Source organism: Agromyces selenitireducens (assembly GCF_052748465.2).
On the sequence record NZ_CM188259.1, the window covers coordinates 2,150,667 to 3,051,729 of the forward strand.

839 protein-coding genes, 24 tRNA genes, 3 rRNA genes, 1 other RNA gene, 7 pseudogenes and 5 riboswitches (2 of these 879 only partly in view) are annotated in these 901,063 nt (G+C 71.8%); of the genes and pseudogenes, 310 read left to right on the top strand and 564 right to left on the bottom strand.

Going from position 1 to position 901,063, the window contains the following annotated elements; all coding sequences use genetic code 11:
- The 3 genes from polA to ACULK4_RS10005 all read right to left on the bottom strand — a co-directional run.
- Positions 1-2,208 carry the 5' portion of a DNA polymerase I gene (gene polA, locus ACULK4_RS09995; RefSeq protein ID WP_445964279.1) on the bottom strand. Its footprint begins 480 nt before the window's first position, so 2,208 of the gene's 2,688 nt are visible here — the first part of the coding sequence; the start codon lies at positions 2,206-2,208; its stop codon lies off the left edge, out of view.
- 97 nt (positions 2,209-2,305) lie between these two features.
- Positions 2,306-4,639, bottom strand: a complete 2,334-nt coding sequence (gene ppsA, locus ACULK4_RS10000; RefSeq protein ID WP_445964280.1) for a phosphoenolpyruvate synthase — start codon at positions 4,637-4,639, stop codon at positions 2,306-2,308.
- Between the two features lie 105 nt (positions 4,640-4,744).
- Positions 4,745-5,353 carry an ANTAR domain-containing response regulator gene (locus tag ACULK4_RS10005; RefSeq protein ID WP_445964281.1) on the bottom strand — a complete coding sequence of 203 codons (609 nt, stop codon included), beginning with the start codon at positions 5,351-5,353 and terminating at the stop codon, positions 4,745-4,747.
- Between the two features lie 37 nt (positions 5,354-5,390).
- Between ACULK4_RS10005 and ACULK4_RS10010 the strand changes: the two genes are divergently transcribed.
- Positions 5,391-5,473 (top strand) — tRNA-Leu (locus ACULK4_RS10010).
- 27 nt (positions 5,474-5,500) lie between these two features.
- On the opposite strand, the gene ACULK4_RS10015 is transcribed toward ACULK4_RS10010, so the two are convergent.
- The 44 genes from ACULK4_RS10015 to ACULK4_RS10230 all read right to left on the bottom strand — a co-directional run bounded on the left by ACULK4_RS10015 (position 5,501) and on the right by ACULK4_RS10230 (position 54,281).
- The gene (locus tag ACULK4_RS10015) at positions 5,501-6,487 is read right to left on the bottom strand and encodes a CapA family protein (RefSeq protein ID WP_445964282.1); all 987 of its coding nucleotides are present in this window, start codon (positions 6,485-6,487) and stop codon (positions 5,501-5,503) included.
- A 138-nt stretch (positions 6,488-6,625) separates the two neighbouring features.
- On the bottom strand, positions 6,626-8,041 hold the full coding sequence (pyk, locus tag ACULK4_RS10020; protein WP_445964283.1) for a pyruvate kinase: 1,416 nt from the start codon (positions 8,039-8,041) through the stop codon (positions 6,626-6,628).
- A 71-nt stretch (positions 8,042-8,112) separates the two neighbouring features.
- Complete coding sequence (locus ACULK4_RS10025) at positions 8,113-9,570, bottom strand: glutamate synthase subunit beta (RefSeq protein ID WP_445964284.1); 1,458 nt, start codon at positions 9,568-9,570, stop codon at positions 8,113-8,115.
- The gene (gene gltB, locus ACULK4_RS10030) at positions 9,563-14,086 is read right to left on the bottom strand and encodes a glutamate synthase large subunit (RefSeq protein ID WP_445964285.1); all 4,524 of its coding nucleotides are present in this window, start codon (positions 14,084-14,086) and stop codon (positions 9,563-9,565) included. The genes ACULK4_RS10025 and gltB overlap by 8 nt, the downstream gene beginning before the upstream one ends.
- A gap of 166 nt (positions 14,087-14,252) precedes the next feature.
- Positions 14,253-15,242 (bottom strand): prolipoprotein diacylglyceryl transferase, encoded by a 990-nt coding sequence (gene lgt, locus ACULK4_RS10035; RefSeq protein WP_445964286.1) that lies wholly within the window; start codon positions 15,240-15,242, stop codon positions 14,253-14,255.
- Between the two features lie 64 nt (positions 15,243-15,306).
- Positions 15,307-16,092, bottom strand: a complete 786-nt coding sequence (gene trpA, locus ACULK4_RS10040; protein ID WP_445964287.1) for a tryptophan synthase subunit alpha — start codon at positions 16,090-16,092, stop codon at positions 15,307-15,309.
- Entirely contained in the window at positions 16,089-17,297 is a 1,209-nt protein-coding gene (gene trpB, locus ACULK4_RS10045) for a tryptophan synthase subunit beta (RefSeq protein WP_445964288.1), read from the bottom strand. The genes trpA and trpB overlap by 4 nt, the downstream gene beginning before the upstream one ends.
- A 1-nt stretch (position 17,298) precedes the next feature.
- A complete protein-coding gene (gene trpC / locus ACULK4_RS10050; RefSeq protein WP_445964289.1) occupies positions 17,299-18,069 on the bottom strand; it encodes an indole-3-glycerol phosphate synthase TrpC in 771 nt (256 codons plus the stop codon).
- 3 nt (positions 18,070-18,072) lie between these two features.
- Positions 18,073-18,303, bottom strand: coding sequence for a DUF6704 family protein (locus ACULK4_RS10055; RefSeq protein ID WP_445964290.1), 231 nt, complete (start codon positions 18,301-18,303; stop codon positions 18,073-18,075).
- 34 nt (positions 18,304-18,337) lie between these two features.
- Positions 18,338-19,006 carry a Trp biosynthesis-associated membrane protein gene (locus ACULK4_RS10060; protein WP_445964291.1) on the bottom strand — a complete coding sequence of 223 codons (669 nt, stop codon included), beginning with the start codon at positions 19,004-19,006 and terminating at the stop codon, positions 18,338-18,340.
- A 4-nt stretch (positions 19,007-19,010) separates the two neighbouring features.
- The gene (locus tag ACULK4_RS10065) at positions 19,011-20,546 is read right to left on the bottom strand and encodes an anthranilate synthase component I (protein ID WP_445964292.1); all 1,536 of its coding nucleotides are present in this window, start codon (positions 20,544-20,546) and stop codon (positions 19,011-19,013) included.
- Entirely contained in the window at positions 20,543-20,971 is a 429-nt protein-coding gene (hisI, locus tag ACULK4_RS10070) for a phosphoribosyl-AMP cyclohydrolase (protein WP_445964293.1), read from the bottom strand. Before hisI ends, ACULK4_RS10065 begins: the two co-directional genes overlap by 4 nt.
- Entirely contained in the window at positions 20,968-21,729 is a 762-nt protein-coding gene (gene hisF, locus ACULK4_RS10075; RefSeq protein WP_445964294.1) for an imidazole glycerol phosphate synthase subunit HisF, read from the bottom strand. The genes hisI and hisF overlap by 4 nt, the downstream gene beginning before the upstream one ends.
- Positions 21,730-21,738: 9 nt before the next feature.
- Positions 21,739-22,578, bottom strand: coding sequence for an ATP phosphoribosyltransferase (hisG, locus tag ACULK4_RS10080; RefSeq protein ID WP_445964295.1), 840 nt, complete (start codon positions 22,576-22,578; stop codon positions 21,739-21,741).
- Positions 22,579-22,625: 47 nt separating this feature from the next.
- Positions 22,626-22,889, bottom strand: coding sequence for a phosphoribosyl-ATP diphosphatase (locus ACULK4_RS10085; RefSeq protein WP_445964296.1), 264 nt, complete (start codon positions 22,887-22,889; stop codon positions 22,626-22,628).
- A gap of 9 nt (positions 22,890-22,898) precedes the next feature.
- The gene (gene rpe, locus ACULK4_RS10090) at positions 22,899-23,570 is read right to left on the bottom strand and encodes a ribulose-phosphate 3-epimerase (RefSeq protein WP_445964297.1); all 672 of its coding nucleotides are present in this window, start codon (positions 23,568-23,570) and stop codon (positions 22,899-22,901) included.
- A 9-nt stretch (positions 23,571-23,579) separates the two neighbouring features.
- Entirely contained in the window at positions 23,580-24,971 is a 1,392-nt protein-coding gene (locus ACULK4_RS10095) for an RsmB/NOP family class I SAM-dependent RNA methyltransferase (RefSeq protein WP_445964298.1), read from the bottom strand.
- Between the two features lie 77 nt (positions 24,972-25,048).
- A complete protein-coding gene (gene fmt, locus ACULK4_RS10100) occupies positions 25,049-25,984 on the bottom strand; it encodes a methionyl-tRNA formyltransferase (protein WP_445964299.1) in 936 nt (311 codons plus the stop codon).
- 61 nt (positions 25,985-26,045) lie between these two features.
- The gene (locus tag ACULK4_RS10105) at positions 26,046-28,001 is read right to left on the bottom strand and encodes a primosomal protein N' family DNA-binding protein (RefSeq protein WP_445964300.1); all 1,956 of its coding nucleotides are present in this window, start codon (positions 27,999-28,001) and stop codon (positions 26,046-26,048) included.
- Between the two features lies 1 nt (position 28,002).
- Positions 28,003-29,196, bottom strand: a complete 1,194-nt coding sequence (gene metK, locus ACULK4_RS10110) for a methionine adenosyltransferase (protein ID WP_445964301.1) — start codon at positions 29,194-29,196, stop codon at positions 28,003-28,005.
- Positions 29,193-30,470 carry a bifunctional phosphopantothenoylcysteine decarboxylase/phosphopantothenate--cysteine ligase CoaBC gene (gene coaBC / locus ACULK4_RS10115; RefSeq protein ID WP_445964302.1) on the bottom strand — a complete coding sequence of 426 codons (1,278 nt, stop codon included), beginning with the start codon at positions 30,468-30,470 and terminating at the stop codon, positions 29,193-29,195. Before coaBC ends, metK begins: the two co-directional genes overlap by 4 nt.
- Positions 30,471-30,483: 13 nt before the next feature.
- A complete protein-coding gene (gene rpoZ / locus ACULK4_RS10120; RefSeq protein WP_067947279.1) occupies positions 30,484-30,741 on the bottom strand; it encodes a DNA-directed RNA polymerase subunit omega in 258 nt (85 codons plus the stop codon).
- Between the two features lie 9 nt (positions 30,742-30,750).
- Positions 30,751-31,719, bottom strand: coding sequence for a guanylate kinase (gene gmk / locus ACULK4_RS10125; protein ID WP_445964303.1), 969 nt, complete (start codon positions 31,717-31,719; stop codon positions 30,751-30,753).
- A complete protein-coding gene (gene pyrF, locus ACULK4_RS10130) occupies positions 31,712-32,590 on the bottom strand; it encodes an orotidine-5'-phosphate decarboxylase (protein ID WP_445964304.1) in 879 nt (292 codons plus the stop codon). Before pyrF ends, gmk begins: the two co-directional genes overlap by 8 nt.
- Positions 32,587-35,880 (bottom strand): carbamoyl-phosphate synthase large subunit, encoded by a 3,294-nt coding sequence (gene carB, locus ACULK4_RS10135; RefSeq protein WP_445964305.1) that lies wholly within the window; start codon positions 35,878-35,880, stop codon positions 32,587-32,589. The genes pyrF and carB overlap by 4 nt, the downstream gene beginning before the upstream one ends.
- Positions 35,880-37,076, bottom strand: a complete 1,197-nt coding sequence (carA, locus tag ACULK4_RS10140; RefSeq protein WP_445964306.1) for a glutamine-hydrolyzing carbamoyl-phosphate synthase small subunit — start codon at positions 37,074-37,076, stop codon at positions 35,880-35,882. Before carA ends, carB begins: the two co-directional genes overlap by 1 nt.
- Positions 37,069-37,641 carry a PH-like domain-containing protein gene (locus ACULK4_RS10145; RefSeq protein ID WP_445964307.1) on the bottom strand — a complete coding sequence of 191 codons (573 nt, stop codon included), beginning with the start codon at positions 37,639-37,641 and terminating at the stop codon, positions 37,069-37,071. The genes carA and ACULK4_RS10145 overlap by 8 nt, the downstream gene beginning before the upstream one ends.
- Complete coding sequence (locus ACULK4_RS10150) at positions 37,634-39,016, bottom strand: dihydroorotase (RefSeq protein WP_445964308.1); 1,383 nt, start codon at positions 39,014-39,016, stop codon at positions 37,634-37,636. Before ACULK4_RS10150 ends, ACULK4_RS10145 begins: the two co-directional genes overlap by 8 nt.
- The gene (locus tag ACULK4_RS10155; RefSeq protein ID WP_445964309.1) at positions 39,013-39,966 is read right to left on the bottom strand and encodes an aspartate carbamoyltransferase catalytic subunit; all 954 of its coding nucleotides are present in this window, start codon (positions 39,964-39,966) and stop codon (positions 39,013-39,015) included. Before ACULK4_RS10155 ends, ACULK4_RS10150 begins: the two co-directional genes overlap by 4 nt.
- Positions 39,963-40,502 (bottom strand): bifunctional pyr operon transcriptional regulator/uracil phosphoribosyltransferase PyrR, encoded by a 540-nt coding sequence (gene pyrR, locus ACULK4_RS10160; RefSeq protein ID WP_445964310.1) that lies wholly within the window; start codon positions 40,500-40,502, stop codon positions 39,963-39,965. Before pyrR ends, ACULK4_RS10155 begins: the two co-directional genes overlap by 4 nt.
- Positions 40,503-40,668: 166 nt before the next feature.
- Complete coding sequence (locus ACULK4_RS10165) at positions 40,669-41,199, bottom strand: DoxX family membrane protein (protein WP_445964311.1); 531 nt, start codon at positions 41,197-41,199, stop codon at positions 40,669-40,671.
- A gap of 215 nt (positions 41,200-41,414) precedes the next feature.
- Positions 41,415-41,828 (bottom strand): transcription antitermination factor NusB, encoded by a 414-nt coding sequence (gene nusB, locus ACULK4_RS10170; protein WP_445964312.1) that lies wholly within the window; start codon positions 41,826-41,828, stop codon positions 41,415-41,417.
- Positions 41,828-42,391 carry an elongation factor P gene (gene efp, locus ACULK4_RS10175; protein ID WP_445964313.1) on the bottom strand — a complete coding sequence of 188 codons (564 nt, stop codon included), beginning with the start codon at positions 42,389-42,391 and terminating at the stop codon, positions 41,828-41,830. Before efp ends, nusB begins: the two co-directional genes overlap by 1 nt.
- A 77-nt stretch (positions 42,392-42,468) precedes the next feature.
- Positions 42,469-42,906 (bottom strand): type II 3-dehydroquinate dehydratase, encoded by a 438-nt coding sequence (locus ACULK4_RS10180; RefSeq protein ID WP_445964314.1) that lies wholly within the window; start codon positions 42,904-42,906, stop codon positions 42,469-42,471.
- A gap of 70 nt (positions 42,907-42,976) precedes the next feature.
- Positions 42,977-44,059 (bottom strand): 3-dehydroquinate synthase, encoded by a 1,083-nt coding sequence (gene aroB / locus ACULK4_RS10185; RefSeq protein WP_445964315.1) that lies wholly within the window; start codon positions 44,057-44,059, stop codon positions 42,977-42,979.
- Positions 44,056-44,595, bottom strand: a complete 540-nt coding sequence (locus ACULK4_RS10190) for a shikimate kinase (RefSeq protein ID WP_445964316.1) — start codon at positions 44,593-44,595, stop codon at positions 44,056-44,058. The genes aroB and ACULK4_RS10190 overlap by 4 nt, the downstream gene beginning before the upstream one ends.
- Positions 44,588-45,802: a chorismate synthase gene (aroC, locus tag ACULK4_RS10195; protein WP_445964317.1), complete on the bottom strand. Its 1,215-nt coding sequence runs from the start codon at positions 45,800-45,802 to the stop codon at positions 44,588-44,590. Before aroC ends, ACULK4_RS10190 begins: the two co-directional genes overlap by 8 nt.
- A 24-nt stretch (positions 45,803-45,826) precedes the next feature.
- Positions 45,827-46,699, bottom strand: a complete 873-nt coding sequence (locus ACULK4_RS10200; protein WP_445964318.1) for a shikimate dehydrogenase — start codon at positions 46,697-46,699, stop codon at positions 45,827-45,829.
- A complete protein-coding gene (mltG, locus tag ACULK4_RS10205) occupies positions 46,700-48,388 on the bottom strand; it encodes an endolytic transglycosylase MltG (RefSeq protein WP_445964319.1) in 1,689 nt (562 codons plus the stop codon).
- A 110-nt stretch (positions 48,389-48,498) separates the two neighbouring features.
- The gene (ruvX, locus tag ACULK4_RS10210) at positions 48,499-48,981 is read right to left on the bottom strand and encodes a Holliday junction resolvase RuvX (RefSeq protein WP_445964320.1); all 483 of its coding nucleotides are present in this window, start codon (positions 48,979-48,981) and stop codon (positions 48,499-48,501) included.
- The gene (gene alaS, locus ACULK4_RS10215) at positions 48,978-51,635 is read right to left on the bottom strand and encodes an alanine--tRNA ligase (protein ID WP_445964321.1); all 2,658 of its coding nucleotides are present in this window, start codon (positions 51,633-51,635) and stop codon (positions 48,978-48,980) included. The genes ruvX and alaS overlap by 4 nt, the downstream gene beginning before the upstream one ends.
- A gap of 81 nt (positions 51,636-51,716) precedes the next feature.
- Complete coding sequence (locus tag ACULK4_RS10220) at positions 51,717-51,905, bottom strand: hypothetical protein (protein WP_445964322.1); 189 nt, start codon at positions 51,903-51,905, stop codon at positions 51,717-51,719.
- Between the two features lie 141 nt (positions 51,906-52,046).
- Positions 52,047-52,670, bottom strand: a complete 624-nt coding sequence (gene rpsD / locus ACULK4_RS10225) for a 30S ribosomal protein S4 (RefSeq protein WP_445964323.1) — start codon at positions 52,668-52,670, stop codon at positions 52,047-52,049.
- 183 nt (positions 52,671-52,853) lie between these two features.
- Entirely contained in the window at positions 52,854-54,281 is a 1,428-nt protein-coding gene (locus ACULK4_RS10230) for a replication-associated recombination protein A (RefSeq protein ID WP_445964324.1), read from the bottom strand.
- A 130-nt stretch (positions 54,282-54,411) separates the two neighbouring features.
- On the opposite strand from ACULK4_RS10230, the gene ACULK4_RS10235 reads away from it, so the two are divergent.
- From ACULK4_RS10235 to ACULK4_RS10245, 3 genes are all read left to right on the top strand, one after another.
- Positions 54,412-55,179, top strand: a complete 768-nt coding sequence (locus ACULK4_RS10235; protein WP_445964325.1) for a peptidylprolyl isomerase — start codon at positions 54,412-54,414, stop codon at positions 55,177-55,179.
- Positions 55,180-55,320: 141 nt separating this feature from the next.
- Positions 55,321-56,553: a DUF349 domain-containing protein gene (locus ACULK4_RS10240; protein ID WP_445964326.1), complete on the top strand. Its 1,233-nt coding sequence runs from the start codon at positions 55,321-55,323 to the stop codon at positions 56,551-56,553.
- A gap of 91 nt (positions 56,554-56,644) precedes the next feature.
- On the top strand, positions 56,645-57,208 hold the full coding sequence (locus ACULK4_RS10245) for a type IV toxin-antitoxin system AbiEi family antitoxin (protein ID WP_445964327.1): 564 nt from the start codon (positions 56,645-56,647) through the stop codon (positions 57,206-57,208).
- Here the strand turns inward: ACULK4_RS10245 and ACULK4_RS10250 are convergent.
- The 13 genes from ACULK4_RS10250 to pdxS form a co-directional block, all read right to left on the bottom strand.
- Positions 57,187-59,439: a RelA/SpoT family protein gene (locus tag ACULK4_RS10250; RefSeq protein ID WP_445964328.1), complete on the bottom strand. Its 2,253-nt coding sequence runs from the start codon at positions 59,437-59,439 to the stop codon at positions 57,187-57,189. The genes ACULK4_RS10245 and ACULK4_RS10250 overlap by 22 nt on opposite strands.
- 75 nt (positions 59,440-59,514) lie before the next feature.
- A complete protein-coding gene (secF, locus tag ACULK4_RS10255) occupies positions 59,515-60,531 on the bottom strand; it encodes a protein translocase subunit SecF (protein ID WP_445964329.1) in 1,017 nt (338 codons plus the stop codon).
- Positions 60,531-62,273 carry a protein translocase subunit SecD gene (gene secD, locus ACULK4_RS10260; protein ID WP_445964330.1) on the bottom strand — a complete coding sequence of 581 codons (1,743 nt, stop codon included), beginning with the start codon at positions 62,271-62,273 and terminating at the stop codon, positions 60,531-60,533. Before secD ends, secF begins: the two co-directional genes overlap by 1 nt.
- 72 nt (positions 62,274-62,345) lie before the next feature.
- Complete coding sequence (gene yajC / locus ACULK4_RS10265; RefSeq protein WP_445964331.1) at positions 62,346-62,726, bottom strand: preprotein translocase subunit YajC; 381 nt, start codon at positions 62,724-62,726, stop codon at positions 62,346-62,348.
- A 67-nt stretch (positions 62,727-62,793) separates the two neighbouring features.
- Positions 62,794-63,837 carry a Holliday junction branch migration DNA helicase RuvB gene (gene ruvB, locus ACULK4_RS10270; protein WP_445964332.1) on the bottom strand — a complete coding sequence of 348 codons (1,044 nt, stop codon included), beginning with the start codon at positions 63,835-63,837 and terminating at the stop codon, positions 62,794-62,796.
- A complete protein-coding gene (gene ruvA / locus ACULK4_RS10275; protein ID WP_445964333.1) occupies positions 63,834-64,454 on the bottom strand; it encodes a Holliday junction branch migration protein RuvA in 621 nt (206 codons plus the stop codon). Before ruvA ends, ruvB begins: the two co-directional genes overlap by 4 nt.
- Positions 64,451-65,065, bottom strand: a complete 615-nt coding sequence (ruvC, locus tag ACULK4_RS10280; protein ID WP_445964334.1) for a crossover junction endodeoxyribonuclease RuvC — start codon at positions 65,063-65,065, stop codon at positions 64,451-64,453. The genes ruvA and ruvC overlap by 4 nt, the downstream gene beginning before the upstream one ends.
- Before the next feature lie 4 nt (positions 65,066-65,069).
- Complete coding sequence (locus tag ACULK4_RS10285; protein WP_445964335.1) at positions 65,070-65,831, bottom strand: YebC/PmpR family DNA-binding transcriptional regulator; 762 nt, start codon at positions 65,829-65,831, stop codon at positions 65,070-65,072.
- Between the two features lie 35 nt (positions 65,832-65,866).
- Positions 65,867-66,604, bottom strand: coding sequence for a hemerythrin domain-containing protein (locus ACULK4_RS10290; protein WP_445964336.1), 738 nt, complete (start codon positions 66,602-66,604; stop codon positions 65,867-65,869).
- Between the two features lie 129 nt (positions 66,605-66,733).
- Positions 66,734-67,261 carry a DUF1697 domain-containing protein gene (locus ACULK4_RS10295; protein ID WP_445964337.1) on the bottom strand — a complete coding sequence of 176 codons (528 nt, stop codon included), beginning with the start codon at positions 67,259-67,261 and terminating at the stop codon, positions 66,734-66,736.
- Between the two features lie 113 nt (positions 67,262-67,374).
- Complete coding sequence (locus ACULK4_RS10300; protein ID WP_445964338.1) at positions 67,375-67,998, bottom strand: hypothetical protein; 624 nt, start codon at positions 67,996-67,998, stop codon at positions 67,375-67,377.
- 32 nt (positions 67,999-68,030) lie between these two features.
- Complete coding sequence (gene pdxT / locus ACULK4_RS10305; RefSeq protein ID WP_445964339.1) at positions 68,031-68,699, bottom strand: pyridoxal 5'-phosphate synthase glutaminase subunit PdxT; 669 nt, start codon at positions 68,697-68,699, stop codon at positions 68,031-68,033.
- Positions 68,693-69,583, bottom strand: a complete 891-nt coding sequence (pdxS, locus tag ACULK4_RS10310; RefSeq protein ID WP_445964340.1) for a pyridoxal 5'-phosphate synthase lyase subunit PdxS — start codon at positions 69,581-69,583, stop codon at positions 68,693-68,695. Before pdxS ends, pdxT begins: the two co-directional genes overlap by 7 nt.
- A gap of 122 nt (positions 69,584-69,705) precedes the next feature.
- Between pdxS and ACULK4_RS10315 the strand changes: the two genes are divergently transcribed.
- Both ACULK4_RS10315 and pdxY read left to right on the top strand, forming a co-directional pair.
- Complete coding sequence (locus ACULK4_RS10315) at positions 69,706-71,049, top strand: aminotransferase class I/II-fold pyridoxal phosphate-dependent enzyme (protein WP_445964341.1); 1,344 nt, start codon at positions 69,706-69,708, stop codon at positions 71,047-71,049.
- 8 nt (positions 71,050-71,057) lie between these two features.
- A complete protein-coding gene (pdxY, locus tag ACULK4_RS10320) occupies positions 71,058-71,909 on the top strand; it encodes a pyridoxal kinase PdxY (protein WP_445964342.1) in 852 nt (283 codons plus the stop codon).
- A gap of 47 nt (positions 71,910-71,956) precedes the next feature.
- Here pdxY and ACULK4_RS10325 read toward each other — a convergent pair whose 3' ends face one another.
- Together ACULK4_RS10325 and thrS are read right to left on the bottom strand one after the other, a co-directional pair.
- Positions 71,957-72,481, bottom strand: a complete 525-nt coding sequence (locus ACULK4_RS10325) for an HIT family protein (protein ID WP_445964708.1) — start codon at positions 72,479-72,481, stop codon at positions 71,957-71,959.
- A 41-nt stretch (positions 72,482-72,522) separates the two neighbouring features.
- Positions 72,523-74,433, bottom strand: coding sequence for a threonine--tRNA ligase (gene thrS, locus ACULK4_RS10330; RefSeq protein WP_445964709.1), 1,911 nt, complete (start codon positions 74,431-74,433; stop codon positions 72,523-72,525).
- A gap of 235 nt (positions 74,434-74,668) precedes the next feature.
- On the opposite strand from thrS, the gene ACULK4_RS10335 reads away from it, so the two are divergent.
- Positions 74,669-75,517 (top strand): lysyl oxidase family protein, encoded by an 849-nt coding sequence (locus ACULK4_RS10335; protein WP_445964343.1) that lies wholly within the window; start codon positions 74,669-74,671, stop codon positions 75,515-75,517.
- 73 nt (positions 75,518-75,590) lie between these two features.
- On the opposite strand, the gene ACULK4_RS10340 is transcribed toward ACULK4_RS10335, so the two are convergent.
- From ACULK4_RS10340 to ACULK4_RS10355, 4 genes are all read right to left on the bottom strand, one after another.
- Entirely contained in the window at positions 75,591-76,643 is a 1,053-nt protein-coding gene (locus ACULK4_RS10340; RefSeq protein WP_445964344.1) for a metallophosphoesterase, read from the bottom strand.
- A 256-nt stretch (positions 76,644-76,899) separates the two neighbouring features.
- Positions 76,900-76,974, bottom strand: a tRNA-Val gene (locus tag ACULK4_RS10345).
- Positions 76,975-77,005: 31 nt separating this feature from the next.
- A tRNA-Cys gene (locus ACULK4_RS10350) sits at positions 77,006-77,076 on the bottom strand.
- Positions 77,077-77,133: 57 nt separating this feature from the next.
- Positions 77,134-77,206 (bottom strand) — tRNA-Gly (locus ACULK4_RS10355).
- 282 nt (positions 77,207-77,488) lie between these two features.
- Between ACULK4_RS10355 and ACULK4_RS10360 the strand changes: the two genes are divergently transcribed.
- Positions 77,489-77,561 (top strand) — tRNA-Val (locus ACULK4_RS10360).
- A 66-nt stretch (positions 77,562-77,627) separates the two neighbouring features.
- On the opposite strand, the gene ACULK4_RS10365 is transcribed toward ACULK4_RS10360, so the two are convergent.
- The 3 genes from ACULK4_RS10365 to zapE all read right to left on the bottom strand — a co-directional run bounded on the left by ACULK4_RS10365 (position 77,628) and on the right by zapE (position 80,691).
- Complete coding sequence (locus tag ACULK4_RS10365; protein ID WP_445964345.1) at positions 77,628-78,173, bottom strand: type II toxin-antitoxin system PemK/MazF family toxin; 546 nt, start codon at positions 78,171-78,173, stop codon at positions 77,628-77,630.
- A 42-nt stretch (positions 78,174-78,215) separates the two neighbouring features.
- Positions 78,216-79,436 carry an ammonium transporter gene (locus tag ACULK4_RS10370; protein WP_445964346.1) on the bottom strand — a complete coding sequence of 407 codons (1,221 nt, stop codon included), beginning with the start codon at positions 79,434-79,436 and terminating at the stop codon, positions 78,216-78,218.
- 199 nt (positions 79,437-79,635) lie between these two features.
- Positions 79,636-80,691: a cell division protein ZapE gene (gene zapE / locus ACULK4_RS10375; protein WP_445964347.1), complete on the bottom strand. Its 1,056-nt coding sequence runs from the start codon at positions 80,689-80,691 to the stop codon at positions 79,636-79,638.
- 142 nt (positions 80,692-80,833) lie between these two features.
- On the opposite strand from zapE, the gene ACULK4_RS10380 reads away from it, so the two are divergent.
- Together ACULK4_RS10380 and ACULK4_RS10385 are read left to right on the top strand one after the other, a co-directional pair.
- Positions 80,834-81,733 (top strand): sulfurtransferase, encoded by a 900-nt coding sequence (locus ACULK4_RS10380; RefSeq protein ID WP_445964348.1) that lies wholly within the window; start codon positions 80,834-80,836, stop codon positions 81,731-81,733.
- A gap of 35 nt (positions 81,734-81,768) precedes the next feature.
- Positions 81,769-82,209 carry a SufE family protein gene (locus ACULK4_RS10385; protein ID WP_445964349.1) on the top strand — a complete coding sequence of 147 codons (441 nt, stop codon included), beginning with the start codon at positions 81,769-81,771 and terminating at the stop codon, positions 82,207-82,209.
- A gap of 39 nt (positions 82,210-82,248) precedes the next feature.
- Here ACULK4_RS10385 and ACULK4_RS10390 read toward each other — a convergent pair whose 3' ends face one another.
- Positions 82,249-83,451 carry an alpha/beta hydrolase family protein gene (locus ACULK4_RS10390; protein ID WP_445964350.1) on the bottom strand — a complete coding sequence of 401 codons (1,203 nt, stop codon included), beginning with the start codon at positions 83,449-83,451 and terminating at the stop codon, positions 82,249-82,251.
- A gap of 72 nt (positions 83,452-83,523) precedes the next feature.
- On the opposite strand from ACULK4_RS10390, the gene ACULK4_RS10395 reads away from it, so the two are divergent.
- The 5 genes from ACULK4_RS10395 to ACULK4_RS10415 all read left to right on the top strand — a co-directional run bounded on the left by ACULK4_RS10395 (position 83,524) and on the right by ACULK4_RS10415 (position 89,331).
- Positions 83,524-84,111: a DUF3000 domain-containing protein gene (locus ACULK4_RS10395; RefSeq protein WP_445964351.1), complete on the top strand. Its 588-nt coding sequence runs from the start codon at positions 83,524-83,526 to the stop codon at positions 84,109-84,111.
- Positions 84,104-85,300, top strand: a complete 1,197-nt coding sequence (locus ACULK4_RS10400; RefSeq protein ID WP_445964352.1) for a ribonuclease D — start codon at positions 84,104-84,106, stop codon at positions 85,298-85,300. Before ACULK4_RS10395 ends, ACULK4_RS10400 begins: the two co-directional genes overlap by 8 nt.
- A gap of 77 nt (positions 85,301-85,377) precedes the next feature.
- Positions 85,378-86,583: a thiolase family protein gene (locus ACULK4_RS10405; RefSeq protein WP_445964353.1), complete on the top strand. Its 1,206-nt coding sequence runs from the start codon at positions 85,378-85,380 to the stop codon at positions 86,581-86,583.
- Between the two features lie 5 nt (positions 86,584-86,588).
- A complete protein-coding gene (locus ACULK4_RS10410) occupies positions 86,589-88,733 on the top strand; it encodes a 3-hydroxyacyl-CoA dehydrogenase NAD-binding domain-containing protein (RefSeq protein WP_445964354.1) in 2,145 nt (714 codons plus the stop codon).
- A 67-nt stretch (positions 88,734-88,800) separates the two neighbouring features.
- The gene (locus ACULK4_RS10415) at positions 88,801-89,331 is read left to right on the top strand and encodes a dihydrofolate reductase family protein (RefSeq protein ID WP_445964355.1); all 531 of its coding nucleotides are present in this window, start codon (positions 88,801-88,803) and stop codon (positions 89,329-89,331) included.
- Positions 89,332-89,345: 14 nt separating this feature from the next.
- On the opposite strand, the gene dxs is transcribed toward ACULK4_RS10415, so the two are convergent.
- The 5 genes from dxs to dut form a co-directional block, all read right to left on the bottom strand.
- Positions 89,346-91,289: a 1-deoxy-D-xylulose-5-phosphate synthase gene (gene dxs, locus ACULK4_RS10420; protein WP_445964356.1), complete on the bottom strand. Its 1,944-nt coding sequence runs from the start codon at positions 91,287-91,289 to the stop codon at positions 89,346-89,348.
- A 128-nt stretch (positions 91,290-91,417) separates the two neighbouring features.
- Entirely contained in the window at positions 91,418-94,228 is a 2,811-nt protein-coding gene (acnA, locus tag ACULK4_RS10425; RefSeq protein ID WP_445964357.1) for an aconitate hydratase AcnA, read from the bottom strand.
- Positions 94,229-94,382: 154 nt separating this feature from the next.
- Entirely contained in the window at positions 94,383-95,207 is an 825-nt protein-coding gene (locus ACULK4_RS10430; protein WP_445964358.1) for a DUF3159 domain-containing protein, read from the bottom strand.
- Positions 95,204-95,824, bottom strand: coding sequence for a DUF3710 domain-containing protein (locus ACULK4_RS10435; protein ID WP_445964359.1), 621 nt, complete (start codon positions 95,822-95,824; stop codon positions 95,204-95,206). The genes ACULK4_RS10430 and ACULK4_RS10435 overlap by 4 nt, the downstream gene beginning before the upstream one ends.
- On the bottom strand, positions 95,821-96,279 hold the full coding sequence (gene dut / locus ACULK4_RS10440) for a dUTP diphosphatase (protein ID WP_445964360.1): 459 nt from the start codon (positions 96,277-96,279) through the stop codon (positions 95,821-95,823). Before dut ends, ACULK4_RS10435 begins: the two co-directional genes overlap by 4 nt.
- Positions 96,280-96,317: 38 nt before the next feature.
- Between dut and ACULK4_RS10445 the strand changes: the two genes are divergently transcribed.
- Positions 96,318-96,785 (top strand): DUF3093 domain-containing protein, encoded by a 468-nt coding sequence (locus ACULK4_RS10445; RefSeq protein ID WP_445964361.1) that lies wholly within the window; start codon positions 96,318-96,320, stop codon positions 96,783-96,785.
- On the opposite strand, the gene ACULK4_RS10450 is transcribed toward ACULK4_RS10445, so the two are convergent.
- A complete protein-coding gene (locus ACULK4_RS10450; protein WP_445964362.1) occupies positions 96,782-97,075 on the bottom strand; it encodes a DUF4193 domain-containing protein in 294 nt (97 codons plus the stop codon). The two genes, ACULK4_RS10445 and ACULK4_RS10450, sit on opposite strands and share 4 nt — an antisense overlap.
- 193 nt (positions 97,076-97,268) lie before the next feature.
- Between ACULK4_RS10450 and sepH the strand changes: the two genes are divergently transcribed.
- Positions 97,269-98,381 (top strand): septation protein SepH, encoded by a 1,113-nt coding sequence (sepH, locus tag ACULK4_RS10455; protein ID WP_445964363.1) that lies wholly within the window; start codon positions 97,269-97,271, stop codon positions 98,379-98,381.
- A gap of 96 nt (positions 98,382-98,477) precedes the next feature.
- A complete protein-coding gene (locus ACULK4_RS10460) occupies positions 98,478-98,762 on the top strand; it encodes a DUF6504 family protein (protein ID WP_445964364.1) in 285 nt (94 codons plus the stop codon).
- Between the two features lie 35 nt (positions 98,763-98,797).
- Here the strand turns inward: ACULK4_RS10460 and clpX are convergent, their stop codons facing one another.
- From clpX to ACULK4_RS10490, 6 genes are all read right to left on the bottom strand, one after another.
- Entirely contained in the window at positions 98,798-100,075 is a 1,278-nt protein-coding gene (gene clpX, locus ACULK4_RS10465) for an ATP-dependent Clp protease ATP-binding subunit ClpX (protein ID WP_445964365.1), read from the bottom strand.
- Between the two features lie 142 nt (positions 100,076-100,217).
- Positions 100,218-100,886 (bottom strand): ATP-dependent Clp protease proteolytic subunit, encoded by a 669-nt coding sequence (locus ACULK4_RS10470; RefSeq protein ID WP_445964366.1) that lies wholly within the window; start codon positions 100,884-100,886, stop codon positions 100,218-100,220.
- A 17-nt stretch (positions 100,887-100,903) separates the two neighbouring features.
- Positions 100,904-101,509: an ATP-dependent Clp protease proteolytic subunit gene (locus ACULK4_RS10475; protein WP_445964367.1), complete on the bottom strand. Its 606-nt coding sequence runs from the start codon at positions 101,507-101,509 to the stop codon at positions 100,904-100,906.
- A 105-nt stretch (positions 101,510-101,614) separates the two neighbouring features.
- The gene (locus ACULK4_RS10480; protein WP_445964368.1) at positions 101,615-102,121 is read right to left on the bottom strand and encodes a tetratricopeptide repeat protein; all 507 of its coding nucleotides are present in this window, start codon (positions 102,119-102,121) and stop codon (positions 101,615-101,617) included.
- An 81-nt stretch (positions 102,122-102,202) separates the two neighbouring features.
- The gene (gene tig, locus ACULK4_RS10485) at positions 102,203-103,654 is read right to left on the bottom strand and encodes a trigger factor (protein ID WP_445964369.1); all 1,452 of its coding nucleotides are present in this window, start codon (positions 103,652-103,654) and stop codon (positions 102,203-102,205) included.
- 51 nt (positions 103,655-103,705) lie between these two features.
- Positions 103,706-103,780, bottom strand: a tRNA-Pro gene (locus ACULK4_RS10490).
- A gap of 170 nt (positions 103,781-103,950) precedes the next feature.
- Here ACULK4_RS10490 and ACULK4_RS10495 point away from each other — a divergent pair.
- The 6 genes from ACULK4_RS10495 (at position 103,951) to ACULK4_RS10520 (ending at position 110,798) form a co-directional block, all read left to right on the top strand.
- Positions 103,951-107,688, top strand: coding sequence for an SCO7613 C-terminal domain-containing membrane protein (locus ACULK4_RS10495; RefSeq protein ID WP_445964370.1), 3,738 nt, complete (start codon positions 103,951-103,953; stop codon positions 107,686-107,688).
- 69 nt (positions 107,689-107,757) lie between these two features.
- A tRNA-Gly gene (locus ACULK4_RS10500) sits at positions 107,758-107,831 on the top strand.
- A 248-nt stretch (positions 107,832-108,079) separates the two neighbouring features.
- A complete protein-coding gene (locus ACULK4_RS10505; protein ID WP_445964371.1) occupies positions 108,080-108,469 on the top strand; it encodes a hypothetical protein in 390 nt (129 codons plus the stop codon).
- Between the two features lie 149 nt (positions 108,470-108,618).
- Positions 108,619-109,374, top strand: coding sequence for an alpha/beta fold hydrolase (locus ACULK4_RS10510; protein WP_445964372.1), 756 nt, complete (start codon positions 108,619-108,621; stop codon positions 109,372-109,374).
- A gap of 118 nt (positions 109,375-109,492) precedes the next feature.
- On the top strand, positions 109,493-109,999 hold the full coding sequence (locus ACULK4_RS10515; RefSeq protein ID WP_445964373.1) for a Dps family protein: 507 nt from the start codon (positions 109,493-109,495) through the stop codon (positions 109,997-109,999).
- Positions 110,000-110,063: 64 nt separating this feature from the next.
- Positions 110,064-110,798 carry a hypothetical protein gene (locus ACULK4_RS10520; protein ID WP_445964374.1) on the top strand — a complete coding sequence of 245 codons (735 nt, stop codon included), beginning with the start codon at positions 110,064-110,066 and terminating at the stop codon, positions 110,796-110,798.
- A gap of 39 nt (positions 110,799-110,837) precedes the next feature.
- Here ACULK4_RS10520 and ACULK4_RS10525 read toward each other — a convergent pair whose 3' ends face one another.
- The 3 genes from ACULK4_RS10525 to ACULK4_RS10535 all read right to left on the bottom strand — a co-directional run bounded on the left by ACULK4_RS10525 (position 110,838) and on the right by ACULK4_RS10535 (position 114,501).
- On the bottom strand, positions 110,838-111,449 hold the full coding sequence (locus ACULK4_RS10525) for a LuxR C-terminal-related transcriptional regulator (RefSeq protein WP_501043385.1): 612 nt from the start codon (positions 111,447-111,449) through the stop codon (positions 110,838-110,840).
- A 66-nt stretch (positions 111,450-111,515) separates the two neighbouring features.
- Positions 111,516-112,991 (bottom strand): sensor histidine kinase, encoded by a 1,476-nt coding sequence (locus tag ACULK4_RS10530; RefSeq protein ID WP_445964376.1) that lies wholly within the window; start codon positions 112,989-112,991, stop codon positions 111,516-111,518.
- Positions 112,978-114,501 (bottom strand): multicopper oxidase family protein, encoded by a 1,524-nt coding sequence (locus ACULK4_RS10535; protein ID WP_445964377.1) that lies wholly within the window; start codon positions 114,499-114,501, stop codon positions 112,978-112,980. Before ACULK4_RS10535 ends, ACULK4_RS10530 begins: the two co-directional genes overlap by 14 nt.
- Before the next feature lie 158 nt (positions 114,502-114,659).
- Here ACULK4_RS10535 and ACULK4_RS10540 point away from each other — a divergent pair, with 158 nt between their 5' ends.
- Complete coding sequence (locus ACULK4_RS10540; protein WP_445964378.1) at positions 114,660-116,144, top strand: HEAT repeat domain-containing protein; 1,485 nt, start codon at positions 114,660-114,662, stop codon at positions 116,142-116,144.
- A 19-nt stretch (positions 116,145-116,163) separates the two neighbouring features.
- On the opposite strand, the gene ACULK4_RS10545 is transcribed toward ACULK4_RS10540, so the two are convergent.
- Genes ACULK4_RS10545 through ACULK4_RS10560 form a run of 4 tightly spaced genes read right to left on the bottom strand, consistent with a single transcriptional unit; the run spans position 116,164 to position 119,874 of the window.
- Positions 116,164-117,681: an amidohydrolase gene (locus tag ACULK4_RS10545; RefSeq protein ID WP_445964379.1), complete on the bottom strand. Its 1,518-nt coding sequence runs from the start codon at positions 117,679-117,681 to the stop codon at positions 116,164-116,166.
- Positions 117,678-118,322, bottom strand: a complete 645-nt coding sequence (locus tag ACULK4_RS10550; RefSeq protein ID WP_445964380.1) for an FMN-binding negative transcriptional regulator — start codon at positions 118,320-118,322, stop codon at positions 117,678-117,680. Before ACULK4_RS10550 ends, ACULK4_RS10545 begins: the two co-directional genes overlap by 4 nt.
- A 7-nt stretch (positions 118,323-118,329) precedes the next feature.
- Complete coding sequence (locus ACULK4_RS10555; RefSeq protein WP_445964381.1) at positions 118,330-119,334, bottom strand: Fpg/Nei family DNA glycosylase; 1,005 nt, start codon at positions 119,332-119,334, stop codon at positions 118,330-118,332.
- Between the two features lie 45 nt (positions 119,335-119,379).
- Positions 119,380-119,874 carry a ribose-5-phosphate isomerase gene (locus tag ACULK4_RS10560; RefSeq protein WP_445964382.1) on the bottom strand — a complete coding sequence of 165 codons (495 nt, stop codon included), beginning with the start codon at positions 119,872-119,874 and terminating at the stop codon, positions 119,380-119,382.
- Positions 119,875-119,997: 123 nt separating this feature from the next.
- On the opposite strand from ACULK4_RS10560, the gene pepN (ACULK4_RS10565) reads away from it, so the two are divergent.
- The 5 genes from pepN (ACULK4_RS10565) to ACULK4_RS10585 all read left to right on the top strand — a co-directional run bounded on the left by pepN (ACULK4_RS10565) (position 119,998) and on the right by ACULK4_RS10585 (position 128,525).
- The gene (pepN, locus tag ACULK4_RS10565) at positions 119,998-122,550 is read left to right on the top strand and encodes an aminopeptidase N (RefSeq protein WP_445964383.1); all 2,553 of its coding nucleotides are present in this window, start codon (positions 119,998-120,000) and stop codon (positions 122,548-122,550) included.
- Positions 122,551-122,553: 3 nt separating this feature from the next.
- Positions 122,554-125,142, top strand: coding sequence for an aminopeptidase N (gene pepN / locus ACULK4_RS10570; protein ID WP_445964384.1), 2,589 nt, complete (start codon positions 122,554-122,556; stop codon positions 125,140-125,142).
- A 113-nt stretch (positions 125,143-125,255) separates the two neighbouring features.
- The gene (locus ACULK4_RS10575; RefSeq protein WP_445964385.1) at positions 125,256-126,401 is read left to right on the top strand and encodes a mechanosensitive ion channel family protein; all 1,146 of its coding nucleotides are present in this window, start codon (positions 125,256-125,258) and stop codon (positions 126,399-126,401) included.
- Between the two features lie 2 nt (positions 126,402-126,403).
- Positions 126,404-126,787 (top strand): globin, encoded by a 384-nt coding sequence (locus ACULK4_RS10580; protein WP_445964710.1) that lies wholly within the window; start codon positions 126,404-126,406, stop codon positions 126,785-126,787.
- Positions 126,788-126,854: 67 nt separating this feature from the next.
- Positions 126,855-128,525 (top strand): FAD-binding dehydrogenase, encoded by a 1,671-nt coding sequence (locus ACULK4_RS10585; RefSeq protein ID WP_445964386.1) that lies wholly within the window; start codon positions 126,855-126,857, stop codon positions 128,523-128,525.
- Between the two features lie 48 nt (positions 128,526-128,573).
- Here ACULK4_RS10585 and ACULK4_RS10590 read toward each other — a convergent pair whose 3' ends face one another.
- The gene (locus ACULK4_RS10590) at positions 128,574-129,260 is read right to left on the bottom strand and encodes a DUF8185 domain-containing protein (protein ID WP_445964387.1); all 687 of its coding nucleotides are present in this window, start codon (positions 129,258-129,260) and stop codon (positions 128,574-128,576) included.
- Between the two features lie 93 nt (positions 129,261-129,353).
- On the opposite strand from ACULK4_RS10590, the gene ACULK4_RS10595 reads away from it, so the two are divergent.
- From ACULK4_RS10595 to ACULK4_RS10605, 3 genes are all read left to right on the top strand, one after another.
- Positions 129,354-130,235, top strand: coding sequence for an acyl-CoA thioesterase (locus ACULK4_RS10595; RefSeq protein ID WP_445964388.1), 882 nt, complete (start codon positions 129,354-129,356; stop codon positions 130,233-130,235).
- A 121-nt stretch (positions 130,236-130,356) separates the two neighbouring features.
- Complete coding sequence (locus ACULK4_RS10600; RefSeq protein WP_445964389.1) at positions 130,357-130,827, top strand: QcrA and Rieske domain-containing protein; 471 nt, start codon at positions 130,357-130,359, stop codon at positions 130,825-130,827.
- Positions 130,828-130,832: 5 nt separating this feature from the next.
- Positions 130,833-131,384 (top strand): hypothetical protein, encoded by a 552-nt coding sequence (locus ACULK4_RS10605; RefSeq protein ID WP_445964390.1) that lies wholly within the window; start codon positions 130,833-130,835, stop codon positions 131,382-131,384.
- Here ACULK4_RS10605 and ACULK4_RS10610 read toward each other — a convergent pair whose 3' ends face one another.
- The 5 genes from ACULK4_RS10610 to msrA all read right to left on the bottom strand — a co-directional run bounded on the left by ACULK4_RS10610 (position 131,385) and on the right by msrA (position 135,475).
- Positions 131,385-131,861 carry an acyl-CoA thioesterase gene (locus tag ACULK4_RS10610; protein WP_445964391.1) on the bottom strand — a complete coding sequence of 159 codons (477 nt, stop codon included), beginning with the start codon at positions 131,859-131,861 and terminating at the stop codon, positions 131,385-131,387.
- 1 nt (position 131,862) lies between these two features.
- Positions 131,863-133,545, bottom strand: coding sequence for an energy-dependent translational throttle protein EttA (ettA, locus tag ACULK4_RS10615; RefSeq protein WP_445964392.1), 1,683 nt, complete (start codon positions 133,543-133,545; stop codon positions 131,863-131,865).
- A gap of 4 nt (positions 133,546-133,549) precedes the next feature.
- Positions 133,550-134,059 carry a DUF6993 domain-containing protein gene (locus ACULK4_RS10620; RefSeq protein ID WP_445964393.1) on the bottom strand — a complete coding sequence of 170 codons (510 nt, stop codon included), beginning with the start codon at positions 134,057-134,059 and terminating at the stop codon, positions 133,550-133,552.
- 98 nt (positions 134,060-134,157) lie between these two features.
- Positions 134,158-134,772: a single-stranded DNA-binding protein gene (locus tag ACULK4_RS10625; protein WP_445964394.1), complete on the bottom strand. Its 615-nt coding sequence runs from the start codon at positions 134,770-134,772 to the stop codon at positions 134,158-134,160.
- A gap of 178 nt (positions 134,773-134,950) precedes the next feature.
- On the bottom strand, positions 134,951-135,475 hold the full coding sequence (gene msrA / locus ACULK4_RS10630; RefSeq protein WP_445964395.1) for a peptide-methionine (S)-S-oxide reductase MsrA: 525 nt from the start codon (positions 135,473-135,475) through the stop codon (positions 134,951-134,953).
- Positions 135,476-135,492: 17 nt separating this feature from the next.
- Here msrA and ACULK4_RS10635 point away from each other — a divergent pair, with 17 nt between their 5' ends.
- Together ACULK4_RS10635 and ACULK4_RS10640 are read left to right on the top strand one after the other, a co-directional pair.
- On the top strand, positions 135,493-136,500 hold the full coding sequence (locus ACULK4_RS10635) for an aldo/keto reductase (protein WP_445964396.1): 1,008 nt from the start codon (positions 135,493-135,495) through the stop codon (positions 136,498-136,500).
- Between the two features lie 164 nt (positions 136,501-136,664).
- Entirely contained in the window at positions 136,665-137,375 is a 711-nt protein-coding gene (locus ACULK4_RS10640; RefSeq protein WP_445964397.1) for a hypothetical protein, read from the top strand.
- 39 nt (positions 137,376-137,414) lie between these two features.
- Here the strand turns inward: ACULK4_RS10640 and nadE are convergent, their stop codons facing one another.
- On the bottom strand, positions 137,415-138,242 hold the full coding sequence (gene nadE, locus ACULK4_RS10645; RefSeq protein ID WP_445964398.1) for an NAD(+) synthase: 828 nt from the start codon (positions 138,240-138,242) through the stop codon (positions 137,415-137,417).
- Positions 138,243-138,322: 80 nt separating this feature from the next.
- On the opposite strand from nadE, the gene ACULK4_RS10650 reads away from it, so the two are divergent.
- Positions 138,323-139,561 carry a cation:proton antiporter gene (locus ACULK4_RS10650; protein ID WP_445964711.1) on the top strand — a complete coding sequence of 413 codons (1,239 nt, stop codon included), beginning with the start codon at positions 138,323-138,325 and terminating at the stop codon, positions 139,559-139,561.
- Here the strand turns inward: ACULK4_RS10650 and ACULK4_RS10655 are convergent.
- Positions 139,523-139,595: transfer RNA gene (locus tag ACULK4_RS10655), tRNA-Arg, on the bottom strand. The genes ACULK4_RS10650 and ACULK4_RS10655 overlap by 39 nt on opposite strands.
- A 138-nt stretch (positions 139,596-139,733) precedes the next feature.
- On the opposite strand from ACULK4_RS10655, the gene orn reads away from it, so the two are divergent.
- The 4 genes from orn (at position 139,734) to ACULK4_RS10675 (ending at position 142,156) form a co-directional block, all read left to right on the top strand.
- Positions 139,734-140,408 (top strand): oligoribonuclease, encoded by a 675-nt coding sequence (orn, locus tag ACULK4_RS10660; protein WP_445964399.1) that lies wholly within the window; start codon positions 139,734-139,736, stop codon positions 140,406-140,408.
- 38 nt (positions 140,409-140,446) lie between these two features.
- Positions 140,447-140,522 (top strand) — tRNA-His (locus tag ACULK4_RS10665).
- Positions 140,523-140,547: 25 nt separating this feature from the next.
- Positions 140,548-140,895, top strand: coding sequence for a metallopeptidase family protein (locus ACULK4_RS10670; protein ID WP_445964400.1), 348 nt, complete (start codon positions 140,548-140,550; stop codon positions 140,893-140,895).
- Positions 140,896-140,920: 25 nt separating this feature from the next.
- The gene (locus ACULK4_RS10675; RefSeq protein WP_445964401.1) at positions 140,921-142,156 is read left to right on the top strand and encodes a D-alanyl-D-alanine carboxypeptidase family protein; all 1,236 of its coding nucleotides are present in this window, start codon (positions 140,921-140,923) and stop codon (positions 142,154-142,156) included.
- 15 nt (positions 142,157-142,171) lie between these two features.
- Here the strand turns inward: ACULK4_RS10675 and ACULK4_RS10680 are convergent, their stop codons facing one another.
- The 16 genes from ACULK4_RS10680 to mnmA all read right to left on the bottom strand — a co-directional run bounded on the left by ACULK4_RS10680 (position 142,172) and on the right by mnmA (position 159,258).
- Positions 142,172-142,426, bottom strand: a complete 255-nt coding sequence (locus ACULK4_RS10680; protein ID WP_445964402.1) for a hypothetical protein — start codon at positions 142,424-142,426, stop codon at positions 142,172-142,174.
- 50 nt (positions 142,427-142,476) lie between these two features.
- Complete coding sequence (locus ACULK4_RS10685) at positions 142,477-143,022, bottom strand: nucleoside/nucleotide kinase family protein (RefSeq protein ID WP_445964403.1); 546 nt, start codon at positions 143,020-143,022, stop codon at positions 142,477-142,479.
- A 14-nt stretch (positions 143,023-143,036) separates the two neighbouring features.
- Positions 143,037-143,834 carry an energy-coupling factor transporter transmembrane component T family protein gene (locus tag ACULK4_RS10690; protein WP_445964404.1) on the bottom strand — a complete coding sequence of 266 codons (798 nt, stop codon included), beginning with the start codon at positions 143,832-143,834 and terminating at the stop codon, positions 143,037-143,039.
- Positions 143,831-145,321 (bottom strand): ABC transporter ATP-binding protein, encoded by a 1,491-nt coding sequence (locus ACULK4_RS10695; RefSeq protein WP_445964405.1) that lies wholly within the window; start codon positions 145,319-145,321, stop codon positions 143,831-143,833. The genes ACULK4_RS10690 and ACULK4_RS10695 overlap by 4 nt, the downstream gene beginning before the upstream one ends.
- 3 nt (positions 145,322-145,324) lie before the next feature.
- Positions 145,325-145,996, bottom strand: a complete 672-nt coding sequence (locus tag ACULK4_RS10700; protein ID WP_445964406.1) for an ECF transporter S component — start codon at positions 145,994-145,996, stop codon at positions 145,325-145,327.
- Between the two features lie 37 nt (positions 145,997-146,033).
- A riboswitch (TPP riboswitch) is annotated at positions 146,034-146,143 on the bottom strand.
- 52 nt (positions 146,144-146,195) lie between these two features.
- Positions 146,196-146,528 carry a hypothetical protein gene (locus tag ACULK4_RS10705; protein ID WP_445964407.1) on the bottom strand — a complete coding sequence of 111 codons (333 nt, stop codon included), beginning with the start codon at positions 146,526-146,528 and terminating at the stop codon, positions 146,196-146,198.
- A 65-nt stretch (positions 146,529-146,593) separates the two neighbouring features.
- A complete protein-coding gene (locus ACULK4_RS10710) occupies positions 146,594-147,916 on the bottom strand; it encodes a DNA polymerase IV (RefSeq protein WP_445964408.1) in 1,323 nt (440 codons plus the stop codon).
- A gap of 43 nt (positions 147,917-147,959) precedes the next feature.
- Positions 147,960-148,634, bottom strand: a complete 675-nt coding sequence (locus ACULK4_RS10715; RefSeq protein ID WP_445964409.1) for a hypothetical protein — start codon at positions 148,632-148,634, stop codon at positions 147,960-147,962.
- Positions 148,635-148,779: 145 nt separating this feature from the next.
- Entirely contained in the window at positions 148,780-150,297 is a 1,518-nt protein-coding gene (gene gatB, locus ACULK4_RS10720) for an Asp-tRNA(Asn)/Glu-tRNA(Gln) amidotransferase subunit GatB (RefSeq protein WP_445964410.1), read from the bottom strand.
- Complete coding sequence (gene gatA / locus ACULK4_RS10725; protein WP_445964411.1) at positions 150,297-151,829, bottom strand: Asp-tRNA(Asn)/Glu-tRNA(Gln) amidotransferase subunit GatA; 1,533 nt, start codon at positions 151,827-151,829, stop codon at positions 150,297-150,299. The genes gatB and gatA overlap by 1 nt, the downstream gene beginning before the upstream one ends.
- Positions 151,826-152,125 carry an Asp-tRNA(Asn)/Glu-tRNA(Gln) amidotransferase subunit GatC gene (gatC, locus tag ACULK4_RS10730; RefSeq protein ID WP_445964412.1) on the bottom strand — a complete coding sequence of 100 codons (300 nt, stop codon included), beginning with the start codon at positions 152,123-152,125 and terminating at the stop codon, positions 151,826-151,828. Before gatC ends, gatA begins: the two co-directional genes overlap by 4 nt.
- A 36-nt stretch (positions 152,126-152,161) precedes the next feature.
- Positions 152,162-153,937, bottom strand: a complete 1,776-nt coding sequence (locus ACULK4_RS10735; protein WP_445964413.1) for an alkaline phosphatase family protein — start codon at positions 153,935-153,937, stop codon at positions 152,162-152,164.
- Positions 153,938-153,946: 9 nt separating this feature from the next.
- Positions 153,947-156,190, bottom strand: a complete 2,244-nt coding sequence (ligA, locus tag ACULK4_RS10740) for an NAD-dependent DNA ligase LigA (RefSeq protein WP_445964414.1) — start codon at positions 156,188-156,190, stop codon at positions 153,947-153,949.
- Positions 156,191-156,289: 99 nt separating this feature from the next.
- Entirely contained in the window at positions 156,290-157,111 is an 822-nt protein-coding gene (locus ACULK4_RS10745; protein WP_445964415.1) for a hypothetical protein, read from the bottom strand.
- A gap of 152 nt (positions 157,112-157,263) precedes the next feature.
- On the bottom strand, positions 157,264-157,977 hold the full coding sequence (locus ACULK4_RS10750; RefSeq protein WP_445964416.1) for a hypothetical protein: 714 nt from the start codon (positions 157,975-157,977) through the stop codon (positions 157,264-157,266).
- A 159-nt stretch (positions 157,978-158,136) separates the two neighbouring features.
- On the bottom strand, positions 158,137-159,258 hold the full coding sequence (gene mnmA / locus ACULK4_RS10755) for a tRNA 2-thiouridine(34) synthase MnmA (protein WP_445964417.1): 1,122 nt from the start codon (positions 159,256-159,258) through the stop codon (positions 158,137-158,139).
- Between the two features lie 32 nt (positions 159,259-159,290).
- Here mnmA and ACULK4_RS10760 point away from each other — a divergent pair, with 32 nt between their 5' ends.
- Positions 159,291-159,461 (top strand): hypothetical protein, encoded by a 171-nt coding sequence (locus ACULK4_RS10760; RefSeq protein ID WP_445964418.1) that lies wholly within the window; start codon positions 159,291-159,293, stop codon positions 159,459-159,461.
- A gap of 73 nt (positions 159,462-159,534) precedes the next feature.
- Positions 159,535-159,972, top strand: a complete 438-nt coding sequence (arfB, locus tag ACULK4_RS10765) for an alternative ribosome rescue aminoacyl-tRNA hydrolase ArfB (RefSeq protein WP_445964419.1) — start codon at positions 159,535-159,537, stop codon at positions 159,970-159,972.
- A 15-nt stretch (positions 159,973-159,987) separates the two neighbouring features.
- Here the strand turns inward: arfB and ACULK4_RS10770 are convergent, their stop codons facing one another.
- A complete protein-coding gene (locus ACULK4_RS10770) occupies positions 159,988-161,223 on the bottom strand; it encodes a cysteine desulfurase family protein (protein ID WP_445964420.1) in 1,236 nt (411 codons plus the stop codon).
- A gap of 50 nt (positions 161,224-161,273) precedes the next feature.
- On the opposite strand from ACULK4_RS10770, the gene glgX reads away from it, so the two are divergent.
- Both glgX and ybaK read left to right on the top strand, forming a co-directional pair.
- Positions 161,274-163,445, top strand: coding sequence for a glycogen debranching protein GlgX (gene glgX, locus ACULK4_RS10775; protein ID WP_445964421.1), 2,172 nt, complete (start codon positions 161,274-161,276; stop codon positions 163,443-163,445).
- Positions 163,445-163,942: a Cys-tRNA(Pro) deacylase gene (ybaK, locus tag ACULK4_RS10780; protein ID WP_445964422.1), complete on the top strand. Its 498-nt coding sequence runs from the start codon at positions 163,445-163,447 to the stop codon at positions 163,940-163,942. Before glgX ends, ybaK begins: the two co-directional genes overlap by 1 nt.
- Before the next feature lie 57 nt (positions 163,943-163,999).
- Here the strand turns inward: ybaK and glgP are convergent, their stop codons facing one another.
- Positions 164,000-166,564, bottom strand: coding sequence for an alpha-glucan family phosphorylase (gene glgP, locus ACULK4_RS10785; RefSeq protein WP_445964423.1), 2,565 nt, complete (start codon positions 166,562-166,564; stop codon positions 164,000-164,002).
- 186 nt (positions 166,565-166,750) lie between these two features.
- On the opposite strand from glgP, the gene ACULK4_RS10790 reads away from it, so the two are divergent.
- Both ACULK4_RS10790 and glgB read left to right on the top strand, forming a co-directional pair.
- Positions 166,751-168,709: an alpha-1,4-glucan--maltose-1-phosphate maltosyltransferase gene (locus ACULK4_RS10790; RefSeq protein ID WP_445964712.1), complete on the top strand. Its 1,959-nt coding sequence runs from the start codon at positions 166,751-166,753 to the stop codon at positions 168,707-168,709.
- Positions 168,702-170,906: a 1,4-alpha-glucan branching protein GlgB gene (gene glgB, locus ACULK4_RS10795; protein WP_445964424.1), complete on the top strand. Its 2,205-nt coding sequence runs from the start codon at positions 168,702-168,704 to the stop codon at positions 170,904-170,906. The genes ACULK4_RS10790 and glgB overlap by 8 nt, the downstream gene beginning before the upstream one ends.
- Positions 170,907-170,994: 88 nt before the next feature.
- Here the strand turns inward: glgB and ACULK4_RS10800 are convergent, their stop codons facing one another.
- Positions 170,995-171,954: a tetratricopeptide repeat protein gene (locus ACULK4_RS10800; protein ID WP_445964425.1), complete on the bottom strand. Its 960-nt coding sequence runs from the start codon at positions 171,952-171,954 to the stop codon at positions 170,995-170,997.
- Positions 171,951-173,840 carry a DUF8094 domain-containing protein gene (locus ACULK4_RS10805; RefSeq protein ID WP_445964426.1) on the bottom strand — a complete coding sequence of 630 codons (1,890 nt, stop codon included), beginning with the start codon at positions 173,838-173,840 and terminating at the stop codon, positions 171,951-171,953. The genes ACULK4_RS10800 and ACULK4_RS10805 overlap by 4 nt, the downstream gene beginning before the upstream one ends.
- Before the next feature lie 202 nt (positions 173,841-174,042).
- On the opposite strand from ACULK4_RS10805, the gene ACULK4_RS10810 reads away from it, so the two are divergent.
- Complete coding sequence (locus tag ACULK4_RS10810) at positions 174,043-175,653, top strand: DivIVA domain-containing protein (RefSeq protein ID WP_445964427.1); 1,611 nt, start codon at positions 174,043-174,045, stop codon at positions 175,651-175,653.
- A 25-nt stretch (positions 175,654-175,678) separates the two neighbouring features.
- The gene (locus tag ACULK4_RS10815; protein ID WP_445964428.1) at positions 175,679-176,743 is read left to right on the top strand and encodes an AI-2E family transporter; all 1,065 of its coding nucleotides are present in this window, start codon (positions 175,679-175,681) and stop codon (positions 176,741-176,743) included.
- A 13-nt stretch (positions 176,744-176,756) separates the two neighbouring features.
- On the opposite strand, the gene ACULK4_RS10820 is transcribed toward ACULK4_RS10815, so the two are convergent.
- The 9 genes from ACULK4_RS10820 to rpsB form a co-directional block, all read right to left on the bottom strand.
- Complete coding sequence (locus ACULK4_RS10820) at positions 176,757-177,494, bottom strand: alpha/beta hydrolase (protein ID WP_445964713.1); 738 nt, start codon at positions 177,492-177,494, stop codon at positions 176,757-176,759.
- Between the two features lie 11 nt (positions 177,495-177,505).
- The gene (locus ACULK4_RS10825) at positions 177,506-177,814 is read right to left on the bottom strand and encodes an Rv1322 family protein (RefSeq protein ID WP_445964429.1); all 309 of its coding nucleotides are present in this window, start codon (positions 177,812-177,814) and stop codon (positions 177,506-177,508) included.
- Between the two features lie 37 nt (positions 177,815-177,851).
- On the bottom strand, positions 177,852-178,589 hold the full coding sequence (locus ACULK4_RS10830) for an aggregation-promoting factor C-terminal-like domain-containing protein (protein ID WP_445964430.1): 738 nt from the start codon (positions 178,587-178,589) through the stop codon (positions 177,852-177,854).
- Positions 178,590-178,639: 50 nt separating this feature from the next.
- Positions 178,640-179,194 (bottom strand): DivIVA domain-containing protein, encoded by a 555-nt coding sequence (locus ACULK4_RS10835; protein WP_445964431.1) that lies wholly within the window; start codon positions 179,192-179,194, stop codon positions 178,640-178,642.
- A gap of 20 nt (positions 179,195-179,214) precedes the next feature.
- The gene (locus ACULK4_RS10840) at positions 179,215-180,198 is read right to left on the bottom strand and encodes a phosphatidate cytidylyltransferase (protein WP_445964432.1); all 984 of its coding nucleotides are present in this window, start codon (positions 180,196-180,198) and stop codon (positions 179,215-179,217) included.
- A gap of 9 nt (positions 180,199-180,207) precedes the next feature.
- On the bottom strand, positions 180,208-180,762 hold the full coding sequence (gene frr / locus ACULK4_RS10845) for a ribosome recycling factor (RefSeq protein WP_445964433.1): 555 nt from the start codon (positions 180,760-180,762) through the stop codon (positions 180,208-180,210).
- Between the two features lie 30 nt (positions 180,763-180,792).
- A complete protein-coding gene (gene pyrH, locus ACULK4_RS10850; protein ID WP_445964434.1) occupies positions 180,793-181,524 on the bottom strand; it encodes a UMP kinase in 732 nt (243 codons plus the stop codon).
- A 157-nt stretch (positions 181,525-181,681) separates the two neighbouring features.
- Positions 181,682-182,512: a translation elongation factor Ts gene (gene tsf, locus ACULK4_RS10855; RefSeq protein ID WP_445964435.1), complete on the bottom strand. Its 831-nt coding sequence runs from the start codon at positions 182,510-182,512 to the stop codon at positions 181,682-181,684.
- Positions 182,513-182,539: 27 nt separating this feature from the next.
- Positions 182,540-183,601, bottom strand: coding sequence for a 30S ribosomal protein S2 (gene rpsB, locus ACULK4_RS10860; protein WP_445964436.1), 1,062 nt, complete (start codon positions 183,599-183,601; stop codon positions 182,540-182,542).
- A gap of 271 nt (positions 183,602-183,872) precedes the next feature.
- On the opposite strand from rpsB, the gene ACULK4_RS10865 reads away from it, so the two are divergent.
- Positions 183,873-184,412 (top strand): murein hydrolase activator EnvC family protein, encoded by a 540-nt coding sequence (locus tag ACULK4_RS10865; protein WP_445964437.1) that lies wholly within the window; start codon positions 183,873-183,875, stop codon positions 184,410-184,412.
- On the opposite strand, the gene ACULK4_RS10870 is transcribed toward ACULK4_RS10865, so the two are convergent.
- The 10 genes from ACULK4_RS10870 to ACULK4_RS10915 all read right to left on the bottom strand — a co-directional run bounded on the left by ACULK4_RS10870 (position 184,413) and on the right by ACULK4_RS10915 (position 192,559).
- Entirely contained in the window at positions 184,413-185,375 is a 963-nt protein-coding gene (locus ACULK4_RS10870) for a tyrosine recombinase XerC (protein ID WP_445964714.1), read from the bottom strand.
- A gap of 1 nt (position 185,376) precedes the next feature.
- A complete protein-coding gene (locus ACULK4_RS10875; protein ID WP_445964438.1) occupies positions 185,377-186,297 on the bottom strand; it encodes a phosphodiesterase in 921 nt (306 codons plus the stop codon).
- A 51-nt stretch (positions 186,298-186,348) separates the two neighbouring features.
- Positions 186,349-187,596, bottom strand: coding sequence for a DNA-processing protein DprA (dprA, locus tag ACULK4_RS10880; protein ID WP_445964439.1), 1,248 nt, complete (start codon positions 187,594-187,596; stop codon positions 186,349-186,351).
- A complete protein-coding gene (locus ACULK4_RS10885) occupies positions 187,593-189,164 on the bottom strand; it encodes a YifB family Mg chelatase-like AAA ATPase (RefSeq protein WP_445964440.1) in 1,572 nt (523 codons plus the stop codon). Before ACULK4_RS10885 ends, dprA begins: the two co-directional genes overlap by 4 nt.
- On the bottom strand, positions 189,164-189,520 hold the full coding sequence (locus ACULK4_RS10890; protein ID WP_445964441.1) for a YraN family protein: 357 nt from the start codon (positions 189,518-189,520) through the stop codon (positions 189,164-189,166). Before ACULK4_RS10890 ends, ACULK4_RS10885 begins: the two co-directional genes overlap by 1 nt.
- A 109-nt stretch (positions 189,521-189,629) precedes the next feature.
- On the bottom strand, positions 189,630-189,953 hold the full coding sequence (locus ACULK4_RS10895) for a DUF2469 family protein (RefSeq protein WP_067950513.1): 324 nt from the start codon (positions 189,951-189,953) through the stop codon (positions 189,630-189,632).
- Positions 189,954-189,959: 6 nt separating this feature from the next.
- On the bottom strand, positions 189,960-190,646 hold the full coding sequence (gene rnhB / locus ACULK4_RS10900; RefSeq protein ID WP_445964442.1) for a ribonuclease HII: 687 nt from the start codon (positions 190,644-190,646) through the stop codon (positions 189,960-189,962).
- A gap of 1 nt (position 190,647) precedes the next feature.
- Entirely contained in the window at positions 190,648-191,397 is a 750-nt protein-coding gene (lepB, locus tag ACULK4_RS10905) for a signal peptidase I (RefSeq protein ID WP_445964443.1), read from the bottom strand.
- A gap of 77 nt (positions 191,398-191,474) precedes the next feature.
- Positions 191,475-191,822 (bottom strand): 50S ribosomal protein L19, encoded by a 348-nt coding sequence (gene rplS / locus ACULK4_RS10910; RefSeq protein ID WP_445964444.1) that lies wholly within the window; start codon positions 191,820-191,822, stop codon positions 191,475-191,477.
- Between the two features lie 212 nt (positions 191,823-192,034).
- Entirely contained in the window at positions 192,035-192,559 is a 525-nt protein-coding gene (locus tag ACULK4_RS10915; protein ID WP_445964445.1) for a hypothetical protein, read from the bottom strand.
- Between the two features lie 74 nt (positions 192,560-192,633).
- Between ACULK4_RS10915 and map (ACULK4_RS10920) the strand changes: the two genes are divergently transcribed.
- Positions 192,634-193,401 (top strand): type I methionyl aminopeptidase, encoded by a 768-nt coding sequence (map, locus tag ACULK4_RS10920; protein ID WP_445964446.1) that lies wholly within the window; start codon positions 192,634-192,636, stop codon positions 193,399-193,401.
- 21 nt (positions 193,402-193,422) lie between these two features.
- Here the strand turns inward: map (ACULK4_RS10920) and nirD are convergent, their stop codons facing one another.
- Complete coding sequence (gene nirD, locus ACULK4_RS10925; RefSeq protein ID WP_445964447.1) at positions 193,423-193,773, bottom strand: nitrite reductase small subunit NirD; 351 nt, start codon at positions 193,771-193,773, stop codon at positions 193,423-193,425.
- Positions 193,774-193,979: 206 nt separating this feature from the next.
- Between nirD and nirB the strand changes: the two genes are divergently transcribed.
- The 6 genes from nirB to ACULK4_RS10955 all read left to right on the top strand — a co-directional run bounded on the left by nirB (position 193,980) and on the right by ACULK4_RS10955 (position 203,793).
- Positions 193,980-196,589, top strand: a complete 2,610-nt coding sequence (gene nirB / locus ACULK4_RS10930; protein WP_445964448.1) for a nitrite reductase large subunit NirB — start codon at positions 193,980-193,982, stop codon at positions 196,587-196,589.
- Entirely contained in the window at positions 196,586-197,362 is a 777-nt protein-coding gene (gene cobA / locus ACULK4_RS10935; protein ID WP_445964449.1) for a uroporphyrinogen-III C-methyltransferase, read from the top strand. Before nirB ends, cobA begins: the two co-directional genes overlap by 4 nt.
- Positions 197,359-198,489: a uroporphyrinogen-III synthase gene (locus tag ACULK4_RS10940; protein ID WP_445964450.1), complete on the top strand. Its 1,131-nt coding sequence runs from the start codon at positions 197,359-197,361 to the stop codon at positions 198,487-198,489. Before cobA ends, ACULK4_RS10940 begins: the two co-directional genes overlap by 4 nt.
- A 140-nt stretch (positions 198,490-198,629) precedes the next feature.
- The gene (locus ACULK4_RS10945; protein WP_445964451.1) at positions 198,630-200,024 is read left to right on the top strand and encodes an MFS transporter; all 1,395 of its coding nucleotides are present in this window, start codon (positions 198,630-198,632) and stop codon (positions 200,022-200,024) included.
- A gap of 11 nt (positions 200,025-200,035) precedes the next feature.
- Positions 200,036-202,162, top strand: coding sequence for a molybdopterin oxidoreductase family protein (locus tag ACULK4_RS10950; RefSeq protein WP_445964452.1), 2,127 nt, complete (start codon positions 200,036-200,038; stop codon positions 202,160-202,162).
- A complete protein-coding gene (locus ACULK4_RS10955) occupies positions 202,159-203,793 on the top strand; it encodes an FAD-dependent oxidoreductase (RefSeq protein ID WP_445964453.1) in 1,635 nt (544 codons plus the stop codon). The genes ACULK4_RS10950 and ACULK4_RS10955 overlap by 4 nt, the downstream gene beginning before the upstream one ends.
- 57 nt (positions 203,794-203,850) lie before the next feature.
- Here the strand turns inward: ACULK4_RS10955 and ACULK4_RS10960 are convergent, their stop codons facing one another.
- The 5 genes from ACULK4_RS10960 to rpsP all read right to left on the bottom strand — a co-directional run bounded on the left by ACULK4_RS10960 (position 203,851) and on the right by rpsP (position 206,765).
- The gene (locus tag ACULK4_RS10960; RefSeq protein WP_445964454.1) at positions 203,851-204,624 is read right to left on the bottom strand and encodes a sirohydrochlorin chelatase; all 774 of its coding nucleotides are present in this window, start codon (positions 204,622-204,624) and stop codon (positions 203,851-203,853) included.
- A gap of 136 nt (positions 204,625-204,760) precedes the next feature.
- Positions 204,761-205,477, bottom strand: coding sequence for a tRNA (guanosine(37)-N1)-methyltransferase TrmD (gene trmD, locus ACULK4_RS10965; RefSeq protein ID WP_445964455.1), 717 nt, complete (start codon positions 205,475-205,477; stop codon positions 204,761-204,763).
- Between the two features lie 9 nt (positions 205,478-205,486).
- The gene (gene rimM / locus ACULK4_RS10970) at positions 205,487-206,110 is read right to left on the bottom strand and encodes a ribosome maturation factor RimM (protein WP_445964456.1); all 624 of its coding nucleotides are present in this window, start codon (positions 206,108-206,110) and stop codon (positions 205,487-205,489) included.
- A gap of 1 nt (position 206,111) precedes the next feature.
- Positions 206,112-206,348 carry an RNA-binding protein gene (locus ACULK4_RS10975; RefSeq protein WP_445964457.1) on the bottom strand — a complete coding sequence of 79 codons (237 nt, stop codon included), beginning with the start codon at positions 206,346-206,348 and terminating at the stop codon, positions 206,112-206,114.
- A 3-nt stretch (positions 206,349-206,351) separates the two neighbouring features.
- A complete protein-coding gene (gene rpsP / locus ACULK4_RS10980) occupies positions 206,352-206,765 on the bottom strand; it encodes a 30S ribosomal protein S16 (RefSeq protein ID WP_445964458.1) in 414 nt (137 codons plus the stop codon).
- Positions 206,766-206,987: 222 nt separating this feature from the next.
- On the opposite strand from rpsP, the gene ACULK4_RS10985 reads away from it, so the two are divergent.
- Positions 206,988-208,139, top strand: coding sequence for a glutamate--cysteine ligase (locus ACULK4_RS10985; RefSeq protein ID WP_445964459.1), 1,152 nt, complete (start codon positions 206,988-206,990; stop codon positions 208,137-208,139).
- Positions 208,140-208,165: 26 nt separating this feature from the next.
- Here the strand turns inward: ACULK4_RS10985 and ACULK4_RS10990 are convergent, their stop codons facing one another.
- The 4 genes from ACULK4_RS10990 to ftsY all read right to left on the bottom strand — a co-directional run bounded on the left by ACULK4_RS10990 (position 208,166) and on the right by ftsY (position 212,704).
- On the bottom strand, positions 208,166-209,599 hold the full coding sequence (locus tag ACULK4_RS10990; RefSeq protein ID WP_445964460.1) for a GH1 family beta-glucosidase: 1,434 nt from the start codon (positions 209,597-209,599) through the stop codon (positions 208,166-208,168).
- A gap of 89 nt (positions 209,600-209,688) precedes the next feature.
- Positions 209,689-211,269, bottom strand: coding sequence for a signal recognition particle protein (gene ffh, locus ACULK4_RS10995; RefSeq protein WP_445964461.1), 1,581 nt, complete (start codon positions 211,267-211,269; stop codon positions 209,689-209,691).
- Positions 211,270-211,325: 56 nt separating this feature from the next.
- Complete coding sequence (locus ACULK4_RS11000) at positions 211,326-211,814, bottom strand: hypothetical protein (protein WP_445964462.1); 489 nt, start codon at positions 211,812-211,814, stop codon at positions 211,326-211,328.
- Positions 211,815-211,828: 14 nt separating this feature from the next.
- Positions 211,829-212,704 carry a signal recognition particle-docking protein FtsY gene (gene ftsY / locus ACULK4_RS11005; protein WP_445964463.1) on the bottom strand — a complete coding sequence of 292 codons (876 nt, stop codon included), beginning with the start codon at positions 212,702-212,704 and terminating at the stop codon, positions 211,829-211,831.
- A gap of 166 nt (positions 212,705-212,870) precedes the next feature.
- Here ftsY and ACULK4_RS11010 point away from each other — a divergent pair, with 166 nt between their 5' ends.
- Positions 212,871-213,857 (top strand): TIGR03885 family FMN-dependent LLM class oxidoreductase, encoded by a 987-nt coding sequence (locus ACULK4_RS11010; protein WP_445964464.1) that lies wholly within the window; start codon positions 212,871-212,873, stop codon positions 213,855-213,857.
- Positions 213,858-213,860: 3 nt separating this feature from the next.
- Entirely contained in the window at positions 213,861-215,525 is a 1,665-nt protein-coding gene (locus ACULK4_RS11015; protein WP_445964465.1) for an alpha-amylase family protein, read from the top strand.
- Between the two features lie 90 nt (positions 215,526-215,615).
- Here the strand turns inward: ACULK4_RS11015 and smc are convergent, their stop codons facing one another.
- The gene (gene smc / locus ACULK4_RS11020) at positions 215,616-219,137 is read right to left on the bottom strand and encodes a chromosome segregation protein SMC (RefSeq protein WP_445964466.1); all 3,522 of its coding nucleotides are present in this window, start codon (positions 219,135-219,137) and stop codon (positions 215,616-215,618) included.
- A 155-nt stretch (positions 219,138-219,292) separates the two neighbouring features.
- Here smc and ACULK4_RS11025 point away from each other — a divergent pair, with 155 nt between their 5' ends.
- The gene (locus ACULK4_RS11025) at positions 219,293-220,372 is read left to right on the top strand and encodes a GNAT family N-acetyltransferase (protein ID WP_445964467.1); all 1,080 of its coding nucleotides are present in this window, start codon (positions 219,293-219,295) and stop codon (positions 220,370-220,372) included.
- A gap of 26 nt (positions 220,373-220,398) precedes the next feature.
- Here the strand turns inward: ACULK4_RS11025 and mutM are convergent, their stop codons facing one another.
- The 10 genes from mutM to ACULK4_RS11075 all read right to left on the bottom strand — a co-directional run bounded on the left by mutM (position 220,399) and on the right by ACULK4_RS11075 (position 231,160).
- The gene (gene mutM, locus ACULK4_RS11030; RefSeq protein WP_445964468.1) at positions 220,399-221,331 is read right to left on the bottom strand and encodes a bifunctional DNA-formamidopyrimidine glycosylase/DNA-(apurinic or apyrimidinic site) lyase; all 933 of its coding nucleotides are present in this window, start codon (positions 221,329-221,331) and stop codon (positions 220,399-220,401) included.
- A gap of 1 nt (position 221,332) precedes the next feature.
- The gene (gene rnc, locus ACULK4_RS11035) at positions 221,333-221,986 is read right to left on the bottom strand and encodes a ribonuclease III (protein ID WP_445964715.1); all 654 of its coding nucleotides are present in this window, start codon (positions 221,984-221,986) and stop codon (positions 221,333-221,335) included.
- An 85-nt stretch (positions 221,987-222,071) separates the two neighbouring features.
- Positions 222,072-222,275 (bottom strand): 50S ribosomal protein L32, encoded by a 204-nt coding sequence (gene rpmF, locus ACULK4_RS11040; protein ID WP_067950558.1) that lies wholly within the window; start codon positions 222,273-222,275, stop codon positions 222,072-222,074.
- A gap of 9 nt (positions 222,276-222,284) precedes the next feature.
- Positions 222,285-222,851 carry a YceD family protein gene (locus ACULK4_RS11045; RefSeq protein ID WP_445964469.1) on the bottom strand — a complete coding sequence of 189 codons (567 nt, stop codon included), beginning with the start codon at positions 222,849-222,851 and terminating at the stop codon, positions 222,285-222,287.
- Between the two features lie 11 nt (positions 222,852-222,862).
- On the bottom strand, positions 222,863-225,217 hold the full coding sequence (locus tag ACULK4_RS11050) for a transglutaminase TgpA family protein (RefSeq protein WP_445964470.1): 2,355 nt from the start codon (positions 225,215-225,217) through the stop codon (positions 222,863-222,865).
- 4 nt (positions 225,218-225,221) lie between these two features.
- Positions 225,222-226,589, bottom strand: a complete 1,368-nt coding sequence (locus ACULK4_RS11055) for a DUF58 domain-containing protein (protein WP_445964471.1) — start codon at positions 226,587-226,589, stop codon at positions 225,222-225,224.
- 4 nt (positions 226,590-226,593) lie between these two features.
- Complete coding sequence (locus tag ACULK4_RS11060) at positions 226,594-227,616, bottom strand: AAA family ATPase (RefSeq protein WP_445964472.1); 1,023 nt, start codon at positions 227,614-227,616, stop codon at positions 226,594-226,596.
- Positions 227,613-228,104 (bottom strand): pantetheine-phosphate adenylyltransferase, encoded by a 492-nt coding sequence (coaD, locus tag ACULK4_RS11065; RefSeq protein ID WP_445964473.1) that lies wholly within the window; start codon positions 228,102-228,104, stop codon positions 227,613-227,615. Before coaD ends, ACULK4_RS11060 begins: the two co-directional genes overlap by 4 nt.
- A gap of 51 nt (positions 228,105-228,155) precedes the next feature.
- The gene (locus ACULK4_RS11070) at positions 228,156-230,345 is read right to left on the bottom strand and encodes an ATP-dependent DNA helicase RecG (protein WP_445964474.1); all 2,190 of its coding nucleotides are present in this window, start codon (positions 230,343-230,345) and stop codon (positions 228,156-228,158) included.
- The gene (locus ACULK4_RS11075; RefSeq protein ID WP_445964475.1) at positions 230,342-231,160 is read right to left on the bottom strand and encodes a hypothetical protein; all 819 of its coding nucleotides are present in this window, start codon (positions 231,158-231,160) and stop codon (positions 230,342-230,344) included. The genes ACULK4_RS11070 and ACULK4_RS11075 overlap by 4 nt, the downstream gene beginning before the upstream one ends.
- Before the next feature lie 48 nt (positions 231,161-231,208).
- Between ACULK4_RS11075 and ACULK4_RS11080 the strand changes: the two genes are divergently transcribed.
- The gene (locus ACULK4_RS11080; RefSeq protein WP_445964476.1) at positions 231,209-231,817 is read left to right on the top strand and encodes an RsmD family RNA methyltransferase; all 609 of its coding nucleotides are present in this window, start codon (positions 231,209-231,211) and stop codon (positions 231,815-231,817) included.
- Here the strand turns inward: ACULK4_RS11080 and thiL are convergent.
- Positions 231,787-232,785: a thiamine-phosphate kinase gene (gene thiL / locus ACULK4_RS11085; RefSeq protein WP_445964477.1), complete on the bottom strand. Its 999-nt coding sequence runs from the start codon at positions 232,783-232,785 to the stop codon at positions 231,787-231,789. The genes ACULK4_RS11080 and thiL overlap by 31 nt on opposite strands.
- Before the next feature lie 24 nt (positions 232,786-232,809).
- On the opposite strand from thiL, the gene ACULK4_RS11090 reads away from it, so the two are divergent.
- Positions 232,810-233,319, top strand: a complete 510-nt coding sequence (locus ACULK4_RS11090) for a DUF3515 family protein (RefSeq protein WP_445964478.1) — start codon at positions 232,810-232,812, stop codon at positions 233,317-233,319.
- A gap of 31 nt (positions 233,320-233,350) precedes the next feature.
- Here the strand turns inward: ACULK4_RS11090 and ACULK4_RS11095 are convergent, their stop codons facing one another.
- The 18 genes from ACULK4_RS11095 to ACULK4_RS11180 form a co-directional block, all read right to left on the bottom strand.
- Positions 233,351-234,451: a D-alanine--D-alanine ligase family protein gene (locus tag ACULK4_RS11095; protein WP_445964479.1), complete on the bottom strand. Its 1,101-nt coding sequence runs from the start codon at positions 234,449-234,451 to the stop codon at positions 233,351-233,353.
- Positions 234,351-235,487 (bottom strand): NAD(P)H-dependent glycerol-3-phosphate dehydrogenase, encoded by a 1,137-nt coding sequence (locus ACULK4_RS11100; RefSeq protein WP_445964480.1) that lies wholly within the window; start codon positions 235,485-235,487, stop codon positions 234,351-234,353. The genes ACULK4_RS11095 and ACULK4_RS11100 overlap by 101 nt, the downstream gene beginning before the upstream one ends.
- Positions 235,477-236,253 (bottom strand): lysophospholipid acyltransferase family protein, encoded by a 777-nt coding sequence (locus ACULK4_RS11105; protein WP_445964481.1) that lies wholly within the window; start codon positions 236,251-236,253, stop codon positions 235,477-235,479. The genes ACULK4_RS11100 and ACULK4_RS11105 overlap by 11 nt, the downstream gene beginning before the upstream one ends.
- Before the next feature lie 7 nt (positions 236,254-236,260).
- Positions 236,261-237,631 carry a UDP-N-acetylglucosamine 1-carboxyvinyltransferase gene (murA, locus tag ACULK4_RS11110; RefSeq protein WP_445964482.1) on the bottom strand — a complete coding sequence of 457 codons (1,371 nt, stop codon included), beginning with the start codon at positions 237,629-237,631 and terminating at the stop codon, positions 236,261-236,263.
- Positions 237,632-238,249, bottom strand: a complete 618-nt coding sequence (leuD, locus tag ACULK4_RS11115; RefSeq protein ID WP_445964483.1) for a 3-isopropylmalate dehydratase small subunit — start codon at positions 238,247-238,249, stop codon at positions 237,632-237,634.
- Between the two features lie 2 nt (positions 238,250-238,251).
- Positions 238,252-239,748, bottom strand: a complete 1,497-nt coding sequence (gene leuC / locus ACULK4_RS11120; protein ID WP_445964484.1) for a 3-isopropylmalate dehydratase large subunit — start codon at positions 239,746-239,748, stop codon at positions 238,252-238,254.
- Between the two features lie 126 nt (positions 239,749-239,874).
- Positions 239,875-240,408: an FHA domain-containing protein gene (locus ACULK4_RS11125; protein WP_445964485.1), complete on the bottom strand. Its 534-nt coding sequence runs from the start codon at positions 240,406-240,408 to the stop codon at positions 239,875-239,877.
- Positions 240,409-240,427: 19 nt separating this feature from the next.
- Positions 240,428-242,722: a transglutaminase-like domain-containing protein gene (locus tag ACULK4_RS11130; protein WP_445964486.1), complete on the bottom strand. Its 2,295-nt coding sequence runs from the start codon at positions 242,720-242,722 to the stop codon at positions 240,428-240,430.
- Positions 242,719-243,993 carry a DUF58 domain-containing protein gene (locus ACULK4_RS11135; protein ID WP_445964487.1) on the bottom strand — a complete coding sequence of 425 codons (1,275 nt, stop codon included), beginning with the start codon at positions 243,991-243,993 and terminating at the stop codon, positions 242,719-242,721. The genes ACULK4_RS11130 and ACULK4_RS11135 overlap by 4 nt, the downstream gene beginning before the upstream one ends.
- A gap of 65 nt (positions 243,994-244,058) precedes the next feature.
- Positions 244,059-245,027 (bottom strand): AAA family ATPase, encoded by a 969-nt coding sequence (locus ACULK4_RS11140; protein ID WP_445964488.1) that lies wholly within the window; start codon positions 245,025-245,027, stop codon positions 244,059-244,061.
- A 35-nt stretch (positions 245,028-245,062) separates the two neighbouring features.
- Complete coding sequence (locus ACULK4_RS11145; protein ID WP_445964489.1) at positions 245,063-250,351, bottom strand: Ig-like domain-containing protein; 5,289 nt, start codon at positions 250,349-250,351, stop codon at positions 245,063-245,065.
- A 214-nt stretch (positions 250,352-250,565) separates the two neighbouring features.
- Positions 250,566-251,279, bottom strand: a complete 714-nt coding sequence (locus ACULK4_RS11150; protein WP_445964490.1) for an FHA domain-containing protein — start codon at positions 251,277-251,279, stop codon at positions 250,566-250,568.
- Complete coding sequence (locus ACULK4_RS11155; protein WP_445964491.1) at positions 251,276-253,030, bottom strand: serine/threonine-protein kinase; 1,755 nt, start codon at positions 253,028-253,030, stop codon at positions 251,276-251,278. The genes ACULK4_RS11150 and ACULK4_RS11155 overlap by 4 nt, the downstream gene beginning before the upstream one ends.
- Positions 253,030-254,196, bottom strand: a complete 1,167-nt coding sequence (locus ACULK4_RS11160; protein ID WP_445964492.1) for an FHA domain-containing protein — start codon at positions 254,194-254,196, stop codon at positions 253,030-253,032. Before ACULK4_RS11160 ends, ACULK4_RS11155 begins: the two co-directional genes overlap by 1 nt.
- Positions 254,177-254,980 carry a PP2C family protein-serine/threonine phosphatase gene (locus ACULK4_RS11165; RefSeq protein ID WP_445964493.1) on the bottom strand — a complete coding sequence of 268 codons (804 nt, stop codon included), beginning with the start codon at positions 254,978-254,980 and terminating at the stop codon, positions 254,177-254,179. The genes ACULK4_RS11160 and ACULK4_RS11165 overlap by 20 nt, the downstream gene beginning before the upstream one ends.
- Before the next feature lie 192 nt (positions 254,981-255,172).
- Positions 255,173-256,231, bottom strand: coding sequence for a TerC family protein (locus ACULK4_RS11170; RefSeq protein WP_445964494.1), 1,059 nt, complete (start codon positions 256,229-256,231; stop codon positions 255,173-255,175).
- A 221-nt stretch (positions 256,232-256,452) separates the two neighbouring features.
- A tRNA-Glu gene (locus ACULK4_RS11175) sits at positions 256,453-256,528 on the bottom strand.
- A gap of 75 nt (positions 256,529-256,603) precedes the next feature.
- Positions 256,604-257,509, bottom strand: a complete 906-nt coding sequence (locus ACULK4_RS11180) for a diacylglycerol/lipid kinase family protein (RefSeq protein ID WP_445964495.1) — start codon at positions 257,507-257,509, stop codon at positions 256,604-256,606.
- Between the two features lie 60 nt (positions 257,510-257,569).
- Between ACULK4_RS11180 and ACULK4_RS11185 the strand changes: the two genes are divergently transcribed.
- Positions 257,570-258,214 (top strand): MBL fold metallo-hydrolase, encoded by a 645-nt coding sequence (locus tag ACULK4_RS11185; protein ID WP_445964496.1) that lies wholly within the window; start codon positions 257,570-257,572, stop codon positions 258,212-258,214.
- Positions 258,215-258,241: 27 nt separating this feature from the next.
- On the opposite strand, the gene ACULK4_RS11190 is transcribed toward ACULK4_RS11185, so the two are convergent.
- The 4 genes from ACULK4_RS11190 to ACULK4_RS11205 form a co-directional block, all read right to left on the bottom strand.
- The gene (locus tag ACULK4_RS11190) at positions 258,242-260,665 is read right to left on the bottom strand and encodes a transglycosylase domain-containing protein (protein ID WP_445964497.1); all 2,424 of its coding nucleotides are present in this window, start codon (positions 260,663-260,665) and stop codon (positions 258,242-258,244) included.
- A 177-nt stretch (positions 260,666-260,842) separates the two neighbouring features.
- Positions 260,843-260,914, bottom strand: a tRNA-Gln gene (locus ACULK4_RS11195).
- Positions 260,915-260,991: 77 nt separating this feature from the next.
- Positions 260,992-262,509 carry a glutamate--tRNA ligase gene (gene gltX, locus ACULK4_RS11200; protein WP_445964498.1) on the bottom strand — a complete coding sequence of 506 codons (1,518 nt, stop codon included), beginning with the start codon at positions 262,507-262,509 and terminating at the stop codon, positions 260,992-260,994.
- Positions 262,502-263,488: a LysR family transcriptional regulator gene (locus tag ACULK4_RS11205; RefSeq protein ID WP_445964499.1), complete on the bottom strand. Its 987-nt coding sequence runs from the start codon at positions 263,486-263,488 to the stop codon at positions 262,502-262,504. Before ACULK4_RS11205 ends, gltX begins: the two co-directional genes overlap by 8 nt.
- A gap of 82 nt (positions 263,489-263,570) precedes the next feature.
- Between ACULK4_RS11205 and ACULK4_RS11210 the strand changes: the two genes are divergently transcribed.
- The gene (locus tag ACULK4_RS11210) at positions 263,571-264,641 is read left to right on the top strand and encodes an aminotransferase class V-fold PLP-dependent enzyme (protein WP_445964500.1); all 1,071 of its coding nucleotides are present in this window, start codon (positions 263,571-263,573) and stop codon (positions 264,639-264,641) included.
- Between the two features lie 21 nt (positions 264,642-264,662).
- On the opposite strand, the gene ACULK4_RS11215 is transcribed toward ACULK4_RS11210, so the two are convergent.
- Genes ACULK4_RS11215 through ACULK4_RS11225 form a run of 3 tightly spaced genes read right to left on the bottom strand, consistent with a single transcriptional unit; the run spans position 264,663 to position 267,694 of the window.
- A complete protein-coding gene (locus ACULK4_RS11215; protein ID WP_445964501.1) occupies positions 264,663-265,433 on the bottom strand; it encodes a fumarylacetoacetate hydrolase family protein in 771 nt (256 codons plus the stop codon).
- A 48-nt stretch (positions 265,434-265,481) separates the two neighbouring features.
- The gene (locus tag ACULK4_RS11220; protein WP_445964502.1) at positions 265,482-266,600 is read right to left on the bottom strand and encodes a branched-chain amino acid aminotransferase; all 1,119 of its coding nucleotides are present in this window, start codon (positions 266,598-266,600) and stop codon (positions 265,482-265,484) included.
- Positions 266,601-266,623: 23 nt separating this feature from the next.
- Complete coding sequence (locus ACULK4_RS11225; RefSeq protein ID WP_445964503.1) at positions 266,624-267,694, bottom strand: 3-isopropylmalate dehydrogenase; 1,071 nt, start codon at positions 267,692-267,694, stop codon at positions 266,624-266,626.
- 135 nt (positions 267,695-267,829) lie between these two features.
- Between ACULK4_RS11225 and ACULK4_RS11230 the strand changes: the two genes are divergently transcribed.
- Positions 267,830-268,093, top strand: coding sequence for a DUF6458 family protein (locus ACULK4_RS11230; RefSeq protein ID WP_445964504.1), 264 nt, complete (start codon positions 267,830-267,832; stop codon positions 268,091-268,093).
- A gap of 30 nt (positions 268,094-268,123) precedes the next feature.
- Here ACULK4_RS11230 and ACULK4_RS11235 read toward each other — a convergent pair whose 3' ends face one another.
- Positions 268,124-269,719, bottom strand: coding sequence for an MFS transporter (locus ACULK4_RS11235; protein WP_445964505.1), 1,596 nt, complete (start codon positions 269,717-269,719; stop codon positions 268,124-268,126).
- A 79-nt stretch (positions 269,720-269,798) separates the two neighbouring features.
- Between ACULK4_RS11235 and ACULK4_RS11240 the strand changes: the two genes are divergently transcribed.
- The gene (locus ACULK4_RS11240) at positions 269,799-270,365 is read left to right on the top strand and encodes a TetR/AcrR family transcriptional regulator (RefSeq protein WP_445964506.1); all 567 of its coding nucleotides are present in this window, start codon (positions 269,799-269,801) and stop codon (positions 270,363-270,365) included.
- A gap of 60 nt (positions 270,366-270,425) precedes the next feature.
- Here ACULK4_RS11240 and serA read toward each other — a convergent pair whose 3' ends face one another.
- The 4 genes from serA to ACULK4_RS11260 all read right to left on the bottom strand — a co-directional run bounded on the left by serA (position 270,426) and on the right by ACULK4_RS11260 (position 273,505).
- Positions 270,426-272,018 carry a phosphoglycerate dehydrogenase gene (serA, locus tag ACULK4_RS11245; protein WP_445964507.1) on the bottom strand — a complete coding sequence of 531 codons (1,593 nt, stop codon included), beginning with the start codon at positions 272,016-272,018 and terminating at the stop codon, positions 270,426-270,428.
- A gap of 152 nt (positions 272,019-272,170) precedes the next feature.
- Positions 272,171-272,551 carry a hypothetical protein gene (locus ACULK4_RS11250; RefSeq protein ID WP_445964508.1) on the bottom strand — a complete coding sequence of 127 codons (381 nt, stop codon included), beginning with the start codon at positions 272,549-272,551 and terminating at the stop codon, positions 272,171-272,173.
- Positions 272,548-273,009 (bottom strand): hypothetical protein, encoded by a 462-nt coding sequence (locus ACULK4_RS11255; protein ID WP_445964509.1) that lies wholly within the window; start codon positions 273,007-273,009, stop codon positions 272,548-272,550. The genes ACULK4_RS11250 and ACULK4_RS11255 overlap by 4 nt, the downstream gene beginning before the upstream one ends.
- 133 nt (positions 273,010-273,142) lie before the next feature.
- Positions 273,143-273,505: a hypothetical protein gene (locus tag ACULK4_RS11260; protein WP_445964510.1), complete on the bottom strand. Its 363-nt coding sequence runs from the start codon at positions 273,503-273,505 to the stop codon at positions 273,143-273,145.
- Positions 273,506-273,657: 152 nt separating this feature from the next.
- On the opposite strand from ACULK4_RS11260, the gene ACULK4_RS11265 reads away from it, so the two are divergent.
- Positions 273,658-277,905 (top strand): nSTAND1 domain-containing NTPase, encoded by a 4,248-nt coding sequence (locus tag ACULK4_RS11265; protein ID WP_445964511.1) that lies wholly within the window; start codon positions 273,658-273,660, stop codon positions 277,903-277,905.
- A 121-nt stretch (positions 277,906-278,026) separates the two neighbouring features.
- On the opposite strand, the gene ACULK4_RS11270 is transcribed toward ACULK4_RS11265, so the two are convergent.
- On the bottom strand, positions 278,027-278,341 hold the full coding sequence (locus tag ACULK4_RS11270; protein ID WP_445964512.1) for a hypothetical protein: 315 nt from the start codon (positions 278,339-278,341) through the stop codon (positions 278,027-278,029).
- 112 nt (positions 278,342-278,453) lie between these two features.
- Between ACULK4_RS11270 and ACULK4_RS11275 the strand changes: the two genes are divergently transcribed.
- Entirely contained in the window at positions 278,454-282,683 is a 4,230-nt protein-coding gene (locus ACULK4_RS11275; protein WP_445964513.1) for an nSTAND1 domain-containing NTPase, read from the top strand.
- A 114-nt stretch (positions 282,684-282,797) separates the two neighbouring features.
- Here the strand turns inward: ACULK4_RS11275 and ilvC are convergent, their stop codons facing one another.
- The 5 genes and pseudogenes from ilvC to ACULK4_RS11300 all read right to left on the bottom strand — a co-directional run bounded on the left by ilvC (position 282,798) and on the right by ACULK4_RS11300 (position 290,301).
- A complete protein-coding gene (gene ilvC / locus ACULK4_RS11280; protein ID WP_445964514.1) occupies positions 282,798-283,826 on the bottom strand; it encodes a ketol-acid reductoisomerase in 1,029 nt (342 codons plus the stop codon).
- Positions 283,827-283,904: 78 nt separating this feature from the next.
- Complete coding sequence (gene ilvN, locus ACULK4_RS11285; RefSeq protein ID WP_445964515.1) at positions 283,905-284,414, bottom strand: acetolactate synthase small subunit; 510 nt, start codon at positions 284,412-284,414, stop codon at positions 283,905-283,907.
- Positions 284,415-284,416: 2 nt separating this feature from the next.
- Positions 284,417-286,288, bottom strand: a pseudogene (locus ACULK4_RS11290) (acetolactate synthase large subunit); the annotation flags it as partial.
- Positions 286,272-287,966 (bottom strand): dihydroxy-acid dehydratase, encoded by a 1,695-nt coding sequence (gene ilvD, locus ACULK4_RS11295; protein WP_445964516.1) that lies wholly within the window; start codon positions 287,964-287,966, stop codon positions 286,272-286,274. The gene ilvD and the pseudogene ACULK4_RS11290, both read right to left, overlap by 17 nt.
- Before the next feature lie 112 nt (positions 287,967-288,078).
- Entirely contained in the window at positions 288,079-290,301 is a 2,223-nt protein-coding gene (locus tag ACULK4_RS11300; protein WP_445964517.1) for a bifunctional alpha,alpha-trehalose-phosphate synthase (UDP-forming)/trehalose-phosphatase, read from the bottom strand.
- Positions 290,302-290,395: 94 nt separating this feature from the next.
- On the opposite strand from ACULK4_RS11300, the gene ACULK4_RS11305 reads away from it, so the two are divergent.
- Entirely contained in the window at positions 290,396-291,277 is an 882-nt protein-coding gene (locus ACULK4_RS11305; protein ID WP_445964518.1) for a sugar phosphate isomerase/epimerase family protein, read from the top strand.
- 58 nt (positions 291,278-291,335) lie between these two features.
- Here the strand turns inward: ACULK4_RS11305 and ACULK4_RS11310 are convergent, their stop codons facing one another.
- The 3 genes from ACULK4_RS11310 to ACULK4_RS11320 are packed head-to-tail and all read right to left on the bottom strand — an operon-like array spanning position 291,336 to position 297,102.
- On the bottom strand, positions 291,336-293,564 hold the full coding sequence (locus tag ACULK4_RS11310; RefSeq protein ID WP_445964519.1) for a YhgE/Pip family protein: 2,229 nt from the start codon (positions 293,562-293,564) through the stop codon (positions 291,336-291,338).
- Complete coding sequence (locus tag ACULK4_RS11315) at positions 293,561-296,491, bottom strand: MMPL family transporter (protein WP_445964520.1); 2,931 nt, start codon at positions 296,489-296,491, stop codon at positions 293,561-293,563. The genes ACULK4_RS11310 and ACULK4_RS11315 overlap by 4 nt, the downstream gene beginning before the upstream one ends.
- An 11-nt stretch (positions 296,492-296,502) precedes the next feature.
- Entirely contained in the window at positions 296,503-297,102 is a 600-nt protein-coding gene (locus tag ACULK4_RS11320) for a TetR/AcrR family transcriptional regulator (RefSeq protein ID WP_445964521.1), read from the bottom strand.
- 119 nt (positions 297,103-297,221) lie between these two features.
- Between ACULK4_RS11320 and ACULK4_RS11325 the strand changes: the two genes are divergently transcribed.
- The 8 genes and pseudogenes from ACULK4_RS11325 to ACULK4_RS11360 form a co-directional block, all read left to right on the top strand.
- Positions 297,222-297,410, top strand: a complete 189-nt coding sequence (locus ACULK4_RS11325) for a hypothetical protein (protein ID WP_445964522.1) — start codon at positions 297,222-297,224, stop codon at positions 297,408-297,410.
- A gap of 154 nt (positions 297,411-297,564) precedes the next feature.
- The gene (locus ACULK4_RS11330) at positions 297,565-298,059 is read left to right on the top strand and encodes a hypothetical protein (RefSeq protein ID WP_445964523.1); all 495 of its coding nucleotides are present in this window, start codon (positions 297,565-297,567) and stop codon (positions 298,057-298,059) included.
- 38 nt (positions 298,060-298,097) lie between these two features.
- Complete coding sequence (locus ACULK4_RS11335) at positions 298,098-298,502, top strand: hypothetical protein (protein ID WP_445964524.1); 405 nt, start codon at positions 298,098-298,100, stop codon at positions 298,500-298,502.
- A complete protein-coding gene (locus tag ACULK4_RS11340) occupies positions 298,499-299,137 on the top strand; it encodes a helix-turn-helix domain-containing protein (protein WP_501043310.1) in 639 nt (212 codons plus the stop codon). Before ACULK4_RS11335 ends, ACULK4_RS11340 begins: the two co-directional genes overlap by 4 nt.
- Before the next feature lie 52 nt (positions 299,138-299,189).
- Positions 299,190-300,008, top strand: coding sequence for an alpha/beta fold hydrolase (locus tag ACULK4_RS11345; RefSeq protein WP_445964526.1), 819 nt, complete (start codon positions 299,190-299,192; stop codon positions 300,006-300,008).
- Between the two features lies 1 nt (position 300,009).
- Positions 300,010-300,573, top strand: coding sequence for a dihydrofolate reductase family protein (locus tag ACULK4_RS11350; RefSeq protein ID WP_445964527.1), 564 nt, complete (start codon positions 300,010-300,012; stop codon positions 300,571-300,573).
- Positions 300,570-300,905, top strand: a complete 336-nt coding sequence (locus ACULK4_RS11355) for a cupin domain-containing protein (protein ID WP_445964528.1) — start codon at positions 300,570-300,572, stop codon at positions 300,903-300,905. The genes ACULK4_RS11350 and ACULK4_RS11355 overlap by 4 nt, the downstream gene beginning before the upstream one ends.
- A gap of 50 nt (positions 300,906-300,955) precedes the next feature.
- A pseudogene (locus ACULK4_RS11360) lies at positions 300,956-301,198 on the top strand (aminoacyl-tRNA hydrolase); the annotation flags it as partial.
- Positions 301,199-301,252: 54 nt separating this feature from the next.
- Here the strand turns inward: ACULK4_RS11360 and ACULK4_RS11365 are convergent.
- Complete coding sequence (locus ACULK4_RS11365) at positions 301,253-301,645, bottom strand: MmcQ/YjbR family DNA-binding protein (RefSeq protein ID WP_445964529.1); 393 nt, start codon at positions 301,643-301,645, stop codon at positions 301,253-301,255.
- A gap of 188 nt (positions 301,646-301,833) precedes the next feature.
- Between ACULK4_RS11365 and ACULK4_RS11370 the strand changes: the two genes are divergently transcribed.
- The 7 genes from ACULK4_RS11370 (at position 301,834) to ACULK4_RS11400 (ending at position 306,732) form a co-directional block, all read left to right on the top strand.
- Positions 301,834-302,499 (top strand): biotin transporter BioY, encoded by a 666-nt coding sequence (locus tag ACULK4_RS11370; protein WP_445964530.1) that lies wholly within the window; start codon positions 301,834-301,836, stop codon positions 302,497-302,499.
- Entirely contained in the window at positions 302,499-303,179 is a 681-nt protein-coding gene (locus tag ACULK4_RS11375; RefSeq protein ID WP_445964531.1) for an energy-coupling factor ABC transporter ATP-binding protein, read from the top strand. Before ACULK4_RS11370 ends, ACULK4_RS11375 begins: the two co-directional genes overlap by 1 nt.
- A complete protein-coding gene (locus tag ACULK4_RS11380) occupies positions 303,176-303,769 on the top strand; it encodes an energy-coupling factor transporter transmembrane component T family protein (RefSeq protein ID WP_445964532.1) in 594 nt (197 codons plus the stop codon). The genes ACULK4_RS11375 and ACULK4_RS11380 overlap by 4 nt, the downstream gene beginning before the upstream one ends.
- Positions 303,770-303,909: 140 nt before the next feature.
- Entirely contained in the window at positions 303,910-304,515 is a 606-nt protein-coding gene (locus tag ACULK4_RS11385) for a VOC family protein (RefSeq protein WP_445964533.1), read from the top strand.
- Position 304,516: 1 nt separating this feature from the next.
- Complete coding sequence (locus ACULK4_RS11390; protein WP_445964534.1) at positions 304,517-305,278, top strand: SDR family NAD(P)-dependent oxidoreductase; 762 nt, start codon at positions 304,517-304,519, stop codon at positions 305,276-305,278.
- 69 nt (positions 305,279-305,347) lie between these two features.
- Positions 305,348-306,169: a metal-dependent hydrolase gene (locus tag ACULK4_RS11395; RefSeq protein WP_445964535.1), complete on the top strand. Its 822-nt coding sequence runs from the start codon at positions 305,348-305,350 to the stop codon at positions 306,167-306,169.
- Positions 306,166-306,732, top strand: a complete 567-nt coding sequence (locus tag ACULK4_RS11400; protein ID WP_445964536.1) for a GNAT family N-acetyltransferase — start codon at positions 306,166-306,168, stop codon at positions 306,730-306,732. The genes ACULK4_RS11395 and ACULK4_RS11400 overlap by 4 nt, the downstream gene beginning before the upstream one ends.
- A 64-nt stretch (positions 306,733-306,796) precedes the next feature.
- On the opposite strand, the gene ACULK4_RS11405 is transcribed toward ACULK4_RS11400, so the two are convergent.
- Positions 306,797-306,869, bottom strand: a tRNA-Lys gene (locus ACULK4_RS11405).
- 140 nt (positions 306,870-307,009) lie between these two features.
- Positions 307,010-307,651 carry a dihydrofolate reductase family protein gene (locus tag ACULK4_RS11410; RefSeq protein ID WP_445964537.1) on the bottom strand — a complete coding sequence of 214 codons (642 nt, stop codon included), beginning with the start codon at positions 307,649-307,651 and terminating at the stop codon, positions 307,010-307,012.
- Positions 307,652-307,737: 86 nt separating this feature from the next.
- Between ACULK4_RS11410 and ACULK4_RS11415 the strand changes: the two genes are divergently transcribed.
- From ACULK4_RS11415 to ACULK4_RS11430, 4 genes are all read left to right on the top strand, one after another.
- On the top strand, positions 307,738-308,589 hold the full coding sequence (locus ACULK4_RS11415; protein WP_445964538.1) for an inositol monophosphatase family protein: 852 nt from the start codon (positions 307,738-307,740) through the stop codon (positions 308,587-308,589).
- Between the two features lie 50 nt (positions 308,590-308,639).
- Positions 308,640-309,563: an LLM class F420-dependent oxidoreductase gene (locus ACULK4_RS11420; protein WP_445964539.1), complete on the top strand. Its 924-nt coding sequence runs from the start codon at positions 308,640-308,642 to the stop codon at positions 309,561-309,563.
- A gap of 94 nt (positions 309,564-309,657) precedes the next feature.
- Positions 309,658-309,900, top strand: coding sequence for a hypothetical protein (locus ACULK4_RS11425; RefSeq protein WP_445964540.1), 243 nt, complete (start codon positions 309,658-309,660; stop codon positions 309,898-309,900).
- A gap of 53 nt (positions 309,901-309,953) precedes the next feature.
- On the top strand, positions 309,954-310,406 hold the full coding sequence (locus tag ACULK4_RS11430; RefSeq protein ID WP_445964541.1) for a group III truncated hemoglobin: 453 nt from the start codon (positions 309,954-309,956) through the stop codon (positions 310,404-310,406).
- Positions 310,407-310,409: 3 nt separating this feature from the next.
- Here the strand turns inward: ACULK4_RS11430 and mgrA are convergent, their stop codons facing one another.
- Both mgrA and ssrA read right to left on the bottom strand, forming a co-directional pair.
- The gene (mgrA, locus tag ACULK4_RS11435; RefSeq protein WP_445964542.1) at positions 310,410-311,462 is read right to left on the bottom strand and encodes an L-glyceraldehyde 3-phosphate reductase; all 1,053 of its coding nucleotides are present in this window, start codon (positions 311,460-311,462) and stop codon (positions 310,410-310,412) included.
- A gap of 110 nt (positions 311,463-311,572) precedes the next feature.
- Positions 311,573-311,942: a transfer-messenger RNA gene (gene ssrA / locus ACULK4_RS11440) on the bottom strand.
- 174 nt (positions 311,943-312,116) lie between these two features.
- Between ssrA and ACULK4_RS11445 the strand changes: the two genes are divergently transcribed.
- Positions 312,117-312,773 carry an SIMPL domain-containing protein gene (locus ACULK4_RS11445; RefSeq protein ID WP_445964543.1) on the top strand — a complete coding sequence of 219 codons (657 nt, stop codon included), beginning with the start codon at positions 312,117-312,119 and terminating at the stop codon, positions 312,771-312,773.
- Positions 312,774-312,779: 6 nt separating this feature from the next.
- Here the strand turns inward: ACULK4_RS11445 and ACULK4_RS11450 are convergent, their stop codons facing one another.
- Entirely contained in the window at positions 312,780-313,517 is a 738-nt protein-coding gene (locus tag ACULK4_RS11450) for a tyrosine-protein phosphatase (protein WP_445964544.1), read from the bottom strand.
- A gap of 83 nt (positions 313,518-313,600) precedes the next feature.
- Here ACULK4_RS11450 and ACULK4_RS11455 point away from each other — a divergent pair, with 83 nt between their 5' ends.
- Both ACULK4_RS11455 and ACULK4_RS11460 read left to right on the top strand, forming a co-directional pair.
- The gene (locus ACULK4_RS11455; protein ID WP_445964545.1) at positions 313,601-314,095 is read left to right on the top strand and encodes a hypothetical protein; all 495 of its coding nucleotides are present in this window, start codon (positions 313,601-313,603) and stop codon (positions 314,093-314,095) included.
- A complete protein-coding gene (locus ACULK4_RS11460) occupies positions 314,088-314,414 on the top strand; it encodes a transcriptional regulator (RefSeq protein ID WP_445964546.1) in 327 nt (108 codons plus the stop codon). Before ACULK4_RS11455 ends, ACULK4_RS11460 begins: the two co-directional genes overlap by 8 nt.
- 20 nt (positions 314,415-314,434) lie before the next feature.
- Here the strand turns inward: ACULK4_RS11460 and smpB are convergent, their stop codons facing one another.
- The 4 genes from smpB to ACULK4_RS11480 all read right to left on the bottom strand — a co-directional run bounded on the left by smpB (position 314,435) and on the right by ACULK4_RS11480 (position 317,858).
- Entirely contained in the window at positions 314,435-314,911 is a 477-nt protein-coding gene (gene smpB, locus ACULK4_RS11465) for an SsrA-binding protein SmpB (RefSeq protein WP_445964547.1), read from the bottom strand.
- Between the two features lie 106 nt (positions 314,912-315,017).
- Positions 315,018-315,929, bottom strand: coding sequence for a permease-like cell division protein FtsX (gene ftsX, locus ACULK4_RS11470; RefSeq protein ID WP_445964548.1), 912 nt, complete (start codon positions 315,927-315,929; stop codon positions 315,018-315,020).
- Positions 315,926-317,254, bottom strand: a complete 1,329-nt coding sequence (ftsE, locus tag ACULK4_RS11475; protein WP_445964549.1) for a cell division ATP-binding protein FtsE — start codon at positions 317,252-317,254, stop codon at positions 315,926-315,928. Before ftsE ends, ftsX begins: the two co-directional genes overlap by 4 nt.
- A 73-nt stretch (positions 317,255-317,327) precedes the next feature.
- Entirely contained in the window at positions 317,328-317,858 is a 531-nt protein-coding gene (locus ACULK4_RS11480) for a flavodoxin domain-containing protein (RefSeq protein ID WP_445964550.1), read from the bottom strand.
- 177 nt (positions 317,859-318,035) lie between these two features.
- On the opposite strand from ACULK4_RS11480, the gene ACULK4_RS11485 reads away from it, so the two are divergent.
- Positions 318,036-318,791, top strand: a complete 756-nt coding sequence (locus ACULK4_RS11485; RefSeq protein WP_445964551.1) for a gamma-glutamyl-gamma-aminobutyrate hydrolase family protein — start codon at positions 318,036-318,038, stop codon at positions 318,789-318,791.
- Positions 318,792-318,839: 48 nt separating this feature from the next.
- Here the strand turns inward: ACULK4_RS11485 and prfB are convergent, their stop codons facing one another.
- Complete coding sequence (gene prfB, locus ACULK4_RS11490) at positions 318,840-319,949, bottom strand: peptide chain release factor 2 (RefSeq protein ID WP_445964552.1); 1,110 nt, start codon at positions 319,947-319,949, stop codon at positions 318,840-318,842.
- A gap of 243 nt (positions 319,950-320,192) precedes the next feature.
- On the opposite strand from prfB, the gene ACULK4_RS11495 reads away from it, so the two are divergent.
- The 4 genes from ACULK4_RS11495 to ACULK4_RS11510 all read left to right on the top strand — a co-directional run bounded on the left by ACULK4_RS11495 (position 320,193) and on the right by ACULK4_RS11510 (position 325,112).
- The gene (locus ACULK4_RS11495; RefSeq protein WP_445964553.1) at positions 320,193-321,131 is read left to right on the top strand and encodes a hypothetical protein; all 939 of its coding nucleotides are present in this window, start codon (positions 320,193-320,195) and stop codon (positions 321,129-321,131) included.
- Positions 321,128-322,438, top strand: coding sequence for an MFS transporter (locus tag ACULK4_RS11500; protein ID WP_445964554.1), 1,311 nt, complete (start codon positions 321,128-321,130; stop codon positions 322,436-322,438). The genes ACULK4_RS11495 and ACULK4_RS11500 overlap by 4 nt, the downstream gene beginning before the upstream one ends.
- Positions 322,439-322,541: 103 nt before the next feature.
- Positions 322,542-323,690 (top strand): Rossmann-fold NAD(P)-binding domain-containing protein, encoded by a 1,149-nt coding sequence (locus tag ACULK4_RS11505; protein ID WP_501043311.1) that lies wholly within the window; start codon positions 322,542-322,544, stop codon positions 323,688-323,690.
- 579 nt (positions 323,691-324,269) lie between these two features.
- Positions 324,270-325,112 (top strand): Ltp family lipoprotein, encoded by an 843-nt coding sequence (locus tag ACULK4_RS11510; RefSeq protein WP_445964556.1) that lies wholly within the window; start codon positions 324,270-324,272, stop codon positions 325,110-325,112.
- Between the two features lie 169 nt (positions 325,113-325,281).
- Here ACULK4_RS11510 and ACULK4_RS11515 read toward each other — a convergent pair whose 3' ends face one another.
- Positions 325,282-325,677, bottom strand: coding sequence for an HNH endonuclease (locus tag ACULK4_RS11515; RefSeq protein WP_445964557.1), 396 nt, complete (start codon positions 325,675-325,677; stop codon positions 325,282-325,284).
- Between the two features lie 311 nt (positions 325,678-325,988).
- Complete coding sequence (locus ACULK4_RS11520) at positions 325,989-326,363, bottom strand: hypothetical protein (RefSeq protein ID WP_445964558.1); 375 nt, start codon at positions 326,361-326,363, stop codon at positions 325,989-325,991.
- 478 nt (positions 326,364-326,841) lie between these two features.
- Between ACULK4_RS11520 and ACULK4_RS11525 the strand changes: the two genes are divergently transcribed.
- Positions 326,842-327,516, top strand: a complete 675-nt coding sequence (locus ACULK4_RS11525; protein WP_445964559.1) for a trypsin-like peptidase domain-containing protein — start codon at positions 326,842-326,844, stop codon at positions 327,514-327,516.
- Here the strand turns inward: ACULK4_RS11525 and ACULK4_RS11530 are convergent.
- A complete protein-coding gene (locus ACULK4_RS11530; RefSeq protein ID WP_445964560.1) occupies positions 327,424-327,759 on the bottom strand; it encodes a hypothetical protein in 336 nt (111 codons plus the stop codon). The two genes, ACULK4_RS11525 and ACULK4_RS11530, sit on opposite strands and share 93 nt — an antisense overlap.
- A 120-nt stretch (positions 327,760-327,879) precedes the next feature.
- On the opposite strand from ACULK4_RS11530, the gene ACULK4_RS11535 reads away from it, so the two are divergent.
- The gene (locus tag ACULK4_RS11535; protein ID WP_445964561.1) at positions 327,880-328,809 is read left to right on the top strand and encodes a hypothetical protein; all 930 of its coding nucleotides are present in this window, start codon (positions 327,880-327,882) and stop codon (positions 328,807-328,809) included.
- A gap of 1 nt (position 328,810) precedes the next feature.
- Here the strand turns inward: ACULK4_RS11535 and ACULK4_RS11540 are convergent, their stop codons facing one another.
- Positions 328,811-329,500 carry a hypothetical protein gene (locus tag ACULK4_RS11540; protein ID WP_445964562.1) on the bottom strand — a complete coding sequence of 230 codons (690 nt, stop codon included), beginning with the start codon at positions 329,498-329,500 and terminating at the stop codon, positions 328,811-328,813.
- 105 nt (positions 329,501-329,605) lie between these two features.
- Positions 329,606-329,758: pseudogene (locus ACULK4_RS11545) on the bottom strand (CpaF family protein); the annotation flags it as partial.
- A 29-nt stretch (positions 329,759-329,787) separates the two neighbouring features.
- On the opposite strand from ACULK4_RS11545, the pseudogene ACULK4_RS11550 reads away from it, so the two are divergent.
- Positions 329,788-329,955, top strand: a pseudogene (locus ACULK4_RS11550) (recombinase family protein); the annotation flags it as partial.
- A 107-nt stretch (positions 329,956-330,062) separates the two neighbouring features.
- On the opposite strand, the gene ACULK4_RS11555 reads toward ACULK4_RS11550, so the two are convergent.
- On the bottom strand, positions 330,063-330,569 hold the full coding sequence (locus ACULK4_RS11555; RefSeq protein WP_445964725.1) for a hypothetical protein: 507 nt from the start codon (positions 330,567-330,569) through the stop codon (positions 330,063-330,065).
- A gap of 84 nt (positions 330,570-330,653) precedes the next feature.
- On the opposite strand from ACULK4_RS11555, the gene ACULK4_RS11560 reads away from it, so the two are divergent.
- On the top strand, positions 330,654-330,860 hold the full coding sequence (locus ACULK4_RS11560; RefSeq protein ID WP_445964563.1) for a hypothetical protein: 207 nt from the start codon (positions 330,654-330,656) through the stop codon (positions 330,858-330,860).
- A 188-nt stretch (positions 330,861-331,048) separates the two neighbouring features.
- Here the strand turns inward: ACULK4_RS11560 and ACULK4_RS11565 are convergent, their stop codons facing one another.
- The 4 genes from ACULK4_RS11565 to ACULK4_RS11580 all read right to left on the bottom strand — a co-directional run bounded on the left by ACULK4_RS11565 (position 331,049) and on the right by ACULK4_RS11580 (position 334,215).
- Positions 331,049-331,858 (bottom strand): DNA adenine methylase, encoded by an 810-nt coding sequence (locus tag ACULK4_RS11565; protein WP_501043312.1) that lies wholly within the window; start codon positions 331,856-331,858, stop codon positions 331,049-331,051.
- Between the two features lie 59 nt (positions 331,859-331,917).
- Positions 331,918-333,363 carry a hypothetical protein gene (locus tag ACULK4_RS11570; RefSeq protein ID WP_445964565.1) on the bottom strand — a complete coding sequence of 482 codons (1,446 nt, stop codon included), beginning with the start codon at positions 333,361-333,363 and terminating at the stop codon, positions 331,918-331,920.
- 72 nt (positions 333,364-333,435) lie between these two features.
- The gene (locus tag ACULK4_RS11575; RefSeq protein WP_445964566.1) at positions 333,436-333,726 is read right to left on the bottom strand and encodes a hypothetical protein; all 291 of its coding nucleotides are present in this window, start codon (positions 333,724-333,726) and stop codon (positions 333,436-333,438) included.
- Positions 333,727-333,834: 108 nt separating this feature from the next.
- Positions 333,835-334,215 carry a MerR family transcriptional regulator gene (locus tag ACULK4_RS11580; RefSeq protein ID WP_445964567.1) on the bottom strand — a complete coding sequence of 127 codons (381 nt, stop codon included), beginning with the start codon at positions 334,213-334,215 and terminating at the stop codon, positions 333,835-333,837.
- Between the two features lie 55 nt (positions 334,216-334,270).
- Between ACULK4_RS11580 and ACULK4_RS11585 the strand changes: the two genes are divergently transcribed.
- The 3 genes from ACULK4_RS11585 (at position 334,271) to ACULK4_RS11595 (ending at position 338,184) form a co-directional block, all read left to right on the top strand.
- Entirely contained in the window at positions 334,271-335,281 is a 1,011-nt protein-coding gene (locus ACULK4_RS11585) for an aldo/keto reductase (RefSeq protein WP_445964568.1), read from the top strand.
- Positions 335,282-335,563: 282 nt separating this feature from the next.
- On the top strand, positions 335,564-337,360 hold the full coding sequence (locus tag ACULK4_RS11590) for a serine/threonine-protein kinase (protein WP_445964569.1): 1,797 nt from the start codon (positions 335,564-335,566) through the stop codon (positions 337,358-337,360).
- A gap of 44 nt (positions 337,361-337,404) precedes the next feature.
- Positions 337,405-338,184 carry a TIGR01458 family HAD-type hydrolase gene (locus ACULK4_RS11595; RefSeq protein WP_445964570.1) on the top strand — a complete coding sequence of 260 codons (780 nt, stop codon included), beginning with the start codon at positions 337,405-337,407 and terminating at the stop codon, positions 338,182-338,184.
- 2 nt (positions 338,185-338,186) lie between these two features.
- Here ACULK4_RS11595 and ACULK4_RS11600 read toward each other — a convergent pair whose 3' ends face one another.
- From ACULK4_RS11600 to ACULK4_RS11625, 6 genes are all read right to left on the bottom strand, one after another.
- Entirely contained in the window at positions 338,187-338,318 is a 132-nt protein-coding gene (locus ACULK4_RS11600) for a hypothetical protein (protein ID WP_445964571.1), read from the bottom strand.
- Between the two features lie 269 nt (positions 338,319-338,587).
- Positions 338,588-339,586, bottom strand: coding sequence for a hypothetical protein (locus ACULK4_RS11605; RefSeq protein ID WP_445964572.1), 999 nt, complete (start codon positions 339,584-339,586; stop codon positions 338,588-338,590).
- Between the two features lie 49 nt (positions 339,587-339,635).
- A complete protein-coding gene (locus tag ACULK4_RS11610; protein ID WP_445964573.1) occupies positions 339,636-341,297 on the bottom strand; it encodes an FAD-dependent oxidoreductase in 1,662 nt (553 codons plus the stop codon).
- A 4-nt stretch (positions 341,298-341,301) separates the two neighbouring features.
- Positions 341,302-343,575 (bottom strand): PAS domain S-box protein, encoded by a 2,274-nt coding sequence (locus ACULK4_RS11615; RefSeq protein ID WP_445964574.1) that lies wholly within the window; start codon positions 343,573-343,575, stop codon positions 341,302-341,304.
- Between the two features lie 97 nt (positions 343,576-343,672).
- Positions 343,673-345,922 (bottom strand): PAS domain S-box protein, encoded by a 2,250-nt coding sequence (locus tag ACULK4_RS11620; protein WP_445964575.1) that lies wholly within the window; start codon positions 345,920-345,922, stop codon positions 343,673-343,675.
- Positions 345,923-346,033: 111 nt separating this feature from the next.
- Positions 346,034-346,330, bottom strand: coding sequence for a hypothetical protein (locus ACULK4_RS11625; protein ID WP_445964576.1), 297 nt, complete (start codon positions 346,328-346,330; stop codon positions 346,034-346,036).
- 117 nt (positions 346,331-346,447) lie between these two features.
- On the opposite strand from ACULK4_RS11625, the gene ACULK4_RS11630 reads away from it, so the two are divergent.
- From ACULK4_RS11630 to ACULK4_RS11645, 4 genes are all read left to right on the top strand, one after another.
- Entirely contained in the window at positions 346,448-347,110 is a 663-nt protein-coding gene (locus tag ACULK4_RS11630; RefSeq protein ID WP_445964577.1) for a hypothetical protein, read from the top strand.
- A 33-nt stretch (positions 347,111-347,143) separates the two neighbouring features.
- Positions 347,144-347,225 (top strand) — tRNA-Leu (locus ACULK4_RS11635).
- 131 nt (positions 347,226-347,356) lie between these two features.
- On the top strand, positions 347,357-349,009 hold the full coding sequence (locus tag ACULK4_RS11640) for a thiamine pyrophosphate-binding protein (RefSeq protein WP_445964578.1): 1,653 nt from the start codon (positions 347,357-347,359) through the stop codon (positions 349,007-349,009).
- Between the two features lie 42 nt (positions 349,010-349,051).
- Positions 349,052-349,294 (top strand): DUF1653 domain-containing protein, encoded by a 243-nt coding sequence (locus ACULK4_RS11645; protein ID WP_445964579.1) that lies wholly within the window; start codon positions 349,052-349,054, stop codon positions 349,292-349,294.
- A gap of 9 nt (positions 349,295-349,303) precedes the next feature.
- Here the strand turns inward: ACULK4_RS11645 and ACULK4_RS11650 are convergent, their stop codons facing one another.
- Entirely contained in the window at positions 349,304-350,953 is a 1,650-nt protein-coding gene (locus ACULK4_RS11650; protein WP_445964580.1) for a CocE/NonD family hydrolase, read from the bottom strand.
- Between the two features lie 19 nt (positions 350,954-350,972).
- Complete coding sequence (locus ACULK4_RS11655; protein ID WP_445964581.1) at positions 350,973-351,767, bottom strand: ZIP family metal transporter; 795 nt, start codon at positions 351,765-351,767, stop codon at positions 350,973-350,975.
- 229 nt (positions 351,768-351,996) lie between these two features.
- Between ACULK4_RS11655 and ACULK4_RS11660 the strand changes: the two genes are divergently transcribed.
- Entirely contained in the window at positions 351,997-352,758 is a 762-nt protein-coding gene (locus tag ACULK4_RS11660; RefSeq protein WP_445964716.1) for a DedA family protein, read from the top strand.
- 32 nt (positions 352,759-352,790) lie between these two features.
- On the opposite strand, the gene ACULK4_RS11665 is transcribed toward ACULK4_RS11660, so the two are convergent.
- Positions 352,791-353,924, bottom strand: a complete 1,134-nt coding sequence (locus ACULK4_RS11665; protein ID WP_445964582.1) for a helix-turn-helix transcriptional regulator — start codon at positions 353,922-353,924, stop codon at positions 352,791-352,793.
- Positions 353,925-354,037: 113 nt separating this feature from the next.
- On the opposite strand from ACULK4_RS11665, the gene ACULK4_RS11670 reads away from it, so the two are divergent.
- From ACULK4_RS11670 to ACULK4_RS11685, 4 genes are all read left to right on the top strand, one after another.
- Positions 354,038-354,364: a Rid family hydrolase gene (locus ACULK4_RS11670; protein WP_445964583.1), complete on the top strand. Its 327-nt coding sequence runs from the start codon at positions 354,038-354,040 to the stop codon at positions 354,362-354,364.
- Positions 354,365-354,385: 21 nt separating this feature from the next.
- Complete coding sequence (locus tag ACULK4_RS11675; protein ID WP_445964584.1) at positions 354,386-355,750, top strand: FAD-binding oxidoreductase; 1,365 nt, start codon at positions 354,386-354,388, stop codon at positions 355,748-355,750.
- A gap of 53 nt (positions 355,751-355,803) precedes the next feature.
- A complete protein-coding gene (locus tag ACULK4_RS11680) occupies positions 355,804-356,373 on the top strand; it encodes a hypothetical protein (protein WP_445964585.1) in 570 nt (189 codons plus the stop codon).
- Positions 356,374-356,515: 142 nt separating this feature from the next.
- The gene (locus tag ACULK4_RS11685) at positions 356,516-359,557 is read left to right on the top strand and encodes a hypothetical protein (RefSeq protein ID WP_445964586.1); all 3,042 of its coding nucleotides are present in this window, start codon (positions 356,516-356,518) and stop codon (positions 359,555-359,557) included.
- Positions 359,558-359,572: 15 nt separating this feature from the next.
- Here ACULK4_RS11685 and ACULK4_RS11690 read toward each other — a convergent pair whose 3' ends face one another.
- From ACULK4_RS11690 to murI, 4 genes are all read right to left on the bottom strand, one after another.
- Positions 359,573-360,502, bottom strand: a complete 930-nt coding sequence (locus tag ACULK4_RS11690; RefSeq protein ID WP_445964587.1) for a cation diffusion facilitator family transporter — start codon at positions 360,500-360,502, stop codon at positions 359,573-359,575.
- A 79-nt stretch (positions 360,503-360,581) separates the two neighbouring features.
- The gene (rdgB, locus tag ACULK4_RS11695; protein WP_445964588.1) at positions 360,582-361,202 is read right to left on the bottom strand and encodes an RdgB/HAM1 family non-canonical purine NTP pyrophosphatase; all 621 of its coding nucleotides are present in this window, start codon (positions 361,200-361,202) and stop codon (positions 360,582-360,584) included.
- A 14-nt stretch (positions 361,203-361,216) separates the two neighbouring features.
- Positions 361,217-361,990 carry a ribonuclease PH gene (rph, locus tag ACULK4_RS11700; RefSeq protein WP_445964589.1) on the bottom strand — a complete coding sequence of 258 codons (774 nt, stop codon included), beginning with the start codon at positions 361,988-361,990 and terminating at the stop codon, positions 361,217-361,219.
- Positions 361,987-362,862 (bottom strand): glutamate racemase, encoded by an 876-nt coding sequence (gene murI / locus ACULK4_RS11705; protein WP_445964590.1) that lies wholly within the window; start codon positions 362,860-362,862, stop codon positions 361,987-361,989. Before murI ends, rph begins: the two co-directional genes overlap by 4 nt.
- 105 nt (positions 362,863-362,967) lie before the next feature.
- On the opposite strand from murI, the gene ACULK4_RS11710 reads away from it, so the two are divergent.
- Entirely contained in the window at positions 362,968-364,287 is a 1,320-nt protein-coding gene (locus ACULK4_RS11710; RefSeq protein ID WP_445964591.1) for a nicotinate phosphoribosyltransferase, read from the top strand.
- 3 nt (positions 364,288-364,290) lie between these two features.
- Here the strand turns inward: ACULK4_RS11710 and ACULK4_RS11715 are convergent, their stop codons facing one another.
- The 3 genes from ACULK4_RS11715 to ACULK4_RS11725 are packed head-to-tail and all read right to left on the bottom strand — an operon-like array spanning position 364,291 to position 367,295.
- Positions 364,291-364,578, bottom strand: a complete 288-nt coding sequence (locus ACULK4_RS11715) for a DUF3039 domain-containing protein (RefSeq protein WP_445964592.1) — start codon at positions 364,576-364,578, stop codon at positions 364,291-364,293.
- A gap of 21 nt (positions 364,579-364,599) precedes the next feature.
- Complete coding sequence (locus tag ACULK4_RS11720) at positions 364,600-366,174, bottom strand: hypothetical protein (protein WP_445964593.1); 1,575 nt, start codon at positions 366,172-366,174, stop codon at positions 364,600-364,602.
- Entirely contained in the window at positions 366,150-367,295 is a 1,146-nt protein-coding gene (locus ACULK4_RS11725) for an ATP-binding cassette domain-containing protein (RefSeq protein ID WP_501043313.1), read from the bottom strand. Before ACULK4_RS11725 ends, ACULK4_RS11720 begins: the two co-directional genes overlap by 25 nt.
- A gap of 73 nt (positions 367,296-367,368) precedes the next feature.
- On the opposite strand from ACULK4_RS11725, the gene ACULK4_RS11730 reads away from it, so the two are divergent.
- From ACULK4_RS11730 to ACULK4_RS11750, 5 genes are all read left to right on the top strand, one after another.
- Positions 367,369-368,394, top strand: coding sequence for a hypothetical protein (locus ACULK4_RS11730; RefSeq protein WP_501043314.1), 1,026 nt, complete (start codon positions 367,369-367,371; stop codon positions 368,392-368,394).
- A 132-nt stretch (positions 368,395-368,526) separates the two neighbouring features.
- Complete coding sequence (locus ACULK4_RS11735) at positions 368,527-369,219, top strand: phosphocholine cytidylyltransferase family protein (RefSeq protein WP_445964595.1); 693 nt, start codon at positions 368,527-368,529, stop codon at positions 369,217-369,219.
- Between the two features lie 95 nt (positions 369,220-369,314).
- Positions 369,315-370,112: an ABC transporter permease gene (locus ACULK4_RS11740; protein ID WP_445964596.1), complete on the top strand. Its 798-nt coding sequence runs from the start codon at positions 369,315-369,317 to the stop codon at positions 370,110-370,112.
- On the top strand, positions 370,112-370,852 hold the full coding sequence (locus ACULK4_RS11745; RefSeq protein WP_445964597.1) for an ABC transporter ATP-binding protein: 741 nt from the start codon (positions 370,112-370,114) through the stop codon (positions 370,850-370,852). Before ACULK4_RS11740 ends, ACULK4_RS11745 begins: the two co-directional genes overlap by 1 nt.
- Before the next feature lie 64 nt (positions 370,853-370,916).
- The gene (locus ACULK4_RS11750) at positions 370,917-371,903 is read left to right on the top strand and encodes a hypothetical protein (protein WP_445964598.1); all 987 of its coding nucleotides are present in this window, start codon (positions 370,917-370,919) and stop codon (positions 371,901-371,903) included.
- A gap of 20 nt (positions 371,904-371,923) precedes the next feature.
- Here the strand turns inward: ACULK4_RS11750 and ACULK4_RS11755 are convergent, their stop codons facing one another.
- From ACULK4_RS11755 to ACULK4_RS11775, 5 genes are all read right to left on the bottom strand, one after another.
- Entirely contained in the window at positions 371,924-373,228 is a 1,305-nt protein-coding gene (locus tag ACULK4_RS11755; RefSeq protein ID WP_445964599.1) for a CDP-glycerol glycerophosphotransferase family protein, read from the bottom strand.
- Positions 373,229-373,256: 28 nt separating this feature from the next.
- Positions 373,257-374,102, bottom strand: a complete 846-nt coding sequence (locus ACULK4_RS11760; RefSeq protein ID WP_445964717.1) for a glycosyltransferase family 2 protein — start codon at positions 374,100-374,102, stop codon at positions 373,257-373,259.
- A gap of 43 nt (positions 374,103-374,145) precedes the next feature.
- The gene (locus tag ACULK4_RS11765) at positions 374,146-374,958 is read right to left on the bottom strand and encodes a CDP-alcohol phosphatidyltransferase family protein (protein ID WP_445964600.1); all 813 of its coding nucleotides are present in this window, start codon (positions 374,956-374,958) and stop codon (positions 374,146-374,148) included.
- Between the two features lie 2 nt (positions 374,959-374,960).
- Positions 374,961-376,016, bottom strand: a complete 1,056-nt coding sequence (locus ACULK4_RS11770) for a glycosyltransferase family 2 protein (RefSeq protein WP_445964601.1) — start codon at positions 376,014-376,016, stop codon at positions 374,961-374,963.
- 134 nt (positions 376,017-376,150) lie between these two features.
- Positions 376,151-377,878 (bottom strand): S1C family serine protease, encoded by a 1,728-nt coding sequence (locus ACULK4_RS11775; RefSeq protein WP_445964602.1) that lies wholly within the window; start codon positions 377,876-377,878, stop codon positions 376,151-376,153.
- 146 nt (positions 377,879-378,024) lie between these two features.
- On the opposite strand from ACULK4_RS11775, the gene ACULK4_RS11780 reads away from it, so the two are divergent.
- Positions 378,025-379,257 carry an aminotransferase class I/II-fold pyridoxal phosphate-dependent enzyme gene (locus ACULK4_RS11780; protein WP_445964603.1) on the top strand — a complete coding sequence of 411 codons (1,233 nt, stop codon included), beginning with the start codon at positions 378,025-378,027 and terminating at the stop codon, positions 379,255-379,257.
- Here the strand turns inward: ACULK4_RS11780 and ACULK4_RS11785 are convergent.
- Together ACULK4_RS11785 and ACULK4_RS11790 are read right to left on the bottom strand one after the other, a co-directional pair.
- Positions 379,226-380,059: a carbon-nitrogen hydrolase family protein gene (locus ACULK4_RS11785; RefSeq protein WP_445964604.1), complete on the bottom strand. Its 834-nt coding sequence runs from the start codon at positions 380,057-380,059 to the stop codon at positions 379,226-379,228. The two genes, ACULK4_RS11780 and ACULK4_RS11785, sit on opposite strands and share 32 nt — an antisense overlap.
- A 57-nt stretch (positions 380,060-380,116) precedes the next feature.
- Entirely contained in the window at positions 380,117-380,749 is a 633-nt protein-coding gene (locus ACULK4_RS11790; RefSeq protein WP_445964605.1) for a cyclodeaminase/cyclohydrolase family protein, read from the bottom strand.
- A gap of 257 nt (positions 380,750-381,006) precedes the next feature.
- On the opposite strand from ACULK4_RS11790, the gene ACULK4_RS11795 reads away from it, so the two are divergent.
- Together ACULK4_RS11795 and ACULK4_RS11800 are read left to right on the top strand one after the other, a co-directional pair.
- The gene (locus ACULK4_RS11795; protein WP_445964606.1) at positions 381,007-383,151 is read left to right on the top strand and encodes a hypothetical protein; all 2,145 of its coding nucleotides are present in this window, start codon (positions 381,007-381,009) and stop codon (positions 383,149-383,151) included.
- Positions 383,152-383,227: 76 nt separating this feature from the next.
- On the top strand, positions 383,228-383,506 hold the full coding sequence (locus tag ACULK4_RS11800; RefSeq protein ID WP_445964607.1) for a hypothetical protein: 279 nt from the start codon (positions 383,228-383,230) through the stop codon (positions 383,504-383,506).
- Between the two features lie 142 nt (positions 383,507-383,648).
- Here the strand turns inward: ACULK4_RS11800 and ACULK4_RS11805 are convergent.
- The 4 genes from ACULK4_RS11805 to ACULK4_RS11820 all read right to left on the bottom strand — a co-directional run bounded on the left by ACULK4_RS11805 (position 383,649) and on the right by ACULK4_RS11820 (position 388,875).
- A tRNA-Met gene (locus ACULK4_RS11805) sits at positions 383,649-383,725 on the bottom strand.
- 93 nt (positions 383,726-383,818) lie between these two features.
- The gene (locus ACULK4_RS11810; RefSeq protein ID WP_445964608.1) at positions 383,819-384,688 is read right to left on the bottom strand and encodes a class I SAM-dependent methyltransferase; all 870 of its coding nucleotides are present in this window, start codon (positions 384,686-384,688) and stop codon (positions 383,819-383,821) included.
- Positions 384,685-387,591 carry a UPF0182 family membrane protein gene (locus ACULK4_RS11815; protein WP_445964609.1) on the bottom strand — a complete coding sequence of 969 codons (2,907 nt, stop codon included), beginning with the start codon at positions 387,589-387,591 and terminating at the stop codon, positions 384,685-384,687. The genes ACULK4_RS11810 and ACULK4_RS11815 overlap by 4 nt, the downstream gene beginning before the upstream one ends.
- A 147-nt stretch (positions 387,592-387,738) precedes the next feature.
- Complete coding sequence (locus ACULK4_RS11820) at positions 387,739-388,875, bottom strand: YlbL family protein (protein WP_445964610.1); 1,137 nt, start codon at positions 388,873-388,875, stop codon at positions 387,739-387,741.
- Positions 388,876-389,090: 215 nt separating this feature from the next.
- Here ACULK4_RS11820 and ACULK4_RS11825 point away from each other — a divergent pair, with 215 nt between their 5' ends.
- Entirely contained in the window at positions 389,091-390,425 is a 1,335-nt protein-coding gene (locus tag ACULK4_RS11825) for a zinc-dependent metalloprotease (protein ID WP_445964718.1), read from the top strand.
- A 781-nt stretch (positions 390,426-391,206) separates the two neighbouring features.
- Here the strand turns inward: ACULK4_RS11825 and ACULK4_RS11830 are convergent.
- Together ACULK4_RS11830 and nudC are read right to left on the bottom strand one after the other, a co-directional pair.
- Positions 391,207-393,018, bottom strand: coding sequence for an ATP-dependent helicase (locus ACULK4_RS11830; protein ID WP_445964719.1), 1,812 nt, complete (start codon positions 393,016-393,018; stop codon positions 391,207-391,209).
- Positions 393,015-394,046, bottom strand: a complete 1,032-nt coding sequence (gene nudC, locus ACULK4_RS11835) for an NAD(+) diphosphatase (RefSeq protein WP_445964611.1) — start codon at positions 394,044-394,046, stop codon at positions 393,015-393,017. The genes ACULK4_RS11830 and nudC overlap by 4 nt, the downstream gene beginning before the upstream one ends.
- Before the next feature lie 84 nt (positions 394,047-394,130).
- Here nudC and ACULK4_RS11840 point away from each other — a divergent pair.
- Positions 394,131-394,844, top strand: a pseudogene (locus ACULK4_RS11840) (phosphotransferase); the annotation flags it as partial.
- Between the two features lie 515 nt (positions 394,845-395,359).
- Here the strand turns inward: ACULK4_RS11840 and ACULK4_RS11845 are convergent.
- Together ACULK4_RS11845 and ACULK4_RS11850 are read right to left on the bottom strand one after the other, a co-directional pair.
- Positions 395,360-398,677 (bottom strand): ATP-dependent helicase, encoded by a 3,318-nt coding sequence (locus ACULK4_RS11845; protein ID WP_445964612.1) that lies wholly within the window; start codon positions 398,675-398,677, stop codon positions 395,360-395,362.
- Positions 398,674-401,778, bottom strand: coding sequence for a PD-(D/E)XK nuclease family protein (locus tag ACULK4_RS11850; protein WP_445964613.1), 3,105 nt, complete (start codon positions 401,776-401,778; stop codon positions 398,674-398,676). The genes ACULK4_RS11845 and ACULK4_RS11850 overlap by 4 nt, the downstream gene beginning before the upstream one ends.
- A 93-nt stretch (positions 401,779-401,871) precedes the next feature.
- Between ACULK4_RS11850 and ACULK4_RS11855 the strand changes: the two genes are divergently transcribed.
- Both ACULK4_RS11855 and ACULK4_RS11860 read left to right on the top strand, forming a co-directional pair.
- Positions 401,872-402,096: a DUF3107 domain-containing protein gene (locus tag ACULK4_RS11855; protein WP_445964614.1), complete on the top strand. Its 225-nt coding sequence runs from the start codon at positions 401,872-401,874 to the stop codon at positions 402,094-402,096.
- Complete coding sequence (locus ACULK4_RS11860) at positions 402,096-402,401, top strand: hypothetical protein (protein WP_445964615.1); 306 nt, start codon at positions 402,096-402,098, stop codon at positions 402,399-402,401. The genes ACULK4_RS11855 and ACULK4_RS11860 overlap by 1 nt, the downstream gene beginning before the upstream one ends.
- Positions 402,402-402,434: 33 nt before the next feature.
- Here the strand turns inward: ACULK4_RS11860 and ACULK4_RS11865 are convergent, their stop codons facing one another.
- Positions 402,435-403,151, bottom strand: a complete 717-nt coding sequence (locus ACULK4_RS11865) for a ferritin-like fold-containing protein (protein WP_445964616.1) — start codon at positions 403,149-403,151, stop codon at positions 402,435-402,437.
- Positions 403,152-403,285: 134 nt separating this feature from the next.
- Between ACULK4_RS11865 and ACULK4_RS11870 the strand changes: the two genes are divergently transcribed.
- The gene (locus ACULK4_RS11870; protein ID WP_445964617.1) at positions 403,286-404,782 is read left to right on the top strand and encodes a DEAD/DEAH box helicase; all 1,497 of its coding nucleotides are present in this window, start codon (positions 403,286-403,288) and stop codon (positions 404,780-404,782) included.
- Positions 404,783-404,791: 9 nt separating this feature from the next.
- Here the strand turns inward: ACULK4_RS11870 and ACULK4_RS11875 are convergent, their stop codons facing one another.
- A complete protein-coding gene (locus ACULK4_RS11875) occupies positions 404,792-405,682 on the bottom strand; it encodes a PHP domain-containing protein (protein WP_445964618.1) in 891 nt (296 codons plus the stop codon).
- Positions 405,683-405,777: 95 nt separating this feature from the next.
- Between ACULK4_RS11875 and ACULK4_RS11880 the strand changes: the two genes are divergently transcribed.
- Both ACULK4_RS11880 and ACULK4_RS11885 read left to right on the top strand, forming a co-directional pair.
- A complete protein-coding gene (locus ACULK4_RS11880) occupies positions 405,778-406,800 on the top strand; it encodes an endonuclease/exonuclease/phosphatase family protein (protein WP_445964619.1) in 1,023 nt (340 codons plus the stop codon).
- Positions 406,801-406,829: 29 nt separating this feature from the next.
- Complete coding sequence (locus tag ACULK4_RS11885) at positions 406,830-408,410, top strand: aminopeptidase P family protein (protein ID WP_445964620.1); 1,581 nt, start codon at positions 406,830-406,832, stop codon at positions 408,408-408,410.
- A 72-nt stretch (positions 408,411-408,482) separates the two neighbouring features.
- On the opposite strand, the gene ACULK4_RS11890 is transcribed toward ACULK4_RS11885, so the two are convergent.
- Positions 408,483-409,181, bottom strand: coding sequence for a YflT domain-containing protein (locus ACULK4_RS11890; RefSeq protein WP_445964621.1), 699 nt, complete (start codon positions 409,179-409,181; stop codon positions 408,483-408,485).
- A 66-nt stretch (positions 409,182-409,247) separates the two neighbouring features.
- On the opposite strand from ACULK4_RS11890, the gene ACULK4_RS11895 reads away from it, so the two are divergent.
- From ACULK4_RS11895 to ACULK4_RS11915, 5 genes are read left to right on the top strand one after another with little or no spacing between them, the layout of a single operon-like run.
- Positions 409,248-410,582: a magnesium transporter MgtE N-terminal domain-containing protein gene (locus ACULK4_RS11895; RefSeq protein WP_445964622.1), complete on the top strand. Its 1,335-nt coding sequence runs from the start codon at positions 409,248-409,250 to the stop codon at positions 410,580-410,582.
- On the top strand, positions 410,569-411,093 hold the full coding sequence (locus ACULK4_RS11900) for a DUF1003 domain-containing protein (protein ID WP_445964623.1): 525 nt from the start codon (positions 410,569-410,571) through the stop codon (positions 411,091-411,093). The genes ACULK4_RS11895 and ACULK4_RS11900 overlap by 14 nt, the downstream gene beginning before the upstream one ends.
- A gap of 55 nt (positions 411,094-411,148) precedes the next feature.
- Entirely contained in the window at positions 411,149-412,315 is a 1,167-nt protein-coding gene (locus ACULK4_RS11905; protein ID WP_445964720.1) for an Mrp/NBP35 family ATP-binding protein, read from the top strand.
- A 5-nt stretch (positions 412,316-412,320) separates the two neighbouring features.
- Positions 412,321-413,232 carry a hypothetical protein gene (locus ACULK4_RS11910; RefSeq protein ID WP_445964624.1) on the top strand — a complete coding sequence of 304 codons (912 nt, stop codon included), beginning with the start codon at positions 412,321-412,323 and terminating at the stop codon, positions 413,230-413,232.
- Between the two features lie 4 nt (positions 413,233-413,236).
- Positions 413,237-414,796, top strand: coding sequence for a succinic semialdehyde dehydrogenase (locus ACULK4_RS11915; protein WP_445964625.1), 1,560 nt, complete (start codon positions 413,237-413,239; stop codon positions 414,794-414,796).
- Between the two features lie 49 nt (positions 414,797-414,845).
- Here ACULK4_RS11915 and ACULK4_RS11920 read toward each other — a convergent pair whose 3' ends face one another.
- Positions 414,846-415,235 carry a twin-arginine translocase TatA/TatE family subunit gene (locus tag ACULK4_RS11920; RefSeq protein ID WP_445964626.1) on the bottom strand — a complete coding sequence of 130 codons (390 nt, stop codon included), beginning with the start codon at positions 415,233-415,235 and terminating at the stop codon, positions 414,846-414,848.
- Between the two features lie 91 nt (positions 415,236-415,326).
- Between ACULK4_RS11920 and ACULK4_RS11925 the strand changes: the two genes are divergently transcribed.
- A complete protein-coding gene (locus tag ACULK4_RS11925; RefSeq protein ID WP_445964627.1) occupies positions 415,327-415,959 on the top strand; it encodes an O-methyltransferase in 633 nt (210 codons plus the stop codon).
- Between the two features lie 2 nt (positions 415,960-415,961).
- Here the strand turns inward: ACULK4_RS11925 and ACULK4_RS11930 are convergent, their stop codons facing one another.
- From ACULK4_RS11930 to dapE, 3 genes are all read right to left on the bottom strand, one after another.
- Positions 415,962-416,135: a DUF3117 domain-containing protein gene (locus tag ACULK4_RS11930; RefSeq protein ID WP_019179788.1), complete on the bottom strand. Its 174-nt coding sequence runs from the start codon at positions 416,133-416,135 to the stop codon at positions 415,962-415,964.
- A gap of 132 nt (positions 416,136-416,267) precedes the next feature.
- Positions 416,268-417,497: a hypothetical protein gene (locus ACULK4_RS11935; RefSeq protein ID WP_445964628.1), complete on the bottom strand. Its 1,230-nt coding sequence runs from the start codon at positions 417,495-417,497 to the stop codon at positions 416,268-416,270.
- 7 nt (positions 417,498-417,504) lie between these two features.
- Positions 417,505-418,608, bottom strand: coding sequence for a succinyl-diaminopimelate desuccinylase (gene dapE / locus ACULK4_RS11940; protein WP_445964629.1), 1,104 nt, complete (start codon positions 418,606-418,608; stop codon positions 417,505-417,507).
- Between the two features lie 101 nt (positions 418,609-418,709).
- Here dapE and dapD point away from each other — a divergent pair, with 101 nt between their 5' ends.
- The gene (gene dapD / locus ACULK4_RS11945) at positions 418,710-419,672 is read left to right on the top strand and encodes a 2,3,4,5-tetrahydropyridine-2,6-dicarboxylate N-succinyltransferase (protein WP_445964630.1); all 963 of its coding nucleotides are present in this window, start codon (positions 418,710-418,712) and stop codon (positions 419,670-419,672) included.
- Positions 419,673-419,794: 122 nt separating this feature from the next.
- Positions 419,795-422,389: a penicillin acylase family protein gene (locus ACULK4_RS11950; protein WP_445964631.1), complete on the top strand. Its 2,595-nt coding sequence runs from the start codon at positions 419,795-419,797 to the stop codon at positions 422,387-422,389.
- Between the two features lie 21 nt (positions 422,390-422,410).
- Here the strand turns inward: ACULK4_RS11950 and ACULK4_RS11955 are convergent, their stop codons facing one another.
- Positions 422,411-422,842 (bottom strand): Lrp/AsnC family transcriptional regulator, encoded by a 432-nt coding sequence (locus tag ACULK4_RS11955; protein WP_445964632.1) that lies wholly within the window; start codon positions 422,840-422,842, stop codon positions 422,411-422,413.
- A gap of 126 nt (positions 422,843-422,968) precedes the next feature.
- Between ACULK4_RS11955 and ocd the strand changes: the two genes are divergently transcribed.
- Both ocd and ctlX read left to right on the top strand, forming a co-directional pair.
- On the top strand, positions 422,969-423,997 hold the full coding sequence (ocd, locus tag ACULK4_RS11960) for an ornithine cyclodeaminase (RefSeq protein WP_445964633.1): 1,029 nt from the start codon (positions 422,969-422,971) through the stop codon (positions 423,995-423,997).
- Between the two features lie 33 nt (positions 423,998-424,030).
- On the top strand, positions 424,031-424,987 hold the full coding sequence (ctlX, locus tag ACULK4_RS11965; protein WP_445964634.1) for a citrulline utilization hydrolase CtlX: 957 nt from the start codon (positions 424,031-424,033) through the stop codon (positions 424,985-424,987).
- Positions 424,988-425,072: 85 nt separating this feature from the next.
- Here ctlX and ACULK4_RS11970 read toward each other — a convergent pair whose 3' ends face one another.
- The 4 genes from ACULK4_RS11970 to ACULK4_RS11985 form a co-directional block, all read right to left on the bottom strand.
- Entirely contained in the window at positions 425,073-426,386 is a 1,314-nt protein-coding gene (locus ACULK4_RS11970) for a citrate synthase (protein ID WP_445964635.1), read from the bottom strand.
- Positions 426,387-426,538: 152 nt separating this feature from the next.
- Positions 426,539-427,654: a succinyldiaminopimelate transaminase gene (gene dapC, locus ACULK4_RS11975; protein WP_445964636.1), complete on the bottom strand. Its 1,116-nt coding sequence runs from the start codon at positions 427,652-427,654 to the stop codon at positions 426,539-426,541.
- Positions 427,655-427,656: 2 nt separating this feature from the next.
- Positions 427,657-427,977: a ferredoxin gene (fdxA, locus tag ACULK4_RS11980; RefSeq protein WP_445964637.1), complete on the bottom strand. Its 321-nt coding sequence runs from the start codon at positions 427,975-427,977 to the stop codon at positions 427,657-427,659.
- A gap of 39 nt (positions 427,978-428,016) precedes the next feature.
- Entirely contained in the window at positions 428,017-428,469 is a 453-nt protein-coding gene (locus ACULK4_RS11985; RefSeq protein WP_445964638.1) for a hypothetical protein, read from the bottom strand.
- Between the two features lie 173 nt (positions 428,470-428,642).
- Between ACULK4_RS11985 and ACULK4_RS11990 the strand changes: the two genes are divergently transcribed.
- Positions 428,643-429,455: an enoyl-CoA hydratase/isomerase family protein gene (locus tag ACULK4_RS11990; RefSeq protein ID WP_445964639.1), complete on the top strand. Its 813-nt coding sequence runs from the start codon at positions 428,643-428,645 to the stop codon at positions 429,453-429,455.
- Between the two features lie 70 nt (positions 429,456-429,525).
- Here ACULK4_RS11990 and ACULK4_RS11995 read toward each other — a convergent pair whose 3' ends face one another.
- The 6 genes from ACULK4_RS11995 to ACULK4_RS12020 all read right to left on the bottom strand — a co-directional run bounded on the left by ACULK4_RS11995 (position 429,526) and on the right by ACULK4_RS12020 (position 438,024).
- On the bottom strand, positions 429,526-430,200 hold the full coding sequence (locus ACULK4_RS11995; protein WP_501043315.1) for a peptidoglycan DD-metalloendopeptidase family protein: 675 nt from the start codon (positions 430,198-430,200) through the stop codon (positions 429,526-429,528).
- Positions 430,201-430,477: 277 nt separating this feature from the next.
- Complete coding sequence (typA, locus tag ACULK4_RS12000) at positions 430,478-432,382, bottom strand: translational GTPase TypA (protein WP_445964641.1); 1,905 nt, start codon at positions 432,380-432,382, stop codon at positions 430,478-430,480.
- A 200-nt stretch (positions 432,383-432,582) separates the two neighbouring features.
- Positions 432,583-434,352 (bottom strand): dipeptide ABC transporter ATP-binding protein, encoded by a 1,770-nt coding sequence (locus tag ACULK4_RS12005; protein ID WP_445964642.1) that lies wholly within the window; start codon positions 434,350-434,352, stop codon positions 432,583-432,585.
- Positions 434,349-435,299, bottom strand: a complete 951-nt coding sequence (locus ACULK4_RS12010) for an ABC transporter permease (RefSeq protein ID WP_445964643.1) — start codon at positions 435,297-435,299, stop codon at positions 434,349-434,351. Before ACULK4_RS12010 ends, ACULK4_RS12005 begins: the two co-directional genes overlap by 4 nt.
- Positions 435,289-436,218, bottom strand: a complete 930-nt coding sequence (locus tag ACULK4_RS12015; protein ID WP_445964644.1) for an ABC transporter permease — start codon at positions 436,216-436,218, stop codon at positions 435,289-435,291. Before ACULK4_RS12015 ends, ACULK4_RS12010 begins: the two co-directional genes overlap by 11 nt.
- 183 nt (positions 436,219-436,401) lie before the next feature.
- Entirely contained in the window at positions 436,402-438,024 is a 1,623-nt protein-coding gene (locus tag ACULK4_RS12020; RefSeq protein WP_445964645.1) for a peptide ABC transporter substrate-binding protein, read from the bottom strand.
- A gap of 228 nt (positions 438,025-438,252) precedes the next feature.
- Here ACULK4_RS12020 and ACULK4_RS12025 point away from each other — a divergent pair, with 228 nt between their 5' ends.
- The gene (locus ACULK4_RS12025; RefSeq protein ID WP_445964646.1) at positions 438,253-439,017 is read left to right on the top strand and encodes a CPBP family intramembrane glutamic endopeptidase; all 765 of its coding nucleotides are present in this window, start codon (positions 438,253-438,255) and stop codon (positions 439,015-439,017) included.
- Here ACULK4_RS12025 and ACULK4_RS12030 read toward each other — a convergent pair.
- The 4 genes from ACULK4_RS12030 to gcvT form a co-directional block, all read right to left on the bottom strand.
- Positions 438,963-439,430, bottom strand: a complete 468-nt coding sequence (locus ACULK4_RS12030; protein ID WP_445964647.1) for a hypothetical protein — start codon at positions 439,428-439,430, stop codon at positions 438,963-438,965. The genes ACULK4_RS12025 and ACULK4_RS12030 overlap by 55 nt on opposite strands.
- A 111-nt stretch (positions 439,431-439,541) precedes the next feature.
- On the bottom strand, positions 439,542-442,436 hold the full coding sequence (gene gcvP / locus ACULK4_RS12035) for an aminomethyl-transferring glycine dehydrogenase (protein ID WP_445964648.1): 2,895 nt from the start codon (positions 442,434-442,436) through the stop codon (positions 439,542-439,544).
- Between the two features lie 69 nt (positions 442,437-442,505).
- Complete coding sequence (gene gcvH, locus ACULK4_RS12040; protein WP_445964649.1) at positions 442,506-442,877, bottom strand: glycine cleavage system protein GcvH; 372 nt, start codon at positions 442,875-442,877, stop codon at positions 442,506-442,508.
- A gap of 73 nt (positions 442,878-442,950) precedes the next feature.
- Positions 442,951-444,132: a glycine cleavage system aminomethyltransferase GcvT gene (gene gcvT / locus ACULK4_RS12045; protein ID WP_445964650.1), complete on the bottom strand. Its 1,182-nt coding sequence runs from the start codon at positions 444,130-444,132 to the stop codon at positions 442,951-442,953.
- Positions 444,133-444,174: 42 nt separating this feature from the next.
- Positions 444,175-444,274: riboswitch (glycine riboswitch) on the bottom strand.
- 61 nt (positions 444,275-444,335) lie between these two features.
- Positions 444,336-444,439: riboswitch (glycine riboswitch) on the bottom strand.
- Positions 444,440-444,592: 153 nt separating this feature from the next.
- Between gcvT and ACULK4_RS12050 the strand changes: the two genes are divergently transcribed.
- The 6 genes from ACULK4_RS12050 (at position 444,593) to ACULK4_RS12075 (ending at position 452,138) form a co-directional block, all read left to right on the top strand.
- Entirely contained in the window at positions 444,593-445,363 is a 771-nt protein-coding gene (locus ACULK4_RS12050) for an NUDIX hydrolase (RefSeq protein ID WP_445964651.1), read from the top strand.
- A complete protein-coding gene (gene nadA, locus ACULK4_RS12055) occupies positions 445,360-446,787 on the top strand; it encodes a quinolinate synthase NadA (protein WP_445964652.1) in 1,428 nt (475 codons plus the stop codon). Before ACULK4_RS12050 ends, nadA begins: the two co-directional genes overlap by 4 nt.
- A 1-nt stretch (position 446,788) precedes the next feature.
- On the top strand, positions 446,789-448,378 hold the full coding sequence (gene nadB, locus ACULK4_RS12060; protein ID WP_445964653.1) for an L-aspartate oxidase: 1,590 nt from the start codon (positions 446,789-446,791) through the stop codon (positions 448,376-448,378).
- Positions 448,378-449,277 (top strand): carboxylating nicotinate-nucleotide diphosphorylase, encoded by a 900-nt coding sequence (nadC, locus tag ACULK4_RS12065; RefSeq protein ID WP_445964654.1) that lies wholly within the window; start codon positions 448,378-448,380, stop codon positions 449,275-449,277. Before nadB ends, nadC begins: the two co-directional genes overlap by 1 nt.
- On the top strand, positions 449,274-450,416 hold the full coding sequence (locus ACULK4_RS12070; RefSeq protein WP_445964655.1) for a cysteine desulfurase family protein: 1,143 nt from the start codon (positions 449,274-449,276) through the stop codon (positions 450,414-450,416). The genes nadC and ACULK4_RS12070 overlap by 4 nt, the downstream gene beginning before the upstream one ends.
- Before the next feature lie 210 nt (positions 450,417-450,626).
- The gene (locus tag ACULK4_RS12075) at positions 450,627-452,138 is read left to right on the top strand and encodes an MDR family MFS transporter (protein ID WP_445964721.1); all 1,512 of its coding nucleotides are present in this window, start codon (positions 450,627-450,629) and stop codon (positions 452,136-452,138) included.
- Between the two features lie 82 nt (positions 452,139-452,220).
- On the opposite strand, the gene ACULK4_RS12080 is transcribed toward ACULK4_RS12075, so the two are convergent.
- Entirely contained in the window at positions 452,221-453,879 is a 1,659-nt protein-coding gene (locus tag ACULK4_RS12080; protein ID WP_445964656.1) for a substrate-binding domain-containing protein, read from the bottom strand.
- Positions 453,880-454,069: 190 nt separating this feature from the next.
- Here ACULK4_RS12080 and ACULK4_RS12085 point away from each other — a divergent pair, with 190 nt between their 5' ends.
- Positions 454,070-454,759 carry a phosphoribosyltransferase gene (locus ACULK4_RS12085; RefSeq protein ID WP_445964657.1) on the top strand — a complete coding sequence of 230 codons (690 nt, stop codon included), beginning with the start codon at positions 454,070-454,072 and terminating at the stop codon, positions 454,757-454,759.
- Between the two features lie 87 nt (positions 454,760-454,846).
- Entirely contained in the window at positions 454,847-455,350 is a 504-nt protein-coding gene (locus tag ACULK4_RS12090) for a hypothetical protein (protein ID WP_445964658.1), read from the top strand.
- On the opposite strand, the gene ACULK4_RS12095 is transcribed toward ACULK4_RS12090, so the two are convergent.
- The 4 genes from ACULK4_RS12095 to ACULK4_RS12110 all read right to left on the bottom strand — a co-directional run bounded on the left by ACULK4_RS12095 (position 455,335) and on the right by ACULK4_RS12110 (position 457,647).
- Positions 455,335-455,526, bottom strand: coding sequence for a hypothetical protein (locus ACULK4_RS12095; protein ID WP_445964659.1), 192 nt, complete (start codon positions 455,524-455,526; stop codon positions 455,335-455,337). The genes ACULK4_RS12090 and ACULK4_RS12095 overlap by 16 nt on opposite strands.
- Positions 455,523-456,161 carry an LON peptidase substrate-binding domain-containing protein gene (locus ACULK4_RS12100; protein ID WP_445964660.1) on the bottom strand — a complete coding sequence of 213 codons (639 nt, stop codon included), beginning with the start codon at positions 456,159-456,161 and terminating at the stop codon, positions 455,523-455,525. Before ACULK4_RS12100 ends, ACULK4_RS12095 begins: the two co-directional genes overlap by 4 nt.
- A 173-nt stretch (positions 456,162-456,334) precedes the next feature.
- On the bottom strand, positions 456,335-457,234 hold the full coding sequence (locus ACULK4_RS12105; RefSeq protein WP_445964661.1) for an Fpg/Nei family DNA glycosylase: 900 nt from the start codon (positions 457,232-457,234) through the stop codon (positions 456,335-456,337).
- A 65-nt stretch (positions 457,235-457,299) separates the two neighbouring features.
- Positions 457,300-457,647 carry a DUF7882 family protein gene (locus ACULK4_RS12110; protein WP_445964662.1) on the bottom strand — a complete coding sequence of 116 codons (348 nt, stop codon included), beginning with the start codon at positions 457,645-457,647 and terminating at the stop codon, positions 457,300-457,302.
- Positions 457,648-457,867: 220 nt separating this feature from the next.
- On the opposite strand from ACULK4_RS12110, the gene ACULK4_RS12115 reads away from it, so the two are divergent.
- Positions 457,868-458,671, top strand: a complete 804-nt coding sequence (locus ACULK4_RS12115; RefSeq protein WP_445964663.1) for a hypothetical protein — start codon at positions 457,868-457,870, stop codon at positions 458,669-458,671.
- 6 nt (positions 458,672-458,677) lie between these two features.
- Here the strand turns inward: ACULK4_RS12115 and ACULK4_RS12120 are convergent, their stop codons facing one another.
- Positions 458,678-459,112 (bottom strand): MarR family winged helix-turn-helix transcriptional regulator, encoded by a 435-nt coding sequence (locus ACULK4_RS12120; RefSeq protein ID WP_445964664.1) that lies wholly within the window; start codon positions 459,110-459,112, stop codon positions 458,678-458,680.
- Between the two features lie 32 nt (positions 459,113-459,144).
- Here ACULK4_RS12120 and ACULK4_RS12125 point away from each other — a divergent pair, with 32 nt between their 5' ends.
- Complete coding sequence (locus ACULK4_RS12125) at positions 459,145-459,405, top strand: hypothetical protein (RefSeq protein WP_445964665.1); 261 nt, start codon at positions 459,145-459,147, stop codon at positions 459,403-459,405.
- A gap of 7 nt (positions 459,406-459,412) precedes the next feature.
- Here ACULK4_RS12125 and ACULK4_RS12130 read toward each other — a convergent pair whose 3' ends face one another.
- Positions 459,413-461,104 (bottom strand): cell wall-binding repeat-containing protein, encoded by a 1,692-nt coding sequence (locus ACULK4_RS12130; RefSeq protein WP_445964666.1) that lies wholly within the window; start codon positions 461,102-461,104, stop codon positions 459,413-459,415.
- A 272-nt stretch (positions 461,105-461,376) separates the two neighbouring features.
- On the opposite strand from ACULK4_RS12130, the gene ACULK4_RS12135 reads away from it, so the two are divergent.
- Positions 461,377-461,952 (top strand): 1-acyl-sn-glycerol-3-phosphate acyltransferase, encoded by a 576-nt coding sequence (locus ACULK4_RS12135; protein ID WP_445964667.1) that lies wholly within the window; start codon positions 461,377-461,379, stop codon positions 461,950-461,952.
- Between the two features lie 25 nt (positions 461,953-461,977).
- On the opposite strand, the gene ACULK4_RS12140 is transcribed toward ACULK4_RS12135, so the two are convergent.
- The 3 genes from ACULK4_RS12140 to ACULK4_RS12150 form a co-directional block, all read right to left on the bottom strand.
- The gene (locus ACULK4_RS12140) at positions 461,978-462,202 is read right to left on the bottom strand and encodes a dodecin (RefSeq protein WP_445964668.1); all 225 of its coding nucleotides are present in this window, start codon (positions 462,200-462,202) and stop codon (positions 461,978-461,980) included.
- Positions 462,203-462,275: 73 nt separating this feature from the next.
- Positions 462,276-463,589 carry a hypothetical protein gene (locus ACULK4_RS12145; protein WP_445964669.1) on the bottom strand — a complete coding sequence of 438 codons (1,314 nt, stop codon included), beginning with the start codon at positions 463,587-463,589 and terminating at the stop codon, positions 462,276-462,278.
- Positions 463,590-463,665: 76 nt separating this feature from the next.
- Positions 463,666-464,250, bottom strand: coding sequence for an RNA polymerase sigma factor (locus tag ACULK4_RS12150; protein WP_445964670.1), 585 nt, complete (start codon positions 464,248-464,250; stop codon positions 463,666-463,668).
- A gap of 145 nt (positions 464,251-464,395) precedes the next feature.
- On the opposite strand from ACULK4_RS12150, the gene ACULK4_RS12155 reads away from it, so the two are divergent.
- Together ACULK4_RS12155 and ACULK4_RS12160 are read left to right on the top strand one after the other, a co-directional pair.
- Positions 464,396-464,689 carry a putative quinol monooxygenase gene (locus tag ACULK4_RS12155; protein ID WP_445964671.1) on the top strand — a complete coding sequence of 98 codons (294 nt, stop codon included), beginning with the start codon at positions 464,396-464,398 and terminating at the stop codon, positions 464,687-464,689.
- Positions 464,690-464,789: 100 nt separating this feature from the next.
- Positions 464,790-465,563 carry a nitroreductase family protein gene (locus ACULK4_RS12160; protein WP_445964672.1) on the top strand — a complete coding sequence of 258 codons (774 nt, stop codon included), beginning with the start codon at positions 464,790-464,792 and terminating at the stop codon, positions 465,561-465,563.
- Positions 465,564-465,636: 73 nt separating this feature from the next.
- Here the strand turns inward: ACULK4_RS12160 and ychF are convergent, their stop codons facing one another.
- Positions 465,637-466,710 carry a redox-regulated ATPase YchF gene (gene ychF / locus ACULK4_RS12165; protein ID WP_445964673.1) on the bottom strand — a complete coding sequence of 358 codons (1,074 nt, stop codon included), beginning with the start codon at positions 466,708-466,710 and terminating at the stop codon, positions 465,637-465,639.
- A gap of 144 nt (positions 466,711-466,854) precedes the next feature.
- On the opposite strand from ychF, the gene ACULK4_RS12170 reads away from it, so the two are divergent.
- Complete coding sequence (locus tag ACULK4_RS12170; RefSeq protein WP_445964674.1) at positions 466,855-467,367, top strand: DUF7363 domain-containing protein; 513 nt, start codon at positions 466,855-466,857, stop codon at positions 467,365-467,367.
- Here ACULK4_RS12170 and ACULK4_RS12175 read toward each other — a convergent pair.
- Complete coding sequence (locus tag ACULK4_RS12175) at positions 467,336-468,118, bottom strand: class I SAM-dependent methyltransferase (protein ID WP_445964675.1); 783 nt, start codon at positions 468,116-468,118, stop codon at positions 467,336-467,338. The genes ACULK4_RS12170 and ACULK4_RS12175 overlap by 32 nt on opposite strands.
- A 118-nt stretch (positions 468,119-468,236) precedes the next feature.
- Here ACULK4_RS12175 and ACULK4_RS12180 point away from each other — a divergent pair, with 118 nt between their 5' ends.
- Together ACULK4_RS12180 and ACULK4_RS12185 are read left to right on the top strand one after the other, a co-directional pair.
- Positions 468,237-468,854, top strand: coding sequence for an exonuclease domain-containing protein (locus ACULK4_RS12180; protein ID WP_445964676.1), 618 nt, complete (start codon positions 468,237-468,239; stop codon positions 468,852-468,854).
- Between the two features lie 94 nt (positions 468,855-468,948).
- Positions 468,949-470,298, top strand: coding sequence for a DNA recombination protein RmuC (locus ACULK4_RS12185; protein ID WP_445964677.1), 1,350 nt, complete (start codon positions 468,949-468,951; stop codon positions 470,296-470,298).
- A 7-nt stretch (positions 470,299-470,305) separates the two neighbouring features.
- On the opposite strand, the gene ACULK4_RS12190 is transcribed toward ACULK4_RS12185, so the two are convergent.
- The 4 genes from ACULK4_RS12190 to ACULK4_RS12205 form a co-directional block, all read right to left on the bottom strand.
- Positions 470,306-471,688 carry an MFS transporter gene (locus ACULK4_RS12190; RefSeq protein ID WP_445964722.1) on the bottom strand — a complete coding sequence of 461 codons (1,383 nt, stop codon included), beginning with the start codon at positions 471,686-471,688 and terminating at the stop codon, positions 470,306-470,308.
- A gap of 88 nt (positions 471,689-471,776) precedes the next feature.
- Positions 471,777-472,214 (bottom strand): SRPBCC family protein, encoded by a 438-nt coding sequence (locus ACULK4_RS12195; protein WP_445964678.1) that lies wholly within the window; start codon positions 472,212-472,214, stop codon positions 471,777-471,779.
- A 7-nt stretch (positions 472,215-472,221) separates the two neighbouring features.
- Positions 472,222-473,223, bottom strand: a complete 1,002-nt coding sequence (gene glpX / locus ACULK4_RS12200; protein WP_445964679.1) for a class II fructose-bisphosphatase — start codon at positions 473,221-473,223, stop codon at positions 472,222-472,224.
- Between the two features lie 183 nt (positions 473,224-473,406).
- Entirely contained in the window at positions 473,407-474,315 is a 909-nt protein-coding gene (locus ACULK4_RS12205; RefSeq protein WP_445964680.1) for a fructose-bisphosphatase class II, read from the bottom strand.
- A 107-nt stretch (positions 474,316-474,422) separates the two neighbouring features.
- Between ACULK4_RS12205 and fbaA the strand changes: the two genes are divergently transcribed.
- Together fbaA and ACULK4_RS12215 are read left to right on the top strand one after the other, a co-directional pair.
- On the top strand, positions 474,423-475,454 hold the full coding sequence (fbaA, locus tag ACULK4_RS12210) for a class II fructose-bisphosphate aldolase (protein WP_445964681.1): 1,032 nt from the start codon (positions 474,423-474,425) through the stop codon (positions 475,452-475,454).
- Between the two features lie 8 nt (positions 475,455-475,462).
- A complete protein-coding gene (locus ACULK4_RS12215) occupies positions 475,463-476,098 on the top strand; it encodes a DUF6264 family protein (RefSeq protein WP_445964682.1) in 636 nt (211 codons plus the stop codon).
- 27 nt (positions 476,099-476,125) lie between these two features.
- Here ACULK4_RS12215 and ACULK4_RS12220 read toward each other — a convergent pair whose 3' ends face one another.
- Entirely contained in the window at positions 476,126-477,169 is a 1,044-nt protein-coding gene (locus ACULK4_RS12220) for a 4-hydroxy-3-methylbut-2-enyl diphosphate reductase (protein WP_445964723.1), read from the bottom strand.
- An 85-nt stretch (positions 477,170-477,254) separates the two neighbouring features.
- On the opposite strand from ACULK4_RS12220, the gene xseA reads away from it, so the two are divergent.
- The 5 genes from xseA (at position 477,255) to ACULK4_RS12245 (ending at position 481,532) form a co-directional block, all read left to right on the top strand.
- Positions 477,255-478,478, top strand: a complete 1,224-nt coding sequence (gene xseA, locus ACULK4_RS12225) for an exodeoxyribonuclease VII large subunit (protein ID WP_445964683.1) — start codon at positions 477,255-477,257, stop codon at positions 478,476-478,478.
- 1 nt (position 478,479) lies between these two features.
- Positions 478,480-478,734 (top strand): exodeoxyribonuclease VII small subunit, encoded by a 255-nt coding sequence (locus tag ACULK4_RS12230; protein WP_445964684.1) that lies wholly within the window; start codon positions 478,480-478,482, stop codon positions 478,732-478,734.
- A complete protein-coding gene (locus ACULK4_RS12235; RefSeq protein WP_445964685.1) occupies positions 478,734-479,375 on the top strand; it encodes a DUF4245 family protein in 642 nt (213 codons plus the stop codon). Before ACULK4_RS12230 ends, ACULK4_RS12235 begins: the two co-directional genes overlap by 1 nt.
- An 11-nt stretch (positions 479,376-479,386) precedes the next feature.
- On the top strand, positions 479,387-480,040 hold the full coding sequence (locus ACULK4_RS12240; protein ID WP_445964686.1) for a carbonic anhydrase: 654 nt from the start codon (positions 479,387-479,389) through the stop codon (positions 480,038-480,040).
- A gap of 118 nt (positions 480,041-480,158) precedes the next feature.
- Positions 480,159-481,532, top strand: a complete 1,374-nt coding sequence (locus ACULK4_RS12245) for an aspartate ammonia-lyase (RefSeq protein ID WP_501043386.1) — start codon at positions 480,159-480,161, stop codon at positions 481,530-481,532.
- Positions 481,533-481,607: 75 nt separating this feature from the next.
- Here the strand turns inward: ACULK4_RS12245 and phoH2 are convergent, their stop codons facing one another.
- From phoH2 to ACULK4_RS12260, 3 genes are all read right to left on the bottom strand, one after another.
- Positions 481,608-482,942: an RNA 5'-3' helicase PhoH2 gene (gene phoH2 / locus ACULK4_RS12250; protein ID WP_445964724.1), complete on the bottom strand. Its 1,335-nt coding sequence runs from the start codon at positions 482,940-482,942 to the stop codon at positions 481,608-481,610.
- Positions 482,943-483,193: 251 nt separating this feature from the next.
- Positions 483,194-484,312 carry an aminotransferase class V-fold PLP-dependent enzyme gene (locus ACULK4_RS12255; RefSeq protein WP_445964688.1) on the bottom strand — a complete coding sequence of 373 codons (1,119 nt, stop codon included), beginning with the start codon at positions 484,310-484,312 and terminating at the stop codon, positions 483,194-483,196.
- A 55-nt stretch (positions 484,313-484,367) separates the two neighbouring features.
- Complete coding sequence (locus ACULK4_RS12260) at positions 484,368-485,153, bottom strand: isoprenyl transferase (RefSeq protein ID WP_445964689.1); 786 nt, start codon at positions 485,151-485,153, stop codon at positions 484,368-484,370.
- A 74-nt stretch (positions 485,154-485,227) separates the two neighbouring features.
- Between ACULK4_RS12260 and trhA the strand changes: the two genes are divergently transcribed.
- Complete coding sequence (gene trhA, locus ACULK4_RS12265; RefSeq protein ID WP_445964690.1) at positions 485,228-486,028, top strand: PAQR family membrane homeostasis protein TrhA; 801 nt, start codon at positions 485,228-485,230, stop codon at positions 486,026-486,028.
- 36 nt (positions 486,029-486,064) lie between these two features.
- On the opposite strand, the gene ACULK4_RS12270 is transcribed toward trhA, so the two are convergent.
- Positions 486,065-486,358, bottom strand: coding sequence for a hypothetical protein (locus tag ACULK4_RS12270; RefSeq protein ID WP_445964691.1), 294 nt, complete (start codon positions 486,356-486,358; stop codon positions 486,065-486,067).
- Positions 486,359-486,429: 71 nt separating this feature from the next.
- On the opposite strand from ACULK4_RS12270, the gene ACULK4_RS12275 reads away from it, so the two are divergent.
- Entirely contained in the window at positions 486,430-486,921 is a 492-nt protein-coding gene (locus tag ACULK4_RS12275; RefSeq protein WP_445964692.1) for a DUF4307 domain-containing protein, read from the top strand.
- Between the two features lie 60 nt (positions 486,922-486,981).
- Positions 486,982-487,473 carry a transcription elongation factor GreA gene (gene greA, locus ACULK4_RS12280; protein WP_445964693.1) on the top strand — a complete coding sequence of 164 codons (492 nt, stop codon included), beginning with the start codon at positions 486,982-486,984 and terminating at the stop codon, positions 487,471-487,473.
- 60 nt (positions 487,474-487,533) lie between these two features.
- On the opposite strand, the gene ilvA is transcribed toward greA, so the two are convergent.
- Positions 487,534-488,832, bottom strand: coding sequence for a threonine ammonia-lyase (ilvA, locus tag ACULK4_RS12285; RefSeq protein ID WP_445964694.1), 1,299 nt, complete (start codon positions 488,830-488,832; stop codon positions 487,534-487,536).
- Between the two features lies 1 nt (position 488,833).
- Entirely contained in the window at positions 488,834-490,048 is a 1,215-nt protein-coding gene (locus ACULK4_RS12290) for an AI-2E family transporter (RefSeq protein WP_445964695.1), read from the bottom strand.
- 72 nt (positions 490,049-490,120) lie between these two features.
- Here ACULK4_RS12290 and ACULK4_RS12295 point away from each other — a divergent pair, with 72 nt between their 5' ends.
- Entirely contained in the window at positions 490,121-491,335 is a 1,215-nt protein-coding gene (locus ACULK4_RS12295) for a winged helix-turn-helix domain-containing protein (protein WP_445964696.1), read from the top strand.
- Positions 491,336-491,343: 8 nt separating this feature from the next.
- On the opposite strand, the gene ACULK4_RS12300 is transcribed toward ACULK4_RS12295, so the two are convergent.
- The 4 genes from ACULK4_RS12300 to ACULK4_RS12315 form a co-directional block, all read right to left on the bottom strand.
- A complete protein-coding gene (locus tag ACULK4_RS12300; RefSeq protein WP_445964697.1) occupies positions 491,344-492,216 on the bottom strand; it encodes a M48 family metalloprotease in 873 nt (290 codons plus the stop codon).
- A gap of 3 nt (positions 492,217-492,219) precedes the next feature.
- Complete coding sequence (locus ACULK4_RS12305) at positions 492,220-492,786, bottom strand: LemA family protein (protein ID WP_445964698.1); 567 nt, start codon at positions 492,784-492,786, stop codon at positions 492,220-492,222.
- Positions 492,787-492,928: 142 nt separating this feature from the next.
- A complete protein-coding gene (locus ACULK4_RS12310) occupies positions 492,929-494,242 on the bottom strand; it encodes a D-arabinono-1,4-lactone oxidase (RefSeq protein ID WP_445964699.1) in 1,314 nt (437 codons plus the stop codon).
- Positions 494,239-495,501, bottom strand: a complete 1,263-nt coding sequence (locus tag ACULK4_RS12315; protein ID WP_445964700.1) for an alanine racemase — start codon at positions 495,499-495,501, stop codon at positions 494,239-494,241. The genes ACULK4_RS12310 and ACULK4_RS12315 overlap by 4 nt, the downstream gene beginning before the upstream one ends.
- 56 nt (positions 495,502-495,557) lie before the next feature.
- Between ACULK4_RS12315 and ACULK4_RS12320 the strand changes: the two genes are divergently transcribed.
- Positions 495,558-496,484: a Ppx/GppA phosphatase family protein gene (locus tag ACULK4_RS12320; protein WP_445964701.1), complete on the top strand. Its 927-nt coding sequence runs from the start codon at positions 495,558-495,560 to the stop codon at positions 496,482-496,484.
- Positions 496,485-496,501: 17 nt separating this feature from the next.
- On the opposite strand, the gene ACULK4_RS12325 is transcribed toward ACULK4_RS12320, so the two are convergent.
- The 9 genes from ACULK4_RS12325 to ACULK4_RS12365 all read right to left on the bottom strand — a co-directional run bounded on the left by ACULK4_RS12325 (position 496,502) and on the right by ACULK4_RS12365 (position 504,649).
- Positions 496,502-496,575 (bottom strand) — tRNA-Leu (locus tag ACULK4_RS12325).
- A gap of 46 nt (positions 496,576-496,621) precedes the next feature.
- On the bottom strand, positions 496,622-498,043 hold the full coding sequence (locus ACULK4_RS12330) for an NAD(P)/FAD-dependent oxidoreductase (RefSeq protein WP_445966952.1): 1,422 nt from the start codon (positions 498,041-498,043) through the stop codon (positions 496,622-496,624).
- A gap of 35 nt (positions 498,044-498,078) precedes the next feature.
- Positions 498,079-499,380 (bottom strand): S8 family serine peptidase, encoded by a 1,302-nt coding sequence (locus ACULK4_RS12335; protein WP_445966951.1) that lies wholly within the window; start codon positions 499,378-499,380, stop codon positions 498,079-498,081.
- Entirely contained in the window at positions 499,377-499,919 is a 543-nt protein-coding gene (locus ACULK4_RS12340) for a DUF501 domain-containing protein (protein WP_445966950.1), read from the bottom strand. The genes ACULK4_RS12335 and ACULK4_RS12340 overlap by 4 nt, the downstream gene beginning before the upstream one ends.
- Entirely contained in the window at positions 499,916-500,671 is a 756-nt protein-coding gene (locus tag ACULK4_RS12345; RefSeq protein WP_445966949.1) for an FtsB family cell division protein, read from the bottom strand. Before ACULK4_RS12345 ends, ACULK4_RS12340 begins: the two co-directional genes overlap by 4 nt.
- Positions 500,672-500,752: 81 nt before the next feature.
- Positions 500,753-502,033: a phosphopyruvate hydratase gene (gene eno, locus ACULK4_RS12350; protein WP_445966948.1), complete on the bottom strand. Its 1,281-nt coding sequence runs from the start codon at positions 502,031-502,033 to the stop codon at positions 500,753-500,755.
- Between the two features lie 136 nt (positions 502,034-502,169).
- Positions 502,170-503,450: a histidine--tRNA ligase gene (gene hisS / locus ACULK4_RS12355; protein ID WP_445966947.1), complete on the bottom strand. Its 1,281-nt coding sequence runs from the start codon at positions 503,448-503,450 to the stop codon at positions 502,170-502,172.
- Between the two features lie 57 nt (positions 503,451-503,507).
- Positions 503,508-503,948, bottom strand: coding sequence for a DUF6841 family protein (locus tag ACULK4_RS12360; protein WP_445966946.1), 441 nt, complete (start codon positions 503,946-503,948; stop codon positions 503,508-503,510).
- Positions 503,949-503,980: 32 nt separating this feature from the next.
- Positions 503,981-504,649, bottom strand: a complete 669-nt coding sequence (locus ACULK4_RS12365) for a nucleoside triphosphate pyrophosphohydrolase (RefSeq protein WP_445966945.1) — start codon at positions 504,647-504,649, stop codon at positions 503,981-503,983.
- A gap of 168 nt (positions 504,650-504,817) precedes the next feature.
- On the opposite strand from ACULK4_RS12365, the gene nhaA reads away from it, so the two are divergent.
- The gene (gene nhaA / locus ACULK4_RS12370; RefSeq protein ID WP_445966944.1) at positions 504,818-506,020 is read left to right on the top strand and encodes a Na+/H+ antiporter NhaA; all 1,203 of its coding nucleotides are present in this window, start codon (positions 504,818-504,820) and stop codon (positions 506,018-506,020) included.
- Positions 506,021-506,098: 78 nt separating this feature from the next.
- Here the strand turns inward: nhaA and mfd are convergent, their stop codons facing one another.
- Entirely contained in the window at positions 506,099-509,773 is a 3,675-nt protein-coding gene (gene mfd, locus ACULK4_RS12375; RefSeq protein WP_445966943.1) for a transcription-repair coupling factor, read from the bottom strand.
- 125 nt (positions 509,774-509,898) lie between these two features.
- Between mfd and ACULK4_RS12380 the strand changes: the two genes are divergently transcribed.
- Positions 509,899-510,609 (top strand): RNase H family protein, encoded by a 711-nt coding sequence (locus tag ACULK4_RS12380; protein ID WP_445966942.1) that lies wholly within the window; start codon positions 509,899-509,901, stop codon positions 510,607-510,609.
- 26 nt (positions 510,610-510,635) lie between these two features.
- Here ACULK4_RS12380 and pth read toward each other — a convergent pair whose 3' ends face one another.
- Positions 510,636-511,220, bottom strand: a complete 585-nt coding sequence (pth, locus tag ACULK4_RS12385) for an aminoacyl-tRNA hydrolase (RefSeq protein ID WP_445966941.1) — start codon at positions 511,218-511,220, stop codon at positions 510,636-510,638.
- A gap of 160 nt (positions 511,221-511,380) precedes the next feature.
- Positions 511,381-512,022, bottom strand: a complete 642-nt coding sequence (locus ACULK4_RS12390; RefSeq protein WP_445966940.1) for a 50S ribosomal protein L25/general stress protein Ctc — start codon at positions 512,020-512,022, stop codon at positions 511,381-511,383.
- Positions 512,023-512,259: 237 nt separating this feature from the next.
- Between ACULK4_RS12390 and ACULK4_RS12395 the strand changes: the two genes are divergently transcribed.
- The 5 genes from ACULK4_RS12395 (at position 512,260) to ACULK4_RS12415 (ending at position 515,704) form a co-directional block, all read left to right on the top strand.
- Positions 512,260-512,979 carry a FadR/GntR family transcriptional regulator gene (locus ACULK4_RS12395; protein ID WP_445966939.1) on the top strand — a complete coding sequence of 240 codons (720 nt, stop codon included), beginning with the start codon at positions 512,260-512,262 and terminating at the stop codon, positions 512,977-512,979.
- 147 nt (positions 512,980-513,126) lie between these two features.
- On the top strand, positions 513,127-514,596 hold the full coding sequence (gene gnd, locus ACULK4_RS12400; RefSeq protein ID WP_445966938.1) for an NADP-dependent phosphogluconate dehydrogenase: 1,470 nt from the start codon (positions 513,127-513,129) through the stop codon (positions 514,594-514,596).
- Between the two features lie 37 nt (positions 514,597-514,633).
- Positions 514,634-514,990 (top strand): YidH family protein, encoded by a 357-nt coding sequence (locus tag ACULK4_RS12405; protein ID WP_445966937.1) that lies wholly within the window; start codon positions 514,634-514,636, stop codon positions 514,988-514,990.
- A 10-nt stretch (positions 514,991-515,000) separates the two neighbouring features.
- A complete protein-coding gene (locus ACULK4_RS12410) occupies positions 515,001-515,342 on the top strand; it encodes a DUF202 domain-containing protein (protein WP_445966936.1) in 342 nt (113 codons plus the stop codon).
- Positions 515,339-515,704 (top strand): hypothetical protein, encoded by a 366-nt coding sequence (locus ACULK4_RS12415; protein WP_445966935.1) that lies wholly within the window; start codon positions 515,339-515,341, stop codon positions 515,702-515,704. Before ACULK4_RS12410 ends, ACULK4_RS12415 begins: the two co-directional genes overlap by 4 nt.
- A 37-nt stretch (positions 515,705-515,741) precedes the next feature.
- Here the strand turns inward: ACULK4_RS12415 and ACULK4_RS12420 are convergent, their stop codons facing one another.
- From ACULK4_RS12420 to ACULK4_RS12435, 4 genes are all read right to left on the bottom strand, one after another.
- Entirely contained in the window at positions 515,742-517,442 is a 1,701-nt protein-coding gene (locus ACULK4_RS12420; RefSeq protein ID WP_445966934.1) for a long-chain-fatty-acid--CoA ligase, read from the bottom strand.
- The gene (locus tag ACULK4_RS12425; protein WP_445966933.1) at positions 517,442-518,413 is read right to left on the bottom strand and encodes a ribose-phosphate diphosphokinase; all 972 of its coding nucleotides are present in this window, start codon (positions 518,411-518,413) and stop codon (positions 517,442-517,444) included. The genes ACULK4_RS12420 and ACULK4_RS12425 overlap by 1 nt, the downstream gene beginning before the upstream one ends.
- Positions 518,414-518,451: 38 nt before the next feature.
- Positions 518,452-519,900, bottom strand: a complete 1,449-nt coding sequence (gene glmU, locus ACULK4_RS12430; protein ID WP_445966932.1) for a bifunctional UDP-N-acetylglucosamine diphosphorylase/glucosamine-1-phosphate N-acetyltransferase GlmU — start codon at positions 519,898-519,900, stop codon at positions 518,452-518,454.
- Position 519,901: 1 nt separating this feature from the next.
- A tRNA-Gln gene (locus ACULK4_RS12435) sits at positions 519,902-519,973 on the bottom strand.
- Between the two features lie 113 nt (positions 519,974-520,086).
- On the opposite strand from ACULK4_RS12435, the gene ACULK4_RS12440 reads away from it, so the two are divergent.
- Entirely contained in the window at positions 520,087-520,584 is a 498-nt protein-coding gene (locus ACULK4_RS12440) for a MarR family winged helix-turn-helix transcriptional regulator (RefSeq protein WP_445966931.1), read from the top strand.
- A 132-nt stretch (positions 520,585-520,716) separates the two neighbouring features.
- Here ACULK4_RS12440 and ACULK4_RS12445 read toward each other — a convergent pair whose 3' ends face one another.
- The 13 genes from ACULK4_RS12445 to rsmI form a co-directional block, all read right to left on the bottom strand.
- Positions 520,717-521,376, bottom strand: coding sequence for a methionine ABC transporter permease (locus ACULK4_RS12445; RefSeq protein ID WP_445966930.1), 660 nt, complete (start codon positions 521,374-521,376; stop codon positions 520,717-520,719).
- A complete protein-coding gene (locus ACULK4_RS12450) occupies positions 521,376-522,419 on the bottom strand; it encodes a methionine ABC transporter ATP-binding protein (protein WP_445966929.1) in 1,044 nt (347 codons plus the stop codon). Before ACULK4_RS12450 ends, ACULK4_RS12445 begins: the two co-directional genes overlap by 1 nt.
- Before the next feature lie 136 nt (positions 522,420-522,555).
- Positions 522,556-523,443 carry a MetQ/NlpA family ABC transporter substrate-binding protein gene (locus ACULK4_RS12455; RefSeq protein WP_445966928.1) on the bottom strand — a complete coding sequence of 296 codons (888 nt, stop codon included), beginning with the start codon at positions 523,441-523,443 and terminating at the stop codon, positions 522,556-522,558.
- A 190-nt stretch (positions 523,444-523,633) separates the two neighbouring features.
- Positions 523,634-525,541, bottom strand: coding sequence for an ABC-F family ATP-binding cassette domain-containing protein (locus ACULK4_RS12460; RefSeq protein ID WP_445966927.1), 1,908 nt, complete (start codon positions 525,539-525,541; stop codon positions 523,634-523,636).
- Between the two features lie 157 nt (positions 525,542-525,698).
- On the bottom strand, positions 525,699-526,670 hold the full coding sequence (locus ACULK4_RS12465; protein ID WP_445966926.1) for a putative endonuclease domain-containing protein: 972 nt from the start codon (positions 526,668-526,670) through the stop codon (positions 525,699-525,701).
- Positions 526,671-526,845: 175 nt separating this feature from the next.
- A complete protein-coding gene (locus ACULK4_RS12470) occupies positions 526,846-527,796 on the bottom strand; it encodes a 4-(cytidine 5'-diphospho)-2-C-methyl-D-erythritol kinase (protein ID WP_445966925.1) in 951 nt (316 codons plus the stop codon).
- A gap of 22 nt (positions 527,797-527,818) precedes the next feature.
- Positions 527,819-528,361 carry a hypothetical protein gene (locus ACULK4_RS12475; RefSeq protein ID WP_445966924.1) on the bottom strand — a complete coding sequence of 181 codons (543 nt, stop codon included), beginning with the start codon at positions 528,359-528,361 and terminating at the stop codon, positions 527,819-527,821.
- Between the two features lie 78 nt (positions 528,362-528,439).
- Complete coding sequence (rsmA, locus tag ACULK4_RS12480; RefSeq protein ID WP_445966923.1) at positions 528,440-529,333, bottom strand: 16S rRNA (adenine(1518)-N(6)/adenine(1519)-N(6))-dimethyltransferase RsmA; 894 nt, start codon at positions 529,331-529,333, stop codon at positions 528,440-528,442.
- A gap of 67 nt (positions 529,334-529,400) precedes the next feature.
- A complete protein-coding gene (locus ACULK4_RS12485; RefSeq protein ID WP_445966954.1) occupies positions 529,401-530,351 on the bottom strand; it encodes a TatD family hydrolase in 951 nt (316 codons plus the stop codon).
- A 20-nt stretch (positions 530,352-530,371) separates the two neighbouring features.
- Entirely contained in the window at positions 530,372-531,934 is a 1,563-nt protein-coding gene (gene metG / locus ACULK4_RS12490) for a methionine--tRNA ligase (protein WP_445966922.1), read from the bottom strand.
- Positions 531,935-531,996: 62 nt separating this feature from the next.
- Positions 531,997-533,103, bottom strand: a complete 1,107-nt coding sequence (locus ACULK4_RS12495; RefSeq protein ID WP_445966921.1) for an NADP-dependent oxidoreductase — start codon at positions 533,101-533,103, stop codon at positions 531,997-531,999.
- Positions 533,104-533,222: 119 nt separating this feature from the next.
- Positions 533,223-534,341, bottom strand: a complete 1,119-nt coding sequence (locus tag ACULK4_RS12500; RefSeq protein WP_445966920.1) for an NADP-dependent oxidoreductase — start codon at positions 534,339-534,341, stop codon at positions 533,223-533,225.
- Positions 534,342-534,402: 61 nt separating this feature from the next.
- Positions 534,403-535,230, bottom strand: a complete 828-nt coding sequence (rsmI, locus tag ACULK4_RS12505; protein ID WP_445966919.1) for a 16S rRNA (cytidine(1402)-2'-O)-methyltransferase — start codon at positions 535,228-535,230, stop codon at positions 534,403-534,405.
- Positions 535,231-535,282: 52 nt separating this feature from the next.
- Between rsmI and ACULK4_RS12510 the strand changes: the two genes are divergently transcribed.
- Both ACULK4_RS12510 and ACULK4_RS12515 read left to right on the top strand, forming a co-directional pair.
- Positions 535,283-536,944, top strand: coding sequence for a dolichyl-phosphate-mannose--protein mannosyltransferase (locus ACULK4_RS12510; RefSeq protein WP_445966918.1), 1,662 nt, complete (start codon positions 535,283-535,285; stop codon positions 536,942-536,944).
- Positions 536,941-537,966, top strand: a complete 1,026-nt coding sequence (locus ACULK4_RS12515; protein WP_445966917.1) for a YeiH family protein — start codon at positions 536,941-536,943, stop codon at positions 537,964-537,966. The genes ACULK4_RS12510 and ACULK4_RS12515 overlap by 4 nt, the downstream gene beginning before the upstream one ends.
- Here the strand turns inward: ACULK4_RS12515 and ACULK4_RS12520 are convergent.
- The 8 genes from ACULK4_RS12520 to ACULK4_RS12555 form a co-directional block, all read right to left on the bottom strand.
- Positions 537,942-539,048 carry an NAD(P)-dependent alcohol dehydrogenase gene (locus ACULK4_RS12520; protein WP_445966916.1) on the bottom strand — a complete coding sequence of 369 codons (1,107 nt, stop codon included), beginning with the start codon at positions 539,046-539,048 and terminating at the stop codon, positions 537,942-537,944. The genes ACULK4_RS12515 and ACULK4_RS12520 overlap by 25 nt on opposite strands.
- A complete protein-coding gene (locus ACULK4_RS12525) occupies positions 539,045-540,037 on the bottom strand; it encodes an NAD(P)-dependent alcohol dehydrogenase (RefSeq protein ID WP_445966915.1) in 993 nt (330 codons plus the stop codon). The genes ACULK4_RS12520 and ACULK4_RS12525 overlap by 4 nt, the downstream gene beginning before the upstream one ends.
- A complete protein-coding gene (locus tag ACULK4_RS12530) occupies positions 540,034-540,369 on the bottom strand; it encodes a helix-turn-helix domain-containing protein (protein ID WP_501043387.1) in 336 nt (111 codons plus the stop codon). Before ACULK4_RS12530 ends, ACULK4_RS12525 begins: the two co-directional genes overlap by 4 nt.
- Positions 540,264-540,695: a hypothetical protein gene (locus ACULK4_RS12535; RefSeq protein ID WP_445966914.1), complete on the bottom strand. Its 432-nt coding sequence runs from the start codon at positions 540,693-540,695 to the stop codon at positions 540,264-540,266. Before ACULK4_RS12535 ends, ACULK4_RS12530 begins: the two co-directional genes overlap by 106 nt.
- Positions 540,696-541,444: 749 nt before the next feature.
- A complete protein-coding gene (locus ACULK4_RS12540) occupies positions 541,445-542,776 on the bottom strand; it encodes a DUF1214 domain-containing protein (protein ID WP_501043316.1) in 1,332 nt (443 codons plus the stop codon).
- A 225-nt stretch (positions 542,777-543,001) separates the two neighbouring features.
- Positions 543,002-543,331 (bottom strand): DMT family transporter, encoded by a 330-nt coding sequence (locus ACULK4_RS12545; RefSeq protein WP_445966912.1) that lies wholly within the window; start codon positions 543,329-543,331, stop codon positions 543,002-543,004.
- Between the two features lie 11 nt (positions 543,332-543,342).
- Positions 543,343-543,409, bottom strand: a riboswitch (guanidine-III (ykkC-III) riboswitch).
- A gap of 64 nt (positions 543,410-543,473) precedes the next feature.
- Positions 543,474-544,649: an FAD-dependent oxidoreductase gene (locus ACULK4_RS12550; protein WP_445966911.1), complete on the bottom strand. Its 1,176-nt coding sequence runs from the start codon at positions 544,647-544,649 to the stop codon at positions 543,474-543,476.
- On the bottom strand, positions 544,646-544,960 hold the full coding sequence (locus tag ACULK4_RS12555) for an antibiotic biosynthesis monooxygenase family protein (RefSeq protein ID WP_445966910.1): 315 nt from the start codon (positions 544,958-544,960) through the stop codon (positions 544,646-544,648). The genes ACULK4_RS12550 and ACULK4_RS12555 overlap by 4 nt, the downstream gene beginning before the upstream one ends.
- A 94-nt stretch (positions 544,961-545,054) precedes the next feature.
- Between ACULK4_RS12555 and ACULK4_RS12560 the strand changes: the two genes are divergently transcribed.
- From ACULK4_RS12560 to ACULK4_RS12580, 5 genes are all read left to right on the top strand, one after another.
- On the top strand, positions 545,055-545,621 hold the full coding sequence (locus ACULK4_RS12560) for a cysteine hydrolase family protein (protein WP_445966909.1): 567 nt from the start codon (positions 545,055-545,057) through the stop codon (positions 545,619-545,621).
- Positions 545,622-545,716: 95 nt separating this feature from the next.
- The gene (locus tag ACULK4_RS12565) at positions 545,717-545,947 is read left to right on the top strand and encodes a hypothetical protein (protein ID WP_445966908.1); all 231 of its coding nucleotides are present in this window, start codon (positions 545,717-545,719) and stop codon (positions 545,945-545,947) included.
- 184 nt (positions 545,948-546,131) lie between these two features.
- Entirely contained in the window at positions 546,132-546,335 is a 204-nt protein-coding gene (locus ACULK4_RS12570) for a cysteine hydrolase family protein (protein WP_445966907.1), read from the top strand.
- A gap of 77 nt (positions 546,336-546,412) precedes the next feature.
- Positions 546,413-547,738 (top strand): O-acetylhomoserine aminocarboxypropyltransferase/cysteine synthase family protein, encoded by a 1,326-nt coding sequence (locus ACULK4_RS12575; protein ID WP_445966906.1) that lies wholly within the window; start codon positions 546,413-546,415, stop codon positions 547,736-547,738.
- Positions 547,735-548,358, top strand: a complete 624-nt coding sequence (locus ACULK4_RS12580; protein ID WP_445966905.1) for a CoA-binding protein — start codon at positions 547,735-547,737, stop codon at positions 548,356-548,358. The genes ACULK4_RS12575 and ACULK4_RS12580 overlap by 4 nt, the downstream gene beginning before the upstream one ends.
- A 6-nt stretch (positions 548,359-548,364) precedes the next feature.
- On the opposite strand, the gene ACULK4_RS12585 is transcribed toward ACULK4_RS12580, so the two are convergent.
- The 3 genes from ACULK4_RS12585 to ACULK4_RS12595 all read right to left on the bottom strand — a co-directional run bounded on the left by ACULK4_RS12585 (position 548,365) and on the right by ACULK4_RS12595 (position 549,378).
- Positions 548,365-548,916 carry a GNAT family N-acetyltransferase gene (locus ACULK4_RS12585; RefSeq protein ID WP_445966904.1) on the bottom strand — a complete coding sequence of 184 codons (552 nt, stop codon included), beginning with the start codon at positions 548,914-548,916 and terminating at the stop codon, positions 548,365-548,367.
- A gap of 79 nt (positions 548,917-548,995) precedes the next feature.
- Complete coding sequence (locus ACULK4_RS12590; RefSeq protein ID WP_445966903.1) at positions 548,996-549,268, bottom strand: hypothetical protein; 273 nt, start codon at positions 549,266-549,268, stop codon at positions 548,996-548,998.
- A complete protein-coding gene (locus ACULK4_RS12595; RefSeq protein ID WP_445966902.1) occupies positions 549,238-549,378 on the bottom strand; it encodes a hypothetical protein in 141 nt (46 codons plus the stop codon). The genes ACULK4_RS12590 and ACULK4_RS12595 overlap by 31 nt, the downstream gene beginning before the upstream one ends.
- Positions 549,379-549,549: 171 nt before the next feature.
- Here ACULK4_RS12595 and ACULK4_RS12600 point away from each other — a divergent pair, with 171 nt between their 5' ends.
- Both ACULK4_RS12600 and ACULK4_RS12605 read left to right on the top strand, forming a co-directional pair.
- Positions 549,550-550,926 (top strand): L-serine ammonia-lyase, encoded by a 1,377-nt coding sequence (locus ACULK4_RS12600; protein ID WP_445966901.1) that lies wholly within the window; start codon positions 549,550-549,552, stop codon positions 550,924-550,926.
- A 72-nt stretch (positions 550,927-550,998) separates the two neighbouring features.
- Complete coding sequence (locus ACULK4_RS12605) at positions 550,999-551,190, top strand: hypothetical protein (protein ID WP_445966900.1); 192 nt, start codon at positions 550,999-551,001, stop codon at positions 551,188-551,190.
- A 40-nt stretch (positions 551,191-551,230) separates the two neighbouring features.
- Here the strand turns inward: ACULK4_RS12605 and ACULK4_RS12610 are convergent, their stop codons facing one another.
- The 4 genes from ACULK4_RS12610 to ACULK4_RS12625 all read right to left on the bottom strand — a co-directional run bounded on the left by ACULK4_RS12610 (position 551,231) and on the right by ACULK4_RS12625 (position 555,722).
- Entirely contained in the window at positions 551,231-551,716 is a 486-nt protein-coding gene (locus ACULK4_RS12610) for a rhodanese-like domain-containing protein (RefSeq protein WP_445966899.1), read from the bottom strand.
- Between the two features lie 95 nt (positions 551,717-551,811).
- The gene (locus tag ACULK4_RS12615) at positions 551,812-553,095 is read right to left on the bottom strand and encodes a M18 family aminopeptidase (protein WP_445966898.1); all 1,284 of its coding nucleotides are present in this window, start codon (positions 553,093-553,095) and stop codon (positions 551,812-551,814) included.
- A gap of 23 nt (positions 553,096-553,118) precedes the next feature.
- Positions 553,119-554,054, bottom strand: a complete 936-nt coding sequence (locus ACULK4_RS12620) for a DnaJ domain-containing protein (RefSeq protein WP_445966897.1) — start codon at positions 554,052-554,054, stop codon at positions 553,119-553,121.
- Positions 554,055-554,123: 69 nt separating this feature from the next.
- A complete protein-coding gene (locus tag ACULK4_RS12625; protein ID WP_445966896.1) occupies positions 554,124-555,722 on the bottom strand; it encodes a DUF7059 domain-containing protein in 1,599 nt (532 codons plus the stop codon).
- Positions 555,723-555,867: 145 nt separating this feature from the next.
- Between ACULK4_RS12625 and ACULK4_RS12630 the strand changes: the two genes are divergently transcribed.
- Positions 555,868-556,200, top strand: coding sequence for a hypothetical protein (locus ACULK4_RS12630; protein WP_445966895.1), 333 nt, complete (start codon positions 555,868-555,870; stop codon positions 556,198-556,200).
- Positions 556,201-556,215: 15 nt separating this feature from the next.
- On the opposite strand, the gene ACULK4_RS12635 is transcribed toward ACULK4_RS12630, so the two are convergent.
- The 5 genes from ACULK4_RS12635 to ACULK4_RS12655 all read right to left on the bottom strand — a co-directional run bounded on the left by ACULK4_RS12635 (position 556,216) and on the right by ACULK4_RS12655 (position 565,022).
- Positions 556,216-558,108 (bottom strand): thioredoxin domain-containing protein, encoded by a 1,893-nt coding sequence (locus ACULK4_RS12635; protein WP_445966894.1) that lies wholly within the window; start codon positions 558,106-558,108, stop codon positions 556,216-556,218.
- A 95-nt stretch (positions 558,109-558,203) separates the two neighbouring features.
- Positions 558,204-558,320 (bottom strand): 5S ribosomal RNA (gene rrf, locus ACULK4_RS12640).
- A 179-nt stretch (positions 558,321-558,499) separates the two neighbouring features.
- A 23S ribosomal RNA gene (locus ACULK4_RS12645) occupies positions 558,500-561,601 on the bottom strand.
- Positions 561,602-562,071: 470 nt separating this feature from the next.
- Positions 562,072-563,596, bottom strand: a 16S ribosomal RNA gene (locus tag ACULK4_RS12650).
- Together the 16S, 23S and 5S rRNA genes form the textbook arrangement of a ribosomal RNA operon.
- A gap of 583 nt (positions 563,597-564,179) precedes the next feature.
- Positions 564,180-565,022, bottom strand: coding sequence for an aldo/keto reductase (locus ACULK4_RS12655; RefSeq protein ID WP_445965944.1), 843 nt, complete (start codon positions 565,020-565,022; stop codon positions 564,180-564,182).
- Between the two features lie 180 nt (positions 565,023-565,202).
- Between ACULK4_RS12655 and ACULK4_RS12660 the strand changes: the two genes are divergently transcribed.
- The 3 genes from ACULK4_RS12660 to ACULK4_RS12670 all read left to right on the top strand — a co-directional run bounded on the left by ACULK4_RS12660 (position 565,203) and on the right by ACULK4_RS12670 (position 572,450).
- Positions 565,203-566,564 (top strand): FAD-binding oxidoreductase, encoded by a 1,362-nt coding sequence (locus tag ACULK4_RS12660; RefSeq protein WP_445965945.1) that lies wholly within the window; start codon positions 565,203-565,205, stop codon positions 566,562-566,564.
- A 68-nt stretch (positions 566,565-566,632) separates the two neighbouring features.
- Positions 566,633-570,667 (top strand): ATP-dependent RNA helicase HrpA, encoded by a 4,035-nt coding sequence (gene hrpA, locus ACULK4_RS12665; RefSeq protein WP_445965946.1) that lies wholly within the window; start codon positions 566,633-566,635, stop codon positions 570,665-570,667.
- A gap of 145 nt (positions 570,668-570,812) precedes the next feature.
- Positions 570,813-572,450 (top strand): M20/M25/M40 family metallo-hydrolase, encoded by a 1,638-nt coding sequence (locus ACULK4_RS12670; protein ID WP_445965947.1) that lies wholly within the window; start codon positions 570,813-570,815, stop codon positions 572,448-572,450.
- Positions 572,451-572,453: 3 nt separating this feature from the next.
- On the opposite strand, the gene ACULK4_RS12675 is transcribed toward ACULK4_RS12670, so the two are convergent.
- On the bottom strand, positions 572,454-572,966 hold the full coding sequence (locus ACULK4_RS12675; RefSeq protein ID WP_445965948.1) for an SRPBCC domain-containing protein: 513 nt from the start codon (positions 572,964-572,966) through the stop codon (positions 572,454-572,456).
- Positions 572,966-573,301, bottom strand: coding sequence for an ArsR/SmtB family transcription factor (locus tag ACULK4_RS12680; protein ID WP_445965949.1), 336 nt, complete (start codon positions 573,299-573,301; stop codon positions 572,966-572,968). Before ACULK4_RS12680 ends, ACULK4_RS12675 begins: the two co-directional genes overlap by 1 nt.
- 94 nt (positions 573,302-573,395) lie before the next feature.
- Here ACULK4_RS12680 and ACULK4_RS12685 point away from each other — a divergent pair, with 94 nt between their 5' ends.
- From ACULK4_RS12685 to ACULK4_RS12730, 10 genes are all read left to right on the top strand, one after another.
- A complete protein-coding gene (locus ACULK4_RS12685) occupies positions 573,396-574,604 on the top strand; it encodes an MFS transporter (RefSeq protein ID WP_445965950.1) in 1,209 nt (402 codons plus the stop codon).
- A gap of 42 nt (positions 574,605-574,646) precedes the next feature.
- Positions 574,647-575,477, top strand: a complete 831-nt coding sequence (locus ACULK4_RS12690; protein WP_445965951.1) for an aldo/keto reductase — start codon at positions 574,647-574,649, stop codon at positions 575,475-575,477.
- A 51-nt stretch (positions 575,478-575,528) separates the two neighbouring features.
- On the top strand, positions 575,529-577,091 hold the full coding sequence (gene crtI, locus ACULK4_RS12695; RefSeq protein WP_445965952.1) for a phytoene desaturase family protein: 1,563 nt from the start codon (positions 575,529-575,531) through the stop codon (positions 577,089-577,091).
- A complete protein-coding gene (locus ACULK4_RS12700) occupies positions 577,088-578,527 on the top strand; it encodes a carotenoid oxygenase family protein (RefSeq protein ID WP_445965953.1) in 1,440 nt (479 codons plus the stop codon). The genes crtI and ACULK4_RS12700 overlap by 4 nt, the downstream gene beginning before the upstream one ends.
- A gap of 99 nt (positions 578,528-578,626) precedes the next feature.
- On the top strand, positions 578,627-579,565 hold the full coding sequence (locus ACULK4_RS12705) for a DUF4349 domain-containing protein (RefSeq protein WP_445965954.1): 939 nt from the start codon (positions 578,627-578,629) through the stop codon (positions 579,563-579,565).
- A 9-nt stretch (positions 579,566-579,574) separates the two neighbouring features.
- Positions 579,575-580,750, top strand: a complete 1,176-nt coding sequence (locus ACULK4_RS12710) for an acyl-CoA dehydrogenase family protein (protein WP_445965955.1) — start codon at positions 579,575-579,577, stop codon at positions 580,748-580,750.
- Positions 580,751-580,825: 75 nt separating this feature from the next.
- Positions 580,826-581,005, top strand: a complete 180-nt coding sequence (locus ACULK4_RS12715; protein ID WP_445965956.1) for a hypothetical protein — start codon at positions 580,826-580,828, stop codon at positions 581,003-581,005.
- Positions 581,005-581,886 (top strand): alanyl-tRNA editing protein, encoded by an 882-nt coding sequence (locus tag ACULK4_RS12720; protein ID WP_445965957.1) that lies wholly within the window; start codon positions 581,005-581,007, stop codon positions 581,884-581,886. The genes ACULK4_RS12715 and ACULK4_RS12720 overlap by 1 nt, the downstream gene beginning before the upstream one ends.
- 67 nt (positions 581,887-581,953) lie before the next feature.
- Complete coding sequence (locus ACULK4_RS12725; RefSeq protein ID WP_445965958.1) at positions 581,954-582,448, top strand: cation:proton antiporter regulatory subunit; 495 nt, start codon at positions 581,954-581,956, stop codon at positions 582,446-582,448.
- A 13-nt stretch (positions 582,449-582,461) separates the two neighbouring features.
- Entirely contained in the window at positions 582,462-583,655 is a 1,194-nt protein-coding gene (locus ACULK4_RS12730) for a cation:proton antiporter (RefSeq protein ID WP_445965959.1), read from the top strand.
- Positions 583,656-583,667: 12 nt separating this feature from the next.
- Here ACULK4_RS12730 and ACULK4_RS12735 read toward each other — a convergent pair whose 3' ends face one another.
- Complete coding sequence (locus tag ACULK4_RS12735) at positions 583,668-584,789, bottom strand: LLM class flavin-dependent oxidoreductase (RefSeq protein ID WP_445965960.1); 1,122 nt, start codon at positions 584,787-584,789, stop codon at positions 583,668-583,670.
- A 177-nt stretch (positions 584,790-584,966) separates the two neighbouring features.
- On the opposite strand from ACULK4_RS12735, the gene ACULK4_RS12740 reads away from it, so the two are divergent.
- The gene (locus tag ACULK4_RS12740) at positions 584,967-585,623 is read left to right on the top strand and encodes an NADPH-dependent F420 reductase (RefSeq protein WP_445965961.1); all 657 of its coding nucleotides are present in this window, start codon (positions 584,967-584,969) and stop codon (positions 585,621-585,623) included.
- Here ACULK4_RS12740 and ACULK4_RS12745 read toward each other — a convergent pair.
- From ACULK4_RS12745 to galU, 7 genes are all read right to left on the bottom strand, one after another.
- Entirely contained in the window at positions 585,592-587,115 is a 1,524-nt protein-coding gene (locus tag ACULK4_RS12745) for an MFS transporter (protein ID WP_445965962.1), read from the bottom strand. The two genes, ACULK4_RS12740 and ACULK4_RS12745, sit on opposite strands and share 32 nt — an antisense overlap.
- A gap of 66 nt (positions 587,116-587,181) precedes the next feature.
- The gene (gene pdxH / locus ACULK4_RS12750) at positions 587,182-587,874 is read right to left on the bottom strand and encodes a pyridoxamine 5'-phosphate oxidase (protein ID WP_445965963.1); all 693 of its coding nucleotides are present in this window, start codon (positions 587,872-587,874) and stop codon (positions 587,182-587,184) included.
- A gap of 183 nt (positions 587,875-588,057) precedes the next feature.
- A complete protein-coding gene (locus tag ACULK4_RS12755; RefSeq protein WP_501043388.1) occupies positions 588,058-588,573 on the bottom strand; it encodes a TIM barrel protein in 516 nt (171 codons plus the stop codon).
- Between the two features lie 226 nt (positions 588,574-588,799).
- Positions 588,800-588,875, bottom strand: a tRNA-Ala gene (locus tag ACULK4_RS12760).
- A 48-nt stretch (positions 588,876-588,923) separates the two neighbouring features.
- Entirely contained in the window at positions 588,924-589,988 is a 1,065-nt protein-coding gene (locus tag ACULK4_RS12765) for a hypothetical protein (RefSeq protein ID WP_445965964.1), read from the bottom strand.
- A 51-nt stretch (positions 589,989-590,039) separates the two neighbouring features.
- Positions 590,040-590,702 carry a GNAT family N-acetyltransferase gene (locus ACULK4_RS12770; protein ID WP_445965965.1) on the bottom strand — a complete coding sequence of 221 codons (663 nt, stop codon included), beginning with the start codon at positions 590,700-590,702 and terminating at the stop codon, positions 590,040-590,042.
- Position 590,703: 1 nt separating this feature from the next.
- Entirely contained in the window at positions 590,704-591,603 is a 900-nt protein-coding gene (gene galU, locus ACULK4_RS12775; RefSeq protein ID WP_445965966.1) for a UTP--glucose-1-phosphate uridylyltransferase GalU, read from the bottom strand.
- A 62-nt stretch (positions 591,604-591,665) separates the two neighbouring features.
- Here galU and ACULK4_RS12780 point away from each other — a divergent pair, with 62 nt between their 5' ends.
- Together ACULK4_RS12780 and ACULK4_RS12785 are read left to right on the top strand one after the other, a co-directional pair.
- Positions 591,666-592,244, top strand: a complete 579-nt coding sequence (locus ACULK4_RS12780) for a 5-formyltetrahydrofolate cyclo-ligase (protein ID WP_445965967.1) — start codon at positions 591,666-591,668, stop codon at positions 592,242-592,244.
- Between the two features lie 52 nt (positions 592,245-592,296).
- Positions 592,297-592,389, top strand: a pseudogene (locus ACULK4_RS12785) (FmdB family zinc ribbon protein); the annotation flags it as partial.
- Between the two features lie 62 nt (positions 592,390-592,451).
- Here the strand turns inward: ACULK4_RS12785 and ACULK4_RS12790 are convergent.
- On the bottom strand, positions 592,452-592,703 hold the full coding sequence (locus ACULK4_RS12790; protein ID WP_445966314.1) for a hypothetical protein: 252 nt from the start codon (positions 592,701-592,703) through the stop codon (positions 592,452-592,454).
- A gap of 2 nt (positions 592,704-592,705) precedes the next feature.
- On the opposite strand from ACULK4_RS12790, the gene mscL reads away from it, so the two are divergent.
- Complete coding sequence (mscL, locus tag ACULK4_RS12795; protein ID WP_445965968.1) at positions 592,706-593,152, top strand: large conductance mechanosensitive channel protein MscL; 447 nt, start codon at positions 592,706-592,708, stop codon at positions 593,150-593,152.
- Between the two features lie 28 nt (positions 593,153-593,180).
- On the opposite strand, the gene ACULK4_RS12800 is transcribed toward mscL, so the two are convergent.
- Both ACULK4_RS12800 and ACULK4_RS12805 read right to left on the bottom strand, forming a co-directional pair.
- Positions 593,181-593,414: a hypothetical protein gene (locus tag ACULK4_RS12800; protein ID WP_445965969.1), complete on the bottom strand. Its 234-nt coding sequence runs from the start codon at positions 593,412-593,414 to the stop codon at positions 593,181-593,183.
- Positions 593,414-597,175 (bottom strand): AAA family ATPase, encoded by a 3,762-nt coding sequence (locus ACULK4_RS12805; RefSeq protein WP_445965970.1) that lies wholly within the window; start codon positions 597,173-597,175, stop codon positions 593,414-593,416. Before ACULK4_RS12805 ends, ACULK4_RS12800 begins: the two co-directional genes overlap by 1 nt.
- Before the next feature lie 94 nt (positions 597,176-597,269).
- Here ACULK4_RS12805 and ACULK4_RS12810 point away from each other — a divergent pair, with 94 nt between their 5' ends.
- Positions 597,270-597,584, top strand: coding sequence for a rhodanese-like domain-containing protein (locus ACULK4_RS12810; protein ID WP_445965971.1), 315 nt, complete (start codon positions 597,270-597,272; stop codon positions 597,582-597,584).
- On the top strand, positions 597,581-597,877 hold the full coding sequence (locus ACULK4_RS12815) for a metal-sensitive transcriptional regulator (RefSeq protein ID WP_445965972.1): 297 nt from the start codon (positions 597,581-597,583) through the stop codon (positions 597,875-597,877). Before ACULK4_RS12810 ends, ACULK4_RS12815 begins: the two co-directional genes overlap by 4 nt.
- A 133-nt stretch (positions 597,878-598,010) precedes the next feature.
- On the opposite strand, the gene ald is transcribed toward ACULK4_RS12815, so the two are convergent.
- The gene (gene ald / locus ACULK4_RS12820) at positions 598,011-599,111 is read right to left on the bottom strand and encodes an alanine dehydrogenase (RefSeq protein WP_445965973.1); all 1,101 of its coding nucleotides are present in this window, start codon (positions 599,109-599,111) and stop codon (positions 598,011-598,013) included.
- Between the two features lie 129 nt (positions 599,112-599,240).
- Here ald and ACULK4_RS12825 point away from each other — a divergent pair, with 129 nt between their 5' ends.
- Positions 599,241-599,744, top strand: coding sequence for an Lrp/AsnC family transcriptional regulator (locus ACULK4_RS12825; RefSeq protein ID WP_445965974.1), 504 nt, complete (start codon positions 599,241-599,243; stop codon positions 599,742-599,744).
- Positions 599,745-599,812: 68 nt separating this feature from the next.
- On the opposite strand, the gene ACULK4_RS12830 is transcribed toward ACULK4_RS12825, so the two are convergent.
- Positions 599,813-600,880, bottom strand: a complete 1,068-nt coding sequence (locus ACULK4_RS12830; RefSeq protein WP_445965975.1) for an ATP-dependent DNA ligase — start codon at positions 600,878-600,880, stop codon at positions 599,813-599,815.
- Positions 600,881-601,058: 178 nt separating this feature from the next.
- Here ACULK4_RS12830 and ACULK4_RS12835 point away from each other — a divergent pair, with 178 nt between their 5' ends.
- From ACULK4_RS12835 to ACULK4_RS12845, 3 genes are all read left to right on the top strand, one after another.
- A complete protein-coding gene (locus tag ACULK4_RS12835; RefSeq protein ID WP_445965976.1) occupies positions 601,059-601,220 on the top strand; it encodes a hypothetical protein in 162 nt (53 codons plus the stop codon).
- Complete coding sequence (locus ACULK4_RS12840) at positions 601,217-601,483, top strand: hypothetical protein (RefSeq protein ID WP_445965977.1); 267 nt, start codon at positions 601,217-601,219, stop codon at positions 601,481-601,483. The genes ACULK4_RS12835 and ACULK4_RS12840 overlap by 4 nt, the downstream gene beginning before the upstream one ends.
- A 77-nt stretch (positions 601,484-601,560) precedes the next feature.
- On the top strand, positions 601,561-601,926 hold the full coding sequence (locus tag ACULK4_RS12845) for a hypothetical protein (protein WP_445965978.1): 366 nt from the start codon (positions 601,561-601,563) through the stop codon (positions 601,924-601,926).
- Positions 601,927-601,955: 29 nt separating this feature from the next.
- On the opposite strand, the gene ACULK4_RS12850 is transcribed toward ACULK4_RS12845, so the two are convergent.
- Together ACULK4_RS12850 and ACULK4_RS12855 are read right to left on the bottom strand one after the other, a co-directional pair.
- On the bottom strand, positions 601,956-602,237 hold the full coding sequence (locus ACULK4_RS12850; protein WP_445965979.1) for a hypothetical protein: 282 nt from the start codon (positions 602,235-602,237) through the stop codon (positions 601,956-601,958).
- Positions 602,234-602,578, bottom strand: coding sequence for a DUF7882 family protein (locus tag ACULK4_RS12855; protein WP_445966301.1), 345 nt, complete (start codon positions 602,576-602,578; stop codon positions 602,234-602,236). The genes ACULK4_RS12850 and ACULK4_RS12855 overlap by 4 nt, the downstream gene beginning before the upstream one ends.
- Before the next feature lie 194 nt (positions 602,579-602,772).
- Between ACULK4_RS12855 and ACULK4_RS12860 the strand changes: the two genes are divergently transcribed.
- Positions 602,773-603,027, top strand: a complete 255-nt coding sequence (locus ACULK4_RS12860) for a hypothetical protein (RefSeq protein ID WP_445965980.1) — start codon at positions 602,773-602,775, stop codon at positions 603,025-603,027.
- 22 nt (positions 603,028-603,049) lie between these two features.
- Here the strand turns inward: ACULK4_RS12860 and ACULK4_RS12865 are convergent.
- The 5 genes from ACULK4_RS12865 to ACULK4_RS12885 form a co-directional block, all read right to left on the bottom strand.
- Positions 603,050-603,121, bottom strand: a tRNA-Arg gene (locus ACULK4_RS12865).
- A 320-nt stretch (positions 603,122-603,441) separates the two neighbouring features.
- Positions 603,442-604,143 carry a CHAP domain-containing protein gene (locus ACULK4_RS12870; protein WP_445965981.1) on the bottom strand — a complete coding sequence of 234 codons (702 nt, stop codon included), beginning with the start codon at positions 604,141-604,143 and terminating at the stop codon, positions 603,442-603,444.
- A 330-nt stretch (positions 604,144-604,473) separates the two neighbouring features.
- Positions 604,474-604,971 carry an HNH endonuclease gene (locus ACULK4_RS12875; protein WP_445965982.1) on the bottom strand — a complete coding sequence of 166 codons (498 nt, stop codon included), beginning with the start codon at positions 604,969-604,971 and terminating at the stop codon, positions 604,474-604,476.
- A 339-nt stretch (positions 604,972-605,310) separates the two neighbouring features.
- Positions 605,311-606,156: a C40 family peptidase gene (locus ACULK4_RS12880; RefSeq protein ID WP_445965983.1), complete on the bottom strand. Its 846-nt coding sequence runs from the start codon at positions 606,154-606,156 to the stop codon at positions 605,311-605,313.
- Between the two features lie 249 nt (positions 606,157-606,405).
- Complete coding sequence (locus ACULK4_RS12885; protein ID WP_445965984.1) at positions 606,406-607,191, bottom strand: iron-dependent transcriptional repressor DtxR; 786 nt, start codon at positions 607,189-607,191, stop codon at positions 606,406-606,408.
- 160 nt (positions 607,192-607,351) lie between these two features.
- On the opposite strand from ACULK4_RS12885, the gene serC reads away from it, so the two are divergent.
- Together serC and ACULK4_RS12895 are read left to right on the top strand one after the other, a co-directional pair.
- Complete coding sequence (gene serC, locus ACULK4_RS12890; protein ID WP_445965985.1) at positions 607,352-608,467, top strand: phosphoserine transaminase; 1,116 nt, start codon at positions 607,352-607,354, stop codon at positions 608,465-608,467.
- A 10-nt stretch (positions 608,468-608,477) separates the two neighbouring features.
- The gene (locus ACULK4_RS12895) at positions 608,478-608,732 is read left to right on the top strand and encodes a DUF2530 domain-containing protein (RefSeq protein WP_445965986.1); all 255 of its coding nucleotides are present in this window, start codon (positions 608,478-608,480) and stop codon (positions 608,730-608,732) included.
- Positions 608,733-608,739: 7 nt separating this feature from the next.
- Here ACULK4_RS12895 and ACULK4_RS12900 read toward each other — a convergent pair whose 3' ends face one another.
- Together ACULK4_RS12900 and ACULK4_RS12905 are read right to left on the bottom strand one after the other, a co-directional pair.
- Positions 608,740-609,444 carry a DUF3027 domain-containing protein gene (locus ACULK4_RS12900; protein ID WP_445965987.1) on the bottom strand — a complete coding sequence of 235 codons (705 nt, stop codon included), beginning with the start codon at positions 609,442-609,444 and terminating at the stop codon, positions 608,740-608,742.
- Complete coding sequence (locus ACULK4_RS12905) at positions 609,437-609,817, bottom strand: cold-shock protein (RefSeq protein ID WP_445965988.1); 381 nt, start codon at positions 609,815-609,817, stop codon at positions 609,437-609,439. The genes ACULK4_RS12900 and ACULK4_RS12905 overlap by 8 nt, the downstream gene beginning before the upstream one ends.
- A 105-nt stretch (positions 609,818-609,922) precedes the next feature.
- On the opposite strand from ACULK4_RS12905, the gene ACULK4_RS12910 reads away from it, so the two are divergent.
- The 3 genes from ACULK4_RS12910 (at position 609,923) to ACULK4_RS12920 (ending at position 613,782) form a co-directional block, all read left to right on the top strand.
- Entirely contained in the window at positions 609,923-610,198 is a 276-nt protein-coding gene (locus ACULK4_RS12910) for a hypothetical protein (protein ID WP_445965989.1), read from the top strand.
- A 3-nt stretch (positions 610,199-610,201) separates the two neighbouring features.
- Complete coding sequence (locus tag ACULK4_RS12915; protein WP_445965990.1) at positions 610,202-612,067, top strand: helicase-associated domain-containing protein; 1,866 nt, start codon at positions 610,202-610,204, stop codon at positions 612,065-612,067.
- A gap of 74 nt (positions 612,068-612,141) precedes the next feature.
- A complete protein-coding gene (locus ACULK4_RS12920) occupies positions 612,142-613,782 on the top strand; it encodes a DNA repair helicase XPB (protein WP_445965991.1) in 1,641 nt (546 codons plus the stop codon).
- Positions 613,783-613,815: 33 nt separating this feature from the next.
- On the opposite strand, the gene ACULK4_RS12925 is transcribed toward ACULK4_RS12920, so the two are convergent.
- The 4 genes from ACULK4_RS12925 to ACULK4_RS12940 form a co-directional block, all read right to left on the bottom strand.
- Complete coding sequence (locus ACULK4_RS12925; RefSeq protein WP_445965992.1) at positions 613,816-614,544, bottom strand: Pr6Pr family membrane protein; 729 nt, start codon at positions 614,542-614,544, stop codon at positions 613,816-613,818.
- A 71-nt stretch (positions 614,545-614,615) separates the two neighbouring features.
- Positions 614,616-615,425, bottom strand: coding sequence for a pyrimidine reductase family protein (locus ACULK4_RS12930; protein ID WP_445965993.1), 810 nt, complete (start codon positions 615,423-615,425; stop codon positions 614,616-614,618).
- The gene (folP, locus tag ACULK4_RS12935; protein ID WP_445965994.1) at positions 615,374-616,258 is read right to left on the bottom strand and encodes a dihydropteroate synthase; all 885 of its coding nucleotides are present in this window, start codon (positions 616,256-616,258) and stop codon (positions 615,374-615,376) included. The genes ACULK4_RS12930 and folP (ACULK4_RS12935) overlap by 52 nt, the downstream gene beginning before the upstream one ends.
- Positions 616,255-617,490 (bottom strand): NAD(P)/FAD-dependent oxidoreductase, encoded by a 1,236-nt coding sequence (locus tag ACULK4_RS12940; protein ID WP_445965995.1) that lies wholly within the window; start codon positions 617,488-617,490, stop codon positions 616,255-616,257. Before ACULK4_RS12940 ends, folP (ACULK4_RS12935) begins: the two co-directional genes overlap by 4 nt.
- A 113-nt stretch (positions 617,491-617,603) precedes the next feature.
- On the opposite strand from ACULK4_RS12940, the gene ACULK4_RS12945 reads away from it, so the two are divergent.
- The 3 genes from ACULK4_RS12945 (at position 617,604) to ACULK4_RS12955 (ending at position 620,602) form a co-directional block, all read left to right on the top strand.
- Complete coding sequence (locus ACULK4_RS12945) at positions 617,604-618,296, top strand: response regulator transcription factor (protein ID WP_445965996.1); 693 nt, start codon at positions 617,604-617,606, stop codon at positions 618,294-618,296.
- Positions 618,297-618,337: 41 nt separating this feature from the next.
- A complete protein-coding gene (locus tag ACULK4_RS12950) occupies positions 618,338-620,167 on the top strand; it encodes a sensor histidine kinase (RefSeq protein ID WP_445965997.1) in 1,830 nt (609 codons plus the stop codon).
- Between the two features lie 144 nt (positions 620,168-620,311).
- A complete protein-coding gene (locus ACULK4_RS12955) occupies positions 620,312-620,602 on the top strand; it encodes a WXG100 family type VII secretion target (RefSeq protein ID WP_445965998.1) in 291 nt (96 codons plus the stop codon).
- Positions 620,603-620,700: 98 nt separating this feature from the next.
- On the opposite strand, the gene groL is transcribed toward ACULK4_RS12955, so the two are convergent.
- From groL to ACULK4_RS12975, 4 genes are all read right to left on the bottom strand, one after another.
- On the bottom strand, positions 620,701-622,320 hold the full coding sequence (gene groL, locus ACULK4_RS12960) for a chaperonin GroEL (protein WP_445965999.1): 1,620 nt from the start codon (positions 622,318-622,320) through the stop codon (positions 620,701-620,703).
- 182 nt (positions 622,321-622,502) lie between these two features.
- Positions 622,503-622,706: a cold-shock protein gene (locus ACULK4_RS12965; protein ID WP_376937399.1), complete on the bottom strand. Its 204-nt coding sequence runs from the start codon at positions 622,704-622,706 to the stop codon at positions 622,503-622,505.
- Positions 622,707-622,911: 205 nt separating this feature from the next.
- A complete protein-coding gene (locus tag ACULK4_RS12970; RefSeq protein WP_445966000.1) occupies positions 622,912-623,454 on the bottom strand; it encodes a LytR C-terminal domain-containing protein in 543 nt (180 codons plus the stop codon).
- The gene (locus tag ACULK4_RS12975; protein WP_445966001.1) at positions 623,451-623,795 is read right to left on the bottom strand and encodes a DUF3263 domain-containing protein; all 345 of its coding nucleotides are present in this window, start codon (positions 623,793-623,795) and stop codon (positions 623,451-623,453) included. The genes ACULK4_RS12970 and ACULK4_RS12975 overlap by 4 nt, the downstream gene beginning before the upstream one ends.
- A 179-nt stretch (positions 623,796-623,974) precedes the next feature.
- Here ACULK4_RS12975 and msrB point away from each other — a divergent pair, with 179 nt between their 5' ends.
- Entirely contained in the window at positions 623,975-624,376 is a 402-nt protein-coding gene (gene msrB / locus ACULK4_RS12980; protein WP_445966002.1) for a peptide-methionine (R)-S-oxide reductase MsrB, read from the top strand.
- Positions 624,377-624,378: 2 nt separating this feature from the next.
- Entirely contained in the window at positions 624,379-624,930 is a 552-nt protein-coding gene (locus ACULK4_RS12985) for a nitroreductase family protein (protein ID WP_445966003.1), read from the top strand.
- Here the strand turns inward: ACULK4_RS12985 and ACULK4_RS12990 are convergent.
- From ACULK4_RS12990 to ACULK4_RS13000, 3 genes are all read right to left on the bottom strand, one after another.
- Positions 624,914-626,002 carry a DMT family transporter gene (locus ACULK4_RS12990; RefSeq protein WP_501043317.1) on the bottom strand — a complete coding sequence of 363 codons (1,089 nt, stop codon included), beginning with the start codon at positions 626,000-626,002 and terminating at the stop codon, positions 624,914-624,916. The genes ACULK4_RS12985 and ACULK4_RS12990 overlap by 17 nt on opposite strands.
- Positions 626,002-626,077, bottom strand: a tRNA-Thr gene (locus ACULK4_RS12995). The genes ACULK4_RS12990 and ACULK4_RS12995 overlap by 1 nt, the downstream gene beginning before the upstream one ends.
- 96 nt (positions 626,078-626,173) lie before the next feature.
- Positions 626,174-627,100, bottom strand: a complete 927-nt coding sequence (locus ACULK4_RS13000; RefSeq protein ID WP_445966005.1) for a DsbA family protein — start codon at positions 627,098-627,100, stop codon at positions 626,174-626,176.
- Positions 627,101-627,364: 264 nt separating this feature from the next.
- Here ACULK4_RS13000 and ACULK4_RS13005 point away from each other — a divergent pair, with 264 nt between their 5' ends.
- Together ACULK4_RS13005 and ACULK4_RS13010 are read left to right on the top strand one after the other, a co-directional pair.
- A complete protein-coding gene (locus ACULK4_RS13005) occupies positions 627,365-628,465 on the top strand; it encodes an ABC transporter ATP-binding protein (protein WP_445966006.1) in 1,101 nt (366 codons plus the stop codon).
- 78 nt (positions 628,466-628,543) lie between these two features.
- Positions 628,544-629,863 carry a DUF4032 domain-containing protein gene (locus tag ACULK4_RS13010; RefSeq protein WP_445966007.1) on the top strand — a complete coding sequence of 440 codons (1,320 nt, stop codon included), beginning with the start codon at positions 628,544-628,546 and terminating at the stop codon, positions 629,861-629,863.
- Positions 629,864-629,889: 26 nt separating this feature from the next.
- On the opposite strand, the gene rlmB is transcribed toward ACULK4_RS13010, so the two are convergent.
- The 4 genes from rlmB to ACULK4_RS13030 all read right to left on the bottom strand — a co-directional run bounded on the left by rlmB (position 629,890) and on the right by ACULK4_RS13030 (position 634,181).
- Positions 629,890-630,903: a 23S rRNA (guanosine(2251)-2'-O)-methyltransferase RlmB gene (gene rlmB, locus ACULK4_RS13015; protein WP_445966008.1), complete on the bottom strand. Its 1,014-nt coding sequence runs from the start codon at positions 630,901-630,903 to the stop codon at positions 629,890-629,892.
- Positions 630,900-632,324: a cysteine--tRNA ligase gene (gene cysS / locus ACULK4_RS13020; protein WP_445966009.1), complete on the bottom strand. Its 1,425-nt coding sequence runs from the start codon at positions 632,322-632,324 to the stop codon at positions 630,900-630,902. Before cysS ends, rlmB begins: the two co-directional genes overlap by 4 nt.
- Before the next feature lie 54 nt (positions 632,325-632,378).
- Positions 632,379-633,605, bottom strand: a complete 1,227-nt coding sequence (gene ispD, locus ACULK4_RS13025) for a 2-C-methyl-D-erythritol 4-phosphate cytidylyltransferase (RefSeq protein WP_445966010.1) — start codon at positions 633,603-633,605, stop codon at positions 632,379-632,381.
- A gap of 93 nt (positions 633,606-633,698) precedes the next feature.
- Positions 633,699-634,181: a CarD family transcriptional regulator gene (locus ACULK4_RS13030; RefSeq protein WP_445966011.1), complete on the bottom strand. Its 483-nt coding sequence runs from the start codon at positions 634,179-634,181 to the stop codon at positions 633,699-633,701.
- Positions 634,182-634,342: 161 nt separating this feature from the next.
- Here ACULK4_RS13030 and ACULK4_RS13035 point away from each other — a divergent pair, with 161 nt between their 5' ends.
- Entirely contained in the window at positions 634,343-634,798 is a 456-nt protein-coding gene (locus ACULK4_RS13035) for a hypothetical protein (protein ID WP_445966012.1), read from the top strand.
- A gap of 60 nt (positions 634,799-634,858) precedes the next feature.
- On the opposite strand, the gene ACULK4_RS13040 is transcribed toward ACULK4_RS13035, so the two are convergent.
- A complete protein-coding gene (locus tag ACULK4_RS13040) occupies positions 634,859-635,539 on the bottom strand; it encodes a response regulator (protein ID WP_445966013.1) in 681 nt (226 codons plus the stop codon).
- The gene (locus tag ACULK4_RS13045; RefSeq protein WP_445966014.1) at positions 635,536-636,804 is read right to left on the bottom strand and encodes a sensor histidine kinase; all 1,269 of its coding nucleotides are present in this window, start codon (positions 636,802-636,804) and stop codon (positions 635,536-635,538) included. The genes ACULK4_RS13040 and ACULK4_RS13045 overlap by 4 nt, the downstream gene beginning before the upstream one ends.
- Positions 636,805-636,993: 189 nt before the next feature.
- On the opposite strand from ACULK4_RS13045, the gene phoU reads away from it, so the two are divergent.
- Entirely contained in the window at positions 636,994-637,647 is a 654-nt protein-coding gene (phoU, locus tag ACULK4_RS13050; protein WP_445966015.1) for a phosphate signaling complex protein PhoU, read from the top strand.
- A gap of 86 nt (positions 637,648-637,733) precedes the next feature.
- On the opposite strand, the gene ACULK4_RS13055 is transcribed toward phoU, so the two are convergent.
- The 4 genes from ACULK4_RS13055 to ACULK4_RS13070 all read right to left on the bottom strand — a co-directional run bounded on the left by ACULK4_RS13055 (position 637,734) and on the right by ACULK4_RS13070 (position 640,787).
- Entirely contained in the window at positions 637,734-638,480 is a 747-nt protein-coding gene (locus ACULK4_RS13055) for a phosphoglyceromutase (RefSeq protein WP_445966016.1), read from the bottom strand.
- A gap of 74 nt (positions 638,481-638,554) precedes the next feature.
- On the bottom strand, positions 638,555-639,700 hold the full coding sequence (ygfZ, locus tag ACULK4_RS13060) for a CAF17-like 4Fe-4S cluster assembly/insertion protein YgfZ (protein WP_445966017.1): 1,146 nt from the start codon (positions 639,698-639,700) through the stop codon (positions 638,555-638,557).
- The gene (locus ACULK4_RS13065) at positions 639,700-640,308 is read right to left on the bottom strand and encodes a nitrobindin family protein (RefSeq protein ID WP_445966018.1); all 609 of its coding nucleotides are present in this window, start codon (positions 640,306-640,308) and stop codon (positions 639,700-639,702) included. The genes ygfZ and ACULK4_RS13065 overlap by 1 nt, the downstream gene beginning before the upstream one ends.
- Positions 640,309-640,448: 140 nt before the next feature.
- Complete coding sequence (locus tag ACULK4_RS13070) at positions 640,449-640,787, bottom strand: hypothetical protein (RefSeq protein ID WP_445966019.1); 339 nt, start codon at positions 640,785-640,787, stop codon at positions 640,449-640,451.
- A 73-nt stretch (positions 640,788-640,860) separates the two neighbouring features.
- On the opposite strand from ACULK4_RS13070, the gene ACULK4_RS13075 reads away from it, so the two are divergent.
- From ACULK4_RS13075 to pstB, 8 genes are all read left to right on the top strand, one after another.
- A complete protein-coding gene (locus ACULK4_RS13075; RefSeq protein ID WP_445966020.1) occupies positions 640,861-641,550 on the top strand; it encodes a response regulator transcription factor in 690 nt (229 codons plus the stop codon).
- Between the two features lie 45 nt (positions 641,551-641,595).
- Positions 641,596-643,794 (top strand): RNA degradosome polyphosphate kinase, encoded by a 2,199-nt coding sequence (locus tag ACULK4_RS13080; RefSeq protein ID WP_445966021.1) that lies wholly within the window; start codon positions 641,596-641,598, stop codon positions 643,792-643,794.
- Positions 643,791-644,735, top strand: a complete 945-nt coding sequence (locus ACULK4_RS13085) for an NUDIX hydrolase (RefSeq protein WP_445966022.1) — start codon at positions 643,791-643,793, stop codon at positions 644,733-644,735. Before ACULK4_RS13080 ends, ACULK4_RS13085 begins: the two co-directional genes overlap by 4 nt.
- 172 nt (positions 644,736-644,907) lie before the next feature.
- Entirely contained in the window at positions 644,908-645,996 is a 1,089-nt protein-coding gene (gene pstS / locus ACULK4_RS13090) for a phosphate ABC transporter substrate-binding protein PstS (protein ID WP_445966023.1), read from the top strand.
- Positions 645,997-646,188: 192 nt separating this feature from the next.
- Positions 646,189-647,286, top strand: a complete 1,098-nt coding sequence (locus ACULK4_RS13095; RefSeq protein ID WP_445966024.1) for a phosphate ABC transporter substrate-binding protein PstS — start codon at positions 646,189-646,191, stop codon at positions 647,284-647,286.
- A gap of 91 nt (positions 647,287-647,377) precedes the next feature.
- Entirely contained in the window at positions 647,378-648,316 is a 939-nt protein-coding gene (gene pstC / locus ACULK4_RS13100; RefSeq protein ID WP_445966025.1) for a phosphate ABC transporter permease subunit PstC, read from the top strand.
- Positions 648,316-649,410 (top strand): phosphate ABC transporter permease PstA, encoded by a 1,095-nt coding sequence (pstA, locus tag ACULK4_RS13105; RefSeq protein ID WP_445966026.1) that lies wholly within the window; start codon positions 648,316-648,318, stop codon positions 649,408-649,410. Before pstC ends, pstA begins: the two co-directional genes overlap by 1 nt.
- Before the next feature lie 26 nt (positions 649,411-649,436).
- On the top strand, positions 649,437-650,216 hold the full coding sequence (gene pstB / locus ACULK4_RS13110) for a phosphate ABC transporter ATP-binding protein PstB (protein WP_445966027.1): 780 nt from the start codon (positions 649,437-649,439) through the stop codon (positions 650,214-650,216).
- Positions 650,217-650,268: 52 nt separating this feature from the next.
- Here pstB and ACULK4_RS13115 read toward each other — a convergent pair whose 3' ends face one another.
- The 3 genes from ACULK4_RS13115 to ACULK4_RS13125 all read right to left on the bottom strand — a co-directional run bounded on the left by ACULK4_RS13115 (position 650,269) and on the right by ACULK4_RS13125 (position 652,552).
- The gene (locus ACULK4_RS13115) at positions 650,269-650,703 is read right to left on the bottom strand and encodes an OsmC family protein (RefSeq protein ID WP_445966028.1); all 435 of its coding nucleotides are present in this window, start codon (positions 650,701-650,703) and stop codon (positions 650,269-650,271) included.
- A gap of 80 nt (positions 650,704-650,783) precedes the next feature.
- A complete protein-coding gene (locus tag ACULK4_RS13120) occupies positions 650,784-651,674 on the bottom strand; it encodes an aminodeoxychorismate lyase (RefSeq protein ID WP_445966029.1) in 891 nt (296 codons plus the stop codon).
- A 239-nt stretch (positions 651,675-651,913) separates the two neighbouring features.
- Positions 651,914-652,552, bottom strand: coding sequence for a DNA-directed RNA polymerase subunit beta (locus ACULK4_RS13125; protein WP_445966030.1), 639 nt, complete (start codon positions 652,550-652,552; stop codon positions 651,914-651,916).
- A gap of 87 nt (positions 652,553-652,639) precedes the next feature.
- Between ACULK4_RS13125 and ACULK4_RS13130 the strand changes: the two genes are divergently transcribed.
- The 4 genes and pseudogenes from ACULK4_RS13130 to ACULK4_RS13145 all read left to right on the top strand — a co-directional run.
- A tRNA-Lys gene (locus ACULK4_RS13130) sits at positions 652,640-652,715 on the top strand.
- A gap of 193 nt (positions 652,716-652,908) precedes the next feature.
- Positions 652,909-653,559: an arsenate reductase ArsC gene (locus ACULK4_RS13135; RefSeq protein WP_445966031.1), complete on the top strand. Its 651-nt coding sequence runs from the start codon at positions 652,909-652,911 to the stop codon at positions 653,557-653,559.
- Entirely contained in the window at positions 653,556-654,317 is a 762-nt protein-coding gene (locus ACULK4_RS13140; protein ID WP_445966032.1) for an aquaporin, read from the top strand. Before ACULK4_RS13135 ends, ACULK4_RS13140 begins: the two co-directional genes overlap by 4 nt.
- Positions 654,318-654,452: 135 nt before the next feature.
- Positions 654,453-654,704, top strand: a pseudogene (locus tag ACULK4_RS13145) (STAS domain-containing protein); the annotation flags it as partial.
- Between the two features lie 43 nt (positions 654,705-654,747).
- Here ACULK4_RS13145 and ACULK4_RS13150 read toward each other — a convergent pair.
- The 8 genes from ACULK4_RS13150 to ACULK4_RS13185 form a co-directional block, all read right to left on the bottom strand.
- Positions 654,748-656,199, bottom strand: a complete 1,452-nt coding sequence (locus ACULK4_RS13150; RefSeq protein ID WP_445966033.1) for a phytoene desaturase family protein — start codon at positions 656,197-656,199, stop codon at positions 654,748-654,750.
- Positions 656,196-656,639 (bottom strand): SRPBCC family protein, encoded by a 444-nt coding sequence (locus tag ACULK4_RS13155; protein WP_445966034.1) that lies wholly within the window; start codon positions 656,637-656,639, stop codon positions 656,196-656,198. Before ACULK4_RS13155 ends, ACULK4_RS13150 begins: the two co-directional genes overlap by 4 nt.
- A gap of 313 nt (positions 656,640-656,952) precedes the next feature.
- Positions 656,953-658,002 carry an LLM class F420-dependent oxidoreductase gene (locus tag ACULK4_RS13160; RefSeq protein WP_445966035.1) on the bottom strand — a complete coding sequence of 350 codons (1,050 nt, stop codon included), beginning with the start codon at positions 658,000-658,002 and terminating at the stop codon, positions 656,953-656,955.
- 132 nt (positions 658,003-658,134) lie between these two features.
- A complete protein-coding gene (locus ACULK4_RS13165) occupies positions 658,135-659,067 on the bottom strand; it encodes an anti-sigma factor (RefSeq protein WP_445966036.1) in 933 nt (310 codons plus the stop codon).
- Positions 659,064-659,654 carry an ECF RNA polymerase sigma factor SigK gene (gene sigK / locus ACULK4_RS13170; RefSeq protein WP_445966302.1) on the bottom strand — a complete coding sequence of 197 codons (591 nt, stop codon included), beginning with the start codon at positions 659,652-659,654 and terminating at the stop codon, positions 659,064-659,066. Before sigK ends, ACULK4_RS13165 begins: the two co-directional genes overlap by 4 nt.
- Before the next feature lie 159 nt (positions 659,655-659,813).
- The gene (locus tag ACULK4_RS13175) at positions 659,814-661,166 is read right to left on the bottom strand and encodes an adenylate/guanylate cyclase domain-containing protein (protein WP_445966037.1); all 1,353 of its coding nucleotides are present in this window, start codon (positions 661,164-661,166) and stop codon (positions 659,814-659,816) included.
- A complete protein-coding gene (locus tag ACULK4_RS13180; protein ID WP_445966038.1) occupies positions 661,163-662,494 on the bottom strand; it encodes an adenylate/guanylate cyclase domain-containing protein in 1,332 nt (443 codons plus the stop codon). The genes ACULK4_RS13175 and ACULK4_RS13180 overlap by 4 nt, the downstream gene beginning before the upstream one ends.
- 117 nt (positions 662,495-662,611) lie before the next feature.
- Positions 662,612-663,298 carry a DedA family protein gene (locus tag ACULK4_RS13185; RefSeq protein ID WP_445966039.1) on the bottom strand — a complete coding sequence of 229 codons (687 nt, stop codon included), beginning with the start codon at positions 663,296-663,298 and terminating at the stop codon, positions 662,612-662,614.
- A 179-nt stretch (positions 663,299-663,477) separates the two neighbouring features.
- Between ACULK4_RS13185 and ACULK4_RS13190 the strand changes: the two genes are divergently transcribed.
- Positions 663,478-664,143 (top strand): fasciclin domain-containing protein, encoded by a 666-nt coding sequence (locus ACULK4_RS13190; RefSeq protein WP_445966040.1) that lies wholly within the window; start codon positions 663,478-663,480, stop codon positions 664,141-664,143.
- Between the two features lie 121 nt (positions 664,144-664,264).
- Positions 664,265-665,443, top strand: a complete 1,179-nt coding sequence (locus ACULK4_RS13195) for a MarP family serine protease (protein ID WP_445966041.1) — start codon at positions 664,265-664,267, stop codon at positions 665,441-665,443.
- A gap of 33 nt (positions 665,444-665,476) precedes the next feature.
- Here ACULK4_RS13195 and ACULK4_RS13200 read toward each other — a convergent pair whose 3' ends face one another.
- Together ACULK4_RS13200 and ACULK4_RS13205 are read right to left on the bottom strand one after the other, a co-directional pair.
- Complete coding sequence (locus ACULK4_RS13200; protein ID WP_445966042.1) at positions 665,477-666,403, bottom strand: aldose 1-epimerase family protein; 927 nt, start codon at positions 666,401-666,403, stop codon at positions 665,477-665,479.
- Positions 666,404-666,413: 10 nt separating this feature from the next.
- On the bottom strand, positions 666,414-667,244 hold the full coding sequence (locus tag ACULK4_RS13205; protein ID WP_445966043.1) for a DeoR/GlpR family DNA-binding transcription regulator: 831 nt from the start codon (positions 667,242-667,244) through the stop codon (positions 666,414-666,416).
- A gap of 83 nt (positions 667,245-667,327) precedes the next feature.
- Here ACULK4_RS13205 and galT point away from each other — a divergent pair, with 83 nt between their 5' ends.
- Positions 667,328-668,479 (top strand): galactose-1-phosphate uridylyltransferase, encoded by a 1,152-nt coding sequence (galT, locus tag ACULK4_RS13210; protein ID WP_445966044.1) that lies wholly within the window; start codon positions 667,328-667,330, stop codon positions 668,477-668,479.
- Positions 668,476-669,636: a galactokinase gene (gene galK, locus ACULK4_RS13215; RefSeq protein ID WP_445966045.1), complete on the top strand. Its 1,161-nt coding sequence runs from the start codon at positions 668,476-668,478 to the stop codon at positions 669,634-669,636. The genes galT and galK overlap by 4 nt, the downstream gene beginning before the upstream one ends.
- A 223-nt stretch (positions 669,637-669,859) precedes the next feature.
- Here galK and ACULK4_RS13220 read toward each other — a convergent pair whose 3' ends face one another.
- Both ACULK4_RS13220 and ACULK4_RS13225 read right to left on the bottom strand, forming a co-directional pair.
- Positions 669,860-670,432, bottom strand: a complete 573-nt coding sequence (locus ACULK4_RS13220) for a GNAT family N-acetyltransferase (protein ID WP_445966046.1) — start codon at positions 670,430-670,432, stop codon at positions 669,860-669,862.
- On the bottom strand, positions 670,429-670,950 hold the full coding sequence (locus ACULK4_RS13225; protein WP_445966047.1) for a YbaK/EbsC family protein: 522 nt from the start codon (positions 670,948-670,950) through the stop codon (positions 670,429-670,431). Before ACULK4_RS13225 ends, ACULK4_RS13220 begins: the two co-directional genes overlap by 4 nt.
- Positions 670,951-671,032: 82 nt before the next feature.
- Here ACULK4_RS13225 and ACULK4_RS13230 point away from each other — a divergent pair, with 82 nt between their 5' ends.
- Both ACULK4_RS13230 and ACULK4_RS13235 read left to right on the top strand, forming a co-directional pair.
- Positions 671,033-672,400 (top strand): APC family permease, encoded by a 1,368-nt coding sequence (locus tag ACULK4_RS13230; RefSeq protein WP_445966048.1) that lies wholly within the window; start codon positions 671,033-671,035, stop codon positions 672,398-672,400.
- A gap of 208 nt (positions 672,401-672,608) precedes the next feature.
- Positions 672,609-673,145, top strand: a complete 537-nt coding sequence (locus tag ACULK4_RS13235) for a gamma carbonic anhydrase family protein (protein WP_445966049.1) — start codon at positions 672,609-672,611, stop codon at positions 673,143-673,145.
- On the opposite strand, the gene ACULK4_RS13240 is transcribed toward ACULK4_RS13235, so the two are convergent.
- From ACULK4_RS13240 to ACULK4_RS13250, 3 genes are all read right to left on the bottom strand, one after another.
- Complete coding sequence (locus tag ACULK4_RS13240) at positions 673,146-674,591, bottom strand: DUF6716 putative glycosyltransferase (RefSeq protein ID WP_501043318.1); 1,446 nt, start codon at positions 674,589-674,591, stop codon at positions 673,146-673,148.
- A 155-nt stretch (positions 674,592-674,746) separates the two neighbouring features.
- Entirely contained in the window at positions 674,747-675,619 is an 873-nt protein-coding gene (locus ACULK4_RS13245) for an N-acetylneuraminate synthase family protein (RefSeq protein ID WP_445966051.1), read from the bottom strand.
- Positions 675,620-675,661: 42 nt separating this feature from the next.
- Positions 675,662-677,251, bottom strand: a complete 1,590-nt coding sequence (locus tag ACULK4_RS13250) for a cytidylyltransferase domain-containing protein (protein ID WP_445966052.1) — start codon at positions 677,249-677,251, stop codon at positions 675,662-675,664.
- A 292-nt stretch (positions 677,252-677,543) separates the two neighbouring features.
- On the opposite strand from ACULK4_RS13250, the gene ACULK4_RS13255 reads away from it, so the two are divergent.
- The 4 genes from ACULK4_RS13255 to ACULK4_RS13270 all read left to right on the top strand — a co-directional run bounded on the left by ACULK4_RS13255 (position 677,544) and on the right by ACULK4_RS13270 (position 680,439).
- The gene (locus ACULK4_RS13255; protein ID WP_445966053.1) at positions 677,544-677,744 is read left to right on the top strand and encodes a helix-turn-helix transcriptional regulator; all 201 of its coding nucleotides are present in this window, start codon (positions 677,544-677,546) and stop codon (positions 677,742-677,744) included.
- Positions 677,741-678,955 (top strand): type II toxin-antitoxin system HipA family toxin, encoded by a 1,215-nt coding sequence (locus ACULK4_RS13260; RefSeq protein WP_445966054.1) that lies wholly within the window; start codon positions 677,741-677,743, stop codon positions 678,953-678,955. Before ACULK4_RS13255 ends, ACULK4_RS13260 begins: the two co-directional genes overlap by 4 nt.
- Before the next feature lie 57 nt (positions 678,956-679,012).
- Positions 679,013-679,627 carry a hypothetical protein gene (locus tag ACULK4_RS13265; RefSeq protein ID WP_445966055.1) on the top strand — a complete coding sequence of 205 codons (615 nt, stop codon included), beginning with the start codon at positions 679,013-679,015 and terminating at the stop codon, positions 679,625-679,627.
- 251 nt (positions 679,628-679,878) lie between these two features.
- The gene (locus tag ACULK4_RS13270) at positions 679,879-680,439 is read left to right on the top strand and encodes a PKD domain-containing protein (RefSeq protein ID WP_445966056.1); all 561 of its coding nucleotides are present in this window, start codon (positions 679,879-679,881) and stop codon (positions 680,437-680,439) included.
- A 64-nt stretch (positions 680,440-680,503) separates the two neighbouring features.
- Here ACULK4_RS13270 and ACULK4_RS13275 read toward each other — a convergent pair whose 3' ends face one another.
- The gene (locus tag ACULK4_RS13275; RefSeq protein ID WP_445966057.1) at positions 680,504-681,391 is read right to left on the bottom strand and encodes a bifunctional methylenetetrahydrofolate dehydrogenase/methenyltetrahydrofolate cyclohydrolase; all 888 of its coding nucleotides are present in this window, start codon (positions 681,389-681,391) and stop codon (positions 680,504-680,506) included.
- Positions 681,392-681,576: 185 nt separating this feature from the next.
- Entirely contained in the window at positions 681,577-682,893 is a 1,317-nt protein-coding gene (glyA, locus tag ACULK4_RS13280) for a serine hydroxymethyltransferase (protein WP_445966058.1), read from the bottom strand.
- A 73-nt stretch (positions 682,894-682,966) separates the two neighbouring features.
- Positions 682,967-683,047, bottom strand: a riboswitch (ZMP/ZTP riboswitch).
- A 66-nt stretch (positions 683,048-683,113) separates the two neighbouring features.
- Between glyA and ACULK4_RS13285 the strand changes: the two genes are divergently transcribed.
- Positions 683,114-684,292 carry an N-acetylglucosamine-6-phosphate deacetylase gene (locus tag ACULK4_RS13285; protein WP_445966059.1) on the top strand — a complete coding sequence of 393 codons (1,179 nt, stop codon included), beginning with the start codon at positions 683,114-683,116 and terminating at the stop codon, positions 684,290-684,292.
- A gap of 286 nt (positions 684,293-684,578) precedes the next feature.
- Here ACULK4_RS13285 and ACULK4_RS13290 read toward each other — a convergent pair whose 3' ends face one another.
- Complete coding sequence (locus ACULK4_RS13290; protein ID WP_445966060.1) at positions 684,579-685,835, bottom strand: MFS transporter; 1,257 nt, start codon at positions 685,833-685,835, stop codon at positions 684,579-684,581.
- Between the two features lie 176 nt (positions 685,836-686,011).
- Here ACULK4_RS13290 and purU point away from each other — a divergent pair, with 176 nt between their 5' ends.
- Positions 686,012-686,902 carry a formyltetrahydrofolate deformylase gene (gene purU / locus ACULK4_RS13295; protein WP_445966061.1) on the top strand — a complete coding sequence of 297 codons (891 nt, stop codon included), beginning with the start codon at positions 686,012-686,014 and terminating at the stop codon, positions 686,900-686,902.
- A gap of 50 nt (positions 686,903-686,952) precedes the next feature.
- Here purU and ACULK4_RS13300 read toward each other — a convergent pair whose 3' ends face one another.
- Both ACULK4_RS13300 and ACULK4_RS13305 read right to left on the bottom strand, forming a co-directional pair.
- Positions 686,953-687,315, bottom strand: a complete 363-nt coding sequence (locus ACULK4_RS13300; RefSeq protein WP_445966062.1) for a YrdB family protein — start codon at positions 687,313-687,315, stop codon at positions 686,953-686,955.
- A gap of 108 nt (positions 687,316-687,423) precedes the next feature.
- Positions 687,424-688,638 carry a hypothetical protein gene (locus ACULK4_RS13305; protein WP_445966063.1) on the bottom strand — a complete coding sequence of 405 codons (1,215 nt, stop codon included), beginning with the start codon at positions 688,636-688,638 and terminating at the stop codon, positions 687,424-687,426.
- 98 nt (positions 688,639-688,736) lie between these two features.
- On the opposite strand from ACULK4_RS13305, the gene ACULK4_RS13310 reads away from it, so the two are divergent.
- Positions 688,737-689,330 (top strand): TetR/AcrR family transcriptional regulator, encoded by a 594-nt coding sequence (locus tag ACULK4_RS13310; protein WP_445966064.1) that lies wholly within the window; start codon positions 688,737-688,739, stop codon positions 689,328-689,330.
- 300 nt (positions 689,331-689,630) lie between these two features.
- Here ACULK4_RS13310 and ACULK4_RS13315 read toward each other — a convergent pair whose 3' ends face one another.
- The 9 genes from ACULK4_RS13315 to ACULK4_RS13355 all read right to left on the bottom strand — a co-directional run bounded on the left by ACULK4_RS13315 (position 689,631) and on the right by ACULK4_RS13355 (position 700,917).
- Positions 689,631-690,416 (bottom strand): glucosamine-6-phosphate deaminase, encoded by a 786-nt coding sequence (locus tag ACULK4_RS13315; protein ID WP_445966065.1) that lies wholly within the window; start codon positions 690,414-690,416, stop codon positions 689,631-689,633.
- Entirely contained in the window at positions 690,401-691,360 is a 960-nt protein-coding gene (locus ACULK4_RS13320) for an ROK family protein (RefSeq protein ID WP_445966066.1), read from the bottom strand. Before ACULK4_RS13320 ends, ACULK4_RS13315 begins: the two co-directional genes overlap by 16 nt.
- Positions 691,357-692,931, bottom strand: coding sequence for a glycoside hydrolase family 3 protein (locus ACULK4_RS13325; protein ID WP_445966067.1), 1,575 nt, complete (start codon positions 692,929-692,931; stop codon positions 691,357-691,359). The genes ACULK4_RS13320 and ACULK4_RS13325 overlap by 4 nt, the downstream gene beginning before the upstream one ends.
- Positions 692,928-693,830, bottom strand: a complete 903-nt coding sequence (locus ACULK4_RS13330) for a carbohydrate ABC transporter permease (RefSeq protein WP_445966068.1) — start codon at positions 693,828-693,830, stop codon at positions 692,928-692,930. The genes ACULK4_RS13325 and ACULK4_RS13330 overlap by 4 nt, the downstream gene beginning before the upstream one ends.
- A complete protein-coding gene (locus ACULK4_RS13335; RefSeq protein ID WP_445966069.1) occupies positions 693,827-694,825 on the bottom strand; it encodes a carbohydrate ABC transporter permease in 999 nt (332 codons plus the stop codon). The genes ACULK4_RS13330 and ACULK4_RS13335 overlap by 4 nt, the downstream gene beginning before the upstream one ends.
- A gap of 175 nt (positions 694,826-695,000) precedes the next feature.
- The gene (locus ACULK4_RS13340) at positions 695,001-696,266 is read right to left on the bottom strand and encodes an extracellular solute-binding protein (RefSeq protein WP_445966070.1); all 1,266 of its coding nucleotides are present in this window, start codon (positions 696,264-696,266) and stop codon (positions 695,001-695,003) included.
- Positions 696,267-696,336: 70 nt separating this feature from the next.
- Entirely contained in the window at positions 696,337-697,470 is a 1,134-nt protein-coding gene (locus ACULK4_RS13345) for an ROK family transcriptional regulator (protein ID WP_445966303.1), read from the bottom strand.
- 157 nt (positions 697,471-697,627) lie between these two features.
- A complete protein-coding gene (locus ACULK4_RS13350) occupies positions 697,628-699,508 on the bottom strand; it encodes a heavy metal translocating P-type ATPase (protein WP_445966071.1) in 1,881 nt (626 codons plus the stop codon).
- A gap of 191 nt (positions 699,509-699,699) precedes the next feature.
- Positions 699,700-700,917: an NADP-dependent isocitrate dehydrogenase gene (locus ACULK4_RS13355; RefSeq protein ID WP_445966072.1), complete on the bottom strand. Its 1,218-nt coding sequence runs from the start codon at positions 700,915-700,917 to the stop codon at positions 699,700-699,702.
- 163 nt (positions 700,918-701,080) lie between these two features.
- Between ACULK4_RS13355 and ACULK4_RS13360 the strand changes: the two genes are divergently transcribed.
- Together ACULK4_RS13360 and ACULK4_RS13365 are read left to right on the top strand one after the other, a co-directional pair.
- Positions 701,081-701,539, top strand: a complete 459-nt coding sequence (locus ACULK4_RS13360) for a GNAT family N-acetyltransferase (protein WP_445966073.1) — start codon at positions 701,081-701,083, stop codon at positions 701,537-701,539.
- 27 nt (positions 701,540-701,566) lie between these two features.
- Positions 701,567-701,881 (top strand): MGMT family protein, encoded by a 315-nt coding sequence (locus ACULK4_RS13365; protein ID WP_445966074.1) that lies wholly within the window; start codon positions 701,567-701,569, stop codon positions 701,879-701,881.
- A gap of 21 nt (positions 701,882-701,902) precedes the next feature.
- Here the strand turns inward: ACULK4_RS13365 and ACULK4_RS13370 are convergent, their stop codons facing one another.
- Together ACULK4_RS13370 and ACULK4_RS13375 are read right to left on the bottom strand one after the other, a co-directional pair.
- Positions 701,903-703,804: a sensor histidine kinase gene (locus ACULK4_RS13370; RefSeq protein ID WP_445966075.1), complete on the bottom strand. Its 1,902-nt coding sequence runs from the start codon at positions 703,802-703,804 to the stop codon at positions 701,903-701,905.
- 16 nt (positions 703,805-703,820) lie between these two features.
- Positions 703,821-704,459, bottom strand: coding sequence for a response regulator (locus ACULK4_RS13375; RefSeq protein ID WP_445966076.1), 639 nt, complete (start codon positions 704,457-704,459; stop codon positions 703,821-703,823).
- 269 nt (positions 704,460-704,728) lie between these two features.
- On the opposite strand from ACULK4_RS13375, the gene ACULK4_RS13380 reads away from it, so the two are divergent.
- The 3 genes from ACULK4_RS13380 to ACULK4_RS13390 all read left to right on the top strand — a co-directional run bounded on the left by ACULK4_RS13380 (position 704,729) and on the right by ACULK4_RS13390 (position 710,328).
- Positions 704,729-708,340 (top strand): DUF3376 domain-containing protein, encoded by a 3,612-nt coding sequence (locus tag ACULK4_RS13380; protein ID WP_445966077.1) that lies wholly within the window; start codon positions 704,729-704,731, stop codon positions 708,338-708,340.
- Between the two features lie 87 nt (positions 708,341-708,427).
- Positions 708,428-709,000: a hypothetical protein gene (locus ACULK4_RS13385; protein ID WP_445966078.1), complete on the top strand. Its 573-nt coding sequence runs from the start codon at positions 708,428-708,430 to the stop codon at positions 708,998-709,000.
- On the top strand, positions 708,997-710,328 hold the full coding sequence (locus ACULK4_RS13390; RefSeq protein WP_445966079.1) for a type III PLP-dependent enzyme: 1,332 nt from the start codon (positions 708,997-708,999) through the stop codon (positions 710,326-710,328). Before ACULK4_RS13385 ends, ACULK4_RS13390 begins: the two co-directional genes overlap by 4 nt.
- Positions 710,329-710,472: 144 nt before the next feature.
- On the opposite strand, the gene ACULK4_RS13395 is transcribed toward ACULK4_RS13390, so the two are convergent.
- Both ACULK4_RS13395 and ACULK4_RS13400 read right to left on the bottom strand, forming a co-directional pair.
- Complete coding sequence (locus ACULK4_RS13395; protein ID WP_445966080.1) at positions 710,473-712,278, bottom strand: ABC transporter ATP-binding protein; 1,806 nt, start codon at positions 712,276-712,278, stop codon at positions 710,473-710,475.
- Positions 712,275-714,179, bottom strand: a complete 1,905-nt coding sequence (locus tag ACULK4_RS13400) for an ABC transporter ATP-binding protein (protein ID WP_445966081.1) — start codon at positions 714,177-714,179, stop codon at positions 712,275-712,277. The genes ACULK4_RS13395 and ACULK4_RS13400 overlap by 4 nt, the downstream gene beginning before the upstream one ends.
- Positions 714,180-714,619: 440 nt before the next feature.
- On the opposite strand from ACULK4_RS13400, the gene ACULK4_RS13405 reads away from it, so the two are divergent.
- The 4 genes from ACULK4_RS13405 to ACULK4_RS13420 are packed head-to-tail and all read left to right on the top strand — an operon-like array spanning position 714,620 to position 722,119.
- Positions 714,620-717,664 (top strand): FtsX-like permease family protein, encoded by a 3,045-nt coding sequence (locus ACULK4_RS13405; RefSeq protein WP_445966304.1) that lies wholly within the window; start codon positions 714,620-714,622, stop codon positions 717,662-717,664.
- Positions 717,661-720,453 (top strand): FtsX-like permease family protein, encoded by a 2,793-nt coding sequence (locus tag ACULK4_RS13410; protein WP_445966082.1) that lies wholly within the window; start codon positions 717,661-717,663, stop codon positions 720,451-720,453. Before ACULK4_RS13405 ends, ACULK4_RS13410 begins: the two co-directional genes overlap by 4 nt.
- A gap of 2 nt (positions 720,454-720,455) precedes the next feature.
- On the top strand, positions 720,456-721,424 hold the full coding sequence (locus ACULK4_RS13415) for an ABC transporter ATP-binding protein (RefSeq protein ID WP_445966083.1): 969 nt from the start codon (positions 720,456-720,458) through the stop codon (positions 721,422-721,424).
- Positions 721,421-722,119: an ABC transporter ATP-binding protein gene (locus ACULK4_RS13420; protein WP_445966084.1), complete on the top strand. Its 699-nt coding sequence runs from the start codon at positions 721,421-721,423 to the stop codon at positions 722,117-722,119. The genes ACULK4_RS13415 and ACULK4_RS13420 overlap by 4 nt, the downstream gene beginning before the upstream one ends.
- On the opposite strand, the gene ddaH is transcribed toward ACULK4_RS13420, so the two are convergent.
- From ddaH to ACULK4_RS13455, 7 genes are all read right to left on the bottom strand, one after another.
- Entirely contained in the window at positions 722,091-723,350 is a 1,260-nt protein-coding gene (ddaH, locus tag ACULK4_RS13425; protein WP_445966085.1) for a dimethylargininase, read from the bottom strand. The two genes, ACULK4_RS13420 and ddaH, sit on opposite strands and share 29 nt — an antisense overlap.
- Positions 723,351-723,468: 118 nt before the next feature.
- Entirely contained in the window at positions 723,469-724,560 is a 1,092-nt protein-coding gene (locus ACULK4_RS13430) for a Glu/Leu/Phe/Val dehydrogenase dimerization domain-containing protein (RefSeq protein WP_445966086.1), read from the bottom strand.
- 176 nt (positions 724,561-724,736) lie between these two features.
- Positions 724,737-726,347, bottom strand: a complete 1,611-nt coding sequence (gene purH / locus ACULK4_RS13435) for a bifunctional phosphoribosylaminoimidazolecarboxamide formyltransferase/IMP cyclohydrolase (RefSeq protein ID WP_445966087.1) — start codon at positions 726,345-726,347, stop codon at positions 724,737-724,739.
- Positions 726,344-726,937, bottom strand: a complete 594-nt coding sequence (gene purN, locus ACULK4_RS13440; protein WP_445966088.1) for a phosphoribosylglycinamide formyltransferase — start codon at positions 726,935-726,937, stop codon at positions 726,344-726,346. The genes purH and purN overlap by 4 nt, the downstream gene beginning before the upstream one ends.
- A gap of 71 nt (positions 726,938-727,008) precedes the next feature.
- A complete protein-coding gene (locus ACULK4_RS13445) occupies positions 727,009-728,277 on the bottom strand; it encodes a cell division protein PerM (protein WP_445966089.1) in 1,269 nt (422 codons plus the stop codon).
- Positions 728,278-728,307: 30 nt separating this feature from the next.
- Positions 728,308-729,756: a hypothetical protein gene (locus tag ACULK4_RS13450; protein WP_445966090.1), complete on the bottom strand. Its 1,449-nt coding sequence runs from the start codon at positions 729,754-729,756 to the stop codon at positions 728,308-728,310.
- A gap of 74 nt (positions 729,757-729,830) precedes the next feature.
- A complete protein-coding gene (locus ACULK4_RS13455) occupies positions 729,831-730,337 on the bottom strand; it encodes a hypothetical protein (protein ID WP_445966091.1) in 507 nt (168 codons plus the stop codon).
- A gap of 360 nt (positions 730,338-730,697) precedes the next feature.
- Between ACULK4_RS13455 and ACULK4_RS13460 the strand changes: the two genes are divergently transcribed.
- Entirely contained in the window at positions 730,698-733,331 is a 2,634-nt protein-coding gene (locus ACULK4_RS13460; protein WP_445966092.1) for a prealbumin-like fold domain-containing protein, read from the top strand.
- 300 nt (positions 733,332-733,631) lie between these two features.
- Positions 733,632-735,008, top strand: a complete 1,377-nt coding sequence (locus ACULK4_RS13465) for a prealbumin-like fold domain-containing protein (RefSeq protein WP_445966093.1) — start codon at positions 733,632-733,634, stop codon at positions 735,006-735,008.
- A 116-nt stretch (positions 735,009-735,124) separates the two neighbouring features.
- On the opposite strand, the gene sucD is transcribed toward ACULK4_RS13465, so the two are convergent.
- Both sucD and sucC read right to left on the bottom strand, forming a co-directional pair.
- A complete protein-coding gene (gene sucD / locus ACULK4_RS13470) occupies positions 735,125-736,033 on the bottom strand; it encodes a succinate--CoA ligase subunit alpha (RefSeq protein WP_445966094.1) in 909 nt (302 codons plus the stop codon).
- 30 nt (positions 736,034-736,063) lie between these two features.
- Positions 736,064-737,227, bottom strand: coding sequence for an ADP-forming succinate--CoA ligase subunit beta (gene sucC / locus ACULK4_RS13475; RefSeq protein WP_445966095.1), 1,164 nt, complete (start codon positions 737,225-737,227; stop codon positions 736,064-736,066).
- 226 nt (positions 737,228-737,453) lie between these two features.
- Here sucC and ACULK4_RS13480 point away from each other — a divergent pair, with 226 nt between their 5' ends.
- Together ACULK4_RS13480 and ACULK4_RS13485 are read left to right on the top strand one after the other, a co-directional pair.
- Positions 737,454-738,176 (top strand): VIT1/CCC1 transporter family protein, encoded by a 723-nt coding sequence (locus ACULK4_RS13480; protein WP_445966096.1) that lies wholly within the window; start codon positions 737,454-737,456, stop codon positions 738,174-738,176.
- Between the two features lie 20 nt (positions 738,177-738,196).
- Positions 738,197-739,069 carry a DUF72 domain-containing protein gene (locus tag ACULK4_RS13485; RefSeq protein ID WP_445966097.1) on the top strand — a complete coding sequence of 291 codons (873 nt, stop codon included), beginning with the start codon at positions 738,197-738,199 and terminating at the stop codon, positions 739,067-739,069.
- Positions 739,070-739,127: 58 nt separating this feature from the next.
- On the opposite strand, the gene ACULK4_RS13490 is transcribed toward ACULK4_RS13485, so the two are convergent.
- From ACULK4_RS13490 to ACULK4_RS13500, 3 genes are all read right to left on the bottom strand, one after another.
- Complete coding sequence (locus ACULK4_RS13490; RefSeq protein WP_445966098.1) at positions 739,128-739,832, bottom strand: hypothetical protein; 705 nt, start codon at positions 739,830-739,832, stop codon at positions 739,128-739,130.
- 22 nt (positions 739,833-739,854) lie between these two features.
- Positions 739,855-742,176: an eCIS core domain-containing protein gene (locus ACULK4_RS13495; RefSeq protein WP_445966099.1), complete on the bottom strand. Its 2,322-nt coding sequence runs from the start codon at positions 742,174-742,176 to the stop codon at positions 739,855-739,857.
- 144 nt (positions 742,177-742,320) lie between these two features.
- Positions 742,321-744,828 (bottom strand): ATP-dependent helicase, encoded by a 2,508-nt coding sequence (locus ACULK4_RS13500; RefSeq protein WP_445966100.1) that lies wholly within the window; start codon positions 744,826-744,828, stop codon positions 742,321-742,323.
- A 511-nt stretch (positions 744,829-745,339) separates the two neighbouring features.
- Between ACULK4_RS13500 and ACULK4_RS13505 the strand changes: the two genes are divergently transcribed.
- Positions 745,340-745,951 carry a putative endonuclease domain-containing protein gene (locus tag ACULK4_RS13505; RefSeq protein ID WP_445966101.1) on the top strand — a complete coding sequence of 204 codons (612 nt, stop codon included), beginning with the start codon at positions 745,340-745,342 and terminating at the stop codon, positions 745,949-745,951.
- A 198-nt stretch (positions 745,952-746,149) separates the two neighbouring features.
- Here ACULK4_RS13505 and ACULK4_RS13510 read toward each other — a convergent pair whose 3' ends face one another.
- Entirely contained in the window at positions 746,150-747,220 is a 1,071-nt protein-coding gene (locus ACULK4_RS13510; RefSeq protein WP_445966102.1) for a glycerophosphodiester phosphodiesterase family protein, read from the bottom strand.
- A gap of 137 nt (positions 747,221-747,357) precedes the next feature.
- On the opposite strand from ACULK4_RS13510, the gene ACULK4_RS13515 reads away from it, so the two are divergent.
- Positions 747,358-748,167 (top strand): Bax inhibitor-1/YccA family protein, encoded by an 810-nt coding sequence (locus ACULK4_RS13515; RefSeq protein WP_445966103.1) that lies wholly within the window; start codon positions 747,358-747,360, stop codon positions 748,165-748,167.
- 61 nt (positions 748,168-748,228) lie between these two features.
- Here the strand turns inward: ACULK4_RS13515 and ACULK4_RS13520 are convergent, their stop codons facing one another.
- Both ACULK4_RS13520 and ACULK4_RS13525 read right to left on the bottom strand, forming a co-directional pair.
- Positions 748,229-749,545, bottom strand: a complete 1,317-nt coding sequence (locus ACULK4_RS13520) for a sigma-70 family RNA polymerase sigma factor (protein ID WP_501043319.1) — start codon at positions 749,543-749,545, stop codon at positions 748,229-748,231.
- Positions 749,546-749,561: 16 nt separating this feature from the next.
- On the bottom strand, positions 749,562-749,993 hold the full coding sequence (locus ACULK4_RS13525) for a YciI family protein (RefSeq protein ID WP_445966104.1): 432 nt from the start codon (positions 749,991-749,993) through the stop codon (positions 749,562-749,564).
- 103 nt (positions 749,994-750,096) lie between these two features.
- On the opposite strand from ACULK4_RS13525, the gene ACULK4_RS13530 reads away from it, so the two are divergent.
- Positions 750,097-750,492 carry a type II toxin-antitoxin system VapC family toxin gene (locus ACULK4_RS13530; RefSeq protein ID WP_445966105.1) on the top strand — a complete coding sequence of 132 codons (396 nt, stop codon included), beginning with the start codon at positions 750,097-750,099 and terminating at the stop codon, positions 750,490-750,492.
- 21 nt (positions 750,493-750,513) lie between these two features.
- On the opposite strand, the gene ACULK4_RS13535 is transcribed toward ACULK4_RS13530, so the two are convergent.
- Genes ACULK4_RS13535 through ACULK4_RS13550 form a run of 4 tightly spaced genes read right to left on the bottom strand, consistent with a single transcriptional unit; the run spans position 750,514 to position 754,179 of the window.
- Complete coding sequence (locus tag ACULK4_RS13535; protein WP_445966106.1) at positions 750,514-751,461, bottom strand: L-lactate dehydrogenase; 948 nt, start codon at positions 751,459-751,461, stop codon at positions 750,514-750,516.
- 18 nt (positions 751,462-751,479) lie between these two features.
- Positions 751,480-753,057 (bottom strand): glutamine-hydrolyzing GMP synthase, encoded by a 1,578-nt coding sequence (guaA, locus tag ACULK4_RS13540; protein WP_445966107.1) that lies wholly within the window; start codon positions 753,055-753,057, stop codon positions 751,480-751,482.
- Positions 753,054-753,548, bottom strand: coding sequence for a DUF3817 domain-containing protein (locus tag ACULK4_RS13545; RefSeq protein ID WP_445966108.1), 495 nt, complete (start codon positions 753,546-753,548; stop codon positions 753,054-753,056). The genes guaA and ACULK4_RS13545 overlap by 4 nt, the downstream gene beginning before the upstream one ends.
- Before the next feature lie 10 nt (positions 753,549-753,558).
- A complete protein-coding gene (locus tag ACULK4_RS13550; RefSeq protein ID WP_445966109.1) occupies positions 753,559-754,179 on the bottom strand; it encodes a TetR/AcrR family transcriptional regulator in 621 nt (206 codons plus the stop codon).
- Between the two features lie 95 nt (positions 754,180-754,274).
- On the opposite strand from ACULK4_RS13550, the gene ACULK4_RS13555 reads away from it, so the two are divergent.
- A complete protein-coding gene (locus ACULK4_RS13555; protein WP_445966110.1) occupies positions 754,275-754,685 on the top strand; it encodes a VOC family protein in 411 nt (136 codons plus the stop codon).
- Between the two features lie 31 nt (positions 754,686-754,716).
- Here ACULK4_RS13555 and ACULK4_RS13560 read toward each other — a convergent pair whose 3' ends face one another.
- From ACULK4_RS13560 to ACULK4_RS13575, 4 genes are all read right to left on the bottom strand, one after another.
- The gene (locus ACULK4_RS13560) at positions 754,717-755,697 is read right to left on the bottom strand and encodes a S1C family serine protease (RefSeq protein WP_445966111.1); all 981 of its coding nucleotides are present in this window, start codon (positions 755,695-755,697) and stop codon (positions 754,717-754,719) included.
- 62 nt (positions 755,698-755,759) lie between these two features.
- Positions 755,760-756,593 carry an SURF1 family protein gene (locus ACULK4_RS13565; protein WP_445966112.1) on the bottom strand — a complete coding sequence of 278 codons (834 nt, stop codon included), beginning with the start codon at positions 756,591-756,593 and terminating at the stop codon, positions 755,760-755,762.
- A 145-nt stretch (positions 756,594-756,738) separates the two neighbouring features.
- Positions 756,739-758,469, bottom strand: coding sequence for a glycerol-3-phosphate dehydrogenase/oxidase (locus ACULK4_RS13570; RefSeq protein WP_445966113.1), 1,731 nt, complete (start codon positions 758,467-758,469; stop codon positions 756,739-756,741).
- Between the two features lie 106 nt (positions 758,470-758,575).
- On the bottom strand, positions 758,576-759,700 hold the full coding sequence (locus ACULK4_RS13575; RefSeq protein ID WP_445966114.1) for a GuaB3 family IMP dehydrogenase-related protein: 1,125 nt from the start codon (positions 759,698-759,700) through the stop codon (positions 758,576-758,578).
- A 42-nt stretch (positions 759,701-759,742) separates the two neighbouring features.
- Between ACULK4_RS13575 and ACULK4_RS13580 the strand changes: the two genes are divergently transcribed.
- Positions 759,743-762,943 carry a carboxypeptidase regulatory-like domain-containing protein gene (locus tag ACULK4_RS13580; protein WP_501043320.1) on the top strand — a complete coding sequence of 1,067 codons (3,201 nt, stop codon included), beginning with the start codon at positions 759,743-759,745 and terminating at the stop codon, positions 762,941-762,943.
- Positions 762,944-762,955: 12 nt separating this feature from the next.
- Here the strand turns inward: ACULK4_RS13580 and ACULK4_RS13585 are convergent, their stop codons facing one another.
- Positions 762,956-764,656, bottom strand: coding sequence for an ABC-F family ATP-binding cassette domain-containing protein (locus ACULK4_RS13585; protein ID WP_445966116.1), 1,701 nt, complete (start codon positions 764,654-764,656; stop codon positions 762,956-762,958).
- Between the two features lie 140 nt (positions 764,657-764,796).
- On the opposite strand from ACULK4_RS13585, the gene ACULK4_RS13590 reads away from it, so the two are divergent.
- A complete protein-coding gene (locus ACULK4_RS13590; protein ID WP_445966117.1) occupies positions 764,797-765,981 on the top strand; it encodes a MalY/PatB family protein in 1,185 nt (394 codons plus the stop codon).
- Between the two features lie 12 nt (positions 765,982-765,993).
- Here ACULK4_RS13590 and guaB read toward each other — a convergent pair whose 3' ends face one another.
- Entirely contained in the window at positions 765,994-767,496 is a 1,503-nt protein-coding gene (gene guaB / locus ACULK4_RS13595; protein ID WP_445966118.1) for an IMP dehydrogenase, read from the bottom strand.
- Between the two features lie 359 nt (positions 767,497-767,855).
- Between guaB and ACULK4_RS13600 the strand changes: the two genes are divergently transcribed.
- From ACULK4_RS13600 to ACULK4_RS13615, 4 genes are read left to right on the top strand one after another with little or no spacing between them, the layout of a single operon-like run.
- Positions 767,856-769,076 (top strand): branched-chain amino acid ABC transporter permease, encoded by a 1,221-nt coding sequence (locus ACULK4_RS13600; RefSeq protein WP_445966119.1) that lies wholly within the window; start codon positions 767,856-767,858, stop codon positions 769,074-769,076.
- 14 nt (positions 769,077-769,090) lie between these two features.
- Positions 769,091-770,071, top strand: coding sequence for a branched-chain amino acid ABC transporter permease (locus ACULK4_RS13605; protein ID WP_445966306.1), 981 nt, complete (start codon positions 769,091-769,093; stop codon positions 770,069-770,071).
- On the top strand, positions 770,061-770,975 hold the full coding sequence (locus ACULK4_RS13610; RefSeq protein ID WP_445966120.1) for an ABC transporter ATP-binding protein: 915 nt from the start codon (positions 770,061-770,063) through the stop codon (positions 770,973-770,975). The genes ACULK4_RS13605 and ACULK4_RS13610 overlap by 11 nt, the downstream gene beginning before the upstream one ends.
- Positions 770,962-771,732, top strand: a complete 771-nt coding sequence (locus ACULK4_RS13615; protein WP_445966121.1) for an ABC transporter ATP-binding protein — start codon at positions 770,962-770,964, stop codon at positions 771,730-771,732. The genes ACULK4_RS13610 and ACULK4_RS13615 overlap by 14 nt, the downstream gene beginning before the upstream one ends.
- A 618-nt stretch (positions 771,733-772,350) precedes the next feature.
- Here the strand turns inward: ACULK4_RS13615 and ACULK4_RS13620 are convergent.
- The 3 genes from ACULK4_RS13620 to groES form a co-directional block, all read right to left on the bottom strand.
- Positions 772,351-773,655, bottom strand: coding sequence for an ABC transporter substrate-binding protein (locus ACULK4_RS13620; RefSeq protein WP_445966122.1), 1,305 nt, complete (start codon positions 773,653-773,655; stop codon positions 772,351-772,353).
- A gap of 332 nt (positions 773,656-773,987) precedes the next feature.
- Entirely contained in the window at positions 773,988-774,938 is a 951-nt protein-coding gene (gene rarD / locus ACULK4_RS13625; RefSeq protein ID WP_445966123.1) for an EamA family transporter RarD, read from the bottom strand.
- 132 nt (positions 774,939-775,070) lie between these two features.
- Positions 775,071-775,367: a co-chaperone GroES gene (groES, locus tag ACULK4_RS13630; protein ID WP_184215554.1), complete on the bottom strand. Its 297-nt coding sequence runs from the start codon at positions 775,365-775,367 to the stop codon at positions 775,071-775,073.
- A gap of 131 nt (positions 775,368-775,498) precedes the next feature.
- Between groES and ACULK4_RS13635 the strand changes: the two genes are divergently transcribed.
- Positions 775,499-776,686, top strand: a complete 1,188-nt coding sequence (locus ACULK4_RS13635; RefSeq protein ID WP_445966124.1) for a class I SAM-dependent methyltransferase — start codon at positions 775,499-775,501, stop codon at positions 776,684-776,686.
- Between the two features lie 7 nt (positions 776,687-776,693).
- On the opposite strand, the gene ACULK4_RS13640 is transcribed toward ACULK4_RS13635, so the two are convergent.
- The 10 genes from ACULK4_RS13640 to glmS form a co-directional block, all read right to left on the bottom strand.
- A complete protein-coding gene (locus tag ACULK4_RS13640; protein WP_445966125.1) occupies positions 776,694-777,146 on the bottom strand; it encodes a hypothetical protein in 453 nt (150 codons plus the stop codon).
- A gap of 11 nt (positions 777,147-777,157) precedes the next feature.
- Positions 777,158-777,910 carry a DUF4190 domain-containing protein gene (locus ACULK4_RS13645; RefSeq protein WP_445966126.1) on the bottom strand — a complete coding sequence of 251 codons (753 nt, stop codon included), beginning with the start codon at positions 777,908-777,910 and terminating at the stop codon, positions 777,158-777,160.
- Between the two features lie 28 nt (positions 777,911-777,938).
- Positions 777,939-778,301, bottom strand: coding sequence for a DUF4190 domain-containing protein (locus ACULK4_RS13650; protein ID WP_445966127.1), 363 nt, complete (start codon positions 778,299-778,301; stop codon positions 777,939-777,941).
- Between the two features lie 163 nt (positions 778,302-778,464).
- Complete coding sequence (gene tsaD / locus ACULK4_RS13655; protein WP_445966128.1) at positions 778,465-779,514, bottom strand: tRNA (adenosine(37)-N6)-threonylcarbamoyltransferase complex transferase subunit TsaD; 1,050 nt, start codon at positions 779,512-779,514, stop codon at positions 778,465-778,467.
- Positions 779,511-780,029, bottom strand: coding sequence for a ribosomal protein S18-alanine N-acetyltransferase (gene rimI / locus ACULK4_RS13660; RefSeq protein WP_445966129.1), 519 nt, complete (start codon positions 780,027-780,029; stop codon positions 779,511-779,513). Before rimI ends, tsaD begins: the two co-directional genes overlap by 4 nt.
- Before the next feature lie 5 nt (positions 780,030-780,034).
- The gene (gene tsaB / locus ACULK4_RS13665) at positions 780,035-780,658 is read right to left on the bottom strand and encodes a tRNA (adenosine(37)-N6)-threonylcarbamoyltransferase complex dimerization subunit type 1 TsaB (RefSeq protein ID WP_445966130.1); all 624 of its coding nucleotides are present in this window, start codon (positions 780,656-780,658) and stop codon (positions 780,035-780,037) included.
- Between the two features lie 10 nt (positions 780,659-780,668).
- Positions 780,669-781,229 (bottom strand): tRNA (adenosine(37)-N6)-threonylcarbamoyltransferase complex ATPase subunit type 1 TsaE, encoded by a 561-nt coding sequence (tsaE, locus tag ACULK4_RS13670; RefSeq protein ID WP_445966131.1) that lies wholly within the window; start codon positions 781,227-781,229, stop codon positions 780,669-780,671.
- Positions 781,226-782,365 carry an alanine racemase gene (alr, locus tag ACULK4_RS13675; protein WP_445966132.1) on the bottom strand — a complete coding sequence of 380 codons (1,140 nt, stop codon included), beginning with the start codon at positions 782,363-782,365 and terminating at the stop codon, positions 781,226-781,228. Before alr ends, tsaE begins: the two co-directional genes overlap by 4 nt.
- A complete protein-coding gene (locus ACULK4_RS13680; protein WP_445966307.1) occupies positions 782,362-782,736 on the bottom strand; it encodes a holo-ACP synthase in 375 nt (124 codons plus the stop codon). The genes alr and ACULK4_RS13680 overlap by 4 nt, the downstream gene beginning before the upstream one ends.
- A gap of 82 nt (positions 782,737-782,818) precedes the next feature.
- Complete coding sequence (glmS, locus tag ACULK4_RS13685; protein ID WP_445966133.1) at positions 782,819-784,669, bottom strand: glutamine--fructose-6-phosphate transaminase (isomerizing); 1,851 nt, start codon at positions 784,667-784,669, stop codon at positions 782,819-782,821.
- Between the two features lie 81 nt (positions 784,670-784,750).
- Here glmS and coaA point away from each other — a divergent pair, with 81 nt between their 5' ends.
- Positions 784,751-785,707, top strand: coding sequence for a type I pantothenate kinase (coaA, locus tag ACULK4_RS13690; RefSeq protein WP_445966134.1), 957 nt, complete (start codon positions 784,751-784,753; stop codon positions 785,705-785,707).
- A gap of 96 nt (positions 785,708-785,803) precedes the next feature.
- Here the strand turns inward: coaA and glmM are convergent, their stop codons facing one another.
- The 16 genes from glmM to ACULK4_RS13770 form a co-directional block, all read right to left on the bottom strand.
- Positions 785,804-787,165: a phosphoglucosamine mutase gene (gene glmM, locus ACULK4_RS13695; RefSeq protein WP_445966135.1), complete on the bottom strand. Its 1,362-nt coding sequence runs from the start codon at positions 787,163-787,165 to the stop codon at positions 785,804-785,806.
- A 21-nt stretch (positions 787,166-787,186) separates the two neighbouring features.
- Complete coding sequence (rpsI, locus tag ACULK4_RS13700; protein WP_445966136.1) at positions 787,187-787,672, bottom strand: 30S ribosomal protein S9; 486 nt, start codon at positions 787,670-787,672, stop codon at positions 787,187-787,189.
- A gap of 40 nt (positions 787,673-787,712) precedes the next feature.
- Positions 787,713-788,159 (bottom strand): 50S ribosomal protein L13, encoded by a 447-nt coding sequence (rplM, locus tag ACULK4_RS13705; RefSeq protein WP_445966137.1) that lies wholly within the window; start codon positions 788,157-788,159, stop codon positions 787,713-787,715.
- Between the two features lie 138 nt (positions 788,160-788,297).
- The gene (locus tag ACULK4_RS13710; protein ID WP_445966308.1) at positions 788,298-789,242 is read right to left on the bottom strand and encodes a tRNA pseudouridine synthase A; all 945 of its coding nucleotides are present in this window, start codon (positions 789,240-789,242) and stop codon (positions 788,298-788,300) included.
- 81 nt (positions 789,243-789,323) lie between these two features.
- Complete coding sequence (gene rplQ, locus ACULK4_RS13715; RefSeq protein WP_445966138.1) at positions 789,324-789,875, bottom strand: 50S ribosomal protein L17; 552 nt, start codon at positions 789,873-789,875, stop codon at positions 789,324-789,326.
- 45 nt (positions 789,876-789,920) lie between these two features.
- Positions 789,921-790,907 carry a DNA-directed RNA polymerase subunit alpha gene (locus ACULK4_RS13720; RefSeq protein WP_445966139.1) on the bottom strand — a complete coding sequence of 329 codons (987 nt, stop codon included), beginning with the start codon at positions 790,905-790,907 and terminating at the stop codon, positions 789,921-789,923.
- 179 nt (positions 790,908-791,086) lie between these two features.
- Entirely contained in the window at positions 791,087-791,485 is a 399-nt protein-coding gene (gene rpsK / locus ACULK4_RS13725; RefSeq protein ID WP_067948536.1) for a 30S ribosomal protein S11, read from the bottom strand.
- 33 nt (positions 791,486-791,518) lie between these two features.
- Positions 791,519-791,899 (bottom strand): 30S ribosomal protein S13, encoded by a 381-nt coding sequence (gene rpsM / locus ACULK4_RS13730; RefSeq protein WP_445966140.1) that lies wholly within the window; start codon positions 791,897-791,899, stop codon positions 791,519-791,521.
- Between the two features lie 135 nt (positions 791,900-792,034).
- Positions 792,035-792,148 (bottom strand): 50S ribosomal protein L36, encoded by a 114-nt coding sequence (gene rpmJ, locus ACULK4_RS13735; protein WP_092668570.1) that lies wholly within the window; start codon positions 792,146-792,148, stop codon positions 792,035-792,037.
- A 70-nt stretch (positions 792,149-792,218) separates the two neighbouring features.
- Complete coding sequence (gene infA, locus ACULK4_RS13740) at positions 792,219-792,440, bottom strand: translation initiation factor IF-1 (protein WP_011186713.1); 222 nt, start codon at positions 792,438-792,440, stop codon at positions 792,219-792,221.
- A gap of 149 nt (positions 792,441-792,589) precedes the next feature.
- Positions 792,590-793,738, bottom strand: coding sequence for a mannitol-1-phosphate 5-dehydrogenase (locus tag ACULK4_RS13745; protein ID WP_445966141.1), 1,149 nt, complete (start codon positions 793,736-793,738; stop codon positions 792,590-792,592).
- Entirely contained in the window at positions 793,735-794,175 is a 441-nt protein-coding gene (locus ACULK4_RS13750; RefSeq protein WP_445966142.1) for a PTS mannitol transporter subunit IIA, read from the bottom strand. The genes ACULK4_RS13745 and ACULK4_RS13750 overlap by 4 nt, the downstream gene beginning before the upstream one ends.
- Before the next feature lie 141 nt (positions 794,176-794,316).
- On the bottom strand, positions 794,317-795,903 hold the full coding sequence (locus tag ACULK4_RS13755) for a PTS mannitol transporter subunit IIBC (RefSeq protein WP_445966143.1): 1,587 nt from the start codon (positions 795,901-795,903) through the stop codon (positions 794,317-794,319).
- 18 nt (positions 795,904-795,921) lie between these two features.
- A complete protein-coding gene (gene ptsP, locus ACULK4_RS13760; RefSeq protein ID WP_445966144.1) occupies positions 795,922-797,607 on the bottom strand; it encodes a phosphoenolpyruvate--protein phosphotransferase in 1,686 nt (561 codons plus the stop codon).
- Between the two features lie 45 nt (positions 797,608-797,652).
- A complete protein-coding gene (locus ACULK4_RS13765) occupies positions 797,653-797,919 on the bottom strand; it encodes an HPr family phosphocarrier protein (RefSeq protein ID WP_445966145.1) in 267 nt (88 codons plus the stop codon).
- A gap of 91 nt (positions 797,920-798,010) precedes the next feature.
- Entirely contained in the window at positions 798,011-798,319 is a 309-nt protein-coding gene (locus ACULK4_RS13770) for a PTS sugar transporter subunit IIB (protein WP_445966146.1), read from the bottom strand.
- Between the two features lie 233 nt (positions 798,320-798,552).
- Here ACULK4_RS13770 and ACULK4_RS13775 point away from each other — a divergent pair, with 233 nt between their 5' ends.
- Complete coding sequence (locus ACULK4_RS13775; protein WP_445966147.1) at positions 798,553-800,418, top strand: BglG family transcription antiterminator; 1,866 nt, start codon at positions 798,553-798,555, stop codon at positions 800,416-800,418.
- Between the two features lie 2 nt (positions 800,419-800,420).
- Here the strand turns inward: ACULK4_RS13775 and map (ACULK4_RS13780) are convergent, their stop codons facing one another.
- From map (ACULK4_RS13780) to rpsJ, 23 genes are all read right to left on the bottom strand, one after another.
- Entirely contained in the window at positions 800,421-801,203 is a 783-nt protein-coding gene (gene map, locus ACULK4_RS13780) for a type I methionyl aminopeptidase (protein WP_501043389.1), read from the bottom strand.
- A gap of 52 nt (positions 801,204-801,255) precedes the next feature.
- On the bottom strand, positions 801,256-801,900 hold the full coding sequence (locus ACULK4_RS13785; protein WP_445966149.1) for an adenylate kinase: 645 nt from the start codon (positions 801,898-801,900) through the stop codon (positions 801,256-801,258).
- Positions 801,897-803,219, bottom strand: coding sequence for a preprotein translocase subunit SecY (gene secY / locus ACULK4_RS13790; RefSeq protein ID WP_445966150.1), 1,323 nt, complete (start codon positions 803,217-803,219; stop codon positions 801,897-801,899). Before secY ends, ACULK4_RS13785 begins: the two co-directional genes overlap by 4 nt.
- A gap of 115 nt (positions 803,220-803,334) precedes the next feature.
- Positions 803,335-804,021 carry a 50S ribosomal protein L15 gene (rplO, locus tag ACULK4_RS13795; protein ID WP_445966151.1) on the bottom strand — a complete coding sequence of 229 codons (687 nt, stop codon included), beginning with the start codon at positions 804,019-804,021 and terminating at the stop codon, positions 803,335-803,337.
- Positions 804,021-804,206: a 50S ribosomal protein L30 gene (gene rpmD / locus ACULK4_RS13800; protein ID WP_067948559.1), complete on the bottom strand. Its 186-nt coding sequence runs from the start codon at positions 804,204-804,206 to the stop codon at positions 804,021-804,023. Before rpmD ends, rplO begins: the two co-directional genes overlap by 1 nt.
- Positions 804,206-804,871 carry a 30S ribosomal protein S5 gene (gene rpsE / locus ACULK4_RS13805; RefSeq protein ID WP_445966152.1) on the bottom strand — a complete coding sequence of 222 codons (666 nt, stop codon included), beginning with the start codon at positions 804,869-804,871 and terminating at the stop codon, positions 804,206-804,208. The genes rpmD and rpsE overlap by 1 nt, the downstream gene beginning before the upstream one ends.
- Before the next feature lie 44 nt (positions 804,872-804,915).
- Entirely contained in the window at positions 804,916-805,275 is a 360-nt protein-coding gene (gene rplR / locus ACULK4_RS13810; protein ID WP_445966153.1) for a 50S ribosomal protein L18, read from the bottom strand.
- A gap of 2 nt (positions 805,276-805,277) precedes the next feature.
- Positions 805,278-805,814, bottom strand: coding sequence for a 50S ribosomal protein L6 (gene rplF / locus ACULK4_RS13815; protein WP_445966154.1), 537 nt, complete (start codon positions 805,812-805,814; stop codon positions 805,278-805,280).
- Between the two features lie 4 nt (positions 805,815-805,818).
- A complete protein-coding gene (gene rpsH / locus ACULK4_RS13820) occupies positions 805,819-806,217 on the bottom strand; it encodes a 30S ribosomal protein S8 (protein WP_067948566.1) in 399 nt (132 codons plus the stop codon).
- A gap of 156 nt (positions 806,218-806,373) precedes the next feature.
- Complete coding sequence (gene rplE, locus ACULK4_RS13825; protein WP_445966155.1) at positions 806,374-806,964, bottom strand: 50S ribosomal protein L5; 591 nt, start codon at positions 806,962-806,964, stop codon at positions 806,374-806,376.
- Positions 806,964-807,323, bottom strand: coding sequence for a 50S ribosomal protein L24 (gene rplX, locus ACULK4_RS13830; RefSeq protein ID WP_445966156.1), 360 nt, complete (start codon positions 807,321-807,323; stop codon positions 806,964-806,966). The genes rplE and rplX overlap by 1 nt, the downstream gene beginning before the upstream one ends.
- A gap of 2 nt (positions 807,324-807,325) precedes the next feature.
- Positions 807,326-807,694 carry a 50S ribosomal protein L14 gene (rplN, locus tag ACULK4_RS13835; protein WP_445966157.1) on the bottom strand — a complete coding sequence of 123 codons (369 nt, stop codon included), beginning with the start codon at positions 807,692-807,694 and terminating at the stop codon, positions 807,326-807,328.
- A 33-nt stretch (positions 807,695-807,727) separates the two neighbouring features.
- Complete coding sequence (gene rpsQ / locus ACULK4_RS13840; RefSeq protein WP_129233338.1) at positions 807,728-808,030, bottom strand: 30S ribosomal protein S17; 303 nt, start codon at positions 808,028-808,030, stop codon at positions 807,728-807,730.
- A 2-nt stretch (positions 808,031-808,032) separates the two neighbouring features.
- On the bottom strand, positions 808,033-808,350 hold the full coding sequence (gene rpmC, locus ACULK4_RS13845) for a 50S ribosomal protein L29 (protein WP_445966158.1): 318 nt from the start codon (positions 808,348-808,350) through the stop codon (positions 808,033-808,035).
- A complete protein-coding gene (gene rplP / locus ACULK4_RS13850; RefSeq protein ID WP_149161171.1) occupies positions 808,350-808,769 on the bottom strand; it encodes a 50S ribosomal protein L16 in 420 nt (139 codons plus the stop codon). The genes rpmC and rplP overlap by 1 nt, the downstream gene beginning before the upstream one ends.
- A gap of 2 nt (positions 808,770-808,771) precedes the next feature.
- Positions 808,772-809,521, bottom strand: coding sequence for a 30S ribosomal protein S3 (rpsC, locus tag ACULK4_RS13855; protein WP_067948578.1), 750 nt, complete (start codon positions 809,519-809,521; stop codon positions 808,772-808,774).
- Positions 809,521-809,886, bottom strand: a complete 366-nt coding sequence (rplV, locus tag ACULK4_RS13860) for a 50S ribosomal protein L22 (RefSeq protein WP_445966159.1) — start codon at positions 809,884-809,886, stop codon at positions 809,521-809,523. Before rplV ends, rpsC begins: the two co-directional genes overlap by 1 nt.
- A gap of 25 nt (positions 809,887-809,911) precedes the next feature.
- Positions 809,912-810,193, bottom strand: a complete 282-nt coding sequence (rpsS, locus tag ACULK4_RS13865; protein WP_445966160.1) for a 30S ribosomal protein S19 — start codon at positions 810,191-810,193, stop codon at positions 809,912-809,914.
- Positions 810,194-810,205: 12 nt separating this feature from the next.
- Positions 810,206-811,045 carry a 50S ribosomal protein L2 gene (gene rplB, locus ACULK4_RS13870; protein WP_445966161.1) on the bottom strand — a complete coding sequence of 280 codons (840 nt, stop codon included), beginning with the start codon at positions 811,043-811,045 and terminating at the stop codon, positions 810,206-810,208.
- Positions 811,046-811,064: 19 nt separating this feature from the next.
- Positions 811,065-811,367, bottom strand: coding sequence for a 50S ribosomal protein L23 (gene rplW, locus ACULK4_RS13875; RefSeq protein ID WP_445966162.1), 303 nt, complete (start codon positions 811,365-811,367; stop codon positions 811,065-811,067).
- The gene (rplD, locus tag ACULK4_RS13880; protein WP_445966163.1) at positions 811,364-812,020 is read right to left on the bottom strand and encodes a 50S ribosomal protein L4; all 657 of its coding nucleotides are present in this window, start codon (positions 812,018-812,020) and stop codon (positions 811,364-811,366) included. The genes rplW and rplD overlap by 4 nt, the downstream gene beginning before the upstream one ends.
- Before the next feature lie 3 nt (positions 812,021-812,023).
- Positions 812,024-812,680, bottom strand: coding sequence for a 50S ribosomal protein L3 (gene rplC, locus ACULK4_RS13885; RefSeq protein WP_445966164.1), 657 nt, complete (start codon positions 812,678-812,680; stop codon positions 812,024-812,026).
- An 8-nt stretch (positions 812,681-812,688) separates the two neighbouring features.
- Entirely contained in the window at positions 812,689-812,997 is a 309-nt protein-coding gene (gene rpsJ, locus ACULK4_RS13890; RefSeq protein WP_017201594.1) for a 30S ribosomal protein S10, read from the bottom strand.
- Positions 812,998-813,506: 509 nt separating this feature from the next.
- Between rpsJ and ACULK4_RS13895 the strand changes: the two genes are divergently transcribed.
- Entirely contained in the window at positions 813,507-813,983 is a 477-nt protein-coding gene (locus ACULK4_RS13895) for an OsmC family protein (protein WP_445966165.1), read from the top strand.
- 64 nt (positions 813,984-814,047) lie between these two features.
- Here the strand turns inward: ACULK4_RS13895 and tuf are convergent, their stop codons facing one another.
- The 18 genes from tuf to rpoB all read right to left on the bottom strand — a co-directional run bounded on the left by tuf (position 814,048) and on the right by rpoB (position 839,504).
- Positions 814,048-815,241, bottom strand: a complete 1,194-nt coding sequence (gene tuf, locus ACULK4_RS13900) for an elongation factor Tu (protein ID WP_445966166.1) — start codon at positions 815,239-815,241, stop codon at positions 814,048-814,050.
- 114 nt (positions 815,242-815,355) lie between these two features.
- Positions 815,356-817,470 (bottom strand): elongation factor G, encoded by a 2,115-nt coding sequence (gene fusA, locus ACULK4_RS13905; protein WP_445966167.1) that lies wholly within the window; start codon positions 817,468-817,470, stop codon positions 815,356-815,358.
- Positions 817,471-817,555: 85 nt separating this feature from the next.
- Complete coding sequence (gene rpsG / locus ACULK4_RS13910; protein ID WP_067948599.1) at positions 817,556-818,026, bottom strand: 30S ribosomal protein S7; 471 nt, start codon at positions 818,024-818,026, stop codon at positions 817,556-817,558.
- Complete coding sequence (rpsL, locus tag ACULK4_RS13915) at positions 818,026-818,400, bottom strand: 30S ribosomal protein S12 (RefSeq protein WP_022889720.1); 375 nt, start codon at positions 818,398-818,400, stop codon at positions 818,026-818,028. The genes rpsG and rpsL overlap by 1 nt, the downstream gene beginning before the upstream one ends.
- A 308-nt stretch (positions 818,401-818,708) precedes the next feature.
- On the bottom strand, positions 818,709-819,356 hold the full coding sequence (locus ACULK4_RS13920) for a spermidine/putrescine ABC transporter substrate-binding protein (protein WP_445966168.1): 648 nt from the start codon (positions 819,354-819,356) through the stop codon (positions 818,709-818,711).
- A gap of 74 nt (positions 819,357-819,430) precedes the next feature.
- Complete coding sequence (locus ACULK4_RS13925; RefSeq protein WP_445966169.1) at positions 819,431-819,907, bottom strand: DUF6121 family protein; 477 nt, start codon at positions 819,905-819,907, stop codon at positions 819,431-819,433.
- A 100-nt stretch (positions 819,908-820,007) separates the two neighbouring features.
- Positions 820,008-820,298 carry a WXG100 family type VII secretion target gene (locus tag ACULK4_RS13930; protein ID WP_445966170.1) on the bottom strand — a complete coding sequence of 97 codons (291 nt, stop codon included), beginning with the start codon at positions 820,296-820,298 and terminating at the stop codon, positions 820,008-820,010.
- Positions 820,299-820,436: 138 nt separating this feature from the next.
- Entirely contained in the window at positions 820,437-821,321 is an 885-nt protein-coding gene (locus tag ACULK4_RS13935; RefSeq protein WP_445966171.1) for a hypothetical protein, read from the bottom strand.
- Positions 821,318-821,875: a hypothetical protein gene (locus ACULK4_RS13940; RefSeq protein ID WP_445966172.1), complete on the bottom strand. Its 558-nt coding sequence runs from the start codon at positions 821,873-821,875 to the stop codon at positions 821,318-821,320. Before ACULK4_RS13940 ends, ACULK4_RS13935 begins: the two co-directional genes overlap by 4 nt.
- Positions 821,872-822,492, bottom strand: coding sequence for a hypothetical protein (locus ACULK4_RS13945; RefSeq protein ID WP_445966173.1), 621 nt, complete (start codon positions 822,490-822,492; stop codon positions 821,872-821,874). Before ACULK4_RS13945 ends, ACULK4_RS13940 begins: the two co-directional genes overlap by 4 nt.
- A complete protein-coding gene (locus tag ACULK4_RS13950) occupies positions 822,489-823,724 on the bottom strand; it encodes a hypothetical protein (RefSeq protein WP_445966174.1) in 1,236 nt (411 codons plus the stop codon). The genes ACULK4_RS13945 and ACULK4_RS13950 overlap by 4 nt, the downstream gene beginning before the upstream one ends.
- 41 nt (positions 823,725-823,765) lie before the next feature.
- Positions 823,766-824,071 (bottom strand): hypothetical protein, encoded by a 306-nt coding sequence (locus tag ACULK4_RS13955; RefSeq protein WP_445966175.1) that lies wholly within the window; start codon positions 824,069-824,071, stop codon positions 823,766-823,768.
- A 75-nt stretch (positions 824,072-824,146) separates the two neighbouring features.
- Entirely contained in the window at positions 824,147-828,628 is a 4,482-nt protein-coding gene (locus tag ACULK4_RS13960; protein ID WP_445966176.1) for a type VII secretion EssC family protein, read from the bottom strand.
- A complete protein-coding gene (locus ACULK4_RS13965) occupies positions 828,625-829,803 on the bottom strand; it encodes an RDD family protein (RefSeq protein WP_445966177.1) in 1,179 nt (392 codons plus the stop codon). The genes ACULK4_RS13960 and ACULK4_RS13965 overlap by 4 nt, the downstream gene beginning before the upstream one ends.
- A 127-nt stretch (positions 829,804-829,930) precedes the next feature.
- Entirely contained in the window at positions 829,931-831,097 is a 1,167-nt protein-coding gene (locus ACULK4_RS13970; RefSeq protein WP_445966178.1) for a hypothetical protein, read from the bottom strand.
- A 95-nt stretch (positions 831,098-831,192) separates the two neighbouring features.
- Positions 831,193-831,873 carry a hypothetical protein gene (locus ACULK4_RS13975; RefSeq protein WP_445966179.1) on the bottom strand — a complete coding sequence of 227 codons (681 nt, stop codon included), beginning with the start codon at positions 831,871-831,873 and terminating at the stop codon, positions 831,193-831,195.
- Positions 831,874-832,068: 195 nt separating this feature from the next.
- Positions 832,069-835,971 (bottom strand): DNA-directed RNA polymerase subunit beta', encoded by a 3,903-nt coding sequence (gene rpoC / locus ACULK4_RS13980; RefSeq protein ID WP_445966180.1) that lies wholly within the window; start codon positions 835,969-835,971, stop codon positions 832,069-832,071.
- A gap of 41 nt (positions 835,972-836,012) precedes the next feature.
- Complete coding sequence (gene rpoB, locus ACULK4_RS13985) at positions 836,013-839,504, bottom strand: DNA-directed RNA polymerase subunit beta (RefSeq protein ID WP_445966309.1); 3,492 nt, start codon at positions 839,502-839,504, stop codon at positions 836,013-836,015.
- A 297-nt stretch (positions 839,505-839,801) separates the two neighbouring features.
- Between rpoB and ACULK4_RS13990 the strand changes: the two genes are divergently transcribed.
- Both ACULK4_RS13990 and ACULK4_RS13995 read left to right on the top strand, forming a co-directional pair.
- Entirely contained in the window at positions 839,802-840,560 is a 759-nt protein-coding gene (locus tag ACULK4_RS13990; RefSeq protein ID WP_445966181.1) for a spermidine synthase, read from the top strand.
- Positions 840,561-840,575: 15 nt separating this feature from the next.
- Positions 840,576-841,439: a spermidine synthase gene (locus ACULK4_RS13995; RefSeq protein ID WP_445966182.1), complete on the top strand. Its 864-nt coding sequence runs from the start codon at positions 840,576-840,578 to the stop codon at positions 841,437-841,439.
- A gap of 8 nt (positions 841,440-841,447) precedes the next feature.
- Here the strand turns inward: ACULK4_RS13995 and ACULK4_RS14000 are convergent, their stop codons facing one another.
- From ACULK4_RS14000 to ACULK4_RS14010, 3 genes are read right to left on the bottom strand one after another with little or no spacing between them, the layout of a single operon-like run.
- On the bottom strand, positions 841,448-842,311 hold the full coding sequence (locus ACULK4_RS14000) for a 5-oxoprolinase subunit C family protein (RefSeq protein ID WP_445966183.1): 864 nt from the start codon (positions 842,309-842,311) through the stop codon (positions 841,448-841,450).
- Complete coding sequence (locus tag ACULK4_RS14005) at positions 842,308-842,952, bottom strand: 5-oxoprolinase subunit B family protein (RefSeq protein WP_445966184.1); 645 nt, start codon at positions 842,950-842,952, stop codon at positions 842,308-842,310. The genes ACULK4_RS14000 and ACULK4_RS14005 overlap by 4 nt, the downstream gene beginning before the upstream one ends.
- Positions 842,949-843,710: a LamB/YcsF family protein gene (locus ACULK4_RS14010; protein WP_445966185.1), complete on the bottom strand. Its 762-nt coding sequence runs from the start codon at positions 843,708-843,710 to the stop codon at positions 842,949-842,951. Before ACULK4_RS14010 ends, ACULK4_RS14005 begins: the two co-directional genes overlap by 4 nt.
- Before the next feature lie 47 nt (positions 843,711-843,757).
- On the opposite strand from ACULK4_RS14010, the gene ACULK4_RS14015 reads away from it, so the two are divergent.
- The 3 genes from ACULK4_RS14015 (at position 843,758) to ACULK4_RS14025 (ending at position 846,182) form a co-directional block, all read left to right on the top strand.
- Positions 843,758-844,900: a PQQ-dependent sugar dehydrogenase gene (locus ACULK4_RS14015; protein ID WP_445966186.1), complete on the top strand. Its 1,143-nt coding sequence runs from the start codon at positions 843,758-843,760 to the stop codon at positions 844,898-844,900.
- Positions 844,901-844,966: 66 nt separating this feature from the next.
- Positions 844,967-845,464, top strand: a complete 498-nt coding sequence (locus ACULK4_RS14020; protein ID WP_445966187.1) for a SprT-like domain-containing protein — start codon at positions 844,967-844,969, stop codon at positions 845,462-845,464.
- 103 nt (positions 845,465-845,567) lie between these two features.
- A complete protein-coding gene (locus ACULK4_RS14025) occupies positions 845,568-846,182 on the top strand; it encodes a CGNR zinc finger domain-containing protein (RefSeq protein WP_445966188.1) in 615 nt (204 codons plus the stop codon).
- A gap of 10 nt (positions 846,183-846,192) precedes the next feature.
- On the opposite strand, the gene ACULK4_RS14030 is transcribed toward ACULK4_RS14025, so the two are convergent.
- From ACULK4_RS14030 to ACULK4_RS14040, 3 genes are read right to left on the bottom strand one after another with little or no spacing between them, the layout of a single operon-like run.
- Positions 846,193-846,531 (bottom strand): hypothetical protein, encoded by a 339-nt coding sequence (locus ACULK4_RS14030; RefSeq protein ID WP_445966189.1) that lies wholly within the window; start codon positions 846,529-846,531, stop codon positions 846,193-846,195.
- Complete coding sequence (locus tag ACULK4_RS14035) at positions 846,528-847,118, bottom strand: Asp23/Gls24 family envelope stress response protein (protein ID WP_445966190.1); 591 nt, start codon at positions 847,116-847,118, stop codon at positions 846,528-846,530. Before ACULK4_RS14035 ends, ACULK4_RS14030 begins: the two co-directional genes overlap by 4 nt.
- Complete coding sequence (locus ACULK4_RS14040; RefSeq protein WP_445966191.1) at positions 847,115-847,693, bottom strand: RNA polymerase sigma factor; 579 nt, start codon at positions 847,691-847,693, stop codon at positions 847,115-847,117. Before ACULK4_RS14040 ends, ACULK4_RS14035 begins: the two co-directional genes overlap by 4 nt.
- Before the next feature lie 132 nt (positions 847,694-847,825).
- On the opposite strand from ACULK4_RS14040, the gene ACULK4_RS14045 reads away from it, so the two are divergent.
- Genes ACULK4_RS14045 through ACULK4_RS14065 form a run of 5 tightly spaced genes read left to right on the top strand, consistent with a single transcriptional unit; the run spans position 847,826 to position 850,107 of the window.
- Positions 847,826-848,326 (top strand): Asp23/Gls24 family envelope stress response protein, encoded by a 501-nt coding sequence (locus ACULK4_RS14045; RefSeq protein ID WP_445966192.1) that lies wholly within the window; start codon positions 847,826-847,828, stop codon positions 848,324-848,326.
- On the top strand, positions 848,323-848,511 hold the full coding sequence (locus ACULK4_RS14050; RefSeq protein WP_445966193.1) for a DUF2273 domain-containing protein: 189 nt from the start codon (positions 848,323-848,325) through the stop codon (positions 848,509-848,511). The genes ACULK4_RS14045 and ACULK4_RS14050 overlap by 4 nt, the downstream gene beginning before the upstream one ends.
- 5 nt (positions 848,512-848,516) lie before the next feature.
- A complete protein-coding gene (locus tag ACULK4_RS14055; protein ID WP_445966194.1) occupies positions 848,517-848,912 on the top strand; it encodes a hypothetical protein in 396 nt (131 codons plus the stop codon).
- Positions 848,909-849,493 carry an Asp23/Gls24 family envelope stress response protein gene (locus ACULK4_RS14060; protein WP_445966195.1) on the top strand — a complete coding sequence of 195 codons (585 nt, stop codon included), beginning with the start codon at positions 848,909-848,911 and terminating at the stop codon, positions 849,491-849,493. The genes ACULK4_RS14055 and ACULK4_RS14060 overlap by 4 nt, the downstream gene beginning before the upstream one ends.
- Positions 849,490-850,107 carry a hypothetical protein gene (locus ACULK4_RS14065; RefSeq protein WP_445966196.1) on the top strand — a complete coding sequence of 206 codons (618 nt, stop codon included), beginning with the start codon at positions 849,490-849,492 and terminating at the stop codon, positions 850,105-850,107. Before ACULK4_RS14060 ends, ACULK4_RS14065 begins: the two co-directional genes overlap by 4 nt.
- A 57-nt stretch (positions 850,108-850,164) precedes the next feature.
- Here ACULK4_RS14065 and ACULK4_RS14070 read toward each other — a convergent pair whose 3' ends face one another.
- The gene (locus tag ACULK4_RS14070) at positions 850,165-850,761 is read right to left on the bottom strand and encodes a 2-phosphosulfolactate phosphatase (protein WP_445966197.1); all 597 of its coding nucleotides are present in this window, start codon (positions 850,759-850,761) and stop codon (positions 850,165-850,167) included.
- A gap of 41 nt (positions 850,762-850,802) precedes the next feature.
- Here ACULK4_RS14070 and ACULK4_RS14075 point away from each other — a divergent pair, with 41 nt between their 5' ends.
- Positions 850,803-851,567: an SDR family NAD(P)-dependent oxidoreductase gene (locus ACULK4_RS14075; protein WP_445966198.1), complete on the top strand. Its 765-nt coding sequence runs from the start codon at positions 850,803-850,805 to the stop codon at positions 851,565-851,567.
- A gap of 76 nt (positions 851,568-851,643) precedes the next feature.
- On the opposite strand, the gene ACULK4_RS14080 is transcribed toward ACULK4_RS14075, so the two are convergent.
- Positions 851,644-852,906 (bottom strand): hypothetical protein, encoded by a 1,263-nt coding sequence (locus ACULK4_RS14080; protein WP_445966199.1) that lies wholly within the window; start codon positions 852,904-852,906, stop codon positions 851,644-851,646.
- 121 nt (positions 852,907-853,027) lie between these two features.
- On the opposite strand from ACULK4_RS14080, the gene ACULK4_RS14085 reads away from it, so the two are divergent.
- From ACULK4_RS14085 to ACULK4_RS14095, 3 genes are all read left to right on the top strand, one after another.
- Positions 853,028-853,540, top strand: coding sequence for a hypothetical protein (locus tag ACULK4_RS14085; protein WP_445966200.1), 513 nt, complete (start codon positions 853,028-853,030; stop codon positions 853,538-853,540).
- Positions 853,537-854,166: a DUF1684 domain-containing protein gene (locus ACULK4_RS14090; RefSeq protein ID WP_445966201.1), complete on the top strand. Its 630-nt coding sequence runs from the start codon at positions 853,537-853,539 to the stop codon at positions 854,164-854,166. The genes ACULK4_RS14085 and ACULK4_RS14090 overlap by 4 nt, the downstream gene beginning before the upstream one ends.
- A gap of 309 nt (positions 854,167-854,475) precedes the next feature.
- On the top strand, positions 854,476-856,026 hold the full coding sequence (locus ACULK4_RS14095; protein ID WP_445966310.1) for a DEAD/DEAH box helicase: 1,551 nt from the start codon (positions 854,476-854,478) through the stop codon (positions 856,024-856,026).
- A 55-nt stretch (positions 856,027-856,081) separates the two neighbouring features.
- Here ACULK4_RS14095 and ACULK4_RS14100 read toward each other — a convergent pair whose 3' ends face one another.
- Complete coding sequence (locus ACULK4_RS14100) at positions 856,082-856,423, bottom strand: hypothetical protein (RefSeq protein WP_445966202.1); 342 nt, start codon at positions 856,421-856,423, stop codon at positions 856,082-856,084.
- A 136-nt stretch (positions 856,424-856,559) separates the two neighbouring features.
- Between ACULK4_RS14100 and ACULK4_RS14105 the strand changes: the two genes are divergently transcribed.
- The gene (locus ACULK4_RS14105; protein ID WP_445966203.1) at positions 856,560-857,063 is read left to right on the top strand and encodes a GNAT family N-acetyltransferase; all 504 of its coding nucleotides are present in this window, start codon (positions 856,560-856,562) and stop codon (positions 857,061-857,063) included.
- A 21-nt stretch (positions 857,064-857,084) separates the two neighbouring features.
- Here ACULK4_RS14105 and ACULK4_RS14110 read toward each other — a convergent pair whose 3' ends face one another.
- Positions 857,085-857,666, bottom strand: coding sequence for an NUDIX hydrolase family protein (locus ACULK4_RS14110; RefSeq protein ID WP_445966204.1), 582 nt, complete (start codon positions 857,664-857,666; stop codon positions 857,085-857,087).
- A gap of 88 nt (positions 857,667-857,754) precedes the next feature.
- Here ACULK4_RS14110 and ACULK4_RS14115 point away from each other — a divergent pair, with 88 nt between their 5' ends.
- Positions 857,755-858,390, top strand: a complete 636-nt coding sequence (locus ACULK4_RS14115; RefSeq protein ID WP_445966205.1) for an alpha/beta hydrolase — start codon at positions 857,755-857,757, stop codon at positions 858,388-858,390.
- 10 nt (positions 858,391-858,400) lie between these two features.
- Here the strand turns inward: ACULK4_RS14115 and ACULK4_RS14120 are convergent, their stop codons facing one another.
- Positions 858,401-858,793, bottom strand: coding sequence for a DUF5997 family protein (locus ACULK4_RS14120; protein ID WP_445966311.1), 393 nt, complete (start codon positions 858,791-858,793; stop codon positions 858,401-858,403).
- A 117-nt stretch (positions 858,794-858,910) separates the two neighbouring features.
- Here ACULK4_RS14120 and ACULK4_RS14125 point away from each other — a divergent pair, with 117 nt between their 5' ends.
- Positions 858,911-859,600, top strand: coding sequence for a LysR family transcriptional regulator substrate-binding protein (locus tag ACULK4_RS14125; RefSeq protein ID WP_445966206.1), 690 nt, complete (start codon positions 858,911-858,913; stop codon positions 859,598-859,600).
- On the top strand, positions 859,597-860,331 hold the full coding sequence (locus tag ACULK4_RS14130) for a glutamine amidotransferase (protein ID WP_445966207.1): 735 nt from the start codon (positions 859,597-859,599) through the stop codon (positions 860,329-860,331). The genes ACULK4_RS14125 and ACULK4_RS14130 overlap by 4 nt, the downstream gene beginning before the upstream one ends.
- A gap of 76 nt (positions 860,332-860,407) precedes the next feature.
- Here ACULK4_RS14130 and ACULK4_RS14135 read toward each other — a convergent pair whose 3' ends face one another.
- Positions 860,408-860,677, bottom strand: a complete 270-nt coding sequence (locus ACULK4_RS14135) for a GlsB/YeaQ/YmgE family stress response membrane protein (protein WP_445966208.1) — start codon at positions 860,675-860,677, stop codon at positions 860,408-860,410.
- Positions 860,678-861,024: 347 nt separating this feature from the next.
- On the opposite strand from ACULK4_RS14135, the gene ACULK4_RS14140 reads away from it, so the two are divergent.
- The 3 genes from ACULK4_RS14140 (at position 861,025) to ACULK4_RS14150 (ending at position 863,499) form a co-directional block, all read left to right on the top strand.
- A complete protein-coding gene (locus tag ACULK4_RS14140; protein WP_445966209.1) occupies positions 861,025-861,306 on the top strand; it encodes a hypothetical protein in 282 nt (93 codons plus the stop codon).
- Positions 861,307-861,467: 161 nt separating this feature from the next.
- Entirely contained in the window at positions 861,468-862,526 is a 1,059-nt protein-coding gene (locus ACULK4_RS14145) for a DNA polymerase IV (protein WP_445966210.1), read from the top strand.
- 121 nt (positions 862,527-862,647) lie between these two features.
- Positions 862,648-863,499 (top strand): universal stress protein, encoded by an 852-nt coding sequence (locus tag ACULK4_RS14150; protein WP_445966211.1) that lies wholly within the window; start codon positions 862,648-862,650, stop codon positions 863,497-863,499.
- 53 nt (positions 863,500-863,552) lie between these two features.
- Here the strand turns inward: ACULK4_RS14150 and ACULK4_RS14155 are convergent.
- Both ACULK4_RS14155 and ACULK4_RS14160 read right to left on the bottom strand, forming a co-directional pair.
- Positions 863,553-863,642, bottom strand: a tRNA-Ser gene (locus tag ACULK4_RS14155).
- Positions 863,643-863,693: 51 nt separating this feature from the next.
- Positions 863,694-864,899, bottom strand: coding sequence for a flavin-containing monooxygenase (locus tag ACULK4_RS14160; protein WP_445966212.1), 1,206 nt, complete (start codon positions 864,897-864,899; stop codon positions 863,694-863,696).
- 116 nt (positions 864,900-865,015) lie between these two features.
- Between ACULK4_RS14160 and ACULK4_RS14165 the strand changes: the two genes are divergently transcribed.
- Entirely contained in the window at positions 865,016-865,846 is an 831-nt protein-coding gene (locus ACULK4_RS14165) for an SGNH/GDSL hydrolase family protein (RefSeq protein WP_445966213.1), read from the top strand.
- Positions 865,847-865,855: 9 nt separating this feature from the next.
- Positions 865,856-867,220: a DNA repair protein RadA gene (gene radA / locus ACULK4_RS14170; protein WP_445966214.1), complete on the top strand. Its 1,365-nt coding sequence runs from the start codon at positions 865,856-865,858 to the stop codon at positions 867,218-867,220.
- Position 867,221: 1 nt separating this feature from the next.
- Here the strand turns inward: radA and ACULK4_RS14175 are convergent, their stop codons facing one another.
- The 4 genes from ACULK4_RS14175 to ACULK4_RS14190 form a co-directional block, all read right to left on the bottom strand.
- Positions 867,222-867,629 carry a dehydrogenase gene (locus ACULK4_RS14175; protein ID WP_445966215.1) on the bottom strand — a complete coding sequence of 136 codons (408 nt, stop codon included), beginning with the start codon at positions 867,627-867,629 and terminating at the stop codon, positions 867,222-867,224.
- A gap of 40 nt (positions 867,630-867,669) precedes the next feature.
- A complete protein-coding gene (locus ACULK4_RS14180; RefSeq protein ID WP_445966216.1) occupies positions 867,670-868,329 on the bottom strand; it encodes a hypothetical protein in 660 nt (219 codons plus the stop codon).
- 73 nt (positions 868,330-868,402) lie between these two features.
- Positions 868,403-868,912, bottom strand: a complete 510-nt coding sequence (locus ACULK4_RS14185; RefSeq protein WP_445966217.1) for an amino-acid N-acetyltransferase — start codon at positions 868,910-868,912, stop codon at positions 868,403-868,405.
- A 208-nt stretch (positions 868,913-869,120) separates the two neighbouring features.
- Positions 869,121-871,643, bottom strand: coding sequence for an ATP-dependent Clp protease ATP-binding subunit (locus ACULK4_RS14190; RefSeq protein WP_445966218.1), 2,523 nt, complete (start codon positions 871,641-871,643; stop codon positions 869,121-869,123).
- Positions 871,644-871,872: 229 nt separating this feature from the next.
- Here ACULK4_RS14190 and ACULK4_RS14195 point away from each other — a divergent pair, with 229 nt between their 5' ends.
- The 3 genes from ACULK4_RS14195 to ACULK4_RS14205 are packed head-to-tail and all read left to right on the top strand — an operon-like array spanning position 871,873 to position 873,337.
- Positions 871,873-872,499, top strand: coding sequence for a hypothetical protein (locus ACULK4_RS14195; protein WP_445966219.1), 627 nt, complete (start codon positions 871,873-871,875; stop codon positions 872,497-872,499).
- Positions 872,499-872,777: a helix-turn-helix domain-containing protein gene (locus ACULK4_RS14200; RefSeq protein WP_445966220.1), complete on the top strand. Its 279-nt coding sequence runs from the start codon at positions 872,499-872,501 to the stop codon at positions 872,775-872,777. The genes ACULK4_RS14195 and ACULK4_RS14200 overlap by 1 nt, the downstream gene beginning before the upstream one ends.
- 41 nt (positions 872,778-872,818) lie before the next feature.
- The gene (locus ACULK4_RS14205; protein WP_445966221.1) at positions 872,819-873,337 is read left to right on the top strand and encodes a glycine cleavage system transcriptional repressor; all 519 of its coding nucleotides are present in this window, start codon (positions 872,819-872,821) and stop codon (positions 873,335-873,337) included.
- A gap of 18 nt (positions 873,338-873,355) precedes the next feature.
- Here ACULK4_RS14205 and ACULK4_RS14210 read toward each other — a convergent pair whose 3' ends face one another.
- Positions 873,356-873,868, bottom strand: coding sequence for a hypothetical protein (locus ACULK4_RS14210; protein WP_445966222.1), 513 nt, complete (start codon positions 873,866-873,868; stop codon positions 873,356-873,358).
- 85 nt (positions 873,869-873,953) lie between these two features.
- Here ACULK4_RS14210 and ACULK4_RS14215 point away from each other — a divergent pair, with 85 nt between their 5' ends.
- Positions 873,954-874,967: a pirin family protein gene (locus tag ACULK4_RS14215; RefSeq protein ID WP_445966223.1), complete on the top strand. Its 1,014-nt coding sequence runs from the start codon at positions 873,954-873,956 to the stop codon at positions 874,965-874,967.
- A 102-nt stretch (positions 874,968-875,069) separates the two neighbouring features.
- Here ACULK4_RS14215 and ACULK4_RS14220 read toward each other — a convergent pair whose 3' ends face one another.
- The 21 genes from ACULK4_RS14220 to tilS all read right to left on the bottom strand — a co-directional run bounded on the left by ACULK4_RS14220 (position 875,070) and on the right by tilS (position 897,449).
- Positions 875,070-877,136: a PTS fructose transporter subunit IIABC gene (locus ACULK4_RS14220; protein ID WP_445966224.1), complete on the bottom strand. Its 2,067-nt coding sequence runs from the start codon at positions 877,134-877,136 to the stop codon at positions 875,070-875,072.
- 11 nt (positions 877,137-877,147) lie between these two features.
- Positions 877,148-878,119, bottom strand: a complete 972-nt coding sequence (locus ACULK4_RS14225) for a 1-phosphofructokinase family hexose kinase (protein ID WP_445966225.1) — start codon at positions 878,117-878,119, stop codon at positions 877,148-877,150.
- Positions 878,116-878,904, bottom strand: coding sequence for a DeoR/GlpR family DNA-binding transcription regulator (locus ACULK4_RS14230; RefSeq protein ID WP_445966226.1), 789 nt, complete (start codon positions 878,902-878,904; stop codon positions 878,116-878,118). The genes ACULK4_RS14225 and ACULK4_RS14230 overlap by 4 nt, the downstream gene beginning before the upstream one ends.
- A gap of 208 nt (positions 878,905-879,112) precedes the next feature.
- The gene (locus ACULK4_RS14235; protein WP_445966227.1) at positions 879,113-881,719 is read right to left on the bottom strand and encodes a M14 family zinc carboxypeptidase; all 2,607 of its coding nucleotides are present in this window, start codon (positions 881,717-881,719) and stop codon (positions 879,113-879,115) included.
- Between the two features lie 10 nt (positions 881,720-881,729).
- Positions 881,730-883,196 carry a cardiolipin synthase gene (cls, locus tag ACULK4_RS14240; RefSeq protein WP_445966228.1) on the bottom strand — a complete coding sequence of 489 codons (1,467 nt, stop codon included), beginning with the start codon at positions 883,194-883,196 and terminating at the stop codon, positions 881,730-881,732.
- Between the two features lie 6 nt (positions 883,197-883,202).
- Positions 883,203-883,379 carry a hypothetical protein gene (locus tag ACULK4_RS14245; RefSeq protein WP_445966229.1) on the bottom strand — a complete coding sequence of 59 codons (177 nt, stop codon included), beginning with the start codon at positions 883,377-883,379 and terminating at the stop codon, positions 883,203-883,205.
- A gap of 84 nt (positions 883,380-883,463) precedes the next feature.
- Complete coding sequence (locus tag ACULK4_RS14250) at positions 883,464-883,613, bottom strand: hypothetical protein (protein WP_445966230.1); 150 nt, start codon at positions 883,611-883,613, stop codon at positions 883,464-883,466.
- A 12-nt stretch (positions 883,614-883,625) separates the two neighbouring features.
- The gene (lysS, locus tag ACULK4_RS14255) at positions 883,626-885,146 is read right to left on the bottom strand and encodes a lysine--tRNA ligase (RefSeq protein ID WP_445966231.1); all 1,521 of its coding nucleotides are present in this window, start codon (positions 885,144-885,146) and stop codon (positions 883,626-883,628) included.
- Positions 885,147-885,265: 119 nt separating this feature from the next.
- Positions 885,266-886,084 (bottom strand): pantoate--beta-alanine ligase, encoded by an 819-nt coding sequence (panC, locus tag ACULK4_RS14260; RefSeq protein WP_501043390.1) that lies wholly within the window; start codon positions 886,082-886,084, stop codon positions 885,266-885,268.
- Between the two features lie 86 nt (positions 886,085-886,170).
- On the bottom strand, positions 886,171-886,935 hold the full coding sequence (locus ACULK4_RS14265; RefSeq protein WP_445966233.1) for a Rossmann-like and DUF2520 domain-containing protein: 765 nt from the start codon (positions 886,933-886,935) through the stop codon (positions 886,171-886,173).
- Positions 886,925-888,583 (bottom strand): PH domain-containing protein, encoded by a 1,659-nt coding sequence (locus tag ACULK4_RS14270; RefSeq protein ID WP_445966234.1) that lies wholly within the window; start codon positions 888,581-888,583, stop codon positions 886,925-886,927. Before ACULK4_RS14270 ends, ACULK4_RS14265 begins: the two co-directional genes overlap by 11 nt.
- Complete coding sequence (locus ACULK4_RS14275; RefSeq protein ID WP_445966235.1) at positions 888,580-889,212, bottom strand: PH domain-containing protein; 633 nt, start codon at positions 889,210-889,212, stop codon at positions 888,580-888,582. Before ACULK4_RS14275 ends, ACULK4_RS14270 begins: the two co-directional genes overlap by 4 nt.
- Positions 889,205-889,675, bottom strand: a complete 471-nt coding sequence (locus ACULK4_RS14280) for a DUF3180 domain-containing protein (protein WP_445966236.1) — start codon at positions 889,673-889,675, stop codon at positions 889,205-889,207. Before ACULK4_RS14280 ends, ACULK4_RS14275 begins: the two co-directional genes overlap by 8 nt.
- Positions 889,672-890,157 (bottom strand): 2-amino-4-hydroxy-6-hydroxymethyldihydropteridine diphosphokinase, encoded by a 486-nt coding sequence (folK, locus tag ACULK4_RS14285; protein ID WP_445966237.1) that lies wholly within the window; start codon positions 890,155-890,157, stop codon positions 889,672-889,674. Before folK ends, ACULK4_RS14280 begins: the two co-directional genes overlap by 4 nt.
- Complete coding sequence (gene folB / locus ACULK4_RS14290) at positions 890,154-890,525, bottom strand: dihydroneopterin aldolase (RefSeq protein ID WP_445966238.1); 372 nt, start codon at positions 890,523-890,525, stop codon at positions 890,154-890,156. The genes folK and folB overlap by 4 nt, the downstream gene beginning before the upstream one ends.
- On the bottom strand, positions 890,518-891,309 hold the full coding sequence (gene folP / locus ACULK4_RS14295; protein WP_445966312.1) for a dihydropteroate synthase: 792 nt from the start codon (positions 891,307-891,309) through the stop codon (positions 890,518-890,520). Before folP (ACULK4_RS14295) ends, folB begins: the two co-directional genes overlap by 8 nt.
- A gap of 10 nt (positions 891,310-891,319) precedes the next feature.
- Positions 891,320-891,916: a GTP cyclohydrolase I gene (gene folE, locus ACULK4_RS14300; RefSeq protein WP_445966239.1), complete on the bottom strand. Its 597-nt coding sequence runs from the start codon at positions 891,914-891,916 to the stop codon at positions 891,320-891,322.
- A gap of 28 nt (positions 891,917-891,944) precedes the next feature.
- Complete coding sequence (gene ftsH, locus ACULK4_RS14305; RefSeq protein ID WP_445966240.1) at positions 891,945-893,960, bottom strand: ATP-dependent zinc metalloprotease FtsH; 2,016 nt, start codon at positions 893,958-893,960, stop codon at positions 891,945-891,947.
- An 82-nt stretch (positions 893,961-894,042) separates the two neighbouring features.
- Entirely contained in the window at positions 894,043-895,734 is a 1,692-nt protein-coding gene (locus tag ACULK4_RS14310) for an MFS transporter (RefSeq protein WP_445966241.1), read from the bottom strand.
- A 34-nt stretch (positions 895,735-895,768) separates the two neighbouring features.
- Positions 895,769-896,320, bottom strand: coding sequence for a hypoxanthine phosphoribosyltransferase (gene hpt / locus ACULK4_RS14315; RefSeq protein WP_445966242.1), 552 nt, complete (start codon positions 896,318-896,320; stop codon positions 895,769-895,771).
- A gap of 52 nt (positions 896,321-896,372) precedes the next feature.
- On the bottom strand, positions 896,373-897,449 hold the full coding sequence (tilS, locus tag ACULK4_RS14320) for a tRNA lysidine(34) synthetase TilS (RefSeq protein ID WP_445966243.1): 1,077 nt from the start codon (positions 897,447-897,449) through the stop codon (positions 896,373-896,375).
- 63 nt (positions 897,450-897,512) lie between these two features.
- On the opposite strand from tilS, the gene ppa reads away from it, so the two are divergent.
- Complete coding sequence (ppa, locus tag ACULK4_RS14325) at positions 897,513-897,998, top strand: inorganic diphosphatase (protein ID WP_445966244.1); 486 nt, start codon at positions 897,513-897,515, stop codon at positions 897,996-897,998.
- Positions 897,999-898,086: 88 nt separating this feature from the next.
- Here ppa and ACULK4_RS14330 read toward each other — a convergent pair whose 3' ends face one another.
- The gene (locus ACULK4_RS14330; RefSeq protein WP_445966245.1) at positions 898,087-899,412 is read right to left on the bottom strand and encodes a M23 family metallopeptidase; all 1,326 of its coding nucleotides are present in this window, start codon (positions 899,410-899,412) and stop codon (positions 898,087-898,089) included.
- A 198-nt stretch (positions 899,413-899,610) separates the two neighbouring features.
- Between ACULK4_RS14330 and ACULK4_RS14335 the strand changes: the two genes are divergently transcribed.
- From ACULK4_RS14335 to modA, 6 genes are all read left to right on the top strand, one after another.
- A tRNA-Glu gene (locus ACULK4_RS14335) sits at positions 899,611-899,683 on the top strand.
- A gap of 37 nt (positions 899,684-899,720) precedes the next feature.
- Positions 899,721-899,794, top strand: a tRNA-Asp gene (locus ACULK4_RS14340).
- A gap of 87 nt (positions 899,795-899,881) precedes the next feature.
- A tRNA-Phe gene (locus tag ACULK4_RS14345) sits at positions 899,882-899,954 on the top strand.
- A 109-nt stretch (positions 899,955-900,063) separates the two neighbouring features.
- A complete protein-coding gene (locus tag ACULK4_RS14350; RefSeq protein ID WP_445966246.1) occupies positions 900,064-900,342 on the top strand; it encodes a hypothetical protein in 279 nt (92 codons plus the stop codon).
- 116 nt (positions 900,343-900,458) lie between these two features.
- The gene (locus ACULK4_RS14355) at positions 900,459-900,869 is read left to right on the top strand and encodes a TOBE domain-containing protein (RefSeq protein ID WP_445966247.1); all 411 of its coding nucleotides are present in this window, start codon (positions 900,459-900,461) and stop codon (positions 900,867-900,869) included.
- Positions 900,870-900,871: 2 nt separating this feature from the next.
- A protein-coding gene (modA, locus tag ACULK4_RS14360; RefSeq protein ID WP_445966248.1) for a molybdate ABC transporter substrate-binding protein crosses the window boundary here: on the top strand, positions 900,872-901,063 show its 5' end (the start). 645 nt of this gene lie beyond the right edge of the window; the window shows 192 of its 837 coding nt (coding positions 1-192); the start codon lies at positions 900,872-900,874; the stop codon falls past the right edge of the window.

Consider the following 901,063-nt stretch of genomic DNA (forward strand, 5'->3'; position numbering starts at 1 on the left):
GGCGCTGAGCCCGTAGGCGAGCCCGTAGGACATCGCCTTGACCTTCGTGCGCATGACCGGCGTGACGTCACCCGGGTCGACGTCGAAGATGCGTGCACCGACGAACCTGTGCAGGTCCTCGCCGGAGTGGAAGGCCTCGATGAGGCCCGGATCCTGCGAGAGGTGCGCCATGATGCGCATCTCGATCTGCGAGTAGTCGGCCGTGAGCAGTTCGGCGTAATCGGAGCCGTGCGTGAAGGCGGCACGGATGCGACGGCCCTCTTCGGTGCGGACCGGGATGTTCTGCAGGTTCGGATCGGTCGACGAGATGCGGCCCGTCGTGGTGCCCACCTGCACGTAGCTCGTGTGCACGCGCCCGTCGGACTGGATCGACTTGTCGAGCGTCTCGACGATCTGGCGGAGCTTGGTCGCGTCACGATGCTCGAGGAGCAGCCCGAGGAACGGATGCGGATTCGACTCCTGCAGGTCGGCGAGCGCGCCCGCGTCGGTCGAGTATCCGGTCTTCGTGGCACGAGTCTTCGGCATGCCGAGCTGGTCGAACAGCACCTCCTGCAGCTGCTTCGGCGAGCCCAGGTTGACCTCGCGGCCGATCTCGGCGTAGGCGGCCTGCGCGAGCGAGGCGGCCCGCTCGCCCAGCTGCGCCGACAGCTCGGCCAGCTTCTCGTGCTCGACGGTGACGCCGCGGAGCTCCATCTCGGCGAGGATCCCGACGACGGGGATCTCGATGTCGGCGAGCACGCGCCGCGAACCCTCGGACAGTGCCCCGAGCACGACCGGCGCGACCCGCAGCGAGTACCACGCGAACTCGGGGGCGCCGGCGGTCGAGTCGGCGTCGGGCACGAGCTGCGACGGGTCGGCCATGGGGATCGTCTCGCGAAGGTAGCGCGAGACGAGGTCGGCGAGGTCCTTCTCGGCAAGGCTCGGTCGGACGAGCCAGCCGGCGACGAGCGTGTCGACGACGAGCCCGTCGAACGCGAGACCGGAACGGCGGAGGGCCTTCAGCTGCGGCTTCGCATCGGTCATGATCTTCGGCGCATCGCTCGCGAGCCAGGCCTCGAACGGGGCCAGGTCGACCTGGCCGGCGGTCCACGCCAGGTGCAGGGACTCGGCCGCGGTGGCGACGCCGGCGCCGATCACCCGGCCATCGAGCACCTCGAGGCTGAGCCCGAGACCCGCGGGCTCGGACGCCGTCGCCCGCGCGAGCCAGTCCTGGAGCTCGGTCCCCCTCGGCGACTGGGGCACCGGGGCAGCCGCGGCCCGCTCGGTCTCGGCCGCCAGGGCGGCCGTTCCGTCGGCCGCCACTCCGTTCCCTTCGCTCGCCATCTTCACGACGCGCTCGAGCAGGGTCTTGAACTCGAGGCGGTCGAACAGCTCGCGGACCGCCGCCTCGTCCATGGGCCTTGCCTCGAGATCGTCGATCTCGACGTCGAGCTCGAGGTCGCAGACGAGCCGGTTGAGCCTGCGGTTGCGGACGGCGTTCTCGCGCTCGCGCCTGAGGTTGTCGCCGACGACGCCCTTGATCTCGTCGATGTGCTCGAGGATGCCGTCGAGGCTGCCGTACAACCCGAGCCACTTCACGGCGGTCTTCTCGCCGACCTTCGTGATGCCGGGGAGGTTGTCGCTCGTCTCGCCGACGAGCGCCGCGACGTCTGGGTACTGCTCGGGGCGCACGCCGTACCGCTCGACCACCGCGTCGGCGTCGTAGCGCTTCAGCTGCGAGACGCCCTGGACGTTCGGGTAGAGCAGGGTGACGTCGTCGTCGACGAGCTGGATGGTGTCGCGGTCGCCCGAGACGACGAGCACGTCGTAGCCCTCGGCCTTGCCGCGCGTGGCGAGCGTGGCCAGGATGTCGTCGGCCTCGTAGTCCTCCTTCTCGAGCACCGTGATCCGCATGGCGCGCAGCGCCTCCTTCAGGAGGCCGATCTGGCCCTTGAACTCGGAGGGCGTCTCGCTGCGGTTCGCCTTGTACTCCGTGTACTCGCGCGTGCGGAACGACTGCCGCGACGTGTCGAACGCCACCGCAAGGTGCGTGGGCTTCTCGTTGCGCAGGAGCATGAGCAGCATCGACAGGAAGCCGTGGATGGCGTTCGTGTGCTGGCCGTCGCGGGTGCTGAAGCTGTCGACGGGCAACGCGTAGAACGCGCGGTAGGCGAGCGAGTGTCCGTCGACGACGAGCAGGGTGGGCTTCACGGGGGTGGGGTCCGACACCCCCCAAGACTACAAGCGGGCACCGACACCCCCGGCCGTCGCCCGCCCCCGTCGAGCCGTCCCTGCGCGGGCGCCGGGGCAGCGGATGCCGCGGGCCTCAGCCCTTCCCGCCGTCGCGTGCCGCATCGAGCAGGATGCGCCGCTCCGCGGTCGCGATCACGCGTCTCGTGCGGTCCGCGGCATCCGGGTTGATCGAGATCGAGTCGATGCCGTATCGCACGAGATGCTCGGCGAACGCCGGGTCGTTCGACGGACGTTGCCCGCAGAGCGACGACGTGATCCCCGCTGCGTGGCACGCCGTGATGATCCGCTCGATGGCGTCGAGCACGGCCGCGTCGGACTCGTCGAAGAGCTCGGCGCAGATCTCCGAGTCGCGGTCGACCCCGAGCATGAGTTGCGTGAGGTCGTTCGAGCCGATCGAGACCCCGTCGATGCCCATCGCGGCATACTCCGGGATCCGGTAGGCGATCGACGGCACCTCGGCCATGACCCACCGCTTCAGGCCGCGCTGGCGGCCCAGCGGGCTCGCGTCGATCAGCTCGAGGCACGCCTCGAGCTCCCATCGCGTGCGGACGAACGGCAGCATCACGTGCAGGTTCGGCGTCTCCTCCCGGACCCGGGCGAGCACCTCGAGCTCGAGCGCGAACAGCTCGGGCTCCTTCACGTACCGGTAGGCGCCGCGGTAGCCGATCATCGGGTTGCTCTCCTGCGGCTCGAACCGGTCGCCGCCCTCCAGGCCCCGGAACTCGTTGCTTCGGAAGTCGATCGTGCGGTACACGACGGGCCGGTCGCCGAACGCGCGCGTGACCTCGAGCAGCGACCCGCTCATGCGCTCGGCGAACTCGTCGCGCTGCCCGCGAGCGAGCATCTCGCGCGGGTGCAGCCCGCCCAGCGCGTCGGTGATCATGAACTCGGCGCGCAGCAGCCCGACGCCGTCGACGTCCTGCGCCGCGACGTCGGCCGCACGCTCGGCGATCGCGAGGTTCACGTACAGGCGGGTCGCGAGCGCTTCCGGGGCCGCCGGCGCAGCGACGGCCGTTGCGAGACCGGGCGACGCCGTCGTGCCCGGAACGGATGCCGCGGGATCCGCCCCCTCGATGACCTCGCCCTTCGCCCCGTCGACCGTGACCAGCTCGTCGTCGCGCAACGCGGTCGTCGCGGTGCGCGCCCCGACGATCGCGGGCACGCCCAGCTCGCGCGCCACGATGGCGGCGTGGCAGGTCATGCCGCCGCCGTCGGTGACGACCGCCGCGGCGCGGCGCATCGTGGGCACCCAGTCGGGGTTCGTCATGGGCGCCACGAGGATCTCACCGGACTGCAGGCGACCGCCCTCCGACGGGCTCTGGAGGATGCGCACCCGCCCGGACACGCGTCCCGGTGCGGCGGCCAGGCCGCGCAGCAGCACGGTGCCCGCGGGCGGCCCGCCGGCGGGCGCCTCCCCCTCGGCCGCGAGCGGCCCGCCGCCGAGCGTGGTGACCGGGCGGGACTGCAGCATCCACAGCCGCCCGCCCGAGTACGCCCACTCGGTGTCCTGCGGTTCGCCGTAGTGCTCCTCGACCTGCAGACCCAGCGAGGCGACCGCGAGCACCTCGTCGTCGGTCAGCACCCGCGCGTCGGCGCGCCGCGGATCGAGGTCCTCGCGCTCGACGGTCCCCCCGTCGCCGGGCACGAGCGCGTGGGACTGGCGGCCGACGCGCACCGAGATCAGGCGCGGGCCGTCCTTGGCGACGATATAGGTGTCGGGCTCGACGGCGCCGGAGACGACGACCTCGCCGAGCCCCAGGGCGGCCTCGATGACCAGCCGGTCCCGCGCGCCTGTGGACGGGTCGATCGTGAACATGACCCCGGACCGGTCCGAGGCGACCTGCGTCTGGACCACCACGGCGAGCACGGGCTCCTCGTCCATCCGCTGGCTCGCGCGGTACGAGATGACCCGGTCGCCGTACAGCGACGCCCAGCATTCCCGCACCCGCCGGAGCACGGCGTCGTCGCCCACGACGTTGTTGTAGGTGTCGTGCATGCCCGCGAAGGAGGTCCCCGCGGCGTCCTCCGATGTCGCCGACGAACGCACGGCGACCGCGGCGCCCTCCCCCAGACGGTGGTACTCGGCCAGGATGGCGTCCCGCACGTCGTCGGGGATCGGGATGCCGCGCACCGTCTCGCGCAGCGCGGCGGCGGTGCGCGCCAGCGCATCGGGGTCATCGGCGGCCGCGGCCGCGGCGCGGAAGTCGGCGAGCAGCCCGGCGCGGACGCCCGCGTGCTCGACGGCCTCGAGATAGGCGGACGCCGTGATCACGAACCCGGGCGGGATGGGCAGCCCGGCGGAGGTCATCTCACCGAGGTTCGCACCCTTCCCTCCGACGGATGCCGCGTCGCCGAGGCGGACCTCCTCGAAGCGGCTGACCAGTGTGGAACGTGCGTCGCCGAACATGCGGCCTCCCTGCCCTCGTCGGTCACCGGACCGACGGGTCCGGCGGACCCATCGTTCCACGGCGCGGGGCGCGGGGGGCGGGACGCAAGTCCCGGCGTTCGGAGGCTACTTCTTGGGCGCGAGCTGCTCGATGATCGCCTGGGAGACGTCCTTCATCGTCAGGCGCCGGTCCATCGACGCCTTCTGGATCCAGCGGAACGCCTCGGGCTCGGTGAGGCCCATCTTCTCGTTGAGCAGGCCCTTGGCGCGGTCGACGAGCTTCCGGGTCTCGAACCGCTCGACGAGGTCGCCGACCTCGGCCTCGAGCGCGATGATCTGGGCGTGCCGGGCCAGCGCGATCTCGATCGCGGGCAGGAGGTCGTTCGGCGTGAAGGGCTTCACCACGTAAGCCAGCGCACCGGCCTCGGTCGCGCGCTCGACGAGCTCCTTCTGGCTGAACGCCGTGAGGAGCACGACCGGGGCGATGTGGCCCTTCGAGAGCCGCTCCGCCGCGGAGATGCCGTCGAGCTGCGGCATCTTCACGTCCATGATGACGAGGTCGGGTCGGAGCTCGGTCGCGAGCGCGACCGCCGTCTCGCCGTCTCCGGCCTCGCCGACGACCTCGAAGCCGTTGTCGCGCAGGATCTCGACGATGTCGAGGCGGATGAGTGACTCATCCTCCGCCACGACGACGCGGCGCGGCGCGGTCGACTGGGTCTCTTCGGTGTCTGTCACGCAGGAAAGCCTACGGTATTCTGGCCGGGGCCTTGCGGCCGGTGTGGCGGAATGGCAGACGCGGAGCACTCAAAATGCTTTGCCCGAGAGGGCGTGTGGGTTCGACCCCCACCACCGGCACCGTGGGGACGAACGGTCCCGCGGGCGTCAGCCCGCATCCTGCTCGATCCGGATGACGAGGCAGCCCGCTTCGGCGTCCCACCTCGAGGGCGTCCCGAGCGCCGCGCAGCGCCGCGCCATCTCCGCCGCGATCGCGTCGGCGTCCCGGTCCGCGAGCCGAACCGCGAAGTGCCCGATCCCAGTCGGATGCAGCCTCAGCTCGACCGGCGTCGCACCATCCGTTCGAAGCATGAACACGAACGAGCGGTCGTTCCGCTCGACCGGGTCGACCGCGTAGTCGTCGACGAAGTCGCCGGCGGAGTAGAGCACCGGGCGCCCTCGGACGACCTCGATGCCGCGCGGGATGTGCGGCGAATGGCCGAACACGACGTCCGCTCCGGCCTGGACGAGGGCCCGCGCGAAAGCCCGGTGCGACCGCGGGACGTCGACGCCCCAGTTGCCGCCCCAGTGCGCCGAGACGATGAGGAGGTCGACGGCGTCCCGCTCGCGCGCGACCGCGCGCAGCAGCGCCGCGGCCCGGCGGTCGAACGGGTCCACGGGGACGTGGAGCACCCCGGGCGTTTGCCGCCCCGCCGCCCAGTCCGGTTCGTTGTCGGTGAACGCGAGCATCCCGATCCTCACGCCGCTGCGTGAGACCATGGCGAGCCGCCCGGCCGCGTCGATGTCCTCGCCCGCACCGGCGAACCGGATGCCGTGGCGCGCCAACGTCGCCAGCGACGACAGCGCGGCGTCGACGCCGAAGTCGAGCACGTGGTTGTTCGCCACCGAGACGAGGCCGAACCCCGCCGTCTCGAGGGCGGCGACCGCGCCGGCGGGGTCCGCGCGGAAGTGGAACGCCTTGCCCGGCCACGGGCGACCGCCGGCCGCGAGCACGAACTCGAGGTTGCCGACGAGCAGGTCGGCCCGCCGCAGCAGCGGCAGCGTGTCGCCCCACGGGTACTCCGACGGGCGCCGGCGCAACTCGTCCGCGACGAGGCGCCCGAGCATCACGTCACCGACGAATGCGATCTCCATTTGGGCTGGACCGGGGCCGCATGGCTCGCGACCTTCTCACGGCCATCCTGCCGCGGTGGCGGGGCGGACGCCACCATCCGCCGAGCAGCGCGCGAGGCCCGGCCGTCGATCGGACGGCCGGGCCTCGTGCACGAGCGGTCAGAGCACCTCGCCGACGACGTGCACGCGCACGTCGTTGGTGGTGCCGGGGATTCCGGGAGGCGAGCCCGAGATGATGACGACCTTCTCGCCGGCGTCCGCCTTGCCGGTCTTCGCGAGGACCTCGTCGACCTGTCCGACCATCTGGTCGGTGTGGGTGACCCGCTCGACGACGAACGACTCGACGCCCCAGTTGAGCGCCATGCGGCGACGGATGGCGGGATAGGGGGTGAAGGCGAGGATCGGGATGTTCGAGCGAAGTCGCGTCATCCGTCGCACCGACTCGCCCGACTCGGTGAAGACGCACAGGTACTTGGCCTCGACGAAGTCGGCCACCTCGACCGCCGCGAGCGTGATCGCGCCGGCCTGGGTGCGCGGCTTCGTGCCGAGCGGCGGGATGCGCTCGAGTCCGTGCTTCTCGGTCGACTCGATGATGCGCGCCATGGTCTTCACGGTCTGCACCGGGTACTCGCCGACGCTCGTCTCGCCCGAGAGCATGACCGCGTCCGCGCCGTCGAGGATCGCGTTCGCCACGTCCGAGGTCTCGGCCCGGGTCGGCACCGGCGAGTGGGTCATCGACTCGAGCATCTGCGTCGCGACGATGACGGGCTTCGCGAGGCGACGGGCGATCTCGATCGCGCGCTTCTGCACGATCGGCACCGCCTCGAGGGGCAGCTCGACGCCGAGGTCGCCGCGGGCGACCATGATTCCGTCGAACGACTCGACGATCCCCTCGAGCGCGTCGACGGCCTGCGGCTTCTCGATCTTCGCGATGACGGGGAGGCGGCGGCCCTCCTCCGACATGATCTCGTGCACGCGGTCGATGTCGGTGGCGTTGCGGACGAACGACAGCGCGATGAGGTCGGCGCCCAGCTTGAGCGCCCAGCGGAGGTCGGCCTCGTCCTTCTCGGACAGCGCGGGCACGTTGACGGCGACGCCGGGGAGGTTGATGCCCTTGTTGTTCGAGACCGGCCCGGCCACGACGACCTTGGTCGTCACGACGGTGCCGTCGCTCTCGAGCACCTCGACGCGGACCTTGCCGTCGTCGATGAGGAGGTGGTCGCCGGTCTCGACGTCGTGGGGCAACCCCTTGAACGTGGTGCCGACGATATCCTTGGTGCCGACGATCTCTTCCGTCGTGATCTTGAAGATGTCGCCCTCGGCGAGCTCGTGGGGTCCGTCGGCGAACTTGCCCAGGCGGATCTTCGGGCCTTGGAGGTCGACGAGCACGGCGACCGCGCGGCCCGAGTCGTTCGCGGCCTTGCGCACGTTCTGGTAGACGCCCTCGTGCACGTCGTAGCTGCCGTGGCTGAGGTTCATCCGGGCGACGTCGATGCCCGCGTCGATGATCGCGCGGATCTGCTCGTAGCTGGATGTTGCCGGCCCGAGCGTGGCGACGATCTTCGCTCTTCTCATGTGGTGTCTGCTCCAGGGGTTGTGCGCGGGAAGCGCTGGTACGGACTCGTCAGGCGCCGGACGGCGCCGGGTCAGATGGCGAAGGCTCGCGCCGTCGCGGGGATGGGGCTCGGCAGCTGCGTCTCACCCTCAAGGTAGCGGTCGACGGATGCCGCCGCAGCCCGTCCCTCGGCGATCGCCCACACGATGAGCGACTGCCCGCGGCCCGCATCGCCGGCGATGAACACGCCCGGCTCCGCGGTGGCGTAGTCGGCGCCGCGTTCGAAGTTGCCGCGGTCGGTGGCCTGCAGTCCGAGCTGCTCGTTCGCGGCATCCGTCTCGGGGCCGGTGAAGCCGAGCGCGAGGAGCACGAGGTCGGCGGGGATCTCACGCTCGGTGCCCGCCTTGGGCACGCGGCGGCCGTCGAGGTACTCGGTCTCGGCGACGCGGATGGCGCGCACCTCGCCGGCGTCGTTCGCGAGGAACTCGACCGTCGAGGCGAGGTACTGGCGCTGGCCGCCCTCCTCGTGGGCGCTCTGCATCTCGAACAGCGTCGGGTGCATCGGCCACGGCTGCTCGGCCGGGCGCGTGGAGCTCGGCTGCTTGCCGATCGCGAGATTGGTGACCGAGAGCGCGCCCTGCCGGTGCGCCGTCCCGATGCAGTCGGCTCCGGTGTCGCCGCCGCCGAGCACGACGACGTGCTTCCCCTCCGCGGTGATCTGGTCGAAGACGTCCTCGCCCGCGACGCGGCGGTTCGCCTGCGTGAGGTACTCCATCGCGAAGTGGACGCCGGGCAGGTCGCGACCGGGGATGGGGAGATCCCGCGGCACGAGCGCGCCCGTGGCGACCACGACGGCGTCGTAGCGGCGGCGGAGCTCGTCCCACGACAGGTCGACGCCGATCTCGACGCCCGCGCGGAAGCGCGTGCCCTCGGCGGTCATCTGCGCGAGGCGCGCATCGAGGTGCTTCTTCTCCATCTTGAAGTCGGGGATGCCGTAGCGGAGCAGGCCGCCGATGCGGTCGTCGCGTTCGTACACCGCGACCGTGTGGCCGGCGCGCGTGAGCTGCTGTGCGGCGGCGAGTCCCGCGGGACCCGACCCGACCACGGCCACCGTCTTGCCGGTGAGGCGGCCGGGCGGCTGCGGCTGCACCCAGCCGTTGCCGAACGCCTGGTCGATGATCGAGACCTCGACCTGCTTGATCGTCACCGCCGGCTGGTTGATCGCCAGCACGCACGAGGACTCGCACGGCGCCGGGCACAGCCGACCGGTGAACTCGGGGAAGTTGTTCGTCGCGTGCAGGCGCTCGCTCGCCGCGCGGCCCTCGCCGCGCCACATCAGGTCGTTCCACTCGGGGATCAGGTTGCCGAGCGGACACCCCTGATGGCAGAACGGGATGCCGCAGTCCATGCACCGACCGGCCTGGCGGCGGAGCTGGGCGGGGTCGCCCTGCTCGTACACCTCTTTCCAGTCCATGATGCGCACCGGAACGGGCCGCCGCTTGGGCAGCTCGCGCTCGGTGACCTTCAGAAAGCCCTTCGGGTCAGCCACCCGTCACCTCCAGGATTCGCGTCCATACGACGTCGCCGTCGGGGTCCAACCCCTCGTCGACCGCCGCCTGGCGGGTGCGGAGGACCGCGGCGTAGTCGCGCGGCAGCACCTTGGTGAAGCGGTCGAACGCGGTGGCCCCCTCGGCGAGGAGGTTCGCGGCGACCGCGGAATCGGTGTGCTCGAGGTGCTGCTCGAGCAGGTCGCGGACGATCTCGTGGTCGGCGCTGCCCAACGGGTGCAGCTCGAGCTCGCCCGTGGTGAGCGCCTCCCGGTTCACGCGCGACTCGGCGAGGTCGAGCACGTAGGCGGTGCCGCCCGACATGCCCGCGCCGAGGTTGCGCCCCGTACCGCCGAGGATCAGGGCGAGGCCGCCCGTCATGTACTCGAGCGCGTGGTCGCCCACGCCCTCGACGACCGCGGTCGCGCCCGAGTTGCGGACGAGGAACCGCTCGCCCACGATGCCGCGGATGAACATGCTCCCCTGGGTGGCGCCGTACCCGATCACGTTGCCGGCGATGACGTTGCGCTCGGCGACGAACCCGGCCTCGCGCGACGGGCGCACGATGACCTGGCCGCCCGAGAGCCCCTTGCCGACGTAGTCGTTCGAGTCGCCCTCGAGCCGCAGGGTGATTCCGCTCGGGAGGAAGGCGCCGAACGACTGCCCGGCCGAGCCGGTCAGCGTGACGTCGATCGAACCGGTCGGCAGGCCCTGCGCGCCGTGGCGCACGGTCACCTCGTGACCGAGCATGGTGCCGACGGCGCGCTCGGTGTTCCTGATCGGCAGCGCGATCTCGACGCGACCGCCCTGCTCGAGCACGAGCGCGCTGCGGCGGATGAGCTCGTTGTCGAAGTGCTCGTCGAGCTCGTGGTCCTGGCTGCGGCTGTTGCGGCGCGGTTCGGATCCGGCGAAGTCCGGGCCGACGAGCACGGGCGTGAGGTCGAGGCCCGACGCCTTCCAGTGCGCGACCGCGCGGTCGGTGTCGAGCAGCTCGCGCCGGCCGATCACCTCGTCGAGCGAACGGTACCCGAGCTCGGCGAGGTACTCCCGCACCTCCTGGGCGATGAACTCGAAGAAGTTCACGACGAACTCCGGCTTGCCCGTGAAGCGCTTGCGGAGCTCGGGGTTCTGCGTCGCGACGCCGACCGGGCAGGTGTCGAGGTGGCATACGCGCATCATGACGCAGCCCTCGACGATGAGCGGTGCGGTGGCGAAGCCGAACTCCTCCGCGCCGAGCAGCGCGCCGATGACGACGTCGCGACCGGTCTTGAGCTGCCCGTCGACCTGCACGACCACGCGGTCGCGCATGCCGTTCAGCATGAGCGTCTGCTGCGTTTCGGCGAGGCCGAGCTCCCACGGCGTGCCCGCGTGCTTGAGGGAGTTCAGCGGGCTCGCGCCCGTGCCGCCGTCGTGTCCGGAGACGAGGATGACGTCCGCCAGGGCCTTCGCAGTGCCGGCCGCGACCGCGCCGATGCCCGACTGGCTGACCAGCTTGACGTGCACGCGCGCCTTCGGGTTCGCGCGCTTGAGGTCGAAGATCAACTGCTTGAGGTCTTCGATCGAGTAGATGTCGTGATGCGGCGGCGGCGAGATCAGTCCGACGCCGGCGGTCGCGTGCCGCGTACGAGCGACCCACGGGTAGACCTTCGTGGGCGGCAGCTGCCCGCCCTCGCCCGGCTTGGCGCCCTGGGCGAGCTTGATCTGGATGTCGTCGGCGTGCGTGAGGTACATGCTCGTGACCCCGAAGCGACCGGATGCCACCTGCTTGATCGCGCTGCGACGTTCCGGGTCGAGCAGCCGGTCGAGGTCCTCGCCGCCTTCGCCCGTGTTCGACTTGGCGCCGAGCCGGTTCATGGCGATCGCGAGGGTCTCGTGCGCCTCCTTCGAGATCGAGCCGTAGCTCATCGCACCCGTGGAGAAGCGCTTCACGATCGACTCGACCGGTTCGACCTCGTCGATCGGCACGGGCGGCCGTACGCCGGTGCGGAGCGCGAACATGCCGCGCAGGGTCATGAGCTGCTCGGCCTGCGAATCGACCATGTGCGTGTACTCGCGGAACACGTCGTATCGCCGGTTGCGCGTGGAGTGCTGCAGGCGGAACACCGTCTCGGGGTTGAACAGGTGCGGCGAGCCGTCGCGACGCCACTGGTACTCGCCGCCGGTCAGCAGGCGCTCGTGCGCCCGCACCGCGGCATCCGCCGGATAGGCCACCTGGTGGCGGGCGAGGTTCTCGCGCGCGACCACGTCGATGCCGACGCCGCCGAGCTTCGAGGTGGTGCCGGTGAAGTACTCGTCGATGAGCTCCTGCGAGAGCCCGACCGCCTCGAACGCCTGCGCACCCGCGTACGACGAGATGGTGGAGATGCCCATCTTCGACATGATCTTGAGCACGCCCTTGCCGAGTGCGGTGATCACGTTCCTCACGGCCTGCTCGGGGGTCACGCCCGCGAGCACTCCCGAGCGCACGAGATCCTCGCAGGTCTCCATGGCGAGGTACGGGTTCACGGCCGACGCGCCGTAGCCGACGAGGAGCGCGACGTGGTGCACCTCGCGCACGTCGCCGGCCTCGACGACGAGGCCGACCTTCATGCGCGTCTCGGACCGGATGAGGTGGTGGTGCACGGCGGACAGCATGAGCAGCGATGGGATCGGCGCGAGATCCTTCGTGGAGTCGCGGTCGCTCAGCACGATGAACGACGCACCCTCGTCGATGGCCTCGTCGACCTCGCGGTAGAGCTCCTCGAGCCTCGTGCGCAGGCCGTCCGGCCCCTCGTCGACGCGGTAGAGGCCGCGAAGCGTCCGCGTGGCACGAGCGCCCGAGGGCGCGGTCATGTGCACGATCTTCGCCAGCTGGTCGTTGTCGATCACCGGGAAGTCGAGCGAGACCTGGCGGGCGTGCTCAGCGCCCGCGGAGAGCAGGTTGCGCTCGGGGCCGAGCGACGTCGAGAGCGACGTGACGACCTGCTCGCGGATGGAGTCGAGCGGCGGGTTGGTGACCTGTGCGAACTGCTGGGTGAAGTAGTCGAACAGCAGGCGCGGACGCTCCGAGAGCACCGCGATCGGGGTGTCGGATCCCATGGCGCCGAGCGGCTCCTGGCCGGTCTTCGCCATCGGCGTGAGGAGGATCTTCACCTCCTCCTCGGTGTACCCGAACGTCCGCTGGCGTCGGTTGACGGATGCCGGCGGGTGCACGATGTGCTCGCGCTCGGGCAGGTCGGCGAGACGGATGCGGCCCTCGTCGAGCCACTCCCCCCAGGGTGCGGATGCCGCGAGCTCGGACTTGATCTCGTCGTCCTCGATGAGGCGGCCGGCCTCGGTGTCGACGAGGAACATGCGGCCGGGCTGCAGGCGCCCCTTGCGGACGATGCGCTTCTGCGGCAGGTCGAGCACGCCGATCTCGCTGGCGAGCACGACGAGGCCGTCGTCGGTCACGAGGTAGCGCCCGGGACGCAGGCCGTTGCGGTCGAGGGTGGCGCCCACCAGGGTGCCGTCGGTGAACACGATCGCGGCGGGGCCGTCCCACGGTTCCATGAGCATCGAGTGGTACTCGTAGAACGCACGGCGGGCCGGATCGATCTCGGCCTGCTTCTCCCACGCTTCGGGCACCATCATCATGACGGCATGCGGCAGGCTGCGTCCTGCGAGCGTGAGCAGCTCGACGACCTCGTCGAACGAGGCCGAGTCGCTCGCCCCGGGCGTGACGATGGGCAGCAGCGGGTCGAGCTCGCCGAGCACGTCGGAGTCGAGCTGCGACTGGCGCGCCCGCATCCAGTTGCGATTGCCCTGGATCGTGTTGATCTCGCCGTTGTGCGCGATCATGCGGAACGGCTGCGCGAGCGGCCACGACGGGAACGTGTTCGTCGAGTATCGCGAGTGCACGAGTGCGAGCTTCGAGGTGAAGCGCTCGTCGGAGAGGTCGGGATAGAAGGGCTCGAGCTGGAGCGTCGTGACCATGCCCTTGTAGACGAGGGTGCGGCTCGACAGCGAGGCGAAGTACAGCTCGAGCTCGCGCTCGGCGCGCTTGCGCAGGCGGAAGGTGAGCCGGTCGAGGGCGATCCCGGCGAGGTGCTCGCCCTCCGCAGTGTTCGCGGCGCTGCGCACGTAGAGCTGCTGCACGACGGGCATGGCGGCGCGCGCGAGCGTGCCGAGCTCATCGGGGCGCACGGGAACCTCGCGCCATCCGAGGACCTCGACGCCCTCGGCCGCCGCGATGCGCTGCAACCGCTGTTTGACGGTCGAACGCGCGGTGGGGTCGACGGGCAGGAACGCGTTGCCGACGGCGTAGGCACCGGCCGGCGGGAGCGGGAAGTCGACGACCTCGCGCAGGAACGCATCGGGCACCTGGGTGATGATGCCCGCGCCGTCGCCGGTGCCCGCGTCGGAGCCGACCGCGCCGCGGTGCTCGAGGTTGCGCAGGCTGTCGAGCGCCGCCTGGATGATGTCGTGCCCGGCGGTGCCGCGCAGCGTCGCCACCATGGCGAGCCCGCAGGCGTCCTTCTCGGCGGCCGGGTCGTACATGCCCTGAGCGGGCGGTGTCAGACCGAACCGGGAGTGGGGAGGGGGAAGCGACACGTTGGACCGTCCTCGGTATCTCGTTGGCAGCGGGGACGACGTCGGCCCACGGAGGGAGGTGTCACGGCGCTAGGTGCGGCGCCGAGTCGGAGAACGCGGTGGGTGGCGTGGCCTACGAGGAGGCCGAGCGGCTCGAGCTTGTGGCAGCCGGCTCGCCGGGTTCGTTCTCACCCTCGACGCCATCGTCGAGAGAGTCGGAGTCGGACTCGGTGTCGTCCGAGTCTACCTCAGCATCCACGGGCCGCCATTCACGGCCCTGCCGGTACACGCTCGGCTCGATGCCGGGGTGACGGCGGCGCTGCACGAGGATGATGACGAGGCCGATCACGATCGCGGCGAACGACGCCCAGACGTTCGACCGGATGCCGAGGAACATCTCGCTCGGGTCGACGCGGATGGTCTCGAAGACCGCCCGGCCCGCGCCGTACCAGATGAGGTAGGCGCCGAACATCATGCCCCAGCGCAGGCGGAAGAACCGCTCGAGCCCGAGGAGCACCGCCACGCCGACGAGGTTCCACACGATCTCGTAGAGGAAGGTCGGGTGGAAGAGCGTGCCCTCCGGCAGGCCCTGCGGCCAGGCGGCGTTGTCGAAGGGGATCTCGAGACCCCACGGCAGGTCGGTCGGCCAGCCGTAGAGCTCGGCGTTGAACCAGTTGCCGAGGCGCCCGATCGCCTGCGCGACGAGCAGGCCGGGCGCGAGCGCATCGGCGAACGACCAGAAGCGCAGGCCGGTGATCCGGCAGGCGATGATGACGCCGACCGCGCCGCCGATGAGCGATCCGTAGATGGCGTTCCCGCCCTCCCAGATCGCGAAGACTCGCCACCACTCCTGGCCGGCGAAGTAGTCGTCCGGATGGGTCAGCACGTGGTAGATACGTGCCCCGATGATGCCGAGCGGCACGGCCCAGAGCACCACGTCGAGCACGATGCCGGGCTCGGCGCCCCGCTTGGTCAGGCGGCGCGACGTCATGATGGTCGCGATGATGATGCCCGTGAGGATGAACAGGGCGTACATCTGGATGGTCAGCGTGCCCCACGGGACGGGGATCTCCAGGGCCTGCCACTCCGGGTCGGGAGTCGGGATGCTGAGCGGTGCGAACACGCCGGCGTCTGCCTTTCGTCGATGGTGCGGGGCCGTCGCGGGCGGCGGCCCCGTCGAGACTACTTCACTTGCGGACGGTGCCGCGCGCGAGCTCGGCCGCGAGTGCGCCCACCGCGTCGACGCCGCCGTCGGCGAGGGCCTTCACGAGCGCCGAGCCGACGATCGCCCCCTCGGCGTACTCGAGCACCTCGGCGACCTGTGCGGCGGTCGAGATGCCGAGCCCGACGCAGCTCGCCTCGGCGCCGGCGGCGCGCAGCCGCCCGACGAGCGTGCGCGCCGCCTGGTCGACGTCGGTGCGCGCGCCGGTGATGCCCATCGTGGAGACGGCGTACACGAAGCCGCGGCTGGATTCGACGGACTGGCGGATGCGCGCGTCGGTGGACGACGGCGCCGCGAGGAAGACCCGGTCGAGGCCGGTGCGTTCGGAGGCCGCGATCCAGTCGGCGCCCTCGTCGGGGATGAGGTCGGGCGTGATGAGCCCTGCTCCGCCGGCGGCGGCGAGGTCGTCGGCGAACCGGTCCACGCCGTACTGCACGACGGGGTTCCAGTAGGTCATGACGAGCACAGGCGCATCGACCCGCTCGGTCACCCGCCGCACGGCCTCGAAGCCGTCGGCGAGGCGGAAGCCGTTCGCGAGCGCCTGCACGGTCGCGGCCTGGATGACGGTGCCGTCCATGACCGGGTCGGAGTACGGCAGGCCGAGCTCCAGCACGTCGACGCCGTTCTCGACGAGGGCGACGGCGGCGTCGACGCTCGCGTCGAGCGTGGGGAAGCCGACCGGCAGGTAGCCGATGAGCGCCCCGGCGGCCTCCTCGTTGCGACGACGGATGACGGGTCCGACGTTCCTCACTCGCCGCTCCCGCCATCGAGCAGCTCGAAGTACCGGGCGGCGGTCTCCATGTCCTTGTCGCCGCGCCCGGAGAGGTTCACGAGGATCGTGGCGGACGGTCCGAGTTCGCGGCCGAGCTCGAGGGCACCCGCGAGTGCGTGCGCCGACTCGATCGCGGGGATGATGCCCTCGGTGCGCGACAGCAGGCGAAGCGCCTGCATCGCGGCGGCGTCGGTGACGGGGACGTACGTCGCGCGTCCGAGCGCGGCGAGCCACGAGTGCTCGGGACCGACGCCCGGGTAGTCGAGGCCGGCCGAGATCGAGTGCGACTCGATGGTCTGGCCGTCCTCGTCCTGCAGCAGGTAGCTCCGCGCGCCGTGCAGCACGCCGGGCCGGCCCTTCGAGATCGTCGCGGCGTGACGCGGGGTCTCCACGCCCTCACCCCCCGCCTCGTACCCGTACAGGGCGACGTCGGCGTCGTCGAGGAAGGCGTGGAAGATGCCGATCGCGTTCGACCCGCCGCCGACGCACGCGGCGACCGCGGTGGGGAGTCCGCCCGTCAGGTCGATGACCTGCTGCCGTGCCTCTTCGCCGATGATCTTCTGGAAGTCGCGCACCATCTCGGGGAACGGGTGGGGTCCGGCGACCGTGCCGAAGATGTAGTTGGTCGTGTCGACGTTGGTCACCCAGTCGCGCATCGCGTCGTTGATCGCGTCCTTCAGCGTGCGCGACCCGGTCCTGACCGGGATCACCTCGGCACCGAGCAACCGCATGCGTGCGACGTTGAGGGCCTGTCGCTCGGTGTCGACCTCGCCCATGTAGATGGTGCAGTCGAGGCCGAAGAGCGCCGCCGCCGTCGCGGTCGCCACGCCGTGCTGCCCCGCGCCGGTCTCGGCGATGACTCGCTTCTTGCCGATTCGACGCGTGAGCAACGCCTGGCCGAGGACGTTGTTGATCTTGTGCGAGCCCGTGTGGTTCAGGTCTTCGCGCTTCAGGATGATCCGCGCGCCGCCGGCGTGCTCGGCGAAGCGGGGCACCTCGGTGATGATCGAGGGTCGCCCGGTGTAGCTGCGCCCGAGCTCGGCGAGCTCCTCGCCGAAGGCGGGGTCGAGCTTCGCGAGCGTGTACGCCTCGGAGAGCTCGTCGAGCGCCGCGATGAGCGATTCGGGGACGAATCGTCCGCCGAACTCGCCGAAGTAGGGACCGGTCTGGGCACGAAGGGCCATGTCACACCGCCAGGAATGCAGAGAGGTTCGAGATGGGGTCGCCCGTGACGAGCGCCTCCCCCACGAGCACGGCGTCGGCGCCCGCGGCACGGTAATGCGCGACATCCGCCGGAGTGAGCACCGCCGACTCGGCTACGCGGACGACGCCGTCGGGGAAGCGGTCGGCGAGCCGGCCGAACAGGTCGCGGTCGAGCTCGAACGTGGTCAGGTCGCGCGCGTTGACCCCGATGAGCCGCGCGCCGAGCTGCACGGCGCGGTCGAGCTCGTCGGCGGAGTGCGTCTCGACCAGCGCGGTCATGCCGAGCTCGGTGATGAGGCCGTACAGGTCGCGCAGGGTGTCGTCGTCGAGCGCGGCGACGATGAGCAGCACCATGTCGGCGCCCGCAGCGCGGGCCTCGAAGACCTGGTACGCCGTCGCGATGAAGTCCTTGCGCAGGACGGGCAGCGAGACCGCCTGCCGCACCGACTCGAGGTCGGCGAGCGACCCGCCGAAGCTGCGACCCTCGGTGAGCACGCTGATCGCGCTCGCGCCGCCCAGCTCGTAGGTGCGGGCGAGCGCAGCGGGGTCGTCGATCGTCGCGAGCGGTCCTCGCGAGGGGCTCGAACGCTTGATCTCCGCGATCACCTTGACGTGCTCTGCGGGCCGGAGCGCCGCGAGCGCGTCGATCGCCGCAGGGCGCGCGAGGGCCGCGGCCTCGACGTCGGTCATCGGCCGCTCGGCGCGCCGGGACTCGGCGTCGGCGACCGCGTTCGCGGTGAGCTCGGCGAGCACGCGTCAGTGCGCCTTGGGCGCGACCTTGGCGCCGTCGACGCCGTAGCCCGCCTTCGCGAGGGCCCAGCCGACGATCGCGCCGACGACGAGCAGAACCGCCGACGCCCAGACGAGCCACTGCACGTCGAGGAAGAATGCGACGGTGCCGATCGCGAACGCGATGAGCATGATGGTCACGGCGGTCCACGCCGCGGGCGAGTGTCCGTGGCCGGGATCAGCGTGCTCAGTGCTCATGGTGCTCCTTCTGTGCGTGGGGATCGTGGAGAGTCTACCGGGTGCGACCGGGTGTCCCGGGGCCGTCGCCATCCGCGTGGTCGCGTTCCTCGTCGGTGGGGTCGTCGCCGCGGCTGAGCCCGTCCCAGTCGTCGACGGCGCGATCCGCGGGCGCGGCTTCGTCGATCGTGCCGTCGGCGACCATGCGGGCTCCACCGCCGTAGCGACGCGAGGTCGCCCAGGCGCGCCCGGTGACGAGCACCACGACGCCCGCCGTGCCGATGAGGACCCCGCCGGCGACCGCCGCGTACGGCCATGCCGTCACGGTCACCGCGCCGACGAGCTCCGCCGTCGGCCCGGCGCCTGCCACGCCCGTCGCGTCGGCGACCGCGGCGGAGACGGCCGCGACCGGGTCGGCGAGCGACAGCCATGCGGCGAGCACGACGGAGCCGCCCAGCACGATCGCGAGCACGCCCAGCGCGAGCCGGATGACCGGGCCGGCGATCGCGAGCGCCCCGGCGAGGGCGAGCCCCGCGAGTGCGAGCGCGGCGAGCGCGGGCGAGGCGACCGCTCCCCCGACCTCGATCGAGGTGGCGCCTCCGGCCGTCGCCTGGCCGTCGACGAGGCGCACCGTGAACCAGCCCTGGCTCCAGGCGAGCAGCGAGAGGCCGGAACCGGCGAGCAGGGCGAGGATCGCCGGCAGCTTCATCCGCTCACGACGCATCGGCTCAGCCCACCCGCCGCATCGCGTTGGCGACCGCGACCGCGCGCAGCGGCGCCGCTGCCTTGTTGACCGACTCCTGGTACTCCGACTCGGGGTTCGAGTCGGCGACGAGGCCGCCGCCGGCCTGCACGCGTGCGACGCCGCCCGAGATCGTCGCGGTGCGGATCGCGATCGCGAGGTCGGCGTCGCCGCCGAAGCCGAAGTAGCCGACCACGCCGCCGTACAGCCCGCGCTGCGCGGGCTCGAGCTCGTCGATGATCTCGAGCGCGCGCGGCTTCGGCGCGCCCGAGAGCGTGCCGGCGGGGAACGTCGCACGGAACACGTCGATCGCGTTGGCGTCGGGCGCGAGGTCGCCCTCGACCGACGAGACGAGGTGCATGATGTGGCTGAAGCGCTCGACCCGCATGAACTCGGTCACCTCGACGGTGCCGGCTGTGCAGACCTTCGCGAGGTCGTTGCGGGCGAGGTCGACGAGCATGAGGTGCTCGGCCTGCTCCTTCGGGTCGGCGATGAGCTCGGCCTCGAGGTCGGCGTCGTCCTCCGGTGTGGCGCCGCGCGGCTTGGATCCGGCGATGGGGTGCGTGTAGACGCGATCGTCCTCGACCTTGACGAGCGCCTCGGGCGACGAGCCGACGATCCAATACGGCTCGCCCGCCGGGTCCTCGAGGTGCAGCAGGTACATGTAGGGGCTCGGGTTCAGGCTGCGGAGCACTCGGTACACGTCGATCGGGTGCGCCGTGGCATCCTGCTCGAACCGCTGCGAGATCACGACCTGGAAGACGTCCCCCTCGTGGATGTAGTGCTTGGAACGCTCGACCGCGGCGAGGAAATCGGCCTTCTCGGTGCGGTAGCGCGGCTCGGCGGCGCGCGCGAGGTCGATCTCGGCGAGGTGCGCCTCGGCGGGCTCGGCGAGCTCCGCCTGCATGCGGTCGAGGCGCGCCTGGGCGTCGGCCCAGAGCGCCTCGACAGGTTCGTCGCGGTCATTGAGCACGGATGCCACCAGCTGCACGGTCCCCGTCCGGTGGTCGATGACCACGAGCTCCGAGACGAACGCGAACGCCTGGCCCGGCATGGCGTAGTCGGCGGGCGGGCGGTTCGGCAGGCGCTCGATCTGGCGGATCGCCTCCCAGCCGATGAAGCCCACGAGGCCTCCGGTCAGCGGCGGGGCACCGGGCACGTCGTCGGTCGCCCATCGCTCGTAGACCGCCTCGAGCGCGGCGAGCGGCGCGAGGCCGGCGGATGCCGCGCCGAGGGCGCGCTCGTGCGGCAGGCCGTAGTCGAGCCACTCGACCGCGCCGTCGCGTTCGGTGAGCACGCCGTACGACCCGGCGCCGACGAACGAGTAGCGCGACCAGATGCCGCCCTGCTCCGCGGATTCGAGCAGGAAGGTTCCCGGGCGGCCGCCGGCGAGCTTGCGGTAGATCCCGACGGGCGTCTCGCCGTCGGCGAAGAGCTCGCGCACGACGGGCACGACGCGTCGCCCGGGCAGCAGCGTCGTGAAGTCCTCGAGGGTGGTGGTGGCGGTGCGGGCGGCCGTCATCGGATTCCTCCCTCGGACGCGGACTGCTCGGGGCTGCCGGCGTAGACGGACAGCGGGTCGCCGTCGAAGCAGGTGCGGGTGCCGGTGTGGCAGGCGACGCCGACCTGCTCGACCTGCACGAGCAACGCGTCGGCGTCGCAGTCGAGCGCGGCGGACCGCACGTGCTGGGCGTGGCCGGAGGTGTCGCCCTTGCGCCAGTACTCCTGTCGGGACCGCGACCAGAACGTCACGCGTCCCTCGGTGAGGGTGCGGCGCATGGCCTCGCGGTCCATCCAGCCGAGCATGAGCACCTCGCCGGTGTCCCACTGCTGGATGATCGCGGGGAGCAGTCCGTCGGCATTGAAGGCCGCACGGTCGACCGCCGTGGCATCCGGAGCCCAGCGCTCGGTGTCGGACTCCAGCTCCTCGTCGCCTGCGTGGGTCATCGCACGGTCCTCCCGTCGGCCGCGAGGGCGCGCTTCACCTGGCCGACGGTGAGCTCGCCGTTGTGGAACACGGATGCCGCGAGCACCGCGTCGGCACCCGCGGCGACGGCCGGCGCGAAGTGCTCGAGCGCGCCGGCGCCTCCCGAGGCGACCACGGGCACCGACGACAGTGCGTGCATCCGTGCGACGAGCTCGAGGTCGAAGCCGGCCTTGGTGCCGTCGGCGTCGATCGAGTTCACGAGCAGCTCGCCGGCGCCGAGCTCGATCGCGCGGCGCGCCCACTCGAGCGCGTCGAGGTCGGTCTCGGTGCGGCCGCCGTGCGTGGTCACGACGAAGCCGGACTCGGCGCGGTCGGAGCGCTTCACGTCGAGGGAGAGCACGCACACCTGGGCGCCGAAGTGGTCGGCGATCTCGGCGATGAGCTCGGGTCGTGCGATCGCCGCGCTGTTCACGCCGATCTTGTCGGCACCGTGGCCGAGCAACCGTGCGACGTCGTCGACCGAGCGGATGCCGCCGCCCACGGTGAGCGGGATGAAGACCTGCTCGGCGACCCGCTGCACCATGTCGTACGTGGTCGCCCGGTCGTCGACCGTCGCGGTCACGTCGAGGAACGTGAGCTCGTCGGCGCCCTGCGCGGCGTACTTCGCGGCGAGTTCGACCGGGTCGCCCGCGTCGCGCAGGTTGAGGAAGTTCACGCCCTTGACGACGCGGCCCGCGGCCACGTCGAGGCACGGGATCACACGGACGGCCAGCGACATCCGCTCACCTCACAGCCGTGCCGCGTGGATGGCGCTCACGAGGATCGCGCGCGCGCCCAGGGCGTACAGGTCGTCCATGACGTGGTTGACCTCGGCGCGCGGGATCATCACGCGCACTGCGACCCACTCCGGGTCGTGCAGCGGCGAGACGGTCGGCGACTCGAAGCCGGGGGCGACCGCGGTCGCCTCCTCGAGGTGCGAGACGGGCACGTCGTAGTCGACGAGCACGTACTGACGGGCGACGAGCACCCCCTGCAGGCGGCGCACGAGGGTCTGCGTGCCCGGTCGCTCGACGCCCGAGCCGATGAGCACGGCCTCGGACTCGAGGATGACCGGACCGAAGATGTCGAGGCCCGCCTTGCGGAGCGTCGAGCCCGTCGAGACGACGTCGGCGACGGCATCGGCGACGCCGAGCCGCACCGCGGATTCGACGGCGCCGTCGAGCTTGACGAGCTTCGCCGTCACGCCGTGCCGGGCGAGGAAGTCGCCCACGAGGCCCGGGTAGCTCGTCGCGACGCGCACGCCCTCGAGGTCCTGCAGCGCGTCGAACGCCCCCGGCGCGCCGGCGAACCGGAACGTCGAGTCGCCGAAGCCGAGCGACGCGATCTCGCCCGCCTCCGACCCGGAGTCGAGGAGCAGGTCACGGCCGGTGATGCCGACGTCGAGCGCGCCCGAGCCGACGTACGTCGCGATGTCGCGCGGGCGGAGGTAGAAGAACTCGACCCCGTTGCGGGGGTCGGCGACGATGAGCTCGCGCGAATCGCGGCGGCCGGTGTACCCGGCCTCGTAGAGCATCTGCGCGGCGGTCTCGGAGAGCGAACCCTTGTTGGGCACGGCGATTCGAAGCATTCCCTGGCTTTCGTGTCGACGGAACTGATCTGCGGGCATGGGCGTGATCAGAGATGTCGGTACACGTCGGCGGGGGTGAGCCCCTTGGCGAGCATCATCACCTGGAGGTGGTAGAGCAGCTGCGAGATCTCCTCGGCCGTCTCGGCGTCGGACTGGTACTCGGCGGCCATCCACACCTCGGCGGCCTCCTCGACGATCTTCTTGCCGATGGCGTGCACGCCGGCGTCGAGCTGGCGCACGGTGCCGGAACCCTCGGGGCGGGTGCGGGCCTTGTCGCTGAGCTCGACGAAGAGGTCGTCGAAGGTCTTCACCCGTCTAGGCTACCGGTGCCGGTGCGGGTGGGCGGACGCGGCCGCCCGCAGCGCCTCGATGCGCTCGGCGGGCACGTCGCCGTTGAACACGTGCGACCCTGCGACGAACGTGTCGGCGCCCGCCTCCGCCGCGATGCCGATCGTCTGCTCGGTGATGCCGCCGTCGACCTGCAGCCACACGTCGAGGCCCGCGTCGTGGACGGCGTCGGCGATGCGGGCGAGCTTCGGCATGGTCTCGGGGATGAACGCCTGCCCGCCGAAGCCGGGCTCGACCGTCATCACGAGCACCTGGTCGAACTCCGGCAGCAGGTCGAGGTAGGGCGAAGCGTCGGTCCCGGGCTTCAGCGCGATGCCCGCACGAGCGCCGATGGCGCGCAGGCGGCGGGCGAGGGCGACCGGCTCGCCCGCGGCCTCGGCGTGGAACGTGACCGAGTACGCGCCCGCCTCCGCATAGGCGGGCGCCCACCGGTTCGGGTCGTCGATCATGAGGTGCACGTCGAGCGGGATGGGCGAGACCTCCTGCAGGCGCGTCACCATCTGCAGGCCGAACGTGAGGTTCGGCACGAAGTGGTTGTCCATCACGTCGACGTGCACCAGGTCGGCCGTGTCGATGCGCCCGAGCTCGCGCTCGAGGTTCGCGAAGTCGGCAGCGAGGATGCTCGGGTTGATCCGCATCGTCATCCCGTCAGCCTATCGATCGGCGGCGTCGCCCGGCCCGCGCCCCGACGCGATGCGACGTACGAGCGCGATGAACATCGCATCGGTGCCGTGGCGGTGCGGCCACAGCTGCACCGTGCGACCGTCGCCGGCGAGGTCGAGCGGATGTCGCGCGATCGACTGCACGACCCCGGCGGTGTCGAGCAGTTCCGCTTCGTCGCCCCAGCGCGCGAGTGCCCGCCCGAGGCTGCCGTGCGTCTCCGACGTGTGGGGCGAGCAGGTCACGTAGGCCAGGACGCCGCCTGGCGCGAGCGCGCGGAAGGCCGCGTCGGCGAGCTCGCCCTGCAGCGCCGTGAGCTCCGCGACATCCGCCGGCGCTTTGCGCCACCGCGCCTCGGGCCGCCGACGCAGCGCCCCGAGGCCCGTGCAGGGCGCATCGAGCAGGATCCGGTCGAACCCGCCCGGCGCCCCACGCTCGGCGGGGTCGAGCTGGCGGCCGTCGGCCACGTCGACCGCGACCTCTGCCGGCACCGCGGCCACCGCCCGGCGCACGAGATCGGCGCGCGCCGGCACGACCTCGTTCGCCGAGACCGTCGCGCCGCCGGCGAGCGCCTCGGCCGCGAGCAGCGCCGTCTTGCCGCCGGGGCCCGCGCACAGGTCGAGCCACCGCTCGCCCGTCCGGATCGGCGCGACCCGGCTGAGTGCGAGCGCGGCGAGCTGCGACCCCTCGTCCTGCACGCGGACCCGTCCGTCGTGCTCGGCGACGAGGCGCAGCGGCTCCGATGCGGTGAGGCCCACGGGCGAGTACCGGTCGGGCTCGCCGAGGGCGCCGGGATCGGCGCCGAGACCGGGAAGCGACACGAGGTTGACCCTCGGCGCGGCGTTGTCGGCCTCGAGCAGAGACACGAGCTCGTCGCCGCGGCCCTCGCGCTCGAGCGCGGTACGCAGCGCGCGCACGACCCAGACGGGATGCGAATGCACGGACGCGAGCGCCTCGTCGGGTGAGCCGGCCTCGTCGGCGACGAGCGCACGCCAGTCGTCGACCTCGCGGCGCGACACGGTGCGCAGTACCGCGTTCACGAACCCGGCCGCGGCCGGTGCGACGCGGCGCGCGAGCGCGACCGACTCGTTCACGGCAGCGTGCGTGGCCACGCGCGTCGCCAGCAGCTGGTGCGCGCCGAGCCGGAGCACGTCGAGGACCGGCGGGTCCACCTGCTCGACCGGCCGGCCGGCGGCGAGCGCGATGACGGCATCGTAGAAGCCCTGCATGCGGAGCGTGCCGTACGTGAGCTCGGTCGCGAATGCGGCATCCGCTTCACTCAGGCGCGCGCGCTCGATGCGGGTCGGCAGCAGGAGGTTGGCGTAGGCGTCGGAGTCGCGGACGGCCTCGAGCACCTCGTACGCGACGATCCGGGACCGCGCCACGCGGTCGGGTCGGCTCCCGCGCGCACCGCCGGGGCGGCGTGCCGCGCCACCGCCGGTCCGACGAGGGTCCGGGCCGCTCATCGGGCGACCGCCTGTTCCACCCCGAGGCCTCGCCACCAGTCGGCGGCGCCCATCGCGTTGCGCCCGGCGGGCTGCACGCGGCGCAGCTCGATCGCGCCATCGGCGGTGCCGACGAGCACGCGGCGGCGGTCGCCGCGCACTTCGCCCGGCTCCAGACGCGGTGCGGCGGGCGCGGATGCCACCGGGCCGGCCTCGAGCACCTTGAGCCGCGTCCCGTCGACCTCGGTGTGCGCGCCCGGCTCGGGCGTCACGCCGCGGAAGCGTGCGTCGACCTCGCCGGTCGGGCGGGTCCAGTCGAGCCGGCCGTCGTCGATCGTCAGCTTCGGCGCGAACGTGGGCTCACCCGCCTGCGGGGTCGCCGCCGCGGTGCCGTCGGCGATCGCGTCGACGACCTCGGTGACGAGCCCGGCACCGGATGCCGCAAGCGACTCGAGCGCGGCCCCGGCAGTCTCGCCGGGTTCGACCGAGCGCGTCCGCACCGCGTAGACGTCGCCCGCGTCGAGCTCCGGCACGAGGCGGAAGACCGAGGTGCCGAGCTCGTCGTCGCCCGCGATGAGCGCCCGCTGGACCGGCGCCGCACCGCGCCACGCGGGCAGGGCCGAGAAGTGCAGGTTGATCCAGCCGTGCACGGGCGTCGACAGCAGCGGCTCGCGCACGAGTCCGCCGTACGCGACGATGACGCCGAGGTCGGGTCGGAGTGCCGCGATCCGCGCGGTCGCGTCGTCGTCGAGCCGTCGGGCGTCGATCACGGGGATGCCCAGCCGCTCTGCGGCGGCCGCGACCGGTGACGCCGTCAGGATGCGCTTGCGGCCGAGCGGCGCCGGCGGGCGGGTCACGACCGCCACCACCTCGTGCGCCGATGCGGCGAGACGTTCGAGCGTGGGCACGGCGGCGGCGGGGGTTCCCGCGAAGACGATCCGGAGCTGGGGCACACTCCATCATCCCAGCCGCGCGCCGCCACGCCCCTGCACCCGCGGGTCGGCGGTGCGGCGGTCAGGGCAGGTCGGCATCGTCCATCCGCACGCGGAGGATCGGCGGTCGTCGGGGACGTCTCCCCGCGACGGGGCGACGCCGTTCGGTCGCGGTCCGGATCGCCTCGGCCTTCAACGCCGCCGCGACGTCCGCGCCCGCACCGTAGCCGAATCGCACGATCGCGCGCTCGAGGCCGTCGTCGGCCGGAACCGGACCGAGCACGTCGACTCCGTCGATCGTCCGGATCCGCTCGAGGGCCGGCGCGAGCCGCTCCGGCGACGACGTCACCGACGCCATCCGGACGGCCGGCGGGAACCGCAGCGCGCGACGGGCTTCGAGCTCGCCGGCCGCCCAGTGCGCCTGGCTCCAGGTGGCGAGTGCGGTGCCGAGCGCGCCGCCCACGCCCACGAGGTACACGGGCGCGCCCGGCGCCGCGAGCGCCGCGGCGTCGGACCACCAGCGGAGGCAGTCCTCGGCGACGCGCAACGACTCGCGCAGCAGCATGCGCTCGCCGTCGAGGAGCAGCACGGCCCGGTAGCCGCCGTCGGCGACCGGCTCGGCGCCCCGCGTGGCGATCACGAGCTGTGGTTCCTCGCCCACCCGCAGCAGGGGGCGCTCACCATCGGAGACGACCACGCGCGACCGCGGGAAGGCGCGACCGAGCTCCTCGGCGGTTCGGCTCGCGCCGACCACCGCGGCGCGCAGCCCGGTCGACTCGCACACGCGACAGGACCAACCGGCCGCCGTCGTGCCGCAGAGCGTGCATGCCGGGGTGCCGCCGGACCGCGGCACGACGACCGCTCCGCCGCATTCGGCGCAGCGCGCCGGCTCGCGGCACCGGTCGCACACGAGCATGGGCGCGTGCCCGGGACGCGCGACCTGCACCAGGACGGGCCCGTGCGCGATCGCCTCCTGGGCCTCGCGCCATGCGGCCGAGGGGATGCGCGCACCGCCGCTGCCCGTGGCGGCCTGCTGCTCGGTGAGCACGACCCGCGGCCGCGCGCCGCGCCGCAGCGGGATCTCGTGCACCCAGCCGAGGCCGACGAGCCGCTGGACCTCCACGCTGCGACTGTGCGCGAGAAACACGAGGGCCGCACCCGACTGCTCCTGCCGGATGAGCGCGGCGTCGCGCGCGTGGACGCCTGGCGCGAGCGGCTCGGCCTGCAGCGGGTCGCCGTCGTCGTACACCGCGACGAGGCCGAGCCGGGCCGCGGGCGCGTAGACCGTCGACCGGTTGCCGATCACGACGCGTGCCGCGTCACCGGTCGCATCGAGGAACGCGCGGAACCGGTCCGGACCCGACTGACGGGCGTCGGTGCGCAGGACGCGACGCGGGTCCACGACCTCGGCCAGGGCCGCCTGCAACTGCTCCTGGTCACGGTAGTCCGGGACCGCGATGACGGCCGAGCGGTCCTCCGCGAGCACATGGGCTGCGGCGAGGGCGAGGGTGCGGGCCCACGCGCCCACCCATGTGCCCGAGCCCAGTCGCACCGGTCGGGCATCGGCGATGAGTGCCATGCGCTCACCCGCCTGGATGCCGTGCTCGACGCGACCCGCCTCGTACTCGTCGAACGGCGCCGGATCGGCCGGCAGCGGACCGGGGTCGCCCGGGTCGGCCCGCCAGGCCTTCTCGGCGCGCACGTAGCGCGCTGGGATCGCGATGCGCAGGATGTCGCTCGCGTTCCCCGCCGCACGGTCGGCCGCGGCGCGCGCCATCCGCCACACGTCGGGCGTGAGGAGCGGCACCCCGCCCACCACGTCATCGACGTCGCTCAGCTCGCCGCGGAACTCGCTCCGCTCGGCCAGCTCGACCACCCAGGCCTGCGCGATGCGCCCGCCGGAGCGAAGCGGCACCCGCACCCGGACACCCGGCACGACATCGGCCGCCAGCCTCTCGGGCACGCGGTAGTCGAGGAGTTGGTCGAGCTGCGGCAGGGGCGAGTCGACGAGGACCCTCGCCACCGGCCCTGCGGTCACGTCAGAGCCCGGCGGCCGCGCGCAGGTCGTCGACCCGGTCGAGGCGCTCCCAGGTGAACGCGGGCAGCTCGCGGCCGAAGTGGCCGTACGTCGCAGTGTCGGCGTAGATCGGCCGCAGCAGGTCGAGGTCGCGGATGATCGCGGCGGGCCGCAGGTCGAAGACCTCGCGGATCGAATCGATGATGCGATCCTCGGGCACGTGGCCCGTGCCGAACGTCTCGACGTAGAGTCCCACGGGCGCGGCCGCTCCGATGGCGTAGGCGACCTGCAGCTCGAGCCGGTCGGCGAGCCCGGCCGCGACCGCGTTCTTCGCGACCCAGCGCATGGCGTATGCGGCCGAGCGGTCGACCTTCGACGGGTCCTTGCCGCTGAACGCGCCGCCGCCGTGTCGGCTCGCGCCGCCGTAGGTGTCGATGATGATCTTGCGACCCGTCAGGCCGGCGTCGCCCTGCGGGCCGCCGATCTCGAACCGCCCGGTGGGGTTGATGAGGACCTTGAGCTCGGGGCGGGAGAGCTCGACCGTGTCGAGCACCGGTCGGATCACCAGCTCTTCGACCTCGGCGCGGAGCTGCTCGGTCGACACGCTCGTCGCGTGCTGCGTCGACAGCACGACGGTCTCGATCGTGCGCGCCGTCTGGCCCTCGTAGCCGATGGTCACCTGGGTCTTGCCGTCGGGACGCAGGTAGTCGAGCTCGCCCTCCTTGCGGACGCGGGCGAGCCGCTCGGCGAGCCGGTGCGCGAGCCAGATCGGCACCGGCATGAGTTCGGGCGTCTCGCGCACGGCGTAGCCGAACATGATGCCCTGGTCCCCTGCACCCTGCTGGTCGAGCTCGTCGATGCTCGCGCCCTCGCGCGACTCGTATGCGCGGTCGACGCCCTGCGCGATGTCGGGCGACTGGCCGCCGATCGAGACGGAGACGCCGCACGAGCGCCCGTCGAACCACACGTCGGACGAGTCGTAGCCGATGGACGTGATGCGGTCGCGGACGATAGCCGGGATCTCGACGTAGCCCGAGGTGGACACCTCGCCCGCGACGTGGACGAGCCCCGTGGTCACGAGCGTCTCGACGGCCACGCGAGCGTGCGGGTCGACGGCGAGCAACGCGTCGAGGATCGCGTCGGAGACCTGGTCGCAGATCTTGTCGGGGTGGCCCTCGGTGACGGACTCGGACGTGAACTGGCGCAGTGCGCTCATGCGGAGTGGGGTTCCTTCGTGGGTGCGGCGCCGGGCGCGAGCCGACCGGCGATGATGTCGAGGATGCCGTGCGCCACCGACACCTTGCTGCCTACGACCTCGGCGACCACCGCGTCGTCCGGGCCGATGACCGAGACGGTGTTCTCGTCGGCGGCGAAGCCCTCCGACCAGCCGACGCGGTTCACGATGAGCAGGTCGGCGCCCTTGGCACGCCGCTTCGCACGGGCGAGCTCGACCAGCCGCTCCGGATCGGGCTCGGTCTCGGCGGCGAAGCCGACGAGCAGCGTGCCGTCGTGCGCGCTCGCGCCGAGCTCGGCGAGGATGTCGGGGTTCCGGACGAGCTCGACGGTCATGTGCTCCTCGCCGTCGACCTTCTTGATCTTGCCCTCGCTGACCGTCGCCGGCCGATAGTCGGCCACGGCGGCCGCCATGACGACCGCGTCGGCGCCCTCGGACGCCTCGCGCATCGCGTCGCGCAACTCGAGCGCGGTGGAGACGGCGCGCACGCGGCATCCGCCGGGCTCGGACACCTCGAGGTTCGCCGCGACCAGCGTGACGTCGGCGCCGCGCGCGGCCGCGGCCTCGGCGATGGCGACGCCCTGCTTGCCGCTCGAGCGGTTGCCGAGGAAGCGGACGGGGTCGAGGGGCTCGCGCGTGCCGCCCGCGGAGACGACGATGCGCCGACCCGCGAGGTCCTGCCGATCCGTGAGGGCCGCGCCCCGTCGGCCGCCGGCCTCGGCACGCCGCTCGGCCACCTCGAGCGCGGCACGGACGATCACGTCCGGCTCCTCGAGACGCCCCGGCCCGCTGTCGCTGCCGGTGAGCTGGCCCACCGCGGGACCGACGACCGTGACGCCGCGTTCGCGGAGCGTGGCGATGTTCGCCTGCGTCGCCGGATGCCGCCACATCTCGGTGTGCATCGCCGGCGCGACGACGACCGGCGCCTCACTGGCGAGCACGGTGTTGCCCAGGAGGTCGTCGGCCAGGCCGGCCGCGAGCTTCGCGATGCTGTTCGCGGTCGCCGGGGCGATCACGATCAGGTCGGCCGCCTGGCCGATCGCGACGTGCCGGACCTCGGCGACGCCCTCGAAGAGGTCGGTGTGCACGGGATTGCGTGAGATCGCCTCGAGCGTCGGCCGACCGACGAACCGCAGCGCCGACTCGGTCGGCACCACGTGGACGTCGTGCCCGGCGAGCACCAGCGAGCGCACCACCGACACGGCCTTGTACGCCGCGATGCCGCCGGTGATGCCGACGACGATGTTCAGCGCCATGCGCGCCTGCCGGCTACTCGCCGATCGGGCGGAGGCGCAGCTTGTCCTCGTTGATCTCGTGGAGCGCGACCGACAGCGGCTTGTCGTCGATCGACGAGTCGACGAGCGGCCCGACGTTGTCGAACAGGCTGCCCTCGTGCAGGTCGGCGTAGTAGTCGTTGATCTGCCGCGCGCGCTTCGACGCGAAGATGACCAGCTGGTACTTCGAGTCGACCTTCGACAGCAGGTCGTCGATCGGCGGGTCGATGATGCCGGACAGCTTCTCGGCCATGGAGGCTCCTTACGAGTGAGGCGCACCCTCGGTGCGCGGAAGATCTTGGCGAAGGGCAGCATGACGCCGACCCTTGCGAGGCCGCATCAAGTCTACGACCTTTTGGGCGGCCTCGCGGACCTCGTGGTTCACGACCTGGTGGTCGAACTCCTCGACGGCCGCGAGTTCCACCCTGGCGGTCTCCAGTCGGCGCTGCTGCTCGGCCGGGCTCTCGGTGCCCCGACCGACCAGCCGGCGGACCAGCTCGTCCCACGAGGGCGGCAGGAGGAAGACCAGCGTCGCCTCCGGCATGGCGCGGCGGACCGACCGTGCCCCCTGGATGTCGATCTCGAGCAGCACGCTGCTGCCGGCGGCGATCGCCTCCTCGACGGGACGACGCGGCGTGCCGTACCGGTACGCGTTGTGCACGGTGGCCCACTCGAGCAGCTCGCCGCGCTCGACCATGCGATCGAACTCCTCGTCGGAGAGGAAGAAGTAGTGCTCGCCCTCGACCTCGCCGGGGCGCGGGGCGCGCGTGGTCGCCGACACCGAAAGCTTCACATCGGGGTGGTGCTCGCGGATGTACGCGGCGACCGTGCCCTTGCCGACCGCGGTCGGCCCGGCGAGTACGACCAGCCGGTCGCCGATGCCGCCGTGGTCGGCGATCCACTCGGATGCGAACTCGCGAAGGCGGCGTCGCTGCAGGCGCCCGAGACCGCCGAGCCGCTTGGACGCGGCGATCTGCAACTCTTCCATGATGCGCGCGCACTTGGTCTGCCCGATGGCCGGGATCGAGGTGAGGAACTCGGTCACCCGCAGGCGGCCCTCGACGCCCTCGGGCTCCTCGAACGCGGCGCGCAGCACGTCGAGCGGGCTGCGCGCGCCCGAGGCGATGTCATGCTTCACCGACGCGCGGGCGCGACGGGCGGCGACGGCCGCGCGCGATGCGGCGACGCGGTCGACCTCGGGAGGGGCGGATGCCGCGGAGCGCTCAGACACGCGCCGCTCCGATCTCGTCGGCGCGGCGCACGATCGCGTCGACGAGGCCCTCGGGGCCCTCGCCGAGCAGCGACCGCGACTCGCTCACGATGACGCCCGCGGCGAGCGACCCGTAGATCGCCGCGAGGTCGCGCACCTCCGCTCCCTGGTGCCCGAAGCCCGGCGCGAGCACCGGCAGCACGGGCTGCGCCGGATCGGCCGAGGTGTCGATGCCGGATGCCGGAAGGTCGACCGTCGCGCCGAGCACCACGCCGATCGAGCCCATGGTCCGGTCGGCGGCGTCGTCGCGCGCGGTGTTCCAGGCCGCCACGCCGGAGCAGATCGCGCCGGCGACGGTCGATCCCTCCCGGCTGGACTGCTGCAGCACTGCACGCTGGATCGCCGCGGCCTCGGGGTTCGAGGTCGCCGACAGCACGAACAGGCCCTTGCCCGTGGCATCCGCTCGACGCATGACCGACTCGATCGAGCCGAGGCCCTGGTAGGCGCTGATCGTCATCGCGTCGGACTCGAGGCCCGAGCCGGGCCGCAGCCACGCCTCCCCGTATGCGTCGACGCTCGTGCCGATGTCGCCGCGCTTGACGTCGGCGATCACCAGCAGGCCGGCGTCGCGCGCCTCCGCCAGCACGCGCTCGAGCGCGCCATAGCCCGCGGCGCCGTGCCGCTCGTAGAACGCGACCTGCGGCTTCACGATGCCGGCACGCCCCGCGGCCGCGCCGACGACCCGCAGGCCGAACTCGCGCACTCCCGCGGCGGTGTCGTCGAGGCCCCACTGGTCGAGCAGCGACGCGTGCGGGTCGATGCCGACGCAGAGCCGTCCGTGCGCGGCGAGCACGCCGTGCAGCCGGTCGCCGAACGTGGTGGCGCCGTTCACGCGACCACCGCGGCCGCGCGGCGGCTCGCGTACTCCTGCAGGCTGGTCACCTCGAACCCGCCCTTGACCGCGTCGAGGGAGGCGACCGCCGCAGAGAGCTCGGCGATCGTGGTGAACAGCGGGATGTCGGCGGCGACCGCGGCAGCCCGGATCTCGTAGCCGTCGGCTCGCGCCGATCGCCCGCTCGGGGTGTTCACGACCACGTCGATCTCGCCCCGGTGGATCAGCTCGACGACCGACGGGTCGGACTCGTCGTGCTTCTCGCTGAACTTCAGGACCGTGCCCGACCCGATGCCGTTGCGTCGCAGCACCTCGGCGGTGCCCTCGGTGGCGACGATCTCGTAGCCGAGCTGCTGCAGGCGGAGCACCGGCATGATGACCGCGCGCTTGTCGCGGTCGGACACGGAGACGAACACGCGGCCCGAGATCGGCATGCCGCCGTACGCGGCCAGCTGGCTCTTCGCGAACGCCGTCGGGAAGTCCTTGTCGATGCCCATGACCTCGCCGGTCGAGCGCATCTCGGGACCGAGCACCGAGTCGACCATGGTGCCCTCGGCGGTGCGGAATCGATGGAACGGCAGCACGGCCTCCTTCACGGCCACCGGCGAGTCGAGCGGCACGCGTGAGCCGTCGACCTCGGGCAGCATGCCCTCGTCGACGAGCTCGCGGATCGTCGCTCCGACCATCAGGCGCGACGCGGCCTTCGCGAGCGGGATGCCGAGCGCCTTCGAGACGAACGGGACCGTCCGACTCGCGCGCGGGTTCGCCTCGAGCACGTAGAGCACGCCCGCGCCGATGGCGAACTGCACGTTGAGCAGGCCCTGCACGCCGATGCCCTCCGCGATGGCGCGGGTCGCCTCCCGCACGCGGTCGATCTCGGCGCGGCCGAGGGTCACGGGCGGCAGCGTGCAGCTCGAGTCGCCCGAGTGGATGCCCGCCTCCTCGATGTGCTCCATGACGCCGCCCACGTACAGCTCGGTGCCGTCGTACAGGGCGTCGACGTCGATCTCGATCGCGTCGTCCAGGAACCGGTCGACGAGCAGCGGGTGCGTCGGCCCCACGATCCCGTGTCCTTCGATGCGCGAGAAGTAGTCGCCGAGCGACGGGGTGTCGTAGACGATCTCCATGCCGCGGCCGCCGAGCACGTAGCTGGGACGCACGAGCACCGGGTAGCCGATCTCCTCCGCGATCCGCACGGCCCCGGGCAGGTCGATCGCGGTGCCGTTGCGCGGAGCCAGCAGTCCCGCGCGCTCGAGGATCGCGGAGAACTGGCCGCGCTCCTCGGCGGAGTCGATGGCGTCGGGGCTGGTGCCGAGGATCGGCACGCCGGCCGCCTCCAGGCCCTTGGCGAGTCCGAGGGCGGTCTGGCCGCCGAGCTGCACGACGACGCCCACGAGCTCGCCCGACTGGGACTCGGCGTGGATGACCTCGAGCACGTCCTCAAGCGTCAGCGGCTCGAAGTAGAGCCGGTCGCTCGTGTCGTAGTCGGTCGAGACCGTCTCGGGGTTGCAGTTGATCATGATCGTCTCGAACCCGGCGTCGGAGAGCGCGAACGACGCGTGCACGCACGAGTAGTCGAACTCGACACCCTGTCCGATGCGGTTCGGACCGGAGCCCAGGATCACGACCTTGCGACGCTCGCTCGGCACGACCTCGGTCTCGAGGTCGTAGCTCGAGTAGTGGTACGGCGTGAGCGCCGGGAACTCCCCCGCGCACGTGTCGACGGTCTTGAAGACGGGGCGGATGCCGAGGATGTGGCGCACCTCACGGGCGTCGGCCTCGCCGAAGCCGCGGAGCTGGCCGATCTGCGCGTCGGAGAACCCGTGGTCCTTCGCCAGCAGGAGCGTGTCGGTGTCGAGCGCCTCGGCGGCGGCGACCTGCGCGGCGACCTCGTTGATCAGCACGATCTGGTCGAGGAACCACGGATCGATCTTCGTCGCCTCGAACGCCTGCTCGATGGTGGCGCCCTTGCGGAGCGCCTGCTGCACGAGCACGATGCGGCCGTCGGTGGGCACGGACGCCGCGGCGAGGAGCTCCTCGGCCGATCGTGCCTCGTCCTCCCAGTGGAAGCTCGACCCGCGCTTCTCGAGCGAGCGCAGCGCCTTCTGGAGGGCGGTCGAGAAGTTCCGGCCGATCGCCATGGCCTCGCCGACCGATTTCATGGTCGTCGTGAGGGTCGGGTCGGCGGCCGGGAACTTCTCGAACGCGAACCGCGGCACCTTCACGACGACGTAGTCGAGCGTCGGCTCGAACGACGCCGGAGTGACCTTCGTGATGTCGTTGGGGATCTCGTCGAGGCGGTAGCCGATCGCGAGCTTCGCGGCGATCTTCGCGATCGGGAATCCGGTGGCCTTCGACGCCAGTGCCGACGAGCGCGAGACGCGGGGGTTCATCTCGATGACGATGATCCGACCGTCGGCCGGGTCGACGGCGAACTGGATGTTGCAGCCCCCCGTGTCGACGCCCACGGCGCGGATGATGTCGATGCCGATGTCGCGGAGCTTCTGGTACTCGCGGTCGGTGAGCGTGAGGGCGGGCGCGACGGTGATCGAGTCGCCCGTGTGCACGCCGACCGGGTCGACGTTCTCGATCGAGCACACGACCACGGTGTTGTCGTGCGTGTCGCGCATGAGCTCGAGCTCGTACTCCTTCCAGCCGAGGATGGACTCCTCGAGGAGGACCTCGGTGGTCGGGGAGTCGTGCAGGCCCTGCGTGACGTAGCGGACGAGATCCTCCTCGGTGTACGCGAAGCCCGAGCCGAGCCCGCCCATCGTGAACGAGGGGCGCACGACGAGCGGATAGCCGAGGTCCTGCGCGAACTCCCTGGCCTGCTCGAGGGTCTTCGCGACGTGCGAGCGGGCGACGTCCGCGCCGGCCTCGATCACGAGGTCCTTGAACAACTGGCGGTCCTCGCCCTTGCGGATGGCCTCGACCTTGGCCCCGATGAGCTCGACGCCGTGCTTGTCGAGGATGCCCGCGTCGTGCAGCGCGATGGCGGCGTTGAGCGCGGTCTGGCCGCCCAGCGTCGGCAGCACCGCGTCCGGCCGCTCCTTGACGATGATCGACTCGATCACCTCGGGAGTGATCGGCTCGACGTAGGTGGCGTCGGCGAAGTCGGGGTCGGTCATGATCGTGGCCGGGTTCGGGTTCACGAGGATGACGCGCACCCCCTCGGCGCGCAGCACCCGGCACGCCTGGGTGCCGGAGTAATCGAACTCGGCCGCCTGGCCGATGACGATCGGCCCGGAGCCGATCACGAGGACGGAGTTGATGTCGTCGCGCTTGGGCATTACTCGCCGTTCTCCTTGGTCTGCCGGTTCGCGATGACCATGTCGCGGAAGCGGTCGAAGAGGTAGTTCGCGTCGTGGGGGCCCGCGGCCGACTCGGGGTGGTACTGCACCGAGAACGCGGGGATGTCGAGGCAGTTGAGCCCCTCCACGACGTTGTCGTTGAGGTCGACGTGGCTCACCTCGACACGGCCGAAGCCCTGCGAGGAGTCGCTGATCCGGTCGATCGGCGCCGCCACGGCGAAACCGTGGTTGTGCGCGGTGATCTCGACGCGGCCGGTCTCGCGGTCGAGCACGGGCTGGTTGATGCCGCGGTGGCCGAACGGGAGCTTGTACGTCTCGAATCCGAGCGCACGGCCGAGCAGCTGGTTGCCGAAGCAGATGCCGAAGTACGGCATGCCGGCGCGCAGCGTGGTGCGCAGCAGCTCGACGTGGCGGTCGGAGGCTCCGGGATCGCCCGGGCCGTTCGAGAAGAAGAGCGCATCGGGCTGCAGCGAGAGGATCTCGTCGGCCGTGATCGTCTGCGGCAGCACGTGCACGTCGAAGCCGCGCTCGGCGAGGTACTTCAGCGTCGACGTCTTCACGCCGAGGTCGAGCACCGCGACCGAGCCGATCCGCTCGCCGACGGCGTCGAGCGTGTACCGCTCCCCCGTCGACACCGAACCCGAGAGGTTGCGGCCGGTCATCTGCTCGCCGCCCTGCACGAGCTCGAGCTGCTCGCCGGGCGACAGGTAGGCGTCCTCGCCCGAGAACACGCCTGCCCGCATCGCGCCGAGCGAGCGGATGTGGCGGGTCACGGCGCGCGTGTCGATGCTGCTGATGCCCACGATGCCCGCGGCCTCGAGGTCCGCATCGAGGCTCCGCTGCGAGCGGAAGTTCGACACGACGCGCGAGGGATCGCGGACGACGAACCCGGCGACCCAGATCTTGGCGGACTCCATGTCGTCGTCGTTCATGCCCGTGTTGCCGATGTGCGGCGCGGTCATGAGCACGATCTGGCCCGCATACGACGGGTCGGTGAGGGTCTCCTGGTAGCCGGTCATCCCGGTCGCGAAGACGGCCTCGCCGAGGGTGCGACCGCGCGCGCCGTAGGCGCGGCCCTCGTAGCGTGTGCCGTCCTCGAGGACCAGCACGGCACGGTCGAGGTCGACGGCGGCCGGCGCGGCCTGCTCGTCGACCGGGTTCGGGGTCTCAGGCATCCGAGGCCTCGCTCTCTGCGTTCTCTGCGTTCTCTGCATCCGGCCGCGACGCGGCGGGCGCTGCGGCGATGTCGTTGACGGCGGCGATGACCCTGGCGCTGTCGCCCGGGTACCGGCACCGCAGGTAGCTGTCGACGCGGGTCGGGGCATCGGGCCCCGACCGGTCGTCGACGATCCAGGTGATGGCGACGAGGCCCTGGGGCTCGACCCCGCGATCGATCGCGTAGGTCGCGGTCCCGGCGCCGGCGATCCGGTCTGCCGGCACGTAGCTCGGCAGTTCGCCTGCGATCCGCAGCAGCACGCCCGACGGGTGCACCTCGACGTGCGCGGCGCCGCGGAACGCGAGCCCCTCGACGGCGAGTCGTTCGAGCGGCTCCGACTCTGGAGTGGTGGCGACGTAGAGCGCCTCGACCTCGAGCGTCGGCATGGCGAGGTCGGCCGGGGGCGCGTAGGCGGCGAGCGTCTCGTCTCGCACCGTGCGGCGCCGCCAGGAGCGCAGCATGAGCCACGCGACGACGGCGACGACTGCGACGGCGGCGAGTACGCCCACCCACCACTCAGCCACGCGCGGCCCCCTCGGGGGCGGCGACGCTGGCGGATGCCGCGGCGACCTCGTCGGCGGACCGCACGACGCCGTCGAGCACGGTCGGCACGCCGCGGTGGAAGGTCGCGACGACCCGACCGGGCAGCGTGCGCCCGAGGTAGGGCGAGTTCGTGCTGCGGCCCGCGAGCCGGTCGACGCCGAACTCGCCGGAGGCGGACGGGTCGAGGAGCGTGAGCTCGGCGGCGGAGCCGGCGGCGACGGGCTCGCCGTGCCCGGCGAGTCGGCCGATTCGCGCGGGCGTCGCCGAGAGCACTCGCGCGACATCCGCCCAGTCGATCAGGCCGGAGTCGACCATCGTCTGCTGCACGACCGCGAGCGCCGACTCGAGGCCGACCATGCCGTTCGCCGCGGCGTCCCACTCGCACTCCTTCGCCTCGACGGGGTGCGGGGCGTGGTCGGTCGCGACGATGTCGATGGTTCCGTCGGCGAGCGCGGCGCGCAGCGCCTCCACGTCCTCCCGGCGGCGCAGCGGCGGGTTGACCTTGAAGCGCGGGTCGTACCCGGCACCCTGCCTTCCGTCGTCGCCGCGTCCGGCGATCAGCTCCTCGGTGAGGAGCAGGTGGTGCGGGGTGACCTCGGCGGTCACGTCGATGCCGCGGGCCTTCGCCCAGCGGATGACCTCGACGGAGCCGGCCGTGGAGACGTGGCACACGTGCAGGCGCGAGCCGACGTGCTCGGCGAGGAGGACGTCGCGCGCGATGATCGACTCCTCGGCGACGGCGGGCCACCCCGCGAGGCCGAGCTCGCCGGAGAGTGCGCCCTCGTTCATCTGCGCGCCCTGCGTGAGGCGGGGCTCTTGCGCGTGCTGGGCGATGACGCCGTCGAACGCCTTGACGTACTCGAGCGCGCGGCGCATGAGCAGCGGGTCGAAGACGCAGAACCCGTCGTCACTGAAGACGCGCACGCGCGCGCGTGAGGCGGCCATCGCGCCGAGCTCGGCGAGCTGCTCGCCCTTCAGCCCGACGGTGACCGCGCCGATGGGCTGCACGGTCGCGTAGCCGGCGGCCTCGCCGAGCGAGAGCTCCTGCTCGACGACGCCCGCGGTGTCGGCGACGGGCGAGGTGTTCGCCATCGCGAACACGGCCGTGAAGCCGCCCACCGCCGCGGCCTGCGTGCCGGTCAGCACGGTCTCGCTCTGCTCGTACCCGGGCTCGCGGAGGTGGGTGTGCAGGTCGACGAGGCCGGGCAGGGCGACGAGCCCGTCGGCGTCGATCACCGTGGCGCCCGCGGCATCCGTCACCGAGCCCACCTCGGCGATGCGCCCGCGCTGCAGCAGGATGTCGGCACGCTCGCCAGTGGGCAGTGCGGCGCCGCGGATGAGGAACGTCTCGCTCATCGGGTCTCACCCCGTTCGCCGGACAGCAGCAGGTAGAGGGCGGCCATTCTCACTGATACTCCGTTCGCAACCTGCTCGCGCACCGTGGACTGCGAGGAGTCGGCGGCGCGAGCGGCGATCTCGAACCCGCGATTCATCGGGCCGGGATGCATGACCATCGTAGTCGTGGGCAGCTGGGCGAACCGGCGGTCGTCGAGCCCCCATGTGCGCGAGTACTCGCGGCTGTTCGGGAAGAACGCGCCGTGCATGCGTTCCGCCTGGACGCGGAGCATCATGACGACGTCGGGCGACGCGGCGAGCGCCCGGTCGAGGTCGTAGTCGACGGATGCCGGCCAGCCGGACACGTCGACCGGCACGAGGGTCGGCGGCGCGACGAGGGTGACGTCGGCGCCGAGGGTCGCGAGGAGCCACACGTTCGACCGGGCGACGCGGGAGTGGAGGATGTCGCCGACGATGACGACGCGGACGCCGTCGAGGTCGCGGCCACGGGATGCGGCGCCGTGCAGTCGCCGCCGCATCGTGAACGCGTCGAGCAGGGCCTGCGTGGGGTGCTCGTGGGTGCCGTCGCCGGCGTTGACGACGCCGGCGTCGATCCATCCGCTCGTCGCCAGGGTCTGCGGCGCACCCGAGGCGGGGTGGCGGATCACGACGCCGTCGGCGCCCATCGCCTGGAGGGTCTGCGCGGTGTCCTTGAGGCTCTCGCCCTTCGAGACGCTCGAGCCCTTGGCGCTGAAGTTGATGACGTCGGCCGAGAGCCGCTTCGCGGCGGCCTCGAACGAGATGCGGGTGCGCGTGGAGTCCTCGAAGAACAGGTTGACGACCGTGCGGCCCCGGAGGGTCGGCAGCTTCTTGACCTCGCGATCCTGCACGGCCGCCATGTCCACGGCCACGTCGAGCAGCGCGATGGCCTCGTCGCGCGGGAGGTCGCGCGTGCTGAGCAGGTGCCTCATGCGTCGCTCCCCTCGATCGTGACGGCGTCGTCGCCGTCGACCTCGACGAGGCGGACGTTGATGCGCTCGCGCGTGGAGCTGGGCAGGTTCTTGCCGACGTAGTCGGCGCGGATCGGGAACTCGCGATGTCCGCGGTCGACGAGCACCGCGAGCCGCACCGCGCGGGCGCGGCCCAGGTCGGCGAGGGCGTCGAGGGCGGCGCGGATGGTGCGGCCCGAGTAGAGCACGTCGTCGACGAGCACCACGACCCGGCCGTCGATGCCCTCGCCGGGCACGTCCGTCGGATGCGTCTCGCGCACGGGGTTGCGACCCAGGTCGTCGCGGTACATCGTCACGTCGAGGGCACCGGCGGGCACGTCGACACCGGCGATCCGGGTCACGATCCGGGCGAGTCGTTCGGCGAGCGCCACGCCGCGCGTGGGGATGCCGAGGAGGACGAGATCGTCGGGGCCCCTGTTGGCTTCGAGGATCTCGTGCGCGATGCGGGTCAGCGCCCGCTCGAGGTCAGCCTGCTGCAGCACGGTGCGCACAGTCATGCGGACTCCCTTCTCCGCCTCACGGGACGGACTTCAAGGTTGTCGGTCGGTCGATCCTACCAGCGTCGCACGCACGGCTCGGCGGCACGGCTCGCACGATATCGGGACGGACGAGGGGCGGGTCGCATCGCGCCCGCCCCTCGTCCGGTTCCCTGCAGGCACGGCCTCACCTGGCGCTCTTCGGGCCGTGCAGCGCGCGCGATGCGATGACCAGCGCGGCCGCGATGAGCACGACGTTCTTCGCGACGTACTGGCCGAGCAGCGTCGGGCCGGCCGTGGTCACGAGGTCGCCCGTGAAGAACACGATCGGCGAGAGGATGCCGACGAACGCGACGGCGAGCATCACCAGGCCGAAGCGCGCGAACACGCCGGAGATGAGTGCGAGGCCGGCGACGGTCTCGATCACCGCGGTGAGCACCATGGCGAGCTGGCCGCCGACGATGCCGAATGTGAGCACGCCCCAGGTGGCCTGTACGAGCGGCTCGAGCGGACTGGCGCCCGGAACGAACTTCAGGACTCCGAAGGCGACGAAGACGGCGCCGAGGGCGACCCGCAGCGCCGGGATGCTCCAGCGCTCGAGGAACGCCTTCAGGGCGGCCTCTGCGTCGGCGGCGTGACCGAGGATCGAGCTCACCCGTGCGGAGACGGGACGGTGCGCGACCGGGTGAAGCCCGGTGGGCGTGGAGAGCGTGGACATTGGCGTGCTCCTTCCAGAGCGGTTCGATGACGTGACGGATGCCGCGAACGGGCACCATCCCAGTGAATCGATCCGCCGAGTGGAGGGAATCCGGGTGAACGCCGGTTTCCGACGAGGGACTGCACGGCGTGTCCGGCGGTGTCGCCCCGGAGGTCGCTTCAGGGCGGGCACGGCGATCGACCCCGTTCGGGGGACCCGCCGCAGGGGTGGGGCGGTCAGCCCTTCGAGTGCGAGATCGACGCGAGGAGGCCGTTCACGAATCCGGCCGAATCATCGGTCGAGAGCACCGTCGCGGCTTCGACCGCCTCGGCGATCGCGACCGCGTCGGGCACCTCGTCGTTGTAGAGGATCTCCCAGACGCCGATGCGGAGCAGGGCGCGGTCGACCGCGGGCATGCGCTCGAGGGTCCAGCCACGCGAGTTCGTCGTGATGGCCTCATCGATCTCGTCGCGGTGGTCGACGACCCCGTCGACGATCTCGCGCGCGTAGAGCCACGACGCCTGGCGTTCGGGCTCGTTCACCGCGCGCTCGGCCTCTGCGACGAGCAGCTGCTCGACGGGCACCTGCCGCATGTCGGCCGCGTAGAGCAGGTCGAGGGCGCGCTTGCGCGCCTTCGTGCGGGCGCTCACTAGTCGTTCACGCGCCCGAGGTACTCGCCCGAGCGGGTGTCGACCTTGACGCGGGTGCCGGTCTCGAGGAAGAGCGGCACCTGGATCTCGTAGCCGGTCTCGACGGTCGCGGCCTTGGTGCCGCCCGTCGAGCGGTCGCCCTGCAGGCCCGGCTCGGTGTAGGTGATCTCGAGCACGACCGACGCGGGCAGCTCGATGTAGAGCGGATTGCCGTTGTTCAGGGCGATCGTGACCGCCTGGTTCTCGAGCATGAAGTTCTTGGCGTCGCCGACGACCGTGGCCGGGACCGTGAGTTGGTCGTAGTCGGTCGTGTCCATGAACACGAAGCCGTCGCCGTCGTTGTAGAGGTAGGTGAAGTCGCGGCGGTCGACGTTCTCGATGTCGACCTTGGTGCCGGCGTTGTAGGTCTTGTCGACGACCTTGCCGGTGACGACGTTCTTGAGCTTGGTGCGCACGAACGCGCCGCCCTTGCCGGGCTTGACGTGCTGGAACTCGACGACGCTCCAGAGCTGGCCGTCGATGTTCAGGACGACGCCGTTCTTGATGTCAGCGGTGCTTGCCATGGGGGTTCCGTTCGGTGGAGGACGGGGAAGTCGTGGGCGCACGTCGAGGCGTGCGACCGACCGAGTCTAGTCGAGACCTACGGATGACGCAGGAGCCAGTCGATCGCGAGCCGGTACGAGTCTGCGCCGAACCCCGCGATGACGCCGGTCGCGACGCCCGAGACCACGCTCGTGTGCCGGAACGTCTCACGAGCGTGTGGGTTCGACAGGTGCACCTCGACGAGCGGGACGCCCGCCGTCTTCAGCTGCGCCGCGGCATCCCTCAGCGCATAGCTGTAGTGCGTGAACGCGGCCGGGTTGAGCACGACCGGGACCCGCCGGTCGACCGCCTCGTGGATCCAGCCGATGAGCTCGGCCTCGTCGTCGGTCTGGCGCAGGTCGACCTCGACGCCCTCGGGCACGGATGCCGCGAGCCGGTCGCCGATGTCCGCGAGCGTCTCCGACCCGTAGACCTCGGGCTCGCGCGAGCCCAGCCGGCCGAGGTTCGGCCCGTTGAGCACGAGGATCGTCGTCATGCTCGAAGCCTAGCCACTCGTGGCGGTCGGGGAGCCCGCGAAGCCGGCGTCTCGAGAGCCCGTTCGCGGCTCAGGACGCGATCTCCTGGTAGGCGGCGAACAGCAACGACTGGTCGGGGGCGAGCATGACGGTGGGCTTGGCGAGGTCGTCGAGCACGATGAACCGCAGCTGCCCGGCGCGCGCCTTCTTGTCGCGCTGCATGGTCGCGAGCAGCGTGTTCCACCGGCCCGCCGGGTACGACGTCGGCAGGCTCAGCAGGTCGAGGACGCGGCGGTGCCGGTCGGCGACCTCGTCGGAGAGCCGCCCCGACAACCGGCCCAGCTCGGCCGCGAACGCGAGTCCGACCGCGACCGCGGCACCGTGTCGCCACTGGTACCGCTCGGCGTGCTCGACGGCGTGGCCCAGCGTGTGCCCGTAGTTCAGGATCTCCCGCAGCCCCGCCTCGCGGAAGTCCTCGGAGACGACCTCGGCCTTCATCCGGATCGAGAGCTCGACCACGCGGCGGAACTGGGGCGTCGACGGGTCGGTCGCGGCATCCGGGTCGGACTCGATGACGTCGAGGATCTCGGGGTACCGGATGAAGCCGGCCTTCACGACCTCGGCGAAGCCGGCGAGGATCTCGTTGCGCGGCAGCGTGTCGAGCAGCGCGAGGTCGCAGAGCACGGCCGCGGGCGCGTGGAAGACGCCGACGAGGTTCTTCCCCTCGTTCGTGTTGATGCCGGTCTTCCCGCCGATCGCCGCGTCCACCATGCCGAGCACGGTCGTCGGCACCTGCACGATGCGCACGCCGCGCAGCCACGTCGCCGCGACGAAGCCCGCGAGGTCGGTGATCGCTCCTCCGCCGAAGCCGACGACCACGTCGGTCCGGGTGAAGTCGGCCTGGCCGAGGATCTGCCAGCAGAACGCCGCGACCTCGACGCGCTTGGCCTGCTCGGCGTCGGGCACCTCGGCGAGCAGCACCTCGTACCGGCCCACGAGCGACTCGCGCAGTTCGGCGGCGCGCGCCCCGAGCGTCGGCGGGTGCACGATGAGCACCTTCGCGGCGGCCGGGCCGATCGCGTCGGCGAGCCCCCCGAGCACGTCGCGGCCGATCACCACGTCGTACCCGTCGTCACCGCCGACCCGGATCGTCGTCGCCTCGGTCTCGCTCATGCACGTGCCCCTGCCCACTCGGTGATCTGGTCGACGATCCGCGCGACCGAGCGACGCGAGGTGTCGATCGCGAGCCCTGCGACCTGCTCGTACAACGGTCGGCGCTCGTCGCGGATGCGGATCCAGCGGTCGAGGCCGCCCTCGGCCAGCAGCGGGCGGTTGCCGCCCGAGAGCCGAGGGGCCACCGCATCGGCGGACACCTTCAGCCACACCACGGGAAGCGCCGCGAGGTCGTCGCGCGTGTCGGCGTCGAGGACGGCACCGCCGCCGAGGGAGACGACGGCCTCCTCACGGAGCGCCTCGGCGACGACCTCGCGCTCGATCACCCGGAAGTACTTCTCGCCCTCGCGGTCGAAGATCTCGTCGATGGGTCCGTACCGCTCGACGATGCGCTGGTCGGTGTCGATGAACGGCGCGCCGACGGATGCCGCGAGCCGGGCCCCGACCCGCGACTTGCCCGCGCCCATGGGACCGACGAGCACGATCGGCAGCGCCACCGGCTTCGGCGCCGCTCCGGCCGCTCGCCGCTCAGGCACGGACCGCGTCGGACGCCGCGACCCCGCTCGCCAGCGAGTCCGGGATCGCCGCGAGGTACGCCTCGAGGTTGCGCCGGGTCTCGGCGACCGAGTCGCCGCCGAACTTCTCGAGCACCGCATCGGCGAGCGTGAGCGCGACCATGGCCTCGGCGACCACGCCGGCCGCGGGCACCGCGCAGACATCCGACCGCTGGTGGTGCGCCGGCGCCGCCTCGCCCGTGGCGACGTCGACCGTGGGCAGCGCATGCGGCACGGTCGCGATGGGCTTCATGCCCGCGCTGACCCGCAGGACGGTGCCCGTCGACATCCCACCCTCGGTACCGCCCGCACGGTCGCTCGCGCGGACGATGCGGCCGTCGGCGAGGTGCAGCTCGTCGTGCGCGGCCGAGCCGCGCCGGGTGGTGGTGAGGAAGCCGTCGCCGACCTCGACGCCCTTGATGGCCTGGATGCCCATGAGCGCCGCGGCGAGCTTCGCGTCGAGCCGGCGGTCCCAGTGCACGTGCGACCCGAGCCCGGGCGGCAGCCCGTAGGCGAGCACCTCGACGACGCCGCCGAGCGTGTCGCCGTCCTTGTGCGCGGCGTCGACCTCGGCGACCATGCGCTCGCTCGTGGCGGGATCGAAGCACCGCAGCGGGTCGGCGTCGAGTGCGTCGACGTCGGACGGCATCGGCAGCGGGCTGCCCTCGGGCACGCGGACCGGGCCGATCGCGACGGTATGCGACACGAGCCGGACGCCGAGCTCGGCGAGGAACGCGCGGGCCACGGCGCCGAGCGCGACCCGCGCCGCGGTCTCGCGGGCGCTGGCGCGCTCGAGCACCGGACGGGCCTCGTCGAAGCCGTACTTCTGCATGCCGACCAGGTCGGCGTGACCCGGCCTCGGCCGGGTGAGCGGGGCGCCGCGGCCCTTGCCCATCGTCTCGGGGTCGACGGGGTCGGCACTCATGACCTGCTGCCACTTCGGCCACTCGGTGTTGCCGATGCGGAGCGCGACGGGGCTGCCGAGCGTGAGCCCGTGCCGGACGCCGCCGGAGACCGCCAGTTCGTCCTGCTCGAACTTCATGCGGGCGCCGCGCCCGTAGCCGAGCTTGCGGCGCGCGAGATCGGCGCGGATGTCGTCGAGGGTGACGGGAATGCCGGCGGGGAGTCCTTCGAGGATCGCGACCAGCTCGGGGCCGTGCGATTCACCGGCGGTGAGCCAACGGAGCATGCCCACCATCCTCCCACAGCAGGATCAGGCGACCCGCCGCATGACGTCGAGGACGCCCTCCTCGTCGGGCAGCTCGGCGAGCGGATCGCCCGTGAGGAAGATCCGCACCTGCAGCAGCGCCTGGTGCACGAGCATGCCGAGCCCGTGGGCCACGGTCCCGCCCTGCTCCGTCCATGCGGCGGCGAGTGCCGTCGGCCACGGGGCGTATGCCACGTCGAGCAGCGGGGCCGCGGCGAGTTCGTCCGAGGGCCGGAGGCCGAGGTCGGTCCCGCCGGGAACGGTGCTGATCACGAGGTCGGCTCCGCCGGCCTCGACGATGCGCGCGAGCTGCCGCACCTCGATGACGAGCCCGAGCGCGTGACCCAGGTCGACCACGGATGCCGCGCGGCCGGCGTCTCGCACGTACACGTCGACGCTCGCGGCGCCCAGCTCGGCCATGGCGACGAGTGCGGAGGCAGCGGTCGCTCCCCCGCCGATCAGCACGCCGTGCCGGATGGATCGGACCCCGAGGTCGCCGAGGGCGCGGACGATCCCGCCGATGTCGGTGTTGAACCCGAGCCGACGGCCGTCGGGCGCGAGGAGCAGCGTGTTCACCGCACCCGCCCGCGCGGCGAGGCGCTCCACGTCGTCCGCAAGGGCCAGCGCCTCGGGCTTCAGCGGCATGGTGAGCGAGAGCCCGCGCCAGTCGGGTCCCAGTCCGTCGAGGAACGCGGCGAGCCCGCCCTCGCCGATCTCGACGCGGTCGTAGCTCCAGTCCAGTCCGAGACGCTCGTACGCTGCCCGATGCAATCCCGGGCTCTTCGAGTGGGCGATCGGCGAGCCGAGCACCGCCAGCCGGCGGCGGCCGTCATCGAGGCGGGGTGGCTGGCCCGCGGCATCCGTCGACGAGGTCGACATCTACTGGTTCTCCTCCAGGTACTGGTAGAACCGCTGCACCGCCTGCTCGTGCTCGGCGAACGTCGCGGAGAACACCGTCTCGCCGGTCTCGAGGTTCACGGTGACGAAGTAGAGCCACGGTCCGTCGGCCGGGTTGCGCGCGGCGTCGATCGCGACGTCGCCCGGGTTGCCGATCGGTCCCGGCGGCAGGCCCGGGTGCACATAGGTGTTGTACGGGTTCGATGCGTCGGCGCGTTCGGCGTCCGTCGTGGTGACGAGCGTGTCGTCGCCGGTGCCGTAGTGCACGGTGGAGTCGAACTGCAGGAGCCCGCTGTCGAACTGCGCCGGATCGAGACGGTTCTGGATGACGCGCGACACCTTGTACGAGTCGGCCTCGGAGCCGGACTCACGCTCGATGAGCGACGCGATGATGATCGTCTCCCAGCGGTCCTCGGGCGGCACTCCGGCCGCGTCGAGGGACTGGAACGTTCGGTCGACGAGGGTCCGGATCACCTCGTCGGCGGTGACGTCCGGGCCGAACGTGTAGGTCGCGGGGAACAGGAACCCCTCGACGCTCGTCGCCTCGGCCGGGAGCCCGAGCGCCTGCGGATCGGCCGCGGCCGCCTGGAGCTCCTCGAGCGGGATCCCGGTCGCCGCGGAGGCCGCCGCCAGGGCGTCGCGCGCCCACAGGCCCTCCTGGATCACGAAGGTGTTCTCCATCTTCGTCGCGGGGTCGAGCAGCGCGTCGAGCGCGGCCTCCGCGCTCATCTGGTTCGCGAGCCCGTAGGCGCCGGGATAGAAGGTGGGCGCCTCGTCGCGAGAGCGCATCTCGTCGATGAACGCCTCGGCGGATGCCACGATGTCCTGCTCCTGCAGGTTCGCCGCGATGGTCTCGCCGCCGTCGCCCTCGTTGATCATGAACACGACCTCGCCGGTCCCGGCGCCGGAGTAGTCCTCCGGGGGCTGGAACCGGTCCATCACCGCGTTGATCGGGCCCTGCAGGAAGAACCACGCCGCGACGACGAGTCCCGCGAGCACGAGGAGCGCGACCAGGCAGCCGAGCGCGCCGCGTCCGCGGCGGCGTTCCTCGACCTCGTGCTCGTCGAGGTCGAGGGCCGCCGCCGAGCGGCGGTCGGCGCGGGCCGAGCGGGGCGCGGGGTCGTCGTCCCACGGGTTCAGCAGGTCGGGTTCGGGACGCCGCTCGGCCCCGTCCGGGCGGGGATCGCGCGGGTCGCGACGGTCGGACCGGGACCAGCGCTCGTCGGGTACGACCTCGTCGCGGGGCTCCGGGACGTAGGCCTCCGGATCGTGCCGGGGGGCGGCGCTGCGGTCGCGTGGGCCGGGGCCGTTCGGGTCTCGGCCGTACGGGTCTCGGCCGTACGCGTCTCCGCCGTACGCGCCGCCGCCGTACGGGCCTCGGCCGTACGCGTCTCCGCCGTACGCGTCTCGGCCGTACGCGTCTCGGCCGTGCGCGTCGGTCGACGACGTGGTGCGCTCACCCGCGGCCGAACCGGACTGCGGACGGCGACGATCCGCGCCGGCACCCGAGGGGTCGGAGTGGTCGCGATCAGTCCGGGCGTCGCCACGCGATCGCTCGTTCGCCTCGTCCGCCACGCGGCGCCGTTCGGCCTCCGCGGCGGCACGCCGCTGCTCGGCCTCGCGCAGCTCGCGCCGGCTGCGAGGTGCCGGCGGGTCCTGCCGCGGAGGCACGGGCGCGGAGCCGCTCGGCGGCGTCTGCGGAGCGCCTCCGGCGAGGATGGCGTCCCAATCGGAGGAAGGCTGCGGATCGGAGCCGCGTCGCTGCCCTGGGGGGAGCTGGGTCACGGGGGTGAGAGCCCTTCGTCGGCGGAGATCGTTCGTCCGGGAGCGGTGCCCGATGCGCGTTCGGCATCGATGGCGTGTTGCAGAATGATAACGGCTGCCGCTTGGTCGATGATGGGACGCTGCTTCCGGGACGACTTGCCAGCCGACCGGAGCGCCTGCTGCGCGCTCACGGTCGACATCCGCTCGTCGACCAGCCGAACCGACGCACCGGCGGCGGCGAGCCGCTCGGCGAACCCCACCGCGTCGTCGGTCGAGGCCGTCGACGCCCCCGAGAGGGAGAGCGGGTTGCCGACCACGAGTTCGATCGCGTCGTACTCGCCCGCGAGCTCGAGCACCCGACGGACGTCGGCAACGCCGTCGGCGCTGCGCGGCACCGTCTCGACCGGGACCGCGAGGGTCGCCGTCGGGTCGCACCGGGCCACGCCGATGCGAGCCCGGCCCACGTCGATGCCGAGGCGGACGCCGGGCCGCAACGTCATCGAGGAATCGCCGACCGCGCCGCCTCGAGCGCGGCCGGGACGGCCGTGAGGTCGCTGCCGCCGCCCTGCGCCAGGTCGGGCTTGCCGCCGCCCCCGCCGCCGAGCGCCGATGCCATCGCCTTCGCGAGCGCGCCGGCATTCGCACCGGCGTCGCGCGCGGCCGGCGAGGTCGCCGCGATCGCGAGCGGCTTGCCGGCCACCTCGCCCACGAGCGCCACGACGGATGCCGCGTTCCCCAGACGCCCGCGCACCGCGGTCGCGAGCGACCGCAGCTCGTCACCCGAGCCGAGGGCGCCGACGGGCTGGACCACCACCAGCAGGTCGCCGATCCGCTCGGCCTTCGCCGCGAGATCCGGGACGCGGTCATTCAGCGCCTTGGCCTCGAACTGCTGGATGCGCTTCTCGGCGGCCTTCAGGTTGGAGACGAGCTCGCCGACGCGGTCGACGAGGTGCTCGGGACGGGTCTTCAGCGTCGAGGTGAGCTCGTTGACGAGCGCGCGCTCTGCCGCGAACCGCCGGAACGCGTCCTGCCCGACCAGCGACTCGACGCGGCGGTTGGATGCGCCGACCGACGACTCGCCGATGATGCTGATCATGCCGACCTCGGCGCTTCGCGCGACGTGGGTGCCGGCGCAGAGTTCGCGCGACCACGGGCCGCCGATGTCGACGACGCGGACGACGTCGCCGTACTTCTCGCCGAAGAGCGCCATGGCGCCGAGCGCCTTGGCCTCGTCGATCGGCATCTCGCGCGTGACCACCTCGAGGTTGTCGCGCACGGCGTCGTTCGCGATCTCCTCGATCTCGCTGCGGGTGGAGGATGACAGCGCCTGGTTCCAGCCGTAGTCGAGGCGCAGGTAGCCCGCCTTGTTGAACGAGCCGGACTGGTGCGCGTGCGGCCCGAGCACCTGGCGGAGCGCGGCGTGCACGAGGTGCGTGCCGGAGTGCGCCTGCGTCGCGCCGCGGCGGTAGAACTCGTCGACGAGGGTGGTCGCGGGCACGCCCACGCCGACCTCGCCGGACGTCACCTTCACGGTGTGGCTGATGAGCCCCTTCACGGGCTTCTGCACATCGAGCACCTCGAGCTCGAACCCGTCGCCGACGATGCGGCCCTGGTCGGGCGCCTGGCCGCCGGACTCGGCGTACAGCGACGTCTCGGCGAGCACGACCTCGGCGGTCTGGCCCTGGGTGGCCCTCGTCGTCGGACGCCCGTCGACGAGGATGCCGAGCACGGTCGAGTCCGTCGCCAGGTCGGTGTACCCGGTGAACACGGTCTCGCCCTTCGCCCGCAGGTCGGCGTAGACCGACAGGTCGGCGAGGACCTTCTTCTTCGACTTCGCGTCGGCCTTCGCGCGCGAGCGCTGGTCGGCCATGAGCGAGTCGAACGCGTGGCGGTCGACCGACAGGCCTGCCTCCTCGGCCATCTCGAGCGTGAGCTCGATCGGGAAGCCGTACGTGTCGTGGAGCAGGAACGCGGTGTCGCCGGCGAGCAGCTCGGACCCCGCGCCCTTGGTCTTCGTCACGGCCTGGTCGAGGATCGCGGTGCCCGAGGTGAGGGTCCGCAGGAAGGTCTCCTCCTCGCCGAGGGCGAGCTGCTCGATCTGGCGGTAGTTCGACTCGACCTCGGGGTAGGCGGACTTCATCGCGTCGCGCGATGCCGCGAACAGACGCCGGAAGGTCGGCCCCTCGACGCCGAGCAGGCGCATGGCCCGGATGCTCCGGCGGAGCAGCCGGCGGAGGATGTAGCCGCGACCCTCGTTCGACGGCGTGACGCCGTCGCTCATGAGCATGAGCGCCGAGCGCACGTGGTCGGCGATGACGCGCATGCGCACGTCGTCGTCGTGGTCGGCGCCGTAGCGGCGACCCGAGAGCTCGGCGGCGGCGTCCAGGACGGGACGGACCTGGTCGATCTCGTACATGTTGTCGACGCCCTGCTTGATGAACGCGACGCGCTCCAGGCCCATGCCGGTGTCGATGTTCTTCTTCGGCAGTTCCTTCACGATGCGGAAGTCGGTCTTCGACTTCACGTCGTCGATCAGGTACTGCATGAACACGAGGTTCCAGATCTCGACGTACCGGTCGTCGTCGGTCGCGGGTCCGCCGTCGATGCCGTACGCGGCGCCGCGGTCGAAGAAGATCTCCGAGCAGGGCCCCGCGGGACCGGGCTGCCCGGTGTGCCAGTAGTTCGTGTCCTTGCCGAGGCCCTGGATGCGGTCGTCGGGGAGGCCCGCGACGCGTCGCCAGATCTCGCGCGCCTCGTCGTCGTCCTCGTAGACGGTGACCCAGAGGTCGCCAGGGTCGAAGCCGTAGCCGCCTTCGGCCTCGGGGCTCGTGAGGAGCTCCCACGCGAACGCGATGGCACCCTCCTTGAAGTAGTCGCCGAACGAGAAGTTCCCGTTCATCTGGAAGAACGTGCCGTGGCGCGGGGTCTTCCCGACCTCCTCGATGTCGTTCGTCCGGATGCACTTCTGCACGCTCGTCGCACGGTCGTAGGGCGCAGGCACGAGACCGGTCAGGTACGGCACGAACGGCACCATGCCGGCGACCGTGAACAGCAACGAGGGGTCGTCGGACACGAGCGAGGCCGACGGCACGACCGTGTGGCCTCGCGCGGCGAAGAAGTCCAGCCAGCGCTGGCGGATCTCGGCAGTCTGCATGGTTCCGTTCTGGTTCAGGGGAGAGGTGGAGCGTCCCGTCGTCGCGGGAATGGGGTGCGAGGTGCGCCGGCGCGGCGCAGGTCAGGCTTCGTCGGCGGCGCGGAGCTCGGCGTCGCGGGCGTGGTAGCCCTCGGCGACGGCGCGGCCGAAGGCGCGCGCCTTGGCGTCGAGGCCCGCGAAGAACTCGCGGCCCTGGGCCGTGCGGTTGACCTGGTGCGCGACGGCGAACCCCGTCGCGACGCCGACGGCGAACCACAGGATGCTCTTCACGTCTCACTCCTCGGTGGGGGCTGGCCTGGACGCGTGCGGTGCGCACGCGCATCCACCCAGTCTAGGGCGTGCGCCCTGCTTCGCGCGGGGTACGACGAACGGGGCCGCGGCGAACCGCGACCCCGTTCGGTGCACTGCCGACTAGCGGGCGGCGTAGTACTCGACGACGAGCTGGACGTCACAGGTGACGGGCACCTCGATGCGCTTCGGGCGACGAACGAGCTTGGCCTGCAGCTTGTCGAGCTCGACCTCGAGGTAACCCGGGATCTTGGGGAGCACGTCGACGTGGCCGCCGGCCGCAGCGACCTGGAAGGGCTCGGTGCCCTCGGACCGCTGCTTGACGCCGATGATCTGGCCCGGCTTCACGCGGAACGACGGACGGTCGACGAGCTTGCCGTCGACGGTGATGTGGCGGTGCACGACGAACTGGCGGGCCTGCGAGATGGTGCGAGCGAAGCCGGCGCGGAGCACGAGTGCGTCGAGGCGCATCTCCAGGAGCTCGACGAGGTTCTCACCGGTCAGGCCGTCGGTGCGGCGGGCCTCGTTGAACGCGATGCGAAGCTGCTTCTCGCGGATGCCGTACTGGGCGCGGAGGCGCTGCTTCTCGCGCAGGCGGACCGCGTAGTCGGAGTCCTGCTTGCGCTTGGTGCGGCCGTGCTCGCCGGGGGCGTACGGCCGCTTCTCCATGTACTTGGCGGCCTTCGGGGTGAGGGCGACGCCGAGCGCGCGGGAGAGGCGGGTCTTGCTTCGGGACTGGCTGGTCACGATGTCCTTTCGGAGGATTCTCGAACGGTGTGGTTCCGGGCGCGCGAGGCGCCGGAAAGACTTGTCAGAGGGGTTCGCCACGGACGGACCGGCTACAGGTCGCGTCCCTTCGCCGTGGAAACCGCGCAGCCGCACGCGAGAATCTGGCTTCAGGCCAACGGAAATGCTACCACGGTCGCCGCATCAGCGCTCACCGCGCACGATCCGCCGGAGCTTGCCGAGACGCGACGACACATCGCGCTCATTGCCGTGCTCGGTCGGCGTGTAGTACACCGCGCCCCGGAGCGGATCGGGGAGGTACTGCTGCGGCACCACGCCGATCGGATCGTCGTGCGGGTACGCATAGCCCTTGCCGTGCCCGAGCCGTTTCGCGCCCGGGTAGTGCGCGTCGCGCAGGTGCTTGGGCACGCGGCCCGCCTTGCCGGCCCGGACATCGGCGATCGCCCGGTCGATCCCGACGTACGCGGCGTTCGACTTCGGCGCCGTCGCGAGGTGGACGGTCGCCTGGGCGAGTGGGATGCGCCCCTCGGGCATGCCGATGTACTGCACGGCATCGGCGGCCGCAACCGCGACGCCGAGCGCCGTCGGGTCGGCCATGCCGATGTCCTCCGAAGCGAGCACGATGATGCGGCGTGCGATGAACCGCGGGTCCTCCCCCGCCTCGATCATGCGCGCCAGGTAGTGGAGCGCCGCGTCGACGTCGCTGCCCCGCACCGACTTGATGAAGGCGCTGATGACGTCGTAGTGCTCATCGCCGTCGCGGTCGTAGCGCAGCAGCGCGCGGTCGACCGCGCGCGACACCGTCTCGGGCGTGATGACCGGCCGCGGTGCCGTTCCGGCTGCATCGCCGTCGACGGAGGCCGCGGCCGCCGCCTTGCCGTCGTCGGATCCCGACCCGGCCTCGTCGTCGGCCGTGCGACCGTCCACGGCCTCGGCGATCGCCGACAGCGACGCGGCCTCGAGCGCGGTGAGCGCGCGGCGGGCGTCGCCCGACGCTAGCCGGACGATCGCGGCGCGCGCCTCGGGATCGAGCTCGACCCGACCGGCGAGCCCGCGCGGGTCTTCGACGGCACGGTCGACGAGCATGCCGAGATCGCCGTCGTCGAGCGTCTCGAGGGTGAGCAGCAGCGATCGCGACAGCAGCGGCGAGATCACCGAGAACGAGGGGTTCTCGGTGGTCGCGGCCACGAGGATCACCCAGCCGTTCTCGACGCCCGGGAGCAGAGCGTCCTGCTGCGCCTTCGTGAAGCGGTGGATCTCGTCGAGGAAGAGGACCGTGGAGACGCCGTACAGGTCGCGGTTCGCCCTCGCCTCCTCCATGACCTGGCGGACGTCGCGCACCCCGGCCGTGACCGCCGAGAGCTCGACGAACTTGCGCCCCGACGAGCGCGCGATCGCCTGCGCGAGCGTCGTCTTGCCGGTACCCGGCGGACCCCACAGGATCACCGAGACGGCCCCGGACTCCCCCGTGCGGTCGGCCGCGAGGGCGACGAGCGGCGAGCCGGGGGTCAGCAGGTGCCGCTGCCCGGCGACCTCGTCGAGGCTGCGAGGCCGCATGCGGACCGCGAGGGGCGTCGCGCCCGAGCGCAGGCCCGCAGCCGTCTCCACCATGCCGACAAGCGTAGCCGCGGCATCCGACACCCGGACTACCGGGACGGCCGAGCGACGTGGCGTGCGCGATTGGCACCCCCGCACCGCCGTTGCGTAGAGTTCGGTCGCAGGATTCCCCCGAAGGAGCAGCGTGGCAACGAACGACCGTCAGGCGCGCGAGGCGCGCGCGCGACTGCGCACCTACCAGGCACGGCAGGAAGTGCACGCGCGCTCCGTGCGCCGCCGCCGACGAGACAACGTCGTCGCGGTCATCGCCCTCGTCGCGGTGCTCGCACTCGCGACCGCCGCGCAGCTGCTGTACTTCGGTGGCGGGCCGGGCAGTCCCGAAGCCGAGCCCTCGGCCACGCCCGCCCCGACCGCGACCCCCCAGCCGGTTCCCTCCGCCGACCTCGCCGCAGACCGCACGTGGGTCGCGGCGCTCACGCTCAACGACACGACGCTCTCGGTCGAGCTCGACGGGGCCGCGGCGCCGCAGGCGGTGTCGAGCACGATCAGCCTCGCCCGGTCCGGGTTCTACGACGGCCTCGCCTGCCACCGGCTCACGACCGAGGGCATCTTCGTCCTGCAGTGCGGCGACCCGAACGGCGACGGCACCGGAGGGCCGGGCTACAGCTACGGCCCGATCGAGAACGCCCCCGAGGACGGCGTCTACCCCGCCGGCACCCTCGCGATGGCCCGCCAGCCGGGCGCTGCGGAGAGCCAGGGAAGTCAGTTCTTCATCGTCTACGAGGACACCACGCTTCCGGCGGATGCCGCGGGCGGCTACACCGTCATCGGGCGGGTGACCGACGGGCTCGACGCGCTCCGCACCGAGATCACCGATTTCGGCACGGCCGACGAGGTGCCCGACGGCGCGCCGGTGCGTCCCGTGACCATCACCTCCTTCGTCGTGGAGTGATCGTCCGAGAGGCATTCCCACGGCCAACCGGGCCGGCCGCCCGGCGTCCCGGGACCGGCCGACGACGATTCCGGGGGTGCAATAGGCTTGATGCCGTCATCCGCCGCTCACGCGGCATCCGACCGACGACAGGGTGAGTCCGTGACCGATTCAGCACAGCAACCGTGGGGCCGCGTCGACGAGACGGGCACCGTCTTCGTGCGGACCAGCGAGGGCGAGCGCGAAGTCGGGCAGTACCCCGACGCGACTCCGGAGGAGGCGCTGGCCTACTTCGAGCGCAAGTACGCCGATCTCGCCGGTGCCGTGTCGCTGCTCGAGCAGCGGGTCCGACGCGGCGCCCCGGCAGCGGATGTCGCGAAGGCGGTTGCGACGCTGCAGGCGAACGTCGCCGACGCGCACGCCGTCGGCGACCTGGAATCGCTCCAGCGCCGGCTCGAGGCGCTCTCGGGCACCACGCAGGAGCTCACCGCCCAGCAGCAGGCCGAGGCCAAGGCGGCCGTCGAGGCGGCGATCGCCGAACGCACCCGGATCGTGGAGCAGGCCGAGACGCTCGCCGCCCAGGACCCGGCCAAGACGCAGTGGAAGCAGACGAGCGCCGAGCTCGACGCGCTCTTCGCGGCCTGGCAGAAGCACCAACAGGACGGCCCGCGCCTTCCCAAGGGCGAGGCGAACGAGCTCTGGAAGCGATTCCGCGCGGCCCGCTCGACGATCGAGCAGCATCGGAAGGCGTTCTTCGCCGAACTCGACGCCGCGCACCGCGACGTGCGCCAGCGCAAGCAGCGGCTCATCGAGCGCGCCGAGGCGCTCGCGCCGCGCGGCGCCGACGGCGTGGCCGAGTACCGGTCGCTCCTCGACGAGTGGAAGCAGGCGGGACGCGCCGGCAAGAAGGTCGACGACGCGCTGTGGGCGAAGTTCAAGGCGGCAGGCGACGTGCTCTTCCAGGCCAAGGCCGAGGTCGATGCGAAGGACGACGAGGAGTACCGCGAGAACCTGACGCAGAAGCTCGCGCTCCTCGACGAGGCCGACGCGCTGCTCGCCTCGAAGGACGCCCGGGCGGCGCGAACGACGCTGAACGGCATCCAGCGCCGGTGGGACGACATCGGCCGCGTTCCGCGGGACCAGGTCCGCACCGTGGAGGACCGCCTGCGCAAGGTCGAGAACCACGTCCGTGCGCTCGAGGACGAGCGCTGGCAGCGCGACGACCCGGAGAAGAAGGCCCGGTCGGAGGGGATGCTCGGCCAGCTGCACGACGCGATCGCGAAGCTCGAGGCGGAGCTCGCCGACGCCGAGGCCTCGGGCGACGCGAAGGCGGCTGCGGAGGCCCGCGAGGCGCTCGAGGCGCGGCGGGCGTGGCTGAAGGCCGTGGGAGGCTGAGCCCTCCCCCACCTGCATCGGCGACGCCCGGTTCTCCACAGCGAGCACCGGGCGTCGGTGCGTGCGGCGACGGATGCTGCAGCATGGGCGCATGGCCCGACTCCCCACGGTGCTCGGCACGCGTGACCTGCCGTTGCCCGAACTCTGCGCCGCCCGGCTCGACGGCGAGCTGGTCACGGTGGGCGATGGATGGTGCCCGGTCGACGAACCGGACCTCCCCTCGCTCCGGGCCGCAGCGGTGGCGCCCCATCGACACGGCCCCCTCATCGTCGAACGTCGGACCGCGGCGTGGGTGCATGGCGCCGTACCCGCTCCGCCCGTGGTGTCGGAGTACTGCATCCGGTACGCCGACCGCAGTACCGCGCGCATCGACCCCGGCTGCGTCGTCCGCGAGGTCGTGATCGACGATGCCGACGTGGCGGTGGTCGGCGGCATCCGCTGCACGACACCCCTGCGCACCGCCTTCGACCTGTTGCGCGATGCGAGCGCGGGCGACGACGAGACGGTCGCGATCGTCGGCGCACTGCTCGAGGGCGAACCGGGGCTCGAGTCGCGGCTCCGCGACCGGATCGGATCCGCCCACCGACTCCCGCACAAGTCGCGCGCGCTCGCGCGGCTCGATGCTGCGACGCGTCAGCCGTCGCTGACGCGGTAGACGTCGTAGACGGCGTCGATGCGGCGGACCGCGTTGAGCACCCGGTCGAGGTGCGTGGTGTCGCCCATCTCGAACACGAATCGGCTGATCGCGAGGCGGTCGGTCGAGGTCGACACGTTGGCGGAGAGGATGTTCACGTGGTGCTCCGAGAGCACGCGGGTCACGTCCGAGAGCAGGCCGGCCCGGTCGAGCGCCTCGATCTGGATCTGGACCATGAAGACGCTCTTGGAACTCGGCGCCCACTCGACATCGATCATCCGCTCGGGCTCACGCAGGAGCGATTGGACGTTATGGCACGTGGCCTGATGCACGGAGACGCCCGAGCCGCGCGTGATGAAGCCGACGATCTCATCGCCCGGCACGGGAGTGCAGCATCGCGCGAGCTTCACGAGGATGTCCGGCGCGCCCCGCACGAGCACACCGGAGTCGCTGTTGCGAGGCAGGGTGCGCGAGCGCGTCGGGAGCGGGAGGGCCGGCTCCTCGACGTCGTCTTCATCCTGTACGAGCGCGAGGACCTTCTCGATCACCGACTGCGTCGAGACGTGCCCCTCGCCGACGGCCGCGTACAGCGCCGAGACGTCCTCGTAGCGCAGTTGCGCGGCGACCTCGGCGAAGGAATCCTGGCTCATCAGCTTCTGCAACGGCAGGTTCTGCTTGCGCATCGCCCGGGCGATCGCGTCGCGACCGTGCTCGATCGCCTCGTCGCGGCGCTCCTTGGTGAACCACTGCCGGATCTTGCTGCGCGCACGCGGGCTCTTGACGAAGTTGAGCCAGTCCTTGCTCGGACCGGAATCGGGGTTCTTCGACGTGAAGACCTCGACGACGTCACCGCTGGAGAGCTCGCTCTCGAGCGGGACCAGGCGGCCGTTCACCTTGGCGCCCATGGTGCGGTGGCCGACCTCGGTGTGCACGGCGTAGGCGAAGTCGACCGGCGTCGCGCCGGCCGGCAGGCCGATGACGCGACCCTTGGGCGTGAAGACGTAGACCTCCTTGGCGCCGATCTCGAAGCGCAGGGAGTCGAGGAACTCGCCGGGGTCGGCGGTCTCAGCCTGCCAGTCGGAGATGTGGGCGAGCCATGCCATGTCCGCGTCATCGCGAGGGCCACCGACGTCGGCCCGTCCGCCCGCCATCCGCTCCTTGTACTTCCAGTGGGCGGCGACGCCGAACTCGGCACGCTGGTGCATGTCGTGCGTGCGGATCTGGATCTCGACCGGGCGCCCTTTCGGGCCGATCACCGTGGTGTGGAGCGACTGGTAGAGATTGAACTTCGGCGTGGCGATGTAGTCCTTGAACCGGCCCGGTACGGGCGTCCAGCGCGCGTGGATCGAGCCGAGCACGGCGTAGCAGTCGCGAACCGAGTTGACGAGCACGCGAATACCCACGAGGTCGTAGATGTCGTCGAAGTCGCGACCGCGCACGATCATCTTCTGGTAGATCGAGTAGTACTGCTTCGGTCGGCCGACGACCTTGCCGCGGATGCGCGCCGCCTTCAGGTCGTCGGAGACCAGGTCGATGACCGACTGCACGTATTCCTCGCGCTGCGGCGTGCGCTGCTTCACGAGGCTCTCGATCTCGGCGTAGAGCTTCGGGTAGAGCACGGCGAACGACAGGTCCTCGAGCTCCCACTTGATCGTCTGGATGCCGAGGCGATGGGCGAGCGGCGCGTAGATCTCGAGGGTCTCGGTCGCCTTGCGCGCGGCCGACGCGGCGGGCACGAATCCCCACGTCCGGGCATTGTGGAGGCGGTCGGCGAGCTTGATGATCAGTACCCGGATGTCCTTGGACATCGCGACGATCATCTTGCGGACGGTCTCCGCCTGGGTCGAATCCCCGTACTTGACCTTGTCGAGCTTGGTGACCCCGTCGACGAGCATCGCGATCTCGTCGCCGAAGTCGGCGCGCAACTGGTCGAGCGTGTACGAGGTGTCCTCGACGGTGTCGTGCAGCAACGCCGCCGCGACGGCCTTCGATCCGATGCCGAGGTCCGCGAGGATCTGCGCGACAGCGATCGGGTGCGTGATGTACGGCTCGCCGCTTCGCCGCTTCTGGCCCTCGTGCGCGCGCTCGGCGACCGTGTAGGCGCGCTCGATGACGGCGAGGTCGGCCTTCGGATGGTGCATCCGCACCGTGCGGAGGACCGAGTCGATCGCACCCGAGGGCAGCGCCTTGGAGAAGATCCGGGGCACCAGACGGCGCAACGACGCCGTCGAGTTGATACCCGTCTCCGTCATGGTCGCCGCACCTCCAGACCTCAATTATCACCGCTCGCGAGCGGTGCACGTGCCATGGAGGCGTGCCGGGCCCTGCTAGGGGGCGGCGACGACCTCCGCGGCACCGGAGACTCCGGCCCGCTCGCGCTCCTTGAGCACGCGCTGATCGTGCCGCTTGATCGACGTCTCGCCTTCGCGGAGTTGCGAGTACAGCGGGGCGGCGATGAACACCGTGGACCAGGTTCCGACGATGATGCCGATCAACAGCGCGAGCGAGATGTCGCGAAGCGTGTCGGCCCCGAGGGCCCCGGCGCCGATGAACAGGATGGCGGCGACCGGCAGGGCGGCCACGACGCTCGTGTTGATCGACCGCACGAGGGTCTGGTTCACCGCGAGGTTCACCGACTCCGCGAAGGTCCGACGGGATTCCTCGCCCTCCTCGGCGGTGTTCTCGCGGATCTTGTCGAAGACGACGACCGTGTCGTACAGCGAGTAGCTGAGGATGGTCAGGATGCCGATCATGGCGGCAGGAGTGACCTCGAAGCCCACCGCGGCGTAGACGCCCGCGGTCAGCACCAGGTCGCCGATCAGCGAGAGTATCGCGGCGACCGACATCTTCCAGGTGCGGAAGTACAGCGCCATGACGATCCCGGCGAGCAGCATGAACGCCAGGAGACCCAGGATCGCCTGACGCGTCACGTCGGCCCCCCAGCTCGCGCCGATGAACGACGACGTGACCTCGCTGCGGTCGACGTCGTACGCCTCCGCGAGGGCGATCACGAGTTCTTCGGACTCGGCCTGTTCGAGCTGCTCGGTCTGCACCCGCACGCCGGATTCGCCGACGACGGTCACACGCGCGACGGTGCCCGGGGCGACCTCCTCGACCGCGGCGACGGCCGGGTCCTGCGTGGCCTCGGCGACGTTCGTGATCTGGAACTGGGATCCCCCGCGGAACTCGATGCCGAAGTTGAATCCGCGGAAGACCATCACGAGCGCCGACAGGATCAGCAGCACGGCGGCGATCGTGTACCACTTCCGTCGGCCGCCGACGAAGTTGAACGAGCGCTTGCCCGTGTAGAGGTCGTTGCCGAAGGTGGTGAGGCGGTTGGCCATCAGGACTCCTTGCTCTCGCCGGCGCCCACGGTGGCGTCGACCTGTGCCGCCTTGCGCTCCGCGATGGTCTGTCGGCGCTGCGCCTCGCGCGAGCTGGACGCGACCTTGCTCGCAGGGACGGCGACGGGCTTGCGGAACTCCGCGCGACCGCGGTACACGGCCCCGAGCGCCTTCGGGTCGAGGCCCGACCACGGATGGCCGCTCGAGAAGAACCGGGTCTGCGCGAGCAGCTGCAGCATCGGGTGGGTGAAGAGGATGACGACGAGCACGTCGATGACCGTGGTCAGACCGAGGGTGAACGCGAAGCCCCTGACGCTGCCGACGGCCAGGATGAACAGCACGACCGCCGCGAGGAGGTTCATGCCCTTCGACGACAGGATGGTGCGAAGTGCCCGCTTCCAGCCCGCCTCCACGGCGCCGACCAGGGGTCTGCCGTCGCGCAACTCGTCGCGGACGCGCTCGAAGTACACGATGAAGGAGTCGGCCGTGAAGCCGATCGCGACGATGAGCCCCGCGATGCCGGCGAGCGAGAGCCGGTACCCCTCGCGCCACGACAGGATCGTGATCGTCAAGTAGGTGATGACGCCGACGATGACCAGCGACGCGATCGTGACCGTGCCGAGCAATCGGTACTGGAACAGCGTGTAGATCACCACGAGCACCAGACCGATGAGGCCGGCGATCAGACCCGCCTGCAGTTGAGAGGTTCCGAGGGTCGCCGAGATCGTGTCGGAGGACTGCACCTCGAAGCTGATCGGAAGCGCTCCGAACTTCAGCTGGTCGGCGAGCGCCTTCGACGACTCCTGCGTGAAGCTGCCGGTCACCTGCGGGCGGCCGTCGGTGATCACGCCGTTCATCTGCGGTGCGGAGAGCACGGCACCGTCGAGCACGAACGCGAACTGGTCGCGCGGCGTCTGGCCGTTCAGCGCGAACAGGCGCTGGCTGACCTCGGCGAACTGCTCGGCGCCGCGCTCGTTGAACACGATGTTCACGGCCCACTGGCCGGTCGTCGCACCCGTCTGGGTCTGGACCATGCCGTTGGTCGCGTCGACGATGTCCTCGCCGCCGACCTCGACCGGTCCGAGCAGGTACTTGATGGTGCGCGTGGCGTCGCACGTCACGAGCGGCTCGTCTGACGGGGCGACGTTCGCGCCGCTCTCGTCGATCGCGGCGCAGTCGAAGGTGTCGAACTCGTCCTGCAGGGCGGGGGTGATCCACGCCGGGTCGCTGGCGTCGGTGGGCTCCGCAGTCGGCGTCGACTCGAGTTCCTCCTCGGCACCGTCGGCCGGCTCAGGGCTCGCGCTCGGGTCGATCGACTGGTTCGTCGCGGCGTCGGCGAGCAGCACCGGTCGCAGTTCGAGCTTCGCCGACGACTCGATCCGGGCACGGGTCTGCTCGTCCAGCTCGCCGGGGATCGCGACGACGACGTTCTGGCCGCCCTGCGTGTTGATCTCGGCCTCGGAGACGCCCGACGCGTCGACACGCTGGCGGATGATCGCCACGGCCTGGTCGAGCTGTTCCTGGGAGACCGAGTCGCCGTCCGCCACCTGCGGCTCGAGGATGATCTGCGTGCCGCCCTCGAGGTCGAGCGCAAGCTTCGGCGCCCAGGAACCGTCTCCCCAGATCACGCCCGCGGCGTTGATGCCGAAGAGCGCGACGATGATCACGCCGAGCCAGCTCAGCGAGCGCCAGGCCTTCCGGACGGGCGTGGGTCGCGAGGACCGCTTGGATGGTGCAGCCACGTGTTCTGCTTTCTGTGCAGGAGCCCGCGCAGCATCGCGCGGGCCGAGCGTAGGGTTCCGAGCCGGGTCAGCTCAGTCGTCGGACTTCTTGGTGTCGGGGGCGTCGTCGCGCGGTGTCTCGTCGACGCGCTCGCCGAACTCGGGCTCGCCCTCGATCACGGGGGTCGACCCGGCGACGGGCGCCTCGACGGCGTCGATGACCCGCGCGATGGTCTGCCGGTGGACGGTGAGCACCGTGCCGGGGCTCGACTCGAGCTCGACCTGGTTGTCGTCCTCGTCGATGGCGAGGATGGTGCCGAACACCCCGAAGTTCGTCATCACCTTCGCGCCGGGCACGACCTTCGACTGGAGGTCGCGCGTCTCCTGCTGGCGCTTCCGCGAATTGCGGAACATGAAGAAGATCAGGACCGCCAGGACGGCGAGCATGATGATGGTGAACGGATCGAAGACCATGGGGTGGGAACCTTCCGGAGTGCGCCGAGCGCACAGTCAAGGGCGGGGAGGCCGAAGCCTCCAAGGATTATAGGTCATCGATCGGCAGGGTCGCCGCGGTGCCGTCGCCCTCGCGGACCAGCCCGAAGTGCCGCCACGCCTGCTGCGTCGCCACGCGACCACGCGGCGTGCGAGTGATCAGGCCGATCCTCACGAGGAACGGCTCGACGACCGCCTCGATCGTCTCGGCCTCCTCGCCCACCGAGACGGCGAGCGTGTTGAGTCCGACGGGCCCGCCCCCGAACCGCGTGAGGATCATGAGCATGACGGCGCGGTCGAGCCGGTCGAGCCCGAGCGGGTCGACGTCGTAGAGCTCGAGCGCCGCGCGCACGGCGTCGACGTCGGCCTCCCCGCCGTGCACGAGCGCGAAGTCGCGCACGCGCCGGAGCAGACGGTTGGCGATGCGCGGCGTGCCGCGGCAGCGCCCGGCGATCTCGGCGATCGCCTCGCGGTCGATCGCCAGGCCGAGCATCGTGGCCGCGCGGGCGAGCACCTGCTCGAGCTCGGACTCATCGTAGAACTCGAGGTGCGCGGTGAACCCGAAGCGGTCGCGCAATGGGTTCGGCAGCAGGCCGGACCGAGTGGTCGCGCCCACGAGCGTGAACGGTGCCAGGTCGAGCGGAACCGAGGTGGCGCCGGCGCCCTTGCCGACCATGATGTCGATGCGGAAGTCCTCCATGGCGAGATACAGCATCTCTTCTGCCGAGCGGGCCATGCGGTGGATCTCGTCGATGAAGAGCACCTCGCCCGGGACGAGCGACGACAGGATCGCCGCGAGGTCGCCGGCGTGCTGGATGGCCGGACCGCTCGACATGCGCAGTGGACGCCCGCCCTCGTGCGCGACGATCATCGCGAGCGTCGTCTTGCCGAGGCCCGGCGGGCCTGCGAGCAGGATGTGGTCGGGCGTGCGCTGCTGGATCGCCGCCGCCGACAGCAGCAGCTGAAGCTGGCCGCGCACGCGCGTCTGGCCGACGAATTCCTGGAGGCTCCGCGGCCGCAGTGCGCCCTCGAAGGCGAGTTCGGCCTCGGAGGCGAGTTCCGGGTCGGTCAGGTCGAGATCGGGGTCGCTCATCGGCCCCTCGCGGTCTGCTGCGCAGGGCCGAGCCGAGCGAGCGTGAGCCGGAGGAGTGCGGGGACCGATGCCGCATCGGCCGCATCGGCCGCATCGAGCGTCTCGGCGATCGCCTCACCCGCGAGCTTCTCGGACCAGCCGAGGCCCGTGAGCGCCGCGAGAACGTCGTCGGCGACGCCGCTCGTCGCGACCGGCCGGCCGGTCTCGGCGACCGCGGGCGCGACGACCTTGCCGGCGAGCGAGACGGTGATGAGCTTGGCGGTCTTCGGCCCGATGCCGCTGACTCGCCGGAACGCCGCGTCGTCGTCGTCCTGGACGGCACGGGCGATGTCGGTGGGCGACATCGACGAGAGCACGCCGAGCGCCGACTTCGGGCCCACTCCGGTCACCCCGATCAGCAGCTCGAACACGTCGAGCTCGTCGCGCGACGCGAAACCGAACAGGATCATCGCGTCCTCACGGACGATGAGCGAGGTGTGCACGAACACCTCCTGCCCCTCACGGCTGGCGAGCACGAACGCGGGGGTCGCGTTCACGAGGTAGCCGACCCCGGACACGTCGACGACGAGCGTTCCGCCGGATGCCGATGCGACGCGGCCGCGCAGGGAGGAGATCACTCCTTCAGCCTACGGGCGGCCCCCGACACGGAGGCGGCACGCTCCGCGGCGAGCCACGCACGCTGCGCGGGCGTGAGCGCGTCGGCGGTGCGGACGCCTCGGCCGGCCGCGGCATCCGTCATCGCGGCGCCCGCGACACCGCCCGTGCGCCACGCGTGGCAGATCGCGAGAGCGAGCGCATCAGCGGCATCCGCCGGCTTCGGCACCGCGTCGAGTCCCAGGATGCGCGCGACCATCGCCCCGACCTGCTTCTTGTCGGCGCGGCCGTACCCGGTGATCGCGGCCTTGACCTCACTCGGGGTGTGCAGGGCGACCGGAAGCGCGCGACGCTCGGCGATCAGCATCGCCACGCCGGAGATCTGGGCGGTTCCCATGATCGTCGACACGTCGCTTCGCGCGAAGACGCGCTCGAGCGCGACCGCGTGCGGCCGATGCTCCTCGAAGATCGCCTCGAGCCCGTCGGCGATGCGCGCCAGACGTCCCGGAGTCTCGAGCTCTGCAGGCGAGCGCAGGACGACCACGTCGACGAGGGTCGCAGTGCGGTCGGATGCCACGTCGACGACGCCGACGCCGCAGCGGGTCAGCCCGGGGTCGATGCCGAGGACCCGCACCCGGCTACTCCGACTCGTTCTCGAGCTCGGCCTGGACCTCGGGCGTGAGGTCGAAGTTGCTGTAGACGTTCTGCACGTCGTCGCTGTCCTCCAGCGCGTCGATCAGCCGGAACACCTTTCGCGCGGTCCCGGCGTCGACCTCGACCTTCAGGTTCGGCACGAACTCGACGTCGGCCGACTCGTAGTCCAGGCCCGCCTCCTGCAGCGCGGAGCGCACGGTGACGAGGTCGCTCGCCTCGGTGACGACCTCGAACCCCTGGGCGTGCGGCTCGACCTCCTCGGCACCGGCCTCGAGGACCGCCATCATCACGTCGTCCTCGGTGGTGCCCTCGCCGGAGACGACGATGACGCCCTTGCGCGAGAAGTTGTACGCGACGCTGCCCGGATCGGCGAGCGTGCCGCCGTTGCGGCTGAGCGCGGTGCGCACCTCGGCCGCGGCGCGGTTCTTGTTGTCGGTGAGGCACTCGACCATGAGCGCCACGCCATTGGGGCCGTAGGCCTCGTAGATGATGTTCTGGTACTCGACGGACTCGCCCGAGATGCCTGCGCCGCGCTTGATGGCCCGGTCGATGTTGTCGTTCGGGACCGAGGTCTTCTTGGCCTTCTGGACGGCGTCGTACAGGGTCGGGTTGCCCGCGAGGTCGGAGCCGCCGAGCTTGGCAGCGACCTCGATGTTCTTGATGAGCTTGGCGAACGACTTCGCGCGGCGCGCGTCGATGACGGCCTTCTTGTGCTTGGTCGTCGCCCACTTGGAATGCCCGGACATGCGTCTCCCGTAACGGTGGTCAGTACCCCGTCATTCTAGGCGGTCGCCGGAACGCCGCCGGGAGCGACGCCCTCCTCGCCCCGCAGTCGCCGGACGGCCCGCTCGTACTGGCGGCGCCCGACGGCGCGGTACGCGGCCCGGATCGGCGCGGGCATCTCGTGCTCGAACCAGGCGTCGCGCTCGGGCTCGGGGACGCTCTCGAGCATGAGGCCGAGCAGCACGAAGATCGGCAGCGGCGGCTTGTGCCGCCGGGCGTGCCGGTGGATGTCGTCCCACTCCGCGTCGGAGAGGATGGCGTCGAGCACGGGGAACGCGTCGCGCTCCTCGTCGGCGAGGTGCTGCGTGAGCAGTCGGTCGACCTCGTCGAGCTCAGCGGCGAGCCGACCCGCCGTGGCGGCATCCGCTTCGCGCGCCCATCGGTCGATGATCGCGTCGACGAGGTCGAGCCGGTCGGAGACCGCGCCGTGCTGCCGGCGCATGAGCTCGACGTGAAGCCCGCAGGCGGGCGCCCGCTCGGTCATGCGGTCCCAGAAGAACTCGTCCTCGGTGCGGTGGTGCACGTGCAGCAGTGCGGTGATGCCGTGCAGGTGCTTCGCGAGGTGCTTCGCCCTCGCGGTGTCACCGGCTTCGACGTCGCGCACGAGACGGGGTGCTTCGGCGAACAGCCGCCGGAACAGCCGGTGGATCACCACGACCTCGTCGCTGCGGCAGGTCGTGGCAGGGGCGGCGGCGCGCTGCTGTGGAGCGCCCGTGCTGGGAAGTCGTGTGGTCATGGGCGCAAGGCAAGCGGATGCCGCGTCCGGCCGCGCCCGGGCGAACCCGCCCATCACCCCCGGGCGCTCCCGCCGTTCGTCCCCGGGCTTCCCCTGAGCCCGACGGGCGCACGTCCACCGGTGCGTCCCTCAGGCGAGGAGCTTCTCGAGCGTGCGCAGGTTGCGGTTGGTCGTGGTGGGCTTGAACGCGGGCTTCGAGAGCACCTTGGCGAACGGCGTGTCGACCGAGGTGCCCTTCGCGGGGCTCCAGTAGACGACCCCGTCGCCGCGCTCGAGCGGATCCGCGTCGGGGTCGTGCTCCCTCGCCGCGTCGAGCAACGCGTCGACCACGGTCGGCTCGGACGCGAAGACGACGTACGGCTGCCTCGAGGCATCCGTCGCGTCGAACGGGAACGCCTCGACGATCGCGCGGAGCTGCTCCGCGGCGACCAGCACGATCCACGCCTCGTATCCGAAGCGCTCGGACAGGGCGCGCTCGATGTCGCGCTTCAGGCGTGCGGCATCCGCTCGATCGGTCTCGAATGCGACGTTCCCGCTCGCGAGCACGGTGCGCACACCGGTGAACCCGAGCTGGGCGAACGTCTCGCGGAGTTCGGCGGACCTGATCGTGACGCCGCCTACGTTGACGCCGCGCAGCAGGGCGATCCAGTGGGTCATGCCGCCAGCGTACGGCCGGCCGCCGTCACGGCGCGGCGGAACCGACCCCGGCGACCGCGGGCGGAGGGTGGCACCGCTCCGCGGCAGGGGCGCACGCCATGGACCACGACGCGCTAGGCGGCCGAGGCAGGAGGGCCGGGCATGCGCACGCCGACGGCGCGCGCCTCGAGCGCGGCCAGCGAACGGATCGTCTCGGGGTCGTTGCGACGCCACCCGTCGACCGCGTCGGGGGCGGCGGCGAGGACACTGAGCAGGTTCCGATCGGTCAGTGCGCGCAGCGCGAGCAGGTCCGCGCCGCCCGCACGGGTGAGCGCGACGGTCGTGCGTCCGGCGCGAGCCGCGCGCACCAGGCGGGGCGCGACCCACAGCAGGAGCACCGCCGCGATGGGCAGCGCCGCGATGCCGATCGCGGCGAACGCCGCAATCCAGCCGACGAGGTCCTGCTGCCCCCGACCCACCGATTCGAGCGTCGCTCCCGCTGCACTGGCTCCATCGAACGGCTCGGCGATGCCCGGCCCGATGAGCGGGACGTCGCCGAGGGTGTTCCCGATGTCGGTCATGCTGCCGCGGAATCCGGTGCCGGCCTCCTCGAGTCGCCGGCCGAGGACGGCGAACCCGGTCACGGATCCGTGGAACAGCACGGCCACCCACACCGACAACACGACGAGCCCGAGCGCGAGGAGGTCTCCGACCACTTGCGCCGCGCGCCGGCCACCGAAATCCGAGTACAGTCGCATGCCCCCACTCTGGCGTGGGAGCGGCTCCGGCGCTAGGCGGTGGACGACGACGAGATCGGCGCCGCGGCGGCCGCGCGGGCGCGCACCTTCGCGAGGAAGTACTCGTGGAACCGATGATCGCCCTGGATCTCGGGATGGAAGCTCGTCCCGACCAGGTCGCCCTGCTCGACGGCGACCACGCGGCCGTCCGCGAGCGCGGCGAGCGGGGTCGCGCGCTCCCCCACCGACTCGACCACGGGCCCGCGGATGAACACCGCGTGCACCGGCGGGTCGCCGAGCACCGGCACCTCGAGGTCGGTCTCGAACGACTGGTTCTGCGACCCGAAGGCGTTCCGCCGCACGACGACGTCGAGCCCGCCGAGGTTCTGCTGGCCCTCGATGGTGTCGAGGAGCGTGTCGGCGATCATGATCAGCCCCGCGCACGTGCCGTACACCGGCATCCCCTCGGCGATGCGGCGCCTCAGCGGTTCGGCGACGCCGAATGCGCGCGACAGCTTGTCCATCACCGTGGACTCGCCGCCGGGGATCACGAGCCCGTCGATGCCCTCGACGTCCTCGGGACGTCGCACGAGCACGACGCGCGCACCGAGCTCTCCCAGCACGCGCGCGTGCTCGCGGAAGTCGCCCTGCAGGGCGAGCACGCCGACCGTCGGGCCCGTGGCATCCGTCGCCCCGAGCGATTCGTCGCGGAGACTCACCATCCGCGCTCGGCGAGGCGGTGCGGTGCGGGCAGGTCGCCGACGTTGATGCCGACCATGGCCTCGCCGAGGCCGCGCGACACCTCGGCGATGACCTTCGGGTCGTCGTAGAAGGTCGTGGCCTTGACGATCGCCGCGGCGCGCTGCTCGGGGTTGCCGGACTTGAAGATGCCCGATCCCACGAACACGCCGTCGGCGCCGAGCTGCATCATCATCGCCGCGTCGGCCGGGGTGGCGACGCCGCCCGCGGTGAACAGCACCACCGGGAGCTTGCCGGTCTCGGCGACCTCGAGCACGAGCTCGTAGGGCGCCTGCAGCTCCTTGGCGGCGACGTAGAGCTCGTCGCGCGTCATCGACTTCAGCTGGTTGACCTCGGCGGTGATCTTGCGGATGTGCTTGGTCGCCTCGGAGACGTCGCCCGTGCCGGCCTCGCCCTTCGAGCGGATCATCGCGGCGCCCTCGTTGATGCGGCGGAGCGCCTCGCCGAGGTTCGTCGCACCGCACACGAACGGGGTGTTGAACGCCCACTTGTCGATGTGGTTCACATAGTCGGCGGGCGAGAGCACCTCGGACTCGTCGATGTAGTCGACGTCGAGGGCCTGGAGGACCTGCGCCTCGACGAAGTGGCCGATGCGTGCCTTGGCCATCACCGGGATCGAGACCTCTGCGATGATCGCCTCGATGAGGTCGGGGTCGCTCATGCGGGCGACGCCGCCCTGGGCACGGATGTCGGCGGGCACGCGCTCGAGCGCCATGACGGCGACCGCGCCGGCGTCCTCGGCGATGCGCGCCTGCTCGGCCGTGACGACGTCCATGATGACGCCGCCCTTCAGCATCTCGGCGAGTCCGCGCTTCACACGGCTCGAGCCGGTCTGGGCAGTGCTCATCGGGGGTTCCCTTCGACGGATGACGCGCGCTCGCGCAATTTCTCGGACAACGCGGTTGCTTGACCTAGGCCAAAAGATAGCATGGGCGGGACCCTGCCTCCGGAACAGCGACGGATCGTGACATGACCCTCGAGATCACCGGCCGATCGGCCGCCGACATCGCCGCGAGCGTGCGCGCGCTCATCGAGCGCGGCGCGCTCCAGCCGGGCGATCCGCTGCCGCCCGTGCGCAACCTGGCGGACCATCTGGGCGTGAATCGCAACACCGCCGTCGCGGCGTACCGGCAGCTCACCGCGGCGGGAGCGGTCGTCACGCGCGGCCGGGGCGGCACGCACGTCGCCGACCGATCCGCGGTTGCGCAGGAGGGCTTCGCCGCCGACAGCGTGCTTCGCGACGTCGCGACCGGGAATCCCGATCCGGACCTCATCCCCGCCGTGTCGCGGGCGCTCGCGGGCGTGGCGGGGAGGCCCGTGCTGTACGGCGAGCCGGTCATCGACCCCGGCCTGGAACGCTGGGCGCAGGCGTGGATGCGTGCGGACCTGGCCCCGTCGGACCTGCGGCTCACGATCACGAGCGGCGCGGCCGACGCGGTCGAGCGGCTGCTCGCCCAGTCACTCGTCCGCGACGACGCCGTGGCGCTCGAGGACCCGTGCTTCCTGACGAGCATCCACACGGTCCGCGTCGGCGGGTACCGGGCCGTGGCGGTCCCGGTCGACGACGAGGGCATGACCGTGGACGGACTGCGATCCGCGCTCGAGCAGGGCGTCCGCGCCGTCGTGTGCACTCCGCGGGCGCAGAATCCCACCGGCGCGAGCCTGTCGGAGCGGCGGGCCGCCGATCTGCGCGAGGTGCTCCGCGCGCACCCGTACGTGCTCGTCATCGAGGACGACCACTTCTCGATGCTGTCACGCGCCCCGTTCCGTTCCCTCATCGGCCCCGACCACCGGCGATGGGCGCTCGTGCGTTCGGTATCGAAGTTCCTCGGGCCGGACATGTGCCTCGCGGTCACGGCATCCGACCCCGACACCGCCGATCGACTCGCGATGCGGCTCACTCCTGGCACCACCTGGGTGAGCCACCTGTTGCAGCGCCTCACGCTCGCGCTCGTGACCGACCCGGCGGTCGCCGCGGACATCGAGCGGGCGGGGGCGCACTACGCCGCGCGCAACCGCGCCTTCGCGGAACGGCTCACGGCGCTGGGTGTCCCTGCCGCCGCGGGCGACGGGCTCAATCTCTGGGTCCCGCTGCCGGTGCCGGCGCGCGACGTGTCGGAGCAGCTGATGCGCCGAGGCTGGCTCGTGCGCGCCGGCGACGAGTTCGCCCTCGCCGACGCATCCGGAGCGAGCCGCCGGCTGCGGCTCACCGTGCACGACCTCGCCGACGCCGACGTCGGGCGACTCGCCGCCGACATCGCCGCCGCCGTCCGCGCGACGGGCGGACGCCTCGTCCCGGCCGAGGTGGGATGATCGTGGGGATGAAGGTCCTCTCGATCCAGTCCGCCGTCGCCTACGGCCACGTCGGCAACTCCGCGGCCGTGTTCCCCCTCCAGCGCATCGGTGTCGAGGTCATGCCGGTGTACACCGTCAACTTCTCCAATCACACCGGGTACGGCGCATGGCGCGGCCCGCTCATCAGCCCCGACGACGTGCGCGAGGTGATCGCCGGAATCGAGGACCGCGGCGCGTTCCCGACGATCGACGTGATCCTCTCCGGCTACCAGGGCTCCGAGGGCATCGCGGACGTGATCCTCGACGCGGTCGCCCGCATCAGGGCCGCGAACCCCGACGCGACCTACTCGTGCGACCCGGTGATGGGCAACGCGAAGAGCGGATGCTTCGTCGCGCCGACGATCCCCGTGCTGCTGCGCGACCGCGTGGTGCCCGCGGCCGACCTCATCACGCCGAACCAGTTCGAGCTCGGCTACCTCACCGGAACCGAGCCGGGCTCGCTCGAGTCGACCCTCGAGTCGGTCGACCTGGCGCGCGCGACGGGTCCGCGTACCGTGCTCGTCACGAGCGTCGAGCGGCCCGACCGCGAGGAGGGCACGATCGAGATGCTCGCCGTCGACGACCGCGGCGCGTGGGTCGTGCAGACTCCCCTGCTGCCGATGAAGGCGAACGGCTCGGGGGACGTCACGGCGGCGCTCTTCACCGCCCACCATCGTCGCACCGGTGACGCGGCGGATGCGCTCGCGCGCACCGCATCGAGCGTGTTCGACCTGCTCGAGAACACCCACCGGTCGGGCGAGCGCGAGCTGCAGCTCGTCGAGTCCCAAGACGCGTACGCGAACCCGCGGATGCAGTTCGAGGTCCGGCAGGTCCGCTGACGCATCCTGCGGCTCGAGTCGGCGCGAAGCGCCGTGGCAGACCCCGCTCAGCTCGGCCAGGCCTCGGCGATCTCCTGCCTGACCTCGCCGAGGAGACGCGGCAGCGCCTTGGTGCCGGCGATGATCGGGAAGAAGTTGGAGTCGAGCGCCCATCGCGGCACGATATGCTGGTGGAGGTGCTCGGCGATACCGGCGCCCGCGATGCGGCCCTGGTTCATGCCGATGTTGAACCCGTCGCACTTCGACACCTGCGTGACCGTGCGCATCGCGACCTGCGTGAGCTCGCCGATCTCGTTGATCTCCTCGGGCGAAGCCTGGTCGTAGGTCGCGATGTGCCGGTACGGGCACACGAGCAGGTGGCCGCTGTTGTACGGGAACAGGTTGAGCAGCACGTACGCATGCTCGCCCCGGGCGACGATGAGCGACTGCTCGTCGGTCAGCTCCGGCGCGCGGCAGAACGGGCAGGCGTGCTCATCGGGTTGCTGGCCGTGCTGGATGTAGACGAGCCGGTGCGGCGTCCACAGCCGCTGGAACGCGTCCGGGACACCTGCGAGGTCCACCGCGGCATCCATCGGCACGTCGTCGCGGTCGAACTCGTCGGGTCGGTAGTGCGTCATGCGAAGAGGTCGTCCCGGGTCGTGACCTGGCGACGGTCGGCGATCGCGTCGAGGATGCGACGCTCGGCCTCGGCGATGGTCACGCCGTTCTCCTGGGTGCCGTCGCGGAAGCGGAAGCTCACCGTCTCGCCCGAGCGGTCGTTCTCGCCGGCGATGAGCTGGATCGGCACCTTCTGCGTGGTGTGCGTGCGGATCTTCTTCTGCATGCGGTCGTCGCTCGTGTCGAGCTCGGTGCGCACGCCCGATCCGGCCAGCTGGGTCAGGATGCCGCCGAGGTAGGGCGCGAATTCGTCGGCGACCGGGATGCCGACGACCTGCACCGGCGCGAGCCACACGGGGAACGCGCCGGCGTAGTGCTCGGTGAGCACGCCGAAGAAGCGCTCGATCGAGCCGAACTTCGCCGAGTGGATCATGACCGGACGCTGGTGCGTGCCGTCGGCCGCGGTGTACTCGAGTCCGAAGCCCTCGGGCTGGTTGAAGTCGTACTGGATGGTCGACATCTGCCACGTGCGACCGATGGCGTCGCGCGCCTGCACGGAGATCTTCGGGCCGTAGAAGGCGGCGCCGCCCGGGTCGAGCACGAGCTCGAGCCCGGACGCCTCGGCGACCTCGCGCAGCACGTCCGTCGCGACCTGCCACTGCTCGTCGGTGCCCTTGAACTTGTCGGAGTCCGCGTCGCGGGTCGACAGCTCGAGGTAGTAGTCGTCGAGACCGAAGTCGCGAAGCAGCCCCAGCACGAAATCGAGCAGGTGCTTGATCTCGGCAGGCGCCTGCTCGGGCGTCACGTAGCTGTGCGAATCGTCCTGGGTGAGCCCGCGCACGCGCGTGAGGCCCTGCACGACGCCGGACTTCTCGTAGCGGTACACGGTGCCGAACTCGAAGAACCGCAGCGGCAGTTCGCGGTACGACCGTCCGCGGGAGCGGAAGATGAGGTTCTGCATGGGGCAGTTCATCGCCTTGAGGTAGTACTCGCTGTTCTCGAGCTCCATCGGCGGGAACATCGTGTCCTTGTAGTACGGCAGGTGGCCGGACAGCTCGAAGACGTGCGCCTTCGTGATGTGCGGCGTCGAGACGTACTGGAACCCCTCCTCGATGTGGCGCCGGCGGACGTAGTCCTCCATCTCGCGCTTGATCACGCCGCCCTTGGGGTGGAAGACGGGCAGGCCGGACCCGATCTCGTCGGGGAAGCTGAACAGGTCGAGTTCGATGCCGAGCTTGCGGTGGTCGCGGCGCGCGGCCTCCTCGAGCCGGTGCTGGTACGCCCGCAGCTCGTCCTTGGTCGGCCAGGCGGTGCCGTAGATGCGTTGCAGCTGCGGGTTCTTCTCGGAGCCTCGCCAGTACGCTGCGGCGACGCGCATGAGCGCCCATCCGTTGCCGATCATGCGCGTGTTCGGAAGGTGCGGGCCGCGGCAGAGGTCCTTCCACGCGACCTCGCCGGACTTCGGGTCGACGTTGTCGTAGATCGTCAGCTCGGTGCCGCCGACCTCGACGGACTCGTTGTCGTCCTGACCCCCCTCGCCGCCGGTCGTCTTGCCCTTCAGTCCGATGAGCTCGAGCTTGTACGGCTCGCCCGCCAGTTCGGCGCGCCCCTCGTCGTCGGAGACCACGCGCCGCACGAAACGCTGGCCCGAGCGGATGATGCGGGCCATCTCCTTGTCGAGGGCCTTGAGGTCTTCGGGCGTGAACGGCTCGACGACGTCGAAGTCGTAGTAGAAGCCGTCCGTCACGGGCGGGCCGATGCCGAGCTTCGCCTCGGGGTTGAGCTTCTGCACCGCCTGCGCGAGCACGTGCGCGGTCGAGTGGCGCAGGATCGCGAGGCCGTCGGGCGAGTCGATCGTGACGGGCTCGACCACGTCGGTGTCGGTCACCGTCGTCGCGAGGTCCTTCAGCTCGCCGTTGACGCGCATCGCGACAACGGACCGGTCGGTGAAGAGCTCGAAGCCGTCGGCCAAGTGGATCCACTCCCTGCAGTGTGAGACGCAACCCCTCAACTGTAGTCGCGTGCGCCGGGCGGGGCGCGCGACCGATCGGGCGCATGCCGAGGACGCAGGGGACCCCCGAAGCGGGGCGTTGTGGCCCCCTCCACCGAGTGCCACGCTCAGCCCAGAGGCATCACGAGTCATCCTCAGGATTGGACGCGAAATGCTACGCACGGCACTCATCCCTGCCGCTCTCGCCGCAATGCTCTTCGCATCGGCCGGGGGCACCGTTGCTCAGGCGCACACCTCGGACGCACCCGGACTGCCGCCCGGCGCCCTGCTCCCCGACGTGATCGAGGAGGTCCCGCACCACCTCCAGATCCAGAACACCCAGCAGCGGGAGTCCCTGCGCTTCTCCACCACCCACATCAACATCGGCGACGGGAACCTGCAGATCCGCGGCGGTGGACAGGTCGAGCCCTGTGAGATCGACGGCGTGGACTACGACGAGTGCACGATCGCCACCCAGGAGATCCTCGACGCCGAGGGGAACGTCGTCGCGACGCACGACGCCGGCTCCGCGGTCTTCCACCCCGAGCACAACCACTGGCACCAGTCCGCGGTCGCCACCTTCGACATCCGCAGTGCAGCCGAAGGCGACGACCCGGGCGACCCGGAGCACATGACCCGCGTGTGGGTCGAGGGCGTGAAGATCACGTTCTGCTTCGTCGACGTGGAGTTCATCGGCGAGACCGGCTCGGAGAAGAAGGACAAGCCCCGCACCTACTGGGAGTGCAACGGCGAACTGCAGGGACTCGCGTCGTGGTGGGCGGACTCCTACCACCAGTCGACCCCGCTGCAGGAGCTCGACGTGACGCACCTCCCCGACGGCGAGTACTACCTGACCCACCTCGCCGATCCCGACGACCACTGGATCGAGTCCGACGAGACGAACAACTTCACGTGGGTGAAGTTCCGCCTCACCCGCGAGAGCGCGAACGCCAAGGTCGAGGTGCTCGACCAGTCGGCGTGCGTGCCGGAGATCATCTGCGGATTCGGCGGCAATCCCTGAGCTCCCGAACGCCGGACCCCTCGGATCACGCACGCCGCGCCGACCGTCGGTTGACGCGGCGTGCGCGCGGCTCTCACTGCGCCGGCTGCGTGGGCGGCGGGCTCGAGGTGATGCGGAACCCGTCGGTGAACGACCCCACCGCGGGGACGAATGTCGCGACGAGCCTCCGGGCATCGATTCGGACCACGAGGTTCCCCCACGACGGATTCGCATTCGCGCCCGCCAATGCGGCGAAGTAGGCGGCGTCCGGATCATCGGCGTTCGCATCCCGCAGGTCGGTTCCGCCCGTGCCGATCGTGATGAACACGGTGCCCGCACCCTTCCCGAGGTCGTCATCGCGGTCGGCGATGCATGCGGCGTCGATGCCGCCCGGCACCGTCGACGCACAACCGGCGCTCAGCGACAGCTGGACGGAGCGCTGGTAGAGGTGCTCGTGGCCGCTGAGCACCAGGTCGACGCGCTGGGAGACGAGCAGGTCGACCAGATCCGCTCCGGGATCGCAGCCGTAGTTCCCGACCGAGAGGCAGGGCTTGTGCATGCCCACGACCACCCATGGGATGCCTTCGGTGCGGGCGCCTTCGATCGCCTCGAGCGTCCAGAGATAGCCGTCCGACCCAGCACCGTAACTTCGAATCCCGTCGGGGAACTCGATGGCGGGCGAGATCATCACGAAGCGGACCAGCGGGGCGTCGACAGGCATGTCGAGGTAGTACTCGCGTGCATACGTTCCGACCAGGCCGGGCGCGCGGTTGGGCAGGCAGGCCGCGAACTCGTCGATGGAACCGTCGTCCCCCTTCGACTCGTGGTTGCCGGCCACCAGCTCGTACGGGAATCCCTCGCCGACGCGGCGCTCGACGAACTCGCACCACGCGCCCTCGTCACCGGGGTCACCGTAGGAGAGATCGCCGAGCGCGAAGTGGACATCCGAGCCCAGTCGGGGGATCTGCTCGGTCGTCGCAGCGGAGCGCGGCGTCGAGCCGATGTCCCCCGAGGCCGTGAAGGCGAGCGACGCGGTCGCCTCGGACCGAGTCGGTTCCGCTCCCGGCGGCTCCGCTCTGCCGACGAGGATCACGGCGCCGACGATCGCCACGGCCGCGATGCCCGCCGCCGTCGCACCTCGTCGCATCGGAGCCGCCCCGTCGCCTCAGGGTCCGGTGCAGCCCGCGGGAGGCCGGACCCCCGGCAGCCGCCTCGCAGGTGCGGGTACCGCTCCCCGCCGCGCCGGCGGTATGGCCGTCCCACGCCTGCAGGATAGCTCCCGCGGCCGGAAACGGCACGGGTCCGCGTCGCAGGACGCGGGCGACGAGAAAGAGGGTCGCCCCGGGCCCTCGCCGTGTCGGCGCACGAACGACGAAGACCCCCGGCGAAGCCGAGGGCCTTGATGGTGGGCGATACTGGGATCGAACCAGTGACCTCTTCCGTGTCAGGGAAGCGCGCTACCGCTGCGCCAATCGCCCGGGTCTGAGTGAGCCGCGAGGGCCCTGCTCGAGGTGGATACGGGATTCGAACCCGTGTATACGGCTTTGCAGGCCGCTGCCTCGCCTCTCGGCCAATCCACCGTTGCTTGGGTTCACCACCAAAGAACAAGAACCGGCTTTCGCCGGTTTCCTGATCAGAGCGGATGACGAGACTCGAACTCGCGACCCTCACCTTGGCAAGGTGATGCGCTACCAACTGCGCCACATCCGCGTTGCTCGCATTTCTGCGTGCAGGAAGACAATAACCGAAGACGTGAACGAATGACAAACCGAGGGGCGCCCGCAATGGAGACCGGCCGGTCACGAGGCGAATCGGCGAGCCCTTCCCGGGCGTGTCGCGGCCGCTCGTCGTGCAGGGACGTCGGCGGGCGCTCCCGGACGCCGTCGCCGGACCCCTCCGCGGCGCGCCCGGCCGCGGCCGATGTGCGCTCGCCCGCGCTGGTGGGCTAGTATCGAGTCCGCGGCACCGGCAGGTCCGGGCCGCATCCCTGATGGGCGATTGGCGCAGCTGGTAGCGCGCTTCCTTCACACGGAAGAGGTCGTCGGTTCGAGCCCGGCATCGCCCACCGAGAGACCCCCGGTTCGCCGGGGGTCTTCGTGCGTCCAGCGCGGGTCGCCTCGAGCCGACCGCTTCAGCCCCAGCCGTACCTGGCTCGGAGCGCTTCGGTGACGCGCTCATGGCGTTCCGCGTCGAGGGCGGCCGCCTCGCGCCGCATCCCGTCCGCGTGCACGCGGAAGATCCGGTCAAGGCGAGCCCAGCTCGGCCGCCCCTCGCCGTCCCACGCGCCCGCGCCCAGCGCGATGAGGTCGCGATCGCCCTCGCGCTCCTTGCTGGTGAGCTGCACCGCGAGGAACTCCCCCGGAGCTCCGGCCGCGACGATCACGACCGGGCGGTCCTTGCCGCGTCCGTCGTTCTCCTCATACGGCACCCAGGTCCACACGACCTCGCCCGGATCGGGTTCGCCGTCGCGCTCGGGCGTGTACGAGAAGCGCACGCGGCGCACGCGTGCGGGGTCGAGTTCCACGGTGGCATGCGGGCCGGAGCGACCGGGCCACTCGTCGCGTCCGTCCGAGCGGGGCGCGGGCGCGGCATCCGTCGGCGGCCTCACGCGCGCGGGCGCGACGATCGAGCGGATGGCACGCCGAAGGGCGGTGAGGAAGCTGCGGGTGTCGGGCACCCCCGCAGACTATCCTCACCGCCCTCGCGGTGATCGTCGGGATCAGACGGTCTCGAGCTTGTAGCCCTCCTCGCCGTGGACGATGGTGTCGATGCCGGCCAGCTCGTCCTCGTTCTTCACGCGGAAGCCGATGGTCTTCTCGATCGCGAAGCCGAGGACGAAGGCGACGACGAACGAGTAGATCAGGACGCCGAAGGCGGCGATCGACTGCACGGCGAGCTGACCGAGGTCGCCACCCGTGAACAGGCCGGTGTCGATCGCGAAGAAGCCGAGGTAGAGCGTTCCGATGAGGCCGCCGACGAGGTGGATGCCGACGACGTCGAGCGAGTCGTCGAAGCCGAGCTTGAACTTCAGCTCGATGGCCAGGGCGCAGACGGCGCCGGCGACGAGGCCGAGCAGCAGGGCCCAGCCGGGCTCGAGGTTGGCGCACGCCGGGGTGATCGCGACGAGGCCGGCGACGGCGCCCGAGGCGGCGCCGACAGACGTGGGCTTGCCGTCCTTGAACTTCTCGACGAGCAGCCAGCCGAGGATGGCCGCGGCCGTCGCGCCGAGCGTGTTCAGCACGATGAGGCCGGTGTTGGCGAGCTCGTTGAGGAACTCCGCGCCGGCGTTGAACCCGAACCAGCCGAACCACAGCACCGAGGCGCCGAGGAGCGTCAGCGGCACGTTGTGGGGCTTGTCCATGCCCTTCTGGAACCCGACGCGCTTGCCGAGCACGAGCGCCAGGGCGAGCGCCGCCGCACCGGCGTTGATGTGCACCGCGGTACCGCCCGCGTAGTCGATGACGCCCGGCAGGCCGAGCTCCTCGCCGAGGTTGAGGATCCAGCCGCCGCCCCAGACCCAGGCCGCGACCGGGAAGTAGACGAGCGTGGCCCACACGCCGGCGAAGATCATCCAGGCGCCGAACTTGGCGCGGTCGGCGATCGCACCCGAGATGAGCGCGACCGTGATGATGGCGAACGTGGCGCCGAACGCGACGCCGATGAGGTCGACGTTCGCGGTCTCACCCGTCGCGAGCGAGCTCAGCGCGAAGTCCGAGAACGGGTTGCCCGCGAAGGCCCACACGCTGTCGACCGCGCTCATGTTGAAGCCGTACAGCACCCAGAGGACGCTGATGAGACCGAGTGCGCCGAAGCTCATCATCATCATGCTGACGACGCTCTTGGCCTTGACCAGGCCGCCGTAGAAGAATGCGACGCCCGGCGTCATGAACAGCACGAGCGCGGTGGCGGTGATCGCCCACGCAATGCTTCCCGTATCCATAGGTTTTCCTCACCTCGTGATCTGCAGGGGACGTACCGCGAGGGGGATGAGACTGGGGCTCGGTCTCGAGGTACGGGGATCAGACTGGTGTGGGAACGTTTCGTCGACGGGGCATGGTTCGTTTCGCAACGGTTACGAAAACGGCGTGCGTGTAACGAGCGTGTTTCCGGATGCCGCGACGATGCCCGGAATCGGCCGCTCAGTCGTGCGGCGGGAGCTCGCCCGTCGTGAGCGCGATCATGCGCGACATCGAGCGCTGGTACTTCTTGCGGAACCCGCCGTCGAGCATGCCGCCGCCGAAGACCGAGTCGAGCGGCACGCCGCTCGCGACGACGGGCACTTCGGCGTCGTAGACGCGGTCGATGAACGCCACGAGACGGAGTGCGGCGTTCTGGTCGTCGAGCTCGTGCACGCCCGTGAGCGCGATGACCTCGAGCCCGTCGATGAGCTTGATGTACTTCGACGGGTGCACCGTCGCCAGGTGCGCGACGAGTGCGTCGAACGAGTCGAGCGAGACGCGGTGGCCGCGGCCCGCGAGGGCGGATGCCGCGTGCTCGACGGCGGCGTCGTCGGGCATCGCCTCGGCATGCCCCTCGGTGTCGCGGCGGCGGTAGTCGAGGCCGTCGATGCGCAGCGTCTCGAAGTTCGCGGAGAGCGCGTGGATCTCGCGGAGGAAGTCGGCCGCCGCGAAGCGGCCCTCGCCGAGGGCGTTGGGCGGCGTGTTGCTCGTCGCGGCGACGCGCGTGCCGCCGGCCATGAGCTCGCCGAGGAACCGCGTCATGAGCATCGTGTCGCCCGGGTCGTCGAGCTCGAACTCGTCGATGCAGAGGAGGCGGGTCCCGCGCAGCAGCTCGACCGCCGGCGCGTACCCGAGCGCGCCGACGAGGGCGGTGTACTCGATGAAGGTGCCGAAGTACTTCGGCCCCGGCGCGACATGCCAGAGCGCTGCGAGCAGGTGGGTCTTGCCCACGCCGAACCCGCCGTCGAGGTACACGCCGGGCAGCTCGTTCTTCGGCTTGCGATTGCGCGAGAAGAACCCGCCCGGATTGCGCTGGCCGCGCCATCCGTTCGCGAACTCGTGGAGCTTGTCGAGGGCCGCCTGCTGGGACGGGAAGTCGTGGTCGGGACGGTACGACTCGAACGAGGCGTGCTCGAACTGGGGCGGCGGCACGAGCTCGGAGGCGATCTCGGCCCCCGTGATCGACGGGTTGCGGTCGACGAGACGCTCGACGACGGATGCCGCTGCGGTGGTCATAGGCGTGGGGCTCCCCTGTTGCACCTCGTGACGAGTGCGGTGACTCCGTCGGGCGCTCCGCGTAGATTCGTGGTGGACAGGTGACCAGCCTAGTCCGCTCCCCCATCCGCCTCGCCCGACCGGGCGACCCCAGGAGGTTCCCATGTCCGTCGAGTTCGACCCCGCAGCGAAGCTGGCCGAGTACGCCCATCCCGAGCGCCTCGTCACGACCGAGTGGCTCGCCGAACGGCTCGGGCAGCCGGGCCTCGTCGTCGTCGAATCCGATGAGGACGTCCTGCTCTACGAGACCGGCCACATCCCGGGTGCCGTCAAGGTCGACTGGCACACCGAGCTCAACGACCCGGTCGTGCGCGACTACGTCTCGAGCGAGCGATTCGCCGAGCTGCTCGGATCGAAGGGCATCGCGCGCGACGACACGGTGGTGATCTACGGCGACAAGAACAACTGGTGGGCCGCGTACGCCCTCTGGGTGTTCACGCTCTTCGGCCACGCCGACGTGCGCCTGCTCGACGGCGGCCGCGACAAGTGGATCGCCGAGGGCCGCCCGCTCACGACCGACGCGCCCGACCGCCCCGAGGTCGAGTACCCCGTCGTGGAACGCGACGACTCCGCCGTGCGCGCCTTCAAGGAGGACGTGCTCGCGCACCTCGGCAAGCCGCTCATCGACGTCCGGTCCCCCGAGGAGTACTCCGGCGAGCGCACCACGATGCCCGCCTACCCCGAGGAGGGGGCGCTGCGCGCAGGTCACATCCCGACCGCGGCATCCGTGCCCTGGGCCCGGGCCGCGGCGGAGGACGGCACGTTCCGGTCGCGAGCCGAGCTCGACGCCATCTACCGTGACGAGGTCGGCCTGAGCGACGGCGACGAGGTCATCGCGTACTGCCGGATCGGCGAGCGTTCGAGCCACACCTGGTTCGTGCTCACGCACCTGCTCGGGTTCGAGCGCGTGCGCAACTACGACGGCTCCTGGACCGAATGGGGCAGCGCGGTGCGCGTGCCGATCGTCACGGGCCCCGAGCGCGGCGAGGCGCCCGGCCGCTGAGCCTTCCTGCACCTGCGGATGCGAGAATGTCGGCGATGGATGCCACGACCCTGCCCGCCGCGCTCGCGGAGACGCGCGAGGACTTCCTCGCCCTCGGCGTGAAGGACCGCCTGACCCTGCTGCTCGACTTCTCGAACGAGCTGCCCGAGCTGCCCGAGCGGTATCGAGACCACCCCGACCTGCTCGAGCGCGTCGAGGAGTGCCAGTCGCCGGTCTACATCTTCGTCGAGGTCGATGACGCAGGACTCGTGCACATGCACGCGACCGCGCCGGCGGAGGCGCCGACCACGCGCGGCTTCGCGTCGATCCTCGCGCAGGGACTCGACGGGCTCACCCCGGAGCAGGTGCTCGCGATCCCTGCGGACTACCCGCAGTCGTTGGGGCTCGGCGAGGCGGTGTCGCCGCTGCGCGTCCGGGGTATGTCGGGCATGCTGGGCCGTGCGAAGCGCCAGCTGCAGGAGCGCCTCGCGGGCTGAGCGCGGCTCGACCGTCGGATCGGTCGTCGCGCGGTGCGATCAGCGCGCAGCGAGCCAGTCGCGGACGAGGCCGGTCCAACGGTCGGGGTCGTGGTTCCACAGCTTGGTGTGCCGCGCATCGTCGAACACCTCGAACTGCACGAGGTCGGCGCGCACCGCCGCCAGCCGGCGCGATCCCTCGATCGGGACGAAGCCGTCGTCCTCGCTGTGCATGAGGAGCACGGGCACGTCGAGCTCGTCGGCGCGGGCGACGGCGTCGAGCGCCTCGAGTTCGATCGGGGCCGCGAGCCCGGTGAGCGTCCCGCCGACGGGCGCGCTGAGCACGCGCGCGACCGCCCCGCCGAGCTCTGCGGGCCAGCCGAGGGCGCGAGCCTGGAAGCGCAGGATGTCGGCCCAGTCGACGGCGGGCGACTCGAGGATGATGCCGACCAGGTGTTCGCGCACCTCGGCCGACCGGAACACCGTCTGCAGCGAGATGGATCCGCCCATCGACCATCCCATGAGCACGATGCGCCGCGCTCCGCGGGCGACCGCGAACCGGACGGCCGCGACGAGGTCCTCCCACTCGGTTCCGCCGAGCCCGTATCGGCGGTCCTCGCTCTCCGGCGCCTCGCCGTCGTTGCGATACGAGATGAGCAACGTCGACCAGCCGGCCTCCCGGGCGGGCTCGACCGCGCGCAGACCCTCGTGTCGCTTGGCGCTGCGCCCGTGGACCTGGATGACCCAGTCGGTCGAGACGGCCCCCGTGGCATCCGTCGCAGGGACGAACCACGCCGGCGCCGGGCCGAGCGGGGTGTCGATCACGACGTTCTCGTAGCGCTCGGCGACCTCCCACGGGCCGAGGTGGTACCACCCGCTGATGCGCCCTCGCGCGGCACGGTCGAGCCGGCCGAAGTCGACCGACTCGATGCGGCGGCGCACATGGTGCCCGTCGTCGTCGATCACGTCGCCCATGCGCGCATAGCCGGAATCGTGCTCGAACCAGAGTCCGTAGCGTCCGCGCATGCGGGCGTCGTCGGATGCCGCGAGCTGCACCTCGCGCGCGGCGAGGTCGACGCGCTCCAGGCGCTGGTCGTCCTCGCGCTGCAGTTCGGGCCGCACCACACGGCGGGCGAACACGACCGCGGTGGCCGTCGCGGCGGCGACGAACGCCACTCCGACGAGCGCGACGCCGCCGAGCACGGCCGTGACCGGGCCGATCGCTCGATCCACCCGTGACATCACGCCCCCGATCAGCTGCACCGTTCGCCTCGTCGCGGGGCGGTCGCGGCGTGCCGCCGACGTGCCCCGTGTTCGAGACTCTAGTCTGCACACGTGTCCGACTCGGCGTTGCCACCCCCGGAGTTCGCCGCGGCGCTGGAGTCGCTGCGGGCTGCGGCACCGCGCCCCGAACTGCGCGTGTCGGAGATCGCCGCGCCCTCGTCGCTCGCGCCGTGGGCGGTCGCGCTCGCGGCCGACGTCTCACCGGGGGCGCACGGCGAGGACTCGGACCTCGGCACCGGACGCTTCGTGCTCCTCTACGACCCGTCCGAGCCCGAGTCGTGGGGCGGCCGGTTCCGCGTGGTGTGCTTCACGCAGGCGCCGCTCGAGACCGACATCGGCATCGACCCGTTCCTGGCGGATGTCGCCTGGTCGTGGCTCGTCGACGCGCTCGACGCTCGCGGCGCTCGCTACGTCGCTGCTTCGGGCACGGTCACGAAGATCCTCAGCACGGGGTACGGGGAACTGGCTCGGCAGGGCGACGGCGCGCAGGTCGAACTCCGCGCCTCCTGGACGCCGCTCGACGAGCACGCGGCGCCGCATGTGGAAGGGTGGAGTGAGTTGTTGTGCATGCTGGCGGGGTTGCCTCCCCGGACCGAGGGGGTGACGGCCCTTCCCCGACGGAGGAGGAACCGTGGCTGACGAGTTCCGCGTGATCGAGTCCCGCGAGGCGTACGACGAGGCCGTCGAGCGCATCGCAGGCGGCGTGGGGCCCGTTGCCGTGGACGCGGAGCGGGCGAGCGGCTTCCGCTACTCGCAGCGCGCCTACCTCATCCAGCTGTTCCGCCGCGATGCGGGGACGTTCCTGTTCGATCCCACCACGATCGGCGCGTTCGACGAGCTGCAGGCGGTGATCCGCGACGAGGAGTGGGTGCTCCACGCCGCCAGCCAGGACCTGGCCTGCCTCCGCGAGGTCGGGCTCGACCCGTCCGGCATCTTCGACACCGAACTCGCGGCGAGGCTGCTCGGGATGCCGCGCGTCGGGCTCGCCACGGTGGTCGAGGAGCTGCTCGGCATCCGCCTCGCGAAGGAGCACTCGGCATCGGACTGGTCGACGCGACCGCTGCCGCAGTCGTGGCTGCGATACGCGGCGCTCGACGTCGAGCTGCTCGTCGACGTCCGCGACCGGCTCGCGGAGCGCCTCGTCGACGCCGGAAAGGAGGAGATCGCACGTCAGGAGTTCGACGCGACGGTGCAGCGCGAGGCGAAGCCGCCCGCGGCCGAGCCGTGGCGCCGGCTGAGCGGCATCCACTCGCTGCGCTCGCCGCGGAACCTGGCCGTGGCGAGATCGCTGTGGCATGCACGCGACGCACTCGCGTCCGAGACCGACACCGCGCCCGGCCGGCTGGTGCCGGACGCGTCGATCCTCGCAGTGGCGAAGACCCTGCCGGAGTCCAAGCGCGCGCTCGCCGAGCTCAAGGCCTTCAACGGCCGGGCCAGCCGCACCGAGATCGACCGCTGGTGGGCTGCGATCGAGGAGGCGCGCACGGCCGAGCCGCCTGCCTCGCGGGTGCCGAGCGACGCGCCTCCGCCCCCGCGCTCCTGGGCGGCGCGGAACCCCGAGGCCGACGCGCGGCTGCGCCTCGCGAAGGCCGCGGTGACGGATGTCGCCGAGCAGTTCGGCATGCCCGTCGAGAACCTGCTCACGCCGGACCACCTGCGGCGGCTCGCGTGGCATCCGCCCGCAGATCCGACGCCCGAGGCGGTCTCGGAGGCATTGGCCGAGCTCGGCGCGCGCCCCTGGCAGATTGCCGCTACCGCACAGATAATCGCGGCTGCGTTTGTGAAGGCCGCACAATCGCTCGAGGATGCTGCGCACGACGCTTCGTAGGAACCGCCAACCGATTCCCGCCGTACGGGGGCCCTTCCTAGGATCGGGATGATCCTCATTCGAAAGGGAGCTGCAGCGTGGCTGAACGAGCTGATGTCGTGTTCGTCGACGGGGTACGGACCCCGTTCGGACGGGCCGGCGAAAAGGGCATGTACTGGAACACGAGAGCCGACGACCTGGCGGTGAAGACGATCACGGGCCTGCTCGAGCGCAACCCGAGCCTTCCGGGGGATCGCGTCGACGACGTGGCCATCGCCGCGACCTCGCAGACCGGCGACCAGGGCCTCACCCTCGGACGCACCGCCGCGATCCTCGCGGGCCTGCCCATGACCGTGCCGGGCTTCGCCATCGACCGCATGTGCGCGGGCGCCATGACCGCCGTGACGACCACCGGCGCGGGCATCGGCTTCGGGCAGTACGACGTCGTCATCGCGGGCGGCGTCGAGCACATGGGCCGGCACCCGATGGGCCTCGATGCCGATCCGAACCCCCGGTTCGTCGCCGAGAAGCTCGTCGCGGCAGACGCGCTCAACATGGGCAACACCGCCGAGCGGCTGCACGACCGGTTCCCGGAGCTCACCAAGGAGCGCAGCGACCGGTTCGGCATGCTCAGCCAGCAGAAGGTGCAGGCCGCGTACGACGCCGGGCACATCCAGCCCGACCTGGTGCCGGTGGCGCTCCGCACCGACGAGGGCTGGGGTCTCGCCGCCGAGGACGAGGGCCGCCGCCCCGAGACCACGATGGAGGGCCTCGCGACCCTGAAGACCCCGTTCCGCCCGCACGGTCGCGTGACGGCGGGCAACGCGTCGCCGCTCACCGACGGCGCGACCGCCGCCATCCTCGCGAGCGCGGACGCCGCGAAGGAGCTCGGCCTGTCGGTCAAGATGCGCATGGTCAGCTTCGGGTTCGCCGGTGTCGAGCCCGAGGTCATGGGCATCGGCCCGATCCCCTCGACCGAGAAGGCGCTGAAGCGCGCCGGCCTCACGATCGACGACATCGGCCTCTTCGAGCTCAACGAGGCGTTCGCCGTGCAGGTGCTGAGCTTCCTCGACCACTTCGGCATCGACGACGAGGACCCCCGCGTCAACAAGTGGGGCGGCGCCATCGCGATCGGCCACCCGCTGGCCGCCTCGGGCGTCCGTCTCATGATCCAGCTCGCCCGCCAGTTCGAGCAGCACCCCGAGGTGCGGTACGGGCTCACGGCGATGTGCGTGGGTCTCGGCCAGGGCGGCAGCGTCATCTGGGAGAACCCGCACCACAAGCGCTACGGAAAGGGCCGCTGAGCGACATGACCGACTACTCGAAGATCGACTTCTCCGAGCTGGCGGCCGCCTTCGCCGACGACGAGGTGGTGACGCACTCGTACGTCCGTGACGTCCGCCTGCCGTCGGGCAGGGTGCTCGCCCTCATCACGCTCGACAACGGGCGCGACCACACGCGTCCGTCGACGCTCGGTCCGGTGACGCTGCTCGAGCTGAACGATCGCCTCGACGAGCTGAGGGCACGGGCGTCCGCCGGCTCGATCCAGGCCGTCGCGATCACCGGCAAGCCGTACTTCCTCGCCGCGGGCGCCGACCTCTCGAAGGTCGGCGAGATCCCCAGCCGCGACATCGCCCTCAAGATGGGCCAGCTCGGGCACATGGTGTTCGGCAAGCTCGGCGAGCTCGGCGTGCCGTCGTTCACGTTCATCAACGGGCTCGCCCTGGGTGGCGGCCTCGAGGTCGCGCTGAACAGCGACTACCGCACTGTGGACGCCTCGGCGCCGGCGATCGCCCTGCCCGAGGTGTTCCTCGGCATCGTGCCCGCCTGGGGCGGCGCCTACCTGCTGCCGAACCTCATCGGCATCGAGAATGCGCTGCGCGTGATCGTCGAGAACCCCCTCAAGAACAACCGCATGCTCAAGGCGAAGGACGCGCTCGAGCTCGGCATCGCCGACGCCATGTTCTCCCCGGTGAACTTCCTCGAGGATTCGCTCAAGTGGGCCGACGGAGTGTTGGGCGGCGACATCACCGTCAAGCGCCCGAATGCGCCGGGCAAGCTCGAGAAGCTCGCCAAGTGGGATGTCGCGGTCGGCATCGCGCGCAAGAGCATCGAGGGCAGGATCGGAACGACCGCGAAATCTCCGTTCGTCGCGCTCGACCTGATCAAGGCGGCCAAGAGCGGCACGAAGGCGGAGGGGTTCGCCCGCGAGGACGAAGCACTCGCCGACCTCGTCTCGGGCGACCAGTTCGTCGCGTCGATCTACGCGTTCAACCTCGTGCAGAAGCGCGCCAAGAAGCCCGCCGGTGCACCCGATCCGAAGCTGGCCCGCAAGGTCTCCAAGGTCGGCATCATCGGGGCCGGCCTGATGGCCAGCCAGTTCGCGCTGCTGTTCGTCCGCCGCCTGCAGGTGCCGGTCGTGATCACCGACCTCGACCAGGCGCGCGTCGACAAGGGCCTCGCGTACATCCGCGATGAGATCGGGACGCTGCAGTCGAAGGGCCGCATCGACGCCGACGAGGCGAACCGCCTCCGCGCGCTCGTCACGGGCACGACCGACAAGGCCGACTTCGCCGACTGCGACTGGGTCATCGAGGCCGTCTTCGAGGACCTCGCGGTCAAGCAGCAGGTCTTCGCCGAGGTCGAGCCGCACCTCTCCGAGACGGCGATCCTCGCGACGAACACCTCGTCGCTCTCGGTCGAGCAGATCGGTGCCAAGCTGGCGCACCCCGAGCGCGTCGTCGGCTTCCACTTCTTCAACCCGGTCGCGGTCATGCCGCTCCTCGAGATCGTGAAGGCCCCGGCCACCGACGACGAGACGCTCGCCACCGCCTTCGCCGTCGCTGCGAAGCTGAAGAAGAGCGCCGTGCTCACGGCCGACGCCCCGGGGTTCGTCGTGAACCGGCTGCTCGCCAAGGTCATGGGCGAGGCCGCGCGCGCCGTCGACGAGGGCACCCCGGTCCCGGTCGTCGAGCGGGCGCTCGCCCCGATCGGCCTGCCGATGGGTCCGTTCGAGCTCATCGACCTCGTGGGTTGGGCGGTCGCCGCCCATGTCCAGGACACCATGGTCCGCGAGTTCCCCGAGCGCTTCTACTCGTCCGAGAACCTGCACGCGCTCGCGAAGCTCGACGGCCCGGTCGTCGAGAAGGACAAGCACGGCAAGGTCACCGACCTCACCAAGGAGGCGAAGAAGGCGATCACCGTGGGCAGGACCCCGGTCGACGAGGCCACCATCCTCCGCCGCGTCGAGGACGAGCTCGCCCGCGAGATCAGGCTCATGCTCGACGAGGGGGTCGTCGCGGCGGCCGAGGACATCGACCTGTGCCTCATCCTCGGCGCAGGCTGGCCCTTCCAGGCCGGCGGGGCGACGCCGTACCTCGACCGGGTCGGCGCGTCCGAGCGCGCGTTCGGTGACACGTTCCACCACCCGCCCATCCGCGGCGTCGGCGCCTGACGCGCCACTCGCACCGCACGAGCGGCCCCCGACGCACGATGTCGGGGGCCGTTCGTATGCTCGGCGGATGACGCGGATCCAGTACTACGTGGCCTCCACTCTCGACGGCTTCATCGCCGACGAGCACGACGATCTCGCCTGGCTGCTCCAGTTCGGCATGGCGGATTTCAGCGAGCACTACGAGCGGTTCTTCGCCGGGGTCGGCGCCCTCGTGCTCGGCGCGACGACCTACGAGTGGGTGCTGCGCGAGGGCGGCGGATGGCCCTACGGTTCGCTGCCGACCTGGGTGCTCACCCACCGTGATCTGCCGGTGCCCGACGGCGCCGACATCCGATTCGTCTCGGGCGACGCAGGTGCCGTGGCCGATGCGGCGGTCGTCGCGGCGGCCGGCCGGAACGTGTGGGTGGTCGGCGGGGGTCCGGTCGCGGCGCAGTTCCTCGAGGCCGGGCGGCTCGACGAGGTGCTCGTGACGTACATGCCGGTGGCGCTCGGGCGCGGCCGGCCGCTCCTGCCGGTCGACACGGTCACTCCCCCACTCAGCCTGACGGGCGTCACTCGGCTGGGCGACTCGGTCGAGCACGTCTACCGCATCGGCTGAGCCAGCCTCGCACGTCAGACGCGCGGACGCGAACCGGTGTCGGCCGAGAGCTCGACGCCGGCGTTGCGGGCGTGCGGGAGCTTGCTGCCGAGGACCATCGCGGTGACGTCGCGAGCGATGTGCTGCGGCGTGAGGCCCACGCGCTCGAGGATGTCGCCGCGGGCGCCGTGGTCGAGGAACTCGTCGGGAAGGCCCACTTCGGTCACGGCCGTGTCGACGCCCGCCTCGCGGAGATCCTGCCGGATCCTCGTGCCGATGCCGCCGACGCGGATGCCGTCCTCGATGCTGACCACGATGCGGTAGTCGGCCGCCAGCTCGACGACGCTGCGCGGGACGGGCACGACCCAGCGCGGGTCGACCACGGTCGCCCCGATCCCCTGCGCGCCGAGCCGCTCCGCGACCTCGCGGCCGACGCCGGCCATCGGGCCGACCGTGACGATGAGGACGTCGCGACGCTCCGACTCGACGAGCACGTCGACGCCGTCCCCGGTGCGGCGCACGGCGTCGTACTCGGTGCCGACCGCGCCCTTCGGGAAGCGCAGCACCGTCGGCCCATCGTGCACCTGCACGGCCTCGCCGAGCTCCTCGGCCAGCCGGACCGAATCGCGCGGTGCGGCGATCCGGATGCCGGGCACGACCTGGAGGATCGAGAGATCCCACATGCCGTGGTGGCTGGGGCCGTCGGGGCCGGTGACCCCGGCACGGTCGAGCACGAACGTGACGCCGGCCTTGTGCAGCGCGACGTCCATGAGCACCTGGTCGAACGCGCGGTTGATGAACGTCGCGTAGACCGCCACGACCGGGTGGAGCCCTCCGAAGGCCAAGCCCGCCGCGGACGTGGCGGCGTGCTGCTCGGCGATGCCCACGTCGAACACGCGCGCCGGGAACCGCTCGGCCATCCGGTGCAGGCCCGTCGGACGCAGCATCGCGGCGGTGATGCCGACGAGCCGCTCGTCGCGCTCGGCGAGGCTGACCAGCTCGTCCGCGAACACGCCGGTCCACGACGGTGCCGAGGCCTTCTCCGTCGACTCGCCCGTCTCGGGGTCGATCTGGCCGACGGCGTGGAACTGGTCGGCGACGTCGCGGCGGGCCGGTTCGTAGCCGCGGCCCTTGTCGGTGATCGTGTGCACGATGACGGGCGCCCCGTACGACTTCGCCTGGCGGAGCGCCTCCTCGACGGCGCGCTCGTCGTGACCGTCGATGGGGCCGATGTACTTGATGTCGAGGTTCGAGTAGAGCGCCTCGTTGCCGCTGAACCGGCTGAGGAAGCCGTGCAGGCCGCCGCGGACGCCGCGGTAGAACGCGCGCCCGGGCGAGCCGAGCCTGTCGAACGCGCTGCGGCTGCGCAGGTGGAGTGTGCGGTACGACTGCTTGGTCCGCACGGAGTTGAGGAAGCGCGCCATGCCGCCGATCGTGGGCGCGTACGAACGTCCGTTGTCGTTCACGACGACCACGAGATTGCGCGTGTTGTCGTCGGAGATGTTGTTGAGCGCCTCCCAGGTCATGCCGCCGGTGAGGGCTCCGTCGCCGACGACCGCGACGACGTGACGATCGCCCTGACCGGTCATCTCGAACGCCTTCGAGATGCCGTCGGCCCACGACAGCGAGCTCGACGCGTGCGAGCTCTCGACGACGTCGTGCTCGGACTCCGACCGCTGGGGGTAACCCGCGAGGCCGCCGGTCTGACGCAGGGTGCTGAAGTCCTTCCGCCCGGTCAGCAGCTTGTGGACGTACGACTGGTGCCCCGTGTCGAAGATGATCGGGTCGCGCGGCGAGTCGAACACGCGGTGGATCGCGATGGTGAGTTCGACCACGCCCAGGTTCGGGCCGAGGTGGCCGCCGGTCTTCGACACGCTCGCGACGAGCACTTCGCGGATCTCCCGCGCGAGCTCCTCGAGCTGGTCGTGGGAGAGCGCGTCCAGGTCGCGGGGACCTCGGATCGTGTCGATCAGCCTCATTCGTCGTGCCTCCGAAGACGGGGGCCTCGCAGCCCCGGGATTCGTTCGAGTCTACGCCGGACGACCTGAGAGCCCGGGCAGAGAACGGGGGCGGCGAGCCGTGCTCGCCGCCCCCGTCGATCTCCTCGTCAGACGAGGCTGCGAAGCACGTACTGCAGGATGCCGCCGTTGCGGTAGTAGTCCGCCTCGCCGGGCGTGTCGATGCGGACGACCGCGTCGAACTCGACCGTCTGCTTGCCTTCGGGCGAGTGCTCACTCGGTTCGGCGACGACGTGGACCGTCTTCGGGGTGACGCCCTCGTTCAGCTGCTCGAGGCCCGTGATCGAGACGACCTCGGTGCCGTCGAGGCCGAGCGAGTCGGTCGTCTCCCCCGTCGGGAACTGCAGCGGCACGACGCCCATGCCGATGAGGTTCGAGCGGTGGATGCGCTCGAAGCTCTCGGTGATGACCGCCTTCACACCGAGGAGACTCGTACCCTTGGCCGCCCAGTCGCGCGACGAGCCCGAGCCGTACTCCTTGCCGCCGAAGATGACGAGCGGAGTGCCCTGGGCCTGGTAGTTCTGGCTCGCGTCGTAGATGAACGACTGCGGGCCGCCCTCCTGCGAGAAGTCGCGCGTGTAGCCGCCCTCGACGCCGTCGAGGAGCTGGTTCCGCAGCCTGATGTTCGCGAACGTGCCGCGGATCATGACCTCGTGGTTGCCACGGCGCGAGCCGTACGAGTTGAAGTCCTTGCGGTCGACGCCGTGCTCGGTGAGGTACCGGCCGGCGGGGCTGTCGGCCTTGATGGAACCCGCCGGCGAGATGTGGTCGGTCGTGACCGAGTCGCCGAGCTTGGCCAGCACGCGTGCGCCGGCGATGTCCGCGACGGGCGTGGTCTCCATGGTCATGCCGTCGAAGTACGGGGGCTTCCGAACGTAGGTCGACTCGGCGTCCCACTCGAAGGTCGCTCCCGTCGGCGTGGGCAGGTTGCGCCAGCGCTCGTCGCCCTCGAACACGCTCGCGTACTGGCGCGTGAACATCTCCTCGTTGATCGACTCGTCGATGGTCTTCTGCACCTCGGCGGCGTCGGGCCAGATGTCCTTGAGGTAGACGTCGTTGCCGTCGGTGTCCTTCCCGAGCGGGTCGTTCTCGAAGTCGAAGTTCATCGTTCCGGCGAGCGAATAGGCGATCACGAGCGGCGGGCTCGCGAGGTAGTTCATCTTCACGTCGGGGTTGATGCGACCCTCGAAGTTGCGGTTGCCCGAGAGCACCGCGGTCACCGCCAGGTCGTTCTCCTGCACCGCGGCGGAGACCTCCTCGATGAGCGGACCCGAGTTGCCGATGCAGGTCGTGCAGCCGTAGCCGACGGTGTAGAACCCGAGCGCCTCGAGGTCGTCGTCGAGGCCGGCCTTCTCGTAGTACTCGGTGACGACCTTCGAGCCCGGAGCGAGCGTGGTCTTCACCCACGGCTTGGCCTTGAGGCCCTTCTGCGCCGCGTTGCGGGCGAGCAGGCCCGCGGCGAGCATGACCGAGGGATTCGACGTGTTGGTGCACGACGTGATCGCGGCGATGGCGACTGCGCCGTGGTCGAGCGTGTACGCCTGGCCTTCGGCGGTCTGCACCGGGGTCGGCTTCGACACGGCCTTGGGCGGGTGCGCGTGATGCGAGTGCACGTGGTGGTTGTGCTCGTCCTCGGGCGTGTTGCTCGGCGGGTCGGACGCCGGGAAGGACTCCGAGACCTCGAGGTCGACGAGGTCGTGCACCGCGTCGGTGTAGTTCATGAGGTCCTTCTCGAACTGCTCCTTCGCCTCGGTGAGCTCGATGCGGTCCTGCGGGCGCTTCGGGCCGGCGATCGACGGCACCACCGTCGACAGGTCGAGCTCCATGTACTCGGAGTACACGGCCTCGTGCTCTGCGTCGTGCCAGAGCTTCTGCGCCTTCGCGTAGGCCTCGACGAGCGCGAGCTGCTCGTCGCTGCGGCCCGTGAGGCGCAGGTACTCGACGGTGACCTCGTCGATCGGGAACATCGCGGCGGTCGAGCCGAACTCGGGGCTCATGTTGCCGATGGTCGCGCGGTTGGCGAGCGGCACGGATGCCACGCCGGAGCCGTAGAACTCGACGAACTTGCCGACAACGCCGTGCTTGCGCAGCATGTCGGTGATGGTCAGCACGACGTCGGTCGCGGTGACGCCCGTGGGGATCTCGCCGGACAGCTTGAACCCGACGACCTTGGGGATGAGCATCGAGACGGGCTGGCCGAGCATGGCCGCCTCGGCCTCGATGCCTCCGACGCCCCATCCGAGCACGCCGAGGCCGTTGACCATCGTGGTGTGCGAGTCGGTGCCGACGCACGTGTCGGGGTAGGCACGGGTGACGCCGTCGACGTCGCGGTGGTAGATGACCTTCGCGAGGTGCTCGATGTTAACCTGGTGCACGATGCCCGTACCGGGCGGCACGACCTTGAAGTCGTCGAACGCCGTCTGGCCCCAGCGCAGGAACTGGTATCGCTCGCCATTGCGCTCGTACTCGATCTCGACGTTGCGCTCGAGGGCGTTCTCGGTGCCGAACAGGTCGGCGATGACGGAGTGGTCGATGACCATCTCGGCCGGCGAGAGCGGATTGATCTTGTTCGGGTCGCCGCCGAGGGCGACCACGGCCTCGCGCATGGTCGCGAGGTCGACGATGCAGGGCACGCCGGTGAAGTCCTGCATGACGACGCGGGCCGGCGTGAACTGGATCTCGGTGTCGGGTTCGGCCGTGGGGACCCACGAGCCGAGCGCCTGGATCTGCTCCTTGGTGACGTTGGCGCCGTCCTCGGTCCGGAGCAGGTTCTCGAGGAGCACCTTCAGGCTGAAGGGGAGCTTCTCGTGACCGGGGACCGTGTCGATCTTGAAGATCTCATACGACTGGTCGCCCACGTGGAGCGTGTCCTTCGCCCCGAAACTGTTCACTGCAGACACGGTGTCCTCTCCTTCGCGGATGCCGCCCGCGGCGGCACATGACGGTGCTCGTGGTGATCCGCTGCCCCGCCCAAGCAAGGCTAGTGCAGGGTCCCGCCTGCCGACAGGCTCACTCCGGCATCCGGAAAATTATCTTGATATCGAGATAACTCTATCACTCGGCCGCGGTCGTGCGCGCCGGGTACACGGCGCGCACCACGAGCCACGAGAAGACGAGCAGCAACGCGTAGAGCGGCACGCCCATGAGGAGCCGGGTCGCGCCGAGCGCCTCGACGTTGCCGGCGAAGTAGAACGGGACCTGCACGATCAAGCGGGCGACGAACATGCCGAGCCAGACGAGGGTGAGCAGCTGCATCGCACGGTACGTCCGACGCCGCTCGCGCCACGCGGTGCCGTCGCCCATCAGGAAGCCGACGATGAGCCCGACGAGCGGCCATCGCACGAGCAGCGAGATGAGGATCGCGACCGCGTAGGCGGCGTTCGTGTAGAAGCCGATGACGTAGTTGTCCTCGGCCCGCCCGGTCCACAGCGCCAGCGCAGCGGATGCCGCGACGCCGATGAGCCCCGCGATGGCCTGCGTCGGCTGGCTGCGCGTGGCCAGGCGAGCGATCGTGAAGACGACCGCGAGGCCGAGGGACGCGGTCAGCGCCCACACGAGCTCGCGCGTGAACGTATAGGCGACGAGGAACACGAGGCCGGGCAGGATCGCCTCGGCGAGGCCCCGGATGCCGCCCAGCGCCCCGACGAGGTCGGCAGGCGTCAGCGTCTCGTCGCGGGCGATGCGACCGAGCCCGGAGCGCTCCGCCGCGGCCGCGAGCTGGCGCGCGATCTCGTCGGCGCCGTCGTCGTCACGCGCCGTCCCGTCGTCGCGTCCGGTCTCGGCCGGTACCGGGCGATTCCCCTCGCCGGACGCGCCGGCGGCGGCGTCGGGCGGCGCGCCGTTCGACGGCGAGTCGGCATCGGGATCGTGCGTCGTCACGCGGCCGGACCGCCCGACGACGGCGCCGGCATGCGCAGCGGGATGAGGTCGCGCGGCGGCATCGGGGTGTTTCCGCGCACGACGACGATCGAGCGGAAGAGGTCCTCGACCTTGGCGGCGGCCGTCGGGTCGGCCGCAGCTTCGCCCGCGATCACGCCGCGGAGGAACCAGCGCGGCCCGTCGACGCCGATGAAACGCGCGAGCCGCATCTGGCCGGTCTGCCCGTCGGCGGTGTTGACGGGGATCTGCGCGAGCAGTTCCGGTCCGAACGACCCCTCGCGGACCGTGGTGGTTCCGCCCTGGCGGGCGATCTGGTCGGCGATCTGCTCGCGGATCTCGTGCCACAGCCCGCTCGAGCGCGGTGCCGCGAACGGCTGCACCTGCAGCGTGGAGTTGGCGTAGTCGAGGCCGACCGCCACGACCCGCTTGCTGCCCTCCTCGACCTCGAGCCGCAGGTGCAGGCCCTCGCGCGGCAGCACCTTGACGCCGCCGAGGTCGACGTACGGACGCACCGGGTTGGCCTCCGACTCGTCGAGCGGGCCGTTCGCAGCGCGATCGGCGGGCGCCGACTTGGGGTGGTCGACGGGAATGTCGTCGATGTTCTCGATGTCGCTCACGCGTGTGCTCCTGACTGGTTCGCCCCGAATCCGGTGGACCCGAATCCACCTTCGCCGCGGAGGCTGCCGGGCAGCGTCTCGACCTCCACGAACCGCGCCCGGCTGACCGGCATGACCACGAGCTGGGCGATGCGGTCGCCCGCTTCGATGCGGTAGGCCTCACGGGCGTCGGTGTTCAACAGCGCGACCCTGATCTCGCCGCGGTATCCGGCGTCGACGGTGCCCGGGGCGTTGACGATGGTGATGCCGTGCTTGAAGGCCAGGCCCGAGCGCGGAACCACGAAGGCGACGTACCCGTCGGGCAGCGCGATCGCCACGCCTGTGCCCACCGTCGCGCGCTCCCCCGGCTCGAGCACCACGGCCTCGGCGGCGTGGAGGTCTGCGCCGGCATCGCCCGGGTGGGCGTATCCGGGCACGCGGTCGGCCGTGATCAGCACATCGACGGAATCGGTCACCGTTCGAGGGTAGTGCAGAAGTCTGGTCTGATAGACCCATGCCCGACTATCGCGAACGGCTGTGGCCGACCCCCTGGATCTACCTCATCAGCCTGCTGCTCATCCCCTCGAGCATCCTCGTCCTCGCCCCGGTCTCGGTGCCGGCCGGCGTGGCGACGGGCCTGCTGATGTACGCGGTCGTCGCCGGATCCCTGACCCTCACGGCGCCGGTGATCGAGGTGTCCGGCGGACGGCTGCGCGCCGGCCGCGCCGAAGTGCCCCTCGAGCTGGTCGGCAGCGCGGTCCCCGCCGTCGGCGACGCGGCACGGGTCGAGCGCGGCACCGGTCTCGACGCCCGCGCGTTCCTCGTCATCCGCGGGTGGATCCGCGACGTGGTGAAGGCGCCGATCGCGGATGCCGCGGATCCCGCACCGTACTGGCTCCTGTCGACCCGGCATCCGAACGAACTGGCCGCCGCGATCAACGAGGGATCGCGGCGGCCGGAAGTCGAGGAGGAGCGGGCCTAGGCGGCGCACTCCAGGCAGATCGGCCCCTGCTTCGTGTCGTGGTCGATCTGCGAGCGGTGCTTCACGAGGAAGCAGCTGACGCAGGTGAACTCGTCCTCCTGCGGCGGCAGCACGACGACGTCGAGTTCGACGTCGGACAGGTCGGCACCCGCGAGGTCGAAGCTGCCGGGGTTGTCGGCGTCTTCGACGTCGACGGCGCTCGACATCTTGTCGGGCACGCGCTCCTTGAGGGCCTCGATCGACTCGGAGTCGTCTTCGGTCTTCCGCGGCGCGTCGTAGTCCGTTGCCATTCCCATCCTTTTTTTCGTTGCCGAGGGTTCGGCGGGCATAGTCTGCATCAAATCAATGGCGTAAGCAAACCATTCCGGAGTCCCCTGTTCCGGTGGAATGCACAACTCGCGGCGCGCCCGCCGTATTCCCGGGCACCGGGCCGGCCCCGTGGCATCCTTGGGCGGAGACGAAGGCACGGAAAGGCTTCTCGCGATGCAGGAACTGAAGGTGATCGGTGTCGAGGACGGCGCCCTCGTCGCAGCCTCCGAAGACGGGGCGCGATTCCGGATCGAGATCGACGAGGTGCTCCAGTCGCGCATCCGCCACGCGGTCCCCGAGACGAACACAGGACCGAGGCTCTCGCCGCGCGAGGTTCAGGCGCACATCCGCTCAGGGCTGTCGGCCGAAGAGGTCGCCGAACTCACGGGCGCCTCGGTCGACGCCATCCGCCGATTCGAGGGTCCTGTGCTCGCCGAGCGCGAGCACATGGTCACCTCGGCCCTCGCGGTGCCGATGCACGCGCCGGGCGACGCCGACGGCGAGGAACCCGCGTCGTTCGGCAGCATGGTCCGCGAGCGCCTCGCCGGGCTCGGGGCCAACGGCGAGCGCTGGGCCAGTTGGAAGGACGACGAGCACGGCTGGATGGTCAAGCTCGAGTTCACCGCCGACGGCATCGACCACGACGCGCGCTGGACCTTCGAGCCGCGCAAGCACGCGCTCCACCCCCAGAACGCCGATGCCGCGACTCTCTCCAAGCAGGGCGAGGTCCGCGGCGGCATGATCCCGCGACTGCGCGCGGTGTCCCCCGACGACGAGTCGTCGCGGTTCGACAGCGGCGCGTTCACGTTCGAGCCGTCGGACACCGCCGAGGACGACACCGCGCCACAGCCAGAGGTGGCTGCGCCGCGCCAGCCGGCTCCGACGTCGAGCGCGGCGGCCTCGCGCGCGGCGATCAAGCGCGCCGACGAGCCCGCGCCGCCCACCGGCGAGACGGCCGACCTGCTCGAGGCGCTCCGGCGCCGGCGCGGCGAACGCGAATCGGTGACGGGCGCATCCGAGCGGATGTCGCAGCCGGCGCCGTTCGCCCCGGTTCCGCCCCCTGCCGCGCACGCCGACACGTCGGTCGCGCCGGCGCCACTCGCACCCGAGTCCATGTCGACGGAAGCCGACGGCGAGCAGGCCGATGAGAGCCCGGCCGGCAGCGCCGCGCGCGCCCTGTGGGGCGGCAAGGCGTCGTCGGCGTCGCGCCCGAAGAAGGGGCGCGCGGCGATGCCGAGCTGGGACGAGATCGTCTTCGGCGCACGCACGGACGACGACCTGGCGTAGCCCACGACATCGGTCGGGCCTGCGTGGCCCGCCCTGTTCGGCATGCCCGGACGCTGGTAGCATTCGAACACAGTTTCGAATGATGGCGAGGACGACATGCGGCGCACTGCTGAACCGGCGGAGGTCTGGACGGGCGAGTCCGGTGCGCCCGAACGGCTCGTCTGGCGCGCCCGCCGATACCGTGTGAGCGACACGCCCACTCCCCTCGTCGGCCCCGCCGACTGGTGGCATCCGTTCGAGGCACACGACGTGGCGCCGGGTCGAGCGCCGCTCGCGATCACCGGATGGCGGTTCCAGGCGAGCGCCGACGACGGCGAGACGCACGTGTTCGACGTCGGCAGTGACGGGCGGCATTGGCACGTGCTGCGCGTCTTCGACTGACGAGTCGAGGGCGGCGGGCCGGAGGGTTCCGCGCGCTACGCCGACTTCTCGGCGCGGCGCGGCTTCGCGGGCACGATCGTCGGTGCCGCGTTGTCGATCACGGTTTCCTTCGTGACGACCACACGGGCGACGCCGGTGGTGGAGGGCACCTCGAACATGATCGGCCCGAGCACCTCCTCCATGATCGCGCGGAGGCCGCGGGCACCGGTCTGCCGGAGCACCGCGAGGTCGGCGATCGACTCGAGGGCCGCGTGCTCGAACTCGAGCTGCACCCCGTCGAGCTCGAACATGCGCTGGTACTGCCGGACGAGCGCGTTCTTCGGCTCGGTGAGGATCTCCATGAGCGCCGTGCGGTCGAGCGGCGTGACGGTCGCCACGACGGGGAGCCGGCCGATGAACTCGGGGATCAGGCCGAACTTGTGCAGGTCCTCCGGGAGCACCTCGCTGAAGAGCTCCGCCTCGTCCTGCTTGGAGTGCAGCGGCGCTCCGAAGCCGATGCCGCGCTTGCCCGAGCGCGACGAGATGATCTCCTCGAGGCCGGCGAATGCGCCCGCGACGATGAAGAGCACGTTGGTCGTGTCGATCTGGATGAACTCCTGGTGCGGGTGCTTGCGCCCGCCCTGCGGCGGTACGGATGCCACGGTGCCCTCGAGGATCTTCAGCAGCGCCTGCTGCACGCCCTCACCCGAGACGTCCCTCGTGATGGAGGGGTTCTCGGCCTTGCGCGCGATCTTGTCGACCTCGTCGATGTAGATGATGCCCGTCTCGGCGCGCTTGACGTCGTAGTCGGCGGCCTGGATGAGCTTCAGGAGGATGTTCTCGACGTCTTCGCCGACGTAGCCGGCCTCGGTCAGCGCCGTGGCATCCGCCACTGCGAAGGGCACGTTGAGCTGCTTCGCGAGCGTCTGGGCGAGGTACGTCTTGCCGCAGCCCGTCGGACCGATCAGCAGGATGTTCGACTTGGCGATCTCGACGTCATCGTGGGCCCGGTCGGCCGACGTGATCGACGCCTTGGCCCGCACGCGCTTGTAGTGGTTGTAGACGGCGACGGCGAGGGCGCGCTTGGCGGCCTCCTGGCCGATGACGTACTCCTCGAGGAAGCCGAAGATCTCCTTCGGCTTGGGCAACTCGAAGTCGCCCGCCTCGGCCTCGCCCGCCTCGGCGAGTCGCTCCTCGATGATCTCGTTGCACAGCTCGACGCATTCGTCGCAGATGTACACGCCGGGACCGGCGATCAACTGCTGCACCTGCTTCTGGCTCTTTCCGCAGAAGGAGCACTTCAGCAGGTCAGCACTCTCCCCGATCCGTGCCATCGTTTCCTCCCTCGAAACGCGTCTGGTCCGAGCCTAGCCCGACGAGGGCCGGGCCGGGCCCATCCGCCACGGTTTGGCGGAAACCTGACGAACGAAGGGGCGGATGCGTCATCCGCACCCGCCCCTTCGAGACGTCGATCGCTCAGCGCGAGAGCGCCGGCAGGGTCTTGCGCGACGTGAGCACCTGGTCGATGAGGCCGTATTCCATCGCCTCGGCCGCCGAGAGGATCTTGTCGCGGTCGATGTCGGTGTTGACCTGCTCCATGGAGCGGTTGGAGTGCTTCGAGAGCGTCTCCTCCAGCCACGTGCGCATGCGCAGGATCTCGGCCGCCTGGATCTCGATGTCGGACGCCTGGCCGTGGCCGGCCTCGCCCATCGCGGGCTGGTGGATCAGCACGCGGGCATTCGGCAGCGCGAGACGGCGTCCGGGCGTGCCGGCCGCCGCGATCACGGCCGCCGCCGAGGCGGCCTGGCCGAGCACGACGGTCTGGATCTGCGGGCGGATGTACTGCATCGTGTCGTAGATCGCGGTCATGGCCGTGAACGAGCCGCCGGGCGAGTTGATGTACATCATGATGTCGCGGTCCGGGTCCATCGACTCGAGCACGAGCAGCTGCGCCATGATGTCGTCGGCCGACGCGTCGTCGACCTGCACGCCGAGGAAGATGATGCGGTCCTCGAAGAGCTTCGCGTACGGGTCCTGGCGCTTGTAGCCGTAGGCCGTGCGCTCCTCGAAGCTCGGCAGGATGTATCGCGAGCCGGGGGCCTGGGCGCCGCTGAACGCGGTGCCGCCGAAAGCGGGGATGTTCATTCGCAGTTCTCTCTTCCTCAGGCCTTGGTGTCCTCGAAGCCGGGCTGGGTGCCGCCGCCGCCGGACACGTCGAGCGCCGACTCGCGGATGTGGTCGACGAAGCCGTACTCGAGCGCCTCGTGTGCGTTGAACCAGCGGTCGCGGTCGCCGTCGCGGTTGATCTGCTCGACCGACTTGCCCGTCTGCGCGGCGGTGATCTCGGCGAGGCGCTTCTTCATGTCGAGGATGAGCTGCGCCTGCGTCTGGATGTCGCTCGCCGTACCGCCGAAGCCGCCGTGCGGCTGATGGAGCAGCACGCGAGCATTGGGGGTGATGTAGCGCTTGCCCTTCGTGCCCGCCGTGAGCAGCAACTGGCCCATCGAGGCGGCCATGCCGATACCGACCGTGACGATGTCGTTCGGGACGAACTGCATCGTGTCGTAGATGGCCATGCCCGCCGTGATCGACCCGCCGGGCGAGTTGATGTAGAGGTAGATGTCCTTCTTCGGGTCCTCGGCGGCGAGGAGCAGCAGCTTCGCGGCGATCTCGTTCGCGTTGTCGTCGCGCACCTCCGAACCGAGCCAGATGATGCGGTCCTTCAGCAGTCGATCGAACACACTGGGCTGCAGTGTCGGTTCGGCCATGGATATCGCTCCGTTTCGTTCGTGCGTTGTGTCGAATCTATCCGGTGCAACACGCAGGGACCGGGCTGTTCGCCGTCGGCGGATGCCGCATCGACGAGGCGCGCGTCAGTGGTCCCGGTCGGTGGCGCCGGCCGTCGGTGCGACCAGCTCGCGCGCATAGGCGTCGACGGCGCGGCGGTACTGCGTCAGGTGCGGTGCGAGCGCGATCAGCGCGACGGATGCCGCGGCATCCGCTCGACCGGACGACGCGAGCGCCAGCGCCCGGAACGCGTCCACCGCCTCGGCGAGGTCGCCGGCGTCGCTGCGTACGCCGTCGAGCAGCGCGAGCGCCTCGGCCGGGCGGCCGAGGTTGCGCAGCGTCGATGCGAGCTGGATGTGCGCCTCGATCCGGGCGCGACCGGACAGGCCGAGCCCGAGGGCGCGCCGGTAGAGGGGCTCGGCCTGCTCCTCGAGTCCGGCGGAGTCGCGTGCGCCCGCGGCCTCGAAGGGCCCGCGCGGGTCGCCGGCGGGCAGCTCTGCGACGAGCGCGTCGATCCGATCGATGACGACGTCGTCGCCCAGCTCGGATGCCGCGTCCCACACGGCGTCGACACGCCGTTGCCAGTCGTCCATGCTCCACTCCATCGTCCGGAGACGACGGACGGGGCCGGGCAGTGCCCGACCCCGGCGCGTCTCGTTGCGGATCCGTTCCGACTACTCGGCGTCGGCCTTCTTCGCGGTGCGCTTGCGGGCGGGCTTCTTCTCCTCGGCCGGAGCGTCGTCGGCCGGCGCCTCCTCGGCCCCGTCGGCCTTCTTGGTCGAGCGCTTCTTCGCCGGCTTCTTCTCCTCGGCGGCCTCGGTCGAGTCGGCCTCGGCCCCGTCGTCCTCGGCGACGGCGGTGAACTCGGAGAGGTCGACGGCATTGCCCGCGGCGTCCTTCACCGTGACCCTGCCGAGGGCGATCGCGAGCGCCTTGTTGCGCGCGACCTCGCCGACCATGGCCGGGATCTGGCCGTTCTGGCTGAGGATCTGCACGAACTCGTTCGGGTCCATGCCGTACTGCGCGGCGCCCTGCACGAGGTACTGCGTGAGTTCCTCCTGGCTGACCTGGACCTTCTCGTTCTCGGCGATGGCGTCGAGCACGATCTGGGTCTTGAAGGCCTTGGTGCTGGACTCGGTGACCTCGGCGCGGTGCTCGTCGTCCTCGAGCCGGCCCTCGGACTCGAGGTGGCGGTGCACCTCGTCCTCGATGACGCTGTCGGCGACGGGGACCTCGACCAGCTCGAGCAGCTTGTCGACGAGGAGGTCGCGGGCCTGGCCGCCCTGACCGAAGGACTTGTTCTTCGCGACCTGCTCCTTGAGGCTCGCGGTGAGCTCGTCCAGCGTGTCGAACTCGCTCGCGATCTGCGCGAAGTCGTCGTCGGCCTCGGGGAGCTCGCGTTCCTTGACGGCGCTGACCGTGACGGTGATCTCGGCGGTCTCACCCTGGTGGTCGCCGCCGAGCAGCTTCGACTCGAACGTGGTCGTCTCACCCGCGGTGAGCGAGTCGAGTGCCTCGTCGATGCCCTCGAGCAGTTCGCCCGAGCCGAGCTCGTACGACACGCCGCTCGCGGTGTCGACCTCGGTGCCGTCGATCACGGCGACGAGGTCGAGCGTCACGAAGTCGCCGGTCTTGGCCGGACGGTCGACGGTGATGAGCGTTCCGAAGCGGCTGCGGAGGCGCTCGAGTTCTTCGGTGACCTCGTCGTCGCCGACCTCGACCGAGTCGACCGTCAGCTCGAGGCCCGCGTACTCGGGCAGCTCGATCTCGGGGCGCACGTCGACCTCGATCGCCAGCAGCAGGTCGCCCGAGAAGTCCTTCTCGTTCGGCCACTCGACGATGTCGGCCGACGGGCGGCCGAGCGGACGTAGCTCGTGCTCGTTGACCGCGGCCCGGTAGAACCCGTCGAGGCCCTCGTTGACCGCGTGCTCGAGCACGGCGGCCTTGCCGACCCGCTGGTCGATGATGGGCGGCGGCACCTTGCCCTTGCGGAAGCCGGGCACGGCGATCTGCTCGGCGATGTGCTCGTAGGCGTGGGCGATGCTGGGCTTGAGCTCCTCGGGCGTCACCGAGATGGTGAGCTTGGCGCGCGTCGGGCTCAGCTTCTCAACCGAAGTGGTCGGCATGGGGAAGATTCTCCTGTTTGGTGGAAGTTCGTGTCGAGCCTGGGCGACTCGTCGGGGCGACAGGATTCGAACCTGCGACCTCCCGCTCCCAAAGCGGGCGCTCTAGCCAAGCTGAGCTACGCCCCGAGCCGTCGGCTTGACTCGTCGTCCGGCCGCGTCGGCACGCCGAAGCGTGCGAAGCGCGGTTGGACCCCCGAAAGTCTACTGCACCGGCCGGTGGCCATCAGGCCGCGCATTTCCCACAGACGAGCCGGAAGGGCCGCGACCTGCCCGGATGCCGTGCCAGAGTGAGGCGCATGAGCCACCAGACGCGTCCCGCGGCGTCCGACCTGCGGCGCTGGCCGACCGAGCCCTCGATGCTCGTCGACACCGCGCGCTGCCCCTCCTGCTTCTCCCAGCTGTTCCGCCCGGTGTGCGACACGTGCGGACTGCGCCTCGATGTGCCCGCCGCCGCCGAGCTGCTGGCCGCTGGCACGCGCGTGCGCGACGCAGAGGTCGAGCGACAGGCGGTGATCACTCGCATGCGGGCCGAGCAGGCCGCTGCGGCGGTCCGTTCGGTCCCATCGCCGCCGCCCCTCCCGGTCGTCCCGGCCACGGCAACGGCGCCGGCTGCAACGCCCGCGGCCCAGGCGGTGCCAGCACCGGCCGCGGCGCCCGCGCCGGCCGCGGCGCCCGGAGCGCCCGCACCGGCCCGTCCGCGCCGGTCCGGCGTGCAGGTGCTGTTGCTCACCCTCGGGGTCGTGCTCCTCTCGGTCGCGGCCGTCGTGTTCCTCCTGGTGGCCTACCTGATCGCCACGCTCGAGGTGCGTTCCGTCGTCATCGCGGTGGCGAGCGTCCTGGTGCTCGCACTCTCGTGGCTGCTCCGCGCGCGGGGCCTGCCGGGCACCGCCGAGGGCGTCGCGGCGCTCGCCGTCGTGCTGCTCGTGCTCGACGTCTGGATCATCCGCGCGAACGACCTGTTCCTCAGCAACCGGCTCGACACGCCGGGGTACTGGGGCGGTGCCCTCCTGACGCTCGCGGCGTTGCTCGCGGGGGCCCGCGTCGTCACTCGCGTGCGCGTGCCGGGCATCGCCGCCGCCGTGCTCGCTCCGGTCGGCCTGGCCGTCTTCGCGTACGGCGCCCCGCCCCGCGGCGAGACCGCGACCGGCGTGTGGCTCGGCGGCACGGCGGTCCTGCTCGCCGCCGCTGCCGCCCGGTTCGCCCGCCCCTCGATCGAGCGGGCGATCGTCGTATGGTCCGGCGTGGTCGGCGGCGCCATCGCGCTCGTGGCGGCCCCGTGGGCGATGGGCGACATCGCATGGAGCCCGACGTGGGCGCTCCTCGGCATCGCGGGCGCCTGGCTCGTGATGCTCGTCGCACTGCGCCTCAGGTCGGTCGACGCCTGGTCGAAGTTGGCCCCGCTCGCTGCGGCGATGGCCGGAGTCGCAACGGCCGCCGCACCTGCGCTCGGCGCGGCGGCCGAGCTCGCCGGCCGGGACGCGCTCTGGATCGCACCGGCGTCCGCGGGTGCCGTCGCGTGCGCCGCCGCCGCGGCGACGCGTATCCGCGGCCGATGGGCGCGCGACGGGTTCTCCGCCTTCATCGCCTCGGCATCGGTGGCCGCCGTCGCGATGACACCGGCGCTGCTCGTCGCAGCAGCCTTGGCATCGCCGCTCGCCGAGGTCCCGTTCCGCAGGTGGTCGCTCGATGCGCTGGACCCGAGGGACCTCCCCGCCTCATGGATCGGCGACCTCGGCGATCTCGCCGCCGCAGCCGTGCTCGCGCCGCTCGCGCTCGGCGTCGCCGCGGCGATCGCGCTGGCCCTGATCGGGAGGCTGCGAATGCTCGGGGCCGTACCGGCGGGCCTCCTGCTCGGCGCGTGGGCCATCGCCGGCGCCACTGCATCGACGCTGCTCGCATCCACCGGGCTGCTGCTCGCGCTCGCGTCCGTCGCCCTCGTGCTCGCGGTGCTGCGACCGGTACACCGCGTGCCCGGCGCCGTCATGGTGCTCGCGGTGTTCGGCATCGGAGCGGCCGCGGTCTCGTGGGCACTGGCGCACGGCGGCGCCGACCTGTGGTGGTGGACCGTGGCGACGGTGATCGTGCTCGCGGTCGCCGGCCGGCTCCTGGCGGGCCGGGTGTGGCCTGCCGCGGCGGTGCCTGTCGTTGGTGCGCTCCACCTGTCGGCGGCATCGACGGTCGCGGCGCTCGGCGCCTTCGCCGCCCCGGCCTGGGCGGGCGCGGCGGGACGACCGATCGTGGCTCCGTGGGACCAGGGGGCCTTCGTCGTCGGTCTCGTCGGAGCGCTGGTGCTCGCCGCGGGGGCCCTCGTGCCGCGCCTCCGGGTCCGCGACCGGGTGGCGATCGCCGTTCCGCTCTTCGCAGCAGCCGTGCTCGGCGCCATGGCCGCCGCAGCCTCGGGTGTCTCCGCGGTCGGCGGACTGGCAACCGCGACGCCGTTCGCCTGGGTGCCGGCGATGGTGCTCGCCCTCGTCGGCCTGCTGTGGCTGAGGTCTCCGGTCGCGGGAATGCGCGTCGCGTTCGCGGCCACGACGCCGGCCATGCTCGGCTTCGCAGGCGCCACGCTCGTGGCCGAGTACGGGCGGTCGAACGACCTCGTGGTGCACGGCGTCGCCGGAGCCGCGCTGCTCGCCGCCGGGCTCGCCCATGTGGTCCTCCCGCGCGACGCGCGGGCGAGGATCGCCTGGAGCGTCGCAGTCGGCGTCGTGGTCGTGCTGGCACTGCAGTCGTCCCTGCTGCCGCCCGCGGCTCCGGAGCAGACCTGGCTGGCCCTGCTGATCCTCGCCCCGGTCCCGTTCCTCGTCGCCGCGCTCTACGGAGATCCCATCGCCGGCTCCTCGCCCGCGCGCCACGTCTCCTGGGCGAGCCTCCCCCTCGCGGTCGGCTCCGTCTGGGCGCGACTCGCGATCGACGACATCCGCGAGGTCGAGGCCTACACGCTCCCGCTCGCCACCGCGCTCGCGGCGGCCGGCGCCCTCCTCATGTGGCGGCGCGCGGCCGGCGATGCGACCGCCGCGGGCCGGACCGCCGTCCTGGGCGCCGCCGCCGCCGTCGCCGTGCTCCCGAGCGTGGTCACCGCCGGAGATTCGGAGCTCCGGACGCTCATACTCGTCGCGGCCGGATCGGTCGCAGTGCTGTCGGGCCTGTTCCTCCCCGACCGGGCCCGCGGCGTCCCCGTGCGGCTCCTCGTGGTCGGTACCGGCTGGGTCGCGGTCGCCGGGTCGGCCGTCATACGGGGCATCGCCATCGCTCAGGGCGAGGCGAGCGCGCTCATCCCCGAGTTCTGGCCACTCCTCGCCCTCGCGGTGGGCGTGCTCGCCGCGGTGGCCTGGGCTCGATCGGACGCGCGGCCGGCGGCGATCGCAGAGTGGGGCCTCGCGGCATCCGTCGCGCTCGCCTCGCTGCCCACGCTGGCCGCCGCGCTCGACGGTGATCGCGCTGAGCTGCGCGCAGGCCTGCTGTTCGCGGCGCTCGCGGCCGTACACGTGGCCGCGGTCGCCCTCCGGGCTCGGCCGATCGCGGGACCGGTCACCGGCTGGACGAGCCTCGGCGTCATGGCCGTCGGAGGCGTCGCCGTCCTCGCAGCGGGTGCGGTCGACCCGTTCGACCTCGTCACGGTGCCCGTCGCGACGGCGCTGCTCGCTGCCGGCGCCGTGCGGATGCGCCGCAGCCCCTCGCTCGGCAGCTGGCCGGCGCTGGGCCCGGGGCTCGCCGTGCTGCTGATCCCCGCGCTCATCGCCGACTGGACCGACCCGGTCCTGTGGCGCATCGTCGCGCTCGGCGTCGCCGCCGTCGCCGCGGTCGTGGTCGGCGTCGTGCTCCGGCTGCAGGCGCCGGCGCTCCTCGGCGGAGGCGTGCTCCTCGTGCACGCGATCACCCAATTGTGGCCGTGGATCAGCCGCTTGTACGAGGCGGTCTGGTGGTGGCTGTGGCTCGGTCTCGCCGGGGCGCTGCTCGTCGCGATCGCCGCGACCTATGAGCGCCAGGTGCGGTTCGCCCGCGGCGCCGTCCGCACCATCGCCTCGCTCAGATGACGCGGAGCGCCGGCACGGCATGGGCGTCATCGTGTACTACGATGATCGGGTGCCCGCGAGCGGGCGCGCGGGGATGTAGCTCAATGGTAGAGCCTCAGTCTTCCAAACTGATGGTGCGGGTTCGATTCCCGTCATCCCCTCCACCGAGAAACGCCTGTTCACGGCGTTTCGCTCCCTTGCTCGCTCACTCCGGACTCGCACCGGATGCGATTCGTGCCATCCGCGTGCCACGAGCACCCCGGAACGTTCACGATGCCGTGAGACACCCGTCCACGATGTCCTGCATCCAGACACCGTCATCCCCTCCGATGCTGTCCGCGCCGTGATCGCGGGCGGATTCGGGCGTACGCTGGTCCCGACGGCAGGCACCGCGGCCTTGGGAGGATGCGTCGTGACCGCTCCCCGATCCGAACGAACGCGGGTCATCGCGAATCTCGGGTGGCTCGGCGGCGTAGTCCAGGTCGCCCTCGGGGCGGCGCTGTTCGCCACGCCGGAGGCGCCCCTCGTCGCCGCGACGCTGGCCCTTCTCGGCGGCGCCGGGATGGTGCTCGCCGGGACGCTCGTGCTGGGGGGAGCGCGAGCATCGTCGGCTGTCGCGACGACCGCGTTCGCGGTCTCCATCGGTGCTGCCGCATACGTGGCGTGGATCGCCGCGCCGTACTGGCGAGGGGCTGCCGTGACCGGCGGACTGGCGGTCTGCGGCCTGATCGCCGAGTCGACGCAGCGGCGGACGGTGCCGGCCGGACAGCGGTCCGCAGTCGGCGGGGGCGGGTCGGGATGACGTCTCCCTCCCGCACCCCCGCCGGATCCCGTCACCGGTCCCGCCGCCACCCGAGTCGTCCTGAGTCGGCCCTGACAGGACGCTGGACGGAGATCGACGGGATCGAGGTCTTCTACCGCGAATCGCCGGACCCACCGGATGCGCCATTGATGATGCACATCCACGGATTCGGCCTGAGCGGTCGATACCTCCTGCCGACGGCCGAGCGACTCGGCCGCGAATTCCACACCCTCGTCCCGGACCTTCCGGGTTTCGGAAGGAGCCAGCGGGTACCGGGAGCGCTCGACGTCCCCGACCTGGCGGACGCCGCCGCACGCTTCCTCGATGACCGCGGGGCCGAGAAGGCGACGCTGGTCGGGAACTCGATGGGCTGTCCGGTGATCATCGAGTTCGCCCGTCAGCACCCCGATCGGATCGATCGAGCGGTTCTGGTCTCCCCCGCCGGCGGCGCGTACAACCAGCCGCTTTCGCGCGCCGCGCGGCAACTCAGCCGAGACGGAATGCGTGAGCCGCCGCGGATGATCGGAGTCGCGGCACCCGACTACCTTCGATTCGGCGTGCGCAGCACGTTCCGGATGTTCCGCGCCCTGACGCAGTACCCGTCACTGGACCGCCTCCTCGAGCTGCGCATCCCGACCCTCGTCGTCATCGGCGATCGCGATCCGCTTCTCCCACCGCCGCACCGCGTGCACGAGGTCGCAGCGATGGTCGACTCGCACGTCCTCCTCGTCGGGATCCGCGGCGCCGCCCACGCCATCAACTTCAGCCACCCCGGAGAGCTCTCTCATGTGATCCGCAGCTTCATGGCGGATCGCGAGATCACCGACGACCCGGCCTCGCCCGGGCGCGCGAGTGTCATCGAGATCCACCGCGGCGCCCACCATCCTCGACCGGCGAGCAACTGACCGTCATCCCCTCCACACCAGCCCGTCAACCCCCTCCGAATCGGCGAAGTCCGCTGTGTCATCATTCGACCGTCGGCGTAGCGTTTGACGCGTACGTCAACGAGTGGAAGGGGACCACATGACCGACTCCAAGACGGCTCCCAAGAAATCGGCCGCGATCAAGGCCGGCGCCGACCCCGAGGTCGCCTCGGGCGTCTCGCAGTTCTTCACCCCGGTCGTCCACGAGCTCACCGCGCTCGCCGTCAACGGCAAGCAGGCGCACTGGAACGTCCGCGGCCGCGACTTCCTCGAGGTGCACGAGTTCCTCGACACGGTGGTGGATCACGCGCAGGCATGGGCCGACCTCGCCGCCGAGCGGGTCGTGGCGCTCGGCCTGCCGATCGACGCTCGACTCGCGACGATCGCGAAGGAGAGCGACGCCGTCAACCCGAAGGCCGGCTTCAAGCAGTCCGACGAGACCATCGCCGATGTGGTCGCGCAGATCGACGTCGCCACCGAGAGGGTGAACGCCGCGATCGAGGGGCTCGAGGAGCTCGACCCGGCCAGCCAGGACGTGGCCATCGAGATACGCCAGGGCCTCGACAAGGACCGCTGGTTCCTCGCCGCGCACACGAGCGTGAAGTAAGGAGCAACACGACACTGCGCGCGCGACAGGTGCGTGGATCCGGGCCCGGGTGCAGAATGCCGGTATGGCGGCTTCGCCCGGGCCCGACCCGGCTCCGCCGGCATCCGAGCGACCGACGGCTGCCGACGGGTCCACCGATGCGCGTTCCGCGCGGCGCGTGCAGATGCTCGCGACCGAGCACTGGGGTCTCCTCGCCGCATGCAGCACCGCGCAGGTCGAGGTCCTCACCCGCATCACGATCTTCCTCACGCTCGTCTCCGCAAGCCTGCTGACCATCGGCGTGCTCGGCCAGGCGACGCGGTTCGACGGATGGTTCACCGGGGCGGCCCTCGCGATCCTCGCGTTCCTCAGCGTGATGGGGCTGCTCACGCTCTTCCGCGTCATGAACGTCGCCGAGGAGGACCTGATGTACGTCCTCGCCATGAACCGGCTCCGCGGCGCCTACGTCGAACTCGACCCGGAGATCGAGCCGTACCTCCTCGCGTCCTCCGCCGACGACCGCGACAGCATCGACCGGACGTACTCCTTCCTGCGGACGCGCACGTGGAGCCACCTCCTCGGCAGTTCGGGGATCCTGCTGCTCCTCGTGGACACCTGCGTCTGGGGCCTGTTCCTGGGCGGCATCGCACTCGCCGCCGGCGTGCCGCTCGGATGGTCCATCGCGCTGGGCGCGGTTCTCGCGATCGGACTGGCCGCGATTCCGGCGACCTTCGCGTTCCGGAACTTCGAACGGAACTGGGAACGCTACGTGCCCCGCCGGACCTCGACCCCGCCGCCCTATCTGCGCCCCGGCGCGTGAGCACCGACGTGCGGCCCGCCCGGCCGCAGCGTCATCCGCTCAGCGCCGCATCCAGGTGAGCACCGCGAGCACTCGACGGTGGTCGGTGCCCGAGTCCTCGAGTCCGAGCTTCTGGAAGATCGACGTCACGTTCTTCTCCACCGCGCCGACGCCGATGAACAACTGCGAGGCGATGCCTGCGTTCGTGCGGCCCTCGGCCATGAGCTCGAGCACCTCGCGCTCGCGGGGCGTCAGCGAGCGGAGCGGATCGCCGCGGCGCGCGAGGAGCTCGCGCACGACCTGCGGGTCGAGCACCGTGCCGCCGTCGCGCACGCGCAGCACCGCGTCCTGCAGGTCCTCGAGCGACGCCACCCGGTCCTTCAGCAGGTAGCCCATGCCGCCGTCGGCCGAGGCGAGGAGTTCGTGCGCGTACGTTCCCTCGACGTACTGGCTGAGCAGCAGTACGCCGAGCCCCGGCGAGCGCCGGCGCAGCTCGATGGCGGCGCGCACGCCCTCGTCGCGGAACGTCGGCGGCATGCGCACGTCGAGGACTGCGACATCCGGTTCCGCCCGCTCGAGGTCGGCGAGCAACGCGTCGGCGTCGCCGTACGCGCCGACGGTCTCGAACCCGGCCTCGTCGAAGAGGCGGACGAGCCCCTCGCGCAGCAGCATCGAGTCCTCGGCGAGCACGACGCGCACGCGGGCGGCGGGGGCGGCCTGGTCGGTCACCGTCCCACCCTAGCGAGCATCGACGGCGCCCGGCCCGGCGGGCGGCGACGAGGGCGCCGGAGCGCCGTGCGCGGGCTCCGGGACGTACGGGAAGTGCGCGCCGATCACGGTCGGACCGCCCGCGGGGCTGTCGACGACGAGCAACCCGCCGAGGCCCCGCACGCGCTCGTCGAGGCCCGCGAGCCCGTGTCCCGGGATCGACGCCGCACCACCGTGGCCGTTGTCGGTCACCCAGAGGTCGAGCCAGTGCCCGCTCGCGCCGGTGTCGCGCGTCGAGAGCCGCAGTCGGATGGCGCTCGCCGAGCCGTGCTTGACCGCGTTCGTGAGCAGCTCGGCCGCGATGAAGTAGGCGTTGCGTTCGATGGCGGCCGGCAGTGCGGCGTCCGTCGGCACCTGCACTTCGAGCGTCACGGGCAGTGGGCTGCGTGCGGCGAGCGACTCGAGCGCGCTCGCGAGGCCACGGTCCTGCAGGAGCGGCGGCGCGAAGCCGCGGGAGAGGGCGCGCAGCTCGTCGAGCGTGTCGCGGGCCTGCTCGCGCGCCTCGCCGAGCAGCGCGCGGGCGGCCTCCGGGTCGGCGTCGAGCTTGCGTTCGATCGCGGCGAGGTCCATCTGCAGTCGCACGAGGCGCTGCTGCGGGCCGTCGTGGATGTCGCGCTCGAGCCGTCGCAGCGCTGCGTCCTCCGCCTGCACGGCCGCGCCGCGCGAGGCCGACAGTTGCGCGACCTGGCGCTCGAGCGCCTCGGACCGCCACGCGCCGAGCATGCCGCGGTCGACGGCCTCATGCAGGCGGGTCAGGCCGCCCGCGATGAACGGCAGGGTGAGCAGGAACAGGGCGCCGAGCAGGAACTGCGCGATCGACTCCGCGACGAGCGGCTCGATGCCGGCCGCGTCGGCGCCGCCGGGGACGACCCGGTCGAGCAGCCACTCGCTCGGACGGAACGCCCGATCGGGCTGCGGCAACGTCCACGCCCAGATCCAGTACGTCAGGCCGCCGAGCGCGACCGAGGTCCACACGACCGTCACGATCCAGCTGAACAGCGACACGATCGGGAGCACGACCATGCCGTGCAGCAGGTACAGCCAGTAGTGCCCGTCGATGAGCGGTCGGAGGAACGACGCCCAGGCGCTCTCTCCTGCGGGGCCGCGTTGCCAGCGAGGCTCCCGCACGGGTGCGCGACCGGCCCAGCGCAGTCGCATGAGCTCGAACGTGCCGAAGCCGCGCGCGGCGTAGAGCGCGGCGAGCACGACGACGACGCCGACGGCGACCACGATGAGGCTCACCCCGGTGGAGAACAGCGTGACGAGTACGGTGAATGCCACGACCGCGACGGGGAATCCGAGCAGCAGGTAGCCGAGTTCGCGGGGCAGCGCCGCCCAGCGGGCGCCGTAGCCGCCGCGTCGCGGCGCGGCATCCGTCGTCTCGGCCGTGGGCGACGCGACGGGCGGCCGGGCGGCCGGTGCGGTGGTGGGCTCAGTGGTGGTCATGGTCGTTCGTCTCCTCGGTCATCGTCGCACGCTGACCGGGTTCGACGACGGCGAACTGGCCCATCATCCCCTGGTCCTCGTGCCACAGCAGGTGGCAGTGGTACATGTACGGCGTGTCCGGATCGGCGAAGTCGTCGAAGCGGAGGATCAGTTCGTACTCGGTCTCGGGTCGCACGTGGATCGTGTCCTTCCATCCGGCGAGTTCGGGTGGCGGCGGCGCGCCGTCGACGGATGCCACGCGGAACTGCACGTCGTGCGCGTGGAAGCTGTGCGGCATGCCGCTCGGGTTCGACACGACCCAGCGCTCCGCGGTGCCCACCGTGACGGTCTCGTCGATGCGGTCCGACGCCATCTGCCGGCCGTTGATCTCGAAGCCCTCGAGCTCGAAGATCCGCGTCGCGGCGACGTCGGTCTCGACCGGCGGCAGCTCGGCGAGCCGCTCCGGCACCTCGGGCGAGGCGTCGAGCGAGTCCGCCGCCCGCAGTTCGAGCACGTCGAACTCGTCGGTCGCGCCGTTGATGCCGGCGACGACCGGTTGCAGCCCGGCGGCCTCGGGCGTCATCACGGACTGCAGCGTGCGGCGCTCCCCCGGCTCCATCCGCACGAGCACCTCGGCGCGTTCGCCGGGCGACAGCATCACGCGTTCGAGGGCGACGGATGCCTCGAGCAGCCCGCCGTCGGTCGCGATGAGGTCGATCGGACGGCCGTCGTCCCATCCGAACGCGTAGCTGCGCGCGGTCGACGCGTTGAGCAGGCGCAGCCGAACGAGCTCGTCGCGGACGTCGGCGTACGGGCCGCGCGCCCCGTTGACGACCAGCTCGTCGCCGAGCCGGCCGGCGAACCCCTGCGGCGCGGTCTCGAGGCGACCCTCGTCCGTCAGCGCGACGTCCTGGATGATCACGGGCAGGTCGTCGACGCCGTACTCGCGCGGGAGCGGCAGCGCGGCCTCGGCCTCGTCGCGCAGCAGGAACATTCCGGCGAGGCCGCGGGCGACATGCTGCTCGGTCTCGCCGTGCGGGTGCGGGTGGTACCAGAGCGTGGCGGCCTGCTGGTCGACGGTCCACTCGGGCGACCAGATGTCGCCCGGTTGCACCATCTGGTGCGGGCCGCCGTCCATCTCGGCGGGCAGGTGCATGCCGTGCCAGTGCACGGTCGTCGCCTCGTCGAGCGCGTTGGCGACATCGACGCGCACCCTCTCGCCGCGTTCGGCGACGAGCGTCGGGCCGAGGTACGCGCCGTTGAACCCCCATGTCTCGCTGGTGGCGCCGGGCGTGAACTCGGTCGTGCCGGCCCGCGCCTCCAGGTCGAAGACGCGCGTGCCGTCCGGCTCGACCGTGGATCGGGCGAGGGGCGGGACCGGCAGCGGCGTGTCGAAGTCGACCTCGCCGACGGTCGTGACTCGACCCGGCCCGCCGATCGAGCAGGCGGCGAGTGCGACGGCGGTCCCGGAGGCGACGAGCAGGAGTCCGGCGGAGACGAGCACGGCGCGGGGGCGACGGGGTCCAGGCATGCCTCCAGCCAACCGCCGAAGGGGACGCCGCCCCAGCCGGTCGGCACCCGGATCGGGCGGGGGCTATCCCCCGCGCTCGTCGGCGGTGCGAGTACCCGACGGGTCCTTCGTCTCTGCCGGAGCCGTCTCGTCGCGGGAGACTGGACGGGGAGGATGCGATGAGCCGGCGCCGTGCCGAGGCACTCGATCCCGCTGCGCGCGGCGACGCTCGAGAGGTCATGCGCCTGGTGGGCTACCGGCGCCGATTCGGCTCGTGGCGGGTCGACGAGACCGCCGCGCGGCGGTCCGCGGACATCCGCGCCGCGGCGCTGGCCCGGCTGGTCGGATCCGGCCGCGTGGCTGCGAACGAGCTCCTGGCGCTGTCGCGCCTGATCATGGAGACCGACCCCGACCCCGCGTTCCGCGTGCGGACGCTCGAGGTGCTGGGCGACCACCTGCGCGAGGCCGGTCGCGATGCGATCCCCGAGCTGACCGAAGGTGCGTGGGGACTCCTGACGCGATCCGTACGGAGCGAGGACCCCGATGTCGCCGTCACGGCGCTCGCCGCGATCGCCGGCCTCGCGTCGTCCGGGTGGCGGCCGACCGACGCCGACGAGCTGCTCCGTTCGGTCGCCGAGGAACGACCCGCCGTCGTCGTCGCGGCGATCCACGGCCTCGACGGACCGGCGTCGTCGCCCGATCGGCGACGGCGCCGGCACCTGCTCGGCCTCCTCGACGAGCCGAGGTTCGTCGACCTCTCACCCGAGCTCGCTCGCATGGTGGCCGACCCGGCCGAGCCGGACCGGCTCGACTGCATCCGTGCGCTCGTCGGCATTGGCGACGACGCCGCGGTCCCGGCACTCATGGCCGTGCTCGAGCACCACGTCCCGGGTTCCGTCCCCGACCGCTGCGCGGCGCTTGCAGGTCTGCGCGCGCTCGGCGCCGACCTGCCCGTACCCGTGCTGGAGGGGGTCATCCGCGAGGGCGATCCCCGACTGCGGGACCGGGCGTTCGCCGCACTGGAGGCGTCGCCGCATGATGTCGTCCCGACACTGCTCGCGCTCGCCACCGAGTCGGCCACCGATCCGATCCTGCGCGATCGCGCGCTCGGACGCCTGGTCTCGTCGAGCGACGACCGCGCCTTCACCGTGCTGCAGGCGCGCGCTCGGGACGATCCGTCGCAGGTGGGTCGAGCCGCCGCCCTCGCGCTCGCAGGGCACTCGCACACGACGACCGACGCGCCTCGCCTCGCCGTCCAGCTCGCGGCGGGAGATGCCGACGCGGTGCTCCGCGACCTCGAGGCCGCGGCCGCCGAGGGCCCCGACGCGGAGCTCCGAGCCGCACGCTACGTCGACGCGAGGCTCGAGTGGCTGTGTCCGCGCGGCGTGGACGACCCTGCCGCTCTGGGTCGGGCCGTCGCCGTGGCCGCGTCCGTGCTCGCGCATGGCGGCCCAGCGGACGGCCCGGGCCTCAGTGCGATGGTCGGCCTGGCCCGGCGACTGGCGCATACCCCCGATTCCGAGTACGACGACCTCCGCGCGGGCGACCAGGACGTGTACGTGGTCCACGTCGTCGACAGCGAAGAGGACACGAGATCGGAGGGCCGCCGTCTCCTCGCCCTGCTGGGTTGCCCCGAGCCACCCGGCGGCGCCGGAGCCGCCTGATGCTGAGCCGGAGACCGCGTCAGCCCTCCCCATGGGTGATCCGGCCGCCGAGCAGCGTGAGCGCGACGGGCATCCGGCGCAGGCCGTCGACGGATGCCGCGAACGGGTCGAGTTCGACGACGGCGAGGTCCGCGGGCATGCCCTCGCGGATCTCCGCCCCCGCGCCGTCGGTGGACGCGGCGAGCGCCACGCTCACGTCGACGGCCTGCTCCGGATGCCACGGCTCGCGGCCGTCGCGCGTCCGGCCCACGGCGGCGGCGATCGCGACCCAGGGGTCGAGCGTCGCGACGGGCGCGTCGGAGCCCAGGGCGAGCTCGACGCCGGCCGCGGCGAGGTCGCGGAGCATGAAGGCGCGGTCGGTGCGGCCGGCCCAATAGCGGTCCGCGACGTCGCGGTCGTCCATGGCGTGCTCGGGCTGCACGCTCGCGACGATGCCGAGGCGGGCGAACCGGGCGACGTCGTCGTGCCGGAGCAGCTGGGCGTGCTCGATGGACGCGCGGCGGTGCCATCCGCTCGGCTGCACCGCCTCGAGGGCGTCGAGGGCGCGCTCGTTGGCCCGGTCGCCGATGGCGTGGACGGCCGGGTCGAGGCCGATCTCACCGGCGCGGCGCAGGTGCGGCACGAGTTCGTCATGGGGCACGTTGGCCACGCCGTACGGGTGCTCGTCCGGTCCGAGGCCCGGGTACGCGTCGACGCACCAGGCGGTGCGCGTGTTGAGCGACCCGTCGGTGATGACCTTGTAGCCCCCGACGCGGACGAGCCCGCCCGTTCCCTCGACGACGTCGCCCGTGCGGAGTCCGGCCTCGGACGCCCGCTCGAGGTGCTGCGTGTAGACGCCGAAGCGCACCCGGAGCGCGTCGACGCCGTTCGCCGCGCGGCGGGCCCAGTCGTCGCGGTTCCAGCGCATCTCGTAGTCGACGATCCCGACGACGCCGCGCGCAGCGGCCGCGCGCGCGGCGTCGGCGACCCATGCGTCGAGCACGCCGTCGGCGACGTCGTCGAGCTCGCGCACGAGGCGGAAGCAGTCCTCCTCGCGCAGCACCCCGCTCGCGCCGGCCTCATCGACGAGGCCGTGGCGGCGTGCCGCGGCCGTGTTCACCCAGCAGGAGTGCAGGTCGCCCGAGACGAGCACGACGGGCACGTCGCCGGCGACGCGGTCGAGCAGTGCGGCGGATTGGCGGTCCGGCCAGAGTCCGTCACGGTACCCCATGCCGATCACCTCGTCGGCGCCGGCGCGAACGGATGCCGCGACGAGCTCGGCCGCCTCCGCCGCCGCCGTCACGGCGCCGAGATCGATGCGGCGGGCGGCCATGGCCCACTGCGCCATGTGCACGTGACGGTCCCAGAGCCCGGGGACCACCCACCTGCCGGCCAGTTCGATGCGGCGGGCGCCTGCCGCGAGCGGGCGCGAGCCCGCGGGGACGACGCCGCGGACGAGTCCGCCGTCGAGGTGCACGTCGACGGGGAGTTCCTCGCCCGGCAGGCGGGCGCCGGCGAGGACGAGCGCGGCCGGCGCCGCGGCATCCGCCCCGCTCACGCGCGCGCCGCCCGGAGCGCCTCGTGGGTGCGCCGCATCTCGGCGGCGAGTGCCGGGTTCGCGTACGGGCCGTCGCCCTCGAGCTCGGCGACGATGCGGTCGACGGTCTCGGGGGGCTTGTTCTGGCTCATCTTGTTCTTCGCGACGAAGCGGGTGATCGGGATGCGCAGGCCGACGGTGCCGGAGGCGATGCGCTCCGCGTAGGCGGCGTTCTCGGGAGTCGACCGCATGCCGCGCGGCTCGGGCAAGCGCTGCTCGAAGTGGTCGACGAGTGCGTCGAGCACACGGAGGTTCTCGTCGGGCGCGAGCAGTTCGGGCGTGCCGTGGAGGTGGGCGGTGACGAAGTTCCACGTCGGCACCGCGGGGTTCGCGTCGTACCAGCCGGGCGAGACGTAGCCGTGCGGTCCCTGCACGATGACGAGCACCTCGTGGCGGCCGAGCTCGTGCACGACCTCATCGGGGCGGCCGACGTGCGTGAGCAGCACGATGCCGTCGGCCGCCTCGTCGAGGAGCACCGGGTAGTGCGAGGCGACGAGGCCCGAGGCATCCGTCATCGACACGATCGTCGCCCACGGGTGCTCGCGCACCAGTCGCTTGACGCCGTCCTCGCTCGCGAGGGTGAAGCTCGGGTTCTGTCTCATGGCGCTCCTATGCCTGGCAGTTCGGGCACCAGTAGAGCTTGCGGGCGCCCATCTCTTCCAGCGCGATGTTCGTGCCGCACACCCGGCACGGCAGTCCCTCGCGCTTGTACACCCAGTGGCGGTCGTCGCGGTTGGCCATCGCGTCGCGCCACGCCTGCCCCTCCAGCCCGTCCATGGTCATCATCTGGCCGGTCTCGACGCCGATGCGCAGCAGCCGCGACCAGTCGTGCCACAGCTCGCGCACGGTCTCCTCGGGCACGAGCCGGCCGGGGGTGTGCGGATTCAGGCGGGCGCGGAAGAGCAGTTCGGCGCGGTAGACGTTGCCGATGCCCGAGACCACGTTCTGGTCCATGAGCAGCAGGCCGACCGGGGTGGGCTTGCGACGGATGACGCCGACGAACCGCTCTTCCGCGTCGGGGCCGTCGTCGATGAGCGGGTCGGGGCCGAGCCTGCCGACGACCTGCTCGACCTGCGCGGGGTCGAGCACCTCGCACGCGGTCGGTCCCCGGAGGTCGGCGACGACGGTGTCGGTGAGCAGCCGCACGCGCACCTGCCCGATCGGCTCGGGCGGGAACGTGTCGAAGCCGTTCTGCTCCTTCTCGGACTCGGACATGCGCAGGCGCGTGCGACGGGGCGCGCCGATCGAGTGCAGCGAGTTCTCGCCGGCGGTGTCGAGGACGACGGCATCGGGGTTCGGGCCGTCGAGGAACGTGCCCCTCTGGTTCGTCTGGCCCATGCGCCCGTTCGACGACGCGATCGTGGCGTCCATCAGGATGTCGCCCGCGAAGTCCCACGCACCGTACATGCCGAGGTGCACGCGCAGCCACCGGTCGCCCTCGAAGCCGAGGAACATCTGCTTGCCGACGGCGCGGGCATCCGTCATCCGTCGCCCGTCGAGGTCGGCCGCGCCCTCGGCGAACCGGCCCTGCGGGCTCGAGGCGCGCACGACGTGACCGACGAAGTTGCGTTCGAACTGCCGGGTGATGCGGTGGACGGAATGGCCCTCGGGCACGCGCGCTACTCCCCCGCGGCGGGCGCCTGGACGCGCCGTGTGGAGCTACGCCGAGACATCGACGCCCCTGCCGGCGATGTCGCCCGTGGTCTCGTACTCCGCGAGCTGCGCGATGCGGCGCACGTGGCGCTCGTCGCCCGAGAACGGCTCGGCGATGAAGGCGTCGATGTAGCGGATCGCCTCCTCGACCGTGTGCTGGCGGGCGCCGATCGAGATGACGTTGGCGTCGTTGTGCTGGCGCGCGAGGATCGCGGTGTCCATGCTCCAGACGAGCGCCGCGCGGATGCCGCGGACCTTGTTCGCGGCGATCTGCTCGCCGTTGCCCGACCCGCCGAAGACGATGCCGAGGGTCTTCACGCCCGCCGACTGGTCGCGCGCCACGGCGAGCGCGGCGTTGATGCAGAAGGCCGGGTAGTCGTCGAGCGGGTCGTATTCGACCGGGCCGTGGTCGATCACCTCGTGGCCGCCGTTGGCCAGGTGCGCCTGCAGCGTCCGGCTGAACTCGAGGCCGGCGTGGTCGGTCGCGATGTGGATGCGCATGCGCCAAGTCTAGGGAGCGCAGGACCCCTCCCGGCGCGGGTGACGCGGGGCTAGGCTATTCGGGTTGCCCGGGCCCACGAACGCCCGTGGCGACGCATCCGTTCGACGCAGATGGAGAGCCGAGTGCCTGGAGAGAACCTCACCCGCATCGAAGCCGAGGAGCGCGCCGCGCTCGTCACGGTGCACGACTACGACGTCCGCCTGGACGTCACCACGGGGCCGGAGGTGTTCCGGACCGAGACGACCGTTCGCTTCAGCGCCAGCGACGGCGCCTCGACGTTCATCGACGCGATCACCGCGGCCGTGCACTCGGTGACGTTGAACGGCGAGCCGCTCGACCCCGCCGAGGTGAGCGACGGCGTGCGCATCCAGCTGCCCGACCTGAAGGCCGAGAACGAGCTCACGGTCGTCGCCGACGGCCGCTACATGCACACGGGCGAGGGCCTGCACCGGTTCGTCGACCCGGTCGACGACGAGGTGTACCTGTACACCCAGTTCGAGGTGCCCGACTCGCGCCGCATGTTCGCGGTGTTCGAGCAGCCCGACCTCAAGGCGGCGTTCCGCTTCACGGTGACCGCGCCGGCGCACTGGCAGGTCGTGTCGAACTCGCCGACGCCCGAGCCGGTCGACGCCCACGAGGGAGCGAAGACGTGGGCGTTCGAGCCGACGCCGCGCATCTCGAGCTACATCACCGCGCTCATCGCGGGCCCCTACGACGTGGTGCGCGACGAGCTCACGAGCGCCGACGGCCGGGTCGTCCCCCTCGGCGTGTTCGCGCGGAAGAGCCTGTCGGAGTACCTCGACGCCGACTACATCTTCGAGAAGACCAAGCAGGGCTTCGAGTACTTCGAGCGCAAGTTCGGGGTGCCGTACCCGTTCGCGAAGTACGACCAGCTGTTCGTGCCCGAGTACAACGCGGGCGCCATGGAGAACGCCGGGGCGGTCACCTTCACCGAGGTGTACGTGTTCCGCTCCAAGGTGACGGATGCCGTCAAGGAGCGCCGCGTCGTGACGATCCTGCACGAGCTCGCCCACATGTGGTTCGGCGACCTCGTCACGATGAAGTGGTGGAACGACCTCTGGCTGAACGAGTCGTTCGCCGAGTGGGCGTCGACCATCGCCACCGCCGAGGCCACCGAGTGGCACGGCGCGTGGACCACGTTCAACGCGATGGAGAAGAGCTGGGCGTACCGCCAGGACCAGCTGCCCTCGACGCACCCGATCGTCGCGGAGATCCGCGACCTCGAGGACGTGCTCGTGAACTTCGACGGCATCACGTACGCCAAGGGCGGCTCGGTGCTGAAGCAGCTCGTCGCGTGGGTGGGCGTCGATGAGTTCTTCGCCGGCGTCTCGGCCTACTTCCGCAAGCACGCGTGGGGCAACACGACCCTCGCCGACCTCCTCGCCGAGCTCGAGGTCTCGAGCGGCCGCGACCTCTCGGCCTGGTCGGAGCTCTGGCTCGAGACCGCAGGCGTGAACACGCTCCGCCCCGAGATCGAGACCGACGACGACGGGCGCATCACGTCGTTCGCGGTGCTGCAGTCCGCGATCGCCGAGTACCCGACGATCCGCCCGCACCGCCTCGCGATCGGGTTCTACAACCTGAAGGACGGCAAGCTCGTGCGCGACCACCGCGTCGAGCTCGACGTCGACGGCGAGCGCACCGAGGTCGCCGAGCTGGTCGGCCTCGCCCGCCCCGACCTCGTGCTGCTCAACGACGAGGACCTCGCGTACGCGAAGATCCGCCTCGATCGCGCCTCGCACGGCGTCGCGCTCGGCAACCTGTCCGAGATCGACGACCCGCTGGCGCGTGCGCTCGTGTGGGGTTCGGTGTGGGATGCCACGCGCGACGCCGAGACGCGCGCGAGCGACTACCTCGCGCTGGTGCTCGGCAACATCGCGAGCGAGACCGAGTCGACGACGCTGCGCATCGTGCTGGCGAACTCGATCCTCGCCGCGAGCGCGTACACCGACCCGGGCGGGCGGGCGGATGCGCTGCGTCAGCTCGCCGACGGATTCTGGGAGCTCGCGAGCCAGGCCGAGCCGGGCAGTGACGCGCAGTTCCAGTTCGTCAAGGCGTTCGCGTCGATCGCCGAGCACGGCACCCACCAGGAGGACCTGCTCGCCCTGTACAACGGCGTGCTGACCCTCGACGGGCTCTCGGTCGACACCGACCTCGGCTGGGAGCTGCTCGTCGCACTCGCCGCGGCGGGTCGCGCCGACGACGGCGACATCGACGCGCGCCTCGCGACCGACGACACCGCGACCGGCCGCGAGGCCGCCGCGAAGGCGCGCGCCGCCGTCCCGACCGTCGAGGCGAAGGAGCGCGCGTGGGCATCGCTCGTCGACGTCGACACCGCGTCGAACTCGGTGGTGCGCGACACCGCGGCGGGCTTCCTCCGCGCCGCCGACCCGGCGCTGCTCGAGGCGTTCGTCGAGCGCTACTTCGGCATGCTCGAGCGCGTCTGGGAGGAGCGCAGCTACGCGATCGCCGAGAAGCTCGTCGACGGCCTGTACCCGTCGCCGCTCGCGAATGCGGCGCTCGTCGACGCCAGCCGCGGGTGGCTCGACGCGAACCCCGACGCGCCGCCGGCGCTGCGCCGTCTCGTGGTCGAGAGCCTCGCCGGGGTCGAGCGCGCCATCGCCGCACAGGCCCGCGACGCACGGGAGGCGTAGCCGATGGGTCGCCCCGACCTCACGCGGGCGGAGGCCGAGGAGCGCGCCGCGCTCATCGGCTCCCCCGCGTACGACGTGACTCTCGACCTCACGGGCGACGACGGGCGGTTCCGCTCCGAGACCCTCGTGCGGTTCACCGCGACGCCCGGCGCGTCGACGTTCATCGAGTCGACGACGGCCGAGCTGCACGAGGTGGTCCTGAACGGGGTCGCACTCGACGCGGCATCCGTGTCGGACGGGTACCGCATCAGGCTCGACGACCTCGCCCCCGAGAACGAGCTCCGGGTCGTCTCGACGCGCGAGTACACGAACACGGGCGAGGGCCTGCACCGGTTCGTCGACCCCGTCGACGGCGAGGCGTACCTGTACACCGAGTTCGCCGTCGCCGAGGCCAACCGCGTGTACGCCGCGTTCGACCAGCCCGACCTGAAGGCGGCGGTGCGGTTCACGATCGCCGCGCCCGAGCACTGGACCGTGCTGAGCAACGCGCCCTCACCCGAGCCGGCCCCGGGCGCGGCATCCGGCACCGCCACCTGGGCCTTCGAGACCGGCCCGGTGATCTCGAGCTACATCGTCGCCATCATCGCCGGACCGTACGCGTCGTGGCATGCGTCGGCGACGAGCACCGACGGCCGCGACGTGCCGCTCGGCCTCTTCACGCGTCGCTCGCTCGCGCAGTACGCCGAGCCCGACGTGATGTTCGAGCTCGTGCGCGACGGCCTGGCGTTCTACGAGACCGCGTTCGACGTGCCGTATCCCTACGGCAAGTACGACCAGATCTTCGTGCCCGAGTACAACTGGGGCGCCATGGAGAACGTGGGCGCGGTCACCTTCAACGAGTCGTACCTGTTCCGCTCGCGCGTCTCGGACGCGCGCCGCGAGCAGCGCGCCATCGTGGTGCTGCACGAGCTCAGCCACATGTGGTTCGGCAACTCGGTCACCATGCGGTGGTGGAACGACCTGTGGTTGAACGAGTCGTTCGCCACCTGGGCGTCGACCCTCGCGACCTCGCGCATCACGGAGTTCGCCGACGTGTGGGCGACGTTCGCGACCGACGAGAAGACCCACGCCGCCGAGCAGGACCAGCTGCCGTCGACGCACCCGATCGTGGCCGTCATCGACGACATCGGCGACGTCGAGGTGAACTTCGACGCGATCACGTACGACAAGGGCGCGTCGGTGCTGAAGCAGCTCGTCGCCTGGGTCGGCCTCGAGGAGTTCCAGCGCGGTGTGGGCGCGTACCTCGCGCGGCACGCCGACGGCAACGCGACGCTCGCCGACCTGCTCGCCGAGCTCGAGGCGGCCAGCGGCCGCGACCTCGCCGACTGGTCGGCGAAGTGGCTCGAGACGGCGGGCGTGAACACGCTGCGGCTCGAGGTCGAGGCGGATGCCTCGACCGGGCTCGACACGAGTGCCGCGGACACGATCACCGCCGCGCGCGTGCTCCAGTCCGCGGCCGCGTCGCACCCGACGCTTCGCCCGCACCGCGTGGCCATCGGACTGTACGACGACGTCGACGGCAGGCTCGAGCGCGTGCACCGCGTCGAGCTCGACATCGACGGCCCGTCGACCGACGTGCCCGAGCTCGTCGGGCTGGCGCGTCCGGCGCTGCTGCTCGTGAACGACGACGACCTCACCTACGCCAAGGTGCGGCTCGACGCCGACTCGTTCGCGGCAGCCCGGGACCGCCTGTCGGAGGTCTCCGATCCGGTCGCGCGCGCCGTCATCCTCGGGTCGTCGTGGGACGGCGTGCGCGACGCCGAACTGCCCGCGTCGGACTTCGTGCGCCTCGTCATCGCCAACGTCGGCCAGGAGACGCAGTCCGCCGCGCGCGGGCTCGCACTGGCGCGCCTCGAGCTCGCCGTGTCGCGCTACCTCGCCCACGGCCACCGCGACCTGCTCGCCGAGGAGGCGACCGACGCGGTCTGGGCGCTCGCCGAGCTCGCCCCTGCGGGTTCCGACGCGCAGCTGCAGTTCGTCAAGGCGTTCACGCGCCTCGCGTGCGTGCCCGCACATGCCGACGTGCTCGACGCGCTTCGGACCGGATCGGCACGCCTGGACGGGCTCGAGATCGACCTCGACCTGCGCTGGGAGATCACGATCGCGCGTGCTGCGCTCGGTGCGGCATCCGACGACGAGATCGACACGGCGCTCGCCGCCGACGACACGGCCAAGGGCCGTCAGCTCGCCGAGACGGCGCGCGCGGCCCGACCCGACCGGGCGGTGAAGGATGCCGCGTGGCGCCGGGTCGCGACCGACGCGACGCTGTCGAACGACGTCGCCCGCGCGATCGCCGACGGCTGGCAGCGCACCATCGACCCCGCACTGCTCGCCGGCACCGTCGACGACTACCTCGGCATGCTCGAACGGGTCTGGGCCGAGCGCAGCTTCACGATGGCGTCGCTCATCGTGAAGCGGCTCTTCCCCGCGCCGGTCGTCGACGCAGGCATCGCCGCACGGATCCGGGCCTGGCTCGACGGGCACGCCGAGCCGGCGCCGCTGCACCGCCTCGTGGCCGAGCAGCTCTCCGAACTCGAGCGCGCGCTCGCCGCGCGCGACCGCGACGCGGCATCCGTCACCGCTTCGGCCTAGGCAACGAGCACGACCCCGGCTGACGCGAACGACGACAGCCGGGGTCGGCGCCCGGCCGCGGGCGCGCCGGCGCGCAGGATCACCCGATCCAGAGTCGAATAGACTTCCGGACCATGCTCCGCTTCGAAGAGCCGGCCCCGGACCAGGTCGACGTCCCGTCGCAGCTCGACGCGTTCTGGGCCGGCTGGTGGGGCGTGCTCCTCACCGACGTGATCACGGTCGCCGCGATCGTCCTGCTCGCGTTCGTGATCCGCTGGCTGCTGCACTTCGTCATCGACCGCACCGTCAACCGGATCGTCACCGGGGTGAAGCGCAAGCAGCACGTCGAGGACACCCAGGCGCTCGCGGCATCCCCGCTCGCGGCCGTGCGCCTGGTGCAACGCACTCGCACGCTCGGGTCCGTGCTCACGAACTTCGTGAACATCACCCTGTTCATCGTCGTCGTGCTGGCGGTCGTGAACGTCCTGGCCCCCGACATCCTCGGGTCGTTCACCCTGCTGTCCGCCGCGATCGGCGCCGGTCTCGGCTTCGGAGCGCAGAACATCGTCAAGGACGCCCTCAACGGCTTCTTCATGGTCACCGAGGACCAGCTCGGCGTCGGCGACATCGTCGACCTCGGACCCGCGTCCGGGATCGTCGAGGAGGTGCGGATCCGCGTCACCTCGGTGCGCGACGTCAACGGCACGCTGTGGTTCGTGCGCAACGGCGAGATCACGCGGGTCGGCAACATGTCGCAGGGCTGGGCCCGGGTCATCGTCGACCTCGCCGTGCCGTACGAGGCCGACGTCGACGCGGTCGAGGCGGCGCTGCTGCGGGCCGCGACCGAGATGGCGCAGAACGGCAAGTGGCGCTCGCGCATCCTCGAGAAGCCCGAGGTGTGGGGACTCGAGTCGATCTCCGCCGACGCGATGGTGATCCGCGTGGTCATGAAGGTGCGCACGTCGTCGAAGGACGACGTCGCCCGCGAGCTGCGGATGCGGCTGAAGCGGGCGCTCGACGACCTCGGGCTCAAGCTGCCCAGCCTGTCGAGCGTGATCCTCTCCGGCTTCGACGGCGTCACCCGGGTCAAGGGCGCGAAGCCGCCGAAGACCGCGCCGAGCCCCGTGGTCGCCAAGCCCGTCGGCAAGCGCGAGCTCCGGGCGAAGCGAGCCGCCGAGTCGATCACCGGTACGGGCAGCGTGGCGACGACGGATGCCGCGACCCCGCCGTCCACGGACGCCGGCACCCTGCCCGACACCCCGCCGAAGGACACCGCGTGAACCTGCCCTCCCCCAGCTTCTACGACCAGGTGGGCGGACGCCCCACGTTCCAGCGCCTCGTGCACGAGTTCTACCGCGGCGTCGCCGACGACCCGGTGCTGAAGCCGATGTACCCCGAAGAGGACCTCGGTCCCGCCGAGGAGCGCCTGCTGATGTTCCTCGAGCAGTACTGGGGCGGGCCGACGACGTACAGCGAGCAGCGTGGCCACCCCCGGCTGCGGATGCGCCACCTGCCGTTCAAGGTGAATCCGGACGCACGGGACCGCTGGCTCGCGCACATGCGCGCCGCGGTCGACACGCTCGACCTGCCGCCCGTCGCGGAGGCGACGCTGTGGGACTATCTCCAACGGGCCGCGTTCGCCATGGTCAACACCTTCGAGGAGTAGCATCCGCTCGGCCCCATCGCACCGGGGCGGCCTCACCGCCGGCCCCGCCAGAGACGAAGGAGTCCCCGTGGCCGACCCGACCCGTCGATCCCCCACCGAGTTCGACGCCGTGATCGTCGGAGCCGGCCTCGCCGGCCTCGTCGCCGCGGCCGAACTCGTCGATGCCGGCAGGCGCGTCGCGATCCTCGACCAGGAGCCCGAGGCGAACCTCGGCGGTCAGGCGTGGTGGTCGTTCGGCGGCCTGTTCCTGGTGGGCTCGCCCGAACAGCGGAGGCTCGGCGTGCACGACTCGCTCGAGCTCGCGCGCGAGGACTGGCTGGGCTCGGCCGGCTTCGACCGCGACGAGGACGAATGGGGTCGGCGCTGGGCCGAGGCGTACCTCGAGTTCTCCGCCGGCGAGAAGCGCGCCTGGCTCCGCGAGAAGGGACTCCGCTTCTTCCCCGTCGTCGGCTGGGCAGAGCGCGGCGGCGGCATGCCCGTCGGCCACGGCAACTCCGTGCCCCGGTTCCACATCACGTGGGGCACCGGGCCAGGAGTGGTCGCCCCGTTCGTCGCGAAGGTCCGCGCGGGCGAGGCGGCCGGGATCGTGACGTTCCGGTTCCGGCACCGCGTCGATGAGCTCGTCGTCGACGGCGGCTCGGTCGTGGGCGTCCGCGGCGCGACCCTCGCACCGGACGACGCGCCTCGCGGGGCGCCGTCCAATCGCGACGTCACGGGCGAGTTCGAGCTGCGGGCCCCCGCCGTCGTGGTCGCGTCCGGCGGCATCGGCGGCGACCACGACCTGGTCCGCGCCGCGTGGCCCGAGCGACTCGGCACGCCACCCGCGAGCATGCTCTCGGGTGTGCCCGCACACGTCGACGGCCGAATGCTCGGCATCGCCGCGGCATCCGGCGCCCGCCTCGTCAACGGCGACCGGATGTGGCACTACACCGAGGGCATCCGGAACCACGACCCCGTCTGGCCGCTGCACGGCATCCGAATCCTGCCCGGACCGTCGTCGCTGTGGTTCGACGCGACCGGGCGGCGACTGCCTCCGCCGCTCTTCCCCGGCTTCGACACGCTCGGCACGCTCGAGCACCTCGCGAAGACCGGTCATGACCACTCGTGGTTCGTGCTCACGCAGCGGATCATCGAGAAGGAGTTCGCGCTCTCCGGCAGCGAGCAGAACCCCGACCTGACCGGAAAGGACCTGCGGCTGCTCGCGGAGCGCCTCGGTCCCGGGGCACCCGGGCCCGTCGAGCGGTTCAAGGAGCGCGGTGCGGACTTCGTCGTCGCCGAGGCGCTCCCCGAACTGCTCGCCGGAATGCGCAGCCTGTCGCCGGGCGATGTGCTCGACACCGCGAACGTCGAACGCGAGATCGTCGCGCGCGACCGCGAGGTCGACCACGAGTTCTCCAAGGACCTGCAGCTCACCGCCGTCCGGGGCGCCCGCAGCTATCGCGGTGACCGGCTCGTACGGGTCGCGCCGCCCCATCGGATCCTCGACCCGAAAGCCGGGCCGCTCATCGCGGTGAAACTGCACATCCTGACCCGCAAGAGCCTCGGCGGCATCCAGACCGACCTGTCCTCGCGCGTGCTCGGCGCCGACGGCACCCCGGTGCACGGACTGTACGCGGCGGGCGAGGCGGCCGGGTTCGGCGGGGGCGGCATGCACGGCTACCGCGCGCTCGAGGGCACGTTCCTCGGCGGCTGCCTGTTCACCGGGCGCGCGGCCGGGCGGGCGATCGCGGCGGACTGACGCCGCGCGCGTGGAGCAGGACGACCCCGGCAGAGCGGATGCCGCAGCCTACGCCTTCAGCGTCCACGCCTTCCGTCGCACGAGCACGTGCCCCCGCCGCGAGCTGAGCCGCGTCCACGGGCCGGTCTCGAACACCGAGATGGGGTCGTCGCCGAGGAACCCCAGGCTGAACGCCGCGAACGCCGCACCGGCAGGCACGTACTCGAGGCCATCGACGCCGCGACCCCACACCTCCGAGCGCACGCGCTGCACGAGCTGCTCGCCGGTGCCCTCGGGGATGGCCTTCGCGACCTCGTCGATGCCGGCACGCGCGGCACGCTCGAGCGTCGCGGCATCCGTCTCGCCGAGGGCGCGCCAGCCGCCCCGCGGCGGCGAGATGCCCGCCCAAGTGACGGTGTTGACCTCGGGCGGCCTGGTCATCGTGACCGGCCGGGGCTCCGCTCCCTCGTCGTCGTCGAGCTCGCCACGGGCGCGCACGATGCGGTCGACGACCGAGCGCATCGGCACGACCACGTCGAAGTCGTCGGTCTCGAAGAGCTGGAAGGTCCGCAGGCCCAGCACGGTCGGGCTCTCGTCGAGGATGCCGCGCGGATAGAGGATCGCCGTGTACACGGCGAGGATGTCGTTGCCCGCGACCAGGCGCACCGCACCGTCCTCGACACGCGACGCCCGCTGCAGGTACGTGTGGAGGTCGCCGAGCGACAGGCTGTCGGCGAGCGTGAATTGCTGGACCATGGCCTGTCTAGACTACCGAGAGAGCGCCGCGGCCCCCGCCGCCGGGCGCCGCGGGCGGGCTGATCGGCGGCCGACCGACCACACGGAGGAACGATGAACGGTCCGATCGACGGCCTGCTGAGCACACTGCGGCTCACCGACACCGGTGCGCGCACGCATGAGGACATCTTCACGGGGCCATCGCAGTGGATGCCCCTCGGCCGCGTCTTCGGCGGCCAGGTGCTCGCGCAGTCGATCACGGCGGCCACCCACACGGTGCCCGACGATCGCACGATCCACTCGATGCACGGCTACTTCCTCCGTCCCGGCGACGCGCAGCACCCGATCACGTTCGCCGTCGACCGCATCCACGACGGCCGGTCGTTCTCGACGCGGCGCACGCAGGCATTCCAGCACGGCGAGCCCATCCTGTCGCTCATCGCATCGTTCCAGAGCCATGACGACGGCCTCCAGCACCAGATGGAGATGCCGGCCGACCTGCCGGATCCCGACGGCCTGCCGTCGACGGCCGACGTGCTCGGGCACCTCGAGCACGACGTCGCCCGCTACTGGTCGAGCGAGCGGGCGTTCGACGTCCGGCACATCCCGTCGCCGGTGTACCTGAAGGTCGACGGCGAGAGGATGCCGCGCCAGGCCGTGTGGATGAAGGCCTTCGGCCGCCTGCCCGACGACCCCCGCCAGCACCGCGCAGCGCTCGCCTACGCGAGCGACTACTCGATCCTGGAGCCCGTGCTGCGGGCGCACGGGATCGCGTGGGCGACGCCCGGCCTCAAGGTGGCGAGCCTCGACCACGCGATGTGGTGGCATCGCGACGCGCGCGTCGACGAGTGGCTGCTGTACACGATGGAGTCCCCGTCGGCGAGCGGCGGCCGCGGCCTGTCGCTCGGCCGGATCTACACGCGCGACGGCGTGCTCGTGGCGAGCGTCGCCCAGGAGGGCATGGTTCGCGTGCCCGACCCGGACTCGGTCGGCTGAACCCATGCCGCATCGCGGAGTGTTTGCTGAGCGAACGCCGCGTGATCCGGGCTCCGGGCCCTCGTTTATCGCAGAATGGCACCAGTGCCGCGCCCGCGGCCGGCCACAGGGAGGCACCGATATGGACGACGCTCGCGAACTCTCCCGCCGCACTGCGCTCGCATTGGGCGGCACCGGCGCGATCGGCGGTGCGCTGGTCCTCGCCGGATGTGCGGCCTCGGACGACGGCTCGGCCGCGTCCACCGCCGACGGCTCAGACGACGACTCGGCGGCACCCACGAACGGTGCAGCGGATGCCACGGGCGAGGACGTCGCGGCGCTCGCCGACATCCCGGTCGGCGGCAGCATCGATGCCACCATCGGCGGCGAGCCGGTGCTCCTCGCCCAGCCGACGGCGGGCGAGGTCGTCGCGTACAGCGCGATCTGCACCCACCAGGGCTGCGTCGTCGCCGCGGCAGGATCGAAGTTCGAGTGCCCCTGCCATGGTTCGGTCTTCGACGCGGCCACGGGAGACGTCGAGGTGGGGCCGGCGCTCGAACCGCTCGGGTCCGTCGCGGTCACCGTCGACGGCGACCGCGTCGTCGCCGGTTGACGCCGATGCTCGACTACGAGTTCGCCGGACTCCCCCTGCACGTGCTGATCGTGCACGTCATGGTCGTGGGGGTGCCCGCCCTGGCCCTGCTGTTGGTGGTCCTCGCCGCATGGCCGGCCGCCCGCCGTGCGCTGTGGATCCCCGCGCTGCTCGCGGCGCTGCTGATGCTGGGCGTGACCTACCTCACCATCGAGGCCGGCAAGTGGCTCGAGGCGCGCGTCCCGTCGGCGCCGCTGATCCAGGAGCACACCGCGCAGGGCGAGGACATCGTGCCGTGGATGTACGGGCTCGTGGCGGTCGCGGCCCTCGTCGCCGCGCTCGCCATCGTCGAACGCTCGCAGCGGCGCGACCGCACCGACCCGGAGGTCGCCGCGGCGCGCGGGTACGCGCCGTCGACGACGCGGACCTCCCCGGGCCGGATCGCCGTGGTCGTGCTCCTCGTGATCGCGGCGGTCGGCGTCGGCGCGGGTGCGACGTGGACGATCATCCAGATCGGCGAGTCCGGCAGCCGCGCGGTGTGGGAGGGGTCATTCAGCGACGAGCCCCTCGAACGCTGATCAGCGCCGACGGAACGCGATCGGCTCGCCCAGGTACGGCTCCCACGCCGCACGCTCGGCCTCGGTGATCCGACGCGGACGTTCGGTGGCCGCGTCGACCACGACGATCGTGGTGACCGCACGCGTGTAGAGCGTGCGGGGCTCGACGCCCACGGGCGAGTGGACCTCGTAGCAGACGTCGAGGCTCGCGCCGCCCATGTGGCCGATCCAGAGCTCGATGTCGAGCGGTTGCCGCTGGTACGGGATCGGCGCGAGGTACTCGACCTCCTGGCGCGCGATGAGCGTGATCGTGCCGGACCCGGGGCCAGCGTCGAGCACCGCGGTCGACGCGCCCGCGGCGTGCTCGGTCGCGGCATCCGACACCCAGAACGCCTGGATGCGAGCCTCCTCGAGGAGGCTCAGCATCCGGGCGTTGTTCACGTGCCCGTACGCGTCGAGGTCGCTCCAGCGCAGCGGCGTGGGCACGTGCAGGCGCACGTCAGTCCCTCGTGAGCTTGCGGTACGCGGAACGGTGCGGCTTCGCGGCCTCGGGTCCGAGGCGCTCGACCTTGTTGGCCTCGTACGCCTCGAAGTTGCCCTCGAACCAGTACCAGTTGGCCGGGTCGTCGTCGGTGCCCTCGTACGCGAGGATGTGCGTGGCGATGCGGTCGAGGAACCACCGGTCGTGCGTGATGACGACGGCGCAGCCGGGGTACTCGAGCAACGCGTTCTCGAGGCTCGACAGGGTCTCGACGTCGAGGTCGTTGGTGGGCTCGTCGAGCAGCAGCAGGTTGCCGCCCTGCTTCAGCGTGAGCGCGAGGTTCAGGCGGTTGCGCTCACCGCCCGAGAGGATGCCGGCGCGCTTCTGCTGGTCGGGGCCCTTGAAGCCGAACGTGGACACGTAGGCGCGGCTCGGGACCTCGGTCTTGCCGACCTGGATGTAGTCGAGCCCGTCGGAGACGACCTCCCACAGTGTCTTGTTCGGATCGATGCCACCGCGGGTCTGGTCGACGTAGGAGATCTGCACCGTCTCGCCGATCTTCAGGTCGCCGCTGTCGAGCGGCTCGAGCCCGACGATGGTCTTGAAGAGCGTGGTCTTGCCGACGCCGTTCGGGCCGATGATGCCGACGATGCCGTTGCGCGGCAGCGAGAAACTGAGTCCGTCGATGAGGGTGCAGTCGCCGAATCCCTTCTGCAGCTTCTTCGCCTCGAGCACGACGTCACCCAGGCGCGGGCCCGGCGGGATCTGGATCTCCTCGAAGTCGAGCTTCCGCGTGCGCTCGGCCTCGGCCGCCATCTCCTCGTAGCGCGCGAGTCGCGCCTTCGACTTGGCCTGACGGCCCTTGGCGTTCGAGCGGACCCACTCCAGCTCCTCCTTGAGGCGCTTCTGGAGCTTCTGGTCCTTCTTGCCCTGCACCTGGAGGCGCTCGGACTTCTTCTCGAGGTAGGTCGAGTAGTTGCCCTCGTACGGGTAGAGCCGGCCGCGGTCGACCTCGCAGATCCACTCCGCGACGTGGTCGAGGAAGTACCGGTCGTGCGTGACGGCGAGCACGGCGCCGGGGTACTTCGCGAGGTGCTGCTCGAGCCACAGCACGCTCTCGGCGTCGAGGTGGTTCGTGGGCTCGTCGAGCAGCAGGAGGTCGGGCTTCTGCAGCAGCAGCTTGCAGAGCGCGACACGTCGCTTCTCGCCGCCCGAGAGTACCGAGACGGGGGTGTCGCTCGGCGGACAGCGGAGCGCGTCCATCGCCTGGTCGAGCTGCGAGTCGAGGTCCCACGCGTCGGCCGCGTCGATCTCCTCCTGCAGCGTGCCCATCTCGGCGAGCAGGGTGTCGAAGTCGGCGTCGGGGTTCGCCATCTCGGCCGAGATCTCGTTGAACCGGTCGATCTTCGCCTTGATCGGGCCCACGCCCTCCTGGACGTTCTCGAGCACGGTCTTCGTCTCGTCGAGCTCGGGCTCCTGCATGAGGATGCCGACCGAGAAGCCGGGCGTGAGCCGCGCCTCGCCGTTGGAGGGCTGGTCGATGCCGGCCATGATCTTCAGGATCGTGGACTTGCCCGCGCCGTTCGGCCCGACGACGCCGATCTTGGCACCGGGGAGGAACGCCATCGTGACGTCATCGAGAATGAGCTTGTCGCCGACCGCCTTGCGGGCGCGCACCATCGAGTAAATGTAATCCGCCATGTCGCTACCAGTCTATGGGGCGCGTGTCGCCGATGAGGCAGCCGCCCGTGCCGAGCGCCGGACGCACCGCGCTCTGGTAGCCGTCGGACTTCGCGCCGTACTGTCCGACGAGGCAGTCGGGACCGAGACCCACGGCGAACTGGATCGAATCGGCCGGTTCGCCGAGCGTGGTGGTGTCGGCGGTGACCTGCATCCCCGCTCTGTCGAAGCCGGCCGCCACGAGTGCGTCGATGAACGCGCGGCCGCCGGCCGACGGGTCGGCGGCGATCACGGCCCGGTTGACGGAGTCGAAGAACGCGAGGTTCTCGGCCGCCGACAGCTCCGGCCGCAGGACGAGGTCGACGTTCTCGGGCGGGGCGATCGTCGTCGGCACCGGGCGCGGTGCGGAGTCGGCCTCCACGGTCGCGGTCGGAGTCGCGCTCGGGGCGGGATCGGCGGTCGCGCATCCCGTGAGGAGGAGAGCGGTGGCGCAGGCGAGCCCAGCGATGATCGCCCGCGCGTTCCGCCGTCCCATCGCACCCCTCGTCGGTCCCTTGACCAGCCGGAGCCGAGTCTACGTCGCCCTCCCGTGCGCCGCGCGGACGGGAGGCCGTCGCCTCGACGACGAGCCGGTCAGCTCCCGATCGCCACGGCCTCGACCGCCGTCTCCTCGTCGCTCGGCGACATGGCACTCGATGCCGACAGGCCGCCGGGCGTGCCGGCCGCGGCGTCGTCTGCGGGCGACGAGCCCGGTGCCGCCGCATGCCGGTCGCCGGGCCACTCGCCTGCAGTGCCGGGCCGCGTCCACGCGTCCTCCCCCGCAGACGCCGCCGCGCCGGCCTCGGAGTCGCCCGCGGCCGCGGCCCGGTCACCGTCGTCCACCGCGCGGATCGCGGCGGTTCGGGTGACCGAGGTGCGCCCCCACGACAGGTCGTGCCCGATCGCGTCGGCGTCGATCTCGACTGCGGTGCCGGACTTCTCGCCCGTCTCCCACGGTCGCACGCGCAGGCGCCCGTGCACGACGACACGGTCGCCCCTCGAGACGGATGCGGCGGCGTTCACCGCGAGCTGGCGGAACGCCGCCACCGAGTACCAGTTGGTCTCGCCGTCGGCCCACTCGCCCTTGGCGCGGTCGAAATACCGGCGGGTCGAGGCGAGGCGGAAGTTGGTGATCGCCAGTCCGGCGTCGGTGACGTTGTGACGCGGGTCGTTCCCCACGAATCCGGTGACGGTGACGAGGTCGGTCATGGTCATGCTCCTTGCGGTCGGCGCCACCGCGAGTCGGCGGCTGGCGGCATCCGGGGCCCTCGTGCCGGAACGACCCCGGATGCCGTTCACCACAGCGTGCTGCGGCTCCCGCGGCATCCGTCGCCCGAATGCGCCGACGTGGACGGGCGCACCGCGCGACCGCCCTGGGGAGGACCGGTCAGGCCACGATGTAGTCGGCGTAGGAGCGTCGGATCTTGTTCACCTTCGGCAGCGCCACCGCGAGGCAGTACCCCTGGCCCGGGTTCTTGGCGAAGAAGTCCTGGTGGTACTCCTCGGCGCGGAAGAACTCGCCGAGCGGCTCGATCGTCGTCACGACCTCTCCCGGCCACCAGTCGGCGGCGCGTCCGCGCGCCTGCTCGAACAGCTCGCGCTGCGCCTCGCCGTCGAAGAACATCGCCGAACGGTACTGCGTGCCGACATCCGCGCCCTGGCGGTTCAGCTGCGTCGGATCGTGGAGCGTGAAGAAGACGTCGAGGATCACCTCACGCGGGATCGCGTCCGGGTCGAAGTCGACGCGAACCGCCTCGGCGTGCCCGGTCCGGCCCGTGCACACGAGCTCGTACGACGGGTTCGGCAGCGAACCGCCCGTGTACCCGGAGACCACGTCGTGCACGCCACGGAGCGTGCGGTACACGGCGTCGAGGCACCAGAAGCAGCCACCCGCGAGAACGAAGCTTTCCATCGCCATAGGCTAACCGCATGACCTTCGTCGCAACCCCGGACCGATACGACCGCATGCCCTATCCGCGCATCGGTCGCAGCGGCCTCAGGCTGCCCGCCCTCTCGCTCGGCCTCTGGCACAACTTCGGCCACGACCGTCCGCTCGAGACGCAACGCGCGATCGTGCGCCGGGCGTTCGACCTCGGCATCACGCACTTCGACCTCGCGAACAACTACGGCCCGCCGGCCGGCAGCGCCGAGGAGAACTTCGGCCGCCTGCTCGCGAGCGATCTCAAGCCCTACCGCGACGAGCTCGTCGTCTCGTCGAAGGCCGGCTACCTGATGTGGGACGGCCCGTACGGCGAGTGGGGTTCACGGAAGTCCCTGCTCGCCTCGCTCGACCAGAGCCTCTCTCGACTCGGGCTCGACTACGTCGACGTGTTCTACTCGCACCGTCCCGACCCCGAGACCCCCATCGAGGAGACGATGGGCGCGCTCGCGCACGCCGTCCGGCAGGGCAAGGCGCTCTACGCCGGGATCTCGAACTACTCGCCCGAGCAGACCCGCGCCGCCGCGGCCGCGCTCGCCGCCGAGGGCGTGCCGCTCACCATCCACCAGCCGCGCTACTCGATGTTCGACCGCACGATCGAGGAAGGGCTCTTCCCGGCCCTCGACGAGGTCGGGGCGTCGGCCATCGTCTTCTCGCCGCTCGCGCAGGGCCTGCTCACCGACCGGTACCTCACCGGCGACGTGCCCGCCGGCTCGCGTGCCGCGACGAGCCACTTCCTTCCGGCGGACCGTATCAGCGAGGACTACCTCGCCCGCGCACGTGCGCTGCACGAGATCGCCGCCGCACGCGGCCAGACGCTCGCGCAGCTCGCCCTCTCGTGGGTGCTCCGTGTGCCGCAGGTCGCGAGCGCGCTCATCGGCGCCTCGAGCGTGGCCCAGCTCGAGCAGAACGTCGCCGCACTCGACGCCGAGCCCCTCACCGACGACGAGATCGCGGCGATCGAACCCCACGCCGCGCACGGCACCGTGCTCGGCTGAGATCGGCGGCACCTTCGCACCGCGCGGCCGGCGCCTCGCGGCGTACGACCGCGATCAGGCCGGACGCCGCACCCGGCCGGGACGCGGCATCCGTCACCCACCCGCGCCGAGGCACGCCGTCGCGCCTGCCATGCCGCGGCGGCGGCCGGGGCTAGCCTGCGCTCATGCAGTGGTGGAATGACTTCGTCGCCTGGCTCCTCTCCGATGCCGCACGCCCCTGGCTCTTCACGGCCGCGGTACTGTTCGCCTCGGTCGTGGCGGCCGGGCTCCTGTCGGCGTGGATCGCACGTCGCGCCGTCCGCGGCCTGATCCGCCAGCGCGACCGGGAGCTGCGCAATTCCGCCGTCGCCGCGCTCATCGACGCCGCCACGGAGGCGTCGGTCTGGAATTCGCTGACGCCGCAGGAGCAGGTGCTCTCCGATCGGGCGGTCGGGCAGGCCGATCTCCAGGTCCGCCTGCTGCCGATCCGCGGCGCCGATGTCGCCGCCGACTGGGCGTCGCACCAGCTGCACGAGCTCAAGCGCGCCTCGGCGACGTTCGGCTACCAGCTCGACCCGGCCGTGGTCGAGTTCCGGGAGCGGCTGCTCGAGTGGCAGCGGCATCCGTCGCGCACCCGCCGGGACTTCAGGAGCGATCTCGACCGCTGGCGCGCGCAGCGAAACGACCCGGAGCAGGCGATCGTCGCCGAGCAGGACTCCTGGGTGGCCGAGCAGCACCACGAGCGTTACGTGCCGTCGCCGCTCATCGATCAGCCGTCGGCGGCCGAAGCGAACTCCGCCGACGCGAACTCCGCCGACGCGGACACCGGCCCGGCACCGGTCACCGTGAACCCGCCGGTCGATTCCACCGCGGACACAGCGGAATCCCGCCACTGACGCGTTCGCCCTCGAACGACATCGAGAGGCGCCGGCAGGTCAGGCGCTGCGCCACCACGCGTCGAACATGCTGACCGGCTCGGCGCGCTTGTGGCGCGTCTGCAGGAAGCGCGCCTCGATCTGCTCGGCGACGCCGGGGGCGATCTCCTCGCCTTCGAGGAACGCGTCGATGTCGGCGTAGCGGAGCCCGAGGTTCGCCTCGTCGGACTGGCCCGGGTCGTGGTCGAGCAGGTCGGCGGTGGGCACCTTGTTGTACAGGCGGTCGGGGGCGCCGAGGTGCTGCAGGAGTGCCCGCCCCTGCCGCTTCGTCAGGCCGGAGAGCGGGAGGAGGTCTGCGCCGCCGTCGCCGTACTTGGTGAAGAAGCCCGTCACGGCCTCGGCCGCGTGGTCGGTGCCGACGACGAGCAGGCCGCCCTCACCCGCGAGGGCGTACTGCGCGACCATGCGCATGCGCGCCTTCACGTTGCCCTTGCCGAAGTCGCTGATGGGCGTGCCGACGGCCTCGGCGTACTCGGCGGCGAGGCCGTCGACGCCCTCATCGATGTTGAAGTCGACCGTCTCGTGGGGCCGGATGAAATCGAGTGCGAGCTGCGCGTCGGCCTCGTCGCGCTGCACGCCATAGGGCAGGCGGACGGCGACGAAACGGGCCGGACGGCCGTCGGCGGCGAGCTCCTCGACCGCGAGTTGGCACAGCCGCCCCGCCAGGCTGGAATCCTGCCCCCCGCTGATGCCGAGCACGAGGCCCTTCGCACCGGATGCCGCGAGGTACTCCTTCAGGAATTCGATGCGCCGGCGCACCTGATCGGCCGGGTCGACGACGGGTTCGACGTGCAGTTCTTCGATGATCCGGGCCTGGAGGTCGCGCATGCCACGACCCTACGGCACCCATGCGACGAGCGGATGACGCGGCGCTGTGAACCGGCCGCGAGGGTCCGTTTCCCGATAGCATGCGTGCACGCACGCGACGAAGGGGGCTCCGCGTGGAGGTCGACCTGTCCACCCTCGTGCTCATCCCGGCGATCGCCGCCGTTGCGCCGCTGGCCACGCGTGCGGTCGGCCGCTGGGTCGCGATCCCCCTGGTCGTCTTCGAGATCCTGCTCGGCCTCCTGCTCGGTCCGGCGGTCCTCGACTGGGTGCAGGAGGACGCGTTCATCGCCCTGTTCGCCGACTTCGGACTCGCGATGCTCTTCTACCTCGCCGGACGGGAGATCGACTTCCAGGCGATCCGCGGTGCCCCGATCATGCGTGCCGGTGCAGGCTGGGCCGTGTCGATGGCACTCGCGTTGGGGCTCGCCTTCCTGATCGAACCAGGCGCGGGCGCCGTATTCGTGGCGGTCGCCCTCGCCTCGACCGCCCTCGGCGCGCTGCTGCCCATCCTTCGGGACGCCGGCCTGCTTCGCACCCGGTTCGGCGTCTCGATCCTCGCCGTGGGGGCGGTCGGCGAGTTCGCGCCGCTGCTGGCCATCACCCTCTTCCTGAGCGGTCAGACGCCCCTGCACGCGACGGTCGTGCTCCTCGGCTTCGCCGTCGTGACGGGGGTGCTGATGTTCTCCGCCTTCCGCGGCGACGGTGCGCGACTGCACCGGGCGATCGAGGCCAGCCTGCACACGAGCGGCCAGTTCGTCGTGCGCCTGGTCATGTTCGTCCTGCTCTCGCTCGTCGCACTGTCGATCTTCCTCGGCATCGACATGCTCCTCGGGGCATTCGCCGCGGGCGTGCTGGGCAAGCTGCTCCTGCAGGGCGCCTCCGAGCGCGAGGCCGAGGTGACGGAGGCGAAGATCGAGGCGGTCGGGTTCGGGCTGCTGGTCCCGGTCTTCTTCATCAACACCGGCATCACCTTCGACCTCCAGGCGCTCGTCTCGGACGCTCGGACGCTCCTGCTGCTGCCGTTGTTCACCGTCCTGCTGCTGTTCACGCGCGGCATTCCGGCAGCCCTGCTCGCACCGAGGGGCTCGACGGCCCGGGAACGCGTGTCGACGGGCTTCTTCGCCGCTACCGGCCTGCCGATCATCGTCGCCGTCACCGCGCTGGGCGTCGACGCCGGCGCGCTGGACTCGGGCATGGCTGCGGCGCTCGTCGGCGCGGGCCTGCTGTCGATGCTGCTCTACCCGCTGATCGCGCTCACGGTCCGGACGGGGAATCCTCGGCGCCCTCGGCAGGAATCGAACCTGCGACCAAGAGATTAGAAGGCTCCTGCTCTATCCGCTGAGCTACGAGGGCCGATCGCCACCACGATACCGCAGCGGCCCGGACGCACCCTCGGCGGACCCTCGGCGCACCCTCGGCGCACCGTCGGCGGACCCTCGGCGCGTCCGGGCGACGACGGGCAGTGTCGGGGCGCGCGGCTAGACTCGCGGCATGGCAACCTCGAGCGACCGACTGGTCTGGATCGACTGCGAGATGACCGGGCTCGACCTCGAGGTCGATGAGCTCGTCGAGATCGCGGTGGTCATCACCGACTACGACCTGAATCCCGTCGACGCGGGTCTCGACATCGTGATCAAGCCCGACGCGAGCGCGCTCGAGGCGATGGGCGACTTCGTCCGCGCGATGCACACCGACTCGGGCCTGATCGAGGAGATCCCGAACGGCGTCTCGGTGGCCGAGGCCGAGTACGAGGTGCTCGAGTACGTGTTGAAGCATGTGCCCGACGAGCAGAAGGCGCCGCTCGCCGGCAACTCCATCGGCACCGACCGCGCCTTCATCGCGAAGTTCATGCCGCGGCTCGACGCGCACCTGCACTACCGCAACGTCGACGTGTCGTCGATCAAGGAACTGGCGAAGCGCTGGTATCCGCGCGCCTACTTCAACGCCCCCGCCAAGGACGGCGGGCACCGGGCGCTCGCCGACATCCTCGAGTCGATCCGCGAGCTGCGGTACTACCGGCGCGCCGTGTTCGTCGACGACCCCGGCCCGACCAGCCAGGAGCTGCAGGCCATCGCTGCCGAGGTCATGGCCGAGGCGCCGGCCCGGGCCCCCGCGGGCACCGCTGCGACGGCCGAGGTGTCAGCGGGCACCCGCGACGTGGTGTAATCTCGTATGGTTGCCGATCGCGACAGCGGTCGCACATGGTGGGTATAGCTCAGTCGGTAGAGCGCCTGGTTGTGGTCCAGGAGGTCGCGGGTTCAAGCCCCGTTACTCACCCCAATTCGACTCCCGAACGGAGCCGCCCGTGCAACTCGACGCCGAGGCCTTCGAGCAGCTCGTCGTCGACGAACTCGACCGCCTGCCCGACGACATGGTCGACGGGCTCGACAACGTGGTCTTCGTCGTCGAGGACCGCCCGGAGGACGGCTCCCTCGACCTGCTCGGCCTGTACGAGGGCACCGCGCTGACCGAGCGCGACCGGTACGGGTTCGGCGAGATGCCCGACCGCATCGTGCTCTACCGCGAACCGCTGCTCGCCGTCGCCGAGACGGAGGACGAGCTCCGCGATGAGGTCCACGTCACGCTCGTGCACGAGATCGCCCACTACTACGGCATCGACGACGACCGGCTGCACGAGCTGGGCTGGGCGTGACGCTCGTGACGTTAGCCTGATTCGCATGAGCCCCTCCCCCGCTCGCGGCGTCGGCATCGCCCTCGGCGCGCTCGCGATCCTCGCCGTCGGCATCTACGCGCCCGCCATGTTGCTCGGCCCGCTGCCCGACGTCGAGATCCGGGTCGACGAGAGCATCACCGCGGCCGGCGAGGCGGCTCAGGTGCCCCTTCCGGCGAGCGGTGCCTCGGCCGTCGCGATAGTCGGCGACGACGGCGAGGCGCAGCTCGTCGCGGCATCCGGCGACGACGAGGCGAAGCCCATCGGCGGGGCCGCGAAGCTCGTGACGGTTCTCGCGACGCTCGACGCGCTGCCGATCGCCGAGGGCGAGCGCGGGCCGTCGATCCGCATCGGCGCAGAGGACTACACCGACTACCTGCGGTACCAGGCGGAGGGCTCGCGGACGCTGCCCGTCTCCCCCGGCGAGTCCTGGACCCAGCGCGACGTCGTGCGTGCCGTGTTCCTCGGATCGAGCAACAACCATGCCGACACACTCGCCCGCTGGGCGTTCGGCAACCTCGACAACTACGTGACCGAGGCGAACGGCTGGCTCGAGGAGCAGGGCTACGAGACGCTCCGAGTGGTCGACTCGACGGGCCTGTCGGGCGACAACGTCGGCACCGCGGCGGAGCTGACGCGCCTCGCCGCGTCGGCGCTGGCCGATCCGACCCTCGGCCGCGTGCTCGACGGCTCGGCCGCAACGACCACGACGGACCGACGGGTGCCCGACGTGGTGGCGCACCTCGGCAACGACGGCATCCGCTCGATCAGCCGCAGCTACACCGACCAGGCGCTGCTGTCGTTCGTCTTCGCGAGCGAACTGACCGGCGAGACCCCGCGCCGGATGGTGGGTGCGATGACGGGCATCGGCGATTACGAGACGCTCGACCCGGCGGTGCTCGCGGCGGTGGAGGGCATGCAGGCTGCGTCCGCGCCGATCGAGGTCATCGCGTCGGGCGCATCCTACGGCGAGGCCGTGTCGGCGTGGGGCGATCGGGCGCAGCTGACCGCGGCGGCCGGTCGAACGGATGCCGCGTGGGGCGCCGTCCCCGAGGCGGCGACCGTCGACGTGGCGCCGTTCGCGACCGCACCGGCCGGGCGCGAGGTCGGCGACGTGACCGTGCGCGTCGGCGAGCGCGAGATCACCTCGGTGCTCGAACTGGACGAGCCGATCACCGACCCGGGCCCGCTGTGGAGGCTGGCGAACCCCGCCGTGATCGTCGGCGCGTTCCTCGCCGACTGAGTCGCGGCGAACGCGTCAGTCGTTCTCCTCGTCGTGTTCGACGGGATCGGAGTCGTCGGCGTCGAAACGGAAGCGCACGCGGATCTGCCCGTTCACCTCGCGCTGGTCGACGGCGTCGTACCAGAAGAGGGACTCGAGGCCGTCGACGGCGGCGACCATGCCGACGCGCTTCTCGGTCTCCCCGTGCACGAGCGAGCGCTGCTCGAAGTCGCCCTCGAGGGGCCCGTCGATGAACTCCGCCACGTAGGTCGCGGCCGCTGGATCTGCCATGACCCCACCGTAGTCCGTGGGGCATGCACGGTCACCCCGGCACGCGGCGTTCAGTCGGCGAGTCGTACCCTCAGGGCGGGCGATCGATGGGCGGCCGTGCGCAGGCGGTGGCGGCGCCAGTCCGCCTCCCACTCCTCCCAGTGCGGATCGAACGCACCGCGATCGCGCTCGAGGGCGCGGCGTCGGCGGATCGCGTACGGCGCGTCGAGCCAGACCCGGATCGCATCGGGACGGCACCTGCCCACCTGGAACGCACCGCAGCCCTCGACGATGAGTGCGCGTCCCGGAGTCATCCGTCGGAGGGCGCCGGGACGGTCGGCGAGCCAGTCCCATCGGTGCACGGTTCCCGCACCGCCGCGCAGGTGGGGCGCGATGAGCGACCGCCCGAGCCGAGCCGAGCCGCGGTGGAGGCCGGGCCAGCCGGGGATCGCCTCGTCGACGCGCACGAGGCGCGGGCTCCGACCGGGCCATGCCTCGATCAGCGCGGCGGCGAACGTGGTCTTGCCGGCCCCGCTCGGGCCGTCGACCAGTACGAGCGGATGACGCATCGAGGCGGCCGCGCGCCGCACCGCGGCCACGGCGGGCCCGAGCGACATGGCCGACTCCGCGCTCACGCCCACACCGGGTGGAACGCGCCCACCCAGATCGACCCGGCGATCGCGACCGCGGCGATCGCGGCGGCGATGGCCATGAGCAGCGCGTCGCGCATTCCGACTCGTGAGGGTCGGGCCCACGTGCGCGCGACGTCCGCGCCGAAGCCGCGTGCCTCCATCGCGGTCGCCAGCTTGGATCCGCGCCGGATGGCGAGGACGAGCAGCGCGAACGCCATGGTCGCCGCGCGCCGCAGGGCGCCGTGGTCACCGATGCCGCGAGCGCGTCGGGAGAGCGACATCGCGCGCCAGTCCTCGACGAACAGGCCCACGAGCCGAGTGGCGGCGAGCGCGCCCAGCACGAACCGCGCGGGCAGTCGCCAGACCTGGGCGAGCCCGTCGGCGAGGTCGGTCGGGTCGACACGCAGGAACAGCAGTGCGGCGGGTAGGCCGATCGCGAGTACGCGGACGGTGACCGCGATCGCGAGTTCGATGGAGCCGTCGGTGACCCGCGCCAGCCAGAACTCCCAGTACACGGTGCCGGACGGCCGCCCGTAGAGCAGCATGCTGACGCCCGCGATCGGGGCCGCGAGCAGGATCGGCCACGTGCGGCGGAGGAGCACCCCGAACGTGACGCCGGCGGCCGCGAACAGCACGAGTTCGATGCCGAGTGCGATCGCCGCGCTCACCCAGTCGACGGTCACGAGCAGCGGGGTCGTGAGCACCATCGCCGCGGCGAGCCGGGTCGCCGGGTTGGTGCGGTCGACGAACCGGAGCGGCGGGTACGGGCGCGCCGGCGCGAGGTCGATGCCGCTCATGGCATGCTCCCGGCGGGCCGGAGTGCGGAGAGCTCGATCCGGTGGGTGCCGAGCGCGTCGCGGAACGCGAGGTCGTGCGTCACCGACAGGAGCGTGGTTCCTCCGGCGACCAGTTCGTGGAGCAGCCGCACGAGCTCGACCCAGCCGAGCCGATCCTGCCCGAACGTCGGTTCGTCGAGGATGACGACGTCGGGGCGGGTCGCGAGCGCCGCTCCGACGGACAGGCGACGCGCTTCGCCGCCGGAGAGGGTGAACGGATTGGCAGCGGCAAGGTGGTCGAGCCGGAGCCGATGCATGACCTCGTCGGTGCGCGCGTCGACCTCGTGCTCGGGCAGGTCGAGCGCGCGCGGCCCGACCGCGAGCTCGTGGCGGACGGTCGAGGCGACGAACTGGTGCTCGGGCTCCTGGAACACCGTGCCGATGCGCGTGAGCAGGTCCCTGGATCGCCATCGGATCGGCGCGTCGCCGAGTCCGCGCGCGAGACCGGGTGCGGCGACCACGGCGCCGGCCCGGGGCGGGAGCAGTCCGCCCAGCGTGAGCGCGAGCGTCGACTTGCCCGCGCCGTTCGGCCCGGTGAGGACGCTCGAGGATGCCGCGGGGAGCTCGAGGTCGAGCCCGGAATGCAGGACGGGTGTGCGCGGCCGGCCGATCGACAGGTCGCGGGCCGAGAGGATGGGATCGGAGGCGCCGGGCGCGGCATCCGTCGTCATGGGGACCTCGAGCGGGACGCCCGGCACCCAGACGCCCGCGGCCGCCAGCTCCGTGCGGCGCGCGGTGAGGACCTCGTCGGGCGTGCCGTCTGCGATGAGCCGCCCGTCGCCGCCCAGGATGACGACGCGGTCGACGAGGTCGAGCCAGACGTCGACGCGGTGCTCGACGACCACGAGCGTCGACCCGGTGCGTTCGAGCACGCGGCCGACCGCCTCGCGCACCTCGGCGACTCCCGCGGGGTCGAGGTTCGCGGTCGGTTCGTCGAGCAGCAGGAGCCCGGGGCGCATGGCGATCGCACCCGCGAGTGCGAGGCGCTGCTTCTGTCCGCCGGAGAGCCGCGATGTCGGATGGTCGAGCGGCAGGTCGAGTCCGACCGCGTCGAGCGCGTCGGTGACCCTTCGCCAGGTCTCGTCGCGCGGCACGCCGAGGTTCTCGCAGCCGAACGCGACGTCGTCGCCGACGCGGGCGAGGATCACCTGCGAGTCGGGGTCCTGCAGTACGAGCCCGGCGCGGCCGCGTGCGTCGGCCGGGGGCCGGCCGTCGACGCGCAGTTCGCCCCACTGCTCGCCCTCGTCGTCACCGCCGAGGACGCCTGCGAGTGCGTGGAGCAGCGTGGACTTGCCCGAGCCGGACGGCCCCAGCAGGAGCACCCGTTCCCCCGCGTGGATGCGCAGGTCGAGGCCGTCGAGCGCCGCCCGACGGCGGCCGGCGTGGCGCCAGCCCCACCCGGTGGCATCCACTCGGGCGGGGCCGACGCCTGCGTCAGCGTGGTGCACGGATCAGACCCGTCCCGTGACGTCCCGTCCGGCGCCGAACCGGTTCAGGGCGCCGGTCGCGGCGAGCGCGCGGACGACCAGCCAGCCGAGCAGGCCGGCGAGCACCGCCCCGGAGACCACGAGCGTGCCGAGGTACAGCGCGAGGAACTCGGCCGATTTCTGCAGGTTGCCGGAGGTGAACAGCTCGAGGGTCCAGGCGCCGACGCCGGCGGCCGCACCCGCGAGCATCGCGACGACGACGCCGAAGCGGCGGTAGCCGAAGGCCAGGAAGACCAACTCGGCGCCGAGGCCCTGCACGAGTCCGGAGTAGAGCGTCTCGATGCCCCACTGGTTGCCGATGAGCGCCGACACCATCGCGGCGAGCAGTTCGACGTACAGCGCCGCGCCCGGCTTGCGGATGATGAGCCCGCCGAGCACGCCGCCGATGAGCCAGATGCCGACGGCGATGCCGCCCAGCCCCGGGGTGAGCGCGTCGGCGGCCATGAACCAGGCGTAGCCGACGTTGTTCCAGAGGAGGAACACCAGCCCGGTCGCGACGCCGATGACGCTCGCGACGACGATGTCGACCACGCGCCAGCGGGTGCGACGCCCGCCCGTGCCCGTGGTGCCGTTCGCCGTGCCGTCGGCGGCCTCGGCGCGCCCGGTGGTGTCGGTTCCGATGGATGTCTCGTGCACTGTCGTGCCCTTTCGTCTCGTGGAAAGCGGCACGGGAGATGAGAATCTCTGCCCTCCCTGCGCTGGCATGACCCAGATCAGGTTCGACGGTCGAAGGTTGAGAACCTTCCTCTCAGCCCGGCTCACCGGACTCCCGTGTTCGACCACGAGTATACGCCCGCCCGGTGGGGCGTGACGCCGGGCGACGGATGCCGCGGGCCTACCGCTTGAGTGCGCGGATGACGATCTTCAGCGCCTTGCCCGTGGCGGCCACGAGCGGGATCGCGACGATGAGCAGCCCGAGCACGTTGGGCTCGAATCGCACGTCGCCGCCGCGGCTGACGTAGGCGCCGAGCGGTACCGACCAGCCGCCGCCACCGCCGCCCGAGCCCTCGCCCTGCGTGTCGTCCTTTCCGGATCCGCCGCCGAAGCCGTATGCGCCCAGCGCGACGGGCACGATCTCTGCGCCGCCCATCTGGACCTTGTCGGCGTATGAGGTCCGGACGCCCACGCCGGCGACCTTGTCTGCGAGTTCGAGCACGAAATCAGCCATGCCGCCACGCTACCCGCGCCCGGTCGGCGTCGAAAGGCCTTGACGGATGCCGCACGCCGGGCGGCTCACGAGAAGGCGCGGGCGCCGGGCGGGAGAGGCCCGTCGGGCCGGTCGCGACCCTCACGGACGCCCTCGGCGTCAGCGTCCTCCGCATCGGCGCGCGGCCCTGCGGTCTTCGGCCCGGGGCGAACGAGTGCGGCGGGCCGCACGGCGCCCCGGCCGAACCGCCGGGTCACCTCGTCGATGGTCCGCTCGGCGTCGCGCCACTCCTCATCGGGGTCCCACAGCGGCGCGCCGTCGCCCGCCGCGCGCAGGTGCTCCGCGCGCACGCCGATGAGGCGCACGCGGCGGCCGTCGCCGACGAGCTCGGCGAGCGGGATGAGCGCCTCGTCGTAGATGCGGCGGGCGACATCCGTCGGCTCGGCAAGGGTGCGCGACCGGGTCACCGTGGTGAAATCGCCGTAGCGCAGCTTCAGCGTGACGGTGCGGGCGACCATCTGCGCCGTGCGGAGCCGCACGCCGACGTCGGTTGCGAGCCTCAGCAGTTCACGGGCGATGTCGTCGTGGTCGACGAGGTCGTGGTTGAAGGTCGTCTCGTGGCCGATGCTCTTCTCGACGCGGCGCGTCTCGACGTCGCGCGGGTCGATTCCGTTCGCGAGACGCGCCAGCCGGGCGGCGAGCGCCGGGCCGACCGCGCGCGTGAGCGCTTCGGCGGGCATCTCGGCGACGTCGCCGACGGTGCGGAGGCCGAGCTTCAGCAGGGATTCCTCGGTGACCCGCCCGACTCCCCAGAGCGCGGAGACCGGCAGGGGATGCAGGAACGACGTCGTCTCGGCGGCCGGCACGACCAGCATGCCGTCGGGTTTCGCACGGCTCGACGCGACCTTGGCGACGAACTTGCTGGCCGCGACCCCGACGGAGCACGTGAGGCCCGTCTCGTCGTGGACGCGGCGCCGGATGGTCCAGGCGATCTCGGCCGGCGTGCCGTGCAGGCGGCGCGCCCCGGACACGTCGAGGAACGCCTCGTCGATCGACAGCGGCTCGACGAGGGGGGTCAGCTCGCGGAAGATCGTCATCACGCGCTCGGAGTACTCGGCGTAGCGAGAGTAGTCGCCGCGGAGGACGACCGCGTTCGGGCAGCGCTGCAGTGCGACCGACATCGGCATGGCCGAGTTCACGCCGAAGCGTCGTGCCTCGTAGCTCGCCGCCGCAACGACGCCGCGGCCCGCGGTGCCGCCGACGAGCACCGGCCTGCCGCGCAGCTCGGGCCGCCGCAGCAGCTCGACGGACACGAAGAACGCATCCATGTCGACGTGCAGGATCGGCGTGCCGGAGTCGTCGACCGGCCCCGTGGTGACCTGCCGGGACGAGCCGTCCTGCTTGCTCATGCTGCGACCCTAGTGCCCGCTGCCGACGCCCGGGGCCCGGGCGTCAGAAGCCGAAGTCGCCGAAGCCGCCCCCGCCGAAGTCGCCGAAGTCGCCTCCGCCGCCCCAGTCGCCGCCCGCGTCCCCGGACCCGGCATCGACGGATCCGGCGTCGGCTCCGGCCTCGCCCGCACCCGCCTCCGCGGCGCCCTCGGCGCCGGCCTGGTCGAACGACGGGTCCGGCAGGAACGCCTGCGCGATCGCCGAGCCGACGACGAAGCCCGCGATCGTGCCGAGCATCGAGGCGCCCAGCATCGACCCGAACGTCGGACCGCGGTAGCCCTGGCCGCCGGCGGCGGGACCTCCGGCGAACGCGCGCTCCATGGTGCCGGGCGAGCGGAGCTCGGCACGGGTCGCGGCACGCGCGAGCGCAGCGGGCTCGTCGGAGGCCAGACGCTCGCCGGGAGGGGCGCTGTCGGCCAGCGCGCGGTACACCTGCTGCCGCTGCTCGGGGGTGAGCTTCGAGAACGCCTCCGCGTGCACCGCTTCGATCGACTCGGGGGGCGCGGTGCGCAGCAGGTACCGGTAGCGCTCGATCGCGAGCTCGTCCTCGCTCAGCTGCGAGCGCTGCGGCGTCGGCGCGGCCTGCGGCTGCTGTCCGGACGGCGCCTGCGGCACGGGGTGTGCAGGTCGGGCGGCTCGGTCGTCGCCGCCGCCGAAGAGCCGGTCAAGGAAGCCCATGGTGTCCTCACTCTCGTGGTACCGTCGACGATAGGCCGGACGGCAATGAAGCTGCTGGGAGGCCGCTGCGGCCGCCCCGTGAGCCGACGGATGCCGCGGCGCGGGCAGCCCGCGCCGCGGCATCCGTCACGCGATTCGAAGCGCGCTACCCTGCGCTCGCGCGCTCGAGCACGAGTTCGCGCACGCGCGCCGCATCGGCCTTGCCCTGCATGGCCTTCATGACCGCGCCGATCACGGCGCCCGCGGCCTGCACCTTGCCGTCGCGGATCTTCGCGAGCACGTCGGGCTGCGCGGCCAGCGCCTCGTCGATCGCCGCGACGAGCGCGCCGTCGTCGGAGACCACCGCGAGTCCGCGGGCGTCGACGACCTCGCGGGGCGAGCCCTCGCCGGCGATGACGCCCTCGAGCACCTGGCGCGCGAGACGGTCGGTGAGGACGCCCTCGTCGACGAGCGCCGCGAGCTCAGCCACGTGGGTCGGCTCGACAAGGCCCGTCGCGTCCTCGCCGCGCGCGTTCGCGATGCGGGTGAGCTCGCCCGTCCACCACTTGCGGGCGGCCGCGGGCGACGCGCCCGCGGCGACGGTCGCCGTCACCTCGGCGAGCAGTCCGCCGTTCACGACGTCCTGGAACTCGAGATCGGTGAATCCCCATTCGCCCTTCAGTCGTCGGCGGCGCGCGGCGGGCGGCTCGGGCAGCGCGGCCCGGAGCTCCTCGATGAGCGTCGGCTCCGGCACGACCGGAAGCAGGTCGGGCTCGGGGAAGTAGCGGTAGTCATCGGCGTCGGACTTCGGGCGGCCCGGGCTCGTGGTGCCCGTGTCCTCGTGCCAGTGGCGGGTCTCCTGCGTGATGGTTCCGCCGTCGGCGAGGATCGCCGCCTGCCGCTGGATCTCGTACCGCACGGCGCGTTCGATCGAGCGCATCGAGTTGACGTTCTTCGTCTCGGTGCGGGTGCCGAACTTCTCCTGGCCCTTCGGGCGCAGCGAGACGTTCGCGTCGCAACGGAGGTTGCCGCGTTCCATGCGCGCCTCGGAGACGCCGAGCGCGAGCACGATGTCGCGGATCGTGGCGACGTAGGCGCGCGCCAGCGCGGGAGCATCCGCCCCCGCCCCCACGATGGGCCTGGTCACGATCTCGACGAGCGGCACGCCCGCACGGTTGTAGTCGACGAGCGAGTACTCGGCGCCCTGGATCCGGCCGGTCGAGCCGCCCACGTGCGTGAGCTTGCCGGCGTCCTCCTCCATGTGGGCGCGTTCGATCGCGACCTGGAAGACGCGGCCGTTCTCGAGCTCGACCTCTACCGAGCCCTCATATGCGATCGGCTCGTCGTACTGCGAGATCTGGTAGTTCTTCGCCAGGTCGGGGTAGAAGTAGTTCTTCCGCGCGAACCGGCTCGACTCGGCGATGGAGCAGCCGAGCGCGAGCCCGAGCGAGATCGAGTACCGCACCGCGGTGCCGTTCACGACCGGAAGCGACCCGGGCAGGCCGAGGTCGACCGGCGCGACGAGCGTGTTCGGGTCGGCGCCGTGGTACTCGGCGTGGGCGGGGTTCGGTGCGCCCGAGAACATCTTCGTCTTGGTGTTGAGCTCGACGTGCACCTCGAGGCCGATGACCGGCTCGAACCGCTCGAGGGCCTCGTCGAAGTCCATCAGTGCTGCGCGCGCCATCAGACCACGCCCTCCTCGGTCGCCATGAGTTCGTGGGTGGACAGGTCGGGCGCCCGGTCGAGCAGCGGGCCGCCCCACTGGTCGAGCAGCATCGCCTCGAGGGCGCCGCCGACGTTGTAGAGACGGGCGTCCTCGCGCGCGGGCGCGAGGAACTGGATGCCGACGGGCAGGCCGTCCTCCGGTGCGAGGCCGGTCGGCACCGAGATGCCGGGGACGCCGGCCAGGTTCGCCGGGATCGTCGCGACGTCGTTGAGGTACATCGCCAGCGGGTCGTCGAGCTTCTCGCCCAGCTTGAACGCCGTGGTCGGCGCGGTGGGCGTGGCGAGCACGTCGACCTTCGCGAAGGCCGCGTCGAAGTCGCGCTGCACGAGCGTGCGCACCTTCTGGGCGCTGCCGTAGTAGGCGTCGTAGTAGCCGGCCGACAGGGCGTAGGTGCCGAGGATGATGCGGCGCTTGACCTCGGTGCCGAAGCCCGCCTCGCGCGTCGCGGCCATGACCTGCTCGACCGTGCCGCCGCCCTCGGGCGTGACGCGCAGGCCGAATCGCACGGAGTCGAACTTCGCGAGGTTCGACGACGCCTCGGCGGGCAGGATCAGGTAGTACGCGGCGATCGAGTACTCGAAGTTCGGCGCGTTGACCTCGACGATCTCGGCGCCGTTCTTCTCCAGCAGCTCGAGCGCCTCGTGGAAGCGCTGGCGGACGCCGGCCTGGAAGCCGTCGGAGTCGAGCTCCTTCACCACGCCGATGCGCAGGCCCGAGACATCCGCTCGCCTGACCGCCTCGGCCATCGACGGCCACGGGTCGGGGATCGACGTGGCGTCGTGCGGGTCGAAGCCGGCGATGACGTCGTGCAGCAGCGCCGAGTCGAGCACGGTGCGGCTCACCGGCCCGACCTGGTCGAGCGAGGACGCGAGTGCGATCGAGCCGTAGCGGCTGACGCCGCCGTACGTCGGCTTGACGCCGACGGTGCCGGTGACGTGCGCGGGCTGGCGGATCGAGCCGCCGGTGTCGCTGCCGAGCGCGAGGGGCGCCTCGAAGGCGGCGACGGATGCCGCGGAGCCGCCGCCGGAACCGCCCGGGATGCGCTCGAGGTCCCACGGGTTGTGGGTGGGGCCGTATGCGGAGTGCTCGGTCGACGAGCCCATCGCGAACTCGTCCATGTTGGTCTTGCCGAGCGGCACCATGCCGGCGTCGCGGACCTTGCGGACGGGCGTGGCGTCGTACGGCGGGACCCAGCCCTCGAGGATGCGGGAACCCGCGGTCGACGGCATGCCCTTGGTGACGAGCACGTCCTTGATGGCGATGGGCACGCCGGCCAGGGGCCCCAGCTCGTCGCCGATGTGGCGGCGACGGTCGATCTCGGCGGCGGTGTCGAGCGCGTGCTCGGGGTCGACGTGGAGGAACGCGTGCACGGCCCCGTCGACGGCGGCGATGCGGTCGAGGTGCGCGCGGGTCGCCTCGACGGAGGTCACCTCGCCCGCCGCGAGCTTCGCACCGAGTTCGGCGGCGGTCAGGCGGATGAGGTCGCTCACTGCTCCTCCCCCAGGATCGCGGAGACGACGAAGCGCGAGCCGTCGTGCTCGGGCGCACCCTCGAGCGCCTCGTCGACGGTGAGCACGTCGCCCACCTCGTCGACGCGCAGCGGGTTGTGCAGCGGGATCGGGTGGCTGGTCGGCGGCACGTCGGGCGTGGCGACCTCGCTCACCTTCTCGACCGCGTGCATGATCTGGCCGAGCTCGGTGGTGAGGTGCTCGATCTCTTCGTCGGTGAGCGCGATGCGTGCGAGGTTCGCGAGATGCGCGACCTGCTCGGCGCTGATTTCAGACATGCTGCTCCGTCGTGTGGGGAAGGGGTCGCAGCGATTCTATCGAGGCGCGCCGAACAGCCCGGTGCCGTACTTCTGCAGCAGCTCGTACGCCTCGCCGTAGGTCTGCGGGTCGGGTTCGCTGCCGTCGCCGTACTTGGCGATGAGCATGCCGAGCAGGCCGCGCGCGGGCGGGCTGAGCGGCGCGGTGCGGTGGGCGTCGCCCGGGTGCGGCGTCTCGGCCTCGGGGTTCGGCGGCGTGTACTGCGGGGTCGTCTCGGGCCAGGTGAGCGGATGCCGCGGCTCGTCGAGCGTGAGTGCGTTGAGGACGTCGGGGGCGCCGTCGTCGCGGTCGGTGAGCGGGTCGAGGCCGTGGACCTTGCACAGCGTGGCGATGATGGACCCGTGGTGCATGGCGTCGTGGATGATGCCGCCCTGTGCGGTGTACGCGGAGATCGCGATCGCCGGGACGCGGCATCCGAGCCGGTCGAAGGCGAAGCCCATCTCGCCCGGCTTCGCGTCGGCGTGCGGCGGGGTGCCGGCCGGCGGCGCGGCGTGGTCGTAGGTGCCGCCGTGCTCGTCGAAGGTGACGAGCAGCATGGTGTTCATCGCGTTCGAGCCGCCCTCGGTGGCGCTCACGCGGATCGCCGAGTAGATGCGGTGGAGGAGCAGCTCTCCGGCGCGAACGTCTGAGATCGCGCTGTCGGTGACCTCGCGGCCGTCGACCTCGGACTCGCGGAGCGGCCCGACGGGCGGGTGGAAGTCGTTGTGGTCGTAGATCATGCGCGGCTCGACGAACGCGTACGGCGGGAGTTTCCCGTCTGCGACGTCGCTCCAGAACTGCGACATGGGCGCGAAGTGGTCGGTGCGCCAGTACTCCTCGAGCGCGGGCGCGTGGATGAACCCCGTCATCGAGATGATCTGGAGGTCGTCGAAGTAGATGCGCCAGTCGAGGCCGGCGTCCTCGAGCCGGTTGAGGATCGTGGGCGTCGCCTTCGCGTCGAGCCACTTGCGATAGCCCTCCTTGCCGGCGTGGTTGGTGACGAAGCCGTGGGAGGTCGAGGCGTGGAAGAACGACCGGTTGCAGAACGTCTGCGACGGCACCGCGCAGTTCCAGGCGTCGTAGACGGCGAATCCCCGCGCGAGCGTCGAGAGCACCGGCAGCATCTCGGGTGAGAACGCCCCCATGATCTGGTGGATGTCGCGGTGGCCGGCGTCGTGCACGTCGTGCTCGACGTGGTGGGCGTAGTCGGTGACGAACCCGCTCATGGACGCCGCCGCGCCCGCGTCGGGCGCGTTGTAGGGCGCCTTCATGTCGTCGATGGCGGCCGTCGCGTTCGACGCGGGCCGCGTGGTGCCGTAGAGCTGGGTGTTGACGTGCGGGTACTCCTCGCCGGGGTCGGGGTGCGGTCGGCTCATGATGGAGTCGGTGGGGCCGGAGTACACGTGGGCGTGGATGACCTCGCCGTCGGGTGCGGTGTTGGCGTACTCGCCGAATGCGAGGCCGTCGTAGGCGGCCCCGTCGGGGAGCGTGTCGGCGTCGTAGAGCCAGCCGAGGAGATTGTCGAAGGAGCGGTTCTCTCCCATCACGACCACGAGGTGGTCGAACCCGGGCTTCGCCCGCGGGGTCGGCGGCGGCGGAAGCGCGGCGATCCCGGCGGCCCCCTCGGTCACGCCCGCGGAGTGCCCGATCGCGGCGCCGGTCACCCCTGCGGCTCCGCCCGCGACCACGGCGGCTGCTCCGGCGACGCCGCCGAGTTTCAGGAAGTCGCGGCGCGTGGCACCGGTCGGCGCGTCCGCGTGGTCGTGGTCGTGGTCGTGGTCGTCGGAACCCATCGCCCCCCCCTACTGGTCGAGCGCGTCGGGTCCCTTCGTCACGAGGATCGCGAATTGCGCGGCGTCGATGATCCGGATGCCGAGTTCCTCCGCCTTGGCGAGCTTCGAACCGGCGCCCGGGCCCGCCGCGACGAAGTCGGTCTTCTTCGAGACGCTGGACGCCGCCTTGCCCCCTGCCGCGATGATAGCCTCCTGCGCCCCGTCACGGGTGAAGCCGTCGAGGGAGCCGGTCGCGACGACCGTGAGGCCCGAGAGCACGCCGCCGCCCTCGGCGGCGCGGCCCGGGCCCGGATGACCCGGCGTGGAGAACTGCACGCCCGCGGCGGCCCACCGCTCGACGATCTCGCGGTGCCAGTCGACGTCGAACCACTCGATGAGGGAGTCGGCGATGATCGACCCGACGCCCTCGACTTCGGCGAGCTCCTCGCGGCTCGCCGCGCGGATCGCGTCGAGTGAACCGAAGTGGTCGGCGAGCGCGCGCGCCGCGACCGGCCCGACGTGCCGGATGTTCAGCGAGACGAGGATGCGCCAGAGCGGCTTGGTCTTCGCCTTCCGGATCTCGTCGATGAGCTTGATCGCCGACGCGGACGGCTGCGGGCCCTCGAGCCCGGCCCTGCGCTCGGCGCTGGTCGGGTTGCGGCGGAACGGCGCCCGCACCCGCGCGGAGCCGTCGGCCTCGAGTTTCTCGAGCCCGGTCTCGGCGTCGCGCACGACCACCTCGATGGGCGTGAGGTCGGCGACGGTGAGCTCGAACAACCCCGCCTCGGTCGGAAGCGGCGGCTCCGCCGGCACGCGCGGCTGCGTGAGCGCGGCGGCGGAGACCTCGCCGAGCGCCTCGATGTCGAGCGCGCCGCGCGAACCGATGTGCTCGACGCGGCCGCGCACCTGTGCGGGGCACGTGCGCGCGTTCGGGCAGCGCAGGTCGATGTCGCCCTCCTTCATGGGGCGAAGCGGCGTGCCGCACTCGGGGCACTCTGCGGGCATGACGAACTCGCGCTCGCTGCCGTCGCGCAGCTCGACGACGGGACCCAGCACCTCGGGGATCACGTCTCCCGCCTTGCGCAGGACCACCGTGTCGCCGATGAGCACGCCCTTGGCCTTCACGACCTCCTGATTGTGGAGCGTCGCCTGGCGCACGACCGACCCGGCGACGCGGACGGGCTCCATCACGGCATAGGGCGTCGCCCGGCCCGTACGGCCGACGCTCACGACGATGTCGAGCAGCTGCGTGTTGACCTGCTCGGGCGGGTACTTGTAGGCGATCGCCCAGCGCGGGGCGCGGCTCGTGGCGCCCAGTTCGGCGTGCAGGGCCAGCTCGTCGACCTTCACGACCACCCCGTCGATCTCGTGCTCGACCGAGTGCCGGTGCTCGCCGTAGTACGCGACGAACTCCTGCACGCCCTCGATCGAGTCGACGACGCGGTACCGCGTCGAGGTGGGAAGGCCCCAGCCGGTGAGCAGCTCGTACACCTCGGACTGCGCAGCGACGGGGGGGTCGGGCCACGCGCCGACGCCGTGCACGAGCATCTGCAACCCGGAGAGCCTGCGCTGCATGAGCTCGAGCTGCGCGGCGTTCTTGCCTTCGGCCTTCTGGCGCAGCGACCCGCTCGCGGCGTTGCGCGGGTTCGCGAACTCGCGCTCGCCCGACTCGGCCTGCCTGGCGTTCAGCGCGTCGAACGCCTGGGTCGGGAAGAACACCTCCCCGCGCACCTCCACGAGGTCGGGGTGACCCGTGCCCTCGAGCTGCAGCGGGATGCCGGGGATGTAGCGGACGTTCTCGGTCACATCTTCACCGACCCGGCCGTCGCCGCGGGTCGCGGCCGAGATCAGGCGCCCCCGGCGGTATCGCAGGCTCAGCGCGAGCCCGTCGATCTTGAGCTCGCAGAGCCAGTGCACGGCGCGACCCGCCGCGGACTGCGCGCGCACGGCCCAATCGGCGAGTTCGTCGGGCGAGAAGACGTTGTCGAGGCTCAGCATCCGCTCGGCGTGCTCGACCGGCGCGAATAGCGTCGTCTCGCCGCGGCCGCCGACCGTGAGCGTCGGGCTGTCCTGGCTCTGGAGCTCGGGGTAGAGCCGCTCGAGCTCCTCGAGGCGGCGCATCAGCTCGTCGTACTCGGCGTCGCTGATGATCACCGTGTCGCGCTCGTAGTACGCGTCGCGCGCCTCGTTGATGCGGATGGTGAGGTCGGCGACCTCGTCGGTCGCCTCCTCGCGGGTGGGGGCCGCGGGTGCGGTCTCGTCGACGGATGCCACGTGGCCAGCCTAACGAGGCCCACCGACCGAGCGCGGGCACCGAGCGGGGTGCGCAGCCCCCACCGCGCACCCCTCTTCGGCCCTGCACTCCCCCAAGCGCTAGGCGCCGAAGCCGGCAGCGTCCACCTTCCGGTGATACCGGGTGCCGGTCTTTCCGCCGAGGATCGCGCCGCCGAGGCTCGCCGCGATGACGAGCACGAGCGTCACGATGCCGGCGACGGTGAGGTCGCCCTCGGTCACCGGGATGCGCGGGAACGTGTTGAGGTTGGCCAGGACGTCGTACTGGCTGCCCGCGATCGCCGCGATCGCGGCGCCCACGAGCGCGATGAGCACGGCCCACAGCCACACCGCGATGCCCTGCTTCATGCCGTTGAAGCGGGCCATCCGGCCGGCGACGTAGCCGCCGGCGAAGTACGCGACGAACAGGATGACGACGAGCGCGATGATCCCGACGATGCCGATGGTGGCCGCGTTCTCCGCGGCGGCCTCGTCGACCTGCTCGCCGAGCGTGCCGAGCCCCAGTGCTGCGCCGGTCGCCGCGAGCAGCGTGGTGAGCAGTACCGCCACGCCGACGGCGGTCAGCCAGCCGAAGAATGCCGAGCCGAACTTCATGCCGCCGAAGCGTTCGCGCTCGCGGTCGACGACGGCGGCGCGCACTGCAGGGTCTGCCACCGGCCGGTCGTGCACGACGCGTCGGTCGTCGGCGACGACCTCGCGGTCGTCCGCGACGCCGTCGCGGTCGCGGTCGACGTAGGCGCGGTCGTCGGCCACGCCGTCGCCGTCACGGTCGACACGGGTGCGGCCTCGGTCGTCGACGACCTCGCGGTCGTCACGGATGCCGTCTCCGTCGCGGTCGGTGCCGCGCGGGTCGGTGGGAGCCGTGTACGGGTCACGGCCGGGTCGATCGGATGAGGTGCTCATTGTTGGGTCCCCTCTCGTCGGGCGCCGCGCAGCGATCAGGCTTGCGGCGCGCCTGCGACTGTACGACGATCGGCGCGCGGCGGCACGGGCCTTGACAAGCGGCGACGCGCCGCACTACGCGCGTGCAGGGAACGCTCGGTGGGCGCTCAGCTTCAGGCGGCCAGGCCGGCTCGATCCACCCGCCGGTGGTAGCGAACCCCGAGGTGCCCACCGAGGATCGCACCGCCCAGGGTCACGGCGACGACCACGACCGCAGCGCCGATCCAGGCGGTGAGGCGGAGATCGTCCGGCACGGGGACGGCCCGAACCGCGCTCAGCACTGCGTCCTCCAGCCCGAGTCGTGCGCCCAGCACCGCGGCGACGACGCCCACGATGACGGCGATGACGACGGCCCACAGCCAGACCACGAGTCCCTGCGCGACACCGCTGAATCGTGACATCCGCCCCGCCACGTAGCCGCCGCAGTAGAAGGAGGCGAACACGATCGCGAGCAGCGTGCCGACGACGATCCATCCGATCGTCAGCGCGTCGAACGGCCCGATGTCACCGGACCCCCACGGGTCCGGGACCACATCCAACTCGAGCACCGTATCTGCGGCCACGAGGAGCCCGGCGAGGAGGGCGGCCGTCGCTGCCGCGATCAGCCAACCGAAGAAGCCCGAGCCGACCTTCGGCCCGCCGAACGCCTCGCGCTGGCGTTCGGTGGCCTCTTCGGCGGTGAGCGGCCGGGCGTCGGTGAACTCGTCCCACGGGTCGGGTTGCGTCTCGACGGCGGTCATCACGACCGCAGTCGGCGCGGTGTCGAGCTTGCGGAACGGCTCGGCGGGGTCACGGTTCGGGTCGGCGGGATACAGCGGATAGGACACGGCAACTCCTCATCGTCCGCGGCAGCCGGGGCGGGGGGATCGCTGCGGCGCGAACCTACGAGAATCTACGCCAATGACGGCCCGGATGTCACCCGTTCGGGTGACGGAGTCAACGCGAGTCGCGGTGAGCGGATGCCGCGAGCCGACGTGAGGCGACGCTCAGGCGCCGGCGGGCACCGCACTCACGGTGCGGTCGATCGTGCACTGGCCGAGCACGCGCGTGCCGACGTACACCACCGCGGTCTGGCCGGGCGCGACGCCGCCGAGCGGCTCGACGGGCGTGATGACGAGCTCGGCCGTGCCGGCGGCATCCGTCACCAGCTTCGCGACCGCGGGCACCGGGTCGGCGTGCGCGCGGATCTGCACCTCGCAGGCGAACGGCTCGGTCGGCTCGGCGGGCGGCTGGCCCGCCCAGGTGAAGCGCGAACCGGCGAGCTCGCCGATCGCGAGGGCCTCCTTCGGGCCGACGACGACGGTGTTCTCCTTCGGGCGTACCTCGAGGACGAAGCGCGGCTTGCCGTCGGGGGCGGGCGTGCCGAGGCGCAGCCCGCGTCGCTGCCCGACCGTGTAGGCGTGTGCGCCCTCGTGCGAGCCGACCACCTCGCCTGACCGGTCGACGATGTCGCCCGTGGCCGTGCCGACCTTGTCGGCGAGCCAGCCACGGGTGTCGCCGTCGGGGATGAAGCAGATGTCGTGGGAATCGGGCTTCTGCGCGACGCTGAGGCCGCGCCGCGCCGCCTCTTCGCGCACGAGCTGCTTCGACGGGGTGTCGCCGAGCGGGAAGAACGCGTGCGCGAGCTGCTCGGCCGTGAGCACGCCGAGCACGTAGCTCTGGTCCTTCGCCCACGCGCTCGCGCGGTGCAGCTCGCGGTTGCCCGCGGCATCCGTCACGATCGTCGCGTAGTGGCCGGTGCACACGGCGTCGAAGCCGAGCGCGAGGGCCTTCTCGAGCAGCGCGGCGAACTTGATGCGCTCGTTGCACCGCATGCACGGGTTCGGGGTGCGGCCGGCCGAGTACTCGGCGATGAAGTCGTCGACGACGTCGGCCTTGAAGCGCTCGGAGAAGTCCCACACGTAGTACGGGATGCCGAGCACGTTCGCGGCGCGCTGGGCGTCCATCGAGTCCTCGATCGTGCAGCAGCCGCGGCTGCCCGTGCGCAGCGTGCCGGGCATGCGGCTGAGCGCCAGGTGCACGCCGACCACGTCGTGCCCGGCGTCGACGGCGCGCGCGGCCGCGACGGCGCTGTCGACGCCGCCGCTCATGGCTGCCAGGACTCGCATGGGTTCCAGTGTACGAACCCTGTGCTGAACGGATGCCGCAGATGGGCGCCGGTGCGATCGGCGCCCTTTCAGGGACAGTCGATCGCGCCCGCGATCCGATACTCGGTTCGCTGAACGCGCGATCCGGCGCGAACCTGGATCGGCTGGTCCGGCAACTCGCCGACGCAGCGTATCCGCACGTCGAAGACCCCGTGACCCACTGAGCCGAGCGGCACCATGTGCTCATTCAGGGGATCGATATGCGGGCCATCGCGAGGGCAGGAGGATGATGGATCAATGCCCGCGCCCCACCGTCCCGGTCTTCGGGTCGACTCAGGTCTCACCATCCCCGAGTCCGAGCTGTCCTGGCGGTTCTCGCGGTCGTCCGGTCCCGGCGGGCAGGGCGTGAACACTGCCGACTCCCGAGCGGAACTCGTGTGGAATGTGGCAGGCTCGGACGTTCTCACTCCGCTTCAGCGGGAGCGACTCCTCGAGCGTCTGAGCGGTCGCCTCGTCGACGGAGTACTCACGATCACCGCCTCCGAGCACCGCGCGCAACTGCGCAACAGGAACGCTGCGCGCGCTCGGCTCGCCGCTGTCGTGGCCGACGCCCTGCGGCCGCCGTCGCCATCGCGACGACCGACCCGGCCGAGTCGCGGCGCCAAGGAACGGCGCCTGGAAGCGAAGAAGCGGCGCACCGACGTCAAGCGACTGCGTCGCCCGCCTCACGACTGACCCCCGAGGTCGCAGTCAGCGGTCGAAGCTCGTCGCCCGCCCCGCCATGCCGGCGCGCGTCGCGCGCTCGACCGCGGCGGGCAGCGCCGCGAGGAACGCGTCGACGTCGGCCTCCGTCGTCGACCACCCGAGCGTGATCCGCAGCGCGCCGCGTGCCTCCTCCTCGGTGCGGCCCATCGCGAGCAGCACGTGCGACGGCTCGGGCACGCCCGCCTGGCACGCCGACCCGGTCGAGACGTTGACGCCCGCGGCGTCCAGCAGGAACAGCAGCGAGTCGCCCTCGCATCCGGCGAACGAGAAATGCGCGTTGCCGGGCAGCCTCCCGGCCGGGTCGGGGTCGCCAGAGAGCCGCGCCGCGGGCACGGACGCCGCGACCCCCGCCACCAGGCGGTCGCGCAGGCGCGCCATCCGCTCGTTCTCGATCTCGACGCGCTCGAACGTCGCGCGCGCGGCCGCCGCGAACCCGGCCGCCGCGGCGACGTCCTGCGTGCCCGAGCGGATGCGGCGCTGCTGCCCCCCGCCGTGCAGCAGCGGCTCGATGCGCGTCGACCGGTCGAGCACGAGCGCGCCGATCCCGACCGGTCCCCCGATCTTGTGCGCCGAGAGGCTGATCGCGACGAGACCGGCCCCGTCCGGTGCGCGCGACTCGCGACGCACGCCGTGCAGGTCGATCGGCACGTGACCGTAGGCCGCGATCGCGTCGACGTGCAGCGGCACGCCCGCGCGCGCACACAGCTCGGCGACTTGCCTCACCGGCTCGATCGTGCCGACCTCGTTGTTGGCCTGCAGCATCGTGACGAGGGCGACGGATGCCGCGTCCCGCTCGAGCTCCGCGGCGAGCGCGTCGACCCGCAGCCGACCGAGCTCGTCGAGCGGCGACTCCACGATCTCGGCGCCGTCGACCCCTGCGAGCCAGTCGAGCGCGTCGATCGTGGCATGGTGCTCGCCGCCCGGGACGAGGATGCGCCGAGCACCGGCCCCGGCGGCCCGACGCCAGAACAGCCCCTTCACGCCGAGGTTCACGGCCTCGGTACCACCGCCGGTGAAGACCACCTCGATGGGGTCGGCCCCCACTGTCGCCGCGACCTGCTCACGCGCCTCCTCGAGCAGCCGCTTCGCCTCCTGCCCCGCGGAATGGATCGACGAGGGGTTGCCGACGACGCGCAGCGCCCGCGTGACCGCATCGATCGCCTCGGGGCGCATGGGCGTGGTGGCCGCGTGGTCGAGGTAGACGGGGTCGCGGCGGAGCATCGGGCACCTCCTGAACGGGAACCGGTTCCCTACGAACTACTCTAGATCGCATGTCCCCCGCCGATTCGCTCCACGATCTCGGCGTGCGCACCGGACCGGAGGGCGGCACGATCCGCGTCTGGTCGGCGCACGCCACGTCGGTGGAGCTGGTCGTGTTCGACGACGACGACCTCGACTGGGCGGCCGTCCGCGTGCCGCTCGATCGCGACGGAGACGGCGTGTGGGAGGCGACATCCGCTGCCCTCACCCCGGGGGCGCGCTACGGGCTGCGCGTCGACGGGCCGACCGGGATCGAGCACGCGTTCAACCCGGTGCACACCCTGCTCGACCCATGGGCGCGCGGGCTCCGGCCCGCCCCCGACGGTTCGTGGCGAGGCGTCGCGCTCGACTCGCTCGCGGCCGAAGGCTTCGACTGGGGAGGTGTCGGCAAGCCGCGCATCCCGCTCGACCACACGGTGGTCTACGAGACCCACCTGAAGGGGTTCAGCCGGCTGAACGAGCGCATCCCCGAGCGGCTGCGCGGCACGTACGCCGGGCTCGCCCATGACGCCTCCCTCGAGTACCTGACCGGCCTCGGCGTGACCACGGTCGAGCTCCTCCCCGTGCAGGCCTTCGTGCCCGAGGAGCGCCTGGTGCGCCAGGGCCAGGTGAACTACTGGGGCTACAACACGCTCGGCTTCTTCGCCCCGCACGCGCCGTACGCGAGCCCCGACGCGCAGGCAGGCGGCCCGGCAGCGGTGCGCCGCGAGTTCGCGGGCATGGTCAAGCGCATGCACGAGGTCGGCCTCGAGGTCGTGCTCGACGTCGTCTACAACCACACCGCCGAAGAGGGCCGGCGGGGCCCGACGTACAGCTTCCGCGGCATCGACAACGCGTCGTACTACCGCCACGACGTGCACGGCCGGTACGTGGACACGACCGGGTGCGGCAACACGCTCGACTTCGGCACGGAGGCCGCGATGCGCCTCGTGCTCGACTCGATGCGGTACTGGGCCGACGAGTTGCAGGTCGACGGGTTCCGGCTCGACCTCGCCGCGACGCTCGGCCGCGACGCGCTCGGCTCCTACTCCCCCGACCATCCGCTGCTGCAGGCGATGCTCGCCGACCCGGTGATCGGCGCGGGCAGGCTCATCGCCGAACCGTGGGACGTGGGCCCGTTCGGTTGGCAGACGGGCAACTTCGCCCCCGGCTTCACCGAGTGGAACGACCGCTACCGCGACCGCATGCGCGACTTCTGGCTCGGCGACCTGCGTCGCGAGCGGCGCGGCGAACCCGGCAGCGGCATCGGTCGGTTCGCGACGCGCCTCGCAGGGTCGGCGAACACGTTCGCGCACGAGCGCGGACCGCTCGCCAGCCTGAACTTCATCACCGCGCACGACGGGTTCACGCTCGCCGACCTCGCCGCGTACGACGTCAAGCATAACCTCGGCAACGGCGAGCACAACCGCGACGGGTCCGACCACAACAACTCCTACAACCACGGCGTCGAAGGGCCGACGGATGACGCGGGCGTCGCGGCGGCCCGCCGCCGCAGCATCCGCAACCTGCTCGGCACGCTGCTGCTGTCGGCGGGCGTGCCCATGCTCACCGCGGGTGACGAGTACGGACGCAGCCAGCGCGGCAACAACAACGCGTACTGCCACGACTCGGAGCTGACCTGGCTGGCGTGGGATCCGTCCGAGCGCGACGCCGCCCTCGAGACGACGACCCGCCACCTGCTGCGCCTGCGACGCGAGCACCCTGCGCTCCGGCCGGTCCGGTACGGTCGCTTCGGCGAGCGCGTGCCGAGCGCGTCGCAGATGGACTGGTACAACGCCCTCGGCGAGACGATGACGATCGACCACTGGAACGACCCGTCGCAGCGCACGCTGCAGTTCCTTGCCGCGTCGACGCCCGAGTTCGAGGACTTCAACCGCATCCTGCTCGTCGTGCACGCCTCCGAGAGCGGCGCCGAGGTGCTGCTGCCCGCCCACCCGGGCGTCGACGACTACGAGCTCCTTTGGGACTCGGCGCGCGATGAACCCGACGGCGAGATCGGCACGCGGATGCTGCCGGGAGAGCGGCTCGCGATGGCTCCGCAGTCGATGCGGCTGTTCCGCGCGCACGGCGAACCCGCGCCCGTCGTCGTGGACGTCGCGGCCGAGGACACGACCGACGGCTCCCCCGACGCCGCCGGCGAGGTCGCCCGCGAGACGCTGCCCGATACGGATCGGACCGGCTGATGGCGAGGAAGTCGGATGGCAGTGCCGGCACGCCCGCGACGGTCGCGCTCACGCGTGCCGGCATCCGCTTCACCGCACTCGCCTACGAGCACGACCCGCGCGCCGCCGCGTACGGGCTCGAGGCCGCCGAGAAGTTGGGTATCGCGCCCGAGCGGGTGTTCAAGACGCTCCTCGCGAACGTGGACGGGTCGCTCGCGGTCGGCATCGTGCCGGTCGCGGAGCAGCTCGACCTGAAGGCGCTCGCGGCCGCGCTCGGGGGCAAGCGCGCCGAGATGGCCGATCCCGCGCTGGCCGAGCGCAAGACGGGCTACGTCGTCGGCGGCATCAGTCCGATCGGGCAGAAGGTCGCGCTGCCGACGGTGCTCGACGAGAGGGCGATCCTCCACGAGACGATCCTCGTGTCGGGCGGGCGACGCGGCCTCGACCTCGAACTCGCGCCCGACGACCTCCTCGCCGTCACGAACGGCCGCTACGCCCCCATCGCCCGCCCCCGCTGACCCCTCCGCGGGTCGAGGAGGCACTTCTGTGCCGCCCTCGACCGCTCGAGGACTTCGTCAACCGGCGGCGGCGACCAGGCCGAGCTCGGCGGGCGAACGCAGCAGCGGATGCCGCGGCACGATCCGCACCGTGTACCCGAAGGCCCCGGCCCGGTCGAGCGTGATCGTGCCCGTGTAGATGCGGGTCGCGGCATCCGTCGTCGAGGTGCCGTCGGGCTCGAGCGCCGCCACACGAGCGTTCTCGATGCGGTCGTCGCCGTGCGAATGCCCGTAGACGACCTCGACGGACACGTCGTCCGGGCTCAGCCACCCGAGTGCGACGTGCGCGCGCAGGTGCAGCTCGTCGCCGACGTGCGGAGTCGACTCGAGGCCGCCCGACTCGACGTGCGAGACCTGCACGCCCTCCCATGCGGCGCGCACGCCCGCGACCCACTCGGCGAGCTCGCGTGCGGGCTTCGCGCCGTCCGCGCCGACGATCGCAGCGTGCTCGGCCGCGGGCCGGTACAGCCGCTCGACGTACTCGCGCACCATGCGGTCGGCGCCGAGCTCGGGCGACAGGTTCGCGAGGGTCCGGCGCATGCGCGCCATCCACTCGGTCGGCACGCCGTCGTGGTCGCGGTCGTAGAACAGGCGCGTGATGCGGTGCTCGAGCAGGTCGTAGAGGGCGGATGCCTCGAGCCGGTCGCGTTCCCCGGCATCGGGCGCGGCATCCGCGGTGGGGATGACCCAGCCGTGGTCGTCGGCGGCGTACTCGGCCCACCAGCCGTCGAGGATCGACAGGTTGAGCGCACCGTTCATCGCGGCCTTCATGCCGGATGTGCCGCACGCCTCGAGCGGGCGGAGCGGGTTGTTCATCCAGACGTCGCAGCCCGGGTAGAGGCGCTCGGCCATGCCCATGTCGTAGTCGGGCAGGAACACCATGCGCTCGCGGAGCTCGGGGCGCTGCGCGAACTGCACGAGCCGCTGGATGAGGCGCTTGCCCTCCTCGTCCGCCGGGTGGGCCTTGCCGGCGATCACGAACTGCACCGGGCGGTCGGGATTCGTGAGGATCGCCGCGAGGCGCTCGGGGTCCTGCAGCATGAGCGTGAGGCGCTTGTACGTGGGCACGCGGCGCGCGAAGCCGATGGTCAGCACGTCGGGGTCGAGCACGCGGCGCACCCAGTCGGGCGCCGCGGCGCCGGAGTGCTGGTCGGCCCACGCAGCGGTGAGGCGCCGGCGGGCGTCCTCGACGAGTTGCAGGCGCATCCCGCGCTTGACGCTCCAGAGTTCGGCGTCGCTCACGGCGGGGCTCAGCCAGTCGGCGTGCTCCGTGTCAGCCGTCCCGAGGTTGGCTTCGGCGAGCGCGATGAGCGCCGGGTCGGTCCAGGTCGGCGCGTGCACGCCGTTGGTGACCGACGTGATCGGCACCTCGTCGGCGTCGAAGCCCGGCCACAGGTCGGCGAACATGGTGCGGCTCACTTCGCCGTGGAGCTTCGAGACCCCGTTGGCGCGCTGTGCGAGCCGCAGGCCCATGAACGCCATGTTGAACGCGGACTCGTCGGGGTGCGCGCCCGGCTCGAGGCCGAGCGGCAGCGCGTCGGCCGGGTCGATGCCGGGCAGCAGGCCCGACTCGAGGTACCGGGCGACGAGGCCCGTGTCGAAGCGGTCGATGCCCGCGGGCACTGGCGTGTGCGTCGTGAACACGGTGCCGGCGCGCACGAGTTGCAGCGCCTCGCCGAAGGTCATGCCGTCGCGGATGCACGCGGAGATGCGCTCGAGGCCGAGGAAGCCCGCGTGCCCCTCATTCATGTGGAACACGTCCGGGAAGTGTCGGCCGGTGAGCTCGCTCCAGGCGCGCAGCGCACGAACGCCGCCGACGCCGAGCAGGAGCTCCTGCTGCAGTCGGTGCTCGCCACCGCCGCCGTAGAGCCGGTCGGTGACCTGGCGCAGGTCGTCGTCGTTCGCGGGGATGTCGGTGTCGAGCAGCAGCAGCGGCACGCGCCCGATCGCGGCCTGCCAGACGCGCGCGTGCAGCCTGCGGCCGCCGGGCACGGCGAGCGTGACCTGCACGGGCGTGTCATCCGCCCGCCGCAGCACCGAGAGGGGCAACCCGTCGGGGTCGAGCGCCGGGTAGCGCTCCTGTTGCCAGCCGTCGGGCGCGATGGCCTGCGAGAAGTACCCGGCCTTGTAGAAGAGGCCGACGGCCACGAGGGGCACGCCGAGGTCGGATGCCGCCTTGAGGTGATCGCCGGCGAGGATGCCGAGACCGCCCGAATACTGCGGCAGGGCCGCGGTGATGCCGAACTCGGGCGAGAAGTACGCGATCGTCTTCGGCGTCTCGGCACCGAGCGATTGGAACCAGCGCGGTTCGCCGAGGTACTCGCGGAGGCCGGCCCGTTCGCGCTCGGCCCAGCCGATGTAGTGCTCGTCGTGGGCGAGCTCGTCGAGCCGGCGGGGCTCGACGTCGCCGAGGAACGCGATCGGGTCGCGCCCGGAACGATGCCAGCCGACGGGGTCGATGTGCTCGAACAGGCGCTTCGTCGGCTCGTGCCACGACCACCGGAGGTTCGCGGCGAGCTCCTCGAGCGCACCCAGCTGCGGCGGCACCACGGCCCGGACGGTGAACTTGCGGATCGGCTTCACGGGACAACCCTAAGCGTGCGCGTGTGTCGTCGAGGTGAACGGGACTCGCGGCCGGCGGATCGACGGGCGGCACCGCCACACCCGCAACCCGCCCTGCCGTTCCCAACCCATCCACGCTACGGTCGGAACGTGACCAGCCGAACCGTGCTCGCCGGCCGGATCCCAGTGACCCGGCTCACGCCCGCTCTGCCCGATCCGCGTTGGAACCCGAAGGCGTTCTCCGGGGAGGTGGTCCCGTTCGGCGCCACGGTGTTCAGAGAGGGGCACGACCTGGTGGGGGCGATGCTCGTGCTCACGAGTCCGTCCGGCGTCGAGCAGCGCCACCGCATGCGCGCCGGAGCGCCCGGCACCGATCGCTGGGAGGCGAAGGTGCGCCTCGACGAGCTCGGCACCTGGCGCTGGCACGTGACCGGCTTCGGCGACGAGATCGGCACGTGGGTGCACGACGCCGAGGTGAAGATCGACGCGGGCGTCGACGTCGACCTCATGTACGAGATCGGCGCGCGCCTGGCCGACCGGGCCGCTGCCGAGACCAGCCGCCCGGCGTCGGTGCGCAAGCTCCTCAAGGCGTACGCGGCATCGCTGCGTGACACGGACGCCGCGGCATCCGACCGCCGTGCCCTGCTCGAGAGCCCGCTGCTCGCCGAGTTCGACCAGCGCCCGCTCGCGAGGTTCGCGACCGACTCGGAGGAGCACGAGATCCACGTCGAGCGCCGGCGCGCCGGCGTAGGGTCCTGGTACGAGTTCTTCCCGCGCTCGGAGGGAGCGCGGCGGTTCAAGAACGGCGCGTGGAAGTCGGGCACGTTCCGCACCGCGCAGAAGCGGCTCGACGGCGTCGCCGCGATGGGCTTCGACGTGGTCTACCTGCCGCCGATCCACCCGATCGGGGTCGCGTTCCGCAAGGGACCGAACAACACCCTGAACCCGGGCCCCAACGATCCGGGCTCGCCCTGGGCGATCGGCGGGGCCGCGGGAGGGCACGACGCGGTGCACCCCGACCTCGGCACCCTCGCCGACTTCCGCGCGTTCGTACGTCGCGCCGCCGCGCTCGGCATCGAGATCGCCCTCGACCTCGCGCTGCAGGCCTCCCCCGACCATCCCTGGGTCACCGAGCACCCGGAGTGGTTCACGACCCTCCCCGACGGCACGATCGCGTACGCCGAGAACCCGCCGAAGAAGTACCAGGACATCTACCCGATCAACTTCGACGACGACTTCGAGGGCCTCGTCGTCGAGGTGACCCGCATCGTGCGGCACTGGATGAAGCAGGGCGTGCGCATCTTCCGCGTCGACAACCCGCACACCAAGCCGCTCGCGTTCTGGGAGCGGCTCATCGGCGACATCAACGCGACCGACCCCGACGTGGTGTTCCTCGCCGAGGCGTTCACGCGCCCGGCGATGATGCAGGCGCTCGCGATGGTCGGCTTCCAGCAGTCGTACTCGTACTTCACGTGGCGGAACACCAAGCAGGAACTCGAGGAGTTCCTGACGAGCGTGTCGCAGGAGACCGCCGACTTCATGCGGCCGAACCTGTTCGTGAACACGCCCGACATCCTCACCGAGTACCTCCAGTTCGGCGGGCCGGCCGCATTCACGGTGCGCGCAACGATCGCCGCGACCGCCGCGCCCACGTGGGGCGTGTACTCGGGCTTCGAGCTGTTCGAGTCCGTCGCGCGCCCCGGCGCCGAAGAGGCGATCGACAACGAGAAGTACGAGTACAAGCCGCGCGACTTCGCCGCAGCCGCGGCCGAGGGCCGGTCGCTCGCGCTCTACCTCGGCATCCTCAACCGCATCCGCAACGACCACCCCGCGCTCGGCCAGCTGCGCAACATCCGCTTCCACCGCAGCGAGGACGACTCGGTGCTGGTGTACTCCAAGCACCTCGAGGGTCGCTTCATCGACGGCCGCGCCGACGATGACCACGACACCCTCATCGTCGTCGCGAACGTCGACCCGCACTCGGTCCGCGAGACCACCGTGCACCTCGACCTCGAGGCGATCTCCCTCGCGCCCGACGCGACCTTCCAGGTCGAGGACCTGGTGACCGGCGACCGCTGGGAGTGGGGCGCGCACGACTACGTGCGCCTCGACGCGTTCACCCAACCCGCCCACATCCTCCGAGTGATTCGAGGCACGGATGCCTGAGACCGCCACCGCCACGCCCCCGCCCGTCGACGACGGGCTGCTGCAGGCCGTCGCCGAGGGTCGCCACCACGATCCCCACTCGGTCCTCGGGGCGCACGCCTTCGATGTCGCCCGGGAGGGCGGATCCCACACCGCGATCCGCGTGCGGCGCCCGCTCGCGGCATCCGTCACCGCACTGCTCGACGACGGCACCGAGGTGCCGCTGGCACATGCCGCCCACGGCATCTGGGCCGGCGCGGGCGCGTTCGGCGCGATGGGCTACCGCGTGCGGGCCCGCTACGACGACGGCAGCGAGTGGATCGCGGACGACCCGTACCGGTACGCGCCCACCATCGGCGAGCTCGACCTTCACCTGATCACCGAGGGCCGCCACGAGGAACTGTGGAAGGTGCTCGGCGCGAACCACCGGGAGTACGACTCGCCGGTCGGCGCGCTGCGCGGCGTCTCGTTCACCGTGTGGGCGCCCCGCGCCCGAGCGGTGCGCGTCGTCGGCGACTTCAACCACTGGGACGGCGTCGGCCACTCCATGCGCAACATGGGCGCCTCGGGCGTGTGGGAGCTGTTCGTCCCCGACGTCGAGCCCGGCGCCGCGTACAAGTTCGAGATCCTCACCCAGTGGGACCAGTGGATCATGAAGGCCGACCCCATGGCGCGCCGCGCCGAGGTCGCCCCCGCGACCGCCTCGGTCGTCGCGACCACGACGCACGAGTGGGGCGATGGCGAGTGGATGTCACGGCGCGCGGAGTCCAACGCGCACGAGCTGCCCATGAGCGTCTACGAGCTCCACCTCGGCTCGTGGCGCCCCGGCAAGGGGTACCGCGACGTCGCGGACGAGCTCATCGAGTACCTGCAGTGGCTGGGCTACACCCACGTGGAGTTCATGCCCCTGGCGGAGCATCCGTTCGGCGGCTCGTGGGGGTACCAGGTCACCGGCTACTTCGCGATCACCTCGCGCTTCGGCAGCCCCGACGACCTCAAGTACCTCATCGACCGCCTGCACCAGGCCGGCATCGGCGTGCTCATGGACTGGGTGCCCGGGCACTTCCCGAAGGACGAGTGGGCGCTCGCACGCTTCGACGGCGAGGCGCTGTACGAGCACCCCGACCCGCGCCGCGGCGAGCAGAAGGACTGGGGCACGCTCGTCTTCGACTACGGCAACCCTCGAGTGCGGAACTTCCTCGTCGCGAACGCCCTGTTCTGGCTCGAGGAGATGCACGTCGACGGCCTGCGCGTCGACGCGGTCGCCTCGATGCTCTACCTCGACTACTCGCGCGAGGAGGGCGAGTGGCTGCCCAACTGGTACGGCGGGCGCGAGCACCTCGAGGCGATCGGCTTCCTGCAGGAGGCCACGGCGACCGCGTACAAGCGAAACCCCGGCACCGTGATGATCGCCGAGGAGTCCACGTCGTGGCCCGGCGTCACCGCCACGACCTCGTCGGGCGGTCTCGGCTTCGGCTACAAGTGGAACATGGGGTGGATGCACGACACCCTGCAGTACATCCAGCGCGACCCGATGTACCGCTCGCATCACCACGGCGAGCTCACGTTCTCGTTCCTCTACGCGTTCAGCGAGCACTTCATCCTGCCGATCAGCCACGACGAGGTCGTGCACGGCAAGGGCTCGCTCGTGCGCAAGATGCCGGGCGACCACTGGCAGCAGCTCGCGAACACGCGCGCCTACCTGGCGTACATGTGGGCGCACCCCGGCAAGCAGTTGCTCTTCATGGGGCAGGAGTTCGGGCAGCTGTCCGAATGGAGCGAGGAACGGGGACTCGACTGGTGGATCCTCGACCAGCCGAGCCACCGGCAGCTCGCCGAGCTCGTCGGCCAGCTGAATCGCCGCTATCGCGAGACGCCCGCGCTGTGGCAGCTCGACGACGACTCGGCCGGATTCGAGTGGGTCGAGGGCGGCGCTGCCGAGCTGAACGTGATCGCGTTCCTCCGGTACGACCGCGATCGCCGGCCGCTGCTGTGCATCGTGAACTTCGCCGGGCGGCCGCACGAGGACGTCCGCTTCGGCCTGCCGTTCGCGGGCCGCTGGCGTGAGGTGCTCAACACGGATGCCGCGGAGTACGGCGGCTCGGGCGTCGGCAACTTCGGCGGGGTCGACGCGACCGGCGAGCCGTGGGCGGGTCGACCCGCCTCGGCGCCGTTCACGCTGCCGCCGCTCGCCGCGGTGTGGTTCCAGCCCGAGTAGCACTGCGGGTCGAGGAGGCCGTTCGCGGCCGTCTCGTCTCGAGACCTGTGCGGGTCGAGGAGGCCGCCCACGGCCGTCTCGAGGCCCCTCAGTACAGCAGCGTCGCGAGCCTGCGCCGCGCCGCGGCGACGCGCGGGTCCTCGACGCCCACAACCTGGAACAGTTCGAGCAGCCGCTCGCGCACGGCGTCCTTCCCGGCCGCGTCGAGGGTGGGGAACAACTCGAGCAGCCTGGCGAACGCATCGTCGACGTGTCCGCCCGACAGGTCGAGGTCGGCGACGTCGAGCTGCGCGTCGAGGTCGCCGGGCGCCGCTGCGGCGCGGTTGCGGATCTCGTCGAGGGTCTTCCCCTGCAGGCGTCCGAGCAGGTTCGCCTGGGCGAGCCCGGCCACCGCGAGGTCGTCGCGCGGATCCTGCGCGATGGCGGTCCGGTAGGCGGATGCCGCAGCCGCGAAGTCGCCGCGCGAGATCGCGTCGAACGCCTCCTGGTGCAGCGGCGGCAGCGGCGCCTCCGCGGGCTCCTCGGCCTCGGCGGGCTCGCCGTCGGCGTCGTCGACCGGCACCTGGCCGGTCACGCCGTGCTGGGCTGCGAGCTCGAGCAGCTGGTCGAACACCTGGTCGATGACGTCGTCGGGCTGCACGCCCTGGAAGAGCGGCACGGGCTGCCCGGCGACGAGCGCGACCACGGTCGGCACGGCCTGGGCCTGCAGCGCCTGCACGAGCTGCGGGCTGCGGTCGGCATCGGCCGCCGCGAGCATGAGCCGGCCCGCGCGGGCCCTCACCAGCCGTTCGAGCGACTGCACGAGCTCTGCTGACTGCTCGCTCCACGACGCCCACAGCGCGACCACGACGGGCACGCTGCGCGAGAGCTCGAGGACCTGTCCGAACGACTGGTCGTCGGTCGCGACGACGAGCCGATCGGCGGATCCGGTCGCGTCGCCGCCGGGCGCGACATCCGTCGGTCGTCGCTCGTCGCGATGCACGAGCGACGACAGGTCGACGGCGCCGCGAAGGTTGGCGGGCAGCTGCGGGGGAACGGCGTTCGTCACGGGACCTCCGAGGCTCCGATCAGGCTCTCGGACCAGCCGAGCAGGCGGATCTGCTCGTCGGACCCGATCGCGGGGACGTAGAACATCAACTGGATGCCGATCTCGCGCTGCACGCCCTTGGCGGACTTCTCGTCGAAGCCGGACAGGGCGGCACCCGGCGCACCGGACTCGAAGCCGATGGTGCCGCCGTCGTTCGGCGTCACCTTCTCGGTCTGCGTCAACGAGACCGCCACGAGGGCACCCGAGTCGTTCGTCGCGAGCGCCACGGTCGGGCTGTCGCCGACCGCGTTCGAGAAGGCGATGTCGGCCGTCTCGGGCAGCGCGTCGGCGATGGCCTGCTGGCCCTCCACGCCGAGCTGCTGGCGGATGACGTCGCCCTCCGGATCGAAGAACTCCGCGAACTCCGACTCGTCGCCCTTCAGGAGCAGGTCGGCGTAGGCCGGCGCCACCTGGCCGGTCGGCATGACGAGACCCTTGAACTCGGGATTGATCGGCGGCGCGCCGATGGAGGCCGGAGCGACCTCGGGCACGTCCGCGTCCGGCACGAGCGCCGTCGCGTAGAGGATCTTGTAGTTGTCGCGCGGCGTCTCCTGCTGGAGCACGAGCGCGGTGGGCGCCACGGTCTCGTCATTGCTGTTCTGCGCGATCGTGACCACCGTGCGCGGCCAGCCGGACGCCTGCTGCGGAAGCGTCAGGGTGAGCGGCGCCGCGGGAATGGCGGGCAGTTCGGGGTGGTCGGGCAGCGCGCCACGGATCGTGTAGTTCGCCTCGCGGGCCTCGAGGGCCGGCCCGGTGAAGCGCTCGGGAAGTCGCGCGGAGTCGCGCGCCTCGTCGACCTCGGTCGTGAACACCGCGACGCGGCGCATGATCCGCTCCATCTGCGGAACGGTCACGGCGGGCGTGACCTCCGGGCGATCGTCGCCGGATGCCTCGGCACCCTCGTCCTCCGCCTCGGGCGTGGCGGGCGGCGTCGTCACGGCCGTCGACTCCGGGGTCGACGCCAGGTCGGGCCAGTAGTCGGACGAGCACGCCGACAGCGCCAGCGCGGGCACGAGCAGCACGGGCACGAGCGCGATCCGTCGTGCCTGCCCGAGCGAGCGGTGGCCGCTCGAACCGGACGGCAGGCCGCGGGAGGCGCGCGAAGGCCGTGGCGCGCGCATGAGCTTGCCCTTGGGGCCCCTGGGCAGGTTCCGGCGGGGCCCGCGGGAACGGCGGTGATGCACGACGCCCCAGACGACGAGCAGCGCACCGATGAGGAAGAGCAGCGCACCGCCCGCGATGAGGGGTCCCGCCCACGGGGTCGAGTTGTCGAGCGGCCACGACACGGTGATCCGGCCGGGGGCGGGCTCGCCCTCGCTCGACGCGAGCATGACGGCGATGCCCTCGGGCACGTCGACCGTCGTGCTCACGGTGCGGTCGCCCGTGAACTCGTCGAGCCACAGGTCGCTGCCCGCGGGAACCACGACCGGCTCGGCATCCTCGTCGCCCTCCGACTCCTCGGCCGGCTCCTCGGCGGCGGGGGCCTCGGCGGGCGGCGTCGGGTTGAGGTCCTCGACCGGCTGCGCGACGACGACCTCGCTGGTGAACTCGGCCGCCTCGGCGTCGTACCCGACGCTCACGTAGGGCTCGTCCCCGATCCAGGCCAGCACGTCGTCGGTCCGGCCGTACGAGAGGAACACCGTGTCGCCCCCGGAGGCCGTGATCGTCTGCTTGCCCTCGTGCGCCGCCAGCGCCTCGGGCTGCAGCACGATGTACTCGGCCTGATTCTCGACGACGGTCCCGAGTGTCACCTTGTCCGGTTCGAGGAAGACCGTCCGTTGGGCGATGCCGAAGCCGACCATCACGGCGGCGGCGGCGAACGCCAGGATCGCGAGAACGAATCGCACGCAGTTACCTCCAGGCCGCACGGAAGCGGCATCCGACAAAGACACCCAAGATTAGCGGCGTTGTCTGGGAGTCGCCTAACCGGGGTCTGGATGCCACGACGCGAAACGGCGCGCCACGGACGGGCGCCCTCGCCGTATGATCGGAGGCGACCCGCGCCCCCACAATCCCCCACAACGCGGGCCACGGACCCCGGAGGAAGAATTGGCCGTCGAAGAGACCGAGTTCACGCAGGTATTCCGCGGATACGACAAGGATGAGGTCGACCGCAGCATCAACTCGCTGCGCCGCGAAATCATCGCCGCGAACAACGCGACGGCCGAGGTGCAGAAGGAGAACAAGCGCCTCAACGCGCGCATCGAAGAGCTCACCGCAGAGCTCGAGGAGGTCGGCAGCCCCACGTTCTCCGGCCTCGGCACGAAGCTCGAGAACACGCTCCGTGTCGCTGAGGAGCAGTCGACGCGCCTCATCGCCCAGGCCGACATCGACGCCGAGAAACTCCGTCGCGCCGCCGAGGACGAGGCGCACCTCATGCGATCCGACGCGCACGAGCTCGCCGAGCGGACCCTGTCCGAGGCGCGCGCACAGGCGAACCGCCTGCTCGAGAACGCCCGCGCCGAGGCCGACGACATGGTCGCCCGCGCCCAGGAGTCGAGCGAGGAGTTCCGGGAGGACGCCAACCGCGACGCTGCCGCCATCCGCGGCGCCGCGAGCACCGAGGCCGCCGAGGCGCGCGCGATCGCCAAGCGCGAGGCCGCCGCACTGGTCGCCGAGGCCGAGCGCAAGGCCGCCGAGATGCTCGTCGCCGCGAACACCGAGGCGAACGAAGCGCGCGCGGCCGCCGCCGGCCTCCAGGAGGAGACCGAGCAGACCCGGGCCGAGGTCGCGATCGAGCTCGACCAGAAGCGTGCCGAGCTCGCCAAGGAGACCGAGCAGGCCCGCATCGACCTCGCCCGCGAGACCGAGCAGGCCCGGATCGACCTCGAGCGCGAGACCGCGGAGTCCCGTGCCGCGATCGAGGCGGAGATCGAGGAGCGCCGCGCGACCCTCGAGCACGAGCTCGAGCAGGCCCGCACCGACCTCGAGCGCGAGCTCGAGGCCGCTCGCGCGAAGCTCGCACAGGAGCGCGAGCAGACCGCGGTCGACCTCGAGCGCGAGTCGGAGACGGCTCGACTGAAGCTCGAGCACGACCTCGACCGCATCCGAGCGAAGCACGCCGCCGAGCTCGAGCAGATGCGCGCCGACCTCGCCCTCGAGCAGGAGCAGGCGCGCGCGGACTTCGAGGCCGAGGCCGAGCAGGCACGCATCGACCTCGACAACCAGCTCACTTCGCTGCGCAAGAAGACCACGCACGAGGTCAACCGCATGCGTCGTGAGATCGAGCGGGCGCGCATGGACCTCGACTCCGAGCTCGCCACCAAGCGCGACGAAGCCGAGCAGGAACTGCTCACCGCACAGCAGGAGGCGTCCGAGCAGACCAAGAGGTTCCTCGACGACGCCAACGCCGAACTCGCCGAGGCCGTCGCCCGCACCAACCAGGCCCGCGCCGAGGCCGACCGCCTCGAGTCCGAGGTCCGCTCCGAGATCGCCACGGCGCGCGACAAGGCCGACGAGGAGGCGCGCGAGCGCGTCGCCGCCGCGCACGCCCAGGCTCGCAAGCTCATCGCCGACGCCGAGGAGCGCACCCGCGCCCTCGTCTCCGACGCGGAGGACCGCCTCGCGCAGATCAAGATCGAGCGCGACGCCGTCGCCGGCTACTTCGAGAGCCTGAGGGGCGTGCTGACGCAGGCCGAGCAGGTCGCGAACAAGAAGTAGCGCGAGCGACGGACAGGACGCGTCGGTGAGGATCCAGAACGCGTTCCGGTTGGCCCTCGTCGGCACCCTGGGTGTCGGTGCGGGCCTGCTCATCCTGGCCGCGGTCGCGAGCCTGTCGACGATCCTCACCTACGTCGGGGCCGCGCTCTTCCTCGCCCTCGGCCTCGAGCCCGCCGTCAGCGGGCTCGAGCGCCGGGGGCTTCCGCGTTGGGCGGCGATCCTCCTCGTCGTCGTCGGGGTCGCCGCGCTGGTCGCCGCGCTGCTCCTCGCCGTCATCCCGATCATCGTCGAGCAGGTCGGCGAGCTCATCGCGCTCATCCCGGTGATCATCGCGCAGCTGAACCGCGTCGACTGGATCGAGTGGCTGCAGGAGCAGTTCCCGCTGCTGAAGATCGACGAGATCAGCGCGCAGGCCTCCGCGGCGCTCACCGACTTCTTCACGAACCCCGACAAGCTCAGCGAGCTGCTCGGCGGCGTGTGGCAGGTCGCCCTCGCGATCGGCAGCGGCGTGTTCGCGGTGCTGATCGTGGCGGTGCTCACGGTGTACTTCACGGCCTCGCTCGACGCGATGAAACGTGCGACGTACCAGCTCGTGCCCGCGTCGCGTCGAGCGCGGTTCGCCGACCTCACCGAGCAGATCACGCAATCGGTGGGCCGCTACGTCATCGGCCAGGTCTCGCTCGCGGCCGTCAACGGCGTGCTGAGCTTCGCGTTCCTCTCGATCATCGGCGCCCCGTTCCCCGCGGTGCTCGCGTTCATCGCGTTCCTGTTCTCGCTCGTCCCCCTCGTCGGGACGCTCACCGGCTCGATCATCATCGTGCTGGTCTGCCTCATCCCCGGGGTGGGCTCGCCTCTCACGGCCCTCGTGGCCGCGGTCTACTACCTGGTGTACATGCAGGTCGAGGCGTACGTCCTCGCCCCGCGCATCATGAGCCGCGCGGTGCGCGTTCCCGGCGCGCTGGTGGTCGTCGCGGCACTCGCCGGAGGCACGCTGCTCGGCATCCTGGGCGCGCTGGTCGCCATCCCGATCGCCGCGGCGATCCTGCTCATCATCAAGCAGGTCGTGATCCCGCGTCAGAACGAGCGCTGAGGCGGCGCCGTGCCTACTCCCGCGTTCCGGTGACGGATGCCGCGGGCCACTCGGTCGGAAGCGGCAGCGCCGCCGGGTTCACGGCGCGGACCATCTCGTCGAGCACGCGACGGGTCTGCGACTCCCCCACCCACAGGTGCTTGCCGCCGGTCACGTCGATCCTCGTGAGGTGTGGCAGGTCGGCGAACCGCTCGGCGGCCTCGGCGGGCTTCAGGTAGTCGTCGTGCTCGGGGATGAGCGCGACGAGCGGCACGCCTGAGTCGCGCCACCGGCCGAGCTCCTCGTCGGTCGTGCGATGCAGCGGCGGCGACAGCAGGATCGCTCCGTCGATGCCGTGATCGAGCCCGTATTTCAGGGCGAGCTCGGTGCCGAACGACCAGCCCACGAGCCATGGTCGCGGCAGCGCGCGCTCCTTGACGAAGCGCATCGCTGCAGCGACGTCGTCGCGCTCGGTGACGCCCTCGCCGAACCGCCCCTCGCTCGTGCCGCGCGGCGACGACGTCCCCCGCGTGTTGAAGCGCAGCACCGCGAGGTCGGCCAGCGCCGGCAGCCGGGCGGCGGCCTTCCGCAGCACGTGCGAGTCCATGAACCCGCCTGCGGTCGGCAGCGGATGCAGCGTGACGAGCGTCGCGACCGGCGGCCGGTCGACGGGCGTCGCCAACTCCCCGACGAGCCGCAGCCCATCGTCGGTGCGCAGCTCTATCTCCTCGCGACGCGCGGGGAGCTCGACGCCCGCCCGGATCTCGATCATCGCCTGGTCGTTCACGTCGGTCCGATCCTCCAGCAGTGGGTGTGCCAGTGCCGCCTCGAGGCGAGGTCGGCAGCGTCGCCGAGCACGCCGTCGGCGCGCCAGGCGACGAGATGTGCGGTGCCCGGCTCGACATCGAGTCCACAGCCCGGACAGCGGTACGCCTTGACGGCCTGCGCCTCGGTCACGGGCTGCACGTTCCACTCGCGGCCGCCCCGCACCTCGGTGCGGCGCCATCCGGCCGTCAGGCGCTCGACGTCGAGGTCGGGATGCGGCTCGCGCGCTCGCGCGGCGCGGCCACGGGAGCGGTTCGAACGGGCCATCCGTCAAGTCTACGGTCGCGTCGGCGCGCGTCCCGAGTCAGTACCAGCCGACGCTCTGGGAGTGCGCCCAGGCGCCGCACGGCGTGCCGTACCGGTCCGAGATGTAGCCGAGGCCCCATTCGACCTGCGTCGCGGCGTTGGTGGCCCAGTCGTCACCGGCGGTGGCCATCTTCGATCCCGGAAGGGCCTGGGGGATGCCGTACGCGCCGCTGGAGGGGTTCATCGCGTTCACGCGCCAGCCCGACTCCTTGTTCCAGAGTGCGACCAGGCAGTCGAACTCGCCGCTCCCCCACCCGCGGGCGGCGACCGCGCCGGCGGCATACGCCTGCGCCGATCCCGGGTCGGGGACGACCGCAGGCGGCGCGAATCCGGACGAGGTCGGGTCGGGCTCCGGCTCGGGCTCCACGTACTTCTCGACGAGATAGCCCTCCGACGCCACGGACACCGAGTACTCGCCCGCGACCTCGATCTCCTGGGCGGCCTGGCCGTCGAACCGGTCGACGGGGACGTAGGTCGCCGAGGCGGTCGCGCCCGAGTACGGGTCGACGACGTTCACGAGGAGGAATCCCACGGAGGCGGCGAAGGCGAACACCACCGTGGCGGCCTGCTTGACGGGGCTCGTCACGCTCGAGCGCGTCGCTGCCTCGGCGGAGCGGGCGTACCGTGGCGCCCATGCGACACCCGTTCCGGTTCCGCCGGACTCGACCTCTCGGATCCGATGCTCGCCCATGACGATCGGCGTCTCGTCGCCGTGATCACCCGAATGCCTGCCCACGATTCGATGAGTGTAACGGAGCCGACGGGCCGCGGCGAAACGGGCGGCGGTCATCGGACGGCGAGCATCACATCGACCACCGCGTCGAGCAGGAGATCGACCTGCGACTCGCGGTATCCGCCGCGTTGCGCCGTGAACACGACCCCCCGGACGTCGTCGATCGCGACGGGCCAGCCGTCGCGGAAATAGCGGGTCAGACGGTCGGCGAAGCGGTCGACCTCGCGGACGTTGTAGCCGAGTGCGAGCCGGCTCACCCGGTCGAAGCGCAGCCCCTCGGGGCGCGCGAGTCGGTTCGCGACGACCTGCGCCGTCGTGCGCGCCTCGGCGAGCCAGGCCTCGTCGCCGTGCAGCTTCGACGCGATCTGCCGTTCCTGGAACGCGAACGCGTCTTCGAGCCGCTCCATGGCCGCGTCGACGTGTGCGGTCGAGTAGCCGCCCTTCTGCATCGCGAAGGCCGTCAGTCGGATCCGCTCGGAGTCCAGTTCGGGGTCGTCGGGCAGCGGCCTGCCGTCGTACGCGCGCCGTGCGCGCTGCAGGAACTCCTCGACCTCGGACGTCTTGTAACCCAGCTGGTTCTTGCGCGCGCGCGGGAACGTGGCATCCACGGCACCAGTATCCCGCACGCTCATCCGAACATCCGGAAGGCGACGAACGCGACGGCGGCCGACGGGAGGATCGAGTCGAGCCGGTCGAGGAATCCGCCGTGGCCCGGAAGCCACGAGCTCATGTCCTTGATGCCGAGATCGCGCTTGATGAGGGACTCGGCGAGGTCGCCGAGCGTGGCCGTGAGGAAGATCGCCACGCCGAACGCGAGGCCGAACCACCACGTGTTGCCCAGCATGAACACCGACAGCAGCACGCCCGCGATGATGCTCGCGAGCGCACCCCCCGCGAAGCCCTCCCATGTCTTCTTCGGGCTGATCACCGGGGCCATCGGGTGCTTGCCGAACGCGAGCCCGGACGCGTAGGCGCCCGTGTCGGCCGCGACCGCGATGATGATGAACGCCAGGGTCCACCACTGGCCGCCCTCCGCGGCGGTGAGCACCACGGTGAACGTGGCGAGGAACACCACGTAGGCCTGTACGAGCAGACCGGCGCCGAGGTCGCGTGCGAGCCCGTGCGACGATGCACGGACCCCGGGCGCCGCCTGCTCGGCGAGCCGCCACGCGACGACGAGGGCCATGCCGGCGAGGACTGCGGCGATCTGTCCCGCAGCCCCGCCGTAATAGGCGACGGGCACGGCCACGATCGCCGCCGCGACCGTGGGCACGCGCGGCACGCGGTATCCGCCGTTGCGGAGTGCCGCGGCGAGCTCGGAGCTGGCGAATGCGGCAAGCACGACCGCGAACACCATGAAGAGTTCCTTGACGACGAGCAGGCTGAGCAGCAGCGTTCCGCCGAACGCGACGCCGATGCCGATCGCGAGGAACAGGTTGCGCCCGGTGCGTGCGTTGATCCGCTCCTGCGCCTGGTCGAACTGGGCGCGCGACGCCTCGAGCTGCCGTTCGAGCTCGACGCGGCGCTGGTGCATCTGCGCGCGGAACTCCGCCCGCGACGAGTGCTCGTGGTCGCCGGCGTCCGAACGCTCCCCCTCAGGGACGCCTTCCATGGTCCGTCCTCAGACCTCGAGGAGCTCGGCTTCCTTGCGCTTCAGGGCCTCGTCGATCTGGTCGACATGCGACTTGGTGATGTGCTCGAGCTCCTTCTCGGCGCGCGCCACCTCGTCGTCGCCGACCTCGCCCTTCAGCGAGTCGAGGTCGTCCTTGGTCTTGCGACGGATGTTGCGCACCGACACGCGGGCATCCTCCGCCTTCGACCGCACGATCTTCACGAACTCCCTGCGGCGCTCCTCGGTGAGCTCGGGCAGCGTCACGCGGATGATGCTGCCGTCGTTGGTCGGGTTCGCGCCGAGGTTCGGGGTGTCGCGGATCGCCTGCTCGATGTCCTTCAGGGCGCCCTTGTCGTACGGGGTGACGACGAGCGTGCGCGCCTCGGGATTGTTGAGCGACGCGAGCTGCGCGAGCGGCGTCGGCGTGCCGTAGTAGCTCACCATGATTTTCTGGAAGAGCTGCGGGTTGGCACGACCGGTCCGAACCGACGCGAAGTCGTCCTTCGCGACCTCGACGGCCTTCTGCATGCGCGTACTTGCTTCGGACAGAACATCCGCGATCACGGGGACTCCTTCTCTCGGGCTCGGGACAGTCTATCGATCGGCGGTCGGCTCGCCGTTGCTCACGATGGTGCCGAGCTGCTCGCCGAGGATCGCCTTGGTGACGTTGCCGGCCGGCTCCATGCCGAAGACCTGCATCGGCATGCCGTTGTCCATGCACAGGCTGAACGCGGTCGAGTCGACGACCTTGAGCCCGCGCTGCAGCGCCTCCTGGTAGCTGATCCGATCGATCTTGTGGGCGTCGGGGTTGGTACGGGGATCGTCGGAGTAGACGCCGTCGACGCCGTTCTTCGCGACGAGCACCACGTCCGCGCCGATCTCGAGCGCGCGCTGGGCGGCGACCGTGTCGGTGGAGAAGTACGGGAGCCCGGCGCCCGCGCCGAAGATCACGACGCGGCCCTTCTCGAGGTGCCGTTCGGCGCGGCGCGGGATGTATGGCTCGGCGACCTGGGTCATCGCGATCGCCGACTGCACGCGGGTCTCGGCGCCCGCCTGCTCGAGGAAGTCCTGCAGTGCGAGTGAGTTCATCACGGTGCCGAGCATGCCCATGTAGTCGGCACGGCCGCGGTCCATGCCGCGTTCGGAGAGTTCGGCACCCCGGAAGAAGTTGCCACCGCCGACCACGATCGCGATCTCGACCGTGCGCGCGGCATCCGCGATCTCACGCGCCATCGCGCTGACCACGTCGGGGTTCACTCCCAGCGCGCCGCCGCCGAACGCCTCGCCCGACAGCTTGAGCATGACCCTGCGCTTGTGTTCCGTCATCCCCGACCGATCCTTCCCCTTGGGTGTCAAAACTAGTGGTTCGCCGGTCCCGGCGCAGTGCCGGTCCGGGCCGTGTCCGGATGCCGCCGTCGCGGAGGCGTCCGCACACAGGAAAGAGCCCGGATCGCCGTGGCGATCCGGGCTCCCATGTCACGACCTACGCGCCGACCTTGAAGCGGGCGAAGTCGGAGACGGTGATGCCGGCGTCCGACAGGACCTTGCCGACGGACAGCTTGTTGTCCTTGGCGTAGTCCTGCTCGAGCAGCGCGACCTGCTTGAAGAACGCGCCGAGGCGACCCTCGACGATCTTCGGGAGGGCGGCCTCGGGCTTGCCCTCCTCGCGGGTGATCTGCTCGACCAGCGCGCGCTCCTTCTCGACGGCCTCGGCCGGGACGTCCTCGCGCGTGAGGTACTCGGGAGCGGCGAACGAGATGTGCTGTGCGACCGAACGGGCGGTCTCGGCGTCGGTACCGGAGTAGCCGAGCACCACGCCGACCTGGGGCGGCAGGTCCTTCGACGTCTTGTGCAGGTAGATCGAGAAGCTCTCGCCCTTGACGAGGCGGACGCGACGCAGCTCGACCTTCTCGCCGAGGATCGCCGCCTCCTCGTCGATGATGTCGGCGACGGTCTTGCCGTCGGCCGGCGCGGCCAGGGCGGCCTCGACGGTCTCGGCGCGTGCCGCCGCGACGGCCGCGAGCACGCGGTCGGCGAGCGCGACGAACTTGTCGCCCTTGGCGACGAAGTCGGTCTCGCAGGCGAGCTCGATGAGGGTTGCGGTGCCGTCGCCGTTGTCGACGGCGGCGACGAGGCCTTCGGCGGTCGAGCGGTCGGCGCGCTTCGCGTTGCCCTTCGCGCCCTTCAGGCGGAGGATCTCGACGGCCTTCTCGAGGTCACCGTCGGCCTCCACGAGCGCGTTCTTCGTGTCGACCATGCCGGTGCCGAGGCGCTCGCGCAGGTTCTTGACGTCTTCGAGGGTGAAGTTGGCCATATCAGGCAGTCTCCTGGACTCGTGGTCTTACTTGGACTCGGCGTCGGCCGGTGCGGCCTCGGCCTCTGCTTCGGCAGCCTCGGGCTCGGTCGCCTCGGGCGCCTCGGTCTCGGGCGCCTCGGTCTCGGGCGCCTCGGTCGCCGTCGCCTCAGGCTCGGTCGCCGTCGCCTCAGGCTCGGTCGCCGTCGCCTCGGGCTCGGTCGCCTCGGCCTCGGTCGGCTCGGGAACCTCGGTCGGCTCGGCGACGACCTCGGCGGCCTCGGCCTTCGCCTCATCCTCGGTACCGGCGACCTTCTCGGTCTCGGCCGAGGACTGCTCGGGGGTCTCGGCGGCGCCGGCCTGGAGGAGCTCCTGCTCCCACTCGGCGAGCGGCTCGGCCTCCTGGCCCTCCTCGGGCTTCTGGTGGCGCTGGATGAGGCCCTCGGCGGCGGCGTCGGCGATGATGCGCGTGAGCAGGCTCACCGAGCGGATCGCGTCGTCGTTGCCCGGGATCGGGTACTGGACCTCGTCGGGGTCGCAGTTGGTGTCGAGGATGCCGATGACGGGGATGTTGAGCTTCTTGGCCTCGTCGATCGCGAGGTGCTCCTTCTTGGTGTCGACGACCCAGAGCGCCGACGGAGTCTTCGAGAGGTTGCGGATGCCGCCGAGCGACTTGTGCAGCTTGTCGAGCTCGCGCTTCTTGAGGAGGAGCTCCTTCTTGGTGAAGCCCGACGTGGTGCCCTCGAAGTCGAGCTCCTCGAGCTCCTTCATGCGCGCGAGGCGCTTGGAGACCGTGGCGAAGTTGGTGAGGAGCCCGCCGAGCCAGCGCTGGTTGACGTAGGGCTGGCCGACGCGCGTCGCCTGCTCGGCGATCGACTCCTGCGCCTGCTTCTTCGTGCCGACGAACAGGATGGTGCCGCCGTGGGCGACCGTCTCCTTGACGAAGTCGTACGCCTTGTCGATGTAGGCGAGCGACTGCTGCAGGTCGATGATGTAGATGCCGGAACGCTCGGTGAAGATGAACCGCTTCATCTTCGGGTTCCAACGGCGGGTCTGGTGCCCGAAGTGCACGCCGCTGTCGAGCAGCTGGCGGATGGTGACGACGGCCATGGCCGTACTCCTTCTGTTCTCAGTTGTCGCCCCGGCCGGCGGCCGGAAGCCCTGGTGCCCGGCACGGCTCCGCCGGCTCTTTCGAGCGGGACTGAGTGGAGTCGGTGGCCGAATGGGCACGCGTAGTCGCCCCGACAGGCGGGGCGCTCCGGACATGCTATCACGCGGGTCGGTTCGGGCCCGTCCTCCACAGGGCTCGCGAACCGGCTCCGCCGCACCGCCGCTGCGCTTCCCGCACGGCCGGGCGGCGCGGCCGGGAAGGCTCGTCGACATGCCCCCGATCGCGCGCCGTCCCCCCGTGTTCCCCGCCTCGATCCTCCTGGTCGCCCTGGTCGTCGCGACGGGGCCGACCACCGCCCTGGCCGCGGACACCTCCCCCGCTCCCGATGCCCGTGCGAACGCCGAGTGGGAATGGCCGATCGCACCACCCGTGCGCATGACCGAGCCGTTCCGCGCGCCGCCGACGCCGTACGCGGCCGGTCACCGGGGCATCGACCTCGCGGCACCGCCCGGCACCGTCGTGCGCGCGGCCGCCGACGGCGTCGTCGCCTTCGCCGGCCCGGTGGCGGGCCGCGGGGTGCTGTCGATCGACCACGGCGGCGGGGTCGTGAGCGCGATCGAGCCGGTCGCGGCATCCGTCGTCGTGGGAGACCGCGTGGTCTCGGGCGCCGCCGTCGCCGTCACGAGCGAGGGCGGTCACTGCGACGGCAGCTGCGCGCACTTCGGCGTCAGGGTCCACGGCGAGTACGTGTCGCCCCTGCTCTTCCTCGGCGGGTTGCCACGCGCGGTGCTGCTGCCGCTCCGCGGGTGATCACGCCCTGGGGTGCGCGGTAGCGTACGTCTGCTTGAGCCGCTCGGCGGAGACATGCGTGTAGATCTGCGTCGTGCCGAGGCTCGCGTGTCCGAGGAACTCCTGCACGGCGCGCAGGTCGGCGCCGCCGTCGAGCAGGTGGGTCGCAGCGCTGTGCCGGAATGCGTGCGGGCCGGCGGGACCGGACCCCGGGAGCTCGGCCAGCAGCCCGGCGACCAGCCGGTGCACGGCGCGCACGCCCAGTCGTCCGCCCCGGACGCCGAGGAACACCGCGTGGCCGCCGGCCCGTGGGCGGGCCGAGCTCGTCGCACGCTCGGACCCCGCGGAACCCGAGCCGCCGTCGGCGGCGAGCAGTGCCGGCCGCGCTCGCTCGAGGTAGCGGTCGAGCGCGACGGCGGCGGGCGCGCCGTAGGGCACCACCCGCTCCTTGGATCCCTTGCCCGTGACCCGGACGGTGCGGTTGCTCCGATCCACGTCGTCGAGGTCGAGGCCGACGAGCTCGGAGACGCGCAACCCGCACGCGTAGAGCAGTTCGACGATGGCGAGGTCGCGGACCGCCACCGGGTCGTCGTCGATCGCGGCGAGCTGGAGCCCCTCGATGAGGTCGGAGACGGCGGGGGCGGCGACGACACGCGGGAGCGTGCGCTTGGCGCGCGGTGCGCGGAGCCTCGCGGCCGGGTCCGAGGCGACGGCGCCGGTGCGTTCGAGCCAGGCGCAGAAGCCTCGAGCGGATGCCGCGCGGCGGGCCACGGTCGCGCGCGCGAGGCCGCGCTCGGTCGCGACCCAGAGCCAGTCGCGGAGCAGATCGAGGTCGAGGCCCCCGATGTCGCCGATATCCCGCTCGACGGCGAACCGGACGAGGTCGGCGAGGTCGGACGCGTACGCGTCGACCGTGTGCTCGGAATATCCGCGCTCGTGGCGAACGTGGCCGAGATACCCGTCCACGGCCGCGTCGAGGCGCAGGTCACCCATCGGCGAACATGCCCCGTTTGCGGGAGAAGCGCTCCAGGCGTCCGTCGTCGTCGAGCGCCTCGAGCTCGCGGATGAACTGCTCGCCGAAGCTCGTGACCTCGGGAAACGCCCCCACGGGCACCACCGAGGTCACGACGCCCTCGTCGAACAGGTGGACGAGCGAGATCGAGTGGCCGCCGTCGATCCCCACCATCCCGCGCAGCGGCGCCGACAGGTCCATCGTGTAGGCGAGGGCGCCGGCGACCGACACGGGGATGCCGGCGAAGCTGCCCTGCGTCGGGTAGTGCAGGTGCCCGCCGAGGATCACGCGGATGTCGGTGCCGCGGACCACGTCGGCGAGCGCGTCCTGGCCGCGGAGCTCGAGCACGTCCATGAGCGCGAGCGCGGTGGCGATGGGCGCATGATGCATCGCGAGCACCGTGCCGTACGGCGCCGGCTCCCGGAGCACGTCGCGCAGCCACTCGAGCGTGGCGGGTTCGAGTGCGCCGTGGTGGTAGCCGGGCACGCTCGTGTCGAGCGTCACGAGCCGGAGCCCGCCGAGGTCGACGACGCGGTTCACCGGGCCGTGGGTCGGGTCGGGCTCGTGGAGGAGGATCTCGGCGAACGGTGCGCGTTCGTCGTGGTTGCCCATGACCCACACGAGGCGGGCGCCGGTCGCCTCGGCGAGCGGTTCGAGCGCGTCGCGGATGCGGAGGTACGCATCGCGCTCGCCGAGGTCGGTGACGTCGCCGGTGACGAGGATGGCGTCGAGCGAGCCGGCCAGCCGGCCGAGCTGGCGGATGGCTCGGTCGACATGCGCCACGGTGTCGGCGGTTCCCCCGAGCGGGGCGCCCCCGGCGAGGAAGTGGGTGTCGCTCAGGTGGGCGATCACGTGCCGCGCCGCCGGGTACCTGCCGAATCGGGGATGATCCATCGCTGCCTCCCGCGGCCAGCCTAGGACCCCGCCGGTCCGCAGGGCGAGGGGTCACGCCGAGTGGCGGCGAACCCAGCCGTCGTCCAGGCGTCGAGCAAGGCCGGTCGCGTCGAGCGCCCCGAGGGCGCCGAGCACCGCTCCGGTGTCGAGTCCGGCGCGCTGCGCGAGGTCCACCACGGTGCGGACGCGCCGCACGCCGAGGGCGTCGAGCACTCGCCGTTCGTCGGAGGTCAGGCCCTCGACCGCGCGATCATGGGGAGCGGGTCGGCCGTCGCGATCGACGGGCGCGGTGTCGCCCACGGGGACGGTGCCGACGAGTTCGGCCATCTGCGCAGCATCGGTCACGCACACTGCGTCGAACTCGCGGAGGAGACGGTGGCAGCCGGCCGAAGCGGGGCTGGTCACGGGGCCGGGCACCGCGCCGAGCGGACGCCCGAGCGCAGCAGCGTGACCTGCGGTATTGAGCGAGCCCGACCGCATTCCCGCCTCGAGCACGACGGTGGCCTGTGCGGCCGCGGCGATGAGGCGGTTGCGCTGCAGGAAGCGCCAGCGGGTCGGCGCCGCGCCGCACGGCATCTCGGAGACGACGGCCCCGGTGCGAGCGATCTGCGTCAGCAGCGCGTCGTGACCGACGGGATAGAAGCGGTCGACCCCGCCGGCGAGGAACGCCACGGTCGTGCCGCTGCTCGCCATCGCCGAGCGATGGGCGGTGCCGTCGATGCCGTAGGCGCCGCCGGACACCACCGCGATCCCGCGGTCGACGAGGCCGGCGGCCGCCTCGATCGCGACGTGCTCTCCGTAGCGGGTGGCCGCCCGCGCTCCGACGAGGGCGATCGACGGGGTCTCGGCGAGCGCGTCGGCGCGCCCCCGCACCCAGAGGGTGAGCGGCGCGTGCACATCGAGGTCGCGCAGCGCATCGGGCCAGTCGGCGTCGGCGGGAAGGACGAGCCGCGCGCCGACGCGCGCGGCCTGGCCGAGGCCGCGCGCGAACGCGGCGTGGTCGAGCCGCGGGCGCCAGCGCTGCAATCCTGCCGAGACCTCGTGCACCGACACTGCGGCACCGCGCTCCACCGCCACCGCGGTGACCTCCCCGCCCGGCCGACCGGCAAGGATCTCCTCGGCGACCCGCGCCGCTCCGAGCGCTGCAACGAGGCGACCGAGCACGCCGTCGCCGGGCTCCGACACGAAACCGAGGATCGCCGCCGCGGCGAGGTCGCGGGGCTCGAGGTCGTCGCTCGACGGGCGCACGGCAGCGAGCGCGGCTGACGAGGCGGTGATCGTCCGATCGAGCGCGCTCATGCCTGCAGCCCCGATCGCAGCGCGAGGGCACGCCCGACGTGCTGGGCGTTCGGCCGGGACGCGCCCTCGAGGTCGGCGACGGTCCACGCGACCTTCAGCACCCGGTCGTAGCCGCGCATCGTTATGCGTCCCTGTTCGAGCGCGAGGTCGAGCGCTCGAGTGGCGACGCTGCCGGGGTGCATCCCGCCCTCGCCGCGCAGCCACGGGCCGGGCACCTGCGCATTGGTGCGCCATGGTGTGCCGGCGTACCGCTCCACGGCGACATGCTGGGCTCGCACGACGCGCTCCCGCGCTTCGAGGGAGGTCAGCACGGGGGCGTGGGGTGAGGTGTGCTTCATCCGCAGCATCGCCGGCGTGAGGCGGTTGACCTGCAGCCGGAGGTCGATCCGGTCGAGCAGGGGGCCGGACATGCGCGCGAAGTAGCGTCGCCTCGTCGCAGGCGGGCACGCGCACATGTCGGTCGCCGTCTCTCCGCCCCCACAGGGGCACGGGTTCGCGGCGAGCACGAGCTGGAATCGCGCAGGGAAGGTGGCGACGGCGCTCGACCGGTGGATGGTGATCTCGCCGGACTCGAGCGGCTGGCGGAGCGCGTCGAGCACGGACGCGGGGAACTCGGGCGCTTCGTCGAGGAAGAGCACGCCGTGCGAGGCGCGCGCGGCGGCGCCGGGGCGGATGCCGCGGCTTCCGCCGCCGACCATCGCGGCCGCGCTGGCGGTGTGGTGCGGCGCCTCGAACGGCGGCCGGACGGAGAGCGTCCCGCTGATGCGTTCCCCGGCGAGCGACCGGAGGGAGGCGACCTCGAGTGCGGCATCGGGCGAGAGGTCGGGCAGGATCCCGGGCAACCTGGAGGCGAGCATCGTCTTGCCGGCGCCTGGCGGACCCGCCATGAGGAGGTGGTGGCCGCCGGCGGCCGCGATGAGCAGGGCGTCGACGGCGTCCGGGTTGCCGACGACATCGGCGAGATCACCGCCGACCGCCGATCCGATGGCAGGTCCGCCGGGGTCGGCTTCGTCGCCGAGGACCGGCTCCAGCCCGTCGCACGCCGACAGGTCGAACTCCCCGCCGTGCCGCACTGCCGCCTCGAGCAGGGACGCGACGCCGACGACTTCCACGCCCGGCACGAGGCGTGCCTCATCGGCGTTCGCGACCGGCACCATCACTCGGTCGTGTCCGGCCCGCGCCGCCGCGCGCACCGCGGGGAGGATGCCGTGGGTCGGCCGCAGTCGACCGTCGAGCCCCAGCTCGCCCAGGTGCACGAACCGCTCGACCGACTCCCGATCGACCGTGCCCGCCGCGGCCAGGCATGCGAGCGCGATCGCGAGGTCGAAGCCCGAGCCGTGCTTCGGCAGCGAAGCCGGGGAGAGGTTCACCGTGAGGCGGCGGGAGGGCAGCGGGCACCCCGCATTGGTCGCCGCGGATCGGACGCGTTCACGGGCCTCGCCGAGGGCGGCGTCCGGCAGCCCGATGATGACGAGCGCGGGAAGCCGGCTCGAGAGGTCGGCCTCGACCTCGACGACCGAGCCGGTGAGCCCGACGAGCGCGATGGAGCGCGTGCGTGCGACGGGCATCAGGCGATCCGCTCGAGGTGCTCGACGATCGCCGGCGCGGTCGACGGGGCGAACACCGCGACGGCATCGATGCGGATCCGTCCGGTGGGCGACTCCTGGGCGTCGCACCACGCGAGCGCCAGGCGGCGCAGCCGGGCGAGCTTGCGCGCGGTGATCGCCTCGAACGGATGGCCGTACCCGTCGCCGGCGCGGGTCTTCACCTCGACGAAGACCGTCTCGTCGCCGTCCCGGAGCACGAGATCGAGCTCGCCGTACGGGCACCGCCAGTTGCGGTCGATGACGCGCATGCCGCGCGCCTGCAGGTGGTCGGCGGCGAGTTGTTCGCCGTGCCGACCGAGTTCGGTGTTGTGGGCCATGCGCCCAGCGTCGCGGTCCGTGCCGCACGGCTGTCACGCCGAGCGGAGACCCGGGGCGGACCGGTCGAACGGAAGGGTTGTGCAGGAATGCTCGCCCGACGCCGACCGGCTACTCCTCGAGCGCGAGGTCCTTGGGCAGCTCGAACTCGCGCGTCGCCAGCTCTTCGACGTTGACGTCCTTGAAGGTCAGCACGCGCACCGACTTCACGAACCGGTCGGCGCGGTAGACGTCCCACACCCAGACGTCCTTCATCGAGAGCTCGAAGTAGAAGTCGTGCTCGGTGTCGCGGCGCACCAGCTCGACCTCGTTCGCGAGGTAGAAGCGGCGCTCGGTCTCGACCACGTACTTGAACTGCGAGACGATGTCGCGGTATTCGCGGTAGAGCGCGAGCTCCACTTCACGGTCGTAGTCTTCGAACTCGTCCTCATCCATCGCTGATCATCCTACTTCGAGGTCGAACAGCGACGGCGCCGCCTCAGCCGATCGCTCGTGCAGCCACGTGCGCCGATGCATCGCGCTGGGCCCGTGCTCGGCGATGGCCGCGAAGTGGGCGGGGCTCGAGTAGCCCTTGTTCTCGTCCCAGTGGTACAGCGGCGTCGCGTCGTGCGCCCGGCGCATGCCGGTGTCGCGGTGCACCTTGGCGATGACGGATGCCGCGGACACCGACGCGCAGTCGCGGTCGGCCTTGATCCGCGTGATCACCTGGGCGCGGTGCTCGATGGAGGGGCTGAGCCAGTCGTAGTTGCCGTCGAGCAGGAGCGGCGCTCCCGCGACGAGCCCGCGGTCGAGGCCGAGGGCGGCGAACGCGCGGGCGCCCGCGAGGCCGAGGCAGGCCATGATGCCGAGCCGGTCGATCTCCTCGGCGCTGGCCTCGCCGACCGCTGAGGCCACGACCCACGACGCCGCGCGCGGCGCGAGCAGCTGTCGCTTCGGCTCGGGCAGGAGCTTGGAGTCGCGGAGGCCGGCCGGCATCCGCTTGACTGCGGCGTCGATGACGACGATGCCGACCGCGACGGGGCCGGCGAGTGCGCCACGGCCCACCTCGTCGCAGGCGAGGACCACGGGCGCTCCCCCGGCGAGCAGCTCGCGCTCGATCTTCAGGGACGGCACGCCGGAGGGGCTCACCTCACTCGGCTCCCTCGTCGACGCCGGCGTACACCTCGGGGTAGTTGTCGAGGACGGTCCAGTTCGAGATGGGCCAGCTGACGACCACGGCACGACCGACGACGTTGTCGATCGGCACGAAGCCCTCGAGCGGTGTCTCGGTGTTGTAGCGCGAATCCTTCGAGTTGTAGCGGTTGTCGCCCATCACCCACAGCGAGCCCTCGGGCACGACCACCTCGAAGTCGTCGCGGGACACCTTGGTCTCGCCCGGCGGGAGCGCCACGTACGGCTCGTCGAGCGGGACCCCGTTGACGGTCACCTGGCCGAGCGCGTTGCAGCACGCGACGGTGTCGCCTGGCAGGCCGATCACCCGCTTGACGAGGTGGTCGTTCGAGTCGGGCGCCGACAGCCCGACGAACGCGAGGAACCAGTCCATCGCGGCGACGACGGGCGGCTGCTCCTCCTCGACGCGCGCGGGCAGCCAGCCGCCCGGGTCCTTGAACACGACCACGTCGCCGCGCTCGATCTCGGTGAGCTCGGGCACGAGCTGGTTGACGATGATCCGGTCGTCCTGCACGAGGGTCTGCTCCATCGACTGCGACGGGATGAAGAAGGACCGGATGAGGAACGTCTTGATGAGGAACGAGACGAGCACCGCGACCACGAAGATCACGACGAGGTCGCGCAGGAACAGCAAGAGGCTCCGACGGCGCGACGGCGGCGTCTCGGATTTGGCGCGTTCGTCGCGCGTGATGCGTGTGTCTTCAGTCATGAAATGGCTCGAGCTCCCCGACCCAGTCTAGGGGCGGGGAGCTCGAGCGGATGACGCGTGGAGCGGCGGGAGGCCGATCAGTTGTCGCGCTTCTCCTTGATCTTGGCCTTCTTGCCGCGGAGCTCGCGCAGGTAGTACAGCTTCGCGCGGCGCACGTCACCGCGCGTGACGACCTCGATGCGGTCGATCACGGGCGAGTGCACCGGGAACTTGCGCTCGACGCCGACCTGGAAGCTGATCTTGCGGACCGTGAAGGTCTCGCGGACGCCCTCGCCCTGACGGCCGATGACGACGCCCTGGAAGACCTGGATTCGCGAGCGCGTGCCTTCGACGATGTTGACGTGGACCTTGACGGTGTCGCCGGGACGGAAGTCCGGGATGTCCGAGCGGAGGCTCGCGGCGTCGACGTGGTCGAGGATGTGCATGATGGTTCGCTCTCTGCGCCCGCCACCGGTCGAACGCGGATTCATGGATGGAAGTGTCTGGTGCCGCTTCGCGCGACGGGAGGTCGCGCCGTGCGTGCTCCCCGGAGGCAGAGCCATGCGGCGGCACAATCGTCCATTCTGCCAGATCACGGGCCCCACGGCCAAAAGCCGGTGACGGATGCCACTGGGCGATGCGCCCGGGCGGGGGCGCGTCAGTCGCGCCGCTCCTCCCACGACCGCTCCTCGCGGATCACGATGACCTCGCCGCCGTCCGCCGCACGGCCCGCGCCGCGGTCGCCCGGGATGCCCGCGCCGGGCGATGCGCCCGAGGACGCGATGCGCTCGTACTCCTCCATGGTGGCGCGCACGCGCCGTGCCCCGTCGCTGAGGAGGCGCCACACCGCGTACCAGAACGCCGCGATGGCGCCGATCATCGCGAGGATCGCGAAGGTGATGCCGGTCGGTCCGTACACGCCGGCCGCGATGATGAGCAGGTGCCAGACGCCGAGCACCGCGACATCCGCCCAGTCGACCGCCTTGTCGCGACGCACGTCGGGCCTCGCGGCGATGAGGAGCGCGACGACGCCGAGCGAGATGAACGCGATCGGGGTGGCGAACATCAGGCCGATGACGCCCCACCCGCTCGAGCCGAAGATGGCGTAGCCGACGAGCAGCCACACCGGCAGCACGATCGCAGCGATGAACTGCCACCGGTAGAAGGCGCGACGGATCAGCATGCGGCCAGCGTACCCGCGCCTGCCCGGACGGGCCCCGGGTGTTCACTCAGGGCGGACCCGACAGAATGGAGCACGTGATCGAACTGAGGACCCCTGCGGAGATCGAGCAGATGCGGCCGGCGGGCCGATTCGTGGCGAGCGTGCTGGAGGCGACGTCGAAGGCGGCGGCGCCGGGCGTGAACCTGCTCGAGCTCGACGCGCTCGCGCACGACATGATCCGCGCGGCCGGCGCGACGAGCTGCTACATCGACTACCACCCGTCGTTCGGCGGCAGCCCGTTCGGCAAGGTCATCTGCACCTCGGTGAACGACGCCGTCCTGCACGGCCTCCCCCACGACTACACGCTGGAGGACGGCGACCTGCTGAGCCTCGACTTCGCGGCGTCCGTCGACGGCTGGGTCGCCGATTCGGCGATCTCGGTCGTGGTCGGCACCCCCCGCGAGGAGGACCTGCGCCTGATCGACACGACCCGCCGCGCCCTCGACGCCGGCATCGCCGCCGCTCGGCCCGGCAATCGCATCGGCGACATCTCGCGCGCGATCGCCGACGTCGCCAAGGCCGAGGGCCTGTCGATCAACACCGACTTCGGCGGCCACGGCGTCGGCCGCACCATGCACGGCGAGCCGCACGTGCCGAACAACGGACGCCCGGGCCGCGGGATGCCGCTGAAGCCCGGCCTCGTCGTCGCCATCGAGCCCTGGTTCCTGCACACGACCGACCGCATCTTCACCGACCCCGACGGGTGGACGCTGCGCAGCGTCGACGGGTCGCGCGGCGCGCACTCCGAGCACACCATCGCGGTGACCGACGGCGACCCGATCGTCCTCACGCAGCGCGGCTGATCGCAGCCGGCGCGCCCCGCGTCATCCGTCGACTTCGACCTCGAGCATGCCGCCCACGACGCGCGTGCGATACGTGCGGAGCGTCAGCGACGGGTCGGTGAAGCACTCCCCCGTCCCGAGGTCGTAGACCTCCTTGTGCAGGGGCGACGCTATCGTCGGACGCTCGCCGCGCGACCCGACGATGCCTCGCGCCATGACGGGCGCGCCCGTGTGCGGGTCGTGGTGGTCCACCGCGTACACCTCCTCGCCGGCGACGCGCACGATCGCGACCTGGCGCTCGTCGAGCAGCGCGACCTCGCCCCACCCGGGCTCGAGGTCGGACACCGCGCACGCGCGGGCCCACGTGGTCGTCAGTTCGATGGTCGACGTCATCACCGGCTCCCTTCGTCTCGGTGCCACCGACGCTATGCGCGCCATGTTTCCCCGGCCGCGTCCGCCGTGTTTCGGACTGGTGAAACCGGCCTCACATGGCCGGGTGGGGCGCGCAAGCTCCCGGTGCGGTTGCGTTACGACCGCGAAACAGGACGGAAACGGCGCCGCCGTACGCTCGCCGTCAACCTGAGACCGGGAGGGCAGCCATGAACGAGACCGCGAACGCCGCGGCCGGTGCACGCCACGTCGTCATCGTCGGCGCCGGGCCGGCGGCGCACCGCCTCGCCGACAGCTTGCACGCCCGCGACACGGAGCGGCGCCTGCGCGTCACGGTCGTCGGCGAGGAGCGCTGGGCGCCGTACGACCGCGTCGCGCTCAGCACGCGACTGGCCGACGGCACCGCCGACCTCACCCTCCCGGACACGCCGTGGGACGACGGCCACGTCCGGCTCCTCACCGGCGAGCGCGTCGCCGAGGTCAGCCGCGCGACCCGCACGGCCATCACCGCGAGCGGACTCGAGCTGCGGTGGGACGACCTCGTGCTCGCCACCGGGTCCAGCGCGCCGGTCCCCGCCATCCCCGGCGGCGACCACGCCCGGGTGTACCGCACGATCGACGACGTCGACGCGCTCGTCGCCGAGACCCGCTCGCTCGCCGGGCGCCTCGGCCGCGCACCGCGGGTCGTCGTCGCGGGCGGCGGCCTGCTCGGCCTCGAGGCGGCCGGCGGCCTGGCGAAGCTGGGGGCGGATGCCGCGATCGTGCACTCCGGACGCTGGCTCATGTCGGCGCAGCTCGACGAGGGCGCCGGCCGCGCGCTCGGACGCATCATCGCCGCTCAGGGAATCGACCTGCACCTCGGGGTCCGCCCCGCGAAGGTGCTCACCGGCAGCGGCGGCGTCGTGGGGGTGGAGCTCACCGACGACCGCCGCGTCGACGCCGATCTCGTCGTGTTCGCGATCGGGATCACGCCGCGCGACGAGCTGGCTCGGGCGATGGGGCTCGAGCTCGGCCCGCGCGGGGGCGTCGCGATCGACACCTCGTGCGCGGCATCCGTGCCCGGCGTCTGGGCCATCGGCGAGGTCGCGAGCTTCGAGGGGCGCTGCACCGGCCTCGTCGCCCCGGCGAACGCGATGGCCGAGGTCGTCGCCGACCGGCTGCTCGGAGGCGCCGCGGAGTTCACGACCGTCGACGACGCGACCAAGCTCAAGCTCGCGGGGGTCGATGTCGCGAGCTTCGGCGACGCGCTCGCCCGTACGGAGCAGGCGCTCGAGATCGTCTACGCCGACCCGGCGCGAGGCATGTACCAGAAGCTCGTGATGACGGATGACGCCAAGACCCTGCTCGGCGGCGTCTTCGTGGGCGACGCGTCGCCGTACGCGTCGCTGCGGCCGCTGCTCGGCACCGAGCTGTCGGGCGAGCCGGCCGCGTACCTCTCGGCGTCGGGAATGGAGGCGCCCGCCGGCGACGAACTTCCGGCATCCGCCCTGGTGTGCGCGTGCAACAACGTCGCCGCGGGCACGATCCGCGACGCGGTGAACGGGCCCCACGGCGGGCACGAGGCCGGCTGCGCCGAACTCGGTCCGCTGAAGGCGTGCACGCGCGCCGGCACGCAGTGCGGCTCGTGCGTGCCGCTCGTGAAGAAGCTGCTCGAGGCCGAGTTGAAGAAGTCGGGGCAGGCGATCTCGCGCGCCCTGTGCGAGCACTTCCCGATCTCGCGGCAGGAGCTGTTCGAGTCGATCCGCGTGCTCGAGCTCACGTCGTTCGAGGAGATCGTCGCCCGGCTCGGGACCGGTCGCGGCTGCGACGTGTGCAAGCCCGTCGTCGCGTCGGTCCTCGCCGCCCAGCACGGCTCGTACATCCTGGACGACGGCCGCGGCGGCCTGCAGGACACCAACGACCGCGCGATGGCGAACATGCAGAAGGACGGCACGTACTCGGTCGTGCCGCGGATCCCGGCGGGCGAGATCACACCGCAGAAGCTCGCGGTCATCGCGCAGGTCGCGACCGACTTCGGGCTGTACACCAAGATCACCGGCGGCCAGCGGATCGACCTGTTCGGGGCGCGGCTCGACCAGCTCCCCGCGATCTGGCGCCGGCTCGTCGACGCCGGCTTCGAATCGGGACAGGCGTACGGCAAGGCCCTCCGCAACGTGAAGAGCTGCGTCGGCTCCACGTGGTGCCGCTACGGAGTGCAGGACTCGGTCGCGATGGCGATCCGGCTCGAGCTGCGCTACCGGGGCCTCCGATCGCCGCACAAGCTGAAGTTCGGCGTCTCCGGCTGCGCTCGCGAGTGCGCGGAGGCCCGCGGCAAGGACGTCGGCGTGATCGCGACCGACCAGGGCTGGAACCTCTACGTGGGCGGCAACGGCGGCTTCCAGCCGTCCCACGCGCAGCTGCTCGCGAGCGACCTCGACGACGAGACCCTCCTGCGGTACATCGACCGCTACATCATGTACTACGTACGCACGGCCGACCGGCTGCAGCGCACCGCGCGCTGGATCGAGGACCTCGAGGGCGGCCTCGACCACGTTCGCGACGTCGTGGTGAACGACTCGCTCGGCCTCGCCGACGAGCTCGAGGCCCTGATGACCCGGCACGTCGACACCTACGAGGACGAATGGGCGGCCACGCTCGCCGATCCCGACCGGCTGCGGCGCTTCCGTTCGTTCGTGAACGCCCCCGAGGCAGCGGCGCAGACCCTCGCGAGGGTCGAGGAGCGCGGGCAGTACCGCCCCGCGACGCCCGAGGAGCTCGCGCGCGGCGAGGCCGTGCTCGTCTCGGGACCGACGATCCCCATCCGGACGGCCGGCGCATGACGGGGCGGGTGACCCTCGTCGGCGGCGGCCCCGGTCGCGAGGAGCTGCTCACGGTGGCCGCGGTTCGTGCGCTCGGCGCGGCCGACGTGGTCCTCTACGACCGGCTCGCCCCGCACGCACGCCTGGCCGAACTCGCGCCCGACGCCGAGCTCGTCGACGTCGGCAAGCGCCCGGGTCACCACGCGATCCCGCAGGCCGACATCGAGGCGCTGCTCATCGGCCACGCATCGGCAGGCCGCCACGTCGTGCGGCTGAAGGGCGGAGACCCGTACGTCTTCGGCCGCGGCAGCGAGGAGGTGCTCGCGTGCCATCGCGCCGGCGTGGCGGTCGAGGTGATCCCCGGCGTCACCAGCGCGGTCGCGGTGCCCGGCGCCGCCGGCATCCCCCTCACGCATCGCGGCGTGAGCCACCTGTTCACGGTCGTCTCCGGGCACGCGCCGCTGACCGAGGACGAACTCCATCACCTCGCCGGCCTCGGCGGCACCGTCGTCGTCCTCATGGGCGTGAACACGCTGCCGATGCTCGCCACCGGCCTCGCCCGCCACGGGATGCGCGAGTCGATGCCCGTCGCGATCGTCGAGCGCGGCTTCCGGTGCGACCAGCGCACGACGATCGCCGACCTCGGCGGCATCGTCACCGCGGCGGGGCTGGCGGGCGTGGACTCGCCGGCCGTGATCGTCGTGGGCGAGGTGGTCCGGCTCGCGCACGACGGCGACGCGGACGCCGTGCAGCTCATGGAGCGCGCGGCCGGATTCGCGGGAGCCGCCGCATGACCGATCAGGCGGAGTGCGCGGTCGGCTTCCGCGCCGACCAGCTCGAGGGGTTCCGGATCGGCGTGACGAGCGACCGGCGTTCCGGCGACCTCATCGACGCGTTCGTCCGTCGCGGCGCACAGGTGATCCACGCCCCGACGATCCGCATGGCGAACGCCAGCTCCGATGAACCCGTGATCGCCGACACGCGCACGATCATCGACGCCCGTCCCGACGTCCTGCTCGCGACGACCGCCTACGGCGTCCGCCGCTGGTTCGAGGTCGCGGATGCCGCGGGGCTCGGCGACGACCTCCTCGACGCGCTGCGCGACACCGCCATCCTCGTGCGCGGGCCCAAGGCGCGCGGCGGCATCCGCGCGGCAGGCCTCGACGACGTGGGCATGAGCGCGGAGGAGACCACCGAGTCGCTCATCGACGAGGTGCTCGCGTCGTACCCGCCGGGCCTCACCGTCGCGGTGCAGCTGCACGGCTACCTGCCGCCGTCGGCGCTCGACCGGCTGCGGGACGCGCACGACCGGGTGCTCACGGTCGAGCCGTACCGATGGATCGACCCGGACACGGCCGACGAACGCGTCGAACGACTCGTCGAGGCCGCCTGCACGGGCGGCCTCGACTGCATCACGTTCACGAGCGCCCCCGCGGTGCACGCGCTGCTCATGGCCGCCGAGGCGCAGGGCCGTCACGACGACCTGGTCGACGCGATGCGGGGCCCGGTGGTGGCCGCCGCGGTGGGCCCGGTCACGGCGGCCCCGCTCGTCGCGGCCGGCGTCGACCCGCTCCAGCCCGAGCGGTACCGGATGGGCGCGATGATCCGCCAGGTGTGCGAGCACCTCGAGTCGGCGCGCGTCATCCGAGTCGAGACGCAGCACGGGCCGCTCGCCCTGCGCGGCTCGGTCGTCGAGGTGGCCGATCGGCGCATCCCCCTGGCGCCGGTCGCGTTGTCGATCCTGCGCCCGCTCGTCGTCGCCCGGGGATCGGTCGTGGCGCGAGACCGGCTCGCCGCGGGCATGCCGGGCACGTCCGACGAGCACGCGCTCGAGGTGGCCCTGAGCCGGCTGCGGCAGGCGCTCGGCGTGCCGGGGCTCATCGCGACCGTGGTCAAGCGGGGGTACCGGATCGATGTGTGACCACGACCTCACAGCGGCATCCGCCACGGGTGAGCAGGTGGAGACGCAGAGTTCACCGCTCGCGCGAACCCGGGAAACACGCCGCGGATAGCGTCGGCCGCACCAGCTCGACCCCGTGACCGACACCCCCGGAGGCACCGATGACCGAGACACTGCACAACGCACCCCCGACCGCGGGTCCGCCCGCCGTCGCGACCGGCGCGCTCACGACGCGACCCGGCCGCTGGATCGACGGATGGAACCCCGAGGACACCGACCAGTGGGAGCGCGAGGGCCGCCGCATCGCCCGCCGCAACCTGAACTGGTCGATCTTCGCCGAGTTCCTCGGCTTCGTCGTCTGGCAGCTGTGGAGCATCGTCGCCGTGGCGCTTCCCGCGGCCGGCTTCCAGCTCACGACGAGCGAGATCTTCTGGCTCATCTCGATCCCGAGCCTCGTCGGCGCGACCCTCCGCATCCCGTACTCGTTCCTGGTGCCGATCTTCGGCGGCCGCAACTGGACGATCGTCTCGGCCGCGCTGCTGCTCGCGCCCGCGATCATGCTCGCGGTCTCGGTGTCGAACCCCGACACGCCGTTCGGCGTCCTGCTGTTCGCGGCGGCGCTCGCCGGCTTCGGCGGCGGCAACTTCGCCAGCTCGATGTCGAACATCACGTTCTTCTACCCCCAGCGCGAGAAGGGGTGGGCGCTCGGCCTGAACGCCGCCGGCGGCAACCTGGGCGCCTCGGTCGCGCAGTTCGCGGTCCCGATCGTCATCACGATCGGCGCCGGCGCGACCCTGAACCTCCCCGTCGCCGGACTGATCTGGGTGCCGTTCATCCTCCTGGCCATGTTCGGCGCCTGGCGCTACATGGACAACCTCTCCAACGCGAAGGCCGACCTCTCGGGTTCCGCCGCGGCGCTCAAGGAACCGCACCTGTGGCTGCTGTCGCTGCTCTACATCGGCACGTTCGGCTCGTTCATCGGGTTCGCGAGCGTATTCCCGAAGCTCATCGCCGACCAGTTCCCCGAGTTCTCGACGATCGGCGTGCTGGGCGCGACCGTGTCGCTCGCGTTCCTCGGTGCCCTCGTCGGCTCGCTCGCGCGGCCCTACGGCGGCCGGCTCTCCGACCGGTTCGGCGGCGCGCGCATCACGATGATCGCGTTCGCGGCCATGGCCCTGATCACGCTGGCGGTGCTCGCGACGCTGCCGCTCGGCAGCTTCTGGGTCTTCCTCGGGCTCTTCCTGCTGCTGTTCGCCACCACGGGCGTCGGCAACGGCTCGACCTACCGGATGGTGCCGATCGTGTTCGCGATGCGCTCCGGGCGCGGCGCGAGCGACGTCTCGACGCAGCGCAAGGCCGCGGCCGCGCTCGGCCTGATCTCGGCCATCGGCGCGTACGGCGGCTTCCTCATCCCCCAGGCGCTGAACCTGTCGTTCCAGACGACGGGGAACTACGCGGCCGCCTTCGTCGGGTTCATCGCCGGCTACGTGGTGCTGCTCGCCCTCACCTGGCTCGTCTACGTGCGTCCACGCCACCTCCGCGAGCAGAAGATCTGAATCGAGCACGCATGACCGACCGTTCCGCCTCCACGCACTGCCCGTACTGCGCGCTGCAGTGCGCGATGACCCTCACCCCGACGGATGCCTCCGGCGCTGCCGCGCCGACCCCCGCTCCGCCCGTGACGGTCTCAGGCCGCGACTTCCCCACGAATCGCGGCGGGCTGTGCAAGAAGGGCTGGACGTCGGCGGAGCTGCTGCGCTCCCCCTCGCGCCTCGGCGCCCCGCTCGTGCGGGGCGCCGACGGCGCGCTCCGCGAGGCGAGCTGGGACGATGCGCTCGACCTCGTGGCCGACCGGTTCCGCAGCATCCGCTCGCAGCACGGCGCCGACGCGGTCGGCGTCTTCGGAGGCGGCGGCCTCACGAACGAGAAGGCGTACCTGCTGGGCAAGTTCGCCAGGCTCGCGCTCGGCACGAGCCGCATCGACTACAACGGCCGGTACTGCATGTCGTCGGCGGCGGCCGCGGGCAACCGCGCGTTCGGCGTCGACCGGGGGCTGCCGTTCCCGGTCGCCGACCTCGACGACGCCGACACGATCCTGCTGCTCGGCACCAACGTCGCCGAGACCATGCCGCCGTTCATGGGGCACCTCTCGGGCGCGCAGGCCGCGGGCGGGCTCGTCGTGGTCGACCCGCGCCGGACCGCCACGGCCAGGCTCACCGAGGACGGCCGTGGCCTGCACCTCCAGCCCGCGCCGGGCACCGACCTCGCGCTGCTGCTCGGGCTCGCGCATGTCGTCATCGCCGAGCGGCTCGTCGACGCGGACTACGTGGCCCGCCGCACGACGGGGTACGACTCGCTGCGTCGCAGCGTGGCGTCGTGGTGGCCCGAGCGAGTGCAGGCGGTGACGGGCGTGCCCGCCCCCACGCTGCGGCGGCTGGCCCGGCGACTCGCCGCCGGCGGCCGCACCTACATCCTCACCGGCCGCGGCGTCGAGCAGCACGTCGACGGTACCGACACCGCGACCGCCGCGATCAACCTCGCGCTGCTGCTCGGCCTGCCCGGGCGGCCCGGGAGCGGCTACGGCACGCTCACGGGCCAGGGCAACGGCCAGGGCGGCCGCGAACACGGCCAGAAGTGCGACCAGCTCCCCGGCTACCGCAAGATCACCGACCCCAAGGCGAGGGCGCACGTCGCGCGCGTGTGGGGCGTCGCGCCGGCCGACATCCCCGGGCCCGGCCTGCCCGCGATCGAGCTGCTCGCCTCGCTCGGCCGGCCCGACGGCGTGCGCGCGCTCATCGTGCACGGCTCGAACCTCGTGGTCTCGTCGCCGAACGTCGCCGCCGTGCGGCGCGGCATCGAGGAACTCGATCTCCTGGTCGTGTGCGACTTCGTCCTGTCCGAGACCGCGGCGCTCGCCGACGTGGTGCTCCCGGTGCTGCAGTGGGCCGAGGAGGAGGGCACGATGACGAACCTCGAGGGACGCGTCATCCGTCGCCGCCGTGCGCTCGAACCGCCCGGCGGTGCGCGCGACGAGCTCTGGATCATGCGCGAGCTCGCCCGTCGTCTCGGCTCGACCGCGCGGTTCGACACCGACCCCGAAGCCGTCTTCGAGGAGCTGCGACTCGCCTCGGAGGGCGGCATCGCCGACTACTCGGGCATCGACTACGCGATGCTCGATGCGGGCGAGGCGGCCTACTGGCCGTACCCGCGTGGCGGCGAGGGGACCCCGCGGCTCTTCGCCGAGCGGTTCGCGCACGACGACGGGCTCGCGCGGCTCGTCGCCGTGACGGCGCGAGCTTCGGCGCACCCCGCCCCCGCACCCGGCGAGGTCACGCTCGTCACCGGTCGGCTCCTCGAGCACTACCAGAGCGGCGCGCAGACCCGCCTCGTTCCCGAGCTGCTCGACGCGCAGCCAGAGCTCAGGGCGTCGCTGCACCCGGCGACCGCCGAGCGCCTCGGGATCGGCGACGGCGACCCGGTCGAGATCGCCAACCGGCGCGGCGCCGTCCGCGGCCGGGCCCGGCTGACCGCCGACATCCGACCGGACGCCGTGTTCCTGCCCTTCCACTACGGCGACCACCAGGCGGCGAACCTCCTCACCTCCGATGCGGTCGACCCCGTCTCGTCCATGCCCGAGTTCAAGACCAACCTCGTGCGCATCACGCGCCTCGCGGAGACCGGAGCCCTCGCATGACCTCACCGCTCAGGATCGTCCTCATCGGCTACGGGCTCGTCGGCGCCCGGTTCGTCGAGGAACTGCTGCCCGAGGTGTCCGCCGGACGCATCGCCCTCACGGTCGTCGCCGGAGAACCGGTCGAGGCCTACAACCGCGTGCTGGTCGCCGAGCACGCCGTCGGCAACGCCGAACTCGAATCGATGCTCGTCGGCGACCGCAGCGGCGCCGAGGCGGCCGGGGCGCGGATCCTGCTCGGCGTCGCCGCGACCTCGATCGACCGCGACCGGCGTGTCGTGCGATGCGCGAACGGCGACGAGCTCCCGTACGACCGCGTCGTGCTCGCGACCGGCTCGCGCGCGAACACGCCGACGCTCGACGGCGTCGAACGGCACCGACGCGACCTCGCGTCGCTCGAGAAGCACGCCATGGCGCTCGTCGCGCGCGACGACACGCTCCCGGAGGGCATCACCGCGCTCCGGGATCTCGACGACGCGCAACGCGTGCGATCGGCGGTGCGCGGCCGTCGTCGCATCATCGTGCTCGGCGCGGGCGTCCTCGGGCTCGAGCTCGCGCTCGCCGCGGCCCACGCCGGCGCACAGGTCTGCGTCGTGCACCACGGCGCCATCCCGATGCCGCGGAACCTCGACCGCGGCGGCGGGCACGTGCTGCGCTCGGCGCTGCGCCGGTCCGGCGTGACCGTCATCGCGCACAGCCGCGCCGAGACCGTCGGGTTCCGCACCGACGCCGACGGCACGCGCCGCTTCGACATGCTGGTGACCGCGGACGGCAAGCAGCTCCGCGGCGACCTCCTGGTGCTCTCGTGCGGCGTCAGCCCACGCAACGAGCTCGCCACGCTCGCCGGGCTGCGCACGGCGGTCGGCGTCGTCGTCGGCCCCGATCTCCGGAGCTGGACGGATCCGGACGTGTACGCCATCGGCGACTGCGCGCAGGTCGTCGAACGCACCGACGAGACCGCCGGCCGGCGCGACCTGCCCGGGGCGCCCGCGGGGCTCGTCGCGCCCGGATGGCGCCAGGCGTCGTGGCTCGCGGGTGCGTTCGCCGCCGAGGCGGCCGCGGAAGCGGCCGGCAGCGGAATCCCGGACGACGACGCCGAGAGCGCCCCGCTCCCGCCCGAGCGCGACGCGATCGTGATGCTCAAGGCCGAACACGTCGATGTCGTCGCGGTGGGCGATGTCTCGGGCGAGCCGTGGGACGACGACGCCCTCACGCCCCGCAGGCGCGTCGCCCAGTGGGCCGACCCCGAGCACCTCCGCTACGTGAAGATGGTCACCGACGGCGGCGTGCTCACGGGCTTCGCCTGCGTCGGGATGCCGCGCACCGCCGCCGAGCTCACGCTGCTGTACGACCGCGGCGGCGAGTTGCCGGCCGATCGCTCCGTGCTGCTCCGCTTCGACGGCCCGGACTACGACCCGGGCGCCGATGCCGACGCGTTCGCGCCGGAGACGACCGTGTGCTGGTGCAACGGCGTCACCGTCGGGCGGATCGAGGAGTCCGCCGCGTGCGGCAGCACGACCGTCGAGTGCGTCGGCCGCGACACTCGCGCCGGTACGGGCTGCGGCGGATGCCGCGGCCGGATCGCCGAGATCCTGGCGCGCGCCGCCGAGGCGGACGGGGCGCTCACCGCCTGACCCGCCCGCCCCATCATCGGGAGGACCGCCGGGGCGTGGGCTCCGGGTGCGGGCGGGTCAGGCGCGCTCGCGTCGGTCCGCCCCGACGGGCGCGGCCACGGCGGCGTACCGGTCGAGCACGAGGTCGATCAACGCCCCGGGCGCGGTTCGGTCGGGCAGCAGCAGGGGGTCGCCGACCACGTCGGCGCCCGCGGCCTTCGCCTGGTCGTAGAACGTGCCCGGCGCGAGCAGGTACGGGCAGACGACGATGCGCGATCCGGGATGCACCTCGCGGATCATCTCGATCGCGTCGGGCAGCCGTGGGATGGCCGCTGCGATGAATCCGGCCGTCACCGGCCGGCCGAGCCGCTGTCCGAGCCGGCGGGACGTCTCGAAGCACTCCCGCACGGCGCGCGGGTCGTTGGAGCCCGCGGCGGCGAGAAGGACCGCGTCGCCGTCGGCCAGGCCGAGCTCGGCGAGCCGGTCGGCGAGCACGTCGACGATGCGGTCGTCGGGCCCGAGCTCTGCGGCGAGCCGCACGTCGCCGCCGAGCCGGTCGAGCCCGAGCGAGAGCCCGGTGCGCACGTGGAAGCCGGCCGAGAGCACGAGCGGCACGATGACGGTGTGCGGTGACGCCGCAGCCTCGAGAGCCGAGCCGACGTCGGCGTGACTCGCGTCGACGAAGGTGATCGACACGTCGAGCTCTGGCCTCGCGGACGCGACACCGTCGACGAGCCGGATGACCGCCTCGCGGTTGGCGGCCGAGGGCGCGCCGTGGGTGACCGCGACGAGGCGCAACGGCGGTGCGTCGTCGCGCGCCTCCGGTGCTGCGGAGTCATCCGTCCGACCCATCCGATGACCCCGCTTTCCGGCGGGATCCGCGTCACCCGCCGGTTTCGACGGTATGCAGCGCGTGTTTCGCGAAGCGGACCCGCGTGTTTCCGGCGCGTGAAGAGTGCCTCACGTGGACGGTGCGCCGGCGCAGGGGTCAGGGGGCGTGGTCGGCGCCGTCGTCCTCGTCGGGGAGGAGTTCGGGCCGGACTCTGCGCGTGCGCTCGAGCTGCTGCGCGCGACGCCACTCGGAGACCTTCCCGTGGTGGCCCGAGAGCAGCACGGGCGGCACCTCGAGGCCGCGCCAGACAGCGGGCTTGGTGTAGCTGGGGTACTCGAGCAGGCCGTCTTCGTGGGACTCCTCGACCAGGCTCTCCGGATTGCCGACGACGCCGGGCACGAGCCGTCCCGCGGCCTCGATCATGGCCATCACGGCCACCTCGCCGCCGTTCAGCACGTAGTCGCCGAGGCTGATGAGCCGCACGCGCATACGCGTGGCGAAGTGGTCGACGACGCGCTGGTCGATGCCCTCGTAGCGGCCGCACGCGAACACGAGGTGCTCCTCGGCTGCGAGCTCGCGCGCGACCGCCTGCGTGAACGGCTCGCCCGCGGGCGACGGCACGACGAGCAGGGCGTCGGATGCCGCATCGCCGACGATCTCGTCGAGCGCCTCGCCCCACGGCTCGGGTTTCATGACCATTCCGGCGCCGCCGCCGTACGGGGTGTCGTCGACCGTCCGGTGCCGGTCATGGGTGAAGTCGCGCAGGTCGCGCGTGCGCACGTCGATGAGGCCCGACTGCCGAGCCTTCCCGAGCAGCGACAGGTCGAGCACGTCGAAGAACGACGGGAAGATCGTGACGATGTCGATGCGCATCGCCGGCCCCTACTCGGTGTCGTCGTCGCGGCCGGGCGCAGCGGATGCCGCGGTGTCGGCGTCGGATCCGCGCTCCGCGTCGGCGGCCGTCTCGGGCAGCTCCTCGAAGAGCCCGGTCGGGGGCGTGACGGTGACGGTCCCCGCCTCGACGTCGACCTCGGGGACGATCGCCGAGACGAAGGGCACCATGACCTCGCGCCCACCGGACTTCACGACGAGGAGGTCCTGCGCGGGCAGGTGGTCGACGTGGACGACCTCGCCCACCTTCTCGCCGTCGCGGAGCACGGCGAGCCCGATGAGCTGGTGGTCGTACCAGGCGTCGGGCTCGGGAACCTCATCGGCGGGCTGATCGACCCAGAGGATGGCCTTGACGAGCCCCTCGGCGGCCGTGCGGTCGTCGACGTCCTCGAAGAAGCCGACGGGGTGGCCGTTGTACCAGCGCAGCTCGCGGAGCACGAGGTGCCTGCCGTGCCACGGGGAGGACTCGGGCACCTGGAGCGAGAACTCGGCGCCCGGCGTGAACCGGCGCTCGGGGTCATCGGTGTAGAGCTCGAGTTTGATCGCGCCCTTGAGACCGTGCGCCTTGGTGAGACGACCGACGCGCAACTGCTGGGGACGGGGTGCCGCGGCCACGTCAGTCGTCGGTGTCGACGACGTCGACACGGACTCGGCGGCCGTCGGCGAGTGCGGTCACGACAGTGCGCAGCGCCTTCGCGGTGCGGCCGGCGCGACCGATGACGCGACCGAGGTCCTCGGGGTGCACGTGCACCTCGAGGACCTCGCCGCGTGCGCTCGACGCGGAGGTGACCTTCACGTCGCCGGGGTGATCGACGATCCCCTTGACGAGGTGTGCGAGCGCGGAAGCGAGCAAGGCCTACGCCTCGTCCGACGCGGTCTCGTCAGCGGCCTCGGCGGCGGGCTCGCCCTTCGCCGGCTTCTCGGCCTTGGGCTTGACGACCGACTTCTTCGAGTCGTCGACCTGGTAGCCGGCCTTGGGCTCGGCGGTGCGGACGGTGCTCTTGGCGTTCTCGTCGCCCTTGAACCTGCCCCAGTCGCCGGTGAGCTTGAGGATCGCCATGACCTGCTCGGTCGGCTGTGCGCCGACGCCGAGCCAGTACTGGGCGCGGTCGGAGTCGACCTCGATGAACGAGGGCTCCTCGGTGGGGTGGTACTTGCCGATCTCCTCGATCACGCGACCGTCGCGCTTGGTGCGCGAGTCGGCGACGACGATGCGGTAGTACGGGGCACGGATCTTGCCGAGCCGCTTGAGGCGGATCTTGACAGCCACGATTCTCCTGAGATGTTGTGAGGTAGGCGAACTGACAGCCGTGAGCGTGGGGTGCACACCCGGCGGAAGCTCAAAGGTGCCCTGCGCCGTCGGATAGAGGGTCGGACGGCACAGAACTCGACTGACCATTCTTGCAGATTTCGCCCCGCGACGATAATCGCCGCGGTGCGTGGCAAGATGAGCGCACGCCGCATCCGCGGCACGGGACGACAGGGGGCTCCCATGCGGATCGAATTCGCACGCTCCGAGCGCTCCTCCGTGGGCATCGAGTGGGAGCTCGCGATCGTCGAGAGGGGCAGCGGCGAGCTGGCGTCCGTGGGCGACCGCGTGCTCGCCGAGCTCGGCGGAGACGACGGCGAACCGCACCCGTTCATCACCTCGGAACTGCTGACGAACACCGTCGAACTGGTCAGCGGCGTGCACGACCGCGTGGCCGGCGCCGTCGACGACCTCACCGATCAGGTCGCCGAGGTGCGCGCCGTGCTCGATCGGCTCGGCGAGTACGAGCTCATCTGCAGCGGTTCCCACCCGTTCAGCCGGTGGTACGACCAGCGCCTGACCGACAAGCCCCGCTACCACAAGCTCATCGAGCGCACCCGCTGGTGGGGGCGCAACATGATGATCTGGGGCATCCACGTGCACGTCGGCATCGAGGAGCGCGACAAGGCGCTGCCGATCCTCGACGGCATGCTGGCCTACGTCCCGCACCTGCAGGCCCTGTCGGCCTCGAGTCCGTACTGGGCCGGCGTCGAGACCGGGTACGCGTCGAACCGCGCGCTGATGTTCCAGCAGTTGCCCACGGCCGGCCTGCCGTATCCGCTCCCGGACTGGGACTCCTACGAGCGCTACGTCGACGACCTGGTCCGCACGGGCGTGATCGAGGACCACACCGAGGTGCGCTGGGACATCCGCCCCTCGCCGCGCTGGGGCACGATCGAGGTCCGCGTGTGCGACGGCGTCTCGTCGGGCGACGAGATCGGCGCGATCGCCGCGCTCATCCAGTGCCTCGTCGAGTGGATGTCGGACCGCCTCGACGCCGGCGAGAACCTGACCGTGCTCCAGCCGTGGTACGTGCGCGAGAACAAGTGGCGCGCGGCCAGGTACGGCATGGAGGCGGAGGTGATCACCGATGCCGCGGGCACCGAGCGGCTCGTCGGCGACGACGTGCGCGACCTGCTCGTGACGCTCGAGCCGTACGCCGCCCGGCTGGGGTGCGCCGAGGAGCTGCAGCGGATCCGGCGCACGCTCGACGACGGCGCGAGCTACCAGCGCCAGCTGCGCGTGGCCGAGGCGCACGGCGGCGAACTCACCGCGGTCGTCGCGCACCTCGCGCGCGAGCTGCGGGAGGGCACCATCCCACCGGTGGTCGAGTAGCCGCGACGCCGCGTATCGAGACCCGACTACCCCGGGATACGACGCGTGCGGATGAGCTCGGCGAACCAGCGCGCGCTGGCCTTCGGCAGCCGTTCGAGCGTTTCGTAGTCCACGCGCACGATCCCGAACCGCTTCGAATAGCCGTAACCCCACTCGAAGTTGTCGAGCAGCGACCACACCTGGTACCCGCGCAGGTCCACCCCGCGCGCCATGGCGCGGTGGGCGGCCGTGAAGTGGCGGCGGAGGTAGTCGATGCGGTCGAGGTCGAGCACCGCGGGGCCGTTCGGACCGCGGCTGACGACGTCGTCGAACGCGGCGCCGTTCTCCGTGACCATGAGCGGCACCTCGGGGTAGGCGCCGCTCAGCGCGACCAGCAGGTCCTCGAGCCCCGACGGGTCGATGTTCCATCCCATCGCCGTGTACGGACCGGGCTGCTGGAGGAACTCCACGTGCTCGGAACCGGGCCAGGGCGTGCCGCCCATGTCCTTGTGCCCGTCGGCGTTCACGCGCGGCGAGACGCCGTCCCACATCCGCACGGTCACGGTCGAGTAGTAGTTCACGCCGAGCAGGTCGATGGGCTGGGCGATGAGATCGGTGTCGCCCGGCTTCACGAACGACCAGTCGGTGACCGCCGCGGTGTCCTCGATGACGTCCGACGGATAGCCGTCGCCGAAGATCGGACCGAGGAACACCCGGTTGGCCAGCCCGTCGATGCGGCGCGCAGCCTCGTGCCCTGTCTCGCCCGACGGCCGGATGACGTGCAGGTTCAGAGTGATCGAGAAGTCGGGGTCGTTCGTCACGACCTCGCGGAGCGCCTGAACCGCGAGGCCGTGTGCGAGGTTCAGGTGGTGCACCGCGGCGAGCGCCTTCGCCCCGTCGAGCAGGCCCGGGGCGTGCGCGCCCGACCCGTAGCTGAGGTACGCCGAGCACCACGGCTCGTTGAGCGTGGTCCACAGCGCGACGCGGGAGCCGAGCCGCTCCCCCACGATCCGCGCGTAGTCCGCGAACGCCTCGGCCGTGGCGCGGCTGGTCCAGCCGCCCTCGTCCTCGAGCGCCTGCGGCAGGTCCCAGTGGTACAGCGTGGCGACGGGCCGGATGCCGCGGGCGAGGAGCCCGTCGACGAGCCGCTCGTAGAACGCGAGCCCGGCCTCGTTCGCCGGCCCGCGGCCGGTCGGCTGGATCCGCGGCCACGCGATCGAGAACCGGTATGCCTCGAGGCCGAGCTCGGCCATGAGGTCGAGGTCGGCCTCCCACCGGTGGTAGTGGTCGCACGCCACGTCGCCGTTGTCGTCGTTCGAGATCTTGCCCGGCGTGTGGCTGAACGTGTCCCAGATCGACGGCCCACGTCCGTCCTCAGCCACGGCGCCCTCGATCTGGTAGGAGGCGGTCGCGGACCCGAGCAGGAAGTCGGGCGCGAACTCGAGACCGGAGTCGCGGTAGTCGGCGTTGCCCGTGGTCATGGTGGTCCCCCTGAAGCGATCGGCATGGTGCGGCATCCGCCGCACCACGGATTCACCCTAGTGCGGCGCCGACGCCGACGCGCGGCGGCTCAGCGGCCGAGGAACTTCTGGAGGGCCGCGAGGTCCTCCTCGCTCGGGGCGCCCTTCGCGTCGCTTCCGCCGAGGCCGAATCCGGAGCCCGTCGCCCCGCCCTGGCCTGCGGGCGCGACGCCGGAGGCGAGGGCCGCGTTCTCGGCGGCGCGCTTGGCGGGGTTGCCCGACCGCGAGCCCGACGACTTCTTCTTGCCCTTGGCCGCCTGCCGCTTGCCGCCGCCGTAGCCGCCCGCACCCGGGATGGGACCCATGCCCGGCACCTGCGGCACGCCGCCGCGCGCGACGGTCTTCATCATCTTCGCGGCCTGCTCGAAGCGCTGCACGAGCTGGTTCACATCGGTCACGGTCATGCCCGAGCCCTTGGCGATGCGCAGGCGCCGTGAGCCGTTCAGCAGCTTCGGGTTGCGCCGCTCGGCGGGGGTCATCGACTGGATGATCGCCTCGGTGCGCACGATCTCGCGCTCGTCGAAGTTCTCGAGCTGCTGCTTCATGCCGCCCGCGCCGGGGAGCATTCCGAGCATCTTCTTGATGGAGCCGGCGCCGCGCAGCTGCTGCATCTGCTTGAGGAAGTCCTCGAGCGTGAACTGCTCGGTCGCGAGCTTCTCGGCGACCTTGAGGGCCTCCTCTTCGTCGAAGGCCTCCTGGGCCTGCTCGATGAGGGTGAGGATGTCGCCGAGGTCGAGGATGCGGCTGGCCATGCGGTCGGGGTGGAACGGCTCGAACGCGTCGAGGGTCTCACCCGTGGAGGCGAAGATGATGGGGCGCCCGGTGACGGATGCCACCGACAGCGCGGCGCCGCCGCGTGCGTCGCCGTCGAGCTTCGACAGCACGACGCCCGTGAAGTCCACGCCCTCCTGGAACGCCTTCGCGGTGGAGACCGCGTCCTGGCCGATCATGGCGTCGATGACGAACAGCACCTCGTCGGGGTTCGTCGCCTTGCGGATGTTCGCAGCCTGCTTCATCATCTCGGCGTCGACGCCGAGGCGGCCGGCGGTGTCGATGATGACCACGTCGTGCTGTGCGCGGTGCGCGTGCGCGACCGCGTCCTTCGCGACCCGCACCGGGTCGCCGACGCCGTTGCCCGGCTCGGGCGCGAACACCTGCACGCCGGCCTGCTCGCCGACGACCTGGAGCTGGTTCACGGCGTTCGGCCGCTGGAGGTCGGCGGCGACGAGGAGCGGCGTGTGCCCGTCCTTCTTCAGCCACTTCGCGAGCTTGCCCGCGAGCGTGGTCTTGCCGGTGCCCTGGAGGCCCGCGAGCATGATGACCGTCGGCGGGTTCTTCGCGAACTGGAGGCGGCGCTGTTGACCGCCGAGGATGCCGACGAGCTCCTCGTTGACGATCTGCACGACCTGCTGCGCCGGGTTCAGCGCGCGGTTGACCTCGTCGCCGAGCGCGCGCTCGCGCACGGTCGAGGTGAACGACTTCACGACGTCGAGTGAGACGTCGGCGTCGAGCAGCGCGCGCCGGATCTCGCGGACGGTGCCGTCGACGTCGGCAGCGGAGAGCTTGCCCTTGGTGCGGAGGTTCTTGAACGTCTCGGTGAGACGGTCGGAGAGGGTGCCGAACGTAGCCATGATGCGCCCCAGTCTAGATGGGTGTCGCTGTGTCGCAGCTCACCGGCCGCCGGGGCTCAGCCCTCGAATCGCACGTCGACGATCTCGCGCTCGACGTCGATCGTCGCCACGAGCCGCTCGTCGGTGTCCTCGACCGCGAGCCCGTATTCGAACTCGGCGAACGTCTCGCCCGGCCCGTCGGCGTCGGGCCGCAGATCGACCCGCGTGAGCGACAGCGAGCGGAGCGCATCGATCTGCCGGTCGCCGGAGTCGCGGCCGATCGCGGCCTCGATCTCGTCGGCCTGTTCGAGCGCCGGGTCGAGCATCGCGGCCAGGAACCGCATGACGGGCGACGCCGACGAGTCGAGCTGGGACACGAACGCGTTGCGCAGCTCGTCGTCGACGAGCTCGAGTTCGCCGACCAGCGTCGCGGCCGCGTCGAGCGATGCCGTCGAGACCAGGTCGGCGTCGGCGTCGAGCACGACCTCGACGTCCTGGTCGCCGTACTGCACCTGCTCCGACCAGTAGTCGCCGACGAGGCCGAAGTAGTCGTGTTCCATCGACATGGTCGCTTCCCCTCTCAGCCGACGAGCTTCTGCGCGAACACGTGCGGCGTGAAGCCGGTGAGGTCGCCGATGCCCTCTCCCTGCCCGATGAGCTTGATGGGCAGGCCGGTCTTCTCCTGCACGGCGATGACGAAGCCGCCCTTGGCGGATCCGTCGAGCTTGGTCAGCACGAGGCCGGTGACGCCGCCGTGCTCGATGAACGCCTCGGCCTGCGCGAGCCCGTTCTGCCCCGTGGTCGCGTCGAGCACGAGCAGCACCTCGCTGATGGGCGCCTGCTTCTCGATGACGCGCTTGATCTTGCCGAGTTCGTCCATGAGCCCGCCCTTGGTGTGGAGCCGGCCGGCGGTGTCGATGATGACGATCTCGGTGCCGGTGCGCTTGGCGTACTCGACCGTCTGGAACGCGACGGATGCCGGGTCCTGGCCCTCGCGCTCGGGGCGCACGACCTCGGCGCCGGCGCGTGCCGCCCACGTCGCGAGCTGATCGACCGCGGCTGCGCGGAACGTGTCGGCGGCGCCCACGACGACGCTGCGATCGTAGTTCCGCAGGAACCGGGCGAACTTGCCGATCGTCGTGGTCTTGCCGACGCCGTTCACGCCGACGACGAGCACGACCGCCGGGCGTTCGGTGAGCTTGAGGGTCGGGTCGTACTTCGCCAGGCGTTCCTCGACGAGTTCGCGCAGCATCCGCTGGACGTCCCTCGGGTCGGTGGTGCGGTACCGCTCGACCTGCGCCTTGATGCGGTCGACGATCTCCTCGGTCACCGCCGGGCCGAAGTCGGCGCGGATGAGGGCCGACTCGAGGTCGTCCCAGGTGTCCTCGTCGATGGTCTTCGCGCCGAACACGTTGCGGAGGGCCGATCCGAGCGACCACGATGCGCGTTCTGCCATGACCACCAGCCTAGGGGCGAGCGCATGCCGCGGCTCGCGTCGCGGCATCCGCTCGCCGCCGCCGCGGCCGCCGCGCGCCCGCGATACCGGGGCGCCCGCACCCCCGCAAGGCCTTGTCGGCCCGCGCCGGGTGCGGGAGCATCGGACCCAGGTGGAAGGAGACCCCATGCCCCTCGTCGGATTCCACGCGTCGCACGAGCAGCTCCCCCCGAGCGCGCTCCTGGACGCGGTCGTGCAGGCCGAGCAGGCCGGCTTCGGCGCTGCGATGTGCAGCGATCACCTCGCCCCGTGGAGCCTCAGGCAGGGCCACTCGGGCTACGCATGGTCGTGGCTCGCCGCGGCGCTCCAGGCCACCTCGTTCACGCTCGGCGTCGTGACCGCGCCCGGGCAGCGGTACCACCCCGTCATCGCGGCGCAGAAGATCGCGACGCTCGGCGAGATGTTCCCGGGCCGGTTCTGGGCCGCGATCGGCAGCGGCGAGCGGATGAACGAGCACGTGACCGGCGAGGGCTGGCCGGAGAAGGAGGTGCGCGACGCGAAGCTCGCCGAGACGATCGATGTCATGCGGCGCCTGCTGGACGGCGAACGGGTCGACCACGACGGGCTCGTGCGTGTCCATGACGCCCGGGTGTGGAGCCTTCCCGAGACGCGTCCGGCGCTCCTCGCGGCGGCCGTGAGCACGGAGACGGCGGCCGAGACCGCCGAGTGGGCCGACGGCGTCATCACGGTCGACCAGGAGGCGTCGGCACTCCGCGACTTCATGCAGACGTACCGCGACGCCGGCGGGCGCGGTCCGATCTGCGTGCAGGTGCACCTCAGCTGGGCGCCCACCGACGACGAGGCGCGCGCGATCGCGCACCACCAGTGGCGGCAGTCGCTCGTGCCCGCCCACCTCGCCTGGGAGCTCGAGCAGCCGGAGGAGTTCGACGAGCGCACCGCCGACGCGACCGTCGACGACGTCGCGAAGACGCTGCTCGCGTCATCCGACACCTCCCGGCACCTCGACGCCCTGCTGGAGCTCGCCGACATCGGCGTCGACCGGATCTACCTGCACCACGTCGGGCAGGAGCAGCGCGGCTTCATCGACGCGTTCGGCGAGCACGTGCTCCCCGAGCTGTCGAAGGCCGGCGTCACGACGAGCGCGGGGAGCTGAGCCGTGCGCGCCACCGACCGCGGCGACCTCTGGTGGAAGACCGCCGTCGTCTACTGCCTCGACGTCGAGACGTTCATGGACTGGAACGACGACGGATGCGGCGACTTCGACGGACTCGCCCAACGGCTCGACCACCTGGCCGAGCTCGGCGTGACCTGCATCTGGCTGATGCCGTTCCAGCCGTCGCCCGACCTCGACGACGGGTACGACATCGCGGACTTCATGGGAGTGGACCCCCGGTTCGGCTCGCTCGGCGACGTCGTCGCCGTCATCCGCGCGGCCCGGGACCGCGGCATCCGGGTCATCATGGACCTGGTCATGAACCACACCTCCGAGCGGCATCCGTGGTTCCAGTCCGCCAAGCGGAGCCGCAACTCGCCGCACCGCGACTTCTACGTCTGGCGCGACGAGGTGCCCCCGAACCCGGCCGCGAGTGTATTCCCCGGCGAGGAGGACGGCGTGTGGGAGTGGCACGAGCCCACCGGCCAGTACTACCTGCACTCGTTCTACAAGCACCAGCCCGACCTGAACATCGCCAACCCGGTCGTGCGCGACGAGATCGCGAAGACCGTCGGGTTCTGGCTGCAGCTCGGCATCTCCGGGTTCCGCGTCGACGCCGTGCCGTTCCTCATCGAGCCGCCCGACGGCGTGGACGTCGGCGATCCGCACGAGCTCATGCGCGACCTGCGGCGCTACCTGCAGCGCCGCTCGAGCGAGGCGATCCTGCTCGGCGAGGTCAACCTTCCGTACGAGCAGCAGCTCGAGTACTTCGGCCGCGAGGGCGACCCCGAGGAGCTCACGCTGCAGTTCGACTTCGAGGCGATGCAGCGGCTCTACCTGTCGCTCGCCCGGCAGGACGCCACGCCGCTCGTCGAGACGCTCGCGAGGCGCCCGCAGCTCGAGCCCGAGAAGCAGTGGGCGAACTTCGTACGCAACCACGACGAGCTCACGCTCGACAAGCTCGCCGATCCGGAGCGCGAGGAGGTCTTCGAGGCGTTCGCGCCCGAGGAGTGGATGCGCGTCTACGGTCGCGGCATCGTGCGGCGCCTCCCCCCGATGCTCGACGGCGACCCCCGTCGCATCCGCATGGTGTACAGCCTGATGTTCTCGCTGCCCGGCACCCCGGTGCTGTTCTACGGCGAGGAGATCGGCATGGGCGAGAACGGCGAGCAGGAGAAGCGCCAAGCGGTGCGCACGCCCATGCAGTGGAGCGGCGAGAAGAACGGCGGCTTCTCGCGCGCCGCGCCCGGCCGGCTGGTCGCGACGCCCCCCTCCGACGGGTACGCGCCCGAGCACGTCAACGTCGAGGCGCAGATGCACGACCCCGACTCGCTGCTCGGGACCATCAGGGGGCTCATCGCACGGTTCCGCAGCTCCCCCGAGATCGGCTGGGGCCGATTCGAGTTGCTCGACACGGGCGAGCCCGCCGTGATCGCGCACCGCATCACCGAGGACCACCTGCGCTTCGTCGCGGTGCACAACTTCGCGCCCCGGCCCGTCACGGTCACGCTCGAGCTGGGCGAGGTGCCCGAGGGCGCCGTGCTCTCGGACCTGTTCGAGACGGGTGTCGACGAGATCGACGACCAGGGCCGCGTCGAGGTGCAGCTCGACGCCTACGGCTACCGGTGGTTCCGGGTGCTGGCGCCGGGCGACCGACGGCTCACGTAGCACTCGATGGTCGAGTAGCAGCCGAAGGCGGCGTACCGAGACCGCAGAAGGTCTCGGCACGGTCGCGAGCGGCCTGCTCGACCACCGGGATCAGCTCGCCCTGGCCTCGATCTCGTCGCGCACGCGCTGACCGACCACGGCCGAGACGCCGTCCTGGCGCATCGAGACGCCGTAGAGTGCGTCGGCGATCTCCATCGTGCGCTTCTGGTGCGTGATGACGATGAGCTGGCTCGATTCGCGGAGGTCCTCGAACGTCGTGAGCAGGCGCCCGAGGTTCGCATCGTCGAGCGCCGCCTCGACCTCGTCCATGATGTAGAACGGGCTCGGCCGGGCCTTGAAGATCGCGAGCAGCAGGGCGACCGCCGCGAGCGAGCGCTCGCCGCCCGAGAGCAGCGAGAGCCGCTCGATCTTCTTGCCCGCGGGCTTCACGCTCACCTCGATGCCCGTCGTAAGCAGGTCGTCGGGGTTCGTCAGCGCGATACGCCCCTCGCCCCCGGGGAACAGGATCGGGAACACCTCGGCGAACGCCTCGCGGGTGTCCTCGAACGCCGACCGGAAGATGGACTCCATGCGGCCGTCGATCTCCTCGATGATCGTCAACAGGTCCCTGCGGGTGTTCGCGAGATCGGTGAGCTGCTCGGTGAGGAACTGGTGTCGCTGCTCGAGCGCCGCGAACTCCTCGAGCGCGAGCGGGTTGACTCGGCCCAGTTGGGCCAGCTTGCGCTCGGCGGCCTGCAGGCGCTTCTGCTGCTCGGCGCGATCGAACGGGGGCGACTCGGCCTCGGTGTCGCCGTCGACCGGGATCGGCTGCTCGGGACCGTACTCGGCGACGAGCACGTCCTCGCCGAGCCCGAGCTCGCTCTCGGCGCGCTCGACGAGCGACGCGACGTGCAGCTTCTTCTCGTAGATGCGCAGTTCGAGGCCGTGCACGTCCTCCGTGACGGCGTGCAGGCGTTCGCGAACGGATGCCTCGGCGCGCCGCGCAGCGTGCACCTCCTCGTTTCGGCTCGCGCGCTCCGACTCCGCGGCCGCGAGCGACACGCGCGCCTCGGCGACCGAGGCGCCCACGGACGCGAGCACGGGCGGCAGCGACTCCGCGACGCGGCTCGCGGCATCGAGCTGGGCACGACGCACGACCGCGCGGCGGGCCGCGTCCTCTGCGGCGCGCCGCTCTGCCTCGTACTGGCGTTCCATGGCCCCGATGCGCGCCTCTTCGGCACGGACGCGCTCGCGCGCCGTCTCGAGCCGCAGGCGCACCTCGACCTCGCCCTCGCGGGCGCGCTCGAGTGCGACGAGGGCCCCGTCTCGGCGGTCGGCCTCGAGTACGGGGCGCGGCTCGGCGCGGGCGGCCTCGAGCTCGGCCTTCGCGTCGGTCGCGGCCTGCTCGGTCTCGGCGATGCGCTCCTCGGCGGTGCGCAGGGCCTCGGCCAGCCGCTCGGTCTCGGCCTCGGCGGCCTCGGCCTGCACGCGTGCCCGGTTCAGCGCCTCGGTGCGCTGCGCGAGCTTCGCGTCGAAGTCGCGCAGCGCGGCGAGCGCGAGCCTGGACTGCTCCTTGGCGTGCTCGGCGATCGCGCGCTGCTCGTCGAGGTCGAAGCGTGCGCGTTCGATCTCCGCTCGGACCTCCTCGAGCCGGGCCTCGGCCCGGTCGCGCTCGGCGAACAGCTCGATGCGGCTCTGCGTGCGTCCCGAGCCTCCGCGCACGACGTAGCGGCCCACGACGGTGCCGTCGCGCGTGATCACGGTCGCCGGCCGATCGAGCGCGGTCAGCCGGGCCTCGGCGGCGCGGACGGCATCGAGGTCGTCGGCGACGAGCACCTCGCCGAGGAGCGCGAGCACCCCGGGCGGCGCCGTGACCACGTCGGCCGCGGCGACGAGCCCGCTCACCGCGAACGAGGGCGGCGGCACCGCCCCCGGCTCGGCGATCGTCAGTGCGACGCGGCCCAGGTCGCCGTCGGCCGCCGCGGCGACGGCGCGGAACGCGGCCGCCCGATCCTCGACCAGCACCGATTCGGCGAGCGAGCCGAGTGCGGCGGCGACGGCTGCCTCGTATCCCGGCTCGACGCGCAGGTGCTCGGCCAGGAGGCCGCGGACGCCGGAGGTGCCCGACGCGGCGAGCGCCGCCGAGCCGTCCTTCTGGTCGAGCGCGAGCGAGAGTGCGCCGACCCGGGCGCCGAGCGCGTCGCGCTCCCGCTCGCGGTCGTGCAGCGCCTCCCTGAGCCGCTCGATCTCGCCCTCGGCCTCGAACACCGCGGCCTGCGCGAGTTCGTACGCCTCGTCGAGGTCGGTCTCGGCGGTCGGATCGGCGTCGGACTCGGCCTCGACGCGAGCCAGCTCGGCCGCCGCCGTCTCGCGTCGCGCCCGCGCGGCGTCGAGGGCATTGCGGTGGCGGAGCACCTCGCCGCGCACCGCGGCGAGCTTCGACGCGGCCGTGTCGGCGCGGCCCGAGAGCTGCGACGCGCGCAGGTCGTACGCGCTCACGCGCGCCGCCTGCGCTGCGATCTCCTCGTCGACCGCGTCGAGCGCGATCCGCGCCTCGCGCGTCGCCGAGGTCGACTGCTCGAGCGCGGATGCCGCGTCGCCGACGCCCCCGCGGATGCCGTCGAGCTCGGCGCGCGCGGCGTCGATGTCGGCGCGGGTCAGCGTCGGCGCGGCATCCGTGCCCTCGTCGGCCGCCGAGAGCAGCGCGATGCGCTGGCGGGCGAGCGAGTCGAGCGAGCGCAGGCGGGCCTCGGACTGCTCGAGCGCGAAGCTCACGGCACGGGCGCGGTCGACCTCGTCGCCGCCCGACGCCTGCTCGAGCCGCTCGATGTGCGCCTGGTGTCGTTCGAGCTCCTGCTGGAGCACGAGCCGCTCGGCGTGCCGCTCGTGCTCGGTCCGTCCGGCCGCGTCGAGCGCGCGGCGCAGCTCGACGACCTCGTCGGCGACCAGGCGCGCCCTCGCATCGCGGACGACCGCCGCGATGCCCGCGGCCTCGCGGGCGACCTCGGCCTGCCGGCCGAGCGGCTTCAGCTGGCGGCGGAGCTCGGCCGCGAGGTCGGTGAGGCGCGTGAGGTTCGCCTGCATGGCGTCGAGCTTGCGGAGCGTCTTCTCCTTGCGACGCCGGTGCTTCAGGATGCCGGCGGCCTCCTCGATGAACCCGCGTCGGTCCTCGGGGCTCGCGTGCAGCACCTGGTCGAGCTGCCCCTGGCCGACGATGACGTGCATCTCGCGGCCGAGGCCCGAGTCGCTGAGCAGCTCCTGCACGTCGAGCAGGCGGCACTGCTCGCCGTTGATCGCGTACTCGCTGCCCCCGTTGCGGAACAGCGTGCGCGAGATGGTGACCTCGCTGTACTCGATCGGCAGCGCGCCGTCGGAGTTGTCGATCGTGAGGCGCACCTCCGCGCGCCCGAGCGGGCCCCGCGTCGAGGTGCCGGCGAAGATGACGTCCTCCATCTTGCCGCCGCGGAGGGTCTTCGCGCCCTGCTCGCCCATCACCCAGGCGAGCGCGTCGACGACGTTCGACTTCCCCGAGCCGTTCGGTCCGACGATGCACGTGACGCCCGGCTCGAACGCGAAGGTGGTCGGCTGCGCGAAGGACTTGAAGCCCTTGAGGGTGAGGCTCTTGAGGTACACGACCACCCTTCCGACTGCCGAGCGCTGCGGACTACGGTAACCGACGAACCGCCCGCTGCCGGTCGCGCTCGCCGCCCGCGGCCGGAATCGGATGTTGCCGCGGCATCCGAGGCCGTCGTAATCTGGCGGGCTGCCGACCGGCGGGAGGAGCCCACGTGACCATCGACATCCGGCCGCTCCGGATCCCCGCGCGCCTCGACGGCACCCGCAGCGAGCTCGACGACCTCGTCGACCTGCAGCGCGCCGTCGACCGGGAGGTCTGGGGCCACGACCACTTCTCCTACGACGCGGCGGAGCTTCACGTGCGCTATCGCGACGACCGCTATCGCGGCCGGGCTGCGATCGGCGCGTGGGACGGTGCGCGGCTCGTCGGAGCGGCCGAGCTCGCGTGGGAGCAGCAGCCGGAGGCGCGCATGGCCGAGATGACGCTCGCCGTTCTGCCCGGGCACCGGAGGCGCGGCGTCGGGAGCGCGCTGCTCGCGGCGGCGGAGCGCACCGCGGCCGGCGCAGGTCGTCCGCGGCTGGTGGGCTGGTCCGATCATGCGGGCGCGGAGCTGCGCGTCGGCGGCGAGGTCATGCGTGCGCCCGACGGCGACGCCGGGCTCGCGGCCGCCCTCCCGACGGCACGGTTCGCCGCCCGGCACGGCTACGAGCTGCAGCAGATCGAACGCGTCAGCGGACTGCCGGTCGCCGGGCGGGGCGACGCGCTCCGAGCCGACCTCGCGCAGCGCGCCGACGCGGCATCCGTCGCCGGATACCGGCTGGAGACCTGGACCGGCGCGACGCCCGAACGCCTCGTCGACGCCTACGCCGCCGCTCGCGCGCGCATGGCACTCGACGCGCCCGCGGGAGGCCTGACGATCGACGAGGAGCCCTGGGACTCGGGCCGCGTGCGCGCCTACGAGGGCGAGCGCGACGCCAGCGGCACGGTGCTGCTCGTGGCCGCGGCGGTCACCGGCGACGGCGCGGTCGCCGGCTACACCGAGCTCGAGCTGCCCGCCGGGCGGCCGATCGCGTACCAGGCCGACACGCTCGTGGTCGGCGCCCACCGCGGCCACGGCCTCGGCATGCTCGTGAAGCTGGCCAACCTCGTGCGCCTCGCCGAGAGCGCGCCCGAGCGAACCGACGTGTACACGTGGAACGCCGACGAGAACGAGCACATGCTCGCGATCAACTTCGCGCTCGGGTTCGAGTTGCGCGGACTCGCCGCGAGCTGGCAGCGGCCGGAGTCCTGATCTGGCCGAGGTGCTCGTTCTCGGGGTCAGGCGGACGGCACCGGCCGCGGCATCCGCAGTCGCTGGCATCGCGGACACCGGTGCGACGAGCGGTTCATGAACGACTCGCGCACGATGGGCGTGCCGCACCGCTGACACGGCCGCCCCGCTCGCCCGTAGGCGTTCAGCGAGTGGGCGAAGTAGCCGGACGCGCCGTTCACGTTGACGTACTGCGCGTCGAAGCTCGTACCGCCCTCGGCGAGCGCCTTCTGCAGCACGTCGCGCACCGCCTGCAGGAGGTCGCGGATGCGCCGCCGCGACATGCTCGACGCGGGCTGCTCCCCGTGCATGCGCACCGCCCACAGCGCCTCGTCGGCGTAGATGTTGCCGATGCCCGACACGAGCCCCTGGTCGAGCAGGACCCGCTTCACGCCGGACGCGCGACGCGAGAGGGCGGCGGCGAACGCGTCGTCGTCGAACGCCGGATCGAGCGGATCCCGTGCGATGTGCGCCACCTGCGACGGGATCGAGCGCGCCCACGGCCCGGTCACCCCCGCCGAGAACCCGGCGACCTCTCCGTCGGCGGTGGGCACCATCCGGTCGACGGCCATCGAGCCGAAGATGCGCTGGTCGACGAAGTCGACGCGCAGCTCGCCGTGCTCGGGATGCTCGAGGTGCAGGCGGATGCGCGCGTGCCGGTCGTCGCCCGGGTGATCCGGCGTGCGCAGCAGCAGCTGGCCGCTCATGCCCAGGTGGCCCACGAGCGCGGCACCGCCCGCGAGCGGCATCCACAGGAACTTGCCCCGACGCACCGCGGCGTCGATCCGCTCGCCCGCGAGCAGGGCCTCGAAGTCGCCGGATACCGCCTCGTGCCGCCTCAGCGAACGTGCGTCGAGCACTTCGACGCCCGCGATGCGGGCGCCGGTGACGGCCGGCGCGAGCCCCGCGCGCACCACCTCGACCTCGGGAAGCTCGGGCACGTCAGCGGTCGTTCAGCGTGGTCCACGCCTCGAGGGCCGCGGCCATCTCGGCCTGCTTCTTGCTCGACCCCTCGCCGGAGGCGCTGACCAGGTCGCCGACGGTCACCGTCGCGACGAAGTGCTTGTTGTGGTCGGGGCCGCTCTCGGCGACGACGTAGACCGGCGCGGTCGCGCCCCGGCGCGCCGCGATCTCCTGCAGGCTGGTCTTGGGATCCATGGCCGCACCGAAGCGATCGGTGTCGGCCATCAGCGGCCCGATCAGGCGCAGGACGAACTCGGTCGCGACCTCGCCGCCGCGGTCGAGGTACACCGCGCCGATGATCGCCTCGACGGTGTCGGCGAGGATCGAGGGCTTGTCGGCGCCGCCGGTCATCGTCTCGCCGCGGCCGAGTCGGATGAACGGCCCGAGGCCGACCGTGCGCGCCACCTCTGCCAGCGCGGCGCTCGAGACGAGGCTCGCACGTCGCTTGGCCAGTTCGCCCTCGTCGAGCTCGGGATGGTCGGTGAAGAGCCGGACCGTGACGGCCTGCCCGAGGATCGAGTCGCCGAGGAACTCCAGGCGCTCGTTGGTCGGGATGCCGCCGTTCTCGTACGCGAACGACCGGTGCGTGAGCGCGAGGAGGAGGAGATCGGGATCGAGCTCGACCTGCAGCATCCGCTGCAACTCGGCCAGCTCAGGGGCCCCGGTGTCCGTCTGCTCGACGCGCCTCACGACCGGTCGTTCGGGAGTCTCGTGCCGACTAGACGTCGGCGACCTTGCGGCCCTTGTACTCGAGGAAGAGCGGGGTGCCCGCCGAGTCCTCGACCACGCGGGCGCGGTGCGGGAGGCTGTAGGTGACCTTGCCGTTCTCGACGGTCTTGACGAGCGTGGGCACCTCGGCCTTCCACTGCGAACGGCGCGCGTGGGTGTTGGCGCGTGACTTCTTCCGCTTGGGAACAGCCATGACTCTCTCTCAATCTCTCTTCTGGTCGGCACCGGATGCGGCGGCATCCGTGCCCTCGTCTTCGGAAGCCGTGAACCCCGCGAGCGCAGCCCAACGCGGGTCGGTCTGCTCGGGGGTGACGAGTTCCGGATGATCGGCCAGACGCAACCCGGTCTCGGGGTCGAGACCCGGGCAGTCCGGCCGGCACACCGGCTGGAACGGCAGTGCCAGCACCACCGCATCTCGGATGAGCGGTTCAAGATCCACGTGGTCGTCTTGAACCTCATACTCGAAAGCTTCTCCGGAATGATACGCGAAAAGCTCCTGGAACTCGACTTCGACGGGCAGAGCGATGTCGGTGAGGCAGCGCCCGCACTCGCCCTCGGCGGTCGCATCGACCTCTGCGGTGACGAGGATCCCCTCGTGCACCGACTCCAGCCGCAGGTCGACGGAGACCTCGGAGGCCTCGCGCACGGCGACGAGTCCCTCGCCGTACTGCCCTGGTGCGGGGAGGTCGAGATGCTGCTCGCGCATCTCGCCGGGACGGTTGACGAGATCGCGCACGCTGACGCTGAACGGAGACTGGTGGACGGCCACGATCGACGATTCTACGCGCCGCGCGGCGTCGTCCGGCCGATCACCGCCCGGCCGGCGGCGCGGAGCGACCTCGGCAGCAGCAGCGCCTCGGCACGGCGCGCAGCGGGGGCGTCCGCGGCGAGCGCGGCGGACGCGGCCCGGAGGTCCGCGGCGAGCGCGTCCCGGCGTGCCGCCTGCGCGACGTCGTGATAGGCCGGCGTTCCGGCGGCTCGCAGCACGCGGCCGTACCGCTCGCGTTCGACGGCGTCGCGAAGCCGCCGGAGCGCCGCGGCCGCGGTATCGTCCTCGGCGGCGAACGCCGGCCGGGTGAGCAGCTCGTCGGCGAGGGCACGGGCCGTGCGGCGATCGTCGACGTCGGCCCCGAGGTCGAGCGCCGTCGCGGTGAGCTCGCGCCACGCGGCATCCGCCGGAGACGGCCCCGAGCGGATGCCGCGCCGGCGCACCGCGCGCATCGTCGCGCGCGCGGTCGCGGGAAGCAGCACGAGCAGGAGGGCGAGCACCGCGAGCCCGGCACCTCCCAGCCAGGCGGGTCCGACCGCGCCCGAGCCCCCGGCCTGGCCGGCCAGCTGGCGGTCCGGGTCGCCGTCGGGCCGGCCGGTCGCCGGCGGCGTGGCCGTCGGCGCGGTCGGGACCACGCCCGGCGCGTCCACGCCCGCCCCGGGACGCGAGTACGCCGGCACCGTGCCGCGCCCGGGCGTCGGCTCGAACGGGACCCAGCCGACACCTTCGAAGTAGAGCTCGGGCCAGGCGTGCAGGTCGTGGGAGTCGACATCGACGCGCACCATCCCGTCGACGCGCTGGCTGCTCGGCGTGCCGGCCGTGTAGCCGACCGCGATGCGCGACGGGATGCCCACCTCGCGGGCCATGACCGCCATCGTCGAGGAGAAGTGGACGCAGTAACCGGCGCGGCGCTCGAGGAACTCGGCGATCACGTCGAAGCCGCCGCCGTCGTAGCCCGAGTCGACGGGGGCCTCCTCGGAATAGGAGAACTCGGAGCTGCGCAGGAACGCCTGGATCGCCACCGCCGCGTCGTAGCGGGTGCGCGCCCCCTCGGTGACCGACGCGGCCGTCTCGCCGATGACCGCCGGGAGGTCGTCGGGCAGCTCGCGCGTGGCGTCCGGGACCGAGTCGGGATCCGGCTGGCCGGCGCCCCGAAGCTGGTCGGCCGTGGGCTGCACCGCGAGCCGCGTGACGTCGTAGCGCTGCCCGAGCGTGGTGGTGTCGACGCTGCGCACCGTGAGCGCGCCCTCGTCCCAGAACCAGGAACCGCGCAGGCCGTCGACCTGCGCGGTCGGGTACGGCAGCGGCAGCCACGCGGTCCGCACCTGCCCGATCTGCACGGTGAGGCTCCGCGGCTCGGCGAGCACGTCGTCGGCGAGCCCGTCCGGCCGTGGGAGCGTGTCGAGCGTGTGGTCGCCGTCGACCGGTCCCTCGTCGGCCGTCCAGAGGTCGCCCTCGAGCCGCTCCACGCTGAGGAGGGTGAAGTACGGGCGGTCGCCGTCGGGCGAGACGTAGCTGAACGCCGGGACGGGGTCGGGTCGCCGCAGGTCGCGCCCGAGCTCGACGTAGGGGCTGACCCCGCGGGCGAACATCGTCCCCGGCCCTCCCGCGCCGAGCAGGAAGCTGGTCGACACGCTCGGCGTCGCCGCCGTGACGACGGATGCCGCGATCAGGCCGATCGCGGCCAGGCCGAACGAGGTTCCCGCCGTCGAGACGATCGGGCGACGCCGCGGCGCCGACACGAGGGCGGATCCGGGTCGTTCGCCCTCCTGCGCCACCTCCGCGCTGCGCCGCACGCGCACGTCGACGCGCAGCAGCAGCAGGTAGGCGCCGGCCGTCAGCACGAGGATGACGCCGTCCGCACCCGACTCGACGAACAGGCCGGGCACGAGCACGGGCACGAGGACCGGGACGGCGGCGAGCGCGGGCAGCCGCAGTGTCTGCACCATGACGTCGAGGAGCACCGCGACCACGCCCACCCCGACCGTGAGCGCGAACACGAGGGCGGGAACGGGGATCGCGGGGACCGACTGCTGTTCGATCGTGCGGACGGCGCCTTCGGCGAGTCCCATGAACTCGTCGAAGGTGTCGAGCGTGGGGATCACGAGGGCGAAGGTCGTGGCTCCGCCGAAGAGCAGCGTCAACGCGAGGACGAGCGCCACCAGCTCGAGCGGCGGGACGAGCGACGGCGGCGTGCGCACGGCGCGCAGTGCCGCGCCCGCGCCGAGCACCGCCGCGGCGGTGAAGGCGGCCGCCCACCACCATGCCGAACCGGTGACCAGCGGCCCGAGCGCGGTGATCGCCACGAGGAGCAGCAGGAGCGTCGCGCCCGAGAGCGCCAGGCTCTGCGGCGTGGTCAGCGGCATCCGCTCAGGGCGCATGGGGACCACCGGTCCGAGCCGACTCGCGAGCCGTCCGCCACGCGTCCTCCCAGGCCGCCGGGAGGTCGGCGGCACGGCGGAGCTGCACGACCCGCCAGTCGGCGTGCTCGAGCCGTTCGACGGTGTCGGCGCCGACGCCCTCGGCCGCGAGGGCGATGGCGGGCTCGAGCACGGGCCGAAGCGCCACGAGCGTGTCGACCGCGGCATGCGACGGGGCGACGATGACGGCGATACCCGGCATGCGGGACTCGCGACGCACGGTACGAGGGGTGAGGTCGTCGCCGTCCGCGCGCTGCCGTGCCGTCGCGCGCGCGGCGTCGCGCCGCGGCGGTTCGAGTCGGGCGAGGTCCTCGAGGAGCGCGATGTCGCCCCCCGCCGACCGGTAGCCCGTCGTCTCGGCCGAGATCGGCGGTGCGGTGGCGTCGGGATCGTCGACGGGTTCCAGTCGCACCCGGAAGCCGTTGCCGAGCAGGTGCACCCCGACGGACGCGGCGACCTCGACGCCGAGCTCGAACGCCGGATCGAGCGTCGAGGCGGCGTCGCGCGCCGACGCCGACGGGTGGTGCGTGCGCCCGCCCAGCGCCGTGTCGAGCAGGATCCGCACCTCGGGGTCGCCCCGCTGCTCCTCCTCGCGGACCATCAGCTCGCCGCGTCGGGCGGTCGCCGCCCAGTGCACCCGGCGCAGCGGGTCGCCGTAGCGGTACTCGCGGGCGATGAGCTCGTCGCTGTTCGGGTGGGTGCGGCGCTGCAGCGCGTGCACGGCCCCGTCGACGCTCGCGACGACGCCCGCCGCCGGTTCGAGCGGGGTGACCCGCGGCGTCACGACGAGCTCGCGCGGGATGCCGGCTGCGCGGTCGATCCGCGCGAGGCCGAAGGGGTCGGTCACCGAGATGCGCAGCGGTCCCACGTCGAACACGCCGCGGCGCGGGGTACGCAGCCGGTACTCGACGTGCACGGTGTCGTCGCCCGACGGCATCGCCGTCTCGTGCCGGCCCACGGCGGGCAGCACCGACTCCGGCGGCGGATGCAGGGCGGGATGCGCGAGATCCCGCCAGTGCGCCCCGTCGAACGCGCGGCGGTCGCGGTTCTGCACGCGCAGGCGGACGGCCGCGGATTCGCCGGCACGGACCACGTGCGGCTCGAAGACGCGGGTCACCGCGAGTCGCGGCGGGCGAACCGCGAGGAACCCGAGCGCCGCGACGGGCATCGCGAGCCCGACGGCGGCGAGCAGCATGATGTCGCGCAGGTCGAACCAGGCCCCGACGAGGAACAGCGCCCCGCCGGCCGCGACCAGGGCCACGCCGCGCCCCGTGAGTCGGGGACGCGCCGGGACGCGTGCGGCGCGGGACCGCGACATCCGTTCACTCCCTCCGGGCGCTGCCGACGGGGACGGGCGTGTCGGCGACGACGCGTCGCACGATCGCGTCGATCAGGGGTCCGCCGTCGCGATCGTGGCCGCCGACCGCACGACTCGTCGGCACGAGGCGATGCGCGAGCACCGGCACGGCGAGCGCATCGACGTCGTCGGGCAGGACGAAGTCGCGCCCGTGCATGGCCGCGTGCGCCTTCGCGGCCCGGATCAGCTGCAGCGTCGCACGCGGGCTCGCGCCGAGCCGCAGCTGCCGGTCGTCGCGCGTGGCGCGGGCGAGCTCGACGGCGTACTCCTTGACCGCCTGCGAGGTGTACACGTGGTGGACCGCGGCGATCATCGCGCGCAGCTCGTCGATCGACACGACCGGCTCGAGCGTGTCGAGGGGGCTCGCCGTCTCGCGCTGGGCGAGCATCGCGAGCTCGTCGCCGGGCGCCGGGTAGCCCATCGAGATGCGGGCCATGAAGCGGTCCCGCTGCGCCTCGGGCAGCGGGTAGGTGCCCTCCATCTCGACCGGGTTCTGGGTGGCGACGACGGTGAACGGCTGCTCGAGCCGGTAGGTGGTGCCGTCGGCGGTCACCTGCCGCTCCTCCATGCACTCGAGCAGCGCCGACTGGGTCTTCGGGCTCGCGCGGTTGATCTCGTCGCCGATGACGATGTTCGCGAACACCGGCCCGCGCTTGAACTCGAACCGGCGTGACACCTGGTCGAAGACCGACACCCCGGTGACGTCGCTGGGCAGCAGGTCGGGGGTGAACTGGATGCGGCTGACGGTGCAGTCCACGGAGCGGGCGAGCGCCTTCGCAAGCATGGTCTTGCCGACGCCCGGCACGTCCTCGATGAGCAGGTGCCCCTCGGCGAGCAGCACCGTGAGGGCCGCGGTGACGGCATCGCGCTTGCCGCTGATGACGGCTTCGACGTTGCGGACGATGCGCGCGGCGCCTGCGCCCACCTCGTCGAGGCCCATGACGGGTTCCTGCATCGACCCGATGCCCGGCACCGTCGTCTCGCTCATGCGGTCATCGCCCCCTGGAGGTACTGGGCGACGGGCGCGGGCACGTACGGGCTCACGTCGCCGCCGAGGGCGGACACCTGCCGTACCAGGGAACTCGACACGTGGGCGTTCGCCGGGTCGGGCAGGAGGAACACGGTCTCGACGCCGGCGAGGTGGCGGTTCACGATCGCCATGGGCGTCTCGTACGCGACGTCGACCTGCGAGCGGATGCCCTTCACGAGTACCGTGGCGCCCACATCGGTGCAGTAGTCGACGAGCAGGCCCACGCTCCACGAGGCGACCACGATATCGCCGACGATGCCGGCCTCCTCGATCGACTGCTCGATGAGCGCGACCCGCTGCGCGATGGGCAGCAGCGCGGACTTGCCGGGGTTGTGGACCACCACGACGTGCAGTTGGTCGTACAGCCCTGCCGCGCGCCCGATCACGTCGAGATGCCCCTTGGTGACGGGGTCGAACGATCCGGGAACGACGGCGATCCGCTGCATACGTGCCAGCGTAGTGCGGGATCGGGGCTCGTGGACGGCTCGGCCGGAGTCTCAGCCCCTGCTCAGGTACTCGCTCGCCTCGTCGTCGAGCCGGCGCCGCACGGCGGCCGCGAGCGCAGGGTGCGCGGCCAGCTTCGGGTCGTCGCGCAGCACCTCGGCGGCGGCCTCGCGCGCGTCGGCGATGACCTCGCCGTGGCGGGTGACCCGCAGCAGCTTCAGCGAGGTCCGCCGGCCGGACTGCGTGGCTCCGAGCACGTCGCCCTCCTGGCGCAGCTCGAGGTCGACGCGTGCGAGCTCGAAGCCGTCGAGCGTGCCGGCGACGGCCTCGAGTCGCTCCCGCGCGAGGGTCGCCGCCTCGGTGCGGGTCACGAGCAGGCACAGGCCGGGCACGGCGCCGCGTCCCACCCGGCCGCGGAGCTGGTGCAACTGCGAGACGCCGAACCGGTCGGCGTCGACGACGACCATGGTGCTCGCGTTGGGCACGTCGACGCCGACCTCGATGACGGTGGTGGCGACGAGCACATCGAGGTCGCCGGCGGCGAACGCCCGCATCGTGTCGTCCTTCTCGTCGGCGCCCATGCGGCCGTGCAGCGGCGCGATCCGGACGTCGCCGAGGCGCGGGTGCTCGCGCAGCTCGGCCAGCACCGAGGCGACGGATGCCGCCGGCCCGGTGTCGCCCTCGCCCTCCGCCTCGACGGGCTCGCCGTCGTCCTCCGCGACCTTCGGTTCGATCGCGGGGCACACCACGAACGCCTGGCGGCCCTGCTCGAGCTCCTCCGCGAGCCGCTCCCAGACCCGAGCACGCCAGCCGGGGCGCTCGGCGAGCGGCACGACGTGGGTCTCGATGCCCGCCCGACCCGCCGGGAGCTGGCGGATGGTGGAGACGTCGAGGTCGCCGAACACGGTCATCGCGACGGTGCGCGGGATCGGGGTCGCCGTGAGCACGAGCACGTGCGGATGCCGCCCCTTGAGCCGCAGCGCCTCGCGCTGCTCGACGCCGAACCGGTGCTGCTCGTCGACGACGACGAGGCCGAGGTCGGCGAACGAGGTGGTGTCGCCGAGGAGCGCGTGCGTGCCGACCACGATGCGTGCCTGGCCGGCTGCGACGCGCAGCGCCGCCCGCCGGCGGTCGGCGGCGGGCATCTGGCCGGTGACGAGCGTCGGCATGACCTCGGCGGAGAGCTCGGGACCGAGCATGCGGGCGATCGACCGGAGGTGCTGGGCCGCGAGCACCTCGGTGGGCGCGAGCAGCGCCGCCTGCCCGCCGGACTCCGCGACCGCGAGCATCGCCCGCAGGGCCACGACGGTCTTGCCCGAGCCGACCTCGCCCTGCACGAGCCGGTTCATCGGGACGGGCTCGGCGAGGTCCGAGAGGATCTCGCCGCCGACGGCGAGCTGGTCGTCGGTGAGCTCGAACGGGAGCGTCGACTCGAACCGCTCGAGCAGGCCCCCCGGCGCAGGCGTGCGTCGCACGGCCTCGTGGGCGCGGGCGGCGGCGCGCCGCTCGAGCAGCACTGCCTGCAGCACGAACGCCTCGGTGAACCGCAGCGTGCGCTGCGCGGCCTTCCAGTCGGCCTCGTGCTCGGGCCGGTGCACGAGCTGGAGTGCTTCGCGGTGCGCCAGCAGCCCGCGTGCGCGGCGCACGGACTCGGGCAGGGGATCGTCGACGGGGCCGAGCCCGTCGAGCACGATCTCGATCGCGTTCTGCAGGTTCCAGCTCGACACGGACCCGGTCGCGGGGTAGATCGGGATCGGCGCGGTCGCCCAGCGCACGGCCGCGGCATCCGGCCCGTCGGTCGGCAGCGTGTCGTCGAACAGCTGGTAGTCGGGGTGCGCGAGCTGCCTGGTGCCTCGGTAGTCGGAGACCTTGCCGGCGAACATGCCGCGAATGCCGGGCTTCAGCTCGTTGGCTCGCCACTTCTGGTTGAAGAAGGTCAGGGTCAGGATGCCGGTGCCGTCGGAGATCTTCGCCTCGAGGATCGAGCCACGGCGCGAGCGCATCGTGCGTTCGCGCACCTCGAGCACCTCGGCGACGATGGTGACGTTCTCCTCGAGCGGCAGCTCGGCCAGCGCGGTGAGCTCGCCGCGCTGCGCGTACCGGCGCGGGTAGTGCGCGAGCAGGTCGCCGACCGTGACGTGGCCCCATGCCCGCTGCAGCGCCTGCGCCGTGCGGCCGCCGAGCAGGCCCGACAGCTTGGTGTCGAGGGTCGCGGTGCCCGCGACCGCGCGATCGGCCGTCATGCCTCGATCGTAGGCTCCGCCTCCGTCACGTCGGCCGTGAGCGCCTCGATCTCGGACTGCACGTAGGTGTCGTCGGGGCGCGCGAGTGCGAGTTCGCGCTGCAGCTCGAGCGCCTCGTCGGTGCGGCCGAGCGTGCGCAGCGCGCGCCCGACCGACCACCTGGCGACGTGCTGCTGGCCGGCCGTGCCGTACCGGTCGGCGGCCTCGACCGCCTTCTCGAAGTGGTGCAGCGCGGCGACCGCGTCGCCGGCGTCGTGCTTGGTCCAGCCCAGGTTGTTGTGCAGTGCGACGCCCCACCGCTTCAGGCGCGGGTCGCGCACGCCGTCGAGCACGTCGAAGCCCTCGGTCGCCCACTCCTCCTCGTGTCCCGCGTCGTTCAGCGCGAGCATGTGCAACGCGTCGAGCACGAGGAAGGTGGAGCCGGCGACCGCGGCCTCGCGGACGGCCTTCGTGAACAGCGGCACGGCCTCGTCGAACCGCTCTGCAGTCGCGGCGATGCGGCCCCGTTCGAGGGCGATGCGGGCGCGCAGCTCGGCCGCCTCCTCGGGCGTCTCGTCGGGACGCTCGGCGGACTCGAGCCCGTCGAGGAGTTCGAGCGCGTCGTCGTCGCGACGCTGGATGCCGATGGCGCGGGCGACCTGCGTGGTCATCACCGCGCGCTCGTGGGGCGAGGCCGACTCGTCGGCGGCGACGGTGCGGAAGCGTTCCTCGCTCACCGCCGGGTCGGCGAAGTCCCAGAGTCGGTCGATGGTCTGCTGTTCGTCATCCCGGTGGCGGGACGGATCGGCGTGCAGGGCGTCGGTCGTGTCTTCCACTCCTCCATCATGGCAGCGCGCCGGAGGCGGCCGTTATGCTCCCGAGACATGACGCGCATCATCGCCGGGTTCGCCGGCTCGCTCACCCTCACCGTGCCCCGGTCCGGTACGCGGCCGACGAGCGACCGCGTGCGCGAGGCGATCTTCTCCGCGCTCGAGGCGCGCGACGCCGTCGACGGCGCGGTCGTGCTCGACCTGTACGCCGGCTCGGGCGCGCTCGGCCTCGAGGCGGCGAGCCGCGGCGCGGGCGAGGTCGTGCTCGTCGAGCGGGCGAAGCCGGCGGCCGATGTGTGCCGGCGCAACGCGGCGGCGATCACACGTGCTGCGCGCGGCGCCGCACCCCGCATCCGCGTCGAGGCACGGAGCGTCCCGACCTACCTCGAGTCGGCCCCGGGCTACGTCGACCTGGTGTTCATCGATCCGCCGTACGAGCTCGGCGAACGCGAGCTCGCTCGCGACCTCGAACTGCTCGCACCCCGCCTCTCCCCCGGCGCGACGGTCGTCGTCGAGCGCAGCTCCCGGTCGCCCGAACCCGCCTGGCCGCCGGGCATCGCGCCGGAGCGCCGGCGCGACTACGGCGAGACCACGCTGTGGTGGGCGTCGGCGGCCGACGTGGGCGAGGCGGATCAGCCCGTCGCGCCGTCCCAGCCCGCGTAGGGGTCCCAGCCGCTCGTGTCGACGGGTTCGCCGTCGAGCGTGAGCACGCCGGCGTCGCCGTTCGCGACCCCGACGACCTCGAACGGATGCGGCGGGGCCACGTCCGCCGGGAACGCCGCGAGCAGCCCGTGGTCCTCGGCGCCCGCGAGCGCGGTCAGCGGGTCGGTGCCGAGCGCGGAGGCTCGGAAGTCGATGCCGACGCCGCTCGCCTCCGCGATGCGGCGAGCGTCTCGCGCGAGCCCGTCGCTGACGTCGAGCATCGCGGTGGCGCCCGCGAGCGCGGCGACCACGCCGGCGCCGACCGGCGGGGCCGGGGCGAGCTGCGCGGCGACGAGCCGCGGATGCTCGCGGCGGAGCGCGACCGCGGCCGCGGCATCCGGCTCGCCGCGCTCGTCGCGCGCACGGGCGAAGAGCAGCGCGAGGCCGCGCGCCGCATCGCCGCGCGCTCCCGCGTGCGCGATCGCATCGCCCGGCCGGGCGCCCGATCGCAGCACCGGAGCTCGGCCCTCGAGGTCGCCGAACGCCGTCACGGAGATCATGAGCACGGGCGAGGCCGACAGGTCGCCGCCGACCACGCCCGCGCCGGGCGCGAGCGCGGCGAGGCCCTCGCGCAGGCCGTCGGCGATGCCCTCGAGCACGTCGACGCCGAGCGTCGGCGGGGCGGCGATCGCGACCACGAGACCGGTCGGCCGTGCACCCATCGCGGCGACGTCGGTGAGGTTCGTCGCCGCGGCCTTCCAGCCGAGGTCGAACGGCGTCGACCACGCCAGCCGGAAGTCCGGGCCGTGGACCATCAGGTCGGTCGTCACCACGACGCGGCCGTCGGGGGCGGCGACCACGGCCGCGTCGTCGCCCGCGCCGAGGAGCGCGGCATCGCCGGCTGTGAGGCGCGGCAGGATCCGCGCGAGCACGGCCGATTCCCCGAGTTCGCCGATCGAGGGCACCGTCTCGCGTGCAGGGGGCTCCATGGCTCCCACGGTAGCCTGATGGCGATGCCCGCTCCCCGCCCCCGCCGCCCGAGGCGCACCCTGCCGAGGCTCGTCGCCGCGGCATCCGTCGCCGTCGTCGCCCTGCCACTCCTGGCCGCGTGCAGCCGGCCCGTGCCGTTCGAGCCGGCGCCCGACGCCGCCGACCCCGACTGCGCCGCCGTGGTCGTCCGACTGCCCGACGTCGTCGCCGGTCAGGAGGCCCGCGAGACCGACGCGCAGGGCACCGGCGCATGGGGCACGCCCGCCTCGGTGCTCTTGCGCTGCGGCGTCGAGCCGCCCGGGCCCACGACGCTGCGCTGCGTCAGCGTCGACGAGGTGGACTGGATCATCGACGAGTCCGACGCGCCCCGCTACCGATTCACCACCTACGGGCGAATGCCGGCGGTCGAGGTCGTGGTCGACAACGACGTCGTCTCCGGCACGACCGTCATCGCCGACCTCTCGCCTGCGGTCTCGGTCATCGGGGCCGAGGGCGGGTGCACCGACCTCGAGGAGTTGATCCCCGAGGGCTGACGGGCCGTTCCGGCGCGGCCCGCCCGGCCCCTCAACCCAGGCGGACGCCGCGCGCGAGGCCCACGCGGATCAGCTCGTCGATGAGCTCGGGGTACGTCACGCCCGTCTCCTGCCAGCAGCGCGGGAACATGGAGATCGGCGTGAAGCCCGGCATGGTGTTGAGCTCGTTCACCACGAACCCGTCGTCGGTGAGGAAGAAGTCGACCCGTGCGAGGCCCTCGGCACCGATCGCCTCGAAGGCGCGGGTCGCGAGGTCGCGCATCTCGTCGAGCCTCCCGTCGCCGAGCTCGGCCGGGCACACGAGGTCGACGCCCGGCGCGTCGAGGTACTTCGCCGCGAAGTCGTAGAAGCCGTCGCCCGTGAGCACGATCTCGCCCGCGACCGACGCGCGCGGGCGCTCGCCCGGTGCGCCGCCGAGCACGCCGATCTCGACCTCGCGACCGACCATCGCCGCCTCGATGAGCACGGTGTCGTCCTCGGCGAACGCGGTCTCGAGCGCCGCGTCGAGCTGCGCGGCATCCGTCACCTTGCTCACGCCGACGCTCGACCCCGCGCGGGCGGGCTTGACGAACTGCGGCAGCCCGAGCGCCGCGGCATCGTCGCGCACCTGCGCCGCGTCGTCGGCCCACTCCCGCGCCGTGACCGTGCGCCACGGCGCGACCGGAATGCCGGCCGCCGCGAGCGCCGTCTTCGTGAAGTGCTTGTGCATGCCGAGCGCACTGGCGAGCACGCCCGAACCGACGTACGGCAGGCCGAGCAGCTCGAACAGCCCCTGGATGGTGCCGTCCTCGCCGAACGGGCCGTGCAGGATCGGGAACACCAGGTCGATGTCGCCGAGCGAGGCCTCCTCGCCGCTCGCGGTGGTCACGCGCAGTTCGCGGCTCGCCGAGCTGTCGGGCCAGCGCACGCGCGTGCCGTTGTCGTGCACCTCGGGCAACCGCTCGGGGTCGAGCGCGAACCGCTCCGGGTCGTCGGCCTCGAGCACGAACGCGCCGTCGCGCGTGACGCCGACCGGGATCAGCTCGTAGCGGTCACGGTCGATCGCCCCGAGCACCCCGGCCGCCGTCGCGCAACTGATCGAGTGCTCGCTGGAGCGCCCGCCGAAGAGCAGAACCACCCTGAGCTTGTCCATCCATCGTCCTTTCGCCCTGGGGCTCGTCGTCGGTCGTGAGGTGCGGCGCGATGTCCTTCGGTGCGAGCGTGCCGGCGAGCACCTGCCGGACCTGTTCGACGATGGGCATCTCCACGCCCTTCGCCCCCGCGAGTTCGAGGATCGGCCCGACCGATGCGAGCCCCTCGGTGGTCTGCTGCATCTGGTTCACGACCTCGGGCAGCTTGTAGCCCTGGCCGAGCAGGCGCCCGGCGGTGTTGTTGCGCGACAGCGGCGACTGGCAGGTCGCGATGAGATCGCCGAGGCCCGCGAGGCCGGAGAGCGTGTCGGGGTGCGCGCCGTACGCCACCGCGAAGTCGGTCATCTCGACGAGCCCGCGCGTGATGATCGACGCCTTCGTGTTCTCGCCGTACCCGGCGCCGTCGACGATGCCGATCGCGACGGCGATGAGGTTCTTGAGCACGCCTCCGAACTCCGTGCCGATCACGTCGGTGTTCACGAACGAGTGGAAGTACGTGTTGCGGGCGACGGATGCCACGGCCTGCGCCGTCTCGAGGCTCGCCGATGACACCACGGCCGCCGTCGGCTGCTCCTTCGCGATCTCGAGCGCGAGGTTCGGGCCGGAGATCACCGCGATCTTCGACTCGGCGATGGGCAGCACCTCGGCGATGACCTCGCTCATGCGGTGCCCGGTCGACTTCTCGACACCCTTCATGAGCGAGACGACGATCGCCTCGGCGTGCAGGTGCGGCTCGGCCGCGATGAGGTTCTGGCGGAGCGTCTGGCTCGGCACGCACACGTACACCTGCTCGGCGCCCGCGAGTGCGAGGTCGAGCCGGCTCGTCGCGCGGAGCCCGATCGGCAGGTTCACGCCCGGGAGGTAGTCGCTGTTGCGCTTGCCCTCCTGGATCTCGCGCGCGAGCTCGGGTCGACGCGCCCACAGCACGACATCGGCCCCGCCGTCGGCGAGGATCTTCGCGAACGTGGTGCCCCAGCTCCCGGCGCCGAGCACGGCCACGCGCTTGCCCGGGCCGCGGCGCGGCGTCCTAGCCTTCAAGGCGTCCCGTCTCCTTCTGGCCGTGCTTGGCCGGATCCCATCGCGCGGCGGGCGGCGTCTCGCCGCGAACTTCGCCGAGCAGCGCCGCGATCGCGTTCATGAGGTCGTTCGTCGCCGCAGTGAGGTTCGCCGGGTCGAGCGGCTTGTCGCGGTACGCGGACAGGTCGAGCGGCTCGCCGATGATCACGTCGACGGTCTTGCGGGGGAACAGGCTGAGCTTCTTGCCGTAGCGCGGCAGGATGGCCTGCGTGCCCCAGTGGGCCGCGGGAACGAGCGGGATGCCCCGTTCGAGGGCGATGCGCACCGCCCCGGTCTTGCCGCGCATGGGCCACAGGTCGGGGTCGCGCGTGAGCGAGCCCTCGGGGTACACGATGACCATGCGGCCCTTCTCGACGAGCTGTTCGGCGGCGCGGATCGCCGCGTGGCTCTGGCTCCCGGCACGCTCGACCGGGATCTGACCCGACGTGCGCAGCAGCCAGCCGAGGACGGGGTTCTTGAACAGCGACGCCTTCGCCAGGAACCGGGGTGCGCGGCCGAGGTGCCATGCGGCGACGCCCATCACGAGCGGGTCGACCTCGCTGTAGTGGTTCGGCGACAGCACGAGGGCGCCCGACTGCGGCATCCGCTCGCCGTGATGGAAGCGGTACTTCACGCCGAGGCTCCACAGCGGGAGGACCAGGACGGCGAGGAACCAGAAGAACGATGGTCGACGCTTCTCGGAGCCGGGCTTCTCGGCCGGCGCGGATGACGGGTCTCGGTGTGGCACTGACCCATTATCCTTCGAGCGTGAAGTCCGCCCCGAGCAGCTCGAGCTTGGTGATGAAGTTCTCGTAGCCGCGCGCGATGATGCCGACGTTCGACACCGTCGAGCGACCCTCGGCCGTGAGCGCCGCGATGAGGTGGCTGAACCCGCCACGCAGGTCGGGCACCTCGATGTCGGCGCCGTGCAGCTGCGCCGGCCCCGAGATCACCGCGGAGTGCTTGAAGTTGCGCTGGCCGAACCGGCACGGACGACCGCCGAGGCACTCCTTGTGCACCTCGATCGAGGCGCCCATCTCGACGAGCGCGTCGACGAAGCCGAAGCGCTGCTCGTACACGGTCTCGTGCACGATGGAGACGCCCTTGGCCTTCGTGAGGGCGACGACCAGCGGCTGCTGCCAATCGGTCATGAAGCCCGGGTGAACGTCGGTCTCGATGATCACGGGCTTCAGCTCACCGCCGGGGTGGAAGAAGCGGATGCCGTCGTCCTCGATCTGGAAGTCGCCGCCGACCTTGCGGAACACGTTGAGGAACATGAGCATCTCGGCCTGGCGCGCCCCGCCGACGAAGATGTCGCCCTCGGTGGCGAGCGCCGCAGCGGCCCAGCTGGCCGCTTCGTTGCGGTCGAAGAGCGCGCGGTGCGTGTAGCCCTGCAGCTTCGCGACGCCCTCGATGCGGATGACGCGGTCGGTGTCGACCGAGATGATGGCGCCCATCTTCTGCAGGATGTTGATGAGGTCCATGATCTCGGGCTCGATCGCGGCTCCCGACAGCTCGGTGATGCCGTCGGCGAGCACCGCGGTGAGCAGCACCTGCTCGGTCGCACCCACGCTCGGGTACGGCAGCGACACCTTGGCGCCGTGCAGCCCGTTGGGGGCCGACATCCGGATGCCGCTCGGGAGCTTCTCGATGATGGCGCCGAAGTTGCGCAGCACCTCGAGGTGGTAGTCGATCGGGCGGTCGCCGATGCGGCAGCCGCCGAGGTCGGGGATGAACGCCTCGCCGAGCCGGTGGAGCAACGGCCCGCAGAACAGGATCGGGATGCGGCTGGAGCCGGCGTGCGCGTCGACCTCGGCCATGTGCGCCGTCTCGACCGCGGACGGGTCGAGCACGAGGTCGCCCTCGTCCACGCCCTCGGTGACGGTCACGCCGTGCACTTCGAGCAGCCCGCGCACGATGCGCACGTCGCTGATGTTCGGCACGTCCTTCAGCACGCTGGGCGTGTCGCCGAGGATCGCTGCCACCATCGCCTTGGTGACGAGGTTCTTCGCACCCTTCAGTTCGATCCGGCCCCGGAGCGGCTTGCCACCGTTGATCGTGATGCGGTCGACCGGGAGGCCCACCGCCGTTCCGTGCTGCTTCGCGTCATCCACGAGTGTGTTCACTCAGTTCCCTGTCTCTGCCGGCTCCCGGATGGGGAGCGTTGTCGGCCGCCACGCCGCTCGAGTCGACTCGAAGTCGGCGATGGCCTGCTCGTCCCGAAGGGTGAGCCCGATGTCGTCGAGCCCCTCGAGAAGCCTCCACCGAGTGTAGTCATCGATGTCGAACGGAACTGTGAGCGAGCCGATGCTCACCGTACGCTCAACCAGATCGACGGTCGCGGCTATTCCCGGCTGACGTTCGATCGCCTCCCACAGCCGCTCGACGTCCTCGTAGGCGACCTGTGCGGCGAGGAGGCCCTGCTTGCCGGCGTTGCCGCGGAAGATGTCTCCGAATCGGCTGGAGATCACGACGTCGAAGCCGAAGTCGCGCAGCGCCCACACGGCGTGCTCGCGGCTGGAGCCCGTGCCGAAGTCGGGTCCGGCGACCAGGATCGACGCACCCTGGTAGGCGGGGTCGTTGAGCACGAAGGCGGGGTCCTGTCGCCAGGCGTGGAACAGGGCGTCCTCGAACCCGGTCTTGGTGACGCGCTTCAGGAAGACGGCCGGGATGATCTGGTCGGTGTCGACGTTCGATCGGCGCATCGGCGCGGCGACGCCGGTGACGGTGCTGAACTTCTGCATGGTCAGTTCCCCTCCCCGCCGGTGGTCGAGTAGGCCGGAACGGCCGTATCGCGACCTGCCGGTCCGCCCTGCTCGAGATCCCACGGGCTCGACAGCGTGCCGCGCACGGCGGTCGCCGCCGCGACGAGCGGCGAGACGAGGTGCGTGCGCCCGCCCTTGCCCTGCCGGCCCTCGAAGTTGCGGTTCGACGTGGACGCGCACCGCTCGCCGGGTGCGAGCTGGTCGGGGTTCATGCCGAGGCACATCGAGCAGCCCGCGAAGCGCCACTCGGCGCCGAACTCCTCGAACACCTTGTCGAGGCCCTCGGCCTCGGCCTCGAGCCGGACGCGCGCGGAGCCGGGCACGACCATGACGCGCACGCCGTCGGCCTTCCTCCGGCCCTTGATGATCGACGCGAACGCTCGCAGGTCTTCGATGCGGCTGTTCGTGCAGGAGCCCATGAAGACCGCGTCGACGGGAACCTGCTTGAGGGGCGTCCCGGGCTCGAGGTCCATGTACTCGAGCGCACGCTCGGCGGCGGCGCGCTCGTGCTGGTCGTCGATCGCGGCCGGGTCGGGCACGACGTCGCTGAGGGACACGCCCTGACCGGGGTTCGTGCCCCAGGTGACGAAGGGCTCGAGCGCGTCGGCGTCGATGAAGACCTCGGCGTCGAAGGTCGCTCCCTCGTCGGAGGGCAGGGTCGTCCAGTAGGCGACCGCGTCGTCCCAGTCGGCGCCGCGCGGGGCGTGGGGCCGGCCCTTCAGGTACTCGAAGGTGGTCTCGTCGGGTGCGACCATGCCGGCGCGTGCGCCCGCCTCGATCGACATGTTGCAGATCGTCATGCGGCCGTCCATCGACAGCGAGCGGATGGCGCTGCCGCGGTACTCGAGCACGTAGCCCTGCCCGCCGCCGGTGCCGATCTTCGCGATCACGGCGAGGATGATGTCCTTCGCGGTGACGCCCGGGCGGAGCGTGCCCTCGACGTTGATCGCCATGGTCTTGAACGGCTTGAGCGGCAGGGTCTGGGTCGCGAGCACGTGCTCGACCTCGCTCGTGCCGATGCCGAAGGCCATCGCGCCGAACGCGCCGTGCGTGGAGGTGTGGCTGTCGCCGCACACGACCGTGATGCCGGGCATGGTGAGTCCCAGCTGCGGCCCGACGACGTGGACGATGCCCTGCTCGACGTCGCCGAGCGAGTGCAGGCGGATGCCGAACTCCTCGGCGTTGCGGCGGAGCGTCTCGATCTGCGTGCGGCTGGTCGGGTCGGCGATCGGCCGGTCGATGTTCAGCGTCGGGGTGTTGTGGTCTTCCGTCGCGATCGTGAGGTCGGGCCGGCGGACGGGGCGCCCCGCCATGCGCAGGCCGTCGAACGCCTGCGGGCTCGTGACCTCGTGGACCAGGTGCAGGTCGATGTAGATGAGGTCGGGGGTGCCGTCCGCGCCCTTCGCGACGAGGTGCGACTCCCAGACCTTCTCGGCCAGGGTGCGCGGGCGGGCTTGCGTCTCAGTGGGCGGATTCATCGATGAACGTCTCTCTCGGATCGTGGGGGGTCAGCCGACGACGGACTCCGCGACGGGGGCGGCCGGACGAACTAGGCCCCGTCGCGGCACCGAAGGAGGAGGAACGGCACGCGCACGGTCCTCAGATTACACCGTCGCATCGGGCGCTCGGTCCACCAGGAGGGCGACGTCGCCCAGCAGGAGGACCGCTCCTTCGGGCACCGAGGTGGGCCGGCCCGATTCGAGTTCGATGGGATCCTCGCCCTCGGGCCAGATCCGGACGCCGTTCGTCGAACCCAGGTCGGTGGCCAGCAAGCGGTCGTCCACGACCTCGAGCAGCGCATGGGTCTTCGACAGCGACCGTGCCGGATCGTCGAGTGCGACGGGGCGCGCTCCTGCCGCGGCATCCGCTGCCCGGGGATCTCGGCCGACGACCACGCGTCCGGACACGGTGAAGCCGTCGCCGCCCTCCGAACGGAGGCGCCACGCGGTCCTCGGACCCGGTCGGCGGACGTGCGGGACACCGGCCGCACTCGGCGGCACGGAGGGCACCGGCGGCACCACGGGAGTCGCCGGCCGGAACTCCGGGACGCGATCGGGCACCCGCACCGTGCGCTCGGGCTCGGCCGGCTGCGGCGCGTCGGGCACGAGTCCCGGCGGGGGCACGATGAAGTCGCTCACGCCCCCACCTTAACCACCGTCAGCGTCGGCGTCGCAGCCGGTACCGGGCGACGAGCCGGCGCAGGCGGCCGACCGCCGCCGACACGGACGCCGACGCGGCATCCGCTTCGGACCATCTTCGCTCGACCGCGTCGCCGTCGAGGTCGCCGCCGCCGAACACGTCACGGTCGACCGTCGCGGCGATCGAGGCGAGCCGCACGCCGCCGTCGGCCAGGCGCACCCCGCCGAGGCCCTGCTCGTCGAGCTGGCGCTCGAGCTCGCGCGCCGTCTGCAGTCGCGACGCGCGCTCTGGCGGCTCGAAGCCGAGTTCGGCGTAGCGGTCGACGAGTTCCTCCCACGCGCCCGCCGCTCGGCGATCGGCGGTGCCGCGGCGACGGATGCGGCGGCGCCGGCGCTTGGCGAGCGCGACGATCAGCATCGGCAGCAGCAGCGCGGCCGCGGGGATGCCGACGCTCGCGATCGCGATCCACGCCCACGCGGGGAGCTGGAACGGGCGGTCGCGGTCCTCGTCGTCGGTGTCGTCGATCTCGACGGTCGTCAGCAGCTCGTCCTCGGCCTGCTCGGCGCGCGGCGGCTGGCGCACCTGCGGCTGCGGCTCGGATCTCGGCTTCGGCGTCTGCTCCTGCGGCACGTCGAGGTTGTCGGGCGTGGGCCGGAACGACACCCAGCCGACGCCCTCGAACGGCACCTCGACCCACGCGGTCACGTCGGCTCCGACGACCTCGACCTCGTCGTCGCCCTCGGTCACCTCGGGGGCGTACCCCATGACGACGCGCGCCGGGTGGCCGAGGTGTCGCACCATGAGCGCCATCGCGGCGGCGTACTGCTCCTCGTCGCCGACCATCTGCGTCCGCGTGAAGAGCTCGATGAGCCGGTCGGCACCGTGGCCGGCGCGCGAGGGCACGGCGTCGCTGGCCAGGCCGTGGCTGAGGAAGCCGTTCGTCTTGAGGCCGCGCTCGATCGCGCGCAGCTGCTCGACGGGGCTCGTCGCGTCGCCGGCATACTCCTCGGCCTTCGCGGCCACGACGTCGGGCAGGTTCTCGACGACGGGCAGGTCGAGCCGCGCGACGGGCACGTCGATGAGCGCCGTGTCGTCGGGCTCCCGCTGGATGCGCGACTCGAGCCGGTAGTGCGCACCCGCCCCGACCCCCGTCGTCAACACGGCGGTGCCGGCCGCGGCGTTGTAGCGCAGGTCGCCGCCGCGCGAGGCCGTCCCCTCATCGAGCAGCTCGAGCCCGGAGCCGTATCCCACCGTGGGGAGCCACACGTCGTCGTAGCCCAGCACCTCGACCTCGACGATCCGGGCGCTGCCGAGGTCGGCGAGCGCAGGCGCGGGCAGCGTGGAGCCGACGATCGAGTACCCGCCGTCGGCCGCGGCCTCGTCGGGTCCGGCGACGTTCCAGAGGCGGCCGGTGTACGAATCCATGGCCGCGAGGCGGAGCGTGTCGCCCGGCTCGAGGCCCGCCACGCGGAAGAGCGGCTCCTCGGCGAGGTCCTTCGTGTAGGTGCGATATCCCGCGAGCGGGCTCGGGAACTCGAGCGGGTCGAACGGCGGCACGACCCGGTCGCGCAGCACGAAGCGGTCGGGCGAGATCGGCGCCACCGCGAGCCCGGCGACGGCGCCGAGCGCGACCGCGCCGGCGACCACCGCCGCCGAGCCCGTGAGCCGCCGGCGGCGCAGCCGAGCAGCGCCGTCGCCGGACGCCTCGACCGTCGCGCCGCGACGCCAGGCGATCCAGGTGAGCGCGATCGCGGCGAACGCGACCCCGCGCACGGCGGCGAGGAAGGACTCGTCGGTGCCGAGCAGGATTCCCGACAGCATGAGGAGCACGGGCCCGATGAGCACCACGGCGGCCCGCAGGGGGGTGCGCTTCTCCGGTAGCCAGCGGAGCACGAGCAGGCCGCCCGCCAGCGAGACGACGGTCGCGGCCGCATAGGGCACGACTGCGACGTACGCGGGCGCCTCCACGGGCGCCTGGATGGTGAGGATGTCGGCCCAGCCGTGCACCGCCCCGATCGCGAGGCCCGCGAGCGCGGTGAGCGAGGGCAGCACGCCGAACCCCGCGGCATCCGGCATGACGAACGGCGTGCCGACGAGGAAGTAGAGCACGACGCCGAGCAGCACGGTCGTGACGACGCCGAGTCGCAGTACCGTGCCGGCCACGGCGGCCAGCGTGCCGACCACGATGCCGGCGACGGCCGCCGCGAGGAAGTCGAGTCCCCCGAAACTGGTCTGGTAGCCGAGGACGCCGAGCAGCGACAGCAATGACAGGACGCCGAGGTCGGCGAGCGCGGGGCGGGGCAGGCGGGTCACGGGCGCACCCTCCGCACGAGTCGCGAGAGCTCGTCGAGCGCGCCGACGGTGACGACCGTGGACTCCCCCACCCGGGCGATGCGCGACGCGGCACCGAGGTCGGCGCGGAACGCGACGACCTGCGTATCGGAGCCGAACACGGGCTCGACCGCTCGGAACTCCGCGACCGGGGTGCGCGATCCGGCGACGACGATGACGACGCTCGGGGCGGGGATGCGTCGCGCGGCCTCGCGCACGAGGTCGCGTACCGACGCGGCGGGCGCCCGCTCGACGGTCGAGGCGCCGGGAGTCGCCGCGTCGCCGCACGGCTCGATCCGGCTCGTGTCGTCGAGCAGGGCCGTCGGCGTGGCGGTGGTCAGCCGGAACCGGTCGGTCGCGACCGCGAGCCGCGTGGCGTCCCGGATCACCTGCACCCCGAGCGAGGCGAGCACCGACACCGCGAGCTCGAACTCCGCCTCGGAGGCGTAGTGGACGGCACGCGTCGCGTGCACGAGCAGCAGCTGCGAGCGGCGCGTCTCCTCGTACTGCCGGACCATGAGCTGCCCGGTGCGCGCCGACGTGCGCCAGTGCACGTTCCGCAGCGCGTCGCCGGGCTCGTAGGCGCGCAGGGCGTGGAAGGAGATGTCGTTGTTCGTGATGGTCTTCGTGACCTCGCCCTCGAGGTCGCGCACGAGCCCGGCGGCCGAGGGCTTCAGCCGGGCGGTGACGGGGTGCACGAACAGCTCGACGGGGTCGGTCCAGCGCACCTCGCGACGCAGCAGCCCGAGCTGGTCGCCGCGAACGGATGCCGCGGGGCCGGCCGTGATCACGGCGCGCCGCTGCGTCGGCACGGCGAACAGCTCCTCGTGCTCGCCGCCGGGCGCGATCGCGGGAATCACGAACTCGGCGAGTCCCGTGCCGACGGGCAGTTCCAACAGCGTCGGCACGGATGGCGTCTCGCCGGTGTTCCGCACCGCGAGCCTCCCGAGCGCGCGCTCCCCCGCGACGACGCGATGCGGTTGCAGCTCGATCTCGACGCGGTACCGCACGCGGCCGAACACGAAGGGAATCGCGACGAGCAGCGCCGCGAGCAGCGTCGCGCCGACGAAGGCGAGCTCGATCCAGCCCAGCCCCCACGCGGTGGCGAACGACGCCGCAGCGGCGGCGAGCGCGAGCCGTCCGGTCGGCGAGATCACGTCGGTGACGGGTGCGGCGAACGCGGCGACGCGGGCACCGAGCCGGCGCACACGTGCGGCGTTCGAGGCGACGGATGCCGCGGCCGAGCGTCGCACGGATCGCAGTGCGATGCGCGCCTGCGACGGGACCTTCGGTCCCGGGGGCGCGCCGGATCCGGCCGTCATGCCGCCCGGTAGGCCGGCGGCGCGACGTCGGCGACGACCCCGGAGACGATGTCCTCCGCGGTCACGCCCGCGAACTCCGACTCGGGGTCGACGATGATGCGGTGCGCGAGCACCGGTGCGGCGAGCTCGCGCACGTCGTCGGGCGTGACGTAGGTGCGGCCGCGGGAGATCGCCCAGGTCTTCGCCGTGCGGGCGAGGGCGAGCGCGCCGCGCATGCTGACCCCGAGCGCCGAGTCGCGGTGGTCGCGCGTGGCCGAGACGATCTGGTTGAGGTACGACAGCACGGCGGCGTCGACATGCACCTCGGAGGCGAGGTGCGCCATGGTCGTCACCGAGCTCGAGGCGATGATGGGCGAGACCTTGGAGGCGCGGGCGCGGTTCGCCGAGTCGAGCAACAGCGTGACGGCGGTGTCGTGGTCGGGGTAGCCGAGCGAGGTCTTGACGAGGAAGCGGTCGAGCTGCGCCTCGGGCAGCGAGTAGGTGCCGGCCTGCTCGACGGGGTTCTGCGTCGCGATCACCATGAACGGGCTGCCGACCTCGTAGCTCACGCCGTCGACCGTGACGCGCCCCTCCTCCATGACCTCGAGGAGCGCGGACTGGGTCTTCGGGCTCGCGCGGTTGATCTCGTCGGCGAGCACGATCGAGGCGAAGATCGGCCCACGGTGGAACTCGAACCGCCCCTTGCCCTGGTCGTAGATGGTCACGCCCGTGACATCCGACGGCAGCAGGTCGGGCGTGAACTGGATGCGAGAGTGCGTGCCGTCGAGCGTGTTCGCGAGCGCCTTCGCGAGCACGGTCTTGCCCGTGCCCGGGAAGTCCTCCAGCAGCACGTGCCCGTCCGAGAGCATCGCGGTCACGACGAGCTCGATGACATGGCGCTTGCCGAGGATCGCGCGGTCGACGTTGTCGACGAGCTTCGAGAAGGCGTCCTGGAACCACAGGGCCTGGTCTTGGGTCACGGTCATGCGGGTGTCGTCTCTCTCGTTTCGATTCGTTCGTGTCAGCTGCACTGTCCGGGCGACAGGTTGTTCCACTGGCTGCCGGAGATGATGTTGGTGCGCGAGATGCTGGTCGGGCCCTCGATCGCGACCCAGATCTGCGAGTCGTTGCGGATGCCGAGCCAGTTCTGCAGGCGCTGGCTGCCGTCGCCGCCGATGTCGAAGGTCTCCTTGTAGAAGGCGCTCGAGTCGCCGTTCAGCGAGGTGTACATGCGGTGGCCGCCGTTGGTGAAGTTCTGGTACCGGACGACGACGGCGTGGCCGCCGCCGCTCACGGTGCCCTTGCAGATGCGCGCCGACGGCTGAGGCGGCGGCGGGTTCTGCACCGAGAAGTTCCTCGAGTCGGCGGGGCCGGTCCTGTCGCTGCCGACGTTCACGGCCCGGACGTGCACGGTGTGGCTGCCGGCGCCGACACCGGTGAAGCGGTGCGCGCGGTCGGTGCCCGAATTCACCCAGCTGCCGGAGTCGAGCCGCACCTCGTACCGCACGCTGCCGCCGCCGGTGTCGCTCGGCGCCGACCAGGTCACGTCGACGCTGGTCGGCGCGTTCCCGTTGACCTGGGCGTTCAGGTTGCGGACGGCCGTCGGCGTGCCATACGGCGTGGCCGACGCCGACAGCGGAGACCACTCGCTCCACCCCTTGCCGTTGTGGGCACGCACCATGAACCGGTAGGCCGTTCCGTTGGCGAGGTTGCCGATCTGCTGGTTGCGGCCGGCATCGCCGGGCGCGAACGAGCGCTTCGCCCCGTTCACGTCGACCTCGTAGGCGTCGATCGGCGAGTTGTTGTTCGCCGGCGCCGCCCAGCGGATGGTCACGGTCCCATCGCCGGACGAGACGATCGCCGGCGCAGCCGGCCGGTCGGGCTTGTCGCGGACGACGACGGTCACGCGGCCCTGCGTCTCGCGGGCCGGATCCCGGGTGCCGTCCTGGATGCGGTAGATCACGCTCAGCGTGCCCGTGAAGCCCGCGCCCGTGCGGACGGTCACGTCGGAGGCGGTGTGGCTCGCGGTCGCGTTCGCGCCGACATCCGCCTGGTCGATCTGCGCCGACACGATCCGCAACGGCGAATCCGGGGCGAACGGGTTGAAGTCGTTCGCGAGCACGTCGATCGTGCGGGTCTCGCTGCGCACCATCTCGACCGGTCCGTCGTCGTTCGCCTGCGGCATCGCGCGCGTCGACGACACGACCGCGACGTCGATGTACCCCGGCACCCGGAACTCGTTGAACACCACGTCGAACGCGATCCTGGCCTTGGCGCCCGGCTGCACGCCGAGCGACGACGACAACCGCAGGATCGACCCCTCGACGAGCTCGGCCCGGATGTCGGCGCTCGCGCCGGAGAGGTTCTGGTACGAGACGCGGTCGATGTTGTCGGGGTTCGGGTGGTCGGTGGACGAGCGCAGGTCGACGCTGAGCGGCGCCTCGCCCGCCTCGATCGTCTCGCTGCGCGGGGTGAACGCCGGCGGCGCGTCGTTGAAGTTCGGGTCGCCGACCGTGATCGGGATCGTGAGGATCGCGTTGCGCCCGACCGGGTCGTCGGCGCCCGTGCCGTCGGTGACCTCGAAGGTGACTGAGGCCGGCCCGCGATAGTCGGACGCGGGCACGAACTGCAGCGCGGTGCCGCTGACGAACGGCGCCTCGCCCGAGTTCGTCGCCGAGGCCGACAGGATCGTCGCCGGGCTCCCCGACGGCACCACGACGAGGTCGTCGACGTTCCAGCTGATGCGTCCGTTCATGGGCACGACGATCTCGCCGAGCTCCTTGAGGTACGGAGCCGGGAACTTCGCCTTCTCCTCGGCGAGGAGTTCCTCGGGCGTCTTGGGGCGCTGGGTCTCCTCCACGGTGTCGTCGCCGGAGGGCACGGGCGGCACGATGACGAAGGCGGTCGCCGAGAGCTCGTCGAGCGTGTTCGTCAGGCGGTAGGCCACGGCGTAGCGCTCGCGCCCCGGCTCGACGTCGATCGTGCCGTCGGATGCCACCTCGGCGCGCCCCGCGTTCGGACCTTCGAGCGACACCTCGAGGTCCTCGACGAGGCCGCCCGGGTTCGTGGCATCCGCCAGCGGATCGACCGTCACGGTCTCGCCGTCGACGACCTGCTCGGGCTCGATGACTTGGTCCTCCGCGGTCGGCGGCTCGATCACGGCGTCATCCGTCACCGCGACCTGGAGGAAGGCCGTGTCGGCGCCGCCCCGACCGTTCGAGATCTCGTAGCGGATCGTGTACGCCGCCTCCTGTTGCGGCGCGGTCACGACGACGCGGCGGCGGTCGCGGATCTCCGCCTCGATGCCGTCGTCGACCTCGGGCAGGTCGACGACGCGCAGCCGGTACCCACTCGGGTCGGAGTCGTTGAGCAGCACCTCGACCGACGCGGTCCGACCGGGCTTCATCTCGATCGTGTCGTCGACCGCCTTGGGCGGCAGCTGGACGACCGGCCGCGGGATGACGCCGATGCGGATCGTGCCCTCGGCGGTCGCGCCGAACGTGTCGCGCACCTCGTACGTGAAGCTGTCGGTGCCCGCCGAGCCGGAGAGCGCCTCGTACGTGAACGACGTGCTCGTGCGCTCGACGATGCGGCCGAGCGTCGGCGCCGAGCCGATGCCCGTGAGGGTCACCGAGTCGCCGTCGGGATCGAGCCGGTCGAGCGGCACGTCGACGGTGACCGCGGACCCCGCGAACGTGCGAGAGGTGAGCGGCGTCGGCAGGGGCTCGCGGTTCTCGCCGGCGTCCTTCGCGACGACCGTGAAGCGCACGGTTGCGCGCGCGGTCTGGTCGTGGTCGTCGCCGATCGTGTACACGGCGCTGTACGCGCCCGGCTGCTCCGGCGCCTGGAAGCGCACCGTCTCGCCGTCGACGAAGGCGAGGCCGTCGCCCACCTCGACGTCGACCAGCTCCGGCAGGACGTGCAGGGTCGCGGCATCCGGGTGGGAGTCGTTCTCGAGCACGGGAACCGTGACGATGTCGCCCGCACGTACGATCGCGCCGTCGTCGACGGCGACCGGCGGCTGGTGCTTGACGAGCGGCGGCACGGGGACGACGGTCACGGTCGCGGTCGACGCGTTCACGCCGTCGGAGACCGTGTAGGCGACCTGCAGCTGCGCGTCGAGCGCCTGCGACGCCGTGATGCGCAGCACCGTGTTCGTCAGGATCTCGACCGACACGAGCCCCTCGGCGGCGGAGTCGTCGACGGTCTGCACCGCGAGCACGCGGCCGGACGGCGACACGTCGTTGGCGAGCACCGGGACCGTGAGCGGCTCGCCCGCGCGGAGGTACGCGGTGTCCTTCACCGCGATCGGCGGCGGCGGCTCGCCGGGCGGGTCGACCACCTGCACGCGGACGAGGCCCTTGCTCACGGCGGCACCGGCGCCGAGGTCGTACAGGAACACGTAGTCGCCGGGCGCGTTCGCGGAGAACGCGATCGTGCCGCGCTCGACGTTCGGCGTGACGGTGACCCCCTCCGGGGCATCCACGACGCCGAGCAGTTCGAGCCCGGCGCCCGACGGCGAGAGGTCGTTCGCGAGCGGTTCGACGAGCTCGGTCTCGCCGACGAACGCCTGCGCGAAGTCGGGGGTCCCGATCGGGTTGAGGGTGCCGGTCGGCTTCACCTCGACGACGAGCGTGCCGGCGGCAGTCGTTCGGCCGTCGGAAACCGTGAACTGCACCTCCTTGGTGCCGCGCTCGGCCGAGCGGTGCTCGAACGTCACGAACCCGTCGGGGCTCGACCGCACGGTGTCGCCGCCCGTGGGCGAGGCGTTGACGAGGTAGAGGTCGTCGCCGTCCGGGTCGTTCCAGTCGGCGAGCACGTTGTACGACAGCTGCCGGCCCTGCTCGACGCTGATCGCCCCCGAGCGCATCGAGACGGGCGCGGCGTTCTCGCTGTCCGGCACGACGCGCACGTCCACGGATGCCTCGGACACGCCGCCGCGCCCGTCGCTCACGCCGTACCGGAACGACACGCTGCCCGCGGCGCCCTCGGCCGGCGAGAACTGCAGCGCGCGCCCGCCGTCGATGAGCTCGAGGCGACCGGCGGACTCGGGCACCTCGGACGTCGACGCGATCGTGAGCACGTCGCCGTCGGGATCGGTGTCGTTCTCGAGCACCTCGAGGATCGTGGTGCGGCCCGGCCGCACGCCGTAGTCGTCGTCGCGGGCGACCGGCGGTCGGTTCAGGTCCGTGCGCTCGGCGAGCGTGTCCTCGAACGTCTGCTGCGAGGACTTCTCGTCGCCCTCGAGTTCGTCGGACTCCTCGGGCGGCGTGACCTCCTCCCAGTTGTCGACGAGGCGCAGGTCGGAGTCGACGAGCCAGGCGTTCCCGTTGTTCAGGTCGTTCAGGGCGATCACGTCGCGGTTCACGCGGAACTCGAGCCGCGAGCCCGCGGTCGGCTGGTCGATGGGCACGCGCTGCGGTTCGGCGTCGTCGCACGCCGCGAGGTACCGCTGGCCCGCCGCCCATGCGCCGTGCAGGCACGACCCGAGTCGAACGGGTGCGGCGACCTCGTTCGCGTTCGCCGCGGCGACCTCAGCGCCGCTCTCGATGACACGGATGTCGCCGCCGCCGAGCGGCACGTCGAGGAGTCCCGTCGTCGTGGCGAGCGCAACCCGGTCGCGCTCCGGTCCGGACTGCTGGATGCGCAGCGCGGGCTCGGGCAGGTCGATCTCGCGCCCGTCGACGACGACCGTCTCGGCCTCGACGTCGAGCACGACCGCCTTCTCGCCGACGGCCGCGAGCTGGTGCCGGCCGATGCGCGGCAGCTCGGCACGCTGCGGGTCGTCGGCGTCGCGGCGCAGCGTGACGAGCTCGCCGTCGCCGGGTGCGGTGGCGAAGATCGTCCCCTCGCCGCTCACGGCCACCCGGGCGTCGCCGCCGAGCTCGGCGATCGGATCGGTGCCGCGGTAGTCGAAAGCCAGGTCCGCGGCGGCCGGCACGCGCCACAACTCGCCCTCGGGCGAGAGCACCGCGATGACGTCGCCGCCGTAAGCCAGCTCCGAGGCGGGCGGCACGTCGATGCGCTGCACGAGCGTCGTGAACGAGGGGTCGATCCGCTCGACGGAGCCGACGCCCGGGTCGTAGAGGAACGCGTGGTCGCCGTGCTGCAACACGTCGATCTCATTCGTCGCGGTCGCCACCGCCGCGTCGAGCTCCTCGATCTGGCGGTTGAGCCGCCCAGCGAGGAGCTCCTCGGCGTTGGTCACCCAGACCTCGCGCGCTCGCAGGTCGGGGTCGGTCACGGGGAAACCCTGGTGCAGCACGGCGATGCCGACGGGCACGCCCGCGAGCACCGCCAACGCGGTCACGGATGCCGCATTGCGACGCGCTCGCACCCAGGACCTCAACGTGACCAAGCTCGTCTCCCCGGGTGCGTTCCGTCGGTAGGGCGTCGGATGTCGCCGCCGGAGACCGGCGGAACGGGCATCACGCTAACACGCTGCTCGGAGCCTCGGAAACGGGGACCGGTGCCCATTCGGCCGCATGAACCGGAGATGGCCCTCCGGCGGTCCGCCGGCCTTCTCAGGACGCCGGTTCGGCGCGTTCCCCGGCCGTCCGATCCAGCAGCGCGAGGTCCTCGGTGCTCACCAGGCGAGTGGCGACGGCATACTCGACGAGCCGCGCACGGCGGTTGGTCGCGAGCCTCCCGCGCCCGCCCCGCAGCCCGTCGACGCCGATCCGGTCGAGCTTCTCGCAGACGTTGTCGAGCTTGCGGTTGAACGTGGTCATGCTCCAGCCCAGCCGGCCTGCGGCCTCCGCTGAGCTCGGCACCGCGGCCCGGCCTGCGGTCGGTTGCGCGAGCACGTGCTCGGCGAGCGCGACCACGAGGAGTCGCTGGCTCGTCGTGAGGGTCACGGGCAGGATGGTCGTCCCTCCGTCGGCGGGCCTGGCGGTGAGCGAGGTGTTGTAGAAGTCCTCCTCCGCGTGCACCGCGAAGTCGTACGTCGTCGCGCCCGCGCTGAACATGACGTGCACGGTCTGGAACACCAGGGGGAGCTTCGCGCCGGGGGCCACCCACGCCTGCACGCTCCCCGTGGCATCCGACACGGTCGCCGACAGCAGCTGCCCGACGTTCGACAGCCACCACAGCCCGAACTCGCTCGACAGCGTCAGGAAGGTGCGGTGCAGGTACGGGTTGTCGTCGATCGTCAGGTCGGACTCGCGGCCGATCCCGAACGTCCGGCCCACTTCGACGGTGTGCCACTCGCCGCAGTACTCGACCCGCAGCGGCCTCATGCCGTGCACTCCGTGACCGGCTCGGACGTCTTGCTGCCGCGTTGCACCTGCACCTCGATGCACACCGTGCGGCCGTCGCCGACGCCGTCCACGAGGATCTCCGGGCCGTCGGCCACCGCGGTCCGCCCCGAGCCGTCGGCGTTGCGCCAGCGGTAGCGGTCCCCGTCCTCCGGGTCGTCGTGCCGGACGACGAACACGACGCGCCCGTCGCCGGCGGGCTCCCCCGGCTCGACCTCGGGCGCGGGCACGGTGGCGGCGACCACGGCGTCCTCCGCCGTGACCGGCGTCTCGGGGTCGGCGTCGTCCGGTGCGCCGAGCGACCCGCCGAGCACGATCGCCGCACCCGCGGCTGCGGCGACGGCGACGGATGCCGCGGCGCCGATCGCGATCGTGATCGCGCGTCGCCGGCCCGCGACGGCACGTGCCACCTCCTCGTCGACCGACGGCACGGGATCGAGCACGGGCGCGGCCGCGGGCGCGATCACCCGCCCGGGCACGTCGACTGTCGCACCCGCGCGGCGCGACGCGCTCGATGCGCCGCGCAGGACCGTGCCGTCGTCGACGAGGTCCGACGCGGGTCCGGGCTGCCGCGGCGCCGGGTCCTGCGCACGGGCCACCCGCACGCCGCGGGCACGGGTCGCGTCGTCGCCGGGCGCGGCGGCCGCGACCGGCGGGCCGGCCGACCACGGGCCGGCGGGGCCCGCGGGCGCATCGGCGTGCACGACCCGGACCGATCGGGCGCGCGTCGCGTCGTCGGTGTCGGAAGGGGTCACCGGGTCGGCCGCGGCATCCGCCGCCTCGGAGGCCGTCGATGGAGCAGGAATCGAGGGCACCTCGATGCCGGTGACCGAGTACCCGAGTTCGAGCTCGATGCGCTGGAGCGCCCGGCCGAACTCGACCGCGCCCTGATAGCGGTCCTCTCGCCGCGCCGCCATGCCGGTCGCGAGCACCTGCTGCAACGTCGCGGGCACGTCGTCGCGGTCGATCGGCGTGATGCGGCCGCGCTCGATCCGGCCGATGAGGTCGAGCGGACCGTTGGACCGGCCCGGCACCTCGAACGGGGTGCGTCCGGCGAGCAGCGTGTGCACCGTGGCGGCGAGGGCGAAGACGTCGCTGCGGGTGTCGGGGCGCGGGTCGTCCTCGAACAGCTCGGGCGGCGACCACGGCACGCTCATGCCCACGGCCGCGCGATCCGAGCCCGTGCCGGAACCCGTCGCGGCCGGGTCGCCCGTGAACGACATGGTGTGCACGGGCAGTTCGCCCTCGAGATCGCTCGAGATGCCGAAGTCGCTGAGCGCCGGCCAGCCGTAGTCGTTGGTGAGCACGTTGGCGGGCTTGATGTCGCGGTGCAGGATGCCGGCTGCGTGGGCGGTCGCGACGGCGCCCGCCAGGCGGATGCCGATGCGCAGCGCATCTTCGACGGTGAGCGGCTGCCGCTTGTACCGCTCCGACAGGCTCGGGCCGGAGCAGTACTCCATGACGAAGTACGGACGCCCGTCGGCGGAGACGTCGGCGTGGAAGATGGTGACGATGAACGGGTGCGCGGAGAGCCGGGCCATCAGGTTCGCCTCGGCGACGAACTGGGCGCGCGTGCCCTGGTCGATGTCGTCGGCGAGGAGCACCTTCACGGCGACCTTGCGTCGCGGCAGCCGCTGCTCGTAGAGGAACACGTCGGCGAAGCCGCCGGAGCCGAGGAGTCCCAGCGGCGTGTAGCCGGGCAGGTCGGGCGGCGACGACGGCGTGCGGCGCATCAGCGCACCACCACCTGGATGGTCCAGCCGCCGCCGAGGTCGATCACGGTCTCGGGGAGCACGGGCGTCGGCTCGGCGGGCCGCAGTCGCATGGGTGCCCGGCCCGGCGCGACGACCTGCGTGCCGTTGCGCGACTCGAGATCGGTCACGACGGCCGTGCCGCCCTCGACCGCCACGCGCAGGTGGGTCCTGGAGATGTCGGGGTCGCCCGCGCCGATGACGACGGGACGCGGCATGCGCGAACCGGCGACCCGGCCGATCACCGGCGCCCGCCCGAGCAGGAGCTCGCCCGCGATCGGCTCGAAGGACCCGTCGGGCATGCGCAGCGCGAGCCGGTCGTCGGCGCGCACGCCGTCCGGACCGGACGCGCTCCCGACTCGCCCGGCGTCGCGCGCCTCGCGGAGCCGGCGGAGGTCGGACGCCGCCACGGTGAGTCCGTCGTGGTCGCCGAGCACCGCGCCGTCGGCAGGCGCGCGGGGCGGGATGATCGTGGTCGTCGAGGCGACGGCGCCGGCCGCGGGGGCGGCGCCGATCCCCGACAGCGCGGGCGTGATCGCGTCGGCAGCGTCGATCCGCGGGCGCTCGGTGCGCGAGAAGCCGACGACGGTGTCCTCGACCGAAACCATGGTCTGCTCGGCCGGACGCCCCGCTTCCTCCGGATCGGCGCCCGCTGCCGGGAACGGCCGGTCGGGGGCGATCCCGGGCGCGGTCGCGGCGGCCCCGGTTGCATCGGCCGCAGCCGGACTCCACTCCAGCACGGATGCCGGGACCACGCCCTCCACGATCGGGAGCCTCGGCCCGGCGGCATCCGCTGCCCCGTCGACGGCGACGGCCACGGAGGTCGCGCCCGCGAACACGCGCTCGCTCCACGTCGACACGCCCGAACCCGACACGGCGTCGCCGTCGACGCGGACGGTGAGCGGCCCACGGACGACGACGCGCACGGATGCGGCGCTGCGCTCGCGCACGACGAGCGCGAAGCCGGGCGCCGAGGCCACCCCGCCGGCGGTCAGTCGGTCGATGACTCGGGCTGCGGCATCCGCCGACCCGAGCCCGGGCCAGAGCGCGACGAGGTCGTCGGTCCGAGCGGCGGGGAGCACGAGCACCGTACCGGCCCGGAGCGCCGCGACCCACGCGCCACCGGGATCAGGCCGGTAGTCCGCCACCCTGATCCCCCGTTCCCCTCGGCCAGGTCTGCTCGGCGTCGCCCGGCAGCGCGTCGTCGCGGTCGCGCGTCGCCTCGCCGTCCCCCGCCGGGTCGCCGCCGAGGTCGGACTCCACGACGACCGCGGTCACGTTGTCCCGCGCCCCGGCCGCGAGTGCGGCGTCGACGAGTTCGCCCGCGAGTCCGGCCGCGTGCGACGAGCCGCCCGCGAGGATCCCGGCGATCGCCTCGTCGCCGACTTCCTTCGACAGCCCGTCGGAGCAGATCAGGAAGACCTGTCGGCCGGCCGCCGGGATCAGCCACACGTCGGGCTCGACCGCGTCGTCGGCGCCGACCGCACGCGTGATCACGTTGCGGTCCGGATGCCGCTCCGCGTCGTCGGAGTGGAGCAGGCCGGCGTCGACCATCTCCTGCACCGCGGAGTGGTCGACGGTGACCTGCTCGAGCCGGCGCCCGTCCCACAGGTAGACGCGCGAGTCGCCGACGTTGAAGACCATCCAGTGCACGCCGCGGTCGTCGCCGGCGTCGACGAGGGCGACGCCCGCGACGGTGGTGCCGGCGACGGCGGTGCCCTCGTCGCCCTCCGTCGACAGCGATCGCACGACCTCGTTGGAACTGTGGATCGCGTCGAGCACCTGCTCGGGCCTCGAGGGCGCGCCGGAGTCGAGGTGGCGGCGGAACGTGTCGACCACGGCCCGGCTCGCCGCGTCGCCGCGTGCATGGCCGCCCATGCCGTCGGCGACCGCGTAGACGGGGGCGTGGGCGAGGAGCGCATCCTCGTTCACCGCCCGGACGCGGCCGACGTGCGTTCGGGCGCTGTGTGCGATGCGCGCGGATCCGCTCGGGATCAGGACGACACCGCTGCCATCAGACGTCACTGGTCGGGTCCTCTCTGCGGGGTAGGGACGGCGCGGAGGGCGCAGTGGCTCAACGCTAGCAAGCCGGGGACGGGCCCGGCGCGCCGAGGGAACTCCGCGTCAGCGCTCGACGGTCGACTCGTCGCGCTCGGCCCGGTCGCCCTCCTCGGTGAAGTGGGGGATCTCCTCGCCCAGGGTGTGGCCGCGCCGGCGTGCATCGAGGTTCGCCTTGGCGACGCTCGCGACGGTCGCCACGATCATGGCGGCGACGATCACGGCCAGCGACACCCATGTCGAGATCTCGGGGGCCCACTCGATGTGCTCGCCGCCGTTGATGAACGGCAGCTCGTTCTCGTGCATGGCGTGCAGCACGAGCTTCACGCCGATGAAGCCGAGGATGAAGGCGATGCCGTACTTCAGGTACTCGAGTCGCTCGAGCAGGCCGCCGAGCAGGAAGTAGAGCTGGCGCAGGCCCATCAGCGCGAAGACGTTCGCCGTGAACACGATGAACGGGCTCTGCGTGATCCCGAAGATCGCCGGGATGGAGTCGAGCGCGAAGATCAGGTCGGTCGTGCCGATCGCGACGAACACGATGAGCATGGGCGTGAAGAACCGGCGCCCCTCGATCGTGGTGCGCAGCTTGATGCCGTCGTAGTCGTTCGTGATCGACAGCCGGCGACGCAGGAGGCGGATCACGAACGTGTCGCTGCCCTCCTCCTCGTGGTCGCCGAACGCCTGGTTGTACGCCGTCCAGAGCAGGAAGGCGCCGAAGATGTAGAAGATCCAGCTGAAGTTCTCGATGAGCTGCGCACCGAGCAGGATGAAGATGCCGCGCAGGATCAGCGCGAGGATGATGCCCACCATCAGCACCTCCTGCTGGTACTTCCTGGGCACCGCGAACCTCGCCATGATGATGACGAACACGAAGAGGTTGTCGATCGAGAGGCTGTACTCGGTGAGCCATCCGGCGAGGAACTGGGCGCCGTGCTCGGCATCGCCGATCACGAACATCAACCCGGCGAAGACGAGCGCGAGCACGATGTAGAACACGACCCAGAGGGTCGACTCCCGGAACGACGGAACGTGCGGCCGCTTGATGACCAGGAGCAGGTCGGCGACGAGGATCAGGGTGAGCACGACGAGCGAGCCGACTTCGAACCAGACGGGCAGTGCGGTCACGGAGGGCCTTTCGGAGGGGTGCGTTCAGGACCGAAAGTCTCTCCCGGCTGCACGTGCGTGCGCCGCCACGCCCGGAGCGGCGTCGACGGCGCTCGTATTGACGATCGTGGCCCGAGGTGCGAACCCCGGCGGGATACTCCCCTTCGCTCGGACGAGTCTAGCGGGCTTCGGACCGGGAAACGACGAACGCCCCCGCATGCTGCGAGGGCGTTCGCCTGTCGTGGTGACCCCAGCGGGATTTGAACCCGCGCTACCGCCGTGAGAGGGCGGCGTCCTAGGCCGCTAAACGATGGGGCCTCGTTGCGACGTGAAAGAGTATGGCACACGTCTCAGGCGCATTCCAAATCGAGCACCCGGGCGCCCGGGAGGGGGTCAGACGAACACCGAGAGCGCTCCCGGGACCGCCTCGACGTCGACCGGCAGCATCCCGAGACGCTCGCCGTCGGCGTAGGCGACGATGCCGTCGCCCTCGATCCGGACGCGCCGCGCCCCGGCGAACTCGACCGCGGGGTGGTTCACGTGCTCCCCGGCGAACACCCGCGGGAACACGCTCAGCAGGCCGATCCGCGAGAGCGGGTGCACGATGAACACGTCGAGGACACCGTCGGAGAGGTCGGCGTGGGGCACGATGCGCATGCCGCCGCCCAGCGACGGCGTGTTGGCGACCGAGACCAGCATCGCGGCCTGCTCTCGCACCGCACCGTCGAGCGTGAGCCGGTAGCGCAGCGGTCGGAACGTGGCGAGCTCGCGGAGCAGCGCGATCGTGTACCGGCTCGGCCCCCTGGGCCGCGTCATCCGGTTCGCGCGTTCGTTGACGACGGCATCGAATCCGGCCGACAGCACGCACGCGAACCACGTGCTGAGCTCGCCGTGGCGCACGAGGCCGAGGTCGATCGACTGCGGCGGCCGGGCCAGCGCCTCGACCAGGGCCTCGACCCCGGCCTCGGGATCGTCGTGCGGGAGCCCGAGCGCACGAGCGAGGTCGTTGCCCGTGCCCGCCGCGACGATCCCGAGCGGCACCCCGGTTCGCGCGACGATGTTGACGCCGAGGGACACCATGCCGTCGCCGCCGACCACGATGAGCCCATCCGTGCCCTGCTCGAACGCCGACTGCGTCTCGCGCCGCAGCAGCTCGAAGTTCGCCTCGCGCAGCAGCGTCACCTCGTACCCCGCGTCGGCGAGGCGGCGGGCGGCGGCAGGACCGACGGCACGATTGCGCCCGAAGGCCGCTGACGGGTTCACTGCGAGCAGCAGTCGCCGGGGGGAACGGGGACTCATGGTGCGATTGTGGCAGCACGACCGGTTGCATGTCGTCAGCGCACCGTGTTGGCTCGGAGCATGCGCGTCACCAAGCTGGAGCATGCCGCCCTCGTCATCGAGCATTCCGGCGATCGGCTCTTCGTCGATCCCGGCAAGTTCACGACACCCATCACCGAGGCCACGGGCGCTCGGGCCGTCGTGGTCACGCACCGGCACGACGACCACTGGACCCCGGAGCAGCTCGGTCGCATCCGCGACCGCAGCCCCGACGTGCGGTTCTTCGGGCCCGAGGGCGTGGTCGAGGCGGCCGCCGAGGCCGGCATCGAGGTCGAGCGCGTCGCACCGGGCGATGAGATCGAGGTCGGCCCGTTCCGGCTCCGGTTCTTCGGCGGGCGGCACGCGGTGATCCACTCGTCGATCCCGGTCATCGACAACGTCGGCGTGCTCGTGAGCGACGCGCTGTACTACGCGGGCGACTCGTTCGCGGTGCCCGAGGGCGTGGAGGTCGACGTCCTCGCCGCGCCCGCGGGCGCGCCCTGGATGAAGATCGCCGAGTCCATGGACTACGTGATGGCGGTCATGCCCCGACGCGTGTTCCCCACGCACGAGATGGTGCTCTCGCGCGCGGGCAAGGACCTCTCGAACGCCCGCCTGGAGTGGGCGACGCAGCAGGTCGGCGGCGAGTACCTCGCGCTCGAGCCCGGCGACTCGTTCGACCTCTGAACGACGGATGCCGCTCGGCGGCGAGGGTCACCCGGTCGGATCGTCGAATGGCCAGCCGTCTCCCGGATCGAACGGCCACCCGGGCGCCACTGGCTCCTCGGGCGGCGGCTCGGGCTCCGGTGCCGGCTCGGGGGCCGGGGCGGGGGCCGGCGGCGGCGGAGGCGGAGGAGCCGGTTCGGCCGGTGCCGCCTCGGGCTCGGGCACCGCGGTGAAGTTCGCGTTGCCCTCCTCGCCCTGGTCTCCGCCGCTCGGCGACGGCGCGGGCTCGACCCCCGGGATGTCGACTCGCGGCACGACCGGGCCCATGCCCGCCTGCGTGAACGGATCGCCACCGTACTTCGCCGCGGCCACCGACATCACCTCGGGCCACATCCGGTGACGCGCCGTCGCCGCCTGTCCCGTCTCGAAGAAGATGCCGCGCTGGTTCGCCTGGCCGTTCACGCTGACGACCCCCACCGCCGTGGCGACCTTGGAGCTCGCGCCGATCATCCAGGTGTCCTTCGCGGCATCCGTCGTACCGGTCTTGCCGATGAGCGGCACCGACGGCTGGGTGTTGGCGTTCGACTGCTGCCCGGTGCCGCTCGTCATCACCGCGCCCATCGCCGTGTGCATCGCTGCGGCGACCTCGGGCACGACCGACTGGGTGCATTGCGACTTCGGCGGCGGGATGTCCTCGCCGTCGCGGCCGATGATGCGGTCGATGGCGATCGGCGAGCAGGTCGTGCCGTTGTTCGCGATGCCGGCGAAGGCGATGGCCATGCTGAGCGGCGCCACCTCGTTCGTGCCGATGACCGACGACGGACCCTGCTGGAGCACGTTGCCGTCGGCCCGGTGCACCCCGAACGCCTCGGCGCGCTTGCGGATGCCGCAGAGGTCGAGCTCCTTCGCCATGCCGATGAAGCCGGTGTTGATCGATCCGATCGTGGACTCCATCGCGCTGTAGTTGGCCCCCGCCTCGTTGGCGTCGTTGCGCGGGTTCCAGTCGCCGGCGAAGTGCGGGCCGAGGCAACTGTCTTGGAATGTGCCCCAGTTGCTCTTCCGCCGCGAGTCGACCCGCTCGCCGAGACCGCGACCCGAGCTCAGCCACTCGGCGAGGGTGAACACCTTGTACGACGAACCCGGTTGGAAGCCTCGGGAACCCCCGTACGCGAAGTCGGTGTTGTAGTTGATGCTCGTGAACTGCGGCCCCTTCGCGAGGACGTTCGGATCCTGGCTGTAGGTGCGGTTCTGGGCCATCGCGAGCACACGGCCGGTGCCCACCTCGACGGACGAGATGACGCCGCCGACATCCCAGCCCGGATAGGTGGCGGGGACGTGCGTCGACACCGCCTTCGCCGCCGCGGCCTGCAGGTCGAGGTCGAGCGTGGTGTGGACCTCGTACCCGCCGCGACGGAAGTTGAGGAACCGCTCCTCCTCGTCTTCGCCGAAGATCGGGTCGTTCTGCAGGATGTTCTTCACGTAGTCGCAGAAGTACGCGTTCGGGCCCGCGGTCTGGCATCCGGTGCTGGGCTCGGTGATGACCGGCTCGACGGGCGTGGCGAGCGCCTCGTCGAACTGCTGGACGGTGATCTTGTCTTCGGCCAGCATGGCCCGCAGGATGTAGTCGCGACGGCCGGTGTTCGCCGCGTAGCCGTTCTCGACGCCGTTCGTGGGGTCGTCGGGCTGGTCGAGCCGGAACTTGCCGGGGTTGTTCACGATCGCGATGAGGGATGCCGCCTGGGCGAGGGTCACGTTCGCGGCAGTGGTGTTGTAGTAGTAGTTCGCCGCGGCCTCGATGCCGTAGACGGTGCCGCCGAATCCGGCGATGTTGAGGTAGCCGAGCAGGATCTCGCTCTTGGTGTAGCGCTTCTCGACGCCGATCGCGAGCCGCATCTCCTTGAGCTTGCGGTCGATCGTGGTCTCGGTGACGGCGTCGTAGCAGCCGTCGCGCTCCTCCTGGTCGGCCGCGAGTCGTTCGCATTCCTGGACGCGTACGTTCTTGACGTACTGCTGCGCGATCGAGGAGCCGCCCTGCGTCTCTCGACCGGTCGCGGTGGTCGCAGCCGCACGGATGGTGCCCTGCAGGTCGATGCCGTTGTGGTCGTAGAAGCGCGGGTCCTCACCGGCGATCGCGGCGTCCTTGACGAACTGGCTCACCTGCTCCCAGCCGACCTCGACGCGGTTCTGGTCGTAGAACGAGGCCAGCAGCACGCGGTCGCCGTTCGAGCGCTTCGCGTAGATGTTGCTCTTCTCGCTCAGCTCGCCGATCTCGAGGTAGCTCGGCAGGTTCTCGAACATCGAGATCGTGCTCGACGCGGCGACGCCCGCGGCGGCGAGACCGGGCGTGACCGCGACGGTCACGAGCATCGCGGCGGCGGCGCTCGCGGCGACCAACCCGACGAATCCGCCGACGACGCCGATCGGCGTGCGCGTCTCAGCGAAGTCGCGGTTGCGCAAGTTGCGGCGGTCCACCGATCACCCCCCGATCTGATGCGCGGCGATGCCGGCGGTTCGGTCGCCGGCATCCGTTCGCAGGTGTCGCCCCTCCATGCAAGCGCAGGGCGGCCGGGTTGTAAAGCAGCGACGGGCTGCGATTCGATCACGACCCTGAAATACGAGAAGACCCGCGATCACTCGCGGGTCTCATTGCTGGGGTACCTGGACTCGAACCAAGAACAACTGAACCAGAATCAGCCGTGTTGCCAATTACACCATACCCCAATGGCCCCGGAACCGGAGTTCCCGAGCCGACATGTAACTCTAGCCTAGAGGGCCACGCACTCCAAACCGAGCCCGCCTCAGGCGATGAGTCCCGCGAGGCGGTCGATGCGGTCGAGCGAATCGATCCGACCGAGGATCTGCATCGACTCGAACAGCGGCGGAGAGACGCGTCGCCCGGAGACCGCCACGCGCACCGGACCGAACGCCACGCGCGGCTTCAGGCCGAGCCCGTCGACGAGCGCGTCGCGCAGCGCCTCCTCGATCTCCGCGTGGCTCCACGACTCCCCCGGGATGCGTTCGAGCGCCTCGCGCGCCGCGTCGAGCACCTGCGGCGCGTCGGCCGGGAGCGACCCGACGGCGGCCTCGTCGTACTCGAGCTCCGCGGCATCCGTGAACAGGAAACCGAGCATGCCGGGGGCCTCGCCGAGCAGGCCGATGCGCTCCTGCACGAGCGGGGCCGCCTGGGCGAGGATCGCCTCCTGCGCCGGGGTGATGGGGCGCTCGACCACGCCGGCGGACTGCAGGTACGGCACGGTGCGCGCGGCGAAGTCGGCTGCCTCGAGCTGCCGCAGGTGGTCGCCGTTGATCGCCTCGGCCTTCTTGAGGTCGAAGCGCGCGGGGTTCGGGTTCACGTCCTCGACGTCGAACGCCTGCACGAGCTCGTCGCGGCTGAACACGTCGCGGTCGGCCGAGAAGCCCCAGCCGAGGAGGGCGAGGGAGTTCACGAGGCCCTCGGGGATGAACCCGCGGTCGCGGTGGTGGAAGAGGTTCGACTCGGGGTCGCGCTTCGAGAGCTTCTTGTTGCCCTCGCCCATGACGTAGGGCAGGTGGCCGAAGCGCGGCACGAAGGTCGTGAGCCCGATGTCGATGAGGGCGTGGTAGAGCGCGATCTGCCGCGGCGTGGAGCTCAGCAGATCTTCCCCGCGCAGTACGTGCGTGATGCCCATGAGCGCGTCGTCGACGGGGTTCACGAGCGTGTAGAGCGGGGCGCCGTTCGGTCGGACCACCACGAAGTCGGTGGTGGAACCGGCAGGGAAGTCGATGCGACCGCGCACGAGGTCGTCGAAGCCGAAGTCGACGTCGTCGGGCACGCGCAGGCGGAGGGCGGGCTGCCGGCCCTCGGCCCGGAACGCGGCGCGCTGCTCGTCGGTGAGGTCGCGGTCGAAGTTGTCGTAGCCGAACTGCCTGGGCCGGCCGGCCGCCTCGTTGCGCGCGTCGATCTCGTCTGCGGTCGAGTAGCTCTCGTAGACGTGCCCGGAGGCCTTCAGCCGCTCGACGACGGTGGTGTAGATCTCACCCCGCAGCGACTGCCGGTACGGCGTGTGCGGCCCGCCGACGTCGATGCCCTCGTCCCAGTCGAGGCCGAGCCAGGTCAGCGCGTCGATGATCTGCCCGTAGCTCTCCTCGCTGTCGCGAGCCGCGTCGGTGTCCTCGATGCGGAAGACGAACGTGCCGCCGGTGTGGCGTGCGTACGCCCAGTTGAACAGCGCGGTGCGCACGAGTCCGACGTGCGGGGTCCCGGTGGGCGACGGGCAGAACCGCACGCGGATGTCGGAGCCGGTGGCGGTCGTGGTGGGGTGGGTCGTGTCAGGCATCGCCCTCAATGGTACGGCTCGCCGGCGGCGCCTCCCGTCGGGCGACGAGGCCGGCCAGCAGCTCGGCCGCGACCGCGACCGCGGGCACGCCCAGCGCACCCTTCGCGGTGACGAGGTGCAGGGTGCGGCGATCGTCGTTCGCGGTGCGTCGCACGGCGACGCCGGCGCGCACGCCGGCCGACTGCACGGCGAGCCCGGGCAGCACCGCGACGCCGAGCCCGGAGGCGACCATCTCCTCGACGGCGACGAAGTTGTCGGTCTCGACGACGATGCGGGGTGCGAACCCCGCCGCGTCGCAGAGTTCGAGCAGGTGCCCGCGGCACCTCGGGCATCCGGCGATCCACGGATCGCCGGCGAGTCCGGCCAGTTCGACGACCTCGTGACGGGCGAGCGGATGCCGCGCCGGAAGCACCACGTGCATCGGATCGCCGCCGATCGTCGCGACCTCGAGGCCGCGCGCGCTCTCGCGGTGCGGGTCGCTCCGGTCGCCGGTGTAGCTGAAGGTGAGCGCGAGGTCGGCCCGGTCCTCGCGGACCGCGGCGACGGCCTCGGGCGGCTCGGCCTCGACGAAGCTGACCCGCACGCCCGGGTGCCGCTCGGCCATTCCCGCCATGAAGGCGGGCACGAGCGTGGGCGACGCCGACGGGAACGCCGTCAGCCGCACGCGGCCTGAGCGGAGCCCCCGGAGGTCGGCGAGCTCGCCCCGCGCGGCCTCGAGCGCGGTCGCGACCGCGGCCCCGTGGCGTGCGAGCACGCGCCCGGCGGGCGTGAGGCGGATGCCGCGCCCGGTCCGCTCCACGAGCGGCGTGCCGGCGCGCGCCTCGGCGCGCCGCACCTGCTGGCTGAGCGCCGGCTGGCTGTACCCGAGGGCGGATGCCGCGGCGGTGATCGAGCCGTGGTCGGCGATCGCTCGCAGCACGAGCAGGCTCGCGGCATCGACGGTGCCCTGCAGCGCCGTCCCGTCGGAGGTGGGATCCATGGATTGAGTATAAGCAGTGCTTATGTATTGGATGCGACACTGGCACTCGACCGAATCCGCCCATCGGGCGCAGGCTGTGGGCATGGCCCGCTCGATGCACCCCGCCCTCGACGCGACGACGGTCCGGTTCCCGGACCCGCGCTTCCCCGCCGGCCGCGGCTACCTCGCCGCGTGCACCCTCGGCATCCCCGCGACCGCGACCGTCGCGGCGGTCGCGCGCGACCTCGAGCGCTGGCGCGACGGCGTCAACAGCCCCGCCGAGTACACCGCCGTGCTCGAGCGCGCCCGCGGCCACGCTGCGACACTCCTCGGCGCGAACGTCGACCGCGTCGCGGTCGGATCGCAGGGGTCGGTGTTCGTCGCCCTCGCCGCGGCATCCGCCCCGGCCGGTGCGCGCGTCGTGGTCGTCGACGGCGACTTCAGCTCGGTCGTGGCGCCGTTCCTCGCGCACGGCGACCTCGACGTTCAGCACGCTCCGCTCGACCGGCTGGCCGAGGCCGTCACTCCGTCGACATGGCTCGTCGCGTTCTCGCTCGTGCAGTCCGCGACGGGCGAGATCGCCGACGCGGCATCCGTCATCGCAGCGGCGCGTGCCGCCGGCGCGCTGGTGCTCATCGACACCACCCAGGCCACCGGATGGATGCCCACCGACCGCCTCGATGCCGACATCATCGTGTGCCACGCGTACAAGTGGCTGTCGGCTCCCCGGGGGGCCGCCTTCATGGCCGTGAGCGACCGCGCGCTCGACGAGCTCGTGCCGCTCACCGCAGGCTGGTACTCGGGCGAGGACCCGTGGGCGTCGTGCTACGGACCCGAGCTGTACCTCGCCGCCGGGGCGCGCCGGTTCGACGTGTCACCGGCCTGGCACGCGTGGGCCGGCGCCGAGGCGGCGCTCGAACTCGCGGCGAGCCTCGACCTCGACGCGGTCCGCCACCACGACGTCGGCCTCGCCGACGCGTTCCGCGAGCGGCTCGACCTGCCGCCCTCGGCGAGCGCGATCGTGAGCTGGCCCGACCCGGAGGGCTGCGACCTCGCCTCGCTCACGGCGGCCGGCCTCGCCGCCTCGGGTCGTGCCGGGCGAGCGCGCGTCGCGTTCCACCTCTGGAACGACGAGGAGGACGTGGACCGGGCCGCACGGGCGCTCGGCCGCTGACGCGGGCCGACCGGAAGCGCGTCAGGCCGAGCGGACGGGGTTCGCGAGCGTGCCGAGTCCCGAGACGCTCACCTCGACCGTGTCGCCGGCGACGATCGGGCCGACGCCGGCGGGCGTGCCGGTCAGGATCACGTCGCCCGGCAGCAGCGTGAACACGTTCGACGCGTAGGCGACGATCGCAGGAATCGTGTGCACCATGTCGGCGAAGCGCCCCTCCTGGCGGCGCTCGCCGTTGACGCTCGTCTCGATCGTGCCGCGCTCGAGGTCGAGCTCGGTGTCGATCACGGGGCCGAGCGGGCAGAACGTGTCGAAGCCCTTGGCACGGGTCCACTGCCCGTCGCTGCGCTGCAGGTCGCGCGCGGTGACGTCGTTGGCGATCGTGTAGCCGAAGATCACGGATGCCGCATCCGCCTCGCTCACGCGACGCGCGATGCGGCCGATGACGACCGCCAGCTCGCCCTCGAACTCGACCTGGGCGCTCTCGGGCGGCAGGACGATCGCGTCGCCCGGGCCGACGACCGCGGTATTCGGCTTGAGGAAGAGCAGCGGCTCGTCGGGCGCCTCGCCGCCCATCTCCGCAGCGTGCTCGCGGTAGTTCTTCCCGACCGCGACGACCTTCGATCGGGGGATGACGGGCGCGAGCAGCTTCGCCTCGGTGAGCGGCACGCGCTCCCCCGTCGGGTCGTACCCCGCGAACATCGGGTCGGCCTTGAGCACGACCAGCGCGTGCTCCTCTTCATCGACGATGCCGAACGAGATGGACTCACCGTGGGAGAACCGCGCGACCTTCATGGGCACCAGCCTATTCGGCGTCGACCGCGTCGCCCGCGCCCGCGGACCTCACGCGTCGAGACGCAGCATCCAGCCGTGGCGGTCCTCGAGGCGCCCGTACTGGATGCCGGTGAGCTCCTCGCGCAGCGACATCGCCAGCTCGGAGGCATCGGGGCCGTTGTGCACGATCTCGAAGTCCTCGGCGAGCAGGCGGCCGATCGGCGTGATGACGGCCGCGGTGCCGCATGCGAACGCCCCGACGATCTCGCCGGACGCCGCGCCCTCGCGCCACTCGTCGATCGTCACCCGTCGGCTCTCGACCGTGTGGCCGCGGTCGCGTGCGAGCTGCAGCACCGAGTCGCGCGTGATGCCCTCGAGGATGGAGTCCGACTCGGGCGTGACGAGTCGGCCGTCGCGGTAGACCAGGATCACGTTCATGCCGCCGAGCTCCTCGAGGTACTTCCCCTCGTCGAGGAACAGCACCTGCTGGCAGCCGTGCTCGGCCGCCTCCGCCTGCGGCAGCAGGCTCGACGCGTAGTTGCCGCCCGTCTTCGCCGCGCCCGTGCCGCCCTTTCCGGCGCGCGCGTACTTCGTCGACAGCCAGATCGACACGGGCTTCACGCCGCCGGTGAAGTAGGCGCCCGCCGGGCTCGCGATGAGGTAGTACGCGACCTTCTTCGCGGGCCGCACGCCGAGGAACGCCTCCTTGGCGAACATGAACGGCCGCAGGTACAGGCTCGTCTCGGGGGCCGACGGCACCCACGCGGCGTCCATCGCGATGAGCTGCTTGAGCGAGTCGATGAAGTACTCGGTCGGCAGCTCGGGCAGGGCGAGGCGACGCGCCGAGCGCTGCAGGCGCGCCGCGTTCTCGTACGGACGGAACGACCGCACCGAGCCGTCGGCATGGCGGTAGGCCTTCAGCCCCTCGAAGATCTCCTGCGCGTAGTGGAGGACCGCGGCCGACGGGTCGAGCTGGATGGGGCCGTACGGGGAGACGCGGGGCCGGTGCCATCCGCCCCGCTCGGACCAGCAGATGTCGACCATGTGGTCGGTGAAGTGGTTGCCGAACCCCGGATCGGCGAGGATCGCGTCGCGCTCGGCGTCGGACTTCGCGTTCTCGTTGCGGGTGACCTGCCAGGTCAGGCCCGCCGGCGACGGCGTCTGGAGGGTGAGGTTCGTCGTGGTCACGGTGGTCTCCTTCGGAAAGCGAGTCAGTGGGCGCCGACGGTGGCGCCGATGCGGGCGGCGATGGCGTCGCCGATCTCTGAGGTCGAGCGCCGTGCGTCGCCGCGCTCGGCGACGTCGGCGGCGACCGCATCGCGCACCCGTTCGGCGGCGGCGCCCTGATCGAGGTGGTCGAGGAGCAGCGCGACCGAGAGGATCGCGGCGGTCGGGTCGGCGATGCCCTTCCCTGCGATGTCCGGAGCCGAACCGTGCACGGGCTCGAACATGCTGGGGAACCGGCCGTCGGGGTTGATGTTGCCCGAGGCCGCGAGGCCGATGCCGCCGCTGATCGCGCCGGCCAGATCGGTGAGGATGTCGCCGAAGAGGTTGTCCGTGACGATGACGTCGAACCTAGCAGGATCGGTGACCAGGAAGATGGTCGCCGCGTCGACGTGCAGGTAGTCGACCGCGACCTCGGGATACTCTGCGGCGACCGCGTCGACCTGCCTCTTCCAGAGCGACCCGGCGAACACGAGCACGTTCGTCTTGTGCACGAGCGTCAGCTTCTTCTTCGGTCGAGCGGATGCCGCGGCGAACGCGTAGCGCACGACGCGCTCGACGCCGTACGCGGTGTTCACCGAGACCTCGTTCGCGACCTCGGCGGGCGTGCCGACCCGGATCGCGCCGCCGTTGCCGACGTAGGGGCCCTCGGTGCCCTCGCGCACGACGACGAAGTCGACGTCGCCGGGGTTCGCGAGCGGGCTCGCGACGCCCGGGTAGAGCACTGACGGGCGCAGGTTGACGTAGTGGTCGAGCTCGAACCGGAGCTTCAGCAGCAGGCCGCGCTCGATGTTCGCGCCGGCCAGGCGCGGGTCGCCCGGCACGCCGCCGACCGCACCGAGGAGGATCGCGTCGTGGCCCGAGATCGCCTCGAGGTCGTCGTCGGTCAGCACGTCGCCGGTCTCGAGGTAGCGCCCGGCGCCGAGGGAGAAGCGCGTCTGCTCGAACGCGACATCCGACCCTGCCGTGGCCGCGTCGAGCACCTTGAGCGCCTCGCCGACCACCTCGGGACCGATGCCGTCGCCCGGGATGACCGCGAGCCTGACCGTGGTTACCATGAACTCTCCTTCGTGCGCCAGCCCTCCCAGAGTACTGTCCGCGGCACCCCCTGCTCACTACACTCGGCCGCAAGGGGGAGGCGACCACCGCCTCTCCACGCGGCTCATGCCGCCCGAGTGAAAGCAGGCACCCATATGAGCATCGGCCTCGGAATCGTCCTCTTCGCCATCGGCGCCGTTCTCGCATTCGCACTGAACCTGGCGGTCGACTGGATCAACCTGCAGATGGTGGGTTACATCCTCATGGCCGCGGGCGCCGTGGTGATCATCATCGGAATCGTCCTGCTCGCGCGCCGACGGAGCTCGGTCGCGACCTCCCGCACCACGGTCGACCCCGCGACGGGCGACCGCGTGACGCGCCAGGAGACCTCGCGCCCGGACGACACGACGCCGGTCTGATCGACCGCGTCGCCCCCGCGGGGCGCCGTCTCACTGCGAGGCGGCGCCCCGCGGCTCGTTCAGGGTGGTCGCGGCGACGATGCCCGCCGCGACCATGAGCAGCACCCCGATGGCGGCGGTGACGGTGATCCCCCCGGAGAACGCGGCGGCGGCGGATGCCGCGAGCTCGGCGCCGGTCGCACCGGGCAGCGTCTCGGCGAGGGTCATGGCACCCGCGAGGGTCTCTCGCGAGGCATCCGCCTGCCCCGCCGTCAGCCCGGACGGGACCTCGATCGCGGTGCGGTACCACGCGGCGAGGATGCTGCCGAGCACGGCCGTGCCGAGCACCGCGCCGAGTTCGTACGCAGTCTCGGACACCGCCGAGGCGGCGCCGGCCTTCGCGGGCGGCGCGCTCGAGAGGATCAGCTCGTTCGAGACGGTCTCGGCGACGCCGATGCCGACGCCGAGCAGCACGAACGCGATCACGACCCCGGCGACGCCGTCGCCCGCGGTGAGCGCGATCAGGAGGTAGCCCGCCGCGGAGAGCGCGATCGCCGACGGCACGAGCACGCGCGGGTGGACGCGCCGTGAGATCGGCACGACCGAGAGCCCGGCGACGATCATCGCGACGAGCCCCGGGGTGAGCGCCAGCCCGGCCTGCACGGGCGAGAGTCCGACGATGAGCTGCAGGTGCTGCGACACGAAGAAGAGGAAGCCGACGAGCGCGATCACGCTGAGGAGGTTCACGAGCACGCCGCCGCCGAAGGAGCCCTGCCGGAACAGGCGCACGTCGAGCATCGGGGTCTCGGAGCGCAGCTGGCGTCGCACGAACCACGCGCCCAGCGCGAGCCCGCCGGCCAGAGCCAGCACGCCGAGCACGTCGAGGCCCTCGGTCGCGAGGTGCTTGATGCCGTAGACGGCGAGGCCCATCGCGGCGAACGAGAGGAGGACGCTCGGCGCGTCGATCGGGCCGGGCGCGGGATCGCGGCTCTCGGGGATGAGGAGCGGGACGAGCACGACGAGCGGCACGAGCACGGGCACGGCGAGGAGGAAGACCGAGCCCCACGCGAAGTGCTCGAGGAGGACGCCGCCGACGATGGGCCCGAGCGCGCTGCCGGCGGCGAAGCCGGACGCCCAGATCGCGATGGCGAGGCGGCGCTGCTCGCGATCGGCGAACACCGTGCGCAGCAGTGACAGCGTCGAGGGCATGAGCATGGCGCCGAAGAACCCGAGGGCGGCGCGTGCGGCGATGAGCGCCTCGGCGGTGGGCGCGAACGCGGCGCCGATCGAGACGAGCGCGAAGCCGACCGAGCCGATGAGCAGCATCCGTCGACGCCCGAACCGGTCGCCGGCACTGCCCATGGCCACGAGGAGTGCGGCGAGCACGAGCGGGTAGGCGTCGATGATCCACAGCTGCTGGGCTGCGGTGGGACCGAGGTCGCGCGCGATGGCCGGCAGCGCGAAGCTCAGCACGGTGTTGTCGACCGAGACGAGCAGCACCGGGAGCATGAGCACGGCGAGTGCGATCCACTGCCGACGCGAGGCGCGCGGCGCGGTCGCCCGACCGGGGTCGGCGTGGGTGGCTGCGGATGCCGCGGCACCCGCTCGCACGGGCAGCGTGGCGGTGTTCGTCGTCTCGTGGTTCATCTCGGGGTTCCTATAACTGTACCGTCTGGACGGTAGAGTATCAGATACCGCCGACCCCCTCCTCGATACGATCGGAACCATGAGCCGCCCTCCCGCCGCACGCGACGCCGTGCTCGACGCGTTCGAGCGCATCCTCATCGAGGCCGGCGAGCGCGCGGCCACCCTCGACGCGACCGCCAGGGCCGCCGGGGTCTCCAAGGGCGGCCTGCTCTACCACTTCGCCAGCCGCGATGCGCTCGTCGACGGCGTGCTCGAGCGCTTCTCGCGACTCGTCGACGACGACATCGCCGTCCTCGAGAACGCGCGGGAGGGGGCGGTCGCCTATTACGTCCGATCCTCAGTCGCCGTCGGCTCGCCGCTCGACCGCGCGGCCGTCGCCGCCACCCGGCTCGCCCAGGCCGGACACGAATCCGCGGCGCGCACGATCCGGTCGGTGCGGGCGCGCTGGCTCGAGGCGGTGCGCCGGCACGTCCCCGACCCCACCGTCGCCCTCGCGATCACCCTCATCGGCGACGGGCTGTACTACGACTCCGCCCTGCACGGCCAGGATCCCGAGCTCGGCGTCGACGCGCCGCCGCCCGCAGAGATGGACGCCCTCGTCGCGTTTCTGGAGCGCCTCGCGGGCGGCTCCCACTCGGTCGCCTGACACGACGGATGCCGCGGGGCCGGCGTCGCCCGACGCCCGCGCTCCGCGGCATCCGCTCGATCAGGACTCGGTGATGTCGATCTCGACCATGACGTCGGCCTCGATCGCCGCGCGCACGCGCTCGATCACCTCTGATGGCACGGGCGAGTCCACCGTCAGCACCGACAGCGCCTGGCCGCCGGCCTCCCGGCGGGCGATCTGCATGCCCGCGATGTTGATGCCCGCCTCGCCGAGTTCGTTGCCGTAGACGGCGACGATGCCGGGCCGATCGGTGTAGATCATCACGATGTGGTGGTCGGAGATGGGGACCTCGATGTCGTAGCCGTTGATGCCGACGAGCTTCTCGGTCTGCTTCGTGCCCGTGAGCGTGCCCGACACCGACACCTGGGTGCCGTCGGCGAGCGCACCGCGCAGCGTGATGACGTTGCGGTACTCGGGGCTGTCGGCGTCGGCGATCAGGCGCACCGCGACGCCGCGCTGCTCGGCGAGCAGCGGTGCGTTGACGTACGAGACGGACTCGCTCACGACGTTCGTGAACACGCCCTTGAGCGCGGCGAGCTTCAGCACGCTCACGTCGTAGTCGACGAGTTCGCCGTGCACCTCGACGTCGAGACTCTCGAGCGGGCCCTGCGCCAGGCCGGCGAAGAGCTGGCCGAGCTTCTCGACGAGCGGGATGCCGGGACGCACGTACGGGTCGATGACGCCGCCGGCGACGTTGACGGCGTCGGGCACCAGCTCGCCGGCGAGCGCGAGGCGCACCGACTTCGCGACGGAGACGCCGGCCTTCTCCTGCGCCTCGTCGGTCGAGGCGCCGAGGTGCGGCGTCACGACGACGTTCGGCAGGGCGAGCAGCGGCGACTCCTTCGGCGGCTCTTCCACGAACACGTCGAGGCCGGCGCCGGCGATGGTCTTCGACGCGAGCGCGTCGTGCAGCGCGTCCTCGTCGATGAGGCCGCCCCGGGCGACGTTGACGATGAACGCGGTCGGCTTCATGCGCGCCAGCTGCTCCGCGCCGATCATGCCGGTCGTCTCGGGCGTCTTCGGCATGTGGATGGTGATGAAGTCGCTCTGCTCGAGCAGTTCGTCGAGCGTGACCGTCTGCACGCCGAGCTGCTGCGCCCTGGCCGCGGTGATGTACGGATCGTACGAGACGACCTCGACGCCGAAGGCCTGGAGGCGCGCAGCGATGAGCGCGCCGATGCGGCCGAGGCCGATGATGCCCACGGTCTTCTCGTAGAGCTCGACGCCCGTGTACGCCGAGCGCTTCCACTCCCCCTGCGCGAGCGCGGCGTGAGCGGCGGGGATGTGGCGCGCGAGGCTCAGGATGTGGCCGACCGTGAGTTCGGCGGCCGAGATGATGTTCGAGGTCGGCGCGTTCACGACCATGACGCCCGCGGTCGTCGCCGCCTTGATGTCGACGTTGTCGAGGCCGACACCGGCGCGGGCGATGACCTTCAGCTTCCGTGCGGCGGCGATCGCCTCGGCGTCGACCTTGGTCGCCGAACGCACGAGGATGGCGTTCGCGTCGGCGATCGCCTCGAGCAGGGCCGGACGGTCGGTGCCGTCGACGTTGCGGATCTCGAAGTCGGGTCCGAGGGCGTCGACGGTGGCGGGCGAGAGTTCTTCGGCGATCAGCACGACCGGCTTCGACACGATGGGTCCTTCACGGGATTCGGATGGGTGCGCGTGCACGCGTGCGCCGGCATCGTCGGAGGCGCGGGGACGCGCTCATGCTACTTCAGCCCCGGCGGGCTTCCCGAATCGTGTGACGCGCGCAGGCGAGCGCGATCCGCGGCCCACGATGCTCAAGCGAGCAGCGCGCCGGGACCCAGGAGCAGCACGAGATCGAGGTACAGGACCGCCGACACGGCGAGCGCCGAGAGGTACAGCCCGAACTGCATGAGCGGCGACCTGCGACGCCCGAGCACGAAGGCCGCCGCGAACAGGCCCACGGGCATGAGGATCGCGGCGATCAGCAGCACCCAGCCGAGCGGCGTGAGGGTCGTGTCGAGCGCCGAAGCGTACGTCGAGAGGCCCACCAGGTTGCCGACGGCCTCCCACGCGTCGTAGGCGAAGAACAACCCGAAGACGACCGCGAGGGCGATCTCGAGCCAGAACGGAGTCCGCCGGGCGGATGCCGCGCCTGGCAGCTCCTCGACACGGTCCGGCTCCAGCGCCTCGCTCACAGGCCCACCCCCAGCACGAACGGCAGCGGGACGAGCACGATCGCTCCAGCGAGCATCCACAGCAGCCTCGCCCGCGGCCGGCCTCGCGTCGCAATGAACGCGACGGCGTACCAGAGCGCCGGCGCCGCCACGGTGAGCCACAGTCCGACGTCGAACATGAAGGCGGCGACCGGGTCGTCGTCGCCGCCCGGAGCACCGAACCCGATGACCGTGAACAGCCACCCGAGCGTGTACAGCAGGTAGACGCCGCCGAAGACGCCGAGCAGGACGAGCTCGGCCGAGCCCGGCTGGTCGGCGCGCTCGGCCGCGGTGGCGGATGCCGCGGCATCCGTCGTCTCGTCGGCCGGCCGAGCCACGGGGACCGGGGTTCCGACCGCGCGCCACCCGGGCGCGAGCGTCGCGTCGTCGTCGCCCTCCCAGCGGAGGGCCTCGTCCTCGTCGTCGCCGTCACGGCTCATGCGGTTCAGCCTACCGATCGATGTCGCGGCGCCCGCACGGACGTCGCGTCGTCGAAGGCCCCGCCAGAGCGCGCCGACGGCGGGGCCGGCCGCAGCCGTCCCCGCAACCGCGCCGCGAGCGGTCACGGCCCGACTATTCGTCGAGCGTGTCGTCCGACTCGACCGCCGCCTCGTCCTGGCCTCCGTGCACCAGCTCGCGCTCGATGCGGTCCGCCGGCATCCCGGCGAAGCGCTCGGACAGGGCGCGACGGCGTTCGAGTTCGGCCAGGATCGCGCGCTCGAGCTGGTCCGCCGATGCGTTGGTCGACGCGAACTCCTGCCCGACCTGGGATGACAGGACCCGACCGTCCTGCTTGACCGGAACCGGTCCCGGCCGGAAGAGTGCCTCCTCCGATTGGCAGGCCGCGGTGGAGAGCGCGATACCCGACAGCAGCACGATCGCGGCTGCCGACTTCGCGAGGTGCGACCGACGACGGGCCGTTGTGCGTGCGTCCATGATGATCCTCCTTGTTCCGGGGCCGCCGGGTGCGGCGACATGGACACCGTCCCAAGCGCGGATATCGAGTCCCGATCCACCGATATCCGTGCGATATCCGCGGGCGTGCGGGATCATTGACGCAAGCGACGTCAGTCCTCACACTCGCGTTCATGATCCTGCGGATTCTCGGCCCGATGGACACCGGTGGACCGGTGCCCAGCCCGAGAGAGCGCGCGATCCTGTCGGCGCTCATCGTGCGGCGTGAGTCGGCGGTCTCGTCCGCCGAACTCGCGGATGCCTGCTGGGGCGAGCACCCGCCCGCCACCTGGGCGCAACAGGTCCGCAACTCCGTTGCGAAGATCCGCGCCCGACTCGGCGCCGAAGCCGTGCAGACCGTCGGGGTCGACTACCGCCTGGGCATCGACGCCGATGCCATCGACGCCGTGCAGTTCGAACGGATCGTGTCGGACGCGCGCCGGCACGCCCTGCAGGGCGCACACGACCGCGCGATCGCCGGCTACCGCCGAGCACTCGATCTCTGGCGCGGGGCTCCGCTGCCCGACGTCGCGTCGTGGACCCCGGGCGCGATCGAGGCGATGCGGCTCCTCGAGATCCGCAAGGGCGTCGAGGAGGACCTGCTCGACGCACGGCTCCGTGCGGGCGAGCACCGCGAGGTCATCCCCGACGCCGAACGGCTGGTGCGGGAGGAGCCGCTGCGCGAGCACCGATGGGCGATCCTCGCGCTGGCGAATTACCGGGCAGACCGGCAGGCGGAGGCCATGGCCGTCCTGCGCGCTGCGCGCACCCGACTCGCCGAGGAGCTGGGCATCGACCCAGGTCGCAGCCTGGTGGACCTCGAGACCGGCATGCTGCGACACGATCCCGCGCTCGACGCACCTGCGCCGTTCAGCCCAGCGGGCAGCGGCGCAGAGGCGTCGTGCCCGTATCGCGGCCTCGCCGCGTACGGCGTCGATGACCGAGCCCTGTTCTTCGGACGTGACGCCGACGCCGACGATCTGACCGGGCGCTGCCTGCCGCGCGCCGTGGTCACGCTGATCGGTGCCAGCGGCTCGGGGAAGTCGTCGCTGCTGCGGGCCGGGGTCATCCCGAGACTGCGCGACCAGGGTCGCACGGTGACGCTGATCACGCCGCACGCGGCCGGCGTGGAGCAGCTCGCCGCGGCCATCGAAGGCGATTCAGCGGTGGTGTGCGTCGACCAGGCCGAGGAACTCCTCATGCTCTCGGACGGAACGCCGGAGTCACTCGGCACGCGCATCGCCGAGTGGGTGGACGAGGGCGGCTGCCTCGTCCTGACGCTGCGCTCCGACTTCCTCGACCGGGCGACGGCGGTACCGGGCATCGGCGCCCGGCTGGGGCGCGGGTTGTACGCGCTCTCCCCGCTCGACGCCCTCGGCCTCCGGGAGGCCGTGGTCGGGCCGGCCCGCGAGTCGGGCCTGCGCATGGAACCGGGGCTGGTCGAACTGATCCTCCGGGACGCCGGCGATCGGCCGGGGATCCTGCCGGCGCTCTCGCACTCGCTGGTCGCGACCTGGGCACGGCGTGACGGCGCCACGCTGACGGTGGACGGCTACGAGGCATCCGGCGGAATCGCGGGCGCGATCGCCCAGTCCGCGGAGCACGTGTACTCACGGCTGTCGCCCGCTGCACAGGACGTCTGCCGCTCGCTGATGATGCGGTTGATGGAGCGAACTCCGGATGGCATCACCGTACGCCGACGGGTGCCGCTCGACACCCTGACCGCGGACCCGGAACGCCGGAGCGTCGTGGAGGGCCTCGTCGCCGCGCGGCTGGTGACGATCGACGGGGATTCGGCGATGATCGCCCACGAATCGGTGGGCACGACTTGGCCCCGGCTGGACGGGTGGCTCACCGAGGACGCCTCGAACGCCCGCGTCCTCCGGCAGGTCGAGTCCGCCGCTGCCGGCTGGGACGCCGCCGGCCGCCCCGACGACGACCTGCTCCGCGGAGGCCGCCTCCACGGTGCGATCGAGTGGAGGGACTCGACGCGACCCGATCTCACCACGGTCGAGACGGCGTTCCTGGACGCGTCGCTCGCCCGCCACGCCGATGAGATGCGCGAACTCGCCGCACGTGCCGCGCGCGAGCGGGCGAGGAACCGTTGGCTCCGGTCCGCCCTGGGCGCGGCAGCCGTCCTGCTCGTCGTCGCGCTGGTCGCGGCCGGTGTCGCCGCGGTGCAGCGCGGCCAGGCACGAGCCGCCGCCGAGGACGCGGCGATCGAGGCGATCGCTGCGACGTCCCTCGCGATCCGGGACAGCGATCGCGACGTCGCGGCGCTGCTGGCCGCCGAGCTGCAGCGCCGGTGGCCGGATGACTCGCGCTCCCGTTCCGCCCTGCTCGGGAACCTGACCGGTGCCGACGGGCTCGTCATGCGGCTGTCGCTCGGCGACGAGTCCCGCGTGAGCGGGGCGGTCATCCCGGGGACACGCACCGCGCTCATCGTCGAGGACCGGCTCACCGACTCCGCGACGGCCGAGCAGGCGAGCGACCCCGCGTCGGTACGGGTGATCGACCTCGACACCGGCGAGACGATCCGCGAGCTCGACGTGCGGCTTCCCCCCGTGGACTTCCGCTTCGAGCGCGACGTCGTCGTGAGCGCCGACGGCACGACCGCCTTCATCCAGTCCGGCGCCATGCGCAGGGAGGGCGAGTTCAGCTGCTGCATGAACCACCTGGACGCGATCGACCTCACCACGGGTCGACTGCGGTTCGAGACAGTGCTACTGGACGATCGCACCGGCCAGCATCCGGTCCTCACGCCAGACGGATCGCGGGCGTACTTCAGCCATTCCATCACCGCCGACCCCGGCTGGGTGGATCTCGCAACCGGCGAGGTCGTGAGGGCGGTGGAGCACGATCCGGAGGAATTCGAGGGCCTCGACCTCCGCACCAACGGACTCGCCCTCGTCGGGGACCGCCTCTACGCGAGCGGTGACGACGGCGTCACCGCCTACGACGCCGCGACCCTCGATGTGGTGGGGACGCTGGGCGAGATCCCCGGCGGGATGGGCAATCTGCTGCTCCTGCCGGATGGCGACGGCGGCCTGGTCGCCGCGGGCGACGACGGAGCGCTCCGCGTCGACCTCGCGACCGGTGAGACGCTGTGGCGACGCGGAGCCGACGAGATCCGGTGCGTGGACGGGGCGATGGCGCCACCGGATCGCCTGGTCTGCGCGAGCGGCGTCGGCACGATCCGCGCGTTCGACCTCGCCACGGGCCGGCCGACGACCGCGGAGCTCGACACGCTCTCGGATTGGAACCGCGGCGTCGACATCCTCTCGGAGACCGGCGAGTTCGTCACCCTCACGTCGCGTTCGCCCGCCGCACTGCTGCGCTGGCGCCTCGACGGCATGCCGGCGATCTCCCGCCCGATCGCATCGGGGCAGGTCGTGCTCCAGGGCTTCGGCGCGGACGACTCGCTGCTCATCACCGCGGATGCGCCGAGCCCCGACGGCGAGTTCGGCCCGATGCGGCTCTGGGACATCGCCGCCGACGCCGAGGTCGGCGAAGCCGCCGGGGAGCTGGCGTGGGTCGCGCCATCCGTCGTGCTTCGCCGCGACACCCCGGAGACTGCCGTCATGCTGCACGACCTCGGCTCGGGCACGACTCGCCCGCTCGACCTGCCGCCCGACGCCGAACCCGGATGGTGGGTCGATGGCGGAGGGATGGGGCCGCACGCCTTCGTGATCATGCATGAAGGGCTGCTGCCCTTCGATCCGCACACCGGCGAGACCGGGACGCTCATCGAGCCGGACGTCGACCCGCTGGAGTACGGCATCGCATCCAGCGAGCTGGGCGACACCGGCCGCGTCGCCTTCACGTGGTGGGACGACCCGCTGGGACGCACGATCACGGCCGTCTACGACCTCGATTCCGGCGAGGAGGTGGCGCGCGGCCTCGAGAACGACAGTGGCGTCGTGGGGATGCCGAACGGTGACCTGCTGAGCGCCAGCAGTTCCCGGCTCATGCGGAGCACGAGCGACCTCGAGCCCGTGCACGCCCTGGCGAAGACCGGCGTCGGACCGATGCACATGGCCGTCAGCGACGACGGCGCCATCCTGCTCACCGCGGGGTGGGACCAGCGCGTGACGCTGTACGACCTGCGCGATTCGCGGCGCCTCGGCGACGAGATCGCGATGCAGCCGGATCCGACGCAGTCCTGGCCGGCGGGCTTCCTCAGCGCGGACGGACTCTCGATGGCGACCAACGCGACCGACGGGGTACTGGTCTGGGACCTGCGCCCCGAGGCCCTCCGCGAGGCGGCGTGCCGCATGGTCGGCCGGGAGTTCACCCGACTGGAGTGGCGCACCTACTTCGGGGACGAGCCGTACTTCGAGACGTGCTCGGACACGCTGGGTTCCGTGGAGACACGCGGTTGAGCATCCACCACGTCGTCGTCCTCGTCGAACCGGGTCTCCGCGGAGAGGCGGAGACGCCGACGGCGGGACCGGGCGAAGCCGGTCCCGCCGTCGCCGCAGCGGATGCGCGGGGAGGTGCGGCTCAGTCGCCGGCGGCGTCGGCTCCGTCCCGGGCGGCGCGCGCCTTGCGGATGAGCTCGGCGACGTAGCGTTCGACCTGTGCCTGCAGTTGCTGCCGGTGCGGGTCCTGCGCGGCGACGGCTCGGGCCCGGGCCACGAGGCCCGCGACGTACAGATCGGCCGACTGGCGGGACATGTCGAGATGCGCCTCGGTGGAGACGCGGACGGGCCCGCCGGCCGTCGACGCAGGCGTCGCGCAGCCGGCGAGTGTCGCCGCGAGACCGACCAGGATGGTCGACGCGGCGAGGCGAACGGTGAAGGTGTGTGCGTGTTCCATGCCACCACCGTGCGTCGCCGCGGTACCGTCCCGGCATGCCGCGGTATTCCGGCGGTATTCCGGCTCTCGCCCGCGCATTGACCAACCGCGGGCGCGAGAGGACACTGCGGGTATGGGCATCCGGGTCCTCGGCCCGCTCCGCATCCACGACGCCGCGCTCAACCTGCGCGAACGCATGGTGCTCGCCGTGCTCGTCCTCCGGAACGGGCAGCCCGTGTCGGCGGACGAGATCGCGTCGGCGGTCTGGGGCGACGACCGGCCGGCCACCTGGCAGAAGCAGGTGCAGGCCGCGATCGGCCTCGTGCGGAAGGCCGTCGGGCGAACCGCGATCGAGACCGTCGACGACGGATACGAGCTGCGCGTCGACACGGAGGCGATCGACACGCACCGGTTCGAGACGCTCGCCGCGGCCGCCCGCGAGCACCTCGCCGACGGCGACCCCGTCCGCGGTATCGACGCGGCCGACCGCGCACTGGCGCTGTGGCACGGCACCCCGTTCGTGGAGCTCTCCGGCTGGCTGCCTGCGGCCGCCGAAGCAGCGCGTCTCGACGAGGCACGCATGCACCTGGAGGAGGTCCGGCTCGACGCATGGCTGCGAGCCGGGCGCCACGCGGCGGCCGTGCCCATCGCCGAGACGATGGTGCGCGAGGCGCCGCTCCGCGAGCGCCGCTGGACGATGCTCGCGACGGCGCTCTACCGCAGCGACCGCCAGGCGGACGCGCTCGCCGCCGTGCGCGCCGCGCGGGAGCGGCTCGACGAGGAACTCGGAGTCGAGCCGGGCGAGGAACTGACCGCGCTCGAGCTCTCGATCCTCCGGCACGATCCGTCGCTGCGGCCGGCGCCGGCCGTCGCCGCCCCGAGCGCCGATTGCCCCTATCCCGGACTGCGGTCGTTCGGGGCCGGTGACGAGGAGCACTTCTTCGGCCGCGACGCCGACGTCCGGGCCGCACTCGCCCGGCTGGCGCGGGCCCCGTTCCTCGCGGTGTCGGGAGCGTCGGGAAGCGGGAAGTCCTCGCTCGTGCTCGCCGGGGTCGTGCCGGTCCTCCGTCGGCGCGGCGACCGAGTCGAGGTGCTGCTGCCGACCGCGGACCTCGACCGCCGCATCCGAGGCGCGTTCGACCACGGCCGAGACCGGACCGTGCTGGTGATCGACCAGTTCGAAGAGGTCTTCCACGCGCGCGGCGCGGATCCGGACGGCACGGCCGCGGCGATCGCGGAGGCGTCCTTCGCCGGCGTCGCCGTGATCCTCGTGGTCCGCTCGGACTTCCTCGATCGGTGCGCCGCGCTCGACGATCTCGGTCCGCTCATGGCGGACGGGGTGCACCTCGTGGGTCCCATGGGCCGCGAGTCGCTCCGTGACGCGATCGAGCAGCCCGCACGGCGCGCCGGACTGCGCCTCGAGCCCGGGCTCACCGAGCTGATGCTGCGCGACGCCACCGGGGCTCCCGGGGCTCTCCCCCTGCTCGCGCACACTCTCGTCGAGACGTGGATCCGTCGCGAGGGCGGGACGCTCACGGTCGCCGGATACGAGGCATCGGGCGGCATCTCGGGCGCCATCGCGCAGTCCGCTGAACGGCTCTACGAGTCGCTCGACGGCGCGGCGCGCGATCATTGCCGATCGCTCATGCTCCGGCTCGTCGAACTCGGCCCCGACGGAGCGCCGCTGCGGCGGCGCGCTGCCGCCGGGCCCCTGCGAGCGGATACGGCGCGGGCTGGCGTGCTCGGACTGCTCACCAGCGCACGGCTCGTCACCGCGGACGCCGAGTCGGTCGCGATCGCCCACGAAGCCCTCGCCGAAGCGTGGCCGAGGCTGCGCGACTGGCTTCAGCAGGACGCGGATGCCGCGCGGGTCCTCGCCGGCATCACGGCCGCCGCCGAAGCATGGGACGAGGCCGGCCGCCCCGAGGACGAACTGTTCCGTGGCGCCCGGCTCGATGCGGCGCTCGAACGACGGGATGCCGCGCCCGGCGATCTCACGCGGGTCGAGGCCGACTTCCTCGACGCCTCGGCTGCGCGAGCCGATGCCGAGCGGATCGAGCTGCTGGCACGCGCCGATCGGGATCGGCGGCAGAACCGGCGGCTCAGGGCGCTCCTCGGCGTCGCGGCTTCGCTCATCGTGCTCCTCGTGGGAGCCGGATCGACTGCCGTGCTCACCTCGATGGAGGCGAGCGCCCAGCGCGACGAGGCGACCGTCGAGGCCATGGTCGCGACGGCCCTCGCCCTTCGGACGACCGAGCGCGACATCTCCGCGCTGCTCGCCGCCGAGGCGTACCGGCGCTGGCCCGGCGATGCGCGCACCCGGTCCGGTCTCATGAGCGTGCTCCAAGCGGCGGGAGGGCTGGTGGGGAGGACCACGCTCGAGACGGAGGGCAGCACGTACGGCTCGCTCATCCCCGGCACCGGGCGCGCCCTCGTGGTGACATCCGACGGCCGTGCGTCGGTCCGCGACGTCGCCACCGGCCAGCCGGTCGACTCGCTCGAGCTCGGGTTCGAACCCGGGCCGCCCAGGCCCTGGCCTCTCGTCGAGGTCAGCGCCGACGGTCGGATCGGTGCCGTCTTGTGGCCGTCCAGGACGCAGGACAGCCCCATCACCTGGTACGGGACGTCCGCGACGTCGGTGCTCGTGGCGTTCGACCTCGTTCGCGGCCAGCGCGTGTCGGACCCCATCCGCCTCGGTGCGGGCAGCGGTGCTCTGGCGGTGAACGGCGACGGGTCCCTCATCGCCGTGGCCGATGCGCGCGACGGCGCCGTCACGCTCGTCTCGACGGATGGGGCCGTCGTCCGTCCCGTCGCAGGGCAGCGCACGACTCCGCTCGACCGTGACTCCTACGCCGCGGCAGTCGCCTTCGACGCCGAGGGACGACTGCTCGTCGGCCGGCTCGACGATCGGATCGACGTGATCGACCCCGTCTCGGCGACCGTGCTGTCCCGGATCGCGGTGCCGCCGTCCTCGGCGCACGTCGACATGGCGGTCGCGCCCTCGGGAACCGTCATCGCCTCCGGTGACCGCGCGGTCATCGCCCTCGAGGTCGCCGCCGGCCAGGTGCGGTGGGCCGCGGACCTGCCATCGGGAGATCTCGGATCGTGCAACTGGGTCGCCGTGTCGGAACCGCAGTCCCGCGTGTACTGCAACAGCCGCCTCGGCGTGACGACGGCCATCGAGCTCGGCTCGGGTGCGTTCCTCCAGTCGGAGGAATTCCGCGGACCTTCCGATGCCGGTCCACTCGCCGTCAGCGAGGACGGAACCGGTCTCGCCGCCATGAGCGTCGACCGACCGATCATCACCCGGTGGCGGATCGACGGCGACGGTCCGGCCCACCGGCTGCTCGCACCGGGCTGGGAAGTGCTCGGTCCCTACGCCCACGATGACTCGATGCTGTTGATGACCCCGGCACACGCGCAGGGCGAGCTCTGGGATCCGCAGTACGAGGCAGTGGTCGTCGACACTCGATCGGGTTCGATCGTGCACCGATTCGTGGACCCCGTCGTCGAGGCGGGATGGGTCAGGGACGGTCGTGTGTATGCACGCTCGGCCGCCGACGACCTGTTCCGGATCTACGACTCCCGGACGGGATCACAGGTGGGCGAGGAGCTGTGGGGCGTCGTGACCGTCTGGCCGATCCACGGCGGCGAGACGCTGCTCGCGGTCCGCACCGATGGACGGATGCGAGCGATCGACCCGGAATCCGGGATGCCGGAGGGGTCGACGTGGAGGGTGGACGGGTTTCCCGTGTGGGTCTCGTCGGCGCCGGACGGGGACCCAATGGCGGTCAGCTACCTTCCCGACGTCCGCCGTCGCGAGATCGGTCCGGAAGAGCCCCTCCCGCAGGCGCCCCTCCGAGTCGCCGTCGTCTCCCCCGCGAATCACGCGGTGCGTTCCGATCAGCTCCTCGCGCTGCGCGCCCACGTCGTCATGCCGAACGACGAGCTGCTCGGCATCGGGGACCACGGCATCGGGCGGTACCGTCCGGACACGCTCCGCGGAGTGGTCGTCTCCGGAGCCGAGACGGGCGTCTCCCCGCCGTCGTTCGACGCGGAGGGCGCCACCGTCGTCGTGACGCTTCCCGGCGGGACGGCGATCGCGTACGACACGGCGAGCGGCGAGGCGATCGGCGAGCCGTTCCGCAGCGGCGGACGCGCGGTCATGCCGGCCGCGATCCGCCCCGACGGCCGCGAGCTCGCGGTCTCGACACGAGAGGGCGTGGTCGTCTGGAACCTCGACCCCGATCGGCAGTTCGACGCCGTGTGCCGCCTCGCCGGGCGCGACCTCAGCGAAGCGGAGTGGCGACGATACCTCCCGCAACTCGGCGAGCCGCGGAGCACCTGTGGATTCACCGACTGAGCCGCCCCCGGGAACGCCGACGGCGGGGCCGGCCTGAGCCGACCCCGCCGCGGGTGTGGGCGAGGGCCTCGATGCGCGTCCGCTCCGGCGGGCGCTACTCGACCACCAGTGGGGTCAGCGGGCGACCTCGCCGTCGACGTAGTCGTCCTCGTCGACCTGGGTCCAGGCGAAGAGCTTGCGGAGCTCGCGGCCCGTGGTCTCGATCGGGTGGCCCTGGCCCTTCTCGCGCAGCTCGAGGAACTCCTTGGCTCCGTTGTCCTGGTCGTCGATGAAGCGCTTGGCGAACGCGCCGGACTGGATGTCGGCGAGGACGGCCTTCATGTTCTCCTTGACGTGCTCGTCGATGACGCGCGGGCCGGAGACGTAGTCGCCGTACTCGGCCGTGTCGGAGACCGACCAGCGCTGCTTGGAGATGCCGCCCTCCCACATGAGGTCGACGATGAGCTTGAGCTCGTGGAGCACCTCGAAGTAGGCGATCTCGGGCTGGTAGCCGGCCTCGGTGAGGGTCTCGAAGCCGTACTGCACGAGCTGCGAGACGCCGCCGCAGAGCACGGCCTGCTCGCCGAACAGGTCGGTCTCGGTCTCCTCCGTGAACGTGGTCTTGATGACGCCGGCACGGGTGCCGCCGATGGCCTTGGCGTACGACTTGGCGAGGTCCCACGCGGTGCCCGAGGCGTCCTGCTCGACCGCGATGATGTCGGGGATGCCGCGACCGGCGACGAACTCGCGGCGCACCGTGTGGCCCGGGGCCTTCGGCGCGACGAGGATCACGTCGACGCCCTCGGGCGCCTCGATGTAGCCGAAGCGGACGTTGAAGCCGTGGCCGAACACGAGTGTCTTGCCCTCGGCGAGGTTGTCCTTGACCGACTCGGCGTAGATGTGGCGCTGGAACTGGTCGGGCGCGAGGATCACGATGACGTCGGCCCACGCCGCGGCATCCGCCACGCTCTTGACCTCGAACCCGGCCTCCTCGGCCTTCGCCGTCGACTTCGAGCCCTCCTTGAGGCCGATGACGACCTCGACGCCCGAGTCACGGAGGTTCTGCGCGTGCGCGTGACCCTGCGAGCCGTAGCCGATGACCGCGACCTTCTTGCCCTGGATGAGCGTGAGGTCGGCGTCCTTGTCGTAGTAGATCTCAGCCATGTGCTGTCTTTCTCCTCGTGGTGGTTCGGTGTGCCGGGTCTCCGGACGCGCTCCGCGCTCCTCGACCCGCACGTTCGGTCAGTTCTTGTAGACGCGCTCGGTGATCGACTTGCCGCCGCGGCCGATGGCGAGGAGGCCCGACTGGGCGATCTCCTTGATGCCGTACGGCTCCAGGACGCGCAGGAGCGCGGTGGTCTTGCCGGAGTCGCCCGTGACCTCGATCACCAGCGCGTCGGTCGACACGTCGACGACGCGCGCGCGGAAGAGATTGACCGCCTCGAGCACCGCGGAGCGCGTCGTGTTGTCGACGCGGACCTTGATGAGCAGGTGCTCGCGCTGCACCGACTGGGCGGGATCGAGCTCGACGATCTTCAGCACGTTCACGAGCTTGTTGAGCTGCTTCGTGACCTGTTCGAGCGGAAGGTCTTCGACATCGACCACGACGGTGATGCGCGAGAGGCCGTCGATCTCGGAGTGACCGACCGCGAGCGACTCGATGTTGAAGCCGCGGCGCGAGAAGAGCCCCGCGACGCGGGTCAGCAGGCCGGGCTTGTCCTCGACGAGGAGGGAGAGCACGTGGGTCGACATGTTCAGTCCTCCTGGCTGAAGGCCGGCGAGTGGTCGCGGGCGTACTGGACGTAGGAGTTGGAGACGCCCTGCGGGACCATCGGCCACACCATGGCATCGGCGGAGACGACGAAGTCGATCACGACCGGGCGGTCGTTCGTCTCGAGCGCGAGCTTGATCGCGGCGTCGACCTCCTCCTCCTTCGTCACCCGGATGCCGAGGGCGCCGTACGCCTCGGCCATCTTCACGAAGTCGGGCACGCGCGCGGTGTCGTGACCGGTGTTCAGGTCGGTGTTGGAGTACCGGCCGTCGTAGAACAGCGTCTGCCACTGGCGCACCATGCCGAGCGAGGAGTTGTTGATGACCGCGACCTTGATCGGGATGTCGTTGAGCGTGCAGGTCGCGAGTTCCTGGTTGGTCATCTGGAAGCAGCCGTCGCCGTCGATCGCCCACACCGTACGCTGCGGCTCGGCGACTTTGGCGCCCATGGCCGCGGGGACCGCGTAGCCCATGGTGCCGGCGCCGCCGGAGTTCAGCCAGGCGTTCGGCCGCTCGTACTTGATGAACTGCGCCGCCCACATCTGGTGCTGGCCGACGCCGGCCGCGTACACGCCTTCGGGCCCCGTGAGCTCGCCGATGCGCTGGATCACGTACTGCGGCGCGAGCAGCCCGTCGGAGGGCTGGGTGTAGCCGAGCGGGAACTCGGAGCGCAGCCCGTCGAGCGTCGACCACCAGTCAGCGATGTCGGGCGTGGTCTGCTTGACGACCTCGCGGTACGCGGCGAGCAGGTCGACGAGCACGTCCTTCGCGTCACCCACGATGGGCACCTCGGCCGCGCGGATCTTGCCGATCTCGGCCGGGTCGATGTCGACGTGCACGACCTTCGCCTCAGGGGCGAACAGCGCGGCCTTGCCGGTGACGCGGTCGTCGAAGCGCGCGCCGAGCGCGACGAGCAGGTCGGCCTCCTGCAGCGCCAGCACCGCGGGGACGGTGCCGTGCATGCCCGGCATGCCGAGGTGCTGCGGGTGCGAGTCGGGGAACGCGCCCCGCGCCATCAGCGTGGTCACGACCGGGGCGCCGGTCGCCTCGGCGAACGCCTTCAGCTCCTCGGCTGCGCGAGCGCGGATGATGCCGCCGCCGACGTAGAGCACCGGGCGCTTCGCCTCGGCGATGAGCTGCGCCGCGGCGAGCACCTGCTTGCCGTGCGCCTTCGTGATCGGCCGGTAGCCCGGCAGGTCCATCTTCGGCGGCCACTCGAACGCGCTCTTCGCCTGCTGCGCGTCCTTCGTGATGTCGACGAGCACCGGGCCGGGGCGGCCGGTCGTCGCGATGTGCACCGCGGCCGCGATGGTCGCCGGGATCTCCTCGGGCGTCTTCACGAGGAACGAGTGCTTGGTGATCGGCATCGTGATGCCGACGATGTCGGCCTCCTGGAACGCGTCGGTGCCCATGAGGTTCGAGAACACCTGCCCGGTGATGGCGAGAAGCGGCACCGAGTCCATGTGCGCGTCGGCGATCGCGGTCACGAGGTTCGTCGCGCCGGGTCCGGACGTCGCGATCGCGACGCCGAGCCTGCCCGACGATGACGCGTAACCCTCGGCGGCGTGCCCCGCGCCCTGCTCGTGTCGGACGAGGATGTGTCGGAGCTTGCGGCTGTCGAGCAGCGGGTCGTAGACCGGCAGGATCGCGCCGCCGGGCAGGCCGAAGACGTCGGTGATGCCGAGCAGTTCGAGCGAGCGGACGACCGCCTCGGCTCCGGTGAGCATCTCGGGGCCGCTCTGCGACTGCGACAGGCTGGCGGGCGATGGCACGGGACTGGCTTCCGTGGTCATTCGATTCCTGTTCATGGTGCGGTGGTGTTCGGGACAGGCAGGAGCCTCAGCCCGTGGTCGCGCCTTCGGCTGCGGAGCGCACGAGCTTGGAGTACTTCGCGAGGACGCCTCGGGTGTAGCGCGGAGGAAGCGGAGCCCAGCCGTCGCGGCGGGCTGCCAGCTCGGCCTCGTCGACCAGTAGGTCGATGGAACGAGCCGCGATATCGACCCGAATCAGATCACCATCGCGCACGAAGGCGATCGGACCAGCGTCCACCGCCTCGGGTGCTATGTGGCCGATGCACAGGCCGGTTGTGCCGCCTGAGAATCGACCGTCCGTCAAGAGTAGTACATCTTTTCCGAGCCCAGCGCCCTTGATGGCCGCGGTGATCGCGAGCATCTCGCGCATGCCGGGACCGCCCTTGGGGCCCTCGTAGCGGATGACGACGACGTCGCCGTGGGTGATCTCGCCGGCCGTGAGCGCGTCCATCGCGGCGCGCTCGCGCTCGAACACCCGGGCCGGTCCCTCGAAGGTCGCGGCGTCGAACCCGGCGGTCTTGACGACCGCACCCTCGGGGGCGAGCGAACCGTGCAGGATCGTGAGCCCGCCGGTCTCGTGGATGGGGTTGTCGAGCGTGCGAAGCACCTCGCCGTCGAGCGGCGCGATGTCCATCTCGGCGAGGTTCTCGGCCAGCGTCTTCCCGGTGACCGTGAGCGCGTCACCGTGCATGAGGCCCGCGTCGAGCAGCGCCTTCATGAGCACGGGCAGGCCGCCGCGACGGTCGACGTCATTCATCACGTACCTGCCGAACGGCTTGAGGTCGCCGATGTGCGGCACCTTCGAGCCGATGCGGTTGAAGTCGTCGAGGGTGAGCTCCACGTCGGCCTCGCGGGCGATCGCGAGCAGGTGCAGCACGATGTTGGTCGAACCCCCGAGCGCCATCCCGACCGCGATCGCGTTCTCGAACGCCTTCTTGGTGAGGATCCGCCGGGCCGTGATCCCCTTCTCCAGCAGGCTGACGACGGCTTCGCCCGAACGGTGCGCGTAGTAGTCGCGGCGGCGGTCGGCCGAGGCGGGCGACGCCGAGCCGGGAAGCGAGAGGCCGAGCGCCTCGGCGACCGAGGCCATGGTGTTGGCGGTGTACATGCCGCCGCAGGCACCCTCGCCGGGAGCGAACGCGCACTCGATGCGCTTCGCATCCTCCTCGCTCATCTTGCCCGCCTTGACGGCGCCGACGGCCTCGAACGAGTCGATGATCGTGATGTCCTTCTCGGTGCCGTCGGACAGCCGGACCCAGCCGGGCGCGATCGAGCCGGCGTAGAGGAAGACCGAGGCGAGGTCGAGGCGCGCGGCCGCCATGAGCATGCCGGGGATCGACTTGTCGCACCCGGCGAGCAGCACCGAACCGTCGAGGCGCTCGGCCTGCATGACGACCTCGACCGAGTCGGCGATGACCTCGCGCGAGACGAGCGAGAAGTGCATGCCCTCGTGGCCCATCGAGATGCCGTCGGAGACCGAAACGGTGCCGAACTGCAGCGGGTAGCCGCCGCCGGCGTGCACGCCCTCCTTCGCGGCCTGCGCGAGGCGGCCGAGCGAGAGGTTGCACGGCGTGATCTCGTTCCACGAGCTCGCGATGCCGACCTGCGGCTTGTCCCAGTCCGCATCGCCCATGCCCACGGCACGGAGCATGCCTCGGCTCGTGGTGGCCTCGATGCCATCCGTGACGACGCGACTGCGGGGCTTGGGATCGATCTCCGACATGGGTCGAGTCTACGGCGGCGTGGCGGCGGGTTTCGCCGCGGCGTCGGCAGGCGCAGCGGCATCCGTTCGCCGTCGTGTCGAAGGGCGTGACGGATGCCGCGGGCGCGGCCCGTCAGCGGGAGGCGTCGCGTGCGTCGGCCAGCAGTTCGAGCAGCTCGGCGACGTCGTCGGGTCCGCGGAGCCGGTACGCTGCGAGCGACTTGCCCTGGCCGACCTTCACGCCGACGTCGTCGGTCTCGAGGGTCGCGAAGGCGTCTTCATCGGTCACGTCATCGCCGACGTAGAGCACCGCGTCGGCCCCGGCGTGCTGCCGCAGACGGGTGAGGGCCTCGCCCTTGTCGCTCGCGCGCACCGCGAACTCGAGCACGTTCTTGCCGCCGCGCGTCGAGAGCCCGGGCAGCGCGCGCTCGACGCGGTCGCGCGCCTCGCGCTGCAGGGCCGCACCGGCCGTCGCGCCGAGCTTGCGGGTGTGCAACGCGATGCCCGCGGGCTTGCGCTCGACCCAGGCGCCGTCGGCACTGGATGCCGCCTCCTCCACGATCTCGATGAGCCGCTCGAGGCTCGTGAGCTCGTTCTCGCGCAGGTCGATCGTGACGCCGCCGCCGTCGAGTTGGAGCTCCACGCCGTGCGAACCGCTGAGGAGGGCGGCGACCGGCGGCGACGCGACGTCCTTCAGGCTGTCGAGCGCGCGGCCCGACACGAGCGCGACGCGCGTGTCCTCGTGCTCCGACATCCGCTCGATGGCCGCGCGGGCGCGCGCCGTGGCGCGGGCGTCCTCCGGCCGGTCGACGAGCGGCGCGAGGGTGCCGTCGAAGTCGAGCGCGACGAGCATCCGTTCGACCTCGGCGATCCGGATGATCGCGCTCCGCAGCGGGTCCGGCACGCCCGGCTGGATCTTGCCGGTCCCGGTCAGCGTCTCGAGGAAGGTCGCCGACCAGTTGGCGACGTCGTTGTCCTTCACCCGCTTGCGCAGGGCGCGCATGCGGCGCGCCCGTTCGCGCTTGGGGATCTGCGTCGCCTCGACCATGGCGTCCTTGAGCCCCTCGATGTCGTGCGGGTTCACGAGGATCGCCTGGCGCAGCTCGTCGGACGCGCCGGTGAACTCGCTGAGCAGCAGCACGCCGTCGTCGTCGAAGCGGGACGCGACGTATTCCTTGGCGACGAGGTTCATGCCGTCGCGGAGCGCGGTGACCAGCATGACGTCGGCGGCGAGGTACAGCGCCGCCATCTCCTCGCGCGGATAACCGTGGTGCAGGTACGAGATCGCCGCGTGCCCGAGCGTCGAGTGGTCGCCGTTGAGGCGCCCGACGAGCAGCTCGATCTCGTCGCGCAGCTGCCGGTAGGTGGCGACGCGCTCGCGCGACGGGCTGGCCACCTGGACGAGCGTGGCCTGCTCGACCGTGAGGCGGCCGTCGCGCAGGAGCTCGCCGAACGCCTTGATCCGGTGGCGGATGCCCTTGGTGTAGTCGAGCCGGTCGACGCCGAGCATCACCACGTCGGGATCGCCGAGGCTCCGGCGGATCTGGCGGGCGCGCTCCTGCACTTCGGGCTTGCGGGCCAGCTGCTCGAATGCGGCCGCATCGATCGAGATCGGGAAGTGGCGCGCGACGACGTGCCGGACGTCGCCGTCGTGCTCGGGGACCTCGATGACGGTGCCGCGAGTGCGGTGGCCGAAGAGTCGGCGCACCGCTCGGGAGAAGTTGCCTGCGTCCGCCGCCCGCTGGAAGCCGATGACGTCGGCGCCGAGGAGGCCGTCGACCACCTGGCGGCGCCACGGCAGCTGCGAGTAGATGCCGTACGCGGGGAACGGGATGTGATTGAAGAAGCCGATGACGAGGTCGGGGCGGCTCTCGCGCAGCATCCGCGGGACGAGCTGCAGCTGGTAGTCCTGCACCCACACGACGGCGCCCTCGCCGGCGGCGCGCGCGGCCGCCTCGGCGAACCGTCGGTTGACGCGCACGTACGCGTCCCACCACTCCCGGTGGAACTGCGGCGGCGCGATGACGTCGTGGTAGAGCGGCCACAACGTGTCGTTGGAGAAGCCCTCGTAGTACTCCTCGACCTCGTCGGCCGACAGCGGCACGGGGATGATCGAGATGCCGTCGTGCTCGAACGGGTCGAACTCGCGGTCGGCGACGCCGGTCCATCCGACCCAGGCGCCGTCGTTGGCGCGCATGACCGGTTCGAGCGCGGTGACGAGCCCGCCGGGCGAGCCCTTCCACCGCGTGTCGGCCCCCTCGCCGCCCACGTAGTCGACTGGGAGGCGGTTCGACACCACGACCATGTCGTAGGCGGCGTCGGGGAACAGGTCGTCGGTCTGGGGATCGGGCTTCACGGCGTCGGGTCCTCCTCGGACTGCTCCGTTTCAGGCTAACAGGGGCCGGAAGTCCCCACCCTGCGCACAGCCGCCGGGGATAGACTTCGCTGCAATGATCCGCATCGGTATGAGCACCACCTGTGTGTACCCACTCGAACCCGAGCACGCCTTCCGTTACGCGAAGGAGGCCGGGTTCGACGGCATCGAGATCATGGTGACGCAAGAGCTCACCACGCAGATCGCCGAGGGCCTGAACGAGATGTCCGAGCGCTGGGAGCTGCCCATCCTCTCCATCCACGCGCCCGTCCTGCTGCTCACCCACTTCGTCTGGGGGCGCGACCCGCGCGTGAAGCTCGACCGCACCGCCGAGCTCGCGGCCGCAGTCGGTGCCGACGCCGTCGTCGTGCACCCGCCGTTCCGGTGGCAGTCGACGTACGCGCGCGAGTTCCTGCCCGCCGTCCGCGAGTTCTCCGGAACGCACGGCGTCGAGATCGCGGTCGAGAACATGTTCCCGTGGCGCGCCGCCGGCCGGAACATGAAGGCGTACGCGCCCGGATGGGATCCGCGCGACATGGACTGCGACGCGGTGACGCTCGACTTCTCGCACGCGGCGCTCTCGGGCATCGACAGCCTCGAGTACGCGAAGGACCTCGGCGACCGACTGCGCCACGTCCACCTGTGCGACGGCACGGGCGCGATCGGCGAGGGCCAGATCTTCGACGAGCACCTGCTGCCCGGCCGCGGCAACCAGCCCGTCGCCGAGACGCTGCGCTGGCTGGCCGAACGCGGGTGGGACGGCTCGGTCGTCGCCGAGATCAACACCCGAAAGGCGAAGACCGAGGAGGAGCGGCTCGAGCTGCTGCGCGAGACGCTCGCGTTCGCTCGCGAGCACACCGCGGTCGCCGCGGTCCCCGAACCCGAGTCGCCGGCGCCCGAGTCGCCGCTGCGCCGGGTGAAGGACGCGATCGACGCGATCCTCCCCCACCAGCGCTGACGCCGCGACCCGGCGGCCCCGCGGGGCGACCGGGTCGCGCGACTGGTGCTGACGCGCCTCAGGCGGTCGCCGGCACCGGGGCGCCGACCGAGCGGATGCCGCGGCGACGCGCCACCGTGAACGCGGTGCCGATCGCTGCGAGCACCCCGAACAGCGCCACGACCGCCGCCGCGCCGAGCACGGCGGCGCCGCCCGCTCCGCTCACGATCAGCTGCATGCCCTGCACGGCCCAGGTCAGCGGCAGGAACGGGCTGATCGCCTGGAACGGGCCGCTCACGATCTCGAGCGGGTAGAGCCCGCCGGACGCCGCGAGCTGGAGCACGACGAGCACGAGCGACACGATGGTGCCGGCGCGCCCGAGCCAGGCGCTGAGGAACGCGTGGATCGCGGTGAACGCGACCGCGAGCAGCGCCGAGAACGCGAGCGTCTGCGGCAGCAGTGTCCAGTCGACACCGAGCGCCGTGTGCATGAGGAGCACGACGAGCGCGGCCTGCGCGAGCCCGATGAGCGAGCCGCGGAAGAGGGTGCGCGCAACGAGGCTCCCGGTCGATGCCGTGCTCGCGAGCGCCTCCCGTCCGAACGGACGGAACACGAGGAACAGCGCCATCGCGCCGAGCCACAGGCCGATGGGCGCGAGCAGCATCGCGATGACCTGGCCGAGCGAGTCGATCGCGTTGTCGCGCTCGGCGGCCATCGTGACCGGCTCGGCGACGACCGACGCGGTCTCCTCCGGGTCGAGGTCGGTCAGCGACGACGACCCCTCCGCGCCCTCCGCGAGACCGTCGGCGAGCTCGCCCGTGCCGTCGGCGAGCTCTGCGGCGCCATCCGCCGAGGACGCGACACCGGACTCCAGCTGGGTGAGACCGCCCGCGATGCCGTCCACGCCCGATGCCAGGCCGTACGCGCCGTCGCGGATGCCGGGCGACCCCGCGGCCGCCTGGTTCGCACCGCTCGCGAGCTGCGAGATGCCGGACTGGAGTCCGTCGACCCCCGAGCCCGTGCCGGCCACGAGCTGGGATCCACCCGCCGCGAGCTCGTCGAATCCGCCGGCCGTCCCGCTGCGGAGCGCCTCGCCGCCCGCGACGAGCTCCGAGAAGCCGCCCGAGACCTCGGTGCGCAGCTGCCCGCCGCCTGCGACGAGCTGGTCGAACGCGCCGCCGGTCTCGGCGACGAGGACGCCGCCGCCGTCCGCCGCGGCGCGCACCTGAGCAACGTACGCCTCCACCGCCGCCCGCGTGGCGGGATCGGCGATCGACGAGGCGAGCAGGTCGCCGCCGTCGGCGAGCTGCGCGATCCCGGCGACGTACTGCGCGGTGCCGCCCGTGACGCCCTCGCCGGCGGTCCCGACGCCGTCGACATAGGCTCCGATGCCCGAGTCGACGCCCGAGCCGGCGGTGCCGACGCCGCCGACGTACTGCGCGATGCCGCCGTCGATGCCCTGGCCCGCCTCCGCCACGCCGGCGACGTACTGCGAGATGCCCGACGTGATCCCGTCGAGCGATGCGGCCTGTCCGTCGAGGGTCGACACGCCGCCCGCGAGCTGCTCGACGCCGGACGCGTACTGGTCGACGCCGGACGCGAACGCCGAGGCGCCCGCCGCGGCATCCGCCGTGCCGTCCGCCGCCGAGCCGATCCCGGTCGCGAGCTGGTCGAGACCGCCCGCGAGGGAGTCGGCGCCGTCGGCGAGCTGCCCGGCACCGTCGGCGGCCTCGCCGAACGCGCCGCCGACCTGGATGAGGTTGCCGTAGAGGCCCTCGAGGTACTGGGTCGTGAGCTCCTGCCCGAACGTGTTCGCGATCGCGTCGCCGACGGTCGTCGCGACGGTCCCGGCGAGGTAGCCGTGGGCGTCGTCGGTGCGGATGTCGAGCGCCGCCGTCGTGGGGGCGTCCCCCGAGAGCGACGTGACGGACTGCGAGAAGTCGGCGGGGATCGTGAGCACCGCGTACGCGTCGCCCGCGGCGAGGGCCTCGGCGGCCTGCTCGTCGTTCGAGATGGTCCAGTCGAAGCCCGCCTCGCCCTCGCCGGTCAGCTCGGTGACGAGCTGTCGGCCCGCGAGCACGGGCTGCTCCCCGCCGTCGGGCAGGGTCATGGTGACCATCTCGTCGTTGTTCACGACGATCGCGGGAATGGCGTCGAGGCGGTCGTCTGCGCCACCGATCGCCGCGGCGACGAGTCCGGCGACGGCGAGCGGCACCGCGATCACGGCCGTGAGCAGCGCGGCGCGGCGCCCGCGGCGCATCGCCGGCGTGGTGCCGCCGAGCGCGGCGGTGACGTCGGATCGGGTCATCGGAGGGCCTCCTCGGGGCGGGCGGCGAGGTCGAGTTCGCGGATGCCGCGCACGTCGAACGCGGCGCGGGCGTGGGTCGGGTCGGCATGGGCCGGTGCGGTCGCGACGAGCGTGACGTCGTCGGGCACGAGCTGCGAGAGCGCGCGCCAGGTGCGGGCGTCCGAAGCGGATGCCGCATCGAGGTCGAGCACGAGCGCGCGCGGTTCCTCGGCGAGCGCGGCGGCCGCGGCCACGAGCAGGCGGTCGAGCGGGTCGAGTTCGCCGAACGGGGTGCCCGGGTCGATCGCGCCGGTCGGCCACGGGATCGAGTCGGTGAACGGCCCGTCGACGTGCCGGCCGTTCGAGTCGGCGACCGCGCGGGCGGCGCTGGCGGCGTCGAGCGCGTCGTCGACCGCGTCGCGCGTCGAACCGAGCCGGTACCAGGGGCGGGTCGCGTCGACGCGGCGGGAGACGAGATCGCCCGCGGTGAGGGCGGGTGCGGCATCCGTCGACGTCTCGGCGACCGCGACCCGGCGCATGACGGCGTTCGCGTCGGTCGGCAGTGGCAGGCCGAGCACCGCAAGGCGCCCGCCGGCGGGCAGGACACGGCCCGCGATGGTCGCCGACAGCAGGCGCCGCTCGGCGGGGCCGCCGCGGACGAGCAGCGCGCCGCCGCGCGGAACGGCCATGGTGACCGGACCGACGGGGTCGGCCGGGTCGCCCACGAGCAGGCGGTCGGCGAGCACGTCGGCGCCGTGCTCGGCGGCCCATTCGGACTCGGCGAGGTGGGCGCGCAGGCCCTCGCCCTCGATGTCGACGTCGGGCAGGATCCGGGCGAGCCATCTCGGCAGCCACCACGCGTGGCGGCCGGCGAGGGCCATCGCGGCGGGCACCAGCGTCATCCGCACCAGGAACGCGTCGAACGCGACGCCGATCGCGAGCGCGAAGGCGATGCCCTTGATCACGCCCGTCCCCTCGGGCACGAACGCGAAGAAGACGAAGAACATGATGAGCGCGGCGGCCGTGACCACGCGCGCCGCGTGCTGGAAGCCGTGCACGATCGACGACCGCGGCTCGCCGGTCTTCACGAACTCCTCGCGCATGCCCGAGACGAGGAACACCTCGTAGTCCATGGCGAGGCCGAACAGCACGGCCATGAGCAGGATCGGGAGGAAGCTCAGGATGGGCCCCGGCTCGATGTGCATGAGGTCGGCGAGCCATCCCCACTGGAAGACCGCGACCGTGAGGCCGATCGCGCCGAACGCCGACAGCAGGAATCCGAGCGCGGCCTTGACGGGCACGAACACCGACCGGAACACGATGAGCAGCAGGATGATCGAGAGCCCGACGACGATGAGCGCGAACGGGATGAGCGCGTCGGTGAGTCGCTGGGAGATGTCGATCGACACGGCCGTGTAGCCCGTGACGGCGATCGGGGTCCCGAAGGCGGTCGTGATCTCGTCGCCGAGGGCGCGGATGTCCTGGACGACCTGCTTGGTCTCGGGGTCGGTGGGGCCGCTCTCCGGGATCACCTGGATGATCGCGGTGTCGACCGTCTCGTTCGGCAGCCCCTCGCCGACGTAGGCGACGCCGTCGACCTCGGCGAGGCGTTCGCCGATCGCGTCGAGGTCCTCGAAGATGTCGGTCGTCTGCGTGATGTCGACCGTGACGATGAGCGGGCCGTTGTAGCCGGGGCCGAAGCCGGCCTCGATCATCTCGTACGCCTCGCGCTGGCTCGATCCCGCCTCGCCCTGCCCGCCGGGCAGGTTGAGGTCGAGGCTCGCCGCGGGGATCGCCGCAGCGCCGAGCAGGCCGACGACCAGCAGCACGAAGACGACGGGCGCCTTCAGCACGGTGTCGACCCAGCGGCGACCGAGGGTCGGCTTCCCGCCCTCGTCGGCCGCGACCGCACGCCGGTGGGCGCGGCTGCCGGGCTTCGGGGCGAGCCGGCCCTTCGCGAGGCCGAGCAGCGCCGGCAGGAGCGTGGTCGCGCCGATCACGGCGACGAGCACCGCGAACGCGGCCGCGACGCCCATGACGCTGAGGAACGGGATTCCGACGACGAGGAGGCCGAGGAGCGCGATGATGACGGTGAGGCCCGCGAACACGACCGCGCCGCCCGCGGTGGCCACCGCCTCGGCCGCGCTCTCCTCGGGGTCCATGCCGCGAGCGAGCTGCGTGCGGTGCCGCGAGAGGATGAACAGCGCGTAGTCGATGCCGACCGCGAGCCCGATCATCACCGCGAGCATGGGCGCGGTGCTCGAGACCGTCGCGAACGCCGACACGACGGCGATGCCGCCGAAGGTCGTACCCACCCCGACGATGGCGGTGAGCAGCGGCATGCCCGCGGCGAGCAGCGAGCCGAAGGTGATCAGCAGCACCACGCCCGCGAACAGCACGCCGAACACCTCGGTGATCGTGAGCCCGAAGGTCGTCTCCTGGAACACCTCGCCGCCGAACGCGACCTCGAGGCCCGCGTCGGCCGCGATGTCGCCGGTGGCGACGACGGCGGCGATCGACTCGTCGGTGACATCCGTCACCTGCCCGTCGAACTGCACCTGGATGTAGGCGGTGCGCTCGTCGCCGGAGACCTGGTCGCCGGCGTACTCGTCGAACGGGCCGAGCACGCTGGCGACGCCGTCGACGCCCTCGAGCTCGCGCTCCATGCGCTCGATCGCGTCGCGGTGCGCGGCGTCGCCGACGGACTCGCCGTCGGGCGCCTCAACGACGGCCTTCGCCGACGCGCCGGCCGTCTGCGGGAACACGGCGGCGAGCTGGTCGATCGCGTCCTGCGACTCGGTGCCGGGGATCGCGTACGACTCCTGGAGCTGGCCGCCGAGACCGATGCCGCCGCCGACGAGCGCGACGAGCGCCACGGCCCAGGCGATGACGACGAGCCAGGCGCGACGGAACGCGAACCGTCCGATGCGGTGGAGGAGGAGAGCCACGTGCGGGTCCTTCAGTCGGTCGTGGTGCGGCGGGCGGGGGGCGCGAGCAGCTCGGGCAGGACGGCGTGCAGCGCCGCTCGGAGCTCGTCGTCGGAGGGCTGGACGCTGTCGTCGGCGAACGTGCGGCCGGCGGTGAGCAGGAACGCGGCGCCGCCGAGCGCGATGCCGAAGCGCACCTGCTCCTCGACGCTCTCGCGCTCCTCGCAGATCGCCGCGGCGAGGCGCCGGGTCGCGGCGTTCGCGCGGGCGATGATCGGCAGGTCCGCGAGGCTCGGCCCCTGGATGAGGAAGACGTGCACGGCCTCGCGGTGCACGAGCAGCAGGTCGACGACGCGGTCGACCAGGCGGCGCCGGCGGCCCGGGTCGCGCCCGGCGAGGTAGTCGTCGAGGAGTTCCTCGAACTCGGCGACGGCCGGTTCGATCGCGGCCTCCAGCAGCGCCTCCTTCGACGCGTAGTGGTAGAGCACGCTCGACTTCGAGTAGCCGGCGTGGTCGGCGATGTGCTGCAGCGAGGTGCCGGCGAAGCCGACGCTCGCGAACTGCTCGAGGGCGGCGTGCTTGAGCTCGTCGGCGGCGCGGGCGCGCGCGGGTGCCTTGGCGTCGGTGGGCATGCCGCCCACGCTAGTTGACCGATCGGTCAGATCCTGCCCGATCGGTCAGACTCGGGGCGATCTCCCAGAGACCGTGTCAACCCGTCGCGGGGCGCCCGGACGGGCGGTAGTTTTACGGCATGCGCAAGTACCTCTTCAGCGGTGCCGTGATCAGCTCGCTCTTCGGCGCCGTCGGCGTCATCAAGGCGACCAAGGCAGGGCCGCACGACTGGAGGCTCGTGCTCATGTGGATCTCGTGGGCCGCGACGCTCGCGATCGCCATCGGCACCGTCGCCGACGAGCAGAAGCGTCGCGAACTGGCCGAGTAGGGCCCGAACGCGCGATCGGCGCCGGGGCCCCCGACCGGGGGCGGCTCCGGCGCCCCGCGGCGTGTCCGCCCCCGGATGTCCGCCGGCGGACGGACACTGGACGAGACCGAGACCGCTACGAGATCCGCGACCCGATCACGACGAGAGGACACCGATGTTCCGCCGCTGGCGCCGCGCGCGGCTCGCCGCACAAGCCGCCGCCCACACCGCACCCGCCGCCCCGTCGCCCGCAGCGACGGCCGCGGACCTGCGCGGGGAGCACATCTTCGAGCTCGTCAATGCGCGCCTCTCCCGCTTCATCGGCCCCGAGGGAGACTGGTCGCTCGTCCGTCGCGGCGACGACGACACCGACCGCATCTTCCAGTCGATGCTGACCCACCAGATCGCCGCCGAGGTCACTCGCGCCATCCTCGAGGAGCGCGAGCAGGTCGCCGTCGTGGTCTCGGCCGACGAGGCGTCCCTTGCACTCACCTGGTCGCCGGCCCCGCTCGTCATGTGGGCCGACCCGGTCGACGTCGGTGACGTCCCGGTCGGCGACGGCGTCGGGTCGACGGATGCCGCGGGCGACGCCGAGCACGCCGACGACACTCTGGTCGCGACATCCGTGCCGGCCCCCGCCGCCGCGGGAGGCGCCGCCAAGGCGGCCTGATCCTTCCGGGCGCTCCGGGCCGGGGATACCGTCGACTCATGGACGACGAATTGCACCTCGCCGGCGGCAACGTGAGTGGCGAGGTCGTCCGTGTCGGGTCGACGGTGCGCAAGGCGTGGACGGACGCCAGCCCGAGTGTCCGGGCGTTCATGGACGCCGTTCGAGACCAGGGCGTCGATGTGCCCGCTCCGCTCGGCCGAGACGAGCAGGGCCGCATCGGCGGCCGGAATGAAATGGACGCTCGCATCGTGCATGGCCCGGACGATCTCGCCGACCCGGTGGAGCTCGGCGAGCGTCAGCTGAGCGCCACCGATGAAGGGATCGAATTCCAGCGGGTTCGTGCGAGGGTGGTGATGTGCCGATCGAGAGCAGCCACCGGGCGTCCGACTCGCCGTACATCGCGCGGGTCTGGGAAGGGCGCACGTCGGGCATCCAGCGGATGACGTCGATCGCGACGTCGAACTGGGAGCTCGTGTTCTGGGACGACGGTGGCGTCGTCCACGCCGCGGTGCGCGGACCGGAGACATCCGCCTCGATCGCCGAGGTCGCAGGCGACTCGCGCTCGCTCGGCATCACGTTCGCGCATGGCGCATCCATGCCGCACCTGCCGATCGGCGAACTCGTGGACGGCGACGTGGAGAGTCCGCACGTCACCGGGCGAGCGTTCGTGCTGCGAGGCGAGGAGTGGGAGATCCCCGACTTCGCCAACGCGGAGCAATTCGTCGAACGGCTCGTCCGTTCCGGCGTGCTCGTGCGGGATCCGCTGGTCGACGAGGTCGTCTGGGGCGGGATCGCCAGGATCGGGACCCGCTCCGTTCAGCGCCGCGTGGCCGCCACGACGGGACTGACCCGGGGTGCCATCCGCCAGATCGAGCGGGCGCGCGAGGCCGCCGTGCTGCTGGGCGAGGGCGTCCCGCCGCTCGACGTCGTGCACCGGCTCGGGTTCTACGACCAGCCTCATCTGGCGCGGGCCCTGCAGCGGTTCATCGGGCGCACGGCCACGCAGCTCAGGGCGCCTGACGAGGCGACCGATCCGATGTCGCTTCTGTACAAGCCAGAGGAACCGGGCCGGACCTAGCGTGACGTCATCGCGGTGATCACCCGCGAATCGACGAGAAGGGCTCACGAAGTTGTCCGAGAACACGACCGTCACGTCCGCCGACGGCACCACCATCGCGTACACCGCCCGGGGCGAGGGCGACCCGATCATCATCATCGACGGCGCGACCGCGTACCGTGCCACGACCCCCGAGAACGCTGCGACGGCCGAACTGCTGGCCGACCGTTTCCGCGTCGTCCACTATGACCGGCGCGGGCGCGGCGAGAGCGGCGACACCGCACCCTACGCGGTCGAGCGTGAGTTCGAGGACCTCGCCGCGATCATCTCGGAGGTCGCGGCGGGTCGTCCGGCCACCGTCTTCGGATGGTCCTCGGGGGCACTGCTGGCCCTCAATGCGGCACAGGCCGGCGTTCCGATCGCGCGACTCGCATTGTTCGAACCGCCCGTCGTCGCGAACGGCGCCCGCCCGCCTCTGCCGGCCGACTACGTCGCGCAACTCGATGCCGCGGTCGCCGAGGGTCGCCCGGGCGACGCGGTCGCCCTCTTCATGACCGAGGCCGCCGGGATGCCGGGCGAGATGGTCGACGGCATGCGGGGCACCGACTTCTGGCCGGCGCTCGAGGCGATCGCCCCGACCATCGCCTACGACGGCCGTCAGGTCGGCGACACGATGTCGGGGCAGCCGCTGCGCGTGGACCTCTGGGATCGGGTCGACATGCCGGTGCTGGTCATGCACGGCACCGGCACCTGGCCGCACCTGGCCGCTGGTGCGCAGGCGGTCGCCGAGCACCTGCCAACCGCGACGCTCAGGCCGGTCCCGGGTGAGAACCACAGCACTACCGCCGACGTGCTCGCGCCGGCGCTGCGCGGCTTCATCGAGGAGAACTGACATGGGACGCATCGTGCTCACCGAGTTCATCTCGCTCGACGGTGTCGTCGAGGCCCCCGGCGGCGAGGACTTCAAGTACCCGAATTGGAGCTTCGAGTTCGACCGCGGCGACGAGGGCGAGAAGTTCAAGGAGGACGAGGCGCTCGGCTCCTCGGCGCTGCTGCTCGGGCGCAAGACCTACGAAGGCTTCGCGTCGGCGTGGCCGCAGTACGACGGCGAGCTCGCCGACAAGTACAACGGCATGCCCAAGTTCGTCGTGTCGAGCACGCTGGGCGACCCGAAGTGGAGCAACACGACGGTGCTCTCCGGCGACCTCGTCGACGAGGTGACGCGGCTCACCCAGCGTGTCGACGGCGACATCTCGGTGGCGGGCAGCATCCAGCTCGCGCAGGGCCTGCTCGAGGCCGACCTCGTCGACGAGATCCACCTCATGTCGTTCCCGGTGCTCCTCGGCCACGGGCGCAAGCTCTGGACGGAGATGCCCCATCGCACGGCATGGAGGCTCGCCGACGTTCGGACGTACGGCGAGGGCGTGCTCGTCACCATCCTGGAGCGTGCCCGATGACGGAGAACGTGGCCGCCGAACCCATCGACATCGGCCGCGACGAGGACTTCGAGGGCTACCTGCACGGCTCACCCGTCAGCATCATCCGCAAGTACTCGGCGCGCCCCGGTCAGGGACCGCGGTTGCATCGCCACCCCTACGTGGAGACATTCCTCATCCACGCCGGTCGCGCCCAGTTCACCGTCGCCGACGAGCAGCTCGTGGCAGTAGGCGGCCAGATCCTGGTCGTGCCCGCGCTGGTCGCACATCGGTTCGAGGTGCTCGACGGCGGGACCTACGAGGCGACCCACATCCACGCCAACGACCGCTTCGTCACCGAGTGGCTCGAGTAGCCTGCCCCGCCCACGAGGCGCTGGGCTTATCCGGCCGTATGAGTCACCAGAGGCGAGCAGCACGGCTCGACGTCGGCGGAGTACTGACGATCACCGCATCCGAGCACCGCGCGCAACTGCAGAACAGGAACGCTGCGCGGGATCGGCTCGCCGCCGTCGTCGCCGACGCGCTGCGGCCGCCATCGCCATCGCGACGACCGACCCGTCCGAGCCGCGGTGCGAAGGAACGGCGCCTGGAGGCGAAGAAGCGGCGCACCGACGTCAAGCGGCTGCGTCGCCCACCTCACGACTGACTGCGTCCGGGAGCACACGGCACGGGCGAACGCGGGCGCCGCGAACGTGCTGCGCTACTCCGCATCGGTGCCGAAGTGCTCGCGCCGCAGGTATCGGGGCGCCTGAACGCGCCAGGCTTCGGTCACCAGCTCGGCGAGATGGTCGTCGTCGATGCCGGCCATGCGGAAGGCGACCTTGGGCTCACCCCAGGTGGTCGTGGTGCGCAGGAACACGTCGGGCGACATCTCGAAGAGGGCGAGTGCGTCCCAGGGGTCGGCGACCTTGACCCCGACCACGAGCTCGGCGGCGATGATCTCGCGCATGTCTGCAGGGATGCTCGGCCACGGGTGGCACTCCCACGCGTAGAGCCTGCCGCGAACGAACCACGCGGCACCGCCTGTCGTCGCGCGCTCCTCGCTGCCGGGCAGCCCGTCGGCCGTGCGGCGCAGGTCATCGAGGTCTGCCACGACACGAGGGTAAGGGGCACGACCGACACGGGCACGACACGTCGGTTCGCCGACCGGCTCCCGGCGACCGAGTGCGCTCCAAAATCGACCGCCGATTCTTGTACGGCCACCTCGAGCGGCCGCTCCCCCGCCGTTCGTAGCGTGAGCAAGAGGGCCGAGAGCCCGCCACGCCGACCACCGGGAGCATCATGACCGCAACCCAGACCCCTGCGACCCGCACGCGCAGCACCGCCCGCGACCTCGCGCAGATCGCCGTCTTCGCCGCGCTCATCGCCGCGCTCACCCTGCCCGGCGCGATCAACGTCGGCCCCGTGCCGATCACGCTGCAGACGCTCGGCGTCATGCTCGCCGGCGCCATCCTCGGCGCCCGCAAGGGCGCGCTCGCCGTGACGGTCTACGTCGTGTTGGGCCTCGCGGGCCTTCCCATTCTCGCGGGCGGCGCCGCCGGCCTCGGCGTACTCGCCGGCCCCACCGGCGGGTTCCTGCTGTCGTTCATCCCGGCGGCGTTCGTCATCGGCTGGCTCGCCGCGCGCATCCGCCCGCACCTGAAGCTGTTCCCGCTGCTCGTCGCGACGATCATCGGCGGCGTGGTCGTCGTCTACCTGATCGGCGTGCCGTGGCTCGCCGCGGTGACAGGCCTGCCGTTCAGCCAGGCGCTCGTCGTCGGCGCGGTGCCGTTCCTGCCCGGCGACCTCCTGAAGGCCGTCGTCGCCGCGGTCGTGGCCGCTGGCGTGCACCGCGCCTGGCCGGGCCTGATCGCCGCGAAGCAATGGCCCTGGGCGAAGCGCCGCGACGCGGCATCCGTCGACGCCGGCGACGAGGCGTTCGCACCCGACGCCGACGCGAAGGCCTGATGGCCGAGATCGTCTTCGATCGCGTCACCCACCGCTACGACGGTGACGCCGTGCTCGCCGACGTGTCGCTCACCCTCACCGAGCGACGCGTCGGCGTCATCGGCGCGAACGGGTCGGGCAAGTCGACGCTCGCGCGGCTGATCAACGGGCTGGTCACGCCCACGTCGGGCCGCGTGCTCGTCGACGGCCTCGACGTCGCCCGCAACGGCCGCGAGGTGCGCCGGCGCGTCGGGTTCGTGTTCACCAACCCCGACAACCAGATCGTCATGCCGACCGTTCGCGAGGACGTCGCGTTCTCGCTCCGCCGGCTGAGACTCCCCGCAGCGGATGCCGCGGCGCGCGTCGAACGCATCCTCGACCGGTTCGGCCTGACCGAGCTCGCCGACCGGCCCGCGCACCGCCTCTCCGGCGGGCAGAAGCAACTGCTCGCGCTCGCGGCGGTGCTCGTCGCGGAGCCCGACGTGATCGTCGCCGACGAGCCGACCACGCTGCTCGACGCACGCAACGCCGCCCTGGTCGAGCGGCACTTCGCCGCCCTCGACCAGCAGCTCATCGTCGTCACGCACCGGCTCGAGGCCGTCGAGGGGTTCGACCGCGTGCTCGTCGTCGACGAGGGGCGGATCGCGTTCGACGGTGCGCCGGCCGCCGCACTCGACGCGTACCGGGGGATCCTGGCGTGATCGGCGTCTACGTCCCGGGCTCGTCGCCGCTGCACCGCCTCGGTGCGGGGTGGAAGCTCATGCTGCTCGCGGCATCCGTCATCGTGGTCGCGATGCTGCCGGAGTGGTGGATGGCGGCGATCGCACTCGGCGTCGCGGTCGCGCTGTTCGCGGTGGCGGGCATCCCGTGGCGGGTCGCGGTGCGCCAGCTCGTGCCGGTGCTGTGGATCCTCGCGATCGCGGCGCCGCTCAACGCGCTGTTCAGCGGGTGGGAGTCGGCGCTCGCGATGTCGCTGCGCGTCTCGGCGTTCGTCGCCCTGGCGGCCGTGGTGACGCTGACCACGCGTGTCTCGGCGATGCTCGACGCGATGCAGCGGGCGCTCCGGCCGCTCGGCGACCGGGTGGATGCCGACCGCATCGGCCTCGTGCTCGCGATGACCGTGCGGGCCGTGCCGCTCATGGTCGAGATCGTGCGCGCCGTCCTCGAGGCGCGACGCGCACGCGGCGCCGAGGGCTCGATGCGGGCCGTCGCGGTGCCCGTCGTCGTGCGTGCGCTGCAGACCGCGGACGGGATGGGCGAGGCGCTCATCGCGCGTGGCGTCGACGACTGAGCGGATGCCGCGCGGCGCGCAATCGCGGTCGGCGGCGGCACGCGGCCGCTCATCTGTTGCCGATCGCGCGCAACCGTGGCCATCGCGGGCCGCTCGGACGTATCGTGAGCACGACCCGACCTCGATGCGGAGGTGCACGAATGACCTGGAATCCGGCGATCGCCGGTCGCGAGCAACTCGCGAGCGCGGCACGGGAGTTCTACGACCGGCAGTCGGCGCGATGCGCCGACCTGGGAATCGACGCGAGCGGCTACCCGATCAGCCACCTCGCGGTGCGGGTGCCGACCTGGCGCGAGTACGTCGCCGCGCGCAGCGAGATCGAGTCGTACGCGACCGCGAACCTCGAGAACGTGTGGAACGGCCGGCCGATCTCGAAGATCCTGCTCGCCGAGCCGATCGAGGTCGGCGACGGCGTGTCCATCCCGCTCATCGAGCTCATCCCGCCGTTCCACCAGCGGGTCTACGCGATGGGCCTCGAGCACCTCGGGTTCGTGGTCGGCCCCGACCATGCCGCGTTCATCGAGCGGCACCGCGACGCCCTCACCGGACAGCAGTTCCAGAGCCCGGTGTGCATGCCGGTGTACCGGCTGTTCGACGACTACACGCACGTGAAGTTCTACGAGACCGGCCTCGGCGACGTGTGCATCCTCGAGGGGGCGCGATTCGACGGGTTCCACCACGCCGACTGGTCGCCGGCCGATCCCGACGCCGGACCGTACGAGCTCGGTCGCGGCGAGGCGGCCTGAGATGACCGCCCCGCTCGAGGGCGAGACGGTGCTCGTGACGGGCGCCACGGGCGGCATCGGCGGCGTGATCGCCGACCGGTTCGCGCGCGCGAGCGCCGACGTGGTGCTCCACCACCGCTCGCGCGACGACGAGGCGGCGAAGCTCGCCGAGCGACTCCGCACCGAGCACGGCGTGACCGTCGAGACGGTCCGCGCCGACCTCTCGGCCGATGACGAGATCGAGCGCATGTTCGCACCCGGGTCTCCGGCCGCCGGCGCGACGCTGCTCGTCAACAACGCGGGCGCCTATCCGACGCGTCCCTTCCTCGAGCTCACCGCCGACGATTGGATGTCGACCTACCGGCTGAACGTCGTCGCGGCGTTCGAGTGCATCCGGCAGGCGGTGCCCGCGATGGTCGCGCACGGGCGCGGTGCGGTCGTGAACGTCTCGTCGATCTCCGCCGATCGCTCGACGCCCGAGCAGGCGCACTATGCCGCGGCGAAGTCGGCCGTGCGGGCGCTCACGCGCAACGCCGCGGTCGAACTGGCACCACGAGGCATCCGGGTGAACTCGGTCTCGCCCGGGCTCGTCTGGCGCGACGGGCTCGACGCCCAGTGGCCCGACGGCCTCGCGCGATGGAGCGCGCGGGCGCCGCTCGGCAGGACCGTCCGCGCCGAGGAGATCGCCGACGCGTGCGTCTTCCTGTGCTCCGAGGCGGCGAGCGGCGTCACCGGGCACGACCTCGTGGTCGACGGCGGCATCACGGCGGTCTCCGACTACTGACGGTCGAACGGATGTCGCCCGGGTCCGCCAGACTGGTGCTCCCTGCACCACGAGGAGACCCGAACCGACATGATGGGCGTCACCCACGCCACGAGCGGCGCCGCCGCGTGGATCGCGATCACCAGCACGATGCCCGTCATCACCTCGGGGGCGTATCCGCTCGATCCCGTGGGCGTGCTCGCCGGCACGGCCGTGTGCGCCGGCGCCGCGCTCCTGCCCGACGCCGACCACCACAGCGCCACGATCGCGCGCTCGGTCCCGCTGATGGGGCGGCTCGCCGCCGGAACCGTCGGCATCTTCGCGGGCGGGCACCGGCAGGGCGCGCACTCGGCGATCGCGATCGCGGTGGTCGCGGCCGCCGCCTGGGCACTGACGCTCGTCACGCTGCAGACCGCGCAGTTCGGCACGTTCGCCGTCGGGGCCGGCATCGGCACCGCGGCGCTCACCGCGTTCGGCCTCAAGGCGCGCCGTTACGCGCGCTCCTGGCCGGTCGCGTGGGTGCTGGGCGTGCTGCTCGGCGCGTTCATCGTCGTCTTCGCGCCCGACCAGGTGGGGTGGTTCCCGCTCGCGGTGACCGTGGGGTTCGTCGCGCATCTCGCGGGCGACTTCCTCACCACCGGCGGCCTGCCGGGCCTGCTCTGGCCGTGGGTGCTGCGCCCGCCGGAGCAGCTGCGCCCCGTCCCCGCGATCAACCGGATCTGGCTGCCGAACGGGTTCGTCGCACTGCCGGTGCTCGGCGACACCGGGTCGTACCGCGAGGCGCTCTTCGGTACGCTGCTCGCGCTGTACTGCTTCGCGGGGTTCGCCCACGAGGGGCTCGTGCTCGCCGGCGTCGACCTCATGGCGCTGATGGCGACGGATGCCGCGGGCCCGACCGGAGACACGCCATGACCGAATCGCACCAGGCCGAGTTCCGCATCGGCCTCGAACCTCCCGGATCGGCGGCCGACGCCGCACTCGTCGCGTCGATCGCCGACCTCGTCAACCGGGTCTACGACGAGGCCGAGGCCGGGCTGTGGCTGACCGGCGCCGAGCGGACCACCTCGGCCGACATCGCCGGCCTCATCGCCGACGGCCAGATCGCGACCGCGCGGGACGGCGACCGGGTCGTCGGTTCGGTGCGCATCCAGTCGCTCGATGCCGACACCGCCGAGTTCGGCATGCTCGCCGCCGATCCGGAACGGCGCGGGCTCGGCGTCGGTCGCGAGCTCGTGGCGTTCGTCGAGGCGCTCGCCGTCGAGCGGGGCGCACGCACCATGCAGCTCGAACTGCTCGTGCCGACGGCTTGGACCCACCCGTCGAAGGAGTTCCTCCGCGGCTGGTACGAGCGCATCGGCTACCGCGTCGTGCGGACCGGCCATCTCGCCGAGCTGTACCCCGACCTCGCGCCGCTGCTGGCGACCGAGTGCGACCTGCTCGTCTTCCACAAGCCGCTCGATCGCATGCCCCGCTGAGAAAGCATGCCCCGCTGAGAAAGAAAGAACCCCGGGGACTGGCGAGAGTCACCCGGGGCCTTCGTGCACCCCCAGGGACTTGAACCCTGAACCCACTGATTAAGAGTCAGTTGCTCTGCCGATTGAGCTAGAGGTGCGTTTCGGCGGGATCTGCGTCAACCCCGAACCGAGGATCAACGGTATCAGGTCGCGGGCCGCGATGCGAAATCGCCCCGCGGTCGGGCGCGTCGCGGCATCCGGTCGCCCACGGACGTGCAGCATGGACGCCGCCGTCGCCTCAATGACGGTAGCGGAGCCAGACGAGCCCGTCGTCCCAGCTCTCGCTTGCGACGAGGCGGAAGGCACCGGCCGGCGGCGGGTCGGACCCGTACCATCGCGGCGCATCGGGACCGGCGCCGGCGAAGCAGGGGTGGAGGAGCAGGCTGATCTCGTCGAGCAGGCCGGCCCGCAGCAGTGCGCCGATCAGGCGCCCTCCGCTGTCGACGCGCACGACCTCGACCCCGCGCCGGCCGAACTCCTCGAACACCGCGGCGAGGTCGACCCGGTCGGCGCCGAGCACGAGTTCGTCCACGCGGCGGCCGGGCGGCCGGCTCGGCGTCGATTCCGAATGGAGCGCGAGGACGTCGGACCAGTACCCCGCATTGCGCAGCGCCTCCCACGCGCCGACGCGCCCGCCACTGTCGACCACGGCGAGCAGCGGGCCGCCCTCGGCGGGACCGGGCCCGGGCGCGGCGGCCAGCGCGGACTCCTGGGCGAGGATGGTGTCGGCGCCGGTGAGCGTCACGTCCTCATGCCACGTGCCGACCAGGCCGTAGTAGCGGTCCAGATCGACGTCGAATCCCCGCGTCGCGCCCTCGAGCGAGATCGCAACGTGCGCCACGCTGTGCGGGCGCGGGAGATGATGCTCCGGGGCCGTCACGACCGCGATGGTACGCCGCACCGGCATGCGCCGCATCCGGCGATCGCACCCGCATCGTCGCCGCCGCCCGTCGCTAGGCTGATGGCGTGACGGATGCCACCGCTTCGCCGGACCCCGACGACACGACCGACGCGCTCGAGGACGACCTCGACAACGATCTCGCACTGGCGCTCGAGCTGGCCGACCTGGCCGACCGGGCAGCGATGGAACGCTTCCGCGCGGTCGACCTGCGGGTCGACACGAAGCCCGACCGGACGTTCGTGACCGAGGCCGACCTCGCCGTCGAGCGGGCCGTGCGCGACCTGCTCGCCGAGCGGCGCCCCGCCGACGGCGTGCTCGGCGAGGAGTACGGCACACAGGGTTCCGGCGCCCGGCAGTGGATCGTCGACCCGATCGACGGCACGTCGAACTTCCTCCGCGGCGTGCCCGTGTGGGGCGCGCTCATCGCGCTGACGGTCGACGGCGCTCCCGTCGTCGGAGTAGCGTCGATGCCCGCGCTCGGGCGGCGCTGGTGGGGCGCGCTGGGCCTCGGCGCGTTCACGACCGATCTACCGGGCGCCGAGCCGCGCGCCATCCGCGTCTCGCAGGTCGGCGACCTCGCCGACGCGTCGCTGAGCTTCCAGAGCATCGCGCAGTGGCGCGACGCCGGACGGCTCGAGGACCTCCTCGCACTGGGCGAACGGGTGTGGCGCGACCGCGCGTACGGCGACCTCTGGTCGTACTGCATGCTCGCCGAGGGCCTGGTCGACATCGTCGCCGAGTTCGACCTCAAGCCGTGGGACATCGCCGCCGCCGTGCCGATCGTCGAGGCGGCCGGCGGGCGCGTGACGTCCGCGGCCGGAGCGGCGCTCGGCGACGGGAGCGTGCTCGCGACCAACGGCCCGCTGCACGAGGCGGTGCTCGACGTGCTCGGCCGCGACGCGGCATCCGTCGACTGACCCGACGCACGACACCGCACCGCCCCTACCGACCCGACCCGGAGGCCGCCATGGAACTCTGCATCTTCACCGAGCCCCAGCAGGGCATGAGCTACGACGAGCAGCTCGCGCAGGCGCAGGCGACCGAGCGCCTCGGGTTCGACGGGTGGTTCCGCAGCGACCACTTCCTGCACATGGGGGCGGGCGACCCGATGCCGGGCCCCACCGACGCCTGGACCACGCTCGCCGGCCTCGCCCGGGAGACCAGCCGCATCCGGCTCGGCACGCTCGTGTCGTCGGCGACGTTCCGCCACCCGAGCGTGCTCGCCATCCAGGTCGCGCAGGTCGACGCCATGTCGGGCGGCCGGGTCGAGTTCGGGCTCGGCACCGGGTGGTTCGCCGAGGAGCACCGGGCCTACGGCATCCCGTTCCCCGACCGCCGGTTCGGCATGCTCGAGGAGCAGCTGCGGGTCATCACCGGCCTGTGGTCGACGCCCGTCGGCGAGACGTTCTCGTTCGCGGGCGACCACTACACGCTCGCGGCCTCCCCCGCCCTCCCGAAGCCCGTGCAGGCGCAGGTGCCCGTCATCGTCGGCGGCGGCGGGCCCTCGCGCACTCCCGCCGTCACGGCCCGGTACGCGACCGAGTACAACCGCGGCTTCGTCGGCGAAGACGAGATCGCCGCCGCGTTCGCGCGCGTGCGCGCCGCCTGCGACGACATCGGCCGCGACCCGGCGACCCTGCGGCTGAGCGTCGCCCTGCCGACCGTGATCGCGACGGATGACACGACCTACCGCCGCCGTCTCGACGCGATCCACGCCGACCCCGCCACGTTCGCCGAGGTCAACCTCGCCGGGACCCCCGAGCAGGCCGTGGAGAAGCTGCAGCGGCTCCGCGACCTCGGCGCCGACCGGGTCTACCTGCAGCTCGTCGACGTGCGAGACCTGGAGCACGTCGAGCTCATCGCCGCCGAAGTGCTGCCGCACCTGCGCTGACCGCCATCACGCGTCACAGTCGGTGACGCAGGGGTCCGCGGCAGCGTACCCTTGACGGGAGAGGGCCGGGGGGCCTCGATGGGGGAAGAACCAGGTGGTCGGGCGGAGACGTCATCAGGTCGAGGACCAGCAGCCGCTGGGTCCGGACGACGACCCGTACCTCGCGTACCTGCTGTGGCGCGAGGAACGCGAGGCCGAGGAGGCCGCCGCGCGCGCCGAGGCGGGCGAACCCGGGCCCGACGAGCCGGAGCCGGTCGGGGCCGGCCGCAGCACCGGGCTGCGCTCGCTGTTCGGCCGCCTCTCGGCTCGTCGCCACGTCAACGGCGGCCAGGGCTGACGACCGCCCATCCGCGCGCGTCGGCCCTCGGAGGTGCGGCTAGCGTGGATGGCATGACCGCAGACCTCGCGAACCGCGCCGACGTCGAGCAACTCGTCGTCGCGTTCTACGAGACCGCGTTCCGCGACCCGCTCATCGGGCCGATCTTCACCGAGGTCGCGCACATGGACCTGGCCGCTCACCTGCCGATCATGTGCGACTTCTGGGAGACGGTGCTGTTCCGCAGCGGCGCCTACCGTCGGAACGCGCTCCAGGTGCACGTGGGGCTGCACGCGCGGCATCCGCTCACCGAGTCCCATTTCGCGCGCTGGCTGGAGCTCTGGACCGCGACCGTCGACGACCGATTCGCCGGGCCCGTCGCGGAGCGCGCGAAGCTGCAGGCGACGCGCATCGCGGGCTCCATGGAACGCCGGCTCGCCGGCGGCTCGGGCAGCGCGTTCGAGACGGTCACCTCCCGCGGCGACGTCGACCACGTCGCCCCGGATGATCCCGCGTTCGCGGGCTGACCGCTACGGCCGCAACTCCGGCAGCGGCCCGCCTGTGCGCGCGTCCTCCCAGAGATCGACCCCGGAGTCGACGGCGTGCCGGTCGATCTCGCGGAGCTCGTCGTCGGTGAAGTCGAGCCGTTCGAGCGCCGCGACGTTCTCGTCGAGCTGCGAGACCCGGCTCGCGCCGATCACGAGGCTCGTCACGCGCTCGTCGCGGAGCGCCCACGCGAGCGCGAGCTGCGCGAGCGACTGCCCACGCGCCTCGGCGACGGCGTTCAGGGCGCGGAGCCGCTCGGCCGTGGCATCCGTCAGCATCGACTCGTCGAGCGACGTATCGGCGGCGGCGCGCGACCCCTCGGGGATGCCGTGGAGGTACTTGCCCGTCAGCAGGCCCTGGGCGAGCGCGGTGAAGCCGATGATGCCGAACCCGAGCTCGCCGGCCGCGTCGACGAGCCCGTCGGTCTCGATCCAGCGGTTCAGCATCGAGTACGACGGCTGGTGGATCGTCAGCCGGGTGCCGCGCTCGCCGAGCAGGCGCGCCAGCTCGCGCGCGGCCTCCGCGCCGTACGACGAGATGCCGACGTAGAGCGCCTTGCCGCTCTTCACGATGTGGTCGAGCGCGGCGGCGGTCTCCTCGAGGGGCGTCTCGGGGTCGGGGCGATGCGAGTAGAAGATGTCGACGTGATCGAGGCCGAGGCGCGCGAGCGAAGCGTCGAGGCTCGCGATGAGGTGCTTGCGGCTGCCTCCGACACCGTACGGACCGGGCCACATGTCCCAGCCGGCCTTGGTCGAGATCACGAGTTCGTCGCGGTACGGCGCGAAGTCGGTCGCGAGCAGCCGGCCGAAGTTCGCCTCCGACGAGCCGTAGGGCGGGCCGTAGTTGTTCGCCAGATCGAAGTGGGTGATGCCGTGGTCGAACGCGCGGCGGGTGATCTCGCGCTGCCGCTCGAACGGGATGTCGTCGCCGAAGTTGTGCCAGAGTCCGAGCGAGAGCAACGGCAGCTTCAGCCCCGACCTGCCCACCCGGCGGTAGGGCATGCGGTCGTAGCGGTCGGTCGCGGCGAGGTGGGTCATCCGCCGATGGTACCCAGCGGATGCCGCGGCGCGGGCGTCCGGACACGACGAAGGCCGCCCCGTGGGGCGGCCTTCGTGCGGCTCACTCGAAACGTGCGATGACGGCCGATGGGTGGAGATGGGGGGAATTGAACCCCCGTCCATCGCTGTGATTCCACGCCTTCTCCGGGCGCAGCCTGTGCAAGCGTTCTGCTCGGCCCCGACCTTTGCCACAGGCACCCAAGTCGACAGGCCCAGCCTGAGTAAAGTCCCACACGTCGCTCAGGCGACGACGCGCAGCAAGTTCCCTAGATGACGCCAGCGACCGGGTCGGGAACGCACCCGGGCTGACGGACTATCGGGCTCGCTTAGGCAGCGAGGGCGAAGTCAGACTGCTTCTTATTGGCAGTTATTGTTTTGCAGAGATCGTTAACGAGATAACCCTGCATCCTCGGCCCGCTTCTCGTGGGTTCGCAGGCGATGTCGAAACCGATCATCCCCATGTCTCGCCGCCCGACCGGAGTCGGACTGACGGGCCGTCAATCGCACGCTGTGGAGTTGCCATGCCCGGGCGGCGAAGCGTTGAACCGCCTCATGCCCGGCCTTACAGTCTAGAACAGGCGCGGCCGCTCCGCCATTCCCGAGCGGATGTCACGGAGTCACGAGGGAGATCGCATGGCCACCGTCATCGCCGTCAGCGGACGCGCCGAGGAGCGCGTCGAACCCGAGCTCGGGGCGGTGTCGCTCACCGTCGGTTCCTCGGGCGGCGACCGCGAGTCGCTCCTGCGCGACGTGTCGGGTGCGCACGAGCAGCTGCTCGCCGAGGTGCGCGAGCTCGAGGCGTCGGGCGCGCTCGAGTCGTGGTCGGCGGGACAGCTGCGGGTGTGGTCGCACCGCCCGTGGAACGCCGAGGGGCGCCAGCTGCCGCTCGTGCACCAGGCCAACGCCGACGTCGAAGTGGTCTTCAGCGACCTCTCCGCGCTCGGCGGGTGGCTGGGCCGGGTGTCGGGCGCCCCGCACATCGCGCTCGGCGGCATCGACTGGCGGTTGACGGATGCCACACGCGAACGCGTGCTCGAGGCCGCGCAGCGCGCCGCCGTCGCCGACGCGGTCCGCAAGGCGGGGGTGTACGCCGCAGCGCTCGGGCTGGGCGATCCGACGCCCGTCGAACTCGCCGACAGCGGCATGCTCACGACGCCGCAGCCGATCCCGCGGGCGCACAAGGCGGTCATGATGCGGGCGATGGCGGACGCTGGCCCGCCGGAACCGGAGATCGCCCCCGCGAAGCTCGTCGTCGAGGCATCCGTCGACGCGCGCTTCAGCGCCGGGTAGGCAGGCTCAGTCGCGCTCGATGAGCAGCGCCTCGAGCGCCTCGAGCTCGTGGCGTGCCAGGCCCGAGGCGAGCAGGTACTCGCGCGCGGTGCCGTGACGGCGTTCGACCTCGTCGAGCGCGATCTCGATCGCCGCACGCGGGCTGCCGCCCATGAGCGTGCGCAGTTCGGGGGTGTCGGGGATGCCGTAGCGCCCGATGAGCTCGACCATCTCGTCGAGCCACTCCCCCGCGAGGTGCGATTCGGTGATGACGTAGTCGGCGATGACGGCCTCGCGGTCGACGCCCGCGGCGAGCAGGGTCAGCGCGACGACGACGCCCGTGCGGTCCTTGCCCGCGGTGCAGTGCACGAGCACGGCGCGGTCGCCGGACGAGGCGATCTCGCGCACGGCGTCGACGACGATCGGGGCGTGCTGCGTGACGATGCGGTGGTAGAGCCGCTCGAGCGAGATGCCGTGCTCGCCCTGCGACGCGCCCGATCCCTCGAACACGGGGAATCGCCGCACCTCGACGTCGAGGCCGTGCAGGTCGTCGGGCATGAGGCGGGCTTCGTTGTCGTCGCGCAGGTCGATCACCACGCCGACGTCGAGCCGCCGCAGCGCGGCGCGGCCCTCGTCGCCCAGGCGGTGCAGGCCGTCCGACCGGTAGAGCACTCCGCGCCGCACGGTTCCGCCGCGCGCAGGAAGGCCACCCACGTCACGGAAGTTGTACGTACCCGGCACCGGGATGCGCGTCGAGATCTCCACGGATCGGAGCCTACCCGCGCCCGCAGTACGAAACCCGAGAGAAACTACTTTCCACTTTGACAACTACTTGCTACCATGTCCGCATGACCTCCGACGACCGCACGAATGCACACCGCGAGCCCGATGCGTCCGGGTCCGACCGCGGCACGGACGCCGCGATCGCTGCCGCCCGCCTCCGCGAGGCCGCGTCGGCCGGCCGGCTCGTCGCCGTGCACGGCTCCGCCTCGGCCTCCGCCTGGCTCACCGGACTCGCCGCCGCGAGCGCGATGTACCTGTTCTCGCTCGGCTGGTTCGAGCGCAGCGACGAAGCGCCGATTCTGGCGGTGTCGATCGCGTTCGCCGCCGTGCTCGGCGTGCTCTCCATCGTGCACCTGCGCCGGCTCCGTGCGTCGAGCCTCGGCTTCTCCCGCCGGTTCGGCCTCGCCGTCGGCGGCTGGGGCGCGGTGTTCGGCGTCTCGCTCACGCTCGGGCTGCTCGTCTTCCCCGCGTCGCCGGTGTACTTCGCGATCGCCGCGATGGCGACGGCGGTACCGCCACTGTGGGGGTCGCTGCGCGAGCTGGTGGTCGTCCGTGCCTGAGCCGGCGTCCGAGACCCACCGCGCGGATGGCGCCCACCCGCGCCATCGCCTCGATCCGCTGCTGCAACGACCGGTGCCGTTCTCGATCTGCGCCCTGCTCGCCGCAGCCGACGAAGCCGAGTTCGCGTTCGTGCGCGACACCGTCGAGGTCAGCGACTCCGTGCTCAGCAAGCAGGCATCGGCGCTCGAGGCCGCAGGCTACGTCGCGATCCGCAAGGGCTTCGTCGGCAAGTACCCGCGCACGTGGCTGGCGATGACGGCACAGGGCCGCGCGGCGTTCGCGGCGCACCTCGACGCGCTCCGCGACATCGCCGGCTGACCGCGCCGGCGCTTCGGCGCCTACTCGCCCAGGTGCCGTCGCGATGCGATCGCGCGCGCCGCCTCGCGCTTGTCCTGCTTCTCGCGCAGCGCCTGCCGCTTGTCGTACTCGCGCTTGCCCTTCGCGACGGCGATCTCGACCTTGGCGCGACCGTCGCTGAAGTACAGCCGCAGCGGCACGAGCGTGTAACCGCCCTCCTTGGTCTTGTGGCTGATCTTCACGATCTCGTGCTTGTGCAGCAGCAGCTTGCGCTTGCGCCGGGGGGCGTGATTGTTCCACGTCCCCTGCGTGTACTCGGGGATGTGCACCGCGTCGAGCCACATCTCGCCGCCGTCGATGAAGGCGTACCCGTCGACGAGCGACGCGCGGCCCTGCCGCAGCGACTTGACCTCGGTTCCGGTGAGCACGATGCCCGCCTCGTACGTGTCCTCGATCGTGTAGTCGTGGCGCGCCCTGCGGTTGGTCGCGACGACCTTCTCGCCCTGCTCCCTCGGCATGGCGCGCTCCTCTCTGGACAGCGTTCGATGACGGATGCCGCCGGCGACGGCCGGCAAGCCCTTCAGTCTAGTCGGCGCTGCGGCATCCGCTCACCCGCTGCTCGCGTCAGACGCGCAGGTAGCGGCCGATGGCGATCGCCGCGGAGATCGCCGCGAGCAGCACGCCCACGCCGACGAGCAGCGGCACCACGAGGAGCGCGTCGCCCAGGCCGACGAACGTGAACGACAGCGTCTCGGCGAGGTAGCCCTGCACGAAGAAGTACACGATCGCGACCACCGCGCCGCCCGCGAGGAGCGACCCGATGAGCCCGGCGAAGATGCCCTCGAGCACGAACGGCGTCTGGATGAACCGGTTCGAGGCGCCGACGAGCCGCATGATGCCGAGTTCCTTGCGCCTGGAGTAGGCCGACAGCCGGATCGTCGTGGCGATGAGCAGCGCAGCCGCGATGAGCATGACGCCCGCCACGGCGACAGCCGTGTAGCTCGCGGCGTTCAGCACGTTGAAGATCTGGTCGAGGTAGCGACGTTGGTCGACCACCTGCTCGACCCCCGCGAGTCCGGCGAGGCTCTCGACGAGCACCGCCGACTGCGACGGGTCGACGAGATTCACCCAGAACGTCTCGTTGAGCACGTCCGGCGTGACGTAGTCGGCCGCGGGCGTGCCCTCGAACTGCTCCTGGAAGTTCGCGTAGGCCCGGTCGCGATCTTCGAAGTAGTACTCGTCGATGAACGGCGCAAGCGTGTCGCCCCCCAGCTGCGCCTCGACGGCCTCCTTCTGCTCGGGCGTCGCCTCGCCGTCGATGCAGCCGGCTGCGGTCGACACCGCCGTGCACATGTACACCGCGACCTGGGCACGGTCGTACCAGTACCCGCGCATCTGCTGGATCTGGAGCTGCAGCAGCGCCGCGACGCCGACGAACGTGAGCGACACGAACGTGACGAGCACGACCGAGACCACCATGGTGGCGTTGCGGCGGAGGCCGCTCGCGGCCTCCCCGAGCACGAGACCCAGCCTCACTTCACCGGCCCCACTTCCTGGTCGTCGTCGCCGGGACGCGGCCCGGCGGGGCTGCGCAGCCCGAGCCGCTCGGCGAGCGTCAGGTTCGCCGAGCGCTTCGGGCTCACGGGCGGTGCGGGCCTGCCGGGCGGTCCACCCGTGTCATCGTCGTCGGATGCCGCGGCGTCGGTGTCGACCGGTGCGGTCGCGGCGGCCGTGATCGCGGCGGCCTCGTCGGTGACCTCGTCGGTGACCTCGGGCTCGACGTAGAGCGGTGGCGCGTCGCGCATCATCTGCGGCGTGACCTTCGGCGCGGCGGCGGTCACGGTCGGCGGTTCGGCCGGAGCGTCCGGCTCGGCGGACGCGGCGTCCTCGTCGACGGCCGGCGTTTCCGCCTCGAGGTCGCGTCGGCGGCCGAGCCCCTTCGGCTTGGCAGTGGACTTCGCCTTGGACGTGGACTTCGCCTTGGACGTGGACTTCGCCTTCGCCGTGGACTTCGCCTTCGGCGTGCTCTTCGCGGCGCCGGCGGGCTCGACCTCGGACTCCACCGATGCCGCAGCCGACTGCGCCTCCGCGGCATCCGTCGCCGCCTCGGCCGCGACCGCCACGGCGACCGCACCCGGGGCACCGTCGGCGTGGATCGGCAGGTCCATGACCTCGTCGCTCAGCGCGTACCCGGCGCTGCGCGCGTCGCGCACGACCTCGCCCGACGACAACTCGATCACGCGCCGCTGCATCTGGTCGACGATGCCCGCTTCGTGGGTGGCCATGATGACCGTGGTGCCGCTCGCGTTGATGCGCTCGAGCAGCGTCATGATGCCCGCGCTCGTGACTGGGTCGAGGTTTCCGGTCGGCTCGTCGGCGAGGAGGATCTGCGGCTTGTTCACGATCGCCCGCGCGATCGCGACGCGCTGCTGCTCGCCGCCGGAGAGCTCGTGCGGCATCCGCTTGGCCTTGCCGTCGAGGCCGACCAGCTTGAGCGTCTCGGGCACCGCCGTCTGGATGTAGCCGCGCGACTTGCCGATGACCCGCAACGCGAACGCGACGTTGTCGAAGACGTTCTTGTTCGGCAGCAGCCGGAAGTCCTGGAACACGACGCCGAGATTGCGGCGGAAGAACGGCACCTTGCGGGTGGAGATCCGCTTGAGGTCCTGCCCGAGCACATGGATGCTGCCCGCCGTGGGCTTCTCCTCCTTGAGGATCAGGCGCAGGAAGCTCGACTTGCCCGAACCGGAGGCGCCGACGAGGAACACGAACTCGCCGCGCAGGATCTCGACGGTGATCCCATCGAGCGCGGGGCGATTCTGCCCTGGGTAGGTCTTGGTGACGGAGTCGAAGCGGATCATCGCGTTCGAGCGTAAGCGGATACGGACCGTTTCGGGGCAGCGACACCGGGAACGCCGTTTCGCGACCCGTCGATCAGGCCGCGGACGTCGCCAGTTCCGCGTCGATCGCGGCGGTCCAGCCGTCGACGGCGTCCCAGTCGCGGAAGTCGCCCTCGGGAAGGGCGTCGTTCTCCGGCATCCAGCTCACGATCCGGTCGGGGCCGCGCAGCTTGTCGACGTCGAGCGCGCCGAAGAAGACCATCGTGCCGCGCGGGTGGATGCGCTCCTCGAACTCCTCGAAGTCCTTCGGCGCGGCAGCGACGAGCACATCGTTGCCGTCCTTGTCGACCCGATCGGTGCCCAGCGGGCCGCTGCTGAACAGCCAGGTCGGACGCCCGGCCAGGAGGTCGGCGTTGTGACGCACGAACCGGCGCGCCTCCTTGCGCCACTTGCCCATGTACGCGGCGCTGCCGATGACGAACGCGTCGAACCCCTCCGGGTACTCGACGTCGTCGCAGCGTTCGATGTCGACCTCGTGGCCGAGCTCCGTCAACCGCTCGCCGACGCGGTCGGCGATACCCCTGGTCGCGCCGTACTTGCTCGAGTAGGCGACGAGTACTCGCATGACGTGCTCCTCACGTGCCTGGATCGGTCGTCGAGGAGGACGCTACGCCCGTGGCGGTGGGGCGCCGAGTGCCGAAGGTCCCGGTTCGCCATCGAAGGAACTCCCGCCGGGCGCAACCCCGTTCTTCGCCGGCTCGCCCGAGCGTAACGTGGTGCGGGAACACCCTCGGGAGGTTTGATGATCGTTCCGCTCATCGGCGTCGTCGCCGATCGCAAGGCCGCGAGCTCGGGCGCGTGGGTAGACATCCCGACCGACGGTCTCCCGCACGCCTACCTCTCGGCGATCGAGCAGGCCGGCGGCGCTCCGGTGATGTTCCCCAGCCTGCAGGTGCACCTCGACGGGCCGGATCGGCTGCTGGACCGCATCGACGGCCTGTTCCTCTCCGGCGGGCGCGACATCGACGCCGAGCTGTACGCACGCGAGGCGCATCCGGCGAACGACGAGCCGCTGCGGATCCGCGACGAGCTCGAGATCGAGCTCACCCGCCTCGCCCGCGAGCGGGGCATGCCGGTCTTCGGCGCGTGCCGCGGCATGCAGCTGCTCAACGTCGCACTCGGCGGCACCCTCGAGCAGCACCTGGGCGACCGGGTCGACCTCGCACCGCACCGCGACGTCTACGGCGTGCACACCGCGCACGCGGTCGCGATCGAGCCCGGAACGCTGCTGCGCCGCATCACGCACGACGAGCGGTTCGAGATCTCGTCGCACCACCACCAGGCCGTCGACCGGCTCGGTGACGGCCTCGTGGCCTCGGCGAGCGCGCCGGACGGCGTGATCGAGGCGATCGAGACCACCGACGGCTCATTCTGCCTGGGCGTCCAGTGGCATCCCGAGGAACGGTTGGACCCCGAGGGGATCGCGCTCATCCGCGCGTTCGTCGACGCGGCGCGAGCGTGGGCGCGCGACGGCGCGAACGTCGAGTCGAGTCCGTGACGAGACGGATGCCGCGTGGCATCCGCTCGCCACGCGCCACCCGCTCGATCAGTCGTCGGTCTTGCGCTTGCGCCACTTGATGCCGGCGGCGATGAACCCGTCGAGGTCACCGTCGAACACCTGGCTCGGGTTGCCGACCTCGTACTCGGTACGCAGGTCCTTCACCATCTGATAGGGCGCGAGGACGTAGGAGCGCATCTGGTCGCCCCAGCTCGCAGTGATGTTGCCCGCGAGCTCCTTCTTCTGCGCCGCCTCCTGCTCCTTCTGCAGCAGGAGCAGTCGCGACTGCAGCACGCGCATGGCGGCGGCGCGGTTCTGGATCTGCGACTTCTCGTTCTGCATCGACACGACGATGCCGGTCGGGAGGTGGGTGAGGCGCACCGCGGAGTCGGTCGTGTTGACGGACTGTCCGCCGGGGCCCGAGGAACGGAAGACGTCGACGCGGATGTCGTTCTCGGGGATCTCGACCTCCACCGCCTCCTCCATCAGCGGGATGACCTCGACGGCGGCGAAGCTCGTCTGCCGCTTGCCGGCCGAGCCGAACGGGCTCATGCGCACGAGGCGGTGCGTGCCGGCCTCGACGCTCAGGGTGCCGAAGGCGTAGGGCGCGTCGATCTCGAAGGTCGCCGACTTGATGCCCGCCTCCTCCGCGTAGCTGGTGTCCATGACGGTCGCGTTGTAGCCGTGCTTCTCGGCCCAGCGCAGGTACATGCGCATGAGCATCTCGGCGAAGTCCGCGGCATCGACCCCGCCTGCGCCGGCGCGGATGGTGATGACGGCCGGCCTGGCGTCCCACTCGCCGTCGAGCAGGGTGTGCACCTCGAGGTCGCCGATGGTCTTCTGCAGCGCGGCGAGCTCGGCGCGCGCCTCGGCGGCGGACTCCTCGTCGTCGGCCTCCTGCGCGAGCTCGATGAGCACCTCGAGGTCGTCGAGGCGCGACTCGATGCCCGTGATGCGCGTGAGCTCGGACTGGCGGTGGCTGAGCGCGCTCGTGACCTTCTGCGCCTTGTCGGGGTCGTCCCACAGGTCGGGAACGCCGGCCTGCTCGCTGAGGCGCGCGATGTCGGCCTGGAGGGCATCGACGTCGACGACGGCACGGATGTCGCGGAAGGTGGAGCGCAGCGCGGCGATCTCCTGCGTGAGGTCAAGATCCAACATGGCGGTCCCCAGCCTAGTGGGCGGCGCTGGGCGCGCCCTGCGCGGTGGTGTCGTCCCCCGCCGCGCGCGTCGCCGCCCGCCGATCGGCCGTCTGCCGCCGAGTGATGCCGCTCGCGCCGAGTGTCGCCGCTGCACGGCAACACTCGGCGCCGACGGCAACACTCGGCGACACCGGTGGGCCGGAGGGCCCTTCCCGTGGGTCGGCCGACGGGGGCAGGGTCGAGGAGGCGGAAGGCAGGCGGCATGGATGTCACGGAGTGGTTGCTCGACGCCGACCCCGCGATCCGCTGGCAGGTGATGCGCGACCTGATCGACGAGCCGCCCGAGTCGGTCGCCGCCGAGCGGACCCGGGTCGCGACCGAAGGGTGGGGCGCTCGGCTGCTCGCGCTGCAGGCGCCGGACGGGCAGTGGGGCGGCGGGGTGTACTCGCCGAAGTGGATCTCGACCACGTACACGATGCTGCTGCTGCGGCTGCTCGGGCTGCCGCCCGAGTCGGCCGAGGCGCGCGCGGCGGTCACGCGGGTGCGCGACGGCGTGACATGGGAGGGCCGGGGCGACAAGCCGTTCTTCGGCGGCGAGCGGGAGACATGCGTCAACGGCATGGTGCTCGTGCTCGGCGCGTACTTCCGCGTGACCGGCGAACTCGTCGACGAGCTGCTCGGGTGGCTGCTCGGCCAGCAGCTCGACGACGGCGGATGGAACTGCCGGGCGCCGCAGCGCTCGAAGCGGTCGTCGTTCAACACGACGATCCTGGCGCTCGAGGCGCTGCTCGAGGTCGAGCGCTCGACGTCGGCCGATCCGGCGATCACCGCGGCGCGCCTGCGCGGCGAGGAGTACCTGCTGGAGCGTCGCCTGTTCCGATCGCGGTCGACCGGCGAGGTGATCAGGCCCGAGTGGACGCGGTTCTCGTTCCCGCCGCAGTGGCACTACGACGTGCTGCGCGGGCTCGATCACCTGCGCGCGACGGGCCGGACTCCGGACGAGCGGTGCGCCGAGGCGATCGAGCTGGTTCGGCATCGCCGGCAGGACGACGGCCGCTGGCTGCTCCAGAACACCCACCGTGCACGTCGGCATTTCGCGATGGAGGGCGTCGACGGCACGCCGAGCCGGTGGAACACGCTCCGCGCGATGCGGGTACTGCGCTGGTACGACGGGGGCACGGGCCTACGATCGATCGGGTGACCACCGGCACCGCGCACCCGTTCTCGTGGCGGTCGATCGTGCTCCCCGCGTACCTGCCGACGCTGCTGTTCTCGCTCGGCGAGGGCGCGCTCATCCCGGTGATCCCGGTGGTGGCGACCGAACGGGGGGCATCGCTCGCGCTCGCGGGCCTCATCGCGGCGATGCTCATGGTCGGCGAGCTCGTCGGCGACCTGCCCGCCGGATGGCTCGTGGCGCGCATCGGCGAACGGGCCGCCATGATCGGCGCGTCGGTGCTCGCGTCGGCGGGCACGCTGCTCGCACTGCTCGTGCCGACGACGTGGGCGCTCGGCATCGGCATCTTCCTGCTGGGCCTCGCGACGGCGGTGTTCGGGCTGGCGCGGCACGCGTTCCTCACGAGCTACGTGCCCGAGCGAGTGCGGGCGCGGGCGCTGTCGACGCTCGCGGGAGTCTTCCGAGGCGGGTGGGCGATCGGGCCGTTCCTCGCTGCGGCGATCATCGCGTGGACGGGGTCGTCCGCGGCGGTGTTCTGGGTGCTCGTCGCGGCGTGCGCGGCGGTGGTCGCGGTGCTGCTCGTGCTGCCCGACCCAGAGCGGGTGTTCGGGGCCGCGATCCGGGCGCGTGCGGCATCCGTCACCCCCGGCAGCCAAGGCGGGACGGATGCCGCGCACGGCGTATGGCGCGCGATCGTCACGCACCGCGGCGTGCTCGCCCGCATCGGCACCGGCGTGGGACTGCTCGCGGCGATCCGCGCGAGCCGGACGGTGATCGTTCCGCTTTGGGCGGTGTCGATCGGCATGCGACCGGATGCCGCGGCGCTCGTCATCGGCATCGCCGCGACGGTCGACTTCGCCCTGTTCTACGTGAGCGGGCACGTCATGGACCGGCACGGGCGGCTCTGGAGCGCCATCCCGGGGCTCATCGGGCTCGCGGCCGGCCACTTCGTGCTCGCGGCCACGCACGACCTGCCGGGCGCGGTCGCCTGGTTCACGGCGTCCGCGATCCTGCTCGGCGTCGCGAACGGGCTGTCGTCGGGCGTGATCCTCACCGTCGGCGCCGACCTCGCGCCGAAGGTGAACCCGGCGCCGTTCCTCGGTGCGTACCGCACGATCGCCGACGCCGGCGGGGCGGCCGCGCCGCTCGCAGTCGCGGCGATCACCTCGGCCGTGTCGATCATGGCCGCGAGCGCCGTCATGGGCGTCGTCGGGCTCATCGGCGCGGTGATGCTCTGGCGGTGGATCCCGCGGTACGTGCCGCGCCGGCCGCGGCATGCGTCACCCGATCGCGCCGAGCCCGACGAGGGCTGGACTCCAGCCGCCGACACGTGAGCCCGGCCCGGGAGTAGCGTCGACATCGGGCGGCACCCGATCGAGGTCGCCGGGACGGAGTGCGATGCGGGCCACGGTGATCGGCGCCGGGATGGCGGGACTGGTGAGCGCACGTCAGCTGGCGCTCGCCGGCTGGCAGGTCGACGTGCTCGAGCGAGCCGACGGTCCGCGCAGCGACGGCTACATGATGGACTTCTTCGGCCCGGGCTTCGACGCCGCGGAGCGCACGGGGCTGCTGCCCCGGCTGCGCGAGGCCGCCTACCGCATCGATGCGGTCGAGTACGTCGACGCCGAGACCGGGCGGAAGACGGCGGGCATCGATTACGCGCGGTTCGCGAGGGCGGTCGGCGGTCGGCTGCTCAGCCTGATGCGACCCGATCTCGAGCTGGCGCTGCTCGACGCGCTCGGGGACGTGCCGGACGGGTCGGTGCGGGTCCACTACGGGGCGCGATACCCGGCGCCGGAGGGGCCCGATGCGCCCGTCGATGTCGCACGCCTCCTGGACGATGCCGATGTGGTGATCGGCGCCGACGGCGTTCACTCGAGCGTTCGGCGGTCGCTGTTCGGCGACGAGTCGCAGTTCATCCGGCCCATGGGGTTGCGGGCGGCGGCCTACGTGGTCGACGGCGAGGCCGGACTGCATGCCGAGTTCGACGGCCGATTCGTGCTCACCGACACGGTCGACCGGCAGGCTGGGATCTACGGTCTCCGCGACGGCCGGGTGGCGGTGTTCCTCGCCTACCGCGACGACGACGCGTCGAATCCCGACGAGGCCCCGCCGGTGCGGCTGCGCCGGGTGTTCGGCGGCCTGTGGGATCCGGTCGACCGCCTGCTCGACCGGTGCCCGCCCCACCCGTACGACGACCTCGTGGCGCAGGTCGTGCTGCCCAGGTGGCACCGGGGCGCGACCGTGCTCGCGGGCGATGCCTGCCAGGCCGTGTCGCTCCTCGCGGGCCAGGGCGCGTCGATGGCGATCGCGGGTGCCGAACTGCTCACGGATCTCCTGGGTCCGTGCCGTGATGCGGGCGCGATCGAGCACGCACTCGGCGAGTACGAGCGCCGCTGGCGACCGGTCGTCGAGGAGAAGCAGGCCGCGGGCCGTCGCGCCGCGGGCACGTTCCTGCCGCCCGATCGCTTCAGGCTGCTCCTCCGGCGCTGGACGCTGCGGGCGGCCGCGCTTCCGGTCATCGATTCGCTCGTGATGCGTTCGATCGCGGGCGGCACGGGGCTCAAGGGGGGAACCCGTGTCTGAGCGCGCACGGCGTCGATACTCAGCGTCGCCGCGCGCGCATCGGTGGCGCGTAGCCGATCAGTGGAAGACCGACCGGGCGTCGGCGGTCACCTCGATGGGGAAGATGAGCGGGATGAACTCGGAGTGGATCGACGCCTGCCAGGTCGCGCGCAGCGTGACGGTGGCGCCGCGGCCGTCGACTGATGCGGCGCGGAGGGAAGGTTGGGTGACCCACGCTTCGCGGCGGCGTTGACCGTGAGCAATTGGGTGGCCGCTGCGATCGCCTGCCCGCGGTGATTCTTGGGATCGGTTCCATCGTCCGCGCGGGGCCTCCGGACGGCCGACCGCGACGGACAACAGCCATCGTGCTCGGCAGCATCGGCATTTCGCTAGGAGGCCTTGTCATCCTGTTGTTCCTTGCGGTGGCGCTGGCCTGAGCCAAGCGCAGCCAGAGCAGCAGATCGGATGATTCGACGCCTGGGTCCTCGAGCGACCTCATCTGCCTGCGGTTCCCGCCCCCGTTCTGGGGGACCGATCTGCACATTTTTCGTCGCTCGCCACGGGCAGACTCTTCGGAGGCCCTACACGAAGGAGAGTCGGATGACCGACCCGCAGCACAAGCCCGGCGACATCGTCAACGGGCACCGCCTCACCGAGCAGCCGGACGGGTCGCTGGCCTGGCTCCCGGTCAGCGCCGAGCCGCAGCACAAGCCCGGCGACATCGTCAACGGGCACCGCCTCACCGAGCAGCCGGACGGATCCATGGCCTGGCTCCCGGTGGAGGAGGCCGAGCCCGCCAAGGCCAAGCGGTCGTTGAAGCCGCTGTGGATCGGGGCCGCCATCGTGGTCGGCCTGCTGATCCTGTTCCCCACCATCGGCAACCTGGGATCCAGCGACGCGGATTCGGTCGCGGACAAGGCTCCCGCCGCCGAGCAGGTCGAGGAGGAGCCCGAGCCCGAGCCCGTCATGGTTGCCGTCCCGGACGTGACCGGCCAGGTCGCCGCGGACGCCATCGCGGCGCTGACCGCGGTCGGGTTCGACGTTTCCTACAACGACGACTTGGCTGGAACCGTCCTCTTCACGACTCCTGCAGCGGGCACGATGTACGCCGAAGGCAAGACCGTGACCCTCACCGTCGAGCAGAAGCCGAAGCTGACCGTGGCACAGGAGAACGCGGTCCGCTCCGCGGAGTCGTACCTGGCCAGCATGGGCTTCTCCCGCACGGGCCTGATCGGTCAGCTCGAGTACGAGGGTTTCTCCACAGAGGACGCCACGTTCGCGGTGGATAACGTCACGGTGGACTGGAACGCGGAGGCCGCGGAGACCGCCCAGTCCTACATGGACAGCATGGCCTTCTCCCGCCAAGGCCTCTACGACCAGCTCGCCTACGAGGGGTTCACACCCGAGCAGATCGAGGCGGGACTGGCGGCCGTGGGCTACTGACGAGGACTCTCTCGGCTGAAGATCCACAGCGCCCCCTTCTCGGCCTGAGCGCGTGGAGGTGGGGTCCCCGTTCCAGAACCGGGGACCCCAGTTGTTCATCACCGTGAACCGGGGAAGGGGACCGGCTCGCGTCGTGGGCTACTACGGGGTGCGGGCCTGAGCGCCTGGCCTATCGAGCACCCTTACGTAGGTTGCAGGTCTGACACAGCACCTGAAGGTTTGCCATCGCGTTGGTGCCGCCTCTGGAGAGGGGAATTATGTGGTCCACGTGGGCACGACTGGGGCGCGGGGTCAGGGTGAGCTCCACTCGCATCCCGCAGGTTCGGCACACCATGCCATCGCGGAGCATTACCTGCTCCTTGACCTTCGCCCACTGATAGCCCGACAGACGCCGCGCCAATTCTTCGGGGGCCTTCTCGGCGTCCTTCGAAGGCTGCCCCCACGCCATGAGTATGGCCAAAGCGATGATCCCAGTCCCGATTGCAACCAACCACCAGTTTCCGTTCGCGATCGCAGCCGACCACGCAAAGACATACAAGATCAGGAACACAACGACCGCAGCCATTCGTCTGCCTTTCGCATTGGTTGCTATCGAGCCGAGGATACCTCGCCGATCGTTGAGCTCATCGTCCCCGGCACCGCCGACAGATCAGTCCATGCGGTCGTGGGTCCTCTCCCCCGACGAATGCCGAGGACGGAGAGCGCGCGGCAGGTGTTCAGCCGGGCCCTCAGGCATCCCGAGCTGCCCTCCGGTCTGCTTCCGCGGCTTGCTCGCGGGCATCCGCTGCTGCAGCAGCGGCCTCCGCTGCTCGCGGAAGAAGGTCTCGTCTGCGCGCCACCTCGCGAGATCGTCTTCCGCCTTTTCCCGCGCACGGATCATCTCCTCGGTCGCCGCAGCGGTCGACTCCTCTGAGGCGTGAGCGACCTCGAAAACTGTCGCGTGTAGCTGCCGAATTTCGACAAGGCTGGATCTGAATACGCGCTGACGGACTGGTCCATCGGGCCGAAGGCCTCGCGCACGAACGGCGTTTTCAGCCAGTCCTGGCCTCGGGCAGCGGCGAGGGTAGCGTTCCCGAACCAGGACATGATCTCGGCACTGATCCTGCGCCGCTCGGCGCGAGGCGCGCGATCCATTTCGTCGTGGTACTGGTGTTGGGCGATGGCGTTCGCGTTGCGCGCTTCTTCGACTGCGGCACTCGCGGTCTGGTGCGACTGCCTCGCGATGTAGAGCGAAGCGGCAGCGAGCGCCAAGGTTCCGACGCCAACGAATCCCGGGATGACGATCTCGGCCCAGATATCGTACGTGCTCGGACCGCTCGTGATCCGCTCGGTGAGCTCGCGAAGCCAATACCATTCCTAGTCGATAGCCGCGGTCATGCTCGCACGCTAGCGATGTCACGACCAGTGCTGCCGGAACTCATCCGGGACGGCGTGGAAGCTCACGAGGGCAGCGATCCTCTCGTCCCTATCGGTATTGCAGTTCAAGGCTGACCGGCTTCCCCATCCTCGGGTGCGGCACGATGGCCTCATAGAACGTCAGCCGGGCCCCACGCAACGTCTTCTTCACGATGACACCGAGGCGCTGGCCGTCGAGCCAGACCTCCCATCGGCTTCGCGCCGGTCGGCTCGCGGACGGTAGCCGCCGAAGCTCGGGGTCGGGCATATCTTCATCCAGCAAACCTCCGACGCAAACTCGATCGCTACCCCAAGACAGCATCAGACTGGGGACATGCTCCTACCGCCCCGCGAGTACCTAGCCTCGACCGTCCGAGTTCAAAGCACGCTGAGGGACGAGAGTACCGGCGCATTTCGCGTTGGTACTGGCCTTCGGGTGGACGGCGACGAGCATGGCTACCTTGTGACCGCGGGCCACCTCGTACCCGCAGAAACCACCGCGGACCTTCGAATAGGACACATGGGCACCGCTGGCGCCGACGATTTCCGCGATGCTGAGCGGATCGACGATCCTGACATGTCGGTGGATGACGACATAGCGGTCTTTCGAATGCCGAAGGGCGGATTTCCGTTTGAGAGGCTCAACCGAGACGGCAGCTTTCTCGGACAGGACGTTCTGATCGCTGGTTATCCATGGGGAAGGTCGTTCCGAGTCGGAACCGAAGTTGAAGGCCTCACTCTGCCCATGATCAAGAAGGGCGTCTTGTCGACGTTCCCCGCCTGGGACGTGCCACGGTTCTACATCGATGTCGTAGCGAATCCGGGCTTCTCCGGGGCGCCGGTGATGTACGACGGTCCAGGTGGGGTAGCTCGGATCGCTGGAATGGTGACCCGGACTGCGACGTTGGCAGTGGACTCACATGACCTCGCGGCTAGTGCGTACGCCGATTTCACGGAGGCCGTTGAGATCGCGCGCGTAGTCGAGCACATCCGGCGATCGGAGGGCTAATAGGCAGTTCAGTCCCTTTGTTATTGGCGCGAGCATGGCGATCTCCTTGCGCCCGGCGAGCTCGATGATGCTGCGCTTCGCCTCCGCGCGGGCGTCGCCCGCCTGCGCGCGAAGCACCGCCGCGAGCGGCGCGCCCCGGTCGAGCGCCCCGAGCACCTGATCGAGCGCTCGCGACAGTGCCGGATGCTCCAGCCCGTCGCGGAGCTCGCCGAGCGCGACCGGCAGCGGGACGCCGGCGCTCACGGCGAAGACGACCGGCGAACTCGGACGGCAGCTCACCGGAGCCGGCGCGTGCGACCCGACGGAGCGCGTCGAGCATGCCCTCGCCAGCCGTGCGGCCAGCAATTCTGATCGAGGAGCATTATGACCACGACCGTTCCCATGACGATCACGACAACCGTGCCTCTCGGAGCGGATGACCTCGCGTGCCTCGCGTGCGGCCAGGTAGTACCGGCGCCGCACACCGAACGCGTCGACTTCGACGGATGGCACCGGGCTACGCGGGACAACCCGCGGCCGCCTGCCGCGCGGACCATCACCCTGACCCGGTGCGATCGCTGCCGCAAGGTCCACGACCGCGCGGCTACTCGGCTCGACGCGTACCCGCGCGTACAGGCCCACATGGGCAGCCGGAGCATTGGACTGCACCGCGTCGAGGCCGCGCTGAACGCGCTTGACGCGATCAGGCGCGATCTGCCGATCCACACCGACGGGAGTCTCCGACTGCTAATCGAGCACATGACCGCAACCGGTGTCGCCGCCCGGTGGGCCTCCCGATTCTCGCCCGTAAGGACGAAGGACGCGCGCGACGCTGAGGCCGCGTCGCAGCCGTGGGGGCACTTGACCGACTGGCAGTGGACCGACCTTCGCAAGGCGTTCGCCGGACTCTTGAATGCGCGCGTGGAACGGCCGCTGCGGTACGGACCCCCGATCGGCGGCGGATGCATGCTGTGCGGCGTCGGAACCATCTCGGCGCTGCCCTCCCAAGCGGCCGGCCTCTGGACTCCGGCCACCGCCAGCCCGACCGCAATCGGCGGACGGCCGACGCCGGAACGCCTCGCAAGCTACCTCTGCCCGACCTGCGAGCGAGCCCGCGAAGAGATCGGCGCGATCGGTCCGACCACGATGGAGCGGAGCATCATGCTCCACCTGGACGTGCGCCGCCGTTCCCTGACGGCCACGGAGCTCGTCGGCCTCGTCGGTTGGCTCGCCTCCGGCGTGGACGAACCGAATGCACGCGCGTGGCAGCACGTGCCGAATATCGAATCACTCGCGAACGAACTCAGCGGGTGAGCTACTTGCTCACGATGACGGTGACGATTATGCCCACCACGGAAACAGCCACAGCCAGAAAGCCACCCGCGACCGCCCACCATCCGGCCTTGCGCGCGCCCTTCGCGACCTCAAGTGACTCTTGGCTGGACGCCGAATCCTCGCGAGCTTGTCGAACGAGCTCTTCGAGTAGTCCGACCTGTTGAAGCCGGATCTGCTGGGCTTTATCTTCGGCGGCGCGCTCGACCTCCGAGGCGGTCGCGTCCGGTAGGTCCATCGCGTCAAAGTCCACTGTGGTCCCGACGATGGACGGCGGTTTCACGACAACTGACGCTGGCAGTTCGGAAGAGATGTTCCTCCAGTCGGGATACTCCACCACCAGACCACCGAGCCACGACCTGTCAACCGGTGTCCGGAACGCGTGAGGGGCGACCCAGGACTTTAGTCGGCGAGCCACGTCGTCCGTGAGGGCGTCGTGAATCGGCTTTACCGCTTGGCGGGATACCTCTACGGCTTTCGCATGCAATGGATGCGACTCGTCCGCGGCAATCGATTCCAGCTGGGCGATGTTCGTGTTCCATAGGGCCTCAACCTCAGGATCATCGGACTTTGGGCGATCGCCCTTCAGTTCGCGCCATTCGCCGTTGCCCGACCGCACCCGGATCCTGGGCTCATCGTCGGGCGTGGGCGCCTCACCGGATTGGTCCGCCATCAATTCCCCTTCAAGCTCGGCACATAACGTAGTAGGGCCATGCACCAACACGGAGGAAGACGGACGAAAACTCGAAAATCCCTGGTCAGAAATATGTCAACTACTTGGTTTTGATAGGTCGACCCGGCGGCCGGATTGCTGCAGCATCCGCTCGACCAGGTCGCGCACCTCGCGGTCCGACAGCACGATCGTGGTGAGTTCGGGCACGCCCGCCCGCGCAACGAACACGCGCGTGGGCGCGTTGATCCAGATCTCCTCGGATCACCGTCCGCTGTACCCTTGTCGCTGTGCCGACCGCTGAAGCCGCCGCCAACCTCGCCGACCTCTACCTCCGCCTCTCGATCGATCGCGAGGGCAAGGACTCGATCGAGAGGCAAGAGGCTGATCTCCGAGAGTGGGCGTCCGGCCAAGGCTTCACGGTCCGTCGAGTCTGGGTCGACTCTGGCAAGTCAGGCTACAAGCGCGACGTGAAGCGACCCGACTTCGACGCTGCCATCGCCGCGCTGAGGGCTGGTGAGAAGCCGTCGGGCGAGCGGCTCGCCCCTGACCTCGGTTACCGGCTTCAATCCGGCGTGTCCGTTCTCTCATTCGGGAACGGGGCCTCCGGCGCTTCCGATCCACGCGCGTCCGGTACGGCGCTCCGCTTCTCCCCGATGCTTCTCGCTATCTGGTCGACGGCATCTATCGGGAGGTCCCCGCGGTACCACGCCGGCAACGCATAGGCCGCCTGTGCAAACGCCCAGTTTCTGTGGGCGGGTAACTTCATGGCCGCGTTTGCAGCGGTCACAGTTCGCACCACTGCGTCATCCCCCTTCTCGATAAGGAGGCCCAGCCGGGAGGCGGCGACAATGACGCGATCTCTGGCCGCCGAATCCTGCGAGCCGATCGCCTCAGCTTGAAGCCGCCCGAGCAGTGATTCGAGGCATTCGGCAATTGCCGACGCAAGTTCGTCGTGGCGCTTGGCTCGACGCTGGCGACGATCCGTGAAGGCGCTCGCGAGCGGTGCACCCGCGATAGTCCCGGCCGCTGCTATCGCCGCGCCGACCACCACTGCCCATGCTGCATCCATGCCCGCACCTTACCGACGCTCGGCGGCGTCGCGGACCGACCCGCGGCCGAAGCTCCGAGCTGGACTTCTCGCTATCGTTCGGACATGGTCGCCCTCGTGATCGTTCTCGCCGTGATCGGTGCTGTGCTCGTGATTGTCGGTGCACTCCTCGCATACTTCGGTGGGACGCGCCCGGTGAAGGACAAGCCGGGCCTCTACACGATTCCCCGATACCGGGGCGTAGCCCTCTCGATCGCGATCGCTGGCGCCATCGTCGCACTCGCCGCGACGCTCGTCGGCCTCAACCTCTAGCCACTCGGCGGCGGACCGGCGACAGGGTATCCGCCGTACCCCGGTTCCAGCTCGGCAGGGTGGGGAGGTCCCCCCCAGAGCCAGAGCTCCCGAGTCGGAGAGGCATAGCTCCCGCCGGTCGATACGTAACCCTCTCGTTTTTCGCGGCGCAGGAGAGCGATTCCGCCCCAGGCGACCTAAGGGAACCCCTACGCGATCCAGCGCGCCTCACTGCGGGGCAGGAGATCTAGATCGGGTACCACGAGATCATCGCTAAAGACCGCGTACTCAGAGCCAACATGCTGCGTGTGCGCCGTGTGGGAGATATTGAACTCGACGCATCGAAGCCCGGGATAGAGCTCACTGACGATGCGGTCATCCGCGTCATAGGTAAGAAGCCATCGAAAGTTCGAGTGCCGCAGTTGCTCTGCGAGCTCCAGATGGTCATCGAAGGTGAGCGAGTCAAGATAGAGGCGTTCCCCCTGAACCAGATACGGCGGATCAACATATAGAAGAGTCCGGTCTGCCTCGGATGCAATGCTGCGAACGAATTCGCGGGCGTCGAGCTCGGAGAGTTGCACGCGGGCGCGATACTGCCCGACGTATCGAATCCTCGCGGCGAGTTCCGGGGCGTTGAACCGGGCGCCGACCTTCCACGTCCCCTTCTGACTTAGGCCGCCGATAGGGCCTGCCTCGATAATGCCCGAACGATTGAACCGGTTGAGCAGGAAGGTGGCATACCCGCGCTCGAAGTCATCAGTAGCCGGGTCGAAGTAGCTCGTGCGTGCAGCGTGCCAGGCGTCGAGAGACAACTCCTGATGCTCGATGCGTTGTGCGAAGGTCTCGGTCTCGTTGAAGACGGAACGCCAGAAGGCCGCGATGCCGGGACTGAGATCGTTAAGGAGAACCCCGCGAACTTCCTCGGCCGCAAGCAGGTGTAGAGCCGCGCCAGCTCCGCCAGCGAAAGGCTCCGCGTAGTAGCGAGGGCGTGGGTGTTGGGCACGTAACAACTTGGCCATGTACGTGGCGAGCCTTGCCTTGCCGCCCGGGTATCGAAGAGGGCTCAGGGATCGAAATCTCACGCGGCTCGCTCTTCCTCTAGAAGCTGATCGAGCCGCACGAGCATGGGCTTGAATGCCTCGCAGAGAGCGCGAACTCGGTCCCCGTCCGGATGGGCGGCGTAGTTGTGCACGTATGCATTCATTTCATCGACGGCGAGCCCGTCCCCATCGTCCGCCTGGGATCTGATCCATGCCATTTCCAGACTCTTATCCCGCCTAGCCGGGTTCGCGCAGTCCGGATCGAGCTCCAGTAGCACCTTGCGAAGCTTCTTCCGAAGAGACAGACCCTCTGCGAACCACTCCTGCTCCACGCCGACCTCCGTCACGCACAGCTCGACCACGACGCGCACCATAACGGCGCAGACGGAGGGAGCATCATCGATCTTGACCTTCTGTGCTTCCTTCAGCACCGCAACAGTCCGCGTTGAGAAGTTGCTGAGGTTGAGTCCGTAGAACACCTTCTGGACGACACGAGGGCCGGAGCGTCGGCGCGTCCTCGTCGAAGTCGTGCCCCCTTCGCCACCTGTGGCAGTGCCGCCCACATTCGATCCGCCTCCAGCGGTGCCCGAGGTGCCACCGCCGGATTCAGCCCCCTCCCCGTCTGGGTCCGAAGGCTGGTCTGATCCGGCGTCGCGCTCTTCTTCGGGGTGTTGTTCACGAACTGCCGCCAAGACTGCGTCCGCGTATTCGTCCTGCTTCTCGCCAGTCATGATGGCGTCGACCGGCATGCTTACGAGATCCGAGAACATCGTCCGGAGAACGTCGACATAGAACGGGCTCTGCGACCGGAACGTCACCTCGTCGTCCACAACCGAGATCTTGAATGCCTCACGGACGTAAGGCCGCCCGAGGAGCCGGGACAGGTTCGTGAACTTGGTATCTCGCACGGTCCGGACATCGCTCACGAGCGTCTGGTCGTCTGCGAAGGTGGATAGCGCCGCTCGCACAACGAGCCACGCGCGGTCGTTCGCAGTCCCCTTCTGCCGCCGGAACGTGTTGCTCTGATACGAGTTCCACGGATCAGTCCCGACGCCACCGTTCTGGCCCGTATGCCGAAGCTCGATCCACCGATGGGCTTCTTCCCGGCTGCTCACTACCCAACAGACGATCTCTTCGGGGCCTTCCGCTTCGATCTCTGGGCCTTGCGCCTCCTTGCGGATTCGCTCAAAGGCGCGCTGAGTGGCCGAGGCGCGCGCAAGTTGCGGGTTGCGCAGGAGTTTGAGTGCGGCGAGCCGCCGATTCCCTTCGAGGACGATCCTGTCGCCCTCCGACTCCCACACGATGGGAGGATTAGTGGGATCCAGGGCATCCGACTCCGCGATGTCACGAGCCAGAGCGATCATCTTCTCGCGTCCTAGGTCGAGAAGCGCGTTGATTGCATCTGCCTGACTGTCGACGGATTCCGGGAATCTAGGGTTCTCCTCGTCGAGGAGGACCTCGGCGACCGAAAGGGGCTTATACACCCCGCAATCATGGCAGGCATGATCCTCAAGGCGCCGCTTCCCACGCTGACGAGGGCCCCGCCCATGGAAGCTCTAGCGGCGCCACGCCACAGATTGGCACTGCGAACAGTTTCCCTCCACGGTCGGGTCGTCGAAGAACGGCTGCAGCGGCCCGTACCCGGTGATGGATGCCACGACCTCACGCGCCGCGTCGCGCTCGTCGTCGAGCGGGGCGTGCGCCCCCGCGAGCGCCCGCTCGGAGTAGCGGCGCACCTCCTCCGCGGCGTACCGCGAGGCAAGCGCCTCGTCGCGGGCGAGATCGACACCCTCGCGGAGCACCCGACCGCGCACCCGCTCGGCGATGGAGCGCACGGGATCGGACATGTCGTCCATCTTGGAGAGCGCCGCCGATGGAGGCGGGAAGTTATCCACATGGAGCCGGCAGCGCCGGCAATGCCCCGGGTCGAGGACCGGGCGCGGAGCGGGGCGAGATCAGTCGGCGGCAGCCGACGCTGCCCGAAGCTGCTCCGCGTACCACCCCAGCTTCTCGTCGAGGCGCGCTCGCTGACGGCGGAGCTGCTCGATCTGCGCATCGACCGCGGCCACGTGCTCACGGAGCAGCTCCATGCGCTCGGCGAGGGTTCCCGGGTCGCGGCAGAGCTCGCCGTAGCGCCGGAGGCGGTCGATGGGCATGCCCGTCTCGCGCAGGCACCGCAGGAGGTCCAGCGTCGACAGGTCGGCGTCGCTGTACGCCCGCCGCCCACCGGAAGTGCGGGCGACCGGCGGCATGATGCCCTCGCGTTCGTAGTACCGGAGCGTGTCGATCGAGAAGCCGCTGCGTTCGGCGGCCTCGGCCGGCGAATAGGTGCTCATGCGCGAGAGCGTACCGCTTGACCTGGAGCGCGCTCCAGATTGCAGAGTCTGGGACATGAACTCTTCGCCCCACCACACCACCGTTCCCGCACCGTCGTCCGCCGTCGTGCTCGGCGCCATGCCGTTCGGCACGCGCATCGACGAGGAGACCTCGTTCTCACTGCTCGACCGTTTCGTCGAACGCGGCGGCGAGTGGATCGACACGGCCGACTGCTACGCGTTCTGGGACAGCCCCGACGGCCGCGGCGGCGCGAGCGAGCGCGTCATCGGTCGCTGGCTGGCGTCGCGTCCCGGCATGCGCGAGCGCGTCCGCATCGCTACGAAGGTCGGCGCGGAGCCGCTGTGGGCCGGGTCGTGGCCCGAGCACCGGGCCGGACTCAGCCGCCGCGCCATCCTCGACGCCGTCGCCGGCAGCCTCGAGCGGCTCGGCGTCGAGACCGTCGATCTGCTCTGGCTGCACCAGGAGGACCGCTCGGTCGCCATCGAGGAGAGCGTCGACGCGCTGGCCGAGCTCACCGACCGCGGCACCGTGCGCCGCACCGGCGCCTCCAACCACCCGGCCTGGCGCGTCGAGCGCGCCCGCGCGCACGCCGCCGCACGTGGGGCGACGCCGATCGACGCGCTGCAGCTGAACGCGACCTACCTGCGCCCCCGGCCGGGCACCCGCCCGGACGGCGTGGTCCACCCGTTCGGGGTGCTGAGCGACGAGCAGCACGACTTCGCGCTGGCCCACGGGCTCGAACTGTGGGCGTACACACCGCTGCTCTCCGGTGCATACGACAACCCCGCCAAGCCGATCCCCGAGGTGTACGACCATCCGGGCACCACGCGCCGGCTCGCAGCCCTCGATGCGGTGGTCGCCGAGACGGGTGCGACCCGCAGCCAGGTCGTGCTCGCCTGGCTCATCCGCCACGGCATCCGCCCGCTGCTCGGGGGCAGCCGGCTGGATCAGCTCGACCTCGCGCTCGAGGCCGCGAGCCTCCCGCTCACCGACGCGCAACTCGTCCTCCTCGACGAGGCGCCCGACCCGGCGTACCGTGCGGTGTCGGCCCCGGCGATCGCATGATGGAGGCATGACGGGCGTGCTGCTCGACCTCGACGGTGTCCTGTACGTGGGCGGCGAGGCGGTGCCGGGTGCGGCCGAGGCCGTCGCGCGGCCTCGAGGCCCGCGGTCGCCGCGGCCGAGTGGCTGATGCGTGCGGGCACCGAGCACCCGCGCGCAGCGGATCTATCCACACCGGCGCATCCAGGGACCGGACCCTCGCACACCCCGTCCATCCCCGCAAGCCCGTGAGGGGAAAGCATGGACGGCGGTACCGTCGGGGTGGTGCCGCCACGGAATACCCCTATGAAAACGCCACCCGACCTCGTCGCCGACCGCTACCGCCTCGTGAAGATGATCGGCAGCGGCGGCATGGGCGTGGTCTGGCACGCGTGGGACGAACGCCTGCAGCGGACCGTGGCGCTGAAGATGCTCCGCACGCAACCCGAGCTCACCGACGAGGAGCGCGAGGTCACGACGAAGCGCGCCATGCGCGAGGCGCGCATCAGCGCCGGGCTGCACCATCCGCATGCCGTGCCGGTGTTCGACGTGATCGAGCACGAGGGGCAGCCGTGCATCGTGATGCAGCTCATCGACTCGACGCCGCTCTCGACGCTGCTGCAGGAGCACGGCACCTTCACGCCCCGCCAGACGGCGCGAGTCGGAGCGGAGGTCGGGTCGGCGCTGGCCGCCGCGCATCGCCGGAAGATCGTGCACCGCGACGTGAAGCCCGGCAACATCCTCATCCGCGAGGACGGCTCGGCGATGATCAGCGACTTCGGCATCGCCCAGGCCCTCGGCGACACCACCATCACCGCCACCGGGCTGGTGCACGGCACGCCCGCCTACCTCGCCCCCGAGGTGGCCCGCGGCGAGCCGTCGAGCTTCGCGTCGGACGTGTTCTCGCTCGGCTCGACGATGTTCGCCATGCTCGAGGGCACGCCGCCGTTCGGCACCGACCAGAACGCGATCGCGCTGCTCCACCGGGTCGCCCGGGGCGAGGTCGCGGTTCCCACGAGCGCGGGACCGCTCGCGCCGCTGCTGCATGAGATGCTCGCCTCCGACCCGAAGCAGCGTCCCGACATGTCGACCGTGACGCGGCGGTTGACCGACCTCGACGAACAGGCGGCGACGACGGATGCCGCGGGGCCGGCGGACGGCGAGGACACCCTGCCGTCCACGCTGCCCCTCGCCGGCGGTGCGGCTGCCGCCGCCGCGGCCGCGAGCGGTGCGACCGCGGCCGCCGCCGCGCACGAACCGCCGACCATGCCGGCGGACACGCGGGCGATCGGCGACACCGCCGAGACCGAGTCCCTGACAGACGATGCCGAAGCGGACTCCCCTGCAGAGGCCGCCGAAACCGCGTCCCTCGCAGACGCCGACGAGGAGGCCGCCGAGACCGAATCACTGGCCGAGGCCGAGGCGCCCACGACGCCGCAGCCGACGGGCCCGGCCTCGCCGCTGTTCCCCTGGATGGCGGAGACGCAGCCGGCGACGCCACAGGAGCAGCCGGCGCCCGAGCCCGAGGCTCAGCCCCGCCGTAGGAGGACCGCGGCACTCGTCGGCGGCGCATTGGTTGCTCTGGCCCTGCTGGTGGTCGGCGGCATCCTGCTGTTCAACGGCCTCCGGCAGGACGGCGGGGTCGCCGCGGGCCCGGAGGCCGAGGAGACGCCGACCTCCGAGCCGGCCGAGTCCGAGGCGCCCCCGGCGGAGTCGGCACCGGCCGAGGAGCCGACGGAAGAGCCCGCTCCGCCGCCCGCGGAGACCGAGGCCCCGCCGAGCGCCGAGCAGCGCGCGGCCGACATGCTCGTCGACTACTACGCGTTGGTTCCCGGCGACCTCGACAGCGCGTGGAGCCTGATGACCGAGGACTACCAGGTGAACCACGTCGGCGGCCGCGACGCCTACGAGGCCTTCTGGGGCGAGATCACGGATGTGGCGATCGCCGACGTGACCGCGACCGGTACGGACGCGCAGGCGACCCTCACCTACACGTTCGACGACGGTCGCGTGGTCCGCGAGGTGACCGCCTACCGCCTGGTCGACGAGGGCGGCGTGCTGAAGATCGCGGCGAGCGAGGTCCTGAGCAGCACCCAGCTCTGACCCGTTGCGTGCCGCACGACCGCCGTCGAGAGCATGATGGACGCATGACGGGCGTGCTGCTCGACCTCGACGGCGTCGTCTACGTGGGCGACGAGGCGGTGCCGGGCGCGGTCGAGACCGTGGCCGGCCTCGAGGCCGACGGCATCCCGTTCCGGTTCCTCACCAACACGACCTCGCGCCCCAGGAGCGCGATCGTCGAGAAGCTCGCCCGGCTCGGCGTCGCGACCGACGCCTCGCACCTCCTCACCCCGGCGGTCGCCGCCGCCGAATGGCTCCGCCGGGAGCGCATCGAGCGGCCCGCGCTCTTCGTCCCGGATGCCACGGCGGAGGAGTTCGCGGCGTTCGAGCCGCTCGCGGCATCCGTCGACGAGGGCGCCGGCGCCGTGGTGCTCGGCGACCTCGGCGAGGCATGGGACTTCGCGACCCTGAACCGCGCGTTCCGGCTGCTCATGGCGAACCCGGCCGCACCGCTCGTCGCGCTCGGGCTCACCCGGTACTGGCGGGCGCCCGACGGGCTGCGGCTCGACGTCGGCGGCTACGTGCGCGCCCTCGAGTACGCCACGGGGCGCGAGGCCGTCGTGCTCGGCAAGCCCGACGCGGCGTTCTACGGCACGGCCGTCGCCGCGCTCGACGTCGATCCGGCCGACGTGGTGATGGTGGGCGACGACCTCCGCACCGACGTCGAGGGCGCGCAGCGCGCCGGCCTCACGGGCGTGCTCGTGCGCACGGGCAAGTTCACGCCCGCCGACCTCGACGGCGACATCCGGCCCGATGCCGTGCTCGACTCGATCGCCGACCTGCCCGGCTGGCTCGCCGAGCGCTGAGGTCACATGGCGGTCAGGATGCGGCCCGTCGCGAGCACGAGGCCCAGGATCGCGAGCGCGGTCAGCCAGAAGCGGGTTCGGCGTCCGATCTCGGGCGCGGCGATCTCGGCGAGCACCAGCGCCGCCATCGACACCGGGCAGAGTGAATTGGATCCCGCTGACGTGCACGAGCGCGGACGCCCCGGCCACCACGAGCACGGCGGCCTTCACGCCCGACGGCCACTCGCGCTCCAGCCGGGCGCAGGCCTCGATGTGTTCGGTCATCGTCGACCCCCTTCGCCGGGAGGCTACCCGGCGCGGCACGGCGGTCGCGGGGCTTGACCGTCGCTGCCGGATGCCGCGTCGGCGAGCACGGTAGCCCCACGTCCGACCGGCGACGGGCGCACGCGCCGGGCGAGTGCGTTCAGGCGAGGCGTGCGGCGGCGGCCTCAGCCGCGTCGAGGTCGGCGCTCGCACGGTCGGCCGCGTGCGCCGCCGACTCCCGCTCACGGGTCGCGGCGCGGGCATCGCGCTCGGCCTCGGCGAGTTCCTCGCGGACCCGGTCGAGGCGTTCCTCGAGCTCGTCGCGTTCGGCGTGCAGGGCGGCGACGCGTCCCGTCGCGGACTCCATCGCGGCGGCGGCCTCGGCGCGCGCGTCCTCGGCCGTCGCGAAGCGGTCCCTCGCTGCCGCCACCTCGGCCTCGGCCTCGGCGAGGCGACGAGCGGCGGCGGCCCGCGACTCCGACTCCGCCTTCGCGGCGGCACGGTCGCGGCGGTCGGCGGCCCGGTCGCCCGCCTCGTCGGGGGCCGCCTCGGCAGGACTCGCCTCGCCAGCGGCATCCGCTCGACGCCCCGCCGCACCTCCGGCCGACGTTCGCCGGCCAGAACGCGCCGACCCGGCGGCACCGCCCGCCGCGACCTGGCCTGCGACCGCGCCGGCCACGTCGACCTCGGACCCCACCGCCTGCAGGGCCCGCACCAGCCGTCCCGACCGCGCGGCCGCGCCCGCCTCGGCGGACACGGTCGCTGCCACGAGCGTGCGTTCGACCTCGTCCAGCACCGCGCGTGACGGCGAGCGGTCCGCGGCATCCGCGAGCGCCGACGCCTGCCGCAGCAGGTCGCCGACCGCCCGCCGCCGCTCCGACCCGAGCGCCGTCAGCGCCCGGCCGTCGCCCGAGGCCTGCGCGTCGGCGAGTTCGCCACCGAGGCCGACGAGGTCGCCGAGCTCCTCCGGGTGCTCCCGTGCGAGCCGGTTCACGATCCACGCCGCAGGCGACGGACGCCGCAGGCCCGTGATCCGCTTCGCCAGCGCGGGATCGGACGTCCTGGCGTCGGCCGCGCGCGCGTTCCGCGCGGCCGTGAACTCCTCGGGCACGAGCGCGTACAGCGCGTCGGCCGCCTCGGTCAGCCCGTCGGTCGCCATCGCCCCATCATGGCGCGAACGGATGCCGCCCGGGCATCCGCTGACCGGCTCAGACCGTCTCGAGGTACTTGTGCACGACGCTCAGCACGACCGCACCCTGCCCGACCGCCGACGCGACGCGGCGCATCACGTCGTGGCGCACGTCGCCCGCGGCGAAGATGCCGGGCACGCTCGTCTCGAGGATGAACGGGTCGCGCTTGAGCGTCCACCCGGGCGGGCGGCGGCCGTTGAGGACGAGGTCCTGCCCGGTGATGACGAACCCGCCGTCGTCGAGCTCCACGAGGTCGCGCACCAGCTCCGAGCCGGGCACGGCGCCGATGAAGACGAACATCGCGTCGGCCGGCAGCTGCTCCTCGGCGCCCGTCACCGTGTCGCGCACGGTCAGCGACGTCAGCCGCGACTCGCCCTCGAGCGCGGTCACCTGCGCGTGCGGACGCACCGTGATGTTCGGCGTCGCCTCGATCTGGTCGATGAGGTACCGCGACATGCTCCGCGCGAGCGACTCGCCGCGCACGAGCACTGTCACGTGGGCGGCGTACCGCGACAGGAACATCGCGCCCTGCCCGGCCGAGTTCGCGCCGCCGACGACGACCACGTCGCATCCGGCGTAGCTCACCGCCTCGCTGGCGGCCGCGCCGTAGTAGACGGATGCCCCGTTGAGCCGCTCCTCGCCGGGGATGCCGAGCGTGCGCGCGTCGACGCCGGTGGCGAGCACGACCGCGCGCGAGCGGAGCTCGCTGCCGTCGTCGAGCGTGACGATCTTGTACGAGTCCTCGACGCGCAGGCCCGTGACGGTCTGCGGGCTGAGGATCTCGGCGCCGAGCCGCTTCGCCTGGGTGACCGCGCGCCGGGCGAGGTCGGCGCCGCTGATGCCGTGCGGGAACCCGAGGTAGTTCTCGATGCGCGAACTCGTCCCCGCCTGGCCGCCGGGCACCTCGCGCTCGACCACGACGGTGCGCAGGCCCTCGGACGCGCCGTACACCGCCGCGGCGAGCCCCGCCGGCCCGGCCCCGATCACGACGAGGTCGTAGAACGGCGCCTGCGGCGGCGCGCGAAGGCCGATCCGGTCGGCGAGTTCATGCAGGTCGGGGCACGCGAGCACCGTGCCGTCGGGCAGGAACACCACCGGCAGCCGGGTGCTGCCCGGCGTGGTCGCCTCGACGAGCTCTCGTGCGCCGGGGTTCTTCTCGATGTCGAGCCACTGGTACGGGATCTGGCTCCGGGCGAGGAAGTCCTTCACGGCGTGCGTCGTCGGCGACCACAGGGTGCCCGCCACGCGGATGCCCTCGTACACCGGCGGCGTGTTCGCGACCCAGTCGTCGAGCAGGTCGTTGAGCACGGGATAGAAGCGCTCGTCGGGCGGATCCCACGGCTTCAGCAGGTAGTAGTCGAGGTCGATGGCGTTGATGCTCGTGATCGCGGCATCCGTGTCGGCGTACGCCGTCAGCAGCACCCGCTTGGCCTCGGGATAGTGCTTGATCGCCTCGGTGAGGAACTCGGTGCCCGACATGCCGGGCATCCGCTGATCGACGACGAAGAGCGCGACGGGGGTGCTGCGCCGCTCGAACTCCGCGATCGCATCGAGGGCCTCCTGCCCGGAGCCGGCCTTCACGATCCGGTAGTCCTCGCGGTAGCGGGCCTGCAGGTCGCGCGCGACCGCGTTGAGCACCTGCGGCTCGTCGTCGACGGTCATGATGACCGGCTTCACCATGGAATCACTCCTCCTCCGTCCGCCAGGCGTCATCCGGCTCGTCGTCCTCGCCGTCGTCGCCCGGTGCCCGGCCGATCGGCAACCGCACCGTGAACCGGGTGCACCCGGGTCGCGACTCGAGGTCGAACTCGCCGCCGTGCTTCTTGACGACGATGTTCCGCGAGATCGCGAGGCCCAGGCCGGTGCCCTGCCCCGGCGGCTTCGTCGTGAAGAACGGATCGAACAGCTTCGAGCGGATCTCGGGGGGCACGCCCGGCCCGTCGTCCTCGAACTGCACCTCGATCCAGTCACCCACCCGGCGTGCGCGGATCGTCAGGGTGCCGCTGCCGCCCATCGCGTCGATGGCGTTGTCGATCAGGTTCGTCCACACCTGGTTCAGCTCGCTCGCGTACGCGTGGATCGAGGGCAGGTCGGTGTCGTACGCGCGCACCACCGTCACACCGTCCTTGAGCTTGTTGTGCAGGATCACGAGCGTGTTGTCGAGCCCGGACCGCACGTCGACGTCCTGCACGGGCGCCTGGTCCATGTACGTGTAGTTCTTCAGGGCCCTCACGAGCTCGACGACGCGGTTCGTCCCCACCGCGATCTCCGAGAGCAGCGCGTAGACCGACGACTTGAGCCCGAGCCATTCCACGACCACGGGCAGTCCCTCGCCGCCGAAGACGCCGCCGAGCGCGTCGAGATCGGTGCGAACCAGGCCGAGGCTCGCGAGCGACGCCGCCAGGTCGCCGCCCGAGGGCACGTCGTGCGCGTCCAGCCACTCCTCGAGTTCGGCCTCCCGGTCGCTGCGCTCCACCGCACCGAGTTCGAGCGGTTCGTTCGCGCAGGCCGCGGCGAGCGCGTCGAGTTCGCGGAGCTTCTGGAGCCGCGTGCCGTAGAGGCCGAGGCGGCCGAGCTCGATCTGGGCCCCCTGCAACTTCGCGAACACCGTGACGGCCTGCGACGCGCCCCGCTGTGCGGCGGAGGCGGGGTTGTTCATCTCGTGCGCCATGCCCGCGCTGAGCCTGCCGAGCGCCGCCATCTTCTCCTGCAGGACCAGCTGGTCCTGCATGGTCCCGATCCGGCGCAGGGTCTCCTCGAGGGCGGCGTTCCTCGTGCGGAACTCCGCCTCCTTCGCGCGGAACTCCTCCTCGCTCCGGTGGAGCGCCTCCTCGGCGGCCTTGCGCTCGCCGAGGTCGCGGATGATGCCCGTGTAGTAGCGATCGTCGCCGACCGTCCATGTCGACAGCGAGAGCTCGACGGGGATCTCGGCGCCGGACTTCGTCAGCGCCGACAGCTCGACGGTGGATCCGATCACGTGCGCCTCGCCGGTCTCGGTGTAGCGACGGATGCCGGTGCGGTGCTGGTCGCGGTACCGCTCGGGGATGATGAGTTCGAGCTTCTGCCCGAGCGCCTCCTCCTCGGTATGGCCGAGGATGCGCGTCGCGGCGGAGTTCCACGACACGATCCGGCCCGTGTCGTCGGCGGAGACGATGGCGTCGATCGCGGACTCGGTGACCGAGCGGAACTTCTGCTCGGCCTGCACTCGCTCGCTGATGTCGCGGACGATGCCCGTGTAGTAGCGGTCGTCGTCGAGGAACCAGGTCGTGAGCGAGAGCTCGATCGGGAACTCCGTGCCGTCCTTGCGGAGCGCCGCCAGCTCGACGGTCGACCCGATCACGTGGGTCTCCCCGCCGGCGCTGACTCGGCGGATGGCGGTGCGGTGCCGGTCGCGGAACCGCTCCGGGATGATGAGCTCGAGCCTCCGACCGACCGCCTCGGTCTCGGTGTGCCCGAAGAGGACGGCGGCGGCACTGTTCCAGCTGCGGATGACCCCCTCGGCGTCCGCGGAGATGATCGCATCGGTCGCCGACTCCATGACCGACCGGAACTTCGCCTCGGACTCGCGAAGCGCCGTCCGCGACCTCGAGACCGTGACCTGCCGCTCGATGCGGGTCACGACCTCGCGCGGGTCGAGCGGCGTCGAGATGAGGTCGTCACCGGCCTGGAGGCTTCGCACGCGCCGTTCGATGTCGGACTCGGGCGCCATGAACACCACGGGCAGGTCGCGCGCGAAACCCGCCTGATGCAGTCGGGCGACGAGGTCGAACGGATCGGTGTGGCCGAGCGACGTGTCGACGACGATGAGGTCGGGCGCTCCGGCGAGCGCGGCCCGCGTGTGCGCGGCATCGCCGTCGGCGGCCACGACGGCGTAGCCGTCCTCGTCGAGGATCCCGCGGAGGTCGCCGGCCGCGCGGGCGTCGTCGGAGACGACGAGGATCACCCCGCGATCACCCACGAGTCCACCTCCCCTCGCTGCATCGCACCAAGGTCGGCTCACCGCAAGAGTAGCGACGCGCTCGCCGCGGGGCCAGAGGCGACGGCTCGGCCACGGCTCAGGCCCCCTCGGCTCCCTCGGCTGCCCCGGACGGCGCGAGGTCGATCGGCAGGCGCACGGTGAACCGGGTTCGGCCCGGCTCGGACTCGACCGCGACCTCGCCGTGGTGCTTCTTCACGACGATGTTGCGCGAGATCGGCAGGCCGAGGCCCGTGCCCTCCCCCTGCGGCTTGGTGGTGAAGAACGGGTCGAACAGCTTCGTGAGGAGGTCCGGCGGGATGCCGGGACCGTCGTCCTCGATCTCCACCTCCACGTCGTCGCCCGCGCGCCGGGCGCGGATCGTCAGCGTTCCGCTGCCGCCCATCGCGTCGATGGCGTTGTCGATGAGGTTCGTCCACACTTGGTTCAGCTCGCCCGCGTACGCCTGGATCGCGGGCAGGTCGGCGTCGTACTCGCGCACCACGTTCACGCTCCGCTTGAGCTTGCTGTGCAGCACGATGAGCGTGTTGTCGAGTCCCTCCCGGACGTCGACGTCCTGCACGGGAGCCTGGTCCATGTAGGTGTAGGTCTTCAGCGCCTTGACGAGTTCCACGATGCGGGTCGTGCCGACCGCCACCTCGGAGAGCAGGTTGTAGATGAGGAACTTCAGGCCCAGCCACTCGACGACCACGACGAGCTCCTCGGCGTCGAACGCGGTCTCGAGTTCGTCGAGGCCCTCGCGGGTGTAGCCGAGGCTCACCAACGCAGGAGCGAGCTCCCATGCCGAGCGGATGCCGCGTGCGTCGAGCCAATCCTCGAGTTCCGCCTCGCGGTCGCTGCGCGTGATCGCGTCGAGCTGCGCCGGGTCGCGCGCACGCTCCGCGGCACGACGGTCGAGTTCGCGGAGGCGGTCGAGCTTCGCACCGTACAGCCCGAGCCGGCCGAGCTGCAGCTGGGCCTCCTGCAGCTTGGCGAACACGGTCTCGGCCTGCACCGCGCCGCGCTGCGCTGCTGAGGCGGGATTGTTGAGCTCGTGCGCCATCCCGGCGCTGAGCTTGCCGAGCGAGGCCATCTTCTCCTGCAGGATCAGCTGGTCCTGCATCCGGCTGATCTGGTCGAGCGTCTCCTCGAGGGCGGCGTTCTTCCTCCGCAGCTCCTCGCCGCGCTCCCTGAGCTCCTGCTCGCTCTGCCGCAGCGCCTCCTCTGCGGCCTTGCGCTCGCCGATGTCGCGGATGATGCCCGTGTAGTAGCGGTCCTCGTGCACGGTCCATGTCGACAGCGACAGCTCGATCGGGATCTCCGCGCCCGCCTTCGTCAGCGCCGACAGCTCGACGGTGGATCCGATCACGTGCGCCTCGCCGGTCTCGGTATAGCGACGGATGCCGGTGCGGTGCTGGTCGCGGTAGGTCTCGGGGATGACGAGCTCGAGCTTCTGCCCGACCGCCTCCTCCTCGGTGTGGCCGAGGATGCGCGTCGCGGCGGAGTTCCACGACACGATCCGGCCCGTGTGGTCGGCGGAGATGATCGCGTCGATAGCGGACTCGGTGACCGAGCGGAACTTCTGCTCGGCCTGCTTGCGCTCGCTGATGTCGCGGATGATGCCCGTGTAGTAGCGGTCCTCGTCGAGGAACCAGGTCGCGAGCGACAGCTCGACGGGGAACTCGGTGCCGTCGCGCCGGAGCGCCGCGACCTCCACGGTCGAGCCGATCACGTGCGTCTCGCCGCCGCCCGTGACGCGACGGATGCCGGTGCGGTGCAGGTCGCGGAACCGCTCGGGGATGATCAGTTCGAGCTTCCGGCCGACCGCCTCGGCCTCGGTGTGACCGAACAGCGCGGTCGCCGCACTGTTCCAGCTGCGGATGACGCCCTCATGGTCGGCGGAGATGATCGCGTCGATGGCCGATTCCATGACCGACCGGAACTTCGCCTCGGACTCCCTGAGCGCCATCCGAACCTTGGACACCGTCACCTGGCGTTCGATGCGCGCGAGCACTTCGCGTGGATCGAGCGGGGTCGAGATGAGGTCGTCGCCGGCCTCGAGGCTGCGGACGCGGTGCTCGACGTCGGTCTCGGGGGCCATGAAGATGACCGGCAGGTCGCGGGCCTGGCCGGCGCGATGCAGGTCGTCGACCAGCCCGAAGGGGTCCATGCGGGCGAGCTCGGTGTCGACGACGATGAGATCCGGTGACCCGGCGAGCGCCGCGCTCGCGTGCGACACATCACCCTCGGCGTGGACCACCGCGTACGTGTCGGCGTCGAGGATGCCGCGGAGCTCGCCGAACGCGCGGGCGTCGTCGGAGACGACGAGGATCACTCCGCGGTCGCCCACGAGCACCACCTCCCCCGCTGCGCCGCATCGGACGGTCCACTCGTCAGGGTAGCGACGCGCCCGACCCGGGGCCAGAGGCGACGGATGGCGCGGCGCGAGCCTGCCGCGGCGTCAGTTGCCGATCGTCGCGACGAGCAGGAGGATCCCCTGGCTGACGAACACGAACCCGCCGAGCGCGATCGCGGCGAGCGAGATCCACCCGGGGCCCGTCGACGGGTCGGCCCGGAACTGCCGGCGGCCGATGACACCGAGGGCGATCGCGACCGCGGCGACGCCGAGCGCCCACAGCGCCGGCAGCGCGAGGGACAGCACCGCGAGCAGCGCGCCGATCACGGCAGCGGGCGACACGGTGCCGAACCATCGCAGCGCGCGGCCGCGGGCGGCTCCGTCCTCAGGCCGCTGCACCATGCGACCAGTCAACCGCATCTGCAGGACACGTCGCGCCGCTGCGCGGAACCGACCGCCCCGCCGGGTACGTTCGACCCGAGCACCTGCTCTCGGGGGACGACGAGGAACGGAGGACGGATGGCGACATCCGGAACGGCGGAACCCGACACGATCGGCGACGCGACGACCCACGACACCGACGCACTGGTCGAGCGGATCGTCGCCGACGAGCTCGACGCACTGCGTCGGGCCTTCGACGACGGTGCCGAGTTCGCGATCACGCGGGTGGGCCGGCGAGACGAGACCCTCCACCGCCTGGAGTGCCCGGCGCTCGAGCCCGCGCTCGACCGGCGGGCACGCTGGACGGAGGAGCACCGCCGCCGGCTGACCGACGATCGGGAGTACCGGATCCCGCTTCCCGCGCTCCTCACGCGAGAGCGTGCGCGTTCGATGACGCACCCGCGGAGCTGCCGGGTGTGCTGGCCGAACATCACGGGCACCGAAGCGCGCCCGCTGAAGCGCATCTCCGCCCGCGGCCTCCGAGCCCGGCATGCGGGGCGCGTGCTCGCGACGGAGACCGGCGAATCCCTCGGCACGATCATCCGGGCGACGGCGTACACCGGCGCCGACCTGTTCGGCGTCGAGCACGACGAGATCGAAGTCGTGACCTCGGCCCGCACCCTCCGCTACGCGCCGTCCGAGCAGGTGTACCTCTGGGACCTGCCCTCCGACGCCGAGGCGATGGAGCGGAGGATGCGGTTGTTCGCCCGGCTCGGGACCCCGACGCCGCCCGCACGGTGAGCGCGAGCCGCCGCCTAGAATGATCGGGCACTCGCGGGAGTGGTGAAATCGGCAGACACGCAGGATTTAGGTTCCTGTGCCTTCGGGCGTGTGGGTTCAAGTCCCACCTTCCGCACTAGACTCGCTGCTGTCCAGGCGCCCCGAGGCGCCGGTGCTCGGAAAATGGGCACGAAGCGACCGGGCGGCCCGGCCCTCGCGAGACACATACGGAATCCACGCATCCGTCCCGTCTCGAAAGGCCTCGCCATGCCCACGGTCTCCGCGCACGTCGCCCGCACCCTCGCCGCCCACGTCGACCACGTCTTCGGGGTGATGGGCAACGGCAACGCCTGGTTCCTCGATGCGCTCGAGCGCGGGACGGATGCCGCGTTCGTCGCCGTCCGCCACGAGGTCGGCGGCGTCGTCGCGGCCGACGCCCACTTCCGCGCGTCGGGCCGGCTCGCCGCCGCGACCGCCACGTACGGCGCCGGGTTCACCAACGCGCTCACCGGGCTCGCCGAAGCCGTGCAGGCGGGCGTGCCGCTCGTGCTCGTCGTCGGCGACGAGCCCACGTCGGGCCCGCGGCCGTGGGGCGTCGACCAGATCGCGCTCGCGTCGGCCGTCGGCGCGCGCACGTACACGGTCGGGCGAACGGATGCCGCGGCCACCACCGTGATCGCCATCGAGCATGCGCTCGCGTACGGGGTGCCGACGGTGCTCGCCATCCCCTACGACGTGGCGTCGTTCGAGGCGGGCGAGGTTCCCGAGACGGTGCCGCTGCGGCTTCCTGCGCCGCTGACGCCGGCCGGGGACTTCGTCGAGCGGGCGATCGCCGACCTCGCCGGGCGTCTCGCCGATGCGCAGCGCCCGGTGCTGCTCGCCGGGCGGGGCGCCTGGCTCGCCGGCGCCGGCCCGGCCCTCGGCGAGCTCGCGGCGGCGACCGGCGCGCTCACCGCGACCACCGCGCTCGGACGCGGCATCTTCCCCGACGCGCGGTACGACCTCGGCGTCGCCGGCGGATTCGGCGCGGAGGCGGCGATGGAGCTCGTGCGGCAGGCCGATGTCGCCGTCGTCTTCGGCGCCTCGCTCAACCAGTTCACGATGCGGTTCGGCGAGCTCTTCGGACCGGGCGGGCATGTCGCACAGGTGGACACGGCGCCGACCGCGACGCATCCGCACGTCGGCGCCTACCTCAGGGGTGACGCACGGCTCGTCGCGGAGGCCCTCGTCGAGGACGTGCGTCGCATCGACGCCTCGGCGTCGGGCTGGCGCGAGCGAGTGGATGTCGCGGCATCCGTTCGCCACGACCCCGGCACCGGCGTGGCCGGGGACGGCCGGCTCGACCCGCGCTCGGTCGCCGCGCGCCTGGCCGAGCTGCTGCCCGAGGACCGCGTCGTGGTCTCCGACGGCGGGCACTTCATCGGCTGGGCGAACATGTACTGGCCCGTCGCGTCGCCCGACCGGATGATCATGGTCGGCACGGCGTTCCAGTCGATCGGGCTCGGCTTCCCGAGCGTGCCCGGCGCGGCCGCCGCGAACCCGGATGCCACGATCGTGCTCACCACCGGCGACGGGGGCGGGCTCATGGCGCTCGCCGACCTCGAGTCCGCGGTGCGCACGGCGGCGGGCCGCGGGATCGCCGTCGTCTGGAACGACGCGGTCTACGGCGCGGAGGTGCACGTCTACGGCGCCAAGGGCCTCGCCGAGGGGCCGATGCGAATCCCCGAGGTCGACTTCGCGGGGCTCGCCGCGGCGGTCGGCGCCGAAGCCGTCGTCGTGCACGAGCTCGCCGACCTCGACCGCGTCGCCGCGTGGGCGGCCGAGCCGGTCGCGGACCGCCGCTTCCTCCTGCTCGACTGCCGCGTGTCCGACCGTGTCGTGGCGCCGTACCAGCGCGAGATCCTGCACGCGAACCGCTGAGCGACCGGGGGGTCCTCGCGGCGGCATCCGTACCATGGGCTCGTGACCGACCCGAACCAGCCGCCGCCGATCGAACCCGGCGTCTACGAGCACCACAGGGGCGCCCGCTACGAGGTGCTGACGACCGCGCGGCACAGTGAGACCGAGGAGTGGGTCGTGGTCTACCGGCAGCTCTACGGCGACCACGGCAAGTGGGTGCGGCCGGCCGGGATGTTCGCCGAGACCGTCGAACATGAGGGGCGCACGGTGCCGAGGTTCCGCCGGATCGTCGACCGCGCCGGTTGAGGGCCGACGTCAGTCCAGGTACGGCAGGACGAGTCGCGAGGGATGGGCGCCTCCCAGGTGCACCCGCTGCCGCCCCCGATTCACCGAGTCGTGGTGGCGCGCGTAGACGAGCGCGGGGTATTCCATGATGTCGGTGCCCTGCACCACCAGCACGAGGGACTCCCCCGCTTCGAAGACGGTGCCGGAGGGGAGGATCTCGATGGTCACCCGGGTCGGCCCGGTGGCCTCCATCGGCAGCGCCCGCCGGTGGGCGAGCACGGGCAGGAAGGCTTCGGACCGTTCCGGATCCAGCTCGCGGTGGGTGACCCTCAGCCACCCGAGGGCGACGGGTCCGTCCTCGAACTGCGCGTAGTGCGCGAACCCGACGACCTCGCCGTCGGTGCCGCGCTTGAACAGCCCGAGGAACAGGTCCATGTCGTCGGCATCCGGAGCGGAGACCGCGAGCTCGGCGGTCGCGTGCCCGACGATGACCGTGCGCTGCGCGAACGTGTGCTCGAACTGCACGCGGTGCGCGCCGATCCCGCTCCCGAGGCCGTCGTACTCGACGACGGACTCCGCATCCGGTTCCGTCTCGGTGAGCGCCCCTCGCTCGCCGAGGTGCAGCGACGCGTACCGCACCGCCGGAATCGGCCACGCCTCTGCGCCGGCGACGTCGCCGCGGTCGTACGACTCCCGCACCTCGTACTGCACCGTCGGACGGTCCTCCCACCCGTTGTCGACGCCCCTGAGGAATCGGTCGAAGAACTGCCGCTGTCGCTCGACGTTCTCGGGCCGGTAGTACTCGGCCCACTTCTTGCGCCCGTGGATGTCGAGCCATTTCTGCGACGATCCCATGCGTCGGAAGCCCTCGAAGGTGCCTCGACTGTGCAGCCCCTGGTCCGACCAACTGCCGACCACCCACGCCGGCACCCGGATGGACTCGAGCCGGGCGGCCTTGGACTCCCAGAAGTCGTCGAAGAGCGGATGCGCGGCGTTCTCGGCCTCGAGGTCCTCGATCGCGCCCGTGCTCGCTCCCCAGCGCTCCCAGATGTACGGCCAGAACGAGGTCTCCGGGATGCCGCCGTGCCGGGCGACCTCGCGGTACGTGTCGGACCACCCCTCCCACGGGTTGATGGCGGCCAGGTGCGGCGGGTTCAGCTCCGCGACGCGCCACTGGGACACCGTGAGGTACGAGACGCCGGAGAGTCCGACCCTGCCGTTGCTCCACTCGCGCGTGCCGGCCCACTCGATGAGGTCGCGGAAGTCCTCGGCCTCCTCCGGCGAGCAGTACGTCGCGGGTCCCTTCGCGTACCAGGTCCCGGGGATGTCGGCGATGACGAGCGCGTAGCCGTGCGGGATCCAGTAGTCGGGATCGGGAGCCTCGAACGTGGTCCTCGGGCCCATGTCCTCGGGGCGCACGCCGCTCTCGGGGTAGATCACGCCGATCGGCGCCGGGTTGTGCTTGCCGTACGGCGACCACGCGATGATGGCGGGCACGGGCGTGCCGCCGTCCGGGCGGTAGACGTCGGCGATCACCGTGCGCCCGGCCTCCGTCGACACCGTGACGTCGCGCTCGATGATCATCCCGTCGACGTGTTCGGTGCGCGGTTCCGGCGGCCGGCCGCCGCGTGATTCCGGCGTGCTGCGCGGCGGACGGAACAGGTACGGAGTCGACGACATCGGCGGTCCTTTCGGTGGGTCAGGCGAGCGAGAGCACGAACGACAGCACGAACCCCGCGGCGGTGCTGAGCGCCACCGCGGGTCCGCCGTGCTCGTACGCCTCGGGCATGAGGGTGTCGGCGAGCGACGCGATCACGGCGCCCGCGGCGAAGGCGAGCGGCAGCGAGATGGTCTCCGGGTCGGTGTTGGCGAGCGGTCCGGCGCCGACGAGGACCGCGACCACCAGGAGCGCGGCGCAGCCGGCCCAGAGACCGAGGATGGCCGCGGTCGAGCGACCCTGGGCTCGCATCGACGACGCGCCGACGAGCGCCTCGGGCAGGTTCGACACGAAGATCGCGGCGAGCAGCGCGAGCCCGCCGGACCCGGCCGACCCGAGGGACACCCCGAGCGCGAGGTTCTCGGGCACGCCGTCGAGCGTGACCGCGGCGAGCAGCGCCAGCCCCGCCGCGCCCCGCGTCGACGCCGAGGTCGGTCCTCGATCGGATGCCGCTGCGTCCGTGTCGAGCTTGACGCTGCCCTCGACCTCGTCGGCGGGCTTCGAGCGCCGCCCCGGCTGGGCCCACCGGTCGAGCAGCGCGCTCAGGCCGGTGAAGACCGCAGCGCCGACGAAGAGCCCGAGCGCGGCGCGGACGATGCCGCCCTGCTCATACGCGTCCTCGAACAACTCGAACGCGAGCGCCGTGATGAGCGCGCCCGCGGCGAACGAGAGCAGGATCGCGAGCAGCCGCTTGGGGAACTCGAAGCGCACGCCGAGCACCGCACCCAGCAGCAGTGCGCTGGACGCGACCGCACCGAACAGCAGCGCCGTGCCCACGGGCCCAGTATCGGGCGAGCTCCGGATCGTGGAAAGGCGCTTGACCCCGCTCGGGCCCATGTGCCCGCCGTCATCCGCTCGGCGGACTCCGGGCCAGCACGGGTCACTCGCCCCGGTCCGCTCGGTAGACTGCACGGACACCACGCCGTCCGCGACCGGCCTCCGCCGCGTCCATCGACAGGAGCCGTCCGTGATCCACACCGCGCTGATCCCCTGGCTGGATCCCGAGATGATCATCGGCGCGGCTGGCCCGTGGGCCCTGCTCGTGGTCTGCTTCATCGTGTTCGCCGAGACCGGGCTCCTCGTCGGCTTCCTGCTGCCGGGCGACACGCTCCTCATCATCTCCGGCCTCCTGGCGCATTCGACGCCGGCGCTGCCGAACGGCGTCTTCGGCGTCGCCGCGTGGGTCGTCGCGCTCCTCATCGGGCTCTCGGCGTTCGTGGGCGGCGAGGTCGGGTACGAGATCGGCCACCGCGGCGGCCCGCGCGTGTTCGAACGCAAGGAGAGCGGCATCTTCAGCGTGAAGAACGTCGAACGCACCAACGCGTTCTTCGAGCGCTTCGGCGGGCTCACCATCATCCTCGCCCGCTTCGTCCCCATCGTGCGCACCTTCGCGCCGGTGGCCGCGGGCGTCGGGCACATGCAGCGCGCGCGGTACTCGCTGTACAACTTCATCGGCGCCGTGATCTGGGGCTTCGGCCTGACGATGTTCGGCTACCTCATCGGCTTCATCCCTCCCGTGGCCTACCTCGTCCGCGAGTACATCGACGTCATCCTGCTCGTCGCTGTCGGCGGCACCGCGGTCGTGACCGCCTGGCACTACTTCCGCGAGCGCGCCAAGGCCCGCCACGCCGAGAAGGCCGGTGAAGACGTGGTCACCGACGAGGAAGAGGCCGAGGAGCTCGTGCTCGACCCGGACGTCTTCGACCGCCCGCCGCACTTCGACGGCGACCACGGCCACGGCGACGAGCGGCCGCACGGCGATCGCTGAGCGGTGACGGATGCCGCGCGGCATCCGTCATCTCATTCGGCGAACCACCCAGACGGCGCGACGTCGCCGCCCATGCGCGGCACGTACTGGTCGAAGTACACGCGTGAGATGAGCTCGCGGCGGCTGCGTACGCCGGCCTTGTCGAACACCGCCTTGAGGTGGTCCTGCACGGTGTAGGCCGACACGTGCAGCGTCGCAGCGATCTCCTTCGTCTCGACGCCCTGCAGCACCAGGCGGGTCACGTCGCGTTCGCGCGGCGTGAGGCCGAAGGCGGCGACCACGAGGGCGACGATCTCGGGCGGTCGCGCCTCCTCGATGGTGACGACGACGTCGCCGACTGCGCCGTCCGAGCCGCGCAGCGGTGAGGCGTGCAGCAGGAGCCAGACGCCGGCGCCGGTCCGCACTCGCGCCCGGGGCAGCGACGCGCCGGGCGTCCCGAGGGAGCGGCGGGCTGCGCTCACGAGCGAGCTGACGATGGCGAGCGGATCGCCGCCGTGGGCGTCGCCGCGCAGCTGGTCGAGCCGCTCCTCGGCGCCGACGCTGATCTGCGAGATGCGGTCGTGCGCGTCGACGATCACGACGGCCGGACCGACCGATTCGGGGTCCGACAGGTGACCGGTCGCGAGTCGCGCGAGCATGCCGGAGCGCACGCCCCGGGCGAACGACTCGGAGAGGCTGCCGAGGAAGTCGACCTCGTCGGTGGCGAAGCTCGGGTCCTCGTCGCCGCGGAAGATCGCGAGGGCGCCCCACACGCCCGAGGCGTCGCGGAACAGCAGCCGCGCCTCGTCGGCGAAGCCGTACACGGGTCGCATGAGCCGCGTCATCCGCTCCGAGCGCTCGAGGTCGCCCGAGGTGGTCTCGTGCATCCCGATCGCGCGATGCGCCGACACGGCGAGCGACCGGAACGAGGTCGCCTCGTCTGAGCCGTACTCGATGATGCCGAAGAGCTGGTCGTGGTCGTTGTTCCGCACGAGTGCGCCGTACTTGCGGGCGCTGGTGAGCATCATCGTCGCCGGGTCGTGCGTGCCGACGCACGCGCCGACCCATGGCACGGCGCGCTGCACCGACCCGGTCGCCTCGACCAGGAACTCGTCGAGGTTGAGTCCCGCGCGAGACAGCACGTCGAGGTCGCCCTGCACGCGGGCCTCGGTCAGGCGGGTGGTCACGGCACCAGTATGCGCCGGACGCCTGCGAACGCGATATCCCAGATGACTGGGAGATCCGATTCCCCGGTCGCTCGGGATACCGCCGTGGCCGGACGGATCGCAGGCTTCAGTGCGTGACCATCACGATCGAGACCGAACCGGTCGACGAGCACGGGTACCTCGTGCACGCCGAGGACGCGACGGCGCAGCTCTGCCTCGCGCTCGTCCGCCTCGAGGCGGCCCTGCGCGAGCGAGGCCTCGACCTGTCGGCCGTCGACGGGGTGCGCGTGCGCGCGGTCGACGCCCGCCTGGCAGCGGAACTCGTCGAGATCGCCGTGGAGCGCTTCGCCGCCGCGGCGGTCGCCCCGGCGATCGCCTGCGTCCCGGCAGTACGGCTGGGGATCGACGACATGCTCGTCGCGATCTCCGCCGACGTGTCCGTCACCCACCGAATCCGCTGAAGATCCACGAAGAAGGAACCCATGAACCCCTCGATCACCGACGCCCCGTCGCTCCGCGACGCGGGCACCCTCCACTTCCCCGGCGACCCCGGGTACGAGGCGGCCTCCACGCCGTGGAACCTCGCCGTCACCCAGCGTCCCGCCGCGGTCGCGGTGCCGCGGTCGATCGACGAGGTCGCCCGCGTCGTCGGCACCGCCGCGAGGCTCGGCCTGCGCATCGCACCGCAGAGCACCGGCCACGGTGCCGCCGCGCTCGGCGACCATCCGCTCGACGACGTGATGCTGCTGCGCCTGCACGAGCTGACCGGCGTGACGATCGATCCCGAGGCGCGGATCGCGCGCGTGCTCGGCGGGACGCTCTGGCAGGACGTGGTCGCGGCCGCCGCCCCGCACGGGCTGACCGCGGTGCACGGCAGTGCGGGCGACGTCGCCGTCGCCGGCTACACGCTCGGCGGCGGCCTGTCGTTCTACGGTCGTGCGCACGGGCTCGCCGCATCGCACCTCCGGGCGGTCGAGCTCGTGACCGCCACGGGCGAGGTGGTCCGCGCGAGCGCCGACGAGCACCCCGACCTCTTCTGGGCGGTCCGGGGCGGCGGGGGCAGCTTCGGCGCCGTCGTCGCGCTCGAGTTCGACCTGCTGCCCATCGCGGACGTGGTCGCCGGGATGCTGCTGTGGGACCTGTCGCACGCGGAGGACGTCCTCCGGGCGTGGGCGGCCTGGACCGCCGACCTGCCCGAATCGGTCACCACGTCGCTGCGGTTCATGCGGTTCCCGCCGGTGCCCGAGCTGCCGCCGTTCCTGAGCGGACGCAGCCTCGTCGTCATCGACGGCGCCGTGCTCGAGGGCGACGAGCGAGCGGCCGAGCTGCTCGCCCCGCTGCGTGCGCTCGCCCCCGAGATGGACACGTTCGCCAGGATCCCGGCGCCGCAGCTGCTCGCGGTGCACATGGACCCGCCCGGCCCGGTGCCGTCCGTCGGTCGCCATGCCCTGGTGTCCGAGCTGACGGATACCGCGATCGAGGCGTTCCTCGCCGTGGCGGGCCGCGGCGTCGACATCCCGCTGATGTTCGCCGAGTTGCGCCACCTCGGCGGCGCGCTCGCGGTGCCGCAGGATGGCGCGCTCGACCGCCTCGACGCCGCGTACGCGCTGTTCGCGCTGGCGCCCGCGCCCACGCCCGAGATCGCCGCCGCCGGGGCCGCCGCCGCCGAGTCGGTGACCGCCGCGCTCGGCCGCTGGTCCTCGCCGCGCACGTTCCTCAACTTCGCCGATCACGGGATCGACGTCGCGACGGCGTTCGACGCCGACGCGTGGGCGCGCCTCCGCGAGGTGCGCCGGACGATCGATCCCACCGGCGTCTGGGTCGCCAACCACCCCATCGGCCGCTAGGCGCGTCCGCACCCACCGTCCGAACCGCAACGAAACGAACGAAGGAGCACCACATGAATCACCATCGCACCACCATCGACCGCGGCATCCGTCGTCGCACCATCGCCGCCGCGGGCATGCTCGCCCTCCTCGCGGCCGGCACCACGGCACTGCCGGCCGCCGCCCAGCCGGCGGAGCCGGGCTCGCCGGAGCGCCCCCTCCGCGCGAGCCAGTCGGCACTGCTCGCCGAGGTCCGAGCGGCCACCGCCCGATTCCACGATGTCGAGGTCGCGCTCGCCGAGGGCTACCAGAGCACCCACGAGTGCGCGAGCGGTCCGGACGGGGCCATGGGCATCCACTTCATGAACTCCGACCTGGTCGCGCCGGGCGCACCGGTCGACCCCGCGAACCCGCCCATCCTCATGTACGGCCCGTCGCCCTCTGGCGGCCTCGAGTTCTGGGGCGTGGAGTACTTCGAGCCCGAAGTCGGCCAGCCCGTCCCGATGCTCGGCGACCGGCCGTTCGACGGGCCCATGCCCGGGCACGACCCGCACATGCCGGTCCACTACGACCTCCACGTGTGGACCGGAAAGCACAACCCGGCTGGGATCTACGCCCCGTTCAACCCCAGCCTCGCCTGCTGACCCACGCCGGCCTGCGAGCCGCAGCCCGGCAGTTCGGCTGCGGCCCGCCGGCAGGTGTGCGGTTCCGCCCTCGAAGTGGGCCTGCCGCAGTGCCACGAGCGGGTCTATGCTGTGGCCGTCATCTGCTCTGGGGGGAGACGCGATGGTCGGCGAGCCACGGGTACTCGAACTCCGGATCCACGGCGTGGCGAACGCCCCGCCCGCCGAGACCCTCTCCACGACGAGCGAGCTCGTCGAGCGGAAGTCCGGCGACGAGCAGGGCTCGTTCTGGCGGGTCAGGACCGCGACGACGCCGCGCACGCCGATGCGATCGCTGCGTCGCCTGGCGAAGCGGCCGGGTCGCGTCGACCTCGTCACCGAGGCGTACTCGTGGGGCAACCAGGCGCGTTCCGGCGGATCGGCGCTCGCGGTCATCGGACGCGCGTTCGTGCACCTCGCCTGGCTGCTCGTGCTCCCGTTCGGGCTCTGCAACCTCGCCTACTGGGGCCGGCGCGACATCAAGGGCGCCGACGAGGCGCAGCGGATCTGGGAGGGCGGCGACGGTGCGCGCGCCATCCGCGTGTTCGCGCTGTTGCAGACGCTCTTCTACGCCACGGGGCTGCTCACCGTCGGGGTCAACCTCGTCGCGCTGGGATGCTTCCCCACGAACGGCCGGGTCTGCGCCGCTCTGCCCGGCTTCATGGACGGGCTCGCGTCGTGGAGCCCGGTCTCCCGATCCGCCCTCCTCGCCATCGTGCCCGTCGCGGTCCTGCTGCTCCTCTACCTCGTGGGGCTGCGCGCACGCGGCAGCTTCGATCCGGCGCGCTCGTTCGACCAGGAGCAGGATCGGGACCCCGCACCGGCCGGCGAAGTCGAGCGGGAACGCAGCGAGCCCATGCCGCCTGAGGTGCCGCCGCGGCCGCCGCTGCTGTCGTCGGCCGTGTTCTGGCAGGGCACGCGTTCCGCGCAGCTGTCCGAGCGCACCCACCTCGCAGCGGTGCTCGCGTTCGTGCTGCTGGTGCTCGCGACCGACGCGCACATGGGCACGGACGGCGCGGTCTCGCTCGCCGACATGACACCGCCCGGCAGCCTCGCTCCGGAATCGGCGATCCCGTTCGTCGCGATGGTCGCGGGCGCACTGCTCCTCCTCGGCGCCGTCGTCCTGGCGATCGCCGGCGGCATGAGCGGAGCCCGCGTCGAGGTCCGCACGAAGCGCGCCTGGGCGACCGCCCTGCTGTGGGTCGCCGCGATCGGGTACACGGGGTGGACGCTGTGGGCGATCCTCACCCAGCGGACGAGCGCGCGGGCGGACGACGACGTGCTCGTCGGCGCGGTCGTCGTGCCGACCGCCCTCGCCGCGGTCGGGGCGCTCATCGCGCTCGCGAGCCTCACCTGGGGGTACCGACGCCCGGTGTACCGGATCGTCGCGGGGCTGCTCATCGTCTCCGCGCTCGCCTGCGTCGGCTGGGCGGAACTCGGCTGGACCGAGCTGGGCATCGGCGACCTGACCGCGGACCGCGCGACGCTCTCGCTCATCGCGCTCGGCCTCGTCGCCCTCGCCGTGATCGTCTCCTACCTCCCGCAACTGCTCGAACCGCGCGAACGCGAGCGCAACCGGCTCGCCGGATGGCACGGCAACGCCGCCGCGGTCATGCTGCTCACGGCGTGGTTCTCGTCGCTCGTGCTCACGAGCCTGGTCGTCCTCGGCGTGCATGCATGGCTCACCACGAAGACCGGCGATCCCGACACGGAGGACATCTGGCGTCTCCTCCCGGCCGAGGCGCCGGCGGATGCCGCGGCCGAGCCTCCCATCCCCCTGCCGGCGTTCTACGAGCGCTTCGCCGCGCTCCTCGTCGTGATCCTGGTGCTCCTGATCCTCATCGTCGGCGTCGGCGCGGCATCGGCCCTGCGCCGATTCCCGGCGTTCAGCCTCCCGACGTTGCGCTTCCCGGCCGGCACCCCCGCCTGGATGCGGGACCGCGACGCCTACCTCGGCGGGACGCGGCGACTCGTGCCGGAGGAGGGTGGCGCACGGCGAGGCACCCGCGACGATGCCGGACAGCTCCTGGTGCCGCGCGACCGCTATCCGGAGACCGAGCACGTCACCAGCGGGCGACTGCGTTCGGTGGTGCAGGCCCGCCGCGTCGCCGGCCTCGCGCATCGCGGCGAACCCGTGCTGACCGTGCTCGCGGCGCTCACCGCCGCAGCGCTGGTCTTCCTCGGCATCCCGTATCTCGGCGAACTGCTCGAGGGGGGCGCGGGCGGGACCGCGGGTGAACCGGCGGCCTCCGCGGCCTGGGAGTCCCTCAAGGGCGCGTCCGGCTGGGCGCTCGGACTGACGTCGCTCGCCGCGGTCGCCTGGGTCGTCACCAATGCCGTCACGTCGACCGAGCGCCCGCTCGGGCTGATCTGGGACATCGTCTCGTTCTTCCCGCGGGCGGGCCACCCGTTCAGCCCGCCCTGCTACGCCGAACGTGCCGTGCCCGAGGTCAAGAAGCGCGTGATGCGGTTCATCGACGACGAATACGCCGACGGACGGGATCCGCAGGTGATCCTCTCGGCGCACTCCATGGGCGCGACGATCGCCGTGGCGGCGATCTTCGCGCTCGCGGAGGAGGACGAGCACGGCGAACCCTCCCCCGCTGGTCCCCGTACCCGTCGGGTCGCCCTCCTCACGCACGGGGTCCAGCTGCGGGCGTACTTCAGCCGGTTCTTCCCCGAGGTCTTCGGATGGCGCGTGCTCGGCGTCCGCGGCACCTCCGGGCCGAGCCTGTTCCGGTCGGATCCGTGGTCGCGACAGGTCCTCGCCGAGGATGCCGCGCCGCTCGTTCCGCTCGGATCGCCCCAGGACCCGCCGAGCCTCGTCGAGCACCTCGGCGGCGACCTGCGCGACCCCGAGAAGCCTCGGCCACCGCGCTGGCGCAACCTCTGGCGACGGACCGACTACCTCGGATTCCCCGTGTTCTCGTACTGGAACACCAAGCCCGGCGCTGACGTCGACCCGATCGACCGGGGGGCGACGGAGCGGTCGCCGAGCTCGTACCTGTGGACCGTCGCGCGGCACTCCGACTACCTGTCGACGACGCAGTACGTCGCCGCCCGCGACGAGCTCGTGGCCATGCTCACCGACGGTGAGCGTGATGACCCGGACGTGCGGCGGGAGCCGGCAGGTCCCGGCCGACCCCCGGGCGACGGCGAACCCTGATACGCGGCGGACCGGTCAGGCGTGCCCCGCCGGTTCCTGCCGCCCGCGCCCGGCGGGCTCGAGCTGGAACGTCGAGTGCTCGACGTCGAAGTGGTCGTCGAGGCATCCGCCGAGCTCGTCGAGGAGTTCGCCCACCCGCCCCTCGGCGAACACCGAGGGCTCGACCTCGACGTGCGCGCTGAACACATGGGCGCCGGTCGTGATCGCCCAGACGTGCACGTCGTGCACGGCGACCACACCGGACGTGCCGATGATGTGGTCGCGGATCTCTGCGACATCCGTCTCGGCCGGTGCCGACTGGCTCAGCACCCGCATGACGTCGCGCAGCAGCATGAGCGCCCGCGGCACGATGAGCGCGGCGATCGCGAGCGACGCGATCGGGTCGGCGGCATCCCAGCCGGTCGTCAGGATGACCACCGCGGCCGCGATGACGAGCGCCGAGCCCAGTGTGTCGCCGAGCACCTCGAGGTAGGCGCCGCGCAGGTTGATCGAGTCCTTCGCCCCGCCGCGCAGCACCAGCAGGGCCACCACGTTCGCGAGGAGGCCGGCGATCGCGACCGCGAGCATGGGACCGCCCGCGACCTCGTGCACCTCGCCCTGCGCCCCGGACGCCAGGCGGCCGATCGCCCCCGCCGACACCGTGACCGCGACGACCACGAGGATCACGCCGTTCACGAGCGCGCCGAAGACCTCGAACCGCCGGTAGCCGTAGGTCTGCCGATCGGTCGCCGGTCGCGCTGCGACGACGGCCGCCCCGAGCGCGATGACGAGCCCGAGCAGATCGCCGGCCATGTGTCCGGCGTCCGCCAGCAGTGCGAGCGAGCCGCTCAGCAGCCCGCCGACGACCTGCACCACCAGGAACACGCCGATGATCGCGATCGCGATTCCGAGCCGGGTGCGGTTCGCGGCGTGCGCGTCGTGGGAATGGTCGTGCGAGTGTGCCATGGCACTTCCAGCGTAGGCGCGGATCGCGCGGCGTTCCGTTGACGGGAATGAGTCGCGTTCTCAGCGCGTGCAGGCCGGCTCAGCCCGCGGAGCCGAGCACCCGCTCGAGCTCGGGCAGCAGCGCGGCGAACGCCCGCGCCCGGTGGCTGTGCGCGTTCTTCACCTCGGGAGCCAGCTCGGCCGCGGAGACGTCGAACCCGTCGGGCACGAAGATCGGGTCGTAGCCGAACCCGTTCACGCCCGCGCGCTCGGTCGCGATGCGCCCCGGCCATGCTCCGACCGCCGCGAACTCGTACGGCGCCGCGCCCGCGGCATCCGGCACCACGAGCGCGATCGTGCAGTGGAAGTGCGCGGTGCGGTGCGGATCGCGGATGTCGCCGAGCTGCGCGAGCAGCAACTCGAGGTTCGCCTCGGCGCCGCGGCCCGGCCCGGCCCAGCGCGCGGAGAAGATGCCGGGTGCGCCGCCCATCACGTCGACCGCGATCCCCGAGTCGTCGGCCAGTGCGATGCGCCCGGTGTGGGATGCCGCGGCGCGGGCCTTGATGAACGCGTTCTCGTCGAACGACGTGCCGTCCTCGACGGGCTCGGGTCCGTCGTAGGGCAGCACGGTGAGCCCGGGCACGTGCTCGCCGAGGATGTGCTGGAACTCGGCGACCTTGTGCGCGTTGTGCGTGGCGAGGACCACCTCGAGCTGCGGCATCCGCTCGGCCGCGTTCACTCGCCGGCCGCGCCGGGCAATGCCGCCTCGAGCGTCGCCCGCTGGATGGCCGTGAGCTCGGTCGTGCCGGCGAGCGCCAGGTCGAGGAGGGCGTCGAGCTCGCGCCGGTCGAACGGCGCGCCCTCGGCCGTGCCCTGCACCTCGACGAAGAGTCCGCGGCCGGTCGCGACGACGTTCATGTCGGTCTCGGCGCGCACGTCCTCGACGTAGGCGAGGTCGAGCATGGGCGTGCCGTCGATGATGCCGACCGACACCGCCGAGACCGTGTCGATGAGCGGCGTCGCCTTCTGGCCGATGAACCGCTTGCCGCGCGCCCACTCGATCGCGTCGGCGAGCGCGACGTACGCGCCCGTGATCGCCGCGGTGCGGGTGCCGCCGTCGGCCTGCAGCACGTCGCAGTCGATCTGGATGGTGTTCTCGCCGAGCGACTTCATGTCGACCACCGCGCGCAGGCTCCGGCCGATGAGCCGGCTGATCTCGTGCGTGCGGCCGCCGATGCGGCCCTTGACCGACTCGCGGTCGTTGCGTGTGTTGGTCGAGCGCGGCAGCATCGCGTACTCGGCGGTGATCCAGCCGGTGCCCTTCCCGGTCATCCAGCGCGGCACGCCATTGGTGAAGCTCGCCGTGCAGAGCACCTTGGTCTGTCCGAACGAGATGAGCGCGCTGCCCTCGGCGTGGGCGCTCCATCCGCGCTCGATGACGACGTCGCGAAGCTGGTCGGGCGTGCGGCCGTCGGCGCGCACGGTTGCGGGGGCGGTGGTGTCGGTCACTGGGGTCTCCTGTCGGTGACGGATGCGGCGTGGCCGGCCGGTCCGCGGTCGCGGGGGCCGGCGAGGGTGAGCGTGCCGGTCTGCACGAGCTCGACGCTCGCGATGTCGGGGCCGATGAGGCGGTGGGCGAGGTCGAGGAAGGCCGTGCTCGAGTCGCCGGTGGCCTCGAACCGGTGGCGGGGAGGTGTGGGCGCGCGACGCTCGAGTCCCTGCGAGACGAGCACGCGGTAGACGTCGTTGGCGGTCTCGACGTCGCTGGAGACGAGGCTCACGCCCTCCCCCATGACGTACGAGATCGCGCCCTTCAGGAACGGGTAGTGCGTGCAGCCGAGCACGAGCGTGTCGACGCCGGCGGCGCGCAGCGGCGCGAGGTACTCCTCGGCGACGGCGAGCACCTCGGGCCCGGTGGTGACGCCCGCCTCGACGAACTCCACGAAGCGGGGGCACGCGACCGAGGAGAGTTCGAGGTGCGGCGCCGCCGCGAACGCGTCGTCGTAGGCGCGCGACTGGATGGTTCCGGCGGTGCCGATCACGCCGACCCGGCCGGTGCGGGTCGTCGCGACGGCTCTGCGCACCGCGGGCTGGATCACCTCGACGACGGGGACGTCGTACCGTTCGCGCGCGTCGCGCAGCATCGCGGATGACGCGGTGTTGCAGGCGATCACGAGCATCTTCACCCCCTGCGCGACGAGGTCGTCGAGCACGGCGAGCGCGTACCGCCGCACGTCGGCGATGGGCTTCGGCCCGTAGGGCGAGTGCTCGAGGTCGCCGAGGTAGAGGATCTCCTCGTGCGGAAGCTGGTCGCGAACCGCCCGGGCGACGGTCAGCCCGCCGACGCCGGAGTCGAAGATCCCGATGGGTGCGTCCGTCACGGGTACCCAGCCTAGATCAGCGGATGCCACGGGGGCCCCGCAGGCGACGCGGCGACGCGCACCGCCGCCCCGCGACATCCGTTCGCCCCCGGCTAGGCTGATCGCGTGACCGGGTCTGCTGCGCTGTTCACCGACCGCTACGAACTGACGATGGTGGATGCCGCCCTCCTCGACGGGACCGGCCATCGCGAGAGCCTCTTCGAGGCGTTCGCGAGACGCCTTCCCGACGGACGCCGCTACGGCGTCGTCGCGGGCACCGGTCGGCTGCTCGAGCTCGTCGAGCGGTTCCGGTTCCACGACGCGGAGCTGGAGTTCCTGCGCGAGCAGCGCGTGGTGCGCGACGAGACCCTCGACTGGCTCGCCGACTACCGCTTCCGGGGCGACATCTGGGGCTACCGCGAGGGCGAGGCGTACTTCCCGGGCTCGCCGCTGCTGACCATCCAGGCATCGTTCGCCGAGGCGGTGATGCTCGAGACCGTCGTGCTGTCGGTGCTCAACCACGACTCGTCCGTGGCGAGCGCCGCGGCGCGCATGGTGTCGGTCGCGCTCGGCCGCCCGATCGCCGAGATGGGTTCGCGGCGCACCAACGAGGGCTCGGCGATCGCGGCGGCGCGTGCCGCGTACATCGCGGGATTCGACGCGACGAGCAACCTCGAGGCCGGGCGCAGCTGGGGCATCCCCACGATGGGCACCGCCGCGCACGCCTTCACCCTGCTGCACGACTCCGAGGAGGCCGCGTTCCGCGCCCAGGTCGAAGCCATGGGAACGGGCACGACCCTGCTCATCGACACGTACGACATCGAGCGCGGCGTCGAGACGGCGATCCGCGTCGCAGGCACGGGGCTCGGCGCGGTGCGTATCGACTCCGGCGACCTGCCGACGGTGGTCGCCGCCGTGCGCGACCAGCTCGACTCGCTCGGCGCGGTGAACACGCACATCACCGTCACGAGCGACCTCGACGAGTACACGATCGCCGCGCTCTCCGGAGCGCCGGCGGATTCGTACGGCGTGGGCACATCGGTCGTGACCGGCTCCGGCTTCCCGGCGGCCGGCATGGTCTACAAGCTCGTCGCTCGCCGCGGCGATGACGGCGAATGGGTCGACGTCGCGAAGTCGTCGCCGAACAAGTTGAGCGTGGGCGGCCGCAAGAACGCCGCGCGTCGGCTCGACCGAACGCGGACAGCACGCGAGGAGATCGTCTTCGTCGGGGACGGCCCCGACGGCGAAGCCGAGTTCGCCGACGACGACACGCTGCGACCGCTCATGGTGCGGCTCATGCACGAGGGGCGAGCGGATGCCGCGCACACGGGTCACGCCGGCGTGGTCGCCGCTCGCGCGCATCACGCCGAGGTCGTGCAGGAACTCCCGGTCGAGGCGTTCCGTCTGGGCCGCGGCGAGCCGGTGATCCCGACGTCGTACCGCTGAGCGTCAGCCCCGCTTCATCCGCTCGTAGATCTCCTTGCACGTCGGGCACACCGGGAACTTCTCGGGATCCCGGCCAGGGGTCCACTTCTTGCCGCAGAGCGCCTTGACGGGCTTGCCGGTGACGGCCGACTCGAGGATCTGGTCCTTCTTCACGTAGTGCGAGAACCGCTCGTGGTCACCGGGTTCGATGGCCTCCTCTTCGAGGAGCTTCTCGAGTTCGCGGTCGAGCACCGTGGTGCCCCCGCCGGGCGAATCGGGATCGGCGATGCTCGCCTGCACGGGACGGATCATGCGGACGATTCTACGCCGCGCTCAGGCGCGCACGGCGGACTGCAGGATCTCCGGGCCGCGCCGGGTGAAGACGCGCCCTCCGACGAGCACGCCGACGACGAGGACGAGGATGCCCAGGCCGACGCCCGCGGCGAGCGACGCCCCATGCCAGGCGGGGTCGACGAGGATGCCGAGACCCGCGAAGACCATGGCGGGCGCGGCGACGAGGAGCGCGCCGAGCATCGCGACCGACTGCACGAGCGCGGTGATCGTGCCCGAGGACTGCGGCTGCTGGAACGGGCTGTCGCCGGGCTTGACGACCGGGTAGGGCAGGCTCGCGGAGGTGACGGAGCCGATGCCGAGCCCGGCGAGCAGCAGCGCGGTGCTCACTCCGAGCAGCGACGGCAGCAGACGCCAGTCGTCGAGGATGAAGACCGTCACCGCGCTGCCGAGGCCGATGACGAGGATGCCGGCGATCACGACGGGCACGATGCGCCCGACGCGGTCGGCGACGCCGCGAACGCCCGACGCGACGTGCAGCCACACCGCGGTGCTGTCGTACGCGGTGTCGTTGTGCAGGCTCCAGCCGAGCAGGAGGCACACGAGCGGCACGGGGATGAGGCCGAGGTAGGTCATGGGGACCCCGGCGATGGCCAGCGGCAGCACCACGAGCAGCGGTGTGACGGGCACCATGACGAGCGAGACCCAGTAGCGAGCGTCCCGGAACCAGTACGTGATGCTGCGCGCGGCGACCGCGCCGGTCGGTCCCTGCGGCGTCCGCCCGAACCAGCCCAGCCCGTGGTACGACCGCGGCGCGGCCTCACGGCCGGGGGTCACGAGCATCTTCGCGACGAGGCGCTCCCAGGCGCGCCAGGCCAGCCAGACCGTCGCGCCGGCGATCGCGAGCTTCAGCACGGCGGGACCCCAAGCGCCCGCGGCCGCGTCGCCGGGCACCGAGAACGCGGCGCCGAGCGGCGTCCAGGAGAGCACGCCGCCGACCGCGGCGAGCGCGCGGCGGCCGGAGGAGACCCAGTCGACGGTGGACAGCGCGACGAGCACCGGCGCCGCCATGACGACGAGCAGCACGCCGATCACTCCGCCCACCTCGCGTGCGCGGCGGGTCTCGAGCAGGAGTCCGCCGAGTCCGGCGGTCAGCCGTGCGGCGAGCAGGCACGTCGCGAAGGCGAGCGCGGCGGAGATCAGCGCCAGCAGCGTCTCGGGCACGCCGCGCGACCACGTCACGACGGTGCCGGCGAGGGCGATCGCGAGAACGAGCGCCGGGACGCCGACGATCGCCGCGAGGGCGAGTCCGAGCGCGAGCGAGCGATCCGGGAGCCCGAACAGCGCGAACCTCCGCGGGTCCATGGTGTCGTCGACGCCGAAGATCAGCGGGACCAGCAGGAAGCCCACCACGACGGCGGAACCGGCGACCACGAGCGCGTCGCGGACCAGTTCGACGTCATCGCTCGCGCGCAGGCCGGCGAGCAGCGCGAAGACCACGACGGCGGCGCCGAGGCCGTAGACGAGGCCGACGGTGATCCCCACGACCTGCCACGCGCTCCGCCGGAAGATGTTCCGCAGGAGCCGGAGCTTCAGTCGGAGAAACTGTGCAGCCATTCAAGGCCCTCCGCTGCCTTGCGTCCGCCCGCGAGCTCGACGAAGCGGTCCTCCAGGGTCTGGCCCTGACGAACCTCGTCGAGGGTGCCGGATGCCAGGACCCGGCCGCCGACGATGATCGCGGCCGAGTCGCAGACGCGCTCGATGAGGTCCATGCTGTGGCTCGAGAGGAGCACGGTCCCGCCCCCGGCGACGTAGCGTTCGAGGATGTCGGTGAGGTTCGCCGCGGAGACGGGGTCGACGGACTCGAACGGCTCGTCGAGCACGAGGAGCCGCGGCGAGTGGATCATGGCGCACGCCAGCGCGATCTTCTTGGTCATGCCGGCGGAGTAGTCGGCGACGAGCCGGTCGAGCGCGTCCTCGAGTCCGAAGGCGGCCGCGAGGTCGGCACTGCGATCGAGTACGGTCCGGTGGTCGAGGCCGCGCAGCGAGCCGGAGTAGTACAGCAGCTCGGAGCCGGTGAGCCGGTCGAACAGGCGAAGCCGGTCGGGCAGGACGCCCGTGGCGCGCTTGGCCGCGCGGGGGTCCTTCCACACGTCGATGTCGTTGATGCGCACGGCGCCGGCGTCGGGCCGCAGCAGCCCGGTGACCATCGACAACGTGGTCGTCTTGCCTGCGCCGTTCGGTCCGACGATGCCGTAGAACGACCCGGCCCGCACATCGAGGCTGATCGCGTCGACCGCCGTCGTGTCGCCGTACCGCTTGACGAGTCCCTCGATCGCGAGCACCCGGGGCGCCTCGGCCGGCGCCGGACGTGCGACGCGGAGCGTGCGCTTCTTCCGCGGCGCCGCCGACTGCCTCGGCGCGACCGGGATCACGGCCACGCCGCGCTCATCACCGACGGCCCGGCCCGAGTCGTCGGTCGTGGTCGGCGTCGGCTCGCCGGCCCGCTCCTCGGCGGGAGCCGGCTCCTGCTCCTCGGTGGGGGCGATGGGGGCCTCGGTGACGGCGTCCTCGGTGACGGTCTCCTCGACGAGCGGCACCGGCTCCACGGACGTCTCGGTTCCGGCCTTCGCGGTCTCCGTCTCCGTCTCCGGCTCGGCGGGCGCCCCGCTGCTCGCCTCGGCGGCTGCCTCGGGCTCCGCCGGAGGCGTGCTCTCCTCCTCCGCGGGCGCCTCCACGGGGGCCGCCACCGGAGCCGGTGGGGGCGGGACGGTTCCGGTCGAGGGTGCGGCTGTGGCCGCAGGCTCGCCCGTGTCGGGCGTGATCGTCGGGTCCGACTTCCGGGGCGCGCGCTCCGCCTCGGTGGTGTCGGTGGTCATCGCGGCGGCGACGCGCTGGCGCGCCGCGGCCTTCGTCCGTGCATCGGCAGCGCGTTCCCTCGCCTGCGCAAGGGAGACCGAGGGCGTGCGTGTCGTCTTCGCGGCCGCGCCGCGCTTGGCCGCCGCGGTCGACGAGGCAGCGCGCGACGCGGCGGTGCGCTTGGACGCGGCGGTCGGCTCCGGCGCCGGCTCGCCGTCGGCGGTCGCGTCGGACTTCGCGGTGGACGGCGCCGCGGCCTTGCGCGTCGACGGCCTCCGAGCCGCGGGCTTCGCCTTGGCGGCAGGCTTCGCCGACTCGACGTTCTCGGTGGGCGTCGAGGGCGGTTCGGCTCCGGCCGACGGCTCCGCCGGGCCGGTCGTCGCGTCGACGCGCTCGGTCTCGGCGACCTTCGTGGCGCGGGACTTCGCCGCAGCGCCCTTCGAGGCTGCGGTCCTTGAGGCAGCGGTCCTGGCCGCAGCGCCCTTCGAGGCGGCCGACTTCGCCGCGGCGCTCTTGGAGGCGGCCGACTTCGCTGCAGCGCTCTTGGAGGCAGCGGACTTCGGTGCAGAGCGCTTCGCGGTGGGCTTCGGCTCCGCGTTCCCGGGGTCGTCGGCCTCGGCGGCCGCGCCCGCTTCGGCCGTGGAGCCCGTCTTCGCTCGTGCGGATGAGTTCCGCGCTGCGGTCGCCGGCGTACGCCCGGCCCCGGCCTTCGGCTTCGCCGGCGTGGTCCCGGTCCCGCCGCTGCCGGGCTCGGGCGCGATCGACGACCCCCGATCGGCGGACACCCCCGTGCCGGTGCCTCCGGGAGTCTCGTCGTCAGGGCCTGATCGCGAAACGGAAGTCACCACGACAACCTACCAAGTCGGCTCGCCTCCGCCTCCGAATCCCCTCCACGCCGCGCCGAGCGGCGCGCCGGGCGAAGCTGGGCGACCTCTGGGCATCACATCACGAATCCGCCACGACGTCCGCCCGGGCTAGGGTTCGGCACCGCTGACCGGGTATTCTGTAGGTCGGCATAACGGCGTGTCCAGTGAACAACTTCCGGATGAACTCCCGGCGAACTCGCCGTGAATGGGCGCGTCGCCTCATCCGACCGATGAAGGAGATGCAGTGAGCACCCAGATCGTGATCCTCGCAGCCGGCATGGGGAGCCGGCTCGGGCGAACCCTCCCCAAGCCGCTCACCGAACTCAGCGACGGTCGCACGATCATGCGCCAGCAGTTCGACAACGTCGAGCATGCGTTCGGCCGCAACGCCAGCGTCACCATCGTCGTCGGCTACAAGCTCGAGCACATCATCGAGGCGTTCCCGCAGGCGTCGTTCGTCTACAACGAGGAGTACGACCAGACGAACACCTCGAAGTCGCTCATGCGCGCCCTGCAGGCGTCGCAGCCGGGCGGTGTGCTCTGGATGAACGGCGACGTGGTCTTCGACCCGCGCATCCTCGACCGCGCGCTGCCCTTCATCGCGCGCGACCAGTCGTTCGTCACGGTGAACACCGCGAAGGTGTCCGATGAAGAGGTGAAGTACACCACGAGTGCCGAGGGCTACATCAAGGAGCTCTCGAAGACCGTCAAGGGCGGCCTCGGCGAGGCCGTCGGCATCAACTACATCTCCAGCCGCGACAAGGCGACCCTGCTCGCCCACCTGCAGCGCGTCGGCGACCAGGACTACTTCGAGCGCGGCATCGAGCTCGCGATCGAGCAGAACGGCCTGCTCGTCGAGCCGATGGACGTCTCCGACCTCTACGCGGTCGAGATCGACTTCGCCGAAGACCTGGAGCGTGCGAACCACTTCGTGTGACCTGCGCACCACCCACAGCGTGAGAAGCGGATGCCTCGTGGCATCCGCTTCTCGCATGTCGGGCGGCACCCTGCACGGCATCTACGATGAGAGCCATGAGCTACGCCGACTCGCATCCGTTCTCGCGGACGCGGTGGTCGGAGTACCGTCACTCGCTGTGGCTCCTCACGACCCGCGACCTGAAGGTGCGGTACACGACCTCGGCGCTCGGCTACCTGTGGTCGATCCTCGACCCGCTCGTGATGGCCGCGATCTACTGGTTCGTGTTCACCCAGGTGTTCGACCGGCTCGTGGGCACCCAGCCGTACATCGTCTTCCTCCTGGCGGGCCTCCTGCCGTGGATGTGGTTCAACGGCGCCGTGTCCGACTCGACGCGAGCGTTCCTGAAGGACGCGAAGCTCGTCCGCTCGACGAAGCTGCCGCGCACGATCTGGGTCAATCGCATCGTGCTCTCGAAGGGCATCGAATTCGTGCTCGCACTGCCCGTGCTGGCGATGTTCGCGATCCTGTTCGGGGCGGGCGTCGGCTGGCAACTCGTGTTCTTCCCGCTCGCGATGGTGCTGCAGGCCGCGCTCACCGCGGGAATCGGCCTCATCGTCGCGCCGCTCGTGGTGTTCTTCCGCGACCTCGAGCGGGCGACCAAGCTCGTGCTGCGCTTCCTCTTCTACGCCTCGCCGATCATCTACGGCATCTCGAACCTGCCCGAGGGCCTGCAGTTCTGGGCGGCGTTCAACCCGCTGGCGGGCATCTTCAGCCTGTACCGCGCCGCGTTCTTCCCCGATGAGCTCGAATGGTTCGCCGTGGGGATCGCGGCCGCGATGTCGGCGGCGTTCCTCGCGGTCGGGCTGTGGGTGTTCCGCAACGCCGAGCGCCAGGTGCTGAAGGAGATCTGATGACCGACGCCGCCATCCGCACCGCCGGCCTCGGCATCCGCTTCCGCCGCAACCGCCGGGGCCGCCGCACCTTCAAGGACCTCTTCTCCCGCACCCGCCGGCGGATCCGCCCGGACGAGTTCTGGGCGCTGCGCGAGGTCAGCGTCGACGTCCGGCCGGGCGAGGCGATCGGCGTCGTCGGCCGCAACGGCCAGGGCAAGTCGACCCTGCTGAAGCTCGTCGCCGGCGTGCTCATCCCGGACGAGGGCTCGGTCACGGTCAACGGCGGCGTGGCGCCGCTCATCGAGATCACGGGCGGTTTCGTCGACGACCTCTCGGTCCGCGACAACGTGTACCTCACCGCGGGCCTGCACGGCATGACGCGCCAGCAGATCGACGCGAAGTTCGACGAGATCATCGGGTTCGCCGAGATCGGCGACTTCCTCGACACCCCGTACAAGCACCTCTCGAGCGGTATGAAGGTGCGTGTCGCGTTCGCCGTGGTCTCTCAGCTCGACGAGCCCATCCTCCTCGTCGACGAGGTCCTCGCGGTCGGCGACAAGGCGTTCCGCGAGAAGTGCTACCGCCGCATCGAGGAACTGCTCGAGAGCGGACGCACGCTGTTCTTCGTCTCGCACAACGAGCGCGACCTGCGTCGGTTCTGCACCCGCGGCCTCTACCTCGACAAGGGGCGGCTCGTCCTCGACTCCGACATCGACGAGGTCATCGACCGGTACAACGCCGACTACGGCACACGCTGACGGAGCCGTCAAGCCCTCCGGTCGCGGCGGCCGCCTCCCAACCGGCCGTCCTACAATCGACGCCATGTCGGACCGAGTGCACCGGATCACCTCGATGGGCCAGAGCGCGCCCCGCGAGACGCCGCAGGGCGCCTCGGACCCCTTCGCCTCCACGGCCGGCGAGACCGAGGCGGATGCCACGGCACGGGCGGAGGGCCTCGAGCGCGGCCTCGACCGGCTGATCGCGATCCACCGTCCCGTCGTGCTGGCGCACCTCCGCGCCATCCGCCGCAACCACCCCACCGCCACGCCCGACGAGATCGTGCGGATCCTCGAGCGCCGCTACCTCACCGCCGTCACGACCGGGGGCGCCGCGGTCGGTGCGACCGCGGTCGTGCCGGGGATCGGGACGGGCGTGACGCTCGCGCTGTCCGGCGTCGAGACCGCGGCATTCCTCGAGGCGACCGCGCTGTTCGCGCAGTCCGTCGCCGAGGTGCACGGGCTCCACGTCGAGAACCCGGACCGCGCCCGCGCACTCGTGATGACGCTCATGATGGGCCGCGAAGGCGTCGACCTGGTGAAGAACTTCGCCGCCCGCGCCGCGGGCGGTGGCGTGGCCCGTGACGCGTACTGGGGCGAGATCATCACGAGCGGCCTGCCGAAGGCCGTCATGGGGCAGGTCGTCGAGCGGCTGCGCCGCATGTTCATCAAGCAGTTCGCCGTCCGCGGCGGCGCGGGCATCATCGGCCGTGCGATCCCGTTCGGCATCGGCGCGGCCATCGGCGGCGTCGGCAACCACGTCCTGGGCCGTCGCGTGCTGCAGCACGCCCGGCTCGCGTTCGGCGCGGCCCCGGCCCTGCTGCCCGTCGAGCTCGAGCCGCGCGAGGCGGGCGAGTCGGCGGCCTCGCGTACGGCGCGGCGCGGCGCGGCGATCGGTTCGGCCGTCGCCGGAGCGACCAGCCGCGGCATCCGCACGGCGGGGCGCGCGCTCACCCGGCGGCGGCGCGACGAGTCGGCCGGTTCGGACGGCGACGCCGTCACGCGCGACCCGCAGGCCACCGCCGACCGCTGAGGCGCCCGAGGGCCCGCTGCCTAGTCGACCTCGACGTCGTCGGACTGCTCGGCGGCCTCGCCCTCCGCATCGTGCTCCTCGACCTCCGGATCGCCCGCGTGCAGCGCCGCGAAGCGTTCCCACTCGGCCATCAGGTGGTCGACCGCGGCGTGGAACCGCGCCGTCGTCACGCCCGGGGTCGTGTCGCCGAAGTAGCGCTCGACCCAGAAACCGAGCCGCTGCAGCGCGGCCTCGTCGTGCGTGACCTCGTCGACCCGCGCGGCCATCGCGTCGCCGTCGGCGGCCTCGAGCCACTCGCATGCCGACAGGTATCCCCCGGTGTCGATCTGCGCGTCGGCGTTCACCGGGAGCGTCACCAGCAGCGGCCTGCCCGCGGCGAGCCGGTCGTAGACCATCGCCGAGATGTCGACGATCGCGACATCCGCCGCCGCGAGCTGCCACCCGAGCGACGGGCCGTCGTCGTAGACGTGCTGCGCCGTGGGATCCGCCGCGTTCGCCGCCGCGATCGCCTGGATGATCGCGCGGTTCGCGGCGCCGTAGTCGTGGTCGACCACGCCCGAGCGCGGGTGGGGACGATAGATCACGCGGTGCCGCCCGTTCGCGAGCAGGCTGTTCACGAGCGCGACCCCGTGCGAGGCGATCGACCCGTACGCCGCGGCACCCCGGTCGCCCTCCCACGTGGGCGCGTACAGCACCACGTCGCGGTCGTCGGGGGTGTACGGCAGCGGGGAGCCGTCGAGGTAGTGGTCGGCCTGCGGCCGGCCGATCGGGATGGCGCGCTTGTCGAAGTCGTAGTCCCACAGCACCTTCTCGAGGCGAGTCCGGGCCGCGTCGCCCGCGATCAGGGCGTAGTCGTACGCCTTGAACTGGTTCGTGGTCATGTACATCTTGTCGGACTCGCCGTGGTTGATGAACACGTGCCAGCGGCGCCCGTAGCGCATCATCTGGAAGTTCTTGGCGTTCTGGTTGACGTAGAACACCACGTGCAGGTCCTGGTCGTGGATGACCTGCTCGAGGTCGGCGACGCGGCGGACGTAGGCGACCGGGAGCGGCGATTCGTCGAGCAACGCGAGTGCCGCACCCGACGCGCGACTGAGGATCAGCACGGGGTGCTGCTCGGCGAGCCTCACGAGCGGCTGGTACCACTGGCGCAGCTGGTACAGGTTGACCTTGCCGTCGGCGAAGTACACGCCGATGCGGTAGTGGTGCGGCTCGAGCGGCGGACGCTCCGCGAGCATCTCGGCCAGCCGTCGCTGCGCGCGCCGCGATCGCAGCACGTTCTGGACGAACTTCACTCCGCGGCGCGCGTCTCTCCTCAAACCCACCGTCCAAGGGTAGCCGCGCCCGCGGCGGTCAGACGACGGGCGGTCGCCCGGCGAGCGTCATCCGCCGCACCGTGCGCCACGACATCGGGCGCCGCTCCCCCGGGTCCTCGCGCCATCCGGCCCGCCACCCGGCGAACCACGCCGAGAGGGCCTTCGGGTGCCGCGCCCAGCGCAGCACCTGGATCGCCGTCCACGACCCGACGTACACCGGCACGAGCACCGCGGGCAGGTTGCGGCGTGCGAGCCACACCCGGTTCCGCGCGTTCAGCCGGTAGTAGTACGCGTGCCGCGCCGGGTCGATCACCGGGTGCGCCGCCTCGAGGTCTCCGGCGTACCACGCGCGCCGGCCCGCGTCCCACACGCGCCACGCGAGCTCGATGCCCTCGTGCGCGTAGAAGAACGGATCGGCCCAGCCGCCGGTCGCATCGAACACGGCGCGCGGCATCAGCACGGCGCCCTCCCAGCACGAGAACACGTCGCTCGAGCGGGCGGGGTCGCCCTTGCGGATCCTCGGGATCCAGCGTCGCGGCGCGGTGAGCCCGGTCGGGTCGACGACGCGGGGCTGCACGAGGCCGAGGTCGGGGTGCTCGGCCAGCAGGCGGCATCCGTCGGCGAGGAAGGACGCGCTCGGCAGGTATGCGTCGTCGTCGAGGAAGAACAGCACGTCGCCCTCGACATGCGGCACGCCCCGGTTGCGTCCCGCCGGGATGCCCAGGTTCTCGGGCAGGTGCAGGGCGCGCACCTCGGGCGGCAGCGGCGGGTCGGCCGTCGCCGGGTCCCAGCCGTTGCCCACGCACACCACGTCGACCGACACGTCGGCCTGGTCGAGCACGCTCCGGATGCCGCGCGCGAGCTCGACCGGCCGCCGGCCCATGGTGAGCACGACCACGCCGACGCGCGGCACCGTCACGGATGCGTCAGGCGCGGACACGGCGGGACGCCATGATCGCGAGGAAGTGGCCGACGAGCGCGAGCGTCGCGAGCGGCAGCAGGACGAGGACCAGGATCCGGTCGACGAGCGGCTGGCCCGCCACGAGGCCGATGAGGGCCGCGGCGAACGCGATGAGCGTGAGCTCGACCGAGTGGTACAGGCGGTGGAACGGCACGAACCGCGCCACCTTGCGGAGCCGGGCGATGAGTCCGCCGCGCGGGGCGGTCTCGCCGTGCGTGTCGGCCAGCTTCGGCAGGCCGGCGTTCGCGCGGGCGACGTGGACCATGTCGTTGAGCGCCTTGTTGAGCACGATCACGAGCGCGAGCATCGCGCCGACCGTCGTCCAGAGGAAGTCCTCGGGGAACTCGAGCGGGTAGGCGGCGGCGCGGATGCCGAGCGCGAGCGGGATGAGCGCCTCGGTCGTGTAGTGGCCGACCTTGTCGAGGAACACGCCCGCGGGCGAGCGCGTGCCGCGCCACCGGGCGACCTCGCCGTCGGAGCAGTCGACGAGCATCTGCAACTGGCCGAGCACCACGGCCAGCAGCGGACCCCAGATGCCCGGGATGAGCAGGGCCGCGGCCGTGGACCACCCGACGAGGATCATGAGGCCGGTGACGCCGTTGGCGGAGATCGGGGTACGCAGCAGCAGCCAGGTGAGGTACGGCGACAGGTCGCGCAGGTACAGCGATGCGGTCCAGTGCTCGGCATTGCGGCGGTTGCGGACCTCGGGCGGCTGGGTCACCGCGCGGAGCTCCGCGATGCTCGTCGGCCGCCCGCGACCCGGCGTGGTCTCCGTCATGCTCACCTTCCCGTGTGGCTGGCGATGTTGCTCGTGAGCGAGAGGTAACCGAGCACGAAGCCGAGCCCCCACGACACGTGGATGCAGGGCAGCACCACGAGGAACCAGCCGAAGACGGCCGCACCACGCCCGCGAGCGTACACGAGCGCTGCGAGGAGGACGAAGAGCAGGTAGACCGCCGGCGCGGCGAAGCCCGCGAGCAGCCACGGGACCGCGCCGACCGCGAGCTGGACGAGCCCGCCGACGCCGAGCAGCGTGCCGACCACCACGCCGACCACCATCAGCGGCGGCACGAAGTAGCGGATGCCGTTGTCGGCGGGGAACCGGCGGGCGAGCTCGCCGCGCCACAGCCCGGTCGACAGCATCTGCCGCGCGAGGCGCTCCACGCTCGAGCGGGGTCGGTAGGTGACGGCGAGCTCCGGGGTGAACCAGACCGTGCCGCCGGTCTCGCGCAGCCGTCGGTTCAGCTCCCAGTCCTGGCCGCGCTTGATCGTCTCGTCGAACAGGCCGACGCGCTCGAGGGCGCTCCGGCGGAACACGCCGAGGTACACCGTCTCGGCCGGCCCCTCCTCGCCGCCGACGTGGAAGGCGGCCCCCCCGAGGCCGACGGGCGTCGTGTAGGCGAGTGCGACGGCGCGCTCGAACCCGGTCTCGCCCCGCGCGTCCATGATCCCGCCGACATTGTCGGCGCCGGTGCGCACGAGCGCCTCGACGGCGATCCGCGTGTAGTCGACCGGGAGCATCGAGTGCGAGTCGACGCGGACGACGACCGGGTGGACCGCTGCGCGGATGCCGATGTTCAGGCCCGCCGGAGTCGACCCGACCGCATTCTCGAGCACGCGTACGCGCGAGTCGCGCGCGGCGAGGTCGGCCACGAGTTCGGCCGTGCCGTCGATCGACGGACCGAGGGCGATGAGCACCTCGACCGGACCGTCGTACTCCTGCTCGAGGATCGACTCGACCGCGGCCCGCACGTGCGACGCGTCGTTCAGCACGGGCATGACATACGAGACGCCGATCGGCGGCGAGAGTTCCGCCGGGTGGTGCTGCTCGGGCATGGTCCTCACTCGTGCACAGGGTCGATCGAGCCTAGCAGCAGGGGGCCCGGCGACGGCGCGACGGCGCGACGCGACGGGGGCCGGACCGCAGCCGGTCCGGCCCCCGTCGGGAAGGGCGACATGCGCCCGCGACGTCAGCCCTCGAAGGTGCCGAGCGTCACGGACACCGTGCGCGACTCGCCGTCGCGCGTGTAGGTCAGCTCGGCCTCGGCGCCGCCGGGCAGGGCGCGCACCTGCGCGGTGAGGTCGGTCTGGTCGGTGATCGGGACGCCGTTGAACGCGGTGACCACGTCGCCGGACTCGAGCCCCGCGGCCTCCGCCGCGCCGCCCGGGGTCACCTCCGAGATGAGCGCACCGACCGTCGAGCCCTCGCCGGCCGCCTGGGCCGACGTCACCGTCGCGCCGAGGAGGCCGTGCGTGGCCGCGCCGTCCTCGATGATCTCGCTCGCGACGCGCTCGGCGAGGTTCGACGGCACCGCGAAGCCGACGCCGATGTTGCCCGCCTCGCTCGACGCACCGCCCGCCGACAGGATCGCCACGTTGATGCCGATGAGCCGGCCATCGGCGTCGAGCAGCGCGCCGCCGGAGTTGCCGGGGTTGATCGCGGCATCCGTCTGGATCACCGGGATCGAGATCAGCCCGCTGCCCTGGGACTGGCCCTCCTGGCCGGGCACGTCGAAGTCCCAGAAGTCGAACGGGCTCTCGCCCTCCTCGCCCTCCTGGCCGCTGCCGTCGTCCGGCGTCTCGGGGGCCGCCGACGACTGGACGTCGATGCTGCGGTTGAGCGCGCTCACGATGCCGTTGGTCACGGTGCCGGACAGGCCGAGCGGTGCGCCGATGGCGATCGCGGTGTCGCCCACGTTGAGCTCGTCGGAGTCGGCGAACTCGATCGGGGAGAGGCCGGAGGCGCCGACGATCTTGATCACCGCGAGGTCGCTCAGCGGGTCGGTGCCCACGAGCTCCGCCTCGTAGAGGCGGCCGTCATCGGCCTTCACCTGGATGCTCGGGTCGCCCGTGGCCCCGTCGAGCGTGACGACGTGCGTGTTCGTGAGGACGTAGCCGTCCTCCGAGAGGACGACGCCGGATCCGGTGCCCTGACCCTGCCCGCCCGCCACGGCGATGGTGACGACGCTCGGGCTCGCGGCGGCGGCGACCGCGGAGATCTGGTTCACCGACTCCGTGTCGTTGATCACGATGCGCTGGCCGTCCGTCGTCGACTCGAGCACCGTGCCCTCGCCGTCGCCGGTCATGAGCGCCGTGACGCCGGCGCCCGAGGCGCCGCCGATGAGTGCGGCCGCGACGACGGCCGCGGCGACGCCGAATCCGGCTCGACGCGGCTTCTCCGGCGTCGACGACGGGGCGGATGCCGCGGGCTGGGGTCCGCCGAACGCGGGCGGGACCGAGCCCGGGCCGCCGGGATCGCCGGCTCCCGGGTACCCGCCGACCGGTGCGGCAGCGGGGCCGTGCTGTGCGGGGCCGTGCTGTGCGGCGCCGGCCGCGGTCGCCGCCGCTGCGGCGCCCGTGAGCGGCGTCGTCGGCGCGGTCTCCCGGGGTGCGGGCGCGGCCGCGGGCTCGTGCCGGTACTGCGGCGCGACGTAGGGCTGCGGGGCCTGGCCGGGTGTGTAGACGGTGCCGGTCGCGCGCGGAGGCTCGGCCGGGGCCGGGGCCGGGGCCGGGGCCGGGGTCGCGGCCGGGGCCGGGGTCGCGTCCGGCGCCGGGGTCGCGGCCGGGGCCGGGGCCGGGGGCTCGTTCGCCGGCGCCTGCGCGGGCGCTCGTGACTCGGGCGCGGCCTCGGTCTGCGGCTGCTCGTCAGGGCGGGTCTGCTCGTCGTGCTCGTGCCCGCCGGGGGTGGTGTCGGTCATGTGTCGCTCCCTTCCAACGAACGCCAGCATGGTCCGTGGATCTGTGCGGCGCTTCTGCGATTCCTATGTCTCGGCTGTGCCGGGGCCGGGAACCGCCCGGGCGCCCACGCCAGCGTAGCGGCCGGACCGTGACGTACGGTGTGAGCGTGGATGACATCGGAGCCCCCCACCTCGCCCCGTGGCAGCGCACCGCCGCCGGCGCGGGCCTGCTCGCGCCCGACGGCACGGTCGCCCCGACCGTCTTCGCCGAGATGAGCGCGCTCGCCCTTGCGAGCGGGGCGATCAACCTCGGCCAGGGCTTCCCGGACGAGGACGGCCCGCCCGAGGTCCTCGAGGCGGCGCGCGAGGCGATCGCCGCGGGCGTCAACCAGTACCCGCCCGGACCCGGCATGCCCCTGCTGCGCGACGCGATCGCCCGTCACCAGCAGCGCTGGTACGACCTCGAGGTCGACCCCGACCGGGAGGTGCTCGTCACCGCCGGCGCGACCGAGGCGCTCGCCGCGACCATCCTGGCGTTCGTCGACACCGGCGACGAGGTGGTCACGTTCGAGCCGTCGTACGACGCGTACGCGGCGCTCGTCGCGCGTGCCGGCGGCATCCACCGCACGGTGCCGTTGCGCTTCCCGGACTGGCGGCCCGACCACGACGAGCTCCGCGCCGCCGTGTCGGACCGCACCCGCGTCATCCTCGTCAACTCGCCCCACAACCCGACCGGCGCGGTGCTCGACCGCGCCACGCTCGAGCTCGTCGTGGAGCTCGCGCACCGCCACGACGCGCTCATCGTCACCGACGAGGTCTACGAGCACCTCGTGTTCGACGGCGTGCACACGCCGATCGCGACGCTGCCTGGCGCGTGGGAGCGCACGGTGTCGATCTCGTCCGGCGGCAAGACCTTCAACACCACCGGGTGGAAGATCGGCTGGGTCACCGCACCCGCCGACCTCGTCACGGCGGTCCTCGCCGTCAAGCAGTACCTCACGTTCGTCAACGGAGCGCCGTTCCAGCCCGCGATCGCGACGGGCCTCGACCTGCCCGACCGGTTCTTCGCGGATGCCGCGGCCTCCCTGACGGCGAAGCGCGACGTGCTCGTCGCCGGGCTCCACGCGGCGGGCTTCACGACGTCGGTGCCTCGGTCCGGCTACTTCGCGGTGGCGGATGCCGCGGCACTCGGCGAGACGGACGCCGCGGCGTTCTGCCGCGAGCTGCCGCATCGCGCGGGCCTCGTCGGCGTGCCCGTCACCGCGTTCGTGCACCCCGACCGGCGCGATGCGGTGCGCAGCCTCGTCCGGTTCGCGTTCTGCAAGCGCCGCGAGGTGCTCGAGGAGGCGGCGGCGCGCCTGGCGTCACTCAGCGGTCGCTCGGGTGCGGCCGCACCGTGATGCCGAATCGGCGCAGCTCGAGCGCCGGGTTCACGCGCCGCACCGCCGTGATGCGCTCGCGTGACAGCCAGGCGACCGCGACATCCGTCGTCTCGCCGATCGTGGCGACCTCGACCCCCATCGGGTCGACGATCATGCTGTTGCCGGCACCCACCGGCGGCGCGTGGTCGGCGGCGGCGACGTAGATCGTGTTCTCGAGCGCGCGCGCTGTGGTGAGCGTGCGCCAGTGCGACTCCTTCAGCGGACCGCGCACCCACTCGGCGGGCATGCACACGACGTCGGCGCCCGCGTCGACGATGCGACGCGTGACCTCCGGGAAGCGCGCGTCGTAGCAGGTCTGCAGGCCGAAGCGGATGCCGCCGGCCTCGAACAGCTCCGGCGGCGTGATCTCGCCCGGGGCCACCCACTCCGACTCGCGCTGGCCGAACGCGTCGTAGAGGTGCAGCTTGCGGTACCGGGCGACCACGCCCTCCCCCGGCGCGACGGCCACGACCGTGTTCGCCACGCGCCGCTCGCCGTCGAGACGCTCGATCATGCCCGCGACGAGGTGCACGTCGAGGCGGTCGGCGAGCTCGCGCAGGCCGGTCGTGAACGGGCCGCCGACGGGTTGCGCGGCGTCCAGCCACGCCTCGGAGGGCGTCGCGGTGAACCAGCTCGAGTACTCGGGGAACACGACCATCCGTGCCCCCCGCGCCACCGCGAGCTCGGCGAGGCGGCCGATCTCGCCGAGGTTCGCGTCGGCGTCGTCGGTGGGCGCGAACTGCGCCACGGCGAGCGGGAAACCCGCGGCATCCGTCTGCATGCCCCCAGCCTAGGCCGGGCGGCGGATCAGGCCGCGAGATGCGCGGGGCTCCGGACTTCAGTCGCGCGATGGCGTGATTCGGTCGCGCACGCGATCGACGATCGCGTCGAGCTCGCGCGTCGTCGCCTCGAGCTCGTCGAACGCGTCGGTCAGGTCCGATCGCCCCGAACCGGCCTCTTCGGCGAGCCTGAGGTCGGTGCCGACGTTCAGGGCCGCCGCGCGCGTGCTCGCGGCAAGGGTCGCGGCGGCGGTGCCGACGTCGGCGAGCAGGAGCGTGCTCGTGTCGTCGACGAGATCCTCCAGCACCGGCACGAGGGTCGCGGCGAACCGCCCGAGCGACACGGACGACTCCGCGGCCGCAAGTCCGGCCTCGCGCATGGCGGCCGCGCGGCCCTCGGGGTCGTCCCGTCGACTCGCGGCCGCGAACCCGGAGGAGGCGGCGGTGTCCTGATCCGCCATCTCCGGTGCAGTCTCACGCATCGCCGCGGAGAAGGCCTCGAGGCACCGCCGTCGGATCTCGTCCTCGGGTGACTCATCGGATCGACGGTGCGCGACGACCATCTCGACCAGCGCCGCCGCCATACCGGCCATGAGTGCGGCAGCGGCCCCGCCGCCCGGGTTGGCGCCGGTGGACGCCAGCGCGTGCAGCCATTCCGAGATGGGCTCATCGGCCGTCAGTCTGCGTTCCATGACTCGACGGTAGACCCGTTCGGCGCGCCATGCGCCGGGCGGCGTACAGGAGTCGGAGATGTCGCCCCGGTTTCGCCGGGGCGTAGTCAACCCGATCGGTGGGGGCGAATGCAAGATCTGTCGCCGACGCAGCGGGCGTGCTGGACTGATCGGGTTCAGGCGCGCCGACCGGATCCGGCCGGCGCCGACGATCGGTCCCTACGCCGACGGACGAACCAGATCTGCGAGCAACGGGGCCACGACAGATGGGAAACCCCGTGCTCAGAGCACCACGACGCTCCGTCGGCGCATTCGCCGTCGGAGCACTCGCCGCGAGCTTCCTCGCGGCGACCGCCGCGCCGGCATCCGCCGACGACCACGAGAACCTCGCCGGCGAGCCGACCATCACGCTGCCGATCAACGACAGCGCGGCCGGCGGCACCTACGACCAGGACTTCACGCGCGTGTACGCCGGCGAGACGCCCGACGGCACGCCGGTCTACATCTACGTGCCCGCCGGCACGCCGCTCGACGGCAGCGCCCCCACGGGCGTCGACAGCCTCGACCCGGCGTTCGACCACGCACCCGACGACGAGTTCGTCCCGTGCACCGACGCGAGCGCCGAGGATTACACCCTCACCCAGGCGCAGGTCGACTACATGGGCGACCAGCTCGCGAACCAGATCGTCGCCGTCGACGAGGAGCACTTCGGCCCCATGGACGCGGCCGACCCCGACGTGCCCGAGAGCGACTCGCTCGTGATGGTCGTCTACAACGTGCAGGACGAGCAGTACTACGACTGCGCGGTCACGAGCTACACGGCCGGCTACTTCGCGCCCGACTTCATCGAGTCGGCGGGCATGAACACGATCGTGATCGACGCGTACGACTGGGCGAACCGAGTGGGTCCGGATGACGCGGAATGGCGTGACGACGACCCCGAGAACGACCAGGCCACGCTGTACGAGGGTGTCATCGCGCACGAGCTCGAGCACCTGCTGCACAACTACAGCGACCCCGGCGAGCTCAGCTGGGTCGACGAGGGCCTCGCCGACTTCGCGGTGTTCCTCAACGGCTACGACGTGGGCGGCTCGCACCTGACCTACCACCAGGTCTTCTACGCCGAGACGTCCCTCACGCGCTGGGGCGGCGGCCTCGAGAACTACGGCGCCGCGTACACCTACATGCAGTACCTGTGGGAGCAGGCCGGCGGCAACGGCGACGGCACCTACGAGCCCGACCTCGAGTACGACGACGCGGGCGGCGACCTGCTGATCAAGCTGATCTTCGAGAACCAGGCCGACGGCATGGCGGGCGTGCAGGCGGCGATCGACGAGTTCAACGCGGCGACCGGCGGTGACCTGCGCACGGCCGAGGAGCTCTACCAGGACTGGGCGGTCGCGGTGTACCTCGACGACGAGAGCTCGGAGCGCTTCGACATCAAGGCCGTCGACTTCGGCGACCCGGCTTCGACGAGCTGGACCATGGACATCGCCGACGACCAGTTCTGGGACGGCCGCGGATCGAACCAGGGCGCGCAGCCCGAGGCGAAGTGGGACCGTCGTGAGAACGGCCAGGCCGACACGGCGCTGCCGTACGGCATCCAGGTCGAGCGGTTCCGCAACCCGGGGCCGACGGTGACCGTCGCGCTCGACGGCGACGACACCAGCCAGGTCGCCCCGCACACGGGCGAGACGCACTGGTACGGCGGCTACGAGAGCCAGGCCGACAACGTCCTCGACGTCGACGTGACGGATGGCGCGGCCTCCACCCTCGACTTCTGGTCGTGGGCGTTCATCGAGGAGGGCTGGGACTACGGCTTCGTCGAGGCGCTCGTCGGCGACGAGTGGGTCACCGTGCCGTTGACGGATGACTCGGGGGCGGTCGTCACGACCGATGAGGACCCGCACGGCAGCAACGAGGAGGGCAACGGGCTGACCGGCACCTCGGGCGGCGAGTACTTCGTCGACGAGCCCGAGTACGTGCACCTGTCCGCCGAGCTGCCTGCGGGCACGACCGACGTGCGCTTCCGGTACTCGACGGATGCCGCCTACCTCGACACCGGATGGTTCGTCGACGACGTGATGGTCGACGGCGAGGGCGCGGCACTCTCGTCGGCGGACGGCGAGTGGATCGAGACCACGGGCCTGCAGGACGACAACTGGACCCTGCAGGTGGTCTCGAGCTGCGACCTGACCCCGGGCGAGGACTCCGAGTACGAGATCGTCGACGAGGCGGGCAACTTCGTGTACCGCTTCGAGGGCGACGATATCTCGCAGGCGGGTCTCGACACCTCGTGCGCGAAGGGCAACGAGCGCGACTTCGCGACGCTCGTGTCGAACCTGCCCACGGGCGACCTCGACACGCTCGATGCGGGCTACTCGCTCACCGTCACGAACACCGGCAACGGCAAGCAGGGCTGATCCCGGCGATGCGGCAGGCCCCGGTCCCCTCGGACCGGGGCCTGCCCGTTCGTCGGCGCATCTGAGAAGGTGGGCTATGGAAACCATCGAGGTCAAGGGCGCCAACGGCGAACGACTCCTGTACGACGGCGCCACGGTCGCGAAGTTCCGGCACAACGGCATGGACGAGGCGGCGCGGAACCCGGTGTCGACCTATCGCGAGATCCGGGTCACCCACAAGCCCGCCAAGCGCGGTCGACCTGGCCACTACGAGGTCCTGCTCGCGATGGCCTCCTTCATGTCCCTCACCGTCGAGGAGACCGAGAAGCCGCGGCTCGACGCCTTCGTCGCGGCGCTCGAACGCTCCAAGGCATGAGAAGTGGCGCGGTCAGGCGCTTGCCCCGCACGACGCCGCCGATCCCGAGTTCGCGCGGAAAGCTTCGACGCTCGCGTGAGTAGTCCCTGAAGCGTGCAAAGCCAGAGGCCGGTATCGGATTTCTCCGATACCGGCCTCTGATTGGTTGCGGGGGCAGGATTTGAACCTACGACCTCTGGGTTATGAGCCCAGCGAGCTACCGAACTGCTCCACCCCGCGGCACAAGAGAAAACACTAGCACGGGGTCGAAGCGAGGTCGAATCGAGGCCGCGTCCCGGGCGGGTCGGGGCCTCGATACGGGCGCTTCGCGTCCTACTCGACCACCGGTCGGGCCGACGCGGATGCGGTGAGCTCGTACGAGAGCGGCAGCCAGCGACGGTCGGGCCAGCCGTACATGCCGTCGCGCTTGGGCACCGCGATCGGGAAGATCTGCCACGGCACCTCGTAGTGCTCGGTGAACGACTCCAGCCGGAGGCCCGCGTCGCGCAGGGCGCGGAACACCTCGTCGAGCGGATGCATCCACTCCCACGTCCTCGAGTGCTGCAGCTGCGCGTCGGCGTCGGCGTAGTCGCTCGGGTCCTCGATCACGTCCGGGCCGTCGGGCACGTACGGGTACGTGAACTGCGGCATCCCGCCGGGCCCGCCGTCGCCGTCGAACACGAACGCGGCCGGGTGACCGTCGGCGAAGAACAGCCGGCCGCCCGGTGCGAGGAACCACTCGATGATGCGCGCCCACTCCGCGACATCCGGAAGCCAGCCGATCGTGCCCCACGTCGTGAAGACGAGGTCGAACGACTCCGGTTCAGGCAGCGCATGGCGCGCGTCGTACAGGTTGGCCTGCACGAATCGGGCGCGGTCGCCCACGCCGAGAACGTCGGCCATCCGCCGGGCCTCCTCGACCGCGGGCTCCGAGAAGTCGAGGCCGACCGCCGTGGCGCCGGCGTTCACGAGCGAGAGCGTGTCGGAACCGAAGTGGCACTGCAGGTGCAGGACACGCACGCCGTCGAGGCCGTCGGGGAACAGCCGCTCGATGCCGGCGCGCGCGATCGGGTCGAGCACGCTGCCGCCCTCGCGGAGGCGCGCACGGTCGTAGAACGGCGAGGCCACGTGCAGGGGCACGCGCTCGTCCCAGTTCGCGCGGTTGTCGTCGAGCCAGTCGCCGGAGCGGAGGTCGACGCTCACTCGTCGTCCGACGGCGGTTCCTCCGCGGGCGCCTGGGCGGTGTCGTCGCCCGCGAGCACGATCAGCTCGGAGACGATCTCCGCGAGCTCGGCGTCGGCGCGGCCGTACTCGACCCAGTCACCTGCCTGCAGTGCGGCCTGCTTGTCCTCGATCGCCTGGCGGGCACGGTTCAGCAGCGACTGCAGCTCGGTGTCGGCCGTGACCGGGGTCTCGGTGCCGTCGCCCTCGCCCTCGCCCTCGGTGCCGGGCTCGGTCGGCTCGACCTCCTCGTCACCCGCGGCCGCGCCGGAGTCGCCGCCGAAGAGCACGTTGAGCGCCTCGTCGAGCGTGTCCTGGAACGCGATCTCGTCGCCGAACGCGACGAGCACCTTCTGGAGCACCGGATAGCTGGTCTCACCGGTGGAGCGGACATAGACCGGTTGCACGTACAGCAGGCCGCCGCCGACGGGGATCGTCAGCAGGTTGCCGTTGATCACGTCGGACGAGCCCTGACGGAGGATGTTCAACTGTGCCGAGATCGAGGTGTCGCTGTTGAACGTGTTCTGCACCTGTCCGGGACCGGGGACGTTGTCGTCCTCCGGGAGGTTCAGCAATCGCAGCGTGCCATAGCCCTCGGCCCGCGTGCCGTCCTCGGACCCGGCATCCGAGTCCACCGCGAGGTACCCGCGCAGCACGTTGCGGCTCGCCTGGCCTCTCGCCTCGGGGATGAAGGTCGAGTAGATCGAGTACGAGGGCTCGTCCTGGCCCGGCATCTGCATGGTGAGGTAGTACGGCGGCTGCAGGAGCGTGCTGCCTTGCCCCTGGGTCGGGTCGAGCGGGGTCGTCCAGGCGTCCTCGCGGGAGTAGAACGCGTCGGCCTCGGTCACGTGGTACCGGCCGAGCACGGCCCGCTGCATCTTGAAGAGGTCGGCCGGATAGCGCACGTGGCTCATGAGCTCGCCGGACATCTCGCTCATCGAGCGCAGCTTGTTCGGGAAGACCTTGTTCCAGGTCTCGAGGATGGGGTCATCCTCGTCCCAGGCGTAGAGCGTGACGCTGCCGTCGTACGCGTCCACCGTGGCCTTGACCGAGTTGCGCACGTAGTTCACCTCGTCGAACGCGAGCGGCGAGGCGACCGTGTCGCTGTCGGAGATGGCCTCGCTGTAGCTGACCTTGTTCGAGTAGGGGTACTGGTCGGTGAGCGTGTAGCCGTCGACGATCCAGACGATGCGACCGTCGACGACGGTCGGGTAGGTGTCGGTGTCGAGCGTGAGGTAGGGGGCGACCTTCTGCACGCGCTCGATCGGGCTGCGGTCGTACAGGATCTGCGACTCGTTGTTGACCTGGTCGGAGAGGAAGATCTGCTCGGACTGGAACTTGAGCGCGTAGACCAGCTTCGTGAAGACGTTGTCGAGCTGGGGCCCGCCGTCGCCCTCGAACGTGGTCTGCTGCGGCTCGCCGTCGCCGCCGGCCGGGAAGTCGAGCTCGATCTCGCGCGCGCCCTCCGGGGCGCCGACGATCGAGTACTCGGGCGAGTTCTCGCCGAAGTAGACGCGCGGCTCGAACTCGGGCAGCGTGCCCGTCGACGGGATCCCGGACTGCAGGAACACCGGCTGGCCGTCGCTGGAGCGCTGGTTGCCGGCCGCGGCGACGAGCCCGTAGCCGTGCGTGTACACGAGGTGGGTGTTGAACCAGGTCTGCGCGTCGCCGAGGCCCTCGAGGTTGAGGTCGCGGATGGCGACGATCGTGTCCTGCGACTCGCCGTCGAGCTCGTAGCGGTCGACGTCGAGCTGCTCGGGGAACTGGTAGTACTGGCGGAACTGCTCGAGCTGGCGGAACGCCGGGCTGATGATGGCGGGATCCATCAGGCGGATGCTCGCCGTGGTCTCGGCGTCGGCGCGGAGCGCACCCGGCTCGGCATCGGTCTTCGCCTCGTACGGGATCTCCTCGATCTCGGAGACGCCGAACGCGTCGCGCGTGAGGTCGATGTTCCGTTGGATGTACGGCGCCTCGAGGGATCGAGCGCTCGGATCGACCTGGAAGCGCTGCACGACCCACGGGTAGAGCGAGCCGATGAGCAGGCTCGACACGACGAGCAGCACGGCACCGACGAGGGGCAGGCGCCACCGGCCGAGGATCGCCGTGATGAGGAACAGGATGGCCACCGCGGCCGCGATGACGGCGAGAATCTGACGGCCCGGGATGGTCGCGTTCACATCGGTGTACGAGGCGCCCGTGATGAGCGAGCCCACCTCGGTCACCGTGGCGTACTGGTCGAGCCAGATGCTCACGGCCTGGAGCAGCAGGTAGACGCCGGCGGTGATGGCGATCTGGATGCGCGCGGCCTTCGAGATGACGACCTCGCGGCCGCTGACGCGGATCGCGCCGTAGAGGTAGTTCGTCGCGATGACGAGCAGGCCCGAGAGCAGCACGACCGCCGACGCGAACCCGACGATCGAACGGTAGAACGGCAGCTCGAAGACGTAGAACCCGATGTCGAGCCCGAACTGCGGGTCGGCCGTGCCGAACGGGGTGCGGTTCAGCCAGGCGAGGACGGAGTCCCAGCGGCTCGCGGTCGAGACGCCCGCGAAGATGCCGAGCACGATGGGGACGCCGAACATGGCGAGGCGGCGGAGCGGCTCGAACACCTCCTGGTAGCGATCGAGCTGCGAGTTGAGCTTCGCGTAGACGGGGCGCGTGCGGTAGGCGATCTGGATCGAGATCCAGACCGGCACGGCCATGGCGACGAAGCCGATGAGGAACAGCACGATGCGTGCGATCCACTCGGTGTACAGCACCTCGACGAAGCCGAGCTGGTCGTACCACATCACGTCGGCGTAGATGCCGGCGAAGACGAAGAAGGCGACGACGAGCGCTCCGACGATTCCGAGCGTGATCGCGATCGGCGCGCGTCGGCGCGGCATCCTCGGTTCCTGCGGCTGTGCTGTGGACACTTCTCGGCCTCATTCGGGTCGGGACGGGATCGAATACCCATCCTATGGCGGGCAGTCTTGGAAAGGGCTGGTGGCAGGGGCCCTGCGGGCGGCCGCGGATAACGAACCGGTACCGGTTCAGCCCGCGGCCTCGCAGCGGGCGAACGACGACGTGTCGCCGCCCTCGCCGACGGTCTCGACGACCTCGCGGGCCTCGTCGAGCGTCGCCACGGCGAACACCTCGAGTCCGTCGGGCACGTTCCCGACCACCTCGTCGCAGTTGGACTCCGGCGCGAGGAACCAGTCGGCTCCGTTCTCGACGGCACCCCACAGCTTCTGGCGGATGCTGCCGATGGCACCGACCGCGCCGTCGGAGTCGATCGTGCCGGTGCCCGCCACGATCTCGCCGCCGGTCATCGCGCCCGGCGTGAGCTTGTCGACGATGCCGAGTGCGAACATCATGCCCGCGCTCGGACCTCCGACGTCGTCGAGTCGGATCTCGACGTCGATCGGGAACTCGTAGCGCATCCGCACCCCGATGCCGAGGACCGTCTGCCCGCCGCGCTCGACGGGAGTGACCTCGAGCGCGATCGTCTCGCCGTCGCGCACGACGTCGAGCAGTGCGGGCGTCTCGGTGCCGTGCTCGGCGACCGCGGAGCGGAGCTCGTCGACCGAGGCGACGGGCCGGCCGTCGACGGCGGCGATCACGTCGCCGTCCTCGAGGATCCCCTCGGCGGGCAGGTCGTCGCCGACGCCCTGCACGACGACCTCCCGCGGGAAGTCGTAGCCGAGCTCGACGAGCGCCGCCGCGATGGCGTCCTGCTGCGAGTCGACCATCTGCGCCTCGTTCTGCGCGACGCGGTCCTCCTCGCTGAGCTGCGGGGGGAACACCGCCTCGACGGGGACGACCGCGCGGCGGGGATCGAACCACGCCACCGTGACATCCAGCCAGCCCGGGGTCCGTCCCGGCCGCCCGACGGCCGACGACGTGAGCAGGTCGAGCGATCCCTCAGTCGGGAAGGTCTCCTCGTCGGGGATGGAGATGAGCGGGATCTCCTCGCCGTCGGACTCGACGCTGCCGAGCGTGTCGAAGACCGGTCCCGGCTGCTGGATCACGTAGGGGGACGGCAGCAGCGCGATGAGCAGCCCGAGCACGACGGCGACGGCGATCGCCGCCCAGCCGATCCGCTCGCGCCGGCTCGGGCGCACGGGGCCGACGGGCGCGTCGCGATCGCCCGACACCGCGGCATCCGTCCCCGCTCCGAACAGCACCATGCCCCGACTTCCTTCCCGGGCGCCGCGGAACCGCCCTGCGCCGGCTGGAGCGGCGCTGTTCGCGACGGGCGGACACCCGGGACGTCAGCCTAGGCCAATTCCCGGGGAGGAAGCCCGGGCGCGGCGGTAGCGTTGGAGGTCGAGCGAGGGAGGTGGCCCCCGTGGCCGAACGCGACGACCAGCCCGACCGCAACCCGGAGGACGAGTTCCGCGACATGCTGCGCGAACTGCTGTCCGGGTCCGGCGGCATCGACCCGTCGAAGCTCGCGAACGCCGCGGGCCTGCCGAGCGACCCGGCGAGCCTCGCGGCGATCTTCAGCCAGCTCCAGCAGGCCATGCAGCGGTCCGACGACGAGGGCATCGACTGGTCGCTCGCGCTCCGCCAGGCCGAGCAGCGCGCGTCCTCCGACCAGCGGCAGGTCGACCCGGCCGACGCCGAGCGGCTCGACCGTGCTGCGCAGGTCGCCGCCCTGTGGCTCGACGAGGTGGTCGCAGTCTCCGCGCTCCCCTCCCCGCCCGAACTGCTCACCCGCCGCGCGTGGGCGGCCGCGACGCTGCCGATCTGGTCGCAGCTCGCCGAGCCGGTCGCGCTCAGCATCGCCGACTCGCTGACCCGGGTCATGTCCGAGCAGGCTCCGGAAGAGATGCGCGAGATGGTGCAGGGCGCGAGCCGCATGATGCGCGGCATCGGCGGCGCGATGTTCGCGATGCAGCTCGGCCAGGTCGTGGGGCAGCTGTCGACCGAGGTCGTCTCGGGCGGCGACGTCGGCATCCCGCTCATGGAGGACGGCCGCGCCGCGCTGCTGCCGCAGAACGTCGCCGAGTTCGGCTCCGGCCTCGACATCCCCGACGACCAGGTCGAGCTCTACCTCGCGGTGCGCGAGCTCGCGCACGCTCGGCTGTTCCGGCACGCCCGCTGGCTGCGGTTGCACCTCATCACGGCCATCACCGCGTTCGCACGCGGGATCGACGTCGACGTCGAGCGGCTCGAGGCCCTCGCCGAGGGCTTCGATCCGTCCAACACCGACGAGCTGCGCGATGCCGTCGCCAACGGCGCCCTGCTGCGCCCGAAGAGCCCCGAGCAGGAGGCCGCGCTCGAGCGCCTCGAGACCATGCTGGCGCTCGTCGAGGGCTGGGTCGACGTGGTGACGGCGGACGCCACGGAGCGACTGCCGAAGTCCGACGCCGTCGCCGAGACCATCCGTCGCCGGCGGGCGACCGGCGGCCCGGCCGAGTCGGCCCTCGCGACGCTCGTCGGACTCGAGCTGCGCCCGCGCCGGCTCCGCGACGCCGCGGCGATGTGGAGGGCCGTGACCGACGCCGTGGGCATCGCCGCGCGCGACGCCCTGTGGGCGCACCCCGACCTCCTGCCCACGGCAGCCGACCTCGACGATCCGGCACCACTCGCCGCGCGTCTCGCCGCGGGCGGGCAGGCCGCGGGCGAGGCCGACGCCGAGTTCGACGAGGCGCTCGAGGCGCTGCTGCGCGGCGAGGCCGCGCCCGGCGCCGACGAGCCCGAGCCGGGCGACGATCGGGACGCCTCCGGCTGACCCGCCGAGCGGCCCTGTGGACGGCCGCCGACCCCGTCACCCCGCGTCGGGCATGCTTCCGGCATGACGCCCCGACTCGACCCCGCTCTCCCCCTGGTCTGGCGCTCCCCCGACCAGCTGCAGCTCGGCGGGGTGCACCCGGTCGCGGTGCTCGTCGACCCGCGTCCGTTCGAGACCGGCCTGCTCACCGCCCTCGCCGCCGGCGCGAGCCGCGAGACGCTGTCGGCCATCGGCACGGCACTCGACGGCCGCCCGGACGAGATCGCCGACCTGCTCGAGCGTCTCGCGCCCACGCTGCTCCCCGAGGCGCCATCCACGGTCACGGAGCCCGCGGCGACGATCGCGCTCGACGGCGACGCCGACCACGTCGCCGCGCTCGCATGGCTGCTGTCCCGACTCGGCCACCGCGCCGTCCACGCCGCCGGCGCACCCGCCGGCGCCGTCGACGCGGTCGTGCTCATCGCCTCGCGCGTCGTGCCGCCCGCGGCGCACCTGCCCTGGCTCGCCGCCGACGTGCCGCACCTCGCAGTCGTGCTCGACGAGCGCGGCGCGGAGGTCGGCCCGTTCGTGCGACCCGGTGCCGGGCCGTGCCTGCGGTGCCTGCACCTGGCCCGGCGCGACGCGGATCCCGCGTGGCCGGCGGTCGCGGCGCAACTCGCGGTCGCCGCCCCGCCGCCGCGCGCACCGCGCGTGGAGCACGAGGCGCTCGCGCTCGCGGCATCCGTCGTCGACGACCTCGCGCGCGAGGGCCGCACACGGCTCGACGGCGCGGCGGTGCTCGTCAGCGACGAGACGGCACGCGACCCGCGGCGCGCTCCTCGGCCGGTCGTGCCGCACCCGGAGTGCGGATGTCGAGCTCCCGGAGGAAGCGCGACGGTTCGCGCTCGCCCCGATGCGCGCCGGAGCGCGCCGACCAGCTCAGCGTCAGCCGACGCCGTGCCCGCGTGATCCCGACGTACAGCAGACGGCGCTCCTCGTCGATCGCCTCGAGCCCCGTCGCGTAGGCGATCGGCAGCATGCCCTCGGTGAGGCCCACGAGGTGCACCTCGTCCCACTCCAGGCCCTTCGCCGAGTGCAGGGTGGCGAGCGTGACCGCCGCGATCGCGGGCTCGTTCTGCGCCTCGGCACGCGCCGACAGGTCGTCCGCGAAGGCGCGAAGCGTGGTGCCGGCCGGCACGTCGTCGACGAGGCGGGCGAGCGCGTTCAGCGACTCCCACCGCGACCGCACGGCGCCCGGGCCGTCCGGCGGCTCCACCGACCAACCCAGCGACCGCAGCGCGTCGCTGACCGTCTTGAACAACGGCTCGCCGGTCGCTGCGAGCGCCTGCGCGCGGATCGCGTGCACGGCCTGCTTGACCTCCGGCTGGTCGAAGAACCGCTGCGCGCCGCGCACGCGCGTCGACACGCCCACCTCGGCGAGCGACTGCTCGAGCAGCGCCGACTGCGAGTTCACGCGCATCAGCACCGCGATCGACTCCGCCGGGATCCCGGCGTCGATGCGCTCGCGGATGCGGGTCGCGGTGCCGCGCGCCTCGGTGAGCTCGTCGGGGTAGGCGACGATCGCGGGGGGTGCGCCGTGCGGCACCGCCCGCTGCGACGTGGCCGCGGCCCGCGTCGCGGCCGTCCCGCCGATCGCAGGATCCCCCGCATCGGGTGCCGCAGCCGTGAGCCGCAGCGCACCCGGTCGCCCGCGGACGAGCCGGTTCGCGACCTCGATGATCTCGGGCGTGGAACGGTAGTTGCGTTCGAGCCGCACGACCGTCGCATCCGGATACCGCCGCTCGAAGCCGAGCAGGTACTCGGCCGAGGCGCCCGCGAAGGAGTAGATCGTCTGGCTCGCGTCGCCGACCACGCACACGTCGCGCCGGTCGCCGAGCCAGAGGTCGAGCAGGTGCTGCTGCGCAGGCGAGACGTCCTGGTACTCGTCGACCACGAAGTGCCGGTACCCCTCGCGCACCTGCATCGCCACGGCCGGCTCGGTCTCGATCATGCCGGCCGTCGCGAGCAGCACGTCCTCGAAGTCCATCGAACGTCGCTCGTCCTTCAGCTGCTCGTACGCGGCGACGAGCTCGAGGAACTGGTCGGCGTCGAGCGAGCCGGGCGCACCCCGCGATGCGAGCCGCGCACGGTACTCGTCCATGCCGAGCACGCTCACCTTGCGCCACTCGATCTCCGCGGCCACGTCGCGCAGCGTGGCCGTGTCGACCCGGAGCCGGCACCGCTCGGCGGCGAGCCCCAGCAGGCGGCCCTTGTACTCGAGCACGCGCGGCGCCGGGCCCCCTGCGACGATCGGCCAGAAGTGGTTGAGCTGCGCGAGCGCGGCCGCGTGGAACGTGCGCGCCGGCACGCCGCCGGCTCCGAGCGCGCGCAGCCTGGTGCGCAGCTCGGCGGCCGCGCGGCTGGTGAAGGTGAGCGCCATGACCCGGGCAGGGTCGTAGGCGCCGGATGCCACGCCGTAGGCGATCCGGTGCGTGATCGCCCGGGTCTTCCCGGTGCCGGCGCCCGCGAGCACGCACACCGGGCCGACGAGCGCCTCTGCCGCGACGCGCTGCTCGTCGTCGAGTGCGGCGAGGAGCGGATCGCCGACCGTCATGACGTCGACCAGGGCAGCGACGACTCGAGCGGCCCGCCGTACCAGTGCTCGAGCATCCACCGGGCGATCGACGTCTCTCCGGGCAGTGCGACGCTGCCGAGCGCGCCGCGCAGCTCGGCGCGGTCGAACCAGCGCAGCTCGACGATCTCCTCGCCATCGGGCACCGGGGCGACCGGCGCACCGTCGACGACGCGCGCACGGAACGCCAGCATGAGGCTCGCGGGGAACGGCCACGGCTGCGATCCGAGGTACTCCACGCGGTCGACGGCGAGCCCCGTCTCCTCGGCGATCTCGCGCACGACGGCCGCCTCGAGCGACTCCCCCGGCTCGACGAAGCCCGCGAGCACCGAGAAGCGGTCCTGCTCCCACATCGCGTTCGAGCCGAGCAGCACCCGGTCGTCGTCGTCGGTCACGAGCACGATCACCGCCGGGTCCGTGCGCGGGAACCGCATGCGGTCCTCGCTGAGGCAGCGACGCGCCCACCCGGCGCTCACGACCTCGGTCGCGCTGCCGCACGCCGGGCAGAACGCGTGCGTGGCGTGCCAGTTGGCCAGCGCGACCGCCTCCATCGCGAGGCCGGCGTCACGATCGTCCAGCACGGTCGCCACCGCCCGGAGCCCGCGCCACCGATCGGCGTCGCCGGCGAGGGCCTCGACGTCGGCGTCGCCGAGCACCCACGCCTCGAGGGGGCTGCCGGCGGGCAGCGTCGCCCCCGCGGCATCCGTCGACGCATCGAGCGTGCGGCCCAGGTACATGCGAAGCGACGGCCCCGGCAACGTCGACGGATGCCGCAGCTCGAGCGCCGTCGAGCCGTCGGCCACGAGCACCCGACCGTCCCGGACGACCATCACGCGCGCGTCGACGTCGTCGTCGAAGGCCGCCTCGCGGCCCGGGTCGGTGCGGTGCTCGGCATCGCGGTCGAGGTGCTCCCGTGCCAGCGGAGGCGCCGCGACGGCCAGCGGCGCCTCGACCGGACGGGGTGCTGCGGCGTCAGGGAGGGGCTGCGCGCGCGACTCGGGTTCGGGCACGGTCACCTCTCGCTTTCGGCCGGAGTCGTCGGGAAGGCGTGGCGGTCGCCGGGCAGGCGGGAACACCTGCTTAGGCTGTGTGCCATGGCCAGACCCCCACTCACTCTAGCCGCGTTGGCCACGGCCGCGGTGGCCGGACTCGAGGTGCGGGCGGCCCGGGCGCACACCCGCGGGACGTCGGGGTCGTTCGATGCCGTCGAGCTCCATTCGACCGACGGCAGAAGGCTGCTGATCCGCGTGCCGCGGTCGCAGACGGCCGAGGCCGAGCAGTCCGCCGACCTCGTGGGGATGCGAGCCCTCTCCGCCGGCATCCGCTCGCGCCTGCCGTTCGCCGTGCCCGAGTTCGTGGGCCAGGCGCCGATCGGACCGACACGTGCGATCGTCACCGAGTTCATCCCCGGCGACGTGCGGTCGGCCGACCAGCTCACCGCGGGCCCGGCCCTCGCGGGCGAGGTCGGGCGAGCCATCGCGGCCGTCCACGCGCTGCCCGCCGCGTTCATCGGCGACGCCGGCCTGCCGCGGCGCAGCGCCGAGCAGGCGCGCGAGGCGGCGGTCGAGGTCATCGACCGGGCGGCCGACACCGGGCGACTCCCTGCGGCGCTCGTTCGCCGGTGGGAGGAGGCCACGGACGACGACACGCTCTGGCGGTTCGCGCCGACCGTGGTGAACGGGCAGCTCGGTGCCGACTCCTTCCTCGTGGACGGCGACCGGGTGACGGGAGTGATCGGCTGGTCGGGACTCGCGCAGGACGACCCCGCGCGCGACCTCCACTGGGTGCTGACGGCGACGGGCGCCGCCGCGGAGGAGACCCTCGCCGCGTACGTGGCAGCCCGCGCGGGCGACGCCGACGCCGAACTCGCCCGGCGCGCCCTGCTGTACGGCGAGCTCGAACTCGCGCGTTGGCTGCTGCACGGTGTCGAGACGCACGACGCCGCGGTCATCGACGACGCCGTCGGCCTGCTCGACGGGCTCGTGGCGCGCGTGCACGACCACTCGTCCGAGCCGCTCACGACCGAGACGGGTCCGGTGATGGCCGTGACCGACGTCGAGCGCATGCTCGAGACCACGCCGCGCGATGCCGCGGCGCGCGAGCCCGGCTCGGGCATGCTCACGGACAGCTACGACGTCGAGGAGTTCCGTCGCCATCTCGAGAGTCCGGGCGACGTCCGGGCCGGCAACCGGGAGTCGGACCGCAACGAGGCGCGGCCTCCGTTGGACGAGACCGCGCCCATTCCGCTCGACCTCAGCGACTGGGGAGATGCGGCTCCCGCTGCGGAGCCCACCGGAACCGCCGAGCGGGACGGACCTGCCGGTCAGGCATCGGCGACCGCCGACCGGACCTCCCGCGGAACCACGTCCGGCACCGACTCGACCGGCGACGCACCATCGCCGCGCGAGGACACGGACGCCCAGGCGCGCCGCAACGCCTCCTCGTCGTAGAGCACGTCGGGTCGCAGCACGAGGTCGTCCTCGACGTAGTAGAAGACGGCGTCGATCTGCTCGGCGGGCACGCCCGACCAGCGCGAGTACGCGAGCCGGTAGAGCGCGAGCTGGGTCTGCCGCAGTTCGAGTTCGCGGGCGTCGCGCGGCGCGGCACCGGTCTTCCAGTCGACCACCTGGTGCCGGATGCCGCGTGCGCCGAGCTCCGACCCCGGTTCGACCTCGTACACGGCGTCGAGCTTGCACACGAAGACGTGACCATCGAGTGGCAGGTGCAGCTCGAGCTCGACCGCCTCGGGTCGGCGGTCGCCCCACTCGGAGGCGGCGAAGGTCTCGCGGAGGTCGGCGAGCCGCGCCTCGGTGGGGTCTGCGACCTCGTCGTCGGAGGGGTCGAAATCGAGGTCGACGTCGAGCGTGTCGAGGTCGTCACCCCGCTCGGCGGCGGCCGCGACGCCGTCGCCGAGCGCGCGCTGCTCGACCCACGAGTGGAAGAGCGTGCCGATCCGCGTCGCCCGGTACGGACGCTGCGGCATCGGGCGCGCGAGCTCGGCGGTGACCGCGGCGCGGTCGTCGACGTAGTCCTTGAAGCGGGAGGCCGGCACGCGCACGGGAACCGCACCGCCGCGGCGCGGCTCCGAGCGGCGGCGGCGCTCCTCCAGCAGCATCCGCAGCTCATCCGCCAGCTGGGGCCCGATGCCGGCACCCGACGGCCGTGCGGCCGCCTCGCGGACCAGCTCGGCGGCGCGTTCGACCGACGCGCGTCGCCCGCCGAGCGGGTCGAGGGGCCAGAGCACGCGGGATGCCTCGGCCGCGCGCGGGTTCTCGTCGTGCTCGGGCGCCCCCGGAAGCGCCGCGGCGTCGATCGCGCCGAACTGCGCCAGCTCGCGCAGGAACACGCTGGGCGACCTCGGGGACTTCTGCGACGCCCACCACGACCCGGACAGCAGCAGCTCGGACCGAGCCCTCGTCACGCCGACGTAGGCCAGCCGTCGCTCCTCCTCGGCGTGCCGCTCACGGTTCTCGGCCGCATATGCCCGCACCGCCTCGTCGAACTCGGCCTGGCTCTGCACGCCGCGCCACATGAGTTCGGGGATCTCGTCGCGGTCGCCCCGGAACTCGTCGGGCAGGGCCCCGAAGGTGAGCCATCCCTTGGCGCTGCGCGCCTTGGAGGGCAGCTCGTCGTCGACCATCCTCGGGATCGCGACCACGTCCCACTCGAGTCCCTTCGACCCGTGGATCGACAGCACCTGCACGGCGCCGGGCTCGGGCTCGTCCTGGCGCGGGCTCAGCCGGTCGCGCTGCTCGGCCTCGGTCAGCCATCCGAGGAACGCGCCCAGCGTCGCGTGCTCGGCGGTGTCGACGAAGCCCGACACGAGGTCGTCGAACGCCTCGAGGCTCGCCGAGCCGAGGGGCTGCGAGGGGTTGGCAGCGACCTCGACGTCGAGCAGGAGCTCCTGCTGCACCAGCGTCACGAAGTCGACGAGCCCGAGGCCCGCTCGGCGGCGGAGGGCCTGCAGCTGCGCACCCGCGCGCCGCATCCTGCCGAGGCCCTCGGGCGTGATCGACGACAGGGCCCGATGGTCGTCGGGGGCGGTGAGGACGAAGTCGAGCGCGTCGACGATGGAGGGAGACTCGTCGGGCGCGATCGAGCCGCGGATGCCCTGTCGAACGTCGTCGGCGAGCCGGCGCGTCGCGAGATCGCGCTCGGCGAGCCACCGTGCGAGCGAGCCGAGTGCGGCCAGATCTGCACTGCCGATGCGCCACCGTGCGCCGCCGAGCAGACGGAGCAGCTCGGATCCCGCGGTCGGATCGTGCACCACGCGCAGCGCGCAGACGAGGTCGGCGATGACCGGCTGGTCGAGCAGTCCGGCGACTCCGAGCACGTGCACGGGCACGCCACGGGCGCGAAGCGCGGTGGCGAAGAGGTCGACGTGGGCGAACGTGCGGCAGAGCAGCGCCGCGGTCCTGCCGCCCGGCCTGATCCGGTCGGCGAGCCACTCGGCCACGTCCTCGGCCTCGTCGTCGATGGTCTCGGACCATGACACGTCGACGCGGCCGGCCCCGGCGAAGGGCGACGGGCGCAGGGGCGCCTTCGGGATGCCGCCGTCGAGCGGGGCGATGAGCGCATTGGCCGCGTCGAGGACGACGACCGGGTTGCGCCAGCTCGTCGAGAGGTCGTAGGCGTCGGCTGCGCCGTCGGACGCGAAGTCGCGGCCGAAGCGGGCGAGGTTCGCCGCGCTCGCCCCGCGCCAGCCGTAGATCGACTGGTCGGGGTCGCCGACCGCCATCACCGGGTGGTCGCGGAAGAGCGTCGCGAGCAGTCGGGTCTGCACCACGCTCGTGTCCTGGTACTCGTCGAGGAGGACCGACGCGTACCGCTCGCGGTGCTCGACGACCACGTCGGGGTGGGACGTGCAGATCTCGAGCGCGAGCGCCACCTGGTCGGAGAACTCGATGTAGCCGCGTTCGCGCTTGGCGCCGGCGTAGGCGTCGGCGAGGTCGAGCAGGGGCGGCAGCGCATCGACGACGCCCAGCGCAGAGACGAAGCTGTCGAAAGGGGTCCGCTTGCGCGGCGCCTCGATCGGCAGGTCGGACATGGCGAGGAAGTCCCGCGCGAACGCCCGGACGTCGCGGCTGTCGGCCACGTTCTCGGCGAGGGCGCGGCTCAGCGTGAGCACCGCCCCCGTCACCCGATCGAGGGACGCGTCGATCTCGACCAGGCGCGGGTCGGCGGACGCGGCGACGATGCTCCTCGCGAGCTGCCACGCCGCGGCCTCGCCGAGGACCGCGGCGTCGGGCTCCCGCCCGATGCGCAGCGCGTGCTCCCGGTAGATCGCCCCGGCGAACGCGTTGTACGTGCCGACCGCCGCCGACTCGAGCGGGTCGATCCGCACCTCGGCCAGCCCCTCGCCGACGAGTTGGTCGATCCGCTCGCGGATGCGCTCGGCGAGCTCGCCGGCGGCCTTGCGCGTGAACGTGAGTCCGAGCACCTCGGGGACGTCGGCGTGCCCGTTGGCCAGGAGCCACACGACCCGGTTCGCCATGGTCTCGGTCTTGCCGCTGCCGGCGCCCGCCACGACGATGCTCCGGCCCCGCGGGTCGGCCTCGATCACGGCGCGCTGCTCCGGCGTCGGCTGGTGCAGTCCGAGACGCAGGGCGATCTCATCGGCACCCAGGCGGACGGCGCTCATGCGCACACCGCCGGAACGAGGTGGACGCGGTACTGCCAGTCGCCGAACCGCGACCCGTGGGCGAACTCGACGGGCGACTCGAACGACGAGGCGGCCATGAGCCTCGCGACCTCGTCGAGCCGGCGCCGGAATGCCGATTCCGCGTCGTCGTCGAACGGCTGCTGCGCACGCTCGGTGTAGAGCCGCCCTCCGACCGGGCGGGCGACGTAGACGAGCTTCGCACCGCCCAGCCGCCCCGCGTTCGGCAGGACACCGGCGCGAGCGGCGAGCTGGTAGGCCGCGAGTTGCGGGTGGTCCGCCGTCTTCGCTGCGGTCGGCGGCGTGCGACCGGTCTTGATGTCGACGATGACGGTCGTGCCGTCGGGTGACGACTCGACGCGATCGATGCTGCCGGTGATTCGCACGCGCCCGCTCACCAACGTGAACCGGCCCTCCGCGCCGAGGACCACCACCCCGTCGTCGTCGGCGTTTCGCAGGTAGTCCGCCGCACCCTCGGTCATCCGACGCGCGCCGCGCCGCTCGCGCTCGGCCACCCACCCGGCCTCGAAGTGCAGATCGCGCCATCTGCGCTCCACCGAGGCCCACAGCGACTCGACGTCGAGGTCGCCGCCCGCTGCCGCCTCTTCGACCACCGCGTGCACGATCGTGCCGATGGACGCGGCGAGTCCGGACGGCGGTGCGGCGACGTGGTCGACGAACCAGCCGAGCGGGGATTCCTCGACGCGATCGATCTGCGACGGTGACACCGGCACGAGCGCGTCGGGATCGCCGTCGAGGTCGACCAGGGGGGCCACCGTCGACGGCTCGGCGAGCCCGTACCAGTCGTCGGGATGCGCACCCGGCACGCCGTGCTCGGCGAGCAGGGCGATCGCGGCGGCGGCCTCGCGGTCGCCGCCCGCGGCGTCGCGCCGCAGGGCGCCCACCATGCCGCGGAGATGAAGCGGGCGGCGCCGCCTCGGCGCACGAAGGTCGGCCGCGAGACCCATGAGCACCGACGGCTGCTCGTCGTCGTTCGCGGTGCATGAGAGCACCACCTGGCGGCGCGCCCGGGACACGGCGAGCGCGAACAGTCGCAGCTCGTCGGCGCGCACCGCCGCCCGCACGGCCGCGGGCGGGTCGGGCTCGGGCACCGGCGCGCCGGCTCGGACGGCTGCGGCAGCAGGACCGAGCGCCCCGGCGTGCAGCAGCGTGCCACGCGGACGGAGGTTCGGCCAGACGCCGTCCTGCAGGCCGGCGACGACGACCACGTCGAACTCGCGGCCGATGAGCGCCGGCGGCGTGGCGAGCACGACCGCGTCGTCACCGCGTTCGGGTGCGAGGGAGTCCTCGGGCAGTGCGTTCTGGAGGAGTTCGTCGACGAACCGGCGGGCGGGTGCGCCCGGCTCCCGCTCGACGAAGCGGCGCGCCGCGGCGAACAGCGCGACGACGCCGTCGATCGAGCGGTCGGCCTCGTCGGCGAGCACGCCCGACCCGTCGGCCTGCGCCGCCCACTCGCCCTCGAGTCCGCTGTCGTGCCAGAGGAGCCACAGCAGTTCCTCGACGGTGGCGCCTCGGGCTGCGGTGCGGCGTGCCGCGTCGAGCAGTCTCGCGAGGCGTGCGGCGCGCCGACCGGAGGGCGCGTCGATCGTGGCGAACCCGCCCGCGGCGCCGAGCGCCTCGACGAGCAGCTCGTCGGCGCTCCGGACGCCCCCGCCCGCGAGTTCCTCGTGGCGCAGCGCGAGCCGGAGCCGCCGCAGCCCGACGCGGTCGAGGCGGCCGAGCGGCCCGGTGAGCAGTGCGGTGGCCGACTCGGGCGTGAGCGGGGCGATCCCGAGCACGCAGGCGACCGCGGCGATCAGCGGCGCCGCACCGGGTGCGTCGCGCAGCGCCGATCGGGCGTGCCGGCCGGACACCGGCACGTCGGATCCGGCGAGCGCCCGCGCGAAGCCCGGGAGCTCGGCGCCCGAACGCAGCACCACCGCCATGGACGACCAGGGGATGCCGTCGAGCAGGTGCCGCTCGCGCAGCAGCGCGGCGACCTGCGCCCCCTCCGCGGCGGACGAGGAGCCCTCGATGCCGACGACCGGGTCGAGCGGGTCGCTCGTCGGTGCGGCCTCCCCGCCGGGGGACGCGAGGGGCGCGCCGCGCTGGCTCCCGCCGAGAGCCGCACCGACGTGCGCGGTGACCGCTCCGAGGAGCTCGCGGTGCTCCGGCCTGCCGCGGTGCACCTCGGGGAGCACCACGCGACGTACGCCGGCGGCGCCGAGCACGGACCCGAGCGAGCCCAGCAGGTCGGCCCGGCCACCGCGGAACCCGTTGCTCGCGACGTCGGGGTCGCCGAGTGCGACGATCCGGACGCCGCGCCCGGCGAATGCCGCGAGCAGCGCGGCGGTGGCCTCCGTCGACTCCTGCGCGTCGTCGACCACGATGAGCCTGAGCGCCGCGAGGTCGCCGAGCGCGGCGGCGTCGGCCGGGTCGACGAGGCTGCGGCGCACCACCGCGGCGGCGTACGCACCGAGCTCGGCCGAGTCGAACTGGGTCGGGCGCAACTGCTCCTTGACGTCGACGTACTCGGCGAGGAACCGCGCCGCCGCGCGCCACTCCGGGCGACCGGCGCGCTCGCCGAGCCGATCGAGCCCCGCCGGGTCGAGGCCCTGCTCGACCGCGCGCATGAGCAGGTCGCGCAACTCGGAACGGAAGCCCCGCAGCGCCCGCACCTCGGCCGACAATCCGTCGGGCCACTCGGGGCCGCCGCCGTCGAGCGCCTGCGCCTCGAGCAGCTCGCCGATCACCTGGTCGTGCTCCGCCCCTGTCAGCAGCGTCACCCGGCGGCCGCTGCGCGCCCGCACCAGGTCGTACGCAAGGGCGCTCGCCGTGCGCGCGAGGGCGCCCCGGGTGGGGACGCCGAGGCGGATCGCCAGCGCGTCGCGCAGCGTCGCCGCAGTGCGCCGGGTCGCCGCGAGCACGAGCACCTCGGACGGCCTCATGCCGAGGGCGACGTGCTCGGCGACGAGCTCGACGGCGAGCGTCGTCTTGCCGCTGCCGGGGGCGCCGAACACCGCCGCATGCCCGGGCCCGACGAGGTCGATCGCGGAGGCTGCGGGGGCGGCGACGGGCTGCATGCGGCCAACGGTATCCGTGTCCGCCGACAGTGAAACGGTCCGGGCCCGCACCGCGCGTGTCGTAGTGTGCTGTCAACGACAGAAAGGCGCACCGTGGACCTTCGCATCGGCATCCAGAACTCCCCCCGCGAGCTCGGCTTCGAGACCTCGCAGACGGCGGAGGAGGTCGAGCAGGCCGTCTCCGCCGCACTCACCGGGCAGTCGCCGGTGCTGCGCCTCACCGACTCCAAGGGCGCCGTCTACGTGGTGCCCGCCGCCGCCCTCGCGTACGTCGAGATCGGCACCGAAGAGGCTCGCCGGATCGGGTTCGTCGGCTGATGGAACTGCTGTTCGTCACCCTCGGCGGCGCGCTGCTCGGCCTCGCGGCCCGCTACACGATCCCGCGGCGCGGGATGCACGGCGTGGTCGTCGTGCCGGCCGTGGGCGCCGCCGCCGCGGCCGTGGCCTGGGTCGCGCTCACCTGGGTCGGCCTCGCCTGGGACGGCGGTTGGATCTGGGTGATCGCGCTCGTCGCGGCGGCGCTCGCGTCGGTCGGCGTCGCGATGTACCTCGGCCCGCGCCGCGAGCGCCTCGACGCCGAGCTGTTCGCGCATCTCGCGAAGGTCGGCGTCGCGCGAAGCTGACCGCCTACGCGGACGGCGGAACGCTCGCTTCCGTCAGGCGGTGAGCCCGAGCGCGTCCATCCGGCGCGTGTGCGCGGCGATGAGCTCGGTGAACACGGGCTCGACATCGCTGCCCAGGGTGCCGCTCGACTCGGCGGCCCGGATGGCGGAGTGCGCGATCAGCAGGGTGTCGCCGACGAGGCTGCGCCCCCACAGCGCGAGCCGGTCGTCGAGCGTGGGCTGCGCGGCGATCGCCGCGGCGAGCTCGCGCTCGATCACCTCGCTCGCGCCGCGTTCGCCCAGGATGCCGCGCACGCGGGCGCCCAACTCGGCCGGAAGCCCCTCGGAGAGCTGGGCGAAGTAGTCGTCGAGCATGCCCGAGGTGATGTGGATGCCGAGCAGCAGCTCGTACCAGTCGGCGCCCGACGTGGCCTGGCGGAATCGGTCGGTGGCGGGCGCGAACGGCGCCATGACCTCTGCCGGCTCGGCCCCGAGGCGGCGCAGCTCGGCGATGAGGTCGTGGTGCTTGCGCAGTGCGACGCCGGCCGCGGCGCTCAGGCCCTCCTTGGCGGCGAGGTCCGGCGCGGTCGCGACGGCCTTCGCGAGGCTCTCGAAGAACTCGAGCTGGATGTAGGCGGCCTGGCCGAGGAAGGCGACCGGCTCTGGGACGATCTCGGTGAAGTCGATGCGGGTGAGGTCGGTGGCCACGACCCTGGGCCGCAGCCGTGGAGCGTCGGGGCGCGGCATCCGCGCTCGTGACCGGTTCACCATGTCGGACAGCATATCCGGGCGCTCACAGCCGCCTCGGATAGGCTGTCCCTGCACGCGGGCGATGGAACCGCGGCCGTGCGCCTGGGATCGGAACAGGGCGCACCTCTCATTCCGCATCACCGACAGGCAGACACTTGACCACGTTCACCGAACTCGGCATCGTGCCCGACATCGTCGAGGCCCTCGCCGGGAAGGGCATCATCGATGCCTTCCCGATCCAGGAGCAGACCATCCCGCTGGCCCTCTCCGGCCAGGACATCATCGGCCAGGCGAAGACCGGCACCGGCAAGACCTTCGGGTTCGGCCTGCCGCTCATCCAGCGCCTCGGCGACGACCCCGAGGGCGGCGTGAAGGCCCTCATCGTCGTGCCCACGCGCGAACTGTGCGTGCAGGTCACCGAAGACCTCGAGCTCGCGGCATCCAACCGCCCCACCAAGATCGTGTCGATCTACGGCGGCAAGGCCTACGAGGGCCAGATCGAGCAGCTGAAGGCCGGCGCGCAGATCGTCGTCGGCACGCCCGGCCGCCTCCTCGACCTCGCCAGCCAGCGCCTGCTGTCGCTCAAGAACGTCAGCGAGATGGTGCTCGACGAGGCCGACAAGATGCTCGACCTCGGCTTCCTCGCCGACATCGAGAAGCTGTTCTCGCAGACGCCCGCGAACCGTCACACCATGCTGTTCTCGGCGACCATGCCGGGCCCGATCGTGGCGCTCGCCCGCCGCTTCATGGTGCGCCCCATCCACATCCGCGCGACCGACCCCGACGAGGGCCTCACGCAGGCGAACATCAAGCACCTCGTCTACCGCGCGCACTCCCTCGACAAGGACGAGGTGATCGCCCGCATCCTCCAGGCCGACGGCCGCGGGAAGACCGTCATCTTCACGCGCACGAAGCGCGCGGCGGCGAAGCTCGTCGAAGAGCTGAACGACCGCGGCTTCAACGCGGCCGCCGTTCACGGCGACCTCAACCAGGACCAGCGCGAGCGCGCGATGGCCGCGTTCAAGGCCGGCAAGAAGGACGTGCTGATCGCCACGGACGTCGCGGCCCGCGGCATCGACGTCCTCGACGTCACGCACGTGATCAACCACACGATCCCCGACGACGAGAAGGCGTACCTGCACCGCGTCGGCCGCACGGGCCGTGCGGGCAAGACCGGCATCGCGGTGACGTTCGTCGACTGGGACGACCTGCACAAGTGGGCCCTCATCAACCGCGCGCTCGAGTTCGGCCAGCCCGAGCCCACCGAGACGTACTCGTCGAGCCCGCACCTCTACACCGACCTCGACATCCCCGAGGGCACGAAGGGGCGGCTCAAGCCCGCACCGACCGCGCCGCCGACTCGCTCGAGCACCGCGGGCCGTCGTGAGGGCGAGGCGGCAGCGGATGACGCGTCCCGGCCCGCACGGTCGCGCTCGCGTCGCCGCACCCGCGGTGGCCGGCCCGACGGCGATGACGCTTCGGCGTCGCCCGCTGCAGACGGCGGTGCGCCCGCCGACGTGAAGGAGCCCGGCGCCGGCACCCACGACGGCAAGGGCCACGAGCACCACGACGGCAAGCCCGCCCCGCGCCGGCGTCGTCGTCGCGGCGGCCGTTCCGGCGGCGGCACGGCCGCGCCGGCCGCCCAGGCCTGACCGGCCGCGTCAGCGTGCCGCGCGTTCCCCCGCGCGCGGAACGACGGGCGACGACCCCGTCCCCTCCGAGACGATCCGCTCGACGACCTCCGGCTCGGTCGTGTACTCCCCCAGCCGGTTCGGCTTGCCGAGCCCGTGGTAGTCGCTCGACCCGGTGACGGCGAGGCCGTAGCGGCGCGCGAGCGCTCGCAGGCGCGGCTTCGCGGCCTCCGTGTTCTCGGGATGGTCGATCTCCAGGCCGAACAGGCCGGCGTCCACGAGCTGGCGGATCCGCGCTTCCGGCAGGACGTCCTCGGCGCCGCGCGTGCCGGGGTGCGCGAGCACGGGCACGCCGCCCGCGGAACGGATGAGCCGGATGCCGGTCATCGGGTCGGGCGCGTAGTGCGGCTGCGCATACCCCGAGCGCCAGTGCAGGATGCCCGCGAACGCGTCGGACCGGGTCGCGGCGTGGCCGCGCGCGACGAGCGCGTCGGCGATGTGGGGACGGCCGATCGTCGTGCCGTCGACCGTCTGGGCGAGCACGTCGTCCCAGGTGAGGTCGTAGTCGGCCGCGATGCGCTCGACGATCCGCTCGGCCCGGGTCACGCGCGACTCGCGGATCCGCGCGGTCTCGGCCACGAGGCCCTCGTCGCGCGGGTCGACCAGGTATCCCAGGACGTGCACGCTCGCGAACTGGATCCGGGTGGACAGCTCGATGCCCGGGATCATCACGATGCCGTGCTGCTCCGCGGCCGCGCCCGCCGCCGCCCACCCGGCGGTGGAGTCGTGGTCGGTGATCGCGAACGCCTCGAGTCCCGCCCGTGCCACGGCGGCGACCAGTTCCGCCGGGGAGTCGGTGCCGTCGGAGACCGTCGAGTGCGTGTGCAGGTCGGCCCGGACGGCGACGGGGTCGTGAGCCATCCCCCCATCGTAGGCGCGCGTTCCCCGGCGACTCCCAGCCGACATGCGGCTCGCACGCGCCTGCCGCTCCGGTCGCTGGCCTACGCTGGAGAACGATGCTCCCCCGCACCCTCGGCTGGGCGTTCCTGCTCGGCACCGCCGCCCTCGCCGTCGTGCTGCTGTGGCCGCAGGCGTTCGGCCTCCAGAACCAGTGGATCGCCGCGCACGTCGTCGCCCTGCGCGGCGCCGCGGCGTTGTGCGCGGCCGTGGCATCCGTGATCTTCGTCGTGCTCGCACTCGGCCGGTCGGCGCGCCGCTTCGGCGCTGCCATGGCGGCGATCCTCATGCTCTTCGCGATCGGGAACGTGGGCGTGCTGGCCGTGCGCGGCGTCGGGATGGGCGGTGCGCCCGCCGCCGCGGCATCCGATTCGGTCACCGTGCTGTCGTGGAACACGCTCGGCGAGGTGCCGGACGCGGCCACGATCGCCGACCTCGCGCTGTCGGCGGGTGCCGACGTGGTCGTGCTGCCCGAGACGACGGCCCCGCTCGGCGAGCAGGTCGCGATCGCGATGCGGGAGGGCGGCAGCCCGATGTGGGTGCACACGCAGGCGTTCGACGACGTGGCGAAGGCACGGTCGACGACGATCCTCATCACCCCCGACCTCGGCGACTACGCCGTGGTGAACCCCCAGGCGCCGGGCCCGCCGGGGAACACCAACACGCTGCCGAGCGTGGTCGCCGAACCGGTCTCGGGCGCCGGTCCGCGCATCGTCGCGGTGCACGCCGTCGCGCCGATCCGATGGGAGCTGCGCAACTGGCGCAGCGACCTCGACTGGCTCGCCGAGCAGTGCGCGGGCGACGACGTGATCATGGCGGGGGACTTCAACGCGACGCTCGACCACTTCGCCGGCCGCGGCGTCGACGGCGGCGACCTGGGCCGGTGCGCGGATGCCGCGGCGGCGGGCGGCGCCGGCGGCCTCGGCACCTGGCCGACCGGGGTCCCGCCGCTCCTCGGCAGCCCGATCGACCACGTCCTGGCGACGCCCGGCTGGTCGGTCGAGTCGTTCCGCGTGGTCGAGGGCCACGATGACGCGGGCAGCGATCACCGGCCGGTCGTGGCCACCCTGGTCCGCAGCTGAGCGTCGGGGCGCGGTGCGAGAATGGACGCATGACGAACACCGGCGACGCCACCGCGACGGCCCACGAGGCCCGATCCCTCGACGAGACCACGGCCGAGGAGACCGGCCGCAACGCCAACCGGTCGACGACACCGGAATCCGAGGGGTTCAGGTCGTTCATCGGCGGCGGCTGGGCCGAACGCGACGAATCGCTTCCGTCGCCGCGGGAGCAGGCCGCCTACGCCTCGGCACGCCGGGCCAGGGTCTCGGCCGAGTTCCCGGGCCAACGACTCGTCATCCCGGCCGGCGACATGAAGCAGCGCGCCAACGACACCGACTACCCGTACCGCGCGCACTCGGCGTTCACGCACCTGACCGGCTGGGGTTCGGACTCCGAGCCCGGCGCGGTGCTCGTGATGGAGCCGTCCGGCGACGCCGGACACACGGCGACCGTGTACTTCCGCGAGCGCGCCGGCCGAGACTCCGAGGAGTTCTACGCCAACCCCGCCATCGGCGAGTTCTGGATCGGCGCGCGCCCGTCACTCGCGCACGTCGCCGCCGACCTGCAGGTGGAGACGCGAGGCATCGCCGACCTCGACCGCGTGATGGACGCGGTCGACACGGCGACGCTCATGCTCCGCGAGGCCGACCCGGCGATCACCGAGCGCGTCGACCACGCGCGCCTCCGCTTCGCAGCCGAGGCCGCGCTCTCGACGAACGCGTCCGACGCGCCGTTCAGCCTCGAGGTGAACGCCGAGCACGAGCCCGACGGCGAGCTCGCGCGCGTCCTGTCCGAGTTGCGCCTGGTGAAGGACGAGTACGAGGTGGCCGAGCTGCGCGCGGCGGTCGACGCGACCGAGCGCGGCTTCGCGGAGGTGCTCGCCGAGCTGCCCCGCATCACGAGCGAGGTCCGCGGCGAGCGCGTGATCGAAGGCGTCTTCGCGACGCGTGCGCGGCTCGACGGCAACGACGTGGGCTACGCCTCGATCGCGGCGGCCGGTCCGCACGCGACGATCCTGCACTGGACCCGCAACGACGGCCCCGTGGTCCCCGGCGACCTCGTGCTGCTCGACGCGGGCGTCGAGCGCGACAGCTACTACACGGCCGACATCACGCGCACGTTCCCGGTGAACGGCACGTTCTCGGCCGTCCAGCGCCAGGTCTACGAGGCCGTGCTCGAGGCGGCGGACGCCGCCTACCGCGTCGTGCGGCCCGGCGCGATCTTCCGCGAGATCCACGCCGCGGCGATGGAGGTCATCGCGAAGCGCACGGCCGAGTGGGGTTTCCTCCCGGTCCCGGCGGAGGAGTCGCTGAAGCCCGAGAACCAGTTCCACCGCCGGTACATGGTCCACGGCACGAGCCACCACCTCGGACTCGACGTGCACGACTGCGCGCAGGCGCGCCGCTCCATGTACATGGACGGCGTGCTCGAGGCCGGCATGGTCTTCACGATCGAGCCGGGCCTGTACTTCCAGCCCGACGACCTCACGGTGCCGGAGGCGTTCCGCGGCATCGGCGTGCGCATCGAGGACGACATCCTCGTCACCGCCGACGGCGCCGAGAACCTCTCGGCCGGCATCCCGCGCACGGCCGACGAGGTCGAGGCGTGGGTGCGCGGCGCACGCGGCTGAGCTCGGCGCCCGCGGCTGCGGCGCGGCGATCGGGGCGACGGACGCCGCGTGGCGGGTGCCGCGCGGCCGGCGTCAGGCCTCGCCGGCGTCGCGCCGCTCGCGGGCGGCGCGGCGCCGGGCGTCCTGCGCCTCGCCGTACGTGCGCGGACGGGAATCGTCAGAGGGGGGCGTCGCGGGCGGCTGCCCCGCCGACGGCTCGGCGGCCGCGGGCTCGGCGGGCGGTTCGGCGGGCGGCGCGGGCGCCTGGACGGGCGGCACGGGCGCGGCCGGCGACGCCGGCACCGCGGCATCCGTCACCCCCAGCACGTTGCGGGCCCGGGACACGTGCTCGGGGTCGCCGATGATCGCGTAGCGCGTCGCGAGCACCTGCATGACCGAGGTGAAGTCGCGGCGGCGACGGTTCAGCGAGTACGACACGACGCTGAAGATCATGCCGAACCCGGCGCCGATGAGGATCGCGGCGCCGAGGATGCCGAGCGCATCGGGCGAGAAGATGAACAGCAGCAGGCCGAGGAACGTGCCGAACCAGGCCCCGGAGAGCGCGCCGGCACCCGCCGCGCGACCCCAGGTGAGCTTGCCCGTGATGCGCTCGACCGTCGTGAGGTCGTGCCCGACGATCGAGAGCTCCTTCACCGGGAACTCCGCCTTCGAGAGCTTGTCGACCGCGGACTGCGCCTCTTGGTACGTCTCGTAGCTCGCGATCGTCTCGCCCTTGGGCAGCGTCGGATAGGTGCGGCCGAGCCGGCCGCCGAACGGGCTCTGCGTGCTCACCCGGCCATTCTCCCATGCGCCCGCCGGCCCGGGCCGGATGCCGGGCCGCGGGGGTAAGTTGGAGGCGTGAGCGCCACGAGAGTCTTCGTCGCCCGACTCGCCGGGTGCCCCGTCTTCGACCCCGCGGGCGACCGGGTCGGCAAGGTGCGCGACGTCCTCGTCGTGTACCGCAAGTCCGACCCTCCGCGCGTGGTGGGGCTCATCGTCGAGATCCCGGGCAAGCGCCGCGTGTTCGTGTCGATCGGGCGGGTGACCTCGATCGGCGGCGGCCAGATCATCACGACCGGCCTCATCAACCTGCGCCGCTTCGAGCAGCGCGGCGGCGAGGTGCGCGTGATCGCCGAGATGCTGGGCCGCAAGGTCGCCTTCAACGACGGCTCCGGCACGGCGACGATCGAGGATGTCGCGATCGAGGAACGCGATCCCGGCGAGTGGGAGGTCGACCAGCTCTTCGTGCGGCGGCCCAAGACGAGCGCCTCGCCGTTCGCCAAGGGGCCGTCGGCGTACGTGACGTGGCGCGAGGTGCGCGAGCTGACCGCCGCCGGAGAGGCGCAGTCGGCCGAGCAGCTGATCGCGACCTATTCCGAGCTGAAGCCCGCCGACCTCGCGAGCACGTTGCTCGACCTGCCGCCGCAGCGCCGCCAGGAGGTCGCAGTGGAGCTGCCCGACGACCGGCTCGCCGACGTGCTGGAAGAGATGCCCGAGGCCGACCAGGTCGACATCCTCGCCAAGCTCGGCGACGACCGTGCGGCCGACGTGCTCGACCACATGTCGCCCGACGACGCCGCCGACCTCATCGCGCAGCTGCCCGAGGAGCGCGGCGAGCACCTCCTCGAGCTCATGGAGCCCGAGGAGGCGGAGGACGTCCGGTTCCTGCTGTCCTACGGCCCCGACACCGCGGGCGGCCTCATGACGACCGAGCCGATCATCGTGTCGGCGGATGCCACGGTCGCCGAGGGGCTCGCGCTCATCCGCCGCCACGACCTGCCGCCCGCGCTCGGCGCGGCCGTGTGCGTGACGCTGCCGCCGTACGAGCCGCCGACGGGCCGGTTCCTCGGCATCGTGCACTTCCAGCGGATGCTGCGCTACCCGCCGCACGAGCGGCTCGGCTCCCTCATCGACCAGGGCCTCGAGCCCGTGACCGCCGACACGTCGGCGGCCGAGGTGAGCCGGATCCTCGCCAGCTACGACCTCGTGTCGGTGCCCGTCGTCGACGAGAAGCACCGGCTCGTGGGCGTCGTCACGATCGACGACGTGCTCGACTACCTGCTGCCCGACGACTGGCGAAGTCATCCCGAAGACGAGGGCGAGGTGACCAGACGCGCGAGCGCTCGCGCCCAGCTCGCCACCGGCAGCATCCCGATCGCACCCGGAAGGAGGGCAGGAGATGGCACGCGCTGACGCCGACGACCGTCGGTTCGACACCCCGAAGGGCCTGGGGCGCTCCGCCTCGCCCCTCCGTCTTCCCCGGGACCGCGACCGCTTCGGCCGGTTCACCGAGTGGGTCGCGCGGAACATGGGCACGCCGTGGTTCCTGCTCGGCCTCACGCTCTTCGTGACGTTCTGGATCCTCTGGAACACGCTCGCGCCCGCCGCATGGCGGTTCGACTCGGTCGAGCTCGGTTTCATCGCCCTGACGCTCGTGCTGTCGCTGCAGGCGTCGTACGCCGCCCCGCTGATCCTGCTCGCGCAGAACCGCCAGGACGACCGCGACCGGGTGCAGATCGAGCAGGACCGGCAGCGCGCCGAGCGCAACCTCGCCGACACCGAGTACCTCGCGCGCGAGGTCGTCGCGCTGCGGCTCGCCGTGCGCGACCTCGCCTCCAAGGACTTCATCCGCCAGGAGTTGCGGCAGGTGCTCGACGAGCTCGACCGCCGCGATGAGGAGGAAGGCACCCATGCCGCATCGTGACGCCGCTGACGCCCCTGACGGCGCTGACGGCGCTGCCGCGACGGGTGCCGAGCGGATGACGCCCGCCGACGTCGAGCGGGCGGTGCACGCTGCGCTCGCGGGCGTGATCGATCCGGAGATCCGGAAGCCGATCACCGAGCTCGACATGGTCGGGGCGGTCACGGCGACCGCGGCCGGCGTCGACGTCGACGTCCGCCTCACGATCGTCGGGTGCCCCGCGTCGGATCGCATCGAGCGCGACGTGCGCGCGGCGGCCGAACAGGTCGTGGGCGAGGGTAACGCCGTGGTGCGGCTGGGCGTCATGACGCCGGAGCAGCGGCAGGCCCTCACCGAGCGCCTCCGCGGCGGCCGCGAGGCTCGCGGCAACCCGTTCGGGCCGGGCACGCTCACGCGCGTGATCGCCGTGACGAGCGGCAAGGGCGGCGTGGGCAAGTCGACGGTCACGGCGAACCTCGCGGTGGCGCTCGCGGCGCGGGGCCTCTCCGTCGGGCTCGTCGACGCCGACGTGCACGGCTTCTCGATCCCGGGCCTGCTGGGCCTCGTCGACGAACACGGAAATGCGCCGCGTCCGACCCGTGTCGACGACATGATCCTGCCTCCGGTGGCGCACGGCGTGAAGGTGATCTCGATCGGCATGTTCGTGGAGCCGGCGACGCCGGGCGGCCGTGGGTCGTCGGTCGCGGTGGCGTGGCGCGGGCCGATGCTGCACCGGACGCTGCAGCAGTTCCTCACCGACGTGTACTTCGGCGACCTCGACGTGCTGCTGCTCGACCTGCCGCCCGGCACGGGCGACGTCGCGATCTCGCTCGGCCAGCTGCTGCCGAACGCCGAGGTGGTCGTCGTGACGACGCCGCAGCCGGCCGCGGCCGACGTGGCCGAGCGCTCGGGGCTCGTCGCACGGCAGACCGGCCAACTCGTCGTGGGCGTGGTCGAGAACATGGCCGGGTTCGCCCAGCCCGACGGCACCGTGCTCGACCTGTTCGGCGAGGGCGGCGGCGGCGAGGTCGCCCGGCGCCTGTCCGAAGGCGTCGACGAGCCCGTGCCGCTGCTCGCGACGGTGCCCCTCAGCGTGGCGCTCCGTCGCGGCGGCGACGACGGCGTGCCGGTCGTGCTCGCCGAGCCCGACGACCCGGCTGCGCGCGCGATCGAGCAGGCGGCCGACGCGCTCGCGCAGCGCTCGCGCTCGCTGGCAGGCCGCCGGCTCGACGTCCGGGTGCGGTGAGGCGGATGCCGCGGGCACGTCGGCGGTCGATGGCCGCGGTCGCCGCGGTGGTGCTCGTCACCGGCCTCGCGACGGCGCTCGCGGGTTGCTCGAGCGACGCCCCGGAGACGGACCCGGGATCCTCCGTGACCCCGGCCGCCGAGGTCGCCGGCCTCCGCGTCGAGGTGCGCCAGGGCCGCTTCGACGTGCCCGACGGCGTGCTCGTGGTCTCGTTCGCGAACGAGGGCGACGAGTCCGTGACCGTGGAGCGCGCCGAGGTGCGGTCCCCCGCGCTCGAGCCGGGCATGGAGCGCACGCGCCCGTTCGACCTTGCCCCGGGCGACCGGCTCGACGTGCGGATGCCGCTGACCGCGAGCGTCTGCGACGCACGCCCCGACACGGTCGTCGCGGTCGAGTTCCACGCCGATGGCGGCTCGGACGGCGGCACGATGCCGGCCACGGCCGTGCTCGTGCCGACCGATCCCTACGACACGATGGCGCGCATCGCCGACCGCGACTGCCTGGCCGAGTCCGTCGCGGCGGCCGCGACGATCGTGCTGCCGGAGCGGCTGCGCACGGCCGGCTCGGGCACGGACGCACGTGCCGTCATCGACGTGCGGGTCGAGCCCGCGGCATCCGGCGATGCCGCCGTCACGATCGATCGGGTGCTCGGCACGACCCTGATCGGTTCCGAGTCCGGCGGAGCATGGCCCGTCGGCCTGGCAGTCGAGGCGGGCGACGCCGTCGCGGGCATCGAGCTGCCCGTACGTCCCGCGCGGTGCGACGCGCACGCCATCGCCGACGACAAGCGCGGCACGATCCTGCCGTTCGAGCTCGCGACGTCGGACGGGCGCGCCGGCGTGCTCGAGCTCGCGTCCGGCGACGCACTCAAGGCTGACCTGTACGCGTACTACGCCGAGCGCTGCGGCCTAGACTGACCGCGTGTCCATCGCCGCCACCCGAACGCCGGTCCACTCCTCGCTCGGCACCCTGCTCGGCGACCTCGTCGCCTCGACGGGGCTGACGGTCCCCGTCCCGTCGCCCGCGACGGGCGAGCGCCTCTTCGACCTGCCGCGCTCCAGCGCCGACGACGTCCGCGGAGCGGTGTCGCGCGCTCGGCTCGCGCAGGTCGCATGGGCGCGTCTCGGCTTCGCCCAGCGGCGCCGGGTGCTCCTGCGGGCGCACGACCTGATCCTCGACCGGCGCGAGCAGCTGCTCGACCTCACCCAGCTCGAGAGCGGCAAGACCCGCGGCCAGGCCTTCGAGGAGGTGTACCAGGCGGCATCCGTCACCCGTTGGAACGCGCTGAAGGCGCGCCGGGTGCTCGGCGGAGGCCGTCGCCGAGCCGGCATCCCCCTCGTGCTCTCGGCTCGGGTCCGGTACCGCTCCAAGGGCGTGGTCGGCGTCATCACGCCGTGGAACTACGCGGTGAGCCTCGGCGCGATGGACGTCGTTCCCGCCCTCGCCGCCGGCTGCGCCGTGGTGCAGAAGGCCGACGACCAGGGTGCGCTGTCGGTCCTCGCGCTGCGGCGGGCGTTCATCGACGCGGGCCTGCCCGAGGCGCTCTGGGCGGTCGTGGCCGGTGACCCCGCGGAGGCGGGAGAGGCCCTCACCGACGAGGTCGACTACATCTGCTTCACCGGGTCGACGGCCACGGGCCGGCGCATCGCCGAGAAGGCAGGACGCCGCCTGGTGGGCGCGTCGCTCGAGCTGGGCGGCAAGAACGCGATGATCGTGCTCGACGACGTCGACGTCGAGCAGGCCGCAGCGGATGCCGCGCACGCGTGCTTCTCGTCGATGGGTCAGCTCTGCGTGTCGATCGAGCGCATCTACGTGCACCGGCGCGTCGCCGAGCCGTTCACCGCGGCGCTCGCGGCGCGGCTGTCGGACCCGCGGATCGGCTCGGGCCTCGACCACGACGCCGACTACGGCAGCCTCGCGACCGAAGCCCAGCTCGAACGAGTGCGCACCCACCTCGACGACGCCGTGTCCAAGGGCGCCCGGGTGATCGTCGGCGGCCGGGCACGCCCCGAGATCGGACCCTGGGCGTTCGAGCCGACGATCCTCGCCGGGGTGACCCCGGAGATGCGCGTCGCGACCGAGGAGACCTTCGGCGCCATCGCGAGCCTCGCCGTCGTCGACGACGAGACCGAGGCGGTGCTCCTCGCGAACGAGTCCGAGTACGGCCTGAACGCGTCGGTGCTCACCGGCTCGACGCGCCACGGCCTCCGGCTCGCGCACGAGATCGACGCGGGAAGCGTCAACGTCAACGAGGGCTACCGCGGCAGCTTCGGCTCGGTGGACGCGCCGATGGGCGGCCTGAAGGAGTCGGGCGTCGGCCGGCGGAACGGACCGGAGGGCCTGCGGCGCTTCGTCGACCCGGTGACGATCTCGGTCAACCGCCGGCTGATCCCGCTCCCGCACACGGGGCGCGACTACGCGCGGCTCGTCGGCCCCCTCGTGCTGCTCGCCCGCGTGCTGCGGGCGCTCCGCCGGGCCTGAGACGATCGCGCCCGACCGAAGGGGCACCGCGGACAGGGCGCGCGACGGATCAGGTCGCCTCGGAATCGAACGGGGCGCCTTCGCCCGCGGCGAGCACCTCTCGCTTGCGCTTGCGCTGCAGGTAGGCCGAGTTCTCATTGACCGCCGACCGCGCGACGACCGGGCGCTGCGGCTCGGCGAAGGGGTCGACCTCGGTCAACGCCTCGCGGATGATGCGGCGGGGGTCGTACTGCCGAGGGTCGAGCTTCTTCCAGTCGACGTCCTCGAAGTCGGGCCCCATCTCCTCGCGCATGCGATCCTTCGCGCCGTTGGCCATGTCGCGCATCGAGCGGACGAACCGACCGAGCTGCGCGGCGTAGTGCGGCAGGCGCTCGGGGCCGAGCAGGAAGACGGCGATCACCCCGATGATGAGGAGTTTGTCGAAGGTGAGGCCGCCCATGTCGTCAAGGATAGTGGGCGGCGAGGCATGCGAGGCCACCACGGCCGTGGCCCCTAGGCTTGGGGGTCGAGAGAACCCCGGGAGCCGCCACGTGTCCGAACACGACCTGAACTGGAAGTACGTCGACGAGTCGGTCGTCGAGTCGGAGTCGATCGCGAAGGCCCGTCAGCAGTCCCTCGAGCTCGGCGTCGAGCCGGTTGCGCCCGCTGTCGGTGCGCAGCTCGCGGTGATCGCGGCGGCAGCCGGTGCGCGCGCGATCATCGAGATCGGCACGGGGCTCGGCGTGTCGGGCCTGTGCATGCTCCAGGCGGCGCGCGGCGCGCACCTCACCTCGATCGACACCGAGACCGAGTACCAGCAGCACGCACGCGAGCACTTCACCGAGGCCGGCATCGCCCCGGCGCGCGTCCGCCTCATCGCGGGGCGCGCGAGCGAGGTGCTGCCGCGCATGAACGAGCGCTCGTACGATGTCGTCTTCGTCGACGCCGACGCACCTTCGGTCATCGAGTACGTCGAGCACGGGCTCCGCCTGGCCAAGCCCGGCGGCAGCGTGCTGGTGGCTCGGGCGCTGTGGAAGGGGAGGGTGGCCGACCCGGCACGGCGGGACGACGCGGCGACGGCGTTCCGCGGGCTCATCTCGGAACTCGCGGGTTCCACCGCCGTCGTCACCGCCATCTCGCCGGCCGGGGACGGCCTGCTGCAGATCGTGAAGCTGGGCGCCTGACCTCAGGCTGCGTTCACGACGCCGCCGAGGACGTCGTAGAGCTCCTTGGCCTCAGCGTCGTTCACCGAGACGACGAGACGACCGCCACCCTCGAGGGGCACGCGCACGATGATGAGGCGCCCCTCCTTCACAGCCTCCATCGGTCCGTCTCCAGTGCGTGGCTTCATGGCCGCCATTGAGCTACCCCTTTCGTGGCTGAACCTCCATTATCCCGCACCTTGGAGTCGGCCGGGAAATCGTCTCCGGTTCCTGTGGATCCCGTCGCCCGTCGTTCACCGCGCGTTGCGCGCTCGTTCGGGCGCCGCAGCTCACGGCGGAGTCCAGTCGACGCCGTCGATCCCCCAGCAGATCAGCAGCCACCCGACCTGCAGTGCGAGGAACACTGCGACGAGCCCACCGCGCCACCACGGCGAGCGCGGCACCGCGAGCGCGCCGGCGATCGGGAACAGCGGTGCGAGGATGCGGAACGTGCTCGACTGCGGGAAGAACACGGCGAACACGTAGAGCGCGTAGCTCGCGAGCCAGAGCCGGATGTCGACGCCGAGCCGCTTCGCCCACGGGGAGGCCAATGCCGCGCCGAATGCGACGACGAGCGCGATCGGCACGATGGTGCCCATCGGCTGTCCGAGCCACCACTCCCCCGACTGGAACCACGGCGTGAGCGGCACGAGCTCGACGTATCCGATGTAGGCCGACCGCCACGCGAGCTCGGTGTCGGTGTAGGCGGTGAGCGAACCGGTCGCGGCCCACGCGATGCCCGGCCAGGCGAGTCCGGCGATCCCGGCGAACACCGCCACGGATGCCACGACGACGCGCTCCCGCACGGGGAACGGGTCGCGACCGCGCGTGGACCACCGCACGATCCAGTGCAGCCCGAGCGTGAGGGCGAAGGCGAGTGCGCCCGGCCGCGTGAACGCCCAGATCGCGAGCACGGGCACGAGCCATCCGTACCGCCGGTCGACGAGCAGGAGCAGCGCGACCGCGAGCCACAGGAAGCCGAGCGATTCGGCATAGCCGAACTGCATGATCGGCGCGACCGGCGCGACGCAGAAGAGCGCGACGGCGAACATGGCCTGGTCCGGCTCGAGGAAGCGCGACATGAGACGGTGGAACACGAGCGCGGCACCGAGCCCTGCGGCGAGCGCGATGAGCACCGACGCGACATCCCACGGCACGCCGATCGTCGTGAACACGCGGACGATCCCGGGGTACACGGGAAGGAACGCCCAGGCGTTCTCGCCGACCTGCCCGCCGTCGGTGAGCGGCAGTTCCGTGGGGTACCCGGTCGCGGCGATGATCTGGTACCAGCGCGCGTCCCAGATGTTGGCGTACTCGAAGTAGCCGGGGCGCGCCGCGGTCCAGGGGTTGGCGCCCTGTTCGCGCGCGAGCAGCATGACGAACACCGTGGTGACGAGTCGCGACGCCGCGTACACGACGAGGACCCGTGCCCACCACGGCAGGAGGCGCCAGCGCACGCGCGGCGCCCACCGGTCGTACCGGGCGGGATCCGGTCGCCGATCGACGTCGGTGCTGCTCACGCCGTGCCTACGCGCCAGGTCCGGTCAGCCAGGCGCGCAGGGCGCGTTCGCACCTGAGGATCTCGTCGCAGTCGACGCGTTCGTCGTCGGCGTGCGCCAGCAGCGGGTCGCCCGGGCCGAAGTTCACGGCGGGGATGCCGAGCGCGCTGAAGCGCGCCACGTCGGTCCAGCCGTACTTCGGCCGCGCCTCGGCGCCGACCGCCTCCACGAAGTGCTGCGCGAGCGGGTCGTCGAGGCCGGGTCGTGCGCCCTCGGACGCGTCGACCACGGTGAGCTCGTAGTCGGGGAACAGGTCGCGCACGTGCGTCGTGGCATCCGCCACCGAACGGCTCGGGGCGAACCGGTAGTTGAGCGTCAGCACCGCCTCGTCGGGGATGACGTTGCCGGCGACGCCGCCGCGCACGAGCACGGCGTTGAGCCCCTCGCGGTAGTCGAGCCCGTCGACGCGCACGGTCTCGGCCTCGTACGCGGCGAGCCGCTCGAGTGCGGGCGCGAGCTTGTGGATCGCGTTCTCGCCCACCCAGCTGCGGGCGGAGTGCGCGCGACGCCCGCCGGCGCGCAACTCGACGCGGAGCGTGCCGTTGCAGCCGCCCTCGACCTCGGCGCGGGTCGGCTCGCCCAGGATCGCGAAGTCCGCCCGGAACAGCTCGGGGTGCACGCGGAGCACGCGACCCAGCCCGTTGAGGTCGGCGGACACCTCCTCGTGGTCGTACCACATCCACGTCACGTCGACCGCGGGCTCGACGAGCTCGTGCGCCAGCTTCAGCTGCACGGCCACGCCCGCCTTCATGTCGACCGTCCCGCGACCCCAGAGGATGCCGCGACCATCGACCTCCTCGTACCGCGTCGGCAGGTTGTCGTTGATCGGCACGGTGTCGAGATGCCCCGCGATCACGACCCGGCGCGCGCGGCCGAGGTTCGTCCGCGCGACGATCGTGTCGCCGTCGCGGACCACCTCGAGGTGCGCGGCATCCGCCAACGCCTCGACGATCAGGTCGGCGAGCGGCCCCTCGTCGCCCGAGACGCTCGGCACGTCGCAGATCGCCTGCGTGATGGCGACGACGTCGGCGGACAGGTCGAGCGCGGCCGTGGGCCGGACGGGAGCAGCCATGCCGTCGAGTCTACGGGCGGGCCGGCGGGTGAGCGGATGACGCGGAGCGGGCCCCGCGTCATCCGCCGACCTGCCGGTCACTGCCTCGGTACGCTTGAGGCATGCCCGCAGACTCGCCGAACCCGACCGCGCCCACCGCCGCCTGGGGCGACGGTCTCGCCACGATCGCCACCGATGGGACCGTGCTCGACACGTGGTACCCGGCGCCGCAGCTCGGCGAGCTGCCGACTCCGGAGCCGGCCGCGTGGGAGCCGCCCGCGGGAGCCGTCGGCCCCGACGAGCGACGGGGCGTCCGCGTGGAGGCCGTGCGCGTCGCCATCCGGCTCGACGAGCCGCCCGCGGGCACGTCCGACGCCTACCTGCGCCTGCACCTGCTGTCGCACCTGCTCGTTCGCCCGAACGGGCTGAACCTCGACGGGATCTTCGGCCATTTGCCGAACGTCGCGTGGACCAACGCCGGGCCCGTCCACCCCGCCGACCTCGACCGGCTGCGCCCCGCGCTGCAGCGCGCGGGCATCCACGTGACAAGCCTCGACAAGTTCCCGCGCCTGCTCGACTACGTGATCCCGGAGCGGGTGCGCGTCGCCGACGCGTCGCGCGTGCGCCTCGGCGCGCACCTGGCCCCGGGCACGACGGTCATGCACGAGGGCTTCGTGAACTTCAACGCCGGCACGCTCGGCGCGTCGATGGTCGAGGGCCGCATCTCGCAGGGCGTCGTCGTCGGCGACGGCAGCGACATCGGCGGCGGCGCCTCCATCATGGGCACCCTCTCGGGCGGCGGCACCGAGCGCGTCGCGATCGGCGAGCGAGCCCTGCTCGGCGCGAACGCCGGCATCGGCATCTCGATCGGCGACGACACGGTGGTCGAGGCGGGCCTCTACGTCACCGCCGGGACGAAGGTCGTCGTGAAGGGCGCCGCGGGCGAGCGCGACCGCATCGTGAAGGCCGTCGAGTTGTCCGGACGGCCGAACCTGCTGTTCCGCCGCAACTCGCTCGACGGGAGCGTCGAGGTGCTCTCGCGCTCGGGCGAGGGCGTCGTGCTGAACACGGCCCTGCACGCCTGAGCGCGCGCCGCCGCGGCATCCTCCGGCGTCTGCGGGCCGGGGTACAGTATTGACCCGAGGCCGCCCCGCAGGCGGCCGGCCGCATGCGCGACGAGGCCATGCGACGAGCACGAGGGAGTGGCGTGGGCACGGACGCACCGAGGACCGCACGGCACCGGTGGGGCCGCTTCCTGGTCGGCCTGCTCGTGACGGTGCTCGTCGTCGCGGTCGTCGCCGCCGGGCTCGGCTGGTGGACCGTGCAGCGCTCGTTCCCGACCGCCTCGGGCCGCATCGTCGTGCCGGGCCTCGCGGCCCCGGCCACGGTGTACCGCGACGATGCCGGGATCCCCCACATCGTCGCCGAGACCGACGGCGACCTCTTCTTCGCCCAGGGCTACGTGCACGCGCAGGACCGCTTCTGGGAGATGGACGTCCGGCGTCACGCCACCGCCGGCAGGCTCGCCGAGCTGTTCGGCGAATCGCAGGTCGTCAGCGACGCGTTCGTCCGCACCCTCGACTGGCGCGGTGTCGCCGAACAGGAGTACTCGCTGCTCGACGCCGACACGCGAGCCGCGTTCGACGCGTACGCCGAGGGCGTCAACGCCTACCTCGACCGTCGCTCGGGCGTCGAACTGTCGCTCGAGTACGGCCTGCTCGCGCTGCAGCGGCCCGGCTACGAGCCCGAGCCGTGGACCGCGGTGGACTCGATCGCCTGGCTCAAGGCCATGGCGTGGGACCTCCGGTCGAACCTCGGCGACGAGATCGACCGGGCGCTGCTCTCCGCCGAGCTGCCGCCCGAGGAGGTCGCGCGCCTCCACCCCGCGTTCCCGTTCGGGTCCAAGCCGACGATCGTCGACGGGCCCGTCGCCGCAGCGCCGGCCGCCGAGTCGGTCCGATCGATTCCAGCGGATGCCGCGGCATCCGTCACCCCAGGGGCACCCGAGCTCGAACCCGGCCACGTCGACGCCCTCGCATCGCTCGCGTCCACCCTCGACGGGCTCCCCGAGCTGCTCGGCCCCGAGGGAGGCGACCTCGGCTCGAACTCGTGGGTGGTCTCCGGCGCGCTCACCGAGTCCGGGCTGCCGCTGCTCGCGAACGATCCGCACCTCGGTCCGGCGATCCCCTCCATCTGGACCCAGACGGCCCTGCGGTGCGCGCAGCAGAACTCGGCATGCCACTACGACGTGGCCGGCTTCGGCTTCGCCGGGCTCCCCGGCGTGGTGATCGGCCACAACGACCGCATCGCGTGGGGCCTGACGAACCTGGCGCCGGATGTCGCGGACCTTTACCTCGAGCGCGTGCAGGGCGACTCGTACGAGCTCGACGGCACGCTCGTGCCGCTCACGGTGCGCGAGGAGGTCATCGAGGTCGCCGGCGGCGAGCCGGTCACGATCACCGTCCGCCAGACCGGTCGCGGCCCGATCGTCACCGACATCTCCGACGACTTCGGTCGCGTCGCGGAGGACTACGCCGCCGTCGCGACGCCGGGCGAACCGCCCGCCACGCCCGACACCGAGCTCGCGGTGTCGCTGCAGTGGACGGCGCTGACGCCGGGCGTCACGCCGCGCTCCATCCTCGCCATGAACCGCGCGCAGGGCTGGGACGACTTCAGGGCCGCCGCCGAGCTGTTCGACGTGCCCGCGCAGAACCTCGTCTACGCCGACGTCGAGGGCAACATCGGCTACCAGGCGCCCGGGCGGATCCCGGTGCGATCCGCCGGCGACGGCACGCTTCCCCTGCCCGGTTGGACGAGCGCGAACGGCTGGACGGGGTTCGTCGAGTTCGACGCCCTGCCGTCGGTGCTGAACCCGGAGCGCGGGTACCTCGTCACGGCGAACAACGCCGTCGACGACGAGGGCCCCGGCCTCACGCGCGACTGGGACCACGGCTACCGCGCCGAGGGGATCGAGCAGCGACTCGGCGAGCTCATCGCCTCGGGCGAGCCGCTCACCGCAGCGCAGATGGCCGAGGTCCAGCTCGACACGCGAGACGCGAACGCGGAGGCGCTGCTTCCCGTCATCGCCGAGCTCGACCTCGACGGCGACGCCGCCCGCGGCGCCCGCCTGCTCGACGGCTGGGACGGATCCGCCGAGGCCGACAGCGCCGAATCGGCGTACTTCGCGGTCTTCTGGCGCACGCTGCTCGATCGCATGTTCGGCGACCTGCCGGAGTCGACGCGTCCGCAGGGCGGTGACCGGTGGTTCTCGGTCGTGCACACCCTGCTCGGCGAGCCCGACAATGCCTGGTGGACCGATGACGAAGCCGAGGCGAGCGGACGCGACGCGGTGCTCGCCTCGTCGCTGGCGGCGGCGTGGGCCGAGGCGTCCGACCTCCTGGGAGACGACCCGTCCGAGTGGCGCTGGGGCGCCCTGCACACGCTCGACCTCGAGCACTCCACCTTCGGCTCGTCGGGCATCGGCGTGTTCGAGTGGGCGTTCAACCGCGGCCCCCACGAGCTCGGCGGCGGGTCGGCGATCGTGAACGCCAACGGATGGGACGCGAGCGTCGGCTACGAGGTCGATTGGGTGCCGTCGATGCGCATGGTCGTCGATCTCGACGACTTCGACGACTCCACGTGGATCAACCTCACGGGCGTGTCCGGCCACGCCTTCCACCGCAACTACGACGATCAGGCCGAGTTGTGGCGCGACGAGCAGATGCTGCCGTGGGCGTTCACGGTCGAGGCCGTGCGCGAGTCGACGCGCCACTCCCTGCAGCTGCGACCGCCCGGCGACTGAGCCGCGACGGCACGGCTCGATTCACCGCAGCACCGAGCTGAGCAGGAGGCTCGTCTCGCTGTTGACGACGCCGTCGATCGAGCGGATGCGACCGAGCACCCGGTCGAATTCGCCGAGCGTCTCGGTCCGGAGCTCGGCGACGAGGTCCCAGCCGCCGTTCGTCGTGTGCAGGGCGATGATCTCGGGGAAGCCCCGCAGCCGCCGGATCACGTCGTCGGTGCTTCGCCCCTCGACCTCGATGAACGAGACGGCGTGGATCGCGAGCGGGTCGGCCTCGTCGCGGACGCGCACCGAGAATCCGACGATCGTGCCGGATGCCACGAGCCGGTCGATACGGCCGTTGACGGTCGCCCGGGCCACCCCGAGGCGGCGCGCGAGCTCGGCGACGGGTGCCCTGCCGTCCTCGCGGAGGAGCGCGAGCAGGCGGCGGTCGAGGTCGTCGAGATACTCCATGCACACATCGTACCTTCGAGGTGCGCACTCTGCTCATCAGGCCGTCGTTCCGTGAGCACAGAGGTCGTTGCCGTTGCATATCGACGGGAATTACCCTGAACTGCACGCAACATGGAAAGGAATTCGATGACGAGCTTCGTCGACGTACGCAACATGGTCGGCTGGGTCGCCCGCACCGGTCCCGAGCCCATCATCGCCGGGATCATGGAGTACCTCGAGCAGGACTTCGCGCGGTGGGAGAGCTTCGACAAGACCCCGCGCGTGGCCAGTCACACGCCGTTCGGCGTGATCGAGCTCATGCCGACGAGCGACCACGAGTCGTACGCCTTCAAGTACGTCAACGGCCACCCGTCCAACCCCGCGCGCGGATACCAGACCGTGACGGCCTTCGGCGTGCTCGCCGACGTGCACAATGGATACCCGACCTTCCTCGCCGAGATGACCGTGCTCACCGCGCTCCGCACCGCGGCCACCTCGGCGTTCGCGGCGAAGCTGCTCGCCCGGCCCGACTCGCAGGTCATGGCGATGATCGGCACCGGCAGCCAGGCGGAGTTCCAGGCGCTCGCCTTCCGCAGCGGGCTCGGCATCACGAAGCTCCGCGTCTATGACGTCGACCCCGACGCGATCGCCAAGTTCGTGCGCAACATGCTCCCCCTCGGCTTCGAGATCGAGGTCGCCGGCAGCGCTGCAGAGGCCCTCGACGGCGCCGACGTGGTCACGACGTGCACCGCCGACAAGGCGCGCGCCACGGTCGTGGCCGACGAGTGGGTGCGGCCCGGCATGCACCTGAACGCCATCGGCGGCGACTGCCCCGGCAAGACCGAGCTCGACCCCGCCATCCTCGACCGCGCCGGCGTGTTCGTGGAGTACACCCCGCAGACGCGGATCGAGGGAGAGATCCAGGCCAAGGCGCCCGACTTCCCCGTGACCGAGCTGTGGGAGACCCTGACCGGCCGCGCGCCCGGCCGCACGAGCGCCGAGCAGATCACGCTGTTCGACTCCGTCGGCTTCGCCATCGAGGACTTCTCGGCGCTGCGCTACGTCCGCGACCAGGTCGCGGGCACGAACTTCGAGCAGCGGATCGACCTCGTCGCCGACCCCGAGGACCCGAAGGACCTCTTCGGGCTCGTGGGCGCCTTCTCCCCGGTCGGCTGACGGATGTCGGTCCAATCGCCCTCCGCGGTCGTCATGGTACGGCCGCATCACTTCGCCCCGAACCCGCAGACCCTCGCCGACAACGGCTTCCAGCCGGCGACCGACGGTCTCGACGAAGCGGCGTTCGCGGCATCCGCCTACGACGAGGTCACGCGAGCCGCCCAGGCGCTCGAGGCCGCGGGCGTGACGGTCCACCTCTTCGAGGACGAGACGGTGCACCGCCCCGACAGCGTGTTCCCGAACAACTGGATCTCGACCCACTCGGGCGGCCATATCGCGCTCTACCCGATGTTCACGCCGAACCGCCGGACCGAGCGACGGTCCGACATCGTGGAGCTGCTGAAGACCACGTACCGCGTGCAGGACGTCATCGACTACTCGGGGCTTGAGTACGACGACGTGTTCCTCGAGGGCACGGGCGCGATGGTGCTCGACCACGAGTCCCGCATCGCGTACGCCGCCCGCTCCAACCGCGCCGACCCGATCGCACTCGAGCGGTTCTGCACGAACTTCGGCTACGAGCCGATGGTGTTCGACGCGGTCGACGGGCGCGGGATCGCGGTGTACCACACCAACGTCATCATGAGCATCGCGAGCGAGTACGCGCTGCTCGCGACCGACATGATCGTCTCACCGGCACGACGCCAGGAGATCATCGACCGCCTGTCGGCCCGAGGCCGCCGAGACGTCATCGGGCTCACCAACGCGCAGATCGACGAGTTCAGCGGCAACGCGCTCGAGCTGTGGGGCTCGCAGGGCCGCGTGCTGGCGCTCTCCCAGCGCGCCCACGACGCGCTCACCGACGACCAGCGCGCGCGCATCGAACGGTCGGCCCGCCTGCTGCCGCTCGACGTGCCGACGATCGAGCTGGCCGGTGGATCCGTGCGCTGCATGCTCGCGGGCGTCCATCTCGACCCGAGGCCAGGACTCGTCGAGCGGCACGAGACCCCGGCCGACGATGCCGCAGCCGATGAGGTCGCCGCGCTCTGACGTCGCCCCCCCCCCCCCCCCCCCCAGTCGACGACGGCCCCGATCCCGTTCGGGAGCGGGGCCGCCTCGTCGAGCGGCGCCGGGATCAGCGGTGCGGGTAGACGCGCTCGAGCGAGCCCGTGTACAGCTGCTGCGGGCGGCCGATCTTGGTCTGCGGGTCGAGGTTCATCTCGCGCCAGTGGGCGATCCAGCCGGGAAGGCGGCCGATCGCGAACAGCACCGTGAACATGCGCGTCGGGAAGCCCATCGCCTTGTAGATCACGCCGGTGTAGAAGTCGACGTTCGGGTAGAGGCGACGCTGCTTGAAGTAGTCGTCCTCGAGGGCGAACTGCTCGAGTTCCTTGGCGATGTCGAGCAGCGGGTCGTTCACGCCGAGGCCCTCGAGCACCGCGTCGGCGCTGGTCTTGACGATCTTCGCGCGCGGGTCGTAGTTCTTGTAGACCCGGTGGCCGAAGCCCATGAGCTTGACGCCGTCCTCCTTGCGCTTGACCCGGTCGACGAACTTGGCCACGCCCTCGCCCGAGTCGCGGATCTGGGCGAGCATCTGGAGCACGGCCTCGTTGGCGCCGCCGTGCAGCGGGCCCGAGAGCGCCTGGATGCCGGCGGAGATCGACGCGTACAGGTTCGCGCCGGTCGAGCCGACGAGTCGAACGGTGGAGGTCGACGCGTTCTGCTCGTGGTCCTCGTGGAGGATGAGCAGGCGGTCGAGCGCCTTCGCGAGCGTGGGCTCGATCGAGTACGGCTCGGCCATGTTGCCGAAGTTCAGCCGCAGGAAGTTCTCGACGAAATCGAGCGAGTTGTCGGGGTAGAGGAACGCCTGGCCGATGCTCTTCTTGTGCGCGTACGCGGCGATCACCGGAAGCTTCGCGAGGAGCCGGATCGTGGTGAGCTCGACGTGGTCGAGGTCGTGCGGGTCCGACGAGTCCTCGTAGTAGGTCGAGAGCGCGGCGACGGCGCTGGAGAGCACGGCCATCGGGTGCGCGGTGTGCGGCAGCGCCGAGAAGAATCGCTTGAGGTCCTCGTGGAGGAGCGTGTGGCGCCGGATCTTCTCATCGAATTCACCGAGCTGGTCGGCGGTGGGCAGCTCGCCGTAGATGAGCAGCCATGCCACCTCGAGGTAGGTCGAGTGCTCGGCCAACTGCTCGATCGGGTAGCCCCGGTAGCGCAGGATGCCCTGCTCGCCGTCGATGTACGTGATCGACGAGCGGGTCGAGGCCGTGTTCACGAAACCGTAATCGAGGCCGGTGAGGCCGGTCTGCCGAGTGAGGGACGACAGGTCGATGCTCGAGGTCCCCTGTGCAGCGGTGTGGATGGGGAACTCGGCGGTGCCGCCCGGGAAGGCCAGCGTCGCGGTGTCGGGGCGATCGGCCCCGGCCGCGTTGGTCACGACGTCGCTCACGGCATCTCCTGTGATCGTCACTTGCGGGGTCACCTGCTTTCCGGCCCCGTGCCGGTCGGCGTCGGCGGCCCGCACTACAGCCTAGACGGGCCCCGGGCGCATTGTCGCATCCGCCAAGAGATGACGGTCTGGGTTGACGGATGTCACAGATCTCACCGGACGGCGGTGGCCCGCAGCCGCTCCGCCGCTGCGGCGACCCGCCCATCGGGTGCGGTCAACGACAGTCTCACGTGCTCCGGGAAGTGCGCGCCGTAGAAGTATCCCGGGCCCCCGAGGATCCCGAGGTCGGCGAGCCGGCCGATCGACTCCCACGCGTCGCGGCCCTCGGTCGCCCAGAGGTAGAGCCCTGCCTCGCTGTGGTCGATGCGGAATCCCGCGTCCTCCAGTGCACCCTTGAGCCGATCGCGGCGCGCCCGGTACCGCTCCTTCTGCTCGGCCACGTGGGCGTCGTCGCCGAGGGCGACGACCATCGCCGCCTGGAGCGGCGCGGGCACCATGAGGCCGGCGTGCTTGCGGGCCGTCGTGAGTCGTGCGATCGACTCGCGGCATCCGGCCACGAACGCAGCACGATAGCCGGCCATGTTCGATTGCTTCGAGAGCGAGTAGATGGCGAGCACGTGCGTCGTGTCGCCGCCCGTGACCCCGGGATCGAGGATGCTCGGCACGGCGGTGTCGCGCCAGGGGCCCTCCCAGCCGAGCTCGGCGTAGCACTCGTCGCCCACGATCACGGCGCCGAGCTCGCGGGCGCGCCCGACCGCACGGCGCAGTTCGTCGACGCCCAGCACCCGGCCGTCGGGATTGCCGGGCGAGTTGAGCCACACGAGCCGGGTGCCGTCGGGCCACTCGGCGGGATCGTCGGAGGCCATCGATCGCGCTCCGGCGAAGATGGCACCCATCTCGTACGTCGGGTACGCCGCACGCGGGTGCACGACCAGGTCGCCTTCGCCGACGCCGAGCATGAAGGGCAGGAGCGCCACGAGCTCCTTGGAGCCGATCGTGGGCAGCACGGCATCCGTCTCGAGGCCCGTCACGCCGCGACGGCGCTCGTACCACGCCACGATCGCCCTGCGCAGTGCGGCGGTGCCGACGGTGGTCGGATACGAGTGCGCGTCGGTGGCGGCGGCGAGCGCATCGCGCACCACCTGCGGCGTCGGGTCGACCGGCGAACCGATCGACAGGTCGACGATCCCGTCGCGGTGCGCGGCCGCCCGCTGCCGATACGGGTCCATCAGGTCCCACGGGTACTCAGGCAGCGCGCCGAGCGCCATGCTCAGTGGCCCTGGGGCGGGAGCGCGGCGATGAGCGGGTGGTCCTTGGCGATCACGCCGACCTTCGCAGCACCGCCGGGCGAGCCGATGTCGTCGAAGAACTCGACGTTCGCCTTGTAGTAGTCGGACCACTCGTCGGGCAGGTCGTCCTCGTAGTAGATCGCCTCGACGGGACACACGGGCTCGCAGGCCCCGCAGTCCACGCACTCGTCGGGGTGGATGTAGAGCGAGCGTTCACCCTCGTAGATGCAGTCGACGGGGCACTCGTCGATGCAGGCACGGTCCTTCACATCGACGCACGGCAGGGCGATCACATAGGTCACGGTGGGTCGCTGTCCCTTCGATGAGGCTGGACTGCCAGTCTACGCGTGCGCAGCCGACGGAGGCGTGCGCGGGGCGTCGCGTGACGGCAGCGACGGCCACGCGACGATCAGCACCGCGATGAGCGCGGGGCCGACGGACCACACGGTGCCCACGAGACCGCTCGCCACGAGCACCGAGCCGCCCGGGCCCGGCAGCGAGAACAGCGCGACCGCCGCGACGATCCCCGCGGCGGCGGCGACAGCCGCCGCCCGCCCACCCGCGACGAGGCGGATGCCGATGAGCAGTGCGGCCACGCCCACAAGGCCCGCCGCGAGCCCCCATGGCACGGAGACCTCGCCGACCTGCCACGCGTGGCGGTGCCCGATCGTCGCGACGGTGCCGTACGTGAGACCGACGAGCGCGGCGATCGCGAGCGTGCGGATCCGTGCCCACGGCGACGGCGGCGCCGAGCGGTCGACCGGGCCGGCGCTCGCGACGGGTGCGGTGGTCACTGCGCTGCGGCGACCGCGCGGGTCACCGGGAGGACGGCCGCGGACGCGGCGACGCGGGCGTGGACGCGGCGGGGAAGGGCACGCATGCCGCGAGTCTACCCGCGGCGACGCAGGCGAACGATGGCGTAGCGTGGTCGCCGGCGGGCACCGATGCGCGCCGGGAAGGACGAGGAATGACCGAGCACCCCGCAGCCGACCAGGCCCGGCCACCCGTGCGCGTCGAGCGCGACGGCGTCGTTGCGACCGTCGTGATCGACCGGCCCGCCGCCCTGAACGCACTCTCCCCAGACGTGCTCCGCGCCGTCGCCGACGCCTTCGCGCAGCTCGCGACCGAGCGCGACGCCGTGCGCGGCGTGATCGTGGCCGGCGAGGGCGGCCGCGCGTTCGTGGCGGGAGCCGACATCCGCTCGCTCGCCGACCGGACGCCCGAGCAGGGCGCCGAGGCTGCGCGGCTGGGTCATCGCGTCGCCGAGGCCATCGAATCGTTCCCGGCGCCCGTCATCGCGTGCGTCGACGGGTTCGCGCTCGGCGGCGGCCTCGAGCTCGCCCTCGCGTGCGACCTGATCTACGCGACGGATGCCTCGGCCTTCGGCCAGCCGGAGGTGCGTCTCGGCCTCATCCCCGGGTTCGGCGGCACCGTGCGGCTGCCGCGTGCGGTCGGGCTCGCACTCGCCAAGGAGCTGATCTACACGGGGCGGCGCATCGACGCCGCGACGGCGGAGTCCGCCGGCCTCGTGGCACGCCGGTTCCCCGACCGGGAGTCGTTGTTCGACGGGGCGCGCGCGACCATCGCCGAGGTGGCCGAGAACGCCTGGACGGCGGTGGCGCTGGCCAAGCGCGTCCTCGTCGCGGCATCCGGCACGCCCACGGCCGTCGCGACGGATCTCGAGGTCGAGGGGTTCGCCGACGCGTTCCGTACCGACGACATGCGCGAGGGCGTCGCGGCCTTCCTCGAGAAGCGCGCGCCCGAGTTCACCGGCCGCTGACGGCCGCGAACGCCGACGCGGGGCGCACCGTCTCCTGACGGATGCGCCCCGCGTCGTGTCGACCGAGGGGTCAGCCGGTGACGTTCGCCTGCAGCCAGGACAGCCCGTCGAACCGGACGCCGTCGGCACCGTACATCTCGAGGTGCAGGTGCGCACCGGTGGACTGGCCGGTGGACCCGACCGCGCCGATCAGGTCGCCCGCGCTCACGCGCTGACCGGTCGAGACCGAGATCGAGCCGTACTGCATGTGCGCGTACAGCGACGTGATGAGCACGCCGTCGATGTTGTGCTGCACCTCGACGTAGGCGCCGAGGCCGCCGCCGGCCTCGGTCGCCGTGATCACGACGCCGTCGGCGAGCGAGACGATGGGGGCGCCGGCACCGGGGTTGAAGTCGATGCCGTCGTGGACGGAGGAGCAGCCGGCGCACGGGGCGCTGCGGGGACCGAAGCCGTCCGAGATCCTCGACGGGTCGACGGGCCACACGATGCGGGGCGTCTCGAGCAGGGAGACCTCGCCGACGCCCGCGACGCTCGACTCGATGGGCGGCGGCGCGGCCTCGACATCCCACTCGCCGACGTCGATGGGCTCGAGCGTCGCCTCGGCGCTCACCTCGAGCGACTGCGAGCGCTGCGAGACGACGTCCTGAGCGGGGGCGTAGACGGAGGCGCGGACCTCGGTGTCGGTGGCGTTGACCGCGAGCGCGGGGACGCTGGTGGCCAGCAGCATGCCGCCGGCGATCGACATCGCCGCGATCGACATCGCGGGGCGCAGGGGGCCGCCGGTGGCGCGACGCGCGCGGGGGGCGGCGTCACGGCGGGGGAACAGGGTGGGGCGGGGGCGTGCAGCCGCGCGGCGGCCGTGAGGGGGAGGAGTCATGTGTGTGGGGGTGGGGTTGCGTAACGATTGCGTAACTGGTTTCGGAAGAACCCGACAACCCTACGACCCCGTTTCTGTGAGGTTCATCAATCGGCGATCGGATGACGCGTGGCCGGTCGGCCACGCGTCATCCGCCCGACCCGACTCAGCCCTGCTTCTTGAGGCGCGACGCCGCACGCGCACGCGCGGTGGCGTCGAGCTCGACCTTCCGGATCCGCACCTTCTCGGGCGTGACCTCGACGCACTCGTCCTCGCGTGCGAACTCGAGGCACTCCTCGAGCGTGAGCTGACGCGAGGGCGTCATCGACTCGAACGTGTCGGCTGTCGAGGAGCGCATGTTCGTGAGCTTCTTCTCCTTGGTGATGTTCACGTCCATGTCGTCGTTGCGGGAGTTCTCGCCGATGACCATGCCCTCGTACACCTCCTCGGTGGGGTTCACGAAGAAGGTCATGCGCTCCTGCAGCGCGATGATCGCGAAGGGGGTCACGACACCGGAGCGGTCGGCGACGATCGAGCCGTTGTTGCGGGTCGTGATCGTGCCCGCCCACTCGTCGTAGCCGTGCGAGATCGCGTTGGCGATGCCCGTGCCGCGCGTGATGGTGAGGAACTCGGTGCGGAAGCCGATGAGCCCGCGGCTCGGCACGATGAACTCCATGCGGACCCAGCCGGTGCCGTGGTTCGACATGCCGTCCATGCGGCCCTTGCGGGCCGCTAGCAGCTGGGTGATGGCGCCGAGGTACTCCTCGGGCGCGTCGATCGTGAGGTGCTCGTACGGCTCGTGGACCTTGCCGTCGACCGTCTTCGTGACCACCTGCGGCTTGCCGACGGTGAGCTCGAAGCCCTCGCGCCGCATCTGCTCGACGAGGATCGCGAGCGCGAGCTCGCCGCGGCCCTGGACCTCCCACGCGTCGGGCCGGCCGATGTCGAGCACCTTCAGCGACACGTTGCCGATGAGCTCGCGGTCGAGCCGGTCCTTGACCATGCGCGCGGTGAGCTTGTGGCCCTTGACCTTGCCGACGATCGGCGAGGTGTTCGTGCCGATCGTCATCGAGATGGCGGGGTCGTCGACGTGGATCGCCGGCAGCGGACGCACGTCCTCCGGGTCGGCGAGCGTCTCGCCGATCGTGATCTCGTCGATTCCGGCGACGGCGATGATGTCACCGGGGCCGGCCTCCTCGGCGGGATGGCGCTCGAGCGCCTTGGTCTTCAGCAGCTCGGTGACACGCACGTTCGAGTGCGAGCCGTCGTGGCGCACCCAGGCGACGGTCTGGCCCTTGCGGATCCTCCCGTTGAACACGCGCAGGAGCGCGAGACGGCCCAGGAACGGCGACGCGTCGAGGTTCGTGACCCACGCCTGCAGCGGCGCCTCGTCGTCGTAGGTCGGCGCCGGGATGTGGGTGAGGATGGCCTCGAACAGCGGCTCGAGGTCGTCGCTGTCGGGCAGCGATCCGTCGGCCGGCTTGGTCGTCGAGGCGCGACCTGCCTTGCCCGACGCGTAGACGACGGGCACGTCGAGGATCGCGTCGAGATCGAGATCGGGCACGTCGTCGGCGAGGTCCGAGGCGAGGCCGAGCAGCAGGTCCTGGCTCTCCGCCACGACCTCGTCGATGCGCGCGTCAGGACGGTCGGTCTTGTTGACGAGCAGGATGACCGGCAGGCGCGCCTCGAGCGCCTTGCGCAGCACGAAGCGCGTCTGCGGGAGCGGGCCCTCGGACGCGTCGACGAGCAGCACCACGCCGTCGACCATCGACAGCCCGCGCTCGACCTCGCCGCCGAAGTCGGCGTGGCCCGGGGTGTCGATCACGTTGATGGTCACGGGGCCGGATGCCGCGTGCGCGCCGTCGTACTCGATCGCCGTGTTCTTGGCGAGGATGGTGATGCCCTTCTCGCGCTCGAGCTCGTTGGAGTCCATCGCGCGCTCGTCGACGTGCGCGTGCTCGGCGAACGAGTGGGTCTGCTTGAGCATGGCGTCGACGAGGGTCGTCTTGCCGTGGTCGACGTGGGCGACGATCGCGACGTTGCGCAGGTCGTTGCGGGTGGCCTTGGCCATGGTGGGTCCTCGCGTGGCCGCCGGTCGCTTGGCACCGGGGCGCGGTTCGGCAGCGCTGGAGGCGCTGGATGGGAGTCGGTGGGAGCGCGGTGGGCCGATCGACACGGATCGCGCCAGACCAGACTACCCTGTCGGCGGAACGACGGACGCCCGGCATCCGACTCGCGGATGCCGGGCGTCCGGCTGATGGACCCTCGGCGTCAGGCGCCGAGCTTGAGGTTCGCGCCCGGGATGGCCGCGAGCAGGTCCTTGGTGTACTGCTCCTTCGGGTTGTCGAACACCTCGTCGGTGGCCGACGCCTCGACGATGCGCCCCTTCTGCATCACGGCGACGTTGTCGGCGATGACGCGCACGACCGCGAGGTCGTGGGTGATGAAGAGGTAGGTCAGGTCGAGCTCGGCCTGCAGGTCGGCCAGGAGGCGGAGGATCTGCGCCTGGACCAGCACGTCGAGCGCCGACACGGCCTCGTCGAGCACGACGATCTCCGGCTTGAGCGCGAGCGCGCGCGCGATGGCGATGCGCTGGCGCTGACCGCCGGAGAGCTCGTTCGGATAGCGTCCGACGAGCGTGCGGGGCAGCGACACCTGGTCGAGCAGCTCGAGCACGCGGGCACGACGTGAAGCCGTGTCGCCGACCTTGTGCGTGTACAGCGGCTCGGAGATGGTGTTGCCGATGTTGCGCAGCGGGTTCAGCGAACCGTACGGGTCCTGGAACACCGGCTGCATGCGGCTCCGCAGCTCGAACAGCTCCGACCGGCTGACCTGCTCGAGGTCCTTGCCGCCGACGATGATCCTGCCGCTCGTCGCGTCCTCGAGCTTGAGGAGCATCTTCGCGACCGTCGACTTGCCGGAACCGGACTCGCCCACGAGGGCCATCGTGGTGCCCTTGGGGATCCTGAACGACACGTCGTCGACCGCGGTGAACTCCCCCGATCCGCGGATCTTGAAGACCTTGGTCAGGTTCTCGACCTCGATGGCGGGGGGCTTGGACGCTGCGGCGAGGACCGCCTCGTGGCGTGCCTCGGCGGTCGCGATCAGGTCGATCGTGTCGCCTGCCGCCGACGCGGCATCCGTCGACATCGAGGCCTCGGCCGCCTTGGCGCTGCCGGTCGACTGGATGCGGCGCGACGCGAGGCTCGGCGCTGCAGCGACGAGCCGCTGCGTGTACGGGTGCTGCGGGTGCTGCAGGATCTGCACCGACGGCCCCGACTCGACGACCTTGCCCTTGTACATGACGACGAGCTGCTCGGCGCGCTCGGCCGCGAGGCCGAGGTCATGCGTGATGAACAGCAGGGTCGTGCCGAGCTCGCGCGTGAGGGACTCGAGGTGGTCGAGGATCACGCGCTGCACCGTCACGTCGAGGGCCGAGGTCGGCTCGTCGGCGATGAGCAGCTGCGGGTCGGCGGCCAGGCCCATGCCGATGAGCACGCGCTGGCGCATGCCGCCGGAGAACTGGTGCGGGAACTGCTTCATCCGACGGTCGGCGTCCTGGAGGCCGGCCTGCTTCAGCACCTCGATGGCGCGGGCCTTGACCTCCTTGCGCTCGGTGGCGATGCCGTTGGCGCGGATCGCCTCCTCGACCTGGAATCCGATCGACCAGACCGGGTTCAGGTTCGACATCGGGTCCTGCGGGACGAATCCGATCTTGCGTCCCCGGATCGCCTCCATCTCCCGCTCCGACGCCGTGGCGAGGTCCTGGCCGTCGAGGAGGATCTGGCCGCCGGCGATGTGGCCGGTGCCCGGGAGCAGCTTGATGATCGCGTGCGCGGTCGTGGACTTGCCCGAGCCCGACTCGCCGACGATGGCGAGGCTCTGGCCGCGGTAGAGGGTGAGGTTGACGCCGTCGACGGCGGTGACCTTGCCCTCCTGCGTGTTGAAGGCGACCTCGAGATCCTTGATCTCGAGGAGCGGGCGCTCTTCGGCGCCGGGAGTGGACTGCTGCACGTCGGATCCGTTCACGGTCGAGGTCATCGCTGCGCCCTCGCCTTCGGGTCGAGCGCGTCGCGGATGACCTCGCCGAGCATGATGAAGCTCAGCACGGTCACCGACAGCGCGATGGAGGGCAGGATCAGGGTCTGCGGGTTCGTCCGCAGGTCGACCTGGGCCTGGCTGATGTCGTTGCCCCACGACATGGTCGTCGACGGGAGGCCGACGCCGAGGAACGACAGGGTCGCCTCGGCGACGATCGCCGAGGCGAGGGAGATCGTCGTGATGACGAGCACGGGAGCGATCGAGTTCGGCAGGACGTGCCGGAGCAGGATTCGGAACCGCGAGACGCCCAGCGCCGTCGCCGCCATGACGAAGTCCGCGTTCTTCACGCGCAGGATCTCCGCTCGCAGCACACGCGCGGTCGCCGGCCAGGCGAACGCGCCGATGGCCAGCGAGATCGTCCAGACGTTGGCGTACTGGGAGAACACCGACATCACGACGACGGCCGCGAGGATGTAGGGGATCGAGAAGAAGATGTCGCCGATACGCGAGAGGACCGCGTCGAGCCATCCTCCGTAGAAGCCCGAGAACGCTCCGAAGAGGACGCCGAGGAACGCGACGAGGAACGACACGATGAGGCCGACCGCGAGCGAGGTCGACGTGCCGTGGATGATGCGCGAGTAGATGTCGCAGCCCTGGCGGTTGTAGCCGAGCACGCTGTCGCCGCCGGGACCCTGGTTGCTCAGCGACAGCTGGCAGTAGCGCGGGTCGACGCTCGTGAAGAGCCCCGGGAAGACCGCGACGACCACGATGAGTGCGATCAGGGCCGCGGAGATCCAGAACATGGGCCGCTTGCGGAGGTCGCGCCACGCGTCCGTCCAGAGGTTCGAGGGCTTGCCCTCGGCCTTGACGGTGTCGATCGCGACGAGCGGGGTCTCGTCGACCGGCGCGACGAAGTGCGCCTGGGAGGGTCGGATGTTACTTGGCATAGCGGATCCTCGGGTCGAGAACGGCGTACAGCAGATCCACCAGCAGGTTGACGACCAGGTAGATCAGCACCATGACGGTCACGAAGGAGACGACGGTCGGTCCCTCTCCTCGGATGATCGCCTGGTAGAGCGTGTTGCCCACGCCCGGCACGTTGAAGATGCCCTCCGTGACCGTCGCACCGACCATGAGCACGCCGAAGTCGACGGCGAGGTAGGTGACGACGGGGATGAGCGAGTTGCGCAGGATGTGCACGGGCACGATCCGGCGACGCGACAGGCCCTTGCTCGCGGCGGTGCGAACGAAGTCCTGGCCGTCCGTCTCGATGACCGACGACCTTGTCAGTCGGACGATCTGCGCGAAGCTTCCGGCGGCGAGCACGATGGCCGGGAGCACGAGGTCTCCCCACGGGGCGCCCGGACCGACGGTGGTCCGGAACCAGCCCAGCTGGATGGCGAAGACGTACTGCGCGACGAAGCCGATGACGAAGATCGGGAGCGAGATCAGGATGAGGCTCACGACGAGCGCGCTGGCGTCGAAGATGCCGCCCTTGCGCAGGCCCGAGATCAGGCCGATGAGGATGCCGCCGACCATGAGGAAGATCGTCGACAGGAAAGCGAGACGGAGGGTGACGGGGAATGTGCGGGCGAGGATCTCGTTCACCGGCTCGCCCGAGAAGGAGATGCCGAGATCGCCCTGAAGGATGCCTCCGAGGAAGAGGAGGTACTGGACGATGAACGGCTCGTCGAGGTTGTACCGCTCCCGGACGGCCTCGAGGACCTGGGGCGGGGGGGTCTTCTCGCCGAAGAGGGCGACGATCGGGTCGCCCGGCATGGCGAAGACCATGAAGTAGATCAGGAAGGTGGTGCCGAGGAGCACAGGGATCGCCTGCAGTATTCGGCGCACGATGTAGCCGGCCATGGATCAGGCCCCGCGTTCTGCGTGTGTAGACATTGTTGAAGAAACCTCACCGATGTGGGGGTGCACCACACGATGTTACGCGCCTCGCGTGCACCCCGGATACGTGGGAGTGGGGCGGCGATCCATCGGACCGCCGCCCCACGGGCGTCAGAGAGTCTAACCCTCGGACACCGAGATCGAGAATTACTCCTCGGTCTTGGTCACCTGGTAGTACAGGGGCACCGAGTTCCAGCCGAACTCGACGTTCTCCACCTGCTCACCCCACGCGCCGTTGACGGTCGAGTACCAGAGCGGGATCGCCGGGAGGTCGATGAAGAGGAGCTCCTGCGCCTGCTGGAACTTCTCGATGCCCTCTTCGACATCGGTCGCGCCGAGGCCCTCTTCCATCAGCTGGTCGAACTCGGGGTTCGAGTAGTCACCGTCGTTCGAGCCCGCGCCGGTCTGGTAGATCGGGGCGAGGAAGTTCGACAGCGACGGGTAGTCGGCCTGCCAACCGGTGCGGAACGCGGTCTGGATGGCACGGTCGGTGATCGCGGTGCGGAACTCGGCGAACGTCGGGTAGGGAGCGCCCGTCGCGTCGATGCCGAGCTCGTTCTTGACCTGGTTGGCGACAGCGTCGACCCAGGCCTGGTGGCCACCGTCAGCGTTGTAGCCGATCTGGAACGAACCCTCCCACGGGCTGAGCGCGTTCGCCTCTTCCCAGAGCTCGACCGCGAGCTCGGGGTCGTACTCGAGGACCTCGGCACCGGGGATGTCCTCGGAGTAGCCGTCGATGACGGGCGAGGTGAAGTCCTTGGCCGGGGTGCGCGTGCCCGAGAAGATCACGTCGGTGATCTCCTCGCGGTTGATCGCGTGCGAGATCGCCGCGCGACGGAGCTTGCCCTCTTCGCCACCGAAGTGCGGGAGGCGGTCCGGGATGACGAACGACTGGAAGATCGCCGCGGGCTGGTTGACCGCGCGGTCGCCGAACTCGTCCTCGTAGGTCGAGAGCGCGCTGTCCGGGATGGCGTCGATGATGTCGAGGTTGCCACCCTGGAGGTCGGCGTACGCCGCGTCCTGCGTCGCGTAGAAGATGATGTCGAGGCCACCGTTGGCAGCCTGGCGGCCACCCTGGTAGTCCTCGTTCTTCACGAGGTCGATGCGCTCGTTGTGCTTCCAGGCGCCCTCTTCGGCCAGCATGTACGGGCCGTTGCCGATCGGGTTCTCACCGAAGGCCTCGAGGTCCTCCCACGCCGCCTCGGGCAGCGGGTAGAACGCCGAGTAGCCGAGGCGCAGCGGGAAGTCGGACTCGGGCTGCGAGAGCGTGACCTCGAAGGTGCGCTCGTCGATGACCTCGAGGCCCGACATCTCGTCGACGTTCTCGTCGTACGAGAAGCCCTCGATGGACTCGAAGAAGTAGCTCGAGAGCTGCGCGTTGTCGAGCGCTGCGCCGTAGTTCCAGGCCTTCACGAACGACTCGGCGGTCACGGGCTCACCGTTGGTGAACTCCTGACCCTCCTTGATGGTGATCGTGTAGGTCTGCGAGTCCTCGGTCTCGATGGACTCGGCCATGTCGTTGACCGGGGTGCCGTCGGCGTCGTAGTAGATCAGACCCGCGAAGATCGAGTCGAGGATCTTGCCGCCACCGGTCTCGTTCGTGTTGGTCGGGATCAGCGGGTTCTGCGGCTCGGAGCCGTTGGTGGTGATGATCGCGGTCGAGTCACCCTCGGGGGCCGCGGGCTCGCTGCTGGTCGAGCAGCCGGTGAGCGCGAGCGCGCCGGCCGCCGCAAGAGCAATGGCTGCGACGCCGATTCTCTTGATCTTCAATGTTCCTCCTGTGAGATGAGCGCACGACAGCACGACTCGCGTCTGGTGGACTCGAAGGTCGGGTCTGAGGGCGCTGGTAGGTGAGACGAGACTATAAGCGTGTCCGGGTCAGGCAAACCCGACGGCGGAACCGTTACCGAGGCGCAATCTACGACGGCCGGTCTGCTCACATGAGCAGCGTCGCACGCACGATTCTTGCGCGATGCGGCCCCGTGCGAGGATTGCCGCATGCCCTCGCCCCGTCGCCTGCGCACGGAGATCGCGATCGTCCTGGCACTGTCGCTCGGCGCATCGGCCGTCTACTCGATCGTGTCCATCGTGGCCCGGGTCACCGACGAACGGCCGCTCGGCGAGCAGTCCGCGGCCATCAACCAGTCCCGTGCGGAGCGGGAGTGGCTCGACTTCGCCTACCAGTTCCTCGACGTGGTGTTCGGGGTGGCCGTCGTCGCGCTCGTGCTCTACCTGCTGTGGCGGCCCGGCGGGGATCCGTTCCGCCGCATCGGCTTCGACCTCACCCGCCCCGGCCGGGACGCGGCATCCGGCCTGCTGCTGGCGGCGGTCATCGGCATGCCCGGCCTCGCACTGTACGCCGCGGGGCGGGCGATGGGATTCACCGTCGCGGTCGTCCCGCAGTCGCTCGACGCCTACTGGTGGACCGTGCCGATCCTCGTCCTCGCGGCGTTGAAGGCCGCGCTCGTCGAGGAGGTCATCGCCGTGGGCTACCTCTTCACGCGCCTCCGCGAGCTGGGCGTCGGCCCCTGGGCCACCATCCTCTCGAGCGCGCTGCTGCGCGGCACCTACCACCTGTACCAGGGTTTCGGGGCATTCGTCGGCAATGCCCTGATGGGCGTCGTGTTCGGCTGGGCCTACACCCGCTGGGGTCGCACGATGCCGCTCGTCATCGCGCACTGGATCCTGGACATCGTGTCGTTCGTCGCCTACCCGCTCGCACTGGGCTGGTGGCCGGAGCTGTTCGCGCCACCGGCCGACTGAGCCCCGATCCGCCCGGGTGTCGCGGGCGCCGGATGCCGCGGCCGTGGCGACTCCGCGACGTGCCGGCCCTGCGCGAGCGCCACGACCGTGACGGGCATCGGCGGCAGGGCCTCCTCGGGCGGCTCGACGCGCAGGTCGGAGTCCGCCGAGCGGATGCGCGCGCCGTCCATCCAACTGCGGCGGCTCGGCGTGCACACCGCCGAGAACGCCTCGGGACCGGTCGCGAATCCGCGGGTGAAGTCCCCCATGCTCTCGGCGCGCCGGAGCGCTTCGGCGAGCGCGGGATTGCGGCGCTCGACCAGGCCCGCGCGCTGCTGGAGTCCGAGCGAGCCGGAACCGGCGAGCGTGCAGCCCACCATCACTCCGACGAAGGCGATCGTCGCGATCGCGGCGACGAGGTCGATCGGGACCATGCGCACCCCCTTGTGCGAGAGATCCTCAGTGTACTCCCGGGGCGGGAGGCGGTCACCCCTGATCCCGCGGTGCGGCAGGCTCACGACGCCGCACCCGCAGGAGCCCGGCGACTACGCGAACGCCTCGATCGGCGGGCAGGCGCACACGAGGTTGCGATCGCCGTACGCCTGGTCGATACGGCGCACGGGCGCCCAGTACTTGTTCCGCACCAGCGAGTGCACGGGATAGACGGCCTGCTCGCGCGTGTACGGGTGCGTCCACTCCCCCGCGATGACCGACTCGGCGGTGTGCGGGGCGTTCCGCAGCGGGTTGTCGTCGGCGGGCCATTCGCCCCGGGCGACGGCATCCGCTTCGGCCCTGATCTGGATCATCGCCTCGACGAAGCGGTCGAGCTCGGCGAGGTCCTCCGACTCGGTCGGCTCGACCATGAGCGTGCCCGCGACGGGGAACGACATGGTCGGCGCGTGGAAGCCGTAGTCGATGAGGCGCTTGGCGACGTCGTCGACGGTCACGCCGGTCTCGGCGGTGAGCGGCCGGAGGTCGAGGATGCACTCGTGCGCGACGAGCCCGTTCTCGCCCGTGTACAGCACCGGGAAGTGGTCGCGCAGGCGCGCCGCGACGTAGTTCGCCGCGAGCACGGCGGTCGCCGTCGCCTGCTTGAGTCCCTCCGCGCCCATCATGCGGACGTAGGCCCAGGAGATCGGCAGGATCGACGGGCTGCCGTAGGGCGCCGCCGACACCGGTCCGCCGTCGTGCGAGACACCTCCCGCGTGCGCGTTGCGCTGGGCCATCGGGTGGCCGGGCAGGTGCGGCGCGAGGTGCGCCTTCGCCGCGACCGGGCCGACGCCGGGTCCGCCGCCGCCGTGCGGGATGCAGAACGTCTTGTGCAGGTTCAGGTGCGACACGTCGCCGCCGACGTCGCCGAAGCGGGCGAAGCCGAGCAGTGCGTTGAGGTTCGCGCCGTCGATGTAGACCTGGCCGCCGGCGTCGTGCACCGCCCGGGTGATGTCCTCGACGTCGTGCTCGTAGACCCCGTGCGTCGACGGGTAGGTGATCATCAGCGCCGCGATCCGTTCGGCGTGGTCGGCGATCTTCGCCCGCAGGTCGCCCAGGTCGACGTTGCCCAGCTCGTCGCACGCGACGACGACGACGCGCATGCCGGCCAGGACGGCGGATGCCGCGTTCGTGCCGTGCGCGCTCGACGGGATGAGGCACACGTCGCGCTCGGTGTCGCCGTTGGCGCGGTGGTAGCCGCGGATCGCGAGGAGCCCGGCGAGCTCGCCCTGGCTGCCCGCGTTCGGCTGCAGCGACACCGTGTCGTAGCCGGTGACCTCGGCGAGCCAGCCCTCGAGCTGCTCGATGAGGCCGAGCGACCCGCGCACGTCGGCCTCGGGCGCGAACGGGTGCAGGTTCGCGAACTCGGGCCAGGTGACGGCCTGCATCTCGGTCGCCGCGTTGAGCTTCATCGTGCACGAGCCGAGCGGGATCATGCCGCGGTCGAGCGCGTAGTCGCGGTCGGCGAGCTGCTTGAGGTACCGCATCATCTGCGTCTCGGACTGGTGCGTGTTGAACACCGGGTGCTCGAGGTACGGCGACGTGCGGCGCAGCGCGTCGGGCAGGGCGTTCGGCATGGACCCGCTGCCGGCGCGGAACGGCGCATCGTCCTCGCCGAACGCGCGGACCACCGCCTGCAGGTCCTCCCAGGTCGTCGTCTCGTCGACCGCGACCTGCACGGTCGCCTCGTCGACCTCCCAGAGGTCGAGGCCCAGCTCTCGCGCGCGCTCCACGACGTTCCGAGCGAGACCCGGCACGACCACGCGGATCGTGTCGAAGTACGCGTCGTGCACGAGTTCCTGCCCGTTCTCGGTGAGCCATCCGGCGAGCGCCTTCGCCTTGGCCGCGGTGGTCGTCGCGATGTGACGGATGCCGCGCGGCCCGTGGTACACGGCGTACATCGACGCCATGACGGCGAGCAGCACCTGCGCCGTGCAGATGTTCGACGTCGCCTTCTCACGGCGGATGTGCTGCTCGCGCGCCTGCAGACTGAGCCGGTAGGCCGGGTGGCCGGCGGCGTCCTGCGAGACGCCCACGAGGCGGCCGGGCAGCTGCCGCTCGAGACCCTTCCGCACGGCCATGTACCCGGCGTGCGGGCCGCCGAAGCCCATCGGCACGCCGAAGCGCTGCGACGTGCCGACCGCGACATCCGCCCCCAGCTCGCCCGGGCTCGTGACGAGCGCCATGGCGAGCAGGTCGGCCGCGACGACCGCGAGTGCGCCCTGCTCCTTCGATCCGGCGATGACGGATGCCGGGTTCCAGACCCGGCCGGACGCGCCGGGGTACTGCACGAAGAGCCCGAAGTGCTCGCCCAGCCCGGCGACATCCGTCGACTCGTCGAGCTCGGCGACGACCAGTTCGATGCCGAGCGCGGTCGCACGCGACTCCAGCAGCGCGTGCGTCTGCGGGAGGGCGTCGGCGTCGACCACGAAGCGGTTCGAGCGCGACTTCGACGCGCGGCGCGCGAGGAGCATGCCCTCGACGACCGCGGTGCCCTCGTCGAGCATCGACGCGTTGGCCGTGTCGAGTCCGGTGAGGTCGGCCACCATCGTCTGGAAGTTGATCAGCGCCTCGAGCCGGCCCTGCGAGATCTCGGGCTGGTACGGCGTGTAGGCCGTGTACCAGCTCGGGTTCTCGAGCACGGTCCGCTGGATCACCGCGGGCGTGATCGTGCCCGAGTAGCCCAGGCCGATCATCGACGTGCGCACGGTGTTCGCGTCGGCGAGCGCGCGCAGCTCGGCGAGCGCCTCGCGCTCGGTCGCCGCGGCGGGGATCACCGAGTCGACGACCTCGTGCATGCGGATCGCCGTGGGGACGGCGGCGTCCATGAGCGCGTCGAGCGAGTCGTAGCCGAGCGCGGCGAGCATCCACTCGTGGTCGCGCGGGGTCGTCCCGATGTGGCGGCGCCCGAAGGCGTCGACGTCGAAGGCCGGGGAGGTGCTGGTGGTCATCGTGTTCCTTGGGTCGCTGGTCGAGGAGCGGGCGCAGCCCGCGTCTGCCGACCGGGATGCGAAGGCGGCTTATTCGCCCGTGAGGGCGCGGTACTCGTCGAGGCTGAGCAGCTTCGGCATCGACGCGGCGGTCACCTTCATCAGCCAGCCCTCGCCGAACGGGTCGCTGTTGACGAGCTCGGGCGAGTCGACCACGGCCTGGTTCGACTCGACGACCTCGCCGTCGACCGGGGCGAACAGCTCGCCCACCGACTTGGTCGACTCGATCTCGCCGACGACGGTGCCCGACGTGATCGGCGTGCCCGCCGCAGGCAGGTCGACGTAGACGACGTCACCGAGCTTCTCGGCCGCGTAGTCGGTGATGCCGATGGTGACGGTCTCGCCGTCGACCTTCACCCACTCGTGTTCTTCGGTGTACTGCAGGTCGGTGCGGTCGGTCATGGGGTGTGCTCCTCTGTCTCGTGCGGTGCGGTGCGGTGCGGTGCGATGCGGGTGGTCGGTGGCCCGGGCGCGCTCAGGCGCCGCGCCGGTAGAACGGCAGTGCGGTGACGGATGCCGCGACGCGCGTGCCGCGCACGTCGACGAACAGCTGCGAGCCGGGCTCGGCGGCATCCGGAGTCACGAACGCCATCGCGACCGGGTGGCCGAGCGTCGGCGAGAGCGCGCCGGAGGTGACCTCGCCGACGTTCCGGGCGCCGTCGCCGTCGCCGTCGAACACCGCGTAGCCGGCGCGCGGGGCGCGGCGGCCCTCGGCGGTGAGCCCGACCAGGACGGGGGCGCCCTCGGCGGGGCCCTGCTCGATCGCGGCGCGGCCGACGAAGTCGCCCTCCTTCGAGAGCGCGACGACGCGACCGAGGCCGGCCTGCACGGGCAGGACATCGCGCGAGAGCTCGTGGCCGTACAGCGGCATGCCCGCCTCGAGGCGGAGCGTGTCGCGGCTCGCGAGGCCGCACGGCACGACCCGGGGGCCGCCGGTCTCGCGGAGCGCCTCCCAGAGGCGCGCCGCCCGGTCGGGCGCGACGTAGAGCTCGAAGCCGTCCTCCCCGGTGTACCCGGTGCGGGCGACGAGCACGGGCTCGCCGTCCCACGTCGCGGCGAGCGCGCGGTAGTACTTCAGCTCGGCGAGCGCGGCGACGAAGTCCTCGACGTCGTTGCCCGGGCCGTCGATGCCGAAGCCGGGCGTCTGCTGCAACACCTCGAGCGCATCGGGGCCCTGCAGCGCGACGAGCGCGATGTCGTCGGACTCGTCGAACACCTCGCACTCGAACGGCGACGTGCGGTTGCGGAGCTCCTCGGCGACGACCTCGCGGTTCGACGCGTTCGCCACCACCATGTAGCGGTCCTCGCCCGTGCGGTACACGACGAGGTCGTCGACGATGCCGCCGTCGCGGCCGAGCAGAAGGGAGTACTTCGCCTGGCCCTCGGCGATCGCCGACAGCTTGCCGGCGAGGGCGTAGTCGAGCGCGTCCGACGCCTCGGGTCCGACGACGAGGATCTCGCCCATGTGCGACAGGTCGAAGAGCCCGGCGTGCTCGCGCACCGCACGGTGCTCGGCGAGGTCGCTCGTGTAGCGGACCGGCATCTGCCAGCCGGCGAAGTCGGTGAACGACGCACCCGCGGCGCGGTGCACCTCATCGAGGGGGCTGCGTCGTTCGGTGGTGGTGCCGGGGTCGGTGGTGCCGGTTGCGTCGGTCACGAGTTCTCCATATCGCGATGGCGCGGCGGTGCGCCGCATGAGAACTCCCCCTCTGTCATGGGCCTGAGAGCTTCGCAGCCCCGGGGAGCTTGCTTTCACCTTCGGCGGCCCGCACGGGTGCGGGGGATCTCGATGCACGTCGCCCTGCGGCGTCGCGACTCGATCTGCTCCGCGCTCCGCGCGGAGCACTTTTCAGAGACGGCCTGGTCATCGCGGTGATGCGACCTGAGAGATTGGCGGGGAGGCTTGCTCCTTCGGTGCCGGCTCGCCCGTGGATCTGGACTGCCGGCTCTCCCGCGATGCGTCGATGGCCCGATGTGCGGTTGTGGTCGCAGTCTACAACGCACCCCCGCCCCGCGAGCGGCGTCATGCGATTGGCGTTCGTGTCACGTTGACTGTAAGCTGGGCTCCTCGACTTAGCGTCATCCTGACACTAAGAACGACGGGAAGGGGCGAGCGGATGCCGCAGCACGACGCGCAGGCACGCCTGGCCGTGTCCACGGTCATCTTCGCCCTGTCGCCGGAGACGGACGGCGACGGCGTGGAGCGGCCGAGCCTGCGAGTGCCGCTCGTCCGCCGGCTCCGCGAGCCCGGCCTCGGCCGCTGGGCGCTGCCGGGCGGCTGGCTGCCCGCGCACGAGTCGCTCGACGCGGCCGCCGCCCGCACGCTCGGCGAGACCACGGGGCTCGCGCCGCGCTACCTCGAGCAGCTCTACACGTTCGGCGACCCCGACCGCTCCCCCGGCGAGCGCGTCGTGTCGGTGGTCTACTGGGCGCTCGTGCACTCCGACGAGGTCGAGCGCGCCGTCTCCGACGAGAACGTGCGCTGGTTCGACGAGGACGACCTGCCGGATCTCGCCTTCGACCACGCCGCGATCATCGACTACGCGCTGCGCCGCCTGCGCACGAAGCTCGAGTACTCCGGTATCGCGCACGCGCTGCTCGGAGCGACCTTCACGATGGCCGAGCTCCGCGGCGTGCACGAGGCCGTGCTCCGCAAGCGCCTCGACCCGGCGAACTTCCGCCGCACCATGGAGGCCTCCGGCACGCTCGTCGACACCGGCGAGCGCCTCGCCGGCACCCGCCACCGGCCGCCGGCGCTCTACCGCTTCGATCCCGCCCACTCGCTCGCGGCGTCGCCCTCACCGGCGCCGGCGGCGCCGCAGCCCGCGGCATCCGTCACCGCACCCTCGACCCACCGGCCCGGCACGCACAGCAAGGACACGCCATGAGCACCACCATCCCCGACACCCCGGCCGAGCTGGAGCGCCGCATCCGCGACGCGGCATCGGTCGACCGCAGCATCCGGCTCATCACGACCGGCGCCACATCCGGCGAGACGTGCGCGCCCGACCTCGCGCGCGGGCCGTGGGAGTTCGACCGCGGTCCCGCCGGCTACGGCCCGGGCTCCTCCATGGGCGACGTGATCCCGGCGGGCGCGCCGCGCCAGGGCGCGCTGCCCGCGGAGTACCGCGAGGCGAGCGCCGACGAGCTCGACGCGCGCATCCGCGCCGCAAAGGAGACGCTCGGCGACCGCGTCGTCGTCCTCGGCCACTTCTACCAGCGCGACGAGGTCGTGCAGCACGCCGACTTCACGGGCGACTCGTTCCAGCTCGCCAACGCGGCGAAGTCGAAGCCGGACGCCGAGGCGATCGTCTTCTGCGGCGTGCACTTCATGGCCGAGACCGCCGACATGCTCTCGCGGCCCGAGCAGGCGGTGATCCTGCCGAACCTCGCCGCGGGCTGCTCGATGGCCGACATGGCCGACACCTCGAGCGTCGAGGAGTGCTGGGAGCAGCTCCAGGAGGTCTACGGCGACCTGTCGGCGCCGGGGCCCGACGGCCGCGTACCCGTGATCCCGGTCACCTACATGAACTCGTCGGCCGCGCTGAAGGGCTTCGTCGGCCGCAACGGCGGCATCGTCTGCACGTCGTCGAACGCGACGACCGTGCTCGAGTGGGCGTTCGAGCGCGGGCAGCGCGTGCTGTTCTTCCCCGACCAGCACCTGGGCCGCAACACCGCGAAGGCCATGGGCGTGCCGCTCGAGGCCATGCCGATGTGGAACCCGCGCAAGCCCCTCGGCGGCAGCACCGCTGCCGAGCTGGAGGACGCGCGCGTCATCCTCTGGCACGGCTTCTGCTCGGTGCACAAGCGCTTCACGGTCGACCAGATCGAGCAGGCGCGGCGCGAGCACCCGGGCGTGCAGGTCATCGTGCACCCCGAGTGCCCGATGCCCGTCGTCGATGCGGCGGATGCCGCGGGCTCGACCGACTTCATCGTCAAGGCGATCCAGGCCGCTCCCGCAGGCTCGACGTTCGCGATCGGCACCGAGATCAACCTCGTGCAGCGTCTCGCGGCAGAGCACCCCGAGCACACGATCTTCTGCCTCGACCCGGTGGTCTGCCCCTGCTCGACGATGTACCGCATCCACCCCGGCTACCTGGCGTGGACGCTCGAGGAGCTCGTCGCCGGACGCGTCGTGAACCGCATCGAGGTCGCCGACGACGTCGCCGAGCCCGCCCGTGTCGCGCTCGAGCGGATGCTCGCGGCGAAGCCTCCGGCATCCGTCACCGTGCCCGCAGGTTCGACGATCGCGGCCGCGACGGATGCCGCGACGGTGGCCACCACGACGCCCGACCCGGCCGACGGGGCCTGACATGACCCGCGTGCTCGTCGTCGGCTCGGGCATCGCCGGGCTGTGGACGGCGATCCGCGCCGCCGAGTCCGGCTGCGACGTGACCGTCGTGACGAAGGCGGCGGTCGGCGCCGGCGCGACGGCGTGGGCCCAGGGCGGCATCGCCGCGGCGATCTTCGCCGGCGATGCACCCGCGCGGCACGCCGCGGACACGCTCATCGCGGGTGCCGGCCTCGGCGACCCGGAGGCCGTGCGCGTGCTGACCGACGAGGGGCCGGCGCGCATCCGCGACCTGATCCGGTTCGGCGTCGCGTTCGACCGCGACGACTCCGGCATCGCCCGCGGGCTCGAGGCGGCCCATTCCCGTTCGCGCATCCTGCACGCCGGCGGCGACGCCACGGGTGCCGCCATCCAGGCGGCGCTGATCGCGACCGTCCGCCGACGCGGAGTGCGCGTGCTCGAGCGGACCTCCCTGGTCGACCTCGTCGTCGACGCCGGACGCGTCGCCGGGATCCGCGTGATCCCGGGCGTGCGCGACGGGTCCGCGGCATCCGTCGGCGCGGAGGGGATGGGCGAGCTGCGCGCGGACGCGGTCGTGCTCGCGACCGGCGGCGCAGGATGCCTGTTCCGGTATACGACCAACCCCGAGATCGCCACCGGCGACGGCGTGGCCGCCGCCGCACGCGCCGGGGCCGAGGTCGCCGACCTCGAGTTCGTCCAGTTCCACCCGACCGCGCTGGCCGTGCCCGGCACCCCGCTGATCTCCGAGGCGGTACGCGGCGAGGGAGCGGTGCTGCGCGACGCCGAGGGCCGCCGCTTCCTGGCCCACGTCGACCCGCGGGCCGAGCTCGCCCCGCGCGACGTCGTGGCCAGGGCCGTGTGGCGCCGGATGGCCGAGCAGGACGGCACGCCCGTGGTGCTCGACGCGACGCACCTCGGCGCCGCGCGGCTCGCGTCGCGCTTCCCGGGCATCGACGCGGCCTGCCGGGCCGCCGGATTCGACTGGGCGCGCGAACCCGTGCCGGTCGTGCCGGCAGCGCACTACGCGATGGGCGGCGTCGTGACCGACCTCGCGGGGCGCACGAGCCTGCCCGGACTCTGGGCGGTCGGCGAGGTCGCGCGGACGGGCGTCCACGGCGCCAACCGGCTTGCCTCGAACTCGTTGCTCGAGGGCGCCGTCTTCGCCGAGCGCGCCGCCCGCGACCTCGGCTCCGCGGCCTCCGCCGCCCCACCTGCGACCCCGTCGCCTGCTCCGGTCGCCGGACGCATCACGCGACACGCCGCCCCCCTCGGCGCGCCGGCCGGATCGTCCGACGACTCGCTGCTCGCCGCGCCCGCCATGGCGAACGCAGTCGTCGACCGGGGCGAGCTGCAGCAGCTCATGTGGGACCGGGTCGGGCTCGACCGCGACGCGGAGGGGCTCGCCGCGGCATCCGCTCGGCTGGCCGGATGGCACGCGCCCGAACCCGTCGACCGTCGCAGTGCGGAGGACCGCAACCTGCTCGACCTCGCCCGGCTCACCGTCGCGGCCGCGATGGCCCGCACCGAGAGCGCGGGCGCGCACACGCGGACCGACGCGACGTCCGTCACCGACGAACGAGAGGCCGCCTGATGACCGAACCCCGCGAGATCGAGCGCATCGTCGCGATGGCGCTCGACGAGGACGCGCCATGGGGCGACCTGACGGGCGAGACGCTGATCCCCGAGGGCGAGACCGCGACGGCCGAGCTCGTCGCCCGTGAACCCGGGGTGTTCAGCGGTGCGCGCGTCGTCGAGACGACGTTCCGCCTCGTGGACCCGCGCATTGCCGTCGAGGCGGTCGCGGCCGACGGCGACCGGTTCGCGGCGGGCGACGTGCTCGCCCGGGTGCAGGGGCCCGCCCGCGGCATCCTGCGCGCCGAGCGCGTCGCGCTCAACCTGGTGCAGCGGATGTCGGGGGTCGCGACGCTCACGGCCCGGTACGTCGACGCGGTCGCGGGCACCCGGGCGCGCATCGTCGACACCCGCAAGACCACGCCGGGCCTGCGCAGCCTCGAGCGGCAGGCCGTGCGCGACGGGGGCGGACGCAACCATCGCCGTTCGCTCTCCGACGCGGTCATGGCGAAGGACAACCACCTCGCAGTGCTGACGGCGGGCGGCGCCGACCTTGCGACGGCACTGCGCGAGGCGCGCGAGCGGATGCCGCACACCGCCCACCTCGAGGTCGAGGTCGACCGGATCGACCAGATCGAGCCCGTGCTCGCGGGCGGCGCCCAGACCGTCATGCTCGACAACTTCACGGTCGACGCGCTGCGTGCGGGCGTGGAGCTTATCGCCGGTCGTGCGATCGTCGAGGCCTCCGGCGGCGTGAACCTCGACACGGTCGCCGGGATCGCGGCGGCAGGCGTCGACGTCATCTCGGTCGGTGCGCTGACCCATTCGGCCCGCGCGCTCGACCTCGGCCTCGACGTCGTCATCGACGCGGGCGCGGGCAGGTCGGCGACGGATGCCGCGGATGCGGGGTCCGCGTGATCTTCGCCGACCACGCCGCCACGACGCCCGTTCGCCGGGAGTCGCTCGAGGCGATGTGGCCGTACCTCACGGGCGCATTCGGCAACCCGTCCAGCTCGCACGGGATCGGCGACGAGGCGGCCCGTGCGCTCGCCTGGGCGCGCGACGAGGTCGCGGCGGTCGTCGGCTGCCGGTCCGGCGACGTCGTGTTCACGTCGGGCGGCACCGAGGCCGACAACCTGGCGGTCAAGGGCCTCGCGCTCGCGAACCCGCGCGGACGCCACGTCGTGATCTCGCCCGTCGAGCACGAGGCCGTGCTCGAGGCCGCCGACGCGCTTCGACGCCTGCACGGCTTCGAGGTCGACGAGGTCGCGGTCGACGCGACCGGCATGGTGACGGCGGAGGCGCTCGGTCGCGTCATCCGACCCGACACGACCCTGGTGTCTGCGCAGCTCGCGAACAACGAGGTCGGCACCGTGAACCCGGTCGCCGAGCTCGGCCGCATCGCGCACGGGGCGGGCGCGCTCATGCACACCGACGCAGTGCAGGCGGCCGGATGGCTGCCGCTCTCGATCGACGCGCTCGGCGTCGACGCGCTGTCGCTCGCCGGCCACAAGGTCGGCGCACCGAAGGGCACGGGCGCGCTGGTCGTGCGCGGCCGCCTGCCGCTCGAGCCCGTGCTGCACGGCGGCGGACAGGAACGCGGCCGGCGGTCGGGCACCGAGAACGTGGCCGGTGCGGTCGCGTTCGCGACCGCGCTGCGGCTGGCCGAGTCCGAACGAGCGGATGCGGCGGCGCGGGTGACCGCGCTGGCCACCCGGTTCCGCGAGCTGGTCGCAGCGGCCGTGCCCGGTGCGGTCGCGACCGGGAATCCGCTGCACCGCCTGCCCGGGACCGTGTCGTACGTCTTCCCCGGCACCGCCGGCGAGGCCGTGCTGCTCGAGCTCGAGCGGCGCGACGTCATCGTCTCCAGCGGGTCGGCCTGCGCGGCGGGCAGCGACGAGCCCTCGCATGTGCTCACCGCGATGGGATTCGAGCCCGACCTCGCGCGCACGGCGGTGCGGTTCTCGTTCGGCGCGGGCACGACGCAGGACGACGTCGAGCGTGCCGCGGCAGCCCTCGCCGACGCCGTGTCGGTCGTGCGCGATATCGTGCGCTGACCGGCACGGGCCGGGGGCGATGTGCGCGGCGGATCATTCATGCGCATGCTTCGGCGGAATCGGGAATAGCGTGCGACCGCGACGTGGTTGCATCTCGCGTTCGCCATGCCACCCGCCATCCGTCACGGCCGGCGACGAACGAAGACGACGAAGACGAATGAGGACGCGCACGTGACCGAACGCACCGCACCCGACACCGGATCGATCACGATGCCCCGCGCCGGCGCTCCGCTCGACGACACGACCGCCGAGGAACGCGCGATCGACCAGCAGGTCCGCGCCGCGCAGCCCGAGCACGGGGCACGGAACACGCGCGTGATCTGGCTGCTGCTCGCAGCGACCTTCGTGGTGTTCCTCAACGAGACGATCATGAGCGTGGCGATCCCGGAGCTCGTCGACGACCTCGGCGTGACGCTCACCGCTGCGCAGTGGCTCACGACCGCGTTCATGCTGACCATGGCGGTCGTCATCCCGATCACGGGCTTCCTGCTGCAGCGGTTCCCGACCCGTCCGATCTTCGGCACCGCGATGAGCCTGTTCTCGGCAGGGACGCTCCTCGCGGCGCTCGCGCCCGGGTTCGAGGTGCTGCTCGCCGCGCGCATCGTGCAGGCGACCGGCACGGCCATCATGATGCCGTTGCTCATGACGACGCTGATGACGCTCGTCGCGCCCTCCGACCGCGGCCGGTTCATGGGCCGCGTGTCGATCGTCATGTCGGTCGCACCGGCGATCGGTCCCGCCATCTCGGGGCTGATCCTCAACTACCTCGGCTGGCGCTACATGTTCTGGCTCGTGCTGCCGATCGCGGTCACGATGCTCGTGATCGGCCTGCGCCGGGTCACGAACGTCGGCGAGACGCGCGTCTTCCCCATCGACGTGGTCTCGGTGGTGCTGTCGGCGATCGGCTTCGGCGGGCTCGTCTACGGGCTGAGCCTGGTCGGCGGCGTCGTGAGCGGCCGGGCGGCCGGCGACGCGCTGCCGATGTGGGTTTCGGTCGCGATCGGCGCGGTCGGCGTGCTCGCCTTCATCCTGCGACAGCTGCGGTTGCAGCGGGCCGACCGCGCGCTGCTCGACCTGCGCACGTTCCGCACGCGGAACTTCGCCGTGTCGATCGCGATGATGGCGGTGATGATGGCCGCGCTCTTCGGCACGATCATCCTCCTGCCGATCTACCTGCAGGACGTCCTGGGGCTGGAGCCGCTCGCGACCGGGCTGCTCGTGCTCCCCGGCGGGCTCGTGATGGGCCTGCTCGGTCCGACGGTGGGCCGGCTCTACGACCGCGTCGGGCCGACGCCGCTGCTCGTGCCGGGAAGCATCGTGGTGAGCGCCGTCCTGTGGTCGCTGACGCTCGTGACGGAGTCGACGCCGCCCTGGATGGTGCTCGTCGCGCACGTCGCGCTGTCCACCGCGCTCGCCTTCATGTTCACGCCGCTCTTCACGAGCGCGCTGGGTTCCGTCGAGCCCCACCTGTACTCGCACGGCTCGGCCATCGTCGGTACGCTCCAGCAGGTCGCCGGGGCCGCGGGCACGGCGCTGTTCATCACGGTCATGACCGCGACCGCGGCGACCGCCGAGGCGGCCGGCACCGCCGCCGTCGCCGCGCAGGCGGCCGGCGTGCGCAACGCGTTCCTCGTGGGCGCGATCGTGTCGATGTTCGCGATCGTCGGCGCCACGTTCGTGCGGCGTCCGGCAGACATGGCACGCCTGCCCGCCGCGCACTGAACCGGCCGGCACGACGAACGAGCGGCGCCGGTCCCTGCTCGGGGGCCGGCGCCGCGCGTTCATGCGTGACGGACGCCGCGCGTCAGCCGCAGTCGGGGCGGCAGGTGCGCTGCGAGATCGCGTCGACGAGCACCGTTCCGAGGTCTTCGGGCTCGGCGGCCGAGTAGGCGCCGCCCCGCGTGACCTTCGCGATCTGCTGCATGGCCTGCAGGTCGGTGTCGGGACCGAAGCCGATCATGATCACGGGGACGGGCTCGTTCGGATCGTCCATCTTCTTCAGCTCGGCGAGGAGCTGGTCGAGGTTGATCCCGTTCTGGTCCTCGTTCTTGCCGTCGGTGATGACGAGCACCGAGTTGACCTTCTCGGGGTCGTACGACTCGCGGACTCGCTTCACCGCGTCGAGCGTGGTGTCGTAGAGTCCGGTGGCCCCGCCGAGTCGGGACGGCAGCGACTGGATGATGCCCGCGATCTGCTGCGTGTGCGCGGCGTCCGCGAGCGGTGCGATCGGGGCGACGTCCTCGTAGTCGAGGTTCCCGTTCCGGGCGGTCGAGAACAGCCACACGCCGAGCTCGGCCTCGCCGGAGAACTTCTGCACGGCGCCCATCGCGGCCTGCTGGAACACGTCGATGCGGCGCAGGCCGTTCGCGGCTGGCTCCTCCATCGAACCTGAGACGTCGATCACGGCGAGCATGCGGCCGCGCATGGTGAGCACGCCCCACGAGCGCAGGATCTCGATCTGCGCCGCGCCGTCGAGCTCGGTCTCGGCTGGCGGCGCAGTCGCCGCGACGCCGCGAGCCTCGAGCTCGCCGCTGCCGTCGGGAGCGCGGAAGCCGACCTCGGCGAAGTGCTCGCCGGCCTTGCCCAGCGCGGCCTCGAACGCGTCGAGGTTCTCGGTGCGGTCCTTCGCCATCCGGACGAACGGGTAGTCGAGGGCGACCGTGCCCTCCGTCGGGTAGGCGGCGACGAGCGGCTCGGCCGATTCGTCGGCGTTGTGCTCGACGACGCGTGCCTCGCTCGTGAGCACGATCATCGGCGTCTGCGACGAGGTGACGGTGCCCATCGCCGCATCCGTCGACGCCGGGATCGACTTGCTGAGCGTGATCATGGCACCCGCGAACTGGCGCGGATCGTCCGGAGACGACTGGCCCTTCAGTGCCAGGAGGCTCGCGAGGCTCGCCGACGACGCCTCGGGGTCGGGCAGGAGGGTGGGAAGCTGCCCGCTCAGCACTCGCGCCCAGCTCACCGGCTCCTTCGCGAGCTCCTCCGCATCGGCCGCGGCCGCAGCGAACACGATGGGCGATGTCGCGACGGAGTCGCCGATCGCGAGGACCGGCGCACCGAGGCCGAGCGAGGTCGCGGTGGCCCGCGTGCGGTCGATCCACACCGTCGAGTCGGGGATCCACACGTCGGCCTCGGACGTTCCGGCCGCGACCGAGGCGGCGGTGTCGGCGGAGTCCTGGGCGCGCACCTCCGTCTCGACGCAGCGCTTGGGGTCGGCGTCGAAGTCGGCAGCGAGCTCGGCCACCGACGGCGCGATCGACGTGTCGGCGATCACGAGGATCTGCTCGGGCTCATCGCACGCCGGTTGGTCTGCGGCGGCGAAGAGCGGGTTGAGGTGGCCGCCCACCCAGAGGTAGACGCCCGACGCGACGAGGCCGACGACCGCCACGCCGGCGACGACGGACAGGATGAATCGGCGGCTCGGCGCCTTCGCCGAAGCCGCGACGCTGTGACGTCCCACGGGCACTCCAAGTCGAACGGCAGCGCCGTGGGCGATGCCGATCCCAGTCTGAACGGGCTCCCCCGTTCAGGGGGAAGGGTTCACTCAGCATATGGCGAACGTGAGCGAATGGCGAACTCCCGAGCGGCGACCGGAGCGCCGCACGGGGTCTTCCCGCCCGATGCATGCGGGGCTATCGTCGGGAGATGGCATGGGTTCCGGCGGGACCACCGGGTTGAGCCGTTTCGCCGACCGCCGCGACGCGGGCAGGAGGCTCGCGGAGGCGGTGCGCACGCTCGCGATCGAGGACGCCGTCGTGCTGGGCCTGCCGCGCGGCGGAGTGCCCGTCGCCGACGAGGTCGCCCGCGCGATCGGCGCGCCGCTCGACGTCCTCGTCGTCCGCAAGCTCGGCCTGCCGTCCCAGCCGGAGGTCGCGATGGGCGCCATCGGCGAGGAGGGAGCCGAGGTCGCCAACGAGGACGTCGTCGGGATGGGGCGCGTCTCGGCCGCCGAGTTCGCGGCCGTCGAGCGCCGCGAACGGGCCGAGCTCGATGCGCGTGTGCGCCGGTTCCGCGGCGACCGTGCGCCGCTGCCGATCGCCGGCCGTACCGCGCTCATCGTGGACGACGGGGTCGCGACCGGTGCGACCGCCCGGGTCGCGTGCCGTGTCGCCCGCGCACGCGGTGCGGCCCGGGTCGTGCTGGCCGTGCCGGTCGGCTCGCCCCGCTCCATCGAGTCGATCCCCGAGGCCGATGAGGTGGTGTGCGTGCAGGCGCCGCCCGGGTTCATGTCGGTCGGCATGCACTACCTCGACTTCCGCCAGACCCCGGACGACGAGGTGGCGGCGATCCTCGCCGCGGCGCACGGCCGCGATCCCGGCGGCGCACCGGATTCCGCCTGAGCACAGCCGCGGCGGCGGATGCAACCCCTTTCCGCCCTGCAGCCGGCTGCGGTTCAGTTGGGGAGCCCGAACGGAAGGCGGAGCACCGTGGAACTGGACACCAGCACCATCATCTGGATCGTGGTCGGCGTCATCGCGCTCATCGCGCTCATCGCCGTCGTCGCGTGGATCGCGACGTCGAACCGGCGCCGGGAGGCGCAGGTCGAAGCCCGGCGCCGCGAGGCCGACGAGATGCGCGAGCGCGCGGCCGAGGTCGACCAGGCGGCCCGCGAGCGCGAGGTCCGCGCCGCCCAGGCGGACGCCGCGGCACGCGACGCGCAGGCGAGGGCCGCCGAGGCGGAACTCGAGGCCGAGCGCCTCGCCGACGCCAGCCGTGAGCACCGTACCGATGCGGAGCGGCTGCGCGCCGAGCAGGCGGAGCACGCGCGCGGCGCCGAGGCGGTCGACCCGGACGTCATCGACGATCGCGACGAGGGGCGGCCGGCACAGCCCGAGCGCACCGAGCCCGAGCGCACCGAGCCCGAGCGCACCGAGCCCGCGCGGTCGTCGGAGCCTCCCCGGACCGAGGAGCCGCGTCAGCCGAACACGTGACGGATGCCGAGCGCCTCGTCGACGTGCGCATGGACGTCGTCGAGGCGGCATCCGTTCGGGCACCGGTACGCGCTGACGGCGAGGCCGGCATCGCCCATCGTGGGAACGACCGTCACCAGCGCGGCGGCGTTCGCGCCGCACTTCGGGCAGTCGAGTCGGGTCCAGCGGTCGGTCACGGGCGGTTCTCCTCGGTGTCGTCGGTGTCGTCGGCACCCTCGGCCTCGCCGGGGTCGACCGCCGGGCCGGAGTCCCCGGTGGTGGCGAGCCCGGCGAGTTCGGTGTCCAGGTCGTCCCCGGCGGTCCACGCCGCCGTGAGGACCTCCCCGGCGTCATGCGTGAGTTCGATGAGGCCGGTCAGGAGCTCGCGAAGCGTGCGCGAGCCGAGCAGCTTGACCTGGTCGAGCGGTGTGAGCGGGGCGATGCCGGCGAGTTGCCACGCGGATGCCACGGGGTCGTCGCTCAGCCCCACGTCGGCGTCCCACGGCAGCTCCACGAACTCGCTCGCGCGGGCGATCGTGCGTCGGACCACGAGCTCGGCCTGATCGCGCATCGGCGCGAGCGCGGGATCCCACTCGAGTTCCGGCAGCTCGCGGACGACGGCGGCGGGATGCGGGTCGTCGTCGAGCCATTCCACCACTTCGATGCGGCGGTCGCCTCGGGCGAGCACCGCCATCATGCCGTCCGTCTCGCCGAGCTCCGTGATCTGCGCGACCGTCCCGTGCCCGAAGCGGCGCTGCGCCTCGGGCCCGGCAGCCTCGCGGCCGCTCTCGATGAGCACCACGCCGAACTCGGCCGGCTCCCCGGCGAGCACGCGCGCGACATCATCACGAGGTAGCGCTCCTCGAAGACGCGCAGCGCGAGCGGCATATGCGGGAAGAGCACGCTGCCGACCGGGAACATCGCGAACGCGGCCATGCGGCGAGTGAACCACCATGCGGCTGGGAACGGGTCGCGAATCAGGGGCCTCGCGGCATCCGCTCAGCGCTACTTCAGCAGCCGGGACCTGACGCGGTCTGCGAGCGGCGTGCCGCCGGTCTGGCAGGTCGGGCAGTACTGGAACGTCGAGTCGTGGAACTCGACCTGGCGGACGGTGTCGCCGCACACCGGGCACGGTTCGCCGGTGCGGCCGTGCACGCGGAGGCGGCGACGCTTGGCGTCCTTCAGCTCGGCGGCAGGGCGGCCGGACGCCTCGGCGAGCGCCTCGCCGAGTGTCTCGCGCATCGCGGAGTAGAGCGCCGCGACCTCGTCGGCCGAGAGCGACGCGGCGAGCTTGTACGGCGACATCCTCGCCGCGTGCAGGATCTCGTCGGAGTAGGCGTTGCCGATGCCCGCGAGGACCGATTGGTCGCGGAGCAGCCCCTTGATCCTGGTGCGACGCCCGGCGAGCACGGCGGTGAAGTCGTCGAGCGTGAACGCCTCGGCCATGGGGTCGGGCCCGAGCCGAGCGATGCCCGGGACGTCGGCAGGCCGCCGCACCACGTAGACCGCCAGCGACTTCTTCGTGCCCGCCTCGGTCAGGTCGAACCCCGAGCCGTCGTCGAGCCGGACGCGGAACGCGATCGGCGACCGGCCCGGCCGCAGGACCGTGGCGGGCAGCTCGTCGTACCAGCGCAACCACCCCGCGCGGGCGAGGTGGAAGACGAGGTGCAGCGCATCGTCGGCGGACGAGTCGGCCGACGCCCCGGACGCGCCGCCGATCTCGAGGTCGATGAACTTGCCGTGTCGCGCCGCACCGGCGATCGGCCGCCCCTCGATCGCGTGCAGCGGGGGATCGAAGGTCTTCAGGGCCGAGATCGCGGTCACTCGCGCCGAATCGACCGCGCGGCCGACGGCGCGCTCACGGAGGAACCCCGCGAGCGCCTCGACCTCGGGCATCTCGGGCACTCCCCCATCGTGTCACCGGCCGGCGACATCCGCACCGGGTCGTCGGAGGCGCGCCGCGAGCGGGATCAGCGGGATTCGGCGGCGGACGCCGCGGCATCCGCCTCGCCCTCGATCGCGCGCAGCGCGTCGACCAGCGCGGGCGTGAGCTGCAGCCCGCGCACCCCGTTCGCGGCCATCATGAGGCGGTTCAGCCAGCGCCGGTCGAGGTGTGGTTCGTCGTCCTCGTCGTACTGCGCGAGGATCGGCATGGTCGGGTTCACCATCACCTCGTCGTGATGGCCGCCGTCGACGATCCAGCCGACGATCACCGGCTCGCGGACCCGCAGCTTGGCGATGATGACGGCGTGCACGTGGGCGAGCACATCGTCGGGGAGGTCGATCGTGACGATGCGGCCGAGCATGAGCGTGCCCAACGTGGTCCTTCCGGTGCGGGGGGGGTCAGGCCGCCGGTCTCCGGACTGCTCCGGAACTCGGATGGTCGAACCCACGCGTGACCGGCGGCCTGTCGCGGGTCTCGGGTGGCCCGCGCAGACAGTCCACCCCACGGTCCCGATTCCGGGGAGGGTCTTGACACGGCATCCGTCCGCATGGCATCGCGCGCACGACGTCCGTCCTGACCCGTATGATCCCGCTGTGGACCCGAACACCGCCCGCGCCGTACTGCGCCTCGACCCCGCCGCACCGCTCGCACGTGAGGCGGTGGAGCAGGCCCACCGGCGCGAGGCGTGGGAGTGGCACCCGTCGCGGTACCCGGATGCGGAGGGTCGCGCTTCGGCCGAGGCATGGGCGGCGACGCTCGACGAGGCGCGCGGCGTGCTGCTCGCGGCGCTGCCGACGATGACGGATGCCGCGGCGCCGGCCGCCACCCGTCGGGGCCTGTCGCGCGGCGCCGTGATCGGCATCGTGGCGGGGTCCGTCGCGCTGCTCGCCGTGCTCGCGACCGCCGGTGTCGGGGCCGCGCGCCTTGCGACGACGGCGATCGAGCAGAGCCGGATCGCCGAGGCGGGTGCCGACCGCGCGGCCGGTGACGGCGCCGGTGCGGGCCAGGCGGCCGCGGATGACGACGCTCCGGGTGACGCTTCCGCGGAATCGGGCGGCGAGTCGCTCGGCGTCGAGCGCATCGAGGCCGACGAGACGTACTTCACGTTCCCTGCTGCGCTCGAGTTGTACGACGACGGTCGGTACGGGCACCTGTGCGGGCTCGAGCACCTCGAGGGCTGCTGGGAATCGGCGGTGTTCGTCGAACAGGACTGCGCGAACCTCGAGATCGAACTCGGCTTCTCGAACGACGACGACGTGTGGGCGCCCGCCGAGGAGACCCGCACGGTCACCGAGTCCGATGTGATCGCCGGCGAGGCGCTGCCGGTCGTGTTCGGCAACGACGGATTCGACTTCGGCTGGATGCAGGACGTTCGATGCACGACCGCGGCGAGCTGATGGCGATCAGTTGACGGCGTGGGCCGCGTCGAGCAGTGACGTCAGCTCGTCACGCAGTCGCTCGAGCCGCTCGATCGAGTAGCCGAGCCGATCGACGACCTCGCCCGGCACGCGCAGCGCACGCCCGCGGAGCGCGACGCCCGCGTCGGTGAGCGCGATGTCGACGGCGCGCTCGTCGTCGACGCTGCGGGCGCGCGTGACCAGTCCGGCGGCTTCGAGCCGCCCGATGAGCGGACTCACGGTCGCGGGCTCGAGGTAGAGACGTTCGGCGATCTCGCGGAGGCGCTGCGGGCTGCGCTCCCAGAGGGCGAGCAGCACGAGGTACTGCGGATGGGTCAGGCCGAGCGGCTCGAGGGAGGGCCGGTAGAGGCGGACGACCTCCCGGCTCGTCGCGGCGAGCGCGAAGCAGAGCTGGCGGTCGAGTTCGAGCGGATCGGTCATGCCCTCCAGAATAGCGAGTACACTAACTGTTCGTGCACGAAGAGAAACTGCCGAACCCGTGGAAGGGCGTGCCGGGGTTCTGGGCGCGCGTGAACCAGGTGCTCTATCCGTTCGCCGGCCCCGCGGAGGTCGGGATCGGTCGCCCCGAGGCGCCGTACCGTCCACCGGCCGATCCGATGTGCCCCCTCTGCGGCGCACGCATGGCCGACCACCGCATCGACCGCGGCGACGCGAGCACGCCGACCCACCTGCACTGCCCCACGGGCCCCATGGGCTCCGAGCGCGCAGCCTGACGCCGGCTCAGCCGAGCGTGATCCCGCGCGCCGACATGAACGGGACGGGGTCGATGCGCGTGCCGTCCTGGTAGACCTCGAAGTGGAGGTGGCATCCGGTCGACGCACCGGTCGTTCCGGAGTACCCGATCAGCTGGCCCGTCGTGACGCTCTGGCCGACTTTCACGCGTATGCCGCCGTCGACGAGGTGCGCGTATCCGGTGTCGACTCCCGAGGAGTGCGCGAGCTTGATGTAGTTGCCGTAGGTGCCGACCCAGCCCGCGGTGCTGACCTTTCCCGACGTCGCGGCGTAGATCGGCGCGTTGCAGCCCGTGCCGATGTCGGTCCCGCCGTGGAACGACGACGTGCAACCGCCCGAGGTGCAGATCGGGTCGCGCGGGCCGAAGTGGCTCGTGATGCGGCCGTTCGCGGGCTTCGCCCAACCGCCCGCGCACGCGGTGTCCGCCGCGACCGCATCGCCGATGACCCCGGTACTGCCGAGGAGCACCCGGGCCGGCGGGGCCATCTCCTTGAGCGCGGTCCAGGCCGGGTACGGGATGCACGTCGCGCGCGTGAGATAGAGCGGTGAACCCAGTGCGCCCGCCAGCGCCGCACCGGACAGCGCGTCGGCGAACTCGATGCCCGTCGCCAGGAATCCGCTCCCCACGGCTGACGACGTGCTGCGGAAGACCGCCTGGTTGATCGCCGTGGCCGTCAGGTATCGATCGGCGCCCTGGTGGCGCAGCACCGTGAACCCGCTGGAGGCCAGCTGCTTCGCGATGCCGTCGCTGACGGCGCCGGTGCTGCCCGCGATCCGGACCGTGCGGACACCGAGCGCGTCCATCGCCGCGATCGTGCTCGATCGAGCCGACTGGGCGAGGCCCTCGACGAGGAACACGGGAGCGCCGATCGCGCCCGCGGCCGCCGAGGCGGCCAGCGCGTCGGGGAAGTCGTACCCGGTCGCGACGAACGCCTCGGTCGCACCTCCGAACGCGTCCGCGACCAGCAGCTCTCCGGTCTCGTAGCGGTCGGCGCCGCCGATCCTCGTGATGGACGGCGTCAGGGTCGCGAGGTCCGCGTAGACGGCCTCGCTCACGACGCCGTCGCTGCCGGCGACGACGATGCGAGCGGGGGCGAGCCGCACGATCTCCGCGCGGACGACGTCGGGGATGACGTCGGTCCGCGTGAGCAGCAACGGGCCGCCCGCCTGGGCGGCCGCCGCGGCCGCGGTGAGCCCGTCGGGGAAGTTCAGCCCGGTCGCGATGTACAGCACGGGCACGCCGGGTCCGAAGCGCTTCGAGATCGCGACGGCAGTCTCGTACCGGTCCGCTCCGGCGAGGCGGTGCACGCCCGAACCGAACGCCTCGATGACCGGCTCCACGGCCGTCGTCGACTGCTCGGTCGACTGCTCGGCAGTCGTCTGCTCGGTCGACTGCTCCGTCGTCTTCGCGGAGGAGTCCGTCCCGTCCGGCGCGAGCGTCGGGGCCGGCGTCGGCGACGGGGTCGGAGTCGGGGATGGGGTCAGCGACGGGTCGGGCGTCGGGGTGGAGCCTGCGCCGTCGTCCGTCGGCTGCTCGGACGCGGGCGGCGTCGACTCGACGACCTGCTCCTCGGTCCCGGGAACCGGATCCTCTGCGTACGCGGGAACCGCGGTGCCGAACACGATCGCCATCGCTGCGGTCATCGTCACGATCGCGCGTACGCGGAACGACCGGATCATCTGCGCCTCCCCCACGGAGCGGCGTGGGCGAGTGGAACCGCCCGCGCTCGTCCTCGCAGTGTAGGGGTCGATCGCGGAACTGTGAAGTTCACGTTGAACGTTTGTCTTGAACCGCTCAGAATACGCCGACCGGGATCGTGCACTGCGGAGGCGATGCGGCGTGTCGGCGGCATCGGATGACGCGACCCGCAGTCGTGCCCTCGACCCTCACGGCACGCGGTCGACGGATCCCCATGCCCCGCAGGGCATGCGCGGTGACGTACGGTGGCCGGATGCTCCGACGACTCGTCTCGCGCGTCTACTGGGCCTGCAGCCGGTGGACCCTCGCGGGCGAGCCGGCGCCGGCCCGCCCGTCCGTGCTCATCGGTGCCCCCCACACGTCGAACTGGGACTTCGTGCTCATGCTCGGCATCGCGTGGCGTCGCGGCATCGACATCCGCTGGCTCGGCAAGAAGAGCCTGTTCAGCGGATGGCGCGGGCCGATCATGCGCGCGCTCGGCGGCATCCCGGTCGACCGCGACGATCCGAGCCGCGTGGTCACCGAGGTCGTCGAGCGCATCCGCGCGGGCGAGGTCTTCGGGCTGGTCGTGACCCCGGACGGCACCCGCGGCTCGAACGAGTACTGGAAGTCCGGCTTCTACCGGATCGCCCGCGAGACCGGGATGCCGATCACGCTCGGCTTCGTCGACCGCACGACGATGACCACCGGCCTCGGCCCCACGTTCGAACTCACCGGCGACGTCGCCGGCGACATGGATCGCATCCGCGCGTTCTACGCCGACAAGGCAGGCCTCCGCCCGGAGCTGCGCACCGAGCCCCGCCTCCGCGACGAGACCCCGCAGCGCTGACGCGAGCCCTCGCGGCGGGCCGGCCTCAGTCCTCGAGCCGGAACCCGACCTTCAGCGTGACCTGGAAGTGCGCGACGCCGCCGTCCTCGACGTGGCCGCGGGTCGACACCACCTCGAACCAGTCGAGGTGACGGAGCGTCGCGGACGCTCGGTTGATGGCATTCCGGATGGCGGCATCGGTGCCCTCGTGCGAGGTCCCGACGATCTCGGTGACGCGGTAGACGTGATCGTGCGTGGCGTGGTCGTGCATGGCCGGCTCCTGACTCCCCGCGCCGTCGCGGGATGCCTCGACCCTAGTCACGACCGCACCTGCGGCGACAGGCCTATTCCGTGGAGAAGTCCAGCTTCGAGTCGGCCACGGCGATGACCGACCAGGTTCCGCCGTCGGCGTCGGTGAACTCGTAGGCGGGCACGACGAGCACGCTGCCGTCGGGCTGCCACTGGCTCGCGAGCCCGAGCCGCGCCTCGACGATCTCGACGTCGTTCACCGGCCACGACACCGACGTGCCGGGGCTCGGCGCAGCCGGCGGCTCGGTCGGCGGCACCCACTCCTCGGTCGTGACGGCCTCGTCGCGCACCGCGGCCGGCATGATCGTCATCTGCGCGCCGAACCGAGGGTCGGAGAGCCGCTCGAACGCCTCCTGCTCGCTCACGACGGGGTACTCCCCCAGCTCGACGAGCTCCGCGAGCGCACCCGACGCGCTCACCATGCCCTCATCGGCGAGCTCGATGCTCCACGCCTGGTCGACGCGCTGCCCGTCGACGACGGGCCACCCCTGGGCCGGCCGGGTCACTGCGCCCTCCCACGTCTCCGAGGTGAACTCGTACCCGCCGGGGTCGCGTCCGGTCGACGCCAGCAGCGAGCGCAGCGCGTCGACCGCCGCCTGCTCGCTCGGGAGGTCACCGCTCGGCTCGCATGCCTCCGCGCCGCTGTCCGGCTCGACCTCGCACTCCCACGGGTTGAGTCGCGGGTCGGAGTACCAGAACCCCAGCGTGCCGTCGAGCGAGACGCCGAGGGTCGGACCGGTGCCGTCCTGGGGCCCGACCGTCCACGAGCCGTCCACGAGCTGCGGCGTCCCCTCGACGCCGAGCGCCGCAGCGAGGTCCGCAACGGTGTCGGCAGTGGATGCCGCGCGTGCGTCGAATCCGTAGGCGGCCGCCGTGCCGTCCTCCGTCGAGAGTCCCGACGCACTGAACGAATTGCGGCCGCCGCCGTAGGGCGGCCAGATCATTCCGGTCCGGTCCGGCGCCGACATCGTGAGATCGTCGGTCGAGGGCTCGGGCATCATGCCCTGCTCGGCCATGCCGGCGTCGGCCCCGCTCTCGAGCGAGATCGGTGGCGCTGCGCCGTCGGCGAGGTTCACCGCTCCTCCGGTCGTCGAGCCGATGCCGTATCCGACCGCGCCGACCGCGCCGACCACGACGATCGCTGCAGCCGCGGCGGCCGCCGGGATCCAGGCCGGGCGTCGCCGCTCGCGCTCCGCGCCGAGGTCGGTGACGGGTGCGGCATCCGTCGCGGAATCGTCCGTGGCCCGCGCGACGACCTCGTCGGCGAATCCGTCCCGCGGCTCGACGCCGGCGGCAGGGTCGGCGGCACGCAGTCGCTCCAGCGGGTCGCGCTGCTCGTCGTCGTTCATGTGGATCACCCTCCGTGACATCCGCTCTCACCATGCCTGTGTGCCGCGAGCACGGAACCTTGCACTCGGCGGAGGGTCAGAACGACATCCGCTCGCCCCACGCCTCGCGGAGGCGCTTGCGTGCGCGGGAGAGCGCAGCGTCCGCACCCGACCGGGAGATGCCGAGCACCGCGGCGAGTTCCTCGCCGTCGAGCCCCTCCCACGCGTGCAGGAGCAGGATGCGCCGGTCGCGGTCGCCGACGCTCAGGAGCGCGCCGCGGAGCTCGTCGTCGAACAGGGCGCTCAGCTCCGGGTCCTCGGCGACGCGCACCTCGGCCGTCTCGGGCACGTGGTCGACCGGCAGGTCGACCAGCTTGCGCCGGTGGTTCGCGAGCGTGAACCCGGCAGTGCGGTACAGCCACGGCAGCACGGCCTCGCGCGGCACGTCGTCTCGTCGACGCCACGCGGTCGCGAACACCTCGGCCGCGAGATCCTCGGCGTCCTGCCGCGGACCACGCCGGGAGAAGTACTTCACGATCGCCGTCGAGTGCTCGCGCACCACCCCGGTGAACCAGGCCAGGGCATCGTCGCCGGCGTCCCCCGTCGTCGGCTCGGCACGGTCGGGCATCGGCACCCCCTGGGTCGTGTCGTCGGCTGCGGCGTCGGTGCTGGCGGTCGTCACGACCTGTCTGTGTCGCGATCGAGGCGAGTCTTGCACGGGCCGCCCGCGTTTCGACGAATCCCACCCCGCCCGGGCTCGCCCACCGGCGTAGGCTCCGAGCAGCGCCGCGGTGTGCAGCGGACGTCCGAGGGAAGGAGCCGGTGACATGGCCATCAAGGTGATCATCGAGATGAAGGCCCGGCCCGGCGATCGGGGCGAGCTCAAGCGCCTGCTCGACGACATCGTCGCCAGCCAGGGCCGCGACCGCCGCGGCTTCCTCGGCAGCACGCGCTACGAGGTGCTCGACGACCCCGACATGCTCGTCGAGATCGCGGACTGGGATTCGATCGAGGCCCGGATGGAGCACCTGGAGGAGGCCATGGCCACCGGCGTGTTCGACCCGTTGGCCGAGCTCATGGCCGAGCCGTTCCGGGTGACGGTGATCAGCCCGCTCGCCTGACCGTGGCACGGGCGGCCGTCGGCATCAGAAGTCGAGCGGCCGACATCGGCAGCCATCGGACGCGTCCGGACATGGTGCGCACGGCTCGCCCTCACCGTCGGTGGACGCGGAGCGCGCACAGACGGCACCGCCGGCGGATTCCGCCTCGGGCCGCCGGCAAGGGGGCCCGGTGTGGAATGGTACGCTCCGGGAGCTGGACCGATCCGCCGAGCGGGGGGACCTGAGCGTGGATGCCGAAGAAGTCCTGACGACCACCCGGGCCGTACGCAAGCGCATCGACCTGGGGCGGACGGTCCCGCTGGAGCTCATCGCCGAGTGCATCGAGGTCGCGCTCCAGGCTCCTTCGGCGGGCAATCGTCAGAGATGGCAATTCGTCGTCGTGACCGACCCGGAGAAGAAGGCGCAGATCGCGGACCACTACCGGCGGTCCTGGGCCGCATACAAGGCCGCGCAACGCTGGGACTACGCGCAAGAGGACCCCCGGCAGCAACGCAAGGATGCGGTGATCGACTCGGCGCAGTACCTCGCCGACCACTTCCACGAGGTCCCCGTCCACGTCATCCCGTGCATCGAGGGCAGGTCGGAGACCCTTTCGCATGCGGCGACGGCGGCCATGTTCGGGTCGATCCTCCCGGCCACCTGGTCGTTCATGCTGGCGGCACGGACCCGGGGGCTGGGCAGCAGCCTCACCACGCTCCACCTCGTGTACGAAGCTGACGTAGCCGAGATCCTCGGGATCCCGCCGAACGTCAGCCAGTGCGCACTCATCCCCGTGGGGTATCTGCTCGGCGACACCCTTCGGCCCGCGCGTCGCCTCCCGGTCTCGCAGGTTGCCTCGCTCAACGGATGGACACAACCGCTGCCGGCCGGATGAGCGACGAGTCCTCACGGACTGCGTGCGGACTGGGAGCCGCTACGGCCCCACTGACCTGCGCAGGTGCACCGACTCACACGTTGAAGCGGAACTCCACCACGTCGCCGTCCTGCATGACGTAGTCCTTGCCCTCCATGCGGGCCTTGCCCTTGGCGCGGGCCTCGGCGACCGAGCCGGTCGCGACGAGGTCGTCGAACGAGATGACTTCGGCCTTGATGAAGCCCTTCTCGAAGTCGGTGTGGATGACCCCGGCGGCCTGCGGGGCCTTCCAGCCCGTGCGGATGGTCCAGGCGCGCGATTCCTTCGGGCCGGCGGTGAGGTAGGTCTGCAGGCCGAGCGTGTGGAAGCCGACGCGGGCGAGCTGGTCGAGGCCCGACTCCTCCTGACCGGTCGACGCGAGCAGCTCGGCGGCGTCCTCGGGGTCGAGGTCGATGAGCTCCGACTCGATCTTCGCGTCGAGGAAGACCGCCTCGGCGGGGGCGACGAGGGCGGCGAGTTCCGCCTTGCGGGCGGCATCCGTCAACACCGCCTCGTCGACGTTGAAGACGTAGATGAAGGGCTTCGCCGTCAGCAGGCCGAGCTCGGCGATGGGTTCGAGGTCGACGGATGCCGCGGACAGGGGCGTGCCCTTCTGCAGCACCTCCTGCGCCTCCTTCGCGGCAGCGAGCACCGACGGGTCGAGCTTCTTGCCCTTGACCTCCTTCTCGTAGCGCGTGATGGCGCGCTCGAGGGTCTCGAGGTCGGCGAGGATCAGCTCGGTGTTGATCGTCTCCATGTCGTTCTTCGGGTCGACCGTGCCCTCGACGTGCACGACGTCGGAGTCCTCGAACCCGCGCACGACCTGCGCGATCGCGTCGGCCTCGCGGATGTTCGCGAGGAACTTGTTGCCGAGCCCCTCGCCCTCCGAAGCGCCCTTCACGATGCCGGCGATGTCGACGAACGACACGGCGGCGGGCAGGATCCGCTCGGAGCCGAAGATCTTCGCGAGCACCTCGAGCCGGGGGTCGGGCAGGCTCACCACGCCCACGTTGGGCTCGATGGTCGCGAACGGGTAGTTCGCGGCGAGCACCTGGTTCTTGGTGAGGGCGTTGAAGAGGGTCGACTTGCCGACGTTCGGGAGTCCGACGATTCCGATGGTGAGAGCCACGGGGGTCTATCGTACCCCGCTGTCCCCCGCCGCCCTCGGTGCGGTCCCTGATGCGGCGACGGATGCCACGACCTACTGTCGCTCGGGCGGGGATCGGCTCCCCGCTCGACTGCGCACGGCGCACACACCGGGGAAGGGGTTCGGATGCTGCAGGAGGGACGTGCCGCCGTCGAGGCGCACGCGGAGGCGCAGGTCAAGCCGATCGTCTGCTCGGGGGCGTCGACCGTGCTGCGGGTCGTGCTCACCGCGGTGCCGCTCGCATCGCCCCCGGCGACGGATGGCGCGGCACCGACCGCCCCCGGGCCCGAGCCCGTTGCCCGGCGCCTGTCGCTGACCGTGGTGCCGCGGGGCCTCAAGGTCGCCCTCGGCGGCCGCCGGACGCGTACCCTGCGCCTCTCCCCCGGCGGGACCGCCCAGGCGACGTTCCGCCTCGTCGGCGTGGCCCGAGGGCCCGGTGACGTGTCGGTCGTGATCCGCGGCGACGACGACGAGCCGCTTGCGACGCTGCGGCTCACCGTCGAGGTGATCGGGTCCGACGACCACGACCAGACCGGCGTCGCGCGCGTCAACGCCGCGGTCCCCGCCCGGCCGGTGCGTCAGTACGCCGCCGAGCCGACGCGCCGGATCATTGGCGCCGTGCTCGGAAGCACCGCGTGACGTAGGGCACGGCGAGCTCCTCCGCACCGGCGACATCCGGGTGCGTGTCGAGCAGCGTCTCGATCGCGGCGATCACGGCGCGCTGCTCGGCGGGCGGCGCCGTGATCCAGTGGCTGCGGGAGCGCACGAGGTCGAGGAACCTCGCGCGCGACATCCGCTCGACCCAGTCGACCCGGTGCTCCTCGATCGGGCCGAACGGCCGACCCACGTTCACGTACGCCTCGAACGACGCCGACGCGTCGTGGCGTTCGTGCATGATCTCGCCCGCCTCGCGCAGCCACCCGACGGACGTGTCGCGGCTGTTCCAGACGATGCCGAGCGTGCCGCCGGGGCGCAGCACGCGGGCGATCTCGGGAACGGCGCGCTCGGGGATGAACCAGTGCCACGCCTGCCCGGCGACGACGGCGTCGACCGAGGCGTCCTCGATCGGGATGTCCTCCGCGGTGCCGAGGATCCGCGGCACGCCGGGCACCTGCACCTCGAGCTCCTCGAGCATCTCCTCCACCGGGTCGACGGCGATGACGTCGAGGTCGAGCGCGACGAGCGCCTCGGTGAGCCTGCCCGTGCCTGCGCCGAGGTCGAGCACGCGGCGCGCGTCGCCGACGAGCCACGCGACGGCCTCGACCGGATAGCCGGGCCGGGCCGTCCCGTAGACGGATGCCGCGGCGCCGAACGACCGCGCCGCGGCCCGCGTCGCGGGGTCGGCCGGGTCCTTCACGACGAGGTGCGGGTCCTGCTCGGGATGGTCCACCCCGCCATTCCACGCCCGCGTCGCGGCATCCGTCAACCATCGATTCGCGTGCCGCGGGTTCGCCGACGCGCCCGTCGACGCGCCCGGCGGTGTCGTCGGAGCGTGCGACGATCGGCGCGTGCCAGTGAGCTTCACCGCGATCGACTTCGAGACCGCCAACTCCTCCGCCGCCTCGGCCTGCTCGATCGGGCTCGTGAAGGTCGCCGACGGCCGCGTGATCGAGCGCGAGCACCGCTACATCCGCCCGCCGTTCCCGCACGACGAGTTCTCGCCGTGGAACGTGCGGATCCACGGCATCACCCCCGCGATGGTGGCGAGCGCATCCGGGTGGGAGGCGCACCTGCCGTGGCTGCGGGAGTTCGCCGGCGACGACTGGCTGGTCGCGCACAACGCGGGCTTCGACATGGGCGTGATCGCGAAGACCTCCGAGGCGCTCGGGCTCGCGGTGCCCGACTTCCGCTACCTCTGCAGCCTGCAGGTCGCCCGCCGCACCTACCATCTCGACTCGTACCGGCTGCCGGTCGCCGCGATGGCCGCCGGGTTCGAGGACTTCTCGCACCACGACGCGCTCGCCGACGCCGAGGCGTGCGCGGCGATCGTCGTCCACGCGGCGAAGCGGCACGACGTCGACGACCTCGAGCGACTCGCGCACGTGACCCGCGTGCGGGTCGGCGCGATCGGACCCGCGGCCACCGCGCAGCGAGCGTCGCAGCACGGGCCGATGGCGCTGCAGTAGCCGCCGACGTCGGTCCGCTCCGCCGGCTCGAGCGGATGCCGCCCTGCCGGGTCGCCTCGACGCGGATGTCGGGGGCCGCTGCCACACTTGCGGCATGGACCTCCTGCTGCTCCTCATCGGCCTCCTCGTCGGCGGTGCGCTCGGCGCCCTCGTCATGCACGTCGTGGCGTCCCGCCGCGCCGACGACGCCGGCGTGCCCGTGGAGGACCCGGCGCTCGTCGAGGCGCGCCACCAGGCGGCGATCGCCGAGGTCCGCGCCGGCGAAGAGGCGGCCAAGGCACTCCTTCGAGAAGAGCTCGCCGCGACGCATGCCCGCACCGAGGGCCTGCGCGAGCAGATCGAACTCGCCCAGCAGCAGTACCGCGAGCTCGTCGAGCGGCAGCGCGCCGAGGCCGCTGCGCGCGAGGCGCGCGATGCCGCCGAGCACCGCGTGCTCCAGGCCCTCGCGCCGGTGAAGCAGTCGCTGAGCGAGATGCAGCACAAGGTCACCGAGCTCGAATCGCAGCGCACGATGCAGCACGGCGAACTGGCCCAGCAGCTGCGCTCCGCGGCGGAATCCGAGGAGCGCCTGCGCGCGACGGCCGAGTCGCTCGCCTCCGCGCTGCGGTCGAACAGCACGCGCGGCGTGTGGGGGGAGACCCAGCTGCGCAGCGTGGTCGAGGCGGCCGGGCTCATCGAGCGCGTCGACTTCGACGTCCAGTCCAGCATCTCGAGCGACTCCGGCGCGGGCCGACCCGACATGGTCGTGCACCTGCCCGGCGGCAAGTCGATCGCCGTCGACGCGAAGGTGCCGTTCAACGCCTACCTCGAGGCGAGCCAGATCCCCGCGACCGCGACGGGCTCCGACGGGGCCCGGCGCGCCGACTTCATGAAGCAGCACGTGCAGGCGGTGCGCGCGCACATCACGGCCCTCGGTTCGAAGGCGTACTGGGCGGGGCTCGATGCCTCGCCGGAACTGGTGATCGCGTTCATCCCGAGCGAATCGCTCGTGTCGTCGGCGCTCGAGGCCGACCCGGGGATCATGGAGTTCGCCTTCGGCAAGCGCGTCGCCCTGGCCTCGCCCGTGACCCTCTGGTCGGTGCTGAAGACCGTGGCGTTCTCGTGGCAGCAGGACGTGCTGACGAACGAGGCGAAGACCCTGTTCGACCTCAGTCGCGAGCTGTACTCCCGCCTCGCGACCACCGCCGGTCACATCGAGAAGCTGGGCCGAACCATCGAGCGGAGCGTCAAGGACTACAACGCCTTCGTCGGGTCGCTCGAGCGCCAGGTGCTGCCGACCGCGCGCAAGCTGGGCGCCCTCGACGAGTCCAAGGTCCTCGCGCCGCTCAAGGGCATCGAGGAGGCGCCTCGAGAACTGACGGCGTACGAGCTCGTCTCCAACGAACAGGCCGACCTCGACCCCGCGCTCCGCGCATCGGTCGACACCCGCGTCGACGTCGACTGAGACCCGCTCACCCGTCCGAAGTCGAACGGTCGCGTGACGGCGCCGAGTCGCTGGGGTCCTGGGGCCGGTGCGTCTCGTCGATCGGCGGCGCGAAGCCCGCGGCCGCCTCGGCACCGGTCACCGGCGTGGCATCCATCGGCCCGTCGTCGAGCGGATGCGCGAGTTCGTCCGCGCCGAGGCGTGCGGCCGCGAGCGTCACGATCGCCAGCACCGGCGGCACGAGGCCCGCGATCAGGAAGGCCGGCGCGAGCCCCAGCCACTCCCCGACCGGGCCGGCGATCGCCATCGACAGGGGCATGAGCGCGAGAGACACGAAGAAGTCCAGGCTCGACACCCGGCCGAGCATGGCCGGGGGCACTCGGCGCTGCAGCAGCGTCCCCCACACGACCTGCGCAGCATCGAACAGGAACCCCACGATGAACGTCGCCGCGACCATCACCCACAGCCACGGCGTCACGCCGATCACCGCGAGGGGGAGGCACCCGAATCCCCACGCCAGGATCATGAGCGTGAGGTAGCGCCTCGGCAGGCGGAACGACGACACCAGCAGCGAGCCGACCGCGCCGCCGATGCCGAACGCCGCCAGCACGAGGGCGAACTCCCCCGCGCCACCGCCGGCCTGGTCGCGCACCGCGAACGGCATCAGTACCTCGATGGGGCCGATCACGACCAGCACGAGCAGGATCGAGAACGCGAGCGTCGCGAAGAGCCAGCGCGTGCGCAGCAGGTACGAGACCCCGTCCCGAAGGTCCACGAACATCTGTCGCACCGGATGCGTGTCCGCCCCCGCGAGGTCGCGGCGCACCGCCGTCGTGCGCATGAGCGCGAGGCCCACGACCGCGACCACCTGGAGCCCGGCCACCACCAGGAACGACAGCCAGGGACCCTGCACCGCGATGAGCACGCTGGCGAGGGCGGGACCGGCCGCGTTCTGCGCCACCGGTCGCAGCACCCCCTCGACGCCGTTCGCGGCGAGCAGCTGCTCGGCCGGGATCAGGGCCGGAAGCCAGGCCGAGTACGCCGGGTAGAAGAACCCGTCGGCGACGCCGAGCGCGAATGACAGCACCGCGAGGTGCCACACCTCGATCACGGCCATGGCAGCGAGCGTTCCCGCGACCGCGAACACGACGACGCGCACGACCTCGATGACGAGCAGGATCCGCCGCTGCGGCACTCGGTCGGCGACGACCCCGCCCACGAGCACCGCTGCGACGAGCCCCAGGCTCGCGCCGACCGCGACGATCGACAGGTCGATCGGGGTCCCTCCCAGCTCGATGACCTGCCAGGCCGCGGCCACGATCCACGCCCCTGCCGAGAGCAGCGACGCGGTGAGCGCGACGACGAGCAGGCGGTACTGCCCGGACGTGAACGGGCGCAGCGCCCGCGGCATCCGCGTCTCGGTAGTCACGTGCTCAGTCTGCGCCACGCAGCCGATCCGCCGGAAGCGATTCCGCCGACGGCAGTGTCCACCGCCGCGCTCACCCCTCGAGGATGCGCTTCAGGGCGGCGAGGTCGTCGCGGTTCGCATTCCGCATCGCCCGAGCCATGAAGGTTCCCGCCACCCTGGCGAACCCGGACGGCTCGCCGCGGTTGCGCAGCGTCATCCGAGTCGCCGCCTCCCCGACCGGTTCCCACGTGTAGGTGGTCTCCATCGGGAACGGCCCCTGCGCGGTCGCCATGACCATCCGCGATCCCGGCTCGAACTCCACGATCTCGTACGTGTACTCGAGTCGACGACCCAGGAATCGCGCGACGAACGTCAGCTTCGAGCCGATCCGGAGCGGCGGGTCGGTCTCCCACCGAACCTCGTCGATGTCGGCGTACCACTCCGGCGCGTTCGCGGGGTCGCCCGCGTAGGCCGCGACCTCCGCCGGCGCTCGACCGATGACGACCTCGGTCGTCACGTCGACGGACATGACTCGCTCAGCGGTCCTCTTCGTCGAGCCACTTCTCGACGAGGTGGTCGGCGCGCACGCGCCGGATCGTGCCCGACTTGCCGCGCAGCACGATCGACTCCGTGCGGATGATCGGGCCCTTCTTGCGCACGCCGTCGACGAGCTCGCCGTCGGTGACGCCGGTGGCGACGAAGAACGTGTTGTCGCCCCGGACCAGGTCGTCGAGCTCGTACACCCGGTCGCAGTCGAGCCCGGCGGCCTCGCCCTGGGCGCGCTCCTCGTCGTCCTTCGGCGCGAGGCGGCCCTGCATGAACCCGCCGAGCGCCTTGATCGCGCACGCCGTCGTGATGCCCTCCGGGCTGCCGCCGATGCCGACGCACATGTCGATGCGCGACTCGTACCGGGCCGCGTTGATGCCGCCCGCGACGTCGCCGTCGCTGATCAGGCGCGTGCCGGCGCCGGTGGCGCGGATGTCCTCGATGAGCTGCTGGTGGCGCGGCCGGTTCAGCACGGCCACGCGCAGCGTCGACACGTCGCGGCCCTTGGCCTTCGCGAGGGCGCGCAGGTTCTCGCCGATGGGCTTGCGGATGTCGACGACGCCGTGCCCCGCGGCATCCGTCACGATCTTGTCCATGTAGAAGACGGACGACGCGTCGAGCATGGTGCCGCGGTCGGCCACCGCGATGACCGAGAGCGCGTTCTGGCGGCCCTCGGCGGTGAGGGTCGTGCCGTCGATCGGGTCGACGGCGATGTCGCAGGCGGGACCGCGGCCGTTGCCGACGCGCTCGCCGTTGAAGAGCATGGGCGCCTCGTCCTTCTCGCCCTCGCCGATGACGACGACGCCGTCGAAGTCGACGGTGCTGAGGAAGGCGCGCATCGCGTCGACCGCGGCGCGGTCGGCGCCGATCTTGTCGCCGCGCCCGATCCAGGGGTACGAGCGGATGGCGGCGGCCTCCGTCGCACGCACCAGCTCGAGTGCGATGTTGCGGTCGGGGTGGAGGTAGAGGCTTTCGGTCTCGGTGCTCGCCATCGCAGGGCCTTCCATGAGTCGTGGGATGCGGCGACCGAAGCGGATCTCGCGAAACGGTCGTCGCTTCGAGCCTACTGACGAGGGTTGCCCGCGGCAGGGCGGATCCGGTCTCAGCGGGACGAAAGTTCCGCGATTCTTAACGAGCGGATGCCGCGTCCGGTGGCACCGGATCGGAGCTCGAGGTCATCGGCCGAACGCCCGCGCGGACCCGAGGCCCCACGACTCGCCGGGAGCGAGCCGCCGTCCCGGTCCAAGGTCGCAGGGCGTGACGGCCGTGAGGTACACGGCCGCGTCCGGACCGCACAGCTCGTCGAGTCCGGCGACCCGTTCGACGGGGATCCCGGCCGCCACGAGGCGATCGGACTCGCTCGCCGACTGCGGCGCGAGCCGCGCCTGCATCCAGCCGCCGAGCGCCCGCACGGCCGCCGCCGTGAGCACGCCCTCGGGCGCGCCGCCGATACCGACGACGAGGTCGAGGTCGCCGTCGGGCCCCGCCGCACGCAGGCACCGCTCCACGTCGCCGTGGGCGAAGGGCTCGACCGACGCGCCCGCCTCCGCGACCGCGCGCGCCGCGGCGGCGTTCCGCGGCCGGTCCTGCACGGCGACGCGCACCTCGATCACCGGGACGCCCCGCGCCGTCGCGATCCGGCCGATCGTCTCCCCGATCGGTGCGTCGAGCTCGAGCCCGGGCACCCGGCTCACGAGCTTGGCCATGTAGTGCGCCGGCCCGATGTCGAGGAACGCACCGCGCGGCGCGACCGCCATGATCGCCATCGCCCCCGGCAGCCCGGCCGCGGCGAGGCTCGTCCCGTCGACGGGGTCGACCGCGATGTCGATCGCCGGGCCGCGTCCGGTGCCGAAGCTCTCGCCGAGGTGCAGCATGGGCGCGTCGTCCTTCTCGCCCTCGCCGACGACGACCCTGCCGTCGGCCTCGACGTCGGCGAGCGCCGCACGCATGCCCGCGACCGCCGCACCGTCGACGGCGTCGCGGTCTCCGGAGCCGACGTGCGGTGCGGCGGCGACCGCCGCGAGACGCGTCGCCTCCGCGAGGGCGCGGGCGAGCGGGTGGTCGTCGGGCGGCGTCGAGGGCATCCGTCCATCGTGCCCGATGATGCCCGCGGCATCCGTCTCGCATCTGAGGCTGCCTCGACACGTCGCTAGACTCGTGCGCAACCCAACGACTTCCGAAGGAGCAAGGCATGCCCATCGCAACTCCCGAGCAGTACGCGCAGATGCTCGACACCGCCAAGGCCCAGGGCTTCGCGTTCCCGGCATTCAACGTGTCGAGCTCGCAGACCCTCAACGCGGTGCTGCAGGGCCTCGCCGAGGCCGGCTCCGACGGCATCATCCAGGTCACCACGGGCGGTGCCGACTACTTCGCCGGCCACACCGTGAAGGCCCGCGCGGCGGGCGCGCTGGCGTTCGCGAAGTTCGCGCACGAGGTCGCGAAGGCCTACCCCGTGACGGTCGCGCTGCACACCGACCACTGCCCGAAGGAGGCGCTCGACGGCTTCGTGTACCCGCTCATCGCCGCCTCGGAGGAGGAGGTCAAGGCGGGTCGCAACCCGATCTTCCAGTCGCACATGTGGGACGGGTCGGCCGTTCCGCTCGACGAGAACCTCGAGATCGCCAAGGCGATCCTGCCGAAGCTCAAGAACATCGACGCCATCCTCGAGGTCGAGATCGGCGTGGTCGGCGGCGAGGAGGACGGCGTCAAGCACGAGGGTTCCAACGAGGCGCTCTACACGACCCTGAACGACGCGATCGCGGCCGTCGAGGCGCTCGGCCTGGGCGAGCAGGGCCGCTACATGGCCGCGCTCACGTTCGGCAACGTGCACGGCGTGTACAAGCCCGGCAACGTCAAGCTCCGCCCGGCGCTCCTCAAGGAGATCCAGGACGGCCTCGCCGAGAAGTACGGCACGGGCGAGAAGCCGCTCGACCTCGTCTTCCACGGCGGTTCGGGCTCGACCGACGAAGAGATCGCCGAGGCGGTCCGCAACGGCGTCGTGAAGATGAACATCGACACCGACACGCAGTACGCGTTCACCCGCGCGATCGCCGGCTACATGTTCACGAACTACGACGGCGTGCTGAAGGTCGACGGCGAGGTCGGCAACAAGAAGCAGTACGACCCGCGCGCGTGGGGCAAGGTCGCCGAGACGGCCATGGCCGCCCGCGTGGTCGACTCCACCCGCCAGCTCGGTTCCGCCGGCAAGTCGATCTCGGCGTAGGGCAGCGGATGACGCAGGACGAGGCCGCACGGAACGACGCGCAGGGGCAGCCGGCCGACGGCGCGGCTCCCCCTCCGCCGCGCGACGAGCGGCCTCGTCCGCAGTACGGCGAGTACGCGCCCGAAGGCTGGTCGTGGCAGCCGCAGGCAGAGCAGCGAACGGATGCCGCGGCATCCGCCCCCGCGCCCGCGTACGGCGCTGCCGGAGCGGCGCCGACGAGCGCTTCGGCCGATGCGGCGGCCGGACGGGGAGTGCGACGCGGTGACGCGATCGCGACGATCATCCTGCTCGTCATCGGGCTCTTCGGGGCCGCGTACAACGCGCTGCTGCTCACGCTGCTGCCATCGGTCGCTACGGACACGTTCCGCCAGACCGCCGAGATCCTCGGCACCGAGCTGCCCGCGCGCGACTTCGTCCCCGGACCGCAGGTGCCGTCGCTGATCCTCTTCGGCACGATCGTGCAGCTGGTGCTGTGGGTCATCGCGCTGGCCTGGTCGGTGCGCCGCCTGCGCGCGCGGCGCCTCGCGTTCTGGGTCCCGCTCGTGATCGGCGCGGTGGCCTTCGTCGTGTTCTACGTGCTGATGGCGCAGATCCTGCTGTCCGACCCGGAGTACGCGCGCGTGCTCACGGGAGCGGGGGCCTGACGGCCCGGGTCCGCCCGGCGGGTGCGCTCACGCGCTCGCCTGACGGCCGCGGCCGCCGATGGCGCGCGCGTCGCGGTTGCCCTGCAGGTCCTTGCGGAGCTCCTTCGGCAGCGAGAACATCAGGTCCTCCTCGGCCGTCTTGACCTCCTGGACCTCGCCGTAGCCGGCGTCCTCGAGTTCGAGGAGCACCTCCTTGACGAGCCCCTCGGGGACCGAGGCGCCGCTCGTCACGCCGACCGTCTCGGCGCCCTCGAGCCACTCCTGACGGATCTCGGTCGAGTAGTCGACGCGATAGGCGCGCTTGGCGCCGTACTCGAGGGCGACCTCGACGAGGCGCACGCTGTTCGACGAGTTCGCCGAGCCGACGACGATCACGACGTCGGACCCGCGCGCGACCTTCTTGATCGCGACCTGCCGGTTCTGCGTCGCATAGCAGATGTCGTCGGAGGGCGGATCCTGCAGGTTCGGGAACCGCTCGCGCAGGCGTCGCACGGTCTCCATGGTCTCGTCGACGCTGAGGGTGGTCTGCGAGAGCCAGACGACCTTGTCGGGGTCGCGCACGTCGATGTTGGGCACGTCGTCGGGGCTGTTCACGAGCGTGACGTGGTCGGGCGCCTCGCCGGCGGTGCCCTCGACCTCTTCATGGCCCTCGTGGCCGATGAGGAGGATCTCGAAGTCGTCGCGCGCGAAGCGCACGGCCTCGCGGTGCACCTTCGTCACGAGCGGGCAGGTCGCGTCGATCGCGTGCAGGCCCCGCTCGGCGGCGGAGTTGACGACCGCGGGCGAGACGCCGTGCGCGCTGAAGACGACGTGGGCGCCCTCGGGGACCTCGTCGACCTCCTCGACGAAGATCGCGCCCTGCTTCTCGAGCTCGGTGACGACGTGGATGTTGTGCACGATCTGCTTGCGCACGTACACGGGCGCCCCGTAGTGCTCGAGCGCCTTCTCGACGGCGATGACCGCGCGGTCGACGCCCGCGCAGTAACCGCGCGGGGCTGCCAGCAGCACCCGCTTGCGTCCTTGCACGGGGATATCCTTGAGCCGGCCGCGCACGCTCGGGATCCGAGGCATGCCGAGGTCGATTCGCGGGGCATCCGTCAAGCTCGTCACGGTGTCCATCCTATGCGGCCCCACATGACGAGCGGCTGGGAGACGCATGGCTCAGGGCCCGACGACGCGCGAGACCCCGTGGCCCGTCTCGATGCTGTCGAGCAAGCTCAAGGAGTACCTCGACCGCCTCGGCACGGTGTGGATCGAGGGCGAGGTCACGCAGTGGGGCGTCTCGGCCGGCAACGTCTACGGCAAGCTCAAGGATCTCGAGGCCGAGGCCACGGTGTCGTTCACGATCTGGTCGTCGACGCGCGCCAAGCTCACCGAGCAGTTCAAGGCGGGCGATCACGTCGTCGCCCTGGTCAAGCCGAACTGGTGGGTCAAGGGCGGCTCTCTCACGATGCAGGTGTTCGACCTGCGGCACGTCGGACTCGGCGACCTGCTCGAGCGGCTCGAGCGGCTCCGCGCGCAGCTCGCGGCCGAGGGGCTCTTCGACGCGGCCCGCAAGAAGCGACTGCCGTTCCTTCCTGCCGTCATCGGCCTCGTCACGGGCAAGGACAGCGACGCCGAGAAGGACGTGATCCGCAACGCGCGGCTTCGGTGGCCCGCGGTCGAGTTCCGCGTGGTGTACGCCGCGGTGCAGGGCGACCGGTGCTGCCCCGAGGTGGTCTCCGCCATCCGGCGCCTCGACGCCGACCCTGCGGTCGACGTCATCATCGTCGCCCGCGGCGGCGGCGACTTCCAGAACCTTCTGGGCTTCAGCGACGAGCGGGTCGTGCGGGCTGCGGCCGCGGCATCCACCCCGATCGTGAGTGCGATCGGGCACGAAGCCGACCGCCCGCTGCTCGACGACGTGGCCGACCTCAGGGCGTCGACGCCGACGGATGCCGCGAAGCGCGTCGTGCCCGACGTGGCCGAGGAGCTCATCCGGGTCGAGCAGGCGCGGGCTCGACTTCGCATGCGCGTGACGACGCTCGTCTCGCACGAGATCGATCGGCTGGGCCACCTGCGGTCGCGGCCGGCGCTGGCAGATCCGGGCTGGATCGTCGACCGTCGCGCGGAGGACGTCACCCGCTGGGTCGCCCGGGGCGCCGAGCTCGCCGAGCGCGCCATCGAACGGGCGCACGTGCGAGTGATCGAGCTGCGATCGCAACTGCGCGCACTGTCGCCGCTCGCGACGCTGCAGCGCGGCTATGCGATCGTGCAACGCGACCACGACGGCGTACTCACCCGCCCCGACCAGGCGCCCGAGGGCACGTCCCTTCGCATCACGCTCGCCGAGGGCAGTCTCGCGGCGACATCTCGGGGTGCTGTCGGCGACGGCGAATAGAATGCCCTCCATGCCCACCACTCCCCCGGATGTCGCCGAGCTGAGCTACGAGCAGGCGCGCGACGAGCTCGTCCGCGTCGTCGCCGAGCTCGAGCAGGGCTCGGCCACGCTCGAGGAATCGCTCGCCCTGTGGGAGCGCGGCGAGGCCCTCGCTCAGCGGTGCGAGGAGTGGCTCGTCGGCGCGAAGGCGCGGCTCGACGCCGCCCGCGCCGGCGCCGCGGCAGCCGTTCCCGCGGCCGACGGCGGCGAGGGCTGATGGCACGTCGCGAGCCCCGGGTCGTCGCCGAGCTGGGTCGGCCCGAGACGCCGGAGGAGACCGCGGCACGCAAGGCCGACGACGCCGTGAAGCGCCGCCAGCGGCAGACCGTCCGCAACCTGGTCGGTTCGCTGCTCGCGAGCCTTGCCGTGGTCGCCGTGATCGTGCTGCTCGTGCCGCGGAGCGACGAGCCGATCGAGCGGAACGTCGACGTGCCCGCGGTCGCAGCGCAGGCGCAGGCCGGCATCGAGCAGCAGCTCGCGGTGCCCGAGCTGCCCGAGGGCTGGCGATCGAACGCCGCCGAGCTTCGCGACAACCGAGCCGACGGCATCACGACCTGGTACGCCGGGTACCTCACGCCGAGTGACGAGTACGCGGGCATGTACCAGGGCCTCGGCGCCAACCCGACCTGGACCGCAGACCTGCTCGCGAACACCATCGCGACCGGCGTCACCACGATCGACGGCGTCGAGTGGACCGTCTACGACAACCGCGAGAGCACCGCCGACGTCGGCAACGCGCGCTACGGCCTCGTCACCGAGGCCGGCGACAGCACGTTCGTACTGCTCGGCACCGCCGAGCCCGAGGAATTCGAGACCCTGGCCCGCGCGATCGCGCCGGCCGTCGACGCACAGCGCTGAGAGGAACGGCCGTGAGCCAGCCCGCCCCCGCACGACCCACGACCCCCGCCGAGACCTGGCGCGAGCTGCGCGCCGGCAACCAGCGCTTCATCGCCGGTACGCCGCAGCACCCCCGTCAGGACGTCGACCGCCGAACCGAGCTCGCCGACCACCAGCGACCGCTCGTGGCGATCTTCGGCTGCAGCGACTCGCGGCTGTCGGCCGAGATCATCTTCGACGTCGGGCTGGGCGACGCCTTCGTGGTCCGCAACGCCGGGCAGGTGATCTCCGACTCCGTCCTCGGGTCGCTCGAGTACGCCGTCGGCGTCCTCGGGGTGCCGCTCATCCTGGTGCTCGGGCACGACCAGTGCGGTGCCGTGCGCGCCGCGATCGATTCGCAGGCCGAAGGCGCCGAGGCGCTGCCGGCGCACATCCGGTCCGTCGTCGACCGGATCGTGCCCGCGGTGCGACGGGTGGCCGGAACGACCGAGGGTCCCATCGACCCCGCCGACGTCGACGCCGCGTACGTGGGACGCGAGCACCTGCGCGACACCGTCGCCGAGCTCCTCGACCGCTCCGAGGTGATCAGCGACGCGATCGCAGCCGGTACGCTGGCTATCGTCGGCGCGAACTACCGCCTGCTCGAAGGCCGCGCCGAGACCGACATCGTCGTCGGTCGCATCTGACGCCGCCGGCGGCATCCGCTCGCCGCTCGCGCCGCTGTCAGGGATCGCAACCGCCTGGATCGAAGGGGAACACACCGTGGTGGACAACGCCGCCGACTACCGGATCGAACACGACACGATGGGCGAGGTGCGGGTTCCCGCGTCGGCGCTGTACCGCGCGCAGACGCAGCGTGCCGTCGAGAACTTCCCCATCTCGGGCTCGGGCCTCGAGCCCGCCCAGATCGCCGCGCTCGCGCGCATCAAGAAGTCCGCGGCGCTCGCGAACGCCCGGCTGGGCGTGCTCGACGCGCAGCTCGCGCAGGCCATCGCCGACGCCGCCGACGAGGTCATCGCCGGCCGCCACTCGTTCACCGAGCACTTCCCGGTCGACGTGTACCAGACCGGTTCCGGCACGTCCTCGAACATGAACATGAACGAGGTCCTCGCGACGATCGCGACCGAGAAGCTCGGCAGCCCGGTCCACCCCAACGACCACGTCAACGCATCGCAGTCCTCCAACGACGTCTTCCCCACCTCGGTGCACATCGCCGTGACCGCCGCGCTCATCGACGAGCTCATCCCCTCGCTCGACCACCTCGCGGTCGCGCTCGAGGCGAAGGCCGAGGCGTGGGCAGGCATCGTGAAGGCCGGCCGCACGCACCTCATGGATGCCACGCCGGTGACCCTGGGCCAGGAGTTCGGCGGCTACGCCCGCCAGATCCGCCTCGGGATCGAGCGCGTGCGCTCGGCGCTCCCCCGCGTCGCCGAGGTGCCGCTCGGCGGCACGGCAGTGGGCACGGGCATCAACACCCCCACCGGCTTCCCGCAGCTGGTCATCGAGCTCCTGCAGCAGGAGACCGAGCTGCCGATCTCCGAAGCCGCCGACCACTTCGAGGCGCAGGCGAACCGCGACGGCCTCGTCGAGGCGTCGGGTGCGCTCCGCACGATCGCGGTGAGCCTCACCAAGATCTGCAACGACCTCCGCTGGATGGGCTCGGGTCCGAACACGGGCCTCGGCGAGCTGCTCATCCCCGACCTGCAGCCGGGTTCGTCGATCATGCCGGGCAAGGTCAACCCGGTGGTGCCCGAGGCCGTCCTCATGGTCGCCTCGCGGGTGGTCGGCAACGACGCCACGATCGCGTGGGCCGGCGCCTCGGGCTCGTTCGAGCTCAACGTGCAGATCCCGGTCATGGGCACGGCGCTCCTCGAGTCCATCCGGCTGCTGTCGAAGTCGGTTCGCGTGCTCGCCGACAAGACCGTCGACGGCCTGCAGGTCAACGAGGAGCGCACGACCGCGCTCGCGGGCATGTCGCCGTCGATCGTCACGCCGCTGAACAAGATCATCGGCTACGAGGCCGCGGCGAAGATCGCCAAGCACTCGGTCGCGAAGGGCATCACCGTCCGCGAGGCCGTGATCGAGCTCGGCCACGTCGAGCGCGGCGACCTCACCGAGTCGCAGCTCGACGAGGCGCTGCACCTGCTGTCGATGACGCGACCGCCGCAGGCGAGGTAGCGCTCGGCACGCGACATCCGCGACCACGGCCGACGGGCCCGGAACGAACTGTTCCGGGCCCGTCGTCGCGTCGGGTCAGGCGAGCTCGGCGCCGTCGAGCATCTCCGAGACGAGCGCCGCGATCGCCGAGCGCTCCGAGCGGGTCAGCGTGATGTGCGCGAAGAGCGGATGCCCCTTCAGGGTCTCGATCACGCTCGCGACGCCGTCGTGGCGACCCACGCGCAGGTTGTCGCGCTGGGCCACGTCGTGCGTGAGGATCACGCGCGAGTTCTGCCCGACGCGGCTGAGCACCGTGAGCAGGACGTTGCGCTCGAGCGACTGCGCCTCGTCGACGATCACGAACGCGTCGTGCAGCGACCGACCGCGGATGTGCGTGAGCGGCAGCACCTCGAGGATGCCGCGGTCCACGACCTCTTCGAGCACGTTGTCGGACACGAGCGCGCCGAGCGTGTCGAAGACCGCCTGCGCCCAGGGGTTCATCTTCTCGCCCTGGTCGCCGGGCAGGTAGCCGAGTTCCTGGCCGCCGACCGCGTAGAGCGGGCGGAACACCATGATCTTCTTGTGCTGCTGCCGTTCGAGCACCGCCTCGAGCCCGGCGCAGAGCGCGAGCGCCGACTTGCCGGTGCCGGCACGACCGCCGAGCGACAGGATGCCGATCTCCTGATCGAGGAGCAGGTCGATCGCGAGCCGCTGCTCCGCCGACCGGCCGTGCACGCCGAACACCTCCCGGTCGCCGCGGACCAGGCGCACCTCGTGCTCGCCCACCACGCGGCCGAGCGCCGAGCCGCGCTCGGACTGGATGACGAGTCCGGTGTTGACCGGCATCCCCTCGACCTCGCGCGTCGTGAGCGACTCGTGCTCGTACAGCTTCGCCATGTCGTTGGATCCGAGCGCGAGTTCGGCCATGCCGGTCCAGCCCGAATCGATCGCGAGCTCGGCACGGTACTCCTGCGCGTCGAGGCCGACCGAGGCGGCCTTGACCCGCAGGGGGAGGTCCTTCGAGACGACGGTCACCGCGAGCCCGTCGTTGGCGAGGTTCATGGCGCACGCGAGGATGCGCGAGTCGTTGTCGTTCAGCTGCAGGCCGCTCGGCAGCACCGACAGGCTCGAGTGGTTGAGCTCGACGCGCAGCGACCCCCCGTCGCCGACGGGGATCGGGAAGTCGAGCCGCTCGTGCTCGACGCGCAGGTCGTCGAGGATCCGCAGCGCCTTGCGGGCGAAGAACCCGATCTCGGGGTCGTTGCGCTTCGCCTCGAGCTCGGTGATGACCACGACGGGCAGCACCACCGCGTGCTCGGCGAAGCGGAACAGGGCACGCGGGTCCGACAGCAGCACCGACGTGTCGAGCACGTAGGTGCGTTCGGCCTGCGCGATCCCGCCGGGCGCGTCCTCCGCCGGTGCCCGGCTGATGCCCGACTCGACGGATCCGACGGGGTTGGTGGATTCCACAGAGGTCACGACCGCTCCTGCCCCGAGCTTCCGCTCGGCTCACGCGCCGGCCGGCGATCCTCCAACGAGCGGTTCACGAGCCGACTCGACCGGGCTCCCTGCCCGATGCCTCGACGGTACGTCCGACCGACGACATCCGCGTGCGCGACACGCGGCGCGACATCCGCTGTTCACATCGCGTCGACCCGGGTGACGGATGCCGCGGCCCGGCCTCAGTACGTCGCGGCCGTGTTGAACGACACGAACGCGCCGCGCAGCATCTCGATCGTGTCCTCCGACAGCGCCGCGTGGACGCTGAGCCGCACGCTGCCGAGGCGCGTGGTGGCGGTGACGCCGTGGTTGTGCAGGGAGGCCGACAGGACGGTGACGTGCTCGGGTTCGGGCTCGAGCACGACGATGCCGGCGCGTTCGCGCTCGTCGCGTGACGACGAGACGGGGATCGCGAACTCGTCGGCGAGATCGATCACACGGCTGACGTTCTCGGCGAGGCGGGCGTTCACGACCTCGACGCCCACCGCGGCGAGCTCCTCCATGGTGGCGGCGAACCGGGCCGCGGCGATCGGGTCGGGGTTCGACACGCGGAACGCGCGCGCGGTCGACGCGGGCGGCGGCACCTCGTCCCACACCTCGTCCTCGTCGGTTCCGCTGTACCCGGAGAACACGGGCGTGAGCTGCTCGCGGGCGCGGGCCGACACGGCCATGAAGCCGGTGCCCCATCCGGCCCGGCACCACTTCTGCCCACCGGTCACGACGACGTCCGCGAGCTCCCACGGCGCGTCGACGACGCCGAAGCCCTGGATCGCGTCGACGATGAGGAGCCGGTCGCCGATCACCTGCCTGATGCCCTCGAGGTCGCACAGGTACCCGGTCCGCGAGTCGACCAGGCTCACCGCGACCGCGGCGACGTTGGCCTCGAGCTGCTCGCGGATCTGCCCGGGCGTGACCTTGCCGTGATCGGTCTCGAGCCATGCCGGCTGCACCGAGTGCAGCGCCTCGTGCGCGCGCACGGCCGCGATCGGCAGGCTGGGGAACTCGCCGGGCGAGAGCAGCACCGTCCCGGTGAGCCCGAACATGGCGTGCATGAGCCCCGTCGTGGTGTTGGGGACCGTGACGACCTGGTCCGCGACGAACCCGGTCAGGGCGGATGCCGCGCCGCGGAGACGTGCGTCCTGCTCGCGCAGCGCGTCGAGGCTGCCGTGGCGCGCCCGCTCGAGCACGTGCGTGAACGCGAAGGTCTCCTCGGCGGCGGTGCGCGCCATGGGGCCGACACGACCGTAGTCGAGGTAGCCGGGTTCCTCGGTGAATCCGGCGAGGTAGTCGTCGATGCTCACTGGGCCTCAGCCCCCTTCCTCCGAGCCATATCCTGACATGCCTGAAGGGGAATGCTCAGCCGCCGTACCGCCGGTGCCGCATCGTGTAGTCGCGGACGGCGCGCAGGAAGTCGACTTCGCGCAGGTCGGGCCCGAGCGCCTCGACGAAGTAGAACTCGCTGTGGGCGGCCTGCCAGAGCATGAAGTCGCTGAGCCGTTGCTCGCCCGACGTGCGGATCACGAGGTCGGGGTCGGGCTGGCCGCCCGTGTACAGGTGCTCGCCGATCAGGTCGGGCGTGAGCGACTCGGCGAGGTCCTCGAGGCTGCGGCCCTCGGCATGGTGGGATGCCACGATCGAGCGCATCGCGTCGGTGATCTCGCGGCGCCCGCCGTACCCGACGGCGAGGTTGACGTGGAGGCCCCTCTTGTCGGCGGTGCGGTGCTCCGCGGCGTCGAGCGCGGCGACGAGCGGTTCCGGCAGGCCCGCGTCGGACCCGACGTGCTGCACCCGCCAGTCGCGGTAGTGGCTGAGCTCCTCGGCGAGGTCGGCGATGATCTCGATGAGGTCGGCGAGCTCGTCGGACGTGCGGTTGCCGAGGTTGTCGCTCGAGAGCAGGTACAGGGTCACGACCCTGATGCCGAGGTCGTCGCACCACTCGAGGAACTCGCGCATCTTGGCAGCCCCAGCACGGTGGCCGTGGGCGGCCGTCTCGTACCCCAGCTGCTTGGCCCACCGACGGTTCCCGTCGATGATCATGGCCACGTGATGCGGCAGTTCTGCCTGGTCGAGTTCGCGCCGGAGCCGGTTCTGGTAGAGCCGGTAGAGGAGCCCGCGACCGAGGTGGTGATCGCTCGTCTGCACCCGACTACGGTACTCCTCCCCCCACCGCCGTCACTCCCAGCAACCCGTGACCACCGCAGCCCTACGCTGTGCACATGAGCCCTGCGAGCGAACCCGAGGACGTCGGCGAGCACCTGCAGCGCCCCGAATCCGAACTCGACGCGGCCGACGCGGCCGTCGCCGTCGACGACGCCCGCGGACCCGACCTGCCGAACCTGCCGCTCATCGACGCGTCGCCCGAGCCTCCGGCCGACGGGAAGCCGACGTGGCGCGGATGGATCCACGCCGTCACCTTCCCGATCACGATCGTCGCGGGCATCGTGCTCATCGTGCTCGCCGAGGGGTCGGCGGCGAAGTGGGCGTCTGCGGTGTTCGTCCTCACCTCGATGCTGCTGTTCGGCAACTCGGCGCTGTACCACCGCTTCGACTGGCAGCCGCGCACGAAGGTCCTCCTGAAGCGGATCGACCACGCGAACATCTTCCTGCTCATCGCGGGCACGTACACGCCCCTCGCGATCCTCGCGCTGCCGCCCGAAAAGGGCTGGCTGCTGCTCGGGATCGTCTGGGGCGGGGCCCTCGTCGGCATCGCGTTCCGCGTGTTCTGGATCGGCGCGCCGCGGTGGTTCTACGTGCCGCTCTACCTGCTGCTCGGCTGGGCGGCCGTGATGTACCTCGGCGACCTGCTCGAGGCGAGCGTCGCGATGATGGTGCTCGTGATCGCCGGCGGCCTGCTCTACACGGTCGGTGCGATCGTGTACGGCATGAAGCGGCCGAACCCGTGGCCGGGGCATTTCGGGTTCCACGAGATCTTCCACGTGTGCACGGTGCTCGCGTTCATGTGCCACTGGACGGCGACGCTGATCATCGCCGTGGACCCGGTGTACCACGTCGGCTGACGCGCCGGCGCCCCGGGCCCTCCGCCCGACGACGGCCTACTCGGGCTTCGAGGGCGGGGCGTCGGATGCCGCGGCGTCGGGCGATCCACCGGAGTCGCCCGGCTCGCCGCCCTCCGCGGCGCGCTCCTCGGCGTCGAGCCGCGCCTTCGCCTCGGCGCGGTAGTTGACCCGCCGGATGCGGCGCACCATGTCGAGCACGAGCAGCAGCACCACCGCCATCACGATGAAGGTGATGACGAAGCCCTCGACCCCCGGCGTCACGTCGTTCGGGTCGAACTCCTCCTCCGCGGCGACGGCGAGCAGCGCGGTGACGGAGGACGCGACGGGCATCGGGATCCCTTCAGGGGCGGGGCGTAGGCTTGCCTGAAGCCTAGACGATCGAGCCGGGAAGGAGCCGGGCGGTGCCCCCACGCGAATCCGCCGACGCGGCAGCCGTCGACGCCGCCGTCGAGGATGCCGCCCTGGACGGCGTCCGTCCGCGCGGGTCCGGAGCCGCGGCATCCGTCGACCTGGAACGGCGCTACGGCCGTACCGCCGACCGAAGGCGTCGCGAGCGGTGGATCCTCGGCGGCGCCGCACTCGCGTTCGCCGTGGTGCTCGTCGCCTGGGTCGTGTGGGCGGGCCTCGACGGCAGCCGTCCGCAGGTGCAGGCGACCGACCTCGGCCACCGGCTCATCGACGACCACTCGGTGGAGGTGACCTGGCGCCTCTCGGCACCCGCCGGCAACGAGACGGCCTGCATCGTGCAGGCCTACAACGAGGACTTCACGGTGGTCGGATGGAAGATCGTCGAGCTCCCCGCGTCCGAGCGTCCGCTGCGGACCTTCACCGAGACCGTGCGAACCGCGCTGGAGCCCAACACCGGTTTGGTCTCGGACTGCTGGCTGATCTAACATAGGAGATTCGCTCCGGCACTCGCCGGGGCGTCACGTCTATACACGGGAGTGTGCACCATGGCGCAGGAGGCAACCGTCACCTGGCTCACCCAGGAGGCCTACGACCGGCTCGCCGCCGAGCTCGAGCACCTCTCCACCACCGGCCGCGAGGAGATCGCGAAGCGCATCGAGGCCGCGCGTGAAGAGGGCGACCTCAAGGAGAACGGCGGCTACCACGCCGCGAAGGACGAGCAGGGCAAGCAGGAGGCCCGCATCCGGCAGCTCACCGAGTTGCTGCGCAACGCCGAGGTCGGCGAGGCGCCCGAGTCGAGCGGCGTCGTCGAGTCCGGCACCGTCATCACGGCCGTCGTCGCCGGTGACGAGGAGCGGTTCCTCATCGGCAGCCGCGAGATCGCCGGCGATTCGGAACTCGACGTCTTCAGCGAGCAGTCGCCGCTCGGCGAGGCCATCCTCGGCCTGAAGGTCGGCGAGAAGACGAGCTACACGGCGCCCAACGGGCGCGAGATCCCGGTCGAGATCCGCGAGGTCGAGACCTGGGGCGGCCAGTAGGCCACGGCATGAGCCTCGAGGGGCGGGTGCGGCGCGTTCGGCGCGGCATCCGCCCCTCGCTCATTCCTCGATGACCTCCGGCTCGTACCCGGCCCGGCGCAGCACCTGGACGACCTCGGCCCGGTGCTCGGGTCCGCGGGTCTCGACCGAGAGCTGCAGCGCGACCTCGGAGATCTGCATTCCCGCGCCGTGCCGCGTGTGCAGGACCTCGACGACGTTGGCGTTCGCCTCGGCGACGAGCTCGGCGATCCGCGCGAGCTGCCCCGGCCGGTCGGGCAGTCCGATGCGCAGGGTGAGGTACCGGTCGGAAGCCGCGAGCCCGTGCGCGATGACCCGCTGCATGAGCAGCGGATCGATGTTTCCGCCCGACAGGACGACCACGGTCGGCCCGTCGGAGCGCACCGCACCGGTCATGAGCGCGGCCACGCCCACGGCGCCCGCCGGCTCGACGACGAGCTTCGCCCGCTCGAGCAGCACGAGCAGGGCGCGCGCGATGTCGTCCTCGGTGACCGTCACGACCTCGTCGACCGCGTGCCGGATGATGTCGAAGTTGAGTTCGCCCGGCTTGTAGACGGCGATGCCGTCGGCGATGGTCGGCACCACCGGCACGGTCGTGGGAGCGCCTGCCGCGAGCGACGGCGGATACGGCGAGGCGTTCTCGGCCTGCACCCCGATGACGCGGACCGTGCGGCCGAGCGCGGCGGCCTTCTGCTTCGCGGCGCTGGCGATGCCCGCGGCGAGCCCGCCGCCGCCGATGGGCACGACGATGGTCGTGGCATCCGGCGCCTGCTCGAGGATCTCGAGTCCGAGGGTGCCCTGGCCGGCGATCACGTCGGCGTGGTCGAACGGCGGGATGAGCACCGCGCCGCTCTCCTCGGCGAACCTGGCCGCCGCCTCGAGCGTCTCGCCCACCGAGTCGCCGCGGAGCACGACGTCGGCGCCGTACGCCCGCGTCGCCTCGAGCTTCGGCAGGGCGACGCCGACCGGCATGAAGATCGTCGCGTGGATGCCGAGCTCCCGGGCGGCGTACGCGACTCCCTGCGCGTGGTTCCCCGCCGAGGCGGCCACGACGCCGAGCGCCCGCTCGTCGCGGGTGAGCGCCGACATCCGGTTGAAGGCGCCCCGGAGCTTGTACGAGCCGGTGCGCTGCAGGTTCTCGCACTTCAGGTGCACGGGGACCCCGGCGACCGCGGCGAGGAAGCGCGAGGACTCCATGGGCGTGCGCCGGGCCACGTGCGCGACGATGCCCTGTGCGCGCTCGAACCCGGAGAGGTCGGGGCCGGGCCACGCGGGGGCGGCCGGGCCGGGGGCGACGAGCGGCGGCGCGGCGTGCGTGCGTGCGTCGAGGGCGTGGTTCATGTCACCGTCCGTATCCGGGGCGCTGCGGTACCGTGCGCCAGAGCGGGGAATGGGTCTCGGACGGCGCGGGCGGCTCGGCCTGTTTCCAGATGCCGCTCGCGACGTAGAGGATCATGACGTTCGCGACGGCCGCCACCGGCACGGCGAACAGCGCGCCGGCGATGCCCGCGAGCAGCGAACCGGTCGTGACGGCGATGACGACGCCGAGCGGGTGGACCTTCACTGCGGTGCCCATGATGAGCGGCTGCAGCACGTGCCCCTCGACCTGCTGGACGAGCAGCACCACGCCGAGCATGGCGAGCGCGATGCCCCAGCCGTTGTAGACGAGGGCGACGAACACGGCGAGCGCTCCGGTGATGACCGCGCCGACGATGGGGATGAACGAGCCGAGGAACACGAGGATCGCGATCGGGATCGCGAGGGGCACGCCGAGCAGCAGCGCGCCCAGGCCGATGCCGATCGCGTCGATCGTGGCGACGAGGATCTGCACCTTGACGAAGTTCTGGAGGGTGGCCCAGCCGGCCCGGCCGCTGCCGTCGATCGCGGCGCGCGCGCGGCGCGGGAAGATGCCGACGATCCAGTTCCAGATGAACTTGCCGTCGATGAGGATGAACAGCGTCGCGAAGAGAACGAGCAGCAGCCCGGCGAGGAAGTGTCCGAGGGTCGAGCCCACCGACAGCGCACCGCTGACCAGCACGCTGCTGTTGTCCTGCAGCGCGGCGCCGATCTCCTCGACCCAGGCGTCGAACTGCGCCGTCGTGATGTGCAGCGGCCCCTCGAGGAGCCATTCGCGGAACTCCTCCCATGCGATGACGCTCTGCCGGGCGAGGTCGCCGGATCCCCGGACGATCTGCGAGATGCCGAGCGTCAGGAGTCCCGCGACGGCGAGGAGCGCGGTGAGCATCGCGACGGTCACGGCGAGCCACTTGGGCCACCGGTGGCGGCGGAGGAACTCGGCGAACGGCACGAGCAGCGCCGACAGCAGCACGGCCACGAAGACCGGCACGACCACGAAGCGCAGTTGGATGATGAGGAAGACGACGACCGCGAGCACTCCGCCGACGAGCAGGAGCCGCCACGACCATGCGGCGGCGACGCGCATGCCGTAGGGCACGGATGACGCGGCGTCGCGCTCGGTCGCGACGCGGTCGTCCGTGGCGGCGCTGCGGCGTGCGCGCGCACGTCGCACGCGAGAGGTCCCCTTGGCATCCGCCATGGGCCCAGTCTAGGGTCCCGGATCCGGGCCGTTCCGCCGTATGTCGCGGGCTCCGGTTAGGGTCGAGGCACCATGGTCGACCACGTCAGTCCCGCCCTCGCCCGCCGCATCGCACTCGCCGCGCAGGGCTTCGGGCGTGCCGTGCCGGCCGCGCCGGGCACGCGCGCGATCGCCGGCGTCGTCGACCGGCTGGGCCTGCTCCAGATCGACTCGGTCAACGTGTTCGAGCGCAGCCACTACCTGCCGGCGTTCAGCCGGGTCGGCGCCTACGATCGTGCCGCGCTCGACCGCATGGCATGGGGCCGGCGCGGCCGCCTCGTCGAGTACTGGGCGCACCAGGCGGCGTTCATCCCGCGCGAGCTGTGGCCGATGTTCGAGTTCCGGCGTGAGGAGTACCGGCGCTCCGGCGCGACCGAGTGGGGCGGCTGGCTCTCCGAGAACCGGCGGCTCGCCGACTGGCTGCGAGCCGAGCTCGAGGCGAACGGCCCGATGCCGGCGAGTGCGATCGAGCACGACGCGAACGAGCGCCGCGGCCCGTGGTGGGGCTGGTCCGACGTCAAGCGCACCCTGGAATGGATGTTCCGCACTGGTGAGGTCGTCTGCGTCGACCGTCGCCGGTTCGAACGTGTGTACGCGCTCCCCGAGCAGGCGCTCGACGTGTCGCTGCTCGATGCGGCACCCGCCGAGGCCGATCAGGTGCGGGTGCTCGTCGAGCGCGCGGCATCCGCCCTCGGCATCGCCACCGCGGCCGACCTCGCCGACTACTGGCGCATGAAGGCCGCGCAGGTGCGGCCCGCGATCGCCGACCTCGTCGACGCAGGCGTGCTGCGTCCTGTCGAGGTGCCCTCGTGGACCACGGGGTCGCGCCAGACGCCGGCGTGGCTGCACCGCGACGCGCGGCGGCCGCGGCGCCTCGAGGCCGCCGCGCTGCTGTCGCCGTTCGACCCCGTCGTATGGTTCCGGCCGCGCGCCGAGCGCCTGTTCGACTTCCACTACCGCATCGAGATCTACACGCCCGAGGCGCAGCGTCGCTTCGGCTACTACTCGCTGCCGGTGCTGCTCGACGACCGCGTCGTCGGGCGGGTCGACCTGAAGAGCGATCGTGCGGCGCGCGTGCTGCGGGTGCAGTCGGCGTGGGCCGAGCCGCATGCCCCGGCAGACGCCGCCGAGCGGCTGGCGCCCGTGCTCCGGCGCGCTGCTGCCTGGCAGGGCCTCGACGACATCGCCGTCACCGGCCGCGGCGACCTCTCCCCCGCGATCTCGTCGGCACTCGCCAGCGCCGCGTAGCGGGTGGCCTAGAAGCTGCGCCCCATCTCGTGCAGTCGCTGGACGCGCTCCGCGATCGGCGGGTGCGTGGCGAACAGGCGGTCGATCGCGCCCGGCTTCAGCGGGTCGGCGATCCAGAGGTGGGCCATCGAGGTGTTCTGCCGCTGCATGGGACGGCCGTACGCCTCGAGCTTCAGCAGCGCGCGGGCGAGCGCGTCGGGGTGACGTGTGGTCATGGCGCCCGTGGCATCCGCCAGGTACTCGCGCTGCCGCGAGATCGCCAGCTGCACGAGACTCGCCACGAGCGGGGCGATGAGCATCGCCGCGAGGCCGAAGACCAGCACGATCGGGTTGCCGTTGCTGCTGCGCCCGAAGAAGGCCATGCGCAGGAAGAGGTCGGCGATGAAGCCGATCGCCACGACGAGACCGAACACGACCATCGAGAGGCGGATGTCGTAGTTGCGGACGTGGCCCATCTCGTGGGCCATGACGCCCTCGAGCTCGGAGTCGTCCATGATCTCGAGCAGGCCCGTGGTCGCGGCGACGACGGCGTGCTGGGGGTCGCGCCCCGTCGCGAAGGCGTTCGGCGCCGGATCGGAGATGACGAAGACGCGCGGCATCGGCGTGCCGGTCGTGATCGACAGGTTCTCGACCGTGCGCCACAGCCGCGGGTGGTCGCGGACGCCGTGGATCTCGACGGCGCCCGACATCGACAGCGCCTGCCGGTCGGCGGTGAAGTACTGGAAGAGCGCGTACGCCGTCGCGATCGCGAGCGTGATGACCACGATCGTGAGGTCGCCGTAGATCACCGCGGCGAGGTAGCCCAGCCCTCCGACGATGGCGAGGAAGAGCAGGATGGTGAAGACGGTGTTGCGCTTGTTCCGGGCGATCGCTCGGTACATGGCCTAGAACTGCACGCGCGGCGGCTCCGCGATCGCCGCGGCCTCGGTGACCTCGAAGAACTCGCGCTCGTGGAAGCCGAGGCTGCGCACGAAGAGCGTGTTCGGGAACACCTTGATCTTCGTGTTCAGCTCGCGCACGCCGCCGTTGTAGAAGCGGCGCGACGCCTGGATCTTGTCTTCCGTGTCGACGAGCTCCGACTGCAGCTGGAGGAAGTTCTGGCTCGCCTGCAGCTGCGGGTACGCCTCGGCGACCGCGAAGATCGACTTCAGCGCCTGCTGCATGTGGTTCTCGGCCGCACCCGCTTCGGCGGGGCCCTGCGCCTGCAGGGTCTCGGCGCGCGCACGCGTGACGTTCTCGAAGACGGCCTTCTCGTGCGCCGCGTAGCCCTTGACCGCCTCGATGAGGTTCGGGATCAGGTCGGCACGGCGCTTCAGCTGCACCGTGATGTCGCTCCACGCCTCGTCGACGCGCACGTTGAGGGTGACGAGCGAGTTGTAGGTGGTCCACAGGTAGATGCCGATCGCCAGCACCAGGACGACGACGATGATGAGCGGGATCAGCCATTCCATGGCACGGACTCCTGAGGCTTCGGCGACGATCGGGTCGCCACCATCCTACGCCGCGAGCGCGTGGCACGGCCGGAGTTCCCATGCGACTCCGAGTGAAGCGACGGTTCCCGGGTGGGCGCGCCGTCCGCGGCATCCGCTCGCCTCAGGCCCCGAGGACCCGCTCGAGGTACGGATTCGCGAGCCTGCGGTCGGGGTCGAGTTGGTCGCGGACCCGCAGGAAGTCGTCGAACCTCGGGAGCACCTCGCGCAGCGACGCGGCATCCTGCGTGTGCAGCTTGCCCCAGTGCGGCCGCCCGTCGTACGCGCGCATGATCGCTTCGACGCCGTCGAAGTACGCTCGGGGGTCCTCTCGGAAGTAGCGGTGCACCGCGACGTAGCCCGTCTCGCGCCCGTACGCCGTCGAGAGCCAGACGTCGTCGGATGCCGCGGCCCGCACTTCGACCGGGAAGCTGATCCGCCAGCCGCGCCGCTCGATGAGCGCACGCACCTCGCGGAGGGCCGTCGGCACCGCCTCGAGCGGGATCGCGTACTCCATCTCGGCGAACCGCACGGCGCGGTGCGTCGTGAAGACGGCCGGCGAGAGATCGGCGAAATCGCGGTCGCCGGTGAGCGCTGCGATCCGGCGTGCGAAGAACGGCGTGACGGATGGCGCGGCGCGGCCGAGTGCGCAGATCCCGCGATACACGCCGTTGGCGAGCAGTTCGTCGTCGATCCAGCGGGCGACACGGCCGAGCGGCTTCCGCGTCGCGTCGCCGGGGAGCCGGGTGTTCGTCTTCGTGAGCGCCGCGTCGGTGTGCGGGAACCAGTAGAACTCGAAGTGATCGGCGTCGCGCGCGCGCGTCGTCCAGTCGTCGAGCACGTCGCCGAGCGGTTCACGTCGCTCCGCCGCGTGCAGCAGGAAGCGCGGCACCAGCTGAAGGGTGACGTCGACCAGCACGCCGAGCGCCCCGAGCCCGAGCCGCACCGCGGGCAGCAGGTCGGGCCGCTCGGTCTCGCTCACGCGGAGCAGTTCGCCGGCGCCGGTGACGAGCGTCGCGGCGACGACCTGGGTGGCGAGCCCGCCGAAGGCGAGCCCGGTGCCGTGGGTGCCCGTGGAGAGCGCACCCGCGATCGTCTGCCGGTCGATGTCGCCCATGTTCGCCATCGCCAGCCCGTACGGGGCGAGCAGTCGCGGCAGGCGATGCAGCGGGGTGCCCGCTCCGAGCGTGACTCGGCCGGTCGCGGCATCCGCCTCGATCACGCCCGACAGGTCGGCGAGGTCGAGCTGCACGTCGGGCGCGACGGCGATGCCGGTGAAGCTGTGCCCTGATCCGACGGGCTTGACCCGCAGGCCGGACGTCGCGGCGGCCTGCACCGCGCGCTGCACCGCACCCGCGTCCGCGGGCCGCTCGACGCGCATCGGCCGCACCGCCTCGGTGCGCGCCCAGTTGCGCCACACCGCGCCGGTCGCGGTCACAGGAACGCCTTGCCCTCGCCGCGGTAGGTCGGCAGCTCGCCGACCACACGGTCGCCGTCGACGAGCGCGAACTCGGCCACGTGCTCGGACAGCTCGCCCGACTTCGCGTGACGCAGCCACACCCGATCGCCTGCTCGGAGCCGCCCGGCGGCCGGACCGGTCATGGGCGTCTGCACCTCGCCCGCGGCCTCGCGCGGCAGCATCCGGAGCCCGTCCGGCCACGCGATGCGCGGGAGCCGGTCCGCGCCTGGAGGACCGGACGCGACCCATCCCCCGCCGAGCAGGGTCGCGTGGTCGGGGCTCGGCGACCGCACCACGTCGAGCGCGAACGCCGCCGCGGGTGCGGGGGTGAACGCAGCGTACCCGTCGAAGAAGTGGCCCGCGAAGAGGCCGGAGCCGGCCGCGACCTCGGTCACGCTCGGATCGGCGGCCGTCGCCTCGATCGAACCGGTGCCGCCGCCGTTGACGAACTCGAGCTCGGCGTGCTCGCGCACGACCGCGACCGCCCGTCCGCGTCGATCGACGAGCTCGGGCATCGAGCGCGACTTCATCCAGCGCGTCGCGGCACCGGTGACCGGGTGCCCGGCCGGGCGGTCGGCGATCCCGGCGATCTGCGCCTCGTACGCCATCACCCCGACCAGGCGGAAGCCCGCGCGCGACGCGATCACGGCGGCCAACCGGCCCGCCGTGGCGGGGTCGTGCACCGGGGATCGGCGAACCCCGACGTGACCGAGCACGGGCGCCCGCCACGACCCGTCGAGCTCCAGGCAGACCCGCACGACCTCGCGCCGTCCGGGCGGCAGCACCGCGTCGACGAGGTCGAGCTGGTCGACCGAATCGATCATGAGCGTCACCTTCGCGGCCGCGTCCGGGTCGGTGCCGAGCCGGCGGATGCCGCCGCGATCCGCCGTCGGGTAGCCGACGACGGCGTCGTCGACCGAGCCCGCGCCGACGAGCCACAGCGCCTCGCCGAGCGTGTAGGCGAGCACGCCCCGGTACCCCGGCATCCGCTGCAGCGCCTCGACGACCCCGCGCACCCGGAGCGACTTCGACGCGACCCGGATCGGCGTGCCCCCCGCGCGCCGGACGAGGTCGCGCACGTTGTGGCGCAGCGCGCCGAGGTGCAGCGTCGCGACGGGCGCGTCGAGGTGCGCGGTCGCCACGGTGAGGCCCTGCCAGTGCCGCGGGGGGTCGGTCCACGTCGCCGCCTCCGCGCCGTCGTGGGCGCCGGCGCCGAGGTCGAGATCGGGAGCGGTCACGGGGCACAGTATGCATGCGGGGCGCGCGGGGCGCCAGCACGCACTACGCTCGCACCATGCGCCTCGGGGTTCTCGACGTCGGTTCCAACACCGTGCACCTGCTCGTCGTCGACGCGCATCCGGGCGCGAGACCGATCCCGGCCGCGTCGAACAAGTCGGTCCTGCGCCTCATGCGGTACCTCGACGACGACGGCTCGATCAGCGAGGAGGGCGTCGACGCGATCGTCACGGCCGTGACCGAGGCCGCGAACGTCGCCCGGAAATCGGGCATCGACGAGATGCTGGCGTTCGCGACCTCGGCCATCCGGGAGGCCACGAACGGCGCCGAGGTGCTGCAGCGCGCCGAGGAGGCCGCGGGCATCCGTCTCGACGTGCTGAGCGGCGCCGACGAGGCTCGCATCACCTTCCTCGCGGTGCGCCGCTGGTACGGCTGGTCGGCCGGTCGCGTGCTGCTCTTCGACATCGGCGGCGGCTCGCTCGAGATCGCGCACGGCGGCGACGAGATCCCGGATGTCGCGAGCTCCGTGCCGCTGGGCGCCGGCCGGTCGACGATCCGATTCCTCTCCGACGACCCGCCGAGCGAGAAGCAGGTCAAGCGGCTCCGCGAGCACGCACGGGAACTGCTCGAGGCGACCGTCGAGGAGTTCGGCGGCATCCCGGAGTCGGATCACGTGGTCGGCTCGTCGAAGACGATCCGCTCGCTCGCCAAGCTCGCGGGCAGTACCGAGGAAGGCGTGGGCTCGGAGGAGCGCAGCATCCTGAAGCTCTCACACCTCGACGACTGGATCCCCCGCCTCGCACGGATCCCCGCGGATGCGCGACCGGCGCTCCCCGGCATCACGGAAGACCGCACCTTCCAGATCGTCGCGGGCGGGATCGTCCTCTCGGAGACCATGCGCGCGTTCAAAGCGAAGACGCTGGAGGTGTCGCCGTGGGCGCTGCGCGAAGGACTGATCCTGCGGCGACTCGATCGCCTGACCTGACCGGGCCGCCTTGTCGGTGCTCCCGCTGGGATTCGAACCCAGACTGAGGCGAGTTTAAGTCGCCTGCCTCTGCCGATTGGGCTACGGGAGCGCGGTGCCGGCCGGTTCGGCCGGCACCGCGTCACAGCATAGGGCGACTACTTCGCCGCGACGGCCTTCGCGGGCGCCTTCCTGGCGGCCTTCGCCGCGTCACCGGACTCCACGGCCTTGGCGGGCGCCGCCGGGGCGACGTCGGCGGCCGGCTTCGGGCGGGCGGCGAACTGCTCGAACACGGCGCGGGGCTGCTGCACCGCGGCGAGCGAGACGATGTCGCGGCCGAGCCAGAAGTTGTTCCACCAGCCCCAGAACACGCGGAACTTGCGCTCCCACGTCGGCATCGCGAGGCCGTGGTAGCCGCGGTGGGCGAACCACGCGAGGAGACCCGTGAGGGCGATCTTGCCGGACTGGAACGCGCCCGAACCGATGCCGAGGCCCGCGACGGCGCCGAGGTTCTTGTGGATGTACTGCTCGGGCTCCTCGCCGCGGAGCACCGCGACGATGTTCTTCGCGAGCAGCTTGCCCTGCCGCACGGCGTGCTGCGCGTTCGGGACGCAGTAGCCGCCCACGCCGCCGCCAGTGAGGTCGGGCACCGCGGCGATGTCGCCGGCGGCCCACGCGTCGGGCACGATGTCGTCCTCGTCGCCCACGCGGAGGTCGGCGCGCGCCATGATGCGACCTCGCTCCTCGACCGGCAGGTCGCTCGTGCGCACGATCTGCGGGTTCGCCATGACGCCGGCGGTCCAGACGATGAGGTCGGACTCGAAGGTCTCTCCGGTCGACAGCTCGATCCGCCCGTCGACCGCGCTCGTGAGCTGCGTGTCGAGGTGGATCTCGGCGCCGCGCTGGGCGAGGTGCTTGATGACCCAGTGGCTGGTCGGCAGCGACACCTCGGGCATGATTCGGCCCATCGCCTCGATGAGGTGGAAGTGCGTGTCGTCGAACTTCAGCTGGGGGTAGAACTTCAGCAGCGAGCTCGCGAAGGACCGCAGCTCGGCGAAGACCTCGATGCCCGCGAAGCCGCCGCCGACCACCACGAACGTGAGCAGGCGGTCGCGCTCGGGACCGGCCGGGAGGTTCGCGGCCTTGTCGAAGTTGGTGAGGACGCGGTCGCGGATGGCGACGGCCTCCTCGATGGTCTTGAGCCCGATCGCCTGGTCGGCGACGCCAGGGATCGGGAACGTGCGCGACACGGCGCCGCCGGTGACCACGACGACGTCGTAGTCGAACTGCCACGGCTCGCCGGCCTCGGGGGTGATCGTCGCAGTCTTCGACGCGTGGTCGATACCGGTGACCTTGGCGGTGACGACGGTGGTCTTCTTCAGGTGACGGCGCAGCGCGACGACCGAGTGGCGCGGCTCGATCGAGCCGGCGGCGACCTCGGGCAGGAACGGCTGGTACGTCATGTAGGGAAGCGGGTCGACGACCGTCACCTCGGCCTCGCCGGGTCGCAGCCACTTCTCGAGCTTCCATGCCGTGTAGAAGCCTGCGTAGCCGCCACCGACGATCAGAATCTTGGGCACGGTGAATGGACTCCTTGGTTATCTGGTGAGTGCGATCACTGGGCGCGGATGCGCTCAGTCCGCCTGATGTGCCGAGTGGCGCCGATGCCCAACAGCGCTGCTAGCGTACCAAATCCGGCGACCAGCGAGAGCGGCACCGTGATATAGGCGAGCGTCCACGGCGTCGGCAGCAGCGTCTTCGCGCTCTCCGAACGCGGCGGTGGCGGGTCGGCGATGGGCACGATCTCCTCCGCGTCCTGGCCGTCCGCCGTGTCCTCCTCGGGCAGGTCGGCGCGCCGGTGCACGCGGATCCAGTCCTCGAGGCTGCCGAGCGGGTTCGCCTCGACCGCCGCCACCTCCGCGGTGAGCGCCGCGACGGGATCGATGATGCCGTAGCCGTACAGGGGGCTCGGCGCCTCCTCGCCCTTCGGGTCGGCGGTGCGGATGACGCGGTTGATGACGTTCGCGGCATCCAGCTCGGGATACTCGGCACGCACGAGCGCGACGAGGCCCGACACGAGCGGCGCCGCCGCGGACGTGCCTGACCACTGCACGTATCCGCCGTCGGGAAGCACGCCGACGAGGTCCTCGCTCGGCGCCGCGACCGCGATCGTGATGCCCTGCGAGCTCGCGTCGAAGCTCGCGTTCTGGTCGCGGTCGACGCCCGCGACCGTGAGCACGCCCGGGATCGTCGCGGGCGCGCCGACCTCGCTCGTGCCCGAACCGCGATTGCCGGCCGCGGCGACGACGACCACGTCGTTCTCGAACGCGTAGAGGAAGGCGTCGTCCCAGCTCTCGGGCCAGTCCCGCGTGTTCCGCGTCAGCGACATGTTGATCACGTCGGCGCCGTTGTCGACCGCCCAGCGCACGGCCTCGGCGATCTGCTCGTCGTTCGTGTACGGCGATCCCGAGTCCTGGCCGAAGGCGACGGATGCCGTGAGCAGGTCGGCCTCGGGCGCGACCCCGATCACGCCGTTGCCCTCGCCGGTGCCGCGGCCGGCCAGCAGCGACGCGACCATCGTGCCGTGCTCGCTCTCCTCGCCGACGGGCGTCTGGCCGTCGGGCGAGCCGATGGCCGAGGCATCGGTGCCGCCGACCACGACACCGCGGAGCTCGGCGATGTCGCCGTTCACCCCGGTGTCGATGATCGCGACCTTCACGCCCTCCCCACGAGACATCGTCCACGCCTGCGTGTAGCCGTAGTCCGCGAGCCAGTACTGGAGGTCGCGCACGGTGTCCGCGTTCGCAGGGCTGGTGCCGGTGACCGCGAGCGCCGCGGCGAGCACGACCGTGAGACCGGCCCGCCACGCGGTACGGCGCCGGCGGCCGGCGGTCCGGGCAGTCAGCGGTCGGGTCATGGTGCCCGCCCCGCGTCATCCGCGTCGTCGAGGCCGTAGTCGGGGCACCGGCACACGTCGGGCGACCAGCTGGAACGCTCGAGCGCGAGGTCGCCGATCGGGTTCACGCCCGGGCCCGCGGCGAGCGCATGCCCCGCGAGCGCGTGCAGGCACTTCACGCGGGTCGGCATGCCGCCCGCGGAGACGCCGGCGATCTCGACGACTGCGCCGTACTGCTCGCGGTCGGCGAGGTACTGCTCGTGCGCCGCGCGATACGCGGCGGCGACCTCGGCGTCGCGGTCGAGCAGCTCGGTGAACTCGACCATGAGCTGGGCGGCCTCGAGGAACGACATCGACGCCGTCGCGACCGGGTGGGTGAGGTAGTAGAACGTCGGGAACGGGGTGCCGTCGGAGAGCCGGGGCGCGGTCGACACGACGGTCGGCGCACCGCACACGCAGCGCGCCGCGATGCCGACGACGTCGCGGGCCGGGCGGCCGAGCTGCGCCGAGACGATCCGCAGGTCGCGGTCGGACACCGGGGGGAACGGCGGGCGGGTCATCGGGTCCCCTCGTCGGCGGGCTGGTCGGTTCCGGTCGACGTCGGCTCGCTCGGCGCCGGGTCGGCGGGGGCCGGTTCGGCGGGAGCGTCGGACGGCGCCGGCGCGAGCCCCGCGGTCATGACCGAGCGCAGCATCGTCTGCATCCAGTCGCCGCGCTGCTCGGTGACCTCGCGAGACACCGTGCGGTCGGCGTTCGCGAGCGCCTCGGGCGAGCGGTCGTCGATGACGAGGTAGCTGACTTCGCCCGGGAGCACGTAGTACAGGCGCTCTCGGGCCTGCGTGACGATGTACGTCTCGTCGTTCCACCGCTCGCGCTGCTCGGTGAGCCGGGCGACCTCTGCCTCCTGGAGTGCGACTTCGGCCTTGAGCTCGGCGATCTGCTGGCGCTGCTCGGCGTACGCGGCGATGCTCGGCGCGAGCACCACGACGGCGAGCACCAGCACGCCCATCATGATGATCGAGAATCCGGAGAAGCGGATGCCGGCCAGCCAGTCGGAGCTCACCTGCCGGATGGACTGGCGCGTGCCGGCCGTGCCGGCTCCGCCGGCCTTCGCGATGGGCCGCGCGGGCCTGCTGGAGCCCGGCTTCGCCGTGGGCGGCTTCGAGGCGGCCTTCGTGCCGGGCTTCGCCGGGGCCTTCGTTCGGGCGGACTTCGCGGCGTCGGCCTTCGCACCGGTGCCCTTCGCGGAGCCGGTCTTGCCGGCGGCGGGCGCCTTGCCCTTCGGAGGGGTCGGGCGGCGTGCAGCGTTCATCGTCGCCCCTCCTCTCGGGCCCGGGTACGACCGACGGGAGCGGCCGCCTGGCCGCTCCCGTCTGGTCGTCTCTCGGACGTGCTACGCCGTGAAGCGCGGGAATGCCGTGCGGCCCGCGTACACCGCGGCCTCGCCGAGCTCTTCTTCGATCCTCAGGAGCTGATTGTACTTGGCGACCCGCTCGGACCGGGCGGGCGCGCCCGTCTTGATCTGGCCGCAGTCGGTCGCGACGGCCAGGTCGGCGATGGTCGTGTCCTCGGTCTCGCCGGAGCGGTGCGAGAGCACGGCGGTGTAGCCCGCGCGCTGCGCCATCGTGACCGCGTCGAGGGTCTCGGTGAGCGTGCCGATCTGGTTGACCTTGACCAGGATCGAGTTGCCGACCTGACGGGCGATGCCGTCTGCCAGGCGCTTCGGGTTGGTCACGAACAGGTCGTCGCCCACCAGCTGCACCCTGGTGCCGAGCGAGGACGTGAGCTCGGTCCAGCCGTCCCAGTCGTCCTCGGCGAGCGCGTCCTCGATCGAGATGAGCGGGTACGCGGCGGCGAGCTCGGCGTAGTACGCGTTCATGTCGGCCGCGGTGCGGTCCTGGCCCTCGAAGCGGTAGACGCCGTTCTCGAAGAACTCGGTCGCGGCGACGTCGAGGCCGAGCGCGATGTCGGTGCCGAGCGTGAAGCCGGCCGCGCCGATCGCCTCGGCGATCAGGTCGAGCGCCGCGCGGTTGTTCGCAAGGTCGGGTGCGAAGCCGCCCTCGTCGCCGAGGCCGGTCGAGAGGCCCTTCGACTTGAGCAGGCTCTTCAGCGCGTGGTACGTCTCGACGCCCCAGCGGAGGCCCTCGGAGTACGTGTCGGCCCCGACGGGCAGGATCATGAACTCCTGGATGTCGACGCCCGTGTCGGCGTGCGCGCCGCCGTTGATGATGTTCATCATCGGCACGGGGAGGACGTGGGCGTTGGGCCCGCCGAGGTAGCGGAACAGCGGCAGGTCGGCCGAGTCGGCCGCGGCCTTCGCGACGGCGAGGCTCACGCCCAGGATGGCGTTCGCGCCGAGGCGACCCTTGTTGTCGCTGCCGTCGGCCTCGATGAGGGTGGCGTCGATGACGCGCTGGTCGCTGGCGTCGAGGTCCTCGATGGCCGGGCCGAGCTCGTCGAGCACGGCGTCGACGGCCTTCTGCACGCCCTTGCCGAGGTAGCGGTCCTTGTCGCCGTCGCGCAGCTCGTACGCCTCGAACGCGCCGGTCGATGCGCCCGAGGGCACCGCGGCCCGCGAGACCGTGCCGTCGTCGAGCAGGACCTCGACCTCGACGGTGGGGTTGCCGCGCGAATCCAGGATCTCGCGTGCGCCGACAGCTTCGATGAATGCCACAGTGAACTCCTCTGTGATGGGGGTGTGCGTGGACGACTCCGTCGTGGCCCGCACGACAGTCTAGGACCCTCGTCCCGAGCCCGCCTCGCGTATGTCGCCGCACGCGGTCCGGCGCTCAGGGCCACGCGAGCCGCGGTCAGGCGGCGAGGTCGCGGAACTCGAGCGACGCGGCATCCGTCGTCTCGGCCGTGACGGGCGCCCACGCGTCGAAGCCGTCGGCGGTCACGCGGTCGAGCAGCGCGCGCAGGTTCTTCACGCGCCGCTCGAAGCGCACGCGCATGCCGGATGCCACGAGCTCGTGCTTGAGCGTGAGCAGCTCGCCCGGCGCGACATCGCGGTCGTGGACGAGCACGACCGAGCGCGGCTGGCCCTCGTCGCCCACAGCGAGCAGGTCGACGATGCGCTCGAACCCGATCGAGAACCCGCACGCGGGCACCTCGTGGCCGAGGAAGCGCCCGATCATGTGGTCGTAGCGTCCGCCGCCGCCGAGCGAGTAGCCGTGGTCGGGGTGCGCGATCTCGAAGATCGTGCCCGTGTAGTAGCCCATGCCGCGCACGAGCGTCGGGTCGAAGTCGACGGGCGTGCCGGGCAGGGCGTCGCGGAGCGCGACCAGGTCGTGGAACGCCTCGAGGTCGAGCCAGGCGGGCGGCACACCTGGCTCGGCCCGCGACGACCCGCGATCGCCGAGGTGCCAGTCCGCGTTGGCGAGCTGGCGCAGCTCGTCGGCGACGCCGGGGCGGTCGATGCCGAGCGTCGCGAGTTCGGCGGACACGCCGTCGGGGCCGATCTTGTCGAGCTTGTCGATCGTGATGAGCGCGCGCTCGCGCAGGTCGTCGGGCACGCCCCACGAGCCGAGGATGCCGGCGAGGATCCGGCGGTCGTTCAACCGGATGCGGCATCCCTCGAGGCCGAGCGCGTCGAGCGCGGCGACGGTCGCGGTGAGCAGCTCGAGCTCGGCCAGCGGGCCGGCGTCGCCGATGATGTCGATGTCGCACTGCACGAACTGGCGGTAACGGCCCTTCTGCGGGCGCTCGGCGCGCCAGACGGGCGCGATCTGGATGGCGCGGAACACCGGGGGCAGTGCCGCGCGGTGGGTCGCGTAGAACCGCGCGAGCGGCACTGTGAGGTCGTAGCGCAGGCCCAGGTCGGCGAGCGAGAGCGCGTCGCCCGACTCGGCCGCCGCCGCGAGGTCGTCGGGCGTGAGCCCGCGCTTCATGACCGCGAACGCGAGCTTCTCGTTGTCGCCGCCGAGGCCGGCGTGCAGCCGCGACGAGTCCTCCATGACCGGGGTCTCGATCTCGTCGAACCCGTGTGCCGCGTACACCCCGCGGATCACCGAGAGCGCGTGCTCGCGGCGGGCCTTCTCGGCGGGCAGGAAGTCGCGCATGCCGCGCGGGGGCGTCACGGTCTGGGCCATGCGCCCCATTCTTCCAGCAGCGGATGCCGCGGCCCGAACCGGCCGCACCCGCGCCGGTCACCCGCCCAGGTCGACGCCCTTGCGTTTCGCGAGGTCGGCGAGCTGCTCGGCGTCGTCGATCCCCACCGCGAACCGCACTCGCAGCTCGCCGTCGTCGCCCTCGACGACGTAGTACTCGTAGTCGCTGCGGCTCATCCGATCGCGCGACTCGTCGAGGAAGTGCCAGCGCACGCGCACCCGCGTGATGCGGTCGGTGATGGGCGCCTCCTCGAGCAGTTCGTGCTCGACGCCGGCGAGCCCGAGCGCGCGGTACAGCGGATACGAGGACTCGAGCGCGACGACGAGCTCGTCGTCGCTGCCGAGCGCGCCGGCGAACCCGTCCGAGAGGATGGCGCGCGGCTCGCCCCACAGCGCCGCGCTCGCGCGCGCATCGAATGCGGCGAGTGCCGCCCCGTAGCGTCCGAGGAACTCCGTGAGCCGGGCCCGTTGGATGGTCATGGCCGCAGGGTACGCCCGCGACGCCTCGGTGGTCAGCGGGTTGACGCCGCCTCGGCAGCGCGGACGTCGTCCTGCAGCCCGCGCACGGCGTGCCGCAGCGCGCGTTCGGCGTCGAGCCCCTGTTCGCGAGCGGATGCCACGAGCGCGAGCAGCACGTCACCGAGCTCGTCCTCGGTGGCGGGCGCGTGCGCGGCATCCGTCGTCTCGCGGGTCACGCCGACCTTCTCGGCCTTGCCGAGCAGCTTCTGCGCGAGCGCGAGCGCGGGCATGCCCTGCGGCACGCCGTCGAGCACGCTCGTGCGGTGGGGCTTCTCGCCGGCCTTCAGCTCGTCCCAGAAGGCGACCACGTCGGCGGCGGTCTCGGCCTCGCGGTCGCCGAAGACGTGCGGATGCCGCGCCACCATCTTCGCCGTCATGTGCCGGGCGACGTCGTCGATGTCGTAGTCCTCGCCCGGGGTGTGAGCGGCGAGGTCGGCGTGGAACAGCACCTGGTAGAGCACGTCGCCGAGCTCCTCGATCATCTCCTCGCGCGAGCCGGACTCGATCGCGTCGATGAGCTCCCAGCACTCCTCGACGAGGTACTGCACGAGCGACTCGTGGGTCTGGTCGGCGTCCCACGGGCAGCCGCCCGGTCCGCGGAGCCGGCCGACCATCGCGACGAGCTCGAGCAACCCGTCGCCGGGCACGGGTGCCTGCGTCATCCGTCGTCACCTTCCCGTCCGCGCGGTGCGGCTCCTCCCAGCGAGCGTAATCGCGGGCCGGTAGACTCCACACCCAGGAGTGCCGGGAAGTCTGGTCGGCCGACGCGATGCGTCGTTCACGTCCCTGCGCGCCTTCGGCCGGTCGCGCTCGTCTCCCCCAGAGGTGCCATGAACTTCCTCCGCTCCGAGCGCGTGTCCGCGACGCTCCTGCTGTCCGCCGCCGTGCTCGGCCTGCTCCTGGCGAACCTCGCCTTCGGCTCCGCCCTCGTCGACCTGAAGCACGCGTACCTGCAGGTGCCGTTCACCCCGCTGAAGCTCTCGGTCGGCCACTGGATCAGCGACGGACTGCTCGCGATCTTCTTCTTCATCGTCGCGGTCGAGCTGCGTCGCGAGCTCGTCATCGGCGAGCTCAACAGCATGTCGAAGGCGGCGCTCCCGGCGATCGCGGCCCTCGGCGGCGTCATCGTGCCCGCGCTGGTGTTCCTCGCGTTCGCGGGAACGGCCCCCACCGCCGACGGCTGGCCGATCCCCACCGCGACCGACATCGCCTTCGCGCTCGGCGTGCTCGCGATGTTCGGCCGGTTCATCCCGACACGCGTGCGGGTGTTCCTGCTCGCGCTGGCCGTGCTCGACGACCTCATCGCGATCCTGCTCATCGCGTTCTTCTTCACTGCAGACGCCGACCTCACGTGGATCGGCTTCGCGGCGATCACGGTGACGCTGTTCGGCATGACGAGCCGGCTGCTGCGACCGCGTTCGCCGTACGTGCTCTCACGCCGGGCGCAGTGGCCGGTCATCGTCACCCTCGTCGTGCTGGGCGTCTTGACGTGGAGCTTCGTGTACCTCTCGGGCGTGCACGCCACGATCGCGGGCGTGATGCTCGGCCTGGTCATGTCGCGCCGGCCCGCCGGGCGGGCCCTCCACGAGCTCGAGCCCTGGTCGAACGGCGTGATCCTGCCCCTGTTCGCATTCTCGGCGGCGCTCGTCGCGATCCCGCAGGTGCGCCCGAGCGAGCTCGACCCGGCCTTCTGGGGCATCCTCGTCGGACTCCCGGTCGGCAAGATCGTGGGCGTCACGATCGTCGGCGGCATCGCCACCTGGTTCGTCGGGCGGCGCAAGGGCCTCACGCCGCTGACCTGGGCCGACATCCTCACGGTCGGCGCGCTCGCCGGCATCGGCTTCACGGTGTCGCTGCTCATGAACGAGCTGGCGTTCCGCGAGTATCCCGAGGTGATCGACCAGGGCACCGTGGCGGTGCTCCTCGGCTCGGGCGCCGCGATGGTCGTCTCGGCCGTCCTCGTCACGATGCGCTCGCGGCACTACCGCAGGCTGGGCGAGGCCGAGGGCGTCGGCGGCGCGCTCTCGCGCTGACGTCGCGGTCCACCGCGCACGCGCCGTCTGGCAGCGGATGCCGCGGCATCCGTCGCACCCGACGCCCGGCCCGCTCCGTCAGCCCGCCGACGCGGCAGCCGCGGCGCCCGCATCGGCCGGCTGCTCGGCCGGGAAGATCACGTCGATGAGGTTCGACACCCACGCGATCAGGTCGGCGTCGCCCGGCGCTTCGCCGCCGGGCGTCGGGAACGGCACGAGGATCACGTCGTTCTGCGGGAACAGCTTCGCGCCCGGGTACATGCGCTCGAGCCGTACGCGGCGCGAGTCGGGCAGTCTCGCCGGGGCGATGCGCAGCTTGGACCCGGTCGCGATCACGTCGGAGAGGCCCGCGAGCTGCGCCGTGCGGCGCAGGCGGGAGATCGCGACGAGGTGCTCGACCGCCTCGGGCGGCTCGCCGTACCGGTCGACGAGTTCCTCGACGACGAGGTCGATCTGGCCGTCCTTCGCGGCCGGACCGCTCGCGGCCGACAGCTTCTGGTATGCCTCGAGACGCAGTCGCTCGCTGTCGACGTAGTCCTCGGGGATGTGCGCGTCGACCGGCAGCTCGAGCCGCAGCTCCGTCTGCCCCTCGGCGACCTCGCCGCGGAACGCGTTCACGGCCTCGCCGATCATGCGCAGGTAGAGGTCGAAGCCGACGCCGGCGATGTGCCCGGCCTGCTCGGCGCCGAGGAGGTTGCCCGCGCCGCGGATCTCGAGGTCCTTCAGCGCGACCTGCGTGCCGCTGCCGAGCTCGTTGTTCGCCGCGATGGTCTCGAGCCGGTCGTGCGCGGTCTCGGACAGGGGCTTCGCCGGGTCGTACAGGAAGTACGCATACGCGCGCTCGCGGCCGCGGCCGACCCGGCCGCGCAGCTGGTGGAGCTGGCTGAGGCCGTACTTGTCGGCGCGGTCGATGATGATCGTGTTCGCGTTGGTGATGTCGAGACCGGTCTCGATGATCGTCGTCGAGACGAGCACGTCGAAGCGGCGCTCCCAGAAGTCGACGACGATCTGCTCGAGCACGTGCTCGTTGAGCTGGCCGTGCGCGACGGCGATCCGTGCCTCGGGCACGAGCTCGGCGAGCTGCGCCGCGACGCGGTTGATCGAGGACACGCGGTTGTGCACGAAGAAGACCTGGCCCTCCCGCAGCATCTCGCGCCGGATGGCGGCGGCGACCTGCTGGTCGGAGTAGGGCCCGACGTAGGTCAGGATCGGATGCCGGTCCTCGGGCGGCGTCGCGAGCGTCGACATCTCGCGGATCCCGGTCACCGCCATCTCGAGCGTGCGCGGGATGGGCGTCGCGCTCATGGCGAGGATGTCGACGTTGGTCTTGAGCTTCTTCAGCTGGTCTTTGTGCTCGACGCCGAAGCGCTGCTCCTCGTCGATGACGAGGAGGCCCAGGTCCTTGAACCTCACCTTCTCGGTGAGGATGCGGTGGGTGCCGATCACCATGTCGACGGTTCCGTCGGCGAGGCCCGCGACGGTCTCCCGGACCTCCTTGTCGGTCTGGAACCGGCTGAGCGCCCGGACGTGCACGGGGAACCCGGCGTACCGCTCGGCGAACGTCTCGAGGTGCTGCTTGACGAGCAGGGTCGTCGGGACGAGCATCGCGACCTGCTTGCCCTCCTGGACGGCCTTGAACGCGGCGCGCACGGCGACCTCGGTCTTGCCGAAGCCCACGTCCCCGGCGAGCAGTCGGTCCATGGGAATGGGCCGCTCCATGTCGGCCTTGACCTCGTCGATGGTCTGCAGCTGGTCGGGGGTCTCGGCGTACGGGAACGCCTCTTCGAGCTCGTGCTGCCACGGGGTGTCCGGTCCGAACGCGTGGCCCTTGGCGGCCATGCGCGCGGAGTAGAGCTTGACGAGCTCGACCGCGATGTCGCGCACGGCCCGGCGTGCCCGGCTCTTCGCCTGCGCCCAGTCGCTGCCGCCCATCTTCGACAGCGACGGCGCCTCGCCGCCGACGTACCGGGAGAGGAGGTCGAGCTGGTCCATGGGCACGTACAGCCGATCGCCCGCCTGCCCGCGCTTGGACGGCGCGTACTCGAGCACGACGTACTCGCGGATGGTCTTCGGCGGCGCCTTGATGCCGGCGGTGCGGCTCGGCCCGGTCGGCCGCGCCCCGGCGACCTCGCGCTGCACGAGCTCGACGAAGCGCCCGATGCCGTGCGTGGCGTGCACGACGTGGTCGCCCGGCTTCAGCTGCAGCGGGTCGACGACGTTGCGCCGGCGGCTCGCGAGCTTCTTTCCCTGCCGCGTGTCGTACCCGGCCGATCGGCCGTAGAACTCGGCCTCGGCGACGAGCCCCAGCTTCGCCTCGGGCACCTCGAACCCCGCGGACGCCTGCGCCTGCACGAGGAACGCCACGCCGGGCTCGAGCTCGGCCGGCACCTCGTCGACGAGACGGCCGGCCAGCCCGTGCTCGGCGAGCACGTCGCGGGCGCGCTCGACGAGCCCGTGCCCGGCCGCGGCGACGACGAGGCTCCAGCCGTCGCGAAGGCGCTCGCCGACGTGCGCGACCGCGCCTTCGACATTGCCCTGGAAGCTCGGCACGCTCGACGCGGCGACTCGCACGTACGCGGCATCCGCCACGCCGGCGGTCTCGCCGATGGCCTCGGCGGCGTCGCCCTGGTCGAAGCTCGAGAAGGTCCACCACACGCGCTGCGTGTCGGGCTCGCCGGGCGCGCTGAACAGCGCAGACTCGCGCAGCGCGCGCACGGTGAGGAAGTCGCCGGCCTCGAGATCGATGGGCGCGGCTGCGCCGGCGGTCGCGGCGTTCCAGGCGGCGGCGAGGAACTCGCGGTTCGTCTCGGCGAGGCTGACCGCGCGCGACGCGACGCGCTCGGGCGCGACGACGGCGACCGCGGCCCCGGCCGGCAGGTACGACGTGACGGGCACGAGCCGGTCGAGCAGCGCCGGCGCGAGCGATTCCATACCCTCGACGGGGATGCCCTCGGCGACCTTCTCGAGGATGCCGGCGAGGTTCGGGAACTCGTGCACCATCTCGCGCGCTCGCTGGCGGACGGGCTCGGTGAGCAGCAGCTCGCGGCTCGGCGGCAGCTCGACGCGCTCGACCTTCTCGGGCAGCGACCGCTGGTCGGCGACCGAGAACGCCCGCAGCTCTTCGACTTCGTCGCCGAAGAAGTCGACGCGCACAGGGTGGTCGGCCGTCGGCGGGAACACGTCGAGGATGCCGCCGCGAACCGCGAACTCGCCGCGCCGCGAGACCATGTCGACCCGCGAGTAGGCGAGGTCGACGAGCCGCAGCGAGATCTGCGAGAGGTCGTGGCCGCGTGCGCCGGTGGCGAGCACGATCGGCGCGAGGTCGCCGAGGTTGTCGGCCACGGGCTGCAGTGCCGCTCGCACCGACGCGACGACGACGAGCGGATGCCGCGCCCCCTCGGCCTCCCACGTGCGGAGTCGACGCAGCGCCTGCAGGCGCCGCCCGACGGTCTCTGCCGACGGGCTGAGCCGCTCGTGCGGCAGGGTCTCCCACGCCGGGAACTCGAGCACCTCGGCGTCGTCGAGGTACGGCTCGAGCGACGCGCGCAGTGCCTCGCCCTCGCGGCTGGTCGCGGTGACGACGAAGAGCGCGGGCGCGCGACCGGCCTCGGCGCGGCGCCGGAGCAGCCCGGCGAGCAGCGGCGCGTCGAGGCCGGCGGGCGCCGAGAAGTCTGCGTTGCGCTCGGCCTCGGCGAGGGCTCGTTCGATCGTGGAGGCGCGCGAGAGCGCCGTGTTCAAGCCCTGCAGGATCACCGGAGCAGTCTACGCGCGCCCGCTGACAGCGCGCCCGTCGAGCCCGCCCTGCGACCTCCGCCGTCGGCGCCGCCGGATAGCATGGCGACGCCGCGACGACCCCGCGAGCACGAGGAGGCACCACCGTGATCATCGCCGCCGCCGACGGATCCGCACTCGGCAACCCCGGCCCGGCCGGCTGGTGCTGGTACGTCGACGACGGATGCTGGGCCGCGGGCGGCTGGCCGCACGGCACGAACAACCAGGGCGAGCTCACCGCGGTGCTCGAGCTGCTCCGCGCGACCGCGCACCTCGACGAGGAACTCCTGGTGCAGTGCGACAGCCAGTACGTGATCAACGCGCTCACCAAGTGGATGCCGAACTGGAAGCGCAAGGGCTGGCGCAAGGCCGACGGCTCCCCCGTGCTGAACCTCGAGCTCATGCAGTCGCTCGACGACGCACTGCGCGGGCGGCGGTACCGGTTCGAGTGGGTGCGCGGCCACAGCGGGCACCCGATGAACGAGGCGGCCGACGAGCGGGCGCGCGCGGTGGCCCTCGCCTACCAGAAGGGCGGCGGCGACGTCCCGGCCGGTCCCGGCTGGTCCGGGGCCTGCGAGCCCGCGGTCGACGCGCTCGTGTCGCCGGCGCCCGACGAGCCGGCCGTCGACATCGCACGCGACCGCGCCGTCGACGACGGCGCACCCGCCGACGACGCCGCGCTGTTCGACTTCGACGATCCGACCGCCGACTGGACCGCGCTCTCGCTCGAGCTCACGACCGAGGAGCACACGCGACTGGTCGAGCGTGCGCGCGCCGCGGGCGTCTCGCCCGAGGAATTCCTTCGCGGCCTGATCTGACGGCGAGACCCGCGACGCGGCGGCGGCTACGCCGGCGAGTGGAACCGCTGCTGCGCGGCGACGAGCCCGTCGGAGACGATCGTCTCGACGGCGTCCGCGGCATCCGACAGCAGGTTCGGAAGCGCCTCGCGCTCGGGGCCGGCGAAGTCGCGCAGCACGTAGTCCGCGGCATCCATGCGACCGGGCGGGCGGCCGATGCCGACGCGCACGCGCGTGAACTCGGGTGATCCGGCGGCCTTCTGGATGTCGCGCAGCCCGTTGTGGCCGCCGTGCCCGCCGCCGCGCTTGAGCCGCACGGTGTCGAACGGGAGGTCGAGCTCGTCGTGCACCACGATGAGCCGGTCGACCCCGAGCGAGTAGAACTTCAGCAGCGCCGAGACGGGCCCGCCCGAGGTGTTCATATAGCTGTTGGGCTTGGCGAGCACGAGCTTCGGCCGGCCCGGCCCGAGGAACCCCTCGGCCACGCGCGACGGCGTCTTGTGGCTCTTGAACGTCGCGCCGATGCGCGCGGCGAGCTCGTCGGCGACCATCTGGCCGACGTTGTGGCGGTTGGCGGCGTACTGCGTGCCGGGGTTGCCGAGGCCGACCACGAGCCAGGTGTTGTCGGACACGACGGGTTCCTTCCGGCGATGCAGGAGGCGGGAGAGCAGGTTCACGGATGCCTCCGGAGCAGGGGTGGGTGGGAACGGCGGAGGGCCTGCGGCCCGCGTTCCGAGCGTACCCGGATGCGGCCCCGCAGGCCCTCTCGACGAATCGTCGGGGTGCGGTCGGCTACTCGGCCGACTCGCCCTCGGCGCCCTCGGCGGCAGCCTCGGCCTCGCCCTCGGCGGCCTCGCCCTCGGCGGCCTCCGCGGCCTCCTCGCCCAGGTCGACCTTCTGCGGCACGTGCACGTTCACCACGAGCACGTCCTCGTCGCTGATGAGCGTGGCGCCCTTGGGCAGCTCGATGTCCTTCGCGAGCAGCTGCGTGCCCTCGTCGAGGCCCTCGACCGAGACGGTGACGTTCTCGGGGATGTGGGTCGCCTCGACCTCGAGCAGCAGGGTGTGCGCGTCGAGGTCGGCGATGGTGCCGGAGGCCGGCTCGCCCTCGACGTGCACGGGCACCTCGACCTGGACCTTCTCGCCGCGCTTGATGACGACGAGGTCGATGTGCTCGATGAGCTGGCGCACCGGGTCCTTCTGCACGTCCTTGACGAGCGCGAGCTGGCTCTTGCCCTCGATCTGCAGGTCGAGCACGGCATTGGCCTTGCGGATCAGCAGCGAGACCTCGTGGCCGGGCAGCGTGAGGTGCCTGGGGTCGGTGCCGTGGCCGTAGAGCACGGCGGGGATCTTGTGGGTGGCGCGGATCTTGCGCGCCGCGCCCTTGCCGAACGACTCGCGCAGTTCGGCGACGATCTTGTTGTCTTCGTCCATGGTGATGGCTCCTTGCGGGCTCGCGGCCCAGAGTGGGGGTTTCTGATGTCAACTCGAACGCCCGGGACTGCGCGGTCGCAGCCAGCGTGAGGAACAGCCGTGAGTCTCGTTCCACCGCGTCGATAACGGATGCCGCGCCCGGGCGAGCCCGGCTCCGGCGGCATCCCTCGCCGAAGTTCAATCGCCCAGTCTACCGGATCCCGCGGGTCGGGCATTCCGCGCCGATATCCTCGACGCATGAGCTCCCGCCTGCACGACCTGGCCGTCGAGCACCTGGGCACGCGGATCGTCTCCGGCGAGCTGGCATCGGGCTCGGTGCTGCGCACCGAGTCGCTCGAGGAAGACCTCGAGGTGTCGCGATCGGTCGTGCGCGAGGCGGTGCGGGTCGCGCAGTCGCTCGGACTCGTCGAGAGCGTGAAGCGCGTCGGCATCCGCGTGCTGCCGATGAGCTCGTGGAACCTGTTCGACCCGTCGGTGATCCGCTGGCGACTCGCCTCGGAGCAGAAGGGCGCCCAACTGCGTTCGTTGACCGAGCTGCGTACGGCGGTCGAGCCGCTCGCCGCGGAGCTGGCGGCTCGCTTCGCCCCTGCCGAGCTCGGCGCCGCACTCATGGGCATCGCGGCGGGAATGCGCTCGGCCGGGCGCGCGGGCGACGCCGCGCGGTTCCTCGAGCTCGACGTGGAGTTCCACCGCACCGTGCTGCGCGCGTCGGGAAACGAGATGTTCGCTGCGCTGGGCGACGCGGTCGGCGAGGTGCTGCGCGGCCGCACGTCGAGCGGGTTGATGCCGACGCGCCCCAGCGAGGACGCGATGCAGTGGCACGTCGACGTGGCCGACGCGATCCTCGCGGGTCGAGCGGATGCCGCCCGGGAGGCCATGCTCCGCGTGCTCGGCCGCACCGCCGATGACGTCGAGCGCATCTGGCGCGAGGCGCCCCGGGCGCTGCCCGCATCGTGATGCCGGATGTGGCGTCACGGGCGTCACACCGCGGCATCCGGTTCTTAAATCAGACTTATTCGCTGCCATACTGGTTGACGTCTGATTCTTGAGTGGCACCCACCTTGCTAGCGTGGTGCCGGTACCCCCACGAGCAGGAGCATGCGCATGCCCGAGAGCACCACCACCGCAACCGCCAACATCGGAGTCGTCGGCCTCGCCGTGATGGGCTCCAACCTGGCCCGCAACCTCGCGAGCCGCGAGGGCAACACGGTCGCGGTCTTCAATCGCTCCCCCGAGCGCACCCGGACCCTCGTCACCGAGCACCCCGAGGCCGGCTTCGTCGACAGCGCGAGCTACGACGAGTTCGTCGCCTCGCTCGCGAAGCCCCGAACCGCGATCATCATGGTGCAGGCAGGCAAGGGCACCGACGCGGTGATCTCCGAACTCGTCGAGCGCTTCGAGCCGGGCGACATCATCGTCGACGGCGGCAACGCGAACTTCCACGACACCATCCGCCGCGAGGCCGAGATCAAGCCGACCGGCATCCACTTCGTCGGCGCGGGCATCTCCGGCGGCGAGGAGGGCGCGCTCAACGGCCCGTCGATCATGCCCGGCGGCTCGGCCGAGTCGTACGAGACGCTCGGCCCGATCCTCGCCTCGATCGCCGCGGTCGCCGAGGGCGAGCCGTGCGTCACCCATGTCGGCACCGACGGCGCGGGCCACTTCGTCAAGATGGTGCACAACGGCATCGAGTACGCCGACATGCAGCTCATCGCCGAGGCCTACGACCTCATCCGCCAGGGCACCGGCAAGAGCCCGGCCGAGATCGCCGACATCTTCGGCGAGTGGAACACGGGCGAGCTCGAGAGCTACCTCATCGAGATCACGGCCGAGGTCCTGCGACAGACGGATGCCGCGACCGGCCGGCCCCTGGTCGACGTCATCCTCGACGAGGCCGGCGCCAAGGGAACCGGCGCCTGGACGGTGCAGAACGCCCTCGACCTGGGCGTGCCCGTCTCGGGCATCGCCGAGGCCGTCTTCGCTCGGAGCCTCTCGTCCAGGCGTGCGCAGCGCGACGCCGCGGCCGACCTGCCCGGCCCGTCGGCCGAGTGGACGGTCGCGCCGGAGGACGCCGACGCGTTCGTGGAGGACGTGCGCCGTGCCCTGTACGCGTCGAAGATCATCGCCTACTCGCAGGGCTTCGACGAGATCGTCGCCGGGGCCGAGCAGTTCGGCTGGGACGTGAAGAAGGGCGACATCGCGAAGATCTGGCGCGCCGGCTGCATCATCCGCGCCCGGTTCCTGAACCGCATCGCCGAGGCCTACGGCGACGACCCGGGGCTCGTCGCGCTCGTCACCGCGCCGTACTTCCGCGAGGCCGTCGCCGGCACGCAGGAGAGCTGGCGTCGCGTGGTGCAGGTCGCCGCCGGCGCCGGCATCCCCACGCCCGCGTTCTCGTCCTCGCTCGCCTACTACGACGGACTGCGCGCCGACCGGCTTCCGGCCGCGCTCGTGCAGGGACAGCGCGACTTCTTCGGCGCGCACACCTACCGGCGCGCCGACCGGCCCGGCGTCTTCCACACGCTGTGGTCGGGCGACCGCTCCGAGATCGAGACCACGCCCTCGTCGCACTGAGCGCGAAGGGGCATCGAGCGCGAGGGGGCGCGGGCGCATGGTGGCGAGACGATCGTGGCAGCAGGAGGGGCGCGACCCCGACTACCGGTTCACGCTCGCGAACGAGCGCACGTTCCTCGCCTGGATCCGCACCGCCCTCGCCCTGATCGCGGGCGGCGTGCTGCTGCACCAGTTCGCGACCGCGCTCGAGCCGCGCATCGTGCTGGTCCTCGTGGCGGTGGGCCTCGGCGTCGTCTCCACCGCGCTCAGCGTGATCGCGTACACGCGGTGGCGGGCGAACGAGATCGCGATGCGACACGGGCGACCCCTCCCCTACGGCTGGGCGCTCCCCGTGCTCGCAGCGACGAGCCTCGCCACCGCCGCCGTGCTGACGATCGTGCTGATCGTCTCGTGAGGGCGTCGCCGTGACCGCGTACCGCATCCCAGCGACCGGCGACCCCGGACTCCAGCCCGAGCGGACCGCGCTCGCCTGGGGTCGCACGTCGCTGGCGATCGCGGTGAACGCGCTGCTCTCGCTGCGCGCCGGGCTGCTGCTCGGCGAGCCGTCGCTCGTCGCGATCGGCGCGCTGCTGTTCGCGGCCGCCGGCGGGGCGGTCGCGATCGGCGCCGCTCGTCGCGCGCAGCTCTCCGGCGACGAGCTCACGATCACGCCCCCGCGCTGGGCGCTCCCGGGCGTGGCCGCGGCGACCGTGCTCGCGAGCGTCGCCGGCATCGCATCGGTGCTCGTGGAAGGATCGGCGGGGTGAGCGATTCGCATCCCGAGCTCTTCGACGACGGCGACCGGCGCGACGACCGCCCGGTCCGCACCGACCGTCGCCGCCGCGCGCTGCGCATCGTGGTGCTGATCGCGCTCGCCGGCATGCTGGCGCCGCTCGTGCTCTCGGCCTACGGCGTCGCCCGCGCGGCCGCCGAACGCGCGTGCGCGATCTACGCCCTCGACTACAGCGCCAACGCGACCTCGAGCGTGAGCTTCGACCTCTTCGCCGAGGGTGGCGCGGGCTGGCTCTGCTTCGCACGGGTCGGGCCCGGCGACCGCGGGATCCTCCTCGGCAACCTCGGCGTCATGCCCGCCGCGCCGCGCCCGGCCGCGCCGGGGCGCGACGCGTAGCTCGCCAGCTCACTACGGCGGCGCGCGCCGCTCGAGGTCACTGCGCGAGCAGCCGCTCCTTGACCTGCCGCCGGATCACCTTGCCGATGAGCGAGCGCGGCAGGTCGTCGACCTGGATGATCCGCCTCGGCACCTTGTACGGCGTCAGACGCTCGCGCCCGAGCGACCGGATCGACTCGGCGTCGAGCGTCGCGCCGGGCCGGAGCACGACCGCGGCGACGACCTCCTCGCCCGCCCGCTCGTCGGGCAGCCCGACCACTGCGCAGTCCTCGACGTCGGGGTGGTGGCGCAGTGCCTCCTCGACCTCGCTCGGTGCGACGTTGAAGCCGCCCGTGATGATCAGTTCCTTGATGCGGTCGACGATGCTGACGAAGCCGTCGTCGTCGATCGTGACGATGTCACCCGTTCGGAACCACCGGGCGCCCCCCTCGGGGTCGTCGACGAAGACCGCCTCGGTCTCCTCGGGCTGCTTCCAGTACCCGCCGAACACCTGCGGGCCGCGCACGATCAGCTCGCCGCGCTCGCCGGGCGGCACGTCGCGCGTGGGCTCGTCGGGGTCGACGACGCGGCACTCGGTGCCCGGAAGCGGCAGGCCGACCGTGCCCGCCTTGCGAGTCGGCGCGACGGGGTTCGCCATGAGCACGGGCGAGCACTCCGACAGCCCGTAGCCCTCGACCAGGTAGCCGCCGGTCTGCGCCTCCCACGGCTCGACGACCGAGGGCGACAGGGGCATGGCGCCCGAGATGGCGATGCGGATGCCGCGGAGGGACACGCCCTGCTCGACCGCCGCAGCCGTGAGCCGCTCGTAGATCGGCGGCACGGCCGGCAGGAACGTCGGCGGCCGCTCCTTCACGACCTTCAGTACGAGGTCGGGGTCGAACTTCGGGAAGAGGACGAGCCTCGAGCCCATGCTCATCGCGAACGTGAGGCAGAGCGTGAGCCCGTACGCGTGGAACATCGGCAGCACCGCGTAGACGACCGACGTGCCGCGCTCGATCTCGGGCACCCACGCCCGCGCCTGCGCGGCGTTGGCGAGCAGGTTGGCGTGCGTGAGGACGGCGCCCTTGGGGTAGCCGGTCGTGCCGCTCGTGTACTGGATCAGCGCGACATCGTCGACGCCGGGCGAGGTGATGTGCGCGTCGACGGGGTCGGACGCCACGACCTCGCGCCACGGCACGGCGCCCTGCACGCGCGTGGTCAGCGCTGCGCGGGACTCGCGCGCCTTCGCGACGGGCAGGCGCAGCAGCGCCCGCGTCGCGAACGGCATCGCCCGCGTCACGTCGACCGACACGACGTGCTGCACGCGCACGTCGGCGGGGAACGCCTGGATCGTCTCGACGACCTTGTCCCACGCGATCACGACGCGTGCCCCGTGGTCTTCGAACTGGTGCCGCAGTTCGCGCGGGGTGTACAGCGGATTGTGCTCGACGACGATGCCGCCGAGGCGCAGCACCGCGTAGAACGCGACGATGTGCTGCGGGCAGTTCGGCAGGACGATCGCGACCGGGTCGCCGGGCTGCACCCCCAGGCGGCGCAGGCCCTCGGCGGCGCGCTCGATCTGGTCGCCCAACTCGGCGTAGCTCGTCTCGCGGCCGAAGAACTCCAACGCCGGGCGGTCGGGGTACTGCTCGACCGAGGCGCGGATCAGGTCGTAGAGCGATCCTTCGGGTGCCGGCAGGTCGTGCGGGACGCCAGACGCGTAGCTCCGGAGCCAGGGCCTCGCCGTGGCATCCGCCATCAGGCCGCCCCGTCGAACATGCTGGTCACCGAGCCGTCTTCGAAGACCTCGTGGATGGCGCGCGCGAGCAGCGGCGCGATGGGCAGCACCGTGAGTCGGTCCCAGCGCTTCTCGGCGGGGACCGGCAGCGTATCGGTGACGACGACCTGGTCGATGAAGTCGGACTGCAGGATCTCGACCGCCGGGTTCGAGAACACCGCGTGCGTGGCGGCCACGACGACGCCCGTCGCGCCGCTGGCCTTCAGCGCCTCGGCCGCCTTCACGATCGTGCGGCCCGTGTCGATGAGGTCGTCGACGAGCAGGCACACGCGCCCCTCGACGGTGCCGACGATCTCGTGCACCGAGACCTGGTTCGGCACGAGCGGGTCGCGACGCTTGTGGATGATCGCGAGCGGTGCGCCGAGCTTGTCGGACCAGATGTCGGCGACGCGCACGCGGCCCATGTCGGGCGAGACCACGGTCAGCGACTCGGGATCGAGCTGCGTGCGGAAGTGCTCCAGCAGCACCGGCATCGCGAACAGGTGGTCGACGGGCCCGTCGAAGAAGCCCTGGATCTGCGCGGCGTGCAGGTCGACCGACATGATGCGGTCGGCCCCCGCCGCCTTGTACAGGTCGGCGACGAGGCGCGCCGAGATCGGCTCGCGACCGCGGCCCTTCTTGTCTTGCCGGGCATAGGGGTAGAACGGCGAGACGACCGTGATGCGCTTGGCCGAGGCGCGCTTCAGCGCGTCGACCATGATCAGCTGCTCCATGAGCCACTCGTTGATCGGCGCCGCGTGCGACTGGATCACGAACGCGTCGGTGCCGCGCACGCTCTCGCCGTAGCGGGCGTAGAGCTCGCCGTTGGCGAAGGTGCGCGCGTCGGTCGGCACGAGCTCGGACCCGAGTTCCGCCGCGATCTGCCTGGCCAGCTCCGGGTGGGCGCGCCCCGAGATGAGCACGAGGCGCTTCGAACCGGTGGTCTCGATCATGTGTGCGGTCCTTCCCACCGGTGACGGCGTTTCTCTGGTCAGTCCTCGGCCGGTTCCGCGGGCTCCGCCGTGCCGGCCGCCTCGGCCGCCTCCGCGGCCTTGGTCCCCGCGCGGTGCTCCAGCACCCACCCGTCGATGTTGCGTTGCGGGGCGACGTTCACGGCGAGCGCACCGGCCGGGACGTCCTTGCGGACGACCGTGCCCGCGCCCGTGTAGGCGCCGTCCCCAATCGTAACGGGCGCGACGAACACGCCGTGCGATCCCGTGCGCACGTGCGAGCCGATCGTCGTCCGGTGCTTGTCCACGCCGTCGTAGTTCGCGGTGATGGAGCCGGCGCCGACGTTCGAGCCCTCGCCGATCTCGGTGTCGCCGACGTACGACAGGTGCGGCACTTTGCTGCCCGCGCCGATGCTCGCGTTCTTCGTCTCGACGAACGTGCCGATCTTGCCGTCGGCGCCGAGCACTGTGCCGGGTCGCAGGTACGAGAACGGGCCGACCGATGCGCCGGCGCCGATCACGGCCAGCGTGGCATCCGTTCGCTTCACCTCGGCGTTCTCGCCGATCTCGCAGTCGAGGAGCGTGGTGTCGGGGCCGACGACGGCGCCGGTCGCGATCGCGGTCGCGCCCTTCAGCTGGGTCCCGGGCCGGATCGTGACGTCGGGCTCGATGCGCACGGCGAGGTCGATCCAGGTCGTCGCCGGGTCCTCGATGGTCACGCCGTTGAGCTGCCAACCGCGCACGATCAGGGCGTTGAGGCGGGCCGCGGTCTCCGAGAGCTGCGCGCGGTCGTTGACGCCCGCGACGAGCCACCCCTCGGAGACCGGGCGCGCCTTCACCTCGGAGCCTGCCGCGCGCAGGTGCTCGATGACATCGGTGAGGTACTTCTCGCCCTGCGCGTTCTCGAGCGTCAGGTTCGCGAGCTGGTCGCGCAGCGCGTTCGCGCCGAAGGCGTACACGCCCGCGTTGACCTCGTCGATCGCGAGCTCGGTCTCGGAGGCGTCCTTCTGCTCGACGATGCGGTCGAACGAGCCGTCGGCGGCGCGCACGATGCGGCCGTACCCGGTCGGGTCGTCGTAGCGAGCCGAGAGCACGGAGGCTGCGAGCCCGTCGGCACGGTGGCGCTCGAGGAGCTCGGTCAGGGTGGAAGCGTTGAGCAGCGGCACGTCGCCGTTCAGCACGAGCACCTCGCCCGCGAAGTCGGCGGGGAGCGCCTCGACGGCCTGCTCGACCGCGCGGCCGGTGCCGGGGATGTCGTCCTGGTCGACGATGATCGTGCCGGGCAGCTCGGTCTCGATCGCCTGCGCGACGAGGTCGCGCTCGTGTCGCACCACGGCGACCACGTGCGCGGCGTCGAGCGCCCGGGCGGTGGCGAGCACGTGCGCGATGATCGGTGCGCCCGCGAGCGGATGCAGGATCTTCGGCGTGGCCGACTTCATGCGGGTCCCCTGACCCGCGGCGAGCACGATGATGGCGAGATTGTTGTCCATGCTCCGCCACCAGGATTCGAACCTGGGCCTCACAGCTCCAAAGGCTGTCGTGCTGCCGTTACACCATGGCGGACCGCGCCGACGGAGGCCGCCGAGCGCCTACCAAGTCTGCCACGCGGCATCCGTCGCCCCTGAACGGATGCCGCGAGCGCCCGACGCGCGCGCCGCCGGTGCGATACTGGCCGCATGACGACCGCGGACCGGGACGAGGTGGACCGCATCGTCGACGACTGGGAACGCGAGCGCCCCGACCTCGACTTCGCGCCGCTGCAGGTGTTCTCGCGGGTGGGCAGGCTCGCGAAGCTGCTCGATCGGGCTCGCAGGCAGGCGTTCGAGCGGTCGGAGCTGGAGTCGTGGGAGTTCGACGTGCTCTCGGCGCTGCGGCGGGCGGGCGCACCGTTCCGGCTGCCGCCGAAGGCGCTGCTCGCGCAGACGCTCGTCTCGAGCGGCACCATGACGAACCGCATCGACCGGCTCGTCGCGCGCGGCCTCGTCACGCGCCAGACCGACCCGCACGACGGGCGCGGCATTCTCGTCGAGATGACGCCGGCGGGACTCACGCGCGTCGACGCGGCGATCACGCGGCTCGTCGACGCCGAGGCCGAACTGCTCGCGGGCCTGCCGCCGGCCGAACAGCGGCGGCTCGCGGCGCTGCTGCGCAAGCTCTCGCTCGGCTTCGCCTGACCCCTCCGCGAGGGGACGCACACTCGGGTTCGCCTGAGCCACGAGGGGACGCACACTCGGGTACGCCTGAGCCACGAGGGGACCCGGGCGGGCGGTACCATCGCAGCTCGCCCCCTCGGCGGCGCGCCCGCGCTACCGCCGCAGCACCCGGCGGGCGAGCCAGTTGCCGAGGTACTGCACGACCTGTACGAACGCAACGATGAGCAGGACCGCCGCCCACGTGACGACCGGTTCGAACTGCCGGTAGCCGTAGAGCTGCGCGAAGTAGCCGAGACCGCCGCCCCCGATGAACCCGGCCATGGCGGTCATGTCGATCACCGCGACGACGATGAACGTGTAGCCGAGGATGAGCGGCCCGAGCGCCTCGGGCACCACGACCGTGCCGAGGATCCGCCAGGGCCCCGCACCCATCGAGCGGGCGGCCTCGATCACGCCGGGCTTCACGGTCAGCAGGTTCTGCTCGACGATCCGGCCGATCGCGAACGACGCGGCGAGCGAGAGCGCGAAGATCGCGGCATCCGTGCCGATGCCCGTACCGATGACCGCGCGGGTGACGGGTTGCACCGCCGCGATGAAGATGATGAACGGGATGGGGCGGAAGAAGTTGATGACCACGTTCAGGCCGTTGTTCACCACGGCGTTGGGCAGCAGGCCGCCGCGCCGGGTCACGTAGAGGCCCGTGCCGAGCAGGAACCCGCCGGCACCGCCGAACACCATCGTGAGCGCCACCATGTAGAGGGTCTCGGCGGCGGCCTCCCAGAACTCGGGGGCCAGTTCGACGAGCGCGTCCATCAGCGGGCCTCCGCCTCGTCGTGCACCGTCACGTCGGCGTGCCGCGCGACCTGCTCGAGCGCACGGGCGACCGCAGCATCCGTTCCACGGATCGCCAGGGTCAGGTGGCCGAAGGCGCGACCGCGGATGTCGTTGATGCCGCCGTAGACGAGCTCGAACTCGAGTCCCGCCGCCGCGAGGTCGACGAAGACCTGCGCCTGCGACGCGTCGCCGTCGCGGAACGAGAACGTGACGATCCGGCCCGCGTGCCGTTCGCGCAGCACCGCGAGCTCGGCGGGCGACGGGACGCCCTTGATGACCGTGCCGACGAAGCGCTGCGACGACGGATGCCGCGGGCCGGAGAACACGTCGAAGACGTCGCCGTGCTCGATCACCCTCCCCCGGTCCATGACCGCGACCTTGGTCGCGATCGTCTGGATGACGTCCATCTCGTGCGTGATGACGACGATCGTGACGCCCTGCTCCTCGTTCACGCGCTTCAACAGCGTCAGCACCTCGTGCGTCGTCTCGGGGTCGAGCGCGCTCGTCGCCTCGTCGGCGAGCAGGATGCGCGGACGGGTGGCGAGCGCCCGGGCGATGCCGACACGCTGCTTCTGCCCGCCCGACAGCTGGTCGGGGTGCGCGCCGGCCTTGTCGGCGAGCCCGACGAACTCGAGCAGCTCGTCGACGCGGGCGCGGATGTCGGCGCCCTTCCAGCCGGCGACCTTCAGCGGGTACGCGACGTTGCCGCGAACCGTCTTCGCCTCGAACAGGTTGAACTGCTGGAAGATCATGCCGATGCCGAGACGGATGCCGCGCAGCTCCCGCTCGGCGCGTCCGGTGATCTCGCGCCCGTCGATGCGGATCGAGCCGCTCGTCGCCGGCTCCAACGCGTTCACGAGCCGGACGAGCGTGGACTTGCCCGCGCCGGAGTAGCCGATGATGCCGTAGACGTCGCCCGCCTCGATCTCGAGGGAGACGTCGTCGACGGCGGTGACTGCGTCGGCTCGCCGGTCGGCGGCCGGGTAGGACTTGGTGACGTGCTCGAGGGTCACGAGCGCCATGGGTGTTCCTCCTTGCGCACGCGCATCCGCGGGTCGAGGAGGCCGGCCGGCCCTCTCGAGACCGATGGGACGGTCTCGAGACACGGGCGAACCGGCTCCTCGACCCGCGGCGCGCACGCGATCGTCGCTGCGCGGGTCAGCCCTGTGCCCGGGTGTCGGCCTCGACCGTGGCAAGCGACTCCCGCAGCTCGTCGACCGACGTGGTGAGCGGCACCGCGGTGTCGCCCGACGCCTCGAGCAGGCCTGCCTGCACCTCGGGGTCGGTCTGGAAGATCTCGACCAGCTCGCGGTACACCTCGTTCTCGGCGTCGTCGGAGCGGGCCGCGAAGATGTTCACGTACGGCAGCGCGTTCGGGTCGGAAGGGTCGTCCTGCGCGATCGCGTCGGCGAAGGTGAGGCCGGCGTCCTCGACGAAATCGTTGTTGATGACGGCGGCCGCGACATCCGGCAGGCTCGTCGGGGTGAGCGACGCCTCGAGCGGGGTGACCTCCACCTTCGAGTTCGCCTCGTCGATGTCGGCGACGGTCGAGAAGATCGAGCCGCCGTCCTCGAGCTCGATGAGCCCGGCCGACTGGAGCACGAGGAGCGCACGTGCGAGGTTCGAGGGGTCGTCGGGCACGGCGACGGTCTCGCCGGCGGGGATCTCGTCGACCGAGTCGTACTTCGTCGAGTACAGCCCGAGCGGGTAGATCGCGGTGGCCCCGACCGGCGTGAGGTCGGCGCCGGCCGACACGTTGTAGTCCGCGAGGTACACGATGTGCTGGAACTGGTTGAGGTCGAGCTCGCCCTCGGTGAGTGCCGGGTTCGGCTGGGCGTAATCGGCGAAATCCACCAGTTCGATCTCGATGCCGGCCTCGGCGGCGGCCTCCTCGAAGGCCGGCCACTGCGGGTCGGACTTGCCGACGACGCCGATGCGGACGACGTCGTCGCCCTCGGCGGCTCCGGCAGACGAGCAGGCGGCGAGGCCGATGACGAGGGGTGCTGCGGCGAGCGCGGCGATGAGCTTGGTTCGGGTGCTGGGCATGACGGTGTTCCTCTTCCACGTGAGCGCGCGCGATCGGATGCTGGTGGCGGATGGTGCCCGGCATGACGAAACCCCACCGCTGGTGGCGGTGGGGCGTCGATGCCGCGTTCGCGAACGCACTTACCACGCTAGGCGAAGATCCTTCGCGTCGATGACACCGTGGTCACCATCTGTCACAGATCCTGCGACACTAGCCTTCGAGCTGCTCGGAAACTTCGAGCCAGCGGGTCTCGAGGTCGGCCACGGCGTCCTCCAGCGCTCGCAACTCGTCGCCGAGCGCACCGAGGCCGACGTAGTCGGACTGGTCGTGCCGGGCCAGCTTCTCGTGGTGGTCGGCGATCTGCGTCTGGAGCTTCTCGAGCCGCCGGTCGATCGACGACAGCTCCTTCTCGGCGGTGCGCCGGTCGGCGCCCGCGAGCTGTGGTGCGGGTCGAGGAGCCCGCTCTGCGGGCGTCTCGAGGCCGGTTGGCGCCGAGGGGGGTCTCGAGACGCCTCCTCCGTCGGCTCCTCGACCCGCAGACGCCGCCCGCAGCTCGAGGTACTGGTCGACGCCCCGAGGGAGGTCGCGCAGGTGCCCGTCGAGGATCGCGACCTGCCGGTCGGTCACGCGCTCGACGAGGTACCGGTCGTGGCTCACCACGAGCAGCGTGCCGGGCCACGCGTCGAGCAGGTCCTCGATCGCGGCGAGCATGTCGGTGTCGAGGTCGTTCGTCGGCTCGTCGAGGATCAGCACGTTCGGCTCCTGCAGCAGGATCATCAGCAGTTGCAGCCGCCGCTTCTGCCCGCCCGAGAGGTCCTTCACGGGCGTCGCGAGCTGCTGGCTCGTGAACCCGAGCCGCTCGAGCAGCTGGCCCGGCGTGAGCTCGACGGCCTTCGAACCCGCCCCGACCACGTAGCTCGTCTTCTGCGCGGCGACCACCGCGGAGACGCGCTCGTCGGCCCACTCGGCGAGTTCGGCGAGCTCCTGGCTCAGCACCGCGATCTTCACGGTCTTGCCGCGCTTGACGCGCCCGGTCGTGGGCTGCACCTCGCCGGTCACGAGCTTCAGCAGCGTCGACTTGCCCGCGCCGTTCACGCCGAGGATGCCCGTGCGCTCCCCCGGCGCGATGCGCCACTCGAGCTCGTGCAGCACGGTCCTCACCGCCGGTCGAGTGGCATCCGGCGAAGCCGGACCCGCATCGAGACCCGCCTGCGCGGCATCCTGCACCGGGTACTCGACGGTGACGTCGAGCAGGTCCACGACGTCCTTGCCGAGCCGCGACACTGCGAGGCGGTTGAGCTCGACCGGGTTGCGCACGGGCGGCTCGTTCTCGATGAGCTGGTTCGCCGCGTCGATGCGGAACTTCGGCTTCGACGTGCGCGCGGGCGCGCCTCGCCGCAGCCAGGCGAGCTCCTTGCGCATGAGGTTCTGGCGCTTGGCCTCGGATGCCGCGGCCATCCGGTCGCGCTCGACGCGCTGCAGCACGTACGCCGCGTACCCGCCCTCGAAGGGCTCGACGATGCCGTCGTGCACCTCCCACGTCGCCGTGCACACCTCGTCGAGGAACCACCGGTCGTGCGTCACGACGACGAGCGCGCCGTCGTTCGCCGCCCAGCGGCCCTTCACGTGGCCGGCGAGCCACGCGATGCCCTCGACGTCGAGGTGGTTGGTCGGCTCGTCGAGGAACAGCACGTCCCAGTCGCCGATGAGCAGCGCCGCGAGGCCCACGCGTCGGCGCTGGCCGCCCGACAGGCTGCCGATCCGGCCGTGCCAGGGGACGTCGGCGAGCAGACCCGCGATCACGTCGCGCGCCTTCGCGTCTCCCGCCCATACGTGCTCCTCGATGCCGCCGACGACGACGTCGGCGACGGTCGCATCGGCGTCGGCCGCGTCGGTCTGGTCGAGCATGCCGATGCGGATGCCGCGGCGCACCGTCACGCGCCCGCCATCGGGCTCGAGCCGCCCGGCGAGCAGCTTCAGCAGCGTCGACTTGCCGTCGCCGTTGCGCCCCACGATGCCGATGCGGTCGCCTTCGTCGATGCCGAGGGTGACCTCGTCGAAGACGGTGCGCGTGGGGAATTCGAGGTGCAGGCGCTCGGCGCCGAGGAGGTGTGCCATGTCGCGCTCAACCCTAGCCACACCGCCTGAGCGCTCTCGCCGCGGGCATCCCCGCGTTCCGCGGGCTCACCGCACCCCCGCCGAGTTGGTGTCATTCGCAACGGTGAGGGGCCCGAGCGTTGCGAATGACATCAACTCGTGGCGGAACGACGAGACCTCAGCCCGGCCAGCCGCGCGCACGGAGCCGCCGCCGCACCCGCTCGGCGAACTGTACGGAATCCCTGAGGCCGCCGTCCGCGCTCACATCGTCCGACGTGGCCTGCACGATGACCCAGCCTGCATCCGCGAGGCCCTCGATTCGACGGATGTCGCGGCGCCACCGGCTCGGCGTCCGATGGAGATCGCTCTGGTACTCGATCCCGACCAGGTACTCCGGGTACGCGAGGTCGATCATCGCGAGGAGCGCACCGCCGGCGTCGAGCACGCGGTGATTCGGCACCGGCTCAGGCAGGTCCGCGCGGACAAGATCGAGTCGGAGGAGTGACTCGCGGCGTGAGAGCGCGCCTCGCCGGGCAAGGGCGTGGGCGGCGCGCAGCGACGCGGCACCACGGCATCCGGGGTGCGCGTCCAGCGCGACCGCGAGTTCGGGCGGCGTGCAGAGCGGCGGGCGCCCGTCGTACGGCTCCGTACCTGTGAGGAGGAAGTCCGCGGCCGCGACGAGATCGTCCGCGGCGAGCAGCGCACCGAGCTGCACCCACGCGGTCGCGGGATCGACCATCCGCAGGCCGCGATGGACGCGCACGTCGATCCGGTCGAATCGCAGGATGTGCCCGTGGACACCGCGCGCTGCGGGCCTCGCAGAACCCCACGGGACCGACACGTGCAAGAGCGGGGGCACGGGATCGAGCTCGTCGGGCTCTGCAGGGCGGTCCGGAAGGGGTATGCCCCACAGCACGGCCGCGGTCTCGTGGTTGAAGACCTGGCGGCGCGGCATCCGCTTGGCGTATGCGCGGGCCAACTCACGGACGGTCGGCGCCTCATCGGCGACCTGGAGCCGTACGCCGTGGAAGGGGCGCATGAGGTCGGCGGCCGCCAGTCGGCGCCAGTGGATGCCGTGGCGGTCTGCCTCGCGACGAGTGAACGACGGCAGGCCGCGGAGCGACCACGGGAGTTCCTGCGAGCGGGGCACCGCCCCAGCGTCCACGATCGCCGGGCCGCACAGGCCCGCTCTCCACAGGTGGGCGCCGCCCCACCCGCGAGTTGATGCCATTCGCATCGCTTCACTGCTCCAACGGTGCGAATGGCATCAACTCGACGTGACGGGCGGGCGCTTGGCGCGGCGCGGGAGGGTCCGAGGCGCAGCCTCAGCGCAGCGCCACGCGCGCGCCGTGCACCGGCCCGTGGACGTGCACCGCGGTCAGTCGCGCCGCCGACAGCGCGACCTGGAGCTCGATGGCCGAGTCCGCATCGTCGACGAGGAACGCGACGGTCGGTCCCGATCCCGAGACGAGGCCCGCGAGCGCACCGTTCCGTTCGCCGATCTCGAGGATCCGGCCGAGCCCGGGAGCGAGCGAGAGGGCCGCCGACTGCAGGTCGTTGTGCAGCGCCTCCGCGAGTCGCCGGGGGTCACCCGCGCGCAGCGCCTGCAGCACCGCGAGGTCGACCGTGGGTGCGACGGACGCCGCATCCGCGCCGGTCCGCCAGCCCTCCTCGAGTCCGGCGTCGCGTCGCCGGTCGAGCTCGCGGTACACCGCCGGGGTCGAGAGGCCGAACTCCGCGACCGCGAGCACCCAGTGGAACGACCCCGTCGCGAGCGCGGGACTCAAGCGGTCGCCGCGACCGGTGCCGATCGCGGTGCCGCCCGTGAGTGCGAACGGGACGTCGGCGCCGAGCGACGCGGCGAGCGCGTGCATCTCCTCCTTGGGCAGCGCCGTGCCCCAGAGGGCGTCGCACGCGACGAGGGTCGCCGCGGCGTCCGCCGACCCGCCGCCCATGCCGCCGGCGATGGGCACGTGCTTGTCGATCTCGAGCCGCACGCCGCCGGGCACTCCGGCGTGCCGTGCGAGCAGCCTCGCGGCGCGGATCGCGAGGTTCGAGGCATCCGTCGGCAGGTCGGAGGTGTCGACCGAGCCGTTGAACGCGACCGTGATGTCGTCGTCGGGCCACGCGCGGACGTCCTCGTACAGCGACACGGCCTGGTACGCGGTGGCGACGTCGTGGTAGCCGTCGGCGTCGAGTGCGCCGACGCGCATGAAGAGGTTGATCTTCCCGGGCGCCCGGACGTGCACCGCCTCGTCGGTCGCCGCGATCGTCATGCGTCCACGCTAGGGCATGCGCTCAGCCGACGCGCCCGAGCCACTCGCGCAGGGCGGCCTTGACGTCCGCGATGCGCGACCCGTCCGGCATCCTGCCCCAGGTCAGCGAGATCGACGAGCGTCCGTCGCCGCGCGGGCTCGACCCGGCGAGCACGAACTCGCCCCCGTCGAGGTGGAACCGCGCGGTCGGATGCCGCGCCGAGGTGTTGCGCGCGAGCGGCTCGACCCCGAGCTCGGCGGCGACGAGGTTCGCGAGCGCGTGCAGTGCGTCGACCGCGTCGAGGTCCACGGTGCGCGAGACGCTCGCCTCGAACGAGCCGTCCTGGCGCTGGCCGGGCGAGCGGATGCCGCGCGCCTGCTCGTACGCGACCGTGAGGTGCTGCGACCACCATCGGTCGACGCCCTGGTCGGCCGCGAGCCACGCGGCGATCTCGGGGTGCGTCCAGCTCGCGGCGCCCGCCTCGTCGAGGATGCCGAACCACTCGTCGCGCCCCCGGCCGGTGGTCTCGATGACCTTGGCGTCGCCGATGCCCTCGCCGGATGACCCGATGCTGTCCTGCTGCATGCCCTCACGGTACCCCCGCGTGCCGTGCGGACCGCAAGGGGTGGCGCGACCGCGGCGGGCGTGCGATCCGGTGCGACGTCAGGCGGATGCCGCGGCGCGCGCGATCCGCAGGAAGTCCTCGACCGTGAGCTGCTCGCCGCGCGCCTGCGGGTCGACGCCGGCGCGTTCGAGCACGGCGGTGGCGGCGGCGGCCGACCCTCCGAGCCGTGCGGAGAGCGACTGGCGCAGCATCTTCCGGCGCTGCTGGAAGGCGGCGTCGACGAGCCCGAACACCGCGATGCGCTCCTCCTCGGTGCCCGCCGGGTCGCCCGGGGCGGGACCGCGCTCGAAGCCGACGAGCACCGAGTCGACGTTGGGCACCGGCCAGAACACCATGCGCGACACCTGCCCGGCGATGCGCCACCGCCCGTACCAGGCGGCCTTGACGCTCGGCGCGCCGTAGACCTTCGAGCCGGGGTCGGCGGCGAGGCGGTGCCCGACCTCGGCCTGCACCATGACGATGCCGCTCCGCAGCGACGGGACGTGCTCGAGCAGGTGCAGCAGCACGGGCACCGAGACGTTGTACGGAAGGTTCGCGACGAGGCGCGTCGGTGCGTCGGGCAGCGTGGTGACGCGCATCGCGTCGTCGTGCACGACGGTGAGCCGCGTGTCGGGCTGCATGACCCTCGCGGTGTGCGGCAGCTGCTCGGCGAGGCGCCCGTCGATCTCGACGGCGATCACGTCTGCGCCGGCCTCGAGCAGGCCGAGCGTGAGGGAGCCGAGGCCCGGGCCGACCTCGAGCACGGTCTCGCCGCGTTCGACCGCGGCGGTCTGCACGATCCGTCGCACGGTGTTGGCGTCGTGCACGAAGTTCTGGCCGAGCTTCTTCGTCGGCGTGACGCCGAGCAGGTCGGCGAGATCGCGGATCTCCGCGGGCCCGAGCAGGCGCGGGGTTCGGTCCGCCCCGTCGGCCTCGTGGCGGTGCGCGTTCACCGGCTGCTCCCCCGCACGATCTCGATGCTGCGGCACTCCGGGTCGTCGCCGGTCGCGACGCGCCGCGTCACGCCGATCCCGTCGGCTCGTCCGCGGTTCCGGGGCGGGCGGATGCCGCGAGCCCCTCGGCCCACGACCCGTAGGCCCGCACGGTGTTCCCGGCGACCTGGGCGCATAGCTCGTCGAGGTCGGTGTCGAGCACCTCGGCCATGAACCGCATGGTGTGCGGCACGAGGTAGGGCGCGTTCGGTCGCCCGCGGAGCGGGACGGGCGTGAGGTACGGCGCATCGGTCTCGACGAGGATCAGCTCTCGCGGCACGACGCGGAGCGCCTCGCGGAGGTTCTCGGCATTCTTGAACGTGATGTTCCCGGCGAACGAGCAGTACCACCCGGCATCGCCCGCGAGCCGCGCGAGTTCCTCGCCGCCCGAGAAGCAGTGGAAGATCGTGGTGTCGGGCGCGCCCACCCGGCGGAGGGTTGAGACGACCTCGTCGTGCGCGTCGCGGTCGTGGATCTGGAGCGCGACGCCGTGCCGCTTGGCGATGTCGATGTGCGCCTCGAAGGAGCGGTACTGCGCGTCGCGTCCGTCGTCGCCCGTGCGGTAGAAGTCGAGCCCGGTCTCGCCGACGGCGCGCACCCGGGGCTGCGCGGCGAGCTCGTCGATCAGGGCGATGGCGGCGTCGAGCCCTCCGCGGGTCTCGAGCTCGGGCGCCTCGTTCGGGTGCAGGGCGACGGCGGCGAGCAGTCGCGGCTCTCGCGCGGCGAGTTCGGCCGACCAGCGGCTGGTCGTGACATCCGTGCCGACCTGCACCGCACCGGCGACGCCCGCCGACGCCGCGCGCTCGAGGTGCTCGTGCGCCGTCAGCGGCAGGGCCCCGTCGGCGATCTCGAGGTGCGTGTGGTTGTCGTAGACGGGCACGCGGAGCGGCTCGGGCAGCGGCGGGTACTCGGCGGCGCGGCCGCCGTCGGAACGCGTGCGCAGGTGGTCTCGAGACTCCCGCTCCGCGGGCTCCTCGATCCGAGGCTCGGCCCGAGCCGTCACTCGGCGACCTCCACGCGCGGGAACAGCGGCTCGAGCGCGACCACCCGCGACCCGACCGCCCACTCGTGGGCGCGGTCGATGCGCTGCTCCTGCACGGTCCCGGGCGCGCCGAGCGCGGTCCACAGCTTCGCGGTCGCCTTGGGCAGCACGGGCGAGAGCAGCACGGCGAGCGTGCCGAGCCCGTGGTAGGCGGTCGCGAGCACGGCCTCGAGCCGGTCGCGGTTCGCCGGGTCCTTCGCGAGCGCCCAGGGCTCCTGCTCGGTGAGGTAGCCGTTCAATGCGTCGACGAGGCGCCATGCCGCGGCGATGGCCTCGTGGACGTGCAGTCGACCGATGGCCCGCCACGCGGCATCCGTCACCTCGGCCTCGAGCGCGACGATCGCCTCGTCGGCCCCGGTGCGGCCGACGGCGCCCGTCGGAACCTCGCCGTCGCAGTAGCGGCCGATCATCGCGACGACACGCGAGGCGAGGTTTCCGAAGCCGTTCGCGAGCTCGGCCTGGTAGCGCGCGGCGAGGTCCTCCCATGAGAAGGAGCCGTCCTGGCCGAAGTGGATCGCCGAGAGGAAGTAGTAGCGGAACGCGTCGGAGCCGAACGTGTCGGTGATCTGCTCGGGCGCGATGCCCGTGAGCTTCGACTTCGACATCTTCTCGCCGCCGACGAGCAGCCAGCCGTGGCCGAAGACGCCGCGCGGCACCTCGAGGCCCGCGGCCATGAGCATCGCAGGCCAGATCACGGCGTGGAAGCGGAGGATGTCCTTGCCGACGAGGTGCTGCGCGGGCCAGCGGCGCGCGAACTCCGCATCGCTCTGCCCGTAGCCGACGGCGGTGATGTAGTTCAGCAGCGCGTCGAACCACACGTACACGACGTGCGTCTCGTCCCACGGGACCTTGACGCCCCAGTCGAACGTCGACCGCGAGATCGACAGGTCGTCGAGCCCGGCGCGCACGAAGCTCACGACCTCGTTGCGCGCCGACTCCGGCTGCACGAAGTCGGGGCGGTCGTCGTAGAGCGCCAGCAGCTTCTCCTGGAAGGCCGACATGCGGAAGAAGTAGTTCTTCTCGTGCAGCAGTTCGACGGGCTTCGAGTGGATGGCGCACACGAGCTGCCCGGCGTACTCGCCCTCGCCGTCGACGAGCTCGGACTGCTGCTTGTACTCCTCGCAGCCGACGCAGTAATAGCCCTCGTACTCGCCCGTGTAGATCCAGCCCTCGTCGAAGAGGTGCTGGAGGAACTTCTGCACGTTCGCCTCGTGGCGCTCGTCGGTCGTGCGGATGAAGTCGTCGTTGGCGACGTCGATCGTGTCGAGCAGCGGCTTCCACGCCTCGGCGACGAGCTTGTCGGCCCACTCCTGCGGGGTCACCCCGTTGGCGGTCGCGGTGCGGAGGATCTTCTGGCCGTGCTCGTCGGTGCCCGTCAGCATCCACGTGTCGCGGCCCGCCTGCCGGTGCCACCGTGCGAGCACGTCGGCGGCGACCTCGGTGTACGCGTGCCCGATGTGGGGCACGTCGTTGACGTAGAAGATGGGGGTCGTGATGTAGAACGAGGAGCCGTCGGCCATGCCGACAATCCTACGGGCGGCGCGTGGCGCGTCACGCCGGGGCGGATGCCGCCCGGTGGGCGTCAGCGCGCGGACGCGCCGGCGCCCGCCCCCGCGACCGTCGGGATCGAGCCGGTGCGCAGCCTGCGGGCGCGTCCGTCGCCGATCACCGGCGGCAGCACGCCCTCGACGCTCACCCGGTCGTGCGGCGTCGGGACCCCGATCGTGACGTCCTGCTGCTTGAGCCGGGAGGGCGTGATCTTCTGCCCCTTGTAGTCGACGAGCTTCATGCCGATCACGATCTTGCCCGCGGAGTCGCGCTGGTCGAGTTGGCGGTACGCGTCGCCGATCTCGGCGAGCGAGAACACGTCCGCGATCGGCAGGCGGACCTGGCGGTCGGCGACCAGCTGCGCGACGCGACCGAGCGCGACGGTGTCGCCGGCGTACAGCTTCACCGCGTCGTGCTCCTCGACCGCGCGCCAGTCGGTCGTGGTGAACACGCGCGTCGGGGGGACGCCGAGGGCGGCTGCCTCGTCGGCCTGGCCGCCGAGGAAGTCGAGGAACGCCGTGACGGGCGACTCCGTGAGCGAACGGATGCGCGCCGCGAGGTCCGGCCCGTACGCGACGGGGACGATGCCGAACTGGCGGACGAAGTCGAACCGCGCCTCGGTCGTGGTCCCGATCACGACCGCGGCGCGCGCCTTGGCGAGTTGGGCGGCGAGGGCGCCGATGCCGCCGGCTGCGGCGGTGATCACCACGACGTCGCGCGCGCCGAGGTTCAGCCCCTCGACGGCGCCGAGCGCGGTCGTCCCTGCGACGTAGAGCGAGCCCGCGACCTCCCATGCCAGCGACACCGGCTTGGGCACGAGTTGCGCTTCGGGGACGACGACGTGCGTCGCCTGCGCACCTCGGGCGACGTAGCCGATGACCTCGGCGCCGCGCCGGAAGCGGGCCGCACCCGGTCCGACCTTCGAGACGACGCCGGCGAATTCGCGGCCCTGCCCGGACGGGAACTCGACCGGCCACCGATCCGCATCCGAGCCGAGCCGCACCGCCGTCTCCACGGGTGAGATCCCCGCCGCGTACACCTCGACGAGCACCTCGCCGGGCCCCGGCTCGGGCGTCGGGATCTCCTGGATCTCGAGCACCTCCGGACCGCCGAACTCACTGAACCGAACCGCCTGTGCCATGACGCCACCCCCGGGACTCCGCTGTCGCGGTCATCCTGCGCCCGGGCGGTGTGAGCCGCGTGGGAACCACCTGTGATTCCGATGCATGTGCATGGAATCACCGGTGCGCCATGAGGACGTCAGGGCACGCGGTCGCTCCCTGCCTCCCGTTCGGCGGCGCGCTCGCGCTCCGCGCGTTCCTCGCGGTGCCGTTGGCGGGTACGCCCGTCGCCGATCACGGGCGGCACGGACTCCTCGACGTCGATGTGCCGGTGCGGCGTGGGCACGCCGAGCGTGACGTCCTGCTCCTTCAGGTCAGGCTCGTGGACGTGCTGCTGGTCGTAGTGCACGACGCGGAACCCGAGCACGATCTTCCCGGGTGCGTCCCTCCGGTCGAGCGCGCGGTACGCGTCGGCGACGCGCTCCACGGGGAAGACGTCGGCGATGGGAAGCCGGACGCGATGCGCGGCGACGAGCCCGGTGATGCGTCGCAGCGCGACGAGATCGCCCGGCTCGACGGCGACGATGCCGTGCTCGTCGACCGCGGTCCGGTCGAGGACGGTCAGGGTCCGGGACGGCGGCACGCCGAGTGCGAGCGCCTCGTGCGCCTGGCCACCGAGGAAGTCGAGGAAGGCGGTGACCGGCCCGTCCGTGACGGCTCGCACCCGTTCCGCGAGCGAGGGCCCGTACGCGAGCGGGATGATGCCGAACTGGGCGAGGAAGTCGCCCCTGGCCTCGGCGCTCGTGCCGATCACCATGGCACCGCGCAGCCGCGCCAGCTGCGCCGCGAGGCATCCGACGCCGCCGGCCGCCGCGGTGACGACGACCGTGTCGTCAGCTCCCAGGCCGAGTCCCTCCACCGCGGACCACGCGATGGTGCCCGCCGTGTAGAGGGAGCCTGCGACCTCCCACGGCACCGAAACGGGGCGCCGAAGCAGCTGCGTCTCGGGCACGACGACGTGGGACGCCTGCGCGCCGTCCTCGACCCAGCCCATCACCGAATCGCCCCGCGAGAAGACGTCGGCGCCCGGCCCGGTGCCGACGACGACGCCCGCGAGGTCGCGGCCCTGGCCCCGCGCCACCCCCGCGCCTCCGGCCCCGGCGATCGCTCCGCCACGCGTCAGGCTCTCCATCGGATTCAGGCCGGTCGCGAAGACCTCGACGAGGACCTCGCCCTCGCCCGGTTCGGGCGTCGGGATCTCCTCGACCTCGAGGACCTCGGGCCCGCCGAAGCGGTGGTACCTGATCGCGTGAGCCATCTCGCACCTCCACAGTGCGTCTCACCCGATTCTCCTCCTGCCGAGCCCGCGGCGCGAGGGGTCAGTCCGACCGGCGGGCCGCGAGGGCCGCTTCGTAGAGGTCGCGCCTGCCGAGCCCGGTCTCCGCGGCGACGATCGACGCGGCATCCTTCAGTCGGGTGCCGGATGCCGCGAGGCCGACGACCCGAGCCACGGCCTCGCCCTCGTCCACCGGCGCCGCCTCGCCGGCACCGCCCACGACGATGCAGATCTCACCGCGGACCCCGCCCGCGGCCCACTCGGCCAACTCGGCGAGCGGGCCGCGCCGCACCTCCTCGTGGAGCTTCGTCAGCTCGCGGCACACCGCGGCGGGCCGCGAGCCGCCGAACGCCTCGGCGAGTGACTCGAGGCTCGCGGCGAGCCGCGACGGCGCCTCGAAGAACACGAGCGTGCGGCGGTCCGCGGCGAGTTCGGCGAGGCGCCGCATCCGCTCGCCCGACTTGCGCGGCAGGAAGCCCTCGAAGGCGAACCGGTCGGTCGGGAGCCCCGACACGGCGAGCGCGGTGATCACGGCGCTCGGCCCGGGGATCGCGGTGACGTCGACGCCTCCGGCGACCGCGGCCTGGACGAGCACGAAGCCCGGGTCCGAGACCGTCGGCATCCCCGCGTCGCTGAGGACGAGCAGGTCGCCGTCGCGCGCGAGCTCGACGAGGTCGGCGGCGCGTGCACGTTCGTTGTGCTCGTGCAAGGCGATGAGCTTCGGCCGGTTGGCGATGCCGAGGCCGGCCAGGAGCCGCTGCGTGACGCGCGTGTCCTCGGAGGCGACGACGGCGGCGTCCTCGAGCGCCTGGCGCAGCCGCGCCGACGCGTCGCCGAGGTTGCCGATGGGCGTCGCCGCGAGGATGATCACGGCTCCAGTCTGACGCACGGACGGCGCTGCGGGCGCGGCTACAGTGGGGCGCATGGGTTCGAACGGGGTCGGCGCCGACGCGCGCGACGCGACACCCGACGCCCTCGACGCACCGGAATCCCCCGACTCGCCCGACGTCCTCGAGCCGGCCGTCGACGACCGCTCGCGCGGCTCTCGCCTCGACGAGCGCTGGGCGCACCTGCTGCGCACACCGCGGCGGCGTGCACTCTGGTATTGGGGCGGCCCGGTCGCGGTGGCCCTGCTCGCGGCGGTGCTGCGGTTCTGGAACCTCGGCACGCCGCAGGAGCTCGTCTTCGACGAGACGTACTACGTGAAGGATGCGTGGACGCTCATCGCCAACGGCTACGAGTCATCCTGGCCGGAGGGCGCGAACGAGGACTTCAACCGCGGCGACACCGAGGTCTACTCGGACGACCCCGCATACGTCGTGCACCCGCCGCTCGGCAAGTGGATGCTCGGTCTCGGCATGGCGACGTTCGGTGCCGACAACGCGTTCTGGTGGCGCGCCGTGACGGCACTCGCCGGCGTCGTCGCCGTCTTCGCGATGACCATGGTCGGCCGCATCCTCTTCCGCTCGACCCTGCTCGCCGTGATCGCCGGGTTCCTGTTCGCGATCGACGGAAACGCCATCGTGATGAGCCGGGTGGCGCTGCTCGACAACTGGCTCATGCTGTTCGGGCTGCTCGGCTTCTGGTTCGTCCTGCTCGACCGTTCGCGCACCTCGTCACGCTTCGCAGCGCGCCTCGCCGCGCAGCAGGAGGCCGGCGGCGACTCGCGCTCGGGTCCGGTGGTCTGGGCGAGGCCGTGGGTGGTCGCAGCGGGCGTCGCGCTCGGCGCGGCGATCGCGGTGAAGTGGTCGGGCCTGTACTTCCTCGCCGCCGTGGGCGTGTACCTGGTGCTCGTCGACGCGCTCGCGCGCCGCCGCGCCGGACTGCCGTTCTACGTCGAGGGCGCCGTCGTCAAGCAAGGCCCGATCACGTTCCTGCTGCTCGTGCCGACGGCCGCAGTCACCTACCTCGCCTCGTGGACGGGGTGGCTCGTCACGTCCGGCGGCTACTACCGCGGGTGGGCGGACGAGCCCGGCAACGCGGCGTCGGGGTTCTGGTCGTGGGTTCCGCATCCGCTGCAGAGCCTGTGGCACTACCACCAGGCCGCGTACGGCTACCACGTCGGCGTGCGCACCGAGCACCCCTGGGAGGCGAACCCGCTCACGTGGCCGCTCATGCTGCGGCCGACGAACATGTACTACGCCGATGCCGCCGGTTGCGGCGCCGACCAGTGCGTCGCGTCGATCATCGGCATCGCGAACCCGCTCATCTGGTGGGCGGCGACGCTCGCGACGCTCTACCTCGTGTACCGCTTCGCGCGCTACCACGAGTGGCAGGCCGGGGCCGTCCTGCTCGGCGTCGCCGCCGGGTACCTGCCGTGGCTTCTGTACGTCGAGCGCACGGTGTTCCACTTCTACACGATCGCGTACCAGCCGTACGTGATCCTCGCCCTGGTGTACGTGCTGGACCTCGTGCTCGGCCGGCCCGACGACCTGCGCTGGCGACGCCAGCAGGGCATCGCGACGGTCGCCGTCTACCTCACCGTGGTGACGGCGGTGTCGGTGTTCTTCTACCCGCTGTGGGCCGCGATCCCCGTCAGCCCGGAGTTCCGGCAGCTGCACTTCTGGCTGCCCGGCTGGGGATGAGCGCGACCGGGCGCGACCGCGCGGGCGCGTCGCACGGGCGGTGGGGCGAGCGGATGCCGGGCCTGGCGGTCGCCGCCGGCGCCGCGGCCCTCGCGTGGCTCGCGCACCTCGCGCTGCCCGTCGTGCCGCTGCTCACGCTCGCCGTCGCGGCGGGCATCGTGGCCGGCCAGGTCCCGTGGATGCGCCCGCGCCTCGACGGCGCGCTCCGTCCCGGGCTCGCGTTCAGCGCCCGCACGCTGCTGCGCGCCGGCATCGTGCTCCTCGGGCTGAAGCTCGGCCTCGGCGACATCGCCGCGCTCGGCTGGGTCACGGTGCTCACCACGGTCGGCGTGGTCGTGCTCACGTTCGGCGGCACGTGGTGGCTCGGCCGGGCGCTCGGCCTGCCGGGCCGCGAGCCGCTCCTCGTCGCGAGCGGCTTCGCGATCTGCGGGGCGTCCGCGATCGGCGCGATGGGCGCCGCGGTGCGTGCACGCCACGAGGAGCAGGCGGTGCCGGTGGCGCTCGTCACGCTGTGCGGCACGCTGGCGATCGCGGTGCTGCCCGCGCTGTGGCATCCGCTCGGGCTGACCGCCCCGGAGTTCGGGCACTGGGTCGGCGCGGGCGTCCACGACGTGGGCCAGGTGGTGGCGACCGCGCAGGTGGCGGGAGCGTCGGCGCTCGCGGTGGCGGTGGTCGTCAAGCTCACGCGCGTGCTGCTGCTCGCGCCGATGGTCGCGATCGCCGCGGGCGTCGAGCGACGTCGAGCGACGGATGCCGCGGGCCCGCGCCCCGCGATCGTGCCCCTGTTCGTCGTCGGCTTCCTCGCCGCGGTCCTCCTCCGCACGTTCGTGCCGCTGCCCGAGGCACTGCTCACCGGAGCGGACCTCGTGCAGACGACGCTGCTGGCGATGGCGCTGTTCGCCCTCGGCGCGTCGATCCGCGTCGCCGCACTGCTGCACACGGGCTGGCGGGCGCTCGTCGTCGGCCTCGCGTCGTGGACGCTCGTCGCCGCGCTCGCCTACGGCGCGGTGCTGCTCGGCTGAGCGCCGGCGGGCCGGGCGCCGGCGGGCTCGGCGCGGCCCCGGTCGGCGGCAGGCTCGGCGGCGGCCCGGTCGACGGCGGCCCGCGCCGCGGCATCCGTCGCCTCGTCGCCGCCCCGCACCCGGATCGCGACCTTGCCGCGGACCGTGCCCGACGCGAGCCGGGCGAACGCCTCGGGGGCGCGATCGAGCGGGAACACCTCGTCCACGACCGGTCGGAGCCGCCCTGCCTCGGCGTGCGCACGGAGTTCGTCGAGGTCGTCGCCGTTGCGCCGGGCGGCCAGGGGCTTGAGCCGCTGCCGCGTGAACGGCGACCGGATCGCCGCGGCGGCGAGCCGCGGGATCGGGCCGAGCAGGCGGGATCCGGTGCCGGACGAGAGCACGAGCGTGCCCCGCGGCGCGAGGATGCGGCACAACGCACCGATCGAGTGGTCGGCGACCAGGTCGAACACGACGTCGTAGACGGCGTCGCCGGCCGTGACGTCCTCGGTGCGGTAGTCGATGACGCAGGTCGCGCCGGCGGCGCGCACGTGGTCAGCCTTGGCCGCGCTCGCGACTCCCGTCACCTCGGCGCCGAGCGCGGCCGCGAGCTGTACCGCGTACGTGCCGACGCCACCCGACGCGCCGATCACGAGCACTCGGTCGCCGGACCCCACGCCCGCGAGGCGCAGGCCCTGCAGCGCGGTCGTCCCCGAGACCGGGATGACCGCGGCGTGCACGTCGTCGAGGTTCTCCGGCGCGCGGCGCACGTACGCGGCATCCATCAAGGCCGTCTCAGCGAAGCCCCCCTGGTTCGACTCGGCGAACACGCGGTCGCCGAGCGCGAGCGTCGTGACGCCCTCGCCCACCGCGGTGACCGTGCCGACGATGTCGCGGCCCACGATCGGGCGCCGCGGCCGCTTCCGTCCGAACGCGGCGCGGATCACGAGCGGCTCGCCGCGCATGATCCACACGTCGCCCGCGTGGACGCCGGCCGCGCCCACCGCAATCGCGACCTCGCCCTTGCCGGGCGGCGCGGGCTCGGGCACCTCGGCGACGGCGAGGATCTCAGGTCCTCCGTAGGCGTTCTGGACGACGGCTCTCATGATGCCTCCTGGTGCTGGGTGACGGGCGTGATGGCGACTGTGCCGGCCTTGTGGCCGGTGTCGACGATGCGGTGCGCCTCGGCGACGTCGTCGAGCGGGAGCACCCGCTCGAGGACCGGCGCGAACCGGCCGGACGCGGCGAGCGCAGCGAGCTCCTCGAGGTCGGGACGCTTGGCGTCGGCCGACCTGAGCCCGGTGAACATGATGACGGCGCGGCGACGGCCGAGCCGCGACGTGAGTTGCTGGAGCATGATCGCCCACGACGGCACGGTCGTGAGGTACCGCCCGCGGTCGGCGAGCACGCGGCGCGCCCGGCGGAAGCGGCTCGCGCCGACCGCGTCGAACACGACGTCGTAGGTCGCGCCGGGCTGCAGCGGGTCGCCCTGCGTGTAGTCGATGACGCGGCGCGCGCCCAGCGACGCGACGAGCTCGACGTGCGCGGGCCCGCAGACCCCGGTCACCTCGGCGCCGAGCTGCGCGGCGAGCTGCACGGCAGCCGAGCCGACGGCACCGGACGCGCCGATGACCAGCACACGCATGCCGGGCCGGAGCCGTCCGCCGTCGCGCAGGAACGGCAGCGCGGTCATCGCGCCGTCGCAGATCGCGACCGCCGCATCGAACGCGACGTCGTCGGGCAGGGACACGATCGCGGCGCGCTCGCTCACGATGATCGCCTCGGCGTGGGCGCCGCCGTCGGCGCCGGTCGCGCCGAACACCCGGTCGCCCACGGCGAAGCGCGTGACGCCGGGGCCGACCGCGTCGATCACGCCGGCGAAGTCGGAGCCGAGCACCGCGTTCTTCGGCCGGCGGAGGCCGAAGGCGAGGCGGGCGAACCAGGGCGTGCCCGAGCGGCCCGCGGCATCCGACGAGCCGACGGATGCCGCGTGCACCCGCACCCGCATCTCGCCGGCGCCCGGCTGGGGCTCTTCGCGCTCCTCGACCCCGACGACGTCGGGCGATCCGTACCGGTGGTAGGCGGCGATCCTCATGATGCCGACTCCTCTGCCTCGTGGGGGTACTGGAAGACGTCGTCGAGCGGTACCCCGAACACCCGAGCGATCTGGAAGGCCATCTCGAGCGACGGCGAGTACCGCCCCTGCTCGATGGCGATGACGGTCTGGCGGGTGACCCCGAGCCGCTGCGCGAGCTCGGCCTGCGTCATCTCGCCGTGCCGGAACCGCAGCGTGCGGATGTCGTTCATGACCCTGGTCGGCTTCACCACGTCGGCACCCCGCGGCGGTACATCGCGAGCTTCGCCATGCTCCCGAGCACGGCGGAGAGCACGAAGCCGAGGTAGATCGCGTTGGCGATCCAGAACCAGTGCACCTCGAGCATCGCCAGCACCAGCGCGCCGATCGCGGCGATGACGACGAGCGAGTTGCCCACCTGCTCTCCGGCGCGGTCGATCTGCTTGTCGCGCACGTCTGCCGTGTGCGCCTCGCCCGGATTCACGACTGCGATCGCGATGCGGGCGAGGATGCCTGCGACGACCGCCCCGCCGATGGTCCAGAGCATGGGGATCGCATAGTCGACCCGCTCGACGGGAGTGCCGCCCAGCAGCTCGGGAAGCACGAGCCGCAGGTACACCCCGTAGGCGACGACCGCGACCACGAGGAACGACCACGTGCCCTTCTCCTCGTACGACATACGCGCCTCCTCAGGCGATGTGAAGAATGTTTGACATGGCCAGTGTCAACCATTCTCGACACAGTGTCAAGCATTCTTTACAAAGCGGATGCCGCGGAGCCTCTGACACCGCGTGGTCGGCGACGAGTCGATGCCATTCGCACCGCCGGACACTGCGAGAGGTGCGAACGGCATGCACTCGCGCCAGCCGCCGCGATTGAGGCACCTCAGTGAGACCGATTCTGCGGGACAGGCATACGCGAATCAGGGCCCACAACGATCTCTGCTCAGCGCCATCCGCGTTGGTCGGTCGGCGGGCCTCGATCGCGGACCGGCTACCGTGCACAGCCCGCCGGCGCATGCTTGCAGGGACGGTTGGGTTCGACGCGTGCACGGTCATGAGTTGGGCCCGGTCGAAGACGATAAGGAATGACCGACGAGATACAAGTCAGCTTTTCGAATGATGAGGCACTCGTGCTCTAAGAATGGCTCGCGAAGTCCAACGATGACAGTCGGATCCCGTTCCCCGAGCAGCAGGTCCTCTGGGACATCGTCGCGACGCTCGAAACGCAGCTGGCGGCCGTCGTATCTCCGACATACAAATCGGAGGTCGAGACGGCACGGGCGAGACTCATGGAGGACACTCATCCTCTGTGGTGACACTGGAAACGGAACCCGGCGACGTGTTCTCCGCAGCGATGGTCACGGTGATCGGCCCGCCCCTCATGATCGGGTTGGGCCTGGCCGTCGCGCTCACGGGTCGAGTCGACCTAAACCCGGTGGACGTCCTCGAGTTGGAACTGCCTGCTCATGACCTCCGGGCCGACGCCGTAGAAGCGGAACATGAGCTCGAAGGTCTCGCAGTTCGAGGTCGGCACCGAGTTCGCCTCGTTCCCGGCGACGGTCGGCCCGAAGTAGACGTCGACTGAGCCGTCGTCGTTGGTCTTCAAGTCGAGCGCGTTCGACGCGACCGAGAACTTCTCGTTCCCGCGAATGAAAGTGTGATCATTCCCGTCGTAGACCGTGACCGACCAGTACTGCGAGACCGGCACGCCGGCTGGCACCCGCATGCGGTAGGAACGGTCGGAACGCAGCAGCTCGCCATCCGAGTCGCGCAGATTCACGAGGTAGAACTGGCCGATGCCCAGGCTCTTCAGTCCGATGAATGCCATGTGGTAGATCACCCCGCGATCCGTGTACGGGTAGACCTCACCATCTGTGAAATTGGTTGCCTGGCCGGTGATGAAGTCGCGACCCGCTGGGAAGAACCATTGCCGGCCTTCGTAGAACGTCGGCTCGTGCTCGTACCGATCCCGGAGGAAGGCGTGCGCGTCGTGCAGGGCTTCCTCCAGCAGGGCCACGCGGTCGGCGTCAGGTTCGAACTGTGCTCCTCGCTTGATGCCGATGCTCGCGAGCATCTCGGCGAAGGGTCGATCGCGGGGCAACCAGGGTTCGGCCTGGATGACGCGGTCGAGCGCCTCCCAGAAACGGAGGTCATACGGGATGCGGGTGTCGACGATGCGACCTTGCAGGTCGTGCCGGGGCGTCTCGGGCGGGTCGTCTGCCTGGGCGAGCGGGTAGATGCGGATGCCGCGGCAGTACTCGAGCCCGTCCTGAAGGGCGCGGTCGGTGGCCTCCGGCAGCACTGAGCGCAGCAGCGCGTACACCCGGCGGGTGTCGCACCGGATCGGGAGGTACCCGTCCGGGACGTCGTCGTCGTATCCGGGTGGGAGTAGGAGGTACTTCGCGCCGCGGCCCTCGTCGGCGCCGAACCGGCCCACGTCTTCGAGGGGTACCTGCCAGATATTGCAGAGGCTCCCGTTCAGCACGTGCTCGCCGGTGCCGGGTGGGATGTCGACGACGAACGGCCCGTCTGCGCCGGGGTCCATGAAGGCCATGTAGTAGATCAGGTCCGGGTTCGGGGTGAGGGTCTGGTTGCGCCAGTCGAGCAAGCCCGACCAGTACACGAACCCGTTGCCGCCGTCCGGCGCCAAAGTGGCCCGCATCATCTCGTAGTTCACCGCTGGCATGGCCCACACCGCGGCTTCAGCGGCCCGTCGCCGAAGCCCTTCCTGTTGCGCCGTCCGCTGCCATTCGCTCATTCGTCCCCCCACGATTCGCCTGACATCTCGCGTCCCGGCGGCCGATGGTGCCGCCGTCGCCACCATAGTGCTGCTCATACTTCCCACGGTGGTCAGAGACGGCAAAAGCCGATTCCTGCGCGAGATGCTCCGAGTGTTTCCGAGAATCCTCATTGAGGGATCCTTCGCAGAACACCGCCCGGCGACCACGAGCCGACGCAGCGCAGCCGCTCTTCCGCATGGACCTCAGTGCCCCGCGCCGCCGTCGACGAGCTTCAGCCCCACGACGCAGCCGACGAGGCCCGCGATGAGCGCGAGACGCGCCCACGAGACATCCGTCTCGCCGGTGACCATCGCCCAGATCACGGTGAGCGCCGCGCCGATGCCGACCCAGACCGCGTAGGCGGTGCCGACGGGGATGTCGCGCATGGCCCAGGCGAGCCCGCCCATCGAGAGCACGAGCGTGACGCCGAACACGACCGACGGCCAGAGCTTCGTGAAGCCCTCGGACCTGCCGAGGGCGGTGGCCCACACAGCCTCGAGCACTCCGGAGAGGATGAGGACGATCCACGACATGACGGCACTCCTTCGGCCAGTCTTGTCGCGCTCCGGGTACTGGGTTCCCTCGTCCGGGGCCGCCGTCCGGCGACCTCCCCCGAGGCTAGCAATCGGGCCTGATCAGGCCCTGTGCAGGCGAGCGGATGCCGCGGCGAGCGGCTCAGCGGCCGGCGAGGCCGGTCGGCGAGCCGGGCGCGGCGGCGATCACGCGGTCGGCGGAGAACAGGGCCGGCGCCGGGCCGGCGCCCTCCGCGAGGTCCGCGAGGATCCGCCCGACCACGGGCGTGAACTTGAAGCCGTGGCCGGAGAACCCCGCGCCCACGACGATCGGACCGATCCGGTCGAGCACGAAGTGCTCGTCCGGCGTGGTGGTGTACGTGCAGCTGATCGGGGTGACCGCGTCGGCGTCGACGCCGGGCAGCCAGTCGCGCGCGTACCGCTGCAGGTCGCCGAGCTGGTCGGGCACGGGCAGGAAGTCGCGCGCGTCCGGGTCGACGACCGGGCCGACGCCGTGCCATCCGGCCTTCACGCCCTCGCCCGGCGTGAGCATGCCGTACACCGGCGAGCGCCAGTAGTCGTAGCCGTCGGCCGCCGCGCCCGGGAAGTGGTTGTAGCTCGGCCACGCGACCGACTCGTCGCGCACGGCGAAGTGCGCGGGCTGCTCCTGCGTGACGACGAGGGACGGAAGCGCGAGCCCGCCGACGAGCTTCGTCGTCCAGGCGCCGAGGGTCACCACGGCCGTGCGGGCCTCGAAGACCTCCTCGACGCCGGCATCGGTGACGGATGCCACGCGCACGCGCCCGTCCCCCACCGCCTCGATGCGCGTGGCCCGCGTGCGGTGCCGCACGTCTGCTCCGGCGGCGGCGGCCGACGCGTGCAGCGTCGCGACCGCGGCATCCGCGTTCACCCTGCCGGCTTCGGCGTTGAAGAGGACGCGGGCGTCGAAGCGGATGCCGGGCCAGCGGCGCCCCGCCTCCTCGACCGGGAGGAACTCGGCGGGGATGCCTGCCGCGGCGAGCGCCGCGTGCACGTCGTCGAAGTGCGCGCCATGGCCGTGGTTGGCGACGCCCACGAGGTCGAGCAGCGGCGTCCCGGACTCCCCCTCAAGCTCGCGCCACAACGGCAGCGCCTCGACGAGCATCCGCACGTAGGCCGGGTCGGCGTAGGCGACGTTGAAGTTGCGCGACGCCCCGTGCGAGGCGCCGTTGCGGTGGCCGGGCTCGTAGCGCTCGAGGAGGGCGATGTCGCGGCCGCGGCGAGCGAGGTGCCATGCGGTCGCGGCGCCCATCGCTCCGCCGCCGACGACGACCGTCTCGACCCGGGTGACGGCGCTCATCGCGTGGCTCCGCCGGGCACGGCGACGATCTCGCGGAAGTGCTCGACCACCGGGAACGGGTCGTAGAAGCCGTGCAGCAGCTCGCGCCACCGTCCGTACGCGGCGGAACCGCGGAACCCGGGGTCGTGGTCCTCGAGCCGCTCCCAGTGCACGAGCAGGAGGTAGTGGTTCGGCGTCTCGACGGAACGCGAGAGTGTCAGGTCGACGAAGCCCGGCATCGACGAGATGATGCTCCGCGCCTCGGCGAACGCGGCTTCGAACTCGGCCTCGCGGCCGGGGACGACGGGGAGGACGGCGTGCTCCAGGATCACCCGCCCAACGGTACCGGTCGGGTTGGCAGGTCTTCGCCGAACGACGGCAGACGGCGGCGCGCGAGCGTGACCGGCCCGGCGGCACGATGGACGCATGGAATTCGACGACACCGCCGCCCTGATCGTGATCGACGTGCAGCAGGGCTTCGACGACCCGTACTGGGGGGAACGCGACAACCCCGACGCCGAGGCGAACATCGGCCGGCTCCTGCAGGCCTGGGCGGATGCCGCGCGGCCGATCGTGCTCGTCCGGCACGACTCCCGCACGCCCGGGTCGCCGCTCGCGCCCGGCTCCCCCGGCAACGCGCTGAAGCCGATCGTCGCCGAGGCGGCGCACGACCTGTTCGTCACCAAGCACGTGAACTCGGCGTTCTACGGCGAGCCCGACCTCCAGTCGTGGCTGCAGGAACGCGGCGTCCGGCAGCTGGTCGTGTGCGGCATCCAGACGAACCAGTGCGTCGAGACGACCGCGCGCATGGCCGGCAACCTCGGCTACGACGTGACGCTGCCGATCGATGCGACCCACACGTTCGACATGGCGGGGCCCGGCGGCATCCGCCTCACCGCGGCCGAGCTCGCGCGCGCGACCGCGGTGAACCTCGACGGCGGCGGCTTCGCGCGGGTCGTCGCGACCGACGACGTGCTCGGAGCCCTGCGCTAGGTGTACTCGGTCAGCTGGTTGGTGACACGCGGCTGATCGGGGGCAGTCCCGTCTGACGATGCCTTCCGTGCGGTGAGGTGCTCTAGCGTTGGCCCATGACAGAGAGGCTCGTGGTGCTGCAGGCGGATGAGGCGCTCGTCCTCTTCGATCTCCTGAGTCGCTGGGAGGATGAGGATCGCGATCTGCGGCTTGAGCAGGGTGAGCAGACCGCCATCGACGCCCTCTTAGGTGCGCTCGAGCGATTGCTAGTCGAGCCGTTCAAGCCGGAATACTCGGAGCTCGTGCGGGAGGCGCGTCAGCGGTTGTTCGATCGTGGGGGCGCATAGGGCTCGATCGTGAAGTGTCCCGCTCGGGCGATCACGGCGTGATCGCGACGGCGGCGTAGATCACGCCGTGCTTGTCGTAGCGGGTCTTCAACCCTCTCCAATTGCTTTGATTCGGCTGTACAGGGCGCGAGAGGCCTCCGGGCGAAGGATCCCCCGCCGGGCCCCTTCTTAGACCCCCTTTAACGTGTGCGTCGAGACGACCGCGCGCATGGCCGGCAACCTCGGCTACGACGTGACGCTGCCGATCGATGCGACGCACACGTCGGACATGGCGGGGCCCGGCGGCCTCCGAATCGGCGCTGCCGACCTCGCGCTCGCGACCGCGGTGAACCTCCACGGCGGCGGCTTCGCCGCCGTCACCACGACCGACGACGTGCTCGGCGCGTAGCGGCCGCGCCGCGGCATCCGTTGCCCCGCGTTACGGCGACGAGCGGATGCCGCGACCCGGCCGACTACCGTGGCCCCATGGCAGACCGCGAATACGGCTTCAAGACCCGCGCCATCCACGCGGGCAACATCCCCGACGCCGAGGCGGGCGCCCGCGCGCTCCCGATCTACCAGTCGAGCGCCTTCGTCTTCGACGACACCGCGGACGCCGCGGCGCGCTTCGCGCTGCAGAAGTACGGCAACATCTACTCGCGCCTGGCGAACCCGACGGTCGCGGCCTTCGAGGAGCGCGTCGCGAGCCTCGAGGGCGGCCTCGGCGCGGTCGCGACCGCCAGCGGGCTGTCGGCGCAGTACATCACCTTCGCGAGCCTCGCGGGATCGGGCGACCACATCGTCGCGTCGGCGAACCTGTACGGCGGTTCGATCACGCAGCTGGATGTCACGCTCCGCCGCTTCGGCGTCGAGACGACGTTCGTGCGCTCGTCCGACCCGGCCGACTACGCGCCCGCCATCACCGAGCGCACCAAGGCGCTGTTCGTCGAGACCATCGCGAACCCGTCCGGCGAGGTCGCCGACCTCGAGGGCCTCGCCGATGTCGCCCACGCGCACGGCATCCCGCTCATCGTCGACTCGACGATCGCGACGCCCTACCTCAACCGTCCGATCGAGTGGGGCGCCGACCTCGTGACGCACTCGGCGACGAAGTTCCTCGGCGGACACGGCACGACGCTCGGCGGCGTCGTGGTCGAGTCCGGCCGGTTCGACTGGCACTCCCCGAAGTTCCCGCTGTTCGCCGAGCCCGTGCCGAGCTACGGCGGGCTGCAGTGGTCGGGCAACTTCGGCGAGTACGCGTTCCTCACGCGGCTCCGCGCCGAGCAGCTCCGCGACATCGGCCCCGCCCTCGCGCCGCACTCCGCGTTCCTGCTCGCGCAGGGCGTCGAGACGCTCCCGTACCGCATCCAGGCGCACATCGACAACGCCCGCGTCGTCGCCGAGTGGCTCGACGCCGACCCGCGCATCGAGCGCGTGTTCTGGGCCGGGCTGCCCGACCACCCGCACTTCGAGCGCGCCGCGAAGTACCTCCCGAAGGGCCCCGGCTCGGTGTTCAGCTTCGAGGTGAAGGGCGGCCGCGAGGTCGGCCAGAAGCTCATCGAGTCGGTGAACCTCGCCAGCCACCTCGCGAACATCGGCGACGCGAAGACGCTGATCATCCACCCCGCGTCGACCACGCACGCGCAGCTGACCGACCAGCAGCTGCTCGACGCGGGCGTGCTGCCCGGCGTCGTACGGCTCTCGGTCGGCATCGAGGACGTCGAGGACATCATCGCCGATCTCGACGAGGCCCTGTCGGCCGCGACCGCCGAGCTGGCCGTCGCCGGCGCCACGATCGGAGGCACCCGATGAGCGCTGCCACCCACCCGACGACCACGGCCGAGCCCCGGGCGACCGATGCCGCCACCGGCGACGTCGAGACCGTCCGCCTGGTCAACGGCCTCTCGTGCGAGCTCCCGGCGAGCTCGCCCCTCGCGAAGCTGCTGAAGTCGCAGCGCACGTGGATCGGCCCCGACGCCAAGCAGCGGCAGCGCATCCTGAACTCCGCGAAGTCGGTCGCGATCGTCGGCGCCTCGCCGAAGCCGCAGCGTTCGAGCTACTTCGTCGGCACGTACCTGCAGCAGTCGAGCGACTATCGCGTGTACTTCGTGAACCCGAACGAGACCGAGATCCTCGGGCAGCCCGCCTACGCGAACCTCGCCGACCTCCCCGAGGTGCCCGACATCGTCGTGGTGTTCCGCCGGGGCAGCGACATCCCGTCGGTCGTCGACGAGGTCGTCGCCGCAGGCGTGACGACGATCTGGGTGCAGCTCGGCATCTGGAACGAGGAGGCCGCCTACTACGGCGAAGCACAGGGGCTGACGGTCGTCATGGACCGCTGCGTCAAGGTCGAGCACGCGCGCTTCCATGGCGGCCTGCACCTGCTCGGCTTCGACACGGGGCAGATCACGAGCCGGCGCGGCGTGCGCTGACCGCGGTCAGGCGGCGGATGCCTCCGCCGTGGCGACGTCGACGTCCATGCCGTACGCCATGATGCGGATGGCCGTGCCGTCGGTGCGTTCGAACGTGAACTCCCGATCCGCGAGGCGCTCGAACCCGAGCCGCTCGTAGAGACGCTGGGCCGCCGCCATCTGCGGCCCGGTGTTGAGCACGACGCGACGGATGCCGCGGCTCGCCGCGAGCTCCATGACGTGCCGCACGAGCGCCTCGCCCACGCCGCGCCCGCGTGCGGCCGCTGCGACGCCGAGGAACCGGAAGTCGAGCTCGTCCGCGTGTCGTGCGACCGCCGACATGCGCCGGCCGGGTCGCGGAGTGGTGACGGTGCCGAGCAGCTCGCCGGTGGCCGCGTCCACGGACACCCACACCTGGTGCACCCGTGCGCGGTCGGCGACCGCCTCGATCTCGGCGAGGTAGTCCTCGCCGAGTTCGTAGTCCACTGCGTACGCCTGGCGCACGAGGCGGCCCACGAGCGGGGCATCGGCATCCTGCATGAGGCGGATGCGCACGGAGGCGGACTCGATCACGGACATCCTCCCGAGTCTACGCGGCACCGGCTGGGCGACGGCCGTGGCCCCGGAGGCGATGCCCGGGGCCACGACCGCTCCGATCTCAGGAGGCGAGCCCCTGCTGCCACTCGATGAGGTCGCCGATCTTGGCGACGAGCACCCCGTCCTGGAGGCCGTTCGCCTTGGCCTGCGCCTGCCGCAGCACGGCGATCGCGCCCGCGTGGCCGCCCGCATCCGAGGCGGCCTCGGCGGCGTCGAGGTACGCCGAGACGTCGGAGCCCAGCTTGTCGACCCGGAGCGATCCGTCGTCGAGTCCACCGACGATCTCGCCGACCTCGTTGAACGTCACGCCGTCGCCGCCGGGCCCGCGGTCCATTCGATGCCCTTGAGCGTGTGCTCGAGGAAGAGCGAGTCCGACCACGACGCATACGTGTGCCCCGCGCCCTCGTACCAGGAGCGGCCGCCCTCGAAGTCATCCGGAGACATGTCAACGACTTTCGTCGTTAGCTGCGGTCCTCGCGTCATCTTTCCTCGCGTGAACGCCAGAAGTCCGGACGATCCCAGCATGGAGCAGATCCGCAGCGTGGATGCCGGGTTGCGCACGATTCTTCGACCGTCCGGCGGATCCGTGCGCGTGCTGCGACGTACCCTAGGTGGGTGACAGCGTTCGTCTCAGCCCTCGACCTGTTCTCGATCGGGATCGGGCCCTCCAGCTCCCACACCGTGGGGCCGATGCGTGCCGCCCGCACCTTCGTCGAGGGGCTCGCGGCCGACGGCCGCCTCGAGGGCGTCCGCCGCGTCACCTGCTCGCTCTACGGCTCTCTCGGCGCGACCGGGCTCGGCCACGGCACGCCTGACGCGGTCGTCGCCGGTCTCGCCGGGCTCACGCCGCACGACTGCGACCCAGACGAGGTGCGCGGCGCGTGGGCCGGACTCGGGACCGACGGCACCGAGGTCCGCCTCGCCGGAACGCATCCGATCACGATGACCCGGCCCGACGTGACCCTCGAACCGCGCACGCGCCTACCGGGCCACCCGAACGCGATGACGCTGCAGGCCTGGGGCGATGACGACGCGCTGCCGATCGCCGAGGAGACGTACTACTCCGTCGGCGGCGGGTTCATCCGTCGCGAGGGCGACGCCCCCGAGCAGGCGGAAGGCCTGCGGCATCCGCTGCCGTACTCGAGCGCCGCCGAGCTGCTCGACCTGTGCGACCGGCTCGGGGTCAACTTCTGCGACGTCGCCTGGCGCAACGAGGTCGCCGTGCACGGCGAGGAGGGCATCGTCGCGGGTCTCGACGCGATCTGGTGGGCCATGGCCGAGTGCGTCGCGAACGGCCTGCACACCGAAGGCACGCTGCCGGGCATCCTCGGGGTGAAGCGCCGTGCCCCCGAGGTGCGTCGCCGGCTCGAGGAGTACGACCGCGACGAACACGTCCGAGACACGTCCACCGAGTGGCTGCACTCGTTCGCGCTCGCGGTGAACGAAGAGAACGCGTCGGGCGGCCGTGTGGTGACGGCGCCGACGAACGGCGCAGCCGGCATCATCCCGGCCGTCGGCCACTACTACCTCCGGTTCGTGCCGGGCGCCGACCAGGAGGGCATCCGCCGATTCCTGCTCACGGCCGCCGCGATCGCGAGCCTCGTGAAGAAGAACGCGTCGATCTCCGGCGCCGAGGGTGGCTGCCAGGCCGAGGTCGGATCGGCGTGCGCGATGGCCGCGGGCGCCCTCTGCGGGGTGCTCGGCGGAACGCCGCGGCAGATCGAGAACGCGGCCGAGATCGCCATGGAGCACCACCTGGGCCTGACGTGCGATCCGGTCGCCGGGCTCGTGCAGGTGCCGTGCATCGAGCGCAACGCGATCGCGGCCTCCACGGCGGTGTCGGCCGCCCGACTCGCGCTCCACGGCGACGGCACCCACATCGTCTCGCTCGACACGGTCATCGAGACCATGCGGCAGACCGGCCTCGACATGATGACGAAGTACAAGGAGACCAGCGAAGGCGGCCTCGCGGTCAACGTCATCGAGTGCTGACGGCGCTGCCCCGGTGCGTGTCCCCCGGATGGGTCCCTTCTGCCCGGCGGCGAGGTCTGACAAGGTATCGGGGTGGATCCGAACATCAACCCTGACATCGTCGCCGGCATGGGCGCCTTCGCCCTGATCATCTTCATCGTCGTCTACCTCGCGGTGATCGCGCTCAGCCTGTGGATCGGCTACCTGATCATCAAGGCGGCCGTGAAGAACGGCCTGCGCGAGCACACGCTCTGGCTGGAGTCGCGGCGGGGTCCCCTGCGCTGACGGATGCCGCGGGGTCGACCGACGCCGCGGCGCGGCCGCCTCAGCAGGCGCACTCCATCGCGTCGGCCTTCGAGGCGACGTTCGTGAGCGGGTCCAGCGGATGCCGCTCGGTGCCGGCGGCGCGCTCGACCGCGAACCCCTCGCGCGCCCAGTACTCGAACCCGCCGAGCATCTCCTTCACGGGATGCCCGAGCGTGGCGAAGGCGAGCGCGGCGCGCGTGGCACCGTTGCAGCCCGGACCCCAGCAGTAGACGACGACCGGCGTGCCCGGCGCGATGCGGTCGCGCGCCTCGTCGGCGATGCGGCGACCGGGTAGGTGCATCGCGCCGGGGATCCTGCCCGCGACCCACGCGGCCTCGCTGCGGGTGTCGACCAGCACGAACCCGCGCTCGTCGTCGGCCGCGAGCGCGGCTGCGACGTCCGAGACGTCCGTCTCGAACCCGAGGCGCGCACGGAAGTGGCGCACCGCCTCCTCAGGTGCGGCGACGTGGTCGAACAGGGCGGCTGCGGCGGTCGTCGAGGTCATGTCCCGATGCTCGCACCGGGCGGCGGGCGGGGCCGCGCGGTTCACGCCGTCGATGCGCGAGATCCCGCCAACCTCCCGGCGCGGGCGTCTCGGGCTCAGTTCGCCGAGAAGAACGCGGACACCGCCGCACCGAGCGCGGCGAGGTCCTCCACGTGCGCGAGCTCACGCGCCGAGTGCATCGACAACAGCGGCGGGCCGACATCGACAGTGCGAATGCCCAGTCGGGTCGCCGTGAGCGGTCCGATCGTCGAGCCGCAGGGGATCGTGTTGTTCGACACGAACGGCTGCATGCCCACTCCGGCGCGTCGACAGGCGTCGGCCCACAGCGCCGAGCCCGCGGCATCCGACGCGTACCGCTGGTTCGCGTTGAGCTTCAGCAGCGGACCGCCGCCGAGCACCGGCCGGTTCACGGGGTCGTGCCGTTCGGGGTAGTTGGGGTGCACGGCGTGCCCGGCGTCGCTCGACACGTGCCAGGAGTCGGCGAATGCGCGGCGGCGCTCCTCGACGCCGGCGCCGAGGCCGGCGCCGATGCGCGTGAGCACGTCGTCGAGGAAGGGACCGCTGGCCCCCGAGCGCGACTCCGAGCCGAGCTCCTCGTGGTCGAACGCGGCGAGCACGCTGACGTGCGACGCGTCGGCCGGCGCGTCGAGCAGGGCGGTGAGGCCGGCGTGCACCGACGTCAGGTTGTCCATCCGGCCCGAGGCGAGGAACACGTCGCCACGGCCGAATCGCGCGGGCGGGTTCGCGTCGACGACGTACACGTCGTGCCCGGCGACCTCCTCGGGGTCGAGGCTCGCGAGGCCTGCGAGGTGCGCCACCACGTCGGCCGGCTCCGGACCGCCCTCGACGCCCCAGATCGGCTGCACGTGCCGCTGCTTGTCGAGCGCGAGCCCGTCGTTGTTGACGCCGCGGTCGAGATGGATCGCCAACTGCGGGATCCGCAGGAGCGGACCGGTCGCGACGAGGTGCTCGGCGCCGTCGCGGGTGACGAGTCGCCCGGCGAGCCGCAGCTCGCGATCGAGCCACGAGTTCAGCAGCGGACCGCCGTAGACCTCGACGTTCGCCTGCGAAAGGCCGGCCGCGGCGCTCGACGGGTTCGGCTTGAGCTTGAACGACGGCGAGTCGGTGTGTGCGCCGAGGATGCGGAACGGCGTCGTGGGACCGGCCGACGCGGGCTGCACCCACGCGATCACCGCACCGTCGCGCACGACGACGCGACGGCCGGGCCCGGACGGCCACGCGTCGCGCTCCTCGAGTCGCTCGAAACCGGCCTGCTCGAGGCGCCGAGCCACCTCGGCCGCAGCGTGGTACGACGACGGCGATGCCGTGACGAACCCGGTGAAGTCCTCGATGTACGCGTCGACGTCAGGGATGCCCATCCCACCATCTTCCCGCACCCGGCTCAGGCGAAGCGCACGGTCGCCTGCAGGCGCGCGCGCACCTCCATCGAGTCGACGCCGCCGAGCTGCGGTGAGCCCGGGATGCCCTCGCGGATGGCGCTCGCGAGGCGCGAGCGCCGCACGAGCACGACGACGGCGCCCCGATTCGTGCCGCCGACCTCGAGCGGCACGGAGGCGTGCTCGTCCGGCACGACGATCACGAGGGCGGTCGGCTTGACCTTGGCAGGCCTCGTCACGGCCTTCGCACGCGCCGCGAGGGCGCGGATCGGCCGCTCCCCCGCGAGCGCCTCGCCGACGAGCTCGCCCCGCTTCAGGTCGACCGGTCCGCCCCAGTCCTCGGACTGGATCGCGATGAGCCCGGTCGGGCCCAGCACGAGGTGGTCGAGCTTGGGAGGCAGCTCCGGCCCCGCCGCATCCGTCGCCACGTCGTGCCACACGGTGTACGCGATGCCGAGCGTCGACAGTGCGCGCGCCGTCTCCTCCTCGGCGAGCGCGTCGGCCAGCACGTGGCGGACGTCGCGCGGCGCGCTCCGCACGAGCGCCTGGTCGTACGGGTCCTCCACGGTCACGCCGCGGCCCGCCCACTCCCGGATGAGCGCGAGGTACCGTTCGCGCGAGAACCCGCCGGGATGCCCGTACGAGCGCGCGAGCGGACGCGAGTCGCGACGTGGACGCGGGGCGGCGGGCGCGAACGGATCGTGCGGTGCGTCGGACGGCGCGGTCGTTCGGATGCCGCGGTCGAACGCGGCGCGCGCCTCGGGCGTGCCCACGAGCTCCCATGCCGCCTGCACGGCGTGGAACCGCGCCGCATCGCCGCCCGTGTCGGGGTGGGCGTGTCGGAGGGCGCGTCGGTAGGCGAGGCGCAGCTGCGCGGCGTCCGCGTCCGCGGGCACGCCGAGCACCTCGTAGGGGGAGGCGGAGAGGGGACTGTCGGGCATGGGCTCGCTTTCAGTGGGCGAGCACGAGGATACCGCCGCCGCCCGGACGCGCGCCGAAGACGGGCGCGCTCAGTCGACCGGTCGCAGCATGCCGCCGGCGACGAGCTCGCGCACCGCCGGGCCGAGTTCGTCCCACAGCTCGGCCGGATCGACCTCGAGGAGCTGCGCGATCGCGTCGGAGAGCACACCAAGGGGCAGCTCGCCGTCGGCGGCGCCGACGAGCGCCGCGAGGCCGGTGCCGGCGTCGACCGTGCGGCCCAATCCGCCGCCCTGCCGCAGGAGGATCACGGTCGGCTGCTCAGCGCCGGGCCAGTGATGACGTTCCTCGGTGACGTCGTCGGCGACCGCCACGCGCGCCGCACGGAGGCCGTCGTCGTCGAGCGCGGCGATCCGGTCCATCGCGGCCACGCAGTCGGCGAGGTGACGCCCGAGTCCGCCGGGCATGTCGCCGAGCGGTCCGTGCAGGCGCTCGGCGCGCGCCAGCCTGCGCGGTTCGCCTGCCGACGGCGCCCGGAGCAGCAGGTACCCGAACCCGACGGACTCGACGCCGCGATCGGCGAAGTCGTCGAGCCAGGCCCCGTACAGCGCCTCGAACTCCGGCGTCCCCGGGCGCGTGCCGCCGTCGCGGATCCAGGTCTCGGCGTACTCCCCCGGATCCTGCCGCTCCCGTTCGACGACCCAGTACTCGAGGCCGGCCCCGTCGAGCCAGCCGGTCACGCGTTCGAGCCCGTCGGCCAGGTCGTCGCCGTGGCGGCGGTACTCCCAGTTCCCGAGCAGCTGGGCGATCCCGCCGGGCTCGAGGTGTCGCGCCGCGCCGCGCAGCACCGCTTCGACGAGCCCGTCGCCGACCATGCCCGCATCGCGGTACTCGTAGCTCGGCACGCCCTCGCGTCGCGGCGTGATCACGAACGGGGGGTTGGACACGATCCGGTCGAAGCGTTCGCCGTCCACGGGCTCGTAGAGGCTGCCGAGGCGCAGCTCGACGTCGCCGATCCGATTGAGCCGCAGGTTCAGCCGGGCGAAGCCGAGCGCCCGCTCCGAGACATCCGTCGCCACGACCCGGTCGCTGAATCGCGACGCGTGCATCGCCTGGATGCCGCATCCCGTCCCGAGGTCGAGCGTCGCGCGCGCAGGCCGCTGCACGAGCAGCCGGCTGAGCGTCGTCGACGCGCCGCCGATGCCGAGCACGTGCGCCTCCGGCAGCGCGCCGCCCGTGGCGAGCTCGCCCGGGTCCGAGGCGATCCACCACTCCCCCTCGCCCACGGCGTCGGCGAACGCGTACGGTCGCAGGTCGATGCGCGGTTCCGCGCGATCGCGCTCGACGGCCACGAGCCCGAGCCGTTCGGCCCCGGCCACCCCGAGCCACGGCAATGCCGTCGCGAGGGCAGCGGATGCCACCGGCATCCCGAGCACGAAGCAGCGCACGAGCGTCGCGAGCGTCCGCTCCCCGGGCGCGACGTGCTCGAGCGCACGCAGTGCCGGAACCCGATGGCCGCGACGGAGCGCCGCACCCGGATCCGTGGCGTCGGCGGCCCCGCCCCGCCCCCACAGCGCCTCGACGGCGGCGACCGTGAAGCCCGCGGCGGCGAGGTCGGCGGCGAGTGCGTCGACCGCCTCCGGGTCCGACCCGGGGGCGGATCCGATGGGTCGCTCGGGCTCGGAGCTCACGCGACCATTCAACCAGCCGGACCGCCGTCGCGAGATCGTCACCCGGGCGTCATCCGCCGTCCATGCCCGCGGCGGGCGCGTAACCCGGCCGACACACGCGCCGCGTACCGTCGGTTACGATCGGACGAGCGAGGGGAGGTCGCACATGGCGGAGTCGACGACGCTGGAACGCCTGCGACAGGACGCACGCGACGAACTCTCCGCGCTCATCGAGTTGCGCTGCCGCATGGGCGAGGACCCCTGGACCTTCCTGCCCGAACTGCCGTCGGTCGACGAGCAGGTCGTGGCGACCCTTCGCGAGGAGCGGCTCCATTCCGAGCGGTGGAGCCCGGCGCGCGCGCGTGCCTACCACCCGACCGCGCGCCGCGGCGACGTTGCCCGCTTCGAGTTCGAGGTCCTTCGCGACATCGCTCTCGACCATCCGGAGCTCAGCACCGCGGTCTGGGGCATGCTCGGCCGCGTCCCCTCGACCTGGTGAGCGGGCGCGCACGGATCAGTCCTGATCGGATCCGAGCGCCCGGAGCTCCCCGGCCGTGGCCACGGGAAGCGCGCACACGAACGCTCGACACCGGTAGGCCGCAGCCTCGCCACCGCGCGCGGTGCGGCCGGCGAAGAGCTCGAATCCGGCGTCGGCGAATCGTCGCGCCTGTCGGTCGGTGACGATGGTCGAGACGGATGCCGCGTGCCGGCGGGTGGCGTCGACCAGCTCGTCGACATCCCCCTCGCCGCCCCGCGCCGCGAGACCGTCGGGGACGACGGTCACGAGCTGCACGAGCGGTGCGGCCATGCGTGCCATGACCTCGAGGGAACCCCCGAACGCGATGGGGCGCTGCACGGCGATTCCCGACACGGACCGCACCGCCTGCTCGGCGGTGTCGCGATACCGGTCGCCGGCGCCGAGCGCGTACAGGGCGAAGGCGGCGTCGGCGCACGCGGTGACGCCCGACGGCGTCGCACCCTCGGCGGGGTCCGCGGGCAGCGCGAGTCCTCGCGCGGCGAGAACGGGATCCGGACCGCCGGGTGCGGCGAAGGCCGCCTCCGATCCGGATGCCGCGGCGACGGCGGCGTCGACGAGTTCCCGCGCCGTCGTCGCGTGCTCGACCTCCCCGGTCACGAGCGCGAGCCGGATGAGCCCGCCGGCGAGCATCCCGGTGTCCTCGAGCGTGGCCACGGCGTCGGACAGCTCGCCGCCGAGCGAGGCGCGCGCGAGCCGGCCGTCGGCGCCGACGTGGGTGCCGAGCAGGTACTCCGCGGCCTGTCGCGCCGCGAGGACGGCACGCCGGTCGTCGAGCACGTGTCCGGCGCGCGCGAGCGCACCGATCGCGAGCCCGTTCCAGCCGGCGAGCACCTTCTCGTCGAGGGCGGGGGGCTCGAGCTCGGCGCGGCCGGCGGCATCCCGTCGGTAGTAGCCGCCCTCGCTGCGCTCGCCGTCGATGACGCTCTCGGAGTCCTGGGCGCTCGCGAACCCGCCGTCCGGGAGCTGCATCCGGTCGACGAGGAATCCGATGAGGCCATCGGCGAGGGAGTCGACCCACCCGGGCGCCTCGGGTCCCGTCGCGAGCTCGGCGGCGACGGCGAGCAGCAGCGCGTTGTCGGTGAGCATCCGCTCGTAGTGCGGTTCGCTCCAGTCCGCGCGCGTCGCGTATCGGAAGAATCCGCCTTCGACGGGGTCGCGCAGCGGCGACGCGCCCATGCGCTTGAGGGTGCGCTCGGCGAGATTCCTCGCGCCGCCTCCCGCCTGCGCGAGGAATCCGAGCACGGGCGCGACGGGGAACTTCGGCGCCGCGCCGAACCCGCCGAACTCCCGGTCCTCGTCGTCGGCGAGGATGTCGACGGCGGTCTGCAGGGTCACGGCGTCGGGCAGCGCACCGGCGGTGGCGGCCACGGATGCCGCGGCGAGGGCGTCCCCGACGGCGTTCGCCGTCCGGTCGAGGTCGTCGCGGCGCTCGCGCCAGGCCTCGTCGACGGCGGCGAGCACCTCGCCGAACGATGGGACGCCCTGCACGGGACGCGGCGGGTAGTAGGTTCCGGCGTAGAACGCGCGTCCGTCGGGGCGGGCGAACACGGTCAGCGGCCAGCCGAGCTGCCTCGTGAAGGCGGAGGCCGCGGCGAGGTAGCTCCCGTCGACGTCCGGGTGTTCCTCGCGGTCGACCTTGATCGCGACGAAGCGCTCATTGAGCACTCGCGCGATCGCCGGATCGCTGAAGCTCTCGCGGGCCATGACGTGGCACCAGTGGCAGGTCGCGTACCCGATCGAGACCAGCACGGGCACGTCGCGCCGGCGCGCCTCGTCGAACGCCGCCTCGCCCCAGACGTGCCAGTCGACCGGGTTGTCGGCATGGGCCCTCAGGTAGGGGCTCAATGCGTCGGCGAGTCGATTGCCCATCGGTCAAGCGTAGGCGCGGCGGGGAGCCGCGTCAGTCCCCCGGCCGTGAAATGCAGAAGAGCCGCCCAACTCTGGGCGGCTCTTCCGTGAAAGATGTCCGGCGGTGTCCTACTCTCCCACAGGGTCGCCCCTGCAGTACCATCGGCGCTGCGAGTCTTAGCTTCCGGGTTCGGAATGTGTCCGGGCGTTTCCCTCGCGCTATGGCCGCCGAAACTCTAGGACCAGCACACCCGCGCGGGGGTGTGGTGGTGGTCTCGGTGGGCCCCGACCGGGTGGGTCGGGGCGTGTATCACTGTGTGATTGTGTGTGTTTTCCCGTCTGCTGGGAACCACAGAGTGGACGCGAGTCATCAGGCCACGCACTCCAGCCTTACAACAGAGTGTGTGTAGTGATTGTCAAGTTATCGGCGTATTAGTACCAGTCAGCTGCACACCTTGCGGTGCTTCCACATCTGGCCTATCAACCCAGTCGTCTGGCTGGGAGCCTCTCCCCCCGAAGGGGATGGAAATCTCATCTTGAGGCCGGCTTCCCGCTTAGATGCTTTCAGCGGTTATCCATCCCGAACGTAGCTAACCAGCGGTGCTCCTGGCGGAACAACTGGCACACCAGAGGTTCGTCCAACCCGGTCCTCTCGTACTAGGGTCAGATCCTCTCAAATTTCCTGCGCGCGCAGAGGATAGGGACCGAACTGTCTCACGACGTTCTAAACCCAGCTCGCGTACCGCTTTAATGGGCGAACAGCCCAACCCTTGGGACCTACTCCAGCCCCAGGATGCGACGAGCCGACATCGAGGTGCCAAACCATGCCGTCGATATGGACTCTTGGGCAAGATCAGCCTGTTATCCCCGAGGTACCTTTTATCCGTTGAGCGACAGCGCTTCCACAAGCCACTGCCGGATCACTAGTCCCGACTTTCGTCCCTGCTCGACCTGTCAGTCTCGCAGTCAAGCTCCCTTGTGCACTTACACTCGCCACCTGATTGCCAACCAGGTTGAGGGAACCTTTGGGCGCCTCCGTTACTCTTTGGGAGGCAACCGCCCCAGTTAAACTACCCACCAGGCACTGTCCCTGAACCGGATCACGGTTCGAAGTTAGATATCCAGAGTGACCAGAGTGGTATTTCAACAATGACTCCACGAACACTGGCGTGCCCGCTTCACAGTCTCCCACCTATCCTACACAAGCCACACCGAACACCAATACCAAGCTGTAGTAAAGGTCACGGGGTCTTTCCGTCCTTCTGCGCGTAACGAGCATCTTTACTCGTAATGCAATTTCGCCGAGTTCGCGGTTGAGACAGCTGGGAAGTCGTTACGCCATTCGTGCAGGTCGGAACTTACCCGACAAGGAATTTCGCTACCTTAGGATGGTTATAGTTACCACCGCCGTTTACTGGGGCTTAAATTCTCAGCTTCGCTCCGAAGAGCTAACCGGTCCTCTTAACCTTCCAGCACCGGGCAGGCGTCAGTCCGTATACATCGTCTTGCGACTTGGCACGGACCTGTGTTTTTAGTAAACAGTCGCTTCCCACTGGTCTCTGCGGCCTTCAACGCTCCAGGAGCAAGTCCCTTCACGAATCCGGCCCCCCTTCTCCCGAAGTTACGGGGGCATTTTGCCGAGTTCCTTAACCACGATTCTCTCGATCTCCTCGGTATTCTCTACCTGACCACCTGAGTCGGTTTGGGGTACGGGCGGCTGGAACCTCGCGTCGATGCTTTTCTCGGCAGCATAGGATCACCCACTTTTCATCCGCATCACGTCTCAGCCTGCATGAGCGACGGATTTGCCTATCGCTCGGCCTACACGCTTGCCCCGGGACAACCATCGCCCGGGCTGGGCTACCTTCCTGCGTCACACCTGTTATCACGCTCACTCCACCAGATGGGGTCGCATGCCGCCCCGCAACGTCCCCCGAAGGGTCGGTCACGGCTTGGGATGCTTAGCACTCCTGGCTTCGTGTGGGCGGTTCTTCGCCGGTACGGGAATATCAACCCGTTGTCCATCGACTACGCCTGTCGGCCTCGCCTTAGGTCCCGACTTACCCAGGGCAGATTAGCTTGACCCTGGAACCCTTGGTCTTCCGGAGGACGGGTTTCTCACCCGTCTTTCGCTACTCATGCCTGCATTCTCACTCGTGTGCCGTCCACGGCTGGTTTCCACCGCCGCTTCACCCAGCACACGACGCTCTCCTACCCATCAACACGGCTGGACCACGAAGGCCTGCCTATACGCGTCAATGCCACAACTTCGGTGACGTGCTTGAGCCCCGTTACATTGTCGGCGCGGAATCACTTGACCAGTGAGCTATTACGCACTCTTTCAAGGGTGGCTGCTTCTAAGCCAACCTCCTGGTTGTCTGTGCAACTCCACATCCTTTCCCACTTAGCACGCGCTTAGGGACCTTAGTTGGTGGTCTGGGTTGTTTCCCTCTCGACGATGAAGCTTATCCCCCACCGTCTCACTGCTGCGCTCTCACTTACCGGCATTCGGAGTTTGGCTGACGTCAGTAACCTGTTGAGGCCCATCGGCCATCCAGTAGCTCTACCTCCGGCAAGAAACACGCAACGCTGCACCTAAATGCATTTCGGAGAGAACCAGCTATCACGAAGTTTGATTGGCCTTTCACCCCTATCCACAGCTCATCCCCTCAGTTTTCAACCTAAGTGGGTTCGGTCCTCCACGACGTCTTACCGTCGCTTCAACCTGGCCATGGATAGATCACTTCGCTTCGGGTCTAGGACCTGCGACTGAATCGCCCTATTCAGACTCGCTTTCGCTACGGCTGCCCCACACGGGTTAACCTCGCCACAGATCACTAACTCGCAGGCTCATTCTTCAAAAGGCACGCTGTCACCCCAACAAGGAGGCTCCAACGGTTTGTAAGCAAACGGTTTCAGGTACTATTTCACTCCCCTCCCGGGGTACTTTTCACCTTTCCCTCACGGTACTTGTCCGCTATCGGTCATCTGGGAGTATTTAGGCTTATCAGGTGGTCCTGACAGATTCACACGGGATTTCTCGGGCCCCGTGCTACTTGGGATCCCCCTCCGGCCGGCCAGGCATTTCGACTACGGGACTCACACCCACTCCGGTCCGGCTTTCAATCCGGTTCGTCTATACCTGACGCGTCACCGCGGCTGTCCGGCAGAACAGCCCGAGAGGTCCCACAACCCCGACCATGCAACCCCTGCCGGGTATCACACATGACCGGTTTAGCCTCATCCGCTTTCGCTCGCCACTACTCACGGAATCACGGTTGTTTTCTCTTCCTGTGGGTACTGAGATGTTTCACTTCCCCACGTTCCCTCTACCCGCCCTATACATTCAGGCGGGAGTCACCAGGTCACCCTGAGGGCCTGGCGGGGTTTCCCCATTCGGAAATCCTCGGATCACAGCTCGTTTATCAGCTCCCCGAGGCTTATCGCAGATTACGACGTCCTTCTTCGGCTCCAGATGCCAAGGCATCCACCGTTTGCTCTTAGAAACTTGAAAATCACATGAGTTATCGAATCGCACACCCGAACCCGAAGGCCCGGATGAGAAATTGACCAGTGAATACGCCAAACCACACCCCGAAGGATGCAACCTGGCGACTCACCTTTTGTGACCCAGGACATGACGTCCTGAATCTAAGATGCTCGCGTCCACTATGTAGTTCTCAACAGACGGTCAGAACCCCCACCCCCGAAGACCCACAGGTCAACATCGGCGAAGGTCTGAAGAGACCATCACCCCGCACCCGAAAGCGCGAGGATCGTCCGGCCCCTCAGGACCCAACAGCGTGCACGCACCAACCCCCTCGACCCGATCCGTTCCAACCCACCCCGAAGGGCCGGCGTACTGAAACCAGGACGACTCAGCTGATGCCTATGTCAATGTTCCACCCATGAGCTGCCAGCAGCGAACGAACGCCGCTGATCTGGCATGCCTGGACACCCCGAAGAGTGCCAGATGCTCCTTAGAAAGGAGGTGATCCAGCCGCACCTTCCGGTACGGCTACCTTGTTACGACTTAGTCCTAATCACCGATCCCACCTTCGACGGCTCCCTCCACAAGGGTTAGGCCACCGGCTTCGGGTGTTACCGACTTTCATGACTTGACGGGCGGTGTGTACAAGGCCCGGGAACGTATTCACCGCAGCGTTGCTGATCTGCGATTACTAGCGACTCCGACTTCATGAGGTCGAGTTGCAGACCTCAATCCGAACTGAGACCGGCTTTTTGGGATTCGCTCCGCCTTACGACATCGCAGCCCTTTGTACCGGCCATTGTAGCATGCGTGAAGCCCAAGACATAAGGGGCATGATGATTTGACGTCATCCCCACCTTCCTCCGAGTTGACCCCGGCAGTCTCACATGAGTCCCCACCATAACGTGCTGGCAACATGCGACGAGGGTTGCGCTCGTTGCGGGACTTAACCCAACATCTCACGACACGAGCTGACGACAACCATGCACCACCTGTATACGAGTGTCCAAAGAGTTCCACATTTCTGCGGCGTTCTCGTATATGTCAAGCCTTGGTAAGGTTCTTCGCGTTGCATCGAATTAATCCGCATGCTCCGCCGCTTGTGCGGGCCCCCGTCAATTCCTTTGAGTTTTAGCCTTGCGGCCGTACTCCCCAGGCGGGGCGCTTAATGCGTTAGCTACGACACGGAAACCGTGGAAAGGTCCCCACATCTAGCGCCCAACGTTTACGGCGTGGACTACCAGGGTATCTAATCCTGTTCGCTCCCCACGCTTTCGCTCCTCAGCGTCAGTAAGTGCCCAGAGACCTGCCTTCGCCATCGGTGTTCCTCCTGATATCTGCGCATTCCACCGCTACACCAGGAATTCCAGTCTCCCCTACACCACTCAAGTCTGCCCGTACCCACTGCAGGCTAGAGGTTGAGCCTCTAGTTTTCACAGCAGACGCGACAAACCGCCTACGAGCTCTTTACGCCCAATAATTCCGGACAACGCTCGGACCCTACGTATTACCGCGGCTGCTGGCACGTAGTTAGCCGGTCCTTTTTCTGCAGGTACCGTCAAGCCGAAGCCCTTCTTCCCTACTAAAAGCGGTTTACAACCCGAAGGCCGTCATCCCGCACGCGGCGTTGCTGCATCAGGCTTGCGCCCATTGTGCAATATTCCCCACTGCTGCCTCCCGTAGGAGTCTGGGCCGTGTCTCAGTCCCAGTGTGGCCGGTCACCCTCTCAGGCCGGCTACCCGTCGACGCCTTGGTGAGCCATTACCTCACCAACAAGCTGATAGGCCGCGAGTCCATCCCAAACCGAAAAACTTTCCACCAAACCCCATGCGGGGAAAGGTCCTATCCGGTATTAGCTCCGATTTCTCGGGGTTATCCCAGAGTCCAGGGCAGGTTACTCACGTGTTACTCACCCGTTCGCCACTAATCCACCCAGCAAGCTGGGCTTCATCGTTCGACTTGCATGTGTTAAGCACGCCGCCAGCGTTCGTCCTGAGCCAGGATCAAACTCTCCAAAAAAAATGGTCCCCAACACCCCAAAGAGCGCCAGGAAGTTCAATCACTGACAGAGAAACAACTGACTCGAAAATCAAATTGTCCATCAATCAAAGAAATCACCCACCCCATCCGAAGACGAGGCCGGGGTTCAAAAAATTGGCATTGAACATAGTGCACGCTGTTGAGTTCTCAAGGAACGGACGCACCCGAGTCACGGCCTCGCGGCCTGCCCCCGGGGCAACCTCTCTACTGTACCACTCCATGCTGGGCGTCTCGCCATGGACCCGGAGGTCGGTGGAGGTTCCGCAGCTCGGACCGCCCGCTCGAGGCGTTCGGTTCACTTGGGAGTGGAGTAGTCATCTTAGGCTTGAAGCAACCGAGTCGCAATATGCGCCTTCGAGGCTGTTTGGCTAAGACTGTCATCTTCGCGGCCGGAAGCTTCTCGCTTTCCGCTCCGCCGTGGCGACAAGAAAGAATCTACGGGCTGCCGTGGGCGGCGGGCAAATCGGGCCTGCATCCCGGGCGTGTCGCGCCGCTCGGGCGGGTCCGGAGGTCCGACGGCCGGGCCCGCGATCCGCGGGAACCCGGCCGACGCGGCATCCGCTCAGCCGAAGTGGTCGGGGTCGGGCCCCACGCGTCCGGCGCGCTCCAGCTCGGCGATGCGCTGCATCTCGTCGCCCGTGAGCTCGAAGTCGAGCACGTCGAAGTTCTCCGCCATGCGCTCGCGTCGGTTCGACTTCGGGAACACGATGTATCCGCGCTGGAGGTGCCAGCGGATGACGACCTGGGCCGGCGACCTGCCGTGCGCGGCCGCGGCATCCGTCACTTCGGCCATCTCGAGGAGCGGGTACTTGCCCTGGCCGAGGGGGCCCCACGACTCGATCGCGATGCCGTGATCGGCAGCGAAGGCGGTCACCGACGGCTGCTGGTGCGCGGGGTGCAGCTCGATCTGGTCGACGGCCGGCACGACGCCGGTCTCGTCGATCAGCCGCTGCAGGTGCGGCGCCAGGAAGTTCGAGACGCCGATCGAACGGGCACGACCCGTCGCGCGGATCTGCTCGAGGGCCTTCCAGCTCTCGACGTAGCGGTCCCGCGACGGGACCGGCCAGTGGATCAGGTACAGGTCGACGTACTCGAGGCCGAGCCGGTCGAGGCTCGCGTCGAACGCGTCGAGCGCAGACCGCGCGCCCTGATCCGTGTTCCAGAGCTTCGTCGTGACGTACAGCTCGTCGCGCGGGATGCCGGATGCGGCGAGCGCGCGCCCGACGCCCTCCTCGTTGTCGTAGATGCGCGCGGTGTCGATGTGCCGGTAGCCCACCTCGAGCGCGTCGGTCACGATCCGCTCGGTCTCGGGCGGATCGACCAGGAACACGCCGAAGCCGAGCTGCGGGATGTCGTGGCCGTCGTTCAGCCGGATGCGCGGCACGGATGTCGATGTCTGGGTCATGCCGCCATGCAACACGGTGCGCCTGCGAGTTCCATCCCCTGTTCGCCCGTCGCGAAAGCGGATGCCGTCGGGCCGCGGCATCCGCGACCCGACCACGCGCGAGCCGAGTCCTCCAGCGGGCGGCAGGGCACGGGGTCTACCCTGTGGCCGAGCAACGGTGCTCATCGAACGGAGCCCCGCATGACCGACACCGAAGCGACGCGACGCACAGGACCGTCGAGCCTGCGGCTGCTGGCACCCGGCGACGCCGGATGGGATGCCGCGCGCGCCACGTTCAACCTCCTCGACGACCAGCGTCCCGACCTGATCGCCCTGCCGGAGGATGCCGCCGGCGTGGCCGCGGCGGTCGCCCTCGCGCGCGGCGAGGGGCTCCGGGTCGCCGCGCAGTCGACCGGGCACGGTGCGGCCTGCCGCCATCCGCTCGACGGCGCGCTGCTCGTGAACACCTCGCGCATGAACGCGGTCGCCGTCGACGCCGGATCGCGACGCGTCAGGGTCGGTGCCGGCGCGAGATGGCGAGATGTGGCGCCGCGGCTCTCCGACGTCGGGCTCGCCGGCCTGCACGGGTCCTCGCTCGGCGTCGGGCTCGCCGGCTACTCCCTCGGCGGCGGGGTAGGCTGGCTCACCCGCAGGCACGGGCTGCAGTGCAACGCCGTCCGGGCGGTCGAGCTCGTCACGATCGACGGCGAGCACCTCCGCGCCGACGCCGACCACCACCCCGACCTGTTCTGGGCCCTTCGCGGCGGCGGCGGCAACTTCGGCATCGTGACCGCGCTCGAGTTCGACGCGGTCCAGGTGCCGGAACTCGCGTCCGGGGCGTACTTCTTCCCCGTCGAGCGCACCGCCGAGGTGCTGCACACGTGGAGCGCCCTGCTGCCCTCACTGCCCGAAGCGCTCACCACCTGGGTCACGGTGATGCACTTCCCGCCGTCGGACGAGATGCCGCCCGAGGTCCGAGGACGCTCGTTCACGATCCTCATGGCGGCGCACCTGGGATCCGAACGGGAGGCCAGGCGGTTGCTCCGTCCGCTGCAGGAGCTCGGACCGATGCGGGACACCCTCGGCCCGCAGGACCCCTTGGCGCTCGGCGCCCTGGCGATGGATCCCGAGTCCCCACTGCCGTACCGGTCGACGACCGCGCTCGTCGACGGACTGCCCGGCGGTGCGATCGCCGCGCTGGCCGCGCTGTCCGGCGTCGGGTCGCCGCTCACGCTGGTGCAGTTCCGCCACGTCGGCGGAGCCCTCTCCCGCCGTCCCGACGGCGCGGGCGCCCGCGCGACGCTGCCCGGCGAGATCCTCGTGTTCAGCCTCGCGATTCCGATCGGCCCGGACACCGAGAGCATCGCGGCCCTCGAGCGGCTCGACGACATCCTCGCGCCGCTGAACGTGGGCGAGTACCCGAACCTCGTCGAGCACCCGGTCGACGCGAGCCGGTTCTTCGACGCGCCGACGTGGGCGCGTCTGCGCGAGGTGAAGGCCGCCTACGACCCGGCCGATCTGGTGCACGGGAACCACCACGTGCCCACCGCCGCCGGAGGCTGAGCCGCGGTCCACGGCCGTCCCCGCCAGTGGGATGCCTCCGAGCGGGACCACCGTACGATGGAGGGCCGATGTCCGAGCGCGCCCCCCTGACGATCCCCGCGATCACCTACCCGGCCGACCTGCCGGTGAGCGGTCGTCGCGACGACATCGCGCGCGCCATCCGGGACAACCAGGTCGTCATCGTCGCGGGGGCGACCGGCTCGGGCAAGACGACGCAGCTGCCGAAGATCTGCCTCGAGCTGGGACGCGAGTCGATCGCGCACACGCAGCCGCGCCGGCTCGCCGCCCGCACGATCGCCGAGCGCGTCGCCGAGGAGCTCGGCACCGAGCTCGGCGGGCTCGTCGGCTACCAGGTGCGCTTCACCGATCGCGTGAGCGAGTCGACGCGCATCAAGGTGATGACCGACGGCATCCTCCTGAACGAGATCCACCGCGACCGGGAGCTGCGCCGCTACGACACGATCATCATCGACGAGGCGCACGAGCGCAGCCTCAACGTCGACTTCCTGCTCGGCTACCTCAAGCGCCTCCTCCCCCGGCGCCCGGACCTGCGCGTGATCATCACGAGCGCGACGATCGACCCCGACAGCTTCGCGGCGCACTTCTCGGATGCCGCGGGCGAGCCCGCCCCGGTCATCGAGGTGTCCGGGCGCACCTACCCGGTCGAGGTCCGCTACCGCCCGCTCGTCGCCGAGTCCGCGGGATCCGATGCGGATGACGACGACGAGGGCGCGGCGGCCGAGGACCGCGACGTGCAGCAGGGCATCCTCGACGCGCTCGACGAACTGGGCCGGGAGGCGCCGGGCGACGTGCTCGTGTTCCTGTCGGGCGAGAGCGAGATCCGGGATGCCGAGCAGGCGGTGCGCGCGCACGCGGAGCGGCGCGGCGCGGCATCCGTCACCGAGGTGCTGCCGCTGTACGGCCGGCTGTCGTCGGCCGACCAGCACCGCGTGTTCGAGCCGTCGAAGGTCCCAGGGTTGCGTCGACGGGTCGTGCTCGCGACGAACGTCGCCGAGACGAGCCTGACGGTGCCCGGCATCCGCTACGTCGTCGACGCCGGCACGGCGCGCATCAGCCGGTACTCGGCGCGGTCGAAGGTGCAGCGCCTGCCGATCGAGCCGATCTCGCAGGCGTCGGCGAACCAGCGCTCCGGCCGGTCGGGCCGGACGAGCGACGGCATCGCGATCCGGCTGTACTCCGAGGAGGACTACGGGAAGCGGCCGGAGTTCACCGACCCGGAGATCCTGCGCACGAACCTCGCGGCCGTCATCCTGCAGATGGCGTCGCTCGGGCTGGGCGCGGTCGAGGAGTTCCCGTTCCTGACGCCGTCCGACGCCCGCGGCATCCGTGACGGCCTCGACCTGCTGCGTGAGCTCGGGGCGATCGACGACGCGGGTCTCGACACGCGTCCGGCTCCGCCGGGCGCCGCTCGATCACCGGATCGCGGGCCGCAGCTCACCCGGATCGGCCGACAGCTCGCGCGACTGCCGATCGAGCCGCGGTTCGCGCGCATGGTGCTCGAGTCGAAGGCGCAGGGCGTGAGCCGCGAGGTGCTCGCGATCGTCGCGGGCCTCACGATCCAGGACCCGCGCGAGCGACCGCTCGAGCGGCGCGAGCAGGCCGACGCGATGCACGCGCGGTTCGTCGACCCGACGAGCGACTTCCTGACGCTGCTGAACCTCTGGAACCACCTCGAGGCACAGCAGCGCGAGCTGTCCGGCAGCGCGTTCCGCCGCATGTGCCGCAGCGAGTTCCTGAACTACCTGCGCGTGCGCGAGTGGCAGGACCTGGTCCGCCAGCTCGTGCGGCTCGCCAAGCCCCTCGGCCTGCACGTCGCGAAGGAGGCCGGCGCGCCGAACCCCGACGGCATCCACCGGTCGCTGCTCTCCGGGCTGCTGTCGCAGATCGGCATCCGCGACGACAGCCGGACCTCGAGCGGGCGCGGCGGCGCTGGCGGGCAGCGCGAGGCAGAACGTCGCGGCCGGCGGGCGCAGGCGGAGTTCGTGGGGGCGCGGAACGCGAGATTCGTGGTCTTTCCCGGTTCGGCGCTCGCGAAGAAGCCGCCCGCCGCGATCATGGCCGCCGAGCTCGTCGAGACGAGCCGGCTCTTCGCGCGCACCGCGGCGGCGATCGACCCGGCGTGGGCCGAGCAGCTCGCCGGCCCGCTCGCGAAGCGGTCGTACTCCGAGCCGAGGTGGGAGCGCCGCCAGGGGTCGGCCGTCGCGGACGAGAAGGTGACGCTGTTCGGCATGCCGATCGTGCCGAAGCGGCGCATCCAGCTGGCGCGCGTCGACGCCGGGCTCGCGCGCGAGCTGTTCATCCGGCACGCCCTCGTCGAGGAGGACTGGGACTGGAACCGGCTCGACAAGCGCGTCTACGCGTTCATCCGCCGCAACCGCGAGCTGCGCCGCGAGCTCGGCGAGCTCGAGGAGCGCACGCGCCGCCGCGACGTGCTCGGCGGCGACGAGGCGGTCGTCGCGTTCTACGAGCAGCGACTGCCGGCGGATGCCACGGACGCCCGCGCGTTCGAGCGCTGGTGGCGCGGCGAGCACCGCCGGTCCCCCGACCTGTTGACGATGACCACGGCCGACCTCGTCGGCGAGGACGAGATCTCGACCGACGGCGGGTTCCCCGACCGCTGGAGCCAGGCCGACCAGACGCTGAAGCTGCGGTACCGGTTCGAACCTGGCGCGGACGACGACGGCGTGACGGTGCTCGTGCCGCTCGTGCTGCTGCCCCGACTCGACCCGACCGGGTTCGACTGGCAGGTGCCGGGCCTCCGCGACGAGCTCATCACCGCGATGCTCCGGACGCTGCCCAAGGTGCTGCGCCGCCAGGTCGTGCCCGCGGCCGAGTGGGCGGCGAAGATCGCCGCCGAGCTCCCGGCCGGGCCCGAGTCGGGCGAGGCACGGCCGCCGTTCGCCGAGGCGGTGGCGGGCGTGATCAAGCGCCTCACCTACGCGCCCGTCACGGCTGAGGACTTCGACCTCGACCGGCTTCCGCCGCACCTGCGCGTGACGTTCCGCGCGGTCGACGAGCGCGGGCGGACGGTCGGCGACGACAAGGCACTCGGGGCGCTGCAGTCCCGGTTGGCCGACCGTGCGAGCCGCGCGGTCGCGTCGACCTTCGCCGACGGCGCGCGCGGCGAGGAGCGCGCGTCTCGCAACCACCGCGCCCAGCCCGTGGGGGTCGAGGAGCGCGCGTCTCGAGACCCTCGACCTGCGACGGCCGCATTCGCCGAGCGGGCCGGCGTGACGTCGTGGCAATGGGACGCACTCCCGGAGCACGTCGACACGCGGCAGGCGGGCAACGTGGTCCGCGCGTACCCCGCCCTCGTCGATGAGGGTGCATCGGTCGCACTCCGGCTCGTGCCGACCGCGGAGGAGCGCGACCGGGCGTCGCGCCGCGGCATCCGTCGCCTGCTCATGCTCGCCACGCCGTCGCCGGTCGCCTACGTGCAGGAGCACCTGTCGAACCAGGAGAAGCTCGCCCTCGCATCGAGCGCGTACGCCGGGCCGCGCGCGCTGCTCGACGACTGCCTCGCCGCGGTCGTCGACGCCGAGCTGCGCGCTCGGCACGCCGACGGGATCGTGCGCACGCGCGCCGAGTTCGAGGTCGTGCGCGACGTGGTCTCGGCGAACGTCATGGACCGGATGTTCGAGACGGTGTCGCTCGTGTCGAAGATCCTCGTCGCCGCTCGCGACGCCGACCGGGCGATCTCGAAGGCGTCGAGCCTCCAGCTCATGTCGGCGCTCGCCGATGCGCGGTCGCAGCTCGAGGCGCTCGTGCCATCCGGCTTCGTCTCGGCGACCGGGCTCGAGCAGCTGCGGCACCTGCCGCGGTACCTCGAGGCGATCACGGTGCGCGTGCGTCGCATGCAGGAGAACCCGGGCCGCGAGCGGCAGTGGCTCACGGAGTTCGACCAGGCGCGCACGGCCTACGAGAAGGCCGGCGGCACGCTGCCGATCGACCCCGAGGCCGACCCGCGGCTCGTGCGGGTGCGCTGGCTGCTCGAGGAACTGCGGGTCGGGCTGTTCGCGCAGGAACTCCGCACGGCCGAGACGGTGTCGGTCAAGCGCATCGTCAAGGCGCTGGCCGAGTAGGCGACCGAGCGGCGACGGCGGCCGGGGGTTGACCTGCGCGGCCGTGCGGGAGAAGAGTGATCCTCAGTCCGGTGGTGCCGCCGAGACCCGACTCGCTCGGGCCGACGACACATCCCCCGGACCTGCAGCGTCGCAGGGAGACATCGTGAAGCAGTATCGCCTGGGTTTCGGCATCGTCGCGGCGACCGCGCTGGTCGCGCTCACCACCTCCACCGCCAACGCCGCCGTCCCGGCTGACACGAGCGAGTTGCGCGAGGCGGTGACGGCCGGGGCGATCATGGACCACCTCGCCGAGTTCCAGGACATCGCCGACGCGAATGGCGGCACGCGCGCCAGCGGTACCGGCGGGTACGACGATTCGATCGAGCATCTCTCCGCACTGCTCGAGACCGCCGGCTACGACGTGACCATCCAGGACTTCGAGTTCAACTCGTTCCGCGAGCTCTCGGACCCGGTGTTCGAGCGGGTGTCGCCGAACCCCGTCACCTACACGCCGGGCGTGGACTTCTACACGGCCGAGTACTCGGGCAGCGGCGAGATCACCGCGCCGCTCCAGGCCGTCGACCTCTCGCTCCCGCCCGGCGCCGACGCGAACACATCCACGAGCGGCTGCGAAGCAGCCGACTTCACCGGCTTCACGGCCGGCAACATCGCCCTCGTCCAGCGCGGAACCTGCGACTTCGCGGTGAAGGCCGCGAACGCCTTCGACGCCGGCGCGGTGGGCGTGGTCATCTTCAACGAGGGTCAGGAGGGCCGCCAGGAGACCCTGAGCGCCACCCTCGGTGACCAGTTCGGCGACCCGATCCCCGTCGTCGGCACGTCGTTCGCGATCGGTGACGAGCTCGCCGCGCTCCTCGCGAGCGGCCCGGTCAGCATCCGCCTGATGACCGACACGCTGATCTCTCTCAACGTCCCGACGCAGAACCTGATCGCTGAGACCCCGACCGGGCGCGACGACCGCGTGGTCATGGCCGGGGCCCACCTCGACTCGGTTGCCGAGGGACCGGGCATCGAGGACAACGGCACCGGCTCGGCCGCCCTGCTGGAGATCGCGCTCCAGCTCGACGAGCTCGAGGTCGAACCGAGGAACAAGGTCCGCTTCGCGTGGTGGGGCGCCGAGGAGGCCGGCCTCGTCGGGTCGCAGTACTACGTCGACTCGCTGTCGAAGCGGGAGCTCAAGGACATCGAGCTGTACCTCAACTTCGACATGATCGGATCTCCGAACTTCGTGCGATTCGTCTACGACGGCGACGGCTCGGCGTTCGGCATACGGGGTCCGAGCGGCAGCGGCGCCATCGAGGGGGTCTTCGAGGACTACTTCGAATCCCAGGGGCTGGCGTCGGAGCCGACGGCGTTCGACGGGCGCTCCGACTACGACGCGTTCATCACTGCCGGTATCCCGGCCGGCGGCCTGTTCACGGGCGCCGAGGACGCCAAGACGGCTGACCAGGTCGCGGACTACGGCGGCCTCGCGACATTCGAGGGAGCCTCGGTGTCGTACGACCCGTGCTACCACCAGGCCTGCGACAGCATGGACCCGGTGGGCGACGGCGCGAACGCCGCGCTGTACCAGGCGCTGAACGTCGCATACGGGGGCGCGCTCGAATACCGCGGCATCATCACCAACGTGAACAGCCAGGCGCTCGACGAGATGTCGGATGCCGCCGCGCACGCGATCCTCACGTACGCGATGTCGACGGGCTCGGTGAACGGGGCCGGGAAGGCAGCACCCATCGCGGGCGAGAAGGTCGGGGACCGACTCGGTGCCCACTACCTGCGCTGACGGTCAGGACGCCGGCGGCGCGAGTCGGGCGAGGCGCTCGGCGTAGCCGGGCTCGAGTTCGGCGAAGCGACGGTCCCAGCGGTCGCGGTCCTTCGGGGCAGCGGGCTCGGCGAGGTGCCAGGCGAGGCTCTCGAGGTAGGTGTGCCAACCGGGGCCGTAGTCGGGGCGCGTGACGTGCTCGTGCCGCAGGCGCAGCCGCGTCCGGTCGCCGTCGACCGGCTCGAGCCGCACGGTGAGCAGCGTCGGCGGTTCGCCGACGACGGTCCACGTGGTGGTGAAGCCGCGCGGCCGGTCGCACGTCGTGACCTCCCCGTCGCAATACACGTCGCCGGCGGGGGTGAGCACCTGCCAGTGCCCGCCGAGGCGGAAGTCGCCGTGGTAGGCGGCCATCCAGCGGACGAGCCGCTCGGGCGTGGTGATCGCCTGCCACAGGTCGTCGGGGTCGGTGTCGTAGACCTCCTCGAACCGCAGCTCGAAGCCCGGCTCGTCGGGCAGGATGTCGCCGGTCACAGCCATCAGGCGTCCTTCCGTCGGGCGCGCCGTCCGCGCGCGATCTCGGTGTGCAGCGCGTCGAGCCGCTGCGGCCAGAGCCGCCGGTAGCGATCGAGTTCGGCGGATGCCTCGTCGACCCCCGCCCGCTCGAGCGCGTAGATGCGGCGAGCTCCCTCGGCCCGCACCGTCGCGAACCCCTGCTCGCGCAGGATGCGCAGGTGCCGGGACACCGCGGGCTGGGTGATGCCGAACTCCTCCGCGACGACGTCGACGACCGACCCCGCGGGCCGCTCTCCCTCGGCCAGCAGGTCGAGGATGCGGCGCCGCACCGGGTCGCCGAGGACGTCGAACGCGTGCACGGCGACATCCTATCACTCTCGCTTTATATATGTCCAGAATGATGCGACAGGCGAGCCATACGAACACTGTTCGCGCCGATAGGATCGAGCCACCGTGGCCAGCTACTCCGACCTGCTCAAGACCCAGGGCGTCGCGCGCATCATCGCCGCCCAGCTGACCGCACGGTTCCCGTCGGGCATGCTCTCGCTCGCGTTCCTGCTGCACGTCGAGCAGCAGACCGGGTCGTACGGCGCCGCGGGACTCGTGCTCGCCGCGACCTCGATCGGCCAGGCCGTCGCGGGTCCGCTCACGAGCCGGCTCATGGGCCGCCTCGGCATGCGCCCGGTGCTCATCTCGACGCTCGTCGTGTGCGTGGCATCCGTCGTCGCCATCGGCGTGCTGCCGCTCACCGTGCCGATGTACATGCTCATCGGCCTCGCCTGCGGGCTCGCGACCCCGCCCGTCCAGCCCGCCGTCCGCACGATCTACCCGAAGATGGTGAACTCCCGGCAGCTCACCCCGCTGTTCTCGCTCGACGCGTCGGCGCAGGAGATCATCTGGGTCGTCGGACCGGTCGTCACCGCGTTCGTCTCGACGCAGATCGGCACGGCCTGGGGCATCCTGCTCGCCGCGGCGCTCATGGTCGTCGGCGGCATCTGGTTCATCTCGTCGCCCGAGCTCGGCCGGGTGCGCATCCCGCGCTCGAAGCGCGCGTTCGGCACGGTACTCAGGCGCCCGCCCGTGATGCTCGCCACGATCGTCGGCTTCCTGCTCATCGGCGCGTGCGCCGCGATCGAGGCCGGCGTGGTCGCCGCGTTCGGGCACGACGGCGCCGAGGCCGGCATCGTGCTCGCGATCTTCTCGATCGGCAGCCTCGCCGGCGGACTCGGGTTCGGCCACGCGCCGATCAATCCCTGGTCGACCGCACGTCGCATGTTCATCGTGTTCTTCGGCACCGTGCTGGCCGCGTTCTCGATGGACTTCTGGTGGCTCGCGATCACGCTGTTCATCGCCGGCATCGGCATCGCACCGGCGCTCGCGGTGCTGTTCGCCATCGTGTCGGCGAGCGTGAAGTTCTCCGACACGGCCGAGGCGTACGGCTGGGTCGGCACCGGACAGCTCATCGGCGCCGCGCTCGGCTCGGCGCTCGCCGGTTTCCTCATCGACGGCTACGACGCGGTCGGCGCGTTCTGGGCGGCAGGCGTGCTCGCGTTCCTCGGCTTCCTCGTGCCCGCGCTGGCACGCCGCTGGCACCCCGACCTGCGCGGCCGCGACGCGAGCCCCATCCCCGACACCGAACCGGTGGCCATCACCCCGACCTGACCGCCCGCCGTGCCCGGCGACCACGAGACGAAAGGTGAACGGATGCCGCATCCGCCCCTCGCACCGATGATCCGGCTCGCCGACGGGCGCAGCATCCCGCAGGTCGGCTACGGCATGTACAAGGTTCCGGCAGCGGATGCCACGAGGATCGCGTCGGACGCGATCGGGCTCGGATACCGTCACCTCGACACGGCCGCGCTGTACGGCAACGAGGCCGAGGCCGGCGCCGCCGTGCGCGGGTGCGGCCTGCCGCGCGACGAGGTGTTCGTGACGAGCAAGGTCTGGAACGACGACCACGGCTACGACGAGACCCTGCGCGCGTTCGACGACTCGATGGAGCGCGTCGGCCTCGACCGGCTCGACCTGTACCTCATCCACTGGCCCGTGCCCTCGAGGGATCGCTACGTCGACACCTGGCGCGCGCTCATCCGGCTTCGCGACGAGGAGCGGGTGTCGTCGATCGGCGTCTCGAACTTCCACGCGCACCACCTCGAGCGACTCCTCGACGAGACGGGCGTCGCGCCAGTGGTGAACCAGGTCGAGCTGCACCCCTGGCTGCCGCAGCGCGAGCTGCGCGCGGCGCACGAGCGCCTCGGCGTCCGCACCGAGGCGTGGTCGCCGCTCGCGCGCGGGCGCCTGCTCGGCGACCCGGTGCTCGAGCCCGTCGCCGCGAAGCACGGGAGGTCGGTCGCGCAGGTCGTGCTGGCCTGGCACGTCATGCAGGGCACGATCGTGATCCCCAAGGCCTCGAGCCCCGAGCGCATCGCCGAGAACCTCGACGTGTTCTCGTTCCGGCTCGACGACACGGATGTCGCCGCGATCGCGACCCTCGAATCCGGCGAGCGCACGGGCCGCGACCCCGATCACGACTGATCCGGCGCTCGTTTCAAGGCCGCTTCACAGCGCGTCGGTTAGGGTGCCCCCATGCGGGCGGTCGTCATCGGGAGCGGGTTCGGTGGTCTGGCCGCGGCGATCCGGCTCGCCGCCGCGGGTCACGAGGTCACGGTGCTCGAGAAGCGCGAACGCATCGGCGGGCGCGCGTACCTGTACGAGCTCGACGGATTCCGCTTCGACGGCGGCCCGACGGTGCTCACCGCGCCGTTCATGTTCGAGGAGCTGTTCGCGCTCGCCGGCGAGCGGCTCGAGGACCACGTGCGGCTCGTCCCGCTGGATCCCTTCTACCGAGCGTTCGATCAGGACGGCACGCACTTCGACTTCCACGCGGACGCCGCCATGATGCAGCAGGAGGTCGCGCGACGCAGCCCCTCCGACGAACGGGGGTACGCCCGCCTGAGCGGACGCATCAGCCGGATCTTCGACGCCTTCTACCCCTACACGGAGCGCCCGATGATGCAGCTGCACGTGATGATGCGGATGCTGCCCTTCCTGCTGCGTCATCGTGCGGCCCTGGGCGTCCAGCGCCTCGTCGACGGCTGCATCGGCGATCCCTTCCTGCGACGCGCGCTGGCGTTCCATCCGCTCCTCATCGGCGGGCATCCCGCCCGGACGCCCGCCCTGTACTCCCTCATCGTCGAGTTCGAACGCCGTTGGGGCGTGCACTACGCCGTCGGCGGAACGGCGGCGATCGTCGATGCGCTCGGATCCCTGCTCGAGCGGTTGGGCGGACGCATCGAGTGCGGGGTCGCGGTGGAGCGGATCCTCGTGCGGGCCGGCCGCGCCGTCGGGGTCCGCCTCGAGGACGGCAGCGAGCGGGACGCCGAGGTCGTCGTCTCCAACGCCGATCCGGCGCACACCTACGATCGGCTGCTCGGCCCCGCGACCGGACTCGCGGCCCGTCGGCTTCGGGCGGCGAGGCCCAGTATGTCCCTGCACGTGCTGTACTTCGGCGCGGACCGGACCTGGCCGGCGACTCCGCTCGCCCACCACAACCTCCTGCTGACCGGTGAGACCCGTCGCGTCCTCGACCGGGTCTTCGCCCGCTCGAAGCGGGCTCGCGCGAAGACGGCCGAGCCGCTGAGCGCCGACGACCTCTTCCTCTACGTGCACCTTCCCACTCGCACCGACCCGTCCGTCGCACCCGAGGGATGCGAGGCGATGTACGTGCTCGTCGCCGCTCCCCCGCTGGAGGAGGGCGACGAGGTGTCCGAGGCCGCCGCGCGCCGCATCCGCGACCTCGTGGTCGAGGTGCTGGACCGTCGCTACCTGCCCGGGCTCGCGCATCACCTGGTCGTCGAGCACGCGATCGGCCCCGGCCACTTCCGCGATGTGCTGAACACCCCCCGCGGGGCGGCGTTCTCACTGCAGCCGACCCTCTTCCAATCGGGATGGTTCCGTCCGCACAATCGAGCACCGCGCGTCGAGGGCCTCTACCTGGTGGGCGCGGGCACGCATCCCGGGGCCGGCGTCCCGGCGGTGCTGGCGTCAGGGAAGATCGCGGCGGACCTCATCGAACGGCGCCGGATCGCTCGACCGAGGCCCGCCCGGGCCGCGGCGAACGACTCGCCGGTGAACGCGGGTGCCCGATGACGGCGAACCACGCGATCCACGGATTCGGGGAGAGCCCCGAGGTCGCCATCGACGAGGTCCCGGTCCAGGGCGAACTCCCGCAGTGGCTGACCGGATCGCTGCTCCGCAACGGGCCGGGCAGCTTCCAGGTCGGCTCGCAGCGGTATCGCCACTGGTTCGACGGGCTCGCGATGCTGCATCGGTTCACGATCAACGAGGGCCGGGTCTCGTACGCCAACCGCTTCCTGGAGACCGAGTCGTACCGCGCCGCGCGCGACGAGGGCCGCATCGCGTACCCCGAGTTCGCCACCGACCCGTGCCGGTCGATGTTCGCGCGCGCGATGGCGGTCTTCGACCCCCAGGTGACCGACAGCGCGAAGGTCAACATCGCGCGCGTCGCCGAGCACTACCTCGCCCTCGCAGAGACGCCCATCCAGGTCGAGTTCGATCCCGAGACGCTCCGCACCGTGGGCGTGACCGGATGGGACACCTCGAACTTCGGGAGGATGACCACGGTCCACCCGCACCTCGACGAGGCCCGCCACGAGGCGATCAACCTCGTCACGCGGTACGGCGCCGTGAGCAACTACGTCTTCCGCCGGGTCGACACCCGCGATCCCGGGCTGCTGCAGGGCGAGAGCATCGCGTCGCGCACCGTGCGCGAGCCGTCGTACATCCACTCCTTCGGCATGTCGGAGCGGTACCTGCTGCTGGTCGAGTTCCCGCTCGTGGTCAACCCGATCTCGCTCCTGCTGTGGCTTCGCCCGTACATCGAGAACTTCCGGTGGAAGCCCTCGCGGGGCACCCGGGTCCATGTGTTCGACCGCGAGAGCGGGGAGCACGTGCGATCCGTCACCGCGGATCCGTTCTTCGCGTTCCACCACGTCAACGCCTACGACGACGAGGACGGTTCGGTCGTCGTCGACCTCGTCGCCTACGACGACGCGTCCGTCATCGAGTCGTTCTACCTCCACCGGCTCTCCGAGCCCGACGTGCGGATACCGCCGGGAACCCTGCGCCGGCTCCGCATCCCGCTCACCGGCCCCGGAGGGCGTCTCCGGGCGGAGGAGCTCTCGCCGACCGGTGTCGAGCTTCCCAACATCGACTACGCCAGGCTCAACACCAGTGCCCGCCTGCGCTTCGTGTACGGCGTGGGCGTGCGAGGCGATCGCGGATTCTACGACCAGCTGGTCAAGATCGACGTCGCCACGGGCGCGACGACGACCTGGCATGAGCCGGACTGCTTCCCCGGTGAGGGCGTCTTCGTCGGACGGCCCGGCCGCGAGGCCGAGGACGACGGCGTCGTCCTGTCAGTCGTGCTCGACGCCGCGCGCGGGACGTCCTACCTGCTGGTCCTCGACGCGGCATCCTTCACCGAGGTCGCGCGCGCCCAGCTGCCGCATCCCGTGCTGCTCGGCTACCACGGCCAGTTCTACGGCGACCTGCCGTCCGCCTGACCCCCTCCGCCGGACGCACGGCGAAGCGCAACCCGATCGTGACCCGACTCGCAGGCCGCCCCCAGACGGCGCGTCGCGACGCGGGGGTACCGTGACCGCATGACCCGTCGACGCGCCATCCTCGCGGTATCCGCCGCGCTGTCCGTCCTGCTGCTCAGCGGATGCAGCTTCGGCTCGTCGGGCACCGACTCCGGCGAGGTCGCGCAGCCGGACATCGGCGTCGAGGCCCCCGCCGATGACGGGGGCGTCGCCCCGCGCGATGAGGAGCAGTTCGGCGAGGACCGGCTCATCGAGGCGCCCGACGAGCGCAGCGTCGTCACCACCGGATGGCTGGCCGTCACCGTCGACGACCCGGTCGAGTCGGCGGAGGAGGTCGCCGGAATCGTGGACCGCGCCGACGGCCGCATCGAGAGCCGGAGCGAGACGCCCGGCACCGACACGCAGCAGGCGCGGGCGACGCTCGTCGTGCGCATACCCGCGCAGGACTTCGACGACGTGCTCACCGACCTGCGCGAGCTCGGCGAGGTCGACTCGGTGCAGCTCGACGCCTCCGACGTGACGCAGCAGCGACAGGACCTCGACGCGCGGATCGATGCGCTGCAGGCATCCGTCGACCGGCTGCTGGCGCTGCTCGCCGAGGCCGACGACACCGCCGACCTCATCGCGATCGAGTCGGAGCTCACGACCCGGCAGGCCGAGCTCGACAGCCTCACCGCGCAACGCGACTGGCTCGTCGACCAGGTCGACTACTCGACCCTCACGGTCGAGCTGCTGTCGGAGGGCATCGCGCCCGATGCCGGGCCGGACGACTTCTGGAGCGGGGTCGCGGCCGGCTGGGACGCGCTCGTCGGATTCGCCTCAGCGCTGCTCGTGATCGCCGGCGTGCTGCTGCCGTGGCTCGCCGCCGCGCTCGTCCTCGGCGGGATCGTGACCGGCATCGTCCTGCTCGCGGTACAGGCACGGCGTCGCGGGCACGGCGGGCAGCCCCACGGAGGTGCCGGTTCAGGCGATCGCGAACGAGCGGGCGACCGCGCGTAGGCTGGCGGCGTGCCGACGACCACGCCGAATCCGACGCCGGAGAGCCTGCTCGACGACGCCCTGCTCGCGAGGTTCCGCGAGCGCGCCGCCCGGTACGACCGGGAGAACGCGTTCTTCGCCGAGGACCTCGCCGAGCTGCGCGACGCCGGCTACCTCGGCGCCGTCGTCCCCGCCGACATCGGCGGACTCGGCTGGGACCTGCCCGATCTGGTCCGCGCGCAGATGCGGCTCGCGTCGGCGGCGCCCGCCACCGCGCTCGGGGTGAACATGCACCTCGTCTGGACGAGCGTCGCACGTGTGCTCCACGACCGCGACGACGACTCGCTGGCGTTCCTGCTGCGGGAGGCGGCGGACGGCGAGGTGTTCGCGTTCGGCATCTCCGAGGCCGGCAACGACCTCATGCTCTTCGGGTCCGACACGGTCGCCGACCCGCAGCCCGACGGCGCGATCCGGTACACCGGCCGGAAGATCTTCACGTCGCTCTCCCCCGCCTGGACCCGGCTGGGGGTGCACGGGCTCGACACCCGGTCGGATGACGCCCCGAAGCTGGTCTACGGCTTCATCGACCGAGACGATCCGGACGTGCGCACGCTCGACGACTGGGACACGCTCGGCATGCGCGCCACGCAGAGCCGCACGACCGTGCTCGACGGTGCGGTCGCGGCGCCCGATCGGATCGTGCGCCGCCTCGACCCGGGCCCGACCGACGACGCGTTCGCGTACGCGATCTTCGCGTGCTTCGAGCTGCTCATCTCGTCGGTCTACGCCGGCCTCGCCTCGCGCGCCCTCGACCTCGCCGTCGCATCGGCGACGGAGCGCGTGTCGCGGAAGACCGGCGCGCCCAGGTCGGAGGACCCCGACGTGCGCCGTCGCATCGCCGAGGCCGCCTCGCGGCTCGACGCGATCGAGCCGCAGCTGTTCGCGCTCGCGCGCGACGTCGCGGACGGCGTCGACCTCGGAGCGTCGCGGTTCGCCCGGCCGTCCGGCCTCAAGATGCGCGCCGTCGAGGCGGCGCGCGAGGTCGTCGACCGCGCCGTGCGGGTCGCGGGCGGCCGCACCTTCTTCGCGGGCGACGAGCTCGGACGCCTCCAGCGCGACGTGATCGCGGGCGCGTTCCACCCGTCGAGCGACGACGCCGCGCTCGGCGCGATCGCCACCGCCCGGCTCGGACCGCCGCGGGACTGAAGACCCCCGCGGCCGGCCCCCGCCGATGGATAGACTGGCGCCGCGGCACCGGCCGCATCCACCCGAGGAGGTTCCGTGAGCGCGTTCCCCTACATCATCACGATGGCGATCTTCCTGTTCGGCCTCTGGCTCATGGGCATCGCCGACCAGGTCGCCGGGTTCCAGGCCCTCGTGTTCTTCGGCGGCATCCTCGCCGTCGCCGCGGCGATGGCCGTGCCGGTCCAGATCCTGGGCCACCGCGAGAGCGGGGTCTGATGGCGCTGCCCGACGAGGACACCATCGTCGCCTTCCCCGTCGGGGACCTCACCGCCACCGCGACCGTCCTGCACGTCGCACCCCACGCCGACCGGCTCGCCGTGTTCACCGACCGGACGAGCATCCATCCGGTCGACCACGCGTGGCCCGACCAGCCCGCCGACTCCGGCGTGCTCCGCGTCGACGGGCGCGAGTACGCCATTCGCGACGCGGTCGTCGCCGCGACCGACGGCGACGCGCTCCACATCGGCGACCTGCCGGTACGCACCGGAACCGCGGGCTGGGCCTTCCTCGTCGCGCACCTCGTCGACGGCGACGCGGGCATCGGCGAGGGCGACGAGGTCGAGCTCGAAGCGGATGTCGCCACGCGCCGCGCGCTCTCGGCGGGCCACACCGCCTGCCATGCCGCCGCGCTCGCGCTCAACCGGGCGATCGCCGGCAGGTGGACCAAGGCGGCCCGCGAGGACGCCCTCGGCTCGCCGGACTTCGACGGTATCGCGATCGCGACGTCGCGGATCGAGCCCGGCGGGTCGGTCGACCGATATCGACTGAACAAGTCGCTGCGCCGTGCCGGATTCGATGCGAACGGGCTCGCCGGCGGTCTCGACGAGCTCGCGGCATCCGTCGACGACGTGCTCGCCGAATGGGTCGCCGCCGACGCGCGGGTGCGCATCGAGCGCGTGGGCGAGCACCTCACCGATCGGCGATCGTGGGTCTGCGAACTGCCCGGCGGGTCGGCCCGCATCCCGTGCGGAGGCACGCACGCCGACTCGCTCGGCGAGCTCGGCGGCATCCGCGTGTCCTTCGCGCTCGACGACGACGGCGGAACGCCGGTGCTCGTGATGACCACCCGCGCCGGCGCCGCGCCGGCGGCCGCCTGACCACCCCTCCGGCGCTGCTGGGTGTTCCTCAGCCGACACGTGCCCGCGCGGGGTTAGCATGTCGGGCGTGGGTATTCGCATCGAGAAGGTCGACCTGCCCGGGATCGGCTTCCGCCACGACCTCGTGACCGAAGGCGGGCGGCGCATCAGCGTGGTGTCGCACCGGGACGGCGAACGCGACCTCGGCGTGTTCGACGAGGACGATCCCGACGCCTGCCGCGACTCCATCCCCCTGAGCGACGACGAGGCCGCCGCGCTCGCCGACGTGCTCGGCGCGTCGGTCATGATGTCGCGCCTGACCAGCCTGTCCGACGAGACCGCGGGACTGTTCACCGAGCAGATCGCGCTGCCGACGGACTCCCCCTTCCTCAACCACCCGCTCGGCGACACCAAGGCGCGCACGCGCACGCACTCGTCGATCGTCGCGATCGTCCGCGACGGACAGCTCATCCCCTCGCCGACACCCTCCGACGTCCTCCGCGCGGGTGACGTGATCGTCGCGGTCGGCACGCGCAAGGGACTCGACGGGGTCGCCCGCCTGCTCGCACACGGCCCCGACTGACGCGGGTCACGGGATGCACGAGACCACGCTGCTCCTCATCGAAGTCGGCGCGCTGCTCCTCGGCATGAGCCTCCTCGGGCGCCTGTCCCTCCGCCTCGGCATCTCGCCCATCCCGTTCTACCTGCTGCTCGGACTCGCCTTCGGCAACGGCGGGCTGCTCCCGCTCGAGGCCAGCGAGGAGTTCTTCGCCACCGGCGCGGAGATCGGGGTCATCCTGCTGCTCGCGTTGCTCGGACTCGAGTACACCGCGCAGGAGCTCGTGACCGGGCTGAAGTCGTCTCGCACCGCCGGCATCGTCGACGCCGTGCTGAATGCCCTGCCGGGCGCCGCCATGGCCCTGCTGCTGGGCTGGGGTCCGATCGCCGCCGTCGCCCTCGCGGGCGTCACCTGGATCTCCTCATCGGGAGTGGTCGCGAAGCTCCTGCGCGACCTCGGCCGCCTGTCGAACCGCGAGACGCCGTCGGTGCTCGCGATCCTCGTGCTCGAGGACCTCGCGATGGCGTTCTACCTGCCGGTCCTCTCGGCGCTCGTGATCGGCGTGAGCCTCCTGCAGGGCGCCGTCGCGGTCGCGATCGCCGTCGCCGTCGTGCTCGTGATCCTGCTCGTCGCGCTCCGCCACGGCCACATCGTCTCGCGCCTGTTCCCCGCCGAGCACGCCGAACCGCTGCTGCTCGGCGTGCTCGGGCTCGTCATGCTCGTCGCGGGGGTCGCGCAGGAGGTGAACGTCTCGGCCGCGGTCGGCGCCTTCCTCGTCGGCATCGCGCTCTCCGGGCGCGTCGCGGCGAACGCGAGCGCGGTGCTCACGCCCCTCCGCGACCTGTTCGCGGCGATGTTCTTCGTCTTCTTCGGGTTGACGACCGACTCGTCGGCGATCCTGTCGATGATGCCGGCCGCGGCCGCTCTCGCCCTGGTGACGATCCTGACGAAGCTCGTGTCGGGTTCGTACGCGGCGCGGCGGGCGGGCGTCGGCACGCTCGGCCAGTGGCGAGCGGGCCTCGTGCTCGCCCCGCGCGGTGAGTTCTCGATCGTGATCGCGGGCCTCGCGATCGGCGCCGGCATCGAACCCGCACTGGCCCCCCTCGCGACCGGGTACGTGCTCCTCACGATCGTGGCCGGCACGTTCCTCGCGCGGTTGCCGGATGCCGCGTGGTTCCGGGCCGCGGTCCGGCGCAGGGCCGCCGGGACGCGTGTCGCCGCCCGTCCGTGAGAGCCGGGCGGCTCAGCCCGCGTTCGCCTCGCGGGTGCCTCCGGCCGCGGCATCCGTCGACCCGGCCTCGCCGGGCTCGGGCTCGGACTCGGACTCGGACTCGGCGAGGAGCTCGCGGACGCGCGGGACCACCTCGGTCGCGTAGAGCTCGATGCTGCGCATCATCGCCTCGTGCGGCAGCGTGCCGTTGGAGTACTTCAGGTCGAAGCGGTCGGAGCCGAGGGTGCGCATCGCCGCGGCGATCTTCTGCGCGACCGTCTCGGGCGATCCGGCGTACAGCGCGCCGTGCGGGCTCGCCTCGCTCTCGAAGTGGTCGCGCGTGACGGCGCCCCACCCGCGCTCGCGGCCGATGCGGTTCATGATCACCTCGTAGTGCGGCCAGAGCGTGTCGAGCGCCTCCTCGTCGGAGTCGGCGACGATGCCGGGCGAGTGCACCGCGAGCGGCTGCGGCTCGTGGCCGAACTGCGCGAGCGCCTTGCGGTACAGTTCGGCGAGCGGGGCGAACCGGGCCGGGCTGCCGCCGATGATCGCGAGCACGAGCGGAAGGCCGTAGTGCGCCGCGCGCACGACCGACTCGGGGCTGCCGCCGACGCCGATCCAGGTCGTCAGCCCGCCGTGCTCGACCTTCGGGAAGACGAGCTGGTCGGTGAGCGAGGGGCGAAGCTTGCCCTCCCACGTCACCGGCTCCTGAGGGAGGAGCGCGGAGAACAGGTTGAGCTTCTCCTCGAACAGGTCCTGGTACTGGCTCAGTTCGTAGCCGAACAACGGGAAGGACTCGATGAACGAGCCGCGGCCGAGGATCACCTCGGCGCGGCCGTTCGAGAGGCCGTCGAGGGTCGCGAAGCGCTGGTACACGCGGACCGGGTCGTCGGAGCTCAGCACCGTAACGGCGGAGCCGAGGTGGATCCGCTCCGTGCGTCCGGCGATCGTCGCGAGCACGACCTCGGGCGCGGAGATCGCGAACTCGTGGCGGTGGTGTTCGCCCACGCCGAAGAAGTCCAGCCCCAGCCGGTCGGCCAGCACGGCCTCCTCGACGACGTTGCGCAGCACCTGCGCCTGCGTGAGGAGCTCGCCGTCGGGGCCGACGGTCACGTCGCCGAAGGTGTCGAGTCCGAATTGGTGGTGGCGCGTCATCCGCTGCTCCTCGTCCGAGATCGATGCATGTGCATGCACCGGTGTGGAACCCCGTGCCCGTCGAGACTATTCCGCGATCCCGGATGCCGGGAATGCCGGAGGTCCTGCGGATGTTCTCCCCACCGACGGCCGCGTGCCGGCCTGCCCGGGTTCGGACGAGACGAGGAGCGAGCGAACGTGACGGACGAACGACCCGTGATCGGCATCTTCGGGGCCGGCAAGGTGGGCACCGCCCTCGCCCGCCTGCTCGTCACGGCCGGCTACGACGTCGCCCTCACCGGATCACCTCGCCAGACGGCACTCGACCTGCTCGTGTCGGTCGTCGCGCCGGGCGCACGCGTCGCCGAACCCCGACAGCTCATCGACGAGGCCGACGTGATCATCGTCGCCGTGCCGTTCGGCAAGGCCGAGACCGTGCCGTGGGAGTCGTTCGACGGCAAGGTCGTCGTCGACGCGACCAACTACTGGCCGCCGATCGACGGCACGATCGCCGCGATCGACGACGACCCGCGATCCACGAGCGAGATCCACGCCGCCAGCAACCCGCGGGCGCGGGTCGTGAAGTCGCTGAACCACCTCGGATACCACGAGATGGAGGACGACTCGATGCCCGCCGGCTCGCCCTTGCGTCGCGCACTCGCGGTCGTCGGCGACGACCCCGACGCCCGCGCGCTGGTCGCACGCCTCATCGACGACCTCGGCTTCGACGCCGTCGACGGCGGCCCACTCGCCAACGGCCGCGCGCTCGAGCCCGGTCACCCCGCGTTCGGCCGCGAGCTCTCGGCGGCCGAGCTGGCCGCGCTCATGGCCGCGGAGCGCGTGCTGGTGGCGTAGTCGTCGCACCGTCGCCCGAGGCGTCCGCAGCCGGGATGGCGTCATCGCGCCGTTGCCGCAGGTCGACGAGTCCGACGACCAGCGCGACCAGCAGGAGAGCGCCCACAGCGGCCATTCCGAGGGCGTACGCGTGGTGGAAGACATCGATCCGCGCCTCGGCGGCGGGAGCCTGGAACACGGTCGCGAAGAACAGCGACAGCGCGACCGCGGTACCGATCGCCGTGCCGATGCGCTGTCCGAGCTGCCCCACCGAGCCGGCGAGACCGCCCTGGACGACGGGCACCTCGGCGAGCGCCAGCACCTGGTTCGGGGCGATCACGAACCCGCCGCCCGCACCGGCGATGAGCATGACGGCGGCCATGATCCACGGCGTCAGGTCGGGCGGTGTCCCGATCGCGACGAGGACGAGGATGCCGAAGCCGATGAGCAGCAGCACGAGCCCGCCCACGACGAGCGGTCGGCCGACGCGGTTCACGAGGCGTCCGCCGAGCCACGACGTCACGGCGCTCGACAGGGCGAAGCCGATGGTCACCATGCCCGCGAAGACCGGCTCGAGGCCGAGGCCCTGCTGCAGGAACAGGTTCGTGAGCAGGAACGCCGAGGGCATCGCGCCGAAGTACGCGACTGCCAGCAGGGTGCCGTTGCGGTACGACCGCAACGAGAACAGCCCGAGGGGCACCAGCGGCGCACGTCCGGATGCCGCGTACCGGCGCTCCCACCACAGGAATCCCGCGAGCGCGACGGCGCACGCGACCAGCGTCCACCATCGCGCCGGGTCGTCGTCCGGCGACCCCGTGGTGAACAGGAACGGCCACATCAGCGACGTCACGACGATGCCGAACAGGACCACGCCGACCGGATCGAGGGAGATCCGTGGACGTTCGCCCTCCGGCCGGCCCGGGAGCAGCCACGCAGCGAACGCGATCGCAGCGAGTGCGAGCGGCACGTTCATCCAGAAGATGCCGCGCCACCCGTCCTCCGGGCCGCCGATCGCGATCGCGAGGCCGCCGAGCGTGGGCCCGAATGCGGTCGAGATGCCGATCGTCGCACCGAACAGCCCGAACGCCGCACCGCGCTCCGCGCCTTGGAACAGCTGCTGGATGAGCCCGAGCACCTGCGGCATCTGGATGCCGGCCGCCACGCCCTGCAGCAGGCGTCCGATGAGGAGCACCTCGGAGGTCGGCGCGAGCGCGCAGACGAGGCTCGTGAGGGTGAACAACGAGAGGCCGATGAGGAACATGGCCTTGCGCGAACCCTGGTCGCCGAGGCGGCCCGCCGGCACGAGGGTGAGCCCGAACGTCAGGACGAAGCCGGAGACGAGCAGCTGGAGCTCCGTCGACGACGCGTCGAACGCCTCCTCGATGGAGGGCAGCGCCACGTTGACCTTCGTCAGGTCCATGATCGTGATCGCAGCCACCGCGACGCACACCCAGTAGGCGCGCCACCGCTTCTCGTTCCCCATGACCGGGGGGCTGCTGGCAGGCTGCGACATCCGCTCCAGCCTACGCCCCGACCGGCGCCCGTCCGCCGCCCGCGGCCGCCCCCTCGCGGCGTATCGTCAGGGTTGCAGGCGCTCGAGCCGCCACCCCGCGGCATCCGCCCCCGGATCGCGCGCGAACACCAGCCGGTCGTGCAGCCGCGACGTCCGTCCCTGCCAGAACTCGACGCGCCACGGCCGGAGTCGGAAGCCGCCCCAGCGTTCGGGTCGGCGGATGTCGTCGACGCCCGCGTACTGCTCCTCGAGGGCCGCGACCCGCTCCTCGAGCTCGGCGCGCGAGGCGATCGGCTGCGACTGACGGCTCGCGGTCGCCGCGATGCGAGACCCGTAGGGCCGACCGGCCCAGTACGCATCGGACGCCTCGTCATCGACGTGATCGACAGCGCCCGTCACGATCACCTGCCGGTGCACGTCGTACCACGGGAAGAGCAGCGTGGCCGTCGGGTTCGCCGCGAGCGCTCGCCCCTTCCGCGATTCGCGGTCGGTGAAGAAGACGAACCCGAGGTCGTCGACGCCGCGCAGCAGCACCGTCCGGCTCGACGGCGTGCCATCCGCGTCGATCGTGCCGAGCACCATGGCGTTGGGCTCGTAGACGCCGCGGGCGTCGGCCTCCGCGAGCCAGCGGTCGAACTGCACGATCGGGTCGGACGCCGCGTGGGACTCGTCGAGCTCCTCCGCGCCGTAGTCGGTGTGCCGGTGCAGCACGTGCGCGACGGCGCGGTCGAGGCGCTCGGGGTCGATCGCGTCGCTCATGTGCCCAGCGTACGAGCGGATGCTGCGAACCGACCGCCGGAAACACCGAGCCCACGGTGCCGTGCGGGACCGGGGCTCGGGGCGCGGGGAGGGGTCAGAACTCGAAGCAGGTGAGGAACTCGAAGCTCTCCGCGGCGAAGTCGCGGTCGTTCGGAGCACCGTCGCGCTCGAGGACGTAGTACTTCACGCCGCCCTGCGCAGCCTGCAGGATGGGCGCCCTGGCCGACGTTGCCCGGGATGCCGCGCGTCGCCGTTGAGGTCGCCGTCCTTGATGTGGAGCAGCTCGATGCGGTCGCCGTACTGCTCGAGGAGCGAGACGACGTCGACGCCGGCGTCGGCCGCCCAGAACACGTCGAGCTGGAAGGTCACCCAGCGCGAGTCGGTGTTCTCGACGAGGATCTGCCAGGCGCTCTTCATCTCGCCGGTCTCGGGGTCGGCGTACTGGGTCGTGAACTCCGACTGGTGGTTGTGGCCGAAGAGCTTCCCGGTGCCGTTCCTGACCGACAGCTCGCCGAGGCGGTTCATCGTCTCGGCGGTCGCGAGCACGTTCTCGTAGCTGCCGATGCCGGGCGAGGCGAAGCCGCCCGAACCGGTGTACTTCTGGCCGAGGTCCTTCGCCGCCTCGAGCGTTGCCGGGAAGGTCGCCTCGTTCGTGCTGCCGTGCGAGCTCGGCGCCTTGAGGCCGTACTGCGCGAGCAGGTCGCGGAACTCGGCGGCCGTCCGTCCTTCTGCGGAAGCGCCGAACGAACAGGGAGCTCTGCGAGCTCGGGCGACACGCGTCCACGAGCGCGTCGACGGGCGGGTCGAACCTGCCCGGAGCGGTCACGAAATCGACCGCGAACGGACCTGCCGGCCGGCAACGAAAAACGGCTGAACCCGCGTCATCCGCGGGTTCAGCCGTTCACGATGTCCTGAGACATGACAATGGTGGACCCAGGGGGATTCGAACCCCCGACCTTCTCATTGCGAACGAGACGCGCTACCAACTGCGCCATGGGCCCGAGCCGACATCGACTCTACCATCCCGTTCGGGGTGGTCATGACCATGTTCAGACGGCGGTACGACGGCGGCGGAGCACGAGATCGAGGTCGGAGATGCCCGGTTCGGCGGCGTCCACGATCCCCATCCGGGCGTACGGGCTCGAGGCCTCCGCCGCGGGCGCCGGGGTGGCGACGGGGCGGTCTACGGGCGCCTCGACCGCCGACGCGTCGGCGACGGATGCCGCGGTCGGCCGCAGCACGGGCACCCGGGGTTCGAGCCGCTCGGCGCGTTCGGCGAGCTCGGCGTCGGCGGCGGTGCGCTTGAGCTGCTCGGCCTCGGCGATGGACGCCATCGCCGTCGCGGCGATCGTGCCCCGCGACAGGTGCAACGGCTTCGGCAGCGGCTGCGGCGTCCATCCCTCGTCGGGCTCCGCCTCCGCCTCGAGACCGACCGTGTCGATCGGTTCGAAGGGCTGCGCCACGGGCCGCGCGACCACCGGTGCGGCGACCGCGACCGGCGCCGGACGTCGGCGGGCGAGGACGACGAGTCCGGACATCGCGGCGACGATGCCGGCGCCCCCACCCGCCGCGACGAGGGGGGTCGCGCCGAACGGCACGGCGACGAGGCCTGCCAGGGTCGTGAGCAGCGACGCGAGCAGGAGCAGCGAGCACGCCGCACGGCGACGACGCAGCCCGCGGCGCGTGAGCCCGCGCACCGCGCTCGGCGCGTCCCGCTCCGCTGCGGCATCGGCTGCCCGCGCCGCCGCAGCCTCGGCGCGCGCGGCGCGCTCGGCGCGCTCGGCGAGTTCGCGTTCGGCGGCGGCGGCCGCCTCCTCCGCAGCGATCCGCTCGGCGATCGCGAGGTTCTCAGCCGCCTGCGCCTCCAGCCTGGCGGCGAGCTCGTGCTCGTGCAGGATGCGCTCCTGCGCGGCGACGTCGCGCGCAGTCATCCCGAGCCGAACCTCGCCGGGCGTCTCGGCCGTCTCGGCGAGGATGCGGAGCGTCTGCTGCAGCCGGACGGCGTTGCGCTCGGTCGCGAGGTACTGGCGCCGGCGGAGCCAGCTCGGGAGGAGGTACGCGATCCACAGCGTCGCGGCAACCGCCACGAGAACGCCGCCGCCGATCGCATCCATGGGTCAACGCTAGGTCACGACGGGGTCACGGACCCCATCGGCACGGGCGTGTCAGCGATCCCCCACCCGAAGGGGGGTCGCGGCGGCCTCGCGATCGGCCGGGGGCACCGTGGCGGCGCCCGTCGGCGCACGACCCTCGCGCCATCGCCGCAGCACGCCCTGGGGCACCTCCTCGGCCACGAGCGCGAACGCGTAGTGGTCGCGCCAGTCGCCGTCGATGTGGATGAAGCGTCGCCGCAGCCCCTCGTAGCGGAAGCCGAGCTTCTCGACCACCCGCAGCGACGGCCCGTTCTCCGGCCGGATGCAGATCTCCATGCGATGCAGGCGCAGCGAGCGGAAGCAGTAGTCGGTCGCGAGGGCGACGGCGGTCGGGGTGATGCCGCGGCCGGCCATCGACTTCGCGACCCAGTAGCCGATCGACGCCGACGCCAGCGAACCGTGCGTGATCGACGAGACGTTCAGCTGCCCGACCAGCTCGCCCTCCCACTCGATCACGAACGGCAGAGCGGTGCCCGCCCGGGCATGCGCCGTGAGGTTGCGGATGCTCGCGCGCGTGTCGATCACGGACGCCCCACCCGGAAAGGTCGCCTCCCAACGGCGGAGCCAACCCCGATTCTCGAGCAGCACGCGCTCCAGCGTCCGTGCGTCGCGCGCGCGGATCGGCCTGAGCGTCAACGACCCGTCGACGAGGGTCGGCACGGATGCCGCGGGCACGTCAGTCCCGGTCGAACCCGGCGGCGAAGTCGGCCAGCCACGGCCGCAGCTCGGGGCCGAGGTCGTCGCGGTCGGCGGCCAGCTGCACGACGGCCTTGATGTAGTCGAGCTTGTCGCCGGTGTCGTAGCGGCGCCCGCGGAAGACGACGCCGTACACGCCGCCGGTGTGCTCGACGTCGCCCGCCATCTCCATGAGCGCATCGGTGAGCTGGATCTCACCGCCCTTGCCCGGCTCGGTCCGTTCGAGCACTTCGAAGATCTCGGGCTTGAGCACGTAGCGGCCGATCACCGCGTAGTTCGAGGGCGCGACCTCCTTCGCGGGCTTCTCGACGAGCCCGGTGACGCGGACCACGTCGGGCTCGTCGGTCGGCTCGACCTCGGCGGCGCCGTAGAGGTGGATGCTGTCGGGGTCGACCTCGAGCAGGGCCACGATGCACGCATTGCGCTTGACCTGCTCGTCGAGCATGCGTGTGAGCAGGACATCGCGCTCGTCGATGATGTCGTCGCCGAGCAGCACGGCGAAGGGTGCGTCGCCGACGTGCATGTGGGCCCGCAGCACCGCGTGCCCGAGTCCGAGCGGGTCGCCCTGGCGCACGTAGTGCATGTCGGCGAGATCGGTGGACTCGTTGACCTTCTGGAGCTTGGCCGTGTCGCCCTTGGCCTCGAGAGTGGCCTCGAGCTCGGCGACGCGGTCGAAGTGGTTCTCGAGGGCGTTCTTGTTGCGGCCGGTCACCATCAGCACGTCGGTCAGGCCGGCCCGCACGGCCTCCTCGACGACGTACTGGATGGCGGGCTTGTCGACGACGGGGAGCATCTCCTTCGGCATCGCCTTGGTCGCGGGCAGGAAGCGCGTCCCCAGGCCGGCTGCAGGGATGACGGCCTTCGTGATCCGATGAGTCATGGCCATCAGCGTACCCGCAGGGGGTCCCCGGTCGGGCACCGGGGCGTCCTAGGATGGCTGCCATGCCCGACGATCCGACCGTTGTGAAGCGGATCCTCCGCGCCGAGCTGCGCGAACGCCGGCGGAACATGCCGGCACATGAACGCGAGCTCGCGACCGAGGGGTTCACCGCGCGGCTCCAGGAGCTCGTCGGATCGACCGGCGCACGCTCGCTCTCGTGCTACCTCTCGATGCCCACCGAGCCGGACACCCGCCCGTTCGTGAACTGGGCCGAAGCGAACGGCCTCCGCGTGCTGTTCCCGGTGACCCGGGAGGACGGCCTGCTCGATTGGACCGTCGGTGAGGACGAGACCGAGGTCACCGGGCTGCACGGCGTACCCGAGCCCGAGGGCGAACTGCTCGGTCCCATGGCCATCAACGACGTCGACCTCATCCTGATTCCGGCTGCTGCGGTGGATGCCACCGGCGTGCGACTCGGCTGGGGACGCGGCTACTTCGACAAGACACTCGGATCGATGGGAAAATGTCCACCGGTGTATGCCATCGTCTTCGACGGCGAGTTCGTCGAGGAGGTGCCGCGAGAGGTGCACGACCAGCCGGTGAACGGCGTCGTGACCCCGACGCGGATCGTCGCGTTCTGACGACGGCGACGCACGCCCCGCACACCCACCGACGGATCCCCGGAGACCGAACATGCCCACCTACTCCTACCGCTGCACCGAATGCGACGACGCGTTCGACGTCCAGCAGTCCTTCACCGACGACAGCCTCACCGAGTGCCCCGCCTGCGGCGGCCGGCTCCGCAAGCTCTTCAGCGCAGTCGGCGTGACGTTCAACGGATCCGGCTTCTACCGCACCGACTCGCGCGCGGGCTCCGGCTCGGGCTCGTCGTCGTCGGGATCGGGGTCCTCGGACTCGGGATCGTCGGGATCGGGGTCCTCGGACTCGGGATCGTCAGGATCGGGGTCCTCGGACCCGGGATCGTCGGGATCGGGCTCGTCGTCGTCCTCCTCGTCGAGCACCGCCTCGACGCCGTCGGCCGCGTAGCGGGCGACATCCGCCGATCGATCGAACCGCCCGGGCAGGGAAGGGGACCGCACGCGTGCTCAAGGGATTCAAGGAGTTCATCCTCCGGGGGAACGTCATCGACCTCGCGGTCGCCGTCGTCATCGGCGCGGCGTTCACCGCGGTCGTGAACTCGATCGTCGAGAACGTGTTCAACCCGTTGATCGGCGCGATCTTCCGCGCCGACAGCCTCGACAACGCGCTCGTGCTGACGATTCCGCTGCCGGGGGACGACGCGAGCGTCCGGTTCGGCGCCGTCCTCGGCGCGATGCTCACGTTCCTCATCGTGGCCTCGGTCGTCTACTTCGTGTTCGTCATGCCGATGAACCTGCTCAAGGAACGCGCGGACGCCCGCCGCCAGGCCGGCGAGGCCAAGCCCGAGGACCCGGAGACAGAGCTCACCGTCCTCGCCGAGATCCGCGACCTGCTCGCGGCGGAGCGCGGCACGGGATCGGGCGGCGCGAGCGCGCACCGAGCAGAGTAGCGAACCCTGGTCCCCGATCGCGCCCGGGTCACCAGTGCGGCGGGCGCTCGCGCGTGATCCGCTCGTCGTCCGGCGTCGCCGGGCTCGCCGCGCCGCGCTCGACGTCGTCGTGTGCGCCGGGCGTCGCCGACTCGGGAGCGGCGTCGGTACCCGGCGCGGGGGTCAGCCGAGCACGCCGGCCGCCGCGGGCGCGCACCACGCGCTGACGCGGGCGCGCGGCATCCGTCTCGTCGTCCCCCGCCGGATCGTGCCCGGTGTCCATCAGCTCGCCGCGGCCTCCGCGGCCTCCGGCTCCGGCTCCGCCCTCCCGAGCACGGACGCCACACGCTCGGCGACCGACTCCGGGTCGCCGAACAGCTCGAAGCTGTGCACGCGCAGGTAGTGCCAGCCGAGCCGTCGCAGCACGTCGGGCCGCAGCCGCAGCGACTCCCGCAGGCTCTGCCCGTCGAGCGCCGGGTCGGTCTCGACGACGACGGCCCTGCCCGCGTGCGCCGCGGCGAGCGACAGCGTGCCGCGGTGCCCGACGCTCACGCGGATGCCTCGGCGCTCGAGTCGCGTCGCGAGGTCGACGAGCATCGGGTCGCCGCGACCGCGGTCGCCGACGGCGTGCTTCTGCTCCTCGGTGTGCGAGAGCACGCTCGCGAGCGCCACCACGCCGTGCCGTTGCCGGCCGTCGTCGATGTCCTCGGGCTTGAACGCCGACACGATGTCCATCGATCGACGGGCCCGGGTCATCGCGACCGCGAGCAGCCGCTCTCCGCCCGGCTCGCCGAGCGACCCGAAGTTCGACAGCAGCCGGCCGTGCGGCGTCCGCCCGTATCCGATCGAGAAGATGACGCGGTCGCGGCTCTGCGCGACGGCCTGCTCGAGCGTCAGCACCGTGAACGGCTCGGCGCGGTCGCGCAGGATGAAGTCCGACAGGTCGGTGCGCTTCGCGAACGCCGCGAGCACCGACTGGTGCACGCGCGCCGCGTGCCGCGCGCTCGCGGTGATGACCATGAGCGATTCGCGCGGGCGCTTCACCGCGTGGTCCATGACGAGCTCGACGACCTTCGCGACCTCGGCGTCGAGGCTCTCCACGGTGCCCGTGACCGGATCGGGCAGGCCGTTGCCGCGCACGTAGTGCAGGCCGCGGCTGCCGTGGCCGAGGAAGCTGCCCGCCCACGGCATCGAGACGATGCGACCGCCGTAGAAGCGACGGTTGACGAGCTCGGCGAGGTCCTCGCCGCCGGCACGGTAGCTGCGGGTGAGGGTGAGCGTGGGCAGCAGGTCGGCGAGTCGCGCGAGGGCCGAGTCGGCGTGCAGGGCATCGACGTCGTGCGCCGTCCCGGCCGGATCGGGTTCGCTGCGGATGGCGGTCTCGAAGCGCGTCGGCGTCTGCGTGACGGGGTCGCCGAACGCGACCACCTGCCTGGCACGGCGGATGGCGCCGAGGTTCTCCGCGATCGTCGTCGCGCCGGCGTCGACCAGGAGGACGGTGTCGAACGGGATCGCATCGTCGATCGCCGGCACCTCGTACGGCGAGGAGAGCCAGACGGGTGCGAGGGCGCGGAACAGGTGCGGCGCCTCGCGGTGCAGCCGGTCCGGTCGCACGCGGTCGCCCCGCAGCGCCCGTCGCAGCCGTTCGGCCTCCTCGGGGTGGTCGACGAGGGCGACGCGCCACGCCTCGGCGAGGCGCCAGGCGAGCAACGGCCCGGCGGCCGACGCGTGCGCGTCGTCGACGAGCCGGAAGTCGGCCTCGAGCCGGTCGAGCACGGTCGTGTTCGCGCCGAGCAGGGCCCGGTCGGCACCGAGCATGGCCTCGAGCACCGACTGCCACCACGCCAGGTCGAGTTCCGACGCGACGAGGTGCTCGGGCACGTGTCGCCGGGCGAGGTCGACGAGGAGCGGATCGAGCCCGAGGTCGCGCAGGCGCTGGAGCAGCGCGGTACGCTCCTGCAGGTTGTGGAGCACCTCCGACTCGGCGGCGAGCCCGGCGAGGGTCGTCTCGAGGTCGCGCAGCGGACGCGCGGCGAGTCGGCGGGGCGACCCGTCGAGCCCGAGCGGCACGTCCAGCGACTGGAGGTCGGAGGCGACCGTGTGGAAGGCGACGTGCACGTCGTCGAGGCCCACCGGCACGTTCGGGACGGCCCCCGCCTCCGAATAGCGGTGCCACAGGGTCCGCTGCTGCTGGATGCCGCGCAGCGCAGCGTTGAGGTCGCCGACGTGCACACCGGGGCGCACGTACTCGAGCGCGAGGCGCTTCAGCCTCCGCCGGTTCGCGCCGGACATGCCGGTCTCGCGGCGCGGCGCGGTCGCCGCGATCAATTCGCCGAGGGGACGGTCGTAGACGGCGGGCTGGAACTTGTCGAGCGTGTCGCGCACGTCGTGGAGCAGCCGGAGGAAGACGCCGAGCTCGGCCACCGACTCGAACTGGCGGAGCCTGGTCTGCCCGATGAGCCGACGCGCGCGCTCGAGGAGCCGCGGCACGTCCGTGCTGCTCAGTCGCTTCGCGAGCTCGTGCGCCGCCGTCGCCTCTTCGGACGTCTCGAAGGACGCGCCGTACCAGGGAGAGTCGCCCGGACCGTAGCGGAACTCGCCGAGCGCGGCGGCCCGCACGAGGTCGGCGGCCGCGGCGTCCCGGCCCCCGGCCAGCGCCGCCAGCGACTCCCGGTCGAGCCGCGACGTGGTGTCGGGCGGCGTGGGCAGTGCGGCGAGGCCGGCGAGCGCCGTGAGAGCGTCGAGCACGGAGACGCCGAGCTCCGGGTCGCGCCGGGTGAGCGCGTGACGGTAGTCGAGCAGGACGCGGCGCAGGCGCACGAGTGCGTCGTCGACGTCGGCGATACGCGGCTGCTCCGCCTTCTCGTTCCGCGAGATCGACCGGATGAGATCGCGTCGCAATCCGGCGGTGGTGACGGCGAGGCCGCCGAGCCCGACCTGGTCGAGACGGTGCGCGATGCCGTCGAGGCTCGCGCGGCGCGCGCCGACGACGAGCACGCGCCGGTCGCTCGCCACGAGCGCGCCGATGGCGTTGACGATGGTCTGGGTGCCGCCTGTGCCGGGCAGCGTCTTCACCACGAGCGACGCGCCCTGTTCGATGCGGGCGATGACCTGTTCCTGCTCGGCGTCGGCGTCGAGGAGGAGCCGGTCGGTGGACGGCGGACGCTCGTCCTGCGGCACGATGCGCGGCGGATCGACCGGACGGGCGATCTCGGCACGCGCCGAGGGGTTGCCCGCGATCGCGTCGATGACGGGATGCTCGAGCCGCGCGGCATCCGCCCCCATGGCCGGCCCGACCTCGGCGAACGACGAGACGACGAGGCGTGGCGCGACGTGGAAGTAGGCCAGGTGCGACGTGAGCCCACGGAGGCGGTCGATCACGGGCTGGGGCTTGAACACCCCGTTGGTGATGGCGAGGGCGACGAACGCCTCGGCGTCGAGGGTGATCTGGAAGCGGTCGTGCAGCTCGCGCGCGAGTGCGGGATTGAGGAACGGCTGGCCCTTGAGCTTCAATTCGAAGTCGCGACCGTAGCGGCGGATGGCGAGCGGCCGGAGCAGCACGGGTGCGAGGAAGTCCTCGCCGGCGTCCTGCCACGACGCCAGTCCGATCGCGAGGTGCACGGACTCGATGCCGCGGACCGACCGGAGCTCGATGCCCTTCTGGGTGATCTCGGCGGCGGCGAGACGGGCGTTGCGGAGCGCGAGCTCGTCGCGGATGAGGCTCGACAGCAGGGTCGAGTTGCCCGTGATGAACTGGGGCAGCCCGCCGGGGTGGGTCGTGGACAGCTCGATGCGCGTGCGGGCGGAGTCGTCGAAGTGGACGAGGGGCGAACGGCCGCCGAGTTCGCGCAGCTCGGCGTGCCAGCGCCGCCAGCTGGGTTCGGCGACGTTGGAGGCGACGACGTTCGGGTCGCCCACCGTCACCGCGTCGGGGGTCGCCGGGTGGCGGTGGAACGCCGCCGGGCCCGGATGGTCAGGGGCGGCGTCCTCGGCGTCGTGCCCGAGGACGTCGTCCTCGCTGTCGTTCCGATCGAGCCGTTGCACACCGACACCATACGGCGCGGTCGCCGGATCGCTCGGAGCATCGCCGCGTACACCGGGATTTGAATACCCCAGGGGTATGGAATACCATTGGGGTATGCAGATCATGTCGGTCACCCCCGCCGAGGCGCACGCCGCCTCCGACCTGTACCTCCTCGATGTGCGCGAGCCCGACGAGGTCGCGCAGGCCCGCGTCGAGGGCGCGCACCACATCCCGCTGGGCTCGCTCGCCGATCGGCTCGACGAGGTGCCCCTCGACCGAACCGTGCACGTCATGTGTCACGCCGGCGGGCGCAGCGCCCGCGCAACCCAGTTCCTCGAGGCCCAGGGCGTCGACGCCGTGAACGTCGACGGCGGCATCACCGAATGGTACCGTTCGGGCCTCCCCGTCACCCTCGGAGGTGCAGCATGACCATCGCGGCCGATTCCGCAGCCGTCTCCAAGTCCGACTCGCAGCGCCGGATCGCCAACCGGCTCAAGCGAGCCCGCGGCCAGCTCAACGCGGTCATCGAAGCCGTCGAGTCCGGCGCCGACTGCCGCACGGTCGTCAACCAGCTCGCGGCCGTCTCGAGCGCGCTCGACCGTGCCGGGTTCGCGGTGATCTCCACCGCCATGCGCGACTGCGCGACCGACCCCGAGGGCGCGGCCGACGGCGACAAGCTCGACTTCGACGAGCTCGAGAAGCTCTTCCTGTCGCTCTCCTGAGCCGCGGCGCCCGGCGTCCGACGCCTGCGCCCCTGCCCCTCCCCGACCCCGGGAACCACGACGGCCGCCGACCGGTGATCTCCGGTCGGCGGCCGTCGCGTGCCCGAGGGTGCGCCGGGTCGGCGCCCCGGCGTCAGACGAGGGAGGACAGCTCGAGCCCGTGCGCCTTGGCGACGCCCTCGTTGGTCAGCTTCCCGGCGGTCGCGTTGAGGCCCTTGGCGAGCGCGGCGTCGCCGGAGAGGGCGGCCTCCCAGCCGAGGTCGGCGATCTTCAGCACGTACGGCAGCGTGGCATTGGTCAGCGCCGGCGTGGACGTGGCGGGCACCGCGCCGGGCATGTTCGCCACGCAGTAGTAGATCGCCTCGTGCACGGGGAACGTCGGCTCGGCGTGCGTCGTCGGGCGCGAGCCCTCGAAGCAGCCGCCCTGGTCGATGGCGATGTCGACGAGCACGGCGCCGCGCTTCATGGTCGCGACCATCTCGTCGGTGACGACCTTGGGCGCTGCGGCGCCGGGCACGAGCACCGCGCCGATCACGAGGTCGGCGTCCCGCACCTGGCGTGCGGTCTCGTACGGCGACGAGGCGAGGGTCTTGATGCGGTGCTCGTAGCGCGCATCGAGCTCGCGGAGCTTGGGCAGCGAGATGTCCATCACCGTGACGTCGGCGCCGAGGCCGAGCGCGGTCGCGGCGGCCTGCTCGCCGGCCACGCCGCCGCCGATCACGAGCACCTTCGCGGGCGCGGTGCCGGGCACGCCGCCGAGCAGCACGCCGCGGCCGCCCTTGGACGCGTGCAGCTCGGCTGCGCCGACCTGCGGAGCGAGCCGACCGGCGACCTCGCTCATCGGGGTGAGCAGCGGCAGCGAGCGGTCGGACAGCTGCACGGTCTCGTACGCGATCGCCGTGACGCCGGAGTCGAGGATCGCCCGGGTCAGCGGCAGGTCGGCGGCGAGGTGCAGGTAGGTGAAGAGCGTGAGGTCGTCGCGCAGGAATCCGTACTCCTGCTCGATGGGCTCCTTGACCTTCAGCACCAGGTCGGCTGCCCACGCCTCGGCCGCCGTCGCGACGATGTTCGCGCCGGCGGAGCGGTACTCGTCGTCGTGGTATCCGGCCCCGGCGCCGGCGCCGCCCTCGATGTCGACGCGGTGGCCGCGCTGTGCGAGCGCGTGGACTCCGGCGGGCGTCATCGCGACGCGGAATTCGTTGTTCTTGACCTCAGCGGGCACGCCGATGTGCATGGTTTCTCCGAATGCTGTGTGGATTGGTCCTTCCATCGTCACCTGTCATTCGCTCAAACGGAAGCCATACCGCACGGTGTTCGGTAGACTCGCGGTATCCGTCTCGAATGTTCGAAGGAGCACCCCCCGGTGAACGATCTGCCGCAGTTCAGCGAATCCGCCCGCGTCGCCCTCGACGACGTCGACCGGCAGATCATCGCCAGGCTCCATGAGAACGCGCGCGTTCCCAACGTCGACCTCGCCCGCGAGGTGGGCGTCTCGCCGTCGACCTGCCTCGCACGCGTACGGTCGCTGCGCGAGCGCGGTGTGATCACCCGGTACACCGCCGAGATCAACCCCGCCGCGCTCGGCTACACGCTGCAGGCGCTGATCTCGGTCCGGATCCGGCCGGGTGCCCGGCATCTCATGGAGCAGATCTCCGACGAGCTGCGCGCCGAGCCCGAGGTCGCGCAGCTGTTCTTCCTCGGCGGCAGCGAGGACTTCCTGATCCACGTTCGGGTGCGCGACAGCGCGCACGTGCGCCAGTTCGTCCTGAAGAACCTGTCGGCGAACCCGGCCGTCGCCCTCACCGAGACCAACCTCGTGTTCGAGCACCACACGGCCAACTCGGCCGGCCTGCGCACGGTGCTCTGAGGTCGGCCGACGCGCCAGGCTGATCCGCGCAGGCGGTTGGATGCGGCGCGCGAGCGCGCGCGGTGACGTCAGCGCGCGGCCGGCAGGATCTCGCGCAGGTCGAGTCCGTCGGGTGCCTCCAACTGCTCGTAGGTGCAGCTCGCCGGCGTGCGGTCGGTCCGCCACCGGCGGAACTGCGCCGTGTGGCGGAACCGGTCGCCCTCCATGTGGTCGTAGGCGACCTCGACCACGAGCTCGGGCCGCAGCGGCACGAACGAGAGGTCCTTCCCGGCGCTCCAGCGACTCACCGCGCCCGGCATGCGTCCCGACCGGTGGGCCTCCTGGCCGGCCCACTCCCCCCACGGATGTCGCGAGAGGTCCTCCTCGACGTACGGGGCGAGCTCGTCGACGAGCTCGCGCCGCCGGGCCGCCGTGAACGAGGCGGCCACGCCGACATGGTGGAGGCGGCCGTCGTCGCCGTACAGCCCGAGCAGCAACGAGCCGACGATACCGCCCGTCTTGTGCCATCGATAGCCGGCCACGACGCAGTCGGCGGTGCGCTCGTGCTTGACCTTGAACATCGTCCGCCGGTCGGGCTCGTACGTGCCGTCGAGCGGCTTGGCGATGACGCCGTCGAGGCCCGCGCCCTCGAACCGCTCGAACCAGTCGCGCGCCTCGGCGAGATCGCCCGTCGCGGGCGTGACGAAGACGGGGTCGGATGCCGCGGCCAGCGCTCGCTCGAGCCGCGCGCGTCGCTCTGCGAAGGGCCTCCCGGTCAGGTCGTCCTCACCGAGCGCGAGCAGGTCGAACGCGACGAACGCGGCGGGCGTCTGCTCGGCGAGGAGCCGCACCCGGCTCGCCGCCGGATGGATGCGCTGCTGGAGCGCGTCGAAGTCGAGCCGACCGTCACGGACGAGGATGATCTCGCCGTCGACCACGCAGCGCTCGGGCAGGTTCGCCCGCAGCGACTCGACGAGCTCGGGGAAGTACCGGGTCATCGGGCGCTCGTTGCGGCTGCCGAGCTCGACCTCGTCGCCGTCGCGGAACACGATCGTGCGGAAGCCGTCCCACTTCGGCTCGACGTGCCCGACATCGGGGATCTCCTTCACCGACTTCGCGAGCATCGGCTTCACGGGCGGCATCACCGGCAGGTCCATCCGACCATGATGCGCCCTGCATCCGACAGCGCGCAGCCCCCGTGGCCGAGCCGTGGGTGGGGGTAGCATCCGCCCGACAGGGGGTCAAGGGCCTGCCGCTCGGCCACCGCCCCTCGTATCGTCGATGGAGGCGGTCGTGCACGGGGGGTGCCGACCTGCCGCGAAGAAGGGGATGACGATGTCCGACCCGCAGAGCGGCGACCCGGAGACGGAGCGCGAACTCGACGCCGCCGTCGACGAGGCCGAACGCCACGCCCGCGCCGAAGAGGACGCGGACCCGAACGAGACCGTCGCCGTGAAGGACGACTCCGGCGACATCACTGAGGAGCATGCACAATGACGTCGCTGCTGGAACCCGAACAGGAGACGCCGACGGCGAGCGGCCCGCTGCCGTCCATCGGCGTCTGGTGGCCCATGCTCGAAGCGCCGCTCCAGCGAGAGATCCTGGAGCACCCGACCGCACCGCTGCGCATGAGCGTCGTGCGCCGGATCTACGAGCTCTGCGAACTCGACGGCATGCCGATCCCGCGCTCGGGGGTGCGGCTCGGCCCGAACGAGCGTGCCTACATCGCGGGTTGGGTCCACGCGGTCGACTGGAGCTGATCGATCGCATGAGAACACGACGAGTCGGCGGGCGCAAGAGGTTGAAGCGCTCTCCCGACGGCGGATAGACCTGCGTTATGGAGCGGATCCACTACGCCGGGGGCGTGCTGCTGACGGGAACCGAGATCGCCGACGCGATCGTCGACTACGCGGCCGCGCTCGCGGCGCGGCGCACCGCGGCATCCGTCGACATCCCCGTCCGCACGGAGGACGGGCGGACGGCTCGCGCCCACATGCTCATCGGTCCGGCGAGCCAGCTCGTGACCGAGCCCGTCGATTCCGAACTCGACGAACTCGTCGACGAGGACCTCGTTGCGAGCCTGCGATCCGCCACGACGGCGTTGTCGTCCACCCGCCCGCTCGTCGGACCCGACGGTTCCGACGGTTCCGACGACATCGACGATGCCGACACCGACGACCTGGAGTGGCCGCCGATCAGGTGACGGCGGCTCGTGGCATCCGTCGCCTTGCGCTAGACCTCGTCGACCCGCGTGGAGCGGCGCGCCTCGACCTCGGCACGCTCATCGGCGTCGCCCGCCACATCGTCATCGGACGGGATCGGGATGATGCTCACCGGGATGCCGGGTCCGACGAGCACGTCGGCCGGCTGCGGGCGTCCTTCGCCGAAGTTGACCCTGATCCAGCGCGGGCTGTTCGTCGCAAACGCCTCCTCGATCGCCGCCTTGATCGCCTCGACGTCGGCCTGGCCGACCGAGTACTGGGCGCCGCCGTACATGATGTTGACGCGCTTCACGACTCATGCCCCCCGTTGTGGTTCGCGGGTTCGTGCTCGGTCCGCGCCTCGGGCTCGGGCACGAGCACGAGGCCGCCCGGCGAGTTGGCGGTGGACATGAGCGCGTCGACCCAGGCGCGATTGATCGACGGCTGCCGCCCGCCGGCGTACTTGAACACGAGCGGGATGCGCGGGTGCACCCAGATCGTGCTGCGGCCGTCGCCGATCGCCGGATCGTCGCGCCAGCTGAAGTAGAACGATTCGCCGCGACGCAGCTTCGCCCCGATCACGAGCTGCAGATGCGCAAGCACGCGATCGTCGAAGTCGACGCCGAGCGTCGAATCGTACGTGAGCTTTCCCACGAGCACCTCCGCGCTCAAGAATCGGACTCTCGGGCCCCGTTCGAAGCCACATTATCGCCACGCCGCATCGCCCGACAGGGGCTTGCCCCGCGCAGTCGGCGGTGTCAAGCCTCTGTCGGCGAAGCGATCGAGCGCGTAGCAAGGATCGGGAGGCGATGTCCCACCGCAACCGGAAACGGAGGAGGGTGACGACGATGACGACGACACGACACGGCACGACGACCGCCCCGGTCGTCGAGGTGGTCCCGCTCACGCCCACGACCTGGCGGGTCTGCGACTCGCGCAACGACGGCGGGAAGGACCCCCGCATCGTCGGATACATCACGACGGCGCCGGACGGGTTCGAGATGCTCTGGATGCGACCGAGGCCCGGCGTGACGTACCGGTACGACACGTTCGACGACGCGGTGCACGCGACGGAGACGAGACTGCGGATGCTGCGGCGGTGAGCCGAGCATCGGCACCGGACGGTGCCCCTGGAGGGACTCGAACCCCCAACCCTTTCCTTAGGACGGAACTGCTCTTCCATTGAGCTACAGAGGCTGACCGGACGAGTCTAGCGGGACGCGCGGCTCGACATCGCGCCCGGGCGGGTGACGGCGACGGATGCGCGAGAGGGCGCCGATCAGTTGTAGCCGAGCACGACGATCGCGGAGGTCGCGGGGGCGAGCTCGTCGACGAAGGCGATCTCGTCGGTGCGGTTGTCGTCGGAGGGCTGCGTCATCGCGGTCACCTTGCTTCTTCCGTGGGGGTGACGTCAGGCTATCCGTCGCACGAGTCCGAGATCATTGGCCGGAACGTCCAACTTCTCCCCCGGGTTTCGCCATGATGTCGCACTGGCGTGGTGGCGAGCCCCGGAGCGGTCAGACCGGCGGATACAGGTAGAGCGCGTCGCCCACGGGGATGGTGCGGCGGTGATACGAATGGTCGGAGTTCCAGTTGTACTCCTCGAGCGTGACCGTGCCGTCGCCGTTCACCGACTGCACGTACGCGACGTGGTTGTAGGGGAACCACGCCACCGCCCCGACCACCGGTTCGCTGCTCGTCGGCCAGCCCTTGGCGCGCCAGGAGTCGGCCCAGGTCCATGCGCTGCCGGAGGCGAGGTTCGACCAGTCCCACTTCCACGGGGCTCCGTAGACGCCGGCGTCGCGGTTCAGGCGCCAGGCCACGAAGTCGACGCACTCGCGGTAGTAGTACCGCAGCGGCGAGAGTCCTCCGCCGTAGTCGTCGGGCGTCTCGTACCACCACGGGTAGTCGTCGCCCTCGGCCTGCTGCGCGATCCTCGCGTACTCACCCGTGCCGCGTGCGGCGAGCTCGGCGGCGCGGGCGGCGGCCTCCGCCTCGGCAGCCGCGGCGACCTCCGCGTCGATCTCCGCCTTGGTCGTGACCGCGAAGCTGTCGGAGGAGAACGTCGCCCCGCCCGCGTTGACCGAGACGTCCACGTCCTGCGCCTCGGCGACGGAGAGGCTGAACTGTGTCGGCCCGCCACCCGGGAGCTGTCCGCCGGGCAGGAACGCGTAGGCGGGCAGCGCGAGCGTGCCCACGAGCGCCGGGACGATCAGCACCGTCGCCGCCACTCGGGCCGGTCCGTTGCGACGCGCCGGTGGCTGGGTCGTCGCGATGCGCGATTCGGGCGCGATACGGCCGCGTCGGACGCCGGGGCGTCGATCGGTCCGTCGTCTCGGCCGCAGGGGGGAAAGGCCGATCTGGTCGTCACCGTTCAAGGGTCGCGAACCTCCGGGGCCCGCCCCCGGACGGGGTTCCGGAAGACGGGAGGCGTAGGTCGCGGAGCAGGGGGTCGCTCCGGACTCGTACCACCATAGGGCACGCCTCGACGGGTTGTCACGACGGTCCCACGGCGGCGCGTCGCACGATCGCGACCCCGCCGGTGCGGGTCAGGCGGCCTTGCCGAGGAAGTCGCCCCACTGCGGCAGCGGCCGCTCGAACCCGCGCACGACCCACCCGCGCCCGTGCGGCATCCGCGGGGTGATGCGGAGCGACCAGCCCATCTCGGCGGGCGTGTGATCGCCCTTGGCGTTGTTGCAGCGGAGGCAGCACGCCACGAGGTTCTCCCACGTGTCGCGTCCGCCGCGTGAGCGCGGCAGCACGTGGTCGATGGTCGCCGCCGACTTGCCGCAGTAGGCACACCGGTGCTCGTCGCGCCGAAGCACGCCTCGACGGCTCACCGGCACCTGGTGCACGCGTGGGGTGCGGACGTAGCGCGTCAGGAGGATGACGCTGGGTCGCACCCAGTCGCCGTTCGTGCCGTGCACCGGATTGTCCTCGTCGTGGAGGATCACGGTCGCCTTCTCGTTCATGACGAGCAGAAGCGCGCGCTTGAACGAGACGACGGCGAGGGGTTCATATCCGGCGTTCAGCACGAGGGTGCGCATGGGGTGCCTTTCGATCGGTGCTGGATGGCTTCCAGCCGCGTGAAGGATCGACGACGCGGATGCCGCGGGGTCGGCGATGAGGCCCCCGGAGACGCGAAACGGGCACCGTCGTGAAGACAGTGCCCGTCGGCATCCCGGCGCAGTCGCGACTCGGCTGACTGCTGTGCCGTTGGTCGAAGAGCGCGCGCGCACCCGCGGAATGGGTACTGCTGCGCGCACCGACCATCGGACTCCCCTACCCGGTATTCGGATCGTCAGGAGACAAGGCTACGACACGAATGGCGTGCCGGGTCCTCCCGGCACGCCATTTCGTGTCACGCTTCATGCGCTGTTCACGGCTCAGATGCGCACGATCCAGTAGTCGCTGGTCCAGATCGGCTGGGTCCTGACCACGGTGCCCGTGTACGGAGCGTGGAGGATCTGGCCGTTGCCGGCGTAGAAGCCGATGTGGCCCGACATGACGACGAGGTCGCCGGGAACGGCCTCCGACAGCGGGATCTGGGTGCCTGCGGCGCCCTGCGCGGTGGACGAGTGCGGGAGGTCGATGCCGAACTGCGCGTAGACGTACTTCACGAGGCCCGAGCAGTCGAAGCCGGCCGGAGTCGCGCCGCCGTAGACGTACGGAACGCCGAGGTACTGCTGGGCGACCGCGAAGACGGCGGAGGGGCTCGCCGCGCCGGTCACCGGGGCCGGTGCCGAGTACTGGCTGGCCTCGGCGGCGTACGAGGTCATCGCGGCGGCGGCGGCCTGGCGCGCCTCCTCGGCGGCACGCGCCTCCTCAGCGGCACGGATCTCCTCGCCCGTCACGGCGTCGTAGCCGTCCTCCGAGAGGGGCGCGGCGATGACGTCCTCGGCGACCTCGACGTCCTGCGGCTGCGCCTTCGTGAGCTGCGTCTCGGCGGTCGCGCCGAACTGCAGGCCGTCGGAGCCGGGGGCGAACGCGTACGCCGGGATCGCGAAGGTGCCGACGAGGCCGGCGGCGACCGCCATGACCATGACGTTCTTCGTGCCGCCGGAGCGCATGCGCCGACCGAACGACTCGCGGTCGCGGCGCGCGGGCGCCTGGGCGGCCGGGGCCTCGTGCGCGGCGGGGGCCGATGGGGCCTCGCGGCGAACGAGCGCGGTTCGGGTGTTGGGCTTGGGGGCGGTGGTCGCGCCGGAGCGGCGCCGGGGGAATCGAGCCAAAACGTGTCCTCCGCCCCACGACGCCGGAGCGTCGTCCCACCTTGTGCGCCGGGGCGCGTCACGGGTATCGGGGGCGAGCGGTGGGCACCGGAGGCGTCTCGACCCTGTTCCGCCGACCGGCTTGGCGCCGGCGGACTCGATCGAGACTACGCGAGACTCGGCCGATTGTCACATTTCGATCACGGCTCGCCGGAATCCGGTGCCGAACCGGTCCGTGCGAGACGGGAAGGCGGGTGCGCGCTGGTGGGTTCAGTCGTGCTCGAGCGCCGTGCCGGACACGACCTCGGGCGCCGAACCGGGCAGGTCGGCGCGCGCGTCGCCCGCGCCCGGCGCCTCGGCGCCGCTCTCGCCGCCGATGAAGATGTGCCCGGCCATGCCGACCGGCATCGGCAGCGCGTCGTGCCCGGCCACCAGCGCGACGACGAGTCCGCCCTCTCGCCGGAACTCCGCCGCGGCGCCCGGCAGGATGCCGGCACCCTTGAAGCTTGCGAGCAGGTCGGGGTCGAACTGGGCGGGTTCGGCGAGCCGCCGGATGACGCCACGCGCCTGCCCGGACCCCTCGTCGAGTGCGGTGAGCAGGTTTCGGACGCCGGACATGAACGGCGCCGCGGGTTCGACCCCGAGCTCGTCGAGCCCGGGGATCGGGTTGCCGTACGGCGAATGCGTGGGGTTGCCGAGGATCTCGACGAGGCGCCGCTCGACCTGCTCGCTCATGACGTGCTCCCAGCGGCAGGCCTCGTCGTGGACGTACTCCCAGTCGAGCCCGATGACGTCGGCGAGGAGCCGCTCGGCCAGCCGGTGCTTCCGCATGACGTGGACGGCCTTGCTCCGGCCCGCGGGGGTGAGCTCGAGGTGGCGGTCGCCCGACACCACGACGAGGCCGTCGCGCTCCATGCGCGCGACCGTCTGCGACACCGTCGGTCCGGAGTGCCCGAGGCGCTCGGAGATGCGCGCACGGAGCGGGACGATGTTCTCCTCCTCGAGGTCGAGGATGGTCCGCAGGTACATCTCGGTCGTGTCGATGAGATCCGTCAACTCGCTCCTCCTCGGCCGTGCGGCGCGTCCGACGCTCAAGCCTACTGTCCCGCGGCGAGCTCGACCCGGGCGCCCCGCGCCGCGCGGGGTGGACGTCGTGACGCCCCGCAGCCGCGTCATCCGCCGCCACGGCGATGGGGCCGCGCCGTAGGATCGGACCATGCCTGAGCTCGTCATCCCCTCGTCGCTCCTGCCCGCCGACGGCCGGTTCGGTTGCGGCCCGTCGAAGGTGCGCCCCGAGCAGCTCGCCCACCTCGCCGCGGTCGGCCCCCGCCTGCTCGGCACCTCGCACCGCCAGGCCCCGGTCAAGCAGCTGGTCGGGCGCGTGCGGCGCGGCATCGCCGACCTGTACTCGCTGCCCGACGGCCACGAGGTCGTGCTCGGCAACGGCGGTTCGACGGCGTTCTGGGACGCCGCGGCGTTCGGCCTGATCGAGCGACGCGCACAGCTCTGCTCGTTCGGCGAGTTCGGCGCGAAGTTCGCCAGGGCCGCCGCCGCACCGTGGCTGCAGGCGCCCGACGTGCGCAGGGCCGAGCCTGGCTCGCGCGCCGACGCCGAACCCGTCGAGGGCGTCGACGTCTACGGCTGGCCGCAGAACGAGACGTCGACGGGCGTGCAGGCCCCGGTGCGCCGGGTCCGCGGCGATGCGGGCGCGCTCACCGTGATCGACGCGACGAGCGCCGCCGGCGGCGTGCTCGCCGATCCGGCCGAGTTCGACGTGCTCTACTTCGCGCCGCAGAAGAACTTCGCCTCGGACGGCGGCCTCTGGTTCGCGATCATGTCGCCCGCCGCGATCGAGCGCGTCGAGCGCATCGCCGCGTCGGATCGCTACATCCCCGACTTCCTCTCGCTGAAGCAGGCGGTCGACAACTCGCGCCTCGACCAGACGCTCAACACGCCCGCGCTCGCGACACTCCTGCTCCTCGAGAGCCAACTCGAGTGGATGAACGCATCGGGCGGCCTCGCGTGGGCCGACGCGCGCACGCGCGAGTCGTCGGGCGTCCTCTACGACTGGGCCGAGGCGCGCGAGGTCGCGACGCCGTTCGTGGCGGACCCCGCGCACCGCTCGCAGGTCGTCGTGACCATCGACTTCGACGAGACGACGGATGCCGCGGCGCTGGCCAGCACGCTCCGGGCCAACGGCGTCGTCGACACCGAGCCCTACCGCAAGCTCGGACGCAACCAGCTCCGGCTCGCCACGTTCACCGCGATCGAGCCCGACGACGTCCGGGCGCTGACGGCGTCGCTCGATTGGGTGCTCGAACAGGCCGGATAGGCTGACGGCCATGCGGCTGTGGCTGACGGAGTCCGAGCGGCGACCCGATCCGGCGCCGGTCCGGACCGACGCGCGCAAGGCACTGGTCGCGGGCACGGCCGCGTGGCTCGTCGCGCTCGTCGCCGCGGTGGTGACGCGCGACTGGCTCGCCTCGATCGGCTTCGGCTGGTTCGTCGCGACGGCGGCGATCGGCGTCGCCCTGGGCGTGGTCGGACTCGCGGTCGTGCAGCTGCGCCGCCGTCGACGGCGCGAGCCCGCCGACTGAGGACGGCTCAGTCCTCGTCGGGGTCGTCGTCGTCGGCGTCGTCGTCGTCCTCGTCTTCGCCGTCCGAGTCGTCGTCGTCCTCGTCTTCGCCGTCCGAGTCGTCGTCGTCCTCGTCGTCGTCGTCCTCGTCTTCGCCGTCGTCGAGCGCGTCGATGTCGATCCCGTCGAACACGTCATCGCCATCGGCGTCGTCCGTGTCGTCGGGGAAGGCCTCGTCGTCTGCCTCCTCGGATCCCTCGGCCTGCGCCTCGCCGTCGCCCTGGGCCGCGGCCTCGGCGGCCGCCGCGGCCTGGGCGGAACGGTACTCGGCCAGCCGCTCCGACCACGGGACCCACTCGGGCGCGAGCAGCGCGCGTTCGCCGGGGAGGAGCTCGGTCTCGAGCACGGTCGGCTCGCCCTCGTCGACGCGCGCGAGGGTGACGCTCCAGTGCCAACCCGGATACCCGGCGAGGTCGGCGGCGAAGTGGAGCGAGAGCACGTGCTCGCCCTCGGCGATGTGTCCGATGACCGAACCGACCGTCTCGGGCGGCGTCACCTCGAGCAGGGAGCGCCGGGCGACTTCGACCGAGTCGAGCAGCACCTCGTCGGGCTCCCGGACCGAGGCGGCGGCAGCACTTCCGAGCGCGTCGACCTGCCGGGCCTCGCGTTCGGCCCCTTCGGCCCCTGCGGCCCCGTCGACCGCAGCATCGGCGGGCTCGGGCGCGTCAGACATCCAGCTCGTCCGCCACGCGGCGCAGCAGCGCCGCGATCTTCCGGCTGTGGGCGTTGTCGGGGTAGCGCCCGCGCTTGAGGTTCGCGCCGATGCCGTCGAGGACCTTCACGAGGTCCTCCACGATGACCGCCATGTCGTCGGCCGGCTTGCGGTGCAGGCGCGCGAGGCTCGGCGGCGCGTCGAGCACCCGCACCGAGAGGGCCTGCGCACCGCGCTTGCCCTCGGCGACGCCGTACTCGAGGCGGCTGCCCGAGCGGACGGTCGCTCCGTCGGGAAGCGCCGAGGCGTGGAGGAAGACCTCCTGGCCGTCATCGCCCTGGATGAAGCCGAACCCCTTCTCCTCGTCGTAGAACTTGACCTTGCCGGTGGGCATGTGGATGAACCTCGCTCTGTCATGTGGGCGCGCCGGATCGCCGGCGACATCGGATCAAGTCTAGGTCCCGCGCGCGAGCGGGTCGGCTGGGCCTATTCTGGACGGGTGAGCACTCAGGGCCCAGTCACCGACCACCGCACCGAGCGCATCCTCGCGTACATGGTCGCCGCCACGGTGGGCCTGTCGATCCTCGCCTTCTTCGCCGTGATGATCGGTACGCTCGCGGGCGTGGGGGCCGACGACGGGTTCAGCCAGGGGATCTGGCCCTTCGTTCTCGTGCTTCCGATGATCGGCCTTCCGATCGGGTTCCTCCTCCTCATCGCACTCCTCATCGTCAACGGCGTCCGCCGGTCGAGGGAGTCCCGGCCGGGCACAGACTGAGACATGCTGGTACTCGCCGCGAGGCTCCGCGCGCTACCGCGCGAGAGGCTCGCGGACGCGCTCCGGTCGCGCGAATTCGATCCGTCCGGGGTGCGCGACCTGTTCGACCTCGCCGAGGCGATCACGGCCCACGACGCCGTCGACCACGCCCTCGACCGCCTCGAGCGGCCGACCCTCGCGGTCCTCGCGGCCGCGTCGGCGACGGCCGATGACGCCGGGTGGACGACGGGTGCACGGGTCGATGCCGAGTTGTCACGGATCGGCGCGTCAGAATCGGTCGTCCACGACGCGGCATCCGCGCTCGACCTGCTGGATGCCGCACTGCTGGCACTCCGCGACGGCGATCGGGTGCACGTCCCGGGCGAGGTCCGCGCGCGACTGTCCGCCCGGCTCGGCGACGACCTGCCCGACGCCGAGGCGCTCGCCGCCCCCGCCCCGCCGGTCGCGGTGCGCACCGACCGGCCCGACCACGGCATCCTCGAGCGTCGCGCCGCCGAGGCCGCCTACGGCACGGTCGCCGCGACGGCCGAGCTGCTCGCGGGCCTGGCCGCCCAGCCGGCGCGCGAGCTCGCGAAGGGCGGTCTCGCACTGCCCGACGCGAAGCGGCTCGCCGAGGCCACCGGCGTCGACCTCGCAGACCTGCCGAGGCTGGTGCGACGCGCCATCGAGGCGGGGCTCGTCGTGCGCGACGGGCCCGTCTGGCTCGAGTCCGACCTCGGCGCCGAATGGGCGCTGCACGGCACGGCGGCCCGTTGGACCCGGCTCGCCGATTCGTGGCGCGAGCGCATCCCCGGTGCGCTGCGCGAGCTCGTGGTGCGACGCAGCGACGGGCTCAGCGCGAGCTCGGTGCGCGAGGCCGCCGCCTGGTACTACCCGGGCGGCGGTCGCTGGCTCGCCGACGGCCTCGACCGGCTGATCCAGGACGCCGAGGCGCTCGGGCTCGCGGTGGCCGGCGAGCCCGTCGAGACCGCACGCCTCGTGCTCGTCGGCGACGTGCCGGGAGCGGCCGAGCGCCTGGCGCGCCACTTCCCGCCCCAGGTCGACCGCGTGTACGTCCAGCACGACCTCACGATCGTCTCGCCCGGACCGCTCGAGCCCTCGCTCGACGCGCGCCTGCGGGGGTTCGCCGACGTCGAGGGGCGCGACCTCGCGTCGAGCTACCGGGTCACCGCGGCATCCGTGAACCGCGCGCTCGCAGCGGGCGAGACCGCCGAGTCGATCCGTGCGTTCCTCGAGTCGATCTCGCTGACCGGCATCCCCCAGCCGCTCGAGTACCTCGTGGGCGAGTCGGCCGCGCGATTCGGCAGCGTGCGGGTGAGCGCGGCGGATGCCTCAGACGCCCCCGCCCGCTCGTCCGTCCGCTCCGACGACGCGCAGCTCATCGGCACGCTCGCCGTCGACCAGTCGCTGTCGTCGCTCGGCCTCCGGCAGTCCGGTCCGTACCGGCTCATGTCGCGGTTCCCGCCCGACGTCGTGTTCTGGGGCCTGAGCGACGCGCGCTACCCGGTCGCGGCGGAGGACGGCGAGGGCCGCATCGTCCGCCTGCGGCGCCACCACGTCGGCCACGCGCCCGCTCCGGTGCGGCGCGCCGACCCGATCGAGGACCTGCTCGACCGCATCGCGGACGGCGACGCCGACGGCGGCACCGAGCTGGCCTGGCTCGCCCGGCAGCTGGAAGCGGCGGCGCGGGCGAAGGAGACGCTCACGGTGACCGTGCGGATGCCCGGCGGCGACACGGCCGACTACCTCCTCGCCCCCGCGAGCGTCGCCAACGGGCGGCTCCGGGCACGCGACCGCAAGGCCGACATCGAGCGGACGCTGCCGATCTCGGCGATCGCCGCCGTCGCCCCCGCCCCGGCCGGTACCTGAACCGGCGAGGCGCCGGCCCGCGGACTCGGCCGCTCCGGGTCACCTCGGAGGAACCGGGCCTAGACTGGTCCGCTATGTCAGACGGCCCCCTGATCGTCCAGAGCGACCGCACCGTGCTCCTCGAGGTCGCGCACCCGCTCGCCGAGGATGCGAGGCACGACCTCGCGATCTTCGCCGAGCTCGAACGCGCACCCGAGCACATCCACACGTACCGCATCACCCGGCTCGGACTGTGGAACGCGCGCGCCGCCGGGCACACGGCCGACGACATGCTGGGCACGCTCGAGCGGTACGCCAAGTTCCCGGTCCCGCAGACGGTCGCGGTCGACATGCGCGAGACCGTCGCGCGCTACGGTCGCCTGATCGTCGACCGCACGGACGACGGCGCCCTGCGCCTCCGCAGCGACGACATGGCCGTGCTCACCGAGGTCGCGGGCGCCAAGCGCATCGCGCCGCTGCTCACCGAGCGGATCGACGAGTCGAGCTTCCTCGTGGAGGCGTGGGCGCGCGGCCAGCTCAAGCAGGAGCTCGTGAAGCTCGGCTGGCCCGCCGAGGATCTCGCGGGCTACACGCCGGGCACACCGCACCCGATCGACCTCGAACAGGACGACTGGCACCTGCGCGACTACCAGCAGAAGGCCGTCGACAACTTCTTCGACGGCGGCTCGGGCGTCGTCGTGCTGCCGTGCGGCGCGGGCAAGACGCTCGTCGGCGCGGGCGCGATGGCCACCGCGAAGACCACCACGCTCGTCCTCGTGACGAACACGGTCTCGGCGCGCCAGTGGCGCGACGAGCTGCTGAAGCGCACGTCGCTCACCGCCGAGGAGATCGGCGAGTACTCGGGCCAGGTCAAGGAGATCAAGCCCGTCACGATCGCTACCTACCAGATCCTCACCGCGAAGCGGAAGGGCGAGTACGCGCACCTCGCGCTCCTCGACGCGCTGGACTGGGGGCTCGTCGTCTACGACGAGGTGCACCTGCTGCCGGCCCCGGTCTTCAAGCTCACCGCCGAGCTGCAGGCGCGCCGTCGCCTCGGCCTCACCGCGACGCTCGTCCGGGAGGACGGCCGCGAGGGCGACGTGTTCTCGCTCATCGGACCCAAGCGGTTCGACGCGCCATGGAAGGAGATCGAGGCGCAGGGCTTCATCTCCCCCGCGGCCTGCTACGAGGTGCGGATCGACCTGCCGCAGTCCGAGCGGCTCGCGTACGCGGCATCCGCCGACGACGAGCGCTACCGGCTCGCCGCGACCGCGCCGGCGAAGCTCGGCGTCGTCAAGGAGCTGGTCGCCAAGCACGCGGGCGAGCGGATCCTCGTGATCGGCCAGTACCTCGACCAGATCGACGAGCTCGCCGACGCCCTCGGCGCGCCGCAGCTGACCGGGTCGACTCCCGTCGACGAGCGCGAGCGGCTGTTCCAGGAGTTCCGCGAGGGCACGACACCGGTCCTGGTGGTGTCCAAGGTCGCGAACTTCTCGGTCGATCTTCCGGAGGCGACCGTCGCGATCCAGGTGTCGGGCTCGTTCGGGTCCCGGCAGGAGGAGGCGCAGCGCCTCGGGCGCCTGCTTCGGCCGAAGGAGTCGGGGCTCTCGGCGAACTTCTACACGCTCGTCGCACGCGACACGGTCGACCAGGACTTCGCGCAGAACCGCCAGCGGTTCCTCGCCGAGCAGGGCTACTCGTACACCATCCTCGACGCGCACGCCGTGGCGGCCTGAGCCGTCGAGGCATCGGGGTGCGCCGAACGACGGCTACCCGCTGTCGGCGACCGCGCGTCGCGACCTGAGCCTGCGCCCGACCCAGCCCGCGAGCCGGTCGAGCAGGATCACCAGGGCCGACAGCGCCGAGATGTACACGAGCACCTCGACCATCGCCACCAAGGCACCGAGCACCCCGAGGTCGTCGGTGTGGAGGAACGGGTACGGGAACCGGTCGGGCACCTCGGGGAGCGCGAGCGCACGCCAGAGGAAGATCATCCCGTACGCGAACGGGTACAGCACCCACCATCCGATGTCGCGCCACCGGACGACGCGGTGCGGTCCGAACGCGACCCAGTCCACCAGCACCATCACGGGCACGACGTAGTGCACGGCGAACAGCGCGCGGTTGGCGAGCAGGTCGCGCGGGTCGTCGACGAACAGCCCCGGGATCGGGTTCTCGAAGTGGTTCAGCAGCACGTGCGACACGATCATCGTGGTCAGGATCCAGACCGTGACGCCGCCGCGCAGGCGCGGCGCCGGCGGCGCGGTCGATGCGCGACGCACCATCCAGTACAGCGCCGCGGCGTAGTAGCCGAACACGATCACGTTGGTCTGCGTCGTGAAGTACGCCAGCCGCCGCTCGGCCGCGATGAGCCCCCACAGCACGACGACGACGATCACGACGCGCCACCAGAACTGCGGAGCGACCCACACGTTCACGACGCGATCGGCCTCCGGCTCCACGCCGCTCGCCGCCTGCTCGGACGCGTCGATCGCCACCCGGTCTCCCTCCTCGTCGAGCGGTCGCCGCGCGCGCCGCAGGCCGAATCTAGGCACCGGCCCGGCTGGTGTCAACCGCCTCGCGCATAGCGCAGGAACAGCATCCGCTCACCCGGGATCGCGTGCACGAGGCGCATGCGCCGCGCGACCTCCCGGGCCGACGACGCGACGCGCGGGGCGTCGCCCGCGACGATGGTCGGCGCGAGGGTCAGGCACGCCTCGTCGACGAGATCGGCCTCGGCGAGCGCGCCGTACAGCCTCGGCCCGCCCTCGGAGAGCACGGACGGCATGCCCCGCGCCGCGAGCTCGGCGAGCGCGGCGCCGAGGTCGACCCGGTCGGCCCCGGCGACGATCACGTCGGCGACCCCGCCGAGCGCATCACGCCGGTCGGCGGGCGCCCGCTCGGTCGTGACGACGATGGGGCGGGCGACGGCGTCCGCGAAGAACGGATGCCGCGGCCCGAGCCCGAGCCGGGACGACACGACCGCGAACCGGGGCTGCGGTTCGCGACCGCGGGCGGTGCGCCACGCGGCATCCGCGTCGACGACCGCGGCCCCGCCGTATCCCTCGGCCTCGACCGTGCCGGCACCGACGAGCACGACGTCGGCGTGCGAGCGCAGCACCGACAGGAGCCGCTGGTCCTCGTGGTCGCCGAGCGCGCCGCTGCGGCCCCCGAGCGTGGCGGCGCCGTCGAGGCTCGCGACCATGTTGACGCGGCAGAACGCGGCATCGGCCGGCCTTCCGCCGTCGATCACGTCGACCGCGTAGGCGGCGTGCATCCGGTCGGGGTCGAACGGGGTCCCGATCGAGCCGACGGATGCCGCGCCGTTCACGAGGCGCCGCCCGGCGTGTTGTGCTCGAGGAACGCGGGCTCGCGCCATCCCTCGATCGCCTCGACCATGCGCACCGCGTCGACGGTCTCGCGCACGTTGTGGACGCGGACGATGCGCGCGCCCCTGCCGATGCAGTACACGGCCGCGGCGAGCGACCCGGCGAGGCGGTCACGGCGGTCGCGATGCCCGAGGCTCTCGCCGACGAAGTCCTTGTTCGAGAGCGCGACGAGCAGGGGCGGTCCGATCGCGGCGATCTCGTCGAGCCGGCGCGTGAGCTCGAGCGAGTGGAGGGTGTTCTTGTTGAGGTCATGGCCCGGGTCGATCACGATGCGCTCCTCGGGCACCCCGTGCGCACGGGCCAGGTCGATGCGGGCGCGGAGGAACGCGGCGACCTCGGCGACCACGTCGGCGTACGTCGGGTTCGGATGCGGCGTGCGCGGTGCCGCCAGGCTGTGGGTGATCACGATCGTCGCCTGGCCGGCCGCGACCACGTCGGCCATCTCGGGGTGGTGGATGCCGGTCGTGTCGTTGATCACGTGCGCGCCCGCGTCGATCGCCCGTCGCGCGACCTCGGGCTGGAACGTGTCCACCGAGATCACCGCGCCCGATCCGGCGAGCGCCTCCACGATGGGGACCACGCGACCGGCCTCCTCGTCGACCGGGATGGGCGGCCCGGGCGCGAACCTGGCACCGCCGATGTCGATCCAGTCGGCGCCCTCCGCGATCGCGACCTGCGCGGCCTCGACGGCCCGGTCGAGCGCGAAGGTCGCTCCGCGGTCGTAGAACGAGTCGGGCGTGCGGTTCACGATCGCCATGACGGCGACCTGCCGGGAGAAGTCGAACTCGCGCGGGCCGATCCGCCGCAGCGCGGACTCGCTCACGCTTCGGCCCCGATCGAGGCGAGCGGGACGTCGGCGTCGGCCAGCGCCGACGGGTCGACGATCGCCCGCGAGCGGATGAGCCGCTGGACCTGGTCGTTCACGTCCCAGACGTTCACGTTCATTCCCGCGACGACCCGGCCGTCGCGGACGTGGAACGCGATGCACTCGCGTGCCGCGAGGTCGCCCCGGACGACGAGGTCGGCGCCGTCGGCGAGCTCCCCGTATCCCGAGTACTCCATGCCGAGGTCGAACTGGTCGGTGAAGAAGTACGGGATCTCGTCGTACTCGAGCTCCTGGCCGGCGAGCACGCGTCCGGCGGCGCGGCCGCCGGCACGGGCGTTCGCCCAGTGCTCGACACGGAGCCGGTGCCCGAGCGTCGGGTTGTGCATGTTCGCGACGTCGCCTGCGGCGTAGACCCCGTCGGCGCTCGTGCGGAACGAGGCGTCCGTCACGATGCCGTCCTCGACCGTCAGGCCCGCGGATGCCGCGAGCTCGACGTTCGGCGTCACGCCGATGCCGATCACCACCAGGTCGGCAGGCACCTCCTCGCCCGTGCCGAGTACGACGCCGGCCGCGCTGCCGCCCGACCCGGCGATCGCGGAGACGCCGACGCCCATGCGCACGTCGACGCCGTTGGCGCGGTGGAGGTCGCCGAACATGGCGCCGAGCTCGACGCCCACCGCCGACCCGAGAGGCGCGTCCCCCCGGCCCAGCACGGCCACCTCGTTGCCGTACCCTCGTGCGGCCGCCGCGACCTCGAGCCCGATCCAGCCGGCGCCGACGACGACCACGCGCCGGCCGCCGGGCTTCAGCGCCGTGCGCAGTCGCGTGGCATCCGGAAGCGATCGCAGCAGGTGCACGCCGCGCAGGCCCGCCCCCGGCCCGTCGAAGCGGCGTGGGCGAGCGCCGGTCGCGAGCAGCACCCGGTCGTAGCGCAGTTCGCCGTCGTCGGTCACGAGCGTGCGCGAGGAGGGATCGAGCGACCTCGCACGCACCCCGCGCCGCACGTCGATGTCGTGGTCGCGGTACCAGCGCGCGTCGTGCGGGTAGACGACGTTCGACGGCTCGGCGCCGGTCAGGTAGCCCTTCGACAGCGGTGGTCGTTCGTAGGGCAGGCGTCGCTCCTCGGCGACGACGACCACCTCGCCGTCGAAGCCCGCCTTCCGCATCGACTCGACGGCGCGCGCGGCCGTGAGACCTCCCCCGACGACGACCACCCGTTCGCGTGCCATGCCGCGAGTCTTCCATGCGACGGATGCCGCGGCGACGGGCTCAGGGCATCCGCTCGCACGGCGTTCGAAGAATTCCCAGCCAAGTTCCAGCCCACGCGCAGCAGAATCGAGGCATGAGCGACGGACCACGGATTCTCATCGTCGACGACGAGCCCAACATCCGCGACCTGCTGACGACGAGCCTCCGGTTCGCGGGTTTCGCGGTGCGCGCGGTGGCCAACGGCGCGCAGACCATCTCGGCGGTGCTCGAGGAGGAACCCGACCTCATCATCCTCGACGTGATGCTGCCCGACATGAACGGCTTCGGCGTCACCAAGCGACTGCGGTCGGCCGGGTACACCGCGCCGATCCTGTTCCTCACCGCGAAGGACGACACGGAGGACAAGATCACCGGCCTCACGGTCGGCGGCGACGACTACGTCACCAAGCCGTTCAGCCTCGACGAGATCGTCGCGCGCATCCGCGCCATCCTGCGTCGCACCATGCACGCTGAGGAGGACGCGGTCATCCGCACCGGCGAGCTCACCATGGACCAGGACACCCACGAGGTGCTCGTCGGCGACACGCCGGTCGAGCTCTCCCCCACCGAGTTCAAGCTGCTCCGATACCTCATGCTGAACCCGAACCGCGTGCTGTCCAAGGCGCAGATCCTCGACCACGTGTGGGAGTACGACTTCAACGGCGACGCCGGCATCGTCGAGAGCTACATCTCGTACCTGCGCCGCAAGCTCGACCAGCACTCCTCCGAGCCGCTCATCCAGACCAAGCGCGGATTCGGATACATGCTGAAGTCGTCGAAGGCGTAGCACAGGGCCGGTACAGGGTGCCTGCGTAGACTCGCCCCGCCATGCATCAGACCCTCGCCGACCGCTGGAGCCGCGTCTCGCTCCGCACGAAGATCACGGGTGTCACCGTGCTCATGCTGACGCTCGGCCTGCTGGTGTCCGGCATCGGCACCGCGGCGATGCTGCGCACGTACGTCGAGGCGCAGCTCGAGACGAAGCTCAGCGCGATCGCCTCCGGCGACCTCGACAAGTACTTCGACGGCGGGCCCGGGTCGAACCGCGACGCCGGCGACCTCGACTTCAGCACCGCCAACGACGACGTCTTCATCGCGCTCTACGACGCCCGCACGGGCGAGTTCCGCGACCACAACTGGAAGGACCGCGACCCGTCGACGTACCCGATGCTTCCCGAGGAGCTCACGCAGGGCGAGGTCTACGCGTGGAACTCCAGTGGCGGCTACCGGGTGTTCTCCCTCTACGACGCGGGCGGCGAGCCGACGTTCCGCGGCGTGTACGCCGTGGTGACGGCCGACCAGCAGGGCGGGCTCGCGCCCATCATCGTCGCCATCTCGTCGCGCGACACCGAGCGCATCCTCGCCGCCTACCTCACGATCTTCCTCGGGTTCGGGTTGGGCGTCGTGCTCGTCGGCGCCTTGCTGACCCGGATGCTCGTCACGTCGACCTTCGCGCCGCTCCGCGAGGTCGAGCACACGGCCGCCGCGATCGCCGACGGCGACTTCGGACAACGACTCGGCGGCGCGACCCCCAATACCGAGGTCGGGCGCCTGAACCGCTCGCTCAACACCATGCTGAACCGCATCGACCGCGCGTTCCGTGACCGGGCGCGCACGATCGAGCAGATGCGGCGCTTCGTCGGCGACGCCTCGCACGAGCTGCGCACCCCGCTCGTCTCGGTCCGCGGCTACGCCGAGCTGTACCGGATGGGCGCCCTGCAGACGCCGGACGACGTGGCGCAGGCCATGGACCGCATCGAGAAGGAGGCCATCCGCATGGGCGGCCTGGTCGAGGACCTGCTCGCCCTCGCCCGGCTCGACGAGGCGAAGCCGCTCGACCTGGCCGAGGTCGACCTGGTTCCCCTCGCCCGCGACGCGGCCCTCGACGCCATGGCTGCGAACCCGGGCCGCGTCGTGACCGTGATCGCACCCGAGGAGGTCCGGACGGGGTCGACCGACGCCGTGCCCGCCGACGTCGAGGTCGACCTCGACGCCGCCACCGCGCGCCCGGGCGGGGCGATCGCCCTGGCCGGCGCCACGCTCGCCAGGCTCCGCGGGCGCCGCACCGCCGCCCCGCCCGAGGGTGGGCGTGCCCGGCGCGGTGGGCGCGGCGCGCGGGGCGCCGGCTCCGCCGCGACTCGGACCGGGGAGCTCGCCGTGCCCGCAGCGACCCGCACCGGCGAACTGGTCGTTCCCGCGGCGACGAGCCCATCCGCGGCATCCGGCCACCGCCCTGCCGACGCGCCGATCGTGCCGGTGCGCCGCGCGGTCGTGCTCGCCGAGGAGAACAAGGTCCGCCAGGTCATCACGAACCTGATGGGCAACGCGATGCGCTTCACGCCCGAGGACAGCCCGATCGAGATCCGCGTGTCGGTCGACGACCAGGCCGAGCGGGCGGTGCTCGAGATCATCGACCACGGTGAGGGCATCCCGGCGCAGATCCGCGAGAAGATCTTCCAGCGCTTCTGGCGTGCCGACAGCTCGCGCACGCGCGAGACGGGCGGCTCCGGACTCGGACTCGCCATCGTGTCGTCGATCGTCACGGCGCACAACGGCCACGTCGACGTCGTCGAGACGCCCGGCGGCGGAGCGACCTTCCGGGTCGCGCTCCCCCTCGCGGGGTCCGGGGCGGCACCGCAGCCGGTCACGTCGTCCTGATCGCGACCCGTCCTCCCCACGCCGTCCGTCGGTGAGTTCCGTCGACGGATGCCGCGGGCACCGCGGTCCCGCCCCGCGGCGGGCGTAGCGTGCGTCGGACACCCGGAAGCCCCGGGTCCGACCCGAACGAGAGGACGCATCCCCATGACCCGATACCAGGTCGACAGCGAGCAGGTCGCTGCCGCGACGGCGAGCGCACAGGGCACGATCGGCCGAGTCCAATCCGAGGTCGCCTCGCTGGTGGCGCAGCTCACGGGCCTGCAGGGCTCCTGGTCGGGACAGGCGGCGTCGGCGTTCCAGGCCGCCGTGACCGACTGGCGCGCGACCCAGCAGCAGGTCGAGCAGAGTCTCGCAGGGCTGAGCCAGGCGCTCGGGGCTGCAGCGACGCACTACGCCGACGCCGAGTCCGCGAACGCGCGGCTCTTCCTGCGTTGAGCTCTCCCGCGCCCGGTGGCCGGGCGCGCCAGTTCCGCCCGAGGACGACGAAGGGCGCCTCCCTGAGGAGGCGCCCTTCGCGCGTGGTGCCGTGCGGACTAGAAGTCCATGCCGCCCGTCGGGTCGGCGGGAGCCGCAGCAGCCTTCTCGGGCTTCTCTGCGACGACGGCCTCGGTGGTGAGGAAGAGGCCGGCGATCGACGCGGCGTTCTGCAGCGCCGAGCGCGTGACCTTCGCCGGGTCGATGATGCCCTGCGCGATGAGGTCGCCGTACTCGCCGGTCGCGGCGTTGAGGCCGTGACCGTCCGGGAGCTCGGCGACCTTGTTCGCCACGACGCCCGGCTCCATGCCCGCGTTGAGGGCGATCTGCTTGAGCGGTGCCTCGATGGCGACGCGCACGATGTTGGCGCCGGTCGCCTCGTCGCCCTCGAGCGACAGGGTCGCGAACGCCTTCGCGCCGGCCTGGATGAGGGCCACGCCACCACCGGCGACGATGCCCTCCTCGACGGCGGCCTTCGCGTTGCGGACGGCGTCCTCGATGCGGTGCTTGCGCTCCTTGAGCTCGACCTCGGTGGCCGCACCCGCCTTGATGACGGCGACGCCGCCGGCGAGCTTCGCGAGGCGCTCCTGCAGCTTCTCGCGGTCGTAGTCCGAGTCGGTGTTGTCGATCTCCGAACGGATCTGGGCGACGCGGCCCGCGATCTGGTCGGGGTCGCCCGCGCCCTCGACGATGGTGGTCTCGTCCTTGGTGATGACGACCTTGCGCGCCTGGCCGAGCAGGTCGAGGGTCGCGTTCTCGAGCTTGAGGCCGACCTCCTCGGAGATGACCTGGCCGCCGGTGAGGATCGCGATGTCCTGCAGCTGCGCCTTGCGGCGGTCGCCGAAGCCGGGGGCCTTGACGGCGACCGACTTGAAGATGCCGCGGATCTTGTTCACGACGAGCGTGGCCAGGGCCTCGCCGTCGACGTCCTCGGCGATGATCAGGAGCTGCTTGCCCGACTGGATCACCTTGTCGACGACCGGGAGGAGGTCCTTGATGTTGGAGATCTTCTGGTTGGCGATGAGGATGTACGGGTCCTCGAACACCGCCTCCTGGCGCTCCGGGTCGGTGACGAAGTAGGCCGACAGGTAGCCCTTGTCGAAGCGCATGCCCTCGGTCAGCTCGAGCTCGGTGCCGAAGGTGTTCGACTCCTCGACGGTGACGACGCCCTCCTTGCCGACCTTGTCGATCGCCTCGGCGATGATCTCGCCGATCTGCGCGTCGGCGGCCGAGATCGACGCGGTCGCAGCGATCTGCTCCTTGGTCTCGATCTCCTTCGCCGCGGAGAGCAGCTCCTCCGAGACGGCCGCGACGGCCTTCTCGATGCCGCGCTTCAGCGAGATGGGGTCGGCGCCGGCCGCGACGTTGCGCAGGCCCTCGCGCACGAGCGCCTGGGCGAGCACGACCGACGTGGTGGTGCCGTCACCGGCGACGTCGTCGGTCTTCTTCGCGACCTCCTTGACGAGCTCCGCGCCGATCTTCTCGTACGGGTCGTCGAGCTCGATCTCCTTGGCGATCGACACGCCGTCGTTGGTGATCGTGGGAGCGCCCCACTTCTTCTCGAGGACGACGTTGCGGCCGCGCGGGCCGAGGGTCACCTTGACCGCGTCGGCGAGCTGGTTGAGCCCACGCTCGAGCCCGCGGCGGGCCTCCTCATCGAAAGCAATGATCTTTGCCATGTGTGTCTCTCGTCCCTTCCGGACGTTCAAAGATTCCAAGGGTTTAGCACTCGAAACAAGTGAGTGCTAAACCGATTCTGGCACTCACCCGCGTCGAGTGCAAGCGAGCGACCGATCCGCATCCGCCCCGCGCACGCGGAAGCGCCGCCGGCGGGGCCGGCGGCGCTTCGACGGGCGTGGACTCAGGCGGGGCGGACCGCTTCGGCCTGCGGGCCCTTGGAGCCCGAGCCGACCTCGAAGACGACCTGCTGGCCCTCCTCGAGCACCTTGTACCCCGCCATGTCGATGGCGGAGTAGTGGACGAAGACGTCCTGGCCGCCGCCGTCGACGGTGATGAATCCGTAACCCTTTTCAGCGTTGAACCACTTCACGGTTCCGTTCGCCATGCGTTGCTCCCATATTGCGTGTATCCGAGTCAGCACGTGCCTTCGCCTGTACCGGGCCGCCGACGTGCCGACGTGGCGCCGTGGCCCGGCACCGGGTGCTCCACACGCGTTCGAGCGGCCGAATCCAGATAGTCACAGGCCGCGCGCCCGGCACAAGGCTCCGAGCGTCGCGAATGGTCGCAGATTGGCAACGATTCGGTCACCGTCAGCCTTCGGACTGCTCCACGTAGTCGGCACCGAGCACCACGACGACCTGCATGCCGGTCGCGCCGAACTCCTCCGACAGGCGCACGTCGCCGACGGGCAGCAGCTGGAGCACGCCGCGCGCCGCGCCCTCGAGCTCCGGCGCGGCGTAGTAGACGATCGTCGTCTCGACGTCGGACGTGTCGGCGTTCGAGGTGATCCCCACCGGCACGCCGCCCGCCGTGAGCGTCTCGCCCACGCTCGCGGCGAGCCCGGACGTGCCCGTGCCGTTGAGCACCGCGACCGGGATGTCGGGGGCGATGGTGGGCGGAGCCGTCGCGACCGGCGTCGGAGTGGGCACGGGCTCGCCGCCGCCGAAGTCGAGCCGATCGTTGTAGACGCTCACCGCGGCGATGCCGACGCCCGCGAGCACGACGGCCGCGAGCGCGGCCCAGCCGAAGGCGACCCACCGCGCGCCGCGCCGCGCCGGGGCGCGATGCGCACCCACGCGCTCGATGCCGTGGGGGATCGAGTCGAACCGGTCTCTGGGGAACTTCTGGGTCATGGGTCCTGCCGGGGTCTGTTGCGGCCCGTCTCGAACGCGGCGGGCGCGGGGATCGCCCGCTCTGCGCGCGCCGCAGCTCGTGCGTCGCGCTGCCGCTGCAGCCGCTTCACGAGCATGGGGTCGTGACGCAGCGCGGCGGGGTCGTCCACGAGGTCGCCGAGCAGCCGGTAGTAGCGGGCCGCCGGCATGCCGAGCTCGTCGCGGATCGCGTCGGCCTTCCGTGCGGGGTCGCGCCACGCACGGGCCTCGAAGGCGAGGATGCGGATGCCGCGCTCGTCGAGGCCGACTTCGGTCCGGCGCCCGGCGCCGGGGTCCGTCTCGGGCCTGCCTGCGGCGTCCATCGCACCTCCGGGGTTCGTCGGCGGTCGCCCGCTCGTCAGAGGACATCCTAGAGAGCGGATGCCGAGGGTCCCCGCACGCCACCCGGAACCGGCGACGGGAACACGTCCGGAACGTCACATGTTGCATCGCGTGTCGCCGGAACTGCGACGATGGACGAGACACACGACGAGGAGTCCGAATGCCGTACCAGGTGAACAAGTCCGAGGAGGAGTGGCGCGAGGAGCTCGGCGCCGATCGGTACGCCGTGCTCCGCGAGGCCGGGACCGAGCGCGCCTGGACGGGCGAGCTGCTCGACGAGGAGCGCGCGGGCGTGTACACGTGCGGTGCGTGCGGCGCCGAGCTCTTCAAGAGCGGCACGAAGTTCGACTCCGGCTGCGGCTGGCCCAGCTTCTACGAGTCCGTGCGCTCCGATGCGGTCGAGCTGCTCGAGGACGACTCGCTCGGCATGGTGCGCACCGAGGTCCGCTGCGCGAACTGCGGCTCCCACCTCGGCCATGTCTTCCCCGACGGCTTCGGCACGCCCACGGGCGACCGGTACTGCATGAACTCGATCGCGCTCGACTTCACGCCCGAGTCCTGAACGTGGCATCCGTTCGGGAGGCGGCCCTCACCCGCCGTTCCTGGCCGAAGGTGACGGATGCCGCGCCCGGCGACGCCGAGCTGCTCGAACTGCTCGCCGCGGCCGGCCGGGTCGCCGACCACGCGTCGCTCGCGCCGTGGCGCGTGATCGCGATCCGCGGCGACGCCCGGGCACGGGTCGGGCGCGCGCTCGCGGCGGCCGCGGGCGCCGAGGGCGAGGCCGCCGCGAAGCTCGAGGCCAAGCCGCTGCGCGCACCGCTGCTGCTGGCGCTCGTGGCGGCGACCAGGCCGCACCCGAAGGTTCCCGAATGGGAGCAGGACACCGCCGCCGCCGGGGTGGGCCACCTCCTGTCGCTGCTGCTCGACGAGGCCGGGTGGGGCGTCATGTGGCGCACCGGCCCGCTCACGCGGCATCCGCTCGTCGCCGACGCGCACGGGCTCGCCGCCGGCGAGCACCTGCTGGGCTGGCTCTACGTCGGCGGACGCCCTGATCGCGAACGACCCGAACGTCGCGACGCGCCCGACCCCGCCGCCCGGCTCAGCTCGCTGGACTGACGGGCCGGGTCGCGGTCGCCTCCGGCTCGGGCGGCGCCGCGTGCTTCGGCCGGCGGCCCCAGCGGATGCTCGCGAGCGCGACGGCGACGAGTGCGAGCGCGGTGCCGCCGATCGTGGCGACGCCCACCGGGCGACCGGTCGCGGGCAGCAGCACGTCGAGTGCGAGGGCCGCCGCGAGTTGTCCCGCGACGAGTCCGAGGGCGAGCAGCAGCACGCCGACCCGTCGCACGAGCACGGCCTGCGCGGCGATGAAGACGCAGCCGATCGCGCCGCCGGTGTACAGCCACCAGTCCGACGGCATGCGGTCGGGCAGGCCGACGGATGCCGCGTGCACGAGCAACACGCCGACGAGCACGGCCGTGCCCACGGCGAAGTTCGCGACCGTCGCGGCGAGCGCGCTCGCGGCGGCCGTGCGGACGCGGCCGTTCATCGCCTGCTGCCACGAGGCGCCGATGCCCGCCGAGAACGGCAGCAGCATGACCCACGACGGGACCGATGCGGTGACCTGGGCGGACACCGCCCAGCCCACCGCGACGAGCGCGAGCACCGCGCCGGCCGCGCGCGCGAACGAGAGCGGACGGCGCCCGCCCGGGCCGATGCCGAGCACGTCGAACACGACACCGCCGAGGGTCTGGCCGGCGACGATGCCGATCGTGAACAGCGCCACGCCGAGGACGCCGACGGCGATGCCCTGCGTGGCGACGAACCACGCGCCGGCGACCCCGCCGAGGAGCATCCACCACCGCACCGCACCGGCGCGGAACGCGACCCCGAGGCGCACGAGGCCGCGGCGGCCGCCCGGCCAGGCGGCGACCAGCGCGAGGAGCAGCACGAGGCCCGACCCGAACGAGATGACCGCGGCGACGGAGTAGTCGTCGATCGCCCGCGCCAACTGGCCGTTCACCCGCGACTGCAGTGCGACGAGCCCACCCGTCACGACGGTGAGGGCGATCGCGAGCCACAGGGGCACGCGTGAGTCGACCGCGTGGGCATGCGGCGGCGAGTGATGGTGCGGACGCGGCGCATCGTCGCCCGCGACGGGGTGGGACGACGGTGCGGGCGTGCTCGACATGGAGCCGGCTACGGGACTCGAACCCGTAACCACCGCTTTACAAGAGCGGTGCGCTACCAATTGCGCCAAGCCGGCGTGACTCCCCCACATCCTACCGACCCGACGGCGGGCCGGAACGACGGCGGCCCGGCCCGATCCGGGGCCGGGCCGCCGGGCGCGGGACCGACCGGGTCAGCCGGCAGGCGTCGGGGTCGGCGTCGGCGTCGGCGTTCCGTTCGACTCGGAGTAGCTCTCGCCGGCGGCCTGCAGCACGAAGGCGCGGAACTCCGCCGGGTCCTCGAGGGAGCCGACGTACTGCTTGCCGTTCACGAGCACGGTGGGCGTGCCGGTGATCGACGGCAGTTCGGAGTTCGGGACGGGCTGGGTCAGCGCCCGGTTGGTGGCGTCTTCGACCCAGCCCTTGAAGCGCGTCTCGTCGATGCACGCCTCGACCGACGATGCCGCGCCGGCCTCCTCGGCCAGGGCCGTGATCTCGTCGTTCGAGAGGCCCGCGGTGAGCTCCTCGGGCTGGTTCTCGAACATCAGCCGGTTGAAGTCGAAGAACGCCTCGGGTGACTCCTCGGCGACGCACGCCGCCGCGTTCGCGGCGCGGAGCGAGTACTGCGTGCCCGCCGACTTGTTCGTGAGGATCGCGATCGGGTGCACCTCGAGGGTCGCGGCGCCCTCCTCGACCATGGTGCGCATCGACTCCGAATTCGTCTGCTCGAACTGGCCGCAGTACGGGCACAGGTAGTCGACGTAGACGACGATGTTCGCGACCGTGCCGCTGTCGTCGTGCTCAGTGGGCGTCGGCTCGCCGTTCGCCGGGATGGCCGGCGTCGTGACCGGCTCGATGCCGTTCTCGCCGCCGACGAGCAGGATGCCGTCGCTGGCCATGTTCTGCGGGCCGGGTCCCTCGGGTCGCACGCTGTTGAAGATCATCGTGCCGATGAGCGCCGCGATCGCGAGGATCACGACGATGACGCCGCCCTGGATCAGGAACCGGTTCCGGCGCTCCTTCTTGCGCTGCTCCTCGCGCAGCAGCCGCGCCTTCTCACGGGCCGCCTCACGTCGCTCGTTGCGGCTGGGGCGCGGCTGGATGGGTCCGCCAGTGCTCATGGATGGTCAACTCCGGGTCGCTGTGTGGGCGCGCGCGTATGCGGGCGCACGCATCGACGAGTGTAGGAGCGGACACTGTGAATCGCCCAAACGGGCGGCGGGCGGCGGCTGACCGCGGCATCCGCGATGCCGCCGGGCCCGCCGTCACGGATGCGGCGATGCCGCGCGTACGTGCCATACTGAGGGAGCGTCGACATGGAGGTCGGCGTTTCCATTCACTACGGATCGTCCGGCACGTACCTGCCGGTGAAGGAGAACAGCACCATGGCATCAGTCACGTTCGACAAGGCCACCCGCCTCTACCCGGGTGGCACCCGCCCCGCCGTCGACAAGCTCGACCTCGAGGTCCAGGACGGCGAGTTCCTCGTCCTGGTCGGCCCCTCGGGCTGCGGGAAGTCCACCTCGCTGCGCATGCTGGCGGGCCTCGAAGAGGTCAACGAGGGCAACATCTTCATCGGCGACCGCAACGTCACCGACGTGCCGCCGAAGGACCGCGACATCGCGATGGTCTTCCAGAACTACGCGCTGTACCCCCACATGACCGTCGCCGAGAACATGGGCTTCGCGCTCAAGATCGCCGGCATCGGCAAGGAGGAGCGCGCCGCTCGCGTGCTCGAGGCCGCGAAGCTGCTCGACCTCGAGCCGTACCTCAACCGCAAGCCGAAGGCGCTCTCGGGCGGCCAGCGCCAGCGCGTCGCCATGGGCCGCGCGATCGTGCGCCAGCCGCAGGTGTTCCTCATGGACGAGCCGCTGTCGAACCTCGACGCGAAGCTCCGCGTGCAGACGCGCACCCAGATCGCCTCGCTCCAGCGGCGGCTCGGCGTCACCACGGTCTACGTCACGCACGACCAGACCGAGGCGCTCACGATGGGCGACCGCATCGCCGTGCTGAAGGACGGCGTCCTGCAGCAGGTCGGCACGCCGCGCGAGCTGTACGAGCGGCCGACGAACGTCTTCGTCGCGGGCTTCATCGGCTCGCCGGCGATGAACCTGTTCCACGCCGAGGTGGTCGAGGGCGGCATCTTGTTCGGCACCGCGACCGTCGACGTCGATCGCGACGCGCTCGCCTCGGCCTCGGGCCCGATCGTCACGGTCGGCGTGCGCCCCGAGGACATCGTGGTCTCGAACGTCCAGGGCGAGGGCCTCGAGGTCTCCGTCGACCTGGTCGAGGAGCTCGGCGCCGACGGCTACCTGTACGGCCACTCGACGATCGAGGGCAAGCGCACCGACATCGTCGCGCGCGTCGACGGCCGCGTGCACCCGTACGCGGGTGACACCGTCTACCTGATGCCGACGCCGAAGCACGTGCACGTGTTCGACGCCGAGTCGGGTGCTCGCCTCATCCAGGAGCCGGTCGCCAGCTGACGTCCGCATGATGCGATCGCGATGCCGGTCGGGCCTCGGCCCGGCCGGCATCGTCGTTCCCGGGTACGCTTGGGCCTGATGAGCGGCACACTCTCGATCACGTCGGCCATGACCGACCCCGCCCTGCTCGACCTCCCGTGGGACCTCCCGCTCGAGGCCTGGCCGAACGAGAACATCGCGGCGCTCCCGAAGGGCATCTCGCGGCACCTCGTGCGCTTCGCCCACCTCAGTGGGCACGTCGTCGCGATCAAGGAGACCACGGCCGAGATGGCCAAGGGCGAGTACGAGATGCTGCGAATGCTGCAGCGGCTCGAGATCCCCTGCGTCGAGCCGGTCGCGGTGATCACCAACCGCACGGATGCCGACGGCGAGGAGCTCGCCCCGGTGCTCGTGACCCGGCACCTGCGGTTCTCGCTCCCGTACCGGGCGCTGTTCTCGCAGACGCTCCGCCCCGATACCGCGACGCGCCTCGTCGACGCGCTCGCGGTGCTGCTCGTGCGCCTCCACATCATCGGGTTCTTCTGGGGGGACGTGTCCCTGTCGAACACGCTCTTCCGCCGCGACGCGGGCGCCTTCGCGGCCTACCTCGTCGACGCCGAGACGGGCAAGCTCTACGAGGGCGGCCTGTCGAACGGGCAGCGCGAGAACGACCTCGAGATCGCGCGCGTGAACATCGCCGGTGAGCTGCTCGACCTCGAGGCCGGCGGCCGCGTCGCCGACGAGCTCGACCCGGTGAACATCTCCAACGGCATCGTCGACGCGTACCGCAAGCTCTGGGTCGAGCTCACGGGCCCCGAGTCGTTCGGGGTGGGCGAGCGCTGGCGCATCAACGAGCGCGTCAACCGGCTCAACGAGCTCGGTTTCGACATCGAGGAGCTCGCGATCCGCACCGACGAGTCGGGCACCACGCTGCGCATCCAGCCGAAGGTCGTCGACGCCGGCCACCACCAGCGCCGGCTGCTCAGGCTCACTGGGCTCGACGCGGGCGAGAACCAGGCGCGCCGGCTCCTCAACGACCTCGATTCGTACCGGGCCGCCTACAACAAGCAGGATCAGGACGAGGAGATGATCGCGCACGAGTGGCAGATGCGCGTGTTCGAGCCGGTCATCCGCGCGGTCCCGCAGGAGCTGCGCGGCAAGCTCGAGCCCGCCGAGGTGTTCCACGAGCTGCTCGAGCACCGGTGGTACATGGCGCAGCAGGCGGGCCACGACATCCCGCTCGCCGAGGCGCTCACGTCGTACGTCAACGACGTGCTGCGTCACCGCCGCGACGAGGCGACCGTGATCGGGCCGCCGACGGAGGCGATCACGACCGCGCTGCCGGCGATCGCGCCCGACACCGACGAGGTGCCCGTCCACCACCCCGACGACGAGGGCGACTGGCGCCTCAAGGTCTGATCCCACGCACCGATGCGGGCATCGGGCTACTCGGCGGCGGCGCGGAGCTTCGCGATCTCGTAGAGCGTGACGGATGCTGCGATGCCGGCGTTGAGCGATTCGGTCGCCGCCGAGATCGGGATCGACACGATGGCGTCGCACGTCTCGGTGACGAGTCGCGAGAGCCCCTTGCCCTCCGAGCCGACGACGATCACGATCGGCCGGTCGGCGAAGTCGAGGCCGGGCAGCGACACCTCGCCGTCGCCGTCGAGGCCGAGCACGAAGACGCCGCGCTCCTTCAGCGCCTTGAGCGTCTGCGTCAGGTTCGGCGCCATCGCGACCGGCACCCGCGCGGCGGCGCCTGCCGAGGTCTTCCACGCCGCGGCGGTCACGCCGACCGAGCGACGCTGCGGCACGATCACGCCCTGGCTGCCGAACGCGGCGGCGGAGCGGATGATCGCCCCCAGGTTGCGCGGGTCGGTGATGCCGTCGAGCGCGACGAACAGCGGCGTGGCGTCGTCGGCGAGCACCTCGTCGAGCAGCTCGAGAGGGTGGGCGTACTCGTACGCCGGCACCTTGAGCGCGAGCCCCTGGTGCACGCCGCCCTCGCCGGCGAGCCGGTCGAGCTCGGGGCGCATGACCTCGAGGATCGGGATGCCGCGGTTGGTGGCCATCTTCATGGCTTCCTTGACGCGGTCGTCCATCTCGATGCGCGACGCGACGTAGAGCGTCGTCGCGGGGATGCGCGTGCGCAGGGCCTCGACGACGGCGTTGCGGCCGGTCACGATCTCGGACTCGTCGCCCGACTTCGATCGGCGCGCAGCTCCCGAGGCGCCGCGCGGCGCTCCGGCGCGCTGGGGTGCGCGCCCCCCGGACTTCGCGGCGGCACGTTCGGCCGCCGCCTTGCGCTTGTGCGCCTGGTGGTACGGCCGGTCCTCGGCCTTCGGCGTTGGGCCCTTGCCCTCGAGCGCCTTGCGGCTGTGGCCGCCGGTCCCGACCTTCTGGCCCTTGCCCTTCTTGCGCACGGCTCCCGCGCGAGGCTTTCCGCTGCTGCCCTTCATGAGGTGAGGCTCCAATGCGTTCCGGTCTGGCTGTCTTCGATGGTGATGCCGGCGTCCGCGAGTTCGGCGCGGATGCGATCGGCGGTGGCCCAGTCCTTCGCGTCGCGCGCTGCGCGGCGGTCGTCGACGAGGCGGGTGATGAGGGTCTCGAGGGCGGATGCCGCGGGCCCGGCATCCGTCGCCCAGGCTGCGTCGGCCGGGTCGATCCCGAGCACGCGCACCATGGCGACGACCTGCCCACGGCGCGCCGCGGCGGTCGGGAGGTCCTCGTCGTCGAGGGCCTGGTTGCCGGCGCGAACGGTCTCGTGCAGCACGGCGAGCGCCTGCGGCACGCCGAGGTCGTCGTCCATGGCCTCGGCGAACGCGTCGGGCCACGTGGCATCCGTGCCGCGATCGGCGTGGTGCGTGCCCTGCAGCCGACGGTCGACCCGTGAGAGGAAGGTGCGGATGCGCTCGACGGCGGCCTCGGCGTCGGCGAGCGACTCGGCCGAGTAGTCGAGCGTCGACCGGTAGTGCGCCTGGCCGAGGTAATAGCGCACCGCGAGGGGCGACGCGAGCTCGAGGAGCTCGTCGGCGTACACCGAGTTGCCGAGCGACTTCGACATCTTCTGCCCGCCGACGTTCACGAGGCCGTTGTGCACCCAGTAGCGGGCGAAGCCCTGGCCGTCGGCGTTCGACTGGGCGAGCTCGTTCTCGTGGTGCGGGAACCGCAGGTCGAGCCCGCCGCCGTGGATGTCGAACTCGTCGCCGAGGTAGCGCGCGGCCATGGCCGAGCACTCGATGTGCCACCCCGGGCGTCCCGGACCCCAGGGCGACGGCCACCCGGCGGATTCGGGCTCGGTCGGCTTGCGGCCCTTCCAGAGTGCGAAGTCGCGGGGGTCGCGCTTGCCGCGCGGGTCGGAGTCCGCCGCGGCCTCCATGTTCTCGCGCGCCTGGCGGGTGAGCTCGCCGTACGCGGGCCAGCTGCCGGTGTCGAAGTAGACGTCGCCCGAGCCGTCGGGCGCCGCGTAGGCATGGCCGGCCTCGATCAGCCTGCCGATCAGTTCCTGCATCTGCTGCACGCTCGCGGTCGCCCGGGGCTCGTACGTGGGCGGGAGGATGCCGAGGGCGTTGTACGCCGCCGTGAACTCGAGCTCGACCCGGTACGCGAGCGACCACCACTGCTCGCCGATGCCCTCGTCGGCCGCGGCGTTGAGGATCTTGTCGTCGATGTCGGTGACATTGCGGATGAACGTGACGCGGTCGCCTCGAGCGGTGAACCAGCGGCGGATGATGTCGTACACGAGCGCGCTCCGCAGGTGCCCGATGTGCGGGCTCGACTGCACCGTCGGGCCGCACACGTACATGCCCACGTGTCCCTCGGCAAGGGGCACGAAGTCACGCAGGGCCTGGGCCTTCGAGTCGTAGAGTCGCACGGTCACCCCGCAAGCCTACCGGCGGGCCTGCTGCAAGCCCGATGTGACGGATGCCGCGCCTCAGCCGGTCACGATGAGCGCCGTGGCGATCGCGGCGACGCCCTCGCCGCGACCCGTGAAGCCCAGGCGGTCGGTCGTGGTCGCGGCGACGCTGACGGGTGCGCCGACGATGCGGGTGAGGAGCGCCTCAGCCTCGGCGCGGCGGGGGGCGAGCTTCGGACGGTTGCCGACGACCTGCACCGAGACGTTGCCCACGCGGAAGCCCGCGTCGGCGAGGCGACGCACGGTCTCGGCGAGGAACACCTCGCCGTGCGCGCCCGAGAACCGCGGGTCGGCGGTTCCGAACATGCCGCCGATGTCGCCGAGCCCGGCGGCGGCGAGCAGCGCGTCGCAGATCGCGTGCGCGACCGCGTCGCCGTCGGAGTGCCCCGAGAGGCCGCGCTCGTCCGGCCAGTGCAGGCCGGCGAGCCACAGCGGTGTGTCGGCGTCGGCGTCGAACGCATGCACGTCGATCCCGGTGCCGATGCGCGGCACGGCGGCGGATGCCGCGACGGGGGCCGCGGCATGTGCGGCCCGCGCCGCGGCATCCGCCCCATGGCGTTCGGCGACGAGGTGCTCGGCCCGGTGCAGGTCGGCCGGCACGGTGATCTTGAAGGCGCGCGCGTCGCCGGGGACGACGTCGATGGGCATGCCGATCGACTCGACGAGCGCGGCGTCGTCGGTGTGCTCGCCGTGGGCGCGCGCGTAGGCGTGCTCGAGCGCGGAGCGCGGGAATCCCTGGGGCGTCTGCATCGCCGCGAGCTCGGAGCGGTCGACGGTGCCGAGCACGCGGCCCGCGGCATCCACTCGCTTGATCGTGTCGACGACCGCGAGCGCCGGGACGACGCCGTGCCCGCGCGCGACGACCGCCGCCGCGACCTCGTCGAAGACCGCCGAGGGCGTGAGTGGCCGGGCGGCGTCGTGCACGAGGACGGTCTCGACGACGTGCGGCAGCGCGCCGAGGCCGCGGGAGACCGACTCCTGGCGGGATTCACCGCCCGCGACGACGTCGAAGGTCGCGGATGCCGCGGCGGCACGGGCGGCGACCATCGACCGCGCCTCGCCGAGCCGATCCGCGGGCGCCACGACGACGACGTGCGGTGCGTCACGCATGCCGAGCACGGCATCCAGCGCGACGCCGAGGATCGTGTCGTCGCCGAGCGGCACGAACGCCTTCGGCTCGGAATGGCCGAGCCGGGTGCCGCTCCCGGCTGCGACGACGATGACGGCGACGGTCGAATCGTTCACGGGTCGAGCGTATCCCCGCGTGGACCCCCCGGAGACGACGATCGCCGCCTGGCGCGTGCTGCGCCGGCGGCGATCGGTCGGACCCGGGCTGGGCTACGAGGCGAGGACCTCGTCGAGGACAGTGGAGGCCCGCTCCTCGTCGGTCTTCTCGGCCAGCGCGAGCTCCGAGATCAGGATCTGGCGAGCCTTCGCGAGCATGCGCTTCTCGCCCGCGGACAGGCCGCGGTCCTGGTCGCGGCGCCACAGGTCGCGCACGACTTCGGAGACCTTGATCACGTCGCCGGAGGCGAGCTTCTCGAGGTTCGCCTTGTAGCGGCGCGACCAGTTGGTCGGCTCTTCGGTGAAGGGGGCGCGGAGCACCTCGAAGACCTTGTCGAGGCCTTCCTTGCCGATGACGTCACGCACGCCGACGAGGTCGACGTTCTCGGCGGGAACCTCGATGACGAGGTCGCCCTGCGTGACGTTCAGCTTGAGGTAGAGCTTCTCTTCGCCCTTGATGATGCGTTTCTTGACTTCGACGATCGTCGCGGCTCCGTGATGGGGGTAGACAACGGTCTCGCCAACCTCAAACAGCATGAATAGACGTCCTTTCGGCAACTTTCAGGATATCACACCGAGGTAGTGCTAGGGTTCCGCCTCCACGCCCGGGAGCCCAATCGCCCGTAGGCTAGACTCGTCGAAGTTTCCTGCGCGCGGCGGCATACGCACGCGCGCACGCACGTCTCGTTGGAGGTTCTGTGAAGGCGCGTCTCGCGGCATCCGCTGCACTTGCTCTCGGCATCGCCATCGGCGGAAGCGGCTGCGCCATGATCACCTACCAGGCGACGACCGAGAAGTACGACCCGAGCGACGGCGTCTCGGCCGACCTCGGGACCCTCTCGATCCGCAACATGCTCGTCGTGAGCGACGACGGCGAAGAGGGCAACATGGTCCTCTCGGTGTCGAACGCCGGTTCGGAGGACGCGACGCTCGAGATCCAGGTCGCCGGCGAGACCGTCGAGATCGACGTCGACGCCGGTCAGACCGTCGCACCGGGCGGCGCCGACGAGGAGCCGATCCTCGTCGAGCGCCTCGACGCCGAGGTCGGCGGCCTCGTGCCCGTGTTCCTCACGACCGAGGGCGCCGAGGGTCGAGAGGTCCCCGTGCCCGTCCTCGACGGCCGTCTCCCCGAGTACGAGGACCTCGTGCCGTAACCGGCCGCAGACTCCACGAAGCGGATGCCGCGCGAGCGCGCGGCATCCGCTTCCGTCGTCTCACCCCTCGAAGCGATAGCCGAGGCCGCGCACCGTGACGAGCTGCACGGGCTCCGACGGGGTCACCTCGATCTTCGAGCGGATGCGCTTGATGTGCACGTCGAGCGTCTTGGTGTCGCCGAAGTAGTCGCTGCCCCACACGCGGTCGATGAGCTGGCCGCGCGTGAGCACCCGGCCGGCGTTGCGCATGAGCAGCTCGAGCAGCTCGAATTCCTTCAACGGCATCGCGACCGGCTCACCGTCGACCTCGACCGTGTGCCGGTCGACGTCCATGCGCACGCGGCCACCCGCGATGATGCCGTCGTCGACCTCGTCGGGTTCGATCCGGCGCCGGAGCACCGCGCGGATGCGGGCGAGGAGCTCGCGCGTCGAGTAGGGCTTCGTGACGTAATCGTCGGCGCCGAGCTCCAGGCCGACCACGATGTCCACCTCCGAGTCCTTCGCGGTGAGCATGATGATGGGGACCTGGGAGCGCTGGCGGATCTCGCGGCACACCTCCGTGCCGGGCAGGCCCGGCAGCATGAGGTCGAGCAGCACGAGGTCGGCGCCGGCGCGGTCGAACGCGACGACAGCGGACGGACCGTCGGCGGCGACCTCCACCTCGTAGCCCTCGCGCTCGAGCAGGAAGCTCAGCGGCTCGCTCAGGGCGATCTCGTCCTCGACGAGCAGGATGCGGGTCACGTACGGTCTCCTCGGGAAGGGGCGGCCGGGAGGGCCGCCTCGATGCGGGCTGGGGTCTCGGAGGTGCGTGGCGCGGCCGGAGGTCCGCCGTCGGCGGCGACCGTGTCGGGCTCGGCCTCCTCGGGCTCGGGCGGCGCGAGGGGCGGCTCGGCCAACGGCAGGCGGATGGTGAACGTCGAGCCGCGTCCCGGCTGCGACCAGAGCCGCACGTCGCCGCCGTGGTTCTGGACGGCGTGCTTGACGATGCTGAGGCCGAGGCCCGAGCCGCCGGTGTTGCGCGAGCGCGCCTGGTCGACCCGGTAGAACCGCTCGAACACGCGGTCCTGTTCCTCCGGGGCGATGCCGATGCCCTGGTCGGCGACGGCGATCTCGACCGCGTCGCCGTCGACGGTCACGCCGATGCCGACGCGACCGCCCTCGCTCGAGTACGCGATGGCGTTCGCGACGAGGTTGTGCACGGCAACGACCATGAGCGCCTCGTCGCCGTAGATCTTGGCCTTCGACTTCGCACGCAGGCGCACCTCGATGCCCTTCGCGGCCGCGACCACGCGGTTCTGGTCGACGGCCGCCGCGACGATGCGGTCGACGTCGAGCAGCTCATCGCGGCGGAGCGCGTCGCGCGCCTGCAGGCGCGAGAGCTCGATGACCTCGCTCGTGATGTGCGCGAGCCGCGTCGACTCGACCGACAGCCGATCCGCGAAGCGCCGGACCCGGTCTGGCTCGTCGGCGGCCTGGTCGAGCGCCTCGGCGAGCAGGCTCACCGAGGCGATCGGGGTCTTCAGCTCGTGGCTGATGTTCGCGATGAAGTCGCGCCGCACCTCGTCGAGCCGCTGCGCCTCGGTGCGGTCGTCGGCGAGCAGCAGCACGAACCGGGTGCCGAGCCGGGCGACGCGCACGTCGACCTGCATGGTCGCGTCGCTGAACGGGCCGCGCGCGAGCACGAGCTCGGCCGCGACCGGTTCCCCGGTTCGGCGGACCGAACCCACGAGGTCGAGCAGCTCGGGGTGGACGAGCATCTGGTTGCGCACGAGGCCCATCGCGAGCGCGCCCGGCGAGGCGCGGAGCACGTTGTTGGAGGGGTCGAGCACGACGCCCGCCGCGTCGAGCACGTCGAGCACCTGGTCGACGCCGTCGGGGATCGTGGGCGCGACGACGCGCGCCGCGCTCTGCCCGCGCCGTTCGGCGATGTGCAGCACGACGGTGAAGCCGGCCCCGATGAGGACGCCGAACGCGAGCGCGGCGAGCACGGACCAGGTGGAGTCCATGGGACCAACGATAACCACCGGTCGGGCCCGTCACGTCCGCGTCGCCGCCTCGCGAGGGTAGGTTAGGGAGTGTTCAGGATCGCGGCACCTGCCGTTCACCTGCGACGGGGAGGATGTCGCGAGTCGGCCTGACGCCGGCTGCTCCCGCGTGCCCGACGCGCGGAGCCGAGACCGAAGGGGTCGGAATTCATGCGTGAGGTGTTCCAGCAGGAACTGCGAGAGGTCCAGGACGGCCTCGTCGAGATCGCGACGCTCGTCGCCGAGGCGATCGAGAAGGCCACGCGCGCCTTCAACGAGTCGAACGTGAGCCTGGCCGAGGAGGTCATCGCCGACGACCACCTGATCGACCAGCGCGCGCAGGCGCTCGACGAGCTCGCCATCACCATCCTCGCCCGCCAGCAGCCGGTCGCCCGCGACCTCCGCATCGTCGTGAGCGCGCTGCGCATCTCGGCCTCGCTCGAGCGCATGGGCGACATGGCCACCCACATCTCGCAGCTCGCGCGGTACCGCTTCCCCGACAAGGTCGTGCCGAAGACGCTCCGCCCGACGTTCGCCCAGATGGGCACGCTCGACGTCGAGATCGCGCGCAGGCTCGTCGAGCTGCTCCGCAATGAAGACGTGCGCCTCGCCGAGGAGATCCGCAACGAGGACGACAAGGTCGACGCGCTGCACCTCTCGGTGTTCGACAAGGTGCTCGGCGAGACCTGGAAGGGCGAGGCGGTCGACACGGTCGATGCGACCCTCGCGAGCCGGTACCACGAGCGCTTCGCCGACCACGCGGTGTCCATCGCCAAGAAGGTGCAGTACCTCGCCACCGGCGACTGGGTGCCGGAGCCCGTCTGAGCCGTCCGCGCCGGGCAGCGACGACGAAGGGGCCGAGCGGATGCGACATCCGCTCGGCCCCTCGTTCGTCCGGGTGTGCTACCCGGCTACTTCTTGCCCTGCGCCGCGACGGCGGCGGCACCCGCCGCAGCGGCCTCGGGGTCGAGGTACTCGGCCGGCCTGGTCGGCATGAAGTCGTCGCCGAGCTCGTAGACGAGCGGGATTCCGGTGGGGATGTTGAGCTCCGCGATGTCGTCGTCGGAGATGCCGTCGAGGTGCTTCACGAGCGCGCGCAGCGAGTTGCCGTGCGCGGTGACGAGCACGGTCTTGCCCGTCTCCAGGTCGGGGATGATGTCGGACTCCCAGTACGGGAGCATGCGCGCGATGACGTCCTTCAGGCACTCGGTGCGGGGCATCTCGTCGTCGGAGAGGTTCGCGTAGCGCGGGTCGCCGTGCTGGGACCACTCGCTGTCGTCGTCGATGGGGGGCGGCGGCGTGTCGAACGAGCGGCGCCAGAGCATGAACTGCTCCTGACCGTACTTCTCGAGGGTCTCGGCCTTGTCGAGTCCCTGCAGCGCGCCGTAGTGGCGCTCGTTGAGCCGCCACGAGCGGCGCACGTCGATCCAGAGGCGGTCGGCCTCCTCGAGCGCGATGTCGGCCGTCTGGATGGCGCGCGTGAGGACGGAGGTGTGCGATACGTCGGGCAGCACGTCCTTCTCGACGAGCAGCTCGCCGGCACGCTTGGCCTCGGCGCGGCCGAGGTCGCTGAGCCGCACGTCGACCCATCCGGTGAACAGGTTCTTCTGGTTCCAGTCGCTCTGGCCGTGGCGCAGCAGCACGAGGGTGTAGACCATGCGCTCCAGCCTAGCGTCGCGGCATCCGGCCCTCACGGCACGGGTCGGCAGGTGACGACCGTCGCCCGGAGACGCTACGGGCGGACGCCGAGTCGCGGCATGCGCGGCACGTCGACCGCGGCGCCGGCGCCGGCCGGCACGATCTCGACCTGTGCTGCGGCGACGTCGATACCGTGGCTCTCGACGATGAGCTCGAGCTCGGGCGGCACCGCGCGCTTGACGACGGCGAGCGCGATCGGGCCGAGCTCGTGGTGCATGCCCGCGGAGGTCACGTGGCCGACGACGCGGCGCTCGGGTTCCTCGCCCGGAGCGGGCTCGGGGCGGACCTTGACGCCGACGACCGCGTCGCCCGCCTTCGGCAGCACGGTGTCGCTGCCGTCGAGGTGCAGCATCACGAGCCGCCGCGGCGGACGGCCGAGGTTGACGACCTTCGCCACCGTCTCCTGCCCGCGGTAGCAGCCCTTGTGCAGGTCGACCGCGCTGCGCAGCCAGTCGAGCTCGTGCGGCAGGGTCTTCTCGTCGACCTCGGTCGCGAAGCGGGGCCGCCATGCCGCGATGCGCAGCGCCTCGAGCGCGAGCACGCCGGCGGGTTCCGCCTTCCCCGGGCGGATGCCGCCGGCGAGTCCGGTGAGCGCGTCGCGCGGCACGATCGCCTCGACGTACCGCCAGTACGCGCCCGGGTGGGCGGGGTCGACGGCGTAGCGGTGCCCACCGGGAAGCTCGAGCCGCCACGGGTCCGTCCAGCGCAGCGCGCCGTCCGGGAGGCCGAGCGGGAATCCGTCGTCCTCGGGCATCGCGGCGACGACCGCGAAGGCGTCGGAGACGTCGGCGACCTCGACGCGAAGCATGAACCGCATGCGGTCGAGCCACGACACGAGCGCGGGCGCGTCGTCGCGCTCGGCGATGAGCCACGTGCGCTCGCCGTCGTCGACGACGTGCACGGCGTGCTCGACGTGCCCCGACGCATCGAGGAACAGCGCCTCGGCGGACTCCCCCGGCGCGAGGTGGTCGAGCCGCTGGCTCGCCATCGAGTTGAGCCACGAGAGCCGGTCGGGGCCCGCGACGGTCACAACGCCGCGGTGCGACAGGTCGACCACGGCGCGACCCTGCTCGAGGCGGCGCTGCTCGACCATCGGGTTGCCGTAGTGCGCGGGCACGCCCTCGTCGACGCCCTCGGCGGGCACGGCGCCCGGCAGGGCGAGGAACGGCGAGCCGGTCATCAGTCGACCTTCGCAAGGCGGGCGGACGCGTGGGTGCGGAGGTCCTGCCCGAGGGCGGCGATGTCCCACGCCCAGAGGAGGTGGTTCTCGACGAGCCCGTACAGGCGGGTCGCGGCGGCGTACTCCTTCGCGCCGGCAGCGCGCATCACGGCGTCCGTCGCCAGGTCGATGCGCGGCCCCTTGACCTGCCCGAGGTAGAGCTCGCTGACCCCGCCGGGGTGCACGACGGACACCTCGAGGTCGAACCCGCCGGCGTCGTTCCGCAGCGTCTCGACGGCCTCCGCGTCGCCGAACCGGGTCGGCCCCACGGGCGGCAGGAGCGCCGGCCCCGGGTCGCCCTCGCCGAGCGGGCGCGCGAGCCGCCAGTAGCCGGTCTCGGCGGCGAGCGCCGTCGGCTCACCGCCGGGCTCGGACGGGAACAGCCAGGTCGACGACGTGTAGTTGAGGTACGGCAGGCCGTCGTGGCTGAAGCTCACGCGCTGCCCGAACTCGTGCGTGATCGAGTCGTCGCCGACCTTGTAGTCGAGCACGCCGGACCCCTCCCAGACCCCGATGAGCCACGAGAGCGGAACGAGCTCCGGGGGGAGGTCGACCGGGAGTTCGATCACGGCTTAGCGCTGCCCCTTGAAGAGCCGGAAGACGACCACGCCGCTCACCCAGGCGATGGCGAGGCTCGCGAGCCCGAGCAGGCCGATGAAGAAGAGTTCGAGGGCGAGCAGCGAATCCATGGTGCGAGTCTACCCGCTGCTCAGAGCGCGATCGGCAGCAGCGCGAGCGACGCGACGGCCACCGCCACGACGGCGCCGGCGATCGACGCGCTCACCCGGCCGACGAACCCGTGGGGCTCCCGTGAGGCGAGCTGCAGTGCCATCGACGCGATGACCGATGCCGCGAGCACCATGCCGAGCGCGGTGTACGCCGCCGCCTGCGACGCATCGCCGAACCAGTCGCGCCGGCCGGCGTACGCAGCGCCGACCACCAGGGCCGAGCCGACCGCCGCGATCGCCCACACGACGGGGATCGCCCATCGCCCCCACGCGGTCGACGGCGCGTCCGCCGGCGCCGTGTGACCGTGTGCGTCGCCCATGCCGTCCCTCGTTCCGTGGCACGCCGTCCGGCGTCCCGTAGTATTGACCGCACCTTACTACTGGAGGGTGTGCGTGGCGCAGCTGCTGATCCTGACGCCGGCAGCCAACGAAGACGTTCTCCCGGCACTGTCTCTCCTGACCCATCGGGTGCGCGTGATCCCCGCGTCGCCCGATCAGCTGGTGCGCGCGCCCGAGGCCGACCTCGTGTTCCTCGACGCCCGGACCAACCTCGCCGGGATCAAGGCGCTCGCGCAGATCCTCCGCACCACGGGACTCTCGGTGCCGCTCGTGCTCGTCGTGACCGAGGGCGGCCTCACCGCGGTCACGCCCGACTGGGGCGTCGACGACGTCATCCTCGAGCACGCCGGCCCAGCCGAGATCGACGCCCGCATCCGCCTCGCCGTGGGTCGGTCGCAGGCGTCGCAGCCCGCCGAGCGCATCCAGACCTCGGGCGTGGTCATCGACGAGGCCAGCTACTCGGCCAAGGTGCACGGGCGCACCCTCGACCTCACCTACAAGGAGTTCGAACTGCTCCGGTTCCTCGCGGCCCACCCGTCGCGCGTGTTCACCCGCGAGCAGCTCCTCAGCGAGGTCTGGGGCTACGACTACTTCGGCGGCACCCGCACCGTCGACGTCCACGTCCGGCGCCTCCGCGCCAAGCTCGGCGACCTCGACAGCCTCATCGGCACGGTGCGCAACGTCGGCTACCGCTTCAACGTCCACGAGGAGGACGAACGCGACGCTGACGTCACCGTCCGGTGACATCCGCTTCACCACCGCGTTGCACCCCGGTGGCATGATGTGTGGATGACCGCGGAGAGCACCCTCGACGAAGACCGCACCTCGAGCGACTTCGACGACGACTTCGAACCGCTCGACACCGACGGCGCGCCCGAGCTCGTCTCCGAGCGCTACCTCGACCGCGAACTCAGCTGGCTCGCCTTCAACCAGCGCGTCCTCGAGCTGGCCGAGGACCCGCGGCTGCCGGTGCTCGAACGCGCGAACTTCCTCGCGATCTTCGCCTCGAACCTCGACGAGTTCTTCATGGTCCGCGTCGCCGGTCTGAAGCGCCGGATCAACACCGGGCTGGCCGTGCCCACCAACGTCGGCCGGACGCCCCACGAGGTGCTCACCGACATCTCGCGCAAGGCCCACGAGCTGCAGCTGCGGCACTCGCGCGCGTACCAGGAGCTCGTCAAGCCGGCGCTCGCCGAAGCCGGCATCCGCGTCGTCACGTGGGACGACCTCGACGAGGCCGAGCAGGCGCACCTGCACGAGTTCTTCAGCTCCCAGATCTTCCCCGTGCTCATGCCGCTCGCCGTCGACCCGGCGCATCCGTTCCCCTACATCTCCGGGCTCTCGCTGAACCTGTCGGTGCGCGTCCGGAACAGCCGGACCGGGCGGCTCGAGTTCGCGCGCGTGAAGGTGCCGCAGATGCTGCACCGGTTCGTGCGGGTCGACCCCGCCGAGCCCCTCGAGGACGCGAGGTACATCGCGCTCGAGGATCTCATCTCGAACCACCTCGAGGACCTCTTCCCCGGCATGGAGATCCTGGAGCACCACGTGTTCCGCGTCACCCGCAACGAAGACGTCGAGATCGAGGAGGACGAGACCGAGAATCTCATCAAGGCGCTCGAGAAGGAGCTGCTGCGCCGGCGATTCGGTCCGCCGATCCGGCTCGAGATCTCGAACGACATGGACGACGTCACCCTCGGACTGCTCGTTCGCGAGCTCGACGTCACCGAGCAGGAGGTGTACCGCCTCCCCACCCCGCTCGACCTCGGCGGCCTCTTCGACCTGGCCCGCATCGACCGCCCCGAGCTCCACTACCCCACGCACGTGCCCGCGACGAACGCGCAGCTCATGCGGTCGGAGCCGAACCTCCCCGTCGACGTCTTCTCGGCTGTCGCCCGCAAGGACGTACTGCTCCATCACCCCTACGAGTCGTTCGCGACGAGCGTGCAGGCCTTCCTCGAGCAGGCCGCCGCGGACCCCGACGTGCTCGCGATCAAGCAGACCCTCTACCGCACCTCGGGCGACAGTCCCATCGTGGAGGCGCTGATCGACGCGGCCGAGTCGGGCAAGCAGGTGCTCGCCCTCGTCGAGATCAAGGCCCGGTTCGACGAGCAGGCGAACATCTCGTGGGCACGCAAGCTCGAGAAGGCCGGCGTCCACGTCGTCTACGGCCTCGTCGGCCTCAAGACGCACTGCAAGCTCGCGCTCGTCATCCGCCAGGAGAAGGGCCGCCTGACGCACTACAGCCACATCGGCACGGGCAACTACAACCCCAAGACGAGCCGCATCTACGAGGACCTCGGGCTGCTCACCGCCGACGACCAGGTCGGCAAGGACCTCACGAGGCTGTTCAACGAGCTCTCGGGATACGCCATCGAGAAGAAGTTCAAGCGCCTGCTGGTCGCGCCGCTGCACCTGCGCAAGGGGCTGCTCAAGCTCATCACGCAGGAGATCCGCAACGCCGAGGCCGGCCGGCCCAGCGGCATCCGCATCAAGGTCAACTCGATGGTCGACGAGGCGATCATCGACGGGCTGTACCGGGCGTCGAACGCGGGCGTGCCGGTCGAGATCTGGGTGCGAGGCATATGCAGCCTCCGTCCCGGCATCCCCGGGCTCAGCGAGAACGTCAAGGTCCGCTCCATCCTGGGCCGCTATCTCGAGCACTCGCGCATCTTCACGTTCCACAACGACGGCGAGCCTGTCGTCTACATCGGCTCGGCCGACATGATGCATCGCAACCTCGACCGACGCGTCGAGGCGCTCGTGCGCCTGACCGACCCGGACCACGTCGCCGAGGTCGGCGAGCTCTTCGACGAGGCGATGGACGAGCGCACGAGCTCGTGGCGGCTCGACGGCGACGGCAGCTGGACCCGGCACTCGACCGACGACGACGGCCGCCCGCTCGACGACCTGCAGCACCTCCGCATCGAGCGTGTCGCCCAGCGCAGCACCCGCGTCATCCGCAGCGCGCGAACGGCGAAGCGGCGATGAGCCAGACCGCAACCGCCGTCTACGCAGCCGGCGCGGTCTGCTGGCGCCTCATCGAAGGACGCGTGCACGTGCTCGTCGTGCACCGCACCGTCTACGGTGACGTGACCATCCCCAAGGGGAAGGTCGATCCCGGAGAGACCCTCCCCCGCACCGCGGTGCGCGAGATCGCCGAGGAGACCGGCCTGGGGGTCGCTCTCGGCGTGCCGCTCGGCATCTCCCGGTACGCGCTGCCGAGCGGGCGCGAGAAGATCGTGCACTACTGGGCCGCGCACGTCAGCGAGAAGGCCGTCCAGCGCTCCACGTTCCGGCCCAACGCCGAGATCGCCGCGCTCGAATGGGTCACCGTCAAGCGCGCCCGCAGCTACCTCAGCTACGAGCCCGACCGCGAGATCCTCGACAACTTCGCCAAGCTGCTCGGCCAGGGCGTCACCGAGACCTTCGCGCTGGTCGTCCTGCGGCACGGCAAGGCGCAGGGGCGCGGGTCGTGGGACGGCCCCGACACGACCCGGCCGCTCGTCGAACGCGGCGTCCGCCAGGCCGTCGGGCTGGCCGAGACGCTGACCGCCTGGGCCCCGAAGAAGATAGTGTCGAGCCCCGCCGTGCGGTGCGTGACCACCGTGACGCCCCTCTCTGCGGCATCCGGCATCACCGTCAAGCGCGACGACGGCATCAGCCAGGACGCCTGGGAGTCGGGCAACGACGAGGTGCGCCGGGTGGTCGGCAAGCGCGTGCGGGTCGGCAAGAGCGCCGTGATCTGCAGCCACGGCCCCGTGCTGCCCGAGATCATGCGCGAGATCGCACTCGCGACCGGCACGCCGCTCGGGTCGTACGTGACGGATGCCGCGGGGCTGGACGTCGGCGAGTTCAGCGTCGTCCACCTGTCGGCGACCAACCCGTCGTCGGGCATCATCGCGATCGAGACGCACGCACCGAAGTCCTGAGCCTTCGGACGCGATCGGAGATGCAGGCGATGCGCAGCTTCCGCACACCGTCACGACGGAGGTTGTTCACCTCCCGTTCACCGAACTGGGTTTCGCTGTTCACTCACGCCGGGTCCGGTCCGGCCGCCTCGGTCGGCCCCCGCTCCCATGTCCGCCTTCCCGAAGGGTCCCAGTGAATCGCACGCGCTCGCTCGCGTCCGCCGCACTCGCGGCGGCCACCGCGCTCGCCCTCTCCTCCTGCGCCGTCAACGAGATGGGCCTCGACGACTCGGGCTCGACGCTCGACGGCTACATCGTCGGCGCGGGCTCGTCGGCGCAGGGCGCAGCACAGCAGGCCTGGGTCGCGGGCTTCCAGAACGCGCACGGCGGCGTCACCGTCGACTACGACCCGTCCGGCTCGGGCGCAGGCCGGGACACGTTCATGGAGGGCGCGAGCGACTTCGCCGGTTCGGATCGCGCGTACACGCCGGACGAACTCGAAGAGGGGCGCTTCGGCCGCTGCGCGCCCGACTCGACGGTCATCGAGCTGCCCCTGTACATCTCCCCCATCGCGGTCGTCTTCCGACTCGACGGGATCGAGGCACTGAACCTCGACGCCGCGACGATCGCGGCGATCTTCGCAGGCGACATCACCGAATGGGACGACCCGGAGATCGCCGCCGCGAACCCCGGTGTGGCGCTGCCCGACCTGCCCATCACGGCCGTGCACCGCTCGGACGACTCGGGGACGACCGAGAACTTCACCGAGTACCTCAACGCCGCCGCGCCCGATGTCTGGGAGTGGGAGGCCGACGGCGTCTGGCCGTTCCCGGGCGGCGAGGCCGCGCAGGGCAACTCGGGCGTGGTCGACACGGTCGGCAACGGCGTGGGCACCATCGGCTACGCCGACGCCTCGCGCGTGGGCGACCTCGGCACCGTCGCCGTCCGGGTCGGGGAGGAGTTCGTGCCGTTCTCACCCGAAGCGGCCGCGGCGATCGTCGACGCCTCCCCGATCGAGGAGGACCGAGCGGAGGGCGATCTCGCCATCGCTATCGATCGGACGAGCGAGCAGGCCGGCGTGTACCCGATCGTGCTCGTCAGCTACCTCATCGCCTGCGAGCAGTACGCGTCACCCGAGAACGTCGAGGTCGTGAAGGAGTACCTCGCCTACATCGCGAGCGAGGAGGGCCAGCAGGCCGCGGCCGATGGCGCAGGGTCGGCGCCCATCTCTGAATCGCTCCGCGAGCGGGCGATGCAGGCGATCGAGTCCATCGGCGCATAGCCCGCACGGGCCCGCCCGCCACCCTGATCGCTCGACCGTCCCGGCGGACTCCCAGCCGCGGCATCCGCCCGGTCAGCCCCAGTTCACCTCCCGTTCACCGTCGTGGGGGACGCTCGTCACGCACGCTGGTTAGCGTCGCAGGCGGGTCGGCACCGGCCCAACCCCTGCATCCAAACCCCGGAAGGGAATCACGTGAACCTCAAGCGTTTCGGCGCGCCCGCCGTCATCGCCATGACCGCGGCACTCGCGCTCAGCTCCTGCGCTGCGAACGAGGGCGGCGCCACCGAGAACGGCGACGCCGGCTCGGAGTCGACGCTCTCCGGCACCCTCGTCGGTTCGGGCTCCTCCGCTCAGGACGCGTCGCAGCAGGCGCTCATCGCGGCGTTCCAGACGGCGAACCCCGACGTCACGATCAACTACGACCCGACGGGATCCGGCGCCGGCCGCGACACCTTCCTCGAGGGCGCGAGCGACTACGCCGGCTCGGACCGCGCGTTCAACGACGAGGAGCTCACCGCGGGCGGATTCGCCAAGTGCGCCCCCGACTCCAGCATCATCCAGCTCCCGCTGTACATCTCGCCCATCGCGGTGATCTTCAACCTCGAGGGCGTCGACACGCTGAACCTCGACGCGGCGACGGTCGCAGGCATCTTCGCGGGAGACATCACCAACTGGAACGACCCGGCGATCGCCGCCACGAACGACGGCGTGGAGCTCCCCGACCAGGCGATCACCCCGGTCCACCGCTCCGACGACTCGGGCACCACGGAGAACTTCACCGACTACCTGTACGCCGCCGCACCCGACGTGTGGACGTACGAGGCCGACGGCGTGTGGCCGTTCGAGGGCGGCGAGGCCGCTCAGGGCACCTCCGGTGTGGTCGACGCCGTGACCAACGGCGTGGGCACCATCGGCTACGCCGACGCGTCGCGCGCCGAGGGACTCGGCACGGTGGCGGTCCAGGTCGGCGACGAGTTCGTGCCGTACTCGCCGGAGGCGGCTGCCGCGATCGTCGACGCCTCGCCGTTCGTCGAGGGCCGAGCGGACGGCGACCTGTCGCTCGAGCTCGACCGCACGCCCGACAGCGGCGCGTACCCGATCGTGCTCGTGAGCTACCAGATCGCGTGCCAGGAGTACGCTGAGCCCGAGAACGTCGAGCTCGTCAAGGCGTACTTCGAGTTCATGGCGAGCGAGGAGGGCCAGACGGTCTCGGCCGAGGCCGCCGGCTCAGCCCCGATCTCCGAGAGCCTGCGCGAGCAGGCCGTCGCGGCGATCGAGTCCATCCAGTAATGCAGCGGGTGCCCGGCCCCGGCGTTCCACGAACGGAACGCCGGGCCGGGCACGGCCGTGTTCCCAGCACCACAACCGGAGGATCAGTCAGATGACCACCGCCACCGCGCCGATCAGGGCCAAACAGCGCCCTGGCGATCGCGTCTTCTCGGGTTCCGCGGTCTTCGCCGGATCGATGATCCTCGTGACCCTCGCCGCGGTCGCGCTGTTCCTCATCATCCAGAGCATCCCGGCCCTGTTCGCCGGCAGTGAGGACGCATCGATCCTCGACACGAACTTCTGGGCCTACGTCGGTCCGCTCGTGTTCGGCACCATCTGGTCGGCGCTCCTCGCACTGCTCATCGCGCTGCCCATCTCCGTGGGCATCGCGTTGTTCATCTCGCACTACGCACCTCGACGGCTCGCGGCCGTGCTCGGCTACATCGTCGACCTGCTCGCGGCCGTCCCCTCAGTCGTCTTCGGTCTCTGGGGCATCGGCGTGCTGGCGCCGGCCGTGCAGCCCGTCTACTCGTGGCTCGTCGACAACCTCGGGTGGTTCCCGTTGTTCTCCGGTCCCGTCTCGGGCACCGGTCGAACCATCCTGACCGCCGCGGTCGTCCTCGCGGTCATGGTAATCCCGATCATCACGGCCATCTCGCGCGAGGTGTTCCTCCAGACCCCCGTCCTGCACGAGGAGGCCGCGCTCGCACTCGGCGCGACGCGCTGGGAGATGATCCGCACCGCCGTGCTGCCCTTCGGCCGCCCGGGCATCATCTCCGCCGCGGTCCTCGGCCTCGGACGCGCCCTCGGCGAGACCATGGCCGTCGCCATGGTCCTCTCGGCCACCGGTGCAGTGACGTTCCAGCTGCTCACCTCGGTGAACCCGTCGACCATCGCCGCGAACATCGCGCTGAGCTTCCCCGAGGCGTACGGCATCAACGTCAACGTGCTGATCGCCACCGGCCTCATCCTCTTCATCGTCACCTTCGCGGTGAATGCGCTCGCCCGCTGGATCGTGGCGCGCCGCAGCGAGTTCTCGGGAGCGAACTGATGACCACCACGCTCACCCCTCCGGAGTCCCGAGTGGCGGACCCGGTCAGCAACTCGCTGACCGCGGGCAAGCTGCCCAACGGTGCGCCGTGGATGACCCTCGTCGCCAGCCTCGTCGTCTCGGCCGGGCTGTTCGGCGTGATCGCCCTGGCCGGCGCCGAATTCAACTGGGTCGGCATGCTCATCGTCGCCGCGATCATCTACGTCGTGGTCGTCACGGTGCTCTCGCGCATCGTCGAGGGTGCGCGCCGCGCCACCGACCGATTCGTGACGGCCCTCGTCACCGGCGCATTCCTGCTGGCGATGATCCCCCTCATCTCCCTGGCGGTCACCGTCATCACCTTCGGCCTCGCCCGTTTCGACGCCGAGTTCTTCACGTACTCCATGCGCAGCGTCACCGGCGAGGGCGGCGGCGCCCTGCACGCCATCATCGGCACGGTACTCATGACCGGCACCGCCGCACTGATCTCCATCCCGATCGGCCTCATGACGTCGATCTACCTCGTCGAGTACGGCCGCGGCCGGCTCGCGCGCGGCATCACGTTCCTGGTCGACGTCATGACCGGCATCCCGTCGATCGTCGCGGGCCTGTTCGCCTACGCGCTCTTCGCGATCTTCTGGGGCCCGGGCACGCGCACCGGCATCGCCGGTGCGGTCGCGCTCGCCGTGCTCATGATCCCGGTCGTGGTCCGCTCGAGCGAGGAGATGCTGCGGCTCGTGCCCAACGAGCTCAGGGAGGCCGCCTTCGCGCTCGGGGTGCCGAAATGGCTCACGATCGTCAAGGTCGTGCTGCCCACCTCGATCGCCGGCATCACCACCGGCATCATGCTCTCGATCGCTCGCGTCATCGGCGAGACGGCACCACTGCTCATCGCCGCGGGGTTCACGAACAGCATGAACTACGACATGACCGACGGACGCATGCAGTCGCTGCCGGTGTTCGTGTACACGCAGTACGCCAACCAGGGCACGCCCGCCTCCGCGTACCTCGAGCGTGCCTGGGCCGCCGCGCTCACCCTCATCCTCATCGTCATGGCGCTGAACCTGATCGCCCGCCTCGTCGCGCGATTCTTCGCCCCCAAGTTCGGTCGCTGACCTCCAGAACCCCAGTAAGGAAACCCGTGTCCAAGCGCATCGAGGTCCGCGACCTCAACGTCTACTACTCGAAGTTCCTGGCCGTCGAGGGCGTCTCCCTCGAGATCGAGCCCCGCAGCGTGACTGCCTTCATCGGTCCCTCCGGTTGCGGCAAGTCCACGTTCCTCCGAACCCTCAACCGCATGCACGAGGTCATCCCCGGCGCGCGCGTCGAGGGCGAGGTGCTGATCGACGGCAACAACCTGTACGATCCCGACGTCGACCCGGTGCTCGTCCGTCGACAGGTGGGCATGGTGTTCCAGCGTCCCAACCCGTTCCCGACGATGTCGATCAAGGAGAACGTGCTCGCGGGCGTGAAGCTCAACAACAGGCGCATCTCGAGGTCCGACGCCGACGACCTCGTCGAGAAGTCGCTCATGGGCGCGAACCTCTGGAACGAGGTCAAGGACCGCCTCGACCGCCCGGGCTCCGGCCTGTCCGGCGGCCAGCAGCAGCGCCTCTGCATCGCCCGTGCGATCGCGGTCTCGCCCGAAGTGATCCTCATGGACGAGCCGTGCTCCGCGCTCGACCCGATCTCGACCCTCGCGATCGAGGACCTGATCGAGGAACTCAAGCAGGACTACACGATCGTGATCGTCACCCACAACATGCAGCAGGCGTCGCGGGTCTCCGACAGGACCGCGTTCTTCAACATCGCGGGCACCGGCAAGCCCGGCAAGCTCATCGAGTACGACGACACCACCACGATCTTCTCGAACCCGTCGGAGAAGGCGACCGAGGACTACGTCTCGGGTCGCTTCGGCTGATCCGGATCTCCCCTCCACGGCGGCCCGTCTCCCCCATGGAGGCGGGCCGTCGTCAGTCCCCGCGGCGCGCGACGGGGACCGCGATCACCTCGCCGTGCACGTCGCAGACCGCGGCGAGGGTGTTGTAGACCGTGCCGTACTTCTGGAGGTTGCGATGCACGAGCTCGACCCGTCTCGCGCTCTCGTCGGTCGCGATCGTGAGTTCGTAGGAGATCTCGACGAACTTCGGCGGCGCGTCCTGGCGACGCGCGACGACGCGCACGTCGGCGTGGTCGTACGAGAACGAGAGCATCGCCCGGGAGCGCTCGAGGTTCTTCAGCAGGCACGCGGAGAACGCTGAGGCGAGCAGCTCCGCCGGTCCGGGAAGCCCGGCCGGCTCGGCGCCCCAGCGCGCGTCGATGCCGATCGTCGCGTCGGCCGCGACCACCTCGGCAGCCTCGCCCGTGGTGCGCGCGTGCACCATGTACGTCGTCGGCACGGTGCTCATGCGGAACCTCCGGGACTCGGGGACCAAGCCGACGCTACGCCCCGACGGTGCGACGTACCCGGGTCCAAGGACCCCCGATCTCAATCGCGCGGCGACAGCAGGTAGGCGTTGAGCTCGGCCGTCGCGTCGGCGTCGACGCGCATCGGGGCGCCGTCGAGCTCGACGATCGGGGCGGCCATGCGCACGCTCGAGACGAGCCACGCGGCATCCGCTGCTCGCAGCTCGTCGACCATCAGGTCGCGGTACTCGGCGGTGCGCCCCTGAGCCTCGAGGTGCGCGAAGATGCTGCGCTGGGTGGTGCCGTGCAGGATGCCGGCCTCGGGCGGCGGCGTCACGAACACATCGCCCAGCCGCGCGATGACGCTCGACGTCGGCCCCTCGAGCACGTACCCGTCGGACGAGACGAAGATCGCGTCGTCGGCCCCACGGCGCTTCGCCTCGCGGATCGCCGCCATGTTGGCGGCATAGCTCAGCGTCTTCGCTCCGAGCAGCAGCCACGGGGCACGCTCACCTGCACCGTTCGATACGCCGCGGTCGAGCGTGATGACCCGGATGCCGCGCTCCCGCGCCGCACGGAAGTCGGCGCCGGGCGTCACGTGCACCCATCCGGTCGCCTTCGGGCCCGGGTCCTCGATGCCGCGGCTGACTGCGAGCTTCAGCGCGAACTCGCCCTCGGACGGGACGCGCTCCGCCGCGCGCGCGATGATGAGCCGCCATTGGTCGAGGTTCGGCTCGGGCAGCTCGCACAGGCGGGCGGAGTTCGCGAGCCTCGCCAGGTGCGGCTCGACCTCCTGCACGTGCCCGTCGACGATGGCGAGGGTCTCGAACACGCCGTCGCCGCGATGCGGGGCGAGGTCGTTCACCGCGAGCGCGCCCGCTCCGGGCTCGACCTCGCGGAACGACGACTCGAGGAACTGCGGCGAGACGTCGGTCGGCAGCGGATCGACGAGGAACGTGACGGTATCGGCCATGCTCCGATGCTACGCCCGAGCCCTGCCGCGGGTCCGGTGTTCTTCCGTCCGGCGGCCCGCGGGCATGGAAGTGGCCGGCCGCAGAACGCCTCTCGGCGCGAGGCCGCTCGAAGCGGCGAGATTTGGAGCCCGGGGTTACTGCGACCGGCCACGACAAGTGTAAACGAGGGTTCGCTGGGGACTATTCCTCAGCGGCGGTCGGCGTGCAGGCCGGGCGTGTCGGGTGGGCGCCAACCCGCTCAGTCGAGACTGTCGTGGCGCCACAGGCGCGCGCAGGCCGCGAGCTCCTCGGCGAGCGCCGACAGTCGCAGGGCTCGACGCGTGAGCAGTCCGGGGCGGTCGGGGTGCGCGGCGTCCGCGGCATCCGCGTCGTCGGCGAGGCTGGTGAACCCGATCGCCGCCACCCGGCTGAAGGCGGCTGCGCGCTCGAGCGCCGCGGCGAAGTCGCCGGAGAATACGCCGCGGAGGATCACGTCGGCGAGTTCGCGCATCTCGGCCGGGCCCGCCGGCGTCGGCGCACCCGCGACGACCTGGTCGATCGTGCGCGACACCTCGGTCCCGCGCTGGTAGGCGAGGCTCACGCCCGCGGCATCCTGCCGGATCATCGTCCGCAGCAGGTAGATGCGCCACAGCGCGCCGGGCAGGCTCTTCGGCGAGGCCTGCGACCACAGCTCGGCGATCGCGTCGATGCCGTGCTCGTCGGTGTACGTCACGAGCCGCGAGACCACCTCGGGGTCGGGGTCGGCGCGCACGCGCGACAGAACCGCCGCGGCGGTGTCGTGCGCGACGCGGCTCACCTGCGCCGGGTCCTCCGCGCCGAGGTAGCCCTCGAACAGTCGCGGCGGGAAGCGCGTAGGACGGTGGAAGTCTGCGTTCATCGCGGACACGATACCGCTGTGGACTGCGAGGCAGCCCATTGCGCGGACGCGGTGAGGGGTGGACGAGCGGGCGGTAGTCTGAATTCCGGGCCTCTAGCTCAGTTGGCAGAGCAGCGGACTTTTAATCCGTAGGTCGTCGGTTCGAGCCCGACGGGGCCCACCAGGATTCCCCTCGGGTGTTTCGCCCCGGCCCGGCGTGCCCGCCTTCCACCATCCGGTTGAACTCCCGGTGAACTTCCGCGCGCCCAGTCGACACGACACATAGATTTCGATCTATGCTTTGGGTATCGTCGATCGAAGCGAGGTCCCATGTTCGCCTGCAGCCCCGTGACCGCCCACGAGCCGGGTGGGTCCGCATGACCATGCGAGACGGGCTCCGAGCGCTCGACGACCCGCACGAGGTGCTGCAGCGCAGCGCAGAGCGGCTCGCGTCGCACTTCGACGGCATCGTGAGCGCCGAGACGGCCGAGCGAGTCGTGTTCGAGTCGTACGCCGCCCTGAAGCGGACCGCACGGATCACCACGCACCTGCCGAGCCTCGCCTACCGCTTCGCGAACGAACGGCTCACCGCGCTGGCGCAGTCGAAGGGCGTCATCCCGAAGGCGGTTCCCGAAGTGCTCTTCGTGTGCGTGCAGAATTCGGGCCGGTCGCAGATGGCGGCGGCGCTCATGCGCGAGCTCGGCGCAGGACGCGTTCACGTCCGGTCCGCCGGGTCGCAGCCCGGCGAGGAGATCCTGCCGGCCGTGGTCGAGGTCATGGCCGAGCTGGGCTACGACCTCGGCGAGGAGTTCCCGAAGCCCCTGACGGACGACGTCGTCCGCGCCGCCGACGCGGTGATCACGATGGGCTGCGGCGACGCCTGCCCGGTCTACCCCGGCAAGCGGTACCTCGACTGGCGACTCGAGGACCCTGCGGACCTCGATCTCGACGGGGTCCGGCGGGTCCGCGACGACATCCGCGCGCACGTCGAGCGCCTGCTCGTCGAGATCCTGCCCGTGCGGCCGTGACGGGCCCCGCGTCCGCGCGTCGCGTCGCCGCCGAGGGGATCGGCAGTGCGGGCCTCGCCGTCGTCGTCGTCGGGTCCGGCATCGCAGCGCAACGGCTCTCCCCCTCGGACACCGGCCTGCAGCTCCTCGAGAACGCCGTCGCGACCGCCTTCGGGCTGACGGTGCTCATCTGGGTACTCGCTCCGGTCTCGGGGGCCCAGTTCAACCCGGTCGTGTCTGCGGTCGATGCGGCGCTCGGCGGGCGGCCGTGGCGGGACGTCGCCGCCTATGCGCCTGCGCAGGTGCTCGGGTGCATCGCCGGCACGGTGCTGGCGAACCTCATGTTCGACGAGCCCGCCGTCGCCTGGAGCCGAACCGACCGGCTCACCGCGGCTCACCTCCTCTCCGAGGTCGTCGCGACCGCGGGGCTCGTGTTCGTGATCTTCGTGCTCACCCGCACGAACCGCGGCACGTTGATCGCCCCCGCCGTGGGCGCCTACATCGGCGCGGCCTACTTCTTCACGAGCTCGGCGAGCTTCGCGAACCCGGCGATCACGATCGGGCGCGCGTTCACCGACACCTTCGCCGGTATCGCGCCGTCGGCCGTCCTCGCGTACGTGCTCGCCCAGGTCGTCGGCGCGGCCGTCGGCTGGGTCGCCGTGATCGGACTGCTCCCGTCACCGCGAAGCACACCCGCCGGCGCTCCGAGGTGGGACGTGGTCCCGGCAGTGGGCGCCGGCGCGATCGCCCGCGGCCGGCGAGCGGATGGCGCGGCGTGACGGGTCCGCTTCATCCGCTCACGCCAGGCGCGAGAGCCGCTCGACGAACTCGTCGGCCATCGCGAGCTGCTCTCGGAGCGTCTCGCGTCGCGCGCGCCTCGGCGAGGTAGCGGTCGAACCCGTCATCGCCGCCCGGCGGTCATCGGCGAGCTCTTCTTCGCCTCGTCGAACGACCTCACGACGCAGTTCGACTACGCCGACGACCCCGAGCGGGTGGTCATCGACATGTCCGGCTCCCACATCTGGGACGCCTCGACCGTCGCAGCGCTCGACAGCATCACCAACAAGTACGAGCACCACGGCAAGCGCGCCATCATCGTCGGCATGAACGAGGCCAGCACGCACCTACACGGCCGCCTTGCCGGCAACCTCGGCGCAGGTCACTAGGAGTCCGGCCGGGCAGTTCCCGGTCGACGGTGCCGCCGCCGGCTCAGGAACCGAGCTCCGGCGCCGCGGTCACGCCGAACTCGTGGCGCAGCGCGCTCTGCGCCGCGTGCCAGCCGGCGAGGCCGTGCACGCCCGGGCCGGGCGGGGTCGACGACGACGCGAGGTAGACGCCGCGCAGCGGCGTGCGCCACGGGTCGGGTGAGATGACCGGCCGCCGCACGAGCTGCAGCAACGTCGGCGCCCCGGATGCGATGTCGCCGCCGATGTAGTTGGCGTTGTCGTCCTCGAGGTCGACGGCCGACCGCGCCGACGAGGCGAGCACCACGTCGCGGAAGCCGGGTGCGAACCGCTCGATCTGGCGCACGACCGCCTCCGTCGGGTCGACGGTCGACCCGGCGGGCACGTGCGTGTACGTCCACAGGGTGTGGTGCCCGGCGGGTGCGCGGGTCGGGTCGACGATCGACGGCTGCGACACGAGCACGTACGGCGATTCCGGATGCCGCCCGCGGGCGACCTCGCGCTCCCCCGCGGCGATCTCGGCACGGCTGCCGCCGACATGCACGGTGCCGGCTTCGGCGAGCGCGCGGTTCGCCCACGGCACCGGTCCCGAGAGGGCGAAGTCGACCTTCGCTGCGGCGTTGCCGTACCGGAACCGGCGCAGCGCCCTGCGGTAGCGGTCGGGCAGGCGGTCTCCGGCGATGCCGTCGAGGGCGCGCGGAGTCACATCGAGCACGACCGCGCGAGCGGGAGGCAGGACCGCGAGGTCGTCGATCGCGGCATCCGTCACCACCTCGCCGCCGTGCGCGCGCAGGTCGTCGAGCATGGCGTCGACGATCGCGCCGCTGCCGCCGACCGGGATGGGCCAGCCACGTGCGTGCGCGTGCGCGGCGAGGACGAGCCCGGCGCCCGCGGTCGCGAGCGACGGCATGGGCCGGATGGCGTGCGCGGCCACGCCCGTGAGCATGGCCGGCGCGACGTCCTCGCGGAACCGCGCGTTCCAGGCGAGGGATCCCTGCTCGAGCACGGCGAGTCCGAAGCGCAGGGCGACGAGCGGATGCCGCGGCACGCGCACGAGCGACGAGCCGACGGTGTCCATGAGGGCGTCGGCGTTCGCGGCGAGCCCCCGCAGCAGGCTCGCATACGCGCGGCCGTCGCGGCCGAGGCCGTCCGCGGTGCGGTCGAGGTCTCGCCAGGCGAGTCCGGCGCGGCCGCCGTCGAGCGGGTGCCCGTAGGAGATCGGCGGCAGCCGCAGGTCGATGCGACGCTCGAGCCCGAACTCGCGGAAGAACGGCGACGCGAGCGCCATGGGGTGCACCGCCGAGCACACGTCGTGCCGGTACCCCGGCAGCGTGAGTTCGTCGGTGCGGGCGCCGCCGCCTGCGTTCGGCGCGGCCTCGTACACGCGCACCGACAGGCCGGCGCGGGCGAGGGTCACGGCCGCGGCCAGGCCGTTCGGGCCGGCCCCGACGACGATCGCGTCGACCGCGTCGGTCACTTGCCCTCCCAGCGGCCCTCGGCGATGTAGCCGAGCCGGCGGAGCGTCTCGGTGTTGCGGAAGTGCAGGATCGGCTGCCGGATGAGCGACGGGACGAATCGCGCCGGTCCCACGACGGCCTCCTCGAAGATGCGGACGAGGCAACCGCCGGAGACGGGCTTCGCCTCGATCGCGACGACCGCCTCGCCGACCGGCCAGCCCTTCGCCCGGAACACCGCGCGTCGGGGCGGGTCCCATTCGCGCGACTCGGTGACGTCGTCGAGGTAGACCGGCCAGATGCCGACCGAGTGGTGCAGGCGGCTGCCCGGCTCGGGCCACCGGCGGTCGACGTCGCGCATGCGCATCGCACCGACAACCCACACCGGGTAGAGCCAGCCCTCGGCGAGCACGTCGAACACGGCCTCGGGCGGGCAGGCGAGCCGCCGCACGTTCTGGGACATCGGTCCTCCCCCGGCCGAGGCGCACCCGCGCACGGCCTCTGCTCCGATGCTATGGGCGGGTCACCGGTCACTGGCAACCCCCTCGACGGATGCCGCGACTCGGGCACCGCCTGGCGGGGGTCGAGGTCGAATCGGCCTCGTCGCCCCGCCACGGCAGCCCCACCCCCAGGTTTCCCCTGCCGCAACCCGAAGGTGCGGTGCACCGAGCGTACGCGCTCGCCCTCGCCCTACCTACACCCTCGAACGGGGGCTGGACCGGAGGGCCCCACGTACCCCGTTTCAGGGAAGCCGTGTACCCCGTCGCAGCCCGGGCTCAGCCCACGATGCGGCGGAAGCCTCGCATCAGCGCCACCCTCTCGGCCGAGTCGCGCGCGAGCGGGGTCACGTTGAGCGTGGTGACGCCCGCCGCGGCGAACGCCGCCACCCGCTCGGCGACCTCCGCGGGCGACCCGATGAGCGAGATCGCGCGCACGAGCTCGTCGGGCACCGCGGCGATCGCCTCGTCGCGGCGTCCGGCCAGGTAGAGGTCCTGGATCGTCGCGGCCTCATCGGCGTAGCCGTAGCTCGCGATCAGGTCGTTGTAGAAGTTCTTGCCCCGTGCGCCCATGCCGCCGACGTACAGCGCGAGGTTCGGCTTCACGGCGGCGATGGCGGCGGCCGCGGCATCCGGCCGGTCGGTGATGGCGAGCGCCGGGCTCGCGAACACGTCGAGCGCGCCGAGTTCGGGGCCTCGCTTGGCGAGCCCCTCCTCGAGCGCGCCGCCCCACACGTCGCGGGCGCGCTCGGGGTGGAAGAACATGGGGAGCCAGCCGTCGGCGATCTCGGCGGTCTGCGCGACCGACTTCGCGCCGAGCGACGCGACCGTGATCGGGATGCGCTCCCGCACGGGGTGGTTGATGAGCTTCAGGGGCTTGCCGAGGCCGGTGCCCTCGCCCTCGGGGAGCGGGATGCGGTAGTTGCGGCCGGCATGCACGACGGGCTCGCGCCGCCAGGTCATGCGGCACACGTCGATGATCTCGCGCGTGCGACCGAGCGGCGCGTCGTACTTCACGCCGTGGAAGCCCTCGATGACCTGCGGGCCCGACGCGCCGATGCCGAGTTCGAAGCGGCCGTCCGAGACGTAGTCGAGTCCCGCGGCGGTCATCGCCGTGAGCGTGGGCGTGCGCGTGTACAGCTGCAGGATGCCGCTCATGAGCGTCATGCGCGAGGTGCGCGCCGCGAGGAACCCGAGCTGGCTGACCGCGTCGAACGAGTACGCCTCGGGGACGGCGACGAGGTCGACACCCGCGGCCTCGAGCTCGGTGACCTCGTCCGCGACCTCGCGGAAGCCTCCGGCGTAGTTCAGGAACATGCCGACGCGCATGCGTCACTCCTCGTCGTCGTGGGGTGGGTGGTCGGGTCGGGCCGACGCGCGGCGCGGCCATGACGACCCTAGCCGACGGCGAACGGATGCCACGGCGCACCCGATCCCGGGAGGCGCCGCGGCACGCGGGTCTCAGGTCTCGACCGCGACGATCGGGGCGCTCGTCGGCGCCTCGGAGCCGCCCGCGGGCTCGACCGTGATGCCGATCAGCAGGCCGGGCTCGAACTCGCCGTCGAGGACGACGTACGCCGCTCCCCCGTCTGGGTCGAACAGCCCGGCCGGGGTCGCGGCGAGCTCGTCGCCCGACGCGTCGATGTACCAGAGCTCGTAGGTCTCGTCTGCCCCGACGTCGGGGAGCCCCTCGGCGAGGATCGCGGACCTGCCCAATTGCTCCGACCAGACGACGGTGACCTCGCCGCCGCCCGCAGCCTCGACGGTGGCGGTCTGCGCGTCGTCGGCCGAGGCGACCGCCTGCACGTCGCGCTGGGCCCCCCAACCGGCGGTGCCGGCCCAGTTCAGGCCGACCACGGCACCCGCGATCAGCAGCACGGCGGCCGCGGCCGACGCGAGGATCGCGCCGGGCCGCTGGAACCAACGGCGTCGGGCAGCGCGTTCGGCGGGCCCGGCGCCGACGGGAGCCATGGCCTCGGCGGGCGTGGCGACCGGGGCCGGTCCGATCGGGGCGAGCGGCATCGCGGGCGGCGGGAGCAGCGCCTCGACCGGAGTCGACGCGACGTCGCCGACCGCGACGTGCGGGGCGGGTGCCGCGGCATCCGTCACCGCGTCGACGGCGCCCGACGGCGCGCCGACCTGGGGTGCGTCGTCGAGGCGGTCGAGGATCGATGCCCGCAGCGACGGCGGCGGTGCGACCGGCGGCGCCTCGCCGGCGAGCCCGACGGCGGCCTCGCGGTACGCGTCGACTTCGGCACGCGCCTCGGGCGACTCGGCGAGGTGGCGCTCGACGATCGCGCGCTCCTCGTCGGTGACGGCGTCGAGCGCGTAGGCGGCGAGCAGGTCGTCGGGCCCGACGGGATCGGCGCGGCCCGGGAACTCGGGCTCGGTCATGCGGTCACCCCCAGCAGATGTCGCAGGCGGATCATCCCGTCGCGCAATCGGGTCTTCACGGTGCCGAGCGGCACCCCGAGCCGCTCGGCGATCTCGGACTGGGTCAGCCCGCCGTAGTAGGCGAGCGCCACGCACTCGCGCTGCAGCTCGCTGAGGCCGGCGAGCGCCTCGTGCGCGCGCTCGTGCTCGATGCGCACCTCGACCGACTCGGCGACCGTGTCGACCGGGACGTCGAGGTCGCGAGCGCCGACGCGGAGGTCGCGGTCGCGAGCCGATTGCGCGGAACGCACCCGGTCGACCGCGCGACGGTGCGCGAGCGTGAACATCCACGAGACCGCCGAACCTCGGTCGCGGTCGAACCGCGGGGCGGTCTGCCAGATCTCGAGGTACACGTCCTGCGTCACCTCCTCGGCCTGCGCGGGGTCGACCACGATCCGCCGGACGAGACCGAACACGCGGGCCGACGTGCGGTCGTAGAGCGCGCCGAACGCGGCACGGTCACCGCCGCCGGCCGCGACGAGCAGGTCGTCGACGGTCGGGTCGGATCCCGCGGCCTCGGGCTGCGCGTCCACCACGCGTTCCAGCATGACAGACCGTCGAGTGCGTCGTCGCACCGTCGGCAGCGCGACTCGCGCGTGTGCCAGTGCGACGGTCATGCGGTGCTCCTGCGTTTTCCGGGGTCGCAGGTGATTCGGTGCCGAGGCGTGCGGGGATTGCCCGGCGGCCGCGACGCGCGCGAGCCGCCGTCACCCCGCCCGGGCGTCGCCGCCGTCCGGGCCGGTGACGCAGTACCAGAGCCGCCACCGGTCGGGCACGCCCTTCAGCTCGTGCTCCCCGGCAGGCTCGAAGCCGAACGGGAACCCGGCGAGCAGCGTGCGGACGGTGTCGCTCACGAGGATGCGTCCCGGGTCGGCGAGCGCGCAGATCCTCGCCGCCGCGTGCACCGCGAGACCGACCGGTTCGTCGCCGCGCAGCATCAGCTCGCCGGCGTGCACCCCGACGCGCAGCTCCAGCCCGAGCGCGGCCGCGCCGTCGATCGCCTCCGCGGCGAAGTGCAGCGCCGACGACGGCAGCGGGAAGGTCGCGACGATGCCGTCGCCGGTGGTGTTCGCCTCGGTTCCCGAGTATCGCGCGATGGAACGCCGCAGCGCCTCGTCGTGCGCGGCGAGCAGGTTGCGCCAGCGCTCGTCGCCCGTGCGGGCGAGTTCGGCGGTGGACTCGACGATGTCGGTGAACACGGTCGCCAGCACGTCACGGCGGCCGCCGGTCCGGGTGCCGGTGAGGAACTCCTCCATCTCGTCGACCAGCGCACCGTCGGGGAGGATCGGCGGCAGCACGGAGTTCCGGCGCACCAGCCGGAGCCGGCCCTCCGGCAGCGAATCCGCGAGCCATCGCATGGGCGCCTCGTCGATCGCCGGGAACCCCGGGTCGTGCAGGACGAGCACCGGCGCGCGCACGTCCGCGAGGTACGGGCGTACGTCGAGCCGGCCCATCGCCGCCGCGAGGCGCCGTGCGGCGGACGGCGTCGCGGACATGCCCTCGTACCGCTTCCACCACGCCACGATCCGCTCGCCGCCCTCGGTGCCCCAGAACTCGCGCGCGAACGCGCCGTGGCCCCACTCGGACGTCTCGAGCCCGCGCATGAGGCTCGCCGCCCATGCGGCATCCAGCGACCACGGGAACCCCGCATCCGAGTGGCCGACCGCGAGCACCTCGTAGGCGATCACGGCCTCCACGCGTTCGGGATGCCGGGCCGCGGCGACCAGCGCGGTCGCTCCGCCGTCGAACCAGCCGATGAGCACGGCGCGCGTGCTGCCGACCGCATCGAGGATCGCGACGAGGTCGTCGGCGTGGTCCTCGACGCTCGCGTCAAGGCCGCCGCGGTCGGAGAGGCCCGTACCTCGCTTGTCGAAGAGGATCACGCGTGCGTCGAGCGACCGCAGGCGCTCGATGAACTCGAGGTGCTCGGGCAGTTCGCAGAACACGTCGACGTTCGAGATGAAGGCGAACGCGAGCACGATGTCGCGGTCGCCCTCGCCGAACACCTTGTACGCGAGGTCGACCCCGTCCCGATCCGCGTACCGCGTCGGGGGGATCACGATGCGGCCCCCGCCAGCCGGAACAGCGACCAGTCGCCCGGAACGCCCTTCAGCGCGTGCTCGCCGGCCGGCTTGAATCGCAGACCCGACCCGTCGACGAGGACCCGGACGGTGTCGGTGGCGAACACCTCGCCCGAGCCGGCGAGCGCGGCCACGCGCGCCGCGACGTGCACCGCGATCCCGACCAGGTCGTCGTCCCGGACGAGCACCTCGCCGCAGTGGACCCCGGCGCGCAGGCTCAGCCCAATCTCGCCGGCTTCGGCGACGGCGTCCTGTGCGAACCGGAGCGCCGAGGAGGGCAGTGCGAAGCACGCGAGGAATCCGTCGCCGGCAGTGTTCACCTCACGACCGCCGAATCTCGCGAGCGATCGTCGGACCGACTCGCGGTGCGCAGCGAGGAGGTGGCTCCACCGCTGGTCACCGGACTCGGCCAGGCCCGCCGTCGAGCCGACGACATCGGTGAAGACGGCGGCGACGAGCTCGCGCGTGCCTCCGCTGCGGGTGCCGACGAGGAATTCCTCGATCTCGTCGAGAAGGTCGTCGGAGGGCAGCATGAGCGGTGCGGCGACCTGCCGATGGACCAGTTTCAGCCGCCCTCCGGGCAGGTGCTCGGCGATCCACTCGAACGGTTCGACGGGCACCCCGGGGTAGTCGACGTCGTGGATCACCAGGACGGGCGCCGCGACCTCCTGGAGGTAGGCGCGGATGTCGAGGTCCGCGGCGTCCTTGAGCATCCGCGCCGCGCCGCTCGGCGTCGAGGAGAGCCGCTCGTAGCGCGTCACCCAGTCGATCAGGCGCGCGTCGCCGGCCCACTCCGGCACCATCATGCGCACCGCCGCCGCCTTCCCCCAGCCCAGCTCCATCATCGCCCGCACGGCCGCCTCACCGAACCGCGGGCTGAATCCCCATGGGAACCCGTCGGCCGGCCGGCCGACGGCGAGCACCTCGTCCGCGACGACGGACTCGACGCGGCCGGGGTGGCGGGCCGCGGTCACCAGGCACGTGGCGCCGCCGTCGAACCACCCGAGGAGGACGGCCCTGGAGCTGCCGGCGGCGTCGAGCACCGCGATGAGGTCGTCGCTGTGCTGCTCGATCTCCACGGGCCCGGTGGTGCGCTCCGACATCCCCGTTCCGCGCTTGTCGTAGAGGATGACGCGACCGAGCTTCGCGAGCCGCTCGACGAAGTCGGCGTTCTCGGCGAGCTCGAAGAACACCTCGACGTTCGACAGGAGAGGGAAGGCGACCAGCAGGTCGCGGTCCCCTTCGCCGACGACCTTGTAGGCGATGTCGGCGTCTCCGCTCCGGACGAAGGACGTCGCCGGGATCACGACGACACCTCGGCGCACCGCCGTCCGAACGGGACGGTGCGACCACGACCCCGCGAGGCTCCCCCGGTCACGGGTCCAACGCTAGTGCCCGGGGACCTGTCGGTGGCGGAAGCGAGGTCAGATGCCGCCGGGGGTGTCCTCGCCCGTCGCGAGGCGGCGTCGGTGCTCGCGGTTGCGGAGGACGCGCTTGACGACGAACGCGGCCACCGCGAGGACGACGGCGACGATCACGAGCACCTGGAACCCGTCGGCCCACGGCTCGACGACCTCCCAGTTCTCGCCGAGGTAGAACCCCGCCATCACGAACACCGTGTTCCAGATCAGGCTGCCCGCGGTCGTGAGGAGCAGGAACAGCACGACGTTCATGCGGGTGACGCCCGCAGGCACCGAGATGAGGCTGCGGAACAGCGGGATCATGCGGCCGAAGAAGACGGCCTTCTTGCCGTGGTCGAGGAACCACTGCTCGGTCCGGTCGACGTCGGCGACGTCGACGAGCGGCACCGCCTTGATGATCACGCGCGTGCGCTCGCGGCCGAGCACGCGCCCGATCGTGTAGAGCGCGACCGCGCCGAGCACCGAGCCCAGCGTCGTCCAGAACAGCACCTCGACGAGCGTGAACGATCCCTGGCTCGCGGTGAAGCCCGCGAGCGGCAGGATCACCTCGCTCGGCAGCGGCGGGAACAGGTTCTCGAGCGCGATCGCGAGTCCCGCGCCGGGGGCGCCGAGGGTCTCCATGAGGTCGACGGCCCACGCGGCGAGGCCGGTGAGCTCGGGTTCTGCGGCGGCGATGGGGGTCGTCGTCATGGGTTCGAGCGTATGTGATGCCGGTGGGCGATCCCTGACCGCCGGAGCCGCGGCGGCCCGGGCGTGGCATCCGCTCGCCGACACGCCCGGGCGGATCTCGACCAAACCGTGCGGCGCCGGGCCCCGAATCCCTGCATGACGGCCCCGAGGGGCGGGCCGCACACCGAAGGAGAAGACCGATGCGATCCACGTTCCGCACGCAGCGCACCACGCTCGCCGCATTCTCGATCGTGGCCGTCGCCGCGCTCGGCCTCGCCGGATGCAGCGCCGGCTCGATCGACGAGCCCGCAGCCGACGACCAGGCCACGATGTCAGAGGAGCCCATGGAGACCGAGGAGTCGATGGCGGACCCCGCCGCGAACCTCGTCGGCCCCGGCTGCGCGGGCTACGCCGAGCAGGTCCCGGACGGCGCAGGCTCCGTCGAGGGCATGTCCCAGGACCCGGTCGCGGTGGCGGCATCCAACAACCCGCTGCTCACGACCCTCGTCTCGGCGGTGTCCGGCGAACTCAACCCGGAGGTCGACCTCGTCGACACGCTGAACGGCGACGAGTTCACCGTCTTCGCGCCCGTCGACGACGCGTTCGCGAAGATCGACGCCGCGACCATCGAGACGCTGAAGACCGACAGCGAACTGCTCACGTCCATCCTCACGTACCACGTGGTGCCCGGCCAGCTCATGCCGGACGAGGTCGTCGGAACCCATGCAACGGTCCAGGGCGGCACGGTCGAGGTGACCGGCTCCGGTGACGAGCTCATGGTGAACGACGCCGGCGTCATCTGCGGTGGCGTCATGACGGCGAACGCGACCGTCTACCTCGTCGACACGGTGCTGCTCCCGCAGTAGTCGCTGCGGCTGCTCGGCAGCCGATCCGCCTGCAGGCGCCCGGGCCCGGTCCGGGCGCCTTCAGCGCGTTCCGAGCCGAGTGCGGGACGCTTGAGGTCCCCGTGAAGATCGGAGACCCCGCGTGGGCTGGAGCCTCATCCTCGACATCGTGCTCGTGCTCGTGCTCATCGGCGCGCTCGTGCACGGATGGCGTGCCGGGCTCCTGCGCACCGCCGCCGGCCTGCTCGGCCTCATCGCGGGCGGCATCGCCGCGTACTTCGCGATGCCGTGGGTCGTCTCCTTCATCCCCGCGCCCGAATGGCGGGCACCCATCGCGATCGCCCTCGCGATCCTGCTGCTCATCGCGGGGTCGTCGCTCGGCGCCGCGCTCGGGCGCGCACTCCGGCAGGGCGCCGACGCGGTGAAGCTCGGCCCGATCGACCGGGTGCTCGGGGCGATCGGCAACACCATGGTGACCGCGTTCGTGATCGCGCTCGTCGGCGCGGGCGTGTCGGCGATGGGCGTGCCCGTCGTCTCGCCGGCCGTGGCGAACTCGTGGGTCGTGCGCGGCATCGACGAGGTCACCCCGCAGCCGGCCCGCACGCTCATGGCCGAGCTCCGCGGCGCTGCGGTCGGCGAGGCGATCCCGTGGCTCGTGGGCGTCATCGACGGCCCGTCGGTCGCGCCCGAGCTGCCGTCGGGCGGCGTCGACGATCCCGAGCTGTCGGCCGCCGCGGCATCCGTCGTGCGCATCACCGGGCTCGCGTTCGAGTGCGGCGGAAACCTCACCGGCTCGGGCTTCGTCGTCGCCGAGGATCGCGTCGTCACCAACGCGCACGTCGTCGCGGGCGTGGACGACCCGATCGTGCATGCGCCGGGCCGCAGCCCGGTGTCGGGGCGGGTCGTCGCGTTCGATCCCGAGAACGACCTCGCCGTGATCGCGACCGACGGGCTCGGCGTGACGCCGCTCGGCCTCGCCGAGCCCCCCGCGGCCGAGCACGACGTCGCCGTCGCCGGCTACCCGTACGGCGGGCCGCTCGAGCTGCGGCCGGCGCGGGTCATGGCCTCCGGGCCGCTCACCATCTCGGTCGACGGGGCGACGGCGTCGCGCGACGTCGTCACGCTCGCGGCCGACGTCGACCAGGGCAACTCCGGCGGGCCGGTGCTCACGGGCGACGGCCTCGTCGGCGGCGTGGTGTTCGCCAAGTCGCAGACGGTCGACAACGTGGGTTTCGCGGTGACCGTCGGCGCGCTCGAACCGCTCGCTGCGGACGCGCCGTCGCTGAACGACCAGGTCGACTCGGGCAGCTGCGTCGGCTGAGGCGGCTGTTCGGCGGTGAACCCGCTGAGCCGCCTATTCGGCAGTGAACCCACCGAAGCGGATGCCCCAGCTGACCTCCCACTGCTCGCCCGGGTCGAGCCAGCGCACGCCCTTGCCCGAGTTGAACGCGTCGGCGGGCGCCGTCATCGGCTCGACCGCGATGGCCTTCGACTCGCCGGGATAGCTCTCGGTGGTGAAGACCTGCACGTACGCGAATTCGTCGTCGGCCCACACCGCCACCGAGCGGCCGTCGGGGGCGGTGAGCGTGTGCTCGACGATCCCGTCGACCGAGCCGAGCTCGCCGAACGCATCGTCGAGCTGCACGTCGCCGACGCGCCGGCCCTCGCGGAAGTCCCACTCGGTGCCCTCGACGGACACCTCGCCGGTGGGCAGGAGGCGATCGTCGACCTCGATGTGGCTCGCCGCGTCGAGGCGGAGCACGAGGTCCTCGGTCGGCACGCCGCCGATCTTCAGGAACGGGTGCGTGCCGACCGCGACCGGGGCGGGATCGCCGCCGAGGTTCTCGAGGAAGTGCGTGACCTTCAGCCCGTCGGAGACGAGCTCGTACCGGACGGCCGTGCGCACGGTGAACGGGTAGCCCATCTGCGGGTGGATCGTCGCGGCGAGCGTCACCGAGTCGCGGTCCTGCTCGACGGGCGCGTACTCGGCGTACCGGAGCAGCCCGTGGATCGCGTTGCCGCGGGCCGGCTCGGTGATCGCGAGCTGGTACGTCGTGTCGTCGTGGCGCCACCTGCCGTCGCGGATGCGGTTCGGCCAGGGCACGAGCACGATCCCGGAGCCCGACGGCGGCGTCTCGTCTTCGCCGAAGCCCGGCACCAGGTCGATGCCGTTGATGGTGAGGGAGCGGAGGCCCGCGGCGACGGCCGTGACGGTCGCGCGGACATCCCCAGTGGAGGTGGTGGTCTCGAGTTCGAACTGCTCGCCCGTCGGGAGGGTCATGCTCTCCACCTTATGACCGCTCGGGCTCGCGGGCGACGAGCACGTCGAGGCCGGCGTCGCGGAGTTCGCCGATGAGCACGCCCGGGGCTGCGGCATCCGTCACGAGGGTGTCGAACGCGTCGACCGGGGCGACGCGGCCGAGGTGCACCTCGCCGAGCTTCGACGCGTCGGCGACGACGACCGCGCGCTGCGCGCGGCGCAGCATGAGCGACTTGACGGAAGCCTCGGGGAGGTTCGCGTTCGTGACGCCGTTCCGCACGTCGACGCCGTTGCAGCCGATGATGGCGAGGTCGACGTGCACCTCGTCGAGCACGGACCCGGCGAGCGGATGCACGAGCGAATGCTGGCGCGGCCGGAGGGTGCCGCCCGTGACGACGACGGTGAAGCGCGGGATCTCGGGCTCGAGCTCGAGCGCGATCGACAGGCCGTTGGTGAAGATCGTGAGGTCGTCGAGGTCGGGGCGCGCGCGCAGCGCCTTCGCGACCTGGAGCGTGGTCGTGCCGACGTCGAGGATGACGCTCTGGCCGCTGCGGATGAGCGCGGCGGCGCGCCGCCCGATCAGCCGCTTGGGCACGACGGATGCCTCGAGCGCCTCCTCGAACGTGGGCTCGCGTTCGGGCCGCGGCTCGTCGGGACCCGCGCCCGGCGGGACCGCGCCGCCGTGGACGCGCCGGACGCGCCCCTCGCGCTCGAGCACGTCGAGGTCGGCCCGGGCGGTGACGGGCGTCACGCCGAAGGACTCGCTGAGCTCGATCACGCGCACGAAGCCCCGCTCGAGCACGAGGTCGGCGGCGAGCGTGCGCCGACGGGACGCGTCGCGGGGCGGGCGTTCGGGATCCATGCGATTCATCTTCGCGGGCGTGCGCGGACTTTGCAATACGAAACCATCTTGTTTCTCAAACGAAGATCGCGTAGCGTGACGGCGTGCAGCAGACGGAACCCGGCATCCTCGACCCTCGCATCGCCGTGCGACGCTCGACCCTCGCCGACGGGCGCGAGCTCATCTACTTCGACGACGCCGACACCGTGCTCGGCCCCGACCGCGCAGTCGACGCTCGCGCCCTCGACCCGCGGCCCGCCAATGCCGAGATGCGGCAGGATCCCCTGACCGGCGACTGGGTCTCGATCGCAGCCGCCCGTCAGAACCGCGCGTTCCTCCCGCCCGCCGAGGCCGATCCGCTCGCGCCGCAGACCGAGACCAACCCCTCCGAGATCCCGAGCGTGTACGACGTGGCCGTGTTCGAGAACCGTTCGCCGTCGTTCGGCCCCGAACTGCCCGACTGGGGGTCGTCGACGGATGCCGCGGCATCCACCCTCGCAGACCTGCGCGCCGTCGGACTCGACCGCACCCACCCGTCGCACGGCCGCTGCGAGGTCGTGTGCTTCAGCCCCGAGCACGAGGGGTCGTTCGGCACCCAGTCCGCCTCGCGCGCCCGCACCGTGATCGAGGCGTGGGCGCACCGCACCGCGGCGCTCTCGGCCCTCCCTGGCGTGCAGCAGGTGTTCCCGTTCGAGAACCGCGGCCGCGACATCGGCGTCACCCTCCCCCACCCGCACGGGCAGATCTACGCCTACCCGTACGTGACCCCGCGCACCGAGCGCCTGCTCGCCTCGATCGACGCGTACGGGCCCTCGCTGCAGGCCGACATCCTCGACCGAGAGCGCCGCGGCGACCGCGTGCTCATCGGCGGCGAGCACTGGACCGCGTTCGTGCCGTTCGCCGCGCGCTGGCCCGTCGAGGTGCACCTCATGCCGCACCGCCAGGTGCCCGACCTCGCCGCGACGAGCGAGGCCGAGCGCGCCGAGCTCGCGACGCTCTACCTGCGCCTGCTGCGCGGTGTCGACCGCCTGTACGACACCCCCACGCCGTACATCGCCGCGTGGCACCAGGCGCCCGTGCACGAGCGGCGAGACGAGGTGCGGCTGACCATGCAGCTCACGAGCCCGCGCCGCGCCGCCGAGCGGCTGAAGTACCTCGCCGGCTCGGAGGCCGCGATGGGCGCGTGGATCGGCGACGTCCCCCCAGAGACGCAGGCGCGCGCCCTGCGCGACGCGATCGAAGGAGTCGAGCTGTGACCGACGCCGTGGCATCCGCCCAGCACCGCTTCGCCGAGCAGTACGGCCGGCGCCCCGTCGGCGTCTGGTCGGCGCCCGGTCGGGTCAACCTGATCGGCGAGCACACCGACTACAACGACGGCTTCGTGTTCCCGTTCGCGATCGACCGCCGCACGACCGTCGCCGTCGGCGATCGCGCCGACCGGGTCGTGCGCGTAGCGTCGACGTTCTCGCCCGAGGTCGTCGAAGTGCACCTCGACGAGCTCGCGCCCGACGCGGTCTCGGACTGGGCGGCGTACCCCCTCGGCGTGGTGTGGGCGCTCCGCGAGTTCGGTGCCGACCTCCTCCACGCGCGCGGGGTCGACCTGCACATCGACTCCGACGTCCCGGTCGGCGCCGGACTGTCGTCGTCGGCCGCGATCGAGTGCGCCGTCGCCCTCGCGCTCGACGAGCACTGGGCGCTCGGGTTCGACCGGCCGACGCTCGCGAAGGTCGGGCAGCTCGCCGAGAACCGGGCGGTCGGTGCGCCGACCGGCATCATGGACCAGTCGGCGTCGCTCCTCGGCGAGGCCGACGCGGGGGTGTTCCTCGACTGCCGGAGCCTCGATGCCGACGTGATCCCGCTCGGGTTCGCCGAGGCCGGGCTGTCGCTGCTCGTGATCGACACCCGGGTGAGCCACTCGCACGCCACCGGCGGGTACGCCGCCCGGCGCGCGTCGTGCGAGGCGGGTGCCCTGGCGCTGGGCGTCGAGTCGTTGCGCTGGGTCGACATCGACGACCTCGACCGGGCGCGGGAGCTCCTCGACGACGAGACCTTCCGCCGCGTGCGGCACGTCGTCACCGAGAACCAGCGCGTGCTCGACACCGTTCGCACCCTGCGCGAGCACGGCCCCGCGGCGATCGGCCCGCTGCTCGACGCGTCGCACCGGTCGATGCGCGACGACTTCGAGATCTCGGTGCCCGAGCTCGACCTCGCGGTCGAGACCGCGCAGGCGAACGGCGCGATCGGCGCGCGAATGACCGGTGGCGGCTTCGGGGGCGCGGCGATCGCGCTCGTCGCCGACGACCTCGTGCCGATGGTCGCGGGCGCGGTCCGCGAGGCGTTCGCGGAGCGCGGCCACCGCGACCCGGCGACCTTCACGGTGCACGCGGCCCAGGGCGCGCGACGCGACGCGTAGGCGGCGCGCCCGCACGCCGCACCCCGCACCCCTGGGCCCTCGCCGCACGCCCGCACCCCGCACCCCTGGGCCCTCGCCGCGCGCCCGCACCCCGCACCCCGCACGCCTGGCCCTCGCCGCGCCCGCGCCCTTGGGCCGCGAGTGTTGCGGTTCGCGCCGAGTGTTGCCGTTCCAGCGGCATCACTCGGCGCGAACCGTAACACTCGGCGGGATGAGCAAGGGGTCAGCCCCGGGAACGCCACTCCTCGGCGAGGATCCCGTAGGTGTAGCCGTCGATCCAGCCGAGCTCCGCGTGCCACGAGTCGCGGACGCCGTGCTGCTCGCGTCGCATGCCGAGCCGCTCCATGACCCGCCACGAGGCGACGTTGTCGGCGAAGCATCCGGCCGTGACCCGGTGCAGCCCGAGCTCGCTGAACGCGAGGTCGAGCATCGCGCCGGCGATCGCGGTCGCGAATCCGCGACCGGCGTACGCGGGATCGACGAGGTAGCCGAGATCGCCCTCGGCCCCGCGCCAGGCGTCGCCGTCGGACTGGCCCATGCCGTCGCGAACCTCCAGCGAACCGGTGCCGACCACGACGCCGTCGAGCTCGGCAACGGCCGATTGGTCGCGGGGATCGTCGACGACGCCGAGCCACGCGGTCCGGAACGCGTCCGGGTCGACGGTCGTGCGCAGCAACCACCGGGTCACCTCCGGGCGGTTCCGCCAGGTCAGGATGTCGTCGACGGCCTCGGGCGTCGGCGGGCGCAGCGTCAGCGGGCCGGCCGAGCGCGGCCAGGTCACGTCGGAGGTGGTCACCCGTTCCGCCGTTCGCCCGCTCCCGCCGAGCCCGGTTCGACCGGCGTCGGCGTGCCGCCCGTGATGCGCACGAGTTCGTCGAACGTGGTCGGGAACACCGTCTTCGCGTGCCCGGCCGCGGCCCACACCTCGTCGAACCGTGCGAGGTCGACGTCGACGAACGTGCGCACGGGCGTCGGGTGCCCGACGGGCGCGACCCCGCCGATCACCTGGCCCGTGGCCTCCTTGACGACCTCCTTGGAGGCGCGGCCGATGCGCCCGCCGAGTCGCTCGCCGAGCCACTCGGTGTCGACGCGGTGCGCACCCGAGGTGAGCACGAGGATCGGCTCGTCGTCGAGCGTGAACACGAGCGAGTTGGCGATCTGGCCGACCTCGACGCCGAGCGCGTCGGCGGCGAGCTGCGCGGTCGTCACGGCGTCGCCGAACCACACGATGCGCGGTTCGACGCCCTGCGCCTGGAGCGCGGCGGTCACGCGGTCGACGGCGGCGTGCGAGGGGGCGGTCTGCTCGGCGGACATGCGTCGATCCTACGAGCGGATGCCGCGGCATCCGTCACCCGCGCGCCTGGCCCGGTTCACGGCGCTGCCGTAGGGTGCGAGCGTGACCGACGCCGAGCCCGACCCGACGCCCGAGCCCGCTCCGAGCACGTCCCCGCACGCCCGCCTCGCCCGCCGGCTCGGGCTTCGCGACGCCGTCGCGATCGGGCTCGCCGCGATGATCGGCGCGGGCGTGTTCGCCGTATGGGCGCCCGCCGCCCAGGCCGCGGGGAGCTGGCTGCTCGCGGGCCTCGCCGTCGCCGCGTTCGTCGCGCTCGCGAACGCGGGGTCGACCGCGCAGCTCGCGGTGCGGTATCCCGAGGCCGGCGGGGCGTACCGGTTCGGCCGCGAGCGGCTCGGTGCCTGGCCTGGCTTCTTCGCGGGGTGGGGGTTCGTGGTCGGAAAGACCGCGAGCTGCGCGGCCATGGCGATCACGGCCGCGGCGTACCTCGTGCCCGGGCCGTGGCAGAAGCCGGTCGCGGTGGGCGCGGTGGTCGTGCTCGTCGGGGTGAACGTCCTCGGCGTCACGCGCACCGCGCGGGTGGCGTCGGTGATGGTCAGCGCAGTGCTCGTGGTCCTCGCCGGGGTCGTCGCGGCCGGGTTCACCGCGGTCGCCGCCACGGGCTGGGGCGCGGCCGACGCCGCCGGCGTGTTCGCGGGACTGCACGAGCTCGACGTCTCGACCGCGGGGAGAACGGGGTCGCCCGTCGGCGCGGCCTACGGCGCGCTGCAGGCCGCCGCGCTGATCTTCTTCGCGTTCGCCGGGTACGCCCGCATCGCCACCCTCGGCGAAGAGGTCCGCGAGCCGCGCCGCACCATTCCGCGCGCGATCGGCATCGCGTTCGCGATCGTGGTGGTCGTCTACGCCGCGGTCGGCGCGGCGGCGCTCGGCGCGCTCGGGCCGGTCTCGCTGGCGAGTTCGGCGGCTCCGCTGGCGGACGTCGTGGCCACCGCCGGCTGGCTGTGGGCCGACCCCGTCGTCCGCATCGCCGCGGGCGTCGCCGCACTGGGCTCGCTGCTCGCGCTCATCGCCGGCATCGGCCGCACGAGCCTGGCGATGGCGCGTGACGGCGAGCTGCCGCATCCGCTCACCCGCGTGCACGCGCGGTTCGGGGTGCCGCACGTCGCCGAGCTCACCGTGGGCGCCGCGGTCATCGTGCTCGTGCTGGTCGCCGACCTGCGCGGGGCGATCGGGTTCTCGTCGTTCGGCGTGCTGCTCTACTACCTCGTCGCGAACTGGTCGGCGCTCACCCAGCCGGCGGGCGAGCGGCTCGTGCCGCGCTGGCTGTCGTGGGCGGGGGCGATCGGATGCGTCGTGCTGGTCGTGACGCTCCCGGTCGTGTCGGTCGTGGCGGGGGTCGCGGTGTTCGCGGTCGGGGCGGCGGTGCGCGGCATCCGCGTCGCGATCGCGCGCCGCCGCGCCCGACCCTGACGGCACGGCCATGCCCAGCATCGCGTTCACAGGAGATCCGTCCGTTCGCAGGAGACGAACGCCGCATTCATCCTGCAGATCGACGGATCTCCTGTGAACGCGAGAGGGCGACGGATGCCGCGAGAGCAACGGATGCCGCGGGACGGATGACGCGGCGCGGAGATTGCGCCGCGACCCGGGGGCGGACGCCCCGGAATAGGCTGGGCGCATGAGCGCCGACCCGTCCGCCCGCATCCTGACCATCGCCGACGTGCCCGCGCCGCAGCTCGACGAAACCGCGTTCGTCGCGCTCGGCGCCGTCGTCGTGGGCCAGGTGCGCCTGGCCGCGCAGTCGAGCGTCTGGTACAACGCGGTGCTCCGCGCCGAGGCCGAGCCGATCACGCTGGGCGAGCGCTCGAACCTGCAGGACGGCGTCGTGTGCCACGTCGACGCCGGCTACCCGGTGACGATCGGCACGGGCGTCTCGATCGGGCACCGCGCGGTGCTGCACGGCTGCACCGTCGAGGACGACTGCCTCATCGGCATGGGCGCCACCATCCTCAACGGCGCGGTGATCGGCGCCGGGTCCCTCGTCGCGGCCGGCGCGGTGGTGCTCGAGGGCACCGTGGTGCCGCCCGGGTCGCTCGTCGCGGGCGTACCCGGCAAGGTGCGCCGCGAGCTCACGGCCGACGAGCAGGCGGGCATCCGCCGCAACGCCGAGGCGTACCTCGCGCATGTCGACCGGCACACGGCGCCGGTCGACTGATCAGCCGCGCCCGGCGCCGACGTGCTCGTCCACGTCCGCCGGTCGTCGAGCACCGAACGCCCGTGTCGAGTTCCCGGCGGGCGACGCGACGGATGCCGCGGGCGCCCGCGGCACGAACGCGCCCGTCCCGGCCTGCGCCGCGGCATCCGCAGCCCCAGCCCCCGTGCCGGCGCCCGCGCCCGATCGCCGCAGCAGACGCTGCACTCGGCGCACTCGCCGAACGAGGCCGCGCACCGGGACACCCACGCCCCAGGCGAGCGCGCCCGCCAGCGTACGGTCGTGCTCGCCGAGCATCCGACGCCGCTCGAACGCCGCCCGAAGCGCCCCGCCCGCCAGGTCGTAGCGGCGCTCGAGCGGCGGCAGTGCGATGATCTCGCGGGCCTCGACGAGCGCGGTGAGGCGTCGCAGCCAGTCGGCCGCGTCGGGCTCGTGGAAGTAGTTGTCGGCGAGCCACGCGGCATCCGCATGCCGGAAGCGCCCCGCGACGAGGTCGGTGGTCGACCCGAACAGCCCGGCGCCCTCGAAGACCGTGTTGATCATCGCGGGCGAGACGCCGAAGTCGTCGACGAGCAGCACGGGCAGGTCGAGCGCGATCGCCTCGAGCGCGGCCGTCGAGCTGACCGTGACGAGCGCGGCCGCGCGGGCGAGGTGGGCGGCCATGGGGCCGTCCTCGACGACGAGGTTCGCGGGCACCCGGTCGAGGTCGGCGAGCAGGTCGGCGTAGTCGTGCTCCTCGGCGTGCGTCTGCGCCTCACCGGCGCGGCCGCGAACCTTGACGACGACGCGGTGCTCGGGACGACGGCGGGCGAGCTCGGCGAGTGCGGCGAGGAGCTTCACCCGGTCGGCGCGCTCGGCGGGCACCTTCGCCTGGGCGGCGAAGACGATGTCGCCCTCTACGGGTCGAGGAGGCCGAAGGCCGTCTCGAGCCCCAGGGGCCGGGACCGGGGTCTCGGTACGCGCGCTTCGCGGGCTGCTCGACCACCGGGTTTCGGAGGTCTCCAGGAACGGCAGCGTGGCGAGCCCGAACATGCGGTCGATGCCGAGCGCCCACGCGTTCGCGTCGAAGTCGCGCACCTCGCGACGGCTGTGCAGCACCACGAGATCGGTCTGCTCGCGGTAGATCACGGCCTTCGGCACGGCCGGGACGGTGAGACCCGGGAATCCGCTCAACAGCACCGGGCGGTTCGGGCGCGCGTTCAGGCGCGGGGCGACGACGCGCACGAACGGTCCTCGCAGCGACAGCAGCACGGCGTGCGGGTCGAACGCGTCGAGTTCGGCGTCGAGGTCGTCGAGGTGGCGCACCAGCGTGTCATCCGTCGTGAACGCGGTGCCGGCGAGGGCGTCGGCGAGCTGCCGCGGACTCGGTCGGACGGGTGAGGCGATGACGACGAGTCGTACCTCCCACGCGGGTGGGAGCGTCGACGCGAGCGCCGCGCCCCACTTCACGTACGAGTCGGAGTCGGCGGCGACGAGCAGGCGCCGCCCCTGCGGGTCGAGGAGGCCGCCCCCGGCCGTCTCGAGACCCGGGCGCCCCGTGGCATCCGCTGCACTGGGGGGTCGGGTCTCGTAACGATCCCTCGTTCCTCCCCGACCGCCGGAGCTCACGCGAGCACCCGACGAAGCTTGGCCTTCGGCGCCTCCTCGCCCGGGTAGACACGCTTGACGCCGTCGCCCATCGCGTCGCCGATGATGCGGATGTCGCGCACGAGGTGCTCGAGCCCCTGCGGCTCGAGCGACGCGGAGTGGTCGGAGCCCCACATGGTGCGGTCGAGCGTGATGTGCCGTTCGACGGCAACGGCGCCGAGGGCGACGGCCGCGAGCGAGATCTGGAGCCCGCGCTCGTGGCCGGAGTAGCCGACCGGCACGCCGGGGTACCGGCGCTTGAGCGCGGGGATCATGAGGAGGTTCGCCTCCTCGGGCGGCATCGGGTAGCTCGACGTGGCGTGCATGATCACGAGGCGCTCGGTGCCGAGCACGGTGACGGCGCGGTCGATCTCGTCGAGGGTGGACATCCCGGTCGAGAGGATGACGGGCTTGCCGGTGTCGCGCACCGCCTCGAGCAGCTCGAGGTCGGTCACCGATGCCGAGGCGATCTTGTGCGCGACGACGCCGTACGACTCGAGGTCGGCGACGGCCGGGGCGTCCCACGGCGAGGCGAACCAGTCGAGCTCGTGCAGCGACGCGTGGTCGGCGATCGCGGCGTACTCGTCGCGGCCGAACTCGACGCGGTGCCGGTACTCGAGGTAGGTCATCGTGCCCCACGGCGTCTCGCGAGGCGTGAGCTTCATGTGCTCGGGCGTGGAGATGTCGGGCGTGCGCTTCTGGAACTTCACCGCCTGCGCCCCGGCGCGCGCCGCGACCTCGATGAGCTGCCTGGCGAGTTCGACGTCGCCGTTGTGGTTCAGGCCGATCTCGGCGATGACGTAGGCGGGCTCGTAGTCGCCGATGGCGGCGTGGCCGATGCGCACGGACATGATGGCTCGCTTTCGTGTGGTTCGGTCCCGGCCGCGCCGGGTTCAGCGTGGGACGGATGCCGCGGCGATCGCCTCGCGCTGCAGCCGGGTCGGGTGGGCGGGGTCGAGCTCGCGGGCCTCGCGGGCCGCAGCTCGGGCGTCGCGTTCACCGCGCCAGTCGTCGGTCGCGTCGCGGTCCTCGTCGGCGGATGCCACGGCGCGCGCCGGCGCGGTCGCTTCGCGCGCGGCGAGCACGAGCTCGGCCAGTTCGCGCACGGCGCCGTGGCCGCCGTGCCGCTGGAGCACGTGACGGGCGCGTTCGAGGGCATCGGGCGCGGCATCCGGAACCGCCATGGGCCACCCCACGAGGTCGAGCGCGGGGATGTCGCCGCGGTCGTTGCCGAGGTACGCGATGCGGTCGAGGCGGATGCCGCGCGCGGCGGCCCACTCGCGCAGCGCCGCCCCCTTGTCGGCGAGCCCCTGGATGCAGTCGACGCCGAGCTTCTCCGCGCGGCGGCTGACGACCGGGTTGGCCTCGGCGGAGAGGATGAGCACCGGGATGCCGGCGTCGCGCAGCCTGGCGACGCCCGCGCCGTCGGCCCGCGACACGCGGACCGACTCGCGGCCGAGCTCGTCGACGGAGGCGGTGTCATCGGTGTGCACGCCGTCGAAGTCGGTCACGACCGCGTCGACGTCGACGAACGGATGCCGCGGGTCGGCGACCCACGTGGCCCCCGCCGCCCCGCCCGCTCGCCGCGCGAGCGCCGCGGCGATGCCGCCCGCGAGCCGCCGGTCGACGCGCGGCGCGAGCGCCCGTGCCCGCGCGAGGTCTGCGGCGTCGTCGATCTCGATCGCGTGGTCGGGGTGCACCGACTGGATGCCGATGCGCCCGAAGAACCGGTGCCGTGCCTGCACGAACCCGTCGGTGCGGAAGACGTAGAACGCGCCGGTCTCGAGGAACTCGGGGTTGCGATCCTGTCGCCGCGGGCGGTTGCCCGGGTCGTGGTTCACGCCGACCGCGCTCGCGCCGTCGGCGTCGTCGGCCCGCTCGCGCCACAGGAAGCCGTGCGTCGGCGTCGCCGCGAACACGACATCGCGTTCCCCCCGCTCGACGCGGGTGATCGCGGCGTCGAGGTCGACGGGGTCGATGAACGGCGACGTCGCCTGGATGAAGACGGTGATCGCTGCGGATCGCTGTGCGGGTCGAGGAGCGGCCTCCGGCCGCGTCTCGAGACCCTCGAGCGCCTGCAGCGCGTGCAGCACCGCCGATTCGCTCGACGCCGTCGCTCCGGAGAGCTCCGCCGGACGCACGACGACCTCCGCACCCGCCCCGCGGGCGACATCCGCGATCTCGTCGTCGTCGGTCGTGACGAGCACACGCGCGATGCGCTCCGCGGCGAGCGCGGCGTGCACGGCCCGCGCCACGAGCGGCACGCCGCCGACGCGGGCGACGTTCTTCCCGGGCAAGCCCTGCGAGCCGCCGCGGGCCGGGATGATCGCGACCGCATCGGCGTTCGCGCCCCCCGACCCGCCGCCGGCTCGGGTGCGGTCGCTCGGAGCGCCGGCGCGGTCCCCCGACGCGCCGGCGCCGTCCTGAGCGTGTCCCTTCGCGCTCGCGCCGGCGGCGGTCGCCTCGCTGAGGTCGGTGCTCATGCCGCGAAGCTATTCGCGCCATTCGTCCACCCGGTGCACGCCCGGTGAACGCCCGGCGTCGTTCAGGCAGCGAGCAGATGCCGCGGCCGCGGTCCCTGCACGGCTCGCACACGTCGCGCTGGGCGGTCGCACTTCGGCAGAATTCTTCCGATAGCGGTGCTGCCAAGGCGCGTTGGCTCACTCACTGCACGTTTCGGAAGAAAACTGCCGATATTCGTGTCCGGTGGCGTAGGATCGGGGGGCTGAGTCCGAAATCGGCAGTATTCTGCCGATCACGCTGGGAGGAGCAAGGATGGACATCCCCGCCGACATCGGCCGCGCCATCCGCTCGGCCCGTCGCGACCACGGGCTCACCCAGGAGCAACTCGCCGAACTCGCCCACACGACGGAGCGCACCGTACGGGACATCGAGAAGGGCACGGGGGCGAGCAGCCTCGACACGGTCGTGGCGGTGGCGGCCGCGGTCGGCGTGACGATCGGCGTGGTGCGGTGACGGCGGACCTCGAGGCGCTGCGGCACATCCGCGCGGCCGACGTGCACAAGGCGGGACGGCTCGCGGCCCGACTGACGCGGACGCCCGAGGGCGAGATCGAGTTCCGGTACCTCGACACGTACCTCGCGCACGCCGACGCCGAACGGGTCGCGTTCACCCTGCCCCTGGGCGAGCAGGCGGTGCGGACGGCCGCCGGCTCGCTTCCGCCCTTCTTCGCCGGACTGCTGCCCGAGGGGCACCGCCTCGCGGTGCTTCGCCGCGCAGCGAAGACGAGCGCCGACGACGAGTTGACGCTCCTGCTCGCGGTCGGCGAGGACGCCCCGGGCGACGTGCAGGTCGTGCCCGAAGGGGCTGCACCGGCCGACCCGCCGCCCGTGATCGGTGCCGATGCGCCCGAGCGCCTCGACTTCGAGTCGCTGATCGATGTGCTCGATCGCCACGCGATCCCGGGCGTGCAGCGCAAGGCGAGCGCGTCGATGATCAGCACGCCGCTCGCGACCCGCTCGGGGCGGTACATCCTGAAGCTGAGTCCCGCCGAGTATCCGCACCTCGTCGAGAACGAGGCCCTGCACCTCGCGGCGGCGCGCACGCTGAAGGTGCCGGTCTCGCGAGCGGCCGTCGTGCACGACCGCGACGGCACGCCGGGACTGCTCGTCGAACGCTTCGACCGGATCGCCGATGCCGACGCCGGGTCGGCCGGATGGCGCCGCCTTCCGCTGGAGGACGCGACGCAGGTGCTCGGCCTGCCGCCCGCCGCGAAGTACGGCGTCGACGCCGAACGAGTCGTGACCGGCCTCGCGGCCGTCTGCACCGCACCCGCCGTCGCCGCACGCAACCTCTACCTGCAGTTCCTCTTCGCCTGGCTCACCGGCAACGGCGACCTCCACGGCAAGAACGTCGCGGTGCTGCGAACGGGGGCCGCGCCGGGGCGCTGGACGATCGCCCCCGTCTTCGACATCCCCTGCACACTGCTCTACGGTGACGACTCGCTCGCCCTGCCGATCGCGGGCCGCACGCGGAAGCTGCGCCGGAGGCACTGGCGCGAGTTCGCCGACGCCATCGGCCTGCCCGAGCGGGCGGCCGCCTCCGCGGAGCGGATCGCGCTGCGCGCGGCCGGGCAAGCGGACCTGCGGTCGCTGCCGTTCGAGGGCTCGCCGCTCAACCACGCCGTGCGCGAACTCGGGCTGCGACGCGACGAGCTCACGGCGTGACCGCGCGCTGGGGATAACCGTCCGCACACCGCGCCGTCGTCGCCTACCTTTGAGCGCATGCCCGCGTCGCCCTCCCCTGCTCGCAGCCATAGACGGATGCCGCCGGCCCGCGCCGCCCTCGCGGCGCTCGCATGCGCCGTGCTCCTCGGCACCACCGCGTGCTCGTCGCCGGACGGCGAGGAGCCCGGGGCGTCGGCGGCTCCCCCATCGACGTCTGCGGAAGCCGAGCCGATCTTCGCGTCGGACGAGGAGGCGCTGGCTGCGGCGGTCGAGGCGTACACGGCCTACAGCGATGCCTCGAATCGAATCGCAAACGCGGGCGGTGAGGGTGCAGAGGGGATTTCCGTGTTCGTAACCGCAGACGTCAACGAGGTGCTTCAGGAGGAGTTCGCGGCGGTTCGCGAGGGCGGGCTACGCACGGTCGGCGTAACGATCGTCTACGGCGGTGTGCTCGATGAATGGAACGAGGATCCGAATGGTGCGGAGGTCGCAGCGTTCCTCTGCCGCGATGTCAGTGGCACGCGCGTGGTCCGTGCCGATGGCTCCGATGCAACGTCCGCTGATCGAGATCCGATTCAGGCGGTCCGCGCGACCTTCATTTCTGAGCCCGGCCAGCCAAGCACCCTCATCATCAGCGGAATCGAGCGATGGCAAGACGAATCACACTGTTGATCTCGACCATGGCACTGCTCCTCTGCACCTCAAGTCCGGCCTTCGCGAGTGATACACCGGTAGATTCTGAGTTTCTCGCGCAACTCGGTGCAGCGAACAGAGGCAACTCTGTCGAGGTAATCGCGGAGGCCTCCCGCCCAAGCGCGAACACTGACCCCGCCGACGGCCACAACCCGCGCCCCGACCGCGTCGCGGACGGCATCAACACCGGCACCACCGAACCCACCCGCCCCGCCGCTCCCCCACGCGACGTGTGCAGCCCCGAGAACCCGACCGACTGCTCCTTCACCGGTGCCGAACCCGAACCGCCGCCGGCGGGCGAGCCCGCGGTGACCCTCCGCGACATCGCCACGTTCCATCCGGCACCGCACGAGTACACGGCCGAACCCGCCGGGTGGGCCGTGCTCGACCTGCCGGCCAACGCCGTCGCCGACGCGCCGACGGTGACGCGCTCGGGCAGCCTCTTCAGCCGCCCGGTCGACGTGCGCTTCCACCCCGTCGCGTACCGGTGGGTCTACTCCGACGGCGGCACGGTCGGCTCTACCGACCCCGGCGCCACCTGGGCCGACCTCGGCCAGCGCGAGTTCACCGCCACGCCGACGAGCCACGTCTACCGCAGCAAGGGCGAGCACACCGCGCGCCTCGACGTCGTCTACGTCGCCGAGTACCGGTTCGACGGCTCGGTGTGGCGGTGGATCGACGGCACGCTGACCATCCGGGGCATGCCGCAGCCGGTGCTCGTCGGCGAGTTCGACACCGTCCTCGTGACAGGGCCCTGCACGACGCATCCGGACAGTCCGGGGTGCGGGTAGAGGGTCTCGATACGCGGCTCCGCCGCTCCTCGACCCGCACAAGGGGAGCCGGCGGCGCGAGCGCTCAGCGACCGCGGAGCTTCAGTTCGGCGGACTTCACCACGTTCGCCAGCAGCATCGCGCGCGTCATCGGCCCGACCCCGCCCGGGTTCGGCGACAGGTGGCCCGCGACCTCGGCCACGCCCGGGTCGACGTCGCCCGTGAGCTTCCCGCGACCCGTCTCCTCGTCCGCGACGCGCGTGATGCCCACGTCGAGCACTGCGGCGCCCGGCTTGATCCAGTCCGCCTTCACCATGTGCGGTACGCCCACGGCGGCCACCACGATGTCGCCGCGACGAACCTCGTCAGCGAGCGAAACGGTGCGCGAGTGCGTGAGCGTCACCGTGGCATCCAGGCCCTTGCGGGTGAAGAGCAGGCCCAGCGGCCGGCCGACCGTGAGGCCGCGACCGATCACGACCACGTGCCGCCCGCGGATCGGCACCTCGTACCGTTGCAGCATCTCGACGATGCCCGCGGGCGTGCACGGAAGCGGCGAGTGCAGTTCGCCCTCGATGCCGAGCACGAGCCGGCCGAGGTTCGTGGGGTGCAGGCCGTCGGCGTCCTTGTCGGGGTCGATCAGCTCGAGCATCGCGTTCTCGTCGTGCCCCGCCGGCAGCGGCAGCTGCACGATGTAGCCGGTCACCTCGGACGCCGAGTTCAGGTCGCGGATCGCCGCGCGCACGTCGGCGGTCGTCGCCGACGCGGGCAGGTCGACGCGGATCGACTCGATGCCGACCTCGGCGCAGTCGCGGTGCTTGCCGGCCACGTACGACTTCGAGCCGGGGTCGTCGCCGACGAGGAGCGTGCCGAGCCCCGGCACGACGCCGTGCGAGCGCAGCGCGGCGATGCGCGAGGCGAGCTCCGACTTCACGGCCGATGCCGTAGCGACGCCGTCGAGGGTGATCGCGGTCATGTGGATACCTCTTCCGTGCTGTTGCTGCAGGCGCTTCGGGCCGAGACGCCGGTGAGCGGATGCCGCTGCCCGGCATACCGCGCGGGGTTCCTACGTTACGACGAGACGGCGTGCGACCGGCGGTCGTTCTCGACGAATGGAAGCCGGGGCCGGGCGGAATCCCCGCCCGGCCCCGGCCGGAGCGACTACTGCTGGAGTCCCGGGTACAGCGGGAACGCCTCGGTCAGCGCCTCCACGCGCGAGCGGAGCCCCGCGACATCCGCCGACGGCTGCAGCGCGAGCGCGATGATGTCGGCCACCTCCGCGAACTCGGCGTCGCCGAAGCCGCGGGTCGCGAGCGCGGGCGTGCCGATGCGCAGGCCGGAGGTCACCATCGGCGGGCGCGGGTCGAACGGCACCGCGTTCCGGTTCACGGTGATGCCGACCGAGTGCAGGCGGTCCTCGGCCTGCTGGCCGTCGAGCTCGGAGGTGCGCAGGTCGGCGAGCACGAGGTGCACGTCGGTGCCGCCCGTGAGCACGTCGACGCCGCCGGCGCGCGAGTCGTCCGCCGTCAGGCGATCGGCGAGCAGCCGCGCACCCGACAGCGTGCGCGCCTGGCGGTCCTTGAACTCGTCGGAGGCGGCGATCTTGAACGCGGTCGCCTTCGCGGCGATCACGTGCATGAGCGGCCCGCCCTGCTGGCCGGGGAACACGTTCGAGTTGAGCTTCTTCGCCAGCTCGGTGTCGCGCGACACGATGAGGCCCGAGCGCGGACCGCCGATCGTCTTGTGCACGGTCGTCGACACGACGTCGGCGTGCGGCACGGGCGAGGGGTGCAGGCCTGCGGCGACGAGCCCGGCGAAGTGGGCCATGTCGACCCAGAGCTTCGCGCCGACCTCGTCGGCGATCTCGCGGAACGCGGCGAAGTCGAGGTGGCGCGGATACGCCGACCAGCCGGCGATGATGACCTGCGGCCGGGTCTCGCGGGCCTTGTCGCGCAGCGCGTCCATGTCGATGAGGAACGTCTCGGGGTCGACGCCGTACGACACGGCGTTGTAGAGCTTGCCCGAGAAGTTCAGCTTCATGCCGTGCGTGAGGTGGCCGCCGTGCGCGAGCTCGAGGCCGAGGATCGTGTCGCCCGGCGTGGCGATCGCCGACAGCACGGCCGCGTTCGCGGTCGCGCCCGAGTGGGGCTGCACGTTGGCGTACGCGGCGCCGAACAGCGACTTGGCACGCTCGATCGCGAGCGTCTCCGCGACATCCACGTACTCGCAGCCGCCGTAGTAGCGGCGACCGGGGTAGCCCTCGGCGTACTTGTTGGTGAGCACCGAGCCCTGCGACTGGAGCACCGACACCGGGACGAAGTTCTCGCTCGCGATCATCTCGAGCGTGGAGCGCTGGCGGTTCAGCTCCTGCTCGAGCACCTCGGCGATCTCGGGGTCGACCTCGGCGAGCGGCCTGTTGAAGACGGAGTCGGCGCCGGCGGCGGTGCCGGGCGCGTCGGTGATGAGTGATTCGGCCAAGACTGGCTCCTTCGAAGATGACATTCGGACCTGCGGAAATCGCCTCGTGCGCGACTCGCGCCCCGAGGCTTCGCGTACCGGCCCAGGCGTGCGGTCGGTCCGTGCCAGTCGCTCCCCGATGGTAGCCATCTCAACGCCAGTCGCGACGCTGGCAAGCATACCAACGGATGCCGCGCCCGCACGCCGCACGTCACCGCGCGACGCGGGATAGCGTGAGCGGGTGAGTTCCCCGCGCGTGAACGTGATCCACTCCGCCCGCCTGGTGTCAGGGGGCGACGTCGTGCCCGAGGCGTGGGTGCGGTTCGAGGGCGACCGCATCGCGGCGCGCGGCGTGGGCGACGACTGGCGCGCCGGGCTCGATCCCGTCGGCGGGGATCGGCAGGAGACGACGGTGACGGATGCCGCGGGCCGCTGGCTCGCGCCCGGGTTCATCGACCTGCACTGCCACGGCGGCGGCGGGGCGTCCGCCGACCACGGCGAGGATGCGATCCGCACGGTGCTCGCGACGCACCGCGCGCACGGCACGACCCGCACGGTGCTGTCGCTCGTCACCGCCGGGCTCGACGAGCTCGAGTCGCGGCTCGCGGCGATCGCGCGCGTCGCGGCATCCGACCCGTTGCTGCTGGGCTCGCACCTCGAGGGGCCGTTCCTCGACCACGAGTTCCGCGGCGCGCACGATCCTGCCCTGCTGCGGGTCGCGGATGCGGCATCCGTCGACCGCCTGCTCGAAGCCGCGGCCGGCACGCTGCGGCAGATCACCATCGCCCCCGAGCACGACGGCGCCGCCGAGGCGATCGCCCGTTTCGTCGACGAGGGCGTCGCGGTGGCGGTCGGGCACACGGGCGCCGACTTCGCGACCGCCCTCGGCGCGTTCGAGGCGGGCGCGTCGATCCTCACGCATGCGTTCAACGGCATGCGCGGCATCCACCACCGAGCGCCGGGGCCAGTGGTCGCGGCGATGCACGCCGATCACGTGACGCTCGAGGTCATCGGCGACGGCGTGCACGTGCACCCCGATGTGGTCCGGCTGGCGTTCGCGGGTGCGGCCGGCCGCGTGGCGCTCGTGACGGATGCCATGGCCGCGACCGGGTCGGCCGATGGGCGATACGTGCTGGGTTCGCTCGAGGTCGACGTGGTCGACGGCGTCGCGCGTCTGGCCGACGGCGGTGCGATCGCGGGATCGACGCTCACGCAGGACGCCGCGCTGCGCCGCGCGGTGATCGACAGCGGCGTCGAGCTCGCCGACGCGATCACCGCCCTGACCGACACGCCCGCCGCCGCGATCGGACGCGCGCACGACCTGGGCCGCCTCGACGTGGGATTCGCCGCCGACGCGGTGCTGCTCGACGACGAGCTCGAGATCACAGCCGTGTGGGGTGCCGGCGAGCGCCTCTCCTGAGCGGGCGAACGGCGGTGGGCTCGGAGGAATGCCGTCGGGCCGGGGCGGAGGCCTGTTCCCCTTCGCCTCCGCGCACCCGGCCCGGTTGTCGACTCCTGAACCCCATCCCCCGATGGACCTGCGTCGACGGCGGCCGACCCGAATTGCGGCCGCACGACCATCCTGCCGCGCCGAACCCGTGAGCTCACTGTGAGGATGCCATGATTCACCCGAGCGCGCACGGGCGGGTGTAGTGCGTCCGGCCGGCGCGGGACCGGGCCGGGCCGGGCCGGGCCGGGAACCGGGTCTACGAGGTCGACCCCACCGAACGCGTCGCCGCTGGCACGCGCACGGCAGCGCTGCGCGTGGCCGACACGACGACGATGACGGATGCCGCGACCAGCATCACCGCGTACGCGAGCGGCACCGCGCCGACGCCGAACGCACCGAACAGCGCTCCGCCGAGCAGCGCGCCGCCGCCGATGCCGACGTTGAACGCGGTCGTGTACAGGGCGCTGGCGGCATCCCGCCGCTCGGGCGGCGCGGCCTGCAGCAGGCGGGTCTGTAGTAGCGGCGGCACCGCGCCGAACGCGAACCCCCACGCCGTGTAGGCGATGATCGCAGGCCACAACCCTGGCTCGGCGGCCATGACGACGAGCGCGACGGCGATGGCCGTCATCGCGACGACGAGGGCACGCACGCTGTTGCGCGCGACCCGGCTGCCGGCCACGATGAGGCCCGCAGCGCCCGCGAGTCCGGACGCGAACAGCAGCGGCGCGACCGCCTCCGGCGACGCTCCGACGACCTCGGTCAGGATGGGGGCGACGTACGTGAGCGCCGCGTACTGTCCGATCATGACGACCGCGGTGACGACGCACACGATGAGCACCGCCTTCATGCCGCCGCCGGCGGCGACGCGGATCGCGGCGGTCGAGCCGGTCGCCGGCCGGGGTGCGGCGGGGGCCGCGGCATCCGTCGGCAGCACCGCACGGACCACGAGCGCACCGGCCAGCGTCACGACGCCGACGAGTGCGAATACCGGACGCCAGCCGATCGCCTGGCCGAGCGCGGTCGAGATCGGCACGCCGGCGATGAGCGCGATGGTGCCGCCGCCGAGCACGGTCGAGACGGCGCGTCCGAGCTGGCCGTGCGCCACGAGCCGCGCGGGGTAGGCGCCGACGAGCGCCCAGAAGACGCCGTGCGCGACGCCGCCGAGCACGCGGACCACGACGAGCATCCAGTACTCGGGCACGAGCGCGCTCGCGATGCTGGTCAGGGCGAGGAGCACGAGCACGGCCGTGAGGAGGGTGCGCCGCGGCATCCGCTGCGTGAGCGCGGTGAGCGGGGCGGACGTCACGACGACCGCGAACGCGAAGACCGACACGAGCAGGCCCACGAGCGGCTCGCCGACACCGAGGTCGGCGCTCATCTCGGGGAGGAGCCCCATCGGGATCATCTCGATGGTGATGGACAGGAACACGGCCGCGGCGAGCGCGACGAGCGGCTTCCAGGGCATGGAGGTGGTGGGGGTCGCGACGGCGCGCGACGAGGAGGTGATCGGCATGGACTTCATCCGACGGCGTTCCCCGCTCGCGGCGATGCCTGCGGCGGGTCGACTACGCGCTCACGTGCGCGCCCGGGGCCGGTGGTGACCACACGACCGGGAGCAGTCTACCGCGCGGCATCCGTGCGCTGCCTGAACGCCCGGAACGCTGCGAGACAGGCGGGTACGCTGGCCGGATGACCACGGACGCCACCGACACCGCGGATGCCGCCGGCACGCACCTGTACCACTGGGTCGTCACGCTGAGCTGCATCGACGGACCGGGCATCGTGCACGCGGTGAGCGGCGCGATCGTCGCCGCGCGCGGGAACATCACCGAGAGCCAGCAGTTCGCCAGCCACGACACCGGTCGCTTCTTCATGCGCGTGCAGGTCGAGTCGCCCGCCGACCGCGCCGAGTTCGAGGCCGCCCTCGCGCCCGTGCGCGACCGGTGGAGCATGGAGCTGCACCTCGACGAGGTCGGCCGGCCGCTGCGCACCCTCGTGCTGGCGTCGACCGCGGGGCACTGCGTCAACGACCTGCTGTTCCGCCAGCACGCGGGGCAGCTGCCGGTGGAGATCCCGCTCGTGCTGTCGAACCACGGCACGCTGCGCGACCTCGTCGACTTCTACGGCGTTCCGTTCGAGTCCGAGGCCGTGGTCTCCCCCGAGACGAAGGCGGCCTTCGAGCGCCGGATCCTCGAGGTCGTCGAGGAGCACGACATCGAGCTCGTCGTGCTCGCCCGGTACATGCAGATCCTCTCCCCTGAGCTGTGCGACGCGCTCGCGGGCCGGTGCATCAACATCCACCACTCGTTCCTGCCCGGCTTCAAGGGCGCGAACCCGTACCGTCAGGCGCACGCGCGGGGCGTGAAGCTCATCGGCGCGACCGCGCACTTCGTCACGAGCGACCTCGACGAGGGGCCGATCATCGAGCAGAACGTGGTCCGCGTCGAGCACTCCTGCACCGTCGCCGAGCTCGTCGCGATCGGTCAGGACGAGGAGAGCCGCACGCTCTCGCAGGCCGTGAAGTGGTTCGCCGAGCGGCGCGTGCTGCTCGACGGACAGCGCACCGTCATCTTCCGCTGACGCGGGCGGGTCTCGATTCGCCGCAGGCGGTCACCGACCACCGGACGGCGTCAACCGCCGAACTCGCGGCGCCCGTTGATGATGCCGCTGACCGCGGCGACCACGCCGAAGACGACCGCGATCACCGGCTGGCCCATGACCCACCACGCGATCGCCGCGCTCGAGAACACGGCGATCTCGACGAGCGCCTTCACGAACGGGTCGACGCGGAACACGGCCTTCGGCGAGCGGAACAGCGCCCACAGCAGGATCGCGACGAGCGGCAGGCCGATGCCGAGCAGCACGCCCGGCCACGGCAGTTCGAACGCGACGAAGCCGAAGATGCCGAGCGTCACGATCGCGAAGACCTCGAGGAGGAACCGCAGCAGGTCGTTGAACCCCACCTGGGGCGTGTCGGGAGTGGCGTCGCTCACGAGGTTCAAGCCTAACCGCGCGAACGGATGCCGCGGCATCCGCTTCGCGTTCGGCGACGACGCCGCGGCATCCGCCCACCCGAAGGCGACGGATGCCGCGGCAGCGCCTCAGGCGACCGGCGTCGCCTCCCGCTCGGCCGCCGCGGGCTGTGCGGGTGCCGGCTCGTCGGCGTGCGTCGCCTCCGCGTCGGGCTCGGCGCCTCCCGCGGTGCGGAAGTGCCCCACGAGGGCGAGCGCGATGCCGCCGACTGCCCACGTCGCGAGCACGAGCCACGGGAACGCGGCACCGGCAGCCGGGAAGTAGGACAGGTCGCGCAGCAGGGTCGCCGCGGCCCCGGGCGGGAACCACTGCCCGATGGCGCCCCACGGCTCGAGCAGGAACTCGACCGGGATCGCCGCCGCCGAGATCGGATTCGCCACGAGCAGGAACGTGAGGGCGCCGAGCGCGATGCCGGCGCGGCCCATGAGGGCGACGAAGCCGACGATGGGCGCGGCGATCGCGGCCATCGCGAGTGCGATCGCGCCGCTGTTCAGCCAGAAGTCGCCCTGGAGCGCTCCGAACCAGCCCTGCAGGATGCCGGTGAGGACCAGGCCCGCGGCGGCAGCGTACGCGACCACCGCCACGACCCGGCGCGCGGCGCCGATCACGACGAGCGAGATCCCGATGCCGCCGAGCAGGCCGCCGATCACGATGGGGAACATCGCTGCCGCGAGCCCCGTGCCGCGCGGGTCGGTGTCGGCGAGCGGGACGACGTCGGTGACGGTGACGGTGACCTCGGGCAGCTCGGGCACGCTCGGCGGGGCGGGCGGCGTGGCCGGGGCCTGGCCGGATGCCTGGGCGAGGGCGGCCTGCACGGCGGCGGCGATCGCGTCCTGCAGGGTCGCCTGCAGGACGCTCGGCAGTTGCTCGCGCAGTTGCGCGTCGATGCCCTGCTGAAGCTCGGCAGCCACGCCCGTGAGGGTCTGCGCGACGAGGGGGCTCGCCGCCGAGGCGACGAGGACCTCGGGCGCATCGGTGGGCGCTTCACCGAGGACGATCGCGCCGTAGACGTCGCGTCGCTCGATGGCGGCGATCGCCGCGTCGCGGTCGTCGACGCGGTCGAACGCGACGGCCCCGTCGGACTGCTCGGCGACGCGCGACTCTGCCTGCTCGACGGTGGCGTCGGGTCCCGCGATCGCGACGGGGAGGTCCTTCGGCTCGGCGGTGACCGACGGCCAGGCGAACGCCAGGACGATCAGGCCCACGACGAGCGAGAGCGCTGCGCCGACGCCGATGGCCCGTCCGTACGGGGTCCGCACGTGGGATGCGGTGTGTGCTTGCATGACCACTCCTATTCAAAACGAATGTTCGTTCTTTATAATGGACCCAGCACCTAGGATCGTCAAGAGCCGGTCCGACCGCTCTGGGGAAGGAGGCGTGGATGCCGAAGGTGACCGAGGCCTACCGCGAGGCCAGGCGTTCCGAGATCGTCGACGCCGCCCTGGGCTGCTTCGCGGCGAAGGGCTTCCGCGGCACGTCGATGGCCGACATCATCGCGGCATCCGGTCTCTCGGCCGGCGCGATCTACGGCCACTACGCCGGGAAGGACGAGCTCTTCGCCGCCGTCGTGCACCGCGTGCTCTCCGCCCGATCGGTCGAGCTCGAGGAGCTCCGCGCCGATCACGGCCCGCTCGCGCCCGGCGAGGTGATGGCCTCACTCATCGACGGCATGCGGCACGAAGCGCTCAGCCCCAGCCTCTTCCTCCAGGTCTGGGCCGAGGCGGCGATCGACCCCGGCCTGCGCGAGCTCGTGCAGCGGACCCTCGCGACGATCCGGCGGATGCTGGGCGGGCTCGTGGTCGAGTGGGCCACGGCGAACCCCGAACTCGCCGGCGACGACCCCGAGGGGTATGCACGCCGCGCGGTCCCGGTCCTCATGGGGCTCGCGCCCGGGTTCATGGTGCAGCGCGCGGTGCTCGCCGAGTTCGACGAGGACGCCTACCTCGCCACGGTGCGCACGCTCATCCCCCGCTAGGCCCTCATCCCCGCTCGGCCGGCGCCCTGGTCACGCGCCGTACGGCGATCGGGGCGAGATTCCAGCCGGCTCGTGTCAGCGCGGCCTCATGTGAGGCCCTGCTCGCACGAGGCCGCGGCTCCATCGCATGCTTGGCGCGACCGGGGATGCCGCGGCATCCCTCAGCGCGGCCTCATGTGAGGCCCTGCTCACACGAGCCGGACGAAAACCGTTCCCCGAACACGCGACGCGGCTCACGGGCAGCCGCGACGACGCACTCCGGTGCGACCGGGATCCCGCGGCATCCGTCGACCACGACCGTCAGACGCCCTGCCAGCCGGGCTTGTTCGCCCACGCGTGCCGGTAGTACGGGGCGTGCTCGAGGTCGGCCGCGGCCGCCTCGTCGACGATCACGGTCGCGTGCGGATGCAGCTGGATCGCCGAACCGGGGCGACTCGCCGAGACCGGTCCCTCGACGGCGTCCGCGATCGCGCGCGCCTTGGACGCACCGAACGCGAGCAGCACCAGGTGCCGCGCGCGCAGGATCGTGCCGATGCCCTGCGTGATGCAGTGCATGGGCACGTCCTCGGGCGAGTCGAAGAACCGGGCGTTGTCGGCGCGGGTCTGTTCGGTGAGGGTCTTCACGCGCGTCGGCGAGGCGAGCGAGGAACCCGGTTCGTTGAACCCGATGTGCCCGGTGCGCCCGATCCCGAGGATCTGGACGTCCACTCCCCCGGCCGCCTCGATCGCCCGCTCGTAGTCGTCGGCGGCTTCGGCGATCGTGGTCGGGTCGCCGCTCGGCACGTGCACGAGCGCCGGCGTCAGGCCGAGCGGCCCGACGACCTCGCGCGCGATGACCGCACGATACGACTCGGGGTGTCCGGCGGGCAGGCCGACGTACTCGTCGAGCGCGAATCCGCGCACGCGCGACACGTCGAGCCGCTCGTCCGTGATCCGCCGGGCCAGGGCCCGGTACGTCGACAGCGGGGTCGACCCCGTCGCGAGGCCCAGTACCGCGTCGGGGACGCGCCGGACCAGCTCGACGACGACGGATGCCGCGAGCTCGCCGGCCTCGTCCTCGGACGCGACGATCACGACCTCTGCCATGCCGGCTCCTCCTCGGGATCCTCGAGCCCCGCGAGCTCCTCGCCGACGAGCGCGGCGCCGACCGCAGCCGCCGGGAACCCGCGCGGGATCACCTGCACTCGGCGCGGCAGGTCGAGCGACGCGAGGAACGCGGAGCCCGCCGCCCAGTCCGCGAGCACCCCGCGGGTGCCGTCAAGCAGGCGATCGCCGAGCGCGGCGAGCCCGCCGCCGATGACGATGTCGTCCACATCCGTCGTGAGTGCCAGCAGGCGCACCGCCGAGGCGACGCCCGTGAGGAAGCGCTCCCGCACCAGGGCGGCGGCGGGGTCGCCGGCATCCGCGCGGTCGAACAGCTCGAGGCTCGGATACCGGTGCGTGCTCGGCCACAATGCGGCGAGCGCCGAACCCGATGCGATCGTCTCGAGGCAGCCGCGTTGCCCGCACGGGCACGCCGCACCCGCCGGGTCCACGGGGATGTGGCCGATCTCGCCCGCGACGCCGCGTCCGCCGCGCAGCAGGTGCCCGTCGAGCACGATCCCGGCCGCGAGCCCCGTGCCGAGGTTGAGGTACGCCATCGAGTGGGCGCGGATGCCGTCGGCCAGGCCGAGCAGGTGGTGCGCGCCCAGCGCGGCCGCCTTCACGTCGTTCTCGACGCGCACGTCGACGCCGAGGCGCTCCGAGAGGCGGGGGCCGAGGTCGAGTCCCTCGAGCCCGAGGTTCACCGCGTGCGCGACGCGGCCGGTGGCGCTGTCGACCGAGCCCGGGATCCCGATGCCGATGGAGCGGAACGCGCCCGGGTCGACGCCCGTGAGCAGCGACATCCGCTCGACGGTGCGCAGCGCCGTCTCGACGACCGCGTCGGCGCCGAAGCCCGTGGGCATGCGCACCTGCTCGGTGAGCGCGCCGTCGTCGCCGATCGCGACGGCCGCGGTCTTGGTGCCGCCGATGTCGATGCCGAGTCTCACGAGACCTCCGCGGGGGCGGCGCGCAGTGCCTCGTCGATGACCGTCGCGAACGCCTCGGCGACCGCGCGTGACGCGCCGAACGTGGCGACGTCGGCGAGGCCGAGGTCGTCGCTCGGCCAGCCGAGATCGGCCGTCACGACGTCGTCGCGTGCGGCGCGCAGCCGTGCGATCGCGTCGACGGCGAACGGATGCCGGTGCAGGTCCTTGCCCACGACGAGCACGGGTCCGGCGAGGCCGGCCGGGTCGGCGAGCGGGTTCGCCGCGTCGAGCGGCACGACCGCGGCATCCGTCAACCAGGCCGGAGCCGGGCGAGCGCGGTCGGGCGCCGCGACGAGCGCGAACGGACCCCACGGCACCTCGCCGACGGCGATGTTCGCGACGGTGTCGATGCGCACGACCGTGCCGAACCGGCCGGCGCCCGCCAGCCGCTCGAGCGCAGCCGGCGCGACGTGGAACGACGCCGCGATGCGGGCGTGCAGGTCGTCGGGCAGGGTCGTCGGTGCGGCGGATGCCGCGGCATCCGTCGCGGCACCGGAACCCGGCGCCGGGACAGGCCCCGAGGCGGGCGCCGCCGCGAGCGCGCGCACGCGTCCCGCGGCATCCGTGACCCGCTCGGCCGGGAGCCGCCCCGAGGCCACCGCGGCCTCGATCGCCGCGACGATCTCCTCCATCTGCTCGGCGGTGTTGCCGGTGCCGATGCAGAGCAGGTCGCAGCCGGCAGCGAGCGCGTGCACGGCAGCGGCGGGGATGCCGTGCACGCCGCTCGCCCCGGCCATGTCGAGGGCGTCGGAGACGATGACGCCCTCGTAGCCCAGCTCCCCGCGGAGCAGGCCCTGCAGGATGCGGGGAGACAGGGTGGCGGGATGCTCCGCGTCGAGGTGCGGGAGCAGGATGTGGGAGGTCATGATCGTGCGCGTGCCGGCCTCGATGGCGGCGCGGAACGGCGCGAGCTCGCGCTCGCGCAGCCGCTCGAGCGGCAGGTCGACGACGGGCAGCGCGAGGTGCGAGTCGGTCGCCGTGTCGCCGTGGCCCGGAAAGTGCTTCGCGCTCGCGGCGATGCCGGCCGACTGCACGCCCTCGATCCACGCGGCGGTGTGACGGGCGACGAGCTCGGACGTCGCGCCGAAGCTGCGCACGCCGATCACGGGGTTGAGCGGGTTCGAGTTGATGTCGGCATCCGGCGCGAACGTCATGGTGCAGCCCGCCGCCGCCAGGGCGTCGCCGACGGCGCGGCCGATCGCGCGGGTGAGCACGACGTCGTCGATGCGGCCGAGGACGGCGTTGCCGGGGTACGGCGCGCCGCGGTCGGCGAACAGGCGCGTGACGTCGCCGCCCTCCTCGTCGATCGCGACGACCGCGAGCGGGTTCGCCTCCCGCAGGGACTCGGAGAGTGCGACCAGCTGTACCGCGGAGGCGACGTTCGTGGCGAACAGGCACACCCCGCCGAGACCCTCCCGCAGCAGCGCGAGCAGCCACTCGGGCGCGACCGGTCCGATGAATCCGGGCAGCAGCGTCGTGAGGATGTCGCGGCGCAGGCCCTCGGGTGCGCCGCCGTGGATCGCGGCGCTCATCCCTTGACCGCTCCGCTCACGAGGCCGCTCGTCATGCGTCCCTGCACGATGAGGAAGAACACGATCACGGGGATGGCCATGAGGGTCGACCCGGCCATGATCGCCGCCCAGTTGGTCGTGCCGTTCGCGACGAGGAACGTGCGCAGCCACACGGGCAGGGTCATCATCTCGGGGCGCGCGTTCAGCACCAGCGCGATCACGAACTCGTTCCACGCCTGGATGAACCCGAACACGCCCGTCGCCACGAGGCCCGGCGCGAGCAGCGGGAACGTGACCCGCCAGAACGCGCCAGACCTGGAGCATCCGTCGATCATCGCCGCCTCCTCGAGGTCGACCGGCACGCCGTTGACGAACCCGCGAAGCGTCCAGATCGTGAAGGGCAGCACGGTCGCCACGTACACGATCGTGAGGCCGATCAGGGTGTTCAGGAGCTGCCATCCGTCGATGACCCGGAAGATCGAGACGATCATCGCCTCGCCGGGGATCATCTGCACGACGAGGATCACGATGATGAAGGTGCGACGGCTCTTGAACCGGAACCTCGTGACCGCGAGCGCGGCGAGGAAGGCGAAGATCAGCGCGACCGCGACGGTGGTGAGGGTCACGATGAGCGAGTTCGCGGCGGCCGGCATGAAGGGCGTGCGGCCCGGATCGAACAGCACCGTCTCGTAGTTGCGCAGCGTGAAGTTGTCGGGCCAGAAGTGGATGTCGGACCCGCGGATCTCGTTGTTCGGCTGGAACGAGGTGTTCACCATCCAGTACACGGGGAACGAGAAGAGGGCGAACAGCACGACCGACAGGGCGCTCCAGCCGATGGTGGCGGGGCGGATGCGGCGGCGCGGGCGGGCGGGAGCGGCGGCCTGGCGGCCGGTCGGCGTGGCGAGGGTGGCGGCGCTCACAGCTCCTCCTCCTTCACGGTCTGTCGCACGTAGTAGAGCGAGATGGACATGAGGATGATCGCGGTGATGACGGCGATCGCGCCGCCCGTGCCGAAGTCGCCGCCGGCGATCGACACCTGGTAGATGTACACCCCGAGCGTGTTGGTCTGCTCGCGGATGCCGCCGATGTCCTGCAGCGCGAAGATCTGCGTGAAGACCTTGAGGTCCCAGATGATCTGCAGGATCGTCGTGATGAGGAAGATCGGCTTGAGGTACGGGAAGATGATGAGGCGGAATCGGCTGAGCCCGCCGGCGCCGTCGAGCTGCGCCGCCTCGAGCACCTCGTCGGGCACCTGGGTGAGCCCGGCGTAGAGCGCGAACGCGACGAACGGCACCGCGCCCCAGACGATGATCACGCCCGCGACGAGGAAGAAGCTGAGCGGCTCGATGAGCCAGGAGTGCTGCGTGTACTGCTCGAGCCCGAACGTGTTCACGAGCACCGAGTTGACGACGCCGTAGTCGGTGTCGAACATCCAGCCCCACACGATCGTGGCCGAAAGGGGCGGCATCGCCCACGCGAGCAGCAGTCCGAGCGAGAGCAGGAGGCGGAAGCCCTTGGGCAGCCGCTGCAGCAGCAGCGCGACGAGGGTGCCGAGCGTCATCGTGATGACGACGCACGCGGCGGCGAACACCAGGCTGCGGCCGAGGACCGCGTAGAAGTCGGGGTCGGTGAGGACCGACACGTAGTTGTCGAACCACACCCACTCGGGCGGGGCGCCGAACACCTGGGCCCGGCCGAACTCCTGCATCGAGGTGATGAGCAGCTGCACGAGCGGCCAGCCGACGATCGCGGCGAGCACGATCGACGCGGGCACGAGAAGCGCGTAGGGGGTGAGCCCGCCGGCGCGCCGACGGCGACGTCGGGCGGGCCGCTGGGGCTCCGGCTGCGGCGCGACGAGGCGCTCGCCGTCGACCGAGCTCACGGCCGGGGAGGGGCCGCTGTCGGTGGTGGTCATGGGGATCTCCTGCGTTCGACGGCGACAGCGCCGGTGACGGTGGAACGGATGCCGCGGGACGCCGCCCGCTCATGGTTCCGGGCCGGCAGCGTGTGCGGGCGGCTGCCGGCCCGGGCCTGGAGGTCGGTGCGGCCGCAACGTCATTCTGCGCGCGGCCGCACCGGATCGGAACCGATCAGCCGTTGAGGATGTCCTCGATCTTCTGGTCGGCTTCCTCCGCGAGCGCCTGGACGTCGCCGCCCTGCGCGATCTTCACGAAGAGGTCCTGCAGGATCCCGGCGGCCTCCACGTCGGCCCACTTCGGCGATGCCGGGGTGAGCTTGGCGTTGCCCGCGGCCGAGGCGATCGCCTGCGCGACCTCGTCGGTGCCGAGGGTGTCGGCGAGCGAGAGCTTGGCGGGAACGAGGCCGTTCTCGCCGTAGATCGTCTGGAACTCGTCGGACAGGATGATCTTCAGCGCGTCGAGCGCGAGCTCGGGGTGCTGCGAGTTCGCCGAGATGCCGATGTTCGAGCCGCCGGCGAACACCTGTGCCGCGTCGCCGTCGGCACCGGGGAGGGCGTAGACGCCGAGGTTGGCCTCCTCCTCCGGGCAGCCGGGGGTCTCGGCGTCGGCCGGCGCGAGGATCGACCACTTCACCCAGCTCGGTGCCGACAGCTGCAGCGTGGTGCCGTCGCAGTAGCCGACCTGCGGGTTGGTCTCGTTGCCGTCCTTCGGTGCGAGGGAGGCCTCGGTCATGACCTGCTGGACCTGCTCGAGGCCGGCGACCGACTCGTCGCTCGAGAGCTGGGCGTCCCACGCGTCGCCGTCGGGCACCGCCACCTCGCCGCCGTTCTCCCAGATGTAGGGCAGCGCGTTGTACCAGTCCTGGCCGGGCCACCAGATGCCCGACTTGCCGGGGTTGTCCTGGGCGAGCTGGACGCCCTGCGCGATGTATTCGTCGAGCGTGGCGGGCACGTCGAGGCCGGATGCCGCGAGTGCGTCCTTCTTGTAGAACACCAGGCGTGCGCCCGAGTACAGCGGGGCGGCATAGAACTTCTCGTCGTACGAGCCGGCCTCCACGAAGCCGGGCAGCAGGTCGTCGCCGCCGAGCTCGTCGTAGTGCTCGGTCAGGTCCATGAACGCGCCCGCCGAGGTGAAGGCGGAGGCCTGCGTGTTGCCGACCTCGACGATGTCGGGGCTGTCGGAGCCGGAGAGGCTCGTGGTGAGGCGGTCCACGAGACCGTCCCACGACTGCTCCTCGATGACCAGCGTGGAGCCGGGGTGCTCCTCTTCGAACGTCTCGACCAGGTACTCGCGCGCGGCGTCGGGCGTGTCGGTGCCGACGAGCCAGACGCGGATCTCTGCGCCCTCCTCGGAAGCGGCGTCGCTTCCGGTGGTGGCGCAACCGGCGAGGGTGAGTGCAGCAGCGGCGCCGAGCGCCACGATGCCGAGTTTCCTCATTGCTGGGTTCCTTTCGATGGGAGTGGGGCGAGAGCGGGGGTGCGCTCACCCTTGGTGCGGGGCGGGCCTGCTAGGAGACCCCGAGTTGCCCGGACAGGACCATGACGGCCGCGCCGCGCAGGACGATGTCCTGCCCGTGCGCGGTCATCCGGAGCCTCAGATCACGGTGGTGTTCCGCCATGGTCCGTTTCCGGAGCGTCTCGACGGCCGCGTCGAGCAGCGGCCCGTCAAGCAGTTCCGCCGGTCCGCTGAGCACGACCTCGGAGAGGTTCAGCGCACCGACGACGGGGGCGAGCACGATGCCGAGGCGCCGGCCCGCCTCCCGCAGGGTCTCTTCGCGAGCGGATGCCGCGGCATCCGTCGTGCCGAGCCGTTCGAGCTCGGCGCTGAGGCGCGGCACGGCGAGCCACGCCTCGAGGCATCCGTCCTTGCCGCACGCGCAGGTCGGGCCACCGTCGGTGCCGACGACGACGTGCCCGATCTCGCCCGCTGCGGATCCGGCGCCGAGCACGGGACGGCCGCCGACGATGAGGCCGGCGCCGACGCCGTGGCCGACCTTCACGAGGATGAGGTCGCCGGGTGCGGTCGCGTGCTCGGCGAGCACGGCCACGTTCGCGTCGTTCGCGACGTGCACCGGGAGGTGGAACGCGGCCGCGAGGCGCTCCTGCAGGGGCAGGTCGGTCCAGCCGAGGTTCGGAGCGGAGCGGACGACGCCGTTCGGCTCGACGACGCCGGGCGAACCGACGCCGATGCCGAGCACGCGCGCGGTGGTGAGGGCGAGGAGTCCGTCGAGGAGCTCGACGATGAGCGCGAACGCGCGCTCGCCGGTCGCGCCGTCGAGGGCGACCTCGGCGCGTGCGACCACGCCGCCGTCGAGGTCGAGCACCGCCCCGCGGAAGCGCGTGTGCTCCGACAGGTCGAGCGCGACGATGTGGAAGCCGGCCCGGTCGACGTCGATGAGGGTCGCGGGCTTGCCGGGGCGGGCGTCCTCGCGCTGGCCGAGTTCGACGACCAGGCCCTCGACGATGAGCTCTGCCACGAGGTCGGAGACGGTGACGCGCGTGAGGCCGGTCCCGCGGGCGACATCCGCGCGGCTCTGCGCACCCTGCGTGTAGAGGGTCTGCAACACGAGCGAGCGGTTGTGGCTGCGCGCGTGCTCGGGGAGCACCTTTCCGGAGGCCCGCAGCGCGCGATCGGCGAACAGCGCCCCGCCGCCGTGTGCGGCGGGCGCCTGGGGCTGGGTGCGGGTGGTCTCCGTTGCGGTCACGTTTGTTAGTAAACCTTACGAACAAATTCGTCGCAAGGCTCGACGTGGAATTCGCTCGCTCGTTACCGAGCCGTGACGTTTCGGCTTCGCGGTGTCAGCGGTGAGCGGATGCCGCGGCGCGCTGCCGGGCGGGCGCCGCCGTCGCGGCATCGCGACGCCCTCCGATGGCCCGCAATGCGAACAGGATCGCCGCGAGGTCGACGAACTCCTGGAGGAGCGCGCCCGCCGTCGCCGGGATGAACCCGAACGCGGCGACGACCATCAGCGCGACGCTCACGACGATGCCGAGCCAGATGCTCTGCAGCGCGATCCGCACTGTGTCGCGCCCGACCTCGACGGCCTTCGCGGTGCGCGAGACGTCGTCGACGAGGATCACCGCATCGGCCGACTCGCTCGCCGCGGTCGCGCCGCGCGCGCCCATCGCGATCCCCACGTCGGCCGCGGCGAGCACGGGTGCGTCGTTCACGCCGTCGCCCACCATGATCACCGGGCGCTCGGCGATCGCGGCGACCTCGCGGACCTTGTCGGCGGGAAGGCACTCGGCGCGCACGCGCTCGATGCCGAGCTCGGCGGCGATGTGGTCGGCGGTGGCCTGCGCGTCGCCGGTGAGCATCATCGTGTGCCGCACGCCGAGCGCGTCCAGGCGCGCGAGCGTCTCGCGGGCGTTGTCGCGGAGGCGGTCGCGCGCGAGCAGCGCCCCGGCATACCGGCCGCCGACGGCGACGTACACCGCGAGTTCGCCCGGCCCGATGTCCGTCCGGCGCGCCGCCGGGGCGTGCTCGAGCACGAACGCGTACTTGCCGACGACGACTTCGCGGTCGCGGATGCGCGCGACGACGCCGTTCGTCGCGGCCTCGCGAGCGGAATCCGCCTCGGTCAGTGCCAGCCCGCGCGCGGTCGCGGCCTCGATCATCGACGCGGCCAGCACGTGCGACGAGTACTGCTCGGCGGATGCAACGAGCGCCAGCAGTCCGTCGGCGTCGAAGCCGGCCTCGGGCCGGATCGCGACGAGCTCGGGCGCGCCGTGCGTGAGCGTGCCGGTCTTGTCGAACACGGCGGTGCGGGCGCGGGCCAGCTGCTCGAGCACTCCCCCGCCCTTGACGATGACGCCGTTGCGCGCGGCACGGCTCATGCCGCCCATGAACGCCACGGGCGCGGCGATGAGCAGCGGGCAGGGCGTCGCGAGCACGAGCACCTCGGCGAACCGCACCGGGTCGCCCGACAGCCACCAGGCGACGCCGGCGAGCAGCAGCGAGAACGCGGTGAACGGCACGGCGTAGCGGTCGGCGAGCCGCACGACGGGCGCCTTGCTCGCGGCCGCCCCGGCGACGAGCGCCACGATCTGCTGGTACTGGCTGTCTTCCGCACGCGCGGTGGCGACCATCTGCACGGCGACGTGTCCGTTGACCGATCCGCTCAGCATCTCGTCGCCGGCCCGCTTCTCGACGGGCAGGCTCTCGCCCGTGATCGACGATTCGTCGACCGCGGTCTCGTCCGATCGCAGCGTGCCGTCGACGGGCACGATCTCGCTCGGCCGAACGAGCAGCACATCGCCGACGACCACGTCGTCGATGGGCACGTCGACGAAATGGTCGTCGACGACGCGGTGCGCGTGCTGCGGCGCGCGCGCCAGCAGTGCGTCGAGCTCGCGCTTGGCGCGCCGGCCCGCGTAGTCCTCGAGCGCCTCGCCGCCCGTGAGCATCAGCACCACGATGATCGACGCGACGTACTCCCCCACCAGGACCGTGGCGACGATCGCGGTGACCGCGAGCACGTCGAGCCCCCAGTGCCCGCGCAGGATGTCGCGCACCATTCCGACGGCCTGCCATGCCGCGACCGCGAGGGCGTACGCGCTGAAGATCCACGCGACCAGCCAACCGGCGCCCGCGAGCGCGAGGACGGCCCCGAGCAGCCCGATCGCGAGCGTGAGCGCGACGACCGGGTAGCGGCGGACGAGACGGGTGGCGCGGGCCATGCCCTCCATCCTCCCCGATCCGCGGCCGCTCGTTTCCCGCCTCGGCGAACGCAGCAAGAATCGTCCGGCCCCGGCGCGTCGCAGCGCGACACGCCGACCGGAGGGCGGAAGTTCCTCCACGGGCGGGCGGCGGCACGGCGAAGGGGCCGGATGCCGCGGCATCCGACCCCTTCGAACGGGAGCGTCGAGGCTCAGGCGGACAGGCGCGCCTTGAGGTTCGCGTCGATCGTGTCGAGGAACTGCTCGGTCGTCTGGTACTCCTGCTCGGGTCCGACGAGGAGGGCGAGGTCCTTCGTCATGGCGCCGGACTCGACGGTCTCGACCACGACGCCTTCCAGCGTGTGCGAGAAGTCGATGAGCTCCTGGTTGCCGTCGAGCTTGCCGCGGTGCGCGAGGCCGCGCGTCCAGGCGAAGATCGAGGCGATCGGGTTCGTCGAGGTGGGCTTGCCCTGCTGGTGCTGGCGGTAGTGGCGCGTGACCGTGCCGTGCGCCGCCTCGGCCTCGACGATCTTCCCGTCGGGCGTGGTGAGCACCGAGGTCATGAGGCCGAGCGAGCCGAAGCCCTGCGCGACGGTGTCGGACTGCACGTCGCCGTCGTAGTTCTTGCACGCCCAGACGTAGCCGCCCTCCCACTTGAGCGACGCCGCGACCATGTCGTCGATGAGGCGGTGCTCGTAGGTGATGCCGGCCTCGTCGAACTTCGACTTGAACTCGCTGTCGAACACCTCCTGGAAGATGTCCTTGAAGCGGCCGTCGTACGCCTTGAGGATGGTGTTCTTCGTCGAGAGGTACACCGGGTAGTTGCGATCGAGGCCGTAGTTGAGCGAGGCGCGTGCGAAGTCGCGGATCGAGTCGTCGAGGTTGTACATGCCCATCGCGACGCCCGAGCCGGGCGCCTGGAACACCTCGAACTGCTGCGGCTCCGAGCCGTCCTGCGGGGTGAAGGTCATGGTGAGGGTGCCGGGCCCGTCGAACCTGAAGTCGGTGGCGCGGTACTGGTCGCCGAACGCGTGGCGGCCGACGATGATCGGCTTGTTCCAGCCGGGCACGAGCCGCGGGATGTTCGAGATGATGATCGGCTCGCGGAAGATGACGCCGCCGAGGATATTGCGGATCGTGCCGTTCGGCGACCGCCACATCTTCTTCAGGCCGAACTCCTCGACGCGGGCCTCGTCGGGCGTGATGGTGGCGCACTTGACGCCGACGCCGTGCTTCTTGATCGCGTTGGCCGCGTCGACCGTGATCTGGTCGTCGGTCTCATCGCGCTTCTGGATGGAGAGGTCGTAGTACTCGAGGTTCACGTCGAGGTACGGGTGGATGAGCTGGTCCTTGATGGCCTGCCAGATGATGCGGGTCATCTCGTCGCCGTCGAGTTCTACGACGGTGCCTTCGACCTTGATCTTCGACAAGGGGCGGTCTCCTTGGGATCTCGTGGGATTGCTGGAAAAGCGAGGAAGTCTCGGGGGTGTCCGACACGCCGCCTGCCAGCTTACCGGTTCGGCCGAATATCTCGACATCGAGAGATCGAGCTCGGCTACCCGGCGTGCGGGGCGAGCGGATAGAGTGCCGTGCATGGCTGAACTGCGACTGGAAGAACTGAACGCGACGAACGTGGTGGCCGCGAACAACCTGTCGCTGAAGCCCGGGCAGGAGCAGTTCATCGCCCCCGTCACCTACGCCGCCGAGACCGCGGTCGTCAACCCGGCGACCGCCTGGCAGCGCGTCGCGCTGAACGACGACAGGGTCGTGGGCTTCATCCACGGCAACTTCGACCCCGAGAACGAGCACGAGGAGTTCCGCGCCTGCATCTGGCGCATCAACGTCGACGCCGAGGCGCAGGGCAAGGGCGTCGGCCGCTTCCTCGCCCACGCCCTCGCCGAAGAGGCCAAGCGTCGCGGCTTCGACCGCATCACCGTGCTGTGGGAGCCCGGCGAAGAGGGTCCCGGCGAGTTCTTCCACCGCATCGGCTTCCGAGACATCGGCGAGACCCAGTACGGCGACGTCATCGGCGCGCTCGAACTGGCGAGCTGACCCGCCCCCGCGTTCGAGGGGCGACGGATGCCACGGCCCGGCGACGGCTTCGTCGAGGCGGTGCTCGCCGTGGTCGACGACATCCCGCCCGGGCGGGTCATGACCTACGGCGACGTCGCGGCGGTGCTCGGCTCGCGCGGGGCGCGCGCGGTGGGCCAGGTCATGGCGCGGTACGGGCACTCCGTGCCGTGGTGGCGTGTCGTGCGCGCGGGCGGCAGGCCGCCGGCCGGGCACGCGGAGTCGGCCCGGCCGCACTACGACGCCGAGGGCGTGCCGCTGCGCCCCGCCGCCGACGACGACGGCTACCGCATCGACCTCGCGACGTGCCGCTGGAACGGCTGAACCGGCGAGCCTGTGCGACGCTCAGGCGTCGAGCGGTGAGCCGATCCCGCCCGCGGGCACGCCCCCGGCGCCGGGGGCGTCGGACGCGGGCTCCCCGGGTTCGGCTGCGCCGAGCGGTGCTGCGCCGGACGCGACCGGGGCGTCCGTGACGGGAGGATGCAGCGGCATCCGCATCGTCACGGTCGTGCCCGAACCGCGTGGGCTCTCGAGGTCGAGCTCGCCGCCGACCGCCTCGATCCGGTCGGCGATGCCGAGCACGCCGGACCCTGCCTCGAGCGACGCGCCGCCGACGCCGTTGTCGCGCACCTCGATCACGACGTGGTCGTCCTCCACGACCGCGCGGATCCACGCCCGCGTCGCCTGCGAGTGCTTGGCGATGTTCGCGAGCGACTCGGCGATCGCGAAGTACGCCGTCGACTCGATGAGCTCGGGCAGGCGGCCGTCGGCCTGCACGTCGACCTCGACCGGTACGGGGCAGCGACCGGCGAGCTCGGGCACGGCGAGCGCGAGCCCGCCCTGCGACAGCAGGCTCGGGTGGATGCCGTGGGCGAGCTCGCGGAGTTCCTTGAGTCCCTGGTTGAGGTTCGCGATCGCATCCTCCAGGTCCTCCGCGAGCTGGTCCTCGCCGGCGGCGCGGGCGGTGTTCGCCGCGAGCCGGATCCGCATTCCGAGGGAGACGAGCTGCTGCTGCGCCCCGTCGTGGAGGTCGCGCTCGATGCGTCGCCGGGCCTCGTCGCCCGCCTCGACGATGCGCTGGCGCGACTGCCGCACCTGGTCGAGGGTGCGCTCGAGGTCGGAACGGAGCCGGCCGTTGTCGACCGACAGCCTGAGCGCGCTCGAGACGCCGTCGAGCAGCCGCATGTTGTCGGTGAGCACGCGGTCGTGGCGGATGAGGGCGATGGGCAGGCCGGACGGCGACGCGACCGGGAGGATGCTGTGGCCGCGGCCCTCCTCCTGCGAGTCGATGAGCTTGCCGGCGGCGTCGACGTACCGGCCACGTTCCTCGTCCCACCAGAACACGCGCACGCTGTCGTCGCGGAGCGTGCGCGCGAGCGACTCGGCCCACAACCCGCGATCGGCGCCCTCGCGCGTGATGCGCATGAGGTCCGCGACGCGTGCGCGCATGTTGCGGGTGTGCGCGATGCCCGCGACGAAGGTGACCGGAACCGCCGCCATCGCGAGCAGCGCGATCGTGTCGATGACCATCCCCGTCGAGGTGGAGGTGATGTAGCCAGTTGCCTGCACCGCGATGGCGAGGGCCCACGCGAACAGCGAGATCGGCATGAGGAACGCGACCGCGCGGGCGGGCACGCTCCCCCGCACCCACCGAACGAGCAGCCGTGCCGCGATGACGAGCGCGAGGCCCACGCCGATGACGCGGTAGCCGTAGTCGACGAGGGCGAACAGCAGGGGCGCCTCCGCGATCCGGTACGGGTTCGCCACGCAGTCGCACGGGGCCGCGTCGGGTCCGGCGAGCGCGAGCACCGCCGCGAGGTTGACGACGGATGCCACGACCGCCGTGGTCGCGACCACGCGGTCGAACCGGTCGCCGAGCCATCCGCGCGGGTACACGAGCACGAGCAGGCCCGAGATGACGGCCCAGACGAGGTCGATGCCGCGCACGACCGGCCAGAGCCATCCGATGCCGCCGATCACCTGGAAGATCGACTGCGGGATCCACAGGAACACGAAGGCGATCATCAGCCGGGCCGGCACGGCGGTGGGGCCGATCGCCCAGGCGACGCCGGCGCAGGCGGCGAACACGAGCGGCACGGTCGCGTGCAGCGTGACGTACGCGACCTCCCGCTGCTCCGCCACCGGCGTGGCGAGGAAGCCGGCGATCTCCATCCACAGGCTGAACGCGACGGCGACGGCGATGATCGCCGTGCGACGCGCGACGCGGCGGCGGTCTCCGTGCGCCATCACGGGCGCCCCACCCCTAGCGTTCGCCGAGGAGCGTGAGCACGGCGAGCACGCGGCGGTGGTGCTCGGGCGACTCCTCGAGGTCGAGCTTCTGCAGGATGCTGCGAACGTGGGTCTCCACGGTCTTCAGCCCGAGGAACAGGGTCTGGGCGATGCCGCCGTTGGAGTAGCCCTGCGCCATGAGTTCGAGGACCGACCGCTCGCGCTCGGTGAGCCGGGCGAGGGGGTCGTCGGCGCGCGTGCGCTTGACGAGCTGCTCGACGACCTCGGGGTCGACGACCGACCCGCCCGAGGCGACGGTCTCGACGGCGCGGACGAGCGTCTGCGGCTCGGACACGCGCTCCTTCAGCAGGTACCCCGTGCCGCTGCCCGCACCCATGACGCGCAGGGCGTACTCGGGCGTGGCGTACATCGACAGCAGCAGCACGCCGAGGTCGTCGCCGCGTTCGCGGATGCGCTCGAGCGCGACGATGCCCTCGTCGCGATGCGTCGGGGGCATGCGGATGTCGAGGATCGCCGCGTCGAGGTCGTCGCCGTCGAGCACCGCGAGCAGTTCGTCGGCGGTGCCCACGGATGCCACGACCTCGATGCCGCCGCCCTCGAGCACCTTCGCGATGCCCTCGCGCAGCAGCAACGCGTCGTCTGCGATCGCCACGCGCAGGCTTGGCTCTTCTCCGGCCTGTGCCATGCAACCCCTCCACTCGAAGGCGTGCGTCAGCCGTCGACGTCCATGCGCCGCCCACCGCGAGGCTACCGCGTCCGGGCGGGGCCCGCGCGGTCCCCGTTCTGGGGACAACCGCGCACCGACGGCCAACGCGGCGTGCGGGTCGGGGCACCGTCGTGCCACGCTGGGATCGCCGCGTCCCTGCATGCCGCGCGGCATCGCAGGCGCCCCGGCGCCCGAGCACCCGAGGAGCGACGCCCATGGTCCCGAACGATGCGGAACCGACCCGACCCGGCGGCGTGACCGCGTCGGACCGCCCCGTCGAGCTCGTCGTCGTCGGGCCCGACGAACAGGTGGAGGCGGTCGCGCACGCCAGGCACGCCGTCCCGTCATTCAATCGCACGATGCGGATCGCGCTCGCGATGCGCGGCGGGGTGAGTCTCGCCGTGTGGATCGGCGGCGCCGTGGCGGAGCTCGATCTGATCCGTCGCATCCGCCTCTACGACACCGACCGGGGCACGCTCGCGCTCGTCCCCGAGCCGGCGGGCCGCCCGCTGACGCCGCCCGTGCTCGCGCGCCTTCAGGCGTATGCCGAGATGCTCGACGTCGCCGGATACGACCGGGTCGAATTCGACCTGCTCGCGGGTGCCAGCGCCGGCGGCTTGAACGCCGTCGTGTACGCCGTCGCGCAGCGCGCGGGCACGGGTCTCGACCGTCTGCTCGACACCTGGGCGAAGGTCGGCGGCTTCTGGGGTCTGCTCCATCCGCCGGGAAGCGGCGGCATCGTCGCGCTCATGCAGGGAGAGGGGTACTTCCGACCCAAGGTGCTCGAGGCGCTGACCACGATCTACGACACCGACGAGCGGCACCCCGACCTCGTCGCGCCGTACACGGGCGTCGACCTGTCCGCGACGGTGATCGACGCCGACGACGCGTACGAGGAGGACGCCAACGAGGGGCGGGGGCACTTCCGATTCATCGGCAGCGACGACCACCTCCTCGACAACCGCATCCCCCGAAAGGAGGACGGCATCGACGCGACCCGCCTCGGCGATGACCGGGCGAGCCTGCAGCGGCTGGCGCTCGCCGCCCGCTCCACGTCATCGCTCGCCGGCGGGTTCGAGCCGGCGCACGTCGACTCCTGGGGCGGCACCGCGGGCGAGCCGGATGACGCAGCCGAACGCGGCATGCGCTTCGCGTTCGCCGCGCATCGTGAGCAGTCCGGCACTCCGTACCGCATCGTCGACGGTGCCGTTTTCGACAACGTGCCCATCGAGCGCGCGCTGCGGTCGGCGCGCTCGCGCATCTCGGAGCGGCGCGCCGACCGGGTCATGCTCTTCCTCGACCCCGAACCCGACCCGCCCGTGGGCCGCGAGACGGAATGGGACGCGAACGCGTCGCGCTTCTTCCGAGCCCTCCGGGCCATGGTCTCCAAGCAGATGCGAAGCGAGTCGGTCGCCCGCGAGGTGGCCGAGCTCGAGCGGTTCAACGCCGAACGACTCGTCGCTGCCGCCCGCCTGGACGGCACCGCACCGCTCGTGGCGAGCGCGGCATGGACCCCCGACGCCGTGCAAGCCCGCCGCGCCGCATACGTTCGCGCGATGGCCGCGGATCTCGCCGACCACCTCGCCGAGACCATCGCCGCCCCCAGCCTGTGGCAGCTGGGCTCCTCGTTGCCGAGCCGACGTCGGTACCGGCCCATCCCCCGCAGCCGCCTGGCCGCGCTCGGCCCCGCAACGCGACGGCGGTTCTCCGCCCTGGGCGTCGCCGACACCGCGAAGCTCGCCAGGTCGCCGCTCGCGCTCGCCGACGCCGCGAACTGCGTGCTCGGATGGGCGCGCGCGCTCGAGTCGATGCCCGCGCACCCGGGCGCACGCCAGGCGATCGATCTCGAGTCCGTCCGTCGTGCGGCGTACAACGCCCTCGAACACGCCATCCGATGGCGCGACGAGCTCACGGCGCGCGTGCTCGGCCTCGCGGAACCGATCGCCGCGGAACGCCGTGCGCCGACCGCCGACGAGGTCGACGAGTGGATCGACGCGTGGCTCGTGGCATCCGCTCGGATCAGGACGACCGAGCAGTGGGAGGCCCTCGACCGCGCGGTGGCGCTGCTCGGGCTCACGAGCGCCCGCGTCGAGGCCGAGGCCGAGCGCGGCGAGCGCAGGCTCTCGCCCACCTGGTCGGGCTCCGCGTGGCGACCGCTCGCCACGACCAAGACGCTGTCGGCCGACCACCTGCCGCCGCTCTACCACGCGGCGGGTATCCCCGCAGCCCTGTCGCACGTGCGGTACTGGGCGATCGGCGTCGACGAGGCGCCGGCGGCTCCGGCGGACTTCACGGCCCTCGAGGCCGATCGCCGGTACGCGCTCCTCGGGCGCGCGCTGCGCGATCCGGCGCGCAGCATCGCGGGCATCGCGTCGGACGTGCGCTCCGCCACTGAGCAGCCGCTCATCGACCGGCAGACCAAGCTCGCGGGGTACGGCTTCGGGAACTTCTACGGCTTCCTCGCGCGCGACTGGCGCGTGAACGACTGGTGGTGGGGGCGCCTGGACGCCGCGGCCGGCCTCGCTCGGTTCTTCGACTCGCTCGCACCGGGACGCGTCGGCACGGATGCCGCGGTGCGGCTGCTGCAGGACGCGGTGCTCGAGGAAGCGGCCGAGCCGGCCTACGTGGCGTCCCGGCTGTCACCGTTCGAGCCGGTGTCGTCGCTCCGGTCGCTGTGCGACGAGGACGAGGATGAGACGGCGGCCGAGGACGCCGCCGCGAGCGAGGCGACCCCGGAGCTCCCGGCCCTCCCCACCGACCCGAGGGCGCTCCGCGGCCGCCTGCGCGCCGGCACCGACACCGTGATGAACCTCGCGCCCGCCTACCGCTTCGCGATCGCCTCGCGCACCGTGCGCCTGCTCGACCGGGTGCTCGTGCAGCCGGTCGGTCGCGCGTGGCAGATCTTCGCGTGGTCGGTGCTCGCCGTCCTCCGGCCTCTGCTCGTCGCGCTGCCCGCTGTCGCCGACCCGCCCCGGCTGGCGCTCGTGGCCGGATTCGTCGCTGCCGTCGCCTGGCCGCTCACTTGGGATTCGATCGACGCCGTCCGGCCCGGGTGGGCGCTCGTGGTCGCACTCGTCGCCTCCGTCGCGGTCGCGTCGACGTGGGGCGGCGTCGTCGCCGTTCAGCGACGATGGAAGGGCGTCGCCGAGGCCATCGGTGGGGCGCTCGGAGACGAGGTCGAGACGGCGCGCGTCACCGCGCGGCGGCGCGCGTACGTGATGGCGGGCGTGGCGACGGCGAGCGTCGTTCCGCTCGTGATCGCGCTCCTGCAGAGCAACCTCCTCCTGATCGGGCTCTGCATCGGCGTCACGGCGGTGCTCGGTGCGGTGGCCCGCAGGCTCGCGTCCGCGGCTCGACGCGCACCGATCCCCGGACGTGATGCGCGCACCATCGCGATGGTCGCCGTCTTCGGGGTCTTCGGCGGGCTGCTGCCCCTCGTGCAGTTCTGGCTCGACCTCGTCGACGCGCTCCCGCAGTGGCTCGCGCCGGAGGGCTCGTGGAACCTCCCGGTCCTCGCCGTCGGCGCCGCGGCCGTCACGATCGCGCTCACGTGGGGCTGGTTGCGCATCGGCCGGAAGGGGGCCGAGATCGCCGCGACCCGACTGGTGAACTGGGTCACGGTGACCGTGGCATCCGTCGGGTTCGCCGCACTGGCCTACTGGTTCGCCGACGCGTACGCGACGGCCGGGGCGGCGGAGCTGCTCGCCGATGCGGTCGCCGCCGCGGTCTTCATCGTGGCGTGGGCGAACGTGCTGTGGTGGATGCCGGAACTCGTCGGGGCGTCCTCCGGCGTGTGCGACGACGTCGAGCGCGCCCCGCTCGCCTGACGGCCGGTCGGATCTCAGGGGCGCCACCGACGGATCCGAGGGGGCCCTCCGGATCCGGCGGGGCCCGGTCCCTGCGACGCTCGCAGCATGTCGCATCCGGGTCGAGCAGGTCGCACGCGTCGCCGACGCGTCGCGCAGTGGGTCGCGCGATACCTGCCCCTCGAGGTGCTCGGCACGATCGCCGCGGTCGCCGGGTCCTGGGCGGCGTACGAGGCGAGCGGCTCGATCGTGGTCGCCGCGGTCGCCGGCACGGTCGCCGAAGGCGTGGGCTACTACGCGCTCGTCGTCGCGCGCGGCATCCGCGGGCACCTCGCCTCGCTGCGCGTCGCGCGCGTCCGCCGCCGATCGGGGCGCGCGGCGCTCGCGGTGGCACTGACCCTGCGCGGGATGCTCGCCGAGTTCGGCCCTGCCGAGGTGCTCGACACCTTCGTCGCGCGGCCCGCCCTGCTCATCGCCGCGGCCGCCTGGCTCGGGCCGAACCCCACGGCGTGGCTCGTCGGCAAGCTCGCCGCCGACGTGGTGTTCTACGTCGTCGCGATCGTCTCGTTCGAGCTCGGCCGCCGGGTCATCCTGCCCGACGGGCGAACGGATGCCACGGCCGGCCGCCGCACGCGGACCACCCCGTCCGCCGTGCCCGACCTCGAGGGGGCGTTGCGATGAGCATCCTCACCCGCACGGGCCCGCATCCTCGAGTGACGGGCGTCGCCGCCGAGCGGCAGCGCCGGCCGGAACGCCGTCGCCGGGTGCCGGACGTCGCGACGTCGGCCCAGCAGCCGCCGCACCGCGAGGTCGTGCGTCGCGAGCTCGCGGCGTACGCCCACCGCATCCGGCTCGGCGACCTCGTCCGCGCGCACGGGTCCCCGCTCCTCCTGCTCGACGCCGATCGGGTCGTGGCGCAGCTGCGGGAGCTCCGCCGCGAGCTGCCCGGCGTCGGCATCCACTTCGCCACCAAGTCCCTCCCGCACCCCGCAGTGATCGACGCCGTGCACTCGTCCGGCGCGTCGTTCGAGGTCGCCTCGCGCGGCGAGGTCGACCTGCTCGAGCGGCACGCCGTGCCCGTGGGCGGATGCCTCCACACCCACCCCGTGAAGACCGTGGCCGACATCACGAGCGCGTACCTGCGCGGCATCCGCACGTTCGTCGTCGACAGCCCGTCGGAGATCGGCAAGTTCGCCGGACTGCCCTGCGGCGACGTGGGCGTGCTCGTGCGGCTGTCGTTCCCGAACCCCGGTGCGAAGTCCGACCTGTCGTCGAAGTTCGGCGTGGCGCCGGAGGATGCGCCGGCGCTCGTCGAGCGGTGCCTCGCGGCACGGCTGCCCGTGCGCGGCTTCACGTTCCACGTCGGGAGCCAGACCACGTCGGCAGAGCCGTGGCGGCGGGCGATCGCGACGACGCTGCAGCTCATGCGCGCGCTCGAGGCGCGGCACGGCATCCGCTTCGAGCTGCTCGACCTCGGCGGCGGCTTCCCGGTCGCGTACGACGAACCCGTGCCGCCGCTCGGGGAGCTCGCCCGCGGCATCCGCTCGTCGCTCGCGGCCGTACCCTCGCACGTGCGCGTCGTCGTCGAGCCGGGCCGCTTCGTCGCCGCGCCCGCGATGACCCTCGTCACGCGCGTGATCGGCACGAGCGACCGTGCCGACGGCCGCTGGCACTACCTCGACGAGGGGCTGTACGGCGCGTACTCGAACATCCCCGCGGAGGACGTGCACGCGCTCGTCTTCGCCGCGACCGAGCTCGGAGTCGAGCCGGCCGGCGACGATGCCGCCGAACGCGCGATGCGACGCGTGATCACCAGGACGCGCGTGCCCGTCACGCTCGCGGGGCCGACCTGCGACAGCGTCGACGTCGTCGCCCGGCGCCTGCCGCTGCCGCCGCTCGCCGACGGCGACCTGCTCGTCTCGCCGATGATGGGCGCCTACACGTGGGCCACCGCGACCGGGTTCAACGGGATTCCGCCGACCCCCGTCGTGGTCCTCCCCCGCGCGTGACGGCGCTCCCTCCGTTTCCAGCCGCCGCCCCGACCCCGGTTCACAGGAGATGCAGCGCACGGCAAGTGGCGCGGCGACGGCGGCGCGGGGCGAGCCGGGCGGATGCCACGGGCGCGAGCCCGCGACATCCGCCCCGCCGCCTGCCTACACGAGCGAGTCGCGCCAGGCGGCGTGCAGCTTGGCGAAGCGTCCCGACCCCGAGATGAGCTCGGCGGGCGAACCGTCCTCGACGATGCGCCCCTGCTCCATGACGAGCACGCGGTCGGCGATCGCGACCGTCGACAGGCGGTGCGCGATGATGACCGCGGTGCGGTCGGCGAGCAGGGTCTGCAGGCCGTCCTGCACCGCGCGCTCCGACGGGATGTCGAGCGACGAGGTCGCCTCGTCGAGGATCAGCACCGCCGGGTCCGCGAGGAACGCGCGCGCGAACGAGATCAGCTGGCGCTGCCCGGCCGAGACGCGCCCGCCGCGCTTGTTCACGTCGGTGTCGTACCCGTTGGGCAGGCCCTCGATGAACTCGTGCGCCCCGACGGCGCGGGCCGCGGCGATGATCTCGTCGGGCGTCGCGTCCGGCTTGCCGAGCCGGATGTTGTCGGCGACCGACCCGGAGAACAGGTACGCCTCCTGCGTGACCATGACGATCGCGCGACGCAGGTCCTTCGGGTGCAGGCGGCGCAGGTCGACGCCGTCGAGCTCCACGACGCCGTCGCTCGGATCGTAGAACCGGGCGATGAGCTTCGCGAGCGTGGACTTGCCGGCACCCGTCGAGCCGACGAGCGCGATCGTCTGCCCCGCGGGGATCTCGAGGTCGAACCTCGGCAGCACCATCCGTTCGGGCGTGTAGGCGAACTCGACGCCCTCGAACCGCACCCGGCCGTCGGCCTTCCACAGGTCGACCGGATCGCGCGGGTCGGGCACGCTCGGCGACTCCTCGAGCACGCCCGAGATCTTCTCGAGCGCGGATGACGCGGACTGGTAGCCGTTGTAGAACATCGCCATGTCTTCCAGCGGGTCGAAGAACCGGCGCGTGTACAGCAGCGCCGCGAGCAGCACGCCGATCTCGAGCTGGCCGTCGATGACCCGCAGCCCGCCGACGAGCAGCACGATGGCGACCGCGACGTTGCCGATCAGGATCAGGCCGGGGTCGTAGATGCCGAACAGCTGGATGACGCGGGCGTTGACCTGGCGGTAGTCCTCGACGAGGCGCCCGAACTCCTGCTGGTTGCGGCGCTCGGTGCGGAACGCCTGCACCGCGCGGATGCCGGTCATGGTCTCGACGAACTGCACGATGAGGTTGGCCGATGCCGTCCGCGAGCGACGGAACAGCCGCTGGGATCGCCGCTGGAACCAGCGCGTGAGCAGCGCGAGCGGCAGGAGCGAACCTGCGAGCACGAGGCCCGACACGGGATCGAGCAGCACGAGCGCGACCCCCGTGAACCCCATGTAGAGCGCGCCGCGCACGAGCGCGTTCACGCCCTCGTCCAGGAGCTCGCGGATCGCATCGAGGTCGCTGGTCTGCCGCGAGATGATCCTGCCCGATGTGTAGGACTCGTGGAACTCCAGCGACAGCTTCTGGGTGTGCAGGAAGATCCGCGTGCGCAGGTCGATCAGCACCGCCTGGCTGATGCGCGCGGCGAGGCGGATGTACCAGGCGATGAGGAACGCGCCGACCACGCCGGTGAACAGGTACGCGAACCCCGCGAACGCCGCAGGCATCCACTCACCCTCGACCAGCGCGGGCAGGCCCGTGTCGATGCCGTACGCGATGAGCGCGGGCCCGGCGACCTGCGCGAGCGTCGAGACGAGCACGACGGCCATCGTGAGCCACAGCGTTCCGCGCACGGGGCGCAGCAGCGACCCGAGCAGGCGCACCGAGCGCTGCCGGATGTGCTTCGATTCGGCCCTGGTGAAGTCGTGGCGCTCCTCGCCGGCGACACCGGTGACGGTCATCGGGCCACCTCCTCTCGTTCGTCGAGTCCGGTCTCCGCGGCGTCGATGCGGTCGGCCGACTCGGCCTGCCGCCCCCGCTCCTCGTCCACGAGGCTCGAGATGACGAAGCGGTAGTGCTCGCTCGTGGCGAGCAGTTCGGAGTGCGTGCCGACCGCCGTGACGCGCCCGTCCTCCAGGAGCGCGACGCGATCGGCGAGCATGACGGTCGACGGCCGGTGCGCCACGATGAGTGCCGTGGTGTCGGCGAGCACGCGGCGCAGCTCCGCCTCGACCTTCGCCTCGGTCGCGACGTCGAGCGCCGACAGCGGGTCGTCGAGCACGAGCACCGCCGGGTTCGCGGCGACCGCGCGGGCGAGCGCGAGGCGCTGCCGCTGCCCGCCGGAGAGGCTCATGCCCTCCTCGCCGACCTTCGTGTCGAGGCCGTCGGGCAGCCCGTGGGCGAACGCGGCCTGCGCGATCTGCAGGGCCTCGGCGAGCACGCGCTCCGCCTCGGCCGCGACATCCGGGTCGGATGCCGCGTCGCCGGTCAGCTCCGGGCGGCCGAGCAGCACGTTGTCGCGCACCGACGCCGAGAACAGCGTCGCGTCCTCGAAGGCCATCGCGATGTGGCGGCGCAGCTCCTCGCGCGTGAGTGCGCGGACGTCGACGCCGTCGAGCTCGACGGCGCCGCCCGTCACGTCGTACAGGCGCGTCGCGAGCGCGGTCATCGTGGTCTTGCCGGAGCCGGTGAGCCCGACGAGCGCCATGGTCTCGCCCGGGCGCACGACGAGGTCGACGCCGTCGAGCAGGTCGCCGAAGCGCTCGGGCGAGTCCTGGTATCGGAAGCGGACGTCGCGGAACGCGAGCTCGCCACGGGGACGCTCGATCGACACCGGTCGCTCGGGGTCGACGATGTCGTTGCGGCTGTCGAGGATGTCGAAGTATCGGTCGGTCGCGGCGCGCGCGTCGAGCGTCCAGGCGAGCAGGAAGCCGATCGACTCGATGGGCCAGGCCAGCACGCCCGCCGTGGCGAAGAACGCGACCAGCTCGCCGACCGTGATCTGGCCCTGCGCGGCGAGCCACACGCCGAGCGCCAGGCACACGGCGAGCGCGATCGCGGGGATCACGATGAGCCAGAACCAGATCGCCGCCTCGAGCCGGCCCTTCTCGAGCTCGGTCGAGCGCAGCGTCTCGGCCTGCGCGCGGAACGTGGTGAGCGCGTGCTTGCCGCGTCCGAACGCCTTCAGCACCCGGATGCCGTGCACCGACTCCTCCACGGCGGTCGCGAGGTCGCCCTGCTGGTCCTGGCTGCGGCGCGACACCTCCGAGTAGCGGCCCTCGAACCGGTACCCGACCACCCACAGCGGCAGCGACGCGACCAGGAACGCGAGTCCCAGCATCCAGTTCATCGACACGAGGATGCCGATCCCGATGACGATCACGATGAGGTTCACCGTGAGCAGCACGAGGCCGAACGACATCCACCGGCGGATCAGGTTGAGGTCGCTCATCGCGCGCGAGAGCAGCTGCCCGCTCGGCCACCGGTCGTGGAAGCTCACGGGCAGGTCCTGCAGCCTCGCGTACAGCGCGTTGCGCATCGACGCCTCGACGCGCGTGCCCGGCTTCAGCACGAACCAGCGGCGCAGCGCGACGAGCAGCGCCTCGACCACGCCGAGTCCGAGGACGAGCAGCGCCAGGGGTACGACGGATGCCGCGTCGCCGTCGGTCAGCGGGCCGTCGACGATCGCCTGCAGCACCTGCGGGATCGACAGCGCCACCAGCTGCGCGGTGAGCGAGGCGGCCATGCCCGCGAGGATCCACGGGATCGCGGGGCGCGCGTAGGCGCGCAGGCGCAGCAGGGCGCGCACCGTGCCGGTGCGCTGCGCGTGGGGAGGGTGGAGCTGGGAGTGCGTGGCGGTCACGCGGATTCCTTCCGGATGCGCGACGGGTCGCCCGAGCGGAGACCTCGTCGATGGAGAGACGCGAATGCGCGCGCGTCGGGGCGCGCGGGCGGCGGGGCGTTCAGGTCCCCGCGGGGAGGCGCCGGCGTCGTGCCGGCGGACGGACCCGGTCGGAGCTAGCCGGCGTGGACCGTGGCGGAGGTCGGGACGGCAGTACCGAACGCCGCGACTGTGCGGGCGAGAGTGTCGGTGGTCTGCATGTCGTCCTCCTGCGTCGTGATCACGATCCCACGGCCGTGCGGATGGTTCCCCGCGCGGCCAGCCCTTCAGATTATGGGTCGGGGGCTGTGGCGCGCAAGAGCCGATTCTGAAGTACGCTTTCTCGACCCGAACACGCGCCGGCACCCGGCGTTCCCTGCGTTCCGCGCGTGCGATCCGTCCGACGAGGAGGTCGCGTGGCGATGGCGCGCGTGATGCTCGCGCGAGCGCGAGCCCGCTTCGGCGTGCTCGCGGGCGTCGCCACCGTGGCGTTCCTGCTGACCGCGTTCCTCGCCGTCGTGCTCGGGATCCTGGTCTCCGCGCCCACCTCGGCCGCACGCGCGGCCGTCGTCGCGGCCGAGGGTTCCGACGGGGCGGCGCGCTGGCACACCCGGCTCGCCGGCGACGCGACGGCGCAGGCGGATGCCGCGGCGCGAGTGCTCGACCGTTTCGTCGCGCCGCACTCCGCCTCGTGGGGCCGCTCGGTGCAGACCGCCCCGATCGCCGCGCTCGGCGGCGATCCGCTCCGGGTCGTGCTCCTCGCCGACCCCGCCGCGCCGGCGCGCGCCGACCTCGTCGAGGGCGCCTGGCCCGACGACGCGGAGGCGGCCGACGCCGCGGCATCCGTCGACGCCCTGCCGGCCGCCGTGCACGCCGGTGCCGCAGCCGCGACGGGACTCGAGAGCGGTTCCGTGGTCGAGCTGGAGGGCGCGCGCCTGCTCGTCGTCGGCCTCTGGGCGCCGGTCGACCCGGCCGACCCCGCGTGGGCGGGCGACCCGCTCGTGTCCTCGGGGGCGGCCGACGATGCGTTCGGCCCGGTGCTCGTCGACGAGGCCGCGCTCGCCGACGTCGAGGGCGCGACCACGGTCCGCTGGACGGTGGTCGCCGACGCGACGACCGCCGACGCGGCGTCGCTCGCGGCGCTGCGCGCCGCGTTCCCATCGGTCACCCCAGCGCTCGCGAACGAGCCCGACCTCGGCGGCGACGGGATCATCGAGAGCGGCCGGCTGGACCAGAGCCTCGACCGGCTGCTCGCCGGGCTCGATGCGGTGCGCGCGCTCGCGCCCCTGCCGCTCCTGCTGCTCGGTGTCGCTGGGCTGGTCGCGCTCGTGCGCCTCGCCGCACTGCTCGCGGCCGAACGGCGACGGGAGACGACGCTCCTGCTCGCGCGCGGCGCCTCCCCCTCGACCGTCGCGCGCGACGCCGCGGTCGAGGCGTTCGCCATCGCGGCGCCGGCCGTCGTCGTCGGCACCCTGGCCGGCACCCTCGCGCTCTCCGTCGCGGCGCCGCTCGCGTCGACGCTGCCCGCGCTGCCGTGGCTCGTCGGCGGCGGCGTGCTCCTCGTCGTCGCCGGCGTGCTGACCGGCACGGCATGGGCGGAGGCGCGCAGGCCGGTCGTCCGCGGATCCGGCGACGAGACCGGCCGCACCCGGCGCGCGTTCACCGCGGGCGGCGTCGTCGTGCTCCTCGCCCTCGCGGCCATCGCGCTGTGGCAGTTCCGCCTGTACGGTTCGCCGCTCGTGCCGTCGGCGGGCGGGTCGACCCGGGTCGACCCGCTCGCCGCACTCGCTCCGGTGCTCGTCCTGCTCGCGCTGGCCGTGTCCGCGGTCGCCGTGGCGGGCGGCGCCGGCAGGCTCCTCGAGCGCTGGGGCGCGACCCGGCCCGGACTCGTGCCGGCACTCCCGGCGCGGCAGCTCGCCCGCCGCACTCCCCTGTACGCGTCGGCGGTGCTCGTGCTCGCCTTCGCAGCAGGCGGGCTCGCGCTCACCGCCTCGGTCGACGGCTCCTGGCGGGCCTTCGACCGGGCCGCGGCCGCGGCCGAGCTCGGAGGCGAGGTTCGAGTGGCCCTCCCGGGGCGGTCCGTGGTCGCCGATGACGACCCGTCGGCGGGCTTCGACGCCGACAGCGCCGGGTCGGGCGGCACCGCCGCGATCCCGGTGTTCCGCGGCGAGGTCCGCGTCGGATCCGACCCGGCCGGCCTGGTGGCGCTTCCGACCGAGCGACTGGCGGATGCCGCGCCCGCCGCCGGGACTCCGTTGCCGCCCGCCGTGGCGACCGCGCTCTCGGCGGGCGAGCGCGGTCCGGCGGTCGCGCCCGGGTCCCAGGTGCTGCTGGGCGTGCAGGTCAGTGACGCGGCATCCGCCGACCCCGTCGCGGCACCGGTGATCGAAGCGGACGCCGGGACGGGCGCCGGGCGCGCGGCCCTGGCGGTCTGGCTGCTCGACGCCGACGGCGTCGCCCACCGGATCCCCGCGGGCGAGGCGGCGCCGGGTCGCGGACCCGCCCCCGTGGCGACCGCGCCAGACCTCGACGGCCTCACCCTCCTGGGCGTCGAGGCCCGGCTCACCGGCGGCGGCGGCGACCTCGTGGTGACGGTCGCCGACGTCATCGCCGAGCCGGGAGGGTCGACCGGTCTCTCGGGCGAGATGACCGTTTCGTCGACGTCGCCCGCCGACCGGATCGCCGCCGCCGCGGCCGACGCGGTCGTTCCCGTCGTGATCGATCGCCGTCTCGCCGCGCTGACCGACGCGAGTCCCGGCGACCCGATCGAGTTCCGCGTCCAGACCGGCGGCGCGACCGTCCGCGCCGAGGTCGCCGACGTGGTCGCCGTCGTCGCGGGGGCCGAACCGGCCATCCTCGCCGACCTCGCCGCGATCGGCGCCTCGGCATTCGCGAGCGGCGCGGGCGTCCCGCAGCACACCGAGGTCTGGATCGCGTCCGACGACCCGGCCGCGACGGCCTCGACGCTGCTCGACGACCGGAGCGCCGGGTTCGACGTCGACATCCGGGCCGACGCCTCGAGCACCGCCGCGGTCGCCCCCGCGCTCACCGCACTGTGGATCGGCGCCGCGGGCGCGGCCGGCTTCGCGCTCGTCGCGCTCGCGGGACTCGTCGCCGCGCTCGCGGCGGCCCGCGCCGGGGAGGTCGCCGTCCTTCGCGCGCTCGGCACCACCGCGCGCGGCCAGGCCGCCGCCCGACGAACCGAGCTGTTGGGGGTGGCGCTCACGGCCACTGCGATCGGCGTCGCGATCGGCCTCGTCGTGGCGCTGCTCACGGCGCCCGAACTCGGTCGCGCGGCCGTGCCCGGCGCAGCGACCGGACTCGCGACCTCGTTCGCGCCCTCCTGGCTGCCGTTCGCGCTGGGGGTCGCGGTGCTCGCCGCGGGCGGCGTCGCGGTGGCGGTCGCGGCCGCCCGCGCCGTCCGCGTCCGCGCCCTCACCGCGCTCCCGGGAGGCGAGGACCGATGACCGCGCATCGTTCGCGGACGTCCGCGGCCGGACTCCTGCTCCGCCAGTGGGTGTCCGGTCCGCTGCCCTCGATCGCCGTGGCCCTGCTGGTCTGCGCCGCCGCGGCGTTCGCGGTCGCGGTGCCCCGCGCGGTCGCCGGCGTCCACACCGACGCGCTCTCGGAACGACTCGCCGCGCGCCCCGCCGTCGAGATCGACCTCGCCACGACGACGCCGCTCGGGCCCGACATCGGCGCCTCCGAGCTCGGCACGACGATGCCCGACGACGTCGACGCCGTGTGGGGCGGGCAGGAGGATCGGCTCCGCGGGATCCGCGACGGACTCCCCCAGCCGTTGCGCGCCGCGACCGAGGATCCGCTGGTGGTCGCCGTGTCGGGGCCCGTCCGCGCGAACGTCCCCGGCGCGAGCATCGCGAGTCCCGTCTACCGCATCCAGCCCGGGTTCGACCCCCGGCTCGGCGAGCACGTGCGGCTCGTCGAGGGAGCGTGGCCGGCGCCGCTGCCCGGTCCGCTCGCCGAGGCGCGCGCGGCGCCGATGGAGATCGTCCTCGGCGCGGAGGTCGCAGCGGACATGGACTGGGCGATCGGCGACGTGCGGCGGATCGACTACAGCGGCATTCCGGTCGGCGTCCGCCTCGCGGGCACCGTGCAGGCCATCGACCCCGGCGACGGGTACTGGACGCACGTGCCGACGGGCCTGCGGGCGTCGGTCGTCGACAACGGCCTGGCTCCGCCCGAGTACACCGCGGTCGGATGGCTCGACCCGGCGTCCTGGCCCGACTTCGCGCCGCTCGCGCTCGCGCTGCGCATGGACGCCTGGATCCCCGTCGACGCCGACGCCGTCCGGGCGGTCGACGCGCCCCGGATCGCCGCTCAGCTCGGCGAGCTCGCGAGCACCGAGAAGGCGCTCGGATCGGGTCGCACCGTCGCCGTCGCACTGCCCGACGCTCCGCCTGGCACGTTCGTCCCCTACCTCGACGTCCGCACCGTGGGGACGGTGGGCTTCACCTCGGGGCTGCGCGACGAGCTCGTGGCCGCGACGACCGACGCGGCATCCGTCGACACCGTGCTCGCGACGGTCGCCTCGGGACCGCTCGGCGTGACCGTCGCGGTGCTCGTCCTGGCGGCACAGGTCGTGTTCGAGCGCCGGCGGACGGGCCTCGAGCTCGCCGCCGCACGAGGTGCGTCGCCCGGCCAGCTCCGCGGCATCCTCCTGCTCGAGGGACTCGCGATCGGCATCCCCTCCGCCGTGCTCGGCGTCGCGATCGGCGTCGCGCTCACGCCGGACGCCGACGCGATCGCCGGGTGGCCGCTCGCAGCCCTGCTCGCGGCGACGCCCGCAGCCGTGCTGGTCGCCCGGGCCCCGGGGCTGAGCCCGCTCCGCCGCGCGCGCGCCGACCTCGGGGCGTCCCGCGCCGGCCGCCTCCGTGTCGTCGCCGAGGCGCTCGTGATCATCGCCGCCGCGGTCTCCGTCGTGCTGCTGTGGCAACGCGGCACCGCCGGCGCCGCGAGCGTCGGCGTGGATCCGCTCCTCGCGGCCGCACCGCTCCTGCTCGCCCTCGCCGCGTGCGTGCTCGTCCTCCGCCTCTACCCGTTGCCCCTCGCCGCCCTCGTGCGACGGATGTCGCACCGCCGCGACCTCGTGCCGTTCCTCGGCTCGGCGCGTGCCCTGCGCGACCCGAGCGCCGGGCTCGTGCCCGTGCTCGCGGTCGTGGTCGGCATGTCGGTCGCGGTGACCTCGGCGGTCATGCTCTCGACGCTCGAGGCCGGGACCGACACGGCGAGCCAGCGGCGGGCCGGCTCGGACGTCGTCGTGGCGGGGGTCCCACTGACGCGCGCGCAGCTCGCCGAGATGAGCGACGCGCCCGGCGTGGAGGCGATCGCCCCCGTGTACTCCGCCCGACCGGCGGTGCTCGAGATCGACGGACGCAACCGGCCCCTCCTCCTCATCGTCGTCGACCGCGACGAGCTCGCCCTGGTGCAGGAGGGTCGCTTCGACGCGCTCGCCCTGCCCGAACGGCTCTCGGAGGAACGCGAGGCGGCGCCGATCCTCGTATCCGGGCCGGTCGCCGAGCTCATCGACGCGGGCGAGGACGTCGAGCTCGAAGGGCGTGCCATCGACGTCGTCGACACCGCCGGGGCGCAGGGTCCGTTCACGACGCGCACCGCGTGGGCGCTCATCGACCGAGTGAACTCGGCCCCGTTCGTCGACACGCTCGTGCCGCGCAGCGTCCTCGTCCGGCTCGCCCCGGGAGGCGACGCCGATGCCGTGGGCGCCCGCCTCGCCGAGATCGCCGGCGAGGGGGCCACGGCCACGAGCGCGGCGCGGCTCACGGCCGAGATCGGCTCGACGCCCGACGCCGGCGGCCTGCGCGCCGGACTCGTCGCCGCCATCGTGGTCGCGACGCTCCTCACCGCACTCGCGCTCGCGCTCGCCCTCCTCGTGGGGCAGGCCGCGCGCGCCCGCCTGCTGCCGCTCCTGGCGACGCTCGGCCTCGGCCGCCGCGGGGAGCGCGGGATCGTCGCGTGGGAGATCGCGCCGGTCACCGCGGTGGCGGTCGTCGCGGGCGTGCTGCTCGGCGCGACCGTGCCGCTCGTGGTGCTGCAGGGCGTCGACCTGCGATCGTTCACCGGTGGCGCCGAGGCGCCGGCGGTGACCTACGACTGGGTGCTCGTCGGCGCCGTGGTCGCGGCATCCGTCATCGTCTCGGCCGCAGCGGCGGCAGCGGCGGCGCACATCGGCGGCCGCGTGACCGCCGCGCGCGCCATGCGCAAGGAGGAGGAAGGCTGACCATGACGCAGGCGATCGCGGAACCGCACATCCTGTGCTCGGACCTGGTGCGCATCTTCAGCGCCGACGGCGTCGAGGTGCAGGCCCTCCAAGGGCTCAACCTGCGCGTCGACCCGGGCGAGCTCGTCGCGCTCGTGGGCGCGTCGGGTTCGGGGAAGTCCACGCTGCTCACGATCCTGTCGGGCCTCGACACCGCCACCGCCGGTGTCGCCCGCGTCGCGGGCCACGACCTGCTGTCGATGGGTGCGCGCGAGCGGGTGGCCTACCGGCGCCGAACGGTCGGGTTCGTCTGGCAGCAGACCTCCCGCAACCTCCTGCCCTACCTCACCGCCGCCGAGAACGTGGCGCTCGCGATGGCGGTCGCCGGCACGTCGCGCGGCAGCGCGCGCGCCGCGCGGGCTGCCGAGCTGCTCGAGTTGCTGGGCGTGGCGGATGCCGCGGACCGGCGCCCCGCGGAACTGTCGGGCGGCGAGCAGCAGCGGGTGGCGATCGCGGTCGCCCTCGCCAACGAACCGAAGGTGCTGCTCGCAGACGAGCCGACGGGCGAGCTCGATGAGGCGACGTCCGCGTCGGTCCTCGAGGCCATGCGGAGCGTGAACGAGCGGCTCGGGGTGACGATGCTCATCGTCACGCACGACCCGTCCGTGTCGGAGCACGTTCGCCGGACCGTGCAGATCCGCGACGGGCGCACGTCCACCGAGGTGCTGCGCTCCACGCGCGTCGACGAGCACGGTGCCGAGCAGGCCGTCGCCGAGGAGTTCGCCGTGCTCGACCGGGTCGGCCGGCTCCAGCTGCCCCACGAGTTCGTCACCGGGCTCGGCCTGCGCGAGCGGGTGCGACTGTCGCTCGAGCCGGATCACGTGCAGGTGCGGCCTGGGCACGACGCTGCGACACCGCCGGGATCGGGCGACGGACCGCCCGCGGCATCCGGCCCCGCACCGGGCGAGGGCGAAACCGAGGAGGCACGATGACCACGCTGCGAGCCGAGGCCGTCACCCGCGTCTACGAGGGCCGTGGCGAGGCCGTCACGGCCGTCGCCGACGTGTCGCTCGACGTCGCGCCGGGCGAACTCGTCGTCGTGACCGGCCGCTCCGGCGCGGGCAAGACCACGCTCCTGAACGTGCTCGGCGGACTGGACCGGCCCACGGCCGGGCGGGTCCTGCTCGGCGACGACGACCTGTCGAGCCTCGACGACGACGCGCTCGCGGCTGTCCGCCGCGACCGTGTCGGGTACGTGTTCCAGTCGTTCGGGCTCATCCCCGTGCTCTCAGCCGCCGAGAACGTCGAGGTGCCGCTGCGCCTGCAGCGCGTTCCGGCGGAGGAGCGCGACGCACGCGTCGCCGAGGCGCTCGAACTCGTCGGGCTCGCCGGACACGCGGCGCAGCGGCCGTACGAGCTGTCGGGCGGGCAGCAGCAGCGCGTGGGCATCGCGCGCGCCCTCGCCGCCCGGCCGTCGGTGCTGCTCGCCGATGAGCCGACCGGTCAGCTCGACAGCGGCACGGCCGCGACCGTGATGGGACTCATCACCGAGCTCGTGCACGCCAAGGGGGTCGGCGCGGTGGTCACCACGCACGACGCGAACCTCGTGAAGCGCGCCGACCGGGTGGTCGAGCTGCACGACGGCCGGGTCACCCGGATCAGCGCACCCGCACCGACAGGCAGGTGACGCAGCCCTCGAGCTTCTCGAACTCGCTGATGTCGACCGTCACGACCCGGTAGCCGAGGTTCGACAGGAGCTCGGCGGTGCGCGGAGCGGAGGCCGACATGAGCAGCGTCTCGTCGGAGAGGAGCACGACCGCGACGCCCTCGGGCTCGGGCACGGCGAGGAACCGCGGGAACAGCGAGCTGGTCTCGAGCAGGTCGGGGTGGCCGATCACGGTTCCGTCGGGCAGCGCGGTCGCGCCGCTCTTCAGGTGGAGCGCCTTCGTCATGGGCACCGCCACGACCGTGTAACCGCGCGGGGCGAGGAGGCCCCGGAGCTGGCGGATCCCCTCGGCGTTGGTGCGGCCGGAGGCACCGACGTAGACGGTGCCGCCCACCTTCAGGACGTCGCCCCCGTCGAGCGTGCCGGGCGCGGCGATGCGCGCGATCGAGACGCCGGGAATGGCGCGCACGGCGCGCTCCACCGCCTCGATCTCGGGTGTGCGGGACTCCGCGCCCGGGTTCGCCAGCACGGCCAGGTCGCCGAAGAACACGACGGTGTCCTCGATGAAGACCGAGTCGGGCAGGTCGGGGGCGGCGTCGACCTCGACGGTGTCCCAGCCCTCGGCGACGAGCGCGGCGCAGTAGTCGTCCCACTGCTCGTCGGCCCTGGCGGTGTCGACGGGCCGTCGCTCGAGGTGGGTGAGCTCGCCCTCGGAGAGGTTCGAGGCGGGGATGCGCACCAGCGCGACCTTGCGGTGCAGGCGGCGCGGCCGCCGGTGGAGCACGGCCCGCTCGACGCGCGGCGCGAGCAGGACCTCGCCGAGCACGGCGGCCACGATGAACGCGAGGTTGATGCCGACGAGCGACCCGAGCACGACGGAGAAGACCTGCCCGCTCACCTCGATGCCGCGCGAGAGGACGTTCGTACTCGCGGCCAGCAGCGCGGCGAGCACCGCCGAGGTCAGGCCGACGAGCCCGGCCAGGAACCAGGCGCGGAGGGCGCCGGCTGCGTTGGCGACGCAGAGCAACGCCCACAGCGACACGCCAGCGAGCGCGAAGTAGCCGATCGCCTGCCCGAGCACGGCCGGATTCTGGCCCTGCGCGATCGACGTGGCGAGGACTCCCGCGGTGAACGCCACGACCGCGACGACCGCCGCCGACGCGATCGCCGCGACGCTCCGTCGTGCCACGGTGGCCTGCGCCGGCGATCGATCCGGGGCAGCCGGGAGGCGGATGGCGGGGGGCGTCGTCATGGCGCCAGCCTATCGGGGGCGCGCAGGCGTCCGGCGCCGGGGCGCCGCCGTGCGACGGCGTCCCGGCGGCGTCCGGGCGGCCGGGCGCGCCGGGCGCTGCACGCCCGGCCGCTCTGCGTCAGCGCGCGGCGGCGAGGCGGGCCTCGGCGAGGCGCTCGGCCGCGTCGAGGGTCGTGATGCCCGCGGCATCCGCGTCGCGCAGCACTGCGCCGACGACGTCGCCGATGCCGGCGATGCGGCGGTCGAGCTCGTGCTGGCCGATGCCGGGGGTGGAGGCGAGGTCGAGGTAGACCACGCCGCCGGCGTTCACCACGAAGTCGGGCGCCCAGGCGATGCCGCGCCCCCGCAGACGGCGCGCGACGTCGCGCTCGGCGAGCTGGTTGTTCGCGGCGCCGACGACGGCGCGCACCCGGAGCTCATCGACGACGTGCGGAGTGAGGACACCGCCGAGCCCGCAGGGCACGAAGACGTCGGCCTCGACGCGGTGCGCCTCGGTGGGCGCGACCCAGGCGGCGCCGAGCTCGTCGGCGAGCGCACGCTTCGACTCGGCGACATCCGTCACCGTCAGGCGTGCGCCGCCCGCGGCGAGCGCGCGGGCGAGGCGGCCGCCGACCTGGCCGAGGCCGGCGACGACGAAGTGGCGGCCCGCGACCTCGCGGGAGCCGAACACGTGGTCGAGGGTGGCGAGGATGCCGGCGTGGACCCCCGCGGCGGTGGCGTCCGCCGGCTCGCCGACGCCGCCCTGCTCGGCGGGCAGTCCGCAGACGTGCTCGGTGCGCTCGTGCACGACGGCCATGAGCTCGGCGCTCGTGCCGACGTCCTCCGCGGTCATGTACGCGCCGCCGAGCGACTCGACGGCGTCGCCGAGGTCGAGCATCGCGTCGTGGCGGCGCGCCTCGTCGAGGGTCTCGCCGGCGGGGATGCAGACGACGGACTTGCCGCCGCCGCGCGCGAGGCCGGCCGCGGCGTTCTTCAGGGTCATGGCCTGCGACAGGCGCAGGGCGTCGGCGAGCGCATCGGTCCAGTGCTCGTAGTGCCAGACGCGGGCGCCGCCGAGGGCCTGGCCGAGTGCGGTCGAGTGCACCGCGACGATGATGGTGAGCCCGGATCGGGGACCGCGCGTGATGAGCACGCGCTCGTGGTCGGGGGCGTCGAGGGGAAGGGCTGCGTGGACCTCGGCCGAGGGTGCCGGGTCGTGGGTGATCGTCATCGATCGGTCTCCTTGTTCATCGCCTTGTGGGCGCGGCTGTTCGGGCGCTTCGTGGGCGCCCTCACCTCAAGGATACTGCGGGTGCGGTGATCGAGTGGGCCGGCCGCCGTATCGAGATCGGTTCGCGATGCGGGTCTCGGCACGGCGCTGCGCGCCTGCTCGACCACCGCGCGGAGTCAGTGGAAGAAGTGCCGCTCGCCGGTGAAGTACATCGTGACGCCCGCGGCCTTCGCCGCGGCGATCACCTCGTCATCGCGGACCGAACCGCCGGGCTGCACGACGGCCTTCACGCCCGCGTCGAGCAGGATCTGCAGGCCGTCTGCGAACGGGAAGAACGCGTCGGATGCCGCGACCGACCCGGCGGCGCGGTCGCCGGCGCGCTCGACGGCGAGCTTGCACGAGTCGACGCGGTTGACCTGTCCCATGCCGACGCCGACGGATGCGCCGCCGGAGGCGAGCAGGATCGCGTTGGACTTCACGGCGCGGCACGCCCGCCATGCGAACGCGAGGTCGGCGAGCGCAGCCTCGTCGGCGGCCTCGCCCGCGACGAGCGTCCAGTCGGCGGCATCCGCGAACGACCGGTCGGCCTGCTGCATGAGGAGCCCGCCCGAGACCTGCCGGATCTCGACGGCGGAAGGCTCGAAGCCGGCGGGCAGCTCGAGCAGCCGGATGTTCTTCTTCTGCGTGAGCACCTCGACGGCGTCGGGCTCGAAGCCGGGCGCCACGAGCACCTCGGTGAAGATGCCGGCGACGGTCTCGGCCATCTCGCGCGTGACCGTGCGGTTCGCGGCGATCACGCCCCCGAACGCCGAGACCGGGTCGCACTCGTGGGCACGGCGGTGGGCGTCGGCGATGGGGTCGGCGGCGCCGGATGCCGCGACGGCGATGCCGCACGGGTTGGCGTGCTTGATGATGGCCACGGCCGGCGCCTCGAAGTCGTAGGCGGCCCGCACCGCGGCATCCGCGTCGACGTAGTTGTTGTACGACATCTCCTTGCCGTGCAGCTGCGCGGCCTGCGCGATGCCCGGGCGGCCGCCGACCGCGGAGTAGCGCGCGGCCTTCTGGTGCGAGTTCTCGCCGTAGCGGAGGTCCGCATCCTTGGTCCATGCGGCGCCGACCCACGCGGGGAAGGGCGACTGATCGGCGGCCTGGTCGGGCGCCACGACGTTGCCGATCCACGACGCGACCGCGATGTCGTACGTCGCGGTGTGGCGGAACGCCTCGCGGGCGAGGTCGCGACGCTGGGCGAGTGTCGTGCCGCCGGCGCGCACGGCCGAGACGACCTCGTCGTAGCGGTCGGGCGAGACCACGACCGCGACATTGGCGTGGTTCTTCGCGGACGCTCGCACCATGGCGGGGCCGCCGATGTCGATCTGCTCGACCACGGCGTCGGGCTCGGCGCCCGAGGCGACGGTCTCGACGAACGGGTAGAGGTTCACGACGACGAGCTCGAAGGGCTTGATCGCGAGTTCGGCGATCTCGCGCTCGTGGTGGTCGAGGCGCAGGTCGGCGAGCAGGCCCGAGTGCACGCCGGGGTGCAGGGTGCGCACGCGGCCGTCGAGGTGCTCGGGGTACCCGGTGACGTCGGCGACCTGCGTGACCGGCAGTCCGGCCTCGGCGATGGCCTTGGCGGTGCCGCCCGTGGAGACGATCTCGACGCCCGCGTCGACGAGCGCGGCGGCGAGCTCGGGCAGGCCCGCCTTGTCGCTCACGGCGATGAGCGCCCGCCGGACGGGCACGAGGTCGCGTTCGCGGTAGAGGCTCGGGTCGATTGCGGCTCCACTCATGATGCGGCGAGCTCCTTCAGGTCGAGGTGCGAGTTGGCGATGTCGAGCACGGCCTGGATGAGCAGGCGTCGTTCGACGGGCTTGATGCGGTCGTGGAGGGTCGTCTCGGTGTCGCCGGGCAGCACGGGCACGCGCTCCTGCGCGATGATCGGACCCCCGTCGACGGAGTTGTCGACGACGATGAGGCTCGCCCCGGTCTCGGTGACCCCGGCGGCGAGCGCCTCGCGCACGCCGTGCGCACCCGGGAACTCGGGAAGGTAGGCGGGATGCGTGTTGACCAGGTGCGGACTGAACGCGTCGACGACGGCGGGCGGGACGAGTCGCATCAGACCCGAGAGGATGACGAGGTCGGGCTCCCACCGCCGCACCTGCTCGATGAGCGCCTCGCCCCATTCGTCGCGCGAGTCGTACGCCGTGAACGGCACGGTGAAGGCCGGGATGCCGAACTCCTCGCCGAGCCCGAGCCCCTCGCAGTCGCGGTCGGCGCCGATCGCGACGACGCGGGCGGGGAACTCGGCGTCCTCCGACGCCTCGAGCAGGGCGCGGAGGTTCGAGCCCGTGCCCGAGATCAGCACGACGAGCTTCAGCACCCTACGAGGGTACCGGGCGCGCAGGCGAGCGGATGACACGGGCACGAGCGCTCACGTGAGCGTGGGCGCGACTACCCCACGGGCGAGGGCTCCTCGCTCTGCTCTTCTCGCGGGCCGGCGTCGACCGTGTTCCGCGCCCGCGCCCGCGCCGCGAACACCCCCGCGACCGCGCCCACGCCCACGCTCGCCGCGCCCGACGCCGCCACGAGCAGCGCGTCGGGGCCGACTTCGGCCAGTCGCCCGGGCCCGGCGGCCCCGCCCGACCACGCGGCGAACACGCCGAGCAGCGCGCCCGCGACGACGCCCGCGCCGACGCCTGCCGAGAGAGTCGCCCACCACGGCGCCTCCTCGTGGACGGGAACGGATGCCGCGACCGCGATCGCGCCGACGAAACCGAGCAGCACCGGCAGCGCGAGCCAGAGCACCCCGAGCGGCGCTCCCTCCGGGGGAAGCGCGCCGAGCAGCGGCAACCCGGGCACCGGGCCGATGAGCGTCACGCTCGGCGACACCGTCGTGCCCGCACCGAGCGCGAAGCCGGGTCCGAGGAGCCAGGCGGTCGCCCACATCACCGCGTTCGGCACGAGGGCGAGCTGCACCATCGTGAGCGTCGCGTCGCCGTCGACGCCCGCCCCGAGCGCCTGATAGAGGCCGACGATGGTGGCGTGGTCGAGCCCGACCCGAACCGTGACCAGCACCGCCGCGACGGCGATGACGCCGAAGGCCGCACCGACGCCCACGCGCACGGCCGCACGGACCCCGTCACGGGCGACCGGCGGGAGCCGCTCGACCCACCCGCGAACGACGCTCGTCGTGGCATCCGTCGACCAGCCGCGCCGTGCGAACGCCCGGGCCACCCCGACGAGCGCGCCCGCCGCCATCACGAGCGCGGGCAGCGCGACGGACTGCCAGGGGGATGGTGCCGCGACCTCAGTCGCCGCGACGAGGCCCATCGCACCGCCGAGGGCGCCGACCGTCACCACGGCCGCCGCGGCACCCACCACCGGATTGCCGCCCTCGGACGCGCGGCGTCCGATCCGGAGCCCGAAGGCGAACGTGAGCACGGCGAAGCCGAGCAGGCCGATCGTCACCGTGAACGGCTCGTCGGCGCCGGGCAGGCCCATCCCAGCGGCGGTCGCCGTGTCGAGCCGGACCGCGACGTCGACGCCGTGCCCGAGCAGCCACACGTCGGCCGCGGCCCGGAAGAACGCGTCGAGCGGTGCGGCGAGGCCGAAGGCGATCGCCCACAGCAGCATGAGCGGCACGAGCGCCACGCCGTACCCGATGAGCGTCGAGACGGTCGCCTCGAGGGCGGCCAGCAGTGCGATCGTCGTGCGTCTCATCGCACTCGACCTTATTGCGCTGCGGCGGGATCAGCCCGCAGGACGTGCGGAGTCGATGCGATGCAGGGCCGCCTCGGCGTCGGCATCCGTCGCAACCGCATCGACGTCGGCCGCCTCGATCGGCGGACGGCGCAGGAGTTCGACGAGCCCGACCGCGAGCAGTGCGACGACGACCGCCCACACCACGGTGGACGTCTCGAGCGGCCGGTTGAACAGCAGCACCAGCGAGGCGATCACGGCGATCGCGACGTACGCGACGACGCGGTAGCGGTGCAGCCCCTCCCCGAACCGACCGGTGGTGACGCCGTGCGCCTCCGCCGAACGGCGGGCGGCTCCGAAGCCGGCGTCGGCGAAGCCGCGCGCGGCGCGCGCCGGACGCCACGGTCCCGACAGCCACGCGATGATCGCGACCGCGATCGCGAGCACCGTGATCGCGGCGATCGTGGAGACCATGAGCTCGGTGAGCCCGCCGTAGATCGCCTCGGCCGCGCCCGACGGCATCAGCGACGGGCTCACGGTGCCGACGAAGAACAGCCTGCCGGTGCCGAAGCCGGCGAGGGTGATCAGCATCGTGAGGGCGAGCCCGCCGGCGGTCCACGCGAGCGCGGCGCTCCGCCGCTTCGCCACGAGCACGCCCGCGGCCAGCAGCACGAGCACGAGGATGGGCAGCCAGGTGCCCACGGCCACCGCGAGCGCGTACACCGTCTGCACGAGCACGAGCGAGTCCACCTGCGCGATGACGACGCTCCGGTTGATCACCGGGATCGCCGAGGCGAAGTCGACGCCGCGTTCGGCGAGCCGGTCCTTCACCTCCTCGACGATGGGTCCGAGCTGCACCGAGAGGCTGCCGTCGTCGCCGATCGCGAGCGCCGCATCGGGGTCGCCCTGCAGCGCCGCGATGAACTGGGTGTGGCTGGCGCGAAGCGTCGTGGCCCACACCTGCTCGAACGCGTCGGACGTGACGACCCGGTCGACGGTCTGGTCGAGCAGCGAGCTCAACCCCTCGGCGGCCGGTCCCTCGAGCAGCGAGAGCGCGTCCTCGGCGCGCGGCGGCAGGTCGAGCGTTCGTATGCCGTCGAACACGTCGGCGGTGAGCTGCTCGATGTCGACCTGCTCCTCGATCGCGTCGGTGACCTGGTCCCCGATGAACGCCTGCACGTCCGGGTCCTCGCCGAGCGGCGCGAACGTCGCGACGAACCGGTCGGTGTCGACGAGCTGCAGCCGCGCCCAGGCGCTGATGACCGCGACGGGCGCGAGCAGCAGGCCGACGAGCACGAGCGCAACGGCCGCGATCGTGCGCCCGCGGTGGCGCTTCACGGGTGGTGCGGTGACGGATGCCGCGGTGCCGGCCGCTGCGGCATCCGTCGCCGTCTCGCGTAGCCGCGCGTTCTCGGCCTCGAGTTCGGCGATCCGTGCCTTGAGATCGTCGTCAGCGCTCGTCGCATCGCCCATGGCGTACTCCCGTCGTCGGTCCCCCACGTGGCGACGCTATCGATCGGGCGTGCGAACGGCGGGACGATGGTCCCGCGAGGCGGATGCCGCGGTCGCCTGGATCAGTGCACGAACGCCTTGAGCAGCATCATCGCGAGTCCGAACCCTGCGGTCGCGAGTGACCCCAGCACCTGCATCAGCATCGAGGCCCCGCGCCGCCGGAACGCGATGAAGCCGAGCACGGCGAGCACGATCACGCCGGCCCACAGCGCCGACCACAGCGCGAGCGAATCGGGCACTGCCCGCGTCGCGCCGAGGAGCAGGATGAACGACGGGATGAGGGCCGAGACGAGCAGGCCGAGGGAACGGCGGAACGAGATGCGGAACGCCTCCCGGAGGCCGACCGTTCGGTGATCGTCCATGCCGTGGTGGGCGACGGTGCCCGCGTAGAGGTGCGCCGCCCAGAACACGAGCACGGTCACGAGGACGGTCCAGAACGTCGTCCACGAGCTGTCGCCGTGGCCGCCGGCGAGGACGATCATGCCCGAGACGAGGATCACGCCGTAGACGGACTCCTCGGTCACGAAGCTCGCCCGGAGGATGTGCACCGGACTCCGCTGCTCGGTCATGGCACCAATGCTGCCATGCGGCGGACGTTCCGGCCCCCGATCTGGGGGGTGAGGGATCCTCGATATCGGATGCGGCGCGGACCCGACCGGGAGTAGCGTGCGCAATGGCACTGACGACTCCCCTACGGCGCGATGCACGTCCCGCGAGGCTCTACCCACCTCGCCCGACGCGCCGACGGAAACCCGAACTCTCCCGCCTCATCGGCCGCAGAGGACCGTCCGGCCCGCCCGGGCCGGACGACGCTGCGAAACCCGGAGGCGATGATGCCGCTTGCAGCTCGAGACCGAACGCCCGACGAACGCGCCGCCTTCCGGCGGCGATGTCTACGAGGAGCCGCCGCGGCGGGCCTGATCGCGCTGGTGGGCACCGCGCTGATCGGCGGCCCCGCCCAAGCCGCCCATCCCGAGGTGAGCCTCGGCGGCAGCGAGTTCGAGATCGACACGAACGCGAACCTGAAGGTCGATGACCCCGCCCCGCCCTCGCTCGACTGGGCGAACGTCGCCGAAGCTCGCCAGTCAGACGCCCTGAGTGGAAGCGGCGACGACGCCTTCGGACAGGGCTCGAAGGAGGACACCGAACCTCCCACGGTCGTCGCCGGCAGCATCCCGCCGAACAAGAGCGACCTGAAGACCTTCGGCACCTACCTCGAAGAGACGCCGGGCGGCGACTTCCTGCACATGTTCTGGCACCGCGTCCAAGATCCGACCGGCACCACCAACATGGACTTCGAGTTCAACCAATCCGAGGTGATCTCGAGCAACACTGTCACCCCGGTCCGCACCGCAGGCGACCTGCTGATCCAGTACGACCTCGCCAACGGCGGCACCAACCCGGAGCTGTTCCTCTCCCGGTGGATCACCGCAGACGAGCCGCGCTCCGGCATCTGCGAGGCATCCAACTCGCTCCCGTGCTGGGAGGACCGGGTCAGCCTCAGCGCGACGAACGACGCGACCGGATCGATCAACACGACGGCGATCCCCGCCAACGAGTCCGACGGCCTCGGCAGCGTCTCGGCGCGGACGTTCGGCGAGGCGACGGTCGACTTCTCGGCCATCGTCGGCGACGGGTGTGTGACGTTCGGCAGCGCCTACCTGAAGAGCCGGTCATCCGACTCGTTCAGTGCGGCACTGAAGGACTTCATCGCACCGCTCGACACCGGCCTCGACACGTGTGCCAAGGTCACGATCCGCAAGGTGACCGATCCGAGTCCCAACCCGGACGACGAGTCGTTCGCCTTCACCACGGCGAACTTCGACACCCCTGACGGTGCCGATCCGACGTTCAGCCTGGGCGACGGCGACAGCGAGGAGTTCGACCAGGTGTTCCTCGGCACGGGCCTCACGGTCACCGAGGACCTGAGCCAACTGCCTGCGGGCTGGAAGCTGGACTCGATCGACTGCAGCGCGAGCACGGGCGTGACCCCGGTGACGGATGCCACCACGGGCACGATCACGTTCGACCTGGACGAGAACAGCGACTCCGTCGACTGCACGTACTACAACGAGACGGGCGGCACGGTCATCATCAGGAAGGCGACCGATCCGAGTCCTGATCCGAGCGAATCGTCGTTCGGCTTCTCGACCGTCTTCGACCGGCTGTCCGGCGTGAGTGATCCGACCGCGAACAACCCCTCACCGACCCTGAAGGACGGAGAGAACGCGACGTACACCGACGTCCTGCTCGGCACCGGGTACACCATCACCGAGGACACGCTGCCGACAGGCTGGACACTCGAATCCATCGACTGCACCACCGGTACGTCCGGCGTCGTCCCCGACATCGACCTGGCGACGGGAACGGTGACGTTCGACATCGACGACGCCTCCGACGTGCTGGACTGCACGTACGGCAACCAGACCGGTGGAACGGTCATCATCCGCAAGGTGACGCAGCCCAGCCCGGACACGAGCAACGCCTCGTTCGACTACACGACCGGGCTGTCGACCCTCGGAGGTGACGTCGATCCGACGTTCGACCTGCTGAACGGCGAGAGCCAGACGTACATCGACGTGCTGTTCGGGTCCGGGCTGACGGTCACCGAGAGCGCCCCGCCTGCCGGCTGGGAGCTCGTCGGGATCGACTGCAGCGCGAGCACCGACGTCGTCCCGACGATCGACGGCGCGACGGTGACGTTCGCCATCGACGACGCCGATGACATCCTCGACTGCACGTACACGAACCGGGCATCCGGATCGATCGTCGTGGAGAAGATCACCGACACGGGAACCGGGTCGTTCGACTTCACGTCGACGACCCTGTCGCCGTCGCCGTTCACGCTGACGACGACTGCCGCGGGCGCCGCGGGCAAGGACTCGGAGACCTTCTCCGACCTCGACCCGGGCACCTACGACGTGGCCGAGACGGTCCCGGCGAACTGGAACCTGTCGAGCGCGACGTGTGACGACGGCTCTGATCCGGCCACGATCGGGCTGAGCCCGGGCGAGACGGTGACCTGCACGTTCACCAACGTCCGCGAGCTCGGCGCCATCGAGATCACGAAGCTGCGCAAGCACGCGGCCGACGGCCTCGGGGTGAACCACCCGCACGCGGGTGTGGAGTTCGTGATCACGGGCGGTGAACTGCCCGTCGAGGGCATCACCGTGACGACGGATGCCAACGGCGTGGCGTGCGCGACCGGCCTGCTCGTCAGCGACCTGCCCGGCGTGGGCCTCTACACGATCACCGAGACGATTCCGGGCGGCTACGCCGACGTCGGAACGCAGACCGCCAACGTGACGGAAGCGGCCGACTGCGACAGCGCGAACGCTGGTGCGGTCAAGGAGTTCGTGAACACGCCCCTGACCGACATCACGGTCAGCGTCGACTCGCAGGTCGACGGCGGCACGTTCTCGAGCATCGAGTGCTACGTCACCGAGGCCGGCCCTGATGCCGAACTCGACGTCTCGCTCGACCTCGAGCTCGACGATCCGACGCTCACCCTCGAGGACCTCGAGCCCGGCAACATCACGTGCGACTTCGTGATCGACCCGTGATCTGAAGGGAACTGAATGAGGGATGGTCCCCGCGGGCACTGCCCGCGGGACCATCCGTGCCAGGCCCGACGCGTGCCCAGTACTGGGGGCATGAGTTTTCCTCACTTTCGGGTTACGGCTCGAGCCGCACGGGAGTACCGTGCCGAGTGGCGTGAAAGACCCCTACGGCGCGATGCACGCCCGGCGACGCTCTACCCACCTCGCCGGACGCGCCGGACGGACACCCGAGCCCGCCCCGTCGCCCGCAGAGGACGTCCGGCCCGCCCGGACCGGACGAAGCTGCGACACCCGGAGGCGATCATGCCCCTCACAACCCGAGCCCGTACACCCGACGAGCGCGTCACGCGCCGGCGGCGAAGTCTTCGCGCCGCCGCTGCCGTCGGCTTCGCCGCCCTGCTCGGCACGGCTCTGATCGGCGGCCCCGCCCAAGCTGCCCACCCAGAGGTGAGCCTGGCTGGGAGCGAGTTCGAGATCGACACCGACGCGAACCTCAGGGTCGACGACCCGGCACCGCCATCGCTGGACTGGGCGAACGTTTCGGAGGCCCGTCAGCCTGACGAGCCGAGCGGATCCGACGACGATTCCTTCGGCCAAGGCTCGAAGGAGGACACCGCGGTGCCCTCGGTGGTCTCGGGCAGCATTCCGCCGAACAAGAGCGACCTCCTCACATTCGGCACCTACCTCGAGGCGACCGCCGGCGGGGACTTCCTGCACATGTTCTGGCATCGGGTCCAGGAGCCGAGTGGCACGACGAACATGGACTTCGAGTTCAACCAGTCGGAGACCATCTCGGCGAACGGCGTCACACCGGTGCGGACTGCGGGAGACCTGCTGATCCAGTACGACCTCTCGCAGGGCGGCACCAACCCGCAATTGTTCCTCTCGGAGTGGGTGACGACGGGCGACAAGTCCCTGTGCGAGGCGTCCAACAGCACTCCCTGTTGGGGTGACCGGATCAACCTGAGCGCATCGGGGGACGCGACCGGCTCGATCAACACCTCCCCGATCCCATCCGCAGAGGCCGACGGACTCGGCGACATCTCCGCGCGGACCTTCGGCGAGGCGACGGTCGACTTCTCGGCGATCGTCGGCGACGAGTGCGTCGCGTTCGGCAGCGCGTACCTGAAGAGCCGCTCGTCCGACTCCTTCACCGCGGCGTTGAAGGACTTCATCGCTCCGCTCGACACCGGCATCAACAACTGCGGCGCCCTGGTGATCGAGAAGACGATGAAGGACGCGGGCCTCGGCCTCGGGCAGGACCACCCGCAGGCGGGTGTGACCTTCACGGTCAGCGGCGGCGGCCTCGAGGAGCCCGTCGACCTCGTCACCGACGAGAACGGCGAGGCCTGCCTGGCCGGCCTCGACTCCGGTGACTACACCGTGACCGAGACCGTTCCCGCCAACTACGCCGTCACGTCCGACAACCCGCAGACCGCGACGGTCGTCGAGGACACCGACTGCGACGACGATCCGACGGTCACGTTCACCAACGTGCCGTTGACCGACGTCACGGTGAGCGTCGACTCGCTGGTCGACGACGGGACCTTCTCGAGCATCTCGTGCGACGTCGAGGGCTCGGACGAGGTGTCGCTCGACGACGAGCTCGATGATCCGAGCATCACGATCGAGGACCTCGAGCCGACGACCGTGATCTGCACCATCGTGATCGATCCGTGAACTGAGAGGAGCATCCGAAACGGATGACACGAGGGGCCCCGCCGGCATCGCCGACGGGGCCCTGCGGTGCAGGCGCGGCGTTGGCGCGAAGGCGCCGTGCCGCGGCATCCGCTGCCTTACGCGCCGAGCGCCTCGTACACCTCGCGGAGCAGGCGCGCGGTCTCGGACGGCGTCTTCCCGACCTTGACGCCGGCGGCCTCGAGGGCCTCCTGCTTCGCCTGGGCGGTGCCGGCCGAGCCGGACACGATGGCGCCGGCGTGGCCCATCGTCTTGCCCTCGGGCGCGGTGAAGCCCGCGACGTAGCCGACGACCGGCTTGGTGACGTTCGCCTTGATGAAATCGGCCGCGCGCTCCTCGGCGTCGCCGCCGATCTCGCCGATCATGACGATCGCCTTCGTCTCGGGGTCGGCCTCGAACGCCGCGAGCGCGTCGATGTGCGTCGTGCCGATGATCGGGTCGCCGCCGATGCCGATCGCGGTCGAGAAGCCGAGGTCGCGGAGCTCGTACATCATCTGGTACGTGAGCGTGCCCGACTTCGAGACCAGGCCGATCGGGCCCTTGCCGGTGATGTTCGCCGGGGTGATGCCGACGAGCGACTCACCGGGGCTGATGATGCCCGGGCAGTTCGGCCCGATGATACGGGTCTTCTCGCCCTTCTCCTTGGCGTAGGCCCAGAACTCGGCGGAGTCCTGCACGGGCACGCCCTCGGTGATGATGACGAGGAGCGGGATCCCGGCGTCGATGGCCTCGATCACGGCGTCCTTCGTGTAGGCCGGCGGAACGAAGGCGATGGAGACATCCGCCCCCGTCTGCTCGATCGCCTCGGCCACCGACGCGAACACGGGCAGCTCGACCGGGTTGCCCTCGGCGTCCTTGTGGAGCACCGTGGTGCCGGCCTTGCGCGCGTTCACGCCGCCGACGACCTGGGTGCCGGCCGCGAGCATGCGCGCGGTGTGCTTGGTGCCCTCGCCGCCGGTGATGCCCTGGACGATGACCTTGGAGTCCTTGTTCAGAAAGATGGTCACGGTTGGAAGTCCTTCGTCTCGTACGGCGGGTTACGCGTTCGCCAGCTCGGCGGCCTTGTCGGCGCCCTGGTCCATGTCTTCGGCGAGGGTGACGAGCGGGTGCGCCGCCTCCTCGAGGATGCGGCGGCCCTCGGCGACGTTGTTGCCGTCGAGTCGCACGACGAGCGGCTTGTTCGCGGCCGAGCCCAGCTCGGCGAGCGCGCCCACGATGCCCTTGGCGACCTGGTCGCACGCGGTGATGCCGCCGAACACGTTGACGAAGACGGCGCGCACCTGCGGGTCGCCGAGGATGATCGACAGGCCGTTGGCCATGACCTCGGCCGACGCGCCGCCGCCGATGTCGAGGAAGTTCGCCGGCTTCACGCCGCCGTGCGCCTCGCCCGCGTACGCGACGACGTCGAGCGTCGACATGACCAGCCCCGCCCCGTTGCCGATGATGCCGACCTCGCCGTCGAGCTTGACGTAGTTGAGGTCGAGCTCCTTCGCCTTCGCCTCGAGCGGGTCGGTCGCCGCCTTGTCCTCCAGCAGCGCGTGGCCGGCGTGGCGGAACTCGGCGTTCTCGTCGAGCGTCACCTTGCCGTCGAGCGCGATGACCTTGCCGTCCTCGTCGAGGATCAGCGGGTTCACCTCGACGAGCGTCGCGTCCTCACCCGTGTAGACGTCGTAGAGCTTCACGAACACGTCGGCGACCTGGTCGACGAGTTCGGCGGGGAAGTTCGCAGCGGTCGCGATCTCACGCGCCTTCTCGGCCGTGATGCCTGCGTTGGGGTCGACCTCGATGCGGGCGAGGGCCTCGGGCTTCTCGACGGCGAGCTGCTCGATCTCGACGCCGCCCTCGACGCTCGTCAGCGAGAGGTACGAGCGGTTCGCGCGGTCGAGGAGCACCGAGAAGTAGAACTCCTGCGCGATCTTCGCGCCCCCGGCGACCATGACCCGCTTGACGACATGCCCCTTGATGTCGAGACCCAGGATCGCCTTCGCGGCCTCCTCCGCCTCGTCGGGGTTCTTCGCGACCTTCACGCCGCCGGCCTTGCCGCGGCCGCCGGTCTTCACCTGGGCCTTGACGACCACGACGCCGCCGAGCTGCTCGGCCGCGGCGCGCACCTCTTCGGGCGTGTCGGCGACGATGCCCGGGAGCACCGGCACTCCGTACTTCTCGAAGAGGTCTCTGGCCTGGTACTCGTAAAGATCCACGCTCTGCTTCCAATCGTTCCGCGGTTCGCGCGTAGGGATGGTGGGTGAGGGGGCCCGGATGACCTCTCGACGTCGAGATACCTCGATATCGAGATAACGGGCCGCGACCATGGTACCCCTCCGCCGTGGCGCGCCCGAACCGGGGCAACGCCGCACGTCACGACGCGACCCCGAGGTGAGCCTCTCCATGCTGGCGCGCGTCGGGCGTCACTGCGAGACTGCCGCCATGACGGATGCCGCAGCCGAACCGACGCACCGCAGCGACCCGCACTCGGGCGCAGTCCACGCCAAGCTCAACTGGCTCCGCGCCGGCGTGCTCGGCGCGAACGACGGCATCGTGTCGGTCGCCGCGCTGGTCGTCGGCGTCGCGGCAGCGACGTCGGACGTCGGCGCGATCCTCGTGGCGGGCGTGGCATCCGTCGCGGCCGGCGCGATCTCGATGGGCCTCGGCGAGTACGTGTCGGTGTCGAGCCAGCGCGACACCGAGCACGCACTCATCGCCAAGGAGCGCGAGGAGCTCGCGACGATGCCCGAGCAGGAGCTCGCCGAGCTCGCCGAGATCTATCGCGGCAAGGGCCTCTCGCCCGAGACGGCGGAGCGCGTTGCCGTCGAGCTCACCGCGCACGACGCGATCGCCGCCCACCTCGAGGCCGAGCTGCACATCTCCGAGACCGACGTCGTGAACCCCTGGCACGCCGCATGGGCGTCCGCCGCGTCGTTCCTCGTCGGGGCGATCCTGCCGATGATCGCGATCCTGCTGCCGCCGCCCGAATGGCGCATCGTCACGACGTTCATCGCGGTGCTCGTCGCGCTCGCGATCACCGGCTGGCTGTCGGCGTGGATCGGCGGGGCACCCCGTGTCCGGGCGATCTCCCGCGTCGTGATCGGCGGGGCGCTCGCGCTCGCGGTCACCTGGGCCATCGGCGCGTTGCTCGGCGGAGCGGTCTAGGCGGGCCGCCCGGGATCGGCATGGCCGAGGCACGGATCGGCATCTCCGGCTGGCGCTACCGGCCGTGGCGCGGCGTGTTCTACCCGAAGGGCCTGCGCCAGGCCGACGAACTCGCCTACGCGGCCGAACGCATGACGTCGATCGAGCTGAACGGCTCGTTCTACTCGCTGCAGCGGCCGGCGAGCTGGCAGCGCTGGCGCGACGGCACGCCCGACGGCTTCGTCTTCGCGGTCAAGGGCCCGCGGTTCATCACGCACGTCAAGCGCCTCGGCGACGTCGACGCGCCACTGGCCAACTTCTTCGCGTCGGGCGTGCTCGACCTCGGCGCGAAGCTCGGCCCGGTGCTGTGGCAGCTGCCGCCGACGCTCGCGTACGACGAGGCCCTGCTCGAGTCCTTCCTGGCGCGACTGCCGAAGACGAGAACGGATGCCGCGGCCCTCGCCGCCCGGCATGATGACCGCATGGAGGGCAGGGCCTCGTTCGCGGCGACCGCGGCGGGGGCGGCGGGCGACGCGCCGATCCGGTACGCCGTCGAGGTGCGGCATCCGTCGTTCGAGGACCACGCCGACGCATGGGCGGCGGTGCTCGAGCGGCACGGCGCGGCATCCGTCACCGCCGACACCGCGGGGAAGTACCCGCGCCTGGACCGCACGACCGCGGACTTCGCCTACGCGCGCCTGCACGGCGAGGAGGAACTGTACGCGTCGGGCTACGACGACGCGTCGCTCGACCGGTGGGCCGACTGGACCCGCGCGCACCTCGAAGCCGGCCGCGACGCGTACCTCTACTTCGACAACGACATCAAGGTGCGCGCGCCGTACGACGCGATGGGACTCATCGCCCGGCTGCCGCGGCCGGCGGTGATGCCGCCTCCGGCCACCGGGGCAGGCTGACTCGGGCCACCGTGACGAGGCGCACCTCGTCGGCGTCGGTCTCGCGGAGAATCCGGCGTCACCCTCGACGCATGGCGTCGATCGCGTGCCTCGCCGGTCCGGCGACCGTCGGGTCGGGGTGCTCCGCGACGGCGACGAGCGCGGCCTCGGCGACGGTGCTCCGCGCCGAGAGCAGGGCGTCGAGGGCCTGCTCGCGAAGGACGTGAGCGCTCGGATGCCCGAGCACCACGTCGGCGAGCCGTCCGTACTCCGCGGCGCACGCGGCGTCGTCTCGGACCACCGGGACCCGGAGCTCCGTGCGCACGGCGGGCGGCTCGGCATCGCGCGCGTCGCCCGCGACCCGGATCCGTCGTTCGCAGTGCACCACGAGGTCGAATCGTCCGCCCTCGGGCAGCGAGGAGCGGAGGTCCTCGAGGGTGAGGAACCGGTTCAGCAGGATCCTTCCGCGATCCGGACGGTCGCTCGCGACGAGCACGCTCGATTCGACTCCGCCGATGTCGACCTCGTCCGCGAACGGGTCGCGGAGCGGCACCGAGTCGGGGCCGTCCGCCTCGAACGAGTACTCTCGGCTGCGCGCCGTGGAACGCGCGCCGGCCGACCGCAGCTCGAACGGGTCGCCGTCGCCGAGCCGGATCTCCGTCATGATCTCGACCGGTGCGCCCGCCACCACCTCGGACGCGTCGATCCGGAACCGCACCTCGACGGTGCGTCCGGCCACCGACACGTCGCCGACCGCTTCGACCGGTTCACCTGAGCCCATCATCGTCCTTCCGCTTCGCGGCTCATCAGAGGAAGCGGACGCGGAGCGTCGCGCGCTTCGTGGCGAGGACGCTGTCGACCGCTGTGACCGTGACCGTCCCCGTGAACGCCGCCGGCCGGGTCAGGGTCGCGGTGGTCGCGACGGGCGCCGCCGCGGGGACGCCCACCACGGTGACGCCGGCGGCGGCCGCCGCGGCGTCGACCGTCCAGTTGACGGTCCGCCCGCCCGGGTCGGCGTTCAACGCGAGGGCCGTCGACAGCACCCCCGCCGGGACGGGCGATGGAGCGGCGGTGAGCCCGCGCAGCCGGACGACGACGATCCGGATCCGGCCGAGGCCCTCACGATTCGGGAGCGCCTGGTCGACGACCTTCACGGGGAACCGGCCCGCGACGAGACCCGCCGTGATGGCCGCCCCGGCCGGCGGCACGACCGCGCCTGCGGCGATCGCGAGCGGACCCGACACCACGCTCCAGACGACGGGGCGGCCCGCCACCGACGCGGTCACCGTGGCCGTGCCCGTCGCCACGCCGTCGGCGGCGATGCCCCCCGCCGCCGCGGGCACGTTCGCGGCACCGGTGATCGCGGTGAGCGTGATGAGCGGATTCACCGCTGCGTACGGATCGAGCGGCGCGGTGACCGAAGCGCCCGGGAACCGGTGCTGGGTCCGGAACCGGAAGTTCGGACCCTGCTGGATGAGCGAGCGGATGTGCACGCCGTTGTCGAACTCGACCGGCGACGCCGCGCCGCTCCACGCCCAGGCATGGAAGCCCTGCCGCAGCGTCCAGACGGCCGGGAGCCTGCCGCCGGGCGGGTTCTTGCCGACGAAGCGGTTCACGTCGACGCTGGCCGTGCCGGTGAACAACTGGTCGTTCCACCCGTTCGCCGGCGCCGAGAGCGCGCCGACGGGAGCGGGGTTCGGTCCGGTGCCGTTGATCAGCGGCGTCAGGCCGAACGCGTCGGAGCCGCCGGCCGTGATCGTCTCGCCGATGACCCGGGTGCTCGGCACGGCGTTGTCGGACTGGCCGAACCGGATCGGATTGATCGATCCGTAGACGGCCGGGTTGCCGGTCGGACCCGCCGGGCCGAGCCCGGTGACGCGAGTGGGAACCGAATCGATCCGGAGGGGCGTCTCGTTGAAGCTCGCGGTGGCGGTGTCCGCGACGCGCACGCGCATCCTCCCGGTCGAGCCGCCCGGCGTGATCACGGTCCCCGCGACGCTCGCCCCCGCCGCCTGCGGGAGCGAGACCGTCACGGCACGTCCGGCGGGGTTCGTCACGGTCACGACGTTGCCCGTGTTGCCGGTCAGGCCGCCCCGGTTCGCGTCGATCGTGCCGGCCGGGGCGGCGGTGGTGCCACCGCCCGCGATGGGGACGGGGATGAAGGCCGGGTTCGGGTTGACGGTGATGGTGTCGACGCTCACGAACGTGATGTTCCCGGAGACGGCTTGGTCGGCAGGCGTCGCGGTGAGCGCGGCTTGGACCTGGAAGACCGTGCCGCCGCCGGCCGGTGCGGTCCCGAGCGGGGTCGGCGCCGAGCGGATGGTCGCGCCGCGGCGCCCCCGGGGCGTCACGGTCACGCCCGCCGGCGCCCCGACGAGGGACCAGGTGAGGGCACCGGCGCCCGCGGCCGTCGCGGTCACCCTCATGGATCGTCCCGCGCCGAGCTCGGCACCGGCGGCGACCGCGGTGACGACGGGCGCGTAGTGCGGCCCCGGCTCCGCCCGGGAGAGGAGGGCGGCGGCACCTCCGGGTGCGGGGCGGCCCGTGGCCCGGGTCTGCTGCACCACGTGCGCGAGCTCGTGGTAGAGGAGGCTCCGATTGCGCTCCGCCTCCAGGTCGCCGGTCTGCGCCGCGACGCCGATGTCCTCGCCCGTCGTCACGGCTCGCGCGCCCGCCCGATGCAGGGACTCCGACGTCGCCGGATCGTCGTGGATCCGGACGCCCGCGAAGCTCCACCCGAAGTGCGATTCGGCCGCGGCCCGCACGCCGTCGGCGAGGGTCCGACCGGGCCGGGCAACGGACGGTCGCGACGGCTGGGGATGGGGCACGTCCGATCCCGTGCTCCGACGCGGCGACGCGACGTGCTGCGCCGCGCGCACCGCCTCACGCTCCGCTTCGTCGCCGCGGACCCGGGCCGGCGTCGAGGCGACCGCGGCCGGGGTGCCGAGCACCGACGCCACGGCGCGGTTGCCCGCCGTCTGCTGCAGTCGAGCGACGATCATTCCGGTCGTGGTCGCGGCGCGCGTCGGCGTCGAACGGGCGGCATCGTGGCGGCCCTGCCGTCGGACCGCGGCACGTGCGCCGCCCGCTCCGAAGATCGTCGCCGGCTCGGAACGCAGGAGCGCCACGATCGCCCCTCCGTCCTCGGGGTACGGACCCGGATCTCCATTCTCCCGCTGCCCGTCCGGCTCGCCAAGACTCGCCCTCGGCCGTTGGCGACGTTTCCCCTGCCCGATCGGGCACCGCCGGGGCGCGGGCGCGGTGGACCGGCGTCAGAGCTTCTCGATCGGCGCGATCTTGATGAGGAGCTTCTTCTGCCCGGCCGCGTCGAAGGCGACGTGGGCGATGCGCTTGGTGCCCTCGCCCGTGACCTGGCGCACGGTTCCCTCGCCGAAGTCGGTGTGCCGGATGCGGTCGCCGGCCTCGAGCGTGAGGTCGCCGTTGTCGCGCACGGTGCCCGTGACGCGGTTCGCCCACTCGGTCTTCGTGCCCGCGGACTTCGTGACGCTGTACCGTTCGAGGTCGCGGTCGCGCGTGCCCCACGCGCCGCCGCCGGCGCCGTAGCCGGGGCGTCGCGCGTTGAGTGCGCGCGGCTGGCTGCCGCCGCGGCTGTTCGCCATGCCGGGCGACTGCTTCCAGTCGACGAGCTCGTCGGGGATCTCCTGCAGGTAGCGGCTCGGCATCGCGACGGACACCTCACCGAACTGGGCGCGGCTCATCGCGAGCGAGAGGAAGAGCCGCTTGCGCGCGCGCGTGATGCCGACGTAGAACAGGCGCCGCTCCTCGGCGGGGCCGCCGGGCTCGGAGGCCGACATCTGGTGCGGCAGCAGCCCCTCCTCGAGGCCGGTGAGGAACACGGCGTGGTACTCGAGGCCCTTCGCGGTGTGCAGGGTCATGAGCGACACGGTGCCGGATGCGTCGTCGAGCTCGTCGGCGGCGGCCACGAGCGAGACCTGGGTGAGGAAGTCGACGAGGCCCGCGCCGGGATTCTCGCGGTCGAAGTCCTTGGTCTGCGCGAGGAGTTCCTCGACGTTCTCGGCACGCGTCTCGTCCTGCGGGTCGCGGCTGTTGCGCAGCGTCGCGACGAGGCCCGAGCGGTCGAGGAGGAATGCGAGCACGTCGGAGACCTTCGCGGCGCCCTCGTTCGTGCCCTCGTCGAGGCCCTTCTGCGACGGCACGAGCATCGCGGATGCCTCGTCGAGCACCTTCGCGAGGTCGACGATGGCCTTGGTCACCTTCGGTCCGAGCCCGAGCCCGTCGGCGGCGCGCATCGCCTGGCGGAACGACAGGTCGTTCTGCTCGGCGAAGCTCGCGAGGCTCGTCTCGGTTGCCGGGCCGATGCCGCGCTTGGGCGTGTTGAGGATGCGGCGCAGGGCCAGCTCGTCGAGCGGGTTGGCGACGGCGATGAGGTACGCCATCGCATCCTTGATCTCGGCGCGCTCGTAGAACTTCGTGCCCCCGACCACGCGATACGGCACGGCCGAGCGGACGAAGATCTCCTCCAGCGCACGGGTCTGCGCGTTGGTGCGGTAGAACACGGCCATGTCGCGGTACGCGACGCCGGCACGGTGCAGCGCCTCGATCTCATCGACGACGAACTGCGCCTCGTCGTGCGCGGTGTAGCCGGTGTACCCGGTGATCTTGTCGCCGTCGCCGTCGGCGGTCCAGAGCTTCTTGTCCTTCCGGTCGAAGTTGTTCGAGATGACCGCGTTCGCCGCCGACAGGATGTTCTGCGTCGACCGGTAGTTCTGCTCGAGCAGCACGACCTTCGCACCGGGGAAGTCGCGCTCGAACTCCACGATGTTGCGGATGTCGGCGCCGCGGAAGGCGTAGATCGACTGGTCGGAGTCGCCGACGACGGTGAGGCCCGCGCCCGGGATCCGGCCCGCGGCATCCGTCATGCCCCGCACCAGCACGCCGTGCGAGTCGAGCTCGGCGACGACGTCGGGCTCGACCGGGCGCGTGAGCTCGCGGATGAGCGCGTACTGCGCGTGGTTGGTGTCCTGGTACTCGTCGACGAGGATGTGCCGGAACCGCCGCTGGTACAGCGCCGCGACCTTCGGGAACGCGCGGAACAGGTAGACCGTCTCGCTGATGAGGTCGTCGAAGTCGAGCGCGCTCGCGTCGCGCAGCCGCCGCGTGTACTGGCGGAAGATCTCGAGGAACATCACCTCGTTGGGATCGTTCGTGTTGACGTTCCGCGCGTACGTCTCGACGTCGCTGAGCTCGTTCTTGAGCTTCGAGATCTTCGCCTGGGCGCTCGCGGGCGTGAAGCCGAGGGTGTCGGCATCCAGTTCCTTGATGATGCGCTTCAGGATGGTGCGCTGGTCGGCCGAGTCGTAGATCGTGAACGTGCTCGACAGCCCGATCGCCTCGGCCTCGCGGCGGAGGATGCGCACGCACGCCGAGTGGAACGTCGAGATCCACATGCCGCCGGCGGCCTCGCCGAGCAGCGCCTCGACGCGCTCGCGCATCTCGGCCGCGGCCTTGTTGGTGAATGTGATCGCGAGGATCTGGCTCGGCCATGCCTCGCGCCCGTCGATGAGGCTCGCGATGCGGTGCGTGAGCACGCGGGTCTTGCCGGACCCCGCGCCCGCGACGATGAGCAGCGCGGGCCCGCGGTACTCGACCGCGACGCGCTGCTGGGGGTTCAGACCGGCCGTCAGGCGATCGGATGCCGCGGGGCCGGCGCCGTGCGGTGCGCCCGCACGTTCGTCGGTGGCCGCGACGGGCGCCTCGCGCCAGCCGGTGGGGTCGTCGGGGTCGAGGATCAGCGTCATGTCCTCTCAAGTGTAGGCGCGCCTTCCGACAGCGCCCCCTGACCCCGACGCTCCGCCCGACTCCCCCACTTCCTACCCGACTCACGCGAATCGGCCCATTCGAGGGCCGATTCGCGTGAGTCGGGTCGATGGAGTGGGCCGTGCCGTCGGGCTGTGGAGAACCGAGCGCACAAGGCGGCGGGCGTTGGCACGCTCGACGCATGGCGCGCGATCCCCTCCCCCACGAGCTTCGCCTCGGCCCGTTCCGGATGTCCGAGGCGATCGCGCTCGATATCGGCGCGAAGCGACTCCGTCCGCCCCGGATCGCCGCGCCGTTCCACGGTGTGCGGTCGCCCGACCCGATCACCGACCTGCACTCGAGGTGCCGCGCCTATGAACCGCTCATGCTCGCGGGCAATGGTTCAGCCACACGACCGCAGCACGGCTCTGGGGGCTCCCCCTCCCGCGAAAGTTCGAGCGCGACGACCGCCTCCATGTGAGTACCCGTCGACGCGAGCCCCAGCGTGCCGGCGTGGTCGGCCATCGCATCACCGCGAAGCGCGAGCTCCGCCTCCACCTCGGATTCCTCGTCAGCGGCCCGGCCGACGCGTGGTGCGAGCTCTCGTCTGCGCGGGCCCCGGATGGCACGCGGCCGACCCTGGACGAACTCATCGCCGCGGGCGATCGGCTGCTCGCGTGGTCGGACCCGCTCGCGACGTCCGAAGAGGTGCAACGGGCGATGGCGCGGTTCGCGAAGAGCCGCGGCATCCGTTCGATCATGGCGGCGGAACCGCACCTGCGGCCCGGATCGGCCTCACCCCGGGAGACGCAGCTGCGTGTCGCGGTGCTCGCCGCGCCCGCGGGCTTCCCCGAGCCCGAGTGCAACGGCGAGATCGTGCTCGGGTCCGGCAGTCGGACGCACGGCGACCTCGTCTTCCGGGAGTACCGAGTCGTGCTGGAGTACGAAGGTGATCAGCATCGCACCGACGTCCGGCGATGGCGTCGCGACATCGACCGGCTGAACGACCTCGCGAAGGCCGGATGGCTCGTGATCAGGATCCACGCCGAGACGCCCGAGGCTGTGTGGGCGGATTGGCTCGAGTCGGCGCTGCGTTCCCGGGGCTGGTCGCCGCAGGCGCGCTGATCCGGCGGCGGCTCCCTTCCGAGACTCCCCCATGCCCGTCACGGCATCCTCTTTCCCCTTGCCGCCCATCGACTCACGCGAAATCGCCCTACCCGGGGCCGCTTGACGTGAGTCGCCCCCAGGACGCTCCACCATCGACTCACGCGAAAACGCCCCGCCGGGGGCCGATTCGCGTGAGTCGGAAGATCGCTGCCGCGGTCAGGGCTCGGCGAGCGTGCGGCGCGCCTCGATGCCGAGGTCGGGATGGTCGAGGAACACGCCGTCGACGCCCGTGCGCATGATGCGCGTGAACTCGCCGAGCCAGTCGCCCCAGGCGCCGCGGGCGGTGCCGCGCCGGTACGGGTGCGCGAGGAAGCGGTTCTCGGGGCGGAGCGTCCACGTGTAGACGGCGAGTCCTGCGGCGTGGGCGGCGTCGACGAGTTCGGAGCCGCGCAGTGGCGCGCCGGGCCGAGCGCGCCGGGCGGCGCCCGCGACATCCGTCGACGACGCCGGACCGCCGACGAGTCGCGCCTTGCCGACGCTCACCCCGTCGACCGTGCCCGCGAGGCCGAGCAGCCCAGCCTCCGTGACGAAGGAGTCGTACGTGCGCGCAGCCGAGCCGTCGGCCGTCACGAGGTCCCATGGGGCGCCGCGGTCCTCGACGAGCAGCACGCGCGTGCCGCGGATGCCCGCGTCGCGCAGCCGGTCGAGCAGCGTCGGCTCGAACGCCTCCGAGATGAGCCGGTCGTCACCCCTCCCCCACGCGGCCGCGGCGAGCTCAGCGGCGAACAGCTCGTCGATCGGAAGTCCGAGCGCCGCGAAGTGCGTGGTGTGCTTGAACTCGGCGACGAGACGGATGACGCGGCCGTGCTCGTCGGTCGCGGCATCGAGCAACTCGAGCAGGTCGCGGAAGCGGATGACGGGATACCGGCCGTCGAACGTGGCGCCGTGCTGGCGGATGCCGCCGAGCCGCTCGGTCGCGCGCAGCGTCGACAGCTCCGCCCACGTGAAGTCCTCGGTGAACCAACCGGTGAGCTCTCGGCCGTCGATCTCGCGCGTGGTGCGGCGCGAGGCGAACTCCGCCCGGGAGGCGACATCCGTCGTGCCGGAGATCTCGTTCTCATGCCGCAGCACGAGCACGCCGTCGCGCGTGGCGACGAGGTCGGGCTCGACCGCGTCGACCCCGAGGGCGAACGCCAACCGGTAGGCCGCCTCGGTGTGCTCGGGCCGGTACCCGGGTGCGCCGCGGTGTCCGATGACGAGCGGGCGCTCGGCGGGGCCTGGCAGCATGCCCTCAGCGTAGCCACGGCGCCACTCGGCGACCGCGGAATGTCGCGCGGATTCTCGGCGTTGACACGGAGGAACCGGGTAGATTGGGACTTCCTTCTCCACCCGACGGAAAGCCGAAAGCAGAGGAAACCACAGCAATGGCTCTCAACAACCCCGCCTTCTCACGTAACGAGGCGTTCTCCAACCAGGGGGCGGTGGCTGTCGCGCAGGACATGTCCGCCCAGCAGTTGCAGGACATCTACAACCAGCCCGCCACCCTCCCCGACCGCGAGGTCATGACGATCGAGGACACCGTCCAGAAGTCGGTCGCCGCATTCGGCCTGCTGCTCGTCGGCGCGGCAATCGGCTGGATCACCATGCCGTCCATGCCGTTCCTCTGGATCGGCGCGGGCATCGTCGGGTTCGTGCTGGCACTGGTCAACATCTTCAAGAAGGAGCCGTCGCCCGCGCTCGTGCTCGCCTACTCGGCGGTGCAGGGCGTGTTCGTTGGCGGCATCTCGGCGTTCTACGAAGTGCAGTTCCCGGGCGTGGTCGCGCCGGCCGTCGTCGCGACGCTCGTCGTGGTCGGCGTGACGCTGGCGCTCTTCGCGTCGGGCAAGATCCGCGCCTCGAAGAAGGCGACCAAGATCTTCCTGATCGCGATGGTCGGCTACCTGGTCTTCTCGCTCGTCAACTTCGGCCTGATGATCTTCGGCGTGAACGACGACCCGTGGGGTCTTCGCAGCGCCGAGATCTTCGGGATCCCGCTCGGCGTGATCCTCGGCATCTTCGTCGTGATCATGGCCGCGTACTCCCTCGTGCTCGACTTCGACTTCATCCAGCAGGGCGTGCGCAACCGCGCGCCGAAGAAGTACGCCTGGACCGGTGTCTTCGGCATCATGGTCACCGTCATCTGGCTGTACCTCGAGATCCTGCGCATGCTCGCGATCATGCAGTCGAGCGACTAGCGACGGATGCCGCGCACGTGAACGGGCCGCCCTCCGGGGCGGCCCGTTCCGCGTTCCCGGGTCAGCGCGACGCGGGTCGCGAGGCACGCGCGAGCAGCACCGCGCGTTCGCGCTCGTTCGCGGTGAGGCGCGCGGCCTCGGCGAACGCCTCGCCGGCGGCATCCGTTCGCCCGAGCCGTTCGAGCAGCTCGCCGCGCACCGCCTGCAGCGGGTGGTACCGCGCGAGCCGGCCGTCGGCCGCGAGCGCATCGACGATCGCGAGCCCCGCCTCCGGGCCGTCGGCCATCGCGACGGCCACCGCCCGATTCAGGTCGACCACCGGCGACGGCGCCACCTGCCCGAGCGCCTCGTAGAGGGCGACGATCACCGCCCAGTCGGTGTCGCCGACGGATGCCGCGACGTCGTGCTGCTCGGCGATCGCCGCCTGCAGCGCGTACGGGCCGCGTCCGCGCCCGAGCGCATCGGCCCGCGCAAGGGAAGCGCGCCCCCGCGTGATCGCCGACCGGTCCCACCGTCTCCGGTCCTGGTCGGCGAGCAGCACGGGATCCCCGGCGGTGTCGACCCGCGCCGGGAATCGCGCCGCCGTGAGTTCCATCAACGCGACGAGCCCGTGCACTTCCGGCTCCCGCGGCACGAGCCCGGCGAGCACGCGCGCGAGCCGGAGCGCCTCGCGGCTCAGCTCGGGCCGCATGAGGTCCGAGCCCGCCGACGCCGAGTGCCCCTCGTTGAAGATCAGGTAGAGCACGCCGAGCACCGTGCCGAGCCGCTCGGGGAACTCCGACCGCGGCGGCACCTCGAACGGCACGTTCGCCTCGCCGAGCGCCTTCTTTGCACGCACGATCCGCTGTTGCACGGTCGACACCGGCACGAGGAACGCCCGAGCGATCTCCTCGGTCGACAGGCCCGCGACGACACGCAGGGTGAGCGCGACGCGCGCCTCGCGCGAGAGCACCGGATGGCACGACACGAACACGAGCCGGAGCACGTCGTCGTCGATGGCGTCGGGGTCGTACGGCAGCCCGCCCGTGGCATCCGTCGCCTCGGCCTGCTCGCGTTCGAGGTCGTGCGCGATCGCGGAGAGCCGCTCGTCGTACCGCTCGCGGCGACGCCATCCGTCGATGGCGCGGCGCTTGGCGACGGCGGTGAGCCACGCGCCCGGGTTCGACGGGATGCCGGACGCCGGCCACTGCGCGAGCGCCTCGGCGAGCGCGTCCTGCGCGAGGTCCTCGGCGAGCGCGAAGTCGCCGACCATGCGCGTGAGCGTCGCGACGATGCGCGCCGACTCGATGCGCCACACGGCGGCGACGGCCCGCCGGGCGGACGCGGGGTCCGCCCGGCGCGCCGTCGCGGCATCCGTCTCGTCGGTCACGTCGCGCACGTCGTCGCGCTGCGCCTCAGGCCTTCGCGGCCCGCTGCGCCTGCTCCTCGCGCCAGCCGGCCTCCTTCTGGATCCACTCGTTGTCCTGCGGGAAGTCCTCGATCTCGGTGACGCGACGCACCTCGAGCTTCGAGCCGGGACCGAGCGGGCAGCGCTTGGCCCACTCGGCGGCCTCCTCCTTCGAGGCGACCTCGAGGATCCAGAAGCCGTTGAACAGCTCCTTGGTCTCGCCGTAGGGCCCGTCGGTGACGAGCGGCGGCTCGGCCGAGAAGTCGACGACGAAGCCCTCGCTCGCGTCGGAGAGCCCCTCGCCGGCGAGCAGCACGCCGGCCTTCATGAGCTCCTCGTTGTACTTGCCCATCGCCTCGATGACCTGTTCGAACGGGATGTCCTGGTATGCCTGCACGGCCTCGTCGGTGGCCCGCATGATCAGCATGTACTTCGCCATGGTGGTTCGCTCCTCGCGTGTCCGGGTCGCTGTTTCGACCCTCTCACTCATGACGTCGAACGGGAAGTGGCCCGATCGACACGCGCGCCGATATTCCTCGGCGATGGTTCGCGGCCCTCCTCGACGCGAGCGGGGCACGAGTCTCGGCGACTCGGTACGCGACCTGATCGAGTCGGGCCGGCTGGGCGAAGGCGGCGGGATCGTGCCGGTCACCTGGGAGTACGAGGTCGCGAACGTCCTGGCGCTCGCCGAGCGCCGCGGGCGCCTCACCGAGGCGGAGTCTGCCCGGCGATCGACGCTGCTCCGCGCGCTCCCGATCCACGTCGTGCGCGACCTCGACCCGGGAGCACTGCTCGACACCGCGCGGCGGCACGTGCTGAGCGCGTACGACGCCGCCTACCTGCTCGTCGCCGAGCGGGAGGGGCTCCCCCTCGCGACGAGGGATTCCGCACTCTCGAGCGCGGCGAACGCCGCCGGGATCGCGACGCTGCCGGCGTGATTCCGCCCGGCGCCGCGCCGCTCAGATCCCGAGTGACGCGATCGACGACCGCAGCGCGTCGGCCGAGTCGTGCAGCTTGCGGCGCTCCTCGTCGGAGAACGGCGTCTCGCCGAGCGGGATCACGCCCGACGAGTTCACGATGCTCGGCACCGACAGCGCGACGCCGTCGACGCCGTGCACGCCGCCGAGCACCGCGCTCACGGGCAGCACGGCCGACTCGTCGCGGAGCAGCGACTCGACGATGCGCGCTCCCGACAGCCCGATGGCGTGGTTGGTCGCGCCCTTGCCGTGGATGATGCGGTACGCGGCGTCGCGCACGTCTGCGGCGATCTGCTCGAGCTCGTCGGCGCGGAAACCCTGCCCGTGCGACCAGTCGAGGATCGGGACGGTGCCGACGGTCGCGCTCGACCACAGCGCGAACTCGGTGTCGCCGTGCTCGCCGACGATGTGCGCGTGCACGCTCGACGTGGCGACGCCCGCGCGCTTCGCGAGCAGCCAGCGCAGCCGCGCGGTGTCGAGCACGGTGCCCGACGAGAAGACCCGGTTCGACGGCAGGCCCGAGATCTTCTGGGCGGCGACGGTGAGCACGTCGCAGGGGTTGGTCACGAGCATGTAGATCGCGTCGGGCGCGCGCTCGAGCAGCTTCGGCAGCAGGTCCTCGAGGATCCGCACGTTGGTGCCCGCGAGGTCGAGCCGGCTCTGCCCCGGCTCCTGCTTCGCCCCGGCCGTGATGACCACGACGTGCGACCCCTCGACCACCGCGAGGTCGTCGCCGCCCTCGATCGTGCTCGACCCCACGAACGGCGTGCCGTGCGCGAGGTCGAGCACCTCGGCGTCGACCTTCGCCGTGTTCACGTCGTACAGCGCCACGTGCCGCGCCGAACCGCGGATGAGCGCCGCATACGCGAGGCTCGCGCCCACGCTCCCGGCTCCGACGACGGTCAGCTTCGCGTTCTCGACCACACCCATGCCGGTCAGGCTAGCGCGCTACTCCCACTCGATGGTCCCCGGCGGCTTCGACGTGACGTCGAGCACGACGCGGTTGACCTCGCGGACCTCGTTGGTGATGCGGTTCGAGATGCGCGCGAGCACGTCGTAGGGCAGGCGCGTCCAGTCGGCGGTCATCGCGTCCTCCGACGACACGGGGCGCAGCACGATGGGGTGGCCGTAGGTGCGGCCGTCGCCCTGCACGCCGACCGAGCGCACGTCGGCGAGGAGAACGACGGGGCACTGCCAGATGTCGTCGTCGAGGCCCGCTGCGGTGAGCTCGGCCCGCGCGATGGCATCCGCTTCACGCAGCACCTCGAGCCGGTCGCGCGTGACCTCGCCGACGATGCGGATGCCGAGACCGGGACCCGGGAAGGGCTGGCGGCCGACGATCGCCTCGGGCAGGCCCAGCTCCCGGCCGATCGCGCGCACCTCGTCCTTGAAGAGGGTGCGCAGCGGCTCGACGAGCTCGAACTGCAGGTCCTCCGGCAGGCCGCCGACGTTGTGGTGGCTCTTGATGTTGGCGGTGCCGCTGCCGCCGCCCGACTCGACGACGTCGGGATACAGGGTGCCCTGCACGAGGAACCGGATGGGCTCGCCGTCCGCGTCGGCCTCGGCGATCAGGTCGCGCTCGGCCTGCTCGAACGCGCGGATGAACTCGCGCCCGATGATCTTGCGCTTCTCCTCCGGGTCGGTGACCCCGGCGAGCGCGGTGAGGAACGTGTCGGCTGCGTCGACCGTGACGAGACGGATGCCGGTGGCGGCGACGTAGTCGACCTCGACCTGCTTGCGCTCGTCCTTGCGGAGGAGCCCGTGGTCGACGAAGACGCAGACGAGCTGGTCACCCACGGCCTCGTGCACGATCGCCGCGGCGACGGCGGAGTCGACGCCCCCGGAGAGCCCGGCGATCACCCGGCCGGAGCCGACCTGGGCGCGGATGCGCGCGACCTGCTCGGCGATCACGTTGCCCGAGTTCCAGTCGGCGGCGATGCCCGCGGCGCGGTGCAGGAAGTTCTCGATGACGGCCTGCCCGTACGGCGAGTGCTTCACCTCGGGGTGCCACTGCACGCCGTAGAAGCCCTGCTCGTCGTGCGCGAAAGCCGCGACCGGGGTGTCGGCCGTCGAGGCGAGCACCTCGAACCCATCGGGTGCCACGGCGACCGAGTCGCCGTGGCTCATCCACACGGTCTGATGTTCGGGCTGTCCGCCGAGGAGCGCGTTGCCGTCGTCGGTCCGGACGGTCGCCGCGGTGGCACCGTACTCGCGCCGGCCGGTGTGGGCGACCTCACCACCGAGCTGCTGCGCCATGACCTGGAAGCCGTAGCAGATGCCGAGCGTCGGCACCCCCAGCTGGAGGACGCCCGGGTCGAGCTGCGGCGCGCCCTCCTCGTACACCGACGACGGCCCGCCCGAGAGGACGATGCCGATCGGGTCCATCCGGCGCACCTCGTCGGCCGTGATCGTGTGCGGCACGATCTCCGAGTACACGGATGCCTCGCGCACGCGCCGCGCGATCAGCTGCGCGTACTGCGCGCCGAAGTCCACGACGAGGACGGGTCGCTGCTGGGTCTCGCTCACTGGGCGGCCTCCACGGGCTCTGAGTCGGAGTCGGTCGTCGGGCGCGCGGCTGCGGCATCCGCTTCGCGCTTCGCGAGGTACGCGCGGACCTCGCGCCCGATGCGGGCCTCGAGGAAGAACGAGAGGAACGGGACGATGCCGCCCGAGGCGAGGAGCAAGAGTTTCCAGAACGGCCAGCGCATGAGGCTCCACAGCCGGAAGTTGCTGAACAGGTACACGACGTAGAACCAGCCGTGCGCGATCAGGATGCCGGTCGAGAGGTTCACGCCGACGCCGGTGGACTCGAGGCCCTCGGGCGTCTCGACGACAGGCTCCAGGCTCAGCAGCCCGTTCGGCCCGAACGCGTACAGTTCGAGGTTCCAGACGTACTTGAGGAGCATCTCCGCGGTGAGCAGCAGCAGCATGACGCCCGTGATGTTCGAGGCGATCATGTAGAACTTCAGCGCCCCGCGGATGCGCGGGAAATCAGCCGGTTTGGGCTCGAGGGGCATGCCGTCCAGTCTACGGGCCGGCCGGCTGGGCGATGCCCGAGTCGTCGCCCGGTGCGAGCCCCGCGATCATGCGGGCGAGCGTCGCCACGGCGTCGTCGATGCCGCGCTGCGGGTCGGCGGCGGACGCGTTCGCGATGGCGACCTCGTTGAGCGCTCCGGAGATCATCGTCGTGACCGTTCCCAGCGAACGGGGCGCGACGATGCCCGCGTCGGCGAGCTCGGCCACGCCGGCGTCGAGCAGCCGGGCGCTGGACTCGAGGTCGCCGTCGCGCCAGTCGCCCCAGCCGAGCACCGCGGGTCCGTCGACGAGGAGGATCCGGCGCACCTCGGGGGCGAGGCTGGCCTCGAGGAAGGCGCGGCACCCGGCGAGGAACGCGTCGAGCGGCGGCGCGTCGGCATTCGCGGCGCGTTCGACGGCGTCGGCGACGGCGAACTGCGCGCGTTCGACCACCGCGGCGAAGAGTCCCTGCTTGCTGCCGAAGTGGTGGTAGAGCGCGCCGCGCGTGAGTCCGGCCTCGGCGACGAGGTCCTCGAGCGCAACGCCGGCGTATCCGGACTCGGCGAAGCGACGGGTGGCGATGCGGACGATCTCGTCACGCGTGCGTTCGCGCTGCTCGGCCTTCGACGGCATCGCGCCTCCTCTTCAACCACTTGACATACACACTGTATGTCAGTCATGCTCGCAACACATACACACTGTATGTATTTCGAGAACGGAGGATCACCATGCTGCGAACGAGCTACCCCGTGCTGTGCTCGGACGACGTGACGGCGAGCGCACGGTTCTATCGCGAGCACTTCGGCTTCGAGCCCACGTTCGAGTCCGACTGGTACGTGAGCCTGCGCCACCCCGACGCCGGCTCCGAGCTCGCGATCCTCGATCCGGGACACGAGTCGGTGCCGGACGGGTACGGTACCCCTGCGCGCGGCGTGCTCGTCAACCTGGAGCTCGACGACGTCGACGCGGCCGCCGAGCGCCTCGAGACGGCCGGAGTCCACGTCGTGCAGCCGCTGCGCAGCGAGCCGTTCGGGCAGCGCCACGTGATCGTGCGCGACCCCGGCGGCGTCCTCGTCGACGTCATCACCGAGATCGAGCCCAGCCCCGAGTTCCTCGCCGCGTTCGGCCGCGAGGCCTGAGGCCTGAGGCGACGCGTCGCCGCCCGTCGCGTCAGGCGCCGACCAGCTCCCGCGGCACCACGAACACATCGACGAGCGCGCCGCCGCGCCACAGCGTCATCTCGACCTCGCGGTCGATCGCGTCCTCGACCATGAGTCGCTGGATCGACGTCGCCGTGACGATCCCGGTCCCGTCGAGGCTCACCGCGATGTCGCCCGGGCGGATCCCGGCAGCCTCGGCCGGACTCCCGCTCACCACGGCGGTCACCTGGAGTCCGGTCGGCGAGCCGACCCGTTCCGCGACCGCGGGCGCGAGTCGCACCTGCGCACCGGCGATGCCGAGCCACGCACGGCGCACCCGCCCGCGGGCCACCAGGGCGTCGATGATCGCGCGCGTCGCCGGGTTGATCGGGACCGCGAGACCGAGGCCGATGCCCGCGACCGCCGTGCTCACGCCCACCATCCGGCCCCGCCCGTCGGCGAGCGCGCCCCCGCTGTTGCCGGGGTTCAGCGCGGCATCCGTCTGGATCACCTCGTCGACGACCCGGCCCGCGACGGTCGGCAACGACCTGCCGAGGCTCGACACGATGCCCGCCGTGACGCTGCCGGCCAGCCCGAGCGGCGTTCCCAGTGCGACGACCAGCTGCCCGACCCGCAGCTCGCGCGCGTCGCCGAACGGCACCGGAGCGGGCACGGGCCCGCGGGCCCGCAACACTGCGAGGTCCGAGAGTGCGTCTCGGCCGATGACGTCGGCGATCACGGCCGTTCCGTCGCTGAACGCCGCCTCGGCCCGGTCGGCGCCCGCGACCACATGGGCGCTCGTGAGAAGGACGCCGCCGGCCGAGACCACGCTCGCGCTGCCCGTTCCCTGACCGCGCCGCGATCGCACGGCCAGGCTCGCCATGCTCGGGAGCAGGTCGTGCGCGACGCGCGTGACGACGCGCGAGTACGCGTCGAGCGGATCCTCTGCGCGGTCACGGTCGCGGGATCCGCCGACGCCCTCGGGCTCCGGGTTGCGGTCGTCATCGCTCACACCGGCATCCTCACCCCGTCGACGGATGCCGCGGCCGGAGTTCGCCGCAGGCGGAACGCGGCTCAGGCGCGCGTCGCGTCGTCGTCGGCCGGAGTCGAGCCGGCCGGGACTGCGGCGGCAGCCGCCTCGCGCTCGGCCTCCTCGGCCTCCTCGCGCTCGCGTTCGACCGCGTCCTTCACGAGCCGGTACCAGAGGTACACCGCGAAGCCGCCGAACACGATCCACTCGATCGCGTAGAACACGTTCAGCCAGTTGAGTTCGGCCTGCTGCTCGGGCGGCGGCGACGAGATCGCCTCGAGGCCCGCGACCGGCTCACCCGCCGTCACGTAGCCGAAGTAGACGGGCCGCTCGTCGTAGTTCTCCCACACGTTGATGAGGTGCGCGACCGCGACGGTGCGCATCGTCTGCGGATCCTCGTCGTCCTCCGGCCTGATCGGGGCCTCCGCGGGCAGGAATCGGCCGACGACCTCGATCTCGTCGCCCGTCCGGGCGCCGGCGTCGACCTCGGCGAGCGCGTCGCCGGCCGCCTGCTCGTCGGGCGCCCAACCGAGCGCGACGGGGAGCCCGCCGGGCGCGGCATCCGTCACCTCGAGGTGGGCGACCACCCACCAGCCGGTCTCGCCGTCGTTGACACGGCCCTGCACGAGCACGGTGTCGCCGGCGACGAGCGTGCCGCGCACCGACACCCGCTGGCCGGTCGCGGCCTGCTCGGTGGGCGCGTCGGGTTCGACGACCTCGGCGAGCGGTCGCACCTGCTCGGTCGGGCGTTCGACGACCTCGGCCTCCTCGACGGCGCGGCTCACCTGCCACTGCGCGAGGATGGCGAAGCCCGCCGCGATCCCGAGGGCGGCGAGCAGGGCGAGCACCCACCGCGGGCGCAGCATCATCCGGAGCATGTCGTGCGCGATTCTATCGGCGGCGGATGCGCGCTCCCTGCGAGGACACCGGTTGTCGAGTCGCCGCGAAGCGACGTAACGAGACCGCCTCCACTCGGAACGCCGTCTCCCTCCGCGCCTGCGGCGCTCCTCGCCCGCGGACGCCTCAGTCGACCTGCACGATGTCGGGCGCCTCGAGGCGCGCCCGGTCGGCGGATTCGTCGTCGGGCTGCTGCTGCGACGCGATCTCGGCCTGCACGCGCTGCAGGTACCGCTCGACCTCGAGAGCCTCGCGGTCGGCGTCCCAACCGAGCACGCCGGCCATGAGCTTCGCCGCGACCGGAGCCGCCGAGACGCCGCGGTCCCATGCCTCGATCGAGATACGGGTGCGTCGCGCGAGCACGTCGTCGAGGTGCAGCGCGCCCTCGTGCGAGGCCGCGTAGACGACCTCGGCGCCGAGGTAGTCGTCGGCTCCGGGGAGCGGCTCACCGAGTTCGGGACGCTCGCGGATGAGGTCGAGCAGGTCGTCCGTCATGGTCCCGTAACGGTTCAGGAGATGCTCGATGCGCACCTTGTGCACGCCGAACGCACGCGCGATCTTCCCTCGCTTGTTCCACGCCGCCTGGTACCCCTCGGCGCCGAGCAGCGGGATGTCCTGCGTCGTCGACGGCGGCACCTTGCCGTCGAGGGCGTCGGCCGCGGCGTCGATCGCGTCCTTCGCCATGACGCGGTACGTGGTCCACTTGCCGCCCGCGACCACGACGAGGCCGGGCACGGTGTGCGCCACGATGTGCTCACGCGACAGCTTCGACGTCTCGTCGCTCTCGCCCGCGAGGAGCGGCCGGAGGCCGGCGAACACACCCTCGACGTCCTCCCGCGTGAGCGGCACGTTGAGCACCTCGTTCACGCGCTCGAGCAGGTAGTCGATGTCGGCCGCCGTCGCCGCGGGGTGGGCCTTGTCGAGGTTCCAGTCGGTGTCGGTCGTGCCGATGAGCCAGTGCCGGCCCCACGGGATCACGAACAGCACGCTCTTCTCGGTGCGCAGCAGCATGCCCATGTTCGACTGGAACCGGTCGCGCGGCACCACGAGGTGGATGCCCTTGGACGCGCGCACCTTGAACGTACCGCGCTCGCCCACCATGCGCTGGGTGTCGTCGGTCCAGACACCTGTCGCGTTCACGACCTGCTTGGCGCGGATCTCGAAGTGCTCGTCGGTCTGCAGGTCGTGCGCCTTCACGCCGACGACGCGCTCGCCGACCTTGACGAACCCCTCGACCTTGACCCGGCTGGCGACGTGCGCGCCGTAGAACGACGCGGTGCGCGCGAGCGAGGCGACGTACCGCGCGTCGTCGACCTGCGCGTCGTAGTAGGTGAGCCCGCCGATGAGGGCGCTCGGCGCGATCGACGGCGCAGCGCGCATGACCTGACGCTTCGTGAGGTGCCGGTGGTGCGGCACGCCCGGGTGGCGGCCCCCGCTGTAGCTGAAGACGTCGTAGAGCAGCATGCCCGCGCCGACGTACAGTCGCTCGATGACGCGCTGCTTCAGCGGGTACAGGAACCGCACCGGCTTCACCAGGTGCGGTGCGATGCGCTGCAGCAGCAGGCCGCGCTCGATGAGCGCCTCGCGCACGAGGCGGAAGTCGAGTTGCTCCAGATAGCGGATGCCGCCGTGGACGAGCTTCGACGATCGGCTCGACGTGCCCGACGCCCAGTCGCGCGCCTCGAGCAGCCCCGTCGAGAGCCCGCGCGTCACCGCGTCGAGTGCCGCACCGGTGCCGACGATGCCGCCGCCGACGACGAGGATGTCGAGTTCCTTCTCCTTGAGCCGGGCGATCGCCGCCTCGCGCTCATCGGGTCCGAGCCTGTTCGAACGCGTCACCGTCTTCAGTATCGCCATCGTCGCTCCCCATCCCGGGCGGACCGCGGCGATGCCGCCCGTCGCTCCCCACGCTACCCGAGGCGGGCGCGCGGGCACCATGGAATCCGCTGGGGGTGGACCGGGCTCAGACCGGCTGGTACGGCGCGACGACGATCTCGACGCGCTGGAACTCCTTCAGGTCGGAGTATCCCGTGGTCGCCATGGACTTGCGCAGCGCGCCGATGAGGTTCGCCTTGCCGTCGGCGCCGGGCGCCGGTCCGTACAGGATCTCCTCGAGCGGGGCGACCTGGCCTACCTGAACGCGCTCGCCGCGCGGCAGCTTCGCATGGTGCGCTTCCGGACCCCAGTGCCATCCGCCGCCCGGCGCGTCGGTCGCGCGCGCGAGCGCCGAGCCGAGCATGACCGCGTCGGCGCCGCACGCGACCGCCTTGACGATGTCGCCCGCCGTGCCGACGCCGCCGTCGGCGATCACGTGCACGTACCGGCCGCCGGACTCGTCGAGGTAGTCGCGACGCGCGCCCGCGACATCCGCCACCGCCGTGGCCATGGGTGCGTGGATGCCGAGCGCCTTTCGAGTCGTCGACGCGGCGCCCCCTCCGAAGCCCACGAGCACGCCGGCCGCGCCCGTGCGCATGAGGTGCAGTGCCGCAGTGTAGGTGGCCGCGCCGCCGACGATGACGGGCACGTCGAGCTCGTAGATGAACTTCTTGAGGTTCAGCGGCTCCTGGTTCTTCGAGACGTGCTCTGCGGAGACGGTGGTGCCGCGGATGACGAAGAGGTCGACGCCGGCCGCGACGACGGTCTCGTACAGCTCCTGCGTGCGCTGCGGCGAGAGTGCGCCCGCGACGGTCACGCCGGCGGCGCGGATCTCGGCGAGCCGCTCGGTGACGAGCTCGGGCTTGATCGGCTCGGAGTAGAGCTGCTGCATACGCGCGGTCGCGCGGTCGGCGGCCAGGTTGCGGATCTCGGCGAGCACGGGCTCCGGATCCTCGTACCGGGTCCAGAGGCCCTCGAGGTCGAGCACGCCGAGCCCGCCGAGCTGGCCCATCATGATCGCCGTATGCGGCGAGACGACCGAGTCCATGGGCGCGGCGAGGAACGGGATGTCGAACTGGTACGCGTCGATGCCCCACGACACCGACACGTCCTCCGGGTCGCGCGTGCGGCGGCTCGGCACGATGGCGATGTCGTCGAACGCGTAGACGCGACGGCCCCGCTTGGAGCGGCCGATCTCGATCTCCTGGGTCACCCGTCAACCCTACCGAGCACGCGCGACGCGCGCCTCGCCGGAGTGGGCGAACCGGCATCCGCGGGCGAAGCGGATGCCACTACCGCCGCAGCGGCGTTGTGTGGTTCGATCATGGCACCCACGTTCGACGCCACTCCACGACGCGGGCCCCCCTTCGACCCGAACGCCCTGGAGACCCGATTGCCCGGCAGCGCCCCCCGCCGCTCCCCTGCCCGAACCCTCGTCCGCACCGTGCTCGCCGCGCTGCTCGCCGCCGTGCTCGGCGCCTCGGGCATCCAAGCCGCTGTCGGGCAGGTCACCGCCGGCGCGGAGATCACGGGCGTCATCACCGACCCGGAAGGCCGTCCGGCCCCGGGTGTGCAGGTGCGAATGGCGTGGTTGGACGACGCCATCCATGACACGAAGTACGCCACGTCGGACAGCGCCGGATCGTACCGGTTCACCGGAGTCGAAGCAGGGACCTACACGATGGAGTTCCGCCCGTCGGGCCCCTTCGCATGGGAATGGTGGGGCGGAACGGCGGACGCTTTCTCCGCCGACCGGTTCGACGTCGGCGCCGGGGCGACGGTGACGGGGATGGACGTGCGTCTGAGCCCAGAGGCCTCGATGAGCGGCGTGGTGCGCGGGGACGGCACGACGAGCGTGCTGTTCACGGAGCTCTACCTCTGGGTCGTCGGAGGCGACGGCGAACTCGCCTACCGCGGTCGGGAACTCGCCGGATCGGACGGCACGTACCGGTTCGATCATCTCCTCGCCGGGTCGTACACGTTCGCCGTCGTCCCGCGGTCGTCGACGCCCTACGCCAAGGAGTGGTGGAACGACCAGCCTCGCGAGGAATCCGCCGACCTGATCGACGTTTCGGCGGGCAACGCCGTCACAGGGCTCGACGTGCAGCTCGATCCGGGCGCATCGATCTCCGGGAAGCTGCTCAACGAGACCGGTGAGCCGATCCCGACGGAGGACGTCGGGCTCTACGAGGTCGCCGCGGACGGCGACCGGCGAGTCGCCACGGCGGTCTCGAACTCCACCGGCGCCTTCCAGTTCACCCGCGTGCCGCGCGGCGACTACGTCGTGCGGACGGCGGTGTCGGAGCAGACGTGGTACGCCGACGAGTGGTGGAACGATTCCGTCGAACGCGCGACGGCGGAGGTGATCCACGTGGGGAAGGACGAGGTCATCACCGGCATCGACCTGGCGCTCCCCTTGCAGACCTCACTGTCCGGGTATGCACGCGGGGAGGCCGGTGAACCGGTGTCCGGGGCCCGCGTCGAACTGCACTCCATGGTCGACGGGGAGCCGGTGTTCAAGCGCGTGACGGAATCGGACGCGACGGGCGCCTTCGCGTTCATGGCGATGGAGCCGGGACCCTACACCGTCCGCGTGGAGGCGCCCTTCGGCTCGCCGTACGCGGATCAGTGGTGGAACGGCCAGTTCGATGCCGCGTCCGCCGACACGATCACGCTGGCTGCCCTCGAGCAGGGGCGGATCGATGTCGAGTTCCTCGCCGGAGCCTCCATCTCGGGTCGGGTGAGCAACGAGGAGGGCGAGCCGGTCGCGGATGTGCGCGTCTCCGTCCACGTCGCGGACGGGGACGCACGCAGGTACGTCACCGAAGGCAGGACGGCCGCCGACGGGGGGTACGAGTTCGTCGGCCTCGAGGCGGGCGCCTACGCGGTCTGCTTCACCCCACCGAACGCGGCGAACCTGCTCTTCGAATGCTGGGACGACCGGCCCGACAAGTCGTCCGCGAATCTCATCGCGGTGTCGCTTGGCGATGTCGCCGCCGATCGCGACGTCACCCTCGCCCGCGGCGGCTCCATCGTCGGCGAGCTCATCGGCATCGACGGCAAGCCCCTGTTCAACGTCCTCGTGCAGTCGTATCGGCAGGACGCGACCGGGTGGTACCGACCGTCGGGCTCTGCATACAGCGACGCCGACGGACACTACTCGCTGCTCAGCCTTGTGAGCGGGTCCTACGTGCTCGAGTTCCGACCTCCGCCGCTCTCCCCGTACGTCCGCGAGTGGTGGGACGACCAGACGGACTCGTCGTATTCGACTCCGATCGACGTCGTCGCCGGCCAAGCGAAGACCGGCATCGATGCGACGCTCACCCGACTGGTCTCGCTGTCGACCCCGGCCCTCCTGGGCACCGCGACGGTCGGATCGACCCTGACCGCGTCGACGACGACCACCGATCCGGAGGCCGAGCTCGCATACGCCTGGTTCGCCGACGGCGTCGAACTCGTCGGCCAGGTCGACCCGACACTTGATCTCACCGATGACCACCTGGGTACCCGCATCAGCGTCAGGGTCACCGCGTCCATGCCCGGCTACGTCACTCAGGTCCATGAATCGTCCCAGACGGAAGTGGTCACGGCGATGCCGCAGACGGACCTGTCGATCCCGCAGGTGACGGGCACGACGACCGTCGGTTCGACGCTGAGTGCGATGGCCGTCTCCAGGACACCGGGCGCGACGCTCGCCTACCAGTGGCTCGCCGACGGCCACACGATGATCGATGAGACCGCGCCCATACTCACCCTGGGCGCCGAGGCACTCGGCCGCCGGATCTCGGTTCGCGTGACGGCGACCGCGCCGGGGTACGCGTCCCGGTCGAGCGAGTCGGCGACCACGAGTCAGGTGCTCGCCGGCGCGCTGGACGCTGCGGTCCCGACGATCGCCGGGACTCCGGTGAGCGGCGCGACGCTCACCGCGTCCGCCGGGACGTGGACCGGAGGGACGTCACTGACCTATCAGTGGTTCGCCGGTGGGAAGCCGATCGTCGGTGCAACCGGAACCACGCTCGCACTCGGCACCGCCGAGGAGGACGAGCCGATCACGGTGCAGGTGACCGGGGTCAAGTGGGGCTATACGACCGTTTCGAAGACCTCGGCGCCGACGGCGCCCGTGCTCCGGGTCGCGTCCCCGTCGATCGGCGGCGATCCGATCGTCGGCGGGACCCTGACCGTCCGGCCCGGCTCCTGGTCCTCCGGCACGACGTTCTCGTACCGATGGTTCGCGGACGGGATCACCATCCCGGGCGTCACCGGCGCCACGCTGGTCCTCAGCGGAACGCATGCGGGCAATGAGATCAGCGTGCAGCTCACCGGAGCCAAGGACGGCTACCCGCCAGTGTCGATGACCTCGGCACCGACCGCCGAGGTGCTGCCCGGTTCGACCTCGGCGATCGACGCGACGCCGAGCACCGACCCACGGCCGATCCGCCAGCTCGTGGGGCCGTGACCGACCCCGACGTCAGCGGGCGCGCGCGACGCGCGCCTCGTCGAACACCGGCTGATCCGTCTCGACCACCTCGCCGTCCGAACGGAACACCAGGAACCGGTCGAACGACCGCGTGAACCACCGGTCGTGGGTCACCGCGAGCACGGTGCCGTCGAAGCGCGACAGCGCGTCCTCGAGCGCCTCCGCCGAGACCAGGTCGAGGTTGTCGGTCGGCTCGTCGAGCAGCAGCAGGGTCGCACCGGACAGCTCCAGCAGGAGGATCTGCAGGCGCGCCTGCTGGCCGCCCGACAGCGAGTCGAACGACTGCTGCGCCGCCCCGGCCAGCCCGTAGCGGTCGAGCGCGGAACTCGCGGCCTCGCGCGCCATCCCGTCGCGGTTCGCGTCGCCGCGGTGCAGGATGTCGAGCAGCGTGCGTCCGCGCAGGCCCGGCAGCTCGTGGCCCTGTGCGAACCAGCCCGGCACGACCCGTGCGCCGAGCACCGCCGAACCCGTGTGCGGCACGCGGACGAGCGTGGCGCCGACATCCGTCACGTGGCCCTTGGCCGGATCGGGATCGGAACCGCCGCCCGCGAGCAGCCGCAGGAAGTGGGACTTGCCCGAGCCGTTCGACCCGAGCACCGCGACCCGGTCGCCGTACCAGACCTCCAGGTCGAACGGCCGCATGAGGCCCGTGAGCTCGAGCCGGTCGCACACGACCGAGCGCTTGCCGGTGCGCGAGCCGCGCAGCCGCATCGACACGGCCTGCGCGGGCGGCCGCTCCTCCGGCGGGCCCGCCTCCTCGAACTTTCGCAGGCGCGTGAGCGCGGCCTGGTACCGCGAAGCCATGCCGTCGTTGTACGTCGCCTTCACCTTGAGGTTCTGGACGAGCTGCTTCAGCTGCGCGTGCTGCTCGTCCCACCGTCGCCGCAGCTCGTCGAGCCGTGCGAAGCGCTCCTCCCGGGCCTCGTGGTAGCCCCGGAAGCTCCCGCCGTGCACCCACGCGGTGCTGCCCGCGCCGCCCGCCTCGAGCGTCACGATGCGGTCGGCCGCGCGCGCGAGCAGCTCGCGATCGTGCGAGACGAGCAGCACGGTCTTCGGCGTGGCGCGCAGCTGCTGCTCGAGCCAGCGCTTGCCGGGCACGTCGAGCGAGTTGTCGGGCTCGTCGAGCAGCAGGACCTGCTCCGGTCCGCGCAGGAGCGCCTCAAGTGCGAGTCGCTTCTGCTCGCCGCCCGACAGCGTCGACAGCTCGCGCCACTTCGCGCGCTCGAACGGCACGCCGAGCGCGGCCGCGGTGCAGTGGTCCCAGACGACCTCCTGCTCGTAGCCGCCGGCTTCGGCATACTCGGCGAGCGCCGACGCGTACCGCATCTGCGCGGCCGTGTCATCCGTCTCGATGAGGGCGTTCTCGGCCTGCTCGAGCTCGATCGCCGCGGCGCGCACTCGGGCCGGGGCGACGGAGACGAGCAGCCCGTGCACCGTACGGTCGACGCCCTCGACCACCTCGCCCCGGCCGACGAACTGGTCCATGACGCCGAGTCCGCCGTCGACCTGCACGCTGCCCTCGTCGGGCCGCAGGTCGCCGCGGACGATGCGCAGCAGCGTGGTCTTGCCCGCGCCGTTCTGCCCGATGAGCGCGGTGGTGCGCCCTTCGGTCACGCGGAAGGCGAGGTCCGACAGCAGCGGGCGGCCGTCGGGCAGCGAGAAGGAGACGCCGTTGACGTCGATGAAGCCCATGGGTGTGCGATCCGTTCGATGCGCGGCATCCGCCGCGGCGCCCGGGTGGGCAGCCGACCAGAATACACAGCGACGGATGCCGCGGCACGCCCGGACGCGGCGCCCTGTCGCCGCACGCCCCGGTGCGGCAGGCTGGGGCCATGCACCGCGTCGCCGCCGACCCGCTCGACCAGCTCCGGAACCGCACGAGCGCCAAGTGGCGCCTCTACGACCCCGACGTCCTGCCGCTGCCGGTCGCCGAGATGGACTACCCGCTCGCCGAGCCCGTCGCCGAGGCGCTGCACGCGGCGATCCGACGGTCCGACACCGGCTACCACGCGGGCAGCCGTCCCGTGGCCGACGCGTTCGCGGACTTCGCCGCCGCGCGACTGGGCTGGGAGCCCGACCCGGCGCGCATCACGTGCACGGCCGACGTGAGCCTGGGCATCGTCGAGGTGCTGCGGCGGGTGACCGCGCCCGGTGACGGCGTCGTGATCTCACCGCCGGTCTATCCCCCGTTCTTCGACCTCGTCGCCGAGGCCGGCGGCACGGTCGTCGAGGTGCCGCTCGCCGGCGGCATCGACGAGGGCTGGTCGCTCGACGTCGACGGCGTCGAGGCGGCGTTCGCGGCGGGCGCTCGCGCGATGGTGCTGTGCAACCCGCACAACCCGGTGGGCCTCACGCCCACCCGCGAGCAGCTGGCGGCGCTGGCGGAGGTCGCGGCGCGCCACGGCGCGACCATCGTGTCCGACGAGGTGCACGGGCCGCTCTCGCAGCCCGAGTCGCGCTACGTGCCGTTCCTCACCGTCTCGGACGCGGCGCGCGAGCACGGCATCGCGGTGACCGCCGCCAGCAAGGCGTTCAACCTCGCGGGACTCAAGGCCGCCATGGTCGTGACGGCGAGCGAGCGGGCGGATGCCGTCCGGACGGCGTTCCCCTACGAGATCGAGTGGCGCATGAGCCAGTTCGGCTCGATCGCGAGCGTCGCGGCGTTCCGGCACGGCGCGTACTGGCTCGACGGGGTGATCGCGTCGATCGACGACAACCGTCGGCTCCTCGTCGACCTGCTCGACGACCTGCTCCCGGGCGTGCGGTACCGGATGCCGCAGGCGGGCTACCTCGCGTGGCTCGACCTGTCGGTGCTCGGCTGGGGCGACGACCCCGCCGCACGCGCCCTGAGCGACGCCCGTGTCGCGCTCGCCCCCGGGCCGGGCTTCGGGTCCGAAGCCGGACGCGGGCACGCGCGACTCAACCTCGCATGCTCGCCGGAGGTGCTCTCGGAGGCGATCGCGCGGATCGCGGACGCGCGCGACCCGGTGGTCGAGGAGCACCGGCCGAAGGCCTGAGCGTATCGAGACCTACCGGGTGTAGTTCGGCGCCTCGACGACGAACTGCACGTCGTGCGGGTGCGACTCCTTCAACCCGGCGGGGGTGATGCGCACGAAGCGGCCCTTCGACTTGAGCTCCGCGACGGTGCGCGCGCCCACGTAGAACATCGACTGGCGGAGCCCGCCGACGAGCTGGTACGCGACCGCCGAGACCGGGCCGCGGAACGGCACCTGGCCCTCGATGCCCTCGGGGATGAGCTTCTCGTCGCTCGGAACGTCGGCCTGGAAGTAGCGGTCCTTCGAGTACGAGGTCTTCTTGCCGCGGGTCTGCAGCGCGCCGAGCGAGCCCATGCCGCGGTAGGTCTTGAACTGCTTGCCGTTCTGGAACACCAGCTCGCCGGGGCTTTCGGCCGTGCCCGCGAGCAGCGACCCGAGCATGACGGTGTCGGCGCCGGCGACGAGCGCCTTGGCGATGTCGCCCGAGTACTGCAGGCCGCCGTCGGCGATGAGCGGGACGCCGGCGGGCTTCGTGGCCTTCGATGCCTCGTACACCGCGGTGACCTGCGGGACGCCGACGCCCGCGACCACGCGCGTCGTGCAGATGGAGCCCGGGCCCACGCCGACCTTCACGGCGTCGGCACCCGCGTCGACGAGCGCCTGCGCGCCCTCGCGGGTGGCGACGTTGCCGCCGATGACGTCGATGTGCGCGAATGTCGGGTCGGCCTTCAGGCGGCGGATGATGTCGAGCACGCCCGCCGACTCGCCGTTCGCGGTGTCGACCACGAGCACGTCGACTCCCGCGTCGCGCAGCGCCTCGGCACGCTCCCAGGCGTCGCCGAAGAAGCCCATCGCGGCGCCGACGCGGAGCCGGCCCTCGTCGTCCTTCGTCGCGTGCGGGTACTGCTCGGACTTGTCGAAGTCCTTGACGGTGATGAGCCCGGTCAACCGCCCCCGGTCGTCGACGAGCGGGAGCTTCTCGACCTTGTGCTGCGCGAAGATCGCGATCGCCTCGTCGGGATCCATGCCCACGCGGCCCGTCACGAGCGGCATCTTCGTCATGACGTCGGCGACCTTCGTGACCGGCTTCTCGAAGTCGGAGACGAAGCGCATATCGCGGTTCGTGATGATGCCCACGAGGACGCCGTCGGCGTCCACCACCGGCAGACCCGAGACCCGGTACGTCGCGCACAGCTGGTCGACCTCGGCCACGGTGGCATCCGGCGTCGTCGTCACCGGGTTCGACACCATGCCGGACTCGCTGCGCTTCACGCGGTCGACCATCTCGGCCTGCTCGGCGATCGAGAGGTTGCGGTGCAGGATGCCGATGCCGCCCTGCCGGGCCATGGCGATGGCCATGCGCGCCTCGGTGACGGTGTCCATCGCGGCGGACAGCAGCGGGGTGGCGACGGTGATGCGCTTGGTCAGGCGCGAACTCGTGTCGGCCTCGCTCGGGATCACGTCGGTGTGCCCCGGGAGCAGGAGGACGTCGTCGTAGGTGAGTCCCGTGAATCCGAACGGATCTGCCTGATCCATGTCGCCCCTTCGTGTGTGTCGAGTCCAGCGCACGCCGCCGACGTCCCGGCGGATGTGCGGGGGCGGGTGCGGCGGTGCGGTACATCGATATTAAGCGAGTTTGCGCGGTCGGCATTCCCCGGATAACAATCGAGGGCCGTTTGTGCTCCCGTGCGAAACACATGAGACATAATCGGCACGTACTGTCGACGACGTTGTCGTCAGGAAGCCGGATCCCGACCCCACCCGCGGTCGGGACCTTTGGAGGTGCAGTGGAATCCACGCGAACAGTCCCCACACGTTCTCGCGGGAGGTGGCTCCTTCTCCTCGGAATACTGATCTCCGCACTCACTCTGTCCGGCATCGCAGCGTCCCCTGCGTTGGCGGACGAAGGGGGTACGGACGATCCGGCAACCGAGGAGGAGTTCGAGTTCTTCTTCACCGGGAACGTGCAGTTCGAGGGTGAGGCGCTCGAGGGCGTCCTCATCACCGTCGAGGGCAACGGGTTCGAGGCCGAGACCGAGACCGACGCCGACGGGCGCTGGACCATCGGCGTGCCGGAGAAGGCCGAGTACGAGGTGACCCTCGATGAGGACACCCTCCCGGAGGGCGTGGTCGTCCTCGAGGGCCAGGCCTCCGTCACGTCCGAGTTCGGCCTGACCAGCCGCAAGGCGGTGAACTTCTTCCTCGGCGAAGGCCAGAGGGTCACGGTCAACTACTTCGACCAGGTCGTGCAACGCGTGGTGAGCGGCCTGAACTTCGGCCTCCTCCTCGCTCTCGCGGCGATCGGCCTCTCGCTCATCTTCGGCACTACCGGGCTGTCGAACTTCGCGCACGCGGAGCTCGTCACGTTCGGCGCGTTGATGGTGCTCACGTTCGGCGTCCAATTGGCGTGGCCGCTGTGGTTGGCGATCCTGGTGGCGCTCGTGCTCAGCGCGGCCTTCGGATGGACGCTCGACGCGGCGCTCTGGAAACCGCTTCGGAAACGCGGCGTGGGGCTCATCCAGCTCATGATCGTGAGCATCGGCCTCTCGCTCGCCCTGCGCTACACGTACCAGTTCTTCTACGGCGGTTCGACGAGCCAGCTGCCCGGAGCGACCCTGCCATCGGACATCCGCTTCGGCGCCGTCGCGCTGTCCTGGGTCGACCTCGTCAGCATGGGCGTCAGCGTCGTGGTGCTCCTCGGCGTCGCGTTCTTCCTGCTGCGGACCCGCATCGGCAAGGCGACTCGCGCGGTCTCCGACAATGCGCCCCTCGCCTCCGCGAGCGGGATCGACGTCGACCGCGTCATCCGGATCGTCTGGGTCCTCGGCGCGCTGCTCGCCGGCCTCTCCGGCATCCTCTGGGCGTACTTCCGTCCCGGCGTGAGCTGGGACATGGGCTTCCAGATCCTGCTGCTCGTGTTCGCCGCGGTGACCCTCGGCGGCCTGGGCACGGCGTTCGGCGCGCTCGTGGGTGCGCTGATCGTGGGCCTGTTCGTCGAGATCTCGACGCTGTGGCTGCCGAGTGACATGAAGTACGTGGGCGCCCTGGTCATCCTGATCGTGGTGCTGCTGTTCCGACCGCAGGGCATCCTCGGTCGTCAAGAGCGAATCGGATAGGAGGGCACGACATGATCGACTGGGGACAAATCTTCGGAAACGCGGCCGTCGAGCTGATCAGCCCGACCACCGCCGCCTACGCACTCGCCGCACTGGGCCTTGCGGTCCACTTCGGCTTCACGGGCCTGCTGAACTTCGGTCAGGCGGGCTTCATGCTGCTCGGCGCGTACGGGTACGCGATCCCGGCGCTGAGGCTCGGCTGGCCATGGTGGGCCTGCCTCCTGACGTCCCTGCTGGCGTCGGTGATCTTCGCGCTCATCCTCGGTATCCCGACGCTCCGGTTGCGGGCGGACTACCTCGCGATCGTGACGATCGCCGCAGCGGAAGTGCTGAGGCTGACCTTCACGACGAACGAGTTCGCCCCGGTCACCGGCTCGGCGAACGGCCTCTCGGAGTACCAGCGCGACCTGCTCACGCTGAACCCGTTGCCCGACGGACGCTACGGCTTCGGCCCGTGGGTGTTCAGCGACCGCGCCTGGTTCTTCCTCATCCTGGGATGGATCATCGTGATCCTCGCCGCGGTGCTGACGTGGCTCCTGATGCGCAGCCCCTGGGGCCGCGTCATCAAGGGAATCCGGGAGGACGAGGACGCCGTCCGCGCGCTCGGAAAGAACGTCTACTCCTACAAGATGCAGAGCCTCATCCTCGGTGGACTGTTCGGCACGATCGCGGGCATCATCTTCGTGATGCCACGCGCGGTCGTTCCGAGTTACTTCCAACCGACGCTGACGTTCTTCATCTACGCGATCCTGCTCCTCGGCGGGGCCGCGACCATCCTGGGACCAATCCTCGGTTCCATCGTCTTCTGGGTGCTGCTCTCGTTCTTCTCGGGCTTCATCGCCCGAGCGGTCGAGGCCGGGTGGCTGCCGTTCATGACGCAGGTCCAGGCCGGTCAGCTGCGGTTCATCCTCGTCGGCGTGGCGATCATGCTGATAGTGGTGTTCATGCCACAGGGCATCCTGGGAAACAAGAAGGAGCTTGCTTTTGTCAAGTGAAATCGACCCCAACGCCAAGCCCGTCAAGACGACCGGGCTCCACGTCGGCGAGCCCGCCCCGGGCGTCAAGAAGGTCGACCCGATCCTCGTCGCCGACCACGTCAAGCGCACCTTCGGCGGCCTCACGGCCGTCGACGTCGAGCACGTCGAGATCCCGCGGAACGCCATCACGGCGCTCATCGGCCCGAACGGTGCGGGCAAGACGACCTTCTTCAACCTGCTCACCGGATTCGACAAGCCCGACACGGGCGACTGGTCGTTCGAGGGCCGTTCGCTCGCGCACGTCCCGGCCTACCGGGTCGCGCGCATGGGCCTCATCCGCACGTTCCAGCTCACGAAGTCGCTGGCCCTGCTCTCCGTGCTGGAGAACATGAAGCTCGGTGCGAAGGACCAGGCCGGGGAGAACATCTTCCGCGGGCTGATCCCGTCGATCTGGCGGAAGCAGGAGCAGGAGATCGAGGAGAAGGCGCTCGAGATCCTCAAGCGCTTCAAGCTCGACGCGAAGAAGGACGACTACGCCGCGAGCCTCTCCGGCGGCCAGCGCAAGCTCCTCGAGATGGCCCGGGCGCTCATGAGCGACCCGACGCTGGTGATGCTCGACGAGCCGATGGCCGGCGTCAACCCGGCGCTCACGCAGTCGCTGCTCGACCATATCCTGGGCCTCAAGGCCCAGGGCATGACCGTGCTCTTCGTCGAGCACGACATGCACATGGTCCGTCACATCGCCGACTGGGTGATCGTGATGGCCGAGGGCCGCGTGGTCGCCGAGGGCGACCCGCATGAGGTCATGAGGGATCCCGCCGTGATCGACGCCTACCTCGGCGCCCACCACGACACCGACATCGGCACGACCGACACGGGCCACGTCGAGGTACTGAAGGAGCTCATCGATGACGAACAGTGAACCCACCGCGAGCCCGGTGCTCGAACCCGCCGGCAAGATGGTCGTCGAGGTGCGCGACGTCACGGCGGGCTACCTGCCGGGCGTCAACATCCTCAACAGCTGCTCGCTGACCGCGCGAGACGGCGAGCTCATCGGCATCATCGGCCCGAACGGCGCCGGCAAGTCGACGCTGCTGAAGGCGATCTTCGGCCTGGTGAAGGTCCGCGAGGGCGGCATCTTCCTGCAGGGCGAGGAGATCACGAACCTCAAGGCGAACAAGCTCGTCGCCAAGGGCGTCGGCTTCGTCCCGCAGACGAACAACGTGTTCCCGTCGCTCAGCATCCAGGAGAACCTCGAGATGGGCGTCTTCCAGAAGCCCAAGGACCTCAAGCACCGGCTCGAGTTCGTGACCGAGATCTTCCCGGACCTGGCGAAGCGACTCAACCAGCGTGCCGGATCGCTCTCGGGCGGTGAGCGCCAGATGGTGGCGATGTCGCGTGCGCTCATGATGGGTCCGCACGTGCTCCTGCTCGACGAGCCGAGCGCCGGCCTGTCGCCGGTGCGCCAGGACGAGGCGTTCCTGCGGGTCAGGGAGATCAACCGCGCGGGCGTGACCACGATCATGGTCGAGCAGAACGCACGCCGCTGCCTCCAGATCTGCGACCGCGGCTACGTGCTCGACCAGGGCCGCGACGCCTACACGGGCACCGGTCGCGAGCTGCTCAACGACCCGAAGGTGATCGGGCTCTACCTGGGCACGCTCGGCGCCGACGAGTAGACCCCGGTCGGTCCGAAGAGGGGCGGGCGGATGCTGCGGCATCCCCCGCCCCTCTCTCGTGCCCGCGGCCGGCGCGGACGTCGTCCCGCCAGACGCCGCCACGGTCCGCGTGAGCGCTCCGGCAGAAGGAGGACTCCCCCGGGTGGCCGTGGCGGCTCTGCGGGCCGTGGTGACCCCGTCCAGCGCCTCCTACTGCCTCCCGCCTCGGGCGACGACTGTCGGGAGTGCGGGAGGCGGTGTCTGGAGCCGACCGCTCAGTGCGCCTGAGCGTGGGCGAGTGCCCGGGCGCCGCTCGCGAGCCGCGACCAGCCGGCGGACCATGGGAAGTACCGCTTCAGGCGCCGAGGCTGCGGGGGTCCGGGCCGAGCGGGCCGGGTCGATGCGATTCCCGCCGCGCCGGATGCGGCATCGCCTCGCGCGAGCGTCGGACCACGCTCGCTCCGGGCACTCGCACCGCGCCCCGACGTGCACTCCCGTCGCGTGCGGTCACGCGCTCCTGACGCGCGCTCCGCGCACGCGCTCACCGCGCACGCGCACTCCACGCACACGCACCGGACACGCGCTCCGGGCACACGAAAGGGCCCCGGCCGAAGCCGGGGCCCTTCCTGTGCGAGTGGATCAGCCGTCGCCGATGCGCTCGTACGTGTTGTCGTCGAGGTACTGGAAGATACCGATGGTCGCCTCGGTCGGGTCGCCGTTCTCGTCGAACGTGACCGGGCCGGACGGGCCGTCGTAGTCGATCTGCTCACCCTCGGCGAGCAGCTCCGCAGCGGCGGAGAAGGAGTCGACCTTCTCGCCGTCGCCCGAACCGCCCGACACCTGCTGCAGGTACGCCGCGATGTCGGTGCCCTCGACGCTGTTGGCCGCGTAGGCCGCGAGCGCGATGAGGACCAGCGCGTCGTACGACTCAGCCGCGTAGCTGTAGTCGTTCAGCTCCGGGTCGATCTCGAGCAGGCGGTCGGTGAAGTCACCGAGCGTTCCCACGTCGAGGCCGGGCAGGGTGCCCTTCGAGCCGGCGACGAGGCCGGGCGCGAAGTCGGCGCTGTAGTCGGAGAGGTTGCCGTCGACGAAGTAGAGCTGGTCGCCGGGGTAACCGCTGCCGACGAGAGCCGGCGTGATGATCTTGGCCTGGTCGAACGTGATCAGCGCGATCGCGTCGGGGTTCGCCGCCGTGACCTCGGAGATCTGCGCGTCGAAGCTCGAGTCGCCCTCGTTGAAGAGCGCCTCTGCGACGACCTCGCCGCCCGCGGCCTCGAACGCCTCACGCGTGAACTGCGCGAGACCGGTGCCGTAGGCGTCGTTCAGGACGATCATGCCGAGCGTGGCGTTGCCGTCCTCCGCGATCAGGTTGCCGAGGACCTCGCCCTGCAGGACGTCGGACGGAGCCGTGCGCCAGTACAGGTTGTTGTCGTCGTAGTCGGTGAAGTCGGCCGACGTGTTGGCCGGCGAGAACTGCACGACACCCGCGGCGACGATCTGGTCGATGACGGTCTTGGACACGCCCGACGACGCGGCGCCGATGATCGCCGAGACATCCTGCGAGAGGAGGTCGGTGACCGAGACGGTCGCGGTGTCGGTGGTGGTGTCACCGGAGTCGCGGTAGATGACCTCGACCTGGAGGCCCGCGTCGGCGGAGTTGATGTCCTCCGCGGCGAGGGCGACACCCGCCTCCTCGGGCGGTCCGAGGAACGCGAGCGCGCCCGACTGCGGGAGGATCGTGCCGACCGTGAGGGTGAGGTCGCGCTCGCCTGCCTCGATGGGCTGGGCGTCGCCGGTCTCGGCCGGCTCCTCCGACTCCTCCGGCGAGGTGTCGGCACCCGTGCTGCACGCGGTCAGGAGGAGGGCGCTCACGCCAGCGATGGCGATGCCCGTCCAAGCTGCGCGAGCCGAGCGCGAGGCCTTTGCCTTCGCGAATACGCTCATGTTGCTCCTTGGGACTGAAGGATTGGGACACATTCCGGCGTCTGGCGACGCCGATGGTTTTGACAGTATTGCCCGACCAATGCGGAAACAAGGACATCGGATCACAACCCGGTAACACCCACCGGATCGTTATGCCCTCGACACCGAGCGGGCCCGTCGCGCACGAAACAGGCGTGGACCGGCCGGTTCGCGCACGCTTCCCGCATTCCCGCCGAGCCCCGATCCGGCCGCGTCGGACCCCCGGACGGGGGGTCTCCGAAACCGACTGGGATCAGCACTTTCCAAGGCTCGGCGACATCGGCGAGCACACCGGGAGAAACCGGGGCGACCGGTCAGACCGGCTCGATCGCGGCACGCCGACTGGCGCGCGCGCCGCGCAGCAGGTCGAACGTGAGCACGGCGAGCGCGACCCAGACCAGTCCGAAGCCGATCCAGCGCTCGAGCGGCATCGGCTCCCGCAGCACGACGACGCCCACGAGGAACTGGATGAACGGCGCGAAGTACTGGATGAATCCCATGTACGTCAGCGGGAGCCGGCGAGAGGCGGACGCGAACAGCAGGAGCGGGATGGCGGTGACCGCGCCCGCGGCGAGCAGCAGCACCGTGTGCCACACCCCGAGCGAGCCCATCGTGAGGCCGCCGCTCACACCGACGAGGATGAGCAGCACCGCGGCGAACGGCGCGAGCCAGGCCGTCTCGAGCGTCAGGCCCGAGACCGCGTCGACGCGATGGCCCACGCGCTTCTTGATCAGGCCGTAGAACCCGAAGCTGAACGCGAGGACCAGCGCGATCCACGGCAGTTGCCCGTAGCCGACGGCGAGCACGACGACCGCGACGATCGAGATGCCGACCGCCGTCCACTGCGTGGCGTTCAGCCGCTCGCGGAGGACGATCACGCCGAGGAACACCGTGACGATCGGGTTGATGAAGTACCCGAGCGCGGCCTCGACCACCTGCCCGTTGAGCGTGGCGAAGACGTAGGTGAGCCAGTTCACGAAGATCAGCACGCCGGCCGCGCCCATCGTGAGCACGACGCGCCGGTCGCGCAGCAGCGCACGGAAGGAGCGCCACGACCGCGTCACGGCGATGAGCAGCGCGCAGAAGACGAGCGACAGCAGGATGCGCCATGCCACGATCTCGACCGGGCCGGTCGGCGCGAGCGCGATGAAGTAGATGGGGAGGAACCCCCACAGCCCGTAGGCCGCGACCGCGTAGGCGAGTCCGCTGCGGCTGAGACCCGCGCGGGGCGGGTGGGCGTCGGCGACGGTCGGGGCGCTGGTCACCGGACCAGACTACGCTCGGCCCCCGACGCGGCATCCGTCGCGGGACTGCCGGACTTCGTCGAGATCCGGCCGGAACGACGACGCGGCCCGGATGCCGTGTGGCATCCGGGCCGCGGAGGACGTCGGGTCCGGCTAACGGACGACGACCGCGAGCACGTCGCGGGCAGAGAGGACGAGGAACTCGTCACCGCCGAACTTCACCTCGGTGCCGCCGTACTTCGAGTACAGGACGCGGTCGCCGACAGCCACGTCGAGCGGGACACGGTTGCCGTTGTCGTCGATGCGGCCCGGGCCGACCGCCACGACCTCGCCCTCCTGGGGCTTCTCCTTGGCGGTGTCGGGGATGACCAGACCGGACGCGGTGGTCTGCTCGGCCTCGACCTGCTTGATGACGATGCGATCCTCGAGCGGCTTGATGGAAACCGACACGGTTGACCTCTTTCTTGACGAAGACTGGGGTTAGCAGCCTCTGAGTGAGAGTGCTAACAGGAGTCTAGGGCGGTTCTGGCACTCGTGCAACGTGAGTGCCAGTGCGGATGCCGCGGTGCTAGCGTGGCCGCGTGGAACGCGCCGAGCTCGTCGAACTGCTCTCGCCCGAGGGGCTCGACCTGCTCGACTCCCTTCCTCCGTGGACCAGTCGATCGGACGTGGTGAAGACCGTCGGCGACCTCCGCCGACGCGGGCACTCTCCCGGCCTCGTGGCCGCCGTGCTCACGCAGTCCCGGCTGCGCGCGAGGGCGCGGGCGAAGTTCGGCGAGTTCGCCGACCGCATGCTCTTCACCGAGGCCGGGCTCGAGCAGGCCACCCGGCTCCGCGTCGCCGCGCTGCACGCGGGCCGGTACGCCCGCGCCGGCCTCCGCCACGTCGCGGACCTCGGCTGCGGCATCGGCGGCGACGCGATGGCGTTCGCGGCGATCGACCTCGAGGTCACCGCCGCGGAGGCCGACGAGGTGACGGCCGCCGTCGCGGCGTTCAACCTCACCCCGTTCCCCCGCGTGACCGTGCTGCACTCGCGCGCCGAGGAGGTGCCGCTCCGCGGGATCGACGCGGCCTGGCTCGATCCGGCACGCCGCACGACGTCGGGCGGCACGACGAAACGGCTCGCGGATGCCGCGGAGTACTCGCCGCCGCTGGACTTCGCGTTCGGCCTGGCCGAGCGCATGCCGGTGGGCGTGAAGCTCGGCCCCGGCACCGACCGCGACCTCGTCCCACCCGGGACGGAGGCGCAGTGGGTCTCGGTCGACGGCGACGTGGTCGAGCTCGGGGTGTGGACGGGCGCGCTCTCCCGACCCGGCGTCGGTCGAGCGGCACTCGTGATCCGCGGCGATGCCGCGCACGAACTCGTCGCGCCGTCCGACAGCGAGGACGCGCCGGTCGGGCCGCTCGGCGACTACCTCTACGAGCCCGACGGCGCGGTCATCCGAGCGCGGCTCATCGGCGACCTCGCGCGGGCGAACGGCGCCTGGATGCTCAGCGAGGGCATCGCCTACCTCACCGCGGATCGCGAGTTCGACACGCCGTTCGCGCGCGGGTTCCGCGTCATCGAGCGACTCCCGGCCGACGAGCGCCACCTGCGTCAGGCGTTGCACTCGCGCGGCGTGGGCACGCTGGAGATCAAGAAGCGCGGGGTCGACGTCGACCCGGCCGCACTCCGCACGCGCCTGAAGCTGAAGGGCGAGACGTCGGCGACGGTCGTGCTCACGCGCGAGGAGGGGCGGCACGTGGCACTCCTCGTGGAACGGCTCTGAGACCCGATCAACGCGGGAGCGCGCCGAACACGATGGCGTAGTAGCCGATCCACACCCCGGAGAACACGAGTCCGGTGACCCCCGTGCCGATGCCGATGAACGCGGGCACGCGCGCGTGCTCCTCGCGCCTGAGGCCGAGCACGCCGAACACGATCGCCGCGACCGACACGGGCAGCATCCATCCGACGAACAGCGACGCGATCGCGCCCAGTGAGCCGAGGACGGCGGCGAGGCGACTCCAGAACCGGCGCTGCTCCTCGGACTCGTCCTCGTACTCCGGCTCGGGCGCGGGGCGACCGAGCGCGAGGAGCTGGCCGGTGGGGAGGCCGTGGAGCTCGCCCGTGTCGTACGGCACGTCGAACTCGCGCGGCGGTGCGGGCGCCGAGGTGTCCACCGCCGGCACCCGCTCCTCCGCCTCCGGCGTCGGGTCGCCGCCGGGCGGCATCCGCTCGTCGCTCACACCGACCGCCCTCAGTAGGTGTAGGTCGTCTCGCTCACCGCGAACAGCACCGACCACGCGACGATCGACACGATCGCGATGGTGACCCCGATGAAGCCGAGGATGATACCGGTCAGCCACATGCCCTTCGCGGCCGGCTCCCTGCGACGGCCGATGAAGCCCAGCACGACCGCCGCGGCCGGCACGATCAGCTGCAGGACGCCGCCGATGAACGGGATGATCACGATGCCCGAGCCGATCACGCCGACGATGCCGGCGATCAGCGAGATGATGCTGAACACCGGTGCGGGCTTCGAGGGCGCGGCCTGGTAGGGCGCCGCGCCCGGCCCCGAACCGTACGGCGGCGATCCTGCGCCGTACGCCGCGGCTCCGTACCCGGGCGTCTCGGATGCGCCGGGCGCCTGAGCGCCGTACGCCTGAGGCATGCCGTCGTAGGGCGCACCCGCCGGTGCGGGCGGGACCGCTCCGGTGTCGAACGGGGACGCGGCGCCGTATGCAGGGGGCGCGGGCGGTGCCGGGGGCGCCGGGGGCGCCGGCGGCGCCGGCGGCTCGAGCGGCTCGGCGGGGCCGATCGGCTCGGACGGCTCGGACGGGAACGCCGGCGGCTCCGGCTCGGTGGGCACGGTCGGTTCGTCCGGAACGGGCGGCGCGACGGGCTCGTCGGGCTCCGCCGGCACGGAGGGCTCGACCGGCTCTGCCGGGACCGACGGCTCGGACGGCGTACGCGGCTCGGCCGGCTCGTCGGGCTGCTTGGGATCGCTCATGTCGAGCCCCTTCCGTGCTTCGGGTGGATCAGTACGTGGTGATGTTTCCGCTGCTGATCGCGGCACCGATGACGGCGAACCAGACGATCGCGACGATGATGCCGACCACGAGGCCGACATAGCCGATGATGAGGCCGGCGATCGCCAGGCCGCGGCCCTGCTCGCCCGTCTTCTTGATCTGGCTGAGTGCGATGTGGCCAGTGATGATCGCGACGAGCGAGATGAAGAATGCCGAGACGAGCGAGACGATGGCGAGGACGTTCGTCTTCTGCGACGCCGGCGCGCCGTACGACGGCGCACCGGCGTCGTACGAGGGCGCACTGCCGTAGGACGGCGCGGGCGGCGGAGGCGGCGGGACGTCGGAGCGGTTGGGGTCGTTGGGGTCGGTCATGCGAGGCTCCTCGTGTGGTTGCTGGACCCGGCCATGCTGGCAGCGCCGCCGGGTGATGTCAACGACCGGCGACGCGGGTCGGTGCCCCCTTGGCGGGGGTGTGCAGGGACACACTATCGCTCCGCGCGGACGCGCCGCATCGGGGAGGACTCCCCACACGGCCTCAGGCCTGGATGTCGGTCACCGGAAGCGTCGAGTCCGCGCCGAAATCCAGCGTCGAGGGTCCGTGCCCGGCCATGATGAGCCGGGCGCCCAGCGCGGCGATCATCGCGCCGTTGTCGGTGCAGAGCGACAGCGGCGGGATGCGGAGCGCGACGCCCGCGGCATCCGCTCGCTGCTCGGCCACCTCGCGGAGCCGCCGGTTGGCGACCACCCCGCCTCCGAGCAGCAGCCGGGGCACGCCGAGGTCCGTGCACGCGGCGACGGCCTTCGACACGAGCACGTCGACGACGGCCTCGCGGAAGCTCGCAGCCACGTCGGCGAGCGGCACCGGCTCGCCGGCCGCCTCGCGCTGCTCGACCCAGCGCGCGACCGCGGTCTTCAACCCCGAGAACGAGAAGTCGTACCGGTGCCGTTCGAGGTCCTTCGGCCGCGTCAGGCCTCGGGGGAAGCGGATGGCGTCGGGGTCGCCGCCGACGGCGGCGTGATCGATCTCGGGGCCGCCCGGGTAGGGCAGCCCGAGCAGGCGGGCCACCTTGTCGAACGCCTCCCCCGCCGCGTCGTCGATCGTCTCGCCGAGCAGTTCGACGTCGGAGTCGAGGTCGCGCACGAGCAGCAGCGAGGTGTGCCCGCCCGAGACGAGCAGTGCGATGCTCGGCGTCTCGAGCGGCCGGTCGCCGATGAGGTCCGCGCCGACGTGCCCGACCAGGTGGTTCACCGCGTAGACCGGCTTCTCGAGCGAGAGGGCGAGCGCCTTGGCCGCGCCGACGCCGACCATCAGCGCGCCCGCGAGTCCGGGCCCGTTGGTGACGGCGACCGCGTCGAGGTCGGCGAGGTCGACGGATGCATCGGCGAGCGCGGCACGGATCGTGGGGCCGAGCGCCTCGAGGTGCGCGCGGGCCGCGACCTCCGGGACGACGCCGCCGTAGCGCGCGTGCTCCTCCATCGACGAGGCGATGGCGTTGGCGAGCAGCTCGGTGCCACGGACGATGCCGACACCGGTCTCGTCGCACGAGGTCTCGATGCCGAGGACGAGCGGGGCGTCGCGATTCATCGTGCGTCTCCTTCGACGGTGTCGGCGGCGGTGTCGACGGATGCCGCGGGCCGGGCGACCGCGGGCGGCACCTCGAGCCGCATGACGATCGCGTCGACCCCGTCGGGCTGGTAGTAGCCGCGGCGCACGCCCGTCTCGGCGAACCCGAGGGACGCGTAGAGCCCGCGCGCCACCGGGTTGTCGGCGCGGACCTCGAGGAACAGCTCGCCGGCGCCGCGGCGCCGGGCCTCGTCCATGAGCGCGTGCATGAGCGCCCGACCGAGCCCGGCGCCGCGGTGGCGCGGGTCGACGGCGATGGTCTGTATGTCGCCCTGCCCTGACCCGCGCGGCGCGAGCAGCCCGGCGTACGCGACGAGGTCGTCGGGACGAGCGTCGTCGACGGCGACGAGGTAGTAGGTGTGCTCGCCGGCGAGCTCGGCGCGCATCGCCTCGGCCGGCCACGCGTCGGCGGCGAACGTCGAGCGCTCGAGGGCCATGATCGCGTCGAGGTCGTCCGGCCGGGCCCGTCGCAGCATCAGGCTCATCCCAGCACCCGCTTCGGTCCGGCCGGCACGGTCACGTCGGGAGCGCGGAGGTAGAGCGGCTCGTCGGCGGCGAGCGGAAGGCGCCCGGCCGCCCACGCGAGCTCGGCGAGCATGCCGAGCGCGCCGGCCGACACGGTCGCGGCGTCGAGGCGGATGCCGCGGGGCGCGGGCACCGCGTCGCGCGGTTCGAGCCGCGGCGCAGCCTCGCGCACGGGGAGGCCGTCGTCGTCGAGGCCGTCGTAGTCGGTCACCGCGGACTCGCGCCGTCGTGCGTCGGTCACGACCTGCAGCGGACCCGCACCGCCCGCGGCGTACCAGGCGTGCGCGATCGCGTCGTGGCTCACGACGGGCACGAACGGCCGGCCGATGCCGAGCGCGAAGGCGTGCGCGGCGGCGATGCCGACGCGGAGCCCCGTGAACGGCCCGGGACCCATGCCGGCGGCGACGGCGGAGAGGTCGGCCGGTCTCACGCCCGCGGACGCGAGCGCATCGCGGACGAACCCGCCCACGACCTCGGCGTGCCGCATGGTGTCGTCGGTGCCGCGCTCGGCGAGCACGCCGCCGTCGCGGTCGACCACGGCGACGCTCGTTCCCGTGGAGGTGTCGATCGCGAGGAGCATGGCCTCCAGCCTAGTTCGCGCCCCCCGGGCCGAGTCGTGCGGCGGCGGCGTACGGGGTCGCGGCCCAACGGGGTCCGTGGCCGAGGAGCTCGACCGTGCGGGGCTCGTCGGCGTCGAGGTCGTCGCCGCCGTCCGGCCCGGTTCCGCCGGCAGTCGCGCCCGCGGCATCCGCATCGCCGTCGTCGCCGCCCCGCGGGCGGGCGATCACGACCTCGAGCCACGAGTCGCTGACACCCTCGAGCAGGCCGGCACCCCACTCGACCACGACGGCCGAGTGGTCGAAGTCGAGGTCGAGGTCCTCGAGTTCGGCCGCGCCCGAGAGCCGGTACGCGTCGACGTGCACGAGCGGCGCCCCGCCGACCAGGCTCGGGTGGGTGCGCGCGAGCACGAACGTGGGGCTCTGCACGGGCCCGCGCACCCCGAGTCCCTCGCCGATGCCGCGCGTGAGGGTGGTCTTGCCCGCGCCGAGCGGCCCGGTGAGCACGACGAGGTCGCCGGCGCGCAGCTGGCGGCCGAGCTCGCGGCCGAGTTCCTCCATGGCCTCGGTGTCGGCGATGGTGCGGCGGGTCATGCGCCCTCCACGTGGGTCCGCGGCACGCGCGGACCCACGCGCGTGACGATCTCGTAGCCGATGGTGTCGGCGGCGTCGCCCCAGTCATCCGCCGACGGCGCGCCCACCGCGGGATCGCCGAACAGTACGACCTCGTCGCCGACCGCGACCTCGTCGTCGCCGACGTCGACGAGGAACTGGTCCATCGCGATGCGGCCGACCACTGGGCGACGCCGCCCGCCGATCAGGACCTCGGCACGGCCGGAGGCCTGACGGGGCACGCCGTCGGCGTACCCGAGCGGGACGAGGGCGAGCGTGGTCGGCCGCTCGGCCCGCCACACGTGGTTGTACGAGACGCCCGCGCCGGCGTCGACCCGGCGGACCGCGGCCACGCGGCCGCGCAGCGTCATGACCGGGCGCAGCCCGAGGTCGGCGGCCGTGGTGCCGTCGCCGAACGGCGGGATGCCGTACACCCCGATGCCGATCCGGACGAGGTCGAGCCTCGCCTCGGCGAAGCGCAGTGCGGCCGCGGTCGAGGCGAGGTGGCGCAGCTCGGGGTGAAGGCCCGCCGCGCGTGCGTCGTCGACGCCCCGGAGGAACGCGGCCAGCTGCGCGGCGTCCTCGTCGGGCGAGGTGTTCGCGAGGTGGCTGAACACGCCGCGGACGCGGACGCGACGCGCGGCCTCGAGTTCGGCGGCGCGCGCCACGGCAGCAGGCCACTCCCCGGGCGCGATGCCGTTGCGGCTGAGGCCGGTGTCGAGCTTCAGGTGCACGTTCGCGATGCGGTCGACGGATGCCGCGGCATCCGCCACCGCGTCGAGCTGTGCCAGGGAGGAGACACCGAGGTCGACGTCGCGTTCGACCGCCGGGGCGAACCGCGCGTCGGGATCGTGCAGCCAGGCGAGGACGGGCGCGTCGATGCCGGCGTCGCGCAGCGCGATCGCCTCGCGGAGGTCGGCGACGCCGAGCCATCCCGCGCCCGCATCGAGCGCGGCGCGCGCCACGGGCACGGCCCCGTGGCCGTACGCGTCGGCCTTGACCACGGCCATCACCGCGGCGGGCGCGACCCGCGCGGCGATGGTGCGCACGTTGCGTCGCACGGCGCCGAGGTCGACGACGGCCTCGCGGAACGGGCCGGGCGCGGGACGGTCGTTCACTGGACGGCTCCTCGGGGTACGGCCCGTTCGAGCACGACGAACGCGCTCGCGATGCCCGCGTCGTGGCTCATCGACAGGTGGACCCGGTCGATGCCGAGCTCGGCGACGTGGCGCGAGAGCGCGCCGGAGAGGGCGAAGTCGGGGTTGCCGTCGGCGTCCTGCACGATCCGCATGTCGTGCCAGCGGATCACCGCGTGACCGCCGAGGGCCTTGATGAGGGCCTCCTTGGCCGCGAATCGCGCCGCGAGCGACCGAGCCGGGCGCTCGCGTTCGCTCTCGGCGAACAGCCGCTCGCGCAACCCGGGCGTGCGCTCGAGCGACCGCTCGAAGCGCGCGATGTCGACGACGTCGACGCCGATGCCCGCGATCACGCGATCCTCCACGACTCCACGACTCGAGTCTGCCGCACTCCGCGGTCGCGGGCGCCGCGCACCGGCGCCCGCGACGACCGGATCACTCGACCGTGACCGACTTCGCCAGGTTGCGCGGCTGGTCGACGTCGAGGCCCTTGGCCTGCGACAGCTCCATCGCGAAGATCTGCAGCGGCACCACCGCGAGGAGCGGCTCGAACAGCGGACCGGCCAACGGGATGCGGATGACCTCGTCGGCGAACGGCAGCACGGCGGCGTCACCCGCCTCGGCGATCGCGATGACGCGCGCGCCGCGAGCGCGGATCTCCTGGATGTTCGAGACGACCTTCGGGTGCAGCGCCGCCGAGCCGCGCGGGCTCGGGACGACCACGAACACGGGCTGGCCGGGCTCGATCAGGGCGATGGGCCCGTGCTTGAGCTCGCCGGCGGCGAAGCCCTCCGCGTGGATGTACGCGAGCTCCTTGAGCTTCAACGCGCCCTCGAGCGCGATCGGGTAGCCCACGTGACGGCCGAGGAACAGCACCGACCGGGTGTCGCTCATCCAGTGGGCCAGCTCGCCCACGCGCTCACCCTGCTCGAGCACCTTCGCGATCTTCGCGGGAATCGCCTGCAGCTCGTCGACGTGCGCCGCGAGCTGCTCCTCGGAGAGCGTCCCCCGCACGCGGGCCAGGTGCAGGCCGAAGAGGTAGAGCGCCGTGATCTGCGCCACGAACGCCTTCGTCGAGGCGACCGCGACCTCCGGACCGGCGTGCGTGTAGACCGCCGCGTCCGACTCGCGCGGGATGGTCGCACCCTGCGTGTTGCAGATCGAGATCGCCTTCGCGCCCTGCTCGCGCGCGTACTTCACGGCCATGAGCGTGTCCATGGTCTCGCCCGACTGGCTGATCGAGACGACGAGCGTGCCGTCGTCGATCACGGGATCGCGGTAGCGGAACTCGTGGCTGAGCTCGACCTCGACCGGGACGCGCGCCCACTGCTCGATCGCGTATTTCGCGACCATGCCGGCGTACGCAGCGGTGCCGCAGGCGACGACGGTGATGCGACGCACGGCGCGGAGCGCGTCGTCGCCGAACTCGTCGAGCTCCGGAACCGAAACGACGCCGTCGACGATGCGGCCGCGGATGGTGTTCGCGACGGCGTCGGGCTGCTCGGCGACCTCCTTCGCCATGAACGAGGACCAGCCGCCCTTCTCGGCGGCCGACGCGTCCCACGCGACGTCGAACGGCTCGACGTCGACCGTGTTGCCGTCGAAGTCGGTCACGGTCACGTCACCGGCGGTGATCGCGACGATCTGGTCCTGGCCGATCGCGACGGCGCGCTTGGTGAACTCGACGAAGGCCGCGACGTCCGAGCCCAGGAAGTTCTCGTTCTCGCCGAGGCCGATCACGAGCGGCGAGTTGCGGCGTGCGCCGACGACGACGCCCGGCTCGTCCTTGTGGACGGCGAGGAGCGTGAACGCGCCCTCGAGGCGGCGCACGGTGCGGCGGAACGCCTCGCGCAGGTCTCCGGTCTCGCGGTACTCCTGGCCGAGCAGGACCGCGGCGACCTCGGTGTCGGTCTCGCTGAGGAACTCGGCTCCACCGGCGACGAGCTCGTCCTTCAACTCGGCGAAGTTCTCGATGATGCCGTTGTGGATGAGGGCGAGCCGGTCGTCGTCGCCGAGGTGCGGGTGCGCGTTGCGGTCGGTCGGACCGCCGTGCGTCGCCCAGCGGGTGTGGCCGATGCCCGTGCCGCCGCGATGGATCGGGTGGCGCTCGAGCTCGTCGGCGAGCACCTGCAGCTTGCCGGCGCGCTTGGCGAACTCGAGGTCGCCCTCGTCATCGACGACGGCGACGCCGGCCGAGTCGTAGCCACGGTATTCGAGGCGGCGCAGGCCACCCATGAGGACGTCGAGGCTGTTGCGCTCTCCGACGTATCCGACGATTCCACACATGCGCACGATCCTACCGGCGCGTACCTGAGCGCCGGACCGGCGCCGCCCGCTCGCGTGCACGGGCCGGACTAGACTGCCGTGGTGCCCGATCCGCAGAGCCCGTCGACGCACGCGTCCCAGATCTCCCCGTTCATCGAGCTGGGCCGGGCCGACTGGGCGGCGCTCGCCCCGTCGATGCCGTCGCCGTTGCGCGAGACCGAGATCGTGCAGTTGCGCGGCCTCGGCGAACCGCTCGACCCGGTCGAGGTCGCCGAGGTGTACCTGCCGCTCAGCCGGCTGCTCAACCTCTACGTCGGCGGCACCAAGGCGTTGCACGAGGTCACGAGCACGTTCCTCCGCGAGCGATTCGAGTCGACGCCCTTCGTCATCGGCGTCGCCGGTTCGGTCGCGGTCGGCAAGTCGACCATCGCGCGCCTGCTGCGCGAACTGCTCGCCCGCTGGGAGCACACGCCCCGGGTCGAACTCGTCACGACCGACGGCTTCCTCTTCCCCAACGCCGAGCTCGAGCGGCGCGGCCTGATGGAGCGGAAGGGCTTCCCGGAGTCCTACGACCGCCGCGCGCTGCTGCGTTTCGTGAGCGAGGTCAAGGCGGGCGCGCCCGAGGTCCGGGCGCCCTTCTACTCGCATCTCGCCTACGACATCGTGCCCGACGCGCAGGTCACCGTGCGGCGTCCCGACGTGCTGATCGTCGAGGGACTCAACGTCCTCCAGCCGGCGTCGCCCGGCCACAAGCTCGCCGTGAGCGACCTGTTCGACTTCAGCATCTACGTCGACGCGCGCACGGGCGACATCGCCAGGTGGTACGAGGAGCGCTTCCTGAAGCTGCAGCGCGGTGCGTTCGCGAATCCACGCTCGTTCTTCCACCGGTTCGCGAGCCTCAGCGAGGACGAGGCCCGCGCCCGCGCCCGCTCCATCTGGCAGTCGATCAACGAGCCGAACCTGCTGCAGAACATCCGACCGACGCGGTCGCGCGCGTCGCTCGTACTGCGCAAGGGCAGCGATCACGCGGTCTCGAGCGTGCTGCTCCGCAAGCTCTGACGACGCCCGCCTCGGCGGCGCGTGTTGACGGATGCCGCGGCATCCGTCACCCCATGGGGCGGGCGGATGCCGCGGCGAAGGCCGTTCGGCCGAGCGTCAGTTCGCGAGCCGCTCGCGCACGATCGCGGCGAGCCGCTCGGCGTGGGCCTCGGCGACCTGCTGGTCGGCCGCCTCGACCATGACGCGGACCATCGGCTCGGTGCCCGACGGACGCAGCAGCACGCGGCCGGTGTCGCCCAGTTCGGCCTCGGCGGCGCGCACCGCCGCGGCGATCTCCGCGTCGTCGGCCATGGCGTGGTGATCGACGTCGCGCACGTTGACGAGGACCTGCGGGTAGACGGTCATGACGGATGCCAGCTCGGCGAGGGTCCTGCCGGTGCGGGCCATCTCGGCGGCGAGGTGGAGCCCGGTGAGGACCCCGTCGCCCGTGGTTGCGAACTCGCTCATGATGACGTGCCCGGACTGCTCGCCGCCGAGCGCGAAACCGCCCTCGGCGAGGGCCTCGAGCACGTAGCGGTCGCCGACCTTCGTCTCGACCACGCGGATGCCGCGTTCGGCCATCGCGCGCCTCAGCCCCAGGTTGGACATCACGGTGACGACCAGGGTGTCGTCGGTGAGCGTGCCGCGCTCCTGCATCGAGACCGCGAGGATCGCCATGATGCGGTCGCCGTCGACCACGTTGCCGTCGGCGTCGACGGCGAGGCAGCGGTCGGCGTCGCCGTCGTGCGCGATGCCGAGGTCGGCGCCGTGCTCGCGCACCGCGCGCTGCAGCGGCTCGAGGTGGGTGGAGCCCACGCCGTCGTTGATGTTCATGCCGTCGGGATCGGCGCCGATGACGACGACCTCGGCACCCGCGTCGCGGAACGTCTCGGGAGAGACGCCCGCGGCGGCGCCGTGGGCGCAGTCGAGCACGACCTTCAGGCCCTCGAGCCGGTTGGGCAGCGTCGCCAGCAGGTGGACGACGTAGCGGTCCTCCGCGTCGGCGAAGCGGCGGACGCGACCGACGCCGTCGCCGGTGGGCGCGAGCTTCTGGCGGCCGAGGTAGGACTCGATGCGGTCCTCGACCTCGTCGGGCAGCTTCGTGCCGCCGAAGGAGAAGAACTTGATGCCGTTGTCGGGCGCGGGGTTGTGCGACGCGGAGATCATCACGCCGAAGTCGGCGCGGATGCTGTCGATGAGGAACGCGGTGGCCGGCGTCGGGATGACGCCCGCGTCGAGCACGTCGACGCCGGAGCTGGCGAGCCCGGCGGACACGGCGGCGGTGAGGAACTCACCGGACACGCGGGGATCGCGCGCCACGACCGCGACGGGGCGGCGGCCCGCGGCGCGGAGTTCGTCGGCGTGCCGGCCCTGCGTGAGGACTGCGGCAGCGGCCTGGGCGAGGCCCAGGGCCAGGTCAGCCGTGAGTTCACGGTTGGCCAGGCCCCGGACCCCGTCGGTTCCGAAGAGCCGAGGCATCGGGGAGACCCGTTCTCGCGCTTAGCGCTTCGAGAACTGGGGCGCCTTGCGGGCCTTCTTGAGACCGGCCTTCTTGCGCTCGATGACGCGGGCGTCGCGAGTGAGGAAGCCGGACTTCTTCAGGGTCGGACGGTTGTTCTCGCGGTCGATCTCGTTGAGCGCACGGGCGATCGCGAGGCGCAGCGCGCCGGCCTGGCCCGAGGGGCCGCCGCCGGTGATGCGCGCGATCACGTCGTACGAGCCCGAGAGCTCGAGGACGGTGAACGGGTCGGTGATGAGCTGCTGGTGCAGCTTGTTCGGGAAGTAGTCCGCGAACTCACGGCCGTTGACCGTGATGGTGCCGGCGCCGGGCACGACGCGCACGCGGGCGATGGCCTGCTTGCGGCGGCCGACGGCCGAGCCCGAGACGTTGAGCACGGGGCGGGCGGCAGCGGGCGCGGCCTCGGGGGCCGACTCGGTGGTGTAGCTCTCGGGAGCCTGGTCGATCTGGTCTGCGATCTTCGCCATGGTGATGTCTTTCGAATCCTTTTCGCGTCGGCGCCGGGGCTTACTGGGCGACCTGGGTGAGGGTGTACGGCTTCGGCTGCTGAGCCGCGTGCGGGTGCTCCGGGCCGGCGTAGACCTTCAGCTTCTTGAGCTGGGCCCGACCGAGCGAGTTCTTCGGGAGCATGCCGCGGATCGCCTTCTCGACGGCGCGGACGGGGTTCTTCTCGAGCAGCTCGGCGTAGCCGACGGCCTTGAGTCCGCCCGGGTAGCCGGAGTGGCGGTAGGCCTTCTTCTGCTCGAGCTTCTGGCCGGTGAGTGCCACCTTCTCGGCGTTGACGATGATCACGTGGTCGCCGGTGTCGACGTGGTTCGCGAAGATCGGCTTGTGCTTGCCGCGGAGGATGGCCGCGGCGTGGCTCGCGAGGCGGCCGAGCACGATGTCGGTGGCGTCGATGACGACCCAGTCGCGCTGGATCTCGTTCGCCTTCGGGGTGTAGGTGCGCGTCACAGTAGTGCTGCTTTCTGATCGAGTGAGGGGTTCGTGAATCCCACTCCGGTCGGGAGTTCGCTCGCGATGCGAGGCGAACGCCACGGTGGAGGGCTCAACATCGGATGCCGACGCAGTCGACGGCACCAAAGGGAAATCCTAGCCGACGACGCCGTCCAGGTGCAATTCGCGACGTGCCCTCGTCTGCTCGGCCCGAGCGGCCAGGTCCTCGTCGGCCGGATATCCGACCTCGGTCAGCGTGAGGCCCTTCGCCGGCAGCACCTTGAACGCGCTCGTGCGCGTGCGTGCGTGCATGAGCACGCCCGGGTCCTCGACGCCGAGCCGCCCCTCCCCCACGGCCACCCCGGAGCCGACGAGCGCTCGGACCATCGAGTGGCAGAACGCATCGGCCTGGAGCGATGCGACGAGCACGCCGTCGCGGGCGCGGCGCCAGCGGAACGACTGCAGCGTCCGGATCGTGGTGGCGCCCTCCCGGGGCCTGCAGAACGCGGCGAAGTCGCCGAGCCCCACGAGCGTCTGTGCGGCCACGTCCATCGCCTCGACGTCGAGCGACCGCGGATACCAGACGGTCCGGTGGCGCTGCAGCGGATCGTGCTCGGCGTCGGCGTCGGCGATGCGGTACTCGTACCGGCGCCACACGGCCGAGAACCGGGCGTCGAATCCGTCCGGAGCGTACCGGGCCGCGCGCACGACCACATCGGAGCCGGCCGCGCCGAGGATGCCGCGCAGCCGCCGCACCAGCACCGCACCGGCGTCCGTCGGGACGCCTCCCCCTGCCGCCCCGCGGCGAGGGCGGGTGACCGCGAGCAACGCCCGCTCGTCGACGTCGACGTGGGCGACCTGCCCGGTCGCGTGCACCCCCGCGTCGGTGCGGCCGGCGACGACCAGTCGCGGCACGACGCCCTCGCGTCGGAACAGCGTCGCGAGCGCGTGCTCGACGGCGCCCTGCACCGTCCGCAGGCCGGGCTGACGGCTCCAGCCCGCGAAGGCCGTGCCGTCGTAGGCGAGGTCGAGTCGCAGTCGTACGGCGGATGCCGCGGCATCCGCCTCGCCTGCGGCGATCGCGTCGGTCGCCTTCGTCACGTCGCTCACGGACCCCAGCCTAGATGCGCGAGAGCCCCGGTGCGGATGCACCGGGGCTCTCGGCGAGCGGGAGCGCGAAGGTCACTTCGCGGCGGTCTCCTCGGTCTCCTCGGTCGCGGCCGGGGTCTCGTCGGACTCGGCCGACGCCTCGGAACCGGCGGCCTCGTCGACGGCGGCCTCGGACTCGGTCACGACCTCGTCCGGGGCTTCCTCGGCGGCGGGCTCCTCCGCGGGCGCGGCGGCGGCCGGCTTCGCGGCACGGGCCTTCGGGGTCACGGGCTCGAGGACGAGCTCGATGACCGCCATGGGCGCGTTGTCGCCCTTGCGGTTGCCGATCTTGGTGATGCGGGTGTAGCCGCCCTCGCGGTCGGCGACCTGCGGCGCGATCTCGGTGAACAGCTTGTGCACGACCGACTTGTCGCCGATGACGGCGAGCACGCGACGGCGGGCGTGCAGGTCGCCGCGCTTGGCGAATGTGATCAGGCGCTCGGCGAGCGGACGGAGGCGCTTGGCCTTGGTCTCGGTCGTCGTGATGCGCTCGTGCGTGTACAGCGCGGCCGCGAGGTTGGCGAGCAGCAGGCGCTCGTGCGCGGGTCCGCCTCCGAGGCGGGGGCCCTTCGTGGGCTTCGGCATGGTGGTATCTCCAGTGTTGGGGGGTTGGTGCGGCCCGGGGCCTGCTTAGTTCTCGTCCTCGAAGCCCGTGTAGAAGTGGGCGCCGTCGAAGCCGGGGACCGAGTCCTTCAGCGACAGGCCCATCTCGGTGAGCTTGTCCTTGACCTCGTCGACCGACTTCTGGCCGAAGTTGCGGATGTTCATCAGCTGCGACTCCGAGAGGGCCACGAGCTCGGACACCGTGTTGATGCCCTCGCGCTTGAGGCAGTTGTACGAGCGCACCGACAGGTCGAGGTCCTCGATCGGGATCGACAGTTCGCTCGAGAGCACGGCGTCGACCGGCGCGGGGCCGATCTCGATGCCCTCGGCGGCGCTGTTGAGCTCGCGGGCGAGGCCGAACAGCTCGGTCAGCGTGCGACCGGCCGACGCGATCGCGTCGCGCGGCGAGATGGCGGACTTGGTCTCGACGTCGACCACGAGGCGGTCGAAGTCGGTGCGCTCGCCCGCACGCGTCGCCTCGACGCGGTAGGTGACCTTGAGGACCGGCGAGTAGATCGAGTCGACCGGGATCTGGCCGGCCTCGGAGTACTCGTTGCGGTTCTGGCTGGCCGAGACGTACCCGCGACCGCGCTCGATCGTGAGCTCGAGCTCGAACTTCGCCGAGTCGTTGAGCGTCGCGATGACCAGCTCGGGGTTGTGCACCTCGACGCCCGCCGGAGCGGAGATGTCGGCGGCGGTGACCTCACCGGCGCCCTGCTTGCGCAGGTAGGCGGTGATGGGCTCGTCGTGCTCGCTGGAGACGACCAGGTTCTTGATGTTGAGGATGATCTCGGTGACATCCTCCTTCACGCCCGGGACGGTCGAGAACTCGTGGAGCACGCCGTCGATGCGGATGCTCGTCACGGCCGCGCCGGGGATCGAGGAGAGGAGGGTACGACGGAGGGAGTTCCCCAGGGTGTAACCGAAGCCCGGCTCGAGGGGCTCGATCACGAAACGCGAACGGAACTCCGAGATGTTCTCTTCGGTGAGCGTCGGACGCTGTGCGATCAGCACTGGTGATTCCTTTCGGCAGGGTGTCCGCTATATGACACCTGCGAGTTCGAGGATCTTGAGTTGTGTGAGAGAACGTGTCGTTGGTCGAGTAGGCCCGTCAGGGCCGTATCGAGACCGGCGGATGCCGCATGCGGTCTCGGTACGGGCGCAGGCGCCCTACTCGACCAACGGTGGGAGTGCTAGACGCGGCGACGCTTGGGCGGGCGGCATCCGTTGTGCGCCTGGGGCGTCACGTCGTTGATGCTGCCGACCTCGAGACCCGCGGCCTGGAGCGAGCGGATCGCCGTCTCGCGGCCCGAGCCCGGGCCCTTGACGAAGACGTCGACCTTCTTCATGCCGTGCTCCTGCGCCTGGCGCGCGGCCGACTCGGCGGCGAGCTGCGCGGCGAACGGGGTGGACTTGCGCGAGCCCTTGAAGCCCACGCCGCCGGACGAGGCCCAGCTGATCACGGCACCGTTCGTGTCGGTGATCGACACGATGGTGTTGTTGAAGGTCGACTTGATGTGGGCCTGGCCCACGGCGACGTTCTTCTTGTCCTTGCGACGCGGCTTGCGAGTAGCCGCCTTGGGTGCTGCCATGTGATGTGTCTCCTAGATCTTTGGCGCGAGCGGTTACTTGCGGCCCGGCTTCTTCTTGCCGGCGACGGTGCGCTTCGGGCCCTTGCGGGTACGAGCGTTGGTCTTGGTGCGCTGGCCGCGGACCGGGAGGCCGCGGCGGTGGCGGATGCCCTCGTACGAGCCGATCTCGACCTTGCGGCGGATGTCGGCGGCCACCTCGCGGCGGAGGTCGCCCTCGACCTTGTAGGCGCCCTCGATGTGGTCGCGGAGGGCGACGAGCTGCTCGTCGGTGAGGTCGCGGACGCGGATGTTCCCGTCGATGCCGGTCTCCGCGAGCGTCTGCAGCGCGCGGGTGCGGCCGACGCCGTAGATGTAGGTCAGTGCGATCTCCACGCGCTTCTCGCGCGGGATGTCGACTCCTGCCAGACGTGCCATGGTGGCTTCTCCTGTTGGATGTGTCGGAGGTGTGGAGCACTTCCGGTGCCTCGGCCTCCGTCCGAGGGTGTCCCCCGCGCCCCATGGGTGCGAGTTCGTGGAAGTGCCGTATTCAGTTCGCGTCGACGCGGACGACTAGCCCTGGCGCTGCTTGTGGCGCGGGTTCTCGCAGATCACCATGACGCGGCCGTGGCGGCGGATGATCTTGCACTTGTCGCAGATGCGCTTGACGCTGGGGTTGACCTTCACAGTCGTGGTTCCTTAGTTCGCTGTCCTCGTGCCCGCGGGATGCCGCGGGCCGTTACTTTCCGAACAGCCCTTACTTGTAGCGGTAGACGATGCGGCCGCGGGTCAGGTCGTACGGGCTCAGCTCCACGATCACGCGGTCCTCGGGGAGGATGCGGATGTAGTGCTGGCGCATCTTTCCGGAGATGTGGGCGAGCACCTTGTGCCCGTTGGTCAGCTCAACCCGGAACATCGCGTTCGGGAGTGCCTCGATGACCGAGCCTTCGATCTCGATGACGCCGTCTTTCTTGGCCATAGCCTCACTATCGCTTGGAGTTTGGGTATTCGGTCGTGCGATGATGATGCACGACCTCGGTCAGCCCATCGGGCAGGCCGAAGCGGGCGTGCAAAACACCAAGGGTCAACTATAGGCGAATCCGAGTCGGTTCGCCAGTCGGCCGCGTGTCAGCTTGCGATCCGCCGGGCCACCGTCGCGACCAGTCGCCCGTGCAGCGGATGCCCCGGCTCGACGCCGCACACCTCGCGCACGATGGTCTCCGCGTCATCCGTTCGCAGTCGCTGCTGCAGCTCGACGCTCTCGGGGTCGGCGGCCACGTCGAAGCCGAGCGCCGCCCCGACCGCGTCGAGCAGGCCGTCGACCGGCAGCCCGCGCTCGACGAGCTCGGCGGCCGGCGCGATGAACCGCTCGCGGCGGCTCAGCTTGCGCAGCGGCTGGCGTCCCACCCGCTCGACCGTGTCGGGCAGCGCCGTGTTGCGGAACCGGCCCAGGATCGTGGCCCGGTACTCCGCCTGCTCGGCCTCGGTGAAGCCGTGCTTGGCGACGATGAGCGCGCTCGTCTCCTCGAGCACCCGCTCGACGCGCGCGGCGACGGCCGGGTCGGCGAGCGCCTCCGCGATGCGCTCGTGCCCGGAGAGGAAGCCGAAGTAGGCCGTCGACGCGTGGCCCGTGTTCACCGTGAACAGCTTGCGCTCGATGTACGGCGCGAGGCGGTCGACGAAGTGGGCGCCCGGGATCGGCGGCGGGGCATCGCCGAACGGGGGCCGCTCGATCGCCCACTCCGAGAACGTCTCGACCGTGACGTCGAGCCCCGATTCGCCGGGCTGCCCGGGCACGATGCGGTCGACCGCCGTGTTCGCGAACACCGCCCGACGCTCGAGGTCCAGCCATTCGTCGGGGCCCGCGAGCTTCGCGGTCTCGTCGCGCAGCAGGCTCGTCGCGTCGATCGCGTTCTCGCACGCCATCACGGCGAGCGGCGCCGCCTCGGGCGAACGGTCGCGCAGGGCCTGCAGCACATGCGGCGCGATGAACCTCAGGATGTTCGGGCCGACCGCGGTCGTGAGCACGTCGGCGTCGGCGAGTTCGGCGGCCAGCGCCGCGGCATCCGTCTGGGAATTGATCGCCCGGAACCGGTCGACGACCCGGTCCCGCGCACCCCCGCCCACCTCGTGCACGATGTACCGGTCGGCATCCGCGAGCGCGTCGATGAGCTCGGCGTTGACGTCGGCGAACACGACCTCGTAGCCGGCGTCGTGCAGCAGCAGGCCGATGAAGCCCCGCCCGATGTTCCCCGCGCCGAAGTGGACGGCCTTCACGACGCGTTCACCTCGGACAGCAGCGCGACCATCTCGTCGGAGGTCCGTGCCGCGAGGAGCTTCCCGACCTCGTCCTCGTCGGAGAAGATCATCGCGATCCGCGAGAGGATGTCGAGGTGCTCGTCGCCGAGCCCGGCGATGCCGACGACGAACCGGGCCGGTTCGCCACCCCAGTCGACCGGCTCCTCGTAGCGGAGCAGCGACAGCGCCGACCGCTTGATCAGCCCCTTCGCCTCGTTCGTGCCGTGCGGGATGGCGAGCCAGTTGCCCATGTAGGTCGACACGCTCCCCTCGCGCTCGAGCATCGAGTCGACGTACGCCGCGTCGACCGCGCCGTTGTCGACGAGCACGGCGCCCGCCGCGCGGATCGCGTCGTCGCGGGTCGCGCTTCCGGGCACGATCCGCACGTCGCCGGGGGCAAGGATCTGGTCGGTCATGGGTGTTCCTTCTTCCTCATCGCCTCATCGTGGTGGTGGTGCCGACGGATGCCGCGCCGCACTCGCACGACCGCCCGAGCCGCGGCCGCCTCCGTGGAGGGGCCGCGCCTCGGGCGTCGCATCATCCGGGTCGGGTGGTCGTCAGCGGACGCCCTCCGCCTGGATCATCGTCACGATCTCGTCGTACTTCGGCGAGTTCATGAAGTTGTCGACCGACACGTGGATCGCGTCGGGCGACTGCAGCCTGGCGCGCTCCGTCAGGTCCTGGTGGGTGATGACCAGGTCGGCCGATGCGTCGAGGTTCGCGATGGCCTTGTTGGTCACCGTGACATCCTCGATGCCCGCCTTCTTGATCTTGTTGCGGAGCACGCTCGCGCCCATCGCCGACGAACCCATACCGGCGTCGCAGGCGAAGACGACGTTGTGCACCGGGTGCGTCGGGACGATGCCGCCCTGGAGCTGCCCGCCCGTCTCCGCCTCGGTCTCGAGCCGGTCGAGCGCCGCCTCGGCCTCCTCCTCGCTCGCGGTCCGGGCACGCAGCGCGTCCATGGCCGCCGACGACTTGCCCTTGTTGGCCTCGGTCTGCGACACCGCCGCGGCGAACCGGTCGGCCTCGGCCGCGAGGTCGCGACGACGCGTGGCCCGCAGGATGATCCCCGCGATCACGAACGTGACGGTCGCCGAGAGGATCACCGACAGGATGACGCCGAGGTAACTGTCGCTCGCGGTCTGTGCAAGCACCGCGAAGATGCTGCCCGGTGCCGCCGGCGCGCGGAGCCCGGCGTCGAAGAGCATGTTCGTGGTGACGCCCGTCATGCCGCCCGCGATGAGCGCGAGGATCAGGATGGGCTTCATCAGCGCGAACGGGAAGTACACCTCGTGGATGCCGCCGAAGAACTGGATCACGGCCGCACCCGGTGCCGACGCCTTCGCCGCTCCGATGCCGAAGAAGGTGAACGCGAGCAGCAGCCCGACGCCCGGGCCGGGGTTCGCCTCGAGCAGGAACAGGATCGACTTGCCCTCCTCGGCGGCCTGCGTGATGCCGAGCGGGGTGAGCACACCGTGGTTGATCGCGTTGTTCAGGAAGAGCACCTTGGCCGGCTCGATGATGATGCTGGTCAGTGGCAGCAGGTTCGTCTCGACCAGCCAGTTGACCGCCGCCCCGAGCACGTTCATGAGGCCGTTGACGAACCAGGCGACGGGGTAGAAGCCGACGATCGCCATGACGAAGCCCCAGATGCCCGCCGAGAACATGTTGACGAGCATCTCGAAGCCGGCCTTGATCTTGCCGTCCCAGAGCGCGTCGAGGCGCTTCATGGTCCACGCCGCGAGCGGGCCGAGGATCATCGCGCCGATGAACATGTGGATCTGGCCGAGCTGGTTGTCCTCGGGCAGCGTCGCGTTCTCCTGGGCGATGAGCAGGTCCGATCCCGCGATGGCGCCGAACGTCGCGATGGTGCCGACGACGCCGCCGCGCACGCCGTAGACCATGTGGCCGCCCGTGTACGCGATCAGGATCGGCAGCAGGTAGTGGATGAACGGCCCGACGATCGTCGACAGGTCGGCGTTCGGGGTCCACCCGACCGGGATGAAGAACGCGGTGAAGATGCCCCACGCGATGAGCGCGGGGATGTTCGGCATGATCATGCCGCTGAGGAAGGTTCCGAATCTCTGGACGTGGACGCGGGCTCCCCCGGGTCGCTTCGCCTCAGCTGACGTCGTCGTCATGGCTGCCTCCAGTGCAGGTCACGGCACGGTCGTGCCGGTGGGGATGGGTGCGGATGCGTCGGCGGCCTCCTGTGCCGCCTGCTTCGCCTCGGCCGCTCCCTCTGCGGCCAGGGCTGCCCGGGCGATGCGCTCTGCATCCTCCCGGGTGTACCGCGCGAGGGAGGCGCGGACGTCTGCGAGTGCCGACGGGGACATCGACAGGCTCGTGGCGCCGAGGCCGACGAGCACCACGGCGAGCAGGGGGTCGGCTGCGGCCTCGCCGCAGATGCCGACGGGGCGTCCGTCGATCCGACCCGCGTCGCCCACGTGGCCGACGAGGCGGAGCACCGACGGATGCCATGCGTCCTGCAGGTTGGCGACCGTGCCGAGCAGGCGGTCGGCCGCCATCGTGTACTGCGTGAGGTCGTTCGTGCCGATGGACGCGAAGTCGGCGACCTTCAGGATGTGCTCGGCGATGAGCGCGGCGGACGGTGTCTCGACCATGACGCCGGCGACCTTGATGCCGAGCTCGTCGCACAGGGTCGTGAAGTAGCGGGTCTCCTCGACGGTCGCGATCATGGGCGCCATGACCCACAGGTCGGCGTCCGTCGCGGCGTCGGCCGCGGCGAGCGCGGTGAGCTGCTCGCGCAGGATCACCTCGGAGTGCCGGAGCGCGCGGATGCCACGGAGGCCGAGGGCCGGGTTCTCCTCGGGCGCGTCGTTGAGGAACGACAGGGGCTTGTCGGCGCCGGCGTCGAGCACACGCACGACGACCTTCTTGCCGGCGAAGGCGGTGAGCATGCGGGTGTACTGCGCCTGCTGCTCGGTGACGGACGGCGCGCTGTTCGCGTCGAGGAAGAGGAACTCGGTCCGGAACAGTCCGACGCCTTCGGCACCGAGCGCGAGCGCCTCCTCGGCGCCGTCGGCCGATCCGAGGTTGGCCAGCAGGGGCACCGGGGTGCCGTCGCCGAGTGCGCCCGGCGTGACCGGCGCGGCCGCTCGGGCGGCCCGCTCGGCGATGCGCTCCTTCACCTCGGCGACCTGCTCGGGCGTCGGGCCCTGCACCACGAGGTCGTTGGCCGCGTCGACCACGACCGTGTCGCCGTCGGCGAGCGTCGCGGCATCCGTCGCCCCGACGACCGCGACGATCGACTTCTCGCGGGCGAGGATCGCGGTGTGCGAGGTGGGGCCGCCGTCGACCGTGACGAGGCCGAGCACCTGGCCGAGGTCGAGCAGGGCCGTGTCGGCCGGAGCGAGGTCGCGGGCCACCAGCACGAACGGGTGACCGGGATTCGGCACGCCGGGCGCGGGGACCTTGAGCAGGTGCGCCACCACGCGCTGCGACACGTCGTCGAGGTCGGCGGCGCGCTCGCCCATGTACCCGCCCATCGAGACCAGCAGGTCGCGGAACGCGGCGAACGCCTCGAACACGGCGCGTTCGGCGGTCTTGCCGTCGCCGAGCCGCTTGACGACGTCGTCCATCAGGGTCGGGTCCTCGGCCATCATGGCCTGCGCCTCGAGCACGTCGCGCGCGGCGCCACCGGCCTGCGCACCCTTGCGCTGCAGGTCCTCGGCCACGACGGAGAGCGACGCGCGGGCGCGCTCCTCCTCGCGTGCCGGGTCGAGGTGGCTCGGTCGGTCCACCGGTTCCGGCAACCGCTCGGCCATCCGAACAACCGGTCCCACGGCCACGCCCTGGCCGATCCCCGTGCCTCTGAACTCCATCACTCGCCCCTCCGATTCGTTTCGATGGGCGACGGATGCCCCGGGCTATTCGTCGTGATCGGTGCTGAGCAGCTCGATGAGTTCGTCGAGCACGCGCTGCTCGTCGCCCCCGTCGACCGCCACGGTGACCTCGTCGCCGTGGTCGATGCCCTGCGCGATGACGGCGAGGATGCTCGCCGCGTTGACTGGAGTGCCACCGTTCTTCGCGATGGTGACCGTCGATCCCGATCCTGCGGCGGCCTGGGTGAACAGCTTGGCCGGCCTGGCGTGCAGTCCGTGGCTCGATCCGACTCGAACAGTGCGTTCCACCATGTTCCTGGCCTCCGTCGCTGGCGTCCGTTCCCGTGTTCACCATAGACCCGTGCGTCCGCGCAGGGAACAGGCTTGCGCGGCGTGGGGGCGTTCATGCCCGCTCTCCGATGATCGCGATCGCGAGGTCGAGCGCCGCGTCGCCGTCGAGCGTGCGGGTCTCGCCGGGCAGCACCGCGACGGGCACGGATGCCGCTGCCGCGTCCTGCTCGAGCGACGGCAGCCGCTCGGCGAGATGCGTGCCCACGAGGAGCGCGTCGGCGTCGGCGAGCTCGGCGGCGAGCGTCTGCTCGCCGGCGGCACGCACGCTGACGTCGATGCCGCGCGCCTCGGCGGCCCGGCGGATCCGCAGCGCGGCGAACGTGCTCGACGCTCCTGCTCCGCACACCACGACGATCCGCATCGCGTGCCTCCTCGCCCGGCCTGCCCGGTCTTCTTCGATCGGTCACGGCGGATGCCGCGAACAACCCCGAGTCTGCTCGCGATCGGGTCCGCGCGACCAACAGACCTGCTTCCGCACCCCCGGAAGTTCCGTGGCATCCGCTGTCCGGAGGGCCCGGGGGTGGTTGACTGTCTGCACCGGCCCCGACGCGAGTGCGCGGTGCGGCCGGAGTGCTGGATCGGAAGCGAGCTGACGTGCCGGAGAAGTGGGAGCGCCTCGTCGAGGCCCTCGCCGACGCCGACGGCTGGACGACCGCAGCCCGGCTCGCCGACCGGCTGGGCGTCACGACCCGCACCGTGCGCACGTACGCGGCGCAGGCGAACCAGGGCGGCGAACCCGTGGTCGAGTCGGGGCCCGACGGCTACCGCCTCGACCGTGCGGCGTGGGCGCGTCGGGTCCGGCAGCGCGCGGATGCCGCCGACGCCGGGCCCGAGGGCCGCCGCTCGCGCCTCATCCGCGACCTCGTCGACGCGCCCGACGGGCTCGACGTGTTCGAGGCCGCCGAGCGCATGCACGTGAGCGAGTCCACCCTCGAGTCCGACCTCGGGCGCGTGCGCACCCGACTGCAGGGCACCGGACTCGCACTCGAGCGCGACGGCGATGTCGTGCGGCTCACCGGTCCCGAGACCGCGATGCGCCGGCTCGTCGGATCGCTCGTGCGCGAGGAAGGGCGTCGCGGCATCAGCGACCTCGGCACCCTGAGGGCGGGCTTCCCGACGGTCGACGGGTTCCGGCGCGGCCTGCTCGCGGGGCTGCGCGATGCCGGCTGGGCGCCCAACGAGTACGCGCTCGACGACGTGCTGCTGCATGTCGCGATCGCGGTCGACCGGGTCTCGCGCGACCGCACCCTCGAGCGGGCGGATGCCGCGACGGCCTCGGACGCCCTGGTGGCCCTCGTCGATGAACTGGTCGGCGAGGAGTTCGGCGTGCGCCTGCCGCCGGCCGAGCTCGAGCACCTCGCGCGCCTCATCGGCACGCGCGCGGCCACGCGCCGCGAGGGCCCGGCACGCGTCGACGTGCTGCGCGGGATCGTGGCGCGGATCTCGCAGGACTGGCTGGTCGAGCTCGGCGACGACGAGTTCCTCGAGCGGCTCGCGCTGCACGTCGACAACCTCGCCGCGCGCGCGGCCGAGCACAGCTACTCCCGCAACCCGCTCACGGCCTCGATCAAGGCCGCCTACCCGCTCATCTACGACCTCGCGGTCTTCCTGGCGTCGGAACTCGGCCGCCTCGAGGGCATCACGGTGAACGACGACGAGATCGCCTACCTCGCGATGCACCTGGGTGCGGCGCTCGAGCGGACGCGGTCGCGCGGCGACGCGGTGCGCGTCACGGTGATCGCGCCGGAGTACCACGACGCCCGTGAGCTGCTTCTCGACCGTCTCCGGGGCGGCCTCGGCGACGACGTCGAGATCGTCGTCGGCGGTGCCGCGTCGCTCGACGACCCTTCGTCGTACGTCGACGACGCCGATCTCGTGGTTTCGGTGCTTCCGCCTCGAGTGCCGCACCCGTCCGTGGTCGCGGTTCCGCCGTTCCCGACGACCGACGACGTCGAGCGCATCCGGCAGGAGCTGGCACGGATCCGGCGCGGGCGACGCCGTGCGCGCCTCGCCTCGACGCTGACCCGGACGATCGGGCCCGACCTGTTCGTGCGCGGCGTCGGCGGGCGCGACCGCGAGGACGTCATCCGGCTCCTCGGCGACCGGCTCATGGCCGCGGGCGTCATCGACGAGACGTACGTGCACGGCGTGCTCGAGCGCGAGCGGATGTCGTCGACGGCCTTCACCGACCTGCTCGCGGTTCCGCACGCGATGACGATGACCGCCGAGCGCAGCGCCATCGCGATCGCCATCGACGAGCGCCCGATCGCGTGGGGCGGGGCCGAGGTGCACGTCGTGGCGCTCATCGCGTTCGCCGAGTCCGGTCGCGCGGAGTTCCAGGCGGTGTTCGACCAGTTCGTCGAGGCGTTCTCGGACCCGGAGAACGTGCGCCGGCTCGTGCGCGGCGCGGTCGACTACCCCGGGCTGCTCGCCGAGCTCTCGGTGCTCATGGCGCGCTGAGCTCAGCCGATCGGCACTGGCGTCACGCCGAACGGCGCGAGCCCGGCCGCTCCGCCGTCGGGCGCGGTGAGCACCCAGATCCCGCCACGGTGCACGGCGACGCTGTGCTCGGCGTGCGCCCCGTCCGCACCATCGGACGTGGCGACGGTCCAGCCGTCGTCGCGCACGAACGTGTCGGGACTGCCCGCCACGACCATCGGCTCGATCGCGACGACGAGGCCCGGCTGCACTCGCGGTCCGCGCCCGCGCACCGCGTGGTTGTAGACCGTGGGCTCCTCGTGCATCGTGCGGCCGATGCCGTGGCCGCCGTAGCCCTCGATGATCGAGTAGGGGCCGGATGCCGCGACCGACGCCTCGATCGCCTCGCCCAGCTCGTTCAGGTGGCGTGCGCTCGCGAGGCGCGCGATGCCCGCCCAGAGCGCCCGGTCGGCGGCGTCGACGAGCGCCTGCCTCGTGCGGACCAGGTCGGGACGGTCCGGATCGGGCAGGACGACCGAGAAGGCGGCGTCGCCGTTCCATCCGCCGACCTCGGCGCCGCCGTCGACCGAGACGAGGTCGCCCGGGCGGAAGGCGCGGTCGTCCGGGATGCCGTGCACGACATCGCCGCCGACCGACACGCAGAGGGTGTGGCCGTAGCCGGGGACGAGCCGGAAGTTCGACCGACCGCCGCGGCCACGTATGACGGCGTCGGCGACCGCGTCGAGCTCGAGCGGGGTCGCGCCGACCACGAGTCGCTCGCGCACCGCGGCAAGCGCGGCGGCCGTCGCCTCCCCCGCCGGGACCATCGCCCGCAGCTCGGCGGACGATTTCAGCGGGTGGCGACGGAACACGCGGCGGCTACGCGGCGCCGGCGGCGCCGTTCGGAACCAGGCCGCGCTCGGCGAGCGCGTCGAAGATCCGCGCGGTGACCTCGTCGAGCGTGCCCACGCCGTCGATGCGCAGCACGAGGTCGCGCTCGCGGTACACGTCGAGGATCGGCGCGGTCTCGCGCTCGTAGATCGCGAGGCGGTTCGCGATGATCTCCTCGGTGTCGTCGGTGCGCCCCTGGTCGAGGGCCCGCTGGCGCAGGCGCGTGATGCTCTCCTCGCGCGGGACCTCGAGCTCCAGGACGGCGTCGAGCGACTCGCCGCGTTCGGCGAGGAAGTCGTCGAGGTGCGCGACCTGACCGCGATTGCGAGGGTACCCGTCGAGCACGAAGCCGTGCGCGGCGTCGGCCTGGGCGAGCCGGTCGCGCACGAGCTCGCTGGTGAGCTCGTCGGGCACGAGGTCGCCGGCCTCGATGATGGCCTGCACCTTCTTGCCGAGTTCCGTGCCGCCCTTGACGTTCTCGCGGAAGATGTCGCCGGTGGCGACCTGCGGAACACCGAAGGCCTCGGCGACGAGCACGCCCTGGGTGCCCTTGCCGGAGCCCTGGGGACCGACGATGAGGAAGCGGGCGGACCGTGCGGGGTGCATGCCGCCCTGAGCCTGTCGATGGGTCATCGGAGGAGCCCTTCGTAATGGCGCTGCTGGAGCTGGGCGTCGATCTGCTTCACGGTCTCGAGCCCGACGCCGACGATGATGAGGATCGATGCGCCGCCGAACGGGAAGTTCTGGTCGGCACCGACGACCGCGAACGCGATCAGCGGGATGAGCGCCACGAGGCCGAGGTAGAGCGAGCCGGGCAGGGTCACGCGGGTGAGCACGTAGTCGAGGTACTCGGCGGTGGGTCGGCCTGCGCGGATGCCCGGGATGAAGCCGCCGTACTTCTTCATGTTCTCGGCGACCTCGTCGGGGTTGAACGTGATCGCGACGTAGAAGTACGTGAACCCGACGATGAGCAGGAAGTACACGAGCATGTACAGCGGGCTCGAGCCCTGCGTGAGGTTGTTCGTGACCCAGACGACCCACGGCTGCGGTTCCTCACCGGCGGCGGGCTGGTTGAACTGGGCGATGAGCGCCGGCAGGTACAGCAGCGACGAGGCGAAGATGACGGGCACCACGCCGGCCATGTTGACCTTGATCGGGATGTACGTGTTGTTGCCGCCGTAGGTGCGCCGACCGACCATGCGCTTGGCGTACTGCACCGGAACGCGACGCTGGGACTGCTCGACGAAGACGACCGCGAGGACGATCACGAGGCCGATGGCGAGCACGACCGCGAAGGTGTCGAAGCCACGCGAGACCGCGATGCCCCAGAGCGAGCCGGGGAAGGTCGCTGCGATCGAGACGAAGATGAGCAGCGACATGCCGTTGCCGATGCCCCGCTCGGTCACGAGCTCGCCGAGCCACATGATGAGGCCCGTGCCGGCGGTCATGGTGATCACCATGAGCAGGATCGCGTACCAGGCGTCGTTGGTGATCAACTGCGTGCACGCGGGGTCCGAGTTCGCCGGGAACAGGGCGCCCGACCGTGCGACGGTGATCAGCGTCGTCGACTGGAGGACGCCGAGCGCGATCGTCAGGTACCGGGTGTACTGGGTGAGCTTGGCCTGGCCCGCCTGACCCTCCTTGTAGAGGGTCTCGAAGTGCGGGATGACCACGCGCAGGAGCTGCGTGATGATCGACGCCGTGATGTACGGCATGATGCCGAGCGCGAAGATCGACAGCTGGAGGAGCGCGCCGCCGGAGAACAGGTTGACGAGCTCGTAGAGGCCGGAGGCCCCCTGGTTCGCCGCCAGGCACTGCTGGACGTTCGCGAAGTCCACGAACGGCGCGGGGATGAACGAGCCGAGTCGGAACAGGGCGATGATGCCCAGCGTGAACCCGATCTTCCGGCGAAGGTCGGGGGTGCGGAAGATCCGCCCGATGGCGTTGAACACTCGTCCTCCTGTTGCTCCGTCGTGGAGTCAGTCGTTATGCGGCTCGAGCCTGTCGAGACCCCCGTGAATCATACGCGAGGTCCCGACAGGCTCGAACTCTTCGGTGGTGCAGCGGCTACTTGACCGAACCGCCGGCGGCGACGATCTTCTGCTCGGCGGAGCCGGAGACCTTGTCGACCGCGACGTTGAGCTTCACCTGGATGTCGCCGTTGCCGAGCACCTTGACGCGCTCGTTCTTGCGGACGGCACCCTTCGCCACGAGGTCGTCGACGGTGACGTCGCCGCCCTTGGGGTAGAGCTCGGCCAGCTTCTCCAGATTGACCACCTGGTACTCGACCCGGAACGGGTTCTTGAAGCCGCGCAGCTTCGGCGCACGCATGTGGTACGGAAGCTGCCCGCCCTCGAAGCCGGGGCGGATGTTGTTGCGGGCCTTCGAGCCCTTGGTGCCGCGACCGGCGGTCTTGCCCTTCGAACCCTCACCGCGTCCGACGCGGGTGCGGTCCTTCTTGGCACCGGGCGCCGGGCGCAGGTGGTGCACCTTCAGCACGGGCTCGCGCACGACGTCGGCCTCGGCCTTCTTGGCCGGGGCCTTCTTGGCCGGGGCCTTCTTGGCCGGGGCCTTCTTGGCGGGGGCCTTCTCGGCCTTCGCCTCGTCGGCCTTGGCGGCGGCGGCCTTGGCCGGCGCCTTCTTCTCGGCGGCGGCCTTCGCCGGCGCCTTCTTCTCGGCAGCCGGCTTCGCGGCGGCCTTCTTCGCAGGAGCCTTCTTGGGGGTCTCCTCGGTTGCCTTCTTGTCGTCGGCCATTAGTCGATCTCCTCAACCTTCACGAGGTGGGCGACCGTCTTCACGTAACCGCGGTTCTGCGGCGTGTCCTCGCGGACGACGGAGTCGCCGATGCGCTTCAGTCCGAGGCTGCGGAGCGTGTCGCGCTGGTACTGCTTCTCGCTCACCTTGGACTTGATCTGGGTCACCTTGAGCTGCTTGGCCATCAGGCACCTGCCTTCGCTGCTGCGGCGGCCTCGGCCGCCTGGGCCTCGGCACGCAGCAGACGGGCCGGGGCGACCTCGTCGTAGTCGAGACCACGACGGGCTGCGACGGCGCGCGGCTCCTCGAGCTGCTTGAGCGCCTCGACCGTGGCGTGCACGATGTTGATCGTGTTCGACGAACCGAGCGACTTGCTCAGGACGTCGTGGATGCCGGCGCACTCGAGCACGGCACGCACCGGGCCGCCGGCGATGACACCGGTTCCGGCGGAGGCCGGACGCAGGAGGACGACACCGGCTGCGGCCTCACCCTGCACGGGGTGCGGGATGGTCGCGCCGACGCGCGGGACGCGGAAGAAGTTCTTCTTCGCCTCCTCGACGCCCTTCGAGATCGCGGTCGGCACCTCTCGGGCCTTGCCGTAGCCGACGCCCACGAGGCCGTTGCCGTCACCCACGACGACGAGCGCCGTGAAGCTGAATCGACGACCGCCCTTGACGACCTTCGACACGCGGTTGATGGTGACGACACGCTCGAGGAACTGGCTCTTCTCGGCGTCGCGCTCGCGACGGTCGCGGCCCTGGCCGCGGTCGCGGCCGCCGCGGCGACCCTCGCGCTCATTGCGCGGCGGCTCGGAGGAAGCTGCCGTCTCGACGGGTGCCTCTGAAGTCACCTCGGTCTCCTTCACAGTGCCCTTGTTCTCATTCGCTGCGGTGCTCACAGGTTCAGCCCTGCCTCTCGCGCTCCGTCGGCGATCGCTGCGACACGACCGGCGTACTTGTTGCCGCCGCGATCGAACACGACCGACTCGATGCCCGCCTGCTTGGCCCGCTCGGCGACGAGCTCGCCGACCTTCTTGGCCTTGGCGGTCTTGTCACCGTCGAACGCGCGGAGGTCGGCCTCCATGGTCGAGGCGGATGCCACGGTGTGGCCCTTGCTGTCGTCGACGACCTGCACGAAGACGTGGCGGGCCGAACGCGTCACCACGAGGCGGGGACGCAGCTCGGAGCCGACGATCTTCTTGCGAAGCCGGGTGTGGCGGCGCGAACGCGCAGCCGACTTGCTCTTGACGGCCATGATTACTTACCAGCCTTTCCGGCCTTGCGACGCACGACCTCGCCGGCGTAGCGGATGCCCTTGCCCTTGTAGGGTTCCGGCTTCTTGATCTTGCGGATGTTGGCGGCGGTCTCGCCGACGGCCTGCTTGTCGATGCCGGCGACCGTGATCTTGTTGTTGCCCTCGACGGTCAGCGTGATGCCGGCGGGGGGCTCGACGGTCACGGGGTGCGAGAAGCCGAGCGCGAACTCGACCGAGGAGCCCTTCTGGGCGACGCGGTACCCGGTGCCGACGATCTCGAGGCCCTTGGAGTAGCCCTGGGTCACGCCGATGATGTTGTTTGCGATGAGGGTGCGCGTGAGGCCGTGGAGCGAACGCGAGTCGCGCTCGTCGTCGGGGCGGCTGACGAGGACCTGGTTGTCCTCGACCTTGACCTCGATGGGCTGCGCCACGGTGAGTGCGAGCTCGCCCTTGGGGCCCTTCACGGTGACGGCGCGGCCGTCGACCTTCACGTCGACACCGGCGGGGATGTCGATGGGGAGTCGTCCGATTCGTGACATGGATCTACCACACGTAGGCGAGGACTTCCCCACCCACGCCCTTCTTCTCGGCCTGGCGGTCGGTGAGCAGACCGCTGGAAGTGGACAGGATCGCGACGCCGAGGCCGCCGAGCACCTTGGGGATCTCGGTCGACTTGGCGTAGACGCGGAGGCCGGGCTTCGAGACGCGCTTGATGCCCGCGATCGAGCGCTCGCGGTTCGGGCCGAACTTGAGCTGCAGCGTGAGCGTCTTGCCCACGCGAGCGTCGGTGACCTCGAAGCCGGCGATGTAGCCCTCGCTCTTGAGGATCTCGGCGATGTGCGCCTTGAGCTTGGAGTGCGGCATCGACACGGAGTCGTGGTGCGCGGAGTTCGCGTTGCGAAGGCGCGTCAGCATGTCAGCGACCGGGTCGGTCATCGTCATGACGTGTGTTTCCTAACGTTCACCAGGTTTCAGGACCCGTTACACGGGGACTGACCTGTGGTGGTGGCGGCACGCGGTTGCGGACCGCCGAATGCCGGGTGCCGGCCGGACCTCGCGAGGGGCCCGGCCAGCCGCGGCACAAACTCGTAGAGTCTACTACGCGTTGTCGGTCGACTTGAACGGGAAGCCGAGCGCCTTGAGCAGCGCGCGACCCTCGTCGTCGTTCTTGGCAGTGGTCACCACGGTGATGTCCATGCCGCGGACGCGGTCGATCTTGTCCTGGTCGATCTCGTGGAACACGGACTGCTCGGTGAGGCCGAAGGTGTAGTTGCCCGTGCCGTCGAACTGCTGGTCCGAGAGGCCGCGGAAGTCGCGGATACGGGGCAGCGCGAGCGAGAGCAGGCGGTCCAGGAACTCCCACATGCGGTCGCCGCGAAGCGTCACGTGGGCGCCGATGGGCTGGCCCTCGCGGAGCTTGAACTGGGCGATCGACTTGCGGGCCTTGGTGACCTGCGGCTTCTGACCGGTGATCCTGGTCAGGTCGGCGATCGCGCCGTCGATGACCTTGCCGTCACGGGCCGCCTCGCCGACGCCCATGTTGACGACGATCTTCACGAGACCCGGCACCTGGTGCGGGTTGGCGTACCCGTTGGCCTCGGTGAGGGTCTTGGTGATCTCGGTCTGGTACTTCTGCTTGAGGCGCGGCTGGATCTTGCCAGCCGGCGCGGCAGTTGCGGTGTCGGTCATCAGAGGTCCTTACCTGACTTCTTCGCGTAGCGGACGCGGACGGTCTTCTCGACGCCGTCCTTCGTCACGGTCTCGGTGCGGAAGCCGACACGGGTCGGCTTCTTCGACTCGGGGTCGACGAGCGCCACGTTCGACACGTGGATCGGCGACTCGTGCGTTTCGATGCCGCCGGTCTTCGTTCCGCGCTGCGTCTGGCCGACGCGCACGTGCTTGGTGACGTAGTTCACGCCCTCGACCACGACGCGGTTCTGGTCGACGAGCACCTCGATGACCTTGCCCTGCTTGCCGCGGTCTCCGCCGCGAGCCTGGCTGCGGCCCGAGATGACCTGGACGAGGTCGCCCTTCTTGATCTTCGCCATGGTTACAGCACCTCCGGCGCCAGCGAGATGATCTTCATGAACTTCTTGTCGCGGAGCTCCCGGCCGACCGGCCCGAAGATGCGGGTGCCACGGGGGTCACCGTCGTTCTTGAGGATCACCGCGGCGTTCTCGTCGAACTTGATGTAGGAGCCGTCGGGACGACGGGTCTCCTTCGCGGTGCGGACGACGACGGCCTTGACCACGTCGCCCTTCTTCACGTTGCCGCCAGGGATCGCGTCCTTGACGGTGGCGACGATGACGTCGCCCAGGCCCGCGTAGCGTCGGCTCGAACCGCCGAGCACGCGGATGGTGAGCAGCTCCTTGGCACCCGTGTTGTCGGCGACCTTGAGCCGGGATTCCTGCTGAATCACTTCGTACTCCTTCTGAGAGGCAAGCCCTGCGGCTTACTTGGCCTTCTCGACGATCTCGACGAGGCGCCACCGCTTGGTGGCGCTGAGCGGGCGGGTCTCGGAGATCACGACGAGGTCGCCGATGCCGGCGGTGTTCTGCTCGTCGTGCGCCTTGACCTTGGACGTACGACGCATGACCTTGCCGTACAGCGGGTGCTTCACGCGGTCCTCGACCTCGACGACGATGGTCTTGTCCATCTTGTCGCTGACGACGTAGCCGCGACGCACCTTGCGGTAACCGCGGACGAGCTCGGCCGTCTCGGCGACCTCGGCCGCAGCCTTCTTGGTCTCAGCCATGATCAGGCCTCCTTCGTCTCGGCCTCGGCCGCGTCATCCGCGGCCTTGGCCTTCTTCGTCTTCTTGGCGGGCGCGGCGGGCGCCTCGACCGGAGCCGGCGTCGCACGGATGCCGAGCTCGCGCTCACGGATGACCGTGTAGATGCGAGCGATGTCGCGCTTGACGGCCTTCAGGCGGCCGTGGCTCTCGAGCTGACCGGTGGCGGCCTGGAAGCGCAGGTTGAACAGCTCCTCCTTGGCCTTCTTCAGCTCATCGACGAGACGCTCGTCCTCGAAGGTGTCGAGCTCGACGACAGCGAGCTCCTTGGTTCCGACGGCCATTATGCGTCGCCCTCCTCGCGCTTGATGATGCGTGCCTTGAGGGGCAGCTTGTGGATGGCACGGGTCATGGCCTCGCGAGCGAGTTCCTCGGAGACACCCGAGACCTCGAAGAGGACGCGACCCGGCTTGACGTTGGCGACCCACCACTCGGGCGAGCCCTTACCGGAACCCATGCGGGTCTCAGCGGGCTTCTTCGTGAGCGGACGGTCGGGGTAGATGTTGATCCACACCTTGCCGCCGCGCTTGATGTGACGCGTCATGGCGATACGAGCGGACTCGATCTGACGGTTCGTCACGTACGCGGGGGTCAGGGCCTGGATGCCGAACTCGCCGAAGGAGACCTTCGTGCCGCCGGTGGCCTGGCCCGAACGGCCGGGGTGGTGCTGCTTGCGGTACTTGACTCGACGGGGAATCAACATGGTTATGCCTCAACTCCTGCGGCCGCCGGCTCCTGCGAACGAGGCGCACGGCGGGGACGGTCACTGCGCTCGCGCGACGGCTTCTGGGAGGCCTGCTCGCGGGCGAGTTCCTTGTTGGTGATATCGCCCTTGTAGATCCAGACCTTCACGCCGATGCGGCCGAAGGTGGTCTTGGCCTCGTAGAAGCCGTAGTCGATGTTCGCGCGGAGCGTGTGCAGCGGCACGCGACCCTCGCGGTAGAACTCCGACCGGCTCATCTCGGCGCCGCCGAGGCGGCCCGACACCTGGATCCGGACGCCCTTGGCGCCGGCGCGCTGCGCACCCTGCAGGCCCTTGCGCATCGCACGGCGGAATGCCACGCGCGCGGAGAGCTGCTCGGCGATGCCCTGCGCGACGAGCTGGGCGTCGGCCTCGGGGTTCTTCACCTCGAGGATGTTCAGCTGGATCTGCTTGCCGGTGAGCTTCTCGAGGTCGGCGCGGATGCGCTCGGCCTCGGCGCCGCGGCGGCCGATCACGATGCCGGGACGCGCCGTGTGGATGTCCACGCGGACGCGGTCCCGGGTCCGCTCGATCTCGATGCGCGAGACACCCGCGCGGTCGAGCGACGTCTGGAGCAGGCGACGGATCTTGACATCCTCGGCGAGGTAGTCGGCGTAGCGCTGACCGGGCTTCGTCGAGTCGGAGAACCACCGCGACACGTGGTCGGTGGTGATGCCGAGACGGAAGCCGTACGGGTTGACCTTCTGACCCATTACTTCGTACCCTCCTCGGGCGTGCCGAGCACGACGGTGATGTGGCTCGTGCGCTTGTTGATTCGGAAGGCACGACCCTGCGCGCGCGGCTGGAATCGCTTGAGGGTGGTGCCCTCGTCGACGAATGCGCGCTTGATGTAGAGGTCCTGCTCGTCCAGGTGCGTGTTCGTGGCATCGGCCTTGACGCGAGCGTTCGCGATGGCCGAGGCGACGAGCTTGTACACGGGCTCGCTCGCACCCTGGGGTGCGAACTTCAGGATGGCCAGGGCCTCCTGTGCCTGCTTGCCGCGGATCAGGTTGACGACGCGGCGGGCCTTCATGGGGGTCACGCGGATGTGACGCACGCGTGCGATCGACTCCACCATTTCTCTCCTCCTTCACGCCACCGCGTCAGCGGCGGCGGCCCTTCTTGTCGTCCTTCACGTGTCCACGGAAGGTGCGGGTGGGCGCGAACTCGCCGAGCTTGTGGCCCACCATGGTCTCGGTGACGAACACCGGGATGTGCTTGCGGCCGTCGTGCACGGCGATCGTGTGGCCGAGCATGGCCGGCACGATCATCGAGCGACGCGACCACGTCTTGATGACGTTCTTCGAACCCGAGTCGTTCGCCGCGTCCACCTTGCGAAGCAGGTGCTCGTCGACGAAGGGGCCCTTCTTGAGGCTGCGAGGCATCTTCTCTTACTCCTACTTGCGCTTCTTGCCGACGGTGCGACGACGGACGATGAGCTTGTCGCTCTCCTTGTTGGGGCGACGGGTGCGGCCCTCGGGCTGACCCCACGGGCTCACCGGGTGACGACCACCGGAGGTCTTGCCCTCACCACCACCGTGCGGGTGGTCGACCGGGTTCATCGCGACACCGCGGACGGTCGGGCGCACGCCCTTCCAGCGCTTGCGGCCGGCCTTGCCCCAGTTGATGTTCGACTGCTCGGCGTTGCCGACCTCGCCGACGGTCGCGCGGCAGCGCGCGTCGACGTTGCGGATCTCGCCCGACGGCAGGCGGAGCTGCGCGTAGGGGCCGTCCTTCGCCACGAGACGCACCGACGCTCCGGCCGAGCGGGCCAGCTTCGCGCCGCCGCCGGGACGGAGCTCGATGGCGTGCACGACGGTACCGGTCGGGATGTTGCGCAGCGGCAGGTTGTTGCCCGGCTTGATGTCGGCGCCGGGGCCCGACTCGATCGGGTCGCCCTGCTTGAGCTTGTCCGGCGCGATGATGTAACGCTTGGTGCCGTCCACGAAGTGGAGCAGCGCGATGCGAGCGGTGCGGTTGGGGTCGTACTCGATGTGAGCGACCTTGGCCGGCACGCCGTCCTTGTCGTTGCGACGGAAGTCGATGACGCGGTACTGGCGCTTGTGGCCGCCGCCGACGTGGCGGGTGGTGATGCGGCCCTGGTTGTTGCGGCCACCGGACTTCGACAGCGGGCGGAGCAGCGACTTCTCGGGCGTCGAGCGCGTGATCTCGGCGAAGTCGGCGACCGACGAACCGCGACGACCCGGGGTCGTGGGCTTGTACTTGCGAATAGCCATAGTGAGTTTCCTCTGCTCCCTAGCCGACAGCCGTGAAGATGTCGATCGAGCCGGACTTGAGGGTGACGATCGCGCGCTTGGTGTCCTTGCGCTTGCCGATGCCGAAGCGCGTGCGACGCGTCTTGCCCTGGCGGTTCAGGGTGTTGATCGAGGCGACCTGGACGTTGAAGATCTTCTCGATCGCGAGCTTGATCTCGGTCTTGTTCGCACGGGGGTCCACGGTGAACGTGTACTTGCCCTCGTCGATCAGGTTGTAGCTCTTCTCCGAGACGACCGGCGCGATGATGATGTCGCGCGGGTCCTTGTTGTGCGCGGCGCTCATGCGGAGACCTCTTCCTTCTTCGCCGTCTTCGAGGCGATGAACGCCTCGAGCGCGGCCTGGCTGAAGACGATGTCGTCGGAGACGAGCACGTCGTAGGCGTTCAGCTGGTCGACCGGCAGCACGTGCACGGTCGGGATGTTGCGGACGACGCGCTCCGAGAGCTCCTCGTCGCGCGTGAGCACGACCAGGTAGTGCTTCGCGGGGGCGATCCCGCCGAGGAGCGCCACGGCGTCCTTGGTCTTGGGAGTGTCGCCGGCGAACGAGGTCACCGCGTGGACGCGGCCGCCGCGGGCCCGGTCGGAGAGCGCGCCGAGCAGTGCGGCGGCGATCATCTTCTTCGGGGTGCGCTGCGAGTAGTCGCGCGGCTGCGGGCCGTGCACGACGCCGCCGCCGGTCATCTGCGGCGCGCGGATCGAGCCCTGGCGGGCGCGGCCGGTGCCCTTCTGCTTGAAGGGCTTCCGACCGGCGCCGGAGACCTCGCCGCGGCGCTTGGTCTTGTGCGTGCCCTGGCGCGCGGCAGCGAGCTGGGCGACGACGACCTGGTGGATGAGCGGCACGTTGGTCTGCGCATCGAAGAGCTCGGCGGGCAGCTCGACCGAACCGGACTTCTTGCCGGTCACGTCGAGAACGTCGATGGTGTTGGCGGTAGCCATGGACTACGCCCCCTTCACAGCGTTGCGGACGAACACGAGACGGCCACGCGCACCGGGGACGGCGCCCTTGACGAGCAGCAGGCCCTTCTCGGCGTCGACCGCGTGCACGCGGAGGTTGAGGACGGTCACGCGCTCGCCGCCCATGCGGCCGGCCATGCGCATGCCCTTGAAGACGCGGCTCGGGGTCGACGACGCGCCGATCGAACCGGGCTTGCGGTGGTTGCGGTGCGCACCGTGCGACGCGGAGACGCCCGCGAAGTTGTGGCGCTTCATGACACCGGCGAAGCCCTTGCCCTTGGAGGTGCCGACGACGTCGACCAGCTGGCCGGCCTCGAAGGTGCCGTCGACGGTGAGCTCCTGGCCGAGCGCGTAGTCCGCGGCATCCGCGGTGCGGATCTCGGTGACGTGGCGGCGCGGGGTGACCCCGGCGGCGTCGAAGTGACCGGTGAGCGGCTTGGTGACCTTGCGCGGGTCGATGGCGCCCGCGGCGATCTGGATGGCGGTGTAGCCGTCCTTCTCGGCGCTGCGGAGCTGCGTGACCACGTTGGGGGCGATCTCGATGACGGTGACCGGGATGAGCTTGTTGTTCTCGTCCCACACCTGGGTCATGCCGAGCTTGGTGCCCAGCAGGCCCTTCACGTTCTTGGTAGTGGTGGACATGTCGTACCTCAGAGCTTGATCTCGATGTTGACGTCGGCCGGAAGGTCGAGGCGCATGAGCGAGTCGACGGCCTTGGGCGTCGGGTCGACGATGTCGATCAGGCGCTTGTGGGTGCGCATCTCGAAGTGCTCGCGGCTGTCCTTGTACTTGTGGGGCGATCGGATGACGCACACCACGTTCTTCTCGGTCGGAAGCGGCACGGGGCCGACGACCGTGGCGCCCGCGCGGGTCACCGTGTCGACGATCTTGCGCGCCGAGGTGTCGATGACCTCGTGGTCGTACGACTTCAGTCGAATGCGGATCTTCTGTCCCGCCATTGCTGACTCTCTCTCTGTCAAGGCGTCTTACCCCTTCCGAGGGCATCGGACGCCGCGTAGCTACTCCGTGTGAAGCACCACTGTTCTTCTGTCAAAGGCCGGTGATCGAGCCTGTCGAAGCCACCCCGCTGACGCGGTGGCCTCGGCACGCTCGACCTTCGAACCCCACCGACCCCCGCGCTCGGGCGTGTCGCACTCGCGCGAACGGGCATGGGAGACCCATGCTCGAAGTGGATGTCGGTTGTGTGTCCTGCTGCCCGCGGCCTAGCCTGACCCGTGCGGCCCTGGGGGCTTCGGTGGCTATGCACTGCCTGGCAGTGATTCGAACGGCACGCAGCGAGGCACGCCGTTCGAAATGTTGAACTAGACGAGTCTGCCACAGCCGCAGGTCACGTGCAAGCCGGGCGTGTCGCGCCTGCCGACCTCACAGCATCGTCGCAGTCAAGCGGATGCCGCGGCATCCGTCGAGGTGGTGGAATCGAGTCACGACCACCGATGGGAGGCCCCCGATGACGGAGCAGGCGAACGACTACGCGCACGCGGTGAGCGAGCAGATCGGACCGGGCAGCGTCTCGGTGACCCGCGTCGGGCCCCGGCGGTACCAGGGGCTCAACGAGCGCGGCGCCACGGTCGCGATCGGGGGCGCGGAGCTCGAGGGCGAGCACTTCACTCCCGGCGAGCTGCTGAAGCTCGCGCTCGCCGGCTGCGTCGGGCTGAGCGTCGACCGGGTGGCGGCACGGCGGCTCGGCGACGAATACGCCATGACGGTATGGGCGCACGGCCGTTCGGACGGCGAGTCCAACCGCTACCAGCAGATCACCGAGGAGGTCGTGATCGATCTCTCGGCACTCGAGGCCGACGACCGGACCAAGCTCGTCGGCATCATGGCCCGCGCGATCGAGAAGGGCTGCACGGTCGGCCGCAGCGTCGAGGGTGCCATCGACGTCGACACCGAGATCGACGGCATGCGCGTCGAGGCCCACTGAGCGGCACGACGAAGAGGGCCGGGCCCGAAGGCCCGACCCCCTTGCAGGTCGCGATCGCGAAGAACTACTTGATGATCTTCGTGACGGTACCGGCGCCGACCGTGCGGCCACCCTCGCGGATGGCGAAGCCGAGGCCCTCCTCCATGGCGATCGGCTGGATCAGCTCGACCGTCATGTCGGTGGTGTCGCCGGGCATGACCATCTCGGTGCCCTCGGGCAGCGTGATGACGCCGGTGACGTCGGTGGTGCGGAAGTAGAACTGCGGACGGTAGTTCGCGTAGAACGGGTTGTGACGGCCGCCCTCGTCCTTCGAGAGGATGTACGCCGTGCCCTCGAAGTTGGTGTGCGGGGTGACCGAGCCCGGGGCCACGACGACCTGGCCGCGCTCGACGTCCTCGCGCTTGGTGCCACGGAGCAGGAGACCGCAGTTCTCGCCGGCCCACGCCTCGTCGAGCTGCTTGTGGAACATCTCGATACCCGTGACGGTGGTCTTCTGCGTCGGGCGGATGCCGACGATCTCGACCTCGGAGTTGATCTTCAGCGTGCCGCGCTCGGCGCGACCCGTGACGACCGTGCCGCGGCCGGTGATGGTGAAGACGTCCTCGATGGGCATGAGGAACGGCTTGTCCTTGTCGCGCACCGGGTCCGGGATGGACTCGTCGACGGCCTCCATGAGCTCGAGGACCGAGTTGACCCACTTCTCGTCGCCCTCGAGGGCCTTGAGGCCCGAGACGCGGATGACGGGAGCGTCGTCGCCGGGGAAGCCCTGGCTCGAGAGGAGCTCGCGGACCTCGAGCTCGACGAGCTCCAGGATCTCCTCGTCGTCGACCATGTCGGCCTTGTTCAGCGCGACGAGCAGGTAGGGCACGCCGACCTGCTTGGCGAGCAGCACGTGCTCACGCGTCTGGGCCATCGGGCCGTCGGTCGCCGCGACCACGAGGATCGCGCCGTCCATCTGGGCCGCACCGGTGATCATGTTCTTGATGTAGTCGGCGTGACCCGGGGCGTCGACGTGCGCGTAGTGGCGCTTCGGCGTCTCGTACTCGACGTGCGAGATGTTGATCGTGATGCCGCGCTGGCGCTCCTCGGGAGCGGAGTCGATCGACGCGAAGTCGCGCTGCACGTTGGTGGCCGACGGGTACTTGTCGGCGAGCACCTTCGAGATCGCCGCGGTGAGCGTCGTCTTGCCGTGGTCGACGTGACCGATCGTACCGATGTTGACGTGCGGCTTGGTCCGCTCGAACTTGGCCTTAGCCACTGTGGGTCCTCCTCAGGATCCGTGTAGCAGCACCGGACGCCGGATTGCGACCGGAGTGCTACGGGGGGTTGTGTTGTTATGTTACGCGAACCTGTCGGCTCGTGCGTTCGGGCGCTACTCGCCCTTGTTCTTCTGGACGATCTCGTCGGCGACAGCCTTCGGGACCTCCGCGTAGCTCTCGAACTCCATCGAGTACACGGCCCGGCCCGAGGTCTTCGAGCGCAGGTCGCCGATGTATCCGAACATCTCCGAGAGCGGGACGTGCGCACGCACGACCTTCACGCCGGCAGCGTCCTCCATGGACTGGATCTGGCCGCGACGCGAGTTCAGGTCGCCGATGACGTCGCCCATGTACTCCTCCGGAGTACGGACCTCGACGGCCATCAGCGGCTCGAGCAGGACGGGGTTCGCCTTCCGAGCGGCTTCCTTGAAGCCCATCGAGCCGGCGATCTTGAACGCCATCTCCGAGGAGTCGACGTCGTGGGCCGCGCCGTCGAGCAGGATGCCCTTGACGCCCACCATCGGGTAGCCGGCCAGGATGCCGTACTGCATGGCGTCCTGGAAGCCCGCGTCGACCGAGGGGATGTACTCGCGCGGAACGCGGCCACCAGTGACCTTGTTCTCGAACTCGTACGTCTTGTCGCCCTCGACCGCGAGGGGCTCGATCGCGAACTGGATCTTCGCGAACTGGCCCGAGCCACCGGTCTGCTTCTTGTGCGTGTAGTCGTGCTTCTCGACGGCGCGCTTGATGGTCTCGCGGTACGCGACCTGCGGCTTGCCGACGTTCGCCTCGACCTTGAACTCGCGCTTCATGCGGTCGACGAGGATGTCGAGGTGCAGCTCGCCCATGCCCTTGATGACCGTCTGGCCGGTCTCCTGGTTGAGCTCGGTGCGGAAGGTGGGGTCCTCCTCCGCGAGCTTCTGGATCGCGGTGCCGAGCTTCTCCTGGTCGGCCTTGGTCTTCGGCTCGATGGCGACCTCGATGACCGGCGCCGGGAACGTCATCGACTCGAGCACGACCTGGTGGTCCGGGTCGCACAGGGTGTCGCCGGTGGTGGTGTCCTTGAGGCCGATGACCGCGTAGATGTTGCCCGCGGTGACCGAGTCGACCGGGTTCTCCTTGTTGGCGTGCATCTGGAAGATCTTCCCGATGCGCTCCTTCTTGGACTTGGTCGAGTTGATGACCTGGCCGCCCGAGTCGAGGTGACCCGAGTAGACGCGGATGTAGGTGAGGCGACCGAAGAACGGGTGCACCGCGACCTTGAACGCGAGCGCGGCGAAGGGGTCCTTGGCGTCGGCGTGACGCTCGATGACCTCGTCCTCGTTGCGGGGGTTGCGTCCCTCGACCGCCGGCACGTCGAGCGGCGACGGCAGGAAGTCGATGACGGCGTCGAGCATGGGCTGCACGCCGCGGTTCTTGAACGCCGAGCCGCAGAGCACGGGGTAGATCTCGGAGCTGACGGTGAGCTTGCGGATCGCGCCCTTGATCTCGGCGACCGTGAGCTCCTCACCGCCGAAGTACTTCTCGAGCAGCGCGTCGTCGGTCTCGGCGACGGTCTCGAGCAGCGTGTTGCGGTACTCCTCGGCCTTCTCCTTGAGGTCGGCGGGGATCTCCTGAACCTCGTACTTGGCGCCCATCGTCACGTCGCCCTTGGCGTCGCCGGGCCACACGAGCGCCCGCATCTCGATGAGGTCGACGACGCCGATGAAGTCGCTCTCGGAGCCGATCGGGAGCTGCAGCACGAGCGGCTTGGCGCCGAGGCGCTTGACGATCGTGTCGACCGTGAAGTAGAAGTCCGCGCCGAGCTTGTCCATCTTGTTGACGAAGCAGATGCGGGGGACGTCGTACTTGTCGGCCTGGCGCCAGACGGTCTCGGACTGGGGCTCGACGCCCTCCTTGCCGTCGAAGACGGCGACCGCGCCGTCGAGCACGCGAAGGGAGCGCTCGACCTCGACCGTGAAGTCGACGTGGCCGGGGGTGTCGATGATGTTGATCTGGTTCTTGTTCCAGAAGCACGTGACCGCGGCGGACGTGATGGTGATGCCGCGCTCCTTCTCCTGTTCCATCCAGTCGGTCGTCGAGGCGCCGTCGTGGGTCTCGCCGATCTTGTGGTTGACGCCCGTGTAGAACAGGATGCGCTCGGTGGTGGTGGTCTTGCCGGCATCGATGTGCGCCATGATGCCGATGTTGCGGACCTTGCTCAGGTCGGTGAGCACGTCTTGTGCCACGGGGATTCCTCCGGGGAAGTCAGGAGTGGAAGGGGTGAGGTGAGCGGATGCCGCAGAGGCGCGCCTCGCGGCATCCGCTCATCGACTACCAGCGGTAGTGGGCGAAGGCGCGGTTCGACTCGGCCATCTTGTGGGTGTCCTCGCGGCGCTTGACCGCGGCGCCCAGGCCGTTCGAGGCGTCGAGGATCTCGTTGGTGAGACGCTCGGTCATGGTCTTCTCGCGGCGGGCCTTGGCGTAGCTGGTGAGCCAGCGCAGCGCCAGGGTGTTCGCGCGGTGCGGCTTGACCTCGACGGGCACCTGGTAGGTCGAGCCGCCGACGCGGCGCGACCGGACCTCGAGGGTCGGGCGCACGTTGTCGAGGGCCTTCTTCAGGACCGCGACGGCGTCCTGGCCGGACTTGTTCGCGACGTTCTCGAGCGCCTCGTAGACGATGCGCTGGGCGAGGTCCTTCTTGCCGTCGACGAGGATCTTGTTGACGAGCTGGCTGACGACCGGCGAGCCGTACACCGGGTCGGCGACGACGGGGCGCTTCGGAGCGGGTCCCTTGCGAGGCATTACTTCTTCTCCATCTTCGCGCCGTAGCGGCTGCGGGCCTGCTTGCGGTTCTTCACGGCCTGCGTGTCGAGCGCGCCGCGGATGATCTTGTAGCGCACGCCGGGGAGGTCCTTCACACGACCGCCGCGGACGAGCACCATCGAGTGCTCCTGCAGGTTGTGGCCCTCACCGGGGATGTAGGCGGTGACCTCGGTGCCGTTCGAGAGCTTGACACGGGCGACCTTGCGGAGCGCCGAGTTCGGCTTCTTGGGGGTGGTGGTGTACACACGGGTGCACACGCCGCGCTGCTGGGGGTTGGCCTTCAGGGCGGGCGCCTTGGTCTTGGTGACCTTGGGCGAGCGACCCTTGCGGACCAACTGCTGAATGGTTGGCACTGCTTCTCCTAAGTGGTGCTGCACGGTGACAGCGTTGATGGGTTTCACATCACGACCCACCGGCACCGCCGAGCGGCGGAGCCTGTTGGTGGTGGGTATGCCGTGGGGGCGTGCCTGCCTCGTCGGCCGGTGCCCTGAGGTGCGCCATGATGAGAACCCGCCCCGCTCCCGGTCTCCGGCTGGCGGATCGCAGGCATGGGCGAGCGCGCGGCAGAGCGCACACCCGATCAATGGTAATCGGGCGCAACCACCCGGTCAAATGGCGACGGATGCCGCGGGCACGCCCTGAGCGAACGACGACGCTCGCGTCAGCCGGACCAGCCCGGCGCGTCGAGCTCGCGATCGAGGTCGGCGAGGAGTTCGGCGACCTGCGGCTCGACCAGGCGCTCCACCGCGTTCGCGATGCGCTGGCGGTGCTGGGCGAGCTCGATGCAGATCCGTCGGCCGAGCTGCTTGGCGAACTCGTCGGCGAGGCGCACCTCCTCGCGGAGCGCCTCCTTCTCGTCGGGCGTGAAGGGGCGCGGCGCGGGCTCGAACGCCTCGGCCGCGGCATCCGCCTCGAGGCCCTGCAGCGTGAAGAGGAACGGCGCGCCCGGCGTCGGCTCGGGGTCGAGGTCCAGGCCGAGGAACTCGGGGTCGAGTCCCTCCCCGGCCCGGTACGGGCGGCGCGCCTTGCGATCCTCCGCCAGCCGGATCTCGCGGTGCAGCATCGGCAGGTTGCGCGCGGTGTAGTCGTCGACGGCCGAGTCGATGATGCCCTTCATGCGCATCGAGAACGCGTGCTGCACCGGATGCGGCACGTCGGTGTCGAGGCCGGCGGCGGCGAGGATCGGCGACCCGAAGCAGCGCGTGCAGAGGCGCACGCGGCCGCGATGCGTGCCCGGCCGCCATCGCGGCAGCCAGGCGAGCCAGCGGTCGACCTCGTGGCTCACGCGAGCCTCGACCGAACCCTCCACGCGGTTCACCCTACTGCGAGCACCGTGCCGCGGCGCCGAAGCGGCGAACGGATGTCACGGCGACGCGGCCGGCGTCACTCCTCGTCGTCTCGCTCCCACGGCCACTTCGGGCGTTCGACGCCGCCCTCCTGCGCGCGGACGGTGACGGCGGCGAGGAGTGCGACGAGTGCGCCGGTGATCGGGACGATGACCCCGAAGCCGATGGTCATGAACGAGAGCGCGAACAGGACCGCGGCGAGGATCGTGCCCGTCGCCGCCGCGTATGACAGCGTGGCGCCGACCACGCCGGCCGCCCAGGTCACGATCAGCGCGAGTCCGGCCAGCGACCACGGCCGGAACCCGCGGCCGAGCCCTCGACCGAGCAGCACGAGCAGTGCGCCGACGGATGCCGCGACGGTGAGCGGTGCGACGAGTCGGCCCGCCTCCGGATCGGGCACCGGCTCGATGTCGGCGAGCAGGCTGACGAACCCGAAGGCCGCGACGACGAGCGCGACGTGCAGCGCGGCCGCGAAGCCCGCGACGGCCCACGAGGTGGTCGAGTTCGTCGCCATCCTCCGAGCCTACGCCCGGCCGGGGACCGGTCGCCGTCCCGATGCGAACGGCGGGGCTGGACCGAGGTGGTCCCGCCCCGCCGTGCCGCAGCGGCTCGCGTCAGCGACCGGCGAGCTGCTGGTCCAGGTCCTGGATGGCCTGCATCATCCCGCGCAGCGCCTCGCCCATCTCGCCGATGCCGTCGACGGCGCTCTTGAGTCCCGTGGTGAGCTCCTCGTAGCCCTGGCCGAACCTTCCGGACGCGTGCTGGGTCCGGAAGTCGTTGCCGAGCAGGTTGTCGACGGAGCTCTTCAGCTGGTCGAGCTGCGACTGGATGTCATCGCGGGCGTCGGACAGCTTGCTCGCCATCGCCTCCATCTCGCCGTACGAGGCGCCGAAATCTGCGGCCATCGTGAACCTCTTCCTTCGTTCGGGATCGTGCCCGCGACTGCGAGCCGGTGATCCCCAGACTACGGATGCCGCGATGGCCGGGCACATGGGGAGCACTCCCCACCGCACGGCTCCGGCCACGCCTTGGGCCGGCAGGGCTCAGACCGCGTCGAGGGTGCGCTCGAGTCCGGGCGCGACGGCGACGGCGGTGCGCATGACCGTCAGGGCGCCCGGGAGCTCGGGACGCGCCGTCGCCCCGAGGCCGCGCTCGTCGAGGACGCGGTGCGCCTCGGCGAGATCGTTCTCGACGCGCGCGCGGACCTCCGGATCGACCGCCGACCAGGCCGCGCGCAGTTCCTCGACGGCGCGCCGGATGGAGTCGCGGCCCGCATCCGCGACCTGCTCGGGAAACGCCTCGATGCGCTGCTCGGTGCGTGCGCGCCGCTCGGGCGAGGCGCTCAGGGCGATCCGCGTGGTCGCGACGGCGAGTGCCGAGAGCCCGGCGAGGGCGACGAGACCGGCGAGGTACGCGGGCGTGTTCCCGGCGGTGACGCCCCCGAGGACGGCTCCCATCGCGAGGGGGCCGAGCGACAGCACGACGGTGCTCCACGCGACGGCCGCCACGCCCGTCGTCGGGGGTGCGGCACGCCGGAGCGGCAGCAGCGCGAGGGCCATCAGCACGGTGCTCGCGACGATGAGCGCGGCGGCCAGGGGCAACACGGTCACCGGGTCGAAGGCCGCGCGGCTGAAGTACAGGGCGGCGGCGCCGGATGCCGCGAGCACGCCGGCGACGATGGCCGCCTTGCGGAGGCCGGAGCGCCCGACCTCGGCGGCCGCGCCTCGGTCTTCACGGGCGAGTGCGGCGAGGCGGTCCGCACGGGCGGCGCGGATCTCTGCGACGGCGCCCGAGACCGCCCGCGTCACGAGCTCGGCGTAACCGGGTGCGGCCGAGACGGCCCGTCGGTCGAGTTCGGCGATGCCGTGGGCGATCTCGGACGGTCGGGCGGTGCGCGCCCAGCGCGTCGCGGGGCCGTCCGCGCTCACGCGACGACCCTGAGGGATCCCACGACCGGGTCCGCGTGCGCCTGCATCGCGCCGATCGCCTCGCGGTGGGCGAGCTCGGAGAAGACGAGCCCGACCATTCCCGGCCAGACGAGGCCGTAGGCGATGCCCGCGAGCGTGGCGCCCGCACCGTCCGGTTCGGTGGTCACGTACGCGATCCTGCGGCCGTGGGGCACGTGCTCGGTCTCGAAGTCCGCGACGACCGGCTCCGTGAGGAGCGGGACGTCGGGCAGCATCCAGTCGGGTGAGCCCGTCGCGGCCGCCTCGTCGGCACCCGGCCGGACGGTGCGGAGGGTCGCGTGCAGAACCCCGGTCACGGGGACGCCCACCGGTCGGAAGAAGAGCGAGGTGTCGATGCCCGCGCGCCGTCGGTCGAGCGCCTCGCGCGCCGCGAACTCGAGTTCGTCGGCGAGTCCGGCGAGCGGGCCGTCGCGGTAGGCGGCGCGCTGCTCGGCCACCCAGAGATCGTCGGCCTCCGCGCCCGGATCGGGCATGATCGCCCACGCGTCGGGCGGGTAGGCGATTTCGAATCTCATTCACCGCTCCAGCGGAAGGTCGACATGATCGCGTCGGCGAGCACGCCGGCGGCGCGCACGGTCTCGTCGTCGAGCCGCTCCCCCGCCGCCGCGAGCGGGACGACGGCGCTGAAGAGCAGCGCCTGCCGACGCTCGCTGCCGGGGATCGCGATCAGGTAGTCGAACGACCGGACCGCGACCTCGCCGCCGGGGACGCGCTGCGCGTCCTCCTGCTCCCAGCGCAGGATGACGCGGTCGTCGCCGAGCGCGCGTGCGCCGCGGTCGCGGCGGAGGGCCGCCACGTGCGCGTCGAGCGGTCCGCCGTCGGGCGCGCTCAATCGGAGTGCGGTGATGGAGAGCGGGAACAGCTCCTCGTCCGGCACGCCGGACTGGAAGATCATCCGGACGGGGTCGCGGCGCAGGAACTCGTCGGCCGCTCGATCGAGCAGGTCGCGGAACTGGGCGTCGAGGTCGGGCCGGTGGTTCGCCCGCAGCACGGCCGAGCTGCGCGCGGCGATCTCGGCGAACGCCTCCTTCGTCGGCTCGACCGAGACCCAGCCCCGAGGGAGCAGCAGGACGAAGGGAGGGACGTCGCGACGGATGGATCCGGTCAGTTCGTCTCGCAGGGTGCCGGTCATCGCCACGAGTCTACGGTCACCTCCCGGAGCTGGTCCTCGACGGTGCTGGAGACGTAGTCGTAGGCGCTGTAGGCGGTGACCTGGGCCTGCCGGTACCCCCAGTGCATCTCCCAGAGGCCGACGTTCGCCGTGGAGTCGCCGACGCCCAGGAGGCGGCCGAAGAACATGCCTGCGGAGTTCGTGAACCGCGTGTTGTCGGCGACGTACGGGGCGCCCGAGATGATGCGCTGGATCATCCGCGAGCCGCCCGTCGCCGTGTCGAACGTCCGGATGCCCGCGGTGCCCCAGTCGGCGCGTGCGAGGTCGTCGATCCGGCCGAGGTGCGTGCGAAGCGCCGCGAACTCCTCGCCCGCGAGCATCATGTTCGCGAACCCCGAGAGCCTCGGGAACCGCGCGCCGGCGCCGGCGATGGACGGCAGGTCGGCGAGCTTGGCGAGCTTGCCGAACGGGATCACGCCGATGACGGCCATCGCGAGGTCGCCGCCGCTCTTGCGCTGCTTGGCGAAGAGGACGATCGTGCCGAGCAGCACCAGCAGTGCGGCGATGGTGGCGAGCACGGCGATCAGCGGACCACCCACGATGAGGGCGGCGAGCACGAGGACGAAGCCGATGGCCTCGAGGACCGTGACGAGCCCTTCCACGAACGGCAGCGCGTCGTCCCAGAAGCCGTCCTTGACGCCGTCCTCGTTCGCACCGCGGAGACCCGCGACGGCGTCGTCGTAGGCGGAGTCCCACGTGTCGTAGTACCCGTCGAATCGGCGTGCGGCCTCCTCCCACTCCGACTTCGCGGTCGTGAGCGACGAGGCCGCGGCGGAGGTCGCGGCCTCGCGCGCGTCGGTGCCGCCGTCCTCGCCCGCGGGGGTCAGCTCGGCGTCGTCGACGTCGGCGGCACGCGATCGCACGGTCCCCCACAACGTCTCGCAGTCGTCCGCTGCCCGGTTGAGCCCGGGGGCGACCTCGGCCAGCGCCTCCCCGTACGACCGGAGTGCCGTGCCGCTCGGCCGGTAGCGTTCGCCGGCCCGCTTCAGGTCCGCGTGCACGTCCTCGCCCCGGCTCCGGACCTCGTCGAGCGAGAGGCCCGAGCCGACCTGCCCGTCGACCATGAGCCGGAGCGTGTCGGCGGCACGCAGCATCCGCTCGCCGAGGTCCTCGACCCGGCTTCCGCGGGCGGCGATCGCGTCGCCGCGGTCGTCGATGCGCTCGATCTCACGACCCCGAGGGGAGTCGGGCATGTGCTGATGGAAGTAGGCGGTGTTCCCCACGTCGTCGACCCTCAGCCCTCGGCCTGCGCCAGGTTCGACTGCAGCTCGAGGTCGAGCTCCTCCCACGAGTCCTTCACGGCGACGACGAACTCCTGCAGTTCGACGAGGTGGCCCTTCAGCGTCTCGCGCTTGTCGTCCCACGCGCCCTCGAACTCGTCAGCCGCGTCGCGCAGGCCGGTCCGCCCGAACGGCCGGCCGATGGCCTCGAGCAACGAGTCCGTGCGCGATCCCGCGTCCTCGAACTCGATCACGATGTCCTTCAGCGCCTGGTCCAGTTCGCCCATCGACGCCAGCGGGATCAGCACCTCGTCGCTCATCGCTCTCCTCTCGACGGCTTCACGCTAACGCCGGACCCGACGCGCCGACATGGGGAGGGCTCCCCACCGGCCCGGTCATCGCACCTGGGGCAGCTGCACGAGGGTCGCACGGCCGTGCTGCACGAGGAAGCCGCGCCCCTCCGGGAAGTCCGAGCGCTTCACCTTCGGGAACGGCGTCTTGAACACCGCGTCGCCGTCGTAGGCGTCGGGCTTGAGGGCGACGCCGCGGCGACCGGCCTTGAAGTCGCCGACGAAGCCGAAGCCGCTCGAGAGGTTCGCGACATCCGCGTCGCCCACGAGGAAGTGGTCGCTGCGGTTGACGGCCTGGAAGAGCTCCTTGAGCGGACGCTCGGCGGCGGAGTCGGCGAACTGGGTCACGTTCTCGACGGCGATGAGGTAGCGGCCCGGTACCGACGCGTCGCCGATCACGTCGACGAGTTCGCGGGCCAGCGCAGTGACCTCCTCGATCGTGGCAGCGCTGCGCATCCAGTCGGCATGCTCGCCGAGCGCCGCCCGGCGTCCCGCGAGGTGGAAGAGGCGCACGTCGGGGTCATGACGCCGGACCGCGTCGATCACCGCGCGCATCGCGGTGGTCTTCCCGCTCTGCGGCGGCCCGGTGATCGCGAAGGTCCCCACTGGCTCGAACGCGATGGGGGCGAGTGTGTCGTCCGCGAGGCCCAGCACCGGCTCGCCCGCGAGCTCGGCCGGCAGCGCCGTCGCGGCGAACGCCGTGGGCAGCGCGCGGACCGGCTCCACCTCGACCGCGCCCTGGTCGCGCAGCCGGGCGGCGAGTGCCTCGAGCGCCTTCGTCTGCTCGGCGACGTTCGCGGAGCCGCCGAGCACGGCGACCTGCGCCTCGAGGCCGTCCACGATCGCTCGTCCGGGCGCGGAGCGGTCGTCGAGCACGTCCTTCGGCACTCCGAGGACCTGGTACCCGGACTCGTCGGAGAGCCGCAGCACGATGCGCCTGGTGACGTTCGCGCTCACGGCCGTCGGCACCGCGCCCGCGCGATCGGCGGTCGCGACGACGTGGACGCCCAGCGGTCGCCCCTCGCCGAGCAGCCGCATCACGACGTTGTAGAACGGCATGCGCACCGTCGTCGAGTCCCAGTCGGCCTTGAGCTGGGCGAAGCCGTCGATGAGCAGCAGCACCCGGGGTTCGCGGATGCCGCTGAGCTCCCGGTACTCGGAGAGACTCGCCGCGTTGACCTCGCTGAACGCACGGCCGCGGCGGTCGAGGAGCGCGTCGAGCATCCGCAGCAACCGCTGGACCCGCTCGGTGTCGTCGCCCGGCACGACGGAGCCGACGTGCGGGAGCACCTCGAGGGAGCGCAGCGTCCCCGAGCCGAAGTCGAGCGCGTAGACCTCAGCGGGGCCGAGGTCGGGTCGCAGGCCGACCGAGACGGCGAGCGTGCGCAGCAGCGTCGACTTGCCCGAGCCGCTCGTGCCGTAGACGAGCATCGCCCCGTCGCGATCGGGCACGAACGACATCGGCGCCTGCAGCTGCCGTTCCGGCACGTCGGCGAGTCCGAACGCGACGTCGCCGTCGCCGCGCCGCGGCAGCGACTCGATCGCGACCGTGGCGGGCAGGTCGTCGAGCCACGGCCGGCGTGGCGGCGGGATCGCGGCGGCGTCCGCAGCGCGGATGAAGGCCTGCACCATCCGCTTCTGGTCGTTCGGACCGGGGTCGGCGAGCTCGTGCTCGTCGTCGCGCTCCCCCGCGACCTCCCACACCGTCGTCGAGCCGAACCGCAGCTCGGCGACCCGGACATCGGCCTCGGCGGGCGCATCGCTGGTCCAGCCCCCCGCGTACGCCGACTGGAACGGCACGAGCCGGCCGGGCCCGGTCTTCGCGATGCCGCGGCCGGGGATCGACGGGTCGAAGCCGGCGGCGACCGGGTCGCCCACGACGTCGCGCGAGTCCGACTCGTCGGCCATGCGCAGCGCGACGCGGAGGTTGGTGTTCGCACGCAGGTTGTCCTTGATGACGCCCGCCGGTCGCTGCGTGGCCATGATGAGGTGGATCCCGAGCGAGCGACCGCGCTGGGCGATGTCGACCACGCCGTCCACGAACTCCGGCACGTCGCCCGCGAGCGCGGCGAACTCGTCGATGACGATCACGAGCGCCGGCGGCGTCTCGGGGTCCCGCCGCTTCTCGAGCTCGAGCAGGTCCTTGGCCTTCCTGCGGTTGAAGAGGTGCTCGCGGTGGTGCAGCTCGGCGCGGAGGCTCGTGAGCGCGCGGCGCACGAGGTGCGGGCTGAGGTCGGTCACGAGGCCCACGCAGTGCGGCAGGTCGACGCAGTCGGCGAACGCCGAGCCGCCCTTGTAGTCCACGAACAGGAACGTGACGCGATCCGGGCTGTACTCGGCGGCCATGCCGAGCACCCATGCCTGCAGGAACTCCGACTTGCCGGCGCCGGTCGTGCCGCCGACGAGCGCGTGCGGACCCTGCGTGCGCAGGTCGAGCGTCATCGCGTCGGGGCTCGCCTGCCCGACGAACGCCTTCAGCGTGCCCGCCCGCTTCAGGCGCGGCAGCTTCGCGCCCGAACGGTCGAGGATCGACGCGTTCTGCCGCCAGCGTTCGACCACGCTGTCGGCGTCGCGGACCGTCTCATCTCCGAGGAGGGAGAGCATCGACACGCTGCGCGGCAGGTCGCTCGCGTCCTCCACGACGGTGCTCGCGTCGACGACGGGCGCGAGGCGGCGCGCGAAGACCTCCGCGTACCGCATCGACACGCCCTCGACGGCGACGCCGGCGTACTCGACGCCCGAACGGACGACGCCCACGCGCGCGGCGCCGAGCCCGCCGGTCACGTCGACGAAGGTCCGGCACGCGGCAGGCAGCGATGCGACGGTCGGCGCCACGAAGAGCGTGTGGATGCCGACCTCGGCGCCCCGCTCGATGAGCTGCACCAGGCGGGGGCGGTCCACCGGGGCGTCGGCAGAGACGATGAGCACGAGGGCCGAGTCGGGCCGCGGCTCATCGCGGACGCCGCCCGGCGTGCCCACGCGGGAGCCGCGCGTCATCGAGCCCTGGTCCTCGGCGAGCGGACCGCGACGCTCGGGCGCCGCGCCGAGCCGGTCGAGGATGAGCTCCTCGAGCGAGTTCAGCAGGGCGGCGCCGGCGGAGGCGCTGTCGGCGAGCGCGGCGCCCGCGACGGGGTTCCGGTCGCTCGAGGCGTGCGGAAGCCACTTCAGCCAGTCGAGCTCGCGGCTCCAGCCCGGATCGACGATCGCCGCGGCCACCACGTCGTTCGGCGCGTGCAGGCCGAACAGCTGCACCGCCAGGCCGCGCAGCGCGTCGGCGGCGAGGTTCGCGGGCCCGGCGATGCCGAGCGCGCCCGCGCTCGGCAGCAGCTCCATCACGGGCACGTCGTCGATCTCGCGGTAGCGCTCGCGCAGCACGTCGACCCGGCGGGCGTAGCGCGCGATGCCCGGCTGCGGCGCCTCCGACTCGCGCACCGAGTTGCGGCTCGGCGCGCGCCCCACCCCCAGTCGCACGGCGAGGAAGTTCCAGTGCTCGGGCCGCCGGGTCCAGAGCATGGGCCCGAGCCGCATCGCCTGCTCGTACACCGTCGCGACCGGCGGCGTCTCGTCATGGCGGCGGTCGCGCTCGACGTGCCGTTCGCGCTCGAGGGTCTCCTCGAGTCGTTCCAGCTGGATCTCGAACGCCTCGATCTCCTGCTCGAGCTTCTTCCCGCTGCCCATGCGCTGCCCGATGTAGTTGCCGACGAGCATCAGCGGCGACAGGAACACGATGAGCAGCGCCATCGCGCGCTCGGTCAGCGCGTAGATCGCCAGGCCCATGAGCACGGGCGAGATGATCATGGGCCACGGGAAGAGGCGCGGGCTCTCCTCGTTCGGCACGCGGGGCTCCGGGTGCGCCGTGCCCGGGTAGCGGGCCTCGACCCGGGGCGAGCGGTTGTACATGAGCGCGCCGCCGCGCTCGAGCACCGGGTCGGCCGCGGCATCCGTGCCCGCGAGCATCGCGAACGAGACGACGGTGTCGCCGATCGTGACGCGCACGCCCGGCAGTGCGCGCACGCGCGACACCTCGCCGCCGTCGACGACGAGCCCGTTCGCGGAGTTCAGGTCGACGAGCTCGACCGCCTGGTCGACCTCGATGCGGGCGTGCCGCTTGGACACGAGCGGGTCGGCGAGGACGACGTCGGAGTCGGCGGACCGTCCGACGACGCTGTGGCCACGCCGCAGCGGGAACTCGCGGCCCGCATCTGCGCCCGAGTGCACGTGCATGACCGCGACCGCCACGTCTGCGCCGGCCGCCCGCGCCGCCGGAGAGACCACGGCAGCCTCGAATCCCGACCCGATCGGCGCGTCGGCCGCGAGCGTGCCGGGCTCGAGCACGACCGGCGCGTTCGACGTCGGCGGCGCCACGGCGAGCGTGAGCGGACCCTCGTGCTGCGCAAGGCCGGTGGACGCCGGGTCGGCGGCGGCGATCGAGCGGGCGAGGTCGCCCACCGTCGCCGTCGCGTCGGCGGTGACCACCACGTCGACCGGCGGCCCGCTCTGCCGCCGGAAGCCGAGCTTCAGCCTCACGCGCGCACCTCCTCGATTCGGAACTCGACACCGCCGAGCCGCACGGTCGATCCCGGCGGCACCGGGGTCGGCAGGCCGGGCTCGAGCACGCGGGCGCGGCCGTCCGCGCCGACGAGGGCGGTGCCGTTGCTCGACCAGCGGTCGGTGACGTGCACGCCGCGGTCGTCGACCGTGACCGCGGCGTGCGTCTTCGACAGTCCCATGCTCGCGTCCACGAGCGGCACGAGCGCGGTGCTCGCGGGGTCGTCGCCCGTCGATGCCGGGTCGCGGCCGAGCAGCACGGTGCCGGATGCCGCGACGCGGGCGCCGTGCGCGAACGCGAGGGTGACCGTGCCCACCGCGACCGGTCGCGCCGGGGACGCCGGCCCGGAGGGTGCGGACGCGACCGTCGCGGCCATCGGGGCCTCCGCCGGCGGTGCCCACGCGGACGATGCGGCGACCGCCTCGGCCGCGGGCGGGGCGGCGATGACGCCGGAGCTCGACCGCGCGGCCGGAATGAACGTGCGCTCGTCGATCGCGCGGTCGGACGCGAGGGACGGGAGCACCGGCCGCTCGGCACGCGGCGCCGCCTCGAGCTGTCGCCGGGCGTGGCGCAGCGCCGCGCCGTCGAACGGGTCGAGGCCGCGACGCGCGTCGACGACGAGGCAGCGCCCGACCCGGTCGAGCCAGCTGCGTCCGCGCCCCTCCGGATCCCACAGCCCGGACGCGAAGCAGAGCGCGGGCCCCGCGAACGGCAGCACGAGCTGCGACGCCCACAGCACGAGTGCGCGCAGCACGACCCTCCAGAACCCGGGGCGGTCGAACGTCGCCGCGTTCACCGAGCGCAGGCCGAGGGACGCCTTGCCGATGGTGACGCCGCGCCGACCGTGCAGCGCGAGCTGCGTCACGCCGTACGCCGCGAGCAGCACCTGCCCGAGGGCGAGCAGCAGGAGCGGACCCCCGAGTGCCGCGGCATCCGTCACCGCCCGGGACAGGACGACGGGCGCCAGCTGCGCCGCCCCGACCGCCGACGGGGCCGACAACAGCCCCCACCCGCACGCGTCGACCGCGAATGCGGCCGACCGGCGACCGGGCGGAGCGGGGAGAAGACCGAGGCGCTCGGCGTACGCCGGGTCGGCGCGGCCATCGGCGCCGACGCCCGGGATCGGCTCGTCGGCGTGCATGGTGATGCTCAACAGCGCTCCTCGGGTGTGCAGGGTCAGGGAGCCACCCAAGCAGGCTGGGCGTGCCACGTCGATGGGGAGCACTCACCATGTGCGCCCGACGTCCGAGCGTAGCGCGCCGGCCGTCGCCGGCCCGAGCTCAGCGCGTCGACGAGACCGGCTGCGGTCCAGCCGCGAGCTGACGCTCGTACTCCTCGCGCGCGGTCCGGTTCCGCTCCGTGACGGTGCGACCGTGCGCCGCGATCCAGCCGCCGAACCAGATCGGCAGTTCGCGCGCGATGATCGCGGCGATGATCGCGTACGGGGTGAGCCACTGGTTGGCGAGGAAGTCGCCGGCCTCCGTCGGGGTGAACTGCCACGCGGCGACGGCCACCAGCGACCCGCCGATGTACGCGAGGTAGACCAGGACGCCGACGACCAGGCCGAAGACGGCCCACGCCCACCAGGCGGCGCGGTTGAGGAGCAGCGCGAGCACGGCGAACGAGGCGAAGAACGCGATCACCGGCCCCCAGAACACCGCGGAGACGATGAACTGGTCGGTGAAGACCGGTCCCGCATTCGCGAAGCCGCCGTTGAACGCGGCGATGACGAGGAATGAGGCCCCCGCGTAGAGCAGCCCGAAGGCGACCGTCGCGATGAGGCCGACGAGCACCCCGAACCCGCGGTTGCCGCGGGCCTTCGGCTCGGCCGGCGCCTGCACGTAGATCGCCTGCGGCGACGGCGGCGACGGGGCGGTGGGCGCGGTGCCGGGCGATGCGGATGCCGCAGCCGTGCCGGCGCCCGCCCCGGCGGCGCCGACCGTCTCGGGCACGCCCGTCTCGCGGCGCGCCTCCTGCGCGCGCACCGGCTCCGGACTCGCGGCCTGGAGGTCCTCGCGCTGCATCGCCGTGGTGTCGGTGCGGTCCGCCGGGTCGGAGCTCACCACGACGGGCGGGTGGTCCGTGCGGGCGCGCTCCACCGCCGCGTCGAGTTCGGTGCGGTCGGCGACGGCGGCGTCGTCGCGGTCGGCATCGGCCGTGGTGCCCGTGAACGCGGTGTCCTGGACGGGCGCGCCTGCGGCGTCGCTCGACGGGGTCTCGGCCGGCTCGAGCCGGTCGACCCGGTCGGCGTCGCCGGCGGTCGGGTCGACGGCGGACTGCGCATCCTCCGGCCGCGGCTCGACGTCCGCTGCGGGACCGGTCGTGGGAGCGTCTCCGGCACCGCTCGTGTCGGCCGCCGCGTCGTCGCGGTCGGTCGGCGCATCGGGGCTGCCGTCGCCGTCGAGATCGCGACGCTCGGGGTCGGATCCGGGAGTCGTGCTGCTCATCGTCCGCTCCTTCCGGGCAGCACCGCCTGCCCGTGGTGCGGCCACTCTAGCAACGCGGGGGCGCGCCGCCCGGCAGCGGCGCGGCGCTTCGCGACTCAGGCGAAGAGCGCCGCGATGATGTCGTGCGTGTAGCCGGTGACGGCCGGCCCCGACCAGCGCGTGGCGATCCACACGTCGTCGCGGAAGAAGTGCGACTCCCCGGCCGGGCCCGCGGGCTCCTCCCACTCGGCGATGCAGCGCGTCCCGTCGAGCTCCTCGAAGCAGTCGAGCCCACCGGCCTCGAACGCGCCGAGTGCCGCGCTCCGCTGGGCTTCGTCGACCCGGGCGATCGACGTGACGAGGCCCGTGCGACCGTCGGACGGCTCAGCGGGGAGCCAGGCGCACGTGAGCTCGGTGGTCTGCTCGAGCGTGGGCAGCGCGCCGGGGTCGTCGGTCCCGAGCAGGACCGGTCCGCCGTCGCCGGTCGCCCAGGCCGGGTTCAGCACGTAGTCGGGGGCGAATGCACCCGCCCAGTCGGTGGTGTAGGCCGCGGAGCAGTCGGCGGGGACGGGGGATCCGTCGGCGGGCGGTGCCGCCGGCGGAGCCACCGGCACGGGTTCGCCGGCCGCCGCCGGCGTCGGACGCGGTCCGGCGGCGGTCGGCGCCGCATCCGCCTCCGACTGGGCCTTCGGCATCAGGAGCACGCCGGCGACCGCGATCACGGCGAGGACGAGGGCGACCACGGCGGCGATGAGCCAGGTCGTCGGGCGGCGGAGCACGGGGGCGTCGTCGGGCATGGAACTCTCCGGGTCGCGGATCGGGGGGAATCGTCAGGGTCGACCGCGGGCGATCCTAGCGAGGTCGGCTGGGAGCCGCCCGGGGGAAGCGCGCCCGAGCGGGCCGCGCTCCAGGTCCGGAGACGCCGAAGGGCCCCGGAATGGCTCCGGGGCCCTTCGGTGCTGCGGGGGCGGCTCGTGCCGCCCCCGCGCGGATCAGCTGTAGTTGCCGGGGGTGAAGTCGTCGCTCGAGAACGAGTCGAAGTCGACGAAGCTGAGGTCGCCCTCGGTGAACGCGGCGTCGTCGGAGAAGATGCGGTTCGGGTAGCGCTCCGCCTTCGCCTCCTCGGTCGCCTCGACGGTGACGTTCCGGTACTTGTTCAGGCCGGTGCCCGCCGGGATCAGCTTTCCGATGATCACGTTCTCCTTGAGGCCGACGAGCGGGTCGGACTTGCCCTCCATGGCGGCCTGCGTGAGCACGCGGGTCGTCTCCTGGAAGGACGCGGCCGACAGCCACGACTCCGTCGCGAGCGAGGCCTTGGTGATGCCCATGACCTCCTGACGCGCCGACGCCGTCTTCCTGCCCTCGGTGAGGGTGGCGCGGTTGATCTCGTTGTACTTCGAGCGGTCGACGAGCTCGCCCGGCAGCAGGTCGGTGTCGCCGTGGTCGACGACGGTGACCTTGCGGAGCATCTGGCGCACGATGACCTCGATGTGCTTGTCGTGGATCGGCACGCCCTGCGAGCGGTACACGTCCTGCACGCCGTTGACCAGGTGCTTCTGCACCTCGCGCACGCCCTTGACCCGGAGGACCTCCTTCGGGTCGACCGTGCCGACGATGATCTGCTGGCCGAGTTCGACGTGCTGGCCGTCCTCGACGAGCAGCGTCGAGCGCTTGAGCACGTTGTACGTGATCGGCTCGTCGCCGTTGTCGGGCGTGAGGATGACCTTGCGCTGCTTCTCGGTCTCGTCGATCGTGATGCGGCCGGCGGCCTCCGCGATCGGCGACGCGCCCTTCGGGGTGCGCGCCTCGAACAGCTCCTGCACGCGGGGCAGGCCCTGCGTGATGTCGTCGGCCGAGGCCGAGCCACCGGTGTGGAAGGTGCGCATCGTCAGCTGCGTGCCGGGCTCGCCGATCGACTGGGCGGCGATGATGCCGACCGCCTCGCCGATGTCGACGAGCTTGCCGGTCGCGAGCGAGCGGCCGTAGCACTTCGCGCACACGCCGACCGCCGACTCGCAGGTGAGCACCGAGCGGACCTTGATCGACTCGACGCCCGCCGCGACCAGCTTGTCGATGAGCACGTCGCCCACGTCGTCGCCGGCCTCGGCGACGACCTCGCCCTTGGCGTTCACCGCGTCGGCGGCGAGGCTGCGCGCGAAGACCGAGTTCTCGACGTTCGGGTCGCGGACCAGGGTGCCCGTGGCATCCGTCGCCGCGATCGGCATCTCGAGGCCCTTGCCGGTGCCGCAGTCGTCCTCGCGGATGATGACGTCCTGCGAGACGTCGACCAGACGACGGGTCAGGTAGCCCGAGTCGGCCGTGCGGAGCGCCGTGTCGGCGAGGCCCTTGCGGGCGCCGTGCGTGGCGATGAAGTACTCCGCGACCGACAGCCCCTCGCGGTACGAGGAGATGATCGGGCGCGGGATGATCTCGCCCTTCGGGTTGTTCACGAGGCCTCGCATGCCGGCGATGTTGCGCACCTGCAGCCAGTTACCGCGAGCACCCGACGTCACCATGCGGTTGATGGTGTTGTCCTGGTTCGACGCGAACTCCTCCTGCATGGCCTTGGCGACCTCGTCGGTCGCCTTGGTCCAGATCTGGATGAGCTCCTGGCGACGCTCGAGGTCGGTCGTGAGGCCCTTCTCGAACTGCGACGTGACCTTCGCCGCCTGCTTCTCGTACTTCGAGACGATCTCGCGCTTCTGCGGGAGCTCGACGACGTCGGAGAGCGCGACGGTCACGCCCGAACGGGTCGCCCAGCGGAAGCCGGCGTCCTTGATCCGGTCGAGCGTCGCGGCCACCTCGGTCTTCGGGTAGCGCTCGGCGAGGTCGTTGACGATCGCCGAGATCTGGCCCTTGCCGGCCTGCTCGTTGAAGTACGGGTAGTCCTCCGGGAGCGCCTCGTTGAACAGCGCGCGACCGAGGGTGGTCTCGAGCAGGAACGGCTGCCCCTGCTCGAAGCCCTCGGGCGCCTCGCCCTGGCGGAAGTGCAGACCATCGAGGCGGATCTTCACCTTCGCGCCGAGGTCGAGCGCCAGCTCGCCCGGACGGTTCTGGTCGAACGCGAGGATCGCCTCGGCGATCGACGAGAACGCCCGGCCCTCGCCGGCCGCGCCGGCCTTCTCGGTCGTCAGGTGGTGCAGGCCGATGATCATGTCCTGCGAGGGCAGGGTCACCGGACGGCCGTCCGACGGCTTGAGGATGTTGTTCGACGCCAGCATGAGGATGCGGGCCTCGGCCTGCGCCTCGACCGACAGCGGCAGGTGCACGGCCATCTGGTCGCCGTCGAAGTCCGCGTTGAACGCGGCGCAGACGAGCGGGTGCAGCTGGATGGCCTTGCCCTCGACGAGCTGCGGCTCGAACGCCTGGATGCCGAGGCGGTGCAGCGTGGGCGCGCGGTTCAGCAGCACGGGGCGCTCGCGGATGATCTCCTCGAGCACGTCCCACACCTGCGGGCGCGACCGCTCCACCATGCGCTTGGCGGCCTTGATGTTCTGCGCGTGGCTCAGGTCGATGAGGCGCTTGATGACGAACGGCTTGAACAGCTCGAGCGCCATCTGCTTGGGCAGGCCGCACTGGTGCAGCTTGAGCTGCGGGCCCACGACGATGACCGAACGGCCCGAGTAGTCCACGCGCTTGCCGAGCAGGTTCTGGCGGAACCGACCCTGCTTGCCCTTGAGCATGTCGCTCAGGGACTTCAGGGCGCGGTTGCCGGTGCCCGTGACGGGACGGCCGCGGCGGCCGTTGTCGAACAGCGCGTCGACGGCCTCCTGCAGCATCCGCTTCTCGTTGTTGACGATGATCTCGGGCGCGCCGAGGTCGAGCAGGCGACGGAGTCGGTTGTTCCGGTTGATCACGCGACGGTACAGGTCGTTCAGGTCGGAGGTCGCGAAGCGGCCGCCGTCGAGCTGGACCATCGGACGGAGCTCCGGCGGGATCACGGGGACCACGTCGAGCACCATCGCGGCCGGCGAGTTGCCGGTCTGCAGGAACGAGTTCACGACCTTGAGCCGCTTGATCGCGCGGATCTTCTTCTGGCCCTTGCCCTCGGCGATCTGCAGGTGCAGGTCGTCGGCCTCGGCCTGGAGGTCGAAGGACTCGAGGCGCTTCTTGATCGCCTCGGCGCCCATGTAGGCCTCGAAGTACATGCCGAAGCGGTCCTGCAGCTCTTGGAAGACGGAGTCCTCGGGCTTGAGGTCGCCGACCTTCAGGGTGCGGAAGTCCTCCCAGACGCGCTCGAGGTGCGCGATCTGCTCGTCGGCGGACTTGCGGACGCCGGCCATCTCCTTGTCGGCGGCGGCCTCGGCGCGCTTGCGCTGGTCGGCCTTGGCGCCCTCGGCCTCGAGTGCAGCGAGCTCCTCCTCCTTGCGCTTCATCAGATCGGCGATGCGCGCGTCGCGGGCGTCGCCGATCGTCTTGATCTCGAGGCGGACCTCGTTCTCGAGGCCGGGCATGTCGGCGTGACGACCCTCGTCGTCGACGTCGATCACCATGTAGGCGGCGAAGTAGATGACCTTCTCGAGGTCCTTCGGCGCCATGTCGAGCAGGTAGCCGAGACGGCTGGGCACGCCCTTGAAGTACCAGATGTGCGTGACCGGCGCGGCGAGCTCGATGTGGCCCATCCGCTCGCGGCGGACCGAGGACTTGGTGACCTCGACGCCGCATCGCTCGCAGACGATTCCCTTGAAGCGCACGCGCTTGTACTTGCCGCAGGCGCACTCCCAGTCGCGGCTCGGTCCGAAGATCTGCTCGCCGAAGAGGCCGTCCTTCTCGGGCTTGAGCGTGCGGTAGTTGATGGTCTCGGGCTTCTTGACCTCACCGTAGGACCACTTGCGGATGTCCTCGGCGGTGGCCAGGCCGATACGGAGCTCGTCAAACGTGGTTGCGTCGAGCAATTTCTCTCCTAGTTTCCTGAAGTCTTCTCGTACCTGGCGGATCAGATCTCGTCGATGTTCGACGACTCGAAGCGCGCGGAGATGTTGATGCCGAGCTCCTCCGCGGCGCGGAAGGCCTCGTCGTCGGTGTCGCGGAGGCTCACCGCGGTGCCGTCGGCCGAGAGGACCTCGACGTTCAGGCAGAGCGACTGCATCTCCTTCATGAGCACCTTGAAGGACTCGGGGATGCCGGGCTCCTGGATGTTCTCGCCCTTGACGATGGCCTCGTACACCTTGACGCGGCCGAGGATGTCATCGGACTTGATCGTGAGGAGCTCCTGCAGTGCGTAGGCGGCGCCATAGGCCTCGAGGGCCCACACCTCCATCTCGCCGAAGCGCTGACCGCCGAACTGCGCCTTACCACCGAGCGGCTGCTGGGTGATCATCGAGTACGGACCCGTCGAGCGCGCGTGGATCTTGTCGTCGACGAGGTGGTGCAGCTTCAGGATGTACATGTAGCCCACCGACACGGGGTACGGGAAGGGCTCGCCCGAACGGCCGTCGAACAGCTGCGTCTTGCCGCTGGAGTCGATCAGGCGCTCGCCGTCGCGGTTCGGGAGGGTCGAGTCGAGCAGGCCCGCGATCTCCTCCTCCAGCGCGCCGTCGAACACGGGCGTGGCGACCTTGGTGCCGGGCTCGGCCTCGCGGGCGACCTCGGGCAGGCGCTTGGCCCAGTCGGGCTTGCCCTCGACCTTCCAGCCCTGCTTCGCGACCCAGCCGAGGTGGGTCTCGAGCACCTGGCCGAAGTTCATTCGACCGGGGATGCCGAGCGGGTTCAGGATGACGTCGACCGGCGTGCCGTCGGCGAGGAACGGCATGTCCTCGACCGGCAGGATCTTCGAGATGACGCCCTTGTTGCCGTGGCGGCCGGCGAGCTTGTCGCCCTCGGTGATCTTGCGCTTCTGGGCGATGTAGACGACCACGCGCTGGTTGACGCCCGAGCCGAGCTCGTCGTCGCCGTCCTGCGCGTCGAACACCTTGACGCCGATGATCGTGCCCTGCTCGCCGTGGGGGACCTTGAGCGACGTGTCGCGCACCTCGCGGCTCTTCTCGTTGAAGATCGCGCGGAGCAGGCGCTCCTCGGCCGACAGCTCGGTCTCGCCCTTCGGCGTGACCTTGCCGACGAGGATGTCGCCGGGACGGACCTCGGCGCCGATGCGGATGATGCCGCGCTCGTCGAGGTCGGCGAGCAGGTCGGGGCTCACGTTGGGGAGATCGCGGGTGATCTCCTCCTTGCCCAGCTTGGTGTCGCGTGCGTCGACCTCGTACTCCTCGATGTGGATCGAGGAGAGGACGTCGTCCTTCACCAGGTTCTGGCTGAGGATGATCGCGTCCTCGAAGTTGTGGCCCTCCCACGGCATGAACGCCACGAGGAGGTTCTTGCCGAGCGCGAGCTCGCCGTTGTCGGTCGCGGGACCGTCGGCGATGACCTCGCCGGCCTCGACGCGCTCGCCGGCGGAGACGACGACGCGGTTGTTGTACGACGTGCCCTGGTTGGAGCGGTCGAACTTGCGCAGGTAGTAGGTCTGCGTGCCGCCCTCGTCGAGCTGCAGCGTGACGAAGTCGGCCGACACCTCGGCGACCACACCGGCCCGGTCGGCCGTGATCACGTCGCCGGCGTCGATCGCGGCGTAGCCCTCCATGCCCGTGCCGACGAACGGCGAGTCGCTGCGCAGCAGCGGCACCGCCTGGCGCTGCATGTTGGCGCCCATGAGCGCGCGGTTGGCGTCGTCGTGCTCGAGGAACGGGATGAGCGAGGTCGCCACCGACACCATCTGGCGCGGCGAGACGTCCATGTAGCCGATCTCGTCGGCGGGGAACAGGTCGACCTCGCCGCCCTTCTTGCGGGCGAGGACGCGCTCCTCCTGGAAGTGGCCGTCGGCCTTCAGCGGCGCGTTGGCCTGGGCGACGATGTAGTCGTCCTCCTCCATCGCCGTGAGGTAGTCGATCTGGTCGGTGACCTTGCCGTTCACGGCCTTGCGGTACGGCGTCTCGATGAAGCCGAACGAGTTGATCCGCGCGAACGACGCGAGCGAGCCGATGAGGCCGATGTTCGGGCCTTCCGGCGTCTCGATCGGGCACATGCGGCCGTAGTGCGAGGGGTGCACGTCGCGGACCTCGACGCCCGCGCGGTCGCGCGAGAGGCCGCCGGGGCCGAGCGCCGAGAGGCGGCGCTTGTGCGTGAGGCCCGCCAGCGGGTTGTTCTGGTCCATGAACTGCGACAGCTGCGAGGTGCCGAAGAACTCCTTGATCGCGGCGACGACGGGTCGCACGTTGATCAGGGTCTGCGGGGTGATCGCCTCGATGTCCTGCGTGGTCATGCGCTCGCGGACCACGCGCTCCATGCGCGACAGGCCCGTGCGGACTTGGTTCTGGATCAGCTCGCCCACCGCGCGGATGCGCCGGTTGCCGAAGTTGTCGATGTCGTCGACGTCGAGGCGGATGTCGACGGCCTTGCCGCCGCGGCGGCCGGGCAGCGTGGGACGGTCCTCGTGCAGGGCGACGAGGTACTTGATCGTGGCGACGATGTCCTGCACCGTGAGCACCGAGTCCGTCAGCGGGGCCTCGAGGCCGAGCTTCTGGTTGATCTTGTACCGGCCGACCTTGGCGAGGTCGTAGCGCTTCGGGTTGAAGTAGAAGTTGTCGAGCAGCGCACGCGCGGCCTCGGCGGCGACCTGCTCGCCCGGACGCAGCTTGCGGTAGATGTCCTTGAGCGCCTCCTCCTTCGTGAGGATGTTGTCCTTTTCGAGGGTGAGCGCGATCGACTCGTAGCCGGCGAACTCCTCGAGGATCTCCTCGGAGGTGAGGCCCAGGGCCTTCAGGAAGACGGTCACGGACTGCTTGCGCTTGCGGTCGATGCGAACGCCGACCTGGTCGCGCTTGTCGACCTCGAACTCGAGCCAGGCGCCGCGGCTCGGGATGACGCGCGCCGAGTAGATGTCCTTGTCGGAGGTCTTGTCGGGGGTGCGCTCGAAGTAGACGCCGGGCGAGCGGACGAGCTGCGACACGACGACGCGCTCGGTGCCGTTGATGACGAAGGTGCCCTTGGGGGTCATGAGCGGGAAGTCGCCCATGAACACGGTCTGCGTCTTGATCTCACCGGTGAGGTGGTTCATGAACTCCGCGTTGACGTACAGCGGAGCGGAGAAGGTCTTGCCCTTCTCCTTGCACTCGTCGATGGTGTACTTCGGCGGCTCGAGCTCCGGGTTCGTGAACGAGAGCTGCATGGTCTCGCCGAGGTCCTCGATGGGCGAGATCTCCTCGAAGATCTCCTCGAGGCCGGTGGTCTCGGGCAGGTCCTGACGGCCCTGCTCGGCGGCGGCCTCGACACGTGCCTTCCACGCCTCGTTGCCGACGAGCCAGTCGAAGCTCTCGGTCTGCAGGGCGAGCAGGTCGGGTACCGTGAGGGTGTCGGTGACCTTCGCGAACGAGAGGCGGCTTGCACCGCGTCCGTTCTTGGGGGTGGGCGTGGTTGCGTTGCGCGCAGCAGCCAAGGAAATGACCTCCATGGCCCCCTCGGGGGCCGGTTCACTGTCGGTGGTGGTTGGAGTTGACCCCTCAGACGAAGTGCGGATACCGGGAGACCCGGCACGCAGGAGCCGACCGCAATATGAAGGCATAGTGGGTCTGGGAGCGCAAAGGTCAAGCATAGAACGCGATACGCGCCATGTCCAGTCGAATCTTGACCTCATCGTGAATCTCGGGTATAACCCAGCTTCGCCTCCCCGCGCGGCACCGATCCGCGGCGCTGCGGGTCGATCGGACGGGTGCGCGCGTGCCACGATGCAGGCGTGGCATCCCGCATCGAGTTCGAACGCGACGTGTTCTCGTCGACGGGCCTGACCCTGCTCGTCGACGGCGCCGCGCAGTCGCACGTCGACGCGGCCGATCCGACCCGGCTGTTCTTCGAGTACGTGCGGCGGATCGGGCACGTCGTCGATGCGGTCGCCGACCCCGGCGCGCCCATCGCCGCGCTGCACCTCGGCGGCGGGGCGATGAGCCTCGCCCGGTACGTCGACGCCACGCGGCCCGACTCGGCTCAGGTCGTCGTCGAAGCCGATTCCCGGGTGGTCGACCTCGTGACCGAGCGGATGCCGCTGCCCGAGCAGGCGCGCATCGAGGTGGTCGTCGCCGACGCCCGCGATGCGGTGGTGCGCCTCGCCCAGGAGCCGAGGCGCTTCGACATCGTGATCGTCGACCTCTATACGCGGCTCGACGCGCCCGCGTTCGTGGACGAGCCCGGCTTCCTCGGCGCCTGCCTCGGCCTGCTCGCGCCGGGCGGCGTGGTCGTGGTGAACGTCGCCGACGCCGCGGGCGGCCCGCGGCTGGCCGCCCAGGCCCGCGCGATCGCGCGCGCCGACCCCGGTGCCGAGCTCCTCGTCGCCGGCCCTCCCCCGGTGCTCTCGGGGGCCGAGGAGGGCAACGCGGTGATCGTCGCGGGCTCCGCGATCCCCGACCGGGTCGGGGAGCGCCTGCGCCGGGCCGGCCCGTTCCCCGCCGAGGTGCTCGAGGGCGCCCGGCTCGACGTGGTCCTGTGGGGCGCCTGCTGAGGAAGCGGCGGTAGCGTGGCATCCGTGCCCGACCTCGAACGCCGCCTCGCCCGGAGCGGCCACCTCGCGCGCCTCGAGGAGTCGCGCACGCGGCCGGGCGCATGGACGCTGTACGTCGACGGCACGCCGCAGTCGCACGTCGACCTCGAGGACCCGGAGTGGCTCGGGTTCGAGTACGTGCGCCGCATCGGGCACGCGATCGACCTCGTGCGACCGGCGAGCGAGCCGATCACGGCCGTGCACCTGGGCGGCGGCGCGTTCACCCTGCCCAGGTACGTCATCGCGACCCGGCCGGGATCGCGACAGCAGGTCGTCGAGCTCGAGTCCGACCTCGTCGATCTCGTCCGCGAGCACCTGCCCCTGCCCCGCGGCGCGCAGCTCCGGGTGCGGCACGGCGACGCGCGCGAGGTCCTCGCGAAGCTGCCCGCCGGCCTCACCGGAACGGTCGACATCGTGGTGATCGACATCTTCTCGGGCTCGCGGACGCCCGCGCACGTGACCAGCGCCGAGTTCCACGGGCTGGTCTCGCCGCGGCTCGCACCCGGCGGCATCGTCGTGGTGAACGTCGCCGACGGAGCCGGCCTCGCGTTCGCCCGGTCGCAGGCCGCGACGCTCTCCCACGTGTACGAGCACGTCGCGATCGCCGCCGACACCGGCATGCTGAAGGGCCGCCGGTTCGGCAACGTCGTCATGTACGCCTCGCACGACCCGCTGCCGTTCGAGTCGATGCCGCGACGCCTCGCGAGCGACCCGGCGCCGGCGAAACTCGTCGAGGGCGCCGAGCTCACGCGGTTCATCGCGGGTGCACCGGTGGTGACGGATGCCACGGCGATCCCCTCGCCGCCGCCGTCGCGTTCGGTGTTCCTCTCGAAGCGGTAGCGGGCGCGTCAGCGCGCGTGCCGGAAGCGGATCTCCTGCCCCGGCCGCACCTGCGCGACCAGGTCGAGCGACGCGGGCTCGACGATCGCGACGACCGGGTACCCGCCGGTGACCGGACGGTCGGCGAGCAGGATCGTGGGCACGCCCGCCCCGGTGACCTGGATGCCGCCCGCGACCGTCGGCTCGCTCGGCAGCTCCGCCGTGACGCGCCGTTCGATCGCGGGTCCCTCGAGTCGGGCACCGATGCGGTCGGCCGACGCCGAGAGCCGCCAGGGCGACTCGTACAGCGCACGCAGCGCGGCATCCGTCACCCAGTCGGCACGCGGGCCGGGCAGCAGGCCGAGCGTGACGGCGCCGGTCGGCGGCGGGTAGGCCGCGTCGTCGTCGAGCAGGGGCACGGATGCCGCGGGCTCGGCGCCCACGCGCAGCATCCGGCCGGCGCGCACCGGCTCGGGGCCGAGCCCGGCGAGCGTGTCGCGGCTGCGCGAGCCGAGCACCGGCGTCTCGTCGACGCCTCCGCGGACGGCGAGCGCGTACCGCAGGCCACGGACGGCCGGACCCAGCTCGATCGGATCCCCCGCGCGGACGCGGTGCGCGCGGTACGGCCACGCATCGCGACCGCCGACGCGGACGGGTCCCCACGCGCCCGCGACGGCGACCCACAGGTCGGCGTCGGCGACCGCGCGGAAGCCGCCGAGCACGACCTCGAGGCCGGCCGCGTCGTCGGGGTTGCCGACGAGCCGGTTCGCGAGCGCCATGGCCGCGCGATCGAGCGCGCCCGACGCGGACACGCCCATCCGGGCGAGCCCGGGACGGCCGAGGTCCTGCACGAGCACCGAGCCCGACGCCGCCTCGACGTGCAGCGCGGTCACGGGCCCACCGCCCGGAATCGCACGGTGCGACCCGGCGCGAGCAGCGCGGGCGGGTCGGCGTGGGGGTCCCACAGCGCGGCGTCCGTTCGCCCGACCAGGCGCCAGCCGCCGGGGCTCTCGCGGGGGTAGGCGCCCGAGAACCCGGCTGCGAGTCCGACCGCGCCCGACGGCACGCGCGTGCGTGCGACGTCGAGCCTGGGCACGTCGAACGGCCACTCGTCGGCCACGAGGTACGCGAAACCCGGTGCGAAGCCGATGAACGCGACCCGCCAGGCGGTACCGGTGTGCCGCGCGATGAGGTGCTCGGGCGAGACGCCGAGCAGTCCGGCGGTGTCGGCGAGGTCGTCGCCGCGGTAGTCGACCTCGACGACGACCTCGCCGGCCCGCGGTGCGGCCGGGCCGGCCGCCGCGGCCGCCGGCCCGGCCGCCACGCGACGCACCCAGCTCGCCGCCGTCTCGAGGGGCAGGACCGCGGGTTCGACCGCGACGAGCAGCGTGCGCGCCGCGGGCACGAGCTCGACCACCCCGTCGGGCGCCGACGCGGCGAGCGCGTCGTGCAGCGCCATCACGCCGGCGAGCGAGTCGGTCTCGACGAGCAGCGCGGTCGGCCCCGAGGGGAGCAGGCGGACGGCCGTCGTCATGCGAACGGCCGCAGCTCGTGCCCGGCGGCGTCGAGCGCGGCGCGCACCGCGCGCGCGAGCTCGACCGCACCGGGGGTGTCGCCGTGCAGGCACAGCGAGTCGGGCCCGAGGTCGACACGGCTGCCGTCGTGCGCGATGACGCCGCCGGTCTCGACGAGCTCGAGTGCGCGGTCGACCGCGGCCGACGGCTCGTGCACGAGCGCCCCGGCCTCGGTGCGCGGCACGAGCCGCCCATCGGCGAGGTAGCCGCGGTCGATGAACGCCTCGCGGGCGTAGCGGATGCCTGCCTCACCCGCCGCGCGTTCGAGCTCGCCCGCGGGCGGGCCGAGCAGCGCGATCGCGGAGTCGAACGCGGCGAGCGCGTCGGCCACGGCGAGGGCTGCGGCCCGGTCGGCGTCGAGGCGGTGGTACAGCGCGCCGTGCGCCTTGACGTAGCGAACCTCGGTGCCGGCGGCCCGGGCCACCGCGTCGAGCGCACCGAGCTGGTAGACCACCTCGGCGGCGATCTCGTCGGGCGAGACGGCCAGCTCGCGGCGTCCGAAGCCCGCCCGGTCGCGATACCCCGGGTGCGCGCCGAGCGCGACCCCGTGGGCGACGGCGAGACGGGCGCTGCGGACCATCGTGAGCGGGTCGCCCGCGTGGAAGCCGCACGCGACGTTCGCGCTCGTGACCAGGGAGAACATGGCCTCGTCGTCGCCCATGCGCCACGCGCCGTACCCCTCGCCGAGGTCGGCGTTCAGGTCGATCGCCCGCTGCATGCTCCCATTCTGCCGCCGTGTCGCGCAGACTGGTCCGGGGAGGTGGCATGCGCGCACGGAGTCTCGCGGCGGCGGCGTCGGTCGTCCTGCTCGCAGGCTGCGCGTCGGGTCCGGAATCCGGTCCGGTCGTGAACCCGCCGTCCGGGACGGCGGTGCCCAGCCCCACTGAACCGCCGGCGTCGCAGGCGCCCGTCGTGGCTCCCACGGGCACCCCGGAGGTGCTGGCGCAGGGCCTCGAGGCCCCGTGGTCGGTCGTGCGCCTGCCCGACGGCGGCGTGCTGGTGAGCGAACGCGACTCGGGGCGCATCGTCGAGGTGCTCGAGGACGGCAGCGTGCGCGAGGCGGCCGTGGTCGACGGCGTGGTCGCGGGCGGCGAGGGCGGTCTCATGGGGCTCGCGCACCTGCCCGGCGACGGCGGCGACGACGGCGACGCGCTCTACGCCTACTTCTCGACCGACTCCGACAACCGGGTCGTGCGGATGCCGCTCACGGGCACCGCCGGAGAGCTCGGCCTGGGCGAGCCCGAGCCGATCCTCACCGGCATCCCGCGCGGCCGCAACCACAACGGCGGCCGCCTCGCGTTCGGCCCGGACGGGTACCTCTACGCCACGACGGGCGATGCCGGCGACCGTGCCGCCTCGCAGGACCTCGGCTCGCTGGGCGGCAAGATCCTGCGCATGACCCCTGACGGGGAGCCGGCCCCGGGCAACCCGTTCGACTCGCTCGTCCACTCGTTCGGGCACCGCAACGTGCAGGGCATCGCCTGGGATGCCGCCGGCGGCATGTGGGCGGCGGAGTTCGGTCAGAACACGTGGGACGAGCTCAACCGCATCGTCGCGGGCGGGAACTACGGGTGGCCCGAGGTCGAGGGGCGCGCCGACGACCCCCGATTCACCGACCCCGCAGTGCAGTGGCCGACCGCCGAGGCGAGCCCGAGCGGGATCGCGGTGGTCGGCGACACGGTCGTCATCGCGGCGCTGCGCGGCGAGCGCCTGTGGTGGGCCTCGCCGGCCACGGGCTCGCCCACCGATGTGGTCGACACGTACGCGGGCGAGTACGGACGCTTCCGCGACGTCGTCCCTGGCCCCGACGGCGAGGTGTGGGCGCTCACGAACAACACCGACGGCCGCGGCTCGCCGCGCGAGGGCGACGATCGGCTGCTGCGCATCCACGTCGCCGAGGCCGGCTGACCGGCCCCCGGATGCGGGGCACCCGAATCGGTGGCGATGTCCCGGGGCGGCGCTATTGTCGTTCGCATGGCGGATCTCGGACGCGTTCGGGTCTGGGCGGAGGCGCTCATCGCCCTGCATCTCGACCCTGCCGTCTGGAGCTTCGGGTTCGACAACGCGAAGAAGCGCGCCGGGCTCTGCAACTACACCGACCGGCACATCTCGGTCTCGCGCTACCTCGCGTCCAGGTACGACGACGACGAGATCCACCAGATCCTGCTGCACGAGGTCGCGCATGCGATGGCAGGGTCACGGGCCGGGCACGGCCCCAGATGGGCCCGGATCGCGACGTCGATCGGCTACGTCGGCCGCCGCACGCACGACGGCGCGGTCGCCGACGAGCTCGCCCCCTGGGTCGGCCGCTGCCCGTCCGGGCACGAGCACTACCGCTACCGCGCGCCGTCGCGCCCGCTCAGCTGCGGCCTGTGCCGGCGCGGGTTCGACCGCGCGAACCTCATCGTGTGGCGTCGCCGCGAGATCACCGTCGCGATGCGCCGCGCCGCGGCGAGCGCCGCGGCCGAGTGACCTCGGGGCGCGTCGCGAGGTCGCGACGCGTCCGCATGTCGCCCGCGGCATCCGCCCTCGGATCGCGACGAAACCCGCCGGACCGACCGGGTAGGTTGGTGCGGTGCCCGTCTCGACCGTCTCGATCCCCGTCGGCCAGTGGTTCGCCGACGACAGCGGCCGGTGGTGGTTCGACTCCGGTTCGTTCGCGCTCGACTTCGCCTACACCGGGGGCCTTCCCGTCGCCGTCGCCCCTGAGCGCATGCACGCACCGGACGACCTCGCGGCGTGGCTGCGCGAGCGGTTCCCGATGACGGTCGGGGCCGCCCGATCGCGCGACCTCTTCGACGCGGTCGCCCTGCGCGACGCGATCGCACGGCTCGCACTCGCGGCCGGGCGCGGCGAGCAGTTTCGCGCCGCCGACGTCGACGTGGTCAACCTGTACGCGGCCACTCCCGACATCCCGCCGACCCTCGACGGCGGCTCGCGTCAGGCCGGCCGCTCGGTGCAGACCGTCGGCCAGGCGCTGTCGACCATCGCGCGCGACGCGGTCGACTGCTTCGGCCCCGCGAACGCCGGACGCGTGCGCGTGTGCGCGGGCGACTGCGGCATCGTCTACCTCGACACCTCGCGCGCGGCGAGCCGCCGCTGGTGTTCGATGCAGCGCTGCGGCAATCGCGCGAAGGTGCGCGCGCACCGCGCCCGCAAGTCGGGCAAGGCGCAACTGACCGCGGCCTAGGGCCGAGGGATCACCGGATCTGCGCGATGCGGATCCTGACCGCGGCATCCCGACCCGCCGGGAGTCCGTCGATGAGCGCGTCGGCGACCCGGCGTGCGGTCCGCGGCGTGTCGCCCTCGCGACGGGTCGCGATCCGGGCGGTGACGACCAGCGTGCCGTCATGGTCCCCGACGTCGACCCGGCTCGGAGGTTCGGACCCGCCCGCACCGGGCGGGGCGACGAGCTGCGCCGCGCGTGCGGCTGCGGCGCGAACCGTGGGCGGGAACACCCGGTCGACCCCATCGACGGCGAGGGCGCGCGTGGCGAGGTCGTCCCCGAGGCGCGCGTCGGCGGAACCGGCGGTCGTCATCGCTGCTCCTCGGCCGGCGCGTACCCGTGGAGGTCCGCGATGGTCACGTCGACCGCGGCGACGACGAGCTCGGTGTGCCGGCTCAGCGCCGCGGCGACGCGGTCGCGGAGGGTGGCGGAGAGCTCGGGGACCGACCTCCCCCACATGGCGCTGGCCGTGAGGTGCACGCGGATCGGTGCGCCCGGTCGCTCGGCGGCCCCGAGGAGTTCGCACCGTCCCACGATGAGCCCGTCGATGTCGTCGGCCACATCGCGGAGGAGTGCCCGCACGGCGCCCTCGGTCACGCTGATGCGGACGCGAGGGTCGGGGTGGTGGATGGGGAGGTCGCGTCCGGCGCGCATCTCGCGGTGGATGTCGCTCAGGATCGCCTGCATCCAGCTCTCGGGCGGGGCGGGAAGCTCTGCGGCATCCTGCGCGATGAGGTCGCGGGAGAGCCGGGCGACGCGGGCGAGTGCTCGGAGTTCGTTGAGGCACTCCGGGCACGTCTCGATGGCGGGGTCGTACGGCGTGCGGCCGGCGGTGAGGTAGTCGCTGAGCTCGTCGATCGTCTTGCCGCACTCCGGGGTGACGCGTGCCGCGTCGTTCATTTCCACCCCTCCATCTGCGCCGTGACGTTCGCGCGTGCTCGCGCGAGCTTGCCTCTCACCGTAGCCGGAGGAAGGTGCATCTCCTCGGCGATCTCGGTGTAACTGAGTTCGGCGATCTCCCGGAGCAGCCAGCACTGGCGCTGGTCGTCGGGAAGCCGGTCGAGGGCGGCCGACAGCGCCCTGAGCTCCGCGTTCCGCACGGCGACGTTCTCGGGGCGGGTGTCGCCGGATCCCGGGACGTCGATCGGGGGAAGGGGGGCGTCGGACGGGCGTCGCCTGACGTGGGCGAGCGCCTCGCGGCTGGCGATCCTCATCAGCCACGCCCTCACGGCGCCCGGATTCCTGAGTGCGTGGAGCTGCCTCCACGCGATGATGAACGACTCCTGGACCACGTCGTCGGCTTCGGTGCGCGACCCGACGATGCGTGACGTGTAGGCGCGCATGAGCGGTCCGTGCCGCTGCACGAGCGCCTGGAATGCGGCGACGTCACCGTGGACGGCTCGCTCGACGAGGATCTCGTCGCTGACGAGCTGCAGTCGATCGGCAGGGTGGCCGTCGCCTTCGGATATCGTCACGCCACCCCCCAGTGACTCAGTTCGTGACGAATGCGCTCGGCACCGTCTCTTACCTGTAGAGCGACGATATCGCTCCGACGCGGAGCCGCAAGGCGATTGCGTCCCGTCCACTCCACCGATAAGAGGACTTCCATGGCTACCGAAGATCGAGACACCGCCGCCGGCGACCGGACGTCGGCTGCACCCACCGCCGCAGGCGCGCGCCCCTCGCGCGTCGACCGCGCGAGCGCGCAGTCGCGGATTCCCGCCGATGCGGGCACCGCGGGTCGCACCACCATCGCCGAGGGCGTCGTGGCCAAGGTCGCCGGGATCGCCGCGCGTGAGGTCACGGGCGTCTACGCGCTCGGCGGGGGCGGCGCTCGCGCGTTCGGCGCGCTGCGCGATGCGGTGAACGCGACCGACCTGACGCAGGGCGTCAAGGTCGAGGTCGGCGAGACGCAGGCCGCCGCGGACCTGACCATCGTCGTCGAGTATCCGGCTCCGATCCAGGACGTCGCCGCCAACGTCCGAGCCGCCGTGAGCGGGGCGATCAGCTCGCTGGTCGGCCTCGAGGTGGTCGAGGTCAACGTCGCCGTCAACGACGTTCACCTGCCCAGCGACGGCACGGACGAGGAAGAGTCACGAGTCTCATGACGCCGACGGTCTCCGGAGCACTGGTCGGTGCGATCCTGGCCGTCTCCATCCTCGTGTTCGGGTTCTGGGGATTCCTCCTCATCGCCGTGTTCATGGCGGTCGGGGCGATCCTCGGCCGTATCGTGTCCGGGAAGCTCGACGTCCGCGGACTCGCAGACGCGCTCACCGGCCGGCGCACGTCGTAATGGCCATGGCAGCTGCAGCGTCCATCGGCGGCGGCCCCGCACCGGTCGCCGCCGAAGCGCCGCCGCCCACGCATCCCGGCCGCATCGTGGTCGAGGAACGCGTGCTCGTGAAGGTGGCCCGGGAGGCGAGCGCCGACGCGGTGGGGGTCGATCGCGGCCAGGTGTCGGTGGATGTCGCGCAGTACCGCGGTGGGATCGCCGTGCGGATCGCCACCCCGCTGCCGATTCCCGCCTTGGACGACACGATCGCCGTCCGGGCCGGGAAGCCGGTCCTGGATCGGGTGGCGTCCATCCAGCAGGAACTCCGTGACCGCCTCGCGCGCCTCATCGGCCGCGATGTCGTCCGGGTCGACATCACCGTGACCGGTGCCGTCGTCGCGCAGCGGAAGCGCGTGAGATGAGCACGCCCGCATTCCGCCGGATCGTGCGCCGCGAGACCCATTCGCCTCGAACGGTCGCGATGATCATCGTGGTCGTCATCCTGATCCTCGCCCTGGTCTACCTCGGCGTGGAGATCGTGCTCGACCTGCTCTCGCAGCCCGCCCTGCTGGCGGGGCCGGAGGCGGCACTCGCGTGGATCGTCGGACTGCCGGCAGCGCAGCCCGAATGGGCCGTGGTCGCCGGCGGCATCGCACTGGCGGTCGTCGGCGTGGTCTTCGTGTTCCTCGCCGTGGCTCCCGGGAGGCTGCCCAAGCACGAGATGACCTGGCCCGACCGGGCCGTCGTCGTCGACAACGGCGTGATCGCGTCCGCGATCGCCCAGCGCATCAGCGAGGAGACCGGCATCGCCCGTGAGCACATCGCCGTCGGGGTGTCGCACCGGAGGGTCGACGCGACCGTGACGCCCGGTCCGGGGGTCCCGCTCGACGCGGCGCGCGTCCACGACCTGGTGGAGACGGAACTGGCCTCGTATCAGCTCGCTCCGCCGGTGACGACGCGGGTTCGCATCCTTCAACCGCAGCAGAGCGAGCTGGACCGATGAACAACACCAACCGAGCCCTCAACCGGACGATCCTGCTCCTCGTCGGCATCGTGCTCGTCGGGCTCGGAGCGTCCGCGGTGATCGCGACCGCGTGGCCCCCTGCCGCGGAGTACTGGACCCGGGCCGGCGATGCCGCCGGATCCTGGATCGAGCAGGCCGTCGACGAGACGATGATCGGCACCACCACGCTCAGCTGGATGGCCGTCGCCGCACTCGCGCTCATCGTGCTGCTGGTGGTGATCCTCCTGGCCACTGCGGTCCGGATCATCGGCGGCAGCCGCTCGCGCACCGTGTTCCGCTCCAGCGGCCGGGAGAACCCCCTCGGCCGGGTGGTCGTCGAGGAGGGCTTCGTCTCCGACGCGCTCACGCACTCGCTCGAGCAGCGCGACGAGATCCTGTTCTCCAGCGTCACCGCCGACGACGTCCGCACGCAGCCGGTCATGCACGTCAGCGTGACACCCCGGCAGAACACGTCCCCCCGGGACGTGGTCGAGGACGTCGACCAGCTCGTGACCAACCTCGCCGCCCTGACGGGCCGCGACATGCCGACGTTCATCTCCATCCACTCGGGGCTCCGAGCGAGACTCGCCGACGATCAACGCCGGCTCGCGTAGGCGCCGAGCACGGCAGCCCTGCTCGTGCTCGCGTCTCGCGTCTCGCGTGGTCGCCGCCTACCCCGACGACCCCGGTGCCTCGCGGAGCACGCGCACCGGCGCCCGCTCGTCGCGGGCGGCCGCACGACGCAGGTCGGCGGGATCGGCGCCCGCCGCGCTCGCCTCGCGTCCGGCGGCCGACGCGGTCGCGAGGTGCGCGACCGCGCGACGCAGGCCGGCGTAGGCGGCGGATGCCACGGCCGCCTCGGGCGACGTGTCGTCGATGCCGAGCTCGATGAGCGCGTCGATCACCGCGCCGGCCGCCAGCACGTCGTCGGCCGCGAAGCCTCCGTCGGCACGACCCGCGGCGACGACCGCGAGGTACGCGCGGCGGCCGAGGCGCTCCTGCTCGGCGAGCATCCACGCTGCGGCTGCGCCCGCGTCGCGCAGGCTCGCCACGAGCACCGCGGCGCCGGCCGGTGCGGCATCGAGCACCCCGCGCGGAACGAGCGGTGCGTTCGCGGCGGTCCCGCCCGCGGCATCCGTCGCCGTCTGGTCGATCCACACGACCACGTGCACGCCCTCGCCGATGCGCCGCACGCCGTCGAGGCCCTGGTCGAACCGCACCTGGTACTTCGCCTGCGCCGCCGGCGCGGCAGGGGTGGTCTCGCTCACCGCGACAGGCTACGCGACGGCCGCGCTCGTAGGGTGGGTGCATGACCTCGCATGTCGACGAACGACCCGTGACGATCATCACCGGCGGCAGCCGCGGCATCGGCGCCGCGATCGCCGAGCGCCTCGCGGCCGACGGGCACGACCTGCTGCTGACCTATCGCGAGCGTCGCGACGACGCCGAGCGCGTGGCCGACGGATGCCGCGCCGCGGGCGCGCGCGTCGAGCTGCTGCAACTCGACCAGGCCGACCTCGACGCGTGCGCCGACGTCGTGCCCGAGGCCGTGCGCCGGTTCGGCCGGGTCACCGGGCTCGTGAACAATGCCGGGATCACCGGTCGCATCGGCCCGTTCCTCGACGGCTCGATCGAGGAGTCCGAGCTCGTGTTCCGCGTCAACGTGCTCGCGCCCATGGTGCTCTGCCGTTCGGCGATCACGCACATGTCGACCGAGCTCGGCGGTGCGGGTGGGTCGATCGTGAACATCTCGTCGAGCGCGGCGACGCACGGCGCACCCAACACCTACATCCCGTACGCGGCCAGCAAGGCGGCGGTCAACGTGATGTCGACCGGGCTCGGCCTCGAGTTCGCCCGCGCCGGCGTGCGGGTGAACACCGTCTCGCCGGGCACGAGCCGCACCGAGATCCACGCGGCGGCCGGGCGGCCGAACGCACCGGACGAGCGTGCGGCCGGCATCCCCATGGGCCGGCCCGGGGAACCGCACGAGATCGCGGGGGCGGTCGCCTACCTGCTGTCGGATGACGCGTCGTACGTGACCGCGACCGACATCCGGGTCTCGGGCGGCAAGTAGACCCGCCGGTCGTGCGCGGCCACCTTCCGGGCCGGGCCGGGCGGAGCCGGGCGGACCCTGCGGGGCCCGGCGGGCGTCAGCGGTGCAGCGCCGCGAAGTGCGCCAGCGCCTCGGCGTCGCTCGCGCGCGACGCGGCTCGGCGGGCGGCGTCGAGCGCCGCGACGGGATCGGACTCCCGGCGGGCGATGCCGAGCTGCCGCTCCGCCTCGGCGAGGCGCGTCCGCGCGTCGGCGCCGGCGTACGCGCGGGCCCGCTCCAAGGCGGCCTTGGCGACGGTGATCTGGCTCTCGGCGATGGCGATCGCCCCGGGCAGGGCCCCGCGGGCGCCGTCGAGCCGGTCCTCGGCGCGGCGCACGGTCGAACGGGCGACCTCGAGGCGGTCTCGCGCGGCGCGCAGCCGGTCGCGCTCGGCGAACGGATCGCCGGCGCGGGCCTCGCGGCCGACCAGCAACGGCGACAGGTCGCCGATCGCGGCGGCGAGCGCTGCGGCCGCGTCGGGGTCGGTGGCCGCATCGCGTTCCCGCCGTGCGGCGACGAGCTCGGCGTCGAGCGAGGACGCTTCGGCCCCCGCCTCTTGCGCGGCGGTGGCGAGGTCGAGTTCCACCCGCTCGACCGACGCGAGTTCGCCCTCGGCGCGGTCGAGCGCGTGCGCGGCCCGATCGAGCGACGGGGCGACCGGTCGAGCGGCCTCCGCGAGCGCAGACTCGCCCTCGGCGAGCGCGGCCTCGGCCGCGTCGAGGTCGCGATCGGCCCGAGACGCGGCCCCGTGCGCGCCGGCGAGCGCGGCGGCGTCGAACCGCGAACGGAGCCGCCCGAGCGTCCCCGTGGCGTCCTCGCGCCGGACCCGCAGCCGACGGTGTCGTTCGCGCAGCGCCGGGAGGTCGGCGGCGGCACCTCGCTCTGCGGCCCGACGCCCGGCCAGGGCCGCGTCGGCGTCGGCGAGCGCGTGCTCGATCGCGGCGCAGAGCTCGGTGATCCGGTTGCTCCACGAGCGATGCTGCGCGGCCGTGTCGTCGCCGGCCTCATCGAGACGCTGCTGCAGCAGGAACGCCTCGCGCAACCACGCACGGGCGCGGCCGACGGTCTCGGCGAGTTCTCGCGCGGTCTCGGGCCCGAACTGGGCTTCGGCGAAGCGCACCTCCTGCTCGGCGTCGCGCACCGCCTCGTCGGCACGCACCAGCTGCGCCTTCGCCTGGGTCTCGAGCCCGCGGACCGCGATGCGGTCGACCGACTCACGCCGCGCCCCGAGGCGCCGGAAGCCGACGGCCGCGCCCACCAAGAGGACCGCGGTCGCACCGAACACCACGAAGGAGGGCACCAGCCACTCCAGTCCGCCCATGTCGCGAGTCTAGGCACTCCCGCGGCGCCCGGGGAGGGCGGGGCCGGGAGACGGCCGAACGGCGGCCGGGAATCCGGCGAGGACGCTTGGCCGCGGCATCCGTCGCCCCTAGCCTCGACGCATGCGCGTGCTGCTGAAGCTCACCCTCGACTGCGACGCGGACGCCGCGTGGCGCGCGATCCGCAGCCCGGCGGTGCTGCGCGAGGTGGTCGCCCCGTGGCTCGACTTCGAGTCGCTCGAGGGCGAGGGGTTCCCGGCGACCTGGCCGGAGGGCTCGCACCGGCTGCGCACGCTCGCGTTCGGCATCGCGCCGACCGGCGAGGAGATCATCGACGTGTCGTACCCGGGCGGCCTGCCGCCGGGCGTGCGGATGCTGCGCGACGGCGGCGGTGCGGTGTCGGGCCCGCTCGCGGCGTTCCGGCACTGGGACCACCGGATGGCGATCTCGCCGCTGCCCGACGGCCGCACCCTGTACCGCGACCAGTTGCGCGCGCACGCCGGGGCCCTCGAGCCGCTGCTGTGGTACCCGACGTGGGCGTTCTGGCAGTATCGCGGCATGCGGCTGCGACAGCTCGCGCCGACGTGGGCGTACGACCCGCCGGGCACGGTCGATGCGGCGAGGTCGGCGTCGTGAGCGCGAGCCTCGGCGCGCTGCAGCTGCAGGACTGGCGGCGGCGGGTGTTCGGGCTGTACGCGGGCGTCCGGCATCTCAGCGTCCACGATCCCGCCGAGGGCCACGAACTCTGGAAGTCGGGTCGCGACGAGCTCTTCGCCGGCCATCCGCAGTCGCCGCTGCTGCCCGACGACCGGGCCCGGTTCACGGGCCTGACGGTCTCGCGATACGACCCCGACTGGCGGTTCGAACTCGAGGTGCGCCGTCCCGATGAACCCGCCCGCATGCTGATCGACGGCTCGAGCGACGGACCCATCCCGTTCTCGCTGGTCGGCACGGTCCGCATCCCCTACCTGGGCACGCTCGACGTGTGGCGGCTGCGGACGTACGGCGGCGGACTGTTCCTCCCGGTCAAGGACGCGCTGGCGGGCCAGCCCGGCGGCACCTACGGGGGCGGCCGCTACCTGCTCGACACGATCAAGGGCGCCGACCTCGGCTCGGGCGCCGACGACGACTCGCTCATCGTCGACTTCAACTTCGCCTACAACCCGTCGTGCGCGTACGACCCGTCGTGGTCGTGCCCGCTCGCGCCGGAGGGCAACACCGTGCGCGACGAGATCGCGGTGGGCGAGCGGATGCCGCGCTGAACCTCGCGCACGCACCAGCGAGCAGAATTCAGGAGGCGCTCGGCGTGTCGCCGCCGTCGCCCCGGCGCGTCGCGACGACACGCCGCACAGCTTCCTGAATTCGGGAGGTGCTACGGTGGACGTCGGCGTGCGCGACGATCGCGCCGCCTGCGTCGTAGACACGCTCCCGGGCCCAGGGCCCGATGACTTCATACGGCGAACGGATTCGCCGACCGGCGTCTTCGCCATTTTCATCCCATGGCCGGGTCTCGAGACGCCGCTGCGCGCCTCCACGATCCGCACATGGGTGCCATCCCGAACGGACCACCTTTGACGGACCTCACCTTCGGCGCGCTCGGCGTGCCCGCTCCCCTCGTCGCGGTTCTCGCCGCCGACGGCAAGACCACCCCCTTCCCGATCCAGGCCGACACGCTGCCCGACACGCTCGCCGGGCGCGACGTGCTCGGCCGCGGCAAGACCGGCTCGGGCAAGACCATCGCGTTCGCGCTGCCCATGGTCGCCCGGCTCGGGACCACCCTCGCGGGCGGCAAGCGCCGGGCCGGCCGTCCCCTCGGCCTCGTGCTGGCGCCGACCCGCGAGCTCGCGACGCAGATCACCCAGACCTTCGAGCCGCTCGCGGCCGCGTACGGCCTGAAGGTCACCACGATCTTCGGCGGCATCAGCCAGACTCGCCAGGTCAGCGCGCTCCGCGCGGGCGTCGACATCGTCGTCGCCACCCCGGGCCGCCTCGAGGACCTCATGAAGCAGGGATTCCTCTCGCTCGACGCGATCGAGATCACCGTGCTCGACGAGGCCGACCACATGGCCGACCTCGGCTTCCTTCCGGTCGTGACCCGCATCATGGACAAGACCCCCCAGGGCGGCCAGCGCATGCTGTTCTCCGCGACCCTCGACAACGGCGTGGACAAGCTCGTGCGCCGCTACCTGCAGAACGAGGTGCTCCACTCGGTCGACGAGGCGAACTCGCCCGTCGCGCAGATGACGCACCACGTCTTCGAGATCGACGACGTCGACGCCAAGAACGAGCTCGTGCGCACCCTCGCGTCGGGAACGGGTCGCCGCATCCTCTTCATGCGCACCAAGCACCACGCCAAGAAGCTCGCCAAGAAGCTCACCGACCAGGGCATCCCGGCGGTCGACCTGCACGGCAACCTGTCGCAGCCGCAGCGCGACCGCAACCTCGCCGCGTTCGGCGACGGCTCGGTCAAGGTGCTGGTGGCGACGGATGTCGCCGCGCGCGGCGTGCACGTCGACAACATCGAGCTCGTCATCCACGTCGACCCGCCCACGGAGCACAAGGCGTACCTGCACCGCTCGGGCCGCACCGCCCGCGCCGGCAGCGAGGGCGATGTGGTGACGATCTGCCTGCCCGCGCAGAAGCACGACCTCAAGACGCTGCTCCGCAAGGCCGACATCCGCGTCACGCCGCAGCAGGTCACGGCCGACTCCCCCGCCGTGTCGAAGCTCGTCGGCGACGTCGCCCCCTACGTGAAGCCCGCACCGCGCGAGGCGAAGCCCGCCCAGGGCGGCGGTCGGTCGCAGGGCGCGAACGCGCAGCGCAAGCGCGCCGCCCGCACCGGCGAGCCGCAGCCCGCAGGCCAGGGTCGTCGCAGCCGCGGTCGCGGTCGCGGCGGTCAGTCCGATGTCGCGCCCGCCGCGACGCGCCGCGACCGGTCCGGTCGCCCCGCCGAGGCCAAGGCGCACGCGCCGAACCAGTCCGGCGGGCAGGGCCGCGCCGCGCAGTCGTCGAGCGCCCCGCGCGCGGCATCCGCGAGGCACGGCCAGAAGCAGCCGCTCCGGGTCGGCAGCCTCGTGACGCCGTCGCGTTCCACGCGCACCAACCGCCGCGCCCAGGGCTGACGCCCGGCACGGCCGACGGCCCCGCTCCCGACCGGGACGCGGGGCCGTCTCGCGTTCAGACGGCGAAGTCGGGCCGCAGGTTCCACGCGGTCGACGCCTCGAGCCGGGCCAGCAGCCCGAGCGCCTGCAGCCTCGCGTGGTCGTCGCTCACCGTGCTGTACACGTCGATGGCGAGCGGCGGCGGCTCGCCCACGCGCGGAAGCTCGACCTCGGCCCACGCCCGGTCGGCGAGCGGCACGCGCGCCTGCACGGTGCCCGCGCCCTCGACCCGCGAGTCGGAGGCGAGCGCGATCACCGCGAGCGCGTCGATCCTCGTCGCGGCGCTGCGCAGCACGATGGTCGCGCAGTACTCCACGGGCGGCTCGACACGGCGGCCGGGCAGGGGCGGCGGGCTCATGATGAGCCGCAGGCTACGCTTCGGCGCTGAGCGGATGCCGCGTCGCAGCCGTGCGCGGGATGTGCGTCGGCGCACGCCCGGCCCGCGGCATCCGTCGATTTCGCCGGTGACGGCAGGCCGGGTTAGCCTGAGGCGCATGAGCACCGAGGTCGCTGCCGAAGTCGTCATCCGTCCCGTTCGAGACTCCGACGTCGAGGCGTTGGGCCGCGTGCACGCGCAGTGCTGGCACGAGGACTACGACAGCCTGGTCGACGCCGCGACCCTCGCGAACCTCTCGCCCCGCCGCATGGCCGAGCTCTGGACCCATTGGATGGGCCAGGGCGACGAGTTCACCCACGTGGCCGCGCTCGTCGACAGCGAGATCGTCGGGTTCGCCGGCGCCGGCCCCGCCCGCGATGCCGACGCACCGCGCGAACGCGAGCTGTTCTTCATCCACCTGCTCGACGCGCACCACGGCAAGGGCATCGGGCAGAAGCTGTTCGACGCGACCGTCGGCGAGGCCTCGGTGTACCTGTGGGTGCCGTCGGCCAACGAGCACGCGGTGGCGTTCTACGAGCGCAACGGCTTCACCGCCGACGGCGCGTCGCACGACGAGCCGTTCCTCGGCGAGACCATCCACGAGATCCGGATGGTGCGCTAGACCGGTCGCCTCCGCAGCCGCCTACGGCAGTGCGCCGACCGAGGCGAGCGCGCGGCGCAGCAGCACGCCGCGGCCGCCCTCCAACTCGGCGCCGAGCGACTCGCTCGCAGCCTCCTGCGGGGTGACCCAGGTGACCTCGAGCGCGTCCTGCCGCGGCTCGCACGTCCCCGTGACGGGCACGACGTAGGCGAGCGAGACGGCGTGCTGGCGCTCGTCGGTGAACGGCGAGATCCCGGGCAACGGGAAGTACTCGGCGACGGCCGCCGGGACGGGGCTCGCGGGCAGCAGCGGGAAGGCCATGGGCCCGAGGTCCTTCTCGAGGTGCCGGAACAGCGCGTCGCGGATCGTCTCGCCGTACATGACCCGACCCGAGACGAGCGTGCGGGTCATCTCGCCGACGGCGTTCGCGCGCAGCAGCACGCCGACCTCGGTGACCTGGCCGACGCCGTCGACGCGGACCGGCACGGCCTCGACGTAGAGCAGCGGCAGGCGCCCGCGCACCTCTGCGAGCTCGATGTCGCTCAGCCAGCCCGGATTCGCGGGCGGCTGCACGACGGGCTCGTCGCCGGGATTCCAGTCCGGGTCGGGTGTGCGCACGGCCATGCCTCGATTCTGCCCCACGAGCCCCGCGGCCGCTCGGAACTCGCATCCGCCTCGCCGGGGGCCGAGTCGGCCGGGGTACGATGCCCCGATGCGGATCGACGACGACGCGGTGCTGTGGTCGGCATCGCCTGCCGACCGGGCCGGCCGGCCCCTCCTGGTGCTGCTGCACGGCTACAACTCGCACGAGGGCGACCTCTTCGGGCTGAGCCCGTACCTGCCGCTGCAGCCCGCGATCGCATCCCTGCGCGCGCCCATCGCGACCGGCTACGGGCACGCCTGGTTCCCGCTGCCCGAGCAGCTCGACGACGAACTGTCGACGGCGGACGCGGAATCGGCGACGACCGCGGTGATCGAGTGGCTCGAACGGGTGGCGCCGGACGCGGCATCCGTCGGCCTCCTCGGCTTCTCGCAGGGTGGCGCCATGGCGATCGAACTGCTGCGGCGCGACCCAGATCGGTTCGCGTTCGCCGTCGCGCTCGCCGGGTTCTCGCTCCCCGGCGAGCGCGAGGGCGACGAGCGGATGTCGCAGCTCGCACCGCCGGTCTTCTGGGGCCGCGGCACGGCCGACGAAGTGATCCCGACGGAGGCGATCAGGCACACCCAGGACTGGCTGCCGGCGCATGCGGACGTCGACCAGCGCGTGTACGAGGGGCTCGGCCACTCGGTCTCCGAGCGCGAGCTCGCCGACGTGACGGCGTTCCTCGCGGCACGGTACGCGGCCTGAGGCCGCCGGATCAGACCCCGGCGCCGCCTCCGCCGCCGCCCGCACCCGCATCGCGGCGGGCGGCGTCGCGTTCGGCGATGCGGCGCTTCTCGGCGCGCACGCCGGCCTGGCGGGCGCGCTCCTCGACGAGCCACGCGGGCGGGGCCTCGAGGAGCCGCTTGATCTCGACGGTCGTGAGGGGCTGGTCGATTCCGGCGCGCGCGAGGCCCGAGTTCGAGACGCCGAGCTTCGCGGCGACGACGGTGCGCGGGTGCGGTCCCTCTCGGCGGAGCGTCTCGAGCCATTCGGGCGGGTCGGCCTGCAGCGCCGTGAGCTCGTCGCGCGTGACCTCGCCGGAGCGGAACTCCTCGGGTGCGGCATCGAGCAGGATGCCGAGCTTCTTCGCCGCCGTCTCGGGCTTCATCGACTGGGAGGGGCGGGGCTTCGACTCGTTCACGCCTCCACGGTAGTCGGCTTCGTCACGCGCCGCAGGCGCCGACTACCCTGAGAGGGCCGCTCGGCGCGGCGGGAAGGGGCTGACGTGTCGCTGCGGCTCGACTACGTCGCGGGCGTGAGCCCCGCGAAGTGGCTGCGCGCGTGGGCCGACCGCCGTCCCGACCTGCCGCTCGTGGCCGAGCGCGTCGACCAGTCCGCACAGCTCGACCGCGTGCGGTCGGGCGAGGCCGACCTCGCGTTCGTGCGCCTGCCCGTCGATGACGAGGGCCTGCACCGCATCGCGCTGTGGGAGGAGGCGCCGGTCGCGGTGCTCCCGAAGGACCATCCGTTCGCCGATGCCGATGCGCTCGCGCTCGCAGACCTCGAGGACGAGCCCCGGGCGCCCGAGCAGGGCGACCCCGCGATGACCGTCGAGCTCGTCGCCGCGGGCACCGGCTACGCGCTCCTCCCGCACGGCATCGCCCGCCTGCACCACCGCCGTGACGTCGTCGCGGTCCCGGTGACGGATGCCGCGCCGACGCGCATCGCGCTCGTCTGGCGGGTCGAGCGCGACGACGACGACATCCAGGAGTTCGTGGGCGTGGTGCGCGGGCGCACCGCCCGCAGCTCGCGTGGCGCCGACGAACCCGCCGCGGCCGAAGCCGCGCCGCCTGCGAAGCCCTCGCCCTCGCCGCGCGGCGATCGCCGCTCGGCCGGCGGCAGGTCCTCCGGCGGACGCAGCGGCGGCTCGCACCGCGGAGCGCGGCCGAAACGGCGCGGAGGGCGACGGCGGTGACCTCGAGGTTCCTGTTCATCTCGGCACGACCCGAGGTGGAGGCCGTCGGCCCCGAGTACGAGTCCGTGCGGCGCGCGACGGGACTCGACGCCGGCCGCCTCGACCACCACCGGCTCGATGTCGAACCGCTCCGGGAGCTGGTCCCGCAGCAGTTCGCGGGCGTGATCGTCGGCGGCAGCCCCTACAACGTCACGACGCCGCACGAGCACAAGCACCCGGTGCAGCGCCGCGTCGAGGACGACCTCGCCCGGCTCGCCGAGCGGGCGCTCGCGACCGACCACCCCGTGCTGTTCACCTGCTACGGCATCGGCGTCCTCACGCGCGTGCTGGGCGGCGACGTGGGCACGCTGTACGGCGAGGAGGCCGCGGCGGTCGAGATGACGCTCACCGACGAGGGCCGGGCCGATCCGCTGCTCGGGGTGCTTCCCGCCCGGTTCGACGCGCTCGTGGGCCACAAGGAGGCCACGAGTCGCCTGCCCGCCGACGCCGTGCACCTCGCCCGCTCCGCGGGCTGCCCCGTGCAGGTCTACCGCGTCGGCCGCCACGTGTACGCGACCCAGTTCCATCCGGAGGTGTCGACCGCCGACTTCGTCGCGCGCGCCGAGGTGTACCGGCACCACGGATACTTTCCCGCGCGCGAGCTACGGGCGGTGAGCGAGCGGCTCGCCGCGGCATCCGTCACCGAACCGCAGCGGATGCTGCGCCGTTTCGTCGAGCTCGCCGGCGGATGAACGCCGCAGCGGCCGGACGCACCGAGGGCCCGGCCGACTCGCGTCGGACCGGGCCCTCGGGTTCGAATCTCGTGGATCAGGCGGTGCGCTTGTTGCGGTTCACGATGAGGCCGTAGATCAGCAGCACGATGATGGCGCCGCCGATGGCGAGCAGCCAGGTGCTGAGGTCCCAGAACTCCTCGAGCGGTACGCCGAACAGCACGCTGCCGAGCCACCCGCCCAGGAGGGCGCCCACGACGCCCAGCAGGAGGGTGATGAGCCATCCGCCGCCCTGCTTACCGGGCAGGATGAGCTTGGCGATCGCCCCGGCGATGAGGCCGAGGAGGAGGAAAGCGAGGAAACTCATGTGCACTCCTTCTCTTGTGTGTTCCCCACTGTCCTCCTGAGAGCCACCTGAGTGCAAGTGGTTGCGGGCGCGTGTTGCGACACGCTATTGCGCGTGCGCGTGCCCCCGAAGCCGGGGGGGGGAAACATGAGGTTTCCTCCGCAATGGGGTTGCCGCCGCCGTTCCGCAGTCCTAACCTGCCCCCATCCTCGCGGCCCGCGGGCCGCGCGAACCCGAAGAGCTCGCGGCCGCATGCCGCGCACCCGATGAGTCAGCGCCGTCCCCGTGCTGCGTGGATCGGGAACGTCAACCGGCGTTCCCGGATATATCCCGGGCGACCCGCGCCCGGCATCATCGGGGGAAACATCATGCGAAAGCTCCTCGCGACACTGGCGCTCTCCGGCTTCCTGGTCGGCGCCTCGGCCATGGGTGCGGTGGCCGCGCCGCTGCCCGACAACTGTACGAAGGACCGCGGCACGGTGACGTGCGAGACGTTCGAGGGCCCGGGCAACAACCAGGCCGGCGTCGGCACGACCGAGACCACGGAGACGAAGGGCAACACCAAGAACAAGAACCCGGAGCCGCAGGACCTCCAGGACGACTGCACCTGGAACCCGCCCACCAGTCAGGGCGCACCGAACGCCTGCTGACCTCGGCTGTACGACACAGGAGACGCAGAACCCCTGCCGACCCGATCCGGAAGGCGGGGGTTCTCCGTGTGCCGGGACGTGACGCGCCCTGAGCCGGCGGGTTGCACCGCGGGCCCGAACACGGTACTGAGGGCCTCGTGGATCGTGTTCCGGCTCATTGGGTGCTGCACGTCGACCTCGACCAGTTCATCGCCGCGGTCGAGGTGCTGCGGCGGCCCGAGCTCGCCGGCAAGCCCCTCATCGTGGGCGGCCGCGGCGACCCGAGCGAACGCGCCGTCGTCTCGACCGCGTCGTACGAGGCGCGCGAGTTCGGCGTGGGCTCCGGGATGCCGCTGCGCATCGCCGCGCGCAAGGCACCGGAGGCGCTGATCCTGCCGGTCGACGCCGAGGCCTACACCGCGGCATCCGAGGAGGTCATGGCCGCACTGCGTGCGCGACCCGGCGCCACGGTGCAGGTGCTCGGCTGGGACGAGGCGTTCGTCGGGGTGGAGACCGACGACCCCGAGGCGTACGCGCACGAGGTGCAGCGCGCCGTGCTCGATCGCACGGGGCTGCACTGCAGCGTCGGCATCGGCGACACGCTCGTGCGCGCCAAGGTCGCGACCGGCTTCGGCAAGCCCGCCGGGGTGTTCCGGCTCACGGCGGCGAACTGGCTCGACGTGATGGGCGATCGGCCCGTGATCGAGCTCTGGGGCGTCGGGAGCAAGGTGTCGCGGCGGCTCGCCGGCCACGGCATCAGGACCGTCTCGGAGCTCGCTGCCGCCGACGTGGGCGTGCTCGCGGGCGAGTTCGGACCCAGGATGGGCCCGTGGTACCGGCAGCTCGGGCGCGGCGAGGGCGCGCGCGTCGTCGACGACACGCCCTGGGTCGCGCGCGGCCACAGCCGGGAGACCACGTTCCAGCGCGACCTCACCGATCCCGCCGAGGTCCAGGCGGCGCTCCGCGAACTCGCGGCACGGGTGCTCGACGACGTCGCGGCGGAGGGCCGGCCGGTGATCGGGCTCTCGCTGAAGGTGCGGTACGCGCCGTTCATCACGAAGACGTACCAGCGCCGGATCCCGGAGTCATCCGACCGCGACGACGTGACGGCACGGCTGCTCGAGCTCGCGCGCGATCGGATCGAAGCCGATCGCGCCATCCGCCTGCTCGGGATCCGCGCCGAGATGACGATGCCGGATGACGCACGCGAGGGGCACACGCCGACCCGCAGCGGCTGGTGATCGGCGCGCGGCGCGTCGTCGGGGCCAGGTCCTGCACGTCGCGATGGGACCTTCTCCTCCGCGCCCGTGCGCGAGGTGCGAGAGGGTGGATGGAACCGGGAATCGGGAATCGGAGGATGCGATGCACGAGACGACAGTGGTGGGCTGGGACGGGAGCGACACCGCCGAGACGGCCCTCGAGTGGGCGATCGCCCGCGCCGAGATGCAGCCCGAGGGCATGCGGCTGCTCAGGATGGTACGGGCGGTGGACGATTCGGGGATCGCCGGCGACGACGAGGAGACTCGCGAACTGCTCGCGCGGGCCGAACGTGAGATCGCGGAGCGCGCCGACCGGGTCCGGGCCGAGCATCCGTCACTCGAGGTCGAGGCGTCCGCGGTGCGCGGAGAACCCGGTGACATGCTCGCCGATCGGTCGGGCGACGACTCCCTCGTCGTGGTCGGCGCCGAGAACGGCCGCACCGACGAGTACTGGCACAGTTCGCGCCTCGGCCCGCGCCTCGCCGGTGCTGCCGGCGGACCCGTCGCCGTGATCCCGATCGGCGACGTGCTCCCGCGCGCGGGCGTGATGGTCGCCGTCGACCACGGCGCGCCCGCGGAGCGGCTGTGCCGGCTCGCAGCCGACTACGCGGCGAAGCGCGGCGAGACCTTGCACGCGGTGCACGTGGGTGCGCGATCGCACGACGTCGCGGAGGACGCCGAGATCCTCGACCGCGCGCTCGAGCCCGCCCTGGCGGGGCACCCCGACCTCCCCGTCGAGCGGCACGTCGACTCGGGCCCGACGGCGCCGACGCTCCTCAGGCGCGCCCGCGAGCATGCGACCGTGTTCGTCGGCTCCCGCCAGATCGGTACGGTGCGGCGGATGTTCCTCGGCTCGGTCAGCCACGCGCTCGTCACCAACGCGCGCTGCGCGACCGTGGTCGTGCCGCCCGTGAGCGGGCTCCACTCGGAGCCCGACGACACCGCGCACGCCTGACGGCCCGCCCCGCGAGAACGACTGAAGCCCCTCCGCAGGAGGGGCTTCAGCAATGGCGGTACCGGTGGGATTTGAACCCACGGTGGGCTTTCACCCACACAACTTTTCGAGAGTTGCACCTTAGGCCGCTCGGACACGGTACCGGGATCGATGATAGCCGGATCGCCGTCGGCGTCCAAAACGAGCGGATGCCGCTACGGCGCGAGCTGCGCGGCGACGACCGAGGCGTCCTCGCCGACCCCGAGGAGCAGCGGCGACTTCCTCGTCCGCAGCCACGGGACCCCCACGAAGTGGAGCCCCGCCACCCTCGTGCTCGCGCCGTCGTGCTGGAGCGGCAGGCCGAAGTCGTCGACCACGCCCGGGATCCCGATCCAGCGGTAGTCGGGACGGAACCCGCAGGCGACGACGACGGCCGCGAGGTCGTCGACGCGGGGCGCCGGGAAGACCGGGATGCTCGCCTCCGGCATGCGCGGCAGCTCGGGCTGCGGCATCCCCAGCTGCTCGGCGGTGCGCGCGATGAGGTCGCAGATCACGGCCCAGCCCTCGTCGCCGGACGCGACGGATGCCGCGAGGTCGTCTGCGACGACGAGGCGCCGCCCCTCCACGCCGAGCACGTGGCCCATCAGCCGTGCGCCCGCGGCCGCCAGCGTGCGCAGGTTCAGGTCGTGGCCGCCTCCGCGCCCGGTGACGAGCGGATTGGGCGCCAGCCGCGCTGCCGGCGTCGGCAGGTCGACGGGGGTCTGCTCGAAGAAGTGCGCATCGATCAGCCAGTCGATGCCGTCACGCCCCCCGACGCGCCGCGGCATCGCCGGCGCGCGCCCCGCCGAGAGCACGACCTCTCGTCCGGCGAGCAGCAGCTCCTCGGCGAGCTGCCCCGCGGTCTGGCCTCCGCCGATCACGAGCACCCGGCCATCCGGCACCGAGTCCGGCGATCGGTACGACGTCGAGCTGATGACGGGGAGGTGCCGCGCGAGCTCGTCGACGACCGCCGGGCGACGCTCCCTGTGGAAGGCGCCGGTGCACGCGACGACCCGGCGCGCGCGCACGGGCCCGCCCTCGGTCTCGGCGACGAAGCCGTCGTCGTCGGCGCGGAGGTCGATGACGCCGGCGTGCTCGAGGATCGGCGCGCCGAAGGAGGCGGCGTAGCGGCGCAGGTGGACGATGACCTGCTCACGCGTGAGGTAGCCGCCCGGGTCGTCGCCGTCGTACTCGCCGCCGGGCAGGCGGATGGTGTGGTTCGGCGTGACCAGGCGGAAGCTGTCCCAGCGCATGTACCAGGCGGCGCCGGCGCGCTCGCGATCGACGACGACGTGGTCGACGCCGTGACGCGTGAGCTCGTGGCTGACCGCGAGTCCGGCCTGCCCGGCTCCGACGACGAGCACGTCGGTGTCTGCGAGCATGGCGCCAGCGTAGGCCCGCTGCGAGTGATCGGGAAGGGCCCCACCCGGCGTCGCCGATCGACGAGTCCTCAGCGCGCATCCAGCGGCCGTTCAGGCGACGGCAATAGCGTCGCGGCGTGGTCGACGATCCCGAACGCGCGCCCGGGGCCGGCGTGGCATCCGCTCTCGTGACGTTCGCCGTGCTCGCGGGCGCGGTGCTCGCGGCGCGGACGGCATGGCGACGGTTCATGGCGGGCATCACGCGCAACAGCCTGATCCTCAACGAGACGCTTCCCGTGCACTCGAAGTGGTGGCGCGACCACGCGAAGGTGCGCGGCGAGCTCCTGTACGTCGCCATGGGCGACAGCGCGGCGCAGGGCATCGGCGCGAGCCGGCCCGACCACAGCTACGTCGGCATCCTCGCGCGGCTGATGCGCGACACGACGGGCCGCACCGTGCGCGTGGTGAACCTCAGCGTGTCGGGCGCCACGACGGCGCTCGCGGTGCAGGACCAGCTGCCGAAGCTCGCGAAGTACCGGCCCGACGTCATGACCGTCTCGATCGGTGCGAACGACATCGCGAAGTGGGATCCCGCTGCGTTCGAGCGCAACGTGCGCACGATCCTCGAGGCCGTGCCGCCGCACGCGCTCGTCGCCGACCTGCCGTTCTTCTACTTCCCGCACAACGAGCGCAGGGTGGCCGTTGCGAACGACATCCTGCGGCGGCTGGTCGCCGAGCGCGGGCTCACGCTCGTCCGGCTGCACCGCGAGACGCGGCTGCGCGGTTTCCGGCGGATCTTCACGCACTTCGCCAACGACTGGTTCCACCCGAACGACCACGGCTACCAGGTGTGGGCCGACGCGTTCCGCCCCGCGGTGCTCGCAGCGCTCGAACGGCGCTTCCCCGCGGGCGACGACGTGACGGAAACCGCGGCCGGGCTCCCCGCGGATGTCGGGGGGCGCGCCTAGGCTCGCAGCATGCCGAAGCCCACGACCGCGTTCCGTTGCACCGAATGCGGATGGAGCAGCATCAAGTGGGTCGGCCGGTGCGCCGAATGCCAGCAGTGGGGCACGGTCGTCGACGCGGGCACCGAGACGGGCATCACCCGAAGCCTGCAGCCCGTCGCGCCGTCGCAGGCGCGCGCGGCTCGGCCGATCGGCGAGGTCGAGGTGGAGGACACCGCGCATCGACCCAGCGGCATCGGCGAGTTCGACCGGGTGCTCGGCGGCGGCATCGTCGCGGGCGCGGCGATCCTGCTCTCGGGCGAGCCGGGCGTCGGCAAGTCGACGCTGCTGCTCGAGGTGGCGGCCCGCGTGGCCGGCACCGGCCGACGCGTCCTCTACGTGAGCGCCGAGGAATCGACCGCCCAGGTGCGGCTCCGGGCGGGCCGTACCGGAGCGCTGCACGACGAGCTCTACCTCGCCGCCGAGACCGACCTCGCGACGATCCTCGGCCAGGTCGACGAGGTGCGACCCGAGCTGCTCATCGTCGACTCGGTGCAGACCGTGTCGAGCTCTCTCTCCGACGGCCTCCCGGGCCAGCCGAGCCAGGTCCGCGAGGTCGCCTCCACGCTGATCCGCGTGGCGAAGGAACGGCAGCTGCCCGTGTTGCTCGTCGGCCATGTCACGAAGGACGGCTCGATCGCCGGCCCCCGGCTGCTCGAGCACCTCGTCGACGTCGTGTGCCAGTTCGAGGGCGACCGCCAGACCGCGCTGCGATTCGTGCGGGCCCTGAAGAACCGCTTCGGGCCGACGGACGAGGTCGGCTGCTTCGAGATGACCGGCGACGGCATCGCCGAGGTGCCCGACCCCTCGGCGCTGTTCCTCAGCCGGTCGCGCAGCGCGGTGAGCGGCACGTGCGTGACCGTCGCGCTCGAGGGGCGCCGGGCCCTGCCCGTCGAGGTGCAGGCGCTGGTCGTGGGCACCAAGGCGCCGCAGCCGCGGCGCGTCGTCAACGGCGTCGACCCCTCACGCGTCGCGATGATCATCGCCGTGCTCGAGCGTCGCGCCGGCCTCCGCCAACTCGGCGAGCACGACGTGTACGTCTCCACCGTGGGCGGCGTCCGGCTCGCCGAACCCGCCGCCGACCTCGCGATCGCCATCGCCATCGCGAGCGCCATGCGCGACCGCGCCGTGCCCAACGACCTCGCCGCCGTCGGTGAGATCAGCCTCGCCGGCGAGGTGCGTCCCGTGACTTCGGCGAAGCAGCTCGGCTCGGAGGCGCGGCGGCTCGGCTATCGCGAGCTGCTCGACGACGAGCTCGGCAGCGTCCGCGCCGCGGTCGAGCGCGCCATGATGGCCTCGACCGGCGCACGCGAGCGCGAGCTCGACGCCGCGTTCTGAACTACGCCTCGAGCGCCTTCAGCAGCTCGCCCGGCGCCGCCTGCATCGGATGCGGACCGGCGATGTCGAGGAAGACCGTCGTGATCGTCGACTCGTACCGTTTCAGGAAGGTCCGCAACCAGGCAGGGCTCTGCAGCCCGACCGCGGGCGGCAGGTTCGCGGGCTTGTTGGCTGCGTCGCTGAACAGCAGCAGCGCCACCTCGCCGGTCCTGGGATCCCGGTAGGTCCAGACCTCACCGCCGTCCAGCGGCGTGTCACGCGGACCCGGCTTCACCAGCGGCACCACCGTGTTCCCGTTTCGGAGCGCGAGCGCCACCGCCGCCATGTCCTGCCGTTCGAGCGCCTCGGCGAGCGCCTGCGAACGGAACTCCACGGGCTCGCCGCTTTTCGAACGCTTCGCACCGGCCATCCGTCCAGCCTACCGAGCGGTCGAGGCCGGCTCGCACGCGTCAGTAGAGCAGGAACTGCTTCGTCGACTCCGACTCGAAGCCGTCGACCGTGACGCCGAGGTGATACGACGCTCCCCCGCCGGGAACGGCCGACCGCTCGCCCTCGCAGGAGTCGGCGCTCGACCGGGTGCGGTCCCACACGAGCGGCTCGCTCGACGAGACGACCTGCCCCGGTTCGAGCGTCACCTCGGCGGGAACCGGGTCGACCTGGCAGTCGGTCGAGCTCCAGTAGACCTCGTTGCCACTCTTCACCGTGAACACCTGAGCCGCCGTGCCCACGTCGATCACGCACGAGTTCGGTCCGGTGTTGGTGATGGTGACGGACAGGTTCGGCTGCTCGTCGGCGGCGTACACCGTGGCATCCGTCACGGGCTCGACGGTGATCTGCGCATCGACGCACGCGGCGCCGTCGACCGGCGCCGCCGCACTCGGCTCGGGCTCGACGCTCGCGGCCGGCACGTCGGTCGCCGCGGGCGCCGTCGTCGCCGGCGCCGAAGCCGGGGTGGTCTGCGCGACCTCGTCGCCCTGGCTCGCACCCGGGCGGACGATCACGAGCACGATCGCGATGATCACCGCGACGAGCCCGAGCAGCACCATGGCTCGCCGGCGGCGGTAGACGCTCGCGGGGAGGCGCCCCTGCGTGGTGCGGTTCGAGGACATGGCCACAGGCTACGGCGTCGCCCGACGGCGGCCGTGCGCTCGGTCGGCGCGCCGGGAGGCACGTGAGGGACGCTCAGAGGACTTTCAGCATCCGCGTGTTGCCCAGCGTGTTCTGCTTCACGCGCGCGAGGTCGAGGAACTCCGCGACGCCCTCGTCATGCGAGCGCACCAGCTCGGCGTACAGGTCGGGGTCGACGCTCTCGTGACCCATGTCCTCGAAGCCGTGGCGGCCGAAGAACGCGACCTCGAAGGTGAGGCAGAACAGCCGGCTGAGGCCCAGCTCACGCGCGTCGTCCTCGAGCGCGTCGAGCAGCGCGTGCCCGACGCCGCGGCCGAGCCAGTCCTCGCGCACGGCGAGGGTGCGCACCTCCCCCAGGTCCTCCCACATGACGTGCAGGGCGCCGCAGCCGACGACCGTGCCGTCGGCGGCCTCCGCGACGCGGAACTCCTGCACGTCGCCGTACAGGTCGACGCGCTCCTTGCCGAGCAGGATGCGTCGTGACACGAGCGGCTCCACGAGTTCCACGATCCTCGGCACGTCGTGCGTGCGCGCCTTGCGCACGGTGAAGGGGGGCTGGGTCATCCGCTCATCGTAAGCCCGCCCGCCACGTCCGGAATTCAGGAGCGCGGCGGGCGGGCGGCGCGGTCAGAGACAGGATCGGCGCATCTGCCGGCGTCAGGATGCCGCCCGCTCCTGAATTCGGCTCGAAGCAACGGCGCACTCGGTTGGAGGTGCGGACGGCGACGGGGGCGGATGCCGCGGCATCCGCCCCCGTCGGGTCGAACCGTGCCTACTGGCCGGCCGCCAGGTCGGGCGTACCCGGACCGGTGCCGATCGCGGCGCTCGTGTTGACGCCGACCCCGACGGGCAGCGCCCGCTGGGTCGTCGTGAAGACGAACTCGCCGTCCTTGAAGTCGACGTGCACGTGGTCGCCCGAGTTGAGCTCGCCGTGCAGGATCTTCTCGGACAGCCGATCCTCGATCTCGTGCTGCACCGCGCGTCGCAGCGGGCGGGCGCCGAGGGTCGGGTCGAACCCGACCTCGATGAGCCGCTCCTTCGCCGGAGTGGTGAGCTCGACGGTCATGTCGCGGTCGAGCATGCGCTCGCTCAGTCGCTTGATGAACAGGTCGACGATCTGCAGCAGCTCGGGCTTCGACAGCTGCGGGAAGACGATGATCTCGTCGACGCGGTTCAGGAACTCGGGCTTGAAGTGCTTCTTCAGCTCTTCGTTCACCTTCGCGCGCATGAGGTCGTAGCCCGTGCGGGTGTCGCCCTCGACCTGGAAGCCCACGGGGCCGCCCGAGATGTCCTTCGTGCCGAGGTTCGTCGTCATGATGATGACGGTGTTCTTGAAGTCCACCACGCGACCCTGGCCGTCGGTGAGGCGGCCCTCCTCGAGGATCTGGAGGAGCGAGTTGAAGATGTCGGGGTGGGCCTTCTCGATCTCATCGAAGAGCACGACCGAGAACGGCTTGCGGCGCACCTTCTCGGTGAGCTGGCCGCCCTCCTCGAAGCCGACGAAGCCGGGAGGGGCGCCGAACAGCCGGGAGACCGTGTGCTTCTCGCCGTACTCCGACATGTCGAGCGAGATCATCGCCGCCTCGTCGTCGAACAGGAACTCCGCGAGCGCCTTGGCGAGCTCGGTCTTGCCGACGCCCGTGGGGCCGGCGAAGATGAACGAGCCCGAGGGTCGCTTCGGGTCCTTGAGGCCGGCGCGGGTGCGGCGGATCGTCTTCGACAGGGCGGAGATCGCCTCCTCCTGGCCGATGACGCGCTCGTGCAGTGCCTTCTCCATGAAGACGAGCCGGCTCGACTCCTCTTCGGTGAGCTTGAAGACGGGGATGCCGGTGGCCTGCGCCAGCACCTCGGCGATCAGGCCCTCGTCGACGACCGCGGTGGTCTTGACGTCGCCCGACTTCCACTGCTTCTCGAGGCGGAGGCGCTCGCCGAGCAGGTTCTTCTCCTCGTCGCGCAGCGACGCGGCCTTCTCGAAGTCCTGCTCCTCGATCGAGGTCTCCTTCGCGGCGCGGACCACGGCGATCTTCTCGTCGAACTCGCGCAGTTCGGGCGGCGACGAGAGGATCGAGAGGCGCAGTCGGGCGCCGGCCTCGTCGATCAGGTCGATGGCCTTGTCGGGGAGGAACCGGTCGCTGATGTAGCGGTCGGCGAGGTTCGCGGCGGCGACGATCGCGCCGTCGGTGATGGAGACCTTGTGGTGCGCCTCGTAGCGGTCGCGCAGCCCCTTGAGGATGTTGATCGCGTGGGGAAGGCTCGGCTCGGCGACCTGGATCGGCTGGAAGCGGCGCTCGAGCGCGGCATCCTTCTCGAAGTGCTTGCGGTACTCGTCGAGCGTGGTCGCGCCGACGGTCTGCAGCTCGCCGCGGGCCAGCAGCGGCTTGAGGATCGACGCGGCGTCGATCGCGCCCTCGGCGGCGCCGGCACCCACGAGGGTGTGGATCTCGTCGATGAAGACGATGATGTCGCCGCGCGTGCGGATCTCCTTCGTGACCTTCTTCAGGCGCTCCTCGAAGTCGCCGCGGTAGCGCGAGCCGGCGATGAGGGAGCCGAGGTCGAGCGAGTAGAGCTGCTTGTCCTTCAGCGTCTCGGGCACCTCGCCCTTGACGATCGCCTGCGCGAGCCCTTCGACGACGGCGGTCTTGCCGACGCCGGGCTCGCCGATGAGGACCGGGTTGTTCTTGGAGCGGCGCGAGAGGATCTGCATGACCCGCTCGATCTCCTTCTCACGCCCGATGACGGGGTCGAGCTTGCCTTCGCGGGCGGCCTGCGTGAGGTTGCGGCCGAACTGGTCGAGGATCTGCGAGCCGCCCTGCGGGGCCTGCTGCTCGTTCGCACCGACCTGCACCTGCTCCTTGCCCTGGTAGCCGGAGAGGAGCTGGATGACCTGCTGGCGCACGCGATTGAGGTCGGCACCGAGCTTGACGAGCACCTGCGCGGCGACGCCTTCGCCCTCGCGGATCAGGCCGAGGAGGATGTGCTCGGTGCCGATGTAGTTGTGGCCGAGCTGCAGCGCCTCGCGCAGCGAGAGCTCGAGCACCTTCTTCGCTCGCGGCGTGAAGGGGATGTGCCCGGTCGGCTGCTGCTGGCCCTGGCCGATGATGTCCTGCACCTGCTCGCGCACGGCGTCGAGCGAGATCCCGAGGGACTCGAGCGCCTTGGCGGCCACGCCCTCACCCTCGTGGATGAGGCCGAGCAGGATGTGCTCGGTGCCGATGTAGTTGTGGTTCAGCATCTTGGCCTCTTCTTGGGCCAGGACGACCACACGTCGGGCGCGGTCGGTGAATCTCTCGAACATCATCAACTCCTCACGGCGCCGGGTAGGGGCGTCGATACATCCACGGTAACGACCCGCGGTGCGGCACGGGCCCCTGTTCGCCATGGGCGCACGGGCCGTGACCGTCCCGTGATCCCGGCGGGCGAGCGGATGCCGCACGGCGGGCCGCCGCAGGAGTTGACAGCCGTCCGCGGCATCCATACCGTATCGAATATCGTTGTTATCGTTTGTCGATATGGAAGGCCCCGCCGTGGACCCGAACCCCCGCACTGCAGCCCGCATCCCCTCCCGCGCCGACACCGTCGGCATCTGGGCCTTCATGGCCGCCGGGATCGCCATCGTCGCGTGGGCGGTCGTGACCGCCGCCATGCGGATCGCGGAGGCGCTCACGTCCGCCGACGTGCGCGTGCTCGGCGAGTTCGCCGGCACCCCGGCCGAGGCGCCGATCGGCCCCGGCGGCGCCCCCGTGACGGTCGAACTCGAGCGTGCGTTCCTCACCACCGACGAACTGCCGGTCGCCTCCCTCGTCTCGCTCATCGCAGCGGAGGTCGTGTTCGCCGCCACGGTCGCGGTGGTGGTCGCCTGCCTCGTCCTGCTCAGCGCCTCGACGCTCCGCGGCCGGGTGTTCAGCCGGCGCAACACGCGACTGGTCGGCACGGCCGGCACCGTCGGCCTGATCGGCGCCGCCGCCGTGCCGTTCCTCGGCAACATGGCCGCCAACGGGGCGTTCGCGCGCATCTCCGACGGGGACTTCGACAACGTGATCATGGCCGTGGACCTCATGCCGTTCGTCCTCGGCGCGTTCGTGGTCGCGATCATCGGCACCGCCTTCGCGGTCGGCGAGCGCCTGCAGCGCGACACGGAGGGGCTCGTCTGATGGCCCCCGCAGAGGCCGACGAGTCCCACGACGTCCACTGCCGGCTCGACGAACTGCTCGCCGACCGCGGCATGACGCTCACCCGGCTCGCCGAGCTCGTCGGGGTGAGCGTCGTCAACCTCAGCGTGCTGAAGAACGACCGGGCGCGCGCCATCCGCTTCTCGACGCTGCAGGGGATCTGTCATGCCCTCGACTGCGAGATCGGCGAACTCCTGGTGCTCCGGCGAGCGGATGCCGCGCGGCCGGCGCCCCCCGCGACGGGCGCGACCGGGCGCTGACCCGCTCGACGCGCCCGCACGGGCCGTGGTTGGATGCACGCATGCCCAGACTCGTGCTCACCGTCATCGGAGACGACCGCGCCGGACTCGTCGAGGCGCTCGCCGAGGCCATCGGCGCGCACGGCGGCAACTGGGAGCGCAGCCAGATGGCCGAGCTCGCCGGGCAGTTCGCGGGCATCGTCGTCGTGTCGGTGCCCGACGACCGCGCCGACGCGCTGCGATCCGCGCTCGCACGGCTCGACGGGCTGCTCGACATCACGGCGCACCCGGGGGCCGACGAGGCGGGCGGACCGGCGCCCGACGGCTGGGCCGAGCTGCACATCGACCTCGTCGGAAACGACCAGCCGGGCATCGTCCGCGACGTGTCCGCCGCACTCGCCCGCCACGGCGTCAGCATCGAGACCATGCACACCGAGCGCCGCGACGCCCCCATGGCGGGCGGTCAGCTCTTCGAGGCGCACATCGTCGCGCGCGTTCCCGCCGACACCGAGCCGGTCGCCGTGCGCGACGAACTCGAACAGCTCGCGGCACGGCTGCTCGTCGACCTCACGATCGGCTGAGGCCCCCGGCGCCCTGCGCTACTTGATCGGCACGGTCACGACCTGCTCGCCGATCGTCACCTCGAGCGGCTCGGTCGTCGTCACGTCGGCAGGCGTCGAGAACACGGTGGTGTGCGGCGTGAAGTCCATGGTGCACGGACGGTTCGGCGGCTCGGGCAGGACGGCCTCGACGGCGTTGCCCTCGCCGGCCTCGGCGGTCACGCGCAGCTCGGACGGCACCACCGGGCAGGTCGACGAACCCCAGATCGTGATCGCGAGGCGGCCGCCGTCGTTGAGGTACTGCACCACGGGCTCGTCGCCCGTCGGCTCGGGCTCCTCCTCGGCCTCCTCCTCGTCCGCCTCGTCCTCGGTGGGGCCGCCTTCCTCGGTGTCCTCGGCCTCGCCCTCGGCCTCGGTCTCCTCCTCGACGACCGGCAGTCCGGGGAAATCCTCGATCGGGCCGGAGCCGGCCGCGCAGCCGGCGAGCAGCAGGGCCGACGCGACGGCGGCGGTGGCGAGCAGGAGGCGGCGGACATCCGTGTGCGGGGCCATGGCCACATGCTATCCCCGCGGCATCCGTCACCGTCAGCGCCGCGGGCTGGGAGTCGGCCCCGAGCGCGAGCGTAGGATTCGCTGCATGAGCAACCTCGAACGCGACCCCGTCGAACTGCTCTGCCCGCCCGAGGCCCCCGAGGGGCCGACCGTGCGCGTGCTCGAGTACCGCGAGGTGCCGCTCGGCGGTCCGCGCGCGATGCCCGTGCGCCGCACGCTGCCCCAGCGCGGTCGCACGACCATCGGCGCGTGGTGCTTCGCCGACCACTACGGCCCCGACGACGTCGCCGAGACCGGCGGCATGGTCGTGCCGCCGCACCCGCACACCGGGCTGCAGACCGTGAGCTGGCTGTTCGAGGGCGAGATCGAGCACCGCGACTCGACCGGCAGCCACGAGCTCGTGCGGCCGGGCGGCGTGAATCTCATGACCGCCGGGCGCGGCATCTCGCACTCCGAGGTGTCGACACCGGGCACGACGCGGCTGCACGGCGTGCAGCTCTGGGTCGCGCTCCCCGAGGCGTCCCGCCACGCCGCGCCGTTCTTCGAGCACGCCGACACGACGCCGTTCCGGCTCGGAGACGCGACCGTGCGCGTGTTCGTCGGCGAGCTGGCGGCGACGGATGCCGCGTCCTCCCCCGTCACGATGTTCTCGCCGCTGCTCGGCGCACAGGTCGACCTGCCCGCCGGCGGCGTCGTCGACCTGCCGCTCGATCCCGCGTTCGAGCACGGCGTGCTCGTCGACGCCGGACCGGTCACGATCGACTTCCCCGACGCCGACCGCCCGGATGCCGCGACCGAGGTGCCATGGGCCCAGCTCGCCTACTTCGAGCCCGGCCGCGAACGCGTGCGGCTGCGGGCCGACGAGGGCCCCGTGCGCGTGGTGCTGCTCGGCGGGGTGCCCTTCGACGAGGAGCTCGTCATGTGGTGGAACTTCATCGGGCGCTCGCACGACGAGATCGTCGAGTCCCGGCGCCGTTGGCAGGCCGATGTCATCGACCGCAACGACCCGGACGGGCCCTTCGGCACGGTGCCGGGATACGACGGCGCGGCGCTCCCGGCGCCCGAGCTGCCGACCGTGCGGCTCAAGCCGCGGCGCTGAGCCGCGGCGTCCGTCGCCTGGCCGGGCCGGACGCCGCGGCCGCGCGCGCCGACGGCCGGTGCCCTGGAGGGAGCACCGGCCGCCGGGGTGATCACGCAGCCGTCAGGCCACGGCCACCTCAGGCGCACCCATCGCCTGCTCTTCCCGCACCGGGCGCCGGTGGGCCCAGCGCTTCAGTGCGATGACCACGAGGGCACCGACCACCGACCCGGCGACGATCGCGAGGACGAACCACAGCAGGTTGCCGATCGCGAAGAACACGAAGATGCCGCCGTGCGGGGCCTGCGACGTGACGCCCATGCCCATGCTGATCGCGCCGGCGACCGCGCCGCCGAGGATGGAGGCCGGGATGACGCGGAACAGGTCGGCTGCGGCGAACGGGATGGCGCCCTCGGAGATGAACGCGGCTCCCAGCAGCCATGCGGCCTTGCCGTTCTCACGCTCGACCGGGGTGAACAGCTTGCGGTCGAGCACCGTGGCGAGCGCCATCGCGAGCGGCGGCACCATGCCCGCCGCCATGACGGCGGCCATGACCATGAGCGGCGCCTGGTTGTCCACGGACGCGGCGCCGAGGCCCGCGACGGCGAACGAGTACGCGACCTTGTTCACCGGGCCACCGAGGTCGAAGCCCATCATGGCGCCGAGGATGAGGCCGAGCACGATCGCGGCGGCGCCCGAGAGCCCGGCCAGCCAGTCGTTGAGCGCGGTCGACAGGGCCGCGATCGGTCCGCCGAGCACGACGATCATCAGGCCGGATGCCACGATGGATGCGACGAGCGGGATGATGACGACGGGCATGAGCCCCCTGAGCCAGCGCGGCACGTCGAGGCGGGCCAGCATCAGGGCCACCCAGCCGGCGAGGATGCCGCCGACGAGGCCGCCGATGAAGCCGGCGCCCATGAGTCCCGCGACCGAGCCCGCGACGAAGCCGGGTGCGATGCCCGGGCGGTCGGCGATCGCGTAGGCGATGTAGCCGGCGAGCGCCGGGACCAGGAAGCCCATCGAGATCGCGCCGATCGTGAAGAACACGGCGCCGAGGTAGACGAGGAGGCCGCCGTCCGGCAGGTTGAACAGGTTGTTCGTGAGGACGATCTCGTTCGCCGTGTCGGTGATGTCGTACCCGCCGAACAGGAAGCCCAGCGCGATCAGGAGGCCGCCACCGGCGACGAACGGGATCATGTAGCTGACGCCCGTGAGCAGGACGCGCTTGACCTTCTGGCCGAAGTGCTCGCTGGCCGCGGCGGTGGCCGCGGTGCTCGCGGCCACGTCGCCCGTGACGCGCGGCGCCGAGGGGTCGTCGATCGCGGCCACGGCCTCGCGGACCATCTCGCCGGGGTGGTCGATCCCGCGCTTGACCGGGCCCGCCACGACCGGCTTGCCCGCGAACCGCGACTTGTCGCGCACGTCGACGTCGACCGCGAAGATGACCGCGTCGGCGCGCTCGATCACGGAGGGCGCGAGCGGGGTCGCGCCCGCGGAGCCCTGCGTCTCGACGTGCAGCTCGACGCCGGCCTCGTCGGCGGCCTTCGCGAGCGCGTCGGCGGCCATATACGTGTGGGCGATGCCGGTGGGGCACGCGGTGACCGCGAGGAGCACGGGCTTGCCCGCGTGGCGGGCGGATGCCGCGGCATCCGCCGCCCCCGCCGCCGCCGTCGCACCGGCGGCACCGGCCGCCGCTGCTGCGGGAACGGCCGCGGGCGTCGCCGCCGGCTCGGGTTCGGGCGCGAGCGCCTCGTCGACGAGCCGGACGAACGTCGCCGCATCGGGCGCCGACCGCAGCGACGCGACGAAGTCCTCGCGGATGAGGGAGCGCGCGAGCGTCGACAACACCGTCAGGTGCTCCTGCGTCGACGCGGTCGGGACCGCGATGAGGAACACGAGGTCGGCCGGCCCGTCGAAGGAGCCGAAGTCGACGCCCTCGGGCAGCCGGGCCGCGGCGAGCGTGGGCTCGGTCACGGCGTCGGACTTCGCGTGCGGGATGGCGATGCCGCCCGGCACGCCCGTGGAGTCCTTCTCCTCGCGGGCCCACGCGTCGGCGAAGAGCGCCTCGGCGTCGGTGGCGCGGCCGGCGGCCACGACGGACCCGGCGAGCGCTCGGATGACGGCGGCCTTGTCGGCGCCGAGTGGCTCGTCGAGCGTGACGAGCCGCTGGTCGATGACGTCGGACATCGGGATTCCTCCTATGAGACGACCGGGGCGACGGCGCCCCGGATTCGGGTGACGGTGATGGTCGAGGCGTCGGCGAGTTCCCGCGAGGGCACCGCCGAACCGGGGAGCGACGCGGCGGCCGCGCCGTGGGCGACCGCCTGGGCGAGCGCCCGCTCGGGCTCCGCCCCCTCGGTCAGGGCGAGCAGGAAGCCGGCGAGCGAGCTGTCGCCGGCACCGACCGTGCTCCGCGGCGTGATGCGCGGGGCCGGGGCGAACCAGGCCTCCTCGCCGCGGACGTGCACGGCGCCGGCGGCGCCGAGCGTGACGAGCGCCGAGCGGATGCCGCGGGGCGCGAGCCGCGCGGCGACCTCGGCGACGCGCTCGGGGTCGGCCTCGAGCGCGTCGGCGTCGGGCTCACCCGCGAGTTCGGCGAGCTCCTCGCCGTTCGGCTTGATGAGGTCGACGGGTTCGCCCGAGTCCAGGAGCGCCGCGAGCGGGGCGCCGGACGTGTCGACGGCGATCCGCGCGGTCACGCCGGCGGCGCGGGACTCGCGCACGATCCGCACGTAGAAGGCCGGGTCGAGCGACGGCGGCAGCGACCCGGCGAGCACGAGCCACGCGGCATCCGCAGCCTGCTCGACGACCGCGGCGACGAGTGCCGCCTGCTCCGCGTCGGTGAGCGCGGGACCGGGCTCGTTGAGCTTGGTGGTGACACCGCCGGGCTCGGTGATCGTGATGTTGGAGCGCAGGCGGGCCGCGATCGGCACGGTCACGACCGGCAGGCCGGCCGCGCCGAGCGAGAGCACGAGGGGGTCGTCGGCGCGGCCCGGCAGGACGGCGACCGATGCGACGGCGGATGCCACGAGCGCGCGCGTCACGTTGACGCCCTTGCCACCGGGCTCCTCGACGTTGCGGGCGACGCGCTGCACCTCGCCGCGGAGGAGCTCGTGGTCGAGCTCGACGGTGCGGTCGAGCGACGGGTTGACGGTGAGCGTGACGATCATGCGACCCGGACCTCCACTTCGGCGTCGGCGAGCGCCTCGGCGAGCGGGCCGGCGGGCGGGGCGTCGGTGATGAGCACGTCGACCTCGTCGAGTGCGGCGAATCGCTGCAGCGCCTCGTCGTCGTGCTTCGACGCGTCGACGAGCAGGACCGCGAGCCGCGCCCGGTCGACCATGGTGCGCTTGACCTGCGCCTCGAGCTCGTCGGGCGTCGACAGCCCGAACTCGGCGCTCACGCCGTTGGCGCCGAGGAAGGCGATGTCGGGCCGGATCTCGGCGAGCTGCGCGACCGCGGCGGGGCCGACGGCCGCGCTCGTGATGCCGCGGACGGTGCCGCCGATGATGCGGACGACGAGGTTCGGGTTGCCGTGCAGCGTCGCGGCGATGGGGACCGAGTTCGTGTAGACGGTGAGCGGGGCGATGCCGGGGTCGGGCCGCCACGTCGCGAGCGCGTCGGCGAGCGCGCCGGTGGTCGTGCCCGCGTCGATGAGGATCGACCCGGTGAACGTGGACGGGACGAGGGCGAGGGCTTCGCGGGCGATGGCGCGCTTGGCCTCGGTCGCGCGGCCGGAGCGCTCGAGGACGGTCGTCTCGGCGATGCTCGCACGCGACGCGCTCACGGCTCCGCCATGCACGCGGCGCACGTGGCCGGCGCGCTCGAGCGCATCGAGGTCGCGGCGGATGGTCTCGGGAGTCACGTGCAGCCGGTCTGCGAGGTCGGCGACCGAGACGCGGCCCGTCTGCCCGAGCGCGGTGAGGATGTGCTCGTGTCGCTCCATCGCGTACATGCGGGCCCCCTTGCCTGATTCTGCCTGCTTCTCTGCGGTTGTGTGAGTTTAGCTCGGAATTCCCACACAATGCAAGCGTTTCGCAGAAATTCCCACATGCTCGTAGCCGGCGCGTCGGAAGGCGCGGCGAACGGCGAGTGCCGGCGCATGACGAGGGCGCCGACCGGGACTCGCGTCCCGACCGGCGCCGTGGCGATGCTCCCGCCGCCTACGGGACGGGCACCTCCGCCCCTTCCGTGCCGGCCCAGAACAGTCCGCGCGCGATCTGGCCGTACAGGCCGACCGGGTGCGTGCGGAAGTTCATCGACGAGCCGAACATCAGCACGCGGTTGCCCGCATCGGTCTCCGCCGACACCGCCGAGGCCTGGCCCGCGGCATCCGCCTGCGAACGGCCGGACTGCTCGCGCCAGTGGCCGGCGATGAACGGATCGTCGGCCGCGTAGCGCTGCTCGACGACCGCGTTCGCACCCAGGGTCGTGAACCACACCGCCGGGTACCCGAATGAGGTCTCCATCGGATACGTGCCGAGAAGTCCGCCCTCGACCGGGTCGACGCTCAGGATGCCGTTCGAGCCGCTCGCGCCCGAGACCGCCGTCGACGTGACGAGGCCGAACGAGTTCGCGAAGGAGGCGATCGCCGTGCCCTCGCCGACCACGCCGCCGCCGGCGTCGAGGTACGCCTGCACCTTCGCGCGTCCGCCCGCCTGCGCACCGCTGAAGTTCAGCGTTCCGCCGATCCAGAGCACGTCGACGCCGTCGAGCGACACCGCGCCGCTCTGCAGCGCCGCGGACGTCACGTTCACGAGGTCGTCGAAGCCGAGGCGCTGCAGCGTCACGCGCTCCTCCGCGCCACCCGAGTACGCCACGCGCATCGCGCCGAGGCCGGCGCTCTCCTCCGCCGCCAGGCGCGATCCGTCGGACGCCGAGAACGCCACCCCGTAGCGCTCGGCGACCTCGACCGCGGCAGCGTGGCTCGCGGCATCCGGACCGAGGATCGCGGAACCGTCCTCGAACGCCGAGACCGGGACGCCCGACTCCAGCAGCGCGTTGATCGCCTGGTACTCGGCGGCGCCGCCGGTGGCGAGCTCGAGGTAGGAGCCCGCTGCCGGCACGGAGCCGGTCGCCGCCGCCTCCGCCACGGGCTCGAGCTCGACCTCGAGGGCGGGGTCGGTGGTGTCTCCGACCGCGTCGACGTCGGCGCCCCAGAGGAGCGCGAGGCTCCATGCCGAGATGTCGTACATGTCGGGCACGCGTGTCGAGATGTCGCTGCCGTCGGCGAGCAGCACGTTCGCCATGCCGCGCAGCGGCTGGTGCATGTCGACCACGTACGTCCCGGCCGGGTACGTCGACCCGCCGGCCGAGAACCCGGCGGTGGCCCGGCGCACGTCGACGCCGTTGGCGATGAGCTGGTCGACCAGCCGCGCGGCATCCGTCACCGAGCGCTGCGTGCCGTCGGCCGGGATGACGTACGCCCTCGGGATCTCCGTCGGATAGACGTCGATCTCGTCCCAGATCTCGGCCCACTCGTTCGGCGCCGGCACCGCGGCCGGGTCGACGTCGGCCGGGATCGTCTCGATCGGCTCACCCGCGACGCCGCGCCGGAAGATCTCGATCTGGTTCGACAGTAGCGCCGCGCGATTGCCGACCACATAGTCGACGGAGGTCTCGACGACGACGTTCGCCACCTGGATGTTGACCGCCGAGTTCGCCGCGTTCCGCGGATCGGTCGCCGGGTTCACGCGCCCGAGCGGCAGCTCGACGGTCGTGGTGACGGCGCCCTGGTACGCGACGTACTGCGGCGTGAAGATCGGGGGCCAGTCATCCCAGCCCGAGCGGATGTCACGGTACGGGATCCGGATGTTCCCGGTGTTCTCGGTCGTCACGCGGTTCGTCGTGCGGTCGAGGTACGTGTTGCCCGGGATCTTCGCGTCGACCACGGCCTGCTCGACCTGGAGCGCCGCCGCGTACGCGTGCGGCAGGAAGAGGTCGTACTCGTAGTTCTCGCCGTGCGGCGGACCGCAGGGCTCGACCTGGAGCACGCTCGTGTACCCGTGCAGGTCGACGTAGTAGGTCGGCTGGATGACGCCCGAGAGGTCGCGGATGATGCGCGCCTCGGCGGTGGCCCCCGTGATCATGTCGCGGTTCGCGTCGAAGCCGTCCGCGGTGGCCCGTTGCCCCAGGGCGCGGCCGTCCGGGTTGTTGGTCACCGTGAAGTACAGCCGGTGGCCCTGCATCAGCTCATCGACCTCGTCCCACGGCGCGGTCGCGAGGTACTCGATGTAGTCGAGCACCGCGTCGGTGCCCTCCCACTCGTTGCCGTGGATGTTCGCGTTGAACCAGATCGGCACCTTGTACTGGCTCGCCAGGGCGCGATTCCTCGCCGCGGCGGCCGGGTTCTGCTTGATCATCTCCCGAAAGTTCGCCTGCTTTGTCGTCTGGCCGCGGTTCTCCTTCTCGGTGAGGGTGACCAGGTGGATGTCGCGCCCCAGGGCCGACTCCCCCACGACCTGCACCGAGATCCGGTCGCTGGCGTCCATCAGTCCGTTCAGCCTGGGTGCGATCTCGTCGTAGGGGATGACGCCGCGGTTGATCGAGGCGTCCGTCGGGTCGTCGGGCACGACCTCGAGCTCGGGCTGGTACGGGTAGCTCGTCGGCATCGCCACGGGCGGTGGCACGTCGGCGACGAGGCGCGTGACCCCGGCCGCGCCGGTCGACGACCCGTCCGGCATTGGCGACCACCCGGCCGGCAGGAACGCCGCCGTCGCGACGATCGTCGCGGCGGCCCCGGTCGCCGCGAGTCGTACGATAGAGGCCATCGCCGGACCGCTACTGCAGTGCCGAGGTCAGCCGGGCCAGGTTGTCGAGGACCGTCGAGCGGAGGGGCTGCTGCATCCACTCGTCGAGCGTCAGCTCACGGCTGTCCCGACGGTAGCCGTCCTCGACCGCCCGCATCTCGCGCACGAACGACGCGCCGCGCACCAGCAGCGAGACCTCCATGTTGAGTTCGAACGAGCGGATGTCCATGTTGCTCGAACCGATCACCGCGACGTCGTCGTCGATCGTGAAGTGCTTGGCGTGCAGGATGAACGGCGCCTGGTACATGTAGATCCGCACGCCGCCGCGCAGCAGCGCCTCGTAGTAGGAGCGCTGCGCGTGGTAGACGAGCGCCTGGTCGCCGACCTCGGAGACGAACAGCTCGACGTGCACGCCGCGCTGCGTCGCACCGCTGATGGCGCGCAGCATCGCCTCATCCGGTACGAAGTACGGGCTCGTGATGATGATGCGCTCGCGCGCGGCGTACAGCAGCGCGAGGAACAGCTTCAGGTTGTTCTCGTTCTGGTAGCCGGGACCGCTCGGCACGACCTGGCAGTCGAGGTTCTGCAGCTCGGACTCCTGCTCGAACGGGATGAGCTCGTCGCGCGACGGCGCCTCGCCCGTCTCGAGGTACCAGTCGGTCGCGAAGATCGCGTCGAGGCCCGACACGATCGGGCCCTCGACCTCGGCGACGAGCTCCTGCCACTTGAGGCCGCGACGGATGTTGCTGCGCTTGTTGTAGCTGCGGTCGATGACGTTCTGCGACCCCATGTAGGCCACCTCGCCGTCGACCACGAGGATCTTGCGATGGTTGCGGAGGTCGGGACGCTGGTACCTGCCCAAGAGCGGCTGCACCGGCAGCATGAGCTGCCACTCGATCCCCCGCTCGGTGAGCCGGCGCAGGGTGCGCCGGTAGCCCTTCACGCGCCGCGAGGCGATGTGATCGAGCAGCACCTTCACCTCGACGCCGCGCCGCGAGGCGTCGCCGAGCGCGTCGATGAAGCGCGCCGTCGTCGAGTCGTACGCGAAGATGTAGAACTCGGCGTGCACGTACCGCTCCGCACGGTCGACCGCGTCGGCCATCGCATCGAGCGACGCCTCGTAGTCGCCGATGAGGCGTGCGCCGTTCTGGCCGATCAGCGGCATCGCCCCGAGGTTGCGGTTCAGTCGCACCACGCCCTCGAACCAGTCGGGCCACGCGGAGCTGTCACTGACCCGCTCGACGCCGTGCGTGCTCTCCCGGATGAAGCGGTCGACCTGCTCCTGCTTCTCGCGCCGGGCCTTCGGCAGCTTCGGGTTGCCGATGAGCAGGAAGAACAGGATGCCGAGGTAGGGGATGAAGAAGATCGCGAGCAGCCAGGCCATGCCCGCGGTCGGCCTGCGGTTGCGCGGGACGACGATGATCGCGATGACGCGGATGACCAGGTCGATGAGCAGCAGGATGCCGCCGATGAGGGTCGTCGTCTGCGCCGGCGTCATGCCCGGCTACGCGGCCCGGTGCTCGCCGGCGCGCTTCGCGCGCTCCTCGGCCTCGATGCGCGCGTAGGCGTCGCGCTCGGTGCGGTCGGCGCGGATCACCGCGCGCATCACGACCCAGAACATGAGTCCGATCAGCACGGTCGGCGCGACCGACCAGATCGCGTTCGCCCAGAATTCGTCCATAGCCGTTCCAGAATACGGGGGTTTCCTCGGGTTCGCTGAGCGTCGACCGCCCCAGCTCGGGGGCCGGGCGCGGCGCCGACGGCGTCAGCCTCCGGTGACGATGCCCCAGATGCCGGATCCGAGCAGGTAGAGCCCGATCGCCCCGACGATGACCCAGATCGCCACGCGCGCGAACGACGGCTTCCGCGGATCGCGCTCCGGTTCGAGCTCCTTCTTGGGCAGGTAGTCGTTCATCGCGTCATCCGTTCACTCGGAGTGGGTCTTGACCAGGGGGAAGAGGATGGTCTCGCGAATGCCGAGACCCGTGATCGCCATGAGCAACCGGTCGATGCCCATGCCCATGCCGCCCGTCGGGGGCATGCCGAACTCGAGCGCGCGGAGGAACTCCTCGTCGAGGCGCATGGCCTCCGGATCGCCGCCCGCGGCCAGGCGCGCCTGCTCGACGAACCGCTCGCGCTGCACGACCGGGTCGACGAGCTCGGAGTAGCCGGTCGCGAGCTCGAACCCGCGCACGTAGAGGTCCCACTTCTCGACGACGCCCGGGATCGTGCGATGCTGCCGCACGAGCGGCGAGGTGTCGAGCGGGAAGTCCATGACGAAGGTCGGCCGCTCGAGGCCCGACTTCACGTGGTGCTCCCACAGCTCCTCGACGTACTTGCCCGGCAGGGGGTGGTCGATCTCGATGTCGACCGCGTCGGCGAGGTCCTGCAGGCGCGACATCGGCGTCTCGGGCGTGACCTGCTCGCCGATCGCCTCCGACAGCGAGTCGTACATCGACAGCCGCTCCCAGTCGCCGCCGAGGTCGTACTCGGCGCCGTCGGCCCACGTCACGACGTGCGAGCCGGCGACGGCGTGCGCGGCATCCTGGATCAGCTTCTGGGTGAGGTCGGCGATCGAGTGGTAGTCGCCGTACGCCTCGTACGCCTCGAGCATCGCGAACTCGGGGCTGTGCGTCGAGTCGGCACCCTCGTTGCGGAAGTTGCGGTTGATCTCGAACACTCGCTCGATGCCGCCGACGACCGCGCGCTTGAGGTACAGCTCGGGCGCGATGCGCAGGAAGAGCTCGGTGTCGAACGCGTTCGAGTGCGTCACGAACGGTCGTGCCGACGCACCGCCGTGCATGACCTGGAGCATCGGCGTCTCGACCTCGACGAAGCCGAGCTCGGCGAACGTGCGGCGCAGGCTCGCGTTGACCGTCGCACGGTCGAGCACGTTGCGACGCGCCTGGTCGCGCGCGATCAGGTCGAGGTAGCGGCTGCGGACCCGGGTCTCCTCCGACAACTCGTGGTGCAGGTTCGGCAGCGGGTTGATCGCCTTCGCCGCCATCCGCCACTCGGACACCATGATCGACAGCTCGCCGCGGCGACTCGTGATGACCTCGCCCGAGACGAAGACGTGGTCGCCGAGGTCGACGAGCTCCTTCCACGCCGCCAGCGACTCCTCGCCCACCTCGCCGAGCGACACCATGGCCTGGATGCGGCTGCCGTCGCCGGACTGCAGCGCCGCGAAGCACAGCTTGCCGGTGTTGCGCAGGTGCACCACGCGCCCCGCCAGCCCGACCGTCTCGCCGCTGCGCTCGTCGACGCCGAGGCCGACGTGGCGATCGCGCACCTCGGGGATGGACGACGTGATCGGCAGGCTCACCGGGTAGGCGCCCGCGCCCGGGCCGTCGGATGCCGCGTTGATCCGCTCGCGCTTGGCCAGACGCACGGCCTTCTGCTCCGAGATCTCCTCGGCGGTCGGCTCGTGCGTGGTCTCGTCGGCCATGGGGACTCCGGGTTCGGTCGGCGGGCGTGCGGGATGCGGCATCCGTTCGCGGACGCCAGTGAACAGCGTAGCCCGACCCCTCGCGCCGATCCTGACGGGCACCGGATGGCGCCCGCCCGTCAGCCGAGCGAGATGACGGCGTTGTCGATGAGCCGGGTGGTGCCGACGCGGGCCGCGACGAGCACGATCGCCTCGCCGCGCGCCTCGTCGCCCACCGGGAGGAAGGTCTCGGGATCGACCACGACGAGGTAGTCGAGCTCGACGCCGTCGTGGTCGCCGAACGCCGCCGCCGCCTCGGCGAGCACCTCGTCGAGGCCCTCCGCGCCGGCGGCCTCGGCCGCGGCGAGCGACTCCGACAGCAGCAGTGCGGCCCGGCGCTGGTCGGGTTCGAGATACCGGTTGCGGCTCGACATGGCGAGGCCGTCGGGCTCGCGCACGGTCGGCACGACCTCGATCGCGAGCGGCACGTCGAGGTCGCGCACCATGCGGCGGACCAGGAACACCTGCTGGGCGTCCTTCTGGCCGAACACGGCCCGGTCGGGACGCACGATGTTGAACAGCTTCGCGACGACCGTGAGCATGCCGTCGAAGTGCCCCGGTCGGGAGGCGCCCTCGTACATCGCGCCGACGTGCCCCGCCGTCACCACGGTCTCGACCGCGCCGTCGGGGTACATCTCGTCGGCGGTCGGCGCGAACACGAGTTCGACGCCGTGCTCTGCGAGCGCGCCGAGGTCGGCGTCGAGCGTGCGCGGGTAGCGGTCGAGGTCCTCACCCGCGCCGAACTGCAGCGGGTTCACGAAGATCGACACGACGACGACGTCGGCCACCTCGCGGGCGCGACGCACGAGCGCGAGATGCCCGTCGTGCAGTGCGCCCATCGTGGGCACGAGCGCGACGCGGCGACCCGCGGCGCGGTGCGCGTCGACCCGGTCGCGGATGCCGGCGACGGTCTCGACGACCCGAGGCGCGACGGCGACGGATGCCGCGGGTGCGGCCGTCGCCCGATCGTCGCCCTTGCGCTCGCTCACTCGACACCTCCGGACGGCCAGTCGTCGACGGCCCCGTCGATCGTAGCCGCACCCCCGTCGACGGTGGGACCGGGATCGTGCCGCGCGAGCGCGTTCTCGACCGAGGTGCGCACGAGCGGCGCGAGGACGGACCCGGCGCGCACCACCCCGATGCCCTCGAGCAGTCCGGCGGCCTGGTCGACGATCGCGGACGAGAACGACACCGCCGTGTCGACGGCGTCGGCGTAGGCGCCGCGATCCTCCTCGGCGACGACGAAGGGCTCGCCGCCCATCTCGACGGCGAGGGCCTGCGCTATCGGCAGCACCGGTGCGGGCGCGGTCACGGCGAACCAGGTCCCGGCGAGGCGGGTGAGGTCGATGCTCGTGCCCGTGAAGGTCATCGCCGGATGGATGGCGAGCGGGATCGCGCCCGCACGCCGCGCCGGTTCGAGCACCTCGACGCCGTGTCGCGCGACGGTGTGCACGACCAGCTGGCCCGCCCGCCATGCGCCGGCCGCGGCGAGGCCCTCGACCAGCGAGGGCAGTTCGTCGCCCGGCACCGCGAGCAGCACGAGCTCGCTGCGCTCGATGACCTCGGGGATCGGGAGGACCGGCACGTCCGGCAGCATCGCGGCGGCGCGCTCGCGGCTCGCGTCGGACACGGCGGAGATGCCGGTGAGCGCGTGGCCGGCACCGGCGAGGGCCGAGGCGAGCACGGCGCCGACGCGTCCGGCGCCGATCGTCCCGACGCCGAGGCGCCCGGCCCTGCGGTCAGCGGGCATCGGCCGCCTCCCCCCACCGGTCGCTGTGGTCGCGCAGCGCTCGCGCGACGGATTCGGCGGCGAGCGCCTCGAACGCGGCATCCGCCTCGGCCCGGTCGAGCGCCGGCACCTCGGCGGTCACGGGACCCATCACCGTGTGGATGCGGAGGGAGGCGACCCCGAGCGCGCGCCGCACTGGTCCCGCGGCGATCGCCACGGACTGCATGCGCGCGAGCGGCACGAGCACGACGCTGCGGACCAGCCAGCCACGTCGCATGAGCGCGAGCCCGCGATGGGCGGCGAGCCCGATGCGACGCCAGGAGAACGGCCTGATCCACGCCGCGCGACGCGGGGCCGGCGTGAAGCCCGTGCCGGCCCCGGTGCCCGTGAGGCCTGCGGCGAGCAGGTCGCCGAGCGACTCGTCGGCATCGGGGACGAACAGGCCGACCACGCGGCGCACGTCGTCGGCCGTGCCCACGGGCAGCACGAGCGTGCGCTGCGCGCCCTCCCCGTTGGCGGACAGGGACTGTCCGGCGACGTTGACCCGCATGCTCCACCAGCCGAAGGGACGCCACAGCAGCCACTGGGTCGCCTCGATGGCGTGCACGCGCCCGGGCGGGATCGTCTGGTTCGCGGTCGAGAGGAGCCCGGAGCCGATGCGGACGCCGTCGGACGTGCCCGCGATGGAGTACCGCAGCGACTTGGTGATGCGCGACCACAGGTAGCTCACGAGCCCGATCACGGCGGGGACGAAGGTGAACAGCACCCACGGCGCACCGCTCACGATGCCGGTGGTGATGATCGCGACGAGCACCACGAACCAGATCATCGACCCGCCGAGCAGCGCCGACGCGATCACGCGGGCCAGCGGGATGCGGACGACCGACTCGGGCGGCGCGATCGACGGGTCGAGCTCGGGTGCGAGGAACTCGTCGACCCGGCGCCCCACGAGGCCGCCGGCGCGAGCGGCGAGCGTGCCCCGCGGGGGCTCGGCGACCCCGGCGACCGGCACGCCCGAGGCGCCCTCCGTGGCGGCGGCGTCGCCTGCGACCTCGACGTCGGGTGCGGCGGCGCGGCGGGCGCCCGAGGCGAGCCGGAGGAGGTCGGCCCGCAGGCGGTCGGCCTGTGCTGAGCCGAGGTACGACAGGTCGACGTTGCCCGACTGGCCGGCGACCGACACGTCGAGCTTCGCCGTGCCGAACAGCCGGGCGAAGAGCGGGCGATTGAGGTTGATGCCCTGGATGCGGTCGAGCCTGGCGCTGCGGTGCGAGCGGAACAGGATGCCGCTGCGCACCTCCAGCGCCTCGTGCGTGACCCGGAAGGTGTGCATGCGCCACGCGAGGTGGAATCCGCCGATCACGAGGACGATGATCACCAGGAGCCCCGCGAGGGCCCATCCGATCAGCCCGTTCACGACGATGCCGCCGATCGGATCGTCGCCCCAGTCGCCGCTCCATCCGCCGGGCCGGTCGAACCGGTCGCCCGCCTCGCCCGGGGAGAACAGCAGCAGGAACACCTCGACGAGTCGCTCGCGCAGGTTGGCCAGGACGAACCCGACCACGGCGATGAACACGAGGCCGCCGCGCAGCAAGGGGCTCGCCGGGTGCAGCCGGTGCCACTCGCCGTCGGCGAGATAGCGCACCGGGGCCCGGGGGCTCGTCTCGGTCACAGCCCCGCCCGGCGCGTCTCGGCGAGGGCGACGAGCTCGTCGCGCAACCGCTCCGCCTCCTCCAGCGGCAGGCCGGGCAGCGTGACGGCGGTCGCCGCGGCGGCGGTGACGAACTTCAGGTCGGCGAGCCCGAGCGCGCGGGAGACGGGGCCGCGCGTGATGTCGACGAGCTGCATGCGGCCGTAGGGCACGGCGACCTGGCGCTGGTACATGATCCCGCGGCGGAAGACGAGGTCGTCGGCGCGGAGCCGGTACCCGATCGAGCGCACCCGGCGCGGCTCGAAGGCGATCGCGACGAGCGCGATCGCCCCGACGGCGGCTGCGGCCCACCACAGCAGGGGCAGCTCGAGCCACGTGCCGGCGACGAGCAGCGCTGCCACCGTGATGCCCGAGCCGATCAGGGATCCGACCACCTCGACCACCACGTGCTTCGGAGACACGCGCCGCCACTCGACGTCGATCTCGTGCGGGCGGGCGGGTCCGGCGTCCGCACCCGACGGCTCGACGACCGGCCAGGCGGATGCAGTGGGCTCGACGGTCGCCGGCTGCGGCTGCGGGTGCGGCTGCGGCTGCGGGTGCGGCTGCGGAACCAGCGGCTCGCGGGTCGGCGGCTCGTCGTGCTCAGGCATGTGCGGCGCCCTCCTCCTCGTCGGGTTCGTCGGGCGGGATCGTGCAGAAGTGCTCGGCGACCAGCCCCGCGGCGAGCAGCAGCGCTGCGGCGAACGCGGTCGCGACCGCCGACCACACGGTCGATGCGGCCGGCGGAACGCTGCGCGTGAGCAGGAACGCGACCACGCCGATGCCCGCGCCGAGCACGAGCGCACCGGTCACGCTCGTCGCCTTCGCGAGCACCGCCGTGCGAGCCGCCCGGAAGGGGTCGATGCGCCGCTTCGCGGTGCCGCGGACGGCCTGCCGTACGGGCCACGCGAAGGCGAGCACGAGCGCGGCCACGCCGGCGAGCGTGATCGCGAGCGAGACGGGCGGGACGAGGGCCTGGGCGCCGCTGCTGACGAGGGCGAGCTCGCCGAGGTAGCCCACCGCGAGGCCGACGAACCCGAAGGCGACGAGCGTCGAGGCGTGCGTGCGCTTCATCGCCGCACCACCTCGTCGGTGGCGGCGGCCCGCAGGTCGGCGACGCGCCCGCGCCCGGCGAGCTCGGCGTCGGGCTCGACGTCGAGCCACGGCTGCAGCACGAACGCGCGCTGCCAGGCGCGGGGATGGGGCAGTTCGAGCCGCTCGTCGACCAGCTGCACGCCGTCGACGTCGATGAGGTCGAGGTCGAGGGTACGATCGCCCCACCGCTCGTCGCGCGTGCGGCCGTGGGCGTGCTCGACGCGGTGCAGCAGCTCGAGCAGGGCATGCGGGTCGAGGTCGGTCTCGACGACCAGGACGCCGTTGAGGTAGCGGGGTGCCCGGCGATCGACGCCGTCGAGCTTCACGGCGGGGGTCTCGTACACGGGCGAGACCGCCACGAGCCGTATGCCCGGGCTGTCGGCGAGTTCGCGCGTGGCAGCGGCGATCGTCGCCTCGCGATCGCCGAGGTTCGCGCCGAACGCGATGACGGCCCGGCTCACGCCCGGCTCCGCACGAGGGTGACGGCCACGTCGTCGAAGGGCACCTCGATGGGGGCCTGCGGCTTGTGCACCGTGACCGTCGCCTCCTCCACGCCGTCGAACCCGAGGGCGACCGCGGCGACGCGCTCGGCGACCGTCTCGATCAGGTCGACGGGGTCGCGCTCGACCGCGCGAGCGACGGCGACGGCGAGCTCGCCGTAGTGCACGGTGCGGGCGAGGTCGTCGCCGGACGCCGCGGCGGCGAGGTCGACGGCGACGGACACGTCGATCACGAACTCCTGCCCCTGCTCGCGCTCGAAGTCGTGCACGCCGTGGTGGGCGCGCACGCGGATTCCGGTGACGGCGATCCGGTCGCGGGAGTCAGGCACGTCGTCCACTCTGCCATGCACGGGCGACGTCGAGCGCGATGCGCGTCGAGCCCACGTCGTGCACGCGGACGCCCCAGGCGCCGGCCTGCGCGGACAGCGCGCTCACGACCGCCGTGGGCAGGTCGCGGTCCTCCACGGGTGCGGCCTCGCGGAGCAGCGCCCCGAGGAACCGCTTGCGCGACGCCCCGACGAGGATCGGGAGGCCGAGCCCCGCGAGCACGTCGAGCCGGCCGAGCAGTTCCCAGTTCTGGTCGCCGCGCTTGGCGAAACCGAGGCCGGGATCGAGGATGAGCCGGTCGCGCGCGACGCCCGCCGCGACGAGCGCCTCGACCCGGTCGGCGAGCTCGTCGCGCACCTCGACCGCGACATCGGTGTACCGGGCGAGTTCGTCCATCCGGTCGGAGTGGCCGCGCCAGTGCATCGCGACGTAGTGCGCGCCGGTCTCGGCCGCGATGCGGGCCATCGCCTCGTCGGCGAGCCCGGCGGACACGTCGTTGATGATCTCGGCGCCGGCCTCCACTGCGGCGGCGGCGGTGGCCGCGCGCATGGTGTCGACGCTCACGCGGAGCCCCCGTGCGGCGAGTTCCCGGATCACCGGGACGACCCGCCGAAGCTCCTCGTCGGGTTCGACCCGTGCGGCGCCGGGCCGCGTGGACTCGCCGCCGACGTCGAGGATGTCGGCGCCGGACTCGGCGAGCTCGAGGGCGTGCGAGATCGCCGCGTCGGCGTCGAACCATCGCCCGCCGTCGCTGAACGAGTCGGGGGTGACGTTGACGACCCCCATGATGAGCGTGTCAGCCACCGCGGACCGATCCGATGAGGGCCATGATCTCGGCGCGCTCCACGGGATCGGCGAGCGCGCCGCGGCTCGCGATCGTCACGGTGGAGCTGTGCTCCTGCCGGGCTCCCCGCGCGGTCACGCACCCGTGCTCGGCCTCGAGCACCACGAGCACGCCGCGCGGCCGGAGGCCGGCGTCGAGGGCGTCGGCGATCTGCTCCGTGAGCCGCTCCTGCACCTGGGGCCGGCTCGCGATCGTGTCGACGACGGCGGGGATGCGGCCGAGCCCGACGATCTTCTCACCGGGGAGGTAGGCGACGTGCGCGGTCCCGGTGAACGGCAGCAGGTGGTGCTCGCACATCGACCGGAAGGCCAGGTCGCGGAGCACCACGGCGTCGGAATCGGCCGGCTCGCCGGCATCCGTCGACCCGGTCGGCACGGAGTCGACCAGGTGCTCCTGCGGATCGGCGCCGACGCCCCTGAAGAACTCGGCGTAGGCCTCGGCGACCCGGCGAGGGGTGCGCTCGAGTCCGGGCCGCTCGGGGTCCTCGCCGATCGCGAGGAGCAGCTCGCGAACGGCACGCTCGACGCGGGCCGTGTCGACGCCGGTCATGGCACCCTCCTCAACGCGCCCGCGGCGACTAGGCCGTCGCGGGACGCGGCTTCGTGCTCGGCGTGCGCGACGCCTTCGCCTCTTCGACCGCCGCGCCCGAATCGACGCCGCCGTCGACGGCGCCCTGGTCGATCGGCGCCTTCTGGTGCGGGAAGCGGATCGGCGGTCGGTCGGACACGGGACGCTTGTCGCTCGACAGCCAGAGCGGTCGCTGCGGGAGCTTCCTCACGTCCTTGAAGATCTCGGCGATCTGGTTGTGGTCGAGCGTCTCGTGCTCGAGCAGCTCCTCGGCGAGCCGGTCGAGGATGTCGCGGTTGTCGTTGAGCACCTGCCACGCCTCGTCGTGCGCCTGCTCGATGAGGGTCCGCACCTCGACGTCGACGCGCTCGGCGATCTCCTCCGAGTAGTCGCGCTGGTGCCCCATGTCACGGCCGAGGAAGACCTCGCCCTGCGACTGGCCGAGCTTCACAGCGCCGACCGTGGCGCTCATGCCGTACTCGGTGACCATCTTGCGCGCGGTCGCCGTGGCCTTCTCGATGTCGTTGGAGGCGCCCGTCGACGGGTCGTGGAACACGATCTCCTCGGCGACGCGTCCGCCCATCGCGTAGGTGAGCTGGTCGAGCAGCTCGTTGCGCGTGACCGAGTACTTGTCCTCCAGCGGCAGCACCATCGTGTAGCCGAGTGCGCGCCCGCGCGGCAGGATCGTGATCTTGGTCACGGGGTCGGTGTAGTTCATCGCCGCCGCCGCGAGCGCGTGACCGCCCTCGTGGTACGCGGTGATGAGCTTCTCCTTGTCCTTCATCACGCGCGAGCGTCGCTGCGGGCCGGCGATCACGCGGTCGACGGCCTCGTCGAGCGCCCGGTCGTCGATGAGCTGCGCGTTCGAGCGCGCGGTGAGCAGGGCGGCCTCGTTGAGCACGTTCGCGAGGTCGGCGCCGGTGAACCCGGGGGTCTTGCGCGCGAGGACCTCGAGGTCGACGCCGTTCGCGAGCGGCTTGCCCTTCGCATGCACCTCGAGGATCTTCTGGCGGCCCTTCAGGTCGGGCGCGTCGACGCCGATCTGCCGGTCGAACCGACCGGGGCGCAGCAGCGCCGGGTCGAGGATGTCGGGGCGGTTGGTCGCCGCGATGAGGATGACGTTGGTCTTCGGGTCGAAGCCGTCCATCTCGACGAGCAGCTGGTTCAGCGTCTGCTCGCGCTCGTCGTGCCCGCCGCCGAGGCCCGCGCCGCGGTGACGGCCGACCGCGTCGATCTCGTCGACGAAGATGATGGCCGGCGCGTTCTGCTTGGCCTGGTCGAAGAGGTCGCGCACGCGGCTCGCGCCGACGCCGACGAACATCTCGACGAAGTCGGAGCCGGAGATCGAGTAGAACGGCACGCCCGCCTCGCCCGCGACGGCTCGTGCGAGCAGCGTCTTGCCGGTGCCGGGCGGGCCGTACAGCAGCACGCCCTTCGGGATGCGCGCGCCGACCGCCTGGAACTTCGCGGGGTCCTTCAGGAAGTCCTTGATCTCGTGGAGCTCCTCGATGGCCTCGTCGGCGCCCGCGACGTCGTCGAACGTGACCTTCGGGCTCTCCTTCGAGACGAGCTTGGCCTTCGACTTGCCGAACTGCATGACGCGGTTCCCGCCGCCCTGCATGCCCGACAGGATGATCCAGAAGAAGAGGCCGATGAGGACGAGCGGCAGCAGGATGCCGAGCATCGACAGGAACCAGCTCGGCTGCGGGACCTCGTCGTCGAACCCGTTCTCGGGGTCGGCGCGGTCGACGGCCGCAAGGATGTCCTCGCCTCGCGGCGTGACGTAGTAGAACTGCACCTGCGTGCCGAGGTCCTCCTCGGCCTCGGCCAGGGTGAGGTCGACGCGGTTCTCGCCGTCGACGATCTTCACCTCCTGGACCTTGCCCTCCTCGAGGAGTTCGAGGCCCTGCTGGGTCGACACCTCGCGGAATCCCGACTGGGTGATGAGGCTCGACCCGATCCAGACCGCCACGATGGCCAGCAGGATGTAGATGACCGGCCCGCGCAGGATCTTCTTCATGTTCATGGTGGTGACAGGCTACCCGTTGCCCGCTGGAGGTCGTCTCCCTGTTCGCTGAAAGCGCGCAGCGCTCCGGTCGACCCCGGGCTCAGGCGCGGGTCGGAGGATCCCCGGACGGCTCGTCCGGCTCGTACTGGGCGAGGATGCCGTCGACGGTCGCCGAGGCCTGCAGTGCGCTCGGCGTGTACCCGAGGACGACGGGGAGGAATCGGTCCGACGACAGGGCCTGCAGCCGGAGGTCGCTCCGGGCGACCACGGTGGCCATCCGCCCCGTGGGACGGAGCAGCGCGATCTCGCCGAAGCCCTCCCCCGCGCCGAGGGAGGCGACGAGGCGCCCGTCGTGGACCACGTCGACCTCGCCGGACTCGATCACGTAGTACCGGTCGCCCGGATCGCCCTGGGCGAAGACGGTCGCCCCCGACGGGACGGCGACCGGCTGGAGGCCACGCGCGAGCTGTTCGATGGAGGGCAGCGGCAGCGTGCACAGCATGTCGACCCGGCGCAGCAACCCGATGTCGAGGTCGAGGACCGCCACGGACCGGTCGAGCCTCCGCAGCCGCCACCACGAGGCCGCCGCGAGCACGGGGCACAGGAGGCCGATCGCGATGAGCGCGGCCTGGATGCCGAGCCACCCGATCAGGGCCGAGGCGACGACCCCGCCGATCCCGACGAACACCGCGACCATGCTCTCGAGCACGCCGAAGACGCGTGCCAGCACCTCGTCGGGGGCGAGCCGGCCGATCAGCGTGAACCCGGCGACGTCGATCAGCGCGTTGCCGACGCCGACGAACGAGAGCAGCACCAGGGCGACCGCCTGCTGGGGGAAGACGCCCACGAGCGCGATCGGCAGGCCCCAGAGCCCCACTCCGACGGCGAACCACGCGCCGAGCCGCCCGGTGCCGACGAGGAGCGAGGCACCCAGGGAGCCGAGCACCGCGCCGCCCCCGACCGCGGTCATGAGCGCACCGACGCCCGGCTCGCCGGTGCCCAGGAGCTCGATCGCGACGACCACGGAGAGCACGGTGAGCGCGCCGCGCGTGAGCGCCTGCGCCGCCGCGAGCCCGAGGATGAGGACGAGGTCCCGGTCCTTCGCGACCGCCCGGACGCCCTCGACGGCCTCGCCGAGGATGTCGGGTCGGCTCGGCGCCGACGGGCGCGGCGGCGCCTCGTAGCGCAGCCGGACCAGCAGGGCGGCTGCCGCGAACGACGCGGCCGCTGCGACGGCGAACACGACGTCCACGCCGGTGAACTGGAGGAGCACGGCGGCCAGCAGCGGGCCCGCGACCGTCGCCGCAGAGTCGAGCAGCCCACGCACCATGTTGGCGCTGGCGAGCTCGTAGCCGGTGCGGCAGAGCGACGGCAGCAGCGCCGAGTGCGCCGGGCGGTACAGCGTGGCCGCGATGGTCGACACGACGGCGAGCACGTAGACGGCGGCCGTCGGACCCGACACCGCGACCACGACGGCCGCCCCCGCGGTCGCGGTCCCCCGCACGACGGACACCAGGATGAGGACCCGCTCCCTGCGTCCGCGGTCGGCGATGGGAGACAGCAGCGGGGCGAGGATCGCCGACGGGAGCATGCGGAGCAGTCCCACGAGTCCGACGGCTGCGGCGCCGCCGTCACGGTAGGCGACGATCCCCAGCGCCACGGTGAACGCCCACTCCGCGGTCCATGCGCCCAGGAAGCTGAGCTGGGCGCGGCGCAGGTCGGCGTTCCGCCAGTTGGTCGCGAAGGCGTCACCCGCGTCCCGCAGCCTGGTCCGGCGCCCGCGCTGACCCATGCGACGGCTCCCTCCGGACGGCCCCGCGGCCGGCCTAGCTGTACACGTGCGGCGCCAGGATCGCCACGTCGCGCAGGTTGCGGTACCGCTCGGCGAAGTCGAGCCCGTAGCCGACGACGAACTGGTTGGGGATGTCGAAGCCGAGGTACTTCACGTCGACCTCGACCTTGGCGGCATCCGGCTTGCGCAGCAGCGCGCAGATCTCGATCGACGCGGCGCCGCGCGAGCGCAGGTTGCCGAGCAGCCAGCTCAGGGTCAGGCCCGAATCGATGATGTCCTCGACGATGAGCACGTCGCGACCCGACAGGTCGCTGTCGAGGTCCTTCAGGATCTTCACGACGCCCGACGACTGTGTTCCGGCGCCGTACGACGACACCGCCATCCAGTCCATCGTGACGTGCGACCGCAGCTCGCGTGCCAGGTCGGCCATGACCATGACGGCGCCCTTGAGCACGCCGACCAGCAGGAGGTCGCGCCCCTCGTAGTCGGCCTCGATACGACGGGAGAGCTCGGCCAGCTTGTCGCGGATCTGCTGCTCGGTGACGAGCACCTCGGTCAGGTCGGCCTCGATCTCGCGCGAATCCATCCCGGGCTCCTCCTGTGGCGTGTGGGCGAAACGGATGCCACGAGCCTAGCCCTCAGCGAGAGGTGAACTCGATGCGCCCGCCCACCCGGGTCGCGCGGCATCCGGGGAGGTCGATGGGACCCTGCCCGTGCCAGTCGGTGACGAGCCGCGCGACCTCGAGGGTCTGGCGCCGGGTGAGCGCGACGCCGAACTCGCTCGCGACGACGTGGCGGACGATGCGCTGGCGGAGGGCGGCGGGGTTGGCGGCGAGCACGCCGACGCTGACCGCGATGCCCGCCTCGGCGGGTTCGCAGATCTCCTCTATGAACTCGTCGATCTGCTCGGCGAATGCCTGCTCGTCCTCGCGCAGCTGCTCGGCGGTGCGCGCGAGCGCCTCCGCCACGCCGGGCCCGAGCTCCGCCTCGAGCACGGGCAGCACCCGTTCGCGCACCCGCACGCGCGCGTAGCCGTGGTCGGCGTTGTGCGGGTCGCTCCAGGCGACGAGGCCCGCGTCGGCGCAGGCCTGCCGCGTGGTCGCACGGCGGATCGCGAGCAACGGGCGCGCGTACCGGCCGGAGCGCGGCGCCATGCCGGCGAGGCTCGCGGCGCCGGAACCGCGGGCGAGGCCGAGCAGCACGGTCTCGGCCTGGTCGTCGAGCGTGTGCCCGAGCAGCACGAGCTCCGCTCCGGTGTCGTCGGCGGCCTCGTCGAGGGCCGCGTAGCGGGCGGCGCGCGCGGCGCCCTCCGGGCCGGGACCGCCCGGCGAGGCGAGCGCATCGACGCGTCGCACGAGCACCGGGTCGAGCCCGAGGCTCCGGGCGACGGAGGCCGCGGCATCCGCCTGCTCGGCGGAACCCGCCTGCAGGCCGTGGTCGACCACGACGGCTCCGGCCCGCCAGCCTGCCCTGGGCGCCTCGAACGCGGCGGCCGCCGCGAGGGCGAGCGAGTCGGGCCCGCCCGAGAGCGCCACGAGCAGCAACGGGCCGGTCTGCGGATCGAGGAGCGCGGAGCGCGTCTCGAGATCCTCGCCGCCGGGTCTCGAGACGGCTCCGGGGGCTCCTCCTCGACCCGCAGGCGCCAGCACCCCGCGCACCGCGCGTCGCACGTCGGCGATCGGCGGAGTCAGGCGTGGTCGGCGCTCGGAGGCCATCACGTAACCTTATTCCGGCCATCCGGGCGCGGGCCGCGCCATCCGCCACACGAGGAGAACAGCATGGGCGAGTACGCCGCCGTCATCGAGATCCCCAAGGGGAGCCGCAACAAGTACGAGGTCGACCACGAGACGGGCCGGGTGTTCCTCGACCGCGTGCTCTACACGAACTTCGTCTATCCGACCGACTACGGCTTCTTCGAGGACACCCTGGGCGACGACGGCGACCCGCTCGACGTGCTCGTGCTCACCCAGTACCCGCTGTTCCCCGGCGTCGGCCTGAAGGTGCGCCCGGTCGGCGTGTTCCACATGACCGACGACGGCGGCGGCGACGCGAAGGTCATCTCGGTGCCGGCGGGCGACCCGCGCTGGAACCACATCCAGGACGTCGACGACATCCCCGAGTACACGCGCAAGGAGATCGAGCACTTCTTCGAGCACTACAAGGACCTCGAGCCCGGCAAGTGGGTCAAGACCGAGGGGTGGGCGAACGCGGCCGAGGCCGAGTCGCTCATCGCCAAGGCGTTCGAGGCGTACCCGGGCCATTGAGCCATGAGCGGATGCCGCGGCATGCGCTGCACGGACGAGGGGGCGAGCCGACCGGCTCGCCCCCTCGCGTCGTCTTCGCGGCCGCGCGTCAGCCGAGGTACACGCCGCGCGCGGACATGAACGGCACGGGGTTGATGCGGCTCCAGCCGTTGTACACCTCGAAGTGGAGGTGGCAGCCGGTCGAGGCGCCCGTCGTGCCGCTCGACGCGATCACCTGACCGGACGAGACCCGCTGGCCGTACCCGACGAACAGGCCGCCGTACCGGATGTGCGCGTAGCCGGTGAAGACGCCGCCGCCGTGGTCGATCTTGATGAAGTTGCCGTAGCTGCCCGAATAGCCGGAGAACACGACCCGGCCGCTCGCGGCGGCGTAGATGGGAGCCGAGCAGCCCGTGGCGATGTCGGTGGCGTAGTGGAACGGGTTGGTGCAGTAGCCGCCGCTGCAGATGACCTGCCGCGGCCCGTACACGCCGGAGATGTAGCCGTACGCGGGCTTCGACCAGCCGGACGACGAGCCACCGCCGCCGCCTCCACCACCGCCGGCCGCTGCTGCGGCGGCCGCGGCGGCCGCCTCGCGCTTGCGGCGCTCCTCCTCGGCCTTGCGCCGGCGCTCCTCCTCCTCCTTGCGCTTGCGCTCACCCTCCTCGTACGCGGCCGTGGTCTTCGCCTCGGCGTCGCGGAGGAACTTCAGCTGCTGGTCGAGCTCGATCTTCTTCGACTCGGACTCCGCGAGGGCGGCCTCCGCGGCCGCCTGCGCGGCCTGGGCGGCGGCGAGCGCCTGCTCGGCGACGATGCGCAACTCCTCGCGCTTCTCGCGCGCGACCTCGGCCTGGTCGGCGAGCGACTGGGCCGTGTTGCCCGCCTCCTTCGCCTGCGCGTAGATGTCGCCGGTGCGCTCGACGAGCTTCTCCATGGAGCCGAGGCGGGAGAGCAGCTCGTCGGTGCGCCGCGCGTCCCCGGCGTCGATGAGCAGGTTGACTCCGAGGTCGGTGCTGCCGGTCCGGTAGAGCTGGGCGGCGACCTGGCCTGCGCTCCGCTCGGCGGCGGCGGCCTCCTCCGCGGCGGCGTCGGCCTGCGCCTGGATCTCATCGGCGCGGCGCACGGCGTCGTCGTACTCCTGCTGCGCGACGAACAGCTCCTCGGTGCGCAGTTCCGCCTCTGCCCGGGCGACCTCGACGTTCTGCTCGAGCTGGGCGATGAGCGCGATGATCTGGTCGACGGCCTGGGCCGCGGCGCGCGTGTCGGCCTTGGCCTTCTGCACCTCCGGCCAGGTGGGGTAGTCGGCGGCGGTCGCGGTGACCGGGTCGGCGACGACGCCCCCGGTCGCGGCGAATACGAGCGCGATGGCCGCGGCGAGGGCGCGCAGCCTCGACCCGGCGCGGCCGGGTGCTCGGCGCTCTGCGTCTCGCGACATGATCCCCCATCTGCGCGACCCGCGAGGGTGCCGCGCTCGTGCGTCCGTGCGGGCAGTGGCCATGTCACCGTAGGCTCGGTCCCGGCCGGATCCGGGGATTTCGCGCCCGCGTGGCGCAGGTCTGCAGGCTCGTTTTGGAATCTGGCCGCCGAATGCGTATGCTTTCTTCTCGGCGGTCATGCCCCGGCATGACACTCCGGCCCCATCGTTTAGCGGCCTAGGACACCGCCCTTTCACGGCGGCAGCACGGGTTCGAATCCCGTTGGGGTCACCCGCGATGGGTTTACAATTGAACAGCTTCTTTACGAGGCCCTGTGGCGCAGTTGGTTAGCGTGCCGCCCTGTCACGGCGGAGGTCGCGGGTTCAAGTCCCGTCAGGGTCGCTCAGGCGACAAGCCCTTTCCCTTTCGAGAGAAGGGGCTTTCTCCTTATCGAGGCAACCGTTCCGATTCGTCGGGCGGATGTCGCGAGGCTCTGTAGCTCAGTTGGTAGAGCGTTCGACTGAAAATCGAAAGGTCACCGGATCGATGCCGGTCGGAGCCACATCGAGACCCCCGGTTCGCCGGGGGTCTTCCTGTTTCTGCGGCGGATCCCGGTCGGCCGGTCAGGTCAAGGGGTTCCAGCGCACGCCGACGAGGCGTACAAGTGGACCATGGAGACGGACGTCAACCACCCCGTCCGAGGTCGGCGCATCCACCTGGTCCGCTGGGTGCGGTCGGACGGCGGCTGGACGAGCGAGGTGCGGCAGGGCCGCTACCTCGACGATGATGTCGAGGCGTGGGTCCTCGATGTGGACGACGTCGAGGTGAGGCTGCCGCGCGACGAGTGGCAGCGCTTCGTCCCGGACCATGAGCCGCAGTTGCGCCCGCGCGGCGACGGTCGTGCGATCGTGACGGTGCGCGTCACGTCGAGGCCCGTCTTCGACGAGTGACCGGCCGGCGGGACGACGCCACTGGCGCAGGCTCCCGGTAGGCGGCGGGCCACGATTGCGCATCTGCGGCGGTCGACCCGCACAAGTGCCGCGCGCACGGTGTAGATTGGGGAATCGTGACGCAGTTGCGGATTCCCGAGGTCGCCCGCCTGCTCGGCGTGAGCGACGACACGGTGCGCCGATGGATCGACCAGGGCCGGCTTCCCGCACGGCGGGAGGCGGGCGCGCGCCTGCACGTCGAGGGAGCGGATGTCGCCGCGTTCCTCGTGACTCGACGGCGCGACCCCGACGGCGCCGACGGCGTCCAGAGCTCGGCCCGCAACCGCCTCGAGGGCATCGTGACCGACGTGCAGCGCGAGGGCCTTGTCGCGGTCGTCGAGGTCCAGGCCGGCCCCTTCCGCGTGGTCTCGATGATGACCCGCGAGGCGGCGGACGACCTCGCCCTCGAACCGGGGGTGCTGGCCACGGCGGTCGTCAAGGCGACCAACGTGATCGTCGAGCGCTCGCCGGCCCGCGAGGCGGACTGAGCATGCGCGCCGTCCGGCTCGGCGGGCTCGCCGTGGCGGCCGCGATCGCGCTGAGCGGCTGCGCGTCCCCCGCGGACGGAGCCGACCCGGGCGAGGCACCGGAACGCGTCGTCCGCATCGCCGCGGCGGCGGACCTCAAGTTCGCCCTCGAGGAGATCGTCGACCTGGTCGCGACATCCCACCCGGAGATCGCG

What these genes read in the sequence shown, in the direction of transcription:
- ppsA (WP_445964280.1), bottom strand. Translation starts at nt 4,639, where the DNA reads ATGTTCGGCGACGCACGTTCCACACTGGTCAGCCGCTTCGAGGAGGTC.
- ACULK4_RS10015 (WP_445964282.1), bottom strand. Translation starts at nt 6,487, where the DNA reads ATGGAGATCGCATTCGTCGGTGACGTGATGCTCGGGCGCCTCGTCGCG.
- pyk (WP_445964283.1), bottom strand. Translation starts at nt 8,041, where the DNA reads ATGAGAAGAGCGAAGATCGTCGCCACGCTCGGGCCGGCAACATCCAGC.
- gltB (WP_445964285.1), bottom strand. Translation starts at nt 14,086, where the DNA reads ATGTACGACCCGGCCGCCGAGAAGGACGCCTGCGGGCTCGCCATGGTG.
- trpB (WP_445964288.1), bottom strand. Translation starts at nt 17,297, where the DNA reads ATGGCCCTTCGTGCCCAGACCGGTCCCTACTTCGGCGAGTTCGGCGGA.
- ACULK4_RS10055 (WP_445964290.1), bottom strand. Translation starts at nt 18,303, where the DNA reads ATGAGCACTGAGCACGCTGATCCCGGCCACGGACACTCGCCCGCGGCG.
- ACULK4_RS10060 (WP_445964291.1), bottom strand. Translation starts at nt 19,006, where the DNA reads ATGCGTCGTGAGCGGATGAAGCTGCCGGCGATCCTCGCCCTGCTCGCC.
- ACULK4_RS10065 (WP_445964292.1), bottom strand. Translation starts at nt 20,546, where the DNA reads ATGACGGCCGCCCGCACCGCCACCACCACCCTCGAGGACTTCACGACG.
- hisI (WP_445964293.1), bottom strand. Translation starts at nt 20,971, where the DNA reads ATGACCCACGCAGGCGACGAGGAGCTGGAGTCCGACACCGAGCGCTGG.
- hisF (WP_445964294.1), bottom strand. Translation starts at nt 21,729, where the DNA reads ATGTCGCTGGCCGTCCGTGTGATCCCGTGCCTCGACGTGGCCGCGGGC.
- hisG (WP_445964295.1), bottom strand. Translation starts at nt 22,578, where the DNA reads ATGCTTCGAATCGCCGTGCCCAACAAGGGTTCGCTCTCCGAGACCGCC.
- rpe (WP_445964297.1), bottom strand. Translation starts at nt 23,570, where the DNA reads ATGACGATGCGGATCAACCCGAGCATCCTCGCTGCCGACTTCGCGAAC.
- metK (WP_445964301.1), bottom strand. Translation starts at nt 29,196, where the DNA reads ATGAGCGCACTGCGCCAGTTCACGTCCGAGTCCGTCACCGAGGGCCAC.
- coaBC (WP_445964302.1), bottom strand. Translation starts at nt 30,470, where the DNA reads ATGGCGCTGAACATCGTCGTCGGCATCACCGGCGGCATCGCGGCGTAC.
- rpoZ (WP_067947279.1), bottom strand. Translation starts at nt 30,741, where the DNA reads ATGGCCGAGAAGCTGTCCGGCATCATCGACCCGCCGATCGACGACCTG.
- carB (WP_445964305.1), bottom strand. Translation starts at nt 35,880, where the DNA reads ATGCCCAAGCGCGACGACATCAACTCCGTCCTCGTGATCGGCTCCGGG.
- carA (WP_445964306.1), bottom strand. Translation starts at nt 37,076, where the DNA reads ATGCCTGAGACCCCGAACCCGGTCGACGAGCAGGCCGCGCCGGCCGCC.
- ACULK4_RS10150 (WP_445964308.1), bottom strand. Translation starts at nt 39,016, where the DNA reads ATGAGCGAGACGTTCCTCATCCGCGGCGCCGCACTGCCCACTGGCGAG.
- ACULK4_RS10155 (WP_445964309.1), bottom strand. Translation starts at nt 39,966, where the DNA reads ATGAGGCACCTGCTCAGCACGCGCGACCTCCCGCGCGACGAGGCCATC.
- pyrR (WP_445964310.1), bottom strand. Translation starts at nt 40,502, where the DNA reads ATGACTGTGCGCACCGTGCTGCAGCAGGCTGACCTCGAGCGGGCGCTG.
- ACULK4_RS10165 (WP_445964311.1), bottom strand. Translation starts at nt 41,199, where the DNA reads ATGTCCACGCTCTCCACGCCCACCGGGCTTCACCCGGTCGCGCACCGT.
- efp (WP_445964313.1), bottom strand. Translation starts at nt 42,391, where the DNA reads ATGGCAAGCACCGCTGACATCAAGAACGGCGTCGTCCTGAACATCGAC.
- ACULK4_RS10180 (WP_445964314.1), bottom strand. Translation starts at nt 42,906, where the DNA reads ATGACGACGATCCTCGTGCTCAACGGGCCGAACCTCGGCCGGCTGGGC.
- aroB (WP_445964315.1), bottom strand. Translation starts at nt 44,059, where the DNA reads ATGAGCGAGACCGAGGCGACGACGATCCGGGTCGGCGGTGACGACGGG.
- aroC (WP_445964317.1), bottom strand. Translation starts at nt 45,802, where the DNA reads ATGCTCCGTTGGCTCACCGCCGGTGAATCGCACGGCCCCGAGCTGGTC.
- ACULK4_RS10200 (WP_445964318.1), bottom strand. Translation starts at nt 46,699, where the DNA reads ATGTCGACCTCGTCGACGGATGCCGCGGGCCAGCCACCCCGCCTCGAT.
- ruvX (WP_445964320.1), bottom strand. Translation starts at nt 48,981, where the DNA reads ATGACGTTGCGGCCCGGCGTCCGCCTCGGCATCGACGTGGGCCGGGCT.
- alaS (WP_445964321.1), bottom strand. Translation starts at nt 51,635, where the DNA reads ATGCAGACTGCCGAGATCCGCCAGCGCTGGCTGGACTTCTTCGCCGCG.
- ACULK4_RS10230 (WP_445964324.1), bottom strand. Translation starts at nt 54,281, where the DNA reads ATGGTGGAGACGGCTGCGGGCCTGCGCTCGGGCGCGACGCCCCTCGCG.
- ACULK4_RS10245 (WP_445964327.1), top strand. Translation starts at nt 56,645, where the DNA reads ATGGCCCGACTCCCCACGGTGCTCGGCACGCGTGACCTGCCGTTGCCC.
- ACULK4_RS10250 (WP_445964328.1), bottom strand. Translation starts at nt 59,439, where the DNA reads ATGACGGAGACGGGTATCAACTCGACGGCGTCGTTGCGCCGTCTGGTG.
- secF (WP_445964329.1), bottom strand. Translation starts at nt 60,531, where the DNA reads ATGGCCAACCGCCTCACCACCTTCGGCAACGACCTCTACACGGGCAAG.
- yajC (WP_445964331.1), bottom strand. Translation starts at nt 62,726, where the DNA reads ATGGTCTTCGATCCGTTCACCATCATCATGCTCGCCGTCCTGGCGGTC.
- ruvB (WP_445964332.1), bottom strand. Translation starts at nt 63,837, where the DNA reads ATGAGCGACCCCGATCTCGACCTGACCGACCCGGAACTCGCCTCCGAG.
- ACULK4_RS10285 (WP_445964335.1), bottom strand. Translation starts at nt 65,831, where the DNA reads ATGTCCGGGCATTCCAAGTGGGCGACGACCAAGCACAAGAAGGCCGTC.
- ACULK4_RS10290 (WP_445964336.1), bottom strand. Translation starts at nt 66,604, where the DNA reads ATGACCACACGACTTCCCAGCACGGGCGCTCCACAGCAGCGCGCCGCC.
- ACULK4_RS10295 (WP_445964337.1), bottom strand. Translation starts at nt 67,261, where the DNA reads ATGACCCACTGGATCGCCCTGCTGCGCGGCGTCAACGTAGGCGGCGTC.
- ACULK4_RS10300 (WP_445964338.1), bottom strand. Translation starts at nt 67,998, where the DNA reads ATGCGACTGTACTCGGATTTCGGTGGCCGGCGCGCGGCGCAAGTGGTC.
- pdxT (WP_445964339.1), bottom strand. Translation starts at nt 68,699, where the DNA reads ATGGTGAGTCTCCGCGACGAATCGCTCGGGGCGACGGATGCCACGGGC.
- pdxS (WP_445964340.1), bottom strand. Translation starts at nt 69,583, where the DNA reads ATGAGCACTGCCCAGACCGGCTCGAGCCGTGTGAAGCGCGGACTCGCC.
- ACULK4_RS10315 (WP_445964341.1), top strand. Translation starts at nt 69,706, where the DNA reads ATGACCCTCGAGATCACCGGCCGATCGGCCGCCGACATCGCCGCGAGC.
- pdxY (WP_445964342.1), top strand. Translation starts at nt 71,058, where the DNA reads ATGAAGGTCCTCTCGATCCAGTCCGCCGTCGCCTACGGCCACGTCGGC.
- ACULK4_RS10325 (WP_445964708.1), bottom strand. Translation starts at nt 72,481, where the DNA reads ATGGATGCCGCGGTGGACCTCGCAGGTGTCCCGGACGCGTTCCAGCGG.
- thrS (WP_445964709.1), bottom strand. Translation starts at nt 74,433, where the DNA reads ATGCGCGTCAACGGCGAGCTGAAGGACCTCGCGACGACGGTGACCGAC.
- ACULK4_RS10335 (WP_445964343.1), top strand. Translation starts at nt 74,669, where the DNA reads ATGCTACGCACGGCACTCATCCCTGCCGCTCTCGCCGCAATGCTCTTC.
- ACULK4_RS10340 (WP_445964344.1), bottom strand. Translation starts at nt 76,643, where the DNA reads ATGCGACGAGGTGCGACGGCGGCGGGCATCGCGGCCGTGGCGATCGTC.
- ACULK4_RS10370 (WP_445964346.1), bottom strand. Translation starts at nt 79,436, where the DNA reads ATGGATACGGGAAGCATTGCGTGGGCGATCACCGCCACCGCGCTCGTG.
- zapE (WP_445964347.1), bottom strand. Translation starts at nt 80,691, where the DNA reads ATGACCACCGCAGCGGCATCCGTCGTCGAGCGTCTCGTCGACCGCAAC.
- ACULK4_RS10380 (WP_445964348.1), top strand. Translation starts at nt 80,834, where the DNA reads ATGTCCGTCGAGTTCGACCCCGCAGCGAAGCTGGCCGAGTACGCCCAT.
- ACULK4_RS10385 (WP_445964349.1), top strand. Translation starts at nt 81,769, where the DNA reads ATGGATGCCACGACCCTGCCCGCCGCGCTCGCGGAGACGCGCGAGGAC.
- ACULK4_RS10410 (WP_445964354.1), top strand. Translation starts at nt 86,589, where the DNA reads ATGACCGACTACTCGAAGATCGACTTCTCCGAGCTGGCGGCCGCCTTC.
- ACULK4_RS10415 (WP_445964355.1), top strand. Translation starts at nt 88,801, where the DNA reads ATGACGCGGATCCAGTACTACGTGGCCTCCACTCTCGACGGCTTCATC.
- dxs (WP_445964356.1), bottom strand. Translation starts at nt 91,289, where the DNA reads ATGAGGCTGATCGACACGATCCGAGGTCCCCGCGACCTGGACGCGCTC.
- ACULK4_RS10445 (WP_445964361.1), top strand. Translation starts at nt 96,318, where the DNA reads ATGCCCGACTATCGCGAACGGCTGTGGCCGACCCCCTGGATCTACCTC.
- ACULK4_RS10450 (WP_445964362.1), bottom strand. Translation starts at nt 97,075, where the DNA reads ATGGCAACGGACTACGACGCGCCGCGGAAGACCGAAGACGACTCCGAG.
- sepH (WP_445964363.1), top strand. Translation starts at nt 97,269, where the DNA reads ATGCAGGAACTGAAGGTGATCGGTGTCGAGGACGGCGCCCTCGTCGCA.
- ACULK4_RS10460 (WP_445964364.1), top strand. Translation starts at nt 98,478, where the DNA reads ATGCGGCGCACTGCTGAACCGGCGGAGGTCTGGACGGGCGAGTCCGGT.
- clpX (WP_445964365.1), bottom strand. Translation starts at nt 100,075, where the DNA reads ATGGCACGGATCGGGGAGAGTGCTGACCTGCTGAAGTGCTCCTTCTGC.
- ACULK4_RS10470 (WP_445964366.1), bottom strand. Translation starts at nt 100,886, where the DNA reads ATGAACATCCCCGCTTTCGGCGGCACCGCGTTCAGCGGCGCCCAGGCC.
- ACULK4_RS10475 (WP_445964367.1), bottom strand. Translation starts at nt 101,509, where the DNA reads ATGGCCGAACCGACACTGCAGCCCAGTGTGTTCGATCGACTGCTGAAG.
- ACULK4_RS10480 (WP_445964368.1), bottom strand. Translation starts at nt 102,121, where the DNA reads ATGGACGACTGGCAACGGCGTGTCGACGCCGTGTGGGACGCGGCATCC.
- tig (WP_445964369.1), bottom strand. Translation starts at nt 103,654, where the DNA reads ATGCCGACCACTTCGGTTGAGAAGCTGAGCCCGACGCGCGCCAAGCTC.
- ACULK4_RS10495 (WP_445964370.1), top strand. Translation starts at nt 103,951, where the DNA reads ATGAGCCACCAGACGCGTCCCGCGGCGTCCGACCTGCGGCGCTGGCCG.
- ACULK4_RS10510 (WP_445964372.1), top strand. Translation starts at nt 108,619, where the DNA reads ATGATGCACATCCACGGATTCGGCCTGAGCGGTCGATACCTCCTGCCG.
- ACULK4_RS10515 (WP_445964373.1), top strand. Translation starts at nt 109,493, where the DNA reads ATGACCGACTCCAAGACGGCTCCCAAGAAATCGGCCGCGATCAAGGCC.
- ACULK4_RS10520 (WP_445964374.1), top strand. Translation starts at nt 110,064, where the DNA reads ATGGCGGCTTCGCCCGGGCCCGACCCGGCTCCGCCGGCATCCGAGCGA.
- ACULK4_RS10525 (WP_501043385.1), bottom strand. Translation starts at nt 111,449, where the DNA reads ATGCTGCTGCGCGAGGGGCTCGTCCGCCTCTTCGACGAGGCCGGGTTC.
- ACULK4_RS10530 (WP_445964376.1), bottom strand. Translation starts at nt 112,991, where the DNA reads ATGACCACCACTGAGCCCACCACCGCACCGGCCGCCCGGCCGCCCGTC.
- ACULK4_RS10535 (WP_445964377.1), bottom strand. Translation starts at nt 114,501, where the DNA reads ATGCCTGGACCCCGTCGCCCCCGCGCCGTGCTCGTCTCCGCCGGACTC.
- ACULK4_RS10540 (WP_445964378.1), top strand. Translation starts at nt 114,660, where the DNA reads ATGAGCCGGCGCCGTGCCGAGGCACTCGATCCCGCTGCGCGCGGCGAC.
- ACULK4_RS10550 (WP_445964380.1), bottom strand. Translation starts at nt 118,322, where the DNA reads ATGAGACAGAACCCGAGCTTCACCCTCGCGAGCGAGGACGGCGTCAAG.
- ACULK4_RS10560 (WP_445964382.1), bottom strand. Translation starts at nt 119,874, where the DNA reads ATGCGCATCCACATCGCGACCGACCACGCCGGCCTCGAGTTCAGCCGG.
- pepN (WP_445964384.1), top strand. Translation starts at nt 122,554, where the DNA reads ATGGGTCGCCCCGACCTCACGCGGGCGGAGGCCGAGGAGCGCGCCGCG.
- ACULK4_RS10575 (WP_445964385.1), top strand. Translation starts at nt 125,256, where the DNA reads ATGCTCCGCTTCGAAGAGCCGGCCCCGGACCAGGTCGACGTCCCGTCG.
- ACULK4_RS10590 (WP_445964387.1), bottom strand. Translation starts at nt 129,260, where the DNA reads ATGGTCCAGCAATTCACGCTCGCCGACAGCCTGTCGCTCGGCGACCTC.
- ACULK4_RS10595 (WP_445964388.1), top strand. Translation starts at nt 129,354, where the DNA reads ATGAACGGTCCGATCGACGGCCTGCTGAGCACACTGCGGCTCACCGAC.
- ACULK4_RS10600 (WP_445964389.1), top strand. Translation starts at nt 130,357, where the DNA reads ATGGACGACGCTCGCGAACTCTCCCGCCGCACTGCGCTCGCATTGGGC.
- ACULK4_RS10605 (WP_445964390.1), top strand. Translation starts at nt 130,833, where the DNA reads ATGCTCGACTACGAGTTCGCCGGACTCCCCCTGCACGTGCTGATCGTG.
- ettA (WP_445964392.1), bottom strand. Translation starts at nt 133,545, where the DNA reads ATGGCGGATTACATTTACTCGATGGTGCGCGCCCGCAAGGCGGTCGGC.
- ACULK4_RS10620 (WP_445964393.1), bottom strand. Translation starts at nt 134,059, where the DNA reads ATGGGACGGCGGAACGCGCGGGCGATCATCGCTGGGCTCGCCTGCGCC.
- ACULK4_RS10625 (WP_445964394.1), bottom strand. Translation starts at nt 134,772, where the DNA reads ATGACCGACCTCGTCACCGTCACCGGATTCGTGGGGAACGACCCGCGT.
- msrA (WP_445964395.1), bottom strand. Translation starts at nt 135,475, where the DNA reads ATGGAAAGCTTCGTTCTCGCGGGTGGCTGCTTCTGGTGCCTCGACGCC.
- ACULK4_RS10635 (WP_445964396.1), top strand. Translation starts at nt 135,493, where the DNA reads ATGACCTTCGTCGCAACCCCGGACCGATACGACCGCATGCCCTATCCG.
- ACULK4_RS10640 (WP_445964397.1), top strand. Translation starts at nt 136,665, where the DNA reads ATGCAGTGGTGGAATGACTTCGTCGCCTGGCTCCTCTCCGATGCCGCA.
- nadE (WP_445964398.1), bottom strand. Translation starts at nt 138,242, where the DNA reads ATGCGCGACCTCCAGGCCCGGATCATCGAAGAACTGCACGTCGAACCC.
- ACULK4_RS10650 (WP_445964711.1), top strand. Translation starts at nt 138,323, where the DNA reads ATGCGTGCACGCACGCGACGAAGGGGGCTCCGCGTGGAGGTCGACCTG.
- orn (WP_445964399.1), top strand. Translation starts at nt 139,734, where the DNA reads ATGGCAACCTCGAGCGACCGACTGGTCTGGATCGACTGCGAGATGACC.
- ACULK4_RS10675 (WP_445964401.1), top strand. Translation starts at nt 140,921, where the DNA reads ATGAGCCCCTCCCCCGCTCGCGGCGTCGGCATCGCCCTCGGCGCGCTC.
- ACULK4_RS10680 (WP_445964402.1), bottom strand. Translation starts at nt 142,426, where the DNA reads ATGGCAGATCCAGCGGCCGCGACCTACGTGGCGGAGTTCATCGACGGG.
- ACULK4_RS10685 (WP_445964403.1), bottom strand. Translation starts at nt 143,022, where the DNA reads ATGTCGCTCGGGCCCGCCGTGGCCGCGGTGCGGCGCGCGGCCGCCTCG.
- ACULK4_RS10690 (WP_445964404.1), bottom strand. Translation starts at nt 143,834, where the DNA reads ATGAGCGGCATCGACCTCGCGCCGGCGCGCCCGTACCCGCCGCTCCGG.
- ACULK4_RS10705 (WP_445964407.1), bottom strand. Translation starts at nt 146,528, where the DNA reads ATGGCTGATTTCGTGCTCGAACTCGCAGACAAGGTCGCCGGCGTGGGC.
- ACULK4_RS10710 (WP_445964408.1), bottom strand. Translation starts at nt 147,916, where the DNA reads ATGAGCAAGCAGGACGGCTCGTCCCGGCAGGTCACCACGGGGCCGGTC.
- ACULK4_RS10715 (WP_445964409.1), bottom strand. Translation starts at nt 148,634, where the DNA reads ATGGGCTTCCTTGACCGGCTCTTCGGCGGCGGCGACGACCGAGCCGCC.
- gatB (WP_445964410.1), bottom strand. Translation starts at nt 150,297, where the DNA reads ATGGCGCGCGCAGCACTGATGGACTTCGACGAGGCCCTCGAGCGGTTC.
- gatC (WP_445964412.1), bottom strand. Translation starts at nt 152,125, where the DNA reads ATGTCTGAAATCAGCGCCGAGCAGGTCGCGCATCTCGCGAACCTCGCA.
- ACULK4_RS10735 (WP_445964413.1), bottom strand. Translation starts at nt 153,937, where the DNA reads ATGGGTTCCGACGACCACGACCACGACCACGACCACGCGGACGCGCCG.
- ACULK4_RS10745 (WP_445964415.1), bottom strand. Translation starts at nt 157,111, where the DNA reads ATGAGCACCTCATCCGATCGACCCGGCCGTGACCCGTACACGGCTCCC.
- mnmA (WP_445964417.1), bottom strand. Translation starts at nt 159,258, where the DNA reads ATGCGAGTCCTGGCAGCCATGAGCGGCGGCGTCGACAGCGCCGTCGCG.
- ACULK4_RS10760 (WP_445964418.1), top strand. Translation starts at nt 159,291, where the DNA reads ATGCCGCAGATGGGCGCCGGTGCGATCGGCGCCCTTTCAGGGACAGTC.
- arfB (WP_445964419.1), top strand. Translation starts at nt 159,535, where the DNA reads ATGCCCGCGCCCCACCGTCCCGGTCTTCGGGTCGACTCAGGTCTCACC.
- ACULK4_RS10770 (WP_445964420.1), bottom strand. Translation starts at nt 161,223, where the DNA reads ATGCTCCGCCGCGACCCCGTCTACCTCGACCACGCGGCCACCACGCCC.
- glgX (WP_445964421.1), top strand. Translation starts at nt 161,274, where the DNA reads ATGTCCCCCGCCGATTCGCTCCACGATCTCGGCGTGCGCACCGGACCG.
- ybaK (WP_445964422.1), top strand. Translation starts at nt 163,445, where the DNA reads ATGGCGAGGAAGTCGGATGGCAGTGCCGGCACGCCCGCGACGGTCGCG.
- glgB (WP_445964424.1), top strand. Translation starts at nt 168,702, where the DNA reads ATGCCTGAGACCGCCACCGCCACGCCCCCGCCCGTCGACGACGGGCTG.
- ACULK4_RS10820 (WP_445964713.1), bottom strand. Translation starts at nt 177,494, where the DNA reads ATGATCGAGATCCGGGCGGGCGTCGAGCTCCCCGCGCGTCGCGAGGAG.
- ACULK4_RS10825 (WP_445964429.1), bottom strand. Translation starts at nt 177,814, where the DNA reads ATGGCCCGTTCGAACCGCTCCCGTGGCCGCGCCGCGCGAGCGCGCGAG.
- ACULK4_RS10840 (WP_445964432.1), bottom strand. Translation starts at nt 180,198, where the DNA reads ATGGAAGGCGTCCCTGAGGGGGAGCGTTCGGACGCCGGCGACCACGAG.
- pyrH (WP_445964434.1), bottom strand. Translation starts at nt 181,524, where the DNA reads ATGACGGAACACAAGCGCAGGGTCATGCTCAAGCTGTCGGGCGAGGCG.
- tsf (WP_445964435.1), bottom strand. Translation starts at nt 182,512, where the DNA reads ATGGCCAACTTCACCCTCGAAGACGTCAAGAACCTGCGCGAGCGCCTC.
- rpsB (WP_445964436.1), bottom strand. Translation starts at nt 183,601, where the DNA reads ATGGCCGTCGTCACCATCCGCCAGCTGCTCGACAGCGGCGTGCACTTC.
- ACULK4_RS10865 (WP_445964437.1), top strand. Translation starts at nt 183,873, where the DNA reads ATGCCCCCGATCGCGCGCCGTCCCCCCGTGTTCCCCGCCTCGATCCTC.
- ACULK4_RS10875 (WP_445964438.1), bottom strand. Translation starts at nt 186,297, where the DNA reads ATGGATCATCCCCGATTCGGCAGGTACCCGGCGGCGCGGCACGTGATC.
- dprA (WP_445964439.1), bottom strand. Translation starts at nt 187,596, where the DNA reads ATGAGCGCGCTCGATCGGACGATCACCGCCTCGTCAGCCGCGCTCGCT.
- ACULK4_RS10885 (WP_445964440.1), bottom strand. Translation starts at nt 189,164, where the DNA reads ATGCCCGTCGCACGCACGCGCTCCATCGCGCTCGTCGGGCTCACCGGC.
- ACULK4_RS10890 (WP_445964441.1), bottom strand. Translation starts at nt 189,520, where the DNA reads ATGGCCCACAACACCGAACTCGGTCGGCACGGCGAACAACTCGCCGCC.
- ACULK4_RS10895 (WP_067950513.1), bottom strand. Translation starts at nt 189,953, where the DNA reads ATGGATGAGGACGAGTTCGAAGACTACGACCGTGAAGTGGAGCTCGCG.
- lepB (WP_445964443.1), bottom strand. Translation starts at nt 191,397, where the DNA reads ATGACTGAAGACACACGCATCACGCGCGACGAACGCGCCAAATCCGAG.
- rplS (WP_445964444.1), bottom strand. Translation starts at nt 191,822, where the DNA reads ATGCACATCCTCGACCACGTCGACGCCGCGAGCCTCCGCTCGGACATC.
- ACULK4_RS10915 (WP_445964445.1), bottom strand. Translation starts at nt 192,559, where the DNA reads ATGCTGATCCGTCGCGCCTTCTACCGGTGGCAGTTCATCGCTGCGATC.
- nirD (WP_445964447.1), bottom strand. Translation starts at nt 193,773, where the DNA reads ATGACGTCGACCATCGAACTGACGACCACGTGGGCCCGCGCGTGCGCG.
- nirB (WP_445964448.1), top strand. Translation starts at nt 193,980, where the DNA reads ATGAACGAGACCGCGAACGCCGCGGCCGGTGCACGCCACGTCGTCATC.
- cobA (WP_445964449.1), top strand. Translation starts at nt 196,586, where the DNA reads ATGACGGGGCGGGTGACCCTCGTCGGCGGCGGCCCCGGTCGCGAGGAG.
- ACULK4_RS10940 (WP_445964450.1), top strand. Translation starts at nt 197,359, where the DNA reads ATGACCGATCAGGCGGAGTGCGCGGTCGGCTTCCGCGCCGACCAGCTC.
- ACULK4_RS10945 (WP_445964451.1), top strand. Translation starts at nt 198,630, where the DNA reads ATGACCGAGACACTGCACAACGCACCCCCGACCGCGGGTCCGCCCGCC.
- ACULK4_RS10950 (WP_445964452.1), top strand. Translation starts at nt 200,036, where the DNA reads ATGACCGACCGTTCCGCCTCCACGCACTGCCCGTACTGCGCGCTGCAG.
- ACULK4_RS10955 (WP_445964453.1), top strand. Translation starts at nt 202,159, where the DNA reads ATGACCTCACCGCTCAGGATCGTCCTCATCGGCTACGGGCTCGTCGGC.
- ACULK4_RS10960 (WP_445964454.1), bottom strand. Translation starts at nt 204,624, where the DNA reads ATGGGTCGGACGGATGACTCCGCAGCACCGGAGGCGCGCGACGACGCA.
- trmD (WP_445964455.1), bottom strand. Translation starts at nt 205,477, where the DNA reads ATGCGCATCGACATCGTCACGATCTTCCCGTCGTTCTTCGACGTGCTC.
- ACULK4_RS10985 (WP_445964459.1), top strand. Translation starts at nt 206,988, where the DNA reads ATGCGGATCGAATTCGCACGCTCCGAGCGCTCCTCCGTGGGCATCGAG.
- ACULK4_RS10990 (WP_445964460.1), bottom strand. Translation starts at nt 209,599, where the DNA reads ATGACCACGGGCAACGCCGACTACCGCGACTCCGGTCTCGAGTTCGCG.
- ffh (WP_445964461.1), bottom strand. Translation starts at nt 211,269, where the DNA reads ATGGCTACGTTCGGCACCCTCTCCGACCGTCTCACCGAGACGTTCAAG.
- ACULK4_RS11000 (WP_445964462.1), bottom strand. Translation starts at nt 211,814, where the DNA reads ATGTCGATGGAACACGACTACTTCGGCCTCGTCGGCGACTACTGGTCG.
- ftsY (WP_445964463.1), bottom strand. Translation starts at nt 212,704, where the DNA reads ATGGCAGAACGCGCATCGTGGTCGCTCGGATCGGCCCTCCGCAACGTG.
- ACULK4_RS11010 (WP_445964464.1), top strand. Translation starts at nt 212,871, where the DNA reads ATGCCCCTCGTCGGATTCCACGCGTCGCACGAGCAGCTCCCCCCGAGC.
- rnc (WP_445964715.1), bottom strand. Translation starts at nt 221,986, where the DNA reads ATGCTGCAGGTCGAGCTCGATCCCGATCTCCTCCTCCTCGCGCTCACG.
- rpmF (WP_067950558.1), bottom strand. Translation starts at nt 222,275, where the DNA reads ATGGCTGTTCCCAAGCGGAAGAAGTCACGCGCCAACACCCACGCGCGC.
- ACULK4_RS11050 (WP_445964470.1), bottom strand. Translation starts at nt 225,217, where the DNA reads ATGCCGCTGACCACGCCGCAGAGCCTGGCGCTCTCGGGCGCGACGCTC.
- ACULK4_RS11055 (WP_445964471.1), bottom strand. Translation starts at nt 226,589, where the DNA reads ATGTCGCGGTCCCGCGCCGCACGCGTCCCGGCGCGTCCCCGACTCACG.
- ACULK4_RS11060 (WP_445964472.1), bottom strand. Translation starts at nt 227,616, where the DNA reads ATGAGCGAGACGACGGTGCCGGGCATCGGGTCGATGCAGGAACCCGTC.
- coaD (WP_445964473.1), bottom strand. Translation starts at nt 228,104, where the DNA reads ATGCAGCGGATCGCCGTCGTTCCCGGATCGTTCGACCCCGTCACCAAG.
- ACULK4_RS11070 (WP_445964474.1), bottom strand. Translation starts at nt 230,345, where the DNA reads ATGACGGCCGATCGCGCGGTCGCGGGCACCGCGACCCTCGACACCAAG.
- ACULK4_RS11080 (WP_445964476.1), top strand. Translation starts at nt 231,209, where the DNA reads ATGACGCGCATCATCGCCGGGTTCGCCGGCTCGCTCACCCTCACCGTG.
- thiL (WP_445964477.1), bottom strand. Translation starts at nt 232,785, where the DNA reads ATGGAGCCCCCTGCACGCGAGACGGTGCCCTCGATCGGCGAACTCGGG.
- ACULK4_RS11090 (WP_445964478.1), top strand. Translation starts at nt 232,810, where the DNA reads ATGCCCGCTCCCCGCCCCCGCCGCCCGAGGCGCACCCTGCCGAGGCTC.
- ACULK4_RS11095 (WP_445964479.1), bottom strand. Translation starts at nt 234,451, where the DNA reads ATGGACAAGCTCAGGGTGGTTCTGCTCTTCGGCGGGCGCTCCAGCGAG.
- leuD (WP_445964483.1), bottom strand. Translation starts at nt 238,249, where the DNA reads ATGCAGAAGTTCAGCACCGTCACCGGCGTCGCCGCGCCGATGCGCCGA.
- leuC (WP_445964484.1), bottom strand. Translation starts at nt 239,748, where the DNA reads ATGAATCCGCCCACTGAGACGCAAGCCCGCCCGCGCACCCTGGCCGAG.
- ACULK4_RS11140 (WP_445964488.1), bottom strand. Translation starts at nt 245,027, where the DNA reads ATGACCGTGACCCAAGACCAGGCCCTGTGGTTCCAGGACGCCTTCTCG.
- ACULK4_RS11150 (WP_445964490.1), bottom strand. Translation starts at nt 251,279, where the DNA reads ATGAGGCCGCTGCGGGTCGAGTACTGCGGCGAGTGGCACACCGTCGAA.
- ACULK4_RS11155 (WP_445964491.1), bottom strand. Translation starts at nt 253,030, where the DNA reads ATGCGCCGCACGCCGTCGTCGCCGCCCGACCTGCCCGGCTACACGCCG.
- ACULK4_RS11180 (WP_445964495.1), bottom strand. Translation starts at nt 257,509, where the DNA reads ATGAGTCCCCGTTCCCCCCGGCGACTGCTGCTCGCAGTGAACCCGTCA.
- ACULK4_RS11185 (WP_445964496.1), top strand. Translation starts at nt 257,570, where the DNA reads ATGCGCGTCACCAAGCTGGAGCATGCCGCCCTCGTCATCGAGCATTCC.
- gltX (WP_445964498.1), bottom strand. Translation starts at nt 262,509, where the DNA reads ATGCCTGACACGACCCACCCCACCACGACCGCCACCGGCTCCGACATC.
- ACULK4_RS11205 (WP_445964499.1), bottom strand. Translation starts at nt 263,488, where the DNA reads ATGGATCCCACCTCCGACGGGACGGCGCTGCAGGGCACCGTCGATGCC.
- ACULK4_RS11210 (WP_445964500.1), top strand. Translation starts at nt 263,571, where the DNA reads ATGGCCCGCTCGATGCACCCCGCCCTCGACGCGACGACGGTCCGGTTC.
- ACULK4_RS11215 (WP_445964501.1), bottom strand. Translation starts at nt 265,433, where the DNA reads ATGAAGGTCGCGCGGTTCTCCCACGGTGAGTCCATCTCGTTCGGCATC.
- ACULK4_RS11225 (WP_445964503.1), bottom strand. Translation starts at nt 267,694, where the DNA reads ATGGTAACCACGGTCAGGCTCGCGGTCATCCCGGGCGACGGCATCGGT.
- ACULK4_RS11230 (WP_445964504.1), top strand. Translation starts at nt 267,830, where the DNA reads ATGAGCATCGGCCTCGGAATCGTCCTCTTCGCCATCGGCGCCGTTCTC.
- ACULK4_RS11235 (WP_445964505.1), bottom strand. Translation starts at nt 269,719, where the DNA reads ATGAACCACGAGACGACGAACACCGCCACGCTGCCCGTGCGAGCGGGT.
- ACULK4_RS11240 (WP_445964506.1), top strand. Translation starts at nt 269,799, where the DNA reads ATGAGCCGCCCTCCCGCCGCACGCGACGCCGTGCTCGACGCGTTCGAG.
- ACULK4_RS11255 (WP_445964509.1), bottom strand. Translation starts at nt 273,009, where the DNA reads ATGAGCCGTGACGGCGACGACGAGGACGAGGCCCTCCGCTGGGAGGGC.
- ACULK4_RS11260 (WP_445964510.1), bottom strand. Translation starts at nt 273,505, where the DNA reads ATGGACGCACGCACAACGGCCCGTCGTCGGTCGCACCTCGCGAAGTCG.
- ACULK4_RS11265 (WP_445964511.1), top strand. Translation starts at nt 273,658, where the DNA reads ATGATCCTGCGGATTCTCGGCCCGATGGACACCGGTGGACCGGTGCCC.
- ACULK4_RS11270 (WP_445964512.1), bottom strand. Translation starts at nt 278,341, where the DNA reads ATGGAACACGCACACACCTTCACCGTTCGCCTCGCCGCGTCGACCATC.
- ACULK4_RS11275 (WP_445964513.1), top strand. Translation starts at nt 278,454, where the DNA reads ATGGGCATCCGGGTCCTCGGCCCGCTCCGCATCCACGACGCCGCGCTC.
- ilvC (WP_445964514.1), bottom strand. Translation starts at nt 283,826, where the DNA reads ATGGCTGAGATCTACTACGACAAGGACGCCGACCTCACGCTCATCCAG.
- ilvN (WP_445964515.1), bottom strand. Translation starts at nt 284,414, where the DNA reads ATGTCGACCCACGTGCTCTCCCTCCTCGTCGAGGACAAGCCCGGCCTG.
- ilvD (WP_445964516.1), bottom strand. Translation starts at nt 287,966, where the DNA reads ATGTCGGAGATCGATCCCAAGCCCCGCAGTCGCGTCGTCACGGATGGC.
- ACULK4_RS11305 (WP_445964518.1), top strand. Translation starts at nt 290,396, where the DNA reads ATGATCCGCATCGGTATGAGCACCACCTGTGTGTACCCACTCGAACCC.
- ACULK4_RS11310 (WP_445964519.1), bottom strand. Translation starts at nt 293,564, where the DNA reads ATGACCCGATCCGACGTCACCGCCGCGCTCGGCGGCACCACGCCGGCG.
- ACULK4_RS11320 (WP_445964521.1), bottom strand. Translation starts at nt 297,102, where the DNA reads ATGCCCACCGACGCCAAGGCACCCGCGCGCGCCCGCGCCGCCGACGAG.
- ACULK4_RS11325 (WP_445964522.1), top strand. Translation starts at nt 297,222, where the DNA reads ATGCGCAAGTACCTCTTCAGCGGTGCCGTGATCAGCTCGCTCTTCGGC.
- ACULK4_RS11330 (WP_445964523.1), top strand. Translation starts at nt 297,565, where the DNA reads ATGTTCCGCCGCTGGCGCCGCGCGCGGCTCGCCGCACAAGCCGCCGCC.
- ACULK4_RS11335 (WP_445964524.1), top strand. Translation starts at nt 298,098, where the DNA reads ATGGACGACGAATTGCACCTCGCCGGCGGCAACGTGAGTGGCGAGGTC.
- ACULK4_RS11340 (WP_501043310.1), top strand. Translation starts at nt 298,499, where the DNA reads ATGACGTCGATCGCGACGTCGAACTGGGAGCTCGTGTTCTGGGACGAC.
- ACULK4_RS11350 (WP_445964527.1), top strand. Translation starts at nt 300,010, where the DNA reads ATGGGACGCATCGTGCTCACCGAGTTCATCTCGCTCGACGGTGTCGTC.
- ACULK4_RS11355 (WP_445964528.1), top strand. Translation starts at nt 300,570, where the DNA reads ATGACGGAGAACGTGGCCGCCGAACCCATCGACATCGGCCGCGACGAG.
- ACULK4_RS11370 (WP_445964530.1), top strand. Translation starts at nt 301,834, where the DNA reads ATGACCGCAACCCAGACCCCTGCGACCCGCACGCGCAGCACCGCCCGC.
- ACULK4_RS11375 (WP_445964531.1), top strand. Translation starts at nt 302,499, where the DNA reads ATGGCCGAGATCGTCTTCGATCGCGTCACCCACCGCTACGACGGTGAC.
- ACULK4_RS11385 (WP_445964533.1), top strand. Translation starts at nt 303,910, where the DNA reads ATGACCTGGAATCCGGCGATCGCCGGTCGCGAGCAACTCGCGAGCGCG.
- ACULK4_RS11390 (WP_445964534.1), top strand. Translation starts at nt 304,517, where the DNA reads ATGACCGCCCCGCTCGAGGGCGAGACGGTGCTCGTGACGGGCGCCACG.
- ACULK4_RS11395 (WP_445964535.1), top strand. Translation starts at nt 305,348, where the DNA reads ATGATGGGCGTCACCCACGCCACGAGCGGCGCCGCCGCGTGGATCGCG.
- ACULK4_RS11400 (WP_445964536.1), top strand. Translation starts at nt 306,166, where the DNA reads ATGACCGAATCGCACCAGGCCGAGTTCCGCATCGGCCTCGAACCTCCC.
- ACULK4_RS11420 (WP_445964539.1), top strand. Translation starts at nt 308,640, where the DNA reads ATGGAACTCTGCATCTTCACCGAGCCCCAGCAGGGCATGAGCTACGAC.
- ACULK4_RS11430 (WP_445964541.1), top strand. Translation starts at nt 309,954, where the DNA reads ATGACCGCAGACCTCGCGAACCGCGCCGACGTCGAGCAACTCGTCGTC.
- mgrA (WP_445964542.1), bottom strand. Translation starts at nt 311,462, where the DNA reads ATGACCCACCTCGCCGCGACCGACCGCTACGACCGCATGCCCTACCGC.
- ACULK4_RS11445 (WP_445964543.1), top strand. Translation starts at nt 312,117, where the DNA reads ATGGCCACCGTCATCGCCGTCAGCGGACGCGCCGAGGAGCGCGTCGAA.
- ACULK4_RS11455 (WP_445964545.1), top strand. Translation starts at nt 313,601, where the DNA reads ATGACCTCCGACGACCGCACGAATGCACACCGCGAGCCCGATGCGTCC.
- smpB (WP_445964547.1), bottom strand. Translation starts at nt 314,911, where the DNA reads ATGCCGAGGGAGCAGGGCGAGAAGGTCGTCGCGACCAACCGCAGGGCG.
- ftsE (WP_445964549.1), bottom strand. Translation starts at nt 317,254, where the DNA reads ATGATCCGCTTCGACTCCGTCACCAAGACCTACCCAGGGCAGAATCGC.
- ACULK4_RS11480 (WP_445964550.1), bottom strand. Translation starts at nt 317,858, where the DNA reads ATGCGAGTACTCGTCGCCTACTCGAGCAAGTACGGCGCGACCAGGGGT.
- ACULK4_RS11485 (WP_445964551.1), top strand. Translation starts at nt 318,036, where the DNA reads ATGATCGTTCCGCTCATCGGCGTCGTCGCCGATCGCAAGGCCGCGAGC.
- prfB (WP_445964552.1), bottom strand. Translation starts at nt 319,949, where the DNA reads ATGTTGGATCTTGACCTCACGCAGGAGATCGCCGCGCTGCGCTCCACC.
- ACULK4_RS11495 (WP_445964553.1), top strand. Translation starts at nt 320,193, where the DNA reads ATGGATGTCACGGAGTGGTTGCTCGACGCCGACCCCGCGATCCGCTGG.
- ACULK4_RS11510 (WP_445964556.1), top strand. Translation starts at nt 324,270, where the DNA reads ATGACCGACCCGCAGCACAAGCCCGGCGACATCGTCAACGGGCACCGC.
- ACULK4_RS11515 (WP_445964557.1), bottom strand. Translation starts at nt 325,677, where the DNA reads ATGGCTGCGGTCGTTGTGTTCCTGATCTTGTATGTCTTTGCGTGGTCG.
- ACULK4_RS11525 (WP_445964559.1), top strand. Translation starts at nt 326,842, where the DNA reads ATGCTCCTACCGCCCCGCGAGTACCTAGCCTCGACCGTCCGAGTTCAA.
- ACULK4_RS11535 (WP_445964561.1), top strand. Translation starts at nt 327,880, where the DNA reads ATGACCACGACCGTTCCCATGACGATCACGACAACCGTGCCTCTCGGA.
- ACULK4_RS11540 (WP_445964562.1), bottom strand. Translation starts at nt 329,500, where the DNA reads ATGGCGGACCAATCCGGTGAGGCGCCCACGCCCGACGATGAGCCCAGG.
- ACULK4_RS11555 (WP_445964725.1), bottom strand. Translation starts at nt 330,569, where the DNA reads ATGGATGCAGCATGGGCAGTGGTGGTCGGCGCGGCGATAGCAGCGGCC.
- ACULK4_RS11560 (WP_445964563.1), top strand. Translation starts at nt 330,654, where the DNA reads ATGGTCGCCCTCGTGATCGTTCTCGCCGTGATCGGTGCTGTGCTCGTG.
- ACULK4_RS11565 (WP_501043312.1), bottom strand. Translation starts at nt 331,858, where the DNA reads ATGGCCAAGTTGTTACGTGCCCAACACCCACGCCCTCGCTACTACGCG.
- ACULK4_RS11575 (WP_445964566.1), bottom strand. Translation starts at nt 333,726, where the DNA reads ATGTCCGATCCCGTGCGCTCCATCGCCGAGCGGGTGCGCGGTCGGGTG.
- ACULK4_RS11580 (WP_445964567.1), bottom strand. Translation starts at nt 334,215, where the DNA reads ATGAGCACCTATTCGCCGGCCGAGGCCGCCGAACGCAGCGGCTTCTCG.
- ACULK4_RS11585 (WP_445964568.1), top strand. Translation starts at nt 334,271, where the DNA reads ATGAACTCTTCGCCCCACCACACCACCGTTCCCGCACCGTCGTCCGCC.
- ACULK4_RS11590 (WP_445964569.1), top strand. Translation starts at nt 335,564, where the DNA reads ATGAAAACGCCACCCGACCTCGTCGCCGACCGCTACCGCCTCGTGAAG.
- ACULK4_RS11595 (WP_445964570.1), top strand. Translation starts at nt 337,405, where the DNA reads ATGACGGGCGTGCTGCTCGACCTCGACGGCGTCGTCTACGTGGGCGAC.
- ACULK4_RS11605 (WP_445964572.1), bottom strand. Translation starts at nt 339,586, where the DNA reads ATGGCGACCGACGGGCTGACCGAGGCGGCCGACGCGCTGTACGCGCTC.
- ACULK4_RS11610 (WP_445964573.1), bottom strand. Translation starts at nt 341,297, where the DNA reads ATGGTGAAGCCGGTCATCATGACCGTCGACGACGAGCCGCAGGTGCTC.
- ACULK4_RS11625 (WP_445964576.1), bottom strand. Translation starts at nt 346,330, where the DNA reads ATGGTGCAGCGGCCTGAGGACGGAGCCGCCCGCGGCCGCGCGCTGCGA.
- ACULK4_RS11630 (WP_445964577.1), top strand. Translation starts at nt 346,448, where the DNA reads ATGGCGACATCCGGAACGGCGGAACCCGACACGATCGGCGACGCGACG.
- ACULK4_RS11640 (WP_445964578.1), top strand. Translation starts at nt 347,357, where the DNA reads ATGCCCACGGTCTCCGCGCACGTCGCCCGCACCCTCGCCGCCCACGTC.
- ACULK4_RS11650 (WP_445964580.1), bottom strand. Translation starts at nt 350,953, where the DNA reads ATGTCGTCGACTCCGTACCTGTTCCGTCCGCCGCGCAGCACGCCGGAA.
- ACULK4_RS11660 (WP_445964716.1), top strand. Translation starts at nt 351,997, where the DNA reads ATGATCATCGGCGCGGCTGGCCCGTGGGCCCTGCTCGTGGTCTGCTTC.
- ACULK4_RS11675 (WP_445964584.1), top strand. Translation starts at nt 354,386, where the DNA reads ATGAACCCCTCGATCACCGACGCCCCGTCGCTCCGCGACGCGGGCACC.
- ACULK4_RS11680 (WP_445964585.1), top strand. Translation starts at nt 355,804, where the DNA reads ATGAATCACCATCGCACCACCATCGACCGCGGCATCCGTCGTCGCACC.
- ACULK4_RS11685 (WP_445964586.1), top strand. Translation starts at nt 356,516, where the DNA reads ATGGTCGGCGAGCCACGGGTACTCGAACTCCGGATCCACGGCGTGGCG.
- ACULK4_RS11690 (WP_445964587.1), bottom strand. Translation starts at nt 360,502, where the DNA reads ATGGCACACTCGCACGACCATTCCCACGACGCGCACGCCGCGAACCGC.
- rdgB (WP_445964588.1), bottom strand. Translation starts at nt 361,202, where the DNA reads ATGCCGCAGCTCGAGGTGGTCCTCGCCACGCACAACGCGCACAAGGTC.
- ACULK4_RS11715 (WP_445964592.1), bottom strand. Translation starts at nt 364,578, where the DNA reads ATGATCCGTCCCGTGCAGGCGAGCATCGCCGATCCCGATTCGCCCGGC.
- ACULK4_RS11720 (WP_445964593.1), bottom strand. Translation starts at nt 366,174, where the DNA reads ATGGCTGCACAGTTTCTCCGACTGAAGCTCCGGCTCCTGCGGAACATC.
- ACULK4_RS11740 (WP_445964596.1), top strand. Translation starts at nt 369,315, where the DNA reads ATGAGCTACGCCGACTCGCATCCGTTCTCGCGGACGCGGTGGTCGGAG.
- ACULK4_RS11745 (WP_445964597.1), top strand. Translation starts at nt 370,112, where the DNA reads ATGACCGACGCCGCCATCCGCACCGCCGGCCTCGGCATCCGCTTCCGC.
- ACULK4_RS11750 (WP_445964598.1), top strand. Translation starts at nt 370,917, where the DNA reads ATGTCGGACCGAGTGCACCGGATCACCTCGATGGGCCAGAGCGCGCCC.
- ACULK4_RS11760 (WP_445964717.1), bottom strand. Translation starts at nt 374,102, where the DNA reads ATGGGCCGGCGGCCGGTCGAGCTCGCGCGCGGCATCCGGAGCGTGCTC.
- ACULK4_RS11765 (WP_445964600.1), bottom strand. Translation starts at nt 374,958, where the DNA reads ATGACGGAGACCACGCCGGGTCGCGGGCGGCCGACGAGCATCGCGGAG.
- ACULK4_RS11770 (WP_445964601.1), bottom strand. Translation starts at nt 376,016, where the DNA reads ATGCCCGAGCAGCACCACCCGGCGGAACTCTCGCCGCCGATCGGCGTC.
- ACULK4_RS11775 (WP_445964602.1), bottom strand. Translation starts at nt 377,878, where the DNA reads ATGACCGACACCACCCCCGGCGGGCACGAGCACGACGAGCAGACCCGC.
- ACULK4_RS11785 (WP_445964604.1), bottom strand. Translation starts at nt 380,059, where the DNA reads ATGCAGACGGATGCCGCGGGTTTCCCGCTCGCCGTGGCGCAGTTCGCG.
- ACULK4_RS11790 (WP_445964605.1), bottom strand. Translation starts at nt 380,749, where the DNA reads ATGGAACGCAGACTGACGGCCGATGAGCCCATCTCGGAATGGCTGCAC.
- ACULK4_RS11800 (WP_445964607.1), top strand. Translation starts at nt 383,228, where the DNA reads ATGGAAACCATCGAGGTCAAGGGCGCCAACGGCGAACGACTCCTGTAC.
- ACULK4_RS11815 (WP_445964609.1), bottom strand. Translation starts at nt 387,591, where the DNA reads ATGCCGCGCCGACGCGCGCCGATCGCGATCACGCTCGGAATCGTCGGA.
- ACULK4_RS11820 (WP_445964610.1), bottom strand. Translation starts at nt 388,875, where the DNA reads ATGGTGCTGTTCGGAGCGGGGACGGATGCCGCGGTGTCGGGCGATCGC.
- ACULK4_RS11825 (WP_445964718.1), top strand. Translation starts at nt 389,091, where the DNA reads ATGCTGCGCGAACTGCTGTCCGGGTCCGGCGGCATCGACCCGTCGAAG.
- ACULK4_RS11830 (WP_445964719.1), bottom strand. Translation starts at nt 393,018, where the DNA reads ATGACGGTCGGCGATCCGCTCCTCGCCGCACTCGACGACGAGCAGCGC.
- ACULK4_RS11845 (WP_445964612.1), bottom strand. Translation starts at nt 398,677, where the DNA reads ATGAGCGCCGTCCGCCTGGGTGCCGATGAGATCGCCCTGCGTCTCGGA.
- ACULK4_RS11850 (WP_445964613.1), bottom strand. Translation starts at nt 401,778, where the DNA reads ATGCAGCCCGTCGCCGCCCCCGCAGCCTCCGCGATCGACCTCGTCGGG.
- ACULK4_RS11860 (WP_445964615.1), top strand. Translation starts at nt 402,096, where the DNA reads ATGGAACTGCTGTTCGTCACCCTCGGCGGCGCGCTGCTCGGCCTCGCG.
- ACULK4_RS11865 (WP_445964616.1), bottom strand. Translation starts at nt 403,151, where the DNA reads ATGGTGAACCGGTCACGAGCGCGGATGCCGCGCCCCGACGCTCCACGG.
- ACULK4_RS11875 (WP_445964618.1), bottom strand. Translation starts at nt 405,682, where the DNA reads ATGGCTCACGACCCCGTCGCCGTCCGGGCCGACCTGCACACGCACTCG.
- ACULK4_RS11880 (WP_445964619.1), top strand. Translation starts at nt 405,778, where the DNA reads ATGCTCCCCCGCACCCTCGGCTGGGCGTTCCTGCTCGGCACCGCCGCC.
- ACULK4_RS11885 (WP_445964620.1), top strand. Translation starts at nt 406,830, where the DNA reads ATGACGAACACCGGCGACGCCACCGCGACGGCCCACGAGGCCCGATCC.
- ACULK4_RS11900 (WP_445964623.1), top strand. Translation starts at nt 410,569, where the DNA reads ATGGCACGCGCTGACGCCGACGACCGTCGGTTCGACACCCCGAAGGGC.
- ACULK4_RS11905 (WP_445964720.1), top strand. Translation starts at nt 411,149, where the DNA reads ATGACGCCCGCCGACGTCGAGCGGGCGGTGCACGCTGCGCTCGCGGGC.
- ACULK4_RS11910 (WP_445964624.1), top strand. Translation starts at nt 412,321, where the DNA reads ATGCCGCGGGCACGTCGGCGGTCGATGGCCGCGGTCGCCGCGGTGGTG.
- ACULK4_RS11920 (WP_445964626.1), bottom strand. Translation starts at nt 415,235, where the DNA reads ATGGGCGGCCTCACCTTCGACAAACTCCTCATCATCGGGGTGATCGCC.
- ACULK4_RS11930 (WP_019179788.1), bottom strand. Translation starts at nt 416,135, where the DNA reads ATGGCGGCCATGAAGCCACGCACTGGAGACGGACCGATGGAGGCTGTG.
- dapE (WP_445964629.1), bottom strand. Translation starts at nt 418,608, where the DNA reads ATGGCTGCTCCCGTCCGGCCCACGGCCGCGCTCGACCTGTCCGCCGAC.
- dapD (WP_445964630.1), top strand. Translation starts at nt 418,710, where the DNA reads ATGCCCGCAGACTCGCCGAACCCGACCGCGCCCACCGCCGCCTGGGGC.
- ACULK4_RS11955 (WP_445964632.1), bottom strand. Translation starts at nt 422,842, where the DNA reads ATGGAGTATCTCGACGACCTCGACCGCCGCCTGCTCGCGCTCCTCCGC.
- ocd (WP_445964633.1), top strand. Translation starts at nt 422,969, where the DNA reads ATGACGAGCTTCGTCGACGTACGCAACATGGTCGGCTGGGTCGCCCGC.
- ctlX (WP_445964634.1), top strand. Translation starts at nt 424,031, where the DNA reads ATGGTACGGCCGCATCACTTCGCCCCGAACCCGCAGACCCTCGCCGAC.
- dapC (WP_445964636.1), bottom strand. Translation starts at nt 427,654, where the DNA reads ATGGCGCTCGGCGCGCTGCCTGAGTACCCGTGGGACCTGATGGACCCG.
- ACULK4_RS11990 (WP_445964639.1), top strand. Translation starts at nt 428,643, where the DNA reads ATGACCGAGCACCCCGCAGCCGACCAGGCCCGGCCACCCGTGCGCGTC.
- ACULK4_RS11995 (WP_501043315.1), bottom strand. Translation starts at nt 430,200, where the DNA reads ATGTCGATCGCCGGCGGCATGCTGCTGGCCACCAGCGTCCCCGCGCTC.
- typA (WP_445964641.1), bottom strand. Translation starts at nt 432,382, where the DNA reads ATGGCCAAGGCCACCCGCAACGACCTGCGCAACGTCGCGATCGTCGCC.
- ACULK4_RS12005 (WP_445964642.1), bottom strand. Translation starts at nt 434,352, where the DNA reads ATGACCTCGACCGTGAACGGATCCGACGTGCAGCAGTCCACTCCCGGC.
- ACULK4_RS12010 (WP_445964643.1), bottom strand. Translation starts at nt 435,299, where the DNA reads ATGCCAAGTAACATCCGACCCTCCCAGGCGCACTTCGTCGCGCCGGTC.
- ACULK4_RS12015 (WP_445964644.1), bottom strand. Translation starts at nt 436,218, where the DNA reads ATGGCCGGCTACATCGTGCGCCGAATACTGCAGGCGATCCCTGTGCTC.
- ACULK4_RS12025 (WP_445964646.1), top strand. Translation starts at nt 438,253, where the DNA reads ATGCCCTCGCCCCGTCGCCTGCGCACGGAGATCGCGATCGTCCTGGCA.
- ACULK4_RS12030 (WP_445964647.1), bottom strand. Translation starts at nt 439,430, where the DNA reads ATGGTCCCGATCGACCTCGTCGCCGCGATCGCGACGATCGCCTTCGTC.
- gcvP (WP_445964648.1), bottom strand. Translation starts at nt 442,436, where the DNA reads ATGACCACCAGCACCTCCCCGGCCTTCGACGTCGACGCCTTCGGGCGC.
- gcvH (WP_445964649.1), bottom strand. Translation starts at nt 442,877, where the DNA reads ATGACCGACCGCACCGACCTGCAGTACACCGAAGAACACGAGTGGGTG.
- ACULK4_RS12050 (WP_445964651.1), top strand. Translation starts at nt 444,593, where the DNA reads ATGCCGCAGCACGACGCGCAGGCACGCCTGGCCGTGTCCACGGTCATC.
- nadA (WP_445964652.1), top strand. Translation starts at nt 445,360, where the DNA reads ATGAGCACCACCATCCCCGACACCCCGGCCGAGCTGGAGCGCCGCATC.
- nadB (WP_445964653.1), top strand. Translation starts at nt 446,789, where the DNA reads ATGACCCGCGTGCTCGTCGTCGGCTCGGGCATCGCCGGGCTGTGGACG.
- nadC (WP_445964654.1), top strand. Translation starts at nt 448,378, where the DNA reads ATGACCGAACCCCGCGAGATCGAGCGCATCGTCGCGATGGCGCTCGAC.
- ACULK4_RS12075 (WP_445964721.1), top strand. Translation starts at nt 450,627, where the DNA reads ATGCCCCGCGCCGGCGCTCCGCTCGACGACACGACCGCCGAGGAACGC.
- ACULK4_RS12085 (WP_445964657.1), top strand. Translation starts at nt 454,070, where the DNA reads ATGGGTTCCGGCGGGACCACCGGGTTGAGCCGTTTCGCCGACCGCCGC.
- ACULK4_RS12120 (WP_445964664.1), bottom strand. Translation starts at nt 459,112, where the DNA reads ATGACCGATCCGCTCGAACTCGACCGCCAGCTCTGCTTCGCGCTCGCC.
- ACULK4_RS12130 (WP_445964666.1), bottom strand. Translation starts at nt 461,104, where the DNA reads ATGATCCGGTCGTTCCGCGTACGCGCGATCGTGACGATGACCGCAGCG.
- ACULK4_RS12135 (WP_445964667.1), top strand. Translation starts at nt 461,377, where the DNA reads ATGCTCCGACGACTCGTCTCGCGCGTCTACTGGGCCTGCAGCCGGTGG.
- ACULK4_RS12140 (WP_445964668.1), bottom strand. Translation starts at nt 462,202, where the DNA reads ATGCACGACCACGCCACGCACGATCACGTCTACCGCGTCACCGAGATC.
- ACULK4_RS12145 (WP_445964669.1), bottom strand. Translation starts at nt 463,589, where the DNA reads ATGAACGACGACGAGCAGCGCGACCCGCTGGAGCGACTGCGTGCCGCC.
- ACULK4_RS12155 (WP_445964671.1), top strand. Translation starts at nt 464,396, where the DNA reads ATGGCCATCAAGGTGATCATCGAGATGAAGGCCCGGCCCGGCGATCGG.
- ACULK4_RS12170 (WP_445964674.1), top strand. Translation starts at nt 466,855, where the DNA reads ATGCTGCAGGAGGGACGTGCCGCCGTCGAGGCGCACGCGGAGGCGCAG.
- ACULK4_RS12185 (WP_445964677.1), top strand. Translation starts at nt 468,949, where the DNA reads ATGGACCTCCTGCTGCTCCTCATCGGCCTCCTCGTCGGCGGTGCGCTC.
- ACULK4_RS12190 (WP_445964722.1), bottom strand. Translation starts at nt 471,688, where the DNA reads ATGCCGCGGGCGCTGCGCCCGTTCACGTCCGGGCAGTACCGCCTGCTC.
- ACULK4_RS12195 (WP_445964678.1), bottom strand. Translation starts at nt 472,214, where the DNA reads ATGTCCGTCGACGTGACGACCGAGGTCGTCATCGGTCGAGCGCCGGCG.
- glpX (WP_445964679.1), bottom strand. Translation starts at nt 473,223, where the DNA reads ATGGCGAGCACCGAGACCGAAAGCCTCTACCTCCACCCCGACCGCAAC.
- ACULK4_RS12205 (WP_445964680.1), bottom strand. Translation starts at nt 474,315, where the DNA reads ATGCCCTCGACGCCGCCCGACGACCACCCGCTCGCCCGCGCCCTCGCG.
- fbaA (WP_445964681.1), top strand. Translation starts at nt 474,423, where the DNA reads ATGCCCATCGCAACTCCCGAGCAGTACGCGCAGATGCTCGACACCGCC.
- ACULK4_RS12215 (WP_445964682.1), top strand. Translation starts at nt 475,463, where the DNA reads ATGACGCAGGACGAGGCCGCACGGAACGACGCGCAGGGGCAGCCGGCC.
- ACULK4_RS12220 (WP_445964723.1), bottom strand. Translation starts at nt 477,169, where the DNA reads ATGCCTCGGATCCCGAGCGTGCGCGGCCGGCTCAAGGATATCCCCGTG.
- xseA (WP_445964683.1), top strand. Translation starts at nt 477,255, where the DNA reads ATGGCTCAGGGCCCGACGACGCGCGAGACCCCGTGGCCCGTCTCGATG.
- ACULK4_RS12230 (WP_445964684.1), top strand. Translation starts at nt 478,480, where the DNA reads ATGCCCTCCATGCCCACCACTCCCCCGGATGTCGCCGAGCTGAGCTAC.
- ACULK4_RS12235 (WP_445964685.1), top strand. Translation starts at nt 478,734, where the DNA reads ATGGCACGTCGCGAGCCCCGGGTCGTCGCCGAGCTGGGTCGGCCCGAG.
- ACULK4_RS12245 (WP_501043386.1), top strand. Translation starts at nt 480,159, where the DNA reads ATGGGCGAGGTGCGGGTTCCCGCGTCGGCGCTGTACCGCGCGCAGACG.
- trhA (WP_445964690.1), top strand. Translation starts at nt 485,228, where the DNA reads ATGAGCCCTGCGAGCGAACCCGAGGACGTCGGCGAGCACCTGCAGCGC.
- ACULK4_RS12270 (WP_445964691.1), bottom strand. Translation starts at nt 486,358, where the DNA reads ATGCCCGTCGCGTCCTCCGTCACCGCGCTGCTCGCCGTCGCCGCGGAG.
- greA (WP_445964693.1), top strand. Translation starts at nt 486,982, where the DNA reads ATGGCGCAGGAGGCAACCGTCACCTGGCTCACCCAGGAGGCCTACGAC.
- ilvA (WP_445964694.1), bottom strand. Translation starts at nt 488,832, where the DNA reads ATGAACCACGCCCTCGACGCACGCACGCACGCCGCGCCGCCGCTCGTC.
- ACULK4_RS12290 (WP_445964695.1), bottom strand. Translation starts at nt 490,048, where the DNA reads ATGGCGGATGCCAAGGGGACCTCTCGCGTGCGACGTGCGCGCGCACGC.
- ACULK4_RS12295 (WP_445964696.1), top strand. Translation starts at nt 490,121, where the DNA reads ATGGTCGACCACGTCAGTCCCGCCCTCGCCCGCCGCATCGCACTCGCC.
- ACULK4_RS12300 (WP_445964697.1), bottom strand. Translation starts at nt 492,216, where the DNA reads ATGTACCGAGCGATCGCCCGGAACAAGCGCAACACCGTCTTCACCATC.
- ACULK4_RS12305 (WP_445964698.1), bottom strand. Translation starts at nt 492,786, where the DNA reads ATGGAATGGCTGATCCCGCTCATCATCGTCGTCGTCCTGGTGCTGGCG.
- ACULK4_RS12320 (WP_445964701.1), top strand. Translation starts at nt 495,558, where the DNA reads ATGCGCCTCGGGGTTCTCGACGTCGGTTCCAACACCGTGCACCTGCTC.
- ACULK4_RS12335 (WP_445966951.1), bottom strand. Translation starts at nt 499,380, where the DNA reads ATGACCCGACCGCTGACTGCCCGGACCGCCGGCCGCCGGCGCCGTACC.
- ACULK4_RS12340 (WP_445966950.1), bottom strand. Translation starts at nt 499,919, where the DNA reads ATGACCCGCCCGCCGTTCCCCCCGGTGTCCGACCGCGACCTGCGGATC.
- ACULK4_RS12345 (WP_445966949.1), bottom strand. Translation starts at nt 500,671, where the DNA reads ATGAACGCTGCACGCCGCCCGACCCCTCCGAAGGGCAAGGCGCCCGCC.
- hisS (WP_445966947.1), bottom strand. Translation starts at nt 503,450, where the DNA reads ATGGCCCAGACCGTGACGCCCCCGCGCGGCATGCGCGACTTCCTGCCC.
- ACULK4_RS12360 (WP_445966946.1), bottom strand. Translation starts at nt 503,948, where the DNA reads ATGACCATCCAACGGGCCCGGCTCACGGAGTTCCTCGGACGCTACGGG.
- ACULK4_RS12365 (WP_445966945.1), bottom strand. Translation starts at nt 504,649, where the DNA reads ATGACGCAGGCACCCGTGCCCGGCGACGGGTTGCTCGAGCTCGTCGCG.
- nhaA (WP_445966944.1), top strand. Translation starts at nt 504,818, where the DNA reads ATGAACTTCCTCCGCTCCGAGCGCGTGTCCGCGACGCTCCTGCTGTCC.
- ACULK4_RS12390 (WP_445966940.1), bottom strand. Translation starts at nt 512,022, where the DNA reads ATGGACGAAGACAACAAGATCGTCGCCGAACTGCGCGAGTCGTTCGGC.
- ACULK4_RS12395 (WP_445966939.1), top strand. Translation starts at nt 512,260, where the DNA reads ATGAGCTCCCGCCTGCACGACCTGGCCGTCGAGCACCTGGGCACGCGG.
- gnd (WP_445966938.1), top strand. Translation starts at nt 513,127, where the DNA reads ATGCCCGAGAGCACCACCACCGCAACCGCCAACATCGGAGTCGTCGGC.
- ACULK4_RS12405 (WP_445966937.1), top strand. Translation starts at nt 514,634, where the DNA reads ATGGTGGCGAGACGATCGTGGCAGCAGGAGGGGCGCGACCCCGACTAC.
- ACULK4_RS12420 (WP_445966934.1), bottom strand. Translation starts at nt 517,442, where the DNA reads ATGGCGGATGCCACGGCGAGGCCCTGGCTCCGGAGCTACGCGTCTGGC.
- ACULK4_RS12425 (WP_445966933.1), bottom strand. Translation starts at nt 518,413, where the DNA reads ATGATCGAGACCACCGGTTCGAAGCGCCTCGTGCTCATCTCGGGGCGC.
- glmU (WP_445966932.1), bottom strand. Translation starts at nt 519,900, where the DNA reads ATGGACAACAATCTCGCCATCATCGTGCTCGCCGCGGGTCAGGGGACC.
- ACULK4_RS12440 (WP_445966931.1), top strand. Translation starts at nt 520,087, where the DNA reads ATGACGACCGCGGACCGGGACGAGGTGGACCGCATCGTCGACGACTGG.
- ACULK4_RS12445 (WP_445966930.1), bottom strand. Translation starts at nt 521,376, where the DNA reads ATGGACGCGCTCGTCGAACTGGCCCCCGAGTTCTGGGAGGCCGCCGCC.
- ACULK4_RS12450 (WP_445966929.1), bottom strand. Translation starts at nt 522,419, where the DNA reads ATGGCGCTCGTGACCCTCGAGCACGTCACCAAGTCCTACCCGGCCGCC.
- ACULK4_RS12455 (WP_445966928.1), bottom strand. Translation starts at nt 523,443, where the DNA reads ATGCCCAGCACCCGAACCAAGCTCATCGCCGCGCTCGCCGCAGCACCC.
- ACULK4_RS12460 (WP_445966927.1), bottom strand. Translation starts at nt 525,541, where the DNA reads ATGGCACACCTCCTCGGCGCCGAGCGCCTGCACCTCGAATTCCCCACG.
- ACULK4_RS12470 (WP_445966925.1), bottom strand. Translation starts at nt 527,796, where the DNA reads ATGACGATCGCGGCGACCGACGAGGCGGTGCACGTCCGGGCGCCCGGG.
- ACULK4_RS12475 (WP_445966924.1), bottom strand. Translation starts at nt 528,361, where the DNA reads ATGCAGCAGGACAGCATCGGGTCATCCGGCGAGGGCATCGGCGACGCC.
- metG (WP_445966922.1), bottom strand. Translation starts at nt 531,934, where the DNA reads ATGGCCGACGGCTCCTCGTTCTACATCACGACCCCCATCTTCTACGTC.
- ACULK4_RS12495 (WP_445966921.1), bottom strand. Translation starts at nt 533,103, where the DNA reads ATGGCACAGGCGGTTCGGTTCAGTGAGTTCGGCGGTCCGGAGGTGCTC.
- ACULK4_RS12500 (WP_445966920.1), bottom strand. Translation starts at nt 534,341, where the DNA reads ATGGCTCACGCGATCAGGTACCACCGCTTCGGCGGGCCCGAGGTCCTC.
- ACULK4_RS12510 (WP_445966918.1), top strand. Translation starts at nt 535,283, where the DNA reads ATGGGTTCGAACGGGGTCGGCGCCGACGCGCGCGACGCGACACCCGAC.
- ACULK4_RS12515 (WP_445966917.1), top strand. Translation starts at nt 536,941, where the DNA reads ATGAGCGCGACCGGGCGCGACCGCGCGGGCGCGTCGCACGGGCGGTGG.
- ACULK4_RS12520 (WP_445966916.1), bottom strand. Translation starts at nt 539,048, where the DNA reads ATGAGAGCCGTCGTCCAGAACGCCTACGGAGGACCTGAGATCCTCGCC.
- ACULK4_RS12525 (WP_445966915.1), bottom strand. Translation starts at nt 540,037, where the DNA reads ATGAGGATCGCCGCCTACCACCGGTACGGATCGCCCGACGTCGTCGGG.
- ACULK4_RS12535 (WP_445966914.1), bottom strand. Translation starts at nt 540,695, where the DNA reads ATGTCGTACGAGGAGAAGGGCACGTGGTCGTTCCTCGTGGTCGCGGTC.
- ACULK4_RS12540 (WP_501043316.1), bottom strand. Translation starts at nt 542,776, where the DNA reads ATGAGCGAATGGCAGCGGACGGCGCAACAGGAAGGGCTTCGGCGACGG.
- ACULK4_RS12545 (WP_445966912.1), bottom strand. Translation starts at nt 543,331, where the DNA reads ATGTCGTGGATCGTCCTCATCCTCTCCGGAGTGCTCGAGGCTGTGTGG.
- ACULK4_RS12550 (WP_445966911.1), bottom strand. Translation starts at nt 544,649, where the DNA reads ATGAGCGCCGTCACCCGGGTCGAGACGGTCGTCGTCGGCGGCGGAGCG.
- ACULK4_RS12560 (WP_445966909.1), top strand. Translation starts at nt 545,055, where the DNA reads ATGGAATTCGACGACACCGCCGCCCTGATCGTGATCGACGTGCAGCAG.
- ACULK4_RS12565 (WP_445966908.1), top strand. Translation starts at nt 545,717, where the DNA reads ATGACAGAGAGGCTCGTGGTGCTGCAGGCGGATGAGGCGCTCGTCCTC.
- ACULK4_RS12575 (WP_445966906.1), top strand. Translation starts at nt 546,413, where the DNA reads ATGGCAGACCGCGAATACGGCTTCAAGACCCGCGCCATCCACGCGGGC.
- ACULK4_RS12580 (WP_445966905.1), top strand. Translation starts at nt 547,735, where the DNA reads ATGAGCGCTGCCACCCACCCGACGACCACGGCCGAGCCCCGGGCGACC.
- ACULK4_RS12585 (WP_445966904.1), bottom strand. Translation starts at nt 548,916, where the DNA reads ATGTCCGTGATCGAGTCCGCCTCCGTGCGCATCCGCCTCATGCAGGAT.
- ACULK4_RS12590 (WP_445966903.1), bottom strand. Translation starts at nt 549,268, where the DNA reads ATGGACCGCGGGCCCGGCGGCGACGGCGTGACGTTCAACGAGGTCGGC.
- ACULK4_RS12595 (WP_445966902.1), bottom strand. Translation starts at nt 549,378, where the DNA reads ATGTCTCCGGATGACTTCGAGGGCGGCCGCTCCTGGTACGAGGGCGCG.
- ACULK4_RS12610 (WP_445966899.1), bottom strand. Translation starts at nt 551,716, where the DNA reads ATGACCTCGACGACCGCCGCAGCCGCCCTGTTCGACCACGTCGCCGCA.
- ACULK4_RS12615 (WP_445966898.1), bottom strand. Translation starts at nt 553,095, where the DNA reads ATGGGCATCCCTGACGTCGACGCGTACATCGAGGACTTCACCGGGTTC.
- ACULK4_RS12620 (WP_445966897.1), bottom strand. Translation starts at nt 554,054, where the DNA reads ATGCCCGACAGTCCCCTCTCCGCCTCCCCCTACGAGGTGCTCGGCGTG.
- ACULK4_RS12630 (WP_445966895.1), top strand. Translation starts at nt 555,868, where the DNA reads ATGGCGGAGTCGACGACGCTGGAACGCCTGCGACAGGACGCACGCGAC.
- ACULK4_RS12635 (WP_445966894.1), bottom strand. Translation starts at nt 558,108, where the DNA reads ATGGGCAATCGACTCGCCGACGCATTGAGCCCCTACCTGAGGGCCCAT.
- ACULK4_RS12655 (WP_445965944.1), bottom strand. Translation starts at nt 565,022, where the DNA reads ATGACCCAGACATCGACATCCGTGCCGCGCATCCGGCTGAACGACGGC.
- ACULK4_RS12660 (WP_445965945.1), top strand. Translation starts at nt 565,203, where the DNA reads ATGACCGACACCGAAGCGACGCGACGCACAGGACCGTCGAGCCTGCGG.
- hrpA (WP_445965946.1), top strand. Translation starts at nt 566,633, where the DNA reads ATGTCCGAGCGCGCCCCCCTGACGATCCCCGCGATCACCTACCCGGCC.
- ACULK4_RS12675 (WP_445965948.1), bottom strand. Translation starts at nt 572,966, where the DNA reads ATGGCTGTGACCGGCGACATCCTGCCCGACGAGCCGGGCTTCGAGCTG.
- ACULK4_RS12690 (WP_445965951.1), top strand. Translation starts at nt 574,647, where the DNA reads ATGCCGCATCCGCCCCTCGCACCGATGATCCGGCTCGCCGACGGGCGC.
- crtI (WP_445965952.1), top strand. Translation starts at nt 575,529, where the DNA reads ATGCGGGCGGTCGTCATCGGGAGCGGGTTCGGTGGTCTGGCCGCGGCG.
- ACULK4_RS12700 (WP_445965953.1), top strand. Translation starts at nt 577,088, where the DNA reads ATGACGGCGAACCACGCGATCCACGGATTCGGGGAGAGCCCCGAGGTC.
- ACULK4_RS12705 (WP_445965954.1), top strand. Translation starts at nt 578,627, where the DNA reads ATGACCCGTCGACGCGCCATCCTCGCGGTATCCGCCGCGCTGTCCGTC.
- ACULK4_RS12720 (WP_445965957.1), top strand. Translation starts at nt 581,005, where the DNA reads ATGGCGCTGCCCGACGAGGACACCATCGTCGCCTTCCCCGTCGGGGAC.
- ACULK4_RS12730 (WP_445965959.1), top strand. Translation starts at nt 582,462, where the DNA reads ATGCACGAGACCACGCTGCTCCTCATCGAAGTCGGCGCGCTGCTCCTC.
- ACULK4_RS12735 (WP_445965960.1), bottom strand. Translation starts at nt 584,789, where the DNA reads ATGACGCGCCACCACCAATTCGGACTCGACACCTTCGGCGACGTGACC.
- ACULK4_RS12745 (WP_445965962.1), bottom strand. Translation starts at nt 587,115, where the DNA reads ATGTCGCAGCCTGCCAGCAGCCCCCCGGTCATGGGGAACGAGAAGCGG.
- pdxH (WP_445965963.1), bottom strand. Translation starts at nt 587,874, where the DNA reads ATGAGCGACGCGATCGACCCCGAGCGCCTCGACCGCGCCGTCGCGCAC.
- ACULK4_RS12765 (WP_445965964.1), bottom strand. Translation starts at nt 589,988, where the DNA reads ATGGATGCGATCGGCGGCGGCGTTCTCGTGGCGGTTGCCGCGACGCTG.
- galU (WP_445965966.1), bottom strand. Translation starts at nt 591,603, where the DNA reads ATGACTCATCGGATCACGAAGGCCGTCATCCCTGCAGCCGGCCTGGGG.
- ACULK4_RS12780 (WP_445965967.1), top strand. Translation starts at nt 591,666, where the DNA reads ATGCCCGACGATCCGACCGTTGTGAAGCGGATCCTCCGCGCCGAGCTG.
- ACULK4_RS12800 (WP_445965969.1), bottom strand. Translation starts at nt 593,414, where the DNA reads ATGGACACCGGGCACGATCCGGCGGGGGACGACGAGACGGATGCCGCG.
- ACULK4_RS12810 (WP_445965971.1), top strand. Translation starts at nt 597,270, where the DNA reads ATGCAGATCATGTCGGTCACCCCCGCCGAGGCGCACGCCGCCTCCGAC.
- ACULK4_RS12815 (WP_445965972.1), top strand. Translation starts at nt 597,581, where the DNA reads ATGACCATCGCGGCCGATTCCGCAGCCGTCTCCAAGTCCGACTCGCAG.
- ald (WP_445965973.1), bottom strand. Translation starts at nt 599,111, where the DNA reads ATGCACATCGGCGTGCCCGCTGAGGTCAAGAACAACGAATTCCGCGTC.
- ACULK4_RS12830 (WP_445965975.1), bottom strand. Translation starts at nt 600,880, where the DNA reads ATGGACCTGCCGGTGATGCCGCCCGTGAAGCCGATGCTCGCGAAGTCG.
- ACULK4_RS12835 (WP_445965976.1), top strand. Translation starts at nt 601,059, where the DNA reads ATGTCCGACCCGCAGAGCGGCGACCCGGAGACGGAGCGCGAACTCGAC.
- ACULK4_RS12840 (WP_445965977.1), top strand. Translation starts at nt 601,217, where the DNA reads ATGACGTCGCTGCTGGAACCCGAACAGGAGACGCCGACGGCGAGCGGC.
- ACULK4_RS12845 (WP_445965978.1), top strand. Translation starts at nt 601,561, where the DNA reads ATGGAGCGGATCCACTACGCCGGGGGCGTGCTGCTGACGGGAACCGAG.
- ACULK4_RS12860 (WP_445965980.1), top strand. Translation starts at nt 602,773, where the DNA reads ATGACGACGACACGACACGGCACGACGACCGCCCCGGTCGTCGAGGTG.
- ACULK4_RS12875 (WP_445965982.1), bottom strand. Translation starts at nt 604,971, where the DNA reads ATGCGCACCCTCGTGCTGAACGCCGGATATGAACCCCTCGCCGTCGTC.
- serC (WP_445965985.1), top strand. Translation starts at nt 607,352, where the DNA reads ATGCCTGAGCTCGTCATCCCCTCGTCGCTCCTGCCCGCCGACGGCCGG.
- ACULK4_RS12895 (WP_445965986.1), top strand. Translation starts at nt 608,478, where the DNA reads ATGCGGCTGTGGCTGACGGAGTCCGAGCGGCGACCCGATCCGGCGCCG.
- ACULK4_RS12900 (WP_445965987.1), bottom strand. Translation starts at nt 609,444, where the DNA reads ATGTCTGACGCGCCCGAGCCCGCCGATGCTGCGGTCGACGGGGCCGCA.
- ACULK4_RS12905 (WP_445965988.1), bottom strand. Translation starts at nt 609,817, where the DNA reads ATGCCCACCGGCAAGGTCAAGTTCTACGACGAGGAGAAGGGGTTCGGC.
- ACULK4_RS12915 (WP_445965990.1), top strand. Translation starts at nt 610,202, where the DNA reads ATGCTGGTACTCGCCGCGAGGCTCCGCGCGCTACCGCGCGAGAGGCTC.
- ACULK4_RS12920 (WP_445965991.1), top strand. Translation starts at nt 612,142, where the DNA reads ATGTCAGACGGCCCCCTGATCGTCCAGAGCGACCGCACCGTGCTCCTC.
- ACULK4_RS12930 (WP_445965993.1), bottom strand. Translation starts at nt 615,425, where the DNA reads ATGGCGCGAGCCCGCGTTCCTCGAGCACAACACGCCGGGCGGCGCCTC.
- ACULK4_RS12940 (WP_445965995.1), bottom strand. Translation starts at nt 617,490, where the DNA reads ATGGCACGCGAACGGGTGGTCGTCGTCGGGGGAGGTCTCACGGCCGCG.
- ACULK4_RS12945 (WP_445965996.1), top strand. Translation starts at nt 617,604, where the DNA reads ATGAGCGACGGACCACGGATTCTCATCGTCGACGACGAGCCCAACATC.
- ACULK4_RS12950 (WP_445965997.1), top strand. Translation starts at nt 618,338, where the DNA reads ATGCATCAGACCCTCGCCGACCGCTGGAGCCGCGTCTCGCTCCGCACG.
- ACULK4_RS12955 (WP_445965998.1), top strand. Translation starts at nt 620,312, where the DNA reads ATGACCCGATACCAGGTCGACAGCGAGCAGGTCGCTGCCGCGACGGCG.
- groL (WP_445965999.1), bottom strand. Translation starts at nt 622,320, where the DNA reads ATGGCAAAGATCATTGCTTTCGATGAGGAGGCCCGCCGCGGGCTCGAG.
- ACULK4_RS12965 (WP_376937399.1), bottom strand. Translation starts at nt 622,706, where the DNA reads ATGGCGAACGGAACCGTGAAGTGGTTCAACGCTGAAAAGGGTTACGGA.
- ACULK4_RS12970 (WP_445966000.1), bottom strand. Translation starts at nt 623,454, where the DNA reads ATGACCCAGAAGTTCCCCAGAGACCGGTTCGACTCGATCCCCCACGGC.
- ACULK4_RS12975 (WP_445966001.1), bottom strand. Translation starts at nt 623,795, where the DNA reads ATGGACGCCGCAGGCAGGCCCGAGACGGACCCCGGCGCCGGGCGCCGG.
- msrB (WP_445966002.1), top strand. Translation starts at nt 623,975, where the DNA reads ATGCCGTACCAGGTGAACAAGTCCGAGGAGGAGTGGCGCGAGGAGCTC.
- ACULK4_RS12990 (WP_501043317.1), bottom strand. Translation starts at nt 626,002, where the DNA reads ATGTCGAGCACGCCCGCACCGTCGTCCCACCCCGTCGCGGGCGACGAT.
- ACULK4_RS13000 (WP_445966005.1), bottom strand. Translation starts at nt 627,100, where the DNA reads ATGAGCACTGGCGGACCCATCCAGCCGCGCCCCAGCCGCAACGAGCGA.
- ACULK4_RS13005 (WP_445966006.1), top strand. Translation starts at nt 627,365, where the DNA reads ATGGCATCAGTCACGTTCGACAAGGCCACCCGCCTCTACCCGGGTGGC.
- ACULK4_RS13010 (WP_445966007.1), top strand. Translation starts at nt 628,544, where the DNA reads ATGAGCGGCACACTCTCGATCACGTCGGCCATGACCGACCCCGCCCTG.
- rlmB (WP_445966008.1), bottom strand. Translation starts at nt 630,903, where the DNA reads ATGAAGGGCAGCAGCGGAAAGCCTCGCGCGGGAGCCGTGCGCAAGAAG.
- ACULK4_RS13030 (WP_445966011.1), bottom strand. Translation starts at nt 634,181, where the DNA reads ATGCTGTTTGAGGTTGGCGAGACCGTTGTCTACCCCCATCACGGAGCC.
- ACULK4_RS13045 (WP_445966014.1), bottom strand. Translation starts at nt 636,804, where the DNA reads ATGGACTCCACCTGGTCCGTGCTCGCCGCGCTCGCGTTCGGCGTCCTC.
- phoU (WP_445966015.1), top strand. Translation starts at nt 636,994, where the DNA reads ATGCGTGAGGTGTTCCAGCAGGAACTGCGAGAGGTCCAGGACGGCCTC.
- ACULK4_RS13055 (WP_445966016.1), bottom strand. Translation starts at nt 638,480, where the DNA reads ATGGTCTACACCCTCGTGCTGCTGCGCCACGGCCAGAGCGACTGGAAC.
- ygfZ (WP_445966017.1), bottom strand. Translation starts at nt 639,700, where the DNA reads ATGACCGGCTCGCCGTTCCTCGCCCTGCCGGGCGCCGTGCCCGCCGAG.
- ACULK4_RS13070 (WP_445966019.1), bottom strand. Translation starts at nt 640,787, where the DNA reads ATGGGCGACGCACACGGTCACACGGCGCCGGCGGACGCGCCGTCGACC.
- ACULK4_RS13080 (WP_445966021.1), top strand. Translation starts at nt 641,596, where the DNA reads ATGACCGCGGAGAGCACCCTCGACGAAGACCGCACCTCGAGCGACTTC.
- ACULK4_RS13085 (WP_445966022.1), top strand. Translation starts at nt 643,791, where the DNA reads ATGAGCCAGACCGCAACCGCCGTCTACGCAGCCGGCGCGGTCTGCTGG.
- pstC (WP_445966025.1), top strand. Translation starts at nt 647,378, where the DNA reads ATGACCACCGCCACCGCGCCGATCAGGGCCAAACAGCGCCCTGGCGAT.
- pstA (WP_445966026.1), top strand. Translation starts at nt 648,316, where the DNA reads ATGACCACCACGCTCACCCCTCCGGAGTCCCGAGTGGCGGACCCGGTC.
- ACULK4_RS13115 (WP_445966028.1), bottom strand. Translation starts at nt 650,703, where the DNA reads ATGAGCACCGTGCCGACGACGTACATGGTGCACGCGCGCACCACGGGC.
- ACULK4_RS13120 (WP_445966029.1), bottom strand. Translation starts at nt 651,674, where the DNA reads ATGGCCGATACCGTCACGTTCCTCGTCGATCCGCTGCCGACCGACGTC.
- ACULK4_RS13125 (WP_445966030.1), bottom strand. Translation starts at nt 652,552, where the DNA reads ATGAACGCAGACTTCCACCGTCCTACGCGCTTCCCGCCGCGACTGTTC.
- ACULK4_RS13135 (WP_445966031.1), top strand. Translation starts at nt 652,909, where the DNA reads ATGACCATGCGAGACGGGCTCCGAGCGCTCGACGACCCGCACGAGGTG.
- ACULK4_RS13155 (WP_445966034.1), bottom strand. Translation starts at nt 656,639, where the DNA reads ATGTCCCAGAACGTGCGGCGGCTCGCCTGCCCGCCCGAGGCCGTGTTC.
- ACULK4_RS13160 (WP_445966035.1), bottom strand. Translation starts at nt 658,002, where the DNA reads ATGCGCGTCGGCATGTTCCTGAACTACGCCGGAGGCTTCCGCGAGGTC.
- ACULK4_RS13165 (WP_445966036.1), bottom strand. Translation starts at nt 659,067, where the DNA reads ATGACCGAGCCCGAGTTCCCGGGCCGCGCCGATCCCGTCGGGCCCGAC.
- sigK (WP_445966302.1), bottom strand. Translation starts at nt 659,654, where the DNA reads ATGCTGGAACGCGTGGTGGACGCGCAGCCCGAGGCCGCGGGATCCGAC.
- ACULK4_RS13185 (WP_445966039.1), bottom strand. Translation starts at nt 663,298, where the DNA reads ATGACGACGACCCCCATCGCCGCCGCAGAACCCGAGCTCACCGGCCTC.
- ACULK4_RS13190 (WP_445966040.1), top strand. Translation starts at nt 663,478, where the DNA reads ATGCGATCCACGTTCCGCACGCAGCGCACCACGCTCGCCGCATTCTCG.
- ACULK4_RS13200 (WP_445966042.1), bottom strand. Translation starts at nt 666,403, where the DNA reads ATGACCCTCCCGACGGGCGAGCAGTTCGAACTCGAGACCACCACCTCC.
- ACULK4_RS13205 (WP_445966043.1), bottom strand. Translation starts at nt 667,244, where the DNA reads ATGGATCCCGAACGCCCGCCCCGCGACGCGTCCCGTCGGCGCACGCTC.
- ACULK4_RS13225 (WP_445966047.1), bottom strand. Translation starts at nt 670,950, where the DNA reads ATGTCCGCCGAGCAGACCGCCCCCTCGCACGCCGCCGTCGACCGCGTG.
- ACULK4_RS13235 (WP_445966049.1), top strand. Translation starts at nt 672,609, where the DNA reads ATGAGCGCCGACCCGTCCGCCCGCATCCTGACCATCGCCGACGTGCCC.
- ACULK4_RS13245 (WP_445966051.1), bottom strand. Translation starts at nt 675,619, where the DNA reads ATGTCCGTGCGCATCGGCCACGCCGCCATCGGCGACTACGAGCCCGCC.
- ACULK4_RS13250 (WP_445966052.1), bottom strand. Translation starts at nt 677,251, where the DNA reads ATGAGCACCGACCTCAGCGAGGCGACCGCCGCCGGCGCGAGCGCGAAG.
- ACULK4_RS13255 (WP_445966053.1), top strand. Translation starts at nt 677,544, where the DNA reads ATGGACATCCCCGCCGACATCGGCCGCGCCATCCGCTCGGCCCGTCGC.
- ACULK4_RS13265 (WP_445966055.1), top strand. Translation starts at nt 679,013, where the DNA reads ATGCCCGCGTCGCCCTCCCCTGCTCGCAGCCATAGACGGATGCCGCCG.
- ACULK4_RS13275 (WP_445966057.1), bottom strand. Translation starts at nt 681,391, where the DNA reads ATGACCGCGATCACCCTCGACGGCGTCGCTACGGCATCGGCCGTGAAG.
- ACULK4_RS13290 (WP_445966060.1), bottom strand. Translation starts at nt 685,835, where the DNA reads ATGCCGATCACCTCCTCGTCGCGCGCCGTCGCGACCCCCACCACCTCC.
- purU (WP_445966061.1), top strand. Translation starts at nt 686,012, where the DNA reads ATGACCACGGACGCCACCGACACCGCGGATGCCGCCGGCACGCACCTG.
- ACULK4_RS13305 (WP_445966063.1), bottom strand. Translation starts at nt 688,638, where the DNA reads ATGCAAGCACACACCGCATCCCACGTGCGGACCCCGTACGGACGGGCC.
- ACULK4_RS13310 (WP_445966064.1), top strand. Translation starts at nt 688,737, where the DNA reads ATGCCGAAGGTGACCGAGGCCTACCGCGAGGCCAGGCGTTCCGAGATC.
- ACULK4_RS13315 (WP_445966065.1), bottom strand. Translation starts at nt 690,416, where the DNA reads ATGGCAGAGGTCGTGATCGTCGCGTCCGAGGACGAGGCCGGCGAGCTC.
- ACULK4_RS13325 (WP_445966067.1), bottom strand. Translation starts at nt 692,931, where the DNA reads ATGAGCGCCGCGATCCACGGCGGCGCACCCGAGGGCCTGCGCCGCGAC.
- ACULK4_RS13335 (WP_445966069.1), bottom strand. Translation starts at nt 694,825, where the DNA reads ATGACCACCACCGACAGCGGCCCCTCCCCGGCCGTGAGCTCGGTCGAC.
- ACULK4_RS13340 (WP_445966070.1), bottom strand. Translation starts at nt 696,266, where the DNA reads ATGAGGAAACTCGGCATCGTGGCGCTCGGCGCCGCTGCTGCACTCACC.
- ACULK4_RS13350 (WP_445966071.1), bottom strand. Translation starts at nt 699,508, where the DNA reads ATGGCCCGCGCCACCCGTCTCGTCCGCCGCTACCCGGTCGTCGCGCTC.
- ACULK4_RS13360 (WP_445966073.1), top strand. Translation starts at nt 701,081, where the DNA reads ATGGCTGAACTGCGACTGGAAGAACTGAACGCGACGAACGTGGTGGCC.
- ACULK4_RS13365 (WP_445966074.1), top strand. Translation starts at nt 701,567, where the DNA reads ATGCCACGGCCCGGCGACGGCTTCGTCGAGGCGGTGCTCGCCGTGGTC.
- ACULK4_RS13370 (WP_445966075.1), bottom strand. Translation starts at nt 703,804, where the DNA reads ATGGCGCACGGAGACCGCCGCCGCGTCGCGCGTCGCACGGCGATCATC.
- ACULK4_RS13380 (WP_445966077.1), top strand. Translation starts at nt 704,729, where the DNA reads ATGGTCCCGAACGATGCGGAACCGACCCGACCCGGCGGCGTGACCGCG.
- ACULK4_RS13385 (WP_445966078.1), top strand. Translation starts at nt 708,428, where the DNA reads ATGTCGCATCCGGGTCGAGCAGGTCGCACGCGTCGCCGACGCGTCGCG.
- ACULK4_RS13390 (WP_445966079.1), top strand. Translation starts at nt 708,997, where the DNA reads ATGAGCATCCTCACCCGCACGGGCCCGCATCCTCGAGTGACGGGCGTC.
- ACULK4_RS13395 (WP_445966080.1), bottom strand. Translation starts at nt 712,278, where the DNA reads ATGACCGTCACCGGTGTCGCCGGCGAGGAGCGCCACGACTTCACCAGG.
- ACULK4_RS13405 (WP_445966304.1), top strand. Translation starts at nt 714,620, where the DNA reads ATGGCGCGCGTGATGCTCGCGCGAGCGCGAGCCCGCTTCGGCGTGCTC.
- ACULK4_RS13410 (WP_445966082.1), top strand. Translation starts at nt 717,661, where the DNA reads ATGACCGCGCATCGTTCGCGGACGTCCGCGGCCGGACTCCTGCTCCGC.
- ACULK4_RS13415 (WP_445966083.1), top strand. Translation starts at nt 720,456, where the DNA reads ATGACGCAGGCGATCGCGGAACCGCACATCCTGTGCTCGGACCTGGTG.
- ACULK4_RS13420 (WP_445966084.1), top strand. Translation starts at nt 721,421, where the DNA reads ATGACCACGCTGCGAGCCGAGGCCGTCACCCGCGTCTACGAGGGCCGT.
- ddaH (WP_445966085.1), bottom strand. Translation starts at nt 723,350, where the DNA reads ATGACGACGCCCCCCGCCATCCGCCTCCCGGCTGCCCCGGATCGATCG.
- ACULK4_RS13430 (WP_445966086.1), bottom strand. Translation starts at nt 724,560, where the DNA reads ATGACGATCACCCACGACCCGGCACCCTCGGCCGAGGTCCACGCAGCC.
- purH (WP_445966087.1), bottom strand. Translation starts at nt 726,347, where the DNA reads ATGAGTGGAGCCGCAATCGACCCGAGCCTCTACCGCGAACGCGACCTC.
- ACULK4_RS13445 (WP_445966089.1), bottom strand. Translation starts at nt 728,277, where the DNA reads ATGAGACGCACGACGATCGCACTGCTGGCCGCCCTCGAGGCGACCGTC.
- ACULK4_RS13455 (WP_445966091.1), bottom strand. Translation starts at nt 730,337, where the DNA reads ATGACCGAGCAGCGGAGTCCGGTGCACATCCTCCGGGCGAGCTTCGTG.
- ACULK4_RS13465 (WP_445966093.1), top strand. Translation starts at nt 733,632, where the DNA reads ATGCCCCTCACAACCCGAGCCCGTACACCCGACGAGCGCGTCACGCGC.
- ACULK4_RS13480 (WP_445966096.1), top strand. Translation starts at nt 737,454, where the DNA reads ATGACGGATGCCGCAGCCGAACCGACGCACCGCAGCGACCCGCACTCG.
- ACULK4_RS13485 (WP_445966097.1), top strand. Translation starts at nt 738,197, where the DNA reads ATGGCCGAGGCACGGATCGGCATCTCCGGCTGGCGCTACCGGCCGTGG.
- ACULK4_RS13490 (WP_445966098.1), bottom strand. Translation starts at nt 739,832, where the DNA reads ATGATGGGCTCAGGTGAACCGGTCGAAGCGGTCGGCGACGTGTCGGTG.
- ACULK4_RS13500 (WP_445966100.1), bottom strand. Translation starts at nt 744,828, where the DNA reads ATGACGCTGATCCTCGACCCCGACGACCCCACCGGCTGGCGCGAGGCG.
- ACULK4_RS13510 (WP_445966102.1), bottom strand. Translation starts at nt 747,220, where the DNA reads ATGCTGCCAGGCCCCGCCGAGCGCCCGCTCGTCATCGGACACCGCGGC.
- ACULK4_RS13515 (WP_445966103.1), top strand. Translation starts at nt 747,358, where the DNA reads ATGGCTCTCAACAACCCCGCCTTCTCACGTAACGAGGCGTTCTCCAAC.
- ACULK4_RS13525 (WP_445966104.1), bottom strand. Translation starts at nt 749,993, where the DNA reads ATGGCGAAGTACATGCTGATCATGCGGGCCACCGACGAGGCCGTGCAG.
- ACULK4_RS13530 (WP_445966105.1), top strand. Translation starts at nt 750,097, where the DNA reads ATGGTTCGCGGCCCTCCTCGACGCGAGCGGGGCACGAGTCTCGGCGAC.
- ACULK4_RS13535 (WP_445966106.1), bottom strand. Translation starts at nt 751,461, where the DNA reads ATGGGTGTGGTCGAGAACGCGAAGCTGACCGTCGTCGGAGCCGGGAGC.
- ACULK4_RS13545 (WP_445966108.1), bottom strand. Translation starts at nt 753,548, where the DNA reads ATGCCCCTCGAGCCCAAACCGGCTGATTTCCCGCGCATCCGCGGGGCG.
- ACULK4_RS13550 (WP_445966109.1), bottom strand. Translation starts at nt 754,179, where the DNA reads ATGCCGTCGAAGGCCGAGCAGCGCGAACGCACGCGTGACGAGATCGTC.
- ACULK4_RS13555 (WP_445966110.1), top strand. Translation starts at nt 754,275, where the DNA reads ATGCTGCGAACGAGCTACCCCGTGCTGTGCTCGGACGACGTGACGGCG.
- ACULK4_RS13565 (WP_445966112.1), bottom strand. Translation starts at nt 756,593, where the DNA reads ATGCTCCGGATGATGCTGCGCCCGCGGTGGGTGCTCGCCCTGCTCGCC.
- ACULK4_RS13570 (WP_445966113.1), bottom strand. Translation starts at nt 758,469, where the DNA reads ATGGCGATACTGAAGACGGTGACGCGTTCGAACAGGCTCGGACCCGAT.
- ACULK4_RS13585 (WP_445966116.1), bottom strand. Translation starts at nt 764,656, where the DNA reads ATGGGCTTCATCGACGTCAACGGCGTCTCCTTCTCGCTGCCCGACGGC.
- ACULK4_RS13590 (WP_445966117.1), top strand. Translation starts at nt 764,797, where the DNA reads ATGCACCGCGTCGCCGCCGACCCGCTCGACCAGCTCCGGAACCGCACG.
- guaB (WP_445966118.1), bottom strand. Translation starts at nt 767,496, where the DNA reads ATGGATCAGGCAGATCCGTTCGGATTCACGGGACTCACCTACGACGAC.
- ACULK4_RS13615 (WP_445966121.1), top strand. Translation starts at nt 770,962, where the DNA reads ATGACGAACAGTGAACCCACCGCGAGCCCGGTGCTCGAACCCGCCGGC.
- ACULK4_RS13620 (WP_445966122.1), bottom strand. Translation starts at nt 773,655, where the DNA reads ATGAGCGTATTCGCGAAGGCAAAGGCCTCGCGCTCGGCTCGCGCAGCT.
- ACULK4_RS13645 (WP_445966126.1), bottom strand. Translation starts at nt 777,910, where the DNA reads ATGAGCGATCCCAAGCAGCCCGACGAGCCGGCCGAGCCGCGTACGCCG.
- ACULK4_RS13650 (WP_445966127.1), bottom strand. Translation starts at nt 778,301, where the DNA reads ATGACCGACCCCAACGACCCCAACCGCTCCGACGTCCCGCCGCCTCCG.
- tsaD (WP_445966128.1), bottom strand. Translation starts at nt 779,514, where the DNA reads ATGAATCGCGACGCCCCGCTCGTCCTCGGCATCGAGACCTCGTGCGAC.
- rimI (WP_445966129.1), bottom strand. Translation starts at nt 780,029, where the DNA reads ATGCTGCGACGGGCCCGGCCGGACGACCTCGACGCGATCATGGCCCTC.
- tsaB (WP_445966130.1), bottom strand. Translation starts at nt 780,658, where the DNA reads ATGCTCCTCGCGATCGACACCTCCACGGGAACGAGCGTCGCCGTGGTC.
- tsaE (WP_445966131.1), bottom strand. Translation starts at nt 781,229, where the DNA reads ATGACCCGCCGCACCATCGCCGACACCGAGGCCATGGAGGAACTCGGC.
- glmS (WP_445966133.1), bottom strand. Translation starts at nt 784,669, where the DNA reads ATGTGTGGAATCGTCGGATACGTCGGAGAGCGCAACAGCCTCGACGTC.
- glmM (WP_445966135.1), bottom strand. Translation starts at nt 787,165, where the DNA reads ATGCCTCGGCTCTTCGGAACCGACGGGGTCCGGGGCCTGGCCAACCGT.
- rpsI (WP_445966136.1), bottom strand. Translation starts at nt 787,672, where the DNA reads ATGGCGAAGATCGCAGACCAGATCGACCAGGCTCCCGAGAGCTACACC.
- rplQ (WP_445966138.1), bottom strand. Translation starts at nt 789,875, where the DNA reads ATGCCGAAGCCCACGAAGGGCCCCCGCCTCGGAGGCGGACCCGCGCAC.
- rpsK (WP_067948536.1), bottom strand. Translation starts at nt 791,485, where the DNA reads ATGGCAGCACCCAAGGCGGCTACTCGCAAGCCGCGTCGCAAGGACAAG.
- rpsM (WP_445966140.1), bottom strand. Translation starts at nt 791,899, where the DNA reads ATGGCACGTCTGGCAGGAGTCGACATCCCGCGCGAGAAGCGCGTGGAG.
- infA (WP_011186713.1), bottom strand. Translation starts at nt 792,440, where the DNA reads ATGGCCAAGAAAGACGGCGTCATCGAGATCGAAGGCTCGGTCATCGAG.
- ACULK4_RS13750 (WP_445966142.1), bottom strand. Translation starts at nt 794,175, where the DNA reads ATGACCGACCAGATCCTTGCCCCCGGCGACGTGCGGATCGTGCCCGGA.
- ACULK4_RS13755 (WP_445966143.1), bottom strand. Translation starts at nt 795,903, where the DNA reads ATGACGACGACGTCAGCTGAGGCGAAGCGACCCGGGGGAGCCCGCGTC.
- ptsP (WP_445966144.1), bottom strand. Translation starts at nt 797,607, where the DNA reads ATGGAGTTCAGAGGCACGGGGATCGGCCAGGGCGTGGCCGTGGGACCG.
- ACULK4_RS13765 (WP_445966145.1), bottom strand. Translation starts at nt 797,919, where the DNA reads ATGGTGGAACGCACTGTTCGAGTCGGATCGAGCCACGGACTGCACGCC.
- ACULK4_RS13770 (WP_445966146.1), bottom strand. Translation starts at nt 798,319, where the DNA reads ATGCGGATCGTCGTGGTGTGCGGAGCAGGAGCGTCGAGCACGTTCGCC.
- map (WP_501043389.1), bottom strand. Translation starts at nt 801,203, where the DNA reads ATGGTCCCGGCGGGGGAGGCGACGGCCGCCGCGCTTGCCGCGGTGCGC.
- ACULK4_RS13785 (WP_445966149.1), bottom strand. Translation starts at nt 801,900, where the DNA reads ATGACCCATCGACAGGCTCAGGGCGGCATGCACCCCGCACGGTCCGCC.
- rplO (WP_445966151.1), bottom strand. Translation starts at nt 804,021, where the DNA reads ATGGCCGACGACAAGAAGGCAACCGAGGAGACCCCCAAGAAGGCTCCT.
- rpmD (WP_067948559.1), bottom strand. Translation starts at nt 804,206, where the DNA reads ATGGCCAAGCAGCTCAAGGTGACCCAGATCAAGTCCAAGGTGAGCGAG.
- rplR (WP_445966153.1), bottom strand. Translation starts at nt 805,275, where the DNA reads ATGGCCGTCAAGAGCAAGTCGGCTGCGCGTTCGCGCCGCCACACCCGG.
- rplF (WP_445966154.1), bottom strand. Translation starts at nt 805,814, where the DNA reads ATGTCACGAATCGGACGACTCCCCATCGACATCCCCGCCGGTGTCGAC.
- rpsH (WP_067948566.1), bottom strand. Translation starts at nt 806,217, where the DNA reads ATGACGATGACCGACCCGGTCGCTGACATGCTGACGCGCCTTCGCAAC.
- rplE (WP_445966155.1), bottom strand. Translation starts at nt 806,964, where the DNA reads ATGACCGACACCGCAACTGCCGCGCCGGCTGGCAAGATCCAGCCGCGC.
- rplX (WP_445966156.1), bottom strand. Translation starts at nt 807,323, where the DNA reads ATGGCGAAGATCAAGAAGGGCGACCTCGTCCAGGTCATCTCGGGCCGC.
- rpsQ (WP_129233338.1), bottom strand. Translation starts at nt 808,030, where the DNA reads ATGGCTGAGACCAAGAAGGCTGCGGCCGAGGTCGCCGAGACGGCCGAG.
- rpmC (WP_445966158.1), bottom strand. Translation starts at nt 808,350, where the DNA reads ATGGCCGTCGGAACCAAGGAGCTCGCTGTCGTCGAGCTCGACACCTTC.
- rplP (WP_149161171.1), bottom strand. Translation starts at nt 808,769, where the DNA reads ATGTTGATTCCCCGTCGAGTCAAGTACCGCAAGCAGCACCACCCCGGC.
- rpsC (WP_067948578.1), bottom strand. Translation starts at nt 809,521, where the DNA reads ATGGGTCAGAAGGTCAACCCGTACGGCTTCCGTCTCGGCATCACCACC.
- rplV (WP_445966159.1), bottom strand. Translation starts at nt 809,886, where the DNA reads ATGGTGGAGTCGATCGCACGCGTGCGTCACATCCGCGTGACCCCCATG.
- rpsS (WP_445966160.1), bottom strand. Translation starts at nt 810,193, where the DNA reads ATGCCTCGCAGCCTCAAGAAGGGCCCCTTCGTCGACGAGCACCTGCTT.
- rplB (WP_445966161.1), bottom strand. Translation starts at nt 811,045, where the DNA reads ATGGCTATTCGCAAGTACAAGCCCACGACCCCGGGTCGTCGCGGTTCG.
- rplW (WP_445966162.1), bottom strand. Translation starts at nt 811,367, where the DNA reads ATGAGCGCCGCGCACAACAAGGACCCGCGCGACATCATCATCGCGCCG.
- rplD (WP_445966163.1), bottom strand. Translation starts at nt 812,020, where the DNA reads ATGGCTACCGCCAACACCATCGACGTTCTCGACGTGACCGGCAAGAAG.
- rplC (WP_445966164.1), bottom strand. Translation starts at nt 812,680, where the DNA reads ATGTCCACCACTACCAAGAACGTGAAGGGCCTGCTGGGCACCAAGCTC.
- rpsJ (WP_017201594.1), bottom strand. Translation starts at nt 812,997, where the DNA reads ATGGCGGGACAGAAGATCCGCATTCGACTGAAGTCGTACGACCACGAG.
- ACULK4_RS13895 (WP_445966165.1), top strand. Translation starts at nt 813,507, where the DNA reads ATGACGGAGCAGGCGAACGACTACGCGCACGCGGTGAGCGAGCAGATC.
- rpsG (WP_067948599.1), bottom strand. Translation starts at nt 818,026, where the DNA reads ATGCCTCGCAAGGGACCCGCTCCGAAGCGCCCCGTCGTCGCCGACCCG.
- ACULK4_RS13925 (WP_445966169.1), bottom strand. Translation starts at nt 819,907, where the DNA reads ATGGCGACGAACTCGACCACCTCGTGGGCCGTCGCGGGCTTCGCGGCC.
- ACULK4_RS13930 (WP_445966170.1), bottom strand. Translation starts at nt 820,298, where the DNA reads ATGGCCGCAGATTTCGGCGCCTCGTACGGCGAGATGGAGGCGATGGCG.
- ACULK4_RS13940 (WP_445966172.1), bottom strand. Translation starts at nt 821,875, where the DNA reads ATGAGATTCGAAATCGCCTACCCGCCCGACGCGTGGGCGATCATGCCC.
- ACULK4_RS13945 (WP_445966173.1), bottom strand. Translation starts at nt 822,492, where the DNA reads ATGACCGGCACCCTGCGAGACGAACTGACCGGATCCATCCGTCGCGAC.
- ACULK4_RS13950 (WP_445966174.1), bottom strand. Translation starts at nt 823,724, where the DNA reads ATGCCCGACTCCCCTCGGGGTCGTGAGATCGAGCGCATCGACGACCGC.
- ACULK4_RS13955 (WP_445966175.1), bottom strand. Translation starts at nt 824,071, where the DNA reads ATGAGCGACGAGGTGCTGATCCCGCTGGCGTCGATGGGCGAACTGGAC.
- ACULK4_RS13970 (WP_445966178.1), bottom strand. Translation starts at nt 831,097, where the DNA reads ATGAGCAGCACGACTCCCGGATCCGACCCCGAGCGTCGCGATCTCGAC.
- ACULK4_RS13975 (WP_445966179.1), bottom strand. Translation starts at nt 831,873, where the DNA reads ATGCCCGACGACGCCCCCGTGCTCCGCCGCCCGACGACCTGGCTCATC.
- ACULK4_RS14005 (WP_445966184.1), bottom strand. Translation starts at nt 842,952, where the DNA reads ATGACGACGGCCGTCCGCCTGCTCCCCTCGGGGCCGACCGCGCTGCTC.
- ACULK4_RS14010 (WP_445966185.1), bottom strand. Translation starts at nt 843,710, where the DNA reads ATGCAGCGGGCGATCGACCTGAACGCCGACCTCGGCGAGGGGTACGGC.
- ACULK4_RS14015 (WP_445966186.1), top strand. Translation starts at nt 843,758, where the DNA reads ATGCGCGCACGGAGTCTCGCGGCGGCGGCGTCGGTCGTCCTGCTCGCA.
- ACULK4_RS14020 (WP_445966187.1), top strand. Translation starts at nt 844,967, where the DNA reads ATGGCGGATCTCGGACGCGTTCGGGTCTGGGCGGAGGCGCTCATCGCC.
- ACULK4_RS14030 (WP_445966189.1), bottom strand. Translation starts at nt 846,531, where the DNA reads ATGACGACCGCCGGTTCCGCCGACGCGCGCCTCGGGGACGACCTCGCC.
- ACULK4_RS14035 (WP_445966190.1), bottom strand. Translation starts at nt 847,118, where the DNA reads ATGAACGACGCGGCACGCGTCACCCCGGAGTGCGGCAAGACGATCGAC.
- ACULK4_RS14045 (WP_445966192.1), top strand. Translation starts at nt 847,826, where the DNA reads ATGGCTACCGAAGATCGAGACACCGCCGCCGGCGACCGGACGTCGGCT.
- ACULK4_RS14050 (WP_445966193.1), top strand. Translation starts at nt 848,323, where the DNA reads ATGACGCCGACGGTCTCCGGAGCACTGGTCGGTGCGATCCTGGCCGTC.
- ACULK4_RS14055 (WP_445966194.1), top strand. Translation starts at nt 848,517, where the DNA reads ATGGCAGCTGCAGCGTCCATCGGCGGCGGCCCCGCACCGGTCGCCGCC.
- ACULK4_RS14060 (WP_445966195.1), top strand. Translation starts at nt 848,909, where the DNA reads ATGAGCACGCCCGCATTCCGCCGGATCGTGCGCCGCGAGACCCATTCG.
- ACULK4_RS14065 (WP_445966196.1), top strand. Translation starts at nt 849,490, where the DNA reads ATGAACAACACCAACCGAGCCCTCAACCGGACGATCCTGCTCCTCGTC.
- ACULK4_RS14075 (WP_445966198.1), top strand. Translation starts at nt 850,803, where the DNA reads ATGACCTCGCATGTCGACGAACGACCCGTGACGATCATCACCGGCGGC.
- ACULK4_RS14080 (WP_445966199.1), bottom strand. Translation starts at nt 852,906, where the DNA reads ATGGGCGGACTGGAGTGGCTGGTGCCCTCCTTCGTGGTGTTCGGTGCG.
- ACULK4_RS14085 (WP_445966200.1), top strand. Translation starts at nt 853,028, where the DNA reads ATGCGCGTGCTGCTGAAGCTCACCCTCGACTGCGACGCGGACGCCGCG.
- ACULK4_RS14100 (WP_445966202.1), bottom strand. Translation starts at nt 856,423, where the DNA reads ATGAGCCCGCCGCCCCTGCCCGGCCGCCGTGTCGAGCCGCCCGTGGAG.
- ACULK4_RS14105 (WP_445966203.1), top strand. Translation starts at nt 856,560, where the DNA reads ATGAGCACCGAGGTCGCTGCCGAAGTCGTCATCCGTCCCGTTCGAGAC.
- ACULK4_RS14110 (WP_445966204.1), bottom strand. Translation starts at nt 857,666, where the DNA reads ATGGCCGTGCGCACACCCGACCCGGACTGGAATCCCGGCGACGAGCCC.
- ACULK4_RS14115 (WP_445966205.1), top strand. Translation starts at nt 857,755, where the DNA reads ATGCGGATCGACGACGACGCGGTGCTGTGGTCGGCATCGCCTGCCGAC.
- ACULK4_RS14120 (WP_445966311.1), bottom strand. Translation starts at nt 858,793, where the DNA reads ATGAAGCCCGAGACGGCGGCGAAGAAGCTCGGCATCCTGCTCGATGCC.
- ACULK4_RS14135 (WP_445966208.1), bottom strand. Translation starts at nt 860,677, where the DNA reads ATGAGTTTCCTCGCTTTCCTCCTCCTCGGCCTCATCGCCGGGGCGATC.
- ACULK4_RS14140 (WP_445966209.1), top strand. Translation starts at nt 861,025, where the DNA reads ATGCGAAAGCTCCTCGCGACACTGGCGCTCTCCGGCTTCCTGGTCGGC.
- ACULK4_RS14150 (WP_445966211.1), top strand. Translation starts at nt 862,648, where the DNA reads ATGCACGAGACGACAGTGGTGGGCTGGGACGGGAGCGACACCGCCGAG.
- ACULK4_RS14160 (WP_445966212.1), bottom strand. Translation starts at nt 864,899, where the DNA reads ATGCTCGCAGACACCGACGTGCTCGTCGTCGGAGCCGGGCAGGCCGGA.
- radA (WP_445966214.1), top strand. Translation starts at nt 865,856, where the DNA reads ATGCCGAAGCCCACGACCGCGTTCCGTTGCACCGAATGCGGATGGAGC.
- ACULK4_RS14175 (WP_445966215.1), bottom strand. Translation starts at nt 867,629, where the DNA reads ATGGCCGGTGCGAAGCGTTCGAAAAGCGGCGAGCCCGTGGAGTTCCGT.
- ACULK4_RS14180 (WP_445966216.1), bottom strand. Translation starts at nt 868,329, where the DNA reads ATGTCCTCGAACCGCACCACGCAGGGGCGCCTCCCCGCGAGCGTCTAC.
- ACULK4_RS14185 (WP_445966217.1), bottom strand. Translation starts at nt 868,912, where the DNA reads ATGACCCAGCCCCCCTTCACCGTGCGCAAGGCGCGCACGCACGACGTG.
- ACULK4_RS14190 (WP_445966218.1), bottom strand. Translation starts at nt 871,643, where the DNA reads ATGTTCGAGAGATTCACCGACCGCGCCCGACGTGTGGTCGTCCTGGCC.
- ACULK4_RS14200 (WP_445966220.1), top strand. Translation starts at nt 872,499, where the DNA reads ATGGCCCCCGCAGAGGCCGACGAGTCCCACGACGTCCACTGCCGGCTC.
- ACULK4_RS14205 (WP_445966221.1), top strand. Translation starts at nt 872,819, where the DNA reads ATGCCCAGACTCGTGCTCACCGTCATCGGAGACGACCGCGCCGGACTC.
- ACULK4_RS14210 (WP_445966222.1), bottom strand. Translation starts at nt 873,868, where the DNA reads ATGGCCCCGCACACGGATGTCCGCCGCCTCCTGCTCGCCACCGCCGCC.
- ACULK4_RS14215 (WP_445966223.1), top strand. Translation starts at nt 873,954, where the DNA reads ATGAGCAACCTCGAACGCGACCCCGTCGAACTGCTCTGCCCGCCCGAG.
- ACULK4_RS14220 (WP_445966224.1), bottom strand. Translation starts at nt 877,136, where the DNA reads ATGTCCGACGTCATCGACCAGCGGCTCGTCACGCTCGACGAGCCACTC.
- ACULK4_RS14225 (WP_445966225.1), bottom strand. Translation starts at nt 878,119, where the DNA reads ATGATCGTCACGCTCACCGTCAACCCGTCGCTCGACCGCACCGTCGAG.
- ACULK4_RS14230 (WP_445966226.1), bottom strand. Translation starts at nt 878,904, where the DNA reads ATGTACGCGATGGAGCGACACGAGCACATCCTCACCGCGCTCGGGCAG.
- ACULK4_RS14235 (WP_445966227.1), bottom strand. Translation starts at nt 881,719, where the DNA reads ATGGCCTCTATCGTACGACTCGCGGCGACCGGGGCCGCCGCGACGATC.
- cls (WP_445966228.1), bottom strand. Translation starts at nt 883,196, where the DNA reads ATGACGCCGGCGCAGACGACGACCCTCATCGGCGGCATCCTGCTGCTC.
- ACULK4_RS14245 (WP_445966229.1), bottom strand. Translation starts at nt 883,379, where the DNA reads ATGGACGAATTCTGGGCGAACGCGATCTGGTCGGTCGCGCCGACCGTG.
- ACULK4_RS14250 (WP_445966230.1), bottom strand. Translation starts at nt 883,613, where the DNA reads ATGAACGACTACCTGCCCAAGAAGGAGCTCGAACCGGAGCGCGATCCG.
- lysS (WP_445966231.1), bottom strand. Translation starts at nt 885,146, where the DNA reads ATGGCCGACGAGACCACGCACGAGCCGACCGCCGAGGAGATCTCGGAG.
- ACULK4_RS14265 (WP_445966233.1), bottom strand. Translation starts at nt 886,935, where the DNA reads ATGCCCGCTGACCGCAGGGCCGGGCGCCTCGGCGTCGGGACGATCGGC.
- ACULK4_RS14275 (WP_445966235.1), bottom strand. Translation starts at nt 889,212, where the DNA reads ATGCCTGAGCACGACGAGCCGCCGACCCGCGAGCCGCTGGTTCCGCAG.
- ACULK4_RS14280 (WP_445966236.1), bottom strand. Translation starts at nt 889,675, where the DNA reads ATGAAGCGCACGCACGCCTCGACGCTCGTCGCCTTCGGGTTCGTCGGC.
- folP (WP_445966312.1), bottom strand. Translation starts at nt 891,309, where the DNA reads ATGGGGGTCGTCAACGTCACCCCCGACTCGTTCAGCGACGGCGGGCGA.
- folE (WP_445966239.1), bottom strand. Translation starts at nt 891,916, where the DNA reads ATGACCGGCGTCGACACGGCCCGCGTCGAGCGTGCCGTTCGCGAGCTG.
- ftsH (WP_445966240.1), bottom strand. Translation starts at nt 893,960, where the DNA reads ATGAACATGAAGAAGATCCTGCGCGGGCCGGTCATCTACATCCTGCTG.
- ACULK4_RS14310 (WP_445966241.1), bottom strand. Translation starts at nt 895,734, where the DNA reads ATGGGTCAGCGCGGGCGCCGGACCAGGCTGCGGGACGCGGGTGACGCC.
- hpt (WP_445966242.1), bottom strand. Translation starts at nt 896,320, where the DNA reads ATGGATTCGCGCGAGATCGAGGCCGACCTGACCGAGGTGCTCGTCACC.
- tilS (WP_445966243.1), bottom strand. Translation starts at nt 897,449, where the DNA reads ATGGCCTCCGAGCGCCGACCACGCCTGACTCCGCCGATCGCCGACGTG.
- ppa (WP_445966244.1), top strand. Translation starts at nt 897,513, where the DNA reads ATGGGCGAGTACGCCGCCGTCATCGAGATCCCCAAGGGGAGCCGCAAC.
- ACULK4_RS14330 (WP_445966245.1), bottom strand. Translation starts at nt 899,412, where the DNA reads ATGTCGCGAGACGCAGAGCGCCGAGCACCCGGCCGCGCCGGGTCGAGG.
- ACULK4_RS14350 (WP_445966246.1), top strand. Translation starts at nt 900,064, where the DNA reads ATGGAGACGGACGTCAACCACCCCGTCCGAGGTCGGCGCATCCACCTG.